Genomic DNA, 922,746 nt, shown 5'->3' on the forward strand with positions numbered 1-922,746 from the left:
TTACACCGGCGGCACAGTGGTTTCGCACAACAGCCACAAATGGACTGCCAAATGGTGGACCCAAGGCGAGGAACCCGGCACTACCGGCCAGTGGGGCGTCTGGACCGACAACGGAGGCTGCTGACCGGCCAGTTTTTCCCGATCGGGCGTTGCGACGCGGATTCCGTGCCGCAGCGCCCGATCCGTCAGTCGCATTTCAGTCGCATTGAGGAATCAGGGACGAACGCCGGGCAGATGCGTATTCGCCCGGCGGACTTCCGAAGCCAGCGCGGGCACCTCGATCACCCGTCGTCCGGCCGCGACAAGCCGCTCGACCCCTTCGGCCTCGACGAACAACGACGGTTCCCGCCAGGCCATCACCACGCGCGGAATGGCCGTTTCGAGGATCAGCTGCGTGCAGCTTTTGGGGTGAGACGCGCGATCGCTGCACGGTTCGAGCGAGCTGTACATGGTCGCGTCGGCGAGTCGCGGATCATGCGGATCGAGCTTCGCCAGCGCGGATTCTTCCGCGTGGTTGCGCGGATCGCCTTCGCCCGAATGCCCGGTGGCGAGCACCGTCCCGTCCGGCAGCCCGACGACCGCGCCGACCCGGAACGTCGAGCTCGGCGGGCATTCGTCGGCGAGCTCGATGGCCTGCCGCAACCGCAGCAGATCGAGCGACGACGGTTCAGCCGCGGCGCGATATCGCAGCACCGCGACCTCTCCGAGCCGCCGCACTTCCGTCAGTTCCAGCGGTCGCGGGAACGCACCCGGCCCGAGAAACCGCGGCGCCCGCGGGTCGCCGACCATGATCGGCGCGATCGCGAGCCGGAGTTCGTCGGCGAGCCCGGCGTCGAGGAACTGCGTGTGCACTGCCCCGCCGCCCTCGACGAGCAGCGTCCGGATCCCACGCGCGCCGAGATCGTCGAGGACGCGCTCGAGTCGTGGCGGACTGCCGACCTCCACGACGGTCGCGACCGCACTCAAGCTGTCCGCGCTGCCTCGCGGCGCGTAGACGAGCTTCTCGGCATCGCCGACGGTGAAGAACCGCGACGCCGGATCCAGCTTGCCGCTGCTCGTGACCGTCACCTTGACCGGTTGCTCCGGCCGTCCCGCCGCGACCCGCTCACGGCGGAGTTCGGCGGAGCGCACGAGGAGCCGCGGGTTGTCGGCCCGCACCGTGCCCGCGCCGACGAGGATCGCGTCGGCCTCGGCACGGAGCCGGTCGACCTCCGCGAAGTCGTCCTCGTTGGACAACAGCAGACGGGTGCTGCCGGCGTCGTCGAGGTAGCCGTCCAGCGACTGCGCCGCGGACAGCAGGACGTGCGGCCGCCCGGTCATCGTGCCCATCCGCTCATCGTGCTCCGGCCAGGTCAGGCAGGCACTACGGCGTACTGGCGGACGTACAGGTCGGTGTAGGTCACCGGCCCGCGCGGCCCCGGCACCCGGTCGAGGTTGATGCCGGTTTCGGGCACCGCGAGCAGCTTGAAGCCGTCCAGCAGCCGGGTCGGCGCGTTCCAGAACACGCCCGTGCCGGTGTAGCCGTCGAAGAACTGCTCCGCGGCCGCCGGGTTCTCGGTCGCGATCCCCGCGGCGAGCCCGGACGTGCGCTCGTTCGCGATCTCGACCGCGTCGACCAGCCCGCCGACCTTCTCCACGGTGACCGTCGCCTCCCGCTCGGAGTCCAGCGCCCACTCGTAGCCGATCGGATGCTCGTGCGGCGCGAGCGAGGGCGTGACGCCGCGCTCGGCCAGCGCCGACTCGATCTGCGGCCACACCGTGTCGTGCACGTCCTCGTGGATCAGCAGCAGGTTCAGCCGGTTGCAGACGCCGAGCCGGTCAAGGCTCGAGAACACGAGGTCACGGACCTTGCCCGCATCCGCAGCGGCGTCGACGTACAGCACTCCACCGCCGTCGGCGTGCGCCAACGTGCGCACCCCGTGCACCGCGGCCTCGGTCGCCAGCGCGCGTGTGCTGTCACCGCTGCCGCGCAGGATGACGAGCGGCACGAGCCCAGGCAGCCGAACCAGCGCCGACGCCGCCTCGCGCTCCACGCGCGGCACCAGCTGCACGACGTCCGGGTTGATCCCGGCGGCCTCGAGCGCGGGCGCGATCACGACGTCCCGCAACCGCTGCGCCGAACCCAGCGCCGCCGACCCGGTCCGCAGCACGCCACCGTTGCGCGATTTGACCAGCTGCGACGCCACGTCGACCGTCACGTTCGGCCGCGCCTCGTAGTTCGCGCCGATGACACCCACCGGACGCCGCCGCTCGACCAGCCGCAGCCCACCGTCCAACGTGGACACGTCGACGGACCGCTCCTGGTGCGGCGCGCCGGCCAGCAGCCGCAGTTGCGCAGCCATCCCGTCGAGCCGCTCGGGCGTGATGGTGAGCCGGTCGAGCAGCCCGGCGCTCATCCCGTCGGCCGTAGCCTTGGCGACGTCGGCCCGGTTGGCCTCGAGCACCTCGTCCCGGTGCGCGACGAGCCGCTCCGCCATCCCGACGAGCGCCGCGTCCACCGCGTCGTCCCCGGCGACAGCCAACGACGGCGCAGCAGCCTTCGCCGCCCGCGCACACTCCTCGACGGCCTTCGCGACCTCGTCCATCGCCTGTCTCCCTCCGGCGGCTCAGCAGACGTCCAGTCTGCCGTACCGCCCACATGGGGAGACGACGGGCTCAGCCCTCGGGACACCCGCGGCGGCGGTTTCCTGGTCGGCAACATGGTCGGCACCGCCGCCGTTCACGGCCGCGGTGGCTCTGCCTGCGGCCCGCCACTGGCACGGACGCAGGCCGCGCCGACCACTCGCGCCGGCCAGAGCACGGGCTCGCGATCGCACCGTCGCGGTTCCGCGCTGCCCGCCTGGCTCGCCGACCGCCGCCAATTCAGCGGCCGCCGCCAGTTCACCGGCCGCCCAGCAGGCACTCCGCGCACCACCGGCTCCACCGCAACCCAGCGATCCCGCACCGTCGCACGACGCCACCGAGCCGCCAGCCCGTGTCACCTCACCGCAAGCCAGAACCGCAGCGACCGCGTCACAACGCCAACGGCTGCAGCAACCACAATCCGCCAGCGATCACGCAGCTCGCCGTGAGCACGCCGAACACCAGCACCCACAAGACCGCAGGCACAGCGGTCAACCGGCTCAACTGGTCGGCGTCGGAGTCCCGCGCCTGGCCACGCCGCCGTTTGAGCTGAAGCTCCACCACCGGCCGAACCCCGCCGAACAGCAGGAACCAGGTCAGCAGATACACGAACGGCGCCTGCACCACCTTCGGCGCGACCAGAGCCACCAATCCGAGCACGACAGCGCTCGCCACCACCGTGAACACGCCGTAGGCGTTGCGCACCATGATCAGCACGCCCAGCAGCAGCAACGCGACCAGCACGAGCACCGTGGTGATCAGGTCGGCCCCGACCAGGCTCGCGAACAGCAGTCCCAGGACCGACGGCGCGATGTATCCGGCCAAGGCGGTGAACGCCATGCCCGGCCCCTCAGGCTTGCCACGCGACACGGTGACCCCGGAGGTGTCCGAGTGCAGCCGGATCGACCGCAGCCGCCGTCCGACCGTCACCGCGGCCAGCGCGTGACCTGCCTCGTGCACGATCGTGATGACGTTGCGGGCGAACCGCCACGGCGTCCCGCCGGCCAGCACGACCAGCAACGCGATCCCGCCGGTGACCAACGTGATGACGCTCGGCGTGTTCGCCTGTTCCAGCGCCGCTCCGACTGTCCCAGTGCCCGCTGCCATGGCCGCACCGGAGAGTTCTCCGGTGCCCGGTCGAGCACTGAGCACAGTCGAGACGGCGAGTGCAGGCGTAGTCACGCGGACACCTCACCACAGGCCCTATTTGGCTGCTGTGAGTGCCCGGGCAACACCCGTCGACCGCGATTCGGTATGGCGCGGCCTCATTCCATGGCGTCTCCCTCCTGTCGATCCGCGACTTCAAGCACCGTTCAGTCCGTCACCTCCCCGGACACCGACGCGCTCAGCCGATCAAGCCGGAACAGATGGGCGACCCACGACCGATACGGACGCCAATCCTCAGCCAGCGGTTCAAGCTCGTCCGGCGGCGTGTCGGGAGGCAACGCGTACTCCGCGCACAGAATCTGGTGGAGCTGGGTGTCCAAGCGGGGAAAGAGATCGGGATGTCCCGCGCCGCGCAGCAGGACCTGCTCGGCGGAAAACGCTCCGATGCCCGGGATCGCGCACAGCCTGCTCAACGCGTCGGGGATCGGCAGCGCCAGCAGCTCTTCGGTGTCCAGGCGGCCGTCGACAGCTGCCCGGGCGACAGCTCGAAGGCGTGCGAGCCGAAACGGCCCCACTGCCGGTTCGTCGCCCAGCTCGGCCAGAATCTGCGGCGACGGAAAGGAAAACAGCCCGTCTTCGCCCACCTGACGGCCATGCCGCACAGCGAGCTGGTCGCGAAATCGCCTCGCCTGCTGGGTCCGCATTCCTTGCGTGAGCACAGCCCAGCAGGCCGCTTCATACGGCGACGAAAACAGCACTGGGCGAGCTCCGCTGTGACGGGCGTGCAGCCGCCGGACCACCGAGTCCCGGCTCGCGATCTCGGCGAACCCGGATTCGTCGACATCGAGCGAAAGCATCCGGCTCACCTGCGCGACCACCCGCGCGGCGATCTCCACCGGCGCCGCCACTCCGACCTCGACCGTGCCCGGGGATCTCTGCCGGATCGCGGCACCGGCATGGGTCCAGGCGCCCTCCACCGGGAACGCCACCCGCAGCACGCCCGGTTCGGCGGCGAAGGCCCCCGCCGGGCCAGCCCCGGCGAGCCACCGCGAGGCGGCACTCAGGTCGAAGGCCCCGTGCACGGCGATTTCGCCGGTGGGCAGGTCGATCGGACGCAGGATCGGTGCGGTCATCAGTCAGTCCTCCTCGCTGGTCTCCGCGAGTCGGAGACCGTGCGGACGACGTTAGGAACAGACACCGACAATGCCGGGCCTCGAACGCTTGATCGGACAGATCTTCACTCGAACGAGTGAGCCACTGATGCCGCATACTGCCGGTATCCCACCGAGAGGACCTCCGTGCCGCACCACAGCACTCAGCAACGGCTCACCGATCTGCTCAGCGAGCCGGCCACGACAGCCGACGGCTTCCGCGACACGCTCGGCGACGCGGCCCAGGCCGGCCCGCCCACCGGGCTCACTCAGCGGCTCATGCGCACCACGCTGCTGCCGCAGTTCTACGAACGCTACTGGCGGCCCGTGCTCGGCCGCGTCCTCAAAGGCCCCAGCGGCCCGAGCATGGCCGGCGAGGTCGCGCTGGCCTCCGAACGGCTCGCGCTGCAGCCGGGCCAGGTCGTGCTCGACGTCGCGTGCGGGACCGGCAGGTTCACGCGCGCGTTCGGGGACGCGGTGGGACCGGACGGGCTCGCGATCGGCCTGGACGGCGCACGCAGCATGCTTTCGCGCGCGGTCGAAGAAACTGATTCGCCGACCGTGGCCTACCTTCGCGCCGACGCGGTCGAACCGCCGCTGCTTTCCTCCACTGTGGACGCTGTTTGCTGTTTCGCCGCCTTGCACATGTTCGCCGAGCCGGAACGCGCGCTCGATTCGTTCGCCCGGATTCTGCGTCCGGGCGGCCGGATCGTCCTGCTCACGAGCGCCCGCCGAGACTGCCAGCTGGCCCGGATCGCCGACACCGCAGGAGGAATTGTCAGCGGGCAACGCATGTTCGACCGCGGGGAGATCGCCGCCAGCTTGCGCGCGCGTGGCTTCGACGAGGTGCGCGAGCAGTACTTCGGCGTGGCCCAACTCGTCTCCGGTCGACTGTCCGACGTGCAGTGATCCATTTCTGTCGGGGTTCGGAGTTAGCATTCCCCGCATGACCCACGCCGCACCTGTCCCGCCCGACGACAGCCACCTCCGTTCCCTCATCGAAGCCACCGCCGATGCCGTGGCCGCCGCCGAACCGCTCAGCTCCGATTACGCCGGGGCTGACGCGGAAACCCGTGCTGCGGTTGAAGAAGAAGTGCGTTCCCGCGCGGACGAACTTGTCGCGCTCAGCCAGGATCTGCACGCGCATCCGGAAGAGGGGTTCGCCGAACACCGGTCAGTCGGTGCTCTCGCCGAGCTGCTGCGCGCCCACGGACACGAAGTCACCGTTGGGCTCGGCGGGCTGGACACCGCGCTGCGCACCGGGACTCCGAACAACGACGGGCCGCACATCGCTGTTCTGTCCGAGTACGACGCGCTGCCCGGATTGGGGCATGGCTGCGGGCACAACGTGATTTGCACTGCCGGAGCGGGCGGGTTCCTCGGTGCGGCAGCAGTGGCCGAACGGCTCGGCGGGCGTGTGTCGCTGGTGGGCACTCCCGCGGAGGAAGGCGGTGGCGGCAAGGAGACACTCGCGCGAGCTGGGGTCTTCGACGATGTCGACGCGGTGATCATGCTGCACCCGTTCAGCCACGACATCGCGTTGCACCCGTTCCTTGGCAGGCGGCAGCTCGAGATGGTGTTCCACGGCGTCGGCGCACATGCTTCAGCGCAGCCGTTCATGGGACGCAACGCGCTCGACGCGGCGGTGGCGGCTTATCAAGGAGTGTCCGCGCTGCGCCAACAGCTGCCGTCGAGCGACCGGGTGCACGGCATCTTCACCGACGGCGGTGCACGGCCGAACGTGATCCCTGCCCGGGCGGCTCTTCTGTTCTACCTCCGGTCGGCGAATCCCGACACGCTGCGCGACTTGGCCGGCCGGATGACCGCGATCGCCCACGGCGCGGCGGAAATGACTGGCTGCGGGGTGGAATTGCACTGGGACGCGCAGCCGGCGTATCTGCCGATCCGGTTCAACACGACGCTGGCCGGGCGATGGTCGGTCAACCAACAGGGCACCGGGCGGAAACCGCTGCCGCCGGGCATCGTGCCGGAGTTTCTGACCGGCAGCACGGACCTCGGGAATTTGTCTTTCCGGATGCCCGCGCTGCACCCGATGATCGCGGTCTCCGGGCCGACGGTCGCCTTGCATACCAAGGAATTCGCCGATGCTGCCGGGTCGCCGACAGGTGATCAGGCGGTCGTCGACGGCGCGTTGGGGCTGGCTCTGACAGTCGCCGACTATCTCGCCGACGCGGAGTTGCGCCAAGCCGTGCATGACGAGTTCGAGGCATCGGGAGGGGCGCTGGACGTGCCGAGTTTCTTTGACTGACAGGTAGTGAGGGGCGGATGACGACGGCCGGGAGGTTGGAAAGGAGGTGCGCCGCAGTCGGATTGACGGGTTGGGCTGACGCTTTGGACGAGTTGGGCTGGCACTGGGCCGGTATGAGTGGCGAGCACCGGTGGGCTCATGGTCCTGACAGGCGCCGCCCTGCCTTGGCCTCACGGCACGGCACGGCACGGCACGGCACGGCACGGCACGGCACGGCACGGCACGGCACGGCACGGCACGGCACGGCACGGCACGGCACGGCACGGCACGGCACGGCACGGCACGGCACGGCACGGCACGGCACGGCACGGCACGGCACGGCACGGCACGGCACGGCACGGCACGGCACGGCACGGCACGGCACGGCACGGCACGGCACGGCACGGCACGGCACGGCACGGCACGGCACGGCACGGCACGGCACGGCACGGCACGGCACGGCACGGCACGGCACGGCACGGCACGGCACGGCACGGCACGGCACGGCACGGCACGGCACGGCACGGCACGGCACGGCACGGCACGGCACGGCACGGCACGGCACGGCACGGCACGGCACGGCACGGCACGGCACGGCACGGCACGGCACGGCACGGCACGGCACGGCACGGCACGGCACGGCACGGCACGGCACGGCACGGACGAGGATGCACTGCCTGAGAACGGCTGAGAATTCTCAGCTGATTCTTCTCAGGAAAGCCTGAGGGTTTTCCACAGGCTGCTCATAAGCACGGGCGCGAGTCTGGGTTCATGACCGAGAACGAGAGCCGGCCCGGCCCCGCTACAGCCGGTGGGCGCCAGCCGCACCAGAGCAGTGAGCAGTACGGGCAGTATCGGACCGGGTCGAGTCCGTTCGCCGCGGGGCAGGGGCAGCCGCAGGAGGTCGGAGGCGGGCCTGTCGGGCAGGCCGGAGCGCGTGGCGGGCAGGAGACTGCCGCCAGCGCTCAGCAGGCGAGGCCGAGCGACGCGCAGCCGCCCAGCGGTGCGCAGGCAGTCGGATCGGGCGCGGCATGGGCTCCCCAGAGGGGTGCTGTCGCGGAGTCCGGGCCGAACACCGGGCCTCTGCCGAACGTACACGCCGCACATCCCCAAACCGGCATTCCGCGCCAGCAACCGAACACGCAGCACCACGAACTCGGCACCCCGCACCAGGAAACCGGCACGCCGCATTACCGAGCCAGCGCGCCGCAGCAGCAGCCCGGCACTCCGCACTACGGCCCGATGCCGCAGCCCGCACAACCACCTGCGGCCCTGGCTGGTCCGAGGAAGCGACCCGGCCGCCTGGCCGCACTGGTCGGGGCGACGGCGCTGGCCGCGGCTCTTCTCGGCGGCGGTGCCGGTGCGGCGATCGTCGGGCTGACAGGTGGTTCCAGTGCGTCCTCAAGCACCGCTTCGCCGGCCGCCACTGGGCAGACCATCAGCAACACCACAGCCTCAGGGGACGTCAGCACCGTCGCGGCGAAGGTGGTGCCCAGTGTCGTTCAGGTGAACGTCACGACCGGTCGGGGCACGGCGATCGGATCGGGCGTCATTCTCACCGCGGATGGTCGGATCCTCACCAACGCGCACGTCGTGCAGGGGGCGCAGACCGTCACGGTCACCACGTCGGACGGCAAGAAGTACCAGGCCAGGGTCGTCGGCTCGGACACCAAGAGCGACATCGCCGTCCTGCAGGCGCAGGGCGCGAGCGGGCTCACCGCGGCGACGCTCGGCGATTCGAGCAAGCTCGCCGTCGGGCAGCAAGTGATCGCGATCGGGTCGCCGGGCGGGCTGCAGAACACCGTCACCACCGGCATCGTCAGTGCGCTCAACCGGCCGCTTTCCGACGTCGGGGGCGGCGACGGCGACCAGCAGAACTCGCCTTTCGGGAGGCAGACCTCGAACGTCACGTCCGGGCCCAGCTACACCGCGATCCAGACCGACGCTTCGATCAACCAGGGCAACTCGGGCGGCGCGCTCGTCGACGGCCAGGGCCGGGTGATCGGCATCAACTCCGCGCTCTACAGCCCGAACTCGTCGGCGGGCAGCGTCGGAATCGGGTTCGCCATCCCGATCAACGACGCCAAGAAGATCGTCGACCAGATCGTCAACGGCTGACCGGAACTCCGGAGGCGGACCGTGGTCGGGGCGGCCCGCCTCCGCTCCTCACTTTCGGGACGGTGAGGAAACCTGGCCGCTCTCTCCGGGAAATCGGGGCCTGGAGAGAGCGGCTTCTTCACGCGCCCGGCGGTTCGTAGACCAGTGTGAACGTGTGCTTGCCCTCGTCGACGGCGATGTCGGCCGATCCGGAGATGCCCGCCAGTTCGTCCGTGCCCGAACCGGGCAGCAAGACCAGCGACAGTCCCTCGTCTCCGGCCGTGTGCCGGAGGACGAAGCTGCCCTTCCGACCGTCGACGGAGCCGGTGAAACGCTCGAAGGCGACGTATGCGCGCGACGTCTCGTTCGACGCCGTCAGCATTTCGACCCGGCTGGTTCCCTCGACCGCGCCGGTGAACGTCTTCTCGATCAGTACCTGCGCGAACGCCGTGCCACCGGCCTCGTCCTGCGCCTGCGGCTCCCATTTGTCCAGCTCGAACGCGGCGACGGCGGTCCTGGTCATGCTGTTGCTCCTCTGCCGGAAACTCGATCCCGCACAGTCAACCGCCGATACCTGCCATCTCCTGTCAGGTATCTCAGCGCCGCCGGTTGCCGAACAGCCCTCGCGAGAACTCCCGGCCGAGCGAACTCGCCGCCGAGCGCATGAACGACTTCACCGCGGGGTTGCTCAGCACCTGCGAGATCATCCCCGGTTCCTCCTTCTCCGGGCGCGCGGCCGGTGCCTCGGGCTCCGCGGCCGGCGCGGCATCCGGGGCCGGCACGGCCTTCGCCGCCAACTTCTCGTACGCCGACTCGCGGTCGATCGTCTCCCCGTACTTCGCGTTCAGCTCCGACGACGCGACCGCCGCACGGATCGCATCCGCACCGATCGACCCCATCTTCGACCGCGGGGCGCGCAGCCGCGTCCACGCGACCGGCGTCGGCGCGCCGCGTTCGGACAGCACGGTGACGATCGCCTCGCCGATCCCCAGCGACGTCAACGCCGTCTCAAGGTCGTAGTGCGGCGACTTCGGATACGTCTTCACCGTGCGCGCCAACGCTTTCTGGTCGTCCGGTGTGAACGCGCGCAACGCGTGCTGCACCCGAGCGCCGAGCTGGGACAGCACGTTGTTCGGGATGTCGGTCGGCAGCTGCGTGCAGAAGAACACGCCGACGCCCTTCGACCGGATGAGCTTCACCGTCTGCTCGATCCGCTCGAGAAACGCCTTCGACGCGCCGGAGAACAGCAGGTGCGCTTCGTCGAAGAAGAACACCAGCTTCGGCTGGTCGAGGTCGCCCTCCTCAGGCAGCTCCTCGAACAGCTCGGCCAGCAGCCACATCAGGAACGTCGAGAACAGCGCCGGTTTGGACTGCAGATTGTCCAGCTCCAGCAGGGTGATGACGCCCTTGCCGTCCTGCTGGCGCATCAGATCGTGGACGTCCAGCTCGGGTTCGCCGAAGAATTCCTCGCCGCCCTGAGCCTCCAGATTGGACAGTGCGCGCAGGATGACGCCCGCCGTCGCCACGGACACCCCGCCGATGCCCTTGAGGTCTTCCTTGCCCTCGTCGCTGGTCAGGTGCGTGATGACCGACCGCAGGTCCTTGGTGTCCAGCAGGGCGAGACCGCGCTGGTCAGCCCAGTGGAAGATCAGCCCGAGCGTCGATTCCTGCGTCTCGTTGAGGCCAAGCACCTTCGACAGCAGCACCGGGCCGAAGCTGGTGATCGTCGCGCGCACCGGGATGCCGGTGCCGCTCGTGCCGAGCGACAAGAACTGCACCGGACCCGCCTCGGGCGCCCATTCGTCGCCCAGCTCCGCGGATCGTTTCGCGGTGCGATCGCTCGGCTGCCCGGGCGCGGACAGGCCGGACAGGTCGCCCTTCACGTCGGCCAGTACGACCGGGACCCCGGCCGCGGACAGCTGCTCGGAGATCAACTGGAGCGTCTTGGTCTTGCCGGTGCCCGTCGCGCCCGCGACCAGCCCATGCCGGTTCAGCGTCGCCAGCGGCAGCCGGACCGCGGCCGACGCTTCCGTCTTCCCGTCGATCACCACCGCGCCCAGCTCGACGGCCGCCCCGTCGCTCACGTATCCCTGCGCGATCTCCGCCGCTGGTCCCGACGCTTGCTCGGCCACTGGCCGCACCTCGTTCCGAGTCCGAAATCACACCTCGTTGCACTGGCTGACCGAGCGTAACGCGCCGGAAGCCCAGGTGACGCCGCTGATATCCCCGTGTCGGGTTAGGGTGGTGCGGGTGAACGACCATCTTGTCTGGATCGACTGCGAGATGACGGGGCTCGACCTCGGCAAGGACGCGTTGATCGAAATAGCCGCGCTGGTGACCGACGCCGACCTGAACGTGCTGGGCGAGGGCGTCGACATCGTCATCCACGCCGACGACGCCAAGCTCGACGGCATGCCGCAGGTCGTCCACGACATGCACGCCAAGTCCGGCCTCACCGAAGAAGTCCGCGCCTCGACGACCACGCTCGCCGAGGCCGAGCAGCGCGTGCTGGAGTACATCCGCGAATGGGTGCCGGACCCGGCCAGCGCGCCGCTCGCAGGCAACTCGATCGCCACCGACCGCGGCTTCATCGCCCGCGACATGCCGGAGCTCGACAACCACCTGCACTACCGGATGGTCGACGTGTCGTCGGTGAAGGAGCTCGTGCGCCGCTGGTACCCGCGGATCTACTACGCCAAGCCGGAGAAAGGCCTGGCCCACCGCGCGCTCGCGGACATCAAGGAGTCCGTCGGCGAACTCGAGTACTACCGCGCGATCGCCTTCGTCCCCCAGCCCGGCCCGACGAGCGACGAGGCCAAAGCCGCCGCCGCCGAAGTGCTGGAACGCCACCGAGGGTGACCCCCTGAAAAGCGCTCGCGGGCACCCGCTAGGATTGCTTCCAGCAAGGCGATCGCGAGATCTTTTTGCCAGATGGTGGCTATAGCTCAGCTGGTAGAGCACCTGGTTGTGGTCCAGGAGGTCGCGGGTTCGAGCCCCGTTAGCCACCCTTGCACCCCGGCTTCACCGAGATCTTTTTCGGAGAAGCCGGGGTTTTGTCATTTCCGGGGTAGTGTTGGCGGCACCGGTGTCGCGCGGGTCACTGCGTCCTTTCGCCCGACCAGTCCACTGCCGCGCCGGCCGACGCTGACCGGGTTCACGGCGGGTCACCGCCGCTGACCTGGGCCGTTGCCCCGGCGAGCCGGAAAGGGGACCCCCCTGAAACGGGGCTTGAACGCCCTGCTAATCTTTTCCACGTCGCCGAGGGAAACCACAGCGGCACCAAGCGCCATTAGCTCAATTGGCAGAGCAGCTGGCTCTTAACCAGCGGGTTCGGGGTTCGAGTCCCTGATGGCGCACCCTCACTCCCCAGGTCTTGAGAATCATTGACCTGGGGATTTTGGTTTTCTGGAGGAGTTTCATCCGCTTGATGTCCGTCCACAATGGTCGGTGGCGTGCCCGAGTCGTGCCCGAGCTGTCGTGGTGCTGACCGCGGGATGATCTTGGCGGTGGCTTCGGCCGCGGCGAGCGCGTGTGGGGTTCCAAAAGTCGCTCACCGGTGCTCACCAGCCGCTTTACGCGGCTCGTTCGTATTCGTTGATCATGCCCCCGAGAAGCCGCTGTCGCTTGATCCGCTGAGTGTTGAGGTCTGCCGCGGGGTAGGTGGGCCGAGGTGGGCGAAGCTGGCGAGAACGGTGCGGCCGTCGACCGTTGTAGTGCCGGACGTACTCTGCGAGCACGGCCCGCAGATGCCGCTCGTTGAGGATCAACATACGATCGGTGAATTCGGATCTGGCTGTCAGCACGAACCGCTCGGCGTAGCAGTTGGCCCGTGGACAACGCGGCGGAATCCGTCAACTCGATCGCCGAGCGCCACCACGAGGTTGCGGATCTGCTGCGTGGTCCATCTACCGTCCGGGTTCGTGGTCGTGCCGAGGACGTGGACGTAGCGGCTGCCGACCTCCAGTACGAAGAACACGTAGATCCGCTTGAGAGTGAGCGCGCAGTCGACGTGGAAGAAGTCACAGGCCAGCATGGTCGAGGCCTGCGTGCGCAGGAACTGCCGCCAGGTCGTGTCGGTACGTCGGTCTGGCGCTGGAGGTATGCGCGCACGCTTCAGAATCCGCCGGATCGTCGAGGACCCGACCCGGTGGCCAAGCTTGAGCAGCTCACCCTGGATCCTCTTGTAGCCCCAGCTGTGGTTTTCTGTAGCCATCCGTTCGATCAGCCCGGCGATCGCCTCATCAACGGGCGGACGCCCCTGCCGGTGTGGATAGGTCCACTTCGCGGCTACCAGCCGACGGTGCCAGCGCAGGATCGTTCCCGGGGTGACCAGCCGGTGTGTTCGCAGCGTCGTGGGCAGCAGCCGGACCAGCGCGGCGAACACAGCCCGGTCGGCCCAGTCCAGGCGAGGTTTCGGGTTGCTTCGGCGCAGTACGGCGACCTCGTGGCGCAGCACCAGCAACTCGGCGTCCTTGGACGCCGACGAGCGACCGAGCAACACCACCAGACCCAGCAGCCGGAGGAAGATCAGGTAGAGCAGACGCAGCGACATGCCCGGCGATCATGCCCTACCCGCCGAAAGAGAAATTGCCGCTGGTCAGAATGCATGATTAGACTTCTGGAACCCCACAGGTAGTCGCTTGCCGCGTCGGGACCCAGCCCGCCGCGGACTGCCCAGTCGCCCAAGGCAAGCAGCACTTCCGCCGTGTCGTAAGGGCGGTCCAGTTCGGTCATCCATTCCAGCGCACGGTCCAGATCGGCCCGGGCGAGTTCGCGGTGTTCCAGCTCGGTGCGCCGCGCACCGCGCAACCTCCACACCTTGCCGAGATTAGGCTCGTCGCGGACAGACGGATGCGCGAATTCCGTCTCAGCCTCGGTCAACAGAACCACGGCTTCGCTCGGCGGCACCGCCTTGGCCAAGTGAAACCTCGCGATCGCGATCCGGCGCAAGTCGCCGACATTCTCGGCCAGCGCCAGATTCTTGCGAAGCACTCGATTGCTTCCCTGGCGCGGCCTTGGGCATAGCGGGCCAGGCCCATCCCTCGATCGCCGTGGCCTGCAACTCCGGGTCGCCGCAGCGGCGAGCGGCTTCCAGCGCGGAGACAGCAATCCCGTACGCCTCGTCCGCCTGCCCACGCTGGTGATATGGGAACGTCAACTGAGACAGCAACAAGCTTTCCACCGCGGGGAGCGCCAGGCGTCGGGCTGCTTGCAGGGCTGCCTCGGTCGTGGCGATCAGATCGTCGAAAAGCTTGCCGGGCTCGTAGACCGACCACAACGCCACCACCAGCCGGCACGCCGCGAGATCATCCTCGAGCCGCGCGGCCAGTTCCACCACCGCGCGAAGATTGTCGCGTTCGGCGTTCAGCCATCCCCAGGCGCTCGCCCGATCACGGTGCACCGCAGCGACGGCCAGCTCCGGGAACAGACGGCGCCACCAGCCGCGCTGCGGCATGACCAGAGCATCCGCCGCCAGCGCACGACACAGGTACCACTCCAGGAACCGCTTCTCAGGCCGGCAACCCGAGTTACACCGCTCGTTTGACAGACGCCAGCTGAGCGCCTTCGTGACCGAGTGGCCCGCGGCTGGCCGCGGGCGCAGTCAGCCTTTGAGGCGAGGGAACAACTTCTCCGAGTTTCCGCGGTCGATCGCCGACCGAAGACCATCGTCCAAGGGATAGCGTTCGAAGGTCTTGTTCATGAAACCGACGGCGGCCGCGGGAGCGAACGGGAAGTCGCTGCCGTACGTAATGTGGTCCGGATCCGCCACTTCCAGAAGACTTGGCAAGGCCGAAGGAGACGCCGAGAGGGCGATGTCGTAATAGAACTGCCGCAGAACTGAGAGCTGCTTGGGTACCTGGTGCTTCTGGTCGAGCAGCGCCCACGCTTGCTGCGCCTTGTTCTTCGTGTTCAGCATCGTGAGCAGGATGCGATAGGAAATGTAGGGCACGAACCCGCCCGCGTGGGCGAGGATGAATTTGATTCCCGGGTACTTCTCCATGGATCCCGAGAGGATCAGGCTGATCGCGGTGCGCGTGGTGTCGAGGAGGAAGTCCGCGGTGAAGGTCGGGATTCCGGGGACCTCCGGGCCGGGCAGTTCGCCTGGGTGGACGAAGACCGGGGTGCGGCGTTCGTGGAGGAATTGCAGCAGCGGCTCGAATCCGGGGTCGCCGAGGTAGCGGCCGTCGTTGTTGGCCAGCAGGACGATTCCGTCGGCGTGCAGCGTGTCGAGCGCGTGTTCGGCTTCGGCTAGTGCGCCTTCGACTTCGGGCAGGGTGAGGGTGGCGAAGAATCCGAATCGGTCCGGCCGGTCGGCGACGACTTCGGCGGCATACTCGTTGACGTCGCGCGCCCAGCGGCGGGCCTCCGGGATGTCTCCGAAGTAGACCCCGGGGGTGGAGAGGGACAGGATGCCGGTGGCGATTCCGTGGCCGTCCATGAATTTCAGCGCGGACGGCACCGACCAGGACGGCAGGTCGATGCCTCCGGGACGAATTCCCTTGTCCTGCATCCATTTCGCGTAGCGGGGCGGTACGAGGTGCTGGTGAGTGTCGATGCGCTGGGCACGGCTCATCGGAGGCGTCCTTTCTCGGGGCGGGTCAGCGAAGCCTGGCAGCGAGGTCGAGTACCACCTGGGCGTGCAGTTCGAACAAGCGCATCAGGTCCACGCTGTCGCCGCCGATTTCCTTCGCGACGAACAGTCCGTCGGCGCCGGCCATGGCGTACGTCGTGAGCAGTTCGACGGAGGCGGAGTCCAGTTCGGGCATGAATTCGGCGATCATGGCCGCGACGCGTTCATGCGCGATGCCGCGCACTTGCAGGAACATCGTTCGCGCGCTGGGTTCTTCGGGGCGGCGTTCGAGGGTCAGCATGAGGCCGAGGCGCAAGAAATCCGGGGCGTCGAGCAGCGCCTTCGCGACCCGCTGAGCCAGCCCGGTCACGCGCGCCAGCGGCGTTCCGTCTTCCTCGGACAGGGACAACGCGGCGAGCCAGCTGTCGAAGCTCCGCTCGATGACCGCGGCGATCAGGTCGTCTTTGTCCTTGAAATGCCAGTAGATCGAGCTCGCCGGGAGCCCGCATTTCTTGCTCACCAAGGCGATGCTGGTGCCCTCGTAGCCGCGTTCCCCGGCGACTTCGACGGTCGCGTCGAGGATCTTGCGGCGCGACTCCTCGCCGTTCGCCCGTCGGCGTCGCGTACCTCGTTCGTTCACGCTCACTCCCTCACCTTACCGTATCGGTCACTACAGGAAGGGGTTGACCGACACTGTCCGCTCAGCTTACCGTAGCGATCGATCCAATTGTAGCGATGACTACAGGAACACTGTTCCCGACTCGACGTGGAGGCCCCGTGCCGTCGACTGGCTCACCAACGTCCGCCGTGGTGCGGCGCACTGAGAGCACCGTCCGGGTCGGTGCCCGCGACATCTACCTCACCGAGATCAGCGGCGCAGCGAAACCGGCGGATGCAACGCCGGTGGTCCTGCTCCACGGCGGCGGGCCGGGCGCGACCGGCGCGTCGAACTACGCACGCAACGCCGACGCGCTCGCCGCGGCCGGGCACCGGGTGCTGGTTCCGGACATGCCCGGATACGGGCGGTCGTCGAAGGAACTGGACCACGCCGACCCCTTCGGCGACCTCGCGATCTTCGTGCGCGGCCTGCTCGATGCGCTGGACGTGGAGAAGGCGCACGTGGTGGGCAACTCCTACGGCGGCGCGGCGGCACTGCGGCTGGCGCTCGACCGGCCGGACCGGGTGGAGACGCTCGTGCTGATGGGGCCCGGCGGCATCGGCACGACCCGTCGGCCCCCGACCAAGGGGCTGAACGCGCTGCTGGGGTACTACAGCGGCGAGGGCCCGTCCCGGGCGAAGCTGACCTCGTTCATCCGCGAGCACCTGGTCTTCGACGCGTCCGGGGTGCCGGAAGAACTGGTCGAACTGCGCTATCAGGCCAGCATCGACCCGGAAGTGGTGGCGAATCCGCCCCTGCGCCGCCCGTCCGGGCGCGGAGCGCTGCGCACGTTGTGGCGCATGGACTTCACCCGCGACCGCGACCGGCTCGCGCGCTGCCAGGTGCCCACGCTGGTCGTGTGGGGCACCCACGACAAGGTCAACCGCCCGTCCGGCGGACCGTGGCTGGCCCGCACCATGCCGCGCTGCGACCTGCACCTGTTCGCCCGCACCGGTCACTGGGCCCAATACGAACAGGCCGAGCGGTTCAACCAGCTGCTGCTCGGCTGGCTCGGAGAGGTCAGGTGACCATTGTGGACACCGAAATCCGCCCGGACGTCTTCGGCGCCGCACGGCTGGGGTACATCGTCGTCGAGTCGCGGCGGCTGACCGACTGGAACCGCTTCGGGGCCGACGCGATCGGCTTGCACGTCGACGAACTCACTCGCGACACTCTGCGTTTCCGCCTCGACGACCGCGAATGCCGGTTCCTCGTCCAGCGCGGCCCGGCCGAGGACGTCATCGCCGCGGGCTGGGAAATCGACGACCACGAAACCTTCGAGATCGTACTGGGACGGGTCGCCGCCGCCGGGCTTCCCGTCACCGAAGGCTCCCCGGAGGAGGCCGCCCTGCGCGGGGTCGAACGGCTGTGGCGATTCCCCGGTCCGAAAGGCATCGCCACCGAGGTCTTCACCCGTGCCCGCACCACCGCCGCGCCGTTGCGGATGCGCAACACCGCGTTCGTCACCGGCCGTTCCGGCATGGGGCACCTGGCGATCACCACCACCCGGCCCGAGCAGCTGCACACCTACTGGAACAACCTGCTGGACCTGCGCCTGTCGGACCGGATCGTCGAACGCGTCGGCCCGGCGAAGCTGAACATCCGGTTCCTGCGCAGCGGGCAGCGCCACCATTCCATCGCGCTCGCCAACGTCACCGGGCTGGCGCTCGATCCGGTCCGCACCTCCGTGCAGCACGTCAACATCGAGATCGCCACCCTGGAAGACCTCCTGGACAGCTTTCACCGGGTCACCGAACTCGGCTTCGCCATGGCCTGGTCGATCGGCCAGCACACCAACGATCGCGAGCTGTCCTACTACTGCGTCACCCCGTCCGGATTCGAACTCGAGGTCGGCTGGAACCCGGTCGTCGTCACCCCCGAACGGGAGCAGACCTGGGAACCCACTACGTACCAAGGCATTTCGCTTTGGGGGCACACCACGGCCGGCGCAGGCGTCGCCGCCCTCATGTCGCGTTTCCAAGCCGCGGTCCGGTCGCTGCGCGAGCAGGAGGAGACCGTCCCGGCGCTGTCCTCCACCGCGTTGGGCACCCACCGCTGACATCCGTCCCAGCCAAGGAGGCACCCGCAAGTGTCCGAAATCCCCCGCTACGACGTGGCCGTGATCGGGTACGGGCCCACCGGGGTCACTGCCGCCAACCTGCTTGGCGCGCAAGGCTTGAAGGTGGTCGTCGTCGAACGCGACGCCGAGGTCTACACCCGCGCCCGCGCCATCTCCACCGACGAGGAGGTGCTGCGCGTCTGGCAACAGGTCGGCCTCGCCGACGAGCTGCAGCGCGACATGCTGGCCGGGCTGCCGATCGACTTCGTCGATCACCGGGGGCGGTCGTTCCTGTCCGCGTCCTTCGACTCGGCAGGCCATGGCTACCCGCCTCAATTGTTCATCTACCAACCGGTGCTGGAAGCCACCCTGCGCGAGGGCGTCACGAGGTTCCCGAACGTCGACCTGCTGCTGGCGGAGGACGGCGGCGAGCACCTCAAACGGGTGCGCGCCTCCTGGGTCATCGCCGCGGACGGCGGTTCCAGCCCCACCCGCGGCCAACTCGGCATCGGCTTCGACGGCCGCACCTACGAAACCCGCTGGGTCGTCATCGACACCAAGGTCAAGCGCGAGTGGCCCGGCCACGACCGGCTGCTCTTCCACTGCGACCCGCTCCGCCCCGCCGTCGACTGCCCCACCCCGCTGGGACACCACCGCTGGGAATTCCCGGTCCTTCCCGGCGAGGACGAAAACGAACTCGTCACCGACGCGGCCGTGTGGCGCCTGCTCGGCCGCCAGGGCATCACCCGCGACGAGGCGACCGTGCTGCGGGCGGTGGTCTACAGCCACCACGTCCGCGCCGCCGCCCGCTGGCGCGCAGGCCGCGTCTTCCTCGCCGGCGACGCGGCCCACGCCATGCCGCCGTGGATCGGCCAGGGCATGGCCGCCGGAGTGCGCGACGCGGCCAACCTGTGCTGGAAACTCGCCGCCGTCATCCGCGGCGAACTGCCCGAGACCGTGCTGGATTCCTACGAGACCGAGCGCAAACCGCACGTGCGCGAGGTGACGCGCCGCGCGGTGCTCGTCGGCAGGCTCATCACCGAACGTCGTCGCCCGCTCTGCCGGATCCGCGACACGCTGGTGCGTCCGCTGGCTCGGCTGTCGCCGGTCCGACGCCTCCTCGTCAAGCTGTCCTGGCTGCCCGAAGCGAACTACCCGCGCGGATTCCTCGGCAGCGGCACTCCCGCGGTCGGCCACAAGGTTCCTCAGCCGTGGGTCCTCGACAGCGATGGCGCCCGCCGCAGGCTCGACGACGTCCTCGCCGGCAAGTGGACCGTGCTGAGCACCCGCGCCGCCCTCCCGGCCCCGGCGTGGACCGCCGCCGTTCGGCTGACCGTCCTGCCTCCCGGAACACAGCCGGAAAACGGATGCGTGGTCGACATCGGCGGCACCCTCCTCGACTGGATGCGGACGCACCAGGCGCACATGTTGGCCCTGCGGCCGGACGGCTTCGTCTACGCCGCCGCAGACGCCACCGCCGCGCTCTCCCCGCCACCCGCCGGATTCCGGCCGCTCGACGCTGATCGCCTGCTGTCCTGACTCGGAAGGACCACCGCCATGAACCGAAAGTTCACCCGTCGCCGCGCTGTCGGCACTGCCGCGGCCCTAGCCGGTGCCAGTTTGTTCAGCACCGCGGCCGCTATGCCTTCCGGCGCCTACCGGATCGACTTGCACGCGCATTTCCTGCCGCCCGAGTACCGGGCTTCCTTGCTGAGCCACGGTTATTTCACGATCGGCGGCTACCCCACCCCCGATTGGTCGCCGGAGGCAGCGCTGGACTTCATGGACCGCTACGGGATCGCCGCCCAGGCACTGTCCATTTCGGACCCCGGCGTGTCGTTCCTCCGAGGTGCGGAGGCGCGGGACATGGCCCGGTACTGCAACACCTACGCCGCCGGGTTGTTCAAGTCCCATCCGACTCGCTTCGGCGGTTTCGCGGTGCTGCCCATGCCTGACGTGGCAGCGTCGATCGCCGAACTCGAATACGCGCTGACCGTGTTGAAACTGGACGGCGTCGTGCTGTTGTCCTCGTACGACGGCGTGTATCTCGGCGACCCGCGCTTCGAGCCGCTGATGGCCGCTCTCGACCGGCACAACGCGTACGTTTTCGTCCATCCCGCGTCCGTGTCCCGGGACTCGAAGCCGGAACTGCCCCTCCCGGATTTCCTCTACGAGTTCACCTTCGACACCACCCGGGCCGCGACAATGCTGATGTACACCGGAACGATGCGCCGGTATCCCCGCATCAGGTTCCAGCTCGCGCACGCCGGCGGCACGATCCCCTTCCTGACCTACCGCTTGGGCGTGCTCTCGAAAACCGGGGCCGCCGATTTGTTCCCGCCCGGCGTGCCGCGGCCGTCGGCGTTCGATGTCGCCGAATTGGTCAAGACTTTCTTCTACGACACCGCGTTGAGCCCGGCGGCGACGGATATGCGCAGCGTGCTCGCGGCCGGGCAGCAATCCCGCGTCGTTTTCGGCAGCGACTGGCCGTTCTCCCAGTTGACCCTCACCGGTTCCGGAGATCCGCAGCCCGAACTCGATCAGACTTTCACGACCAGCGACCGGCTTCAGATCGAGCGAGCCAACAGCTTGCGCGAGCTCCCCCGGCTGGCGCAGGCTGTCGGGTCCTGAGTCACCGGCTCGCGGTCGTCAGCGCTGTGAACAGCCGAGGGAGCACGTCGGTCAGGTAGCGGCTGTCGGCCTTGTCGGGGAGTTCGTCGAGGATCGCGCGTTCGAGCATGGTCTCGTAGAGTGCCACGATCGCGACGACGGCACTGCGTGGTTCGACGGTCAGCCGCATGTCCAGCCGGTCGAGCAGGTTCCGAAGGATGTCGGAGAGGGCGTCGTGGAAGCGGCGTTCCGCGGCCGCGGCCGGCGCGCGCAGGTCCGGCTGACGGAGCGCCTGCGCCCGGAACTCGGCGTTGAGCAGGTACCACGTCTCGTCCGCCGCGAGGGACTCCATGAACAGCAGACCGGTTTTCCCCAGCACCTCGTCGACGGAACCGGGCACGGCCTGCTCGACCGCCTCTTCGACGGCTCCGCGCAGCCGCTCGGCGCGCTCCCGCATCTCCACTTCGTAGATCGCGAGGAACAGTTCTTCCTTGCTGGCGAAGTTCGAGTAGAAGGCGCCGCGGGTGAAACCGGCCCGTTCGCAGATCAGCTCGACGGGAGCGTCCCGGATGCCCGTCTCGGCGAACACTTCGTAAGCGGCGGCCATGACTCGCCGCCTCGTTTCCGCGCGGCGGCGGGTCATGCGCTTCGGGGTTTCCAGGCTCGCGCCGGTCGTCGCCATGTCGTTCACCCTATCTCCGCCGCTCCCCCGACCAGGTGATCGGATACACGTTGCATCGGATGCACACTGTATTACGATACACCCTGTATCCGACGTGTTGGGAGCGCCCGTGTCGTCATTCCTCTACCGGCTGGGCCGCGCCGCCGCCCGGGCGCGCGTGCTCGTGGTGGCGCTGTGGGTCGTGATCCTCGCCGCGGCCGGCGGGGCGGCCCTGCTGGCCAATCAAGGCACCGACGACGCGTTCGCCATTCCGGGCTCGGAGTCCCAGGACGCCCTCGACCATCTCGGCCGCGTCTTTCCGGAGGTCAGCGGCACGTCGGCGCAACTCGTGCTCGTGGTGCCGGAGGGCGCGAAGGCCGATACCCCGCACATCCGTGCGGCAGTCGGCCAAGCGGTGAGCCGGATCGGGAAGCTCGACCAGGTCGCCACGGTGGTGAATCCGTTCGACAAGAACGTCAACGGCGCGGTGTCGAAGGACGAACGGGCCGCGCTGATCGCCGTACCGCTGAAAGTGCAGCTCGCCGAGGTCAGCCCGACCACCAAGACGCAGGTCGCCGGGATCGCTGCCGACCTCGCGAAGGCAACCGGCACGGAGGTCCACACCGGCGGCGACGCGTTCTCCGACCGGGTCCCGAGGCTCAGCCCGACCGAAGGCATCGGCCTGGTCATCGCCTTGCTGGTGCTGGTGCTGATGTTCCGGTCGCTGATCGCCGCGGCGATGCCGCTGGCCACAGCCGTCCTCGGGGTCGGCGTCGCGGGCGGGCTGATCTTCCTCGCCACGCTGGTCACCCCGATCTCCTCGACCGCGCCGATGCTGGCCGTGATGATCGGACTCGCCGTCGGGATCGACTACGCCTTGTTCCTCCTCTCCCGGCATCGCGACCAGCTCGCGGAAGGCCTCGACGTCGAAGAGTCGATCGCCCGCGCCACGGCCACCGCGGGGTCGGCCGTGATCTTCGCCGGGCTGACCGTGGTCATCGCCCTGCTCGGGCTGGCGGTCGCGGGCATCCCGTTCCTGACCACCATGGGCATCGCCGCCGCAGTCGCGGTCGCGCTGGCCGTCGCGATCGCCGTCACGCTGGTGCCTGCTCTGATGTCCTTTGCCGGCAAGCGGTTGCAGCCGCGGGTGAAGAAACCGCGGCGGCGGACCCGGCGGCGGCAGAAGCCGCAGATCGCGCGCGGGTGGGTCCGGCTCGCGACCAAAGCGCCGCTGGTCACCGTGCTGGTCGTGGTGGCCGGTCTGGCGGTCTGCGCGATCCCGGCCCTGTCGTTGCGCTTGGCATTGCCGGACAGCGGAACCGAGGAACACGGCAGCCCCGCGCGTGACACCTACGACGTCGTCAGCGAACATTTCGGCCCCGGCTACAACGGCCCGCTCATCGTCACGGCGGACATCATCACCAGCACCGATCCGATCGGGCTGATGAACAAGCTCGCCGAGGAAATCCGGCACGTGCCCGGCGTCGCCTCGGTGCCGCTGGCCACGCCGAACCCCAAGGGCGACACCGGCATCGTGCAGGTCATCCCCGCGACCGCGCCGGATTCCGTGCAGACCGACGACCTCGTCGCCCGGCTGCGCGGGATGGAGCCGCACTTCCGGGATACCTACGGCGCGCAGACCGCGGTCACCGGGATCACCGCGGTCGGGATCGACGTGTCCGCGCAACTCGGCGACGCCCTGGTGCCGTTCGGGATCCTGGTGGTCGGCCTCTCGCTGATCCTGCTGGCCATGGTGTTCCGGTCGATCTGGGTGCCGATCAAAGCGACCGCGGGCTATCTGCTGTCGGTCGCCGCCGCGTTCGGCGCGACGTCGTTCGTGTTCGTCCAAGGACATCTCGCGGACGCCCTCAACGTGACGCACGTCGGCAGCGTGATCAGCTTCCTGCCGATCATTCTCATGGGCGTCCTTTTCGGACTGGCCATGGACTACGAGGTCTTCCTCGTCTCGCGGATCCGCGAGGACTACGTCCACCAGGGCGATCCGCACCACGCCATCGAATCCGGGTTCGTCTCCGCGTCGCGGGTCGTCGTCGCGGCCGCGGTGATCATGCTCGCCGTCTTCGCCGCGTTCGTGCCCGAAGGCAGCGCCACGATCAAGCCGATCGCCTTCAGCCTCGCAGTCGGCGTATTCATCGACGCCTTCATCGTCCGCATGACCCTGGTGCCCGCGGTACTGGCGCTGCTGGGCCGCCGCGCCTGGGGACTGCCGCCGAAGCTCGACCGCGCCCTGCCGGTGTTCGACGCGGAGGGCGACGCGCTCGTCCGCGAACTGCGCCTGGCCGACTGGCCCGCGCCAGCCAGCACCGAGGCAGTCAGCGCCCGGGCGCTCCGGCTCGAAGACGACCGGGGCGCTCCGGTCTACTCCGGAATCGAGCTGCACGTCCAAGGCGGAGAAGTCCTTGTGCTGCACGGCACGGGCGCGTGCGGGAAAACAGCTCTGCTGTACACGCTCGCCGGACGGGTCACGAAGTTCACCGGCGACCTGAAGGTGCTCGGTCGCGTACTTCCGCAGCACGCCCACGCACTTCGCCGGGACGTCGCCGTCGTTCCCTGCCGCGACGAGGAAAACCCGGCGCGCCAGATCGCCGAAGCTCTTGAGAGCGACGCCGGGCTCATCGTTGTCGACGACGTCGACCTCGTGCTCCGCACCGACGTCCGCGACCAGGTGCGGGCCCTGCTCGACGATCGCCGCACCCGCTCCGGCGAAGCCGCCACCTTCGTGCTGGCTTGCCAGGATCCCGAGCGCATCCGGGACCTGCTGCCCGCCGGAGCCACCCGCCTGCACGGTCTCACCGCCGCCCAGCCCACCGAGGTGCACTGATGCTGAAGCCGTTCGCCAACTCCGCCCGCGCACTGGCCAGCGGGCCGCTGACCTGGCGCACGTGGGCCGGGCTGATCGCCGTGCCGCTGATCGTGATGGGCTTGCTCACCTGGGCGTTCTGGGCGCCGGACGCCAATCACGGCACCGCCAAGGCGGCCGTGGTCAACAACGACGAACCGGTGCAGGTCAACGGCCAGACCATCCCGCTCGGCCGTCAGCTCGCCGGATACCTGACCCACAGCGACGATTCCTCCTACACCTGGGTCCTCACCGACGCCGACGACGCCGCCTCCGGCCTGGCCGACGGCAGCTACGCGGCCACCGTCACAATCCCGAAGGACTTCTCCGCCCGCGCCACCTCCAGCGCCACCGGCAAACCGCTCGAAGCCCGGCAGGCGCGACTGCAGGTGCGGACGTCCGACGCCGCCGGGGTCACCGACCCCAGCCTGGCGACGCACATCGCCAAGTCCACCCAGGACACCCTCAACCAGCAAGTCGTGGAAACCTACCTGGACAACGTGTATGTCGGGTTCACGACGCTGCACAAGCAGGTCGGCCAGGCAGCGGACGGAGCGACCCAGCTGGCCGACGGGAACCGGCAACTGGCCGAGGCCGCCGGTCAGCTCAACGACGGCGCCAACCAGCTCGCCAACGGGACTGAACAGCTCGCCGCGGGATCCGGGAAACTGTCCACCGGACTCACCCAAGCCGAACGAGACACCGCGCAACTGCCCGCGCTGACCCGGCAACTGGCCGACGGGGCCGACCAGGTCGCCGACGGCAACGAACAACTCGCGAGCGTCGTCGTGCCGCTGGCCAACCGGATCATCGCCGCCATCGACGCACTTCCCTCCGCCGACAGCGCCGCGAAGCAGTTCCGGCAGCTGGCCGACCAGTGCCCCGCCAACGGCGGTTCGGCCCCCTTCTGCAACGACCTGAGCCAGACCGCGGACCGATTCACCACCGACGCGCAAAAGATCGACAACGCCAAAGCCGCCGTCCGGGCCAACGCCGTCAAGGCACGCGGCTCCATCCAGGCCCTGGCCGCCGGAGCCCGCAAGGTCGCCGACGGCAATGCCCAGCTGGCCGACAAATCCGGACAGCTCGCCGCCGGAATCGCATCCGCCGCGGACGGCGCCCGCCAGCTCGACAACGGTGTCCGGCAAACGAATTCCGGCGCCCACAAGCTCGCCGACGGCACCGGGCAACTGACCGACGGAGCCAAGAAGGCCGACCACGGCGCCCACGAACTGGCCACCCAGCTCGACAAGGGCCGCGACCAAGTACCCAGCTACACCGACGCCGAACGCGCACACCTCAAGACCGTGGCCGCCACCCCGAGCACCTCGGCCGCCGACGGAACCCCGACCGGAACCCTGGCCCTCACCCTGTTCGCCGCTTTGGGCCTGTGGGCGCTGGCACTGGCCACCTACATCGTCACCCGCGCCGTTCCCGACGCGGTGCTCACCGCCCGCGAACCCACCTGGCGGATCATCCTGCGCGCCGCCCTCCCCGGCGCGACCGCGGCGGGGCTCGCCGCCATCGCCATCACCGCGATCGCGGTCCCGGTGCTCAAACTCGGCCTCGGCGGCACCGTCGGGTTCCTGCTGATCGCACTGCTGGCCGCGTCTGCGTTCGTCGCCCTCAACCAGGCGGCGACAGCGATCTTCGGCCGCACCGGCCGGATCGCCTCGCTGGCAGTGCTGGTCCTGGCCGGAGCGACCGGTGTCGTCTCGACCCTTCCGGGACCGCTGTACGCACTCGCCGACTACCTGCCCACGCACGGCGCGGTGCTCGCGTTGCGAGCCGCCGCCACCGACGGAACCGGGCTGGCCACGGGTGTCGCCCAACTCGCGACGTGGCTGCTGGTCGGCGGCCTCGTTTCGATTCTGGTCACCGACCGCCGCCGATACCTTTCGGCCAGAAGCATCCGGCTCCGGCGCAGCCGTGCCCTGTCCGCCATTTGATCGGGAGGAAGCGAAAGACTCGAAACGGGCGGTCTCGTAACCGGCGTACTAGCCCGTCGGCCCCATTGCGTGCCACGTTGACGGGAAAGCCAAGAGTGCCGCCTCGGAGCAACTCGATCACGCTATGCCGGGATGCTCCACTCTGCACGCACCAACTTCACGAGCGTCCGCGAACGCTGCTCGCCCACGCCCAAGGCCTTGCGGAGATTCTCGGCAGAGACCGGGCGCTGATACAGCTCACGATGCCGCAGATCCTCACACCGAGCCCGCTCGCAACTCAGCGTCCACACTTGCGCCCTCTTCGCCCTCCACCTCGGACCAGCCGATCAGCAACAACGGCCCCACCGCATCGAACAGCGCCTTCCCCAGACGGCCGGCAACAAGCGGCTCAGCCACGTTCAACGCCAACGTCGCCATGAATCGTGCCCATCAATAACAACCGCGCCGACCGCATGCCCGCCTTACCGACGTCACACGCCGACACCCGACGAATCGCGATCAGCAACTCCACCACCGCGGGCGCGACCAGCGGCACCACCCAGACCGGCACACCCAGCCGAAGGGCAAGCGCCAGCACATTCCCGAAACCGAACGTGAACGTCAGCCCGACCACGACCTTCACCATGATGCTCACCGCCGAGACGACCGGATCGCGCCGAGCACTCGATCCGGTCACTTCGACCACCCCACGATGCTGCGCCAGACCGGGACCGGACCAGACGAGACAACCCGGCATTCGCGAGCCCGAGGCGAGCCCGAGACCTCCACCACACAACAACCCCGGCCGATACAGTACGACACCTCAGGTTCCCTGCGACCAGACGAAAAGGTCCTGCCTGACATCACTCGGCACCATCCGACACGTCAGGCAGCGAACTCTTAACCAGCGGGTTCGGGGTTCGAGTCCCTGATGGCGCACCCTCACTCCCCAGGTTATCGGAAACGTTAACCTGGGGTTTTTGGTTTTCTGGAAGTTTTTCTTCCGGTTCTGGACTGTCCATTGTGGTCGTTGGCGAGCCCGAGACTGCGCGCCGACTGCCGCGGGATGATCGCCGCTGTCGCCTCCGCTGCCGCGAACGCCTGTCCTGGTCGAAAACGCTGCCACCGGCTGTGACCTGTGTTTTAGGCGGCGGGTCGGTACTCGCTGAGCAGTCCTCCGAGGCGTCGCCTGCGTGTGATCCGGATCGGAGGGGTGGGCAATGGGATCACCTTCGGGTCGTCATCGGGCGCGCGTAGCTCAACGCCCTGACCTTGGTGGCTGCGGCCGGTGTTGTAGTGCTCGACGTAGGTGTCGAGCACGTGGTGGAGGTGGCGGCGGCCGGTGATGAGCATCCGGTCGGTGCACTCGCGGCGGACGGCGGAGATCCACCGTTCGGCGATCGCGTTCATCCGCGGCGTCTGCGGCGCGGTGCGCACGACGTCGACGCCGATCGAGGCGAACACCGCGTCGAATGCGGCGGTGAACTTGGCGTCTCGGTCGCGGATCAGGTGGGTGAACCGGCGTCCGGCACCGTCAAGATCCGTGGCTAGGTTGCGGGCCATTTGGGTTGCCCAGGCTCCGGTCGGGTGGTCGGTGACGCCGAGCAGGTGGACCCGGCGGGTGCGGTGCTCGATCACGAAAGCCGCGTACAGGCGCTTCAGGACCACGGTGTCGACGTGGAAGAAGTCGACCGCGAGCAGACCGTCGGCCTGGGCGCGCAGGAACGTCCGCCACGTGTCGCCGCGACGGGACGGTGGCGGGATCCGGCGGTTGCGTAGGATCCGGCGGATGGTGGAGGCAGCGACGCGGTGTCCGAGCCGACGCAGCTCGCCTTGGATGCGGACCACGCCCCAGGTCCGGTTCTCCGTCGCCAGGCGCGCGATCAGCGCGGTGATCTCGTCACTGATCGGTGGCCGACCCGGCGGCTTCGGCTGCCGCCACCGCGCGGTGATCAGCCTGCGATGCCAGCGTAGCAACGTTGCAGGCGTGACAATCCGGTGGGCGCGGAGCGTCTTGGGAAGCATCCGGGCAAGCGCGGCCAGGACCGCGCGATCCGGCCAGGACAGGCGAGGCCTCGGATTGTTCCGTCGCAGCACAGCGACCTCGTGCCGTAATGCGAGGATCTCCACGTCTTTCGACGCCGATGACCGAGCGAACAGGGCAAGCCAGGACAGTACGTGGACAAGGAGCCGATAGACCAGACGACCAGACACGCTTGCTGATCGTCGGGCGTCACGATTGCCCAGGTCAAACCGGGGTTGCCGCATTCTCGACCAGGACAGGCTGGTCAGACACCCGCAGTCGCGAACCCGCCCCGCTGGCACCGCGCCCCCCATTTCCAGCGGGGACAGGAGTTCCCAGTCGCCGGGGTGCCGCCAACTCCCGGCAACTGACGGAAGAGGCGGTATCGGTGATTGAATCGGCAAGTTTCGACCGGCCACAGACCGGAAGTGCATCGCACGCGTCCGAAGAAACGCGGTTCGAGCCGACCCAGCTCTATGATCTCGCGGTTCTCGCGCTGGTTGCACATACCCCAGCCGCCGATGCCAACGCGGATTCCGGCAGGTGCTGTAACTGCGGAAAGCCTTGGCCTTGCACCACAATCCGGCTCGCCGCGAGGATCAGGGACGGGTTCTGATGACGGTTACGGCGAGTTGGCCGCCTGGCCGCGTCTCCGACGAGGAATCATCGGTTCGACCCGCGCGCCCGGTCTGGATGACCAGTTACGAAGACGGTTTGGACCATCTTGTCGATGACGACGAGATGGTTCGCGCGATCCGACTCGGCATGTTCCGTGCACTGTGCCGGACGCTGGTAATTCCTGCACCGATGACGCAGCCGTCGCTGCCTCCATGTCCAGGGTGCGTGGCTGAGCAGCGACGCAAGCTGCATGTCGAGTGGCTGTTGCGAACGTTACGGCGGTCGGTGTCCGCGCACTCGGTAGCGCGGCATTGCTCACCCGGATTCGTACGCAAGCTCACCGATTTTGCCCACAACTTCCTAGCGAGTCCTTCACCAGTCGGACGCCACGCAATGCAGAGCGAGCAAGCGCTGCCAGCCGCGGTCGTCGACCATGCCGAACCAACTCGGCTGCGGAACGAATCGTGACGAAGACGAGTCTCCGAGCACGGCCCTGGACTCGCAGCGCGCTTCTCGCTATCGAGTTGAGGGCTGCGCGTATCCACGAGCGCCGGGGCCTCAACGAATTGGCGCGGAGGGTCGGTGTCGCCAAGGCAGTGCTCTCGTCATGGGAACATGCTGAGCGGACACCGCATCTCGAGGACGTCGCGGGCATTCTCGGAGCACTCGGCGTCATCGGCGAGCGCAAGGCACGGATCCTGGAGCTGGCACGTCACCCAGACTCCGACTCGATCATCTTCGGTCGCCGGGGTTTACCGCGCCACTTCGCGTTGGCAGAGGTATGCGCACGCGCGGCGGAACGCATCGTCGAGTGGCACCCGCTGCTCGTGCCAGACCTACTGCGAACGGTCGACTACTCCCTCTCAGTTGCCAGATCCTTGCCGCCCCAGGCCCGACCAGAAACCGAGCACATACGCGCGCACTGCGACGCGAACAACGCGATATTGACCGACAAGGAGGCCTGCGTCTACATCGGCGAACAAGCATTGACGCACCCGATGGGCGATGCGACTGTCGTCGCCGAGCAGCTTCGCCGACTCATCCGGATTCAGCAGGCCAACCGTCGAGTCTCCGTGCGCGTGGTACCGAACGATATCGGCAGCCACATTGGACTTTCTGGCACGTTCACCGGTTACGACACAGCAGTGGGACGAATCGTGCACAGGCCACTCAGCTGCTGCGGAGAGTTTCTACTGGACGGTGACGGGCTCTATGCCGACCTTGACGCCCAACTCGGCGAGAACGCTCTCACCGCGGCTGATTCCACAGCATTCATCGCCCGCCACGCCATGCACCTTGTGACGGCTGCCTCGTAGAGCCCGTCGAGCACGTTTGAACGTAGATCCGGGATTCCGTCGCCGTTGCTGTGCGGCAGAGGATTTCTCTCGCGCGCTCGCGCCCACGCGTTCCGAGGCACTGCCACGGTGGCCGCCAAACCCGGCAGTTCGACGTTCGACGACGCCCTGACGCCTGCCTGGCCAACAGTCGACCAGCCCGCCGCCGCCCTGACCCATCACCACGACGAGGGGCCGGACACGACGCCGTCCGGCTGATCACCGACCATCAGTCGATCCAACTCGACCTGGTCCTCCCCCGCAATCTCGCCACCACACTGGTCGAGACCCTCCCGCAATACCCTCCGGCCCGGATGGCACCCCTGCGGATCCCCATGACCTACCTCGAGGGCACCGACGCCGACCCGCTCTCGGAGATGTCCAGGCACGCCGGTGACCTGCGCGAGCCACGCCGGCGAGCACCCGTAGATCGCCGGCAGCAGCCGCCAGCCAGAGTCGGCTCGATGCAGCCTTCCAAACTTGGTCGTAGGGCCCAGCGACAGTAATCGCTTCAGCCAGCGCGGAGGACTTGGACCCTCTGCATCGGAAGCTGAGTCCGCGCCGAAACTGCTGCGGCGTAGAGGGTTTTGCATGTTTCGCGCGTCCGCAACCACCCTACGGGGCGGGCTGGTCAATTCTGACCGCCGTCCTGTCCTCGACAAAATGCTTCGTCTCTCGGACTGTTCGGCCCAGGGAACGGAGATGGTAAGCGGCGCTGCCAAGGGGCTTCGGCGGTCGTGAGCAGGAAGTAGGTCGGCCGGTCCTGGCCGCTATCGTCCGTAGTCCACTCCGTGGCCCGAATCCGGAGGTTCTTCCACAGGTCGGCGGCCAGGTCGGTGACGCGCGTTCCCGGGGCTCGATGTTGAGCTGATAGAGGATCTTGCCGTCCCCGTCATGGATTTCGATGTCGTCCCCGGCTTCAACGGCGACAGACCAGTCTGGTCCGGCACTCGACTGCTAGACGCAGTGAAGGAGAGCTTTGCGCAGCTGGTATAGGTAGCCGACCGCAGACGCCGAGGCCTCGAACAGATCCATCTGCTCGTCCACTCAAGTCCCCTGCCTCGCGTGCAGATCATGCTTTGTTCGTTCATGGGCACCAACCGTCATGGAGCGCACCTCTGTTACAGACGACGCCTGACTGTTCACCCGAATGGGCGCAGAGCGGCGTGACTACGCCTGCCCATATCGGCGACCGCCAGGCCGCCCATCGGCAAGAAGGGACCGAACCTGATAACACGCTCCCGGAGCAGCGGCCACAGGACTCGCCATGGCAGGGCGTCCTAGCACCCGGCCGTCGTACAACCGCCCGAAGGCGCTTGACTGCCAGTTCGCCAAAACTGTTGATCAGATTGTTACCGCGCCGCCGTAGCATATTCGGCCGCGCGCGCGAATCACGTAGCACTCAGCGAGGAGAGGCAGGCGATGACGCTCGACGGCGACCTCACAGATCAGAACATCGCTTCGGCGGAGTCCGAAGACTACGCCCTGAGCGGCGAGGCCGGCGGCGAAGAAATCGTCGGTTCGGCCGACCCTTTCTTCGTATCCAAGAAGGCAGCCGCGGTGTTCAAGCACAAGCTGTTGAAGACTTACTTCCCCAAATTCGCGGCAAGACGGCGTCAACGGAGGCGGACAGGCGACTTGCCTACGTCGACACCCATGCCGGCAGGGGTTCGTACGACGACGGCACTGCGGGGAGCCCGTTGCTCGTTGCACAAGACGTTGCCGGGATGCAGCAACTGCGGCGCATCGATTGCTACTTCATCGAAGCGCGCAAGAGCAACTACGAACATCTGCACCAGGTTCTCGAAAACGCCATGCCTGAAGGAGCAGTTTGGAGTGCTCGACACGGGAAGGCGAGCGACTACGTTCAGGACGCGGTGTCCTTCGCCGGTGACGCACCGCTGTTCATGTTCATTGACCCGTACGGATTAGGCCCCACGTTCGACGAGGTCGTCGGCGTGCTCAACCGCCGCCGTCGCGGATACGGGAGCAAGACCGAGGTCCTGCTGAACTTCATCGCCATGGCATTCGGCCGAGCCGGCGCATACATCCGGAGCCCTGCACCGACCCGGCAACAAGTGACCACGTTGGACCATCTCGACGAAGTGCTGGGCGGAGCCTGGTGGCGCGAGGTCTACCTGTCCGCCGATTCCGTCGCCGCCGCCGTCAAGGAGATCGCAGAGGGCTACGCCGAACGGATACAGGCGAGGACCGGTTGCAGCTCGACACTGGTTCCGGTCCAAGATCGCGCCCACAAGCAACCGATCTACTGGCTGCTCCACTTCACGCGCCACCAGGACGGGATATGGGAGATCCGGGAAGCGGCCGCCCAGGCTGCTGCCGCCTGGCGCGTCCATTGCAACCCTCCACCGCAAAGCGAAGAGAACGGCCTGTTCCCACAGGAAGACCCATTCCCGGCAGAGGAAGCGGCACGCCAAGCGGGCTGGATCGACGCCATCGAGCACAACGCCCGAGAACTGTTGTCAAGCCGCGGCCGCATCAGCCTCCCGACCGATGCAGAGGCCCTGTTCGGGCCGGCAACGTTCGGCCAAGCGTGGAAAAAACACCTGCGCGGAGCGCTCGCCCGGCTCCACCAGGAGGGCATCCTGGAGCCCCGACCGCTTTCCCAGGGCCTGGAAAAATACCAAGGGCACCTCGTTCAACCTTGATCATCTCCCAACCAACTCGGTCGGAGGTTGAACAAGCCCAAGAGGGCAGGTAGCGTTAGGTGGCCACTCTGCGAATTGGCAAGGTAGCGTTGAGTAGCGCCCGGGGAGGGTCGCATGCCTGTCAACGGCCCGGTGCCATGGAAACGAGCCGACCACACCGGTGCGAAACACGACATCTACCGCCGTTACCTCCAGCGGTGGTTTCCCATACTGCTCGGAGGCTCGAACGCCTACCCGTCCGCGACCTATGCGGAAGGATTCGCTGGCCCAGGCGTCTACCTTGACGATCACCCGGGCTCGCCCGTCATCGCCGTCCAGGCCATGCTGGACAAAGTCCCCGAGTCCGGCGCGATTGTGAAGATGATCTTCGTGGACGACGACCAACGATGCGTCGAATCGCTGCGCCACCAGCTGACAACGAGATTTCCCCAGCGCCCTCGGACCCCGGACACCTTCCGGCTGAAGGTCGCACACGGCACGTGCACCGAAACCCTCGAACCCGCACTCGACGCCATGCATGCCTGGGGACAGCCGATCCTTGCTGTTCTGGACTCGTGGGGCAACGTGCCCGTTACGTTCGATCTCCTCACCAGGCTGGCGCACAACCAGTCCTCCGAAGTCATCATCACCCTCGGCACTCAGCCGTTCATCCGCTTCGTCTCCACGATGGGACAAGAAGCCGACGACGTGTTCGGCGGCGATCCAACCTGGCGTCACATCGACACCATGGCGTCGGCACAGGCAAAACGGCAGCACATCCTCACCTGCTACCGGCAAACCTTGTCCACCGCGGGGTTCAAGTACCTCCTGGACTTCGAACTAGTCGATACCCGCGGCGAGTCCCTCTACCTCGTCTTCGGCACCAATCACCGAAGAGGCCTGGAGAAAATGAAAGACTCGCTCTGGGAAGTCGACCGAATCTACGGCGTCGGGTTCCGCGACCCGCGCGACGAACAAGCAGAAACGCTGTTCGAACTCACGGACCCCGCCCTCGCACCGCTGGGCAGGCTGTTGCTCAACCGCCTCGAAGACGCACCGGCAACGGGGTGCAGAGTCGAAGAACTTCGCGAATTCACCCTCTTCGAAACGGTCTACCGGCCGCAGCACGTCATTCGAACGCTCAATCAGCTGCGCGCCAACGGACTCATCGCAAGCGATGAGCCGGGCCTCTACCGACGAAGCCGGGTACGGCTCGCAAGCTGAATCACTCGACCACCGCGACAGGCGGGACCCGCGACGGCATCGCATCATGGGTACGCCCGTCCAGCTCACGCCCCAACGACTTGGGACGGATTCCGCCCCACTGCTTGTGAAAGAACGCAACACCGGCGTCTTCGCACCCGTCCCGGATGCCACGAACCCAATCCGGGTTGCAAGGGCGAGCGCGCGGCCCGGACTCGCCCCCCGTGATCACCCAGTCGATCCCGTCCAGCGGCAGCCCCGGAAGTGGGCCAAGCAATGGCTCGGCAGAAATGAACCTGACGGCGGCAGGCACCTCGCGCAGGTGCTCGACCCTGTCCAGCTGCACGTCGTTTTCGACCGACACGCCCATCCACAGGTTCGCAGGCCAGTCCAGCCGGTCCGCCACACGCCGCATCCTCAGCGATCGTTTGGTCAGCACCTGATACGTATGCTGCGGAGTATCGGCAATCACCGCCAGCACATCCCGAATGAACCCGATCGGCACCTTGGCGTGGAACAGGTCCGACATCGAGTTCACGAACACAAGACGAGGCTGCCGCCACCGGTACGGCAGGGCTAGCGCCTCCGGGTGCACGGTGACGCCGAACCCCGGCCCAGACGTCTTCGAGTTGCCGTCCACCTGATACTTGGCGGCACCCATCGCTTTCAAGCGCTTCGCCAGCGCCAGCGCGTAGCAGTTGTCGCAGCCGGCCGACACGCGATCGCAACCCGTGGTCGGATTCCACGTCGCCTCTGTCCATTCGATCGCACTGCCGTCCGCCATGCCCGTCACTCCCTCACCAAAGACCGGCACGAACAGTAGACGCCTTGTCCGATGCACACGCCGGGCGGCCCCGCCACGGGCCACTCCGCTTGATGCTCGTCGCGTTCACACTGCAACGAAGCAAACGTAGAACATGCGTTCGACTCACGCAAGGGTGGAAACCGCCTAGGCTCAGGCGACCATCGCCGGAGCCGAACCGGGCTTATCGCGCCACTCCTCGCGGACCACCCGCGTCAACATCCGGGAACGTTTCGCCCCGACCCTCAACGCCTTGCGCAGCACCTCCGCCGAGACCGGACGCTGATGCCGCGAACGTCGCGAACCTGTTGATGGCGGGCAAGCACATCAGCGTCACCCACGTCGCCGGCTCGAACACGAAGTTCATGGGCAACGGCGGCCAGCACGGCATCGCCACAGCCGCGGCCGCATCCCTGTGCGTCAAGTACCACATGACGCCCCGCGGCATTCACGACCAGCACCTGGACGAGCTGCAGGCGATCGTCGGCCAGCTCACCGAGACGAACCTGACGCAGACGGCCTCGGCATCCGCATCAAGCGTTCCCGGCCAGTAGCCGGCAACGGAGGCCCTGGAAACAAGGCTGCGCAGCATTCCGTGGACGGCTCAGACGAGGTCCGGAACCTGCCAACTCCAAGCGCGACACGATGACGCTCACGCCGTCGACCGAACGGGGATCCTCCGGGCCTAGCGGACGCGGAACACCACCGCGTCCGCTAGGAGACTGATAAAGACCGCCGTCATCGAGTGGCCATTCGCTGCGGGCCTACATTTCGGCCTGCCAGCACCGGGGCAGGAATGCGTCACCGAACCGGGTCAGCTCTCGTTCACCGCAGGCCTCCACGCCCGACGGGTCCTCGATCCTCAACTGCTCGGCTAGGTACTCCACCAGCCCGGCCGGGACACCCTCCAGCGGATCCTCGATGATCCAGCCCGCGTAACGAACCGTGGAGAGCTGCACCGCGAAACCCAGCTTGTTGTGATCACGCCGCTTTGGCTCGATCAGCCCCGATCGACCTCGTCGAAGAAGAACGTTCCAGCTGCGCAGGTCAGGGACCAGAGCGAATGACTTCTTCGTGGAAGGAGTTTGTTCCCAGACCGGTGATAAGCCGTACGACCGGACGGTTGCAGGCTGACCAGCCCTCAAAACCGCGCACAGCTGCGCTAATCGCCCCGACGGCGCTCGGTTTCCAGGCTGAGGCAGTGGTCGCGAACACCAACTGATCGGCCTGGACCCACGCCGCGGCCCGGCACTTCTTGTCGATCTCGGCGCGCCGCTTGACTCTCACGCCGCCACCCAAGTCATCGCTGTGCTTGCATTCGGCGACAATGAGGGCGTCCTCCCGGTAGGCGATCAAGTCAACTTCGACCTGCGGCTCGGTGTCTTTCACGAACTCTAATTCCATAAGGTCCTGGTACCGCACAGGGCGGCCCTGCGACGGCGCAGACAGATGAGCTGACAGCAGCGCGACCACGTCGCCGTGGTCCCGAAGCAAGTGCTGCGCCACCGGGTGCAGCCCGTAGAACCATGCGGGTTCGCACGTGGAGTGGTGCCAGGCGCTGTGGTCCAACTCGTTCCCGCTGTCGCAGCGCTCGCAGCGCCAAGTCTGGGCAAGTTTGTCGATGATCAGAAACTGCTTGCTCTGGCACACGGCACAGCGCAACACCAGTCCGCGGCGCAGGACCCGCGCACGCAACGCGCGGTCGAGCTCGCCGCGAACCTCCTTGTCGGACAGTCTGTCAGTGCGGTCGACGAAGCCGTCGAAGCTCAGCACGCCTTCTCCGGCCCGCAATACGACGCCACGTCCGTCCGGGTAGGCCTCTTCGACAGAGGAACTCGTCGGCAGGAGGTCGTGGAGCGCGGAAAGCAGCGGCCCGCCGAACAATGAGGCAAATTCACGACGGCCGCCAAGCATCCGGGTCAGCTGAGCGGTGCGCTGCCCGGCGTCGCTGACACGGGTGGTCATGTCGTGTTCGGCGGCCTTTGCATTGAGGTAGCCGGCCAGGCTGAGGTTCCGCAGCGTAGGCCGGGCAAGCTGATTCACCGTTTGCGTACCGGCCGGCACGAAGTCGAAGCGCTCAGCACGGTGGGAGATCCCGCTACGGCTGGCGCGCGCCATCGTGAGCCACTCGTGGGTCCTGGCACCGAACAGTTCGCTGCCCACGACGCGGCGACCGCGAATCGAATGACTGTCTGCCCAGGTGACATCAACCTGCCAGGACAGACCACTGTGGGCTGCGAGTGCCGCATCGTTCAACGATGGCGCGGGCAGCGGTGCCACCATTTCGGTGGTGCCGGTCTCGTCGGTGAATGTCGGAACGGGCAGCACATCGTCGAACTGCTCTTGCACCGCGACTTGGGTGAAGCCGCTTCCTGGCCAATCCGCCTCGACGGCTGGGATCACGTGAACCCGGTCAGGGACGACCGACTCAGCACGGAATGTGCCCGCTGTACTAGCTACCAACCGTTCGCGAAAGTCAGTCAATTCTTCGTGCGGTCGGGATACCGAAGTGATAGCCAGCGCCTCATGTTTCCACCCGCGCGATCTGCCGAGCGAACCGTAGAGCTTGGCGACGATGGGATAGGCGAGCGTGACGTCCTCGGTGCCGACGATGCTCGGCAGCCAGACCGTGCGGCCATAGGTCAGGTCACGAAGTCGCGCGAGCGCGAAATCCTCGGCGGTGTCACCCAGCACCGCCGTGTCGATCCTGCCCCGGTGGGCAGTGGAAGCGACCCAAGTAAGGCCGGCCATCGTCCGGTCGAACGCATGCTGAGACTGCTCAGTCAACACTCCGGTTGAAACGCCATTCGGGAACCAGAGCAACTCGCGCGGAAGCGGGCCGACCGGCTGACCAAGCAACCAACGAATCAGCTCCGACGACGCCTCCGGGTTTTCCGGTGGCGTGGGGGCGGCGATATCTGGCGGCTCCACCATCCCGATCTTGGACGCGATCGCCACTCCAAGCAGACCACCCCATGAGGGCGGGCACTGAAGAACGTGACCCTGGTGAGCGCCGGGGACGTCCATGGCCGCGGGAAACGAAGGCGATGGGCACTCCAGCAGAAAAACATCGTCGAGCAGTGGCTCCGCACTGTCGAACTGGTACGGCGAGCAGGCGCTCGACACCAGATCACGGGCCTGCAAATCTGCTTCAGAAGGCGCGGAGCCGGACTCCCTGGCGGCACTGGCCAATGCCTCCGCGCGATCTGCGCCGGTCAACGTGGTGCCGTCGGCACCACGGATGGGGAGCTTCCCGGGCTCGAAATGGTCGATCTCGGAAAGTGTGCGCCCGAAGGCAACCACGTAGTCCGGGTCGTAGGCGCGGCAGGCGTGCAGCAGAGCCGGATCGACCACACCGTCTCGGTGCGGGACCAGCGCGAACCCGACACCTCCCCAGACCTGATTAGCCAGAAACAGCGCCCGGCGTGCCCAGTAGGTCCATGCACTACTCCCGTCGAAAACGATCACCACCCGCGACGGTCGGAGCCCACGGTTGATCACCGAGTACGTCAAGGGTTTGGAATCCGTCACAGCAGCAGCCAACCACATCCGCCGAGGCGCTCCCGAACCTCATCGAAGATGGCCCCCACCTGCCGCGGATTGCACAACGCTTCGCGTGTCGCGCCCGCCTATCTCATCCATTAGACCATTCTTCTTACGCTGAGTAACCGTCTTTGGTATCGAGGCAGGATCCGGCCCGACGGCAGGCGTTCACTTTCCGGCGACCAGGTGCCAGTGCCGGTGCGGAATCATGGCCGGAGTGACCAACCGGCGTAGCCGCAATCCTGCGGGCAGCAGGCGGACCAACGCAGCAACCACCGCCCGGTCGGCCCAGTCCAGGCGCGGCTTCGGGTTGCCTCTCCGCAGCACGGCCACCTCATGGCGAAGCACCAGCAACTGCGCGATCTGCCACGACGAGCACGCCGGTCATCCCGACTCACGCGAGAACTGGAGGCCGTGACCGAACTGCCCGTGCGCCTCTGCCCAGCCCTGTAGCGCCGGGCGTGATCGAGACGATTACAGGCCGACCGCACAGGAGGGAACACCCATGTCCAAGACCGAAAGACCGCCCGCGGTCGCACCGGTCGCGAACCCGTCGGCGAAGGGACCCCGGCGATGGCTGCTGGTCGCCCTCCTGCTGGTCGCCATAGCCGTGATCGCGGCCGCGGTGTACGCGCTCGCCTCGCCCACGGCGAAGGCTCCGTCCGGGCTGACGGTGCAGGGCTCGATCACCATCGACGCGCCGCCCACCGGGAACCGCACCCCGACCTTCCGGGTGCTGCCCGGCGGCAAATGTCAGGGCTCCGGCGGCTACGCAGATCTCGCGCCCGGCGCGATCGTCCAGGTATCGGACGGCACGGGGCACATCCTCGGCACCTCGTCGCTCGACCACGGCTCGCAGGAGTCGATCGACGGTGTATCCCGATGCAAAATGGTCTTCATCATCCAGGATGTCGCCGTCGCCGACAGGTACGTCCTCCAGATCGCGAACCGGAACCGGATCGTCGAGACACTCGAACAGATCAGAGCCGGCGTCGACCTCACCATCGGCCGGAACTGAAGCGTTGTGCGAGAGGCTCACATGCACCAGCCGTTGCAGCCTGTCCCCGGTCCGCGACCACCCGACCACACCTGGATAGTCGTCATCGCGGCGACCGTGCTCGGCACCATCGTGACCGCTGCCAGAATTTCGCTGGAGCACGACGTGATAGTCCTGTAGAGAATCCTGTAAGGATCCGAGCGAAGATGAGTCGGTGCGCTCACCTCGTAGGTCGGCGGCACACGTTTGCAGCCAACGAATGACAGCCGCCGGTAACAATGACCACACCGTTCACGACTACTAGCCATGGATCCTGTCACCTTGGGTATCGCCGCTGCGGCGCTCCTCGCAACTAAGTTCGGCGAAGGCTTCGCCAAAGAGGCCGGCAGCTCGGCTTGGAACGGCGTCAAGCGGCTTCGCGACGCGGTAGCCGCGAAGTTCAAAGGCAAGCCTGACGACGAGACCGTGCTTCAGCAGGTGCTAGCGGATCCGCAAGACACGGAACTTCGTGCCGCACTCGCCCAGCGAATCACCGCCGCAGCCGCCGACGACGTGGGATTCCGCTCATCGCTCGCCGAACTTATCGAGCAAGCCCGTCGCGAACCGGGTGCGCAGACCGTTTTCGCACAGGCCACCGATCACGCGAAGCAAATCAACATCGCCGGGGACAACCACGGCGGGATCACCCTCTGAACTCAATGGGTGACTTTCAACCGCACGCCGACGGCAACGCCAGGCAGATCAACATCGCGGGACCCAACTACGGCCCGATCACGTTCACCGGGCTCGACCCGGATCAGCAGGCTCAGGCGGTGATCGCTGAACACCGGAAGCTTGCTGTCGCCGGCGTGCGGTCCACCATCGGCGATGAGGAATCCGGCGGGCCGCACGAGATCACGTTTGCCAACCGTCGCGAGCAGCTCACCGAAGCTCTTCTCGAAGCCGGTGTTCAAGGGTCTGCTCTGCTGATAGCCGGTGAATCCGGTACCGGTAAGAGCGCCTTGACGCTGTCAACCGTCGTTGAGCTTGAAACCGCTGACCCTGCCGAGTTCGGGGCAGTCCTGTTGAACTTCCGTGGGCTGCCTCAGTCGAACATGGAGCTTCGTGCCGTGCTCGGAATGCCGTTGGAGGACGTGCTCGGCAAACTCTCCGCATCACGGAGAATCCTGGTTGTCGACGCCGCAGATGCTGCGCTGGAGCAGTCCTCGGTGCTGTTGGCCGACCTGGTGCTGGCCGCGGCCGCCGCAGGTGTCGGGGTCGCCGCAGTCACGTCTGACGCGGCATCCGGCTTCGTGCGGGAGCAACTGGAGCTGGGTTTCGGCAAGCGCATCTCCTCCTTCACGATGAATCCCTTGGGAGACGAGGACATCGCGGTCGTCTCCGATCGCTTTCCGCTTCTGCGGGCAGTTCTCCGAGACCTGCCCGCGGACTCGCTGCTGCGACGGCCTGTCATATTGGACCTGTTGGCGCGGACAGGGTTGGAGCCCGACAGTTCATTGGGCGAGTGGGAATGCCTCGAGTTGGTGTGGAGCAGAGTCGTACGGGGCGACGGGCGCCAGGGAGTCGGCTCGCCGGAAGCTCGCCAGCAAACACTGCTCGCGGTGGCTACGTCGACGATGCAACTGCCCGAAAACGAACGGCTTAGTGCCGGTGTCGACGCTGCCGCGGTCGATGCGTTACGCCGGGACCACCTGCTTGCGCCCCCGAGCTTGTATCGGGACCAACCGGATTTCGCGCACGACGAAGTCCGCCGATACGCGACCGCCATTCTGCTGGTCCGCAGTCAGACCCCGACCGAATTGCTCGAAGCGGCCCACGTGCCTCGGTGGGCGCTGTCGGCCGCTACGCTCGCATGCAAGGGACTGCTGAAAGCACTGAATGCTCAGCCGGTTCGCTTGTTCGCCCTGATGTTCTCGCAGTTCGGAACCCTTGCGGCAGCGCACGGGGCCCGGTGGGCCGATGTCCCCGTTGAGGCGGTCCTGGATACGCCGTTCGCATACGAGTGCATGAAGGCGGCCCTCGCGGATCACCCCGTTGGCCTGGCGCTCGGCGCCGTCGTTCGGGTTGTTCGGCAGAGACACAAGGGCAACGCCGTGGTCGACGTCGTCGTTTCGGCCCCTGTCGTGCAGATTCTCCTCGACGAGGAAGTGCCGTGGGATGTGTCGGAGGAGTCGTTCGAGCTGCTCGCGGACTGGTTGCAGGCCCTTGTCTTGGCGACCGTGCCAGCTGGCAACGCGCTGCGTATACGACTACGGAGTCGCCTCCTCACGTACTGGAAGTCTTTTCCGCCCAGGGACGCTAGCGGCGATGCCCGGCCCAGCTGGATGTCCCAGCGGCGTCGGCTGCGGTGTGAACTCGACTACCACCTCACCGACAAGAAGTTCGTCGAAACCTTGGCGCTGCTCGGACCAGACATCGACGAAGCGGCCGAAGCCTGCCTGCGGGCCATCGCCGGCGACGCGCCTACATTCCTGGCTCCGGCGGCCGACTCGCCATGGAGCGCCCGGGCCGTGGCACAGAAGGACCCGGAACTGCTGGCGACGCTCATGGAGGCCTACTACATCGACGATGAGCACAGCTGGCATCGCCATGAGGGCGTCCGAAGGCATCGAGGCCGCTGGACGAGTTGGGGACCACCGTACTCTCAGTACTGGTTCGGTGGATTCTGGCAGCTGTTCCAAATGGCACCATTACCGACATCGGTACGCGTTCTGAACAACACCTTGAACAGTGGCGCACGGGCACGAGTCGAAAGGCAGGCGCGGCACAATTTTTTTGGCGCATTCGCCGGGCCGATCGCCGAACCGGATAAAAAAGCCAATGCCGACACCGAAGATACGGACGAAGAGGGCTCAGATCGCGGTGCTGTCCTGAATCTCGATGGCAGCGCTCACTTGTACCTGGGCGACGGCCACGTGTGGAGTTGGTATCGGGGCACGTCGGCGGGACCCGACTCGGCGATGAGTGCGCTCCAGGCAATGGAGCGTCTCGCCGACAATTGGCTGAGCCGGGGTGCGTCGCCGAAGAAGGTCGTCGAGATGCTCTTGGACGGATGCGACAACTTGGCGGTCCCGGGAATGCTCTTCGGTCTTCTGGTGCGTCATGTCGAGAAGCTCGACGCAGAACTCGACGCGTTCCTCGCCGAGCCGATTGTCTGGGAACTCGAGTTCGGTCGTCAGACAGGCGAGTACTCGGGCCTGCGCGCAAGAACCGAAGGACTCGCAAACCTGGAACGCCGCCGGTGGACACCACGTGAAGCGGCCGTGTGGATGATGACCCACGGTGGAGAAGCGCGCGTTCTAGCCCTGAAGAAGGCCGCCGAGCAACTGGTCAAGAACGGTGACCGGCTCGGCATAAGCCAAGACCGGACGAAGAACTGGGCCGCCAGCCTCGACTCCGAACAGTACCGAATCGCGCAGCATGGCGATGAGCACTACATCGAGGTCGCTCCGCCGCCTGAGGTCGAAGCCGCGCTGGAGAGGCACGCGGCGCACCAGGAGGTCGTGCAAACCACACTGCGGTTGCAGAACAGGTACTGGGGCTCAGTCAAGCACGACTCCGATTACGTGCCCCCGTCGCCGGAAGAGATCGCTGCGGACCTGGTTATCGGTCGTGAATTGCTCGAGTCCCATGAGGACACGACGACCTGGTCTGTGAACGCAGTGTCACATGTCGTCCGCGCAGCGGTCGAACGAGGCGCAGCCGGCGACCTCCATGCATTGGGCGACGAGAGCAACTTTGCGATCGAATTCATTCTCAAAATTGCCTTATCGTTCCAGGACGCAGAGGACCAACGCGACGAGGGGCAGTACTTCGACCAGGGTGCTGACCGGGCCGTCGCCCATGCCTTGCCAGCTTTGCTCACATCGCCGATGGCTGTGCCCTTGCAAACTGCGGGAAGCTTCATCGAGGACGTGGCCGAGGCCGGCTTTGCTATGGCAGGAAAGGCGTCGCTGGAGACTCGGCTGTACCTGGCGCGTGGATGCGACGTCGTTTGGAAAGCGGCCTGCCACGGCGATCCTTGCATCCACCGCATCGCAATGGACTGGTTGGTCGAGACCGCTCGCATCGCAGAAGTCGGGCCGTGGGACCAGGGCGGCCAGATGCGGCTGAGTGTCAGGATTGTCGGCGACGTCTCCGACCGCCTCCAGGAGTTGGACGGAGACTCCGTCGACTTCGCGGTGCTCGACGCCGTCATCCGCGGACTCGGCAAGGCTGCGGTCGTGGACCACTGCTGCACCCAGGACGCGGCGGTGAAGTTCGCCGCTCTTCTCCAGGTACAGCGACATGCCATGATCGTCCACGCAGAAGCAGTCGGGACAGCGGACGACCGAGGGACGCACACCCTCGTCGCCGCACGTGCCCTGCTCGACGGGTTTGCCAGGAACAGCGACATCGGACCGGTGCTCGAACATCTCGATGCCGTTAGCGTGAACGCCAGCCTGATGTTGAGCTTCCTTCATGGTCTCGCGGCGGCCGGCGCAGAAACCGAACGACTTGCTGAGGCCGCCCGGGGTGTTTGGCCCTCGTTGCTGGCCCACGCCCTCCGGTACCTGGGCGACGACGTGAGCCCCTACGAGGACCGCCACTGGGGCGACTGGACCGCGGCGGCTCTCCTGCCAGACCCTCTGCCCTGGGTACAAGGCATGTACAACGAAATCATCAGCGCACCGATCGACTGGGTCCGCCCCGAAGACCTCCTCAGCCTCATAGATGACTGGCTGCCCACTGCCCGAGGGAAGGCGAAGTGCGTCGACGCGCTCATCGGCATCCTGCGGAAGCTCACGGTCGACGTTCAGGTCACTCGCGGCCTGCCCTGGGTGTCCGACCTGTGCATCCAAGACGGCCGCGTCACTGTCAAACAGTCATGGCTGTCGAACGACTGGCTCAAGAAGACTCGCAGCGCCGCAGAGGAGCTTGATCGTCTCAACGACTGGCAGATGCTCGTCGATTCCCTGGTCGTCGCCGGGAACGAAGGACTGGCACCATACAGCCGCTGATGTCTCGCGGTGCCCCGTCCCCGTGCCTCTCGGGACTGCAGTAGTCCGCCCAAACCGCAAAGCAACATGTCGCGCACGAATCGGTCCGCCTGCCATTCGGCGGCGAATACCGTCGACGACAGAAAGCGCACCAGATCGCCGACGAGATGGGAAACGGTCAGGCGTTTCGAACTGCCTCGGTCAGCGGCCGCCGCTGGAAGTGCCTTGGTTGGCGGGCGAAGATGGTGCGGTGGCGGCGGGTGGAGGTGTGAGGACGCGTTCAACCAAGGCTCCTGCGGCACCGGAGCCCAGCGCGGTCGCGGCAGCGGTGAGCACAGCGAGGAGAAGTGTCGAGGCGGAGGCCGTCAGCGCGTTCATCCGGTGGAGTTCCCGGAGGTGGCGCAAGCCGTAACCATGGCACCGGAGGACCTGCCAGTCGGCCATCAACCCCAGAATCAGGCCGAACGACAGCCACTGCGCGAGTTGGAGCGTCGCGCTTGCGAGGGCGTCGTGCGCACGCGGGTCCGGGAGCAACGTAAGGCAGAGAGCCGGCCCGCTCATGGCGATGAACAGGCTGAAGCCCTTGGCGAGCCCGGTGGTTCCGCGGACCAGCGGGTACGCACCTCCCACGATCAGCCCGGCGATGGCGAACCGCAGGATGACCAGGATGCCGGCCGCCGTGTCGACGAGCCGGTACGGCCCGTCGCCCGTCAGCGTGCTGATCGCTGCCGCGACGTCCAGAACGGTCCACGGAAGCCCGATCACGAACCCGAGGCCGGCGAACTGCCGCGCGTTCCGCCATGCGGTCCCGCCACCGTAGGACGAGAAGGCGAGGCGCCGTCGCTCCGGCGAAAGCCGGTGTTCGCCGAGCGCGAGTTCAGTGATCCGCTCCAGCCGACGGTTCTGCGTGTCTTCGTCTGGCGCGTCCTCGGCGAGCTTCTGCCGCAGTTCTTTTTCGAGCGCTGCCTCGGTCCTAGCGGTGGCAGCGTCGCGGACCACCGCTCGTACCGCAGCTGTCCCCGACGCGTCAACAGCATCACCGGCCGCGGCACGCTCGGCGTCGTCAGCCGGACGGGGCAGCAGCCACACCTCGACCAGGGCCCAACCGATGAAGAACGCGACCGGCAAGCCGGGAGTGGTAGCCGAAGGACTCAGGATGCCCACGACAGTCAAAAGGACGGCGACGGCGCGGATCAGCCGGGGAGTACCGCGTATTGCTCCGTCCCCCGTGGCGGATCCGAGGTGGCGCATTAGCAGCAGCAGGAAGCCGAAGACGAACAGTGGCAGCGCACCGTCCACAGATGATGCGAAAGTGCCGAAGTCGTACCAGGTCATCGGTGGTACGCCGGCACCTCCGTAAACGACGAGCGGGACAGACAGCAGCAGCGCTACGACGACGCGCACGCCGCGCCAGCGCCGCAGGAACGGCCATCGGCCGAGCCAGACCGACGGAGGTGCCGCCTCGAGCGCGTGCCGGGCGACCCGGTCGAGTGTCAGCCAGACGAACACCGCCGCCGTCAGCGGGACCGCCGCGCCGACCGCGGTACCCAAGAACCCTTGTCGAGCGGTCACCGGCTCGATGAGCAGCAGGAGCGCGGTGAGGGTGACGCCGGCGACCATGGTGAGCCGGTCGCGCGGGCGCAGCCTCAGGGCGCGGCCGAGAATATTGATGCCGAACGCGGCGACGAGCATGGCCAGGTAGAGCGCGACGAGGTGCCCGGACCGTCCGCTGTACCACTCGGACCATCCCGGTTCCGCGGCCCACCAGAGCCAGCCGTTCCGCACGACCAAGTCGAGCAAGCCCGCCATCAGCATCAGCAAGGCGGCGGCGACGAACCACTCGACGACAATCGCCAACACCGACCACCAAAGCGGTCGGCCCGTCCCGCCGATGCGTGGATTCGGTCTCCGTACCAACGCCAGGAAGGCGACCAGCAGGGCGAGAAAACCCAGACCGACGAACACCATCGCCAAGACGCCCGGTTCAGTCGAAAGCCACGCTGCCAACGTGCGGGGCGCGTCCGGGTCGTCCCACGGCGACCACAAGGTGGCCTGACCGATGAGGACGAGAAAGCCGGCTCCGGTGAGCAGCGCCGCGATCCAGGCGATCCGGCCTTGCGTCTTCGGTGTCGCTCCCGCGAGTTTCGCCACCAGGAACCCGACGAGGGCAGCGACCTGCAACATCCAAATGACAACAAGCAGGACGGCGAGCCAGGTGGCCCAGAACGACCGCCCGGTGCCGGTAGTCGCCTGCGTCGACGCGCCGGGCCACATCAGACCGGTCGGCACGAGGACTGCCGCACTTGCGACGACGATCCACCCGACGTCCTTCGCGATCGACGATCGGCGGTCCGTGGACACGGTAACCGAGCGGAGCGTGAACCGCCGCCAGACGAAAGCGGAAGCGATAACGGTCGCGGCCGGGACCACTGCACCAGGACGCGCCATGACCGAGTCCAGCGCGGCGTCCGGCAGGGAGAATAGCTTCTCGGTCAAGTAGCTCGAGGCGAGCGAGACTATCAGGCCCACCCCGACGACAACGTGCAGAACCAACAGCGCGCGGACGATCGCGGCTGTCCGCGACCCGAGCGTGTCCACAGCGGACCGCTGCCGGAGCGATGGCTGTGCCGAGCTCGCCGGCGAACCGGCGCGCGTGCGCGTCCGGCGTGGACGACGCAACCGAAACCAGGCGATCACCAGCGGTGCCGAACTGAGCAGGGTATAGCGGATCGCGTTCAGCAAGCCGGCCGAGTGCCCGTCCGCGGCGATCAAGGGCATCCGGAGGTCCGGCTAGCCGGGTAGAGTGGCCGAGTCGGGCACCAGTTCGATCCGAGCAGCACCCATGCCGCGGAACACCGCTCGGGTCGCGGTTTGGTCCTGCCATGCACCGGCCGCGCAGCCGTCGGGACTTTGCCTCGGATCGGGCGGTGCCCCTACCGACGACACCACCATGCCCGACCCGACGACGGCGATCATCCGGTCCGCCAGCGCGGAGCAATGCTGGTACACGGGAACGACCTCTACCGAAGTCAGCTGCCCTGACCTCGTGTAGTCGGTCGCGGCCAACGTCACCGTCGTCGAACCCTGGCTCACGGAAATCTGCGGCTCGCCGTACGGCAGTGCCACCTCGGTCCCGACGCCTACAGACCACGCCAGCGCCAAACCACGCCCGCGCGCGTGGCCTTGCCGGACCAATTCGAGCAGCGGATTGCTCGTCGGGCCAGTGATCGACAGCGAGAGCTTCGCGCGCGGGACGTCGCCAGAAGAACCGGGCGCGACGACGGTCAAGGTGGCAGCCACGGACAAGGACTTGGCCGGACTGCGGCGAAGAGCGTCCTCCAGGTCCGGCGAGGTCACCGTGGTGTTCGTGACCCAGGGCTCGGGTGCGTCCTTGACTAGTTGTTCGGCAGGGGAAGACTCCTGCCGCAACACACCACTTACGTAGGTAAGCGCCACGATCGCGAGCAGCAGACCGAGGACGCCGAGGAGCGCGCGGGCGACAACACGCATTCGCCGCCCTCCAGCACCGAGATCACCAGTCCCAGATAAATCGCAGCAGCAAGTAAAGCGTTACGCCGCCCACAGCCTGCTCGAACCTCGACGAGATACACGGCTTCCACCTGCTCGACGGCTCGTACGCCGACAACCGGGATAAGGATGAGAACGAAGAACTCAACGAACGACTTGACGCCTGATCAGCGAACGCGGTTCCGGCAGAAGCCATAGCCAACCAGAACCGGCTGACCTGGCCGGACACGACGGCGGAATCCGGCTCGGCTCAAGTAACCGCCGCCACGGCTGAGCCGGGCCCGTCGCGCCACTCCGCGCGGACCACCCGCGTCAACATGCGGGAGCGGCGAGCCCCAATGCCCAACGCCTTTCGCAGCACCTCCGCCGAAACCGGACGCTGATGCCGCGCACGATGCTCCGCGTCAATCTGCCGAGCCCGCTCCACCAGACCTGGGTCAAGCTCAACTTGCCTCTTACCCGGATCGTCCGACGACAACCCAGGCTGGCCGTCCGCTGACACATCAGGATGGCGGTCAGCAGCGACGTGCACGTCGGCGAAAGCCTGCAGGAGGCCCGGGTGAGGTCGACTCGGGGCGCGGTGCTGGCCTTGCGGTCAGTCCGTTTCCCCGAGCCGCCTCCCGCACCGGACATGCGCCTCTCAACGCATCCGGCGCTCCACAAACCCCGTTGGCTGGCCGGTCGTCTCACGCCCTGCTCGGCCATGGTGACGGAATCTTCGTTCCCCGGTACCGGTAGCGAGTAGTGCTCACCGACCCAGGATTGAACAAGATCACGTCACCGTCTGCGGGCCACCACCGATCACGTGTCGCGGTGCAGTAGCGGCGACGCAGTTTCTCCCAGTTGATCCGGCGATGTTTCTTGCGAATCCAGCGCATAACCCGGTGCCACACATATGACCTCAGGTGCTGGAAAGTCGCTTGAGACACCCCCGGCCGGAAGTAGGCCGTCCAGCCCCGCAACATCGGGTTCAGCCGACGGAGCAGGTCCGCCAGCGAGTCGTTCACGTTCTGCAAGCACGCCGTCTTGACCTTCGTCGTGATCGCGCGCAGCGCTTTCTTCGACGGATAGGTGTAGACGTAGCGCTCATCTGTTCCCCTCTTGCGATGACGCTGGATGCGCCAACCGAGGAAGTCCAGACCCTCATCGATGTGAGTGATCAGCGTCTTCTCGGCCGACAGGCGAAGCCCCACCGTACCGAGCACCTCTGCCACCTCCGGGAGGAGCGCTTCGGCTTGTGCCCGGTTGCCGGACACCATGATCACGAAGTCGTCCGCGTACCGGATGAGCCGGTAGTTGGCGAGTCCGTGCCGACGCCGTTTCGCTCGTTCCACGGTGCTGATCGTGTACTGGTCGAAGTTCTCATCCAGCACCGACAGCGCCACGTTGGCCAGCAGCGGTGAGAGGATGCCACCCTGCGGAGTGCCGGTGTCGCCGCCCCAGATCTGGCCACCCTGGGCGAGGATCCCCGCTTTCAGGAAGGCTTTAATCAACAGCAGCACGCGTTTGTCCCCGATCCGTCGACGCACCCGGTCCATCAGGGCCGTGTGGTCGATCCGATCGAAACAAGCCTCGATGTCGCCCTCGACAATCCACTCATACGAGTTGGACGCCAGATGCCACGACTCGGTCACCGCGTCCTGAGCACGACGGTTCGGGCGGAACCCGTAGGAACACGGGCGAAAGTCCGCCTCGAAGATCGGCTCCAACACCAGCTTCAGGACCGCTTGCACGACCCTGTCCCGCACGGTCGGAATCCCCAGCCGACGAACTTTGCCTTTCGCCTTCGGGATGTTCACCGGCCGCACGGGCATCGGACGGAACTCGCGCGCCTTCAACTCGGCCCGCAACTGCTCCAACAGAAGATGATCCTGCCGCCACCACCGCACCGCGTGAGCGGTCATGCCGTCCGCACCGGCGGTCCTGGCGCCCTTGTTGCTCCGCACCCGAAACCACGCCACCAGAAGGAACGCGGGATGGGCAATGAGGTTGTACAGATCGTCGAACCGGCGATGAGGATCATCGACCGCCCAACGGTGCAGCTTGGCCTGGATCTCCAGTACCCGGCGTTCCGCGTCGAAGAACGCTTCCTCCAGCGCATCGGTGTTCACCGACGACCTCCTGGCATTCCAGCATCCGCACTGCTGGCTTGCTGGCCCCGTTCGCCATGTGGACGGCTTTCCCGTCCTCGGACTACTACGGAGCCTCCGCCCCACCACGCGCCTTCGACCGACGATGCGCCTATCCCGATCCCGGCCTGGCCGGCCGGTTCCGGGAACGACACGCGATGGTTCCCACGTTCACTGCTTGACCGATCGACGGAGTAGGCACCCAACTCCTGCCCCTGCGGCATCGCCGCGGGTACGCCGTGAACCTTCCCCGCGGCCTCCCTCCGGTCATTGGTAAACCAGATCGGGAGTTCGCCCGGACACCGTCCGGGGTGCGCGCCGCACTCCAGCCCATATCCGCCAGATTTGAGCTGGTGGTCCGCTTGAGGAGCGTTACTCGCTGGTTCCTGCACGTATACCTTTCCGTCTCGCTCGCCGGACCCGAACCGTCTGGCAGTACCGGCCCGTCCCGGCTTTGTCAGGGCTGCTTGCCGCCCTCACCCGCATCTCCGGGCTCAGGCTGCCCTCAGCTCCACGCCGCCCGTCACGACAGACAGCGGATGGAGTCCTCTCACCTCCACTCGGTCAAACAACGCCTCGTGGCGCACGCCAACCTCAGCCCACCCAATCAGCAGAAACGGACCGACCGAGTCGAATGCCGCCTTACCCCACTCGCCAACGCACACAGGGTCGGCCACATTCAACAACAGCGTCCCGACGCTAGCCGCCGTCAGCAGACGCCGACCTGCCCGCAGCACATCATCACTGGCCCCGGACAAAGCCAGGTGACGCGTGCCCACGAGCAACCCCAGCACCGTGAGGTCGACCGCAGGCGCTACCAGCGGCGCCACGAACACAGGTACCTGCAGCTTCAACGCCAAGCTCAACACGTTTCCAAACCCGAATAGAAACGTGAGCCCAATGACCAGCCCCATCACGACCGAGACAAACCGAGCAACCACCTGCGAATTGGCGCTCATGACGGGCTCCCACCTGAACTGGCCTCCGAACAAGACCCCGACCTCCGACGAATGACGCGGCTTCCGCATCTGACGATGCTGTGCTTTCGCCGGCCGGGTCGAAACCGGCGACGATTCGGGCCGGGGCAGGCTGGCAGGAGCTGCCGGAACAGGCCGGGACGGTAGTCGGGTGGCGGCCCGGGTCTCCAGTCCGACGGATCGACCGCGGCAACACCTGCTGGTTCCGCAATCACTGCGGACAGCCTGCTCAAAGGACGGAAACGCAAGGTCCTGCTGGCAATCACACGGGGTGAGCGGTGTTCCCGGCCGACCGGTGAGCGATATTCCCCGCACAAGCGGGATCATCCACAAACGTCCGCGACGAGAGTAGCGCCCAGTTCCCTGTGCGAATGGAGGATGGTCCCTGGCCTGGTGAGACCATCCCGACCGCGTCGGTTCTCCCCGCTCGAGCGGGAGTGGTCCCGTTGCGCAGGCCCTCGGCGACTCGGCAATCCTGTTCTCCCCGCGCGAGCGGGGAAGGTCCTGGGTCGGCGCGCTCGACGAGCGGGGGTGGTCCGCTCGGCACGATCCGGCTGGCGGCGCGGTGGTGTCCTCCCCGCGCGTGCGGAGGCGGTCATCGCCGACGCCAGTCGACCTCGCCGCCACCCGCCTAGGCTGAGTGCAGCTTCCCATCCATGCGCCACGACACCATCGGCACTGACCTTGACCCGCCGCACACCCTTGCTACGCTGCGCCCGCGAAGCCCCTTCCTAGTCAGAGAACCTGGACCCTAGACAAGTCCCAGTTCCCCTTACCCGGCAGGCACTTCGCCCCATTTCAACCCACATCACACCAATCCACATGAACGCCCGGGCTAGTTGCCTCATCGCCAATTGCAAGCCGTCAGTCCCGGGCATGCCTGATGCGCACGTCATCGACGACCCTGTTTGACACTGACGGCAACTGCGGAAATTCCGCAGTTGCCACCACCACCTAGCAACCGAGGAAGTTCCGCAGTTGCCGCCCTGGGCATAGGCGCCCGTCTTCACTTCCAATCACTCTGGTGCTAGAAGTAGAACGTCGCCTTGAACACGACAAGCACATCCCGTGAGACACGGTTTGCAATGCACAGATGAGCGTTTTATTGTTTGAAGCTTCTCGAAATCAAGGGTCGTTTAATAGCCGGATCAACAAACCACATTCTTCTTCCAGGAGGACAACTATGCCGAGCAATCCCGTTCTTGATGAAGCAGAAGATTTTGATCTCGACTTGCGAGTAGAGCCCGCCCCTGCTACTCAGGTTCACGCGCTCAGCGCGCAACCTAGTCCGGCGTACACAATCGATCTGACCTGCGTGCATACCGTTTGCCCGACAATCTGCGGGGGATGCTGACGCGAATCGCGTTGCGTTCCGCAGCCGACGTGGTGCTGGCAGCTCATCGACAGGGGACGAGATGGACCAGGAATCTCTCTTCGCCTGCGCGGACTTCGTAGGAGTGCGTGCGGCGACCCTTCCGTTGGACGCGATGGCGCGCAAATCCGACAGCGCGGACGTACACGACGCGGAGGGATTGCGCTCGAGAATCGCGGACTTGGCTGACAAGACCTTGCTGGACGCCGTTGAACTGGCCAGTCCCAGCCTCGCGAAGGCAGTCGCCAGTGCGCTGTCGCCCGGCCGGCAGGCACGAGCCGGCGAGCTGCGCCGAGTGGCGATTGCCCTGGTCAAGTACCGGCAACGAATGGCAGCTCGGCCGACGCCGTTCGGGCTGTTCGCCGGGCTGGGACTAGTCGAGGTCGGGAAGGGCGGCCGGTTGCGACTCGGTGCTGGGCACCAGTTGTTCAGCAGGCCAGACGCCGCGTGGCTAGATGCCGTACTGGACCTCCTGCGCGCTGACCCGACGCTGGTCCGCGGTCGTTTCCTGGTCTCGAACCCGCTGTGCACAGTTCGAGACGGCCGCCTCGTGCTGCTCGATCGATATGAGCGGGACGGAGTGCGGCGGGTGGAGTCGTCTGTCCGGCACACTCGCGTGGCCACCGAGGCCCTGGCCGCCGCAGAAAAGCCCGTGCAATGGGAAGAACTCGCGGACCGGCTGCGACGCAGGTTCGCGATCGGGCCTGCGATGGACCCGGTGCTGAGCGACGCACTGTGGCACCTCGTCGAAGGCCGCTTCCTGCTTGTCGACCTCGAGCCGCCGCCGGACGTCCATGACCAGCTTGCTTATGTGCTCGACCGCTTGGGCGGCGGTGCTCATCCGGTGGTGGACGAACTGCGGCAGATCCGGCGGTGCCTGCGCGAGGTGGACAGCGCTCCGTCGCCCGGCCGGGCGGGGCCGTTGCGAGCGCTGATGTCCGGCATGCGGACCTTGCATTACGTCGAGAAACCCGTTCAGGCCGACTTGCGGCTGGACATCCACGGCACGATGCCGGAAGCGGTGGCGCGTGAGGCCGAGCGGGCAGCGACGGCACTGTGGCGGCTGGGCGCGGTTCCGCGCCGAACACGATGGCACGAATACCACGCGAGGTTCCTGGAAAAGTACGGGACGGAGCGAGCGGTCGAAGTGGTCGAACTGCTCGACCCGGATCGCGGGCTGGGAACGCTCGACGATGGCATCGGGCGTACGCCGCGCCAGGAGGACGAGACGATCGCCGCGGCGCGAACTCGGGTGCTGGGCGAGTTGTCGGTAGGCGCGGTCCGGGACCGGACCAGCGAGGTCGTGCTTGACGAACATCTGCTGACCACCCTCTCCCCCGACGCTGATCGGCTGCGGACGCCTGACTCGCTGGATCTGTGCGCGGAGGTGGTCGCCGAGAGCTGGGAGGCGTTGTGCGGCGGCGATTTCCGTCTCGTAGTCGGGCCGGGAACTGGTTCGCCGATGGCGACGTCAATGTTCGGCCGATTCGCATACATGTTTCCGGAATGGGAGGAGCGGCTCTCTGATTTCGCCCGCGAGACCGCGCCGGGTCCGGAACGAAGTGTTCCGGCGAGCGTGGCTTTCCGCCCGAAAGTGTCCCGGTCGCTGAACGTCGCGACAGTTCCGCAGTGGTTGTCCGCGCGCATTCCGCTGGGGGTCGGACCGGCCCAGCGCGACGTCCGGGACCTGCAGCTGGCGAACCTGGTGGTCAAAGCCACCCGAGACCGCCTCGTGCTGCTGGACCGCGTCAGCGGACAGCAGGTGGTGCCCGTGCTGCACTCGATGCTCAACCGCGGCGAACGATTCGTGCCCGAGGTAGCGCGATTCCTGCTCGATCTGGGGTCCCAAGACCTCAACCCGCTCCGGCCGTGGAATTGGGGGCGCTGGGCAGACGCGCCGTTCCTGCCCAGAGTCCGGTACGGACGGACCGTGCTGTCGCCGGCGCGATGGCTGCCCGACGCGACGATGCGGTCGCAGTGCCGGGATCCGGAACTCTGGCCGGCCCAGGTGGAAACGTGGCGGGAACGCTGGGGGGTGCCCCGGAGCGTGCGACTGGCGACCGCCGACCGCCGTCTCGCAGTCGACCTGGACGACCCTCTTCATCTCATGGTGTTCAGCGACGAGTTGCGCCGCGACCCACGCCTGGAAGTGACCGAACAGCCTGCTGGAGCGCACGAGAACGGCTGGTTGCACGGCGCAGCGGGGGCGCATGCGGCCGAACTCGTGCTGCCCATGCGACGTCGCACCTCCCGCCTGGAAGCAGCCCCGCCGGATCGCGACGAGATGGTCGTGAAGCCCGTTCCTTGCCGCCGGGAGGATCTGCTGCGATTGCCGGGCGGGGAGTGGCTGTACGCCAAGCTGTACGCCAGCGAGCCCGCGCAACAGCGGATATTGGCGGCCAAGCTTCCGACCCTGGTTGCCGACGGCTGCCTTCGCGCTCTTGGCGTCGAGAACTGGTTCTTCGTTCGCTACGCCGACCCCGAACCGCACCTCCGGCTGCGTTTCCACGGTGAGGCAGGCGCGCTCTGGGGACAACTTCTGCCGCGTTTACAGGCGTGGTCCGCGGAGCTGCGCGTGGCGGGTTTGCTGACCTCTCTCTGCCTAGACAGCTACGATCCCGAGGCCGAGCGCTACGGGGGTCTCGCGGCGCTGCCTGCCGCGGAGCGGGTCTTTCACGCAGACAGCCAGCTCAGCCTCGCCCTCGCTCCGGTCGTGGTTCGGTCTGACCACGAACCGTCCGGTGCCGTACTGGCGGCGATGAGCGTGCTGAGGCTCCTGCTCGCGTTCAAACCGGCGGCAGAGGTCCTCGACCAGATAACCGGGTGGGCTGACACCGCAGAGCGGCACCGCGTGTCTCGTACCGAACGAGAAAGCTTCGCCTCGTTGATCACGCCGGACGGATATCCGCGGCCCGACGCGGATCTGCGCGACGGTGGCGAACTGACCGCGATGTGGCAACGACGCGATCTCGCGCTCGCCCGCTACGCGTCCGCGCTGGCAGCCTCCGGCACAGCCCGGCCCAGCACAATCGCGGAAGTCCTGGCACACCTGCATTGCAACCGGATGTTCGGCACTGGCCGCGGCTCAGAGCGGTCGGCCTACGCGCTGATCGGAGAAGGGCTGCGCTTGCGTTCGGACCGTTGGAGGCACGGACGATGACGCTCGACGAAGCCCTGCGGAAACGCGCGACGGACACCGCTCTGCTAGTCGCTGAACGGTTGCGAGAGCCGCGATCTGTGGCGCGCATCGCCGAGGCCTCCCGCCAGACGCTGGCCGACGGGAGCTATCCGGCTTGGCGTCCGGACGGGCTTTGGGGCGGTCACGCCGGCATCTCAGTGCTGTACGCCCGTCTCTCCCACCATGACGACACGTGGTCCGCGCCTGCCCACGCACACCTCAGCGCCGCGGCGAGCGCGGCCGGGACAGAACATCGAACAACGTTCGCGGGCGCGGAGGTGGCGCTCGCGGCCAGTCTCTTCCGAGCCGCCCGCGGCGGCTACACCAGGCTCTTGAGTCAGGCCGCCAAAGCTGCTGCCAACGTTGGCCTCGCCCGCGCCCGCCGCACGCTCTCAGCCGGTCAGTCCGTCGCGGAGACCGGCGGCTACGACGTGATTACCGGCCTTTCCGGCCAGGGACGAATCCTGCTGCTCCTCGCCGAGCAGGGTTTCGAAGACTGCGCCGAGGCCTTGAACGAAATACTTCGTTGTCTCGTGCCGATTACCGAGCCGGTCCTGGCCTACGGGACCGAGGTGCCGGGTTGGTGGACGTCGCCGGACAACTACCCGCTGCCCGACGACCGGCTCCGCTATCCGCGAGGAGACTTCAACATCGGACTCGCGCACGGAATCGCGGGACCGCTGGCGCTGTTCGCCATCGCCCAGTCCGCCGGGCACGACGTCGACGGACTGCGACAGGCTAGTGAACACATCGTCGACTGGCTCCTGAGCTGGCAGGCGGAGGACCGGTTCGGGCCGTACTGGCCAAGCCGGATCAGCTTCGAGGACCATGCGGCGCAATGCCTGCCGGACAGCATTCGGGTCCAAACGGCCTGGTGTTACGGCACTCCGGGCACCGCCCGCGCCATTCAACTGGCCGGACAGGTGCTCGGAAGACCAGAACTCAGCTCCGTGGCCGCCGCAGCCATGTGCGCCGCTGTCGAACGCGCAGCCGCCGGACAGCCGAGAAGCTCGAATCTGTGTCACGGTGTCGCCGGCTTGCTTCACGTCGCCAGCCGTATCGGCCAGGACGCTGAAGACGGCCGATTGGCCCGCCTCGCTGCCGGGCTCACCCGTGAACTGATCGACCGATACGACGAAACCGTCGAATTCGGCTACCAAGAAAGCATTCCAGCCGGACGCGGATACCTCGGCTGCAATGATCCCGGGCTGCTCCAAGGCGCTTCCGGCATCGCGCTTGCCCTGCATACCGCCGCCAACCCGGACAACGAGACGGCGCCGCACTGGGATGCACCGATGATGCTGACCTGACCAGCGATCCACATCGACCGGCCGGGTCGGCGGCTTGTTTTACGCTCGTCCCGCGCCGGCGACCTCGACACCTGCCTTTGTCAACTCGCCGGCCTCAGCCGGGAAACCAAGGAGAATCTTGCCGTCCTCACGCGCACCTGACGGATCCCGCTATTCACTTCGCACCGCGTCCGACCGCGATTGGCGCGATCTGACTCGAACCATTGAGCTGTCCTACGGCGGGCACCCTGATCCGGCAGAGGTGCATCAGGTCAACAAAGATCTATTCGAACCTGAACGGTCTCTCGCGACGTACCATCGCGACAAAATCTGCGCCACCGCACTTGTCTATTCCCTTAACATGACAATTCCCGGTGGAATTCAGCCAATTGCCGGCATCGGATACGTCAGCGTCGACCCGACCCACCGGCGAAGAGGCCTGATGAGCGAGATGATGGCCAACATCTTGCACGGCCTTCACCATTCCGGAACGGAACCGGTCGCCGCGCTGCAGCCGAGCGAGTCGGCCATCTATTCCCGGCTAGGCTTCGGGGCTGCGAACCAGGTGGTACGTCTCGAGATCCCGCGCAAACCACACGCCTTCTCCCTACTGCCGCGCGGCGAGGACCTGCCCGCAACCATCATCGACCCGCAGACCTGCCTCGACGAAATCCGCGACGTGTACCAGGCGAACGTTCCCCAACGGGCCGGGATGCTCCATTACGACAAAAGATGGGCGGCCAAGGCAGTACTGGACCCGCCAACCGCCCGAAACGGTGCCGCGCCATTACAGTGCCTCACGGTCAGCGAGGCCGGTGCGCCCGCCGGCTACGCCCTCTTTACGACTCGCCCCCAAGACGACAGTCCCGATCCCCCGCTCGCCGTTCTCGTCCGCGAACTGTTCGCGACCAGCCCGAAAGCCTACGCGCAGCTGTGGCGAACACTCCTGGACCTGGACCTCAGCACCACCGTGATCGCGCACACGCGCCCTCTCGACGACACGCTTCTCGTTCTTCTCGACGACCCGCGCAGCGCGGTTCCGACCGTTCGCGACCAGCTGCACGTCAGGCTGATCGATGTCGACCGGGCCCTTGCCCTCAGAACGTATTCAGCCGAGGTCGACGTCGTTATCGAGACAACAGATCGTCTTTGCGAGTGGAATGTGGGACGATGGCGTATCCAGGGCGGCCCCGAGGGAGCCAGCTGCACTCGCACCACCTCTGCACCCGACCTGGTGATGTCCGTGCGCGAACTGGGGTCGGCATACCTGGGTGGCATCTCCCTGACCCAACTCGCCCGCGCCGGACGCATCGAGGAGATGCGCACCGGCGCGCTGGACGCGGCCTGCAGGGCATTTCGCACTGATCCGCTTCCGTTCTGCTCCTTGATGTTCTGAGCCCGTTCTTCCCGCCGTTCACACCGATTGACGAGGTGACCGCAGTGCCCGGCCCCGGATATGCTTTCTACGACCAAGAAGAAGAACGCAGTGTCCTCGCCGTACTTCAGGCATTACTGAACAGCAGGGACACCTACGGCAAACCACAACTGATTTCGCAGGCTCGCAGCTTCGAGGAAGCCGCCGGCGAGCGATTGAACAGCCCGTATTGCCTGTCTCTGAACAGCGGTACTTCTGCGTTGCTCGCCGGGCTGGCGGCTCTCGGAATCGGCCCCGGCGACGAGGTCATCGTTCCGGGATTCATGTTCATCGCCACGATCAGCACTGTCGTCCACAGCGGAGCCACCCCGGTCTTCGCGGAGATCGACACGTCACTCACGCTCGATCCCCAGGACGTCCGACGCAAGATCACCGAACGGACGCGTGCGATCGTCGCGGTACACATGCTCGGCGCGTCCTGCGACATGGCCGCGCTGTCCCAAATCGCCGAGGAAAACGGCCTGTACCTCATCGAGGACGTCGCACAGGCATGCGGTGGCACCTACCGCGGAGCGCCGCTCGGGACACTCGGCGACGTCGGCGCCTTTTCACTGGACACCTTCAAGGTGATCAACGGCGGCGGTGCCGGAGGATTCCTGCTGATGAAAGACGGACGACTGTTCCAGCGGGCTTACTCGTTCCATGATCAGGGCTGGTTCCCCGGCCGGGAGGAAACCGGAGACGGCGACGTGATCTTCGGGTTGAACTTGCGGATGCCTGAATTCAATGCCGCGTTCGCGCGTGCTCAGCTCGCCAAGCTCGACACCGTGCTTGAGCGCACCCGGCTCGTGAAAAGCCAGCTCGACAAGCTCATCCCGCTCAGGCCCGGCCTGGAGCAACGTCGCCTGAACGACCCCGACGGCGACTGCGCGACGGTCTCAGTCTACCTGTTCGACCAGCCGGAAGCCGCGCAAGCGGTCGCCCAAGAACTCGGCTGCTCGACCCTGGACAAGTCGCGGCGACACTACTACGCCCAAATCAACGCACTCTCGCCCCCGCCGGACCAGGAGGCTCCCACTTGCCCGTTCCAGCATAAGCCGGGAGAGAAGCGCCGAAACACACTGGCACCGGGAGAGCTGCCGAGGACCGACAATCTGCTCAGTCGCGCCGTCGCCCTTTCCGTCGGGCTCTCGGACAGTTACCTTGGCTCAGGGTTCGGCGCCTCCGTCCGCAGTGATCCCGACGAATTGTCTGGCATCGCGGACCGGTTCTCCGCCGCGGCGGCGCAAGCGCTCAGGTGAAGGGCCTGAAAGCCTGCCCGCGCTTCTCACCGACCTCTGATAAACGGAAGGTTTTCTTGTGACGTCGTCAGAACAAGAACTCATTGACAAGGCGGTACGCGACGCGATCTACTACCCCGTATCCGATCAGTCCATGCAGCGGGGCGAGGGAATCTATCTGTATGACCTCGAGGATAAAGAGTACATTGACTGCGCCTCCGCCACGTTCAATCTCAGCCTGGGGTACGGACACCCTGCGGTCGTCTCCGCCATCCAGCAGCAGGCAGCGGAACTGATCCACGTCACCTCGAGTTTCCAGTCCGCACCGATCTCCGACCTCGTCCGAAGGCTGGTCGAGATATCGCCGAAGAACCTCACCAAAGTGCACCTGAAGGTGTCCGGCGGCTCGGAAGCGAACGAAGGCGCCGTGAAGATGGCGCAATACGCTACCGGGAAAAAGGACGTCATCACACTTTTTCGCAGTCATCTCGGCCAGACCATGATGATGGCTTCGCTGTCCGGAAACGCATTCCGCCGGCAGCCCTTTCCGTTGACCTACCCTGGCGGACTCCACGTTCCCGACCCCTACTGCTTCCGCTGCTTCTACGGGCAGACCAGGGAAACCTGCGGGTTGATGTGCGTCGACCGAATCGACGACTTCATCGAGTTCGCCAGCAGCGGGCGGGTGGCAGCGGTCATGGTTGAGCCGGTTTCCGGCAACGGCGGCAACATCGTTCCCCCCGACGGATATTTCCAGCAGCTCAGGAAGTTCTGCGATGAACGAGATATCGCACTGATCTTCGACGAGATCCAGACCGGCATCGGCCGAACCGGCCAGATGTTCGCGGCCCAGCATTTCGACGTGCAACCTGATGCGATCACGGTAGGCAAGGGGCTGGGCGGAGCCGGAGCCCAGGTCGCCGGAATTCTCACCAATGAGCGACTGGCGGGCCTGCCCGGGAACCATCACTCGTTCACCTACGGCGCGAACTTGCTCGCCGCCGCGGCAGCCAATGCCACCGTCGACATCATCAGACAGCCCGAATTCCTCGCGAACGTAAGATCCGTCGGAAACCACATCCTGGCGCGCCTGGCGGAGCTCAAGAAAAGCTACCCGGCCATCGGGGACGTGCGCGGAATAGGACTCATGTTGGGGATGGAGATCATTGAGCCGGACAACAGTCCGGCAGTGAAGGCGACCAATCATTTGGCCGCGGCCGCACAGCGCCATGGCCTTATTATCCGAACTTCAAGATACGGCTACGGTAATGTCCTGAAGATCCGGCCGCCGCTGATCATGACACATGACGAAGCAGACATTGTCTGCGACCGTCTCGAGATGCTGTTCAGGGAGGAATTCGCGTGAAAAATCTTATTGTAGGCCTCGCGCAGGCTATCCGCACAGAAGTGCTCGCCCGCAGGCCGGTCGGTGCCGGGCGGTCCGTGCTGCACGACTCCCCCGGCGGAGACGCCCAGTTCGACATCGACGAGGTCGCCGAAGAGGCGATCTGGCGCTATCTGAAGAGTGAATGCGGCGACCCCATCGCGGTATACACCGAGGACCACGGCCTGCGGAACCTCGGACGCAATCCGCGCCACCTGCTGGTGATCGATCCCATCGACGGTACGCGCCCGGCCTCAGCGGGGCTGGAGATGGCGAACGTGTCCATCGCCTCGGCCCCGATGTCCGAAGACCCGATTATGTCCGATGTGGACCACGCGTTGCTAATGGAGCTGTCCACCGGCAGATGGATGTACGCGGATGCGAACAGCCCGGAATTGACGACCGAAGGGTACATCCAGCAGATTCCGTGCCTGAGCGCCAATGACGATCTTGCACGCATGTTCTGGTCGATCGAATTCAACGGTCATCCCATGCACCTGATGAACACCGCATACGGACATCTGGTTAACCAGTCCGCGAACACCGGAGGCGTGTTCGTCTTCAACAGCGCTTCATTCTCGATCTCCCGGTTGATCACCGGACAGCTCGATGCCTATGTCGACATCGGCAATCGCATCCTCCGCGACCGTCCGGAGACGCGCGAAGAGTTCCTCGCGGCAGGCCGCGGTAATATTCTGCACCTGTTTCCGTACGACATCGCCGCCAGCGTGCTGCTCGCTGAGCGCAGCGGCGTGACCATCACCGACGCTTATGGAGAACCGCTCGGCAAGACCCGGCTGCTCGACCTCGCGCCGACGAACCAGCAGTCATGTATCGCCGCGGCGAACCCTCGGCTGCACGAGCGACTGCTGGACTCGATCGAGTGGTCATCCGATGACAATGGCATTGTGAGGTGATGTGGCGATGAAAGCGTTGGCATTGACAGAAGACCAGACCTTGCAGCTTGTCGACCGCCCGGATCCGATCGCGTCCGGCCCCCGTGATGTGGTGGTCAAGGTTACCCAGACCGGCATCTGCGGCACCGACCGGAGCGTTCTGGTCGGGAAGTTCCGGGCCGCGCCGGGGACGATCATGGGGCACGAGGCGATCGGCGTCGTCGCGGAGACCGGGCCCGCGGTCACCGGCCTGCGCGTGGGCGATCGAGTCGTGGTGAATCCGACTCTCTACTGCGGCCGATGCGACTACTGTCTCCGCGGCAAGCGCAACCATTGCCTCAACAAGGCAGGCACCGAGGTAGGGATCGACCGAGACGGCTCGTATGCGGAATACATCGTCTTGGAGGATCTGTTCCTTCATCTGATTCCGTCTGACACGAGCGACGACCGTGCGGTGCTGATCGAGCCGCTCGCCTGCGTGCTCAATAACATCGACGCCGCGCGGATGACTCCGGCCAGCACGGTTACCGTACTCGGCGGTGGTCCGATCGGGCTGCTGTGCGTTCTCGTCCTCGCTCATTTCGGCCACCCGGTGACCTTGGTCGAGCAGGACACCTATCGCCGGAGTTTCGCCACGACGTTCCTCGACGGCGTTCCGGAGAACTCGGTCCGGATCGTGGGAGCGGACGAGCTCGGCCAGCTGCCCGGGACCGACGTGGTGATCGACACCGTCGGCGGATTGCTGGACAAGGCGCTGGCGCACGTGTCGGCGGGCGGCCTGGTGGTGATCATGGGCTTCGACAGCCGGGCCGCGGTCACAGTCAGGCCTCTCGAGATCCTGCAGCGAGGCATCTCGATCGTCGGTGCCGGCGACTTCCAGCCGGAAGTGTTTCCCCGAGCCATCGATCTGGCACGCCGTCTGCCTCTGGAGCGGCTGATCACCCACCGATTCCCGCTTGAACGACATGACGAAGCGTTCCAGGCGCTGGCGGGCACAGTCGGCCGAAGTGCGAACTATTCCGCACAGAAGGTAGTGATCCAGTCAAGTTCGCCGGCCAACGATGCGCACTGACCGGAAACGACTGGCCGACGTCATCGCGGTGCCCGGACGGCCGGTCGCGATCCTGGCCGACTATCCGTATTACCGAGCCGATCCGGGCAACTGGCCGGGCAATCTCAAAACCCTGCGATCTCTCGGCGTCGATGTCATCACGGCCTACGTACCGTGGCGATTGCACGAGGTCGAGACCAGCCAGGGGCATAGGCGTTACGACTTCGACGGAAGTACTCAGCCGCACGCCGACCTGATCCGATTTCTCCGGCTCGTGGACGAGGCGGACCTGCTGGCCATCCTCAAGCCAGGCCCCTTCATTCACGGCGAGGTCGACTTCGGCGGACTGCCCGACCGGCTCGATACCGGAAAAATGACCGCGACGGCGAACTGGGCCGGAGCCGTGCGGACCAGCGAGGGCCACCCGCTGCCATCGGCTTTCGATCCGCGCTTCCAGGAGGAGGTCCGCACCTGGCTGAACGCGGTTCGCGATCAGGTGCTCCTCGCTCACACGCGTCCGCACGGACCCGTGGTGGCAGCCCAGCTGGGCAACGAGGGCCTATACGGCGAGACTGCGGAGGCGATGACCGACTGCGACTTCTCCGATGCGGCGCGATGCGGCACCGGTTCGGCCGTCGACTGGCCGCCTGCCTCGCCGAGCTCCCGCGCCAAGTGGGCGAGGTCGATCAGCAGCGCGTTGCGCGACCGGCTGACGGAGTTTCGCGATGCGCTGGGCGACTGTGTTCCGACCGTAGTCAACCTGCCGCTCCCCGACATCGGCGGAACGCGACGAGAGCTGGAGGCCTGGCTGTGCCGGGTGGTGCGAATCGTCCCGGACAGAACATTGCCAGGGCACAACACAGTCTGGACAGGCAATCTGATTCGCTCCGAAAGCGTTTTGTCCGCTTACTGGTTCGGGGTGCGGGCGATCGATGCCGACACCATGGAGGACAACTGGGGATTCACCTGGACGGACCCCTCTTACGCGACACCAGCCGTACCGGCTCACTACAGCCTTCTCGACCTCGCGCTCGGGTCGACCACGCTCAGCGTATACACGGCCTGCGCCACCAGGAATTGGCCGCCAGTCATCGCACCGGACGAGTCAGTGCTCGGCGACAGCAGCCACCTGTACGCGCCCCCGTACTGCAGCGGCGCTCCGGTCGACGAATCAGGAAACATCAGGCCAAATGCTAGAGCACTGCGTCTGCTGAGCCAGTTCCTCGACTGGCACGGCACCGCGCTGCGCAAGACACGGGCGAGCACCACAGCCAGTCTCCTGGTCGATCCGGTGACCGTAGCTGCCGACGCCTGGCCGGACGAGGACGACCAGCCGGGAAGGGCGCTGCGGACGGCCGTCGAGGGGTGCACCCGATGGATGATGCGAAGCGGTCAGGACGTCGACGTCACCGTCGGCCGGATTCCTCTCGACTCCGGCTCTCGCCGGAACCCGATCATCGTCGCAGGCGGCCGTGGAATGACCGCGGCGCTTCAGGAAGGCCTCGCCGTCGAGATCCGGTCCGGTCGTCCTGTCGTGTTTGTCGGCGAGCTGCCGACCCTCGACGAACACGACAATGAGTGCGTGCTGCTCCGTACTGCGTTAGAAAGCCCTGACGCCGTCGCGCGGGTATTCGATCCCAGCGGCGAATCCCCGGCACACACGTTGCACGAAGTGCTGCGGCACATCGCGGAGGATCGTCCGGCAGCGCCTGGCGTGCTGCGGCTTGTCCGGTCGGACGACCAGACCGGCTCGGAGTTCACGTTTCTGTTCAACAGGAACGAAACTCGGCAACTCGCCACCGGAACGCGCCGTTCAGTCGACTTCTCGATCGAGCTCGAGCCCTGGTCGTCCACGGCACTCGTCTGGACGGGGAAGGCCTTGACAGGCTTCGTCGTCGCCGCCGGGGCCGATTCTTCCTCCGGCGAGCAGCTCAGGCCGATGCGAGTCGGAGACGAAACGTTCGGCGGCCCGAACATCGGAGACGCGGTAGGCCGTCGCGCTGGCTCGGGATGGGAGATCCTGACCTTCTCCGATCATTAGCAGTGCCCGCCGCGGCCCTTACCGAACAGGTGAATACCTCATGCCTGCCGTCAAAGAAGATTCATGTGATTCCATCGCAGCCCAGTACGTCGAATACATCGCACTCGCCTTGGACCCGGCTACCCGGACGATCAGCGCGACATCGTGGGAGCACAGTGCGGAGTACTACCGCTGGGCGACCGAGAAACTTGTTTCGATCACAAAAACCTCGCCGGAAATACAAAACTCCTACAACGCCCTCCGTGCCTCCCCGACGGACCCAGAACCATATTTCGCGCTCAGAAACTCCTTAGCTTTGCATCTCGCCGCATCTCCAGCGATCCGAGCCGAAATCAGCCAGCATCTCGATCAATCTCTCGCCCGCAACGAAATCGGCTACCATGTGGGAACCTCGTATCGACGGGACGTCGCTGCCGTGCACTCCGACATGCTGCAAGCCAAATGCGAGGAGACGATACGCCGCGAACCGCCCCGCTCGGAGGTCGACGTTCAGATTATTATCCCGTTTCGGGACAGCGAGAACTCGGGCCGGCTGCGGAACCTGTTAGCCCTGCTTCTCGCGTTGCAAGACCAATCGATGCCACGCCACCGCTATGCCACCACCGTGGTCGAGGCCGACGAGATCCCGCGCTGGAAGCCAGCTTTGACACCATTCGTCGATCACTATCTATTCGCATGCAAATCCGGAAAATTCAACAAGTCGTGGACAGTAAACACCGGCGTCGTCAACACCGAGGTCAAACCGAAGTTCCTGTGCATTCTCGACGCCGATATGCTCCCTGACCGGCACTTCCTCGCACGAAACGCTGCCAGACTGAGCCAGGTCGACAACTCGGCACACCTCCCGTATCACCGCGGCGGTCTGTTGTCCCTTGACGCGCCCGCTAGCAATGCCTCGATCAAGGAAAGGTGTTTCCGGGCGGAGCCCGAAGTCGACCTGTCATTGCTGCGCGGCCACGTGCTGCTGGCCGCGCCGGGCGGATCAGTATGGACCCATACCAGCCTGTTCCATCGCATCGGCGGGTTCGACGAGCGGTACGAAGGCTGGGGCGGCGAAGACGACGACTTTGTCGACCGACTGACCGAAGCCGGGACATTTCGCCGATTCTCAGACTATACGATGCACCTGCATCACAGCCGTCCTCAGATGAGAGCAGCCGGCCATCCTTTTAATTCATGGATACAGCCGCACGGCTGGACCTCAAGAAACCGCTACGGACAATTGACCAAGTTCCTCCATGGCCAAGAAAACCAGGGCGACGACGCCTGAAATTATGAGGAGTAAAGGCGTGTATGACGTTATCATTGTCGGTGCGCGCTGCGCGGGATCACCGTTGGCAATGCTACTCGCGCGCAATGGACTTCACGTACTGCTGGTAGACAAGGCCGAGTTCCCGAGCGACACATTATCGACGCACCTTCTCCACCCTCCCGCCATCGACGCGCTCAGGCGCTGGGGCCTGTTCGCCGCGCTTGACAGCGTTGGGGCTCCCCGCTTGGACAAGCTGGTCTGGCGCTACCAAGACATTGAAGTCAGCGGCTTTCCATGGAATCCTTACGACGTAGACCACGTCTATGCGCCACGAAGGTACGCATTCGACCTCATGCTTCTCGAGGAAGCCATCAAAGCCGGTGCCGAGTTCCGCAGCAGATTCGTCGTCGATGACTTGGTGGTATCCAGATCAGGGTCGGTCGTCGGCGTCCAGGGACACGGACCGCGAGGACAACGCACTATCGAACGGGCCAGCTTGGTGATCGGCGCGGACGGCGTGCGGTCGGTGGTAGCGAATAAAGTCGGTGCCGCCACGCTTCGCGAAGACCCGGGCAAGACCTGCTCCTACTACAGTTACTGGGCCGACCTCGACAAAAGCGAAATCGAGATGTGGCCGGGATTCTGGACCGGCTACGGCATACTTCCCACCAACAACGGACTCACTACGGTTTCCGTCGGCTTCCCAAGGTCGAGATTCGATGAGGTGCGGAAAGACGCGATCGGAAACTTCATGGCGGTGATCAGAACTATCTCGCCGGATTTCGCGGAGAAGCTCGACTCCGCGGAACGGACGGAACGTCTGTACGGGATGGTCAACCATCCGAACTACATACGTCAGCGGTACGGGGACGGATGGGCACTGGCGGGGGACGCCGCCTGTCACAAGGACCCGATCACCGCCGGCGGCATCACCGACGCGCTGCTCGACGCCGAAGCGCTGTCAGTCGCCATCCTGACGGGTCTGGACGGCACGTACCCCCTCGCCCAGGCTTTGGGACAGTACGAAACTCAACGAAATACCTCGTTGGCGTCCTTTTTCGACATGACAGTCGAAGCTGCATCGCTCACTCCGCCGGACGAGCCCACCTTAGAGTACATGCGCGCACTCCAGAAAAACCGGACCGAGGCTGACCGATACTTCAGCGTCGGCTCCTACGTCCTTCCGACAGAGCAGGTGTTGACGCCGGATCGGATGAGTTCAGTCATCCAGGGCGCAGGCTGACCGGAGTACCAATTCACCTCTTAGCCAACCCAGGAGCTCCCATAAACACAATTGTTGTATTCGAATTAGCTGACTGCGTCATCGAGTTCCTTTCGGTGTTGTCTCTCCGGGAGACCGGAGGTATTCGTATCGTTGGCATGGCGAACCGCGAGGTGTTCGACCTGCACGACGCGGACTGCCGCGGCCGAGCGCGGGAGGTGCTCGCCAGAGCCGGACAGGCAACCGAGCGACAGGATCCCAGCTCGACGGAGCTTGCGGACTTCCTCGCCGGAGCTCTGAAGAACAGCGCGACAGTGTGGACCTACTGCCCAGCGGACGAGCGACTGGACTGCGCTCGAACTGCTCTGCTGACGACGCAAACCGTCGGAGGCAAGGGCGTATGGCACGCGGTCGGCTTGTCCGGCCATTCCCAGTTTCTCGCGGAAAAAGTGAACCCGCTGCCGGTGGAACAAGTCCGCCTGAAGATCGATGCCGCGCAGACCGTATATCGGGACAGCGTACGACGCACGGCAGAGCTCCCCCGTGCGCTGACAGAGCGAGCCGTACCCTGTGAGCGCTACTTTCGCATGCCTCTCGAGGACGTCGAGCGACTGTTCGCCATGGCGCACAGTCGTGCGTCGGAAGCAGCGGCTTTCGAAGATCCGTGGGGTTTCGGCGTGTCGAGCTACGAGATCGAGCGATTAAGCCGCGCGACGTCTTGGATCTCTGAACATGTCAGCCCCGGAAGCGGTCTCCTTCTCGAGGTGGGGAGCTGCGAAGGCGCGCACACTGACCTGCTGCTGGACGCGGGCCACCGTCTGGTGGCATGCGAGCCGGCGGCGGAGTTCCGGAGGCGATTAATCGGCCGCGTCCGAGGAGCCGTGCCGGTCATCGCCAGCACTTTGGAGGAGCTGGCGGCAAGTCGCAGCGAGCCGGCCGACGCGTATCTGCTGCTGGAGATGCTCTATTACCTGGAAGATCCCGCCGTCGTCGACGATCTCCCGACAGACATGATCTTCATCAGCGGCCCTCCCACCGACCCGGCCTACGACGCCGTTCACGCGTGGCTGTCGCGATCTCGCGTCTGGATGGTTCGGGACCAGCGGCAGCTCATCGAGCCCAGGTTCGATTTTCTCTGCCACGATAAAGTCTACCAATGCAAACCTGGAAGTCTTGGCCTTTTCTGCACTCGCCGCTCGTCGAAACACCCCTAAGAGAGGATTCTTATGCCGGATACTGGAGTAGAATGGGTCACCCGATGGGAGGGCGATCTCGCTCATGAAGAGCATGATGCGCTCTCAGCTATGATCTCCTTGACCTTCGAAAGAATCGATCCTGGCTCGTCGGCGCATTTCCGCGATGGCCGCAGTTGGGCCGGCGAACGGCCGGAGATCCGGCTGTACGCTCGCAACCAGAAAGGCGTACGGGCGCACATCAGCGTCAAACGCAGATTTGTGCGGGTTTCCGGTCGCGACCAACTCGTCGGAGATATCGGCATGGTCGCGGTGCACCCGGAGGCACAGCGGACCGGACTCGGCACGGAGACACTGCGCAAGCTCGACGACCTGTTGCACGTCCTGTCGGTTCCGTTCGGCCTGGTCGACTGTCGCCACGAGATCGTCAACTTCTACGCGTCAAACGGCTGGTCACTGCTTCCCGACAGTGAAATACGCTGTGCCGATAATGCTGATCCACGCACGACGCTCACCGTGGCCGGCCCGGTACTGATTCGCCCAGTGACCGAGCACCTCAAAGAATGGCCATCTGGAAAAATCATTGAAAGAAACGGTTTCGAAGTATGAACGTCGAGGTGGTTTCCACCACAAGACGCTGCGGCAGATACGTCTCGCTGACTTTTGACGACGGCCCGGATCCTATCTACACCCCGCAAATACTGGATCTGCTCCGATCCTGGGATATCCGCGCAGTCTTCTGCCTGATCGGACAGCACGCACTCCAGTTTCCGGAGATAGTTCGGCGCATCGCCGCCGACGGGCACGTGATCGCCAACCACACGATGAGCCATCCCGACCTCCAGCAGTGCTCTTACGCCGAGATAGCACAGGAGGTCGATGACGCCGGGAGAGCAATACAGGAAGTGCTGCCTGAAGTATCAATCGAGTACTTCAGAGCGCCCTTCGGAAGCTGGTCCAGCGATGTCCTCCGGAAAGTCGAAGAAGCGGAGATGACGCCCCTCGGCTGGTCCGTGGACACCCGGGACTGGGCGAATCCAGGAGTACCGAACCTGGTCTCTCTGATACTGCGAGAGATCCGGGATGAGGGTGTCGTTCTGCTGCATGACTCGGTTCCCCCCTCCGAGATGCCGCCGAACGGTTCGATCGGCTTGCGGGACCAAACCGTCGCTACCGTTCGCCGGATCATCCCGGAACTCCATGGGCAGGGGTTCCAGTTCGATCTTCCGGCAACGCGCTGACCGGAGGCTGACCCGCGAACGCGCCACCGGCCGACGGTGTACGGCCGTTAAGACTCAGGGCGCTCCGCGGGCACTTCGCCAGACCGCCTCTCGTTGACCTCTTGATTCCGTGTCGTCTCCTGGTACCGATCCAGCTGCGGCGCGAGAAAGAACGCCGCGGCGGCAGCCAGCACGACCAAGGCGAAGGACAACGGCATCGAAGTAACCTGGGCGAGGCCGCCGATCGCGGCCGGTGCAGCGAGGCCCGCACCGTAGGTCAACGTCGCGACTCTCGCTACTGCGGCTCCGGCGTGCGGGCCCGGTGCGCCGACGGTGGCGAACACGACTGGCAACGTCACCGCGATTCCGATGCCGAGCAGCACGAAACCGCCGATGCCCAGAACAGGCGTGCGGGACACGACGAGCACAATCCCGCCGACAGTAGCGATGACCGATCCGGCGCGTACCGCGTTAACAGCGCCCATTCTGCGGACAACACCATTTCCCAGGATCCGTGCGCCGGCGAGGGCACAGCTATAGATCGTAAAGGTCACCGCCGCAAGCGCGGGGTTGGCACCCATAACCTTCACCATGTACATCACAGACAGGTTCGTGCTGGTCGCGTCGGCGAAGACCGCGCAGAAGCCGAGAAGCCCGACGCCCAGAATCGCGCGAGTAGGCCAGCTCAAGCGACGAGAGGCTGGTTCGTCAGGCAGCCGATCCGGTACGGGGAGGGGCAGTCGCCGCCATACCGGCCACAGTGCCACCAGCAGAACCACGGCCATGCCACCGAGATGGACTCGTCCGTCGATGTCCTGGCCGACAGCCAGTGCTCCGACGCCGGAGGCAAGCAGCGCGCCGACGTACCACAGACCATGAAGTCCGGGCATGATGGGACGCCCCACGGCCTGCTCCACCGCGGCACCCTGCGCGTTGATGGCGATGTCCGACAGCCCGGCCGCGACACCGTACACGGCGAGCAACCCGCACAGCACGACCAGATTGGTCGCCAACGCGGGAAGCGCGAGCGCGGCCGCCCACATCGCCATTGCGAGTCCGGTGAAGGACCTCGCGCCCATTCGACGGTAGAGCGCACCGGCGAACGGCATTACGACGACCGCACCGGCGGATGGTGCGAGAAGCGCGATGCCAAGGCCGCCGATGTCGGCGTGCACGCGTTCCTGAATGAACGGTATACGAGTCGCGAGGGTGCCAGAGACCATGCCGTGGATGATGAAGATCGCCGAAACCGTGACCCGGTCCCGGATCATGCTCGATCCACGTTCCGCTGGTCTTCCTATCATCGTGAAGTACTCCTGCCGCAGGACGGAAACCACCAGAAGAACACCGCTAGCCGAGCTCGGACAGTCTGAGCGATCTCCGCTACGTCAGCCAACGAACTCCATGCCCGTCGACGGCGCCGATAATCCGGTACTCATCCCCTCGAAAGAGAGCCGATGCCCACTCGAACGGTTTGCCAGCCATATCGAATGAACGCACACACATCAATAACATAGGATGCCTCGCCTGTGCGCCGAGAAGTTCGGCGTCGGACGGGCACGGCAGGATCGTTTCCACGGACTTCTCGACGCACCCGGCGTCTATTCCGTAGTCCTTCCGCAGTACTTCGTAGAGTGAGTCCGCGGCGGTGAACCGCTGGCGCAGGTCGGGGCACCGAGAGACCGGTACGTACGCGGACTCTATCGACACAGGCTTGTCATCGACCAGTCTTAGTCGACGCATCAGCCACAACATGGCACCCGGCGCCACTGCCAGTCTCGCAGCCGTCGCCACGTCGGCAGGCACCGTGGTCATCTCCAGCATGCGTGACGAAGGACGACGCCCGAGCTTGCGAAAATGCTCCGTGTAGGACCCTATCGAGATCGGTATCTGCCCACTTCGTTGAGGCTTGACCACAAACGAACCCCGGCCTTGGACGCGTTCCAACCTGCCTGCGGCCGCGAACTCCGACAACACCCGCCGAAGTGTTGTTCGCGAAACGCCCATGCTCTCCGCGAGCGAGCGTTCACCAGGGAGCGGATCGCCCGCCTCCAGCGACGCTAAGACATCTTCGAGACGTTGCTTGAGGTGCCAATATATCGACGTCTCTTCCGACCTTCCCGCACAAACCGGTTGCGTATGACCGTCAGCACGATTTTGTCCCACCAAGAGCACATTACACCGCTTGCGCGATTCTCGCGACCCACCGGCGATAGCTGACCTGAATTGCACCACAGGGCCGCTCTTTCCGCATACCGAAGGGACGCGCCGACGCCTGCCGACAACCGCGAAAATAGCCGCCAGAGCAAATGAGTTTCCCGCTAGCACGTCTTTTGCCTGTCTACGCACCCTCTCGCTCAAGTCGCACGGCGAGTTCCTGCCAGGTAACAGCGCAAGCTCTGGCAAGCTCGGCCGCGATTCTCCGGCAATGTTGCGGAACGTTGTCAAGAAGCCATTCACGTCTCTGCGCGTCGATGACGTGAATCTCGAGCAGGCGGAGGAGAGTCCGGCCCGCTTGGGTAAACCGGACCGATGGATCCTGCCGCAGCAATCCCATCAGCACCGTCCGGTCCAGACCGGTCTCGTCTATTCCGCCAGCGTTTGACGAACCGTCGTTCTCGAGTTTTTTTCGCCGCCGCCTGCGAATCTGATCGCGCGGCACGACCTCCTCGCCACGGACCATCCGATCCCGGACGTCACGGGCGGTGCGCTGTGAAATCCCCGCGGCCATGGCGATCTCCTTCAACGGCGTGGCTGGCCGCTCCGCGAGCAGGGTGCTTGCCCGTCGCCGGCCGTCGGCGGGATCCAGCGGGCGGACGCGACCGTCACGGCCGATCCGGGACATCGGTTGGGGGCCGTCGCCACGACCGCGAACCGCCCGGACGGTCTTGGCGGCCAGACCGGTCGCCGACGCGATCACTCGGTCGGACCACTGTGGATGTGATGCCACGATCCGCTCAGCGGCCGCCTTGCGGTCGGCGAGCGACAGCGGAAGACCGTGCGTGACGTTGGCTTTGACCGCCATCACGAACGCGTCTTCCTCGCTGCCGCTGAAAAACTGGACTTCGATCTCCGTGTCACCGCGCATCATGGCCGCCCGAAGCCGGTGCGCCCCGTCGATGACGCGCATCGTCTGCCGGTGGACGATGAGCGGCGGAAGGTCGCCGCTCATCCCTGCAAGCAGAAGAATGTGCTCCTGGCTTTCGCCGCCCAAGCGGGGAGAATCCGGCGGAAGCAGCGACTTAATTGGTACGGTTGCAATGGCCCCGCGAGCCACGTCTTCACTATTTGAATTCGATGTATAGCTTCCTGATTCCTCAGGATTCATTCTTCCCCCCTCGCTTCAACCACTAATTCCGCCGAAGAAAGCCGACCAGTCGCCGCACAGTCGCGGAGCTGCGCCCTACCGGGTACGCGGTGCCCGCCGCGGCAGCACCGTCCGCGATAGGCCTGCCCGGCAGCGAAAAGTCTAGGCCGGAAGAGTTGGACCCGCATCGGCCGGAACGTCCGTCGACCACCGAAATCCATCCTCCTCCGAGCCTGAGCGCGACCAGCCCCTTTGGTCTATACCACCCCATAGTATCGTACTGAGCAACAGAAAAGCGACACTGATCACGACATGGACGGCGAGTCATTGGCCACCGCCCGGATGGCGCAACGTCGGCTTGTGCCACTGCGGACAGTTGCCACACCCTTCAGTTCGACGGCCGATGTCGGCCGCCGAGGCCTCCTCGGCCGCCAAAGCAGTTATCCCGGATGAGCGAGCCGACGCCTTCGGCAGATGCTGCCGCAAGCAGGTCAGCAACGGTCGGCCTTTTCGCAATAGCCAAAGGCGCTGTCGCAGCGATATTCATAATCGCTGACGGGCGAAACCAGCCCGACACCCGGGAAACGTCACGCGACATGCTCCGCTATCGACGCTTCAGCCGATCCCTTGGTTGCACAACTTCCGAAGTGGGTGCCGACATCCTGGTCACAGCAAAGGCAAGATCATCTAGCATGACTTCGATATACAGCAAGTGATCGTCCGCGGTCGGGTGTGACAGCCCCAGCGCGCGAGACAGGGATGACCTCCTGCCTGCAAACAAGAGGTTTACGAGTAACAAATCTCCAGCGCAGAAGGTCATCCAGTGTCATTTTCTCATGAGGATGTACGTGCACTTGATTCGGCCGTCGATAACGAATTGCCTGACGGCGGACGAACTCCACTCCAGGATCGCCGAGGACGCTGCCGGTACGATCGGCGAATTGCGCCTGCTCGGCGACGGCCGCATCCGCTTTGACGCGCGGACCCGGGAAGCAGCGCCGGCAGTGCTCAGGGAACCCGTTCGCGATTACCCACAGGACGGCTTCACGATCTTTCGCGACATCGCCGACCCGGACACCGCGGTCTTCGACCCTGTGATCATGGGCTGATCGGCAGCTTCCGCTTCCGACGAACAGGCTGAGGAAATCCTGCGGCCGCGGCAACACTGGGTCTTGCGACTGTCGCGGCCAGCGACCCAGAGCCAATAGTCAGATTGATAATAGCGCGCTCAGGGCCCCAAAACGGGACTGCATCATCGGCGGAACCAGCTCCGTCGCCTCGCCGGCGCGATACAGGGCAGCGGGCCTGCCGGTGAACGAGCCCGATGCTGCACGTCTCACCGCGCCAACGAGGCCGGTTAGCGGAAGATCGTCGCCAATCTTCGAGACCGAGGGCCGCCCCAACAGCCGAATATGCGAAACTGGAGGCCTGGGAGCCTTGTGCGCAGCAACCGCCCAAACTTGCCGACCTCGACCACACCCAGCAACACCCCCGTCAGCACCCTGTCTTCCCCACTCAATCGGAGGCGATCCGGCACGGGCGCGCCCGCCCGCTCTCCCTACGCGAGTACGGTTCTCCGCCCCGCAGCCGCAGCGCGATCATGCGTCTTCCCCACGCGGGATCAGCACAAGTGAATGAAAATCCACCAACGGCCAGATAAGCTCCCAGGTCAAGAAGTGTTCTCCCCGCGCGAGCGGGTGTGGTCCGTCGGCATGATCGGAGCTGGCCATGATGCTCGGTTCTCCCCGCGCGAGCAGGGGTGGTCCGCCTGTGCTGCACCAGCTCCAACACAAGGCGCGTTATCCACGGATCTGCGACACCTCGCCTCTAAGGCGGCGCGACGTACCAATGTCGGCTGCATGGAACCAAGCGTTGTCCCTACATGAGCCCGCTAGACTCGCTGACGCCAGAGGCAAGCACCACCAAACGGAGCAGCCTGGGGACGGTTAAGAGCTCCGTGCGCCAGCGTACTCCGTGCACTGACACGGTCCGCTCGTCGCCAACCCAGCAGCCAGACTCCCCGAGTTCGCAAAACGGACACGGCAGACCTCCACACCTCGTACGGCACTGACGAGGACCTGCCCAGCCGGTGTTCCACCTCGACTCTCCTCCCCAGGTCAGTGCCGGGAACCCTCTCTCGTACTCTGCCGCTGCGGCACAGCCCGCGGTTCAGCGTGGTCTTGCTCCCCATGCCTGTGCTGTTGGGTTGGCGTCGGCGGCGGGCTGGCGGATAGGTTGGCCGAATGGAGTTCGTGGTTGCCGAAGACGATGTCTGGCTCTCCGTTTTCGGCGTCCTCCCACAGTTCGAGGGCATATCAGGGGACGACTTTGTGCGAGAGGTCAAAGCTCCCGTCTCCGAGACCGAGGAACTCCACATCACCTGGGACGCAGCCGATCGGAGCGTCCGCATCCGATACAAGCGGCACGCAGAAGTCATCGTCGACATCTACCGCGCACACGCGACCCTGCTCACGATCGAGAACCACGAAACCGGACCAGCCGTCGTGGTGGAGTACCGCACGGAAGGCAGTCACGGCCGAACGCTCCTACGGACCCAACCTGCCTTCACGCTGAAGGACACCTTCCTCCGCGTCTGACAATCCACGTCACCGCACCGAACAGTCCGACAGCTCTTCGCCCAGAGACACCACGCCCGCCCTACTAAGACCAAGCCAGCCCGCTCCCACCACGCCGACTCGCACAGACGCCCAACACGGTCGCTAGAGAAAAGCGACCCAGAACCCACCCGGTGCCCGGTAAACTCGCAGGCCACGAAGACTTTCCCCGCGCGAGCGGGGGTGGTCCGTGGATCGGCATCTTCACCGTATTCGTCGGGCTGTTCTCCCCGCGTGAGCGGGGGTGGTCCCAACCCGGCTGGAAGTCGCGCGGGCACGGGCAAGTTCTCCCCGCGCGAGCGGGGGTGGCCCCCCTTCGAGCGAGGCCGTGCCGTCCAGCAGACCGTTCTCCCCGCGCGAGCGGGGGTGGTCCCGGCCCGCCCACTCGGCGAGGCGCTGGCCGGTCGTTCTCCCCGCGCGAGCGGGGGTGGTCCTGGCCGGGACGACCCGGCCGCGCTCGACCGGCCGTTCTCCCCGCGCGAGCGAGGGTGGTCCCCGGCCGCTGCGCGCGGACGAAGTCGTCGAGATGTTCTCCCCGCGCGAGCGGGGGTGGTCCCCACTCGGGCCGTCTCGCCGACGATGTGCCGGTTGTCCCGCTCGATCATGGGTGGCCCCCTCCAGCATCCGGTGCAAGCGGTGTGACGGCCTAGACATGGCGTGCACGAGACCGTGCCCTAGTCTGGCGAATCGGGCAATCCGCCGAGAAGGCACGGCTGCTTCAGGCTTGTCCCGCGGTCAGCGCTGTCCGGGGTTGCGGACCATGCGCTCAGGCGCCGGGATCGGGGTCGCGAGGGTCGCGGCTGCCGAGGGCTCGGACAGCGTCCTCGAACTGTTTCATCTCGGCGGCCTCCGGGGATCGACGTCCTGGAGCGTCGATCTGGTCGCGGGTGTCGGACGGCGGCGCGGGCCAGAACTGGATGAGGAACCGCTCCACGCCGCACAGGGGCACCGTCACCGTGTCCTCGTCGACGCGTCGCGCCGCGGCGGCTTCCACTTCCTGCCGGATCCGGTCGCGGTCGCCGGTGTGGGCGCGGACGCGGTAGAGCCCCGGCCCGCCGAGGTCGAAGCGGGCGAGCGGGTACTCGCGGATGGTGGGCCAGAGGCTGAGCCTGCCGGTCGAGAACCAGGTCAGGGCCTCGCTGACGGTGGGCCAGTCCGCGGCGGGCGGCGGTTCGCCGTCCCAGCACTCGAGCGGTGCTTCCGGGGCGTGCCACACCCCGGAAGCACTGAGCACGCACACCTGCTGCTCCGTGACCCACAACCACCCGCTCGCGTCCGGCCGCACGATATCGCGGTCCGCCGCGTCGTCCTTAACGAACAACGTGGAGCAGTCCAGTTCGCAAGCACACACATAGAGCGACACTCATCGTGCATAGTCGGATTTTTGGCCGCAGTGGTCCAAGGTTTCATTTTGGGATATTTAAGACTCGCCAAAGAGGTAAATCTGTCCCTGCGTCGGCTTTGGAATTCGATCCCGTGAACCTTTGCGTCGATTGCGCCGCTGGCGTTCCTTTGCCGTCTCCTGGCTGATGTCCTCGGCGAAGATAAAATCGCTTCCGTCGCCCAGCGAGCCGTTGGCGACCTCGGCGATCACCTTCATGTCGATGCCGGAACTGCCGATCCATCCTTCTTTGGCAAGCTGGAAGAAAGTGGTGTTGTCGATGTGTCGCTCGACTCGGTCGTATCCCAGGTATGCCCCGCCCTGCGGCCCCAGCACACGGGGGTCTTTGAGGACCAAGCGCAGGAAGGACAGCGGCAGGTACAGGCCGGGGAGAAGGTCAGGGTTTGTTGGATCGATCTCCCCCGACGGGGTGTTCGTGCGGCAGAGCTTAAGGAAACAGTAGTCCGAGCCAAGTCGCCAATCCGCGTGATGTTCCGGCTCGCGCTGCAGGCCTTGCAGCTGCTCCATGCGTTCGATCTGACCGAGCAGACGCTTGTTAACCAGTATTTCCCTGTTATCTTCGAGCCGTTTGTACTGGACCAGGATCAGACTCCGCGAGGTTCGGTGATAGTAAACGAGGTCGACACCGATCCGCCCTTCTTGTGGCATCGCGTTGATGCTTGTGATTTCCATTCGCCGCGGTCCGTCGGCGAACACTCGCACTCCGACCCGGTTGGTTCGTTGTGGAATCCAGCCAGGAAATGCCCTTGAGTCGTGGTCGATCAGATCTGATTCGTAGTCACTCGGCTTGATTCCCGCCAGAACTGTGTCCTCGACTTCGAGCGGTAGTTCCCACTCGTCAAGGCGTTCGGTCGGGTAGCCGCCGATCCGAAGCCCTCCCCGAACCGCGTCTTTGCCCAGAGCCCAGCGATCAGCAGCCGGAGAGACGACTCGATGCGTCCTCACGTTCATCAGCCAGTTCAATCGCTCGGCGAACTGGGGCCGTAGCTCCTTCAGCGCGCGAACCATGTTGTCGTCCGCAGCTTCCGTCAACGTGCCGTTGCCGTTCTCCAATGCCACGTCAATGGAGGCTCCATGGGTTCCGTGGAGTTTTCGTTTTAGTTGCTCCAGGACAATTGGATCGCCGACCGGGCTGGCATGAACGACGCTTAACTTGTACGTGAAGGTGCTGTTCGCGTCTCCCTTGCGCAGGACGACACCGACGTGCGTCAGAGACTTCGATGGGCCGAACACGAAGCACAGGTGCGGAAAGGCGTGCTTTGGCCGCCCCAGCCCCGCCGGGAAGTTGCTGGCGAAGTAGTCTCGTTCGTCCCGGAGGAAGCTGGACAGCTCCGCCAGATGGACCAGGTACCCCATCACGTCAATCTAAACGGTTGAAGTCGACGTTGTGCGGTAATTGCACGATCAGGACTCTGCTGACTCAGGAGATGTACTCAACGCTCGCCGCTTCGGCGGGTGGCCGACGTCTGGTCGCCACCAGGACTCCGTCCAGTCACGTCGGCCCCATCGCCGGCGTCGCACCCGCCTGGCCTCGACTCACCTTGCTCGCTGGCCCGACGACATCAACGTCCCCGGCGACGTGACTGCCGCAGGATCGACGCCCGATCGCCTGAGCCTCTGGCAGCATGGCCGCGTGGCCACCGCTGACGATCTCTCCGCCCCGTTGCAACTCCTTGTCGGCCGCGAGGTCAGCGCGGTCTGCTTCATCCGCGACTACGTCGAACTGCACTTCGACGGACCCATCTTGCGCGCTCTCACCAACCCGTTCGGCCTGTACGGCTGCCGCGGATGGCGCTTCCCCGAAGGACAGTCACCGGTCGTCATGCGTTCCTACATCGGCACAGTGATCGACCACTGCGAAGTGATCCCCCAGCACTACCTCGCAGTGGACTCCGGCGAGCACCGCTTCGCCATCCCGCTGGACGACGACTCACGCACCGGACCCGAAGCAGCACATCTCGTCGGAGTCGACGATACCGGTCAGACCGACACTCGACTGATATGGATCTGGTAGTCCGAACTTGAACCAAGCCGACCGCCCACGCCACTATCCGCTGACCGGCACGGAGCCCAACAACATGTGCCGTCAGATCAGAGGATTGCGTCCCTTGCCCGATGCTGCACGTCTCACCGCGCCAACGAGGCCGGTCAGCGGAAGAACGTCGCCAACCTCCGAGACCGAGGACCGCCCCAACAGCCGAACAGGCGAAACCGAAGCCTTGCGCGCCGCAACCGCCCAAACTGGCCGACCTCGACCACACCCAGCAACACCCCGTCAGCACCCTGTCTTCCTCACTCAAACGGAGGCGATCCAGCACGGGCGCGCCCCGCCCGCTCTCCCCACGCGAGCAGCGTTGTCAGTCCCGCGGCCGCATCGCACAGCACCGCACGATCGTGCGTCTTCCCCCGCGCGGGATCAGCACAAGTGAATGAAAATCCACCAACCGCCAGATAAACTCCCACGTCAAGAAGTGTTCTCCCCGCGCGAGCGGGGGTGGTCCGAGCTTGGAGACGCCTACGACTTCGCCCTAGCGGTTCTCCCCGCGCGAGCGGGGGTGGTCCGCAGTGATCGTCGCCGGTGACGAGGAGACGATGGTTCTCCCCGCGCGAGCGGGGGTGGTCCGTAGAGGTGCTCGCTGGGCGAGGGGCTGCGGCCGTTCTCCCAGCGCGAGCGGGGGCGGTCCCATGGAAATGGCGGCGGTCCCCATGGTGTGGACGTTCTCCCGCGCGAGCGGGGATGATCCGGTGTTCGGGCCGCAGCGCGACTCGGGCAGCAGATTCTCCCCGCGAGCGGGGATGGTCCAGCGACCGTCGCGAATGACGGCACGGTCTACAAGTTCTCCCCGCGCGAGCGGGGGTGGTCCGGTCCCTGACACCGTGCGGGACTGGTCGACGGCGTTCTCCCCGTGCGAGCGGGGCTGGTCCCACCGTCCAGTGCGGCACGGTGGCGTCTCCGTCGTCTTCGCTACTCGCGCGGGCCGCGGCCAGGCATCAAAGCATGGATCAACTGTTCAAGCAGGGCACTGGTGTCAGCAGCCACGGCGACAGCCACCTCCGCCGTGTACGCCGCCCTGACGGTTCGGGTCTGCCCGCGACGCTGCTCCCCGACGTCGACCGTGACCGGCGTGCGTTGGAACCTCGCGATCGCCGGGTCGAGCAGGATCGCGGCAGCCAAGGGGTCATGCAGCGGAAAAGCAGGCAACTTCCCCGGTACGGCAAGGAACATCGCCGCCATCCGCCCCCGCAACCGGTCCTGATCCGCAGCGAGACGTTCGAGCCATAGCCTGGTGACGGTGGCCTTGCGAGTCACGTCGAGAGGCACCAGTGTCAGGCGGAACCCTGCCGCTACGACCTGGGCGGCTGCTTCGGGATCGTGCCACACGTTGCTTTCGGCGCAGTCGCTGATGTTGCCCTTCACCTCGAACGCGCCTGCCATCGCCACCACGCGTCGGACCAACCGGGGCAGCTCAGGTTCGGCGGCCAAGGCGATCGCGACGTTGGTGAGCGGCCCCAGCGCCAGAAGGTCGACCTGACCGGGGTTCGCCCGGGCAAGCCGCACCATTTGCCCAGCGGCGGTTTCCTCCCGGCCGGGCTTCCGTTTCGGCGAGCCCGCAGCCTTGCCCAGAAGGTCTTCAGGGTGGGCGAGATGCAGGGGCCGCGCAAGCGGCTCCGACGCCCCTAGCACGACAGGCGTCGAATGATCGCCCGCGATCTCGAGTGCCCGCAGGCCGTTGTCAGCCGCGGCGGTCGCAGACACGTTGCCGTGCACCGAACCCACGCCGGCGATCTCGACACCAGGGGCACGAGCAAGGAGAACGAGGGCAAGCACATCGTCCACACCGCCGTCCTGGTCGACAATGACGGTGGTCGTGGTTGGCATAAGACATCTTCTCCAGAAACCAGCGAGTGACGCAGTTCTTCGACGAGGGCCGAGTTGGCAAGCGCGTCTGCGACGTGTTCGCGCCAGGCGATTTCAGCATCCAGGTCGGCGGGCCCTGGTTGCGGAGCGGGCGGCGGGCTGTCCGAAGGCATCCTGTCGTGTTCGTACTGGTGACGAGCCGCGACGAGCTGAGACGCTTCGACGACCGCAGCGCGCTCAGGATCACCCAGGCTTGCCCGGTCAGCGACAGTCTTCCCCGCTCGAGCAGGGGCAGTCCCCCAGTTCGGCCCGGACCGTCCGGAGCGCGCCGACCTGTTCCTCGGCGACCGGAGCGAAGGAGTCAGGCAGATGCGGCGACTTCGGCACCGCCGGCGGTGCCGAAGTCGCCGCGTGGTGGTTGGCCGCGTCGAGTTGTGGACGCGGGGCCGTTCTTTTCCGAGTACCTGGCAGAAGGTATTCCGGGGAGAGGGCGGTGTGATGGTCGAGACGTGGGCAGTAGTCGTCATGGGAGCGTTGACAGCCGGTGCTGGCGTCGCACGGGAACTGGTGTCGCTGCGCCGTGCCCGGGTGCGCAGAACCAGCCTGGAGAACCTGATAGCCGGGCCGGGAGGTTGCCTGCGCGTGGTCGACCGGGACGCCGAGGGCGCGGTCATCGAAATCACCACCGGCGCGGCCCCCGATGCCGGCAACGTGCCCTCCTGCCGCTCCGGCGAGCGCGGCCGTCCAGGAGAATGACCCGATGGCACCGGCACAGGACCGCGCCGCCCCGGCAGACGACAACGACGACGCCGAAGGGTTCGACGCGTTCTACCTCGCTACGTTCAAGCGGACGTTCGCAGCGGCGTACCGGATGAGCGCCGGCAACCACGACGTGGCCGAGGAAGCCACCCAAGAAGCCTACGTGGCGCTGTGGCTGCGCTGGCCGCAGCGGCGACAGCTCCCGATGAACGCCAACCTCAAATACGTGATCGGCATCGCCTCGCACAAGGTCGTCGACAGGTACCGGTCGCAAGACGCCAAACGCACTGTTCCGGACGAGGTCGACGGACCGGCGGACGAGCCCACGCCCGCGGACGCCCTTGGCGAACTCGCAGTGCTCCGGGCGGTGCGCGACCTGCTGGAGGGGCAAAGCTCCCGCCGTCGCGCGGTCGGCATGCTGTACTTCCTGGAAGGCTGGGAACAAGCGGAGATCGCGGAGGCTCTCGGCATGGCCGCGTCGACGGTGCGGACGCATGTGCAGCGGCTCCGCGTGCTCCTCAAGCCCCTCATCCACCGGATCAACGACCTCGACTCGGGAGGTGACCACCGATGACCGACCCCTTCGACGACACCGCCCGCGACGCGGTGCGGCGCGCATACGAGGCCGATCCCCGGCCAGAAGCATCCGACCCGGCGGCCGCGCTGGCCCGCTTCCGTGGACGCCTCGCCGACCTGCCCGCAGACTCCGCAGGACAACCGCTTCCCGCACCGCCCGCCGAGACGGATACCCCTGCCGCCCCCGCGCGGCGTGCTCTCGGCGAACAGTCCTCGACCGTCGCGCCCGGCACCGGGCAGCCTCCCCGTCCATCGGCGAGCGGCGCGGGCATCGAACTGCAAGTGGAGGTCCACCAGAACGAGTACCTCCCAGCAGGGAAAGACCAGGTCGACGCCGTCGTCACGGTGACCGGGACGGGCACGGCGCCGCCCAGCGGACTCGGCCACGCCGAGGTGATCATCGTGGACTGCTCGGCCTCGATGAACACCCCGCCGACCAAGCTGGCCGCCGCGAGGCAGGCCGCTGCCGCGGCGATCGACGCGCTGACCGATGGCGCCGCGTTCGCCGTCATCGCGGGCAGCGACCAGGCCCGCGCCGCCTACCCGGCCGCCGGCCTGGCGACCGCCGACGACCAAACCCGCGCAGAGGCCAAGCGCGCGGTGCAGCGGCTCTCCGCGAGCGGCGGCACCGCGTTCGGCCGCTGGCTCACCCTCGCCGACCGGCTCTTCGCCGACCAGCCTCCCGGCGTGCGACACGCGATCCTGCTCACCGACGGACGTAACGACCACGAGACACCAGCAGAGTTCGCAGCCGCGCTGGCCGCCTGCGAAGGCAAGTTCACCTGCGACTGCCGGGGCGTCGGCACCGGCTGGCACGTCGAGGAACTGCGCATGATCGCCACCACGTTGCTGGGCACCCTCGACATCGTCGCCGACCCGAGCGGGCTGGCGGCCGACTTCCAGGCGATGACCGCCGCAGCCATGGGCAAAACAGTCGCCGACATCACTCTGCGGCTGTGGACGCCGCCCGGCGCCGAAGTCCGGTTCGTCAAACAGGTCGCACCCACCGTGCAGGACCTCACCGGCAGGCGCGTCAGCTCCGACCGGCAACACGGGGACTACCCGACCGGATCCTGGGGCACAGAGAGGAGGGAGTACCACATCCGTGTCCACCTGCGACCCGGCGCAAGCGGCGACGAGACACTCGCCGCCAAGATCAGCATGACCAGCGGCAACCAGGTACTCGGCGAAGGCCGACTCAAAGCGATCTGGACCGATGACGCAGGACTCCCCGCCGAGACCAGCACCTACGTCGCCCACTACACCGCGCAGGCCGAACTGGCCGCGACCATCCACGACGGACTCGCAGCCCGCCAGAACGGCGACCTCGACACCGCTGCCGCGAAGCTGGGCCGTGCGGCACAACTCGCTCGACAATCAGGCAACACACCCGCCGAGAAACTATTGTCAAAACTGGTCGACGCACCGGAATCCGGCGCTGCGCGGATAAAAAACAAGATCGACGAGGCGGACGCGATAACCCTTGCCGCCAGGTCCGCGGCAACCTCCCCGCCTAGCCAAAAGTGAACAACACCAGCGCCGACGCAGCACGACATCAGCTCACTGACCAAACCGCGCCAACGAACACAGCACAATGGCAACGTCTACGATGAACTGCCTGGCCCGGCAGTCCACACCGCTCAGCACAAGTGAATGAAAATCCACCAACCGCCAGATAAACTCCCAGGTCAAGAAGTGTTCTCCCCGCGCGAGCGGGGGTGGTCCCGTGACTTTGTTATTCCCGTCGGAAAGCATGTCGTTCTCCCCGCGAGCGGGGTGGTCCTGGGACTGGCTTACGTGCAAGGCCGTCGCGAAAGTTCTCCCCGCGCGAGCGGGGGGGTGGTCCGGGCACCGCGATCCTGGACGCGGACACGCAGCCGTTCTCCCGGCGCGAGCGGGGGTGGTCCGAGAGTTCCGTTGACGTCGTGCCACGTCTTTTGGTTCTCCCCGCGAGCGGGGGTGGTCCGTCGATCTCGGCGCGTGCGGTGACAGCCGCGCGGTTCTCCCCACGCGAGCAGGGATTTCTACTTCCGACAAACCGAAAGAGAGACATGACGTCTTCCCGCGCGAGCGGAGGGAGTCTGCCAACTGCTAACGCACGATCGTAGAGTCTTCCCCGCGTGAGCGAGAGTGGTCCGCCAGTCCGGGTCAAATGCCGACCTCGCTGCGCACTTGGGCCCAGCGAACTACGCAAGTAGCCACGCTGACTCGCCCCAGTCCGCTACATCCGCAATCACGCCAGTGCCGCACACCCCAACCAGACAGAAGTGTCCGGGTTGCAATTAGTCATGTGGCTGGAGACCTGCATTCAGCAGGTCATCACGCTGCCTGTTGACACTGTCACAGCCGAAACGGAAAGCTGTTGCGCAACATCAAACAGCAGCGCCTTGGCTCGGACGAGGTGGCAGCGACCTCGGCTTTCTTTGACCGGTCAAGCAGGCTGCAGACGGCAGTGGCCCGCGAGAAGTGGTCGAAATTGCTCGACCTTCTTGAACCAAAGTTGACCCGACGAACAGATCGCGATCTGCTTGTGGCCGTGAGAAGCTTCCCAGGAAGGCCGGACGAACTACGCTCCAATAGTTCGATCATGCAGTTGGCCAAGCCGCCACAAGTCAGGCCGAAACCCACAGAGGGGCGGCGGTCGTAGCCTGCGAAGTCCCTCCCATGCAGAGTCCCGCGCTACAGGCAAGGTTGAATCGGCGTCCTCCCTCTCGAGCGGGAGCGGTCTCTTCTCGACGCCGTTCGCTTCTGACTTGATCGGGTTCTCCCCGCGCGAGCGGGGTGGTCCGCACATCCTGCCCTCGCAGGCCGACGACATGAGGTTTTCCCCGCGCGAGCGGAGGTGGTCCCAGCTCGTCGTCGATGTCAAGTCCAGGAACGATGTTCTCCCCGCGCGAGCGGGGGTGGCCCCGTCTCGGTCACCGGTTCGCTGCTGATGCACGAGTCTTCCCCGCGCGTGCGGGGGTGGTCCGGAGATCCCGGACTCGACGTGGCATGCGTGGGTGTCTTCCCCGCGCGAGCGGGGTGGTTCCCAGTTCAAAGGCGACGACACCACCGGCACGCCGACTTCCCCGCGCGAGCGGGGGATATTCCTAACGGCCTCGGTGCCTTGTATGCGAAACCGCGTCTCGTCCGCTCTAATGCAACACTGGCGACCGTCCGGGCCGCGCTGCCGATGACCGAGGTGAGGATCGTGGTGGAGGAAGGGAAACCGTCCCCGCTGAAGGCGCTGAGGGAGAGCCGCGGCCTTAGCCAGGAGGATGTCGCCCGCTACGTGTGCGTCGCCCCGTCCACAGTGCAGCGGTGGGAGTCGGGCACAACACGCAGAATCCGGGCCCGCAACCGGGTCAAACTAGGCGAGTGCCTGCAGGTGTCGCCCGCGGACATCGACGACAGGATGCGCCGACACCATGCAGCGGTGTCGCCCGAAGCGAACCTGCCGTCGGCCGGGCCCCTCCTCGCACGACCGGCCCGGAACGTCACCGCCGCGCAACCTCCGACGGACTGGGTGACGCCACGTCATGTCGACCGCGTCCGCGCCATGACCGCGGCACTGGCCGGTGCCGAGAACCAGTTCGGCGGCGGAACTTCGCCCGGCAACGGCACCGACCAGCTCCGATGGGCGGCCAGGCTCCTCGACGCCCCGGCCTCCGGCACCGTGCGCCGCGCCGTCACCGAGGCCGTCGGCAATCTCGCCTCCGTGGTCGCGCACACCGCGTTCGACCGCGGCGACCATGACGCCGCCGACGAATACTTGAACCTGGCCCTGGACTGTGCGGACAAGGCCCCGTCGTGGGAGCTGCGCGCCAGCACCTTGGCGGACATGGCTCGCAAGGCGATCTACCTGCGGCAGGACGACGAGGCGCTTACTCTGGTCGAGCTGGCTCTCGTCCGTTCCGACCGGCTCACCGCGACCGCCCGGGCCATGCTGCACACTGTCCGGGCCGGCCTGTTCACTCGCGCCAGACGCCATCCCGAAGCATGCGACGAGATCGCCCAGGCCGACTCCTTCCTCGCCGAGCGCGACACCAGCGTCGACCCGCCGTGGCTGTGCTACTACGACGACGCCGAGCACGCGGGCAGCACCGGGAAAGCCCTCATTCCGGTCGCCCTGGCCACCGGCGACCCCGGCCCGAGCGTGAAACGGCTCGCGACCGCGATCCGCGCCCACACCGAGACCTACCCGCGATCGCGCGTCTTCTCCCAAATCCGGCTCTCCCGACTCCTGTTCGCCACCGGCCACCCGGCCGAGGCGCTCGCGCCTGGCATCGCGGCCGTCGAGGACGCTGCCACGATCCAGTCCGTGCGCCTCACCCGCGAACTGGCCGGATTGGCCCGCGCTGCCCGGGCGCGCCCCGGCGACGACACCAAGCAGCTCTGCCACGCGATCTCTGCCGTCACGGCCCGGGCGACCGTATGAACGCCCTCGGTCTCGCCCGCGCCGCTGCCGCAACCGCGGGCATGGACGCGACCGACATGGCGTTGATCCGCGACGGATCGAACGCCGTCGTCCGTATGCGCCACCACGTCGTCGCCCGCGTCGGCGCGCCCGGGACCGGCGACGACGCCGCCCGCCAAGTCCAGGTCGCCAGGTGGCTCGCCGACTCCGGCATCACCGTCGTCCTGCCCTTGGCCGCGCCGCCGCAACCGACCCTAGTCTGCGACCGGCCGGTGACCTGGTGGACCGAACTGCCCGCGCACCGCCACTCCAGCCCCGCCGAACTCGGCACAGCACTCCAGGCCCTGCACCGGCTGCCACCCCCGCCCAGACCCGCTCTGCCTTCCTACGACGGATTCGCAGGCATCGGCGAACGCATCGCCGGCGCACGCCACCTCGGCCCCGACGACCGGCACTGGCTCGCCGACCGGCTCGCCCGGCTCCGCCGCGAAGTCGACGCACTCGACCTCCACCGCACCACCCGCGTGCTGCACGGCGACGCCTGGCAAGGAAACCTCGTCGTCCCGCTCGCCGGAGGCGAGCCCGTCCTGCTCGACCTCGACCACGTCTCCCTCGGCCACCCGGCATGGGACCTCGTCCCGCTGGCCGCCGACCACGCCGACTTCGCCCGCATCACCGACGCCGACTACCAGTCGTTCGTCACCGCCTACGGCGGCTACGACATCACCGCCACAGCACTGTTCCGCACACTCGCCGACGTCGCGGAACTGCACTGGACTGCATTCGTCCTCGGCAAAGCCACCAGCGCCGAAGCCCATCGGGAAGCCCGGCACCGGATCGCGTGCCTGCGCGGAAACGCGCCCAGGCCCTGGACCTGGACTGCCTTCTGACGAGCCCGCACCGACTCCCCGCTGATGCAGCCGAAGCTCGCGATGCGTGCGCGCGGCGGCGCGTAGTCGCAGTCTCTTCCGACCACCGTGTGATTTGACCATTCGGTGCTCGGAAATTTGGAAATGCGGTGCAAACGCGGTGCCAGCGCGGTGGTCTTCCGGATGCGTATCCGATTGACTGGGACGCGACGGCGCGGGGAGCCATCCATTTACCTGGCCGTCTCCTGAACCCGTTCTCGCTGGCGGAAGGGCGCAGTCGGCGGCGGGCGCACCGAGCGGCACAACCAACCGAGTTCCTGCCGATAGTGGCGCCTCGCGGGATGAGCCCGCAGCACCGAGCCGGCGCTCAGGCCAGAGGAAGATGCAGACACGTGGCAGACGCGCGAAACCAGCCGTTCGAGATCGCGGTCCTCGTGCACGATCTCGAACAGAAGATCGCGGCGTATCTCGGGGACGCCGACGACTCGGGGACAGCATGGCCGGTAATGGAACTGGGAGACGCTCTCGTCGACCTTGGCGACTGCCTGAAATCCCGCGCACGGCGTGTCATCGTTCCGTCGAGCGGTTGGATGCCGGAAATGGCGGCGTCACCCCAGCATGGAGTCCGGGTGGCGCATTGGACGGGCGCTCAGCCAGTTCGGCGCGGGTTGGCGTTCATGTCGGCATGCGGCGCGGCGTGCTACCCCTTTTACGGACGCGACACCGAAAACAAGATCGCAACCCATCCGGCGTGCGCCGATTGCGAGCAACTGGCTGGCGAGCCACAAGCCGGGACAGCTCCGGACTAGACAACTCCCGCTTCGATCCAGGCCCGGGCTGCCAGGAGCCGTTTCAGTGCCTCCCGGGTGCGGTCGGCGGCTGTTGCCGCGGATAAGGCGGTCGCGGCTGGCCGAGCGGTTGCTGCGGAGCGGGCGGCTGACGGCTGTACACGGGGTTGCCGGCAGCGGCGGGATCAACCTGGTATCTGTTCCGTTCCTGCCGCCGGCGCAACGCGTTCCGCAGCGGGATGACGACAGCCAGCCCGACACACAGCGTGAGCACGGATAGGACGGCGAGGATGACGATCGCCCACCAGAAGATGTCCATGTCCTCTGCTTCCGTATCGCTCGGCTAGTTCGCGGGGTTGACGTGCCAGCTGCCAGGGTTCCCGATCTGGTCAGGCAGCGGGGTCAGTTGCTTGAATCCTGTCGCGCTTGCCGTGAAGCCGACGCTGGCGCTCTTGTACTGGCCGAACTGCTCGACAGCGCTGGACAGCAGATCGGTGCAGTTCTTGATGAAATTGGTCAAGAGGTCGGTGACCGCCTGGATGGCGTTGGACAGCTCGAATTCCCCCAGGCCCGGGATCAGAGCGATTCCGACGCTCACTCCGGTGTTGACAATATCGGCCGCCGTGTTCCCGATCAGCCTGATCACGGCCGCGTAGGTGTTGTACACGATGGACACGCAGCCGCCGAGCGCCGTCCCCATGGCCGCCAGGGCGGATTGATCGGCGTCGAGCGCGCTGGTCGCGTCGGCGGAGTACGCCGAGTACTGGCTGAACGCGGGACCGGACCAGTACCCGGAAAGGGTCTGGGTCGCGTACTGGATGCCCAGCCGCGAGTCGACCAGGGCGGTGTTCTTCGCCCAGGCCTGCGCGATGAGGTTTATTTTCTCCGCGTTCCCGAACAGGTCGTTCTTGATCTTGTCGAGCATCTGGATGACGTCCGGATGGTTGACTTTCTGCGCGGCTTCCCGAATTTTCCGGTCGGCGTCGTCGGGGTACGGGATGCTGGAGATGTTCGGCACCGGGTTCGGTTTGGGCGGAGCCGGGGCGGGGTCGTCCGGGAACGGATTCGGCCAGGACGGCGGCGTGTGTCCGGCCGGGGCCGGGAACGACCTCCCGTGCGGGTTCGTCATCAGCGGCCGCCTTTCTGCTCCGGCTGGTAGACGCCGCCCTCGTTGACTTTGCCGGCCAGCCAGCCGAACTTCTTGTAGTACTCCTCGTCTTGCGCCTCGTAGGCCTTCGCAGCGGTGTCGAGACTGTGGGCCGCCGCGGCGAGGCTGTCGCTGCTGGCCGCGACCTTGCGCATGATCTGATCGACCGCCGCGTTGTACTCGGGAACGATCCCGGCCAGGTGCCCGAGAATGCCGAGGTCCTGCTCGTTCATCCGGAAGTCCGGGAGATCCTGCCCGGCCAGCTGAAGGTGGCGTTCCGCCGCGTCGACGAACGCGCTCTGCGCTCCGCGGAGCGCTTGCGGGACGACTTCGAATCCCTTGCCGGTCATGCGTTTCCCCTCCTGGCGGCCTGCCCGGCCGCGGATGCGTTCTGCAGGGCCTGCTCGACGTGCGCACGCGCTTGAGCCTCGGCCTCGCGGATGGTCTGCGCGATCTGGGCGCCGAGCGCGCGGCCGTTGGCCGAGGAGAGGCCGTGCGGATCGATGGTCACCGACACGAGCGTGCCCCGCCCCGTCACGGTGACCGCCCCCGCGCCGCCGGGGATCCGGCGGTTGACCGCCGCACCGGCGGCGGCTGCGGCGGCCGCCTCGGCCCGGTGCAGATTCGCTTCGATTTCCTGTGTGAGGGCGTAAAGCTCGTTGTAGCCGGGCATGGACGTCACTCCTCGAGAGCCAGAAAGTCGTAGTCGCCGAAGTCCTCGTCGTCGTCGGCACGTCCCCTGCGCGCCGGGGCCGCCGGGGGCGCAAGCGCAGTCGCGGCCGCCGGAGGAGCGAACGCAGCGGCGGCGGGTTCCGGCGGCGCTGCCGGAGGGGGCGCGTCGGGGTGGACCACTGCCGACACCGCCGCGCGCGCGTGCTGCCCGGCCTCCGTGCGAGCCCGGTTGACGGCCTCGACGACGGCAGGGCCGACCAGCTCCGGATGCGGCGACCTCAGCGCGTCGTCGCGGACGACGATGTCGACGATCTCCCCGCGGCCGTTGACGGTGGCAGTCACGCTGCTGTCGCGGGACGCACCGCGGAACCGCTGCCCGGCGAGCTCGGCGTCGAGGTCCGCGAGACGCCGCTGCCGGGCGGCGACGTCGTGGCCGGCGCCGATGCCGAGCGCCTTCAGTATGTCCACGGTCATCATGAAGTCCTGTCGTCAAGGGAGCCGTCGAGAAGGTCGGCCACGCGCGAGGCGGTCACCGGCGCGAGGTCCCATCGCTCGTCGTCGTAGTGCTTGCTGATCTGCAAGGCCCATCGCCCCGTGTCGGTGTCGTAGACCCGCAACGGGACCTCGCTGCGGCGACGCCCGCTGCGGTCGCGTTGCTCGGCGTAAAGCTCCGCGCTCACCAGCGGCGGCCTGGCGATGACCCGCTCAGCCCGCCGCACCGCGCTGTCGCGGGCGACGCCGGTGTCCCGGGCTTCGATCAGCTCGCTGCGCAGCACCGTGATCGGCTGCGCGGTCGACCGCGCGTGCTCGTGCGGCAGCACGTCCGCCAGCACCGCGCTCAACCGCTGGCGCCGGAACGTCCGCACCCAGACCTCGCCGCCGTCCCGGATCGCGATCAACCCGAACCACGACGACCCGGCCGCCAACGCCGACAAGTGCCGGCTGCCGTCGCCGAACCAGCCGTAACAGGCGCGCGGCGGCCGGCTCAACAACTCGGCTACGTCGGCCAGCTCCGGGTCGTCCACGCTCGACGCCTCGCCGTCGTACTGATCCTTCAGCGCCGCGAGGCGCCGGTCGGCGTCCGCCTGCGCCTCCGCGTCGTGCCACTCCGCCTGCGGTGCCAGCGAGACATGCAGATCGGCACCGGTCACCTCGGTCACCAGCGCCGCGAGGTCCGCCGCGGCGAAGCCGACCGGTTCGGGAAACCACATCGGCGCTACACCCGTTTCTTGGGGGCCTCGCCGATCACGGCCGGACTCGCGGCCATCCCGGTCTGCGGATCCACCAGCCGCTGCCCGTCGTCCGCGGCCAGGAACGCCTCGTCGTCGGACAACATGTACTTGCGCTCGTGCTCCTCGTCGTCCTCCCGCTTGCGGCCCGCGCCGGCACCCATCCCGCCGACCGCTCCGCCCGGCCGGCCCGACGACGAACCCGCCGCACCGCCAGTGCGGCTGCGCGCCGCCGCTTCCTCCGAAGCGCCGATCCCGCTGCCGCGTCCACTTCCCGGCGCGTTCTCTCCGGCGGCGCGTCCGCCAAGACCAGCTCCGCTGCCGGACGAACCGCGCCCACTTGCGCCGCCGGGCAGCCCGCCGCCGACGGCGGGCGCACCGGAGTTCCAGGAACCGCCGTTGCCCGCGCCCAAGGGAGGAGCCGGGTCCAGCACCCCGCTGCGGTACAGGCCGGGGTCGCGCGACGTGCCGCCTTGCTCGAGCCCGGTCTGCGCGCTGGGTGCCACGTAACCGGCCGACGACGTCGACTCATCCCCGCCAGACCCCGCTGCCCGCGGCGGTACCCCGCTGCCGGGAGCCGAGGGCCGCCCGGACGCCGCAGCCCCGGCAGCGAACGGTGCGACGTTCGCACCGTCATACGATGCGGCCGGGCCCGGGCTGTGACCGGGCTGCAGAGGGCCGGCCGAGCCGCCGTTGTGTCCGGCTGAGCTGTGCACCACCGGAGCTGGCGGCGGCGCGCTGCTGACGTTCATCGCGTTCGCGTCGGCCTGGCCGTAACTGGTGGGCATGGCGCGGCCGGTCTCGTCCGACGCCGTGGACCAGGACTTCATCGCCGCCACGTTCGCCGCCGCGACATTGTTGCTCTGCCGGGTCTGGTTTTCGATGTCGGCGTCGATCACGCTCTGCACGCCGAGAAATTCCGTCATCGGCGGAGGGGCTTGGGGCACCGGAGGCACCGGCTGCACCTTGGCCTTGACGTCATGCCACGCGGACGACTGCGTTGTCAGACCCGCCTGCGCCATGCTCATCGACTCCGCGGCCTGCGCGTGCTCGGCCGCCAACGGCCCAGCCCCGCGAGAAGCCGCTCCCGCCGCGTCGCCGGTCCAGCCCTCCTCCATCGCCGCGGCCAGCGTCCGGATGTCCGCCGCCCGGCTCTCGTACTGGGCCTGGAACGAGGTCACGTAGTCGGCCGCCTGCATCAGCCCGCCCGGCCCGACGGCGTTCGCGAAGTTGTCGTAGATCTGCTGCGCGGACATCGACTGCCCGGCCACCTCACTGCCCGCCCTGCATGGTCGACAAAGCAGCCTTGGTGACGTTCGTGGCTGCCGTCGTCGCATTGCTGCCCGGCGTGCCCTGGATCAGCACCAGCATCTCGGTCTGGTCCGACACCCCGACCAGCATGGTCGCCTGGCCTTGACTGCGGCGATCCGCGGTGTTGGCCAGCACAGCCGGGAAACCGCTCACCACCGTCGGCTCGAAGTAGCCGTCCTTGTAGTAGCCGGACGCTTTCTGCCGGTAGGCATTCGTCAGGCCGTTCTTGACGGTGGTCAGAAACGTTGCGCTGACGGCCGTGTACCCGTCGCTGAACCGCCACCCGCAACCGACGCCGCTGGACTTCGAATCAGCCTTGGGCTGGCTCAACTGCAGCGCGGACAGCTGCGCCGACGTCAGCATGCTGCACGGATCCGCAAGGTATTTGTCCACGTTCACCGGAGCCGGAACCTTCGGCGCCTCCGCAGCCTCGCCCCCTGGCGAGGAGGGCGAACCGCTTTGACTGGTGCCGGAAGGCGTCGGGCTTGCCGTCCCCTGGGTCGGCTCGGAACACCCGCCGGCCGAGACAGCCACCACGCCTGCGATACCGGCCAGGACAACACGAAATCGAGAGAAAGTCACAGATATCCTATTGGTACATTCCGCCAGGAGCGGGATTGCCGGAATTCACTTTGCCAAGAGCGTCCGCGACCTCGGCATCATGCTGTGTATAGGTTCCGTTGGCTTTTTTCAGCGCGTTGATGTACGCATAAGCCTGGCGCTGCATCGACACGTTGTGGTCGATGCAGCGCTGCAACGATGCCTGCACAAGTCGCGCCTGCTCAACGGCAGGCGGGTCAGGCGAGGGCGGCTGCGCGGAAGCCAACGCCATTTCCTGGACCTTCTGGTCGCTCTGCAATCCGTGGAGGACGTCTTCCCACCGGGAGATCAACGCCGTGACAGTCCCCGGCTCGAACCGGTACCCGCCCGGACCCGCGGAATGCATCACCTCGGACGCCATCTCAGCGACGCCCCCAATCCCCGCGGCCCACGAGGCCGACGAGCATTCCGGATCCGCACGGCACCCGGCCCCGACGCAACCTGGCAGTCGCGCACTCGACCTGTCCGCCCGGGTCAGGCAGCGAACCGTCGCCCGATCTCCCCATGTGACGCTCCCCTCACAACCCGTCATCACATCGTCGCCAGAGTATCGCACGCGACCCGGCCGCGGGCGTGGATCACGAAACCCGCACCGTCGACGCGCACCACTGCCACCAAACGCCCTGACCTGCACAAATCTGCGACTTGCCGTGACGACAGCCACAGACCAGCCGACCGACCCCGCCGGCTAGAGCGGGGAGGACCGTCCCACGGCCGAAGCGCGCCGCACGATCGTGTGTCCTCCCCGCACAGGCTCGGCACAAGTGAATGAAAATCCACCAACCGCCGTATAGATTCCCAGTTCAAGAACTATTCTCCCCGCGCGAGCGGGGGTGGTCCGTGGCTGTGCATCGTATCTTTGCGACTGGGCACGTTCTCCCCGCGCGAGCGGGAGTGGTCCTTCCGGCAGGTCGTCCCGCGACGTGTGCCCGAGGTTCTCTCCGCGAGAGCGGGGGTGGTCCCAAAATGGTTAAGGTCGCCGACACCCAGCGCCGGTTCTCCCCGCGCGAGCGGGGGTGGCCCCAACGGCAACCCGCTGTTAGTTGACCGGCCGCTGTTTCCCCGCACATGCGGGGGCGGTCCGCTCAGGAGATCCGGCCATGCCACCGGTGAGCGGTTCGTCCCGTGCGAGCGGGGCTGATCCGGAGGGATGCGAGGTGAGCGAGATCCTGAGCAGGTCTTCCCCGCGCGAGCGGGGGTGGTCCAAAGCTGCAGATGGTGAAGGTCGAGTGCATCGCGTTCTCCCCGCGCGAAAGGGGGTGGTCCGGGCGTCGAAGGCGCGGCGCTCGTCACCGCCGGGTCTTCGCGGCCGCGTGCGGGCGTGGTCCCAACAGGCCGGGAGCGATCGAGAAGGACTACTTGTTCCTCTCACGCGAGCAGAAGTGGTCCGGCCGGATCGTCCGGAGGAGGTGGGTAATGCTCCCCACGCGAGCGGGGGTGGTCCGATCACCCATCGGTGATTGTGCGGGGCCTGGTCGTTCTCCCCGCGCGAGCGGAGGTGGTCCTCAGGTCAACTACGGCATCGAGGTCCGCGACACGTTCTCCCCGCTCGACTGGGGGGTCCCCACGCTCCGTGCGGATCAGAAAAGGGCGAGACGTTCTCCCGGCGCGAGCGGGGTGGCCCGTCGAGCAGGACTGAACGGCCAGCCGACTTGTCGTCTTCCCCGCGCGAGCGGGGGTGGTCCCTGCGGAAGGTAGCCGTGGCTCAACAGCTGCCCGTTCTCCCCGGGCGAGCGGGGATGGTCCGACGGTGATCTCCGAGTGCCGGTGCGCGTGCGTGTTCTCCCCGCGCGAGCGGGGATAGTCCTGCGCGAGCGGACCTGGTACGACGGATCCGCTAGTTCTCCCCCGCGCGAGCGGGGATGGCCCCCGGTAGGCCGCGCACTGCACGCGTACTCGCCGTCTTACCCGCGCGCGTGGTTGATCTTTCCGTAGCGAACTGACGTGCCGGTGACGCCGCCACTTGCTTCGCAATCAGATCGGTTATTCCTTGCATGGCAACGCTTCCCGAACTATTCGCGCGATGGAAGACCTCCGGCAACTCGTTGCTGTCATCGGCACACGGCGCTGACGTGATGGTGGTGCAGGCTCACGTCCAGCACGTGGTGCCGACGGGGTGGGACGCAGTGACCGACCCTTGCTCGAGGACATTTCTGTCCTCGAGCAGCCGATGCCCGTATGTCCCGGGTGGAACCGCCGGTTCGCTTGTTCTGCACCCAGCGGTGCGGCCGTCGATCCCGGGGCATCGCCGGCGTGTCTCCGCAGATCGAAGACAGTTCCCGGGTTAGCCAGCTGGTGCGATGCTGATCAGTCCGCATCCGTAGGCTTTTGCCCGCCCGACTCCGTTCGTCAACGCTTGAGTGAACGCGGTGGTGTCGGTGACGACGAGTCGTCCGTCGTAGCGGACGGCTTCGACGGTGATTTTCGTGGTGGTGTTCTTGCGTCCGGTGATGGTGGGGACGCCGGTCACGGCGACGTCCGGTTGGCCGTTTCCGGCGCTGGGGATGACGAAGCCGTGCTGTTCGCCTTTGCGGATAAGCCATTCCAGCTGTTCGGCTGGCTGCCGGTAGGGGATGCGTTTGCGGGTCTGTCCGTCGCATTTGGTCGGGTTGGCGACCATCCGGAACGTGAAGCGCCGCCCGGCGGTGACGGCGTCGAGAACGGGTTGCAGGGTGCGGACTTCGGCGGGCCAGGCGAGGTGCCCGGCGGGGAGGTGGTCCCAGTCGGGTTCGGTGTGGCTTTGCACGTATTGCACGAAGCCGCCGCGGAGGCTGTCGAGCCGCCAGAGGACGCCGTGTGCCTGCCGGACTGCGTCGTCTTGGGGCAGCTCGGGGTAGGCGGACATGAGGGTGCGGTGCATGTCGTGGACGTTGGCGTTGTCGCGGCGGAAGGTGCGCGACTGGGTGTTGACGGTGAGTTTGCTCAGGAACATCGAGTTTCCTCGGACGGGATCATCATGTCGGTCAACGGGACCTCGTCGACGGCCACGGTGCGCGGGCCGTAGCGGCGGTCTCCGTCGGCGAAGGAGTACGGCACGTCGTGCCGGGGTTCGGCGCGGGGGTCGTCGGGCGGGCAGTCGATCACCGTGCGCAGTCCCGGCCGCTGCTGGTCCCTGGCTGCGGACTGTGCCCGGTCGGGGTGTTCGAGCCATTTGTGGCCGCGTATCAGGTCGTCGAGGCTCTGCTCGGCGAGCGTTTTGAACAGGGGCCGGGCCGGCACGAACGCGCGGCGGCCGAAGAACAGCGGCCACCGCGGCGAGGTGACGGCCTCGGCGAGGCGGGCGAGGAGGTCCGGGGGTCCTTCGAGCAGGACGAGGAACAGGGCGTCGGCGAGGTAGTAGCGTTCGCTGACCACGGTGCGGTGACCGCTGCCGGAGGTGGTGGGGACGTTCTGGGTGGTGTGGTAGTCGCGTTCGAGCAGTCCTTCGCGGTCGACACGGACGCCGAGCCGCAGCGCTGCCAGTTCCGCGATCCGCTCCTCGTCGTGGCGGGCGACGCCGGTGGCGGCGGCCAGCAGTCCCACGATCCCGGACTTGGTCGGCTCGAGCGCGGTGTCGCGCAGGACGCCGCGGGAGCGCTGGCCCCAGGACTGCATCGGCGCGTCGATGCACAGCGCCAGCGTCCGCCGGTTCATACGCCGGCCGTCGCGGGAGCGAGCAGGCGGGCGGTGAACGCGGCGAGCGTGTCTGCGGTCTCGACGCCGTCGGTCTCCGGGAGGTCGCCGGTGGCCGAGGCCGCGACGGCGGTGTGGATCCCCTCGGTGCCGTAGAAGCCGCGAAGCTTCCCGTAGTGCCGGAGGAGCCGGGCGGTGGACGCGGCCATCAAGTCCGGCTCGGAGACCGGTGCGAGGAACGCGTTCGCGAGGTTCCACGCGCCGCGGTCCCGCACGACGCCGAGGAAGGTGTCCGGCATGGTGCGCGCGGCCGTCGTGTTCTGCATGCCGCCGGGAACGGCGTGGACGAACGCGCCGAGCCACGCTGCCGCGGCACGCCCGGCGAGATCGGCGTCCCCGCCGAGATTGCCGTGCAGTTGCTCGAGGTCGAGGTTGGCGTAGCGGTAGTAGCAGGCGGTGTTGAAGTCGACGGTGCCCAGCATGTCCGCGCCGGACTCGCCGTCGGGTTTCAGATCGTCGACCGCGGTGTAGAAGTCGAATTCCGGTGCCACCGCGTGGGTCGAGAGGGCGTGCGCGACCTGGGAGGCGGCGTCGACGTTGAAGTCTTTGTTGTCGGCGATCATGCGGCCGAACAGCGCGATGTCCGCGGCCCGGGTCGCGTCCAGCAGACGCGCGGCCTCGGCGCGCGCGGCGGCGTCCGGTTTGATCTTGGCTGGTTTTTTGGTGCCTTCTTTCGCCGCGGCGACGGCGAGCAGGTCGTCCCAGCGTTTGTCGCAGTATCCGGCCAGACAGTCGACGGCGTCGTCGCCGACGAACAGGAGGTATTCGGTGAGTCCGGTGACCTGGTCGACGCCGAACCCGAGCGATTCCAGCCCGGCGATGACGACCTTGCGCGTCTCGCCCGCGTCCCGGCCCTGCTCGGACAGCTTTACGACGGCGGCGTCGCACAGGCGTTTCGTGCGGGTCGCGGTCTCGTGTTTCGCCAGGCCGTGCTGGGCGAACAGCAGGCGTGCGGCGCGTTTGAGGCTCTGGCTGGAGATCCGGCCGCGGGTGGCTCCGCCGAACGTCGCGGTCTTGGGCTGGCCGACGTCGTCGCGGTTGAGGTTGCTGACGGGGAAGGACTGCAGCAGATGCAGTTCGATGATCACGTTGTCTCCCAAGAGAAATTATTCGGTCGTCGCGGTCGCGGACGGCCGCCCGGCCGCAGCCGCTGTAGCCGGTGCGGTCCGGGGGCCGGTGTGGAAGTCGCGGGCCCAGCGCAGCCGGACCCGGTGCGCGCTCTCCCCGCGGTAGTCCCCGCCCAGGAGGATCACGAGGTCGTCGAGCAGGACGCCGTAGTTGACCGGGACGCCGTCGGAGGCCAGCAGCCGGACCACTTGCCGCAGATGGTGCGGCAGCCCGGCGCGGTCGCGCAGCAGCAACTGCTCGAACCGCCGCGTGACGGCATCGTCACCCTTCTCCCGCGGCGTGGCGCCGCCGCGTTTCTCCCGCAGCGCGTGCATCGCCGTCCCGAGCGAGCCGCGGCCCCGGCCGGCGTTCGGGTGGGTCGCGAACAGGCCGGCGACCAGCAGCCACGCGTCCAGTTCCGGGTCGGGCGGGTCGTGGCGGAACACGATCTCGTGCGTCCCGAGCCCTGCCTGGCCGGCCGCCAGGCCGCGGCGCAGCCCGGCCAGCGTCCGCCGGCTGGCGGACCGCAGCGCGGTGTTGCGCGACTCGAGCCTGCCCTGCAGCGTGTAGAGGTCTTTGACGAACATCGCACGGCGCTCGGACACGGGTGCGCTCACTCGGCATCATCCTTCGTGAGGTACTTGACGATCTGCGCCTCGAACCGCCCCGACAAGGCGCGCAGCCGCTTGTGCAACGCGGTCTGGTGCTTGCCCAGCACCCGGAGGCTCCGTCCGGACGCGGCGACGCCTTCTGCCCAGTCGTCGGCGACCCGGCGGGCCGTCGCTCCCACCGTCTGCTGCCACCGGTCCATCACGCGCCGCTCGGACTGCGCGGCCGCGGTCGCGGCGTTGAGCTCGCGCAGGAACCGGCCGAACGGGCGCGGCAGCTCCGGCCAGTACGGAAGATCAACCGACTCGCCCGGAATCGCGCGCATCTCCTTGTGGTACTCCCGCTGCATGATCCGCAGCGCCGCGCCGGATTCGTCGGCCAGCTCGATCGCGCAGCCGACCAACCCCGCCACCAGATTCTCGCCGTCGTCGTTGCCTTGTGCGGCGCGGATCAGCGCGACCGGGGCCGGGACCGCTTCCTCGAAATAGGCTTCGACGACGCTGGCGTTCTTGTCCAGCTGCTGCCCGAACATCCGCAACGTGTAGACGGTCTCGTCCGGGATCCGGCCCCGCTCAGTGTGAGTCGCGAGTTCCTTCAGCGCGACCGGGCGCTGTTTGCTCCGCTCCTCGCGCCAGGGGTCAACGAGCAGCAGTTCGACGCTGTGCCGCCACGCGCCCCGGACCGGACGGAGCCGGACCGGCAGCATCGGCGCACCCGGCTTCGGCCGCCCACCGGCAGTCAGCGGCGTGCGGTAGGCCGCCATCCGCTCCACCTGGGGAAGAACGTCGTCGTCGACGAATTCCGTGCCCGGGCTCAGGATCGCCTCCGCCACCACCGTGGTCCCGTTGCGCGTCTCGGGGAACAGCCGGACGCGGCGCGAAGGCCACGTGAGCACGTCGGTCCACCCGTCGCTGCGGCGCTTGTCCGGCTCCGCTCCCGGCACTGGCCGCTCCCACGCCGGCACGTCCACCGGGTCCTTCGGGTCGTGCCGTGCCGCGTTGAGCAACAAGGTCTCTTTCAGGGTGCTGCCTTCCACGAGGACGACCGCGAAACTGTTGCACGGGGCCCGTTTCGACGATTTCACTGTCGTGGCGGGGGTTTTCATGCCGCCCGGGTCGTAGGCGTGCGCGGTGACCAGCCACCGCGCCGCCTCGCCTGGCGTCAGCTCGACGCGGTCGCCGGCGACCGTGTGGTCGAACAGCGTCACGTTGTTGCCGACCGCCAGATCCGGAATCAGCTTCGCCACCGTCGACTTCCTCGCCTCCGGCAGCTCCGGGCACTGCAGGAACGGCCGCTGCGGGTCGAACAGGTCGAACGAGGCACCCGACGACGTGGCGTACTTGCCGACTTTCGTCACTTTGAAGGACTTCGCTTTCCACAGGTCGCCCCAGTCCTGGGCGCGTGCCGGGCCGTACGCGCGGTGCAGGAACGCCAAGGCCAGCCGGTGCAGCGCGGCGGTCATCGGCGGCGTCGCTCCCGCGATCCGCCGGATGTCGTGCGCCGAGGCGAACAATTCGGCCAGCCCGACCTCGCCTCCGCGGCCGTCGGTGTACACCACCGGAATCCAGGGCTGGGTGATCAGGTCGAACGACGCCGTCATGACTCCTCGCTCGCATACACCCCGAACTTGTCGTGGTACCGCAACTCGTGGCCCCCGACCCGGCAGCGACCGTCGACGAACACCAGCGCGCGATGCCTGTTCAGCCACGGGTCCTGCGCGAACTCTTCCGGCACGTCGGTCGCCAGCAGCGCCCGCACCACCGCCGCGGAAACCCCGGCCGGAGCGGTCAGCACCGTCGCCGAGTCCAGCAGATCCTCGCTGTCCGGGCAGATTGGCGTCGGTTCGCCGTCCGGGTCGCCGCGGTAGAGCACCACCCGGACCGACAGGTCGCCGGCCTCATTCTCGACGTTCACCGGCGCTCGCCCGATCCCTTGCGCGTGCGGCGGCGTCCCGGACGTTCGGTCAGCTCGAACAGTTCCTCCACCCGGTGCGGATACGGGAGACACGCGATCTCGGCGGCCCTCGCATCCTTGTCCCGGGCGGCCTTCATCCGTTGCGCGGCCAGGGACCACTCGCTCTCCCATCCCGCCGGGCACGCGACCCGGTCCCCGTACACCTTCTCCACCAGGTCGGCCATCTCCGGCCACGATTCGATCGTCCTCATGTCCTTCAGCACCGCCCAGGTGCGCATCAGCACGGCCGGCGCGTACACGGTGTGCAGATACCGCGGGAACCGCGGTCCGGCAGGCGTGTCGGTCACGCCGGTGATCGTCAACACGAGCTCGCCCCGCGCCGCGTCCCGGCGGTGCCGGTGCACCCGTCCCAGGCGCTGGAACAACGAGTCGATCGGGGCCAGATCGGTCAGCAGCCCGTCGAAGTCGAGATCCAGGCTCTGCTCCAGCACCTGCGTGCCCACCACGATCGCCCGGCGCGGCCGGATCCCCTTCGCACCGAACATCTCGCGCAGCTCGTTCTCGACCTCCGACCGGTCCGCGCGCGGCAGCGACCCGTTGATCGCCAGCAGCAGCGGCCGCTCCGCTTCCGGCAGCTGCGCGATCCGTTCCTTCAATTTCTCGTAGGTGTCGACCGCTCGTTGCACAATGTTCTGAACGACCGCGACGCAGCGGCCCTTGGCCGCTTCGGCCAGCGCCCAGTCCACGACCTGACCGTCCGCGATCTGCTCCAGCCGCACCTTGCGATCGGCGGTCAGCTCAGACAACCCGGCCCCGTGCTCGCAGAGCGCGTCCGCCGCGCTTGCCACCGTCACCCGCGGATACCCCGCCGTCGAGGCAACCGCCGGGATCTCGTCCGGCCGGCATCCCCGCGCCCCCGCCTGCCACGCCGCGACAAGATCGTGCCGACGCCCCGACGGCAGCGTCGCCGACAGCAGCACCACCGGAACACCCAGCGCACCCAACCACGCCAACAGCCGCTGTAGCAGCGTCGACATATGGGTGTCATAGGCGTGGACCTCGTCGATCACCACCACCTTCCCGGCCAGCCCCGCCAACCGCACGAACACATGACCGCCGCGGAACGCACCCATCGACGCCTGATCCACCGTTCCGCTGCCCAGCACCGCCAGCAGACTCCGCTTCCGCGTCAACCACGCCTGCGCCTCCGCAGCGGAATCGCCCTCGTCGACACCGACCTCCGACGGCATCGCCGCCTCCTGCTCAAGGACCTCGCGCGCACCCGCGTGCACCAGGCTCACCCCGGTGTCGTCACCCAGCTTGTCGAGCATCTTGCGGATGACATCGCGGGTCTGCTTGCTCGACGCCTGCGTCGGCAACGCGACGTATAACCCGGCCAACTCCAGCCGCCGCACCAACATCGCCGCCGCCTGCAACGCAGCGTTCGTCTTGCCCTCCCCCGTCGGAGCCTCCACCACCACCAGCGCAGGCTCCCGCAACTCCCCGACCACCTGCTCGACCAGTATCTGCACCGGACGCGGAGGCTCCCCGAACATCGCCGCGAACCCCAGCTCCCGCGGCGGCACCCACGGATCCAACGCCAGCCGCCCGACCGACTTCTCCGCCTGCGCGTGCGCGTCCGCGACGTAGGCGTCGAGATCGAGGTCGTCCGGCGCGTACGCGAAGTTCGCCGTGTCCGACGCGACCCAATCGCTCACCGACGCCAAGGCCGCCAACCCGATCGCGGCCGGCAACGGCAACCGGACCCCGCCCCACGACACCGTCCGCGGATCCGGCAGCCCGCACAACCCAGCCAACTCCACCGCCATCTCAGTCCGCGCCGCCGCCCACGCCCGCTGTCCGTGGCTGTTGCGCTCCCACCGCACCTGCCGCACATCCTGATCCGCTGGGAAATACCCGTGATGCCCGCCGAGCACCGCCGCGATACCGAATGCGGTTTCCTCCGTCGAACCCCACTCGATCAGCATATTTCGAAGATGAAACGCAGTGATAATTCCGTGAGGCGCATCAACACGGCCCGACGCCCCGGCCGGTTTCGCCACGAACTCGACGGCGCCGATCCCCCACGCGCCGATCCGGCTCTTCGCCAGCGAAAGATTCAACGACTGAAACGCCGGTGAGTACTTCCCCAGATCATGCAGCGCACAGAGAAAAGCCACCCACCTCCAGGCGTCCCCCAGCACACCGAACGATTCCTCGACCGACGCGCGCAACCGGCCACGAACCAGCCGAGGAGCCAGGCGCCAGGCGACCGCGAACGTATCGATCGCATGGCATACCAACGGATGACAGCCGACACGGCCGACTGACTTCCCCCATGGTTCGATTACCGGTAAACCATCCGCGCGCAGTATGATCACACACCTTCAGCAACTTCGAATCGACGAAGGACCAAGGTCGAAAACCATACAGGGCTCACCTCTGACGACTCACATGCCATCCCGAATGGCAACATTTCGAACGCTGGAAACCACGGGAGATCCACGCGCTTTTCACAGTAAACCGCCGATACACGGCCCACCCAGAACATCCGAGCATCACTGACGCGCGGCAAAGCGCGGCGACAGCTAGGTGTCAGAAGATCCTCCCCCGCTCGCGCGGGGAAGCCGTCGCCACGCAGTACCACGCAGGGCCACCTCTGCTTCCGCAGAGAAACAGGCATCACCCCTGTTCGCTTACTCGACGAGTGGATGATTCAAAGCAACCATCACCTTCGCGAGGCAACGCTACAGCAGCGCCTGGTTAGTAGCCTTCGCAGTACCAGGCGTTGCTTCCTGAGACAGGCGGCGAGACGAAGATCTCTGGCACCCGGTAGGCTGCCTGTGGGGTTCCAAAAGTCAGTCACCGGCCCTGACCAGTAGCTTTACGCGGCCCGTTCGTACTCGCTGATCAGACCTCCGAAGAGCTGTTGTCGCTTGATCCGCTGAGAGCCGAGGTTCGCCACGGGGTGGGTCGGCCGAGGTGGGCGAAGCTCGCGGGAACGATGCGGCCGTCGACCGTTGTAATGCCGGACATACTCGGCCAACATGACCCGCAGATGCCGCTCACCCACGATCAACACACGATCAGTGAGCTCGGTCCTGACCGTGAGAACCGCTCGGCGTAGCCGTTCGCCCGCGGGCAACGCGGAGGAATCTTTACCGCCTCGATGCCCACGCCGGCCAGGACAGTGTCGAACGACGCAGTGAACTGGCCAGCCCGGTCGCGGACAAGAAACCTGAACTCGTCGACTCGATCACCGAGATCCATCACCAGGTTGCGGATCTGCTGCGTAGTCCACCCGCCGTCCGGATTCGTGGTCATGCCCAGGACGCGCACGTAGCGGCTGCCGACCTCCAGCACGAAGAACACATAGATCCGCTTCAGGGTGAACGCACAGTCGACGTGGAAGAAGTCGCACGCCAGCATCGTCGCCGCCTGCGTGCGCAGGAACCGCCGCCAGGACGTGTCGGTACGCCGGTCCGGCGCGGGAGGTACGCGTGCCCGCTTCAGGATCCACCGGATCGTCGACGCACCAACCCGGTGACCAAGCTTCAGCAGCTCGCCTTGAATCCTCTTGTAGCCCCAGTGGTGGTTCTCGGTGGCCATCCGTTCGACCAGCCCGGTGATCGCCTCGTCGACAGGCGGACGGCCGGCTCGGTGTGGGTAGGTCCACTTCGCGGCGACCAGGCGACGGTGCCAGCGCAGGATCGTGGCCGGGGTGACCAGCCGGTGTGTTCGCAGCGTCTTGGGCAGCAGCCGAACCAACGCAGCGATCACCGCCCGATCAGCCCAGTCCAGACGAGGTTTCGGGTTACCTCGGCGCAGCACAGCCACCTCATGGCGTAACACCAGCAACTCGACGTCCTTCGACGCCGACGAGCGCCCAAGCAACACCAGCAGACCCACCAGCCGGAGGAAGATCAGATAGAGCAAACGCAGCGCCATGGCTGGCGATCATGCCCTGCCCATCGAACGTGCCCGTCACCGCAGGTCAGATCCACGAACCGACTTCTGGAACCCCACAGGTTCAACAACGCCCGCAGGGTTTCCCTGATCCGGAGCAGCAACAACAGTCCCGCCGGACGCTGCCCCTTCACCGCCACGACCTTCCGCAGCCCAATGTCGAGGCGGCACCGCTCGATCAGATCATTGTTCTCCCGCGATCGCCTCGAACCTCGCGTCCAAGTACAAGCCCTGGAGGTTGTCGCGGCGGACCTTCTCCAGGCGCAGATGCCGGCGAGCGCAAGGCACCGTCCCCGTTCGTTCGACCCCTGCGCCCGCCCGTCCCGGACCCACCGCCGCCCATTCGATCGAGCGGGCTCCGGCCCCCCGGCGGCTGGTAAGAACACCGGGTACGTCCGCATTCCGGGCGGACATACCGGGCACGCGAAGGGACGCACATGGCTTTTCCAGGTTTGCAGCACATCGCGATCACCGTGTCCGATCTCCGGCGCAGCACCGAGTGGTACACGAGACTGTTCGGCGCCGGACCCGTCCTGGACGAGGACGAAGAAGGCGGCGAGTTCCACCACACGGTCTTCGCCCTCGACGGCGGCATGCTCTTCGGGCTGCACACCCACCTCGGCAGGGAGACCCGGGACCGGGCGGACGAACGCCGCACCGGGCTGGACCACGTCGGGTTCGCGGTCGCGTCGCACGCCGAATTGGCTGAGTGGGCCAAAAGGCTCGACGAGCTCGGCATCCCGCACGGCGGGGTGAAGAAAGCGCACTACGGCAGCGGCGTTTCCTTCCGCGATCCGGACAACATCCCGCTGGAGTTCTTCGCCGGTCCGGAATAACGACCCCACCAGGAAAGCTATGTGCGATCAGCGAGTAGCCGAAGTAATGGCACGCCAGGTCGTCTCAGTCGGGCACGACGCCTCGTTCCGGGACCTGGTCACGGCTCTGCTCGAACACGGCGTGTCGACGGTACCGGTCGTCGATCCGGCTGGGCGACCGATCGGGCTCGTCACCGCAGCCGACGTAGCAGCAAAGAGCGAGTTCCACGGCGGCGCGGACCGGCTGCCCATGTTCGGCGGGCCGCGCCGCCGGAGCCGGTGGCGAAAAGCGGGTGCGCGCACTGCAGGCGAACTGATGACGGCACCCGCGCCTACGATCGCCGCCGACGCGCCCCTGCACGTGGCGCTCCGGCGGCTCGCGGACGCCAAGTCGGCTCAGTTGTGCGTAGTGGACCAGGAAGCCCGGCTGGTCGGATTGATGTCCCACCGCGACGTCCTGTCCGCGCTGCTGCGGCCGGACGCTGACATCCAGGCCGAGGCTGCAGCCGGTGCACCGGCGGGCATCGCGGTGCGGGTCGCCGATGGCGTCGTAACACTCACCGGCACCGTCGGGTTGAGAAGCGTTGCCGAGCAAGCTGTTCGGAGCGCACAGTGCGTGCGCGGAGCAGTCGCCGTCACCGATGAACTCGACTTCGGCTTCGACGACCTCACCGCGCACGCATTGTGAAGCGTGCGCGGAGCAGTCGCCGTCACCGATGAACTCGACTTCGGCTTCGACGACCTCACCGCGCACGCATTGTGAACCCGGCCGTTCAGCAAAAGCCCATCGGCACTTTCTCCCGGTCCGCCGCGGTGCCGAATTCCGCGGGCTGGCAGGTGGTTTCCAGCACCGACATCCACAGGTCGCCGTCGGGATCGACCTGGTTGCGGCGGCTCGTCATCAGCGACAGCGGGACGTGCACGAAGCGCCGCCGCCAGCGCGCGACGGCCGCGGCGGTGCGGCCCGCCATGGCGGCGTGCACCGCCGCGTGCGCCAGCCGCAGGCAATAAACGCTGTCGTAGGGGTTGGCCGCGATGCTCCGGATCGCATAACTCGGGTCGATGTAACGCATCGTAGGAGGAAGACCGGCCGCGGTCAGGTGCGCGGCGACGCGGTCTTTGAGCAGTTCCCCTATGTTGCCGAGCTTGAGATTGCCCGACGCGTCCGTGCCGCGCCCGTTCCGGTGCGCCGCGCCGGGCTGGTCGAGCAGGTCCTGGCCTGCCCCCTCGGCCAGCACGATCACGACGTAGCCCTTCGCCCGAACGCGCTGCTCGATGTGGGCGAGCAGTCCGTCCGGTCCCTCCAGCGCGAAAGGGATCTCCGGGATCAGCACGATGTCCGCGCCGTTGGCGGCCAGCGCGGCGTAACTGGCGATGAACCCGGAGTGCCTGCCCATCAGCTTCACGATCCCGACGCCGTTCGGGCTGGACGCGGCTTCGACGGAGACCGACGAGATGAAGTCCGTCGCCCGGGCGAACGCGCTTTGGAAACCGAATGACTGGTCCGTGAAGGGCAGGTCGTTGTCGATCGTCTTCGGCACCCCGATGACCGCGATGTCGAGACCACGCGCCCGGATCGCGTCGCTGAGGTACGTCGCGGCGCGCATCCCGCCGTCGCCGCCGATGACGAACATGACGTCGACGCCCCGCAGAACGAGGCTGTCGACCATCTCGTCGGCGTCTTGGCCGCCGCGTGAGCTGCCCAGGATGGTGCCGCCGTCCTTGTGGATGTCGCGAACGTGCGCGGGCGTCAGTTCGACGGTGTCGTGCCGGTGGTCGGCGGTCAGCCCTTGCAGGCCGTTCCGGAAGCCCAGTATTCGCTTCACCTGGTAGTGCACGGCGAGTTCCTGGACGAGACCGCGGATGACGTTGTTCAGCCCAGGGCACAGCCCTCCGCAGGTGACGATCCCGGCGGTGACCTGTGCCGGGTCGAAGTAGATCTTCCGCCGAGGACCCGCCCCTTCGAAGCTCGGAACGCGCGCCGGCGGAAGGCGGTGCCCGGCCAGCATCGACACGGTGTCCTCGAGCAGAACCCGGTCGCCCTCGGCGACATAGTGCGGAGAGGTCTGTTTCGTCGACAGCATCTCGGCGAGCGGCGAATCGTAACGACACTCGCCGAGATGACGAACGCGAAGGTCGTCCAAATGCAGCGTCACCGGATCTCCCTGGTCGTGCGGACAGCGTGGGTCACTCGAAGGTGGTGTGGGTCAGGTAGCGGATCTCGCCCCGGGAAATCAGAAGCGATTCGCAGGTGGTCTTGCCCTCGCATTTCCGGGGGCGGTCGAGGAGCGTTCCCCCGGTGACCCCGGTCGCGACGAAGAAGGCGTCGCCCGCCGCGAGTTCGTCGCATTCGTAGACGCGGTCCAGCGACATGCCCGCCGCGCGGATCGCGTCCGCCTCTTCGTCCCGCTGCGGGGCGAGGCGGCCGAGCATCCCGCCGCCCAGCGCGCGCACCGCGGCGGCGGTCATCACGCCTTCGGGCGTGCCTCCGACGCCGAGAAGCAGGTCGACGTCGAGCGTCGGCAAGAGCACGGCCAGGCTTCCGCCGACGTCGCCGCCCGCCGGGGTCTGCACCGCCGCACCGGCCCGCAGCACGCGAGCGATCAGGTTCTTGTGCCGCGGCTTGTCCATGATCATCACGCGGAGCTCGCTAACCTTCTTGCCGAGCGCGGCGGCGACGTTGGCCAGCGTGCGCTCAGGCGGATCGTCGAGGTCGACGACGTCCTTCGCCTGCGGGGGCACGACGATCTTGTCCATGTAGAACCCCGGACCCGGCGACCAGAGGGTCCCCGGCTCGCCGAAGGCGATCGTCGCCAGGGAACCCGGAAGATCCTTGGCGCAGAAGGACGTTCCTTCCAGCGGATCGACCGCGATGTCGAAATCCGGGCCGTTGCCGGTGCCGACGATCTCGCCGTTGAACAGCATCGGGGCGTCGTCCTTTTCGCCTTCCCCGATGACGACGGTCCCCCGGCCGGGAGCCTGCGCCAGCGCTTCGCGCATCGCCTTGGTGGCAGCCGCGTCGGCGGCCTTCTGGTCGTACCGGCCCACCCAGTCGTAGCTGGCGACGGCGGCGCTGCGGGTCGCGGCCAGCGCCACCGCCTCCAGTGCGTGGACATCGACGCACGCGCGCGGTGCGGCCTCAGTCTGACAGTGCATTTCGGGCTCCCATTCCGGTCGGTCGCATCAGGACGGCGAGGCCGCTATTCGAGATTCGCGTGCAGCCGCCACAGTTCGCGGGCTTGAGAGCCGCTGGTCTGCCACAGCGCGTGGAAGAGCGAATCCGTGATCAGCAGAACGGACTGTTCGAACAGGCTGCCGGCGTACTGGACGGAGGAGTTGCCGTCGAAGTCCTGCTTGTCCGCGGCCGGGATGACCAGCACCTCGGTCGCGGTCTTCGCCAGCGCCGACCCGGGCGCCGTGGTCAGCGCGATCACGTCGGCGCCCTGGGCGCGCGCGGTCTCCGCCGCGCGCACCACCCGAGCGGTCGACCCGGAGCCCGATGCCGCGACCAGGACGTCCCGCTCGCCGATCGCCGGAGCCGTCACCTCGCCGACGACGTGCGTCGGAAGCCCGAGGTGCATGAACCGCATCGCGGCCATCTGCAACGCGAGGCCGCTCCGTCCGGTGCCGATGGTGAACACCGCCGGCGCCTTGAGCAGCAACGCGCCGGCCCGGAGCCACGACGCGGACTGCACCGCCGCGCTCACCCGGTCCACCTCTCCGACGACCGCGCGGGTCGCTCCGGTGAAGAGCGCAGCGTCAAGTTTCTTGGGAATCGTGTTCGTCAACGAGATCTTCCTCCACTCGCGGGCGGGCGACCTTGGCGCGTCGCCTGCGCGGCCATCGCGCGGGCCAATCTGCTTAGACCACAAGGATTCGCCACCGTCGGCCTGCCCAGCAAGGCTTGCGGCATCAGGAAAAGCTATCCCCTGATTGGGATGACGAATAATGGCGGGGAAAAGGAAGCGGCCCCGGCGGTGTATTCCGCCGGGGCCGCTTCGTGCGGGCGTACCGTTCAGGAGGCTCCCATCAGCCCTTGTGGACGTGTTTCGGGCGGATGTTGCCGGATCCTCCTGCCGCCCGCGGCAACGACATCACCGCCGAACGGAGCGCACGCTTCGGCGTGCGGCTTCCACCACGGCGTCGACGGTGATGTCGAACTGGCTGTACAGGGTCTTGAAATCCGCCGACGCGCCGAAATGCTCCAGCGACACGATTTCGCCGGCATCGCCGACGAACCGGTGCCACGGCTGGGCGATCGCCGCTTCGACCGCCACCCGGGCCCGCACCGAAGGGGGCAGCACCTCTTCCCAGTAGGCCGAATCCTGCCGGTCGAACCACTCTACGCACGGCATCGACACGACCCTCGTGGGAATCCCTTCGTCCTCGAGAATCTTCCTGGCCGCTACCGCCAGCTGCACCTCGGAACCGGTGCCGATCAGCACCAGCTCGGGCGTGCCGGCCGACGCTTCGGCGAGCACGTAGCCGCCGCGTGCCACGCCTTCGGCGGAGGTGCCCTCCAGCGTCGGAACGTTTTGCCGGGTGAGCGCGAGCCCGGTCGGGCCTCCGGTGTTTTCCAGGGCGGCTTTCCAGGCATACGCGGTCTCGTTCGCGTCCGCGGGGCGGGCCACCGACATTCCCGGGATCGCCCGCAACGAGGCCAGGTGCTCGACCGGTTGGTGCGTCGGGCCGTCTTCGCCGAGGCCGATCGAGTCGTGTGTCCACACGTAAATGACCGGCAGTTCCATCAGCGCGGCCAAGCGCACCGCCGGGCGCATGTAATCGCTGAAGATCAGGAAAGTGCCGCCGTACGGGCGAGTTCCGCCGTGCAGCGCGATTCCGTTGAGGATCGACCCCATCGCGTGTTCACGGATGCCGAAGTGCAGCGTGCGGCCGTAGGGTTGCGCGGTCCAGGCGTCCGTGGAGATTTCGGCCGGGCCGAAGGAATCCGCGCCCTTGATCGTGGTGTTGTTGCTCTCGGCCAGATCCGCCGAACCGCCCCACAGCTCGGGCAGCACCTCGCCGAGCCTGGCCAGTACCGCGGCCGACGCCTTGCGGGTGGCGACTCCCGTTTCATCCGGCTCCCAGACGGGCAGATCGTCCGCCCAGCCAGCCGGGAACTCGCGCTTGGCCAAGCGGTCCAGCAGGGCCTTGCCCTGCGGGTTGCTTCGTGCCCAGGCGTCGAATTCGAGCTGCCACTTCTCGTGGTCCGCCCGGCCCCGCGAGGCGGCTTCGCGGGTGTGGCGCAAGACCTCGTCGTCGACCTGGAAACTCAGCTCCGGATCGAAGCCGAGAGCGCGCTTGACCGCGCCGAGTTCTTCCGCGCCCAGCGCCGCGCCATGCACCCCGCCGGTGTTCATCTTCGTCGGGGCGGGGTAGCCGATGACGGTGCGCAGCACGATCATCGTCGGACGGGAGGTCTCCGCCTTGGCTTGCTCGATCGCGCCGAGGAATCCGGCGACGTCCTCGCCGCCGTCCACAGTGAGCACGTGCCAGCCGTAGGCCTCGTAGCGCTTCGCGGTGTCCTCGGACAGCGCGATGCGCGTGTCGTCCTCGATGGAGATCTCGTTGCTGTCGTAGATCACCGTGAGGTTGCCGAGTTGCTGGGTTCCGGCAAGCGACGACGCCTCGGACGTGACGCCTTCTTCGATGTCGCCGTCGGAGGCGATCACGTAGACGTGGTGGTCGAACACGCTCGTGCCCGGCTCGGCGTCCGGATCGAACAGACCGCGCTCGCGGCGGGCCGCCATCGCCATGCCGACCGCGCTCGCCAGGCCCTGGCCGAGCGGGCCGGTGGTGATCTCGACGCCCTTGGTGTGCCCGTATTCGGGGTGGCCCGGGGTCAGCGAACCCCACTTGCGCAACGCTTTCAGATCGTCCAGTTCCAGGCCGTAGCCCGAGAGGTAGAGCTGGATGTACAGGGTGAGGCTAGAATGTCCGGCGGACAGCACGAACCGGTCGCGCCCGATCCACTCCGGATCACCGGGGTCGTGCCGCAGAACCCGTTGGAACAGCGCATAAGCGACCGGCGCGAGGCTCATGGCCGTGCCGGGGTGCCCGCTTCCGCACCGCTCGACCGCGTCCGCCGCCAGCACGCGGACGGTGTCCACCGCACGTGCGTCCAGACTGCTCCAGTCTTGCGGGAACCGCTGGGCGGTCAAGCGGGCAATCTCGTCAGGGGATTGGTTTGCTGCCATGGAAGCGCACTCCCGATGATGTCGATTCTTGGCATATTCCGGAAAGAGCAGATCCGGCCCGCTGCGCGCCGAGCCCGTGTCCGGCGCGCAGCGGGCGGGTGGGGTCAGGCGGTGAGGCGGCGGAGTTCGCGGGCCGCGGCAGCGGGGTCGGGCGCGTTGTAGATCCCGCCCCCGACCACCGCCACGGCCGCGCCCGCGTCCTTCACCAGCCCGATCGTCGCGGCCTTCACCCCGCCCGCGATCGAGAACGCCACCCCCGCCTCGCGCCCGTCGGCCAGCAGCGTGTCGATCGAATACCCCGGACGCGCCTGCTCGTCCAGACCGGCATGGATCTCCACGAACGACACCCCCAGCTTCGCCACCTCCCGGATCCGCGCCACCCGGCCCTCGGTCACCGAGATCATGTCCGCCACCACCTCCTTGCCGTACTTCCTGCCCGCCGCCACCGCGCCCCGCACCGTGTCGTCGTCCGCCGCCCCCATCACCGTCACCAGATCCGCACCCGCCTCGAACGCCAGCGTCGCCTCCAGCTCCCCCGCGTCCGCCGTCTTCAAATCCGCGAACACCAGCTTGTCCGGATGCGCCGCCTTCACCGCCGTCACCGCCGAAATCCCCGCCGACTTCACCAACGGCGTCCCCAGCTCAAGAATGTCCACCTCCCCCGCCACCTGACGCGCCAACGCCAACGCCGAACCCACATCCAGCACATCCAACGCAACCTGCAACCGCACAACAAACTCCTTCGCCATTGCCGATGAACTCCGTTCCACCATCGCTTCGCCGGTCCATTTCCGGCAACACCGCGCCACATGCGCAAACGCAATCCCCCGATACGCACAAGCAATGCCCGCCTGCCGCGAACCGAAATTACGATTTGTCTCGTGTCGAATAAACCATTGATCGCGCCGTCCATCCTCTCCGCCGATTTCGCCCGGCTCGCCGACGAAGCGGCCGCCGTGCACGGACGTGCGGATTGGCTGCACGTCGACGTCATGGACGCGCATTTCGTGCCGAATCTGACGTTGGGCCTGCCGGTCGTGCAGTCGCTGCTGGCGACGACGGACATCCCGGTGGACTGCCACCTGATGATCGAAAACCCGGACCGGTGGGCGGTCGGGTACGCGGAAGCGGGCTCCTACAACGTCACGGTGCACGTCGAAGCTGCGCACGATCCGGTCATGCTCGCGAAGAACGTGCGCGCGGCAGGAGCGAAAGCAGGGCTCGCGATCAAGCCGGGCACCCCGCTGGAGCCGTATCTAGACGTGCTCAAGCACTACGACACCCTGCTGGTGATGTCGGTGGAACCCGGGTTCGGCGGGCAGAAGTTCATCGCCGAAGTCCTGGACAAGGTGCGCACCGCGAGGCGGCTAGTCGACACCGGGCACCTGAACCTGGTGGTGGAGATCGACGGCGGCATCAACGGCGACACGATCGAACAAGCGGCGGAGGCCGGTGTCGACTGCTTCGTAGCAGGCTCGGCGATCTACGCGGCCGACGATCCGGCCCGCGCCGTGGAAGGGCTGCGCAGGCGAGCCCGAGCCAGCATGCGCTGACCCGCGCCCCGCCCGTCTCACGGACCGTCTGACGCGCCTCGCCTCGTCGCCGCGAAACTCAGATGCCCAGCATCCGCCGCAGTTCCGGAGCCTGGCGCCGCGAAACGGGAACCGACTCGTGCGAGCGCGGGTCCATGATCAGGAACAGTTCGCCTTTGATGCCCCGTTCCAGCTCGGCCACCCGGCGCAGGTTCACCAGGAACCGCCGGTGCACCCGGCTGAACCCGCACGACAGCAACGATCGCTCGATGTTGTCCAGTCCCCGCGTCGCGGCCTGGATCCTTCCTCGTTCCGTGTTCAGCCACACGATGTTCCGGTCGGCCTCGGCGTAGCGGATCTCCGACGGGGCGAGCAGCACCAGCCGCTCGTTGCGGATCCCGACGATCCGGCGGGGCAGCGGGCCGACCGCGGCTTCCGCGCGCTCCTCGTACGGTTCCCCTTCTCGCACCCCGAACAGGCACAGCATCCCCACCACGTGGTCCGAGTCCAGGACCGGCCGCAGGGTCACCGGGGTGGCGTCCTCTCCCGGGCTCACGGGCAGGCACGCGTAGCCGCTCCAGCGAGCCGGTCCCTGCGCGCGTTCCTTGGCCCACCGCACTACTTCGGGAAGCCCGGAAATGTCCGGGGTCCAGCGTTTCGCCGGTTCGGTCGCGCCCGGTGAAATACCGCTTTCCGGAGTCAGCCCGAGAAGCGACACCGCCTCGTCGTTCGCCGCGATCACGTTGCCGCCGCGGTCCATCGCCAGGAACGGATCGGCGACCTGATCGCATTTGCGGTTGAACTCGGAGATCACTTTGTCGGCTTCGTAGATGGCCCGCCGGTAGATCTCCTGCTCGACGCACGCGGCGGCCTTCGTCAGCCACGCGGGCACCAGTTCGGACAGCGCCGCGTTCCACCGCGAAATGTTGATCGACGCGACCGGCGAACCGGTCACGACGTCGCGGATCGAAATGCCCGCGCAGGACCATCGGTGGAACGCTTCGCACCAATGCTCCGGCCCGGTCACGGTCACCGGACCGGACACCTCCAGCGAAGTGCCCATCCCGTTCGTGCCGGTGCACTGCTCCGACCATGACGACCAGGGGGCGAGGTTGTGCAGTTCGGCCCGCCGCCGCGCGCTGGGGTCGCCCCACGCGCCGAGGACGCGCCCGTCTCCGTCCGCGACCGTGACCACGGCGCCGTCCTGCTCCACTTCACGGCCGGCCAGCGCGCCGAGGCCGCCGAGCGTCGTGAAGATGACGCCGTTGTCGAGCCGCTGGACGTCGTCGCCCCGTGCTCCCGGCGCGACGTCCAGCGTCCGGTCCACCTCGTAGCGGTCCCGGCACCGGTACCACGACGCCAGGATCTCCGGGCGAACGCCGGTTTCGATGTCCTCGCCCGCGGCGAAGCTCTCCCAGGCCTGAGCCACTTCTCTCGCCGACAACGAGGTTTCCAGCGAGCCGCCCGCCAGGTTGCCGCGTCTGCCGGACTCACTCGGTGCAATCGCCAACGGCGGCACGCTCACGGTCATCGCGACCTCCTCGTCGCCTCGAGCACCGGGGTCCCTGGGACCGCCGGGCTGTGACAGCGGTAACCAACGTAACTCGGCGTAGCGCGGCATTACAAGACATGTCCGCGTCGTCCAGCCACGAAGTTGTAGACAAACAAGATCGTCGTCCCGCCGCAGGCGGGCGATCCGGATTTCCCGTCATATGGGACGATGTTCCCGGCTCGTGGCCGATCGGCGGAAAATCGTTCCGCGCGACGCCGCCCAGGTCAAGCCGCACGCCGCGCCCTCCGAAGGGTAGGGCAGGCGGGCCCGGTCCGGGCCGGTCCGCCGCTGGTGCGCGGACGACCGCCGGTCGTCCTCGTTCCGCCGCCGTTCATCCGGCATTCGCCCGCAGTCATCCCGCTCGGCTTGCCGCCGCGCCGAGGCGGAGCTTAGCTTCCGTGAGCGCCCGGACGACCCGGGCCGCACCCGTTCGGAACGGCACCGGACCAAAGGCGGTCTCACATGGCGGACGTACGCCGGCTCGACGCGGCAGCACGCAACCGTGGCGAAGCAACGGTGTACCAGGCCTGGGAACGTTTCGCCCGCGGCGAGGACGACCTCCGCGGCGTGCGGCCCGAGGTCGCGATCTCCTGGCACCGGTGCCGGGACCAGTTCCGGGTCGATCCGCTGCTCACCGAAGCCCCGGTGGCCGTCGCCGAAGTCGACCAGGCGCTGGAGCGCGACGTCGTCATCGCGGAACTCGGCTTCCGCGCCGCCGCGCTCGCGCACGAGGTCAACGCCGGCGGCGGCATCGTGACCATCACCGACGCGAGTGGACGGGTCCTGGCCCAATGGGGCGACCCGGCCACCCGCACCGTCGCCGCCGAGGCCAACCTGGCGCCGTGGTTCTGCTGGTCCGAAGGGGCCACCGGAACGAACGGCATGGGCACCGCGCTGATGTCCTACGCGCCGGTGGTGATCCGCGGCGCGGAACACTGGTGCCAGGCGTTCCACGACTGGAACTGCGCCGGCGTCGCGATCCGGGACGTAGTGACCAGGGAATCGGTCGCGGTGCTCAACATCTCGTGCTGGCGCGGCGATCTTCCCGGCGCGGCCGGCGCTTGGCTCAGCAACGCCGCCACCATGACCCAGCGCATCCTGCGCCGCCGAGCCCAAGACGACGGTGCTCAATTGATGGCCGCCTTCAACGAAGCCAGGGCGCGCTCGAGCGCGGCGCTCGCGGCAGTCGACCCCTCGGGGCGAGTGGTGCTCGCCGACGACACCGCGAGCGTGCTTCTCGGCATTCCCGGTTCGACGCCTGCCCCCGATCCCGCCGTACGGTGGAAACCGGAACTGCCGGAATTCATCCAGGCTTCCGTCTATGCCGCGAAACAGGCGACGCGCAATCACGACTGGCTCGGCTCGACGCAGATCTTCACCAGGCTCGCCGCCGAACCCATGCCGATCAGCTTCCGGCCGGTGTTCCTGTCCGGGCACCTGCTGGGCAACCTGGTCACCTTCGGGACGTCGGAAGGGGTTCCCCTGCCCCGGTCCGGCGAGGACGGCCCGCAGCGGGCGCAGCCGCACCGGATGGTCGCGACCCGCGAAAACCGCATGGTGCTGCTGCGGCTTCCGGAAGTCTCGTTCGCCCAGTCGGACGGCAATGACGTGTGGCTGTCGACCGACCAGGGACGGCTGCGCTCCGCCTCTCCCGGCCTCGACAAGCTCGAAACCGAACTGGGCGACGCGGGCTTCCTGCGAGTGCACCGCCAGTACGTGGTGAACCTGAGCCGCATCCGCGAGGTCGAACGCCGGTTCAAGGGCGAACTGTTCCTGGTCATGGACGACCAGGAACAGACCATGGTGCCGGTTTCCCGGCGGAACACCCCGGCGGTGCGGCGGGCGCTGGCGATCTGATGCGCTTCAGCCGCGGTACCGGTGCACCTCGCACACGCAATACATGAGGCGGCAACTGCAGCACGCCGGCTTTCCGGCGCACACGATGCACGGCCCGCACCGCACCGGTTCGGTATGGCGCGCACGGTCCTCCCGCCGGTAATCCTCCCCGCAATTCCAGCAGGACAGCAGTTCGACTCCGGGTTCCGGCTTCGCCGTCGACGACTGGCTCATTCCAGCCCGCCTTTCCGTTCGATGCTTATTGTAAAAAAGCCCGCCCGGCACTCGAATCGTCGGGGCGATTCGAGCACCGGGCGGGCGCTAACGTAAACTCCCGGAAATTTTCCTGAAGTCTCCCGCCGAAACCGATTCTCCGGTCACAGCGAGAAAGTGATCACCGCGGCGCCGTGCCCCTGGCCGGACATGCCGGGCACAATTCCTTCGAGCCAGCCGCCCCAGCCGACCGGCACCGTGATGTACTGCTTTCCGTCGAGGAAATAGGTGCTCGGACTGCTGTGGTGCCCGCTGCCGCACTGGAAGCTCCAGAGCTTCTCGCCCGTCTCGGCGTGCAGCGCCATGAACTCGCCGGCGGGCGTGCCGGCGAACACCACGTTGCCTTCGGTGCTGAGCGTCGACGCGGCCATCGGCAGATCCATCCGGTAGCGCCACTTCTCCTCGCCGTGCGAGTCGAACGCGCTGACCGAACCGGCCATGTTGTCGATGTCGACCTCGACGGCGGCGCCCCAGTAGGGCATGCCTTCCTTGAACTCGCGACGGCGCCGCGTGGCAGTGGCACCCACGTCGGCGACCGGCACGTAGAACAGGTCATGGTTCGGGTTGTACGACGCGTGCGTCCATTCCTTCGCGCCGGCCGGGCCGGGGAAGAAGTGGCAGGGCTCGCCTTCCTTGTCCGGGTACTTCCGCGGCGTCACCTTGCCGTCGCGGGTGATGACGCCCCAGTCGATCCGGTCGACGAACGGGGTGACGTGCTGCAGTTCGCCGTTGGTGCGGTCGAGGACGAACATGTACCCGTTCTTGTCGAAGTGGGCCAGCAGCTTCTTGCCGTCCCGCTCGAAGAGGGTCATCTCCATCGTGGAGTCGTAGTCCCACAAGTCGTGCGGGGTGAACTGGTAGTGCCACTTGATCTCGCCGGTGTCGACGTCCAGCGCGACCACGCTGTCGGTGTAGAGGTTGTCGCCCTCGCGGACCTCGCCGTCGAAGTCGGGAGCCGGGTTGCCGGTGCCCGCGTAGTAGAGGTTCAGCTCAGGGTCGAACGTGCCGGTGACCCAGTGGTTCGCGCCGCCGCGCTGCCATGCCTCGCCGTCGGCGGGCCAGGTCTCCGAGCCGGGCTCGCCCGGCTTCGGGACGGTGTAGGTGCGCCAGCGCTGTTCGCCGGTCTCGAGGTCCCAGCAGTCGATGTGGCCGCGGACCCCGTACTCGCCGCCGGCGGAACCGGTGATCAGAGTGTCCTTGATGACCAGCGGGGCGATCGAAGCGCTCTCGCCCGCGCGCACGTCGCCGATGGTCTTCTGCCAGACCTTCTCGCCGTTGGTCGCGTCGAGAGCCACCAGCTGGGCGTTCTGGGTCACCATGTAGACCTTGCCGTTGGCGACCGCGCAGCCGCGGTTGACGTTCGCGCAGCACAGCGTCACGTCGACCGGGATCGCGTGCTTGTAGCGCCACAGCTGCTCGCCGGTCCGCGCGTCGAGCGCCCAGAGCCAGCCGTCCCAGCCGGTCACGAACATGACGCCGTCGACGACGATCGGGCACGCCTCGAACGCGTAGGTCGAGGTGGAAGCGATCACGCCGGTCGCGCTCGCCTGGTGGATCCAGGCGACCTTCAGGTTCTTGACGTTGTCGGCGTTGATCTGGTCCAACAGACTGTGCCGCTGGCCGTCGTAAGCGCCGTAATAGGTGATCCAGTTCTGGGATTCGCTGCGCGCCTGAAGGATGCGCTCGTAGTTGATGCCGCTCGTCACGTCCGGAGCGCTGTGCGGCATATTGGAAAGCTTGTTGTGATTGAACGCCCGGCCGGCGTCGACGTATTCGATGGTCATGGCTGTTCCTCCCTGTTCACGGCCGCGGCTGGGCGGGTCGGTCGAGTTTGGCTTCCGGCGGCACCTCGCCGGTGACGACGATGGCTCCGGTCAGGCCCCTGCCCTCGTCGTTGCCGGCCGGCGAGCCGTACCAGTAGCAGCCGGGGCCGTCCAGTTCGAGCCGCGCGCTGCCCTTGGAGTGGTTCAGCAGGCCGATGAACTGCCGGTCGCCGTTGCTCGGGAGCAGGCAGGCGTGCGTGTTCTTGTCGTCGTTGATGATGGTCAGCTCGAGGACGCCGCCGTGCGGCAGGATCAGGATCCCCGGCTCCCACTGCATCGCGTCCTCCGGAATCCGGATGGTCGCTTCCATCGTGCCGTCGGCACGCTCGGTCGCCTTGCCGACCGAGCCCGTGCCGAGCACGGCACCGATGGTCGCCTTGTTCTGTCCGCTGAGTTCCGCCAAGAGGTCTTCTCGCTCTTCGGCAATGGTCATCGGACGTCACCTCCTCGTCAGCACACGTGAACCTTCTGACAGTTTTCCCGAAACACCCGCATCGATTACCGGGTCGACCGGGGAAATTCCCGAGCCGGTAACGAAATCCGACCCTACGCCGGGGAAAGCAATTCCGATATCCGTTGCCACCGAAGGACGGATCGGCGCCGTTCCCCCGCTGACTGGTACCGCTCGTGTGCGCGGGACCACACCGAAACGTTCCACAATGGACGCATCAGGCGGAGCGTCAGCGCGAGTCGAACCGGCCAAGTTCCATGACTTTCGCCCAGGCAGCGGCGAAATCCCGGACGAACTTCTCGCGCGCGTCGTCGCCGGCGTAGACCTCGGCGATCGCTCTCAGCTCGGCGTTCGCGCCGAAGACGAGGTCGACCCGGCTCGCCGTCCACCTCGCCTCTCCGGTGGCCCGGTCCCGGCCTTCGTAGCCGTCGCCGCGGGGCACCCACTCGGTTCCCGCGTCCAGGAGGTTGACGAAGAAGTCGTTGGTCAGAAAACCCGGTGCCGCAGTGAAAACCCCGGCTGGAGACCCTCCGTGGTTGGCTCCGAGGACCCGCAATCCGCCGACCAGCACGGCCGTCTCCGGCGCGGTCAGCGTCAGCAGGCCCGCCCGGTCGATCAGCAGGTGCTCCGGGGCCACGCGGTATCCGCTGCCCAGGTAATTGCGAAAGCCGTCCGCTGCCGGCTCCAACGCGCCGAAGGACTCGACGTCGGTCCATTCCTGGGTCGCGTCGGTGCGCCCTGGCCGGAACGGGACCTCGACCGGACAGCCTCCCGCCGCGGCGGCTTGTTCCACCGCGGCGCATCCGCCGAGCACGATCAGGTCGGCCAGGGAGACGTGTTTGCCGCCTCGCGCGGACGCGGTGAATCGCCGCTGGATCTCTTCCAGCACCGGCAGGACGACGCCCAGCCGCTCAGGTTCGTTCACCACCCAGCCGCACTGCGGTTCCAGCCGGATCCGCGCGCCGTTCGCCCCGCCGCGTTTGTCGCTGTCCCGATAGGTCGACGCGGACGCCCATGCCGTCGAAACGAGCTGCGCGACGGAAAGGCCGGAGTCGAGGATTTCCTTTTTGAGCGCGCCGATGTCGCCGGAGTCCACGAGTTCGTGGTCCGCCTCCGGCACCGGGTCCTGCCAGATCATCCGTTCCGCCGGGACGAGCGGGCCCAGGTAGCGCTCGATCGGTCCCAGGTCGATGTGCGTCAGCTTGAACCAGGCCCGCGCGAACGCGTCCTCGAACTCCTCCGGGTTCTCGAGGAACCGCCGCGCGATCGGCGCGTAGATCCGGTCCTCCTGCAGCGCGAGGTCGGTGGTGAGCATGACCGGATGGTGTTTCACGTCCGGGTCGAACGGATCCGGAACGGTGCCCTCGCCCTGTCCGTCGCTGGGGATCCACTGCCACAGGCCCGCCGGGCTGAGCTCGACGTCCCATCGGTACTGGAAAAGGGTCTCGAAAAAGGTGTGGTCCCAGGTGACCGGGGTGCGCGTCCACATGCCCTCCAGCCCGCTGGTCACCGCGTCCGCGCCCTTGCCGCCCAGCCAGCCGAGCCCCTGCGCGGCCAGCGGCGCGCCCTCGGGCTCGGGGCCGCCGGTCGCGTTCGGGTCCGCCGGGCCGTGCGTCTTGCCGAAGGTGTGCCCGCCGCCGATGAGCGCCACGGTTTCCTCGTCGTTGAGCCCCATCCGCTTGAAAGTCTCGCGGATGTCGCGACCGGCCAGCACGGGGTCGGGATTGGTGGCCGGGCCCTGCGGATCGACGTAGACCAGCCCCATTTCCTCGGCTGCCAACGGCTCTTCGAGCTCGTGCAGGCCGTGGTGGCGTTCGTCGGCCAGCCACGTGCGTTCCGGGCCCCAGTACGTCTCGTCGGGCTCCCACACATCCGCGCGGCCGCCTGCGAACCCGAATGTCCTGAAGCCCATGGACTCCAGCGCCCGGTTGCCCGCGAAAACCATCAGATCCGCCCAGGAGATCTTGCGGCCGTGTTTGCGTTTCACCGGCCACAGGAGCCGGCGTGCCTTGTCCAGATTCCGGTTGTCCGGCCAGCTGTTCAACGGAGCGAAGCGCTGCATTCCGGCACCGGCCCCGCCCCGGCCGTCGCTGACGCGATAGGTTCCCGCGGCGTGCCAGGCCATCCGCAGCACCAGCGGCCCGTAATGGCCGAAATCGGCGGGCCACCACTCCTGCGAGGTCGTCAGCACCTCGTCGACGTCCCGCGCGAGTTCGTCGAGATCGAGCGTCGCGAAGTGCCGCGCGTAGTCGAAATCCGCGCCCATCGGGTCGCTCGCGGGACCGTTCCGGTGCAGCGCCTTGAGGTCGAGCCGGTGCGGCCACCAGTCGTCGGGTTTCCCGCCCGCCACCGGAGGATTCCGCCTGCCGGACCGGCCGGAACCGGCCAGGACCCTGTCATAGGTGCGGTAGACGTGAGTATCGGGATTGTCGGGCATCGCGGTCCTCCCCCGTCGCTCAGTCGAAGGCCAGCGGCAACAGGATCGCCGCGCCGACGAGCGAGATGCCGCTGAGCAGATCCGCCCGGATCCGGATGACCTTGGCGGCCATCCGGCCGACGAACAGCCCGGCGAGCGACAGCACCACCGTCATCGCGCCGAAGGTGAACATCGGGATCACCAAAGAGAATCCGGCGATCCCCAGGCCGGCCCCGGCGAGGAAGTTGTCGACGGTGAGCGAGAACGGCAGCCCGAAGAGCGTCACCCACGGGTGGTCCAGGTCGTCCGCTTCCGTCTCCGGGTTGCGGATCGCCGAGACGAGGAAATACAGGCCGTACAACCCGAGCGCGGCCACGCCGACGTACTCGCCCCAGTCGCCGACGAATTCGCCGAGGTAGCGGCCGGCGACCCCGCCCAGCAGCGGGCCCAGCGCGTCCCAGAGGCCGAAAACCAGGGCTACTTGCACCGCTCGGCGCCAGCCGAACGGAATGGTTCCGATCGCGATCGACGAGCGGAAGTTGTCCAGGCTGAGGCCGAACGCGAGCGCCACCAGCGGAAGAAACTCGAGATTCACGGGGACCGCCTCTCCAGGGGGATCGAGCGCGCTCGGAGATGGGCGCGAGGTCCCGCGTCCGGAACCTCGCGCCCATGCCTATTCGCGGAACACGGCCGGTGCGGCCGGGCTGTCAGCGCCGGTAGAAGTAGCCGGTGGCCTCAGCACACACCTCGATGACCGTGTACTCCGGGGTTTCCCACATGATGTCGTTCTCCTTCTGCTGGCTGCTCCCGAAAACCGCTCGATCTCGAGGACACCGTCACGAAATCTCCCGGTCACGATCCAGCTTCTTCGCCTTAACACGGCGGCAGCAACCGGCGGTGCACCAGCGGTCGGCAACCGGTGCCGAACGGTGCGCCGCCGTCGACGAGCGGGAGCGGCCGCGCACGCCCCGGCGACGGCAGCGACACCCTCGCACCGGCCTATAAGGCATTCCAATGACTGTCCGGCAAAGGTTTCCCGCCAATCCGCCGAGCACGACACTAGACTCGCCGCCGTGCGAATCTATCTTGGCTCTGATCACGCCGGGCTCGAACTCAAGAACCATTTCGCGGAACGGCTTTCCGGTCTCGGCTACGAAGTGACCGACGTCGGCCCCGCCGTCTACGACGCCGCCGACGACTACCCGCCGTTCTGCGTCGAGACGGCGCGGCGCGTCGTCGCCGACGAAGGCAGCCTCGGCATCGTCATCGGCGGTTCGGGCAACGGGGAACAGATCGCGGCCAACAAAGTGCCTGGCGCACGCGCGGCACTGGCCTGGAACGAGGACACCGCACGGCTGGCACGCCGGCACAACAACGCACTGCTGGCTGGCATCGGCGCGCGGATGCACACCGTCGAGGAGGCCGAGCGCATCGTCGACGCGTTTCTCACCGCCGAATTCGAGGGCGGACGGCACCAGCGCCGGATCGACCTGCTGGCGGAGTACGAACGCACCGGCGAACCGCCCGCCCTGCCCGGAAAATGACCGCTCCGCCGCTGTCCGGTTCCGGACAGCGGCGGAGCGGTCTTCTCGCTCAGCCAGCAAGCAGAACGCGGGCGCGCTCCCTCTCGGCGGCCGCGCACGCGTCACTGCGGACCGGCGACGCCAAGCTGCTGTTCGATCCGCTCCCACAACCGCGCGTCGTCGGAGATCGGCCGTCCGTCGGCGCGAGCCGCCCACGCACCGGCGATGACGGCCTGGAGCAAACGGCCGCTGTCGCCGCCGCTGGGCAGGTCGGGGACGCCGTCCGGCCCGAGGCCGTCGAGACGCTCTGCCGAGGCGCTGTCCAGCGGCAGCGCGGGGACGAGCAGCCCGCTCACATCAGCAGCGACATACGTCGGACGGGAACGCCGCGGTGCGAAAGCCAGATCGCGGAGCCGGGAGGAACCGCTCAGCACGAAAAGCGAGTCAAGGCCGGCGGCGTTCGCCCCCTCGATGTCGGTGCCCAGCAAGTCTCCGCACACCAAGGTGTCCGGCGGAGCAGTGCCCAGCCGAGCGCGAGCCAAGTCGAACAAGGCCGCCTTCGGCTTTCCGACCACGTGCGGGGAGGCGCTGGTCGCGGTCTGCACCAAGGCGACCAGCGCGCCGTTGCCCGGTGCCTTCCCGTACGGCGTGGGGAGCGTGCGGTCGATGTTCGTGGCGACCCAGGCAGCTCCGGCTTCCGCCAGGTAGCCGACAGCCGCGAGCTCGCGCCACGTGATGTCGTGGCCGAGTCCCTGCACGACCGCCTCGACTGGCGCGCCCGCCAAGTCCGCGACGCGGACCGGCGTCAACCCGGCTTCGGCCAGCGCATGGGCAACGCCAGGGCCGCCGACCGCGCACACTCGCGCGCGAGGAGCCAGCCGCTCGGCCAGATACGCCGCGGCCGCCTGAGAACTGGTGACCACCGACCAGCCGGTCCCGGCGAGGCCCAGCTCACGCAGGTGATCAGCGACGTCCCCGGGCGGACGGGACGCATTGTTCGTCGCGAAGACGACCGACAGTCCGCGTTCGGCCGCCTCGTTCAGGGTCTCGACCGCGTGCGGGACAGCGGAAGCCCCGCGGTACACCACGCCGTCGAGGTCACAGATCAGCCCGCGGTAGCGCGCGAGCAGAGGTCCGGCCTCACCCACGGCCGCGCTCCCTGACATACCGGTGTTCGGACTGGATCGTCCGCACCGTGTCCGGATCCGAGCACAGCACGAGGGACCGCGTGGTCGTGCAGCCCTCGCCGTCGTTCCGGACGCCGCGCAGCAGTTCGCTGGTGGTCACCCCGGAGGCACAGAAGACCACGCTCTCCTTGCCCACCAGGTCCTCGGTGCGAGTAACCGCGGCCGGCTGCTGCGCGGGACCTTCGGGCACCAGCCGCGCCTGCATCGATCCGCCGAGGCAGGACAACGCGGCGGCAGCGACGACTCCTTCCACGGCGTTCCCGGTGCATAGGAACACGTCGATCGGATGCTCAGGCCGCGCCGCGGCGACGGCGCCCGCGATCTCGCCGCCCTCCACCAAGTGGACCCGCGCACCAGCGTCCTGGATTTCTCGGGCGAGTTCCACGTGCCGGCGTCGATTGAGCGTCGCGACGACGACGTCCGACACCCGCACCCCTTTTGCCACGGCAATCCTCCGCAAGTTCTCCGCCACCGGGCGGGTGATGTCGACGACGTCCGCGAGGCCGGGGCCGACCGCCAGCTTCTCTATGCTGTGCTGCGGAGCCAGGTCGGCCATCGCGCCGCGCGCGCTGACCGCCACCGCGGTCAGCGCGCGGGGCACATCCCTGGCCTCCGACAGGGCGCCATCGCCGATGCTGATCGCGATATCGCATACCGGGCCGTCGCCGGCGCCCACCTCCGCGCCGTGGAACAGGGCGGGTGAATCGTCTTGCGTGCCCACCCCGAGCACCACGACGCCGTCCATCGCCACCGAGCGCAGCGACGTGTGCATCGCGTCTATGGCGGCCAGCCTGGCGCTGTCGTCGCTGTGCCCGGCCCATCGTCCGGCCGCGAGCGCGGCGGCCTCGGTGCCGCGCACGAGTTCGAGGGCAAGGGCGTCGTCCGGGCGGCGGGCAGTCTCCGCGGCGGCGAGGCCCCATTCCTGACTCTTCATAGACATCCATCCCTGTGCGCGAACGGGCAAATTTCCTCGACCCGGCCCGGCCGGTGCGAGCCGCGGCTCGCACCGGCCGGGTCTTCTGGTCTGGCGGTCAGCGAGCCGCGGCGTTCGCCACCGCCCGGTCCGACAGCGCCTTCTGAGCGGCTTCCCGCTTGCTCTCGTCGCCTCGCCAGGTCTCCAGCGCCGGCCCGACCAGCGCCCGTCCGAACGAGTAGGTCAGCTCCCACGGAAGCGGGCCGAGCGTCTGCATCGCCGCGAGGTGCTCAGTCGCCTTTTCCGGGCTTTGCCCGCCGGACAGGAAAGCGATGCCCGGTACGAACGACGGCACCGTCTCCCGCAGAGCGTCCACAGTGGCCTTCGCGACCTCTTCGACCGACGGCTGCTCCGGGCAGTCCTTGCCGGCGACCACCATGTTGGGTTTGAGGACGATGCCGTCGAGCTGCACCTGCATCAGGCTGAGCTCGTCGAACAGCGAGCGCAGGACGGACGTCGTCACCTGCTTGCACTTCGCCAGCGAGTGGGAACCGTCCATCAGCACCTCGGGCTCGACGATCGGCACGATGCCGCCTTCCTGGCACAGACCGGCATACCGTGCCAGCGCGTGCACGTTGGCCCGCACCGCACGGTCCGACGGCAGGCCGTCGCCGATCGTGATCGTCGCGCGCCACTTGGCGAAGGTCGCCCCGAGCGCCGCGTAGTTCTTCACTCGATCGCGCAGCCCGTCGAGCCCTTCGGTCACGTTCTCGCCCGGTGCGCCCGCCAGCGGCTTCGCCCCGGTGTCGACCTTGATCCCGGCGAGGATGCCGCGGTCGGCGAGAAACTGCGGGAACGTCTGGCCGTTCGACAGCTTCTGGTGAAACGTCTCGTCGGCGAGGATGATGCCGCTGACCGATTCCGGGAGCTTCGGGGTCGTGACGATCAGCTCCCGGTACACGCGCCGGTTCTCCTCGGTCGCTTCGACGCCCACCCCTTCGAGCCGGGAGGACATCGTCCCGATGCTCTCGTCCGCGGCGAGGATTCCGCGCCGGTCGGAGACCATGATGCGAGCGATCTTGTTAAGAGTGGACATCGGTAGTTACTCCTCCTGTGCTAGTGACTTTCGGGCCAGGCTGCGGGCCTGGCATGGGACTGCCCTTCGCCGCCGCGATCTCGACCAGCTCCTTCGCGTGTCCGGGCAATCCCCGGCGTTCGCTCCACGCCGCGTAAATCGGCTTCGCCGGCATCTCCTGTTCGACCGGGACCAGCCGCAGCCTGCCGTCCGCGATTTCGGAGCGGACGGTGGAGATGTTCAGCACGGTCACCCGCCTGCCCGCGGCGACCACCTGCTTGACCGCCGCGCTGGAGGGCAGTTCGACGTAGCTTCGCGAAGCACGCGCGGAACCCAGCAGTTCGTCGGTGAACTCCCGGAGCCCGGATCCCCGCTCGCGCACCACCAGCTGGGCCGAGGCGAGCTCCTCCACCGTCACCGGACCGGGCCGCTTCGCCCACGGATGCACCGCCCCGACGACCACCGCCAGCTTGTCGTCGCAGATGTACCGGGTGACCAGGCCTTCCCGGAACTGTTTCGGCAGCTGGCTTCCGGCCTGGCACCAGCCGTCGATGAACGCGACGTCGGCCTGGTCCGCCCGGATCAGCTGCCGCAGCTCGTCGACGCGGCCGGTCCGCACCTCCACCCGCACCTCGCCGAACGAGAGCCCGGACCGGTTCAGCCATTCCGGGATCAGGTGCTCGGACACGCCCGGGCTGCCCGCGACCCGCAACCGGCTCGCGCTGGACGAACCGGAGCCGAACTCCAGTAGCTCCCGCGCCGCGTGCATCACGTTGCGGGCGTACTTCGCGAGCATTTCCCCTTCCTCGGTCAGCTTCGACCCGGTCGGGGAACGTTCGAGCAGCCGCAGGCCGAGCCTTCGTTCCATGGCACTGATCCGGATGCTGGCCGCGGGCTGGGAAAGGCTGTGCGCCTGCGCCGCCTTCCCCACGCTGCCGTAGCGTTCGACGGACAGCAGCAGATCGAGGTCGGCGAGCTGAGGCATTTTTGAGGGAAGAACCACGATTTCCCCCTCTCGCTCCGGAATACGTCGTACTGTGCCTGAGGAAGCAACACTGACGGTGCGCGGACTGCGCGACCCGCGGTCACGGGACCCGCGGTGTGCACTGAGCCTGCACTGGCCGGTGAGCCTGGTCAATCCGAGGGACACGAACGTAGCCGCTGCGAAGACGAACGGTGCACAGTACGTCACCTGCGGGGTTTCCGGCCTGCCCCTATGGCCGTTGAGCAGCGAAACACCTTGGCAGGTAAGGGTTTCATCCCGCTCAGCACCAAAAAACCGCCGTCTGTCACTATTTCCCGCCCGTCCGACCCAGACCGGTGGCCGCACTTGCACCGCGTCGCAGATGCTTCCCGGCGAAGCACTCGCCCGGAATCCTTCAACAGGAGGAAATAACGTGAAGTGGGAAACGCCGAAGTACACGGTCGTCGAGGTTTGCGCTGAAGCCACTGGTTACTTCTACCGAGGCTGACAGCCACTTCAGCCGGCGCAAGGCTTCAGTCTGCCCACGCGACTGAAGCCTTGCGCCTTCCATTCACCTCGTTCGATGCGCCGCGTCGCACGCTCGCGCCGCACGCATGATCAGCAGTTCGGTGCGCTCCTCGCGGAGAACCTTCACCACGTTCCGCGGCAACAGCGTGCTTTCCAGCAAGCGCCCGGTGCCCGCCAGCACACTCTGCTCCGCAGTGGTGAAATGAGGATAGAGCGCGCGGGCGAAGGCCACCGCGAATTCCGGTTCGACGGTGCCCGGCATGCTTTCCAACGTCCTCAAGTAGCGGTCCGCATACGGTGTGAGCAGTCCCTCTTGCCCGGGTTGCGGCAGGCCCGCCATGACGGCTTTCCGCTCGGCGAGCGAAAATTCGCCGTTGAACAGCCGCTCCCAGCCCGTTTCCTTGGCTGCCGCCGCGGGCCGGGCGGCCTCCGCGGTCAAGGCGTTCCGGCGGCCGCTGTCACCGGGATCCGCCTCCACCGCGACATCCAGGCAGCCGTCGAGGTCGTGTCCCGTCGACGCGAGGCGGAACACCGCACGCCAGCGCAGATCCCGATCCACTTCCAGGCCCGCCCACGGGGATCGCCCGTACGCGATTTCGCTCAGCAGACGGTGTTCCCCGTCCGGGACGACGCCGACCAGGGCGCGGGCGAAGACCAGTTGGCGATCGCTGCCCGCAGCTTCGGCGGCCAGCAGTGTTCGCACCTGGTGCGCCAGCGTCGCCAGCATCTCCGTACGGCGGGACGGATCCCCGTAAACGCGGACAGCCCGCACTGCGCGATCCAGCAGCGCTTCCAGCACCCCGGCATCGCTCTCCCCTGGCCCGTGCGCGAGAACGGCAGCGGCGTAGCTCCGCGCCGGCAAGCGCGCGTCGAGCACCTCGTCCCACAACGCTCCCCAGACGACTGCCCGCACCCGCTGATCGTCCACTGCGGACAAACTCGCCAGCGCCTTCTGCCGGGACCGGGCGTCCAGCCGGATCTTGACGTGGCTCACCGCGTCGTCGTTGGGCACCACCAGATCCGCGTCGCCGAAGCCGGCCAGCTCGCACTCGCCCGAATCAAGCGAAACGTGCGCGCGCCGGCGCAGCACCATCTCGCCCTCGCGGTCGTCGAACGCGGCGACCCGGAGGTTCAGCCTCCGCGGCGGAACGTCCGCGTGCTGGACAAGCAGGTCCCGGACCATTTCGACGGTATTGACGCCGCTGCTCAGCAGCCATTCCTCGACCCACCGGCCGACATCTTCGCCTGAAGCCCGCTGCAGCGCGGCCGCGAAGTCGCCGAGATCGGCGTTGCCCCACGCGTGCGTCCGCAGATAGATCCGGACCCCCGCGACGAACGAGTCCCAGCCCAGCCGCTCCGCCAGCTCACGCAGGACTGCGGCGCCTTTCCGGTACACGATCGGGCCGAAGTTCGAGCGCGCCGCGTCGGTGTCGGGCGTCGCGACCCGGATCGCGTGGCTCGTCGGCAACTGGTCGGCGTGCCGGGCGAGGGGCAGGTTGTGATGCGCGAAGCCGGTCCAGCCTTCGCCGTACCGCGTCGCTTCAGGCTGCGCGACGACCGACATCATGGTCGCGAACGCCTCGTTCAGCCACAGATCGTCCCACCAGCGCATGGTCACGTAATCGCCGAACCACATGTGCGCCATCTCGTGCGTCAGGAGTTCGGCTCGCCTTCGCCGCGTGTCCTCGGTGACCCGGTGCCGGAACAGAAACCGCTCGTTGAGCGTGACACAGCCCGGGTGCTCCATGCCGCCGAACGCGTACTCGGGGGCGAAAACGTGGTCGTATTTGGCGAACGGGTACGGCAGGTCGAACAACCGGCGGTAGAAGTCGAGCCCGCGACGGACCACGTCGAAGAGCTCGGGAGCCTGGCGGGTCAATGCGCAGTAAAGGGAGTTCCGCGCGTAGAGGCCCAGCGGCAGTCCGTCGTGCAAGGCTTGGACGCGGCGGAACGGGCCGGCGGCGAAGGCCACCAGGTAGGTCGGCAGCGGCGGGGTGGGCCCGAAACGCCAGCTGGTGCGGTCGCCCTCCAGCGGCACCAGCTTTTCCGGGTCGGTGTTGGCGACCACCGTCCAGTGATCCTCCGCGGTCACGGTCACGCCGACCGCCGCTTTCAGATCCGGCTGGTCGAAACAGGCGAAGACGGTGTGCGCCGCGAAAGGCTCGAACTTGGTGTGCAGGTAGACCTGCCCGTCGAGCGGGTCGCGGAAACGGTGCAAGCCCTCGCCGGTGCGCGAATACGGAGCGGTCCCGGCCACGCGCACCGTGTTCTCCCCCGGCCTCGCGATCAGCCGGATGCGGGCGCCGGCCTGTGCTGCCGGCCCCAGTTCACGGTCATTGCACTCCACCGACGCGGCTGTTCCCGCAAAGTCGAGAAAGAGCTCGCCAGGCTCCGCGCGGAAGCGCACGACGGTGGTCGTCGCGAACTCGTCCTCGCCTGTCGTCAGGTCGAGTTCCACCTCGTACCGGACGTGCGAGACCGCCGCGGACCGCGCCGACGCCTCTTCTTCCGTGAGTTTCGTGCCTGCCAGCGACATCCGTCAGTGCCTCCGCGCGGCCGGACGCCGGTAAACCAGGTCCGCCGCTTCGCCGTTGCTGTGATTGGCCCGGACCAGAGCGTCCTGGACCAGGTGATGGTCCGGCGAGTGCTGGCACACCGGATCGGTGCGCGCCGCGTCGCCGGTCAACGCGAACGCCTGGCAGCGGCAGCCGCCGAAGTCGATCTCCTTGCGCGGACAGCTCTGGCATGGATCCGGCATCCACGCCGTTCCCCGGAAGGCCTGGAACGCCTCGGATTTCGTCCAGATCCACTCCAGGTCGTGGTCGCGGACCGAGGAGAAGGCCATCGTGGTGATCTCGGCGGCCACCGGACACGGGTACACGGTGCCGTCCGGTGCGACGGTCAGCGCGTTCTGCGCCCATCCGCCCATGCACGGCTTCGGGTAGGGCTCGTAGTAGTCCGGGAGAATCCAGAGGAGTTCCATCCGCTCCCCCAGTTCGGCCTTCCGTCGCTCGTACACGGCGACCGCGTCGTCCAGCTGGGCCTTGCTCGGCATCAGCCGCTCGCGGTTGCGCAGCGCCCAGCCGTAGTACTGGCTGTTGGCCAGTTCCAGCCGCTCGGCTCCCCATTCCGCGCAGACGTCGATGATCGCGTCGAGCCGGTCGAGGTTCAGCCGGTGCAGCACCACGTTCATGTTCAACGGCAGGCCGGCATCGCGGATGATGCGCGCGGCGGCCTCCTTCTTGTCGAACCGCTTGCTGGCCGCGACCAGGTTCGTCGATTCGGCGGCGTCGCCCTGAATGCTCAACTGGGCGCTGTTGAGCCCGGCCGCGACCAGAGCTTCCGCCCGGCCCTCCGTCAGCCCGAGGCCGCTGGTGATCAGGTTCGTGTACAGCCCGAGACCGCGGCATTCGGCGACCAGGGTCTCCAGATCGCCGCGCACCAGCGGTTCGCCGCCGGAAAAGTGCACCTGCACGACACCGAGCCCGGCGGCCTCGCGGATCACCCGCAACCAGTCCTCGGTGGCCAGTTCCTCCTGCCGGTCGAGCAGGTTCAGCGGGTTCGAGCAGTAGACGCAATGCAGCGGGCACTGATGCGTGACCTCGGCGAGCAGGCCGTAGGGCTGCGGCAAGCCGGTCATGCGACCACCACCCAGCCCCGGCCTCGCGCGTCGTGCAGGAATTTCATCACGTCGTTCGCGAGATCGGCGGCCTGGAAATCGCGTTCGAGCTGGTCGACCACCTGCCGCACGGTCCGGCTGCCGTCGCACAGTCCCAGTATCGCCGCCCCGGACTTGTTCAGCAGCACCACGCGTTCGGGCAACAGGAGCAATTCGACGTCCCGGACGTTGTCGTGCTTGAGCATCGCTTTCGTCGCCAGCTTCGGCACGGCGGCCAATTCGGACTCGTTCATCACGAACTCTTGCGGTAGGCGAGTTCCACGGCGTCCAGCAGGCTCCAGAGCACGTCGCACTTGAACTCCAGCGCACGGGCGCACGCTTCCTGCTGCTGTTCGGTCTTCGCGTTCTCGACCACCAATTCGAGCAGGTGCGCGATGTCCTTGGGCTGCTGAGTGAGCCGGGCCCGGAAGTACTCCAGGCCCTCCGCCGCGATCCACGGGTAATGGCGCTGGACATCGGTGATCCGCCTGCTGAGCAGGTCCGGCGCGAACAGTTCCGTCAACGCCGACGCGACCGCCTCCAGCCACGGCTTCTGACGGCAGAAGTCAACGTACGCGTCGACCGCGAACCGCACGCCGGGCAGAACGGTGTCCACGTCGTACAGTTCCTCGCGGCTCAAGCCGACTGCTTTCCCCAAGCGGACCCACTTTTCGAGGCCGCCTTCGCCGCCGGTGCGGCCATCGTGGTCGGTGATCCGCGTGATCCACCTGCGCCGGTCGTCCCGGCCCGGGAGCTTGGTCAGGATGAACGCGTCCTTTTTCGGGAGATTCATCTGATAGTAGAAGCGGTTCCGCACCCATCCGCGAAATTCCGCCTCGGACAGCTCTCCAGCGTGCATCCGCTCGTTGAACGGGTGCAGATGGTGGTACCGCTTCTCTCCGATGGACCGCAGGTACGCTTCGAACTCCTCGGCAGACCTGACGCTCATACTTCCACCTCCAAGCCGGCTCGGCCGATTTCGATGCCCAAGTCCGTCACCCAGCGCCGTTCTGGGGACTCTTCGTCGAGAATCGGATTCGTGTTGTTGATGTGCGTGTAGATCTTTCGCTTCGCGGGCAGCGCGGCGAGCGCGCGAGCCGATCCGCCGTCCCCGCTGACCGGCAGGTGCCCCATCGACCGGCCGGTCCGGTTTCCCGCGCCGGTCGCGGACATTTCGTCGTCCGTCCAGAACGTCCCGTCCACGAAGACGCAGTCGGCCGATGCCACCTGCTGCTCGAACTTCTCGTCCCATCGCGGCACCGTCGGCGCGTAGACCGCGATCCCGCCGGTCAGCTTGTCTTCCAGGCGATAGCCGACCTCCCATTCCGCCGGCTGTTCGCGGAGCTGGGAATTCCCCACGTAGCGGGGAGCCTTGGAACCGGTCAGGAACGCGGTCGCCCGCACCCGGTCGTCCAGATCGACCGGCTCGCCCGCCCGGACCTCGGACCAGGAGATGTCGGCGTAGTCGCTCAGCAGCTCCCGCACCGGGAACCAGAGGTTCAGCGCCTCCAGCACGGGAAAGGTCCCGTGCACCGTCAGCGACGATTCCTCGCGCAGCATCAGCAGGCCGATGGTGTGGTCGAATTCCGCGTCGGTCAGCACGACCCCGGCGACCGGCGTCTCCCGGATGCCCGGACCGGGATGCAGCACGGGATCCGCCGCGATCTGGTGGAGAACGTCGGGAGTCGCGTTGAACAGGAACCACCGCTCGCCATCGCCGGAAACCGCGATCCCGGCGTGCGCCGTCGCGTGCTCCGGCTTAGCGCGGGCCTTGACGCACCCGGCGCAAGCGCAATTCCACTGCGGATAGCCGCCGCCCGCGGCGGCCCCGAGGCAATGAATCAACATCCGTCAACGCCGACCACGAGGCGCGGAAAGAACTTCGGCCACCATGGATTCCGGCATTTCGCGCCTCATAACGTCCTCCCGCACTGTCGACCGGCGGCAACGGCAGGACAAACAGGCGCCGTTGCCCGCCGAGGGCTCAGCCGGCGCGATTATCCGGTATCGTCGCCCTGAACTCGGCTATTCTCCGGAAAGCTTCTTCGCTCGCATCGGGGCCTGGCAACCGCTCGCGCACGACCGGAGCCGAATCACGGACGAACGGCGGCCGCGCCGAGACGAGCGGGAAGCCGTGCGCACTAGTGCCGACGAGAGCCGGGAAGCGGCCGTGACCAGCAGATCGTCGATGCTTCCCGCACCAGCCGGCCGAGGTCTGCCGGGTCGCGAAGGCCCGGACCGCCGCGCCCCGGCGGCCGGCGGTTATTGATTGTGCCTATCGGGGGATTGTTTTTCCTCATGCGGCGAAGCATTGCCGGGCGCAGGCGGCGGGGTGATGGTGGGTGACCTGTCGCGTTTTCCCTTTCTACCGTGAGGAGTTTGTTGTGCGGTTGCAGGTTGCGTTGGATGTGCTGGATGTGGGTTCGGCGTTGGCGTTGGCGCGTCAGGTGGCGGGGGAGGTGGACATTCTTGAGCTGGGGACGCCGTTGGTGAAGTCGGCGGGGATTTCGGCGGTGACGGCGGTGAAGGCGGCGCATCCGGACAAGCTGGTGTTCGCGGATTTGAAGACGGCGGACGCGGGGGAGCTGGAGGCGACGCTGGCGTTCGAGGCGGGTGCGGATCTGGTGACGGTGATGGGGGCGGCGGACGACGACACGGTGCGGGGCGCGGTGGCGGCGGGCAGGAAGTACGGCAAGGAGGTGGTGGCGGACATGATCTCGGTGACCGAGGGCCGGGTGGCGCGGATCCGGGAGGTGGCGAAGCTGGGGGTGTCGTTCGTGGAGATCCATGCCGGTCTGGACGAGCAGGCGCGTCCGGGGTATTCGATCGACACGCTGCTGGCCGACGGGCGCGAGGCGGGGGTGGCGTTCTCGATCGCGGGCGGGGTGAAGGCCGCGACGATCGGGCTGGTGAAGGACGCGGGCGCGGCCGTGGCGGTGGTCGGGGGCGGGATCTACAACGCGCCCGACCCCGCTGCCGCGGCCCGCGAACTCCGCCGCCTCACCGCCTGACCCCACCCGCCCGATCGGAACAGAAGGGAGTCGGCGTGGAAGTCCAGAACCCAGCCGCGGGCAGCACTTACGGCTCGTTGCTCCTGCAGGCCGCCGGAGTGCTGCGGCTGCGCTACGTGGAATGCCGGCGGGACACCAGCTTGTCCCCGGAGGCGGCGGCCGAACTCGCGACCGTCTTCGAGGCGCTCGCCCAAGGCGAGCCCGCGTTCGACCAGATCGACCCGAAAGAAGCGATCGCCTTGGCGAACCGGCTGATCGACGACGACCATCCGGAGCTTTCCCACCTGTGGCCCACGACCCGGTAACCCGTCCACGGATCATTCGCAACTCAACGAGGAGTACACGATGACGACTGCCGAAGCCACCGAAGCGCCCGCACGCACCATTCCCGAGGGGGATCCCGCTCTGATCGGCGTTCCGACCTTCATCGTCGGCGCCACCGCGCTCGGCCTGGTGCTGACCGGCTACGTCCCGGCCGGCGCCGTCGGGGCCTCGATCGCGATCATCCTGCCCGCCACCGGCCTCGGCCAGCTCGTCGCCGCGGTATGGGCCGCCGCACAGGGCCAGAGCGCCGTCGCCTCCGTGTTCGGCATCTTCGCCGGGTTCTGGCTCAGCTACGCGGTGCTGGTGCTCGGCCTGACCCACAACTGGTTCGGCATCCCCGCCGACGCCGCGGTGTCCACCCAAGGGCTGTTCCTGACCGCCTGGCTGGTCATGATCGTCCTGCTGACACTGGCCAGCCTGCGGCTGCCCGCCGCGTTCACCCTTCTCTTCGCACTGATCGACCTCGCGCTCGCACTCGTGCTGTTCGGCACCGTGAACGGCTCCGCGGGCCTCACCACTGTGGGCGGATACGTCGTGTTCGCGTTCACCGCGGTCGGGGTGTATCTCTTCCTCGGCGCGATGTCCGCGGCGACGGGCGGCCGCTCGCTGCCGCTGGGCCGGCCAGTACTGAGCTGACCCGGAACGGGGCGGCCGCCCGGCCGCCCCGTTTTCGCGTGTACCGCAAAGGAGTTGATCTGTGACCTCGCCGACCTTCGTCGTCATCGGAGCCGGACTGGCTGGGGCAAAAGGGGCGGAAGCGTTACGGGACAAGGGTTTCGACGGGCGGATAGTCTTGATCGGAGACGAGGAGCACCTGCCCTACGAGCGGCCGGCGCTGTCGAAGGACTATCTGTCCGGCAACGCCTCCCGCGACAGCCTGTACGTCCACGACGCGACCTGGTACGCCGAGCAGCGCATCGAGCTGCGCCCGGGTGTCCGCGCGACCGGCATCGACCGGGCGGCGCACGAGGTGCGGCTTTCCGACGGCACCAGCCTCAGCTACGCGAAACTGCTTCTGGCCACCGGTGCCAGCGCACGCACGCTCCCCGGTGCCACCGGGGTCCGCTACCTGCGCCGTCTTGAAGATTCCGATTGGCTCAAAGGCCTGTTCACCACCGCCGGCAGCATGGTCGTGCTCGGCGCCGGCTGGATCGGGCTGGAGACCGCGGCCGCTGCCCGCCGAGCCGGGCTCGACGTGACCGTTGTCGAAGCGCTCCCCCAGCCGCTGGTGCCCGCGCTCGGCCGCGAAGTCGCCGCTGTTTTCACCGACCTGCACCTGCAGCACGGCGTCGATCTGCATCTCGGCGTCCAGGTCGACCAGGTCGAGCGAGGCAAGCGCGTCAAGCTCGCCGACGGCACCGTGCTCGAGGCCGACGCAGTCGTCGCCGGGATCGGCGCTCAGCCCAACACCGGCATCGCGCGCGCCTGCGGGCTGCGAGCCGGCAACGGCGTGCTGGTAGACGCGAGCCTGCGCACCAGCGACCCCGACATCTTCGCCGCCGGGGACGTGGCCAACGCCTACCACCCGCAGCTGCGCCGCCACGTACGGGTGGAACACTGGGCGAACGCGCTCAACCAGCCCGCGGTCGCGGCCGCCGGCATGCTCGGCAAGAACGACGTCTACGACGAACTGCCGTATTTCTACACCGACCAATACGACCTGGGCATGGAATTCCTCGGCACGATCGACAGCTACGACCGCGTCGTGTTCCGCGGCGACGTGCCCGGCCGCGAGTTCATCGCCTTCTGGCTCAAGGACGACCGGGTCCTCGCCGGGATGAACGTCAACGTCTGGGAAGTCACTGAGCCGATCAAGGCGCTCGTCCGCTCCCGCCGCCCGATCGACCCGGACCTCCTCGCCGACCCCGACGTTCCGCTCGACCGCCTCGCGGCCCCCTGACCACGCGATGGCCGGGTTCCGTCCACCGTGGACGGAACCCGGCCTTCCGCTGTCCTCAATGCCCGCGGGCGATCCATTCCGACAAGTGCGGCGCCTCGTCGCCGATCGTCGTGGCGTCGCCGTGTCCGGTGTGGACCTTCGTGGCGGCGGGCAGTTCGAGCAGCCTGTCGCGGATCGACGAGACGATCGTCGGAAAGTCCGAAAAGGACCGTCCGGTCGCGCCCGGCCCGCCGGAGAACAAGGTGTCACCGGAGAACAACGCGCCTGCCTCGGGCAAGTACAGGCACACCGAGCCGGGCGAATGCCCCGGAGTGTGGACGACCCGCAGCTCCGTGCCCGCGACCGCGATCCGTTCTCCGTCCTGCACCGGCCAGAATTTCCGGTCCGGATGAGTCATCTCCCACAGCTCCTGGTCGCCGGGGTGCAGCAGCACCGGCGCGTGGAGGTTCGCGGCCAGCGCCGGTGCGACGGTGACGTGGTCGTTGTGCCCGTGCGTGCACACCACGGCGACGACGTTCCGGCCGTCGACCGCGTCGGTGATCGCTTTCTCGTCGTGGGCGGCGTCCACGATCACAACCTCTTCGTCCCCTCCGACCAGCCAGATGTTGTTGTCCACCGCCCAGCTTCCGCCGTCGAGCTCGAAAACGCCGGAAGTGACGACACGCTCGATGCGCAGGCCGCTCACCAGACCACCACCGAGCGCAGCACGTCGCCGGCGTGCATCGCGTGGAAGGCCTTCTCGACGTCAGCGAGCCCGATGCGTTCGGAGACGAACTTCTCGAGCGGAAGCCGGCCCTGCCGATACAAATCGATCAGCATCGGGAAGTCGCGCTCGGGCAGGCAGTCGCCGTACCAGGACGACTTCAGCGCCCCGCCGCGGGAAAAGAAGTCGATCAGCGGCATCTCCAGCCGCAGGTCCGGCGTGGGCACGCCGACCAGCACGACCGTGCCGGCGAGGTCGCGGGCGTAAAACGCTTGCTGCCACGTCTCCGGACGGCCGACCGCGTCGATGACGACGTCCGCGCCGAACCCACCGGTGAGTTCCCGCACCGCCGCGACCGTGTCGGTTTCGGACGCGTTGACGGCGTGCGTGGCGCCGAGATCGCGTGCCCATTCGAGCTTCCGCTCGTCCCGGTCCACCGCGATGATCGTGGTCGCTCCCGCGAGCCGGGATCCCGCGATCGCCGCGTCCCCGACTCCCCCGCAGCCGATCACCGCGACCGAGTCGCCGCGGCCGACGGCGCCGGTGTTCACCGCGGCACCGAGGCCCGCCATGACCCCGCAGCCCAGCAGACCCGCCACGGCCGGGTCCGCGGACGAGTCAACCTTGGTGCACTGTCCCGCGTGCACGAGCGTCTTGTCGGCGAACGCGCCGATGCCCAGCGCGGGGGTCAGCTCGGTGCCGTCGGCGAGCGTCATCCGCTGGGCCGCGTTGAACGTGTCGAAGCAATACTGCGGGCGGCCGCGCTTGCAGGCCCGGCACTGGCCGCAGACCGCGCGCCAGTTCAGGACGACGAAATCGCCTGGCCGCACGGAGTCGACCCCGGCGCCGACGCTTTCCACCGTGCCCGCCGCCTCGTGCCCGAGCAGGAACGGGAACTCGTCGTTGATCCCGCCTTCGCGATAGGTCAGGTCGGTATGGCAGACCCCGCAGGCCGCCACCGCGACGACCACCTCGCCCGGCCCCGGATCCGGGATCACGATGTCCGTCAGTTCCACCGGACTTCCCTGCGAACGGGCGATCACCCCGCGTACCTGCTGTGGCATTCTTTCTTCCTTCGTGCCGAGCGACAAACCATGTGCCAGAGCGCATGCCGATCCCGACGCTAGTGGCGCGCCGGCCCGCCGCGACCCGGTCGTCCGGCGAGGAATTCCTGGTCTTTCGGCTAGGCACCCGACGGGTTATCCTGAGCCGGATGCCTGCCGACCCCCGCGCCGCCGTCGACCTGCCGGGGCTGCGCGACGTCGTGGACGGCCCGCTGCACGACATCGCCGGCCGCTTCTCCCGCTTCCTCGCCGAGACCTGGCCGCACTGCGCCCTCGTCATTTTCACCAAGGAGTGCACCGGTCGGCCCCGCAAGGTCGCCGGCGACGCGGAGACGACGGACAAGATCGCGATCGCCGAACTCGAAGCGCTGAAGGCGGCCGTGCATCCCGGCCGCGCGACGAGCACGACCGCGCAGCTCGGCGGTGCGGCCCGGCCGGTGTGGGCCGTGCACGACCCCATCGGCACGCTGCTGGTCCTGATCCCCCGGACCGTGCGGAAACCAGTCCCGCGTCCGGTGCCGCTCGCCGAACTGTTCGGCATCGTCGCGACATCCATCCGGCAGCAAGTCACGCAAGCGAGCCCCGATTACCTCACCGAGTCCCGGGCGGCGTCGAGCGAACGCGCGCGCACGATCGTCGAAATGGCCGCAACCCAGGAAAGAACCCTCGTCACGGTCCTGAACGCGCTGCGGTCGACCAAGCTGGACGCCGAGGGTGCCCGAGCCGCCGCCACCGACGCCGCCTCAGCCGCGCTGGTGGCTCTGCGGTCAGCCCACAAGACCGATCTCGCGCTGTCCGAAGAGCCGGTGCACACCGCCTTCGCCCGGCTGCGCCGGGAAGTACGGCAGGTTCTGCGCCACCACGACGCCGAACTGGAGTTCGTGGAGCCGCAGCCCGACACGCGTCCGCTGTGCGGAGAGCTCGCGCCCGCCGCGCGAGCCATGACCTGCACAGCGGTCCTGGCGTTCACCGCACAGCCGACGTTGACCCGGCTGCGCGTCGCGTGGTCCTGCGACGATTCTTCGCTGCGGCTGGACATCCGCGACCACGAGTCCGGACGCCTCGACGTCGACGCGCTGCACCTCCAGCTCGACGGACGCGCGAAGGCACTCGGCGGCAGCGTCGAGGTCGACGCGGTGTCGGGCTGGGGAAGCCGGGTCTCGATCGTCCTCCCCCGCTCTGTCGCCCGGGACAGCACGGACACGACCAGCCTCTCGAAACTCAACCGCCGAGAGCTGGAAGTCCTGCGACACGTTGCGCACGGCTTGCGGAACAAGGCGATCGCCGAGCGGCTCGGCATCACGGAGAGCACCGTGAAGTTCCACGTCGCTAATGTCTTGAAGAAGCTGAAGACAGGATCCCGAGGGGAAGCTGCGGTCCTGGCGTTGAATGCCGGGGTCGCATGACTGCGTCGTCGTATGGGTGCCGAAAACCGTGTCACATCACGCGACCTGCTGATATTCGTAGATCAGACCGCCAAGGCGACCGTGCCGACGTACCAATCCGGCATCACGCATCCGGACCGGAACCTGCCGTTCGGGCGGTCGTCGGCCCAAGGAGCGATGAGGACGACGGTGATTGACGTACTCGGCCAGGACCTGTTCGAGATGAGGCCGGTTGACGATAAACAGCCGATCCAGACACTCGCGGCGACCGCTGCCCACCCAGCCTTCAGCGATCGCGTTCGCCCGCGGCACCCGAACAAGACTGCGCAGGACGTCGATGCCGACCGAGGCGAATACCGCATCGAACGCGGCCGTGAACTTCGCGTCGCGGTCACGGATCAGAAACCACAAACTGTCCACTCGGTCGCCGAGTTCAACCAGCAGGTTCCGGGCCTGCTACACCAGCCACTCCGCAGTCGGACGAGCCGGCGCAGCAACACCGTCTCTACGTGAAAGAAATCCATCGCCAGAATGCCGCTGGCCTGGACAGTGAGGAACTGCTTCCACGTCGGTCCCGATCGGCGCGGTGGCGGGTCCACTCCCCCATCCTTGAGGATCTTCCACATTGTCGACGGCGCAATCGTGTATCCCAGCCCGACGAGTTCGCCGTGGATTCGGCGGTAACCCCAACCCGGATCGTCCCTCGCCATCTCCCCCACCAACCGGCGGATCACCACGGCAACAGCCGGCCGACCCGGTCGACTCCCGTAGGTCCACCGACGTCGCACCAATGCCGTCAATACCGCACGATCAGCCCAGGTCAAACGCGGTCGCGACGCCTGACGCTGAAGCACCGCGAGCTGATGACGCAACACCAAAATCTCCGCATCCTTCGCAGCATTCGACCGCGAGCACAGCACCAGCCAACCGAACACCCGCGTCACCAGCAGATACAGAAACCTCATGACCACAAGTCGTGATCATCGACCACCAAGCAGCCACCCCATCAACCACCCGCCCACACGCCGCAACCAGCTGGTCGGCACTCATAACAACGTTGCCGGCAGCCACAGGGCCTCGTCAGCAGACACCGCGCGGTTCCGAACCTCCGCGGAGACGCGATTTCATCGGGCTGACCTGCGGGAGGACGGCGCGAGGACGAGACGGGGACGGTTCCCGGCAGCGTTGTACTCGTCCGGCCGCCCGCTCCGGTGGCGGCCGCTTCGAGGGGAGAAACCCGCATGCCCACGATCCGCTCCGCAGTGGCTCTCGCGGCCGCCGTGGCCGGTGCCGCCGCCGGCACCGTCCTTGCCGCGGCCCCGGCCTCCGCCGCCACCGCACCGTGTCCGGCCGGTTACTACTGCTTCTACCAGGACGCCAACTACAACCGCGGCACCACCGGTTGGCATCTCAACTACAACAGCACGCAGTCCGGGGACTTCAACAACCCGCCCGCGTCCAGCGGAAACAAGCGCAACCAGCTGTCGTCGATCATCAACAACGGCAACCGCACCATCTGCGTCTACAACGACGTCGTGCTCGCGCCCGACAAGCTGCTCATCAAGGTCCCCCCGTACGGGGACGTGCCGAACCTGGCCAACATCCCCGGCGCCAACGACAACGCCGACTACTGGAAGATCAACGCCTGCTGATGAAAGACGCGGGAGCCCTTGCCGAGCAGGGGCTCCCGCGTCTTTCATCAGCGACTTTCCGCCGCACCGGGCCAAAGCACCGATTCGGTGCCGAATCGGTCCGCAAGCTCCTGCGAGACAGCCTGACACCGATAACGCAACGGCACCGCCAGGACGGGATCCAGCGGTTCGTCCGAGGACAAGACTCTGGCCACCCTGAGAAACTGCGACGCAGCGGCGACATCGTGCACACAGGCTACCGCCCCGGCAGCCCGGCCAGCTGTGCAAGTGCCGCCAAAGTTCCCGGCACCCGTTCAGCGGGCGGCGACGGCGACAGCGCTCCGATGAAGTCCTTTCGGGAGATCGCGATCAGCAGCGGGAGCTTGAAGCTGGTCAGTGTCCGCAATCCGCGAAGCATCTCGATCGACTGCGGCGGCGTCTTCGCCAGGTCGATCCCCGGATCCAACCACACCCACTCGACCGGCAGGCCCGGTGCGGCGATTTCCCCCAGTTTGCCTTCGCAACCATGCGCTCGCCTCGTCGACGACATGCGTGTAGCCGCGGGGTCCAAGACTTTGTTCCTGACCCCGGCAGGGTTGTGTGTCAAGACAAGGTCGGCATCGCGAAGCCGGCCCGCCGCGAGATCGAACGCGCGAAGCGGCGTGTACCCGCGCCAACCGCCGACAAGCACCACGGTCGCTGAAACGACCAGATGCCCCGGGAATATCGGGAACGTCAGCGGACCAGATCGGCCGCCCGGTCGCGAGGTCCAAACAGGACAGTCGAGATCGGTCCTGCGGGACAGCAGACAACGACCGCCGCCGATGGCAACCGCACGCGGCCACGTATCGACCGGAGCATCCCACCGCACCGAACCATCCGCCGGATCAAGACTCACCAATCTCGTGCTGCGCTCGTGAACGACGACATGACCGCCCGTCACCGCAAGGCCCGAGACAACGCCACGCCGGTGCAGCGGCCGCTCCCACCCAATTTCGATCACCGCATCAGACCACCACGATCACGTGACCGTCAGCAAACACATTCGACGTACCACAGACAAGATTTTGCTGCGGCGAAATGCTTCTCGCGGGCCGCTCGACGTCTGATCCCCACCAGGACCCCGTCCAGTCACGTCGACCTCATCGCCGGCGTCGCACCCGTCTGGCCTCGACTCACCTTGCTCGCTGGTCGGACGACATCGACGTCCCCGGCGACGTGACTGCCGCAGGATCGACGCCCAATCCCCTGAGCCTCTGGCAGCAGGGCCGCGTGGCCACCGCTGATGATCTCTCCGCCCCGTTGCAACTCCTCGTCGGCCGCGAGGTCAGCGCGGTCTGCTTCGTCCGCGACTACGTCGAACTGCACTTCGACAGACCATCTTGCGCGCTCTCACCAACCCGTGCGTCGGACCAACTGTTCGTGTTGAGCGGATGCACGGGCTCGTGGCAGGGGAAAGTGAAGCCGACTGCGGCCAGGCTTCGCAGGCTCATACTCGCGCAACGCCGCGGTGCCGCTGCCGAAACCTGGTATGCGCCGCCGGGCATTTCAACCGCGAGTAGCGTGGCTAGCACCATCGTCCGCGGTCCTTGTTCAGACGATGCCCTCCAGTACAAACCATCAAGAACGCACAGCTCGGCCGGCCGGTCGAGAGATTCTGCGGATGGGGCGGCTGAAGAGTCCGGCTGCGGCGCAGATGAGCAACGCGGCCGTACACACGAGGGTCCCGGCTCGAGGTCCGAGCGCATGGGCAACCGATCCGATGATGTTGTTGGTCGCCAACAGGGTCACACTCTGCATCACCGAGAGGATTGCCTGGACACGAGCGAGATGAGTATCAGGAGCGGCACTGAGGAGCAGCGGGCTGAGGTGGCTGACGAACATGCCGCTCGCCGCGCCGACACCTATCGCGCCCGTGATGGCCATCGGCAGCGCCGGCGCGAGGCCGACCGCCAGTTCGCCCACGGCGACCACAGCCAGCGCGAGTGCGGCAACAACGCCGGGGCGGGCGAGGATCCCGCGGCGACTGATGATCAGAGTTACGACAATCGTGCCCATGCTCTGGGCTCCGACCACAAACCCCGCACCGGTCGAACCCCATCCGTGCTCTCGCGCCAGCAGCGGGACCAGCAGAGAAACAAAAGGCAGCACAAACCCCGCCGCACCCGCCACGAGCAACAGTACGGGTCCCAGTCCGGAGGTCCTGACCGCGACCTGGATCCCTTCCCACACCTCGCGCAAGATGTGCTTGCGCTGCGCGGGCGACGGCGGAGTGAACGGCGGACGCACCATAACCAGCACGACGAGCACCACAGCGAAGGTGATCGCGTCGGCCCATGCCGCCGCGGAGAGCCCGGCGAATGCCACCAAGGCACCACCAACAGGAGCACCGACCAGACTAATCACCTGGGTTCCGCTCTGACGAAGCGCGACTGCCCGCGGGAGCAGTTCGGGCTCGACGAGCCGGCGGGGCATCGATCCGGACGAGGGCAGGTAGAAGGCATCGTTCGTGCCGACTATGAGAGCGGCTATCACGAGAATGGCCAACGGCGCCCCAGCCGCCCCCGACACGACAGCCAGTGTTACGGCGACAACCAGCATCACGGCGTCACCGACGATCATGACCTGTCGGGCTCCGAGCCGATCACCGACGGCACCGCCGAACAGGAGCAGAATCGTCCGCGGCAGCGCGACCGCCGACAGCACCCAACCGGCCGCCAAACCGCCGTGAGCCGATGCCGCCCAGCCCAGCGCGAAGTACAAAGCAGCGTCGCCGAGCTGCGACACCAGAGCACCGCCCAGCCAGACGTAGAAAATTTGGGGAAGCACGGTTTTCTCCGCCGTACTGGACGATGCTGTCACCACGAATCTCCCCCACTGGCGCACGTGCGCCACCGGCAATCCGGCCGCCGCCCACAGCGTGCTCGACCTCGGCTGCAAATACCAAGAGCGACCGAGCATATCCACGGTGTGCGAACAGCATTACAGCGGATGGGCCCGGGTGGGCCGGTAGCCCAAACGGGGACTGTGACGCTTGGTCTGCCTTCGACGTTGGCAGGGATCGGCGTGCGTCGCTGTCGCGGGCCAACGCCAGCGCGTCGGGATTGGTCTGCACGACGGCGTGCAGCTTCGGATTGAGCTCGTCGACTCGCTTCAGGTAACCGCGGGTCAGCTGTTCCGCCGACAGGGTCGCCAGCGCAAGCGTCTTCAGCTTGGCGGCAATGTGCATTCGACTACTCCCGAAGTCCGATGGCTTCAATAGGCTTGGCGCGCAAGGTGATGCGAGTGGACAGTCCGAGCGAAAGCAGGCTGAGCAGGAACGCGCCGCCGACGATTCCGACGAGCACCATCGAAGTCCCGGACGGCAACGGGGTTCCGCGCAGCGCGATGTTCAGCAGTGCCAGCGGAATCGTCCGCATGATCTGGCCTCGGGTGGTGCCGATCAGCCGCAGCAACGCGAATTCCCGCGCAGGCACCACCATGCGGTATGCACTGTCCTACTGGGACACTGTTCGGGTCAAGAAACGGCTTCGTTCGTGGCAGTCCGGCGTCTGGTACCTCACGATCGGGGCCGGCACCGGATCCTGCTTTTCTGCGAGCTGACGGTCGTCACGGCGATGGCGTTGACCGGTGTCAAGGCCCGGCGGTTCAGGTGGTGATAAAACTGCTCCGCTACCCGCTGCGGTCGAGCGGCGGCGGCTCGGCGAGCCGGTGCCGGAGCCCTACCTCAACGGCTCGCTGATCCGGGATCCGGCGAGGCCGCGCAAACGCGGGCTGGCTGGCGCTGCACGGCTTGGCCGGGTTCTTCATCGGCGTTTCGCTTTCGCGCTGCCGCCGAGCGGGCCGCGGCAGTTGCTCACCGCCGCGGCCCGGTGGCTATTACTGGGCGGCATTCCCCGCTCGACCACGTTCCAGGTGGACTCGTGGCCGAGCGCCGCGCGCTGACCGGGAGCAATGATCGCGCTCTCGCTCTGGGCCTCGCCGTTCGCGAACTGGCAGGCGAAGACCGCCAAGGCCCTGCTCGGCCCGCGCCCGATGTGAAGATGACCGACCCGATCGTCGAGCTGGCCGCCATCCGCTGGACGCGCTCACCGCGCAGGGTGCTCAAGCTGATGGCGGAAGGGTACGACAACGCCACCATCGCGGAACTGCTGGCGTCAGCGCCGGGACCGCACTCAAGCACATCCGCAGTATTTTCGCGAAGCTGGGACTGCCGGAGGACAACGGACGCCGGCGAGTGCCGGCGGTGCCAGCCTGTCTGAACGGCCGACGGTAGCGCTGGCGCTACCGTGTAGTCGGGGGTTTAAGGCATGGTGGCGGGGCACCGGCGGTCAGTAGCGTTCCCGGCATGGAAAAGGAAGTTTTGCGCAGCCGCCAGATCGGCGGCCCGGCAGTCACTAGCCTGCTCTGGCTGATCTTCATCGCCGGCGCCGCGACGAACTCGATCGGTGGCTTCACCGGGCTGGACCACACGTTCGGGATGATCGCGGGCGGGATCGCGGTGGTGTGCCTGGTGATCCTGGTCGTGCGGTTCGCCGCGCGGAACAAGGACTGACGCCGATGTTGCCCGCCATGCCGCTGGCGCTGGCCGCGTCGTTGCTCGCGCCCGCCGCGCCGGCTGCCGCCGTCGCGGACCCGGTTCGCACGCTCGCACAGGAGATCGTCTCCTCCGGCGCGACCGGCGTGCAGATCCGGACAGTCCACAACGGACACGCCCGTACCGTGACCGCCGGTGTGTCCGAATTGGACTCGCAGCGGCCGGTGTCGCCGACCGGACGATTCCGGATCGGCAGCGCGACCAAGATGTTCACGTCCACTGTGGTCTTGCAACTCGTCGCCGAACGCCGTCTCCAGCTCGACGCCCCGGTCGAGCGCTACCTGCCCGGACTGCTGCCGCACGGCAATGAGATCACCGTGCGGATGCTCCTGCAGCACACCAGCGGGCTCTACGACTACACCGAGTCCCTGCCTCTGCGCGGGGCGGACTTTCAGAAGATCCGGTACCAGCACCGTTCGCCGGAGTCGATGGTCGCGGTCTCGACCGGCAAGCCGCTGGACTTCCCGCCCGGCAGCAAACACGCCTACTCCAACACCAATTTCATCGTGCTCGGGATGCTGATCGAGCGGACCACCAGACACGCGTGGGGCGTGGAAGCAACGCAGCGCATCCTGGTCCCGCTCGGGATGCACCGCACGTCGGTGCCCGGCGACCGGACCGGGATCCCGGGGCCGCACGCGCACGGCTACCAGGAGATGGACGGGAAACTGGTCGACGTCACCGAGCTGAACCCGAGCATGGCCGGGTCGGCCGGCGAGATGATCTCCACCACCGCGGACCTGGACAAGTTCCTCTGCGCGCTGGCGGCGGGGCGGCTGGTGCCGCCTGACTTGCTGGCGCAGATGACCAAACCATGGTCCGCGACCGATCAGTACGGGCTCGGCTTGCGCACCCCGGCCACCGCGTGCGGCGCGCGGGTGTTCGGGCATACCGGCGGGATTCCCGGGTTCCAGACCGTCGCGTTCACCAGCCCGGACGGCAAACAGCGTGTCGAGGCTTCGGTGACATTGGGCCGGGGCCTTGACCTCGACTTGAGGAGCGCCGTGCTCGACACAGTTTTTTGCCGCTGAATACCGATACGGAACGAGGAAACCGATGCTCACCACTGTGCCGTTTGTACTGACCGCTGCCCTGCTCGCCCCCGCTGCCCCCGCCACGACTGACCCTGTTCGCACGGTCGCGCAGGAAGCGGTTTCGGCCGGTGCCACGGGCGTGCAGATCCGCTCGGTCCGGGACGGACACTCCCGTACCGTGACCGCCGGAGTGTCCGAACTGGACTCCCGGAAGCCGCTCTCGCCGACCGGACGATTCCGGATCGGCAGCACGACCAAGTCGTTCGTGGCCACGGTGACCATGCAACTCGTCGCCGAGCACCGCCTCGGGCTGGACACCCCGGTCGAACGGTACCTGCCCGGACTGCTGCCGCGCGGCAATGAAATCACCGTGCGGATGCTCCTGCAGCACACGAGCGGGCTCTACAACTACCTCCGGACGATCTCGCTTGCCAGCACCGATCTGGAGAAGGTCCGCTACCAGCACTTTTCGCCGGAGCAGCTGGTCGCCATCGCGACCGCACAGCCGCTCGATTTCCCGCCGGGCAGTAAATACTCGTACTCCAATACCAACTACACCGTGCTCGGCATGCTGATCGAACGGACCACCGGGCACGCGTGGGGCGACGAGGTGGCCAAGCGGATCCTGCGCCCGCTCGGCATGCACGACACGACGGTACCCGGCGACCGCACCCGGATTCCCGGCCGGCACGCACACGGGTACCAGGAGATGAACGGGAAGCTGGTCGACGTCAGCGAGCTGAACCCGAGCGTCGCCGGCGCCGCGGGCGAGATCATCTCCACGACCGCGGACCTGGACAAGTTCGTCGAAGCGCTCGCGACGGGGCGGCTCGTTCCGCCGGCGCTGCTGGGGCAGATGACCACCCCGCGATCGGCGATCGACGAGTACGGCTTGGGGTTGCAGACCCGGACCACGCCGTGCGGGATTCCGGTTTTCGGGCACACCGGCGGGATTCCCGGCTACGGGACGGTCGCGTTCACCAGCGCGGACGGGAAGCGCCGGGTCGAAGCCTCGCTGACGTTGGGTCGCGGCCCCGACAACGACACCTTTTATGCGCTGATCGACAAGGCGATCTGCGCCTGAGCCGGGACGCGGCGTGGGGTCCGGCCGGGGAAGCCGGCCCCCAGGCCGCGCCGGGTCAGGACACCTTGGGCGTCGCCCGCACCCCGAAGTGCAGGTACGGCTCGCCGGTCGCCAGCGGGCGAGCAAGATCGGCATCCAGAACCGCGCGCCCGGCGGCCGGATCAGGAACAGCGTGTCCGGCAACGCCACCAGGCCGTAGTTCTCCTCTTCTCCGCCACCAGTTCCGCCAACGCAGCACCGCTACATCCGCCAGTTCGGCGTACCGGCCGCCGTCCGGGTACTCGACCACGCCGATCTCGTCGCGCACGGCGGAAGGTCCCCAGCCCGGAGTTGCGCTTCTTGCGATGGGCGGGTCAGACCGGGCGACCGCGACCAACGGCCCCGTCCCGAACTGCCGACGGCAAGATGTCATGCGCACAACCGGGGTCCGGACAGTCCACAACAGACTGGACTTCTGCGGCTGCGCGCCGAGATCACGACATTCCAGGGCGAGCAGATCGTCGACGAGGAGATGAGCGTCGAGGCACCCGGACTGGCCTCACAGGTCGTGTGGTCGGCGAGCGCCGACCGGGTTCGGCCGGGATCCGACCGCTACGCGTGGGTGTCCGACGACCTCGGCGTGATCGAACCCAACCGGCTGTTCTTCGCCCCCGTCAAGGATCTCGGCCTCGGCGGTCACGTGGATTCGGTCATCACACCGGGGCCGGACGGCACCGCCGAGGTCGAGTTGCGTGCGCACGGCTTCAATACCTGAAGCGCATCTGCGCTCCCGTCGCGGGAATCTCGTTCAGCGACAACTACTTCGATCTCCGCGACGGCGAACGGAAACGCATCGGGATCTCGGGGATTCCCGGCGGGTTCGACCCGCATCTGCTCGAGATCGCCACGTTCGCCGGGAATTGACGATGCGGGGCAACGGGAATTCGCCTGACCGGAGAGCGACTCGCCCGTCAGGACCGGTGTCGTTTGTCGAATTCGCACTGTGCCGCCGCGACGCTGTCAAGATGACGGCTGGTCCAGTCGTAGAGCGCGCGCATCGGCTCGTAGAGACTCCGGCCGAGGTCGGTGAGGTCGTAGCTGACCGCCAGCGGACCGTCGGCCGCGATGTGCCGCCGCACGATTCCGTTGCGCTCCAGGCGCCGCAGCGTCTGCGTCAGCACCTTCTGCGTGATGCCGTCGACCCTGCGGCGCAGCGAGTTGAACCTGGCCGGCCCCTCGTCGAGAACGCTGATCACGAGGACCGTCCACTTGTCGGCCAGCTGATCGAGCAGGAACCGCGCCGGGCAGTCGCGGTACAGCGCCGACAACGGCGCCGGCCGAGCCTCTGCGGTTTCCCCGGGGATACCTGGTGACTTCATAGTTCCTATTTTATACCAAGTTTCCTTCAGATACCTTTGATTAGGCGAAAGGAGCAGCACATATGCCAGCTACCAGCCCAGGCGCCTACGCCAGCGCGGTCCACTGGACGATCGGCGACCAGACCCTGACCACCATCAGCGACGGGTACTTCGAGACTGACTTGTCGGTGGTGTTCCCCGAATTCGACAACGAAGAAGCCGCGCGGCTGCAACGCACCGCACACCGCCCTGCGACGCCGAGGATCACGCACAACATGTACGTCGTGCGTGGACCCTGGCACGCGCCCGTGCTCATCGATGCGGGCATGGGCGACGGCTGGGGGCCGACGATGGGGCACGTTCCCTCCGCACTGGCGTCGATCGGCGTACTGCCCGAGGAGGTCGGCACGGTCATGCTCACCCATCTCCACCTGGATCACAGCGCCGGCCTGATCAACGCCGACGGCACCCCGCGCTTCCCCAACGCCGACGTCGTGATGCACGCAGAAGAGGCGGACTACTGGCTGACCGGCACGCCGGACAAGATGCCGGTCGACGTCCCGCCGTGGGCCGAAGAGATCACCAGGTTCAGCGTCGCGAAGGCGGTCGCGCCCTACCGCCACAGCATCCGCACGTTCACCGGCGAGAGGGAGCTCGTCCCCGGCATCACGGCGGTGCCGCTGACCGGACACACGCCGGGCCATTCCGGCTACCGCGTCGGCACCGGCGAACGATCGGTACTGACCGTGGGCGACATCGTCCACCTGCCCGCCGTCCAGGGGCCTCGCGCGGACGCGACCGTCGTGTTCGACGTCGACCCCGCCGCGGCGGCCAAAGCCCGCGAGGACCTGCTCGACGACGCCGCACGAAACGAGTATCTGATCGCGGGCGCACACACCGAATTCCCGGGTGTCGGCCGAGTCAGCCGGCAGGGCGACGGCTACGAAATCACCCCGGAGCTGTGGGTCGCCTCACTCGGCTGACCGAGGCGGCGCGATGGTCATCCGGCAGGGCTGCGGAGCAGGGCAGCCGACACCTGCGCCGCCAGCCATTCCTGCGTTTCGTCCCAGGTCCAGCCGCAGTCCGCGACGTAAAGCCGCCAGGACCGATGACCCAGGAAGAACCACAGGACATCGGTCGCGCGGTCCTGCGTCAGACCCTCCCGCAAAGCCCGCAGGTCCCGCAGGCGCCCGGCGACTTCCGAGAGGGCCTCGCGGTAGAGGCGATCCGTCTGGACGAGGGTCTGCCTGGCGGCCTCGTCGACCGCGGCGCTCGTGACCAGCACCCGCAGGAGGCCGAAATGTCCTTCGTTGTCGACCCGCACGCCGTGCACAGTCACGGCTACCACCTGTAGCGGATCGCGCGAGGCACGGACCGCCGCGAGTGTCTGATCGACGACCGAGTCGCCGAGGCCCTTTCCGATGAGGCGCCTCAGGATCGAGGACTTGCCGCCGGTGCTCGCATACACGGTAGGAATGGCGGTCTCGGCTTCCCGTGCGATGTCGGCGACAGTGACCTTCGCGTAGCCGTGCTCGACGAACAGTCGCCTGGCGGCATCGAGGATGGCCGTCCGGGTCTCCTCGGCCGCTTTGGCTCGCCTGTCGGCGCGGTACGGGCGGCGCTCGACCTGGGGCTGGGAACTCATGGCTTCGTGGTCGGTCAAACCGCACCGCGTCCTTTCAATATGGGGACCCTATATCGAATATAGATACCCTGGATTATGATCCCCGGGCACCCGGCGCCTGGGTGACAGCCGGTGCCCCGATCGTCTCTGAGGAGTCACGCACTATGAGCGTCTTCCCGCCGACCGCCGACGGAGCCTCGGCCCGCCAGTACGTCCTGGGACAGGAACTGCAGGTCACCATCCTCACCGCCGCCGCGGAGACCGAGGGCCGCCACGACGTCACCGACTCCGTCATGCCGGCTGGCGCGGCAACACCGCTCCACCTGCACACGCGATACGAGGAACGATTGTGGGTGGTGTCCGGCTCGCTGACCGTCTGGGCCGGGCCAGACACGGTGACGCTGCGCTCCGGAGATTTCTTCACCATTCCCAAGCACGTGGCCCACGCGATCAAATCCGGCCCCGAAGGGGCTCGGGCGCTCAACATCACCTCGCCGGCCGGGTTCGCCGAACTCATTGAGCGGGCAGGCACCCCGCTGGCTCTCGCGACGTCCGAGACCGGACTCGACGCGGAGCGGTTCGCCGCGGTGGCCGAGGAACTCGGCGACACCGTCCTCGGCCCGCCCGGCATGATCCCCGCCGACCTGGACCGCCCGGGCCGGTAGTCCTGCTTCCCTTCTGTCGGCGATACCGGCTGAAGGGAAGGGAGTGTCGCGACCGTGCGCATGTGTCCACAACGGAATAGCGTGCTGCACCGGATGGACGGACGGCCCCTGTGCCCGCCGCTCGGTTCGCCCCCGATCCCGCATGCCCTGACCGACTGGCCACGACGGCGGAAACCGGCGCAGCTCAGACAACTGCTATCGGAGCTGAGCCAGACAGCACCTCCGCCGAAACCGGACGCTGATGCCGCGCTCGATGCTCCGAGTCAATCTTCCGAGACCGCTCCCCCAGACCTGGATCAAGCCCAGCGGTGCTCTCGCCCGGATTATCCGACGACACCCCATGTCGATCGTCCGCTGCCGCGGCAAGATGACCGCCGGCAGCGACGTGTGCGCCGGCGAGAGCGTGCAGAAGACCCGGCCCGACCTCAGCCCAACCGATCAGCGTCAGCCCACAACGATCCCCACCATGATGCTCACCGCCGAGACGACCGGATCACGCCGAGCACTCCACCCGGTCACTTCGACCCCTCACGATGCTGCGCCAGACCGGGACTGGACCAGATAAACAACCTGGCATTCGCGAGTCCGAGACCTCCATCACACGACGACAGCAGCCGACACCGCACGACACCACCGAGGCCCCGCGACCACATGGAAAGGTCTCGTCCGACATCACTACAGGTCGGCCGCGAACTCTTAACCAGCGGGTTCGGGGTTCAAGTCCCTGCTGGCGCACCCACCCTCCCCAGGTTGGAGAAGTTTCGGCCTGGGGATTTTTGGCGTCCGGACCCGATTGCCGGTTCCGCGGGGGCTTCGCGGACGGACTGGGCCGCATAGACCGGCCGCGGCTGGGTATCCCTTCCGGAGAATCGCGGTTTCCCGGCGATGGTCAGGAGGGCTCCATGCTGGCACTGCTCGGTCTGCTTCTGGTGATCTGGCTGGTGTGCATCGTGCTCGGGGTGGTGATCAAAGGCCTCTTCTGGCTCGTCGTCGTGGGCGCCGTCCTGTTCCTGGCGACCGCCGCGGTCGGCTTCGTGAAACGGGCCGCGCTCGGACGGGGGCGCTAAACCGTCCGCGAACTGTTCAAACCTGAGCTCGGCGAGACGATCGCAACACCGCTTGCCGTCGCCGTCGGCTTAGGCTGAGGTCATGGCCGACACGACACCGCCGACTCCGCAAGAAGCGTTCGACCTGCTGATGGCAGGCAACCATCGCTTCGTCACCAGCGCCCCGGAACACCCCAACCAGGACGCTGCCCGCCGCGCGGCGATCGCGCCGAACCAGCACCCGTTCGCGGTCCTGTTCGGGTGTTCCGACTCGCGCCTCGCCGCCGAGATCATCTTCGACCGCGGACTCGGCGACCTGTTCGTCGTGCGCACCGCCGGCCAGGTGATCGGCGGGGAGGTCCTTGGCAGCATCGAGTACGGCGTCGACCTGCTCGACTGCCCGCTCGTCGTCGTCCTCGGCCACGACTCCTGCGGTGCCGTCGGCGCGGCTCGCGCAGCCCTCGAAGACGGGCTCGCGCCGGTCGGGTACGTCCGCGACGTCGTCGAGAAGGTGACGCCCAGCGTGCTCGCCGCACGGGCCGCGGGCCGGGTCGAACCGCACGAGATTCTGGCTGAGCACGTCAAGCACACCGTCGACCTGCTGCTGGACCGCTCCCGCGTGCTCGCGGACCGGGTCGCGGACGGGCGGGCGGCTGTGGTCGGTCTGCGTTACCGGCTGGCCGACGGGTCCGCTGAAGTCGTGGCCGCGCACGGCATCGACGCTTCTGCCGCCAAGTCGGTGTCCTGACTGCTGCGCAGGCGTTGCTGAGGAGGTTCGCCGAGGCCATGATGGCCTCGGCGAACCGAATCGGGTGGGTCGACACCGGGAGGCAGTGAATGCCCGAGCCGTCCTTCGCGGGACTCCAGCTTGAGGGCACGCTGTCGATCGAACCACCAGAGATCGCCTATGGTCAGTTTTCTGCAGATGGAATGGGTTGGCGCGGACAAAATCTTCCTTGTCGCGGCGGTCGATCTGTCCGGCGACGCGCCCGAATCGGCGGTCGCGGCACGGATCAACGAGGTGCGGGCAGCCAGGGCGGCTGCCACGCCGGATACCCGTCCACCAGGTCGTCCGCGGCGGAAGGACCCCACGTTCCCGGTGCGTACCACCGTGCCGGGCGGGGATAAGCCAGCGCCGGCCGCAGAATTCGCCAGCTTTCCGCTACCGCGTCCTGCCAGGCGAAGAGCCGGTCGTCGCCCGCGAGGGCGTCCGCCAGCAGCCGTTCGTAAGGCGAACGCGGGGCGCCCAAGTCCCGTTCGAAGGTGGTGTCCAGGCGGACCGGACGCCATTGCCGCGCACTGTCCAAGCCGGACAGCCGGAGCCGGAACGCCGGGTCCGGCGAGATCCGCAGGACCAACTGGTTGGCCTCGACCTGTGCGGCGTCGGGCAGGAACCGCAGGCGTGGGGTGTGCTTGAAGATCAGCCGGACCTCGGTGGCGCTGGCGGGCAGGCATTTGCCCGCACGCAGGAAGATCGGCACTCCGGCCCAGCGCCAGTTGTCGATCGCCAGTTTGAGTGCGACGTAGGTTTCGGTGTTCGACCCGGGCGCCACCCCGGGCACGCCCTGGTAGCCCTCGTATTGTCCGCGCACGCAGTCGGCAGGCTCGACGGCCGGGATCGCCCGGAAGATCTCGAGTTTCTTCGCGCGCAGGTCCGCCACGCTCGACCCGACCGGCGCGTCCATCGCCACCAGCGCCAGCAGTTGCAGCAGATGGTTCTGCACGACGTCGCGCAGCGCCCCGACCTGGTCGTAGAACCGGCCGCGGCCGGCGACGTCCAGGTTCTCGGCCATCGTGATCTGGATGGCGGTGACGCTGTCGCGGTCCCACAGTTCGGCGAGCACGTGGTTCGCGAATCGCAGGTATTCGATTTCGGTGACCGGTTCCTTGCCGAGGAAATGGTCGACCAGGAGCACGTGCTGTTCGTCGAGGATCTCGTTCAGGCGTCCACGCAGTTCCCGCGCTGAAGCGAGATCGCTGCCGAAGGGTTTTTCCAGCGCTACGCGGGCGTCGGTCAGCAGACCCGCGGCGGCCAGGCGCTCCGCGACGGTGGCGAACAGCGAGGGAGGCAGCGCCAGGTAGTACAGCGGTCTGGCGGTCAGGTGCGAGGCAAGTGCTTGGTACAGCTCGGGATCGGTGGCTTCCCCGCTGAGGTAGGACAGCCGCCGGGACAGCCGGGCGAACACGGCGGGGTCGAAGTCGTCGACGGCTTTCTCGACGGAGCGGCGGGCGAGTTCGGTGAACTCGGCCTGGGACAACGAAGCGGTGGCGGTGCCGATGACCGGACAGTGCAGTTCGCCGCGTTGTTCCAGCCGGTAGAGCGCGGGAAGGGTCATTTTCGCCGCGAGATCCCCGGTGATCCCGAAAATCACCAGGGCGCCGGCGTTCCAGTCCGCCATCGGTTCAGTCCTGCCGGACCGGCGGGGTGGTCACAGCAGGCCCGCCTCGTCCGGGTCGATCTCGCAGGTGCGTTCGCGGCCCAGCGGTGCCGACACCGACGTGACCGTGCCGGTGCCGCAGCCGCGCCAGGCCACGGTGACGCCTTGCGGCTCGTCGTGGCTCGATCCGAGCGGGCCTTGCGCGGCGGTTTCGGCGGGGCCGGCGTGATACGTGCGGATGTCTTGGCCGGTGCCGTCGACCCGGGTGACTTCGTAGGCGAAGATCGCGACGCGCTGTCCGACGGCCGGGAAATCCGGCGGCCACGGGTTGTCGAAGAGCCCGCCGCTCGGGGTGCCGAGGGTTTTCGCGGTGATCTGGTTCATGGTCTATTCCTTTGAGAGTGGGTTTGCGTGTCGACGCGCAGTGCTTGCATCGCGGTGACCAGCTCGGCCAGGTCGCGAGGGTCGGTCAGCGACCGGTCGGTGAGTTCCCGGATCCGCCGCAGCCGGTAGCGGACGGTGTTGGCGTGGCAGTGCAAAGTCTGTCCGGCGCGTTCGGAGGAGCCGCCGCCGGCGAAGTAGGCCTCGATGGTCTCCAGGAGCAGATCTCGTTCGTCGGCGGGCAAATCCAGGACCGGGCCGAAGACCTGGTCGCCGAGCCGACGGCCCGCGTCGGGGTCATAGGCGACGAGCGCGGCCAGCGGGCTGGGATCGAACGCGCGGACCTCGACGCGTTCGGGCGAAGCACCGGCCAGTGCGGTGCGCGCCAGGTGCAGCGCGCGCGGGGTGTCGGCGAGCGACGTGTACAGCGGGCTGACGCCGGTGCGGGTCAGCGCCACCTCGTTGAGCACGGCCAGCACCGCGCTGTATTGCTCGTCGCGCAACGAAACCAACCCGGCCTGCGAAACCGGAGTGAGCTGCCACGCCGACACGATGCCGAGCTGCCCGAGCCGCCGTTCGATGCCGACCAGGCTCTCCTCCGCCAACCCACGAGTCTCCGCCGCGACGACGGCGAGCTTTCCTTCAGGAGGCAGGCCGAGCAGCCGTCCGGCTTCCCACGGTCCGGCTTCGGAGAGGCGCTGGCCGGTGAACAGCGCCTCGGCCAGCGCGGAGCGACGTCGTTGCTGGGCAACGAGAAGCTCCGCGCTCGCGGTCCGGTAAGCCTCGGTCACGTGCACCGCGTGCTCGTCGGTGACCTGCCAGAGCAGACTTGCCGCGTCGATCAGCACCTCGGTTTCGCCGGTCTCGCGGGCGTGCGCGGCCAGGAGGTCCCACAGCATCGCGGTGCCGATCCGGTACACCTGCAGCACCTCCGGCAATGGCGCGCCCTGGTGCGCGCGCCGGCTGCCGGTCTCCTGCGGTGCGCCCTGGTCCGGGTCTTCGATCCCGCCGAGCGCGTCGACCAGGAACCGCACGTTGACCGCGACCGAACGGTGCAGGTCGGCGCGCGGCACGATCTTCTCGTCCCGGTAGAGGTCGATCCGTTCGCACGCCGCCGCGCAGATGTCGTCGATCAGCCGCGGCAGCCGCGGCTGGACCCACGCGGCGAGCCCGCCAGCAGTCATCGGCCCGCCCGCGAGGCCGCGATCATGCCGCTGCCTCGCGGTCCCGGCAGGTCACGGTGAGCACGCCGTCGTCGAGGCTGATGTCGACGACCGTGTTGTCGTGCGCTTCGCCGCCGAGCAGCGCGCGCCCGATCCGGGTCTCGACCTCGCGGGCGAGGAACCGGCGCAGCGGCCGGGCCCCGTACACCGGGTCGAAGCCCTGTTCCGCGATGAAGCGCAGTGCTTTGTCGGATACTTCCAGGGTCATGTTCTGCTCGGCGAGCCGTTTGCGCAGTTCGCCCAGCATCAGTTCGACGACCCGTTCGATCTCCGGCAGCGTCAGCGGTTTGAACAGCACGATGTCGTCGATCCGGTTGAGGAACTCCGGCCGGAAGTGCCCGCGCAGCGCCGCCATCACCTCGTCGCGCGCGGACTCGGTGATCTCGCCCTCGTCGTTCACCCCCTCGATCAGGAAGTGCGCGCCGATGTTGGAGGTCATGATGATGACGGTGTTGCGGAAGTCGACCGTGCGGCCCTGCGCATCGGTCAGCCGTCCGTCGTCGAGCACCTGCAGCAGCGTGTTGAACACGTCCGCGTGCGCCTTCTCGATCTCGTCGAACAACACCACCGAATACGGCTTCCGCCGCACCGCCTCGGTGAGCTGGCCGCCCTCGTCGTAGCCGACATACCCGGGCGGCGCGCCGACGAGCCGCGAGACCGTGTGCCGTTCCTGGTATTCGCTCATGTCGATCCGGACGATGTTGTCCTCGGTGTCGAACAGATCCGCGGCGAGCGCCTTCGCCAGTTCGGTCTTGCCGACGCCGGTCGGGCCCAGGAAGAGGAACGACCCGATAGGACGGCGCGGGTCCTTGATCCGCGACCGCGCGCGGATGATCGCGTCCGCGACCAGCTGCACCGCCTCGTCCTGCCCGATGACGCGCTCGTGCAGCAGTTCGTCCAGCCGCAGCAGCTTCGACCGCTCGCCTTCCTGCAATCGGCTGACCGGAATGCCGGTCCACCGCGACACGACCGCCGCGATCTCCTCCTCCGTCACGACCTCGCGCAGCAACCGGGTGCCCGCCTGCCGCGTGGCGAGCAGTTCTTCTTCGCCCACCAGCCGTCGCTCCAGCTCGGGAAGCTTGCCGTGGCGCAGTTCGGCGGCCTTGTTCAGGTCGTAGGCGCGTTCCGCGGAGTCGGCATCGCGACTGACCTGTTCGATTTCCTCGCGCAGCGCCTGAACCTTGTGCAGCGCGGACCGTTCCGCCTCCCACTGCGTCCGCATCCCGCCCGCCTCGGCGCGGAGGTCGACCAGCTCGCGACGCAGTTCTTCGAGCCGGGTCTTGCTCGCCGCGTCGGTTTCCTTCGCCAGCGCGGCTTCCTCGATCTCGGTGCGGGTCAGCCGCCGGCTCAGCTCGTCCAGTTCGGCGGGCATCGAGTCGATCTCCGTGCGCAGCATCGCGCACGCCTCGTCCACCAGGTCGATCGCCTTGTCCGGCAGGAACCGGTCCGAAATGTAGCGGTGACTCAGCACGACCGCGGCGACCAGCGCGCTGTCCTGGATCTTCACGCCGTGGAACACCTCGAGCCGCTCGCGCAGCCCGCGCATGATCGAAATCGCGTCCTCGACCGACGGCTCGTCCACCAGCACCGGCTGGAACCGTCGTTCGAGCGCGGCGTCCTTCTCGATGTACTTGCGGTACTCGTCCGCCGTCGTCGCCCCGATCAAATGCAGTTCGCCACGCGCGAGCATGGGTTTGAGCATGTTGCCGGCGTCGAAAGAAGACCCCGCACCTTCGGTGGCACCCGCGCCGACGACGGTGTGCAGCTCGTCGACGAACAAGAGGATCCGGCCCTCGGCCGCGGTCACCTCGTTGAGCACGGCCTTCAGCCGCTCTTCGAACTCGCCCCGGTACTTCGCGCCCGCGACGAGCGCCCCGAGGTCGAGCGAGAACACCGTCTTGCCCTTGAGCCCTTCCGGCACGTCGCCGCGGTCGATGCGCTGCGCGAGCCCCTCGACGATCGCGGTCTTGCCCACGCCCGGATCGCCGGTGAGCACCGGGTTGTTCTTCGTCTTGCGCGACAGGATCTGGATCACCCGGCGGATCTCCGCGTCCCGTCCGATGACCGGGTCCAGCTTGCCCGCCGCCGCGTCGGCGACGAGATCGCGGCCGTACTTTTCCAAAGCCTCGTAAGCGGATTCCGGCGTCGCCGAGGTGACCCGCTGGTTGCCGCGCACCTTCCGCAGCACCTCCAGGAACTTGTCCCGGGTCAAGCCCGCGCCGCGCAACAGCCGCCCGGCCGCGCTCGAACTGCCCTCCTCCAGCAATGCCGCGACGAGGTGTTCGACGGACACGTAATCGTCCTTCAGCCGTCCCGCTTCGCGATCGGCCGCGTCGAGCACGCGGGCCAGCCGGGCGGTCACGCGCGTTTCGCCGGGTGTAACGCCGGGTCCGCTTACCTTCGGGCGGCGTCCGAGTTCGGCTTCCAGCTCTTGCTTGAGCCGGGCCGGATCCGCGCCCGCTTCGGCGAGGAGCCGCGACGCGAGCCCGTCGGGCTGGTCGAGCAACGCGAGCAGCAGGTGTTCGCCGTCGACCTCCGGCTGGCCGTACCGCAGCGCGGCGGTCTGCGCGTCGTGCAGGGCTTCCTGGGATTTCTGGGTGAGCCGGTCGGGATCCATGGTCAGCCTCCGCTGCGTCGGGATCGGGTACGGAGGTCCGCTTCGAGGTCCGCGATGCGGTCGAGCAGGTCGGCGACCAGACCGACCGCGGCGTAGTTCAGCGAGAACCCGGCACGCAGCCGCTGGATCCGGGCCGCCGCCGACACCTGCGCGACCGGGTACCACCACTCGCCGCGCGCGTCCTCGACCGGTTCCAGCAGGCCCAGCACAGTGAACCGGCGGACCAGCTCCGGATGCAGGCCGGTCGCGTGCGCGAACGTCGGCAGGTCCAGGTGCGCCGCGGCGGGGTTGCGGCGCACGAGCGCGTAGGTGGTCATCGCGGCCTCCTCGGGTTGTCGTCGGTGGCCGCGGCCAGGTCCTCGTAGAGCTTCCGCTGCTCGTCGGTCAGTTCATTCGGCACGACGATCTTGACCGCGGCGTACAGATCGCCGGGGTTGCCGCGGGAATTCGGGATGCCGCGGCCGCGCAACCGCAGCTTGCGTCCGCTCGACGTTCCCGCCGCGATCTTCAGCTTCGCTTCGCCGCCGCCCGGGAGATCCATGGCCACGGTCGCGCCCAGTGCCGCTTCCGACGGCAGCAAAGGAAGATCGACGGTCACGTCCCGTCCGTCTATTTGGTACCGCTTGTCGTGCACCAGATGCACCACCAGGTACAGGTCGCCGCGCGGTGCGCCTTCGCCGCTGCCGTAGCCGCCCTGCCCCGCCAGCCGGATGCGTTTGCCGTCGATCACCCCGGCCGGGATGTTGACGTCGACGGTGCGCGCGCCCTCCGGGCCGTTGAGGGTGAACGCACGCCGTCCGCCCTGGTAGGCCTCGTTCAGGCTGATCTCGACGCCGGCTTCCTGATCGGCGCCGGGGACCGGGCCGCGCGGCTGACGCCCGAAGCCTTGGAAGCCGCCGCCGAACATGCCGCCGAAGAGGTCTTCGAAGTCGACTCCTTCGGCGCTCTGGAAACCGCCCTGAAAACCGCCGCCTGCCTTGGCACGGGCGTAGGTTTCCGGGTCCATGTCCGGAGGAACCTGCCGGAAGTCCTTGCCGAACGCGTCGTAGCGCTTGCGTTTCTCCGGTTCGGAAAGGACGTCGTACGCCTCGGAGACGGCTTTGAACTTCTCCTCCGCTCCCGGGTCTTTGTTCACGTCCGGGTGGTATTTGCGGGCGAGTTTGCGGTACGCCTTCTGGATTTCGTCCTGGCTTGCTGTCCGGGAGACGCCGAGCAGCTCGTAAAAGTCCTCGCTGTCGCTCATCAATCCGCCTTCGCGACGACGACCGCCGCGGGCCGCAGCTGGTCCTCGGCGTCGCCGTAACCGGGGCGCACGACCTGGACCACCGTGCCCGGCTTGACGCCCACCGCCGGAACGACCGATACCGCTTCGTGCAGCTGCGGGTCGAACGGTTCCCCCTGGTCGTCCCCGTACCGGGGGAAGCCGAGGTTGGACATCGCCAGGTCAGCCTGCGCACGCACCGCTTCTACCCCGGCGACGATGGTTTTGGGGTCGGCCTCGGCATGCCCGATCGCCAGGTCCAGATTGTCCAGCACAGTGAGCAGTTCCTTGGCGGCCCGCTTGCGTTCCTGTTGCCGCACTTGCACGGTGTCCCGCACGGTGCGCTTGCGGAGGTTGTCCAGATCGGCCATCGCCGTGCGCCAGTTGTTCTCCAGCTCGGCGACCCGGGACTGAAGCCAGGAGTTGTCTTCCGGTTCGGCGTCTTGCTGCTGGTTCTCCATGGCGGTCAGGAGGTCGTGAACTCGGCGTCGACCACGTCGTCACCGTCGCCGCCGCCGCCCGGGGAACGCGCGCCGGGCGCGTCGCCGGCCGCCGCCAAGCCGTGGAACAGCTGCTGGAGTTCCGAGGTCATCGACCGCAGCTTCGCCAGGCTCGGCTCGTCCTGGTCGAGGAGGTCCCGGGCATCCACGGCAAGGTTCTCCGCGCGTGCTTTTTCGTTGACCGGCACCGCGTCGCCGAGTTCCGCGACACTTTTCTCCACCTGGTAAACGGCGCTGTCCAAGGTGTTGCGGGCGTCGACGATCTCGCGCAGCTTGGCGTCCTCGGCCCGGTGCGCCTCGGCGTCGGCGACCATGCGGTCCACGTCGGCGGAGTCCAGATTGGAGCTTTCGGAGATGGTGATGGCCTGTTCCCGGCCGGAGTTGGTGTCCTTGGCCGAGACGTTGAGGATGCCGTTCGCGTCGATGTCGTAGGTGACCTCGATCTGCGGCACGCCGCGCGGGGCGGGCGGGATGTTCTCGAGCCGGAACCGGCCGAGCACCCGGTTGTCCGCCGCCTTCTCCCGCTCGCCTTGCAGAACCACGACGTCCACCGCGGACTGATTGTCCTCCGCGGTGGAGAAGGTTTCCTTGCGCCGGGCCGGGATCGTGGTGTTGCGGTCGATGACCTTGGTCATCACGCCGCCCATCGTCTCGATGCCCAGCGACAGCGGGGTGACGTCGAGCAGCAGGACGTCTTTGGCCTCGCCCTTGATGATGCCCGCCTGGATCGCCGCGCCGAGAGCGACGACCTCGTCCGGGTTGACCGTCATGTTCGGGTCTTTGCCGCCGGTCATGCGGCGCACCAGCGCCTGCACCGCCGGAATCCGCGTCGAACCGCCGACCAGGATCACCTCGTCGATGTCGTTCGCGGTGAGCTTCGCGTCGGACAACGCTCGCTCCACCGGCACCTTGCAGCGCTCGACAAGATCGGAGGTGATCTGGTCGAACGTCGAGCGCATCAACGTCGTGTTCAGATGCTTCGGCCCGGAGGCGTCCGCGGTGATGAACGGCAGGTTGATCGTGGTCTGCGTGACCGAGGACAGCTCTTCCTTCGCCTTGGACGCGGCCTCGAACAACCGTTGCAGCGCTTGCGGATCCTTGCGCAGGTCGATGCCATTGTCCTTTTCGAACTGATCCGCCAGGTAGTCGACGACCCGGCGATCGAAATCGTCGCCGCCCAAATGCGTGTCCCCGGCCGTGGAACGCACCTCGACCACACCGTCACCGATGTCCAGCACGCTCACGTCGAACGTCCCGCCGCCGAGATCGAACACCAGCACCGTCTCGTGCTGTTTCTTGTCCAACCCGTAAGCCAGTGCCGCCGCGGTCGGCTCGTTGATGATCCGCAGCACCTCCAGCCCCGCGATGCGACCCGCGTCCTTCGTCGCCTGGCGCTGCGCGTCGTTGAAATACGCTGGAACCGTGATGACCGCCTCGGTGACCTTCTCCCCCAGGAACTTCGACGCGTCGTCCACCAGTTTGCGCAACACCAGCGCCGAAACCTCCTCCGGCGCGTACTTCTTGCCGTGCACGTCGAACCGCACCGCGTCGTCCGGCCCCGGCACGACGTCGTAGGACACCGCGTCGATCTCGCTGGCCACCTCGTCGTAGCGGCGTCCGATGAACCGCTTCGCCGACGAGATGGTGCCCTTCGGATTCATGATCGCCTGCCGCCGCGCGAGCTGCCCGACCAGCCGCTCGCCCGAATCGGTGTACGCGACCACCGAAGGAGTCGTCCGCGCGCCGTCCGAATTGGCGATCACCGCGGGCTGACCGCCCTCCAGCACCGCGATGACCGAGTTGGTCGTCCCCAGGTCGATGCCCACCGCTTTCGCCACGACGCCGTTCCTTTCCGGGTTTTATTTCCTGTCCGAGAGCCTCGGGACAGGAGAAGTTCGAGGTCTGGTGTACTGGAGGAGGAAAGGGGCGTCAAGGCGAAATGATCTTTGCTGGTGTGTTTTCCTGGGCAATTGCCTTGGGGTTGTGGGAGGCGCCAAAGAATATTGTTTCGCGACACAATCGGACGGGTTCGCCGTGGGCCAACGGGTGCGTGCGGCTAGCCGGCATCCGACGGGACGCTCGCGCAAAACTGAACGGGATGCGATCTTCACCCTTGGGACCCAGCCGCGCGAGTAGCATAGGAACCGCTCCGGCACCGGGCCGGTCACTTTCCGCGCGTTGGTTACCTCAAGGTGGCCTAGCCACTGTCAGGTGCCGTCTTCCTGGGGCGGGCTCCTATGAGCATCATGGATCCGTCCCCGATTCGAGGGATGACAATCCGCAACTGGAGGAGTGGCGATGCCGGTCGTGACGGTCCTGCAAGGACCTCGTGATGTCCAGCTCAAACGTGATCTCATCAGCAAGATCACGGACGCTTTCGTGGACGCGTACGGAATTCCGGCCGACACTGTGCAGGTGTGGTTCAACGAGGTGCCCGCGGACAGCTGGGGTGCCGCCGGCAAGCTGATCGCCGACACTCCGAAGTAGGCCGGGTTCCAGGGGCGAGGGGAGCCTGCGGACTCGAATTCCGGCTCCCCCGCATTCTTTTCCTATTCTGGTTGACGAGGGGATTTCTCGTGTCCACGAATTCCGATTCGGGCACCGCCGTGAAGCGTCCGGGACTCGGGCTGTTCGTCATCGCGGTGGCCTGTGTTCTGCTGCCGGTGTCGCTCGCCGGGCCTTCCGTCGCTTTGCCGGAAATCGGTGAATATCTGCATGCGGACCTTACTTCGGTCCAATGGGTGATCAACGGCTACGACCTCACCTTCGCCGCCTTCATGCTCGCCAGCGGAAGCCTCGGCGACCTGGTGGGCAGGCGCCGGGTGTTCCGGATCGGCATGGCCGTGTTCGCAGGTGCGCTGCTGATCTCGGCCGTCGCGCCGAACATGCTGATCCTCGACCTCGCCCGCAGCGTCGCCGGAATCGGTGCGGCCGGCGTGCTCACGTGCGGAGTGGCGAGCCTTGCCGCGATGTTCGAAGATCCAGCGGCCCGGGCGAAGGCCTTCGGCGTGTTCGGCACCTCGGTCGGGGCCGGACTCGCGTTCGGCCCCTTCGTCTGCGGAACGCTGAACACCCAGTTCGGCTGGCGAGCGGTGTTCTATGTGCCCGCGCTGGTCGGGATCCTTTTGCTGCTCGCCAGTTCCACGATCGGCGAGTCCAGGAACCCGCGCGCGGGCAAGATCGACTGGGCAGGCACGACGACGTTCACGCTGGCGTTGTTCGCGTTGATCCTCGGTTTGCTGGAGGGACCTCAGCTCGGCTGGGGCAGTGGGCTCGTGCTGGGCTGCCTGATCGCCGCGGTGGTGCTGCTGGGGTTGTTCGGCGTGGTCGAACGGCGCGTCGCGGATCCGATGTTCGACCTGTCGCTGCTGCTCCAGCGCCGCTATGCCGCGCTGTGCCTGGCTGTCCTCGCACTGGTCTTCGGGTTCACGCCGCTGCTGGTCTACCTGCCCGCGTACTACAGCGCGGTGGACGGGCTGAGCGCCGCGCAGGCGGGCCTGGTGCTCATGATGCTGACGGTGCCCACGCTCGTCTTGCCGCTGGTGACCGGTTACCTGGCGAAATGGGTTTCGGTCCGCGTCCTGGTGCTCACCACCGTCGTGCTGACCGGAGCCGGCGTCGCCTGGCTGACCGTCATCCATCCGGGAGCCGGTGCGCTGGCCGTGCTCGGGCCGTACCTGGTCGTCGGGATCGGGATCGGCATCTCGTTCGGGGTGATGGACGGGGCCGCGGTGAGCGCGGTCGACCCAGCTCGCGTCGGCATGGCCGCGGGAATGTTCAACACGGTCCGCCTCGGCGGCGAGGCGACCGGCATCGCCGTGGTCGGAGCCATGCTCGCGGGCGTCACCGGGGCGAAGATCGCGGGGCGGACCGGCGGTTTCGACACGCGTTATCGCGCACAGGAACTGGCGAACATGGTCAACCAGGGCGACATGGCGACGGCGACGAGTTCGGTTTCGCCGAGCGCCCGGCCTGCTTTCCAGGAGCTGCTCAGCGGCGCCTACACCAACGCGCTGCACATCGTTCTCTGGTCGCTTGCCGGTCTCTGCGCGCTTGCCGCGCTGATCCTGCTGGTCCTCGACCGCCCGGACAAGGCGGCGTCGACAGCGGGAGAAGGCGTTCCGGCCGGCGACCCGGCGGAAGCGCCCGCGTAACCGGTCGAAACGAAAGCCGGTCTCGGACCACTGCTCCCCGGTGGTCCGAGACCGGCTTTCGTTTCCCGGCAAGAAACCGGAGAGATCAGCAGACTCCGGCCGGAACAAGGCGATGGACAACATCGTGGTACTGCGCGCCGAAAGGGCTCGCGAACAACTCGGCCCTGCTGGCGAAGCCGAGCTTTTGCAGGGTCGAACTGACGTAGTTCTTCACCGTCTGCTTGGCCAGGTGCAGGCGGGCGGCGATCTCGTCGTTGGAGAAACGCAGCAGGACCAGCGAAAGCACCTCGCGCTCGCGGCTGGTCAAGTTCGCCATGGCCGATACCGCGGTCAGCGTTTCCCCCTCCTGGCGGCGGCCGGTCGCCCCTCCGCCGACAAACCAGATCGGCTGCCGGGCCTCGATCATCGTCGTGATCGCGACGACGACGACATCCGGGTTCGCACTTCGATGCACGAAGCTGTCCGCACCGCTGGAGACGCAATCCGCCACGATCTCCGGCGTGGTCACGCTGGACAGCACCAGCACCCTCGGCGGCTGCGGAACGCGCTTGATCTGGCGGCACAGCCTTATTCCGTCGTGGCGACCGGTCAAGTCGACATCTGTCACGACGATGTCGACGCGGCGCGCGGCGCATTTGGCGAGTGCCGTCTCCAAATCGCCGGCATGCTCCACGAAACCGGCTACCCCGCTTGCCGAGAGTAATCCGTCGAGCGCGTCGCGCAGCAACGGAAACGGATCCACCACCAGGATTCTCGGCCCGGCGGCGCTCTTCCTGTCGTGGACAGTCTCCCCCATGAGCATTCCCCCTCGTTCGGCGAACAGGGCGTACCTCGTCCTGAGCCTGAAGATAGACGGCTCGGAGGACGTTCCGGGTTTGTGTTCATATTGACGGAGCCGGCGCTTCGCGGAACATTCGATCCGGTACCCGCGGTACTCGTTGCGCGGCCGATTCCGGACGTGCGGTACGGCGGTGTCGCGCCTGCGCGTCGTTAGAGTCGGCCAGGTGCCGGAGATCGGCAATTCACCCAGCACTCAATTCGGATTCGGGGTCGAGGACGGATGAACCGGTTTGCCGGCCAGGTAGCCATCGTGACCGGAGCGAGTCGCGGCATCGGCATGGCAGTCGCGCGACGGCTGGCGAGAGAAGGAGCGGTCGTCTGCGCGACCGCTCGCAAGGCCGGGCAACTGGCCGCGGCCGTGTCGAGTATCGGGCCGCCGGGAAAGGCAATCGGCATCGCGGGCAATGCGGCCGAACCCGGGCACCAGGACGAAGTGGTCGCCAGGGTGATGGCCGAGTTCGGGCGCATCGACGTGCTCGTGAACAACTCCGCTGCGAACCCCGCGTTCGGGCCGGTGCTGGAACTCGAAGACGCGACGCTGCGGAAGGTGCTCGACACCAACCTGGTCGGCCCGCTCGGCTGGATCCGCAAAGTCGTCGCTGCTTGGCAAGGCGACAACGGCGGCACCGTGGTCAATGTCGCCGCCGTGGCCGGTCTGCGGCCGGTCCCGGGCATCGGAGGCTACGGCGCGAGCAAAGCCGCACTGATCCGCCTCACCGAACAGCTCGCAACCGAACTCGCGCCCACCGTGCGCGTGAATGCGGTCGCCCCGGGCGTGATCCGGACCCGATTCGCACAACGGCTGTACGAAGGCCGGGAGGCCGAGGCGGCCGCGGGCTATCCGTTGCAGCGCCTCGGCGAACCGGACGACGTCGCGGGGTTGGTCGCGTACCTGGCCTCGGCGGAGGCGTCCTGGGTGACCGGGCAGACGGTGGTCGTCGACGGCGGCCTGACCCTCGTCGCGAACGCGTGAGAACCGCGACGGACGCGCTCGACACCGGCCGGTTGATTCAGTGGCTGGCCGGGCCTGCGCCCGACTTCGATCCGTCCACGGCGTCGGTAAGCCTCATCTCCGGCGGCCGGTCCAACCTGACCTTCGAAGTCACTGACGGCAAGTGCGCACTGGTGGTGCGGAGGCCGCCGCTGGGCCACGTCCACGCGGCCGCGCACGACATGCGCAGGGAGTTCCGCGCCATGGTCGCGCTCGCCAAGACCGGCGTGCCGGTGCCTGAGGTGATCGGATATTGCGACGACCGATCAGTCCTCGGTGCGCCCTTCCTCGTCATGCGCAAGTCGCCGGGACGGATCTACCGGACCGACGACGACCTCGGCGAACTCGATCGCGTGCAGGGCACGCTCATCGCGCACGCACTGGTCGACACGCTGGCGAACCTGCATTCGGCGCCCTGGGCCAGCATCGGCCTTGCCGATTTCGGCCGCTCCTCCGGATATCTCGACCGCCAGCTCCGGCGCTGGGCCTCCCAGCTGGCCGGAGCGCGCGAACGCCCGCTGCCTGGCATCGACCGGTTGGCGGACCTGCTTGCCGAACACCGTCCGGCACCTCGTCCTAGCGTGCTTGTGCACGGTGACTATCGCCTCGACAACGTGCTGATCGGCACCGGCGGCGAAATCACCGCGGTGCTCGACTGGGAAATGTCCACGATCGGCGACCCGCTCGCCGACGTCGGCACGTTCTGCATGTATTGGGACGGCTTCGCCGACCTCGGCCTGTCCGTGCCGTGCTCTCCCGGTGTCCGCCACGGCTGGCCGGCGCGAGAGGAATTAGCACGCCGTTACACGGCCCGGTCCGGGAACTCGCTGTCCGACCTCGGATGGTACGTCGCGTTCGGCTATTACCGGATCGCCGTGATCCTCGAAGGCGTGCACGCGCGCCATCGGCGCGGGCTCACCGCGGGATCGGGATTCGACGGGGTCGGCGACGCCGTGCCGCAGATCGTGGCCCGCGGCCTCGAGGCCTGGGCCGAATGACATCGACAAGGGAGGAAGAATGGAACTGACTGTCGATCGGGTGGGCCTCGCGTTCGAGGCGCTCGCCTCGGGCGACCGGGGCAAGATGCTCGAATACTGGGACGAGAACGTCCGGTTCGAGATACCCGGGAACCACGGACACGCGGGCTGGTACGAAGGACTTGACGAGTTCCTCGGTTTTCTTGCCACGGTTGGCGAGTATTCCGCGGGAACGTACCGCGCGGAAAATGTGACGGTGCTGGTCAATCCGGACTCCGGCTATTCCGTGGACATCAACAAGAATTGGGCCGTCCGGGCGGGCGCGGACCACGACAGCACGTCTCCGTACGACAAGCTCGACGTCGACGCGCTCCACGTGCTTCGCTGGCGCGACGGGAAGATCGTCGAAGGGCGCGGAGTGCTGATGGGGGACGGCGGCACCACTTCCGCGCTGTGGTGGTCGCCGATCCGGGCTGACGGCACCCGGGCGCACTGAAATTCGCACATGTTTCCGCTGATCGGCCGCTGCCAGAACCGGCAGCGGCCGATGTTCTTTTCGGCTGCCTTTCCGAGTACGCCGAGTACTGATTACCAAGGGATCGAGTACCGGTTGTCCTGCGGTTTTCCGGCGTGGCACGGATAGCGTGGCAGCATGGTTGATTCAGATACCGTCGTGGTCACCGGAATCGGCGTCATGCTCCCTCATACGACAGATGTCGCCGAGTTCTGGGACAACATCGCCGGCGGCCGGTCGCAGGTCGGCAGGCTGACCAGGTTCGAACCCGGCGCCGCAGACCTGCCGGTGCGCGTCGCCGCGGAGATCGGGTCCTTCGACCACCACCGCTACCTGCCGGAACTGGCGGACGCGCACGCCGCCAAGTACTCGCGCGACGTGCTCATCACCATGTCCGCCGCCGCCGAGGCACGGCGGGACGCGGTCCTGGCAAGGGGCGACGTCGATCCGCGGCGGCTGAGCGTTGTGTTCTCCTCGTCCAGGGGGCCGCTCGGGTGGTGGCAACAGGCCATCCTCGGCGAGGATCCCGCCGCGTTCTCCGACAAAGGAGCCATGTTCCGCGGGCTGCCCGGCTCCCCGGCCAGTCTTTCAGCGATCTACCTCGGCGCGCAGGGATTGGTGACGACGATCAGCAACGCCTGCGTCGGCGGGCACCAGGCGATCGGCACGGCAGTGCGCGAACTGCGGAGCGGCACCAGCGACGTGGTGCTCGCCGGCGGGCACGAATTCCCGATCCTGCCCGAGGTGGCCAAATGCTACCTGGCGTTGGGCAAAGGGGTGCTGTCCGAAGAGGAAACCGACCCGGCCAACGCCGTACGCCCCTACAGCGCCGACCGCAACGGTTTCGCATTAGGCGAAGGCGCCGTCGTCCTGGTGCTGGAGCGGCTTTCGCACGCCGAGAGACGCGGGGCCACTCCGTACGCGACGGTGCTCGGCCACAAGTCGTTCAACGAGGCGGACCATCCGACCACAATGGACCTGAGCGGCAAGGTGACCGCAGGCGTCGTGCACGATCTCCTCGCCGAGGCGGGTCGTAAACCGGACGAGGTCGGCTACTTCTGTGCGCACGGCACCGCGACCCGTTACAACGATCTCGCGGAAAGCCGGGCGCTGCGGGCCCTCTATCCGGGCCGGCGGGTTTCCGAGTTGCCGCCGATCAGCTCGAACAAGCCGATCTACGGGCACACGTTCGGCGTCGCCGGCATCATCAACGCCGCGGCCACCAGCCTGATGCTGCGCCACGGCCGCATCGCGCCGACGATCAACCTGCGCCGCCCCGATCCCGAGTGCGACCACGACCACGTGGCTGAGGGAAGCCGCGCGGTCGACGCCGATCTCGCGGTGTCCATGTCATTCGCGTTCGGCAGCCAGACCTCGATGCTCGCGTTGGGAGCGCTGTCGTGAACCCGGTCATCGCGTCCGATGTGGACGACCTGGTCCGCCGGTTCGTGCGCCCCGGCGAACATCTGCACCTCGCGGCAACGCAGTCCCGGCCGAACGCGCTGACCTACGCGCTGTGCCGCCAGTTCGGGGCGGCGGGCCGGTTCACGATCAGCACGACCGCGATCCACACCAGTGCGCACGCGCTGACGATCGCCGGGGCTGTGCGCAAGGTGATCGCGGGCTTCGTCGGGGACACCTATCCTTCCCCCCGGCCGAATCCGCTCTACCGCGACCTTTCCGAGGGCACGCCGTTCGACTTCGAAGCGTGGTCGCTGCTCAGCTACGTGCAGCGGCTGATGGCCGGGGCGATGGGGCTGCCCTACGCGGTCACCGGATCGCTGGCCGGCACCGACCTCGCCGAAGGCAAGGGCTCCGACCTGCACCGAATCCCCGATCCAGCCGACCCGCGGCGGCAGCTCACGCTGGTGAGCGCGCTTCGGCCCGATCTCACCCTCGTCCATGGCGCCTGCGCGGACGAGGCCGGGAACGTGGTGCTGTTCCCGCCTCTCGGCGAAGGGCAGTACGCCGCCTACGCGGCCCGCCGAGGCGTGCTCGCGTCGGTCGAGCGAATTGTCTCCAGCGAGGAAATGGCCAGCCTTGCCGACCGGGTGATCGTTCCCGGCCAGCGGGTGCTGGGCCTGTGCGAAGCGCCGATGGGCGCGCATCCGCAGTCGCTGCGAGCCGCCGAGGCGCCGGGCGTCTCCGGCTATCTCGAGGATTACGAGTTCATCGAGGACATCGTGGACCGGTGCGCGGCGGAGGAACGCGGCCGGGACTGGTACCGGGAGTGGGTGCTCGACGTGGGCTCGCACGACGGTTACCTCGACAAGCTCGGTTCCGCACGACGTACCGCACTGCGCTGGGACGGATCCGCGCTTCCGAGCGCCGCGACGGACCTCCGCGAGCCCGCGAGCACCCAGGAACGGGTCATCGTGCTCGGCGCGCGGGCGGTCGCCGATCGCGTGCGTTCGGGCGGATACGACACGCTTCTCGCCGGCATCGGAGCCTCGCACATGGCCGCGTGGCTTGCCGCCGAACTGCTGCGCCGGGAGGGCTGCCCGGTCAAGATCGCCTCGGAACTCGGCGCGTACGGGTTCACGCCCGAACCGGGCGACGTATTCCTGTTCAGCCTCCGGCATGCCGAGCGGGCGGAAGGGCTCGGCGGAATCGCCGAAATCCTCGGCGGCATGGTCTCGGCGAATCCTCGGGCGCTCGGCGTGCTCGGCGCGGCCGAAATCGACCGGTACGGCACGATCAACACCAGCCGTTCGGCGAGCGGCCGCTGGCTCACCGGCTCCGGCGGCGCCAACGACATCGCTTCGAGCACCGACTGCGTGGTCGTGGCGCAGGCTTCCCCGCGCCGGTTCGTGCCGAAAGTGAGCTACCGCACCAGCCCCGGCGATCGAGTGGTCGAAGTGGCCAGCCAATTCGGCAGGTTCACCCGATCCGAGAGCACCGGAGAGTTCCGGCTGACGAATGTGCTCACCAGCGAACCGGCCGGCAACCCGATCGCGCTGGCGAAAGTCGCCGCCGAACTCGTCGCCCAGAACACCGGCTGGGCCGCCGCCGACCTGCCGCTGGGCGAAACGGCGGTGGAGGAACCGATCACCGGCGAGGAACTCGCCTTACTGCGCACGCTCGACCCCGATGGCCGTTACCGCTGACCCGCACCTGTCTCAGGAGGAAACGCTCATGTACGCACACGCGTCCCCGGCTTGGACCGGCTCAGGACTGAGCTTCACCGGTCTCGGCCATTACTACCCGCGCACAGTCGTCCGGCACCACGACGGGATCGAGGTCGCCGGGCGCACGTATCACCAGGAAGAAATCGACGAGCTGGGCGTGCACAGCCTGCACCGCGCGGAGGAAGACGAGACGGTCGAGTTCATGGCGGCGCGGGCCGCGACCGCCGCGCTGGGCAAGGCAGGCCGTGGACCGGGCGAGATCGACTTGCTGGTGCTCGCGAACTGGACCGACCGGCAATGGATCCCGGAACTGGCTCCCGCCGTGGCCGCCTCGATCGGGGCGGCGGAAGCGCTCGCCTTCGACGTTTGCGGCGCCTGCACCGGTTTCGTGCACGCGGTGCAGATCGCTTCCGCGATGCTCACCGCCGATCCGTCCGCCCGGCGCGCGGTCGTGGTGGCCGCCGACCGGTTCACCCGCAGGGCCCGGATCGGCACGCGCGGGCAGCTGGTGTTCGGCGATGCGGCCGGGGCGGTCGTCCTCGAGAAGGGCGATCCCGAAACCGGCGGGCTCCGTGATTCGATCCTGGCCTGCGACGCGAGCGAGGCGGACACCGTTGCCGCCCGCGACGGCTGGCTGCGGCCGAAGCCCGAGCTGATCGACCTCGCCGTGCGTTCCAGCCTGTCGGTCGCCGAACGCTTGCTGGAACGCAACCAGCTCAAGGTTTCCGACATTCAGTGGCTGGTGCCCCATCCGGGCAACAACGCCATCCACACCGGGGTGCGCGACGGCCTCGACCTGCCCGGGGAAAAGTTCGTCACCAACTTCGCGGACCGCGGCAACACGGGCTGTGCGTCGATCCCGATCGCGCTGTCCGAATACACCGAAAGCGGGCGGTTGCGGCCGGGCGATCTGGTGCTGTCCACCGCCGTCGGCTCGGGGTGGTACTACGGCGGGCTGCTCTACCAGCTGTGAAGGAGCGACGGATGACCGTGCTGATCGTCGGGGCCGGTCCGGTCGGACTGGTGCTGGCTTGCGAACTGCTGCGTCGCGATGTCGACGTCCGGGTGATCGACCGCTCCCGGACGCCGGTCGCGCAGTCCAAGGCGATCATCGTCTGGCCGCGGACCCTGGAACTGCTTGCGGGTACCGGAATCGCCGCGGAAATGGTCCGCAGCGGACACCGGCTCGACGGCGTGCGGTTCCACGCGGACGGTTCGGTGCTGGGTTCGGTCACCGTGGCCGACCTGCCGGACAGCAGGTTCAACCACGTGCTGATGCTCCCGCAATGGGAGACCGAACGGATCTTGCAGGACCGTTTCGCCGAGCTCGGCGGGAAAATCGAATGGGGCGTCGAACTGGTTCGGACGACCATGGGCACGGACGGAGCGGAGACCGTGCTGGCCGGCCAGGACGGCCGCGAAGAAACGACCACGGCTTCCTGGCTGGTCGGTGCGGACGGCGCGCACAGCACCGTCCGCAAGGCGCTCGGTGTCGGGTACGCCGTGCACACCCCGAACCTGACGTTTGCCATCGCGGACGCCCCGGTCACCGGGCCGATCGACGACCGGTACCTGCATTATTGCTATTCCGCGAAAGGAGCGCTCGGCATCGGCCCGCTCGGCGACGGCGTGTTCCGTTTCGCCGTGAGCGCCAAGGAAGGACAGCGAGCGAACCGCGAGTTGTTCCAGTCCGCGCTCGACGAACGCGCCGGAGGCATGGGGACCGTAGGCGAACCCCTCTGGAGCGCGTTGTTCCAGGTGCGATGCGCCACGGCGGAGCGATTCCGCTCCGGGCGGGCGTTCCTGGTCGGGGACGCCGCGCATGTGGTGAGCCCGGCAGGAGGGCAAGGCCTCAACGCTGGCATCCACGACGCGGTGAACCTCGGCTGGAAGCTGGCCGGCGTGATCAACGGCCTGCTGGCCGAGCGCGTGCTGGACACCTACCACGCGGAGCGGCACGAGGGGGTGCGCCGGGTCAGTGCGGTAACCGACCGGCAGACCCGATGGGGACTGCTCGTCGAGCCGAGGAAGGCATTGGCTCGCAACGTTCTGGTCAGAGCTGCCGCTGCGTCCGGGATCCTGCAGCGCTTCGGAGCCCCGTTGTTCAGCGGGACGGAAGCAACCTGCCGTCCGCGGCGGTTCGCCTGGGCAGCACTGCGCTATCCCGCGGTGCGGGTGGGCGGGCGGCTGCCGTTCCTTGCCGAGGAATGCGGCGCCGGGCCCAGCTCGCTGCCCATGCTCGTGCTCAGCCCCGGATCCGGGTGGAGCGCGATCCGCCGGGCGCTGCCGGCCGACCTCGTCGTGCACCGGCTCGGCCGGAATCCGCGAACCGCCGACGGCAGGCTGGTCGCTTTGCTCGGCCGCCGTCCGGTGGCGCTGCTCGTGCGTCCGGACGGCTACGTCCTCGCCAAGACGACCGGGGATCGCCCCGGCCCGTTGCTGCGCGCCCTGACCACGATTCGCCGATGAAAACTGGAGGAGATCGATGATGGAGACCGGAAACGGCCATGCGCCGGAAATCGCGGTCTGGACCGACTTCGGCGGCGTGCTGACGCCGCCGGTCGCGGAGACGTTCCGCACCTTCGAACAACGTTTCGGCGTTCCTCGGCACGCGTTGCAGGAAGCCATGGCCGCGGTCGGCCGGGCCTACGGCACCGACGCGATGGGCCCGCTCGACATCCCGCTGGTCGACGAAGCGACGTGGGCCAAGGAGGTCGAGCAGGTGCTCGCCGACGAGTACGGCCTGGTCGCCGACCTCTCCGATTTCGGAGCCGGGTGGTTCGAAGGCCGTCCTCCCAATCATTCCTGGGTCGCCTGCCTGCGCATCCTGCGACGGCGCGGGGTGTTCGTCGGCATGCTGTCCAACATGCCGCCCGCGTGGGAGCCGCTCTGGCGGCGGATGGTCTCGGAGAGCGAGTTCGACGCCGTAGTGGTCTCGCATCTGGCGGGCAGCCGCAAACCGCAGCGGGAGATCTTCGAACTCGCCGCTCGAACCGCCGGGCTTCCGGGCGAACGATGCGTTCTCGTGGACGATCTCGAGCGCAACTGCGAAGGCGCGCGGGCCGCGGGGTGGCGCGCGGTGTGCTTCGCGAATGCCGCGCAGGCCGCGGAGGAACTCCAGCCGCTGATCACCGGTGCCACCGCCCGTTCCTGATTTCTCGAGGAGACCCATGACCACGCCCACCGCGCTGGAGCCGCTCGGCACCGCCGCCACGATCGATCGGAAGCTGGTCCACCGGACCGCGCTCGAAGAGGTCTTCCTGACCGGCTTCCGATCCCTGCCCGACGGCCGGTTCGCGGGCTCGGCCCGGCTGCCGCGCGCGCACCGGTACTACAACGACCACACCAATCACCCGGCGGTGCACGACCCCGTCGCGATTTTCGAATGCGTGCGCCAGATGCTGCTGTGCGCACTGCACCTGCACCATGACGCGCCTGCCGGGATGAAGGCCATCACGGCGGCTTGCCGGATGGACCTGACCGACCCGCTGGCGCTCAAGCTCGACAAGGGTTACGACCTCGATCTCCTCGGCACGGTCGCGATGCACAAGGAACGGGAGGGCGTCACTGTTCGCGTGCTGCACGAAGTCGAGGTTCGTCTCGGCTCGACGGTGCTCGGCACGATCGCCGTCGACACCGCGCAGAAGGACGAGCAGCGCTATCAGGACCTGCGCATGGCGTTCCGCGACACGAAGCCGCCTATGTCCGACGACCTTCTCGCGAGCGAACCGCTGTCGCGGGTGCCGCCCTATCTCGTCGGCAGGCAGGAGCGGGACAATGTGCTGCTGCTCGGCCCCGAGGTGAGGGACGGGACGCTGACCGGACGACTGCGCGTTCCGGTTTCGCACCCCGGCATGTTCGACCACCCGCAGGACCATGTGCCAGGCCCGGTGATGATGGAGGCGGCTCGCCAGGCGGGCACGCTGCTGGCAGGCGAACTCTTCGGGCAGGCATCGAGCAAGACTGTCCTGGTCGGACTCGACGCGGCTTACACCCGCTTCGCCGAACTCGACTCGGACATCCTGATCACCGCGACAGCGGGTTCGGGGGCGACCGAGCCGATCGCCGTGCGGTTCCTCCAGGAGGGGGAACCGGTCGCCGAGATGACAATCAGGATGGCAAACACCGTCGAGTATCGCCCCGCGTCATGAAGTATCCGGAATCGCTGTATCTCAGCAACCCGGCGGTGTATCTCGGCGAACGCGTTATGTCGGCAGAAGAAGCGGTGGCCGCCGGCTCCATCACCGGGCCGTCCGCGCGGAAGTACGGCTACGCCGAACTCCGCACGAGTGATCTCGCCCCCTGCGACATGGCCGTTCTCGCCGCGCACACGACGTTGACGGGTTCTTCCGCGGATCCGCTCGACCTCGGCGAGGTCCTCCATGCCTGGACTTACTTCCAGGGCCACGATTTCTGGTCGCCCGCGCACTACGTCGCGGCACGGATCGGCGCGGAGAACGCGGTGCCGATCGGCATCCAGCAAATGTGCAACGGCGGCATGGCGGCCGTCGACGCGGCCGCCGGGCACCTGCTTGCGGACCCGGCGGCAGGCCCGGCCTTGATCACCACGGGGGATCGGTTCGCTCCGCCGGGTTTCGACCGCTGGGGCAGCGATCTCGGCGTCTGCTACGGCGACGGCGCGACCGCTGTGGTGCTCGACCGCGTCCCGCGCGGCCGGGCTGTGCGGTTGCTCGCCGTGGAAACAGTGGCGGCGGCGCGGCTGGAAGCCATGCATCGCGGCAATCGGCCGTTCAGTCCCGTGCCGCGGGGCGGAACGGAAGTGCTGCGACCCGCGTTGACGAAGCGGCAGTTCGCGGCCGGGCCGTTGGCGGCGGACCTGGCCAAGGCGGCCTATTCGGCGATCGCCACAGCGCTCGGCACCGCTCTGGCAGCCGCGTCGGTCTCGCCTGACGATCCGCGACTCGCCGGGGTCGCGCTGCCAAGGCTCTCCCGCAACGGGCTCGACGAGGTGTACCGGCCGGTCGTCGAAGACAGCTGTTCAGCTCCGGTGCTGGACCTCGGAAGCCGCACCGGCCACCTCGGTGCGGGCGACGCGATGGCGAACCTGACCGACCTGCTGGCCGGGAACCCGGCTCCGGGTTCGGTGTTCGTGCTGATCAGCGCGGGTGCCGGCTTCACGTGGAGCACAGCCGTCGCGGAGGTGGTCTAGATGCGGCAAGCGGCGGAGCCGAATGAGCTGTTTTCCCTGGACGGGCTGGTCGGGATCGTGACCGGCGCGTCCAGCGGCCTCGGAGCAAGAGCGGCCGGGGTGCTGTGCCGGGCCGGCGCGCGGGTCGTGCTGGCGGCACGCCGCCGGGAGAGGCTGGAACAGGTCGCGCGGGATTGCCCCGGCAGCTTGGCGGTGCCGTGCGACGTGCTTTCCGCCGAGCAGCGGGCGCAACTGGTCGACACCGCGGTCGAGCGGTTCGGCCGGGTTGACATCCTCGTGAACAGCGCGGGAGCCGCCCGGGTGGCTCCCGCGCTCGAACAGGGAGTCGACGAGTTCGCCGAGGCGGTCTCGCTGAATCTCACCGCACCGTTCGCCTTGTGCCGTGAGGTGGCTCCGCACATGATCGCCGCGGGCGGAGGCGTCGTGGTCAATATCGCCTCGGTGTACGGGCTCGTGGCCAGCGGAAGCCTTCCCCAAGCCGGATACGCGGGCAGCAAGGGCGGGGTCGTGAATCTGACCCGCGAACTCGCGGCTCAGTGGGCGAGTGCCGGGATCCGGGTGAATGCGCTGTGCCCCGGCTGGTTCTACTCGGAGATGACAGCGTCGATGATCGACGACGAGAAAGGCCGCGCGTGGATCGAGCGGCGCACTCCGATGCGCCGGGTCGGCGAGCCCGGAGAACTCGACGGCGCGCTGCTCTTTCTGGCGAGCGCCGCGAGTTCTTACGTGACCGGCGTGGCATTGCCGGTGGACGGCGGCTACACGGCGGTGTGAGCACGAAGCCGCGGACGTCCGGGAGGAAGCAGATGCGGCCAACGCGCTGAAGGATGCCTTCAGCGCGTTGGCCGTCGTTGCCCGGTCCGGGTTCAGCGGTAGCGGGCGAGTTCTCGCCGAGCCAGCGAACGCCGGTGCACTTCGTCCGGCCCGTCCGCGAACCGCAACGTCCGGGTGTGTGCCCACAGCTCCGCCAACGGGAAATCCTGGCTTACCCCGGCGGCGCCGTGTACCTGGATCGCCTTGTCCACCACCCATTCCGCCATGCGCGGGGTCACGATCTTGATGGACTGGATCTCGGTGCGGGCGCCCTTGTTGCCGACTGTGTCCATCAGCCACGCGGTCTTCAGCACCAGCAGTCGCGCCTGGTCGATCCTGACCCGTGCTTCGGCGATCCATTCGCCGACAACACCTTGTTCGGCCAGCGGGCCGCCGAACGCCGAACGCCGCCATGCTCGTGTGCACATCAGGTCGAATGCCCGCTCCGCCATCCCGATCAAACGCATGGCGTGGTGGACGCGGCCGGGCCCCAACCTGGCTTGCGCGACGGCGAATCCCGCTCCCGGCTCGCCGAGCAGGTTCTCGCTCGGCACCCGGACGTCGGTGAACTCGATCTCCGCGTGCCCGCCGTGCGCGCCATGGTCATAGCCGAACAGAGTCACGCCGCGGACGACCCGGACTCCCGGAGCGTCGCGCGGGATCAGGATCACGCTGTGCCGGCGATGGCGCGGCGCGTCCGGAAAGGTCTCGCCCATGACGACCAGCAGGGCACAGTCCGGGCTCAAGGCCCCTGACGACCACCACTTCCGGCCGTTGACGACGTAATGGTCGCCGTCCGGCTCGATCCGGGTGGCGATGTTCGTGGCGTCGGAGGAGGCGACGTCCGGTTCGGTCATGCAGAAAGCGGAGCGGATCTCGCCGTTCAGCAACGGCGTGAGCCATCGCGCGCGCTGAGGTCCGGTGCCTGCCAGCGCCAGCAGTTCCATGTTGCCGGTGTCCGGCGCCGAGCAGTTGAGCGCTTCAGGGGCGAGACCCGGACTGCGCCCGGTGATCTCGGCGAGCGGGGCGTACTGGAGATTTGTCAGGCCCGCACCGGATTCGTGCCTCGGCAGGAACAGATTCCACAGCCCGCGCTCGCGGGCGAGTTTCTTCAGTTCGTCGACCACCGGCGGACGGGCCCATGGCTCGTCCGGATCCCGTTGTGCGGCGAAAATCCGCTCAGCGGGGTAGACATGTTCCTCCATGAACCCGGTCAACCGCCGGCAAAACTCCTCGGTGATGCCGTCCATCGCGAAATCCATTGCCGTCCTTTCCTCGCAATCCTTGCCCAAAACGGTAATTTGGCAAACACGCGACGGGAAATGACGACAGGTACCGAAAATCGCCCGGAACAGTACCTCAGGTACCGTTCCGGGCCTTCACGCCCCGATCCGGAGGACGGCTTTGCCGCGGATCCGACGTTCACGCAAATCGGTCAGAACGGCGGAAGTGTCCGCCCAATCGGCAATCCGGCCGATCTCCGGGTGCAGCCGCCCGGTTTTCACCAGGCGGACGAGCGCGGCGAGATCCGCGCCGTCTGGCGTGTCACTGTCGGCGTAGTGGAAGTGCCGGATGACGCCTGATTCGGGGCCGGGAAAGAACTCGAAAAAGCTGAACGTCGACGGCTGCCGACTCGCCTGCCCGAACCAGATGAACGTCCCCCGTTTGACGAGCTTCCGCAGCGCTTGCGGCGCGGAGGCGTCTCCCACGGATTCGAGCACGATGTCGAACGGGCCTCGCGCGTCGGCGACGTCGTGCACGACCTCGGCTCCGAGCTCGGCCAGCCGCGTTCCGCGCTCGGCGGTGGCGCTGACGGCGGTGATCTCGGCTCCCGAGGAATAGGCCAGCTCCGTGAAGTAGTGGCCGACTCCCCCGGAGGCGCCAGTGATCAAGATCCGTTTGCCTGCCACGCTTCCGGCCGCGCGCAGCAGCCGGATCGCGGTGAGACCGGCGAGCGGGAGCGCGGCCGCCGTCTCCGAGCCGACGCCGTCCGGCAGCTCCGCGAGGGCGGACGTGGCTACCGCGACCCGTTCGGCCCAGCCGCCCAGCGGTGGATGCGCCACGACGCGGGTGCCCGCCGCCGGCCCAGAGCCGTCCGCGGCCGCGGCCAGGACGCGCCCTGCGACGTCCTTGCCGGGGCGCAACCCCTCGCGCGGCCGCAGCAGCAAAAACATCTCGCCGCGGTTGACCGAGAACGCCTCGACAGCGATCACCGCCTGGTCCGGCCGAGGCTCGGGCTCCCCCACTTCGCCGAATTTCACGAGCTTGTCGTCCTGCCAGGTGGGCAGCAATGCTTTCACGTCGTCAACTCCCTGAAGATGGCTGCGGGTCAACCCGCGGCCAGGCTAGGAATCACTGCCCGGAGCGGAAAGACAGCACTTTCGGGTGCCTTGGGAACCCCGGGGAAACCCAGCCGGTCAGCTCTTCCGAGCATTTTCCCGCCGGTGATGCGGATCACACCTGGTTGCCGCGAAGCGGGACACCGCCACCACGGCGTTTGCTAGCATCGCCACTATGTCGGACCATGGCGTGCTCCGCTGGAACATGATGAAGTCGGCCTGCCCCACCCGGCAGGTGCTTGACCGGATCGCGAACAAATGGACCATGCTCGTGATCATGTCCCTCGAGGACAAAACGCTGCGCTTCTCCGAATTGCGGAGCCGAATTGAGGGCGTGTCGCAGAAAATGCTGACACAGACCCTTCGAGGCATGGAATCCGACGGTTTTGTGCTCCGGACCGTGTATCCGACGGTCCCGGTGACAGTCGAGTACTCGCTGACCGACCTCGGCGAGAGCCTCGCGAAGACAGTCGACGTCCTGCGGGGTTGGGCGTACGGTCACATGTCGGCCATCGAAGACGCCAGGAAAGAATACCTGGCGCGCACGGAAACCCTGCCTTCCGAAGCGCAGATGCGCGACGCTGGCTAATCCGCGATACCCGGGGGGATCGAACAGTGATCGCACGACAAGTTCCTACGATCGGTCGCGCCCGCACGGCTCGCCCGGACTGAGGCCGGGCCGTGCTGCCCGGCAGACCTCGCCGCACCTGGAGCGTGGCGAAGCAGTTGCTGGTACTTCAAGCGGTGCTTATGGCTGTCCTCGTCGCGAGCGGCGCCCTTCTGGTGTATCTCGACGAGTCTGGGAACCAGGAACGCGCCGCCACGGACACCGTGACCGCGCTCGCGGTCGAACTCGCCGGCCGGCCTGACGTCCAGGCGGGCTTCACCCTCGCGAATCCCGCCGGCGCGCTGCAGCCGCTGGCCGAACGCGTCCGAGCAGAGACGCACGTCGACTTCATCACGATCATGAATACGGACGGAGTTCGGTACAGCCACCCGAATCCGCAACAAATCGGGCAGCATTACCTGGGCAACACGGAGCAAGCGCGCGCGGGCCGGGTCTTTTCCGAGACCTACACGGGGACTCTCGGCAGATCGGTGCGCACGGTCGCCCCGGTTTTCGATGCGGAACGCACCGAGATCGGCATGATTTCGGTCGGCATCACGGTCCAGGCGATCGGCGCGCGGCTACAGCAGCGGCTCAGCCTGCTGGTCGGAACGGCGCTGCTGGTGCTCGGTGTCGGGATGACAGGCACCTGCCTGGTCACGGCCCGGCTGGGCAGGCACACCCGCGGCGTTTCTCCCGGAGATTTGTCCCGCATGTTCGATTACTACGAATCAACCCTGCACGCATTCCGGGAAGGACTGCTTCTGATCGACCGGGAGGGCCGGATCACGTTGTGCAACAACGCGGCCAGGGAACTGCTGGGAATCGGCGAGGAATCCCCTGCGACCGTGAGCGGCCTGAAAGTGCCCGAGGAGTTCTCCGCGGCCATGACGGACGGACGGACGAGGACGGACGAGGTGCACGTGACCGGTCAGCGCATCCTGGTGATCAACACGTCTCCGGTCTGTTCCAGGGGCGACGCGATGGGCACCGTGGTGACGTTGCGAGACCGGACCGAATTGCTGGAGCTGACGGACGAACTGAACTCCGCCCGCCGCATCGCCGACGCCCTGCGCGCATATGCGCACGAAGCCGCGAATCGTTTGCACACAGTGGTTTCCCTGGTCGAACTGGGACGTCCGGAACAAGCTGTCGAGTTCGCGACCACGGATATCACCACGGCTCAGGAGCTCGCGGACCGCATCCTCGAAGCAATGGCCGAGCCGGTGCTGGCCGCGCTGCTGCTCGGCAAGTCCGCGGAAGCGCATGAGCGCGGCGTCGCGTTGGCCATCAGCGAGGACACGGAATGGGACGGGCACTGCACCGTCGAACCGGGCGATCTGGTCACAGTGCTCGGCAATCTCATCGACAACGCGGTGGACGCGGCGTCGGCCAACGCCGGCTCGAGCACGCGCAAGCCGACAGTGACGGTGACCGTGCGGGCCTCGGGCGAGGAACTGATGATCCGGGTCGCTGACACCGGTGCCGGCGTGGACCCGGAATCCCTGCCCCAGCTGAGCTATCGCGGGTGGAGCACCAAGACCGTGAGCCGTGCGGGCGGCCGCGGGCTCGGTCTCGCGTTGATCGGGCAGGTCGTGTTGCGCTATCGCGGGCACATCGAAGTCGCCAAGGACGACGGCGCGGTGTTCACTGTCCGGCTTCCGTTGCGCAGGTGCCTGGATGATTGACGTGCTGGTGGTCGAAGACGACCTGGCCGCACAAGAGATCCACGCCCAGGAGGCCCGCAAGGTTCCAGGGTTCCGGGTCGTCGGCGTGGCCGGTACCGCCCGAGACGCCCTGCGGTTCTGCGAGCAGCACCACGTCGACGTGATTCTGCTCGACTTCCGCCTGCCCGACGCGGACGGACTGAGCGTCTGCCAGGCCCTGCGCGCGGAGAACAAGCACATCGACGTCATCGCCGTGACGTCAGTCCGCGACCTCGCGACCGTGCGCGCGGCGGTCTCGCACGGGGTCGTGCAGTATCTGCTCAAGCCGTTCAGGCCGGCTTCCTTGCGCAACAAGCTGGCCAGCTACGCCGAGTTCCGCAGACAGGCGACCCGGCCGGGCGAGGTGACCGGCCAGGCCGAAGTGGACGCGATTCTGGGGACGTTGCGCAAGCCGGCGGCGACCACGCTGCCGAAGGGAATGAACGTCGACACGCTGAGCGCCGTGGTAGCTGTGGTGAAAGCGAATCCGGAGGGCTTGTCGGCGGCTTCCGCGGCAGCAGCCGCCGGGGTGTCCAGGGTGACGGCACGACGTTATCTGGAGCACCTCGTCGAGCAGCATGCGGTGGAACGAAGACATCGATACGGGAAGGTCGACAGACCGGAGGTGATGTTCTACCCGTCGTCGAGGTAAGCGCTCCCGTTCCCCTGAAACTTGCGTGGTGCCAGCGCAGGGCACAGCGTGAGCGCAAGCAGTGCGGCCGGTTCGGTCCGCATCCCGGCCGCTTTCTGCGGGGTGGTGGGTTTCAAGCCCACACACGGGCGCATCCCGATGCACCCGCCCAGCGTCCTGGGCACCCTGGCGCACGCTGGACCGATGGCCCGTTCGGTCGCCGACGTCGCCGCGCTGACCGACCTCCTGGCTGCCCGGGACCACCGCGACCCGTCCTGGACACCGACGATCGGCGAGCCGGCGGACCCCGTCCGGATCGCGTTCTCGCCGGCGCTGGGTCGCGTGGACGTGCAGCCGGAGATCGCGTCACTTGTCGCGGACACCGTCGCCGCTTTGGCTGAGGCGGGCTTGCCCGTCGAGGAAGCCGATCCTGATTTCCCGGACCCCGCACGCGCATTCGACGTACTGTGGTCCGTCGGCGTCGCGCACATCGTCCGGCGCTACGGCGGCACGGAACCGCTCGATCCAGGGCTGCAAAGGTTGATCGAACGAGGCGCTCGGCATTCGACGGCCGACTATCTCGACGCGCAAAGCGAACTCGCCGCACTCGGCGTCGCCATGGGGGAATTCCACACCCGGTTCGACGTCCTGATCACGCCGGCCGTGCCGATCAAACCCTTCGCCGCGGGTTACGACGTGCCACCGGGCAGCGGACTGACCGACTGGCCACAGTGGACTCCGTTCACCTACCCGTTCAACATGTCGCGGCAACCCGCCCTGAGTGTCCCGGTTGGACTCACCTCGCGCGGCCTTCCGGCCGGCGTCCAGATTGCCGGGGCCCGGCACGCGGACTCGACAGTGCTCGCGGTCGGCGCTCTGATCGAGAAATTGCGACCCGCGCTCAGCTATCCGCAGGAGGACGCATGAAGTTCGGCGTCAACACTTTCGTCACCGACGAGAGCATCCGCCCGGACGCATTGGGCCGCGCCCTGGAGGAGCGCGGTTTCGAAACGCTTCTCGTCACCGAGCACTCGCACATCCCGGTCAAGCGGGAGACGCCCTGGTCCGGCGGCGGCGAACTGCCGCGCGAGTACTACCGCACCTACGATCCGTTCGTCGCCCTCGCCATCGCTTCCGCGGCAACGACCACGCTCACCCTCGGCACCGCTGTCGCCTTGCTGGCCCAGCGCGATGTGTTCCAGACCGCCAAGGAGGTCGCGACGCTCGACGTCCTGTCCGGCGGCCGATTCCTCTTCGGAGTGGGCGTCGGCTGGAACCGCGAAGAAATGCGCAACCACGGCGTCGAACCGCGCCGTCGCGGTCCTCTGCTGAACGAGAAAATCGCCGCGCTCAAAGCGATCTGGACCGCCGATGAGGCCGAATTCCACGGCGAGCACATCGACTTCGACCCGGTCTGCTCGTGGCCGAAACCCGTGCAACGCCCGCATCCGCCCGTCGCGATCGGCGGCGAAAGCCCGGCCGCGCTCGACCGGCTCGTCCGCTACGGCGACGAATGGCTGCCCCGCGCCAAAACCCCGGTCGAGGACCTGCGCCGCGTCGTGTCTTGGCTCGCCGGCCAGGGCCGGGCCGACATCCGCGTAACCCTCTGCGGAGCGACCGGCGACTCCGATCTCGCCGCCTACGCCGAGTCCGGAGTGGACCGGGTGACCTTCACCCTGCCGCCCCTGCCGGACCGGGAAACGCGGCAATACCTGGACAAACTGGAGGACCACATCGAACGCCAGACGCGCTGAGGCCGAGGCAATGTCCGTGAAGGGCCCCTTGAGGGAATCCGATTCCCTCAAGGGGCCCTTCACGGACCTTACGGAGCGCCGAGATCAGATGCCCATGCTCGCACCGAGGCTGTCCAGCGCCTTGGTGACCATGCCCTGGGCAGTGGCGTTCAGGGTGGAGTTCGTGCCGTTCACGACCCAGTCCGAACCGGAGAAGATCACCACGGTCACGCCGTTGTCGACGCCGCCGTCAGTGCCGCTGCTGTTCATGCCGAGCAGCGAAGCCGCCTTCACCGACGCCTCGCCCAATTCGCGCGAGTCGTTGTCCGAAGTGTCCTGGTCGTTCGCGGTCTGCGTGTCGCCGAAGATCGCGCCGATCACCTTGCCCTGGTAGAACATCAGCGCGAACTGACGGCCCTTGATGCCGTGTTCCTTGTAGAAGAAATGCGGGCAGGGGCTCTTCTTGTCGTAGCAGTCGTCGCCGAGGACGTAGAACGGCACGTGGTGCGCGCCGAGCGACTTTCCGTTGCTGTCCTTGAAAGTCGTCGAACCCTGGTGGTCGGGATCGGGGTCGGGGTCGCTGCCGTCGGTGTCGACGGCCAGCCCGGAACCGTAGGCGTAGACGCCCTTCGCCACCTGGTAGACGTTGACGTTCTTGGCCCGCGTCATGGTGTTGATGTGCGGTTTCGAATTGACCTTGTTCGCGTCCGTGCTGTTCTTCTTGACGCCGGCCAGCACCTGCGCGGCCGTATAGGACTTTGCGGCGGCATCAGCGGTTTCCGCGTGCGCGGAGTTGACCGCGAGCGGCACGGCGAGCGCCAGAGCGGCGCCGACCACCGCGAAACGCCTACGGGAGGATGACATGACCGGGCGACCTCCAGCCTTCATTAGGAAAACTTCCTAACATAGTGAACCATCCGTGACCGGTCCATGTCACGAGGTGACCCGGAGAAAATCGGCGGCGGCCCCCTGGTGCTGGGAATCCACGCGGGACAGGTGCCGCTGACCGGAACGGCGCCGCGCTAATGCAGCTCGAAGCTGTACACCTGGCGTCCTTCCACCAGCAGATAAATCTGGACGACCTGGCTGGCATGGTGCGGCAGGGCATCGCGCATCGCGAAGAAGATCTTCTTCATCTCCTGGAAAAGCGCGGTGCGGTCTTTCACCGCCCGGTAACTCGCCGGGAGATCCATGCGGACGCTGGATCGCTTGTTCTTCTGCGGGTCGTCGAGAAGCGCCGCGACGGTGGTGGCGAACTCCGCCGGCAAGGCGTAGTCGCCTTCTCGCTCGGTACCGCGCGCCTCCGGTGGCGTCAGCACCAACCGGTCGAACTGCCGGGCCGCGGCCACGACAGCCGGACTCGCCGGAGCCGGCGCGAGGGCCGGTTTGGGCGGGTCTTTGCGAGGAGAGAAGTCGAACGGGATCGACGGGCCCTTGACGATTTGCTCGCCGGGCGCGGACGGAACCGGCGGCGCGATCGACGGCGGCACGATCTGCGCGTACGGACTGCCCGCTCCCTCCTGCTGGCGCTCCATCGGCTTGCCCGGCTGCTGTTTGATCAAGCCCGCCACGGCGCTGTGGATCGAGCCCCGCTCCGCATCGGTGATCCGTGCCTGCGCCATCGCGGTGTCGACCAGTTCGAGCAAGCCCGAGGCGACCGCCGATTTGGCACCGTCCACGATGAGCTTCTTCAGGCCGTCGGACAGCTTCATCCGGCGGAGGATCGGCGCGAGGGTCGTATCGACGATCACCGCACCGGCCGCTTCTCCCGCGTTCTTCGGCCGCTTGTCCGCGTCCGGCTTCACCGGAGTACCGCGCACCTGCTCCAGCCGTCCCGCCGGGATGGCGGCGGGCAACTGCCGGACGACCGCGTGCGCGAAGCTCGCCGGCGTGCCGGGCACCGGCCCGGACAACCAGGCCTGAACGGACGCCATCCGCACCGGGTCGCCGGCGAACAGCGACAGGACCGCGAACTTCACCTGGTCGGTATTGTGCAGCGTCTGCCCGCCCTGGTCCTGCTGCACCTGCTGGAGGTAGGCGGTGAGCACCTTCTCGACCTCGTCACGGGTCGCGGCGGCTTTTTCTCCGGTGCGGTCGACCTGCCGCTGGATCGCTGCCACCCGCCCGCCGGGAACCGCCACCGCCCCCGCTTCGGCCGCCCGCTCGGCGGGATCTCGTGGGGAACTGACACCGGGCACGAGGCGGCTGGCGTGCCGCTGCTGCACCACGTGGGCCGCCTCGTGCCTCAGCAGGTGCTCGTCGGGATCGCCCGCCACGACGATGTCCTCGCCGGAGGTGTACGCGACCGCGCCCAGGTCCCGCGCGGTCCGGGCCGCCTCGGGACCGGTGTGCACCCGGACGCCGCCGAGGTCCTCGCCCCACCGTTCCTCCAGCCGGCGCCGCACCTCGGCCGGCAGCGGTACGCCAGACGAGTGCGCTGGGATATTACTGAAATCCGCGGCCGCGGCGGTCGGCGTCTCCTGGGCTTCCTCCGGCGCGACCCGGGGCGCCGGACCAGGCGAGTGCTTCCTCGGACGGTGGCCATGAGCCCGCATACCGCGCCTCGCTTCCGATCGCCTGACCGCGTTTTCGCTCCAGGATCGGACTGGCCCGTCACCGCGGCATCACGCTGGTGCCACTCGCCGGGCGGCCGCCGGGATCACTGGCGGCCGCCCGCCTTCCCGGCCGGAACTCGACGAGGCTCAGGACGCGCAGTAGGCCTTCAGCGCCGCGTTGCCGAGCGTGGTCTGCCCCCGGGTCGCGGCTCCGGCCAGATGGTTCTCGTTGGCCGCGACCAGCACCTGCTTGCTGCCGTCGTCGCTGGTCAGCCACAGGTTGTAATATCCCAGCACCCCGCCGCTGTGATTCCAGGCCAGCCCGCAGGCCGTCGGCGACAGGCCGATTCCCAGCCCGTACCGGTTGCCCGCGTCGTCGGCCGGCACCGTCGTCTTCAGCTCGGCCTGCTGCTGCGGCGGCAGGAGTTTTCCGCTCAGCAGCGCGCGTTCGAAGGTCGCCAGATCGTCCTCTGTGGACACAATGGCGCCCGCGGTCCCGAACGCCTGCACATTCGAGACGGTGACGTCGTTGTAGAACGCGCCGAACGAGATGTAGTAGCCGTTCAGGTAGTTGCCGCTCAAGCCGGGATCGGCGGTCGGGAACGAGGTGTTGCGCAACCCGAGCGGTTCGAAGACGCGCCGCTGGATCTCCGCGGCCGGTTCGTTCCCGGTCACCGCCTTGATCACCATGCCGGCGAGGACGTAGTTGGTGTTCGAGTAGTGGAACGACGTGCCCAGCGACGGATGCGACGTCGCGATGTCCACCAGCGTCTGCGGCGGCCACGCCTGGCGCGGGTTGGTGTTGGCGACATAGGAGTTGAGGAACCGCGGGTCGCCCGCGTACTCCGGCAGCCCGGAGGTTTGGTGCAGCAGCTGCCGAACGGTGATCTTGGTTCCGTCGTTCCCGTTGGCGTTCACCGCGCCGGGCAGCCAGCGGGCGATCGGATCGTCGAGGGAAAGCTCGCCCTCGGCTTCCAGCAGCAGCAGGACGGCGGCGGTGAACGCCTTGGTGTCGCTGCCGATCCGGAACTGCGCTTTCGGATCCGCCGGAGTCCTGGCGGTGAGATTTCCGTACCCGGCGTGGATGTACTGCGTGCTTTCGCCGTTCCGGACCAGCCCGATCACGCCGGGGTATCCCGCGCTGACCCCGGCCTGGGCGCCCGCTTGGAGGATTTCGGCGGGAGTCTCCGCGGAAGCCGGGCCGGCCAGTCCGGTCAGGGCGGCGGCGACAGCCACCGCGACGGCTCCGAAAGCTTTGCGTCTCATCGCACTCCTCGGTTCGACGGTCGCCGGGATCGCCGATTCCCCCACGGGCACAGCGGTTTCCGGCGAGAGGCGTGCGCACCGTATCCGCTCCCGATCAAACTTCGATGAATCGTCAGAGCTTGGCCGCGTCCGCGATCGCCTGGGCGAACGGCCGCGGCGCTTCCTGCGGCACGTTGTGCCCGATGCCGTCGAGGATCCGGTGCTCGTACTTCCCGGTGAACTTGGCGCGGTAGCCCTTGCCGTCCTTGGCCGCGCCGTCGAAGTCGCTGGCCAGGGTGATCGCCGGGACGCCGATGGTCGCGCCCGCGGCGAGTTTCTGTTCGTGCGCCTCGTACCGCGGTTCTCCGGGGGCGAGGCTGAGCCGCCAGCGGTAGTTGTGGATGACGATCGCGACGTGGTCCGGATTGTCGAACGCCGCGGCGCTGCGGTTGTACGTCGCGTCGTCGAAGTGCCACGTCGGCGAAGCCGTTTTCCAGATCAGCTTGTTGAAATCGTGCCGGTTCGCCGCGTAGCCCGCGCGGCCGCGCTCGGTCGCGAAGTAATACTGGTACCACCAGCCCAATTCGGCGGCCGGCGGCAGCGGCTGAAGATTGGCCTTGAGATTGGCGACGATGTACCCGCTCACCGGGACGACCGCCTGGCACCGTTCGGGCCACAACGCGGCGATCACCGCAGCCGTCCGCGAGCCCCAGTCGTAGCCGCCGAGAATGGCTTTGTCGATTTTCAGCGTGTCCATCAGCGCGACGACGTCGAGCGCGATGGCCGTCTGCTGCCCGTTGCGAACCGTGTCCGCGGACTTGAACACCGTCGGACCGAACCCGCGCAGGAACGGGACGATCACCCGGAACCCTTGCGCGGCCAGCAGAGGCGCGACATCGGCGTAGCTGTACGGGTCATACGGCCAGCCGTGCAACAGCAGCACCGGCTTTCCGTTGGCCGGGCCGAACTCCGCGTATGCCATCGAAACGACACCGGCGTCGGCGTGCTTGATCGTGCCCAGCGAGGTGTGCTCGCCCGAACCGGCACGCAGGTCAACGCCAGCGGCGGCGGGCCGCGGGGCGGCAGGCGACGAGCAGGCGGCGAGCGAGGTCGCCGCCACACCGGCGGCGAACATCTGGGTGAATCGTCTCCTGCTGATCATCTGAACTCCTGTGCGCGAGACCGTGGGACGGCCTCGACGCTAAGGAGCCCGGCCGCCGCCCGCGCCCGTCGGATGACGCAACCGGGGTAAGTCAGTCGCCGAGGGCCTGCACCGCGTCGGCCAGCTCAGCGCGGGAGCTCACGCCGAGCTTCGGGAAGATCCGGTGCAGGTGAGTCCCGACGGTCCGGTGCGAAAGATAGAGCCGCTGCCCGATCTCGCGGTTCGTCAGCCCCTCGGCGGCCAGCTGCGCGATGCTCAGCTCGTGCGGGGTCAGCTTGTCGCGGGCGTCCGGGCTCCGGTTCGGGCTCGACTCCCCCGCACTGCGCAACTCGCGCCGCGCCCGCTCGGCCCACGCTGTCAGGCCGAGTGCGTCGAAAGTCTCCCGCGCGGTACGCAGGTGCGCCCGCGATTCGACGACCCGGCGCTGCCGCCGCAGCCACTCGCCGAACGCCAGGTGGATCCGCCCGCGTTCGGCAGGCCATCCGCTCAGGTCTGCTTGCGATGCCGCGGTGAACAGGTCTTCGGCGGTTTCCTTCGGTGCCAGCACCGCACGCGCGTACCGCAGCCCGATGTGCAGCGCCGGTGCCTCGGACACGGCGCCCAACGGCTCCAGCTCGGCCAGGATTTCGCGCATCGCGCCGGTTTGCCCGGCCCGGACGGCGGCTTCGGTCAGCTCCGTGACGCAGTAGGCGCGCAGGGCCAGCTGGTAAGCCGGATCGGCGGGGTCGAGCAACCGGCGCAGGTCGGCGAACGCGTCCTCGTACCGGCCTTCGCTCGACGCCACGAGCCCGCGCGCGAGCTGGACCGTGGCCAGCACCGGACGCGCACCGGCGGCGAGCCCGGCGCGTTCGGCCTCGTCGGCGAGCGCGCTGGCCTGCTTGTGGTCACCGCGAAGCGCGGCGATCTCGGCTTGGACCGCCAGCGCCAGCCCGCCCATGAACGGCTGCCCGGTCTCCTGGGCGAGCCGGACCGCCTCCGCGGCGGACGGCGCCGCACCAGCCAGGTCGCCGAGCCGGACCCGGCTCCACGCCTGGACGGCCAGCGCCCGCGGCAGCAACCCGAGCCTGCCCTGCGCTCGCAGGCCCGGCACCGCGGCGGTCGAGAAGCGGGCGGCCAGGTCGAAAGCGCCTACCTGCAAGGATGCGCTGCCCAGGTACCGGTCGGTTTCCGGATCGGCTCCGGTCGCGCCCGCGAGCACCCGAAGCTGCTCCAGCACTGCGGTGCCGCGTTCGAACGGCGCGACGTACGCGGCGACCGCGATCAGGCGCGGGTCGTCGTCTGAAATCGGCAGGCCGGCCGCGACATCCAGGAGCGTCCGGCGAGCTGTCGCGCCGGGTTCGGCCCAGAAACACCGCATCGCCGCGCCCCACAGGATCCGCGTCGCCGCGTCGTCCTGACCGTCCGCGGCGACGGATTCGGCGAGCGCCGCCAGCTCCCCGATCCGGGCGGGATCCTCGCGGACGCCGTCCTCGAAACCGCTGAGCAACTGGCTCGCGGTCGCTTTCCGGCGCGCGGAAAGCGGCCCGTTCCGGGCTTCGCGCACCAGCCGTTCGGCGGTTTCGCGGCGACCGGATTCGACCGCCAGCTCGGCGGCCCGCAGCCACCGATCCGCCCGCGCGTCCGGGTCTTCGCTGAGCCGCGCCGCCTGCTCCAGCGCCGCGATCGCCGCCGCGGCCCCGCCTCGCCGCCGCGCTCGGTCGGCGGCCGTTTCCAAGGCCGCGGCCACGGTTTCGTCCGGACCGGCGGCCGCCCGGGCTTGGTGCCAAGCACGCCGATCCGGCTGTTCACGCACCGTCTCGGCCAACGCGAGCTGCGCCCGCCGCCGGTCGCCGAGCGTCGCCGCGGCGGGAATGGCCGACCGCATCAGCGGATGCCGGAAGCTCACGCAGCCGACCACGAACTCGACCAGCCGGGCGTCGACCGCGGGGCTCAGCACGTCGGGCTCGACCGGCGTACCGAGCACAACCCCCGTCGCGGCAAGGGTTTCGGCGATCGAGCCGGTTTCGTTGAGCGCCGCGACCAGCAGCGCGGCGCGGGTGGCTTGGGGCAGCGTCGCGACCCGGGAGGCGAACGTCCGCTCGAGCCGTTCGGTCAGCGGCAGGACCGGATCGAGCACGTCGAGGTCGGCCACCGCCGCCGGAAGCTCGGTCAGCGCGAGCGGATGGCCCGCGGATTCGGCGAGCAGCCGGGTACGGACCATCGGGTCGAGCCTCGGCGCGACCGAGTCCAGCAGTTCCGCGGCGGCGTCGTCGGGGAGGCGGTCGAGCGGCATCGGGGCGAGCCCGGCGTCGAGCAGCGGGCCGGATCCGTCCCGGAGCGTCACGAGCAGCGCGACCGGTTCGGTCTCGATCCGCCGGGCGACGAAAGCCAGGACGTCCGCGCTGGCGCGATCGAGCCAGTGGGCATCCTCGGCGATGACCAGCACCGGCTTGGCAGCGGCAGTGTCGGCCAGCAGCGTCAGCGCGGCGAGCCCGACCAGGTACGCGCTGGGTTCCGGCCCCTCGGCGAGCCCGAGCGCGGTCTCCAGCGCCGTCCGTTGCGGCGCGGGCAGCCCGGCGACACCCGTGCGGACCGGATGCAGCAGCTGGTGCAGCCCGGCGTACGCGAGGTCCTGCTCGGCCTCGGCGCCGGTCGTCCGCAGCACCCGCGTCCCCGCGACCGAAGCAGCCGCGGCCGCCGCGGCGACGAGCGCGGACTTCCCGATGCCCGCCTCGCCCCGGACGAGGACGCCGACGCGTCCTTCCGGGCCGTCCACCAGCTCGGTCAGCTCCTTGAGCTCGGCGTCCCGTCCGTGCAGCGTCATGATCCCTGACGATACCGCGAGACGACGTACGTCAACGGCGTCGTCCGACGGGCGCGAAGGCCGCGGCGAACGCCTTAGTTTCGGGCGAAAGCGACCCTCCACAAAGGAAAGCGATGAGACGCACCCGAACACTTCTCCCGGCGTTGCCGCTCGCGGCGCTGCTGGTGACCACCGTCACCCAGCTCGCGCCCAGCGCCGCCGCGGCCGAAACCACCGCCTGCGCCACCGTGCCGGTCACCGCGCCCAGCGGCGCGAAGATCGAATCGGTCCAGGCCGAACCGAAGCCCGGCTACTGCGAAATCACCGTCACGCTGACCCATCCCGGGGCCGATGACCACGTCAAGGTCGGGGTGGCCCTGCCGCAGACGGGCTGGACCGGACGGCTCCAGGCGGTCGGCGGAAGCGCGTACGCCGCCGGGGACTTCGGCGCGCCGCTGGCCCAGGCCGCCAAGGACGGCTACGCGGGCGTGACCACCGACGCCGGCGTCCTGACCGGGCTCGACACCTCGTGGGCGCTGACCGCGCCCGGCAAGGTCAACCGGCCGCTGCTGACGAACTTCGCCACCCGCTCGGTGCACGAGGCCGCGCTGATCGGCAAGGACGTCACGCAGCGGTTTTACCACCGGCCGGTGACCTACTCGTACTGGAACGGCTGCTCGACCGGCGGCCGCCAGGGCTATTCCGAGGCGCAGAACTACCCCGGCGACTTCGACGGCATCCTGGCGAACGCGCCCGCGGTCCACTGGACGCAGTTCGCGGTCGCGACGCTCTGGCCGCAGATCGTGATGAACCAGGAGCACGACTTCCCGAGCGCCTGCGTCTTCACCGCGTTCCGGCAGGCCGCGGTCAAGGCATGCGACGCGAACGACGGCGTCCGCGACGGCATCGTCGACCGGCCGGACGAATGCAGCTACGACCCGCGGTCCCTGATCGGCACGAAGGTGCTCTGCGACGGCAAGGAAATCGCCGTCACCGCGAAGGACGCCGACGTCATGCGCAAGATCTGGGCCGGACCGACCGACGAACGCGGCCGGAAGCTGTGGGACGGCCTCCCGAAGGGCGCCGATTTCACCTGGCTGGCCGGAACCGGTGACAGCCCGTACGCCACCGGGTTCCCGGTCGCGGTCAAATGGGTCCAGTCGTTCCTGGCCAAACAGGCCGATTTCGACGTTTCGAAGCTCAGCTACTCCCAGTTCGCCCAGGTGTTCCGCCAGTCGGTGCGCGAGTACGACGACGTCATCGGCACCGCCGACCCGGACCTGTCGGCCTTCCGCCGGACCGGCGGCAAGCTGCTGACCTTCGTCGGCACGGACGACCAGCTCATCCCGCCGGGCGGCACCCTGCGCTACCGCGCCGAGGTCGAACGGGCGATGGGCGGCTCCCACCGGGTGAACGACTTCTACCGGCTTTTCCTGGCCCCCGGCGTCGAACACTGCGGCGGCGGGACGGGGGCGACGCCCACGAACCCGCTCGGCGCGCTGGTCGACTGGGTCGAACACGGCAAGGCCCCGGCCACTTTGGCGGCCGCGACCGCGGACGGGAAGCAGACCCGCGACCTGTGCGCGTATCCGCGGGTCTCGCGGTACAAGGGCTACGGCGACCCCGCCGTCGCGTCCAGCTACCGCTGCCGCTGACCTGTGCCGTGCGTGCCGACCCCAGCGGCACGCACGGCACTTCCCTCCCGACGTACAGCGATGAGGTCGTCCGACAGACGCGAAGATGATCAACGGCTGCCTAGTTTTCCTTCTATGCCTCATCTTCTTCGCACCACGATCCTCGGTTCAGTCGCTTTCCTGGCGACCGCGTGCTCCGCTTCCGCTGCCCCGCCGGTCGTCTCCGCCCCTCCTCCAGCCGCTCCGCCCGCCGCGGCTTCGGGTTGGCCGCCCGCCCCCGTCGTGCCGCTGCCGTCCCAGCCGCCGCCCGCGCTCGTCGTCGACGCGCCGCTTCCGGAGCAGCTCGCCAAAGGCCTGGTCGTCCTGCGCTACCGAGCGGAGAACCTGCGCATCGTCCCGGTCTACGGCCCGGCCGCGCTCGACGTCTCCCCGCGCATCGGCCACATCCACGTCACGGTCGACGACGCGCCGTGGCACTGGGCCGACGGCAGCGGCGAACCGCTGATCATCCAGGCGCTGCCGCCCGGCCCGCACAAGGTGTGGATCGGGCTGGCCGACCCGACGCACAAGGTCCTGGACAGCAAAACCGTCAGTTTCGTCGTGCCGGTGGGCGGCCACCACTGAGCGGACCGGCAGAATCGGCCGCATGCCAACAGCCGAGCGTTCCCGATGACCGACCTCGCCGACGGCAGGCTCAAGCTGCGCCATCTGCGCTACGTCGTGGCGATCGCCGAACAGGGTTCGCTGGTCGCCGCGGGCGAACGGCTGCACATCACCCAGCCGGTGCTGACCCGCGGGCTGCGCGAACTCGAATCGATCCTCAAGGTCGAACTGTTCGAACGCAGCCCGCGCGGGATGACGGCGACGCTGTTCGGCGAGGTCTTCGTCGACCACGCCCGGGCAGTGCTCGCCGAACTCCGCCAGGCCGGGCGACATCTCGAAGAGCTGGTCGACGGCCACGCCGGCACCGTCACGATCGGCACCTTCCTCGCCGGGGCGAGCGTGCTGCTGCCCCGCGCGGTCGCGCGAGTGAAGACTGTCGCCCCCGACCTGACCGTCGTCATCCGGCACGGCGGCCCGGAAGCGCTGTACGAGGCGCTGCTCGCGGGCGACGTCGACCTCGTGGTCGGCACGCTCGAACCGGCGAACAACGACCGGCTGCGCCAGCACCACCTCTACTACGAGCCCGCCCGCGTGGTCGCGCGCAGCCAGCATCCCGCGCACCGGCGGCCGGGGCTCACGATCGCCGACCTGATCGGCGAGCTCTGGTCGCTGCCGCCCGCCGACAACCCGCAGCGGCGGCAACTGGAGGAACATCTCCTGAGCCGCGGCCTCTCGACCCCGGCCAACCGCATCGAATGCGGGTCGTTCCTGGCCGTGCGCGCCATCGCGCTGGAAACCGACACGCTCGTCGTGATGCCGCAGCTGGTCGCCGAGACCGAACCGGAGCTGGCCGCGCTGCCGATCGACCTCGGCATCGTGGAATCGGTCGGCGTCACGCTGCCCGCGGGCAGGCAGCTCACCCCGACGATGCTGCTGATGATGCGGAAACTGGACGAGGCGGCGGCCGAGATCCGGGCCGCCATCACCAGCTATACCCAACCGGCATAGCCGCGCGCCAACGCGGCATTGGACGGGCATGACCGCGCCTCCTAGCGTGTGAGTCATGGAAATGAATTCCTCCTGCTGCACTCCTCCCGGATCCGGTTCGGCGACGATTGTGCGCCCGGTTCCGACAGTCGGCGGAAATTTCCGGCTGATCGACGATTCCGGAACTGAGGTCACCGAGCAGTCCTATTTCGGAAAATACCTGCTCGTCTTTTTCGGCTTCACGCGTTGCCAGACCGTATGCCCGCCCGCGCTGGCCCGGATCGACCGGGTGCTCGACAAACTCGGCGAACTCGGGAATCGCGTGCAGGCCCTTTACGTGACGGTCGATCCGGAGCGCGACACCCCGGACGTCCTGCACGCTTTTCTCGCTGCCCGGCACCCGCGGATCACCGGCCTCACCGGATCCGCCGAGGAAATCGAGTCGATGAAGAAGGCGTATCACGTGCACGCCCGGCGGGTGGACGACCCGGACGGCTACCGGATGCCGCACAGCGCGTTCACCTTCCTCATGGGACCCCAAGGCGAATACCTCACACACTTCGCGGACACGGTGGACAGCAAGGACATCGCCGCCGCTGCCGAGCGATTCCTGGCGGTCCGGTGATGCTCCCCGCACCGGACATCTCGGGGTACCCCGCGCTCGACGACTTCCAGGCGGGACACGTCCAGCACGTGCGCAATCTCGTCGCCCAGCAGGACAACGAGTGGGCGAACATGGGCAGCATGCTGTGGGGCCAGGAATGGACCGACGCCTACCGCTACCAGCTGACCCAAATGGCCTACACCCTGGGTTTCGCGCATTTCCACCATCTTCCCGCCGCTCCCGGAGCGTTCCGTCCGGTCTTCGAAGAGATCATCCGGAAAATGCAGCTCCCGGAAGTGTGGGCGTACTGGCGCGAGACCAGCCGGGGCAGCATTCGCAACAATCCGGACAGCACCGCGTTGCGCGAGGGCTGGCGCGATCCGGTGATCAAGGAAAACATCATGTACAGCGGCCGCTTCTTCGCGATGCTCGGCATGCACAGCATGCTGTTCGACAGCGACCAGTACGACCGCGAAGGCGCGCTTTCCTTCCGCTGGGACCCGCTGTTCCAGGGCCTCGGCACGGAAATCTACGAGTACTCGCTCAGCTCGCTCGCCGACAACCTGTACTGGCAGATGGCCGACCAAGGCTGGTACGGCATCGTCTGCGAACCCAACTGCCTTTTCCTCGTCTGCAACCAGTTCCCGATCCTCGGGTTCCGGTTCCTCGACCTGCGCAAGGGCACGGCGGTCGCCGAGGAGGTCACCCAGTCCTACCAGGCGGCGTGGGACAAACGGGGCATCCTCAACGAATACGGCGAGTACTGGCGGCTCTGGCTGGTCGAGCAGAACCGCCCGGAAATGCCGCTCGAAGGCGGCGGCAACGCCTGGACGGCGCTGAACCTGAACGCCTGGAGCCGCGACCTGGTGCACCGGCTCTACCCGGACCAGATCCGCGACGAGATCCGGCGCACCCCGGACGGCCTGGTCACCCTCGCCGAGCCGACCGCGGCGCTGGAAGCCCGCAAGGCTCGCCTCGCCGGCCGCGAGCCGGAGTTCACCCGCGACCTGGATTTCGTCTGGCGCGCCCCGGCTTTCGGCTACGTCGCCGGATGCATGGCCGAGGTCGGCGACGAGGAGAACCTCCGCGGCCTGCTCGGCTACGCCGACGCTTATCTGAACCCGACCTGGGAGAACGGCGGGCTGTTCTACCCGCGCCAGGACCGTTCGTTCGACGAGAACGGCAACCCGGTCTTCATGGACCGGCTGACCGGGAACGCGATGCTCGGCTACGCCCGGCTGAACGTCCCGGACGGGCTCTGGAAGATGTACCACCACCCGTGGACCGCGGCGCATTTCCGCGAACCCCGGGTGACCGCGATCGACGGCCCGGCCGAGGTTCTCCGAGCCTGGTACGACCGGGAGAAATCGCTGCTGGCACTGACTTTGCGCCCGGTCGCCGGAAAACACGCCGACGTGACGCTGCGGATCGGCAACGCCGAAGCGCCCTGGACGCTGTTCCGCGACGACGTGTTCGCCGCCGATTCCGCCGGGGCGGGTACCCCGGGGCTCCGTGCCCGGCGCGAGGGGAACGACCTCGTCGTCAGCCTCCCGCTGCCGGTGCGGACCAATCTGACGCTCTGTTTTGAGGAGAAACCGTGAAACTGGCCAATGTGGACGGCCGGGCCGTCCTGCTCACCGCCGAGGACAAGGGAATCGACGTCGCCAAGGCGTCGGGCGGACTCTTCGGCCTCGGTTCCGTCTACCGGAACTGGTCCGAATTCCAGGTTTGGGCGGAGAAACTCACCGCCGAACCCGATGTCGCCTTCACCCGCGCCCAGCTGGGTCCGCCCTCCCCCGGACCGCGGCAGATCGTCGCGATCGGACTCAACTACGACGCGCACGCCGCGGAATCCGGCTTCGCCGCGCCGGACGGCCTTCCCCCGGTGTTCACGAAATTCGTCTCCGCGCTGACCGGCCCCGACGCCGAGGTCGTGCTGCCGCCCGGCGGAAACGTGGACTGGGAGGTGGAACTCGTCGCGGTCGTCGGCCGGACCGCCCATCGCGTCGACGAATCCGAGGCGTGGGACCGCCTCGCCGGGGTGACGATCGGGCAGGACCTCTCCGAGCGCGTCTCGCAGCTGGCCGGCCCGGCCCCGCAATTCAGCCTCGGCAAGTCCTTCCCGAACTTCGCGCCGGTCGGACCGTGGCTGGTCACCCCGGACGAGCTGGCGGATCGAGACGACCTGGCGCTGTCGTGCGCGATCGACGGCGAGACCGTGCAGGACGGCCGGACCCGCGAGCTGATCTTCCCGGTCGCGAAGCTGATTTCCGCTCTGTCGCAGACGATCACCCTGTATCCGGGCGATCTCGTGTTCACCGGAACGCCCTCCGGGGTCGGCGTCGGCCGTACGCCGCAACGCTTCCTGCGGGCCGGGCAGGAGCTGGTCAGCCGGATCGAAGGCCTCGGCGAAATGCGGCAGACCTTCGTCGCGGAACCGGAGGCGTGACATGGGGACGCACCGGCTGACCCGGGTCACGATGGGCGTGCCGAACGTCGCGGAAACCGTTGCCTACTACGCGGATTTCGGGCTGACCCACGTCGGCGACGGATCCTTCACCACCCTCGAAGGCGGCGAACAGCTGCGCGTCCGGCACGCGCCCTACCGGCAACTGCTCGAACTCGGCGTGGGAGTCGACGACACCGACGACCTCGCCCGGACCGCGGCGCGCCTGAACCGGCTCGGCGTTGTCAGCACCGAGTCCGGCACCGCCGTCTGCGCGATCGAACCGGTCTCCGGATTCACCGTGCGCGTGGAGATTTCACCGCGGATCACGCAGCGACCGGTCTTGGCCACGCCGTACAACGGACCCGGCCGCATCGAGCGGTCCGGCCGCGCGCCCGGCGTCGTGCGCACCGGCCCGGTCTTGCCCAAGAAACTCGGCCACTGCGTGGTGGGCACCACCGATCTCGACGCCACCATGCGCTTTTTCACCGAGGCGCTCGGCTTCAAGGTCAGTGACTACATCGGACACAAGGGCGCTTTCCTGCGCTGCTCGGTCGATCACCACAACGTCCTGGCGCTCGCGGCCCCGGTGAACTTCCTGCACCACACGTCGTGGCAGGTCGACGACATCGACGACGTCGGCCGCGGTGCCGCCGCGATGCTGAACGGCCATCCCGACCGGCACGTCTGGGGCCTCGGCCGCCATCACGCCGGTTCGAACTTCTTCTGGTATCTCAAAGACCCGGCCGGGAACTTCAGCGAGTACTACTCCGACATGGACTGCGTCCCCGAGGACGAGATCTGGACGCCGGAGGTTTTCGAAGGCGCGCAAGGCCTCTTCAGCTGGGGCCCGCCCCCGCCGCCGTCGTTCCTCGAACCGGACGACCTCGGCGCCCTCATGACCGGACAGCATTCCCCCAAATAACCCCGAAAAGGAGAGAAATCATGTCTGCAGCCCTCTACGTTCGGCAGATTCCGGACAACCTGAACATCCGCTTCGTCGAGAACCGCATCGTGGTCAACCGCCCGGCGCAGGAGGTCTACGACTGGGCGACCACCTGGTCTAACCTGCCGAAATGGCTGCCGATGGCGTCCGGCACCGAAGTACGCCGCGGCACCCCGGACGTCCCCGCGGAAATGGGCGACGTGCTGCTCGAGACCATCGTGCCGGACCTGAACGAAAAGCCGAAGCTGTACACCGTCGTCGCGCGGGTCCCGGGCAAGCTCTGGACAGTGGTCGGCCGCGACGTGCTCGACGACGGAACGCTAGCGCCGTCGATGCACGCGATCGCCACCTTCACCACCTTCGACCTCGGCGACGGGACGACGCTGTTCTGCCGCCTGTTCGAGCGCCTGGTCCCGCCCACCGAACCGGCGGGCCCGCACCCGGTCGAGGACCCGGCCCGCATCCAGCCCGGGCTGGAGCTGCTGAAGGCGCACATCGAGGGCGCCGCCGCGTAACACCCGGGTTCGCGAGGGAGCCCGGGGGGAATCGGATTCCCCCAGGGCTTCCCTGCTTGCTATCGCGACACGGTGACCGTGGGGCCTTCCACCGTCTCGTAGGAGTAATTGTCTCCGACGAACTGGTGCTCAATCACATACTGGCCGAGCTGTGCGTTGGCGAAAACCCCGATCGAGAAAGTGAAGGTTTTGCTGCCGTTGACCGGGACGTCGCCCACGTCGTAGCGAATGGTGTTTCCGGCCTGGTAGCACAACGCGCAGGTGCTGACGTCGAAGAGCTGATTGATCGCGCCGTTCGCCACGCCGAGGCCCAGCTTGCCGCCTTTCAGCGGGTCGGCGTCCGCGTTCGACAGGGTTACCGAGAAGGTCACGGCCGCGCCTGGCGCGACGGTGGCCGGGGCGATGCTCACCGTGCTCGACGGCGCTGGATCGGCGTTCGCGACGGAACCCATCCCCAGCAGGGCAAGAACACACATCAGTGCGACAACAGCTTTTCTCATGACAGCTGATCACCCACTCCATGCTCGACAAAAGGGATTAGCCCGTCCCGGCCGCACCGCGCTCGCCCGGCCATTCGGAGCATTGCTGCTCATTCTTTCGGTCGCGCTTCTGAGCCAGACCACCGACAGTTCGACGTTAGCCCGGAAATGATAGCGGGAATCAAGCCGGTTGCGCGAGAACTGTTCGCCGATCACGGCTATCGTCGAAAACGGGACCAATCGGCGAAAGGGCCAGCATGGAGCGCAGTCCGCGGACGATCGCCTTGCCCGGCCAGATCTGGGGCGTGGCCGCGCCCGGTCCGGACGGCCCGCTCGTCGCCACCTCATATGACGGCGACGAGTTGTCCCGCACAGTGCTGACCGCGCTCGACTTGTCGGGGGCGGTGGTGTGGCAACACCGGGCTGACGGCCATCCGTACCCACCGCTGGTCAGCGCCAACGACACGGTGTGGATCGCCCGCCGGGACGCGCGCGGCTGCGTGCTGACTGAACTCGACCTCACCGGCAGGGTCGTCCGCTCGGTCGCGCTCGAACACGAACCGCACGAGCATCTCGGCGCGTTTGTCCTGCTGGCGAATGGTTTCTGCGGGTCGTGGCTGCCCGCCGACCCGTTCCGCGTCGTACCGCCCGATCACCTGCCGCGGGTCGCCCGCCACGACGAGCACGGCCGGACGCTCTGGTCCGCCACCATTCCGGTCGGCTCGCTGAAGCCGGCGGACACCGGCCCTCCCGAGACCCGCCCGAACGTGCCGCCGGAGCCCCGGACCCTCGCGGCGGCGCATTGGCAGCCGCTGCTGATTTCCGCGGACCGCGTCGCGGCCGGTTTCGCCGACGACGGCAGCGGGATCGGCGTGACCTTCTTCCTCGACCTCGCCGACGGGACCGTGCTCGCCCGGACCCCGCCGGGCCCGCGTTGCCGCTGCGCCATCGCGGCACCCGGCGAATTCCTGATCGGCGAACAGGGCTACGGGATCTTCCGCACCACGCGATACGACCGCGCCGGAACGGCCGTACAACAGTGGCCCAGTCACGCATTGCTGCTGATCGATCGAAATGGCGGCATCCGCGGTCCCGAATCCGAAAACATTCGCCGATTACGTTCGCGATTCCGCGGCCTGGCCGAGGACGGCACACTGTTCGGCGGACCGCTCTTGCGCGATTACTACACCACGTACCCGGCGCTGGACCGCAACGGCACGGCCGTGTTCTGGAGAGAAGGACAGCTCATCGCCGTCGATACGGATTTTTACCTGCGCGTGCTTTTCGCCAGCGAGGACGAGCGCGCGGTGATGAGCCGGGTCCTGCTGCTCGCGGACGGGCAGGTCGTCTTCAGCCTGGGCAGCGACCTGCTGATCTTCCGCGACACCGGGCTCGGCCCGCTGGACGACGGACCCTGGCCGTGCGACGGCGGAGGTCTCAACGGCAACCCGGTGAGATACCAGTAGCGCCGTCACCGAACCACGACGTAGTCGCCATCGCGCCGGGCCTCGGCGAGGTCGGCGTGGGTGGACGCGCTGGTCAGGAACCGCCCCCGGACGACGCGAATCCACGAACCGTCGAGCGGAAAGACGAGCGCGCCGTCAGTGCCGCGCAGCATCGCGCCCGTCCGCAGGTTGCCGAGAAACTCGATGATGTCGCGTTCGATCTCCGCAGCGAACTCGCGGTACTTGTCGTGCGAGATGTCGTAGAGATCGGTGTCGATGTCGTACGTGACAAGCTTGCCGGTCGCCGGGTCCCTCGCCTCGAACTCCACCCCCAGCCAGCGCCGTGGATCGACGATCACCGTGGCCTGCCAGGTCAATCCGCTGAGCTGCCATCTCACCGAGGCGTCGTCGACGGCCACCGGCCACGGGGTGGTCGCTCGCAGTTCGCGAAGGAAGGCTAGAAGCTCCTGGCCGGTCACGCGGTCCAGTCTATTGCGGCGGGCCGTCCCATCGGACCGTGAACTGTCCAGGCTTCTGGTGCTTCTGCTGAACCGGCGGTTCCGCAGGTTCGGCGGAGGACGCCGGTTCGGGAAGTGCACGGTCAGGCCGCCGGGATCCTGTCCGTGCACGGGCACTTCGAGTGAGTATCCGGCCGGAACCGCACCTCCCCCGGCATCAGGGACGAGACCGCGGTATACCGCTGCCAGGGACGGTACAACGTCTGTGTTTCCCTCACGACCCACGGCTAAGCAGACAAAGCTGGGAGCGCTCGGTCCATCAGCGCCGCCATCTCCGGGGCCGCGGCTCGTAGCCGAAAGCCGCCCGCAGACAGATCGGCGCGAGCACTGCATCGAAGACATGGCCGGCGGCTTGCTGCCCGCCTCCGCGACTCGGTCCGGCGCCCGCGGCGACTGCGCGGTTCGCCGCCGCAGGCACCCGGCCGCATCGACGGCGGTCGGCTCGCCCCCGAGCGGAGAGATCGCCGCGGCCACGCGCGGAACAAGGCGCCCCTCGCGCACGGCGTTGTGCGCCGCCGCACGTACGGGCGGTACGGCTCCAGGACAGGTGTCTGCCCGACGACCAGGCGCTCAGGCCGCCGGGTCAGCAGGCAACGGCAAGGGACCGCTGCGGAACAGCAGCGCGGACAGCACCGCGCTGCCGAGGAATACCGCCGACGCGATCCAGAACACCAGGTGATACCCGGCGAACGTCGCCTCGGCGAGGGTCCCGGTCGTCGGATGCGCAGCCAGGTACCCGGCGACCGCGGACGTCGCGAGCGAACTGAACACCGCGGTCCCGATCGACCCGCCGATCTGCTGGGCCGTCGTCACCAACGCGGACGCCACCCCCGCGTCATGCTCCCGGACGCCGCTGGTCGCGGCGTTCTGCACCGGACCGAAGATGAATCCGAAGCCGATCCCGGTGACGAGCAGGGCGGGCAGGATGTTCGCGGCGTAACTCGAATCCGCGCCGATTCCGGTGAGGACGGCCATGCCGGCGGCGGCGAGGAGACAGCCGAGCGGGACGATCGGCCGAGGTCCCCAGCGCGGCAGGAGCACCGCCCCGGAGAACACCGCTCCCGCCATGACCAGGCCGATCATCGGAAGGAACGCGACGCCGGTCCGCAGCGGGCCGAACCCCAGCGTGTTCGCGAGATAGAAGGTGAGGAACAGGAAAACCGCGAACATCCCGGTCCCGGTGATCCCCAAGGTCAGGTACGCGGCTCCGCGGACCCGGTCGAGGATCACCCGCAGCGGCAGGAGCGGACGGGCGGTGCGACGTTCGATGACGACGAACGCGGCGATGAGCGCGACGCCCGCGAGCACCGGTCCGAGCGTCCCGATGTCGTGCCAGCCGTTCCGTTCCGCGGTGCCGAGGCCGAAAACGATCCCGATCAGGCCGAACACCACCGCGGCCGTGCCCGCGACGTCGAGCCGGACGCGCTGCGGCCGATCACCGTCGCGCAGGAGAATCAGCCCGCCGACGAACGCGACCGCCGCGATGAACAGGTTGACGTAGAGGCACCACCGCCACGACAGGCCCTGTGTGAGGACGCCGCCGAGCAGCAATCCCACGGCGCCACCCGCACCGGAGATCGCGCCGAAGATGCCGAACGCGCGGCCGCGTTCCTTGGCGTCGTCGGCGAAAGTGATGGAAAGCAAGGACAATGCGGCCGGGGCGAGCATCGCGGCGAACGCGCCTTGGCCGACTCGCGCGGCCAGCAGCGTCGCGAAGTTCCCGGCAGCACCGCCGACAGCGGAGGCGACCGCGAACCCGCCGACGCCGACGAGGAACAGCCGCTTCCGTCCAAAACAGTCAGCGAGCCGACCGCCGAGGAGCAGGAGGCTGCCGAACGCGAGCGCGTAGCCGGTCAGCACCCATTGCCGGTCATCGGCGGGGAATCCGAGGTCGTGCTGTGCGCTCGGCAGGGCGATGTTGACGATCGTGGAGTCGAGGATGTCCATCAGCTGGGCGAGGCTCAGCACGACGAGCGTCAGCCAGCGGTGCTGGGGTTTTCCGGGCGCGCTTCGGGGAGCCGGCTGGGCGATCCCGGTCGGCGAGAAGTCAGGATTCATGAGGTTCTCTCGAGTGAATTGGCCCGTCAACCGGGCAGAAGGACAAGCTTTCCGCGCACCCGGCCCGATTCACCGACCCGGTGCGCCTCCGCGACCTCGGACAACGGGAACGTCTGCCCGACAGGCAGGCTGAACTTTCCGGCTTCCACCAGCTCGCCGAGTTGAGACAGCACATAAAGCGCATGCACGCCGTCACCGCGGCTGAAGCGCACGCCGTGTTCCTGGGCACCGGCGAAGTCGGCGACGGTGATGACGTGTTCCGGGCCGCCCGCGAGCACCATCAGCTCCGGCAGGACGCCGCTTCCGGCGACGTCCAGGGCCAGGTCGACGCCCTCCGGTGCGAGTGCACGGACCCGATCTGACATACCAGGTCCGTAGGCAACGGGTTCGGCGCCGAGCGAGCGCAGAAAGTCATGTGTGGCAGTGCTTCCCGTGCCGATCACTCGCGCGCCCCGAGCCACGGCGAGCTGAACCGCGGCACCGCCGACGCTGCCGGAAGCACCGTTGACCAGCACTGTGGTGCCGCTCTCGACGCCGAGCTGATCAAGCGCACGCGCGGCCGTCTCGGCTGCGGCGGGCAATGCGGCCGCCTCGGCGAAGCTGAGCGACGGCGGGATGGGCGCGTAGCAGAACAACACGGTCAATTCCGCTTGTGCGCCACCGGAAGCGGCGAAACCGAACACGCGGTCGCCGATCGCGACATCCGTGACGCCATCGCCGAGTCGATCCACGACGCCCGCCGCCTCGTGCCCCATGGTCTGCGGGAGTTCCTGGTCCATCAGGCCCTGGCGTTTCTTCCAGTCGCTCGCGTTGATTCCCGCTGCGCGCACCGAAATCCGAATCTCGCCAGGCCCCGGACGCGGATCCGGGAGGTCGACGAGTTCGAGGACTTCCGGGCCGCCGAAGGTGCTGAACCGGACCGATTTCATGAGTCAATCCCTTCCCGGCCCGGGGCCGAGGATCGAAGAGGCAGGCACGGGAAGTCGTGACCTGCCCACAGGTTCGCGGACACCTGCTCCGGATAGGACCGCACGATCGGGTCGGCGCCGATCACCCAGGTCGTCCACGCGGCGTCGAATTCGCCCCATCCGGGACCCGCGCCGCGGGCGAAGCCGGTCCACGCCGCTCTCATCGCCGCCGAGAGTGCGGTGAGTTCCGCATTCGGTTGCGGTCCCAGCATTTTCTCGACCAGCGGGCCCGTCAGATTGCCGAACGTCAACGCGACGTCGGCGCCGTGGCAAGCGCCGAGCGCCCCGCCGGATCCAAGTGCTTCGAGGACGAACTCGTACAGATACGAGCGGCCGGTGTGGTCCCGGGCGAGGTTCACCGAAGGCATGCGGAACAGCCAGTCGGAATGGAGGGTTTCGTAGCGCAGCTCTGGCGTCGCATCCGGGAAAGCCGCGCGGTAGCCGTCCGGTGCCAACGCGGCGAGTGCGCCTGTGGTCATTTCTTCGGTGACCCGGCCGAGCAGTCCGCGTCCGGCGAGCATTTTGCGGAATTCGTCGCGGGTGTGTCCGACGATCAGTTCGACGTCCCGGGAAGCCCCGTTCCGGAGCGCCTGCCAAGGCGTGGCAGGAAGAACGTCGCCGTCGACGACCGGCGAGAACGGCGTCACCCCGTACGCGAAAGCGCCCCAGCGGCCGGCGTGCTCTCGTATATCAAGCGCGTCGACTGCCGCAGTCAGCGAGATATCACGGAGCCCCTCGACGGTGGCCGTGGTCCCGGCACTCGCCGCGATCGTGGCCATGACATCCGCCGCCAACTCCGGCGAGACGAACGTGCCCAGCACGCTCTGCGCGATCGCCCGGTGGAACAGCCCGGCCGCACACGGCATCGCGAGCAGCGCGGCGACCCCGCCCGCGCCCGCGGACTGGCCGAAGACCGTGACCTGGCCGGGATCGCCGCCGAACGCGGCCACGTTGTCCCGGACCCATTCGAGGGCCGCGACCTGGTCGAGCAGCCCGCGGTTCGCCGGAGCCCCCGCGAGCTGCCCGAACCCTTCGACGCCGACGCGGTAGTTGAAGGTCACCACGACGACGCCTTCCTGAGCGAGGACCGCCCCGTCATATCCGGGATCGGCCGCGCTGCCCGCGAGGTAGCCGCCGCCGTAGATCCACACCATGACCGGGCGGGCGCCGGACAGATCGGCGGTCCAGACATTCACGGTGAGACAGCCGCGCCCGTCGTCGAACGGACTCGGCGGCGGCGCGACCGCGGACGAGGGCACCTCCGCTTGGACCGGGATCGGCCCGAATGCCTCGGCGTCGAGGACGTTTTCCCAGGCACGGGGCGGCTGCGGCGCCGCGAAGCGCAGGTCGCCCACGGGCGGCGCGGCGAAGGGGATGCCGCGGAAGACCGCGAGGGTTCCCTCGGCCGTGCCGCGCACCTGGCCGCGGGAGATCGTCGCCACCGGCCGCTCTGTCCGTGCTTCCACGAACACCGTTCTACCAACGAACAGTGTTCCTGTCAACGCGCACGAAACCCCGCCCAGGTGGGCAAGATGTGTTTTCAGCCGGTCAAAGAGGGCCCTGACCTGCGCCGGAACGCCTCCGCGTCCGCCTAGCGGCGCGCCAGACCGTCGATCATCACCTCGAGCGTGAAGTCGAACCGGTCATGTCCCTCACCGGCCGTCAACTCGACAGCATGGCTCGCGGTATACGGAAAATCCTCCGCCGGCAGCGAAGCGAGACGCCGCTGCATCTCGTCCCGCCCGACGACCCACACGGCGTCCTTCTCCTCCACTCGCCGTTGCACGATCGACGTCTCGAGGCAGTAAGCGGCCACGTAAAGCAGCAGGGAATCCACGCCCCATGCCGCGGCCTGCGCCGGGACGCCGCCGTTCAGCAGGATCGCCAGCATCCCCTCGTTGAGCCGCGCGGTCTCGAGGTCGGTGGGCGCCACCGCGAACGCCGCGCCGGAGATCCCGGGGTAGGCCAGGTACAGGTCGCGCAACTGCGCGCACACGTCGCGGATCTGCTCACGCCAGTTCGCGGCGTCCGGCTTCGGCAGGACGATTTTCGCGCACAGCCGCGCGATGAGCAGCTCATCGAGGTCGGTCTTGTTGACCACGTGCGCGTAAAGCGAGGCCGGACCGGTGTTCAGCGCGTCGGCCACGCGGCGCATGGACAACGCCTCGTACCCCTCGGTGGCGATGATCTCCAACGCCGCGTCGACAACCTGCTCGACGGTGATCGGCACCGTGCGCCGCCGGGGCTTCGGAGCGGTTCCGGGTTTCGGTGGCTGGTGCCGCGCCGCGCGTCGTTCCTTGGGGTCCACCGGTGCACCTTATCTCCGCGTGTTCGTTCGCCGAACACCGTTCGCCAGGAAGCCGGGTCTGGTCGTCAGCGGGAGACTCGAAGCGGGGCCCCGCTGGGCCCCTGCTCGGGGCGCGCGGCAAGAGTCGCGCCTCGGTGATCCTTGGTTCCCGCTGCCCTCACGATGACTGCTTCATTCGGCCAAGCCGTGGTTTCGCTGTGCCGGGCCGCCTGCGGCTGTCCATTCTCCTCGGCCCGGTCGCGTGCTGCTTGCGCCTGCGCCGAACGCCCCGGGGGCCGAACACGGATTCTTCGATTCCGCCCTCTCCGGCCCGCCCGTTGTGCTTCACTGACCGGCACGAAGCGATCGCGGGTCCGAAGGGGTACCGAGGCCATGACGCAGTGGGTCAGAATGCCGGTCGGCGACGGCGACACCATTCTTTTCGAGACCGATCCCGCTGACGGCGGAAGCCGTGCGGCCAGCGGAAACCAGCCGGTCGGCCGCGGTCCGTCGGTCGAGCAGGCGTCCGAGTCGGTCCAGGAGGCGCTCCGGCGCGTCCGGCCCGCCGCCGAGGCCGTGCTCGCCGAGTTCCGGGCGATGGAGCAGCAACCGTCCAAGATCAGCCTGCAGTTCGGCATCAAGGTCACCGGCGAGGCGAACCTGGCGATCGCCAAAACCGCGGGCGAAGCGAACTTCACGGTCAGCATGGAGTGGACCGCGCCGTCGTCATGAGCGCTGATCCGCTCGTCGCGGCGGTCGTCCGGATCAGCGGGGCGGCGGGGGTCGGCGGGGCCGGTTTCCTGGTGGCTCCCGGCCGGGTCGCCACGTGTGCGCACGTGGTGGCCGACGCGCTCGGCGAACGCCGCGACGCCCCGCTCCTGGACAGCCTCGTACAGGTCGAATTTCCCTTGCTGGCAAAGGCTTCCCGGGTTCCGGCGCGCGTGGTCGACTGGCAGCCGGAGAGCGAGGACGGGGCCGGCGACATCGCGGTGCTCCGGCTCGAAGCGCCTGCCCCGCCCGGCGCGCTGCCCGCTCCTGCGCGGATCACCGACGACGTCCGCGGGCATTCGTTCCGCACGTTCGGATTCCCGTTCGACCAGGAAGCCGGGATCTGGATCGAGGGCAAACTGCTCGGCGCGCAGAGCACCGGCCGGATCCAGGTCGAGACCGACGCGCGGCAGTGGCGCATCGAGCCCGGGTTCAGCGGCGCACCGGTGTGGGACGACGACGCGGACGGCGTCGTCGGCATGGTCGTCACCCGGGCCAACCGCCACGACACCACCGCGCACCTCATCCCCGCCACCGCACTCGGCGACACCTGGACCGTCGCGGCGGAAAACCCTTACCGCGGGCTGAAACCCCTCGAAGAACGCGATGCCCCGCTGCTGCACGGGCGCGACGCCGAACTGGCCGGACTCGCCGGGCAGGCGGCCCGCGAGGACCTCGTCGTCGTGGCCGGTCCGTCCGGTTCGGGCAAGTCGTCGCTGGTCCGCGCCGGTCTGCTGCCGCGCCTGCGCAGCGAGGGCGTGCGGGTGCTCGACATCCGCCCGGACACCGCAACCGAACCGGTCGCCATGTTCGCCGCCGCGATCGGGCAACCGGTGGAAGACCCGCGAGCAGCCGCGAACGCGCTGGTCTCCGACGGTGCCGCAGTGCTTTTCGTCGACCAGTTCGAGGAGATCGTGGTCGCGGACCGCGACGGGGCGCGCCGGTTGCTCGAACTGCTCACCCGGATGATCGCGTCGCAACGACGAGAGCCGGGCCAACCGGCTCCGCTGCGGGTCGTGCTCACCTTGCGCGCCCGGTCCCTCGACGCGCTCATCACGCGCGAGACCGCGGGCCGGCTGAACAAGGCCGTCCGCTTCCTCGAGCCGATGTCCCGCGAAGAGCTGGCCGAGGCGATCACCGGGCCCGCCGCCGCGGTCGGCGGCCTCGCCTTTGAAGCCGGCCTGGTGCAGCGCATCCTCGACGACGCGATGGACCAGCCGGGAACACTGCCGCTGGTTTCGCTGGTGCTGGAACGGCTCTGGCAGAAACGGCACGGCGGCTGGCTCACCCACGCGGCGTACGAAGAACTCGGCCGGGTGCCCGGGGCGCTGGGCCAGGCCGCTGACGAAGCACTCGAAGCCTTGCGTCCGTCCGAAAAGGACGCTGCACGCAGGCTGCTCGTCCAGCTCGCGAGACCGGACGGCGAAGCGGGATTCGCCCGGCGTTCGGTCCGGTTGGCCGAACTCGACGCGGAACTCCAGGACATCGCGCACGAACTCGCTGCCCGCCGCCTCGTGGTGCTCGACGAACACCAACGCGCGGATCTGGTACACCAAGCGCTGATCGACTACTGGCCCCAGCTTCGGGGTTGGCTGGACGAAGACCGGGATTTCCTGGTTTGGCAAGCAGACCTGCGCCAGGACATCGACCAGTGGGAGCAGTCCGGCCAAGACCACGGCGGCCTGCTCCGCGGTGCGGCACTCGCCACCGCCCGGCAATGGCTCGCCCAGCGCGGCTCGGATATCACCGCGCCGCACAAGGAATACGTCGAACGCAGCTACGCCGCCGAACGACGCGGCATCCGGCGCTGGCGCATCGTCACCGCCGTCGCACTGACCTTGGCGCTGGCCGCGAGCGTGCTCACCGTGGTGGTGCTGCGCAACCAGGCGACGATCAACGACAATCTCCACACCGCCAACGCCATCCTCCTGGCCTAGGAATCCTTGCGCGACGCGAACGGCCAGGACACCTCGGCGTTGCAGATGGCGCAGGCGGCTTGGCGGGAAAACCCGCACAGCAGCGACGCCTATGGTGCGCTTTTGCAGCAGGAGCTGTATTGGCGGGGGATCGACCGGATCCTTCCGCCTCAGCACATCGCTCCGACCGACCGGATCCTGTCCACCGCGGACGGTCAGCGATTGATCATCAAATCCGCTGACCCGACGACCCCGGTCTCGCTCTGGCAAGGGCTCGCCGGTCCCGCGCCCCAGTCGCGCGCACTTGCCGTCAACCCCACCTCGTTTCTGGAGCTGAGCCCGGACGGCCGTCTGCTCGCCGAGTCCGGGAACGAACCCGGGGTCAAGATCTGGGATCTGGACAGCCCGGCCCCGCCGCTCGTCCTCCGTGCCGACGACGCGACAGCGTTCCAATCCGTCTCGTTCAGCGCGAACGGCCGGTACCTCGCGGGAGTGCCCAACGAGGTTGCCCGGCCCCGGCATCTCCAGATCTGGGATCTCCGAACCCGCCGCGCGGCCGCGACGACGCTGCCCGCCACCCTGGCGACGGGCATGGTGAACACGGTGTACCCGACCGACGACGGACGCCAAGTGGTCCTGTTCGAGCAGCCAAGCGATCCCAACGCCAAAACCGAGGCAGTAGTGCGCGACACCGCCACCGGTGCGCTGGTCCGGTCGCTCGGCCGCGGCGTCCTTCTCGACCACGGCCGGAAGATCGCCGCCTGCGACGCCGAAACAGCCACCCACGTCGACCTCTCCGGCACCCGGCTGGGGCAGCTCGCGAGCGGCGTCGACTGCTCCAGCCTGGACACCGACCTCACCGGACAGTTCGTGCTCCTGAACAGACCGGGAGCGGGACCGCTGGGCGCCGTGCACTGGCCGGACGGGAAGCGGTACTTGTTCGCCGATCCCACGGTGACGGTGAACTGGGCGACCGCGAGCACCTCGCCGACCCCGGTCCTCCTCCCCGCCCCGGACGGCCGGCTGATCGCGCTGACCGTGCGGAACGGGTCGATGCAGCTCAGCACGGTGCCCACGACGGACGCCAAGCCCGCCGACGCCACCTCGTGGAACCCGTCCGCCCGGTCCCCGGACGGCCAGCGCTGGGCAGCCCGCACCAAGACCGGAGAACTCGCTCTCCTGGACGCGCACCAGCAGGTGCTGAAGCAGGTCTCAGTGCCGTCGCCGACCGCGCTTTCCTTTGACGCCAGCGGAAAACACGTCCTGTCCGTCGGCAACGGCATGCTGCGGACCTACCGGGCGGACGACCTCGCCCTCGAACACGAAGCGCCGCTCCCCGGAGGCCCTTCCCCCAACGAGAACGGCACGGTCATCGCCGTCCCTGGCCAGAACGCGGTCGTCGTCTACGCGAAAACGGCCACGTTCTGGGACCCGGCCACCGGGCAGCAGACCGCGGCGCCACTGCCGCTGACCACGCAAGCCGATGTCGCCGAGGCGAAGGCCAGGCCAGGACATCCCGGGCAGATCTTCGTCTACGGCGGGAAAACAGCCGCGGTCTGGGATCTCCCGAGCCGGAAAGCGGTCGAGACGTTCCGCTCGGACTTCTTTCCCGGCACCCCGGCCATCGACCCCACCGGCTCGTTCGCGGCCATGGTCAACGGGGTGGGCAGCGGCGTGGTCCTGCTCGACCTGAACGCGAACCGGATGCTGCCGACGATGCCCGCGTCGATGAATACCCTGCACGGCATCGACGGCGAGTACCTGTTCGGGGAAGCCACCCTGGACTTCCAAGTGTGGCATTGGCCCGACCACAAACTGGTGACCGACGCGAAGCTCGGCGATCTCGCGGAGCACCGGTCGGTCGAGAACGGGAAGCTGTTCCTGGACACCAGACCTGGCCGCAGCCCTGCGGTCCCGCTCGACGGCGCCGCCTGGATGCGGCATCTGTGCGGCATCAACGACCGGGACTTCACTCCGGCCGAGAAGACCCGCCTGCCCGCGGGTGCGGAGCAAAGCCGTCCCTGCGCGCAAGGCTCGTAAGCAATGCCCTTCCAGCCAGCAGAATCTGACCGTCGGGGCACCGCGAACCCGCTCAGAAGACCGCGACCGGATTGACCGGCACTCCCGTCAGCCCGAGAATCCGCGGCGGTGCGGCCACGAACAGGAAGCTGTACCGCCCAAGCTCCGCGCAAACCGAGGCCAGTTCGTCGGCGTCCACGGCGTCGATCAACGGCATCCCCAGCCGCGGGAGGGCCACCCCGTGCATCGCGGGAGGGGAGCTCACCGGCGGGTAGGCGTCCGAGAGATCCCCGGCGTACAAGGACACCCCTCGCTCATGCATCCACCGCGCCGCGTCGAGGGTCATGCCGGGCATGGGGTTGCCGCGGTATCGGGTCCGCACCCAGCCGAACCGGGCGACGAGGGCGTCTCCGGGTTCGACGTGGACGGTGAAGCGTTCTTCCGCGGCCTCGAGGTCCTGTGCGGTGAGCGCGCGGTCGGCGGGAACCGGGCCGTCGGCGGCGAAATCCAGCAGGATGCCCCTGGTCACGATGCCTGCGGCGAAGGCAGTGGTCGATCCGTGCACGACGCCGCCCACCGTGACGCTCTCGTTCGCCGGGCGGCCGGGGTACACCTGCCCGTCTTGCGGGATGTGCGCCAGCGCGTCCAGGTGCGTGGACAGGGTGTGGTGGTTCGTCACGGTCAGGGCGTCCGCGTACGCGATCGCGGGGCTTCCGGTGTACAGCATCATCTGCTGGACCGGCGATTCCTCGGCGGTGCGCGGCGGGAAGGGACCGCTGAGCACCGGGGCCGGCTGGATCGGCACCGCCAGCGACACCGAGCGGCCGGTGCGGACTTCCCGCGCGGCTCGTTCCCGGACCTCGTCGGTGATCAGGTTCAGCGTGCCGAGTTCGTCGTCGGCGCCCCAGCGGCCCCAGTTGCTCGGCAGGTCGTTCCGCTCGCTCATGGTCATGATCGTACGGAGAAACTACCGTTGCTCCGCGGCGTGCGAGGCGTAGGAACGGCCCCACGCCGCCATCGCGTTCAGCACCTCCTGCGCGTTCTCGCCCAGTTCCGTCAGGCTGTATTCCACCTTCGGCGGCACCTGCGGGTACACCACGCGGCGCAGCAGGCCGTCGGATTCCAGTTCGCGCAATTGGCGCGTCAGGACGCGGTCAGTGAGATCTGACAGCAGGCGCGAGAGTTCCCCGAAGCGCAGCACGCCGTGTTCGGCCAGTGCGTGCAGAATGCTCGGCTTCCACGCGCCGCCCAGCACCATCGTCGTGATTTCGGCGGCGCAGCTTGTTCGCCACGCTCGTACGGCCTTTTCCGTTTGCGGGCGCATCCGGCCTCCTCACTATCCATTCGGTGAGTACTGGACGGTAAAGTCCGTACTTGTCGATCGCGGGGGTGTCCGGACAGGATCGTCGCATGGCGTTGACCCGGGTGGAGCCGCGGCGCGGGCTCGTGCTGATTCCTTTGCTGGCTGGGGTCCTCGGCGGAAGTCTCGCCCTCGGCATGGTCAACACAGCGCTGCCGCGGATCGCGGACGAACTGCAGGTGTCGGCGCCGGCACGGGCATGGATCGTCGACGTGTACCCGCTCGCGCTGGCGGTCGCGATGGTCGGGGCGGCTCGCGCTGGCGACCGCTACGGGCGGAAGCGCGTGCTGCTGCTTGGTGTGAGTGCGATGGCGGTGCTGAACGCGGTGGCCGCGGCCGCCCCCAGTTCGGCGTTGCTCATTGTGTGCCGCGGATTGCTCGGGGTGGCCAGCGCGTTGATTCTCGCCGGGGTCGTCGGCACGATCGGATCGCTCTTTTCCGGGCGGGATCTCGCGTTCGCCAACGGTATGTGGGTCACCGTGCTGGGAGCGGGCAGCGCGCTGGGGCCGGTCGTCGGCGGAGTGCTGACGGAAGGGCCGGGCTGGCGCTGGGTTTTCCTCGCCCTGGTGCCGCTCGCGGTGCTTACGATCGCGTTGGCGGTGTGGCTGCTGCCCGAATCGGCCGGACAAGCGGCTGCCGGATGGGAGATCCCGAGTCTGCTGTGGTCGGTGACGGCGATCGGCGCGATTGTGTACGGGCTGCAGGAAACCACCGTCGCACCGGTACGCGGGGTGGTGTGCGTCGCGGCGGGCATGATCGCCGGAATTGTGTTTGTCCGCAGACAGCTTCGGCTTCGGCAGCCGTTGTTGCAGGTCCGGCTGTTTCTGCGGCCGGCTTTCGCGTCGGCGTTCGCGCGGATCGTCGTTTCCGCCGCGACGGCTGCGGCCTGTCTCTATCTCGTCAGCCTCGAACTCCAGCACGCACAAGGGCAAACGCCGATCGAGGCGGGTTTCGCGCTCGCTCCGCAAGCCGTCGCCACCGCGGTCGGCGGATTGGTCGCGCCGTTCAGCTTGACCTGGTTGCGCAGCCGGACAGCAACGTCCATCGCATTGGTGATGCAAGCTGCCGGACTAGCGGCGGTCCCGTTGAGCCACACGGTGTTTCCGGTCGCACTGGTCGGATTCGGGTACGGCGCGATCGGCACCTTGGCGACCACCGCGCTGTTCGAGGCCGCGACCGCCGAGCACGCCGGAGCGGCCGGGGCGACGCAGGAAGCGGGGTTCGCCATCGGTGCGGGCGGCGGGGTCGCGGTGTTCAGCACGATCGCCGATCTCGGCGGCGGGACGGGATTCGCCGCCGCGCTGATCGCGGCGGGAGCGGTCACGCTCCTCACCGCGATCCGCTGACCGTTGTTTCTTCCACAGTGGACCCGAGCTGCACCCACCTCGTCGCCCCGATCGTGCGCAGGAACGGGAGATCGTGACTGACCACGATCAGCGCGCCCGCGTACGATTTCAGTGCCTGCGACAGCTGCCGAACGCTGGCCAGGTCCAGATTGTTCGTGGGTTCGTCCAGCAACAGCAGCTGCGGCGCCGGTTCCGCCAGCAGCAATGTCGCCAGCGTGGCCCGGAAACGCTCGCCGCCGGAAAGGCTTCCGGCGGGCTGGTCCGCCCGGCTGCCGCGCAGCAGGAACCGCGCGAGCTGAGCGCGGATCTCGTTGTTCGACGCGGAAGGAGCCGCACGGGCCACGTTCTGCGCGGCGGACAGTGTGTCGTCCAGGACGTCGAGCCGTTGCGGCAACCAGCGCACCGGCACCGGGAGCTCGACCGTCCCCGATCGCGGTTCGATCGCCCCGGTGATCGTTTGCAGCAGCGTGGTTTTGCCGGAACCGTTCGGACCGACCAGCGCGATCCGTTCCGGTCCGCGCAGGGCGAGGTTCACCGCGAGCCCGTTGCGAAGCTCCACATCGGACAATGTGAGCACTTCTTTTCCGGACGGCACCGAGGTTTCCGGCAGCTCGATCCGGATCTCGTCGTCGGCTCGGATCGCTTCCTCCGCCTCCTTCACCCGGTCCTTGGCCTCCGCCACCTTGTCGAGATGCATCGTGCGGTGCTTGCCCGCGGCGATTTCCGCGTCCTCCTGCCGTTTGCGCATCCGCACTTTGGGCTCGCGCTTGTTCTCCCACTGCTTCCGGCCGTACCGGGCGCGCCGGTCCAGCTTCGTCCGCGCCTCGATCAGCTCGCGCTGCTGCCGTTTGAGATCCGACTCCGCGGCACGCAGCATCCGCGAAGCCGCCTCCTGCTGGACGGCCACCGCTGCCTCGTAGTCCTCCAGATTTCCGCCGTAGAAGGTCACCTCCCCGGACCGCAGATCGCCGATCCGGTCGACGTGGCGCAGCAACTCGCGATCGTGAGATACCAGCACCAGCACGCCTTTCCATGCCCGGACCGCCTCGCCGACCAGCCGCCGGGCCCGCAGGTCCAGGTTGTTGGTCGGTTCGTCGAGCACGAGCACGTCCGGCTGCCGCAGGAACTGCGCGGCGAGACCGAGCAGGATCAACTCGCCGCCGGACAGCTCCCCCGCCCGCGCGTCGAGGGCGACATGCGAGAGGCCGAGCTGATCGAGCGTCGCGCGGGTGCGTTCCTCGACGTCCCACTGGTCGCCGACGGTCGCGAAATGCCTCTCGTCAGCGTCCCCGCGCTCGATCGCGGCGAGCGCGGAGCGCACCTCCGCCACGCCGAGCACGTCGTCGACGCGGCGTTCGGCGCCGAGGATCAGGTTTTGCGGCAGGTAGCCGAGTTCGCCGGACACGCTGATCGAGCCGGCGGTCGGCCGCAGTTCGCCGGCGATCAGCCGGAGGAGGGTGGATTTCCCGGACCCGTTCAGGCCGATCAATCCGGTGCGGCCCTCGCCGATGGCCACGGAGAAGCCGTCGAAGACGACCTCGCCGTCCGGCCAGGCGAAACCGAGGTCCGCGCACACAATGGAGGAAGACATAGGCGTAACTCCCCGTTCGCGAGTGGACAAGAACGCGGAGACACCGCGGCGCGGCGAGGACGGATTCAGGGTGCCGTCATCCGAGGCCAGACGCGCGACGGGCGGAAGAGCCCGGGTTCGCGGTGTCTATACACCTCAGAAGATCAATGCACCTCTCCGATGAACGGCGACAACTGACGTCAGCTTACCCAGCGGGCCGGACCGCGCGCCAACGAATTAACGCAGCGGGCGCTGCCTCCTGCCCGCGTGGCTCTTCGGCTCCGCCGAGGTCCGTGAGGGAAACCCGGAGAGAGGCAGACTCCCTCAGGGTTCCCCGCACGAACATCCGCGGCGCAGGCCGCGTCGCTGTCGGTCAGTGGCCGTGCTTCCCCGGTGCCGCGCTGCCGGTGTACTCGGCGAGCCCGGAGACGAGGTCCGCGATGTCCGGCACCTTCTCGAACCGGATCCGGTGGACCTCGGCGATCTTCTCGCCGATCTCCGGGTCCGGGTCGTCAGTGATGTCGGAGGACATGAACTCCTCGACCAGCGGCAGCCCCAGCCGGTCCAGTTCGAGGTGTGCCGGATGGTTCATGTACTCCGCGTACCCCTCGATGTCCTCGACCACCAGGACGGCGCCCAATTCGTACTTCCCGCCGAAATCAGGGCCGACGACGCGTGCCTTGATCGCCGGGATCCGGTCGAACAGCTCGCGCATTTTCGCGGTGACCTCGGCCCTCTCCCGGGCGGTGACCTCGGGCTTGAGGACGAGGCGAATGCTGTGGTAGATCATCGGAATTCCCTTTCAGAGGGCCGCGAACGCGGCGGAGTAGTCGAGGGCGAAATCGGTGAGATCACGGGCGGGGCGGCCGGTGAGGTCGGCGACGGCACTGTGCACCTCGGCGGCCTCGCCGCGGGCGTAGTGGGCGTAGTCCTCGACCAGGCCGCCGATCTGCCACGACGGGAGCAACCCGTTGAGCGCGGCGGCGAACTGGTCGGCGGGTGCGTCGTGGAAGGCGATGTCCCGTCCGGTGGCGGCGGAGAGCGCGTCGGCGATCTGCGCGTGAGTCACGGCGCGCGGACCGGTGAGCGGGTAGGTGCGGCCGGAGTGTCCGTCCGTGGTCAGTACGGCAGCGGCGGCGGCTGAGATATCTCTGGTGTCGATCGCGCTGACGGCCGCGTCGCCGATGGGCGCGGCGATGAATCCCTGCGCGATGGTGGCGGAGAAGTTGAGCAACGCCTGCAGGTAGAGGTTGGGCCGAAGCACGGTGTAGTCGAGCCCGAGCTTCTCGACGTGTGCCTCGACTTCGGCGTGCCAGCGCAGGAAGCGCACCGGCGAATCGGCGCGGGCGGCGTACTGGGAGAGCAGCACGAGCCGGTGGACGCCGGCGTCGCGGGCCAGGTTCGCGAACTGGATCTGCAGCTCAGCGGCATCGGGCGCGGAGGGGCTGTTGAGGAAGACCGCGTCGACTCCCTTCAGTGCCACGGCGATCGAGGCCGGATCGCGCAGGTCGGCGATCACGGTCTCGACGCCGTCGACGGGGCGGCCTCTGGTCATGGCACGGACGGCGCTGCCGCGGGCTTGCAGAGCGGGAATCAGCGCGGACCCGACGGTTCCGGTCGCGCCGGTGACGAGCACGGTGTCCATTGTGGATTGTCCTTTCCTCAGGTGACCTGTCACCACCTTCGCCCGGGCGCCGCTGCGCTCGCGTCGGTGACAATCGCCTACTTCGCCTACGCGTTGTCCTAAGGTTCCGACCATGCCCACCACGTCCTCCCTCATCGGCCGGCCCGACGAGATCGACCGCCTCCTCGCGCTGGTCCGGTCGGCGGAGCGGGGCGAGGGCGGGGCGCTCGTCCTGCGCGGCGAAGCGGGCATCGGCAAGAGCGCGCTGCTGGACCACGTCGAGCGGGCGGCGGAAGGGTGTCAACGGATCCGTGCGTCCGGTTCGGAGTTCGAGGGCGAGATGCCGTTCGCGGCGCTGCACCAGCTGTGCGTTCCCGTCCTGGCGCATCTCGACACTCTCTCGACGCCCTACCGCGACTCCCTGCTGATCGCGTTCGGCCTGGCCGACGGCGCGCCGGACCCGTTCCGCGCCGGTCTCGCCGCCCTCGAACTGCTGGCCACGGCCGCGGCGGAACGTCCGTTGCTGTGCGTGATCGACGACGCGCATTGGCTCGACGCCGCGTCGGCGCGGGCGTTGACGTTCCTGGCCCGGCGCATTTCGGCGGAGCCGATCGCGATGGTCTTCGCCGCCCGCGACCACGAGCCGATCCCAGGGCTCGACGAACTGCCCGGGTTGACCGTCGGCGGGCTCAGCGACGCGCACGCACGCGAACTGCTGGCCGAGCAGAAGACCGTGATGCTGGACGAGCGGGTGCGCGACCGCCTGCTCGCCGAGGCGCGCGGCAACCCGCTGGCCCTGATCGAGCTGCCGAAAGCAGGCGGCTTCGCGCTGCCGACGCCGTCGCCGATCGCGAGCCGGATCGAGCGGAGTTTCCTCTCTCGCATGGCGGATCTGCCCCCGGACGCGCGGGAGCTGCTGATTCTCGCCAGCGCCGACCCCACCGGCGACCCGGGCCTGCTGTGGGCGGCCGCCCGGCAGCTGAACCTCGACGTGCCCGCCGCGAGCGCCGCGGCTGAGGCGTCCGGGCTGATCCAGTTCGACACCCGCGCGCGGTTCTGCCATCCGCTGGCACGCTCGGCCGCTTACCGCGCGGCTGAGCCGAAACAGCGGCAAGCCGCGCATCGGGCGTTAGCCGATTCGACCGATCCGGACACCGCTGGCGACCGCCGCGCCTGGCACCGTGCGCAGGCGACCGCCGGGCCGGACGAGGAGATCGCGGCGGAGCTGGAAGTGTCGGCGTCCCGCGCGCAGGCCCGCGGTGGCGTAGCGGCCGCCGCGGCGTTTCTCGAACGGGCCGCCGCGCTGTCACTCGACCACGGCAAGCAGGTCGAACGCACACTCGCCGCCGCAAGGGCAACGCTCGCCGCAGGCCGGACCGACGCGGCCGCAGACCTTCTGACCAGCATCGACACCTCGACGTTGGCGGTCCCGCAACGCGCCTCCGCCGACCTGCTGCGCGGGCAGATCGCCTTCGTCCAGGGCCCGGACGGGGCGGTTCGCGGTCCGGAGATCATCCTGCGGGCCGCGCAACTGCTCGCCGACAGCGATCCCGGACGGTCGCGCGAGTTCTTGGTGGCGGCGCTGGAAATGGGCCTCGTCGTCGGGCGGGCCGCCGGCGTGCTGGACCAGGTGCTCGCCGCCGCGCCGCCGGCCGGACCGCCGGACCTCCTCACCGCCCTGGTCCGCTTGACCGCCGAAGGCCACCGCGCCGGGGTGCCGGCGATCCGGCAGGCCCTCACTGGCGACGACGAGGGCTGGATCCGCACGCCCGCCTTGGCCACCGTGCTCGCGGGCGAACTGTGGGACCTCGACTTGCACCGGACGATCGTCGGCTGGCTGGAACGGACCGGACAGTCGACCGGATCGCCGATGACCGTCCGGCTCGGGCTGTCGCAGGCCGCGCTCTACGCGGTGTTCACCGGGAACTTCGGCCAGGCGATGGCCGCGATCGCCGAGGAAGAAGCGATCGCCGACGCACTCGGCGATCCGCCGCAGCTGTATCCGCGAGCGCACCTGGCGGCGATGCGCGGGCGCCGGCAGGAGGTGCTCGACCTGTTCGCCGAGGCCACGAGCCGACGCACCGGCCAGCTGACCGCGAACGCCCACTGGGCAATGGCCGTACTGCACAACGGCCTCGGCGAATACCCGGCGGCGCTTGAGGCCGCGACACACGCGATCGCGAGCGGCGACCTGTTTCTCACCGGCATCGCGCTGCCCGAGCAAATCGAAGCCGCCGTGCGGTGCGGGGAGGACTCCGTCGCCCGGTCTGCTTTGGATGCGTTGGCCGAGCGCACGGAACCCGCTGGGACCAACTTCGCCCGCGGCATCGCAGCGGGCGCACGGGCGATGGTCAACGACGCGGAGGACGAGTACGTCGCGGCGCTCTCGTATTTGACGGACAGCCCGCTTTCCGTGCAGATCGCGCGGGCGCACTTGCGGTACGGGGAATGGCTGCGCCGCGCTGGCCGTCGTCGAGATGCGCGCGAGCAACTGCGTGCGGCACATGAGCAGCTGTCGAAGATCGGGTTGGAGGCGTTCGCCCGACGGGCTGCTGACGAACTGCGCGCGACGGGGGAGGTGGCGCGCAGCCGTTCGTCGCATACCTATGACCGGTTGACCATGCAGGAAATGCACATCGCCCGAGAGGTCGCTGCGGGAGCCACGTCGAAGGAGGTGGCGACGCGGCTGTTCCTCAGTCCTCGGACGGTGGACGCGCATCTGCGAAATATCTTTCGCAAGCTCGGTATCACTTCACGGAGGCAGCTCAGAGATATGCCTGATCTCCGCGACGCGGATTAGCCGGCTCGAAGGTGTAGCCAGGACCACCGTCAAGTCGGATAGGAGCGTTACTGCCTCGGGCAAGCCGCGACGACATGCTGATGTCGTGCCCGAGGGGCGGGCACCGGAGGGAGTCAGGTGCCATGGCGAGCGGTGTCCCGCGGATCCTTCCGAAGACCGCGGCCGCTTCGGCGCTTCGCCGAGTGGCCACGGTTCTCACCGTGCTCGGGCTGGCGATGATTCCCTGGCTGGTCTACCTGCACACCGAACTGCCTGCTACCGCGCAGGCCTCGCACTGGGCCTGGACGTGGACGGGTCTGGACAGCTTCGAGGCGCTCGGCTTGCTCTCCACCGGACTGCTCCTCAGATGCGGCGACCGCCGGGCCTGCCTGAGCTCCGCCGCGACCTCGGCCCTGCTGCTGGCCGACGCCTGGTTCGACACCATGACGGCTGCCCCTGGCCCGGATTTCACGCTGGCGGTGCTGATGGCCGTCTTCGCCGAGTTGCCGCTGGCGGCGGCCTGCGCGGTTCTCGCGACCCGGGCCTTCCCCCGGCCGGGCCGCCGAGCGGAAGAGCTCACGGCGTGACCAGGAGCTCGCGGTCCAGTCCGTTTCGGGAAGTCCCGGCCTGCCACAACGACGGCTCACGAGCGGTTCGTTCGGCCGACGTCCGTGCGGAGCAGCCGACACCGCCTGGCACTCCAGCCGCAGATCGTGGTCGCCGACGGGAAGGTCAGGACCGGGACGCTCCAAGGAACCGCAGCACGGCCAGCACCCGGCGATGGTCCGCGTCGGCCACCGGCAGGTCGAGCTTGGCGAAAATGCTGTTGATGTGCTTCGCCACCGCACTCTCGCTCACCACCAGCGCCTGCGCGATGCCGGCATTGGAGCGGCCCTCGGCCATCAGCCCGAGCACCTCCCGTTCACGGGGAGTCAGCCGCGCGAGCGGGTCGCTGTCGCGCCGCAGCAGCAACTGGGCGACGACCTGCGGATCCAGGGCCGTGCCCCCGCCGGCCACCCGCCGGACCGCCGCCACGAAGTCGGCGACGTCGGCTACCCGCTGCTTGAGCAGGTAGCCCACCCCGCTGGTGTTCGCGGACAGCAGGTCGGCCGCGTACCGCTCCTCCACGTACTGCGAAAGCAGCACCACCGGCGACCCCGGCCAGCGGCGGCGGATCTCCATCGCCGCCCGCACTCCCTCGTCGGTGAAGCCGGGCGGCATCCGGACGTCGATCAGGGCGAGTTCGGGCCGGTGCTCCGCCACCGCCGCCAGCAGCCCCTCCGCGTCGCCTGCTTCCGCGACGACCTGGAACCCGCCCGTCTCCAGCACTTTGGTCAGGCCGACCCGCAACAACACCGAATCCTCGGCGATCACCGCGCGCACGGCAGCTCCGCGGTGACGGTGGTGGGCCCGCCGGCGGGGCTGCTGACGCGGAAGGCCCCGTCGAGGGAACCGACCCGCTTGGCCAGCCCAGTCAGCCCCGTGCCGGCGGCGTCGGCACCGCCCAGCCCGTCGTCGGTGACGCGCACTCGCAGCACCTCGCCGACCTGACGGACGATCACCTCCGCACGCATCGCGTTGGCGTGCTTGGTCGCATTGGCCAGCGCCTCGGAGATCACGAAGTACGCGACTGACTCCACGGTGGGCGCCATCCGCTCCGCCAGATCGACCCGAAGCCGCACCGGCAGGGGCGTGCGGGCGGCCAGCCCGGACAACGCCGCGTCCAGACCTCGGTCTTCGAGTACGGCCGGGTGCAGCCCCCGCACCAGGTCGTCGAGTTCGGCGATCGCTTCCTTCGCCTCCAGGTGCGCCTTCTCGATCACCTCGCGGGCGTCGCTCGGCAGGTCCGGGCGGGTGGCGATGGCCAGACCCAGGTTGACCGCGAGGGACACCAACCGCTGCTGGGTGCCGTCGTGCAGGTCGCGTTCGATCCGGCGGCGCTCCGCGTCGACGGCCTCGATCAGCTCGGTCCGGCTTCCGGCCAGCTGATCGACCCGCTCCTGCAGCCGCTGCGCACGGCTGGGCCCGAGCAGGCCCGACGCCAGCCGCGTTTCGGCCCGGGCCGCTGCCCTCGCGGTCCAGGGCAGCGCGCACAGGAGGAGGAGCCCAGCCGCGGTGTAAGCCGGGAGCTGGGTCAGGTAGCCGAACCAGTCCTGGCGGATTCCGGTCGGCAGCGCCCATGCCCAGGCGTAGGAGGTGACGCCCGCCAGGCACGCCGCTGCCGCCGCGAGCACCAGCAGCTCCAGCAGCGCGAGCGGCGGACCCAGCAGGAGGTGGTAGCCGATCTTGCGCCAGGGCCGCGTCGCCGCGAGCCATCGGGCGGTCGAGGCCCACGTCCGCTGTTCCGGTGCGGCGGCGAGCCGGGGGACGTCCACGCCGATGAGCACCCGGTAGCGGGCGCGCTGAACGGCCGTCAGCACCGGGGAGCCGAGCAGGACCAGGGCGGCCGGCACGGAAACCGCGAGGAGCCAGCTCCCGGTCCTGGCGACGGTCGCCGCCGCCCAGGCCCACCCGGGGACCAGCGCCAGGTGCGGCAGCACCCCAGCGGCGAGAAAGCCGGTGTCCCGCCGCGCCCGGAGGACCGCACGGCTCAGTCCGGCGGGAATCTTCATGGCATGACGCTAAGGCACCGGGTGAGGACGGTGCCATGAAGCCCGTGCCCGGTCTCGTGGTGAACCTAGTGCCACCTGTCGCGCTCGGTTCCCTGACGCACGGGCGAAGCAGCCCGTGCCGCGAGAAGACCGCCGATTCCCGGAATCAGCGCCAGCAGCCAGGTCCGATGACGGCCTCCCATGACCAGCACGGCAGCGATCACCGTTGCCGTATAAGCCAATCCGTGCACCGGGCCGAGCACCTGCGAGACCTGCGGCTGATGCACGGTCACGATGTTGCCCAGCATCAGCACCAGCGTCGTCAATTCCACCGCGCCGATGATTTCCAGAATCCGTCGCGGGCTCACAATCCGACTCCCGTCGTCGAGCCGGGACGGTAGATCATCAGTACGACCACCACCGCCCAGAGCAGATTGAAAACGCCGGTCGTCATTCCCAGGCGAACGGTCACCGGCTTCTCTGCCCCGAGTGCGTCGACTACGCGTTTCTGACCGGGCAGGATCACTGCGATCAGGATTCCGGCGGCGGCGACGGTCAGAATCAGCGAGACGATCAGCCACGTGTCCCCCAGCACGCCCATCCGGGCGCCGGTCGCGATACCGAACACCGGGACGAGCGCGCCGAGCACCGCGTACACGCGGGTCGTGCGGTGGAGAACCTGCAGCGTGGCAGCTTTTTTCGGGTCGTCGGTGGCGAGCCGGGCAGCGCTGGGGAACATGCTCGCGGCGACGGCGACCGGGCCGATGGCGAGAATGGCCGCTAACACGTGAATCGACAGCAGGAAAGCGTTCACTCGTTTTCACCGACACCGCTAGTGCTGCCCTGGAGTACACCGTCGCGCTCAGCTTTCCAAGCGGTACCCCGGCGTTCGTATTCGAAAAGCTCCTCGACGGCATGCGCGGCGTGCGAACCGAAATCGCGCTCCAGCACGTAAAGAGCCACATCAAGACCGGAAGTAACGCCACCGCCGCTGATCACATCGCCGTCGTCCACGACCCTGGCGCGGACGGCGTTCACTCCGGCGGCGCTGAGCTGGTCGATGCCGAGCACATGCGTCGTCGCGGTGCGGCCCTCGAGCAAACCGGCCATCGCCAGCGCGAGCGACCCGCCGCAGATGGTCACGACCGTGTTGTCCGGATTGTCGAACGCGCGCCGCAGCAACGGCTTCGCATCCCCCGAAGCGAAGCGCGACAACAGGGCCGGAATGGTCTCGACGCCCGTGTCGGGATCGCCGTCCACCGGGCCGGCGGCCCCGGGGATGAGTACGTAGCCGACCGCGTCCGGGTCGAAGGCGGCGGTCGCGGTGAGAGCGAGCCCGGGGACGCCGGAGCGCACGACGCCGGGGCCGTCCGCGCTCACGAGCTCGACGGCGAGTTTGCCGCTCGCCGCCAGCACTTCGAACGGAGCGACGACGTCGAGCGGGTCGAACCCGTCGAAGAGCACGAACTGGGCCCGCAGCATGGGTGGTTCCTTTCGATGGACGCTTTCGTCCATCGAAAGCCATCCGCGATGATCTCCACAATGGCTATCAGGACACCTCCCACCTATATCTGGCCACGTGGCAGATGCCTTACGCTCCAGGGATGTACACCACAGCGGTGCTCGCCCTCCCGGACTCGATCCCATTCGATCTGGCCACGCCGATCGAGACCTTCGGACGCGTCCGGCTCCCCGACGGCCGCCCGGGGTACCGCACGCTCGTCGCCGGTCCGGAGCGCGACATCGAGGCAGGCCCGTTGCGATTGGCGGTCGACGAGAACCTCGACGCCCTCCAGCGAGCCGACCTCGTCGTGGTGCCGGGACGGGAGAACCCGCTGGCACCCGCACCGCTCGCCGTACTGGAAGCATTGCGGGCCGCCGCGGACCGAGGCACCCGAATCGCGTCGATCTGCGTCGGGGCATTCACGCTCGCCGAAGCAGGATTGCTCGACGGCCTGGATGCGACCACACATTGGCTCGCCGCCGACGAATTCGCGAGGAAATACCCGGCCGTCCGTTTGAATCCCGACGTGCTTTACACCGACAACGGGAAAATCCTCACTTCCGCGGGCGCGGTCGCCGGAATTGACCTGTGCCTGCACATCGTCCAGAACGATTACGGAACCGCAGTCGCGGCCGACGCCGCCCGCCTCGCTGTCGCGCCATTGCACCGGCCAGGCGGACAGGCGCAATACATCGTCCGCAACCGCGCCCCCAGCCGTCCGGCCACGCTCGGCCAGATCCTGCCGTGGATCGAGGAAAACGCGTACCGGGACCTGGCGCTCGCGGACATCGCCGCCGCGGCCGGGCTGAGCGTGCGCACGCTCACCAGGCGATTCAAGGACGAAACCGGCCAAAGCCCCATGCAATGGGTCGCCGGAGTGCGCATCCGCCAGGCACAGGAACTGCTCGAAACGACCGATCACACCGTCGACCGGATCGCCGCGCAGACCGGATTCCCGACGACCAGCAACTTCCGTTCCCAGTTCGGCCAGGTGGTCGGAGTGACGCCCGGCGCGTACCGGAAAGTATTCCGGGCGGGGCCGCATCGCCCAGCCGATTAGGCCGTCTTATCGAATGCGATGCCGGTCTTCTTGCCGGAAAACGCGACCCTTCTCTAACTTTTGCCGACAGGAACGGTGAAATCCGAGGGGGTGGCCAGGTGACCGAGCTCCATGCCGCCGCGACGCGAGCGGAACCCGCACCCGGCGGCGGACCGTGGCGACGCGGCCTCCGCGCCCTGCTCGGCAACACCCGGGTCATGGTGTCCGCGGCGATCCTGGCCGTGATCGTGGCGCTGTGCCTGCTCGCGCCGCTGTACGCCAGCCACGTCTCCGGCACCGACCCGTTCGTCGCCGACCCGGTCGGCAGCACGGTGCTCAACGACGGAACCGTGGTGCCGCTGCTGCAACCAGCGGCCCAGGGCGTCGGCGTGCTGCCGATCGGTCCCACCGGACAGGCGCATTTCCTGCTCGGCGCGGACGGAGACGGCCGCGACGTCGCCGCCCGGATCCTCTACGGCGGCCGGAACACCCTGGTCATCGGAGTGCTCGCCGGCCTCGTCGCCTGTGCGGGCGGCCTGGTGGTCGGGCTGATCGCCGGATACGTCGGCGGGGCTGTCGACGGCGTGCTGTCCCGGGTCCTCGACGTCGTGTGGGCGTTTCCGGTGCTGATGCTGGCGATCTCGATTTCCGCGATCAGCTTCGCGTCCGGGATCAGCCTCGGTTTCGTCCGGGTCAGTTCCGGCAGTCTCGCACTGCCGGTCCTCATTATCGGTGTGGTCTATGTGCCTTATGTCGCGCGACCGGTGCGCGGCGCGGTGCTGTCCGTGCGCGCCGCGGACTACGTCGGCGCGGCGACGTCCTACGGCGCCGGGCACGGCCGGATCATCCGCCGGGAAATCCTGCCGAACGTGCTGTCCCGGGTGATCGTGCTGTTCCCGCTGATGGTGGCGACCGCGATGCTCCTGGAATCCGGCCTGTCCTTCCTCGGCATCGGCGTGCATCCGCCCGCCGCGAGCTGGGGCACGATCATCGAGGACGGCACGCAACTGCTGCGCAACCGGCCGCTGATGGCGATCGTGCCCGGCGCGCTGCTCGCGATCACCGTGTGCGTGCTGAACATCCTCGGCGACGCGATCCGGGACGCCTTCGACCCGAAGGCCGAACTGCGGATGCGTGCCCGGTGATCGGCTACGTCGTGCGCCGCGTGTTCTCCGCGGCGGGAGTGCTGATCGCGGTGAGCATTCTGGTGTTCCTGATCTTCTTCAAGACCCCGGGCGTCGACCCGGCGCGGCAGATCGCGGGCAAGCAGGCGACCCCGCAGGTGATCGCGCAGATCCGGACCGACTTCGGCCTCGACAAACCGTTGCCGGTGCAGTACTTCGCCATGATGAAGCGCCTGGTCATCGACCGGGACCTGGTCTCCTACACCGATCGCGGCCCGGTGCTCTCCCGCGTGGCCAAGGCGGTCCCGGTCACGCTGTCGCTGGTCGGCGGGGCCGCGGTGATCTGGCTGCTGCTCGCGCTCGGGGCGGGCACGCTCGCCGCCGTTTTCCGCGGCCGGGCGGTGGATCCGCTGCTGATGGGCCTCGGCCTGGCGGGCATGTCGCTTCCGGTGTACTGGCTAGGCGGCGTGGTTAATCTGCTCACCCAGGGCACCTGGCATGCCAGCGTCTTCAGCTGGTTGCCGGAACTGGGCTACACGCCGATCAACGTCGACCCGCTGAAGTGGTTCGGGCAGCTGCTGTTCCCGTGGATCACGCTCGCGATCGGCACCGCCGGACTGTACGCGCGCGTGCTGCGGGCCGACCTGATCGAGGTCGACCGGTCCGAGTTCGTGCTCACCGCGCGGGCGAAGGGGCTTTCCGAATCCCGGGTGCTGTTCCGGCACGTGCTGCGGAACTCGCTGATCCCGTTCGTCAGCCTGTTCGGCCTCGACCTCGGGGCCATGCTCGGCGGGGCCGCGGTGCTCACCGAGCAGGTGTTCGGCCTGCCCGGGGTCGGCAACCTCACCTTCCACTCGCTCAGCCGATTCGACCTGCCGGTGCTGATGGCGGTGACGCTGTACGGCGCGTTCGCCGTCGTGCTGGTGAACCTCCTGGTCGACCTCGGTTACGCGGCCCTTGACCCGAGGATCCGAGTGCGATGACGAGCCTGCCCGCGAAAGTCCTGTCCGCAGAAGGCCTGACCGTGGAGTTCCGCACGCGCAGCGGTTCGGTGCGGGTGGTGGACGACGTGTCGTTCGAGCTCCCGCAGGGCGAAACCCTCGGCGTGGTCGGCGAATCCGGGTCCGGGAAGTCGGTCACCATGCTCGCGCTGCTCGGCCTGATCCGCGACGGCAACGCGGTCGTCGGCGGCCGGGTGCTGTTCGACGGGCAGGATCTCCTCGCCCTCCCGCCGAAGCGGATGCGCGACTACCGCGGCAACCGGATCGCGATGATCTTCCAGGACCCGATGACGTCGCTGAACCCGGTGTACCGCGTGGGATGGCAGATCGCCGAACAGATATGCCAGCACCAGCGCATCGGCATGCGGGCCGCCCGCCGCCGCGCGGTCGAACTGCTCGACCTCGTCGGCATCCCGAGCCCGGGCGCACGCGCGCGGGACTATCCGCACCAGTTTTCCGGCGGCATGCGGCAGCGCGTGATGATCGCGATGGCGCTGTCCTGCGAACCCGACATCCTGATCGCCGACGAGCCGACCACCGCGCTGGACGTTTCGGTGCAGGCCCAGATCCTGCGCATCATCCGCGACCTGAGCGCGCGCACCGGCACCAGCGTCATCCTGATCACGCACGACCTCGGGGTGCTCGCCGGGATCGCGTCGCGGGTGCAGGTGATGTACGCCGGACGGATCGTCGAGCAGGCGCCGACCGCGCAGTTGTTCGCCCGGCCGCGGCATCCCTACACCGTCGGGCTGCTCGGCTCGATTCCCCGGCTGGACGCGCCGCGGCCGGTCCGGCTGCCGTCGATCGACGGCCTGCCCCCGCTGGCTGCCGACATCGGACCGGGCTGCGCGTTCGCGCCGCGCTGCCCGGAGGCGGAGGCGGTCTGCGTGCGGAAGCGGCCGGTACTGCTGCCCTCGGCGGTGGAGCATCTCGACGCCTGCCTGCTGCGGCACGCGTCAACGCCGGACGAAAAGAGAACCGCCTGATGTCCGCCCTCCTCAGCACCACAGACCTGGTCAAATGGTTCCCGGTACGGCGATACCGCCTTGGCCGCCCCGGTCGGCTGCACGCCGTCGACGGGGTCTCGCTGTCCGTGCGACGCGGCGAAACGCTCGGCCTCGTCGGGGAATCCGGCTGCGGCAAGTCGACGCTCGGCCGCTGCCTCGTCCGGCTGTACCAGCCGAGCCGCGGGTCGATCAATTTCGACGGCAGAGATATCAGCCGGACCGGCCGTCGCGGGCTGCGTCCCGTCCGCCGGTCGGTGCAGATGATCTTCCAGGACCCGTACGCCAGCCTGAATCCACGACGCCGGATCGGCGATTCGGTCGCCGAACCGCTGCGCGTGCACCGCCAGCCCGCGACGCGCTCGGACATCGCCGAACTCCTCGTCCTGACCGGGCTTTCCGCCGAACTCGCCGACCGGTTCCCGCACGAGTTGTCCGGCGGCCAGCGCCAACGCGCGGTGATCGCACGAGCCTTGGCGCTGCGGCCGCGGGTCGTGGTCGCCGACGAACCGGTCTCCGCGCTGGACGTCTCGGTGCAGGCGCAGATCCTGAACCTGTTCGACGATCTCAAGGAACGGCTCGGCCTCACCTACGTGTTCATCGCGCACGATCTCGGCGTCGTGCGGCACACCTCCGACCGGGTCGCGGTGATGTATCTCGGCCGGATCGTCGAACAGGCGCCGGTCGCTGAGATCTTTGCCGCGCCGCACCATCCCTACACCGCGGCGCTGCTGGCGTCGGTGCCGATCCCGGATCCGGCGGCGGGCGCGGGCTGGCGGGACACCACGCTGGCCGGGGACGTGCCGAGCCCGCTCACCCCGCCGAGCGGCTGCCGCTTCCACCCGCGCTGCCCGCGCGCCACCAGCGTGTGCCGGACTACGGAACCGGTGCTGGCCACGGAAACCGCGGGACACGACGTCGCCTGCCACCACCCGCTCGAGCCGGCGGTCCAGGCCGCGCCCGCCGAACCGGAGGCCGCTCTCGATGACTAGCGCCGAAACCGATCAATCCGCCCGCCCGACCCTCCCCCAGCTCGCCGCGCTGATCGCCATCTCCGCGACCGGTTCCTTCGCCGGCGCCGCCACCGCGCTGGGCTGCACCCAATCCGCGGTGAGCCAACGGGTCGCCAGCCTCGAACGCGGACTCGGCGTGCTGCTGGTGCACCGGTCCCGGCAGCAGCGCCGCGTCTCGCTCACCGAAGCGGGCGACACCCTGGTCGCCGCCGCCGAACAGGTCGGCGGGATTCTCTCGGTCGCGCTGAGCCAGGTGGAGACGATCCGCAAGGGGCTGAACGCGACCGTCCGGATCGGCTTGTTCACCAGCGCGAGCGAGCGGGTGATCCCGCCGATGATGGCGGCACTGCGGCGGCAGCCGGTCGACTACCGGATCGAACTGGTCGAACTGGATCAGCAAACCGAGGTCTCCCGGCTGGTGCGCAACGGGGACATCGACCTCGCCTTCGTGAAGCTGCCGATCGCCGATCCGGCGCTGCACACCGCGGAACTCCTCACCGACCCGTTCGTGCTGCTCATGCCCGCAGCCGCCGCACCGCTCCCGGCCGGACGGCTCGCCGGGCTGCCGTTGATCGGACTGCGCGGCCAGCGGGATCCGATGGAGGCCTGGGCCGCGTCCGTCGGCGCGGAGCTGAACTGGGTGCTGGAGATGGAAACCAACCACGCTGTCGAGGCGATGGTCGCCGCCGGGCTCGGCTACGGCGCGGTGCCGCGGCTCACCCTCGGCGGCCGGACCCCGAGCGTGCGAAGGATTTCCCTCGCGGGGACCGTCCCGGCGCGGACCGTCGGCATCGCTTGGCGGCGATATCACCCGCGGCTGGCGTTCATTCGCGGCGTCATCGACATCATCCAGCGGGTGTGCGCCCGTTCAGCGGAGATCCTGCCGCCGGTCGACAGTGAGGGACTGGCGCGATGAAGCGGAAATCAGCGGTGCTCGCGTCTTCGGTGCTCCTCGCCGCGAGCGGATGCGCCGTGGACGACACGCTGGACCTGACGTCGATCGCCCCCGGCGATCACGGACATCAGGGCGGGATCGAGGTCCTGCTGTCGTCCGGCAATGTCGGCACCGCGGACCCGATGGTCAACTTCTCGACCTCGTCCTGGACGCTTTTCACCGCGACCTACGACGGTCTCACCGCGTTCACCAAGTCCGGCCCGGAAACCGGCCAGCACGTGACCCCGGATCTCGTCACCGAAATCCCGAAGCCCACCGACGGCGGTCTCAAGTGGACGTTCACCCTGCGGTCCGGGATCCGGTTCAGCGACGGGCGCGAGGTCCGGCCGAAGGACGTCAAGGCGTCGTTCGAGCGGATGTTCAAGGTGCACGGTCCGACGACGTCCTCGCAGTTCGACGTCCTCGCCGGGGCGAAGGAATGCCTCGACACCCCGGAAACCTGCGATCTGTCGAAAGGCATCGCGATCGACGAGGCCACCAGGAAGATCGCCTTCACGCTGACCGAGCCGGATCCCGAACTCCCCCAGCAGCTCGGCCAGCCGCTCGCGTCGATCCTGCCCGCGGACACACCGCCGGCCGACGTCGGCTCGGACGTGTCGAAACTGCGCTCGACCGGGCCATATTACTGGGCGAGCTACGATCCGACCGACCGCGTCGTACTGAAACGCAATCCGTATTTCCGGTCGTGGTCGCCGCTTGCCGCGCCCGAGGGATATCCGGACCAGATCGTCCAGAAATTCGGCCTCGAACCGACCGACCAGATCACCGCGGTGATCAACGGACAGGCCGATCTCGCGGGCGACCAGCCGCCGCCGGACCGATTGAACGAGATCAGCCTCGACCATCCGCGGCAATTACACACCGACCAGCTCGGGCACGTCTGGTATTGGGCGCTGAACACCCGGATTCCGCCGTTCGACAATCTCAAGGCGAGACAGGCGGTGAATTACGCGTTCGACCGCAATTCGGCGGTGCTGCAGGCGGGCGGTCCGGGACTGGCCATCCCGACCTGCCAGGTCCTGGTGCCGAACATCCCCGGCTACCAGCAGTACTGCCCGTGGACGAGCAACCCGGGGCCGAACGGCCGCGGACCGTGGCGCGGACCCGATCTCGCGAAAGCGAAACGGCTGGTCGCGGAATCCGGCACCGCCGGGGCAGCCGTTTCAGTGGTACCGGGAAACAACCGGATGCATATCGCGATGGGCGAATACATGCAGACCCTGTTGACGGATCTGGGGTACCGTGCGACGCTGAAACCGATGGACGAAGGGTTGCAGTACCCCTTTGTCCAGAATTCGGGAAACCGCGTCGAAGCCGCCTTGACCGACTGGTCCCAGGACTATCCGGCGCCGAGCGATTTCCTGAAAGTGCTGACGTCCTGCGCCGCGTTCGTGCCGAATTCGGACGCGAGCCCGAACGTCGGCGGATTCTGCGATCCGGCCATCGACGCCCGGATGACCGACGCGCTGCGGCTGGCGAACACCGACCCGGACGCGGCGAACGCGAAGTGGGCCGAGATCGACCGCGCGGTCACCGACCAGGCCCCGTGGGTCTCCCTGTACGTGCCGAAATGGATCGATTTCACCTCGGCGCGGCTCGGCAACTACCGGTTCAGCGGCCAGTTCGGCTTCCTGCCCGGCGTCGCCTGGCTGCGCTGACTTCTCCCGGAAATCCCCGTCCAGCAAAGGAGTGGCATGCCGGACCCCGACGGTTCCCCGCGATACGCGCCCGACGCCGCCACGTTGCGCAGGCGTCTCCTGCCGCTGCTCGCCGCGCGCGGGCCGTCGGGCTACGAGGAAGAACCAGTGCGCGCCTGGGTCGCGCTGGCGGGGGAATTCGCGGATGTGCACGTCGATCCGCTCGGCAGCGGGCACGCGGTGGTGAACCCGGGCAGCACTCCGCGGATCACCCTGATCGGGCACATCGACGAAATCGGGCTGAGCGTCAGCCACATCGACGACGCCGGACGGCTGTGGGCGGTCAGCATCGGCTGCTGGGACGCCGCGATCCTGTACGGCCAGCATGTCGTGGTGCTCGCCGAGAACGGCCGGGTGCCGGGCGTGATCGGCACCGCGCCGCCGCATCTGAACGACGGGGATTCCTCGCCCAAGATGGCCGATCTGTGGATCGACATCGGCGCCACCAGCCGGGCCGACGCGCAATCGGTGATCACCGTCGGCGACCCGGTGGTGTTCGGCGCGTCCCCGGTCGACCTGCGCAACGGCCGGATCGCCGCTCCGGCGCTGGACAACCGGCTCGGCGCGCTGGCGGTCCTCGAAGCGGCACGCGCGGCAGCAGCGGCGTCGGTCACCGCCGAGATCTCCGTGGTCGCCAGCGTGCGCGAGGAAACGAGCTACCACGGCGCGATGGGAGCCGTGTACGCGACGGAACCGAACTTCGCGCTCGCGATCGACACCACCTTCGCCAGCGACATCCCGGAGGACGGCATCGAACACAAAACCGGCGACCACCGGCTCGGCTCCGGCCCGGCGATCGGCCGCGGCGCCGTCACCGACGAACCCATGGCCCGCAGCCTGCGCACGCTGGCCAAGGAGCTCGGAATCCCTTACACCATCGAGGCGTACGGCGACGAAAGCGGCTCCGACGCCGACGCCATGGCCGCCGTCGCCGCCGGGATCCGGTGCGGCGTCATCAACATCCCGATCCGGCACATGCACAGCTCCGGCGAAGTGGCGGATCTCGCCGATCTGGCGAGCACGATCGAGCTCGCCACCGCGTTCTGCCTCGCCGGAGGGACCCGATGAGCCGCACGCGACGGGAAGCCTGAGTTCCTGGCAAGGAGGCCAGCCCATGATCGGCGCGGAACGACGGAACCGGCTCGGCCGGGTTGTGCTGGACGCCATCTGGTCCGACGGCGGCCGCCTCACGCTGCTGCAGCTGAGAGCGCTGTACGCGGTCGCGAACGAAGGCTCGTTCGCGGCCGCCGCGGTGGAGCTCGGCTGCAGCCAGCCCGCGGTCAGCCAGCGCATCGCGTCGATCGAACGGCGGCTCGGCGTCGTGCTGGTCCGCCGGACGTCCGGGCAGCGCCAGGTGCGGCTCACCGACGCCGGGATCGCGCTGGTCAACGCCGCCGAACAGGTGCAGGTCATCCTCCGCACCGCGACGAGGCACATCCAGGACATGCGCGACGGCCGCGAACCGACCGTCCGGATCGGCGTGTTCTCGAGCGTCGCGGTGCGGGTGATGCCGCTGGTGCTGGCCGCGATGCGCACCCAGCACCTCCCGTGCCGGATCAAACCCATCGAGGTCGACGACGACGTCCGCCTTCAGGAACTGCTGCGCTTCGGCGAGATCGACATCGCGTTCGTCATCTTCCCCCTGCAAAGCGGGGAAGCACACGGGCTGGAACTGTTCAGCGACCCGTTCATCCTGCTCGCGCCCCGGAACGCCCCGCTGGCCTCCGTCGACCGCGTCCGCCCGGCTGACCTGCGCGGTCTGCCCATGGTGTGCCTGACCAGCGAACAACTCGAGGTCGCCGCCGAGCTTCGCAGGCAGGGCATCGAGCCGAACTGGGTCTTCGACACGGACAAGATCCACGTCGTGGAACCGCTGGTCGCCGCGGATGTCGGGTATTCGATCGTGCCGCAACTGGCATTGGGGCAACGGCATCCGGGCGTCACCCGGTTCTCGCTGAGCGAGATCGTGTCGCCGCGAGAGATCGGGATCGCCTGGCCGCCGCATCATCCGCGGCTCGGTTTGCTGCTCCGGGTCGCCGATGTCATCCGGGGCGTGTGCGCGGACCCGGCGCACATCCTGCCGCCGATCGACGCGCCCGGAGACGCCTCAGTGACCGCTGGCGACGCGCTCCTGCGTTGATTCCGCTGCGGGGCCGGAAAGATCCACCACCCGCGAACACCGCTCAGCCACCACCTCGTCGTGCGTCGCCACGATGATCGTCTTGCCCGCCTCGTTGAGCTTCTCCAGGAGATCCAAGACCCGGTCCCGGTTCCTGGCATCGAGCGAACCCGTAGGTTCGTCCGCCAGGACGAGATCGCACGGTTTGAGCAGCAGCCGCGCCACCGCGACGCGTTGCTGTTCGCCGCCGGACAGCGAGTGGATCTTCCGGTGTTCCGACCGGCGCAGCCCGACCTGCGCGAGCGCCTCCTTGACGCGGTCCCGCTTCGGCGTCCCCCGCTTGGCGTAGGTGAGCGCGACCTCCAGATTGTGTTCGACCGTCTCGCTGTCGATGAGCGCGAAATTCTGGAACAGATACCCCAGCCGGTTGCGGCGCAGCAGATTCGCCGCCCGCGAGCGCGGCCGCGGCGCGCGCTCGCCGAAAAGGCGGACCTCGCCTGCGTCAGGCGATTCCAGCAGGCCGAGCAGGTTCAGCACGGTCGACTTCCCGGCCCCGCTCGCGCCGGTCAGCGCGGTGAACTCGCCTGGCTCGACGCCGAGCGCGAAATCGTCCAGGACCGGGTGGAGATCGTACTGTTTCCGGATTCCGCGGAGTTCGCACAAGAATTCCATGGGTCACAGCTCCTTCAAGCGTTTGACCGTGTTCCGGCGCTCCAGGATCCGAGCGGTCACGACCACGAACATCGCCTCGATCGCCAGCGAGAGCACTGATACCGCGGTGAGTTCCGGAAGCCGGTCCAGCGGGCCCGCCGCGGCGTCGGCCGGCGACAGGGTGTTCATCGCCAGCACTGCCAGCCCGATCCCGGCCAGCACGGTTTGGCCCAGCCACGTTCCGCCCAGGGCGATCAGCAGTTCCCGGTACGAACGGGCGAAGCCGATCCCGTGGAGTCTGCGCACGGTGAGCCGTCGGCGCAGGCGGTCGAAGCCGATGAGCACGATCACCGCGGTCAAGGCGACCAGGACGAGCAGCGCCGCGCCAGCGAACACGGCGATCCGCGTGATCCCGCCGCGCACCTGGTCGAGCTGCGCGGCCATGGCCTCGTGCACGGTGACGAGATGCTGGAGATTGTCGTCGAGCTTGAGTTCCTTCAGTTTCGGACCGAGCGCGGCCAGTGTGCCCGCCGGATCGTCGCCGACGCGGACCTTCAGCCCGGTGTCCAAGCCGCCGGTGATCGCGTTGAGCCGGTCGACGGCGAGGCTGTTGGCCGGGGTCATGATCTCGACGATCGGGTCGGTGATCAGGTTGCCGTGCCCGGGATTGACCTGCGGGTCGTAGCTGAACACGCCTTGCCCGGAGGCGGTCCAGACGATCCGGACGCGCTGGCTCGTGAACTGCGGCTGGTCGCCGGTGATGCGTTGTTCCGCTTGCGTCGCACCGGTGATTCCCGGACCGCCGGTGCGTGTTTCCTGAAGAAGCTGGCGGATCTGCGCTTCCCTCGGCTTGAATTGCTCGGGAACGGCGACGACCCACGCCGGGTCGTCGGCGGCGACCGTGATCGGCTTCCGCGCAGTGTCCAGGATCGGGTACTGCTCAAGGTAATGCGTGTTGACCCGGATCGGCGGCACCGGCCACCGCGACGTCGGGTCCGGCGGCGTGCCCGGCTCGTAGTTGGCGGCGTCGACGAAGAGCGCGCCTGCCCGGTCGAGCACCGGATAGAGGTCCCGGGCTTCCGCGACCGACGAGGCGTTGCCGCCGGTCTCCATTTCCTGCTGGTCGTTTCCGATCAAGCGCGGGTAGAAGACCCCGTAGCCCTGGACTTTCTCCCATGGCGAAAGCAATTGCTGTTGCTTCGCCAGTTCGGAGAACTGCTGCCAGACCACCACGGCCAGCACCGCGAGGATCGCGCCGCATACCGCCTTGACCACGGCCGGTGCGGCGATCGCCAAACCGAACGGCGAACGGTGTCGCGTCCTGTGATTCACTGCAGACTTCCTTTGACGAGATCCGAAATGCGCACCCGGTGGACGACGAGCAGCCCGATGCCCAGCGTCGCCGCGAATCCGGCTGCCGTCACCGGCGCCACCGCGTACAGGAACGACGAGTCCACGCCGGGCACGACGAGGACGACCGCGGCGCACGCGCCCAGCTCCGCGAGAGTGGTACCGATCTGCATTCTCCCGACGACGTCGTACCAGATCCGCGTCGTCGGATGCCCGATCAGGCGGAGCACGCCCACCCGTTTTCCCTCGCGCAGCAACCGGAACGCAACGACCACAGTGGACGCGCCCGCCAGCAGATACGCCAGGATTCGCAGCCCTGGACCGGTTTCCGACGGCTGCTCACCGCGGTTGGGCGGAGTCAGATCGGAGACCGTGACACCCGCTTCGGCCAACCGCTCGCGGACAAGTGCGAGGAAGCGGTCCGTCGCCGGTCCCGCGTCGACCACATACCGGCCGGAACTGGGCAAGAAATCGAACGCCTGACGCAGCGGCGCGAACGCGAGCTCGTACCGGTCCGCGAAAACCGCTGGGACACCAACGTTTCCACGGCTGCCCGACGTCGAAACCGTCGCTGCCCCGCTCCGCGACTCCACGGGACTCAGCCAACGTCCTTGCGCGAGAGCGAATTCGCTGAACAACGCCGTCCGATCGCCGCCGAGCAACACGTAATGCGTAATGCGCTTGCGGTCCGCTTGAGTGCTCACGGTGGTGCGCACAACCGTGGCTCCAGTCGCCTCCGCCGCTCCGGCGAGAATGCGCAGCGTCGTCTCCGGATCCGCGACCTGTGGGCGTTCCGGCCAGACGAACGGCACTCCGACCCGGTCCGCCGCGGTCTCGCTGTGCGCTTCCTGCTCGAGAACCACGTCCATCAGAACGACCGCCGGAATGGCGAACAGGATTCCCGCGAAAAGGAGAGAGAGGATCAGTCGCACGGAAAGCTCGCTCTCGTCGCTGCTGCGTGCCTGCTGCGGTGGAGGTGCGGTGCCGGGACCCCGTCGGCCCGGCACCGCACCGTGGTGATCATGCCCGGAGCGTCAGGCCACGATCACGCGTTGGGGTTGTAGTACGTGTAGCAGGTGTAGGCCCAGCCCGCCCTGGCGTGCGCGTTGGACCAGGAACCCGCGGACGCGTACCGCTTGTCGTTGGCGGCGCCGATGGCCGCCGTCGAGCTGTGGTAGTTCCGCGGGTGGTTGTAGTTCGAGTAGCAGCCCTTCCAGACGCCGTCACGGCCGGAACCGTGGCACCAGGTGCCGCCGCCGGCGCTGCCGCAGCCCGCCGGGACAGCTTCCCGGGACGGCGACGCATTCGCGGCCGAAACGATTCCCGCGGACATGACGACCGCGAGCGAAGCGACCGAAGCCACCCTGGCGATCTTCAGAGACGCAGACCCCATTGTCATGATTTCCCCATTCTTTTTCCTGATTTCCCCTGAGCGGACCGCTCCCCTGCCCTGAGCGAAAAACATTCAGGTTCTGCCCTCGGCGCGGTAATGCGAGGACGGGAACAGCCGCGTCGTCCCCGCCGGCCCCCGACGCCGGCGGGACGTATGCGCCGGACCATTCCGGCAAGCAGGCACGGTCGGCCGGGACAGGTGCGCACGCACCCGCAGGCAACCCGCTGACCTGCGGAAACAGCTATTTCGTCACAGAGTTGTGCTCACCGAGTGCCGCGTCTCGTGCGCGGCGCGAAGAAAAACGGTGAAAACACCTGGATCCCCCTAGCGCTCGACTCCCCAATCTGACGCTGGAACAAAACACTACCGAACGTACCCGCAATCGGCCAAACGTCTTTCCGCTATGTCACTGAGATGGCGTAGCCGCTCCCGGAGCGTCGCCGGCGGTACTGCCACCCGGACCAGCCAGCGCCGCCGAATGCCGCCGCGCTCTTTCCTTCCCGGAATTCCGCGGATATCCCGCTCCCGTTTCGGAATACCGGCCGCCGCCGGACTGGTAGAATCGCCGGACAACCGCGGACAGGAAGGACCCGCGCGGTGTCACGCGCTGCAGAGCCGGAAACGCCCGTCGAGCGCCCCGGCGCCTACCGGAGCCGCTTCACCGGCGCGCTGGAGTCGCTGCTCGCGGAAAAACGCTTCCCGAAGATCACGATCGGCGACCTCGTCGGCCGCGCGCACACCTCCCGCCGCGGCTTCTACGAACAGTTCGATTCCAAGGAAGCCTGTTTGGTCGCCCTGCTCAAGGAAGCCGCCGCGACCGGCTCGGCACAGGCAGCCGCGGCGGTCGACCGCACCGCGCCCTGGCAGACGCAACTCCGCCAGCTCGTCACCGCGTGGATCGGCGTCGTCGACGCCCGGCCCGCCCCCATGCTGAGCTACATCCGCGACGTGCCGCTGCTGGACGCCCCGATCTCCGCGGACCTGAACCAGGACGCATACGTCAACGTCGCCCGCGCCATCTCGGCTGGCGCCGAATTCCGCGAGTCCGGCGGCGTTGCGCTGACGCGGACCCGCGCCCTGATCCTGTTCGGCGGCTTGGAAAAACTGGCCGAGGACGCACTGCAGCACGGTGCCGCGGTGCACGAGCACACCGAGGAAGCAGTGCGGGCCGCGATTCTTCTTGCCGCTGCGTGATATCTCAGCTCACCTGAACTGACACCGCGTCCACTAGCGTCCGATATACCTGCTGACACCGCCGAATCCGCACCGGACGCGGATCGTGGGCGATCTCCTGTCCCAGCGCGGTAAGCGATCCCAGCAACGCGACCGCGAGCTCTTCGGGACCGCCCGCCTCGCGCAGCAACGCGACAGCCGGTCCCCGCCACCACTGTTCGTCCAAGTTTCGCCACTTTTCCTGGCCCAGCACGGACGGACCGTCGACCAGCAGGATCCGCCCCACCGCCGGGTCCGCGCACCGGCGGAGAAAGAGCGAGCCGGACGCCTTGAGCCGATCGGCCGGCGTTCCCGTGCCACCGGAGCGGGCGGGCAACACCCGGTGCAGATCGGCGTGCACCTGCTCGACCACCGCGTGGAACAACTCCTGCTTGTTCTCCCAGTGGTGGTACACCGCGCCAGTGGTGGTCCCGGCCGCCGCGGCGATCTGGGCCAGCGAGGTGCCCGCGTAGCCGTGCTCGGCGAAGAGCCCGCGCGCGGCCTCGACCAGGTCGTGGCGAGTGGCCCGGGACCGTTCCTCGTTCGTTCGCCGCATCCACCTACCTAATCATGTTATGTTTCTGCGCGTGGACACGGTGCGGGCGCAGGAAATCATCGACAGCAGCCCGTTCGGGCCGTGGTGGGGTTTGGTGGTGAAGTCGGTCGAACCGGGCGTCGCGACCCTTTCCCTGCCCGCCCGTCCGGAGTTCTTCCGTCCCGGCGACGTTCTGCAGGGCGGCTGCGCCATGACGCTCGCCGACGTCACCTGCTGGATCGCGATCCTCTCCGCTCTCGGGCCCGAGGAACCGGCCGTCACGGTGAACATGACGACCGCGTTCCTCGGCGCGGCACGGTCGGATCTGACCTGCGAGTCGTCCCTGACCCGAACCGGCCGCCGGACGATCTACGGCACCGCGACGGTCACCGACGACGCGGGGCGGCAGGTGTCCCATCACACGCTGACCTACCTTCGTCCGGGGCGACAGCCGTCGACTCAGCCGGGCTCTCCCGAGCGAGCAGAGTGACAACCCCCGCGGCCACGAGCACCGCAGCGGTAACCAACGCCGTCAGCGGCCACCCGATCCGCTCAGCCGCGGTAGCACCGAACGCGGTGCCAAGGCTTCCCCCAGCGAAATACACCACCATGTAAGCACTATTGAACCGCGCAGGCGCACCAGGCTCGATCGCCAGCACCGTGCTCTGATTCGCCACCTGCGCGGCGAACAGCCCCGCGTCAAACAGCGCCAAGCAGATCAACGTCGAAACAGTGCTGGGCAAGGCAACGGCAAGCACCGCGCTGGAAACTCCAGCAAGGCCCAGCCCGCAAAGGACAACCCGACGGGCCCCCACGCGATCAGTCCACGCACCCGCGATTCGAGTGGCCAACATCCCGAGAATGCCAGCAAAAGCGTACAACCCGATCTGCTCGGCAGTATACGAAAAGGGCGGCCTGGACAGAGCAACCGCGATCCCAGACCACACCGCACAGAACGCGAAGAACCAAAGCGTCCCCCGAACCGCCGCGAGCCGAAGCACCGGATAGCGCAGGTATAGCCCCGGAATCGTGCGCAACGTGGCGAGGTAGCCACGATTGTTCCCACCGGACACCGAAGGAAGCACGAGCAGCACCGCCACCGCGACCACCGCGCATCCGGCAGCGAGAACGCCCAGCATCGCGCGCCAGCCAAGCAGGTCGGACAGCCAACCGCCGACGATGCGGCCCGCGAGGATGCCCGCTGAGATCCCAGCGGTGACGATTCCCAGCGCGGTGGCTCGCCGGTCCGGGCTCGCTAACCGAGCGGTCACTGAACTCAGCCCGGCGCCTGCCGACGAGCACGCACCGAGCACGCCGAGCACCAAGCCGAGCAACCAGACCTGGCCGACCATCGCGTTCAGCCCCAACGCGACCGCGAGCGCGCCGAACTGCGCCGACAGGACGTAGCGCGGCGGAAACTGGTCGACGAGCGGCACCAGCAACGCGAGTCCGCACAGGTAGCCGACCGGTCCGCAGGCGAGTGCGACGCCGACCGAGCCGAGCGACGTGCCGAGTGCTCCGCCGACCTCGGCGATCGCGGGCTGCAACGGGTAGATGGCCGCGGTGCCCAGCGCGGCGGCGAGTGAAATGAACCAGACGACGGGGCCGCGAATGTGATCCGAATGCACGGGTCGAGCGTAGAAAGGGCGGAGCGGGAAACGCTGGCGAAAAACCGCCATCACCCGAAGCACCGGACAAGGCGGCGCGGTTGTGGGATGATCGAGTTCCATGACGATCCCACCGCGGGCGCCGCGCTCCAGACAGTTGCCGAGCCGACCGGCCGGGTCATGACCGGCGAGCGGGCGCGGCAGATCGACGTCAGCCACCTTCCCAGGGACGTCGTGGACCTGATCGACGCGCTCGGGCCGGGCGAAAACCTGATCCTCACCAGGGACGGCGACCCGGTCGCGACGATCTCCAGCGCCGGCCGCGCGCCCGAACCGCCGCGGACGGACTACGACGACGTGACCGTGGTCGCCACCGCGATGAAGCTGTCGGCCTCGGCCCGGATGTCGCTGTCCGCCGAACTCGGCTCCGACTACCTCGTGCTGGACCTGCACTCGGCGCCGGCCACCGCCGACGTGCTGCTCGTGCCGCCGGTCAGCCCGCAGCTGATCGGCGGCCTCCGGGCGCAGTTCCCGAAGGCGCGGGTCGTGCTCGCCGAGGTCGAGGACGCGGAGCTGGGCGTCAGCTACCACGGACCGGTCCGGCGGCTGCTCGACGCCGGCGCGGAGACCTACCTGACCTCGGCGAACGTCCCGCATCTGGCGCGGCAGCTCGACCACGCGGTCACCCAGCGGCAGCAGCTCGCCGGCGGGGCGGCCGCGCCGCTGGAGATCAGCCCCGCGGACTCGTGACCGCTACCGGCCGACGCCGCCGGACACGTCGAGTTGCGTGCCGGCGATCCAGCGAGCGTCGTCCGAGGCGAGAAAGGCGACCGCGTCCGCGATGTCCTCGACCTCGCCGATGCGGCCGAGCGCGGTCCGGCTGAGGTTGTGTTCCAGGTTGTGCGGGACTTCCAGCAGCGCTGCTGTCAGGTCGGTCCGCGGGTAGCCGACCCCGACGGAATTCACCGTGATCCCGCGGGGAGCCAGGTGCTAGGCCAGGGTTTGGCTGAACATGTCGAGCGCGCCCTTGGTCATCGGATACGCGATGCCGTCCGGCGCCGTGACCCGGTGGCGACCGACGAGACGGCGATGATCCGCCCGCCGTCGCGCAGCCGGGGCAAGAGTCGCTGAGGCAAGAAGAACGGGGCTTTGACGTTGACCGCGAACATTTCGTCGAATTCCTCCGGGGTGAGGACCTCGATCGGCCGGTGCAGGAGGTAGCGGCTGGCGTTGTGCACCAGGATGTCGAGGTCTGTGTCCAGTGCGGCGGTGAGGGCCGCCGCGTCATCGGGAACGCCGAGCTCGGCACCCAACGGAAGGCCCGGTCGCCTGCCTCGTTGATCGCAGCGACCGTCTCCCCGGGCAGCGGTCTCGTTGCGGCCGTAGTGCACCGCGACCAAGGCGCCATCGCGAGCCAGGCGTCCGGCCGACGCCCCGGCTGCCCCCGGTGGCGAGGGCGACCTTGTCGCTGAGCTTCCCCATCTCAGCGTTCCCGCTCGGCTGCCTTGACGCACAGCTCGGTGCCGCCGTGCAAAGGCAGCGCGACCGACACGAATCCGTTAGCCGGGTCGCGAATCCAGGCGAGGAAATCGGGTTCGGCGTTGTCATTCAGCACATAGCCGCCGATCCGGAGGTGCGGTGCGACGAGTTCGATTACCTCGCGGGCAAGCGACGGCTCAGCGCCCAGCCACCCGTCGATCAGCGCGAAGTCGATCTGGCCGCCGAGGTCGCGCAACGTCACCCGGGCGTCGCCTTCCCGGATTTCGGCGTAGTCGGCCAGTCCGGCGTCGGCGAGGTTCCGGCGGGCCGCGGCGACCTTGGCGGGCACCAGCTCCGCACCGATCACCGTGCCTCCGCCGTTGTCGCGCACCGCGGCCGCGGCATAGAGCGTCGACAGGCCGACCGAGGTGGCGAATTCGACGGTGCGGGTGGCGCGGATGCCGCGGCACAACAGATAGATGAGGTCGCCTTGTTCCGGGGAGATCGAGAACCCGTAGTCGCTGTATTCGTGCGGGTCTCGTTCGAGGCCGTTGCGGGGGTCGCCAGCCGGGTATTGTTGAGCCGCGACGAGCTTTTCGATGACGGCGTTGACGGCCGGATCGCGGAGCGGACGGTGGATGCCAGTCATGCGGAGACTCCCGTCAACCAGGTGCGGCCTTCTCGGAGGATTTCTTGTTCCCGTTCGCTGAAGCGGGTTGGACAGGTAGCGGGCACTTGATGTCCGCTGTGCTCCAGCAGATATGCCAACGCGGCGTACTCGCGCGGATGAGCTAGTTCATCGGTGGGGCGAACCCCGAAGGGGTAGGTGAAGCCGCCCATGTCGTAAACGGAATCGCGACGCACGATGCGCCAGCTGCCGTTGCGCCGCTCGACCCGGTCGAGGAATCTGTTGTGGACGGTCACGCCGATCCCGAGTTCCAGGTGATCGGCGACAAGCATCGCATTGGTCTCCACGAAGGCACGATCGCCGACGGCCTCGATCACCGGAGCGCCGATGAAGTGCTTGCTGCGCAACGGTCCGCCGCTCATCCGGCGTGCCCCGTCGACAAAGTGCTCGGCCGGACCGGAAAACCAGAGGATCGTCAGGGTCGCGTCACCGTGGAAGAGGTTCGCGAGCGCGTCCCAGTCCTCGCGATCGCGATGGATCCAGCCGGTCATCAAGTCGGCGATCGCCTGCCGGTCGGCGGTGGAAAGTTCCTCTGTCATCGGGGATCTCCTAGTCTCGGACGGACCCGAAGGCCCACCGGAACGGACTGCACGCACAGGTCAGCAGAGCCGGGAACGCGATGCTGAAACCGAGCCCCTGAGCCCGAGGCTGGTCCTCATGTCGTGCCGACGGCCGTGCCAAAGAGCCAGGCAGCCGAATCCAGCTGCGGTGACCTAGGCGCCGAGAACGAGCGTGGCGGCGGCACCGATCCGGGCGGCGAGGCGCCCGGCGGTGAGCGCGCCCAGCACCAGTTCCATCCGGACGCCGTCCTCGGACCGCTTTTCCCGCACCGCGATCGTCATTCGGCCCCCCTGCCTCAGCACGCTAATCCGGCTTTCCTGACCAGCATCGCCGGGCGGAGAATCCGCTGCCACCGCCCGCCGGACAGCCGATACCGGGATCCCGCCAAGATCACCGGCAGGCCGTCCGGCGGTATCCTGGGAGCCGATGCCGAAACGCCGCCACCTCTGCTGGTCGGGCGACGATCCCATCCAGGGCCGCTGGTCGCTGGCCCACGGGGAAGGGGTCGCCGCGCATCAGCACGCCCGGGGACAGCTGCTGTACGCGGCGAGCGGGCTGCTGGCCACCACCACCGAACGAGGCACGTGGGTCGCGCCCGCGGATCGCATCTCCTGGACGCCGCCCTCCTTCGACCACGGGCACCGCGCTTACGGCGAGACCGAGATCAGCATTCTCGAAGTGCCCGCCGAACTGTGTTCCGCACTCCCTGCCACGCCGACTGTCTTCACAGTGTCCGCGTTGCTGCGCGCCGCGGTCTTGAAACTGACCGGCGGCACGACCTTGCGGCCGGACGTCGGCGACCGGCTGCTGCGGGTGCTGGTCGACGAGCTGACCGAAGTCCCGGAGCAGGCGATCTACCTGCCCGAACCCGCCGACGACCGGCTCCGCGCGGTCACTGATCTCCTGCGCGGGAACCCGGCCGAGACGGCCACCCTCGGCGAGCTCGGCCGGGCGGCGGGGGCCAGCGAGCGGACACTCAGCCGGCTGTTCCGCGTCGAGCTGGGGATGAGCTTCTCGCAGTGGCGCTCGCAGCTGCGGATCCAGCACGCGCTGGTGTATCTCGGACAGGGCTGTTCGGTGACCGATACCGCGCTGCGCTGCGGATGGGCCAACCCGACCAGCTTCATCGAGACCTTCTCCGCGATCCTCGGCCAGACGCCGGGGAGTTATCAGGCTGATCTTCGACGCCGGGGCGCCACCGCTCGGTGAGGTTCAGCCGAATCGATGCGGTTCAGCCTCTGCCCAGCCTGGCTCGCCGGTCCGGGCGAACGCGACCCACGCACCATGCACCTCCGCCGCGAGACCGGCCGGAGCAGCGTCCGGTCCCAGCAGGCCGGTGTCGCCGTGCAGCCACGGTTCGTCCGCGAGATCGAAGACGAACGGCAGCTCGACGGTATGCGCCGCGCCGAGCCGTCCGTCCAGTGCCGTGGAGCGGTAGCTGAACGAATAGACATACGTGCGACCGATCTCACCGTGCGCCTGTGCCATCTCAGCGGTGCCAGCGCCGAACAACAACTCGCCCAGCTGGTCGGCGGCAGCGTCCGGCTTTCCTTGCGGCACGACGTAAAGCCGACCTTCCTCGGTGTTCGTGCCGATCAGCAGGTCGACGTCGCTGACCAGGCTGCCGGCGGGCTGCACCGGCAGAACCAGGCTGAACGGGCTGAGCCCGGCGAGCGGATCCGCAGCGGTCGCGGTGCGCAGGTCCAGCCCGGACAGCGCGGGCAAGATCTCGAGGAACCGCTCGTCGGAGATCTCCCCGAATGCCGCCGCAGTCGGTTCAGTACCCAATGCGGCGGCCGCGGCCGTGGTGACCCGGTGCGCTTGCTCCGGCGTGAACGCACCTGTGCCGTTTCCGCTTTGGACAATCGCGCGCCGGAACAATCCGGCGGCCTCCGGCATCGCGAGCAGTGCACAGGTGAGGGTCGCCCCCGCGGATTGCCCGAACACCGTGACGTTCCCCGGATCCCCGCCGAACGCGGCGATCGAGTCGCGCACCCAGCGGAGCGCGGCGAGGACGTCGAGCAGCCCGCGATTGTCCGGAGCTCCTTCCAGCGCAAGGAAACCGGGAATGCCGAGCCGGTAGTTCACCGTGACGAGGACGATTCCGTCGCGGGCGAACGCGCTGCCGTCGTAGAGCGCCGCACGGGTCGAGCCGGTGACAAACCCGCCGCCGTGCACGAAGACCATGACTGGACGGTTGCCAGCGTCCGCGGCTGGTGTGCGCACGTCGAGGGTCAGGTATTCCTCACCGGGAACCCAGCCCGGCCCGAAATACGGAGTCATGTCGAGCCGCCCGAAGTCACGCGTGGGCTGCGGAGCGGTCGGCGACGGCTGCGTGCCGTCGCGTACTCCGGACCAGCCCGGGTGCGGCTCCGGCGCGGTGAACCGGCCTGGACCGATCGGAGCCGCGGCGTAGGGAATGGCCCGGTAGGGCTCGCCCGCCTCGTCGCGAAGGCCGCGCACCGCGCCCGCTGCGGTCTCGATGACCGGATTTTCTTGCTGAGACACGAGAATCCCTTCAGGAGATCCGGGAGAACCCGGCCCACTTCTTGATGGCGAACTTCGACCCGTCCCGCTCGACCTCGGCCGCGCCGGAGCCGGGAAAGTGCGCGGGGAAAAGCAGTGCGTTGTCCTCCGCGGCCCGGCCGAGCAGGGTGCGCCGGGTCGCCCGCGCCTCCGCCGGGTCCTCGCAGAAGCAGGAGTTGGTCTCCGGCTCCGCGATCTGCAGCGGGGTGTGCACCAGATCGCCGACGAACAGCGCCCGGTCGCCGCCGGAGTCCAGCGTCAGCACGGACGAGCCGGGAGTGTGCCCTGGCGCGAGGTCGAGCCGCAGATTCCGGTCGATCCGGCAGGTCCCGTCCCACAACTGGACCTGCCCCGCCTGCCGCACCGGCGCGACGCTGTCCTCGAAGACGTTCTGGTTCCCGCGCCCGAGCACGGTCTCGTTTTCGTTGGCCGGATCCCAGAACTCGAAGTCCCGCAACGGCATGAGGTACGTGGCGTTCGGAAAGGTCGGCACCCAGGCGCGGCCGTCGAGGCGCGTATTCCAGCCGACGTGATCGATATGCAAGTGGGTGTTGATGACGACATCAACGTCCTCAGGTGAGATCCCAGTGGCGGCGAGGTGGTCGAGGTAGCCGGTGTCGAGGCGGCTCCACACCGGCGCGTACGGCCGGTCCTTGTGGTTGCCGACGCCGGTGTCGACGAGGATCGTGCGGCCCTCGCTGCGCAGCAGCCACGACTGGATCGCCGACTGGCACTCACCGGTCTCCGGATCCCAGAAATCGGGGGCCAGCCAGCCGCGATGCTCCTCCCACGAGCCCGCCGGACTGTCCGGGAAGAACTGGTCCGGAGTCATCTCCACCGAACCGGAGAACTCTTTGACGCGGGTGACCGTGACGTCGCCCAGCATGATCTCGTCCATGCGACCGAGCCTGCGCGGACCGGCGAGCCCGGACCACTCCCGCGTTTTCCTACCCCGCGCAGGGTGTGGCAGCGCTGTGCGCCGCGGCGGATAGTGGAGCCCATGACCGCTGGCCCGCTAGGAGACTTCCTGCACGCCCGACGCGCCCGGCTGCGCCCCTCCGACGTCGGCTTGCCGGACGTCGGACCGCGCCGCCGGGTCGCCGGACTGCGCAGGGAAGAGCTGGCGCACCTGGCCGGCGTCAGCGTCTCGTACTACACGCGGCTGGAGCAGGGTCTCTCGCGCGGCGCGTCAGCCGAGGTGCTCGACGCGATCGCCCGCGCCCTGCAACTGGACACCCACGAACGAGCCCACTTGGACCGCCTCGCCGACGCGGCCCGCCGCACGCTCAAGCCGCGCCGTCCACGCCCGGAGAAGCTCGCCGACGAAACGCGCGACCTCCTCCGCGCGCTCGACGGCGTCCCGGCGCTGGTGCTCGGCCGCCGGACAGACGTCCTCGCCTGGAACCCTCTCGGGCACGCCCTGCTGGCCGGGCACCTCGACCTGGCCCAACGCCCCAACCTGAGCCGGATGCTGTTCCTGGACCCGCACTGTCGCGAGCTGTACGCGGATTGGAAACGCAAGGCCCGCGCGGTGGTCGGCAACCTGCGCGTCACCGTCGGAAAACACCCGGACGACCCGCTGCTGGCCGAACTGATCGGCGAGCTGACGATGAAAAGCCCGGAGTTCGTCTCCCTGTGGCGGGACCACCGCGTCGGGCCCTGCGATGCCGATTCCTACGAGCTGCGGCATCCGGTGGTCGGACGGGTGACGGTGACCCAGCAGACTCTGTCGGTGGCTCGGTCGCCGGAGCAAGTGCTGATTGTGTGCACCACTCCGGAAGGATCGGCTTCGGAGGAGGCATTGACCTTGCTTCGGCAGGTCAGCGACCGGAAAGCGACCCAGCCGGTGCGAGCCTGACCGGCCTTCGCAGCCGATCTCCTCCGGTCAAGCCTCGGCACCCGTTCCGCTCGCGACCACCTGATCGATCTCAGCCGCCATCGCCGCCTTGGCCGCATCTTCCAGGAACGAGGCCGCCACCGCGTTCTTCGCCAGCCGAGCCACCTCGGCCGCGCGCAGCCCGAGACTCGTCGCGACCGCCAGGTACTCGCCTTCGAGGGTCGCGCCGAACATCGGCGGGTCGTCAGTGTTGAGCGTGACGACCAGGCCGTGGTCGAGCATGCGCCGGACCGGGTGGGCGGCGATCGAGGGCACCTGGCGGGTCCGGACGTTCGACGTCGGGCACACCTCGACCGGGATCCGGTGTTCGGCGAGCCAGGCCAGCAGCGCCGGGTCCGCCGTGCAACTGGTGCCGTGGCCGATGCGTTCCGCGCCGAGGTCGTGCACGGCCGACCAGATCGTGGCGGGACCGCTCGTTTCCCCCGCGTGCGGCACGCTGTGCAGGCCCGCCTCGCGCGCGGCGGTGAAGAACGGCTCGAACTGCGCCCGGCCGACACCGATCTCCGGGCCGCCGAGGCCGAAGCCGACCAGTCCGTCCGGACGTTCCCGCAGTGCGAACACCGCGGTCTCCCGGCCGGCCCGGACGCCCTTCTCCCCTGGAATGTCGAAGCACCAGGCCAGTTCCACGTTGTGCTCCGCCCTCGCGACGGCGCGGCCCTCGACGAGTCCGGTGAGCAGTTCGTCGCCGGGCATGCCGTCGAGGAGGTGGTTGTACGGCGTGACAGTCACTTCGGCGTAGCGGACGTTCTGGCGCGCGAGTTCGGCGGCGAGACCGAGCACGAGCGCACGGATGTCGCGGCGGTCTTTGAGCATCGATTGCACCGCCCAGTAGACCTTGAGGAAATGGTCGAAATCGCGGAATTCGAAGAATTGCTCCAGTTCCGCGCGATCCGCGGGCACGCCCGCTTCCGGATGGCGGCGGGCGAGAGCGAGAACCGTGTCCACGCCGGCGGAACCGACGAGGTGGACGTGCAACTCGGCTTTGGGCAGGGCATGAATGAACGCGCGCAGGCTTTCGCCGGGCATGAGGAAGCTCCCTGAATGGTGAAAAGTGTGCTGGAAAACGGAAACCGGGACGACTCAGGGAGCGAGGTCGCCACGGTCGAGGTCGGCTCCGTAGAGCGGCAGCTGAAACTCCGGCACGGATCCAGCGTACCGGAGATCGGGCGGCCCGCGCCGGAAAAGCTACCGGCGATGGCTCGGCCGGGCCTGGTTGAACAGCACCGCGCTGCAGATCAGCACCAGCCCGGCGACCGCGATCCCGACCACCGGGCTGATCAGCAGCACCACCGCGCTGATCACGCTCGCGGCGAAGGACAGCTGCAGGCACCCCCACAGCACCGGGGCCAGCCACGACAGCGTTTCGGACGCCGCGCACACCCATCGGTCCCTCGCGACCGGCTTGCGGTGCCGTCCCGGACCGCGGCGGGCGAAGACTTTGGTGGCGGCGGCCAGCATCTCGTCGCGGGTCGCGATCCGCTTCCCGCCGCGGGCCGGGGCGACGGCGGCGCCGAACTCGACGCGTTCCACCCGTCCGGCGCGGTCGTCGTCTAGCGGGCCGGTGTTCTCCAGCGGTAGAGTCATTTGGTCTGTTCCTTAGCGTCGAAGCGGGTTTCAGACATCCCCGTGGCCCCCTGTTCCCGCAGGGGGCCACACCTATCTCTCCGGGCGCGCGACCCAGTTCGATGCTTCTCATCTTGGCCACGAGCGCACACAGACCTCGATACCCACTGACGGTCGTCTCGCCGAGCGGCGGGCAACGGTCGGTTAACGGCAAAGAGACACGACGAACTACCGTGCGCAATATCGTCCGCCGGTTCTGCCCGACGGCGCCGGTAACTTCAGCGAAAACGAACACCCCGGCCGAACTCCCGTTCGCCGCCGTCCCATCCCGCTCCGACCTGCGTCTACCTGCGCTAACAGGCACGGCGAAGCATTGCACGCAAGGCAATGACAGGGAGTGAAACGCTCATCGAGCCGAAAGTCGGCGGTGATTCCTAGCGCATCGGGAACAATCTTTCATCACTCACAAGAGTGGTAACATGCGCTCGACGAGAACCGATCACCGAGAACTGCAACCGCAGCGCCACCAGACGCCACAGGGAGCTCTGACCAGTGATTTTCCCGAAAAAACCAGATCGGCGCCGAAAATTGACATTCAGCCAATCCGCCGCGAGGTTCTCCGTTCGTCGCATGCCCCACGGCATCTGCCGACTGGAATATGCATGCCTGCCCGGCCGAGACAGAATATTCTGACATGCCTTGCCCGCGCGGCTTCCGGCACCCCGGACACGACTCGCCGGAAAGCTGCCGATCAGCCAATAACGCTGAGGCGCTGGACAAATCCCGGCCAGGAAAAGGACAGCGTCCGCCGCCGCGATCACCGCGAGAAAACTGTCCCGACGCCAAACAGGTGAACCTATCGGCCCATTTCGGCATTGTGCAAGTCAGCGCCTTGCTTCGGCATATTCCATCCCCGATCCTGAGGTTTGAATATTCCGAAGAAAGTCAACGGCTTGACAAGGACGAAACCATGAGTTCTTACGATCCGAACACCGTGAGTTCCTCGCTCGACGACGCGGCCTGGCAGCGGCCTTCGGCGTGCGGCGGCAACGGCGGCGACTGCGTGGAGATCAATCTCAGCGATCCCGACGTCGTCGCGGTACGGGATTCCAAGATCGGCCGTTCTCCCGCGCTCGTCTTCGACAACCGGGAATGGGCCGCATTCGCGGGCGCGCTGCGCGAGGGGCAGTTCGACCGCTGATCGCGCACAGATCGCCCGCCCCGGTCCCCCATTCGGCACAACGTCCCGGACAACCGGGCGAACCCGTCCGTCTTGGCCGCCGGTAATGCGAGGGACTATCATGATTTCGTGCCCGGAAAAGGTGTGGTTTCCTCCCCTGATCGGACGGCTCGCGCCTCGTGAGCCGGCTTTCCGTCGAAGCCCAGCTTGTCGAACTGGGCAAAATTCTCGTCGCCGCCCGCGTCGAACGCGGGCAGACCCAGGGCGAACTCGGCGACGCCCTCGGCTACACGCAGCCGAACATCAGCAAGATGGAGCGCGGCAAGACCCGGATCCATCCGCATTTGCTCGACAAATGGATCGACGTCCTGGAGATCGATTCCGCCGACGCGGAGCGGATGCGCCGGTACAACCTCGCCGCCCGCGCCGACCGGGTGTGGAACGCGCGGCGCCTCGCGGCCAGCCCGGCCTGGTTCCATCCGGTGTTCGAGGCCGAGCAGGAGGCCGCGATCGTCCTGAAGTGGACCGGCGAGCGCATCAGCGGGATGCTGCAGACCGAGGACTACATGATGGAGCAGTTCCAGGCCTACGGCCGCACGGACGTGAGCGACGCCGTGCACGAGCGCAAACTGCGGGCCAAGCTCCTCGACGACTACCCGGACCGGACGTACAAGTTCATCCTCAGCGAAAGCGCGGTCCACCGGCTGACCCGGGCGCGCACGGACAATCCGTACGTCGCGCTCGGCCAGGTCCGGCATCTGCTGAACCTCGCCCGCACGCACCCCGCGGCGACGATCCGGTTCGTGCCGTTCGGCAACGGCCCGTTGCACGTCGGCCCCGATTTCACCATTTTGCAGTTCGTCAACAGCAAGCTCGACCGTTCATTCGCCGAAACGTCGAACGGCGTCCAGACTTTCATGAACGACACCGAAACCTACGACACCGATCTGCAATCGTGGGAATCCCTTTCGAGTGTCGCCCTTTCGGCGGAGGAATCAGCGATTCTGCTCGAAGAGGCCGAAGCGGATCTGATCAGCACCCGCCCGAATGCTGTCCGCGGGCCAGGAGAGCCGCTACGCTGATCCCGCGCCGTCGACCACGAGGAGAAACTGGTGACTGGCCTGGAGCACGAGTCTTTTCCGCCGCCGGGGATCGATCTCAGCAAGCCCAGTGTGGCCCGCGTCTACGACTATTACCTCGGCGGAACCGCGAATTGGGAAATCGACCGGCAGTTCGCCGAACGCATGCTGCGCGATTATCCGATGGTGCGCCCGATCGCACTGGCCAACCGCCGGTTTCTGCACCGGGTGGTCCGGCATCTGGTGCGCGCCGGAATCCGGCAGATCGTCGACCTCGGTTCCGGCGTCCCCACGATGGGGCACGCACACGAAATCGCCGAGCAGATCGCGCCGGGCGAGGTGAAGGTCGCGTACGTCGACTGCGAACCGGTCGCGGTCGCGCATTCCACCAGCCTGCTGCGCGAAAAAGGCGACCCCGCCCGGCAGATCGCCCTGCACGCCGACCTGCGCGACCCGCGCCGGCTGTGGTCCCTGCTCGCCGGCTCGGGCGTCATCGACGTGGACCGGCCGATCGCGCTGCTGCTCATCTCCGTACTGCACTTCGGACTGCCGCCCGCGCCCGGCAGCGAAAGCACCGCGGACCTCGGCCCCAGCGTCACCGCCGAGTACCGCGATCTCCTCGTCCCCGGCTCGTATCTGGCGCTGTCGCACGTCACCGACGAGGGTGTCCCGCCGCAGTGCGAGCGGTTGCTCGCCGACGCCAAGGAGCGGTACGCCGCCGCGGGCACCGACCTCGTCTACCGTCGCCGCGCCGAGATCACCGCGTTGTTCGGGGACTTCACCCTGCTCGAGCCCGGCGTCACCTGGACCCCGCTGTGGCATCCGGAGGAAGCCGGCCCGGACGACCGGACCGTCCCGCTCGACGCGGCCAACGAGTCGCTGCTGCTCGCCGGAGTGGCCCGCAAGGACTGAGCGCGGCATCCGCGACCACGGGCAGTGGTCACGGGCACTCCCTCGACCGGCCGGGCGCGGCAGGTAGGCTTCACCAGTGTTTCGCCAGGTGATGTGCCCAGTCTGATGGCAAATACCTACCCCCCCCCCCCGGACTTTTGTCACGGAGAGTGCCCGTGGATCCTGGGTTTGACCACTGGCTGACCGTCGGTTTCGAGCGCCGCGTCCTGGTGGTTGTGCGGACCGTGACGACGCTCAACCGGCTGCTCGACGTGCTCACGCTCTTCAGCGGAGACCACCGCGTCCAGACCGTTTTCACCTTCGACCGCGAACGTCCGGCCATCCTCGGGGCCGGGGTCCCCCGGCTGCTGGAACGCCTCGGCGCCGCGGTAATCCCGTGGCAGCAAGCGATCGCGACCGAGTTCGACCTCGCGATCGCGGCCAGCGAAAACGACGATCTCCACCTGCTTCGCGCCCCAGTCGTCCTGCTGCCGCACGGGATCGGGCACCAGAAGTACTATCCCGGCAGCTCAGTCGTCGCCGGCCTCAACCCGGAACGGCTCGTGCACCGCGGCCAGGTCGTCCCAGCGCTGATCGCCGTCGCCCACGCCGAGCAGCGCGATCAACTCCGCGCGGCGAGCCCCGAGGCGGCCGAGCGAGCGGAGGTCGTCGGCGATCCGTGCCTCGACCGGCTCGTGGCCGGTGCGCACCGGGCAGCCGAGTACCGCGCAGCGCTGGCCGGACCGGGCAAACAGCTCGTGACCATCGCGTCCACCTGGGGTTCGTCGTCGGTTCTCGGACAGCATCCCGACCTTCCGCTCCGGCTGGTCGCCGAACTTCCGGTCGACACCACGACGGTGTGCGCGATCCTGCATCCCGGCATCGCGGCGGCGCACAGCTCGTGGCAGCTCGACGCATGGCTCGCCGAAGCGAAACAGGCCGGACTGCTGGTGATTCCGTCCGAAACCGGGTGGCAGGCCGCAGTTACCGCATCCTCCTGCGTGATCGGCGACGAAAGCTCCGTGTCGCTCTACGCCGCAGCGCTGGACCGGCCGCTGCTGATGGCGGGATGCCCCTCTCCGGCAACGGTTCCCGGCTCTCCTGCCGCGATGCTCGCCGCGCGCACGGACACGCTTGCCGCCGGCCGTCCCTTGGCCGCGCAGATCGACGACGCGATCGACCGGCATGTTCCCGGCGGCTACGAACCTGTCGCCAAGCAAGCGGTCGCGGTTCCCGGGCAGTCGGCTGAACTGTTGCGTGCCGCGTGCTACCGCCTGATGAAGCTGCCGGAACCGAGTGGACCAGCGGAATTCACCAGCTACCCGGTCACCGCGCCGGCCCGGGCGGAACCAGTCGCGTTCGTCGCCGGCATCCGCGAACACGGGTCGACGGATGTGCTCGTCCGGCTGCCCGCGGCCGACGTGCCGCAGCGACTGCACCATCTGCACGTGATCGCGCACCACACCCGCGCGTCGCTGCGGGAACTGTCGGCGGCCGCCATCGTGTTCACCGACGACGCCGAGGTCGACTTCCCCGACTGGGCCGCCGCCGTCCTCAAGCAGTGGCCGGACGCCCGATTCGCCGCCGCCCGGCTCGAAGACCGGTGCCTCGCCGCGGATCGGAGCGGCCGACGCTACGAACTGGTCCCGGACTCGCGTCAGGTCGATCCCTTGGCGGCGGCGTCGATGCTCTGCTTGGGACGGACCGACCTGGAGTTCGGACGGCACCGGGTCAGGGTAGCGATTCGAATTCGGTGAGGTATTCGTTCGTCCGGGGATGACCGAGCTTCCAGGCGTCGCCGATCAGCTGCCCCCACGCCGTCCGCGCGGCCTCCGGCCGGCCTTCCGCGGCGAGGATGCGCGCCTCGATTTCCCGGACTTCCCACTGGTATTGGTCCGCGCCAGTGGATTTCAGCTCAGCGCGGGCGCGGCTCCAGCATTCCCGGGCGCGTACCAGGTCGCCCAGCGCGAGAAACGCTCGCGCAGCCACCATGTCCAGCCGACTGCGGTTGCGCCCGGTCGCGTGCTGACGCCCGCTCTCGATCTCGGCCATCGCTTCTGCGGGACGTCCCGCCTTGATCAGGACCGAAGCGAGCATCCGATGGTGGATGCCAAGCGCGTAGCCGTGTTCGAGGTGCTGGTCGAGCGCGATCGCTTTCCGCAGCCAGACTTCGGCTTCGGCGAGCAAGCTGGCGCGCTCCGCGGGGAACGTGTCGGCCCGCTCCTCGAAGAACCGCGCCCGGAACTCCGCCACGGACGATTGCAGCCGCTGCCGTCGGGCCGGACGGATGGTGACGGCCTCAGCCAGCTCCCACGCCTGCTGAAGATCCGCGGCGGCGGTGTCGAAAGCCCTTGCCAGGAACCAGGTTTTGGCCCGCATGGACAGTGTCCGCGCGTAGAGCGCCTGCGGCTCGCCATCGGCCAGCGCCGCCGCCGCACGCACCGCGAGGTCGCTGATCTCGGCGTACTCGCGCCACAGCCAGCGTGCGGTGATCAGCACTTCCAGCGCACCGGCGAGCTGGCACACCTCCGCATGCCGTCCCCGCCGAGCCGCGGCGCGGACCACCTCGGTGATCAACCCCAGATGCCGGTGCAGCCAGTTGATCCGGTCCTCGGGAAGCGTCCACGACAGACCGGGCGGAACCACGTACTCGCGCAACCGCCCGGCATCCCCCGCGAGGTCCGCGGCGACCGCCCGATCCCGGACATGGCTCAACAGCCGCAGAAACGCCGCGTCCCGATCTGCCGAAAGCTTGGCCGCGTACTGAGACACCAGCGCGGTGAGCCGATGCCAGCCACCGACCTGCTCGGTCAGCATCGCGCTGACGACCTCGTCGAAAACGTCGTCCGGCATCCCGAGGTAGGCCACCGCGGTTTCGCGGGTGAACCAATGCCCGGGAAATCCGGACAACAACGCGACCGCCTCGACGGTTTCCGGCGCGAGCGTGGCGAAAGTCTGCGCGAGCGAGTCATTGATGACGCCCTCAGCGTCCACAATCCCGTCCGCCTGGTAGCGCGCGAGAAGCCCGCTGACCGGATACGGCTCCCCGCTGTGCCGCGCCAGGCTCAACCCCACCTCGCGAATCGCGGCCGGCATCCGGCCGGACATTTCCAGCAACGCGTCGGCCGCGTCGGGTTCCGCGTCGAGCCGGACCGCGCCGCAATAGTAGGCGAGCATTTCCCGCGCGCCCTCGAGTTCGAGCCCGCCCAGCAGAATCGGCGACGGATCGAGCGCGTCGAGGTCGCGGGTGCGTGCGGATGCGGTCGCCAGCACGAGGTTCATCCGGAACGGCCGGAACAGCTCGACTTCGCGCGCCGACACGACGTTGTCGAGGATGACGGTGAACAACCGGGTGGCCAAGACGGAACCGAACTGCTGGTCCAGACCAGCGTCGTCGGCAGCGATCTCGCCGCCGGGAATGCCGAGTTTCAGCAGCGCCTGCCGTTTGACGAGCGCCAGATCGACCACCGCGCCAGTACACGACTCCGCGACATCGATCTCGATCCAGCCGCCCGGAAACCGGTCCCGCACCAGCCCGGCGATCTGCCGGGCAAGCTCAGTCTTCCCGGACCCGACCGGCCCGTAAACGAGACAGGTCCCGGATTCACGCGGCGCCCGGAGATGCTCAGCATGATTGAAAAACGGCTCAACACCCTCGACGGCAGGCGGCCGCTGCCCGGCCGCGTTCAACACCGCGACGGCTTCCATCAGCTCAGCGCGAAACACCGGATCGTCCTGGCAAGCGGCCAGCACCCGCTCGCGAAGCTCCGCCACGGCGACCGGCCCGGAGCCGAATTTCGCCCCGAACTTGGCCCTGGCGATGCCCGCCAGCTGCCCCAGCCCCTTGTCGACCCGCCCGACCAAGGCGGTGGCCAGCAGTTTTGCCGCCTCAGTGGAAAACACCGCAACCGCGTCGATCAAGCCCCACCCCTAGTTCCCGGTACGCGCGAAACCACGCTAGCAGCGCGCGGTGTGCACGTCACCCCACGTCACACTCCCCTCGCCCCGATACGAAGCGCCCCTGCCCGTCAGCGCAATCAAGCTTCGGGGCGCCCCACTCAACCACGGCCATCAGGAAAGCAACCGCTGCTCCTTGGCCACAGCCACCGCCCCAGCCCGAGTATCCACCCCCAGCTTCTCGTAAATCCGCCCCAAATGCGTCTTGACTGTCGCCTCGCTGATAAACAACCGACGGGCGATCTCGCGATTCCCCACCCCCTGCGCCAGCTGTTCGAGAATATCCCGCTCCCGATCAGTCAACGCAGGCCGAGGCGCCCGCAACTGCGCCATCATCCGATCCGCCACCGGAGCCGACAGCGCGGTCCTCCCAGCCGCAGCAGCCCGAATAGCCGCATACAACTCATCCGCGGACTCAGCCTTCAGCAAATACCCCGTAGCCCCAGCGGCAATAGACCGAGTGATATCAGCATCAGTGTCATAAGTGGTCAACACCAGCACCCGAGGCGGCTCAGCGGCGGCCCGAATCCGCCGGATAGCCTCGACTCCGTCCATCCCGTCCCCGAGCTGCAAATCCATCAGAACCACGTCCGGCCGCAACGCGGCAGCGAGATTGATCGCTTCCTGCCCCGTCGCAGCCTCGCCGATGACCTCGATCCCGCCGGCGCCAGCCAGCAACGCGCGAAGGCCGGCGCGAACCATGGCGTGGTCGTCGCACAACACGACACGGATGAGCTGGTCGTCAGACATGGCTTGGCCCCAGCGGAATCGCGGCCGAGATGGCGGTGCCCTGTCCGGGCGCGGATTCGACGGTCAACCGGCCGCCGAGCTGCGTCGCCCGTGCGCGCATGGCGGGCAGGCCGTGGCCGCGGCCGTCGGCGGCCGGGGCGGCCGGGTCGAAACCGCGGCCGTCGTCGGTGATGTCCAGCACGACCTCATCGTCTAGGTAGGTGAGAGTGAGCGCCACTCCCGACGCGTCGGCGTGTTCGCGCGCGTTGGCGAGCGCTCCCTGCGCGATCCGCACCAAAGTGGACTGGACCCGGCCGGGCAGCGGCCGCGCGGGCCCGTCGACCTGCACGCGCACCGGCCGCGGTTCGCGTTCGGCGACGTTCCGGAGGGCTTCCTCGACCGAATGCCCGTCGAGGTCGGCGGGAGCCAGATCCTGGACGAGACCGCGGGCTTCGGCCAGGTTTCGGGTGCCGATCTGTTGTGCCGCATGCAAATGCTCACGGGCCAGATCCGGATCGGCCCACGCGCGGTCGGCCGCCTGGAGCAGCATCGCCTGGCTCGACAGACCTTGCGCCAGGGCGTCGTGGATCTCGCGCGACAGCCGCTGGCGTTCGTCCAGCATCCCCGCACGGCGTTCGGTTTCCCGCAGCCGCACCGCCTGCCGCCGCAGGTACGTGATCACCGCGGCGGTCACAGCGGCGACGGCCACCGGCACGATCGTCAGGTTCGGGTCGAAGCCGGTCGAGAGCCGGTTCTGCGAGAGCACCACGAGCGCGGCCACCAGCGTGACCAGCACCAATGCCGGCCCGGTCGGCAGTGTGCGCAGGCCGGTGACGAACAGCGGGACCGCACACCACGCGAAGCTCGGCGCGAGCAGCACCAGCACCACCCACAGCACGGTCACGACGGTCAGCCAGGCCAGATACGGCACGGTCACCTGCTCGGGACCGGTGACCCGCAGCACCAGGCCGACCGCGTAGACCGCCGCCAGGCAGCCGGTCAGCGCGATCACCCAGGGCGCGGCCGGTTCGCCGTGATGGTGGTCGAGGAAGCGCACGATCGACGCGACCAGCAGCAGGAAGAACGCCGTGTGCATGGTCGCGGCCAGCCACCGCGCGTCCCGATCGGTCATCGCCGCCCTCCGTTTTCCGGTCCGAGATGGAGCCTGACCTGTGCGAACCCGGGCGACATCAGCCGATCGGATGACATGAGTGTCGGCCGTTCCGCGCCGGGAGGCGAGCCGAGACTCCGATCCGGTGAAGGCGGTCCCGGACGCACGATGAATCCATCAAGCCGGACAAGCCGAGGAGCACCCGATGAAGAACTTCACCGCCAAGACCCGCATCGCCACCGTCGTCGGCGGACTCGCCGTGATCGGGGCCGCCACGACCGGCGCGCTGGCCGCGAACGCCGCCACCCCGGCGGCCCCCGCCGCGGCCCCCGCCGCGGCCGCCCAGGCCGCGCCGAAGGGGCTGGTCCAGACCACGCACCTGTCGATCGCCGCCGCGCAGAAGGCCGCGCAGGCCGCGCTCAACGCTGCCGAAAAGGCAGGCCAGAAGGTGTCGGTCGCGGTGGTCGACCGCGACGGCAACACCATCGTGACCCTGCGCGGCGACGGCGCGGGCCCGCAGTCGTACTCGTCGGCCGAGGAGAAGGCGTTCACCGCGGTCGCGTGGAACGCGAAGACCTCGGAGCTGACCGGCCGGCTGCAACAGACCCCGACACTGAAGGACATCAAGGGCACCCTGTTCCTCGCCGGAGCGGTCCCGGTGGACGCGAACAACGCCCCGATCGCGGCGGTCGGCGTTGCCGGTGCGCCGTCGGGTGCACAGGACGAGACCTTCGCCCAGGCCGGAGTGGACGCGCTCGGCAAGTAAGACTCGCGCGAAGGCGGCCAGTTGGTCCGGCCCTGGCTCGGTGGGCCTCGTCGTTGACGGCGAGGCCCACCGGCAGGTCTTTGGCTGGAGCCGCCGATGTCGCTCGCTTCAGGTCCGGGTTTCGAGCCAGGCCGGATTCCCGAACCGGGCTGGTCACGAGGTCCGCACGGCCCCGTATCGCAGTCCGTCCAGGAGGATCTCGGTGATCCGGACCGCCTCGTCCTTCCAGCCCTCCGCGATGCGCATGCCGCAAATCCCGCCGAGCGCGCGCAGCACGGTGCGTCCGCCGATGTCACCGCGGAGCGATCCGGCCGCGGCACCGGCTTCGAGCAACTCGTCGAGCGCACCCGCCATCTGTGCACGGGCGTCCTCGAACACTGGCGAATCCGTCGCCATGATGCTCTCCAGCGCGACCGCCATCCCCTTGCCGACGGCCGCGTGGTCCACCAACCGCAGCAGGAAATATCTCAACGCCTCGTCTGGCGTGTGCTGCGCAAGCAGTTGAGATGGCAGAGCGCACAGCTGGTCGACCTCCTGCCGGTAAACCTCCTCCACGAGGGCTTCGCGCGTCTCGAAGTGCCGATAGAGCGTGCCGACCGCTACTCCGGCCCGCTTGGCGATTTCGTCGACATGCGCGTCGGCCTCTCCGGCGAGGAACGCTTCCCGCGCGGCAGCGAGGAGCGCATCGCGGTTGCGCCGCGCGTCGGCGCGCAGTGGGCGGGTGGACGGCACCAGCACCTCCATAAAGTGAGTCCGGTTCAGCTTAGTGTATCGTTTCCGGAGTCAGACTCACCTTAGTGCGGGAGCGATGCCATGACAGTTCCGGACGAGGGTCTCGCGGGCCTCCGCGTGCTGGTCACCGGCGGCAGCCGGGGCCTGGGCGCCGCGACGGTCCGCCGCTTCTCCGCCGCCGGCGCGACCGTGTTGACGGCTTCGCGCAGCGCACCGCCGGACGACCTGCCCGCGACCTTTCTCCCCGCGGACCTCTCGACCGAAGCCGGCGCGGCTGAGCTTGGCCGCCGGGTGACCGAAAGCGTCGGCGGAGTCGATGTCCTGGTCAACAACGCGGGAGCCGCGACCGGCCCGTCGCCGACGCTGAAGCGGACCGACGAATCCTGGCTCGCAGATCTTGAGATGAACCTGCTGAGCGCGGTCCGTCTCGATCGCGCGCTAGTGCCGGGGATGGTCGAACGCGGCTCCGGCGTGGTCGTGCACGTGTCGTCGATCGCGAGTCACCTGCCGCAGCGCGGTGAAGCTTCCTACGCAGCGGCGAAATCGGCGCTCAACACCTACAGCCGTTCGCTGGCGACGGAGGTCAGCGCACAGGGCGTGCGGGTCGTGTGCGTGTTGCCGGGGTTTGTGGTCACTGAGGGCGCGGCCGCGCATCTTCAGCGGATCGCGTCGCAGGAAGGCGTTGGGGCGGACGAGATTCAGCAGCAAATCGTGGACCGGCTGGACGTGCCGATGGGACGGCCGGGCGACCCCTCGGACGTGGCGGAAATGATCGCGTTTCTCGCGTCCAGCCGGGCGAAATGGCTGACCGGTGCGGAGTTCCGCGTCGACGGCGGGATCATCCCAGCGGTCTGAGCGCGGAGACGGAAAGGAGTTCTCAATGAGCTTGAAGCTCGGCGCGGTGATCATCGACGCGGCGTCACTCGAAGAGGAAAGTACGTTCTGGCACCAGTTTCTCGGCGGTTCTGTCGCCGCGACGGAAACGCACCATTTCCTGTCCGCGGAAGGTTTTCCGACGCTGGTGATTCAGCACGCCGCCGGACAGGCGCCACCGGAGTGGCCGGACGGAGCGTCGCAGCAGGTGCACCTGGACATCACTGCGGCCGACCTCGCCGCGGCGGAAAGCCGGGCGGTGGAAGCGGGCGCGCGCCAGCTTTCCGGTCACGTGTACGCGAGCCCGGCGGGGCATCCGTTCTGTCTCCGGCAGGCTTGAAATCCCGATTCCCTCGCCATGGATTCGCCTGTCGGCCGCGGTGGGGCGCTCGACCGGCGAGGTCCTGGTCTCGGCAAGATCGCGAACAGGAACGGCGCGGAGCTCAATCAGCGAAAGCCGCGCACCCGGCACCGGCAACCTAGCCGCCGAACCGCTTCACGTAATCCTCGACGATGGGCCTTTCCGGCGCGATGATGTCGTCCGGAAGCCGGTCCAGCGGGAAGAACTCGTAGCCGGTGATCTCCGTGCCGTCCACGGTGACCTCGGTGTTCCCGACGGTCGCGGTGAACGCGGCGGTGACGTTGTGGACCTCGTCGCCGTGCGGGTACCGGTAGAAGTATTCCGGTCCGGAGTAGACGCCGAGCAGTTCGAGGTCCCGCACCTCCAGGCCGATTTCCTCCCGCACCTCGCGACGGCCCGCGTCCTCGTAGGACTCGCCGGGGTCGAGGAATCCGCCGGGCAGTCCCCAGTCCTGGCTTTCCTCGCGGAACACCAGCAGCAGCCTGCCGCGCTCGTCGGCGATCAGCACTGACGTGCCGGGCAGGATCAGCGGACGGGTGCCGACAAGTTGGCGCAGTTCGGCGATGTAGTTCATCAGCGGTCAGTACCTTCTCGGTCGGGTTCGGCTCCGTCGCGGGGACGGAAGGCGACGATCGGCAATTGCCGGACCATCCGGTGCCGCGCCGCGTCGGAGCCGTCGTAGCGCCAGCCCAGCAGTTTGCTCAGCACCGGATGCAAAACCGGTCGCAGCAGCAGATTTCGGCGTTCGTAATCGGCGATCGCGTCGGCCGCTTCGGGTTCGTCGAGGGTGCGGTACGCGGGGACGAACTTCCGGCGGCCGATCACGACCTCCGCCGCGGGGGCCGCCTGGATGTTGCGGTACCAGTCGGACGACGGGCCAAGGCCGGCGATGGCCAGCACTTCGCCGGACTGGGGACGGAGGCCGATCACCTCCAGGACCGTCCGGTACTCGCGGCCGGATTTGCGGCCGACGTGGGTCAGGCACAGGAACCGCTTGCCCAGCAACCATCCCAGGTCGCGGTCGTACAGCTTCGCCGGCGCCTTGAAGACCGTGCGTGCGATCGGTTTCACGGTCGGGCTCCTTCCCTTGCCGAATGGTGCAGGTTCGTGATGAGCGCCGTGGATTTCCCGGTCAAACTCCCGGCCACGACTCGGTCAATTCCGGGCAACCGGGCGAGTTTGAGCGCGAGCCGCCGCAAGCAGAGCTGAGGTTTGCTGCCGGGGAGGAACCAGCGTGCGCCGTTGCGGGCCAACTGCTGTTTGCCGGCTGCGACGGGACGCCACAGCCGCTCGTATTCCGCCAGTCCTCCGGCGATCGACGACGCGCGGTTCAGTTGCTCAGCCAGCACGTACGCGCCCGCGATTCCGAGCGACGCACCCTGTCCGGCCAGCAGCGACACCGCGTACGCCGCGTCTCCGACCAGCGTGACGCGGCCCTTGCTCCACGCTGGCATCTCAATCTGGGCGACCTGGTCGTAGTAGATCTCCCCGGACGGCGGGCAGTGCCGCAACGCTTCCGGCACCATCCAGCCGAGCGAGCCGTAGGTGTCCAGCAGCGACTCCCGGAGGTCGCCGGGCAGGGCGGGATCGGGCGTGCGATGGACGGCGAAGGCGGCGACCGTTCCGGCGCGCAAGCCGTAGAAACCCATCTGCCTGCCGACGGTGTCGGTGAGGCAGAACCGTCCGTCCGCCACCGCGTGGATCTCGGGCGATCTGAACAGGAACGCCGCGGTGTGGAAGCCGAGGTAGCGCAGGAACCGGGATTCGTCTCCGAATACCAGCCGCCGGACCGTCGAATGAATGCCGTCGGCCCCCACCAGCAGATCGGCCTCGAGCACGGAACCATCCGAGAGGGTCGCGGCGACCCGGTCGCCGTCGTCCTCGACTGCGACTGTCCCGCTGTCGTACCGAAGCTCGACTTCGGCGGGCAGCGACGTGCGCAAGGCCCGTTCCAGATCCGGCCGCAGAAGGCTCAGCAACCGGCCGCCTACGGTGCGCGCGAACTGGCCGAGCTGGATTTCGGACCGACGCTTTCCCTGTGCGTCGAGGAGAATCGCTTCGGAAATCGGGTACGCCGCCTCCTTGATGGCAGGCAACGCGCCCATCGCCTCGGCCGCGTCGTAGCCGGGACCGAAGAAGTCGATCATGTAGCCCTGCGGACGCGGCCCGGGCGCGCGCTCAACCAGCGTGACCTCGTTGCCCAGCGCCGACAGCCGGTTCGCCGCGGCCAGCCCGGCGATGCCGCCGCCACAGACCAAGATCCTCATCGCACTTCTCTCCCCCCTAGGGCAGCGTGACCAGCCCGCGCAGGACGGCGGTGACCGCCGCCGGGTCTCCGCCGGGAGCGAGGCCGCGGTGCAGCAGCAGGCCGTCGACAGTCGCCACCAGCACCTCCGTGGTCGCCTCCGGATCCGGGAGGCCGCGTTCGGCGAGCCAGGTGCTGACCTGTGCGCGGAACGCCAAGAGCAGTCCCCCGATCTGGTCCCGCAGTTCGTCGTCGCGCCGGGCCGCCAGATACGCCTCGATGAACAGCACCGACAACGGGTCCACCCCGGTGTACGGCTCGACCGACCCGAACAGCGCGGACACCAGGTCAGCCGGGTTCTGCGTCGCGGCCAGCGCCGGTCCGACGCTTTCCAGCACCTCGCGCATCGCGTCGAGAACCGCCTCCCGCAGCAGCGCCTGCAGCGACGGGAAGTGGTAGTGCACGACGCTCGGCGTCACCCCCGCCCGATCCGCCAGCACGCGGGTGCTCACCGCCGCCCAGCCGCGTTCCGGCACCAGCTCCCTCGCCGCCGCCAGCAACCGCTGCCGCACGTCACGCCCTCGTGCCGCTGCCGGTGAGTTCATCCGCGTTTCTCCTGGCCGACCGTCCTGGGCAGTCGTTCAGGGCGATCGTCCTGTACGACTGCCCTGATAGTAGCGCGATCTCCACCGACCGGGAAGCGGAGTGATCCACAAACCACCTGAAGGCGGGAGACGGCGGCGATATTCGACCTGTCCGCCAGCGTCGGCTTTTCTGCCTTTCCCGAAAAACGACAGGTGCCTCACCGGCGCCTCAGCACGCGCTGCCCTCGGCACGGCCGGTTCCGGGGATACCTGGCGTGCCGTTCGCGTTCGACACGCTCGGCCTGGTCGCGCCGTTCGCGTTCGCTCTGGTCGGTCATTGCGCTGGTCGCGTTCGGCACGCCGTGACCGGGGGCGCGGCGAGGCACCGGACGCTGTCCGGAAAACTAGCGGCCAGCTGAGGTCAGCTCCGCCGCCCGCTCCCGGATCCGCGGCCGGAGAGTGAACCCGCTCGGCTTCAGCGTCAGCGATTCGACGATCTTCAGCTCATACGCCGGATCTGCCTCGAAGTCATAGCGCTGCAACATGATTCCCAATGCCAGCACCGCTTCGTGCAACGCGAACTGGCGGCCGATACACGCGCGCTCCCCAGTGCCGAAGGGTTTGTACGCCTGAGCCGGACGCTTCCGCACCGCCGCCGGTTCGAAGCGGTCCGGGTCGAACTTCTCCGGATCCGGCCCCCACACGGCCGGATCGCGGTGGAGCATCGGCAACGGCACGATGATCGAATCACCCTTGCGCATCGGATACTTCCCGCCCAGCACCAGGTCTTCGCGAGCTTCCCGCGAGTAACCGGGCGCAGTCGGCCACAACCGCATCGCCTCGTCGAGCACACGGCGGACGTACCGCAGCTTCGCGACGTCGCCGAAGGCCGGTTCACGATCGCCCCATACCGCATCGACTTCAGCGCGGGCCTTCTCCAGCAGCTCCGGATGCCGCGTCAGGTAGTACAGCGCGAACGACAGCGCGCCTGACGTCGTCTCATGGCCGGCGACCACGAAAGTGATGGCCTGATTGCGAATGTTCACCGGATCGAGGTGTTCCCCGGTCCTCGGGTGCCCCTCGGCGAGCATCAGCCCGAGCAGATCACGCGCCTCGCCGCCTTCCCGGCGGCGCGCCTCGATCACCTCGTCGACCAGATCCGTCATGGTCGCGATGTCAGCCTGATTCTGCGCGGACGACCCGGCCAGCGCACGCCGCACGAACGGCAGCTTGACGTTGTCCAGCTGCGCGAACCGCAACGCGCGAATCATCGCCGTGACGAACGGATGCGGCTCGGCCCGCTCGAACGACCCGAACCGATACCCGAACCCGGCGAGCCCGATCGTCTCGAGCGTCAGCCGAGTCATGTCGGCAGCGACGTCGACCGGGCCGGTCGCCCTGTCCCACGCCGCAGTCAGCTCGTGGGCGACCTCGAGCATCGTCGAGTGATACCGCCGCATCGCCTCGGCGGAAAACGCGGGCTGCAGAATGTCGTGCGCCAGCCGCCAGTTGGGCTCGCGCGTGTGCGCGGTGAACAGCCCGTCGCCGGCAACACCGCGCAACCGCTCGACGCCGAGCCCGACGTGCTTGCCGAACCTCGACTCGTCGTTCAGCTCGGTGACCAGGTCGATCCCGCAGGCGAACACGATCTCAAGACCGAAGAACTTGCGCGTGAAAATCGGCCCGAGCCCAGCACCGGCCCGCATGGTGCTCTGCAGCGGCGTCCGCACATTGGTCCCGATCAGGTCCCCCAGCACCGGCAACCGGCCCGGCCGGTGCGGAATCGCGGTGGTGTCCACAGTTCGCTCCCTACTGAACCCACATCCAATAAGGTCACCATCCCCCCCTACTGAACCGGTGTCAAGTAAGCTGGGAGGATGCGGACGCGCCTGAGCACCGAACAGCGCCGCGAACAGCTGCTGACCATCGGAGCAGGCCTGTTCGCGGGCCGCCCGTACGACGAGGTGCGGATCGAAGAAGTAGCCGAAATCGCCGGCGTCTCACGCGGCTTGCTGTACCACTACTTCCCCACCAAAAAGGATTTCTTCGCCGCAATCGTGCGCGGCCAGCGCGACCAGCTGCTGGCGATGAGCGAACCCGACCCGGCGCTGCCGGTGGCCGAGCAACTGCGCGCGGGATTGGAGGTATACCTGGAATTCGCCCGCACCCACCCCGACGGCTACCGCATCGTGCACCGCAGCGCGGGCGACGCGGACCGCGAAATCCGGGAAATCTGCGAGGCCGGGATGGCGGCGAACGCCGACCGCATCCTGTCCGCGGTGAGCTTGCTGCGGCCGGTGACTGCCACCACGCGGCTAGCGGTCCGGGGATGGCTCTCGTTCGTGGCGACGCTGATCCTGGACTGGCTGGACGAGCCGAAGATCAGTACGGAGGAACTGCGCGATCTCTGCGCGCGGACCCTTTTCGCGGCAGTAGACATAGACCCCACCACGATCTAGCCCGCAAGAGAAGCTCCCGTGAGGGGAACGACCTACCCGCGGGCCGTGAAGCGCCCCTTCGCGACCCGCCCCCGGCCGCAGCGCCCCGCGAACCCCACCACAACCACCCACCCGACCTCAGCCGACGCACCCAACCCAACAAGGCAGCCACGCTCCCCCGGCCCGATACAAAGCCAAAAACACACTCAAAAATCGGGGTGCCCTCGCAACTGCTCAACCGGCAATGTCGCCGCCAGGCGACGAGCCGCCCGCGATCAAATGCTCACCACGACCTCATCCCCCACCACCCGCACCGGAACCCCGCTCAACCCCACCCGCCGATCAGCCGGATGCCGCCCGGTCAGAACATCGAACTCGAACCCGTGCCAAGGACAGACAATATTCCGATCAGCCGGATGAAACGCGGGCCCGGCACTCTTCCGATCCTCCCGAACCGGCTGAATGGTCCGAGGCATGATCTTCCCCTGGCAAACCGGCCCGCCCTGATGCGGACATACGTTATGCCAAGCCCGCACCTCCCCGGCATGGAAGTAAAGCCCTACCTCGAACCCGTCAACCTCCACCACGATCCGCCCCCGCGCGCGAAGATCCGCGAGCCCGGCGACAACGACGTCCCGCTGCACGGCACTCATACGGCCCTCCGGTACCAGATCGCCATGTCGAACAGGTTCACATCCGCCGCGTCCAGCAACGCGGTAACCAGGACCACAGTCTCCGTAGCAGTCAACGCATCCGCACGGATCGGCCAGGCAATCTTCCCCACCCGATCAGTCTTGGCGGAGAACAACCGAGCCGCCGCATACAACAGCTCAGCGATCTCTTCATCGGCGACCGCGGCAGCCTGGTCACCCGAAGCGATCTCAGATGTCAACGGACCCAGCCGAGATACCAGCGATGTCAGTTCAGATGTCATGAAGAGACCCCAGGACGCTCATGAAGCACGCTCTTCGCAGCAGGCTTCCGCCGATCAGCAGGAAGATTGAACACCCGAGCAGCATTAAGCCCAAGAATATTCCGCTTAGCCTGCTCAGACAAAAACGGCAACCGGGTAATAGTGGAAGGCGCATCCCAATCCCAATGCGGCCAGTCCGAGGAATACAACAACTGCGTCTCCGCGTTGAACGCCTTCATCCCAGCCTCGAGCAACTCCATGCTCGTCCGCTCCATAGGCTGGCTCGTGTACCACATGTCCTTCATGTACTCACTGGGCAACCGGGTCAGCCCAGGAGCCTCGCTGGGCCGCATCAGCACCTCGTGGTCAAGCCGCTGCATCAGGAACGGGATCCAAGCCAGCCCGCTTTCCACCCAGACCATCTTCAACCGGGGAAACCGCTCCGGCATGGCATTGACGATCCAGTTGGTCACATGAATCTGATTGTAATGCGTAAACGACAACGCATGCATTGACAGGAACCGGTTCAGCTGGGCAAACGACGGATCGCCCCAATGATATCCGGAGTGGAACGCGAGCGGCTTCCCGCTGTCCTCGATCAGTTTGTACAACCGGGTATAGACATCCGAATGCACCGGATTGTTGCGCGTCGAACACACCGTAAACCCGATGATCCCGGCATCACCGGCATACTTCTCGACCAGCTCCTCGCAGACCTCCGGCGTGTTGTACGGCAGATACAACATCCCCTTGAGCCGATCGTCCTGCGGCAGAACGACTTCGGTCAGCCACCGGTTGAACGCCCGCCCGAGCACCACCTCGATCTCGTCCTGCGGATGCATCCCCAGCAGCAACATCGCACTGGGGAACACCACCTGGTAATCCAGGCCCATCGCATCCATACCGCGCCGGGCAGCAGCGACGAACGGGTGCCCGGGCACCCCGTCAAGCGGCTCCTTGCGACCTTGATGCCCGATCCGCCCGCCGACACTCTGATGCGACATTCCCGGCTGGATGTTCAGCAACGCGTTGTTCCCAGCGAACTTGCCGAACTGATCCATGCCGATCTGGCGCCACACGTCATTGTCGATGAGTTCCAGCACCTCGCCCCAGAAATGGTCTTCCGAGACATGCGCGTCGATATCGACGATGAAGTAGTCGTCGTACTCCCGCTCGGCCTGTCTGGTCGCGTGGGCGAGGACGTCGCGGGTGTCGGTGCGCCCGCCGATCTCGGCGAGTTCCCGGATCCGCGGCCCGTCGGAACGAGGACTGGAGAAATCGGGCACGGATTCTTCCCTTCGTCCGGCGTCAGCGGGGCGCGACGGCGGCATCGGTCATCGTGGTCAGGTAGTCGTCGTCAGCGGGGGCCGCGTTCTCGTGCGGGATGACGACGGCGCGGTCGGGGCTCACCGCGAAAGTGTGTTCCTCGCCCGCGGTCGGGACGGATTCCGCGGACAGTTCGGCCGTTTCCGTGCGCACCCGCATCGGAAGACCGTCCGCACGGACGAGAAGATTGACGGCACTTCCGAGATAAGTAGTGCGCTCGACGGTTCCGCGGAACTGTCCCGCACCAGAACCGTCCGGGGACAGCCGGGCATGCGCCGCGCGGAACGCGATGTCAGCCCGGTCGCCCAGAGAAACCTCGCCAGTCGCGATCCCGGAAAACACCAGCGAAGTGTCATCGACCCGCACATCAGCAGTCTTGCCGTGCACGCCGGTGACCGTTCCGGGCAGGATGTTCTGAAAGCCCATGAAGTCCGCGACATACGCCGAATTCGGGCGGTCGTACAGGTCGCTCGGCGTACCGGACTGGACGATGACACCCTCGCTCATCACGATGATCCGGTCGGACAGCGTGATCGCTTCCTCCTGGTCGTGCGTCACGTAGACCGACGTCGTCTCGAAGCGGTTGTGCAGCGAGCGCACCTGCTGGCCCATCTGGTACCGCAGTTTGCTGTCCAAATTGGACAGCGGTTCGTCGTAGAAGATGATCCCCGGCCGGGCGGCCAGCGCACGGGCAAGCGCCACGCGCTGCTGCTGACCGCCCGACAAAGCGGTGACCGAACGCTTCCCGAGATCGGAAAGACCCACCGCGTCCAGCATCTCCTGCACCCGCTGCGCACGCTCCCGGCCGGGCATCCGGGCGACCTTCAGCGGGTACGCGACGTTGTCGGCGACGCTCAGGTGCGGCCACAGCGCATAGCTCTGGAACACCATGCCGACCTGGCGTTTGTCCGCGGGCACGAACGTGCGGCGCGCGGTGTCGACCACAACCCGGTCACCCATGACGATCCGGCCCGAACTCGGCCGTTCCAGCCCGGCCAGGCAGCGCAACGTCGTGGTCTTGCCGCAGCCCGAGGGGCCGAGCAGCGTCACGAACTGCCCCGACTCGATGGTCAGATCCAGTTCGTGCAGCGCCGCCTTCGCGCCGTACTTCTTGGTGAGTCCGGTTACCTGGACCTCGGTCATCGTGACCTGCGCTTTCTCTTCGGCCGGGAGGCGAGGTGCTACTTCTTGAACGCCTGGGTGATGAAGTCGAAGTACGGCTTGTTGAACGCGGGGTCCGGGTTCGAGAACGGCAGCCGCGGCAGTTTGTCCAGTGACGGCAGTCCGGGCGGGCCGGGCGCGGTCGGCGTGCGGCCGTAGGAATTGTCCTTCTCCGCCAAGGCTTTCTGACCTTCCGGCGAGTACAGCCAGTTGACATACAGCTGCGCGGCCTCGGAATGCGGCGCGTCCTTGATCAGGCACAGTGCCGAACGCGCCATGTAGTTTCCGCCGTCCTCCAGCGGGAACACCATGTCGATCGGCGCACCCTTCTGCTTCTGTGCCTCGAAGTAGCCCTGATATACCGCGATGCCGACCGGGAACCGGCCACTGGCGACATCTGTGGGCACCATCGGTTCGGATTGAGATATCTGCAGGTCCTGCGCGGCCAGCTTCTCCAGGTAGGAGCGGCCCCACTTCTTCTCGTTCTCGGGCAGCATCAGCGATTCGAGGATGTACCGGATGCCGCCGGGCACGGTCATGTCGCCGACCGCGATCTTGCCCTTCCACTTCGGGTCGAGCAGGTCGTGCCAGTTCTTCGGCGCGTCCTGCTTCTGCACCTGGTCGGTGTTGTAGACGAACCCGAAGTAGCGCAAGGCGAAGTAGGTGAGCCTGCCGTCGTTGTCGGTCGGGACCTTGAACCCGGGATCGGCGGTGCGCACGTCCGCGGTGGTGCAGATGTTCGGCTTCGCCGCCGCCTGCGGGGATTCGCCGCCGACGTAGATGTCCGCGATCCGGTTCCCGCTCTGCGCCTCGGTGTCGAGCTTGGTGAGGATCTGCGCGTCCGCCTGGTCCTGCGGGAGCAGTTTGATCCCGGGGAAGCGTTTGGTGAACACGTCGTTCATCGCCTGGTTCGCGGTCACCCCGGGCCCGTACAGCACGAGCTGAGTGTGGTTGGCCGCGAACGCCTTGTCGTACAGCTCGTTCATATATTTGTTGGCTGCGGCTGACGCGCCAGGGACCTCAACTGGTGTACTCGACTTCGTCGCGCCCGCCGACGCACAGGCGGTCAGCGCGGCGAGCAGACCGGCGGTGAGCGCCAGGGCCGGCGCGCGCAGTTTCGTACGGGAGAACTTCATTGTTCTTCCTCTCGGGTCAGGGGGTGAGACGGGAGAGCGGACCTGCGGAACGGTCGCGGCCGAGGAGCCGGCCGCCGAGCTTGACGGACGCCGCGGCGAGCGCGAGGACGACGAACGCGGCGAGCAGGATGATCATGAACAGCGCCGCGCCGCGGGACATTTCGCCAGTGAGGAACTGCTGGAACGCGGTCAGCGAAACGGGTTCCAGACCGGGCGGGGCGAGCAGCATCGGCACGGCGAGGTTGCCCGAGATGAACAGCGCGGACAGGAACCAGCCGGCCAGGAAACTCGGGATGACCAGGCGCAGCACGATGGTCGCCAGCACCCGTGCCGCGCTCGCCCCGGACATCCGGCCGGCTTCCTCCAGTTCGGGCGACAGTTGCGCGAGCGCCCCCTCGGCGATCCGGCTCGACACCGGGATCGTCGCGACGACCAGCACGAGCGTCATCAGGAACGCCGAACCGTAGAGCCCGCGGAAGGCCGGCAGGTACAACACGGCGAACATGTAGGCGAGGCCGAGCACGACGCCGGGCAGCGCCCACGGAATCCAGACGGCGAACGACGTGTAGCTGCGCAGGAATCCCCGGCGCCGCGCGGTGACATACGTGGTGAGCAGCGCGATCGAGATCGAACCGAAGCCGCCGATGACCGCGAGCCACGCGGTGAGCGCGAGGCTTGAGCTGAACTGCGGGTCGGTCAGCATCGTGACGTAGTTGTCCAGGGTCAGCCCGGTGCTCATCACGCCGAAGATCGGCTGGAGGCTGCCGAGCACCATCGCGAACAGCGGCAGCAGGAAGTTCAGCAGCACCACCACGACGATCAGCGCGGACAGCACCCAGCGGATCGGGCCCAGCTCCTGCGGATCGCGCCGCGACGTCTTGCCGGTGAGCGTGGTGAAGCTGCGGCCGCGCAGCATCCAGCGCTGCGCCAGGAACAGCAGCAGCACCAGCAGGATCAGCACGAGAGACAGCGCGAACGCCTTGGTGTACTCGGCTGGCGCCTCATCCCGGACGTAGTGATATATCTGCGTCGAGAAGACGTAAATGCCCGCCTGGCGGCCGATCAGCTGCGGTCCGTCGAACGACTGGAACACCAGCACCGCGATCAGCAGCGCCGCGCCGGTGATCGCCGGGCCGACCGACGGGATGGTGATGGTGAAGAACGTCCGCACCGTGCCCGCGCCGCTGATCGCCGCGGCCTCGTCGAGCGACTGGTCCCGGTTCTTGAACGCACCGAGCAGCAGCAGGTACGCGAACGGCAGGTAGCCGAGCGACGTCAGCAGGATCAGCCCGCCCCAGCCCTGGATGTTGATCAGCGGGCCGTGCGTGCCGAGCGAGCGGCCGAGCTGGTTGAGCAGGCCGTTCTGGGCGTTGCCGAGCATGATCCAGCCGAGGGTGTGAAACAGCGGCGGGACGAAGAGGTTGATCACCATGATCGGGGTGAGCAGCTTGCGGCCGGGCACGTTCGTGTTGGCCGCGATCCACGCGAACAGCCCGCCGCCCGCCACCGAGATCGTGCCGCACACGACGACCAGCACGATCGAGTTCCACAGCGTGTGCCACGTTTCCGGAGCCTCGAACGCGGCGAGCAGGCCGCTCATCGTGAACGGCATGTTGTCCGAAGGCAGTCCGTCACGGAAGGCGCCGAGCACGATCATCGCGACCGGATAGACGAAAATCAGCGTGAGCCCGGCGAGCAAGGTCGCTTTGAGCACACCGCCGGTCACCGAGCGGCGCATCGAGGCCCGCCGGTCGTGCTCGAATAGGCGCTCGGTCACTGCACCGTTCCTTCCTGCGAGCGATCGGTTACCCGCCGCGGGGACGAACCGCTCCGTCCGTCCTGCCGGTTAGCGTAAGAACTCGGGTGCGGCGGCTCATCGAGCGGCTCTCCGAAGTCCTTCCGGTTTCCTCCGACACGGTGTCGGAGGAAACCGCTGATCAGACAAGCGCGGCGAGCACCGCGTCGTTTTCTTCGGGCAGCCCGATCGTCACGCGCGCTCCGCCCGCCTTCGGGAACGGCCGCGCGAGCACGCCGCGAGCCTCCAAACGGGACAGCAGATCGGCCGCGTCTCCGGGCAGGAAAAGGAAATTCGCCTGGCTCGGCACGAACGCGACGTTCGCCGCGGTCAGCGCGGCCTCGACGCGAGCGCGTTCGGAGACGATGACGGCGGTTCTTTCCTTCGCCACAGCCAATCCTTCCGCGCTCAGCGCCGCGATGACCGCCGCCTCGGCCACGCTGTTGAGCGCGAACCCGACGGACGTGCGGCGCAGCGCCTCCGCGATCCTCGGTGCGGCAGCGGCATAACCGACGCGGATGCCGGCCAAACCGTGCGCTTTGGACAGTGTCCGCAGCAGCACGAGATTCTCGAACTCGTCGAGCAATCCGACAGTCGCGTCCACTGGTTCGGCGGACACGAACTCGCGGTATGCCTCGTCGACAACAACCAGCACGCGCGACGGGACGCTTTTCAGGAAGTCGCGGATATCCTCGACCCCGCGCAGCCCGCCAGTCGGGTTGTTGGGATTGCAGAGGTAGACAATGCGGGTTTCCGGGCCGACCGCGGCGAGCATCGCGTCGAGATCCATCGCGCCGTTCGCGTCGAGACCGACCTCTGTGGACTCAGCGCCGGCGAGCGAAAGCGCCGCCGCATACGCCTCGAAGGACGGCGCCGGGCGCACACCGTGCACGCCAGGTTCGCAGACCAGCCGGGCGAGTGCGTGCAGCAGCGTGCCGGAACCGTTGTCGATCGCGATCCGTCCCGCGTCCAGACCCATCGCCTCGGCGACAGCGGCGCGCGCCGCGGCACGGTGGTAATCGGGGTAGCGATGGGCATTCCGGGCCGCTTCGGTCATCGCGGCGACGATGACGTCGGCGGGAGCCCACGGCATTTCGTTCTGGGACAAGCGGATCGGCGGCTGCGCACCGCGGGACGAGCGATCGGGGGCGGCGAGCACGCGGTCGACCACGCTGCGGAGCTCCAGCAGCATGCATCCTCCTCAAGCCGGACGATTAACTGTAATGAATATACATAATTCTGAGCGCGTGTACATCCATCAGTTCTCCGGCTTGAGATATCAGGAAGGCCGGGCCGCCACCGCGGGACGGCGATGCCGCGAGATCGCCGACTCCGCCAGCTCGTGGTCGCGCTTCATGACCGCCTCGGCGAAGTCGAGGTGCGTGCGCAACCGCGCCTGCGTGGTCGGCGCGGTGACGCCTTCGAGCCGCGCGGCGATGATGTAGTCGACGAGATTCGTATACAGGCTGCGCAAAAGCTCGTTCGGCGACACCCGCGCGATCCGTGCGTGCAGCGCCCAGATCGCCGTAGGCGCCTCGGCGGAATCCCAGGCCGCTTTCAACGTCTCGGCGCACGCTGAGATATCAGCGATGTCCTCGTCGCTCGCGTTCTCGACCGCGTCGTGCAGCACCGAACCGTCGAGCGCGTCCAGGACGCGCAGGCAGTTCTCCACCGTCGCCTTCCCCTCGCGCAACTGCAGCAGCTGATCGCTCAGGTGCGTAAAGGGCGAGCGCGTCGCGACGAAGATCCCGCCGCCGGGGCCCGGCTTCGCGTCGACGATGCCGCGGGCGCGCAGCAGCTGGATCGCCTCGCTCAACGTCGCCGGCGCGACCCCGAAGCGCGCCATCAACTCCTGACGGCGCCCGACGAAGTGACCGGCGCTCCAGCCCTCCGAGACGATCTCGTCCTCGAGCGCGCGAGCGACCTGGACGGCAGCGGCGGTGTTCGTGATCTGCGGCAAGGATCCTCCGAAGTACTCGGTCCGGTGACGTCGCCGACGCGGGTCACGCGTAGTGACAGATTAGAGGCGCACCGGAACCCCGAACACCCGGCATCGTCTATATTGATTGTAGACATTAGACGCATGCGTCACCAGCGCGGCACGCACCGTTGCCTAAGGAGCCCACTTTGCCGGTTTCCGCCCCCGCTGCCCTTCACTCAGAACTGGTCGCACTCCGCCGCACCCTCCACGCCCACCCCGAAGCCGGGTTCGCCCTCCCGCGGACCCAGCGTTCCGTGCTGACCGCGATGGCCCCGTTGGACCTGGAAGTCACCCCCGGCCCGCACGACTTCACCTCAATCGTCGCAGTACTGCACGGCGCGCGCCCCGGCCCGTCGGTCCTGTTGCGCGCGGACATGGACGCACTGCGCGTCACGGAGGAAACCAAGCTGCCGTTCGCATCTCAGACGCCCGGATTGATGCACGCCTGCGGCCACGATCTCCACACAGCCGCACTCGTTGGGACAGCAAAGCTCTTGAGCGCCCGCCGAGACGAGATCGCAGGCTCGGTGGTGTTCATGTTCGAACCAGGCGAGGAAGCAGGCGGCGGCGCGCAACGCTTGATCGACGAGGGAATCCTTTCCGGCGTCGAAGCGGCCTACGGCATCCACGTCCTGCCCGGCCCAGCCGGCGTATTCACGACCCGGGCCGGCTCGGTCATGGCCGGGGCCAGCAGCCTGACCGTGCGTGTGCTCGGCCGCAGCGGACACGGCTCACGACCACACCAAGCAGTGGACCCGGTTCCCGCTGCGGCACAGATCATTTCGGCGCTGCACACGTACGTCACCCGACGGTTCCCAGTGTTCGATCCAGTTGTGCTGTCGGTGACCAAAATGCAGGCGAGCGACATCATCAACGCCATCCCCGACGAGGCAACGCTAGCCGCGACGATCCGCGCGCTTTCCGCTGAGAGCGTGGACATCCTGGCCCGCGAACTGCCCTCGCTGGCGGACGGGATCGCGTCAGCGTTCGGTTGCCGTGCCGAAACGGAATTCCGGTCGGTCTACCCGGTCACCGCGAACGACCCAGAGACGGCAGCACACGCGCTGACCGTGCTCGGCGATCTCTTCGGCCCGGAACGGGCTGTCCCGCTGGAGCACCCGATCATGGCGTCGGAGAGCTTTTCCGCAGTACTCAAAGAAGTCCCCGGCGCCTTCGTCTTCCTGGGCACCACCCCGGAGGGGATCGACCCCGACACAGCGGAAATGAACCACTCCCCGCGCGCGGTCTTCGACGACAGCGTCCTCAGCGACCAGGCCGCCGCTCTGGCAGCCCTCGCACTAAGCCACGTCAGCCGTCCGTGAAGGCCACCGAGGGACTCTGAGTCCCTCAAGGAGCCCTTCACGACCCGTCGCACCTCCGCGACGCACCAATGCGGCATTGGTTGCGCCCCACTCACCCAACGCCACATCGGGGTGCTAAACCACACCCCGCGAACCCCACCGCAACCACCCACCCGACCTCAGCCGACGCACCCAGCCCAACAAGGCACCCACACACTCCCCCGCCCCCGATACGAAGCCAAAACACGGCGCTGAGGTGCTGGTCAAGGCATCGTTCCCGCCTTGACCAGCACCTCAGCGCCGTAGTCACCGATCGAAAACCGGGGTGCCCGCGCAACCATTCACGAGGCAATGCCGCCGACAGGCGACGAACCGCTCAGTGCTTCTCGTGAATCAATGGCCAAGGCGAAGGAAACACATCCACCGGCACCTTGACCACCACGGGCCGCCCAGCCGCGATCGCCGCGCCCACCGCCTTCTCCACCGCCCCAGCATCCTCCGCAAGCGCAAAATCCAACCCGAACGCCCGAGCAAGCAACTCGAAATCCGGATTGGTCAAATCCGACCCAATGAACCGCCCACCATAGGTATCTCGCTGAATCCGCCACACATTCCCGAACCGGGAGTCCTCAAACAACACAGTCACCAGCGGAATCCCGTACTTCTTAGCCGTAGCGAACTCCTGCATCGACCACCCGATCCCCCCATCCCCAGTCACCGCGACGACGGGCCGCCCGCCCGACCCCACGGCAGCCCCCAGCGCAGTAGGCATCGCATACCCCAGCGTCCCCTGATATCCCGGCCACACGTACGACCGCGGCGCCCGCACAGGAAACCCGTACGTCGACACATACCCAATCTGCGTCAGCTCATTGACGAAAACGCCATCCTCAGGCAACGCAGCACGGATCGCGTCCACGAACTCCATCTGCGGCCCAGCTTGCTTCCGAATCCGAGCTTCGCAATCCTCGCGCAGCCGAACCAGCTCAGCACCCCAAGCAGCACGAGGCGAGAGCCGCTCAACCAACGCCCCCAACACCGCCACCGCGTCCGCATTCACCGCGAGGTCCGGCCGTCGCGGCGCCCGAAGATCAGCGGCGTCAATGTTCACCAACGCAAGCCGAGCATTCCCGATGTTCAACTGCTGCCCAAACGGCGTCAGGAACCGGCTGCCGAACGAAACCACCAGATCCGCCGAAGACCGCAGTTCCCACAATGCGAACGCAGGCAACGCGTGCGGGTCCCGAGCATCAATAGCCCCCCGCCCGTTCTCGCTCATCACCACCGGCGCGTCCAGCAGCTCAGCAAGCCGAGCGAGCAGCTTGAACGCCCGAGGATCCCGCATGCCCCCACCGACATGAATCACCGGCCGTGCAGAAGCCGCCAGCAACCGCACGAGATCGGCAACATCCCGCTCCGGCGCTTCCGGCTCCCGCACCCCGAACGGCTCGCCCGGGTTGAGATCCGCGACCGCGTGCAGCAAATCCGGCCCCAGTTCGAGCGCGACGGGCCGAGGCCGTCCAGTCCGCATCTGCCGGAAGCCCTCGTGCACCAGATCCGGGATCTCCTCGACCCGCTTGGGCCGGGCAGACCACTTCGTCAGCCCCTGAACCGTGTCAGTCTGGCGGGGAATCTCGTGCAGCGCCCCGAGCCCGGATCCCACGAGCGGCGACGGGATCGTCCCCGCCAGCAACATCACCTGCGACGAACAGGCGTAAGCCGTCGCCATCCCAGCTCCGGCGTTCAGCACCCCAGGACCAGGCACGACCATCGCCACCCCAGGCCGTCCGGAGGCCCGGTAGTACCCGTCCGCCATGTAACTGGTCGCCTGCTCGTGCCGCGGGACGACCAGGTCCAGCTCGTCGCGCTTGCGGTACATGCCGTCGGTGAGCCCGTCCAGCTGGACCCCGGGAATGCCGAAGACCGTGTCGACGCCCTCGCTGATGAGCGCCCTGGCGAGCGCGTCACCGCCTGTCATCTGTGCCATGCGGATCCCTCTCGTCAAATGTCTATAATGAATATAGATCAAATCTCCGGCGGCTGGCAACGGAAGAGGCGAGCATGACTCTCGAAGGACAGGTGCAGGCCTACGCCGATCGGCTCGGGCGGCCGATCATCGTGTTCGACGTCGACTTCACGGTGATCGCGTTCAGCGTGCACGACCAGGACGTCGACCACGCCCGGCTGGCGATCATCTTGTCCCACAAAGGATCTTCGCGCGCCCGGGAGTCCATCCGGGACTACCGGGTCGGCCAGGCGCGGGACCCGGTCCGGATCCCGCCGCTCGACGGCGGGCAGTCCCGGCTCGTCGCACCGGTCCGGCACGAGGGCCGGCTCGTCGGCTACCTCTCCTCGACGATCCCCGAGGACGACGAGTCCGCCTACGAGGACGACGACGAACTGCGCGAACGCCGGGCGCAGATCGGCTTGCTGCTGGCCGCGACGGCGCTCGGCAACCGCGAGAACGAGGACCGCGCGCGACGCCTGCTCGCCGCACTCCTCGAAGGCGCTGACGACCAGCGCGTCCGAGCCGCCGACGAACTGCTCGCGAGCGGCCTGCTTTCCCCGGTCCCGCACTACACGGTCATCTCGATCGCGACCCCGCCGCGGGCCGAGCCCAGTTCGGCGACGCTCCGGCTCGTCCTGGACCGGGCATTGTCGAGCATCCCCGTTTTCCCCACGCTGAAAGCCGCTGGCGCAGTGCTCGGCAGCGAAGCCGTCTTGCTGGTGCCATACGAAATCGACACCGAGCGACTGTCAGCTCTCCTTGCGCAGCCCGCCTTTTCCGGCCTGCACGCCGGAGTCGGCGGAGCGCACGCGCCGCTGTCGGGAGTGCATCGGTCGCTGCGGGAAGCCCGGATCGCCTTGCGCGGCGGCCACGTCGGCTGCGTGGCCCACTGGTCAGAGTTGGGATTGGACCGGCTGCTCCTGCAACTCCCCCTCGCGGACCTTGATATCTCAGATCTCCCCGATGCCGTACGACGGCTGCTCGACGCGCAGTCCGGACCGGACCTCGCGCAGACCCTGGAGACCTACCTCGACTGCGGCTGCGACGCCCAGCGCACCGCGCTGGCCCTGCACGTCCACCGCAGCACCCTCTACTACCGGCTGGATCGCGTGCGCGCGGTCACCGATGTCGATCTCGCCGACGGGAAGGTGCGCCGCGAACTCCACACCGGGCTGCGGGTCGCGACCCTCGCCGGTCTCCGCTAGGCGCCTCGCCTTGAATTGACTATATTCAATGTGAACTTTTACGGAAGGGTCCCGCATGAACGCACTGCTGACCACCGTCTCGGTCTCCGACGACCACGGGCGGCCGATCCTGGACGCCGCGACCCGGGAAGTCGTCGGCCACGCACCGGTGCACACCGTCGACCAGCTCAACGCCGCGATCGCCGCTGCCGTCAAGGCACAACCGTCCTGGGCCGCACTGGGACATGCGGAACGCTCGCGCATCTTGCACGTCATCGCGGACGACATCGACGCGCACGCCGAAGAACTCGGCGAGATCATCACTGCTGAACAAGGCAAAGCCGGCGGTGCCGGTGAGGCGCACGGTGCCGCGCACTGGCTCCGGTCCGCCGCGAACACGGTGCTCGAACCGCAGTCGCTGCCGGACGGCGCGGAGCAGCATTACGTCCCGCTCGGCGTCGTCGCGTCGATCGGCCCGTGGAACTTCCCGGTGATGATCGCGGTGTGGCACGTCGCGCCGGCGCTGCGCATGGGGAATACGGTGGTGCTGAAGCCTTCCGAGAACACGCCGCTGAGCGTGCTCGCGCTCGCGGAGATCTTCCGCCGCCACCTTCCCGCGGACGTGCTGACCGCGGTTTCCGGGGATCGCGAGGTCGGCGCCGCGCTGGCCGCGCATCCCCGGATCGCCAAGATCGTGTTCACCGGCTCGACCGCGACCGGCCGCCGGATCGTCGAAAGCTCGGCGGGCAACCTCGCCCGGCTCACCTTGGAACTGGGCGGGAACGACGCCGCGATCGTGCTGCCCGGCACGGACGTGGACGCCGTCGCGGACAAGCTGTTCTGGGCGGCCTTCATGAACACCGGCCAGGTGTGCGCCGCGCTCAAACGGCTCTACGTGCACGAATCCATCTATGACGGCGTCGTCTCCGCACTGGCCGAACGCGCGGAGAAAGCACCGATGGGGCCAGGACAGGACAAGGCGAACCGGCTCGGTCCGGTGCAGAATCCCGCGCAGTTCGAGATCGTCTCCCGGCTGGTCGAGGAGGCCAGGGCGCGTGGTGCCCGGATCGTCACCGGTGGTACGCCGGCGACGGAACTGGGGCCGCTGTTCTACCGGCCGACGATCATCGCGGACGTCGAGGACGGTGCCGCCGTGGTCGACGAGGAGCAGTTCGGGCCGGTGCTGCCGGTGATCCGGTATTCCGATGTGGACGACGCGGTGCGCCGGGCCAACGGCACTGACCAAGGGCTGGGCGCTTCGGTGTGGGGTGCCGACGCGGACGAGGTCGACGCGGTGGCGCAGCGGATGGAGGCGGGCACCGTGTGGATCAACCAGCACGGCGGCGTCGATCCGGCGATCCCCTTCGGCGGGACGAAATCGTCGGGCTACGGGCTGGAGTTCGGTGTCGAGGGCCTGAAAGCCATGGCGGCCAGCAAAATCATCCGCCGGTGAAACCCGTGAAGGCCTCCTCGGGGGATTCCTCGAGGAGGCCTTCACAGTGGGCCGGGGTCAAGCGCCGCGAAGCTTTGCCCACAACTCGGCCGCGGCCGCCCGGTCGGGCGGAGCACCTCGCCACACCACGGTCTGGTCCTGCCGTACCACCGTGAGGGGGCAAAGATATTCATCCGGCAGCGTGTCCACTTCAACGACCGCGAGTGGGATACCTCGCTCTGCCGCTTCCCCGGCCAGCACTGAGATATCAACTCCGCGACTGGCAATTGCCGTGTAGCCGGGCGAGAAATAGTCGTACAGCGAGGATCCGTCCGCCAGCGTGAAGTGCGGTGCACGGCAACCGGGCACAGTGGACGGCGTGTAGCTGCCCATCGTGTAGCTCGGCGCGTTTTCGCCGTCGTACGCGATGATCGGGGAATCGTGGTACGCGTACCCGTAATTCAGCCCTGCGGCGGCAAACTGCGGTTCGTTCAACTCGCGTACAGCGGCGCCGAAGGACGAACGTGCGGCTTCGCCGGCGAGGGTGTCGTCTTCGAGTTCGGCCGGGAGTCCGGGTCGAGCGAGCTTCCGCTGGTGGTTCATCGCGAAGTGCGACACCTGTTCGGTGATCGGCCGCCGTTCGGCTTCGTAGGCGTCCAGAATCCCTTCCTCGGCCCAGCCAGCGAGATGCGCGCCGAGCAGCCAGGTCAGGTTGAGCACGTCCGCGATGCCCGCGTTCATCCCGAATCCGGCGAACGGCACCCACAGGTGCGAGGCGTCCCCGGCGAGGAACACCCGCCGGTCGCGGAACCGGTCCGCTAGCAGACGGCGGGCGACCCAGTCCTCTTTGGACACGATGTCGTACTCGAACGACTCGTCCACGCCGAGGATCGCGCGGATCGCTTCGTCTCGGTCGACGGCTTCTTCTGCCGAGGATAGATAGGTGTGCACGAGAAAGGTTTCCGTGCCGTCGATCGCGTACACGTGTCCGACCCGGCGAGAGTTGAACGTGTAGTAGCCCCACGCCCGCGGTTCGTCGGCGGACATCAGCGAGTACAGCTTCGGTGCGCGGATGCACGTGGACTGCACATGCTGGAGCACCGGATCACCGCTGAGCTTCGCACCGATCTGCTTGCGCACCGCCGAGCGGCCGCCGTCCGCGCCGATGAAATACCGGGCGTGCAGAGTGCGTTCGCCCGAGTCGTCGGACACTACTGCCGAGACGGACGATGAGTCCTGCTCGACCGAGTGGAACCGGGTGCGGTTGAGCAGTGTCACGCCGGGCGCGGCAGCGGCGTTCCGCGCAAGGATCGGTTCCAGGAACGTCTGGTTGATCCGGTGCGGCGGTTCCGGCGTCGCCCAGCTCGTGTCGGGGCCGACGCGGGAGGTGTACCGCTGCCCGCTCGCCGGGATCGGGATGCGCGACAGTTCCCGTCCCGTGAGCGAAATCCGGAACGCGACGTCCTGCGGGTAGTCGCGCGGCAGTCCGGCGGCGCGCACCTCGGCCGCGATGCCCAGCCGTCGGAAGCTTTCCATGGTGCGCGAGGCGACGTGATTGCACTTGACGTTCGGCGGTTCCAGGAACTCCCGTTCCTCGACGACGATCACCGACACGCCGCGGCTGCTCAGGTCGAGTGCCGCGACGAGGCCGACCGGGCCTGCCCCGACGATGAGGACGTCTGCGTCCATGGCTTCTCCGTTCAGCACGGCATTCCTTGCGCCACCACGCCAAGGTGCTCGGTCATCAGCCGGCGGGCAGCATCCTCGTCACGGTCCTCAATGGCCTGGAGGATGCGACGATGCGCATCAACGGCCCGGGCCGCGCGCGCAGCGTTGGTGTGCACGGCATACACGCTCTCCCGTGGCCGGTTGAGCGCGCCGACCGACGCGGCGATTGCCGGGTTTCCGCTGAGCAAGCCGAGCCGGGCATGGAATTCCAGTGACAGCGGGTTGTACCGGCTGGCGTCGTGGACGTGTTTCTCCGATTCCTCGACCAGCGCCCGCAATTGCGCGACTTGGTCGTCAGCCGCGGCACGAGCGGCGAGTGCGGCAGCCGCGGGTTCGACCGCGTGCTGCGCTTCCAGCAGCTGCTCGGTTCGCATCCCGTGCAAATGCAGTTGGATGGAAAGCGAATCGGCGATCCGGCCGATGTCCGCCTCTGCCTCTTCCGCCGTGTTGAGTTCGCGGTATTCCCCGGACCAGTACAGCAACGGCTGCCCGGTCCCGCCGCCCGCGGAAACGACTTCGCCGACGAGGATGATGTGGTCGCCGCCGCCGAGCATCGTGTGCACGGTGCAGTCGAACCAGCTCAGCGCGCCGGTGACGACTGGTGCACCGGTGGTCTCGGTGTGCGTCTCGACCTCGTCGAACCGTTCCTTGCTCCGGCCGCGCCCGCGTCGGGCGAAACACGCGGAAACGTCTTGCTGATGGCGGCCGAGCACGTTGATCGCGAAGACCCCGCTCGCGCGGATCTCGTCGAGAATCGGGCTGTGCGAATTGATCGACACCGTCACCAGAAGCGGGTTCAGGGAAAGGGAGACGAACGAGGTCGCGGTGATCCCGTAAAGGTGCCCGTCGAGTGCCGTGGTGACGACGGTAACGCCGGAAGCGAACCGTCCGGCGGCTTGCCGGAAGCTGTCGATTCGTTGCTGGTCGGAGGTCATGGGGTTCACCTCGCCCCGTCCGGAACGCCGAGCTGGCGGAAGTCGTAGACGTCCAAAGTGGTCTCCCCGGAACGGAGCCGGTCCAAGTAGGACGCTTCCTTCTCCGCCCTGGCACGGGCCGCGGCGAGTACCCGGTCGTATTCGTCCGCCGGGAACACGACGATCCCGTCCCGGTCGGCCACGACGATGTCGCCGCGGCGCACCACCCGGCCGCGCAAGGTGATCGGGCGGCCGACGGTTCCCGGCCAGTTCTTGATCGTGCCGCGGATCGAGATCGCCGTGCTGAACGCCGGGAACCCGAGCGACGCGAGCTGCTGGGTGTCACGGACGCCGCCGTCGATGACCAGGCCGCTGATGCCGCGTGCCTGCGCCGCGACCGCCATCACCTCGCCCCAGTACCCGAACGGCGCGCCACCGGCGTCGACCACGAGCACGTCGCCGGGCCCAGCGGCTTCGATGCCGTGGTGCAGCGCGAGGTTGTCGCCGATCTGCGCGGACACCGGCACCGCGCGGCCGACCATCTGCGCACCGTCCCAGGAGGGCCGGAACGCGGGGTCCAAGAAGCAGTCGAGACCGGAAGCCTCGTACAGCGTTGCCGTGCCGAGCGTCAGCAGTTCCTTGGTGTCTTCAGCCAGCGCGGTCATGCGTCCGCCCGCTGCAGATCGTGGTAGCCGTACTTCGCGCGAGCTTCGGCGATCGTCGCGCCGCCGAGCGCGGCGGTGAGGATCGCTTCCTCGCGCGCCTGGATCATCTCGGCGACCTCCAGCACGTCGTCCTCGCAATCCTGCGGGATCGCCACGACTCCGTCCGAGTCGCCGAGCAGGATGTCCCCGTGGCGGACCGTCACGCCGCCGATGGTCACTGGCCCGCGTTCCTCGGCCACCTCGACCCGGTCCTTGCCGGTGCGCATGAAGCGGCCGCGACTGTAGATCGGGTAGCCGATGGACAGCGCGCGATGCGTGTCGCGGCAGACGCCTTCGATGACCGTTCCTGAGATACCACGCTGGTGCGCCACGGCGGTCAGGATGTCGCCCCACACCGTGCAGTCGACCCGGCCGTCGTTGTCGAGCACGATCACCTGGCCCGGTTCGACCTGGTCGATGAAATCGCCGACGGTACCCGCCGGGATCTGCGCGCTGACGTAGCGCACGGTGAACGCGCGGCCGACCATGCGTTGTCCGTCCGAGAGCGGGGCGAGGCCGAGCAGGCTGCCGGGGCGCTTGAGCTTGTCGAGGGCGTCGGACACCGTTGCGGTGCCGAGCACGGAGAAGCGGTCAAGGAGAGACATCAGCGCTGCTCCACGGTGACTGAGGGGAATTGGGAATCGTGCATGACTTCTTGCACATCGCGGCCGGACCGGACCGCCTCCGCCATCCGGGCCTCACGCTCGGCGATCCGCTGGGCGAGCTCGACTACGCGCTCGGCGTCTCCCGCGGCGACGAAGACGACGCCGTTGCCGTCCGCGAGCACAAAGTCTTGCGAGGCAACTGAGATACCAGCGATCTGGATGCGCTCGTCCATCGCGGCCTGCACGATGCGGCCCCGCGCGCTGACCGGAACGGCCGTGCGCGCGAAGACCGGGAGCTTCAGCGCTTCGCTCTCCTGGACGTCGCGGCAGGCACCGTCCACGATGACGCCGGCCACGCCGCGCCGGACCGCGGCCTCGGCGAGCAGGCCGCCCCAGCAGGAGACGTCCGTGCGGCCGTGATTGTCGATCACCACGACATCGTCCGGTTCGGTGATCGCGACCAGCGGGGTGGCGATGTGCGTCGCCGGTCCGGCGGTCGCTTTGGGTGCGGCGGTTACGGTGCGCACGCGACCAGCGAGGACGGTGCCGACGGGCCACATCGGCTTCAGCGCGGTGACCGCGCCGGGCAGCTTGAGGGTGTCCAGTGCGTCGGACACCGCGCAGCTGTCGAGCCCGCGCAGCGCGGAGACGATCTCTTCGGGAGACATGGTCACTTCCGTTCCCAGGCAAGGAAGCCCATCGCGTTGCCGGTGCCGGCTTCCGTTCGATAGCACGGCTCGTAGTCGACGCTGGTCACGGCGAGACCGGCCTCGTCGGCGATCCCGGCGACCGCGATCCAGTTGCGCAGCTCCGAGGCACCGGACCGCATCTCGGCGGCCGGGACGCTCGAGAGGTAGCCGGCGTCCTGATCTCGCAGTGCCTGGAGGAACTCATGGTCCAGTTTCTCGTCGATCACGAAGTGGCTGAGCCCGCCCGACGCGACGATTCCGACGCGCAGGTCGCCGGGGAACGACCGGATCGCCCGGCCGACCGCGCGCCCGAAGTCGTAGCAGCGTTTGGCTCCCGGCGGATTCGGCTCCCAGAAGGTGTTGATGAAGATCGGCACCATCGGCAGCGTCGACTCCTGGCCGAGGAATCGCTGGTAGATGAACCCGAAGCCGTGCGGAATCGTGTGGTTCTCGTACCGCCCGGCCGGGATGACCTCGGTGGCGCCGGTGTCGAAGTCCTCGGCCTGGGTGGACTGGATGATGTGCTTGCCGAGCGCGCGGTGGGTCGGCCGCATGATCGTGCGGTCCGGGACGTCGCCGGTCGCGGCCTCGGCCAGGCCCGGGGCCATCGCGTCGAGCTGCGCCTGGGTGAACGGCACGTGCGCGACCTCGTCGCCCCAGAACACCGAAAACGGGGCGAGCCATTCGTCGCCGTAGGTTTCCTTGTGGTCGCTGGAAACGATGACGAGGACGTCGACCTCCTGGGTGCGGATGAATTCCGCGAGCCAATCCATCGACCGCTGGCAGCGTTCCCAGCGACGCGCCATCACCTCGGGAGTGATCTCGTTCGAGAAGTCCTCCCGCAGTTCGCGCAGTTCCTCGTAGCGGTAGGTCTCGCCGCGGAACTTCAACCCTTTGCTGGCGCGGTCCGCCGTGCCCCTGGTATCCCAGGCCTGCGGCGGTGGCGCCTTCAGCTGCGGTCCGTGCGAGGTGCCGATCCCGGCGACGATCTCGGTCATGATCTCCCCTCAGAGCTGGAAGAGCGCGCGGGCGTTGTTCTCGAGGACGTCGGCGCGCTCCTTTTCGCCGAGCCAGGCGATGTCGTCGATGAGCAGGTGGATGTCGTCGAACCAGCGGCCGGTCTCCGGGTCGATCTGCGAGCCGGTGCCCGGTTTCTCCGAGCCGAACAGCACGCGGTCGGTGCCGACGACCTTCATCAGCAGCTCCAGGCTGTCCTGGGTGTACAGGCAGGAGTCGAAGTGCAGCCTGCGCAGTTTGTCCAGATAGGACACTCCGGTGCGCACCACCGACGGCAGGAACCGGCCCACCTGATACGGAATCGCGCCGCCCCCGTGCGACACGATCACCTTGAGGTCCGGGAAGTCCTTCAGCACTCCTGAGTTCACGAGGCTCCACACCGCGATGGTCTCTTCCTGGATGAAATGCAGGCTGTACGGCTCACGCGCGGGCGGCTTGCATCCGGCGGCGTGCAGCAGCACCGGCACGTCGAGTTCGCACAGCACCTCATACACCGGGTACCAGTAGCGGTCTCCGAGCGCGAGCGGGGTTTCCGTGCCCTCATAAGGGTCGGTGTTGAGCATCGCGCCGACGAAGCCGAGTTCGGTCACCGTGCGGCGCAGTTCGGCGGTCCAGTCCCGAGGCGTCAGGTCCGGGCTCTGCGGGAGTCCGGCGACGCCCTTGAAGCGGCCGGGAAACAGCTCGGTCGCGCGGTGGATGAGGTTGTTGGTCTCCTCGGTGAACCACTGCACGAGCTTGGCCGGCCGTTCGCTGTGCATCATCTGGAACGGGCGGGGCGAGATCATCTGCAGGTCGATCCCGGCACCGTCGAGGTGCGCGAGATGAGAGATGTCGCCGAAGCTCGGGTGCGGGTGGTGATACGCGGCGGCGAGCGCGTCGTCGCTGATGGCCGGGGGCTTGCCGCCGTGCGCGCCGCGGTGCGAAAGCAGCGAGGCTTTCCAGGCGTAGTAGGCGTCCGGCGCGGACATGTGGCCGTGGACGTCGATGATCACGGGCTGCTCCTTGCGTCTCAGACGAGCGGCTTGCTGATGAGTTCGTCGACGCGCGCGTCCGTCGCCGACGTGTCGTAGAAGCGCAGCAGCCGGGTGCGGCCGGCGCCGGGGTCGCCGCGGTGCAGGTACTCGTAAAGTTCCTGGCGCATCCCGAAACTCGAGCCGGCGAGCTCCCAGCCGAGCCGGAACAGCCGCGCCTTCTCCGCCGCGCCGATGTCGTGGCCGCGCATGTAGAGGTCCAGGAACGGGCGCAGTTCCGGGTTCGCCAGGTCGGCTTCGGTCGGCTGCATGATGAGGCCGGACGCGGCGACCTGGCGCAAGATCTGAACCATCCGCGCTGAGATGTCAGCCGACCAGAAGCCGACGCCGTTGGTATTGCTCGGCGCGAGGTGCCCGCCCGGCGTCACGACAGCGGCGGCCTCCGCGCCCTTGATCGCCAGTTCGAGCGTCTGGACGTAAGAGATGAGTTCGCCCAGCTGTTCCTGGATGCCGCGGAAGGTGTCCACGCCGATGGAGTGCGCGAGTTTCTTCGCGACCGAGGTGAAGAACTTCATCCGGGCGAGGAAGCGGATGTGTGTGCTCTGCAGGCTCCAGACGTTGATCCGGCCGAGGCCCTTGAGCGCGCGCAGGGAGTCGCCGAGCAGGAAGATGCGTTCGCGCGGAAGGAAAACGTCGTCGAAGAACAGCATCGCGTCCTGTTCGTCGTACCGGTTGCCGAGCGGGTGCGAGTGCCCGCTCTCCGGTGCGCCGAGCGGTTCGCGCAGCAGGATCTTCAGGCCCGGCGTGTTCATCGGCAGCGCGAACCAGATGACGAAGTCCTCCGCGCCGCGGGCAGCGGTGACGCCGTTGAGGTACACCAGCACCTCGTGGGAGAACGGCGCGAGAGTGGCGAGTTGCTTCGCACCGCGCAGAATTACGCCGTCCTCGCGCTCCTCCACGACGCGCAGGGCGAGATCCGGATCGTCGAGCGGACTGGCGCTGCGGTCGATCTGCGGGTCGCCGAGAGCGTGGGTCAGGACGAGGTCGTGTTCCATCGCGAACCGGCGGTAATCCCGGGCGTTCTGGCCGAAACCCGCGCGGTTCTGGTCGAGTTCGTCGGCGTAATCGGCGAGTCCGGCCGCGACATTCGACATGAAGTCGGGAGAACGGCCGAGCTGCCCCAGACTTTCCCGCATCCACCATTCCGACGCGGCGAATTTGGCGCGCAATTCCTCCGGGGTCTTCGGCAGCGAAAACGCGTAGCTGACCTCGTTGCCGGTCTCCTCGGACTTGAACAGGGTCGCCGCCCGCCCCTCGGGGGTGGCGAACCGCAGGTCGAGCAGCCGGGCGAACTCGTCGACGGTCGGCTTGAGCGCGGGGTGTTCGGCGACGTTCCCGATGCGCTTGCCGTCGAGCCAGACCTCGCGGCCGTCGTTCAGGCTCTTTTTGTACTGTTCGCCGGTGAGCGCCCCGGTGGCACCGGAAATGTCCATGTACTCCGACTCCTTTGGCTGTGACGGGCCCGCACCGGGCGACGATTCGAAGCTACGGAAATCGCGGCGCCGGGGAATCGGTCCGCTGCGGGAATCTCCGCGGCGGACCTCCGACACCGTGTAGGAAAGTCCGACGCGGTGTCGGAACCGCTTACGACTGGATCGTCGGGACCGTCACCCATTGCCAGTAGGTGAACTCGTCCAGATTCCAGTGCCCGCCGTGCCGTCCGCCGTTGCCGGACGCGCCGAGGCCGCCCATCGGGATGTGCGCGGCGTCGTAGATGGTCTGGCCGTTGAGGGCGACCATCCCGGCCCGCAACCGGGACGCGAAACCGAGGGCGCGCGCGACGTCGCGGCTGTGGATCGCCGCGGACAGGCCGTATTCGGTCGCGTTGGCGAGTTCGAGCGCTTCTTCTTCGGTCGAGAACCGGGTTACCGGGGCGACCGGGCCAAAGATCTCACTTCGGAAAGCTGCGTTGTCAACTGTTACGCCGTCGAGCACGGTCGGCTGGTAGAACGCGCCGTCGTGCGTGGCCCCGTGCACGACCCGCGCGCCGTCGGAGACCGCGGCCTCGACGATGCCGTGCACCCGCTCGGCCTGCGCGGTCGTGATCAGCGGACCGAGCGTCGTCCCGGGAGTCTTCGGATCGCCGAGCCGCAGTTTCTCCGCTGCCGCTTTGAGCCGCGCGACGTATTCGTCGGCGATGCTTTCGTGGACGAGATGCCGTCCGGTCGCCATGCAGATCTGGCCCTGGTGCCGGAAAGTTCCGCCGGCTCCAGCGGCCACCGCGCGGTCGAGGTCCGCGTCGGCCAGAACGATGAACGCGTTGTTGCCGCCGAGTTCGAGCACCACCCGCTTGAGCAGGCCGCCCGCGATCTCGCCGACCCGGCGGCCCGCGGCGGACGAGCCGGTGAACGAGACCGCGTTCGTGTGCGGCGAACGCACCACCGCCTCGCCGGTCGCCGCACCGCCGGGCAGTACGTGCACCACGCCGTCCGGCAGACCGGCTTGTCCGAAGACGCGCGCGAGCACCGCACCGCCGGAGAACGCGGTCTTCGCGTCCGGTTTGACCAGCACCGCATTGCCCAGCGCGAGCGCCGGCGCGACCGAACGCATGGCGAGCATCAACGGCGCGTTCCAGGGCGCGATCACCCCGACGACGCCGACCGGGATCCGCCGAGCCAATCCCAGCGTCGCCGGGTCTTCCACCGGAAGCAGATCGCCCTGCGACATCGTGACCAGTCCGGCCCCGGCGATCAGTTCGTCGATCGCTTTGTCGACTTCGTGCTTCGCCTTGGCCGGAAGCGAGCCGCTTTCACGCACGAGCACGTCCTCGACGTCAGCGCGGATGTCGCGCAAGGCGTCCGCGGCCCGGGTGAGGACGTCGGCCCGCTCGCGGTACGACGCGCGGCCCCACTCGGCTTGCGCTTGCGCGGCGCGTGCTCCGGCCCGTTCGACGTCGTGCTGGTCGGCGATGCCAGCCAGACCCACTTTCCCGCCGTCGCCCGGTGAGACAACCGGTTCCGTGCCGCCCCCTCCGGTACGCCAGCCGCCGGAGTAGATATGCCCGTCTGCCTCGCTGAGATCCCATCGGGCCATGTGCGTCGCCTGCCAATCCTGGTGCGGGTGCGGAGATCGCCGCGATGCTAGGTCGGCGCGAGCCCTCGGTTCATCGCCTCGGCGACGCAAATCCCGCGCCCGCGACTGAACACGGTGTCGGAATCACTGCCACAGCTGGTCGTTCACACGGACCTCGATCAACCGAGGTCCGTCCTCCGGCCCCGCTTCCTCGGCGAGAGCGGCCCGCAGCCCAGCGGCCCCGTCGACCGTCGTCGCCTTGATGCCGAACGCGGTCGCCAGCGCGGCGATCTCCACGCCGCTGATGTCAGTGAGCGGATAGTCCGCCCGCTCACCTCCGCTTTTCCGCATCCCGGCGACCACTGCTTGGTACTTCCCGTTGTTCACCACGAGATAGGTCACCGGCAGCCGGTAGCGCGCCACGGTCCAGAACGCGGGCACGCCGAACTGGATCACGCCGTCGCCGACCACCGCGAGCACGCGCTCGCGTCGCGCCATCGCCACACCCGCCGCAGCGCCCATTCCCCAGCCAAGCGAACCGCTCGCAGTGGCGAACAGCGAATCCGCTCGCGTGCGCTGGAGAAACCGCAGCAACGGCAGCGTCGAGGTGACCGCGTCGAGGACCAGCAGCCGTTGCCCGCCAATGACATCTGCGAGGGTGCGCATCGCCGCCGCAGCACTGAATTCCCCGTCCAGCGGGACTTCAGCCGCCCAGCGAGCTCGCCGGTCCTCGCTGTCCTTGAGCACCCGGGCAGGCCATTCGCTCCGCGAAGGCGCGCGGACTCCTTCAGCCAGTCCGCGCAGCGCCGCCGCGGTATCGCCGACCACCGCCCCGGCTGGGACATACCGACGGCCGGGCTCGGCGGCGTCTTCGGAGAGATGCAGGATCGGGACGCCGGACGGCAGCGCCGCGACCTCGGCCGAGAACTCCAGCGGCGTCGGCATGCCCGCCAGCACCAGCAGGTCTGCTTCCGCCGGCATCGGCGCGCGAGGATCGAACAATCCGGCGTACAACGGATGATCCGTGCGGAAGGACCATCGTTCGAGGTCGCGCCGGGACTCCACGAACACCGGTGCGCCGAGCCGCTCGGCCAACCGCGCCAAATCCGCCTCGGCCCTGCGCCGGCCGACGTCCGATCCCGCGACGATCACCGGCCGTCGTGCCGCATCGAGCAGTGCGCTCGCGTGCCGGACCGCCTCCTCGGCCGGGCCCTGCCGCGCACCCCAGCGGACCGGTGGCGCGACACCAGGTTCCGCGGCCAGATGGTCTTGCGGGATCGTGAGAATCGCCGGTTGCTCCGGGATCACCGTGGTATGCCACAGCGTCCGGCTGACATCTTCAAGCAGGTCCTCGGCGCGGAGGTTCTGCCAGGCATGCCCCACGTAGGGCGCGGCTGTTTCGAGCAAACGCGGCGCAGTCGTCAGCGCGCGGTGCGGGAGTGTCGCCGTTCCCTTGATCCCGGCGAGAATCGCGACGCTGCTACGCGCGACTTGTGCCGCGTACAGATGCGCCAAGCCGTTCGCGACCCCGACGTTCGTGTGCAGGTAGGCGACACCGATCCGACCCGAGGCACGCGCGTAGCCGTCGGCCATGGACACCGAGATCGCCTCGTGGGTGGTCAGCACGAACTCGGGTCCGCCCGGTCTGGTGGCAAGAGCGTCGAGCACTGGTATCTCACTCGTGCCGGGACAGCAGAAAACGTGCTCGACTCCCCACTGCGCCAAGGTTTCCAGCAACCGCACAGCAGCCGTCATGCCCTGGCACGCTACGCAGCGCGCCGGGTCGGGCGCTTCGACGCGGCGCCGGAAGAAACTGGGCGGACTGTGCGACACGGTGTCGGGATCGGAGTAGGTTGCGGATCTCGGCACCCGGCGAAAGGCAAGGCGGCGCAATGACTTCTGCCCGGCACGACGGAGACACCTGGGACCTGGCGTCCAGCGTCGGAGCGACCGCGACGATGGCCGCGGCGGCGCGGGCGATCGCGACCCGCGAGGACAGCACACTGTTCTCGGACCGGTTCGCCGAACCGCTCGTCCAGGCAGTCGGCGTCGACCTGCTCGCCAAACTGGCGTCCGGCGAGACCGAGCCGGGTGCTCTGGTCGGGCAGATCTGGATCGACGCGGCCAAGATCCGCGGCAGGTTCTACGACGAGTTCTTCCTCGACGCGGCCGCCGCGGGCATCAGCCAGGCCGTGATCCTGGCGTCCGGATTGGACTCCCGTTCGTACCGGCTGCCCTGGCCGAACGGAACCGCGGTGTACGAGATCGACCAGGAGCCGGTGGTCGAATTCAAGGCCCGCACCCTGGCCGGCCTTGGCGCCGTGCCCACCGCCGACCGGCGGCCGGTCGCCGTCGACCTGCGCGAAGACTGGCCCGCCGCCCTGCGCGCCGCCGGTTTCGACCCGGCCCAGCCGACCGCGTGGAGCGCCGAAGGCCTGCTCGGCTACCTGCCGCCCGAAGCGCAAGATCGCTTGCTGGACACCATCACCGAACTGAGCGCGCCGGGAAGCCGCGTCGCCACCGAAAACCGGCCCAACCCGCGCCCCGGCGACGAGGCCAAGACGAAGGAACGCCTCGACCGCATCTCCGAACAATGGCGCGGCGAGGGTTTCGACACCGACATGACGAGGTTGCGCTACTTCGGCGAGCGCAACGAGGCGGGTCCGTATCTGAGCGGGCTCGGCTGGACGGTGCACGGAAGCACGGTCCGGGAACTGCTCGCGGCCAACGGTCTCCCGCCGCTGCAAGACGACGATCTGCGCATGGGCGACCTTCGGTACATCCGCGGTGTCCTGGCCTAGCGCCTCGGCGCGCCGTGAGGGACTCTGATTCGTTCAGGGCGGCCCTCGCGAATATCAAGAACCGGCCACGTGGCAACAAACCGGGCATTTCACGGATCCTGGCGCACCCGGCAGTAAACGCCGACCCCCTCGCCGCAGCCGCCTCGCTCCAGTGGCCGAGCCGTCACGCCTGGTCAGCGCCCTGCGTAGCCGGTTTGTGATGGTAGTCACGGGCCATACCGGGAGTTTGTTCCGCGCGGTCGCGAATCCCAAGCACAGCACCCGATCCCGAAGACTTTTCCGGTTCAGCCGCCGACTGGGCAGGTCAACGGGAGATAACGGTTTCATGGAGATCCGTGCGTTCCAGGCGAGGATCTGCGTGTGCTCGCCCCCGCCGACCAGGTTCGTTTCGCCTTCGAGCCGCTGTACAGCCTCTACAGCGGCTCGGCTGTCGCAGTCGAAGCGGTCGGGCATCCGGGCGCCGGCTGGGTACAGGATCTCCTCGACGCGGCGGGCGACCAGGCCCAGCTGATCGACGCCGACCTCGACCTCGTGGCACGCGCGGCCGCGGCGGTCCCGCCGAACGCGGCCGGGGTGTCCCTGCACCTGAACCTGAGCGCCAGCGCCGCCGGCGCGCCCGCCGAGCGGTTCATCCCGCTGCTCCAGACCCTGGAACGCACCGGCCGCCGGGCCGCCGACGTCGTGCTGGAAATCACCGCTCCGCTCGCGATCCCGAATCCGGGAACCCTGCTGCAGGGCCTGAACCGGCTCCGCGACCTGGGCTTCCGGCTGGCCTTCGACCGGCTCGGCGCGGCAGGCCTGCCGATGAACCTGCTCGCCGAAGCGCCGATCGAGATGATCAAGCTGGACCGCGCGACGCTGCGCCGGCTCCCGTCGAACGCGGCGACCGTCGCGCTCGTCGAGGCGCTGGTGCAGTTCGCCGCGCAAACCGACCTGCGGCTCGTCGCGACCGGGATCGAGAACGACGCGGAGCTCGACCTCGCCCGGCGCTCCGGAATCCGCCTGGTTCAAGGGAATCTGTTCGCGACCGCCGCTCCCGAGCGAGTGCTGCCCGCCGCCGAACGCGGCGACCAGCCGGGCGCCGCGGCCGTTTCGCCCGCCGCCGGACTGCGGATCCCGGAATTCCTCCGCCAGGCCAAGACCCTCCCGGACGACGCGACGTGCGACGACGTCCACGCGATCCTGTCCGCCGAGCACGCGCCGAAGGCCATCGTCGGGCTCGACCAGCAGGCGCGTCCACAGTGGACGATCGACCGGATGCGGTTCCTGCTCGCGGTGACCGGCCGGTACGGGCACGCGTTGTATTCCGGGAAGCCCGCCGCGAAACTGGCCGGCCCGCCGCGGCTGGTCCGGATCGACACCGGCACCCGGGAACTGCTCGAGCTCATCGCCGACGGCGGAGCCGAGAACAGCGGCGACGACCTCGTCGTGACCGACAAGTCCGGCCGTTACCAGGGCGTGGTGCGGCCGAACGAGGTGATGCGCCGGATGGCCGCGGTGAAGGTCGAGGCCGCGGTCGCGCTCAACCCGCTGACCCGGCTGCCCGGCAGCGACGCGATCGCACAGGACGTCGCCCGCCGGGCAGGAGCCGGACGGCCGTTCGTCGTGGCCTGGCTGGACATCGACCACTTCAAACGGCTCAACGACACCGCCGGGTTCGCCGCGGGCGACGACCTGATCCGCGCCATCGGCCGGGGGCTGACCGACCACGCCCGGCGGCTCGGCGACGTCACCGTCGGCCACGTCGGCGGCGACGATTTCCTGGTCGTGTGCGGCGTCGAAGACATCACGGCCCTCGCCGACGCCGTACTCGGCCACGACTGGTCCGCCGACGGGGTGCCGGTCACACTGTCCCTGGCGAGCCTCGTCCAGACCGGCGCGTCAACGGGTACGTATCGCGAAAGCGCCCGGCTGCTGGCTCCGTTGAAGAAGCAAGCCAAGGGGATCCTGGGCTCGAGCTGGGTCAACAGCTGGCCCGGTGCCGGACGGGCGCAGGTCCTCCGCGGCGGCAAGGAAACGAGCGGCCGGTCGCCGGAGCTGCTGCGCCAGCGTTAGTCACTCCTCCGGCAGTTCGTCCTTGGCCAGCAACGAATGCAGCCGCCCGAAGCGCGAGCGCAGCGCCGGGTCGAGCTGATCGACCAGCACCGCGCAGCCGACCAGCTCCGCGCCCGCCTCGCTCACCAGGTCGCGCACCGCCGACGCCTGGCTGCCCGTCTCGATCCAGTCGTCCACCAGCACCAGCCGGTCGCCGGGCGACAGCGCCGACCGCTGCATCCGCAGGACGTGTCGGAGACCCCGGTAGTCCGGGTCGGTTTCGCGGGTCAGCTTCTCGCCGGGGAACAGCCCGGCGGCCTTGCGGACCGCGGCGAACCCGACGCCCAGTTCCACCGCGACGGCGCCGCCGAGCAGGAAGCCGCGCGATTCGATCCCGCACACCGCGGTCACGCCCGCGTCCCGGAACGGCTCGGCCAGCGCCTTGACCACCTCGGCGAACGCGACGGCGTCCCGGAAAATCGGCCAGAGGTCGGCATGTCCGTCGACCCAGCGGAACCGGTCCAGCAGAAGCGCACGTGTCATGCGGCGATCCTGGCCGGTCGCCGGGCGTTCAGGCGAGGCGTTTTCCCGTTACCTGGCGAGCCGGGCGCGGGCCTGCTCGGTCTGCGGCGCGAACAGGTTGACCAGGTTGCCGTCCGGGTCGCGGAACAGCAGCGAACGGTTGCCCCACGGCATCGTCGTCGGCTCCTGGACGACCTCGGCGAGCAGCGGGCGGAGCCGCGCGAACTCCCGGTCGACGTCCTCGACCAGGAACTCCAGGATGACGGTCCGGTTCGATTGCGGCACCGCCGCGCCCGCGCTGAACAGCGCCATCGTCTCGGCGCTGCCGATCGCCAGCGTCGCGGCCGCGCCGGCGAACTCGGCGAACTGCTTCGCCGGACGGCTCGCCACGAGGCCGGTCACCTGCTCGTAAAAGGACGTCAGACGGTCGACGTCACCGGTGATGATGCGGACAGAAGTCACCTGCACGGCCACATTCCTCTCTGGTTGCTTGGCGGCCACGCTAGAAGCAATAGTGGACAGAATCCGCCCGGTATTGCGAGAATTCTCCGCATGACCCGGCCGATCGCCCGCGTGCTGGCGCTGCTGGAGATCCTTCAGGGCGGCGGCACCCGGACCGTCGCCGAACTCGCCGGGCGGCTGGACGTGGACGAACGCACCGTCCGCCGGTACGTCGAGCACCTGCTCGACCTGGACATTCCGGTCCGCTCCGTACGCGGCCGCTACGGCGGGTACCGGCTCGCCCCCGGCTACCGGATGCCGCCGCTCATGCTCACTGACGAAGAGGCGCTCGCGGTACTGCTCGGACTGGTCGCGGGACGGCGCGCGGGACTGGTCACCACGTCAGTCGCGGCTGCGGAGAGCGCGGTAGCGAAGGTCCGCCGGGTGCTGCCCGAAGCACTCGGCCGTCGCCTCGACGCCTTGCTGGAGGTCGCCGACTTCACCACGCCCGCCCGTCCCTCGCTCACTGCGGAGGCAGAGGTGCTCCTCGCGGTCGCGGAGGCAGCGCGCGACCAGCGTCCGGTCAAACTCGCCTACACCGCGGCGCACGGCCGAAGCAGCGAACGTGTCGTCGAGCCGTACGGTGTCGTGGCACATTCCGGGCGTTGGTATCTCACCGGCTTCGACTCAAGTGCCGGACAAGTGCGCACCTTCCGCGTCGACCGGATCGAGCGGGCCGAACCGCAGGACGGAACTTTCAGCGCCCCAACGGATTTCGACCCCGCCCACCAGGTGCTGACCGGCCTCGCCGAAGCACCGCACCGGCACGACATAGCAGTGCGGATCCGCGCGACCGCAGAGGAAATCCGCGCCGTGTTCCCGCCGTCCATCGCCATCCTGGAAGCCGATGACCGGTGGGTCCGCGCGCGAATCCGGGCCGAACGCCTCGACTGGATCCCGCCGCGGCTCGCCGCACTCGACCGCCCGTTCGTCATCGAGCGGCCGGACGCGCTCCGCGACCAGACGCGCGCCTTCGCCGACCGGCTGACCGGTTACGCCGGATCCTCCTCGAGCGCGACATCCAGCAACGCGCCCAGTTCATTGAGCTGAGCCGCCGAAAGCCGGCTGAACGACGTCTTCACCACGACGTCCACCAGTTCCTGTCCCGCCGCCCGCAGCTCCGCGCCCTTCTCCGTGAGCCGATGCCGCACCGCGCGACCCGGTCCCGGCACCCGCTCGATCAGGCCGCGATCGACCATTCGCGCGGCCAGCGTGCCGAAGGACTGGTCGGTCTGGAAGGTCAGCACGGCGAGGTCGTGCAGCGACGCATCCGGGTGATTGGCCAAGTGCCGCAAGGTATCCCACTGCACGAGCGACAGCCCGAGTGGCTGCAGCGCCTGGCTCAGCGCGCGGTGATGACGATGCTGCAGGCGCTTGACGGCCAGAGCGACGTCGGCGTGGCGGTACCTCATGGCCGGGGAGCCTACCCTCGTCCACCACAGGTTGCTTATATCAGCTTCCTTATATAAGGTTCCTGATATGACTTCTTCCCGGACACTCCAGTTCCCCTTGGCCGGACCGGTCGAGATCACTGTCGAAGACCACGACCGGACCCGGACATTCCTGCTGCTGCACGGCGGAGGCGGCGTCGCGACGATGGCCGGCTTCGCCGAGTTGCTGGCCGACCGCACCCGCTCGCGAGTCCTGCTGCCCACCCATCCCGGCTTCAACAGCACGCCGAAAGCCGCCGAACTCACCGACGTCACCGCGCTGGCCAAGGCGTACGTCGCACTGCTCGACCACCTCGACGTCTCGGACGTCACCGTGGTGGGCAACTCCTTCGGCGGCTGGCTGGCCGCGGAAATCGCCCTGCTGCACAGCCCGCGCGTCAGCCGCGCAGTGGTCGTCGACGGCATCGGCATCGAGGTCGCCGGGCATCCGCTGGCCGACGTCCGCGGCAAAACCGTCGCCGAAATCCAGCAATTCTCGTTCCATGACCCGGCGAAAGCGCCGGTCCCGCCCGCCGGCGGCACCGGCCCGAGCCCGGATGTCGCCGCACTGGTGGGCTATGCCGGCCCGGCGATGACCGACCCGACGCTGGCCGAGCGACTAGGCAAAGCGGACATCCCCGTCCACGTCCTCTGGGGCGAGAGCGATCGCATCGCCGACCCGCAGTACGGCAAGGCGTACGCCGCCGCGATCCGGGGCGCGACCTTCACCGTGCTTCCCCGCACCGGGCATCTGCCGCAGGTCGAAACCCCGGAGGAACTGCTCGACGCGGTGCTCGCCTTCGACGCATAACCACGGCGGAAGCCCTCCTGGCCGAGCGCTTCACCACGAACGACGCCACGGCCGCGACGCCCTCGCATCGAACCTCTGCCGCGCTCACCGCAGCTCCCCGGACCGCTTGTCACCCACGCTGCCGACCGCGACCTGACGAGCGACCGGAGGTGGCCGACCGAGCGGCAAGACCGTAAACCTCGCAGGTCCAGGCACTGAACCACGCCGCATCCGAGCGCCTCCGCACTACTTGCCGGCCACCTCTGCTACGACCAGTTCTGAATTAAAAAATGGCAACTGCTGCTTGCTGATATCTCAACTCAGTCCTACTGTGATCCCAGTCGCTCGCTGAACGAAGGAGATCGCAGTGCCTCGCAGTCACGATCCTCGACCGGCCGGCTGGCGGGTCGGCGCCGACATCGGCGGCACGTTCACCGACGTCATCGCGCTGGGCCCGGCAGGCGAGGTCGTCCCGATGAAGGTGCCGTCGACGCCGCCCGAGTACGGCGCGGGCGTCGTGACGGCGACGACCGCGGTGCTGGCCTCCGCTGGAACGCGACCGGAGTCAGTCGTCGCGATGCTGCACGGTACGACCGTGGCCACCAACGCGATCCTTTCGATGAGCGGCGTCCGGACCGCGGTGGTCACCACCCGGGGCTTCCGCGACGTGCTGGAAATCGGACGGCTGCGGCGTCCCGCGCTCTACGACCTCTCGTGGTCGAAGCCGCAGCCGCTGGCGCGCCGGAGGAATCGCTACGAACTCGACCAGCGCATCACGGCCGACGGGCAACTCTCCCCCGCGACCGACGCGGACGAAGTCCGGGCGCTGGCCGCACAACTGCGCGTGGACGGCATCGAGGCGATCGCCGTGTGCCTGCTCAATTCCTACGTCCGGCCGGACGAGGAGCGGCGGGTCGCCGAACTGCTGCGTGCCGAACTGCCGGAGGTCTACGTCACCGCGTCGGTCGACGTTTCCCCGCAGCCGCACGAATTCGAACGCACCAGCACGGCGACGGTCAACGCTTACGTCGGCCCGGCGGTGCACGGTTACCTCACCCGGCTGGAAGCGGGACTGCGCGCCGAAAACGTCCAGGCTCCGCTGCTGGTCATGCAGTCCAGCGGGGGTCTGCTCGACGCGGCTTCGGTCGCGCAACGGCCGGTGCAGATCATCGAGTCCGGCCCGGCCGCCGGGGTCACCGCGGTGCAGAAGCTCGCGCAGCTGATCGGTCTGTCCACAGTGGTCGCTTTCGACATGGGCGGAACCACGGCGAAGGCCTCGCTGATCGAGCACGGGGAACCGTTCGTCTCGGCGGATTACGAGGTCGGCGGCGGGATGAACGTGGCGCGCGGGCTCAGCTCCGGGGCCGGTTATCCGGTGCGGGCCCCGTCGATCGACATCGCGGAGGTCGGGTCCGGCGGCGGCAGCATCATCTCCGTCGACCCGGCGGGCGCGCTGCACGTCGGACCGGCGAGCGCCGGGTCCCGGCCGGGCCCGGCCTGCTATGGCCAGGGCGGCGCACTGCCGACCCTGACGGATGCCAACGTCACACTGGGATATCTCAGTCCGCAGTCTCTGGCAGGCGGCCGCGTCGCGATCCACCCGGACCTCGCCGAAAAGGCACTGTCCACAGTGGCCGGACGACTGGGCGACGACATCCCCGGAACGGCGCGCGGGGCATATCAGGTCGCCGTCTCTAGTATGACAACCGCGGTCAAAGCGGTGACCAGCGAACGAGGCAGGGATCCGCGAGAGGCCACCATGGTCGCGTTCGGCGGCGCGGGTCCGCTGTACGCCGCCGCGCTGGCCCGTGAACTGGGCATCGACACCGTGCTCGTACCGGTGCATCCCGGGCTCTTCAGCAGTCTCGGCCTGCTCGTCGCCGACACCGAACGCCACGAACTTTCGCCCTACCGCGCCGAATTCGCTGAGATACCAGCGCTCGCCGACGAATTCGCGCGGCTGTCCGCGAAGGTACGCGAGGAACTCGGCGAGGACGCGGCCGTGGACCGGCTGCTGGACATGCGCTACCGCGGACAGCGCTTCGAACTGCGGATCCGCGTCCCCGACGGCGAACTGACCGAGGACTTGCTCGCCGAAACCCGCGCCCGGTTCCACGCCGAGCACAAGCGCACTTACGGCCGCGCGGGCACCGACGACCTGGTCGAGCCCGTGAACCTCCGCGTGCGCGGCAAGCAGCCGACTCCAGTGTCCATTTCGGACGTACTGGCCCTGCCGGAGACCGAGAGCACGGCAGCGAAGACACGGGAATGCCGGTTCGCCGAAACAGTTTCCGCACCAGTCATCACCAGGTCCGCGCTCGGCGCCGAACCGACGGACGGACCGATGATCATCGAGGACATGGACGCCACCACCCTCGTCCCGCCCGGCGCGCAGGCGCACCGCGACCGGTTCAACAACATCGTGATCACCTGGAGTGCCGCATGATCCGCGACGCCGTGACGTTCGAGGTCTTCCGCAACGCCGTCACCGGGATCGCCGACGAAATGGCGATCACCATCCTGCGCACCGCGCATTCGCAACTCGTCGCGTCCAGCATGGACTTCTCCGCCGCGCTGTGCGACGCCCGCGGCCGGGTCATCGCGCAGGCGAACACGCTGCCGGTGCACCTCGGGTCCATTCCGGCCGCGATGGAAGCGATCTTCGCCGAGTTCGGCGACTCGGTCCGGCCCGGCGACCTCTACCTGCTCAACGACCCGTCGCTCGGCGGCATGCACCTGCCGGACATCTTCGCTGTTTCCCCGGTGTTCGCGGACGAAACGCTGCTCGGCTTCGCGGTCACTGTCGTCAACCACACCGACGTCGGCGGCTGGGCGGCCGGGTCGATGGCAGTCCAGTCCACTAATATCTTCGCCGAGGGAATTCAGATCCCACCGGCGCGGCTGATCGACGCGGACACCACGAACGAAACCTTCCTGCGCGTGCTGCTGCGCAACGTCCGCGAACCGGAACTCCTGCGCGGCGACCTGGAATCCCAGCTGGCCGCCTGCCACACCGGAGCCGAAGGACTGCGCGCCCTCGCCGCCCGCCACGGCGCCGAACGGCTCGCTGACCTGATCGACGAACTGCTCGACTACTCCGAAACGCTCCTGCGCGCCGCGCTCGCCGAAGCCGTGCCCGGCACGTACGAGTTCACCGACCACATCGACGACGACGGACTCGGCTCCGGGCCGATCCCGATCCGCGTCAAAGCGACGCTGTCGGACGCCGGGATCGAACTCGACTTCACCGGTTCCTCTCCGCAGGTCGGCTCCGCGCTCAACGCGACCGAATCGTTCACCCGCTCCGCCGCCTACGCCGCGCTGCAAGGCGTCCTCGCCTCCGACATCCCGGCAAACAGCGGGTTCTACCGCCCGTTCAGCTTCGTCATCCCGGAAGCGTCCATCCTCAATGGACAGCGCCCGGCCGCGCGCGGCGCCCGCGGGCTGGTCGGTTTCCGGATCATCGACGCGGTGCTCGGCGCCCTCGCGCCGGTGTTCCCGGACCGGGTGCCCGCCGCGGGCGAGGGCGGTCCGGACGGAATCGCGATCGGGCTGGTCGGACCGGACGGCGAATCCATGGTGCTGTGGGATCCGCTCGCCGGCGCGTGGGGCGCCCGGCCCGACCGCGACGGCGTCGACGGGATCAGCTCGCTGGGCGCGAACCTGACCAACACCCCGGTCGAAGAACTCGAACGCTCCGGCCACCTGCGCATCGACGGCTACGGCTACCTGCCCGACAGCGGCGGTGCGGGACGCTGGCGCGGCGGGCTCGCGACGTTCCGCGACATGACGCTGCTGGCCTCCGAGGCCAGCGTGCAGATCCGGTCCGACCGGCGGAAGTTCCTGCCGTACGGGCTGGCCGGCGGCGCGCCGGGAACCCCGTCGCTCAACGTCCTCGACCAAGGCGGTCCGGGAGAACGCGTGCTGGCGTCCAAACCGCATTTCGCCATGACCGCAGGCACCCGGCACCGGCACGTGACCGCGGGCGGGGGCGGGCACGGACATCCGTTCGGCCGGGAGCCGGAGCGGGTGCTCGAAGACGTCCTGGACGGCAAGGTCACCCGCGAGGGGGCTGCCCGGGACTACGGCGTCGTCATCGACGACGGGGGGATCGACCAGGTCGCCACCGCTGCCATACGAGGCGGGGCGCGCTGACGCACCACCACTCCCATTCCCCGACAGATCGGACTTCGCCATGAGTTCCCATGTCGCCGCCGGCCGGAGCACTGTCGCACCGCGCACCTGGCGGAAAGCGGGCCTCCGGATCATCCCGCTGGTCGGCCTCGCCTACGTGGCCAGCTACATCGACCGCGCCAACGTCGGCTACCTCGCCGCCCCGATGTCGCGCGACCTGCACCTGAGCACCGGCCAGATCGGGCTCGCCGCCGGACTGTTCTTCATCGGCTACATCCTCGTCGAGGTGCCGAGCAACCTGGCGCTGCGACGGTTCGGCGCGCGGAAGTGGATCGCGCGCATCATGATCACGTGGGGCCTGGTCACCGCGGCCACCGCCGCGGTGAACTCGGCCGCGACGCTCTACCTGGCCCGGCTGCTGCTCGGGTTCGCCGAGGCCGGGCTCGCCGCCGGGATCCTGCTCTACCTGACCCTGTGGTTCCCGCGCCGCCAGCGGTCCTGGGCGTTGTCGGCGTTCTTCCTGATGACGCCGGTGGCTTCGATCATCGGCTCGCCGCTGGCCGCCGCGCTGCTCGAATGGGGCCAGCAACTGTTCGGCATCGCGGGCTGGCGGTCGCTGTTCCTCGTCGAGGGTCTGCTGACGGTGGTGGTCAGCATCCTGGTCTTCGTCTTCCTTCCCGACCGCCCGGCCACCGCGCGCTGGCTCGACGACGACGAGAAGGCGGCGATCGAGGCGACGCTGGCCGCGGAAGCCGAGGAACACCGGGCCCACGGCGCGCTTTCCGGGCTGCGCGAGGCGCTGACCAGCCGCCGGGTCTGGGTCATGGCCGTGACGTGGTTCGCCATCGCGTTCGGGCTCTACCCGCTCCAGTTCTTCCTGCCGACGATGCTCCGGTCCATCACGCACAGCATCGGCGGCGCCGGAGACGTCAGCAGCGTCTTGCTGTCCGCGATCCCGTACGCGGTGGCCTTGCTCGCGCTGCTGGTGTGGGCTCGGTTCGCGGCCCGGCGTACTGCAGTGACCGCCACTGCCATACCAATGGCGCTCGGTATTGTCGGCCTGCTGCTCGCGACGTTCACCAGCAGCGGCACGCTGTTCGTGATCGCGGTCTGCCTGAGCGTCTCCGGGATTCTGACCGCGATGCCGCAGTTCTGGCGGATCCCGGCGATCGGGCTGACCGGCGCGGCCGCCGCGTCCGGGATCGCGCTGATCAACTCGGTCAGCAACCTCAGCGGGTTCATCGGCCCGTACTTCACCGGCGCGGTCGCGTCGGCGACCGGCAGTTTCACCTATGCGCTGCTCGCGATCGCGATCATCATGACGGCAGGACTGGCCGCCCTGCTCACCACGGGGCGGCGGATGGAACGACTGGACGGGAACCTTTCATGACCACTGCACTGATCGTCGGCGACATCCAGCGGGGCATCACGGACGGCTACCCGTTCGCCCGCCAGGTCGTGCCGCCGCTCACCGGCCTGCTGCCGCGGGCCCGGAAGGCCGGCGTGCTCGTCGTCTTCGTGCACTTCGCCATGCGGGACAACGGAACCGACCTGCCCGGCGGCGCGCTGTACCGCTCGTTCTTCGACGCCGGGGACGCGTTCCACGAGGGTTCGCCGGGAACCGGACTCGCACTGCCGGTCAGCGCGGAAGACGTTGTCGTTCTGAAGCGCCGGGCCAGCGCGTTCGCCGGCACGGACCTCGACCTCGTGCTCCGTGCCCGGGGCGTCCGCGACCTCGCGGTCGCCGGGGTGGCGACCAGCGCGATGGTCACCGCCACCTGCTACGACGCGGCTGATCGCGGCTACCCGGTGACCGTGCTGCGCGACGGATGCGCGGACGGCGACCAGGACGTCAACGACTTCTTGCTGGACAAGGTCTTTCCCAGCCGGGGATTCGAGGTCGTGTCCTGCACCGAATGGATCGGAGATACCGCGTGAACACGGCGTTGCTCGACCGGCTGCGCACCGAACTCGATGGCCGCAGACCTCGGCGCGACCTCGTCGTTTCCGGTGCACAGGGCCCGACGGTGAGCGTGGACGGCGAGAAGCTGGTCAACCTCGCTTCCAACGACTATCTCGGTCTCGCTCAGTCTCCGGAAGTCCTTGCCGCGGCCCAGGAAACGATGCGCGGCCAAGGACTCGGCGTGGCCGCGGGCCGGGTGCTCTGCGGCACCCGGAATGTCCACAGTGCACTCGAGGCGGCCATCGCCGACCTGGTCGGCGCCGAGGACGCGGTGTTGTACGGCTCGTGCTTCGACGCGAACCTCGGCGTCTTCGCCGCTCTGTTCGGCCCGGACGACGTGATCTTCAGCGACGCGCTCAACCATGCCAGCCTGATCGACGGCATCCGGCTGGCACAGGCCCAGCGGCGGGTCTACGCCCACTCAGATCTCAACGAGCTGGAGCGATATCTCACTGAAAGCACGGAGGCACGGCACCGGCTGATCGTGACCGACGGTGTGTTCAGCATGGACGGCGACTTCGCGGCGCTCCCCCAGCTCGTCGAACTGGCACGCCGCTACGACGCGGTGCTGCTGGTCGACGATTCGCACGCGACCGGGGTCCTCGGCGGCGGCACCGCCGAACACTTCGGACTCCGCGATGAGGTCGACCTCGTCACCGGAACGCTCGGCAAGGCACTCGGCGGCGCGGCCGGAGGCTTCGTCGCCGGTCCGCGCGCGGTCACCGAAACCCTGCGCCAGGTTTCGCGGCCCTACATCTTCACCAACGCGATGGCTCCTCCGCTCGCAGCCGCCGCCTTGACCGCGATCCACCTTGCCGCTCGCCGCCCGGAGCTGCGGGAACGCTTGGCCGCCAACACTTCCTGGCTCCGCGCCGCGCTGCGGGATCTGGGGTACGAGGTGCTGCCCGGCGAACACCCGATCGTCCCGGTGATGCTGCGCGGTGGAACGCTCGCGGTTGAGATGGCAGCGGCGCTGCGACGGGAAGGTGTTCTCGTCTTCGCGCTCTCTCATCCAGTTGTCCCGGTTGGGGAAGAGCGGATCCGGGTGCAGGTCTCGGCCTCGCACACGCGGGAGCACCTCGAACAGGCAGCCGCCGCTTTCGGCCGGGTCCGCGGCCTGCTGGCGGCCGCATGAGCACCGTCGACGGCCTCCGCGCTCCGACCAGCACCGACAGCCGCGAACTCGCCGGCCGGGTCGCGATCGTGACCGGCGGAGCGAGCGGGATGGGCTTGGCCACAGTGCACGCGTTGGCCAGCCGGGGCGCGACAGTCACGGTATTCGACCCGGCCGCGCGCGACGTCGAGGAACTGGCGGCGACGCTGTCGGTCCCGGCAGAACGGCTTCAGTCGATCGCGGTGGACGTCACCGACGCGGATCGGGTCGGCCGCGCGTTCGACGCGGTGCTGGCCGGCCATACCCGGCTCGACATCCTGGTCAACGCGGCCGGTATCGCACCACCGACGGCGTTTGAAGATATCACCGAAGCCGAGTGGAATCGCGTGCTCGCGGTCAGCGTGCACGGGACGTTCCTGTGCTGCCAGCGCGCATTGCCCGCGATGCGGACCGGCGGCTGGGGCCGGATCGTCAATTTCTCGTCCACCGCGGGCAAAACGATCAGCACCGCGGGCGGCGCGCACTACACGACGGCCAAGCACGGCGTCCTCGGCCTCACCCGGCACCTCGCGAAGAACTACGGGCCGGACGGGATCACGGTCAACGCCGTCTGTCCCGGCCTGATCGACACCCCGATGGTCCGCGGCCTGCTTTCCGCGGCCGCGCTCGACGAAGCCACCCGATCGTTCCCGGTGCCGCGCGCCGGGCTGCCCTGGGAGGTCGCGGAACTCGTCGCGTTCCTCGCGTCCGACCGCGCGGCCTACATCACCGGCGCCGCGATCGACATCAACGGCGGCGACCTCATCGTCTGAGCTGTCCGCGCCGAAAACCCTTGCCAGCACTCAGCATCGGCGGCCGATGCTGCCTCACCCCCTGACCAGAAGGCGAGTTCCCTCGTGCACCCCATCATCCGACACCGCATCGGCGGCCGGGAAACCACCGGTCATTCGACCCGGACCGCGCCGGTGTGGAATCCCGCGACCGGCGAGCGCCAAGCCGCCGTGCTGCTCGCCGAGCCCGCCGACGTCGACGCCGCGGTGCAAGCCGCGCGCAGCGCGCTGCCGGACTGGGCAGACACCTCGGTCATGCGCCGGGCGCGGCTCATGTTCGCGTTCCGCACCCTGGTCGAGAAACACCTCGACGAACTGGCGCGGATCGTTTCCGCCGAACACGGCAAGGTTTTCGAGGACGCGAAAGGCGAACTCGTCCGCGGCCTGGAGGTGATCGATTTCGCCTGCGGCATCCCGCACCTGCTCAAAGGCGAATACTCCGACCAGGTCTCGACCGGCGTCGACCTCTTTTCGTTCCGGCAGCCGCTCGGCGTGTGCGCGGGCATCACGCCGTTCAATTTCCCCGCCATGGTCCCGATGTGGATGCACCCGATCGCCATCGCGACCGGCAACACGTTCGTGCTCAAACCGTCCGAACGCGACCCTTCCGCGGCCGGCTTCGTCGCCGAACTCTACGCCGAGGCGGGGCTGCCCGACGGAGTTTTCAACGTCGTGCACGGCGACAAGGTCGCGGTGGACGCGTTGCTGGACCATCCGGACGTCGCGGCGGTGTCGTTCGTCGGCTCGACGCCGATCGCGCGGTACGTGCACGAGCGCGCGACCGCGAACGGCAAGCGCGTGCAGGCGCTCGGCGGCGCGAAGAACCACGCCGTCGTCCTGCCCGACGCCGACCTCGAAAACGCTGCCGAGCACCTGGTTTCCGCCGCGTATGGATCGGCCGGCCAGCGGTGCATGGCGATTTCCGTCGCCGTCGCGGTCGGTGATGTGGCCGAGCCGCTGGTCAAGCTGATCGGCGAAAAGGCCCGCGCCATCAAGGTCGGCCCGGGGCTGACGCCGGGGTCCGAGATGGGACCGGTCGTGTCGCCGGAAGCGCTCGAGCGCGTCAAGGGCTACCTCGACGCAGGGACCGCCGCGGGTGCCGAACTGGTGGTCGACGGACGGGACAGCACCGTGGACGGGGACGGATTCTTCGTCGGGCCAACGCTTTTCGACGGCGTGACCCCCGAGATGAGCGTGTACCGCGACGAGATCTTCGGCCCGGTGCTCGCGGTCGTGCGCGTCGATTCGCTGACCGAGGCGATCGACCTGATCAACGCGAGCGAGTGGGCCAACGGCACCGCGATTTTCACCGGCAGCGGCCGGTCGGCGCGGCAGTTCCAGCGGTCGGTGCAGGTCGGGATGATCGGCGTGAACGTCCCGATTCCGGTGCCGATGGCGTTCTACTCGTTCGGCGGCTGGAAGCAGTCGCTGTTCGGCGCGCACCACATGCACGGTCCCGAGGGCGTCGCTTTCTACACCCGCGCCAAGGCCGTGACCAGTCGCTGGCCGGAATCGCCGGAGGCGGCGAGCCTGCATTTCCCCACCGCGGTCTGACCGGATCGCGGCCCGGGGAGAACGCGCTCCCCGGGCCGCACCGGTCAATTCAGCGGGATTTCGATGTTCGCGCGGCTGACCGACGTACTCTTGGTCAGCACCTGGAGCACGTCGCGGCGCACCCGCTCGCACCGAGCCTGCATCGAGGCACGCGCTGCTTCCGCGTCACGCTCGCACAGGCTCTCGAAAATCGCGCGCAGTTCACCCGGCGGGCTCGCGACGTCCGGAGCGATCATCAGCACCAGCCGCAGCACGCGTTCCAGTTCGTCGAGGACGTCGACGAGCGATTTGACGAGCCGGTTGTTGCCGCTGAAATGGGCCATGATGGCCTCGAATTCGATCCCGACCGGCAGCCAGTCGTCGAGTTCCGTCTCGCCCGCCACGTAATCGGACGAGATCTTCGACAGAATTTCGAGCCGTTCGAGCGCCGGCACCGAGATGCCGTTGCGCGCCGCTTCGGCAGCCGCCTCGCCGGCCAGCAGCGACCGCAGGCCGCACAGATCGCCGGTGTCCTGCAACGTGATCGAACTGACGACGTAGCCCGCGCGCGGCAATGCGCTGACCAGCCCGTCGCGTCGCAGCCGGGCGAGCGCCTCGCGCACCGGCGTCTTGCTGATCTGCCACTGCTGCGCGAGCGACGTCTCGGTGAAACTGCTGCCGGGACGCAGCGTCAGATCGATGATCTGGCGCCGGATCGCCCGGTAGGCCTGACTGGTCCGGTCGAGGCCGGATTCGTCTTTGCCGACCAGCAGCAACGCGGGAATGTGCGGCGCGCCGGAGAGGACGTCGTGGATGTCGGACACCCGCTCAGAATACCAGTACTGCTGGTTGATATGGCACGAGAGCATCTTCAGGCCTCCTAAAAGATATCTACTATTGTCACTGATATCTCAGTGTGGGAAGCTGTTCTCATGCCGCGAAGCAGCTCGACCTCCACGGTTCTCCCCGCCTCCCGCGACGTCCCGGCGCTCGGCGCGTTGAGCGCTCGCGACCGGGCCCGCCGGACCGGCGTCCCGATGCTTCCGCTCATCGGAGCCCCGGTCCTGCCGATGCCCGGGCACGTGCGCGACGCGGTCCTGCGGGCAATGGACAAACCCGACCCGCGCGACAGCCGGGGCCTTCCCGAACTCCGGTCGGCCATCGCCGCGGAACTGGGCCCGGACATCGACCCCGAGCGCCGGCTGCTGGTGACGCACGGCGCGCAACACGGGCTTTCCCTTGTGCTGCGCACCGTCCTCGAGCCCGGCGACGAGGTGATCGTGCCGACCCCGACATACTTCTTCGACGGCGCCATCCGCGAATCCGGCGCGGTGCCCGCGTATGTCCCGTCCCGAGAGGACTGGACCTTCGATCTCGACGGCATGGCCGCCGCGGTGACGCCCCGCAGCCGTGCCATTCTCCTGTGCAATCCGGTCAATCCCACCGGCTACCTCCCCAATGCCGCAACCATCGCCGCGGTGGTCGGCCTCGCCGCCCGCCACGGACTTCTCGTGATCTCCGATGATTCGTGGCGGCATTTCGCCTTCGATCGGAACGAACACCATCCGATCGAGGGACTGGCCGAGGTCTGGCCGCACTTGATCACCGTCACCAGCCTCAGCAAGTACTACGCGCTCGCGACCTGGCGGATCGGCTACGTGCTGGCGCCGCCGGAAATCGTCGACGCGATGGAACGCCGCCTTCAATGGGAAGCCGTGTGCTGCGGCGCGGTCGCGCAGTACGCGGCGACGGCCGCGCTCACCGGGCCGCGAGAATGGCTCGACCGCGAGCGTTCGACGTATCAGCGAAAACGCGACCTCGTGTGCGACGGCATCGCGGCCAGCGGCCTGCCCGCCCCGGTACGCCCCGGCGGCGGCGCGTTCCTGCTCGCCGACTGCGGCCGCCTCGGCGACACTCCGGAAGACATCGACCGGGCTTTGCTGCGCAACGGAGTCACGGCGATCCGCGGCGCCGATCTGCACGCCCCGGACACCCACGTCCGGCTCACCTTCGGCGCGGCGGAACCTGTCCTCGAAAAGCTGATCAGCGCGGTGAAACACGCCCTCCTGGAGACATAGCCGAACCGGTTTCGCGGTCTGGGGCGAGTCCGCTACTCTCGGTACGGCATCTATCACCGTGTCAACACGCGGGAGGTACGCGTCGTGGCCGACGCAGTCAACGCACCGCCGGGGGTCAACCCGAACCAGTCGAGCGCCGCCCGCGTTTACGACTATCTGCTGGGCGGGAAAGACAATTACGAGATCGACCGGCAGGTCGCCAGGGAAGCCGCCAGGGTGATGCCGGACATCGCGGAAACCGCGCGGGTCAACCGGCACCTGATGACCCGGATCTGCCGGTTCCTCGCCTACCACGCGGGCGTCCGGCAGTACATCGACTGCGGTTCCGGCATGCCGACCTCGGAGAACGTGCACCAGATCGTGCAGCGGGCCGACCCGCAGGCGAAGGTCGTCTACGTCGACTACGACCCGGTGGTGGCCAGCCACGGGCGGGCGCTGCTCGACGAAAACGAATTCACCGAATACATCCAGGCGGATTTCTTCGACCCGCCGAGCATTCTCGACCATCCGACGGTCAACGAGCACCTCGACTGGAACCAGCCGATCGCGGTCCTGTTCCTGCTCGCGCTGCACCACCAGACCGGCGACCGCGAGGTTCCGGCGAAGGTGACGAAGGAATTCATCGACCGGCTCCCGTCCGGTTCGTACGTGGCGATCTCGCACCTGCTCGACGCCCACGACGGTTCCGAGGACGACGAAGCGGTGCAGGGCATCATCGAATCGGTCCACAACGGATCGATGAAGGACGTCTCGTCCCGCACCCGCGCCGAGATCAAGGCTCTGTTCCACGACCTGGAGCTGATTCCGAGCGGGCCGAACAAACCCGCGGAAATCGTGCCGGTGGTCGAATGGTGGCCCGACGGCCCGCTGCTGGGCGAGCCGACGGTCGCGCAGCGGATCGTGGCGGTCGGCGTCGCGCGGAAACCCTGATTCTCACGACTGCGGGCCGGTGTTCCCGCCGAGCGTTCAGCTCGGCCAGAGCACCGGCCCGCAGTCGTGTCACGGGAAAACCCTGACCGCGCAATAGGTTACGACGCGACTGGCACCGGCTCTTCCGTCTTCGCCGCCGCCGGGGAACGCCGCAGCGCGACCATTCCCACCACTGCGAACACCACCACGATCGCCGCCCCGATCCCGGCGACGGTGTGCAGCCCCGAACTGAACGCGTCGCGCGCCGTGGCCAGCAACTGTTCGCCCGTCGCGCCGGGCAGCGTCGCCGACGCCTCCATCGCACCGGCCATGCTGTCGGTCGCCTGTGCGGCCGCCGCGGCGGGCACGGCGGACGGGAGCGCGATCTGGTCGCGGTACACCGCCGTAGCGACGCTGCCGAACACCGCGATCCCCATGGCGATCCCGAATTCCGCGCTGGTCTCCGACATCGCCGAAGCCGCGCCGGCCCGCTGCGGCGGGACCGAACCGACCACCATTTCGGTGCACAGCACGCCCTGCGGCCCCATGCCGAAGCTGGCGATCGACATGCCCAGCACCACGAAAGCCACCCCGCCGGACCCGCTGGCGAGCGTGAACAACAGGATCCCGCCCGCGGCGACGAGCATTCCGAAGCCCAGCACGAATTCCGGCCGGAACCGGCGCGCCAGCCGCGGCGCGATCGTCGACCCGGCGACCACCGCGAGCGCCTGCGGGACCAGCAGCAGCCCCGCGTCGACCGTGCTCAGCCCGGCGACCATCTGCAGGTACTGGCTGACCAGCATGAACACCCCGCCCATGGTGACCGCGCCGACCAGCATGATCGCCACCGCCGCGCTGAACGCGCGCACCCGGAACAGCTGGAGGTCCAGCAGCGGATGCTCCAGCCGCTGCTGCCGCCGAACGAACACCGCACCGACCGCGAGCCCCGCGGCGAGCACGCCGATTTCGGTCAGGGACAAGCCGTTTTTGGCGATTTCCTTGAGCGCGTAGATGACCGGCAGGATCGCGGCGAGCGAGAGGGCGACGCTGGCGAGGTCGAGGCGTCCGGCACTCGCGTCGCGGTATTCGGGCAGCAGCTTCGGCGCGGTCGCGAGCAGCAGGACCATCACCGGCACGCCCATCAGGAACACCGAACCCCAGCGGAAATGCTCCAGCAGGAACCCGCCCGCGACCGGGCCGGCCACCATGCCGCCCATGAAGCAGCTCATCCACACCGCGATCGCCGTGCCGCGCTGTTGGGGGTTCGGGAACATGTTGCTGATCAACGCGAGCGTCGACGGCATGAGCGTCGCCCCGGCGATCCCGAGCACGGCCCGCGCCGCGATCAGCATCTCCGGGCTGGTCGAGAACGCCGCCGCGACCGACGCGAGCCCGAACGCGCCGCCGCCGATCAGCAGCAGCTTGCGCCTGCCGATCCGGTCGCCGAGGGTGCCCATCGTGACGAGGAACCCGGCGATCATGAAGCCGTAGATGTCGATGATCCACAACAGTTGCGTGCTGGAAGGCCGCAGGTCCGCGGCGAGGTGCGGAACCGCGAGGTGCAGCACGCTCATGTCCAGCGACAACAGCACGGTCGGCAGGGCCAGCACCGCCAGGCCCAGCCACTCGCGTCGTCCGGCGCTCATTTCTGTCTCCCCTGGTGTCTTTCCGGTCGTCTCACTCAAGCGACGATCGGGGTGCGCGCGGATCGACATCGCGGGAAAAACTTCTTCGGACGGACGTCGCCTAGGACGGCGCGGAGGCCACCGCGTAGTTCCCGAGCGAAGGTTCCAGCAGGTCGAACGCCCGCGCCGCCTCCGCCCCGACCGTCGCCGCGACTTCGTCGACGGGCCGTCCGGCCAGCGTCAGCTCCTCGATCCGCTCGAACAGGCTGTGGTGCACCGCTCCCAGCACCGCGGCCGCCGTGCGGACCGTGATGTCCGTGCGGGGGCTGCCGACCGCGTCCGCCAGCGCCTGCGCCAACGCCCGTTCCCGCTGTTCGTGCAGACCGCGCAGGCACGCGGACAACGTCGGGCTCTCGGCGATCATCCGGCTGAACTCCAGCCCGGCGAACCCGACCACCGGGTCCTTCGCCGCGACCGCCGCCTCGAACGCCCGCCGCAGCGCCGCGAGCGCCGACTCCCCCGGTTCGCGCGACGACACCGCGGCCGCCAGGGTCGCGACGAACTCGTCCTGATGGTCGAGGACCAGGTCTTCCTTGCGGGCGAAGTAGTTGGTCACCGTCTTCTTCGCGACCCGTGCGGCCGCCGCCACCTGGGCGATCGTCGTCTCCTCGAAGCCCTGCTCCAGGAACAGCCGCGTCGCGTGGTCGGAGATCAGCCGGCGCGTCTCCTGCTTCTTGGCTTCCCGCAGGCCCACATCCATCAAAAACTTACCTCCGACGTAATTTTACCTTGACACCCGTTTTGACTCTCGGCATACTTTTACTACCGATGTAAATATAACCCGAAGGAGAACCACTTGTCGATCGCTGCCCTTCCGTCGCTCGCGGACCAGGCGAACCACCTCATCGCGCTGGGAGTGCCGGAGATCGCCCAGCTCCCCGCCGGTGACCTGCGTGGCTTCGCCGCGGAGCACAGTGCCGCGGACGGCGCGCTGCTGGCGGTCCACCCGGACCGGGCGCCCGCGTCGGCGCTTGCGCCGCTGCTGCGTCGCGAAGGAAAGGCCGGGTTCGTCGTCACCGACATGGCGGACGTCGACCAGTTCGCGCCGCGCGACATCGATCTGCCCGACGCGCCGCTGTACCTCGTCACCGGAATCGACCGCGGCGACGAGATGGCGAACTGGAGCCCCGAGGAAGCCCTGCCCGCGATCACGAAGGCCGGGCGCAGTCCGCTGCTGCTCACCGAGGGGATCCACTGGGTGCTGCAGCAGCCGTCGGCGCTCGAGCGCAATCATTGCTTCATGACCATCGGCTCCCGGCTGCGCAAGGAGAACGGCAAGTTCGACACCCGCACGCCGGCACTGTGGATCAGCAACGGCACCGGCCGCGACGGCAGCGAGCGTCGCAACGCCCCGAAGGTCGGCTGGTGCTGGTGGGGCAACCGGCACACCTGGCTGGGCTTCGGGTCCGCCGCCGCCCGCCGCTGAACCCGTCACCACGAGGAGAGAACCCATTTACCCTGACCCGAACGTCCTGCACCCGATGCCCGGGCAGCCGCGAGTGGTGCTGCTGAAACCGCTGGTCACGTCGCCGCTCATCGACGTCGGCGAGTTCTCCTACTACGACGACCCGGACGAGCCGACCGCCTTCGAGACCCGCAACGTGCTGTACCACTACGGGCCGGAGAAGCTCGTGATCGGCAAGTACTGCGCGCTCGGCGAGGGCGTGCGGTTCATCATGAACGGCGCCAACCACCGGATGGACGGACCGTCGACGTTCCCGTTCCCGATCATGGGCGGCGACTGGGCCGGGCACTTCGACGCCATCACCGGCCTGCCCGGTCGCGGCGACACGGTGCTGGGCAACGACGTCTGGCTCGGCTACCGGGCGACGGTCATGCCGGGCGTCCGCATCGGGCACGGCGCGGTCGTCGCGTCCGGGGCGGTCGTGGTCGACGACGTGCCGGATTACGGCATCGTCGGCGGCAACCCGGCCAAGCTGATCCGCCGCCGGTACCGCGACGAGGACGTCGAGCGGCTGCTGGCGATCGCGTGGTGGGACTGGCCGCTGGACCACCTCACGAAGCACGTCCGCACGGTCATGTCCGGCAGCGTCGACGACCTGGCGAGGGCCGCCGCCGAACTCTCGTGACTCGGTAGCGTGGCAGGCGTGCCGAGTGAGATCCCAGCGGAAGTCCGCCGAAGCACCGACCTGTTCCTGTCCACAGCGGACCGAGCCGCGCCCGGGCTGGTGACCGGTTTCTACCTGGTCGGCTCGGTCTGCTTCGGCGACTTCCACGCCCGCGGCACCGGACGCGGGCGGCTGAGCACGGCCAGCGACATCGACTTCGTCGCGGTCGCTGATCGGCGTCCGGGCCCGGATGAGATCTCGGCGCTGGCGCAGGCTCATGCCGCCACCGTCGACCGGTTTCCGAAGCCGCATTTCGACGGCTCCGTACTCACCTGGGCCGACCTCGCCGCCGGGCCCGACGACTGTCCGGACGTTCCGTGCGCGCAGGAAAACCGGTTCACCGCGGCGGGCCGGGACGGCCTGAACCCGGTGACGTTCTGCGAACTCGCCACCCGCGGGATCGCGCTGCGCGGGCCCGAACCGTCCGATGTGGACGTGTGGGCGGATCGGGATGCCTTGCGCGCGTTCACAGTCGACAACCTGAGCAGCTACTGGCGGCCGTGGTGGGAGAAAAACCGGCGCGCCCGTGCGTTGCCGCTCGCGGTCGGGATGAGCCCGCTGTTCCCGGTGTGGGCAGTGCTCGGGGTGAGCCGGCTGCACCATCTGGTGGCCACCGGGGAACTGACCTCCAAGAGTGGTGCGGGGCGTTATGCCGCAAGGGAATTCGACGCGCGATGGCAGCGCATCATCGCGGAAAGCTTGAGCTTGCGCACCGGAGGCGCGGAAGGGTGTCGCAGCTACCGGAATCCCCTCGCCCGGCGGCGCGACACCCTCGCATTCCTGGACGCCGCGATCGACGACGCGCTCGCCCTGGCCTAGCGCACGAATCGGGCCACAACTGGCCGGAATTGCTTTCTTGCGGCCCTGTTCCGGGCCACCTAGCCTCATCTCAAGCTAGTACAAAACGAGTTACGTACTAGCACAATTTGGGGGTGGCTTGATGGCGAGGGAGCAGGACCGCGGCGGGGTCGCGACGGACGCGGAATCGGCGGCAAAGCTGCTGCACGGCGTGGTGGATCAGCTGGTCGACGGGTGGCGCACGCGCCCGGAACGCCCGGCGAGCCCGGTGAGCGCGGACGCGGCGGAAATCCGCTCCTGGCTTGAGAACTACCCGCTGGAGAAGCCGGAAGACCTTGCGCAAGCCGTCCCGGAGGTGCTCACCGCGCTCGATCGCTGGACCGTGCACACCGACCACCCGGGGTATTTCGGGCTGTTCAACCCGTCCGCGACGTGGGCGGGCGTCGTCGGAGACCTCATCACCGCGGCGGTGAATCCGCAGCTCGCCGCGTGGAGTCACGCACCGTTCGCGGTCGAGGCGGAACAGCGGTGCATCGACCTGTTCTCCGGACGGCTCGGCCTCCCGGCCACCGCGGGCGGCCACTTCACCAGCGGCGGCGCGGAGGCCAACGCGACCGCGGTGCTGACCGCGCTCACCCACGCGTTTCCCGAGTACAGCACCGGTGGCCTGCGCGCTCTCGACGCGGCACCGGTGTTCTACGCCGGCGCGGATTCCCACCTGGCCTGGCTGAAAATCGCCCACGCGACCGGGCTCGGCCGCGACGCGTGCCGCCTGGTGCCTTCCGACGCGAGCGGCCGGATGGACGTCGCCGCGCTCGAAATGGTGCTCGCCGAAGACCGGCGGGACGGCAAAGCACCGTTCCTCGTCGTGGCCACGGCCGGGACCACCGGGGCCGGGATGATCGACCCGTTGCCGCGCCTCGCCGATCTCGCGGCCGGGGCCGGGCTGCGGTTCCATGTGGACGCGGCGTGGGGCGGAGCCGTCTGTCTGTCGGATCGGCTGCGCGGGGTCCTGACCGGGATCGAACGCGCGGACACGATCACCGTCGACGCGCACAAGTGGCTGTCAGTGCCGATGGGCGCGGGGATGTTCTTCACCCGCGACCGGGCCGAGCTGAGCTCGTCGTTCACCGTGTCGACCTCGTACATGCCGGGCCGAGTGGACGACACCGCCGATCCGTACACGACGAGCAATCAGTGGTCGCGGCGGTTCACCGGGCTGAAACTGTGGCTGAGCTTGCTGGCATACGGGGTTTCCGGCTACCGCGACCAGATCGAGCACGACACGGCGCTCGGGCAGGATCTGCGGGATCAGCTCACCGGCGCGGGCTGGCTCGCCATCAATGACACGCCGCTGCCGATCGTGTGCGTGACCCGCGCGGACGCACCGGCCGATCCGGCGGACTCCTGGCGGTGGCACAGCGATCTCGCGGATCGGGTCAACGCCACCGGCTCCGCGTGGGTGAGCCCGGTCCGCGTCGCGGGACGGCCTGCGTTGCGGGTGTGCGTCATCAGCTGGCGTACGCGAACCGAGGACATCGTTCGGCTGCGCGAGCTTCTGGACCGGGTCTGACCGCGGTATGTTGCCGGGCTGCGGGTGAGATACCAGGTCGTCGTCTTTGACGCGGCAGATCTCGCCGCGGAGAGCGCGTTCAGGGCCAGAGTGGCCGGGGGCCGACCAAGCAGGAGGTGCACCTCGATCTGTGGGCCGAAGATTTCGCCGAAGCCCACGATCACGTCATGGCTCTCGGTGCCACTGTGCTGAAGCAGGCCGAAGGAAATCCGTCCGGCGACGACTTCCAGGTGTAGGCCGGGCACCCCTTCTGCCTGTGCTGGCTGGTCGCCGAGCAAGCGAGCAATCAGGCAGGATAACCGCGCCCGTCGCCCTGCGAAATCGAGTGCAGTGTCGCCGCGAAGTCCTCCGCTTCCGCAGGTGACAGGTTCGCGAACGTCACCCGCAGGCCCGGCGGAACGTTCGTCCGGAACGCCTCCCCGGTGCGCACTGCCCAGCCGCGCGCGAGGAGCGCCTGTGCCACCGCACCCTCGGCAGGAGTCGGGATCCAGCCGTTGAATCCGGATCGGCCGGACAACGTGATACCCCGCCGCCCCAGCGCATCCGCGAGGACGCGCCGCCGTTCGCGGTAGGTCTCGCGGGCCGTGGTGAGCAGCTTGGGCGTCGCGGGATCGAGGAGGATCGTCACGGCCAGTTCCTGGAGGAGACGGCTCGCCCAGCCCGCGCCGACCTGCTGTCGCCGGAGCACCCGGTCCACGGTGAACTGATCGCCGCTCACGACGCTGAGCCGCAGGTCCGGCCCGAGGTATTTGGTCACCGACCGGATCACCGCCCAGTGCCGGAACTCCCCTTTCCCCGCAACAGTTTCCGGTTCCGTGCCAGCGATGGCGGCAGCGTGGTCGTCCTCGATCAGCAGGACGTTTTCGTGGCGCTGGAACACTTTCCGCAATTCGGCAGCACGTTCCGGGCTGAGCGCGGCCCCGGTCGGGTTCTGCGCTCGCGGCGTGAGGACGCACGCCGCCGGACGCTGTTCGAGCGCGCGTTGCAGGAGGTCCGCGCGCAGACCGTCGTCGTCGACCGGTACCGCGATCGGACGCAATCCCAGCGCGGCCACAAGGTCCAAGACGCCGCTGAAAGCCGGATCCTCGACGATCACCGCGTCGCCGGGCCACAGGTGCGCTTGCAGCACTCGCTCGATGGCGTCCATCGCGCCACCGGCGACCGCAAGGTGCTCGGCGGCGAGGCCGTCGCGCTCGAAGTCGAGACGGAACCAGTCCAGGAGCGCGGGCAGCGCGCCAGCTTCGCCGTAGAGCCATTGCCTTCCGGACAGCTTGGCGAGCGCAGGCCGCAACGGCGGGAGCAGCGCGGGATCAGGGTTGCCGTCGGCAAGGTCCCGCACGCCCGGCCCGACCGGCGCACCGAGCGCCCGGTTGGCCGGCGCGGTTCGTTCCAGCACGCGAGTCCCCGCGCGGCCAGCGGCTGCGACCAGACCGCGGTTGCGCAGCGTCCGATAGGCGGCGTTGACAGTCGCCGGGCTCACCGCGAGCCGCGCGGCGAGTCCGCGCACGGTCGGCAACCGCGCGCCGGCCGCCAGCCGTCCGGCGGAGATGGCCCTCTCGACCGACAGTGCGATCTCAGCGGCCGTCCCGCCAGACAACGCCGCCTCGTCGATCGGGTCACTCATTCGTCTGTACTAGCACAATCTCGTGATCACAGCGCCGCGGGTTGACCTTCAAGCTGCTTGAAGCCTGATGATGGGCGGGTGCCCGACCTGCTGACCATCGGAGCGTTCGCCCGCCGCTGCGGCCTCACCGCCAGCGCGCTGCGCTTCTACGCCGATTCCGGCCTCGTACGACCGATCCGGGTCGACGAGGAATCCGGCTACCGCTACTACTCCCCCGGCCAGGTCTCGGCCGCACTGCTCGTCCGGCGGTTGCGGGAGATCGGCCTGCCGCTGGAACGGGTCGGCGCGGTCCTCGCCGCCGACCCCGCCGAAGCTTCGCGGATCATCGACGACCACGTCGCCGGGCTGGCATCTCAGGTGCAGCAAGCCCGGGAAACCGCCGCGGCGGTCAAGGCCACGCTGGGCTCCCCACCGCCGGCACCGCCGGTCCGGCTCACCGGCCCGGTCTTCACCGCCGCCATCGAGCAGGTGCTGACCGCGACAACGCAAGACCTCCCCGTGCTGAACGGCGTGCACCTGGAAGTCTCCCCCGAGGCGATCGTGCTCACCGCCACCGACCGGTACCGCCTCTCGACCCGCACGCTGGTCCCAGCCGAGCCGAGCGCGTCCACCTGGACCGCGACCGCCGACGCCGACGACCTGCGGCTCGCAATGCCGTGGACCCGCCGTCAACACGAACTGCACCTGAGCCTCCGCGCCGACGAGATCTCCTTCCAGGGCGACGGGGTACGAACCTGCCGCACGCTGGCCGACGACTTCCCCGACTACCGCCTGATGCTCGCGTCCCTGCCAGAAGTCCTTACGCGGGCCGTGATATCTCGCAACGCGCTCGTGGCATGCCTGGAGCGCCAATACACCCCGCAGATCCGACTGGACCTCTCCGCCGCCGCAGTCACAGTCGGCACCGAAGCAATCCCCGCCGACGTCACCGGCCCGCCGATCTCGCTCTCCTTCGCCGTAAGCACGCTGCACCCGGCGATCAGCACCGCCGTCGGCCCGGACGTGATGCTGGACGTCGCGGGCCCGCACCTGCCAGTCGTCGTGCGCTCCGCCGACGACGGCGATCTGACCACCCTTGCCATGCCAGTGAAAGGAGCTGCCATATGACGGACACGATGGCCGAGATCACCGCCGCGGTTACGCAAGGCCGATCAGGCGCGACGGACGCCGCGCGGGCGCGGCTGCAGGAACTGTGGGACGAACTCGGCCCGGGCGGCGATCCGTTCTATCGCTGCGTTCTTGCGCACTACCAAGCAGATCTGTTCGCTGACCCGGCAGAGGCACTGGTCTGGGATATCAGAGCGCTGGACGCCGCCGCGACGGTCACCGACGAGGACGTCCAAGCCCACTCCGCCGGGCTCGGGATCGCGGGCTTCTACCCGTCACTGCACCTGAACCTGGCCGACAACTTCCGCCGCCTCGGCTCGTTCTCCGCCGCAGCGGAACAGATCGCGGCCGCGCGAGAACGCCAGGACGCGCTGGCCGATGACGGATACGGTGCGATGATCCGACAGGCGATCGACGGGGTCGCGGAAGCCATCGAACGCCGGTCCACTGAACGACGCACTACCGCACCGGGGGTCGGATAGTTGGAGCAATGGCTGTCTGATTGGTGCCTGACTCACCTCGGCACCGCACCAGTCGGCGTGCTGTTCGAGGCACGGCAAGTCTCGACAGTGCACGGTCTCCGACTCGCCGACGGCCGGAAGATCGTGCTCAAAGCCCGCCCGGACGACGGTCGCGCCGACTCGTGCGTCGCGGCGCAAGCTCAGCTGTCTGCGCTGGACTTCCCTTGCGCACGCCCGCTGACGCCGGTCATCTCCGTAGGGTCCCTGGCCGTGCATGCCGAGGAATACCGCCCCGGCGGCGAAGTAATCCAGGGCGGCTCGCCGGAGGCAGCTACCCGTTATGCCGAGGTCTTCGCCCTGCTGCTGACCGCACTCGGCGGGATCTCCGTCACTCCGCCGCTGCCGAACCCCCGCTGGCTGCGTTGGGATCACCGTGACCCCGGGCTATGGCCGGCAATCGACTTCCTGGACGAACGAGACCAGCGTCTTGTCCCCGAGGAGGTAACCGAAACCGCCGACCGCGCCCGACGCCGTCTGCTCGCCGCCGAGCTCCCGAACGTCCTCGGCCACGGAGATTTCGAAGCACAGAACCTCCGCTGGGATGTCAACGACGGCTGGACCGTACACGACTGGGACAGCCTGGCATGGCAACCGGAAGCAGCCCTGGCGGGCGCAGCGAGCGGAATGTTCGCGAGCACGAACCCGCCGACGCTGGCACCCGTCGAGAGTTCCGCGATGTTCCTGGAGTCCTATCAGGACTTCCGCGGCCGCCGGTTCTCGCCGGCCGAACAGGAAGTCGCGTGGGCGGCGAGCTTGTGGCCAGCCGCGCACAACGCTCGATGGGAGGCGCTGCACGACGACCCGCCGATCTGCGGTGCCGCGCTTCGGGAGCAGGCACCGGAACGTCTGCGCCTGGCGAACGCCTGAAACACCGGGCGGTTGCCGCGCTCGGGGACGCCGCAAGGAGCCGGTGCCGACCAGCCGGGATCCGGAGCTGGGCGCGTGGCTCTGGGCGGAGACCGAGCGGCTGCTCGGCGCGCGGATCCCGTCACCCGATCGGGTGGAAACCGCCGGTTAACCGCCAGCTAGCCTTGAACCGTGGACGACCCGGCGGTTCTGGACGCCTTGGCCCAGCGGCTGGCGCGGATCGGCGAACGCCGGAACCTCGACGTCCCCGCGCTGTTGCACCGCCTCGGGATCCGGCCCGACCGGACCGGCGTCACCCGCCGGCAGGTCTCGGAACTGACCCGCGAACTGTGGCTGCGGACCGACGACGGACTCTTCGCCCTCGGCCCGCGAGCCCCGCGCGGACTGTTCCGGGTGGTAGTCCGGTCGGTCGCCCCCTCGCCCGACCTGCGGACCGCGCTGCATCGCTTGGAAGAAGCCGCCGAGGTCTTGCCCGGGATGCCCGCCGTGGCCGTTCGCACGACAGATCCGCTGGTCGAGGTGGAGATCGACGTCCGTCAGCTCGACGACCCGGACCACGTCGCGGCGGAGCTGGTCGCCATCGTCGTCCACCGGTTGCTGAGCTGGCTCGCCGGACAACGCATCGCCCTGCGCGAACTGCTGCTGCCGTGGCCGAAACCAGACCACGCGCCGCACTACGAGGCGATCTTCGGCCGCCACCCGCAATTCGACGCGGACTCGCTGATCCTCGCCTTCGACCGCGGACTCCTGCCCGCCCCGGTGATCCGCAGCGAAGCCGAACTGGCCGAATTCCTGGACGACCAGCCGGACGCCTGGCTCGCCACCCGCGACTACGGCTCCACCCACGCGGACCAGGTCCGCGCCATCGTCGAACAAGGCACCACCGCGCCGGACGGCTCGGGATCAGCGCCCAGCACCTGCGCCGGTTGTTGCGCGCGGAGAAGACGCCGATCGGCGAAATCCGAGACGCAGTCCGCCGCGGCGCCGCGATCGCGAGCCTCCGCCGCGGCGACGAATCCATCGAAGAGCTGGCCCGCCGCCTAGGTTTCTCCGAAGCCAGCGCATTCCGACGAGCATTCCGCCGGTGGACCGGGCAATCACCCGGCCATTACCGCTGATTAACCCAGCACCTTCAACGCCCGCATCCGCGCGTACAACGTCGTCCGCGAAATGCCCAGCGTGCTAGCCGCCCGGACCTTGTTCCCGCCGGCCGACCGCAAGGCCGCGACGATCGCGTTTCGTTCCGCCCGTTCGATCGGTGCCAGCTCGTGTCCCGAAGCGTCAGCCACCAGCGCGGGCGGCAGATCTCCCGGGCCGATCGCGCCCGCCGAGCGTTTGCGGATCGCCTGGCTCAGCACGCCGCGCAGTTCGGGCAGGTTTCCCGGCCAGTCGTACGAGCCGAGGATCCGCAGCGCGCCGGGCGTGATGTTGTGCGTCCGCGCGGCACCGAGTTCGGCCAGCATCCGGGCCGCGACCTCGGGAAAGTCCGGTCGGTGCGCCAACGGCAGCAGTTCGGCGTTCTCCCCGCACGACGCGATCAGCGCCCGCTCCGGTCCGGTCAGTCCCTCGCGCGGGCCGGTGGTCAGCACGAGGTGCGGGCGGACGCCGCGGGCGGCGTGGGTGGCGACCAGGTCGACCAGTTCGGCGGGCAGCAGGTCCGCGCCGTCGACGCAAATGCTGCCGGACGCGGTCTCGACGGCGGCGGTGAACCTCGCGGCCCAGGCCGCCGACCCGCCGAGCACGGCTTCCGAGCCGGTCAACGTGGTGCACGGTTCCTCGGGCACCCGCAGCCGGGCCTCGGTGGTGCGGCCGGTCCCGGGCGGGCCGGAGATGTGCACGTGCCCGGCCACCGGACCGGGCGCGGCAGGAACGAGCCGCCGCGTCCGCCGGACCTCGGTCGCGGCCAGCGGGCGGATTTCGACCAGCACCCCGCCCCTGGCGCCGGGCACTGGTTCGGCCCGGACCCGGGCGCGCTGGCCGGAGCGCAGTTCGGTCTCCATTTCGGACGGTCCGACGGCCTCGCCCGCCAGGTTCCACAGCAGCGCGACATCCGCTCCTTCCAGCAGGTCCGCGGCGGCTTGGTTGCACAGCAACAGATCCGGGCCGATCGCGACCACCGGCCGGGTCGGGCGGGACGTCGACTGGAACGCGGCGAGCAGCGACCGTTCGGACACCCGGCTGCCTTCCAGCAACTGCCGTTCGATCTCCTCGACAGCCTTCGCGACCAGCGGCGCGAGCAGCGGATTCGCCTCGGCGGCCAGGAGCGTGATGTCGAGCGCGCCTTCCAGCCTGCGGGTGACCGGATGGAAAATCGGATGCCCGTAACAGCTGAACCCGCGCAGCGCCTCGGCGTAGTGCTCTTCCCCGTGCACCACGATGCTCGACCGGGTTTCCAGCGCGGTGCCCGGTCCGGTGGTCCCGACCTCGTCCTCCAGCAGGCAGGCGCCGACCCCGATGCCCAGCTGCTCGAAGCAGTTCTCGGCGGCGCGGTCCGCGCTCCACCGGTGGACGAGCTTGCCGTCGTGGTCGACGAGCACAGTGGACATCGCGGTTCCGGCGAGCCGCTCGTCGAGGTCCGCCAGCACCGGCGCGGCCGCCGCGAGCAGCTTGCTGGCCGGGTCGACCTCCTCGAACCGCATGCCGAGCAGCGCGGTTTCGGGACGAACCCCGGCGAGCGAGGCACGCCGCCAGGACTGGGCGATCGGTTCCCGCAGCACCACGCTGCGCGAGGACGTCATCGAGCTCACGCGATCTCCACCTTCGTTGGTGACGCGCAGCAGGATAACCATCGCTCTCCGCTGCCGCTGTACAGAACTTGAACACTCAAGCCCGGATTCACCCGGCAAGGTGGTCCATCACCACCACCCGCGTGCACGTGTTGCCATCCGGCACGCGGTCCTTACCTCGAAAGGGGAATCAGCGTGACTCTCAGTCACTCCGAGCCGGACACCGGGAAGGAGCGCGCCGGCGTTTCCCGGCGCGGGTTCCTCGGGTACGTCGTCGCGGCCGGGACCCTCGTCGTGGCCGCGGACGTCGGGCTCGCGAGCTCCGCGTCCGCCGCCGTGCCGTCGGCTCCGCAGCCGCCCGAGCTGTACGACCTCAACGACGCGCTCACCGACGCCGGCCTTCCGACGTCGCAGCTCATCACCGTCACCATCAACAAGGACGGCAGCGCCTCGTTCGAGATCCCGCGCGCCGAGGTCGGCCAGGGCATCACCACCTCGACCGCGATGATCATCGCCGAGGAACTGGACCTTCCGGTCGAGAAGGTGCACGTCACGCTCGCCCCGGCGCGTCCGGAACTGCTGTTCAACCAGCTCACCGGCGGATCGAACACCACGGTCTCGACCTACACGCCGATCCGCGTGGCCGCCGCGATCGCCAAGCAGCAACTGCTCGAAGCGGCGGCCATCCTGCTCGGCGGGACCGCGGAGCGGTTCATCGTCAAGGGCGGCGTCGTCACCGCGCCGAACGGCAAGACCGCGACGTACGGCGAACTGGCGACGAAGGCCGCGTCCAGCACCACCAAGCAGGTGCAGCTGGACCCGAGCAAGCTCAAGGGCTCCAACGAGTTCAAGGTGCTCGGCAAGCCGCAGACCCGGCTCGACGCGCTCGACATCGTGACCGGCAAGAAGCAGTTCGCGATGGACCTGGACGTCCCCGGCGCGCTGCCGACGATGATCTGCCGTCCGCCGACGCTCAACGGCACGCCGAAGGCCGTCCGCAACAAGGCCGACGTGCTGAAGCTGCCCGGTGTCACCGACGTCGCGATCATCCCGACCGGGGTCGCGGTCCGCGCGGAGACGTTCGGTCAGTGCATTGACGGCGTGCGCGCGCTGCAGGTCGACTGGGGCCCCGGCAGCGTCGAGGGCGAAAACGACGAATCCGTGCTCGCCAATCTGCGCCGCGCCGAGCTCCCGCTCGCCGTGCCGAAGGTTCCGGTGCTGGCGAAGACAGTCGAGGCGGACTTCGAGTTCATGTTCCGCTCGAGCGCTGCGCTGGAGCCGTACTGCGCGGTCGCCGACGTCCGCGACGGCAGCGCCGAGATCTGGGCCGGGCTGAAGTCGCCGATCGTCACCCAGGGCGAGGTCGCGCAGGCGGTCGGACTGCCGCAGGGCAAGGTGAAATGCCACGTCGTCACCGGCGGCGGTTCCTTCGGGCACAAGCTGTTCGGCAACCACGCAATCGAAGCGGCGCAGGCGTCGAAGGCGTTCGGCAAGCCGGTGCGGCTGATGTGGCACCGCGCTGACGAGCCGCGCCAGGGCCGGCTGCACCCGATGGCGACGTCGCGGATCCGGGCCACCGTGCTCGCCGGGAACGTGCTCACCTTCGAGCAGCGGCACACCTCGGTCGAGACGTCGTTCCGGCACGGGCTCGGCGAAATGCTCACCTCGGTCGCCACGAAACTGCCGACCGGACTGGGCAACCTCGGCGTCGCCGAGGCGGTTTTCGTGCTGAGCCAGGAAATGCCGTACAACTTCGGCGTCGTCGACCAGACGCTCACCGAAACCGACCAGCGGTTCAACACCGGGTCGATGCGCAACGTCTACTCGCCCGACGTCGGCTGCGCCAACGAACTGGTCGTCGACATGCTCGCGAAGGCGATGGGCAAGGACCCGTACGACTTCCGGATGGAATTCCTCAAGAACGACAAGGTGAAGGGCGTCCTGCGCAAGGTCGCCGAGGTCGGCGGCTGGGGCAAGAAAATGGCCCCGGGCACCGCGCAGGGCATCGCGATCCACAAGGAATACAAGGGCGCCAGCGCCTGCCTCGTGGAAATCGACTGCCGCCCGGAGACGGTGAACCGCAAGGTGCGCGACGGCGTCACCGGGCCGCGCGTGACGAAGGCGGTCATCGCGCTCGACGCCGGACTCGTGATCAACCCGCGCGGCCTCGAGGCGCAGATCATGGGCGGTTTCGCCGACGGCTTGGCGCTCGCGCTGACCAGCAGTGTCCACCTGAAGGACGGACATTTCCTGGAAGCCAGCTGGGACAACTACTTCTACACCCGGCAGTGGAACATCCCGCAGGACTTCACCGCGATCGCGATGCCGTCCAACGGGGAGCAGCCGGGCGGCGCGGGCGAAGCGGGCGTGGCCTGTTCCGTCGCCGCAGTCGCGTGCGCGTACGCCCGGGCGACCGGGAAGGTGCCGAAGCGGTTCCCGATCAACCACGACGACCCGATCGGTTTCGAGGTCAAGTCGTTCGTCCCGCCCGTTCCCGAATCGCCGACCGACGGCCTGAGCCACACCTACTGAGGAGCACGATGAGCAAGCACACCTTCATCCTCAACGGGAAGCCGGTGTCCGTCGACGTCGACGACAATGTGCGGCTGCTGTGGGTCCTGCGCGACGTGCTCGGCGTCCGCGGCCCGAAGTACGGCTGCGGCATCAACGTGTGCAAGGCCTGCACGTCGCACTTCAACGGCAAGGCGTTCAACCCGTGTTCGGTGCGGGTGGCCGACATCAAGGCCACCGACGAGATCACCACGATCGAGGGCCTGCCGGACACCGTGAAGGCCGACCTGCACCCGATGCAGGAAGCCTGGCTGGAGAACGACGTCGCGCAATGCGGCTACTGCCAGCCCGGCCAGATCATGGCGGCGGTCGCGAAGGTCAAGGAGGCCAAGGCGAAGGGCCGCGAGATCAACGACGCCGACCTGGACGAGATCCGCAACGTCTGCCGCTGCGGGACGTACTCCCGGATCCGCGAGGCGATTAAGGCGGGGGCGGCGAAGATGTAAGGGGTTGTGAGTGTTTATGCCGGTTAGAACCGGCATAAACACTCACAACGCCCCGCGCCGTGCCCGCCCCGCCGGCGAGCAGCAGCACCGCCCCCAGCAATTGCGCCAGCCCCAGCTCCTGCCCCAGCAGCGCCCACGCGAGCACGGCCGCGACCAACGGCTCCGCCAGCGCCAGCAATCCAGCCAGCGTCACCGGCAACCCGCCGAGCGCGTGCAGCCCCGCCAGGTACGGCAGCACGGTGCCGAAGACGGCCAGAATCGGCAGGGCGAGCCATACCGGGATCGTCGCGTGGCCCAGCGACACCGGGCTCGACGCGATTCTCATAGTCCACAATAGACTAATCGCGATGGTCGCCGCCGCCCCGATCGCCAGGCCCGCAGCAGTCATCCCGAGCGGATCGTGCCGCCTCGCACCGCGTTCGCCGAGCAGGAAGTACCCGGCGGAACAGACCGCCGACGCCAATCCGGCCGCGACGCCGAGGAAATCCAGCTTCGCCCCAGGCCCGAGACCGGCGATCAGCACCAGCCCGGCGATCGCCAGCGCGATTCCCAGCCATACCGCCATCGGCAGCCGCGTCCGACGGACCACGCGCACCCACAGCGCGACCAGCACCGGCGACAGGTTCACCAGCACCATCGCCACCGCGACCGGAATCCGGGACACCGCAACGAAAAAGAACAGTTGCACGCCCGCGACGCCGAGCAGTCCGTAGCCGAGCGGCAGCCACAGTTCAGCGCGCCGGAACCGCAACGCCCGCGGCCGCAGCAGTGCGACGCCGGGCGTCAGCAGAACCGCGGCGAGGCCGATCCGCACTGCGGTGACCGCGGCCGGGCTCCAGCCCGCGTCCAGCACCGCCTTGGCGAGCGGACCGGAGCTCGCGAACAGCGTCCAGGAGACCAGGCTCAGCCCGGTCGCCCGCGCGGTACCGCCCCGGTCGGCCATATCCGCATTCTGCGTCCCGGCCTCATGCGCGAGCGACCCGTTTTCGGCAGCCGCCGCGTACTGGTGCGCGGAAAGTCCGTGAGATCGCGTAGCGGGCCGGGTGCGACGCGGGTCACATCCGGGGTTGTCACATCCTGCGGGCGGCCGGCATCTCATGGGCATCCGCTTCACCACACTGGAGGATCTGATGAACGCACGCTTCGACATGATGAACAACGACCTCGGCAAGTCGCTCGGCAAGCGGTTCGCCGGGCTGAGCATGCTGCTGCGCAACTCGTCGCTGCCGACATCCACGCAGGAGCTGGTTTCGCTGCGGGCCAGCCAGATCAACGGCTGCGGCTTCTGCACCGACATGCACACCAAGGACGCCACCGCGGCGGGCGAGACCGCGGAACGGCTCCACCTGGTGGCCGTCTGGCGCGAGGCGACCGTCTTCACCCCCGCCGAGCGGGCCGCGCTCGCGCTGACCGAGGAGGGCACCCGGATCGCGGACGCCGGCGACGTTTCCGACGCGACGTGGGCGCAGGCGCGCGAGCACTACGACGACGACCAGCTCGCCGCGCTGGTCATGCTGATCGGCCTGATCAACGCGGCCAACCGGATGAACGTCATCGTGCGCACGCCCGCCGGGATGTACCAGCCGGGCCAGTTCGCGAACGTCAGCTGAGGCGAACACGGGCCGCCGCCGGGCAACGGTGGGACCCGGCGGCGACCCGTTGCCAGCACGGGGCGACCCGTGCGCTTACTCGATGCGGGCGATCGGCGCGCCCTGTTTCACCACGTCGCCCTCCCCCGCCAGAAACCGCACCACGCCGGAAGCCGGAGCCGGTACTTCCGCGTCGACCTTGTCCACCGCGACCTCCGCGATCAGCTCGCCCTCGCGGACGGTCGCGCCGTCCGTCGCGAACCAGGTGGCCAGGACCCCCTCGCCGTCCGGGTCGTTCTCGGACAGGACGGGGAACAAGACGTCGGTCATGCGCCCACCAGATCGAGGACGGCCTGCCGGATCCGCGCCGGCGTCGGCAGCACCGCGTACTCCAGCGGGCGCGCGTACGGAATCGGCACGTCCGGCACCGCTACGCGCGCGGCTGGGGCACGCAGCAGGCTCGGGTCCCGTTCCGCTATGCGCGCGATCACCTCGCCGGACAGGCCGAACGACAGGTAGTCCTCGTCGACCACGAGTATCCGGCCGGTCTTGCCGACTGAGTCGAGGATCGTGTCAGTGTCCAGCGGCACGAGGCTGCGCAGGTCCACGACCTCGCAGTCGATGCCCTGCCCGGCGAGCTCGTCGGCGACATCGAGGGCGTGGTGCACTGAAAGCGACAGCGTCACGATGGTGACGTCGCTGCCCGGGCGCACGACGTTCGCCTTGCCGATCGGGACCTCGTGGTCGCCTTCCGGCACCGGGCCGATCGACCGGCGGTTCTTCGCCATCCACGGCAAACCCATGACTCCCTTGTGGAACAGGTACACCACCGGGTTGTCGTCGCGGATCGCGGAGGTCATCAATCCTTTGGCGTCGGCGGGATTGCTCGGCACGACGACCTTCATCCCGGGCAGATGCGCGAACGTTCCCCACAGGCACTGGGAATGCTGCGCGCCGTCCGAATATCCGCCGCCGACCGCGGCGGTCAGCACCATCGGCACGGACACATTGCCGCCGGATTCGTAGTGGATTTTCGCCATGTGGTTGTAGATCTGGTCCATGCAGACGCCGAAGAAGTCGACGAACATCAGCTCGACCACCGGCCGCAGCCCCTCGACCGCCGCGCCGATCGCGGTGCCGATGAAGGCGGTCTCGGAGATCGGCGTGTCCAGCACCCGGCGCGGGCCGAAGCGGTCGAGCAAACCCGTGGTGGAGCTGAAGATCCCGCCGTAGGACCCGACGTCCTCGCCGAGCACGAACACCCGTTCGTCGCGGTCCATTTCCTGGGCGATGGCCTCGACCATGGCCTTCGCGGTGCTGAGTTTCCGCCCGGCGGGCGCGGAGGGTTCGGTGAGCGTCATTGCTGCTTCTCCTCGCTGTGTCGTCAGGCTCGCGCGAACACGAAATCCAGCGCTGTGTCGGGATCCGGCTCGGGGCTTTCTTTGGCGAACGCGATCGCCGCTTCGACTCGTTCGCTGGCCGCTGTTTTGTATTCCGCGACTTTCGCGTCGTCGAGATCGCCATCAGCGCGCAGCTGGGTCTCATAGGCAGGCAACGGATCCCGGCCCGGCACACCGTCCAAATCGGACCGGTAACCTTGTGCGTCGCCCTCGAAATGCCCCCACAGCCGCAACGTGTGCACCTCGATCAGGCTCGGTCCTTCCCCGGCACGAGCCCGCGCGACCGCCTGGCCCGCCGCTTCGTGGACCGCCTCGACCGAGTTGTCCTCGACGCGCACGCCGGGAATCCCGTATCCGGCGGCGCGGTCCGCGTTCGACGTGACGCACGTGGACGCGCTGCGCGGCACCGAGATGCCCCAGTCGTTGTCCTCCACCAGGAAGATCACCGGCAACTGCCACAACGCCGCGAGGTTGAGCGATTCGTGGAACGCCCCCTGGTTCGCCGCGCCCTCGCCGGTGACCGCGACAGCGACCCGGTCCGTCCCGCGGCGCTGGAACGCGAGCGCCTGCCCGAGCGCGGGAGGGTAGCCCTCGGCGATGATGCCGGAGCAGGAGAAGTGCACGGCGGGGTCGAACAGATGCATATGCCCGCCGCGCCCTCTGCCCAGTCCAGTCGTCCGGCCAAAGATCTCAGCGGTCATCCGGTTCAGGTCGACGCCGTGCGCGATGGCGAAGTGGTGCGGCCGGTGCGTCGCGGTGACCGCGTCGTCGCCGGTGAGATGCGCGCAGACGCCCGCCGCCACCGGTTCCTGCCCCGCGGACAGGTGCATCTCGCCGGGGACGAGCCCGGCGCCGATGTCGAAGACGGGTTTCTTGTCGGCGTGGTACTCGCGGAGGATGGCCTCCTCGTAGGTGCGGATCAGGACCATCGTGCGGTACAGGTCCAGCCTGTCCTGCGCTTCCATGGGACCTCCCGTTCGCTCTGGAGGCCACTTTCGCCGGGCGCGGTCCGCCGGACAACGGGCTGGATTTCAGATGGTGATAACGGGCCGGTTCAGCGCGTGACGGCCAGGGCGCGGGACACCCGTTGGGCTGCTCGGCGCAAGGACTGCAGGGGTGCGGAACCCAGGCGGCGCGCGGGCAGGGAGATCGCTACCGCACCCAACGCACCCGGCGTACGGACCGTCGTCGCCAGGCACGCGGTACCGAGCAGATACTCCTCGCGATCGTTGAACACATCCCCGCTCTGCGACAGCCGCTGCTCCAGCACCCGGCTGTCCGTGATGGTGTGCGGCGTGAGATCGGCCAGCTGGTGCCGCGACAGGTAGTCCCGGCGTCCCTCGCTGTCGAGGCCGGACAGGATGCACTTGCCGAATGCCGTCGCGTGCGCGGATTCGTGGACGCCGACCCACAGATCGACCGAGGGGGCGGTCGGCCCGTCGGCGATGTCGATGAGCTTGATGTCTCCATCGGAGTAGAGCGAGAGGTAGGCCGCGCCGTGGACCTCGTCGCGCAGGGCTCGCAGCACCGGGCGGGTCTTCGGCAGCAACGCGTGCAGCGACGTGTGCTGGCGCAGTTCGCTGACCTGGCTGCCGAGCGCGTAGCCGTCGTCGAGCTTGCAGAGGTATCCCTCGTGGACGAGGGTGCGCAGCAGGTGATACGTCGTGGGCAGCGGCAGCCCGACCGTGCGGGCGAGCACCTTGGCCGGCACCGGCCGTTCGCTCGCGCCGACCGCGTCGAGCAGATGCAGCGCGCGCCGCACGGACCCGATCAAGGTCGGCTCAGCCGCCATTCCCCTCACCTCCGCGTCGCTGCGGACTCCAGCATGCGCTACCGCTCTGACCTGGGCAAGAGCAGTTCCGCCGGAGAAGATCACGGGCCTCTGCAGAAGAGCGCCGAACGGGCTTGGGCACCGACCGCCGCAGAGGAGCACACTGACCACATCGCTTGAAGCATCCGCGATCGACACCGCTGGTGTGGGCGAAGAAAGACCAGATCAAGTCTTGCCTGGATCTGCTCGCAACGGGTAGTAAACATAGGGCGGTCCATGAGAGGTGCTCGGCACCGCGAACCAGAGCATCCACCTTTCCGGACGCTGGACGATCCGTACGGCCTGTTCGAGCCCGGCTACAAGATCGAGCGTTGTGGCCGTCCTGTCGAGCAGGACCGCGTAGGCCCCGTCATCCAGATAACGGGTGATCATGCCGCTTGTCTCCTGGGTTTCGAGATCCCGCCACTCCACGCGGACGGCGTGCTCCTCCAGCCACTGCACCAAGCCCGCGATCTGTGCGCCGGCCAGGACCAGCTCTGCGGCCCGTGCGGCGTCGATACCGAGCATTGCCCTTTCCGCCTCGTCTCGATCCTCGTCGTCGCGCAGGTACGCATGCTGGGTGAGCGTCCCGCACACGGCGCATTTCCGCCAGACATAGCAGCGACCATAGGCGGACTCGCCCCCTACATCTCCCGTCGGCGATGCTTCTCCCCAATTGTCCCAGTCGCTTACTTTCCTCATGGAGCCACATTCGCAGCACAGGGCAAGGTACGATTGATCCCTTCTGGACATCAGTTATTCTCAACAGGATTAAGATCCAATAATCGTCCGCCCTCGACAGCGTTCTCACCGGCGCGAGTAATGAACACATGACCGTCCGACCGGTGCACAAGAGCCTTTCCGTCCAGCACATCAACAGTTCTCTTGAGATTTTTTGCCATCGTGGAGGATACCCATTCTTTGAGTTCCCGAAAAGAGCTTCCAGCAGAGCCCGCATGATAAAGCAAGACCAGAACTACCTCACCCGCCTTAAGGTCTGCACGGATAACGCGCGGCTTGTCGCGGAAAACCTGCACTGAAGGGTACTTACGAGTCACGAGTTCATCGACAAGCAACTGGGCCCGATCAGCAGAAACTTTTCCGCTGAGCCGGATCAGTTCAGCGACCACCCAGTCCAGCACTGATACCACCAAAGTCGCATCCTGCACGTTCGGATCAATACCATCAGCCAGGTGCGCCGCATCCCGACTGTTGCGAATATCGTAGACAACACGCAACGCTCGCGGCAGGTATATGCGAACCGATTTCGGGTGCGAGCCCAGCGGAAGGTCCCCCAGTTTTCGTGCAACTTTCTCAGTGTTGAGAATCCCGTCAATGGGCGTAAAGCGCCCGATTGTCATGGACTCCAGAATCCGGTACGCAGCCTCACAGAAGCGGCCGCCTTCCACTTCGCTTAGTCGGTGTCCGCCAAGCAGGTAGTTTCGCTTGGCTTCACCATAAGCATCCAACAACTCGTAGACCAGATTCAACTCATAGGTATCCTCTAGCACTTTGCGCGCGTCGACGTTCACTGCTCCCCCTCTACACCTACCGGACCCTTTCGCCCGCCAGCCAAGTTTCGCCTCGCGCGATAAGGATTCTCCGCGAGCGCCCTTTTAACACCATCGCGCGCAGGAAGCGCCTTGACCACGGCCTCGCCGCGCATTGTCAACTGCTTCATTCCAGTCCCAGCAGAGACAATGTACCCACTATGCCGGTCCGCATTGTCGATATCCCTGGACAAGTTTCCTATTTTCTGCCCCGCCGCCTCAGTGTTCAGCGTCTCGATATCTTTGGCCTTAAAATGCTGAATACCGCGGAAGTAAGTAAGATAATAAGCCAGACAAGCGATCCGCTCAGCCTGACTCTGCGGCTTCTTCGACCCCATAAACACGCGCGGACCGAGGTCCTCCTCCGCAAACTGTACCGCCGACCCAGATTCCGCGCCGGAATCAGAAGATACACCGAGCCGACACTGAACAAGGTCCCCGAGCCGCCATGCCTGGATTAACCAGAGGATAGATCGCACCTTGCGGTCGTCCGGCAATTCACGAAGAGCCTGATAACATTCAGCCATCGCTGTCAACTCAGATACACCCCCGTCGATACCCGCCTCACTTCCGTGACGAAAATCTCCGACTTCCCGGGAATCACCAAATTCAACAGCTCGAATAATTGACTCGTCGCCACGGTCTCCCGAACCCCCTGGAACAAACATTTCGCCTCCATCAATACGCTGCAGTCCGCTCTTGCGACTCAACGCTAACGCTGACGGAGCAGCTAATGTCGCGCTTGCGTCGCGGAGTAATCTTGAATCCAAGTTCCACCAGCGGATCCTTGACCGAAACCGACTCGCAATCACTCGAAAGCGGGAATGACACGGATTCATCGATTGCTACAATAGCCGGTTTCCCTCTTCGATAAGGCGGTTAGCTATGGCAAGACCTCACCTCAACACCCAGGCTGCGGGACGTCTTCTTCAGGACCTCTTGATGAACAATGGTCAATACCGGAACCGCTGGATGCGCAGGACGGGCCGCGAACGCGGCACGTTGTGCCAGGCTGCGGTTGCTCGGGTGCTGACAGATCACCTTGAGCGGAACACACACGTTGGCCAGGTGACCGATGCACGGGCTTTGAAAGACCTGGTCAGCAGAGCCTTCTCGGGCGAGCACCTCACCGAGTCCACGCTGCAGTTGTTCATCTCAGCTTTCGGGATCAGCGACTCTGACCGCGACCGTATCCGGAGCGCCCTCACAAGCAAGAGCGCGGCGATATCTCGCACCGGTAAGCGCGCTCGTGCCAGGACGGAGATGATCTTCCCGCAGCGGCATCGCACAGTGAATCTGGTGGAACGCTATGTGGTGGAGGGAGGACGCTACTTGCGAAGCCGACATACGACGCAGACGATCCGCGCGGTCGAGGACGGCGTGTGGTTCTACTTTTTCAACCACGAGCCGGAGGCACACCGGGTGGACGTGCTCTATGGCGGTCGGCCGGGCCGCAAACACAGATACGGCAGCGGCCTCCACGGGATCGAGATCGAGCTGGAACGACCGCTTCGGCTAGGAGAGACTGCCGCCTTGGACTATCACACCCGATTCGGGAGGTATCAAGCTCTCCGGACGGAGGTTCGCCGACAGGTTCACGCCAGGGTCGAGAACGCCTACGTGATCGCGGCGTTCGCTGGAAAGCTGCCCCGGCAAGTGTGGTGGTGTGTCTGGGACGACCATCTCTCCGGCGAGCCATCGGAAAGGCATCCGCTGAAGGTCGCTGACGGAACGGCAAGGCTCTTCGTGCCAGCGCTCGATGCTGCAGTCGGCTTCCAGTGGACTCTCTGAGGCCTGAAACCGACGGTCCAGCGGCCCGTGTAGCTTTCTCCGGCAGCGAATCCCTCTCGTGACATGCCTGACGGCCAAGTCATTTCCAAGCTGAACGCTGTCTACATCGCAAATCGCAACGCACATCCGACCGGGCTTCTCGTCCCGCCTCACGGTCCTCCGCAGAAGATCACGGGCCTCCGCAGAAGGTCCGCTCCGCGACGAACGGGTCTGGCGGGACGGTCACCCCGGTCCGGTGCACGGCTCCGGTGAGGTTGGCCCAGAACCGGCCCGGCGACATCGGCTCGCGGGTGGACCGCTGGATCTCCGCCAAGTCCCCGCAGCTCAGCGCGTGCCGGGCGGCGGCGACCTGGTCCGCGGTGATGTCGGCGCGCATGGCGAAGTTGCCCGGAGCGAGAACCGGGGCCGACGGGTCCGCGTAGTCCGCCAGCAGCCAGGCGTTGCTCAGCGGTTTCGAGTGGCCTGGTTTCACCGTCGGGAATTCGAACCGCGCGCCGATCGGGTTGGCGAGGCCCCAGAAGTCGACGACGCCGGCGTCCACCGGCGACATGACGCCGACCGTCCCCAGATACACCCCGGTGACCATGGACTTCGACGGGACGTCCGCGCGCAGCCGGGTCGTCAGGATCCGCCCCCGCGGATCCTCGTAGGTCAGGGCGCGCGGGCTGACGGCGTCCTTGAGATATTTCATCTTCGGGGTGAAATCCGCCGACTCGGTGGGATACCTCTTGCCGGTCCACGCGTGGTAGTAGCCGCGCTCGTCGTCGATGAGCTTGCCGTCTTGCGGGACGAACTGGCCGATGCCGGCGCAGAAAACCGCCCACGCCAGCAGGACGGCGCCGATCACCCGCGTCTTCTTCGCCGCCGGGAGCACCAGCACCGGCAGCATCAGCAGGAAGAAGATCGGCAGCGCCATGCGCGCGTGCATGTAGTCGCCGCCGACCTTCAGCAGGTATCCCAGCGACAGCACACCGGCGGCCACCGGAGCGAGGGTGACGATCCGATCGGTGCGCTGCCTCCGGAGCGCCCCGGCGAGCAGGACGGTGCAGAGGACCAGCGGCAACCACAGCAGGTACGGGTTCACGAAATCGCCGACGTACCCGAATCCGCGGCCCCAGAAGGATTCGCTCGCGTTTTTGGTGAGCGCGGGCATCGGCACGAGGATGCCGTAGAAGCCCATGCGGAAGATCTCGTACCCGACCGGCAGCGCTCCGGCGGCCGCGACCGCGGCGAGGACGACTCGCCAACTCGGCTTTGTCACCAGCCAGAGTGCCACCAGGAATACCGCGGCCACCAACGCCTGTTCCGGACGGACCAGCGGGCCCAATCCGATCACGAACGCTGCTGCGACAACAGATCTGGCGGAAGTGCTTTCGCGCAAGCGCACGAGCAGCCACCAGCAGAGCGCCATCCAGAACGTGTTCAGCCCGGTCTCCAGCCCGGACGTCGCGTACTGCCACACCGGCCGCACTCCCAGCAGCACGAGGACGCCGCACGGCACCATCGCCGCGGCGCGCCCGCCGTGCAACCGGATCGTCGCGCTGACCGCGAATCCGAACCCGGCGGCGCTGAGCAGGAGACCGAGCATCCAGGACAGGGTCGAGGTGTCCGATCGGCCGAACACGAATCCGGCGAAGGCGAGCAGCCATTGCCACAGCGTGCTCGTGGAAGCCTCGGCTCGTTCACCGAGATTGTAGACCGGACCGTTTCCGGCGAGGATTTGCTCGACAATTCTGGTGAAGATTAGCGCGTCGTCGCAGATCCAGCGGGTGAAGTAGCCGAGAATGGCGATCAAAAGGATAGAACCGATGACTATCCAGCTGTTTCTTCGCCTGTTATTGAGCGCGTAATTGGGCTGATTCAAGGCGCGCGGAAGCGCCCTTGGCATGGTGTCCATGAGAATCCTTGTTGAAAGAGCGCTATGCGGTTTGACGGCGGTAATCGATGATTCCGGCTGCGGTCAGCGCTGCGATGCCCGCGCCCGCCAGGAAGACCTGCACTAGATCCAGTGCCTGGAACGTGCCCGCGGCCATGGTCGCGACGAGGACAAGCGGCTGGATCAGCACCAGCGAACAGCACACCGCGAGCGAGAACGACCACGCGGCCGAACGTCGCCGGAACGCGAAATAAGCGAGAATGACAAGCACGGCCGCCCATGCGAACCAGGAAATCCCGCGCAGGTCCGCTTCGACGAAGGAACCGAAGTAAAACACGGAAGCCGCACCCCCGGCTAATGCGGTCCACCAGTTACGCGCGGCCGGCAGCGGGGCTCCGAGATGGAATCCGGCGATCAGGAGCAGCAGCGGCAGCCATTGCGGGACGAAGTAGCCGAGCAGGTCAGGGCTGAAACTGAATGAATACTGATACAGGAACGCCGCGAATCCGGCGACCAGCACGATTCCGGCGACTACTCGCGCGGCTCGGCGCCGTCCGGAGAAAAGGAGCGCGAGCGGTACGACGGCGGCGGCGGCCAGCGCGACGTCCCGCCCAAGCTGCTGAGCCAACGGGGAAGGGTAAAGCGACAGGCCGGTATCGGTCGCGGAGGCGTGGAGGCCGCTCGTTCGCGGGTAGCCGAGCGCGTCGCACAAGTCGTGGCCGAGGGAGAAGACGCCCTTCATCGCTGCCCAGAAGAGTCCGAGCAGGGCGACCAGCCGGACGGTGTCGCCGAAAGCGACCACGCGAGCTGGGGCTGAGCCAGCGGCCAGCCTGGCACGCAAGCCCAGCCCCAGCATCGCGAGCAGTTCACGCCCGGCCGCGAGACGACCGGCTTCCCGCGCGTCCAGCAGGGCGCCGACCATTTCGTCCTCGCGGTCGGCGCGGTACCAACGAGGGAGAATCCGCACCATCCGGCGGTACCGCAGTTCCGGCGCGGTCATGCCCAGCCGCCCAGGTCGGCGAATCCGCCAGGGCGAGGCAACCCTGCCGGCCGGGCCTCGAGAACGCTCATGCCCCACCCCCGAGCGCCCAGCCCCGCGCCCGCAACACCGACTCCGCGGCAGCGGCGTTCGCGGCCAAGCGCCGGGTCTGCTCGGCCAAAGTACGGCCGCCCAGATCGGTCAGCCGGTAATACCGGCGGAGCCGCCCCTGGTGGATCTCCTCCTTGTCCCGTTCCGCCCAGCCGTCGGCGACCAGCCGGTCCAGCACGCCGTACAGCGTGCCGACCCGCAGCCGGACGCGGTTTTCGGACAGCTTTTCGACGGCCTGGACGATGCCGTAGCCGTGCTTCGGTTCGTCGGCGAGCGCGGTGAGGATCAGGAAGACCTGCTCCGACATGCCTCGTTCGGTCACCCGTCCATATATATCACGTCGCGATATATGCGGGCCGCCGAAGCAACGAACCTACTGGTCAGCGACTGCGGTCCCCTCCAGTTCGACCAGCAGGGCCGGGATCGCCAGCCGGATCACGCCGAGCATCGTGGTCGACGGGGCGACGCCGGCCTCGGCCAGGCGACCGGCGAGGACGCCGTAGTGCTGGAAAAGCAGGTCGACGTCGGTCGTGTAGACGTTGAGCCGGACCAGGTTTTCCAGCGACATGCCCGCTTCGGCGAGCACTGCTTCCAGATTGTCGAGACTCAGCGCCATCTGTTTCGCCATGTCCCCGGCGTGCTGCGGTTCGCCGTCGCCGTTCACCGCGGTCTGCCCGGAGCAGTACAGGGTCCGGACCGGCCCGGACACCAGTTCGCCCTGGTTGTAGCCCATCGCCGTCGACCACGCCCACGGGTTGACAGTCGTTCTCTCCACCACTTGCTCCCCTTCGCTTCTCAGCAGTACGCGGAGCAGCCTCGCAAGCAATACACGACATCCTGTGTCGTGTATTGGGTAGAGTTTTCGGCATGCGCGCCGACCGGTTGGTCTCGCTGGTTCTGCTGCTGCGCCAGCGCGGCCGGCTGTCCGCGGCCACCCTCGCCCGCGAACTCGAAGTGTCCGCTCGCACCGTTTTGCGGGACATCGACGCGCTGTCCGCGGCGGGCGTCCCGGTGTACGCCGAGCGCGGGCGGAACGGCGGTTTCGCGCTGCTGCCTGGATTTCAGACCGAACTCACCGGGCTGAACCACGACGAAGCGCTCGCCCTGCTGGTCGCCGGATCGCGGCGCGGCGCGCATGCGTTCGGTCTCGGTTCGGCGCTCGCTTCGGCCATGCTCAAGGTGGTCGACGCACTGCCGGAAAGCCATCGGACCGCCGCCGCGGGCGTGGCCGAGCGGTTGCTCATCGACCCGGAAATCGACCTCCTCTCGCGTCGCGCGGTCGCCGACGACGTGCCTGACGTCGTGGTCGCCGAGATCCGGCGCGCGGTGTTCGCCGGACATCAGGTGCGCATCCGCTACCAAGCGGTCAGTCAAGCCCCGAAGTGGCGCACAGTGCACCCGATTGGACTGGTCACCGTGCGGGAGCAGGGATATCTGCTGGCCACCCGCGATGGCGAGGACCGGACTTACCGGCTGTCCCGGGTGCTGGCCGCCGAGGAACTCGACAAGCCCGCACAGCGGCCGGATCGCGTGGACCTGGGCCGAGCGTGGCAGGAACGCAGCACGCGGTTCCGGACCGGCGGAGACCAGATCGTCACGCTAGTCCGAATTCGCCCGGAGCGGCGGGAAGAATTGGCTCGCACCGCGCTCGCCATTCACGCCGAAGAAATCGGCCCGGACGGATGGCTTCAGCTGGAGATGGTTTTCCAGGATTCCCGGCACGCCGAATGGGCGCTGTGGCAGCTCGCCGCGGCCGCGGAAGTCCTTGCGCCGCGATCATTGCGTGCCGCGTTGCACAAGCGCGCCACCGCGATCGCCGCGACCTACGCCGGGCCCGCCTGAGCCGTCGGCACCGGCCCGGCCTGCACCTTCCGTAGTTGTGCGGATACCTACTCGCTGGTAAGTTACCGGCCAGTCGTGATCCACTTCATGGTTCAAAGGGGAGTCATGATCCGGAAACCCGTCCGTGCGCTGATCGCCGCCGCCGCTCTCGCGATCACGTCCGCCGTCGCGCTGCCCGCCGCGGCTTCGGCCGATTCCTTCTACAGCTACGACGGCAGCGCGCCGCTTTCGTCGTACGCTCCGGGCACCGTACTCAAGACGCGGACGTTGACATATCACGTCTTCGGCTTCCCGACTCCAGTACAAGCCACGCAGCTGCTCTACCGGACCGCCGACGCACAGGGCAATCCCACCGCGAACGTCACATCAGTCGTCCGCAATCCCTTGAGCAACAACGGAAAAGCCGTGTCGTACCAGTCCGCGTACGACTCGCTCGATCCCGCCGACGCACCGTCCCGCGCGATCGCGGGCGACGTCCGGCTCGGCGGCGTGCTGCCGAACGCCGAGTCGCTGCTCATCGCGCCGGCGCTCGCGCTCGGGTACAGCGTCGTCATCCCGGATACCGAAGGGCCGACTGCCGATTTCGCGGCCGGTCCGGAATACGGCAAGACCACTTTGGACTCGATCCGTGCCGCGACGCACGCGTCCGGCACCGGAATGACCGAGTCCACCAAATTCGGCCTCCTCGGCTATTCCGGCGGCGCGATCGCGACCGGCTGGGCGTCGGCGATCGCCGGAAGCTACGCGCCCGAGGTCGAGAAGAACCTCGTCGGGTTCGCCGAGGGCGGGGTGCTCGTCGACCCCGCGCACAACCTCAAGTACGTCGGCGGCAGCCCGGTCTGGTCCGGCGTGATCCCGATGGCGCTGATCGGCGTCTCGCGCAGCTACGGCATCGACCTCAAGCCGTACGCCAGCGAGTACGGCCTCAAGGTGCTCGCCGAGCTCGAACACGCGTCGATCGTCAACGCGCTCGGCCACTACCCCGGGCTGACCTGGCAGAAACTGGTCAAGCCGGAGTACGCGGACCCGGATTCGGTGCCGCCGTTCGTCGACGCGGTCAACAAGGTGAACATCGGCTCGGCGGCGACGCCCTCGATCCCCGGATTCATCGCGCAGGCCAGCAACGGCGCGCTCGAAGGCACCGTCAGCAACGAACCCGGCATCGGCGGCGGCGACGGCGTGATGGTGGCCGGGGACGTCCGCGCGCTCGCGAATCAGTACTGCGACACCGGAAACACCTCGATCAAGTACACGCAGTACGACGCGCTCAGCCACGCCACCGCCGTCCCGGCATGGGCCCCGGCCGCGATCGCCTGGCTCAACGACCGGTTCGCGGGCAAGGCCGCGCCGTCCAGCTGCGGGCACATCCCGCCGGGGAACTCGCTGGAGCCGGAGCAGCACACCGGTTCCTGAAGCGCGAAGCCTCGTGAGTGTTGGCGCCGGTCAGAACCGGCGCCAACACTCACGAGGCCAGCTCCGCCAGCCGGTCAAGCTGGCGCAACGCATCCGCCGGGTCCTCGTGGTCCTCGAGTTCGAACAGCACCCGGTCGACCCCCGCCTCCGCGTAGCCCGCCAGCTTCTCCGGATCCGCCCCGTACAACGTCACCGGGACATGACGGCCCGCGCGCTCGCGCAGTTCCGTGATCCGCGTGCGCAGGAAATCAATCGGGTACAGCGGCAGCGGAAGCCAGCCGTCGCCGTGGCTGAGGACCCGGTCCAGCACCTTCACCCCCACCCCGCCGATCAGCACGGGCAGCGGCCGCGCGGGTTTGGGCCAGGACCAGATCGGGTCGAAGTCGACGAACTCGCCGTGGAACTCCGGTTCGTCCTCCGTCCACATAGTCCGGACGGCGGCGATGTGTTCCAGCATGCGCGCGAGCGGACGCGCCGGGTCGACGCCGTGGTTGGCCATTTCCTCGGCGTTCCAGCCCGGGCCGGCCCCGAGTTCGAACCGGCCGCCGGACAGCACGTCGACGCTCGCCGCCTGCTTGGCCAGCGTGATCGGGTGATGCTGGCTGACCAGCGACACCGCGGTGCCGAGCCCGATCCGTTCGGTGCCGGCCGCGATGGCGGCGAGCGCGGTGAACGGGTCGAAGGTGTGCGAGTAATGCCGCGGCAGCGGTTGCGGTTCCGCCGCGCCCACCGGGTACGGGGTGCGCCTGCTGGCCGGGATGTGCGTGTGTTCGGTGAGGAACAGCGAGCCGAACCCGCGCTCCTCCACCGCTCGCCCGAGCCGCACGGGGGCGATGCCGTAGTCGGTGAGGAAGGTGACGATTCCGTGGTCCATGCGACCACCGTAGCCTAAATGTCAGTCGACTGACATTTAGCTCGGCGATGCTAGCGTGGCGCCGTGCCCCGAACCGAACGCCCGCGAGCCGACGCCCAGCACAACCGGCGCGAGATCCTTGCCGCGGCGCGGACGGCCGTCCAGGGCAGCGGCGACGTCTGGCTCGACAAAATCGCGCAGGCCGCGGGGGTCAGCGCACGCACGCTCTACCGGCACTTCCCGACCAAGGACGACCTGCTGACGGCCGTGCTCGAGGAGTACTTCGCCGAACAGGTGGAGCCGATCCGTCGTCGCGTCGCCGCCGAGCCGGATCCGCGGCGGGCGTTGGAAATCGTGCTGGAGAGCGGGGTCGAGGCGTTTCGCGAGCACCCGGGGATCCTCGCGCTGGTCAACGGGAACGCCCTCGCGGCCGAGATCGCCGGACGGCATCTCGGGGCGTTCGGCGAGGTGCTGTCGCGCGCGCAAGAGGCCGGCGCGGTGCGCGCGGACCTGACGCTCGATGATCTCCCCTGCCTGATCACCATGGTCACTGCCGTCGCGGGCACCAGCTGGCCCCGCTGCCTCGCCCTGCTCCTCGACGGGCTTTCTCCAGCCGCCGTCAGTGGTCCACTACCGCACGCACGGTGAGATATCACGACAGACCCGGATCTCTCCCTGTCCGCGGCGACCCCGCTGCCCAGCTAAAAGAAAGCCCCTGCCCGCACGAAGCGGACAGGGGCTTTTCCTTACCAGCTAACGAATCAGCCGTCCGAGTCGGCCGACGGGATGAACGCTCCCGGCACCTGGTCCGGGGCGAAGATCTTGTCCTCGCCCGGGTACGGCTGCGTCCACCCGTGCACCTGGTACCACGTGAAGTGGTCCATCTGCGCGGGATTGGCGTAGTCCGCCGTGGCGTTCGGGCCGGTCAGCTTCTGCTGCGACTGCCATTGCTGCCACTGCTGCGCCAGCTGCTGCTTGTCCGCGGGCACCGCCGCCGAGGCCGCCGCGGTGGAGGCCGTCGGGACGTTGTCCGTGCCGCACGACGGCGGGGTCTTGAGGCCCGCGGTCAGCGACGTCTGGTTCGGCACCGCGGTGAACGGCGTGTTGTCCGGCTTCGGCGTGAACGCGGTCGCCATCGGGGTGGCCGCGCTGTCCTTCTGGTTCATCGGGTGGATCCCGAGGATCTGCTCGATGGTGCGGATCATGGTGATCTGCGAGTAGTACCGGCTGTCGGTCACGCCGCGCTGCGCGTACGGGCTGATGATCTGCACCGGGGCCCGGTGGCCGTCGACGTGATCGAGCCCGGCCTGGGAGTCGTCTTCGACCACGAAGATCGCCGAGTCCTTCCAGTACTGGCTGTGCGAGATCTTGTCGACGATCTTGCCGACGGCCAGATCGTTGTCGGCGACCTGCGCGGCCGGGCTCGGCGGCCCGCCGGTGTGGTCGCTCGACAGCCAGAACATGTTCAGGTCCGCCGGGCCGTTCTTCTCGAAGTCGTTCTTCCAGATCTCGTACCGGTACTGGTCCGGCACCGCGGTGTCGAACTTCGGGAAGCCCGGCACCGAAACCTTGTTCAGCGACGGGATCGGCGACGACGAGACCAGCGGGTAGGCGGTCGGCTCGCCGGTCGCGGCCATGTTCTTGGAATCGCAGTAAAGGTTCTGCCAGCTCGCGTCCGCGGGCTTGGTCAGGAACTGGTGGAACTCGCCGAAGTCGCGGACGCTCTTGCCCGCCGCCTGGGCCCCGGTCCACAGGAAGCCGCTGCGCTGGTGGCCCAGTGCGTCGTCCTCGGTGTCGTAGCTGCGTTTGTACTCGCCCGCGGACGACTCGGTGTACTCCGGGTTGTCCGCCTGCATCAGCCAGTTGTGGCCCTCGGCCGAGTTCGTGCCGATGTCGTAGGTGTTGTCGTACAAGCCGAACTGGTTGGCCAGCGCGTGCTGGTTCGGCGTGACCGCCTGGCCGAACTGCGCGAGCGCCGGGTTGCCGTTGCCCTTCGCGATGTCGCCGAAGAGCTGGTCGTAAGTCCGGTTTTCCTTGACCAGCAGGAAAACGTGCTTGATCGTGGACGGGTCGCCGAGGCGCTGCGGCACCGGAACCGGCTTGACGTTGCGGTTGCCGTACGCCTTCTGCACCGACCCCGGCGTCCAGCCGTTCTGCTTGAACACCTGCGACGTCTGCGCCCAGGTCTGCCAGTCGGTCGGCAGGGTGAAGCGCTGCAGGCTCGACGTGGTGTCGTGCGTGGCGTGCCCGGCGGCAGTGGTCGGGCGGCGGGCGTCGATGCCGCGGGTGTTCGCGACAAGGATGTTATTGCCCGAAGCTGAGATACCAGACGGGAAGTAGTCCGTCGGCAGCAGTCCGATGAAGGCGGCGGGGGCCTGCGGGAACCAGTAGCGGTAGACCGCGACCGCGTTGGCCCGGCCGAGGGTCACCAGCAGGTGGCCGTCGTCGGTGAGCGCGATGTCGGTCGGCTCGTACCCGACCTGCGCCTCCGGCCACGGCTGCGTCGCGATGGTCTGCACCACGGCGCCCCGCTGGGTGTCGATCACCGAAACGCTGTCGCCGCCGGTGTTCGCCACGAACAGGGTGTTGTTCTTGGCGCGCAACGCGGTCGGGTGCAGGCCGACGTCGATGCTCTTGACCGGAGCGGCCGGGTTCGCCAGGTCGATCACGCTGACCGTGCCAGTGGTGGCGGCAGCGGTCTTCGGGTCCGCGACGATGTCGGTGCCGTACGAGTTGATCGTGGTGTCGCCCGGTTTGGCCGCGCGGCCGCCCTCGTTGCTGACGTAGATCCGGTTCCCGATCCGCACCAGCGCGCGCGGCGCGTTGCCGACGGTCCAGCTCTGCTTGATCTGGCCGCTGGCCGCGTCGATCGCGACGACCCGGTTCTGGCCGTTCACCGCGGAGTACACAGTGGACCCGTCGGGCGAGAAGATCGCGCCCGCGGCAAGGGAGTGCTTGTCCCCGTCCACCGGAATCGGGACCCAGGCCGGGTCGGCGACAGTGCCGTCCGGGTTCACCGCGAACTTGCGGTAGCCGTCGATCTGGCCCAGCCACAGCGTTTTGCCGTCCGGCGAGTACGACGGGCCTTCCTGGCCGACGTCGTTGCCGGGCAGTTGCAGGTCGGCCTTCTTGTCCTTGCCGACGAGCTGCTGGACCTTCCAGGTCTTCAGGTCGACGATGGTCAGCGCGATGCCGCCGTCGGTGGTCAGCGCGGCGAGGTGGCTGCCGTCCGGGCTGACCGCCGACGACATGATCTTGCCGTTCGGCAGGACCAGCCGTTCGCCGATCGGCTTGAGGTACTGGTCGCTGGAGATGGTCAGGCCGTTTTCGGTTTCCTGGCCGACCTGGTCGGTGCCGAACTGCTTGGTGGAGGCGAGGCCGATGCCCGAGCCCGCGGCGACGAGAGCGACCGCGGTCGCCCCCGCCGTGACGAAGCGCAGCTTGCGGGATCTGCGGAGTTCTTTCTTCCCGCCACGCCGGCGACGGCGCGTTACTTGCATGTCCTCATCCCTTCGTGGAGGAGAGCAGCTCGACGTTGCCGTCGAACTGCCACAGCGGGTTGGGCCGGTCCCCTTCCGGGGTCCGCACCTGGAAGTAGCCGTTCACTTCCTTCGGTCCGTCGCCGTCGGCGACATACCGCCCGTCCGAGGTGACATCGAGCTGGTAGATCGCCTGTCCGGTCGCTGAGATACCAGGGAGGTGCCAGGAGACGACGCAGCGCCAGTCGTTGCCGGGGCCCTCGGCCTCGACGAGGCCGCCGCCCTTGGTGCATTCCGTGCTCGCCGCGAGCTGCTCCTCCGCGACGTCCGGACGGTGCAGCTGCGCGGTCTGGATCCGGTAGAGGTGCGCGAACTCGGTGGACAGCGACTGCTGCAGTTTCGCCCGGTCGATGCCCGAACCCGACGCCGGAGTCGCGACCGCGACGACCGCGACCGTGACGCCGATCAGACCGGCGAGCGGCAGCAAGCCCGCGGTTAGTACGCGACGACCGGCACCGTCATATGTCAGATCGGTGAAGTCGCGTCTCACGAACAGCACGTAGGCCAGTGCAGTCGAGACTGCTGCCCACACCAGGCTCACTCCGACGCCGATCAGCAGCGGACCGAGCTGGGCCGGGTCGGTGAAGAGACCGTTCCACGAGATGAAGGCGTACGTCGGCAGCGCGAGCCGCACGACGACCGGCAGCGGCAGCAACTGCGCCACCGCCAGCACCAGCGCGACTACCGCGGGCAGCAGCAGGCCCATCGGCGACCGTCCTAATGCGACAGAGCCGAGCAGGCCGATCCCCGCCAAGGCAAGGGTCGGGGCGAGCACGCAGATCCAGGCGAGCGCGACCTTCACCGCAGCGTCGCCCGAGGACAGCAGATGCCCGTCGAGGCCGACCAGTGGCTGTCCGCCGACCGCGATGAGACCGCCGACGGTGCTGGACGCCGCCAAGCCGAAGACCAGCAACAGGATCACGGTGAGGCTCGCGAGTGCTTTCGAGACGAAAATCCGCCGGTACGACCGCATCGCGACCAGCAGGTGCCGCCAGGTGCCGAGCCGGTCTTCGGCGGCGAAGACGTCTCCGGCGACCAGCGAGGTCAGCAGCGGAAGCGCGTAGCTGCCGGCAAATCCGAGCAGGACCAGCGGCCCGGCCCAGCCGGTGGCGTTCATCAGACGGCCGAACAGAGTGTCCACCGGCAGGTCGCTCTGCTGGCTGACCGCGGCGACGAACACCGCGGGCGCGAGCCAGCAGGCCAGCAGCAGCACGCGGATCCGCCACTGCGACACCAGCTTCACCAGTTCGAACCGGTAGCCGCGGCCCAGTCCGACCGGGCGGACGGAGGCCTGCTGTTCGGCGGGCGCCTCGGTGACGGTCATCTCTTCTCCCCCTGCTCCGTCAACTCCAGGAACGCGGCCTCCAGCGGCGAAACGACCGGAGACAGTTCCCGTACGCCGATGCCCTTGCCGACGACGCGCGCGACCAGGTCGTCCAGCGCGGGCACCAGGCCGCTCACCACCAGGACGTCGGCCTGTCCGCGCGGGGTCTGGGTGTCGTCGATCCGCAGCCCGGGCACGTTTTCGGCGATCTCGCGCGCGGTCTTCTGGTCCGAGGTGAGCAGGCGGTAAGCCAGTTCACGGTCCTCGGCGGACAGTTTCGCCAGCGGTCCGGTGAACACGACGCAGCCGGCGGACAGAATGGTGACCTCCGAGCAGAGCGCTTCGAGGTCGTCCATCCGGTGGCTCGACAGCACCACCGCGGTGCCCTCGTCGGCGAGCCGGGTGAGCACGCCGTGCACGTGCTTCTTGCCCGCCGGGTCGAGGCCGTTGGCGGGCTCGTCGAGGATCAGCAACCGCGGCTCGGTCAGCAGCGCGGCGGCGAGGCCGAGGCGCTGGCGCATGCCGAGGGAGAACCCGCGCGCCCGGTCGTCGGCGACATCGGAGAGCCCGACCTGCGCGAGGAGGTCGTCGATGTCGACGGTCTGGCCGCGCAGCGAGGCCAGCGCGGCGAGGTTCTGCCGCGCGGTGAGCGACGGGTACAGCCCCGGCCCGTCCACGAACCCGGAGATGCCGTCCGGGGTGGCGAGCGCCCGGCCGACCGGGCGGCCGAGGATCTCGAGTTCGCCCTCGTCCGCGACCGCGAGTCCGAGCAGCAGGCCGAGCAGCGTGGTCTTGCCCGCGCCGTTCGGGCCGACGAGCCCGTGGATCTCGCCGTACGCGACGTCGAGATCGACGCCGTCGAGCGCGATCACGTCGCCGAAACACTTGGTGATCGCGCGGGCTCGCACCGCCTCGCTGGTTTTCATCCGTCCCCGCTTTCCGAAGCCGTGAGGAACTTAGGCACGACAAGTGACATGCGAACCCGCGCCAGGTTGAACGTTGGGGAAACCCCGTGCGCCGCAGCGGGTTCCCGGCGGACTAACCGGGCAAAACGGGATCAAGCACGCGGCGGCAAAGTGTCCGAGATCTCCCGGACCAGCGCATAGGACCGTTTCCGCTCCGCGTGGTCGTGGATCGGAGTGGTGATCATCAGTTCGTCCGCACCGGTTTCGGCGATGACTGTGCGCAACGAATTGCGCAGTGCCGCCGGGGCTCCGGCAAGGACCGGGCCGGGGCCGATCGCGGGGTCGACGGTCGCGTCTTCCGGTCGTGGCAACAAGATCCGCTCGCCCCGCGAACGGCTCAACGCCTTAGCCCGAATGGACCTGGCGAGCCATTCGGCGCGCTCCTCGGTCGCGGCGGCGACTACCGCGACGCTGACCACAATGGACGGTTCGAGGGTCCGGCCGGGGCGGAAGGTCTCGCGGTAGATCCGGGTCGCGGCGGCGGCTTCGGCCGGGCGGAGGTGATAGGCGAAGGCGTATGGCAGGCCTAGTTCGGCGGCTAGGTGCGCGCTTGCCGTGCTTGAGCCGAGCAGCCAGACGTCCGGCACGTTTCCTTGGGCGGGAGTCGCGCGCAGCGGCTGGTCCGAGTCGGAGAAGTGGGTCAACAACTCCTTGATGCGGCTGGAAAAGCTTTCCGCCGGGCCGGGATTCAGCGCGTCCGCCACCCGTTGCGGACCGCCGAGCGCGCGGCCGAGCCCGAGGTCGATCCGGCCCGGGTGGAACGCGGCGAGCGTGCCGAACTGTTCGGCGACCACGAGCGGCGGATGGTTGAGCAGCAGGACGCCGCCGGCGCCGACGCGGATCCTGCGCGTGGCATCCGCGACGCGGGCGGCTGCCACGGCAGGCGCGGCGCTCGCGACACCACGCATGCTGTGGTGTTCGGGCAACCAGTAGCGGTGATATCCCAGTTCGTCGGCCAGCGCGGCGAGGTCGACGGTGCGCTGCAATGCCTCGCGCGCGGTCGACCCCGCGACGATCGGCGATGTGTCCAGCACTGAAACCCGCACCCGGGCATCATCCCGGACCGGGTGCGCCACGACAACCGGACCGTCCACGGTCTCAAGTGGACGGTCCAGCCGCGGCTTACGAGGTCTCCCGCACCGGCGCGGGCGCCGGCTCCTCTTCTTCCACCGCCTCGCTCAACTGCCAGCCGCCCCGGCGACGCAGCACCACGAGATAATACCCCAAGGCCAGCAATGCAATCGCAGCCGTGACAATGAGACTCGGCCGCCCGATCACCGGGTCGGTCGCGTTCACGTACAGCACGAACGCCAGCGCGATCAACGCCACCGCCGGCGCGATCGGGAACCCGGGCATCCGGTACTTCGCACGGGCCGTCGCGCCGGAGCGGCGGCCCAGGATCGCGCCGAGACACAACGCCGCGTACACGACGACGATCGATGTGCTGGTCACGACGGTCAGGATCTGCGGGTCCACAAAGCACAGTGCGGCAGCGATGAAACCGGTCGCCAGCGTCGCGACCCACGGGGTGCCGAACTTCGGGTGCACCGCGGCAAGCGCTCGGTTCATCGCCTTCGGCCATGCGCGGTCCCGGCCGCTGCTGAACACCAGGCGCGAGCTGATGAGGACGATCGCGAGGACCGCGTTGATGATGGCGAGCGCGACCGCGAGGCTCAGCACTGTGTCGAGCGTGCTGCCGCCGCGGGCTTGCACGAAGTACGACAACATGTTGGGAGAGCTGAACAAAGTGCCGAGATCCGGCGCGCCCATCAGCACCGCGGTGACCGGGATGAGCTCGGCCAGCACGGTGACCCCGAGTCCCATGAGGACAGCGCGCGCCACCCCGCGTCCGGCGTCCTTGGTCTCCTCTCCAAAGTAGACAGCCGAACCGTAGCCGTTGTAGGCGAAGATCGCGATGGCGGTAGCGATCATCACCGCGCTGATCGTCGCCGGACCGCCGCCCGGGGCGACCGGATGCGCGAGCAGGTCGGTGAACGGACGGGCAGGCTTGGCCAGCCCGAGCACCGCGACCACGGCCAGCGCCAGCAGCTCCACCGCGAGGAAAATGCCGGTGACCCACGCGTTCAGCTTGATGTCGAACACCGCGACGATCGCGGCGAGCACGCACGTCACCGCCGCCACGACCGCCGGGGACACGCCGGGCAGCACCACGCTCAGGTACTGGCCGACGCCGAGCGCGATCACCGCGACGATCAGCACCTGCGTCACGATCATGATGCCCAGCACCATGAATCCGGGCAGTTTGCCCAGCGTGCGGGCGGCGATCGTGTACTCCCCGCCCGCGCTCGGGAAGGCCGAGCCCAGTTCGGCGTACACGAAGGCCATGAAGACACCGACCACGGCGGCGGCGAGGAAGGCGTAGAAGGCGCCCGATCCGGCGCCGGTGAGGACGCCCGGTGCGATGACGAACACCGAGGACGCCGGGCTGATCGCGGAAAGCGTGATCAGCAGCATGCCGAGGGTGCGCAACCCGCGGCGCAAGACGGGGGTGGACAACGCTGGCCTCCATCAAGTCGTTGCTCAGGTACATTGTTTGAATGGAACTCAAATAACCAGCCGGGCGTTCAGCTAAGGCCCTCACGTCCGCTACGTCAAGGGTTCAGCGGTCTCGATCCGTCCAGGGGTTGCATTTTTCGAGATTTATTCAAAGAATCAAGACATGGCAAGACCGAGCAAGGCCCCCGAGCGGCGGGCGGAACTGGTGGCCGCGGCGCGGCACACGGTCGTCGAACGCGGCGTGCTGAACCTGAAGCTGCGCGACGTCGCGGACCACGCCGGCATGTCGCCGGGTTCCCTGTTGTACTACTACCCTTCCCTGAGCGACCTGCTCGAAGACGTGCAGCAGGAGGCTGTCGAACGCTTCTGCGTAGCGCGCGAAGCCGCCGTCGCCGCCGAGGCCGACCCGCGCGCCCGGATGCGCGCGATGATCGGCACCGGACTGCCGAACGGCAAGAACGACGAACTGTGCGTGCTGCTGTACGAACTCGGCACCATCGCCCGCCGCGAACCGGCGTACGCCGCGCGGCACATCGCCCTGTACGAACGCCAGGTCCGCGGCTACGTCGGCATCCTGGAAGCCGGTGCCGCGACAGGGATTTTCGACCTGACCGACGACCCGGTCACCATCGCCCGCAACCTCGTCACCCTCGAAGACGGCTACGGCCTGCACCTGACCCAAGCAGTGCCGCCGCTCGACCGATCCGTCGCCGAGGCAATGGTGCTCTCGTACGCCCGCGTTTCGACCCGATGCTCCCTGGAGGACCCCGCATGACCCGCGCCCGCGACCTAGGACTCGCCCTCGGCGGCAAGCCCGGCCCGCACAACGCGCTCACTGACATCCCAGGCGTCGAGGTCGGATATACCACCCTGATCGAGGGCTCGTCGGTGCGGACCGGCGTCACCGCGCTCCTCCCGCGCGGCCGTTCCCAGTTCGATGTGCCTTGTTCTGCGGGCACTTTTTCCTTGAACGGCAACGGGGAAATGACCGGCCGTGCCTGGCTCGCGGAGACCGGTTCGCTGACCCTGCCGGTGCTGATCACCAGCACCCACTCCGTCGGGCAGTGTCATCGGGGCGCGATCGATTGGGTGGTACGGGAACGCCCGGACGCCGCGGCGGAGTGGCTGCTGCCGGTGGTGGCGGAGACGTGGGACGGGTACCTCAACGACGTCAACGCCCCGACGATTCGGACTGAACACGCAGTCGCCGCCATCGATGCGGCCGCTTCCGGGCCTATCGCCGAGGGTTCGGTGGGTGGCGGGACCGGGATGACCTGCTATGGGTTCAAGGGCGGGACCGGGACGTCGTCACGGGTTGTTTCACACGGCTCGGACAGCTACACCGTTGGGGCCCTGGTGCAGGCGAACTTCGGGAGCCGTCCGGAACTCACCGTGGCTGGGACTCCGCTGGGCGCCGAACTTCTAGACGACAACCCGATGGCAGACACGAGTTGGCTCGCCCCCGCTGGTGCTGGTTCGGTGATCGTGGTGATCGGGACCGATGCGCCTCTGCTGCCCGGTCAGTGCACCGCCCTGGCCCGTCGGGTGCCTTTGGGGTTGGCCCGGACCGGGACGACTGGGTCGCACTTCTCCGGCGACCTGTTCCTGGCCTTCAGCACGGCCAATGCGGGTGCTTTGACCAGCCATTTCCCGCGGCCGGACGATGAACCTTACGAAAGCATGCGGTTCATCCCGTGGGGTGCGATCGACCCGTTCTTCGAGGCTGTGGTGCAGGCGGTGGAGGAGGCGGTGTTGAACGCTTTGGTGGCCAACGAGGAAATGACCGGGCACCGGGGGCACCGGGTTCCGGCGCTTCCCTTGGCGCGCTGGGGGGCCTAGAGCAGGCGCGGCGGGCTCGCCTGGACGCTTGGCTGGGTACGCGCCGCGTCCGGGCGAGCCGGAGCTTCACAGACCCGCCCCCGCCGCAAGAAGGGTCTCGCGTGTGCCGACCCCCTCCCCGGCACGCGCGAGACCCGCGGCCCCGGCGAAGCGAAAGCCAGGCCTGCCGAAAGCCTCGTGAGTGCCTGTCACGGTTCTAACCGGGATGGGCACTCACGAGGCCCATACGCGCCTAACCCGTTTCACGCCGATCCGAAACGTCCGGCAACGAACGCCGACGCGCAAGCCGCCAGGACGGGCGCAGAGCGCGGATCAGGACGGCGAGGTCTCTGAGCCCCTTGGTATCTCCGGTCTTGTGCACGATGAACGCCGCGAGACCGAGCACTGCGACGAAGGCAGTCAGCGTGCACAGGGGAACCACCAGCAACAGCAAGTCAACTCCGCAACGACGTACACCGGCCCCGGCGCCGGTGTTGCTGCTCCGAGTTGTCTGCAGTTGCTGCGGCTCACGTCCATCCGACCCTGGAACTGAGCAGCGATCCGAGTGCCGCTCAGTGGCTGTTAGAGCCGCGCGGCCAAACACGGCGCTTCCAAGGCTCCCCCCTTGCAGGGGGCATGAGTCGCAAGTACCGCAGATAGTACTGGCCAACGCACGGCAGTGCGACGCTGCTTCCGCCCGACCGTCCCGCACCCCTTGCCCCACCCCGCCAGGATCGTATATCTTTTGAGATATCTTCCTCTCCCGACGACATCCGGGCAGGTCAACCCCCATGAGTCCCGTATCGAGCACCACCCCGCCGGAGCGGCCGGGCAAGGTCATCGCGCTTCATCTGAACTACCCGTCCCGCGCGAAGCAGCGCGGGAGGACCCCGGCGAAGCCCTCGTATTTCGTCAAGCCCACCACCTCGATCAGCGCCTCCGGCACCCCGATCGAGCGTCCGGCGGGCACCGAACTCCTCGCTTTCGAGGGCGAGATCGCGCTCATCATCGGCAAGCGGGCCCGGCGCGTCTCCCCCGAGGACGGCTGGAACTGCGTCGAGAGCATCACCGCCGCCAACGACTTCGGCGTATACGATCTGCGGCACGCCGACGGCGGTTCCAACCTCCGTTCCAAGGGCGGCGACGGCTTCACCCCGCTCGGCCCGGCGACGATCCCGGCCGCGGAGGTCGATCCCGCGAAACTCCGCGTCCGCACCTGGGTCAACGGGGAGATCGTCCAGGACGACACCACCGAAGACCTCATCTTCGACTTCGGCACCCTCGTCGCCGACCTCTCCCAGCTGAGCACCCTCGAACCCGGCGACGTCATCCTCACCGGGACCCCGGCGGGATCGTCCGTCGTCAAGCCGGGGGACACGGTCGAGGTCGAGGTCAGCTACGGCACGAAGACCACCGGGCGTCTCGTCACACCGGTCGTCGAGGGCACCGCGCCGCTCCCGGAGTTCAGCGCTCAGCCCAAAATCGACGACAACCAGCGCGAACAGGCTTACGGCGACCGGGAATCCGCGGGGCTTCCGGCGGAATTCGTGCTCACCGACGAACTCAAGACCAAGCTCACCAGCGTAGGCACGGCCACGCTTTCCGCCCAGCTGCGCAAGAACGGCTACAACCACGTCTCCATCGACGGCCTCGGCTCGACCCGTCCGGACACGAAACTCATCGGCCGCGCGAGGACGCTCCGCTACGTCCCCTTCCGCGAGGACCTCTTCAAGTCCCACGGCGGCGGCTTCAACGCCCAGAAACGCGCCATCGACTCGCTCAACCCCGGCGACGTCCTGGTCATGGAAGCCCGCGGCGAAAAGGGAACCGGCACCATCGGCGACATCCTCGCCCTGCGCGCCCAGGTCCGCGGCGCGGCGGGAATCGTCACCGACGGCGGCGTGCGCGACCTCGCAGCGGTGGCGGCGCTGGACATTCCGACCTATCACTCCGGCCCGCACCCGGCGGTGCTCGGCCGCCGTCACGTTCCCTGGGACGTCGACATCACCATCGCCTGCGGCGGCGCAACAGTTCAGCCGGGTGACGTCATCGTGGGCGATTCCGACGGCGTCCTGGTGATTCCGCCGCACCTGGCGGAAAAAATCGCGGACGCGGCGATCGAGCAGGAACGCCAGGAAACGTTCATCGCGGAGCAGGTCGCGAACGGCGAGAGCGTCGACGGCCTCTATCCGATGAACGAGCATTGGAAGGCCAGGTACGCCCAGTGGCGCCCGTAGCAGGCGAGAGCAAATCCCAGCGCGCGTACCGCTGGATCAAGGACCGGATCGCCGACCGGACCTTCGGTCCCGGCTATCGCTTGGTGCTGGGGCAGATCGCCAAGGAGCTGGACGTCAGCGTCGTCCCCGTGCGCGAAGCGATCCGGCTGCTCGAAGCCGAGGGACTGGTCACGTTCGAGCGCAACGTCGGCGCGCAGGTGGTGATGGTCGACGAGACCGCCTACGAGCACACCATGCAAACCCTTGCCCTGGTGGAAGGTTTCGCCACCTCGCTGTCCGCGCCGAAACTGTCCGCTGAGGACATCGAACGGGCACGCGCGGTCAACGAGCAGATGCGCCTGTCGCTGGAGAACTTCGAACCGCACCGGTTCACCGAGCTGAACCAGGAATTCCATTCAGTCCTTTTCGAACCGTGCCCGAACCCGCACGTGCTCGACCTCGTGCACCGCGGCTGGCACCGGCTGGCGTCGCTGCGCGATTCGACCTTCAGCTTCGTCCCGGGCCGCGCGCACGAATCGGTCAAGGAACACGAACAACTGCTGGTGCTGATCGAGCAGAACGCCGATCCGCTGGAACTCGAACTGGCGGCGCGCAGGCACCGCACCGCCACTCTCGACGCCTACCTCGACCGGCGGGCCGCCCCGCCCGCTGAAGCTCCCTAGGAAGGACCCCCACCCCATGAGGTTCCGCAGTACCCCGAACGCCATCACCGGCTCGATCGCGCCGCTGATGACCCCGTTCACCGCAACCGGCGAGGTCGACCACGACAGCCTGACCAACCTGGTGAACTGGCAGCTCGCGTCCGGTTCGCACGGCGTCTCGATCGGCGGTTCCACCGGCGAGCCCGGCGCGATGACGGTGGCCGAGCGCGCGGAGACGATCCGCACGGTCGCCAAGGCGGTGGACGACAAGGTGCCGTTCATGCCCGGCACCGGTTCGGCGAAGCTCGACGAGACGCTGGAGCTGACCTCCGAGGCACGCGACGCGGGCATCGACGCCGCGCTGATCATCACCCCGTACTACGCGCGGCCCACCCAGGAAGCGCTCTACCAGTGGTACGCCACGGTCGCGAAGGAATTCCCGGACCTGCCGATCGTCGCCTACAACGTGCCGAGCCGGACGTCGGTCGACCTCGCCCCGGAGACGGTCGCGCGGCTGTTCCGCGATTTCGACAACTTCGTCGGGATCAAGGAGACCACCAAGGACTTCGAGCACTTCTCCCGCGTGCTTCACTTGTGCGGCAAGGAATTGCTCGTCTGGTCGGGCATCGAACTGCTGTGCCTGCCGCTGCTTTCCCTCGGCGGCACCGGTTTCGTGAGCGCCACCGCCAACATCGCCCCGGCCGCCAGCGCCGAGATGTACCGCGCGTGGACCGAGGGCGACTTCGACCGCGCCCGCGAAATCCACTACGGCCTGCACCCGCTGGTCGACCTGCTGTTCGTCGAGACCAACCCGGCGCCCGGCAAATGGGTGCTCGAGCAGCGCGGCCTGATCAAGTCGGGCTTCGTGCGCCCGCCGCTGATCACCCCGACCGAACCGGGCATCGCCCGGATCACCGAACTGATGCGCCAGGGCGAGCAGTACCTCTCGCCCGCCGACGGCTTCACCGTGGAAGGAAAGTGACCATGACCGCGCACTACGTTCCGGAGAACCTGCCGGAGCACATCCGCCACTACATCGGCGGAGCGCCGGCCGACAGCGTCTCGGGCGAAACCTTCGAGGTGCTCGACCCGGTCACGAACAAGCCGTACATGACGGCTTCGGCGGGCAAGGCCGAGGACATCGACCTCGCCGTCGCCGCGGCGAAGGAGGCGTTCGACCACGGCCCGTGGCCGAAGATGCTGCCGCGCCAGCGCGCCCGGATCCTCAACAAGATCGCCGATCTCGTCGAGAGCCGCGACAAGCAGCTGGCCGAACTGGAAACCTTCGACACCGGCCTGCCGATCAAGCAGGCGCTCGGCCAGGCGCAGCGCGCCGCGGAGAACTTCCGGTTCTTCGCCGATCTGATCGTCGCGCAGGCCGACGACACCTACAAGGTGCCCGGCAAGCAGGTCAACTACGTCAACCGCAAGCCGGTCGGCGTCGCCGGGCTGATCACGCCGTGGAACACGCCGTTCATGCTGGAGAGCTGGAAGCTCGCGCCGGCGCTGGCGTCCGGCTGCACGGTGGTGCTCAAGCCGGCCGAGTTCACGCCGCTGTCGGCGAGCCTGTGGGCGGACATCTTCCGCGAGGCGGGCGTGCCGGACGGGGTGTTCAACCTCGTCAACGGCCTCGGCGAGGAAGCGGGCGACGCGCTGGTCAAGCACCCGGACGTCCGGCTGATCTCGTTCACTGGCGAGACCACCACCGGCGAAACGATCTTCCGCAACTGCGCGCCCGGCCTCAAGGGCATGTCGATGGAGCTGGGCGGCAAGTCCCCGGCCGTCGTGTTCGCCGACGCGGACTTCGAAGCGGCGCTGGACTCCACGCTGTTCGGCGTCTTCTCGCTCAACGGCGAACGCTGCACGGCGGGCAGCCGCATCCTCGTCGAGCGCTCGATTTACGACGAGTTCTGCACCCGGTACGCCGAACGCGCCCGCAACATCGTGGTCGGCGACCCGCACGACCCCGCCACCGAAGTCGGCGCGCTGGTGCACCCGGAGCACTTCGACAAGGTGATGAGCTACATCGAAATCGGCAAGACGGAAGGAAAACTGCTCGCGGGCGGCGGCCGTCCGGAGGGCCTGGACACCGGGAACTACGTGGCCCCGACGGTGTTCGCCGACGTGAAGCCGGACGCGCGGATCTTCCAGGAGGAGATCTTCGGCCCGGTCGTGGCGATCACCCCGTTCGACACCGACGAGGAAGCGCTCGAACTGGCCAACAACGTCAAGTACGGCCTGGCCGCGTACGTCTGGACCGCGGACCTGACCCGCGCGCACAACTTCGCGCAGAACATCGACGTCGGCATGGTCTGGCTGAATTCGCACAACGTGCGCGACCTGCGCACGCCGTTCGGCGGGGTCAAGGCGTCCGGCCTCGGCCACGAAGGCGGCTACCGCTCGATCGACTTCTACACCGAACAGCAGGCCGTGCACATCACGCTCGGCGACGTGCACACGGCGCGCTTCGGGGCCGGGAAGGACAAGGCATGACCACGACCCCGCCGGACGTCATCCGCTGCGCCTACGCGGAACTTGTCGTCAGCGATCTGAAGGCGTCGCGAGAGTTCTATGTGGACGTTCTCGGTCTCGTCGTGACATACGAGGACGACCAGGCGATATATCTGCGCGCGTTCGAGGAATACCTGCACCACTCGCTGATCCTGCGCAAGGGCGCGGAACCGGCGCTGGCCGTGCTCGCGTACCGCGTGCGCGGCGAGGGCGAACTCGACGTCGCCGAGGCGTACTACCGGGAACTCGGCGTCGAGGTGCGCCGCGTCCCGGCGGGCACCACGCGCGGCATCGGCGAAGCGGTGCGCGTGCTGGACCCGCTCGGCTTCCCGATCGAGTTCTTCTACGAGGCCGAACACGTCGAGCGCTTCACCCAGCGCTACGACGTGCACGGGCCGGGCGCGCTGTCGCGGTTGGACCACTTCAACGTGAACACGCCGGACGTCCCGGCCGCGCGCAAGTACTACGAGGGGCTCGGCTTCCGGGTGTCGGAAGACATCGTGGACGACGAGGGCACCGTGTACGCGGCGTGGATGTTCCGCAAACCGACCGTGCACGACGTCGCGCTCACCGGCGGCGCGGGCCCTCGCCTGCACCACATCGCGTTCGCGACGCACGAGCGGCACCAGATCCTGCACATCTGCGACCACCTCGGCGCGGTGCGGAAATCGGACCAGATCGAACGCGGCCCCGGCCGCCACGGCGTGTCGAACGCGTTCTATTTGTACGTGCGTGACCCGGACGGGCACCGGATCGAGATCTACACGCACGACTATTACACCGGCGACCCGGACAATCCGGTGATCAGCTGGGACGTGCACGACAACCAGCGTCGCGACTGGTGGGGCAATCCGGTGGTGCCGAGCTGGTACACCGAGGCCTCGCGGGTGCTCGACCTCGACGGCAAGCTCCAGGAGGTCGTCGAGCGCACGGAAACGAAGGAAATGGACGTGACCATCGGCGCGGACGGGTTCTCCTACACCCGCGCCGACGGGGCCGACCAGGGTTTCAAACTGGGCGAACAGGTCTAAGGTGCGTCCCGTCCGGGGAAGGAGCCCGAGGTTCCTTCCCCGGGCACGCAGCGGTACCGGCACTTCGACGGAGAGGTGACATGATGACGGCAATCTTGCAGACGCCGACCACGGTCGCGCAGGACTTCACGGAGTTCCGGTCCGCTGTCCTGCGATCGTTCGTGCCGCTGCAGGTGAGCACCGAGCACCGCGACCGGTTCCACGGCAGGCTCCGCACGCACGAGGCGGGCGAGATCGCGCTCACCGAGATCACCGCGTCGCCGCACGCGGTCGAGCGCACGCCGGAACTGATCGCCCGCGCGGACCGGCCGTGCTACAAGCTGAGCGTCATGCTGGCCGGCACCGGCATCCTCACCCAGGACGGCCGGGAAGCGGTGCTGCGCCCCGGCGACGTCGCGCTGTACGACACCAACCGGCCGTATTCGCTCGTGTTCGAAGAGAATTTCCGGACGCTGGTGCTGATGTTCCCGCAGCAGCAGGTTGACCTTCCACGGGATCTGGTTGGCCAGCTCACCGCGGTGCGGATGTCCGGACGCTCCGGGGTCGGGAACGTGGTGGTGCCGTTCCTCGCGCAACTGGGCGGGAATCTGGACGTGCTGACGAGCCCGGTCGGAGTACGGCTGGCCCACAACGCGGTCGACCTGCTGACGACGATGCTGGCCACCGAACTCGACCTGGACCGCACCGCGGCCGACCCGCACCATGATCTGATGCGGCGGATCCGGAGCTATATCGACGCCAATCTGTCGCGGTCTGATCTCGGGCCCGCGCAAATCGCCGCGGAGCATTACATTTCCACGCGGCATCTGCACGGGTTGTTCCAGGAGCAGGGGACGACGGTGGCGGGGTGGATCCGGCAGCGGCGGTTGGAGCATTGCCGCCGGGATCTGCGGGATCCGTTGCTGGCAGCTCGTCCGGTCGCGGCAATCGCTGCGCGGTGGGGATTTGTCGACGCGGCGCACTTCTCGCGGGTGTTCCGGGCGGCGTTCGCACAGTCGCCTAGCGAGTTGCGCGCGCGGGCCTCGTGAGTGTTTATGCCGGTTAGAACCGGCATAAACACTCACGACGTCCCTAAAGCCAAGCCCACCCAACCGCCGCACGACGCCGCCACGACGCCCCGCCCACACCTCGCCCCCCGCCCCGCGTCCCGGCACCCACTCCCGCACGCCCCCGCCCCGCACGCCTGCGCTCCCGCACGCCCCCGCCCCGCACGCCTGCGCTCCCGCCCGCCCGCGTCCCGGCCTGCGCTCCCGCCCGCGTTTCCCGCGTCCCGGCCTGCGCTCCCGCCCGCCCGCGTTTCCCACGTCCCGGCACGCACAGCCGCGCGCCCGTTGCCCACACCCAAGAGACGAGGCGGCGCAGCGGCGAGGCGGAGCGGCAGCGCGAAGCGGGCGGTAGAGACCTGCCGCTCACGAGGGGTTGACCGCGAGCGTCCGGCAGTTGCCCGCCAGCGCATGAACGTTCGCTCACGGGGCAAGGCGCGGCGAGCATGATGGGCATGTCCGACCCTTCCCCTGACGAATGGCGCACCTACGACGAGTTCGCCGCCGGGATCGACACCTACCGGCTGCCCAACGCGGACCTTACCGGGCGGGAACTCACCGTCACGCTCGATGACGGCGCGAAGCTCGAGCTGCGGTTTCTCGACGGCGAACGGCTTACCCTCAACGGCGTCGAGGACCCCTACGACGCGGTCGCCGTGCGTCCCGACGTCTTCTTCGTGAATCTGCCGCTGACGAGCGTCGAAGGCGAAGCCCTCACGATCGTCTACTCGACCACCACGCACCGCGCGATGACCGTGCGTTCGGTGATCGGCGACGAGGACGTCGAAGGCACGCCGCGGGTTTCGCAGACTTTCCACGCCGGCACCACCGACGGCGGCGAGCCGACCGGTGACGTGCCCGGTCCGTCGCGGGACCTCATCGGCAAGCGCAACGTCTACCGCTACAGCCCGAACCACCTGTACGAGCACGTTTACCTCTCCTCCGAACGCTACTGCTGGCAGTGCGTCGAGGGCGTGCAACGCGGGCACGGCGACGTTGATATGTCAACCGTCTGGAAGTTCGCCGACGGCCTGTACCTGTTCTGCTTCCGGGAGTTCCGGATCGCGGTGGCCAGCGTGTGGCTGCACGACCTCGGCTACGACCTGCGCACCACCGGCGTTTTCCTCGGCATCACCGGCGACGGCCGGTCCGAGCATTCCCGCGCGGGCGGGCACATCTATCCGCTCGGCTCGATCAGCTACCCCGACGTCCAGCCTGTCTAAGGAGTTCCCCCGTGTCCAATTTGGACGTGATCACCGCGCATTACGAGGCGAGCGACCGCGGCGACCTCGACGGCATGCTCGCCCCGATCGGCCCCGAGACCACCTGGACCGAGGCCGCCGGATTCCCCTACGCGGGCACCTACACCGGCCCGGACGAGGTGAAGCGCAACGTCTTCGAGGCGATCGCGCGCGACTGGGACGGCTATCAGTTCTCCCTGTCCGCGTTGCTGGACGCCGGCGACTCGATCGTCGGGCTCGGCACCTACAGCGGCACGAACCGCAAGTCCGGCAAGGCTTTCACCGCGCGCGTGGCGCACGTGTGGAAGTTCGACGGCGACCAGGTCGCGAGTTTCGAGCAGATCGTCGATTCCGCCCCGGTCGCCGCGGCGACCGACTGAGTCTCCCGCGAAACGGCGGTGCCGGTCCTTCCCCCGGCACCGCCCCCGTTCTCTCCCCTCCCCCTCTGGTCACTGTGGACCGGAAAGCCGAGCCATGATGAGAAAGTTCCTGCCCGCGCTCGCCTCGGCCGTGCTCGTCACGCTGGTCGCGGCGGGCTGCGCGGGCACCGCCGATCCGAACGGACCGATCGTGGTCGGCTCGGTCAACGCGCTGAGCGGACCCGCCACCTTCCCGGAATCCTCCCAGGCCGCCAAGGCCGTCTTCGACGCGGCGAACGCGGCGGGCGGCGTGCACGGGCGCAAGATCGAATACCACGCCATCGACGACAAGGGCGACCCCGCCGCCGCGGCAGCCGCGGCCCGCGAGATCGTGGGCGGCGATCAGGCGGTCGCGCTGGTCGGTTCGTCCAGCCTCATCGAATGCCAGATCAACGCCAAGTACTACCAGCAGGAGAAGGTGCTTTCCATCTCCGGCATCGGCGTCGACCCGTCGTGCTTCACCAGCCCGAACATCGGGCCTGCCAACGTCGGGCCGTTCCACGACATGACGCTGACCCTGCTGTACGGCTCCGAAGTGCTGCACCTGCAAGACATGTGCGCACTGCTGGAAATCGCCGGGAACACGTTGCCATACTACCGCGCGGCCATCGACGAATGGTCGAAAATCACCGGCAAGAAGCTCAAGTACGTCGATGCGACCGTGCCGTACAACGGTTCCGACTACACGCCCTACATCGTCAAGGCGCGCGCCGCCGGGTGCAAAGCGGTGACGGTGAACCCCGTGGAGCCCGACTCGATCGGCCAGCTGAAAGCCGCGCAGGCGCAGGGCTGGAAGGACGTGACCTGGCTGCTGCTCACGAGTGTCTACAGTGAACAGTACGCGAAGGCGGTTTCCGAAGCGGGCAAGGGCGTTTACGTGCCGGCCGAGTTCTACCCGTTCACCGACCCGTCGAGCCCGCGTACGAAGGAATGGCGGGATCTCATGACCCGCAACAACATTCCGCTGACCTCGTTCAGCCAGGGCGGCTACCTCGCGGCGAAGTACTTCCTGAAGGTGCTGGAAGGCATGCCGGGCGACATCACGCGGGAATCGGTGACGAAGGCGCTGCGCGAAATGAAGCCGATCACCGACCCGATGGTCGGCACGCCGTACGTGTTCGGACCCGGACAGACACATCACGACAACATCGCGGGCTGGCCGGTGAAGCTCGCGACGGGCACGAACCGGTGGGAGATCGCCGGTACCGACTGGCTGCGGATTCCGCGGCGCTAGCCCGATCCGCTTTGGATAGAGGAGACTGCAATGGTGCAGGGAGCGCTGGCCGGGCTTGCCGCCGGCGGGCTTTACGCGGTGCTGGCGGTGTGCCTGACCTTGATGTCCAGGCTGGTCCGGGTCGTCAACTTCGCCCAGGCGGCCACCGGCATGTTCGGCAGTTACGTCGGGGTGGCCCTGTCCGTCCACGGCGGACTGCCGGAATGGCTGGCGGTGGTGCTCGGCGTGCTGCTGGGCGGAGTGCTGAGCGTGCTGATCGGCTGGGTCGTCTCGACCTGGCTGGCCGAAGCAGGCACCGGCACCCGCTCGGCGGTCACCGTCGCGGTGCTGCTGCTGTTGATCTCGCTGTCGTTCATCCTGTTCGGCAACAAACCGCAGCCGTTCCAGGCGTTGCTGGCCGGCCCGGCCTTCACCGTCGGCGGCGTGGTGATCAGCCAGGTGACGGTCGTGACCGTCGCGCTGGCGGTGGTGATCGCCTTCGCCGCCCGGCTGATCCTGACAAAGACGCCCGTTGGCATCTCACTGCGTGCTTTGTCGGAACGTCCGACGACAGCTGAGCTGTTAGGCATCCCCGCGAAACGTCTCAGTGCCGCCGTCTGGGGCGCCACCGGCCTGATCAGCACCATCATCATCGTGATCGTCGCCCCGTCCCAGTCGAACGACGCCACCTCGCTGGCCATGCTGGTCGTGCCCGCCGCCGCGGCGGCCCTGCTCGGCGGGTTCCGCAGGCTGGACCTCGCCGTGGTCGGCGGGCTCGTGCTCGGCATGCTGCAGGGCGCGCTCGCGCAGGTCGACCAGCTTTCGGTAGTGCGGAATTTCGTCCCGTTCCTGGCCATCGTCGGCCTGCTCGTGTGGTCTCAGCGCAAGGAGGTGTGGGATGCAGCTCGCTGACCGGGGCGCAGTGTCCCGCTTCGGAACCCCACTGGTCGTCGCGGTGGCCGCGGTACTGGTCGGCATCGGCCTGACCGTCGGCCTCAACGGCTACTTCGCCTACCTCGGCGTGAGCGTCGTCGTAGCCGCGATCGCCTTGCTCGGCCTCGGTGTCGTCACCGGCAGCGCCGGCATGATTTCCTTGTGCCAGCTGACCTTCGGCGCGATCGGCGCGTGGGTCGTCTCTGCGCTGAACAAAGCCGGCGCTCCCGGCGGCTTCTTTTTCTGGCTGCTGCTGGGCGGTCTCGCGGCAGGCTTAGTCGGCGTCCTCATCGGACTTCCCGCGCTGCGCCTGCGCGGGATCAACCTGGCCGTCGTCACGCTCGGCCTGGCCGCGGCCGCCGACGTGACCCTGGTGGAAATCCAGTTCCCCGGCACCACGGACGGCGTCTCGGTCGACCGTCCGTCCTTTGTGGCCGACGACAACGCCTATTTTCTGCTCTGCGTCATCGTCCTGATCATCTGCGCGTTGGCGGTGCACTTCCTCCGGCGCGGTCCGTGGGGCAGCAGCTGGGCCGCGGTGGCGTTCTCCGAACGCGGCACCGCCGCGGCAGGTGCCAGCGTCCGCACCGCGAAGCTCTCCGCCTTCGCCGTAAGCGCCACCTTGGGCGGCATCAGCGGCGGCCTGCTCACCGCACAGGTCGGATTCGCTTTCCCGACCAGTTTCGCCCCGCTGCAGTCGCTGGCGTTGTACGTGCTGGCGATCATGTCCGGCGCACACCTGATTGACATGGCGATGTTCGGCGCGGTCCTGTGGGTCGCGGTGCCGGAGCTGCTGAAGCGATGGGGCGTCCCGCAGGACTGGGGTTACGTGATCTTCGGTCTGCTTGGCATCCAGGCGCTGGCCGGACGCGGCAACCTCGGCACGGCGATCCGCGAGCTGTGGCGTCGTCGGCAGAGGGCCAGCGCCGGGGTCCAGATCACCGCGCTGGACGAAGAACCGCCGCGGCTTCCGCCCGGCGAACCGGTGCTGGTGGTCCGGGGACTGAGTGTCACCTTCGGCCAAGTCAAGGCACTGTCCGGAGTGGACTTAGCCGTCCCGAAGGGCGGGGTTCTAGGTGTCATCGGCCCGAACGGCGCGGGAAAGTCCACTTTGGTCGACGCCATCAGCGGTTTCCTGCCCCAGGCGCAAGGAACCGTCGAACTGGCCGACCGGCCGCTCACCGGCAATCCGACGCGACGGGCCCGCTCCGGTCTGCGCCGAACCTTCCAGCAGGACCGGGTCCCGGCAGGTCTGACCATCGAGGCGTACGTCCGCTTCGTCGCCCGCCGACGACCGGACGCCGCCGAAGTCGCCGCCGCACTGGAGTTCTTCGGCTGCCCGCCGGCCGCGACGCCGCTGGACCGGGTCGACGTGGGCGCGCGCCGGCTGGTCGAAGTCGTCGGCCACCTCATGGCCAAGCCCCAGGTGCTGCTTCTCGACGAACCGGCGGCGGGTCTCCCGCACGAGGAACACGTCGCGTTCGGCGAACGCCTGCGGCAGGTCCCGGCCAGGTTCGGCGTTTCGGTGCTGATCATCGAACACGACCTCGACCTGGTCCGGTCGGTCTGCGACACGCTGACCGTGCTCGACTTCGGCGAGGTGCTGGCGAGCGGCCCGCAGGCGGAAGTGCTGGCGGATCCGGCGGTTCTGAAGGCCTACCTGGGCGAAACGGAGATGCTGTGAGCACGCTGCGAATCGAGAACCTGACCGTCACGCGCGGCGCGGGCCCAGTCATCGCCGACGTCGGGCTGACCCTGGAACCGGGCAAGATCACCGCGCTGGTGGGCCCCAACGGAGCGGGCAAGACCAGCCTGCTGGAAGCCCTCTCCGGCGTGATCCCCGCGGCGACCGGGACTATCCACGTTGGACACACCGACGTCACGAAACACTCGCGGGTGGCCAGAGCACGGCTCGGACTGGCGCACGTCGAACAAGGACGCGCGGTCTTCGCCAGCCTGACCGTCTTGGAAAACCTGCGCCTGACCGCCAAGACCCCGGCTGGCGTGGACGAAGTCCTCGCCCTCTTCCCGGAATTGGAGAAACGCAAGAACTCGCCCGCCGCACTGTTGTCCGGCGGCGAGCAGCAGATGGTGGTGCTGGGCCGGGCCTTCGCCGCGAAACCGAAGTTCCTGCTCATCGACGAAATGTCGCTCGGCCTGGCTCCGGCCGTCTTCACCAGGCTTCTCCCGGCAGTCACCGAATTCGCCGACGCGGGCGCGGCGATCCTCCTGGTGGAACAGTTCACCCACCTGGCATTGAAAGTCGCGCAGGAAGCCCTGGTCGTCTCTTCCGGCAAGGTCACCTACGCCGGCGAGTCGCAGCCCCTGCTGGACAACCCGGACACCTTGCACCAGGCGTATCTGGGCACCAACTGACCCGGGGTGCGGGCGTTCCGCGGTGGGACGCCCGCACCCCGGCCGGTCAGCCTTCCCGGATGGTCATCTTGGCGATCCGGTCGCCGTCGACGGCGAAGACGAACTTCGACCGGCCGTTGGCGTGGTTGCTCCGCCAGTCCCCGACCACGGTGATCTCCTTGCCGGAGACGGTGACCTCTTCCGGGGTCAGAACGCCGTGCGAGCCGATGAACTCGACGTCGCTCCATTCCTTGATCGCGGCGCGTCCGGAGAACGACCGCCCCCAGTCGTCCACCACGCCGGTTTCGGTGAACGCGTCCAGGAACGCGGCGTCGTCGTGCCGGTTCACCGCGTCGACGAACGACGCCACCGGTTCCGGAATCTCCACTTCGGACATTGCGCTTCCCTTGCTGTCTCGGCGAAATCAGCGGGTAGTGTAGCCGCCGTTGGCGAAAATCGTCTGCCCGGTGATCCACCAGCCGGAGGTGGCCAGGAACGTCACGATCGGCGCGATGTCCTCGATCTTCGTCAGCTGGCCGCCCATCGCCTGCGACTTGTGGAATTCCACCCGTTCCGGGGTTTCCTGGCCGTAGAAGAACGGCGTGTCCATCGGGCCGGGCCCGACCGCGGTGACCGAGATCCCGCGCGGGGCGAATTCCTTGGCCGCGGCGCGGGTGAAGTGCTCGACCGGGCTCTTGCCGCCCGCGTAGGTCGAGTACCCGTCGGTGAACGCCGCGAGCAGGCTCGTCACGATCGTGATGATCTTGCCGCCGTCGGCGACGTTCTTGCCCGCTTCCTTGATGAAGAAGTACGCCGCCTTCGAGTTGATGTCGAACATCGAGTCGTACTCGTCCTCGGTGGTCTCGGTGATCGGCTTGCGCAGCACCTTGCCCACCGTGTTGACCGCGACGTCGATCTTCCCGAGCGCGGCCTCCGCGTCCGCGAACAGCTTCTCCACGTTCGCCGGGACGGTCAGGTCGCCGGTCAGCACGACGCCCTTGCCGCCCGCCGCCTCAACCGCGGCGAGCGTCTCCTCCGCCTGCGGCCGGGTCGATTCGGAGTTGTAGTGGATCGCCACGTTCGCGCCGGCCTCGGCCGCCTGCCTGCTGATGAGCCCGCCGAGGTTCTTCGCCCCAGCGGCGACGAGGACGTTCTTGCCTTTGAGGGTGTGGTCGGTCATGCGTACCTCTCTTTATCGCTGATATGCGTCACTGTATCACTGCAACAGCGGCTACCATAGCGGTGTGACACAGATTGCGAACGCGGATACACGGACCCGGCTCCTGGACGCGGCTGCCGAGCAGGTCGCGGCGACGCCGGGCGAGGACATCTCGCTGCGCGCGATCTGCGCCCAAGCCGGGGTGAAAATGCCGACGCTGTACCACTTCTTCGGCAGCAAACAGGGCCTGCTGGACGCGGTCGTCGAGCGCGGCTTCGACCTGTACCTCGCGGAGAAGGGCGCGCACGAACCGTCCGGCGACCCGATCCAGGACCTGCGCGACGGCTGGGACGCCCACGTCGCCTTCGGGATCGCGAACCCCGGCTTCTACACGCTCATGTACGGCCAGGTCCACCCCGGCCACGCCCCCGAGGCGCAGGAACGCCCCAGCGCGATGCTGCGCGCCTTAACCCAAGCCGCCGCCGACCAGGGGCGTCTGACGGTCCCGCCGGACCAGGCGGCCGCGCACATCCTGGTGGCGAACATCGGCGTCACGTTGCGGCAGATCATCCTCGCCGAGGAGGACCGCGCGTTGTCCGTGGCGGTGCGGGAAGGCGCGATCGCCGCGATCACCGGCACTGGGGCGACTGAGGACCGGCACGCCGAAATCCACCGTGTACTGGAACACGCCGCGGCGAACCCGGAAATCCTGGGCACGACGGAAACCCAGCTGCTGACCAAGTGGCTCCGGACGCTCGCCGAATCAAGCTGATCCGACGGCAGGCCGGTCGATCCGGCCGGGAAGCGGGTCGCCCTCGGGCGAGTCCGCGGGGAAGACCGGCGTCGTCCCCGCCATGCTGAGATATCCGTTGAGGCTGCGCCTGATCGCGAACCCGTATCCGTCGGCGGTTCTCGCGTACCCGGCGGACAAGGACGGATCCGCCTCGAACTCCGTCGCCCAGCCCCGGTCGCGCCACGAACGCATCGTCAGGTCGAGGTACTCCTCAGACGTCTCGGCGGCGGCTCCGAGCACCCAGTAGGCGATGTCGAAGAACCGCCGGGTTTCGTCGCGGCCGTAGTCGTCGGACAGGGCCACCCCGTTGTGGAACACCGCTTTGGGCAGGTCCGGATGCCGCAGCACCAGGGCCGATCCGGACGGCAGCGCCCGGAGGGTTTCGGTGAAGTGGCCGAGCAACCGGACCCGGACCTCGGCTTGCGTCGGCACGTCAGCCTGCCGCGGTTTCGGGGCGTCCGCTCGCCTCGCGGAGGACGTCGGCGGCTGCGTTTCGGACGTCGTCCAGGACACCGGTGAACCACTGTTGCGTGTCAGCGTCCTTGAACTGGCTGTCCACCACGCCGGTGAGCACGGTGGCGGCCCGGGCCATCGCGGCAGCCAGCGTGCCGGCGGCGTCGGCCACCTTCTCGACCCAGTCGTCACCGTAAGAATCGGACACGATCGCCACCGGCACCCGTTCGACGTTGTAGAACGTCGTGCTGGCGTCGCGCGCCGCGGCGAGCAGCGCGAACACCCGGTCGGCGAGCGCCTCTCGGGCGCGCTCGACCGGGTGCCGCGGATAGCTCATGGCCTCGCGGCCGAGCAGGACTTCGACTTCCCGGGCGATCGCGACGGCCTTGTCCGCGAACCGCTGATTGGCCGTCGCGGTCTTCTCCGCCCAGTCCCCCTCGAACGTCATCCGGCCATTATGGGACTACATCCCGGCGCGCTCAAAGGCCAATGTGGGCAAGTCGACCGCGTGCGCCCCGCCGTCCGCCACCAGCACCGCACCGGTGATGTACGAGGACTCGGAAGACCCCAGGAACCGCACGATAGAAGCGATTTCCTCCGGTTCGGCCGGACGCCGCAACGGCACCTCGGCAGTCACCCGCCGGTACCCCTCGTCGTGCCCGCCGTCAAAACCGGCTGCCTCGGCGAACTGCTCCATCTCGCCATCCGCCATCGGCGTCCGCACCCAGCCCGGGCACACCGCGTTGGCCCGAACCCCGCGAGGCCCGTAATCCCGGGCAATGGACCGAGTCAGCCCGATCAACGCGTGCTTCGCCACCGTGTATCCCGCGACATTCGGGCCGGCGAACAACCCTGCCAGCGACGAAACAATCACGACCTGCCCGCCGCTTTCCACGAGGGAAGGCAACGCGGCCCGGCAAAACACGAACGCGCTCGACAAATTGGACCGAAGCGCGATTTCCCATTCCTCGTCCCCGGTGTCCACCACCGAAGAAAGCCCGTGCCCGCCGGCATTGGCCACGATCACGTCCAGCCGCCCGTACTTCTCGAGAATCTCGGAGATCGCCGCCTCCGCGTCCTCGCGAACACTGGCGTCGCAAGCGATCACGTGCGCACCAGTCTCCGCAGCGACCTTCTCCAGCGGCTCGCGCCGCCTGCCCAGAACCACGACCTGTGCGCCTTCGCCGGCGTACCGCCGAGCAACCGCAGCCCCAATGCCCGTCCCTCCGCCGGTAATCGCCACGACCCGCGTGTCTGCCATCGTCATTTCTCCCTTTCAAGCAGGAAACCCAGACCGAGCCGAATAGCCGAAGTCGGCGAGCAAGGCCTGTCCGTTCACCGTCCGCGCCCGCGCGGAAGCCAGATACACCACCTGCTGGGCGACCTCGCCGGCCGCCTGCACCGGGAATCCCAGTTCGTCCAGCAGGTCTCCCAAATCCCCTCGCGCCATCGGCGTGTCCACCACCGACGGGCACACGCAATTGACCCGCACGCCGTCGAACTCGACCGACAACGCCCGCGTCAACGACACCACCGCGCCCTTCGACGCGCAGTAGGGCACCATCCCCGGCGCGCACACGAAGGCCGAATCGCTGGCCAGGAAGACGATCGAACTCCCGTCTCGCAGCCACGGCCGCGCGTGCTTCGCGACCAGGAACTGGCCCAGCACGTTCACCGCCATGACCGCGGTGAAGTCCGCCGCGCTGGTCTCCGCGAGCGGCCGTCCGACCGGTCCTGATATCCCAGCGCAGCCGACTACCACGTCAATCCGGCCGAGCGACTCCGCCACGAGCCGCACCGCCGCGGCCACCTGGTCCTCGTCGGTGATGTCCGCCCGCGCCGCGACGACGTCCCCCGGCAGCGACGGCGGCCGGACCCGGTCGACCACCCCGACCCGCGCGCCCTCCTCCAGGAACGCCCGCGCGCAGGCCAGCCCGATCCCGGACGCGGCCCCGGTGATCAGCACGGCCTTGTCTTCGAGGTCGAGTCGCATGCCGCAATCCTGCAACAACGGCGCCGCCGGGGATTGGCAACGAGTGCATCCTTGTTGTCAGCGGCCGCACGACCCGCCGAACCCGGCTACCGCTACCCCCTGGCCGCCGCGAACACTGCGGCGAGGAGCGCGAAGGGACACCATGAGCAACGCACACCCCCACCCCCTTGACCCGCTGACCGCCGACGAACTCGCCGCCGGCCGGGCAGTGCTGGAGGCACAGGGGCTGATCACCGAGACGACGCGGTTTCCGCAGGTCCTCCCGGTGGAGCCGGACAAGGCCGCCGTGCTGGCCTGCGCCGCGGCCGACCGGCGGATCCAGTTCACCCTGCTCGACACCGCGACCGGCGAATCGGCCGACGCGGTCGTGTCGGTGACCGCCGGGGAGCTGGTCAGCCACGAGAAGTGCGGCGAGGGCCAGCCCCCGTATCTCTTCGAGGAGTACGACCTGGCCGAGGCCATCACCAAGGCCTCACCCGAGTGGCAGGCGGCCATGGAGCGGCGAGGTCTCGGCGACCGCGTCGAGCACGCGTTCTGCGCCCCGCTCGCCCCCGGCTGCTTCGGCCGTGAGGACGAGACCGGCCGGGTCATCCGCTCGCTCACCTTCCTGCGCGAGGACGACACCGACAACCCCTGGTCACGGCCGGTCGAAGGCCTGGTCGCGCACCTCAACCTCACCGAACAGCGCGTACTTCGGGTCGAGGACGAGGGCGACACCCCGGTCCCGGAGGACTCCGGCCGGTACGGCCACCACCCCGCGCGCACGACGCTCAAGCCGATCGAGATCACCCAGCCGGAAGGCCCGAGCTTCCAGGTCGACGGTTCGCTGGTGACGTGGGAGGGCTGGCAGCTGCGCGTCGGGTTCAACGCGCGCGAGGGCCTGACCCTGCACCAGCTGACCTTCCAGGACCGCTCGGTGCTGTACCGCGCGTCGGTGCCTGAGATGGTTGTTCCCTACGGTGATACGTCAATCGGCCGGTTCTGGATCAGCTACTTCGACGCGGGCGAGTACCTGCTCGGCAAGAACGGCAACAGCCTGCGCCTGGGCTGCGACTGCCTCGGCGTGATCCACTACTTCGACGCCTTCCTCGCCGACGACCACGGCCAGCCGGTGCGCGTGCCGAACGCGATCTGCATGCACGAGGAGGACTACGGGATCCTCTGGAAGCACACGGATCTCGACGGCAAGGCCGAGGTCCGCCGTTCGCGCCGGCTGGTGATCTCGTCGATCTCCACTATCGGCAACTACGACTACGGCTTCTTCTGGTACCTCTACCTCGACGGCACCATCGAATGCGAGGCCAAGGCGACCGGCATCGTCTTCTCCGGCGCCGGTGAGCCCGGGTCCGCGAATCCGCACGCGTCCGAGATCGCGCCCGGCCTGTTCGCCCCGGTGCACCAGCACCTGTTCTGCGCCCGGCTCGACTTCGCCGTCGACGGCCAGCGCAACTCGGTGTACGAAGTGGACACTGTCGGGATTCCGATCGGCGAAAAGAACCCGTACGGCAACGCCTTCACCTGGACGGCCACCGAACTGCGCACCGAAAAGGAGGCGAAGCGGCACGCCAACCCGGCGACCGCGCGTGTGTGGGAAGTCCGCAGCACCGAGCACACCAACCGGCTCGGCGCGCCGACCGCGTACCAGCTCGTGCCGCGGCCGTCGGCGACCCTGATGGCGCAACCGGAATCGACGGTGTACCAGCGCGCGACGTTCGCCACGAACCACCTGTGGGTCACGCCGTACGCGCCCGGCGAACGCTTCCCGGCGGGCGACCGCCCCAACGCGCACCCGGGCGGGGCAGGCCTGCCCGCGTGGACGGCGGCCGACCGCTCTGTCAGCGACACCGACGTCGTGCTGTGGCACGTCTTCGGCCCGACGCACATCCCGCGTCCAGAGGACTGGCCGGTCATGCCGGTCGACTACTCCGGATTCATGGTGCGTCCCTACGGGTTCTGCGACCGGAACCCGGCACTCGACCTGCCCTCGGCCGCCCACGGCCACTGCGAACACTGAGGAAGGCTCCATGCCCGCGACCAACCTGTCCGACACCTCCACCTGGCTCCCGCTCGACGGTCTCGCCCCCGGCTTCGACGCCAACAAAGCGGCCACTGTGGACGATCTCGACAACCAGTCGTTCACTTTGGACTGTGCCGACGGCGGCACGTTCTCGATCAGCTTCTCCGGCGGCCGCGCGTCGTGGGACGAGGACGGCGCCACCGGCGAGACCGCTTCGGAGACGTTCCTCGTCGACGCCGGCCTGTTCTACGTGCAGTTCCACCCCGGTGCGGAAACCTCGTACAGCCTGCTGCTGGACGTGCGCCAGGGCCGCGCGCTGGTCATCACGAGCACGATCGGCGACGGACTTCCCCGGGTGACACAACGGTTCCGTCCCGCGACCATCCAGGGCCGCGAGGCGCACGGCGACGAAATCGCGCCCAGTACGGCGTTGATCGGCCGCCGCGTGCAGTGGGTTTACAGCGAAGAGCACGCGTACGAGCACGTTTACCTCACCCCGCACTGGTACACCTGGCAGTGCCTTTCCGGTCCGGAGCGGGGCCTCGCCGACACCGACGAGAACTCCGTCTACCAGATCCGGCCCGGGATCTACGTGTTCACCTGGCGCGAGAAGGTCATCCCGTGCGCGTCGGTGACCGTGGCCGACCACCGGAACGTGCGGGAATTGCGGTCGCACGGTTCGCTGTTCGGACTGGGCGAGGACGGCAAGTCGCCGACGCACTTCACCTTCGGCGCGTACGGCAGGCTGCTCAGCAACACCGTTTATTCGCCGGACTACGACCCCGCTGGACAGTGACCCGTGGCGCCTGAACTGCTCCTCACCAACGCCACTGTGTACACAGTGGACGAAGACCGGCCGTGGGCGACCTCGCTCGCGGTGGAGAACGGCCGGGTGAGCACCGCCGAGGCCGGTCCCGACACCGAGGTCGTCGATCTCGGCGGCGCGTTCGTGCTGCCGGGTTTCGTCGACGTGCACAGCCACCATGCCCTCGCCGGACGGGAATTGTTCGAACTGCGCTTGGAAAGCGGCGCGGGCTTGGACGAAATCCTCGTCGCGGTAAGGGAATGGGCTGCGGGTCTCGGTCCTGACGAATGGGTCGTCGGCGGCGCCTGGCCGTCCACTTTGGCCCCTGAACTCGGCCACGAGTCCGTGCGGCGAGCACTGGACGAAGCGGCAGGCGGACGTCCGGTCGTGCTGATCGAGGACAGCAGGCACAACCGGTGGGCGAGCAGCCGGGCGCTGGAACTCGCCGGGATCACCGCGGACACGCCGGATCCGGCCGGCGGGACGATCCACCGCGACCTCGACAGCGGCGCGCCGACCGGTCTGCTGATCGAGACCGCGGGATTGGCGGTGGAGCGGGCGATGCGGGACACGCGCACGCTCACCGCCGAGCAGCACGCCGAAGCGTCGCGGCGGGCGATCGCGATCCTGCACTCCTACGGCATCACGGCGTTCCAGGACGCCGGAGCGACTCTCGACATCCTCGCCGCGCTGAAAACCCTGGACGACGCTGGGGAACTAGTCGCGTGGGTCGTGTCGTCGATGCTGGTCAACGACCCGATCTTCGGCGCGGACCCGATCGGCAAACCGCTGCTCGACCGGGCCGCGCAGTACCGCAGCGAGCACCACCGGCCGGACTTCGTGAAGATCTTCCTCGACGGCACCCCGCCCGCGCACACCGCGGCGTTCCTGGAGCCGTACCTGCACCACGAGTGCTTCTGCGGCGACACGACGATGCCGCCGGAGGAACTCGCGGACTGGCTGGACGTCGCCGTCTCGGCCGGGCTTTCGGCGAAGATCCACTGCGCGGGCGACGCAGCCGTCCGGGCCACTTTGGACGCTGCCGGCGCACTGCGGGCCCGCGGCGACTACACGACGAAAATCCAAGTGGCGCACGGGCAATTCATCCACCCGGACGACCTGGAACGGTTCGCGACGCTCAACGTCTCGGCGGACATCTCGCCGTTCCTGTGGGTGCCCGGCGTGATCCCGGACGCCATCGCCCAGGTGATCCCCGCCGAACGCGCGGCGCGCATGCAGCCGAACCGCACGCTGCTGGACACCGGCGCACTGGTCGCCGGGGGTTCGGACTGGCCGGTGAGCGAATCCCCGAACGCCTGGGAAGGCATCGAGGGCCTCATCACCCGGCAGGACCCGTACGGCAAACACCCCGGGAGCCTGTGGCCGGAGCAGGCGATCACGCTGGCCGAAGCGATCCAGGTGTTCACCCTGAACTCGGCCCGCGCCTGCGGACTGGACGACGTGACGGGGTCGCTGACGCCGGGGAAGTCGGCGGATTTCGTGGTGCTGGACCAGGATCCGTTCAAGACCCCGGCGAACGAGCTCGCGGGGATCACGGTGCGGGAGACGTGGTTCGGGGGGAAGCGGGTGTTTTCGCGGGACTAAGGGTTGTGAGTGTTCATGCCGGTTAGAACCGGCATGAACACTCACAACGTCTTACGCCAGCAGAAACTCCGCGACCCGCTCCCCCATCAGCACCGCCGGCGCGTTCGTGTTCCCGCTGATCACCCGCGGCAGCACCGAGGCGTCCGCGACGCGCAGCCCGGACACCCCGCGCACCGCCAGCGTCGGGTCCGTCACCGCCAGTTCGTCGGTTCCCATCCGGCACGTGCCCACCTGGTGGTGATACGTGATCGCGGTCCGTCGCACGTACTCGCGCACATCCGCCGGTCCCGGGTACAGCTCCCGGGCGCCCCATTCCTCCGCCAACGCCGGGGCGCTGCCGATCAACCGGCACTGCTCCACCGACGCGACCAGGCTTTCGAAGTCCGCCGGGTGTGCGAGCGCGGCCAAGTCGATCAGCGGCATCTCGGTCGGATCCGCGCTGCGCAGCCGCAGCGTTCCCCGGCTTTGCGGCGTGATCATGCCCGCCATCAGCGAGAACCCGGTCGGCGGCCCGGTCATCCACGACTCGTACATCGGCACGCTGAAGTGGATCGGCTGGGTGTCCGGCACCGCCAGGCCCGGACGGCTGCGCCAGAACAGGTGCGTCTGCGTCACCGAAAGCCCGGTCTGCGGCGGCGCGACCGCACGCCGGTCGGTGGCGAAGATGACTGGCGACAGCAGATGGTCGTGCAGGTTCTCGCCGACGCCCGGCAGGTCCGCGACGACGTCAAGGCCCAGCGCCGCGACGTCGTCGGCCGGGCCGATTCCGCTGCGCAGCAGGACGGCCGGGGACGCGAGGGCGCCAGCGGCGAGCACCACTTGGTCGGCGAACAGCGGCTCCAGTTCGCCGTCGATCTCCGCCAGGACACCGATGCAACGGTCGCCCTCGAACAGCACGCGATGCACCAGCGCACCGGTGTGCACGGTCATCCGGGCGGCGACCGGTTCGGCGTAGCAGAGCCAGGTGTTGCGCCGCCGTCCGCCGGTCATGGTGACCTGCTGCACGGAGATGCCGTCGAGGGTTCCGCCGTTGTAATTGTCGTTGAACGGCAGGCCGATCTCCTGTGCCGCGTCCACAATGGACTGCTGGATCGGCTGCAGCGGATCGTGCTGCTCCAAGTCGAGCAGGTCGCGTTCGATCCGCTCGTACACCGGGCGCACGTCGTCCCAGGTCCAGCCGGGCAGTTCCCATCCGTCGTAGTCCGCCGCCGCGCCGCGGACCCAGATCATCGCGTTCAGCGAATGCGAACCGCCGAGCACCTTGCCGCGCGGCAGGTGCAGCCTGCGGTTCCCGGCGTGCGGCTGCGGCACCGTGTAGTAGTCCCAGTCCTCGGCGGCGTGCCACAGCTCCGCCGCGCGCGACGGGTCGTGGATCGCCGCGTTCGTGTCCGGTCCGCCCGCTTCCAGCAGCGTCACCTTCGCACCCGCGTCCACCAGCCGCCGGCACACCACCGAGCCCGCCGAACCCGCACCTACCACGATCACGTCCATGTGCTGATCCTGACCGGTCCCCCGGCCGCGCCCGGAATTGTCTTCACTAGCCGACAACGGGCGTGCCCTCGCGGACAAGACCGCCCGCCCGCCGCGCGCCGATACTCGGATACGACCAGAAGATAGGGACTAGGGAGCACCGATGCCGACACGCCTGTTCATCGACGGTCAGTGGACCGAGGCCGGCGGGGAGCCCATCCCGACCCGCGATCCGGCCACCGGCACGGTTCTCGAAGACGTCGGGACGGCAACGCAGGCCGACGTCGACGCCGCGGTCGCCGCCGCGCGCCGCGCGCTGAGCTCGCCGGAGTGGGCCGGGCTCGCGCCGGTGCGGCGCGCGAAACTGCTGTTCCGCCTCGCCGACCTCGTCGACGAGCACCACGAGGAACTCGCCGCGCTGGAAACCCGCGACCAGGGCCAGCCGATTGGTATCTCACGGCAGGTGAGCGTCACCGGCGCGGCCGAGCACCTGCGCTATTTCGCCGGCTGGGTCACGAAAATCCAGGGAACCACGAACCCGGTTTCGTTCCCGGACACCCTGCACTACACCCGCCGCGAGCCGGTCGGCGTGAACGCGCTGATCACGCCGTGGAACTTCCCGCTGATGATCCTCGTGTGGAAGCTCGCGCCCGCGCTCGCCACCGGCAACACCGTGGTGATCAAGCCGAGCGAGGTCACGCCGCTCACCAGCATCCGGCTGGTACAGCTGGCGGAGCAGGCTGGTATCCCAGCGGGCGTGGTCAACCTGGTCACGGGCGACGGTCCGGTGGGCGCGATGCTGAGTTCGCACCACGACGTCGACCACGTCTCCTACACCGGCTCCACCGCGGTCGGGAAGCTGATCACCGCGGCGAGCGCGGAGTCCAACCTCAAGCGGCTGACGCTCGAACTCGGCGGCAAGGCCCCGAGCATCATCGCCGCGGACGCCGACCTGGACGCCGCCGTCGCGGGCAACCTCGCCGGCGCGACGCTGAACACCGGCCAGGTCTGCGCGGCGTACACGCGGTTCTATGTCGACCGCAAACGCGAGCAGGAGTTCGTGGAGAAGATGGCCGCCGGACTGGCGGGGCTGCAGGTCGGTCCCGGTTTGGAGGAGACGACTCAGGTCGGGCCGCTCGTGTCGGACAAGCACCGCAGGCACGTCGCGAACCTGGTGGCGACCGGCCGTTCCGAAGGCGCGGACCTGATCACCGGCGGCTCGGAAGTCGACCGCGACGGCTACTTCTACCAGCCGACGCTCTTCGCGGGCGTCACGGACTCGATGACGATCATGCGCGAGGAGATCTTCGGCCCGGTGCTGGCAGTGACTCCGTACGACGACCCGGACGAACTGGTCGCGCGCGCGAACGACACGCAGTACGGCCTCGCCGCGACGGTGTGGACCCGCGATATCCGCACGGCACAACGTTATGCGGACGGGATTCGCGCCGGCGCGGTGTTCGTGAACATGCCGCCGATCCCGGACATGGCCGCTCCGTGGGGCGGGTACAAGGCGTCGGGCTGGGGCCGCGAGATGGGCCCGTGGGCGCTGGACGCGTACACCGAGACGAAGGCGGTTTGGCTGCACTACGGCTACTGAACGCTTTCGGGGCTCGGCAGTCCGATGTGGACTGCCGAGCCCCGTTCAGCGGGCCAGTTCGGCCAGCGACAGCAGCAAATGCGCCGACTCCGGGTACCAGATGTCCGAATGCGCCCCGGCTGGATTCCACCACCGCCCGCGCCGGAACCGCCACCCCGACTCGACATTGACGATCCGCCGGTCCAATTCGGACCGTGAATACTCCACATCTGTCTTGCGCAGCACAGTGTTCGCGACCTCGTCGACCGGAGCTTTCACCCCGACATTCCCGATCCCCGCCACCCCCTCCGCCAACCGGTGCCACAAACCGGTGGCTCGGTCGAAGCGGGACCGGGTCACCACGATCGGCCCGTTGATCGGAGCGTCACGCAACACCGGAGCGAACCGGCCGGTGAAGATATCCGGCCGCGCGGCCATCTGGAACACCAGCAGAGTGTCCACAGTGTATGGATAACGCGGATCGGCTCGATCCCATCCGAGAACCGGCGGACCGTCCCCCGCGGCGGCCTGCACCGCTTCGACGACAAAACGGCCGCCGAAGGAATGGCCGACACAGTGCAGGTACTGCCCGGTGACGGTCCGCAGACTCGGCGCACTGCCGGGCAATTGGCGTTCCGCGTTCAGGTACCCGAGCAACTGGCCGAGCGCCTCCGCGGCCCGCCCCTCGGTGGTCATCGCATGCGCCCGGTCGCGGATCCGCCGGTACCCGGTCAGGAACGGGTTGCTCATCGAGGGCCACCGCACCATGACGTAAAACCCTTTCCACGAACCGAGTCCTTCGTAGGACCCGGCCGCATACCGGTCCTCCAGCAGCCCGAAGAACTGCCGCGCCCGCCGGTCCGCCGTCTCGCGGTTGTTCTGCCACCCGTGCACGAAGACGACGATGTCGGTCGCCGTCGCCGGAACGTTCAGCCAGCGCGCCAGAAAGCGCGACGTCGCCTCGGCGGGCACCGGTTTGCCGGTTTCCGGATCCACGAAATCGCCGTGCTCGTCGAGGTCCAGGATCACCGGTTCGGTCACGGTCGCCCTTCCTGCCAAAGATGCACGTCGATCCCGCGGTACAGCGAAAACATCAGCCCGAGCGGATTGTGGTGCTCGTCGGCGAACGAACGCGCCAGCGAACGCACGATGTCGCCCAGTTTCGCGCCCGAATCGATGAATTCGGTGAACAACCGGCGCGAATACTCGCACGCGAACGCGGGCGGCAGGTCGATCTGCGGGCCGATCAGGCAGCGTCCGCCATTGCCCAGCAACGCTTTGCCGAAAGCCGAATAGAACGCCGAGGTCACCTGCCCGCCCTGGCACGCCCCGACGTACACGAACGGCCGCGTCGGCAGCGGCGCTTCCGCCAGCCACGCCGTCAGGTCGGTGCCGTAGATCCGTTCGCCGTCACCGAGTTTCAGATACGGCTGCTCGACCAGCCCGCCGGAGCCGCTCACCTTGCCGTGGCAGCCGAAGTACGTGACATGGTCGGCGAAATCGCGGCTGCGGAAATGCGCGGCGAGCGTTTTCTTGTCCGGGCGCAGCACTACTTCGGCCCGGCCGTGGAAGAAGTCGACGACCGGCGCGATGTAGGGCGTGTCCGGGAATTGCCGGTCGACGCCGTGGTCGACGTTCAGCCCGACGACCGGTTTGCCGCCGTCGACGGTGATCCGCGCGTCGAAGTCGTCGACCCGGGAGAAGGTGTGCTCCACGACGTGCCGGTAGCCCCAGAACCCGTCGAGCGACCAGTTCTCGTCGTCCGGGTACACGTGCGGCTGCCGCGGCGACGTGTACAGCATGCCCCACGGCACGATCAGGCTGTCCGATTCGATGCTGATCACGTTCTCGCCCTCGGCGAGCGCCAGTTCCAGCAGCGCGCGGATCCGCTGGAGACCGCGATCCGGACCGGCGAACAGCAGCCGGTACATCACATGGCCGGCGTCGGCGAGTGCGAAACCGGCCCGCCGCAACAGTTCCGGCCGCTGTGACAGGTCCCAGCCGTCGGCGAACGGATACCGGCGCGGGCCGCGGTCGGTCTGCTCGGCGAGGTCCACGACGTGCCGCTGCCAGGCTTCGCGAAGGATGTCGATCCGGGAGTTCAGCTCGTCGAGGCTGAGCGCGATCCGGCCCTGGTACCCGCCGCCGCCGTCCTCCGGGAACGCGCTGCCCCAGGCCTGGACGAGAATCCCCGGCGCACCGGGGAACTCGAGGAATCGCAGGTTGACCGTCCGCGCCCGGTTGTACGGCGGCACCGCGACGCGGCTCAGCCCCGCGGTGTTGTCGACGGTCACCTCGGCGCTCAGCTGACGGGTCATGACGGCACCTCCACCGGCAGCGCGGCCGCGATTTCCAGGAGCAGCTGGGCGTCGTGCTCGCGGTAGATCCGGAACACCAGCCGCAGCGGCCCCGGCGCGGCCGGGACGACGTCGAACTCGGCGGGATCGAGCAACCGGTCGCCGGCGATCCAGCCGATCCGCGACACCGGTTCGGCCGCCCCGGGCACGGCGTCGAGCAGCACCCGGACCCGCACGACCCCGGTCGCCGCGGCTGCGGGTTCCTTGCGCCGCACCGAAACCGCGACCCGCACCGACCGCCCGACGACCACCGGATCGTCGGACCGGCATTCGACAGTCGCCAGCAGGTCCGGCCCCGGCGGCGGGACGTCGTCCGGCGGTTTCGCGCCCGGCGGGCGTCGGCTCGCCCAGAGCACGCGCCGGGAGTACAACGGCGGCATCGCCGCGATCTCGCTCGGCGGCGGATACCCGGTCCGGCTGGTGCGCCAGGTAGCGGGGCGCGAATCCACCCGCCGCGAATCCACCCGCCGGGAGTCGACCCGCCTGGAGTCGACGCGCCGCGAATCGGCCCGCCGGGAGTCCGCCCGGCGCGAGTCAACGCGGCGAGAATCGACCCGAACGCTGGACACCGCTCCTAAAATCGCCGAATCAGGTGCCTCGACCTCGTAATCCTCCTCAGCAGGCGCCTCGACGTCAGCAGCGACCGGCTCGCGCGGCTGCGACGGCACCGAAATCCGCTCCGAAAGAAACTCGTCCCCCGCCAGCAGCCCGCGAAGGCTGACCAGCCCGCTCTCCGCGTCGACGATGTCCACGAGCCACCGCAACCGGCCCAGCACCGCCTCGTTGCCCTGCGCGGTCGCCAAGGCCACCGCAGCGCCCAGCGCGTCCAGCGTGGCAGTGAGATTTCCGTTGCGGTGCGCGGAAAGCGCGGCATCGACGGCGGCCCCGAGGCCTAGGTGCGGGCCGACCGGCGCTTGGGCCAGGTGCACCGGATCGTCGGTCAAAAGCACGGAAACGGTCTCCGCCTCCGACTGCACAGCGCCCTGCTGCGCCCACATCGCGACCAGCTGATGCTCCCGCTCGATCGCCAGCCCCGACGGCACGAGCAAGCTCAGCGCGTAATCCCGGATTTCCCCCGCCGCCCAGTGCCCGAGATCGAGCACCACTTCGCCGATTCGCCGCTGCGGCAAGGGTTTCGACAGTTCCCGCGGAGCCAGCTGGCTGACCCGGTACACCACGCACCCCGGAGAATCCCGCACGAACAGCCGCACCGAACCCCCGTCGGAACCAGCCGTGACGGTGACCTTCACCGTCGTGCTGGAGCTGCGCGACGGCAAGTACCGGGGATAGTGCACCACGACCTTCGGCCGCGCGGCCGAGACCGGTCGCGGCACCTCGAGGCCGCGCACCCGGCCCGCGTGCTCCCGCAGCGCCGGCCACCCCCGATTCGCTTGCTCCCAATAGATCTGCGCGAGGTCGTGCTGCACCTGGCGCAGGTCAGGCAACCGGCCAGCGGCCGCGGGATGCTCGGCGGCCAGCCGCAGCAGCGTTTCCCCGACCACCGCGGTGAGCCGGTCCCGCTCGTCCTCGTCCAGGTCCAGTTCACCGAGCCGGGACCAAGCGGCGGCGGCTTCGTCAAGGCTCGGCAGCCCCCCTTCGCCCGGCACGATCGAGGCGAGCGCCCGCACCGCGCCGGCCCGAGCGGCGCTCTTGGCTCTCCGGTCCGCTGCTGGCACCTCGTCCAATGCCGCCGCCGCACCCACGCGGTCGTCTACCGCGAGTCTGGTCCGGGCGAGTCCGAACGCCGCAGCGGCCATGGTCGGGTCGCACGCCCACACCGCTTGGTAGTAACGCGCCGCATTCGCCGAAGCGCCCCGCAGTTCCGCGCAAAACCCCAACGCCAGCAACGGCGCCAGCTCGCCCTGCACCAGTCGCGTGCACCGCCTGTACTGGCCCTCGGCTTCGTCCAGCCTTCCCGCCTCCAGCGACGTCGCCGCACTGTGCCAGGCCGCCGCGACCTCCTTGGGTGCGGTGGAACGGGCGACGGGCAAGACCGTCCGCAGGTGGTCCTCCAGCAGGCGATCGTCCGCGCGCAACGGCGGTTCCGGCCCCCAGTCCTCCCACCCTGGCGCCCCGAGCCCCGCAGTGGCGAGTTCTCCAGATTCGCCGAACACTCTCGACGCGGCCGGATGCGGCACGCGGGTCCGCGCACTCAGGAGCAGCCGCAGCACCCCGCGCAGCTGTTCGGCCATGTCGTCGGCGGTGGCGAACCGATCCTCGTAACCAGCGGTGGCCCGGTCGATCAGCTCCTGCAGCTGTTCCCGGCCAAGACCGCCGTACGGCCCGGAACACGCCCGCAGCAGCTCTTCCAGGGTGCGGCCGACCGAATAGAGGTCCGACCGGACGCTGATGCCTTCGCGTTCCAACTCCGACCGCGGCGGCTGATAGCCCGGCGTCCCGACGATCGCGCTGTCCCGGTCGTCCTTCCGCCGCACCGAACCGAGGTCGACGAGCGTGATCCGATCGCCGTCCTGGAGCACGTTGTCCGGTTTCAGATCGACGTACAACAGCCCTTGCTGGTGCAGATACCCGACGGCCTCAAGCAACTGCAGGCCGTACGCGGCGACATGTTCCGGACGCAGCCGCTTCGCGCGCTGGAAGACCGTCCGCAGCGAAATCCCGCGCACGTACTCCATCACCAGATACCCGCTGGATCTGCCGGTTTCCGGGTCCGGGTGTTCGACGTGCGCGAGGGTGCGGACGACGTTCGGATGGTCCAGTTCCAGCAGTCGCGGGACGACGGCGGATTGCGCGGCGGCCAGCGCGCCGCCGCGGTCCCGTTCGCCGATCAGGGTTTTGAGCACCACGAACCGGCCGCCCTCGGCCTCGTCGCGGGCGAGGTAGATCCAGCTGAACCCGCCGTGCGCGATGCAGCCGAGCACCGCGTACCGGCCGGCGACGACGGCGCCCCGTGCCAGGGTCGGCAGGAAGGTGAACGGCGTGCCGCAGTTCACGCAGTAGCCGCGCGCCCGGCCGGGCCGCCCGGCCTCGCCGCGGCCCACCGGACTGCCGCATTCCACGCAAAACCGGTGCCGTTCCGGCAGCGCCGCCTCGGGCAGCACGGCGTCGAACGGGTCCGGCGGCGTCGCTTTCGGCAGCCCGACCCGCAGGTCTCCGGCACCGGGCACCGGCTGGCTGCCGGTGCGGACGAGGAGTTCGTCGAGCCGGTCCTCGATCACCGAATCGTCGGTCACCCATTCGCGCAGCTGCGGGAAGTACGCCAGCACGGTGTCCGCCGGAACCAGCCGCACCGCGTGGTCGACCACCACGATGCCGAGCAGCCGCCCGGTGGTGCGGTCGAACGCGGGACAGCCGGACAGATCCGGGTCGACGGGGCCCTCCAGGAGCGTGAGCGGCACCCGTTCGCCATCCGCCGCTCCGGTGGTGGCGCGCACCCAAATGCCGTAGCCGAGGCGGAGCGGAAGGCTGTGGATCCGGATTTCCCGGCCGGATTCGACCTTTCGCCGGAGCGTGGCGCCATGCCGCACCGGAGTCTCCAGTTCCAGCAGCGCCAGGTCGCCGCGCGCGCCCGCGAGCGGCGGGACCAGCCCGGCCAGCGCGGCGGAGCCCGCCGATCCGACCCGGAACTCGGTCGCGTCGCGGGCCGCCCGGGAGCAGGTCAGGACGTACCGGCCGCCGATCAGGACGCCGGCGCCGAGGAGACGGCCGTCGGCAGCGTGGATTCGCGTCTGCCCCGTATTCCACCCCAGATCAACGGCCACGAGGTAAAACCTTACCCGGGAACGGCCTCCGCATCGTTCAGTTCGGGCAAAGCCGTCCGGTCACCCGGCGCGACGGGTCGCCCTCCCCGAATGGACGTATCGCGCACGGCCGGATCCGTCGTCGCCCAGGAAGACCAGCGGCAGATGGATTCCGCCCTGCGCTTCGCGCAGGATCAGCGTGTCGCCTTCGAGAAAGACCAGTTCGGATTTGCTGGCGGCGCTCAGTTCCGCGGCTGTCCCTTTAGGACGTTGCTCGAGCCAGACCCGGCCGTCGTCGTCCTGGGAGATCACGAGATCGGCGACCGTGCTGGCGTAAGTGCCGAGATACCGGTCCGCGGCGAACGGCTCCGGCTCGGCGGGCGGACGCGGCGGCAGCGACACCTCGACGCCGCCGAATTCCTTGAGCAGCGCGGGAACGAGGTCGGCGTACAGGCTCATCGCGTCGCCGCCGTTGGTCAGCAACGCCACGACGAGATCGCTTTCGGGCACCAGCCGCAGGAACGCCGCCTGGCCGATGGTGTTGCCGTCGTGGCCGTAAACCTGGCCGGCCGGAGTGTCGAACAACTCCCAGCCGAGGCCCCAGGCGTCGCCCATGATGCCGAGCGGCGGAAGGCTGACCTGCCGCTGAAGCATGGCCGCGGCGCTCTCCGCACTCAACACTCCGGCGCCGCCCGCGAGGTGCATGCGGGCGAAGGCGAGCAGATCCGCCGCGGACATCGCGAGCGACGACCCGGCCGGTCCGTTGGACCGCAGCATCGACCAGAACGGCGCGGGCACGAGGTCCGCGCCCGGCTCGGGTTCGAGGTGCCCGATCGCGGCGCGGAAGCGGATCGCGTCGAGGGCGTTCGGGGCGAAATGCCGGAGCTTCAGCGGCGCGGCGAGGCATTCGCGAAGACAGTCCTCGTAATGCTTGCCGCGCAACACTTCCACCAGCCGCCCGAGGACGACGTACCCCGCGTTGTTGTACGAGAACAATTCTCCGGGCGGGAAAAGCTGAGCGACGCCGTCGAGGGTCGCGACGAACTTCTCCACCGCGTCGTCGCCGGGTCCGGTGTCGGTGAAGAGGTCGCCCTCGAACCCCGCGGTGTGGCTGAGCAGCTGGCGCACGGTGATGGCCGCGTCGCCCAGGTTGAGTTCGGGGAGGTACTGCCGGATGGGAGCGTCGAGGTCGACCAGGCCCTCGTCCACGAGCTGCAGGACGAGGGTGGCCGTCCACACCTTTGTGATCGAGCCGATTTGGAATACCGAATCGGTGGTGGCGGTGACGCCGGTGTCCAGATTGAGCACCCCGGCGGCCGCGGCGGCCGTCTCCTCGCCGACCGCGACCGCGATCACCGCGGCGGGGACTTGGTGGTGTTCCAGCAGCGCGGGAAGGTCCTGCTTCAGCCGCCTGCGGAGAGCGTCGAGCTTGTCCATCCCGGGAAGGTAGCGCCGCGCCGAGACCAAAAGTTCGTCTCCGGACACGGAAAAATCCGCGCTCGGCTGGAGCCCCGGACGAACCGCTCAGACGAGCACCTCGCCGTCCTTCGCGACCACCCGGCCACCGGCGATCACCAGCGAACGCACCGGCGCCCGCAGCAACGCGTCCGGCACGTTCTCCGCCGCCACCAGCACCACATCCGCCCGGCACCCCGGTGCCAGATCATGCCGCTCCCGGCCCGCGAACGACGCCGCCCGCCGCGTCGCCAGCTCCACCGCCGCCGTCAGATCCTCGTCCTTCCGCAGGCCGTGCAGGCGGGCGAAGCCGAGTGCGATCCGCAGGATGTCGCCGTCGCCGTACGGGGACCACAGGTCGCGGATCCCGTCCGTGCCGAGGCCGACCGGGACCTCGCGCGCGGACAGCTCGGCCCACGGCAGCGGAGCCGTCCGCACCGGCGCGACGGTCGCCAGCGAGATGCCTGCCTCGGTGATCCGATCGAGCAGTGCCGCCTGCCGCGACGGGGGAACCTCGCCGAGGGCGAAGCCGTGCGAGACGGTGACCTTGCCCTGCAGCCCGGTGCGCACGGTCCGGTCCGCGATCAGCTCGTACTGGAACGCGCCCAGCTCACCGCCGTCGTGCAGGTGGATGTCGAGGCCGACGCCGCGGCGCTCGGCGATCTCGAACAGCCCGTCGAGCTGGCCGACCGGGTCGCGGTCGATGCCCGCCGGGTCGAGGCCGCCGATCCAGCCCGCGCCCGCCGCCGCGGCTTCGTCGAGCAGTTCGAGCACGCCCGGCCGCCGCAGCACGCCGTCCTGCGGGAAGGCCACGATCTCGACCTCCACCGCGCCGCCCAGCCGTTCCGCGGCTTCCCGCACGATCTCGATGCCGCGCAGACCGAGCCCCAGGTCGACGTCCACGTGGCTGCGTGCCGCGGTGGTGCCGTGCCGCAGGAATTCGCGCAGCACGGTCTCGGCGATCTCGACGCTCGGGATCCCCAGCGCGTCCCGCTCGGCCCGCTCGTGCGCGATCCGGCCTTCGGTGCTCGCGACGCCGCCGTAGGAGACCCAGGGCTTGCCCCACCAGCTCTTGTCGACGTGCGCGTGCGAGTTGACGAACCCGGGCAGCGCGAGCAGCCCCGCGCCGTCGATCCGCTCGCCCTCGGCCGGGGCCGAGCCCGCGGGCCGGACGTCGGAGATGCGGTCGCCGTCGAGGACGATGTCGGCCGGGTCGCCGCCCCACGGGCGCACGCCGGTCAGAGTGAGAGAAGCCATGTTAATGGTATACCAAATGATCGGACGGCTGTCCCGCGAGCCTGGCCCTGACACTCCCAGGACCGAGGGGTACTGGCCGCACCGCGCCGCGCGCCGCACCATGGACGGCAGCCGCGGCGGGACCGGCGCGGCGAGGAAAGAAGGGCGGAACATTGACCGACAACCTCCCCGGCGGGACGTTCACGTTGGCCGGGCGCACCGTCGCCCGCCTGGGATACGGCGCGATGCAACTGGCCGGACCCGGCGTCTTCGGGCCGCCGAACGACCGCGACGAGGCGATCGCGGTCCTGCGCACGGCCGTCGAACTGGGCGTGAACCACATCGACACCGCCGACTTCTACGGGCCGTACGTCACGAACGAACTGCTCCGCGAAGCACTCGCGCCGTATGACGGGCTGCAGATCGTCACCAAGGTCGGTGCGGTGCGCGACGACCAGGGCGGCTGGATCCACGAGCGTTCGCCCGAGCAACTGCGCGACCAGGTGGAGTCGAACCTGCACAACCTCGGCGTCGAGGCGCTCGACGTGGTGAACCTGCGGGTCGGCGGCGGTCCGGACGGGCACTCGCCGGTGCCGGGTTCGCTGGCCGAACCGTTCGGCGCGCTCGCCGAACTGCGCAAGGAAGGCAAGATCAAGGAACTCGGCGTGAGCGTGGTCGACGCCGAGCAGGTGGCGCAGGCGCAGTCGATCGCGCCGGTGGTCACCGTGCAGAACTGGTACAACGTCGCGCACCGCGGGGATGAGAAGCTGATCGAATCCCTTGCCGCCCAAGGGATTTCCTACGTCCCGTTCTGGCCGCTCGGCGGGTTCAGCCCGCTGCAGTCCTCGACGCTGGACGACGTCGCCGCCCGGCTCGGCGCCAGCCCGAAGGCGGTCGCGCTGGCCTGGCTGCTGCACCAGTCGCCGAACATCCTGCTGATCCCCGGCACGTCGTCGGTCGCGCACCTGCGGGAAAACGTGGCGGCGGCCGATCTGGAACTGCCCGCGGACGCTTTGGCCGAATTGGACACGATCGCCGGATAACGACGGATTCGGGGTGCTGGCAGCCAGTGCTCAGCACCCCGGATCTCAGGGGAAAACTGGCCGATAGCGTCCGGTGAACGGACAGCGAATTCCGCTCGCGAAATTCCCCGACGAACGACGGTGCACCGGAAGTCCCGGCGCGATTAGCGTGCTCTACGGCAGTTTCCGCCACGCTAAGGAGAAAACGCGCCGATGAACGTCAAAAGCGCCTGCGCCGCGATTCTGGCCGTCGCCGGGCTGATCGCCGCGCCGGCCACCGCCTCGGCCGCGGCGTCCGAGTTGCCCAGCTACGAACAATGGCAGGCCGACGTGCGCGAAGCCGTCGACCCGGCGATTCCGTGGCTGACCGACCGGGTCGCGAAGGGCGGGTCCGGGCTGGCGATCGTGCTGGACATCGACAACACCTCGCTGGAAACCGAATACCACCCCGGCGAGCCGAACCGCCCCGTGCTCGCGGTCGCCCAATGGGCAGGCCAGCACCACGTGTCCGTCCTCTTCGTGACGGCGCGAACCAGTTCTTCCTCCGCGCGCACGCAACTGAGCGACGCGGGCTATCCGATCGACGCGATCTGCACCCGCAAATCCGGCGAGGGCACCGCGGAAGGCAAACAGCGCTGCCGCGCGGACCTGACCGAACAGGGCTACACAATCACGGCGAACATCGGCAACCGGTCCACCGACCTCGAAGGCGGGGACTACGAAAAGGGCTTCAAACTGCCGGACTACGACGGCCAGCTTTCGTAACCCGGGAGCGGCGATCCCGGCGAGCACGGGAATCGCCGCTCACCGGCTTCACCGGCTCAGCCACTCCGCCAGCCCGACTTTCCCCCGCCACGCGCCTTCCGCAGGCACCAGGCTGTTCTTGCCCAGCACCGTCCCGAAGTACTTCGCGGCCGGGTCGGTCACCACCTCGCGCGGGTCGTTCCGCGCGGTCAGCACTCGCCGGATCCACTCGTCCATCGGCAGCACGTCCGGCCCGCCGATCTCGACGATCCCGCCGGCAGGCGGTTCGCCCGCGGCCCGCGCGACCGCCACCGCGACGTCCTCCGCCGCGATCGGCCGGGTGCCGCCGTCGGAAAGCCGCACCACGCCGTCGACGGTCGAGGTGTCCGCGATCGCGACCGCGAACTCCAGGAACTGCGTCGCGCGCACGATCGTGTAGTTCAGCCCGCTGTCCTGGATCAGTTTCTCCTGCGCCGCCTTCGCCCGCAGGTACCCGGAATCCGGCAGCTCGTCGGCGCCCACGACGGACAGCGCGACGAAATGGCCCACCCCGGCTTCGCGCGCCGCCTCGACCAGATTCCCGGTCGAACGCTGGAAGAACTCCATGACGTCGTCGTCCGCGAACGACGGCGAGTTCGACACGTCCACCAGCACGTCGGCACCCTGCAGCACGCCGGACAGCCCTTCGCCGGTCAAGGTGTTCACGCCAGTGCTCGGCGCGGCCGCCACGACCTCGTGCCCCTCCAGCAGCTGCACGACCTGTGAGCCGATCCGCCCGGTTCCGCCGATGACGACGATCTTCATGCTCGTTCCCTCCGTTTCCGCCGCGGCGGCCGCCGCGAGCGTCGCCAATCAGGACCGGACAGCGCGCCGATTTGTGACACCACTGCCCGCTAAGCTCGCGAATGCCCGCCGGACCAGGAAGGAACGCGCCGCTGATGGAGGAAATCGCCGAGGCCGCCTCGGTGTTCGCACAGGTCCGGCCGCGGCTGTTCGGGATCGCCTACCGGATGCTCGGCAGCGTCGCCGACGCCGAGGACCTGGTGCAGGACGTCTGGCTGCGCTGGCAGACCTGCGATCGTTCGGCCGTCCGCAATCCGGGCGCGTTCCTCGCCACCACCACGACCCGGCTGGCCATCACCGCGAGCCAGACCGCGCGCGCCCGGCACGAAACCTACGTCGGCCCGTGGCTGCCCGAACCGGTCGACACCTCCGCCGACCCGCAGCTCGGCGCCGAACGCGCCGCCGCGCTCGAGGTCGCCGTGCTGTTCCTGCTGGAGAAGCTGCCGCCGACGGAACGGGCGGCGTACGTGCTGCGCGAGGCGTTCGATTACCCGTACCAGCAGATCGCCGACATCGTGCAGACCACCGAGGTGAGCGCGCGCCAGCTGGTCAGCCGGGCGCGCAAGCACCTCGCCGCGGAACGCCGGGCACCCGTCGAACCGGCCGAACAACGGCGGCTGCTGAGCGCGTTCGTGGACGCCGCGCGCTCCGGCGACCTGGCGACGCTGGAGAAACTGCTCGCCGAGGACGTCGTCAGCTACTCCGACGGCGGCGGCGCGGTCCGCGCGACGCGGATCCCGGTGGTCGGCGCGGTCACGGTGGCGAAGTACGTCCGTGCGTTCGCCAGCCGGTTCTGGTCCGGCACCGAGGTGCGCTGGAGCGAGGTCAACGGCCAACCCGCGGCGGTGGTCAGCCACAGCGGAACCGTCACGGCGGTGCTGACCGTGTCGGCGTCGGCCGAGGGCATCCACCGGGTGTTCTGGCTGATGAACCCGGCCAAGCTCGGGGCGTACACCGCCTGAGCCCGGGGTACCCGGCGGGGATGAAGCGACCCGGCCCGGTGCGCTGGCTGCACTACGTCTACGGCGGAGTACTCCCCGAGGAGTACCGCGAGTGGGTGCTGTACGACGCGACCGCGAAAACCTGGGTGCTGCGCTTCGCGTTCCGGATCTTCGCCGAGGCGCTGCCCTGGCTGATCGCGGGCTACGTCGTCCTCACCCTCGTCACGCCGATGCCCGCCGGGATGATCGTCGCCGCGCTGCTGATCAGCCTGCTGCTGAGCTTGTTCCTCACCGTCACCAGCGCCGACGAACTCGCCGAAGTCCGGCTCACCAAGCACGGTTTCCCGCCCGGCACCGGAAAAGCGGTCCGCAAACGCCGCGGCGGCGCGTCGACCTGGCCGTGAGCCGGTTGCCCGACGCGTAACCGCTGGGTTACGCTTTCGCCGTGGACCTGGCCGCCAGCGCGATCGCCGACCCGGTGCGCCGGGACATCCTGGCGCTCCTGCAACACCAGCGCCTGCCCGCCGGGGAGATCGCCGCGCGCTTCGCCATCAGCCGCCCCGCGGTGTCCCGCCATCTGCGCGTACTGCGGGAAAGCGGACTGGTGCGCGACGAACTCGTGGGCAGGCAACGGTTTTACGCCCTCGACCCGCGGGGCTTCGCTGAACTCGCCGCCTGGCTCACCCAGCTTCTCGCCCCGCCTGCCTGGCAGCAGCGGCTCGACGCGCTGGAGACCGAGGTCCACCGCACCCGCCGCGAACGCCGCCGGGGCACCTCCGCCGGAGAGGAACACACCGCATGAAACCCGTGCCCACCGCGAGAGCGCACCGCCTCGCCGACAGCATCGACCTCGTCCTGCCGCGCACCTTCCGTGCGCCGATCGACGACGTGTGGGCCGCGATCACCGAACCCGAACGCACCGCGCGCTGGTTCGGCCCCTGGGAGGGCGACGCGACACCCGGTCGGATGATCCGCGTCCAGATGCTGTTCGAAGAGGAGGAGCCCTGGATGGACCTCCGCGTCGACGCCTGCGAGCCGCCGCGCCGGCTGGCTGTTTCGTCCACCGACGAATCCGGCGCCTGGCGCATGGAGATGCTGCTCGAGTCCCGGGACGCGACAACGGAACTCCGGCTGGTGCACCACCTGGACTCCGCGGACAAGATCCCGGAAGCCGGCCCCGGCTGGGAGTACTACCTCGACATGCTCACCGCCGCCTTCGACGGCACGCCGCGGCCGGACTTCGCCGACTACCACCCGGCGATGACGCCCTATTTCACCGAATTGGCCGGAAAATCTTCCTGACCGTCCGTCAATAGTCCACTTCGGACAGTCGGCGGCCGAACGAAATGTCCTTGACCGGCCACGACTTCCCCATTCGGCTGACAGCGGCGACCGGCGCGGAATCGCACCGCCGACTGCCGGATCCTCGGCGGCATATGGAGTACACTGCTGTACCAGTTACTTTCAGTAGTCCCGCGTGACGAGGTGTGGACCAGTCCGGTGGGAGGTGCACGGTGGACGCGACACTGGGCAGCACGCTGGCCGCCGAGGCGAACGAGGACGAGCGCACCGACGCCGAACTCCTCGCCGCTGTACGTGCCGGAGATTGCCAGGCCGGCGGGGAATTGTTCCGGCGGCACGTCACGCTGATGCGCCGCGTGGCCGCCGGTTTGGTGCGCCAGCAAGCCGAACGCGACGACCTGGTCGCCGAAGCCTTCGCGCGCGTGCTCAGCACGGTCGCGGCGGGCGGCGGCCCGGAATCGAACGCGCCGGCGTATCTCGTGGCCACTATGCGAAATCTCTTCGCACGATGGAGCCGCTACGAAAACCGTATCGATCTCTATGCGACAGTTCCGGAACCCGTAACTCTCGACGGCGGCGCTGACGAACTCGCCGTCATGCGTTCCGAAGACCGTCTCGTGTGGTCGGCTTACCGGACCCTGCCCGGCCGCTGGCGAACGGTGTTGTGGCGGATGTCCGCCGAAGGCGACACTCCGGCGGAACTCGCGCCGCTGCTCGGCGTTTCCCCGAACGGCGTCGCGGTGCTCGCCCGCCGCGCCCGCGAAGGATTGCGGCAGGCGTACCTGCAAGTCCAGGTGCCGGACGCGGAATTGCCGCAGTGCCAGGAAGTTCGCCGCCGCATGGGCGCGTGGCTGCGCGGCACCCTGCCCGCGCGCCGGGCCGGAGTCCTCGCCGGACACCTCGCGGCGTGCGAACCGTGCCACGCGGTCGCCGCCGAACTGGCCGAGGTCAACCGCGAACTGCCCCGGATGACCGGCTGCTGCGATCCGGCGATCCCGGAGCCCCGCTAGCCAGCGCCCCAGGCGAGCACACCCGGCACCTCCGCCCGTGGTGCTTTCCCCTCACGCACCTTCCGCTGCCCCGTCGGCGAGATTCCGCGTGATCAGGTTGACCATGAAGGCGAACCGGTCATGTCCGGCGCCGGCCGTCAGCTCCGCCGCGTACCGCCGCGTCTGCGGGAACTTCTCCTCCGGCAGCGCGCTGAACCGCTCCATCAGCTCCTCCTGGCTGAGCACCCACTCGTCGCCGTGCTGCTGCCGCTGCTGGACGAGCGACCGTTCCCAGGCATACGCGGTGACGTAGAGCGTGAGCGAGTCCAGCGCCCACGCGGCGGTCCGCGGTTCGATGCCGCCGGCCAGCAGGATCGCGAAAATCCCTTCGCTGATCCGGAGTGTCTCCAGGTGCGTCGGGACCATCGCCAGCGCGGCGCGGGAGACGCCGGGGTACTTCAGGTACAGATCGCGGATCTGCCCGTAGACGTCCAGGACCTGCTGCCGCCACTTCGCCGGGTCCGGTTCGGGCAGTTCGATCTGTGCGCAGAGCCTGCCGATGAGCAGATCGTCGAGGTCCTCTTTGTTGACGATGTGCGCGTACAGCGACGACGGTCCGGTGCCGAGCACGGCGGTGACCCGGCGGACGGTCAGCGCGTCGTAGCCCTCGGTCGCGACGACCTGCAGCGCGGCGTCGGTAATCCGGTCGACAGTGATGGGTTCTTTCCGCGGCTTCGGCGCGGCCTCGGCGGACGCGTGCCGGGCGGCGCGGCGCTCTCGTGGGGCGGCGGGCATGGCGTCACTATAGCTTGACACGAACTTAGTTCGTCATTTAGAACTTAGTTCGTGACTACTGAACTTAGTTCGTTCCCTCGCGCCGAGCCGCTTCCGCTGGTCAAGACGTGGCTCGTGCTGGCGGTCGTCGTGATCGCCGACCTGATGGACCTGATCGACACCAGCGTCGCCGCCCTCGCCGGCCCCTCGATCCGCGCCGACCTCGGCGGCGGGCCGATGACCCTGCAGTGGGTGCTGTCGGCCTACACCGCGGCGTTCGCGCTCGGCCTCGTGACCTCCGGCCGCCTCGGCGACCGGCTCGGCAGGCGCAGGCTGTTCCTGCTCGGCATGACCGGCTTCACCCTCGCGTCGCTGGCCTGCGGCCTCGCCCCCGGCCCCGGCTTCCTGATCGGGGCCCGCGTGTTCCAGGGCCTGTTCGGCGCGGCGATGATCCCGCAGGGCATCGCGCTGGTGAAGGTCGTCTTCCCGCCGGACCAGCTGCGCAAGGCCCTGATGCCGTTCGGCCCGATCATGGGCCTCGCCACCGTCGCCGGTCCGATCCTCGCCGGATGGCTGCTGCACCTGAACCTGTTCGGCAGCGAATGGCGCTCGATTTTCCTGATCAACGTCCCGTTCGGCGTCCTCGCCGGGCTGCTCGCCCTGCGTGTGCTGCCGCGACACAGCGGCGAGGACCGCGACGCCCGCCTCGACCTGCGCGGCGTCGGCCTGCTCACCACCGCGTCGGCACTGCTCATCGTCCCGCTCATCCAGGGCCGCGAACTCGGCTGGCCCGCTTGGACGTACGTGCTGATGGCCGCCGGCGTGGTCGCCTTCGTCCTGTTCGCCAGATCTGAACGCCGCAGCAGCCACCCGGTCATCGCGCCGTCGTTGTTCGCCAAGCGCGGCTTCGTGTTCGGCCTGCTGATCACCGGCGGGTTTTACGCCTCGCTCAGCGGATTCGTGCTCGTCGTGAATCTGCTGCTGCAATCCGGTCTCGGCTGGACGCCGCTGCAATCTGGATTCGCCCTGCTTCCCTGGGCCGCCGGCACCGCGATCGCAACCCTGGTGTCCGGCGCTGTCCTCGCCGCGAAACTCGGCCGTGCGTCCCTCCACTTAGGACTGGTCAGCGCGGTCGCCGGTCTGCTTGTCCTGTGGTGGTCAATCGCGCACTGGGGCGCCGCCATCACCAGCTGGCAGCTCGCCCCCGCCCTCTTCATCACCGGTGCCGGTTCCGGTCTGCTGTTCATTCCGCTCTTCGATTTCATCCTCGGCGACGCGACGCCAGAAGAAGTCGGCAGCGGTTCCGGAATGCTCAATGCCGCGCAGCAATTCGCTGGCGCCATCGGCGTCGCCGCGCTCGGCACGGTGTTCTTCGCCCGCGTCGGACCCGCTGCCACACCGTCCTGGATCCCTGCCGCTGAACTGGTTTTCGGCCTCTGTGCCGGTCTTTACCTCGTGGCGCTGGCCCTCGTCGGATTCCTCCCGAAACACACCGCCCACTGAAACGAGCGACGCAGTGTCGAAAACCGCCCTGATCACCGGAACCAGCCGCGCTGCCGGCCTCGGCTTCGCCGTCGCCCGGCTGCTGTCCGAGCAGGACTACCACGTAATCCTCACCGCTCGGGACCTGGCCCGAGCCGAATCCCTTGCCGCGCGACTCCCGGACGCCACGGCGTTACGGCTCGACCTCACCGATCTCTCCACCATGACCGCCGCCGCCGGCTATGTGGCCGAAACCTTCGGCCGCCTCGACGTGTTGATCAACAATGCCAGTGACGCCGTCGATTTCGCCACGCTGTCCGCGCTCGACGCCGATCTGCCCGCCGTCCAGTCCGCATTGGACATCGACGTGCTCGGCCCGTGGCAGTTGACGCAGTTGCTGCTTCCTTCGCTGAAAGCCGCTCCGGCCGCCCGGATCGTCAATGTTTCCAGCGTTTCCGCGCTCCAGATCTCCACCGGACTCGACCTCGGGGCGAGCCTGCGCGCTCCGGCGCATTCCTTCGCCAAACACGCGCTGAACACCCTGACCGGCGTACTCGCCTCGGCGCTGCGGAACACGCCGATCCTCGTCAACGCCGTCGATCCAGGAGAAACCGCCACGCATCCCGAACGCGGCGACGAGGACACGGCCCGCCCGGCACGCGAAAGCGCCCGCGGCGTGGTGTGGGCCGCGACGTTGCCGGGCGGCGCCCCGACCGGCGGCCTTTTCCGGGACAGCGACCTGGTGCTGTCGCTGCTGCCCGGCACAGAAAACACCGCGGGCCCGGACCGTGACCGGTCCGAGCCCGCGGCGGGAAAACCCTTAGCGCGCCAAGATCAGTGACCCAGGTGCAGGCTGTCCAGGTGCACGTTGCTCGCGTGCGACTCGAGGCCGCCCGCCACGTCGTGCAGGTGGTTCTGGACCTCGTTGAGCGGCGCGGCGTGCGCGGCTTCCGGCAGGTCGCCGGCCGACACGTGCTGGGTGCCGGTCTCGACGGCGTCCTGAACGGTGCTCGTGACGTGCTGAGCAGCCGCGTTGACGGCCGGCGCGTGCGCGGTCGCACCCTCGATCGCGTGGGTCAGCGAACCCGCGTTCGGGGCGGCGGGCAGCGCCGGAGCGTGCGGCAGCTCGCCGACGCCCGGAACCTGCGGGAGCGAACCGACGCCCGGGACCTGCGGCAGCGAACCGACCTGCGGCAGCGAGCCGACGCCCGGAACCTGCGGCAGCTCGCCCGCACCCGGCACCGCCGGGAGACCCGGGACCGCGCCGGCGACGTGGTCCAGCGTGCCGGACAGGTCGCCGGCCTGGGTCAGGTCGCCGGTCGCCTGGGTCAGGTCGGCGCGGAGGTCGTTGTCGTGCACGCCGACCGGGGTCGAGCCGATCGCCTCGTTGACGGTGCCCAGCAGGTGCGAGCCGCCCTGGCGGACGTCCTCGACGATGCCGCTGACCGGACCGCCGACCACCGGGAGCTTGCCGGACTCGGCCACGACGGCCTTCCAGGTCAGCGCGTCGCCGAGGTGGTTGGTGGTCGCGTCCACCGCGGAGCCGACGAGCTTGCCGTCGAAGACGTGCTCGCCCACCGCGTTGACGGTGTTCTGGGTGTCGATCGCGGCGGCGTCGACGATCGGGCCGACGACCGGGACCGAGTGGGTCGCCTCGGCGACGTGGTCCAGCACGCCGGAGACCGCGCCCAGCGCGCCGTGGGTGACGGTGTTCAGGCCGGTCGCGTCCGCGACGTTGCTGACGCCCTCGAAGACCGGGCTCAGGTTCGGCAGGGCGCCGGCGAGACCGCCGAGGCCCTCGCCCGCCTGGTGCGCCACCGGCTCGGCGGCGGCGTTCGCCTGGTCGAAGGCGCCGCCCAGGTCAGCGGACGGGATGCTCGGCGCGGCGGGCACGCCCGGCACGGCCGGGATGCTCGGGGCGGCCGGGACGCCCGGCACCGCGGGAACGGCCGGGACGGCGGGCAGCGGGGCGCTGTCCATGACGAGCGGCATGATGTCCTGCACGTCCGACGGGTTCAGCTCGCCGAGGCCGGCGCCGTTGAGCACCCCCTGCGGGTCGGCCTTGTAGTCCGCCAGCGACTGCGGGTCGTTCAGCAGGTTCAGCGCGAATTCGTGCAGCGTCTGCACCGGGCCCATAGTTCGTATTCTCCTGTGGTGACAACGGATCGGGGTGGGGTGTCCGAGAAACGGACGAGCCGGCCCCAGAGCCGGCTCCTTTTCCGAACATAGGACGCCGCCGAATGCCCGCCATCGGGGGGTCACCCGGGTTAGCCGGGGCACCCACTAGGGACTTCGCCGCTCCCCCGATTAGGGGCATTAGGGGATTCGGCGCGTCCGCGCTGGTCACAGGGCCGCCGTCGCGCCACCCCGCCGGACGCCGCCCACCCCACCGATCGGGGGACGGACGCGGGTCGCCCGAAGAGGTTCGCCAGGACCACCCGTTGGTGTGACACCTACAAGGCTTTTCGCGCCGGACCGGGCGCGACGGGAAAGCCGAAACGGCGAGGAAGCGGGGTTGCCCGGCTTCTCGCCGTTTCGGAGTCCGCGCGGAAGATGAGCACGGAATCCGCGTTGAATTCCGTTTTCCGACGTTGATCACGCTTCGATTAGGGGGATTCCGCGTGGAATCCGCTGCGGGACGGGGCTGTCCCGCAGCGGCTCCCGGCTCAGGCGGTGGCGACCCGCACCGAGTCCGGCATCTCCAGCTCGCGCAGCAGTTCCTCCTGCCGCCGCCGGTAGGCCGCGACATTCGCCAGCTTGATCTCCTCGTACCCGCGCACCGAGTCCGGCAGCGCGGCCAGTTCGACCAGCCGGGCGTCGCCCCGGTCGGCCACCTCGAGCGCACGCGTCAGCGCCTGCCGGTACTCGCCGATCAGCGCCCGCTCGACCCGCCGGACCTCGGCGCGGCCGAACGGGTCCAGCTTCGTCCCGCGGAGCTTGCGCATGGCCCGCAGCGCCGCGAACGCGGGCCGGAAGCTGCGGCCGCCGAGGCTGATCTTGCGGTTCATGCCCAGCGCGCGCAGCACCGGCGGGTGCAGCCGGTGCGCGAAGCGCGTGCCGGCACCGAACTGGGCTTCGATTTCCGCGGTCAGCTGCGGGTCCAGCGACAGCCGCGCCACCTCGTACTCGTCCTTGTAGGCCATGAGCTTGTAGAGGTTCCGCGCGACCGCCTCGGTCACCGAAGCACTGGCTCGGGTGCGGACCCGCTCGACGAACTCCGCGTACTCCCGCGCGTAGCGCTCGTCCTGGTAGGCGATGAGGTCCGGGATCCGCAGGTCGAGCACCCGGGCGAGCTCGCCGTCGGCCCGCACCGAAGCACGCACCCGGCGGACTGCTTCCGCGTCGGCAACGGCCGGGGCCGCGGCCTCCGCCGACGGCGAGAGTTCCGCGTTGAGCGCGTCCGGGTCGGCGACCAGCTGCCTGCCGCGCCGGAACGCCTGGAGGTTCGTCTCCACCGCGGTCCCGTTGATCTTGATGGCCTGTTCCAGGCTCTCCGCGGTGACCGCCAGCGAGCCGGTCTGATAGGCCGCGCCGAGCTGGAGGATGTTCGCGAACTGGTCGTCGCCGAAGATCTGCTCGGCGAGGCCGCGCGCGTCGAGGTAGTGCCCGGCGGCGGTCGCGTCGCCGAGCGCGCCGCGGATGCTCGACTGGTCCGGGTAGGAAACTTCCTTGTCCACCACCATGCGCCCGGTCGGGACCTCCGAAGTGGACACCACGGCGACCGTCCGCCCGGCGTCGGCCACACCGAGGTACGCCGGGTCGGCGGCGACCAGCGCGTCGCACGCGAGGTAGAGGTCGCACTCGCCGTTGGCGAGTTTCGGCGCCTGCTCGACCGCGCCGGTCGAGATCTTCACGTCCGAGACCACCGCGCCGCCCTTTTGCGCGAGACCGGTCTGGTCGAGGGTGCGCACCTGCTTGCCGTCCAGAACCCCGGCGACACCCAGGATCTGCGCGACGGTGACCACGCCGGTGCCGCCGATGCCAGTGATCCGCACGGCGACGTCGGACAGGGTTTTCGCCGGTTCCGGCAGGACCTCCGCGCTGATCGGGGCGAGATGCCGCCGCTTGACCTCGCCGGTCGGGACGACAGTCAGGAACGACGGGCAGTCGCCGTCGAGGCACGAGTAGTCGACGTTGCACGAAGCTTGGTGGATCTGGGTTTTACGGCCGAACTCCGTTTCGACCGGTTGCACTGAAAGGCAATTCGACTTCACGCCGCAGTCGCCGCAGCCTTCGCAGACGCGTTCGTTGATGAACACCTTGCGCGCAGGCGTTTCCTGCTTCCCGCGCCGACGCTTGCGCCGCTTCTCCGCCGCGCACTCCTGCTCGTGGATCAACACCGTGACCCCGCGGTGCGCCGCCAGTTCTTCTTGCGTGCGAAGAAGTTCCGAACGGTCGCGCACCTCGACCCCGCGCGGCAGCTTGCGCTTCCGCAGCCGTCGCGGTGCGTCCGAGGTGATGATGACCTTCGCCGCGCCCTCGGTCAGCAGCAGCGCAGCGACCTTCTCCACGGACAGTCCGCCGACAGCGTCCTGACCGCCGGTCATCGCGACCGCCGAGTTGTAAAGCAGCTTGTAGGTGATGTCGACGCCGGCCGCCACCGCCGCGCGCACGGCGAGGCTGCCGGAGTGCATGAACGTGCCGTCGCCGATGTTCTGCATCAAGTGCGGCGTCTCCACGAACGGAGCCATGCCGATCCATTGCGCGCCCTCGCCGCCCATCTGGGTCAGCCCGACGACCTCGCCGACCTGCTCCGGTTCCATGAACAAAGCCATGGTGTGGCAGCCGATTCCGGCGCCGACGAGCGTGCCGTCCGGGACCTTGGTGGACGAGTTGTGCGGGCAGCCGGAGCAGAAGTACGGCGTACGCGCCAGCAGCGGCACCGAAATCCGCTCGCGGCGACGCCGTTGTTTCCATGCCGCAACGGGTTCCGCGTCCGGGAGGCGCTTGGCCAGTCCGCTCGCGATGCGGTCCGGGTCCAGTTCGCCGAGTTCGGTGAACAGCACCTGGCCGTGCGGGTCGGACTTGCCGTACACGCGCGGCGCGCCGGTGCGGCCGTAGAGGATCTCCTTGATCGCCGGTTCGACCAGCGCGCGCTTTTCCTCGATCACCAGGATCTCGTCGAGGCCCTCGGCGAATTCCTTGACGATGCCCGGTTCGACCGGGTACACGACGCCGAGCTTCAGCAACCGGATGCCGTAACGGGACAGTTCGGACTCGTCGAGGCCCAGCATCCGCAGCGCCTGGCGAAGGTCCAAATAGGACTTCCCGGCGGTGACGATGCCGACGCGATCGTCCGGTCCGGATCGGACGATCCGGTTGATTCCGCTGGCCCGCACGTATTCCATCGCGAGCGGCAGCCGTACCCGGTGCAGGCTGTGCTCGAGCGTGATCAGCTCCGGACCGAGAAGACGGCTGTTCGGCTGGTGCTTGTACGCGCCCTCGGGCAGCTCCGGCGCGGTCCACTCCGAATCGACCAGCGCGGTGCCGCCGGAGTCGGCGACGTTCGCGACGATCTTCATCGAGGACCACAGCCCGCTCGCGCGGGAAAGTTCGACGGCGTGCCTGCCGTGCTCCAGCACGTCCTGCGAATCGGCCGGGAAGAACACCGGCATCGCGAGGTCGGCGAGCGCGTGCTCGGACGCACACGGGATGGTCGAGGATTTCGCGTTCGGGTCGTCGCCGACCAGCGCGACCGCACCCCCGCGCGGATCGGCGCCGGCGAGGTTCGCGTGCCGCAGCGCGTCGGTGGCGCGGTCGAGGCCGGGGGCCTTGCCGTACCACATGCCGACCACGCCGTCGTGTCGCATCGTGCCTGCTCGGGCGGCCAGCTGGCTGCCCATGACCGCGGTCGCGCCGAGTTCCTCGTTGACGCCCGGCTTGTGCACGATGTTGTGCTCGGCCAGCAATCCCGACCGCCGCGCCAGCTCCAGGTCGAATCCGCCGAGCGGCGAACCCTGGTACCCGGACACGAAGGCCGCCGAATCGGCGCCGTTCCGCCGGTCCAGCCGGATCCGGTCGAGCAGGACGCGGACCAGCGCCTGCACCCCGGTCAAGTAGACAGTGCCCGCTTCGCGCACGTACCGGTCTTCCAACGTGAAGGCGTTCATCCGCACTTCCCTTCCGCACGCCATCAAGCCCACGGGCACCCGCCGCTGGGACGTGAGCCACCTCACCCCACGCCTGAGCCCGGCGCAACGTGCCCGGCCACTGTAGTGGCAAGGACGCAAAGGATGACGCGCGAGAGGGCCGATCGGGCAGATCCGTTGCGTACGATGCCGCTCATGGCCGAAGAACTGCTGGACGCGACCGACCACGAGATCATCGCGTTGCTCCGCGAGGACGCCCGGCGCACGTTCTCGGACATCGCCGGGCGGGTGTCGCTCTCCACCGCGGCGGTGAAGCGGCGCGTCGACCGGCTCCGGGAGAAGGGCGTGATCACCGGCTTCACCGTGCAGGTCGACCACGCGAAACTCGGCTGGGGCATCGAGGCGTTCGCACAGCTGCGGTTCTTCGGCAGCACGAACGTCGCCGAGATCGTCGAGACCACCACCCGGATCCCGGAGGCGCAGGCGGTCTTCACCATCGCGGGCGACCCGGACGCGGTCGTGTGGCTGCGCAGCCGCGACATGGCGCATCTGCAGAGCACGATCGACGAACTGCGGCGCAGCCACCGGATCACCAGCACGCGCACCCTGATCGTGCTCGACTCGTGGGTGCGCGGCGAGGACCGGCCGGAGTGACCTTCGGGCAGCGTCCCGGCGATCCGGTTGCCGCTCGGTCCCGTTTCCCGGCATCGTCGGGGCGACGCCGGGAAAGGGAGCCGATGCCGAACCACACCGCGACCTTCTCCCCCGTCGGCTGGACCGAGTCCGGGCCTGGGGCCTGGACGAAGGAACTGCTGCAGTCGCCGGGCGACTCGTTCACGCTGGTCCGGCTGGGTGCGGGTGCGACGCTGGCCGACCCAGGAGACCGGGTGTTGGTGCTGGAAGGCACTCTCGCGCACCATCGCGCCGGTGCGTACCTTGCCGCTGACGGCGCACTGTCCAGTCCGGACGGCTGTCTCGCGCTGAGCATCAGCGGCGAACGGCTCGGGGAACCGGCCGAGGACGTGTTCGGGCCCGCCGGCTGGCGGAAATCCAGTCCCGGCCAGTGGTTCCGGCTGCTGCTCGACGTGGCGTTCGACGAAACCTTCGACGAACGCGTGGTAGGACTGTCCTCTTTCGAACCGGGCTCGTTCTCGCTGCGGCATCCGCATCCGACCGCGCACCGGTTCCTGTTCCTCGACGGGGAAGCCGACGACGAGATCGTCCACCCGGACGGCACCCGCGTCACGGCCCGCCGCGCACGCGGGGACTTCGTGGACTATCCGGCCCAGGTCGAGCACCAGACGTTCAGCCGAAGCGGCTGCCTGATCCTGTTCCTGCACGAACCGGTGCGCTGAGCGGTCAGCGCTTGCCGATCGCCCCGGTCGGCAGCAGCGTGCGGCCGAAGGTGGCGTTGGCGACGACCGCGAACGAGCCGTACCAGGCGACCACCGCGGTCGCGAGCCCGAGCCAGCCGCCGATCTTGCCCGCGCCTTCCGCGCCGCCCAATTCCCCGATGGCGAGGAAGAGGAAGGTCAGGAACAACAGGACGAACACTCCGATCAGGACGGCGTTCGTGCGCAGCGACGCGATCATCATGTAACCGGTGAAAATGGTGAACACCAACAGGAACATCCCGGTCGCGGTCGCCGCGTCGGCGGGCGGGATCTTCGCCGAGAACTGCCAGACGTAGAAGGCGAAAGCCAGCCAGAACGCGCCGTAGGTGCCGAACGCGGTCGCGCCGAAGGTGTTGTTCTTGCGAAATTCCCACATCCCGGCCAGCAACTGCGCCAGTCCGCCGTAGAAGAGGGCCAGCGGCAGGACGACCGGTTCGACGGCTTTGGGGATGAGTCCGGCGTTCACCGCGCTGAGCACGAAGGTGGTGGCGGCGAAACCGGCCAGGCCGAGCGGGCCGGGGTCGGCGATGCCGGTGGCGGTTGAGGTCGGGCGAGCAGCGGTCTCACTCATCGGATCCTCGATTCTGCTTTGCGGCAGGATCTTCACATCTGACACCTGGCGCAACAGACTTGTCCACTGTCCACAACGTCCCTCTTTCGAGTGGCAATCGCGGAATTCCGCTTCGCGAATCGGTGAATGCGGTCCGTTTCGGGCGTTCTGGGTTTATCGCACATTATTCGTGAATTTGACCGTCCATTGTGGATATCGCTTCGGCGGTCCCTCGGGGGTCGCAGGTGCGGCTGGGGGCGGGTGGCCGAGTAGTGTCACCGGGTGACAGAAGCGTCCGGGAGGGGGAGGCATGCCTGCTGAACCGGTTGGCGAGGCTCGGCCCCGGCGGGGGCGGCCTCGGGGGACCAGCGCGCGGCAACTGGAGGAGATCGCGCTGCGGCTGTTCACTGAGCAGGGGTTTCACGAGACGACGGTGGACCAGATCGCGGCTGCGGCCGGGGTGAGCCGGCGGACGTTCTTTCGGTATTACGACGCCAAGTCGGATGTCTTGTGGAACGAGTTCGACTCCGAGGTGGATGCGATCCGGGAGTTGCTCGCGCAGGCTCCAGAGGATGTGCCCGTGCTGGAGGCGGTGCGGCGGGCGGTGCTGGCGGCGAATCATTATCGGGCTGAGGATGTGCCTGAGCTGCGGATGCGGATGAATTTGCTCAGTACGGTGGCCGAGCTGGCGGCCAGTGCCACCCGGCATTACGACGATTGGGAGCGGGCCGTGATCGGGTTCGTGGCTCGGCGGACTGGGCAGGATGAGGATTCGTTGTATCCGCTGGCGGTGGGGCGGGCTGTGCTGGCTACCTGCCGGGCGGCTTATGAGCGGTGGTCCGCTCGGGCGGATGCGGATCTGACGTTGTATTTGGATGCGGGATTGCGGGCGTTGGCTGCTGGGTTCGCTGATGAGGTGTTGGTTGGGGAGCCTGGGTCGCTGTGACTGGGCGGCTCGTCGCCTGGCGGCGACATTGGCCCGGGGGTTGCGTGGGGCACCCCGAAGCTTGATTGTGCTGACGGTCTGAGGGTGCTTGCCAAGGCGGGAAAGATGCCTTGGCAAGCACCCTCGGACCGCATTCCGGCTTCGTATCGGCGTGCGGGGGTGGTGTGGGTGCATCGATCGTTGAGTGCACTAGCTGCGGTTTCGCGGGTGGGTCGGGGCTAGCGCCCCAATGTGGCATTGGGTGCATGGGACGCACCCAATGCCACATTGGGTGCGTCTGACGCACCCAAAGTGGCATTGGGGCGCGCCGGAGGCGGGACGGCGAGCGGTGGGCGGGCGGCGGGGCGGTGGGGCGGGGCGTGAGGGAATGAGAGTTCCTGAGGGTCCCTCACGGACGGTCTAGCAGGGTGGCTAGGGCGGCGGGGGCGGCTGCGGCGCCGCTGAGTGGCTGCCAGCGGGCGCCCGCTTCGCGGGCGAAGCGTTCGGCTTCCTCGCAGTCCTCGGCTGGGGCGAGGATCAACAATTCTTCGCAGGCGCGGGCTGCCGGCAGCGGATCCTGGTCATCTGTGGCACGGCAATCCGATAACAGGAGGACCGTTTTCCTTGCCGCGCGGGAGGATGCCAGTTGTTCGTTCGCCTTTCGCAGAGCTGCTGCCAGTGCGGTGACTCCGTGTCCTCGCAAGGACAACACTGACTCCACCACCGCAGCCTTCGACCGGGAGGACCGTAGTGGGCGGATCACCTCCGCGTTTCGGGCGAAAGACACCACTGCGTGTTCGACCGGTGCTCGCCATGAACAAGCTGCCGCCGTCAGCGCGGCTGCGGCCAACCGGGCACCGGTCATGGAGCCGCTGGTGTCGATTACCAGACATAGCGCCAATTCTGGTCGTGCCCAGCGGCGGGACACCAGGTCGTCCAGTGCTGGGACCTTGCCGACCGCAGCCGCATCTACCAGTGCTGGCAAGGAGCGGTCCAGGTCTAGTTCGCCGCCTCGGTCGGCTCGGTCGCGACGTAATTTTCCCACGCCTCTGCCCCGCGCGACGCCGCGTCTTGCGACGTCGATCATCAGGCGTCGGGCTAAGCCTCGTGCGGCTGCGCGCAGGGACTCGTCGGTCGCCTTGCTCATTTCGACCAGCAACGCCATTGCTTCGTCTGCGTCCTCGCGGAAGACCGCGCTGAAGGCTTCCTCGTCCAGTACACCGACTTCGGGCGAGATTTCCGCGAAGCGGCCGTTACGGGAAAGCTCAGAGCGTGGCGTGGTGCTGCTCCGCGCTGAGCCTGGGCGTGGTGGGCGTTGTTGCTGCTGTGGGCCCGCCGGCGGCGGGCTCAGGCTTCCCCCGGCGGGTCACCGCCTTCGGAATCTGGCGGAGGGCTTTCGGCACCGAAGACGGCTACATACAGTTCGTCGATCACCGATTCCGCGGTGCGTCCGCTGGATTCGTGCAGGCCGATTCGGCCGGACAACGCGGCCAGTGCGGCGTCATGGCCGATTCGCCAGTTTGTGGTCGAGGACTCGCGGATGCGGGCCAGTGAGACTGCCAGCCGTACAACGTCGATGGCGCCGCGTACTGAGGAACCGACTCGGACGTCGGCGTGGTTGCGGGTGCGGCGTACCAGGTCTACGACTTTGTCGCGCCATTCGGCGGGCACCGCGGGGCCGCGGCGGGCGACGATGTCGCTTTCTTCGTCTTGGGTTTGGTAACCCATCACGATGCGGCAGACGCGGTCGTAAATGGCCGACGAGATTCGGGCGGTGCCGACCGCGTCGAACGGGTTCATCGCGGCTACCAAGCGGAATCCGTCCGCCGCGCGTACTCGGCCCAGGCGTGGCACGTGCAGTTCGGCTTCGGACATGACGGTGATCAGGACGTTGAGTGTTTCCTCCGGGATCCGGTTGACCTCTTCGACGTACAGCAGACCGCCGGTGCGCAGTGCTTCGATGAGCGGACCGTCCACAAAGGTCTCGGGCACGTAGCCTTCGGCCAACACGCGCGAGGGGTCGAACTGTCCGACTAAGCGGGCGGGCGTTAGTTCGGCGTTGCCTTCGACGAATACGAACGGTGAGCCGCCTGCCTCGGCGACGGCGCGCAGCAGGGTGGTTTTGCCGGTGCCGGGCGGGCCTTCCAACACGACGTGCGCGCCACAGTCGAGACCGGCCAGCAGGAGTTCGATTTCGCGGCGGCGGCCGACCACGTCCGCGGTCAGGAGGGGAACCGCGGACTGCGGACCGGAAACCGGCCCGCAGTCCGCCGACAATGCCGTCACGGCGCGTCGTGGACCAGCACGCCGCGCACGTTCCGGCCCTCCAGCAGATCGTCGTACCCCTGGTTGACCTCTTCCAGCGTGTACGTGCGGGTGATGATCTCGTCCAGCTTCAGGTCCCCGCTCTGGTACAGCCCGAGGATCTTCGGGATGTCCGTGGTCGGGTTGCAGTCGCCGAACAGGCTGCCCTTTACCGTCTTCTTGAACAGCGTCAGGATCGAACCAGGCAGATTGACGTTGTTCACCGACAGCTTGTTCAAGCCGGTCAGCACGATCGTGCCGCCCTTGCCGGTGGCGTTGAACGCGCCGGTCACGATTTCCTCGGTGACGATGCCCGCGGTGACGATCGTCTTGTCCGCACCGTTGCCGTTGGTGAACGACTGCGCCAGCTCGGCCGCTTCCTCCGGCGTCGCGACCGCGTGCGTCGCGCCGAGTTCCATCGCCTTTTCGCGCTTGTTCTCCAGCGGGTCCAGCGCGATCACGTTCTTCGCGCCGGCGTAGCGCGCGCCCTGCACCGCGTTGATCCCGATGCCGCCGACGCCGGACACGATCACCGTCTCGCCGGGACGTACGCCGGCCGCGTTGACCGCCGAACCCCATCCGGTCGGGACGCCGCAGCCGACGAGCACCGCCTTGTCGAGCGGGAGGTCGTCGTCGACCTTCACGACCGAGTTCTGGTGGATGGTCGAGTACTGGCTGAACGTGCCGAGCATGCACATCGCGCCGTACTGCTTGACCGGGCCGGGGCCGCTGAACGGGAACCGCTCGCCGGGCAGGTAGCCCTCGAGGATCGTGGCGCCCATGTCGCAGATCGCCTGCTGACCGGTGGCACACCAGCGGCACACGCCGCAGTTGGGGATGAACGAGCACACCACGTGGTCGCCGGGCTTGACGCGGGTGACGCCGGGGCCGACGTCCTCGATGACGCCCGCGCCCTCGTGGCCCAGCACCATCGGCAGCCGGGCCTCCAGGTCGCCGTGCGCGATGTGCACGTCCGAGTGGCACAGCCCGGCGTGGGTGTACCGGATCAGCACCTCGCCCTCGCCGGGGCCTTCGAGGTCGAGCTCGACCACCTCGATCGGCTTGCCCACCTCGTAGACGACCGCTGCTTTCGTCTTCATCGGGAACTCCTTTGTTCGAGCGGGCGGATCACAGCGCGATGTTCACGGACTTGGTCTGCGTGTAGAGGTCGAGCGCGGCCGCGCCCAGTTCCCGGCCCCAGCCGGACTGCTTGTAGCCGCCGAACGGCATCGCCGTGTCGAAGCCGTTGTACTGGTTGACCCACACCGAGCCTGCCTTCAGTTCCTTCGCAGTACGGTGCGCCTTCGCGACGTCGCGTGTCCAGACCCCGGCGGCCAGTCCGTACTCGCTGTTGTTGGCCGCGGCGGCCACGCCGGCTTCGGCGTTGAACGGCATGGCCGCCACGACCGGGCCGAAGATCTCTTCCCGGACGATGCTGAATTCCGGTTTCACGTCAACGAAAACGGTCGGCTCGATGAAGTATCCGGTGTCGCCCCAGCGTTTTCCGCCGGTGAGCGCGCGGGCGCCGTCGGCGAGCCCTTCGCCGAGATAGCGCGACACCCGGTCGAACTGCTCCTGGGAAACCATCGGGCCCAGCTGGGTTTCCGGATCGAGGCCCGGTCCGATCTTCACCTGGCTCGCCGCCTGAGCGACCGCCTGGGTGAACTCCTCGAAGATCGTGTCCTCCACGTACAGCCGCGTTCCGGCGACGCAGCACTGGCCGTGGTTGAACATCCACGCGTTGACCGAACCGGGCACCGCGAGGTCGAGGTCGGCGTCGGCGAACACCACGTTCGGGCTCTTGCCGCCCAGCTCCAGCGAAACCTTTTTCAGGTTTCCGCTCGCGGCCTGGACGATCTTCTTGCCCACCTCGGTCGAACCGGTGAAGGCGACCTTGTCGACGCCGTCGTGCGCGGCCAGCGCGGCCCCGGCGTCGCCGAAACCGGTGACGATGTTGACCACGCCGGGCGGGAATCCGGCTTCCTCGAACAGCTTGCCCAGCAGCAGCGCGGTCAGCGGTGTCTGCTCGGCGGGCTTGAGCACCACGGTGTTGCCCGCGGCGAGCGCGGGCGCGATCTTCCACGCCGCCATCAGCAGCGGGAAGTTCCACGGGATGATCTGCCCGCACACGCCGACCGGCTCGCGCAGCGTGTAGGCGTGGAACTGCGCGTCCGGCGCGAACGGCATCGACACGTTCACCGTGCTGCCTTCGATCTTGGTCGCCCAGCCCGCGTAGTAGCGGAAGACGTCGGCGGCCCAGCCGGTGTCCACGGCCGTCGCGATCGCCGCGGACTTGCCGTTGTCGAGCGCTTCCAGCTGGCCGAAGATCTCCGCCCGCTCGGACAGCAGATCGCCGATGCGCCAGATCAGCCGTTCGCGCTCGTTCGGCTTCATCGCGGCCCACGGGCCCTCGTCGAACGCCTTGCGCGCGGCGGCGACGGCGCGGTTGACGTCCTCGGCCTCGCCGTGCGCGACCTCGGCGATCTTCTCCCCGGTGGCCGGGTCGTAGGTCGGGAACGTGCGGCCCGACGCGGCAGGCACCCAGCGCCCGCCGATCAAGAGCTCCAGCGGGCCGGACACGAACTCCCGGACCTGGGTGTGCAGGGGGAATTCCACCGTTGCGGTCACCTGGCGCCTCCTCACTTCGTTGTGACGGAGGTCATCGTCACCCGGCGGACCGGGGGCGAAGTGTTACAGAAGTGGACAGTCGTCGGTCACGCCCAGCGCCTGCATGCGGCGATACAGCGTGGTGCGGCTGATGCCGAGTTCGCGGGCCGCGCGCAGCTTGTTGCCCTCGCTGGCGCGCAACGCCGTGACGATCGCGTTCCGTTCGGCGAGTTCTCTCCCGCCGAGCTGCCTCGTGCGGGAGCTGCCGCGGCACGCGGGCGGCAGCTGGGCGAGGTCGATCACCCCCGTGTACGGAAGTCGGGACACCTCGCGCATCGCCGCGCGCAGCTCGTGCAGGTTGCCCGGCCACGGATGCGTCCGCAGCGCGGCCAGCGCGGTACCGGTGAAGTGCGGTTTCCGGTCCGGGTATTCGTCGCGGAGCATCGCCACGGCGATCGCGGGCAGGTCGTCGAGGCGTTCGCGCAGCGGGGCGAGGGTGACGGTTTCCGCGCATCTGGCGGCGATCGCCGCGACGGCTGGGGACATTGCGTCCGATGGGACGGAAGTGAGCAGCAACCGGGCCGATTCCGGATTGTCGAGCGCCTCGCCGACCAACGGGAGCAGGCTTTCCGGCAGCAGGTGGACGTCGTCCAGGACGACGGCGGTGCGCGGCTGCGCGACCAGGTCGGTGAATCTTGTTGCCCAGGCTCGTGGTTCTTCGCGGAGCGCGGCGGCGGCGTGCAGGACGACCGGATCGTCCACGCCGGCTCGCGCTCGGGCTTCGGTGGTGCGACCGGTTCCGGGTTCGCCCGTGATGAGGACCGAGCGGGCAGTTTTCGCCGCCGCGGGGGCCGGTTTTCGGCTGCTGCTCTGGCTCTTCGCGATACGGAAGACGGCGCCGTCCGTCGAACCCTCGACGCGTTCGGCTACGACCGAAAGACTGATCCCGTCACCCACATCGAGGCGAGTGTCGAATACTCCGCGTTCCGGCACTTGCGGCAGCAACGTGCGCAACAGGGTCGGATCGGCGGGGCGAAGGTGTTCGATACAGGTTTCGTTGGCGAACACCAGATCGCCGCCGAGCACCGCGACCGGCACGCTGCGATGGTGCGTGGCCTGCTGGAACGCCAGGAACAGCCGCCGTTCGCAGGCGCGGGCGCTCTCCAGGACGAGCTGTTCGATGTCGCCCACGACGCGCTTCACCAGCGGCCCGAACAGCGGGTTGCCGCTGTCGCTTTCGCCGGTGATGTCGAGGACGCCTTCGATCCGGCCGGTGAGCGGATGCCGGATCGGATGGCCGTAGCAGCTGAACCGCTTCAACGCGTCGGCGTAATGCTCCTGGCCGTGGATTTCCACCGCCTGGCGCGATTCGTGCGGCGTGCCCAGCGCGTTCGTGCCGACGCGGCCCTCGCTGAGCTGCGAACCGTCCAGCACTCCGATCTCTTCCAGCTGACGCTGCAGTCCCCGGTCGCCGAACCAGCGGAAGACGAGGCGGCAGTCGCGGTCGGCGAGCAGGATGGAGAACCGGGTGCCGGTCAGCTGCTCGACAAGCTGGTCGAGCACCGGACGGGCAGCGGTCATCAGCCTGCTGCGCGGATCGACCTCGCCGATCGAAATCGCGCCCCGGTCCAGCTCCGGCTCGACGCCGAACAGCCGGGACCGGCGCCACGAATCGGCGATCGGCGGCCGCAGGACAGCGGAGCCCTGCGACGGTATCCCTCCGAGCGACACTGCTCCTCCCGACTACCGGACGGCGACGTAGCGGTTCGTGTGACAGTACCTTCGCGGATCGACAAGTTCCAGACGTGCGTCTTTCCGCTTCTCCTCTGTCCTTTGTGGACAATGGTATGATCGGGTGAGTGCCGGGTCGTTTTCTGATGTTTTTCGTCGCGCTGTTCGGCTGGGCCGAATGGGAACACTGGCGCTCCTCGCGCCGCGGCATGGGCGGCCGCCCCGGAACGTCGGGCACCGGCGAGGCGGTGGTCGTGCTCGGCTACCGCAACGGCGGGTCGCGGGCCAATTTCGTCAATCGCTGGCGAGTGCGAGCGGCAGTACGTTCACAGGCGCCCGGACCGTCCCGGCTGGTGTTGTGCGGCGGAGCCGTCGGCGGCACGGAGACGGAGGCCGCGCTGATGGCCCGGTACGCCAGGGAGTACGGCTGCCGCGGCCCGCTCGTCCTCGAAACCGAGAGCCGGTCGACGTGGGAGAACGTGCTCCACGCGGTGCCGTTGATCGAGGACGCGGACCGGATCAAGATCGTCTCGGATTCCTTGCACGCGGAGAAAGCGCGGCATTACCTGCGACGGCACCGGCCGGATCTGGCGGAGCGGCTGGTGCCCGCTCGCGACTACCGGTTCGGGGAGTGGCTGGCGATGAAGCCGCTGCTGGCGGTGATGGGGAAGCGGAGCCTGCGCCGGCTGCAACGGTAAGCCGGGGCGTCTCGCCGGGCGACTGGGCGCGGAGCAGCGACCCACCCCGCCGAAGGGCGCGCGCGTTCAGGGCTCGTGAGTGGCGATGCCGGTTCTAACCGGCATCGCCACTCACGAGCCGCCGGTCAAGTGCGCGTTGATCTTGCCCACCAACGCTTCCAGCCCGGCCCGCTCGTCCCGGCCGAGCGGAGCGAAGACCATCTCGTCCGCCTCGGCCAGCACCGCGTCGAGCCCCGTGACCAGGTCGATCCCGGCCGGGGTGACGTAGACGCGCTTGCGCCCGCCCTCGGTGCGGCGCTCGACCAGTCCCCGGCGTTCGAGCCCCTTCAACAGCAGGGAGACGTTCGCGGGCGTCGTGTAACTCATCTCCGCGACATCCCGCTGGATAACGCCAGGCCGCCGCTCCAGGTAGCCGAGCACCATGGCCTGTTCGAAAGTGAGGTCGCGCGTACGGCTCCATTCCTCGATCCGCTTGCGCTGCACCCAGCGAATCGACCGGAAAAGGTCGCCGGAAGCCGGTCGCGGCGGACCGCTCCGACCTTGAGTTAAGTCTTTAACTTCTAACTGGACAAGCGGAAGGAAAAGCTCGTCGACGATCGACCGGATCCGCGCGGGCCGGAGCGGGGCGAGGGTCAGCAGCAGGTCGTGCCGCACCAGCTGGAACGGCATTTCGAGCACCGCCCCGGAGAGGCGCGTCAGGTCGATTTCGCCGCGAGCGTGGGCGCGCTCGTAGATGTCTCGCGAGAGCGGCCGGTCGCCGATGATGCGGTCCCGGACCTGGCCGGGACTGGCGCCGGTGCTCGCCGACAGCCCGGAGATGGCAGCGGCGGCCGCGATGGCGAAGAATCCGGCCAGCGCTTCGCTCGCCGAGGTCAGGTACGCGAGCAGATCGCCGCGCAGGCTCCCGGTGTCGGGAACGGCGATCGGGCGGTCGTCGCGGTGCCGCCGCATCGCCGCCAGCACGAGTTCGTCCTTGTTGGCCCACCGCCGATAGAGCACGGCCTCGCTCGTGCGGGCGCGGACGGCGACCGACTCCATGGTCAGCCGCGCGTATCCGCCTTCGACCAGTTCGTCCCACGCGGCGGCCAGCAACGCGGATTCCAGCTGCTCGCCTTGCCGGCGGCGGACGGTTTCAGGGGCCACTCCGCCCACGATAGAAAGGTTTGTCTTTCTTAGCAAGTTTCCCTACTCTTGCGGACAGGAGTTCTTCGGAGCCAGGGGGTTGAAAATGCCGAACACAAACCTGTCCACGCCGGAATTGCCGGTCTTGATCGTCGGCGCGGGACCGACCGGGCTGACGCTGGCGTGCGAACTCGCCCGGCGCGACGTCCCGTTCCGGCTGATCGAAGCGTCCCCCGGCCTCCGCCCGGGCTCGCGCGGCAAGGGGTTGCAGCCGCGCAGCCTGGAGGTGTTCGACGATCTCGGCGTCATCGACCGCATCCTCGCCAACGGCCGGTCCGCGATGCCGATCCGGCTGACCGATCCCGACGGCCGGACGAGCGGCGGCCCGGCCTACGAGGAGCGTCCCGACGTTCCTTACCCCGCATCGGTCATCACCCCGCAATGGCGCGTCGAAGAAACCCTCGGCCTGCGGCTGACCGAACTCGGCGGCGCGGTCGAGTTCGGCACCGCACTGGAGAGTTTCGACCAATCCGCCGACGCCGTCACGGCAGTGCTGCGCACCGGCGACCGCGTCGAAACCGTCCGCGCGGAGTGGCTGGTCGGCTGCGACGGCGGGCGCGGCGTCGTCCGCAAACAAGCCGGGATCGCGTTCGAAGGCGAGACGGACGAGCGGATCCGGATGATCGTCGCCGACCTGGCCGTCGACGGCCTCGACCGCGACGCCTGGCACATGTGGCGCTGCGAGGAGGGGTTCGTCAGCCTCTGCCCGCTTCCGTCCACCGACCTGTTCCAGTACCAGGCGCCCGTCCTCGGCGAAACCGGCCTCGACCTCGCCACCCTGCAATCGATCTTCGACCGGCGAAGCGGCCGCACCGGCCTGCGGCTGCAGAACCCGGAATGGACGTCCGTGTGGCGCTCCAACACCCGCCTGGCCGAGCGTTACCGCGACGGCCGCGTCTTCCTCGCCGGCGACGCCGCGCACGTGCACTCCCCCGCGGGCGGCCAGGGCATGAACACCGGCATCCAGGACGCGCACAATCTGGGCTGGAAACTCGCCGCCGGAGCACCGGAGCTGCTGGACACCTACGAGTCCGAACGCCGCCCGATCGCCGCCGGCGTACTGCGGCTCTCGACCGCGCGGATGGCCGAAGCCGCCGAACAGAAAAGCATCCCCATCCGCAGCGACCGGGCCACGACCCAGCTCAGCGTCAACTACCGCGGCTCCGCACTGGCGCGCGACGACCGCAGCGAGTCCGCCCAGCTCCGAGCGGGCGACCGGGCCCCCGATGCCCCCGGCCTCACCACCACGACCGGCAAACGCCGCCTGTTCGACCTCACCCGCGGCGGCCGCTTCACCCTGCTGAACTTCGGCCCTCGCTTCGACTCGTCCGTCCGCACCTTCCACGTCGTTCCCGAGCCCGCCGCCGCCGACGAGATCGCCGATTCCTCCGGCCATCTGACCCGCGCGTACTCCCCCGCCGACCGCACCCTGGTCCTGCTGCGCCCCGACGGCTATGTCGGCCTGATCTCCGACGCGGGCGACTTCTCCGCCGTCAAGGAGTACCTGCTCTAGCCTCTTCCCATGTCCGCCCCCGACGAACTGGCCGCGACGCTGTACGGCGCGGTCAGCCTGATCGCCCGCAGGCTGCGCCAAAGCCAGGTCACGGCCGAGCTGTCCCTCCCGGAACGCTCCGCCCTGTCCCGCTTGGACCGCGACGGCCCGGCCACCACCGCCGCGCTGGCCCGCGCCGAGCAGATCACCCCGCAGGCGATGAGCTCGACCATCAGCGGCCTGTCCGCCCGCGGCTTCGTAACCCGCGACGCCGACCCCGCGGACGGACGGCAGATGATCGTGTCGCTTACGCCCGAGGGCAGCGAGGTGCTGCGGGCCCGGCGGGATGCGCGGATGCGCCAGTTCGCGGCTTCGCTCAGCTCGGGGTTTTCGCCGGAGGAGCTGGCGGTGCTGAAGGAGGCGGCGCCGTTGCTGGAGCGGTTGGGCCAGACGTTCTGAACCGCTGTCCGTCCACTGTGGAACTCGGATGCGCATCCCCGGCTTCCTGGTATCCTCGCCAACGGACAGCAGACTCGATCAAGAGGATTCCTATCGTGGCAGGTGAAGACGACATCTCCGGGTGAGCCCGGGGCACGGGCCGTCACGGCACCGGCCCCTCGCTGATCCCTGCGCGGTCTCAGGCCGCGCTTGGAGGTTCCCGTGCTGGTCAGGCGACCTACGCCACCGGACCCACGGGCTGCGAGGCAACCGAGCGCAGGCGTGCGCGCCGATCGGTTGAAGCCCAGGCGCCAGCCGGGCGGCAGGTCGCGAACGGCCCCACTCATGTCGTCCACACCACCACCAGCAGAGGCACCCCGCCCTGCCGATCCACCGCGAGGCCGCACCATGTCCGATCTTCGTATCGTCCTGTCCGGGATCTCCTTCTCCTGGCCCGACGACACCCTCGTCTTCGACCAGCTCTCCGCCACTTTCCCGGCGGGCCGCACCGGGCTCGTCGCGCCCAACGGGGCCGGGAAGTCCACTCTGCTGAAGCTCATCGCCGGGCAGCTCAAACCGGCCGCGGGCAGTGTCACCGTCGACGGGGTGCTCGGGTATCTCCCGCAGGACCTGCCGCTCACCGCGGAGCGCACGGTCGCCGAGGTGCTGGGCATCGACGCGATCCTCGAGGCCATCACGGCCGTCGAGGGAGGCGACGCGGCCGAGGAGCACTTCACCGCCATCGGCGCGGACTGGGACATCGAGGACCGCACCCGGGCGCAGCTGGACCGGCTCGGGCTCGGCGATCTCGCGCTCGACCGGCTGCTCGGCACGCTCAGCGGCGGACAGGTCGTCTCGCTCGGCCTCGCCGCGCAGCTGCTGCGCAGTCCGGACGTCCTGCTGCTCGACGAACCCACCAACAACCTCGACCACACCGCCCGCCAGCAGCTCTACTCGGTGCTTTCCGACTGGTCCGGCTGCCTGCTCGTGGTGAGCCACGACCGGGCGCTGCTCGACCGGATGGACCGGATCGCCGAGCTCGGCGCGGACGAAATCCGCTTCTACGGCGGCAATTTCACCGAATACGAACAGGCAGTGCGGGCCGAACGCGAGGTCGCGGAGAAGAATATCCGCAACGCCGAACAAGAGGTCAAACGCGAGAAGCGCGAAATGCAGCAAGCCCGGGAACGCGCGGACAAACGGGCGAGCAACGCGAAGCGCAATCTGTCCAGCGCTGGTCTGCCGAAGATTTTCGCGGGCACGATGAAACGCAACGCGCAGGAGTCCGCTGCCAAGGCGGACGGTACGCACGCGGCGCGGGTCAGTGCGGCGAAGGCCAAGCTCGACCAGGCTGAACGGTCGTTGCGGGAGGAGCAGAAGATCAGCCTGGAGCTGCCGAAAACAGCGGTTCCGGCGGGGCGGACGTTGTTTGCCGGCAAGCAACTCCGGGTGCGCGGGCTGTTCGCGGGCGAGGGTGCGGACCTGTCCGTCCGAGGTCCGGAAAGGATCGCGCTGACCGGTCCGAATGGCGCAGGAAAGTCGACGTTGCTGCGGCTGATGCACGGCACCCTCGCACCGGACTCGGGCGAGATCAGCCGCGCGGACGGGCGCATCGCGTATCTGTCACAGCGGCTTGATTTGCTGGATTCCGAACGCACGGTCGCGGAGAATCTCGCTGACGCCGCGCCGGAAATGCTGCCCGCGGACCGGATGAATCTGTTGGCGCGCTTCCTGTTCCGCGGCGCGCGGGCGCATCTGCCGGTCGGGGTGCTGTCCGGCGGAGAACGGCTGCGCGCGACGCTCGCGTGCGTCCTGTTCGCCGAACCTGCCCCGCAACTGCTGCTGCTCGACGAGCCGACGAACAACCTCGACCTGGTCAGCGCCGGCCAGCTGGAAAGCGCGCTCAACGCCTACCAGGGCGCGTTCGTGGTGGTCAGCCACGACGAGCGGTTCCTGGCCGAGATCGGCGTCGACCGCTGGCTGCGGCTGGAAAACGGGCAGCTCCGGGAAACGGCCGGGATCACCGAATGACCGCCCTGCGCGCGCACGAGATCGTGCGGGTGCTCGGGGAACGGCGCGTGCTCGACGGAGTGTCGGTCACCGCCGCCCCCGGCCGCCGGATCGGGGTGATCGGCGAGAACGGCACCGGGAAATCGACGTTGCTGCGCGTGCTCGCGGGCGTGGACGCGCCGGACCGCGGCGAGGTGGAGCGGCCGCCGGATCTTGGTTTCCTGCATCAGGAAATGCCGTTCGACCCGGCCGAGACGGTCGCCGGCGTCCTCGACCAAGCCCTCGCCGCGGCCCGCCAGGTGCTGGCCGGACTCGACCGGGTCGCGGCACTGCTCGCCGAAGCCCCCGAAGACGCCGCGCTGCTGACCGAGTACGCCGAATTGCTCGACCTGGCACAGCGACACGAGGCGTGGGACGCGGACCGGCGCGCGGAGATCGTGCTCACCGGGCTCGGGCTCGCCGAGATCGACCGCGAGCGCACGCTCGGCTCGCTTTCCGGCGGTCAGCGCGGCCGGCTCGCGCTGGCGGACCTGCTGGTGCGGCGTCCGTCAGCGGTGCTGCTCGACGAACCGACCAACCACCTCGACGCCGAAGCCGCCGCGTTCCTCGAAGCGCAGTTGCGCGAACTGCCCGGCACCGTCGTGTTCGCCAGCCACGACCGGGCCTTCCTCGACGCGGTGTGCACCGACATCCTCGACCTCGACCCGGCGCCGGACGGCCCGGTCCGGCACGGCGGCACCTATACCGAATACCTCCGCTGGAAACGCGCCGAACGCGAGCGCTGGGAACGGCAGTACCTCGAAGAACAGGAAGAACTGGAGGAACTGCGCGACGCGCTCGGGGTCACCGCGCATCGGGTCGCGCCGGGCAGGCTCGCGCCGGACAACGAGAAAATGGGCCTCGGCCGCAGGTCCGGCCGGGTGCAGAACCAGATCTCGCGCCGGGTCCGGGCCACGACCCGGCGGCTGGACGAACGGGAACGCGCCCAGCTTCCCGCGCCTCCGCCGCCGCTGCGGTTCCGCCCGCAAGCGCTGGCGGTCGAGAACCCGGAAGAAACCCTTGCCACGCTGGACAATGTGCGTCTTCCGGGGCGGCTTTCCCTGGACCGCCTGGCGATCCGGCCGGACACCCGGCTGCTGGTCACCGGCCCGAACGGCGCGGGAAAGTCAACGCTGCTTCTCCTTCTCGCCGGAGAACTCGACGCGGAAGGCATCACGCGCCAACCCGGCACAACCACCGGAATCCTCAGCCAGGACACCGCTTTCGTCCGACCGCAACGGACCGCACGCGCGACCTACCTCGCAAAGCTAGGACCGGAACGCGTCGCGGCCGTACCGCTGCACTCGCTGGGACTGCTGACGAATCGCGAAGCTTCCCGACCGGTCGGCGAACTGTCCGTCGGGCAGCGCCGCCGCCTCGCGCTCGCACTCCTCATCGCCGACCCGCCGCACCTGCTGCTGCTCGACGAGCCGACCAACCACCTCTCCCCCACCCTGTGCGACGAACTGGAGGACGCGCTCGGCACCAGCCCGGGCGCGATCGTCGCCGCCACCCACGACCGGCGGCTGCGCGAAAACTGGACCGGGCAAGTCCTCCGCATCGGACCAGACCACCGCGCTAGGCCGTTAGAGTGATCCGCGCCGGGCGGATGTCCAGCGGAAGGCCCGGGCGACGACCACTCCGCGGAACATCCGCCCGCGAAGGGAACGAACGATGCACGAAGCTCTGCGCCGCCACGTCGACTCCGGATTCATCCCGGGCGCGGTAGCCCTCGTCGCGCACGGCGACGACGTCGAGGTCACCGCACTGGGGCATCTCGACGTCGAACGCACCGCGCCGATGACCCGCGACACCATTTTCCGCCTCGCTTCCATCACCAAACCGATCACCGCGGCAGCCGTGCTGATGCTGGTCGAGGACGGGCGCTTCGGCCTGGACACCCCGATCGCCGAATGGCTGCCCGAACTGGCCGATCCGGTGGTCGTGCGGATGCCGCAGAGCCCGGTCGACGACGTCGTTCCCGCGGAACGGCCGATCACCGTCGGCGACCTGCTGAGCTCTCGCGCCGGTTACGGCTTCCCGTCGGACTTCTCGTTGGCGCAGGTCCAGGAGCTGTCCACGGTGCAGACCGACGGCCGCGAGGTCCGGCTGCGCCCGGAACCCGACGAGTGGCTCGCCCGGCTGGCCCGCATCCCGCTGCTGCACCAGCCCGGCACGGCCTGGCTCTACGACACCTGTTCCGACCTGCAAGGCATTCTGATCGCCCGCGCGTCCGGCCAGTCGCTGCCGGACTTCCTCGCCGAGCGGGTGTTCGAACCGCTCGGCATGGCCGACACCGCGTTCGAGGTCCCGGCCGCCAAACGGCACCGGTTCGCCAGCTACTACCGCTCCGCCGGCGACGGCCTCGAGCTGGCCGACGCGCCGGACGGCCAGTGGCGCGAGGCGCCCCCGTTCCCGGCCGGATCCGGCGGGCTGGCCGGGACCGCGGACGATTGGCACCGCTTTGCCCGGATGATCCTTTCCGGCGGGGAAGGACTGCTGTCGAAGGAATCCGTCCGGCAGATGACTGCCAACCACCTGACCGCGGAGCAGATCGCGGCCAACCCGGTCTTCCTCGAAGGCCAGGGCTGGGGATTCGGCGGCGCGGTCGACGTCGCGCCGACGCGGCCGTGGCAGATCCCCGGCCGCTACGGCTGGGTCGGCGGCACCGGAACCAGCGCTTACCTGACCCCGTCGACGGGTTCGGTCGCGATCCTGCTCACCCAGCGCGGGGTGGACGGACCCGGTGGCATACCGCACATGCAGGACTTTTGGCAGGAGACCGCCGCGCCGGAGTGATCCGGCACGGGCCGCGCACTGTACTGTGGCCCGCGGGCACGAGGCAACGCGACGAGGGGTCAGACGTGGGCATCTTCGACAAGATCCGCGGCGAGTTCATCGACATCATCGAGTGGACCGACGACAGCCGGGACACCATCGTGTGGCGCTTCCCGCGCTACGACAACGAGATCAAGATGGGCGCCAAGCTCACCGTCCGCGAATCGCAGGCCGCGGTGTTCGTCAACGAGGGCCAGGTCGCCGACGCCTACCCGCCGGGCATGTACACGCTGCAGACGCAGAACATGCCGATCATGTCCACCCTCAAGGGCTGGAAGTACGGCTTCAACTCGCCGTTCAAGGCCGAGGTGTACTTCGTCAACACCCGGCAGTTCACCGACCTCAAATGGGGCACGCAGAACCCGGTCATCCTGCGCGACGCGGAGTTCGGCATGGTCCGGCTGCGCGCGTTCGGCGGCTACGCGGTCCGCGTGGTCGAGCCGGTCGCGCTGCTGAAGGAGCTCGCCGGCACCGACCCGCAGTTCCGCACCGAAGAGGTGTCGGACTACCTGCGCAGCATGGTCATCAGCAAGCTCGGGCCCGCGATCGCGGCCGCGCAGGTCCCGATGCTCGACCTGGTCACCCAGCAGGACCAGATCGCGGGCAAGATCTCGAACGCGCTGAACCTCGAACTGCGCGAGGTCGGCATCGAGATCTCGAAGTTCATGATCGAGAACATCTCGGTCCCGCCCGAGGTCGAGGCCGCGATGGACAAGCGGACCCAGATGGGCGTGGTCGGCGACCTCGACCAGTACACGAAGTTCCAGTCCGCGAACGCGATCGAGGCGGCGGCGAACAACCAGGGCGGCGCGGGCGAGGGGCTGGGCATCGGGCTCGGCATGGCGCTCGGCCAGCGCGCGGCCGGACCGCAGCAGCAGCCCGCCCCGCAGCAGTACCAGCAGCAGGCTCCTCAGCAATACCAGCAGCCGCAGTACCAGCAGGCCCCGCCGCAGCCGCAGTACCAGCAGCAGGCGCCGCCGCAGATGCCGCCGCCGCTGCCGCAGAGCGAGCAGTGGTTCATCGGCGCGAACGGCCAGCAACTCGGCCCGTTCGACCGCGCGGGCCTCGGCCAGCAGATCTCCTCGGGCACGCTCGCGCAGGACACCCTGGTGTGGAAGGCGGGCATGGCGCAGTGGACCCCGGCCGCCCAGGTGCCGGAGGTGTCGGCGCTGTTCGGCGCGGCCCCGCCGCCGCTGCCGCCGTCCTGAGCCGCGTCAACCTTCTGGGGGACCCATGACTGACCCGCGCTTCCAGCAGGAAGGCGTGGCCAACACGACCTATCCGTGCGGCGGTTGCGGCGCGCGGCTGGAGTTCGCGCCGGGCACGACGGCCATGCAGTGCCCGTATTGCGGGTTCCGGCAGGAGATCGCCGCCGGAGAGCGGCAGATCCGCGAGATCCCGTTCGCGGAGCTGGCGAACCTCGCGCGCAAGCCGGTGGGGTCGATCGGCAAGTACGTCTTCGTGTGCCAGCGGTGTGCGGCGCGGACGGAAACGAACGAGACCGCCAGCATGTGCCAGTTCTGCGGCGCGCCGCTGGTGATCGACCCCGGCGCGTCCGGGCAGCTGGTGCCCGAAGGCGTGCTGCCGTTCGCGTTCGACCGTCCCGCGGTGAGCACGCACCTGAAGAAGTGGACGTCCTCGCGCTGGTTCGCGCCGACCGCGCTGAAGAAGGTCACCACGGCGGAGTCCACCAAGAGCACGTACATCCCGCATTGGACGTACGACTCGCAGACCGTGTCGGTGTACACCGGCGCGCGCGGCGAGTACTACTACGTCACCGAGAGCTACTACGAGAACGGCGAGCGCAAGACGCGCCAAGTGCGCCATACCCGCTGGTATCCGGCGCGCGGACAGGTCGCGCGGAACTTCGACGACGTCCTGGTGCCGGCGAGCACCCAGCTGCCGCTGCCGGAACTGGACAAGCTCGCGCCGTGGCCGCTGCTCGATTCCGCGCCGTACCAGCCGCAGTTCCTCTCCGGGCACTTCGCGCTGCGGTACGACGTCGAACCGGAGAACGGCTTCGAAGAGGCGAAGAACCGGATGGCTCCGGTCATCGCGGACGACTGCAAGTACGACATCGGCGGCGACACGCAGCGGCTGAATTCGGTCGACACGCAGCACAACAACGTCACCTTCAAGCTGATGCTGCTCCCGGTGTGGGTCGCGACCTACGTGTACGCCGGAAAGAACTGGCAGATCCTCGTCAACGGCGTCACCGGCGAGATCCACGGCCAGCGTCCGTGGAGCAAGGTCAAGATCGCCATCGCGGCGGTGCTCGCGCTGATCGTGATCGCGGTGATCGTCTACTTGATCGCGACGAAAGGGCACAGCACCGGCACCACGCACCATTCCGTTACGCACCACTGAGTTTTCGAAGGAAGTGATGTGCCGTGCTGATGGGCATGGTTCTCGGCGACCGCCGCTCCCGCGTTTCGCGGGAGCACGCGGGTTCGCCGCTGTCTTGACCGGCGGGAATCCTCGCCTGCTCGCTGCGAAGCGTCGACGGCTGACTGGCCCTTCGACCCTTCCCGGGAGCATTCATGTCCACCGTCACGTGGACCGAAAACGGAACCACCCGCACTGCCCGCTGGCATTCCGAAAACGGAACTCCACCGCCGGGCCGCATTGTCGTCGTCGATGACCGGCTGACCGCTGCCGCCGCGCTGCGTTTCGCGCGTGCTGGCACCGGAATGCTGTGGCGCGGCGATTTTCCCAACGCACGACAGCTCGTGCGTGCCATGGACCGACGGCTCCCGCAACGCGCGGGATCTTTCGCCGAGGTGCGCTCCGCTCGTTCACAACGCGCGACGCTGCTCGGAAAAGTCCTGGTCTCCGTGGAAGCTGACCATTCGCTTCAGCTCCGCCGAGCCCCCGACATCCAGGCCGCGTGCGAGCACGCGTTCGGCGGTTTGCCCGGCACGCTGCTCTCGTTGCGTGAGCTGCTCGGCGCCCTGAGCGCTTATCAATGGCAGCAGAAAGGCATCCAGATCAAGGCATTGGGCACGCGGGTGTATCCGTCGTACAGCGTGTTCGCGCCGACACGGAGCGAATACCTCGATCTCGTCGCGCAGGAACCGTTGCCGGGCAAGGAGTCTCCGGTCGTCTTCGATATCGGCACCGGCACCGGCGTGCTCGCCGCCATTCTCGCCCAGCGGGGCGCCGCCGAGGTGATCGCGACCGACCTCAACCCGCGCGCGGTGCGCTGTGCCCGGGACAATCTGCGCCGGCTCGGCCTTTCCGATCGGGTCCAGGTCCTCGAAGCCGACCTGTGGCCCTGCGACCGGCGCGCTGACCTGGTCGTCTGCAATCCGCCCTGGCTGCCGGGAACCCCGGTCTCCGCGCTGGAACTCGGGATCTACGACGCCTCGTCCGCCATGCTGCACCGGTTTCTCGACGGCCTGCCCGGGCATCTGACGCCGCGCGGCGAAGGCTGGCTGATCCTGTCGGACCTCGCCGAACATCTCGGTCTGCGGACCCGCGCCGAACTGCTCGACCGGATCTCCGCGGCCGGCCTCGCGGTCGCGGGACGTCGCGAAACCACGCCAAGGCACCGGCGCGCCACGGACAGTGCCGATCCGCTGCACGTCCACCGTTCCCGGGAACGCACGATCCTGCGGCGGCTGACCATGTCCAGAGCGTGACCCGGCGTTTCCACACTGGACTACACCAATCGAATATCCTCGCCGAAGACACGGGGAGGGACGATGCCCGTACCGGGTTTTGCCGTACCGCGCCGGGAATTCGTGCGGACGCTGCTGCATCGCGGCAGCCCGCCGGAGCGGCCGGACACCGGGGAGGACCTCGCCGAGGTCGGCGACGCGACGCTGGCGCGCGCCGCGCGGTACTGGGTCGTCGTGCCGGTCGCCTACCGGATCGCCGCGTTCGTGAAGGTGTTCATCGGGTTCGCCGCGGCCAACGGCAATATCGGATTGTTTCCGGTGCTGCCCGCGGCCGCGCTGGGCGTCGCGGCGAACGCCGGGTTCCTGTGGTGGCTGCTGCGCTCCGGCGGCCTGCCCGCGCGGCGCACGCGGCGGGTGCTCACCGCGGACCTCGGTGCGGGACTCGGGCTGAACCTGCTGATCGCGGTGCTCGCGCCGGACGCGGTGCAGCCGTTCGCGATCGACGTCACCTGGACGTGGCTGGTCGGCTCGGTCGCTATGTGGGCTGGGACGTCCGGGCTGCCCGCGGCGCTGCTGCTGCTCGCCGCGGCGGTCCCGGTACGCGTCCTGCTGACTCTGGCGGGCGGGCTGCGGCTGGACAATCCGCTCGCGCTCAGCCGGTCGATCGGCTGTCTGGTCGCGCTGGCGGTGTCGATCGTGGTGGCGTGCGGAATCCTGGTGCTGCTGGGCGTCGGCACCCGGTTCGCCCTCGACATCGGCCTGCGCCGCGGGCAAGAGGCCGAACGCAAGCGCACCCAGCGGCTGCTGCACGACAGCGTGCTGCAGACCCTGGAAGCACTCGCGATCGCCCCGTCCGACGACGCCGACCACGCCGCCGAACGGCTGGCCCAGCTGCGCTCGGTCGCGCACGCCGAGGCGGCCGAACTCCGCCGGAGCATCACCGAGCCGATCGAACCGCGCACGGGACGCAGCTTCGTGGTCGAACTCGCCGACGTCGCCGCCGAAATGGCCCGCGAAGGCCTGCGCACCCAGCTCGTAGCCGCCGACTTCGCCGACGACGACCGGCTTTCCGCTGACCGGCGCACCGCGATGTGCGAAGCCGTGCGGGAAGCACTGCGCAATACGGTGAAACATGCCGGGACGAGCCGGGTCGTGCTGCGGGTGGAGGAACGCGACGGCGGGACGGCGGTGGTCGCGCGGGACCAGGGCCGCGGCTTCGACGTGCGCGAACGGGGGCCGGGGTTCGGCATCCGGCAGTCGATCGAAGCCCGGCTGGCGGAGGTCGGGGGCACCGGGCAGGTGGAATCGACGCCGGGCAACGGGACCCGGGTGACACTGTGGGTGCCGCACTGAGGTCTTCTCAGACGTACGTGAGGGGGACCCGCATTGACTCAGCTTCCCTCAAGGTTCCCTTCACGTACGTTCTCCTCACGCAGGCAGCGGATTCTTCCCCGGCGGCAGGGAAACCGCTGCGCTTTCCGGAGCCGCTCTCTAGATTTACTGAATATTCAATTCCGCGCACCCGCTTGGTGTCACCAATTGCGGACAAAGAACCTCCCGCACATGCACCCCGTTCGTAGGTTCACATTCCGCCTCCGCGACGCCGATAATGGCGGGTCGGGGACCTTAAGGCCCAGCAGCGGGAGCGCTTGCATGGACACGCCGGACGAGGCACGCACGAATCGGATCGAGCGGAATCGCCGGATGCTCGAATCCTGGCGGGCGGGCGCGTCGATCACCGAGATCGCCAGGGAACACGGGCTGTCCCTGAGCTGGACCGGTCGCCTGCTGCGGCAGGAAGGCGCGGTGCTGCCGGAGATCCGCCAAGGCGTGCGCCGCGAACTCGATGTGCCGAGGATAGTCCGGGAATACGAATCCGGCGCGACTATCCAGAGCATCGCGGACGCGCATCGGGCGTCCTATGGCACGATCCGCCGCTTGCTGCTGCGGGAAAAAGTGGCCATCCGCCCACATGGCGGCCAAAACGCTCTCGATCGGCGCAAGCCCGGCACCCCTGGTCACTGATCATCACATCGGGGCGGGTGATTCCCGACTCGTTCCGGTTTCCTTTGCGCTCCGGAGCAGGTAGAGAGGAATAATCGGGGGTGCGGAATGACTGAAGCGCGGCCAGGGGCAGTGACGTCCGACAGACCCGTGCGGGCACCGGTCCAGCTCCCGCCCGCGCCCTCCGTGCTGCTCGGCCGCTCCGCGGAACTGCGGCGGCTGGACGACATCCGGCTCCGCTCCGATCCCGCCCCGTCCGTCGTCGTGCTCACCGGAGTCGGCGGGATCGGCAAAACAGCGCTCGCCCTGCACTGGCTGCACACCCACCGCGCCCAGTTCCCCGACGGCATCCTCTGCGCGCGATTTTCCGCCGAAGGCACCGAAACCGCGGAATCCGCGAGCGGGGTACTGCACGGTTTCCTTGCCGCACTGGGCATTCCCGCCGACGACATCCCCGCCTCGCTCGCCCAGCGGGCCGCCGAATTCCGTGCGGTGACCGCGGATCGCCGGTTCGCCGTGCTGCTCGACGACGTCGTGCACAGCGCCGACGCCCGCGCCGTGCTGCCGTCCAGCGCGCACGCGTTCGTGCTCGTCACCAGCCGGTCGCAGCTGACCAGTCTCGCACTGGACGGCGCGGAAATCCTTCCGCTGAGCCCGCTTCCGGACCAGCCTGCCCGAGAAGTGCTCGTCCGTGCCGGGCAACGGCAGATCAGCCAGGCCGACGCGAAAGACCTGCTGACCGCCTGTGCCGGCCTCCCGTTGGCGCTGGCCATCACCGGAGCCAGACTGCGCACCCGGCCAAGACGCAAGCCCCATCAGGAAGCCCGCCGGGGACGCGTCCGCCCGGTCGGAGATTTCCCCGCTCTCGCAACGGTTTTCGACGCCTCGTACGCCGCGCTCGACGATTCGGCGGCCCGCCTCTACCGAACCTGCGGCATCCTGCCCGGCCCGCACCACGCCGTCGACGCGCTCGCCGACACCCTGCAAAGCTCGCCCGCCCGCCTCGACGACGCCGTCGACGAACTGATCGAAGCCAACCTCCTCCACGAACTGGAGGACGAAACCGTGGCACAGCACGACGTCGTCCGCCACGACGCCCGCGTGCGCGCGGAACGCCAGGACGCCGAGACCGACCGGCGCTATCTCGTCCACCGGTACATCCGCTGGTACCGCGACCAAACCGTCACCGCGAGCGCGCTCATCCACCCGTTCCGCCCGAACTTCGCCGCCGAAACCGTTGCGGCGACGGGCTCTTTCGCCGACCGGGACCACGCGGTGAACTGGTGGCGCCGGGACCGGCCGGTCATCAACGCCGTCGCGAAAGCCGCCTCGGCACACGGCTGGGACGAGGAACTGTGGCAGCTCGCCGAAGCGTCGTGGGGATTCTTCCTGCACCACCGGGATTACGAACCGTTCCTCGAACTGTGCACGGCGGGGATCGAGGCGGCCCGGCGGTGCGAACAGCCACTGGTGGAAGCCCGGATGCACAGCCAGGCCGGGTTTGTCTGCGACCAGCTCGGCCGTTACGACGAAGCAGCCGCGCACAACGCCGTGACTCTCAAAATCGGCGAACGAGAGCAGCACGGCCCGACCCAGGCCTCCGCGCTGTCCCGGCTCGCCAGGAACGCGCGAAGGCAGCAAGACTGGGAAGCCGCGCTTGAGCTGTACGAGCGCAGCGCCCGGAAACACGCCGAGGCCGGGCTTCCCCGCGGCGTCGGCCAGGCCCGCTATCGGCGCGGCGAAGTCCTGATCAAGCTGGGCCGCGACGACGAAGCATTGCGCGAACTGGCCGAAGCCACCGTGATACTGGACGAAGAAGGCGACGTCGTCCAGCACGCGCGCGCGGTCATTTCGCTCGCCGCGATCCACGCCCGGCGGGGCGGCTACCGCCGGGCGCGCACCGAACTGCTGGAAGCGCTCGAAGACGTCAAACGCCTCCAGTCACCGCATTTCCAGGCCGAGATCCTCACCGCGCTCGCCGATCTCGAACGCGGCCACGGCGACGAGACAAGCGCCCAGCGCCATCTCGACGAGGCCCGCCGCCTCCGCGGGGATTCCGTCGAGCCGCCGCACTGACCACACCGCACCGCCCGGCCAGCACACCGCCGCGGCGATCGCTCCGGGCCACTCCGCCCGCAGTTCGTCGGCCTCCCCTCTGGGCGCGGCCCGCGTACTGCGCCGGACCACCACGTCCGCCTCGGCCGAGCACCGCGGCCCGGCGCGATCGACGTCGGCGACCAGCACCGGCAGTGTCCGCCGCCCCGGCAGCGCGAGCCGCACGCGCGCGACCCCGGTGCTCACGCGTCCCACCCGGGCAGCGGCCTGGGCATCGCCGGCAACGGCGGATACGCCAGCGTGCTCGGTTCGGACAGCTCCAGCAGCCGGTACATCGCCGACCGCAGGATTCCCGCCGAACAGTCGAGCCTCGTGCTCGCGACCGGCAGCACCTCCGCGGCAAGCCTCGGAGCCACGGCGATCGCGGCTTCTTCCTGGGCTTCGAGCGGCGCGTCCAGATCCAGCGGTTTGGCGTGCGCCCGCACGACGTCCGCGACGCTCCCGGCCTGCGGCCGCCCGTCCGGCAACGACGCGAGCGTCACCGGTTTCCCGATGGCCGCCGCGTAGCCCGTGGTGGAGCCGTGGTCGCCGATCACCCAGTCAGCCGCAATCATCGTCGCCTGCCATCCCTGCTCGGGCGGGATCACCCGCAGCCCCCGGCACCCGGCGAGCCAGGCCGCGACCTGACGCCGCCCGTGCACCGCCCAGACGTTCGGATGCAACACCGCCGCCACCGCGTACCGGTCGTCCGGCAGCGCGTTCGCGATCGCTTCGTACATCCGCGGGACGCGGCCGAACGCCGAGTCAGTGAACCAGGTCGAACTCAGCACCACCAGCCGCCGAGAGCCGACGCCCAGCGCCCGCCGGTACCGCTCCCGCTGCCCGCCCGCCGCCCGCATCCCGTCAAGGCAGAGGTCCCCGGCCACCACGGCCGCGGGCACCGCCTCCGGACAACGCTCGCGCAGTACTTCCACCTCCGCTTCGGTACCGAGGCCCAGCACCGCCGGAAGCACCCGCCCGCGAAACGTGAGCAACTCCCGGTCCAGCTCGGTCGTTTCGATCGTCGCACCGCCCGCTTTCCGGCTGAACCGGCGTCCGGGGACCTGCCCGACCCCGTGTCCGACCAGCATCAGCGGCCCGCGCACCTGGTCGAGATTCCGGTGACTGGCCGCCAAGACCAGATCGAACCGATGCGCCGCCGCCTGTTCCCACGGCAGCAGGAGGCCGTGCTGCGCCCGCACGTACTCCTCGACCCCGGCCCATCGGTCGGTGCTGTGCGGGACGGTGAACATCACCTGCACCCGCAAGTCCCGTTCGAGCAGCGAGAGCAGCTCGACCAGCCGCGTCCCCGCGGTCACGGTCGGAACGACCGCCAGCACGGTCCGGCAGCCCGGCCGCGTCACCCGCGACGCGGCGTCGAGACCGATCGGACCGCGTACCCACACGTCCTGCGCCATCTTCATCCCCTCCGTCCGGAAACCGACGAACCGAGGCTGCGGCGCGGTCCTGACCGGGGACTTCCCGTCGCTGGACACAAAGCGGACCGAAACCGGACAAGACAATTCCCCCGATGATCGTTATCCCGAAAGCGGTCGCCGATCCCCCGGATCAATGCGAAACTGGGCAATCGACGAGGGAGGGGCGTCGAATGGACTTCGCCTACGGAATTCTCGGGCAGCCTGCGGTGCGGATGCACGGGAAGATGAATGAGCAGTGGGGTCAGCGGCAAACCCGGAATATTCTCGGAATCCTGCTCACACGGCCGGGCCGGCGCTTTTCCCAGGACGCCCTCATCTCCTGGCTCTGGGACGACGACCTGCCGGGAAACCCGCAAGAAGCCCTGTACAAGGCGGTGCACCGGCTGCGTCCCGCCCTCGCCGACGCGGACGTTCCCGCCACCGTCGCACGGTCCGGCGACGGCTACTCGGTCGACCTCGACGAGGGTCTCGTGGACGTCGCCGCCTTTCGGAAAACAATGCGCAAAGCACACGAGGCGGCGCGCGACGATGATCATGAAGCAGCGTATGAATCAGCCTCCTCCGCGCTTTCCTTATGGCGCGATGAACCGCTGCCGGAGCTCCGCACCGAACGCGCGAACAATTGGCGCGAGGACAAAATAAAGTCCATGTTGCTTCCCGCGCGAGAATTCCTGACGAGCCAATTGCTGGTACTCGGCCGTCCCGACGAGGCCGCGGGATGGATGCAGGAACTGTCCCCCGAACACGCCGGCCGGCTGGCGTTCGTCAAGCTCCAGATCCGGATCTACTACGCGCTCGGGCAGTCCGAGCAGGCCCAGGCCCACTACCTCGACGCGCACCGCCGATTCCACGAAGCCGCAGACGACACCGCCAAGGTCTTGTTGCGCGCCTTCCACGACGAACTCCGGGACCGCCACGAAAACCCGCCCGCTCCGGCTGCCGCCCCGGTGCGCCGGGCCGCGCCGCCGTCGCATCCGCTCCCCCGCGACCTCCGCGGATTCATCAGCCGCACCCGCGCACTGGACACCCTCGACCAGTGGCTCCGGCCAGGCTCGCCGACCCGCTCACCCGCCGTCGTGCTCAGCGGCCCGCCCGGAATCGGCAAGACGAGCCTCGCGGTGCACTGGGCGCACCGCTGCGCGGACTGGTTCCCAGGCGGATCGATCTACCTCGACCTGCACGGCTTCGGCCCGGCACCGCGGCTCGAACCGTCCGACATCGTCGACCGGCTGCTGCAGGAACTCAGCTACCCAGTCGACCACGTGGTGGACGCGACAGCGCGCGCCGCGGTCCTGCGCCAGCAGCTGACCGACCGCTCCGTGCTGGTCATCCTCGACGACGCGGAGAACTCCGACCACGTCGACCAGTTGCTGAACGTGCTGTCCGAATGCGCGGTGATCGTCACCTCGCGCCGCCGCCTCAGCGCACTGGTCCGAAGGCACGAACTCGCCGAACTCAGCCTCGACCGCCTCAACGACCGCGACTCGCTGGAACTGTTCGTCCGACGCCTGCGCGGCCGAGGAGACCGGGAACCCGACGCGGCCCGCCGAATCGCCCACCTCTGCGACGGCTTGCCGCTGGCACTCACCTTGATCGCCGAGAGCGCCGCGCGCCGTCCGGGGCTGAGTCTCAGCACGATGCTCGACCAGTTGCGCGATCCGGAGATGCTGCTGAGCATCGGCGACGATGGCGACGACCAAAGCCTGCGCGCCGTGTTCTCCTCGTCGTACCGGATGCTCGAGCCTCCGAGCCAGGCCGTTTTCCGGCTCTTCGGGCACCATCCCGGCGCGGAAATCCACGTGGACACCCTGCTGTCCGCGGCCGGACGCCCCGCCTCGGAAACCCGGCGGGCGCTCGAAACCTTGGTCGCACTGCACTTGATCGACCAGCCCGGTGATACGGACCGCTACCGAATTGTCTCCATTTTCCATCGGTACGCCCAGACGCTGAGCGATCAAGACCACGACTCGCGGCCGTTGCGGCGCTTGCTGTCGCATTACTACAGCACCGCGTACCGCGCGCACCGGAAGGCGCACCCACACCGCGACCGCCCGCCGCAGCCCGACCCGGAACCTGGCATCCGCCCCACGGGGTTCACGACGCCGGACGCCGCAACGCAGTGGTTTTTGCGCGAGCGCACCAATATCGTCGCACTCACCGCACTGGCTCTGGAGCGCCATCATTTCGAAATAGCGTGCATGCTTCCCCATCTCATTGCTGATACCCTTGACAAGTATGGTTTTTACGACGAAATGAGCACCGGGTTCGCTATCGCGGCACGGGCCGCGCGGGCAAACCAGGATCCGCACGCGGAAGCGTCGACCCTGAACGATCTCGGCGAACTCAACCTCACGCTCAGCAACCACAAAACGGCCGAGCAAGCACTGACCCGAGCACTGGAACTCGCCACGGCCGAGGGGTCGCCCATCGGAGTGTTGACAATCAACATCAACTTCGCGCAGTTGTACCGGCACACCGGGCGTCCGGCCGAAGCGATCGCCCTCTTCCGCCGCTGCATCACGCACGCGCAACGCAACCGCGACCTGGTCCGCGAGGCGAAGGCAGAGCAGTATCTCGGCGAGACCCTCGCCGACCTCGACCAGTACGAAAAGGCGCTGCCGCACTACCACCGCGCACTCCACCTGCGAGCGCTCGCCGGCGACACCGCCGGACAGGCCACGACCTACACAACGCTCGCGGAACTCCATCTCCGAGAGGAAGAATTCGCGGTGGTGCACCGGCATTGCCTGCTGGCACAAGCCCAGATCGCCGGTGATCTCACCGCCACGATGCGACTGCGCACCGTGGAGGCCCGGCTCGCCGCGGCCGAACGAGACGACCGTGCCGCGCTGCGGTTGTCACAGGAAGCGGTCGAACTGGCCGAACGCGCCCACAACGCGACCGGCCAGGCCCGGGCGCTGGAAGCATTCGCCGAAATCCTTTACTCACGCGGGAATCATGAAGACGCTGTCGACGCGTGGCGGCGCGCCGCGGCCTTCTACCGAGGTCGCGGCAAGGACGCCAAAGCGGACCGCGTCGAAGAACGGCTTGCCGCGGCCCGGAATCCCCATGCGATTCCGCAGGCCAGGGACGGAGAACGCACTGTCGCCATGCCTGCGCCGCGGCGGTCCACCATCACGAATGGGTGAATCACTTCCAGCTACTAGATGAAGCCCCGATCCTGCGAGAGGATTCGCTCCGCTGGGTTGTCATCAAGTGCAGACACCACCCTCAGTAGAGTCGCTGACTCCGGGTTTCGTGCGGCACGATAGCTTGGCGCTGCAAGATCCATGTTGCTGGCCGGGAGCCCGTCCAGTCTCGCTTTTAGGAGTCATTGTTGATGCACTTCGCCTCGTCCTACGCCGAATATGCCCCGTGGATCGCAGCCTCCGCGGCAGCGATTTCGGCGTGGTGGCGTTGCTGATTCACAGCTGAATCCGGCGTTGGCGTTGCGCTTATTACGATTTCCGTAACCGCAACGCCAGCGCCGGGCAAGCCGCAGCAGCTCGCCGCGCCTCGGCCAGCAGCGATTCGGGCACCGGGCCCCCGTGTACTACCGGGTAACCCCATTCGTCCACAGTGATCAGCTCCGGCAGCACGTCCGCGCACAAACCGTGCGCACGGCAGGCGATCGGGTCCACCGTCAGGCGGCTCATGCCGCACCTGCCGTGATCCGGCACGAGCCAACCGTCAGGTGCGCGCGGACATCGGCGGCGAAGACTCGTAGTGCGCTCGCGGCCAGGCGGACGGCTCCGTCCGGGTGTGCGCACGCGCCGCGTCCACTGAGGAGCGGGAGGCGGTGCGCAAGGCGGCCGGTCGCGTCCCTTCCGGACAGCAGGTCGGCGAAATCCGCGGCGATGGCCGGGAGTCCGAACATGCACGGTCCACATTGGCGGGCCGATTCTCCCGCCAGGGCAAAGAGAATATTCCGAGTCAGCTCGAGGCCGCAGTTCGGTTCCGGGAGCAGGTGGAGCGAAGACAAGCCCGGCTCGCGACCGAGGGGCAACGGGTCGGCCAAGGCGCGAGGCATCCAGGTACCGCCATAGCCGCCGATCAGGACTGCTCGCGCGGTAACGGATCCGCCGGCGCGGGCGAGGATCGCGGAGATCGGCGTGTCGGCTGGCACTTCCAGCACCCCGGGGCGGGCGACGGCTCCGGTGACGGTGACCAGGTCAGTGTGGACAGAGCGGTCCGCGCCGGTTCGGGCGACGATCGCGAAGCGGGCCAAGGTTTCGACATTGTGGACCAGCGTCGGGCGTCCGCGCAGGCCGCGTTCGGTCGGGCGGGGGAATTTGCCGGTCGGACGAGCATCGCCGGTGGCCAGGAAATGCACTAGCGCGGTTTCTTCGCTGGCGACGTATCGCGGCGGGACTGCAACGACCTTCACCGGCACGGCGTCGCGCCGCTCGGCTAGAGCGGCCATTACGCTTCGGTTTCCCTCGTGCAGGCAGAGGTAAGCCTCGGTAGCGCCGACGGCACGAGCGGCGACCTGGATACCGTCCAGCACGAGGTGTGGCGCGAGTTCCAGGAGGGCGCGATCTTTGCTGCTGAATGGATCGCTTTCGCAGCCATTCGCGACCACAATGGACCGTCCCGGTGAGACAGAGCGCAGTTTCGCCGCAGCGGGGAAGCCAGCGCCGCCTCGGCCGCGGATACCGGCGGCGTCGATTGCGTGGATCAAGACGTCGCGATCCAGAACGGGAAGTCTGCCGTGGACGGACAGGTGGGCGGCAAGGTTGTTACGGTGCAAGGGAAGCACGAGTCACCTCTGAAGGGGAGAGAGGCGGCGGGCCTCGATGTCGGGGCTGGTACTGCCGAACCGCACGCTCGCGGCAGCCAAAACAGCGACCAGGCAAACGATGTCGAGCGCGATGAGCAACGGGCGTGCGCTGTCGGAAGCGACCAGGCCGACGCTGTGCGCGAGCGCGACCGGCCAGCACAGGTAGGCGAGCCAGTGCACGGCGCGCCACAACCGCGGCGGGATGCGAGTCCGCAGCAGGCTCGTCACGACGATGGCGAGCAGCAGATCCACTGCTACCGCACCGATGCCGATCCAGAACGGTTCGTAGCTTGAGACGAACGGGACGACGACGGAGAGCCAATTGAGGTCCACATAGCCGTCGACGACCGCGAAAACGATGTGGGCGCCCAAAAAGACGAGGCTGGCCAGGGCGAGGTTCCGGTGCAGATCGGCGAGGGCGAAGCGGGGCCAGCGCCGGGTCGCGAATCGGCCGGAGTTGAGGAAACCGAGTGCCACCACGGCCGTCGAGAACACCAGCGAGACGATTCCGGTGGCGCGGCTGAAGTACCAGAGCGCGGAACTCATGACGCACGCTCCCGGCGATCCTCCGGCCAACCGGCAGTAGTCCGGACAGCGCCGCGCGAACTCGCCAATCGCGCGGGCAATCCCCGCGACCTCAGCCAGTCCAACGCGGCAACGCCCAATACGACCGACGCCGTGCTCGCCGTGTTGGCGTCCACACAGGACTCAGCTGCTACCGATACCGTCCGCCAGCACGGATCCGCCGATTCGCCGGTGCGCGGGTCGACGATGTGGTGCACCACGCGACCACCGCGTCGCCAGGTTCGCCGAGCGACGCCGGAGGTCGCCAAACCGCCGCTGGCGAGCGTGATCGTCGTGTCCGGGTGGGCGACCGAATCGGTGTGGTCGTCACCGATCGCTACCTTCCAGCCGCCTGCCGGGGCGGGGCCCGCCACCGCGAGATCGCCGCCGAGGTTCACTAGCACGCCGCAGCCGGTGCGGTGGGCGATTTCGGCGGCGGTCCGGTCCGCGGCGAACGCTTTCGCGGTCGCGCCCAAGTCCAGCAGCACGCCGCGCGGCAGCACGACGATTCGGCGGGCCGGTTCGAACAGCACCCAATGCGAACCCGGCGCGGGGACTGGCGTCGCAGCGGGGCCGTCGGCGATCTCGGCGAAATCGCGGTCGTAGCCGAGTGCTGCCATCGACCCGCCGACCGTCGGATCGACCAAACCGCCGCTCAGCCACGAAGCCCGCAAAGCGGCCGACAGCGCGTCGGCGAGCAGGGGGCTCACCTCAACCTCCCGGCCCGCGGCGCGGTGGAGGGCCGAAATTTCCGAATCCGTCCGGAAACGGCTGCATGCCCGATCGAGTTCGGCGAGCCGCGTCCGCAACAGTTCGGTCGCCGGGCCGAGCGCGGCCTCCTCGGTGACGAGCACCCGTGCGGTCGTGCCGAGCGCCGGAAACGCCGCCGAGTACGGCCCGGTCACGACGCGCCCGATCCGGTGTGGGCGTGCCCGGAGCCCGATCCGGGATCCTGCGCGGGCACCTGCAACTGGTCCTGGCCAGAGGTGCTCGATCCAGTCCCGCTGTCGGTCGAGGCGGTGCCGTTGCCGGTCGACGTCGTGCCGCCGGTCGAGCCGGCCGCGGTCAGTCCGTATCCGATGCCGCCTGCCGCCGCGACTCCGAGCACTGCCGCGACCGCCGTGACGACCGCGGTCCGGTGCCGGACGCGCGTCCGTTCCTCTTGCCTTCTCCTGATGTCCGGGTCCATGCCAGGTGTCCTCTCCGGTGGTGGGAACACCCAGTCTCAGCCGCGAATCTATGAGTCCGCTGGGAGCGACCTGTCAGTTTGCTGCCAGTCACTACACTCCGCGCATGAGCACGGTCCTCGCGTGGGCGACGCTGGCGGTGTGGGCCGGGCTCGCGTTGTGCCACAGCTGGTTCTGGCGCACCGACCAGCGGCTGCCCGAACTGGTCCGGCCGGAGCGCTGGCCGTCCGTCGCCATCGTGGTACCAGCCCGCGACGAGGCCGGACTGCTTCCGGAAACCCTGCCCACGCTGCTGCGCCAGAGCTATCCGGGCGACGCGCGAGTCATCTTCGTGGACGACGGAAGCAGCGACGGCACCGCGGAAGTCGCCCGCTCGCTGACCGTCCCCAATGGACTCCCGCTCACCGTCACGAGCCCCGGCGAACCGCCGGACGGCTGGACCGGGAAACTCTGGGCCGTCGCACACGGCGTCCGCGAAGCCGGAGACGTCGACTTCCTGCTCCTGACCGACGCTGACATCGCACACGCCCCCGATTCGCTGGAAGCTCTCGTCGCGACCAGCGGCAGGGACTTGGTGTCGCAAATGGCCGTTCTGCGCACCGAGACGTTCTGGGAACGGCTGATCGTGCCCGCTTTCGTCTATTTCTTCGCGATGCTCTACCCCTTCCGCCGCGTGAACTCCGCGCGCTGGCGCACCGCCGCCGCGGCCGGCGGTTGCGTCCTCGTCCGCCGCACAGCGCTCGAACGCGCCGGCGGAATCGCCGCGATCCGCAGCGCGGTCATCGACGACGTCGCGCTCGCCCGCGCAGTCGCGCGGGCGTCTCCACAGGGAGGCCGGATATGGCTGGGCTACGCGTCGAAGGTCTGGAGTGTCCGGCCGTACCCGCGGCTCGCGGACCTGTGGCAGATGGTCGCCCGCAGCGCCTACACCCAGCTCCGGCATTCGCCGCTGCTGCTGGCCGGGACTGTTGTCGGGATGATCGTCGTTTTCCTCGCCCCGCCGGTGCTCGCCCTGACCGGCTCGTGGCAGGCCGCCGTCGCCTGGCTGCTGATGGCCGCGACGTTCGTCCCGGTCGCCCGGTATTACCGGCAACCCCTGGCCGCGGGGCTGATGCTGCCGTTCACCGCGGCGCTCTACACCTTGATGACGATCGACTCCGCTCGGCGCCGGACGGGGTGGAAGGGCCGCACGTACTGAGCAGCTGGCTGACCGAAAATGTGGCATCCTCTCGATATGACGTCGACCCGAAGGGGCAATGCCTCGTAGGAAGCCCGGCGCGATACGCGCCGCCCAACCCGAAGCCCGCGATCTGTGGGCCGAATGCGTTTCCCCGGCACTCGACCGGTATCAGCGCTTCCTGCGCCAGCCTGGCCGCTGGCTGTATGTTCCGTGGACCGATTGTCCGTGCTGCGATCCGGTCGAAGCCCGCGACGAACTGGAGCTCGCCCTGCGAGCCCTCCCTTTCCGCGCACGGGCGGAGCTGCGTCGAGTCCTCGCTCCTCTCGACGCCGAGTTCAGGCGAAGAACCCTGCCCGACCCGGCAGCGAGTTCCCTCAGCCTCTGGCATGCCGCTGCGTGGTGGCGGCAGCGGCTGCAAGAGCGGTGAAAGAGCCATCGCAGAACCCGGGAGAGCGAGTTCACACCACCCAGTGATGCACGTTCATACACAGTCGTGCATAATCATTCCTATGTCCAAGGTGCTCACTTCCCTTCCCGTCGGCGAGCGGGTCGGCATCGCGTTCTCCGGCGGCCTCGACACGTCCGTGGCGGTGGCGTGGATGCGCGACAAGGGTGCGGTTCCGTGCACCTACACCGCCGACATCGGCCAGTACGACGAACCCGACATCGCCTCCGTCCCCGGCCGCGCGCACGCCTACGGGGCGGAGCTCGCGCGGCTGGTCGACTGCAAGGAAGCCCTCGTCGAAGAGGGGCTCGCCGCGCTGACCTGCGGGGCCTTCCACATCCGCACCGGCGGCCGGGCCTACTTCAACACCACCCCGCTCGGCCGCGCGGTCACCGGCACCCTGCTGGTGCGCGCGATGCTGGAGGACAACGTCCAGATCTGGGGCGACGGCTCCACCTACAAGGGCAACGACATCGAGCGGTTCTACCGCTACGGCCTGCTGGCCAACCCGGGCCTGCGGATCTACAAGCCGTGGCTCGACGCGGCGTTCGTCGGCGAGCTCGGCGGCCGCAAGGAGATGTCGGAGTGGCTGCAGGCGCACGACCTGCCCTACCGCGACAGCACCGAGAAGGCCTACTCCACCGACGCCAACATCTGGGGCGCCACGCACGAGGCGAAGTCGCTGGAGCACCTCGACACCGGCATCGAGATCGTCGAGCCGATCATGGGCGTGCGGTTCTGGGACCCGGAAGTCGAGATCGCGACCGAGGACGTCACGATCGGCTTCGAGCAGGGCCGTCCGGTGAGCATCAACGGCAAGGAGTTCGGCACCTCGGTCGAGCTGGTGCTGGAGGCCAACGCGATCGGCGGGCGGCACGGGCTCGGCATGTCCGACCAGATCGAGAACCGGATCATCGAGGCCAAGAGCCGCGGCATCTACGAGGCCCCGGGCATGGCGCTGCTGCACGCGGCTTACGAGCGGCTGGTCAACGCGGTGCACAACGAGGACACCATCGCCAGCTACCACAACGAGGGCCGCAGGCTCGGCAGGCTGATGTACGAGGGCCGCTGGCTGGACCCGCAGGCGATGATGCTGCGCGAATCGCTGCAGCGCTGGGTCGGCACCGCGATCACCGGCGAGGTCACGCTGCGGCTGCGGCGCGGCGAGGACTACTCGATCCTCGACACGTCCGGCCCGGCGTTCAGCTACCACCCGGACAAGCTGTCGATGGAGCGCACCGAGGACTCCGCGTTCGGCCCGGTCGACCGGATCGGCCAGCTGACCATGCGGAACCTCGACATCGCCGACTCGCGCGCCAAGCTGGAGCAGTACGCGAGCCTCGGCATGGTCGGCGGCAACTCGCACCCGAAGCTGATCGGCGCCGCGCAGGCGGCCTCGACCGGCCTGATCGGCGCGATGCCGGAAGGCGGCGCGGAGACGATCGCGTCCCGCGGCCGGGCCGACGACGTCGAACTGCTCGACCGCGCCGCGATGGAATCCGGCACGGACTGAGGCTTTTCTCCCGCGGATGCCCGCGCCGGCTCACCGGCGCGGGCATTCTCTCTATACCAGCGACTGAACCCCGCTAACGTCTCTATATTCAGGCGGCGGCTCCCGGCTAACGTGGCGGCGTGACCCCGATTTTTCAGCTGTCCGCCGACCACGTCACGGCTGAGGCAGCGCTCGACCCGATCGCCGCGACCCTGGACGGCGTGACCACCGACGCGACCGCGCTCACCGACCTCACCCCGGACGGTTTCGCGGCGCGCGCCGACCTGGCCCGGCGCACGCTCGCCGCTCTCGCGAAGCTGACCCCCGAGTCCCGCGCGGACCGGATCGCGTCCGCGCATCTGCGGAACAGCCTCGAGGCCGAACTGGCCTGGCACGAGCTCGACGAGCCGTTCCGCCAGGTACAGGCACATTTCGGCACGCTGAGCTCGATCGCCGATTCGGTCCGGCTGCTGCCGCGCCGCGACGCGGACGACTGGCACGTCCTCGCGGTCCGGATGACCGGCGTCGAAACGATGCTCGCGGGCTGGCAGAAGACGCTGCAGGCCGGTCTCGACCGCGGCCTGCGCGCGGCCCGCCGGCAGGCGCTGGAGACCGCGGCGCAGGCCGAGCGCTACGCCGGTGTCCACAATGCACTCGTCGAGGAGTACGGCGACGGACCGCAGGCCGACGAACTGCGCGCCGGTGCGGACGCCGCCCATCGCGGTTACGCGGCGCTCGCCCGGTTCCTGCGCGAGGAATACGCCCCGCACGCCACCGAAACCGATGGCGTCGGCGCGGAACGCTACGCCGTCGCGGCCCGGCTTTCCCTCGGCGCGGATCTCGATCTCGCCGAGGCTTACGAATGGGGCTGGGCGGAACTTCAGCGCATCGAAACGGAAATCGCCGCCGAGGTCGCGAAAATCCAGCCCGGCGCGAGCGTAGCGGAAGTCCTCGCACTGCTGGACAAAGAGTGCGCGGTCAACGGCGAAGAGTCCTATTTGGACTGGCTGCGCGCCGCTCACGACCGTTCGCTGGAAGCGGCGAGCGAGCACTTCGACATCCCGGAACCGTTGCGCGCCTTGGACGTCGTGCTCGCGTACGGCTCGGCGTCAGGTTCGCCGTACTACACCGGGCCCGCCGAAGACGGCACTCGTCCCGGCCGCACGTGGTGGCCGCTGGGCGGACGGGAGCGCTTCGCGACCTGGTCCGAGCTGACCACGGTGTTCCACGAAGGCGTTCCCGGACACCATCTGCAGATCGGCGTCGCGGGGCTGGCCGGCGACTCGGTGAGCCGGTACGCACGCGTCCATTCAGTGAGCGGGCACGCGGAAGGCTGGGCGCTGTACGCCGAACGCCTCGCCGACGAACTGGGCTGGTTCTCCGAACGCGGCACGCGGCTCGGCATGCTCGCCGGTTCGGCGCTGCGGGCCGCGCGCGTCGTGATCGACCTCGGCTCGCACCTCGACCTGCCGCTGCCGGACGGTTCCCGCTGGGACTTCGACGCCGCGCGCCGGTTCCTGCATGAGCGCGGATTGGCCGCGGAACACCGGGTGCACGCCGAAATCGTGCGCTATCTCGGCTGGCCGAGCCAAGCGATCTCGTACAAGATCGGCGAACGCGCGTGGCTTCAGGCGCGTGCCGAAGCCGCCGCAAAACCCGGATTCACGTTGCGCCAGTGGCACGCGGACGCGCTCGCCGTCGGCCCGGTCGGGCTCGCGGCACTGGAGGACGCGCTGCGTTAAGCCTTGGCCTCGCACTCGGCGCACATCCCCCACCACGTGACCTCCGCCTGGTCCACCCGGAAACCGGGCACCGGACCGGGGTCGAGGCACGGCGCGGCTCCGATCGCGCACGGCACGTCCTGGATCCGGCCGCAGCCGCGGCAGACCAGGTGGTGGTGGTTGTCGTGGGTTTCGAGTTCGAACCGCGCGGGCGAGCCCGCCGGTTCGAGCGGGCGCAGCAGCCGGGCGCCGACGAGGTCGTCGAGCACGTTGTAAAGGCCCTGCCTGGACAACGCGCCGACGGCCCCGTCGGCGTCGAGCACTGTCGCGATCTCCGCGGCCGTGACGTGCGGGGTCCGCGCGACCGCGGCCAGCACCGCACGCCGCTGCGGCGTGTTGCGCAGGCCCTTGTCGCGCAGGCGTGTCCCGAACTCGTCCATGGCCGGATCGTACCCCCAGACTTGACCGAATCAATTCTGGCGTGCAGTGGCTCACAGTCCCAGAGTTGACCCGTTCTTACAATTGACTGGATCAACTTTAGGGACTACAAAGGAGGCGTGCTCACGACCTCCGCACCCATCCCGTCCAGCGCCGACGCCGGAACCCGGCTCCGGCGCGCCGGCCTGCGCGTGACGACCGCCCGGCAGGTCGTGCTGGAAGTACTGGCCGAAAACCCGCACGTCACCGTCGCGGAACTGCTGCCGCTGGTCCGCGAACGGCTGTCGATGGCGTCCACGAGGGGCGTCCACGACGTGCTGACCACCGGCGTCACCGCCGGTCTCGTCCACCGCTTCGACCACGTCGGCGTCGCGCAACGCTACGAGCTTTCCGGTTTCGACCACCGTCACCTGCTGTGCCGCCAATGCGGCAGGCTGGAGGCGATCCCCGGCGCGCCAACGGAATCCGCCGAGGAAGCGGTGTCCGGCCTGTGCTCGCGCTGCGATCCGGCTTCGGCTGAGTAGGTCTCAGCGGAACGCGGCGACATTGCGGGCCGCCCAGTCGGCGAACGACCGCGGCGCGCGGCCGAGAACCCGCTCGACGTCCGGGCTGACGCGCAGTTCGGCCGGGGTCGGCGAACTGAGGATGTCCAAGGTGTCGTCGGCGAGTTCGCCCGGCATGCTCTGGACCATCCCCGCCTTGGCCTCGGCGCGGGTCAGCTCCTGGAACCGCACCGGCTTGCCCAGCGCGGCGGCCAGCGCCTCCGTTTGCCGGCGCGGAGTGATCACCTCCGGCCCGGTCAGCTCGTACACGCCGCCGACGTGCCGGTCGTCCCGCAGGCAAGCCGCGGCGACCTCGCCGATGTCCGCCGGATCGACGATCGGCACCCCGGTGTCGCCGAACGGCGCGGCGACCATGCCCTGTGCACGAACGGATTCCGCCCACCACAGCGCGTTGGAGTCGAACCCGCCCGGCCGCAGGATGACCCAGTCCAGGCCAGACTCGCGCAGTACGTCTTCGAGTTCGCGCATGGCGATCCGCGTCGTGCCGAACGGCCTGGTCGCCACGCCCAGGGTGGAGAGCAGGACGACCCGGCGGACCCCAGCGTCCACGGCCTTCGCGATGAGGTCGGCGGGGTTCGCGCCGACCGCGTGCAGATCGCCGGACAGCAGCAGGAACAACGCTTTCGCCCCGGTCAGCGCGGGTTCGAGACTCGGCGGATCCGCCAGGTCGGCCACCACGTGCCGGACCCCGTCCGGCACCTCGCCGACCCGTCGCGACACCGCCGTCACCTGCTCGCCCGCGTCGACGAGCGCCCGCACCAACGGCCTGCCGATGTTTCCGGTCGCCCCGGTCACCACGATCATGAACAGCTCCTTTCGCAGACGGCCGACGCTAGGGCGATTCGCTTACTCCTGGTAAGGACGTACCTTTCGGTAAGCTCGGTACGTGACAGGAAGCGCGCAGTTCACCCCGGCCGGCTCGCCACCGCGTTATGAGGTGTTTCACACCGACTGCCCCGCTCGCGCCGTGATCGACCACGTGACCAGCCGGTGGGGCATCTGGATCCTCATCTCGTTGCGGGACAAGGAACTCCGGTTCTTCGAACTGCGCGAAAGCATCCGGGGCAACAGCGAGAAGATGCTCGCCCAGTCCCTGCGCGCACTGGTCGAGGACGGCCTCGTCTGGCGGCAGGTCGAGCCGACCACGCCGCCCCAGGTCACCTACGGCTTGACCGAGTTCGGCCAAGACCTCGGCGAACCGCTGGACGACCTGTTCGACCGGATCACCCGCCGCTTGAGCTAACCGCCCTGGTCAGGCCGTCCATTACCGCAGAGGTAATTTACATACAGACTGCATGTATGTATCTTTGCCGGCATGAGCGCATACGAACAACTGGGCACCGCCCGGCACGTCAACCTCCCCCAAGGCGAACTCCGGTACTTCGAACGCGGACGCGGACGCCCGGTCGTTTTCGTGCACGGCGTACTCACCAACGCCCTGCTGTGGCGCAAGGTCGTCCCGACCGTCGCGGGCGCCGGATTCCGTTGCCTGGCCCCAGATCTTCCGCTGGGCGCGCACCCGGTCCCGATGCGCTCGGACGCTGACCTCAGCGCCGCCGGCCTCGCCACGCTCCTCGGCGACTTCCTCACCGCGCTGGACCTGGAAGACGTCATCCTGGTCGCCAACGACACCGGCGGCGCCATCACGCAGTTGCTGCTCGCGCGGTATCCGGAGCGGGTCGGACGGGTCGTGCTGACGCCGTCGGACAGCTTCGAGTACTTCTTCCCGCCGATCTTCCAGCCGCTGCCGGCCATCGCCCGAGTTCCGGGTTCGATGGCGGTGCTCGGCCAGTTGCTGCGGATCAAGGCGCTGTACCGGCTGCCGCTGCTCTTCGGCTGGGTCACGAAGCGCCCGCTGCCGCCGGACGTCGCCGAGGAGTACCTGGGCAAGCTGCGGAAATCCCCTGGTCTGCGAAGGGATTTGCGCAAGTTCCTGCGCACCGTCGACTCGAACCACACCCTCGCCGCGGCGGAGAAACTGAGGCAGTTCAAGCGTCCAGTGCTGCTGGTCTGGCCGCCGGAGGAGAAGCTGTTCCCGATCAGCCTCGCGCACCGCCTGGCGGAGGTGCTGCCGGACGCGGAACTCGTCGAGGTCCCGGACTCCTACACCTTCGTCTCGGAGGATCAGCCGGACGCACTGGCCGGGCACATCACGCGCTTCGCCGCCGCCATGGCAGATTAGGTGCGTGCGACGTACCCAGCAAGAACGCTCCGACGCGACGCGAGCCGCACTGATCAAGGCCGCCCGAGACCTCTTCGGCGCACGCGGCTACCACGACGTGCCTGCTGAAGAAATCACTCGCACGGCAGGCGTCACACGGGGCGCGCTGTACCACCACTTCGGCGACAAACAGGGCCTCTTCCGGGCCGTCGTCGAAGTGCTGGAACGCGAGCTGACCGCCGAGGTCTCGGAAGTCCTCGACGGCGCAGCGGACCCGCTTTCCGGCCTTTCGTCCGCGCTGGGAGTGTTCCTGGACGCTTGCCTGCGGCCGGACGTCCGGCGGATCTCGCTGACCGACGCCCCCGCCGTGCTGGGCTGGGACGCCTGGCGCGACCTCGAGGCCGAGTACGGCTTGGGGCTGGTCGCGGAAAACCTGGCGGCTGCGCGGGATGCCGGGTTGATCGTCGACACCCCGGTGGATGCTTTGGCGCAACTGGTCTTGGCCGCGGTGATGGAGGCGGCGCGGATGATCGCCAACGCGGACGACCCGGACCGGATGCGAGGGGATGTGCAGCAGGTGTTCGCCGGGTGGTTGAGCGGGTTGTTGCGGGCTTCTTAGGGTCAGAGCCGGATCGACTTCTGGTTCATGAACTCCGCGATCCCCGACGGCCCCAACTCCCGCCCCATCCCCGACCGCTTGATCCCGCCGAACGGCAAATCCGCCTGCGACCCACCGGATTTGTTGAAATACACCATTCCCGCCTCCAGCCGATCCGCGGCCCGGCGCAACCGAACCGGATCGGTGCCGAACACGGCCGCACCCAAACCGAACGGCGAGTCATTGGCGATCTCAATAGCATGATCATCCGATTCGGCCTGGAACAAGATCGCCACCGGCCCGAAGATCTCCTCCCGGTAAGCGTCCATCTCCGGTGTGACCTCAGTCAGGACCGTCGCCTCCAGATACGCACCCTCACCGCGACGCCCGCCCGTCCGCAAGGTCGCGCCCTGCTCCACCGCGCGGGCCACCTGGCCGGCGACCTCGTCCGCAGCGGCGACGGAAGCCAGTGGAGGCAGCTTCGCCGACGGGTCAGCCGGATCCCCGGGGACGTAATAGTCCGCGACCCGCTTGGTGAAGCGGTCCACGAATTCCTCATAAAGGTCAGATTGGACAATAATCCGCTTAGGCGCGTTACAGGACTGCCCGCAGTTACGCATCCGCGCGGTCGCGACAGCGCGCACTGTTTCGTCCAGATCCGCCGTGTCGAGCACCAGCAACGGGTCCGCGCCGCCTAGCTCCAGCACGCATCGCTTCAGGTTCCGGCCCGCTTCGGCCGCCACGGAGATGCCAGCTTGTTCGCTGCCCGTCAGGGAAACGCCTTGAATGCGCGGATCAGCGAGTATCATCGGCACCTGCCGGCTGGACGCGAAGGTGTTCACGTACACATCGTCCGGTACGCCCGCTTCATGCAGAATCTTCTCTATCGCCAGCGCTGAACGCGGGCAAATCGACGCGTGCTTGAGCAGAATCGTATTGCCCAGAACCAGATTCGGCGCGACAAACCGGGCCACCTGATAGCACGGGAAGTTCCACGGCATCACGCCCAGCAGCGCGCCGATCGGTTCCTTGCGGATCACCGCGGAGCCGCCGCGGATCGGGAGCGGCTGGTCGGCGATCAGGCCCGGGCCTTGTTCCGCGTAGTAACGGAAGATGTCCACGACGATCCCGACCTCGCCGCGGCCCTCATTGATCCGCTTGCCCATCTCCAAGGTCATGATCGCGGCCAGCTCGTCGGCACGCTGCTCGAACAGGTCCGCGGCACGGGCGACGATCCCTGCTCGTTCCGCTACCGAACGAGCCCGCCAACTGCGATATCCGTGGCCAACGCGCTCAATCGCCGCGCGAACCTCCTCGTCGGTCGCGTTCTCGATTTCCTCGATCAGCTGGCCCGTGACTGGGTCGGTCACCGTGTACATCGCGGTCTCCCTGCGGTCGGCATCCTCGGCAACATCCTATTGCATACAGTATCCCGTGTATAGATAACGCAGGGTAGCCGATTCTTGACCGAGCGCGGGCGGTCGAGTATGGTCTAGACCACAAATCTCCCCACCCCCTCCGCCCGCGCTCCACCCCACCGCGGGCTCGTCGGTCGTGCCGTGGCTCGTCCGGCCGCCCTCCGGCGCGGGAGCGGGCCCGGCTTCGAAGGAGCCACCATGCCCCGCAAACGCACGATGCTCGCCGCACTCGGCGGCGCGGTCCTCGCTCCGGTGCTGATGCTGATCGGCCCCGGCATCGCCAGCGCGCACGGCTACGTCAACTCCCCGCCGAGCAGGCAGGCCCAGTGCGCGGACGGAACAGTGTCCTGCGGCGACATCAAATGGGAACCGCAGAGCGTCGAGGGTCCGAAGGGGCTGCGCAGCTGCAGCGGCGGCAACGACCGGTTCGCCGACCTCGACGACGACAGCAAGGGCTGGAAGGTCACCCAGGTCGGCAGCCAGGTGACCTTCAACTGGGTGTTCACCGCGCGGCACGCCACCCTCGACTACGAGTACTTCGTCGGCGACACGATGGTCGCGAGCTTCGACGGCGGCGGCCACGCACCGGGGGAAACCGTGTCGCACCAGGTCGACCTGAGCGGCTACACCGGCCAGCAGAAGGTGCTCGCGGTGTGGAACATCGCGGACACCGGCAACGCGTTCTACGCCTGCATCGACCTGAACGTTTCCTGACCGCGCGAAACGCCGGGCAGCCGGGCGGGATCCCTCGCTCCGGCTGCCCGGCGCTTCATCCGGCGAACGCCTCGGCGACGGCGAGGCTGTCTTCGTAAACGTGGTATCGCGTGATCAGCCCGCCGCTGACGGTCAGGCACACCGCCACGCCGGTCGCGAAACGGTTGCCGGTCAGTTTGACTGTTTGGGCACTCGTCCCTAAGACCACCGCGTCCGTGCCGTCGACCAGGATCCGGTCGACGCGGACATCGCTTTCCTCTGGCACACAAGCGCTTCCGAGCATCCGGAAGTGATCCGCGACATCCGCCCGGGTGGAACGCGGGCGGATCCACGGCACCACGGGATGCTCCGGTTCCGGCCAGCTCAACCGCCAGTCGACCGGTTCCGCGAAAAGCTCCGCGATCCGGTCCGGGTCGCCCTGCCCTACCCGGTGCACGAATTCCTCCACGACTGCACGAGTGCCCGAGAACGAGGGAAGGGGCGGTTCGGCGAACTGGCAATCGCGCCGGATCCGACCGTCCTCGCCAAGTTCGGCTACCACGAACCCGGTCCAGGCGACCTCCCCGCCCGCAGCGGGAACCATGCAGGTGCTGAACCGGACCGTGCCGTGACGGCCGACTGCGTCTCCGGCGGTCCGGAACGCAAATCCCGCTCCGCCGACGAATTCCTCGAACGCCTCGTCGACCCGGCGCTCAAGCTCATCGTGGCCCCGGTACTCCGCGGACTCGGTGAACTGCACCCCGTCCTCGGCCCACAACGACGCGATCGCCGCGCGCCGAGCGGCCGGATCGGACTCGTTCCACACCGCGACATAACGGCTGGCGAACTCGCCAGCGTCGATCTCCTGATCCATGCCCGGACGCTAACCGCGCTCCACTGACATCTTGTGTCAGCGAAATGAGGCTTCCGCGCTCTTCTTGCCGACCAGGAACCACAACATCGGCCCGAGGAACGGCGCACAGAACGCGAAGACCACCCAGACGAGCTTCATCCCGGTGCCGAGCCGGCTGCCGAGCACACTCACCAGCGCGCCGATGAACAGCAAGACCGGAAACGCCACGAGCACCGCGATCCCGGCGACGGCGGCGAACCGCAGGCCTTCATGGACAGTGTCGGCCAGGACGGCGGTCATCAGAAAATTCCTCTCTCACAGCGGGCTGAAACCCATTGTGCGAGCGGAACCGTCCAACCCGGATCGGCTTGACGGCTCGATCCGGGTACCGCTTAAGTCGTACCCCGTCCACTATGGACGTCAGGCTCCGAACAGCTCGAGCAACGCCGCCGGGGCGTCCGCGCGGAAACAGCTCTCGAGGCTTTGCGCCGACTCCGCCGCCGATTTCGCGCTGCGCGGGAACAACGCGGCCTCGTACTCGGCGAGCGCGCGTTCGACGTCGTCCGGGTGCCGGGCGAGCGCGAGTCCCAGCCCAGCACCGTCGAGCATGGCGAGGTTCGCGCCCTCTCCGGCGAACGGCGACATCAGGTGCGCGGCGTCGCCGAGCAGCGTGACGCCGGGCACTCGCGGCCACGAATGCTCGACCGGGAGCGCGTGGATCAGCCGCGGGATCAGCTCGCCGTCCGCGTCCTCGACCAGGGCGCGAAGCCGATCGGACCAGCCGTCGAAGTGACTCAGCACGGCAGCCTTGGCAGCAGCGTGATCGCTGAAGTCGACGGACGCGGTCCAGGTTTCCGGGACGCGCACGGCGGCGTAGACGTGCAGGCTGCCGTCCGGTTCGCGGTGTGCGAGAAAACCTTTGCCCTCGCCGAGCGCGAAACTCATGCCGCCGCCGAGGAGAGCTGCCGCGTCCGGGTGCCGGGAGTCCGCGTCGAGGAGGTCGATCTCGACGAACGAGATCCCGGTGTATGCCGGTTTTTCCGGTGAGACCAGCGGACGGACCCGGGACCAGGCACCGTCAGCTCCGACGAGCACGCCCGTGGTGAGAGACGTGCCGTCGGCAAGCGTGAGGCGATGCCCTCCGTCAGGCAGCGGTTCCGCGGCGGTGACCTTCGTGCCCCAGCGGACGGTGCCCTCCGGCAGCGAGTTGAGGAGGAGATCGCGCAGGGCCCCGCGGTCGACCTCCGGCCGCCCTCCGCTGCCGTCGTCCGCCTCGGAGAAGAGGAGGGCGGCGGTGCGGTCGTAGACGCGGGTTTCCTGGCCGCCGGAGTGGATCAGGGCCTCGAATTCGGCGTGCAGACCGGCGGCGCGGAGCGCGACCTGGCCGGAGTCGTCGTGGATGTCGAGCATGCCGCCCTGCGCACGGGCGGACGGGGAGGCGTCCAGGTCGAGGACAGTGGCTTCGATGCCGTGGACGTGCAGGACGCGGGCGAGGCTGAGACCGCCGAGGCCGGCGCCGACGATGGTGATGGTCATGGGGTTGCTCCTTTTCTTCGTGACTGCCGTCAGCTTAACGAACATGTTCGTTACGAACAAGTTCGCTACTGGGTGACGCCGGTCAACCGCGATGCCCGGCTCCCTGGGTGTCCGCTGGGTACCGGCGTTCGGGCTCGCGGCGAATGCACAACGATTCGCCAGGCAACGCAACCTGTTCGAGGTTCATCCGTCGCCCGGCTTCCGAGCCGACCAAACGGTCACTCGATTGGCGGCGATCCAGATCACCTTATGGGGCCGGAACATTCGCGCGGTTCGAGCGTTGTACAGGGTGTCGGTACGGAGGTGCCCCCGGGCCTCACCTTCTGCCTTCCAGGAATACCGGTCCGGCCGGAGCCTGGTCGTGCCACTCGCCGCGAGGCGGCCCCCGTACCGGCGCAGAACTACCCGCTCCGCGTGACTGCTCCCCCCAGACGCGGAACGGGATCCGGTGCTCCTGCTCCCGCCGGCCGGTAACCCCCAGCCGGTCCGGACGGAGAGCGGGAGCACACCCCCGGCCGCGGGAATGTTCTTGGCCCGCAACGAGTTGTACTGAACAGAGTGATACTGGGAAGCCCGCTTCGCGCACCGGATAGGTCTCGTCCAGCAGGTGCGCGTCGGCAGTCCGGATGAGCCGGGTCCAGCCAGTGCTCGCCGGTGTGCCGTCCGGATGAGACCGTCCGAACACACCGTTTTCTCCAGCCACCCCGTCCGCTGCGGCATCTCTCCCCCAGTGCCCCGCACGGACGGGGATCCCGCGCCCCCGCTCCGGCTCCCGCAGGCCGGACGCGCGGGGCGCCCCGACCACCTCGCTCGCCGCGCCACCCCCTCCCCCACGGTCGCGCGAGCGGGGACATGCGCCCGCCCGGCCACCGGATCCCGACCGGATCGGCCGGGCGGGTGCCCGCGCAAGTGCCCAATGACCGCGTCGCGACGCAGGCGGGCGTGGCTCCCGCTGGGCGATGGCATCGCCGCGCAGACGCACTCACCGCGCGGCGCGTCACGGCTGCACCCGTCCTTCCTAGAGCGACTGCGGGGCGGCGCGGGAACACCCGCGCCTAACCCGGCAACGCATTCCAGCCCGGGCCGCACCCTTCACCGAGCAACGCACCGCGCGCACACCACATACCAGGCAGCGCGCCCCGGCACAGGTAGCGCCGCGCCCTTATGCTGCGCAACGCATCGCGCGCCGCAGGCATGCATGTCCCGCACCGGCCAACACATCCGGCGCGGACAGCCCGCCCTTCGCCAAGCAACGCACCGCGCCGCAGGCACGCGCGTCCCACACCGAGCAACGCATCCGAGCGCGGGCGTGCGCCCTCGCGACACCCAGCGCCCCACGGCTCAGGCGAGCTCGCCCTTCGCCAAGCAACGCGCCGCGCCGCAGGTACGCGCGTCCCACCCCCAGCAACGCATCCCAGCGTGGGCAACGCACCTTTCACCGAGCAACGCATCGCACCGCAAGCATGCGCCCTCGCGACACCCAGCGCCCCGCACAGCTCAGGCGAACTCGCCCTTCGTCAAGCGCCTGGGCTCAGCCAATCCACTCGCGGGCGTCGCGGAGCAACCCGAGCATTCCGGAGACCAGCCGCATCTGGTCCACCGTCCTGATGTCGGCTTCGAGCAGCTTCGGAGAGCACACCAGGACAGCGACGGACTGCGCGCGGGAGAGAGCGACGTTCAACCGGTTACGCGACAACAAGAAATCAAGGCCTCGCGGCAAGTCTACCGCCGAAGAGGACGTCATGGTCGTCACCACAACGGGTGCTTCTTGACCTTGGAACCGGTCCACTGTGCCGACCCGGACGTCGCCGAAGCCAGCGTCGGACAGTGCGCGCGTTACCACTCGCGCCTGGAGGTTATACGGGGCTACGACAAGGAAATCGGCATCAGTGAGCGGCCGGCCTTCCCACGAACGGCCGTGCAGCGACTTGATCACCGACACTACTTGCTCAGCTTCCTCCACCGAGCGCGTGGTGTTCCCGCGATGCTCGACCGATGCCAGATAGAGACCTGACGGAAAACCGTCGATCGAACGTTCCGCGGTGGGATGCGAATGCAGCAGGCCCGCGTACGACAGGGTGGAAACCGGCGCGCAGACAGCGGGATGCATGCGGCGGGTCAGGTCGAGGAAGTAGCCCAGTTCCGCCGGAATGATGTCCGCTTCGCCGATCAGGTGCCCCAGCGCCGACGCCTCCGCACCGGCCGGGTGCGTGCCCTGCACGACCTGCGGCAGCTGTTGCGGATCCCCCAGCAGCACGAGGTTTTTCGCGCACATCGACACCGCCAGCGCGTCCGCGAGAGCGAACTGGCCGGCTTCGTCGATGACGAGAACGTCGAAGGGTTGCTCGCGCACGGCAGCGTTGGCGAAGGTCCACGCCGTGCCGCCGACCAGATGGCCGGTGTCGTGTTCTTCACGCCAGCGTACCAGCGCTGTGTTGTTTTTCGGCTGTTCCCAAGGCAACGACGGATCCGGCGTCCGCTTCGCGCGCTTGGCGCAGGCCATCTCCGGCGCGTTCTCCATGGCCGCCGAAAGGACGTTCTCAACCGCTTTGTGGCTGTTCGACGTGACGCCGACGGTCCGGCCGGACCGCACCAGATGCGCGATGAGTTTCCCGGCCAGGTAAGTCTTTCCGGCCCCGGGCGGGCCCTGGACGGCGAGCACGGAGCCGTCGAGCTGATCGACCGCGGTGATCACCGTGGCGACCAAATCCTCGCCCGGTTCGGGCAATCCGCCGCGCAACCGGGGGATGCGGCGCAGCAGATCGACGCCGGGGTGTGAGGGCAGCGCGGGCAGTGTTTCCCCTGCCAGACGGGCGAGATCGGCTACCGCCTCGTCCTTCGGCGACGGACGGACCGGGCTGCCCGGCAGGACCGCCGCGGGGAGGTCATTGGACGTCCGGTCCGGGGCGCTGCTCTCCTCCAGCGTCACTTCGACGGCGGTCGCGGACACGACTTTCGCGTCGCGCGCATCGGCGCCGTAGCGCAAGCGCACGTCGTCACCGGGAGCGTACGGATGCGGACGGTCCGGGTCGCACCTCACGACCAGCGTGCGTTTCGCAGTGCGCAACCGGCCGGACGGCGGGACCCACTCGCCCGCGGTCACCGACACCGGCACCGCGCAGGTTGTGTCCACTTCGAGGTCGCTGATCGGGGCCGCCAGCTGGCGGAAGAACTCCCACCAGGCCGGGTTCGTCTCGCGGCGGTGGTAGCCGACGGATGCGGCCAGCAGCGCGCGGGCGCGGTCGTCGGGAGTGAAATCCGCGGGGTCGTCGGGGAGGCCGTCCAGGAGCGGGTCGACCAGCGCGGCCATCGCGGCGGCGCGTTCGGCGCGGCGCTGGGCGGCTTCCTCTTCTTCGGTGCGGCGAAGCAGAGCGTCCACTTCGGACTCGGGATCCGGCTCGGCAAGGTCGATTCCGGCTTCGACCCGCACGCGGTGCAGGAATTCGTGCAGGCGCAAGGTGGAGACGCAGTCGTACTCGTTGTAGTCCGCGATGCCGCGCAGCACTTCGTCGGCCTGCTCGGTGTTTCCCGCGGAGGAGAGCGTCAGGTAATCCTCGTACGCCTCGATGCTCGACGCCGCCGTTTTCACCTCGCCAGCGCGGGCTTCCGGCATGTACAGTGGTTCTAAATACTTGATCGAATACGACCGCTGTCCTACCCGCAAAGCCTTGCGTACCACGGCATACAGGTCGATCATCGCGCCGCTGCGCAGCAGTTCGTCCACGGCTTCCTCCCGCGTGCCGTGGACGGCGGCGAGCCGCTTGATCGCCGTGACCTCGTACGGCGCGTAGTGGTAGACGTGCGCGTCGGGGTGTTCCGCGAGCCGTGCGGTGGCGAAGTCGACGAACTCCTCGAACGCTCGTTTCTCCTGCGCGCGCGAGTGCGCCCAGAACGGGGTGAAGCGCTCGTCCGGGGTGACCGCGCCGAAGAGGTACTCCAGGCCGGTGCCGGCCAGGGCGTACGGGTCGCCTTCCATGTCGAAGAAGACGTCGCCGGGGCTGGCTTCGGGCAGTTCGGCGAGCGCGTCCGGCGCGATGATTTCGTAGGCCAGCTCACCGGTTTCGTCCTGCCGGACCTGGATCGCGGCCTGCGCGCGCAACGAGGCGAATGTGCCCTCGGACATGTCGCGCGGACGGTCGGCCGGTTCGGCTCCGGCGAGCGCGTCGATGGTGCCGAGCCCGGCGGTCACCAGCTTGCGCCGCTGCTCGCTGCGCATCCCGGCGACCAGCGACAGGTCGCGGTCCGCCTCGCGCGCGGACGAACAGTGGTCGGCGAACGCGCATCCGGTGCACGCCGGACGCTCGTCTGCCCAGATGCGGTCGGGCAGCTGCGGCGGACGGTCCTCCAGCCGGTCGCGGAGCCGGTCCACGAGCGGGAGGAAGTCGTCGACGCGGAGGCTGCGCGTGCTGCCGTCGCCCAGCAGCAGGTGCATCTCCGGCCCGGCGGGCCAGCCGCCGCGGCGCAGAGCGTCGGCGTACGCGGTGAGCTGCACGACCGCCGACGGTTTGGCGTGCCGGGCGAGCTTCGTGTCGTAGACCTCGTAGCGGCCCTGGTCGTCACGCAGAAGGAAATCGGCGCGGCCGGAGAACTCGCCGTCGTGGAACACCGCCTGGTAGATCACCGGCGCGCCCGCGCGCAGCGCTTCCTCGGTGGCCTTCGCCGCGACGACCGGATCGTGCTCCTCGATCTCGACGACCTGCGTCCGCTCGCTGCGCAGGCGTCCGAGCGTGGCCGCTTCGTGCGCCCGCCCGTGCTTCACCGCCAGCCGATCGGGTGCGGAAGTGGGCCGCGGCGCGCCGGGTATCCCCGCCGCCAATGCCTGTTTGAGGATGCTCCGGTGCTCGCATTCGAGCAGGTCAGCGAGATCAGACGGCGTGTACATCGCCCGGCAGTCTGTCACGGTCGGCGGAGGGCTCTGGCGAGGCGGGTGCCGACACGCCGCCCGGAATTGTCGGTGGCGGGTGGGATGATCTTGGAGTGGGCGGGAACGGGTGCGATGGGAGGTGCGAGCTGGGGTTTTGGGAAATTGGAGGCGGACTGGTGATGCCGGCGGCTGGAGGTGCAGCTGGATTGGCGGGCTCCCGGTGAAGGCGGGTTTGGGGTGACGGGCTCTGGTTTGGAGTCAGTGCTTAGTGGCGTTCGGTGAGCTGCTCGCTGCGGCGACCTCACAGGCTGGCCGTGACCTCGCAGCCTGGCAGTGACCTCGCAGGCTGGCCGTGACCTCGCAGCCTGGCAGTGACCTCACAGCCTGGCACCTACCTCACAGCCTGGCAGTGAGCTCGCAGGCTGGCAGTGAGCTCGCAGGCTGATAGTGAGCTGCGGGGTTGCCGGTGAGGTCGTTCGGCGGGGTGCACACCGTCCCGACGGCCTCGGCAGAGCGTCGACGCACGGCCGCTAAGGCGCGGACCGGCCGAGCACGCCCGAGAGCAGGTCCTCTCGGGCCGCGACGCGCCTTGACCAGCGCGGGCGGGTGGTCCGGGTCCTGCGACGCGCGGGCCGGTGACGTTGTCGCTCGCGTCCGCTGAGTGCTCGCTATCGCGACAGCCTCGTCAGGAAGGCCGCCGCGAGACCCGCAACAGCCGGACCAGCGACGCGGTCGATCAGTGCTGCGGGGTGCGCGCCGCCCCGGCGGCCTCGCCCCGCGCCGGCGGGCGGCGTGAGGTCCTGCGACGCGGAGGCCTGTGACGCGGTCGATCCCGCTTGCTGTGCGCAGGACCCGGCAGCCGCGGCACAGCAGCCGACACGAGGCCTGCGACACGCGAGTCGCGGACATCGTCGACCACGTGCTGCCGAGCGCGCCACCCAGACGGCTTCGACAGAGCTACCAACGCGAGATTCTGCGACGCGCGGGCCAGCGATGCCATCGTCCGCATGCTGCGCGGTGCGCGCCACCCGACTGCTTCGGCCGGGCGGCGCGCGGTCCCGCTACGGCGTCGGGCGGCCTAGCAACCGCTCGAGCCACGACTCGCGAGCCGCGACGCAAGCTTGGGCCAGTGCGGATTCTGGGGCGAGGTCGTAGAAACCGTGGAACGCGCCGCCCCAGACGTGGAGTTCCGCGTTGCCTCCTGCGGCCCAGATCGCGCTCGCGAAGGCGACGTCCTCGTCTCGGAACACCTCTGCCGCGCCGACGTCGATGAAGGTTGGCGGGAGGCCGCTCAGGTCGGTTGCTCGTGCGGGGGCTGCGCAGGGCGAGACGTCGGCAGTCCCGCGGCGGTCGCCGAGAACTGCTGTCCACGCGGTCAGGTTGCTTGCCCGGTCCCAAACGCCGGTGCCGTCGTACTGGTGAGACGACACCGTCTCGTTGCGGTCGTCGATCATCGGGCATTGCAGCAGCAGGCCGAGCAGCGCTGGGGTGCCGCGGTCGCGGGCCAGCAGCGCGGTGCCTGCGGCTAGTCCTCCGCCGCCACTGCCGCCGAACATCACTAGGCGCTGGGGGTCGAGGCGCAGGATGTTCGCGTTGGCGACCGTCCAGCGCAGGCCCGCGTAGCAGTCCTCGACGGGCACCGGGTCGGGATGTTCCGGGGCCAGCCGGTACTCGACGGTGACGGCGACCGCGTCGTACTTCAGTACCCACTCGATCAGCGGGGCCGCTCCGGCGAACCGATCCCCCATCACCATTCCGCCGCCGTGGAGGAAGTAGATGCCAGGGCCGGGGGTTTCGTGGTCCACGCGGGACAGGACGGAGATCTCGATCTCCGCGCCGTCGTAGCCGGTGATCGTGTGGTGCGCGCAGTGGACCGGGCGGGTGCCGATTTGTTCTTCGATGCTGGGGAAAGGGAGGTTCCGGTAGTGCGGCAAGCGGTCCGCGGTCATGCCGACCGGCGCGTAGCCGTCGAGCGTCGGCAGCACGGCGGCGAGTTCTGGGTCGAAGGGCGGACGCGGCGAATGGGGCGTCATGAGTGCTCCTGGAGGTCATCGTTCCCCTTCGGCGGCGACCAGCGCACAGCGGAGCGCGCGTCGGGGCGCGAAGGGGGAAATCGGTGGGAAAGAGTCGTGCCAGGGCACCGTCGGCCGGTACGCCGCCGAGAGCCCGGCGGCTAGCCTCTGTCCACCTCGATGAGCATGCGACGAGATTACCCTGCTACGGGGGCATCCGGGGCCAAGTTATCGAAGAGTGCACCTGAGTTCGTTGTCTGCCAAGGACATCGCGGAGGCTTTCGCAGCTGGCCGAGACGAGGCTGGACAGTGCAGAATGGAAGCCGTGACAGTCGTTTTGCCCATTCCCCGGACCGCAGCCGCGCCTGCTCTGCGATTGCGTCCGTGGCGGGCGGAAGATCGGCGGGCGTTGGTCGACGCCCATCGTGACCCGCTGTTGCGCCGACGGTTGACGACGTCCCTTGCCAACGACGCCGAGGCGGGGCGGTGGCTGGACGCGCAGGCAGCCGGCTGGGACACCGCTACGCAGTTCAGCTTCGCGGTGGTGGGCGACGACGACACACCTCTCGGGCACGTCGTCGTGAAGGTTCGGGACGCTGGCACCGCTGAGGTCGGCTACTGGACGGCTGCCCAGGCCCGGGGTCGAGGCATCGCTGCCCGGGCACTGGAAACCACGTCGCGGTGGGCGCTCGACACGCGGCGGTTGAGCCGTCTGGACTTGCTGCACGCCGAGGACAATCCGGCGTCCTGCCGGGTCGCGGAGAAATGCGGCTACGTCCTTGACGAACTGCTGCCGCCCGCGCCGCCGGACTTCCCGGTCAGCGGGCACCGGCACGTACGCGCCCCTGGCCGCTGACTGCTACCCGTTTCTTGCCTCGGCGGGGCGGGCAACGGGCACATACCGGGCGAGCATGATCGTCGGCGGCGAATGGCACCACTCATCGCCCGGCCCCGGTCGCGGCTCATCAGGGTGGCGAGACGGGCCGCCGCTCAGCACGCCGACGAGACCCAGTTGCTACCCCAGCTCCTCTCGTCGGCGAGACAGCGCAGCAGTCTCCGCGGTATTGCCCGCCAGCTCGATCGCGCGGTCGTAAGCCGTCCGCGCCTCGTCATTGCGGCCTAACCGGCGGAGCAGGTCAGCGCGAGTGGCGTGGTACGGGTGATATCCGGCCAACCGGTCCCCCAGCCGCTCGACCGACTCCAGCGCCGGCTCCGGGCCGTCGAGTTCGGCGAGTGCGATGGCGCGGTTCAGGGCGACGATCGGCGACGCGTCGATGCGGACGAGCTGGTCGTAGAGGGCGAGGATCTGCGACCAATCGGTCTCCCGCATGTTCCGCGCGGACGTGTGCACGGCGTTGATCGCGGCCAGGATCTGGTACCGGCCCGGAGCGACCCGGGTGGCGAGGCGTTCGCGCACCAGGCGGTGGCCTTCGGCGATCAGCGGTGCGTCCCAGAGAGCACGGTTCTGTTCGTCCAGGGCGACCAGTTCGCCGTCGGCGGACACCCGGGCCGGGCGGCGGGCTTCGGTGAGGAGCATCAGGGCCAGCAGGCCGGTCGCCTCGCCGTGGCCGGGCAGCAGGGCGCGGACGAGGCGGGTCAGCCGGATCGCTTCGGCGGTCAGGTCTTGGCGCACGGGGCCGGTGCCGGGGCCGGTGGCCAGGTAGCCCTCGTTGAAGGTCAAGAACAGCACGGCGAGGACGCCGGAGACGCGAGCCGGCAGGTCTTCGGCGGAGGGCACTCGGTACGGGACGCGGGCGGCCTTGATTTTGGCTTTCGCGCGTGTGATCCGTTGTCCCATAGTGCTTTCCGGCACCAGGAAAGCGCGGGCGATCTCGGGCACGGTCAGGCCGCCGACCATGCGCAGGGTCAGGGCGACCCGAGATTCGGCGGCCAGAGCCGGATGGCAGCAGGTGAAGATCAGGCGGAGGCGGTCGTCGTCGATGAGGTGGGGAGGCGTGGTGTCGTGCACCGGCTGGGCCTCCCGTTGCTTGTCGTCGCGTTTGTTCTCGCGGCGGATGCGGTCGATGGCTTTGCGGGTGGCGGTGGTGGTCAGCCAGGCGCCGGGGCTGGGCGGCACGCCGTCGGCGGGCCACCGCTGCACCGCGGTCGCGAACGACTCGGCGGCGGCTTCTTCGGCGATGTCCAGGTCGCCGAAACGCTTGGTCAAACCGGCGACCACCCGGGCCCACTCCTCGCGGTGGGCGCGGGTGATCGCCTCCCGGACGTCGCTCACCGGAACGGTCGCACCTCGACCTTCCGGTTGCACGCCTTCGAACCCTCGGCGGCGAGGGTGAGCGCCACGTCAAGATCCGGGGCCTCGATGACCCAGAAACCGGCCAGGTATTCCTTGGACTCGAGGAACGGGCCGTCGGTGACCATCCCCGCCGCGTCCCGGTTGTCGATGACGGTCGCGGTTTCCGGCGCGGCCAGGCCGCCCGCGAAGACCCAGTGATTGTCCGTCTGGAGGCGCTCGTTGAAGACGTCGATCGCCGCGTCTTCCTCCGGCGTGGCGAGCGTGGCCTGGTCGTGGACCACGGAAATCAGGTACTGCATCGCAGGATCCTTTCTGAGGTCAGCGGCCCGCGTACTGCGGACGCCCGGCGGGGCGCCAGACCTGCGTCGTCACGCCCTTCGTGTCCACGCGCGACTCAATCAGATCCAGGGCCAGATCCGGGCCGTTCCGCGGGAAAAGCCGCTTGCCCTGTCCGAGGACCACCGGGATCACGAGCAGGATCATCTCGTCGACCAGGCCCTGTTCCAGCAGCCACCGGACCAGGGTGCCGCTGCCGTGCACCTGCAGTTCGCCGCCCGGTCCGGCCTTGAGGTCCGCGACGGCGCTCGCCAGGTCGCCGGGCAGGACGCTGGCGCCGGACCAGGCCGGGGCGGCGAGCGTCGTCGAGGCCACGTATTTCGGCCGCTCGTTCAGTGCCCGCAGGATGGGTTCGCGGCCGGGGGAGGCCGCGGCGCTCATCGAGCCCCACGAGCCCGCGAACAGGTCGTACGTCCGCCGGCCGAACAGGAACGCGTCAGCGCGCTGGTAGGTCTCGTTGATGAACGCCAGCGTGTCCTGATCGCCCTTCCCCCACGCCCATCCGCCGCGTTCGAATCCGTTCCGGCGGTCCTCGTCGGACGCGCCGCCGTTGCCTTGAACGACGCCGTCGACGGTCAGCTGGGTCACGGTCGTGAGCTTCATGGTCGCGGTTCCTTCGCTTCGGTGCCGCCCCTCGCGGGCGGCTTCACCACTGCTACGAACACCGGCGACCCGATCCGACAACGCGGCCAGAAATCTTTGAAAGAATCTTCAGCCGCGCGTCTCCAGCCAGGCCGCGACGGAGCGGACGAAGCCGTCGACGCTGGTCAGCGGCTTACCGGTGAAGACCGCGTGGAGGTGCTCGACGCCGATCGGGTCGTTCCAGGCCTGTGCGCGGCGGTAGGTCTCCTCGTCGGTGGCTGCGCGGAGCACGTCCCAGCCGTGCCAGGTCGCGACTAGTGCGGCGTCGATCGCTGGGTCGGCCAGGGTCGCCAGGTCCCAGTCGAGGACGCCGGTCAGCTTGCCGTCCGCGGCGAAGTGGACGTTGCTGCCGCCGAGGTCGCCGTGGACGAGTCTCGCGGGGACGTCTTCGAGCGCGAGCAGCGTGTCGAGCCGTTGCCGGACGTCGTCCTGCCGCCTCGCCGGCAGCCGGGGGATGACGTCGTGCAGGATCGCCGCCCAGTCCAAGCGGCGCGGGCGGTGGAGGACGGCTTCGAGTTCCGGCGAGATCTCGACCTCACGCAAGGCGGCCAACAGCGGGCCGAACGCTGCCGGGTCGCCGACGCCTTCCGGGAGTCCCTCGCCGTCGATCCACGAAACCGCGACGGCTGCGCGGTCGCCGAAGGCGGTGACTGGAGTCAGCGGCTCCGGCACGGCGAAGGGCAGCCCGGCTGCCGCGACCGCGCGGAGGATCTCGGCTCGGCGAGGCAGTTCGGCGGCGGAATCGGGACGCTTGCCGATCCGGACCGCGGCGACGCCGGGCAGCAGCACGACGTGGTGCATATTCCCTTGCGCGGCAAGGCGAGCAGAGCCGATCGGGGCGTCGGGGAGGAGTGCTTCGGCGATTTCCAGCAGGTCAGCGGGGACCGGTTGAGGCATGCCGCGATTCTGCACCTCACCGGCGCGGCGGCAACGGCACCACGTCCAGGTCGCGAGCCACGTGGATCTCGCCGTCGAACACTTTCGCGGCCTCGTCGCGGAACCGGTCCGCCTCCTCGTAGGGGTAGCGCTGCGAGAAGTGCGTCAGCAGCAGCTCCCGGGCACCCGACTCCGCGGCGAGCCGCCCGGCGTCGGTGCTGGTCAGGTGGCCGTAGCGGTAGGCAAGGTCGGCGTCGTCGGCGCGGAAGGTCGATTCGGCGATCAGCAGGTCCGCCTCCCGCGCGCAGGCGAACGCGCCCGCGCACAGACGCGTGTCCATCACGAACGCGACCACCTGACCCCGGCGCGGCACGCTCACGTCCTCAAGCCGCACCACGCCGGTCGCGGTTTCGAGTACGCCGTCGGCCTGGAGTTTTCGCACAGCGGGACCCTGGACGCCTGCCGCGGCGAGCGCGTCCGGCAGCATCCGGATCCCGTCCGGTTCGGCGTAGCGGTAGCCGAAGCAGTCGATGCGGTGTTCCAGCGGGTACGCCGACAGCGCGCCGCCGAGCGGGCCCGGCGCGGAGATCGGCAGCGGGACCAGTTCGGCGCGTTCGTGGAACGACGTCGAGTGCCGCAGCCGGTCGAAGTACTCCTGGCCGGACGCCGGGTAGTGGCAGCGCACGGGATGCGGGACGCCGTCCAGGGACAGCCGCTGGATGAGGCCGGCGAGGCCGAGGCTGTGGTCGCCGTGGAAGTGCGTCACGCACAGGTGCGTGAGCTCGCTCGCCGTCGCGCCGGCGTACATCATCTGCCGCTGGGTGCCCTCGCCCGGATCGAAGAGGATGCCGTCGGTGTCGAAGCGCAGCAGGTAGCCGTTGTGGTTGCGGTGCCGGGTCGGCGTCTGGCTCGCCGAACCCAGCACGACTAGCTCGCGTCGGGACATGACGATCATCTTCGCGCCGCGCCCGGGCGCGGCGCCACCGAAATGAACTCCGCGGAAACGGTGGCGGCCGTCCGGGATGAATTTCCGGACGGCCGCCCTCAATTATCGCCGAATGAATTCGTTCGATCACTTTCCGCGAATTCGATCTTCAGCCCGCCCCGGGAATTGCCAGCGTTTCCCGATACCAGTTCCGGGATTGGGCCATCCGGACGCGCAGTCCCGGTCCCGGGGATACTCCGGCGGTCTTCCAGACCCGTTCGCTGTCGTACCAATGGTCCCGGGTGAGCAGCGACCATTGGTGCTCGCTGAGCCAGGGCGTGCGCGCCCGGTGCTCGGCGAGCGGCAGATCAGAGTCGGGAACCCGCAGGTCAAGCATGGTGCAGACGGCTTCGAGCAGTTCGCGCATCCGCACCGGTCGCGGGTCGGCCACGTGGAACACCTCGCCGGGGCTGCCCAGTGCCGGGTCCAGCGCGAACGCACTGAGCACGGCAGCGAGATCCCACGACGAAACCACTGACGTCCGAGCCATGCCGCCCGCGGCCCACGCCGGCACCGCCCGCAGCCACTTCACCAGCGCCGGGACCACGTGCCGGTCTCCGTCGCCGTACACCAGGTGCGGCCGCAGGACGATCCCGCCCGCGGCGCGGACCTGCTGTTCTCCGGCCAGCCGGGTGCGGCTGGTGGCCGAGGCGGGCCCGAGGTCGAGCATGTCCTCGGGCTCGCCTCGATGCTCGCCGTCGCGGTAGACCGCGCAGGTGCTGAGGTACACGACGCGGCGCGTGCCCGCGCGGTGCGCCTCCGCGAGCAGCCGGGTCGTGCCGCGGTCGTTGACCTCGGCGCATTCCTCTTCGGCGCCGCCGATCCGGGACGCGGCGTGCACGAGCGTCGCGACGCCCGTGCACGCCCCGGCCAGCCCGGCGGCGTCGGTGAGATCGCCTCGGTGGATCCGCGCGCCGGATCGCGTGATCCACTCCGGCACCGCACCGCGCGCCAGCACCCGCACCGCGGCGCCGCGGGCGAGCAATGCCCGCAGCACCGCCGAACCGATGAACCCGGTCGCTCCGGTGACGAGGATTTCCCCGGTCGTACTGTCCGCCCCCAGGCCGGCAGTCATGACCTGCGCATCGCCAGGATGCCGGTGGCGGCCGCGCGGCCCTTCTGCTCCAGGACCACCCGCACCACGCGGCACCCGTCCGCGTCCGGTTCGAGTTCGTCCGCCACCAGCAGGCATTCGGAGTCGAACTCGACGTAGGCGGAGAACTCGAAATCCGACCGCAACGGCAGCGCGTGCGGATCTCCGAGCGTCAGCAGCGCCGCCTGCCGCGCGCCCTCCAGCAGCACCATGCCCGGGACATGGTCCACCGAGTGGTCGAACAGCACCGGGTGGTCCGGGTCGAACTGCAGCGACCAGGCGCCCGGCGCCGCGGTGTCCGCGACCAGCACGTCCTCCTCGCGGTCCCGGCCGACGAGCACCGGGTCCACCGTGGGCAGCGCACGGGCCTGGAACGGCGTCGCCGCGAAGTGGTCGCCGCGCAGCCGGCGGTAGACCGCCGGGGACACGCAACGCCAGGTTTCCGAAGCGGTGCCGACCAGTTCGTCGTCGCGGAAGCAGCCGAACTCGGTCCGCATGCCGACGAGATTCTTGCCGCGGAACACCGGGTCGTGCGCGCTCGCCCGCAGCACCACGTCGATCGGCCGACCCTCGGTGACCAGCCCTTCGGGGGTGATAGAGCTGGTCTTCCAGTCGGAGATGAACGCGTTGCCGAGCGAAACGCCGTAGGCGCGGTGCGCGATCAGCAGCGACGCCTGACGGGTGGTTTCCGCGTACAGCATGGGGTCGTGCGACCCCGGGGTGCGCGGGCCGAAGAAGCCGTGCCGGCGCGGCCACTGCGCGCCGACCTCGAACTGCCCCTCGCCCACGATGTTCAGATCGGTGACGAAAACTTCCGAGACGGCCGCGCGGTGCACGAGATTGCGCGGGATCGTCTGCTGGAAGTCGACCGGACGTCCGCCCGGCGAACTTTCGCCATCGGTGATGAAGGTTCTTCTGACAGACTCCTCTAACAACGTACCGACCATGTCGGTCCTCCCAGAAAAAAGAACTTCCCCAGTACCCCCACAACATTTTTAGCGGAAACGGGCGGACAAAACCATACCTACCTACCGGTTTTTTTCTCTGGCTCCGATGGCCGGGCCGGAGGTAGACTGGCGTGTCAGCGTGGCCGGTCCGGGCCCGCGGCTTCCCGAAAGGAGTGTGCGCAGTGGCTCGCCAGGAACGCGCGGAGCAGACCCGCAAGGCCATCCTCGACGCAGCCGCGTCCAGGTTCGACGCGGTCGGCTTTCTCGGCGCGAGCCTGTCGGACATCCTCGCCGAGGCCGGGGTGACGAAGGGCGCGCTGTACTTCCACTTCAAGTCCAAGGAAGAACTGGCGGACGCGCTGATCCGCGAGCAGTTCACCGTGTGGGACCCGCTGGCCGACATCGACAACCCGGGGCTGCAGACCGCCATCGACCTCACCCAGAACATGGGGCACAGCCTGCGCACCGACGTGCGCGTGCGCGCCGGCATCCGGCTGGTCATCGAGCAGGGGTCGTTCGTCACCCCGGCCGCGAACGCCTACAAGCAGTGGATCGACACCGTGCACGGCCTGCTGCTCGCCGCGAAAGCGGCGGGCGACGTGCGGAAAGACGTCAACGCGCACGATCTCGCGCAGTACGTCGTCGCGTCGTTCACCGGGAGCCAGCTCAGCTCGCAGGTGCTGACCGGGCGGACGGACCTGCACGAGCGGATCACGTTCATGTGGCAGACGATCCTGAACGCGGTGGTCCCGCCGCGGCGGCTGCACAAGTTCGATCCGGCGGGGACTCCTCCCGACGACGCCGAGTGAGGCCTGGACCGGCCAGGGAAACCGGACGGTCGGTCGGCTTGGCGACCCTGGGCGAATATGGTGCTGCGCAACAGGTTTCGGCGGGCTAGGTTCGCTGGGCCGCGCAACTCGCGATAAACAGGGCGGCCGGTCGGTCTGCTTGACGAACGCGCTGCCGCACCACGGGCTTCGGCGGCTCGCGCCGCTGACAGGGCGGATGGTCGGACTGCTCGGCGAATATGCCGTTGCGCAACGGACTTCAGCGGCTTCGGCTGACTGGGCTCACGGCAAAGCAGAGTGCCCAGCCAGCTCGAATCCCTCGCAGCGCGGGTACTTCTCGACTTCGCGGCGCGGCTGGCGCAGCCGCTCAGGTGCCCGTCGCTTCAGCAGCGGTCGGATCGGCCGGTTGCGCGGCCTCGATCACGCGCCACAGCTCGGAAAGCGTGCTCACCAGATCCGTGCCCGCCGGGATGGTGCCGCTCGCCGCCGCCGATTCCAGGCCCACGCAGGTCACCACGACCAGCAGCGCCGCCATGTCCGGGCGGACGTGCGGGCTCAGTTCCCCCGCCCCGTGCGCCGCGGCGATGTGTGCGCGCACCTGGCCCAGCCACGCGCGGACGAAGGCCACGAACCGCGGGTCGTTCGAGCCCATTTCGCGGGCCAAGCGGAAGCTCGCGCCCACTTTGGCGTCCTCGGCGAGCCAGCCCATCAGCGCCCGGCTCAGGTCGGCGAGCCTGCGCAGATGCGGACGGCGCCCGCGGGCTCGCGCGACGTGCCCGTGCAAGACCGCGACGGCCGCCGACTGCACCTCGTCGCAGATCTCGTCCTTGGACGAGAAGTGGAAGTACAGGCCGCCCTTGGTCACGCCCGCCTCGCGGGCGATGTCCACCATGCTCGTGGCCGCGTAGCCGTCGCGGTGCAACAGTGCCGCCGCGGCGTCCAGCAGCAGGAGCCTGGTCAGCTCCGCACGGGCCTGTTTAGTCACCGTCTTCCCCATCGTCTCGCGCCGGGAACGGCACACGGCGTGCGTTCCGGCCGTTCAATCATGACATACCGACCGCCCGGTTTACCAGAGTTCATGGCCGATTACCTGGCAACACCGCCCTGTTCAAGATCGAAACAGACCAACCTCCCGGTTTTGTCTTGAAAACCGACCTCCCGGTTTGCTATGGTCCAGTGGTGGACCCGGCTCGGACCGGCAGGCAGCGGCGCTGGGGGCGCCGCCGGACGGGTCCGGCGCGAGAGACACCGGAGGGCAGTCATGCTGAACTACGAAATCCTCGGACAGATCAGAGTGAGCGGCCGGCCCGGCGTCTGCGCCCCGCGGGCCCGCAAGATCGAGACCTTGCTGTCCGTGCTGCTGGCGAAGAACAACCAGGTCGTGACCGCTGAGCATCTGATCGGCGAGATCTGGGGCGAACATCCGCCGGCGCGGGCGAGCGCGGCGCTGTACGTGTACGTGTCGCAGCTGCGGAAACTGTTGCGCGGCACCAGCAAGGACGCGGAAGAGAGCCCGGTGGTCACCAGTCCGCGGGGGTATTCGCTGCACGTCGGGATCGACGAGCTTGACGCCGACCGGTTCACCCGGCTGTACGAGCAGGGACGGACGTTGCACTGGGACCGCGGCTACGGGCAGGCGGCGAAGGTGTTGCGGGAGGCTACGAATCTGTGGCGCGGGGCGGCGTTCGGCGGGTTCACCGACTCGCCGGATGTGCAGGCTTATGCCACGTTGCTCGAGGAGAGCCGGCTTGGGTGTCTCGAGCTGCTGATGGAGACCGAGCTGCTGATCGGGCGGCATCGCGAGGTCGTCGGGCAGTTGTCCGCGCTGGCGAAGGAACATACGCTTCGCGAGACGTTCACTGAGTATTTGATGACGGCGCTGGCCCGGTCGAACCGGCGGGCTGAGGCGTTGGAGACGTTTGCTTCGGCTCGGCAGAATTTGGTGCAGCAGCTGGGGATCGAGCCGGGGAGCTCGTTGCGGAAGCTGCATCACAGCATTCTTGTCGGGGAGATGTCGGACGCGGTCTGATCCTGATCGCGGCCGATCCGGCCCGGTCCTTCCGTCATGAGCGGGGGGCCGGGCCGTTTTCGTGCGCGGGCGACGGTGGGCGGGGTGGGTGAAAAGCCGTGAGGGGAACCCTCCGGGACGCTGAGTCCCTCAGGATTCCCCTCACGGCACCCCTCAGCTGCGGTAGACCGAGACTACGAAACCGCCGCACGTAACGGGTTCTCCGTACCAGCCGCCCCACCGGCTGTCCAAGGCCAGGCCTGCCAGTTCGGCCATCAGGTCCAGTTCGGCGGGCCACACGTAACGCAGGGGCAGCGACGCGTCGGTCAGGTGCACGATCTGCCGGACGTCATCTACCGCGCGTACGCGGGCGTCCGCGGTCCAGCAGGCCGGATCCGGGTGGCGGCCCTGCACGACGAGTGCGCCGCCGGGGCGCAGGAGGCGGCTGTAGCGGCCGATCGCGCGCAGCTGGTCTCGCTGGTCGGGCAGGCGGGACAGCACGTCCGCGCCCAGGTAGCCGGCGTCGAAGCGCGGGCCGGGTTCCAGGTGGACCTCGTAACCTTCTCCGGCCAGTGCGTCCGCTACCGGGCCGCCGCCGGGGACCAGGACTCTGCCGGAGCCGCGGCGCCGCGATACGCGGTCGGCCACTTCGGAGAGGAACGCGACCGCGCCCGCGGGGTCGTCCGCCAGCGGGGCCAGCCACGCGGCCACGGGATCGACCGGCTTTTCCATTACCCGGGTCGGCATTGCCGCCACCTCACTTCACGCAGTGGTCCTCTCTACTCCACAGAGAGTGCCGGAGCGATCTAAAGCGGATCTAGCGGAATCGGGGTCCCCTAGGCAAGCCTGAAGGGCGACCCGCGGCGTGCGGGTCGCCCTTCAGCGGTGAAAAGCGGTTCAGCCCTTGGTGCGCCGGTTGAACTTGCGCACCGCGAGGAACGAGGCCGCGACGGTGATCGCGCCCCACCAGACGAGCGCGAGCCACGCCGTGCCGCCCGCGGGGGTGCCGTTCATCAGTGCCCGCACCGCGTCCATCAGCACGGTGAACGGCTGGTTGTCCACGATGACCCGCAGCACGCCGGGCATCGCCTGGGTCGGCACGAGAGCGCTGGAGGCGTACGGCACGAACACCAGAATCATGCCGAGACCGCCGGCGCCCTCAACGGTCTTCGAGATCGAGCCGAGCAGCACTGCCAGCCAGAAGACGCCTGCCGCGAACAGGACCAGGAGACCGATCGCGGCGAGCCAGCCGAGCGCGCTGCCGCCGGGACGGAAGCCGATCGCGAAGCCGATCGCCACCATGATCACGAACGACACCAGGCTGCGCAGCATCCCGGCGGCGACGTGGCCGACGAGCACGGCCGGGCCGAACATCGGCATCGAGCGGAAGCGTTCCACGAGGCCCTGGGTGAGGTCCGCGGCGACGCCGACGACCGTGGTGGTCGAGTTGAAGCCGATGCTGATCGCCAGCAGGCCGGGCACGAGGTAGTCGATGTAGGCCATGCCGGGCACGTTGATCGCGGGCCCGAACATGAAGCGGAACAGCAGCAGCAGCACGACCGGCAGCGACACCGCCTGCAGCAGCATCTCCGGGTTCCGCGTGATGTGCTTGACGTTGCGCCCGATCAGCACGCGGAAGTCGGACAGCACCGAGGCCAGCCCGGCGCTTTCGGGCGCCGCGGGGATCTGCGCCCCCTCGGTTTCCCTGGACAAGGTCTGGGTCATCACTTCGCTCCCGCGGTTGAGGTGAGGGTGTGGAACACGTCGTCGAGCGTCGGTTCGGACAGCTCGATTCCGCCGGGTTCGAGCCCGGCGTCGGCGACCCGGTTGAGCGTCGCCCGCACCTGGCCGGGGTGGTCGATCGGGACGCTGACCGTCTCGTCCAGCAGCACGCCGCCGGTGACCTGCTGCGCGCGGCCCGCTTCGGCGACCGACGTGAACGTCAGCTTGAGGCGTTCGGTGCCGACGCGGCGCTTGAGCTCGGTCGCGGTGCCCTCGGCGACGACGCGGCCCTTGTCGATGACCGCGATCCGGTCGGCGAGCTGGTCGGCCTCGTCGAGGTACTGCGTGGTGAGCAGGACCGTGGTGCCGCCGTCGAGCAGCTTGCGGATCGCGTCCCACATCGCCGAGCGGCTGCGCGGGTCGAGACCCGTGGTCGGCTCGTCCAGGAACAGCACCGGCGGCGACGTGATCAGGCTGATCGCGAGATCCAGCCTGCGCCGCATGCCGCCGGAGTACGTCTTGACCGGGCGCTCCCCCGCTTCCACGAGGTCGAACTGCGCGAGCAGTTCGGTGGCCCGCTCCTTCGCCCGCGCGGCGGGCAGGTGGAACAGCCGCCCCATCATTTCCAGGTTTTCGCGTCCGGTGAGCAGTTCGTCGACCGCGGTGTTCTGTCCGGTGAGGCCGATCTGCTCGCGGACCTTGCGGGTGCGCTTGGCGACGTCGTGCCCGTTGACGGTCACGGTGCCGCCGTCGGCCTCCAGGAGGGTGCTGAGGATCCGCACCGTCGTGGTCTTGCCGGCGCCGTTGGGGCCCAGCAGCGCGAACATCGTGCCCCGCTCGACGCTGAGGTCGACGCTCTCCAGGACGTCGACATCGCCGTAGGACTTGCGCAGCCCCCGTGCTTCGATTGCGTAGCCGGTGACCATCGGGTTACCTCTCCTCGGTTCGGTCAAGCGGGGAAACTGTCGGGATCAAGTGGGCCACAGCGGCCGCGAGAGCGGCAATACCGGCCGGGCCCGATAGGGGTGGGCTAATCGTCGTCCCCACCCCCGATTGCCATGCTGATCAACGCGTCGGTGTCCAGCTCGTCGATCGTGTCCTCGTCCACCGCGGACGATTCCAGCTCCTCGTCGGCGACGGCCTGTTCCGGGATCTGGATGCCCGCCAGTTCGAGCAGTCCGTCGAGCAGGCCGGCCGAACGCAGCCGCTCCAGCGGGATCGCCGCCAGCGCGTCACGGATTCCCTGGTCCGACAACGGTTCCGGCTCGGCCTCGGCCGGGGCCAGTTCGGCGACCAGATGCTCGGCGAGGATCCGCGGCGTCGGGTAGTCGAAGATCAGGCTGACGGGCAGCTTCAGGCCGGTGACGAGGCTGAGCTTGTTGCGGAACCCGGTGGCGGACAAGGAATCGAAGCCGACCTCGTTGAACGAGCGGTCCGCTTCCACCGCCTCCGGACCGGCGTGCCCGAGCAGCGTCGCCGCGTGCGTGCGCACCAGGGTGAGCACGGTCGGCACCCGCTTGCCCGGCGGGAGCGCGCCGAGTTTCTGCGCGAGCGATTCGGTGTCCTCCACGGCGTCCTGAGCCGCGCGTCGGCCGCGAGAGCCGGCGAGTTCGCGCAGGACGGCCGGGAGGTCGTCGTCGCCCGAGGACGCCAGTACGCGAGTGTCCAGCGCGATCGGCACGAGCAGCGGCTCGGGCGAACCCGCTGCCGCGTCCAGCAATCGCAAACCGTCCTCAGTGGACAGCGCGGTGATGCCGGTTTCGCCGATGCGGTGGGCGTCCGCGTCCTCCAGTGCCGCGCCCATGCCGCCGCCCCACAGGCCCCAGGCGAGCGACGAGCCCGCGAGACCCTCGCGTCGGCGGCGGACCGCCAGCGCGTCGAGGTAGGCGTTCGCCGCGGCGTAGCTGCCCTGCCCCGGTGCGCCGAGCACGCCGGCGGCCGAGGAGAAAAGGACGAACGCGGTCAGGTTGCGGTCGCGGGTCAGCTCGTCGAGCGTGGCCGCGGCGTCGGCCTTCGGGCGCAGGACGTTGTCGAGACGTTCTGGAGTAAGGGAAGTCAGCACCCCGTCGTCCAGGACGCCGGCTGCGTGCACGACTCCGCGCAGATCGATTCCGTCCAGCAGCGCGGAAACCGCGGCACGGTCTGCCACGTCGCAGGCGGCGAGCGTGACTTCGGCACCGAGTCCGGCCAGTTCGTCCCGCAGGTCCGTCGCGCCCGGTGCTTCCGCGCCGCGACGGCTGACCAGCAGCAGGTTCCGCACGCCGTGTTCAGTCACCAGGTGTTTCGCGACCGCCCCGCCGAGCGCACCGGTAGCGCCGGTGATCAGCATCGTGCCGTTGGGATCCCAGACCGGGGCGGCTGCCGCGTCAACGGCCCGCTGCAGGCGTGGCACCAGTACCGCTCCGGCGCGGAGAGCGACCTGCGGTTCGTCCGACGCCGACACCGCGGCCAGAGTGCGGCCGCTAGGGGTACCGGTGCCGAGGTCGACCAGGGTGATCCGGTCCGGATGCTCGGCCTGCGCCGAACGGACCAGTCCGGCAACCGCGGCTCCGACCGGGTCGGGGCTTTCCTCCGCGTCGGCCGCGACCGCGCCTCGGGTGACCACCAGCAGGGAGCCTTCCGGACGGCTGAGGAACGTCTGGAGTTCGCCGAGGACCCGGTGCAGTTCCGCGTGCACGTCGTTGCCCGCGGAGGGCAGCACGACCAGACCGGACGCGTCGCCGATGCTGGGCGCGGCGGTGGCGCCGAGGGCCTCGGTGAGGCCGAACGGGTCGTCGCCGACCACGGTCCAGTCGGTGACCTCGGCGACCGCGTCGAGGTCGGTTTGCTCCCACGCGAGGCGGAACAGCGACTCCGCGCCACCGGTTTCGGCGGCTCGCGGCTGTGCCGACATCGGGCGCAGCAGGAGCGAATCCACCGAAGCGACCGGCGCGCCGGTGCCGTCTGCGATCTTCAGTGCTGCCGCACCCGAGCCGATCTGCTTGACGTGCACCCGCAGCGTCGTCGCGCCGACTGCGTGCAGCCGGACGCCTTCCCACGCGAACGGGAGCGCCGGTTCGTCCCCGACCGCGCCGGAGACGCCGATGGTGTGCAAGGCGGCGTCGAGGACGGCCGGGTGGATGCCGTAGCGGTCCACATCGGACACCGATGCGGGCAGCTGGATCTCCGCGAACGCTTCCCCGTCGCCCTTCCAAGCGGCGACAAGACCGCGGAACGCCGGACCGTACGCGAGACCGTCGGCGGCCAGTTCCTCATACGTGCCATCGAGTTGCACCTGCTCGGCAGCGGGCGGCCACGCGGAGAGATCGAACCTCTCCGACTTGCCCGCCTTGGCGAGACGGCCGGTGGCGTGCCGGGTCCACGGGACGCCGTCCGCCGCGCCTTCAGGGCGCGAGTGGACAGTGAACGCGCGAACGCCGTTCTCCGCGGCGTCGAGTGCGAACTGCACGCGGACGCCGGTCCGCTCCGGGACCACCAGCGGGTACTCCAGGGTCAGTTCGTCCAGGCGCGGGCATCCGGCCTCGTCCCCAGCGCGGATCGCCATTTCGACGAAACCGGTGCCGGGGAACAGGATCGAGCCGCCGACGACGTGATCGGCCAGCCACGGGTGCGTGCCGACAGAAAGGCGTCCGGTGAACAGGAGACCTTCCGCACCGGCCAGCTCCGTCGCGGTGCCGAGCAGCGGGTGGTCTTCCTGACCCGGGGCAGCCGCAGTGCTCTCCAGCCAGTAACGCTGGCGCTGGAACGGATACGTCGGCACCGGCACCGGGTGCGCGCCGGTCGGTGCGTAGATCGCCGACCAGTCGACGTCGACGCCGCTGACGTGCAGCTGCGCGACCCCGGTCAGCGCGGCGACCGCTTCGTCCTGCTCCTTGTGCAGCAGCGAGGCGAGCACGAGACCGTCCGGACGCTCGTCGAGGCAGGCGTCGGTCATCGCGGTGAGCGTGGTGTCCGGACCCAGTTCGAGGAACCGGGTCACGCCGTCCGCCGCGGCCCGGGTGACCGCGTCGCGGAACTGCACGCCTGCGCGGACCTGGTTCACCCAGTATTCCGGCGAGGTCAGGTCGGCCGGGCCGCCGGTGACGGTGGAGATGATCGGGATCCTCGGTTCCGCATAGGACAGTCCTTCCGCGACAGTGCGGAACTCGGCGAGCATCGGGTCCATCAGTCGCGAGTGGAACGCGTGCGAGACGCGGAGTTGCTTGGTGCGCTCGAACTTCGTCGCTACCTCGGCAACCGCTTCCGCGGCACCGGAGATCACGACTGCCGCCGGACCGTTCACTGCGGCAATGTCCACAGTGTCCCCGGCGGCTTCGCGAACTGCCTCGGGAGTTCCGTCGATCGCGACCATCGCGCCTCCGGTCGGCAGTGCTTGCATCAGCGCACCGCGGGCGACCACGAGCTTCGCCGCGTCAGCCAGCGAGAACACGCCTGCGCAGTGTGCGGCGGCGAGTTCGCCGATCGAGTGGCCAGCGAGCAGGTCCGGCTTGACGCCCCAGGACCGGACCGTGCGGAACAGCGCGACTTCCAGTGCGAACAGCGCCGGTTGCGTCCAACGGGTCTCGTCGAGGCCGTCGCCGCTTTCGATCACTTCGCGCAGCGGCCGGTCGAGGTGCTTGTCGAGTGCGGCGCATACCTCGTCATAGGCATCGGCGAACGCCGGGTACCGCGCCGCCAACTGCGTGCCCATCTGCGCTCGCTGCGAACCCTGGCCCGCGAACAGGAACGCGGTTCGGCCGCTGCCGGTGGCGATACCGCGGACGACGCCGCGGGCGTCCTCTTCGTCGACCAGTGCTGCTAGGCCGCGCACAAACTGCGGCGAACGGCTGCCGATCAACACTGCCCGGCGGTCGAACGCACTGCGCGCGGTCGCCAGCGAGAGGCCGATGTCGGCGAGGCTGCCTTCCGGCTCTTCGTCCACATAGGCCATCAACTGCTCGGCCTTGGCCCGCAACGCGGCCGCGCCGCGACCGGAGACCGGCCAGGCGACCGGACCGTCGTACTCCGGACCAGTCGAGGCGGTGACCTCGCGACGGTCGCCTTCCTCCAGAATGACGTGCGCGTTCGTGCCGCTCACGCCGAAGGACGAGACACCGACGCGTCGGGTGTGGCCGTTCGGCAGCCATTTCACCGGCTCCGCCAGCACCCGGACGGCACCCGTGGACCAGTCGATCTCGCTTGACGGCTTGCCCACGTGCAGCGTCGCGGGGAGTTCCCCGTGCCGCATCGCCTCGATCATCTTGATCACGCCTGCCGCACCCGCGGCGGCCTGCGTGTGTCCGATGTTCGACTTCACCGATCCGATCCACAATGGACGGTCCGCCGACGTCTGCGTGCCGTAAGTGGCCAGCAGTGCCTGGACTTCGATCGGGTCGCCGAGCTTCGTACCGGTGCCGTGTGCCTCAACGGCGTCTACTTCGGACGGTTCCAGGCCGGCGTCGGCCAGCGCGGCGCGGATCACCCGCTGCTGCGCGGGGCCGTTCGGCGCGGTCAGGCCGTTCGAGGTGCCGTCCTGGTTTACCGCGCTGCCCTTGAGGATCGCGAGCACCGGGTGACCGTTGGCGCGGGCGTCGGACAGACGTTCCAGCACCAGGACGCCGACGCCTTCGGACCAGGTGGTGCCGTCGGCGTCGTCCGAGAACACTTTGCACCGGCCGTCGGCCGCGAGGCCCTGCTGACGGCTGAATTCCACAAAGGTCTCCGGCGTGGCCATCACCGTGACGCCGCCGGCCAGCGCGAGCGAGCAGTCGCCGCCGCGCAGTGCCTGCGCCGCCATGTGCATCGCGACCAGCGAGGACGAGCACGCGGTGTCGACGGACACGGCCGGGCCCTCGAGGCCGAGGGTGTAGGAAACCCGGCCGGTGACGATGGAACCGGCGCTGTTCGCGCCCACGTAGTCGTGGTACTGGACGCCCGCGTACACACCGGTCGGGCTGCCCTTGAGCGAGACCGGGTCGATCCCCGACCGCTCCAGCGCTTCCCAGGACGCTTCGAGCAGCAACCGCTGCTGCGGGTCGATCATCGGCGCTTCCTTCGGCGAGACGCCGAAGAACGTCGGGTCGAAGTCACCCGCGTCGTAGACGAATCCGCCGCGTGCGACGTAGGTCGTGCCGGGGCGGCGGCCGGTCGGGTCGAGCAGGCCGTCGATGTCCCAGCCGCGGTCGGCCGGGAAGTCTCCGATCCCCTCGCGGCCGTTCGCCACCAGTTCCCACAACTGTTCCGGCGAAGCGACGCCACCCGGCAGCCGGCAGGCCATGCCGACGATCGCGATCGGCTCCGCCGAGTTGTCCTTAGCGGACACTGTGGCGATCTCTGCTGAAGTGCCGGCCAGTTCGTCGAGCAGGTACGCGGCGAGCGCGGTCGGCGTGGGGTGGTCGAAGATCAACGTCGCGGGCAGTCGCCGGCCGGTGGCCGCGGTGAGGCCGTTGCGGAGTTCGATCGCGGTCAGCGAGTCGAAGCCGAGCGACTGGAACTGCGCCGACGGCTCGATCTCGTGCGCCGCGCGGTAACCGAGCACGGTGGCGGCGTGACCGCGTACCAGTTCCAGCACCGCGTCGCGACGGTCTTCCGCCGGCAGTCCCAGCAGTCGTGCCGCGAAGGAGTCCACTGAGGACTCGGCAACGGCGGCGACCCGGCGGGTGGCGCGGCCGACGAGTTGCTCCAGCGTGCGCGGGAGCCGGTCGAGTTTGCGCAGCACCGGCAGGTCGAGCTTCGCCGGGACTGCGGTCGGCTTGCGGACGGCGATGGCGCGGTCGAACATCGCCAGCCCCTCCGCAGTGGACAGTGGCACGATGCCGCTGGCCGCCAGCCGCTGCACCTCCTCTTCGTTGAGCGTGCCGCCCATGCCGCCGACCTCGCCCCACAGGCCCCAGTCCAGCGACAGACCCGGCAGGCCGTGCGCTACACGGTGCGAGGCGAGAGCGTCGAGGTACGCGTTGGCTGCGGCGTAGCTGCCCTGGCCGGGCGCGCCGAGGACGCCGGAGACCGACGAGAACAGCACGAACGCGGACAACGCGGTTTCGCGGGTGAGTTCGTGCAGGTTCAGCGCACCGTCGACCTTCGGGGCGAGCACCGCGTCGACCCGCTCGGGAGTCAACGCGGTGACCACACCGTCGTCGAGAACGCCAGCGGCGTGCACGACCGCGGTCAGCGGGTTCTCCTCGGGCAGCGACGCCAGCACGCTGGCCAGCGCCTCGCGGTCGGCGACGTCGCAGCGCTCCAGCCGGACGTCGACCTCGCTTTCGCGCAGCTCAGCGGCCAGTTGGTCGAGCGCGGGCGTAATCCGGCGGCTGAGCAGCAGCAACCGGCGGACGCCGTGCTCGGCGACCAGGTGCCGGGCGAGCTTTCCGCCCAGCGCGCCGGACGCGCCGGTGACCAGCACCGTGCCGTGCGGGCAGAAGTACGGCCGTTCCAGCTCCGGCGTAGTGCGGACCAGCCGCGGCACCAGGACCGTGCCGAGGCGGACCGCCGCCTGTGCCTCGCCCGAGGCCAGGACCTGCGGCAACACTGCTTCCGGAGTGGTTTCGGCGTCGAGGTCGAGCAGGACGAAAGCGTCCGGGTTTTCCTCCTGCGCGGAGCGGACCAGGCCCCAGACCGCGGAGGCGGCGAGGTCGGTGACGTCCCCGGCGGCCGGGACCGCGCCGCGAGTGACGACGACGAGCCGGGCGTCCGACGGATGTTCCTCGGACAGCCAAGACTGCAACGCGGCGAGCACCCGGTGCGTCAGCTCATGGGTCTCCGCTGCGGTGCCGGATTCGCCGATGCACTCCAGAATCTGCGCCTCGGCAGTGTCCACAGTGGCTTCGAGGTCCGCGGACCGCTGCCATTCGATCCGGTACAGCGGAGCGGCCTGCTCGGCGACCGGTGCGGTGAACGCGCGGAACACCGTCTCGGCGACCGTCGCGACCGGGGCGCCGGTCGGGTCGGCGAGGGCGATCTTGAAACCGTCCTCTGTGGTCGGGGTGAACCGCACGCGTAGCGCGGACGCGCCGGTGGCGTGCAGCTCGACCCCGGTCCAGCAGAACGGAACCCGGCCGACTCCGCCGTCGCCGCCACCGGCGACGCGGAGCGCGTGGGTGCAGGCGTCGAGCGCGGCCGGGTGCAGGCCGAAGCGGTCAGCGTCGCTGTCCTCCGGCAGCGCGACTTCAGCGAAGATCTCGCCGTCGCGCTGCCAGACTGCTTGCAGGGAGTGGAACAGCGGACCGTACGTGAGGCCGGTGTCGGCGAAATCGTCGTACAGGCCGTCGATGGCGACCGACTCCGCACCGGCGGGCGGCCATTCGGTCAGCTCGGTGCCGCCGTTGGCCGACTGCGGGGCGACGCTGCCGCTCGCGTGCAGGGTCCAGTCCGCGTCCTCGTCTTCGGGTCGCGAGTGGACAGTCACCGAACGGACGTCGCGCTCCCCCGCCGCGCCGACGGTGACCTGCACCTGGATGCCGCCGCGGGCGGGCAGGACGAGCGGGCTGCCGAGGGTCAGTTCCTCGATCCGGCCAGTGCCGACCTGGTCGCCGGCACGGACGACCAGTTCCAGGAACGCCGTCCCGGGCACGGTCACCGCGTCGCCGAGCTGGTGTTCGGCCAGCCACGGGTGCGTTTCGACGGACAGCCTGCCGGTGAGCACGACGCCGTCGGTGTCGGCGAGCGCGACGGCCGCGCCGAGCAGCGGGTGCCCGGCGGACGTCAGCCCAGCGGCGGTGACTTCGTCGCGATTGGCACGGGCGTCGAGCCAGTACCGCTTGCGCTGGAAGGCATACGGCGGCAGGTCGACGCGCTGGGCGCCACGGCCGGCGAAGACCGCGGCCCAGTCCGGGGTCAGTCCGCTGACGAACAGTTCGGCCAGCGCGGTGAGCGCGGCGGCCGGTTCTTCGCGGTCCTTGCGGAGCACCGGAACCACGAGCGCGTCGGACGTCTGGCGGACCAGCGCGGACAGCACGCCGTCCGGACCGACCTCGACGAATCGCCCGACGCCTTGCGCGGCAAGGGTTTCGACTCCGTCGTGGAACCGGACCGCGGCACGGACCTGCCGCACCCAGTAGTCCGCTGCGGACATGTCGACATCCGGGCCGACCGTGGAGACCAGCGGGATTTCCGGCTGCTGGTAGGTCAGGCCGCGAGCCACCGCGGCGAACTCCGCGAGCATCGGCTCCATCAGCGGCGAGTGGAACGCGTGCGACACCTTCAGCTTCGAGGACTTCCGTCCGTCGAACTTCGCCACCACCGCGGCGACCGCGTCTTCGGTGCCGGAAAGCACGACAGAGTCCGGGCCGTTGATCGCGGCGATGCTCACGTCGTCAGTCAGGTTCGGGGCGACCTCGGCCTCGGTCGCCTGCAGCGCCACCATCGAACCGCCGGACGGCAGCGCCTGCATCAGGCTTGCCCGGGCGGCCACCAAGGTGGCGGCGTCGGCCAGCGAGAAGATTCCGGCGACATGGGCGGCGGCGAGTTCGCCGATCGAATGGCCGAGCAGGAAGTCTGGCTTGATCCCCCACGACGCGAGCAACCGGAACAGTGCCACCTCGATCGCGAAAAGCGCGGGCTGGGTGTAGCCGGTTTGGTTGATCAGCCGCGGTTTCTCGAACAGGACCGTCTTGAGCGGACGGTCGAGGCGCCGGTCCAGTTCGGCGCAGACCTCGTCCAGCGCCTCGCGGAAGACCGGGAACGCGGCGGCCAGGGCGGCCCCCATCCCGGCCCGCTGCGCGCCCTGTCCGGAGAACAGGAACGCGGTCAGCCCCTCCACCTGGGGGCTTGTGACGACGTGCGGACTGGCGACGCCGTCCGCGAGGGCTGCGATGGCCTGCTTCGGGTCCGCAGCCAGGACGACCGCGCGGTGCGACAGCGGAGAGCGCGAGGTGGCGAGCGAAAAGCCCAGGTCAAGCGGGGTCGCCGCCGAGAACGCCAGCTGCGCGGCTTGAGCCCGCAGCGCCGCGCTCCCGTGGCCGGCCAGCGGCAGCGGAACCGCGACGCCCTCCGGCCAGCTCGGGGTGACCGGCGCAGCGGCCTCCGCCGCAGGCGCTTCCTCCAGGATGATGTGCGCGTTGGTGCCGCTCACGCCGAACGACGAAACACCCGCGCGACGCGGCCGGTCGCCCGCTGCCCACGGACGTTCGGTGCGCAGCAGCTCGACCGCACCGGAGGTCCAATCGACCTCAGTGGACGGTTCGGTGACGTGCAGCGTGCGCGGCAGCAGACCGTGCCGCATCGCCTGCACCATCTTGATCACACCGCTGACGCCCGCCGCGGCCTGCGCATGGCCGATGTTCGACTTGATTGACCCGAGCCACAGCGGTTCGGTGCGGTCCTGGCCGTAAGTAGCCAGCAATGCTTGTGCCTCAATGGGATCGCCCAGTGTGGTGCCGGTGCCGTGGCCCTCGACAGCGTCCACATCGGACGCCGACAGCCGGGCATTGGCCAGCGCCTGCCGGATCACCCGCTGCTGCGAAGGACCGTTCGGCGCGGTGAGGCCGTTCGAGGCGCCGTCGGAGTTCACCGCGGAGCCGCGGACGACCGCGAGCACCGGGTGTCCGTTGCGCTGGGCGTCGGAAAGCCGTTCCAGCAACAGGGTTCCCGCGCCCTCGGCCCAACCGGTGCCGTCCGCGCTGTCCGAGAACGCCTTGCACCGGCCGTCCGGAGCCAGGCCGCGCTGACGGCTGAAGGCGAGGAACGGACCCGGCCGGGACATCACCATGACGCCGCCCGCCAGCGCGAGCGAACAGTCCCGCTGCCGCAGCGACTGCACCGCCAAGTGCAGCGCCACCAGCGAGGACGAGCACGCGGAGTCGATCGTGACGGCCGGGCCCTCCAGACCGAGCGCGTAGGCGATCCGGCCGGAGATGACCGAGCCGGCGTTGCCGGTGCTCAGGTAGTCCTCGACCTCGCCCGCGAGCACGGACGGCGGCAGCTCGTCGTAGTAATCCTGCCCGCCGCTGCCGACGAACACGCCCACCTGCTGTTTCGCCAGCGAGTGCGGTGCGATGCCGGCCCGCTCGAAGGTCTCCCACGCCAGCTCCAGCACGAGCCGTTGCTGCGGGTCCATCGCGAGCGCCTCGCGCGGCGAGATGCCGAAGAACGGCGCGTCGAACTCGCCCGCGTCGTGCACGAACCCGCCTTCGGAGACGTAGCTCGTGCCGGGGCTGTCCGGGTCGGCGTCGAAGAGCCGGTCCAGCGCCCAGCCGCGGTCGGACGGGAACTCCCCGATCGCGTCGCGGCCCTGTGCGACCAGCTCCCACAGGTCGTCGGCGGACCGGACGCCGCCGGGGTAGCGGCAGCCCATCGCCACGATCGCGATCGGCTCGGATTCGGCGGCCTCGACCGCGCGCAGCCGCGCCCGCGTCTCTTGCAGGTTGGCGGTGACCCGCTTCAGGTAGTCGACCAGCTTGGTTTCGTCGGTCCTGGCTTCGTCAGACATCTGGAGAACCTCTTGTCGCAGAATCAAGGGCGGGTGGTCAGGCGCCGAGCTCGTCGTCGATGAGGGCGAACAGTTCGTCGGTGGTGGCCGCTTCGAGCGCTTCGGAGCCGGATTGGCCGCCCGACAGCGTCTGGTGCAGCGCGGCGACGACCGCCTGCAGCCGGGGCAGGATGCGGGACCGGTCGATCTCCGCGGCGTCGAGCGCGGCGGCCGCCGCTTCGAGCCGGTCGAGCCCGGCCTCGAGCGGGACCTCTGTCTCGCCCGCGCACAGCTGGCTCCACAGGTGCTCGGCCAGCGCCTGCGGATTGACGTGGTCGAACGCGACCGTGGCGGGCAGCTTCAGGCCGGTGCCCGCGCCGAGCCGGTTGCGCAGGTCGACCGCGGTCACCGAGTCGAAGCCGAGTTCCTTGAAGGCCCGCGCGGGTTCCACCGCGCCGCCGTCGTCGTACCCGGCCACTGCGGCGACCTCGCCGCGCACCAGGTCCAGCACGGTCCGGCGCTGTTCGGCCGGGCTCAGCGAGGCCAGCCGGGCGGCGAGGTCGCCCGCGCCCGCCGGTTCGGCTTCGGTCGCCTCGGCCGCGGCCTCGGGGATGCCGCGCAGCAGCGGACGGGGCCGGGCGAGCTGGTAGACCGGCGCGAACGCGGTCCAGTCGATGTCCGCGACGACCAGCTGGGACTCGTCGTGGTCGAGCGCCTGGCCGAGGGCTTCGACGGCCAGCCGCGGGTCCATCTCGGCCAATCCCATGCGGCGCAGCAGATCGCTCGCGTCCGCGTCGACCATGCCGCCCCCGCCCCAGGAACCCCAGGCCACCGCGGTCGCGGTACGCCCGGCCGCGCGCCGGCGGCGGGCCAGCGCGTCGAGGTAGGCGTTGCTGGCGCCGTAGGCGGGCTGGCCGGAGGTGCCCCACACGGCGGCGCCGGAGGACATCAGGACGAACGCGTCGAGTTCGGTGTCGCCGAGCAGCCGGTCGAGCAGGGCGGCCCCGGTGACCTTCGCCCGGATCGCGGCGGTGAACTCCTCCGGTGTGACGTCGACCAGCGCGGGTTCGCGGGTCAGCACCCCGGCGGCGTGCACCACTGCGGTCGGCGGGTGTTCTGCGAGCAGTTCGGACAGCGCTGTCTCGTCGGCAACGTCGCAGGCCACGACGGTGACGCGAGTGCCGGACAGCTCTTCGACCAGCTCACGCGCGCCTCCGGCGTCGAGGCCGCGACGGCTGGTCAGCACCAGGTGTTCCGCGCCCCGTCCGGCGAGCCAGCGCGCGACGTGGCCGCCGACCGCGCCGGTGCCGCCGGTGATGAGCACGGTGCCGCGCGGCTGCCACGGCTCGGCGGCGTCCGGGCCGAGCGGAGCGTGCACCATGCGCTTGGCGAACACTCCGGACGGCCGGATCGCGACCTGGTCCTCGTCGTTGATGCCGGACACGATGGCGGCCAGCTTCGCCGCATCGGACGCGCCGGTGACGTCGACCAGACCGCCCCAGCTGCCAGGCTGGTCCAAGGCGACCACGGTGCCGAGGCCCCACACCGAAGCGGCTTCGGGGTCGGCATCGGAGAAGGCGTCGACCGCGACCGCGCCTCGGGTGACAACCCACGCCGGAGCGTCGATCTCGTTGTCCCGCAGGGCTTGCAGCAGCGCGATGGTGTTGAGCGTCGGGTTCTCGTCGAAGGCGAGCAACGACAGGACACCGTCGAACGGACGGACTGCGGTCGCCTCGCCGAGCAGCTCGGCCAACGCTGTGCGGGTGTGGTCGGCGGCGACCAGGCGGACGACGTCGCCCTGCTCGGCCAGTGCGTCCGCCAGGTCGGCTGCCTGCGGGACCCCGGCGGGGACGACGACCAGCCAGCTGCCGGTGAGTCCGCTGGTCACGCCGGACAGCGGGGACCACGACACGCGGTACCGCCACGAGTCCACCGTGGACAGTTCGGTGCGGCGGCTGTGCCAGGCGGCCAGTGCCGGGACGACCTCGGCGAGCGGACCGGCGCCGACGCCGAGCCGGGCGGCGAGCGCGTCGACGTCGCCGCCGGTCACGTCCTGCCAGAACTCCTGGTCGGCTGCCGGGACTGAGCTTTCCGCGGTCGCGGTTTCCTCTTCGTGCCAGAAACGCTTGTGCTGGAACGGATAGGTCGGCAGGTCGGCGATCCGGCCGCCGGGGACCAGCGAGAGCCAGTCGACCGAGCCGCCGCGGACGGAGTACTCCGCCATCGACGTCGCGAACCGGGTCAGACCGCCCTCGTCGCGGCGCAGCGTGCCGGCGACCGAGCCGGGGTGGCCGGTTTCGTCCAGCGTCTCCTGGATGCTCATCGCCAGCACCGGATGCGGGCTGATCTCGATGAAGCGCGTGTAGCCGGCCTCGGCGAGCTGCGCGACGACCGGCGCGAACCGGACCGTGCGGCGCAGGTTCGCGAACCAGTAGGCGGCGTCCACAGTCGACTCGCCGACCGCGTCGAGGGTGACCGTGGAGGTCATCGCGACCTCGCCGCGCCTCGGCTGGATCGGGCCGAGGTCGGCGAGCAGCCGGTCCGAAAGGTGTTCGACGTGCGCCGAGTGCGACGCGTAGTCCACCGGGACCAGCTTCGCGCGGAAGCCTTCGGCGACTAGCTGATCACGCAGTTCTTCAAGGGCTTCGGTGTCGCCGGACAGCACGGCGGACGTCGCGCCGTTGTCGGCCGCGACCGAGATCCGGCCGTCCCAGGCGCCGAGCCGCTCTTCCAGTTCGGTCGCCGGGAGACCTGCCGCCAGCATGCCGCCCCCGCGTCCGCCGAGGACGTCGCCGATTGCCTTGCTGCGCAGCGCGACCACCAACGCACCGTCCTCAAGCGACAGTGCACCCGAGACAGTCGCGGCGGCGATCTCGCCCTGCGAGTGGCCGATCACCATGTCCGGCTCGACACCGTGCGCACGCCACAGCGCGGCCAGCGAAACCATGACCGCCCACAGCATCGGCTGCACGACATCGACCCGGTCAGCCGGCGGAGTACCCGGTTCGCCGCGCAGGACCTCGATGACCGACCAGCCGGTGAACTTCCGCAGCGCGGTGTCGCATTCGGACATCCGGGCGGCGAAGACCGGGGACTGCTCGATGAGGTCGAGCGCCATGCCAGTCCACTGTGAACCCTGGCCGGGGAACACGAAGACAGTCCGTCCGCGCACGTCCGCGGCACCGGTGATCACGTCCGGACGGGAGGTGCCGGAAGCCAGCGCGCGCAACGCTTCCTCGGCCTGCTCGCGGTCCTGCGCCACTACCACCGCACGGTGGTCCAGCGGTGCGCGGCCGGTGACGAGCGTGTGCACGATGTCGGCGAGGTCATTGTCCACTGGTGCCAGTTGCCCAGCGGACTCAGCCAGCGCGGCCGGAGTCTTCGCCGACAGGGCCAGCGGGTAGACCGGAGCCGGTGCTGTGGCGGCTTCCTCGGCGGCCGGAGCCTGTTCCAGGATCACGTGCGCGTTCGTCCCGCTCACCCCGAACGACGACACCGCCGCCCGCCGCGGCCGGTTCACCTCGGGCCACGCCTGCGGTTCGGTGAGCAGTTCGACCGCGCCGGAGGTCCAGTCGACGTGCTTCGACGGCGTCCCGACGTGCAGCGTCTTCGGCAGCCGGGCGTGCTGCAGCGCCTGTACCATCTTGATCACGCCCGCGACCCCGGCGGCGGCCTGCGGATGGCCCATGTTCGACTTGATCGAGCCGAGCAGCAACGGCGCACCGCTGCTGCGCTGTCCGTAGGTTTCCAGCAGCGACTGGGCTTCGATCGGGTCGCCCAACGCGGTTCCCGTGCCGTGTGCCTCGACAGCGTCCACATCGGACACCGAAAGCCCAGCATCGACGAGCGCGGCTTCGATCACGCGAACCTGGGAAGGACCGTTGGGCGCAGAGAAACCGTTGCTGGCTCCGTCCTGGTTTACCGCCGAGCCACGCAGCAGAGCGAGCACACGGTGCCCGTTGCGCTGTGCGTCGGAGAGCCGCTCCAGGACCAGTACGCCGACGCCTTCCGCCCAAGAGGTGCCGTCCGCGTCGTCGGAGAACGACTTGCTCCGGCCGTCCGCCGCGAGGCCGCGGCGGCTGCAGAAGTCCACGAACATCTCCGGCGTGCCCATCACCGCGACGCCGCTGGCCAGCGCGAGCGTGCAGTCGCCGCGCCGCAGCCCCTGAGCCGCTATGTGCAGCGCGACCAGCGAGGACGAGCACGCGGTGTCCACCGACACCGACGGTCCTTCGAGACCGAGTGTGTAGGAAACCTGGCCGGACACGAGGCTGCCGTCCGGACTGCCGCCGCTGTAGTCGTGGTACATCACGCCCGCGTAGACGCCGGTCGGGCTGCCCTTGAGCCCGTGCGGGTCGAGGCCTGCGCGCTCGAAGGCCTCCCACGACGCTTCGAGCAGGATCCGCTGCTGCGGGTCGGCGCGGCGGGCGTCGCGCGGGCTGATGCCGAAGAACTCGGCGTCGAAATCCGCTGCGTTGTAAAGGAAACCGCCGTGCCGGGTGTAGGTCTTGCCAGGCCGCTCCGGCGTCGGGTCGTAAACGCCCTCGATGTCCCAGCCGCGGTCGGCGGGGAACTCCCCGATCGCGTCGCGGCCCTCGTCGACGAGGTCCCACAGGTCGTCCGGCGTCCGCACGCCCCCGGGGTAGCGGCAGCTCATGCCGATGATGGCGATCGGCTCGGTGTCGCGCGCCTCCAGTTCGTGCAGCCGGCGGCGGGCCTGCTTCAGATCGGCGGTCGCACGCTTCAGGTAGTCGCGGAGCTTGTCCTCGTTGCTCATGGTCTGCCCGTTCATGAGATGCCCAATTCGTCGTCCAGGACGGCAAACAGCTCGTCGTCGGTGGCCTCGTCCAGATCGGCTTCGGTTGCGGCTCCGGCGTGCGCGTCGGCCCACTTGCGCACCAAGGCGTCCAGCCGCGCGGCGACCTTGGCGGTCGACCCGTTCAGCGTTCCGGCCGCGCCGCCGAGGAGGGTTTCCAGCCGGTCGATCTCGCTGAGCAGCGGTTCGGCCGGGCCGCGGCCCACGCCGAGCAGCTCGTGCAGCCGCCGCGCCAGCGCGGCCGGAGTCGGATGGTCGAACACGATGGTCGCGGTCAGCTTGAGCCCGGTGCGCGCGCCGAGCTGGTTGCGCAGTTCGACGGAGGTGAGGGAGTCGAAACCCATCTCCTGGAACGCGCGTTCCGGCTCGACCGCCGTGGCGCCGGCGAAGCCGAGGATCGCCGCGACCTGCTCCGACACCACACCGAGCAGGTACGCCTCGCGCTCGGCCTCGGGGACGGTCGCCAGCCGGGTCGCGGGCGCCGGAGTCTTCTTGACCGCACGGCGCACCATGCCCCGGAGCACTGGGGGCAGGTCGTCGGTCCGCGCGCGGAGTGCGGACTGGTCCAAACGGACCGGGGCGAGCACGGGTTCGGACGAGGCGAGACAGGCGTCCAGCAGCGCGAGGGCTTCGGCGGTCGCCATCGGCGGCGTGCCCAGCCGACGAAGGCGGCGGAAGTCCGCTTCGGACAGTTCGCCCGCCATGCCGCCGTCTTCGGACCACGCGCCCCAGCACAGCGAGGTCGCCGGAAGTCCTTGTGCCCGACGGTGTTCGGCCAGTTCGTCCAGGAACGCGTTCGCCGCGGCGTACCCGGCCTGCCCGGCGGCGAGGATCGTGCTGGCGGCAGACGAGAACAGGACGAACGCGTCGAGGTCGCTCGTCAGCTCGTGCAGGTTCCAGGCGCCGTCGACCTTCGGGGCGAAGACGCGGGCGGTCTCCTCCTCGGTGAGCGTCTCGACGCGACCGGCCGACGGCACGCCCGCCGCGTGGATGACCGCGGAGAGCGGGCCGACCTTGGCGAGGAGGTTCCGCACGGACTCCGCGTCAGTGACGTCGCAGCTCTCGACCGCGACGGTCGCGCCGAGTGTGGTCAGCTCATCGCGCAGCTCGGACGCCCCGGGTGCGTTCGCTCCTCTGCGGCTGGTCAGCACGAGGTTCCGTACGCCGTGCTTGGTCACCAGGTGCCGGGCGACGACCGCGCCGAGTCCGCCGGTACCACCGGTGACCAGCGCCTTGTCCCAGTTCAGCTCGGTCGGTTCCGCGGCGACGGTGGCGAAGCGCGGAGTGAAGACCTGGCCGTCGCGGACCGCCGTTTCGGGTTCGCCGGTGGGCAACGCCGCTTCCGGATCGCCGTCGACCAGCGCGAACCGGCCGGGGTTTTCCGCCGCGGCCGCGCGGACGAGTCCCCAGGCCGAGGCCAGCGCCGGGTCGACGTCCTCGCCGTGCACGGACACCGCACCGCGTGTGACCACCGCGAGCCGGCCGTCGCCGTCGAGCGTTTCCTGGATCGCGGAGCGCACCTTCGCGGCGACGGCACGCGCTGCCTCCGGTACTCGACACTCCGGAGTGGACACTTCAAGGATCCGGAAGTCGTGCTGCTCACCGGTGTTCGCGACGGGCTCCCAAGTGACGCGGTACAGCGCGTCCTTCGCCGGGGCCAGCTTCAGCGCCCGCGCGGCGAGTGCCTCGACGGTAAGCACCGGGCCGCCGGTGGCATCCGCGATCTGCAGGGTGATCGCGTCGGTGCCCGCCGGGGCGACGCGGACTCGCAGCGACGATGCGCCCGGCGAGTGCACCGTGGTGCCGCTGAACGAGAACGGCAGCATCGGTTCGGCACCGCCTTCGGGAGCCGGGCCGAGGAGTTGCGCGTGCATGGCAGCGTCGAGCAGGGCGGGGTGAACGCCATAGTCGCGTGCCTCGGCACCGTCGGGCAGCGAGACCTCCGCGTAGATGACGTCGCCGTCCTGCCACATCGCTTGCAGGCCCTGGAAAGCCGGGCCGTAGTCGTAGCCCAAGGCGGCAAGGGTCGCGTACGGGTCGTCCAGCTCGACCTTGGCGGCACCGGCGGGCGGCCATTCGGTGAGGTCGAATGACGGTGGTTCCGCAGTCGGGGCAACGAAACCGCTCGCGTGGCGGGTCCAGGATCCGGCGCTGTCTTGTCGCGAGTGGACGGTTACGGCGCGGCGGCCGTTCTCGTCCGGTCCTTCGACGGAGACCTGGAGCGATGCGCTTTCAGTAAGGGTGAGCGGTGCTTCGAGGGTGAGCTCCTCGATGTGTGCGCATCCGGCCTCATCGGCGGCGCGGTGCACCAGCTCGACAAACGCCGTTCCAGGAACCAGAACCGTGCCGAGGACGACGTGGTCGGCGACCCAGCCGACGCTGCTGGCGGACAGCCGGCCGGTGAGCACCACGGCGTCGGTCTCCGGCAGGCGGACGACGGAGCTCAGCATCGGGTGTTCGGCGGGCTGCTGACCGTGCTCAGTCGCGTCGCCGCTGGTCGTGTCGGCAGGGAGCCAGTAACGAGTGCGGCGGAAGGCGTAGGTCGGCACCTCCACGCGGCGCGCGCCCGGGTAGAACGCGGTCCAGTCGACCGGGACGCCGCGGGCGTGCAGCGTCGCGAAGGCGGTGACCGCCGTGACCGCTTCTCCTCGGTCCTTACGCAGGGCCGGGACGAACGCGAGAATGTCGTCGTCGAATCCGTTCTGCGCAGCGGCGGTGAGCACCGCGGACGGTCCAATCTCGACAAACGTCCGGACGCCTTCGTCCACCAGAGTCTGGACCCCAGCGTGAAACCGGACTGCGGCGCGCACCTGGCGCACCCAGTAGTCCGGAGTGGACAGATCCTCGTCGGCACCGACCGTGGAGACGATCGGGATCTGCGGCTTCGCGTAGGTGAGTTTCTCGGCTGCGACGGCGAATTCCGCGAGCATCGGCTCCATCAGCGGCGAATGGAACGCGTGCGACACCTTGAGCTTCGAAGACTTCCGTCCGTCGAACTCGGCCACCACTTTCGAAACAGCCTCTTCAGTGCCGGAGAGGACCACCGAGTCCGGGCCGTTGATCGCGGCGATGCTGACCTGAGCGGTCAGGTGCGGCGTGACCTCGTCCTCGGTCGCCTGCAGCGCCACCATCGATCCGCCGGGCGGCAGCGCCTGCATCAGCCGCGCCCGCGCACCGACCAGCGACGCCGCGTCCGCGAGCGAGAGAATCCCGGCAACGTGCGCGGCAGCCAGTTCGCCAATCGAATGGCCGAGCAGGAAGTCCGGCTTGATCCCCCACGACGCGAGCAGCCGGAACAGCGCGACCTCGACCGCGAACAACGCGGGCTGCGTGAAGCCAGTGCGCTCCAGTTCGGCGGCATCATCGAGGACTGTCTTCAGCGGACGGTCCAAGTGCGGGTCGAGTTCGGCGCACACAGCGTCGAAAGCCTCGGCGAACACCGGGTACTTCGCGGCGAGTTCGCTGCCCATCCCCGCGCGCTGTGCACCTTGTCCGGTGAAGAGGAACGCGGTACGGCCGTTGGTGCGACGATCCCGGACTTCGCGCAGCTCATCTCGCGTGGCACCGACGAGCACTGCGCGGTGGTCGAGCATGGACCGGGTGGCGGCCAGGGAGAAGCCGATATCGGTCGGCGAGCCTTCGACAGCCGCGAGTTGCTTCAGCTGAGCGTCGAGCGTGTCGGCGGTGTCCGCGGACACCGGCCAGGCAAGCACCGGAACCTCGGCTGGTGCAGCGGCGTCCTCGGCCGGCTCGGCCTGTTCGACAATCACGTGCGCGTTGGTGCCGCTGATCCCGAACGACGACACCGCGGCGCGCCGGGCGCGCCCGGTCTCCGGCCACGGGCGGGCCTCGGTGAGCAGCTCGACCTCGCCAGCCGACCAGTCGACGTGCGGCGAGGGCGCGTCGACGTGCAGCGTCTTCGGCAGCACGCCGTGCCGGATCGCTTCCACCACCTTGATCACGCCGCCGACCCCAGCCGCGGCCTGAGTGTGTCCGATGTTCGATTTGAGCGAGCCCAGCCACAGCGGCTCAGCACGGTCCTGGCCGTAGGTCGCCAGCAGCGCCTGCGCCTCGATCGGGTCGCCGAGCTTCGTGCCGGTGCCGTGGCCCTCGACGAGATCCACGTCCGCCGTGGTCAGCCCGGCGGATTCCAGCGCTTGGCGGATCACTCGCTGCTGTGCCGGTCCATTAGGGACAGTCAGTCCGCTCGACGCGCCGTCGGAGTTCACCGCGGAGCCGCGGATCACGGCGAGCACCTGGTGACCGTTGCGGCGGGCTTCGGAAAGCCGCTCCACCACGAGGACACCCGCGCCTTCGCCCCAGCCCGTTCCGTCGGCCGCGGCGGCGAAGGCCTTGCACCGGCCGTCGTCGGAAAGCCCGCGCTGCTCGGAGAAGTACACGAAAGTTTCGGGAGTGGCCATCACCGTGACGCCGCCGACCAGTGCCAGCGAACAGTCGCCGCGACGGAGAGCCTGCGCTGCCCAGTGGAGCGCGACGAGCGACGACGAGCACGCGGTGTCCACGCTCACCGCCGGGCCCTCAAGGCCGAGCGCGTAAGCGACCCGGCCCGAGACGACGCTGCCGGCGGCCGCGTGCCCGGCGTAGTCGTGGTACATGACGCCGGTGAACACACCGGTTTCGCTGCCGCGCAACGTCTCCGGCACGATCCCGGCGCGTTCCAGGGCGGTCCACGAGGTCTCCAGCAGGATCCGCTGCTGTGCGTCCATGGCGAGCGCCTCGCGCGGCGAGATCCCGAAGAACTCCGGGTCGAATTCCGCCGCGTCGTAAAGAAAACCGGCTTCGCGCGTGTTCGTGGTGCCGGGCCGTTCGCCGGCCGGGTCGTACAGCGTGTCCAGCGGCCAGCCGCGGTCCTCCGGGAAGCCGCCGATGGCGTCGGTTCCGGTGGCGACGAGGTTCCACAGGTCCTCGGGCGACGTGACGCCGCCGGGGTACCGGCAGGCCATGCCGACGATCGCGATCGGCTCGCCGTCGCGCTCGCGCGTTTCCTGCAATGCCCGCTTCGCTTCGCGAAGATCAGTCGTCGCGCGTTTGAGGTAGGCGAGCAGTTTGCGCTCGTTCTCGCCGCCGGACTGGAAGTCGCTACTCACGCCAATCGCCCCGCCTAACCGCGAAAAAGGGTGGAAAGTGCCACGTCGGGAACGCTACCGACGGCGCTGGCGTGCCCCCACCCCTAGCGGCCCCACATTCAGCTGGCCAGGGCGGCGGCGACCGCGCGAGGGGCTGGCAACGCGGCCACCTCCGCGCGCAACGCGTCCGCACCGGCGCGAAGCGTTTCGTCCGTCAGCCGGGAAATCCCTTCCGCCGCACCGGAAATTCCCGCGCCCGCGGCGGTGACGCGAGTGCCGAAAGCAGACTCGGCCAACGACAGCTGCGGCAGCCCGTACGCCACCGCGGCAAGCGCCAACGTCTCGTTACCGTCGTGCACCACTGCCGCACACGTCGGCAACACGGCGGCCGGAGGCGCGGAGTCGACGAGCTTCACCTTCTGCGGCAACGCAAGCCCGGCTGGCAACTCCGCGGCACAAACCAGCTCTGCGTCCACATCGGACAGTACACTGAAGACAGACTCATACCAGGAAGGATCGTCCAGCGACAGGAGAATGCGAGCGCGGCGGGCCTTGCGGCGCAGCCAGTTGGGGATCTCGACCGGACCGAAGTACGGCACGTGCCGCAGCGGGTCGCCTGACGGACCGTTGTCGCGCAACGAAGGCGGCACGAGGTCGAACGTGTGGTCCGCAGCGGCGTCGAGTTCGTCCTGAGGCCCGAGCACGCGAACCGCCTTGGCACCGACCTCGCGGGCGGCGGCGATTCCGGCCGGCGCGTTCGACACCACCACGGCGGGCCGCCACAGCCGCGCGAACTCGGCCAGCGCGGCGGATTCGGTCAGCTCCGCGTCGCCGTCCTCGAGCTCGGCCGCGACGCAGCCGGTACGGAGGATGTCCTCGACGAACGCGGGCCGTCCGGCGATTTTCACGTCGTGCCCGGCGGTCCGGAGCGCCCAGGCGAGCGGCACCAGGGTGTGCAGACGGGCCGTCGAGGACGGCGCGGCCAGGAGTACACGCATGGGGATCACTCCAGATACGACGAAAACCGGGCCGGCCCGGCGTGGACAGTCCGCACGAGACTAACCACCCCGGGCCGGCCCGGCGTACCCCTAGAAACCGTTACTGGCCGGGCATTTTCACCGCTTCGATGGCGTTGCGGCGCATCGCCAGCCTTGCCGAGAGCGAGGTCGCCGGCCACACGATCAGGAAGATCGCGAGCACCACGGCGAGGAACACCCAGACCGGTCCGGACGGGATGATCTCGCCGGTGGTCAGCGCCATCGGCACCACGGTGAAGAGCGAGATCACGATGCCGAGCACGAGCCCGGTCACCGCCACGATCCCGCCTTCCACGAACAGCATCCGCTTCACCTGTCCGCGATCCGCACCGGCGAGCCGTTGCGCGCCGAACTCCCGCCGACGGGCCAGCACGGCTACCGAAAGCGTGTTCACCGCGGCGATCGCGGCGTACGCGATGGCGAGCACGGCCAGCAGGTAGTTGATCAGCGCCTCGACGTCGGCACTCGCCTGGAAACTCGCGGCGAGCGCACTGTCGTCGCCGACCGTGACTCCGGGCCAGTCCTTCGCCCGGTCGGACAGCGCCGACACGATCGCGCCGGCGTCGCCGCCCCGCACGAGCACCTGCGACGCGAGGCCGCTGGTGGTGTGCGCGGCCAGCAGATCGGCGGGCAGCACCATGCTCGCGTAACTGGACGGGCTGTCCAGCAGCGCGACCACGGTCACCGGGACCTGCGCCCCGTCGCCGAGCCGCATCTTGATCTGGGAGCCGACCTTGACCTCGAGCTTCTCGGCGACCGACGCGGGCAGCGCCACGGAATTCCCGCGCAGTGCCGTGAGCGAGCCTTCGGTGACCTCGGTGGCGAGCACCGTGCCGCCCTGGTCCTGCGCGGCGACGCCCAGCAACCGCAACGGGTCGCTTCCGTTGCCGTCGTAGGGTTCCTCGACCCAGCCGGAGCTGATGACGAGCGGCGACGAGGTCGAAACCCCCGGCGTGCTGCGGATCTGCGCGAGCTCGTCCGGCGAGAACCCGCCCGCGGCCGAGGTGAGCACCGCGTCTGCCTTCAGCTGCCCGGCATAAGCGGCGATCTGCGCTTTTTGGGCGGTGGTCTCGGAATACACGTTGCCGAGCGCGACCGCGCTGGCGAGCGTGATCGGCGTGAGCACCGCGGCGAACGCGACGGCCCGCGCCCGGGTGTTGATGACCGCGAGCGTGGCGTCGCGGCCGGCGACCCGGCGCACGAACGGACCGAACCGGTCCACCACCCACGCGATGATCTCCGGCCCGAGCAGCGCGACGCCGATCGCGCCGGTGAGCACCGCCGGACCGCCGATCGCCGCGGCGGTGTCGGCGGGCATGAAGATCGTGGTCGCGGCGAGCAAAACCGTGGCCGCGCCGCAGATCAGCGCACCCATGCGGCGTAACGCGTTGACCTTGACGCCCGGGATCGCCGCTTCGGCCAGTGCCTGGATCGGCCGGGCCCGGGCGGCGGCCAGCGCGGCGAACCACGCGGCCCCGAAGGTGATCGCGAGCGTGGCGACGATCCCCGCCGCGAACGCGATGACGTCCTGGGTGAAGGCGAGTTCGTCCGGCACGATGCCGAGCGAGCCGCTGGTGCTGAAGATCCAGTTCCCGAGCAGGCTGCCCAGGAACGCCCCGCACACCGCGGCGATCGCGCCGACCGCCATCGTCTCCATGACGACCATGCGGTGCACCTGTTTCGGCGTCGCGCCGGTCGCCCGCAGCAGCGCGAGTTCCTGCTGCCGCTGCCGGACGGTGAGGCTGATCGTCGCGGAAACCACCAGCGCCATCACGACCAGCACCATGCCGCCGAACACCGCGGCGAGCAGGATCAGCGGCAGCTGGCTTCCGCTCACGCCGAGGAATTCCGCCGAACCGCGATCGTCGCCGGTCAGCACGGTGAGCGAAGGAACCTGTTCGGAGATCTTGCCCGCCAGCTCGGTCGCGTCGACGCCGTCGGCGGGGAAAACGCCGACGAGCCCGACCGTGCCGGGATGCGGGTTGAACCGCTGGGCGTCCGCGACCGAGAAGAAGAACGCGGGCGACTTCACGGTTTGGGCGGGCTCCGCGACGCCGGAAATCTGGAACGACTGCCGCTGCCCGTTCACCGCCAGGTCGACGGCCGAACCAGCGTGCAGGCCGGCCGCCGATGCGGTGGCCGCGTCGAGCACGACCTGGCCCGGCGTGTTCGGAGCCGCGCCTTCGGTGAGCTTGTATCCGCCCAGCGAAGCCGAATCCCAGCCGTGTCCGGAAAGGACAGACGCACCTGGCTCAGGCGCGCCGTCGTGCAGCAGGACCGTCGCGAACGACACGTCCGGCACCGCCTGCCCGACCCCCTGCACCGCGGTGATCTTCGCGATCTGGTCCTCCGGCAGCACCGCGCGCTCGGCGTACGGCACGACCTGGGATTCCTCGTCCGGCAGCTTGAACCCGGCGGACCCGCCGACGACGAGCGGAGCCGCGGACAGCCGCTGCGGCGCCGCCTTCAGCACGATCGCCGTCTCGAACAGCCCGGCGCACGCGATCAGCAGACCGCAGCCGATGAGGATCGCGACGAACGACGCGAGCGAAGCCGCCGCGCGGTACCGGAGGCTCGACAGCGCGAGCGCGAGCACCACTCGCCGCGAGTTCACCGCTGCCTCCTCGCTTGCTCGCCGAGGTGCGCCAGGGTGCTCGCCACCTGGTCGACGGTCGGCGTGGCCATCTGCGTGACGATCTGCCCGTCGACCAGGAACAGCACGTTGTCCGCGTGGGACGCCGCGACCGGGTCGTGGGTGACCATCACGATGGTCTGGCCCGCGCCGACCAGCTCGCGCATCAGGCCGAGGACCTCGAGCGCGGTGGTGGTGTCGAGCGCGCCGGTGGGCTCGTCGGCGAACACCACGGCCGGACGGGCGGCGAGCGCGCGGGCGATCGCGACGCGCTGCTGCTGCCCGCCGGACAGCTCGCCGGGCCGGTGCTTCACGCGCTGGGACAGCCCGACGCGCGCGATCACCTGGTCCACCCACGCCTTGTCCGGCGTGCGGCCGGCCAGCAGCGTGGGCAGCGTGACGTTCTGCTCCACGTTCAGCGCCGGCATCAGGTTGAACGACTGGAAAATGAACGCGACGTGTTCCCGGCGCAGTTCGGTGAGCTGTGTTTCGTTCTTGCCCTTGAGATCGGTCCCGACGAGGGTCACCGTGCCCGAGGTCGGCGTGTCCAGCCCGGCCGCGCAGTGCAGCAGCGTGCTCTTGCCGGAACCGGACGGGCCCATCACCGCGGTGAAGGTGCCCGCCGGGAAGGCGACGGACACGCCGGCGAGCGCTTCGACCGCGCTCTCGCCGCGGCCGTAGGTCTTGCGCACCCCGTCCAGCTGGACGGGCGTTGCCACGGAAGTAGTGGTGGGCACGTCGTTCACTCCGATCCGTTCCCGGAACCGCGGCGGTCGAGCGACCACCACACCGCGAGCACGATGGCGCCTCCGCCCAGCGTCCACAGCCAGAAGGGCGATTTGAACGACATGCTGATGAGACTCATCAGCAGCCAGATCACGAACTGAACGCCGGTGACGGCGGCCCAGGCGATCGTGACGATGCGGCGAGCGAGTCCGCTCCCGGAGCGGGTCTTCTCGGTGCTCTCCGACATGAGGCCCCCCAATACGGCTTCGACGGAGTCGGGATTAATTGTGTAAGGCTTGAACAGTTTAGCGGACCCCCGCTGATCGGGGAACCCCAGACCCCCGGGGAGGGGTTTGCCTCAGGACGCGCCGCCCGCCGAGGCGCGGGCCCGCCGGTCGAAGTCCCGGACGCTCCACACGCCTCCGGCCAGCAGTCCGCCGCCGAGCAGCACCCAGAGCAGCCACAGCGGGTCCCACTGCCCGCCGATGACGCCGATGCCGAACCAGACCAGCGTGTTCACCGCCGCGACCGCCACCCAGAGCACGAACGCGAGCCTCGGCGCGGCCTCCAGCAGCGGAGGCGGCGACGCCGAGGTACGCCCTTCGACAGCGGCCCGCAACGCCGCGTGCGAGCCGGCGAGCCGGATCCGGGCCAGCCTGCGTGCGGCTTCCTGCCCATCGCAAGCGCCCTCGGAGCGGGCGTGCTCGACCTCGGTCGCCGCCAGCTTCCGGTCCAGCTCGGTGACCTTCCCGAACCCGAACCGGTTGGTCTCGCTCACGTTGGCTCGCCCCCAGACCAGATCAGTGTAAGACTTGCACAGTTTACTGAAAGACGTACCGGAGCGAAAGATGCCGATCGAGCCCGATCCCCGAGCCCTGCCGCCGGGCCTGGCCCCGGCCTGGCTGGGAGCCCCGCGCCCCCGCCGAGGACCGAAGCCGTCGCACACCGTCGAAGCGGTGGTGGCGGCAGCCGTCGAGCTGGCCGACACCGAAGGCCTGGCAGCCGCGTCGCTGCCCAACATCGCGTCCGCGCTCGGGCTCACGACCAACGCGCTGTACCGCTACGTGAGCTCGAAAGACGAACTGCTGATCCTCCTGGCCGAATCCGGCTTCGGCCCGCCCCCGCCGGCCCCCGTCGACCTGGATTGGCGCTCGGCCGTCCGCGCCTGGGCAGACGCGGCATCGAAACGCTACGCCGCCCGCCCTTGGCTCCTGGACGTCCGCGAGGGCCTGACCCCGCACCGCCTCCGCTGGACCGAACAACTCCTGGCCGTCTTCACCGAGGCCGGTTTGTCCACAGTAGACGCCTTATCGTGCGCGGAACTGGTCTCCGCCGTAGTCCGAGCCACCGCGGACCGCCGCAGAACGACTTCCGACCCGGACTCGCCGGAGTCGACCGAGTACGCAGCTGACGTCCGCGCCTTCCTGCAACCACGCTTAGCCGAAGGCGATTACCCGCACCTGGCGGAACTAGCGGAATCCCACCACTACCCAGCCGCCGCCCCCGAGGACTTCGCCCTGGAGCGAGTCCTGGACGGAATCGCCGCACTGCTCCCGTAACCAAGGTCGTGAGGGAACTCTGCGGGAATCAGCTTCCCTCAGAGTTGCCTCACGACCCTAAAACCGCACCACTGCGCCCCACGGTTCGAGCCACCCCACCACCACGCGGCTCACCCCAAACTCCCCAACCACCCCTCCACGGCCTTGGCGGTGGTCTCCACATCACCGTCCACAATGCTGAAATGATCCCCGGGAACAGTCACCACGACATCAGCCCGATCCCACGTAGTCCGCCACAACCCGGGATCCTCCTGCGCCCGGTCCGGCCCGTCCCCAGCAGTGACAAACCGCCGATCCGGCCGCACCAGCACCGTGGGAACGGCGACCTCGGGCAACGAAACCCCGTCCAGCAACCCGAGGTAGTAAGCCATGGCAGTCAGCTTGTCGCGATCAAACGGCCCATACTGCTCTTCCCGCTCGACCATTCCCGCGGCCATATCTCGGACGGTGCCGCCGACATCCCCACCGTCGTCCATCGCGTACGTGTCCAGCAAAACAACCCCGGCAGCCTTAACCCGGGCAGCCAACGCGTACGCAAGCACCCCACCGGAAGAATGCCCCACCAACGCGAACGGCCCGTCGCCGGACAACCGAACGCTCTCCGCCAAAACATCGAGCAACGCATCAAGATCAGCAGGCAGCAATTCCCCAGTCACAAACCCTGGTGTAGGCAACGCGGCGACCCGCCGCACCCCCCGGAACCGAGCGGCCAGCTTCGCGTACTGATACGCGCCACCCATCCCAGCCGGAGTAGGCACCGCCAGCAACTTCAGCTCAGCAGGCCCGGCAGCCAGCTCCACCGGCCGCGGCTCCTCCCGAAGCTCGGCCACCGTCTGGAAAGAAGACCGCAACCGAGCCGCCGCTCCCAGCAACGCTAGACCGTTCTCCACCTGCCCGTCCCGGACAGCCTCGAAGAACATCTCCGTAACCGGATCCCCGCCAGCCTCGACCGCGGGCCCGGTCAGCACCGTGAGCAGATGCTTCGCCAGCCCAGCCGGAGTCCGGTGATCGAACGCGATCGACGCGGGCAGCGAAACCCCCGCCGCGCTGCCGATCCGATTCCGCAACTCCACCGCGGTAAGCGAATCGAACCCGATCTCCAGGAAGTGCGCGTCCTCGTCAAGCTCGGCGGTATCGGCATACCCCAGCAGCCCGGCGACCTGCTCCAGCACAAACGCCTGAAGCCCCTTCTCGGTCAACTCGAGCTCCGAGACATCGTCAGCCACCGCACGCCGCTTCTTCACCACGGCCGGTGCTGACGCAACCGCCGCCGGAGCCACCAACTGCCGCAACGTCACCGACTCAGCCGCGGCGACCGGTCGCCCAGAACGATCCGCGAACAACACCGCCACCCGATCGTCCCCGAGCGGAGTCAACCGAACCCGCAGCTTCGCCGCGCCAGTAGCGAACAACCGGAAGTCCCGCCACTCCACCGGATCCCCGCCCACAGTGGACAGTGCCGCATCAAGCACGACCGGATGCAGGCCAAACTGCTCGTCCGGAGCGACTTCGATTTCCCCGAACACCACTCCGCCGGCAGTCCAAGCCGCGTCGAGCCGCCCAGCACTCACGGGTTCCGCACCGGCAGGCGGCCACTGGCCAATGCCCTCCGGCTCGACCCCGTCGTCCACCGCCAGCACGCCCTCGGCATGCCGGGTCCACGCGCCGCCGTGTCGCGAGTGGACAGTCACCGAACGATGCCCAGCGCCATCCGGCTCGCCCACCACGATCTGCACGTGTTCAGAAGCCAACGGCGACTCGACAGCCAACCGAACGACGCGTCCGAACCCGACCTCGTCCCCAGCCCGAGTAGCCAGCTCCGCGAAACCCGCCACCGGGAACGCTTCATCCGCGGGCAAGGTGCCGCTCAGGACCACAGTGGACGATCCAGCGACAGTCAAGGCAGGCCCGAACCACGTGCCAAGCCCAGTCCCGGTAGCCCGCCGAGCCTCCATATCGACCGACGGCCAGTACCGCGTCCGGTGGAACGCATACGGCGGCAACGGAACGCTCACCGCGGCCCGCCCGGCAAACATCCGCCGGACATCCAGCCCCGCACCCAAGACGTGCAACTGCCCCGCGGCCAGGAGCGTCGAAGCGACCTCGCCACGATTGCGTCGAAGCACCGGAACGAACTCCGCGTCCTCGATAACGGCTTCAGCAGCCGCGGTGAGCACACCGTTTGTGCTGAGTTCGACAAACCGGGTCGCCGCCGAAGCCTGAACCGCGTCGGCAAAACGAACCGTGTCACGGCAGTTAGCCACCCAATGCGCAGGGTCGGAGAGTTCGTCTGACACTTCGGCACCAGTGACTGTCGAGATCACCGGCACAGTCGGCTTCTCGAACGTCAGCTCCTGCGCGATCTCTTCCAGCTCTTCGAGAATCTCGTCCAGCAACGGCGAGTGCACCGCGCAGTCGATCACGAGCCGGTTGGTCCGTCGGCCCAGCTTCTCGAAGTGCTCGACGATCGCCTGGACCGCACCGTCCACACCGGACACCACGACCGAACGCGGCCCGTTCACCGCCGCCAGCGCGACGTCGTCGCTCAGCATCGGCCGCACCTCGTCCGCGCTGGCCTCAACCGCGACCACCGCACCTGCCCGGGTCTCGGCCATGAGCTGACCTCGGTTGGCGACGAGCTTCACCGCGTCGTCCAAAGAAAACACTCCGGCCAGATGCGCGGCCGCGATCTCGCCGACCGAGTGCCCCACCAGGACGTCCGGCCGCTGCCCCCACGACTCCAGCAGCCGGTACAGCGCCACCGAGAAGGAGAACACCGCGGCCTGGCTGAACTGAGTCCGGTCGAGCAACTGCGCGTCCACCGACCCGGCCTCGGCAAACATCACCGTGCGCAACGAACGACCGAGATGCTGATCGAACTTCGCCGCAACGCGCTCCAGTTCGTAGGCGAACACCGGGAACGCGGCGGACAGCTCCGCCCCCATCCCGGCCCGCTGGCTCCCCTGCCCCGGCAAGAGATACGCGGTCCGGCCGCCGGAGCGAGCCCGCCCGGTCACCGCACAGTCCGAAGCAGACAAAGCTTCGAGCGCAGTCCGGAGTTCAGCCGCATCCGAACCGACCACCGCAGCCCGATGCGAGAACAACGGCTGCCGATTGGCCTGCGAATACACGACATCCAGCGTCGGATACGCGTCGAGGTGCGCCAGCAACGCCCGCGCCTGATCCGGAAGCGCCGCCGCGGTACGAGCCGAGAACACGAGCGGCGGCAAAACCCCGCCGACATCGACCGTCTCCGCAGCTTCCGGCACAACTTCCGGAGCCTGCTCGAGAATCACGTGCGCGTTGGTCCCGCTGTACCCGAACGCCGACACCGCGGCCCGACGCGGACGGTCCACCTCCGGCCAGTCCCGAGCCTCGTCCAGCAACCGCACAGTCCCGGCAGCCCAGTCGACCTCGTGCGTCGGCTCGGCGGCGTGCAAGGTCGCCGGCAACACTCCGTGCCGCATCGCCTGCACCATCTTGATCACCCCAGCGACACCCGCCGCCGCCTGAGTGTGCCCGATGTTCGACTTCACCGAACCAAGCCACAGTGGACGGTCCGCAGCCCGCTCGCGGCCGTAGGTGGCCAGCAGTGCGGAAGTCTCGATCCGGTCGCCCAACGGAGTGCTCGCGCCGTGCCCCTCCACAGCGTCCACATCGGACGCCGTCAAGCCCGCCGCCGACAAAGCGCGCCGGATCAACTTCTCCTGCGCCGGGGCGCTGGGTGCGTTGAGCCCGTTGGAAGCGCCGTCCGCGTTGACCGCGCTGGACTTCACCACCGCAAGCACGTCGTGTCCGTTGCGCTGCGCATCGGACAGCCGCTCGATCACGAGCACGCCGACGCCTTCGCCCCAGCCAAACCCGTCCGCCGCGGCCGAGTACGGCTTGCACCGGCCGTCGCGAGCGACCGCACCGTCGACGAACTGCGCGAACGGAGCCGGGGAAACAAGCGCCGAAACACCCGCCACCAACGCGAGCGAGCAGTCGCCGCCGCGCAACGCCTGGGTCGCCTGGTGCAAAGCCACCAACGAAGACGAGCACGCGGTGTCCACGCTCACCGCCGGGCCTTCGAGCCCGAACGCGTACGCGACCCGTCCGGAGACGACACTGCTCAGGGCACCGGATCCGCGATAAGCGCCGCCGCCCTGTTCGAGCGCGTCACCCGGGTCGTAGTCGGACTGCATCACGCCGACGAACACCCCGGTCGTGCTTCCCTTGAGCGCCAACGGGTCAACGCCCGCGTTCTCCAGCGCGACCCACGACGACTCCAGCAGCATCCGCTGCTGCGGGTCCATCATCACCGCTTCGTTGGGGCTGATGCCGAAAAAGGCCGCGTCGAAATCGGTGGCGTCCGGCACGAACCCGCCTCGCGGGGTGCCGCCGTCCGGCGCGACCTGCTCCAGCCAGTGGTCCATGTCCCAGGCGCGGTCGGTCGGGAAGTCGCTCGTCCCGTCCTGACCGGCGGCGACCAGCTGCCACAGCTCCTCGGGCGTGCTGACCCCGCCGGGGAACCGGCAAGCCATGCCCACGATCGCGATCGGCTCGTCGCTGCCCACGACGGTGGTCTCCGGCCCGGCCGCATCCGCGTCCAGATCGCCGAGCAACTCGTTGTGCAGGTGCGCGGCCAGGTCGCCAGCTGTCGGGTAGTCGAAGACGAGCGTCGCGGTGAGGCTGAGGCCGGTGACCTCGTTGAGCGTATTGCGCAGTTCGACCGCGGTCAGCGAGTCGAAGCCAAGATCCTTGAACGCACGGTCGGCGTCGATCACCTCTGTCGACGCGTGCCCCAGCACTGCGGCCGCGTGCTCGATGACCAGGTCACGCAGATGGTCGAGGCGCTTGTCCGCGGGAAGACGGACCAGCTTGCCCAGCAGCGAGTCCGTACCGGCCTCGCGGTCGGAGACGGTACGCCGGGCCGTCGGGACCAGGCCGCGCAGCAGGTCCGGCACCGCGCCGGCCTCGCGCCACGCGGGCAGGTCAAGCTTCACCGGCACGAAGACCGCGCCGGTCGAGCTGACCGCGGTGTCGAACAGCGCCAGTCCCTCGGCCGCGGTGAACGCGCCGAGCCCGCGTTTGCCGGTCGTTTCGCCGGCCATCCCGGCCGCCGATTCCCACATGCCCCACGCGAGCGAGTGCGCCGGTTTGCCCTCGGCGCGACGATGCGCGGCGAGAGCGTCGAGGAAAGCGTTTGCGGCGGCGTAGTTCGCCTGTCCGGGGGCGCCGAGCACCCCGGCGGCCGACGAGAAGGTGACGAACGCTTCGACGTCGCCGGCCAGCTCGTGCAGGTGCCAGGCGGCGAGCGCTTTCGGGTTGAAGACGCCGTCGATCCGCTCCGGAGTCATCGACGGCAGCACACCGTCGTCCAGCACACCGGCGGCGTGCACCACTGCGGTGACCGGGTGCGTCTTCAGCAGCCGGGCCACCGCTTTGCGGTCGGTGAGGTCGCACGCGACGACGGCGGTCTCCGCACCGAGCCCGGTCAGCTCGGCGACGAGTTCCGCGGTGCCGGGCGCCTGGTCGCCACGGCGGCTGACCAGCAGCAACTGCCGCGCACCCTGCTTCGCCAAGTGCGTGGCGACGATCCGGCCGAGCGCTCCGGTACCGCCGGTGAGCAGCACAGTCCCGGCCGACCAATCGACCGGCTCGCCCAGTTCCGGTGTCGCCCGGACAAGCCGGGGCACGCGTACCTCGGTCCCGGAAACCCGCACCGCCGATTCGTCCGCCGCCGCGATGGCCGCGAGTTGCTCGTCGGTCGCGTCGCCCTCGACGAGCACGATCCGGCCCGGGTTCTCCACCTGCGCGGACCGGACGAGACCAGCAACCGCGGCCCCGGCGAGGTCGTTGCCGGTCACCACGAGAAGCTTCTCTTTGCTGTCCGCCTGCAGTTTGGACAGTGCACTGTGGACGGCCTTCTTCGCCGAAACCGCGTTGTTCCCTGCCTTCGCCGAGTAGACCTCGTAGGCCGCTTGAGCGTCCGGCAGAGTCGTGGGGACCCAGTCCACTTCGTACAGTTCGTCCGAGCCAGTCGGAGCCGCCGCGGCCAGCTGTTCCTCGCTGATCTGCCGCAGCTTCAGCGTGCCGACCCGCGCGACCGGCGCACCAGCGCTGTCGGCGAGCCGCAGCTCGACAGCCTGCTCACCGGTCGGTCGCACGTGGACTCGCAGCGAGGACGCGCCAGTTGCGAAAAGCTCCACTTCGGACCAGGCGTACGGCAGCGTCGTCCCCTCGCCAGCTGCCGCGCTGAGCCCGACAGCGTGCAGGGTCGCGTCGAAGACCGCCGGGTGCAGGCCGAATGCCTCGGCACCGATCCGCTCCTGTTCGGGCAGCGCGACCTCGGCGTACACGTCGTCACCGCGCTGCCACGCCGCTTGCAGGCCCTGGAACACCGGCCCGTAGGCCATTCCGTGCTCGGCCAGCAGGTCGTACATGCCCTCGACGTCGACTGTCTCGGCCCCGGCCGGCGGCCATTCGCTGAGGTCGAAGTTCGTTCCGGAAGCGGCGGGCGCGAGCGTGCCGTCCGCGTGCCGGGTCCAGCCGGCCGCGGTGGCGAGATCGTCGGGTCGCGAGTGGACACTGATCGGCCGGGTCCCGTCCGCGGCCGGAGTGCCGATGCGCACCTGGATCCGCGCGGCCCCCTTCGCGGGCAGCACGAGCGGGGCGTGCAGGGTCAGCTCCTGGACGCGGCCGCAGCCGACCTCGTCCCCGGCGCGCACGGCGAGTTCCACAAACGCCGTGCCCGGCAACAGGATCGAGCCGCCGACCGCGTGGTCAGCCAGCCACGGGTGGGTCGCCGTGGACACGCGGCCGGAGAGGACCACGCCGTCCGCGTCGGCGAGCAACGTCGCCGCGCCGAGCAGCGGGTGGTCGACCGGGTCGAGGCCCATCGACGAGACGTCCCCGGATTCGGACGAAACCTCCAGCCAGTAGCGCTGGTGCTGGAAGCCGTACGTCGGCAGGTCCGCCCGGTTCGCGCCGCGGGAGGCGAAATGCGCGGCCCAGTCCGGCACCACGCCGCGTACGTGCAGGGTCGCCAACGCGGTCAGCAGCGCCACGTCCTCAGGAACGTCGCGACGCTGACCGGGCACGGCGACGGCGTCATCGGCGGACTGCGGAACGACGGCGGTGAGCGGCGCGTCCGGCCCCAGTTCGAGGAATCGGTTCACGCCCTCGGCAGCGAGCGCGCGGACCGCGTCGGCGAACCGGACCCGCTCGCGGACGTTGCGCACCCAGTACTCGGGGTCGGTCAGCTCGACGTAAACCTCTTCGCCGGTCACGCTGGAGATCACCGAAATGGCCGGCTGCGCGTAAGCGATGCTCTGCGCGACCGTGCGGAACTCGGCGAGCATCGGCTCCATCAGTCGCGAGTGGAACGCGTGCGAGACCTTGAGCTGCGTCGTCCGCCGTCCGGCGTCGCTGAACTTCGCCGCCACGGCGAGAACGGCGTCTTCCGCGCCGGACAGTACGACCGAGCGCGGCCCGTTCACCGCGGCGATGTCGACCGTCCCTTGTGGATCGTGCGCGGCGACCTCGTCCGGAGTTCCTTCGACGGCCACCATCGCGCCGCCCTTCGGCAACGCCTGCATCAACCGGCCACGAGCGGCGACCAGCTTCGCCGCGTCCGCCAACGAGAACACGCCCGCGCAATGCGCGGCGGCGAGCTCGCCGATGGAGTGGCCGCACAACGCGGCGGGCGTGAGCCCCCACGACTCGACCAGCCGGAACAACGCGACCTCGAACGCGAACAGCGCGGCCTGCGTGTTCGCGGTCTGCCCCAAGGCGTCCGCGTCGCCGTCGATGACCGCCCGGATCGGCCGGTCGAGATGCCGGTCCAGTTCCGCGCACGCCGCCGCGTAAGCCTCGGCGAACACCGGGAAGACTTCCAGCTGACGGCCCATCCCAACCCGCTGAGATCCCTGACCGGAGAACAGGAACGCCAATGACGCCTCGCCGCGCGCCAGGCCGCTCACCGCGCCGAGTTCACCGTTCGCGAGCGCGTTCAACGCGGGCAGAACGTCCTCAATGGACTTTCCGATCACCGCGGCCCGATGGTCCAGATGCGTCCGCGACGCGCCCAAGGTGGCGGCGACGTCAAGCAGGTCCAGCTCCGGCTGTGCCGCAAGGTGTTCGGCCAGCCGCGCCGCCTGCGCCCGCAGCGCCTGCGGAGTCCGGCCAGACACCACGACCGGAACCGCGGCCTCGTCGCGCGGGTTCTCCGTCGCCTCGGGCGCAGGCGCCTCCTCAAGAATGATGTGCGCGTTGGTCCCGCTGAGCCCGAAGCACGACACCGCACCGCGTCGCGGCTGTTCCCCGCGCTCCCACGGCCGGGCCTCGGTCAGCAGCTCGACCTTCCCCGCCGTCCAGTCCACGTGCCGGGTCGGTTTGTCGACATGCAGCGTCTTCGGCAGCAGGTCGTTGTTCAGGGCCAGCACGATCTTCAGCACGCCAGCGACGCCGGACGCGGCCTGCGTGTGCCCCACGTTCGATTTGATCGAACCGAGCCACAGCGGCTCTTCGCGCTCTTGACCGTAGGTCGCGAGCAGCGCCTGCGCCTCGATCGGATCGCCGAGCTTGGTCGCGGTGCCGTGCGCCTCGACGACGTCGACCTCGTCCGGCCGCAGCCGCGCGTTCGCCAGCGCCTGCCGGATCACGCGCTGCTGCGCGGGCCCGTTCGGCGCGGTCATGCCGTTCGACGCGCCGTCCTGGTTGATCGCGGTGCCGCGAACGAGCGCCAGCACCGGGTGCCCGTTGCGTCGTGCGTCCGAAAGCCGCTCGACCAGCAGCATGCCGCAGCCCTCGGACCAGCCGGTACCGTCCGCCGAATCGGCGAAGGTACGGCAGCGGGCGCTGCGGGCGAGCGTGCCGTCGAGGGAGAACTCGACAAACGTGCGCGGCGTCGACATCACCGAGACACCGCCGGCGAGTGCGAGGGTGCATTCGCCGTTGCGCAGCGCCTGTACCGCCAAGTGCAACGCGACGAGCGAGGACGAGCACGCGGTGTCGATGGTCACCGCGGGTCCTTCGAGCCCGAACGTATAAGCGAGACGGCCGGAAATGACGCCGGAAGAGCCGTAACTGCCCTGATAGTTGTGGTACATCGTGCCCGCGAAAACGCCGGTCGGGCTGCCCTTCACCGAATGCGGCGCGATCCCGGCGCGTTCGAACGCTTCCCAGGACGTTTCGAGCAGCAGCCGCTGCTGCGGGTCCATGAGCAGCGCCTCGCGCGGGCTGATGCCGAACAGGTCGGCGTCGAAATCGAGCGCGTCGTGCAGGAAACCGCCCTCGCGCACATAGCTCGAACCCGGCCGTTCCCCGGTCGGGTCGTAGAGCCGGTCGAGATCCCAGCCGCGGTTCGACGGGAACTCGCCGATCGCGTCGACGCCCCCGGAAAGCAGTTCCCACAACGCTTCCGGGGTGCCCGCGCCGCCGGGCAGCCGGCAGGCCATCCCGACGATCGCGATCGGCTCCCGTGCGGCTTCGGTGAGCTTGCGGTTCTTCTCGCGCAACCGCTCGGTTTCCTTCACCGAAGCCCGGAGCGCACCGACCAGCTTCTCCTCGGAGTTGCCCACGTGCCCACGTTCCTTCCGCGTCGCATGCCCATCCGACTTCGTGACGATACGAGCGCGCCCGCGCGCCGACCCACCCCTAACGGCCCCTGCCGCGCCGGTCCGCCTGCCCGGCCAAGGTCCGCTTTAGACGGTCTTTAGGGGTTGTCGCAGGCACCGGCGGGTGTCAGATTTTGCTGGCGTTCCAAGCCATTTCGCACGGCTCGTTTCCGCTGGGGGTTTCACCGCCCGGACAAGGACTGGGGAATCGTATGCACACGTTGACACGCAGGCTGCTGGTGGTGGGAGCCCACGGCGACGACGAAACGCTCGGCGCGGGCGGGACCATCGCCCGGCTCGCCGACGAGGGCGTCACCGTTTCGCTTTGCATTCTCACCAACGACGACGGTTCGCGTTCGGCCGCCGGCACCGAGGTCACGAACCGCACCGACGCGATCGAACTGGCCGCGAAAACGCTCGGCATCGAGCGCGTGCGAGTCCACGAATTCGGCGACAACCGGCTCGACACGGTCAGCCATCTCGCGCTGAACCAGGTCGTCGAGCGCGAGGTCCGCGAATTCGAGCCGGATACCATTTTCGCCACCAGCATGTGCGATCTGAGCACCGACCACGCGCTGGTCAGCCGCGCCGCGCGGGTCGCCGGACGGCCGGGCAAGGGCCCGGTGCGCGAGGTCCGCACGTTCGAGATCCGCTCCGCCACCGACGTCGGAGAGGCTTCCGGGCTGCCGGTCACGTTCCGGCCGAACTGCTGGCAGATCCTCGACGAAAGCCACCTCGAACGCAAGATCGAAGCGCTGCGCGCCTACGGAAAAGAGCTCGAGCCGTGGCCGAATCCGCGCAGCGAACGCGGCGTCCGCGCTTTGGCCGAATACCGCGGCTCCCAGGTCAGCGCCGGCCTCGCCGAGGCCTTCGAAATCGTCCGCTCGGTCCGATGACCGGCTTTTCGACCGCTTTTTCCGCTCGCTTTTCCCCAGCCCATCCAGAAACGGGTGACCAGGAATGACCAGTACTGTCGCTGAATTCGAGACCATCGCCGAACGGAACGAACTGACGTCGGTCGCGGTGATCGGGATGGGCTACGTCGGCCTGCCGACCGCGCTCGGCCTGCACGCCGGCGGCGTCGGCGTGATCGGCATCGACCTGTCGCAGAACCGGCTCGACTCGATCCGCTCGGGCGAGGTCGACCTCATCGAAGCCGACCACCGCAGACTCGAGAAAGCCGTGCACCAGGAGGATTTCCAGCTCACCACGGACTCGGCGCGGATGGCCGAGGCGGACGCGGTGCTGGTCTGCGTGCCGACCGGGCTCGACGAGTACCTGATGCCCGACCTCGGCCCGCTGGAGGCGGCGTGCGCGGCGCTCGTCGCGAACGCCCGCCGCGGCCAGACGTTCATCCTCACCTCGACCAGCTACGTCGGCACCTCGAACCGGCTGCTGGTGAAACCCCTGGTGGCCAAGGGATTCACGATCGGCCGCGACCTGTTCGTGGCGTCCAGCCCGGAGCGGATCGACCCCGGCAACGTCACGCACACCCAGGCCGAGACGCCGCGCGTGCTCGGCGGCGTGACCCCGGTGTGCACCGCGATGGCACAACGCGTGATCAACGTGCTCACCCCGAGCGTGCACTGCGTCAGCTCGCCGGAAGCGGCCGAGATGACCAAGCTGTACGAGAACACCTTCCGCGCGGTGAACATCGCGCTGGCCAACGAGTTCGCCGAGATCAGCGACGGTTTCTCGATCGACCCGATCGAGGTCATCGACGCGGCGGCCAGCAAACCGTACGGCTTCATGGCCTTCCACCCCGGCCCCGGCGTCGGCGGACACTGCATCCCCTGCGACCCGCACTACCTGCTGTGGCAGCTGCGCGCGACGCAGAGCAACGCGCCACTGGTCACCCAGGCGATGCACGCCATCGCGGAGCGGCCGAAGCAGGTCGTCGACCGCGTACTGAACACACTGTCGCGCGAAGGCAAGGGCATGGCAGGTACGCGCGTGCTGGTAGTCGGCGTGACGTACAAGCCCGGTGTGCAGGACGTGCGTTCGTCGTCCGCGCTCGACATCCTCGACCTTCTCGCTGCGAAGGGCGCGAAGGTCGGCTACTACGACCCGCTGGTCCCGAACGTCCGGGTGACCGGCGGTTCGCTCGACACCGTCCCTGAGCCGGAAGGCCAGGACTGGGACGTCGCGCTCATCCACACCGTCCAGCCGGGCCACGACTACGAATGGCTCACCGACTGCTCGACCGTCATCGACGCTACGTACCGCTTCGACCGCGCGCTCTTCGCCAACTGAGAAAGGGACATCAACGTGCGTTACCTGATCACCGGAGGCGCCGGGTTCATCGGCTCCCACCTCACCGAGCACCTGCTGGCCCGCGGCGACGAGGTCGTCGCACTGGACAACCTCAGCACCGGCACCCTCGACAACCTCGCCGACGTCGCCGGGCACCCCGGCTTCCGGTTCGTGCGCGGCTCCATCACCGACCCGAACGCGGTCGAATCGTGCATGGCGGGCATCGACGCGGTCTTCCACCTCGCCGCCGCGGTGGGCGTGTTCACCATCCTCGACAAGACGATGGACAGCCTGCGCACGAACCTGCACGGCACGGAGAACATGCTCGACGCGGCGCTGCGGCACGACGTGCCGATCCTCGTCGCGTCCACGAGCGAGATCTACGGCAAGAACACCGCGGACGGCCTGCGCGAGGACGACGACCGGATCATCGGGTCGCCGCTGAAGAACCGCTGGTCCTACGCCGAGGCGAAGGCGCTGGACGAGACGTTCGCCCACCTGTACGCGGTGGAGCACGGCCTGCGCACGGTGATCGTGCGGCCGTTCAACACCGTCGGCCCGCGCCAGACCGGACGCTACGGCATGGTCATCCCCCGGTTTGTGCAGCAGGCCCTGGCGGGCGAGCCGATCACGGTGTTCGGCGACGGACAGCAGACCCGCTGCTTCTGCCACGTGCACGACGTCGTGCCCGCGCTGGCGGACCTGCTCGCCGACGATTCCGCGTACGGCAAGGTGTTCAACCTCGGCAGCAACGAGCAGACCACCATCTCGCAGCTGGCCGAGCGCGTGATCGGCGCGACCGGATCGAGCAGCACCATCACGAAGGTGCCGTACGAGGAGGCGTACGGCGACGGGTACGAGGACATGCAGCGCCGCATTCCCGACTGCACCCGCGCGTACAACCAGATCGGCTTCGTGCCGACGCGCTCGCTGGACGACATCATCGAAGCGGTGGTCGCCGACCGCCGATCCTGACCTGCTTCCGGTTCCGGTGAAGGGCCTCTCGCGGAGTTCGCGCGAGAGGCCCTTCACGCGTTGCGGAGCTTGACGTAGACGGCCGTCAGGTGACGGTCGGCGGTGTTCGCGGACACTCCCAGTACCTCCGCGATCACCGCCACCGGCGTGCCCTGCGCGGCGAGTTCCGCGACCCGCAGCTCTACGTCGGTCAGCACCTTCGCCCCGTTCTCCCTCACTGCCCGGCACCGGCCAGTTCGCCCGCCAGCGCGCTTCGCCCGGCTACGCCGAGTTTCCGGTACACCCTGGTCAGATGTTGCTCCACAGTGGACACCGTGATGTACAGCGTTTCGGCGATCTGGCGGTTGGTCCGCCCGTGCGCCGCGAGCTCCGCGACGCGCAGTTCGGCCTCGCTCAACGCGGTCGCCGCCGCTCCCTCCGGATCCGCGCGAGGCGGCTCCGGTCTCGACACCACCGGACGCGGCGCGAGCGGACGCATCGGCTGTCGCGGCACCTGCACCGGTTTCACCAAGCCTGCCGAACGTTCCGCGCGCTGGCCGAGCTGGTTGATCGCGCGGACCGTGCGGGCCAGCTCGAGCCGGTCGCCGGATTCCTTGAACGCTTCCGCCGCCCGGTTCAGCAGGCCGGACCGCGCGCCGCTGTCCCCGGCGAACGCGAGCACCCGCAGCGCCACTGCCTGCGAGAACGCGTCCGTCGTGTCCGCCAGCTGCTGTTTCGCCAGCTCGACCGCCAGGGTCGGGTTGCGCAGCCGCAGGTTCGCCTCGGCGAGATCGGTGCGCCACGGTGCCACCGCGGGCAGGTCGAGATTGCGGTCACGGAGAATCCGTTGGCACTGCTGGAAATCACTCACCGCAGAGAGCCCGCGGTTCGTGGCCAGGTGGAACTGCCCGCGCGCCCTGAGGAACCGTACGCCGCCGAGTGTCGTGTACACGGTTTCAGGCAACGCGTGTCGCAACACTGCTGCTGCGGCCTTGAACGCGCCTGCTGCGGTGTACGCGGTCAGCATCGTCGCCAGCGGGTACGTGATCGCTACGCCCCAGTTCGGCTCGTCAAGCAGCGCAAGTGCGCGGCTCGCCGCTTCGGCCGCTTCGGCAGGTTCGCCGCGACGCAGCAGCAGGCTTGCGCCGAGAGCGTCGAGCATCGCCTTCCACGTCACTGCACCGCGATACTCGGCTTCCTCGGCCAGCGAAGTGCACCAGCCCTCCGCGCGGTCCGCCTTGCCGTCGTACGCAAGCGCGAGAATCGCCGTAGCCAGCGCTTCCAGCGAAGTGTCGGAGAGCCGGCAGTTCTGGAGAATCCGCTCCGCGCACACCGAGGTCTCTTCGCTGCCGCCTACGCGCCACACCGATGCGAGCGTGGTCGCCGTGCGCATCCAAGGATCCGATGCGTCAACCGACAGCTCTGGCGCGGTGCCGTAATGCCAGTGCGCGGCGAGCGTCAGCTCCGCGGCCGTTCGCGGATGCAGCGGCTCGAGGTCGTCACCCAGCCGGACCAGCGCGGACTCGAACGTTTCCCGGTCACCGAACCACAAGGACTGGCGCACCAAGGCGATCCGGTCCGATTGGTCCAGCGAAGCGGCTTCGCGCAACGCCGCGAGATGCGGTGCGGCCGCCGCCGGGTTGACCCGCCACGTGATCTTGGCCAGGAGCTGCGAAATCATCTGCTGCTCCCACGACGCAGTGGTCGTCGCTGCCGCCAATTGCAGACAGCGGGTCGCGAAGTCGACGTCGTCGCCGAGCATCACCTGCTCCGCCGCCGCGACCAGCACCGGCAACGCCCACTCCGCCTGAGCTTCGCCCGCCGCCACGAGATGCCGCGCGACCTCCGGTGCCGACAACCCGCGCGCGTGCTTCACCTCAGCAGCCCGGATGTGCAGTTGCACCTTCTCAGACCCGCGCAACCCGCCGACGACGGCCGCCGCGGCCGGTTGCTGCCGGAACCGCACGCCGTCGACCAGCCCAGTCTCCACGAGCAACCCCGCGGACGCCTCCGCCTCGACCGGGTCCACGCCCGCGACAGTCGCGACCGCGTCCGTCGTCACGTCGGTATCCAGCACCGCGATCGCCGTCGCCACTTCCCGCAGCGGCGAACCGTAACGATGCAAAAGCCGTTGCACCGCATCGGAATACACCGCGCCGTCGTCCACCGAACTGCGGCGTGCGTCGACCAAAGCGCTGACCAGCAACGGATTTCCCGCGCTCAACCCGTGAATCCGCTCGGCCTCGCCGTGATCCGCGACCAGCTGTGCGATCGCCTCCACGGTGAACGGCGTGAGATGCACGTACCGATGCGGCTGCGCGGCGAATTCGACGCCCTCGCCGGAATACCAGCCGTCCGGCTGCGTAAGCACCAGCAACATCGCGGCCGACCGCGCCCGCCGCTGCAATCGCAGCAACAACCGCGCCGACGTCTCGTCCACGTGCTGCAAATCGTCGACCGCGATCAGCAGCGGCCGCTCGCGCGCCAGCCGGTGCAGCGCACTGCACAACGCGGCGATGCGGTCCTCGCCGTCCGCCGCGGCCAGCACTTCGCGCGGCAACGCCGGACTTGCCAGCAACTGGTCGAGCACGCCTCCGTCGACGTCACGCTCGTCGGCCGCTCCCGCCGCAGTGAGCGTCAGCACGCCCAGCTCACGGGCTCGTGCCACGACTTGGTTCTGTACTTGTGTTTTTCCGCTGGCCGGTCCTCCGCCGACCACTACCGTGTCTCCTGCCCCCGCATCGCATTCGATCAGCAGGCCCTCAAGGAGGGACACTGCTTCGTTCGGCTCGGTGCGGCGGTTCTGCCCCCAGTTCACGCCCATCGCAAGCTCCTCGACCCAACGGTCATCTTCCTGCGTGTGCCACAGTCGCAGCCGCCCCCTAAGCACAGCCAACCGCGATCTAAAGTCACTCAATCAGGTGATCACGATTACCTTGCGTTGTTTCCGGCTGGACCTCGTTACGATGCCGCCTGGTCGTGAGGGGCATTGGCGCGCCGCCGTTGCCGCTTTTTGGCTCCGGACAGTGATCTTGCTCGGCTTGGTCCCGCAGTCGGGGTTGACCGCTTCGAGCGATAGAGTAATCGAACGCGCGTTCGATTCAATGGAGAGGTGTCCACGACTACCACGCTCCCCGCCTGGCAGCTGTCAGACCGGGACCTGACCACCAGACTCCTGACCACGCAAAGACAACAGAACGTCGCCTACGCCGCCCAACTGGAGACAATCCGGGAATTGGAAGCGCGCGGCGCCTTGCCGGAGGGCTACACCTCGACTTCGGCCTACCTGGCGACGATCCTGCACGTGACCCTGCGCGAGGCGCGCGCCCGGATCGCCCAAGCCACCGGCACGCTGCCGCTGACCTGGAAAGCGCTGTCCGCGGGCGAAATCACCGCCCAGCACGCCGCCGTAATCGCCGAATTCCTCGCTGACGCACCGAGATGGCTGACGCCCGAGGACTACACCGTCGCCGAAGACACTCTCGTGACCCTCGCGGCGCAGGCCAATCCCAGCGTCGTCCGGCGCGCCGCGACCCGGCTGAAGATCTACTGGGACAACGATCCCGCCGACGTGCCCGGCTCCCCCGACTTGGACCACGGCTTGGACCCGGACTCGGTTCCCGACGCGGGCTCGGACTCCGACTCGGGTTCGCGTCGCGAGGAAGCCGCCCGCCCCTGGCGGGAATTCCGCTGGCAGTGGACCCAGACCGGCCGTTTCCGCTTCAGCGGCAACGTAGACCACGAAACCGGCACCCTGATCGAACAACTGCTGGTTCCCCTTGCCGCACCGGACCCCGCGACCACGCCGGACACGCCCGACCCTCGCACCCCGTCCGAACGCCACGGCGACGCCCTCGCCGCGATCGTCGACCTGGCCGCCCGCACCCCGGACCTGCCCGCCAAAGCCGGCGAACGAGCAGTCGCGACGGTCACGGTCGACTTGGAAACCCTGCGGAGCACGGCTAAAACGGTCGTCGCGGAAGACGAATCCGTGCTGTCCGCGGCCGGCCTGCGCCGAATCCTGTGCGACGCCAAGGTCTACCCCGCGGTCCTGGGCACCGAAGGCCAGGTCCTGGACCTGGGCCGCTCCGCCCGCACCGCCACGAACGCCCAGCGCCGCGCCCTGGCGATCCGCGACCGCGGCTGCACCTTCCCCGGCTGCGACCGCAGCCCGAAGTGGACCACCCCGCACCACATCGTCCACTGGGCCCACGGCGGCCCCACCGACCTGGACAACCTCGCCTCGTGCTGCGAACGCCACCACCGCCTCCTGCACCACAGCGGCTGGAAAATCGTCCTCCGCGACCAGGCCGTGCACTGGATCCCGCCGTCCATCCTCGATCCGGAGCAGAAACCGCTCCGCAACACCGCCCACAACCCACCGCCCGCCCCGCTAGGCCACTCACCACGGCAAGCCGCGAGACCACGCCCGGCTCCCGCTCCGCCCCCGTCGGCCGCAGCCTCATGAGCGCCACGCCGAACGCCACTCGCGCCGGACTCGCATCCACAACCACGAGTCCGGCCAGTGGTCCTGCCCGGGCGCTCAGAACCCCGCGCGACCGCGTTCAGCGCGCCTCCCGCCAACACCGCCCCTCCCTGCGGCACCCCAGGCCGCTAGGGGTTGCCGCACGCGGCCGCGCCCCGAACACTCCTGGTTTTGTGACCGCAGTGGACGAAACACCCGCGAACGCACGCACAAGCCGGTGGATCCGCCGTTTCCACCCGACCGAAGGGGCACGAGTGCGCCTGGTGTGCCTCCCGCACGCCGGCGGGTCGGCGACCGCCTACTTCCCGCTCTCCGCCACCGCGGCCGGGCAGGACTTCGAGGTGGTCGCCGTCCAGTACCCCGGCCGCCAGGACCGGCGCGCCGAACCATGCCTGGACACGGTCGCCGCCATCGCCGACGCGATCGCCGACGACCTGGCCGGCTGGTCCGACCTGCCCGTGGCCCTGTTCGGCCACAGCATGGGCGCCACCGTCGGCTACGAGGCGGCCCGCCGCCTTGAGGCGCGCGGCAATCCCCCGCTGGGCCTGTTCGCGTCCGCTTGCCGGGCCCCGTCCGCGCACCGGATCGAGTTCATCCACCAACGCGACGACGACGGCCTGATCGCCGCGCTGAAGGAACTCAGCGGCACCGACGCCGGCGTACTGGGCGACGACGAACTGCTGCGCATGGTCCTGCCCGCGATCCGCGGCGACTACACCGCCGTGGAAACCTACCGGCACCTCCCAGGCGTGGAACCAAGCTGCCCGATCCAGGTCCTGGTCGGCGACACAGACCCGGTCACCGACCTGGACGAGGCCGGTGCCTGGCGCGACCACACCACCGGCCCCTGCCAGGTGAAGATCTTCCCCGGCGGCCATTTCTACCTGAACGACCAGCTCAACGCCGTCCTGAAGACGATCACCACAACCCTGGCCGCTTGGCAACCGGGAATCTACCGGGGATAAGGGTGGGGAAACCCCAGGGAAGCTTCAGGAGCACACCCCATGGCTCCGGCTCCCCCGTTCCGAGAAACTAGGTACATCAAGGAAACACCCCCTCAACCAGGAGGCCATCATGATGGCGATCACCACCGCCCCCGGCGTCACCCAGCGCATGCTCGCCAACGGCCACCTGGAGCTGACCTGCCGCACGACCAACCGCCACATCGAGTGCGAGCCGGTTGCCGCCGCGATGTGGATTGCGTTGAAGCAGCACAACGGTGACGTCGACCAGGCCGCCACCACCCTCTCCGCCCTGTGGGAAACGAACGAGGACGACACCCGCTACGACCTCATCGCCCTGGCCGGTTCCCTGTGCTCGCTGGGCATGGCCACCGAGTCGTAACCCCGGGCGCGCCTCGAGCCCGGCGCGGGTCGATCCGCAGCAACTCTCCCCGTCTGGTCCGACATCCGCGTCGAGGATCTGCGGCCAAAACGGAAACCACGGCCGCATCTCCCCGACGCACGGCCAGCCCAATGCACCACCGCTCCGCCAAACGCAGCTCTCAAGTCTGCGCCAAAGCCCGCTCGATCGCGCGACGCGCCCGCCCGGCAGCAGTCCGGTCGTGCTGAAGCTGCATCGCCGCGTTCAGTGCCAGCCCGGCGGCGATGATCTCGAACAACGCCTGATCGACATCGAACCCAGCAGGCAGCTCACCGCTCTCCTCTGCCTCGGCCAGGTCCGCACGCAGCTGGCCCCGCCAGCGCGACCACACCTCGGCCACCGCGTCGCGCACCCGGCCCGGGCGGCCGTCGTACTCGCTGAGCGCCGCGGTCATCAGGCAGCCGCCGGGCAGCAGCGGCGCTTCCAGGTAGTCCACGGAGTTGGCGCACACCGCGCGCAGCCGCCGGAGCCCCGGCGGTTCGGGCAGCGCGGGTTCGACCACCCGGTGCCAGAAGTCGACGAACGCCTTGTCCAGTGTGCAGATCTGCAATGTCTCCTTGGTGCCGAAGTGCTTGTGCACTCCGGACTTGCTCATCTCCAGTTCCTCAGCGAGCCGGCCGATCGTGATCCCGTCCAGCCCCTCCGCGGAGGCGATCTCGGCCGCGCGGTCGAGGATCCGGCCTCGGGTGGCCTGTGCTTCGGCCGCTGAGCGTCGCGGTGACATGCGAGAAGTATAGCGTACGTGCGTTCTCTATTGATTAGAGAACGCACGTACGCTAAATTTCCGGCAACCAAGACCACGACGAAGGAGCACGAGATGCGGGCGCGCCGCCTGGGCTGGGCCGGACTGGAAATTGAAGCGAGCGACGAGCGACTGGTGATCGACTACGTGCAGGACCTGTCCCCGCTGTTCACCGGATGGAAGTCCGGCGAAGGACTGGCGACGCCGAGCGGGAAGGCCATGGCCGCACTGGTCACCCACTTGCACCGGGACCACACCGACGCGGCCGCGCTCGCGGAGGTGCTGACACCGGGAGCGCCAGTGCTCCGCCCGCCACCCGGCTATGGGGACGACGCGGACAACGTGACGACATTGCCCGCCGAGCGCGAGTTGACCCTGCACCGACTGCCCGCCGAAGTCGTCGAGCCCTGGTCCGCCAGGGAAATCGGACCGTTCCGACTCACCGCGGTCCCGGCCGTCGACGGGCTGGGCGACCCGCAGCTGAACTGGGTGGTCGAAGCTGCCGGGCAACGGATTTTCCACGGCGGCGACACGATGTTCCACGGTTACTGGTGGCTCATCGCCCGCCGGTTCAGCCCGTTCGACGCGGTGTTCCTGCCCGCGAACGGCGCGGTGGTCGACGCACCGCATCTCCAGCCGCCGAGCCCCGTGCCCGCCGCGTTGGACCCGAGGCAAGCCGCCGCGGTCGCGGATATCCTCGACGCTCGGTACGCGGTGCCGATGCACTACGAGACGGAGCAGTCGGACAAGGTCGCCGGATACGTCGAGATTTCCGATCCGGAGGCCGAGTTCCGCGCACATGCCGGGCGGCGGGCACACGTGCTGCCGGTCGGGGAATGGCTGGACCTCGCTCAGGCAACCGAGAACTCCGGCGTGACAGCGGGTTGAGACAGCAGGACACCGACCCAGCCGAGCCAGCGCACCCGCGGTGGCGAGCCGTCGATCCGCCGTCCGAGAATCCATTGTGGACACGCCAGGGCCCCAAGGGACAGGTCACCGCGAACCCCGCCGTTGCCGTGCGCGCCTCAAGCAGGCTAGGCTCAGATGGTAACAACATCTGACGTGAGCATCACAGTGACCGGCCATCGCACTGGCCAAGAAAGGAGCTGGTCAGCAGGTGCGTGTGCTCTTCACCAGCCTCGCTTCGGTCGGTCACACCTACCCGCTCATCCCGCTCGCGGTCGCCGCCCGAGAGGCCGGGCATGAGGTGCATTTCGCCGCCGGGGAGAACGTCCACACGTGCTTGCACCGCAACGAGCTGCGGCCCTTTCGGCCCGCGGATTCGTTCTACGAGATCTATGCCGAAGACCTCGAACCCGAACTGACCCGGTTGCGCCCTGATCTCGTCGTTCACGAATGGGGGCAGCCGGGTCCGGCTGTCGCGGCGGAGCGGGCGGCGATCCCCGGGCTCTGGCACGGGTTCGGCCGCATGTTTCCCGCCGGGATCGGGTTAGAGCGGCCCACGCTAGGGCGGCCGCATCTCGATATCTGTCCGCCGTCCTTGCAGGACAAGGACTTTCTCGCGACAGCTGAGCGAATCGAACTGCGGCCCGTCGCCTATTCCGAGCCGGCGCTGCCCGAGTGGCGTGCCGGGACGAGTTCGCGACCGTCGATCTACCTGACGCTCGGCACCGCCTTCGGCACGGCGGAAGTGCTCGGCACAGCCGTCCAAGGCTTGTCGGCGCTGGGTGCCGACGTGGTGGTTTCCGCCGGGAACGTCCGGCTTGGCGAGGCACCGAAGAACGTCGCGGTCCACAGCTGGGTCCCGCAGGCGGAGCTGCTGCCGCAGGTCGACGCGGTCGTGCACCACGGCGGCAGCGGTACGACGCTCGGCGCGCTCGCGGCCGGGGTGCCGCAGTTGGTGCTTCCGCAGGGAGCGGACCAGTTCGCCAATGCGGAAGCACTCAGCGCCGCGGGCGCTGCGTTGCAGATCCTTCCCGGAAAGCTGAGTGCGGAAAGTGTTGCCGAGAGCGTACGGAAGCTGTTGCCCCGGGACAGCGGTTATCGCGACGCGGCCCGAGCGGTCGCTGAGGAGATCGCGCGAATGCCGTCGCCGGACGAGGTTGCGCGGGAGTTGCCTCGGTGGGCCGGGACCAAGTAGGGAGCAATGGGGCCGCCCGGTGGGGCGGGCGGCCCCAAAGCGGTTAGCGCGCTTCCAGCTCTTCGTCGAGTAGCGCGAAGAGCTCGTCCGCGCTGGCCCCTTCTACCTCCTCGTCCGGGGCCAGGGACGCCAGTACCGCCTTCAGCCGAGTCACCACGCCGGAGACCTCGTCCGGTTCCAGGCCGCGTACGACGTCTTCGAGGGCGTCCAGCTGGATCTCGACCGCAGACGGGGCGCCGTCCGCTACGAGATGTTCTCCCAGGACCTGCACGGACGGGTAGTCGAAGATCAGCGTCGCGGGCAGGCGCATCCCGGTGAGGACGTCCAGGCGGTTGCGCAGTTCGATGGCGGTGAGCGAGTCGAAGCCGAGTTCGATGAAGCCCTTTCGGGGGTCGACTGCGTCTCGGCGTTCGTGGCCAAGGACTACGGCGGCGGTGCCGCAGACCAGGTCGACGGCGGCTCGTACTCGTTCGGCCCCGGACAGGCGCAGTACCTGGTTCCAGGAATCGTCGACGACCTCGACTCTGCGGCGGCCTCGGATCAGGCCGCGCAGCATGGCGGGGACGCTGTGGGCGTCGGCGCGCAGGCCGGACATGTCCAGTCGTACCGGCACCAGCGACGGTTGGCCGGCGGCGACGGTCGCGTCGAAGAGTTCCAGGCCGTCGGCGAAGGACAGGCCGAAGACTCCGGACCTGGCCATGCGGATCAGGTCGGTGTCGGCCAGATCGCCGGACATGCCGCCTTCCGACCACAGACCCCAGGCGAGCGACACGGCTGGCAGGCCGCTCGCTGCGCGGTGGTGTGCGAGGGCGTCCAGGAAGACGTTCGCCGCGGAGTAGTTCGCTTGGCCTGCAGCGCCCAGGGTTCCGCCTGCCGACGAGTACAGCACGAAGGCGGACAGGTCCAGGGACGCGGTCAGTTCGTGCAGGTGCCACGCGGCGTCGACCTTCGGGCGGAGGACGGCGTCCATCCGTTCCGGGGTCAGCGAGAGGAGCACGCCATCGTCGACGACGCCGGCCGTGTGGATGACCGCGGTCAGCGGGTGGTCGGCCGGTACGTCGGCGATGAGGTTCGCGACAGCGTCTCGGGAAGGCAGATCGCAGGCGACCAGTGAGACTGAGGCGCCCAGTTCGGTCAGGGAGGCGGCGAATTCGTCGGCTCCGGGGGCGGCGGGACCGCGGCGGCTCGTGATGAGCAGGTTGCGGACGCCGTGTTCGGCGACCAGGTGCCGGGCGATCAACTGGCCGAGCACGCCGGTGCCGCCGGTGACCAGGACGGTGCCGTCCGGGTCGAAGGCGACGGTGCCGGACGGCACGTACTTTGCCAGGCGGTGCACCAAAACCGCGCCGTCGCGGACTGCGACGCCGGGTTCGTCGGCGTACATCGCGCCGAGGACCGAGCCGATCGGAAGCGGGCCGTTGTCGAGGTCCACCACCATGAATCGGTCGGGGTACTCGAGTTGCGCGGTACGGATCACGCCCCACAGCGCCGAGTGGGTGAGGTCGGGCGCACCCTCGTCGGGGCGAGTGGCGATCGCGCCGGAGGCGACGACGACCAAGCGCGAAGCGGCCAGTACATCCTCGGTGACCCAGGATTGGGACAGGGAAAGGAGGTTGTGGACGGCCGCGCGAGCGCCTTCGGGAGTGGCGGTTTCCGGGGCGGCGAAGGGTACGTAGACGACGTCGGGGACCAATGCGCCGTTGTGGATTGCTTCCAGCAGGGCGTTGAGGTCCACATAGGACTCTCCGCCGAGGCCGAAATGGTCGTCGCCCAGGATTGCGGTGGTCACCGCGGTGACGTCGTCGCCTTGCCAGGGGATCCAGTCGACGCGGAAGAGCGAATCGTCCACGGCCGAACGCGCGGCGGTGGCGAATGCGTCGTCGGCGATGGGGCGCAGTGCCAGTGAATCGACGCGCAGCACGGGTGCGCCGGACGCGTCTGTCGCGGTGAGCGAGACGGTGTTCTCGACGTCTGATGAGATCAGCACGCGCAGGGTTGCCGCGCCGCCGGCGTAAAGCGAGACGCCGGACCATGCGAAGGGCAGCACTGGCTTGTCCTCGGTGGGCCCGACGAGGCCGATCGTGTGCAGAGCAGCGTCGAGCAGTGCGGGGTGCAGCCCGAAGGCGCTGCCGTCGGCGTGCTCGGGCAGTGCGACCTCGGCGGCCAGCACGTCGCCTGCTTGCCAGGCTCGACGCAGGCCGGCGAAAATCGGGCCGTAGTCGAAGCCCTGCGCGGCGAGCTCGTCGTACCGTGCGGTCACGTCGATCTCGGTGGCTCCGGCGGGCGGCCATTGCGTGGCCGTCGCGGACGGCGAACCGGCTGGGGAGAGCCGTCCGCTGCCGTGCTGGATCCATTCGTCGGCGTCCTCGGCCTGGGAGAAGATTCCCAGGGCTCGGGTGCCGTCGTCTTCCTCCGCGCCGACGGTCACCTGCAACCGGACCGCGCCTTGTTCGGGCAGGATCAACGGCGCGGCGAGGGTGAGTTCGTCGACTCGGCCGCAGCCGACCTCGTCGCCCGCGCGGACGGCGAGTTCGACGAACGCCGTGCCGGGGAACAGTGCGTTGCCTTGGACGACGTGGTCGGCCAGCCAGGGTTGCGCGGCCAGCGAGAGCCGTCCGGTGAGGACGACGCCGCCGGAGTCCGCCGCGCCGACGACCGCGCCGAGCAGCGGGTGCCCGGCTTCCCGTTGTCCGACCTCGGCGACGCCGCGTGCCCGCGCGCCGGTCGGGTTGTCCAGCCAGTAACGCTTGCGCTGGAAGGCGTAGGTCGGCAGCTCGACGACGTGCGCGCCGGCGTAGAACGCGTCCCAGTCGACCGTCCCGCCGAGCGTGAACAGGGTCGCGACCGCGGCGGCAGCCGATTCCGCTTCAGCTCGGTCCTTGCGCAGGACAGGGACGAAGGCGGCGTTGGCGAGCGCACTGGCCCCGCTGGGCCCTCCCGGCCCGCCCTCCCCACCCACCCCAGCACCATCAGCACAGCTCTGGCCCATCGCGGTCAGCACCGCGCTCGGGCCGACCTCGACGAACGTGTCCGCTCCGGCCTCGGCCAGCGCTCGGACGCCGTCGGCGAAGCGCACTGCCGAGCGGACCTGGCGCACCCAGTAGTCCGGCGTCGCCACCTTCGCCGAGAGTTCCACTGTGGACACGATGGGCACCGAGGGCTCGGAGTACGTCAGCGTGCGCGCCACCGCGGCGAACTCGTCCAGCATCGGGTCCATGAGCGGCGAGTGGAACGCGTGCGACACCCGCAACCGCGAAGTTCGATCAAATTTCCCAGCAACCGCAAGTACTTCTTCTTCTGTCCCCGACACTACCACCGACCGGGGGCCGTTTACCGCGGCGATTCCTACACCATCGGTGAGTAGCGGAAGGACCTCGTCCTCGGTAGCCTGCACCGCCGCCATCGCCCCGCCGGCCGGCAGTGCTTGCATCAGCCGAGCGCGGGCGACGACCAGTTTTCCGGCGTCCGCAAGGGAAAGCACCCCGGCGACATGGGCGGCGGCGATTTCCCCGACGGAGTGGCCCAGCAAGTAGGAAGGCTGGATGCCCCACGACTCCAGCAATCGGTACAGGGCGACTTCCACCGCGAACAGAGCGGGCTGCGTGTAGCCGGTCTGATCGAGCCGGTCAGCGTCGGCAAGCAGGGTATGCAAGGGAACATCGAGGTCCAGCGCAGCACCGACCTCGTCCAGAGCCGCGGCGAAGACCGGGTACGCAGCGGCCAGGTCGAGGCCCATGCCAGCCCGTTGAGCGCCTTGCCCGGTGAAAAGGAAGGCGATGCGGCGAGCGGAAGCCACCCCCTCGACTACCGCGGAAGAAGCTCGGCCTGCCGCATAATCGCCGAGAGCGCGCGCAGCCGCTTCCCGGTCAGCAGCAACTACGCCAGCCCGGTGCTCGCCGAGGGTTCGCGTAGCGGCAAGGGAAAGTCCGACGTCAGAGGCGGAACCCGAGGCAGTGAACCCGGCCAGTTGACCGGCCTGAGCTCGCAAAGCGCCCGGCGAAGAGGCCGAGAGCAGCCAGGTAACCGGGCCTTCGGCAGAGGAGGGTCCGGGGACCGGATCGCCTTGCTCGACAATCACATGCGCGTTCGTCCCGCTGATGCCGAACGACGACACCGCGGCCCGCCGGGGACGGTCAGCCGACGGCCAAGGCGTCGATTCGGTCAGCAAAGCGACGGTGCCATCCGCCCAGTCCACGTGCGGTGAAGGTTCGTCCGCGTGCAGCGTCGGCGGCAGCACGCCTCGCCGGAGTGCCTCGACCATCTTGATGACTCCGCCGACCCCGGCCGCGGCCTGCGTGTGCCCGACGTTCGACTTGAACGAACCGACGTACAACGGCCGCGAAGGAGTAGCGACCTTGCCGTAGGTGGAGATCAGAGCCTGCGCCTCGATCGGGTCCCCCAGTTTGGTACCGGTCCCGTGCGCCTCCACTGCGTCCACATCGGACAGTTCCAAGGAAGCGTCGGCCAGCGCGGCCCGGATCACCCGCTGCTGAGCCGGACCGTTCGGCACGGTGATCCCGCTCGAAGCGCCGTCCGAGTTCACCGCGCTGCCGCGCAGCACCGCGAGCACGTGGTGCCCGTTGCGCCGAGCGTCCGAAAGCCGTTCCAGCAAGAGCATTCCGGCACCCTCAGAACACCCGACGCCATCAGCACCGCTGCCGAAGGCCTTGCAACGGCCGTCCGAAGACAGGCCGTGCTGTTCGCTGAAGTACACGAACATGTCCGGCGTGACCATCACCGTCACCCCGCCCGCCAGCGCCAGCGAGCATTCCCCGCGCCGAAGTGCTTGTGCGGCAAGGTGCATCGCGACCAGCGAGGACGAACAGGCGGTGTCCACCGACACCGACGGGCCTTCGAGGCCGAGCGTGTACGAGACTCGCCCGGAGATCAGGCTGCCGTCGCTGCTGCCCGCGCCGTAGTCGTGGTACATGACGCCGGTGAACACCCCGGTCGCGCTGCCCCGAAGGGTCGACGGCACGATCCCGGCGCGTTCGACGGCCTCCCACGCGGTCTCGAGCAGCAACCGCTGCTGCGGGTCCAGCGTGACCGCCTCGCGCGGGCTGATGCCGAAGAACTCCGGCTCGAAATCGGCGGCGTCGTATAGGAAACCGCCTTCGTTCGAGTACGTCGTGCCAGGGCGGGTGGCGGTCGGGTCGTGCAGCGTGGCGGTGTCCCAGCCGCGGTCGGCCGGGAACTCGCCGATCGCGTCGACACCGCCGGCCACCAAGTCCCACAGCTGTGCGGGCGTGGCAACCCCGCCGGGGTACCGGCAGCCCATGCCGATGATCGCGATCGGCTCGGACTGCCGGGCGGCCAGCCGCTGGTTGTCCGCACGGAGCCGTTCGTTGTCCGTCATGGACTGCCGCAGCGCGGCGACGATCTGCTCGGTCGAAGGAGCGGACTTGTCGGTCACTGGGATTCACCCCGTTCGTCGGTGCCGCCCATCGCGGAGCGGACCAGGTCGGCCAGGTCCATCGAGGCGACCGCGGCCGCCGCGTCGTCGGTGCCGTTCAGTTCTTCCGCCGAAACCGCGGGCTCAGCGGGAGCGGGAGCCAGTTCCGCCAGCAGGTGCCGGGCCAGCGGCAACGGGCTCGGGTAGTCGAAGATCAGCGTCGCGGGCAGCCGCAGCCCGGTCGCGGCGCCGAGCCGGTTGCGCAGCTCCAGCGCGGCGAGCGAGTCGATGCCCAGGTCGGTGAAGCCCTTTTCGACCCCGACCGCGGACGCGTCGTCGTATCCGAGGACTGCCGCCGTGTGCTCGCACACCAGGTTCAGCGCCGCCGTGTCCCGCTCGTCCACCGGGAGCGTGGCGAGCCTGTCGGCGAACCCGGCTTCCGGCGCCGCCGTCGAGGCAACAGCTGCCCGTCGCGGCGCAGCGGTGACGAGACCCTTGAGCAGTGCCGACGCCCGGTCGGCGTCCTTGAGGTCGAGCTTCACCGGCACCAATACCGCCGACGAAGCAGCCAGCGCGGCATCGAACAGCTCCAGCCCCTCCGCCGCGGACAGTTCCGCGACCCCGGACCGGGCGATGTGCACCAGGTCCACCTCGCCGTCGGTGCCTTCCCACGGACCCCATGCGAGCGACGTCGCCGGGAGGCCGAGCGAAGCGCGGTGCTCGGCCAGCGCGTCCAGGAACACGTTGCCAGCCGCGTAGTTCGCCTGTCCCGCGGCGAGCAGCAGACCGCCCGCCGAGGAGTAGAGGACGAACGCCGCCAGGTCCCGCGCGACTGTCAGCTCGTGCAGGTTCCAGGCCGCGTCGACCTTGGGCCGCAACACGTTCTCGACCTGCTCCGGCGTCAAGGCGCTCAGCACCGCGCTGTCCATCTGCCCGGCCGCGTGCACCACGGCGGTCAGCCGCGGCAGCGTGTCGAGCAGCTTCGCCAGTGCGTCCCGGTCGGTGACGTCGCACGCGGCGACAGTCACCTTCGCGCCCTCGCCGGCCAGTTCGTCGACCAGTTCCCGCGCTCCCGCCGCGTCGAGACCGCGACGGCTGGTCAGGACCAGGTCACGGGCACCGCGAGCGACCAGGTGCCGGGCCAGCAGCCCGCCGAGCAGGCCCGCGCCGCCGGTGATCAGCACCGTGCCGTCCGGATCCCATTCGACCGTCTCGCCGACCTCGGTGACCCGGGTCAGCCGCGGCACTCGCACCTCGCCGTTCCGCACTCGCGCCTCCGGCTCGCCGGACGCGACGACCGCGGGCAGCGCCCGGGCCGACGCGGGCGAAGCGTCGAGGTCCACGACCTGGATCCGGCCCGGGTTCTCCGCTTGCGCGGCCCGCACCAGGCCCCAGACCGGTGCCTGTGCCAGCTCGTCGCGAGTGACCACGACCAGCTTGCCGTCCCCGGCCGAAAGCCAGTTCTGCAAGTGCCGCACCGTTTCCTGCACGACTTCGTGCACCTGAGAAGGCACCGAGCCAGAACCCGAACCGACCGGCAGCACCAGCACATCCGCGTCGACCAGCTCGGCCTTCAACGGCACGCCCAAACCGAGGTCGTCGGTGCCGAGCACTGCCCAGCCATCCAGCGAAGGCACCAGCCGGACGCCGGAAGCGGGCTGCCATTCGATCCGGTACAGCGAGTCCGGCACCTTGGTGCCGAGCTGGCCTTCCGAAACCGGCCGGGTGACCAGCGAGGCGATCTGCGCCACCGGAGCACCAGCACCGTCGGCCAGGTCGAGCGACGAACCGCTCTCGGTCTTCCGGACCCGCACTCGCAACGCGGTCGCGCCGCTGGCCTGCAACGAAACCGAGTTCCACGCGAACGGGATGGTCGTCTCGGTCAGCGCCTTCGGACCGCCCGGGATCAGGAAGTCGGTCGCGCCGAGCGCCGAGTCGAGCAGACCCGGGTGCAGGCCGAACTCGTTCGCCGCGGTGCCTTCCGGCAGCGCGACCTCGGCGTACACCTCGCCTTCGCGCAGCCAGATCGCCCGCAGGTTGCGGAACGTGGGCCCGTAGCCGAAGCCGAGGCCGGCCAGGTCGTCGTACAACCCGGTCAGGTCAACCGATTCGGCGCCGGACGGCGGCCACTCGCTCAGCGAGAAGTCCGCGGCCGCGCCATTGGCCAGCGTGCCCGCGGCGTGCTGAACCCAGCCCGCCTCGGTCCGCGAGTGCACCGACAGCTCCCGGCGACCGCTGCCGTCCGGCGCGCTGATGACCACGCGCAGGTCGACCCCGTCGTCGGCCAGCAGCAACGGTGCCTGCTGCGTCAGCTCCTCCAGCAGGTTGCAGCCGACCTGGTCACCGGCGTGCACTGCCAGTTCGACGTACGCGGTGCCGGGCAGCATCGTCCGCCCCATCACCACGTGGTCAGCGAGCCACGGCTGCGTCGCGACCGACAGCCGTCCGGTCAGCACCGCGCCGCCGTCCGGAAGTTCCACCAGCGCACCCAGCAGCGGGTGTCCAGCGGACTGCGCGCCCAAAGTGCTGACGTCGCCGGTCGGCTTGGTCGCGTCGAGCCAGTACTCCTTGTTCTGGAACGCGTACGTCGGCAAGTCCACAGTGGACGCGCCCTGACCGGCGAACAGCGCCTTCCAGTCGATCTTCGCGCCTCGGGAGAACAGCGTCGCCAGAGCGGTGAACACGGTCGGCACCTCGGCCCGGCCGCGCCGCATCGCGGGCACCTGGACGACCCGGTCCGGCCGGTCGGCGACCGCGGTGTCGCATTCGCGCGCCATCCCGGTGAGCACCGCGTCCGGACCCAGCTCGACGAACCGGGTCACCCCGGCGGCGAGCAGCGACTCGACCCCGTCGGCGAACCGGACGGCCTCCCGCACGTGGCCCACCCAGTACTGCGGCGAGCACAGTTCGGCGGCGGTCGCGATCTTGCCGGTCACGTTCGACACCACCGGAATCGACGGTGCGGAATAGGTCAGTTTCTCCGCCACCACCGAGAACTCGGCCAGCATCGGCTCCATCAGGGACGAGTGGAACGCGTGCGACACGACCAGTTGCTTCGTCCGGCGACCGGCTTCCTTGAAGGCCGCCATCGCCGCCTGCACCGCATCTTCGGGCCCCGAGATGACCACCGACCGCGGCCCGTTCACCGCCGCGACGTCCACCCCGGCAGGAAGCGAGGCGCGCACCTCTTCTTCGGTGGCCGCGATCGCCGCCATCGTGCCTCCGGCCGGCAGCGCCTGCATGAGCCGGCCGCGAGCGGCGACCAGCGAGCAGGCGTCGGCCAGCGAGAACACTCCGGAGACGTGCGCCGCGGCGAGTTCGCCGATGGAGTGCCCGGCGACGTAATCCGGCGTGACTCCCCAGGACTCGACCAGCCGGTACAGCGCGACCTCGATCGCGAACAGCGCGCATTGCGTGTACGCGGTCTGGTTGAGCAGCGGCGAGTCTTCCCAGATGACCTGCTTGAGCGGGGTCTCCAGCTCGGCGTCGAAGAGTCCGCAGATCTCGTCGAACGCTCCGGCGAAGGCCGGGAACGCCTCGTACAGCCCGCGTCCCATGCCCGGCTGCTGCGCGCCCTGTCCGGTGAACAGGAACGCCGTCAGGTCGGCCGCGCTGACCGTGCCGCCCACGGTGCCCGCCGGGGTCCGGCCGTCGGCCAGTCCGTCGAGCGCCTTCAGCGCCGCTTCGCGGTCGGCCGCCAGGACCACCGCGCGGTGGTCGAGCGCGGCCCGCGCAGTGGCCAAGGTGTAGCCGACGTCGGTCAGGCTGACGTCCGGGTTGGCCCGCAGGTGCGCGGCCAGCCGAGCGGCCTGATCGGCGAGCGCCGGGGCGACCGAACCGGCCAGCGGCAACGGAATCGCCGGGAGTTCCGGTGCGGTGCGCCGGGTTTCGTTAGCCGGAGCGGATGGTGCCTCCTCGATGATGATGTGTGCGTTGGTGCCGCTGATGCCGAACGACGAGACGCCGGCGCGACGCGGGTGTCCGTTTGGCAGCCACGGCCGCGGTTCGGTGAGCAGCTCGATGTTGCCCGTGGTCCAGTCGACGACCGGCGACGGCGCATCGACGTGCATCGTCTTCGGCAACATGTTGTGCCGCAACGCCTGCACGACCTTCATCACGCCGGCCGCACCACCGGACGCCTGCGCGTGGCCGATGTTCGACTTCACCGAACCCAGATACAGCGGCCGGTCGCGGTCCTGGCCGTAGGTGGCCAGCAGTGCCTGCGCCTCGATCGGGTCGCCCAGCTTGGTACCCGAACCGTGCGCCTCGACAGCGTCCACATCGGACGGCTTCAGCCCGCCGGCGGCGAGGGCCGCGTGGATCACGCGTTCCTGCGACGGGCCGTTCGGAGCGGTCAGGCCGTTGGACGCACCGTCCTGGTTGACCGCGCTCGACCGGACCACCGCGAGCACCTCGTGCCCGTTGCGCTGCGCGTCGGACAGCCGCTCCAGCAGGAGCAGACCCGCGCCCTCGGCCCAGCCGACGCCGTCGGAAGCCGCGGAGAACGACTTCGACCGGCCGTTGGGCGAAAGCACGCCCTGGCGGCTGGAGTCGACGAACAGGTCCGACTGCGACAGCACCGTGACACCGCCGGCCAGCGCCAGCCCGCACTCCCCCGCCCGCAGCGCTTGCACCGCGAGGTGCAGCGTGACCAGCGAGGACGAGCACGCGGTGTCCACCGTCATGCTCGGACCCTCAAGGCCCAGCAGGTACGAGATGCGGCCGGAGACGACCGCGCCGGAGCTGCCGTTCGGGATGTAGGCGGCGACGTCGGCCGGAGCGCCGGGAGCGCGGCTGCCGTAGTCGTCGTACATCGCGCCGGTGAAGACGCCGGTCAGGCTGCCGCGCAACGCCGTCGGGTCGATCCCGGCGCGCTCGATGGCCTCCCACGCGGTCTCCAGCAGGAGCCGCTGCTGCGGGTCCATCGCCATCGCCTCGCGCGGACCGATGCCGAAGAACGCCGGGTCGAACTCCGCCGCGTCGTGCAGGAAGCCGCCCTGGTTGGCATACGTCTTGCCGCGTTTGCCGCGTTCCGGGTCGTAGATGCCTTCGACGTCCCAGCCGCGGTTGGTCGGGAAGCCGGAGACCGCGTCGACCTCGTCGACCAGCAATTGCCACAGGTCCTCCGGCGACCGGACGCCGCCGGGGTAGCGACACGCCATGCCGACGATCGCGATCGGTTCCTGCATCGACGCGTTCGTCCGGGCCGTCGTCGCCGGGGTCTTCGCGACCGCGCCGAGCAGCTTGCCCTTCACGAAGTCCGCGACGGCCTTGGCGGTCGGGTGGTCGAAGATCAGCGTCGCGGGCAGTGTGAGGCCGGTCGCGGTGCCGAGGAGGTTGCGGAGTTCGACCGCGGCGAGCGAGTCGAAGCCCAGCTCCTTGAACGCCCTGGTTCCGTCCACTTCGGACTTGTCCGCGTAGCCGAGCACGGTGGCCACCTGCGTGCGGACGAGGTCGAGCAGCACCCGGTCCCGTTCGCTTTCGGCCAACGCGGCCAGTTCGTCGGCGAGCGCGTTGTCCGCCGCCTTGGCCGCCTTCGCCACGCGACGCGCCTTGGGCGGCACGAAACCACGCAGCAGCGCGGGCAGTTCGTCGGTGCGCGCCCGCAGTGCCGGAACGTCCACGCGAAGCGGCGCGATGACCGCGTCTTCGGTGGCCACGGCGGCGTCGAACAGGGCGAGCCCCTGCTCGGCGGTCACCGCGGGCAGGCCGAGGCGGGCCATCCGGGCGAGGTCGGCTTCGGCGAGGTCGCCGCCGAGTCCGGTGTTCTCCGCCCACAGACCCCAGGCCAGCGCGGTGGCCGGAAGCCCGGCCGCGCGCCGGTGTTCGGCGAGCCCGTCGAGGAACGCGTTGGCAGCCGCGTAGTTCGCCTGTCCGGCGGGCAGCACCTGGCCGCCTGCCGAGGAGAACATGACGAACGCGGACAGCTGCCGGTCAGCGGTCAGTTCGTGCAGGTGCCAGGCCGCGTCGACCTTCGGCCGGAGCACCGCGGCAAGCTGCTCCGCGGTGAGCGAATCGAAGACGCCGCTCTCGGCGGTGCCGGCGGCGTGCACGACCGCGCCGAGGTCTGGCAGGCCGTTGATCAACTGCTCGACCGCCGCGCGGTCCGCGACGTCGCAGGCCGCCACCTGGACGGTCGCGCCCAGGTCGGTCAGTTCTTCGGCCAGCTGCGCGGCACCCGGTGCGTCGAGACCGCGACGGCTGGTGAGCACCAGGCTCCGCACGCCGTGCTCGGCCACCAGGTAACGCGCGAGCAGGCTGCCGAGACCGCCGGTGCCACCGGTGATCAGGACTGTGCCGTCCCACGACGCGGCACCGGCCGATTCGGTGCGGGTGTAGCGCGGAGCGAGCACCGAACCGGCGCGAATCGCCGATTCCGGCTCGCCCGAGGCGACCACCGCAGTGATCGTTTCGACCTTCGTGTCCGCGTCCGCGTCGATCAGGAACACGCGTCCGGGGTGTTCAGCTTGCGCCGCCCGGGCGAGGCCCCACAGCAGACCCTGGGTGACGTCCACGGCGGACTCTCCCGCCGGGACCGCCGCCTGCGTGACGATGGCGAGTTTCGTGTCGGTCAGCCGTGATTCGGCCAGCCACGCCTGGATCTCGGCGAGCAGCCAGGTCGCGTTGGCCCGAGCCGCTTCCGGCACCGCGCCTTCCGCGACCGGCACCGAGAGCGTCACGAGACCGGGCACCGGCTCGCCGCGGTCCACCGCGCCGAGCAGATCCGCGAACCCGCTGTAGGTGGCGGCCACGCCGACTCGGCCGCGGCCGATCGCGACGACGTCGCCCGGCTCCGCGGCCGGGACCGGCACGGACTGCCAGCCGATCTTGAGCAGCGCACCGTCCGTGGTCTCCGCCTGCGCCGCCAGCTCGGTCCGCACTGGGCGCGAGACCAGCGACTCGACCGAAGCGACCGGGTTGCCTTCGCCGTCCGCGACCTCAATCGAGGACAGTTCGTCGCCGTCCAGCCGCACGATCCGCACCCGCAGCACCGAAGCGCCGACCGCGTGCAGAGTGACCCCGTTCCAGACGAACGGAAGCAGCGTCGACCCGCTCGGGTCGCCGAGGAGGTCGGCGTGCATCGCGGTGTCGAGCAGCGCCGGGTGCAGGCCGTAGGAACCCGCCGTGGACGCGGCCGGTTCCGGCAGCGCGACCTCGGCGAACACCTCGTTGCCCCGCCGCCACGCGGCCGTGAGCCCCTGGAACGCCGGGCCGTAGCCGTAGCCGCGCTCGTTGAGCAGTTCGTACGCGCCCTCGACCGGGATCGGGGTCGCGCCCGCCGGCGGCCATTCGGTGAGGCCAGCCGGTTCCGGCCGCGCGGTGGCGGACAGGGTGCCCAGCGCGTGCTGGGTCCAGTCGCCGTCCGATTCGGCCGGGCGCGAGAACACGGTGACCGGGCGGCGGTCGCCGTTCGCGGGGCCGACCACGACCTGCAACGCGACCGCGCCGTCCGGCGCCAGGATGAGCGGTGCTTGCAGCGTCAGCTCCTCCACCGTCGGGTGGCCCACCTGGTCGCCCGCGGCGACCGCCAGCTCCACAAACCCCGTGCCGGGCACCAGGATCGCGCCCTTCACCACATGGTCGGCGACCCACGGCACCGAAGCCGCGGACAACCGTCCAGTCAGGACAGTCGTGTCCGAACCGGACAGTGCCACGACCGCGCCCAGCATCGGGTGCGCCAGCGGTTGCTGACCGACCGAAGTGACGTCGCCGGAGGGAGTCGCGTCGAGCCAGTAGCGCTTGTGCTGGAAGGCATACGTCGGCAGGTCGAGCCGGACCGGGCCGTCGCCAAGCAGCGGGCCGAGCTTCACCGCGCCGCGGATGTGCAGGCGACCGGCCGCGGTGAGCGCGGTCCGTACCTCGTCCTGATCCCGTCGTCCGAACGGGACGAACTCGGCTTCGACGCTCTGCTGACCGAGCGCGGACAGCACACTGTCCGGCCCGATCTCCAGGAACGTCTGGACACCGCTCTCCGCCAGGGTCGTGACCGCAGCGCCGAACCGGACGGTCTCGCGGACATGGATGACCCAGTACTCCGGCGAACGCAGCTCGTCGTCGGTGGCGAGTTTCCCAGTAACCGTCGAAACAATCGGGATCTTCGGCGCGTCATAAGTCAGCCCGGCGGCGATCTCGCGGAACTCGTCGAGCATCGGCGTCATCAGCGGCGAGTGGAACGCGTGGCTCACGCGCAACCGTCGCGTTTGGACATCGCCAGCGGCGCGCTCGATCTCGGCGACCACGTCCGCGTCGCCGGAGACGACCACGGCGGCCGGACCGTTCACCGCTGCGATGCTGACCGCGTCCTCGTGGCCCCGCAGCAGTTCCCGGACCGCCTCTTCGGTGGCGGCGAACGAGACCATCGCGCCGCGCCGGTCGTTCAGCGCACCCATCAACCGGCCGCGCGCAGCGACCAGTTTTGCCGCGTCGTCCAGGGAGAGCACGCCCGCGACGTGGGCCGCGGCGAGCTCGCCGATCGAGTGCCCGGCGAGCGCGTCGGGCCGGAAGCCCCACGACTCGGCGAGCCGGAACAGCGCGACCTCGACCGCGAAAAGCCCGGTCTGGGTGTACTGCGTCTGGTCGAGCAGACCGCGGTCGGCGAGTTCGGTGGTGCCGAACACGACGTCCCGGAGCGGCACGTCGACCAGCGGGTCGATCGCCGCGCACACCGCGTCGAAGGCGGTCGCGAAGGCCGGGTACGCGTCGTACAGCTCGCGTCCCATCCCGACTCGCTGCGCGCCCTGGCCGGAGAACAGGAAGGCGAGCTTCCCGTCCACGACCTGACCGGTCGGCGCGTCGCCGCCAGCCAGCGCATCGAGTCCGTCGGCGAGTTCTCCCGCAGTCTCGGCGACCACCACCGCGCGGTGTTCGAGCGAGGCACGCGTCGCCGCCAGCGAACGCGCGATCTCTGCGACGGAAACGCCCTCAGCGAGCCAAGAACGCAGCCGCGCCGCCTGTCCGCGGACCGCAGCGGCGGACCGGCCGGACAGCGCGACCGGAACGATCGTCTGCGTCTCCGAAGGCCGCTCGACCGGGAGCGCCGGTGCCTGCTCCAGGATGACGTGCGCGTTCGTGCCGCTGATGCCGAACGATGACACCGCGGCGCGGCGCGGCCGGTCGACCTGCCACTCCCGCGCCTCGGTCAGCAGCCGGACCGCGCCGGTCTCCCAATCGACCACAGTGGACGGACGGTCGACGTGCAGCGTCTGCGGCAACTGGCCGTGCTGCATCGCCATGACCATCTTGATGATGCCCGCGACGCCCGCCGCGGCCTGCGTGTGGCCGATGTTGGACTTGATCGACCCAAGCCAGAGCGGCTGGTCCTCGGAACGGTCCTGACCGTAGGTGGCCAGCAGTGCCTGCGCCTCGATCGGGTCGCCCAGTGTGGTGCCGGTGCCGTGGCCCTCGACAGCGTCCACTTCGGACGGCCGCAGACCAGCGTCAGCCAGCGCCTTGGCGATCACTCGCTGCTGCGAGGGACCATTCGGCGCGGTAAGGCCGTTCGACGCGCCGTCGTGGTTCACCGCGGAACCGCGAAGGACCGCGAGCACCGGGTGCCCGTTGCGGCGTGCGTCGGACAGCCGCTCGACGAGCAGCATGCCCGCGCCCTCGCCCCAGCCGGTGCCGTCCGCCGCTTCGGCGAACGCTTTGCACCGGCCGTCGGCGGAAAGCCCGCGCTGACGGCTGAAGTCGATGAAAGTGTCCGGAGTGGACATCACCGTGACACCGCCGGCCAGCGCCAGCGTGCATTCCCCGCGACGCAGCGCCTGCACCGCCCAGTGCAGTGCGACCAGCGAGGACGAGCACGCGGTGTCCACCGTGACGGTCGGGCCTTCCAGCCCCAGCGCGTACGACACGCGACCGGACACGACGCTGGCGAGGCTGCCGTTGCCGAGGTAGCCCGCGATGTCGTCGGAAACCGTGCCGAGGCGGGTGCCCCAGTCGTGGTACATCACACCGGCGAACACACCGGTCGCGCTGCCGCGCAGGCCGACCGGGTCGATTCCGGCGCGCTCGAAGGCTTCCCACGAGACCTCCAGCAGCAGCCGCTGCTGCGGGTCCATCGCCGCCGCCTCACGCGGGCTGATCTCGAAGAAGTCCGCGTCGAACTCGGCCGCGTCGTGCAGGAAGGCACCGTGCTTGACGTAGGAGCGGCCGGGCTTGCCGGGCTCCGGGTCATACAGCGAGTCGACGTTCCAGCCGCGGTCGACCGGGAAGCCGGACAGCGCTTCCTCGCCCTCCGAAACCAGCCGCCACAAGTCTTCCGGCGTCGCGACGCCACCGGGGTAGCGGCAAGCGATGCCGACGATGGCGATCGGCTCCTCCGGATCCACAGTGGTCACCGGAGCGACCGGACTCGTGGGTGCCAGCCCGGCCAGGCGCGACGCCAGGTACTCGGCGAGCGCGCGCGGCGTCGGATAGTCGAACACCAGTGTCGCGGGCAGCCGCATGCCGGTGACCGAGTCCAGGATGTTGCGCAGTTCCACCGCGGCCAGCGAGTCGAAACCGATCTCGCCGAACGGGCGGGCCGGGCTGATCGCGTCCGCGCTGTCGTGGCCGAGAACGGCCGCGACGTGCGTGCGCACCAGGTCGAGCAGCGCGCGGTCCCGGTCGGCCTCGGCGAGGTGCGCGAACCGCTCGGCGAACTGCTGCTCGGGCGTCACTTCCCCGCTGGCGACGGCGATCCGGCGACGACCGGCGGGCACGAGCCCGCGCAGCACGGCCGGAACGTCCTCGCCGCGGGACCGCAGCGCGGCGCGGTCGACGCGGGTCGGCACGACCGTCGGAACGCCGGTGCCGAGCGCCGCGTCAAGAGCGGCAAGGCTTTCCGACACGGTCAGCGGAGCGAGACCCAGCCGCGCGATGCGGTTTCGGTCCACGTCGGACAGTGTCGCGCCCATGCCGATCGCCTGACCGGCGTCGGGCGCCCACAGACCCCAGGCCAGCGCCGTCGCGGGCAGGCCAGCGGCGTTCCGGTGCTCGGCCAGCGCGTCGAGGAACGTGTTGCCAGCGGCGTAGTTCGCCTGTCCAGCGCCGTCGGCGAGACCCGCCGAGGAGGAGAACAGGACGAACGCCGACAGGTCCAGCTCCGCCGTCAGCTCGTGCAGCGCCCACGCCGCGTCGAGCTTCGGGGCCAGCACTGCGTCGAGTTGCTCGGCGGTCAGCGAGCCGATCATCGCGTTGTCGAGCACGCCTGCGGTGTGCACGACGGCCGACAGCGGATGCTCGGCCTTCTTGATCGCCGCCGACAGCGAACGCTTCTTGCTGACGTCCGAGGCGACCACCTTCGCGGTCGCGCCCAGCTCCGCCAGCTCTTCGACCAGCTCAGCAGCGCCCGGCGCGTTAAGCCCGCGACGGCTGAGCAGCAGCAGGCTGCGGACACCGTGCTTCGTGACCAGGTGCTTCGCGACCTGGGCACCGAGACCGCCGGTGCCGCCGGTGATCAGCACGGTGCCGTCGGCGCGCCAGGTCGGCTCGCCAGCTTCCGCGGTCAACCGGACCATCCGACCGGCCGAAACCGTGTCTCCGTCGATGCGCAGCTCCGGCTCGCCCGAGCCGAGCGCGGTGGCCAGGGTCGCCGCGGTAGCCGCGCCCTCGACCAGGACCACGCGACCCGGGTGTTCAGCCTGCGCCGAACGCACCAAGCCGCGGACGGCGGAGTCAGCCAGCGAGCCGCGCGTCAGCACGACCAGCCGCGCACCGGCGTACCGGTCGCCTTCGAGCCACTGCTGCAGCACAGTCCGCACGCGGTGCGCGGTCTGCTTGGCCGCGGCGGCGATGTTCTTGCCCGGCACGGAAACCGGCAGCAGCACGACCTCGGGCACGTCGACCAGCGACACCAGCGAGTCGACCACCGGAACGTCGAAACCGCTGATCGAGCCCAGCGAAGCCAGCGTCGGCAGCTCGGAGGAACCGGTGACCGGCGTCCATTCAACGGTGTACAGCAGGTCGCGCGCCTGACTGCCGAGGTCGGCTTCGCGGACCGGCCGTGAGCGGAACGACTCGACGGACAGCACCGGCGTACCGGCCACGTCCGTCACGTCGATCGAGACGCCGCCAGTGGCCGGGGAGGTGATCCGCACCCGGACCTCGGTCGCACCGGAAGCGTGCAGCCGCACGCCGGTCCACGCGAACGGCAACCGGATCTCGTCTGGCTCGCGTGCCTCGCCCGGGGCGAAGTCGGTGGCGTGCAGGACCGCGTCGAGCAGCGCCGGGTGGACACCGAACGCCGCGTCGCGTCCGGTCGCGGGCAGCGCGACCTCGGCGAACACGACGTCGTCGCGCTTCCACGCGGTGCGCAGGCCCTGGAAGAGCGGTCCGTAGCCGTAGCCCTGCTCGGCCAGTTCGGTGTACAGCTCGCTCGTCGCGACCACTTCGGCGCCAGCAGGCGGCCATTCGCCCCGCGGCGCGGGCTCGACGACTGGGCCGGCGGCGAGGACACCGACGGCGTGCCGGGTCCAGGCCGCGTCGGCGTCGTGGTCGGGACGGGAGTGGAACTCGATCGTGCGGCGGCCGTCGACGTCCGGGCCGACCAGCGTTTGCAGCGCGACGCCACCGGTTTCCGGCAGCGCGAGCGGCGCTTGCAGCGTCAGCTCGTCAACCACGCCGTAGCCGACCTGCGCGGCGGCGTGCAGCGCCATCTCGACGAACGCGGTGCCCGGCAGGACCGGGGTGCCCGCGATCGCGTGGTCGGCCAGCCACGGGTGCGTGCGGAGTGTGACGCGACCGGTGAGGACCAGGCCGTCGTCACCGGCCAAGCCGATCTCGGCAGCCAGCAACGGGTGCCCGGAAGCCAGCTGGCCGAAGTCCGCCGCGTCGCTGTGGCCGGTCGGTGCGGTGAGCCAGTAGTGCTTGTGCTGGAAGGCATACGTCGGCAAGTCGACCACTTGAGCCGGGCCGAAGAACGCCGTCCAGTCGATCGCCGCGCCACGGGTGTGCAGGCGGCCGAGCGCGGACGCGAGGGTGGTGACCTCGGGCCGATCGCGGCGCTGCGCGGGAATGAACGCGATGGCGTCGCTCGTGCCGGCGGCCATCGCCGACAGCACAGCGTCCGGACCGACCTCGATCGCGGTCGTCACGCCGGCGTCGACCAGGGCCTGGACCCCGTCGGCGAACCGCACCGCGCGGCGGACATGCCACAGCCAGTACCCCGGCGAGCAGAGTTCCTCGGCGGTCGCGATGCGGCCGGTCACGTTCGAGACGACCGGGGTGGCCGGGGCCGCGTAGTCGACCACCTCGAGGATCTCGCGGAACTCGGCCAGCATCGGCTCCATCAGCGGCGAGTGGAACGCGTGCGACACGCGCAGCTCGCTGATCTTGCGGCCCTGCATGCGGAACACCGACACGACGGCTTCCACCGCTTCGCGTTCGCCGGAAACGACCACCGACGTCGGACCGTTCACCGCGGCCAAGCTGACCTGGTCGCCCAGCAGCGGCTGGACCTCGTCCTCGGTCGCCGCGATGGCGACCATCGCCCCTCCCTCGGGCAGCGCTTGCATGAGCCGTCCGCGAGCGGCGACGACCAGGCACGCGTCGGCGAGCGACCACACGCCCGCGATGTGCGCGGCGGCCAGTTCGCCGATCGAGTGGCCGAGCAGGATGTCCGGCCGCACGCCCCACGATTCGAGCAACCGCGCCAACGCGACCTCGACTGCGAACAGCGCGCACTGCGTGTACTGCGTTTCGTTCAGTTTCTCGGCGTTGTCGCCGAAGAGGACGTCGCGCAGCGGGGTCTCCATCTGCACGTCGAGGTGGTCGACGGCCTCGTCGAAGACCTCGGCGAACTTTGGGTACGCCAGGTACAGCTCTCGTCCCATCGCGAGGCGCTGCGAACCCTGTCCGGTGAACAGCATCGCGAGCTTGCCCGGGGTGCGTTCGCCGATGACGACGTTCGGATCCTGCTCCCCCGCTGCCAGCGCCTGCAGCCCGCGCACGGCGTCGGCGACGTTCTCCGCGACCACCACGGCGCGCTGATCGTGCGCGGCACGCGTGGTGGCGAGCGAGAAGCCGAGGTCAGTCAGATTGCCGCTTTCTACAGTGGACACCAGAGCGGCGGCCTGTGCCTTCAGCGCTTCCTCACTGCGCGCCGAGACAACGAGCGGCACGACCGGCAGCTCGTCACTGGTGATTTCCGCGGTCTCGACGACCGGAGCCTGCTCGATGATGACGTGCGCGTTGGTCCCGCTGACGCCGAACGACGAAACGCCAGCGCGGCGCGGACGCTCGATCGAGGGCCATTCCCGCTGTTCAGTCAGCAGCTCGACGGCACCCGCAGTCCAGTCGACATGCGGCGTCGGCTCGTCCACGTGCAGCGTCTTCGGCAGCACGCCGTGTCGCATCGCCTCGACCATCTTGATCACGCCCGCGACACCCGCCGCGGCCTGCGTGTGACCGATGTTCGACTTGATCGACCCCAGCAGCAGCGGCGTCTCGCGGTCCTGCCCGTAGGCGGACAGCAGCGCCTGCGCCTCGATCGGGTCGCCGAGCCGGGTGCCGGTGCCGTGCGCCTCGACCGCGTCCACATCGGACGCTTCCAAACCAGCGTCCGCCAGCGCGCGCTTGATCACGCGCTGCTGCGAAGGACCGTTCGGCGCGGTAAGGCCGTTCGACGCGCCATCGGAGTTGATCGCCGAGCCGCGGACCACGGCGAGCACCGTGTGTCCATTCGCGACTGCGTCGGAAAGCCGTTCCAGCACCAGGACACCGACACCCTCGGCGAAGCCAGTACCATCCGCAGCGGCGGCGAAAGCCTTGCACCGACCGTCTTCCGCGAGACCCCGCTGGCGGCTGAAGGCGGTGAACGTGCCCGGCGCGCCCATCACCGCGACGCCACCGGCCAGCGCGAGCTGAGTTTCGCCGCGCCGCAACGCCTGCACTGCCAAGTGCAGCGCGACCAACGAACCAGAGCAAGCGGTGTCAACAGTCAGCGTCGGCCCTTCCAAACCGAGCGCGTAAGCGACGCGACCGGAGACGACGCTGGGCGCGTTGCCGGTGAGCATGTAGCCGTCGAGGCCGTCGGGAGCTTCGTGCAAGCGCGGGCCGTACTCCTGTGCCTCGGCACCGATGAACACGCCCGCCGGGGTTCCGCGCAGCGCGGACGGGTCGATCTTAGCCCGCTCCAACGCTTCCCACGCGGTCTCCAGGACGAGCCGCTGCTGCGGGTCCATCGCGGACGCCTCGCGCGGCGCGATGCCGAAGAACCCTGCGTCGAATTCCCCGGCACCGGGCAGGAATCCGCCCGAGGTGACGTAGCTGCTGCCCGGCTTGTCGGGGTCCGGGTCGTACAGGCTGTCGAGGTCCCAGCCGCGGTCCTCCGGGAAGCCGGAGATGGTGTGCACCTCGTCGGCGACCAGCTGCCACAACGCTTCCGGCGACACCGCGCCGCCTGGGTAGCGGCAGCCGATGCCGACGATGGCGACCGGTTCGTCGTTCGCTCCGCCGACGGCCAGCGTCGCGACGGACTCCTGCCCGCCGAACACCTCGGTGTGCAGGAAACGGGCGACCGCGGCCGGGGTCGGATAGTCGAAGGCCAGCGTCACCGGCAGCTCCAGCCCGGTCGCGTCGGTCAGCTGCGCGTGCAGCTCCACCGCCGCGAGCGAGTCGAAACCGTGGTCGGAGAACGCTTTCTCCGGGTCGAGGACGGCCGGAACCTCGGGCAGCGCGGCCTGCAGCGCCGCCCGCGTCGCGTCGTGGACCACGCCGGCGAGGAACCCCGCGCGGTCCGCCGGCGGCAGAAGCGTCAGCCGCTCCGCGAAGCCGGATTCCCGATTCTTCTCACTCTCACGCATTGCGCACTCCACCGCGGTAGCCAGGCAGCATTCATGGGTCGTCGGTCGGATCGTATGGCGGGCTCTTGCCGCGCCGGATCCCCAGAAAACGTCGTTAGGGGCGGGAAATCACCAGGCGATGCGCAGCAGCGAAGGGCCGCGCACGATCACCCCGTACTCCCATTTCACGCCCTCGCGGCCGTCGGAGAGCCGCAATTCCGGAAAGCGCTCCAGAATCGCTTTCAGCGCCTCCTGCAGTTCCAGCCGCGCCAGCTGCGCCCCGATGCAGTGGTGCGGGCCGTGCCCGAACGCGACGTGCGGGTTCGGACTGCGGGTCAGGTCGATGACGTCCGGATTCGCGAAGACCTCCGGATCGCGGTTCGCCGCGTGCAGCGCGGGCAGCACCGGATCGCCCGCCCGCACCACGACGTCGCCGATGCGGATATCCTCGCGGGCATACCGGGCGAACATCGCCGCGGTGTTGATCGGCACCCACCGCAGCAGTTCTTCCACCGCGGTCGGCAGGATTTCCGGCTGCGCCCGCAGCTGTGCGAGCAGTTCCGGCTGTGTCAGCAGGGTGAAGACGAAGCTCGGCAGCGCCGAGGACACCGTCTCCACGCCACCGGTGAGCAGCCCCGCACCGGCGATCGAAATGAGCTCGTTCTCGCTGAGCTTGTCACCGGCGTCGCGGGCGTAGACGAGCGCGCCGAGGAGGTCGTCGGTCGGGTCCTCGCGGCGTTGCGCGACCAGCTGCGCCACGTAGTTGTCCAGCTGATCGCCGTAGACGTCGAGCACGTCGCCCTTCGCCGTGGCATCGCTGACCAGCGCCTGGGTCCACTCGCGGAAGATCGTGTGGTCTTCCTTCGGCACTCCGAGCAGGTTGCAGATCACCGTGACCGGCAGCGGCCGCGCGAGATCCTCGACAATGTCGCCGGGCGCGCCCTTCTCGATCATCGCGTCGATCAGCTCGTGCGTCAGGGTGCGGACGCTCTCGCGCATCGCCTCCAGCCGGCGCGCGGTGAACGCCTTCATCACCAGGCGGCGCAGGCGGGTGTGGTCCGGCGGGTCCATCCCCATGATGCCGTCGCCCATCTGCTGGCGGCGCATCCGCGGCTGGTCGAGCCCCTGTGCCAGCTCGCGGCTGAACCGCGGGTCGGCGGTCACCAGCTTGACGTCGGCGTACTTCGTCGCCAGCCAAGCCGGTTCGCCGAACGGCAACTGCACCCGGCTCATCGGCTCGTCGCGCTGCAACTGGTGGTAGATCTCGGAAACGGACGTCTCGTGCATGTCGAACGGATACGCCCGGACAGTCCGGCGAGTGCTCATCGCGGTTCCCCTCCGATCGCGGTCATCGGCTGCTCCAATGCCTGGGTGTCATGGGTGTGCTGGACGTAGGACAGCGCCGACATCAGCGTCGACGAGGTGATCCGGCCGCTCGGCGCGCGCTCGGCGATCCCGCGCAACGGCAGCGAACCGAGCTCGGACCAGCCGAGCCTGCCGTCCGCGTCGAGCGTGCTGCGCGCCTGGCCCGCGTTGTCCGGATGCAGGCAGTACGGCACGTCGAGCAGACCGCGTTTGAAGGCGACCACGAGCGCGCGGTCGAGATCGGCGTGGCTGTTGAGTACCGCGTCGACCAGGGCGTAGGCCTCGCGGTAGACCTGGTTGTCGTCGTCCACCATGGCCTTGACGCCTTTCGCCGAGGCAGCCGCGTGTTCGAGTGCGGTCACGTTCTCCGCGACGGTCGGGATGCGGTGCGCTTCGGCGGCGGTCTTCACTATCAGCCGCTCCGAACCGGTGCTCATCGCGAGCTCGGCAGCCTTGCCCAGCAACAACATCGCACCGTCCGGCGTGCGCGGGAAGAGACCCATGTACGCGTAGATCACGACATGCCAGGTCGCTTCCGGCAACAGCTCGGCGCACAACCGGCGCAGCGCGGCGACGGCTTCGCGGTCCTGGTGGAGGTTCGTCTGCTGCGCGTAGCTCACGGAGATGCTGCGCACGCCCTTGCGGTAGAAGAACAGCGCCTCCAGCACGCTGATCGCGACGAGTTCGCTCGGCGGGCACAGCTGTCCCAGCATGCAGCCGCCGAACGTCTCCAGATGCGGACGGCCGCCCGGGTGGTCCGCCTCGACCAGAAGATCGCAGCAATACGCCCAGTTCCGCACGGATTCGTCGAGCGGCGTGCGGCTGTAGGGCAGGCAGTAGGAAATCGGGCCGCCCTCGGTGGCGTGCAGACCAGCCGCGATCATCGCGCGGAAAATGTCCACCGGACGCGCCGACCCGTGCCGGACCTGCACCGGGAAGTCCGGGCCTTCGAGGCCGTCGAGCATCGCCCGGGTCACCTCGGGCGGATGATTGACGATCGGGTAGCCGTTGAGCGGAATTCCGTTGCGCAAAGCGTGTTCCGCAGACTCGGTGTCGCGGACGCGAGTGTAGCTGTCGAGCGTGAGCGTGCCGACGGTCGCGGCGTTCGCGTGCTTGGTCGCGACAAGACCGGCGCGCATCGCGGCCGGACTGTCGAAGCCCATGCGCGGTTGCACGACCAGTTCCCCGGCCGCGTGCCGCTGCGCGACGAACCGCTCGAAGCTCACGCTCCCTCCAGCTGGCCGACCCCGCCGGGAAGCGTGGCCGCGAAGTGCCGGAAGGCGGCGGCGTTCTGCTCGTCGAAGACTCCGTCGAATCCGGCGAACAGCAGTTCCGCGGTCTGCTCGTCAGAAAGCGGACCGCCGGTGCCGAGCTTGCCGCCGATGACGATTGGCAGCCGTCGCAGCTCCGGCTGCGCGCGAAGCCGTTGCACGACTCGCAGTCCGTCCTGGTAGCCGTGCCCGTTGACGCTGCTCAGCACCAGCATCGCCGGACGGCGGCTGACGCATTCGGACTCCAGCAGCTCGTCCGGTACGCACGCGCCGAGGTTCACGACGTCGAAACCGAGTTCTCCCACCAGAAGTTCGAGGTAGACAAGGTTCCAGGTGTGCGAGTCCGAAGCCATGCTGCTCACGATCACCGTGCGCGCACTGGGTTCTTCAATGATGCTGCTGCCGTAAGCGCGGACTTCCTCGCTCATGGCGACACCTCGTAAGCCCGCTGATAGTCCAAACGCGACACTGAGATGACCTCGTCGCCGCGGACCACGACCTCGGTCGGCGCGGGACGGCCGAGGAAGCTGATCAAGCTCGCGGTAACGCCGTACGCACCGACGTTCGGCACGGTCAGCAGGTCTCCAGCGGACAGCTCGGGCAGCTTCGCGGCCTTCGAGAGCGAGTCCCCGGGAGTACACAGTGGACCGACAAGCTGTCCCGGGTTGTCCCCGGCCTGGTCGACGCCGACCGCGGCGGGCAGCAGACGTCCGATGCCGGAAAGGCCGCCGACCACGTTGATCCCGGCGTCGAGAATGACGAACCGGTGGCCCCGGCTCTCCTTCACGTTCACGACGCCAGCCAGCAGCGTCCCGCAGGTCCCGGAGAGATACCGGCCGGATTCGCACGCCAGCTCGACCGCGCCGCTGCGCCATTCCGGCAGGTAGAGGTCGAGAAGCTGCTCCAAACCGTTGCGCAGCTTCGGGTAGTCGGTGCGCTCGCCGGGAACCGCGTACGGCGAGGAAAACCCGCCGCCGATGTCGAGCAACTCCAGCGGCAGCCCGACTTCCTGGCGCAGCTGCGCGGCCGACTGCAGCACGAACTCGTACTCGCCGAGCAGTGCGTCCTCGTCCTGCGCGTTGCTCATCGTGAAGAAGTGCGCGCCGACGATCTTGGCTCCAGTAACCGCCTTGAACAGCGGCATCAGCTCCGGCAAAGTCTCGGCGTCGACGCCGAACTGCGACGGGCGGCCCATCATCCGGATCCCGGTCGACGCACTGCCTTGCGTGGTGTTCACCCGCAGCAGGCAACGCGCGACGGTGTCCTGCCGTTCCGCCGCGGCACCGACATGCTGCAGGTCAGTCAGCGATTCCACGGAGAACAACCGGACGCCGGCGGCGATCGCCGTGTCCAGCTCCCCGTCGGTTTTGCCCGGGCCGGTGTAGAGGATGTCCTCCGGCGCGAACCCGGCGGTCAGCGCGTTGGCCAGCTCGCCGGTCGAACTGATCTCCGCGCGGCAACCGCCCTCGCGGAGCTCACGGGCGATCTCCGGATGCGGGTTGGCCTTCAGCGCGTAGTAGACCGCGAACCCCTCGGGCAGCAGCCCGAACAGCTGAGCACGCGACTGCGCGGTCACGTCAAGGTCGTACACGTAAGCCGGCGTGCCGAACCGTGCGGCCAGCTCGTCGTACTTGCTCATTTGCGGGCACCTTCCACCAGCAGGGCGAGTTCCTTCGTCGCGTTCTTGCCGTGCGCGGTGAGCGGGAACTCGTCCACGACGTGGCACAGCGCGGGCACCTTCTGCGGCTCGAGCCGCTGCGCCAGTTCCTTGAGCACCGTGGTCGGCGGCAGCTCGCTCTCCACGCAGATCGCCAGGTCACGCGTCTCGCTCGGCGGGATCGCGCCAGCCGCGCGCACGCCGGGAATGTCCATCGCGGCCGCCTCGATCTCCAAAGTGGACATCCGGATTCCCTTGCGCTTGAACATGTCGTCGCGGCGGCCCTCGAAGTAGAGGTAGCCGTCCTCGTCGAGCCGGCCGTAGTCGCCGGTGTGCAGGCGCAGTTCGCCGGTGGCCTCGTCGCGGCGGAACGCTCGTGCGGACAGCTCCGGGGCGCGCCAGTAGCCGGGCATCACGTGCGGACCGGCGGCCACGATCTCGCCGATTTCCCCAGCGGGCAACGGAGTTCCGTCGGCGGCGAGGATGTGCACGGTCGTGCCGGGCAGGGGAAGGCCCGACGAACCCGGACGCTCGGTGTCTTCCTCCGGCGGCATGACGGTGATCCGCTTGCACTCGGTCTGCCCGAACTGGCGGACGACGCGGACGCCGGGGAACGCGTCGCGAAGCTTCGCGATGGTCGAATCCGGCAGCGCCGCACCCGTGTTGGTGAACAGCCGCACCGGAGCCGCTTCGCCGCGGTCGCGCTCGGCGAGGGTGGCGATCATCGTCGCGAGCGAAGGCACGATCGGGACGACCGTCGCGCCGACCTCGCGCATCCGTTGCAGCAGCCGAAGATCGGACTCGGCGTCGGCCAGCACGATCTCGCTGCGGCCGAGCGTCGAGAGGAGAACCTTGTACAGGCCGTAGTCCCAGGACATCGGGAACCGGCAGAAAACGACGTCGTCCTGGCGGTAGCCGAGCACCGCCTGGATCGCGCCCGCGGCGAAGGTGACCTGCCGGTGCGGCCCGATGACACCCTTGGGCGCGGCCGTGCTGCCGGAGGTGTAAACGAGAACCGCGACGTCGTCCAGGTCCACGTCAGTGGGCTCGACGCGCGTCCCCTCGCGGTAAGCCGCTTCGACTTCCGTCCACAGTGGAGCGAACTCGGCGGGCTGCAGGATCAGCACCGGTTCGGCGTTCTCGACGACGGAATCGAAGTGGAACTGCTTCATCGCCGGGTTGATCGGCACGAACACCGCACCCCGGCGGGAAGTCCCGTGGAAGAGCGCGACCAGCGCCCGGTCAGTCGGCAACTGCACGACTACGCGATCGCCGCGCCCGACCCCGCGCCGCGCGAGGACCGCCTCCACCGCGTGACTCCAAGCGGCCAGCTCGGCATACGTCCACACCCCCGCCCGGTCGCGCACCGCGGCGGCGTCCGGCGCACTGGCCACCGCCGCGTCGAGCAGGGCATGGACGAGAGAACCGGATTCGTTCACGACTGCCACTCCCGAAAGGATTCGTAGAATCACCGTGCCTGCGCGGGATAGCTCCCCGACGTCGCAGAAAGTTATCCGCGCGCAGGCGGTGATCCACACCCCTAACGGCCCCTAGCTGGCAGTCTGGCGGCTCAGGCAGGCACCGGACTGAGGATCTCCGCGGCCCGCGCCGCCAGGGTTTTCCGGTCGATCTTGCGGTTCGAATTCAGCGGGAACTCCTCGACGTGTTCGTACCGCCGCGGGATCACGCCCTCGGGCAGCACCGCCCGCAACGCCCGCACCAGTTCGATCACCGGACGCTGCGGCCCGGTGTAGAAGACGAACAGCTCGGTCCCCGCGTCGCCTTGGACGCCGAGCGCCACCGCCTGCACCCCGCACGTCTCCAGCGCGTGCTCCACCTCGGTGAGCTCCACGCGCCAGCCGAGCACCTGCACCTGCGAATCGAGCCGCCCGAGGTAGGCGAGATCGTCCCCGCCGAGCCGTCGCACCCGGTCGCCCGTGCGATAGAACCGCTGCCCGTCGCGGTCGAGGAACCGGCCCTTCTCGTCGGCCGGGTCGAGGTAGCCCGGCGTCAGCTGCGGTCCGGCGATGGCGAGTTCGCCCTCTCCCGCCTCGTTCTCGTCGATGAGCAGGTACTCGTGCCCCTCGTGCACCGCGCCGATCGGCACCACGCCGTTCACCGCGATCCGCGGGCTCTCCTCGTCGTCCCACCGGTACCCGGCGACGGTGATGGTCAGCTCCGTGGGGCCGTAGAGGTTCTCGGTGACGGAATTGCCCGCCGCCGCCCGCCAGTCCGCGGTGTCGCGCACGGTCAGCGCTTCCCCGGCGAAGAAGCTCCACCGGAGACCGGGCATCGCACCCGGGGTGAGCCGTCCGGTGCGACGCACCAGGTCGATCGCGCTCGGCGTGGAGAACCACACGGTGAGTCCGCGTTCCGCCACGAACGCCGGCACGTTCCGGTACGCCGCTCCCGGCAGGACCACCGCTTCCGCACCCGCGCCCCACGCGCAGAAGAGGTCGAACATCGCGCAGTCGAAGTTCAGGTCGAACGTCTGGGAGAAGACGTCGTCCGGGGTGAAGTCGTACCGCGCGTCGAGCAGGCCGAAGTAATGCTCGGTGGAGCCGTGGCCGATCCGGACTCCCTTCGGCCGTCCCGTGGAGCCCGAGGTGAACAGCACGTACGCGGAGTCCTCCGGGCGCACGTGCCTGGGCTCGCTGAGCGCGCGTGCCGCTTTCAGTACTTTCGGGCTGGCTTCCGGAGCCAGCAGGGTCTGCACCGGCGGAGCCACGGTCAGACCGCGTTCGTCGGCGATGATCGCGTCCACCTCCGCCGCCTCGACCATCTGCGCGGTCCGGGCCGCCGGGAAATCCGGCCGCAGCGGGACAACCGTCGCCCCCGCGTACAACCCGGCCAGAATCCCGGCGTAGGCGGTGACGCCCTTGCCTGCCAGCACCCCTACCGTGCGGGCGCCGGACTCCGCCAGCGCGCCGCCCCACAGCAACGCCCGCTCGTGCAGCTCGCCGTAGGTCAGCGTCCGCCCGCCGACGCTGACCGCCGGCCGGGACTCGGAACGGGCCAGCCCGCGCAGAAACCGCGCGTGCAGTCCCGAGGTGGTCGTGGTGTCCATCATGGTCCTCCGCCTGAATAGGGGTCCCGACGCGTCGCTCAGGAGCGGCGGCGCGGGGTAAGGTTCAAAACCGAACCGGGCGGTCGGTTTCCCTGCCTGGTGAAGTGCCCGACCCAGCCACCGGAGTAGCCATGTGGGACAGCTCTTTCGACGAAGCCCTCCGCCCGTACCTTCCGTTCCTGCCCGCCGACGAAGCGCTGACCGCCGAGACCCCGCTCAAGGAGTACGGCCTCGACTCGCTCGCCACGGTGGAACTGCTGGCGGTGCTGGAGGAGAAGTACAACGTCCGGTTCTCCGACGACGCGCTGAACCTGGAGACGTTCGAGAACCCCGGACGCCTCTGGACGACGCTGTCGAAGCTGCAGCCGGCTAGCTGACCCGCGAGGGACCCGCGCCGCGCCGCCGCGGCTGCAGCGCGAGCCGCGGGTTCACCGTGGTCACCTCGAACCGGCTGGTGGTGGCACGGACGCGGCCGAACAGCGTGTCCGGCCCGGCCACCCACAGCTTGCGCACGCCGAGCTGTTCGAGCGACGAGACGACGTCCGGCCAGCGCAGCGGCTCGACGATGCTGTCCAGCAGCATCGTGCGGACCTGCTCGCCGGACCGCAGCACCGAACCGTCCTGGTCGGCGATGATCGGAAGGAGGGGATCATGGAAGTCGAGGCCGCCGAGCACCTCGTCCTCGGCCTTGCGCCGCAACGCGCCGAACGCGCGCGAGTGCAGCGGAGGACGCATCGTGTACAGCGACAGCCCGCCCATGCCCCGCACGGTCTGCTTGAGCCAGTCGAGGTTCCGCTCCCGCACCGAGACCATGTAGAAGTCGTGGTCGATGTAGCAGGAGATGTCCGACCATTCGCCGCGCCCGTCCAGTTCGGTCAGCGCGTCGCGCAGTTTCTCTTCCGGCGTGCGGACGAACGAGTGCGTGACGACGTCGGTGTGCTCGGTCGCGAAGAACTCGTCGAGGCACTGCGCGAGCTTCGCGGTCATCCACACCGCATCCGGGAAAGTGAGCGAACCGGCGTACACGCTGGCCGGTTTCTCGCCGAAACTCGGGCCGGTGCAGTAGTCCGGGCTCATCCCGTACTCCTGTTCGGCCCACTCGGCGAGCGCGACGCAGGTGAGCATGAACCCGACCTGAGCGTACTCGGAGTAGTCGCCCTCGGCCTCGCGGAAGCGGTCGACCAGCGAGTAGCCCAGCCGGTCGTCGGCGTCCTTGATGAGCCTGCGCGCGAACGGGTTGATGAGCAGGAACTTGCCGAAGTCGACGAACCGGCACGGGCTCATCCCGGGGAACACGACCGCCGATCCGGCCTGGCTGGCCTCATCCATGACTGGCGACCTCTCTTTCGGCGGGGGAATGGACTTGCTGAAGGAATCCCAGCAGGATTTCGCGGAACCGCTCCGGTTCCTCGAGATGGGGGACGTGGCTCGATTCCGGGAGGATCTCCCAGCGCACGTCGTGGATCCGGTCGTAGTACGGCTGCACGGTGGCCGGGGTGGCCTCGTCGTGCGCGCCGGAGATGAGCAGGGTCGGCACCTCGATGTCGTCGAGGCGGTCGATCACCGAGTAGTCCGCGAGCGTGCCGGAGACGGTGAACTCGCTGGGGCCGTTCATCACCGAGTAGACGGTGTTGTTGTCGGCCATCTCCATGAACGAGGCGACGTAGTCGGCTGGCCACGGCAGCACGCGGCAGACGTGCCGGTCGTAGAAGACGCGCATGAGGTCGAAGTACTCCTGCGTGTCCGTCGTGCCGGCGGCCTCGTGCGCCCGCAGGCCCTCGTCGACGCCGGGCGGGAGCAGCGCGCGCAGCCGGTCCATCTCGCTGCGCCACAACTCGTACGACGCGGGAGAGTTGGCGATCACCAGCCCGCGCAGGCCGTCCGGACGTTCGGCCGCGTGCCGCGCGACGACCAGCCCGCCCCAGGACTGTCCATAGAGGACGTAGTTGTCCTCGATGCCCAGCCGGTGCACCAGATTGTCCAGCTCGTCGCCGAACAGCTCCGGGTTCCAGAACCCAGGATCGGCGTCCGGCAGCCTGCTCGATCCGCCGCTGCCGAGCTGGTCGTAGTGCACGACCGGGAATCCGTGCCCGGCGAGCTCGGTCAGGCTCAGCAGGTAGTCGTGCGTGCTGCCCGGCCCGCCGTGCACCACGACCACAGCGGGAGCCGCTCCTCCCGGTTGCCCGGTGACCCGGTACCAGGTGCGGTGCTCGCCGAACGGGACCCAGCCTTTCGCGGTGGGCTCCATGGCCATGCTCATCACCTCGTTCGCCTCCCTCGTCCGTCTCCGGCGCAGCGCGGCCGGATCCGATTACCTGTCTATCTGCCGCGGCCCGCGCGCCATAGCCCCTAAGGGGCATCTAAAGCCGAGCCAAATCCTCCTTGCCCGCGCCGGATTCAGGGGTCCCCTACCGGGTGGGCCCGGACGGAGCACGGCCCTACCGTTTCCCTTGTTCTCCCGTGCCTACGAACCCGGAGCTGCCGCGATGCGCGTGATGCTGATGGTCTTCCCGACGAGGACGCACGTTTACAGCATGGCTCCGGTGGGCTGGGCGCTGGCCGCGGCCGGGCACGAGGTGCGCTTCGTCGGGCAATGCAACCCGCGCGAGGTCGCGTCGTTCGCCGAAACCGGGCTGGACGCCATGTGGTTCGGCGACGAACTCGACATCGCCCGGCACCGCCAGCTCCAGGTCGACGGCAACAACGCGATGCAGGGCGACTTCCGGATCTCCGAAAGCCGTCCCGAGCGCTACACCGACGAGTACGTGCGCAACGTGTACGAGCACTGGGTCGACGTGTTCCGCTGGACCACGCCGGATTCGCTGCTCGACGAACTCGTCCGCTTCGCCCGGCAATGGCAGCCGGACCTCGTCGTGTGGGACCCGATGATCTACGCCGCGCCGATCGTCGCGCACGCGCTCGGGGTACCGCACCTGCGGATGATGTACGCCGCCGACCAGACCGCCCGCATCGGCGCGCAGTACCGCGACCTCAGAGCCAGCCGCCCCGAGGACACGTCGCCGGACCCGTTCGTGACGTGGATGTCCGTCGCGGTCGGCCGGTTCGGCGCGGACTACGACGAAACTCTCCGCTACGGCGTGCGGACCATCGACTGCCATCCGTCGTATCTGCGGTACGACGGCGTGGACGTCGACTACGTCCCGGCCCGGTTCGTCCCGCAGAACAAGCCGATGGCAATCCCCTCCTGGGTGCTGGAGCAGCCGGAGCGGCCGCGGGTGATGCTCACCCTCGGCATCTCGAACCGGCAGGTGCTCGGCATCGAGGAGACCTCCGTCGGAGACCTGCTGGACGGCCTCGCCGACCTCGACATCGAAGTGATCGCCACGCTGAACGCGAGCCAGCTCGCGTCCGTGCGCACAATCCCGGACAACGTCCGTGCGGTCGATTTCGTGCCGATGAACGAACTTCTCGCCTCGTGCTCCGCGATCGTGCACCAGGGCGGCGGCGCGACGATCAGCAACGCGGTCGTGAACGGCGTCCCGCAGCTGGTCATCCCGGGCACCACGTGGAGCGAACGCGGCTCGGCGGTCGCACAGGTGAAGCGCGGCAACGGGCTGCTGGTGGACCTCGAGGACGTGACGCCCGCGAGCGTCCGGGCAGGAGTGTGCCGGCTGCTGGAAGAACCGTCCTTTCGCGAATGCGCGCTCGAGGTGCGCGACGAGATGCTGGCGACGCCCACGCTCGACGACCTCGTGCCGGAACTGGAACGGATCGCGCTATGCCCGTGACGCGGCCGCCGACCATGCGGGCGATCGGGTTTCTCGTGCTGAGCCTCCCGATCCGGCTCGCCGCGTTCGTGCTGATCCTGGTGACCATGCTGGCCGGCGTCGCGACGACGATGCTGTGGATCGGCATCCCCGTCCTGCTGGTCGCGACCTCGCTGATGCGGTCGTATTGCGCCTTCGAACGACGCTGGGCGCACCGGATGCTCGGCGTGACCATCTCCGAACCCGCGCGCAGGCGACCGGCCGGACCGGGCCTGCTCGCGGTGTGGCAGGCGCGGTTGCTCGACCCCGCCACCTGGCGCGAGTTCGCCTTCGTGCTCATCGCTTTTCCTTTGGGCATCGTGGAATTCGTGGCGGGCGTCGTGTCCATCGCAGTACCTCCTTTCGGGATTTTCGTGGCGCCGCGCATCGGGACGATGCACGGCGAACTGGCGGCGTCGTTCCTCGGCCCGAACCGCACCGCGCAACTGGAAGCGCGCACGCAGCAGCTGCGGAACTCGCGAGCGCGCGGAGTCGACGCGGTGGAGGCCGAACGGCGCCGGATCGAACGAGACCTGCACGACGGCGCCCAGCAGCGGCTGGTGTCCGTCGCGATGAGCCTGGGCCGCGCCCAGCTCAAACTCGACCTCGACGACCCGACCGCGGTCCGCGAACTCATCGGAGCCGCGCACGCCGACGCCAAACTCGCTGTCTCGGAGTTGCGTGACCTCGCGCGCGGCATCTACCCGCCGGTGCTCCAGGACCGCGGCCTGGACGCGGCGTTGTCTTCTCTTACCGCAAGAATGCCTATCCCTATTGAGGTCGAGGTTACCGTACAACCCCGGCCGCCCGCACCCGTCGAAACGACGACGTACTTCATCGTGAGCGAAACGCTCACCAACGTGACCAAACATTCCGGCGCCGACCGCGCGTCCGTGCGAGTGACCCGCGACGACGACACCGTGGTCGTCGAGATCACCGACAACGGCCACGGCGGCGCCTCGATGCGCCCCGGCGGCGGCCTGGCCGGATTGGCCGACCGCGCCGCCACGATCGACGGCGTGCTCACCGTCGTCAGTCCCGCCGGCGGCCCCACCGTCGTGCGGGCCGATCTGCCCGTCCGCTGGTGAATCCTGTTGTGGAGGCAAGAGAAATGCGCGTCGTGATCGCGGAAGACTCGGTGCTGTTGCGCGCCGGAGTGCAAAGCCTGCTCGCGGACGTCGGCATCGAAACCGCCGCCGCGGTCGACAATGGCGACGACCTGCTGGTGGCGATCCGGGACCACCGCCCCGACTTGGTGATCGCCGACGTCCGCATGCCCCCGACCTTCACCGACGAGGGCCTGCGCGCGGCTTTGGCCGCGCGCAAGGAAATCCCCGGCCTGCCGGTGCTGGTGGTGTCGCAGTACGTCGAAGGAAGCTATGCGGTAGACCTGATCGCGGAAGGCACGTCCGGCGTCGGCTACCTGCTTAAGGAACGAGTCGCCGACGTCGCGGACTTCCTGGAAGCGGTCCGCCGCGTCGCCGGCGGCGGGTCCGCCATCGACCCGGACGTAGTCGCACAGATGCTGTCCCGCAGCCGGGATCCGCTGGAGGCGTTGACCGCACGGGAAACCGAGGTACTGGCGCAGATGGCGCAAGGCTTGTCGAACACGGCCATCGCCAAGGCTTTGGTGGTGACGCAGGGAGCCGTGGAAAACCACATCAGCAACATCTTCGCGAAGCTCGGCCTGGAAGCCAGCCGGGACCAGAACCGCCGCATCCGCGCCGTCCTCACGTACCTGGACAGCACCGCGGTCCACGCCTGATTCACCGGATCGATACCGTGCAGATGTTCGACCGGCGGCGGTAGCTTGGGGATATGGATCTTGGACCCGTTCCCCTGTCGTCCGTTGTGGACGAGGTAGTCGTTCTCTTGTGGCGCAAAGCTTCCGCCACCCGCACTGACGCCACTCGCGCTTCTGTCCCCCGCCGCCGGTCGCTCCTGCCTTCCAGACCGGCCTTCCGCCCGAGCCGACTGTTCCGAAGACCCGTCTTCCGCGCAGTCGCCGAAACCACAACCGCGGTACTGCGAAAAGCCCGCATCGCTGTGCACCGATGCGGGCCCCGCTCCCTCACCCCATGGACGGGACGAGCTACCGCGCCCGCCAGCTCGTCGCCGGAACAAACCTTGCCAACGGTCGCCGAGGTGACGGCACAGCAATTTCCTCGTGCCCACCCGCCGCGGCCTGCCCGACAGCGGCCAATGCCACTAGCAGTGCAGCAACTTCAACGTCATCCGGATTCCCACGCACCACACGTACTGCGGGCGCTGCCACCGCAGCGCGTTGTTCACCGCGCACTCCAACGGCATCCCGCTCAGCCGCATCCGCTACCGCCGCGGCACGTCGTTCATCAGGCGCAGGAGCAGACTCCAGCCCAGCAGCTTCCCGCGACGCCTCAGCAGGCTTCGTCCTGGCCGAATCTGCGTACCCTGCCGTCACCGCGCACCGTTCACCGTGCGTCCCGGCAGCCTGGCGCACACCGTCCGGCACCCCGCCGGGCTCACCGCGCGCACCCGACTCGCCAACCGAAGCAAGAACCTCCAACCCCGCACCCGCCGTCATCACATCCCCCACGCCTGACCGCATCCCCGGAACCCCCATCACATCGGCGGGTTCCCGTGCTTGCGCGCCGGAACCTCGGCGTGCTTGGCCCGCAACATCGCCAGCGACCGGATCAGCATCTCCCGCGTCCGGCCGGGCTCGATCACGTCGTCGACCAGGCCGCGTTCAGCCGCGTAGTACGGGTGCATCAGCTCGGTCTTGTACTCCTTGATCTTCTGCCGCCGCACCGCCTCCGGGTCGTCGGCCGCGTTGATCTCGCGGCGGAAGATCACGTTCGCCGCGCCTTCCGCGCCCATCACCGCGATCTCGTTCGTCGGCCACGCGAGCGAAACGTCCGCGCCGATCGACCGCGAGTCCATCACGATGTACGCGCCGCCGTAGGCCTTCCGCAGGATCACCTGCACCCGCGGCACCGTCGCGTTGCAGTAGGAGTACAGCAGCTTCGCCCCGTGCCGGATGATGCCGCCGTGTTCCTGGTCCACCCCGGGCAGGAACCCCGGCACGTCGACCAGCGTCACCAGCGGGATGTTGAACGCGTCGCAGGTTTGCACGAACCGCGCGGCCTTCTCGCTCGCCTCGATGTCGAGCACGCCGGCGAGCGTCGCCGGCTGGTTCGCCACGATCCCGACCACCTGCCCGTCGAGCCGTGCCAAGGCGCACACCACATTCGTCGCCCACGCGGCGTGCACCTGAAGGAACTCGCCGTCGTCGACGATTTCCTCGATCACCGCACACATGTCGTACGCGCGGGCCGCGTCCGTCGGCACCACCTCGAGCAGCTTGTCCGTGCGGCGGTCCGCCGGATCGGCCGTCGGCTCCACCGGCGGCGCCTCGTTGTTATTGGACGGCAGCAAGGAAATCAGGTACCGCACGTCCTCGAGACAGCTGGGTTCGTCGTCGTAAACGAACGCGGCGACCCCCGACGTCGAGGCGTGCACGTCCGCGCCGCCAAGACCGTTCTGGGTGATCTCCTCGCCGGTCACCGCGTGCACCACGTCCGGGCCGGTGATGAACATCTGCGAGGTTTCGCGCACCATGAACACGAAATCCGTCAACGCGGGCGAATAAGCGGCACCGCCCGCGCACGGGCCGAGCATCACCGAGATCTGCGGAATGACCCCCGAAGACCGGGTGTTGCGCTGGAAAATCCCGCCGTACCCGGCGAGCGCGGTCACGCCCTCCTGGATCCGCGCGCCGGCACCGTCGTTGAGCGAAACCAGCGGAGCACCGGCCGCCGCGGCGAGATCCATGACCTTGTGGATCTTCTGCGCGTGCGCCTCGCCGAGCGCGCCACCGAAAATGCGGAAGTCGTGGGCGTACACGAAAACCGTGCGTCCGTGCACTGTCCCCCAGCCGCACACCACACCGTCCGAGTACGGCTTGCGGTGTTCGAGCCCGAAGGCCGTCGCGCGGTGCCGGCGCAAGGACTCGATCTCGGTGAACGAGCCAGGGTCAAGAAGCAGTTCGATGCGCTCGTGCGCGGTCAGCTTGCCGCGGTCGTGCTGCCGGGCGGTCGCGGTGTCGTCGGGACCGCGGCGCGCGGCCTCCTTGATCTCCCGCAGTTCCTCGAGCTTGCTGTCGAATCCGACCGCCAGTGCCTCAGACATGTGCACGCCCCTTGTCGACAAGCCGATCGGTCAAGTACTGGAGAATCACGTCCTGGTGACGGGTCAGGAAGAAGTGCCCGCCGGCGAGCGGGACCAGCTCGAAGCCCGCCGAAGTGTGGTCGCCCCACGACCGGACCTCGTCGACCGAGGCGACCGGGTCGGCGGTGCCGGTAAACGCCACCACCGGGGCGGCCAGCGGCGAGCCCGGCCGGTACCGGTAGGTCTCCACGGCACGATAGTCGTTGCGCACCACGGGAAGGATCATCCGCACGACGTCGTCGTCGCCGAGCAGGTCCATTTCGGTGCCGCTCAACCGGCGCAGTTCGTCGATCACGCCGTCGTCGGTGCGGGTGTGCACGTTCTCGTCCCGATGCCGCGACGGAGCCCGGCGGCCGGAGACGAAAAGCGTGTCCACCTCGGTGCCCGCGGCCTCCAGCCGCCGGGTCACCTCGAAGGCGATCATCGCGCCCATGCTGTGCCCGAACAGCGCGAGCGGAAGGTCGTCGCGGCCGCGCAGCAGCTCGGCGATCCGGTCGGCCAGCGCGTCGATGGTGGTCAGGAAGGGTTCGTGCCGCCGGTCCTGGCGGCCCGGGTACTGCACCGCCAGCACCTCGATGTCCGGCGTCAGCGCCCGCGAAACCGGGAAGTAGAACGGAGCCGAACCTCCGGCGTGCGGCAGGCACACCAGCCTTGCCTTCGCCTCGGGCGACGTGTGGAAGCGGCGAAACCAGCTGTCCTCGTCGGAATTCGCGCTACCCGTCATGTCGTCCCACCGCCTTTCCGACGTCTGCGCCGGGACGACCCGGCCACGGATCCTTCTTCGCCGACCCACGGTAACCGCGCCCACCACGCGCAACGACCCCTAGCTCCCCCTAGATCCACAATGGACAGTCACGCCCGCCCCCTAGCCCGGAAGAATCATTCGCATGCAGCCAACGTTCGTCCTCGTCCCCGGCTCCCACGCCACCGGACGCTGCTTCACCGCGCTCCAGAGCGAACTGGCCCTGCGCGGCCACCGCAGCCTGGCCGTCGACCTTCCCGGTCACGGCACCGCCGGGTTCTCCACCGCCTACCAGGCCCAAGACCTCGCAGCCTTCGCCGAATTACCGTCACCGATGGCTGGCATCACGCACGCCGACAACGTCGCGCACGTCATCGACCTCATCCGGCGCGTACGCGAACACGGTCCGGTCGTCCTGGTCGGCCACAGCCGAGGCGGCTTCACCGTCACGAGTGTCGCCAACGCGGTGCCAGATCTGCTGGCCCGAACCGTCTACGTCTCTGCCTGGTGCTGTGTCACCGGCACCGCGGCCGACTACCTCGCCACGCCAGCCTTCAGACCACCCGACGTCGGCCTGATCCCCGTCAGCGACCCGAAACGCCTGGGTGCCGTCCGGATGAACTGGCGCACCACCGATCCCGCGCACCTGACCGCGCTCAACCACGCGTGGACCACCGACGGCGCCGACGCAGAGATCATCGCTTTCCTCTCGACCCTCGACCCCGACGAATCGCGAGACGCCGGCACCGACCTCGTCGACCGGGCAGCCTGGGGCAAGGTCGCGCACAGCTACGTCCGGCTGACCGAGGACGCCAGCATGCCCCTCGCGCTGCAAGACCACTTCATCGAAGAAGCCGACGCCCTAACCCCCGACAACCCCTTCGACGTCCACTCGCTGCCGGTCGGCCACATCGACCCGCTGCTCCGCCCGACGGGCCTGGCCGAAATCCTCGCCGGAACCGCCGGCTACAGCGAGGGGGCCCGATAGGCGCCGAACTGCATCTCGCGGGCGAGCCGGAAGCCCAGCTTCTCGTACAACCGGATCGCGCCGGTGTTCGTCCCGGCCGCGTGGAGAAACGGCCGCTCCCCGCGTTCCCGGATTCCCGCGGCCACCGCCAGGACCAGCCGGGCCGCCAAACCTTGCCCTTGGAACGCCGGGTCGGTGCACACCGCGCTGATCTCCGTCCACCCCGGCAGGCGCATCCGCTCGCCCGCCATCGCCACCAGCGCACCGTCGCGGCGGATGCCCAGGTAGGCACCCAGGGCGATGGTCCGGGGCAGGAACGGGCCCGGCTTCGTCCGCGACACCAGATCCAGCATCTCCGGCACGTCCGCCTCGGTCAGCCGCACCGCCTCCGGGTCGGCGGCAGCGGGAGCGGCCGAACCGTCCATCTGCACACCGGTCAGCTCGGCTTCCACCGTCCAGCCCGCGGGCGGCGGCGTCCCGATCCGGCCGACCACGAGCGTCGACGCGCCCGGTCCGACGAGGTCGGCGATGTCGTGCCACACGTGTTCGTCCGGCTGGTCCGGCACGGCGAGGAACGGAGAGACATCCACCGGATACCGCAACACCTGCCCCTTCTGCTCCGCGAACGACGCGTGCGGGCCGCTCAACGCGGCCCAAGCGGGGTTTTCGAGCGGGGACGTGCTCATTCTCGCCTGCCATTCCAAATCCAGGGTGCTCCTCCAGAATGCGTGCGCCATCCCGGGTCCGGCCACCGCCTCCCACATGGTGAGCGGCCGAGGACCGCAGCTGTCCGCAATCCGCCATACCGTCGCCGCCATCACCGACGAAGGGACCTCGATGAGCACCGTCGACCGCAACCAGCCGCTCGGCACTCCGACCTGGATCGACCTCGCCGCGCCGGACCTTCGCCGCGCGCAACGCTTCTACGGCGCCGTCCTCGGCTGGACCTTCGACGGCGGCCACTGCCTGCTGCGCGACCTCCCCGTCGCGGGCCTGCGCCAAGCAGCCGGCCCCCGGCCGGTCTGGACCGTCTACTTCGCCACCGACGACTGCGACGGCACCGCGAAAGCCGTCACCGCCGCAGGCGGCAAGCTCGTCGACCAACCCCGCGACGACGGAGAGCACGCCCGCGTAGCCGTCGCGGAAGACCCGACCGGCGCGCGGTTCGGGCTCTGGCAAGGCCGCGAGCTCCCCGGCGCCCGGCTCGTCAACGAACCCAGCACCCTGATGCGCAACGACCTCGTCACCCCAGCGCCCAAGCCAGCACGCGACTTCTACTGCGAGGTCTTCGCCTTCACCCTCGACGGCAACGAAGACCTGACCGGCGTCGACTTCACCTTCCTGCGCCGCCCGGACGGCCACGAAATCGGCGGGATCATCGGCGACCCGTCCGCCGCGGCACCGGCGTGGGGCACCCTGTTCCTCGCCACCGACGCCGACGCTGCAGGCGCGCGGGCGGTCGAGCACGGCGGCGAGATCGTCGAAGCACAGGACAGCCCGTACGGCCGCATGGTGACCATCAAGGACCCGTTCGGCGCGGAGTTCGTTCTTGGTTCCTGAGCCCCAACTCCGTTGAACCGGTGCTAGAACAGGACAGGTGGACCTCGAAACCCTCCCCGGCGCGACCCTGCTCCCCGCGACCCCCGACGACGCCGCCGAGCTGATGGTGCTCCAGCGGTGTTGCTGGGTGCAGGAAGCCCTGCTCAACAACACCCTGGCGCATCCCGCGCTGCGGGAGGACCTCGCCGAGGTCCGCGAGGCGATCACGACCTGGCGCAGCTGGGTCGTCCGGCAGGGACACCGGCTCGTCGGCGCGGTCCGCGCCCGCTCGGTCGAGGACGGCGGCTGGGAAATCGGCCGCTTGATGGTCGCGCCGGACCTGGCGGGGCGCGGCCTCGGGCGGCTCCTGCTAGAGCACGCTGAACGGCACGCTCCGCCGGAAACGAAGCAGTTCGTCCTCTTCACCGGCGCGGCCAGCGAACGCAACATCGCCCTCTACGAACGGGCCGGCTACCGCCGCGCGCCGATGCCGTTCGAAGCGACCGGGATCTACCGGCTCGCGGTCTACCTGGTCAAACCGGCCTGACGAAGGCTCACAGCTCGTCGAAGACCAGCACGGTGTGCGTGGAGAGCACGTCCGGCATGTTCTGCAACCGTTCGAACACCAAGTCGCGCAGGCTGTCCGCGTCGCGGGTCCGCACGAACAGGATCAGGTCGTTGTCCCCGGACACCAGGCCGCCGTGTTCGATTTCCGGGATGTGCTTGAGTTCCGCGCTCACCGTGCGCCACGAGTTCTGCGTGACCTTCAGGTACACGTACGCCGCCAGGCCCTGTCCCATCCGGCGCGGATCGGTGACCGCCGCGTACCCGGTGATCACTCCCTCGCGGTGCAACCGCTCCACCCGCGTGTAGCAGCCGGCCCGCGAAATGTGCGCGCGTTCGGCGAGGGCGCGCATCGAGGCGCGGCCGTCTTTCTTCAGCTCGGCGATCAGTTTCAGGTCGACCTCGTCCAGCGCTGCTGCCATTTGTCCACCCGGCTGGGACATCCGTGCCACCTCGTAAGCCAATCGTCCAACCAAGACTCCACAACCGGGCCATCATTCCACAGTTCCCCGTCAAGTCTGGATCCCTGATCGCCTGAGAGCGAGTATCAGGGCCTACTCGTCTTCGTCGATGGGAGCTGTCGGTGACCACTACGGAACGCACTGCCGCGTCCTGTTTCCTGCCCAGCGACGAGCCGCTCGGCCTCGTGACCGCCGACGGCACGCCCGCGCCCGACCCGGCGCTCGCGATGCCCGCCGGCGACGTCCTTCTCCGCCTCTACCGCGGCATGGTTTCCGGCCGCCGCTTCGACACCCAGGCCACCGCGCTCACCAAACAGGGCCGGCTCGCGGTGTACCCGTCGGCGCGTGGGCAGGAGGCCGCCGAGATCGGCTCGATCCTCGCGCTTCGCCCGCAGGACTGGCTTTTCCCCACCTACCGCGACTCGATGGCCGTCGTCGCGCGCGGTGTCGACCCGGTCGAGGTGCTCACGCTGCTTCGCGGCGACTGGCACTGCGGCTACGACCCGTATCGCGCCAACGTCGCCCCGCAGTGCACGCCGCTTGCCACCAACACACTGCACGCGGTCGGCTTCGCGCACGCTGCGCGCGTGAAGGGCGAGGACACGGTTTCGCTCGTTCTCGTCGGCGACGGTGCCACCAGTGAAGGCGACACGCACGAGGCGCTGAATTTCGCCGCTGTCTGGAAGGCACCGGTGGTCTTCCTGGTACAGAACAACGGCTACGCCATCAGCGTCCCGCTCGAGAAGCAGACCGCTGCGCCTTCGCTCGCGTACAAGGGCGTCGGCTACGGCATGCCCTCCGTACTCGTTGACGGCAACGACGCTGCCGCCGTACACGCTGTCGTCGAGCAAGCGGTCGCACGCGCCGCGGCTGGCGAAGGACCGACGCTCATCGAAGCTGTCACCTACCGCATGGAGTCGCACACCAACGCCGACGACGCGACGCGCTACCGCGAGGAGACCGAAGTGGAGCAGTGGCTCACGCGCGACCCGATCAGCCGCCTCAAGCAGTATCTCACCGACCGTGGCCTCCTCGACGACCAGACGCAGCAGGAAATCGACGCGCGCGCCGAAGAGGAAGCAGCGGCGCTGCGCGAGCGGATGAACGTCGACACCGAGCTCGACCCGGCGGATCTTTTCCGGCACGTCTACGCCGAACCGACCGCCGCGTTGCGGCAGCAGGCCGCCGAACTGGCGCACGAGTACACCGAGGACCAGGCATGACCGCCACTCTGGACACCACGCTGTCGCTCGCCGGGGCGCTCAACCGCGCGCTCGCCGACGCACTCGCTGAGGACGAGCGCGTGCTCATTTTCGGCGAGGACGTCGGCACGCTCGGCGGCGTCTTCCGCGTCACCGACGGACTCGCCGCGCGCTTCGGCGACGCTCGCGTCTTCGATTCGCCGCTCGCCGAATCGGGCATCGTCGGCACCGCGATCGGGATGGCGATGAACGGCCTGCGCCCGGTGATCGAGATGCAGTTCGACGCGTTCGCCTACCCCGCGTTCGAGCAGATCACCAGCCACCTCGCCAAACTCCGCAACCGCACCAAGGGCCAGGTCGAACTGCCCGTGGTGATCCGCGTGCCCTACGGCGGCGGCATCGGCGGCGTCGAGCACCACTGCGACTCGTCCGAGGTCTACTACACGCACACGGCCGGCCTGCGGGTCGTCACCCCGGCCACGCCGGACGACGCCTACACCCTGCTGCGCGAAGCGATCGACAGCCCGGACCCGGTCATTTTCCTGGAGCCCAAGCGCCGGTACTGGGAAAAGGGAACCGTTGACCCGCAACGCCGTTCGCCCGGTCTCGACAAAGCGATGATTCGCCGCGAAGGCAGCGACGTCACCCTCATTTCCTACGGCGGCGCTCTCGGCACCACTCTCGAAGCTGCCGAGGCAGCCGCCGAAGAGGGCTACAGCGCCGAAGTGATCGATCTGCGCAGCCTCGCGCCATTCGACCTGGAAACGGTCGCCGCGTCCGTGCGGCGCACCGGTCGTGCGGTCGTGGTGCACGAGGCGAGCCGATTCTGCGGTTACGGCGCCGAAGTCGCCGCACAGTTGTCCGAGCGCTGTTTCCATTACCTGGAAGCGCCGGTCCTGCGCGTCGCCGGATTCGACATTCCTTATCCCGCACCGAATCTGGAACAGCACCACCTGCCGGGCGTCGACCGGATCCTGGACGCGATCGAACGCCTCCAGTGGGACGACGCGGCACCGCTCGACGGGGAGAAGTGATGGCCGTCTTCAAACTGCCTGACCTCGGCGAAGGACTGACCGAGGCGGAGATCGTCGCGTGGCACGTCGCGGTCGGCGACACCGTCACAGTGGACCAGACCGTCGTGGAGGTCGAGACCGCGAAGGCGAGCGTCGAGGTTCCGGTGCCGTTCGCGGGCCGAGTCGCGACGCTGCACGGAGCAGCGGGCGAAGTGCTGACCGTCGGCAGCCCGTTGATCACAGTGGACAGTGCCGCGGACTTCACCGAACCCGGCGTCGTGACGCCGGAGGGCAGCGGGAACGTCCTGATCGGTTACGGCACCAGCCAAACCCGCACCCGGCGCGCGCGGCGGCCGCGGGGCAGCAAGGCACCAGCGACGACCGCCCCGGCTCCAGCGCCGAAGTCCGCTGCGGACCGCGTCCGCGTCGTGTCACCGCTGGTCCGGCGTCTCGCCCGCGAGTCCGGAGTGGACCTTCACGCGCTCACCGGCACAGGCGCCGACGGCATCGTGAGCCGCGCCGACGTCGAGCGCGCGATCGCCGCCGCCGAAACCCCAGCAGTCCCCACCTCGGACGAGCAACGAATCCCCTTGCGCGGCCTGCGCAAAACCGTCGCCGACAAACTCGCCCGCTCCCGGCGCGAGATCCCCGAGGCGACCGTCTGGGTGGACGTCGACGCGACCGAACTGCTGCAGCTGCGCACCGCGCTCAACAGCGATCCGCACGCCCCGAAGATCAGCCTGCTCGCGCTCATCGGCCGATTCGCCGTCGCGGGCCTGCGCCGGTTCCCGGAACTGAACGCGCATCTGGAAGGCGACGAGATCGTCATCCCGTCCGCCGTACACCTCGGCTTCGCCGCGCAGACCGACCGCGGTCTGGTCGTCCCGGTCGTCCAGAACTCGCACCAGCACACCCTGGAGGACCTCTCCGCCGCACTCGCCGACCGCACCGAACAGGCCCGTGCCGGACGCCTCGCCCCGGCCGAACTCACCGGCGGCACGTTCACCGTGAACAACTACGGCGTGTTCGGAGTGGACGGTTCGGCCGCCATCATCAACTACCCGGAGGTCGCGATCCTCGGCGTCGGGCGGATCATCGACCGGCCGTGGATCGTGGACGGCCAGGTCACCGCCCGCAAGATCACCGAACTGACGCTGGCGTTCGACCACCGCGTCTGCGATGGCGGCACGGCAGGCGGATTCCTCCGGTTCGTCGCCGACTGCATCGAGAACCCAGTCCGGTTGCTGCGCACTCTCTGAGGACGGTCAGGCTGGCAGCTCTGCCAGCCTTTCCGTCTTCGCCCACACGTTCCGCTTCAAGACGATCCGGAACACCGCGCGCCACGTCGCGAGCACGCCGAGCAACAGGAACGCCGGATAGCACAATCCGGCCAGCAACGCCCGGCTCAGCGACTCCTCGCGCAACCGGACAAAGTAGACGATCGCCCACACGATCCCGGGCAGCAGCAACGCGGCCAGCCACCACGCCACCGCCTGCGACAGGTTTCCGGTCTCCGCGACCAAACCACCGAACGTGTTCCCGGTCAGCAACGCCACCGGCACGATCACCAGCAGCGCCGCGGCGAGCAACGACAGCGGAACAGTCAGCCACGGCACGACGAGGTAGACCAGGAAGTCGAAAAGCCCGGTCCCGGCAATGAACCGAGAGGTCGCGAGACTGCGCAAATGCCGTGAGCACTGGAGATTCCCCTGCGCCCACCGGGTCCGCTGCCGCAGCAGGCGACGCGTGTCTTCCAGCCCCTGCTGAGTCACCCAGGCCCGTTGCGTGTATCGGATCCGCACCCCGGCCAGGTGCAGCCGCAGGCCTAATTCGAGATCCTCGACCAGGCAGTCGCTCCACGGTGACGGCCCGAACTTCCGCAGCACCGACAGCCGCGTGAACTGTCCGTTGCCGCCCATCCCGACGCTGCCGAGCACGTCCCGCAACGACTGCGAAGCATCCGCGATCGCGCCGAACTCCAAGTCCTGCAACAACGCCAGCAACCGGCGTCTATTGTGGATCCGCACCCGGCACTGCACCGCACCGACGCCGCGGCTGCGCAGCATCGCCGACACCTCGGCGAGCAACCCCGTGCTGCCGCGCCCGTCACCGTCGATAATGCCCACGACGGTCTGCGAAACAGTGCCCTCCCGCTCGGCAATGGCATCGATGTAGCGGTAGCCCGCGTTGAGCGCTTCGCCCTTTCCCTGCCGAGCATGCGGCAAGTCGCGGCGGAGCACATGCAGCCGTTCGTCAGCAATGCCCGCGACGATCTCCGGTGTCGCGTCATCGGATCCGTCGTCGATGACCAGCACTCGCACCGGGGTTTCGGGAGTTCCCAGGCATAACGCGTTTCGCACAGTGTTGGCGATAACGCGTTCTTCGTTCAACGCCGGAATGACAATCCAGAAGAGCAACGGACGCGACGAGCGGTCAGTCGCGGGCCGCGGCGCGCGCCAGGCGAAGGCCGCCAGCACCAGGTTGTGGACCGGCCACCAGCACAGCAGCAGCACGAACCACCACGGCTGCGTCATGCCGAGTGCCGGCCCCGGGATCCGCTGGCACGCAGCCGGACCGAACGGACGGTGAACGCCATCGCGACGAATCCGGCCACCGGCAAGACAACCCACAACACTCCGTGGAACGGCGCGACACCGATCGCGGCGGCGGCCACGACCGCAGGAGCGACCCGGGTGACAGACATTTCTTTTCCTTCCAGAAGAAACTCAAGCAGCGACAGCGGCCGGGGACACGAAGCGATAGCCGAGCCCCTCGGTTCCTTCGACCACCTTCCGAAGGTCGCCGATGCCGAGAAAGGGGTGATAGTAGAAACTGACGACGCTGTCGGTCACCACGCGATGGGTTTTCGCGTCGGCCAGGATGTCGTCGGCGGTGCGGGCAGCGTGCTGGTTGAACTTGGCCGGAGCGACGTTCCCGACGTTCTCCGGCACCACGACAGTCCCGTAGACGTCGCGGACCGGATACGGGAAGAACTGGCCGTATACCTCGCGATAGGACACGTCGGTCCGTCCGCATCGGCCGCCGTCGCACTGGCCGGCGTAGTAACTGCCCCGGTCGTACCGCATCGGGAAGACCCGGCCGGCCTCCTGATAGTCCACAGCGGACCCGCCGTAATGCGGGAACTCGAACGCGTCCGGGCGCGGCAACCCGACCCGGTCGAACTCGGCGAGCCCGGTCGCGACGCGGCCGCGGAACCACTCCGGCGAGTCTTGCGGAACCGGTCCGCTGAGCCGCACATTGTCCTGGTGGTCCACGGTCGCGCGGTAGAACTCGTAGTCGGCTCCGCTGGTACCCGAGTACGGGTTGTCCGTCTCGCCGTACTGATGGCTGTAGCCGTGCATCACCAACGTTCCGCCCCGTGCGACCGCTTCACGCAGTGCCGCGACGAGCTCCGGACTGTCCACCAGTCGCGCGAACGTCGGCTTGCCGCCATTCGCCGCACCACGCGGATCCGCGTAATACGGATATACCGCCAACGAGAACGGCACGCCGCGTCCGCTGAGGTAGTCGGTGATCGCCCGGACCTCAGCGGGCGGTGTGCGCGGACCGATGTCCTCGATCCGTACCAGCGCACGTCGACGTTCCGGAGCGTCCGGTGCGAGCACGCCGAGGAGAATGTCCGCAGCCGCCAGGTAACGATCGCCCGCGCCGACGTAGGAATACGGCATTTCGGCGAGATAGGTGAATGATCCACTGTGGACCGCCCACGGCGACGCCGCTCCGTCAGCGGACTTCGCCTCCGCCAGCACCTTCGCCTTCGGCGACGTCACCCGCACTCCCACGACATCGACCCCGGCATGGGGATCACGCCGTAAGTCAGTGTCCCGATAGGACACCGTCGTGACCTTGTCCTCCCGGAACGGAGCCCACGTCCAACCCCACTTCCCGGCTAGCGCGGGCGCGTGCTCGAACAGCTGCCAGATGTTGCTGCCCATCCACACCACCGGCAGCCGGGTCCGGCTTATATCGGCCAGCAATGCGGACGGGAGCTGCGCGTCGTAGACCGTGCCGACGTAAACGACCGCCTGGTACTCGTTCAGCTCGCCGCTGCGGTAGTCAGCGGCGGGCAGCATGCGCCAAGCAGTAGAACGGGAAACCAGATTCGCCGTCTGAATCGCGTTGGCCTGCGCTTCCTCGGCGACCTGCGTCGCAGGCGGGCTCGGCCGCAACCGCCGCCCGTCGTCGAAGAGCACCAGCGTCCGCCGGTCGTCGCGCCCGCCGGGACCGGCCAGACCGATTTTCGGTTGCCGCAGAACCGGTTCGATCGGAGAAGCCGCTTCCGAACCGGAGCCCTCGTCCGAGACCACCACGACGATCCCGCCCACCAGGCTGACCACCGCGACGACAATGATCCCGAGCCGCAACCACGCCGGGAACCGCTGAGTCACTGCACGACCTCGACCTGCTCCGGCACGAACGGCTCCGGCGCCTCAGCGGTCAGCCCGAGCAGCCAGGCCACCGCTTGTTCGGTGCGTTCTGCGGCCCGGCCGTCGCCGAAGGGGTTGGCGCGCGTGCTCATCGCCGCCCGCTGCGCCGGGTCGGTCAACAGCCTCGACGCAGTGTCCGCAATGAGGTCGGCGTCCGTTCCGACGAGCATCGCACAACCGGCGTTGACGGCTTCCATCCGTTCCGTCGTGTCCCGCAGTACCAGCACCGGAACCTTGAACGTCGGCGCTTCCTCTTGAATACCACCGGAATCGGACAACACGAGCGAACTTGCCGCGATCGCCGCCGCAGTCTGCTCATACGGCAACGCCGGGGTAAGCACCACGCGCGGGCGGCCGGCCAGCGCATTGAGCACCGCCTCCTGCACAGCCGGGTTCGGATGCATCGGCAGCAGCACACGAACGTCGGGATGCCGCGCCAGCAGAGCGTCCACAGCGGACAGAATGCGCGTCAGCGGCTCGCCCCACGACTCCCGGCGATGTGCGGTCACCAGAACCAACCGGCACTCGCCCCGCGTCGCCGATTCGACCACGTCGGCGACCGCACTGTCGGCAAAGGACACTCCCCGGTCCGTCACCCGGGAAATCGCGTCCACCACAGTGTTTCCGGTGACCAGGAGAACGCTGTCGTCGACGCTCTCGGCACGCAGGTTCTGCGCGGCCGCCGGGGTCGGGGCCAAATGCAGGCTCGCGGTCTGGCTGACGAGCCGCCGGTTCAGTTCCTCCGGGAACGGCGACCGCAGATCGAACGAGCGCAGCCCGGCTTCCAGGTGCACCACGGGAATCTTGCGCCAGAACGCGATGAGCGCACCGGCCACAGTGGACGTCGTGTCGCCCTGCACCAGCACCGCCGCGGGCGGACGCTGCGCGGCGAGCGCGTCGAGACCGGTGACCAGCTGCGAGAACAGCTCCGGCTGACCGCCGCCGACCCGGTTCAGGGTCAGCCGCAAGTCCGGGGTCAGCGAGAACGCGCCGAGCACCTGGTCGACCAGTTCCGGATGCTGCCCGGTCGCGACGAGCACCGGCTCCAGCCGTCCGGACCGGCGCATCTCCTGCACGACCGGCGCCATTTTGATCGCCTCCGGCCGGGTGCCGGCAATCAGCCACACCACCGGTGCGTCACCCCGGGTCATCACGGAACTCCATTTCAGCGAGAGCGGACGCGATCCGGGAAACAGTCCCTGGATCGCGCCGACCACGCTAACTACGGCATCCGGAATCAACCTCACCCTCGCGGGTCAAACTCACCGTCAGTAGTCGCCGTCACAAGCCGTCAAGAAGACACCAAACCGCCGACCACCTCGGTTTTAAGCAGCTGCTTACATAGCCGAACCTCGATGCACCAGACGCGCTGCGCACCCTCAGTAATCACACTGGATCGGTTAAGTCACGAGCTGCGGAAAAGAGCATCCGGAACCCCGGATGCCCTTTTCCCATTCCCCGGTCAAACCGCCGGAATGGCGACCCGCGATCCTGCTCACATAGTGGTCCAGACCACCAGTCAGTGCTTCCCCGGAACGTATTCGCCGGGCACCATCCGCGTCGTGACCGCGAACCGGTTCCACGCGTTGATCACCGTGATCGTCGCGATCAGCTGGGCCAGCTCCGCCTCCTCGAAATGCTCGGCGGCGCGAGCGAAGACGTCGTCGGGCACGAAGCCGTCGGTAAGCACAGTGACCGCTTCGGTCAGCTCCAGCGCGGCAACCTCCTTCGCTGTGTAAAAGTGTTTCGACTCCTGCCATGCGGAAAGCTGGATGACGCGCTCGCTCGTTTCGCCCGCGGCCAACGCGTCCTTCGAGTGCATGTCGATGCAGAAGGCGCAGTGGTTGATCTGCGACGCCCGGATCAGCACCAGCTGCCGCAGCGTCGGGTCGAGGCCGTGGCGAGTCGCGGCGTCGAGACGGATCATCGTCTTGTAGGCCTCCGGCGTCAGTTCCGCCATCTTGAGGCGGGGCGGCTGCACCGGAAGTCGTTCTGTCGTCGTCATAGCTTCGACCCTACGAGCGATTGGCACTCTGTTATGGTCCATTTCCGTGCGCGCGGAGTGGGCCAGTTCGCTGAGTGAAGACCTCCACCTCGACCTGCGCGGGCCTCGCCTGCGCGACGGCCTGATGGAGGCCCTGCGCGACGCCATCCGCACCGGACGGCTCGTCCAAGGCGCGAAACTGCCGTCCAGCCGCACACTCGGCGCGGATCTCGGCATCGCCCGGAACACTGTGGCGCAAGCGTATGCGGAACTCGTCGCCGAAGGCTGGCTCACCGCGCGGCAAGGTGCCGCAACCCGGGTTGCCCCGCGCGCCGAGATCGCGCCCGCACCGCCTGCGCCGAAGCCCGCGTCGCGACACCGCATCGTGCACGATCTACGCCCCGGCCAGCCCGATCTGTCGGCGTTCCCCCGCGCGGACTGGCTTAAGGCCGCGCGCCGCGCCCTGACCGACGCGTCCGACGACGCGTTCGGCTACGGCGGTCCGTACGGCCGCCCAGAGCTACGAGAAGCCGTAGCCGCCTACCTCGCCCGTACGCGCGGCGTACGTGCGCACCCAGACCAAATCATGATCTGCACCGGTACGTCGCACAGTCTCATCGTGCTCGCCGAAGTACTGAAGCAACGTGAAACTCGGGCAGTCGCCGTAGAGTCGTACGGCCTGCAAGTACATCGCGCGCATCTCGCGAAGGTCGGCCTCGAGACTCCGCAGTTGCCGGTGGACGCCGAAGGCGCGAAGGTCGAACGCCTCAACGACCTCCCCGACGTCGGCGCGGTACTACTGACGCCGTCGCACCAGTTCCCCACCGGCGTCGCGCTGCATCCGGACCGCCGCGCCGCCGTGGTGGACTGGGCACGCCGGACCGGCGGCCTGGTGCTGGAAGACGACTACGACGGCGAGTTCCGCTACGACCGCAGCCCGGTCGGCGCGATGCAGGGGCTCGATCCAGAACACGTGATTTACCTTGGCACCACAAGCAAAGCTCTCGCCCCGGGCCTGCGGCTGGGCTGGATGGCGCTGCCGCCGCGGATCGCCAGGGCCGCCGCCGAGGCCAAGGGCGAACGCGACCCGTTCTCCGGTGTGCTCGACCAGCTCACGATGGCCGAGTTCATCACTTCGGGCAGCTACGACCGGCACATCCGCGCGATGCGGGCGCACTACCGCCGCCGGCGCGACCAACTCGTCGCGGCACTGGCCGAGCACGCGCCGAACACCCGGGTGACCGGGCTGTCCGCCGGTTTGCAGGTGCTGCTGAACGTCCCGTCCGGCGAGGAAGACGCGGTGGTGCAAGGGTCCGCGTGGCAGGGGCTGGCCATGCACGGGCTCGGCGCGTTCCGCCACCCCGACGCGCCCGCGGACCGCGACGCGCTGGTGATCGGCTACAGCACCCCGTCGGCCAGCGCGTGGTCGAGCGCGCTGGAGGCGCTGTGCCGGGTGCTGCCCTGACCGGTCGAGCAGACCGGCAGCTTTCGCGAGTTTGCCGCGCCGCGGAGCGGGTAGCCGAAGCGCGAGGGGCACGAGAAGGGAGGACCCATCGTGAACGACAAAGCCGAGAACAAGGCCGAAGAACTTAAGGGTCGCGCCAAGGAAGCCGTAGGCAACGCCACGGACAACGAGCAGTGGCAGGCCGAAGGCAAGGCGGAGCAGGGCAAGGGCAACCTCAAGCAGGCTGCCGAGAAGGTGAAGGACGCGTTCAAGAGCAACAAGGACTGACGCGCCGCCAGCGAAGCCCGGGGCATTCGTGTCCCGGGCTTCTTCTTGCCACCGAACTTGCGTAACACGCAAACATTGCGCGTCACGCAAGAAGTGCGCTACCGTGGTCTCATGACCGAGCGACCGAACCTGCGAGACCGCCGCCGCCAAGAGACCCGGGTCGACATCTCCTGGGCGGCAGTCCGGCTCACTGTCGAGCGCGGTCTCTCGAACGTGACGATCGAGGACATCGCCCGCGAAGCGGGAGTTTCGCCGCGCACGGTCAACAACTACTTCTCCAGCAAAGCCGAAGCGATCGTCGCGCGGCACCAGGACCGGGCTCGCGGGATCGCTGATCATCTCCGCGCGCGCCCGGCGTCGGAGCCGCTCTGGACCGCGCTGCGGGAAGCGTCACTAGCGCAGCTCGACGCCGACCGCGGCACCTCCCCCGGCGGCGGGAACGATCCACAATGGACAGCTGGGGTCCAGGTCATGATCGCCGAACCCGCGCTGGCGGGCGAATTCCTCAAAGCCAATGCGGCGGCCGAAGAAGCACTGGCCGAGGCGATCGCGGAACGCCTCGGCGCGGACGTCCACGATCTCCGCGTCCAGCTCATCGCCACCACCGCCGGCGGCGTGCTGCGGGCAGTCATCCAGGAATGGCTGCGCACCGCCCCGTCCGCGGACCTGACCTCCATCGTGCACCGGGCGTTCGACACGCTCGCCGAGGTGCTTCCCTGATCCCGCAAGGAGATCTCCATGTCCGACATCGTCATCGCGGGCGCCGGGCCGAACGGCCTGATGCTCGCCGCCGAACTCTGCCTCGCCGGGGTCCGCCCCGTCGTACTGGAACGGCTCGCCGAACCCGACGGGGTGCGCCGTGCCAACGGTCTCGTCGGCCAGGTGGTGCCGCTGCTGCACCGTCGCGGGTTGTTCGAGAAACTCGCCGGAGTCCCCGAACCCACGCCGGCACCGCGGTTCGTCTTCGGTGCGTTCCCGGTCGAATTCGCCGATCTGCCCAGTAATCCGATGTATCTGCTGCCCCGGCCGCAGCACGAAATGGAGCAGATCCTCGGCGAGCACGCCGGGACACTCGGAGCGGAGATCCGCCGCGGCCACGAAATCACCGGCTTCACCCAGGACGAGAATTCGGTGACCGTGCAGGTGCGAGGGCCGGACGGGCCCTACGAAATCGCCGCCGGGTACCTGGTCGGCGCGGACGGCGGACGCAGCACGGTGCGCAAGCTCGCGGGCATCGACTTTCCCGGCGTCAGCTGGGACGAAACAGTGGCCCGCAGCGCGAACGTCCGGATTCCGCACTCTTTCGTCGACCCCGCGACCGGCGGGCTGAAGCTGGAGACCGGCGTCATCCCGCCGTTTCAGCACCACCGGACGGAAACCGGGTTGTTCGTGTTCGCGCCGTTCGACCCGGCGAACCCGGCGCTGTCGACCAATGAACGCGGCGGTGCCGCCGATTTCGCCGAAGACGATCCGCTGACCATGGAGGAACTGCGCGCGAGCGTGCACCGGGTGCTCGGGGTCGATCTGCCGCTCGAACCGCCGTCCGGACCCGGTCCGTTCCTGCTGCGCAGGCTGGCGGGCGGCAACACCCGGATCGCCGAGACCTACCGGCGAGGCCGGGTGCTGCTGGTCGGCGACGCGGCCCACGTGCATTCCGCGATCGGCGGCCCGGGGCTCAACCTCGGTCTGCAGGACGCGGCGAACCTCGCGTGGAAGCTCGCCGCGGAAGTCCGCGGCTGGGCTCCGCCGGGGCTGCTCGACAGCTACGAGGCCGAACGCCGCCCGGTGAGCCAGCGCGTCGTGATGCACACCCAGGCGCAGAGCGCGCTCGTCGCGCCCGGGCCGGAAGTCACCGCGCTGCGCGAATTCTTCGGCGAACTGCTCGCCTCTCCGGATGCCCGGCAGCACATCGCCGACCTGATGTCCGGCGCGGACATCCACTACGGCACCGACCCGAACAGCGGCCGCTGGGCTCCCGACCTGCCGCTGGCCGACCCGGGCCCGCTGACCGCCGCGTACCGTGCCGCGCGTCCGGTGCTGCTGGATCTGACGCCCGGCGCTGTGCTCGCCGACGTGGCCGAGCCGTGGCACGACCGCGTGATCACCGTGTCCGCCACGGCAACTGGCGATGCGCCCACCGCGCTGCTCATCCGGCCGGACGGTTACGTCGCCTGGTCCTCCGCCGACGCCGAGCCAGCTGTCGAAACGCTGCGGACCGCACTTGCGCAGTGGTTCGGCGCACCGGTCAGGTCAGCCGTGTCGTCGCCACGTTGACGAGCGCTCCGGCCGGCAGCGTGCCGTCCGGGGCCACCAGCGACCGGGACGCCACCTTGAACGCGGTCCGCAGCCCCATCAGCTGCGTCTCGTCCAGGGCTTCGACCTGGTAATAGGTGTCGTGGCAGACCTGCCAGACCGAATCCGGCGTGCCGGAGAGGTCCACCAGCAGCTGGTGCCATCCGACCGGCGCGAATCCGGCCGGGCCGAGCAGCGCGTCGAGGCCTTCGCGGGTGCGGCTGCGCGGGTCGCCGGAGGTCGGCACCTGCCGGTCCTCGGCCACCACCGCGAAGAGCGGCCGGGCGACCTTCAGGAACACCTCGAGAGCGTCGGTCCCGCCGCCGCCCACGCCGATCACGAAGGCACCGCCGGGCCGCAGCACTCGAGCGGTCTCGGCGATCACCTTCTCGACGTCGGACATGAGCATCAACGCCATGTGCGACACGACCGTGTCGTAGCTGTCGTCCTCGAACGGCAGTTGCTGCGCGCGGCCTGGCCGCAGGTCCGCGTCGGCGAGCCCGGCCCGGCCGCGCGCGACCTCCAATTGCTTGGCGGAAAGGTCGATGCCGGCGAGCTTTCCGGCACCGCGACCGGCGAGCACCGCCAGCAGCGCGCCGTCCCCGCAGCCGAGGTCGAGCACGCTGCCCGGCTGACCGACGTGGTCGGCGAACGCCTCGTACACCGAGCGTCCGTCGACCCGGCCCCGTTCGGCCAGTTCGGACGCGGCTGCCGGGTTCCGGTCGTGATAATCGCGGAGGAACTCTTCGGCGGGCGTCATCATGCCCGAGACGGTAGCGCGAACGGTCACCTCAGCAGTTCGGTTTTGGCCAGGTTGACGCACAACCCCGCCGGAAGCCTGCCGTCTGCGGTGCGCAGATGCTCGGTTTCGGCGAGAAAGGCCGAGCGCAACCGGGCCAGCTGAGCGTCGTCGAGGGTGTCGGTCGAGTAATACGATTCACAGCACGACGTCCACACCTCGTCCGGCGCGGCGGTCAGGTCGATCTCGTACGGCTCCCAGGAAACCGGCGCGAACCCGGCCGGAGCGAGCACCTCGTCAATCCCCTCGCGCTTCGTCGTGCGCCGCTCGGCGGTGTAGGTGGCGCGCCGCTCCTCCGGCACCTCTCGGAACAACGGCCGGGCCAATTCGAGAAACACCGGAGTCGCGCCCGTCGATTCGGGACCGCCGACGACGATCGCGAAGGCCCCGCGCGGAACCAGCACCCGCGCGATCTCGGCGGCGACCGCCTCGGGGTCGTCCATGAGCATGAAAGCCATGTGCGACACGACCGCGTCGTAGCTGTCGTCCTCGAACGGCAGCTCCTGCGCCCGTCCGTGACGCAGGTGCGCACCGGCCAGCTCAGGCCGTTGCCGGGCGAGGTCGAGCTGCCCCGAAGACAGATCCACGCCGGCGAGCTTTTCCGCGCCGCGGCGGGCGAAAACGGCCAGCAGCGCACCGTCGCCGCAGCCGAGGTCGAGCACCCGGCGCGCGGGCGCGACCCGATCGGCCAGCACCTCGTAACTCGTCCGGCCGTCCCCGGTCACCCGGCCGGACTCGATCAGCACGGACATCGCGTCCGGTTTGCGATCGTGGTACTCGCGCAGGTAGTTCTCCGCGGCGGAGGTCATGCTCCGACGGTAGCGAATTCCTGGTACCCCTGTGCCATGGACGAAGAAGCTCTGCTCGGCATCGACGTCGGCACGACCGCGGTAAAAGTCGCGGCGTTCGCGCCGGACGGCCGGGAACTCGCGGCGCACTCGGTGCCTTACCCGATCGCGCGACCGCGTCCCGGCTGGGCCGAACAGAACCCGGAAGACTGGTGGCACGCAACGGAAACCGCGCTCCGCACGGTCCTTTCCGGACTCCCCGCCGGCACGGTGCGCGCGGCCGGGATCGTCAGCCAGGTCAACACCCACCTCCTCGTCGACCGTGACCTGCGGCCGCTCACCCCGGCGGTGATCTGGCAGGACCAGCGCTGCGCGGAGATCGCCGCGGAACTCGACGCGCGCTTCACCGACGACGACAAGAACCGCATCTGGGGCGGGCCGGTCGTGCTCGATGCGTCGTTCGCCGGGGCTCGCGCCGCGTGGTACGCACGCGAGCAACCGCAGCTGTGGTCCCGGGCGCGATGGATGCTGAGCCCCAAGGACTTCATCGGCGCACGGCTCACCGGACGAGTCGCCACCGACCTGCTGTCCGGCGTGCGCATCGCGGGCGCGTCCGGCTATCTGCCCGAAGCGGTCGCGCTCGTGGACGGACTCGGCGACCGTCTGCCCGAACTGCTCGCTCCCGAAGAACCCCTCGGCCACGCTGCTCTGCTGGGCGACGCTCCGGTCGTGGCAGGAACCATGGACGCGTTCGGCGCCGTTTTCGGCACCCGCACAACAGAACCGGGCCGCGCGATGGTCACCTGCGGCACGTCGCTGGTCGTCGCGGCCGCCTCGCACCGGCACGAACCGGTCCGCGGCCTGGTCTCCTTCCCGCCCCGCGGCGACCTCGTCGTGCACGCCGGGCCGACGCAGGCAGCGGGCGACGCGGTGCGCTGGTGGAGCCGAGCGTCCGGACTGTCCTTGCCGGACGTGTTCGCTTCCGCCGCGGAAGGCAGTCCCGGTGTCGTGTTCCTGCCGCACTTGCAAGGCGAGCGCGCCCCGCTGTGGGATCCGGATCTGCGCGGCAGTTTCCTCGGGCTGGCCTCGTCCACCACCACCGCGGACCTGTCGCGAGCCGTCCTCACCGGAGTCGCGTTCTCCGCTCGGCACGTGCTGGAAACCGTCGAGGAAGCTTGCGGCGAAACCCTTCCGTCAGTGACGTTCTCCGGCGGCGGCGCTCGCAGCGACCTCTGGACCCGACTCCACGCCGACGCGCTGTCCCGCCCGGTCGAACGCCTCCGCGTGCACGACAGCGCCGCGCTCGGAGCCGCATTGCTCGGCGCAGTCGGCGCGGGCCGGTACCCGGACGTCGAAACCGCCGCGGCCACGACCGTCGCCGTCGAGCGCACCTTCACCCCTGAGACAGACCTGACCGGCCTGTACGAGGCGTATCGCGCGGCACACGAAGGGCTCGCAAGAGTGCACGAACGGCTGGCGCGATGGTGATCTAATGGCCGGCATGGAAACCCTCCGCTACGGCAGCGAGCCCAGCCAGTTCGTCGAACTCCACGGGACCCCTGGCGGGCGGGGCACCGCGATCCTGCTGCACGGCGGATGGTGGCGCGCCCGGCACGACCTGCACCAGCTCGACCCGATGGCCGCCGACCTGGTCGCCGCGGGCTGGTACGTGGCGAACGTCGAGTACCGCCGCATCGACGGCGACACCGGCGGCTGGCCGCGAACACTGGACGACGTGCGAGCCGCGATCGCCGCCGTCGAACGCCCGGCCGCATTGCCGACGGTCGCGATCGGACACTCCGCGGGCGGCCACCTGGCGCTGCTGGCGGGCGGACTCTCCGGGGTCGTCGCGTTGGCCCCGATCACCGACGTCCCGCGCGCCCGAGCCGAGGAACTGGGCGAAGGCGCCGCCGGGCTGTTCCTGACCGGCGACGACCCCGCGGCGTCGCCCATCCGGCAACTCCCGATCGGCTGCCCGCAACTGGTCGTCCAGGGCGACGCCGACGTCCGGGTCCCGGCTGCGCACAGCCGCGACTACGTGGCGGCGGCAAAGGCGGCTGGCGACGACGTGGACTACGTCGAGCTTCCCGGCGTCGACCACTTCCGCCTGATCGACCCGGCGGATCAGCCGTGGCAGCCCGCCCGCGAATGGCTCGACCGGCGGTTCAGCTGACGTCCGCCTCGACGAACCGGTGCCCGGCGGTGTTCTCGATGACCACCGCCGCCACCTGCGCCGGGTCGACGACCGCCGTTCCGTAGAGGTACGCGCCGTCCCGGGCCGCCCGCTCCGAGACCATCCAGCCGCCCGCGACCTGGCGCCTGCCGTCCTTGCTGAGGACGACGAGCAGGCATTTCTCCCCGGCCGGAATCCCGGTCACCGAACCGTCCACGCGCACCCAGCCGGTCTGCGGAACGATGTTCGCGGTGAGCCGGGTCTTCCCGCTGGCATCCGCGCCGGAAACGACCTTCGTGCCAGGAACCGCGCTCGTCGGCGGCGGCGCAGCCGGCACCGCCACCGCGGGCCCGGACGAACCCCGCCCCACCATCACCCCGACGCCCAGCGCGACCGCGGCCACCACGACCGCGGCGGCGATCGCCATCGACCGTCCACGCCCAGCCCGCGCGCGCGACTCCGCGCGAACCTGGTTCACGGTCCGCTGCATCACCAGGTCCGCCCCGACCGGCGGCCCCTCCAGCAACGCCTCCGGCGGCAGCTCGCCGAGGAAACTCTGCACCTCGCGCAGAGACGCGGCCTCCGCGCGGCACCGCTCGCAGCCGTCCAGATGCGCCTCGACGTCGCGCTGCTCGCCCGACGCGAGCTGACCGGACAGGTATCCCGCCAGGTCGACGTGTTCGTCGGCTGTGTTCATCCGGCCACCCCTTCCGCTCGCCGGAACTCTTCCCGCAACGCCCGCAACCCGTAATACGAGCGGGACTTGACCGTCCCCGGCGGAATCCCGAGCCGCTCCGCCGCCTCCGCGACGCTGCGTCCCTGCAGATACATCTGCTCGAGCACCTCGCGATGCTCCGGAGAAAGCCCGTCGAGCGCGGCGAGCACCACCATCGAGTCCACGACCTGATCGGCATGATCCCGCTCGACCGGCCCGCCCGACGGCGACTCGGCCACCTCCTGCGGCCGCGCCTCCTTCGCCCGGAACCGGTCGATCACCAGGTTCCGCACGACGGTCAGCAACCATCCGCGCACCGACCCGCGCCCGTTGACCAGGCTGTCCGGACTCCGCCACGCGCGGACGAGCGCCTCCTGCACCACGTCCTCCGCCGCCGCGCGGTCGCCGAGCAGCCGGGTGGCGTAGGCGAGCATCGCCCGCCCGTGCTCCTCGAAAAGCGCGCGGACCAGCGCCTCGTCCGCAACCGCCCGCCGGTGACGGGTCCTGAACCCGGCCATGCCCCGATCATCCTCCCGGTCAGGGCCGATTGTCGCGCAACCGAGGCGTGTTGCTTCCCGCTGGCTCTTCGTCCCCGCGCACCGGACGCTTCCGCTGGCGCCGCTCCCCGGCCCGGCGCTCGTTGTTCCCGGACCGGCCGACGGCCCCCGATCGATACCCGCCCACCAGCGTGGTTCCGCCGACACGATCGGGGAACGCACCGCCTGCGGGCCCCGGACCTGGGCTAAGTTCGCAACTGATCCAGCCGGAAGGCTTGCTCACCAGGTCGGCGCACGCCGGTGCCGTGCACTGGGATCACCGTCCCGGCCGCCCGACCGCCCTGGAGCCGCCGGGAGCGCTGCGCACACCGCCCTCCCGGCGGCTCCGGGGCACCTTGGGCCTGTTTCGCTCCCGGCCTTCCCGGCTGCTTCGGTTCCGCCGGCCTGCGACGGTGCCGAGTCGCAACGCCCGGACGGGCACTGCTGCCGCGTGTTCCGGGCATCCGGGGTTGCGCCACCATGGCAACTCTCGACGGAAGGCAGCCCACCCCAGCACATTCGGGCACCTCTCGTCAGCACCGCGATTCTGAACGGGCAGCTCTCGCCAGGACCGCGGCAAGCAGCCGTCGCGTCCAGGCAATTCTCACCAATGCAGCGATCCTGGCCCCCTCAGCCAGGCAGCCCAGGCCGGAACGGCGGCCATCGCACCACGCCCGATCTCGCCAATGCCGCAATAGTGCGCCATCGCAACCAGTCAAACTCTGGCCGAAACCGCAGCCATCACATCCGGGCATTTCCGGCCACTGCGGCGGTCCTGAACCGTCGCATCCCCTAAACCCCGATCGAAGCGACCCTGCGACCGCACCGGAACGCAGCGGAGCCCCGGCAAACGTCCGCGGGCAGCTCGCGGCGGCGGTCATCCACACCCCGGCGGCTTCCCCACAGCCCGCCGTTCAACCGCCCAGCCACGCTGATCATTCCCGCGCTATTCAGTCCACAAAGGACTCAAGCGGCGGCCGCACCGAGGTCGGTCAGCACCACCGGGCTCGCCGGCGCTCCTCGGCGGCGGGCGATTCTCACCAGGCCCCGGCGGCGCAGGCGGTCCATCGCCTGCGTCTCCCACAGCGGGACCCGCCCGCCGACCGACCACAGGTAGCACTCCCCGGCGAATCCGTTGTGGACCACCACCAGCCCGCGCCGGACGTCGTCCAGTGCGTGTACGTCCTCCTCGACGAGCACCATGACCGGCTCCCTCCGTCCCCTTCATGGTGAAACGTCCGGGGCCCCCGGCACATCCGGGAATCCACCTCAGGGGTTCCCTGGAGAAATGGGGTCGCCCTCGCCTCGCGGACCTGGCAGGATCGGACTTCGTGCGGCCGCCGACGATCGCGTGCGACGAGTCCGGCTCCGAGGGCGTGAACCTGATCGGCGCGAACACGGCGGTATTCGCGCACGCCGCCGTCCGGCTGGAGTCCGCGGCAGCGACGGAATGTGTTGCGCGGCTGCGGGAACTCATCGGTTCGCCCGCGCTCGAGTACAAAGCCAACCATCTCCTGCGCGCCAAAAACCGCGCTGCCCTGGAGTGGCTGCTCACCGAACCCCTCGCCGACGCCGCCAGCGTCCTGCTCGTCGACAAAGCCTTGTTCCTCGCGGGCAAAATCGTCGACCTGCTCGTCGACCAGACCCCCTACCCGGAATGCCTTCGACACCGTCCGGACGCCCGCGCTCGTGCCTTGCACCAAGACGGTCCGCGCATGCACGGCGCTCAGCGCTGGACCGAATTCCTGCGCTCGTTCACCGGACTGCTGCGCACCTCGAACCGCCGCCTCCCCGCGACCACTCCCGCCGAGTTCTTCGCCCAGACGGACGTCCTCGGCGAATTGGTCGCGGCTCGCCCGCAGATGACCGCGTTGCGCGACGAACTCCTCGCCGATCCCGGTCTCGTCTCGCCGATCGATCCGTTGATGCCCGCCCTCGCCGACACGATCGCGTTCTGGCGTCCGGAAGAGGTCGTCCACGACGAGCAGCCGTCCCTCACGCCAGCCCGGCTCGCCCAGCTGCTCGATCCGGTGCCGCGGTGGCGATTCGTCGACTCGAGGTCCGAACCGCGGGTGCAGACAGCTGATTTCCTGGCGGGAGTCGCGCGGCGGCTGACCGAGGAAACCCTGCATGGCGGCGGGGACCCGGAACTGGTCAAACTGCTGCGGCCGTATGTGCTTCCCGCGTCGGTCTGGATCGGGGATCCGGCGGACTAGCCGGCAACACCTCAGTGGTCACCAATCCCGCGGGTTGACGACGTGCACCGCGGCTTCCTCCGCCGAGGCCGCGCCACCGTCGATCCCGATGTCCGAGGCGTACAGCTCGGCCTCGGTGTCCGGGCCGAAGCCCGCGTTGCCAGCCACCAGACGGCCCGCGCGGAGATCGCCGACCTCGTCGTCGACAAGTTCGCCGTCGGTGTCGTCCGTATCGCCAAGGCCGTCGCCGTCGGTCGCGCGGATTTCCGGGAGCTCGCGGGCCAGCCTGCCCGCCCAGCTTTCCCCGGCGGCTTCTTCGGCGGCGGTGGTGCCCCAGTCGCGAGTCGCGAGTGGACGTTCCGGCGGCGAATAGCCCTCGTCGTAGGGGTCGCCGTCCTCCAGGGTGTCTTCGGGATCCAGCACGCCGGTGTCGGCGTTGTCTTCGATGTCGTCGTCCACTGCTCCTCCTTTCCGCGTGCCCAGGTTACTGCCGCCCGCTAGCCTGTGCGCTCACGCCGGGTGGAGGAACGATGACTCAGTGGAGCGGTCCCACGCTGATCGCCGTGTTCGCCGGATTCGGGCTGGCGTTCGTTTTGGTGGTCCCGTATGTCGCGATCAGTTATCGCAAACGCGGCGAACTCGGCCTGCTGCGCGCGATCGCCGCGCCGGCCTTCCTCGTGTATTGCTTCGCACTGGTCACGTACACGCTGCTGCCGCTGCCGGACGTCGACGCGGCGTACTGCGCGACGCATGAAGCGCTGCGGCACCCGGTGTGGAATCCGCTCCAGTTCGTGGAAGACATGCGCCAGTTCAACACCGGGTTGCTGGACAATCCCGCGCTGCGCCAGGTGCTGTTCAACGTCGCGTTCTTCGTGCCGTGGGGCGTGTTCATGCGGCGATTGTTCGGGCGGAGCATCGGTTTCGCCCTCGTCAGCGGGTTCTTCGTGTCGCTTGCCATCGAGACGACCCAGCTGACCGGTGTGTGGTTCCTGATGGAGTGCCCGTACCGGCTGTTCGACACCGGCGACCTGCTGGCCAACACCGTCGGCGCGTGCGTCGGCGCGCTTCTCGCGCCGGTGCTGCGGCGCTCTGGACGGCTGCGTCCGGCTGACGAACCGCGTCCGGTCCTCGTCCGGCGGCGGCTGCTGGGCATGGTGCTCGACCTGATTTCGGTGACGCTGGCGGGCGTCGTGCTGAGCATGATCGCGCTCGCCGTGCAGTACGTCACGAAGGGCACGCTGCAGAACAACACGCTGATCGACGACGTCCTCGGCCGCTGGGTGCCCACCGTCGTCCTGCTGCTGCTCGTGCCCCTGGCAGGCAATGGCGCGACGCCTGGTCAGCGCGCGGTTTTGCTGACGGTGGTGCGCGCGGACGGACGGCCGCCGTCGATGCTGCAGTCGATAGCCCGGTTCCTGATCGGTTCGGGCGGCTACTTCATCCTGGTCGGCTTGGACTCCGGGTGGACGTCGCTGTGGCTGCTGGCGCATCTGGTGTTCATGATCTTCACCCGGGGACATCGAGGCCTGACCGGGCTGGTGTGCGGGCTGTCCGTCGTCGACACGCGGGCGGTGGATCGGGAGCCGGTCGCCCCGCCAGGGTGATGTCGTTTTTTCGCGAGGTTTCGCGCGCGGGGCGGGGCAGACTGATCGGCGTGTACGAGGAGACCGAACGCTGTATCCGCGCGGTGCAGTCGAAGGACGACCGGTTCGACGGGTGGTTTTTCACCGCGGTGCTGACCACGGGGATTTACTGCCGGCCGAGCTGCCCAGTAGTGCCGCCCAAGGTCGAGAACATGCGCTTCTATCCGAGCGCGGCCGCCGCGCAGGCCGCCGGATTCCGCGCCTGCAAACGCTGCCGGCCCGACGCGTCGCCCGGTTCGCCGCTGTGGAACGAACGCGCCGACGTCGTGGCGCGCGCGATGCGCCTGATCGGCGACGGGGTCGTCGACCGCGAAGGCGTGCAGGGGCTGGCTACGCGACTGGGGTACAGCGTCCGGCAGATCGAACGCCAGGTGCGTGCCGAACTGGGCGCGGGCCCGCTCGCCCTAGCCAGGGCACAGCGCGCCGAGACCGCCCGGTTGCTGATCGAAACCACGACGATGCCGATGAGCGATATCGCGCACGCGGCGGGGTTTTCGAGTATCCGGACGTTCAACGAAACCGTGCGGGCAGTCTTCGCCCTGACGCCGAGCGAGTTGCGCTCCCGCGTCCGCGGCGGCAAACGGACCAAGTCGCAGGGAGTGCTGTCGGTGCGGCTCCCGTTCCGGCGGCCGCTGTGCCCGGACAACCTGTTCGGGCACCTGATCGCCACCGCGGTCCCGGGCGTCGAGGAATGGCGCGACGGCGCTTACCGCCGCACCCTGCGACTGCCGCACGGCCACGGCGTGGTGTCGCTTCGCCCTGAACCGGACCACGTCGCGTGCCGCCTGAGCCTGACCGACCTGCGCGACCTGGCCGCCGCGATCAGCCGGTGCCGCTGGCTTCTGGACCTGGACGCCGACCCGGTAGCCGTCGACGAACAACTCGCCACGGACCCGACCCTCGCGCCCCTGGTCGCCGCCGCGCCCGGCAGGCGCGTCCCGCGCACGACCGACTCAGCCGAGTTCGCCGTGCGAGCAGTACTCGGCCAGCAGGTCTCGACCGCGGCCGCTCGTACGCATGCGGCGCGCCTGGTCCTGGCGCACGGCACCCCGATCGAGGACCGGGAAGGCGGCCTGACGCACCTGTTCCCGTCGCCTGGGTCGCTGGCGGAACTGGACCCGGAAACGCTGGCCATGCCGAAGTCCCGCCGCGCGACCCTGCTGGGTCTCGTGTCAGCCCTGGTCTCCGGCGACGTCGACCTGACCGCAGGCGGCGATTGGGTCCACGCCCGCGCGCAACTGGCCGCGCTGCCCGGCTTCGGCCCGTGGACGGTGGAGAGCATCGCCATGCGCGCCCTCGGCGACCCGGACGCCTTCGTCGCGACCGACTTGGGCGTGAAGATCGCCGCCGAAACCCTAGGCCTGCCACCAAGTCCAGCCGCCTTGACCGCGCACGCCAGTCGGTGGCAGCCGTGGCGCGCGTACGCGGTCCAGCACCTCTGGGCGACCGGCGACCACCCGATCAACCGGATCCCCGCGGAGGAATCGGCATGACCGTGGTGCACACCGTCATCGACAGCCCCGAGGGCCCGCTGACCCTCATGGCCCGCGACGGCGGCCTGGCCGGCCTGTACATCGGCGACGAGCAGTACCGCCCGCCACGCGCCGCTTTCGGCGACCGGGACGACCGCCCGTTCGCCGCGGCGACTCGTCAGCTGAACGAGTATTTCGCCGGCGACCGGGTCGAGTTCGACCTTCCGTTAGCTTTCAGCGGCACTCCTTTCCAAGAGACGGTGTGGCGGGCACTCCTGCAGATCCCCTACGGCGAGACGACGACGTACCGAGAGCTGGCGGAGTCGATCGGCCGCCCGACGGCGTCCCGTGCGGTCGGCCTGGCGAACGGCCGGAACCCCATCGGCATCGTGGTGCCGTGCCACCGGGTGCTGGGCAGCAACGGATCGCTGACCGGCTACGCGGCTGGGGTGGAGTGCAAGCGGAGGTTGCTGGAGCTGGAGCGGGGTGGGCGGGCGGCTGCGGGGTGATGTGCGGTCGGGGCGGGCTGCCGGGGTGCAGCTTGGGTGGTGGGTTCGGCTGGGATTGGCTGGCTCGGGGCGGCACCGGATCGGCTTGGGTCAGAGCGGGGCTCGCTCGGTTCGGCGCGGGGCTGGCCGAGTCGGCGCAAGGCTCGCCCGCCCGCAGCTGCTTCCGCGACTGGCGACCAACCCGCAGGACAGAGCACAGCCCGCCAAAACCGCGCGCACCCAGCACAACTGGCAGCAGCTCCCGAGCCGAGGCGAGGCCCGGCCGACGCGGGTCGGCGCTGGGCGAGCCAGCTTGGGACTGGTCCCCTAGCTGGCGACCGACCCGCAGGGCACGGCTCGCCGAATCAGCGCGCACTCGGCTCAGCGTCCCGCCCGCCACTGAGCCGAGGCCCGTCCGGCTCGGAGCGAGCCGGACCGGGTTACCTCGAGCCGGACCGGGTTACCTCGAGCCGGACTCGCTTGAGCCTGGCCGAACAAGGCGGGGATGGCTCGGAGAGATCGAGCCGCCGCCTGATGTCGTCCCATCTGCGCGGTCGCATTGCCCAGCTCGCCTGAAGGTCGGGCCCGGCTCGAGCACGGGCCCGTCCAGGTTGTCTCGATCGCTCGCCGTCAGCCGCTCGGGCGGTGCGGTTCCGGCTCGTCTTGCGCCGTGCGGTTCGGTCGTTCCGCGATAGCCATCAGCTGAACCAGCCGTTCACCGTTCCAAAGTCCAGAGCGCCCGTCACCTCCCCATAAGTCCCCTGCTTCAGCACCTCGGCAGCCGCGTGGTGGGCCAGGGAGTAGGCCGCCTGGGCGATGGACGTTCCTACGCTCACCCGGCGCACGCCAGCGGCTGCCAGGTCTGACACCGGCGGTGCACCAGGGCCGGCCATGGCGCTCACCGGGACCGGGGAGGACTTTGCCAGTTCCGCCAGGACCTCCACGTCCACCAAGCCGGGGACGAAGATGCTGTCCGCTCCGGCGTCGGCATAGACGCGGGCTCGGGTCAGGACATCGTCGAAGCGGCCAGCGGGGTCGCCGATTCCGAAGAGGTACACGTCGGTGCGGGCGTTGATCCATAGCTCCGAAAGGCCAGCCGTCGCGGCGGCGGCTCGGGCTGCGGTGAAGCGTTCTGCCTGTTCATCGGGAGCGAAGAGGGTGGCGGTTCCGGCGCGGGAGTCTTCCAGGTTCACGCCTACGGCACCCGCCTCGACTACGCCTCGCACGGTTTCGGCGACGGCTGAAGGGGCCAGGCCGTAGCCGCCTTCTACGTCGGCGGTCACCGGTACTTCTACAGCGCTCGCGATTTGAGCGATCACCGACAACATTTCCGCGCGGGATAGCTGCTGACCGTCGCCTCGGGCCAGGGCCCAGGAGACGCCTCCGCTGGTGGTGGCGATCGCCGGGGCGCCGGCTCGTTCGATGGCGACTGCGCTGCCCGCGTCCCAGGCGTTCGGCAGCACCAGTACATCGGTGGCGTGTAGTTCGCGGAAGAGATTTGCCTTGTCTTGCAACGAGTTCATGTGGGTTCCTCCCCAGTGGCAAGCCCCGGCGGGGCAACTGCGGAGGAACGTATCAGCGGGCACCGACAAAAACCGGCGCGAAAGGATCAGGGGAGGTCGAAGCCGAGTTCGCGGGCGGCGTCGGCGGGGGTCGGCTGGGTCCAGCGGCGAGCGACTGCCTCGTGGGTGGACAGCGAGCGCGATTCAGCTCGGTCCAGGTACAGGATGCCGTGCAGATGGTCCGTCTCGTGCTGGACGATACGTGCTGGCCAGCCGGACAATTCCTCGTCCAGTGCCGCACCGGTTTCGTCGGTGCCGCGAAGCCGGATCCGCAAGGGGCGCGCGACGACGGCCTGCCATCCGCGCACGCTCAGGCAGCCCTCGAAGAACGCGGCGGTTTCGTCGCCCACTCGGGTGTATGCGGGGTTCACCAGCACCCGGAACGGCAGCGGGACGATCCCGCGGGTGGCGAGGGTGGATTCGGCGACGCCGGGACGTTCGCGGGCGCCGTCCTCGACGACCGCGATCCGGACGGACAGGCCGATCTGCGGCGCTGCGAGGCCGACGCCGGGCGCGGCATGCATGGTCTCCTTCATGCCCTCGATCAGCGCGGAAAGCAGTTCATCGCTCAGTTCTCCCTCGTACGGGCGGGCGGCGGCGCGCAGCACGGGGTCGCCTGCCTGCACGATCGGCCACGGCAACGGCTGGGCGAGCAGTTTCTCGACCTGTTCGGCAAGCACCGGCGAACCCCTCTCCAAGGGCAACGGGACAGCGGCATGATCGCACCCGCGCGGAGCACGACACTCGCCCGGGGATCAGGCAAGCTGGCAGCCGTGGCCTACGACGTGAACGCGATCCGCAAGCACTTCCCCGCGCTCGAGAACGGCGCCGCCCACTTCGACGGACCCGGCGGTTCCCAGGTCCCGGACGTGGTCGGCGAAGCAGTGTCCTCGACCCTCTGCGCCGCCATCGCGAACCGCGGCACCGTCACGGCGGCAGAGCGCCGCGCGGACGGCGTCGTGCGCGAAGCCCGGCAAGCTGTCGCGGACCTGCTCGGCGCACGTCCGGACGGCGTCGTGTTCGGGCGCAGCATGACGCAGGTGACCTACGACTTCTCCCGTACGCTCGCGAAGAGCTGGGGGCCGGGCGACGAGGTTGTGGTCACCCGGCTGGATCACGACGCCAACGTGCGGCCCTGGGTACAGGCTGCTGAAGCGCGCGGTGCGACTGTCCGCTGGGCGGACTTCGATCCCGAGACGGGCGAGTTGCCGAGATCATCGATCACGGAACTGCTCACTGACCGGACGCGGCTGGTCGCGGTGACCGCTGCCTCCAACCTGCTGGGCACGCGCCCGGACATCCCGGCGATTACCGAAGCGGTCCGCGAAGCAGGTGCGCTGAGTTACGTAGACGGCGTGCACCTGACGCCGCACGCGCTGGTCGACATCGCCGAACTGGGCGCGGACTTTTACGCCTGCTCGCCGTACAAGTTCCTCGGACCGCACCTCGGCCTTCTCGCGGCCGCACCGGATCTTCTGGAGACACTGCAGCCGGACAAGTTGCTGCCGTCGAGCAACGCGGTTCCGGAGCGTTTCGAGCTGGGTACGTTGCCGTACGAACTCCTCGCGGGCACTACTGCGGCTATCGACTTCCTCGCGGGGCTTGTGCCGAGTGAAGGCAGCCGTCGCGAACGTTTGCGTACGTCGCTGACGGCGCTTGAAGAGCACGAAGACGCACTGCTGCAGCGCTTGGAAGACGGGCTCGCGGCGCTACCGCGCGTCGTTCGGTATGGTTCGCCGACGCGTCGCCGTACGCCGACAGTGTTGTTCTCAGTCACCGGATTGACGCCGCAGGCGGTGTACGAGCGTCTCGGCGCGCGCGGGATCAACGCACCTGCTTCGACGTTCTACGCCATCGAGTGCGCGCGGCACCTCGGTCTTGGCGACACTGGTGCCGTACGCGCTGGCATCGCGCCGTACACGACTGCGGCGGAAGTCGACCTGCTGCTCGCTGCTGTTGCGGAGCTGTGAATGAGCATCGAGATGACTGTCGACGGACAGGTCACCACCATCACCATCAACCGGCCGGAGAAGCGGAACGCACTCACGAAGGCGATGTACGTCGCCCTCGCGGACGCCTTCGACGCTGTCCGTACGCCGATCGCCGTACTGAACGGCGCTGGCGGTGCGTTCACCGCGGGCAACGACCTCGGAGACTTTCTCGCGCACGAAGCCGGTGACCGCACGAAGACGCCCGCGCGGGTCTTCCAGGAGGCGCTGCTCGCGACGCAGGCAGTAGTCGTCGCATCCGTCGACGGTCCCGCTGTCGGCATCGGCGCGACCCTGCTGCTGCATTGCGACCTCGTCTACGCCACCGAACGCAGCTACCTGCAGTTCCCCTTCGTACCGTTGGGGCTGGTGCCGGAGTTCGGCAGCAGTTACGCTGCCGCGCCGCGTCGGTCCGCAGCGTGCGACGGAGCTGCTGCTGTTCGGAGAACGCCTGTCTGCGGTCGAAGCAGCGCAACTCGGGTTGGTCAATGAAGTGCTCCCTGACGAGACAGCACTCGGTAAGCGCGTCTCGGAACGCGTCGCGACACTCGCCGAACGGTCAGTACGCGCGGTGACGGCGACACGCGCGCTGCTGCACGACCGCACTGATGAGAGCGTCGAAGAGCGCATGGAGTCCGAGTCCAAGCACTTCGCTGAGCTGCTGCACGACCCGGACACTGTCGCCACGTTGCGCGCGAAGCTCGACAGGCGTTAGCGGCGGCGGCGCTTGTCCACCGCGGCGTCGAGGACTGGACCTAGCTCTTCGACAACGGTGTCGAGCGCCGTCACTGAGTGCTCGACCCGGGCCAGCACTAAGGCTCCTTCAAGCGCGCTGATCATCAACACGGCCAACGAAGCAGCGCGCGCCGTCGGCACGCCCATCTGCTGCAGCGCGGAAACGATGGGCTTCCGCCACTGCGCGAAGGCGTCGTTCGCGCGCTCACGCAACGGCTCGCTCGACGCCACCGTGTCGGTGACTGTGGCTACTAACGGGCAGCCGTAGTCGTAGCCGATGTCGAGGAACTCCGCGCGCCAGTACTCGACAACCGCCGCGAAGAGCGCGGACGGCGTCGGGTCCGTCAGCGAGTCCATCGCGCGCGTCACGCGACGTGCGGCGTAGCGGCCCGCCCAGTCGATCGCTTCGCCGAACAGCTGTTCCTTACCGCCCGGGAAGTAGTGCTGAAGCGATCCCCGCGGCGCTTCGGCATGTGCCACCACCTCGCGCATTCCGGTGCCGCTCAAGCCCTGCGTACGCAGCAACTGCGCAGCGCTGAAGACCATCCGCTCGCGCGCCGGCCGTTCCGTCATCGAGCGTCTCCTCCGTGACTGTCAGCTCGTACTCGTTCTCGCCGCCGTACCCGGGCACGAAGCGGAACCCGCACGCCCGCAGCAATCCTTCCGCAGCGACGTTGCCCTCCTGCACGGTGGCGTGCAGCTTCCAGCCGCGCCACTGCTCCGCAGCCAGCCGGACCAAGCCGCGGCCAATGCCGCGCCGCTGCCACCGGTCGGCGACGAGCAGCCCCAGTTCGACGCGGCGGCCGTCCTCCGGGACCGCGTTCAGCAGCCCGGCGGGCACGCCCGAAGCCTCAGCGACGAGGGCCGTCTCGACCAGGAGGAATCGCTGGTACCGGGACAGGACCGCGTCCGGCTCGATCGGGCCGCCGAGGGTGAACCGGCGGCTCAGCGATTCCGGCGAGCAGGCGCGGACGAGATCGGCCACGGAACCGGCGGTGGCCGGTCGCACGGCGGTCATGACAGTCGTCATAACCCGAGGGTGGCACACGGCCGCGACTATGACAAGCGTCATGGGAGATGTCACGCTGCCGACACGACCACCGCGGCCCGCCGGTCCCGGGACCGGCGGGCCGCCACCGGTTTCGGGCAAGCAGAATTCACTTATCGTATCCGCGATACCCCATCGGCGGTAATTCCACCGATTAATCGGGGCTTGACCACGATGCGTGTCCACTGGGCCTCTTTGGGTGAAAACGGTTCCCGATACCTGCCGGGAACGCGTTTCTTCCTTATATTTTCCTGGACGCTCCGGCATGCGAGCAAAGGAGACACGGCCATGACCCAGTCGCTCGAGGTTCCGACGAAGGAATTCTGTCTCGACTGGACGATGGACGGGGCCAATGGCGGCAGGGTGCACTTCACCCTGTCCGGCCAGGTGAGCCTGTTGGACGGCAAGCGGTTCTACAAGGTCGACGGCGTGCTGTACATCGCGGACGGCAGCGCGTACTGCCGAGAGATCGGGAACCCGCGGCTGCACGTGCGGCGCAACGGCGTCGAGGAGACCGGACGGCAATGGGGCTGGGAAGCGATCAGTTCCCGCAAGAGCGCGAACCGGCTCTGCACAATGGACGGTTATTTCGTGCGCACGGGCTACTGGGCGCCCGCCGATCGCAGTATCCAACTCGGAATCGTCGCCGAACACGGGATCACCCGGCGTCGTTCGCACAGCCCGACGGCAACGATTCGACTGGTCGACTGAATGGTTCCCGGATATCGGGAGCGCTCCCGCGGTTCGCGCTTCGCAATGACCCGATTCCGGGTCGGACGACAGTGAACGTTTTCGCGAGCAGCCCGGGCAGGCACGTCAGCCCGGGCTGTCCGCGATGGAAACCCCTGGTTGCCCGCCGGCGAACTTCCGGCGCACAGTCGCGTCAGCCGTCGAGGCCACAAGATCGATTGCCCGCCAACGCGAACCGTGCGAATCAGACGATCCGGCGAGCGACCGCCGCGGCGAACCGCCGGTACCGCAACCCATCCGCGGCCGAACGCGGCGAAAGATCAATCCCAGCAACGCGTACCGGACCCGCGAGACATTGGCCTGGACCACTCGCCGCACGCCGCGAAACCGTGCCCGCGCGGCCGCAACCTCCGCTCGTCGTCACCCACACGGGTAAACCCCTGGGCTGGAGGTAAGCGAAAACACACCGGATCCCCAGGAAAAACATGAAAAACGTTGTGCGGGACACAGCGCTCGCGCGCGCGAAAGAGGACCATGAGAGGCATGCGGAACAGGACTCGGGCAGGCAGACCACCACACCCTGGTAAACGATTGCTCCGACGGCTCGGCGCCGTGCGCAACCCGCTCGTGCGACGGTCGGACCGGATCGAAGGCGTGCTCGCCGGGATCGTCACGCTGCTGGCGCTCATCGCGATTCCCTTCGCCATGATGATCGGCGGCGAGGACATCGCCGCGGAGACCGCCGCGTCGGACGCGCAGCTGCAGTCGCGGCACCAGGTGACCGCCACGGTGCTGACGACGGCCGCGCAGCCGGTCGCTTCCGTCGGCGACAGCGCGCCGATCGCCAACACCGCGCGCGTGAACGCGGTCTGGAAGCCGCCGCACGGCGTGCAGCGCACCGGCGTCATCACGGTCCCCGCCGCCTCCGCGACCGAGGGTTCGACCACCGACATCTGGCTGGACGACAGCGGCAAACAGACCACTGCCCCGCTGACGCACGCGGACGCGGTCACCAACGGCGTGCTCGTCGCGGCCTTCTGCTGGCTGTGCGCGGTCGGCGTGCTGGGCGGCGCGTTCTGGATCGCGCGGCGGGTGCTCGACCGCCGGCGCGCGGCGCGGTGGGCTGACGAATGGGCGCAGTTCGCCGGACCCGAAGCGGTTCGCTGACAGCTCTGCCTGCCACGTACTCGCCGGAGGTTCCGCACCGGAAGACCTCCGGCTCTAGTGCGGTCGGCTGCCGGACGGGTGCGATCCGCCAGTCCGGCGCCGACCGCTCATACCCTCCGTACGCAGGTCCGCTGCCCACCGGAGTTCCGCACAGCAAGTATCGGCGAGCCCGGCCGGCGGCGTAGTGCGCCGGGCCCGGAGGCAGTTCGCTGACACGTCTGCTGCCTCCGGACCCGGCCTCGGCGGACCGAGCGGGGCGACACCCCCAGCGTCGCCCCGGGCCGGTACTACGCCTGCCGCTCTGCCCGGATTATGTGGCGAGTTAGCCACCAGCTATCTCGTTGAGGCACAGTCTTGTGGAGCCCTCCGGCGATTGTCAACTGTGAGCTAATCTGAGATAGTCGCCTTAGCTGAGAGCAATCAGCTGCAACTGGAGGGGCGTAGCAGCATGTCCGAAGACACTCAGCCGGCGGAAGCCCGGCCCACCCTGGCCTCCAGACTCGACGACCTGTTCCGCACGGTGCGCCCGCAAGGGAGGCACTGGACGAACGCCGAGGTGGCAGCCGAACTGAAACGGGCCACCCCGGAGCTGAAGGTCGGCGCGGTATACCTCTCTCAGCTGCGCACGGGCAAACGGACCAATCCGTCTCAGGAGCTGCTGGCCGCACTGGCGAAATTCTTCGGCGTCTCGGTCGCGTACTTCTTCGACGACGAGGTCGCCGGGTCGGTGCTGTCGGAGCTGGCAGCCGTGGAGGCGATGCGTCAAGCAGGCGTCCGCGCGGTCGCCATGCGCGCCGCGGGCATGCGCGAGGAAAACCTCCAGGCGATCACCACGATCATGGACCAATACCGCAAGATGCAGGGGCTGCCCCCGGTCACGGACGAAGCGGCGCGGTGACCGGCACCCCGTCCGAAGCCCCGCAGCGGCGCGAGCAACTGCGGCGGATGCGCGACGAAGGCGCCCAGCGAATCGCCGAACTCGACCTTCCGCCGAAGTACGACCTGGCCACCCTCTGCGCCCGCCTGGGCGAGATCCGCGAACGGCCGATCACCCTCGTGCCGCTGCCGATGCCGGCGTCGCACCCGTGCGGCATGTGGGTGGCCGCGCGGGGCGAGGACCTGATCTTCTTCGACGCCAACACCACCGGGGCGCACCAGGAGCACATCATCTTGCACGAGCTGGGTCACATCATCTGCTGTCATCGCGGCTCGGGTCTCCTTGACGACGAGAGCGCCCGCTCGCTGTTCCCCAACCTGGACCCGGACATCGTCCGGGACATGCTGATGCGCGCCACCTACGACGACGCGCAAGAACAGGAAGCGGAGATCATCGCCTTCCTGCTCTCGGAACGCATGGGCACCCCGTCGAAACCCATCGCCGAAACCCCCAAAGCAGGGGAAAAACCGATGGACCGAATCGAACGCTCACTCCTCTAGCACCACCGCGCCTGAGGGCCACCCTTCACCGCCCACCCCACCGCCCGCCGGGATGCACCCCAATGTGGCATTGGGTGCATGCGACGCACCCAATGTGGCGTTCGGTGCCTCTGACGCACCCAATGCCACATTGGGGCGCTAGCCCCGCCCACCGCACAGCCGCAGCCGATGCACCCAACCAGCGACGCACCCGGCGGCGAACCGCAGCCGATGCACCCACCCGCGGAGGCGCCCACACCGCCCCCAACCCCGATCCGACGCCTCTCTGCGGGCGGCGGGTGCTGGTCAAAGCATCTTTCCCGCCTTGACCAGCACCCGCCGCCCGTCAGCACAATCAACCTTCGGGGTGGGGGCCCCAAACCCGAGCGCAATGTCGCCCGCCAGGGCGACGAGCCGCCCCGCCTACCGCAACAACCCCAACTCGGCCCCCGCAACCCCTACCGCATACCGCAACTGATCCACCCGATGCTCGCTGGTGATGAAGAACCTCAACCGAGCCAGCTCCTCATCCACCGCCGGATACAGAATCGGATCCACCACCACCCCCCTCTCGTACAACGCGGTAGCCAGCCTCAGCGCGACATCCGAACTCCCCACCACGCAAGGCACGATCGGCGTCCCCCCAGCCGACCCAGTCGGCAACCCCGCATCAGCAGCCAACTCCAAAAACACCCGGGAATTCTCCCGCAACCGCAACAACCGCTCCGGCTCCGCCCGCAAAACCCTCAACGCCGCAAGCGAAGCCGCCGCATTGGCCGGAGTAATCCCCACGCTGTAAACAAACCCAGGCAACGAATACCGCAACCACCGCACCGTCCGAGCCGACCCGGCCAGATATCCTCCGCACCCGGCGAGCGACTTCGACAGCGTCCCCATCCAGAGATCAACCCCGGACCGATCCACCGCGAAGTGGTCGCCGATCCCGGCCCCGCGCGGCCCCATCGTCCCGATGCTGTGCGCCTCGTCCACCATCAGCAACGCCCCATAGCGCCGCTTGAGTTCGATCAACGCAGGCAGATCGGCGATATCCCCATCCATGCTGTAAACGCCTTCAACCACAATCAGCACCCGCCGGAACCGCGACCGCGACCGACGCAGCACGTCCTCCAGTCGTGCCATGTCGTTGTGCGGAAACGGTTGCCGCGTAGCGCCGGAAAGCGCACACCCCTGCAGAATGCTGTCGTGCGCCAGCGAATCGTGCACGATCAAGTCCCCGGGTCCGACCAGATGGCCGATCGCACCGACATTCGTCGCGTGCCCGCTCACCAGCACGAGACTGTCCTCGACTCCCAGGAACGCGGCGAGTTCCGTCTCCAGGTCGCGAGACAAATCCCGGTCCCCGGCAAGCAATCGGCTGCCGGACACGGAAGTCCCGTACCGCTCGACAGCATCGTGCACCGCCGCGGTCACCGCGGGATGCCCGGCCAGCCCAAGATAGTTGTAGCTGGAGAAGGACAGGTACTCGCGCCCGGACACTGACGTCGTAGCGTCCATCCGCCCCTGATGCTTGCGGAAGTACGGGTTGGGCACCCCGAGATCGTCGAACTCCTTCAGCCGCGCCTCGATCGCCGCGGCCTCGGGAAACTCCTCGATCGCCGCGCTGGCCGGATCCCACGCCGGAGCCGGAGCGGGCGAAACCGGAGCGGCAGGAATCAAATCCGTTGCCGGAGCGAGCATCCCGGCCACCGCCCCCACCGTCAGCGCCGCCGACTGCTCAATCTCCACTGGCGCACCCGGGAACCGCTTCCGCAGCCGCCCTTCCAACTCGGTGAGCATCAGCGAATCGAACCCGAGGTCGTCCACAAGCAACTGCCCGGCATACAACTCGCTGGCCGGAAACGCCGTCGTCCGCGCGACTTCTTCGAGCACGACCGCCAACACATCCCGCGCGGAGGTCGTCTCCTCCGGCTCTTCAACCGGTGCCGCGGCAGCCCCGAGCGGCTCCAGCGTCTGCGCCTTGGCGAGTTTCGCGTCGTCGACCACCCAGTGCCGGCGCGGGCTGAGCGGGCTCGGCGGCAGCGTGCAGCGCGGCAGGCCGTCCGCCACTGGCCGCAATCCTGATCCGGTCACCGCGCGCGGAGCCAGTTCGGCCGGCGGACCGTCCTCGACCGGCTCCTCCCCCGGTGACACGACACCAGCGAACACGCCCGGCACAAGCTCGCCGCCTTGCCCGGATTCGAGCGCGACCGACGCGGCGACGAGCTTGGCAACCGCGTCGGCGACGTCGTCCGCGGCCACCGCGAGCCGCTCCGGGAAGAGCGTCCGGCGGGCGAGCGTGCCCGCGACGGCGGCCAGCGGCGGGTTCTCGCTGCCGAGCGCCTCGGCCACCTCGCGGGCGTGCCTGGCCAGCCCGGCCCGGTCCCGTGCGGTGAGCAGCAACAGCCGCGGCGTCTCGGCGGGCGGCGTTTCCTGTTCCGCTTCCTCGACGACCACGTGCACGTTCGAACCGCCGAAGCCGAACGCGCTCACTCCGGCCCGGCGCGGTCCGTCGCTGTCCCACGGCGTGACCTGGCCCGCCACCTGAAGCCCGGCGTCCCGCAACGGCAGGTGATCAGCCGGTTCGAAATCCGGCTGCGGCAGAATTTGTCCCTTGTGGACGGACAAAATGGACTTGATCAGCCCGGCGATCCCCGCGGTGCCAAGGGAATGCCCGACGACCGACTTCGCCGCACCGAGATAGGCCGGGTTCTCCGCGCCGCGCCGCAGCTCGGTCAGCGCGCTGATCTCCACGTCGTCGCCGACCGAGGTCGCGGTGCCGTGCGCCTCGAGGAAACCGACCGACGCCGGGTCGACGCCCGCGTCCCGGTAGGCCCGCCGCAACGCCAGCAACTGGCCGGACTCCTGCGGCATCATGCCGCCCTTGACCGTGCCGTCGTTGGACAGCCCGACGCCGCGGATCACCGCGTACACCCGGTCGCCCGCCGCCCGTGCGTCCGCGAGCGGGCGCAGCACCAGGACGCCGGCTCCTTCGCCGAGCACGAAGCCGTCCGCCCGGCGGTCGAACGGACGGCATTCGCCGGTGCGCGAGATCGCGCCGATCCGGCACAGGCCCACGAACAGGTCCGGAGCCAGGACCAGCTGTGCGCCGCCGGCGACAGCGATCCGGCAGCGGCCCGCCCGCAGCGCGAACACCGCGTTCGCCACCGCGGTCAGGCCGCCGGAGCAGGCGGAATCGAGCGCGTAGCTCTCTCCGTGCAGGTCGAAGACGTTGCTGATCGAACTCGGCCCCATGTTGAGCAGCAGCCCGGCCATCGCGGTGGCGTGCAGGCCGCTGACCGCGGACGCCGCCTCGGCCATCGCCGGATCTCCCGCCCGGCCGAATTCGCCGCCGATCAGCTGCTTCAGCCGCAGGTGCAGCGTGCTCATGTCGCGGTAACCGCTGTCGCTGAGCGACATGATCACCGACGTGTCGTCGCGGTCGAAACCCTCGGCTTCCCATCCCGCGTCCTGCAGCGCTTCGCGGGTCAGGTCGACCAGCAGCCGGTGCTGCGGGTCGAGCGATTTGGCCCGTCGCGGCGGGATCTTGTAGTGCCCGGCGTCGAAGTCGCCGACGTCCTCGAGCAGCGCCATGCGGTCGGAGTAGACCGCGCCGCTGTCCCGGAAATCGTCATTGTAGAACGCTTCGCGCCGCCACCGCGAATCCGGCACCCGCCGAAACTGCGGTTTGGGCTCGCTCAGCAGATCCCAGTACTCGTTGACGTTGCGCGCTCCCGGAAAACGGCATCCCATTCCGACAACGGCGATGTCCTGGCTATTTTCGGATTCTTCCCACCCAGATCTTGCAGACCCCATGGCATGACTTCCTCGTGCCGATCCCCACCCAGTCGACACCGAGATTGCCCGTTCTTACCCAGTTTTTCAAGGGCATTGGGCAAGGTGCGGAGGAATGCACAGACAACTCAACTCACGGTAGCCAAGCGATCACGCCACCAGCCCACGGTACTGGCTAATTGATCTTTCTCCGGCGTCGGCGTAATCTTGAATAATTCCTGTGCCGCACGGGAATCGAGCACATACCGACGGTCGAACTGGTACCGGACCTCGCCCAGTTCACGCAACATCGGCGAAACAAGCGCGGCCGCCTTCAGTAACATCGGGGAAAGGCGCTGCACAGGCACCGGAGGCACTCCGGCCGCCTCGCACAACAGCGCGACCATCACCCGAGCGGACCGCGGCGGACCAGTCGGCACATGCCACGCCTTGCCCCACGCCTTTTCTTCCCGCGCGGCCGCGACCAGCGTGCGCGCCACATCGGAAATGTACGTCCAACTGTGCGGGGCGTCCGGATCGCCGAGTACCTGCACCTTTCCGCCGCGCAGCACGTTCGGCACCACCCGGGCGGCGAGATGGCCGCCGTCGGTCACTCCGGGACCGAAGAAATCGGAGGCCCGCACCTCGACCGCGCGGATGCGGCCCTCGTCGTGCAATGCGTGCAGTTGTTCCGACAGCAAAGCCCGGACCCGGCCCTTGGTTCCGGTGGCCGCGAGCGGCAGGTTCTCGGTGAGCGGACCATCGACCGGGCCGTAGCCGTACAAATTCCCCAGCGACACCAGCAGCGCGCCGTTCGCTTCGGCCGCGGCGCAGATCGAGGCCTGCAGCGGCGGCCAATCGGTCGCCCACCGATGATAGGGCGGGCTCGCGCAACTGTAGATCGCTGCCGCGTCCTTGGTCGCTTCGGCGAGTGCTGCCTGGTCAGCGGCGTCGAGCGAGACGTGTTCCAGCCCCGGTTCGGGCTCCCGCGGCGAACGGCTGATCACCCGGACTCGCTCTCCTTGTTCAACCAGCAGCGCGGCGGTGGCCGCCCCCGCCGGTCCGTGCCCGATCACCACCTGAAGACTCATGGCGACACCCTAGCGACGAGCGCATCCCGTTGCGGCCGTTCACGACCCGGTCGCCCGCCGTTCACCGGAAGATCACCTCCAGCGGTTCTCGAGCAGGCCCCCGACACCCGGGATCCACTCGGAATTCGCCCAGGCCAGAACCAGTTTTCCGGCCCTAGTTCCGGCACTTGCGGTGGTGTATGGTCGCCGATCGTGAACAATTCCGCCAAGGTTGCCGCGCACACCGTTCCGCCCGCCGGGCGCTGAGGCCGTTCCGGGGGCGCGAGTGAACACTCTGAAGATCATCTTATTCTCGCTGTCGGCGGTCTCCTCGTACGCGGCCTTGCTGTACAAGCTTTTCTCGATGCGCCGCTCGTGGCGCGACCCGGCCTACATCGTGCTGATGACGACGCTGATCCTGCAGTGCGTCACCTTCACCCTCGGCGCGCTCTCGCTCAGCATCGGCTCGCTGTTCGGGATCCCCAATCTGGCGATCTTGATCTTGCACCTGGCCGCGGTCGCGTACTGCATCAGCGCGCAGCTGCTGCTGATGCTGTGGGCGAATCCCCCGGCGGAAATCCGCACGCGGATCCGGGCGTGGATCGTTTCCGGCGCGGTGCTGTTCGTCGTGCTGACCGTGCTGTTCTTCATCGGCAACAAACCGGGCACCCCCGGCACCGCCTTCGCGGTGGGCAGCAGCGACCCGGTGATCCTCACCTACCTGCTGCTCTTCATCATTTCGCAGGCCGTGCCGTGCGTGACGATCTACCTGCAGTGCCTGCCGTACGCGCGGAGCACGTCGCGCGTGTGGCTGCGCCGGACGCTGCGGACGCTCGCGGTCGGCGCGGTCGTGCTGTTCCTCTACTGCGCCACGCGCGCGGTGAACATCGTGAGCCCGGCGCTCGGCTGGCACCTCGGTGCGTGGGCGATCGCGCCGTCGGTGTTCAGCGCGCTGGGCATCGTGATCGTGTCGTTCGGGCTGACCATGCCGTCGTGGGGCGAGCACGTCTCGTCGGTCGCGCGATGGCAGCGCAATTACCGGTCTTATCGCGCGCTCTACCCGCTTTGGCATTCGCTGTACGAATCCTCGCCGGGCATCGCACTGGAGCCGCCGACCGAGGGAGACACCGATCGGCGCTGGTCGGACCTGCACTACCGGCTGCATCGCCGGGTGATCGAGATCCGCGACGGCTGGCGCGCGCTGCGGCCGTACATGGACCGCGCCGACACCCCGGACGGCGACCAGGCGATGGCCGAGGCCCGCAAGATCCGCCAGGCGCTGGAGGCGAAGACCTCCGGCCTGGCCCCGGCGGAAAGCCAGGACAACGGCGCGTTCGACGACCACGACGCGAAGACGTTCGCCGCCGAGGTCGCCTGGCTCACCCAGGTGTCGGAGGCCTACGGCAAGCTGGCCTGAGCCTCGGGCCGCGGCTGCGGCTGGTCGCTCAGCAGCGTCTGCCCCTTCGTCAGCCACGCGAAACCGAACGCGAACACCGCGAGCGATTCCAGCCAGAGCGTCGGATGCAAGGCGGCTGTGGCGGCGCTGAAGAACAGGCCGTTGATCACGATCAGCACCAGGCAGGCGAGCATCACGATGCCGCACGTCCGGTAGACGGCATTGCGCGAACGTTTGCGCTGGGTCGGGGCGCCGTCGTCCTTGGTGAACAGGACGAGGCAGAAGAACGCGAGGGTGAGGAAGAAGATCGCGGCGAACACCAGATGCGCGATGCCGATCGCGTGCTCGGCGGGGGTCGGCGAGACCGGCTGGGTCGGGAACAGCGCGACGCAGATGCCGGCGATCGCCGCGACGTTGGCCGTGATGTCGTCGACGCGGCCGTACCCGCGATAGGCGATCAGGAAGACGCCGATCGCGCACAGCGTGCCGACGAAGACGTTCCGGAGATCGCTGTAGTAATAACCGCTCAGCGAGCCGAGCAGACCGCCGCCCTCGAGCAGTTCCTTGCCGACGATCACGACGATCGGCAGCAGGATCCCGAGCACCCCGATGGCGCGGCGAAGGAACAGGTAAGAGCGCACGAAAGCAGTCATGGCACGGCTCCCCGAAGTCGTGCACTCTTTGTACCTGTTCCGTCACCGGATCACCGGGCAGACGGGGAAATCCACCGGTTCAGCCCAGAAGATCGTCCAAATCCGCGAGCAGTTTCGCCTTCGGCCGGGCTCCGACGAACGACGCGACCGGGGCGCCGTCGCGGAACAGCATCAGCGTCGGCAGCGCCATCACCTGGTACGCGCGCATGGTTTCGGGGTTTTCGTCGGTATTGAGCTCGCGCACGGTGAGACCGGGCCGTTCCGCGGAGATCTCGGCGAGCACCGGCGCGATCATCCGGCACGGCGGGCACCAGTCGGCGGTGAAATCGACCAGGACGGGCTGGTCGTGGTCCAGTACGTCGGCGGCGAAGGTGGCGTCGGTGGTCATCGGGGCTCCTCGGATTCGGCAGTGCATGGGTCAGCCGGGCGCGTGGCAGCGGCGGCGAGCTTGTCGAGCAGTGCGGAGCGGACCGCGGCGAGGTCGCGCATGCAGGCTTCGACCTCCTCCAGCTTCCGCCGGTACACCTCGACCGACGCCGGGCACGCGTCGCCCGCGTCGTGGCCGGTCCGGAGGCAGTCGACGAACGGGCGGGTGTCGTCGAGGCTGAACCCGACCGTGCGCAGGGTCTGGATTTCCTCGACGAGCCGCAGGTGGTCCTCGTCGTACTCGCGATAGCCGTTCGCCGCGCGCGCCGCCGGGAGCAGGCCCTGTGCCTCGTAGAAGCGCAGGGCCCGCGTCGTGGTCCCGGTCCGCTGGGCCAGTTCGCCGATCCGCATGTCCCCGACGCTAAACCTTGCCGTCAGCGTCAAGGCAAGGCGTGCGCGCGGGGCTGGGGGTATTCGCGGTACTTGACCGCGTTCGCCGCGCGGTTGCCCATGTACTCGAAGACGCGGCGGCCGATCGGACCGGCCAGCGAACGGTACATCCGGTTGCGTTTGCGCAGCTTCTCCTCGGTGGCCGGGACCAGGAAGTCGCCCGAACCGGCTCCGTTGCGCTGCCCGACCCGGGCGGGTTTGCGCAGCCGCTGCTCGTAGCGGGCGAACGCGGTCGCGTGGTCGCCGCCGGCCGCGGCGAGTTCCCCGGCCAGGACCTGCGCGCCCATCATCGCGAGCCCGGTGCCGGATCCGCCCGGCCCGGCGCACCAGGCGGCGTCGCCGAGCAGCACGACCCGGCCGCGCGACCAGCTGTCGAGCTTGATCTGGCCGACGGTGTCGAAGTACAGGTCAGGCGCGTCGGCGACGGCGGTCAGCAGCCGCGGGAGTTCCCATCCGGCGTTGGCGAAGACGCTGGTCACGATGTCCTTCTGCCGGGCCAGGTCGGGACGGCCGTATCCGTCGGGGTCGCCGCGGAAGGTGAGGCCGACGGTGACCGTCTCCGGGTCGCGGTGGCTGGTGACGATCGCGCCGAGGCCGGGTTCGTTGTAGAGCAGGCCCTCGTGGTCGAGGCGGAGGTGATTGGGGGCGGTGAACCCGGCGACGTGGTAGCCGAGGTCGGTGCGGAATTTCGCCTCCGGGCCGAACGCCGCCGTGCGGACGCCGGAGTGGATCCCGTCCGCGCCGACGACCAGGTCGAACCGTCGTGGGCCGCCGTGGCGGAAGGTGACGTCGACGCCGTCGGGGGTCTCGGCGAGCGAGGTGACTCGGTCGCCGAAGACGTACTCGGTGTAGTTCTTGGTGTGGTCGTAGAGGACGCGGGCGAGGTCGCCGCGCAGGACCTCCAGCTCGCCGTTGGTGAACCCGCTCGGCAGGGTGAAGGCGGGCTGACCGGCCGGGTCGAGCTGCACCTGCTCGCGCAGCGCGGTCTCGCGCTCCCGCAGGTCGTCGAGCAGGCCCATCGCTTCGACGAGCTTCATCTGCTCGCCGCGGAAGTCGACGGCCTGCCCGCCCGGCCGCAGCTGCGGCGCGGCCTCGACGACGGTCACCGAATAGCCGTAACGGTGCAGCCAGTAGGCGGAGGACGGGCCCGCGACGCTGGCGCCGGACACGAGAACGGTCTTGCCGGTCATCTCTGCTCCTCTGGATCGGTAAGCGATGCGGCAAGACTGCGGCGCACCGCTTACCGCGCCCGCACGGAGCGCTGACGATCTTGGTCAGTCCTGTGCCAGCCGGGTGAGCATCCGGGAGAAAACGCGGCCGAGCAGCTCCAGCTCGGGGCCGCTGACCTGGTCGAAGAAATACCGGCGCACGAGTTCGCCGTGCTGTTCCCGTGCCGCCGCGACCGCCTCCCGGCCGGCGTCGGTGAGCCGGACATTCGCCCCGCGCGCGTCCTCGGTGCAGTTCTCGCGCGTGACCAGCCCGCGCTTGCACATCCGGCTCACGTGATGCGACAACCGGCTGCGGTCCCATTCGACGGTCGCGCCGAGCTCGCGCATCCGCAGCACGCCGTCCGGTTCGTTCGCGAGCGGGACGAGCAGGGCGTAGTCGGCTCCGGAGATCCCGGCGTCGCGCTCCAGCTGCCGGTCGAGCGCGCTGCCGAGCGCCCGCTGCACGCGCTGGTAGGAACACCAGACCTCAGCCTCGCGCCGATCGGTCGCCACGTCCGCCATCCGGTGATTCTACAAAGCCGAGGCGGGATTTCGCGCCGGTGCGTAAGTTGGGAGAGTGACCAGGTCTGCGCAAGAAACCTTCTTTCGTGCCTTCCACGCAAGCCATCCGGCGGTTACGTCGCGCGCGTTCGGCGACGGGCGGAGCGCCGGCGGACGGTCGAGTTACGAGCTTCTCCGGGACGAGATCGCCTCCCCTGGACGCGTGCTCGATCTGGCTTGCGGCGACGGATTTCTCCTTGAACTCCTTGCTGCGGCTGGACATCAGGCGATCGGGGTTGATCTCTCAAGTGTCGATCTGGCTCTTGCGAGGCAGCGTTCGGCGGCGGTGGCGGAGGGGCGGGCGCAGCAACTGCCGTTCGCGGACCACGCGTTCGATGCCTGCGTATCGCACATGGCGTTCATGCTGATGACTGACATCGACGAGGTGGCCGCGGAACTGGCCCGTGTGCTGCGGCCGGGCGGGCAGCTGTCGCTCGTCCTCGGCGGCGGGCCGGCGGGAGGCGAAGCGTACGCGCTGTTCGGCAAGCTGTTGCGGGAAATCCTCGCCGAAGTCCCGGCTGAACAGCGGATCCCCCGGCTCGGCGATCCGCGCACGCGGGATCGGGCAGGCCTGGACGAAATCCTCTCCCCGGCCGGGTTCAGTCCCGTCCAGTGGCGCACCGAGGAGATCGACTTCAGCGGGTCGCTCGATCAGGTCTGGGATTTCGTCTCGACCGTCTACAACCTCTTCCCGCTCGCCGAATCGGCTTCCAGCGCGCTGAAAACCGCCTTTCTCGCCGAAGCGCCCGCACTGGCCGCACCCGATGGGCTGATTCCGCTTGTCTTCCAAGTACATCTGGCCAGCACCCGCATCGTCCACAAAGGACAGTAAACCCGCACTAGTGGCACCCGTCACCTTCTGGCAAGATCGGGGACTCTGACGTCTCCAGTTCACGCCGAAGGGGCAGGGCATTGGGTCTGGGCAGGAAACTGGCCGTCGCCGCCACCGCGGTCACCGCGGCGACGGCGTTGTTCACCGCGGCACCGGCGAACGCCGCCCCCGCGGCCATCGACTGGAAACCGTGTCCCACCGGGCAGGGAGCCGAATGCGGCAAGCTCACCGTGCCGCTCGACTGGGACCGTCCCGGCGACGGCACGATTCAGCTCGCGCTCGCGCGGCGCAAGGCCACCGATCCCGCGCACCGGATCGGTTCGGTGCTCATGGATCCCGGCGGGCCGGGCGGCGCGGGCGCGGGCGAGGTGCAGAGCGGCTGGACGCTGTCGCCGAAGATCGCCGCGCGGTTCGACACGGTCGGGTTCGATCCGCGCGGGGTCGGGGAAAGCACCGCGATCAAGTGCGGGCTCGACGAGCTCACCGCGAAAAACCCGGTGCTGCCGAAGGATTCCGGCGAATTCCGGCAGCTGCTCTCGTACAACCGCGCGCTCGGGCGCAGCTGCGACCGGATCACCGGGCCGCTCGCCAGCCGTTCGGACACCCGCGGCGTCGTGCGGGACATGGACGCGATCCGCGCCGCGCTCGGCGACGAAAAACTCACTTATTACGGCGTTTCCTACGGCACGCTGATGGGCCAGCAGTACGCCGAGGCGTACCCGGACCGGGTGCGCGCGCTCGTGCTCGACAGCAACATGGACCACTCGATCCGCAGCACCTGGGAGTTCCTGAAGACGGAAACCGAGGCCACGCAGGAGTCGTTCGAGCAGTTCACCGGCTGGTGCGACCGGACGACGTCGTGCGCGCTGCACGGCCAGGACATCAGCGCCCTGACCGCGGACCTGTACGCCCGCGCCGAACGCGGCGAACTCGGCACCCCGGACGACAAACTCGACCCGATGGCGTTCGTCGGCCTCTTCTCGCAGAATTTCTACGGTCCCACCTGGGACAAGCTCGCGAAGACGCTGGTCGACCTGCGCGACGGGAAACCGGCCGAGCCGTCCTTCGCCAAGGACGACATCCCCATTCCGAACCCGTTCAACAGCATCTTCTGCTCCGACTGGCGGCTTCCGGTCACCAGCTACCCGCAACTCGACAGCTACCGGCGTGCGCTCACCAGGGTGTCGCCTGACCTGCACTTCTCGCCGCTGGGCTGGAGCGCTGCGGCCGGTTGCGCGGGCTGGCCGAGCCCGGTGCGCAACCCGCAGCATCCGCTGTCGGTCCGGCCAGGCGTGCCGATGCTGATGCTGAACAGCCGTTACGACCCGGCCACGCCGTACGACTGGGCGGTGCGCGCGTCGCAGCAGTCCGGTGCGCCGCTGCTCACCTACGAGGGCTGGGGCCACGGCGCGTACTTCAAGAAGAGCCAGTGCGTCACCGACGCCGCGGACGCCTTCCTGATCGACGGCACGAGCCCGGGCCGCGGCAAGCACTGCCCGGCGGTCGAGCCGAGTGTTCAGTCCAGGATGGACGGTGTGCGGCCGCCGGCTGCGCAACCGTACTGAGCCAACGCGAAGCGGGGCCCTGATCGGATCAGGGCCCCGCTTTTTCGTGGCCGCGGCCGCTCAGTAGTCGTCACGGCCGGTGAACTGCTGTTCCAGCAGCTCGGCCGAACCGGCGACGAGTTCGAGCGGATCGGTGAACTCGTTGAGGTCGAGGTTCAGCAGCGGCAGCGAATGCCGCAGCACGAGATGCTCGCCCATCACCACGAGCCCGCCGACCACCAGCGTCTGGCCTACCTCGGTCAGCACGGTGAGCAGATCGACCTCGTCCACGCGGGCGAACGGGGTCGCGATCTGCACCCAGTCCTCGCGCTGGTCGAAAATCTCCCTGGCGATCACCACGACCTGCGCCCGCCCGGTCGTCTCCGCGTCGTCGCCGAACAGGACCCGGATCCGGATTTCGCCCGGGTCGTCCCGGATCACCCGGTAGGTCTGCCTGATGTAGGCGACCAGGTCATTCCACTGCGCCACGCGCTTCCTCCCGTTGGTAGGCAACGAAGATCAGCGTAGCGGGACAACCGGGGCGGCAGCGGGCGTCAGAGCAATTTCCACGCTCCGGTGAGCGCCTCGCGCAGGATCTGCTCCATCTCGTCGAACTGCGGCTGGTCGCAGATCAGCGGCGGCGACAGCTGGACCACCGGCTCGGCGCGGTCGTCGGCGCGGCAGTAGAGACCGCCCTCGAACAGTGCGTTCGAGAGATGACCGCGCAAAACGCGTTCCGATTCCTCGGCGGTGAAGGTCTCCTTGGTCGCTTTGTCCTTGACGAGTTCGATGCCGTAGAAGAATCCGGTGCCGCGTACGTCGCCGACGATCGGCAGATCGCTCAGCCGGTCGAGGGTCGCCCGGAAGGCGGTTTCCTTTTCCAGCACATGGCCGTACAGGTTCTCCCGCTCGATGAGGTCGAGGTTGGCCAGCGCGACCGCGCACGAAACCGGGTGCCCGCCGTAGGTCGAACCGTGCATGAAGGTCGCCTCGCCGCCGGCGAACGGCTCCATCAGGCGGTCGCTCGCGAGCACCGCGCCGAGCGGGGCGTACCCCGAGGTCAGGCCCTTGGCGGTGGTGATGATGTCCGGTTGGTAGCCGTATCGCTTGGCCGCGAAGTCGTAGCCGACCCGGCCGAAGGCGCAAATCACCTCGTCGGACACCAGCAGCACGTCGTGTTTGTCGCAGATCTCGCGTACCCGCTCGAAATAGCCGGGCGGCGGGACAAAACAACCGCCGGTGTTTTGCACGGGTTCGAGGAATACCGCGGCGACGGTGTCCGCGCCCTCGAATTCGATCGCCTGCTCGATTTGGTCCGCGGCCCATCGGCCGTAAGCCTGGTAATCGTCAGCGTGTTCGGGTGCGCGGTAGAAGTTCGTGTTCGGCACCCGCAGCGTACTCGGCACCAGCGGCTCGAAATCGGCCTTCGCGCCGGGAATTCCGGTGATGGAAAGCGCGCCCTGCGACGTGCCGTGATACGCCAGCGCGCGGCTGATCACCTTGTGCTTGGCGGGTTTTCCGGTCAGCTTGAAGTACTGCTTGGCGAGTTTCCACGCCGTTTCCACGGATTCGCCGCCGCTCACGGTGAAGAACACGCGGTTGAGATCGCCCGGCGATGCGGCGGCCAAGCGTTCGGCCAGTTCGAGCGCGGGCGGATGCGCGTGCCCCCAGAGCGGGAAGTACGCGAGCTGTTTCGTTTGCCGCGCAGCGGCTTCGGCCAGTTCCGCACGACCGTGACCGACTTGCACCGCGAACAGCCCGGCGAGACCGTCGAGGTAACGCTTGCCGGTGTCGTCCCAGATGTAGGCGCCCTCGCCGCGCACGATCACCGGGAAGTGCTCGGCCTGGCTGTGCCGGGTGAAGTGCAGCCAGAGGTTGTCGTGTGCGGCGGCGCCCTGGCCGGTGGCGATCCCGGCGGGTTCGGCGGTCGTGGTCATGGCTCCTCGAAACGGGCCTCGAAGCTGCCGGCACGCACCGTGGCGTACCGGCCGGACTTCTCGGTTATCGCACGAGCCGACGCCGGTTGGCAAGCGGATCAGTCGTCGCTGCCACTCACAACGACTAATTTCAGCAGTTCCATCGAGACAGACCTTCGGATTTCGTCGTCACCGGCGGTGCGTGCCCCACTGGTACGACTGCTTCCGCAGCTTGAGGTACACGAGCGTCTCCGCGGTGCGCACTCCGGGCAGCGTCCGGATGCGATTGGAGATCACGTCGAGCAGTGCCTCGTCGTCGGCGCAGAGCACCTCGCACAGCACGTCGAAGCGACCGGCGCAGAGCACGACGTACTCGATCTCGTCCATTTCGGCCAGTGCGTCGGCGACCGGATCGAGCGGGCCGTCGACGGTGATCGCGACCATCGCCTGGCGAAAAAGCCCGATCTGCAAGGGATCCGAGACCGCGACGATCTGGATGACGCCCGAATCGGACAGTCGCTGCACCCGCTGGCGGACCGCCGCCTCGGACAGCCCGACCGCCTTGCCGATCGTGGCGTACGGCCGCCGTCCGTCCTCTTGCAACTGGGCGATGATCTGCTTCGAAATGTCGTCGACCACCGGCGGCACCGGCCGGTTCGGGTCCTGGCTCTGCATTCCGGGATCATCTCGGGTCACCCCTCCCGCAGGCAACCGGGAGCGTGGCAAACAGGCACCCTGAGTGTCCGGATGGACCGTCGGCCAGGGTGCCCGACAACGGATTTCGTCGTCTTTCGGCCGTTGACAACGACCGACCCGTCCTGTTCCATCCGTCGAATTCCAGCGCCGCCGACGGAGGGATCCCCATGCCGCCTCATCCGGTCCCCGTCCAGACCGACACTGCCGCCGGTTCGCCCGCGCCCCGCTCGCTGACCAGATCGATCGGAGTCGGCGGCGGTACGCTGCTGACGCTGAGCTGCGTGACTCCCGCGTCGTCGCTGTTCGTTCTCGTCCCGCCGCTGTTCGGTTCCCTGGGCACCGGCACCGCGCTGGCCATCGGGCTCGCCGTGCTGCTGTGCGTCGGCATCGCCTTCTGCTATTCCGAACTCGGCACGCTGGTCCCGAGTTCGGGCGGCGAGTACGCCATGGTGTCCACAGTGGTCAGCCGGTTCGCCGGGTGGATCACGTTCGTGCTGTCGTTCATCGTGATCCTGGTGGTGCCGCCGATCATCGCGATCGGAGTGGCCGACTACCTGACAGTGCTCGTGCACGTCGATCCGTCCGTGGCGGGTGCGCTGGTGATGCTGGCGTCCACCGGGATGGGCCTGGTGAACCTGCGGTCGAATGCCTGGCTGACCGGGATTTTCCTGGTGATCGAGATCGTCGCGATCGTCGTGGTGTCCGTGCTCGGCTTCGCGCACGCGGACCGTCCGGCCACAGTGCTCGTGCGTCCCAGCATGGACGGACTGCATCCCATCGCACTGGTCTCGGTGATCGCCGGACTCGCAGTGGCGTTGTTCGTGGTGCAGGGGTTCTCGACCGCGGTGTATCTGGCGGAGGAAATGCGCGAACCGCACAAGACGGTGTCGCGGACCGTGTTCTGGACGCTCGGCGTCAGCGCGGTCGTGATTCTGGTGCCGGTCGTCGCGATCACGCTGGGTGTGCCGGATCTCGCGACGCTAGGAAACCTCGATCTGACCGCACTCGTGGTGAGCTGGAGCAGTTCGACCTTCGGCACGATCGTGAGCTTGTGCATCGCGGCGGCGATCGTGAACGCGGTGATCGTGATGGTGATCCAGAACTCGCGCGTGCTGTACGCGTCGGGGCGGGATCGCGCGTGGCCGGAACCGGTGAATCGCGCGTTGAGCGTGGTGAGTCCGCGGTTCGGTGCGCCTTGGGTGGCGACGCTCGTGGTCGGCGTCTCGGAAGCAGTGCTGTGTTTCGTGCCAGTGGAAACGCTGAGCGGCGTGACCGGGGTGGCCGTGGTCGCGTTGTATCTGGCGATTTCGGTGAGCGTGCTGTGGGCGCGGCGGCCGGCACACCGGCGTCCGCAGGTCTGGCGGATGCCCGGGTGGCCGGTCGTGCCTGTCGCGGCGGTGCTGGCTCTGGGGTACGTGCTGGTGTCGCAGAGCCTGCTGGACCTGGCGATCACGGCCGGGGTGCTGGTGGTTTCGGCCGGGTACTGGTGGGGGTACCTGCGGCGGCGGAAGGATCGGTGGCTGGTGACGATTCCCTGACCCTTGCCCAGGTGACGATGGGCGGCTCGCGGTGCGACGGAGAGAAGGCAGAATCCGAAAGAGCGGAGCGGTTCCGTCTAGGCGACAGTGGCGAACTCGGCTCAGGTATCAAGCGAGATTGCGTAAAGGGCGAACGGTTCGCCTCGATGCGGGAAATCGTGGCAGTAGGCGAAGCCGAGTCGTTCCATCACCGCACGCGAACGAACGTTGTGCACCTCGGTGAAGGCGACGACTACCGCAGCGCCGAGTTCTCGTGCGCGGGCCAGGCCAGCGAGACCAATCTCGGTGGCGTAGCCGCTTCCCCAGTGCGCCTCGCGTACTGCCCAGCCGATCTCCAGCCGTCGTACACCGTCGACGTCCTGATAGGACAGTCCGCCGCGGGCGATGAGTTCTCCCGATTCCCGGTGGTGGGCAAGCCATTTGCCGACGCCGTCGCGTTGCCAGCTTCGGCCGATCTCCGCGGCGCGGGCTTCCGCGTCGGCGCGGGTCCAGCCGCCGTACCAGCGGGCGATTCCAGAGTCCAGGTGCAGGCGGTACAACTCGTCGGCGAGATGCGGACCGATCGGGGTGAGGCGGAGGCGTTCGGTCTGCAACTCAGGCAGCCGCCGTAGCCGGAACGGCCAGGGAAGCGTTCACCCGGGCGATGAATTCCGCGTTGGACTTCGTCGTGCGGACCTGTTCCAGAAACTGTTCCGCGGCCCGCTTAGGATCCTGCGCGGACAACGCCCGGCGGACTTCGTTCATGACGGCCAGTTCCTGCGGCGGGACGATCAACTCGTCACGGCGAGTCCCGGAGCCGAAGAAGTCTACGGCGGGGAAAACGCGGTGGTCGGCGAGCATGCGGTCCAGGCGGAGTTCCGAGTTGCCGGTGCTTTTCAGTTCCTCGAAGAACACTGTGTCCGCCAGCGAACCAGTGCCGACCAGTGCGGTGGCGATGATGGTGAGCGAACCGCCGCCCTCGATGTTCCTTGCCGCGCCCAGGATTTTCTTCATCGGATGCAGCGCGCTGGCATCGACACCACCGGACAGGATGCGACCGGAGGTGCGGGCTGCCAGGTTGTATGCGCGGCCCAGCCGGGTCAGGGAATCCAGCAGCAGTACGACATCACGGCCGGTTTCGACCAGGCGTTTCGCACGTTCCAGGGCCAGTTCGGCGACGGCGGTGTGTTCGGCGGGCTTGCGGTCGAAAGTGGACGCTACGACCTCGCCGTGCACCGAGCGGGTCATGTCGGTGACTTCTTCGGGGCGTTCGTCGGCGAGCAGCACCATGAGGTGCGCCTCGGGGTGGTTGACTGCTACCGCTTGCGCGATCGCTTGCAGCACAGTGGTTTTGCCGGTGCGCGGCGGGGCGACGATCAGCGCGCGCTGGCCTTTGCCCAGGGGTGCGACGAGGTCCAGGACGCGCGTGGTGAGCTGGTGCCTGCTGGTTTCCAGGACCAATCGCTGGTCCGGGTGAATGGGGGTGAGTTTCTCGAAATCGGGGCGCTTTTCCCCAGGCGGGCGGCCGTTGACCGAGATGAGTTCGCCGTCGTCGAGGACGAGTTCGTCGCCGCGGCGCAGGCCGTGAGTGCGGATCACTGAGAGTGGCACCGACGGGCCGCCGGGGGTGTAGCCCAGGGCTGCGGTCTTGCCGTGGATGTCGAGAATTCCTTGCTGTGTCATGGTTTGTGGCTCCTTGAGCAGTGACAGTCGACGCGAAAAGGCGGACCGCCGGATGAGACGAAGCGGGTCAGGCGACGGGCTTCGGAAAGAACGCCGATCCGCGTCGCGTTGATTCACGCTGGCGGAGAGGGCGGAACCCCTGGGCGGCGGGGCCGACTTCCTGGGGTATGCGCTGAGAGTAGCGCATCGGTTCCGGCCGCACAACCGGCACTGCACGCGAAAGGGGCCTCGTGAGCGACTGCCCGGCGAAAAGCCGACGCTCACCAGACCCCAACAAACCTGGCCGCGGGTCTATTCCCGCGCGACCGTCACGGCATCTCCCACGGAGCCTGCGGCAGCACGTGCCCGGTCTCCAGCAGCGACTTCAGGTTCGACAGCACCGCCGCCCAGCCGCCGGACACGTCCTGGTGCGCCTTCTCGTCCGGCAGGTCCTCGTGGGTCACCGTCAGCCGGACGATGCCCTCGTGCTGTTCGATGTCGAACGTCGCGCGAGACGGCTCCTGGTCCTCCGGGCCGTTCGGGTCGAACCAGGTGGTGACCAGCCGCTTCGGCGGAACCGCTTCGACGACCTCGCCCCCGACGTCGGCGATCCCGGACCCGTCGGTCCGCACGTGCGCCCACCTCGAACCCACTTTCCAGTCGGACTCGTTGCGGTGGCCCCAGTACTGCCCGGTCAGCTCGGGGTCGGTGAGCGCGTGCCACACCTTCTCCGGCGTGCTCTCGATGTAGGTCACATACACAAAACTCGGCTTCATGGCTTCCTCTGCTCGACGTTTGACGGCACTGAGCATCCGCAGCCGCGGCTGCTCGAACCGGTCCACCCACCGCTCCTGCATCTCGTGCAGCGGCACCGGATTGAGGTAGTGCAGCTTTTCCCGGCCGCGGCGGACGCTGCTCACCAGATTCGCCGCCTCCAGCACGGCGAGGTGCTGGGTCGCGGACTGCCGCGTCATCTCCAGCCGGCGGCACAGCTCGCCCAGCGTCTGCCCGTTGTCCTCGCGCAGCTGGTCGAGCAGGTACCGGCGGGTCGGATCCGCCAGCGCCTTGAACACTTTGTCCAGGTCGGGTTGCACACTTACAGTAAGGCAGGCAAATGCCTGCATGTCAAGTCGGCGGAGGTAAACACAGGTCAGCGCCGAGGCGAGTTACTGACCGCCTCGGCGCCGACTACTCAAAGTGTTCAGAAGACCTCAGAAGTGAGCGAAGGGGCCGCCATGTCGGGGTCGAAGGGGAACATCGGGCGGACGATGCCGGAGTGGCCGAGCCGGAGCAGGTCCTGGTCTACGCCGCCGGGGGTGAGCGCCAGCAGCCAGTCCGCGGCCATGTCGTACAGCTCCGGTTCGAGGTAGCCGATCTTCACGATCACCACGTCCGCCTCGCGCGGGTGCAGGCCGAGCGCATGGAAGTCGGATTCGAGGTGGTAGGGCTTGCGGCGCGCGGTCACGATCACCCGCAGGCCGCCGACCGCCAGCGCCACCGCGGTTCCGGCGACCGGGTCGTCGGTGCCGATCGCGGCCACCTGTGCGGTGAGCGCGACCGGACCGTGCGGGCCAGAGTCGACTTTTCCGCCCAGCTCAACGGAAATCGTCGCGCCGACGCCAGCTGCGACCGCCGTCGCGACGGCTTCGGGATCCACAATGGCCGCGTACAAAGTGGTCAACGAGGAGTCCACAATGGCCGGAGTGTTCAGCAGGACGTCCAGGCTCCACGACGCGTCCCCGGCACCGCCAGCGGTCGGGTTGTCGCCGGAATCGCTGATGAAGAACGGCCGCGAGGTCGAAGTGACCGCCTGCGTGAGGCATTCCTTAAGGGTGCCGGTCGGGGCGACGAACGCGAAGTCGTGCCGAGCGTCCCAATAGGACTGGGCCAGGTACTCCGCTTCCTTGGTGATCACCGAAACGTCGTCGCCCATCACCACTACCGCGGCCTGGCAGCGTGGTTCGTCGGCCCACGCGTAACCGACCCAGATCGCCGCGTCCAGGACTCCGTCGAGCGCTTCGACGTCGTCCACCGCCGCGTAAATGCTCTTCGCCGGTTCGAGCCGGGTGCTGGTCTTCTCCCCCGGCAGCAGGACCGGAACCTGCACCCAAGCCTTCTTCGGCCGACCGCCGGACCGCAGCCGCGCCACCAGGTTCCGCGCCGCCCGCTCGCGGGTCTCCCACGCGTCCTCATGCGGGGCCATCCGATAGCAAGTGATCAGGTCCAGCGCGCTGACCAGTTCCCGGGAAACGTTGCCGTGCAAGTCCATCGACGCCGACACCAGGACGTCCGGGCCGACGATGGAACGGATCTCCTGCGCGAGCGAAGCCTCCACATCGGACCGTCCGACGACGCTCATCGCACCGTGGATGTCGAAGAACAGCCCGTCCAGCTCGCCCGCCGAACGCAACCGGTCCAGGATTTCCCCGGACAGCTCGGCGTAAGCCTCCTCGGTGACCGCACCACCGGGCAGCGAACGGGCGTCGACCAGCGGCACCCACTCGACATCGCGCGCCCAGTCCGCGTCGAGAAAGTCGTAGCGGGCAAGCAAATCGGAACCGCGCAGCACCCGGAAGTCGTCCACAGTGGACCGATGCGGCGAGAAGGTACTCGATTCGATGGCGATTCCGGTGATCCCGACCCGCAGCTTCTTCATCGTCCACTCCGTTTGATCGCTTGTTCGAACACCGCGTCCAGCGCGAGCGCACCCGCGCCGCAAAGTCCCGCGTCCGCACCGAATCGCACTCGGTCGATCCGCAGTTCCCGGGTAGCCAAGGGAAGGCACCGTTCGTACAGCGCACCGCGCACGGCCGCGACGAACGCTTCCGAACCGGACAGCGCGCCGCCGAGCAGCACCTCGTCCGGGTTGCTGAAGTTGACCACCGTGGCGAGCACCTCGCCGAGCCGAAGTCCGGCGCGCCGCACGGCCGTGGTCGCTTCGGGATGTCCGTCCTCGGCGGTGGCCATCACCTGCGCGGTGGTCTCCAGGTTCAATCCCTGCGCCCGCAACTGCCCGACGAGTGCGGCGCCGCTGGCCACCACTTCCAGACAGCCGCGGTTCCCGCAGGTGCACGGCCGGTCTTCGGCGGCGGGCACGCGCACGTGGCTGATGTCGCCCGCGACTCCGGCCCGCCCGCGGTAAAGCTCGCCGCCCAGCACTATTCCGGACCCGATGCCGGTGCCGGCCTTCACCACCAGCAACGTCCGGCCGGGCGCGCCGGCCACGGATTCGCCCAACGCCAGCAGGTTCGCGTCGTTGTCCACGAACACCGGCAGCTCGAAGTGCTCGGCCAGCGCGTCCCGGACCGCGAAACCGCGCCAGCCCGGCATCCGCGACGGCAGCGTAATGGTGCCCGCGCCGACGTCCACCGGGCCCGGGAACGCGACGCCGAGACCGAGCGTGCGGCCCGGGCAATCCGCGTCTGCCATCACATCGCGCACCGCGGCCGCCAGCCCGGCGACGAGTTCGCGCGGCTCCTGGCTGATGTCCAGCGGACGCTCGTGCACTTCCAGCAGATTGCCCGCGATGTCGAGCGCGCCGATCCGCACGTGCCGGGAACCGACGTCGGCGCCCCAGACATGGCCGAACTCCGTGTTGACCGACAGCAGCTTCGGCCGCCGTCCGCCCGCGGACCGGCCCTCGCCGGACTCGCTCAGCACTCCGGCGGAAATCAACGCCTGCGTGCGCACCGACACCGTCGATTGCGGCAGCCCCAGCGCTCGCGCCAGGTCCATGCGCGACGTCGCGTGGCCGTGCGCGACCAGCCACAACAGCCGCAGCGGTCCGGCCGGATCCACCGCGTCACCTCTTTCATCACGATTGATGTAACTAAACCGTTCGACAAGACTCTTGGCAATTCCCGTCTCGCGTGCAAGATTACCCGACAGCCAGGACACCGCATAGCGCCTGGCAACGGTCTTTCATCATAGTTGTTGGAAGTGATGCGAATGGCTCGACGCCCGTGGCGCGCCGCGCTCGGGGTCACGCTCGCCGCCGCGCTGGCGCTGTCCGGCTGCGCGGCGAGCCGGGAACCGCACGGCGGCGGTTCCGGCACCCCGAAAACCGGCGGGACCGTGCGGTTCGCGATGCCCCCGTCGGCGACGCCGAACTGGATCATGCCGTTCTCGATTCCCGGCTACAGCGGGTCGTACAACGGGATGATCCGGTCCACCATGTACGTGCCCCTGTACAGCTACGACGCCAGTTCCGGCTCGGTCAACCTCGACGACGCCGCGAGCGCCGCCAACGTGCCGCGCTACTCCCCCGACGGCAAGACCGTGACGATCACGCTCAAGCCGCTGACCTGGTCCACCGGCGAGCCGATGACCAGCAGGGACGTCGAGTTCTGGCTCAACCTCGCCCGCGCGGGCAAAGACAACTGGGGCAAGTACTCGAAGGGCCTGATCCCGGACAGCATCACCGGGTTCCACGCCGTGGACGACCACACGTTCACGTTCACCCTGGACAAGGCGTACAACCCCGACTGGTTCACCGCCAACCAGCTCAGCCTGATCGTCCCGATGCCGCACTCGTGGGACCGCACGAGCGCGGCGGGCCCGGTCGGCGACCACGACCGCACGCCGGACGGCGCGAAGCAGGTCTTCGATTTCCTGGTCAGCCAAGCGAAACAGCTCGGCACCTATGCGACGAATCCACTGTGGAAAGTCGTGAACGGACCGTTCGCGTTGGCCGGGTTCACCACCTCCGGCGAGGTGACGTTGCGGAAGAACCCGAAGTACACCGGCCCGGACCCGGCGAAGATCGACACCGTCCGGTTCCTGACCTTCACCAGCTCCTCGGCGGAGTACAACGTGCTCCGCGCGGGCGGCGTCGACTACGGCTACCTGCCGACGTCGAACCTCGGCCAGCGCTCGAAGCTGGAGGAACAGGGCTACCGGGTCGAACCGTGGAACGGCTGGTCCATCACGTACTCGCCGTACAACTTCAACAATCCGAAGCTGGGCAAGGTGTTTTCCCAGCTGTATGTCCGGCAGGCGATCCAGCACGCGGTCGACCAGGACGCCATCACCTCGGTGATCTGGCGCGGTGCCGCGCGCGTCGGCTACGGCCCGGTCCCGCAGGACAACGACACGAAGTACCTGTCGCCCAAGCAAAAGACCAATCCGTACCCGTTCGACCTGAACAAATCGAAGCAGCTGCTCGCCGACCACGGCTGGAAACCCGGATCAGACGGCGTTCTCCTTTGCGCAGAAGCCAAACTATGCGGCGAGGGCATCGCCGAGGGCACCCGGCTGTCGCTGACCATGCTGACCGAATCCGGTTCCGACGAAACCGACGGCACCATGCAGGAACTGCGCTCGGAGCTGTCCAAGGCCGGCATTGAGATGAAGATCAACGCACAGCCGCTGAACACCGTGCTGGCCAACGGAACCACGTGCAAGCCGACGGACCCTTCGTGCAGCTGGCAGCTGTCCTACTTCGGCACACAAGGCAGCTGGTACTTCTCGGCGAACCCCAGCGGCGAGGAACTGTTCGCGACCGGCGCGGGCACGAACTTCGGCGGCTACACCGATCCCAAGGCGGACAAGCTGATCTCGGCCACCAACCTGGCGTCGGACAACGGGGCCATGCTCGAGTACAGCGCCTACCTGGCCGAGCAGCTTCCGGTGCTGTGGCTGCCGAACCCGCCGTATCAGGTATCGGCGATCGACACCGCGCTGCACGGCGTTTCTCAGGACCCGATGGCCGGGCAGCTGCTGCCGCAACGCTGGTTCTGGACGAGGTGAGGACATGACGCGCTACATCCTCCGCCGACTCGTGCTGGCCGTGGTGGTCGTGCTGCTGGTCACCGTGGTGACGTTCGTGCTGCTGCATTTGCTGCCCGGCGGCCCGGCTCGCGGCGTTCTCGGGGTGAAAGCCACCGAAGCGCAGATCGCCGCGTTCAACCACGCGCAGGGCTTCGACCAGCCGCTTCCGGTGCAGTACTGGGATTACCTGCTGCGGTTGCTGCACGGCGACCTCGGCGAGTCGTACACGCAGAACTCGCCGGTGAGCACCCTGCTGACCGAGCGGATGCCGAAAACCCTGCTGCTCACCGTGTTGTCCACCGCGCTCGCGATCCTCGCCGCGCTCCCGCTCGGCGTGTGGCAGGCGGTCCGCCGCGGCCGTACCGCGGACGTGCTCACCACGGCCGTCACCTTCGTGCTCTACGCGACGCCGGTGTTCTTCCTGGCGCTGGTACTGATCATCCTGTTCGCGCAGGTCCTGCCCTGGTTCCCGGCGCAGGCCGCGCAGGGCGAAACGATCGGCGAACTGCTGTCTCAACCGGGCGCGCTGGTCCTGCCAGTGCTCGCCGGGACCGGAGCCGCGCTCGCCGCGTTCAGCCGGTACATGCGGGCGTCCACTCTGGACAGCCTGGCCGAGGACTTCGTGCGCACCGCGCGGGCCAAGGGCACGCCGGAGCGGACGATCATCTGGCGGCACGTCTGGCCGAACTCGCTGACCTCGGTGGTCTCCATGCTCGGCTATTACGTGCCGGTGGTGTTCGGCGGTTCGCTGGTCGTCGAATCGATGTTCAACTACCCCGGCATCGGCCTGCTGTTCTGGACCGCGACCCGCACCGCCGATTTCCCGGTGCTGCTGGGCGTCGTGCTCGTGATCGCCGTGGCGACCGTGCTCGGCTCCCTGCTCGCGGACCTGGTCCAGCTGGCGATCGACCCGCGGGTGCGGGTGAAGGGAGCGCGGTCGTGACTGTCCTTTCGCGGCTGGTTGCCCGCAAAACCGCTGTCGCGGGCGCGATCCTGCTGCTGCTCGTCGTGGCGTTCTGTTTCCTCGGGCCGCTGGTCTACGGCACCGACCAGTCGCACACCGACCTCGCCTCGGCCCGCCTCGGACCCGGCGGAGGGCATCCGCTCGGCACCGACGACCTCGGCTACGACGTGCTCGGCAGGCTCATGGTGGCCGGTCGCACGTCGCTGATCATCGGCGTGCTCGCCGGGCTCATCGCGACCGCGATCGGCGCGGTGTGGGGCGCGGTCGCCGGGTACACCGGCGGCTGGCTGGACACCGTGCTGATGCGGATCGTCGACACCGGCGTCGCGATCCCGGCACTGTTCCTGCTGCTGGTGGCGGCGACGCTGGTGACGCCGAGCGTCGGCGTGCTGGCACTGCTGATCGGCGCGGTGTCGTGGCTGGTGCCCGCGCGGCTGATGCGCGCGGAAACGGTGAGCCTGCGGGAACGCGATTACATCCGGGCCATCACCGTGCTCGGCGCGAGCCGCACGCGCGTGGTGTTCCGGCACATCATTCCCAACGCGATCGGCACCGTGGTGGTGAACGCGACGTTCCAGATCGCCGACGCGATCCTGCTCGTGGCGTACGTCAGCTTCCTCGGTCTCGGCGTGCCCGCGCCCGACACCGACTGGGGCGCGATGCTCTCTAAAGGAATTACCTACACCTTCGACGGCGCGTGGTGGCTGATCCTGCCGCCGGGCATCGCGATCGTCCTGGTGGTGTGCGCGATCAACTTCCTCGGCGACGGGCTGCGCGACGCGTTCGCGGTGAAGGGGCGACGATGAGCGAAGCAGTGCTGGACATCCGTGACCTGCGGGTGTCCTATTCCGGCGGTGCGGCGGCGGTCGACGGGCTGAGCCTGTCGGTCGCGCCCGGCGAGATCGTGGCGGTGGTCGGCGAGTCCGGCTCCGGCAAGAGCACAGCCGCGCTCGCGGTGCTCGGGCTGCTGCCGGGCTCCGCGCGGGTCACCGGGTCGATCGGGCTGGCCGGGCAGAACGTGCTCGACCTTCGCGGCGAGGACCTGCGGAAACTGCGCGGCCCTGGCGCCGGGATGGTGTTCCAGGAACCGATGACCGCGCTGAACCCGTTGCGGACCATCGGTTTCCAGCTGGCCGAGGCGATCCGCAACCACGACCCGGAGAAACTGCGCCACCGCCGCTACTACGACCGGTGTGCCGCACTGCTCGACCGCGTCGGCGTTCCGGAACCGGCCGCGCGGCTGAAGCAGTACCCGCACGAACTGTCCGGCGGTCTGCGGCAGCGCGTGATGATCGCGATCGCGCTCGCGGCCGGGCCGAAGCTGATCATCGCGGACGAGCCGACCACCGCGCTCGACGTCACCGTGCAGCAGCAGATTCTCGACCTGCTGCGCGACATCCGCGAGCACGAAGGCACCGCGACGCTGCTGATCACGCACAACATGGGTGTCGTCGCCGATGTCGCGGATCGCGTCGCGGTGCTGCGGAACGGCAAGCTCGTCGAAGAAGCTCCGGCGGCGGAACTGTTCGAGTCGCCGAAGGCGGATTACACCCGGGAACTGCTGGCCGCGGTTCCGCAACTGGGTTCGTTCTCGCACGAACCGGCCGCGGGGGAAACCCGGAAGCCGGTGCTCGCGCTGTCGAATGTGGTGGTCGAGTACGGCGGACGGCAGGTGGTAAACGACGTTTCCCTGTCCGTCTCACCCGGTGAGATCGTCGGGTTGGTCGGCGAATCCGGTTCCGGGAAAACGACGCTCGGGAACTGCGCGCTGGGCCTGGTCACGCCGAAATCCGGAACCGTCGAAGTGCTCGGCGGACCGCTGCCGAAAGGCACCGGACGCTCGGCGCGGGCGGTCCGGCGGCAGATCGGCGCGGTGTTCCAGGACCCGGCGTCCTCGCTCGACCCTCGCATGACGGTCGCGCAGACCGTCGCCGAACCGCTGGTGGTCCACACCTCGACCGGCCGCGGCGAGCGGCAGCGGCGGGTGCGGGAACTCCTCGACGCGGTGGAACTGCCGGAAAGCCTGCTGGGCCGGTACGGGCACGAGCTGTCCGGCGGGCAGCGCCAGCGCGTGAGCCTTGCCCGCGCCCTGGTGCTGGGGCCCAAGCTGCTGATCGCGGACGAACCGACGAGCGCGCTCGACGTATCCGTGCAGGCAGCGGTGCTGGAGGTGTTCCGGCGGCTGCATCGCGAGTTCGGTTTCGGCTGCCTGTTCGTGAGCCACGACCTCGCGGTGGTCGACAGCCTGTGCGACCGGGTGGCGGTGCTGCGCGCGGGCGAACTGGTGGAGGAAGGCCCGGCGGAAACGGTGTTGCGCACTCCGGAACACCCCTACACCCAAGCGTTGCTCCTGTCCTCTCCGGTGCCGGATCCGCAGTTGCAGCGGAGCCGGCGCGAGGCGCTGGCCGGCGCGGACCCCGCGGCGTGACCGGATTGCGGGCCGGAGTCGACATCGGCGGGACGAAAACCCTGGTGGTCGTGTGCGACGAGGAGGGAAGGGAACTGGGCTCGGCGTCCGCGCCGTCGCAGTCGCACCGGGGCGGCGCGGCGATCCTCGACCGGGCGGCGGAGCTGGTCAGCTCGCTGGTGCCGGACCGCGCGGCGCTCGCCGGAGTCGGCGTCGGCGCGGCGGGCGTCGTTGACCCGGTGACCGGAACAGTGCTGGTCACCGGGGATTCGTTCACCGGATGGGCGGGCACGCCGGTCAACGCCGAGTTGTCCGCGCGGCTCGGCGGGGTGCCGGTGCGCACCGTGAACGACGTGGACGGATTCCTTCTCGGCGAGTTGCTGCCGGGCGAGCGGAACGTCCTGGGCGTCGCGGTCGGCACCGGGGTCGGCGGCGCGCTGTTCGTCGACGGGCGGCTGCTGTACGGCGGCGAGACCGGGGCCGGCGAGATCGGGCACATCGGCCGCTATGGGGAAGAACGCTGCACTTGCGGGCAGATCGGACATCTCGAGGCGTACGCGGCCGGCCGCGCCTTGGCCCGCCGTTATGCCGAAGCGACCGGCCGAATTCTCACCGCGGAGGCGGTCGCGGAGGAAGCTCTCGCTGGTGATCAAGCTGCTCAGGCGGTGTTTGCCGACGCGGGCCGGTTCCTCGGCCAGGCGATCGCGCACGCGGCCGGCCTGCTCGGCCTCGCGACCTGCGTGCTCGGCGGTTCAGTGATCAAGTCCTGGGCGCTGCTGGAGAAACCGGTGCGGGAAGCGCTGGAGGAACGGCCGCTGCTGTCCGGGAAACCCGTGGCGATCCGGCTCTCCCGGCACGGGGCGAAATCCGTGGCGCTCGGCGCGGCCGGTCTCACTGCCGGTATTCAGCGGCTACCGGACGTGAGCAACCCCTAAACCAGTCCTCTGTGGACCATCGAGAAAACCGTGGCCTCGGGGTATACGCTGTCGGGCACCGACGGAGCCGGGGGCAACGATGCGCGCGAAGCTGGGCGGAACGGGACGGGCGAGAACTGCGGCGGACCATGCGCGTGAGCGTGGTCTCCACCCCGCTGACAGCAGGTGACTTGGTCTATACCATTCCGGTGATCAATTCCCGTCCGGTGGCCAACGAGGGGATCCCATGCCCGTCATCAGGCGCAATATCGTCCCGCTCCGGTATTCCGACCCGAGCGTCGTCGCGTATGTGCGCAGCCCGAGCGACTGGATGGTGTCCAACTGCGGCTGGATCCGGGGCCGGGAAGGCGTGCTGCTCGTCGACACCTGCGGCACCGAACGCGACACGCTCGACCTGGTCAGCGACGTCCGCAAGTACTCGACCGTCGAAATGCCGCTCACGCTCGTGCTGACCCACGCGCACGGCACCCACCACAACGGGGCCGGGGTCGCGCTGCGCAACGGCGGCCGGATCCTCGCCGCGCCCACCGCGGTGCCGATCATCCGGTCCGGTCCGCAGTGCAACGAGGAGATCTTCGCCTGCGCGAACTGGGGCAAGCTCGAGCCGCCGCGGCCGGAGGCGGTGCACGCGGTGATCGAACCGGTCGAGGTGGATCTCGGCGGCGTGGTCGTGGAGGTCGTCCCGTTTCCCGGGACCGCGCACACCGACGGCGACCTCGTGCTGTTCGAACCGCGCACCGGGACGCTCTTCACCGGCGATCTGCTGTCGGTCGGGTCGACGCCGTTCGCCGTGCACGGTTCGATTCCGGGCTGGCTGACCGCATTGGACTGGCTCGACAAAATGTTCCCGGACGTCCGCACCTTCGTTCCTGGGCACGGCGGGCTCAGCCATCCGGGCAGTTTCCCGGTCGCGGTGCTGCGCACTTATCTGCACTGGCTGCTCGATGCGACCGCGAGCGCGGGCACGCCGGACTTTTCCGAACTCGCCACGATCGCCCGCCGCCGCTGGCCCACGTGGACAGTCCCGGAACGGCACATCGGGAATCTGCTGCGCGCGCACGCCGACCAGCACGGGGAACGGCTCGCGTCCGCCGAAGCGATGCGCGCGATCCGCGACGCCGCGGGCGGCAAGATCGACCTGGACACGCTGCTCGGACTCGGCAAGCCTTAATGCCGGGAAATCGATTCCCCGCACCGGCTCATGACCGCGAGTACGTGAGGGCAACCCCGCGAACCGCCATCCGCCTCGGCCCTGGCATTGCCGCAGCAGTCCGTGAAGGGCTCCTTGAGGGAATCTGATTCCCTCAAGGAGCCCTTCACGGACCTGGGTATCGCGTCGAGGCCGCGGAATCGCTATTTCCCCCGGACAGCCAGAAGGGCGCCGCCGGGAATCCCGGCGGCGCCCTCACCGCTGATCACACGCCGCGGCCCCCGCGGCACAGCTGCCGAAAAGAACGCTCAGGCGCTGGCCTTCTTGCGCGTCGCGCGCTTGCGAGCCGGCTTGGCCGGAGCCTCGGTGTCGCGCTCTTCGTACGCCTTCACGATCTCCGCCGGGAGCCGGCCGCGGTCGGACACGGTGAAACCGTTGTTCTCGGCCCACTCGCGCATCGCCTTGTTGCGCTCGCGGTCCGCGGCGGTCGAAGCCGGCCGCGGGGCCTGTCCGGCGGCCATCCGAACCTTGCGGCCGCCGACCCGGCGCGAGGCGGCGACGTAACGGGCCAGCTCTTCCCGAAGTGCGGCAGCGTTGTCCTCGGACAGATCGATCTCGTAGCTCACGCCGTCAAGACTGAACGGGACGGTCTGTTCGGCGATGCTGCCGTCGATGTCGTCCACCATCTCGACATGGACTTTTTGCGCCATGATTCGCGTTCCTTCACCTTCTACAGGATGTGCCTGCGATTACCCTATCGTGTCGAGTGACGGTCCGCGCAGCGCGACTCCATTCCGGTTCGGCGGCCGCTGCTTTCCCCGCCGGTTCCCGAACACCTTCAGTACCCAATCCGCGACTGCGCGCACAGTTCCGGCGCACTGGAAAATTTCCAGTCTCGCGGTATTCGCACGCGGTTTCCCGCTGAGCGGACTGGGAGACCAGCCTCGGAAACGGCCGAAGGCCACCAGGTCGAAACCCGATGGCCTTCGGTGTTCTCGGCGAAACGCGAGCTAGTTGCGCCCAGTCGGCGCACCCGTCTTCGGGTCGAGCGGGAGCTTGCCCGCCTGCGGCCACCAGAAGTTGAACATGTTCCAGAGTCCGCCCGCGCGAGTGTCGAACGAGCCGTTCCCGACCCGGCCGGAGAACCAGTTGTCCTCGATGAACTTCAGCACCGAGGTCTGGTCGGTCCGGGTGTGGTCGACGTAGTTCGTCTTGCTGTAGGGCGAGATGACCAGCAGCGGCAGCCGCGGGCCGTAGCCGCAGCGGTCGGCGTGCCCACCGAGGCCGGCCGGCTTTCCGGTGCACACGGCCTGGTCCTGCGAAGCGTCCTGCGAACCGTTGACGATCTTCGAGTTCTCGTGGTCGTACCAGCCGTCGGAGTCGTCATAGGCGAGCACGATCGCGGTCGAACGCCACTCCGGCGACTGCTGGATCTTGTTGATCTCGTCCACGACGAAATGCTGTTCGTCGAGCGGGTCGGAATAGCCCGCGTGCCCGTCCTGGTACTCCGGGGCCTTCAGGAAGCTCACCGCGGGCATCGAACCGGCCTTGAGCGCGGCGTCGAAGTCGCTCGTGTCGTACTGGTGGTTGGCCTGGTCGGTCTGCCCGATCGCCTGCACCGAGGACGGCGGCAGGTGGTGCGGGTTCGAAGTGGACTTGTAGTACTGGAACGGCTGGTGGTGCGGGCTGTAGTCCACGGAGGACTGATTGCCGATGTTCGCGTGTTTCTGCCCGCAGACGGCGTAGCCGTTCTGGGTGCCGGTCGGCTTGAAGCCGCCCTGGAACCAGCCCCACGTGACGTGCCGGTCGTTCAGCAGGTCGCCGACGTTGCGGCCCCGCATCGCGCCGAGGTTGTCCTTGGAGGTGTGGTTCTTGCCCGAGCAGTCGTCCCACGCCGGGTCCGGGTCGTTGATCACGGTGCCGACGCCGTCCTCGTCCGGCGACGCCACGACGTACGGGTCGCTCTTCGGCTCGTGCGTGACCGGGTCGACCGCCTGGATCCCGTGCGTCTGCCCGGAGATCAGGTTGATCGCGCCCGGGGTGGACGGGCCGAAGACGGTGTTGAACGAATTGTCGCTCATCGAGTAGTGCTGCGCGTAATTCCACATGCCGGTGACGGTGTTGCCGTCGTAGTAGTCCATGACCAGGCCCGGCTCGCCGAAGAGGACCGGCTGTCCGGTGCACTTGTCGGTCTCGGTCTTCTCGACGAACTTGTCCATCTTGCCGCCGTTGAACGCGGCCTGCTCGGCGCCGTAGCTGTGGTTCTGGTCGCAGGTGAGCGCCTGGTCCGGCCCGAGCCGCTTCGGGTTGTAGGCGTTCGGGTTCTGAGTGAGCAGCTTGTCGTCGAGGCCGTTGACCTTCGGCGTGTTCTTCGCGGCCTGGAACGGGGTGCCGTTCTCGTTGGTCGCCTTCGGGTAGGTGCCGAAGTAGTGGTCGAACGAGATGTTCTCGCCGAAGATCACCACGACGTGCTTGATCGGGGTGAGCGTGGGCAGCCACGACGCCGGCAACTGGTGCAGCGGCTGGGCCTGCGCGGACGACGCCGCGGACCCGGTGACGATCGCGAGCACGGCCGCCGAGACGAGCGCGCCCGCACCGAGCAGGCGACGGCGCCGCCTGCCGAATGCTGTGTCCACTGAGGATTCCTCCTGGTTTCGCGGGTGGGGATCGGGGCGCGCCTCAGGCGAGGAGCGCCCGGCCGAAGTGGTCGCCGGGACCGGTGACGCCGGGCAGCGCGAAGAAATAGCCGCCGCCGAACGGGGAGATGTAGTCGACGAGCGGTTCGTCGATCAGCCGCTTCTGCACCGCCTCGAACTGGCGCTCGAGGTCCTGCTGATAGCAGGTGAAGACGAGGCCCATGTCGAGGTTGCCGTTGGCGTCGACACCGCGGTCGTAGTTGACCGCGCGGCGCAGGATCCGCTGCCCGTCGGTCTGCGGGGTGCGCGGATTCGCCTTGCGGATGTGGCTGGTGAGCGGGATGACGGTGCCGATCGGATCGTCTGCGTAGCGGGGTTCGTCCTGTTCGGACGCCCCGTCCAGCGGCGCGCCGGTGTCCCGGCGGCGGCCGAACATGTTCTCCTGCTCGGTGATCGAGACCCGGTCCCAGAACTCGACCAGCATCCGGATCAGCCGGATCACCTGGTAACTGCCGCCTGCCGTCCACGCGGGCTCGCCCGCACCCGACACCCACACCAGCCGGTCCATTTCGGACTCGCCCGGATTCGCGGTGCCGTCCTTGAACCCCATCAGATTGCGCGGCGTGCCGGACGGCCTGGACGGCGAACTGAAGCCGTTGATCTTCCAGCGCAGTTGCATTCCGCCACGAGTCGCGCGGGTCAGGTCGCGCAGCGCGTGCAGCACGGTGTCGGTGTCGCTCGCGGACAGCGTGAGCGACAGGTCGCCATGGCATTGCGGTGCGTCAAGCGCGTCGTTGGGGAACATCGTCATCGGCTTGAGCTTCTTGGGCTTGCGGTCGGCCAACCCGTACCGTCCGTCGAAAAGGGACGATCCGACTCCGACGATCACACCGAGATCGCTCCGCGGAACGACCGGACCGAGGACCCCGGAGTCAGCGGGCGGCGCGGTGATCCCGAGCGCGGCCGGAGCGCCGCCGTTCGTGAGAAACCTCGCGCGGTCGGTGATTTCCTGGAAAAGCTGAGTCAGCTCGGCACGATTCTCGGCGACCACGTCGAAGGACGCGATCACGCTCTGGGCCGGAGGCTGCCGGAGAATCGCCGCCTGCTTGGGACCGTGGAAGGGAACCGTCGCCGGGCTTTCGCTCGCGCTGGCTGTCACCCCCATTCCAGCAGCCGCGGTGATCCCCGCTCCCACGACGGTGCGACGCAGGAAGGAACGGCGAGAGGATTCCGTCGTCACGAGATCCTCCTCGGCTCCGCGATGGCGGCGATCGGAGCGAGCAGCTCGGTCAACTCACTGACGTCGGCATTGAGTTTCTGCCGCTGCGGCGCGGACAACTGACTCACCGGCGTCCAGGAGCCGTCCGGCTTCTTGGCGCTGTCGAGCGTCGCTTTGGTGCGCTTCATCCAGCTGTCCACCTTGGACAGTTCCGGATAACGCGGAGCGAGAACCGGACGCAGCACGTCGAGGACAGCTTGTGTCCCGTCAAGATTCGCCCGTGCGGTGGCGAGGTTGGTGCCGCTGCCGTAATCGGTGCGGGCGGTCAATTCGAATTGCAGGGTGTTCTCCACGATCTCATGCGCGCGCAGGCCGAGGTCGTTCGGATTGACCTGGCTGTCCGCGAAGGACTTGCGGAGCTTCTGCACGTCGCTGTCCAGCTGATCAGCCACCGGCGCGAGGGCGGCGAGGTCTTCGTTGTGCCACAAGCCGGATTCGAGCCGGTGAAAACCGGTGAAGTCCGGACTCTTGACACCGTCCGGCAACCCTGCGGCGGTTCCGTTGATCGCCTTGTCCGAGTCGCCGAAGGCGTTGTAAGCCGCACCGAGGCGTTCGTAATCGAGATGCGCCACCAGCCACGCAGCCTGGCTCGCACCTCGATCATTGCCGCGAATGGCGTTTTTCAATGTGCCGACGTCACCCGCCAACTGGCCGAGCCCTTGCGTCACCTGCGCTTGATAGGACTTCAACGGCCCGAGCAGGTCGTTCTGCGTCACCGGCGCGACACCCGGACCGCGTTCCGCGCCGCCGCTCACCGTGACAGTCGGCCCGACGATCGCCGATGAATCCTCGGGGAGACAACGGAATGCGTAGGATCCGTTGCCGAGTGTCACCTGCATCGGCCGGGCAGTCCCGCTGCCCAGCCCTTCGACCTCGCCGTACACGACACCGGTCGCCGGGTCGATCAAATCCACCTCGGCGGTCACGGATCCGGTGTTGCGCAGATGAAAGGTCTGGACCCCGGCCCGCGGCTCCGCCCAGCCCTGCCCGCACGCCGACCGCGAGATCTGGATCTCCGGGTCCTGTGCCGAAGCCCCGTCCGGCCACACCGCGACCGCGACGCCCGCCGCCACGACCGCAATCGCGACCCCGCCGCCCATCCAGCGGGCACGCACAGACCCCGGCACTTTTTCCCTCCAGCCACACGATCGGACTACTGGGACGGAATTATGCGTGCGGAAAGTGAAGAAACCCTGGTCGAGAACATCACCTACCCGGGAATTCACCAGGACTTCAACCAGGCAACGGAAGAAACCGGATATAGCCGCCAAAACACGGGGTAACGCCCCGCCCGGTTCGCCGCTTATGACTCTTTCCGCGCACCTGCCCTCTCTGCGGTCCGGAGCGCCCCGCGCAACCCGAAAACCGGCGGCCAACCCTTTGAATCCCCGCTAGCGTGAACCGACTACGCAAGAAGGGCGGACCCGTGAACCACACCGAACTAGCCACCCGCTTCGCCAGCTTGACCACCGCCCACCTAGCCGACGGCTGCCTGCGCGCCCGCCTGACCGTGAGATGTGCACCGGCCGGGACCAGGGGCGTCATCCCGGAGCTCAAGCTAGGAGGCAGAGTCCTCCCCGCCAGGCACTCCGGCAGCGTCGACGTCTTCCTGGAAGCACTGACCTCCGCCCGACCAGGCGATGTGCTGGTAGTCGACAACCGGGGCCGCCTGGACGAGAGCTGTGTCGGCGATCTCATCACCGCTGAAGCAGCGGCAGCCGGACTGAGCGGCATCGTCATCTGGGGCCTGCACCGCGACACCGCCGAACTCAGGGAAATCGGCCTCCCCGTCTACAGCCTTGGCTCGCTCTCCACCGGCCCCCTGCACCTCAACGACCGCGCCGCGGACGCGCTGGAAGCCGCCACCGTCGGCGAGTGGACCGTGACCACCGACGACCTGGTCTTCGGCGACGACGACGGCGTCCTCTTCGTTCCCGCCGCCCAAGCCGACGAGGTATTCCGGCTCGCCGAATCCATCCGCGACACCGAACACCGGCAAGCGGAGAAGATCCGCGACGGCGTCACCCTCCGCGAACAGGTCCGCTTCAGCGAATTCCTGGCCCACCGGGAAAGCGACCCGTCCTACACGTTCCGCCAGCACCTCCGCGCGAAAGACGGCGCCATTGAAGAATGAGAAAACCGCCAGGGTAACCGGAGTCGGCCGGAAAGCCGGAAGCGCCAGTGCTAGCGCGCTGCGCGTTCGCAGATTCCGGCCAGCTCGACACCACAGTGGACAGTTCCGGCCGGAGCTTCGCGGTGAACGCCCGCGCGAGCTGGCTGTTGATCAGGGAGCCGCCCAGCGCTGCCTCGGACCACACGGTGCGGGCCGGATCCTCACGCTGACCACCGGCCCGGCCGGACCGACACCGGCTGGATCCCCGAAGCCCACCGCGAAACGTCCGCCCAGTGCGACTGCGCGAGTCTCGTCGCGTTCCTGTGCGGCCCGGAGGGCGGCTGGGTGAACGGTCAGGTCCTCGTATCCAACGGAGGTGCGGCATGAACGACAAACATCTCGCCTACGTCCTGCTCCCCCGCGGCGAAACCGTGCTGCTGATCCGCCGCGCGCCGGGGACTTTCCTCGGCGGGCATTGGGAATTCCCCGGCGGCACGGTCGAACCCGGCGAAGCTCCGGAAACCACCGCGGTGCGGGAAGTCGCCGAGGAAACCGGGCTGCGGGTACGGCTCGCCGGCGAACGGGCCCGGCAATCCTGGCCGGACCGCACCGGCAAACCGTTCACCGTGCACGCCGCCTACTACGACGCGCATCCGGAATTCCTCGGCGACCTTCAGCTCAACCCGGCCGAACACGACGACCACCGCTGGCTGACCCCCGCCGACGCGGCCGGACTCCCCCTGTCCGACCACGTCAGGCAGGTATTGCTCGGCTGAAATCCCGAGCCAGCTGCGCGGCCCGGTCGCGCAGCAATGACCGGGCCTCGGCGACACAGCGATACTCGTCCGGCTCCACGTCGGTCAGCGCGTAGACCCCGGCGAAGCCCGCTTCCCGCCATTCCGGCGCGGACAGCAGACATCGCCCGGCCAAGGCGACGACCGGCGTGCCGCCCGCTGCACGGAGAACGCCCACCGGTGCTTTTCCGTGCAGCGATTGGGTGTCCAGCGATCCTTCGCCGGTGATGACGAGCCGGGCGTCGCGGGCCGCGGCCGGGAAACCCAGCAGCTCCAACAGCAACTCGATCCCGGGCCGAATGCGAGCGCCGAGTCCGGCGAGGACACCGAACCCGACGCCGCCTGCCGCGCCGGCGCCCGGGGTGGTGGCGTGCGCGGAGCCCACAACTTCGGCCCACCGAGTCAGCCCGCGTTCCAGCAACGCGATCTCGGATGGTCCAGCGCCCTTCTGCGGCCCGTACACCGCGGCAGCGCCATCCACACCCAGCAACGGGTTATCCACATCGGACGCCAGGACAATGTCCACTTCGGGCAGTCCGGACAGATCCACTGCGGACAACTCGGTCAACGCCGCACCGCCCGGCGGAAGCGGCGCGCCGGAAGCGTCGAGCAACCGGGCGCCCAACGCGGTCAGCAAGCCTGCTCCGCCGTCGGTGCAGGCGCTGCCGCCGACCCCGAGCACGATCTGCGTCGCCCCGGCGGCCCGGGCGGCCGCGATCAGCTCGCCGGTGCCGTAGCTCGACGCGGTCAGCGGCTCCAACCGGCCGCCGGGCAGCCGGTGGAGGCCGGACGCCTCCGCCAGCTCGACCACGGCGACCGTCCCGCGCAGCGCGTAGTACGCGGTGATCCGGCGGCCGGTCGGGCCGGAGACCCGCACCGGAATCCGCTGGAACCCGGCGGCGACCGCGGCGGCGACTGTCCCGTCGCCGCCGTCGGCCACCGGCAGCTGCCGCACCGGCTCACCGGGCGCGACCTCGGCGAACGCCGCGGCCACGACCTCCGCGACCTCCGCCGCGGTGAGTGAGCCCTTGAACTTGTCCGGAGCGACCAGAACCGTCACGCCGCGGCCTTGAACGCTCGCCAGTCGCCGATTTCCGTGATGTCCCGCAGCTGCACGTGCGAGGTCTGCGGCCGCCGCAGCAGCATCGCGAACGCCGAACTGCCGTCGGCCAATTCGATCACGCCCAGCTCCAGCTCCGGCGGTTCGGACGGGAGCACGCGGTCGCGCAGCTGGTCCAGCGTGAGGTCGTAAACCTCGCCGGAGATCGCCGCGCCGCCGTGCGCTACCGGGACCAAAGCCGGGCATTGCCCGCCGACCGAATAGAACCGGTACTTCGCGGCCGTGGTCGTTTCGGCCACCAGTGGAGCGCCGTCGAGCAGATGGTGCAGAGGTTCGCCGCGCATCGCGCCGCCGTTGAGGAACATCAGAGGCATTGCCGGTCCCTTTCTGTTAGAGGATCGCCTTCACCACGTCGATTCCGAAATAGACGGTGAACACGAGCGCGAGCACGGTGAGGATCCACCCTGCTTCACGCCACTTCCCGCGGAAGGTCTTGATCAGCACGAACGCGATGAGGCCCGCGCCGACGCCGTTGGTGATGGAGTAGGTGAACGGAATGAGCGCGACCGTCAGGAACACCGGGATCGTGTAATCCGGGTCGTGCCAAGGGATATTGCGGCACTGCGCCACCATCATCCCGCCGATCACCACGAGCGCGGGGGCGGCGGCCTGCGCCGGGACGATGCCCGCGATCGGCGTGAACAGCAGCGTCGCCCCGAACAAGAGTCCGGTCACGACACTCGCCAGCCCGGTCCGCGCCCCCTCCCCGACGCCGGCCGCGGACTCCAGGAACACGGTGTTCGGGGACGACCCGGACATCCCGCCCGCGATCGCCCCGGCCCCGTCCACGAACAGGATCCGGCCCATCCGCGGCACCCGGCCGTTCTTCGACAGCCCGGCCTCGGCCGACACGCTGGTGATGGTGCCCATCGCGTCGAAGAACCCGGACAGCACCAGAGTGAACAAGAAGATCGTCGCGGTCAGCGCGCCCGCTTTAGCGAATCCGCCGAACAAATCGACGTGCCCGAGCAGCCCGAAATCAGGCGCGGCGACGACGGAACGCGGCAGCGTCGGAGTCGTCAAACCCCATTCGCCGACACCGAATCCGTCGTGCAGCACCACCGCGAGCACGGTGGCGGCGGCGATGCTGATCAGCACCGCACCGGGTACCTTCCGCGACATCAGCACGGTCATCAGCAGCAAACCGAAGCAGAACACCGCGATCGGCCAGCCGTCGAGATGCCCGTCGATCCCGAGCCGCACCGGGACGGTCGAATGCGCCGCGTCCGGGGTCCGCGTGACGAACCCGGCGCTCACCAGGCCGACCAGCGCGATGTACAAACCGATGCCGACGGTGATCGCGGTTTTCAGCGGCCCGGGAATCGCGTTCATGATGCGTTCCCGGACCCCGCTGACCGCCATCAGCACAATGCAGACGCCTTCGAGCACCACCAGCCCGAAAGCCTGTGCCCACGTCATCGCCGGGGCCATCTGGAACGCGACGATGCCGTTGATGCCGAGTCCGGCGGCGAGCGCGAGCGGCGCGTTGCCGACGAGTCCCATGAGGACAGTCATCACGGCGGCGGCGAGCGCGGTCGCCGTGGTCACTTGCGCGGCGCTGAGCTTCGCGCCGGTGATGTCGGCGGAAGCGCCGAGGATGAGCGGGTTGAGCAAAACGATGTAGGCCATCGCGACGAAAGTGGTCAAACCGCCGCGTACTTCCCGGCCTACCGTGGTTTCGCGGGCGCGTAATTCAAAGAGACGCTCCACAATGGACTTTCGCTGCGGTCCGGGAGCCGAGGTCACCGCTTCGTCGAGGCGTACCTGGGTCATGCGTCCTCCCCTTGCCGGTGGGTGTGCCGAACCGCACCCCTGGCACAGGCAAAGGGCGGCACGGCGGGACGTTTGCGTTTTTCTGGTGCTCCGGTCAGCACCGGGAGGGTGGCCCGGTGGGGTGGGGCGGGGAACGCTGAAGCCGATTCTGACCGGCATCAGCACTCGCCGAGGCTCAGTACTCGATCCGGTCGGATCGGCCGAGCCAGGCGGAGAACGGGGCGAAAGCCTCCGGTGTGGACACTCGCGAAACCGGGGTCTGCCACGTTTCGCGCGGGTTCTCGAACAGTTCGTAGAAGGCCCGGTCGTCGAATCCGGCCCGGGCGGCGTCGTGGCGGTCGGCCGCGTACAGCACGCGGTCCACGCGCGCCCACAGCGACGACGCCAGGCACATCGGGCACGGCTCGCACGAGGAGACGAGCACGCAGCCGGCCAGGCTGAACGTGCTGAGCGCCTGGCAGGCCGCGCGGATCGCGACCACCTCGGCGTGCGCGGTCGGGTCGAGCGACGGGGTGACGCGGTTGACGCCGGTCGCGACGATCTCGCCGTCCTTCACCACCAGCGCGCCGAACGGGCCGCCGCCGTCGGCGACGTTCTGCTCGGCGATCCGCACGCATTCGGCGAGCCAGGCGCGTTCGACGTCGGCATCGATGGACACGGTCATGACAGTACTGCTCCCAACAGTTCGGGTTTTCGGTGTGCTCAGGACCAGGCCGGACCGGCGGGCGGGGCGTCGTCGCGCAGGACGGTGCCCTCGATCAGGCCGTAGGGCCGGTCGGCGGCGTAGAACACCTCGCCGGGGTTGTCGAGGCCGAACGGCTCGAGGTCGACGAGGAAGTGGTGCTTGTTCGGCAGCGAGAACCGGATCTCCGCGATCTCCGGGATCGCCTCCAGCACCGCCTGGCCCATCGCGTACAGCGTCTGCTGCAAGGACTGGCTGTGCGTGCCGCCGAACGCGTCGAGCAGGGTGGCGAGCGCGGTCTCGTGCACGTGCGCCCAGTCGGCCTCCTCGACCGAGTACCGCCAGGTCGCGGACACGGCGGTGGCGAGAATCCGGTCCTTGACCTCGACCAGCGTGGTGTATTCGTCGCGCGGGAAGCCCCAGAATTCGGATCCGGTGGAGTTGAGCACGGTCAAGTCCTCGACCCCGCCGAGCACCCAGGCCCGCTCGCCGTCGTAGGTGACGCGCGTGGTGCGCGTGCCGGCCCCGGAACGGGCGAACGAGTGATGCGCCGGCCGTCCGCCGACCCGCAGCCGTTCCCACGGATGAGCCACGATCCCGACCCGGGCGGCGTGGATGCTCTCCTGCGTGGACACGAAGTGCCGGGCCAGCCGCAGCGCGAAGTCCTCGATCTCGCCGATGCCGTCGCGGGCGAAGGCGAAGACGGTGTTCTTCTGCGTGTCGGTGGCCAGCACCTTGTCGTTGGCCCCGGTCAGGTGGGTGTCGCTCATGTCGCCCGACAGCGACACGCTCACGGTGAGGTCGGTGATCCGGTGCTCGTCGCCTTCGCGGTCGACGCGGACCAGCCGGTTTTCGGCCTTCCCGTAGCGGTTGTCGCCAAGAACGATCGCCATTGGTCATCCCTTCCGTTTCGCTCGCCGAGTGAGTACACCTGCCGCGGCGTGGCCCGGGCCACGGCAGATCCGCCGAAAGCGGCGAGCGCGAACGGCCGGTTTTTCGTAGTTTCCGCCAAACCCCTCTGGTGTGCGGTACTGATGGGCGGAAGGAGGCGCGCATGCGGCTGGGTGCACTGCTCGACACCCCGGAGCTGGGGTTGCGGCTGCTGGCGGGCGAGAAGGCGCGCGACCGCGAGTTCGGCCGCGTCTTCCAGGCGACCCTGCAAGATCCGACGCGGTACCTCGACGGCGGCGAGATCGTGCTGTGCGGCATGCGCTGGCTGCCGGGGCCCGCGGACGCGGACGCGTTCGTCGGCAAACTCGCCGCCGCGGGCGTGACCGCGCTGGGGGCGGGCACCGCCGAGGTCGGCGGCCCGGTGCCGGACTACCTCGTGACCGCCTGCGAGCGCGTCGGCCTGCCGTTGTTCGAGGTGCCGGTGTCGGTTTCGTTCGCGACCGTGGCCGAGCGGGTGATCCTGGGCCTGGCCGCGGAACGCTCGGCACCCGCCCGCGATTCGCACCGGCGGCTGGTGGCCGCGGTGACCTCCGGCCACGGTCTGTCCGCGCTGGTCAAGGCCGGCACGGAGGAGCTGGGCGTCGGCTGTCTCGTCCTGAGCGCGACCGGGCAGCAACTGGCGGGCGGCCCCGAACTGCCCGCCGCGCGCCGCACCGCGCTGGCGCGGAAGTTCCTGCGCGCCGAACGGCTGCCGTGCCAGGACGGTCCGGTCACGCTGCTCGGCGCGGCCGGGCGCTCGGGGCATCGGATCGCGAGCTGGTTCCTCGTGGTGGACGGCGATCCGGCGCAGTGGCCGTCCGCGCGCCGGGAGCTGGCGCTGGAACTGGCTGCACTGGCCGGGCTCGAACGGTCCCGGGTGGACGAGACCAGGCGGATCGAGAACCGCGCGGCCGAACCGCTGCTCAGGCTGGTGCTCTCCGACGACGCCGCACCGGGCGAGCTGACCTCCCGGCTGTCCGCCGCCGGGTTCGCGCCGCAGGAACCGGTGACGACGCTGTCCGCCGAGGTGCGCGGCGGCGGGCCCGGACTGGCGCAGGTACTGGTGGAGGAACTGCTTTCGACCACCGGACAGCCGGTGCTGGTGGCGACCGTCGACGGCGAGACGTTCGGCCTCTGCTCCGCACGCGATACCGAAACGTTGCGGGAAGCGGTGCACACGATCGAACCCGCGCTCGGGTCCGCGCGGCTGACGCTCGGCCTCAGCCGGGCCGCGGACGCCGCCGGTCTCCGCGCCGGGGTGCAGGAGGCCCGGCACGCACGCACGCTGGCCGCGATGACGCGGGGCCGCGCGACGGTGTTGTCCGGCGACGAGGTGGCGTCGCATCTGCTGTTGCTGGCCGCCGTGCCGGAAGACCTGCGGCGGACATTCGGCGAAAAAGTACTGGGGCCGGTACTCGCGTACGACGCCGCACACGGTTCCGAATTGATAACGACGCTCAAGGCGTTCCTCGAACATTCGGGATCTTGGACACAGACGTCGGCCACTCTGCACTTGCACGTGAACACCCTGCGATACCGGATCACCCGGATCGGCGAACTCACCGGACGCGATCCGAGCCGCTTCGCCGACCGCGTGGATCTTTATCTGGCGGGCTGCTTCACGCAGAACTGGGGGTGGTCTTGACCATCCGTCCGAAATGTCCAGCGGAAACGCCGGGGCGCGGGGTTTTCCGTACCCCGTAACGGAAATCCAAACAGTACGCTTATCCGTAAAGATTTATTGGGAATACTTGACCATTCGATGAACCACGGCGGCACCCGGGAAGAGGATGCACCATCCGACCGAGCGTCCTACCCTGAGGTCATGTACATCGCATTGCTGTCCTACACAGCCCCTCGAAACGAAGTCGACTACGCACTGGCCGAACACGCCGAGTGGCTGCGAAGCCAGTTCGCGCATGGATTGTTCCTCGTTTCCGGAAAAGGAAACGAGGACGCAGACCAGGTCATCATCTCCCGCCCGTGCCTGCGCGGCAAGCTGGACGCCGTGCTCGCCACCGATCCGCTCGTGCTGCAGCGGCTCGCGCATTACCGCGTGATCGAATTCTCCGCCACCCGCACCGCGGGCGAGTTCCTGACCGTCAACGAGGCGCTCGCCTCCTGATCGCACCGCTGCACGCAGATCGACCGAACGCCCGGACGCAGGTGGCCTCCGGACCGCTCCGCCCGCCACCTGCCGGACGTACTCCCGCCGCGAACTCGCCTATGATCACGCGAGATCTTTCGTTCCGGCCCGGGAGACCGCATGCAGACGCCCGACCTCGTGTTCCGAGGCCGTCGCCTCACCAGTGACCGCGCCCTGGTGATGGCCATCATCAACCGCACCCCCGACTCGTTCTACGACAACGGTGCGACCTTCGAAGAGGCCCCCGCGCAGGCGGCCATCCGCCGCGCGCACGCCGAGGGCGCCGACCTCATCGACATCGGCGGCGTGCCCGCGGGCAAGGGCCCCGAGGTCACCGCGGCCGAGGAGATCCGCCGCGTCGTGCCGACCGTCGAATGGGCCCGGGAGAACTTCCCCGGCCTGGTCATCAGCGTGGACACCTACCGCGCCGAGGTCGCCGACGCCGTCTGCCGCGCGGGCGCGGACCTGGTCAACGACAACTGGGCCGCGGTCGAACCGGAAATCCTCGACGTCGCCGCCCACCACGGCGCGGGCTACATCTGCTCGCACACCAACGGTCTCGTGCCGCGCACCGAAGCGCTCCGCCCGGTGTACGACGACGTGGTGGCCGCGGTGGTCGAAGGCACCACCGCGCTGGCCGAGCGCGCGCTCGCCGCCGGCGTGCCGCGCGAGGGCATCATGATCGACCCCTGCATCGACTTCGGGAAGAACTCCTACCAGTCGCTCGAACTGCTGCGGCACGTCGACGCGCTGGTCGCGACCGGCTGGCCGGTGCTGATGGCGCTGTCGAACAAGGACGTGATCGGCGAAACGCTGGACCTGCCGGTCGGCGAACGGGTCATCGGGACGCTCGCCGCCACCGCGGTGTCCGCGCTGCACGGCGCGGCGATGTTCCGCGCGCACCAGGTCCGCGAGACGCGGCAGGTCGCGGAGATGGTGGCGAGCATCATCGGCACCCGGCCGCCGGCGAACGTTGTACGGTCGGTCTGATGCGCGAGATCTTCCCCGGCAACGCAGACCGCACCGAGGCCGACGTCGAGCAGCTCTACGTCTATCCGGACGGGCCGAAATGGCTCGCGGTGAACTTCGTTTCGAGCGCCGACGGCGGGATCACCATCGACGGCCGCTCGGGCGGGCTGTCGACGCCCGCGGACCGCATCGTCTACCGGCTGGGCAACGACCTCGCCGACGTCGTGCTGGTCGGCGCGGGCACCGCGCAGGCCGAGGGCTTCGAGGGCCTGCGCCCGGACGAGAAGACCGCGGAGCGGCGGAGCAGGCACGGGCTGGCCCCGATCGCGCCGATCGCCGTGGTCAGCACCGGCCGTTCGCTGCCGCCGGACGCGCCGGTGATCACCAAGGCGCTCGTGCCGACGATCGTCATCACGAGCGCGGCGACGGACCCGGAACTGCGCGCGGCGTGGGCGTCGGCCGGGGCGGATGTCCTGGTGGCCGGGACAGGCGACCCAACCCTGCACGAGGCCACCGGCGATCCCGCGTTGCACGCGGACCCGGACGACCAGCGCCCGCGCCCCCGGCACGGCGATGTCGACCTTCGGGCCGCGGTGGCCGAACTGGCCCGGCGAGGCCTCCGTCGCATCGACTGCGAGGGCGGGCCACACCTCTTCGCCTCTCTGCTGGCCGCGGGCGTCGTGGACGAACTCCGCCTCACCGTCGCGCCGATGCTGATCGCCGGGGACGCACCGCGCGTCGCGATGGGCGCGGCCATCGACCCGCAGCAGCTCGAATTAATGTCCGCCCTGGTGGACGACAACTCAGTACTCTTGCGGTATCGCGTCCACTGACCCGGGGAGGGATCGTGGCCAAGACCGCTCTGCGCAACGCGCGCGTCTTCGACGGACGAGGGCTCACCGAACCGCGCACCGTCGTGATCGACGGGGCCGTGCTCGGTACCGATCCCGCTGGGGCACGGGAAATCGATGCAGGCGGGGCGACGCTGCTGCCCGGGTTCATCGACTCGCACCTCCACCTCGAACGGCCGGAGCAACTGGCCGACCTCGCCGAATGGGGCGTCACGACCGGACTGGACATGGCGTGCTGGCCTGTCGAGCGCGTGGCCGCGCTGCGCACCGCGGGCCCGGCGGATTTCCGCAGCGCCGGGCTTCCCTTGATCGGCCCGGACGGCCTCCACTCCACGATCCCGGAGATGCCCGCATCCGCGATCGTCACGACCGCGGCAGCCGCCGTCCGGTTCGTCGAAGCGCGGGCCGCGGAGGGCGTCGACTACGTCAAAGGCGTCGCCGAAGCGCCCGGTGACGGCGGGCCGCCCGCGGAGGCGTTGCAAGCGCTGGTCGACACGGCGCGCAAGCGAGGCCTGGACGCTGTCGTGCACGCGGCGACCCCAGGCGCGTACCACGTGGCCGTGGCGACCGGTGCGCGATTCGTGACGCATGTGCCGGTGGTCGGCCGGATCGCCGCCGAGGACGTCGCCGCGATGAAGGCCGCCGGGCAGACGGCGATCCCGACGCTCACCATGATGGAAGGCGCGCTCGCCTTCTTCGCCGGAGCCGCTGGCGATTACCTCGCCAACGTGGCTGCGCTACGCGCCGCCGGGGTCGAGATCCTCGCCGGAACCGACGCCAACGGAGGTTCCGGAGCCCCGGTCGCGGTGGCGCACGGGGCGAGCCTGCACCACGAATTCGAACTGCTGGCCGAGGCCGGGTTGAGCTCGGTGGAGATCCTGCGCGCCGCCACGGTCGACCCGGCCCAGGCGTTCGGGCTGACCGACCGAGGCGAGATCCGGCCTGGATTGCGGGCGGACTTGGTGCTGGTCGACGGAGATCCGGTGGCGGACCTGTCGGCGACGCGGGCTATTCGCGCGGTGTGGTGTGCGGGAAGGGAAATCTCACGCTAGCGGAGGTCCAGGACATACCGGTCGAACACTTCGCCGTCCTCGGCGACCTGGCCGCTCAGCTCAAACCCGGCCCGCCGCGCCACCGCGCCCGAACTCGCGTTCTCCGGCTCCACTTTGATCACCGCCCGCCTCGCACCCTCCCCAGCCGCATACCGCACCGCCAGCAGCACTGCCCGCGTCGCGAAACCGCGGCCCCGCCACGCCGGATACAGGCCATACGCCACATTCACCTCGCCTGGCGCGAGATGCTCGCCGGAGAACCGCAGGTCGACCGTCCCCGCCAGGACGTCGTTCACCCGGATGCCGAAGGCCCGCAGCGACCCGCCGGAGGCCCATTCCGCCTGGCAGTGCTGGAAATACTCCCGGGTTCCGGCCAGCGTCCCCGGCCCGCCGTTGAGCCAGCGGATCAACTCCGGGTCCTCGCCCGCGAGGTGCGCCTCCGCGTCGTCCGGATGCAGCGGAGACAACGCGAGTTCGCCGTCAAGAACGCTGGACCGCATCGTCGGCTTCTTCGAAGGTCTTCTGCGCTTTGGCCAGTTCGCCGGCCGCCCGGGCAGCGCGGTGCTCCGCCTCGGCGAGCCGTTCCCGCAATTCGGTCACCCGGTCGTCGGCCTGCTCGGCCGTCCGCTCCGCGCGCTGCAGATTCCGCTCGGCCTCCGCCCGGGCCCGCACCGCCTGCCGTCGTTCCAGCGCCCGGACGCGGGCTTCCTCCTCGGCCTTCCGGTCCTTTTCGGACTGTCGGGTCTTCTTGGCAGGCGCGGGATTCGTCGGCAGCGACAGCCAGCGGTCGGCGTCCTGGCGGGCCTTCGACGTGAGCCGTCCGGCCAGTGCCAGCCGGGCGACGTCGGCGTCCGCGACGATCGCCTCCAGCGTTTCCTCCACCTCGCGTTCGACGGAATCGCTCAAGCCGGTCGCGTCCCGCACGATCCGCTGCACCAGCTCCGCCCGGTGATGCGCCAGCTCGCGCAGCCGGGAGCCGTCGAGCTGCTCGTGCGCGGCGCGCAGCTTGTCGCCGAGCGACGCCAGCTCGGACAGCGGGGCGGAACCATCGCGCGCCAGGCCGTTGACGTACGCCGCGGCCGCGGTCGGCTTGCGCAGCGCGCGGATCCGGCGCGCCAGCTCGACGTCGCCCGCTTCCTTCGCCGCGCGGGCGGCCGCGGTGCGCTCCGCGACGAAGTCGGCCGGTTCACCTGCGTAGAGCCGGTCGGCGACGGTATCGAAATCCGAGGTTGCCACGTGTGCCACCGAACCACACGAGTAGTCCGAACGCGACGCAACGCGTAACGTGGACGTCCACCCAGCAAGGTCGAGTGAAGCGGGACGGTGCCCATGACGCCTCCGGGCCGGCTCGCGCTGACGGCCAGCCCCCTGGTCGCCGGCGCGCTCAAAGCACTGCAAATCGCCACCGAACTGCCGGTCGCGATGGGCGGACCGGTGTCGGCGGCTTCCCGTTCGCATGTCATCGACCAATTGCGCGGCACCGCGACCCGGTCCTTGCAGCACGTGCGGGTGGACACCGGAGCCGGGCTGGGCGGCAAAGCGGTGGCACTGGCCCGTCCGTCGACCGTGGTCGACTACCTCAGCGCACAGGGCATCACGCACAAATACGACCACGCGGTGGAACCCGAACGGCTGCGCGCGATGGTGGCGCTGCCGGTGCGCGTCGGCGAGACCACGCGCGCGGTGCTGTACGCGGCGTCCCGGGATTCGATCACGTTCGGCGATCGGTTATTGCACGCGGCGACCGCGGTGGCGACGCGGCTGGGCCGCGACATCGAGGTCGAAGAGGAAGTGCAGCGCAGGCTGGCCACGCCGACGGCTGTCCCCGCGGCCGAACGCGGCGACCTGCATGCCGAACTCACCGCGATCGCCGGGTCGATCACCGACGAAACCGCCCGGCAACGGCTGCTCGCGGTGTGCGAGCGGCTGCGTCCGGAGCTGGACCTGCCGGGCGTCGCGCTGACCCCGCGCGAGGTCGACGTATTGCGGCTGGTCAGCGAAGGCTGCACGAACGACGAGATCTCCGACCGGCTCGGCCTGCTGCCCAACACGGTCAAGTCGTATCTGAAGCACGCGATGCGAAAACTGGCTGTGTCCAACCGGGTACAGGCGGTGAACCGCGCACGCGCCGCTGGGCTGCTGCGGACCCCATGAGACGACTGAGCGGCGTCACGATCGATTGCCTGGAACCGCAGGTGCTGGCAAGTTTCTGGAGCGCGATTCTCGACCGGCCCGTTACCGCGGAACACGACGGACCGGACTGGGCCACGGTCGGCTCCCGGCTCGATGCCGCTCCCCGCCTCACGTTCCAGCGTGTCCCCGAACCGAAGCGCGGCAAGGTTCGGCTGCATCTGGACATCGAGGTTGACGACGTCGACGAGGCGCGCGCGCAGATCGAACAGCTTGGCGGACACTGGACCGGCGTACGCCACGACTACCCCGGGGAGGGCGTCGTGCTGGTGATGGCCGACCCCGAGGGGCACGAATTTTGCGTCGTCCGCTACCTCTGAACTCCCGATGGCCGGACACCCTCCATGTGGGGTGGCTGGATCCGGTCCGGCGAGCGAAAATCACCCGCGCGGGCAGTGCGGCCCGCTGACGCGAAGGGATCGGCACGTGTTCTATGACCTGAGTGTCCGCGATTTTCTCGACCGCGCCGAAACGGTGTACCCGGACCGGGTCGCGGCGGTGGACGAGCCTGCCCAGCCCGCGCGGTCCTGGGGCTCGGTCACCTACCGCGAACTCGCCCGCCGCGCCCGCGCGCAGGCGGCGAACCTCGACGCGCTCGGCGTTCCGGCCGGCGGCCGGGTCGCCATCGTCTCGCACAACTCCGCGCGGCTGCTGACGTCGTTCTTCGGCGTATCCGGCTGGGGCCGCGTCCTGGTGCCGGTGAACTTCCGCCTCGCGCCCGCCGAGGTGCGCTACATCGTCGAGCATTCCGGCTCCGAGGTCCTGATGATCGACCCCGAGCTGAAACCGTTGCTGGACAGCGTAACCGCGAAACACGTGTTCGTCCTCGGCGAGGACGACGACAAGATCTGGGGCGGCGACGGCGAACCGCGGCCGTGGTCCGCCGACGAATCCGCGACCGCGACGATCAACTACACCTCCGGCACCACGGCGCGGCCGAAGGGCGTCCAGCTCACGCACCGCAATTTGTGGCTCAACGCAACGACTTTCGGCCTGCACACCACGCTCAGCGACAACGACGTCCTGCTGCACACGCTGCCGATGTTCCACGCGAACGGCTGGGGCATGCCGTACGCGGTCACCGGTCTCGGCGGACGGCACATCGTGCTGCGCAAGGTCGACGGCACCGAAATCCTGCGCCGCGTGCAGGAACACGGCGTGACGATCATGTGCGCCGCTCCCGCCGTCGTCACCGCGGCCCTCGACGGCGCCGCCACCTGGGACGGCGAAATCCCCGGCCGCGACCGAGTCCGCATCGTCGTGGCCGGCGCCCCGCCGCCGACCCGCACCATCGAACGCGTGCGCGCGGAGCTCGGCTGGGAATTCATCCAGATCTACGGCCTGACCGAGACGTCGCCGCTGGTCACGGTAAACCGCTTCCGCAGCGAATGGGCCGACCTGGACCCGCACGAGCAGGCGAAACTGCTGGGCCGCGCAGGCGCTCCGGCACTGGGCGTCCGCGTCGCGATCGACGCCGACGGCGAGGTCCTCACCCAAAGCAACCACAACCTCGACGGCTACTGGGAAAACCCGGACGAGACCGCGCGAGTGCAAGAGGGCAACTGGTTCCACACCGGCGACGGCGGCAGCTTCACCGACGGCTACCTGACCATCGCCGACCGCAAGAAGGACGTCATCATCACCGGCGGCGAGAACGTGTCGTCGATCGAGGTGGAAGACGCGCTGAATTCGCACCCGGCCGTCCGGGAGGTCGCGGTGATCGGCATCCCGGACGAGAAATGGGGCGAGCTGGTCACGGCGCTGGTGGTGACGGACGGGACCGAGGTGACGGCGGACGAGCTGATCACGCATTGCCGCCAGCACCTGGCCGGGTACAAGTGCCCCAAGCGAGTGGAATTCCTCGCGGAACTGCCGCGGACGGCTACCGGGAAGATCCAGAAGTTCAAGCTGCGCCAGCCGTTTTGGGAGGGGCAGGGGCGGCAGGTGAACTAAACCGTCGGCTGTTCGGGGCGGATCGCCACGCCCTTCACGTATTCGGTCAGGACGCCGTCTTCTGCCCCGAACCACAGCCGCTCGCATTCCGGGCAGCGCACGACCAGTGCGGCCTCGCCGAACAACTCGACGCCGGAAGCTTCGACGTCGAATTCGGCGTTGGTCAGGAAGTACATGCTGTCGTTCGGGTCGTCGTCCCTGACGATGTTCCCGCACACGCACCGAATCTTCGCCGTCAGACGTCTCCCCGTCAGTCCCGGCTCGCCGCCTGTTTCCTCGACCACTCCGCAGCATCGGCGCCATACCGGATCAGCAGCCGCGCGAACTGGGTCCGTTCCTCCGCCGGCCAGGCAGCGGTGATCTCCTCGAACGCTTTTCGCTGTTCGGCCGCGAAACGTTTCCGTTCCGCCTCGCCCTGCTCGGTAAGTTCGAGCACGGTCCGGCGTCCATCAGCCTGCGACGCCGCCCGCCGCAGCAGCCCGTCGGCGATGCACGCGGCGACAGTCCGGCTGGCCACCGGCTGAGCGACGCCCATCTCGACCGCGAGCCCGCCGACGGTCGTCTCGTCCGGCGCGTCGGCGATCACGTTGAGCACGAGATTGCGCGACAAATCCTTGTTCGACGCCGGAGTTCGCCGCCGCAGCCGGGACAGCGCCGGGCCGATCTGGTCCAGTACCGGGTCGGGAGAGCCGCTCATGTGCTTGATCCTAGGCCCGCACCAGCACAGTTGCATACCCGGTCGCAAGTACATAGCATTAGGTATGTAAATGTAGTGAGTATGGAAATGAGACGGCCATGACACTCACCGCCATCGCCAACGCCCGGGTCTTCGACGGGGAGAAGTCCCTCGGCGTGCAGGCCGTGGTCCTCGACGGCACGAGGATCGCCCAGGTCGGCGGTGAGATCCCGGCGGGCAGCGAAACCGTCGACGGCACCGGGGCCACCCTGCTGCCCGGACTCGTCGACGCCCACGTGCACTCCGCACCGGGTTCACTGGCGCTGGCCCTGCGGTTCGGGGTGACGACCGAACTGGAAATGCAGGGAATGCACACGCGGGAGAACCGCGCGCACATCACCGACGACGACACCGTGGCCGACGTGCGGTCCGCCGGTTTCGGCATCACCCCGCCCGGCGGGCACCCCAGCGAACTGATGCCCGAACGGTTCCGCCCGAAGTGGGACCTCCCGCCGGTCATGCCGGTGATGCCGTTCTCCACCACTCCCGAGGAAGCGGCCGCCTTCGTCCCGCAACTCCTCGCCCGGGGCTCGGACTTCGTCAAGTTCATGATCGACGACGGCAGCGTGGAGGGGCATCCCGGACTGCCGTGTCTCGACCAGGCCACGGTCAACGCCGGGGTCGCGGAAGCCAAGAAGCACGGCGCTCTCACGGTGGCTCACGCGCTGACCGTGGAAGCGACCAGAATGGCCGTCGAAGCGGGCATCGACGGGCTCGCCCACGTGTTCATGGACCAGCCGCACACCGCCGAGATCATCAGCCTCGTCAAGGACGCGGGCATGTTCGTGATCCCCTGCATCAGCCTCAACGCCTCGCTGATGGGAATCACCGGCAGCGCACTCGCCGACGACCCGCGGGTCGCCTCCCGCCTCGATCGCAAGTGGGAGGAAACCCTGCGCTCCAGCTACAACCGCTACCCGCAGGGCAAGCTCGAAGACGTGTACGACACCGTCCGGGCGCTGGACGCAGCCGGCGTCGACGTGCTGGCGGGCACCGACGTCTCCATGCCCGAGACGTTCTTCGGAGGTCTCGCACACGGCGCGAGCGTGCACCACGAACTGCAGTACCTCGTGGAAGCCGGACTCACACCTGAACGTGCTTTGCGGGCAGCCACCGCGACCACCGCCCGCCGCTTCCGCCTCAGCGACCGGGGCCGCGTCGCCGAGGGACTGCGCGCCGACCTTCTGCTCGTCGACGGCGACCCGACCCGCGACATCAGCGACACGCTCAACATCCGCGCCGTCTGGCGCCGCGGTGCCCGCCTGGCGGAATGACCCGCGCGGCGAGCCGGATCCGGGCCGACAATCGTCCTCTTAGGACAGTCCTAATCGTCCGAAGGCCGGTAAACCAGCCGCAGCACCCCGTTGCGGAAGGCCGTGGTCTCCGCCAGCCGGAAGTCCAGCTGCGGTCCCTCCGCCGGGAACAGCCGACGGCCCTTGCCGACCACCACCGGGTACTGCAGCAGGGTCAGCTCGTCCACCAGCCCGTGCGACAGGAGCCACCGCACCAGCGTCGTGCTCCCGCTGGTCATGATGTCGCCGCCCTCGGTGGACTTCAGCTCCGCGATCGCCTCGCCGAGGTCGCCGCGCAGGAGGGTCGTGTTGTGCCAGTCCGTCGCGGTCAGGGTGGTGGACGCGACGTACTTCGGCACGCTGTTCATGAACTCCGCGCCCGGGTCGTCCGTGCGGCCCGGCCACGCCTCGGCGAAGCCCTCGTAGGTCACGCGGCCCAGCAACATCGCGTCGGCGTCCGCCATGCCGTCGCCCACCGCGTGTTCGAGCTCGTCGTTCCAGTACGAGAGCGACCACTGGTCCGGCGCCTCGACCACGCCGTCGAGCGAGACGAACAAGGTGGACACGATCTTGCGCATCGAGCGACTCCTTGGTGTTCGGGATCGCCGACACTATGGCGCAGCCGGACCCGCCGACGCAGCCGGTTGGCCCAATACTTGGTCTGTCAGGGCACTTCCGTTACCAACTCGAGTGCCCGGCCCAGCGTGGCCAGCCGTTTCTCCAGGGAGTCACCGGCCGGATACAGCCGGACGGTGTCGACCCCGGCGGCGCGCCACACCTTCAGCCGCGCGCGGACCATGTCCTCGGTGCCGATCAGGGTCGTCGCGAGCACCATCTCGTCGGTCACCAGCTCGGCCGCACCGTCGCGGTCGCCGGACTGCCAGCGTTCCCGCACCTCCGCGGCGACGTCCGCCCAGCCTTGCCTGCTGTAGGCGTCGTGGTAGAAGTTCGTGCTCGCCGAACCCATGCCGCCCAGCGAAAAGGCCAGTTCCTTCTTGCGCCCGGCGACCATGGGGCGCAGTTCGTCCTCATCGGACGCGAACGCGACCTCCGCGCCTTGGCACACCACGAGATCGCCGCGGCTCCGACCGGCTTTCGCGAGCCCGGCGTCGAGGTGACGGAAGTAGGCGTCGGCGCCCTCGGGGACGAAGCTCGTGCCCAGCCAGCCGTCGGCGAGTTCGCCGGTGAGCTCCAGCATGCGCGGCGACAGCGTGGCCAGGTAGATCGGGATCTCCTCGTTCGGCGCCGTCGACAGCCGCATCGGGCGGGACTCCCCCGGCAGCGGGATGTGGAAAGCCTTGCCAGCGAAGGAGATTTTCTCCCCCGCGAAGGCACTGCGGATGATCTGCACCGTCTCGCGCATCCGGGTCAGCGGCCGCGCGAACGGCACCCCGTGCAGCCCCTCGATCACCTGCGGACCGGACGGCCCGAGCCCCAGCGCGAACCGTCCGCCGGACATCTCGGCCAGGGTGAGCGCCGCCTGCGCGAGCGCGACCGGCGTGCGCACGCCGAGCTGCATGATCCCGGAGCCGAGCCGGATCCGGTCCGTGCGCGCGGCGAGGTAGCCGAGCACCGACGGCCCGTCCGAACCCCAGGCCTCGGCCACCCAGCATTCGCCGAGACCCAGTTTTTCCGCCTCCAGCACGAAATCCCGGGTTTCCGGCCAGCCGGACGACGCCTCGACGGTGGTCGCCGTGCGCATCATCCGGCGGCTTCCACGCGGTCCTTGATCGCGCCGAGAGTGGCGGTCATCGAGGCCTCGAACTCGCTCAGCCGGACGTGCACGATCTTCTGTTCCTTCTCCGGCATCCGCGCGATCACCTCGGTCACCCCGGACGGCCCCGGCCCCATCTGCGCCCACTGCGTGAGCCGCGTGCCGCCGTTCTCCGGGGCGAGGGTGAACCGCCAGACCGCGGTCGGATTGGCCGGATCGCTGACCGCCCAGGCGAAGACGCGCGGCTCCTCGCATTCGACGATGTAGGACGTGGTTTCCCAGTCGCCGCGCATCTGGTGGTGGTTGCGCCCGATGAAGGACCGGCCGAGCGCGGGCGCCGAACCCTCGTCGCACCACTGGATCGACTGCAGTTCGCCGCTCAGCTCCGGCATCAACGCGACGTCCGAGGCGTACCGCCACACCTGCTCGGGCGAGCCGTTGATCCAGGCGTCCACCTGCACGGTCGGGGCGTCCGCGTACCGCGCGCCGGTCCACTCCATCGCGAGTCCTCCTCCGTTGGCGTCTCGACCAGCATAGTTGCGTAACTAGACTCACCGTGTCAATCGCTCAGGAGACCAACGCCGTGAAGGGCCCCTTGAGGGAATCCGATTCCCTCAAGGGGCCCTTCACGGACCTGCTCAATGTTCCTGCGGCGCGAACCTCGCTTGGACGTCCGGGCGTTGCGCCAGGCGTTCGGGGAAGCCGGGTCCGCGCCGCATCCGGGTGTCGTCGGCGGACAACGGTTCGCCGCAATCCGCGCAGACGACGGCAGCGGTCGTGTCGTGCCCGCAGGCCTCGTGGTGCAGCACGATCGGCGGACCCGCTTCGGTGGCCAGCCACCGGTCGCCCCAGGCCGTCATCGCGGCCAGCACGCTCCAGAAATCGCGCCCCTTCTCGGTGAGCACATAGTCGTAGCGCACCGGTTCGGCCTGGTAGGCGCGCTTTTCGAGCAACCCCTCGTCGACCAGCCGGCGCAGCCGGTCGGCGAGGGTGTTGCGCGCGATGCCGAGCGCCTGCTGGAACTCGTCGAAGCGGCGGACGCCGTAGAAGGCGTCCCGCAGCACCAGCGGCGTCCACCAGTCCCCGAGCAGGTCCATGGTCCGGGCGATCGAGCACGGCCACTGCGCGAAGGAAGTGCGTTTCATGACGGCGAGGATACGCCGTCCCACAGTGCAACCCAGCAGGTCAGACGCGATGCCCGACGGTCACGTCGACAGTGTCGGGCACTTCTTCGTGCTCGTCGCCGACCGAAAGCGTCCCGGACGGCTCCACGAGCAGCACCACCGCGCCCTCCTTCGACGACGGCTTGTGGAACGTGCCGCGCGGGACCACGAACGCCTGCTCGCGGGTCAACCTCACGGTCCGTTCGCCGTCCGCTTCGCGCAGGCCGATCTCGATGCTGCCGTCGATGACGAGGAAGAACTCGTCGGTGTTGTCGTGCTTGTGCCACACGTGGTCGCCGTCGAACCGGGCGAGGCGGATGTCGTAGTCGTTGACGTTGGCGACGATGCGGGGGCTCCACGCGGCGTCGAATCCGGCGAGCACGGCCCGCAGATCGAGAGGCTGAGGTGTCATAGGTCGATCTTGGGCCTGGTCCCGCGCGACCGGGAGTGCTAGGAATCGCATATGCCGAAAGAATCCTCGCACCGCGTCGTCATGATCGCCGGCGACGGCTCGAATCCGTTCGAGATGGGCGTCGCGACGGAGCTGTTCGGCCTGCGCCGGCCGGAACTGCGACGGCCGTGGTACGACTTCGCGCTCGCGGCTCCCGGCGGGCGAGCCCGGATGCACCTCGGCTTCTTCACTCTCGCCGACGTCGCCGATCTCGGGGCGGTCGACGCGGCGGACACCGTGATCGTCCCGAACCGGCCGGATCCAGAGACCCCGGCCGACCCGGAAATCCTCGCCGCGATCCGGCGGGCGAACGTCCGCGGCGCACGGTTGATGAGCTTCTGCACCGGCGCGTTCACCCTGGCCGAGGCCGGCGTCCTGGACGATCGCCGGGCCACCACACACTGGAAATGGGCCGAAGCGTTCACCGCGCGCTACCCGCGAGTCCGCCTTGAACCGGACGTCCTCTTCGTCGACGACGGGACAGTTCTTACCGCCGCCGGAAGCGCGGCCGCACTCGACTTGTCGCTGTACGTCATCCAACGCGATCACGGCGCGGAAATCGCCAACGCGGTGAGCCGCCGCCTCGTTTTCACCGGACATCGCGAAGGCGGCCAGCGACAGTTCGTGGAACGCCCGGTGCCGGAGATTCCGGACGCTTCGCTCGCGCCGGTGCTGGAATGGGCTCGCCGGCATCTCGACCAGCCGCTCGCGGTCACCGACCTCGCCGCCCGCGCGGCGACCAGCGCCGCCACCCTGCACCGCCGGTTCCGCGCCGAACTCGGCACGACACCGCTCGCCTGGCTCACCGCCGAACGCGTGACGCTGGCCCGCAGGCTCATCGAACGCGGCGAACATGGTCTGGACCGCATCGCCGCCCGCACCGGGCTCGGCACCGGCGCGAACCTCCGGCTGCAGTTGCGCAGGCACACCGGCCTCTCGCCGTCGGAATACCGCAAACGATTCGGCCCGGCGGCGTAAAACGCCCGGGTCCACTGTGGACCCGACGAACGGATTACTCCATTCGGCCTATTCAGCAAAATTCCGGTTAAGCCCCGATGACCGGAACCCGCCAAAGGTTTTATGCCAGACGAACGAAAGTTGGCCGGAACGGACAGAATTCCGCCGACCCCTCACCGGATCGCGGACAGATCCGCTAGCTTGGCCGCAGACCGGCAGAACGAACGGGGAGACGCGCATGGCCAGACGCCGCCTGGAGGGACGGAACGCCCGGAGCCGGGCTTTCGCCGCCCTCGCCGGAGGCGCGCTCGTGGTGCTGCCGACGGTGACGTCGTCCGGCATCCCGGTGGCGTTGCGCGCCGCTGAACCGCCGTCGGCCGCACAGGCCGCGCCGAGCGTCCCCGGCCTGCCGCCGGGCATCACGCTCCCGCCGATCGGCGTCGACGGCAGCCTCCCGCAGCCCCCGGTCCCGCAAGCCCTCGGCGTGCCCGGCTACCCGAACGGCCCCGGCTCGGCGACCACCGCCGGTCCGCTGGGCATCCCGGACAGCATGCTGCGCGCCTACCGCAACGCGGCCGACATCATGGCCCGCGAACAGCCCGGCTGCCACGTCGACTGGGCGCTGATCGCGGCCATCGGACGGGTCGAGTCGAACCACGCCCGCGGCGGCTACGTCGACGCGCGCGGCAACACCCTCGAACGCATCCTCGGCCCGGTACTCGACGGTTCCGGCGGATTCGCCGCGATCCGCGACACCGACCACGGCCGCTACGACGGCGACCCGGTGTGGGACCGCGCGGTCGGAGCGACCCAGTTCATCCCGTCGACCTGGGCGTCCTATGCCTCCGACGGCAACGGCGACGGCGTCTCCGACCCGAACAACATCTACGACGAAACGCTCGCCACCGCGCGCTACCTGTGCTCGGGAGGTCTGGACCTCTCCAGCGACGCCAACCAGCGTCTGGCGGTGCGCCGGTACAACAACTCGCAGTCCTATGTGGACACCGTGCTGGCGTACGCGTACGGCTACCGCAACGGCGTCTCGAAGCTGCCGGACAGCCAGGTCCCGATCGGGGCCCCGCCCGGCCCCGGAGCGGTCGAAGCCGCCGCGGGCAGCCCGGCGGGCGACGTCGCCCCGCCCGCCCCGCCGCCGGTCACCCCGGCCCCGCCGAGCCAGCAGCCCGGCACCCCGACGCAGCTTCCCGGCAGCAGCACCGCGCCGAGCAGCAGCTCCTCCCCGGCAAAGCCGACCAGCTCGGCGCCGACCACGCCGACGACGCCGTCCAGCACCACGCCCACCAGCACCTCGCCGACGACGAGCACGACGCCGTCCAGCTCCGCCCCGGCGAACCCGACGACGTCCAGCACCACGACTTCCAGCACGAGCACGGAGGCCGCGCCGACGCACTGACCGCGGCGTTCGTATAGTCCGGACCGAAACCGGACTACGGGGGAGCGATCGTGGCGTGGAATCCTCGGAACCTGCCTGACCTGACCGGCCGGTTTTACGCGGTGACCGGCGGCAACGCGGGGATCGGCTACTTCATCGCCGAGCAGCTGGCCGCCGCCGGAGCCCACGTCGCCCTGCTGGGCCGCGACCCGGCACGACTGCGCGCGGCCGTCGGGATGGTGCGCACCCGGGTCGGTTCGGCTTCGCTGAGCACGATCCCGCTGGACCTCGCCGATCTGGACTCCGTCCCGGCCGCCGTCGACGCGCTCGGCAGGCTGGACCGCTTGGACGCGTTGATCGAGAACGCTGGCGTCACCGCACCCGGGCCGGTGCGCCGGACCACGAAACAGGGCCTGGAACTGGCGGTCGGCACCAACCATTTCGGCCACTTCGCACTCACCGCGCTCGCGATGCCGGCGCTGACCGCGTCGTCCGCGCGCGTGGTGCTGGCGGGCAGCCTGATCACGCGGATGTATCCGTACGACATCGATGATCTGCAGAGTTCGCGCAAGTATTCGGACTTCCGTGCGTATGCGTTGTCGAAGCACGCCGTGCAGTCGTTCGCGATGGAACTCGACCGGCGTCTCCGCGCCGCCGGTTCCCCAGTGCGAGCGATCCTCGCGCATCCCGGGTTCAGCCTGGAGCGGACCAGCCCCGCACGGCCGGGAATCACCCAGCCAGTGCCGGTGATGCGGCTGCTCGCGCCTTATACGCACGGGAAGGACCACGGTGCCTGGCCAGCGGTTCGGGCGGCCGTCGACCCCGCCGCGACTGGCGGTGCTTACTACGGTCCTGCGTTCGGCGGAGTGGGCCGGCCCAGGCTGGGGACGGCGATGGGTGCGTCTCGGGATCCGGAGCGGGGCCGTCGGTTGTGGGAGCTCTCCGAGGAAGCGACCGGGGTTCGGTTCTCGCTCGGGGGTTCCTGACCGCCTGTTCACACAGCGGGACGCTCGACGGCGAGGCCGATGCCGAACGCCGCCAGGATCGCGCCGCCCGCCCGGAGAATCGCGCGGATCACCCGTGTGTTGCGGAGCATCTCGGCCGCGGCGCTGAAGACCAGTGCATAGCCGGTCAGCGAGAGGAATCCGATCACCGCGAACGCCGCTCCGAGGACCAGCGTGTCGACAGGTCGTGCGCCGTGGTGGAGGAACTGCGGAATGACGCTGGTGAAGACGATGACGGTTTTGGGGTTGGACAAGTCGCTGAGAAGTCCTTCCCGGAACGCACGCCATCCGCCGCGTGGCCGGCCGGTGCTCAACGCCGCCGCGGCGGGCCCGGCGGAGACCGCCGAGGAGCGGGTCGCCAGGAGTTTGACGCCGAGGAAAACCAGGTAGGCGGCACCCAGGTACCGGACCACGTCGAAGGCCGTCTGCGAAGACACCAGCAGAGCCGTCAAACCGGCGACCGACGCGCCTGCCCACACCAAGTCGGCGGCCAGCACCCCGAGCGCGGTCAGCAGCGCCGGGACCCGGCCACGAGCGATCGCGCTCTTGAGAACCAGCATGACCGCGGGGCCGGAATGACGACCAAGACCACGGACAAGGCCGCGAAAGCCACAATCGACGACATGCCCTCATTATCCCGGTGCACCGCGGATTCAGTCCAGGCCGATCGACCTTATGCGCCAGCCTGGCCGATCCGGGCGGCGATCCCGTCGAGAAGCCGGTCCAATCCGAACTCCGACGCGTCCGACGCCTGCTCCGCCGAAGGCTTTTCGAACCCGCCGGCGAGCCACGTCCGGTTCATCGCCGGATGAGACTCGACGTCGAAATACGTGTGCCAGAAAGAAGAACGCTGTCCCCACCACGCGTCACTGGACTGTCCCGTGGTCCGTTCCAAGTGGACACTCTCGGCCTCGGCCGCCGCGTTCGCGTCCACATAGCCCGCCACCGAATTGGCCGCCGCGACGATTTCGCGCGCGGGCAGGCCCAGACTCTCCATAATGGACAGCAGGTATTCCTGGCCGGCCAGCTGCCCCGGACCGAGAGCGGGACGCACCCGGGACCGCTCCCGCAGCCACGGGTGCCGACGGTAGATGTCGCGCGTGCGGTCGGCGTAAACGCGCACCTGCGCACGCCAATCCGCCGGCCGCGGTTCGCCGGGTCCGGGGAGATTCCGTTCGAGGAGAACGGTGTCGACCATGAGATCGATCAGCTCGGTTTTGCCGGGAACGTAGGTGTAGAGCGTCATCGTGCCCGCCCCGAGTTCCTTCGCGACGCGGTGCATGGACGTCGCGACGAGGCCCTCGGCATCGGCCACCGCGATGGCCGCCACGATGATCCGTTCGATGGTGAGCGTCGGACGCCTGCCGCGGGCCGAGGGTTCCGGGGCTCCCGCGCAGTCGCGCCACAGCAGTGCGAGCGTGCGCGCGACCTCCTCGCGCGCGGCCTCGGGACCGTCGCCCTCGTGCTCGACGATCATCGCGTCCCCTCCCGGCCTCGTACGGTCAGCGTGGGATCTTACCTGCCGTTTCAGGACCTTCGTCCCCTCCGCGCCGCCGCCTTGACCGCTACGCTGGGCAGCGAGGGAGGTGGTTCCCGTGACGGAACGCAAACCACCGGGCGTGTCGTACGGTTCCTGGGTCGACCGGCAAATCGCCGCCGCCGAAGCGCGCGGCGACTTCGAAGACCTTCCCGGAGCGGGAAAACCGCTGCCGCCCCCGACCGGCCGCGACGCCGCGACCGACAGGATGCTCCGGAGCGCCCGCGAAGGAGACATCGACCGGTCCGCGTTCCTGCCGCCGTCGCTCGCCTTGCCGCGCGAAATCCAGGACCTGCCGGGGAAACTGGCGAAAGTCCGCTCCGAACGCAAGGTGCGGGAGATCGTCGAGGACCTGAACGACCGCATCCGCAAGGCACACGCGCTGCCGCAGGACGGTCCCGTGCTCCGCGCCCGTCCGCTGGATGTGGAGGAAACGGTGGCGAACTGGCGCGCGGGCCGGGAAAACGCGAGCTAACCCTGTCCCCGCCAGGCACGAGAGTTCCCTTCCCGCGAGCGGCTGACTGCCGGGAAGTCCCGGCCGACGCGCGCCGGAGGCACCTCTCCACTGCCGCTGAATCGCACCGGCACCTGCGACCCGCGACAACCCCACGCGCCCGCCACGCCGATCCCCGCCCGCCAGATGCGGCTACGCTGGGTAGTACGCGGGCGAAGGGAAGAGAACCGTGGTCGGAGTTCGTCGGGTTGCCTTCGTGGTCGCCGCGGTGCTTTTGTTGTTCGGCGAGCCGTGGTCGGTGCTCGTGCTGCTGCCGGATTGGCCGGTCGCGGCCACCGTCTCGGGCACGGTCGTTTTCGCTGTCGCCGCACTGAGTTTCCCGGTGCTCATGGTGCTCGGGCACGGTCCGAAGCAGAACGACGCCGCCGCGCGGATCGGGGACGTCACGCTCGGCACGGTGTGGGTGCTGTTCACCTGGAGCGTCCTCACGCACCTGCTGCGGCTGGTCCTGCTGGTGTCCGGAGTGGACGATCCCGCGCGGCCACGGATCGTAGCCGCGGTCACGCTCGCCGTCGCGGCGGTGCTGCTCGTCAGCGGGAACCGGATCGCCATGCGGGTGCCGCCGGTGAAGCCGGTCGACGTCGTGCTGCCGAAGCTCGGTCCCGGGCTCGACGGATTGCGCGTCGCGGTCATCACCGACACGCACTACGGCCCGCTCGACCGCACCCGCTGGTCCGAGCGCCTGGTCGCGGAACTGAACCGGCTGCAGCCCGACGTCGTCTGCCACGCCGGGGACCTCGCCGACGGATCGGTCGCCAAGCGGCGCAAGCAGGTCGACCCGCTCGGCGGCGTGCAGGCCCCGCTCGGCCGGTTCTACATCACCGGCAACCACGAGTACTTCGGCGAGGCACAGGCCTGGCTGGACCACATGGCGAGCCTCGGCTGGGACACCCTGCACAACCGCTCGACCCTCCTCGAACGCGACGGCGCCCGTCTCCTCTTCGCCGGCATCGACGACCCCACCGGAGCCGCCTCCGGACTGCCCGGCCACGGCCCCGACCTGGCCGCCGCCCTCGACGGCTCCGATCCCGACGTCCCCGTAGTCCTGCTCGCCCACCAGCCGAAACAGGTCGCCCAAGCCCGCGAGGAAAACGTCGACCTGCAGATCTCCGGCCACACCCACGGCGGCCAGATCTGGCCGTTCCACCTCCTGGTCCGCCTCGACCAGCCCACCCTGTCCGGCCTCACCCGGCACGGCCCGACCCAGCTGTACAACAGCCGCGGCTCCGGTTTCTGGGGCCCGCCGTTCCGGGTCTTCGCCCCGAACGAGATCGCGCTGCTGACCCTGCACAGCGCCTGACCCCCAGTTCTACGCCCTCGCACTCGCTCAGGTCCCACCGACTAATTTTTTTGTCTTGACAACTAGAACCATCGGATGCGAAGGTTCTCCGCAACGGCACCACCCCGAGGAGGAACCCCATGCCCACCGTCACATCCGCCGACGGCACCCGGATCGCCTACTCCCGCACCGGCTCCGGTCCCGCGCTCGTCCTCGTCGACGGCGCGCTCTGCTACCGCACCTCGACCCCCAACGACGATCTCGCCAAAGCCCTCTCGGACCGCTTCACCGTCTACACCTTCGACCGCCGAGGCAGGGGCGAAAGCGGCGACACCGGCCCGTACGCGGTCGAGCGCGAGATCGAAGACATCGCCGCACTGGCCAAGGAAGCCGGCGGGGAGATCGGCCTGTACGGCATCTCGTCCGGCGCCGCCCTGGTCCTGGAAGCCGCCCATCGCGGCGTGCCGGTCAAGAAGGTCGCGGTGTACGAACCGCCGTTCGTCGTCGACAGCACCCGCAAGCGCGTCCCAGCCGACTATCAGGCGAAGCTCGAAGCAGCCATCGCCGAGGGAAAACCGGGCGACGCGATCAAGACGTTCATGGTCGAAGGCGTCGGACTGCCCGCCCTGATGGTCACGATGATGCGCCTGATGCCCGCGTGGCCGCGCATGAAGCGCGTGGCCCACACCCTCGCCTACGACGCCCAGGTCATGGACGACAACCAGGCAGGCCGGCCCCTGCCGGAAGAACGCTGGTCCGGAATCACCGCCCCCACCCTGATCCTCGACGGCGGCAAGAGCCCCGCCTGGATGCGCAACGGCGTCGCAGCGGCAGCGGCCCAACTGCCCCACGCCACCTATCGCACCCTGCCCGGCCAGACGCACCTGGTGAAAACCGCCGCACTGGCCCCCGTGCTGGCGGAGTTTTTCGCCACGAACTGACCCGTCAGCAGTTCGGGTGAGGCAAGCTGCGAGACGTGGCCACGCGAGCATTGATCTTCGACTTCGACGGCACTCTCGCCGACACCGAGGCAGCAGTACTGCGGTCCTGGCAAGAAATGTTCGCCGGACACGGGGTCGAACTGCCCCTGGACGTCTGGCACACAGTCATCGGCACCCAGAACACCGCCGCGACGATGTTCAAACTCCTTGCCGAACAAGTAGAAAACGTCGACCCGGAAACACTGCGCCCGGCAATGCGAGCACGAGTACACGAACTCCTAGCCGAAGACGGCCCGCGCGAAGGCGTACTGGACTACCTAGACGAAGCCGCCCGACGAGACCTGACCCTCGCCGTCGCCTCAAGTTCCTCCGGCACCTGGGTGCACGGCCAACTGGACCGGCTAGGCCTGTCGTCGCGCTTCGCCGCCGTAGAAACCGGCGACCGCCACAAAGCAAAACCCGATCCCGACACTTACCTGGCAGCCCTGCGCACCCTGGGCGTGACCGCAGAAGAAGCCCTGGCCTTCGAAGACTCGCCCCACGGCGTCAGCGCGGCGAAAGCAGCCGGAATCACCACCATCGCAGTGCCGAACCCCATCACAGCCACCCTGGACTTCGCCAAAGCAGACCTAGTCCTCCCGTCCTTCACCACCACCCCCCTGAGCACCCTGCTGCAGCGCTTCGGCACGTGAGGGACCCCTGACGGACTCTGAGCCCCCGAGGGCCCCCTCACGCCCCGCCACCCACCCGCCGCGATGCGCCCCAATGTGGCATTGGGTGCATCCCACGCACCGAACGCCACATTGGGTGCATCCCACGCACCCAATGCCACATTGGGGCGCTAGCCCCGCCCACCTACGACACCGCAGCCGACGCACCCAACCAACGAGGCACCCAGTCCCTCCCCCAACCCCGATACAAAGCCGCCCTGCGGTTCGGGGGTGCTTGTCAAGGCATCTTTCCCGCCTTGACAAGCACCCCCGAACCGTCAGCACTGAGGTTTCCCCCGGGGATCGGACACCGGGTTTTATGCCGCGTGGGCGTGGTGGTGACGATAGCTGAGACGGGTTTCGTGGGGTGTTCGGTAGTCGAGGGTGGAGTGCAGGCGGTGGTGGTTGTAGTAGGCGAGGTAGGCGAAAACCGCTTGCCTGGCTTGGTGTCGGGTGGGCCAGGAGCGGGTGCCGATTTCGGTTTTGAGGGTGGCGAAGAAGGATTCGGCGGCGGCGTTGTCGTAGCAGGACCCGGTCCTGCCCATGGAGGCCCGGATGCCGTGCGCGGTCAGGGCGGCGCGGAATTCGGTGGAGGCGTATTGGGTGCCGCGGTCGGAGTGGAACACCGCGCCCGGGCCGGTCAGGCCGCGGTCCGCGGCGAGGGCGATCGCGTCGCAGACCAGGCCGGCGCGCATGTGCGGGGCGAGGGCGTGCCCGACGATTTCGCGGGTGTGCAGGTCGAGCACGGTCGCCAAATACAGCCAGCCCTCTTCGGTGGGCAGGTAGGTGATGTCCCCGACCAGCCGCCGGCCGGGGGCGTCGGCGGTGAAGTCGCGGCCGATCAGGTCCGGCGCGGCCGCGGTCGTGTCCGGCCTGGTCAGCGAGTGCCGCCGGCGGCGGGTGTTCCCGGCGAGCCGCCGTTCGCGCATGACCCGCTCCACCTTCTTGTGGTTGACCGTCTCGCCGCGGCGGCGCAGTTCGGCGGTGACCCGCGGGCTGCCGTAAGCGCCTTGGTGGGCGGCGTGGATCCCGGCGATCTCCCCGGCCAGCCGCTCCTCGGCCCGCGCCCGCTCCTCCCGCGCCGGGGCGGCGGCGAGCCATTCGTAGAACCCCGGGCGGCGGACCCCGAGGACACGGCACAGCCGGGCGACGCCGTAGGCGGCGCGGTGGGCGGAGATGAACCGGCAGCTGCGGGTCAACGACCCATCTCCTGCGCGAAATAGGCGGCCGCTTTGCGCAGGATCTCCTTTTCCTTCTCCAGCTCCGCGACCCGCTTGCGCAACGCCCGCAGCTCCCGCTCCGCCGCGTCCCCGCCCGACGCGGCCGCGCTCTCGGCGCGGTCGGCCGCCCGCACCCACGTCCGCAAGGTCTCGTGATTCACCCCCAGCTCACGAGCCACCTGCGCCAACGGACGAGCCGACGACCGCGCCAACGCGACCGCATCCCGCCGGAACTCCTCCGGATACCTCGACGAACCAGACACAACAACATCCTTCCCCAGGCCAAAGCCAAGGATCAGAGTGTCCGGGCCACCGGGGGAACCTCACACAATGGGCCAACGGGGTGCCCCACGCAACCCAAGACCGGGCCGATGTCGCCGCCAGGCGACGAGCCAACTCACAACCCCGCAACCCGATCCAAAAACCCCCGCTGCCCCTTGACCAGCTTCTCCCGAGCCACCTCGAGCGAAACCCACTCCACCCGATCCACCTCGGGAAACTCCCGCATCACCCCAGACCGGGGCGGCCACTCCATCTCGAACACCCCCGGCACCACATCAGCCGGATCAAGATCCCCCTCCACCGCCCAAGCAGTCACGACCTTCCCCGACTGCCGAACCTCCCCCAACGCAACCCACTCCCCGTCAGGCACCGGCACCCCCAGCTCCTCAGCGAACTCCCGCCGAGCTGCCCCTTCAGCCTCCTCCCCCTCCTCAATCTCCCCCTTGGGCAACGACCAAGCCCCCAGATCCTTCTTGGCCCAAAACGGCCCGCCCATATGCGCGAGCAACACTTCGACCCCGCCCGCACCCCGTCGATACACCAACACCCCAGCACTACGCCTGACCATCCCCCCACCCTGCCAGCCCCGCTGACCAGCCCAAACACCGCCTCAAAAAAACTTCCCGGCAACGTGTCGATCCCAGCCGGCACCGTTCGACGCATAAGCAGAAGGCACCCCACAGCCACCCGGGAGGGACCAGCAATGACCACCACCACCGCCCCCAAGACCGCGACGACCGAAGCCGCGAAGTCCCTGGCAGACCGAGCCCGCCCCACCGTCCTGGCCCTCTTCCGCGCCGTGGTGTCCTTCCTCTTCCTCTGCCACGGCCTGATGGGCTTCGGCCTCTTCGGCGGCATCGACAACGCGGGCGGCGCGGTCCCCTTCGGCCAATGGCCCGGTTACTGGGCCAGCCTGATCGAGGTCGTCGGCGCGATCTTCGTCTTCGCCGGACTTTTCACCCGCGTCTCCGCGACCGTGCTCTCCGGCGTCATGGCCTACGCCTACTTCACCGTGCACGCCCCGGAAGGCCTGCTCCCCCTGCACAACATGGGCGAGCCCGCCGCGCTGTACGCGTGGGTCTTCCTCGCCATCGCGGTGGTGGGGCCGGGGGCGGCAGCGCTGGACGGGCTGCGGCGGCGCTGAAAGAAGTCGTGAGTGGCAATCCCGGTTCTAACCGGGATTGCCACTCACGAGCATTGCCCGCCCGAGCGCGTGCTCCATCAACGCCGTCAGCACCTGCTTGGTCGAATCCCGCTCCCGGGCGTCGCACAGCAGCAACGGCACCTGCGGATCCAGATCCAGCGCCCCGCGGACTTCCTCGGTCCCGTACCGGTAAGCGTCGTCGAAGCAGTTCACCCCGACCACGAACGGCAACCCGCGCTGCTCGAAGAAATCCACTGCGGGAAAACAGGATTCGAGCCGACGGGTATCCGCCAGGACCACCGCGCCCAAGGCACCGTCGGCCAGTTCGTCCCACATGAACCAGAACCGGTCCTGCCCCGGCGTGCCGAACAGGTACAGGATCAGCTCGGGATTGATGGTGATCCGGCCGAAGTCGAGCGCGACCGTCGTGGTGGTTTTGCCCTCGACGCCGGACAGGTCGTCCACGCCCTCGGACGCGGCGGTGATCACCTCTTCGGTGCGCAGCGGCGGCACCTCGCTGACCGAGCCGACCAGGGTCGTCTTGCCGACCCCGAATCCGCCGGCGACGAGCACCTTCACCGCTTGCGCGGTGAGCGACCGGCGGGGCTCAGAGTTTCCGGATGCCATCGAGAACCGCCTGGAGTACGTGGGGGCTGGGGGCGTCGGTCACCGGCGTCGCGGTGCGGAACAACACGAGGTTGCGTTCTATCAAATCGCTCAGCAGCACCTTCACCACCGGCAGCGGGAGATCGACCCGCGCGGCCACCTCGGCGACCGAAACCGGGCGCTGGCACAGGGAAAGAATCCGCGAGTACTCCGGTTCGAGACCGGGCGTCTCGCTCGCGGTGCGCAGCGCGACGACGAGCGTGATGAGGTCGAGCCCTCGGGTGTCGGACCGGGTCCGCCCGCCGGTGACGGCGTAGGACCGCACCAGCGGACCGGCCTCGTCCTCGTACCAGGACTCGCGGCCCTGCGCCGTCATGGCGAGGTCCGCTGGACCGCTCCGGCCCGCGGCGCCGCGGTGAGCACCGCGCCGACCCGCTTGACCATCAGGTTCATCTCGTAGGCCACGAGCCCCATGTCGGCGTCGACCCCGGCCAGCAGCGCGAGGCAGGCGCCCCGGCCGGCCGCGGTGACGAACAGGAACGCGTGGTCCATCTCGACCATCGTCTGCCGCACGTTGCCGCCGCCGAAGTGCCGTCCGGTGCCGCGGGCGAGGCTCTGGAACGCCGAGGCGACCGCGGACAGGTGCTCCGCGTCCGCTTCGGACAGGTTGCCCGACCGGCCGATCAGCAACCCGTCCGAGGACAGCACCACCGCGCGGTCCGCTCCGGCGACCCGCTGCACGAGGTCGTCGAGCAGCCAGTCGAGCTCGTTGACGCCGTTGTTCGCCATCAGTCGCGATCTCCGTACCTGTTGTCGTGCCCGGGATCGGCCTCGCGGGCCCGCCGGGTGCCCTGCTGGAACGCGCTGAGCCGGGAGCGGGCCTGCTCCGGCGAATCCTCGCGGACGTCGTCGGATTCCGGTGCCGGCCGGTCACTGCGCAGCTGCGGAACGAGGTTCTGCTGCCGTCTCCGCTGCGGCAGCGGGGGACGTCCGGGCGGACGAGGCGGCGCGGCCCGGCCGTTTTCGACCGCCGGACGCGGCACCCGGCCGTTGTCCGCGGGCGGTCGCTGCTCACGGTTTTGCGGAGGACGGACCGGCGGAGCCTCGGCGGCCGGACGCATCGCGCGGCGCGTCGGCAACTCCGGTCGCTGCTGCTCCGGCGCGACCCGCGGTTCCGGCGCCACCCGCGACGGCTGCGGCGGTTCCGCCTGCTGCGGTTCCGGACGCGCCTGCTTCCGTTGCGGCAGTTCCGGTCGCTGCTCAGCCCGCTGCGGTTGCGGCGCGGGCCGCGACGGCTCCACCGCGAGCCGGGAAAGCTCCGGCACGCCGTCCGGCTCCGCGGCCGCTTCCGGCTCGGACGGTTCCGTCTCGCTGAGCGGCGCGAGCAAATCCTTGCGCACCAACACGATCGCCCGGGTCCCGCCGTACGCGGATTCGCGCAGGTGCACCGAGATCCCGTGCCGCGACGCCAGCCGTGCGACCACGAACAGGCCCAGCCGCGGCTCGTCGGACAGCGCCATGATCCCGAAGTCCGGCGGGTCGGCGAGCATCGCGTTGAACTCGTCGGCCTGCTCTTGCTCGATGCCGAGGCCCTGGTCCTCGACCTCGATCACGACGCCCTTGCCGACCACGTTGCCGCGCAATTCGACGCGCGATTCCGGCGGCGAGAACGACGTCGCGTTGTCGATCAGCTCGGCGAGCAGGTGCACGAGGTCGCCGACGACCGGCCCGCGCACCGCGACCTCCGGCAGCTTCGCCGTCTTCACCCGCGCGAAGTGCTCGGTTTCCGCTGCCGCGCCGCGGACGAGTTCCACCAGCGACACCGGATTGCGCCACTGCCGTCCGGGCTGGCCGCCGCCGAGGATGATCAGGTTCTCCGCGTTGCGCCGCGCGCGGGTGGAGAGGTGGTCGAGGCGGAACAGCGTGTCGAGCTGGTCCGGGTCCTCCTGCTTGCGTTCGGCGGCGTCCAGCACCTTCAGCTGCCGGTGCACGATGACCTGGCTGCGGTGCGCGATGTTGAGGAACACCGCCTTCGTGCCTTGCCGGGTCTTGGCCTCTTCGACCGCGGCGGCGAGCGCGGACTGCTGCGCCAGGTTGAACGCCTCGGCCACCTCGCCGATCTCGTCCGTGCCGTGGTCGAGCAGGTGCCCGCCTTCGTCGAGGTCGACCGGTTCGCCCGCGCGGACGCGGTCCACGAGTTCCGGCAGCCGCACCTCGGCCGCGTCGAGGGTGTCCTCGCGCAGCCGGGCGAGCCGGGAGATGAAGCGGTTCGACAGCCGCAGCGCGACCAGCACCACGGCGAGCGCGAAGAGCACCGCCGCCGCGCCCGCGATGATCGAGTTCCGCAGCGTGTCGTCCGCGTCGGTGATCGCCGCGTTGGTCGCGTGCGCGCTCTGCGCGGCGAACATCGTCATCAGCGTGGTGGCGACCTGCTTCGCGTCGGTCCGCCACTGTTCCAGCGGCACTGGAAGCTGTTTCGCACCGGACAGCAAGGCGTTCTCGACCTGCGTCACGGTCGTCCACGCGGGACTCGAGACGAGCTTGTCGTAGTTCGCCCGCACCTCGGGCACCATCTGCGGCACCGACTGTTCGAGCTGCGCGTGGTACGCGCCGATCTGGCCGAGGTACGCGCGCTGCTCGTCGCCGGACAGTCCGCCCGCGGCGAGCCCGGCCGACGCCAGCGCGTCGCTGCGCTGCATTTCCTCGGCAGCATTGAAAATCGGGATCGCGGACAGCCGGGCGTAGGCGTTGTCCGCGCCGCGCGCGGCCTGCGCGAGGCCGGCGACGCCCTGGGTGAACTGGTCGATGATCTGGTTGTAGAAGGAAAAAACCTCGAGCCGGGGCACCTGGCCGGAGTCGACTTGCTGGCGCAGCTGCGGCAGTTTCGCTTCCAGCGCGGCGAACGTGGCGATGTTCTGCTTGACGCTCGCGGGCACGTTCGAGTCGCTCGCGAAGTTGCCCTGCAGCACCGAGGTGATCTGCGCGGCGGACGCGTCGGTCTTCGGCCGGGTCGCCAGCAGCGCGGCGCGCGCGGCGTCCTGTCCGGCGAGCACGCTCATCGACAGCTGCCGTTCCTGTTCCGCGGCGAGCAGGAACGGAATGCCGGGGCCTTCCGAACCGCGAATCTTCTGCGCGTAACCGCGCGCCTGCGTCGCGTCGAAAATCAGGTATCCGGCGAGCGCGATACCGACGATCAGCAACGCCACGCTAGGAATCAACGCGATCGCGAGCACGCGAGAGCGAATCGAGGAGCCGCGGCCCTTTCGCCCGGAATTCTGCTTCACCGTGATCCGTTTTCCTTCCGGCACTGCTGTGGTATTCGGGTCCTCGGTGTTTTCGTTGCACCGGTCCGACCAGCCGGATCACAGTTCACCGTGGTCTGCGTTGCCCGCGACGACGGTAAGCAACCCGGACGGGCGAGTCAAGTCCGGACCCGTGTTGCCGTCATCCTCTTGTTACCTGCTAGTAACCCACTGTGGTGCTTGGAAAACTGATCACCACCGGACGTGACCTTGGTCGCACCGGAGTCGCCGCTGCCCGCCGGGCGCCCCTGCGTGAGGTCTGTCACGGCCGCGCACCCGCGAAAACTAACCGGAAACTCATGCGCATTTCCGCATCGGCAGCGAAATTGAACGGAAAACCGAGATCAATTTCCGGAATTCAGCGCCGGACGCCATTCGGCGGCCGATGCGCGGAAAGCCGCGGCACCGGAACGGCTTCGGTTTCCTCGGCTCCGGCCGGACGGTCGCGGCGCAGCAGGTCGTGCAGCATCTCCCGGCACGCCCACGCCAGCACCGCCACGGCCGCGATCAGCACCGCCACCAGCGCCGATTCGACCGGATAGCGCGCGAGCACCCCGCCGAAACGCGCGAGCACGAAGCCGATCGCCACGCCGACGAGCAGGGTCACCACGTACGAGAGCGGCACTTCCCGGCCGCGGTTCTCGATCATTTCGGCCCCTTTCGCCCCGGATCCGCGCGGCGGACACCGCTGCCCGATCGGCTTCGGCCCGCGAAAAAACAGGGACCGAGCATACCCGCCGGGCAGCGCGCGGCGCGCCCGTCGATCACCCAAAGGGGCGAGCCCGACACCGATTGTTCACCCAGGACCCGCGAATCCGGCCGGATCCACGCGAATCCGCACGGATATTGCGCGAATTCTTTTCAGCGCACCTCGCGCAGCACGGCCACCGCCCGCAGCACCTCGGCGTAAGTTGTGTACAGCGGGGCCAGCCCGAACCGCAGCACGTCCGGCGGCCGGAAATCGCCGAGCACCCCGCGTTCGTGCAGCGCGTCCATCGTCTGCTGCCCGCCCGGGTCCCGCACCGAAACCTGGTGCCCGCGCGTGTGCTCGCGCGGCGTCGGGATGTCGGCTCCGGGAAGGAGTTCGTCCGCACACCGGAAAAAGAAATCGCCCAGCGCCAAGCCTTTCGCGCGCAGCACGGAAAGGTCGACGCCGTCCCAGACGTCCAGCGCGGCGTCGAGCGCCAGCATCGACAGGATGTCCGGCGTGCCCGCCCTGGCGCGCGCGATCCCCGCGCTGCCGCGGTAGCCCGGTTCCATTCCGAACGGATCCGCGTGCCCGGCCCATCCGGCGAGCGGCTGATCGAATTCCGCCTGATGCCGCTGTGCCACATAGACGAACGCGGGCGAACCCGGTCCGCCGTTGAGGAATTTGTACGTACAACCCACCGCGAAGTCGACGTCGCACGCGTCCAGCCGCACCGGAATCGCGCCCACGCTGTGGCAGAGATCCCACACCGCGAGCGCGCCCGCCGCGTGCACCGCCTCGGTGACCGACGGCATGTCGTGCAGCCGCCCGCTGACGTAATCGACGTGATTCACGAGCACCGCGGCGGTCCGCTCGCTCACCGCGCCGGGCAGCTCAGCCACCGGCACGCGCCGCACGGTGTGCCCGGTGAGCCGTGCGACCTGGTCGGCCACGTAGCCGTCGGTCGGGAAGGTCGCCGCGTCGACCAGTACCTCGTCGCGACCGGGATTCGCCCGCACCGCCGCCACGAGCACCTTGAACAGGTCCACACTCGTCGAATCCGCCACCACGACCTGTCCGGCCGCGGCCCCGACCAGCGGCGCGATCCGCTCCCCGACGCGCTGCGGGGCTTCCCACCAGCCCTCGGTCCACGACCGGATCAGCCGCCGCCCCCACTGCTCGCGGACCACCTGGCTCACCCGCTCCGCGACGTGTTTCGGCGGCGCGCCAAGAGAATTCCCGTCGAAGTACGCGACCTCCGGGTCAAGGTCGAACTCCGCGCGTTTCGCGGCGAGCGGGTCGGCGGCGTCGAGTGCGGCCGCCTCGTCGGCAAGGCTCTCGCTGCGCACGGCGGATTCGGTCATCAAACGCTCCTCTGGTCCCGGTTCCCCCATTCAAACAGCACGCGGACAGTCTTATCGAGCGCCGAGGCTGGCCGGGATTCTCTATCGGCCGCCGCCCCGACGACCTACAGTGACCTCACCAGGCACCACCGGAGGAGGTCAGCGTTGACCCAGTCGATCGCCGAACAAGCCGAGGGCCAGACCATCCCGTCGCTGCTGCGACGCAATGCCGAGGAGTACGGCGACCGGCCCGCGCTCACTTCGCTCGACATCGAAGGCCGTCCGACGCTCACCTGGAGCGAGTTCCGGACCGCGATCGCCGAGGTGTCCCGAGGGCTGGCCGGGCTCGGCCTCGCCGCGGGCGACCGGATGCTGATCATGGCCCCGAGTTCGCCGGACCACCTCATCGCCGACCTCGCCGCCGTCCACCTGGCGGCCATCCCGTGCACGGCGTACGCGACGCTCAGCCCGGAGCAGATCCGCTACGTCGCCCGGCACAGCGCCGCCCCGGTCGTCGTCCTCGCCGGCGCCGACGAGCTGTCCCGCTGGCTGCCGGTGCTCGACGACCTCCCCGCGCTGCGCCGCGTCGTGGTCATGGACGAATCCGCGATCCCGGACGGCGACGACCGCTTCCTCGCGTACTCCGCAGTGCGCGAGGCGGGCCGCGAAGCACTCGCCGCCGACCCGGAGGCGTTCGACCAAGCGTGGCGGGCGATCCGCCCGGACGACCCGCTCGCGATGATCTACACCTCCGGCACCACCGGCGACCCCAAGGGCGTCGTGCTCTCCCACCGCAACGCGATCCACGAGGGCATCGCCGTGCACACGCTGCACAAGGCCCCGATGCACCCCACGAACATCGCGTACCTGCCGCTGGCGCACATCGCCGAACGCGAGCTGTCGATCTATCTGCCCATCGTCGCGGCGGGCCACGTGCACACGGTCGGCGATCCGTCCGGCGTCGTCGCGGCGCTCGGCCAGGTGCGTCCGCAGAGCTTCTTCGGCGTGCCGCGGGTGTGGGAGAAAATGGTGGCGGGCCTGAAGAACATGCTCGCCGGCGTGCCCGAGGACCGGCGCGAGGCGCTCATCTCAGCGAACGAGCTCCTGCAAGAGGGCTACAAACTCCGCAGCGCGGGCGAGGAGGTCCCGGCCGACCTCGCCGAGCGGATCGCGAAGACCGACGAGACCGTGCTCGCCCCGGTGCGCGGGTTGCTCGGGCTCGACCAATTGCACATCGCGTCCAGCGGCGCGGCCGCGTTGCCGCTGGAAGTGCTGTACTTCCTCGCCGGGCTGGGCGTCGAGATCCGCGAGGTCTGGGGCCTGTCCGAGACCACCGGCGCGGCGACCGCGAACAGCGCCGAAGCGTTCCGCGCGGGCACCGTCGGGCGGCCGATCGACGGCGTCGAGGTGAAGACCGGCGAGGACGGCGAACTGCTCGTCCGCGGTCCGATCGTCTTCCTCGGCTATCTGCAGCCGGACGGCACGATCGAACCGGCCACCGACGCCGACGGCTGGTTCGCCACCGGCGACATCGGCACGATCGACGACGACGGCTACGTCACGATCACCGACCGCAAGAAGGAACTGATCATCACCTCGAGCGGCAAGAACATCGCGCCGACCCGGATCGAGGGCCTGCTGAAGGAACACCCGCTGATCGGCCAGGCGGTCGCGATCGGCGACGCGCGGCCGTACGTGACCGCGTTGATCGTGCTCGACGACGAGATCGCCCCCGGCTGGGCGAAGGCGAACGGAATCGAGGAGGCCGACGTCGAAACGCTGGCCCGGCACGAGGCGGTGCGGGCGGAGATCGACCGGGCCGTCGAATCCGCCAACAGCAGGCTCGCGCGGGCCGAGCAGATCAAGCGCTACCACGTGATCACCACCGCGTGGACGCCCGAAACCGGCGAGCTGACCCCGACGCTCAAGCTCAAGCGCCGGGTGATCAACGACCGCTACGGCTCCGACATCGCCTCGCTCTACGCGTGAAAACGGTGCGGCCGGGGATGTCCCGGCCGCACCGTTTCGCCCGCGGATCAGGCGTCGAGGTCCTTGGCGATGAGATCGACCAGCACGTCGACCGATTCCCGGGCCTGGTCTCCGTCCGCGCTGAGCTCCACCTCGTCGCCGTGCGCGGCGCCGAGCATCATGAGGCTGAGCACGCTCCCGGCGTCGACCGGGTCGCCTGCCGCTCCGCCGGAAACCTTGGCGATGCGGACCTTCGCGGGCTGAGCGGCGGCGGCTTGCGCGACCAGCCCGGCCGGACGGGCGTGCAGCCCGACGCTGCTGGCGACGACGATGCGGCGTTGGTACACGAGGGCCTCCTCAGGCATTGACCGGATGGGCGGAAACGGCGGGGGTCTCCTCGACGGAGCGAGACCGCACCTGCTTGAGCAGGACCACCGAAGCGGCGGCGACCAGCGTCCCGGCCACGAGCGCGACCAGGAACAGCAGCGGGTTGCCGATCAGCGGCACCACGAAGATCCCGCCGTGCGGCGCGCGCAGCGTCGCGCCGAAAGCCATCGACAGCGCACCGGTGACGGCCGAACCGGCCATGATCGACGGGATCACCCGGAACGGATCCGCCGCGGCGAACGGGATCGCGCCTTCGGTGATGAACGAGGCGCCCAGCAGCCACGCGGCCCGGCCGTTCTCCCGCTCGGCGGCGGTGAACAGCTTCTTCCGCACGGTCGAGGCGAGCGCGAGGGAGAGCGGCGGCACCATTCCGGCCGCCATCACCGCGGCCATGATCTGCAGCGAACCGGCACTGCCCGTGGTCAGGCCGCCGACCGCGAACGCGTACGCGGCCTTGTTGACCGGACCGCCCATGTCGAACGCCATCATGAGGCCGAGCAGCGCGCCCAGCAGCACCGCGCTGGTGCCGCTCAAGCTGTTCAGCCAGTGGGTGAGGCCAGCGGTGGCGATCGCGATCGGCTTGCCGACCACGACGTACATCAGCACACCGACCACCACTGTCCCGAGCAGCGGATAGACGACCACCGGCATGATGCCGCGCATCGCCTTCGGCACACGGATCTTCTTCAGTCCCAGCACCACGGCGCCGGCGAACAACCCGGCCACCAGGCCGCCGAGGAACCCGGCGCCGATGGCGACCGCGATCGCCCCGCCGACGAAACCGGGCGCGATGGCGGGCCGGTCGGCCATCGCGAACGCGATGAACCCGGCCAGCACCGGCACCAGGAACTTGAACGCGACGCTGCCGATCTGGTACATCAGCGCGGCCCAGCCGGCGAGCGAACCCGCGTCGAAATGCTCGGTGACACTGGGCGCGTCGGCGATCTTGTACCCGCCGAGCGCGAAGCTCACCGCGATCAGCAGACCGCCCGCGGCGACGAACGGGATGAGGTAGCTGACGCCGGTCATCAGCCATTGCCGGATCCGGGAGCCGAACCGGTCGTGCTCGCCGACCTTGGTGGTCAGCTCCGGTTCCGCGGCGGCGGCGGAAGCGGCGGGCTCGGCGGCGGGCGGTTCCGCGGCAGCCGCTTTCGCCCGCTCGAACAGCCCGGCCGCGTCGTTGATCGCGGCCTTCACCGGGGCTTCGACGATCGGCTTGCCGGCGAAGCGTTCCCGGCCCTGCACGGCGAGGTCCGCGGCGAAGATGACCGCGTCGGCGTCCGCGATGTCCGCGGCGGACAACGGTTCGGAACCGGCGGAGCCCTGCGTCTCGACCACGATCGTGTCGCCGTTGGCCTTCGCGGTCTGCTCCAGCGATTCGGCGGCCATGTACGTGTGCGCGATGCCCGTGGGGCACGCGGTGATGGCGACGAACTTCATGTCAGGACACCTCTTCTCCGACGTAGCTCGCGACCGCCGCGGGATCGGTGGCGTCCAGCAGGGTTTGCTTGAACTCCGCGCGGACGAGCCGGCGGGCCAGCGCGGCGAGCACCTTCAGGTGTGCCGAGTCCGCGCCGTCCGGCGCGGCGATGAGGAAGATCAGCTTCGCCGGGCCGTCCGGCGCGCCGAAGTCGATGCCCTCGGCGCTGCGGCCGAAGGCGAGCGTCGGTGCGGTGACGGCGGCCGAACGGCAGTGCGGGATGCCGATGCCGCCCTCCAGCCCGGTGGCCATTTGCTCCTCGCGGGCGGCGACGTCCTTGAGGAACAGTTCGAGGTCGGTCACCCGCCCGGCGGACACGAGCCGTCCCGCGAGCGCGCGGACCGCGGCGTTCTTGTCCGCGGCGGCGAGCTCGAGGTCGACCAGGTCGGCGGTGATCAGGTCTGATGTGGTCATGCTGCGGCTCCGCTGAGGGTGAGGGTGGGATCGGCGGCGAGCAGGCGCACCTGGTCCGGGTGCACGTCCTGCGGGGCGGGCATGCGGCTGCCCTCCTGCGCGACCGCGGCGGTGCCGTAGGCGACCGCGGCGCGCAGGGCTCGGGGGCCGGTTCCTCCCGCGTGGAGGAACCCGGCGAGTGCGGCGTCTCCGGCGCCGACGGTGCTGCGCACGGCGACCAGCGGGCCGAGCGCGTGGCGGGTTTCGGTTTCGTCGACCAGCACGGCGCCGCGTGCGCCGAGGCTGACCAGCACCGCCCCGACGCCGTCGGCGACCAGGCCGCGGCACACCTCGACGACGTCGCCGAGCTGAGTCAGCGGTCGCCCGGCCAGTTCGGCCAGTTCGTCGAGGTTCGGCTTGATCAGGTCGGGACCGGCGGCGAGCGCGGCGGCCAGCGGCGCCCCGGAGGAGTCGACGGCGACCTTCGCTCCGGCGTCGCGGGCGAGTTTGCCGAGCTGCGCGTAGAAATCGTCGGGAACCCCGGCCGGAAGGCTCCCGCAGCACACGACCCATTCGGCGCGCGCGGCGAGCTCGGCGGTCCGCTGCTCCAGCACGGCCAGCTCGGCCGGGGAGATCTCCGGACCGGGCTCGTTGATCTTGGTGGTCGTGCCGTCGGCCTCGACCAGAGTGATGTTGCTGCGAGTGGTCCCGGCGATCGGCACCGCGACGACGGGCACGCCCTCCGGCGCGAGCAGATCGGCCAGCCGCTCGCCGACCGGGCCCCCGGCCGGAAGCAGCGCGACGGTCGGCGACCCAGCGGCGGCCAGTGCCCGGGAAACGTTGACGCCCTTGCCACCGGGATCAAGGCGGACCCGGGAAGCCCGCAGCACCTCGCCGCGACGCAGCTCGCTGAGCTGGGCGGTGCGGTCCAGGCTCGGATTGGGCGTGACCGTGACGATCATGCGAGCACCACTTCCGGGCCGGCCTCTTCCAGCTCCGCGACCGCGCCCGCGTCGATCCCGCCGTCGGTGATCAGCACGTCGATCTCCGACAGCCGGGCGAACCGGCTGAGCTGATCCGCCCCGTACTTGCTGTGATCGGCGAGCAGCACCCGACGGCGAGCGGCGGTGACGAGGGCGGCTTTCACCGCGGCCTCTTCGAGATCCGGTGTCGTGCAGCCGTGTTCGGCGGAAAACCCGTTCGCGCCAAGGAAAGCGACGTCGGCGAGCAGCCCGTCGAGCGCGTGCAGCGACGCGGACCCGACCGTGGCGAGCGTCGTCCCGCGGACCCGGCCGCCGAGGATCTGCAGCGTGATTCCCGGGCGAGCGGCCAGGATCGACGCGATCGAAATGGAGTTCGTGATGACCGTCAGGTCGCGATCGGCCGGAAGCAGCGTCGCCAGGCGGCTGGTCGTGGTGCCCGCGTCCATCAGCACCGAACCGCGGTCGGGGACCTGGTCGAGCGCGGCGCGGGCGATCGCGTCCTTCTCCGCGGCGTTGGTCTGGTCCCGCTGGGCGACCTCGGGCTCGAAGTCGAGCCGGTCCACCGCGACCGCGCCGCCGTAGACCCGGCGCACGAGGCCCTGGCGTTCGAGGACTCCGAGGTCGCGGCGGATGGTCTCGGGCGCGACGCCCAGTTCGGCGGCGAGGTCGCCCACGTCGACCCGTCCGTCTCGGCGTGCCCGCTGTGCGAGGAGCTGATGCCGTTCGGCGGCGTACATGCCCGTTCCTCTCCGCTGTTTGCCCGTTGTAATTTGATTGTGCCCGTTGTTACCGTACTGTCAATCCCCAGTTACAAGATCCTTTGCTCCCGGAGGTCTCGCCATGTCGTTGTCCGGAGTCGGAGTCAGCCCCGGCCAGGCCGAGGGCCCACGCGTCGTCGTAGCCACTGACCTGCATCAACCCGAGAATGGGCCAGCCCCCGCGGACCCGGCCGGGGAAGCCGACCGGATCGGTCCGGCCGCCGCCCGGGTGGCTGCCCGGTTGTCCGATCGTGCCCGCTCTGCGTCCGGCGATGCCCGGTCGGTCTTGGAAACGACCGCGGCGATGGCGGCGGATCCAGCGCTGCTCTCGTCCGCCGAACAGCTCGTCCGGGAGCAGTCGCTTCCCGCGCCGCGTGCGGTCTGGGACGCGGCCGCGAAGTTCATGGCGGCGCTCGAAGCCGCGGGCGGCTACCTGGCCGAGCGCGCTCGCGACGTCGCCGACGTGCGGGACCGGATCGTCGCGGACCTGCTCGGAGTCGCCCCGCCGGGAGTGCCCGAACTGACGTCGCCGAGCGTGCTCGTGGCCCGCGACCTCGCCCCGGCCGACACCGCCGGTCTCGACCCGGAGCTGGTCCTCGCGCTGGTGACCGAAGAGGGCGGACCGACCAGCCACACCGCGATTCTCGCTCGGGCACTGGGAATTCCGGCCGTGGTCGCGTGCACCGGAGTGCTCGCCGCGGACAGCCCAGGCCTCGCCGTGGACGGTTCCGCCGGGACGGTTTCGCTCGCCGACGGCCGTGTGCGCGCCGCGAGCCGGAAACCGCGCGCGGAATGGGACGGCGTCGGCGCGCTGTCCGACGGGCATCTGGTGAAACTCCTCGCGAACGTCGGTTCCGCAGCGGACGCCCGCGCGGCGGCCGACGCGGGCGCGGAGGGAATCGGCTTGTTCCGTACGGAATTCTGCTACCTCGACGCGACCGAGGAGCCGTCCGTGGAGGCACAGCGGGCGGCCTACGCGGCAGTGCTGGCTCCGTTCGCCGGGAAACCGGTGATCGTCCGGACGCTCGACGCCGGTTCGGACAAACCGTTGGCGTTCCTGGACATGGGCGACGAACCGAATCCGGCGCTGGGCGTGCGCGGCGTTCGGGTCGCGTTCGAACGCCCGGAGCTGCTGGACCGGCAGCTGGCCGCGATCGCTGGCGCCGCCGCCGACACCGGGGCCGAGCTTTCCGTGATGGCGCCGATGATCGCGACCGCCGCCGAGGCACGCTGGTTCGCCGAACGCGCGCGGGCGGCGGGGATCGCCAGGGCAGGCGTGATGATCGAGGTCCCAGCGGCGGCGTTGTGCGCCAAGGAAATCCTCGCCGAGGTCGACTTCGTCTCGTTGGGCACCAACGATCTGGCCCAGTACGTCTTCGCCGCCGACCGGCAGCTCGGCGCGGTCGCCGCGCTCAACGACCCGGGCCAGACCGCCTTGCTCCGCCTGGCCGGGATGGTCGCCCAGGCCGGGGCCGCCGCCGGGAAACCGGTCGGGGTGTGCGGGGAAGCCGCCGCCGACCCGGGACTGGCCCCGGTGCTGGCCGGGCTCGGGGTGACCAGCCTGTCGATGAACTCGGCCGCGCTCGCCTCCGTCGGCGCGACGCTGCGCGCGATCGACCTGCCCGGCTGCCGCGAAGCCGCCGCCGACCTCGGGTCTCGTGAGTGTTCGTGCCGGTTCTAACCGGCACGAACACTCACGAGGCCTGCCGGGACCACTTGCGCAGCCGCGGCGGCACGCGCTTTTCCAGTCCGTAGTTCTCCAGGTGGGCGGAGAACACCTCGTCGAACGCTTGCTGCACGGTCTCGGTGTCCCAGTCCGGCCGCTCCAGGATCGGCTGCTTCAAATACGGCTGCCCCATGACGTGCAGCTGCGGGCCGTTGCACCGGATCATCTGCCCGGTGATGCCGTGCGATCCCTCTCCGAGCAGGAACAGCACGAGCGGCGCGATCTTCGCCGGCGTGCGCTCCGGCGGGCACGCGCGCAGCGCGCGTTCGGACTTCCAGACCATCCGGGTGTGCGCCACCGGGCACACGGCGTTGACCCGGATCCCGGAGTCCTCGAGGTCCAGCGCCCACGAATAGGTCAGCGACGCGACCGCGCCCTTGCTCGCCGAGTACACCCCGAGCTTGCGCTGCCCGAGCGACGCGCCGGAGGAGATGTTCACGATCGACCCGCCGCCGCCCGCGCCGACCATCGCCCGGATCGCGGCCAGCCCGGTGTACATCACGCCGAGCACGTTCACCTCGACCAGCTGGCGGGCCTGCTCCGCGTCGTCCTCCCAGGGCAGCGCCTCGTAGTTGAGCCCCGCGTTGTTGACCAGTCCGTCGATCCGGCCGAACTCGGCGACGCACTGGTCGACGATCGCCTGCGCCTGCGCGGGGTCGGCCACGCTGTGCCCGTTCGCGACCGCGCGCCCGCCGTGGCCGCGGATGGTCGCGGCCGTGCGCTCGGCCAGGTCGGCGTCCACGTCGTTGACCACCACCGCACCGCCCGCTCTGGCGACGTGCACGGCGAACGCCTCCCCGAGCCCGCGCCCGGCGCCGGTCACGACCACGGCCTTGTCCTGCAACAGTCTGTCCACGCTCACTCCCCGCTGGTGCGCCCGGCGCGAGGACGTCCGCTCCGCCGGGTCTCTCCCAGTGTTGGACCGTTCGGCCCAGTCGCGCCGGAGGATGGCGACGAACGGTGGTCGCGCTGCGCCGAACGAGGAAAGCTGATCAGTGCTACGGATACCCCGCGGCAGGTCAGTCCGAACAGCTCCGCGTTCCGGCCACCGGATTCTTCCCGACTGTTCACCCTGGTGTGATCGGCGGCATACTGAGGGTGCATGCCCTGGCCGGAGCAGTGACACTCCTGGCCAGGAGCGAACCAGGCGAAGGCACAATGCGGGTCACCCGCATTCACTCGATCGGGGAGGGGGCAGTGGTCATCTCGTGACGACCGAAGCGACCTCTCGGCTTACGGCGCCGCTGCGGAATGTCGAATACCGCGTGCTCTGGGCGGCGGAGGCCATCTCGAGCGCGGGCGACCAGCTGGCGAAGGTGGCGTTGTCCATCCTCGTCTACCACCGCACCGGTTCCGCGCTCTGGGCTGCCGTCGTCTACGCGCTGACCTTCCTGCCCGCGCTCGCCGGCGGGCTCGGGCTGTCCTTCCTCGCCGACCGCTACCCGCGCCGCGCCGTCTTGAGCGTGAGCGCCGCGGCGCAGGCGGTGCTGGTCGGGTTGATGAGCCTGCCCGGGATGCCGCTGGCCGCGCTGTGCACGTTGCTCGTCGCGGTGCAGCTCGCCGCGTCACCGGCGAACGCCGCGCAGAACGCGATCACCCGAGAGGTCTTCACCGACGACCATCTGTACCTGCGCAGCCAAGACCTGCGCGGGATCACCACCAACACGGTGCAGCTGCTCGGTTTGGCGGGCGGCGGCGTGCTGGTGACGGCAGTGGGCACCTCGTGGGCGCTGGCGATCGACGCGGTGAGTTTCGCGGTGGCCTCGGTGATCGTGCGGGTGTGGGTGCACGACCGGCCCGCCGCCGGAGGCGACCACAGCACCTGGTTCTCCGCCACGCGCTGGGTGTTCGGGCAGCGCAAACTGCGCGTGCTGATCGCGTTGTCGTGGCTCGTGGGGCTGGCGGTGGTGCCCGAAGGGCTGGCCGCGCCGCTGGCCCAGCAGCTGAACGCGCCGTCCGCGGCGGTCGGCTGGCTGCTCGCCGCCGACCCGCTCGGCTTCGTCGCCGGGGCCTATCTGCTGTCGAAATTCGCGTCCGCCGAGGTCCGGCAGCGGCTGCTCGGCGTGCTGGCGACGACGTCGCTGGCCTTGCTCGCGCTGTTCTGGCTGCAGCCGAATCTGGTGGTCGCGCTGGTGCTGCTCGCGCTCGCCGGTGCGATGGGCGCCTACATCATCACCGTGACCGCGACGTTCTCCACCTGGGTGCCGAACGAGCTGCGCGGCGGCGCCGGCGGGCTCTACCGCACGGGGCTGCGCGTGGCGCAGGGCATCGGGGTGGCTCTCGGCGGGGTGGTCGCGCAGGCGACCGGATCTGCCGTCACCGCCATCGCGCTGGCCGGGCTGGCCGGCGTGGCTCTGGCGATCCCCACCGCGTTCTCGTGGACCCGGGTGCGGCACGCGGTCGCGGCCGGCGCCTGATCGTGGGTTGCGGGATGGAACTGTGGCCGGGGTCGAGGCACCGGCCGAATGGGTCCGGATACGCCGGACGGGAAGTCGTTTCACGCTTCACGGTCACGCACGGAACACACCTCCGTTCGCATTGTCACGAATCCGCAGTGGATCGGTCACGGAACTCACGCTTCACGGTCACGCACAGCTGTCCACCTCCACTCGCTGACAATTCACCGGAAAATGACAACAGCTCGTTTCACGCTTCGCGGTCGCGCACGGGAAAACACCTCACTCGGGGGGACGGCGGGGACGCTCCTCCGCAATTTACTTCATGGATGCAGCAGTTGTCGCGGAAGGCGTCTCCGGGTTCGGAGACTACGACCGAATACAGCGTTCGAAGTCGGTGAGTGAGATGATACCGGCAACTGATAACGGCGCAGAACCGGGAACCGTCCGGGAACCGCATCCGACTCCGGAGGAGGCACGGCCCGATGCCCGGAACCGAACCGGCGCGCGGTGAGCACCGCGGCCCCGGGGAGGAACCGCCCGCCGCGACGGGCTTCGCCGGACGGCTGCGCGCGCTGATCGCCGCGAACCCCGTTTCCTCCTGGGATCTCTGGACGAAACCGCGCCGGATGGTGGCGTTCCTGCTCGCCTGGGACGCGATCGCGGTGGCGCTGCTGACCTTCGGCGTGGTCGCGTCGCCGAGCCCGGATCTCGTGGACTGGGGCCGGTTCGCGATCCTCGCCGGCTGCGCGACGGTGCACATCCAGCTCACCCGGCGGCAGGAGGAACGGCGGCGCAACCGGGTCACCGCCGTCCACATCGACCTGACCGGCATCTGGGTGTTCCCGGCCGCGCTGCTGCTGCCGATCCCGCTGACTCTCCTGCTGATCGCGCTCCTGCGCGTCCAGCGGTGGTTCAACTCCCGGCGGCCGCCGCACAAGTTCGTGTTCACCTCGTTCACGCATGCGGTGTCGGCATTGCTGGCGCACCACCTCTACCAGACTTTCGCCTCCGCCGAACTCGCCCGGCTTTCGCCGGCGAACTCGTTGCAGGTCTTCGGGATCCTGATGCTCGTCGGCTTCAGCTACGCGGCGCTGCAGGCCATCGTGATCGGCGGGCTGCTCGCCCTCGGCGGCACGTCCGCGCCCACCCTGCGCAACGTGCTGGGCACCAAGGACGACAACCTGCTGGAGCTGTCGACGATCAGCCTCGGCACCATCGCGACGATCCTGCTCGTGAACATCCCGCCCGCGATCGTGATCCTCGTGCTGATCACGGTGCTGGGCAACCGGCTGGCGGAAATCAACCAACTGCAGTCCGAAGCGCGCACCGATCCGAAAACCGGGATCTTCAACGTGCGCGGGTGGTCGGAGTCCGCGGAGCGCGCGCTGGCGAGGGCCGCACGCGGCGGGGAAACCCTGGCGCTGCTGATGATCGACCTCGATCACTTCAAGTGGATCAACGACACGTACGGCCATCCGGCGGGCGACGACGTGCTCCGCACGGTCGCGCAAACCCTCGACGAGATAACGCGCCCCAAGGACATCATCGGCCGCTTCGGCGGCGAGGAGTTCCTCATCCTGCTGCCCGATGTGGACAGCACGGCGGCGAAGGTGACCGCGGAACGGATCCGTACCGCAATCGCCGATCAGCGCATCGTGACGACCGACAAACGCGGCGGTTCCGCATTGATCACCGGCCGTACCGCGTCGATCGGCGTCGCATTGCTCGGGGTGAACGGAACGACACTGGAACAGTTGCTGCAAGCCGCCGACGCGGCCGTCTACACCGCGAAGGAAGGCGGCCGGAACCAGGTCCGCTTCGCGGATGCGAATCTGCCGTCCGAGTGATCCACAATTCCGATCACCGGCACTGTTTGCGATTAATCGCGAAACCGATTCAGCAACTGTGCGCGACTGTCCGCACCCCGTTCTGCCGCCGGGTTAGTCCGCGGGGTTAATTGTCCTCGGCGCCGCTAACCGCGACGGCTGGTTTTCGGGAAGGAACGAAAGCCGCCGGGCCCGCTCGGCCGAGTGCCCGGAATCCGCCGCCGCAGCCCGGACCCGACCGCCGCTCCGTCCGTCCCGTCCCCTCCCGCACCCCTCCGGCCAGAGCGCCCCAATGTGGCATTGGGTGCGTGGGACGCACCGAACGCCACATTGGGTGCGTCAGATGCACCCAATGCCACATTGGGGCGCTCCTCGGCCAGCGGGCCACATGCGGGAGCCGCGGGCCAGGTGCGGAACCCCTGGGGGTTACCCCCCGCGCGGGTGAGGGGGACAGCCGCCTCCCGCGGCGCGCGCCGGGCTGGCACCCTGGTGCGCATGCCAGCCACCGACGACCGTGCCCCGGCCGCCGTTCGCGTTCGCCGACCTTGGTCGACGTCCGGCTGGCTGCTGCTCGTCCTGCTCGTGGTGTTCGGGTTCGGCCTGATCGCCTCGCGGCCCGCGTCCCCGCCCGACCAGGGTCCGCCGACCGGCGGCGTGCTCGCGGCGCAGAACGCGGTCGACGCGCTCGCCCACCCCGACGGGCAAGCCACCGCGCTGGCGCTCCTGCCCAAGGACTTCACCGCGGTCACCGGAGTGAAGCCCGGCGCGCTGCCCGCCCGCGACGGCACCGTCCGCGCGGCCCACCTCGACGGCGGCTGCTCGGCCCCGTGGGGCGACGACAACACGAAGTGGGACTTCTCCGTCCCGTGCAAGGCCCACGACCTCGGCTACGACCTGCTCCGCTACGCCAACGACAAGGGCCACCCGCTCGGCCAGTCCGCCCGCGCCGCGCTCGACGACCGGCTCGAACAGGACATGCACCGCACCTGCGAGCTGAACCCGATGAACTCCGAGCGCACCTGCCAGCTGGTCGCGTCGGTGTTCACCGGCGGGCTGGTGGTCAACTCGTGGCATCAGCGCTGGGGCCCGCCGGTCGGCGACCCGATCGGCCCGATGGTCGCCGGCGTGCTGGTGATCGGCTGTCTGCTCGTGATGCGCCTGCGCGGCTGGCACACCGCCCGCCGCACCACCCCGCGCCCGCGCCTGCCTCGCGGCATTCCCCGGCCGTGGGCGGTGCTCGGCATCGCCGGGGCCGCGGCGCTGATGGTCGGCGAGTCGGCGACCGCGCTGGCCGACTGGGCGGGCGCGCCGCAGGCCTCCTGGTGGCCGCTGACCTGGCTCGCCCAGCTCACCCCGTTGCTCTTCTTCGCGGGCGGGCTCGCCAACGCGGCGGGCTGGCGGGCCGAACGCGACCGCGGTTACCGGCATTACCTCGCCGAACGGTCCAGCCCGCTGCTGCGCCCGGCGTTGATCTTCGCCGTGGTCGCCCTGATCGTGCCTTTGGCGCTGGAACTGCTCGGCATCCCGGCCGGGACCAACGCCACCGTCATGCGGATCGCGCTGCACCCGTTGTGGCTGCTGGGCGTCTACTTGCTGACCGTCGTCGGCGCGCCAATGCTGCTCGCGCTCTACCGCCGTACGCGGCTGTGGTCAGTCGCGGCGCTGACGGCCGTCGTCGTAGCCGGAGAGCTCGCCGCCAGCTGGACGGACGTGTCCTGGCCGCGCTACGCCGCCACGCTCGCCTTGGCGCTCCTCGCGCAGCAGGTGGCGTTCGCGTACGCGGATGGCGTCCGGCTTCGCCGCCCAGTGCTCGCTGTCGCTGCCGTAAGCGGCGTCGCGGCTCTCGCACTCGCGATGTTCGCCTTCGACGCTTCGCCGGTGCTGCTCGGCAACCCGGGCGCGCCTGCCGCGTTGTCCGCGCGGCCGTGGACCGTGCTGCTGCTGGGTGTGTCGCAGCTCGGCCTCGTCGGGCTCCTCGCGACACCACTGCGTCGCTGGGCCGCACGCGACCGCGTTACCCGCACCGCCGCATTGATGCTGCGTGCCCCGATGAGCCTGTACCTGGCGTTCCTCGCCGCGATGCTGCTGCTCGTCGCCGTCGTGTACCTGCCCGGACCGATCGCGAACGGCCTGAGCTGGCTCCTCCAGCCCCGCATGCTCGCCGCGGTGGCGCTGCTGCTCGTGCCCGCGGCGCTGGTCTTCTGGTGGTTCGAACGCCACCCGGGCAAACCCGGTGCCGAAGCACCTGTCGCACCGCTTCCGTACACGCCGACCGGCCGCCGTCCGGTGCTGCTCACTCGCGCGGCCGCCGCGCTGGGCATCGGCTACGCGACGCTCGGCGTGTTCGGTCTGGCGCTGGCCCGCTTCGGCGCCGAAGCCGCGGACGCCGACGTACTCGGCTTGAGGCTGGACCCGGTCCAGAGCCTCGTGCACCTTCTCCTCGGCGTCCTGCTGCTGCACGCCGTCCGGACCGGCGGGGCGGCGACCTCGGCCGCGACGTGGTTCGCCGCCGCGCTGACCTGCGTTCCGTCTCTCGTGGCCGCCGCCGGCGGTGAAACGCACGGCTCGGCGGTCGTCGTGCTGCACATCCTGACCGCGGTGTTCGCGCTGGTCGGAGCGGGTTCGTGCATGGTTCCGACGAGACGGGCGGCTCCCGCGGCGCCCTGACCCGCGACACGCGTACCGCCGACCGGGCGAAACTGCTTCGGATACCGGAACATAGGTGGTGCGCACCACACCGCCCGGGGGAGGTGCGAATCCGTCGCAACCCCCGCCCGGCACCATGCGTCTCCAGAAGCGGACGACCAGAACGACGAGAAGGAGCCGGCCCCGTGGACTACCCGCCTCGGAACGGGCAAGGCGATCGCCGCCCCGCCCGCTCGTGGCAGGACCAGCCCGGCCGGGGACCGGCGCGGCGGCCCGGGCCACCGCCCCGCTCGCGACGCGAACCGCAGGCCGCCGGACCGCCTCGGCGTCCCGGCCCGCCCCCGCGCCGTCCGCACCGGGGGTCCCGGCGCGGCGGGCTGCGCGGGGCGAAAATCGCTCTCACCGTGGTGTCGCTGCTGGTCATGGGGCTCACCGGATACGCGTGGGCGTCGCTGCAGGGGCTGGTCAACGGCCTGAACTACTCCGACGTGATCGGCGAGGGCGGGGGCGGCGACAAACCGGCCGACGGCGCCCGCGACATCCTCCTGGTCGGCCTCGACAGCCGCACCGACATGCAGGGCAACCCGCTCTCCCCGGAACTGCTCGCCCAGCTGCGCGCGGGCGAATCGGACGGCGAGCTGAACACCGACACGCTGATCCTGGTCCACATCCCGAACGACGGCAGCAAGGCCGTCGCGCTCTCGCTGCCGCGCGACTCGTACGTGGACATCCCCGGCTACGGCAAGCACAAGATCAACTCGGCGTACGCCAGGGCGATGCTGCAGGCGCGCAAGGACCTCCAGGCCCAAGGCGTCACCGATCCGAAGGAACTCGACGTCAAGGCCAACCAGGCCGGGGCGCGGCTGCTGATCTCGACCATCCAGGAGCTCACCGGGTCCACCATCGACAACTACGCGGCGATCAACCTGCTCGGCTTCAGCGACATCACGAAGGCCGTCGGCGGCGTGGACGTCTGCCTGAAGAACAACGTCGACGACGACTACTCCGGCGCGAACTTCACCAAGGGCCAGCACACCATCTCCGGGGTGGAGGCGCTGGAGTTCGTCCGGCAGCGGCACGGCCTGCCGCGCGGCGACCTCGACCGCGTGGTGCGCCAGCAGGTGTTCATGGCGGGCATGGCGCGCAAGGTGCTGTCCGCGGGAACGCTGACCGACCCGAGCAAGCTCAACGCTCTGGTCGACGCCATCAAGAAGTCCGTGGTGCTGAACCAGAACTGGGACATCTTCAACTTCGCCCAGCAGATGAAGGGCCTCACCGGCGGACAGCTGGAGTTCCGCACCATCCCGGTCGACAACGTCGAGTACCGCACGCCGAACGACGGCGTCGCGGTGAAGGTCGACCCGGCGAAGGTGAAGGCGTTCGTGCAGGGCCTCGCCGGTCCGCAGGCCGGAGCCGACGGCGCTCCGGCGCAGCAGCAGCCGCCGAAGCCGGACGAGTCGCATAAGGACACGACGGTCGACGTGCGCAATGCCTCGGACCGCACTGGTCTCGCCGCGAGCGTGTCGAAGCAACTGGTGGACAAGGGCTTCACCGCCGGCGACACGGACAACGCGTCCTCGCGCAAGACGACTGTGATCTGGGTCCCAAGCGGCGGCGAGGCGGCCGGGCAGGCGGTCGCCGACGCGCTCGGCACCAAGGCGACGGTGCAGGAAGACAAGAGCGTGCCCAAGGGCCACGTGAAGGTCTACCTCGGTTCGGACTACCAGCCTTCCGCCGGCGCTTCGAGCGGAACCGGTGCCGCGCAAGCACCTCCGGCGCAGCAGCAGGCCGCACCGCCGTCGACGCCCACCGGTCCGGGGAGCGACGACCAGCCGATCACCGCCGACGGGGTGCCCTGCGTCAACTGACGCGTTGCTCCATTCGGGGCAAGTAGAAATTTCTCCCGAAACCCGCGTAATGAGCGGCCGCTTCGGCACTTTCACCACCGGGACGCAAGCCCGCGTCCGCGAAGTTGGTTGAGGGGCAGGGGCCGTGATCGACGCTGAGCACTACCAGCGGGTGCTGGGAGACGAGCTGCGCAAGCTCAGGCGTGGCCGGGGATGGACGCGCAAAGAGCTGAACGCGCATCTGCAGAGCGAAATCTCGCTGCAGACACTGGCGACGTATGAACTGGGCACGCGGCAGTGTTCCGTGGTGCGCCTGGTCGAACTGTGCGTGGCGATGGACGAGCTTCCGCAGGATTTGCTGGCGAAGGTGCACAGCCGGGTCTTCACCGAGGAACCTGGCCGGGTCCGCGTGGACCTGCGCCGGGTCGTCGCGGAGGCCGGTCCGGAACTGACTCCGCTGCGGCGCTGGGCCGAAGGACGGTTGCGGCAGAACGGAGTCGCGATGCCGGGTTCGCCCGCCCGCGCGGACGCCACTGCCCGGGCTTCCGTTCCGGTACCCGGATCCTCAAGCACGCCAAGCCCTTCCGCTCCCTCGGCTGCGGGCCAGCCCGCTTCGGCGAGCACCTCGGCCGACGAGGTGTCGTTCGACTTCGCCGCACTGGAGCGGATGGCCGAACTGTGCGGTCTTCCGACGGCCGAGCTGGTTTCGCACCTGCGCAAGCTCGCTCCGGCCTGACCACAGACCACGAGGGGGACCTTCGCGACTCCTCCCCTGCCGCGAAAGTCCCCCTCGTACTGCTCAATCTCCGCACAGGTTTCTTTACTGTCCGACGACGACACCGCTCGACGACAACGCTGCCCGCGTCCGGCCGGCGTCCACTGTGGAGCGCCCGCTCCGCGCTGAACGCTGCCCGCCGGAGCCCACGTACTACGAGGGGAACTTTCGCGACTCCTCCCCTGCCGCGAAAGCTTCCCCTCGTACCTCATAGTCCACTGTGGACTACCGCAGAGACCACGAGGGGGACCTTCGCGGCGCCATCCCCCGCCGCGAAAGTCCCCTTCGTGCCCCCTCAGCCGAGCAGTTCGTAGTCCTCCCGCCGAACCGTCCGGGTGTCGAGCCAGTACCGCCAGGTGAAGCCCGGCCACAGCGTCCGGTTCACGCCCTTGGCGTCGAGATACCAGCTCTTGCAGCCGCCTTGAGTCCAGATGCCCTTGTCGAGCTTGTGCTGCACCTGCGCGTTGAACCGCTCCTGCACGTCCTCGCGCGGGTCCAGCGCCCGGTCGCCCGCAAGCCGCAACGCCTGCGCGATATAGGAAATCTGCGCCTCGATCATGAAGACCACCGAGTTGTGGCCGAGTCCGGTGTTCGGCCCGAGCAGGAAGAACAGGTTCGGGAAGCCGTTCACGGTGATCCCGAGATGCGTCCGCATCCCTTCGCTCGCCCATTCCTTCGCGAGATTCCGCCCGTCGCGGCCGACGATCTCGAGGCTGTCGAACGCGTCGGTCACGTGGAATCCGGTGCCGTAGACGATCGCGTCCACCTCGTGCTCGACGCCTGCCCGGTCGACGATGCTGTGCTCGCGCACCTCGGCCACGCCGTCGGTGACCACGTCGACGTTGTCTCGGGCGAGCGCCGGGTAGTAGTCGTTCGAGATGAGCACGCGTTTGCAGCCCATGGTGTAGTCCGGGGTCAGCTTGGCGCGCAGTTCCGGATCCTTCACCGCGCGGTCGATGTTGGCCTTCGCGAGCCGCTGCCCGATCTTCATGATCCACGGCTGGCCGTTGAAGCCGATCGCGCGCGCTTCCAGGGTCCAGTAAAGGAAATTCCGGTACAGCCGCTGCACCGGCGGCACCGCGCGGAACAGCCCGCGCAGCCAGCCCGGCATGTCGCGGTCGGCCTTCGGCATCACCCACGGCGGCGTGCGCTGGAACAGCGTCAGCTCCGCCGTCTCCGGCGCGATCTTCGGCACGAACTGGACCGCGCTGGCCCCGGTGCCGACCACGGCGACGCGTTTGCCTGCGAAGTCGAAGTCGTGCTCCCACTCGGCGGAGTGGAACGCGCGGCCCTGGAACCGCTCGATGCCCGGCAGGTCCGGGATCATCGGCCGGTGCAGCGCGCCGACGCCCGCGACCAGCGCCGGGGCGACGAACTCGTCGCCGCCGCGGGTGCTGACGTGCCAGCGGTTCTCCTCGGCGTCCCAGCGCGCGCCGGTCATCTCCTGCCCGAAGCGGATGAAGCGGCGCAGGTCGTACTTGTCCGCGACCCCGCGCATGTACTCGTAGATCTCCGGCTGCGGCGAATACGCGCGCGACCAGCCGGGGTTCTGTTCGAAGGAGAAGGAGTACATGTGCGACGGGATGTCGCACGCGCAACCGGGGTAGCTGTTGTCCCGCCAGGTTCCGCCGACGTCCTGGGCCTTCTCGAGCACCACGAAGTCTTCGCGGCCGTCCTTGCGCAGCTGAATCGCCATGCCGAGCCCGGAGAACCCGGTGCCGACCACGATCACGCCGGTCTCGGTGCGGTTGCCCATGCGTCCTCCCGTTAACTGTTACCCGAAGTCCAGCTTACTCGGAGTAGGTTACTGGCGGTAGAGTGTGCGCCATGACCACCGCCAAGCGCAAGCGCATGCCCCGAGCCGAGCGGGAACGGCAGATGATCGAGGTCGCCGAGCAGGTCTTCGGCGAGCGCGGCTACGCGATGGCGTCGATGGACGAGATCGCCGAACTGGTCGGTGTGTCCAAGCCGATGCTGTACGAGTACTTCAACTCGAAAGAGGGCCTGCTGCTGGCGTGCATCCGGCAGTCGCGGTCGGCGTTGCAAGAGGCCACCGAGCAGTCGATCGTCGGCGCGGACTCGGCACAGGAGGCGCTGCGGCGGGGGCTGCTGGCGTTCTTCGTCTTCATCCGCGAGCGCCGCCAGGCCTGGTCGCTGCTGCGGCACGAGATGGCTCTCATCGGCACTCCCGCCGCGGACGAGATCGAAGAAACCCGCCGGCAGCAGACCGACCTGATCACCGCGTTGATGAGCGGCTACTTCGACAGCGAGGACACCCTGCGCGCCGAAGCCTCGGCCGAGTTCGTCGTCGGCGCCTGCGAGCGGCTGGCCATCTGGTGCGAGCGCTTCCCGGAGGTGACCCCGGAGAAGGCCACCGAGTACGCGATGGATCTGCTCTGGGCCGGGTTGTCACAGCGAGCGATCTGACGTGCACGTGAAGATGACCGTGCATTAGGCCATTCGGTCGTCACTCAGCGCACATCTCGTCCCGTTACTTGTGACACAGAGTTTTCTTGCGGTATCGATGACACGGTAGAAAGACACACTGAGTGTCGCGCCAGCGGCCGGCAAGCAGGAATCGCGTCATGAGTTTGCGGTGGCCGGGTCTCGACCTGTGACGCATGCTGATGACGAGAGGGGTGAGGCAGTGGTGGAAACGATCACGGCGACTTACAAGCACGACAACGACGACTGGACGATCACCGTGAGCGGCCGCGGCAAGGAGCTGACCGGCAAGGCGCCGGGCATCATCGCCGCCCGCGACCGGGCCGACCAGCTCGTGGAGAAGCTCGCCCCGAACGAGCGTCCCACGGTCGTGCACCTGCTGAACGGCAACGCACTGGAGTTCACCAGCGCGTACATGGCCGCCCGCCTGACGCTGCCGGAGATCGAGCCGCTGGAAATCCCGCCGTCGGGCGGTGCCAAGGCGGCCAAGGACGTTGCCGCGCCTGCCGAATCCGACAAGGCCGAGGCTCCCGCACCGGCTGCCGCGGAGAAGGACAAGGCCGCCAAGCCCGCGTTGCCGCCGAGCAAGCAGCTCCCCAAAGAGGTCGAAGACCGCAAGCCCGACGAGGCGAGCCGCCCCGGTGTGACAGCGGGCGCGTCGGCCACGCCTCCGGTCGCACGCGCCTGATCTCGCTTTAGTTCCCGTTCAGCCCGCGTTTCTCGCGGGCCGGTTTCGCCTGCGCGCCGCCCTCGCCTGGGGGCCGGTGCAGGCCCTCCTGTTCACCCCCGCAAACAGGTGACCACCTCCAGGACAGCGCGGCAAAACCACCGCGTCACCCCTGCGGGGTAGCCCGATTCGGCGAACGTGACGCCGCCAACCGACCCAGGTGAGCGACCGCCAAACAGGTGACCTCTGGTTCGGTGGCACTTCTCACGAAGTTCACCCGGCGTAGCGATCACCGCTGTCCATCCGCCATCCAGGGCGGTATTCGGCGACCTGCCCGCGCGCGACCGAAACAGCACCCGGCGTAACCCGAAGCGCTGTTCGTCAGCGACGCGAACGGTCAGCGGAACAGCTTCCGCACCAGCAGCACGGCCACCAGCACGCCTGCCCCGATGAGCGGGTACTTGACCTTCGGGTTGTCGAGCTTCGCGCGCACGCCGTCCTTCGCCTGCTCGGCGAGTTTCTGCGGATTGGCCTTCGTGCCCAGCTGGTCGAGGGTCGCCGCCAAAGCGGTCCTCGCCTGCTCGATCTCACGCTCGATGGTCTCGGGGTCGCGAGCCACGTGCCCTCCTCGCCGCAGTCGGACTGTAGGCGGTCCACGGTAGAGGACAACCCCCGCGCGACGGCGACTGGCCACGCCGAGCGAACCCGAACGTGGCGCGCGCTACGATCACACCTGGTTCCTGGGGGCCGTAGCCCAATTGGCAGAGGCACACGGTTTAGGTCCGTGCCAGTGAGAGTTCGAGTCTCTCCGGCCCCACCCCTCCTGCGCTGAATTTCACCGCGGACTGAGATCCGGCTCGGGCGGAGCCGCCCCGATCCGCTTCCACCGGCCTCCCGCCAGATCCCCGTAAGCGATCTCGATCTTGCTCGTCGACGCGCAGTAGAGCGCGACGATCTCGTCCCCGAGATCCACCCGTGCGAGCCGCCATTCGACGTGCCACGGCTCGCCGGGAAGGAGGACCGGGCAGTCCGTGTTCGCAACGACTTTCAGCGGCGGCCGAGACGGTGGCCGGTTGGTGTGCACCGCCACAACCCGGACGTTCACCATTGGTTCGGCGCCCGCGTGGCGCACCGAGATCGGCGGGAGCTGGCCCTGTTCCCGGCCAGTTTCCCAATCCGCTTTGACGTAGTACGCCTGGATCCGCGAGCGCTCCGCCTCGCGTGCTCGCTCGTGCCGGGACTCGGCACCAGCCAGCCAGAGCGCTGCCACGACAGCAGCGAACGCTCCGACACCGCCGACCCATTGGCCGAGCCCTGCCCAATCAGCCGAACCGAGCAGCGGCCGCGAGGACACGACAACAACGACGACAGCGGCCGCGATCAGCAGCCAAGGCCAACGCCTCATCGGCAGCCGCCGATCTTGCCGGTCCGCAGCCGCATCAGGACGAGGCCGGCAACGGTGTGGTCGGGAACCAAGATCAACGGGCTCTCCCCTGTTCGCAGGTATGCCCGCAAGTCGCCGGAACCGCCGCGAGTGTTGCGCTCGCTCGCCGTTACCCGGCCATTTCCCGCGCCGCTAACCTCAATCCCCACCACGCACCGCAGCCGCCCGCGAAGACAGTCGCTCCCGAGCCCGCGTCAGCGCCTCGATCCGCTCATCCAGCACAGCCAGCCGCCGATCCACCAAAGCCACCGCGCTTGACGACAAGCGCCGCGAGGGCAGGTCTCCCTGCAGGCACGAGCCGAGCGGCCGGATGTCTTCCATCGTGAGTCCCGAGTCGAGCAGGTAGCGGATGTTCGCCACCCGCTCGATCGCGGACTCGTCGTAGTGCCGGTACCCGTTGTGGGAGCGGGCCGCGGTCAGCAAGCCCTGCTCCTCGTAGAACCTCAGCGCCCTGGTCGTCACGCCGGTGGCCTTCGCCAGCTCTCCGATCCGCACCGACCCGAGCGTACGCCGCTAAGCGATCACTGCGCCGCCGTCGACGGGCAGGACCACGCCGGTCAGGTAGTCCGCGTCGGGGCTGGCGAGCTGGACGATCCAGTGTGCGACTTCTTCCGGCCGGGCCAGGCGCCGCAAGGGAACCATCTCCTGCAGAGAGGCGTGCTGTGCTTGGGCTTGTTCGGCGGTCAGGCCCTCGCGGGCGTAGATCTCGGTGGCGACCGGGCCGGGCGCGACGGCGGTGACGCGGATGCCGCGCGGGGCGAGTTGCACTGCCCAGCTTCGGGTCAGCGACTCCAGGGCGGCTTTCGTCGCCGCGTAGAACTCGCGGCCCGCCATCGGCCAGCCGCGTTGGCCGATCGCGGTTGTCACATTGACGACGACGCCGTCGCTCAGGTGCGGCAGCACGGCTTGCACGAGGTAGACCGGCGCGAGCAGGTTCGTCGCGACTACTCCGTCGAAAGCTCCGGGCTTGATTTCGCCCAGCGCGGCCGGTTCGACGATGCCCGCGTTGTTCACCAGCACGTCGATCCGGCCGAATTCGGCGAGCGCCGCGGCGGCGATCTCCTCCGCGGCGCCCGGCGAAGTGATGTCGGCGGCGAACGGGCGGATCCGCGAGAAGCCCTCCGCGGTTTCGGCGAGCCGCTCCGCGGTGCGGCCGACGACGAGGACGTCCGCGCCTCGCCGGGCGAACTCGCGTGCGGTGACCTGTCCGATGCCCGTTCCGCCGCCGGTGACGATCACGGCCTTGCCTTGAAACTGTCCTTCACTCATGTCATCCGACGCTAAACATTGCCGTATGCGTGAAGGTCAAGCCGCTCAGCGCACGCGGTCGTAAACCAGGGCCACTTCGCCGAGGGCGCCGGTCTCCTGGTGCGCGACTGTCCACTTAGTACCCGGCAGGCCGTCGTCGAACAGGCGCGGGCCGCCGCCGGCGATTTGCGGGCAGATGGTCAGGTACAGGCGGTCGACCAAGTCCTCGGCCAGCAGCGCCTTGATCACGCTGACGCTGCTGTTGACCAGGATGTCGCCCTCGCCCTCGGCTTTGAGCGAGGCGACGACCTCGGCGGCGGGCGCGTTCACGATGCGCGTGCGCTCCCACGGGGATTCGGTGAGCGTGCTCGACAGGACCACCTTTTCCGTGTCCACCAGCCATTTCGCGTAACCGCGGTCGCGCGGGTCGGCGTTTTCGTCGGCGGCGACGGTCGGCCAGAAGCCGAGGAAGCCTTCCGCGTTGCGGCGGCCCAGCAGCGCGGTCGTCGCGTTCTCCCAGATGCGGGTCATCTGGTTGCGAGCGGTTTCCGTGGTGACGTAAGGGATGATCGCGCTCATGTCGCCGGGGCCTTCCGGGCCGTGGTAGCGGCCGTCGAGGGTCAGGGCGAGGTTGGCGGTGACACGACGTTCGGTCATGACTGGGTTTCCTTTCGGGTGATGACTTCGGTGAGGTGGTCGAGGACCTGTCCCCAGCCGGTTTCGATTCCGGCGATGGCGGACACGGCCTCGACGGTCGTCGCACTGATCTCCAGACCCAGCCGCAGCCGGGTGCCGCCGTTCGCCGCGGCGGCGAGGGCGAGGTCGTAGCGGCCGCTGAACGCGACGGCTCCGGCCGCGTCCAGCACCGACAGGTCGAACTCGAGCCGCTCGGTTTCGCGAGCGGTCCGGACCTGCCCTTCCGAGCGGTACGTGCCTTCGGCGTCGCGGTAGACGAGAACGACGCGCCCGCCCGGCTCCGGTTCGAGGACACACTCGGTGACGGTCAGGGACGGCGGGACCCACCACGACGCCAGCAGCCCGGCGTCCGTCCAGTACCGCCAGACCGTTTCCGGCGGCACCGGAAGCGCACGTTCGAAGGAGAACGCGCGGCCGTCGGCCCAGCGATCCCGGTCCGCGGCCGCGGTGTCGGCTTCGATCGCCGCGCGGTAGCGGTCGAGCACGTCGCGCTCCCCGGCGTGCGCCTCGATCGTCGCGGCCAGCTTCTGCAATTGGTCCGCATATTCCCGCAGCGGAGCCGCTTCGGCCGCGTAGACCCGCCGTTGCCCGAGCGGGGCCATGGTGACCAGGCCGGCGCGAGCGAGGGTCTGCAGGTGCTTGGTCGTCTGCGGCTGCCGCAGCCCGGTCAGCTCAGCCAGCTCGCCGACCGACCGCGGCCGCTGCGCGAGCAGTTCGACCAGCTGCCACCTGGTGGTGTCTGCGAGTGCTGCGGCGATCCCGTCCATGCACTGAAGTATTCACCACATCGAATATTCGTGTCAAGGAATTCTTTTTGCCGATCTCAGCCGGGCAGCAGCCGGGCGGCGAGGTTCCGGACCGTCAGACCCCGTTTTGTGCGCGGGACCAGCATCGATGCCGCCGCCTGGACCCCGCACTGTTTGGGCTTCACGCGCGCTCGATGGGTCGTCTCGTAGTGCGCGAACGCCTCGACGTGTCCACCGTCGGCGAGCGCCGCGGCCAGGGTGTGCGCCCCGACGATCGCGAGGCTCGAACCGTCGCCGAGCAGCGAGACGCACGACGCGGCATCGCCGACCAGCGCGACCCGGCCGTGCGACCAGCGGGGCGGATCGACCACCGCAACCGCGTCGAAGAAGACGTCGTCCGCTGCCTCGAAACGGGCCAGCAACTCCGGGACCCGCCAGCCGAGACCCCGGTAGGCGGCGGACACGATTTCCTTGCCCTGCCCGGGATCCGGCGCGCGGAAGATGAACGCGACGCCGGAGTTTCCCCGCACCGGATGGATCGCGACGAGCCGGCCCGGGGCGTTCAGCAGAACCACGTCCTCCGGGTAGTCGGACGGCTCGCCAAGCGACACCGTCCCGACATACAGCCCGGCGTGCCGGACGAACTTCTCCTCGGTGCCGAACACGAGCCGCCGCACTGCCGAATGCACGCCGTCCGCGCCGATCACCAGGTCGAACCGGCGCGGCGCACCGTGCTCGAAGGTGACGTCGACCCCGCCATCGTCCTGCTGCAACGCGGTGACGGTGTCGCCGAAGAGGATTTCAGCGTCGTCACGCGCGGATTCGTACAGCGCGGTGGCGAGATCAGCGCGCGGAACCTCGATCTCCTTGCGCACCGCCATTCGCACCGTGGTCACCGAACGCCCGCGCGCGTTGAGCACCCGCAGCCGCTTCGCGTGCGTCGCGACTTCGCGCAACCGCGGCACGACGCCCATCGCGTCGGCCACCTCCATCGCGCCCGCGCGGACGTCCACCGGGTTGCCGCTGCTGCGCTGCCCAGCCGCCCGTTCCACGACGGTCGGCCGGAAACCGTTGCGCGCCAGCCAGAACGCGAGGGTCGAGCCAGCGATCCCGGCACCGCACACGAGCACGTCACGAGTCATGCGTCCGAAGATAACCGCACTCAGTGCAGATTTGCAACGAGTGCTGGTTTGCACTCACTGCCGTATGATCGCGGCATGTCGCTCCGTGAACGCAAGCGTGCCCGCACTCGCCAGGCCCTCATCGACGCGGCCATGGACCTGTTCGAGCGCAACGGCTACGACGAGACGACGATCGCCGAGATCGCCGCAGCCGCCGAGATCGGCACGCGCACGTTCTTCAGCTACTTCGCCAGCAAGGAAGAATTGCTGTTCCCGGACGCCGAAAGCCGGGTCCAAGCGTTGCTCGGCGCCCTCGCGAACCGCGCCCCGGACGACCGGCCGATCGACCTGCTGGTCCGCGTCCTCGCCGACGGCGGCGAGGTCAGCAACGACATCATCGGCAAGCTGACCCCGTTGCGGATGCGGCTGCTCCAGACCGTGCCCGCGATCCAGAGCCGGGCGCTGCACATCCAGTTCAACGCCGAGCGCCGGATCGCCGAAATCCTCGCCGAAGCCTTCCCCGAAGAACTCGACGACCTCACCGCCGCCGCGCTGACCGGCGCGTTCGCCGGCGCGGTGCGCGGAGCGTCTCAGGCCATGCTCGACCGTTCCGACGAACTGACGCCCGAACAGCGAGCCGAAGCGACCAGGCAGGCCATCGTCACGACGCTCGCGCCGCTGCTCAAGCGTGACTGACGTGCTCCGCGCACAGGCATGCCACCGCAGTGTCGATCCACTCTCGGCCTTCCCACTCCGGATGCCGCTTGATCAGCTCGTCCCGCACTTCCGCGATCACGGTCGCCTCGGCCATCCCTGAATCGCGGCGCCGCCAGGTCTCGTCGCGCAGCAGTTCGAGGTAGGCACGCAGGTCGTCGAGCAGTTCCGGACCGCTGATGTCGCCGTGGCCGGGCACGACGATTTCCGGGCGCTGCTCCGAAAGCTTCCGCATGACCTCGATCCAGCGGATCCCGGACACGTCGGTGTCGTGCGGCGGGAACCACGGGAAGATCGCGAACTGGCCAGTCTCGGCGAGGTCGCCGGTGAACAGCACGCCCGCGTCCGGGACCGTGACGACCTGGTCGCCCTTGCTGTGCGCGCGTCCGGTCGCGCGCAGCTGCACGACGCGACCGCCGAGGTCGAGGTCGTGCGCTGAGTCGTAGACGACGTCGGGGGCCGGCAGTTCGACGCCCTCCAGCTCGCGCGCGACCGGCTCCCCCAGACCGCGGAACATCCGCAGGTAACCGGGGCCTTTCTCGGCGAGGTCGGTCGCCTGGGCGCGGTTGACCAGGTAGGTCGCGGCACCGGCGAAAGTCTGGGCGCCGAACGCGTGCTCGGGGTGGAAATGCGTGGTGGTCAAGTAAATCCGGCGTCCGCGCGCATACTCGGTCGCGAAGTTCAGCACGGTTTCCGCGTTGCGCGGCCCCATGCCGGTCTCGACGACGAGCACGGAATGCGTCCCGCCGACCACGCCGACGTTCGGCACGAGCTGCACGCCCTGGTTCGGGACCACGACGAGGTCGCGGGCGAGTTCGCGCACCTGTGCGGTCTGCACGACGGGATCGGGATACGGATAGTCGGCCATCGCCGGGGCTCCTCGACAAGTGCGGGATCAGTGATGGTTCCAGTCCAGCGCCGGGCCCGCACGGTGTCCAAGACCGATCCGCTTTTCCCGATACCGCGCGGGTATTGTCGCTGGTTGTGGATCTCCGTTCGCTCCGGTACTTCGTCGCGGTCGCCGAGGAACGCCACTTCGGCCGGGCGGCTGCGCGGCTGCACATGACCCAGCCGCCGCTGAGCCGCGCGATCAAACAGCTCGAAACCGACCTCGGCGCGATCCTGCTGGAGCGTTCACCGGCCGGGGTCGCGCTCACCGCCGCCGGAACAGCGCTCTACGACGAGGCCCGCACCCTGCTCGAAGGCGCGGACCAGGTCCGCGCGAAGGTCGCCGCGGCGGCCGGAGCGGGAACGCTCACGCTCGGCACCCTCGCCGACAGCTCGGAACCGGTCGGGATCCGGCTCGCGGGCGAATTCCGCGAACGGCATCCCGGCGTGCGGATCAGCGTCCGAGAGGCCGATCTCACCGACCCGACCACCGGCCTGCGCGCCGGGCTCGTGGACGTCGCGCTCACCCGGATTCCGTTCGACACCACCGGAATCCGCACGCACGTGCTGCGCTCCGACCCGATGGGCGTCGTCCTGCGCGCGGACGATCCGCTGGCCGGACGCGACGAGGTGCACCACGAGGACCTCGCCGACCGGACGTGGTTCCGGTTCCCGGACGGCACCGACCCGCAGTGGCAGGCGTTCTGGAGCGGCGGCGGAACCGGCGGCCCGGTCGTACGGACGGTGCACGAATGCCTGCAAGCCGTGCTGTGGAACGGAACCGTCGGGCTCGCGCCGCTCGCGCACTCGTTTCCCGAAGGCGTCACGACAGTCCCGCTCGCCGGCTGCCCGCCGAGCCAGCTCGTGGTCGCCTGGCGCGAGGACTCGACGCCGCCGCTGGTCCGCTCGTTCGTAGAACTCGCCGTGCGCATCGCCGGGCTCGACGGCCGCGAAGCCGCCGCGAACCCGTAGGCTGGGCCCGGACATCGGGGAGGTGTGGGCCGTGCCGGAACGCAATCCGCTGCGGATCCTGCGCAAATGCGCGGACTGGTTCGAAAACCGCGGCGTGTACATCCCCGGCGAGGAAAGCCGCGCGGTCGACCCGGTGCGCGATTTCGGCTGGCTCATGGTCGCCTGGGGCGCGGGGGTCGCGGTGTTCATCCTGTTGTTCGCGTTCGCGGTCTGAATCCCGACCTGCGTCTGTTGACATCGAGGTGACGACTGTCACCCCCCGTGCTCTTTCGATCACGGATCGGCCACGGGTGTACACCAGGTCCGCGTCTTCCGCACCGTGACGGCATTAGTGCCGCCAGAGTGGAGCGGGTCCGCCCGGCAACTACGCCGAACGGCACACCGCCCCACCCCGACTGGAGTACCCCCGCGATGGCGCCCCCGCGCACCCCGAAACTGCTGATGACCGCCTGCCTGCTGTTCTCCGTGGCAGCCTGCGGCGGCGTCAACGCTCGGGAAGGCTCCGCCGCGATGGGCGTCGGCAACCCGGCGGCGCAGCCCGCGGCCGCGCAGGCCTCCGGCGACCTGCAGTTCGGCGCCAACCATCGCTTCGCCAGCGGGATCACGGTCTCGCTGTCGGCCCCGCAGTCCTTCCAGCCGAGCCCGGCCGCGTATCCCCGCAGTGCTCGTGCGGCGGCGTTCTACATCCAGGTCACGAACAACGGCACCGATCCGTACCGGGTTTCCGCGCTGTCGGTCACCGCGACGGTCGCCGGGAAGCCGGCGAAGCAGATCGTGGACGCCACGCAGGGCCTTGGCGGCGTTTCCGACGCCGGGAAAGACCTGATGCCGGGCCGGTCTACGCAGGTCACGCTCGCTTTCGCGGTGCCGGCCGACAGTGCCCGGATGGCCGTGCAGGTGCGGCCGAGCACTGGTGAGCCCGCCGTCGTCACGTATTGCGGAGACGCCTGAATTACTCTCGTCCCCATGACCGACCAGCGACTTGCCGTGGGCGACGAAGCGCCCGGATTCACCCTGCCGGACAGCACCGGCAAGAACGTCTCGCTCAGCGACTTCCGCGGCCAGGCCGTGGTGGTGTACTTCTACCCGGCCGCGGGCACGCCCGGATGCACCAAGCAGGCCTGCGATTTCCGGGACAATCTCGCGGAGCTGAACGACGCGGGGTATCAGGTTCTGGGGATTTCGCCGGACAAGCCGGAGAAGCTGGCCAAGTTCGTCGAGGCGGAGAAGCTGACCTTCCCGCTGCTGTCCGATGTGGACAAAGAAGTGCTGTCCGCGTGGGGCGCGTTCGGGGAGAAGAAGAATTACGGGAGGATCGTGCAGGGCGTGATCCGCTCTACGTTCATCGTGGACGCGGAGGGGAAGATCGCCAAGGCCGCCTACAACGTGCGGGCTACCGGGCACGTGGCGAAGCTGATCCGGGATCTGGGGATTTCCGCCTGAGTTGCTTCCCGCGGCGCGGAGAGGCTGGACCGGCCTCTCCGCGCGATCGGTCAGCGACGCACCTGATAGCGCAGGTGCAGCACCCGGTCGCCCTGAACCGCGTCGGGGTTCTCCAGCAGGTGCTGTGCGGTGACTGAGCCGAAGTAGCGCTTGCCGGATCCGAAGACCACCGGCACCACGTCCATGCGCACCTCGTCGACCAGGCCCGCGGCTAGTGCTTGACCGCCGACGTCGCCGGCCGCGATCTCGACAACGCGGTCGCCCGCGAGTTCTTGTGCCTTGGCCACGGCCGCCTTGACGCCGTCGACGAAGTGGAACGGCGCCTGGGGGTCCCAGCCTTCGGGTGCTGGGCGGTGGGTCACGACGACCACATGGTCGATCCCGCTCGGCGGTTTCCCGTCCCAGCCGTCGGTCAGGTCGAAGACGTGGCGGCCCGCGACGGTCGCTCCGATCCGGTCCCAGTACGAGCGGGTGTAGTCGTACGAGGCCTGCGACACCTTCAGTACGCCGCTCTCGTCCAGCGGGACGTCGCCGCTGGTCAGCCAGTCGAACAGCGGACCGGGCTGGTCGTTTTCGTCGGCGATGAAGCCGTCCGCCGACACCGAGCTGTACATGACGACCTTGCCCACGGGGGTTCTCCTCTGCTTCAGGTGGCCCCAAATTAGCCGGTCGCGCGCGGTCGCTCTTGTAAGAAATCAATCGGCGGGCAGCGGCCAGCCGTCCAGGGTGTGGCCGGGATGTTCGCGCCGGAACCGCCGCCGGACTTCGAGGTACTGGGTCGGCGTGAAACCGGTGAACGCCCGGAACTCGTGGCCGAAGTGGGCCTGGTCGAAGTAGCCCGCGCGACCGGCGAGGTCGCTCCAGTCGATCGGTCCGGCGAGGTCGATCGCGAACACGGTGGCGGTGAAGCGGTGGGTGCGGGCCAAGCGCTTCGGGGTGACGCCGACGAGCGCCTTGAACCGTTGTGCCAAGTGGGTGCTGCTGACCCCGGCGGCCTCGCTCAGAGCGCCGATCGCTACCGCGCCGCTGGTCGCCGCGATGATGCTGCTCGTGTGGCGGACCAGGCCCAAGCCAGCGGTATCGGTCAGCCGTCGCATCAGTTCGTCTTCGAGAAGCGCCAGCATTTCGTGCGGTCCGGTCGCCGTAGCTAGCCGGTCGCGCAGTTCGGCGATGGCGGGTCGGCCCCAGACCTGTTCTATCGTCACCGGCCGGTCGCACAGTTCGGCTGCGGGCATCGGCAGGAACGGTGCCAGGCCCCATGGTTTGAAGTGCACGCCGACGGAACAAGTCTCGGGCGGGTAGCCGAATTCGTACGCGCGAGTCGGCATGGTGATCACGCAGCCGTCGGCGTACTCGGCTGTCTCGAGATCGATGCGGATCCGGAACGGCGCGCCGAGATTGACGATGAGCAGCGCGGAAGGCGCCGGTGGCAACGTCAGCCGGGCGTACGGCGGCGTGCCCGCCAGGCAGTAGAGGTCGTCGATCAGCCCGTCCAGCGGCGGCCTCGGCGCTCGGGACGCGTACTCCACGCACCCAGCATTGCCGAGAAACGCCAGCCAGCGCTACTCCCGGGGGAATCGCAGAGTGAAGGTGGTGCCGTGCCCGGGGGTGCTGGTGGCGGTGACTTCGCCGCCGTGAGCTTCGGCTAGTTTCCGGACGATTGCCAGGCCTAGCCCGCTGCCGCCGGACACTCGGCTTCGGGAAGGATCCGCGCGCCAGAAACGGTCGAAAACCCGGGGCAGATCCTCGGGGGCGATACCGGTGCCAGTATCGGTTACTTCGAAGATCGCGTCGTTCTCGACTTGCTTCGCGGTGACGGTGACCGAACCGCCGGGCGGGGTGTGGCGGATCGCGTTCGAGACCAGGTTGTCCAGGACTTGGCGCAAGCGCACGGGATCCGCGGTGATGGCCGGGTTTTCCATGGGCGGGACGGACAACCGGACGTCGGCGGATTCGGCGCGCGGGGCGTGCGCGGCGGCGAGGTGGGCGAGCAGGGTGTTGGCGTCGACGGGTTCGGGGTGGACGCGCAGCGCTCCGGCGTCGGCCAGGGCCAGGTCTTGCAGGTCGTCCACGATGTGCTGCAAGTGGACCGCCTCTTCCAGCAGGGAGGCGACCAGTTCGTCGTCGAACTGGCTGATGCCGTCCTGCGCCGCTTCCAGCCAGCCTCGGATGGTGGCCAGCGGGGTGCGCAGTTCGTGCGCGACGTCGCTGACCATCGCTTTGCGGGCGTTCTCCAGCTCTTCCCTTGCCCGCGCCATCTCGTTGAACGCGGTGGCCAGCCGGGCGATCTCGTCCTTGCCTTTGACCCGGACCCTGGCGCCCGTCTCGCCGGCTTTCAGGCGCTGGGCCGCGCCGGTCAACGCGCGAAGAGGGCGGATCAGGCGGATCGACGCCAGTGCGGTGACGATGACCGTCAGCAGCAGGATCGCAGCGGTGACGGCGACCAGTTTCGTGCGGTTTTCCGGGGAGAGGGTGAAGCCGGTCGGCGGCTGGTCGGTGCCCTTTTCGGTGATGTAGAGCCAGGCCGCGGGGGCTACGAAGGGGGTCAGCTGCTCTTTGCGGGCCGAGGTCACGCAGTTGGTGATCGTCTGGTCGGTGGCCTGCACGACCGGGCCGTCGAAGGTCCACAACAGACCCAGTTTGGCTACCGGGACCGTGCTGTCGTTGCGGCCGAGACAGGCGTCGATCAGGCCGGACAGCTTGGCCAGGGCGGCTCGCTCGGTCTCGGTCGGGCGTTCGAGCAGAGCGGTGCCGCATTGGGCGGTGCCTGCCGGGGCGATGACCCGCGGGTGGCCGCTCGGGGAGATTTCCAGGCTGCCGAGGCCGGTTCTGCGCTGGGTGCAGGACAGGACCTTGTCGGCAATTTCCTGGAGCTCCTCGCGTTCGTCGGCGGGGAGTTTGTACGGGCCGACCGCGTCGGGGTCGATGCGGTCCGGGGTGGATTTGACGCCCAGCCGGGTGTCGACCGCCAACGGATCGATGACCGCGGACGGCTGCGGCGGGAGTGTGCCCGGATTCTGTTCCGAACTCGCGATCAGCTTTCCCTGCGGGGTGGTCAGGACGATTTTACGGCCGGTTTTCTCCGCGTAGTCACTGATTGTTCTGGTCGCTCCGGACCAGGTCGGATGGGTGGCCGCGTACGAAAGGAGGGCCTGGTAGATCGTGCCGTCGTCGGCGAAGAGCTGGCCCTGTTCCCGTTCGATGGCACCGGAAGTGGTCCGGGAGGCCAGCCAGGCGGTGGCGGCGATGGCACACACCGCGATGGCCGCGGTTACCGCGAAGAGGCGGAAGAGCAGGCTACGGGGCATCGGACTTCGCGGTCAGTTTGTAGCCCACGCCGTAAACCGTCAGGAGTTTCGCGGGTTTTCTGGGATTGGCCTCGATTTTCTTTCTGAGGTTCATGACGTGCACGTCAATGGCGCGCTGAGTGATGTAGCGGTCGAAGCCGTGCAGATGTTCCAGCAGTTGCGCCCTGGTGAAAACCTGGTCCGGCCGGGCGGCCATGACCTCCAGGATCCGGAATTCCCCCGGGGTAGTTTCGATCGGGTTTCCGCTTACCGCGACCTCGTGCCTTTCCTTGTCGACGGTCAGGGTGCCGACTTTGATCGGACCGTCTTTGGCCGAGTGCGTTCTCCGGAGGAGGGTCCGGACCCTCGCCATGAGCTCGCGCGGGCTGTAGGGCTTGGTGACGTAATCGTCCGCGCCAAGGTCGAGGCCCTGGAGCAGGTCGTCCTCGGTCGAGCGGGCGGTGAGCATGAGGATCGGCAGGTCGGACGAGGCCCGGATGGTCCGGCAGACGGTCAGGCCGTTCATGCCCGGGAGCATCACGTCCAGGATCAGGAGATCGGGTTCCGCCGTGCGGATTTCCGCCAGTGCGGCCTCGCCGGTGGGCGCGACGATCACGGTGTGCTGCTCGTGTTCCAGGTAGCGGCGGACCAGTTCCGCTTGTTTGGGATCGTCTTCGGCTAGGACGATATTGGCGCACATGCCTGCCGAGACTAGCCGCAGGCCCACCCCGGAGCCACCAGCGCGGCTCCGGGGCAGGCGCGGCAGTTATGCGTCAGCCAGTTTTCGCAAGGCCGGCAGAAGTGCGCGCAAGGCTTTGCCGCGATGCGAGGCGGCGTCTTTTTCCGCCGGGCTCAGTTCCGCGCTGGTTTTCGTTTCGTTTTCCGGCACGAAGATCGGGTCGTAGCCGAAACCGTTGGTACCGTGCTTTTCCCGCGTCAGCGTGCCGCGCCATTCGCCCCGGACCGTGGTGGTCTCGCCGGAAGGGAGAGCCAGCACGGCGGCGCAGACGAAGGCCGCGCCCCGGCGCTCGTCCGGGGTGTCGGTCAGCTGCGCCAGCACCAGGTTCAGGTTCGCTTCGTCGTCGCCGTGCTTGCCGGACCAACGAGCCGACAGGACGCCGGGCATGCCGTTCAACGCGTCCACAGTCAGGCCCGAGTCGTCCGCGATGGCGGGCAATCCGGTGGCGGCCACCGCGTCCCGTGCTTTGGCCTCGGCGTTGCCTTCGAAATCGGGCGCGGTTTCCGGGGCTTCCGGGAACTCCTCGACGTCGTTCAGGCCGAGCACCTCGACGCCCTGGATGCCTTCCGCCTCCAGGATCCGGCGCAGTTCGCCCAGCTTCTTCGCGTTCCGGGTGGCCAGCAGCAGCTTGGTCACTTCTGGCCCTTCTTATTGTCCGGACGCGGTTCCGGCAGCTCGCCCGGGTACGGCAGCGCCAGCGCCTCGTTCTGCAGCCGGGTCAGTTCCTCGCAGCCCGCCAGCGCCAGGTCGAGCATGGTGTCCAAAGTGGACCGCGCGAAAGTCGCTCCTTCGCCGGTGCCCTGGACCTCGATGAGGGTTCCGGCGTCGGTGGCGACCACGTTCATGTCGACCTCGGCGCGCGAATCCTCCTCGTACGGAAGGTCGAGGCGCACCCGGCCGTCCACGACGCCGACGCTCACCGCGGCCACCGAGGACGACAGCGGCTGCGGGTCGTTGAGCCGGTTCGCCGCGCCCAGCCAGGTGATCGCGTCCGCCAGCGCCACGTACCCGCCGGTGACCGCGGCGGTGCGGGTGCCGCCGTCCGCCTGGATCACGTCGCAGTCGATGACGATGGTGTTCTCGCCGAGCGCGGCCAGGTCGATGCACGCGCGCAGGGAGCGGCCGATCAGCCGGGAGATCTCGTGCGTCCGGCCGCCGATCCGGCCCTTGACCGCTTCGCGGTCGCTGCGGGTGTTGGTCGCGGACGGGAGCATCGCGTACTCCGCGGTCACCCAGCCGAGACCGGACCCGGCACGCCAGCGCGGCACACCCTCGGTCACGCTCGCCGCGCACAGCACCCTGGTGTTGCCGAACTCGACGAGCACCGACCCGGCAGGCCACTTCTGGAACCCGCGGGTGAGCTTCACTTCGCGGAGCTGGTCGTCGTTCCTGCCATCTTTTCTCACCACGCAGCAGACGATACTGCGTGGCAACGCCACTTCCGTTGAGGGTGGTGGAGGGGAGGAAGGCGGAGCTAGGACGTACCTCTGACACTTTCGCGATCAGAGGTCGTAGACCGCGCCTTGCGTCACCAGTTCAGCGTCCGGGAATACCGCCTTGGCCTCGGCCAAGACAGCGTTGCGATCGGTCCACGGCGCGACGTGGGTCAGCAGCAGGCGACCGACTCCGGCTTCTTTGGCCAGTTCACCAGCTTCTTTCCCGGAGAGGTGCACGCCTTGCGGACGATCGGCGGCATCGGTCCAGGACGCTTCGGAAAGCAGGACATCGACGCCGTCGGCCAATTCGCCGAGGCCGCGGCACAGTCCGGTGTCGCCGGTGTACGCGAGGATGGTGCCGCCGTACGCGATGCGTAGGCCGAATGCAGGCGTCGGGTGGTACACAGCGACAGCGGTCACGTCGAAGGGACCGATCTCGATCGTCTCTTCGCGCAGCTCGTGGAATTCGTACACGTCCGACAGATCCACAGCGGCTCGCTCAGCCGCATCGGCCGCGTACGCGTGCGCAAGGCGCGAAGGCGCGTCTGCTGGTGCGTACACCGGCAACCGTCGCGGCCGCGCGGGATACGGCGGCGCGGGATGGTAGCGGCGAAGCACCGTCAGAGAGTTGACGTCGGCGCAGTGGTCGGCATGCAGGTGCGAAAGGACGAGCGCGTCGAGGTCGAACGGGTCCAGCACGGTCTGCAATTGGGCGAACGCGCCCGAGCCCAGCTCGAGACCGAGCCGGTAGCCCTCCGCCTCCAGGAGGTACCCGGACGCGGCGGCGTTCGGCCCGGGGATGCTGCCCGAACACCCAAGGATCGTCAATCGCACCCCGTCACCCTAACTCCGCTCAGCGCCACCGCAGCGTCACGCGCTCACCGGGTCGAGCGCACCCGGCGCGAAGCCCATGAACCGCTGCGCCAAGCGGGCGAACGGCTCCGGCGAACCGGTGGCGAGGAACTCGTGCCGCGGCGGCTCGTCGCGTTCGGCGAGCAGGTCGAGTTCGGTCAGCACGCGGTAGAGGTCCTTGGCGGTTTCGTCGGCGCTGGAGACGAGCGTGACGTCCTGTCCCATCACGATCTGCAGCACGCCGGACAGCAGCGGATAGTGCGTGCAGCCGAGGATGAGCGTGTCGACTTCGGCTTCGAGCAACGGCTGCAGATAGCCCTGTGCCAGACCGAGGATCTGTCGACCGGTCGTGATGCCGCGCTCCACGAAGTCCACGAAGCGCGGGCAGGCGACGCTGGTGAGGCGTACGTCGGGCGCGGCGGCGAAGGCGTCGTCGTACGCCCTCGAACGCACAGTGCCTTCGGTGCCGATCAGACCGACGCGTCCGCTGTGCGTGGCGACTGCGGCCCGGCGCGCGGCCGGAAGGACCACTTCGATGACAGGTACGTCGTAGCGTTCGCGCGCGTCGCGAAGGCAGGCCGCGGACGCTGTGTTGCACGCGATCACCAACGCCTTCACCCCGCTCTCGACCATGTCGTCGAGAGCGGCCAACGCGTACTCGCGAGCGGTGGCGATGGGCAGCGGGCCGTACGGGTTGCGCGCGGTGTCGCCGACGTAGCGCAACTGTTCGGCAGGCAGCAGTTCGAGAATCGAGCGTGCGACAGTGAGCCCGCCGACGCCGGAGTCGAAAACACCGATGGGCGCGCCTGAAGAACTCACATCCCGAGGTTACCCGGGGTCGTCGGCTCGGTCTTCGGGGCTTTGACCCGTTCCCCGCGTGAGGTCAGCCACGCGGCGAGGATGCCGGCCAGCGCTCCGAAGAGGTGGCCCTGCCAGGAGATGCCGGGGTTGCCGGGCAGCAGGCCCCAGAGCATCCCGCTCCAGATGCCGAGCAGCACGACGGCGACCGCGATCTGCGCGAGCGACCGGTGGAAAAGACCGCGCACCAGCAGGTACGCGAGCCAGCCGAAGGCGAGGCCGGACGCGCCGACGGTGTAGGCGTTCGACGGTCCGACCAGCCACACGCCGAGCCCGGAAACCAGCCAGATGATCGCGGTGACCACGGCGAACCGGCCGATGCCCGCCGCCATCGCGAGGAAGGAGAAGACCAGCACCGGCACCGTGTTGGAGAACAGGTGCGACCAGTTGGCGTGCAGCAGCGGCGCCCAGAGGATGCCGTCCAGGCTGGACGCGTCCCGCGACAGGATCCCGCCGTCGGTGAACTTGCCCGGCAGGATCACGTCGAGCAGTTCCACGAGGTACAGCACCGCCACGAACCCCAGCGCGACGAACGCCGCGGCCTTGGGATTGGGCGGCAGGATGCGCTTCGCGGCGTCGACCGGCTTGCCGCTGCCAGCGGCGGGCGGCGGCGACGCCGGCGGGAGGGGAGGCAGTGTGCTCACGCCCTCAGGCTACGTCGGCGGGAGGCGGACGGCCTCGGGAGAAATCCCTGAACTTCACTCCGGGTGAGCGGTCCGTGAAGGACTCCTTCCGGGAATCTGATTCCCTCAAGGAGTCCTTCACAGACCTTCCGGGGCAGCGCGGTCGTGAGTGGGCCCTTCACGGACCGGCGGTCAGACCGTTGCGGGCTTCCGGAGCAAGTTTCCGTAGGCGGCGGCGAACAGGGCCGAAAGCAACGCGGCCACCGCCGCCACCGCAAAGCTCCATCCCGGACCGCCCGCCGACAGCGCCACTGCGCCGACCGCTCCGGCGAGACTGCTGCCCACCACCCGGACCAGCGCGTTGATCCCGCCTGCCGCGGCCGTCTTCGCGGGCTCGACGTGTTCGACCGCCATCGTCCCCAACGCGGCGTACCCGAGCCCGATGCCCAGCCCCAGCACCGCCGCGACGGCATAGAGACCGAGCCCGTCCCCCGGCAACGTCGCGAGCCACAACGCGGCCGCCAGTACCACCACCGAACCGCCCGCGACCAGTGCGGGCGCGCTGAACCGGCGCATCAACGCACCGGCCAGCACCGAAACCACCAGCATCAAGATCGTCGTCGGCAAGAGATAAAGCCCCACCTGCAACACCGACGCCCCGAGCATTCCCTGCGCGTAGGCCGAAAGCGTCATGATCGTGGCGAACAACGCGAAGCCGAGCAGGAATGACGCCACCGTCGCGCCGATCGTCTTTCGGTGCAACAGCATCGGAATCTCGATCAACGGCGTCTTCGCGCGCCGCGCCGTCGCCACCCACGCCGCCGCCAGCACCACGGCCCCGACCACGAGCGCGACGGTTGCCCAGCCCCATTCGGCCCCCTTGCTGATCGCCAGCAGCAGGCAGATCAGCCACCCCGACACCAGCACCGCGCCCAGCAGATCCGGCGAACCGCTCCGGACCTCGGCCGTCCGGTCCTCCCGGACCGCGGCGACCAGCGCGAACGCCACCACGCCGAGCGCCGCCAGCGCCCAGAACACCAGCTGGTGATCACCGCCGGCCAGCCCGGCGAGAATCATCCCGCCGCCGCTGCCCGCGCCGATCGTCGCGCTCAGCACGCCGATCGCGGTCGGCAGCGACCGGGGCGGCAGCACGGTCCTGACCTGGCCGATCGCCAGCGGCAGCAGCGGCGCGGCCGTGCCTTGCAGGATCCGGCCGACGATCAGCAGCGGCAGCGACTCCGCCACCGCCCCCAGCACCGATCCCCCGACCAGCAACGCGAGCACGACCAGCGACATCGTGCGCCTGCCGTAGAGGTCGCCCAGCTGCGCGACCAGCGGAATCGCGACCGCGCCCGCCAGCAGCCCCGCGGTCAGCGCCCACGACACCGAACTCAGCGGCACCCCCAGCTTGAGCTGCAGCTGCGGCAGCAACGGCACCACCACGGTCATCTGCAAAGTCCCGACCGCCACCGCGAACGCCAGCGCGGCGACCGTCCCCCAGTAGTTTTTGTACATGTATAAAAAGTAGCATGGCGGCATGCCAGCGCGCACCGGCCGACCGCCGAAGATCTCCAGGTCCGACATCGTGGCCGCCGCCCACCGGGTCATCGACGAAGACGGCGTCGACGCGTTGACCATGCGCAGGCTGGCCAAGGAGGTCGGCAGCACGCCGATGGCGCTGTACCACCACGTGCGCGACAAAGAGGGTCTGCTTCTGCTGCTGCTCGACGACTACGCGCACGGCGAAATGCCTCGGCCGGAGAACCTCCCCGAGGAACCGTGCGACCGGATCGTGGCGGTCGCGAAGGCGATGCGGGACGGGCTGGCAAACTGCCCGTGGATCGTGGAAGTACTGCGCTCCGACGACCTGCTGTCGGTCGGCGGGCTGTGGTACCCGGAGAAAATCGTTGCGGCGGCGGAAAAAGCCGGGTTGCCGATCGAGGCGGCGGTGGAGGTCTACCGAGCGGTGTGGCACTACACGCTCGGCGAGATCAGCTCACGCGCGGCCGCCGCGCGCCGACGCGATCAGGGCGGCGACACCCACCGGCAGCGAGTCTTCGCCGACCTGGACACGACGGAATTCCCGACGCTCGCCCAGATCGGGCCGCGCTGGGAAACCCTTACCGCACAAGACAGTTACGAACGAAGCATCCGCGCACTCGTCAACGGATTGCTGCCGTGAGGGGAACCCTGGGGAATCAGAGTTCCCCTCACGGACGCCTCAGTCAGGCCCAGAGCTGACCGTCAAGCCGTTCTGCCGCTTCGTCCAGCGACCCGGAATACGCGCCGGTCGACAGGTACTTCCAGCCGGCGTCCGCGACCACGAAAGCCACGTCCGCCTTCTCGCCGCGGGCAGCGGCCTTCTCCGCGACCCCGAGCGCGGCGTGCAGCACCGCACCCGTGGAGATCCCGGCGAAAATGCCCTCGTGCTCCAGCAGCTCCCGCGTCCGCCGGAGAGCGTCGTACGCCCCCACCGAATAGCGTCCGTTGAGCACACTTTCGTCGTACAGCTCCGGCACGAACCCCTCGTCGAGGTTCCGCAGGCCGTACACCAGCTCGCCGTACCGGGGCTCCGCCGCGATGACCTGCACGTCCGGCTTGTGCTCGTGCAGGTACCGGCCGACCCCGACCAGCGTGCCGGTCGTGCCGAGGCCGCCGACGAAGTGCGTCAGCGTCGGCAGGTCCTTCAGCAGCTCCGGCCCGGTGCCGCGGTAGTGCGCGTCCGCGTTGGCCGGGTTGCCGTACTGATAGAGCATCACCCAGTCGGGATTCTGCTTCGCCAGCTCCTTGGCCCGGCGCACGGCCTCGTTCGAGCCGCCCGCGGCGGGCGAGAACACGATCCGCGCGCCGTACGCCTGCAGCAGCTGCTTGCGTTCGGCCGAGGTGTTCTCCGGCATCACGCACACCAGGCCGTAACCCTTGAGCTTCGCGGCCATGGCCAGCGAAATCCCGGTGTTGCCCGAGGTCGGTTCGAGGATCGTGGACCCGCGCCGCAGGATGCCGTCCCGCTCCGCCGCCTCGATCATGGCCAGCGCTGGCCGGTCCTTGATCGAGCCGGTCGGGTTGCGGTCCTCGAGCTTCGCCCACAGCCGCACCTCGTCGGTCGGCGACAGCCGGGGCAGTCCGACCAGCGGGGTGCCGCCTAGCGCGTCGAGGAGGGACTCGTAGCGAGCCATCGGCTCAGCGCGCGCCGCCCGCGACGGCGGGCAGGATGGTGAGGGTGTCGCCGTCCTTGACCTCGGCGTCGAGCCCGCCGGAGAAGCGCACGTCCTCGTCGTTGACGTAGACGTTGATGAAGCGGTGCAGCTTCTCCTCCTTGACCAGGCGCGCCTTCAGCCCGGCGTGCCGCGACTCGACGTCGTCGATGATCTCGAGGACAGTCTTGCCCGACGCCTCGACGGACTTCTCGCCGCCGGTGTGGGTGCGCAGGATGGTCGGGATGGACACGGTCACGGCCATGGTTTTCTACCTCCGGGTGGGTTCCTACACGCTGACGTATCGGACGCCGCGCTTTATTCCGCTGGAGTTCAGTCGAGGATCTCGACCGGCTCCTCGGTGATCTCGGCGTCCACGATCCGGTACGAGCGGAACTCGTGCGAATCGGGCTCTCTTGTCGAGACGAGCACGTAGTGCGCGTCGGGTTCCGCGGCGATGTTCGCGTCGGTGCGCGACGGGTAGGCCTCGGTCGCGGTGTGCGAGTGGTAGATGACCACCGGGACCTCGTCGTTCGCGTCCATCTCGCGGTACAGCTTGAGCAGGTCGCCCGAGTCGAACTCGTAGAACGTCGGCGAGCGGGCCGCGTTCAGCATCGGGATGAACCGCTCGGGGCGGTCCGAGCCGGCAGGACCGGCCACCACCCCGCACGCTTCGTCGGGGTGGTCACGGCGGGCGTGGGCGACGATCTCGTCGACGAGTTCACGGCGGATCCGGAGCACACGCACATCTTAGTTCGTGGACCGAACGAGTCCACACTGTGAGAGCTACCGCTCATCCGCAGGTCAGGGCACAATAACGGGATGCCGGTGTCCTCGAAGATCCGCGAACGCTGCCGTGGCCTGCTGGCCGAGGGGGACGTCGTCCAGTACGTGTTCCCCGCCACATCGCTGATGATTTCGATGATGGCCGCGCACCGGAACTTCCTCGTCGTGGTCACCGACCGGCACGTCACGGTGCTCGCGTGCAGCGCTTTCCGCCGGTGGAAGCCGGTTTCGGTGTGGGCGCAGCTGCCGCGCTCGACCGAACTGGGCCCGGTGGACCTGCATCCCTCGCTCGGGCCGACGGTGTCGTTCGGCGGCCTGGTGCTGGAGATCGAAGACGAGTACGTGGCTGCCGTGCGCGCCGCCGACCTCGAACGGAGCGAGGACGCGCTCCCGCAGGACCCGTTCTGACTCAGCCCAGCGCTTCCGGCCACACATCCCGATAAGCCGGGACGCCCGCAGCGGAGGTCGCCGAAAGCAGTCCGTGCACCATCGCCCGCGCGAACACCCGCGCCGCCGCCGCGCACAACGCGTCCAGCGCGCCCGCTCGCGCCGCCACGGCGAACGACCCCGGCTCCCCTGGCAGCTGCTGCGCGCCCGTTGCCAGCGCGAACACGGTGTCGCCGTCGAACATCGAATGCGCCGGCCGCACCGCGCGCGCCAACCCGTCCTGCGCGGCGACCGTCAAGCGGCGTGCCTCAGCCTTCGTCAACGCCGCATCGCAAGCCACCACCCCGATCGTGGTGTTCAGATCGGTCCGCTGCCCCGGCACCTCGCCGGGCCGGTCCGGCCAGCGGACGCCGAACTCGCCGTCGACTTCGTGATCAGCGGCGAAAGCCCGCCCAGTCGCGAAATCCACTGCCTGGCCCGCCGCGTTCACCGCCGCGATCGCGCCCACAGTCACGTCGCCGACGACCTCGCTCGCCGTCCCGATGCCGCCCTTGAGCGAACCGACCACCGCACCCGAGCCCGCGCCGACGGTGCCCATCGCGACAGCCTCCCCGGCGGCTTCGCAAGCGGCGTAACCGAAATCGGCGTCCGGCCGGTTGCCCCACGCGCTGCGCGGCAGGTCGAACAGCACCGCCGCGGGCACGATCGGCACCACCTCATACGGCTGCGCGCCAACGGGAAAGCCGAAATTCCGCTCGGACAGCCACCGCATCACGCCGTCCGCCGCCGCGAGCCCGTACGCGCTTCCCCCGGAGAGACAGACCGCGTTCACCTGCTGCACCAGGTTTTCCGGCTCCAGCAGATTGGTTTCGCGGGTGCCGGGCGCACCGCCGCGCTGGTCGACCGCGCCGGTCGCGCCGTCCGGCACGAGCACGACGGTGGTTCCGGAGGCCCAGCCGTCGCCGAGCCGTTGGTGATGGCCTACGAGCACGCCAGGGACGTCGGTGATTTTCCCGCCGGTCAGCCGGTCAGCGCCTGGATCAGCGTCTCCTGCACCCATGTCAGCCAATGGTAGACGCCGAGATGGGGTGCGCGGGGGTCGTCTTCGGGCAGCTCGTCGGGCATGTCCTCGGTGACGTCGAGCGCCGTGCCGAGCGCCAGCCGGACGTCGTTCAGTGCGCCGAGCCAGGCGTCCGCCTGCTCGAAAGTCAGCTTCACCGAACCGCCGTCGCGCGGGAGCGTGTCGAGCACGATCTTCGCGACGCCGACCTTCTTCTCCAGCAGCTCCGGCTCGTGCAGCGACCGCATCGCCGCCGCCGAATCGAGGTCCTCGCGGCTCGGGTTGTCCGGGTCGAGCCGGTGGAAGTCCGGCAGCAGCCGCGACAGCACCGGGTCGTCCGGCGATTCGGCGGGCCCGGTGCGGATCCCGGTCAGCTCGGCCAGTTCGTCCTGCGGGGCCTCCTCGGCCCGCGCGGTGAGCATGTCCTCGAGCTGCCCGACGAGCCCGCGCAGCACCGCGGCCTCTTGCTGCTCGAACCCGGCGAGGATGGCGTCCCCCTTGCGCCGCCAGGCCTTCACGAGGGCTGTTCCATGGTCGCCCACAGGCCCGCCGCGTGCAGCTTCGCCACGTCGGTCTCCACCTTCTCCTTCGAACCGGACGACACGATCGCCCTGCCCTTGTTGTGCACGTCGAGCATCAGCTTCGTGGCGTGGTCCCGGCTGTAGCCGAACAGCTTCTGGAAGACGTACGTCACGTACGACATCAAGTTGACCGGATCGTTCCAGACGATCGTCCGCCAGGGCTGGTCGGATTCGGCCAGCTCGGCCCCGAGTGGATCGACCTGCGTCTGTTCGGATGCGACAGGCGTGGACATGCACACCATGGTGTCACGGGGCCATCCCGGTACGCCGCGCCAGGTCCGTCCATGTGAGTGAATAGGCTGCTCCCATGGGTTCCCCCGAGCCGGTCACCAGCGCCAGCACGGCGCTGCTCACCGACCACTACGAGCTGACCATGCTGGCGAGCGCGCTCGCGGACGGGACGGCCGACCGGCCGTGCGTGTTCGAGGTCTTCGCGCGAAGGCTTCCCGACGGCCGCCGCTACGGCGTCGTCGCGGGCACCGCGCGCGTGCTCGACGCGATCGCCGACTTCCGGTTCACCGACGCCGAGCTGACCATGCTGGAGCAGACCGCGGTCGTCGACCCGGAAACGCTGGCCTGGCTGGCGGACTACGAGTTCCGCGGCGACATCGACGGCTACCGCGAAGGCGACCTGTACTTCCCAGGTTCGCCGATCCTCACCGTGACCGGCAGTTTCGCCGAAGCGGTGGTGCTGGAGACGGTGGTGCTGTCGATCCTCAACCACGACAGCGCGATCGCTTCGGCGGCGGCGCGGATGTCCGGCGCGGCGCACGGCAGGCCGATCATCGAGATGGGCGGACGACGCACCCACGAGTACGCCGCGGTAGCCGCCGCGCGCGCCTCCTACCTGGCCGGATTCGCCACGACGTCGAACCTCGAAGCGGGCCGCCGCTACGGGATTCCGACGCGCGGCACTGTCGCGCACGCCTTCATGCTGCTGCACGACAGCGAGGAAGCGGCGTTCCGCGCCCAGGTCAGCAAAATGGGTGCGGACACCACACTTCTGGTGGACACCTACGACATCACCGCGGGCATCGAAGCGGCCGTGCGCGTCGCTGGCCCGGAGCTGGGCGCGATCCGGATCGACTCCGGCGACGTCGGCCCGCTCGCCCGCAAGGCCCGCGACCAGCTCGATTCGCTCGGTGCGAAGGACACCCGGATCGTGGTATCCGGAGACCTCGACGAGCACGCGATCGCGGCGCTGCGCGCGGAACCGGTGGACGCGTACGGCGTGGGCACCTCGGTGGTCACCGGATCCGGCGCGCCGACCGCCGGGATGGTGTACAAGCTGGTCGAGGTCGACGGCCGCCCGGTCGCGAAACGCAGTGCGCACAAGGAATCCCGAGGCGGGCGCAAGCACGCGCTGCGCCGCCACCGCAGCACCGGAACCGCCGTCGAGGAAGTGGTCTGGACCGCCGCGAGCGGCCGCCCGGAAGCGGGCGAGAACGATCTCGATCTGCAAATCCCCCTGGTGCGCGGAGGCGTGCCGATGGATGATCTGCCCACGCTGGACGACGCGCGTGCCCGCCTGCGGCGCGCGCAGGTGAGCCTGCCGTGGGAGGGCCTCAAGCTCTCGCACGGCGAGCCCGCGATACCGACGACTTTTCTGTAGGGAGCCGACCATGGGGACCGCGCTGATCGTGGTGGATGTGCAGAACGACTTCTGCGAGGGAGGCTCGCTCGGCCTGCCGGGCGGCGCGGCTGCCGCGGCCGCCATCTCGCAGCGGATGGCCGAGGGCGGCTACACGCACATCGTCGCCACCCGCGACCACCACATCGATCCGGGCGACCACTTCAGCGACACGCCCGACTTCAACACCAGCTGGCCGCCGCACTGCGTCGCGGGCACGGCGGGCGCGTCGTTCCACGACGCGCTGGACGTGGTGCCGGTCGAGGCGGTGTTCTCGAAGGGCGAGTACACCGCCGCGTACTCCGGTTTCGAGGGCAAGTCCGGCGACGGCAAGACGCTCGAGGAATGGCTTCGCGCGCACGAGGTGACCGACGTCGACGTCGTCGGCATCGCAACGGACTTCTGCGTGCGCGCCACGGCCCTCGACGCCGCGGGCGCCGGGTTCAACGTGCACGTGCTGCTGGACCTGACCGTCGGCGGCTCGCAGCCGACCGTGGACGCGACGCTGAAGGACTTCGACGAGGCCGGGGTGCGCTACACCGGCACGCCCGCCCTGCCGCCTGCCTGACCTCGTGAGTGTTTACGCCGGTTAGAACCGGTATAGCCACTCACGAGCCCTCGTCCGCAGCCCGCCCGACCAGCTCGCATTGGGCGGCGAACCCACGGCAGCCTCGTGAGTGCTAGTGCCGGTGAGAACCGGCGTTGCCGCTCACGAGGCTGGCGCGCCGCCCTTGCCGTACGGATTGCACGCCGCGGTGCCGAGGTAGATGTCCCCGCTGGCCGGACCGCCTTGCGGGAACAGCTTCACGTGCACCGCGTGCGTGACCAGGCTGCCGTCGGCGGGCTGCGGCGTCACGGTCTCGTTCAGCGTGATCGTGGCCAGCGCCGTGCCCGCCGCGCCGCCGGGGATCGTGACGCGGTAGTTCGCCGGGATCGACGACGGCACGGTGAAACCGGAGACCTCTCCGATCGACATCGAACCGGTGCTGCCCGAATCCGTCGTGGTGGCGCAGCCGACCGAGTACGTGCGGACCTTCAGCTCCGGCCCGCCGTACCGGGTGAGCAGGTCGGATTCGAACCGCTGCCCGCCGGCCTTCACCTGCGCGACCGGGCCTTTCCGCTCGCAGGTGGTGCCGCCGAAGCCGAACACCGCGACCTCGCCCGCCGCACCGCCGGTGGTGCGCGCGGAAGCCGGACCGTCGGCGTCGCAGCGGGCCAGCTCTCCGGTGACGACGTGTTCGTGGTCCACCAGCACGTCGAGGCTGCCCGCGGAACCCCAGCCGGTGGAGGTCGGCGGATCGGCGTGCGCCACCGCCGGCGCCGTCGCTAGGAAAACCCCGGTGACCAGCAGGATCCGTCCGCGCATTCGCCCTGTCTCCCTTCGCCCGTGCTTCGACATCGGCAGCGCGGCAGGGGTCCCAAACGTCGACGGTCGCAGCTCACCCGGACGTGTGGCGGAAGACAGGGGTGAGGAACGCAACTTGTCTCGTTCCGTGCGGTCGCTCGACGATAACCTGCCCGGACGTCCGTTTTCCGTGGTTGGAGGTCCCGTGTCGTCACTGTCTCTCCCGGCCCGCCGTAAGGTGCTGGCCGACCTCGTGCCCGGCACCCTGGCGCGCGACCTGGCGCTGGTCGCCGGCGGCGCCGTGCTCACCGGCGCGGCCGCGCAGCTGATCATCCCGCTTCCGGGCACGCCGGTGCCGATGACCGGCCAGACCTTCGCCGCGCTGCTCGTCGGCGCGACGCTCGGCATGCGCCGCGGTGCCGCCTCGATGCTGCTGTACTTGCTCGTCGGCGCCGCCGGCGTGCCGTGGTTCCAGGGCGGGACCTCCGGGCTGTCCGGGGCCTCGGCCGGCTACATCGTCGGGTTCGTGTTCGCCGGCGCGCTCGTGGGCGCGCTCGCCCGCCGCGGCGGCGACCGCACTCCGCTGCGCATGGCGGGGACCATGGTGCTCGGCAACGTCGTGATCTACGCCTTCGGCGTGCCGTGGCTGATGGCCGCCACCGGATTCGACCTCGCCACCGCTTTCGACAAGGGCGTCACGCCGTTTCTCGTGGGTGACGTGCTGAAGACCGTGGTCGCGGCCGGTGTGCTGCCGCTCGCGTGGACCGCGGTTTCGCGTTTCCGCAAGGAAGACTGAGCCGGATTTCCGGGATCTCCGGTCCGGCGCGAGGGGTCCGTTCGCGCCGGATCGAAGATCCTGTCGGACCTGGCGGCTATCGTGTCTCGCTGTGCCCGCCCGAACCGATTTCCCCGGCGTCCTCGAACTCCTCACCCACGCGGTGGAGTCCGTCGGCGGCGCTGAACGCCCCGGCCAGGTGAAGATGGCCGATGCCGTCGGCCACGCCATCCGCACCGGCGAACACCTCGCCGTGCAAGCGGGAACGGGCACCGGCAAATCGCTGGCGTACCTCGTGCCCGCGATCCGGCACGCGGTGGAGAAAGACACCACCGTCGTCGTCTCCACGGCCACCATCGCGTTGCAGCGCCAGCTGGTCGACCGTGATCTCCCGCGCCTGGCGAAGGCGCTCAAGAAGCCGCTCGGGCGCGAACCGACCTTCGCGATCCTCAAGGGCCGCCGCAACTACCTGTGCCTGCACCGGCTCGACACCGGCCCGGCCGACGAGCCCGAGGACGCGCAGCTGTTCGACCCGTTCGCGGTGTCCCGGCTGGGCAAGGAAGTCACGCGGCTGCACGAGTGGGTCTCGGACACCGAAACCGGCGACCGCGACGAACTGGTGCCCGGCGTGTCCGACCAGGCGTGGCGGCAGGTTTCCGTCACCGCAAGGGAATGCCTCGGCGCCGCGAAGTGCCCGGTCGGCACCGATTGCTTCGCCGAACGCGCGCGGGCCGAAGCTGGTCGCGCCGATGTCGTGGTCACCAACCACGCACTGCTGGCCATCGACGCGCTGCAGGGCTACCAGGTGCTGCCCGACCACGACCTGGTGATCATCGACGAGGCGCACGACCTGGTCGACCGGGTCACCTCGGTCGCGACCGGCGAACTCACCAGCGCCATGGTGTCGGCCGCCGCGCGCCGCTGCGGAAAGCTGATCGACGCCGGAATCGCGGACCGGCTGCTGGAGTCCTCCGACGGGCTCGCGCTGATCCTCGACGACATCCCGGCCGGAAGGCTCGACGCGCTGCCCCGTCCGTTGCAGGGCGCGATCCCGGCGGTGCGCGACGCGGCGAAGGAATGCCTCACCGCGCTGGGCTCGGATCGCAAGGAAGACGTCGGCGAGGCCACCGCGCGCAAGCTGGCGCGGTCGCTGCTCGAAGAAGTGCACGACACCGCGGTGCGGCTGCTCGACGCGTACGACGAGGATCTGGCGCACCAGCGCGACGTCGTCTGGCTGACCGGCGACAAGTATTCGGCGAACCCGCGACCGCCGGCGCTGAAGGTGGCGCCGCTGGGCGTCGCGGGGTTGCTGCGGGAGCGCGTGTTCAACCAGCACACCACCGTGCTGACCTCGGCGACGCTCACCCTCGGCGGCGAATTCGACACGATGGCACGGCAATGGGGCCTCCCGCCGAGCGGCGCGCGCGTGGTGAAGTCGCCGGGCACGGCCACCGACAAGGAAGCCCCGTCGGACGAGGACACCGGCCCGAAGTGGACCGGGCTGGACGTCGGCTCGCCCTTCGACCACCGCCGCAACGGCATCCTCTACCTCGCCAAGCACCTGCCGCCGCCGGGACGGGACGGCCTCGCTGAGTCCACAATGGACGAACTGGCCGAGCTGGTCGAAGCCGCGGGCGGCCGTACGCTGGGCCTGTTCTCCTCGATGCGCGCGGCGAAACAGGCCGCGGAAGCCATGCGGGAGCGGCTCGACCACCCGATCCTCTGCCAGGGCGACGACGCGACGCCGTTGCTGGTGCGGCAATTCTCCGAAGACGCGCGCACCTGCCTGTTCGGCACGCTCACGCTGTGGCAGGGCGTGGACGTGCCGGGACCGTCGCTGCAGCTCGTGGTGGTGGACCGGATCCCGTTCCCTCGTCCGGACGACCCGGTGTCGTCGGCTCGCCAGCGCGCGGTGGAAGCCCGAGGCGGCAACGGATTCCTCACCGTCGCCGCGACGCACGCCGCGCTGCTGCTGGCACAGGGCACCGGACGGCTGCACCGCTCGGTCACCGACCGCGGCGTAGTGGCCGTACTGGACTCCCGGCTGGCCACCGCGCGCTACGGCGGTTTCCTGCGCGCGTCGCTGCCGCCGTTCTGGCCGACAACAGATCCGCAGGTCGCCCGCGCCGCACTGAAGCGACTCGACGCGGCCGCGCCCGCCTGACCGGGCGCACCGGACAGGCGGGTACGGTGAGTGGAACGAACACGACAGGGAGCACCGTTGACCCAGGATTCGTCCAGCGCACAATCCCGGACCGTCAGTGTTGACGACACCGGGGTTCGGCGCCGGCTCGCCGATGGCAGCGAAGAAGCTGTGACGTGGTCGGAACTGCAATCGGTCATGGTGAGAGTCATCCCGGACGGCCCCTGGAACGAAGACGTCTTCTTCATGCTGGTCGGCAACGACGGCAAAGGCACCGCCGTCCCGAGCGGCGACCCGGCCGCGGACGCCCTCATCGAACGCCTGCAGACCTTGCCCGGCTTCGACAACGAGAAGTTCATCGAGGCGATGACCACGGACGCCGACCAGGCGTACGTGGTGTGGCAAAGCTGAACCTGATGTGCTGAAGCCCCGCTCCAGGGCGCGGTGCTCATGGCAGGCGGGGTCAGGAATGCTTGCCGGGCAAGGGTACCGAGCGGGGGCGTCGACGGGTTTCCTTGCGGCAGTTCGGCAGCCGGGCGGTAAGGCTGGCTCACCGCTTCGGCTTGGCGCTGCCACGGCTCGCCGCAACCAGCCGCCGTCATCGGCGCTCAGCGGCCCCACGCCACAGCAGGTCGGCATCCCGTCGTACCGGGACCTTTCGCCGTGCCTCAGGCAGTCGGGAAGGTCTCCGTCACCGGAATGGCCTTCTTCAGCGTCCGGCTCACCGTGCACAGCCGCTCGATCGCCCGGTCCACCGCACCCGCCAGTGCCTCCCGCTGAGCTTCATCCAGCGACGACACGTCGACGTCGAACGCGACGTGCACCGCGTCCAGTTCCGAGGCTCCCTCGCGCCGGTCGGCGGTCACGGAAGCCCGGAACTTCGAGTCCTCGCCCACGCGCCGCGTGATCAGCTGTTCCGCCGTCACCGCGGAGCAGCCCGCGGCCGCGATCTGCAGCAGCTCCGCCGGGGAAAACGCGCCCTCCGCGCCAGCCCGGCCCAACCGCACTTCCGCGCCGCGCTCGTTGCGGCCCACGAAACTGTGCGTGCCTTCGCGCTGTACTTCCAAGGTCATCCGAGGCGCCTTTCCACCCGTCGGGTCACTGCATAGGCGCAACCGCGCGGGTCACGCCGATGTTCCGGGCTGCTGCGCCAGCACGGTGATCGTGCCGGGATCGACCTCGGTGAATCCCGCGTCGCGGACGGCGACCACGCGATTGTCCCGCCAGCCCGCCTCCGGGTCCTCGACCGGGCACAGCTCCTTCCACCGGGCCGGACTGGGCGTGCGGACCGCGACCCGGTAGTCCTTCGCCGCCCACGCCGCCAGTTCGTCGTCCGGCAGCAGTGCCGCGAGGATCATCGTGGCGTGCCCGACCTGTGCGGACGCCTTGCCGACGGTCATCGGGACGTCCGGGTTCAGCATCAGCAGCGGGACGTCCGCCGGGGCCGGGCCGGGCGTGTCGGCGGGCAGTTCGCTGCCGGAGATCTGCAACCGCGAGACCTCTTTCGGAGCCTCCTTGACCAACCCGGGCACGAGCGCCCGCGCCTCCGCGCCGTCGACCTCGATAGTGATGCCCGGCAGGTCGAGCACCGCCTGCCAGTGCGCGCCGCGAGCCCGGCGCGCGACCTTCCGGATGCGGTTGTCGAGCCACGCGTGCACCGGCTCGGCCCATTCACCGCCGGGCTCGACGCGTTCGTCCAGGCACACCGCCAGTGCCGCCGCGGCCGCCGCTTCGAGCAGCGCGGTACGGCCGGGCGGTTCGGCGCGTTCGATCCGCAGGATGATCGGCATCGCGCGGACCTCGTCCGGGTTCTCGTCGGACGTGTCCGAGGTGTCCTCGGCGGGCAGGCCGAGCCACGAGGCGTACCGGCTGCGCAGCGGTTCGAGCAGCGGGTTCACGGGCGGGCCAGTTCGAGTCCGTCGGCCGCGTCCGCCGCCTCGACCTCGGCGCGCGTGACGCCGAGAACGAACAGCACCGCGTCGAGGTACGGGTGCGAAAGCGCGGTGTCCGCGACCTCCCGCAGCGCGGGCTTGGCGTTGAACGCGACGCCCATGCCGGCCGCGGCCAGCATGTCGATGTCGTTGGCCCCGTCGCCGACCGCGACGCACGCGCCCAGCGGAATCCCGTACTCCCCGGCGAACCGGCGCAACGCGGTCGCCTTGCCCGCGCGGTCCACGATGTCGCCGACCACGCGGCCGGTGAGCTTGCCGTCCACGACCTCCAGTTCGTTGGCCGCCGCGAAATCGAGGCCGAGATCGTCCACGAGATGATCGATGACCTGGGTGAACCCGCCGGACACGACGCCGCATCGGAACCCCATGCGCTTGAGCGTGCGGACGGTCGTGCGTGCTCCCGGAGTCAGTTCAAGCTTCGCCGCGACCTCGTCCATCACGCTCGCGGGCAGCCCGGCGAGCAGCGAAACGCGCCGCTCCAGCGACTCGGCGAAGTTCAACTCGCCGCGCATCGCGGCCTCGGTGATCTCGCGGACCTGCTCCTCGACCCCGGCATACGCACCAAGCATCTCGATGACCTCGCCCTGCACGAGCGTGGAGTCGACGTCGAAGACCACCAGCCGCTTCGCCCGGCGCGTGATGCCCGCGCGCTCGACGGCGACGTCAATGTTGGCCTCGGACGCCGCGTCGGCCAGCGTGGACCGCAGTTCGGCGTCCGTCTCCTCGGTGTCTTCGCGCACCGAGACGTACAGCTCAAGGCCGGTCACCGGGTAGTCGGCGACGCTGCGGATCGAGTCGATGTTCGCCCCGACGCCCGCAAGCCGCCGCGCGATTTCAGAGAACGCCCGCGCGGTCACCGGACGCCCGAGCAGCACGAGCACGTGCGACGAATCGCGCCTGCCGAGTGCGAAGGGGTCCGCGCCGATCGCGTCGCCGATCCGGACCTCGACCTCCATGCCGACGGTCGCCATCGCCTGTTCGACGGACTCCTGGAGCCCCTCCGGGTCGCGGTAGACGCCGGCGAGCACGCCGAGCACGAGCTGCCCGCGGATGACCACCTGCTCGATGTCGAGCACGTCCACGTCGTGCCGGGTGAGCACGGCGAACAGCACGGACGAGACCCCGGGCTTGTCCGGGCCGGTCGTGGTGATGAGGACGGGAGTCTGGCTCACTGGTTCGGTATCCCTCGTTCGTCGGCACCGACGCTTAGGCCACGGCGAGTCGGCACGCCCAGTCTGGCCTCCAGCGGCGGCGGGCAGAACGCCCCCGTGCCGCGCTTCACACCGCCGGTGCCACGAACGGGCGACGAGAGGCGAGGCGCGAGGGGGCGGCGAGGCTGGGGCGGGGCCAGGAAGGGCTCGTGAGTGTTTGTGCCGGTTCTAACCGGCACAAACACTCACGAGCCACGATCAGGACCGCTTCCCGCACGCACCTGGCGCCCCACCGCCACAGTCCCGCTCGCGCCACCCGGCGCGCCCTCGGTCCGGCAACCCCTCGGTCCGGCAGTTCCCGGCCCCCGGCAGCCCCTCCGGTCTCTCTGCTCCGGCAGCCCGCAGCGCTGGCCTGGTACGAAAACGGCGCGTGCCCGCCGAGAAAGTCCTCGACCGGGCACGCGCCGGTTAGCTCCTGCGAACGCCGGTTACTGCTCGCTCGCGTTGTCCTTGCTGTGGTCGCCCGGCATGGTGGCGTCCACGAGCTTCTGCGACGGGGCCCCGACGTGCTTGGCCTTGCCGAAGAAGCCGATCTCGCCTTCCGCGTGCAGCCGCTCCACCATGTGCGGGTAGTGCAGCTCGAACGCGGGCCGCTCGGAGCGGATCCGGGGCAGCTCGGTGAAGTTGTGCCGCGGCGGCGGGCAGGACGTGGCCCACTCGAGCGAGTTGCCGTAGCCCCACGGGTCGTCGACCGTGACGATCTCGCCGTACCGGTAGCTCTTGAACACGTTCCAGATGAACGGCAGCGTGGACGCCCCGAGGATGTACGCGCCGATCGTGGAGATCGTGTTCAGCGTGGTGAACCCGTCACTGGCCAGGTAGTCCGCGTAGCGCCGCGGCATGCCCTCCGCGCCCAGCCAGTGCTGCACCAGGAACGTGGTGTGGAAGCCGATGAACGTGGTCCAGAAGTGCCACTTCCCGAGCTTCTCGTCCATCATCCGGCCGGTGATCTTCGGGAACCAGAAGTAGATCCCGGCGAAGGTCGCGAACACGATCGTGCCGTAGAGGACGTAGTGGAAGTGCGCCACCACGAAGTAGCTGTCCGACACGTGGAAGTCGATCGCCGGAGCGGCCAGCATGATGCCGGTCAGACCGCCGAAGAGGAACGTGACGATGAAGCCCATCGAGAAGATCATCGGCGTCTCGAAGGACAGCTGGCCCTTCCACATCGTGCCGATCCAGTTGAAGAACTTCACGCCGGTCGGGACCGCGATGAGGAACGTCATGAAGGAGAAGAACGGCAGCAGGACCGCGCCGGTCGCGTACATGTGGTGCGCCCACACCGCCACCGACAGCGCCGCGATCGACAGCGTCGCGAAGACCAGGCCCTTGTAGCCGAACACCGGCTTGCGGCTGAAGACCGGGAAGATCTCCGACACGATCCCGAAGAACGGCAGCGCGACGATGTAGACCTCGGGATGGCCGAAGAACCAGAACAGGTGCTGCCACAGGATCACCCCGCCGTTGGCCGGGTCGAACACGTGGGCTCCCAGGTGCCGGTCCGCCATCAGGCCGAACAGGGCCGCGGTGAGGATCGGGAACGCGAGCAGGATCAGGATGCTCGTGATCAGGATGTTCCAGGTGAAGATCGGCATCCGGTACATCGTCATGCCCGGTGCGCGCAGGCAGACCACCGTGGTGATCATGTTGACCGCACCGAGGATCGTGCCAAGACCGGACACGGCCAGACCGGCGATCCACAGGTCGGCTCCGACGCCGGGCGAGTGGATGGCGTCCGAGAGCGGCGTGTAGGCGAACCAGCCGAAGTCGGCGGCGCCGCCGGGCGTCAGGAAGCCGGACAGCACGATCAGGCTGCCGAACAGGAACAGCCAGTAGGAGAACGCGTTCAGCCGCGGGAACGCCACGTCGGGCGAGCCGATCTGCAGCGGCAGGATGAAGTTCGCGAACCCGAAGAGGCTCGGCGTCGCGTACAGCAGCAGCATCACCGTGCCGTGCATGGTGAACAGCTGGTTGTACTGCTCCTGGGACAGGAACTGCTGCCCCGGCTGGGCGAGCTCCGTCCTGATGAGCATGGCCATCGCGCCGCCGATCATGAAGAAGGCGAACGACGAGACCAGATACATGATCCCGATCTGCTTGTGGTCCGTCGTGCGGAACAACCGCAGCAGGTACGAACCCTTTGCCGTCTCGCGCGCGGGATACGGGCGCGTCGCGATCGGCTTCGGGGCTACGGCCGTCACTCCTGCCTCCAACACTGCAACCTTGTGGTGGTCAACTCCGGGGCGCTCGGGCTCAGGCGAGCCTGATCCGGGCGGTTAGGGGGATCGTAGCCCTCGCTACCGACAGTCGCGCGCACCGGCTGGTTAGATCACCGCATGACCGACCCGTACCGCGCCGCGGCGGTCTCCTCCGCACTCGCTGCCGGCCGCCGGTTCGGCCTCGCGACGGACGCGGCGAAGGTGCTGCACGAGCGCTCGAACGTGCTGGTGAGGATGGGTCCGGTGGTGGCGAGGGTCCCGGCCACCACCCGGTTGCTGCGGCCGGACGCGACCGCGTGGCTCGAGCGGGACGTCGCCCTTTCGGCCTATCTCACCGAACGTGGTGTGCGCGTCGTCTCACCGTCCGAAGATCCCCCGGCCGGACCGCATTTCGCGGAGGGATTGCCGGTCACGCTCTGGCACTGGACCCCGCACGATCCGGACCATCGGCACGGGCCGGACGAGACCGCCGCGTCGCTCGCCGGGATCCACGCCGCCTTGCGCGACTACCCCGGCGAACTGCCGTCCCGCGGCCCGGTCGGCGAACTCCTGGACACCGTCGACCGCAACGCCTCGCTGCTGGACGGCTTCGCCGACCGCATCCGCACGGAAACCGAACGGCTCGCCGCACTGCTGCCGTCGGGCCCGGTCCAGGCCCTGCACGGCGACGCACACCCCGGCAACCTCATCCAGACCGCCGACGGCCCGTGCTGGCTCGACTTCGAGGACACCTGGCGCGGACCGCTCGAATGGGACCTGGCAATCCTCGCGCGACAGGGCGGCCCGGAGTTCCTCGCTGCGTACCCAGGCGAAGCGGACGAAGCCGTCCTCGCGACGTGTACGCGGCTTCGCTCGCTCTTCGCGGTCGCGTGGCGGTTCCTGATCGCACAGCGCTTCCCGCACCGCCTAGCCGAAGCACGCGCCGCGGCGGCCGACTACTTCAGCTGACCCAGCCGAGGATGGCTTCGACCACGCCCGCCGGGTCCTCCAGCGGCGTCAGGTGCCCGACGTCCGGGAGGACGGCGAGGGTCGCGTCAGGCAGCGCCTCGACCATCGTGTTGGCGGCGTCGAGCGGCGTGATCGCGTCGCGCTCCCCCACGATGACCAGCGCCGGGACGTCGGTTTCCCGCAGCAGGTCAACGGAATCGGGCCGGTTGCGCATCGCCCGCGCGGCCCAGGCGACCCCGGACGCCGGCTGCGCGTCGATCAATTCGCGCACGCGCGCGCGGACGTCGGCGGACGCGGTGTCAGCCAGCAGGTTCGGCAGATTCCCGTCGGCCAGCCAGTCTTTGACGCCCTCGGCTTCCGCGCGATTCGCGACATCGAGCCGGGTTTGCGCGGCTTCGGGAGTGTCCGCGGCGGCTTTGGTGTCGATGAGGATCAGCCCGCCGACGCGTTCGGGCGCCTGCCGCAGGACGGCCATCGCGAGGTAGCCGCCCATCGAACAGCCGCCGAGAACCACCTGATCGAGTTCGAGCTTGTCCAGGAGCGCGACGACGTCCCGCGCCGCGTCCGCCAGATCCGGCTCGGCTTCGGTGTCCGGCAGCGGACTCCGGCCGAGGCCGCGCTGATCAGGCGTGATGACCCGGAGGCGTTCCGCGAGCGGCGCGCGGACCGGGTCCCACATGCGGGCGTCGAGCGGGAAGGCGTGCAGGAGCACCAACGGCAGTTCGGTCATGGCGGAGATTGTCGCTGTTTTTCGCCGCGATTTTTGTCGGACCCCGTCGTTATGGTCGGGGCGTGACAGAGATCGTGACGGAAAGGCTGGTGCTGCGGCACTTCGTGGAGACAGATCGGCAGGCAGTGGTCGAGATCCAGAGCGACCCGGAGACGAACCGGTACAACCCGCGTCCGCCGGACACCGCGACCACGCTGGTGATGTTCGACAGCTGGCTCGAGCACTGGGCGAGGTTCGGCTACGGGTACCTGGCGGTCCGGGAACGGGGCAGGCCGGAGGCCGCCGACGGGTCGGACGTGATCGGCATGGCCGGAGTGCGCAACCGGGAGTTCCGGGGCGAGAAGGTGCTGAACCTGGCCTACCGCTTCCGTCCGTCGGCCTGGGGGAAGGGGTACGCGGCGGAGGCGGCGCGGGCGTCGGTGGAATGGGCGGAGCGGGAGATACCGGCGATTCCGGTGCTGATCAGCGTCGCGGTGACGAATACGCCGTCGTTGCGGGTGGTGGAGAAGCTGGGGTTCACCGACTACGTGGAGGAGGAGTACGACGGGGCGGTTTCGCGGCATTTCCGGCGGTGAGGTTGGTTCGGAGAAGCTGCGGTGAGGTTGGTCCGGGGAGCGGTGGATCGCTGTTGTGATTCGTTCGGCAGGTTGTTGAGGGGGAGTTCGGCGCCGGAGGGGCCAATGGTCGCTGAGGGGGTGGGGTTGCTTCGGGTTGAGCGGTCGGCGCTGTCCCCGGGGCGAGCGGTTGGCGTTGCCCTGGAGCGAGCGGTCGGTGCTGTCCTCGATCGAGCGGTTGTTGGCGTCCCGGGCCAGGCGGTCGGAGTTGCCCTGGGCCGAGCGGTTAGTGCCCGCCCTTAACCGAGCGGTCGGTGCCGTCCCGGATCGAGCGGTTGATGTCGTACTGGGGCGAGTTGCTGGTGTTGTCCTGGGGTGAGCGGCTGGTGTCCCGGGCCGAGCGGCTGGTGCTGTGCTGCGTTGAGCGGTTGGTGTTGCCCGGTGGCGGGTGGTTGATGTTGTCCCGCAACAACCATCCGCCGACGAGACCGCTCGCGACCGCGATCGCGCCGCACAGCAGCAGGACCAGCAGCACTCCGCGGGTCGCGCCGTCGCTCCCCTCGCCGCGGGTCGCGTAGACCGCGCCGGACACCGCGATTCCCAGCGCCAGTCCGAGTTGCCGGGAGCTGTTCGCGGCAGCGCCGGCCGTGCCGCCGTATTCCGCTGGCACCGAAGCGATCGCCACCGCCGGGAAGACCGGGGACACGATGCCCGCGCCGATTCCGGTCAGGAGCAACGCGGGCAGCAGGGCGATCCAGGTCGGGCTGAACAGCACCGCGACCGCGGTCAGGCAGCCGACGCCGAGCAACACCGTCGCGCCGCCCAGCACCCGGCCCGGTGATGTGGCATGCAACGGTCCGCTGATCAGTGCCGACACCACGACGAACACCACCACCTGCAGCGCCAGCACCGCCGACGTCGCCGCCGAACTCAGGCCGGTCGCGTCCTGCAGCCACAGCGAGATCACTGGCAGCGCACCGAATCCGGCGAAGTAGTAGCTGAACGCGACGAGCAGCACGCCGAGGAACCGGCGCGTCGCGAACAAGCCGGTCGGCACCATCGGCGTGCTGCTGCGGCGTTCCGCGACCACGAAAGCCGCGATGGCGGCCATCGTGACCAGGTAACCGATCACGGCACCGGCGGAGGACCATCCGCGATCGCCGCCGGTGATGACGGAATAGGCGAGTCCGGTGGCCGCGATCGAGAACGTGGCGATGCCTGGGTAGTCGACACTGCGGCCGTGCGCTCGCGGGCCTTCCTTCAACGAGGCCGCCGCCATGAGGATCGCGACCACGCACAGGGGCAGGGAGGCAAAGAAGATCCACCGCCAGCCGAGCAACTGGGCGATCACGCCGCCGGAGAAGGTGCCGACCGCACTGGCCACTCCGGCGACCGTCCCCCAGACCGCGAACGCCCACGCTCGATCGCGGCCCTCGTAGGTCAGCCCGACCAGCGGCAGGATCGTCGCGAACATCGCCGCGCCCGCGACGCCTTGCGCGACCCGCGCGGCGATCAGCGCGCCGGGCGTTCCGGCCACGCCGCAGGCGAGCGTCGCGAAGGAGAACAGGACCAGTCCGGCGAGGTAGACGCGCTTGCGGCCGAGCAGGTCGCTCAGTGAGCCGAAACCCAGCAGCAGTCCGGCGAGCGCGACCGGGAAGACGTCCACGATCCATTGCAGCTGGCCGTATCCCGCGCCGAGTTCGGCACCGATCGCGGGCAGCGCGACGGTGACGATGCTGGTGTAGATCAGCAGCAGGAACGTGCCGGCACAAGCGGCGATCAACGGGACCCAGGACGGCGCTTCGGGCTCGGCGCGGCTCGGCACGAGAGACATGCTTGAGATCGTGCTGTAATAGGCTTATGCCGCATAACTCTTACTACCGGAGTTTCCTCAAGTTTGTGACCGGCCTCGCCAATGACCGTCCCGCGGCTCTCGCTGACCTGGTCGGACGCTGGGACGAACCGGAGATGGGCCCGGTCCCGCCGGCCGCGGACGAGGATTTTCCCGAGGTGTGCGCTTTCCTGGACCGGTGGACCGAGGTCGTCGACGCCGCGAGCGAGACGGACCGGGTCCGGCTGCTGAACGCCCTGCTGGCCGAGGCCGTGGCTTACCCGAGAATCACCGAGCACGACGGCTACCGCTGGCACCTGCACTATCAAGACGACGGGATGCGCCTGCCCGCGGTGCTGCGCGCGGTCACGTCAGTGGCGGCGGCGCAGTACCTGACCTCGACCAGCATGCACCGCCTCGGCCGTTGCGCCGCGCCGGAATGCCGCCGCGCGTTCGTCGACTTCACTCGCAGCGGGACCCAGCGCTACTGCACCCACGCCTGCGTCAACCGGGACGCGGTCCGACGGCACCGGGCGCGGCGGAAGGAAGCCCTTTCGCAGTAAGGATTCCGCGTCACCAACGCCGATTCGGCCGCCGCCGCGCCCGAGCCTCCCAGCAGGGCCGATGCCAATGCCTGCGGTCCGCGACGCCGCCGGTCTCGTCCGCGGGCCACACGACCAGATGCGGGACGCCCGGACGGATCTCGTGGTCGCACCCGGGACAGCGGTAGGTCTTGGCAGCCTGCGAACCGGGGACGGTGCGCACCAGCCAGTCGCCGTCGGGCGCGGATTCGCTGCGGGCCCAGCCGCTGACCGTCCCGGCATCCGGCCGCTCGGCAGCACCGGAACGGCCTCGGCCGGGTCGATTGCGTCTGGGCACGCAGCCACGGTAACCGGACCTCGGCGGGGTGGCTCAGCCGGTGGGATCGCACTGCTTCGGACGGAAGAAGCCCGCGGAGTTGCGTGGAGTGCCGCGGCGACGAGCAATCCCCCGCTGAGGCGCACGTGAACCAGCGAGGCCGCACTGCCTCGAACGAATCACGCCTGAACTGCTGAAGCGAGCAGTCGCCCACCGCGGTGCGCACGGACTACGCGGGCCGCACCGGCCCGAACGAATGGCGCCTGCGCTGCGGCGCACGTGAGCTGGGTGGCTCGGCGCGACAGCCGGACGAACCAGCCCGCGTCACGCCGATGACAGCCGCCTGAACGAGTCGGCTCTGCGATCCCGGCGAACCGGACCAAGCGGTCCGAGCGGATCAGCCCCGGGCGATCGCCAGCGGGACGAGCTGTTCCGCCGACGTCAGCGACCCGTGTTGGCCCACCAGGTTTGATTCCACTGCCTCGGCGAGTTCGCGGACCATGCCGAAGGTTCCCGTCGCCGCGGCGACGACGTCGCCGATCCTCGGGCGCACCCGGTCGCTCACCGCGGCGCCGAACCAGCCTGCCGCGATCGCTTCCTCGCGCGGCAGAACCCAGGCTCGCTCGCCAAGGACCTCGCGCCACGCGGCCACTACGTCCGCCGTCGCGCCGGGTTCGGTGTAGACATGCCGTGCGCGGACTTCACCGCCGAATGCGCGGACTCCTGCCAGCAATTCCGGGGCGTCTTCCAGGTTCAGTTTTTCCTCGACGGCCACCATTCCGTGGTCTGCCACCACCGCGAGGACCGCACCAGCGGGCAGCCCGTCCACAATGGACTCCACCAGCCGGTCGACCTGGCGGAGCTGCATTCGCCATGCGGTCGAGCCGGGGCCGTAAAGATGGCCTAGCAGGTCCAATTCGCTGTGGTAGGCATAGCAAAACGCGCGCGAGGAGAGTACGTCCAAGGTTCGCGCGGCGAGGTCGCCCAGTGCGTGCACGCCCGCGTAGCGGGCGCCGCTTTGCGTGGCTTGGGTCAGGGCTGTGTTGGCGAAGTGCGCTGAGGACACCACTGCGGCTTCGATACCCGCGGCGGCGGCGCGTTCGAAGGTCGTCGGGAGAGGTTGGACGTCGCGGGGCGGCAGAGCTCCCCGGAGGTCGCTGCCGTCGTCGTGGGAGCGCCACCGCAGGGCGTTCATGACGCCGGTTCCCGGGATCTCGAAGGTGTAGCCGACCATGCCGTGCTCGCCCGACGCCAGACCGGTGCCGATCGCGGCGACGCCAGCCGCGGTGGTCGACGGGAAGCCGACTCGCAGGGGGCTGCCGGCGAGTTCGGTGAGGACCGGGGCGTCGGCCGCGTGCTGGGCCAGCAGTTCCCAGCCGAGGCCGTCGATGAGGAGAACGCAGGCGCTGCGGGCTTCGGGCAAGGCCAGGCCGCCGTCCTCGCCGGGCACGCCCAGCGCGCCGAGCAGGGCGGGAACGACCTGGCCGAGGTGCGGAACATCCGCGTACTGGGGCACATCCACCCGGACAGCTTCCCACCAACGCGGCGCGCCAGCGATAATCAACGCATGCCCACCTACGCCTACCGCTGCCGCGACTGCACCGAGACGTTCGAACTCCAGCGCCCGATGGCCGAGTCCAGCGCGCCCGCCCCGTGCCCGGAGGGGCATACGGACACGGTCAAGCTGCTCACGACGGTCGCGCTCACCGGTTCGGCCTCCGCTCCCGCGCCGGCTGGCGGAGGGTGTTGCGGGGGCGGTTGCTGCAGCTGACGCCCGCCAGGCAAGCGGCCGGGCCACTGCCAGGCGGGCGGCTGCCCGCAACCAATCAGCAGGACTTCAGCGCCTGATCCAGATCAAGCCACAAGTCCTCGACATCCTCCAGCCCAGCCGAAAGCCGCAGCAAGCCGTGGGTGATGCCCGAGTCCGTGCGGTCGTCCTCGGCGACGATGCGGTGCGTCAGCGAGGCCGGGTGCTGGATCAGCGTGTCGACGCTGCCCAGGCTCACCGCGGGCGTGATCAGCCGGACCGCGCCGATCACTGCGTGCGGGTCGCCAGTCACCTCGAAGGCCACCAAAGGCCCGCCCAGTTTGGGGTAGTGCACGGCGCTGACCGAAGGGTGTGAAGCTAGCCGCGAGGCCAAAACGGCGGCGGTTTCCGAAGCGGCCTTCACGCGCAGCGGGAGCGTCGAGAGACCGCGCAGGAGCAGGTATCCGGCGAGTGGGTGCAGCACGCCGCCGGTAGCGAAGCGCAGGGAACGCAGGCGCGCGGCTTCTTCGGCGTCGCAGGCCACGATGCCGCCCATGACGTCGCCGTGGCCGCCCAGGAACTTGGTTGCGCTGTGCAGCACCATTCGAGCGCCAAGGCGGCCGGGGCGTTGCAGGACTGGTGTCGCGAAGGTGTTGTCGACCAGGACCGGGACGTCGCCACAAGCCTCCGTCAGGGCGGCGATGTCCAGTTCGCTCAAGGTCGGGTTCGCGGGGGTTTCCACGAAGACCAGGCCGGTGTCGGGGCGCAATGCCTCGGCGACGTCCTCAGGGGCGGTCCAGGTGACTTCGGTGCCCAGGAGGCCGGTGGTGAGCAGGTGGTCCGTGCAGCCGTACAGCGGACGGACGCCGACGATGTGCCGTTTTCCTTGCGATACCGCGGAAAGCAGGCAAGCGGAGACCGCCGCCATGCCGCTGGCGAAAGCCACGGCGTGGTCGAAGCCTTCGAGTTCCGCCAATGCCTGTTCGAACCGTTCGACGGTCGGATTGCCGATCCGGCCGTAGATGCCGGTGACGTTCCCGCCCGCGGCGAACTCGTCGATCCGGCGGGCCTCCTCGGCGCTGTCGCGCGCGGGGTAGGTCGTGGAGAAGTCGAGCGGGGCGGCGTGCAGGCCGAGGTCGGCGAGATCGTCGCGACCGGCGTGGACGGCTCGGGTGCGCAAGGCGGAAGTCATGGCAGTCACGTTCGGACACACAACGGCGGCAAAGCAACAATCTCGGATAAGATTCAGCGATGAGCGAGACCGTCGAACTGAGTCCGGTTGATCTTGAGATTCTGCGCGTGTTGCAGAACGATGCCCGGACGTCGAACAAGGAGCTCGCGGCCGCGGTCGGGCTCGCGCCGTCGACCTGTCTCGACCGGGTGGCGCGACTCCGGGAGACCGGCGTGATCACCGGCCAGCACGCCAAGGTCGACGCGGCGAAGGTGGGGCGTCCGCTGGAGGCGTTCCTGTTCGTGCAGGTCCGGCCGCATCGACGGCCGCTGGTCGAGCAGTTCGTGGAACATCTGCTGGCACTGCCGGAGATTCGCGCGGTTTACCACCTGACCGGTCCAGACGACTTCCTCGCGCACGTCGCCACCACGTCCGCCGCCGAGTTGCAGCGGCTGGTGCTGGACGAACTCACCTCCCGCGACGAGGTCGCCCGCGTGCACACGAACCTCGTGTTCCAGCAGTGGCAGGGCGGGCCGCTGCTGCCGCCGGACGGCGAACCGGCCCAGGGCGCGCGCATCCGGCGGCGCGACCGGTGAACAGCGCAAGATAGACCCGTGGAGATCAGCGACCTGACCGAATCCGACCGCGCCGAGTGGGAAATCCTCGCTCGCGGCAAAGACGCCTACTTCGACGTCCGACGCACCGACGACAGCTACGACCGGACCTGGCGCCGCCTGCTTGACGACGACCGGATCCGCGGGATCGCCGCCCGGCTCGACGGCACGATGGTCGGCATCGCACATTATCTGTTCCACGCCAGCGTTTGGTACTCCGGAAAGTGCTACCTCGCCGATCTGTTCGTGCACGAGAACGTCCGGCGCAAGGGCGTCGCGACGGCGCTGATCGAGTGGGTTGCCCGCGACGCCGACGAGCACGGTTTCCCGTCGCTGTACTGGAATACGCTCGAAGACGCCCCGGCACGCGCGCTTTACGACCGCGTGGGCAAATACCACGACGGTTTCATTCTCTACACGTACAAGCGTCAGTAGTCCTTGAAGCCCTTGCCGGTCTTGCGGCCCAATCGTCCGGCCGTCACCAGGTGTTCCAGCAACGGTGCCGGCGCGAAGCCTTCTTCGCGGAACTCGTTGAACAGCGTCCGCTCGATCGCCAGCGAAACGTCCAGCCCGACCACGTCCAGCAATTCGAACGGCCCCATCGGCAGACCGCAGCCGACCTTCATCGCGGTGTCGATGTCGTCCGCCGACGCGTAATGCGCTTCCAGCATTTTCACCGCGTCGTTGAGGTACGGGAACAGCAACGCGTTCACGATGAATCCGGCCCGGTCGCCGCAATGCACCGGGTGTTTGCCGACCGCGGCGCACACGGCCGTCGCGGTCGCGGTGACGTCGGGAGCGGTCGCGATCGTCGACACCACTTCCACCAGCTTCATCACCGGCGCGGGATTGAAGAAGTGCAGGCCGATCACATCGCCGGGCCGCGAAGTCGCCGCAGCGCATTCGATGACCGGCAGCGAGGACGTCGTGGTCGCGAGCACCGCGCCCGGCCGGACGACGTCGTCCAAAGCGGAAAACACCGCCTGCTTGACGGAAAGCTCCTCGGCCACGGCTTCGACCACCAGGTCGACGTCGGCCAGTTCCTCGAATTCCGTCACCGGCCGGATCCGCCCGAGCGCGGCCGCGGCGTCCTCTTCGGACAGTTTGCCCTTCACCACGGCCTTGTCGAGCGACTTCTTCACCTTCGCCACCGATGCTTCGGCCTTCTCCATGCTCCGCGCCCGCAGCACAACGGCGAAACCGCGCTTGGCGAACACTTCCGCGATGCCGGTGGCCATTGTCCCGGTGCCGATCACGCCAACGGACCGCACTTCGCGAGCCACCGACGAGTCCACATCGGACGCAGCGACCGAATCCACCACCACCGGCGAATCCGGCGCGTCGTAGGTGTAGAAACCGTGTCCGCTCTTCCGACCCAGTTGCCCCGCGGTGATCATCTGCTTCAGCAATGGCGCGGGCGCGTGCAGCCGGTTGCGGGATTGGTGGTACATCGTGTCGAGGATTTCGTACGCGGTGTCCAGCCCGATCAGGTCGAGCAGCGCGAGCGGGCCCATCGGGTAGCCGCAGCCGAAACGCATTGCGGCGTCAAGATCTTCGCGGGTGGCATAGCGCTGCTCGTACATCCGCACCGCGTGGTTGAGATACCCGAACAGCAGCGCGTTCGCGATGAACCCGGCCCGGTCGCCCATCACCACCGGCGATTTGCCCAGCCGCTGCGCGAATTCCACGATGTCGGACACCACGTCCGGCTCGGTGACCACCGTGCGCACGACCTCGACCAGCTTCAGCACCGGAGCCGGGTTGAAAAAGTGCATCCCGACAACCTTGCCCGGCCGCGCGGTGTGCACGCCGATCTCGGTGATCGACAGCGAGGACGTATTGGACGCGAACACCACGTCCGGCCGCGTCACCTGGTCCAACTGGGTGAAAACCTCGGCCTTCGCCGCGAGGTTCTCCGGGATCGCCTCGATCACCAAGTCCACTTCGGACAGTTCGGTCAGCGAGGTCGTGGCGCGGATCCGGCCGAGCAGCGCCTCGCGGCCCGCCTCGTCGAGCTTGCCGCCCGCGAGCGCCCGTTCGGTCGAATGCCGCAGGTGGCTGAGGCCGCGTTCGACCCCGGCCTCGTCGAGTTCCACCGCGACCACGTCGAGCCCGCTGCGGGCGAGCACCTCGGCGATGCCCGCGCCCATCGTGCCAAGACCGACCACACCGACCGTCGAGATTTCCCGTGCCACCAGGCCTCCAGAGGTTACCCGCTGGTAATTGCCGCTCACTGTGCCACGCGAGACCCTCGAAAGCACATCGGAATCGAGTCAGTCCCGGCGAAGTCACCCGGTCGGAAAACCGGCGTCACTCCCCGAAGTTCGACTCCACCAGCTCGGCCACCTTCGCGACCGCCTCCGCCGCCTGCAGCCCGCGAGCCCGCACCACGATCCGGTCGCCCTGGCGCGCGCCGAGCGACATCAGTGCCAGCACGCTGTGCGCGTCCGCCTCCTGCTCGCCAAGCCGGATCGACACCTCGGCCTCGAATTCGGCCAGGCTGCGCACCACGACCGCGGCCGGGCGCGCGTGCAGGCCGACGTCGTTGGTCAGCGTGAATTCCTTCTCCACCACGCCTTCCTCGCCCGCGGCCGAGGGCTCCGCGGCGGCCAGGTCGGGGGCGACCCCGGCACTCGCCGCGGCCTCGCCCACCGCCTTGGCGTTCGCGCCGCCCTGCGCCGCGACGGCCGCGGCCACCGCGCCTTCCACCAGCGGCGCGTCGACCACCACCGCGGCGGACGGATCGGCCAGCGATTCGACCGCCAGCTCAGCCGTCATCTGCGCGCTGCCGAGGTCGTACAGCAACACCACGCCGTCGCCGGAATCCGCACGCTGGGTGGCCGCGACGACCTCGTCGTAGTCGGTGCCGATGCCGCCGCCGTCGGGCAGCCCGCCCGCCGGGACGATCCGGACGTCCGGGGCCATCTGGGCAGCCAGCTCGGCAAGGCCTTCGGCCAGTTTCGCGCTGTGCGAGACAAGAACGATTCCGACGGTCACCGGGCCGCCTCCGCGAACGCACGCAGCAGCAGCGCCGTCGACCGGGCGCCCGGATCCATGTGCCCGACCGCGCGTTCCCCGAGGTACGAGGCGCGGCCCTTGCGCGGAATCAAGTCCACAGTGGACTCCGCACCGCGGTCCGCTCCGTCCGCCGCGGCGGTGAGCACGTCCGCGATCGTTCCGTCCGCGGCCCCTTCGGCCGCGGAGATGGCCGGGAGCAACGCGTCGACCATCGTCGCGTCGCCGCCAACCGCCTTGCCCCGGGCCTGCACGCCCTCCAGTGCCGCCCGGAGTGCGTCGAGCAGCAACGGCACATCGATCTCGGACGCGTCGCCGAGCTTCGCCGACGCACGCAGGAAAGCCGTGCCGTAAAGCGGTCCCGCCGCGCCGCCGACCTTGGAAATCAGCGTGGTGGCAGCGAGTTTCACGACCCCGGCCGGGGTTTCCGGCACCGCGGTCTCCAACGCGGAGACGATCGCGGCGAAGCCCCGGTTCATGTTCTCGCCGTGGTCGGCGTCGCCGATCGCGCGGTCCAGGTCCACCAGCTCGGTGCGGTGTTCGGCGATCACTTCGGCGGCGGCGCGCAACGCGGCCGCGACCCCTTCGGCAGTGCAGGCCATCAGATCCCCCACCGCAGCGCGGGCGTGCGCACCGGCGCGTCCCACAGCTGCGTAAGCTCGTCGTCCAATTTCAGCAGGGTCAGGCTGATGCCCTGCATTTCCAAGCTCGTGATGTACGGGCCGACCAGCCTGCGCTCGACCAGGATCCCGCGCTCGGCCAGCAGCCGCTCGGCGATGCCGTGCGCGAGGTACAGCTCCAGCTGCGGCGTGCCGCCCATCGAGTTGGTGAACAGCAGCACCTTGTCTCCGGAGGAGAACGGCAGGTCGGACACCACCGCCTCGACCATCCGGGCGACCAGCGCGTCGGCCGGTTCGGCCGGGATCCGCTCGCGGCCGGGTTCGCCGTGGATGCCGATGCCGAACTCGATCTCGTTCTCGCCGAGGTCGAAGCTCGGTTCGCCGACGTGCGGCACGGTCGGCGCGGACAGCGCGACCCCGATCGAGCGAACCTGCCCGATCACCTTGCGCGCCAACGCTTCCACCGCGTCCAGCGAATCGCCGCGCTCGGCCGCCGCGCCGGTGATCTTCTCCAGCAGCACGGTGCCGCCGACGCCGCGCCGCCCGGCGGTGAAGGTGGAGTCCTTGACCGCCACGTCGTCGTCGATGACCACGCTGCGCACGTCCAGGTCCTCGGCCGCGGCCAGTTCGGCGGCGGTTTCGAAGTTCAGCACGTCGCCGGTGTAGTTCTTCACGATCAGCAGTGCCCCGGCCGGACCGGTCGTGGCGGCGAGGGCCGCCTGCACCGCGTCCGGAGTCGGCGACGTGAACACCGGACCGGGCACCGCGGCGTCGAGCATCCCCGGTCCGACGAACCCGCCGTGCAGCGGTTCGTGCCCGGATCCGCCGCCGGAAACCACTGCGACCTTGCCCGCCACCGGCGCGTCCGCGCGCACGACCAGCGCCGGATCGTCGCGCACCCGCAGCAGGTCCGCGTGTGCGACCGCGAGCCCTCTCAGCGATTCGGCGACGACGGCCGCCGGATCGTTGATGATCTTCTTCATGGCGGACCTCCGGCACCTCGGCGTCGTGGACGGACCCCAACCTATGAGGTCGCCGGGCGCGCCGCAAAGCGCCCCCTGGTCACGCCGCGGGCAGTTTCCCGGCCAGCTGCTTGGCCAGCCCGACGGTCTTGCCGCACGGGTCGTCCTTGTCCGCCTGCGCGTCGGAGTTCGTGTACTCCAGCTGGACAACCTCGACGTGGTCTTCCTTCCACTGCCGGTGCTGCCATTTGACCTGGCAGCTCGACCCGGTGCTGCCCTGCTTCGCGTACGCCTGGCTCGGCGTGCCGACGTCGGCCTTCAGCCAGCCGTCGCCCTCGGACGGCGCGACGCCGGGGAACATCGTCACCCGGACGCTCGGGATGAGGCCCCATTCGCACGAGTGCAGTCCGGACGGCCGGGGCTTCCCGCCCTTCACGACCCCGTCCACGGCGGCCGGGTCGAGCACCGTGCACGGGTCGACGGCGAGCAGCGTGCCCGGGCCGGGCGTGTACTTCTGCGGGTTGTTGTGCAGTTTCTCGACCGCCGTCGCGACGAGTTTGCGGCCGGCGGCGCAGGCGTCGCCGCCGGTGTAGTCGACCCGGAAGGAGACGCCGACGGCCGGGTTCCGCGCGGTGAGCGCGCTGACCACGCAGCCGGAGCCGCCGCCGAGATCGGGCACCTCGACCTGCGGGAGTCCGCCGACCGCGCCGGTGGTCTTGTCCGACGCGAAGGTCACGAGGCCGCCGACGTCGACGCTCGCCCGGATTTCCTTGCCGCCGGGATCGGTCGCCTTCGCGACGCAGGAGTCGAACTGCGTGCTCGACGCGGTCGCCTCGCCCTGCATCGTGCCGAGCGGGCTCATCGCGGTCTTGTCCACGAACTGGCACGGCAGCAGGTCGCGCAGCACGGCGGGGGCGACCGCGGGATCGGTGATCGGGCCGGACGTCGCGGCGCTGTCCCCGGCGGCGGGGACGGTCGTGCGCGCGAAGTTCTCCTTGCCCAGATTCGGGCCGCCGCACGCGGACATCGCGACCACACCCGCCGCGGCCAGGGCGGACAACTTCAGGAACCGGCCGAACCGGAGATCGTGCACCACGTCCGGCAACCTAGCGGGCGAGGTCGCCGGACGCGCGCACAACCCGGTTATTCGGCGGGTGAGGTTTCCGTCGTTTCGGTGCTCGGCGGCACCACGAGCGGCCGCAGCACCGCCCACAGCACGAACATCGCCGTCACCACCAGCAGGCCGATGCCCGACCAGAGGTTGATGTTCACATCCGCGGCCTTCTTCAGATCGTCGTCGCTGGTGAACCCGGCTCCCATGATCGTGAGGATCACGCCGTAGACGCCGAGCAGCAACGCGATGATCAGCCGGATGTCGAAGGCGCCCGCCTTGTGCGGCCGCGAGGTTTTCTCGGTCATGCGGGCCTCCTCAGAAGATGATGTTGAGAGCGATCGTGAGCACGAGGACGATGCCTGCCAGCAGGCCCGGCTTGCGGTACCAGCCCGCGTTCTCGCCGGTGTTGTCGTGCTTGAGCGCGTCGCGCGGCGTGAGCGAGTAGACCAGGCCGACCAGTTGCGCGTCCGGCTTCGGCTGGGTGGCCAGCGAAACCCCGATGCTCACCACGATGTCGACGACGAACGCGGTGCCCGCGGCCACGAAGCTGGTGCCCTGCCCGGCGAGCGACAGCACGTCCAGCTGCGACAGCGCCCAGATCGTGATGGCCGACGCGGTGCCCGCCACCAGGCCGATCCACCCGGCTGCCGCGGTCATCCGCTTCCAGAACATGCCGAGGATGAACGTGGCGAACAGCGGCGCGTTGAAGAACGAGAACAGGTCCTGCAAGTAGGTCAGGATGTTCGCGGACTGCGACGCGACGAACGCGGTGCCGATGGCCAGCACGGTCGCGACGACGGTGGTCTTGCGGCCGAGGTTCAGGTAGTAGCCGTCCGGCTTGTCCTTCTTCACGTACGTCTGCCAGATGTCGTACGTGAAGACGGTGTTGAACGAACTGAGGTTCGCCGCCATGCCCGCCATGAACGACGCGAGCAGACCGGCGATCGCGATGCCGAGGATGCCGTTGGGCAGCAGGTCGCGCATCAGCAGCAGGAGCGCGTTGTTCGCGGTGACCCCGCTCGTGGCCGGTTTGTCGGCGAGCAGAAGTCCCTTGTCCTGCAAGTACTCCGGCACCACGACGCCGGCGATCATGCCGGGGATGATCACGATGAAGGGCACCAGCATCTTCGGGAACGCGCCGATGATCGGCGTGCGCCGCGCGGCCGACATGCTCTTCGACGCCATCGCGCGCTGCACCTCGACGAAGTTCGTCGTCCAGTACCCGAAGGACAGCACGAAACCGAGGCCGAACACGATGCCGAGGACGGACAGGAAGTTGTTGCCGAAGCCGGTCAGGTTGTCGCCCGGCCAGGAGTGCAGTTGTTCGGTGCCGCCGGGGCTGTGCGTGATCTTGTCGACGAGGCCCTGCCAGCCGCCGACCTTGACCAGGCCGACGATGGTCAGCGGCAGCAGCGCCACGACGATCACGAAGAACTGCAGCACCTCGTTGTAGATCGCGGCGGACAGCCCGCCCAGCGCGGTGTAGCCGAGCACGATGGCGGCCGCGACGACGATCGACACCCACAGCGGCCAGCCCAGCAGCAGGTTCACGACGCTGGCCAGCAGGAACAGGTTCGCGCCCGCGATGAGGATCTGCGCCGCGGCGAAGCTGATGCCGTTGACGAGATGTGCCGTCGGCCCGAACCGGCGGCGCATGAACTCGGGGACGCTGCGGACCTTGGAGCCGTAGTAGAACGGCATCATCACCAGGCCGAGGAACAGCATCGCCGGGATGGCGCCGATCCAGAAGTAATGGACGGTCGGCAGGCCGTAGAGGACGCCGTTGGCGGACATGCCCATGACCTCGACCGCGCCGAGGTTCGCGGAAATGAACGCCAGACCGGTGACCCACGCCGGCAGCGACCGGCCCGACAGCAGGAAGTCGAGACTGCTCGACACCTGCCTTCGGGCGAGAGCGCCGATACCGAGCACCAGGACGAAATAGAACGCCAACTCGATGTAGTCGATCGGACTCGCGTCGAGCCGCAAGTTCGCGTCGGCGAGGAACGGCACCCTGCCACCTCCGAATCAAACATTCTCACACAGAAAACACCATCGTTCCTGTCAGACCGGCACAGTACTGCATGGATTCCGAAGAGGCACCCCGACACCGCGGTTTTTCACCAACCTGCCGCTGACCTGTGCATTCCGCGTGCCCGGAAGCACCGGTGTTGAGTCCTGTCGCTTCGCCCGCCAACCCCTCACCAACGGGACAGATTCACCCGTTCCGGGGTGCCGCTCGCCGCCGGGCTCATAAGATCCCGGCACCTTCGGCGACCCCGGAAAGGACCTTCCGCCGTGCTGACCGGCCCCGCGCTGCCCATGCCCGGACGGCTCCGTGCCGCCTTGGGCTTCGTGATCCTGCAAGCGCTGCTGAACGGCGTGTTCGGCGTGTTCGCCCGGCGGCAGATCGAGAAGCAGCGCCGCGGCGGCGAGGAGCCGTTTTCGATTCTGTACTCGCTGGAGTACCTGTCGTACGCCTTCGCCGCCGGGCTGGTGGCGGCCGGGATCGTCGTCCTGTTCGGTTACGGCTGGAGCCGGTGGGTGCTGCTGGCATTCGAGGTGGTATCCGCGCTCGCCGGGCTGCTCAATCTGGCGGGCGGCGGCGTGGCCGCGGCGGTGGGACTGGTGCTGGCCGCGATGGTGGTGACGACGTTGTTCCACGCGGAAACGAAGGCGTGGTTCGCGGCGAAGGCTGCTCAGCGACGAGCCGGGTCAACGGTCTGACGCACTGGCTTCCTTGAGGCGAGCGAGCCATTCGCGCAGCAGACCGGCTTCGGACACGCTGAAGCCCGCTTCGGTGACCGGGTCGGCGTCCTCGGTGGGGGTGATGATCCCGAGCAGAGCCTGCGCGCGATCGGCGATCGGGGAACTTTCGGGGGTCGGTTGGTCGATCAGCGCGTCGAGGACCAGGTCGCCCAACGGCCGGATCACCTCGATGTCCCGCGTTTCTTCCGGCTGGGCCAGCAGGAGCAGAACCGCGCCGGTCGTGGACGCCTCGATGGCCACCGCGGCTTCCTCGACCGACACGCGGAGCCGGCCTTGCGCGTTGGCGCGTTCGAGCATGCCGCGCAGGATGGCCCGGTTTTCCGCGGCTGCCTCCGGTTGTCTGCCCGGCCGGACGTTTCCGTACATCAACAGGTAGAGAGCGGGGTTGGCGAGCCCGAACGCGACGTGCACGTCCCAGCCGCGGCGCAGGTCGTCGACCGGGTCCGCGCTGGGTTCGAAGGCGCGTTTCTCCGCGAGGTAGCTCTCGAAACCGAAGGTGGCCACGGCGTCGAGCAGACCGTCCTTATCCGCGAAAAGGCGGTACAGCGTCGGTGTTTGCACTCCGGCCGCCGCCGCGACCGCTCGGGTGGACAGTCCCGACGGCCCGGCCGTGGCCAGCAATTTCACCGCTTCGCTCAGGATGCGCTCGCGCTGGTCGTCCGATGCCATGTGCCGACGATAACAGAATCCTGTTGACGTTGACACTGACAGCGTCACGGTCATAGCGTTATCACCGTCAACAACGAAAGGATCCACTCATGTCCTCTGTTCACGTCGCCATCGCCTACTTCTCCGGCTACGGGCACACCCTCGAGATCGCGAAAGCCGTCGCCGCCGGTGCCGAGTCGGTGCCCGGCACCCGCGCCGACCTGGTCGACGTCGCCGAAATGACCGACGCGAAATGGGAAACCCTCGACGCCAGCGACGCGATCGTCTTCGGCACGCCGACCTACATGGGCTCGGCGTCCGGGGCGTTCCATGTGTTCGCCGAAGCGACCTCGAAGCGCTGGATGTCCCAGCGCTGGCTGGACAAACTCGCGTCCGGGTTCACCAACTCCGGCTCGATGAGCGGCGACAAACTGCACACCCTGCAGTACCTGGCCCTGCTCGCCGCGCAGCACGGCATGCACTGGGTCAGCCTCGGCCTGATGCCCGGCTGGAACACCACCACCAGCAGCGAACACGACGACAACCGGCTCGGGTTCTACCTCGGCGCGGGCGCGCAAACCTGGAACGACCAGGGGCCGGACGCCGTCCACGCCGCGGACCTCGCCACGGCGCGCCACCTCGGAGCAAGGGTCGCGACGCAGGCTGTGCGGTATCAGCAGCCGCTCGCGTCGTAGCCCCGGAGAAACTCAGAACAGGCGGAACTCGTCCGAATCCGTGCCGCGCAACGCGTCGTAATCCAAGACAACGCAGCGGATCCCGCGGTCCTCGGCGAGGACGCGCGCCTGCGGTTTGATCACCTGCGCCGCGAACACGCCCTGCACCGGGGCGAGCAGCGGGTCGCGGTTGAGGAGTTCGAGGTACCGGGTCAGCTGCTCGACCCCGTCGATCTCGCCGCGGCGTTTGATCTCCACCGCGACCGAACCGCCGTCGGCGTCGCGGGCCATGATGTCGACCGGGCCGATCGCGGTCGGGTATTCACGGCGCACCAGCGTGTAGCCGTCGCCGAGGGTTTTGATGTGCTCGGCGAGCAGTTCCTGCAAATGCGCTTCGACGCCGTCCTTCTGCAGGCCGGGGTCGACGCCGAGGTCGTGCTTCAGGTCGTGCATGACCTCGTCGATCGTGATGACGAGTTTCTCGCCCGCCTTGTTCTGGACCGTCCAGACGTCCGGGTCCTCGATCAGCCAGCACGGCGGCGACATCCAGTTCAGCGGCTTGTAGGAGCCGCCGTCGGAGTGCACGAGCACCGAGCCGTCGGCCTTCACCATCAGGACGCGGTTGGCCATCGGGAGATGCGCGGTCAACCTGCCGACGTAGTCGACCTGGCACCGGGCGACGACGAGCCTCATCGGACCCGCCCCGCACGGAGCGGGCTGGCTTGCTGGGAGGGGAGCACGAGACGCACCCGCCGAGGGTAGGACAGGCTCGGCGATACTGGCGAGGTGGACCCCATTCAGCGTGTCGCGACCCGCGAGGTGTATCGGAACAACTGGATGACGGTGCGGGAGGACGCCATCCGCCGCGCCGACGGCAGCGACGGCATCTACGGCGTCGTCGACAAACCGACCTACGCGCTGGTCATCCCCCTCGACGGCGACCGGCTGCACCTGGTCGAGCAGTTCCGGTACCCGCTCGGGATGCGCCGCTGGGAATTCCCGCAGGGCACCGCGCCCGACCTCGCCGAGACCCCGCCCGCCGAACTGGCCCGGCGGGAACTGCGGGAGGAGACCGGATTGCGGGCGTCGGCGTTCACGGAACTGGGGATGCTGGACGTCGCGCCCGGGCTGGCCAGCCAGCGCGGGCACGTGTACCTCGCGACCGGCCTCACCGAAGGCGTGCCGGAGCGGGAACTGGAAGAACAGGACATGCGGACGGCGTGGTTCAGCCGGACGGAGGTGGAGAAGATGATCTCCACCGGCGAGATATCGGACGCGCAGACGGTGGCGGCGTACACGTTGCTGCTGCTGCACGAACGTCGCTGACCTCCGCTGCGGTTGCCCCGCCGAAGGTCCGTGAAGGGCCCCTTGAGGGAATTAGATTCCTTCAAGGGGGCCCTTCACGGACCTTCGCATCGTGCGCCCGGGTCTGTCGGCAGGATCAATCCGTCCAGTCAGGCTTGCGCTTCTCCAAGAACGCCGCCATCCCCTCACGCGCTCCCGGCAGCTGCGAAGCCGAGGCCATCACCTCGACGGCGATCGCGTACGCGTCCGCTTCCGGGCGGTCCAGCTGCGCGTACAGGGTCTGCTTCCCCATCGCCTTGCTGGCCCGGCTGCCGCGGGTCGCGCGGCCGAGCAGGTCGGCGACCGCCTCGTCCAGGGAATCGTCCGGGACTACGCGGTTGACCAGGCCCCAGTCCAGCGCCGTCGCCGCGTCGATCACGTCGCCGGTCAAAGCCAGTTCCATCAGGCGTTTCCGGCCGATCGCGCGCGCCACCGGCACCGCGGGCGTGTGACAGAACCAGCCGCCCTTGCCGCCGGGCAGCGCGAATCCCGAGGACTCCGCCGCGACCGCCAGATCGCACGACGCCACCAGCTGGCATCCCGCGGCCGTCGCCAGGCCGTGCACCCGGGCGATCACCACCTGCGGGACAGATTCCATCGTCCGCATCAGCGTCGTGCACAGGGTGAGCAGCTCACGCACCCCCATGAGGTCACGGGAGGCGACGTCGCCGAAGTCGTGTCCGGCGGAGAACACCGGCCCCGCGGCGGCCAGCACGATGCCGGTCGCGTCGGACTCGCCCGCCTCCCGGAACGCGGCGAGCAGTTCGCCGAGATGTTCGGCGGACAGCGAATTGCGCCGCGCCGCGCGGTTCATCGTGATGGTGACCGTGTCCCCGTCCCGCTTCACGAGGATGTGCTCGTACTCGCCCATGCCCCGACCGTAACCCCGGCAGCGGGGATGCGGAAAGTGCGCCGATACGAATCCGGCCCGACCCCGACCTCCGCCCGCAGCCGGCGCCGCAGGTTCGCGGCGCTGCCGAGCCCCGCCCGCTCGGCCACCCGGGCGACCGGCAGATCCGTGGTCTCCAGCAGCCGCTGCGCGTGCTGCACCCGCTGCACGAGCAGCCACCGCCCAGGCGTGCTCCCCGTCGCGGCAGCGAACTCGCGATGAAAAGTCCGAGGGCTCATCCCCGCGTGCTCGACCAGATCCGGCACCCCGATCTCGTCCGCGAGCCGAGTCAGCGCCCAGTCCATTGTGGACGCGATCCCCGGCCGGGAAGCGTTGGCAGGCAACGGAGCCTCCGCGTACTGCCGCTGCCCGCCTTCCCGGACCGGCGGCATCACCAGACGCCGAGCAAGCCGCGCCGCCACGTCCGCGCCATGATCACGGCGCACCAGATGCAGGCAAAGATCAAGGCCCCCAACGACACCCGCTGACGTGAGCACCCCGGCCTGCTCGGTGTAGAGCACGTCGCGACGAAGATCGGCGGCCGGCGCGGCCGCCGCGAGCGCGTCCAGGTCACGCCAGTGCGTGGTGGCAGGACGGCCGTCGAGCAGCCCAGCAGCGGCGAGGGTGAAGGCTCCGGAACAGAGTCCAGCGACCACCGCACCCGAGCGGTGAGCACGCCGAAGCGCGGCCGTCGCCGCAGCCGGGACTTCAGCGAGCGGGTTGTCACGACCGGGCGCGAGGACCAGATCGCAGCCTTCCAACCCGGAAAGGCCATGCGTCGCAACGACTTCACCGAACGGCGACACCTGCGTACGCCCTCGCCCAGACGCGCAGACGCGCACGGCGAACGGCCCGATGCCGCTGTCGGTGCGATCCTGAGCCCACACCTCCGCGATCACCGCGAGATCGAACATCCGGCTGCCGGGCAGGAGCAGCACCCCAATCGTGCGCATGGCAGAAAAGTACCGCATCGCGCCTCTTCTGCCACTCCTCTCGGCACGATTTCCCGGCCAGAATCGGGTCATGACCACCGCACTGCTGCTGATCGACGTCCAGCAAGGCTTCGACGACGCCCTCTTCTGGGGCCCGCGCAACAACCCCGGCGCGGAAGCGAATATCAAGGCGCTGCTGGATGCCTGGCAGACCCGCCGAGACCCCGTAGTCCTCGTCCACCACGATTCCGTCAAGCCAGATTCGCCCCTGCGCCCTGGCCAGCCAGGCAACGACTTCAAGCCGGAACTGGCCGACGCCCGCCCGGATCTGGTCTTCGGCAAGAAAGTGAACTCGGCCTTCCTCGGCGACGTAGCCCTGGATGCTTGGTTCACCAGGAAAAACATCACCAGCTTCGTACTGGCCGGAATCCAAACCAACTTCTGCTGCGAAACCACCGCCCGCATGGGCGGAAACCTGGGCTACGACGTGACTTTCGCTCTGGATGCCACCTTCACCTTCGACCTGACCGGCCCAGACGGCAGCACCCTGACCGCGGACGAACTGTCCAAAGCAACCGCGGCAAACCTCCACGGCGGCGGCTTCGCCACAGTGAAAAGCACCAAGGAAATCCTCGCCAGCTTGCCGTGAGGGGAACCCTGATCGACCCTGATCCCCTCGCGACCCGCCCCGCGCCCGCTGCCCGGTGCCGCCCCAATGTGGCGTTCGGTGCATGCGACGCACCCAACGCCACATTGGGGCGCAAACCCCACCACTCGCGAAACCGCAGCCAGTGCACTCAACGATCGATGCACCCACACCACCCCCGCACCCCGATACGAAGCCACAATGCGGTCTGAGGGTGCTTGTCAAGGCATCTTTCCCGCCTTGACAAGCACCCTCAGACCGTCATCACAATCAAGCTTCGGGGTGCCCCACGCAACCCCCACGGCAATGTCGCCGCCAGGCGGCGAGCCGCTAACCACCCAGCCCGTGCCGCTCCCGAACCAATTCCACAATCCCGGCCATAATGTCGGTCAATTCGTAATCCTTGGGCGTAAACACCCGCGCGATACCGCGTTCGGTGAGCAGCGCGGCGTCGTCGGGCGGAATAATCCCGCCCACAATAACCGGAATATCTCCAGCCCCTGCCGCCCGCAGCCCGTCGACCACCAACGGCACGACCTCCAGATGCGAGCCGGAAAGCACCGACAGGCCGACCACGTGCACACCTTCCTGCACCGCGGCCGCGACGATCTGGTCCGGAGTCAGCCGGATGCCCTGATAAACAACCTCGAACCCGACATCCCGAGCCCGCACCGCCACCTGCTCGGCGCCATTGGAATGCCCGTCCAGCCCAGGCTTCCCGACGAGGATCCGCAGCCGCTCCCCCATCTCGGACTCGGTGCGCCGAACCAGCTCCCGAACCCGCTCCAGCCCAGGATCCCCCTGTCCGGCGGCCGAAGCAGCGGAAACCCCGGTAGGCGCCCGGTACTCCCCGAACACCTCCCGCAAAGCGCCCGACCATTCCCCGGTCGTCACCCCAGCCCGGGCACACTCCAAAGTAGCCTCGAACAGATTGTCCGAAGTGCCAGCCGCATCCTTCAACGCGGCAAGAGAAGCGGCGACAGCGGCGTTATCCCGCTCTTCCCGCCACTTCTCCACCGCAGCGACCGCGGCCTTCTCCACCGCCGGATCAATAGTCTCGATCGCCTTGGCGCCCTCAGCCTGCAACGGCGACGGCTCAGTCGTCTCGAATTTATTCACCCCGACGAGAACCCGCTCGCCGTTCTCCATTCCCCGCCGATACTCCGCGAGCGACGAAACCAGCTGCGACTTCATGTACCCGCTCTCGACGGCGGCCACCGCCCCGCCGAGATCCTGTACCCGCGCGATCTCCTCGCGCGCCCCGGAAACGATCTCGTCGACCTTCGCCTGCACCACGTGCGATCCGTCGAAAATGTCTTCGTACTCCAGCAAATCCGTCTCGAACGCGAGCACCTGCTGCATGCGCAACGCCCACTGCTGGTCCCACGGCCGAGGCAGCCCCAGCGCCTCATTCCACGCGGGCAGCTGAATCGCCCGCGCCCGCGAACCCCGCGACAGCGACACGGCCAGCATCTCCAGCACGATCCGCTGGACGTTGTTCTCCGGCTGCGCCTCGGTCAGCCCGAGCGAGTTCACCTGCACGCCGTACCGCAGCCGGCGCGCCTTCGGGTTCTCGACGCCGTAGCGCTCGCGCGTCAGCTCGTCCCACAGCTGCGTGAACGCGCGCATCTTGCACATCTCTTCGACGAACCGGACGCCCGCGTTGACGAAGAACGAGATCCGCGCGACGACCTTCTCCATGTCGGCCTGGTCGACCTGGCCGGAGTCGCGCACCGCGTCCAGCACGGCGATCGCGGTGCACAGCGCGTACGCGACCTCCTGCGTCGGCGTCGCACCCGCCTCCTGGAGGTGGTAGCTGCAGATGTTGATCGGATTCCATTTCGGCACGTGGTGCACGGTCCACGCGATCATGTCGGTGATCAGCCGGAGGCTCGGCCCTGGCGGGAAGATGTAGGTGCCGCGGGAGAGGTATTCCTTGATGATGTCGTTCTGCGTGGTGCCGGTGAGCTTCGCCAGCACCTCGTCGACGTCGCGGCCCTGCGCCTCGGCCTGTTCGCGGGCCACCGAGACGTACAGCGCGAGCAGCCACATCGCGGGCGCGTTGATCGTCATCGAGGTGTTCGCCTCGGCGAGCGGGATGCCGTCGAACAGCTGCCGCATGTCGCCGATGTGCGAAACCGGCACACCGACCTTGCCGACCTCGCCGCGCGCGAGCACGTGGTCCGGGTCGTAACCGGTCTGCGTCGGGAGATCGAAGGCGACCGACAGCCCGGTCTGCCCCTTGGCGAGATTCCGCCGGTACAGCTCGTTGGACGCGGCGGCGGACGAATGACCCGCATAGGTGCGCATCACCCAGGGCCGGTCGCGCTCGTGGTCGGTGGGGTACGGCACGGTGCACCTCTCTTCGCCGAGACGACCGCCCGAGTGTACCCGCCGGTAACTTAATCGGCGGAGTGGATTCGGCCACGCCCGGGTGACGCGCCGGGCCGGACGACCACTACCCCGCGGTCGAGGTCGACGGTACCCAGCGGAGGCGCTCCCTGCGCGTCCTCCTCGAGGGTCATCTCCGCCGAATCCCGGTGGTCGAGCTCATGGCGCTTGGTGCCGTAGAGGAAAGCGGTGACCTCGTCGAGGTACGTCGAAGACAGCCGCGCCTTGAGCCGGGACGGTTTCTTCTTCCGCCGCAGCTCCCACCCGCCGACGATCAGCAGCGCGATGGTGGCGACCGGCAGCGAGAGACCCAGCAAGGTCAGCAGCATGCTTCACCCAACGACCGGGGCGCGCGGAGCGTTCCGGGAGATCAGGTCGGCGACGTGCGCCGCGTCCGGAACGGCCATCAGCTCCGGCAGGATCGGGTACCAAGCGGGCCGCGAACGGAAGCCCTGGTCGCGCAGCCACTCGCTGACCGTGGGATGGAAGTCGATCGTCCCGGTACCGTCGCCGTGGTCGCGGACTCGCGGTGGGCGGAGGTCGGCGAGCTGGACCCACCGGAACTCGGCGCCGGGCGGCGATTCCGACACGAAGATCAACCTGCGGTCGGTGACCAGGTACGTCGTCACGGCGATGAAGCCGCGACGCTCGCGGTTGCGCTCGATCCCGCCGTTGAAAACAAGGCTGAGCACGGCGATCCAGCCGACCATGACCCAGTAGCTCAGGTTCAGGGTCGCGATCAGCACCGAGACGACGAGGAGCAGGATCCCCACCGTGAGGTAGTAGTGGTAATCGCGGTAACGCCGCACATACCGCTGCGGCCGCCCGGACCAGAGCAGCTGTTCGCCCTCGGCCAGTGGATACATGACGCCCTCCTCGCTCCCGAAGAGAACACGCCGTCCGGTTCGCCCGGGTTGCCCGGCCAGCCGGAATTATTGGTGCGGCAAGGGCGAGCGCGGAGCGTTCTGCGAGATCAGCTCGGCGACGTGCTCCGGATCCTCGATCGCGATCAGTTCGGGCACCATCGTCGCGAGCGACGACTGCGCCCGGAACTGCTGGTCGCGCAGCCAGTCGCGCAGGGACGCCCCGAAGCCGACGGTGCCGGTGCCGTCCCCGTGGTCGCGAACCCGCGGCTCGCCCAGGTCGGGAAGCCACACCCAGCGGAACTCGGCGCCGCTCGGACGGTCGGCGACGAAGACGAGCCTGCGATCCGTGACGAGGTAGGTCAGCACCCCGAGCAGCACCTTGCGCTGCCGGTTCCGTTCGACGGCCAGCCCGAGCACCAGGCCGAAGAAACCCGGCCACAGCGCGAAGAGAGCGATCTCCACGCCGAACTTCACGGTGCCGACGACGCCGATCGCGGCAAGCGCCGCGAAGGCCACGATCGCTACGACGTAACCGTGATAGTTCGCGTACCGGCGGGGGTACCGCTGCGGCCGCCCGGACCAGAGCAGCTGTTCGCCCTCGGCCAGTGGATACATGACGCCCTCCTCGCTCCCGAAGAGAACACGCCGTCCGGTTCACCCGGGTTGCCCGCTGGCCGAAAGCACTGTGACGGAAATCCGCGAGACGTCGGCCGATCCGGAATCTACCGTGGTCAGACGTGACGTGGAGCGGATACGGCAGTTATCTGGTGATCGTGGTCCTCATCGTGCTCGCGCCGGGGCCGGACACGATGGTGATGCTGAAGAACGCGCTGTCCGGCGGGGCGCGCGGCGGCTTGCTGGCCACGGCGGGCATCTTCGCCGGCAACGCGGTCCAGGGCACCGCGGCGGCGCTCGGGCTCGGCGTCGTCATCGCCCGTTCGCAGCCGGTGTTCCTCACGCTCAAGTGGCTCGGCGCGGCGTACCTGCTGTACCTCGGCTTCCAGGCGCTGCGCGGTGCGTGGCGCGGCAACTACGACGCGGTCGCCGACACCCAGCGCAGGCGCACCAGCGGCTTCCGGCGGTGGCGCGAAGGGTTCCTCTCGAACATCACGAACCCCAAGGTGCTGGTGCTCTACCTGTCGGTGCTGCCGCAGTTCCTCGACCCGGTGCGCACGACGACCTGGGACGCGCTGGTGCTCGCGTACACGGTCGCCGTGCTGGGCACGATCTGGCTGCTGGTCCTGCTGTTCTTCGTGCACCGGGTCCGCGCGTGGCTCAGCCGCCGCAAGGTCCGCCGCGCGCTGGACGGGGTGACCGGCACCGCGCTGGTCGGGTTCGGCGCGGCACTGGCCCTGGAATCCTCGTGAGTGTTCACGCCGGTCAGAACCGGAACTAACACTCACGAGGCCTCACAGCACGTCGTCCAGCCAGTCGTAGATCCGGCCGCTCGCGAGCCGCATCGCGCCGACGTGGCAGTGCGCGTCCGCGCCCTCATCCGCGGTGAAGTTCAGCAGCTTCTTCGGGCCGCTGATCCGGTCGTACAGCTGCTGCGGCTGGCCGGTGAAGAACAGGTCCTCCGGCGCGTCGCAGATCAGCGCCGGGCACGTGATGCGCTCGGCCACGCCGTCGAAGAGGTGGTATTCGAGATACTTCGCCAGGAACTCGCGATCGGACGCGCCGCCCATCACGTAGCGGCCGTGGCCCAATGCCCAGCGGACGGTCGGGCTCTGCTCCTTCGCAGCGGCTAGAAAGGCATCCAGTTCAGGGTCCTCCGGTGCGTTCGCGCGGCGGACGATCTCGTCGCGGTCCCACGGGAGTTGCTGCACGAAAGCCGCACCGGCGTCGAAGAGCCCGTCCACCGCGACGACGGCCGACAGCCGCGGTTCGAACGCGGCGGCGCGCGGCGCGAGCATCCCGCCGAGGCTCCAGCCGATCAGGGCGACCTTCTCCGGGAGCACGCCGGGGAGCGCGAGGGCGTAGTCGAGCACCTGGCCGACGACGTGCTCCCAGTCCGGGCGGAACAGCATTCCGTCGCGGTGGACGGCGCTGGGCTGGCCGGGGCCGTCGAAGGTCAGCACGTGGTAGCCGCGTTCCTGGCCCGCTGTCGCGCCCATGAAGTGCAGGTCCTCGGCGCTGCCGTCAAAACCGTTGTGCACCACCAGAAGCGGCTTCGGACCGTCGCCGGGAGCGCGGTAGAAGTAGCCGCGCAAGACGTGGCCGTCGTAGGGGATTTCGATCCGTTCGACGTGGTCGAGCGTCTCCACCGCGCGCTGGAAGCACTCGACGTTGCGCTCGTAGGCGTAGTTGATTCGCGGGTCTTCCGGGTTGCCGTGCAAGAAGAACTCGGCGCGGCGATAGTACGTCGAGGCGCGCAGGTACGCGTCGCGCGCGCTGATCGGATGCATGGTGGCGGCCTCGGCGTAGAGCCGCTCGGCGGTGGCGAGCCACGCGTCGTGCCAGCTGTCGTAGTCACCGGATTTGATGTTCGACGCGGTCGCGACGATCTCGCCGAAATCCGCGCCCCCGTATGCGATCTCGCCAAGCGCGATCAGGGTTTCGAACCAGAACTGCGGGTCGTCTTCGAACAGCAGCGGCTTCATCGGATCTCCTCTTTCGCGAAGGTGCGGAAGTCACGGGCGGGTCGCCCGGTGACCCGCTCGACGGTGTCGGTCACGCGGTCCTCGGCACCGCCGCGGATCGCCTCGTCCAGCAAGGCGAGCATTTCGGCGTACGACTCGGGGAGGCCGTCGCGGACCAGGAATTGCTGGTACTCGTAAAGCGAAACCGAGGCGTGCACGACCGGATGGCCGAGCCGTTTCCCGACGATCTCGGCCGCCTCGGCGTAACTGAGCGCGCGCGGACCGGTGATGAGGTGGTCGGTGTTGTGCGGTTCCGGATCGAGCAGCGCACGGACAGCGACCGCGGCGATGTCGCCCGCGTCGACGAACGCCACCCGGGCGTCGCCGGTCGCGGTCACGATCCGGCCCGCGCGGGCGCTTTCGCCGACGAGGTGCCCGGCGGTGAAGTTCTGCATGAACCACGACGGCCGCAACACCGCCCAGCCCGGCTGACGGCGGACCAGGCCGGGCAGACCGCCCACCACCGGGGTGTGCTCGTCCACGGCGGACGAACTGAGCAGGACCACGCGTGCGTCCGGCGCGTGCTTGAGAAACGCCTCGACCAGCGGCTGCGGCTCAGTCCCGACCGGGGCGATCAGGTAGACCGCCGAGACCCCGTCCAGCGCCGGACCGTACGTCGCCGGCTCGTCCCAGTCGAACCGGATCTGGCCTGCCTCAACGGGATTCCGGGTCGCCGCGCGCGGTCGTACACCGGCGGCTTCGAGCCCGCGCACGACGCGACTGCCAGTGGTGCCGGTCGAACCGAGCACGAGGACGTCAGACACCCGGCACCCCGAGCACCTCGGTAACGGCGAGCGGGCTCCAGTAGTCGCGGTAGCGGCGGATCAGGCCGTCGCGGACAGTCAAAACCGCGACGTAGCGCAGGCGGTACGGCTTCTGGGTGGCGACCGCGATGCCGGCCAGTTCGAACTCCGCGATCGAGACCTCCGGGTCGGTCGTCTGGTGCACGGTTTTCGCGACGACCTCGCGGTGGTCGAGCAGGTTCGGATAGTCGCTCAGGTACTCGGCCAGGGCCGCGCGGCCTTCCACGCGCTCGGGCCGCCCGGGCGCGGCGAACGGGAACTCGGTCACGGCGTCCTCGGCGAACAACTGCAGGAATCCGGCCATGTCGTGCTGGACCAGCAGGTCGAGCGCGTGATCGATGAGTGTCATCGAGCCCCTCCTCAGGATCGGACGAGACGGTACCGTCTCGTCGTCAACGTACACGGGACGGGACCGTCTCGTCCACACGCTATGCTCACCGGCATGACGACCCGCCGGACCCCGACCGGGGCTGCCGTTCTGCAGCCCGAGGTCACGCACGCCATCACCGAAGCCGTGATCGACGAACTCGCCGAAGTCGGCTTCGGCAGGCTGTCGATGGAAGCGGTCGCGAAACGCGCGGGGGTCGGGAAGAGCGCGCTATACCGGCGCTGGCCGTCGAAGGACGAAATGATCGGCGCGGTCATCGCGGAGTTCAGCCTGGCCCGCGCGGCGGACCCGGACACCGGCAGCCTGCGCGGCGATATCCGGGCGACGCTGGAAGCGCTCTACGAATGGATCACGCATCCGCGGTTTTCGCGGATCTTCCCCGGGTTGATCGCGGAGGCCCGCCGAAACCCGGAAATGGCCGAGTTCGCCCGCGAGACCATCGGCGGACCGCGGCGGGCGATCAACCGGGCGGTGTTCACCAGGGCGATCGAGCGCGGGGAGATCCCGGCGGATACGGATCTCGAACTGGCCCTGGACATGGGGGCGGGGATTGTTTACTGGCGGTTGATCGTGCGCGGGGTTCCGGCCGAGGAAGGGTATTTGGATCAGGTGACGGATTTGGTGGTGCGCGCGTTAAGCGCGTAACCGGCTTACCGGAGGGTTTTCAGTTCCAGGGACACCTCGACCGGAGCGGCGACCTGGAAAGTGCCCTGGTGCGCGCCGGTCGGAACGTACGAGCGGGTGGTGGCGTCGAGCCGGTAGCAGAAGACCGTGAGCCCGCCGACCTCGTCGGTGGTGTTCTCGATCCGCCAGAACTGCGGAATTCCGGCGGCCGCGTACTCAGCGGGTTTGTCGATCTGATCAACAGTGATCGATCCTGGCGACATTACCTCGACGCCGGAGGTCGACATCGAACTCGACGGCGAGATCGCTGCCGCAGGCGGTTTCGAGTTCGTCAGACAGCCGCCGAATGATTCTCTGATGCATGCGGCGAGGGGCCGGGTTCACGACTATTGCTCCGTCGACAATTTCGACGGTACGGCAGATCTCTTCGTCGAGTGCCTCGTAATCGGCCACGGTCAGGCCTCCGGGCGGAAGCACCATCCAGTCGGGCAGCGCAGTCATCTCCAACCCCGTTCCTCACTGGCAGACCCAGGGCACGGACCTTGTCTACGCCCGCTCCGGCTCCCCCGTCACCCGCTCGATCCGCGCACCCAGCCGGTTCAAGTTCTCCACGAAATGCGGGTACCCGCGGTCGATGTGGAACACGTCCCACACCTCAGTCACGCCGTCCGCGCACAGCCCGGCCAGCACCAGCCCGGCCCCGGCGCGGATGTCCGACGCCCACACCGGCGCGCTCGACAGCTTCTCCACGCCCCGGACCACCGCGTGGTGGCCGTCCGTGCGGGCGTCGCCGGACAGCCGGATCATCTCCTCGATGAACCGGAACCGCGCCTCGTAGACGTTTTCCGTGATCATCGACGTGCCCTCGGACACCGCTGACAGCGCGACCGCGAACGGCTGCAGGTCGGTGGCGAAACCGGGGTACGGCAGCGTCACCCAGTCGACCGCTTTGGGGCGTTCCGGCTGGACGATCCGGAAACCCTTGTCGTCGTAGGTGGTCACCTCCGCGCCGGCCAGGCGGAGCTTGTCCAGGACCAGGTCGAGGTGGTGCGGGTTCACGCCGCGCACGGTCAGGTCGCCGCGGGTCATCGCGGCGGCGAACGCCCAGGTCGCGCCGACGATGCGGTCGCCGATCACGCGGTGTTCGGTCGGGTGCAGCGCCTCGACGCCGTGGACGGTGAGGGTCGAGGTGCCCGCGCCCTCGATCTTCGCGCCCATCTCGGTCAGCATCGTGCAGATGTCGGCGATTTCCGGCTCGCGGGCGGCGTTGTCGATCACCGTCGTGCCCTCGGCCAGCACAGCCGCCATCAGGATGTTCTCGGTCGCGCCGACGCTCGGGAAGTCCAGCCAGATCTGGGTGCCCACCAGCGTTTCGGCCTTCGCGACGACGCAGCCGTGCTCGATGGTGCTCGTCGCGCCGAGCTTGCGGAGGCCGTTCTGGTGCATGTCCAGCGGACGCTGGCCGATCGCGTCGCCGCCGGGCAGCGCGACGACCGCCTGCTTCAGCCTGCCGACCAGCGGGCCCAGCACGCACACCGAGGCGCGCAGCTTGCCCATCGCCGCCGAATCGGCGCGATGCGACAGCTCCGCGGGCGTCGTGATGCGCGCCGTGTCGCCCTCGATCTCCACCTCGCAGCCAACGCTGCGCAGGACGTCGCCCATCAGCGGGACGTCCAGGATCTGCGGGCAGTTCGTGATGGTCGTGGTGCCTTCGGCCAGCAGTGCCGCGGCCATCAGTTTCAGCACGCTGTTCTTGGCGCCGACCACGTCGACCTCGCCGACCAGCCGGGCTCCGCCATGCACGTCGAAGTGCTCGCTCATGGCCGCCAATCATGCCCTCTCGCCCAGTTTTGCCCGAACCCGGGCCGGTAGAGTCGAACGTATGGTGGTTCGTATCAACCGGGTCTACACGAAGGTCGGCGACAGCGGCACGACCGCGCTCGGCGACGGTTCCCGGGTGCCCAAGACTTCGGCCCGGCTGTCCGCCTACGCCGACACCGACGAGGCCAATTCCGTGCTCGGCCTGGCGATCGCGCTCGGCGGGCTCTCCGACGAGATCGCCGCCGTGCTGCGCCGGATCCAGAACGACCTCTTCGACGTCGGCGCGGACCTGTGCCTGCCGATCCAGGAAGACCCGCCGTACGAGCCGCTGCGCATCACCGAGGCGTACCTGGAACGGCTCGAAGGCTGGTGCGACGAGTTCAACGAGCGGCTGCCGAAGCTCACGTCGTTCATCCTTCCCGGCGGCACCCCTGGCGCGGCGTTCCTGCACCAGGCGCGCACGGTCTCCCGCCGCGCGGAACGGTCCGCGTGGGCGCTGATGGAGGCCGAGCCGGACACCTCGAACCCGATCGCGGCCAAGTACCTCAACCGGCTTTCGGACCTGCTGTTCATCCTCGCCCGGCTGGCCAATCCGGAAGGCGACGTACTGTGGCAGCCGGGCGGCTGATCGCCTCCGTTCCCGCCGCGGCAGTCCTCGCCGCCGGCGGCTGGGCGGCTCGCAACCTCAAGACGTACAGCTGGGCACTGGCCCGTACCCGGCGGGCCGGGTTCACCGAACACGACGTGGTGGTCAACGGCTCGAAGCTGCACTACGCCCAAGGCCCGGCGGGTGCCAAGCCGCCGCTGCTGCTGATCCACGGCCAGGCCGTCGACTGGCAGAGCTACGCGCGCGTGCTGCCGGACCTGGCGCGGGACTTCACGGTCTACGCGGTCGACGTCCACGGGCACGGCCAGTCCGCGCGGACGCCGGAGAAGTACACGGCGGCAGCGGTCGGCGCCGACCTGGCCCGGTTCGTCGAGGAGGTCATCGGCGCGCGGGTCGTCGTGTCCGGGCATTCGTCGGGCGGCCAGCTGGCGGCCTGGCTCGCCGGCAACCGGCCGGATCTGGTGAGGGCGGTCGTGCTGGAGGACCCGCCGCTGTTCACCACTCTGCTGCCGCGGGCGGAGAAGACCTGGAACTGGGTCGACCTCGCCACGGCCTGCCACACGTATCTGGAGTCCGGCGAATCCGACTGGGGCGCTTATCTCTTCGCGCACCAGAAACTGTGGGACTTCTTCGGCGACGGCGCGGAACGCATCATCCGCTCCGGGCTCAAGCAGCGGTCCAAGCATCCGGACCGGCCGATCACGCTGTTCTTCATGCCGCCGAGCTGGAACGACATGCAGCGCGCGATCGAGCTCTACGACCCGCGTTTCGGCGACGCGTTCTACACCAGCGCGTGAGACGAGGGCTTCGACCACGAGGCGACGCTGCGCAAGATCGAGGTTCCCGCGATTCTCGTCCACGCGAACTGGAAGTACGGCGAGGACGGCGTTCTTCAGGGGGCGATCGACGCCGAGGACGCGCGGCGGATCGCCTCGCTGGTCAACGACGTCCAGGTCGTCCGGGTGGACAGCGGGCACAACGTGCCCGGCGAGCAACCCGCACGGTTCACGGACATCGTCCGCTCCGTCACCCGACGGCTCTGACTACCGGGCCCAGCCGGCCTCGTGCGCGGCCCAGTACCGCTCGTAATCCACGTCCCACGTCGAATCCCGGCCCGGCTCGACAGCCTGGGCGGCGGTGAGGTGCTTGAGCCGCACCGGTTCCGGCAGGGTCTGCCAGCGGCGGGCGCGATCTTCCCGTTCTCGGGCGTCCATGCGTCCAGCGTAGCCCCGGCCGACCTGCCGCACGAGAAGCAAAAACCGGGCCCGCCACCGCATCCACGGTGGCGGGCCCGGCTGAAAACTCACGACGCTCGCGGCAGCCTTCGCCCCGGCGGAGCCGATTCGAGCCACGACAGGAACCCGGTCAGCGCACCCGGTCCCATCGCGATCTCGATCGCTTCCTGGTCCGAGGACTCGCATCGCAGCACCGTCGAGCCCTCAGGCACCGCGTACGCCTCGGAACCGGACGGATCCCGCCGGTCGGCGATCTGCATGCTTTCGCGCTGGAACACGCGATCCGGGCCGGTGCGCAGGCTCCACACGCGATACCAGACGAACTTCTCGCCCTCGTACCGGCCGAGGCCGAGATGCCAGCTCGACCGCGGGCTGTCCGGACGCCACCGCAGCGCCACGCTCACGCCGCCGCCGCGGCGCATCCGGATCCACCGCTGGCCGTACCAGCCGACCACGACGACGAGCACGATCAGGAGCACTAGCACCACCACAGCGATCTGCACGGCCCGGCTCCTGCCCGTCTAGTCCGCTCAGACCGACTGTCCAGCCGCGCGGAGCTGGGCCGTGGCCCTTGTCCGCTCGGCCTCGTCGCCGGCGCTGAGGGCTGCCTTCGCGGCGGCCACGTCGATTTCGTCGGACAGTTCGGCACTCTCCGCGAGCACGCTCACGCCGGTCGCGGTGACGGACAGGAATCCGCCGTGCACCGCGGCGGTCAGCACGTCGCCGTCCGTCGTGTTCACCTTCACCACGCCACCCTCGACGAGCTGGCCCAGCACCGGCTCGTGTCCGGGCATGATGCCGATCTCGCCCTCGGTGGTCTGCGCCACCACGAAGGTGGCGGTACCCGACCAGAGCCGGCGCTCGACGGCAACCAGCTCCACGGACATCTCAGCCACGTAGCACTCCTTCGCTCGGGGTGTCACCACCGAGTGTAATAGGTCTTGCTTCGGTTACGAGAACGGCGGGGGCCGATGTCCACAATGGACAGTGCCCCCGCCGGTCTCACGCACTCACTTGCCGGTGATCTCGTGGTACTTCTTCTCGAGGTCCTCGAGCCCGCCGATACCCAGGAACGCCTGCTCCGGGTAGTGGTCGAAGTCGCCCTTGGTGATGCGGTCGAACGACTCGATGGTCTCGGCCAGCGGCACCGTGGAGCCCGGGATCTGCGTGAAGGCCTCGGCCACCAGCATGTTCTGGGACAGGAACCGCTCGATCCGGCGCGCCCGCTGCACGGTGAGCTTGTCCTCTTCGGGAAGCTCGTCCATGCCGAAGATCGCGATGATGTCCTGCAGCTCCTTGTACTTCTGCAGGATCCGGATGACCTCGGAGGCGACGCGGTAGTGGTCCTCGCCGACGATCGCCGGGTCGAGGATGGTCGACGTCGACGCCAGCGGGTCCACCGCCGGGAAGATGCCCTTCTGGAACACGCCGCGGGAAAGCTCCGTGGTGGCGTCCAGGTGGGCGAACGTCGTCGCCGGGGCCGGGTCGGTGTAGTCGTCCGCGGGCACGTAGATCGCCTGCATCGAGGTGATCGAACGACCCCGGGTCGAGGTGATCCGCTCCTGCAGCTGGCCCATCTCGTCCGCCAGCGTCGGCTGGTAGCCCACGGCCGAAGGCATGCGGCCCAGCAGGGTCGACACCTCGGAACCGGCCTGGGTGAACCGGAAGATGTTGTCGATGAACAGCAGCACGTCCTGGTTCTGGACGTCGCGGAAGTACTCCGCCATGGTCAGCGCGGACAGCGCGACGCGCATACGCGTGCCCGGCGGCTCGTCCATCTGGCCGAACACGAGGGCGGTGTCGTTGATGACGCCGTCCTCGGACATCTCCAGGAAGAGGTCGTTGCCCTCACGGGTGCGCTCGCCGACGCCGGCGAACACCGAGGTACCGCCGAAGTTCCGGGCGACACGGGTGATCATTTCCTTGATCAGCACCGTCTTGCCCACGCCCGCGCCGCCGAACAGACCGATCTTGCCGCCCTGCACGTACGGGGTCAGCAGGTCGACGACCTTCAGGCCGGTCTCCAGCATCTCCGTCTTGCCCTCGAGCTGGTCGAAGGCGGGCGGGTTGCGGTGGATGCCCCAGCGCTCGAGGTCGTCGCCGTAGCCCGGCACGTCGAGGCACTCGCCGAGCGCGTTGTAGACGTGGCCCTTGACCTTGTCGCCCACCGGCACGGTGATCGGGCCGCCGGTGTCGGTGACCTCCGCGCCGCGGACGAGACCGTCCTGCGGCTGCAGCGAAATCGTGCGCACCAGGTTGTCGCCGAGGTGGCTCGCGACCTCGAGGGTCACCGTCTTGCGCAGCTGCTCGAACTCGATCTCGACCTTGAGCGCGTTGAACTGGTCTGGGATGGAACCGCGCGGGAACTCGACGTCGACGACCGACCCGGTCACCGAGACGATGCGCCCCTTGGCGCGCGGGGCTTCAGTACTGGTCATCAGTCATCACTTCCTGCTGCGGTGAGCGCGTTCGCGCCACCGACGATTTCGGAGATCTCCTGGGTGATCTGCGCCTGCCGGGCCTGGTTCGCCTCCCGCGTCAGCGTGTTCACCAGTTCGTTCGCGTTGTCCGAAGCGGCCTTCATCGCCGTGCGGCGCGCCGCCAGCTCGGACGCCGCCGACTCCAGCAGCGCGGCGTAGAGCCGGGTGTTGATGTACTTCGGCAGCAACGCGGAGAGCAGCTTGTCGGCGCTCGGCTCGAACTCGTAGCTCGGCAGCAGGCCGGCGGGCTTCTCGTCCTCGCCCTCGGAGTACTCGACCTCGAGCGGCGCGACGCGCTTGGCCACCGGCCGCTGCGTCAGCATCGACACGAACTCGGTGTAGACGACGTGGACCTCGTCCACCCCGTCGGAACCGTCGCCCTCGCCCGCGGACGTGCCGGCGAGGAACCGGTTCACCAGCGTCTCGCCCGCCTCGACCGCGTCGGTGTAGGACGGCCGGTCGGAGAACCCGGTCCAGCTGCTGACGACCTCGCGGCCGCGGAAGCGGTAGTAGCCGAGCCCCTTGTTGCCGGTCACGTAGACCTCGGGCTCCTTGCCCTCCGACCGCAGCAGCGCGAGGAGTTCCTCGGTCGCCCGGAGCACGTTGGAGTTGTAACCGCCGCACTGCCCCTTGTCGCTGGTCACGACGAGCACCGCGACCCGCTTCGGGTTCGCGCGCTCGACCAGCATCGGGTGGTCGAGATTGGCCGCCGCGCCGGCCAGCGCGGAGAGGACCTTGGTGATTTCCTCCGCGTACGGCCGGGAAGCGGTGACCTTCGCCCGCGCCTTGCTGATCCGGGCGGTGGCGGTGAGCTCCATCGCCTTGGTGATCTTGCTGATCGACTTCGTCGCCTTGATGCGAGAGCGAAGCTCCCGGAGTTGTGCGGCCATCGGCTACCAGCTCACTTCTTCGGAGCGGGCTTGTTGACCTTGACGGTCTCCTGCCCGACCTTCTCGGCGTCCATCGCGTCGGCGTTCGACTCGAGCGGCTTGCCCTCGGAGGTGGTGAACTCCTTCTTGAACTCGTTCACCGCCGCGATCAGCGCGTCGCGGGTGTCGTCCTCGAACTTGCCGGTGTCGCGGATCGCGCCCAGCACCTCGGGGTGCTTGCGCCGCGTCGACTCGAGCAGCTCCTGGTTGAACCGGCGCACGTCCTCGGTCGGGACCGAGTCGTAGTAGCCGCCCGTGCCCAGGAACACCGTGGCGACCTGCTCCTCGATCGGGACCGGGGAGTACTGCGGCTGCTTGAGCACCTCGTACAGCCGGGCGCCGCGCTCGAGCTGCGCCTTCGACGCGTCGTCGAGGTCCGAGGCGAAGGCGGCGAACGCCTCCAGCTCGCGGTACTGCGACAGGTCGATGCGGAGCGAACCCGAAACGTTCTTCATCGCCTTGACCTGCGCGGCACCGCCGACTCGGGACACCGAGATGCCCACGTCGATGGCCGGGCGCTGGCCCGAGTTGAAGAGGTCCGACTGGAAGAAGCACTGGCCGTCGGTGATCGAGATGACGTTCGTCGGGATGTAGGCCGACACGTCGTTCGCCTTGGTCTCGATGATCGGCAGGCCGGTCAGCGAGCCGGCGCCCAGCTCGTCCGAGAGCTTCGCGCAGCGCTCGAGGAGACGGGAGTGCAAGTAGAAGACGTCGCCGGGGAACGCCTCGCGGCCCGGCGGGCGGCGCAGCAGCAGCGAGATCGCGCGGTAGGCGTCCGCCTGCTTGGTCAGGTCGTCGAACACGATGAGGACGTGCTTGCCCTCGTACATCCAGTGCTGGCCGATGGCCGAGCCGGTGTAGGGGGCGATCCACTTGAAGCCCGCCGAGTCCGAGGCCGGGGCCGCGACGATGGTGGTGTACTCCATCGCGCCCGCGTCCTCGAGCGCCGTCTTCACCGAGGCGATCGTGGAGCCCTTCTGGCCGACCGCGACGTAGATGCAGCGAACCTGCTTCTTCGGGTCGCCGGTCTCCCAGTTGGCCTTCTGGTTGATGATCGTGTCCACCGCGACCGCGGTCTTGCCGGTCTTGCGGTCGCCGATGATCAGCTGGCGCTGGCCGCGGCCGATCGGGGTCATCGAGTCGATCGCGGTGATGCCCGTCTGCAGCGGCTCGGTCACCGGCTGGCGCTCGACCACCGAGGCGGCCTTGAGCTCCAGGGCGCGGCGGCCGGAGGTCTCGATCTCGCCGAGGCCGTCGATGGCCTGGCCGAGAGGGTTGACCACGCGGCCGAGGTAGCCGTCGCCGACCGGCACCGAGAGGACCTGGCCGGTCCGCTTGACCTGCTGGCCTTCTTCGACGCTCTCGAAGTCGCCGAGGATCGCGGCGCCGATCTCGCGCGCGTCCAGGTTCAGCGCCACGCCCAGCACGCCGCCCGGGAACTCGAGCAGCTCGTTGGCCATGGCCGAGGGCAGCCCCTCGACGTGGGCGATGCCGTCGCCGGCGTCGGCGACGACGCCGACCTCTTCCCGCTCCACCGAAGGGGCGTAACTCGAGACGTAATTCTCGATCGCGTGGGCGATCTCGTCCGAGGAGATCGTCAGCTCCGCCATTTCGTTCCCGCTCTCGCTTCTGTTCTGTCCAGTGTGCAAAGTCTGTTGTGCCGCTCAGGCCCGGCTCAGCGTGCGGCGCACCGCCGCCAGCTGCCCGGAGGTGCTGCCGTCGATGACCTCGTCCCCGACGCGGACGACGAGTCCGCCGCCGAGTGCCGGGTCGATCTCGACGTGCAGCGCGATCGGCCGCCCGTAGATGCCGTCGAGCTTGGTCCCGAGAAGGGTCCGCTGCTCGTCGGTGAGCGCGTTCGCCGAGGTCACGTACGCGACCGAGCGCTCGCGCCGCTCGGCGGCCAGCGCGACCAGCTTGTCGAGCGCGTTGCCGACGCCGCGCCCCTTGGCGCGCCGCACGGCCTGCTCGACCAGGGTCTCGACGACCGCGTCGACCTTGTCCGCGAACAGCCCGCGGACCAGGGTCCGCTTCGCGTCGGCGGGAGCGCTCAGGTCGGACAGCGCCGCCTCGAGTTCCGGGGCGCCCGCGACGATCCGCGCGACCTGGAACAGCTGAGACTCGACGGTTTCGATGTTCCCGGCCTTTTCGGCGGCGGTGAGCAGCGCCGAACGGCCGACCGACTCGAGCCCGTCCACCAGCTCGCGGGGACTGGACCAGCGGCTGCCCGCCACGGTGTCGAGCACCTTCAGGGCCTGCTCGCTCAGCTTTCCGTCGAACAGGCGGCGGACCAGGCCCTGGCGGCTCTCCGGAGCGACCGAAGAATCGCCGACCGCTCGGCGCAGGCCGATTTCGCGGTCAAGGAGGTCGACGACCGAGAGCAGCTCGTCCCCGACCTTCGCGGGATCGGCGCCCGCTCCGGCCAGCACCTCGCCGAGCGAGCGCTCGGCGAGGTCGAGCGCTTCACGGCTCGCAGCATGCAGCGTCATCTCTGGTTACTTCCCCGCTCCGTTAGTGGCCCCGGCGGTGTCCAGCTCCGCGAGGAACCGGTCGACGGTGCCGCGACGGCGCGCCTCGTCCTCGAGCGACTCGCCGACGATGCGGCCGGCCAGCTCGACCGCGTTGCGGCCCATTTCGGCCCGCAGCTCGGCGACGATCTGCGCCTTCTGCGCCTGCAGCTGGGCGTGGCCCTGCGCCACGATCCGCTGGGATTCGGCCTCGGCCTGCTCCCGCAGCTCCGCCTTGATCTGCTCGGCTTCGAGCCGGGCGTCGTCGCGGATCTTCGCGGCTTCGGAACGAGCGTCCGCCAGCTGCGCCTTGTACTCCGACAGCGCCTTCTCGGCCTCTGCCTGAGCCTTCTCGGCCCTCTCGATGCCGCCTTCGATCTTCTGCGCCCGCTCCTCGTACGCCTTCTCGAAACGAGGAACGACGTACTTCTTGAGGATGAACAGCAGGATCAGGAAGGCGACGATGCCGAGGATCACTTCCGGCCACGCCGGAACGATCGGGTTCTCTGATGCGAGTACCGCTTCGGTCTTCAGCACAACGTCTCCTTACGCGAGAGCGGACGACTCAGGCGGAGGCGATGAAGTAGATGACGATACCGATCAGGGCCAGCACCTCGGTGAGCACGAAGGTGGCGTAACCGATGCCCTGGAGCTTGCTCTGGGCCTCCGGCTGGCGCGCGGTGCCGTTGATCACCGCGGCGAAGATCAGGCCCACACCGATGCCGGGGCCGATCGCGCCCAGGCCGTAGCCGATCGCGGCGAGGCCCTTGTTGATGCTGACGGCTTCGGCGGCCTGCTGGGCCAGAACGATGTTGCTCACGTGCGTTTCCCTTCACTTCGGTCCGCGCACTCACGCGGATCGGGGTCTTTAGGTGTTCTCAGTGCTCCGACGCCAGCGCGGCGCCGATGTACCCCGCGGACAGCAGGGCGAAGATGTACGCCTGGAGGCACTGGATGAAGGCTTCCAGGAACGTCAGGCCGATGGCGAAGATCCACGCCACCAGCGACACCGGCTTCAGCGCGATGCTCGAGGTCTCGGTCAGCAGGAAGCTGCCGCCGAGGGTGAAGACCGCCAGGATCAGGTGTCCCGCGAACATGGCGGCGAAAACACGGATGGCGAGCGTGAGCGGGTTCAGGAAGAACTTCTCCGCGAACTCGATCAGCGCGTACAGCGGAAGCACCGCGCCGGGGACGCCGGCCGGAGCGAGTTCCTTCTTGAAGTACCCGCCGAGCCCGTGCTTCTTGATCCCGACGTAGTGGTACATCGGGTAGACCACGAGCACCGACAACGCGATCGGGAACCCGAACCGCGCCATGGTGGGGAACTGCAGGAACGGGATGACCCCGTAGAGGTTGTTCAGCAGGATGAAGGTGAACAACGCGAAGATCACCGGCACGAAGCGCTGGAAGTCTTTCGAGCCGATCTGCTCGCGGGCGATGTTGTTGCGCGCGAAGTCGTAGATGCCCTCGGCCACGAACTGGCCCTTGGTCGGGACGGTCTTCAGCTTGCGCGTCGCCAGCAGGAAGTACCCCGCGATGATGATCACCGAGATGACCACCAGAAGCATCGGCTTCGTGACGAAGCCGAACAACGGCGGCAGCTCAAAGCTTTCGGCGCCAGGGGGCGCGAAGGTCGCACCCTCGGTCAGTACCAGCGCGGCCACTGGGCTCCTCCCGGTTCTCCCGGCCGGCGTTCACTCCGCCGGGGGAATCGTCACGATCTGGACTTAACGTACCCGATACGCATCGGGACGCCGGAGGCGGCGGTACCCACCGTGCGGGAGCCAGTAAGCCGGTCCGCGCACGAGGGAGGTCTCGCGTGAACACTGCCCTGCGGTCTACTTCGGACCAGCCGTTGAGAGAGGCGGAACCATCCGGTCGCCACACTGCTGATCGCGGTTCGTCGTCGGGAGTGCGCGGCCGAGGCCGCCACCCATGACGCGGACCATACCAGCAGGTCAATCACTGCCGTACAGGCGTACTCCTTACCAGCCGAACGGTCCAGGACCTAGGTCCCGGATCCGGCTGGGACCCTTGTCCCGAACCCGTCAATTCGAGGCGGGAATGATGGTCGGGATACGCGCTTTGCGGAATGTCGCGAACTCCACGGCGGCCGCCACGAGAATGGCGACGATCATCGTGATCCCGAGCGAAAGCGGGTGCAGCACGGTGACGCCCTTGAGCAGAGTGAGCGCGAGGAACAGGAGGATGACCTTCGCCGCGTAACCGCCGAGAGCGATGAGCATCACCAGCGACGGGTCCTGTCCGGCGGATACCTTCATCATGCCCAGCGTGGACAGCGAGGCGACCATCGCCAGCACGCCGCCGACCAGTGCGCCGAGGAAGCCGTGCAGTCCGTTGAGGACGGTGAAAAGCACAATGCAGACCAGGATGAACGGCGGGGTGTAGAGCAGAGAGGCGCGCGTCATGGAGCGCGCGAGCTGGCGCACCGGAGCGGCGTGCGGGTTCTCCGGAGCTTTGGCCTGAGCCGGTGCCTGGGACGTCTCGGGCGTCTCGGTGTCGCTCACTGCAATCGCTCCTCGTTCGGTTCGACCCGCCAGTATAGACCGCCCGCGGACTCAGACGCCGTGGCGGTGCCGGGAACGCAGTCGCGGCACCAGGGAAACCAGCACCGCGACCACGAGTGCGGCGCCAATCGCCCAGAACACGACCGGGCTGTCGAAAATCGTGATGGAGACCGCTCCGAAAGAGAGAATTCCGGCCCACAAATAGATCAGCAGCACCGCGCGGCGTTGCGAATGGCCGATTTCCAGCAGCCGGTGGTGCAGATGCATTTTGTCGGCGGCGAACGGGCTCTGCCCGCGCCGCGTGCGCCGGACGACGGCCATCACGAGGTCGAGCACCGGCACGAAAAGCACGGCCACGACGACCACCAGCGGGGACAGCAGGGCGAGCGCGTCCGATGCGGAGAACCGGGTGTAGTTGACTCGTCCGCTCGCCGAGGTGGTGGCCCCGGCGAGCATCAGCCCGATCATCATCGATCCGGAGTCGCCCATGAAAATTTTGGCGGGCTGGAAGTTGTACGGAAGGAAACCGAGACAGGCCCCGGCGAGCGCGGCCGCGATGAGCGCGGGCGGGTACGCGCCGAAGTCGCCGCCCGCGTTGTCGAGCAGGCCGAACGAGAACACGCAGGTGGCCGCCGCGGCGATGAAGCCGAGCCCGCCCGCCAGCCCGTCGAGGCCGTCGACGAAGTTCATCGCGTTGACCATCACCACGACCATGACGACGGTCAGCAGCGCGCCCTGGTTCTTGTCCAGCACCAGCACCGAGCCGATGGAATCGCCGTTGCCGCCCCACGGCACCCAGAACGACACCCACTGCACGCCGAAGATGACGAGGATGCCGGCGCACATGACCTGCCCGGCGAGCTTCGTCCACGCGTCGAGTTCGAACCGGTCGTCCAGGATGCCGATGAGCGAGATAACGCCCGCCGCGAGCAGCACGCCGACCGCGTCGTAGGAGACGTCGAAACCGTGGCTGAGCGCGGGAAGCTGGTGCGCGAGGCCCATCGCGGCGGCGATCCCGAGGTAGATGCCGACGCCGCCCATCCGCGGGATCGGCTTGACGTGCACGTCGCGCGCGCGAGGGTTGGCGATCGCGCCGATCCGGATGGCCACGCGCCGCACGACGCCGGTCAGCAGATAGGTCACCGCGGTCGCGGTCAGCGCGACGAGCAGGTACTCCCGGATCGGGAGAAGTCCTTGGACTACAGGCATGACCGCGTCACGCCCGCCGGGAGGTCGGAGTCACCGCGCCACGCTACCGCGCCCGCGTGCGGCCCCGGTGAACGGCAGTCACTTCCCCGGCTCAGTCCAGCGTCTCCTCGGCGACGCCGATCACCTCGGCGATGGCGGCCTTGGTGACCGCTCCCTCGCGCAGCACGAGCGGCTTGTCGCCGGTCAGGTCCACGATGGACGACGCCACGGTTTCCCCGCTCGATCCGCCGTCGAGGTACACCGACACCGAATCGCCGAGCTGCTCCTGCGCGTCCTCGACGGTCGAAGCGGGCGAACGCCCGGAGACGTTCGCGCTCGACACCGCCATCGGGCCGACGTCGCGGAGCAACTCGAGCGCGACCGGGTGCAGCGGCATCCGCAGCATCACCGTGCCGCGGGAGTTGCCGAGATTCCACTGCAGACTCGGCGCGTGCGGCAGCACGATCGACAGATCGCCCGGCCAGAACGCCTCGATGAGCGCCCGCGCCTGCGGCGGAACGCCGAGCACCAGACCGTCCACAGTGGACCAAGACCCGACGAGAACGCCGACCGGCATGTCCGGGCCGCGGTTCTTCGCCCGCAGCAACGCCTGGACGGCTCCGGAGTCGAACGCGTCGGCGCCGATGCCGTACACCGTGTCCGTCGGCAGGACGACCAGCCGGCTCGACCGCACCGCGGCGGCCGCCGCGGACAGGCCTTCGGCTCGGGATTCGCGCTTGCCGCAGTCGTAGACCGCACTCATGCCGGGAAGCCTATCCCCCGGCGGCCGGGTTCTCGGGGCGGCCCGAGACTGGACGGGCCGCGGCAGACACCGTCGAGGTACGTGAGGAGAACCCTCGCGGAATCAGGTTCCATCAGGGTTCCCCTCACGGACAGTCCTCGGTCAGGCGCCGTAGGTGGCCTGCTTCACCGCGAACACGTTGCGGTTCCCCTTGCCCTCCTGCAGCGACCACAGCAGGTCCGCGTCCTTCGGGTCCTCCCAGTACGAGATGCTCTCCCCGCTGCTCACCCAGGCGTGCGTGGCCGGGCCCGCGGTCGGGGTCCAGTAGTAGAGCTGCTTCGCCGCAGAGGAGTTGAACCACCAGCGGCCGTTGTGGGAGGCGACGCCGTTGAGGTTGTACCAGGGCAGCTTCAGCGCCTGGCTCGCCGTCGTCGAGGCGGCGAACGTCGTCGCTCCCGAGGCGAACGGGAAGCGCACCGCGCGCGGGGCGCGGTTCGGGTAGTCGGTGCAGTCGGCCTTGCAGGTGTACTCGGTCATCACGATCGACTTGCTGACCCGGTCCAGCGAGATGCTCGACCAGGCCAGGTTCGTGCCGGACGTCGTGTGCGCGGCGACCGTGCCCACCTGCGGCAGGACGTAGCGGTAGTTGTGCGCGTAGTACTGGCCGCCGGACTGGCCGATCTGGTCCGCCGTTCCGCCCGAGTTGACCTCGAGGATCTTGCGCATGTCGAAGACCCGCATGCCGCCGCCGGTGTCGGCGACGTAGAGGTAGTCGCCGTACCAGGAGACGCCGCCCGCGTGGATCGGGATGTCCTTGTAGTTCGGCGAGGCGTTCGTGCCGGTCGGTTCGACGAGCAGGATCTTGCGGTACTTGTTCGGGTACGTCGCGTCCCAGTCGGCGAGCGTGATCCGGCTGCGGACCTGCTTGCCGCCGCAGGCATCGCGCGTGTACCAGCTGACCGCGACGAGCTGGTGCCCGTCGTAGTTCCCGCCGTTGTCGCCGCCGACCGCGTCGCGGCTGGTGGTGATGCCCTGCGGGTAGTTGGTGCAGTCGTCGTTGTCGCCGTCGTCGAACCGGAATCCGCCGGTGAGGCCGGCCGGGTTGAAGGTCGAGGGCAGCGGTTTGCGGTCGTGGTTCGCGTTGTCCATGACGGTGTGCACCGGCACCGTGTGCAGCTTCGACGCGAGGCCGGAGTAGACCGCGTCGTACTTGTGGTAATCCGAGGTCAGCGTGTATTCGCCGGCCGGAAGGGTGGTCGGTCCGGCCGCGGCGGACGCGCTGGTCGCGCTCGCGGTGAGCGCGCTGGCAGCGATGAGCACAGCCGCGCAGCCGGCGGTGATGCGATGACGCAAGAACATGACTCCCCCAGAAGTCTGATTGTTCGGCCGCCCCAAGGTAGGGGGTCGCTCGGTGGAGGGCAACCCAGTGGAAAGGCGCCATCCGCCGTTCGGGCGGATGGCGCCTTTCCTTGGCTCAGAACCCGATCGCGGTGCAGGCCGTCGTCGTGGTCTTCGCCGGGTCGGCGATCGACGTCGCGGTCAGCCGCACGCGAGCAGTGTGCGGCGCGCCTGCCGAGCGTTTCGCGTACGCCTGGATTTGCGTCGAGCCGCCGAATTTGGCGGTGGCCAACGCGTTCGGGAGCCGGACCTCCCAGCCGCGGGTGTCCGTGGACGCGGTCAGCCGGTAGGTGTCCTGGTCGTACGGGGCTGCCGCGCCGCGTGCCGAACCCTGGTTCGACAGGCGGAAGTCGCAGGTAGCGAGGCCGCCGCGGGTGAACGCGGGCAGGGCGGGCCACAACCACGCGCCGCGCGTCTGCGGTCCGGCGCCGTCGAGCGACGCGACGGTGACTGTGTACGACAGCACGCCACGGCTGTCCCGGTCGAGGTCGGTGACGAGGAACCGCAACCGGTTGGCCTCGTCGGTGTACTCGTAACCGCTGGAGGCACCAGTGCCCGCCTTGAACGTGGCGTCGTTGAGCTGCCGGTAGTCGCCGACGGTGATCTTGACCGGAGTGCCGTCCGGGCGGACGTAGTCGGTCAGATTGATGTCCTGCGGGTTCGCGTCGACGATCCATTCGAACGGCGCGGCGTCGCGGCTCTTGGTCTTCGCCAGGAGGACGCCGGAGTCCGGGGCGAACGAGTCCGAACCCATCCGGTCGACGACCTCGACGCTGTAGTGGTCGTACCCGCCGCCGTCACACTTCGGATCCTTCGCCGGATCGCACTTGGGTGAACGGTCACCGCCGGTGAGCGCGATCGTGATGCCCGCGTACGCGCCCTGCTGCGGCACCGCCTCCCGGGCGGTCACGCGAGCGGTGACCGGACCGGTCGTGGCGAGCTGGTTGCGGTCGAGGTTCAGGACGGACTTCGGATCGACGATGCCGAGCTTGAGTTTGTTGCGCAGCATGTGGTGCGCGCCCATCGAACCGCCTTCGGTGGCCGGGATCTGCCAGCGCGTGTGCGGGCCGCCGGGGCCGTTGAAACTGCCGCGCGACAACATTTCCCACGGTCCGGTGTAAGACCGCCGGGGCGGATCGCCGAATGGGTTGTTGTAGTTGTCGCCGATGCCCAGGATGTGGCTGAACTCGTGCGCGAACACGCCCTGGCCGGAGCTTTCCGCCTGCGTCGAGGATCCGTTGGCCGCGTTGGGCCAGATGGTCGACGCCGAGGCCCACGACGTCCACGGCACGTACCGCGTGTGCGCCCAGTTCTGCTCGCCCGGTTTGCTGCCCGGCGGGCCGAATTCGGCGGGCACGTTCTCTTTCGAGCCGAACTTCATCTCGCCGAATTCCTGCCACGTCGAGCTTTCGTCCTGTCCCGCGGAGAGGAAGAAGATGAAGTCGAACTGGTCGGCCACCGGACCGACGTCGGCGCGCCACGCGTCGCCCGCGTCCTTGCGCAGGTCCCGGGTGCAGTCGGCGTTCGCCGGGCAGTCCTGCGGCTGCATTTCCATGCCGTACTCGAAGGATTTGCCCGGCATCCGGTAGGGGCCGAACGCGGTGAGGTCGACGCCGAACCGGCCGCCGGAGTCCTCCATCCAGTACTCGTTGATGGTGTGGCCGTGGTTCAGGGTTTCGGGTTTGTTGAGGAAATCCTGGTAGTGCTGCGCGACTTTTTCGCGCGGCAGATTGCTCGCCGACGGCGACGGATTGCCGAAGACGGTCGAATGCGGCGGCTTCGTGACGACGAAGTCCGCGTCCGGGTAGTCGGCGAGCACGACGGCGCCCTTGAACTTGCGCACGGTCGGTTGCAGCGACGGGTCGGCCCAGTTCGTGCCGGGGACGTGACGGTAGTCCTGCCAGGTCATGCTCGCCTGGTCGGCCCAGCGCGCGGAATCGAGCGGCGCGGGCCAGCCCTGGACGAGCGGATCGGCCGCGGCGGTCCCGGCGAGCAACGCGGGAGCCAGCGCCGCGACCGTCGCGACGACGGCGAGGCGACCGGCCCTCATGCGGGTGGCCCTCGTGCGGGTGGTCCGGGTGCGGTGATTCCGGCGGGGTAAGGGGGATCTCATCCTCGCTCCTCACTTCTCCGCCGGTCCGCCCGGCGGTCCCGAGGCCTGACGCTAACGGTGATCGTTAGGCGAGCGAACGAAATCCACCCCGCTGCCGCACGACGAAAGTCGGGCAGGACGAGCGCAAAGGTGCGAATGGCGCAGTGCTGCCGGGTGAGTGGCGCCGCGGGAGGTCTGTGAAGGGCTCCTTGAGGGACCCAGATTCCGTCAGGGGTCCCCGCACGGACGCCCGCAGGTCATGCACACACGTCCGGGCAGGGGCGAGGGCCGTGAAGGGCTCCTTGCGGGAATCTAGGTCCCGCAAGGAGTCCCTCACGGACGCCCGCAGCCATGAAGGGGCCCTTCACGGACTTGGCTTCCCTCAAGGAGTCCTTCACGGCCCCTGAGCGAACCTGAGCGAAGCGGGCCTCAGCCCAGCCGGCGAGCGGTGACGAACCGCGCTCTTCCGCTGTAGTCGGGATGGTCCTCCACCCCGGTCAGCACCCGGCGTGCCCGGACCAGCGCGGGCACGGCCGAACCGTGCGTGTCGTCGTGTTCGATCGCCAGTCCGCCGCCGGGGCGCAGCAACCGCGCGCCAGCCGCGATCGCGTGCCGGATCACTGCCAGGCCGCTTTCCTCCGCGAAGACCGCGCGGGCCGGGTCGTGTTCGCCGACCTCCGGGGGGACCGGCGTGCCCTCGGGCACGTACGGCGGGTTGCAGAGCACCAGGTCGACGAGACCGTCGAGTTCGGCGAACATCGTCGGGTCGGCGATGTCGCCGGAGTAGAGCCGGATCGGGGTATTGCCCGCCGCGGTGTGCACGTCGGCGTTGTGCCGGGCCCAGGCGAGCGCCTGCGGGTCGACGTCGACCGCGTAGACCACCGCGTCCGGGCGTTCGTGCGCGAGCGCCAGCGCCAGCGCGCCGGAGCCGGTGCACAGGTCGACCACCACCGGGTATTCGCGGCCCTGGAGGAACTTCACGCCCCATTCGAGCAGCAGTTCGGTTTCCGGGCGCGGGACGAATACGCCCGCGCCGACGTTGACTGTGATGTTGCCGAGCGCGGCCCATCCGGTCAGGTACTGCAGCGGGATCCGTTTCGCGCGCTGCGCGACCAGCTGGCCGATCGCGTCGATCACCGGCGGGTCGACCAGCGGCACCATCGGCAGCCTGCCCCGTTCGACGCCGAGCACGTGCGCGGCGATGAGATCCGCGTCCGACCGCGGCGATTCCACGCCCGCCTCGGTGAGGATCCGGGTGGCCTCCATGATGGCCAGGCGCAGCGGCTGCCGATTCACTGGTCGTCCTTCACTCGTCGAAACTGCCCCCGGCGGGGGTGCTGCCCAGCGTATCGACCCCCGGCCGCGCGGACGTCACGCCTGGCCGAGATACCCGGACAGGACTTCGCGCCGCTGGGCGAGATCCCCGATCCGGCGGTCGACTTCGGCCAGTTCCCCGCGCAGCCTGCGCACCAGTTCGGGGCACAGGTCGAGATGCGCGGCGGGTCCGCTCGCGCAGTCGAGCATCCCGGCGATCATCTCCGTGGTCAGGCCCGCGGCCAGCAGTTTCCGGATCTGGCACACCCGGACGACGGCCTCCTCGTCGTACACCCGGTACCCGCTCGTGTTGCGCGTCGAGGCCAGCAGCCCCTGTTCGCCGTAGTACCGCAGCAGCCGCGGCGCGACGCCGGTGCGCTGCGCGAGTTCGCCGATCAGCATCCGATTTTCCCCTGCTTCTGGCCTTCACACTGGTGTCAATCCTTAACGTCGCGAACATGACAGAACATTTCGCGCCCCTCGTCGCGGGACAAGGCCCCGGCCTGCTGCTCGCCCACGGCGCGGGCGGCGGCGTGACCGCCAATTTCGGGCCCCTGCTGGACGACCTCGCCCGTACGCACACCGTGGTCGGAGCCGATTACCCGGTCGCGGGCGGCACGCTCGACGAACTGGCCGACGGACTGGTCGCGACTGCCGTCGACGCCGGGGTCGAGAAGTTCACCGTGCTCGGCTACTCGCTCGGCACGGCCGTCGCGGTCCGCGTGGCCACCCGGCACCCCGAGCGCGTGAGCGGCCTCATCCTGACCGCGGGGTTCGCCCGGCCGGACGCGCGGATGGAGCTGGCGCTGGATCTGTGGGCGGAGCTGCTGAAGGGCGACCGCATCCTGCTCGCCAAGTACCTGATGCTGACCGCCGTCAGCGAGCCTTTCCTCGCCACGCTGACGCCGGAGCAGCTCACCGCGGCGATCGCCGGGCTGGCCGAATCGGTGCCCGCAGGCACGGCGTACCAGGTCGAACTGGTGCGGAATACCGACACCCGGGCGGAACTGGCGTCGATCGCCGTCCCGACGCTGGTGATCGCCACGACGCTGGACTCCCTGGTGCCGCCGAGGCATTCGCAGGAGCTGGCCGACGGGATTCCCGGTGCGGAGCTGGCCGAAATCGCCTCCGGGCACGGTATCGGCGAGGAAGCGCCGGAAGCCTGGCTCACCGCTATTCGGAAGGTGCTGTCATGAGCCGCCAGGTGGTCCTGCCGAACGAATCGCCCGACCTGACTCCGCGCCGCCTCGCCGAGCTAGCCCGGCTGGCCGAGGAACTGGGGTACGAATCCGTTTGGCTGCCGGATCACGTGCTGCCGCCGGAACCGTTCGGCGAGGTCTTCGGCGGCGTGTACGAGCCGCTGGCGACGCTCGCCTACCTGGCCGCGGCGACCGGACGCGTGCAACTGGGCACGTCCGTGGTGATCGCGCCGCTGCGCGAACCGCATCTGCTGGCCAAACAGGCCGCGACGATCGACCGGCTGTCCGGGCACCGGCTGATGCTGGGCGTCGGCGCGGGATGGAACGAGCCGGAGTTCGCGGAGATCGGCGCGGATTTCCCTCGCCGCGGTGCGACGCTGGACGAGACGCTTTCGTTGCTGGACCGGCTTTTCACCACTGGACGAGGCCGGTCCGGCGGCTATTTCGCGCCGCGGCCGGAGGGCCGGATCCCGATTCTGGTCGGCGGGAATTCGACGGTCGCGCTGCGCCGGGCGGTCCGCGCCGGGGACCAGTGGCTCAGCGCGGGTCTCTCGCCGGAGGCTTTCGCGGAACGGGTCGCGAAGCTGGACCAGCTCGATCCGGAGCGGCGCGTGCGGCGGATCGCCCGGCAGCAGTACGACGAAGAAACAGCCGTCGAGATCTACCGTGCGTACCGGGACGCCGGGGCGGACGCGGTGGCCGTGCATTTCGGGGATGACAAGGGATACGAGGAGCGGATGACAGCCTTCGCCGCGGCGACCTCGTGAGTGCCTGACCCGAGGAGAACCGCAGCCGCCGATTCCATTGTGGACGGACAGCGCGCCGCTCAGATTACTAGGGCTGGCACCGATTTCGGTGCGGGTCAGCCCGACTGAGCGGCGAGCCGCTCCTCGCGGTCGGCCGACGCCAGTGCGTCCAGCACCCCGTCCAGTTCCCCGTCCAGGACCTGGTCCAGGTTGTACGCCTTGTAGTTCACCCGGTGGTCGGAAATCCGGTTCTCCGGGAAGTTGTACGTCCGCACCCGCTCCGAGCGGTCGACCGTCCGGACCTGTGAACGGCGCGCGTCCGAGGCCTTCGCCGCCGCCTCTTCCTCGGCGACCTGCTGCAGCCGGGCCTGCAGCACCTGCAGCGCCCGCGCGCGGTTCTGAATCTGCGATTTCTCGTTCTGGCACGACACGACGATCCCGGTCGGCAGGTGGGTGATCCGCACCGCCGAGTCGGTGGTGTTGACGCTCTGCCCGCCGGGGCCAGAAGACCGGAACACGTCGATGCGCAGGTCGTTCGGGTCGATTTCGACCTCGACCTCTTCCGGTTCCGGGTAGATCAGCACGCCGGACGCCGACGTGTGGATGCGGCCCTGCGATTCGGTCGCGGGCACGCGCTGCACCCGGTGCACGCCGCCCTCGAACTTCAGCCTCGCCCAGACTCCTTCGACGTCCGCGGTCTTGCTCTTGAGCGACAGCGTGACGTCCTTGTAGCCGCCAAGGTCCGACTCGGTCGAGTCGAGCACCTCGGCCTTCCAGTTGTGCCGCTCGGCGTAGCGCAGGTACATCCGCAGCAGGTCGCCGGCGAACAGCGCGGATTCCTCGCCGCCTTCGCCGGATTTGATCTCCATGACGACGTCGGAGCCGTCGTACGGGTCGCGCGGCAGCAGCAGTTCGGTGAGTTTCGCTTCGAGCTGCGGGATTTTCGCCGTCAGCTCTTCGGCCTCGGCGGCGAACGCCGCGTCCTCGGCCGCGAGTTCCTTGGCCGCGGACAGGTCGTCGCGGGTCTGGTCCAGCTCGCGCACCGCGCGCACGACCGGGCTCAGCTCGGCGTAGCGGCGGCCCAGTTTGCGGGCCCTGGCCTGGTCGGCATGCACCGCGGGGTCGGCGAGCTGCTGTTCCAGCTGTGCGTGCTCGTCGAGCAGCCCCTTGAGCGAACTCGAATCCACTTCGCCGTCTCCCTCTCGCGAACAGGTCCGGACAGAACAACGGCGCCCACCCGGGCGTGCGGGTGGGCGCCGTCGAACGAGCTACTTGGCGTCGGTCTTCTGCCGCTTGCCGTAGCGCTTCTCGAACCGGGCGACCCGGCCACCGGTGTCCATGATCTTCTGCTTGCCGGTGTAGAAGGGGTGGCAGTTGGAGCAGATCTCGACGTGGATCTGACCCGACTCCTTCGTGCTGCGGGTGACGAAGCTGTTCCCGCAGTTGCACGTGACGGTCGTGGTCACGTATTCGGGGTGAATACCGCTCTTCATGGTGTCCTCTCTCGTTGGCCCCGGGTCCCCAGTACGGGGTGAACCGGTGCCGGACTTCAGCGGGTCATTCTGCCAGACGTGCTGGCAAGGGCTTCAACACACCCCGGTGACCAGGTATTCCGCCGCCGGTCGCGACCGTGGGTAGTGAAGGACATTCGCATTGTACGGATTTTGTACCCGCTGACGGGAAGCTGGCCGAGTTCGTGAATCGCTCACTTACTGGAGGTCCGGACATGCGCACGACCGACCTGCTCACCCGGCTCGCGAAGCCGGCCGCGGCGCTCGCGCTCGCCGCTTCCGCCGCGGTCTTCGCGCCTGCCGCGAATGCTTCCGGCGGAATCACCGCCGCGGACGTCAACCCCGCTGCCGGAACGTTCTCGGAGCTGTCCGAGGCGAATCTGACCGGGGCGGGCGACGGCACCCCGGCCGGCGCGGTCGCCTGGTACAAGGCGCACGCCGGAAGCACCGGGTGGGAGCACTACTGCGAGAAGGCCGCGGAGAATTCCTACGGCGTCACCGGGGTCTGGGCGTCCGCCAACGCACATTGGAACGGGGCCAGCCCTAAGCACACCAGCGGCAAGCCGCCCGCCGGTTCGTTCGTGTACTGGAACATCAGCGCGTACGGCCACGTCGGCATCGCGGACGGCAACGGCGGTTTCTACGCCACGAGCGTCGGCGGCAAGATCGGCCACGGCAGCTCCACGAGCTACTTCAACAACTACCGCGGCTGGACCCCGGCCGCCGTCCCCCGCCACTGAGTTTTCTGCCGCGCCACCTCCCCGGTGCGGCAGAAAAGTCCGTGAGGGGACCCTGGGGGACTCAGAGTCCGGGCAAGTTCCCCTCACGGACCTCCACCAACGCGAACCGGCCCGCCCCCGAAAACCATGGGGGCGGGCCGGTTCTGCGTCGAGGCGAGACTCAGTCGTCGTCTCCGCCGCCAAGGGCGGTCTTCGAGACCTGCATCAGGAATTCGATGTTGGTCTTCGTCTTGCGCAGCCGCGAGATCAGCAGGTCGATGGCCTGCTGCGAGTCCAGCGCGTGCAGCACGCGGTGCAGCTTGTGCGTGACGGCCAGCTCGTCCGGCGAGAGCAGCAGCTCTTCCTTGCGGGTGCCGGACGGGTTGACGTCCACCGCCGGGAACACGCGGCGCTCGGAGATCTTGCGGTCGAGCTTGAGCTCCGCGTTGCCGGTGCCCTTGAACTCCTCGAAGATCACCGTGTCCATCGTGGACCCGGTCTCCACCATCGCGGTCGCGAAGATGGTGAGCGAGCCGCCGTTCTCGATGTTGCGCGCGGCGCCGAGGAACCGCTTCGGCGGGTACAGCGCGGTCGAGTCGACACCACCGGACAGGATCCGGCCGGACGCGGGCGCGGCCAAGTTGTACGCGCGGCCGAGACGGGTGATCGAGTCGAGCAGGACGACCACGTCGTGGCCCATTTCGACCAGGCGCTTGGCCCGTTCGATGGACAGCTCGGCGACCGAGGTGTGGTCGGACGGCGGGCGGTCGAAGGTGGAGGCGATGACCTCGCCCTTCACCGACCGCTGCATGTCGGTGACCTCTTCCGGACGCTCGTCGACCAGCACGACCATGAGGTGGGCCTCAGGGTTGTTCGTGGTGATCGCGTTCGCGATGTCCTGCATGATCGTGGTCTTGCCGGCCTTGGGCGGGGACACGATCAGCGCACGCTGGCCCTTGCCGACCGGCATGATCAGGTCGATCACGCGGGTCGTGAGCTTGTGCGGCTCGGTCTCGAGGCGCAGCCGCTCGTTCGGGTACAGCGGGGTCAGCTTGGTGAAGTCGGGACGGCGCTTGGCCTCGTCCGGCTCCAGGCCGTTGATCGAGTCGACGCGCACCAGCGGGTTGAACTTCTGCCGCTGCTGCTCGCCCTCGCGCGGCTGGCGCACGACACCGGTGATCGCGTCGCCGCGGCGCAGGCCGAACTTGCGGACCAGCGACAGCGACACGTACACGTCGTTCGGCCCGGCCAGATAGCCCGAGGTGCGCACGAACGCGTAGTTGTCGAGCACGTCCAGGATGCCCGCGACCGGCAGCAGGACGTCGTCCTCGCGGATCTCGGTGTCCGGGGCGCCGCCTTCGCGCTGGCCGCCCCCGCTGCCCCGGCGGCGGCGGTCGCGGAAGCGGCGCCCGCGGCGGCCGCCTTCCTCGTCGTCGTCCTGGGGGCCGTTGTTCCGGTTGTCGCGGTTGTCCTGCTGGTTCCGCTGCCGGTTGTCCTGGCGGTCCTGCCGGTTGTCCTGGCCGCCGCGGTTGTCCCGGTTGCCGTCGCGGTTGTCGCGGCCGTTGTCGCGGTTGTCGCGGTTGCCGTCGCGATTGTCCCGGTTGCCGCCCTGGCGGTCGCCGCGCTGGTCGCGCTGGCCGTCGCCGCGGTTCGCGCCGCCGCGGCGGCGGCGGTTGCGGCCGCCCTCCTCGGACTGGCCCTCGGACTGGCCCTCGGAACGGTCGTGGCGCTCCGGGCGCTCCTGCGCGGCGGGCTTGCCGTCCTGCGCGGTCTCCGCCTTCGGGGCCTCGGCGCCGGCGGCCTTGGGGGCCTCCGCCTGGACCTGCTCGGCCTTCGGCTCCGCCTTGGGCGCCTCGGTCTTCGGAGCCTCGGCCGCCTTCGGCGCGTCGGCCTTGGCCCGGCGGGCGGGCTTCTCGGCCTTCTCCGCCTTGACCGGCTCGACGCCGTCGAGCGGCAGCGTGTCGGCCGGGACGGCGGCGCGCTTCTTGCTCTTGCCCTGGCGCTCGCGGATCGCGGCGATCAGGTCCCCTTTGCGCATGCCGGTGGTCTCGCCCACACCCAGTTCGCCCGCCAGCTGGCGGAGCTCGGCGATGACCATTCCGGACAGGCCCCCGGTGCGGCGCTTCGGAGCGGCCGCGGCCCCATTGGTCTCAGCGGCCGCGGCGGGGGTCTCCACGTCGCCGCTCAACAGATCGGTGTTGCTCACACATGTCCTTCCTGACCGATCCACGTTCCAGGTGGATCAGCGGACTGCCGCCGGTAGCGAGACGGCTTCTGCCTCCGATGCGGACGGCTCGCGCCCAGCCGTGCGAGACACAGCGAAGCGCCGCCAGCACAGGGTGTTTGCCCCCTCCGGACGGAGAAAGCGGAATTCGGCACCGCCGGAACCGGAAACCCGCCTGCGTCCCTCCGCGTCCCGCGTGCCGGGCGGTGCGGAATCGGCGGATCGACGAAGGATGCGGACCGGAGCCGCCGCTAGGGGCGAACAGGCCCGGCATCGGGTGCGGAAACGCACGGTGATCGAACGCCCCCGAGGGTAGACCGCGCCCTGTCCGCGTGCAACAACCACCCCCCGCGTGGCGCACGCTGCCGTCCAGCCTGTGACCAGGTCGTCACCTGGCCACAACCTGCACGCCATCGCGGTCCACGGGCAATTCGGCGACGTCGAAGCCGGTAACGTCCACGCCCGCGGGGAGTATTCCCGTCAGCGTGAGAGCGAGCACAGTCGGACCGGCCCCGGAAATGGCGGCGGGCACGCCGTGCGCACGCAGCGTGCGCACGAGTTCCGTGCTCGCCGGGTACGCCGCGGCGCGGTAATCCTGGTGCAACCGGTCCTCGGTGGCGGCCATCAGCAGTTCGGGCCGTTCGGTGGCCGCCAGCACGGCGAGCGCGGCCCGTCCCGCGCTGTGCGCCGCGTCGGCGTGCGGCACTTGCGCGGGCAGCAGGCCGCGCGTCGTGGTGGTGGACGACTTTTCCGCCGGTACCGCGACCACCGGCCGGATCGCCGGGTTCGGCTCCACGCGTTCGGCGCGGAACCGGCCGTCCTCGGACCACGCCACCACGAGCCCGCCGAACAGGCTCGCCGCCGCGTTGTCCGCGTGGCCTTCGAACTCGGCCGCGAGCTGGAGCGCGTCGGCGTCGAGCGGACGCTCCGCCAGCGCGTAGCCCAGCGCCACGCCGGTCACCACCGCGGCCGCCGACGACCCGAGGCCGCGCGCGTGCGGAATGCTGTTGTGGCAACGAAGATGCAGGCCGGGCGGCCGCACGTCGAGGTGTTCGCAGGCTCGCCGGAGCGCGCGGACCACCAGGTGGGATTCGTCGGTCGGCACGTCCTCGACGCCGCCCGCTCCCGCGTCGAGCACCTCGATCTTCAGCCCGCCCTCGGTGACCTGCAGTTCGACCACGTCGTAGCGGGACAGGGCAAGGCCGAGCGCGTCGAATCCCGGGCCGAGGTTCGCGCTCGACGCCGGGACCGTCGCACGGAACGCGCGCGGGGCCGTCACGACCGCGCCCCAATGTGGCATTGGGTGCATGCGACGCACCCAATGTGGCGTTCGGTGCATGAGACGCACCCAATGCCACATTGGGGCACTGTGGTCGGGGCGAGAGGCGAGCGGCTCATCGCAGGTCCAGCGCCGCCGCGACGGCCGTCGGGTCGACCGCGAGCGGTTCCACCTCGACGTTGCCCTCCAACGCAGTCGCCGGGTCCTTCAGGCCGTGCCCGGTGACCGTGCAAACCACCTTCGCGCCCTTCGGCAGCCGTCCGTCGGCCGCGGTGGCCAGCAGGCCGGCCACGCTCGTCGCGGACGCGGGCTCCACGAAGACGCCCTCGCGACGGGCCAGCAGCCGGTACGCCTCGAGGATCTTCTCGTCGGTGATCGCGTCGAACAGGCCGTCCGACTCGTCGCGCGCGGAGACCGCGCCCGCCCACGAAGCGGGGCTGCCGATGCGGATCGCGGTCGCGATGGTGTCCGGGTCGGAAACCGGTTCGCCGTGTACCAGCGGCGCGGCGCCCGCGGCCTGGAAACCGAACATCCGTGGGGTGTTCTTGACCACACCGTCGGCCGCGTACTCCGAATAGCCCTTCCAGTACGCGGTGATGTTGCCCGCGTTGCCCACCGGGAGGCAGTGCACGTCCGGAGCCTCGCCGAGGACGTCGCAGATCTCGAACGCCGCGGTCTTCTGCCCGGCGATGCGCACCGGGTTGACCGAGTTGACCAGCGTGACCGGATAGTCCGCCGCGGTCTTGCGGGCGAGTTCTAGGCAGTCGTCGAAGTTGCCGTCGACCTGGAGGATCCGCGCGCCGTGCAGCACCGCCTGGGCGAGCTTGCCCATCGCGATCTTGCCTTGGGGCACCAGCACCGCGCAGGTGAGCCCGGCCCGCGCGGCGTACGCGGCGGCCGAGGCCGAGGTGTTGCCGGTGGACGCGCAGATCACCGCTTTGAGGCCGCTCGCGAGCGCGTGCGTGATCGCCACGGTCATCCCGCGGTCCTTGAACGAGCCGGTCGGGTTCGCGCCCTCGACCTTCAGGTACACCTCGGCGCCGGTCAGCTCCGACAGGTGCGCGGCGGGCAGCAGCGGCGTGTTTCCCTCGCCGAGCGTGACCACGCGCGCCCCGTCGGGGACCGGAATCCGGTCGCGGTACGCCTCAATGATCCCCGGCCAGGAACTCATGCGTCTTCGCCTTCCACCCGCATCACGCTGACAACCTCGTGCACCACATCGAGTTTCGCGATTTCGTCCACAGTGGACTGCAAAGCCGCGTCGGGTGCGAGATGAGTGACCACGACGAGGCTCGCCGTGTCGTTCGCGTCGCGCTGGCGCACCGCGGCGATGCTCACGCCGTGCGCGGCGAACGCTTGCGCCACCTGGGCGAGCACACCCGCGCGATCCGCGACGTCGAGGCTCACGTGGTAGCGCGTCGGAGTCTGGCCCATCGGCCGCACCGGCAGCGCGGCGTGCGCCGATTCGCGCGGGCCGCGGCCGCCGTGCACCTGGTTGCGCGCCACCGCGACGAGGTCGCCGAGCACCGCGCTGGCGGTCGGCGCGCCGCCGGCGCCCTGGCCGTAGAACATCAATTCGCCCGCGGCGTCCGCTTCGACGTAGACCGCGTTGAACGCGCCGCCGACGCCGGCCAGCTGGTGGCTGCGCGGAATCATCACCGGATGCACGCGGGCGGACACCGATTCCGTGCCGTCGTCCGCGGTCACGCGTTCGCAGATCGCCAGCAGCTTCACCGTGCGGCCGAGCGTGCGCGCCGCGGCCAGATCGGACGCCGTGACGTCGGCGATGCCTTCGCGGTGCACGTCTTTCGCGGTGACCCGGGAGTGGAACGCCAGCGAGGCGAGGATCGCGGCCTTCGACGCGGCGTCGTAGCCGTCGACGTCCGCCGTCGGGTCCGCTTCGGCGTACCCGAGCCGGCTCGCCTCGTCGAGCGTTTCGGCGTAGCCCGCGCCAGTGGCGTCCATCGCGGAGAGGATGTAGTTGGTGGTGCCGTTGACGATCCCCATCACGCGGGTGATCCGGTCGCCTGCCAGCGATTCGCGCAGCGGGCGCAGCAGCGGGATGGCCCCGGCGACGGCGGCCTCGAAGTAGAGGTCCGCGCCGCTGGCGTCGGCCGCCTCGAACAGTTCGGCCGAATGCTCGGCGAGCAGCGCCTTGTTGGCGGTGACCACGGATTTGCCCGCGTTCAGCGCGGTCAGCAGCCAGCTGCGCACCGGGTCGATCCCGCCGACCAGTTCGACCACCACGTCGACGTCGTCGCGGGCCACGAGCGCCGCGGCGTCGTCGGTCAGCAGTTCGGCGGGCAGTTCCGGGTGCTTGTCCGGCCGCCGCACCGCGATGCCGGCCAGTTCCACCGGCGCTCCCGCGCGGGCCGCCAGCTCCCCGGCCTGTTCGGTGAGCAGGCGGGCGACCTCGCTGCCGACCGTGCCGCAGCCGAGCATCGCGACCCGGATGGGCGCGCGGCCGGCAGGAGACAGGCCTTTCGGAGACACTGTGGACACTTCTCAAACCTCCAGGCGCAGCATGTCGTCCGTCGTCTCCCTGCGCAGCAGCAGCCGGGCGGCGCCGTTGCGCACGGCGACCACCGCGGGCCGCGGCAGCCGGTTGTAACCACTGGCCATCGCGTAGCAGTAGGCACCGGTCGCCGCGACGGCCAGCAGGTCGCCGGGAGCCAGCGTGTCTGGCAGCCAGCAGTCTCGGACGACGATGTCGCCGGACTCACAGTGTTTTCCCACCACGCGAGACAACGCCGGGGTCACCGGCTCGTCGCCGTCCGCGGCGGAGCGCGAAACCACCCGGCAGTCGTAGACCGCGTCGTAGAGCGCCGTGCGGATGTTGTCGCTCATGCCGCCGTCGACGCTGACGTACCGGCGGGCGGACTCGTCGCCGAGCGCGACGTCCTTGATCGTGCCCACCTCGTACAGGGTGAACGTGCCCGGACCGGCGATCGCCCGGCCGGGTTCGCCCGCGATGCGCGGCACCGGAAGGTCCACGTACGCGCATTCCTTGCGGACGATCTCGCGGATCTGGGTGATCATCTGCGAGGGCGGCGGCGGGTTGTCCTTTTCGGTGTAGGCGATGCCGAAACCGCCGCCGAGGTCGACGACGTTCATCTGCTCCAGCAGGTCCCGGCCGTGCTCCTTGGCCAGTTCGGCGAGCAGTCCGACGACGCGGCGCGCGGCGACCTCGAAGCCGTCGGCGTCGAAGATCTGCGAACCGATGTGGCTGTGCAGGCCGACCAGCTTGAGCGACGGCGCGTTCAGCACCCGGCGCACGGCCTCGGCGGCGTCGCCGGAAGCCAGCGAGAAACCGAACTTCTGGTCCTCGTGCGCGGTCGCGATGAATTCGTGCGTGTGCGCCTCGACGCCGACCGTCACCCGGACGAGCACCTTCTGCTCGACCTCGTGCGCGGCGGCGATCTCGGCGAGCCGGGCGATCTCGTAGTACGAGTCGACCACGACGGTGCCGACGCCCGCCTCGACGGCCGCGTCCAGTTCGGCGACCGATTTGTTGTTGCCGTGGAACGTGATCCGCTCCACCGGGAAGTTCGCGCGCTGCGCGACGGCCAGTTCGCCGCCGCTGCAGACGTCGAGGCTCAGTCCCTGTTCGGCCACCCACCGGGCGATCTCGACGGACAGGAACGCCTTCGACGCGTAGTGCACGAGCGCCGGGTCGTCGAACGCCTCGGCGTAGTCGGCGCAGCGGGACTTGAAGTCCGCCTCGTCGACCACGAACAGCGGCGTGCCGTAGGTCTGCGCGAGATCGCGCACGTCGACGCCGGCGATCCGGACGACGCCGTCCGCGGCGCGATAAGTGTTGCGCGGCCACACTTTCGCGGGCAACTGGTCGAGTTCGCCCGCACTCGCGGGCGGGAACCCGGAGGCGTCGGCATGGGGGTAGACGTCGGCGTGGCGGGGGCCCGCGGGGTGCGCCATTGTTTACATCCGTTCCGGAGCGGAGACACCGAGCAGCGACAGGCCGTTCGCCAGGACCTGGCGCGCGGCTTCACACAGAGCGAGCCGGGCGTACGTGAGGGGAGTGGCCTCCTCGTCGCCCTGCGGGAGGACCCGGCCCACGGTGTAGAACTTGTGGTACGCGCCGGCCAGTTCCTCGAGGTAGCGGGCCACGCGATGCGGTTCGCGCATCTCCGCCGCCCGGCGCACCACGGCGGGGAATTCGCCGATGGTGCGGATCAGGTCGCCTTCAGCAGGCAGGGTGAGCAGTCCGAATTGGACGTCCTCATCGGACTCCGAGATCTTGAGGCCGAGATCCGCCGCGCCGCGCCGCAGCGACGACAGCCGGGCGTGCGCGTACTGCACGTAGTACACCGGGTTGTCGTTGGAATGCTTGCGCAGCAAGTCCAAATCGATGTCCAAAGAGGAATCGACGGAGTAGCGGATCAGCTCGTAGCGGGCCGGGTCGACGCCGACCGCCTCCACGAGGTCCTCGAGCGTGATCACGGTGCCCGCGCGCTTGGACATCCGCACCGGCTTGCCGTCGCTGACCAGGTTCACCATCTGGCCGATCAGCACCTCGACCGTCGCCGGGTCGTCGCCGAACGCCGCCGCGGCCGCCTTGAGCCGGGCGATGTAGCCGTGGTGGTCCGCGCCGAGCATGTAGATGCAGAGGTCGGCGCCGCGGTTGCGCTTGTCCTTGAAGTACGCGAGGTCGCCGGCGATGTAGGCGGTGCTGCCGTCCTTCTTGATGACGACCCGGTCCTTGTCGTCGCCATACTCGCTGGACTTCAGCCACCAGGCGCCGTCGGCGAAGTAAAGGTTCCCGGAGTCCTTGAGCTGCTGCACCGCCGCGTCGACCGCGCCGGACTCGTGCAGCGAGTTCTCGTGGAAGTACACGTCGAAGTCGGTGCCGAACTCGTGCAGGCTCTGCTTGATCTGGCTGAACATCAGGTCGATGCCGATGCGCCGGAAGGTCTCGTGCCGCTGCACCTCGGGCAGGCTCAGCGCGCTCGGCTCGGCCTTGATCACCTCGGCCGCGATGTCGCTGATGTAGCCGCCCGCGTAGCCGTCCTCCGGCGCGGGCTCGCCCTTCGCGGCGGCGATCAGCGAGCGCACGAACCGGTCGATCTGCGCGCCGGCGTCGTTGAAGTAGTACTCGCGGGTGACGTCCGCGCCCTGCGCGCTCAGCACCCGGCCCAGCGCGTCGCCGACCGCCGCCCAGCGCGTGCCGCCGAGGTGGATCGGGCCGGTCGGGTTCGCGGAGACGAACTCGAGGTTGATCCGGCGCCCGGCCAGCGCGTCGCCGCGGCCGTACTCCGCGCCCGCGGCCAGCACCTGGCGCACGACCTCGCCCTGCGCGTCGGCGGCGAGCCGGAAGTTGAGGAAGCCCGGTCCGGCGACCTCGGCCGCGGCCACCCCGTCGGCGCCCGCTACGACCTCGGCGAGCGCCTCGGCGAACTCGCGCGGCTTCAGCCCGGCTTTCTTGGCCACCTGCAGCGCGAGGTTGGTCGCGTAGTCTCCGTGGTCCGGATTGCGCGGGCGTTCGATGGTCACGGTCTCCGGCAGCACGGCGGCGTCGACGCCGCGAGCGGCGAGGACCTGCTCGGCGGAGCTGCGGACCAGATCGGCGAGAGCGGCGGGAGTCACTCGCCGAATTCTAGGTGCGCTTCAGCCGCGCGCTTCCAGCGGTACAGGCTGGCGAGACGGCGGGCACACCGGAGGCGGATGTTCCGCTCGCCGGGGCGCCTCGCGGGTGTTCACGGTGATCGCACGCGCGGTCTCTACACTGGGCTACCGGCAGGGTCCGTCCGGATCCCTCCCCCGCTCTCACGAGGAGATCTCGGCAATCATGGCCAACGGGACCACCAAGAAGAAGGGCTCGTCCGCGTCCGCGGTGAAGGCGGCGAAGAACCGCTCGGTCGTCGCAGGCAAGCGTACGCCCTGGGGCACCATCATCGGCGTCGTCGTGGTGGTCGCCCTGCTGGCCGGCGTCATCGTCTACTACTTGCAGGCCTCCGCGCCCAAGCGCGACCAGGCCGCACGGGACGAGGCGGCCGCCGCGTTCGCGCCGACCGCGAGCAACCCGGACCCGTCGAAGAAGATCCCCGGCGTCGTCACCAAGCAGTACACCGGATCGGTGCACATCCTGCCCACCGAACGGGTGGCCTACGACCAGAGCCCGCCGTTCGGCGGCCCGCACGACGGCTACTGGGCCACCTGCACCGGCGTCGTGTACCCGACCGCGGTGCGCAACGAGAACATGGTGCACTCGCTCGAGCACGGCACGGTGTGGATCGCCTACAACCCGGACCTCGTCAAGGGCGACCAGATCCCGCTGCTCGAAGCGCGGGTCAAGGGCAAGCCGTACACGATGATGTCGCCCTACCCCGGCCTGGACAAGCCGATCTCGCTGCAGTCGTGGGGCCACCAGCTGAAGCTGGACAGCGCCGACGACCCGCGCATCGACCAGTTCATCGCCGCGCTGCGGACCAACCCGAACGGCGTGTACCCGGAGATCGGCGCCTCGTGCGACGCGCTCGGCAAGGGCATGTTCGACCCGAGCAACCCGCCGAAGTTCGACCCGAGCAAGCCGGGCAAGGACGCGAAGCCGATGGACTACAAGGGCAGCACCGGGGCCCAGGGCGAGCAGGGCGGCATGCCGGGGACCCCGCCGGCCGGGCAGTGACCGTGGGCCGCTCCGAAGACGGCTCTGGCCAGGCCGAGACCGGCGGTGTCGAAACCGCCCGTTCCGCCGAGACCGAGACTGCCGGGGCCGACGAATTCGCCGAGGAGTCCGCTCCGGCGGAGCGGACCGGCTGGTCCCGGTGGGTGGTCATCGGCGGGACGCTGATCGCGGTGCTGCTGGTCGGGGCCGCGATCGGGGTCTTCGCGACCCGGCTCACCGACGGCAGCGACGCGGTGCCCGCGACGCCGGGCGCGGGTTCGGTCGAGGTCGGGTTCGCCCAGGACATGTCGGTGCACCACCTTCAGGCGGTCACCATGGCCGGCTGGGCGCGCGACCACTCCACCGACCCGGAGATCCGCCAGCTCGCGTTCGACATCGAACGCACGCAGACCGAGCAGGTCGGGCGGATGAAGGGCTGGCTCATGCTGTGGGACCAGCCCGAGCAGGCGACCGGCGCATACATGACGTGGATGACCGAGCCGATGGGCCACGCGGGCATGCAGATGCCGACCAGCAGCCCGGCGGGCGGCGCGCCGATGCCGGGCATGGCCACCGACGCGGACCTCGCGAAGCTGCGCTCGCTGTCCGGCCGCGCGCTGGACGTCGAGTTCCTGCAGCTGATGCTGCGGCATCACCAGGGCGGCGTCGCGATGGCCGAGTACGCGCAGGACCACACGTCCAACGACGCGGTGAAGGCGCTGTGCCGCAGCATGCTGGTGTCGCAGGGCGCGGAGATGGACCAGATGAAGATCATGCTCAAGGGGCGGGGAGCGCAGCCGCTGCCGTTCTCGTGAGTGTTGGCGCCGGTTAGAACCGGCGCCAACACTCACGAGCTTTTGTACGTGGGCCGCGCCAGCTCCCGGATGTCGCCCAGCGTCCCCCACTCGTCGCGCCCCAGCCGCGCCAACGGCCGCAGCCGCTCGATCAGCGGATGGTCGCCCTCGAGAACGTCCTCGCTGACCGCCAAGTGCACGACCCGGCCGAACACGACCGTCGAGCGTCCGAAACCGACCGTGCTGTGCAGTTCGCATTCGAACGCCACCGGCGATTCCGCCACCCGCGGCGGGCGGACCTTCAGGCTCGGCTCGCGGGTGAGCCCGGCCTCGTCGAATTCGCTCAGTTCCGGCGGGAAGTCCGCGCCGGTGGCGTTGATCTGCTCGAACAGCGGCTCGGGCGCGAGGTTGACGACGAACTGCCGGGTCGCCTCGACATTGCGCAGGGTGTCTTTCCGGCCGACCGAGGTGAACTGCAGGACCGCGGGCGCGGCCGAGGCGACGGTGAAGAACGAATGCGGCGCGAGGTTGTCCACTCCGTCGCGGGAAACGCTCGACACCCAGGCGATGGGCCGCGGCACGACGGTCGCGGTCATCAGGTGGTAGAACGCGTTCGGGGCCAGCTGGGCGGGGTCGAAGTCCTTGCGCATGGCCCCCGGTCTACCAGGACAGCTCCGCGCACCGGCGGGCGCATTGCGGTCCCTCGACTTGCAGCGTCGCGTGTTTGATCTGGTAGCGGACCGACAGCAGGTCCTGCGCCTTGGTCAGCACGGTGGACTGTTCCGCGCCGGCCTTCACCGTCAAGTGCGCCGAAGCGACCTCCATGCCCGAGGTGAGGGTCCAGACGTGCAGGTCGTGCACGTCCGCGACGCCCGGCAGCGCGGCGAGTTCAGTGCTGATCTCGCCGACGTCCACGCCGGCCGGTGCGTGCTGGAAGAGGATCCGCAGCGCGCGGCGGGCGAGCGTCCAGGTGCGCGGCAGGACGAACAGGCCGATCGCGACACCGATGATCGGGTCGGCGTAGCGCCAGCCGGTGGTGAGCGTGATCGCGCCGCTGAGCAGCACGCCGACCGAGCCGACGAGGTCAGCCAGCACTTCGAGGTACGCGCCACGGACGTTCAGGCTCTCCTTCGCGCCTGAGCGCAGCACCAGGAAGGACACGACGTTGGCGACAAGACCCGCGGCCGCGGCGAGCAGCACCGGCAGACCCGGCACTTCCGGCGGGTCGGTGATCCGCCCGATCGCCTCGACCGCCACGTACCCGGCGACGCCGAACAGCAGCACGGCATTGGCCAGCGCGGCAAGGACTTCCGCCCGGTACATGCCGAACGTACGGCTGGGCGTCGGCCCGCTGCGCCGGGCGAGCACGATCGCGGCGAGCGCCATTCCGACGCCGAGAACGTCGGTGAACATGTGCGCGGCGTCGGAGATCAGCGCGAGCGAACCGGTCGCGAAGCCGACCGCGAACTCCAGCACCATGAACCCGGCACCGACCGCGAGAGCGATCAGCAGCGCGCGGACGTAGCGGCCGGACGCGCTCGCCGGAGCGGCGGTGTGCCCGTGGCCGTGCCCGTGTCCCATCGCTCGCCTCCCCGTTTCGGTGTCGAGAGGAATATATAGTGACATGCGCATATGTGCAATACAGGGTAGCCTAACTTCACTCTAATGCCTGGTGGAGCGTTTCTCCCAGCCCTGTTCCGCGAGGTGGGAAAGGTCAGCGCACGAGCCGGAAGAACCCGCGGATCTGCTCGACGAGCGACGCCGGTTGTTCCATCGCCGCGAAGTGCCCGCCGCGGGGCAGCCGCTCGAACCAGCGCAGATCGGTGTACTTGAGCTCCGCCTGCCGCCGCGACGGGCGGATGATGTCGCGCGGGTAGACCGAGATGCCGGACGGCGCGGTGACGAGATCGCCGAAGCTGCGGAAGCTCTCCCAGTACAGCCGCGCGGACGACGTCGCCGACGCGGTGAACCAGTACACCGAGATCGCGTCGAGCAGCTGCTGCCGGGTGACGGCGTCCTCCGGACGGCCGTTGTTGTCGGTCCAGGCCCAGAACTTCTCGGCGATCCAGGCCGCCTGCCCCGCCGGCGAGTCGGTCAGGCCGTAGCCGAGCGTTTGCGGACGCGTGCCCTGCTGCCCCGAATATCCCTGGCCGGTGCGCCGGAACTCGGCCGCCGCTTCGGCGCCTTCGCGCTCCTCGTCGGTCTCGTCCTCGAACTGGCCTTGAGGCGCGGCCGCCATGTTGACGTGCACCCCCGCGACCCGCTCCCGCGCCACCTCGCCGAGCGCCCCCGAGACCGCCGAGCCCCAGTCGCCGCCCTGCGCGCCATAGCGGCGGTAGCCGAGCGAGACCATCAGCCGATCCCAAGCAGTCGCGATTTTCCGCACACCCCAACCGGTCTCGCTCGGCTTGTCGCTCCAGCCGTACCCCGGCAGCGAAGGCGCTACGACGTGAAACGCGTCCGCCGGATCGCCGCCGTGCGCCCGCGGGTCGGTCAGCGGGCCGAGGATGTCGAGGAATTCGAGCACCGAACCCGGCCAGCCGTGCGTGATCACCAGCGGAAACGCGTCCGGTTCCGGCGAAGGCAGGTGCACGAAGTGAATCCCGAGGCCGTCGATCTGCTGGCGGAACTGCGGGAAGACGTTGAGCCGCTCGGCGAACCCGAAGTCGTAGTCCTCGGCCCAGCTGCGGCACAGCTCCCGGGCGTACGCGAGCGGCACCCCTTGCGCCCACCCCTCGGCGGTCTCCGCCTCCGGCCATCGAGTGCGCCGCAACCGCGCCCGCACGTCGTCGATGTCCTCTTCAGCCACCCTGACCTGGAACGGCTCGGCGCTCACCGCCGCCTCCCTCCGCGTCGACGATCCGACGGTACCGCGTTAAGGACCCCGCCGTGAGCGGTGGAAAAGGGGCATGCGCTAGGCTCTGTTCAGTCGCGCAAGCGAGCCCTCGTAGCTCAGGGGATAGAGCACTGCCCTCCGGAGGCAGGTGTCGCAGGTTCGAATCCTGCCGAGGGCACAGCGAACCGAAAAACGGGCGGATGTCAAGTCTGACATCCGCCCGTTTTTCGGTTCGGCGCTGAGCGTGCCTCCGGTCCTGTTCAGCAGACGTACCAGGAGCGGGTGACCACGCCTGCGGAGAGCTGTTTCCGCATGTCGAGGCAGTAGAACTTCGCGGGGGTGCCGCCGACCGGGACGCCGTACACGCGCAGGTGGCCCTTCCGCCAGCCGTTCGTCCCGTAAACCTCGCCGTGCCAGAAGATCCCGCCGCCCGCCGGGTTCGCCCTGCCGTTGTTCAGTACTTTCCACGGCTGGGCACTGCTGAAGACGATCTTGCCGTCGTAGATCTGGTAGTCCGTTCCCACCACGACGATGTCTCTCGCCCACTGGTCGTTGGGGTCCCGCTGCCAGTTGATCGTCGCGATTTTCTGGCCGCATGCCGCGTAGCCGACATACCGGCGGGCCCCGTCGTCATTGACAACGGGGCGGGGGCATTGCACCGTTTCCGGCTCGGCGGGAAAGACGCTTGCGGCCGAGGCCGGCGGCGATGCGATAGAGGTCGCGAGCGCGGCGATACCGAAGGCCAAACTTTTCGCGGCGACAGGTGAGAACATCGATGATTCCCTTCTGAAGTCGGATATGGTTCGAATAGTTGTCCACGTACTCCCAGGGCAACGGCTGCGGGAGGTTGCGGCACGCAGTGGCAGGCGCGCCCCCTCGCGACGACCGCAGTTGCCGCCGCAACGGCTTTGACAGAGTTTCTCGTCCAGAATCTCGGTATAGTCAGGCAGACAATGCTGGCTTCGCTGTTACGCCGCCATTTCGAAGAGCCCCGCCCAAGCAACGTTATCCGCGGAACAACACCCGAGACAGGGTTTAAGCCGGAGCTAAATAGCTGTACCTCGACGGTGTTCAAAACGGCAGTTAATCCGAGGTGTGAGCTTCGTGCAGGAAGCTGGCGCGGGCCAGGTTCCCGAAACGCAAGCGCACACCTCACGCCGGGCGGACGAGGCGGCTCTCGTAAGCGAAGATCACCGCCTGTACACGGTCGCGGAGGTCGAGCTTGTGCAGGATCCGCCCCAGATGCGACTTCACCGTCGCCTCCGCGAGATGCAAAGCAGCGGCGATCTCGGCGTTGGACAAACCGCAGCCCACCTGGATCAGCACCTCTCGTTCGCGGGCGCTGAGTCTGCTGAGCCGTTCGTCGCGGGCGGTGGTGGCGGCGTCGGGGAGGTGCGGGCGGAATTTTTCCAGCAGGCGACCGGTGACGCGCGGGGAGACCACCGCGTCGCCGGCGGCTACGGTGCGGATCGCGGCGAGCAGTTCCTCCGGCCTGGCGTTCTTGAGCAGGAAGCCCGAGGCACCGGCTTTGAGCCCGGCGAAGGCGTATTCGTCCAGGTCGAAGGTGGTGAGGATCAGTACCTTCGTCCGCGGGCAGGTCTGGCGGATCTGCCGGGTCGCCTCGATTCCGTCGGTTCCGGGCATGCGGACGTCCATGAGCACGACATCGGGGCGCAGATCGGCGGCGAGGCGGACGGCGGCGGCGCCGTCCGCGGCTTCGCCGATCGGGTCCAGGTCCGGCTGGGCGTCCAGGACCATGTTGAACGCCATGCGCAGCAACGCCTCGTCGTCGGCGATCAGGATGCGGATCGTCATGCGGACACCGCGGAGCCGAAGACGAGACGGGTGTGCACTCGCCAGCCGCCGTCGGGGAGGGGGCCGGCCTGCACTGTGCCGCCGTAAGCGGCGGAGCGTTCGTGCATGCCGGTGATGCCGTTGCCAGGGTGAGGGGCGGAGGGAATCGGCGGGCCGGTGTCGGTGACGTCGACGGTGACGGCCTCGGCGGCGCACTCGATCCGCACTTTCGCGCGGGTGCCGGCGGGTGTGTGCTTGAGGGTGTTGGTCAGGGCTTCTTGCACCAGGCGGTAGACGGTCAGTTGCGCGGTCGCGGGCACGTGCGCGTGGTCGCCATCGATTTCGAGTTCGGTCGGGAGGCCGGCGGCGCACATCTGGGTCGCGAGGGTGTCCAGTTGCGCGATGCCGGGCAGTGGGTGGCGCGCCGCGTCGGGGCGCAGGACGCCGAGGGAACGCCGCATGTCGGTCAGTGCTTGCCTGCCGGTTTCGGAGACTTGGCGCATCGCGGCGGTGGCTTTCTCAGGCTGCGCGTAGCCGGCGGCATCGGCTAGCGCGACCATGACGGACAGGTTGTGGGTGACGATGTCGTGCATCTCCCTGGTGATCCGGGCTCGTTCTTCGGCGACGGCCTGGTCCCGCATGACTTCCTGGTAAGCCCGGGTAGTCCGGTGGTTGATCCCGAGGGCGGTCGCGGCGACGATCATTGCGGTGAGTGCGGCGAAGGGGGTCAGGAACGCACCGTCGGTCGCCCAGCGGAGGCAGGCGAGAACGGCGCCGAGCTCCACCACAGCGACCGCGACGAAGGTGACGCGCTCGGCTGAAGCAGCCACGGTGTAGAGAGCCACCAGAAGCGCGACGTCTGCGGGTAGCTGGATGCCTACTAGCCATTGAATGGCGGCGGCGATTGCCACTGCGCCGAAGACTGGGAGCGGGGCCCGGCGCCGCCATGCCAACGGCAGCGCGAGTGCGGCGGTGAGCACGGCGGCCACCGGCAGCTCCGCAGGTGTCCACATGATCAAGACGTGCAGCAGGAGAAGCGCGGGCAGCAGCGAGTCCTGCACTGCCGGCGGCAGCCGGGACGCCCAGCGCCGCTCAGTCCTCACCAGGCAAGGGTATGCGGACGGCTCGTCGCGCACATGAGCCTGGCGGCTGACTGCTGCGGGCCGGATTGCGACCGCAGAAGGAGTCTCGATACCGCCTGTGGTCGTAGTCCGGCGCTGGCGGGGAGCGCTCGATTGCCACTGAGGGCGGCACGGAGAACGGCTCTGGAGAGCGATGTGGCCGCACGGGTCCGCAGCCGAATATGGCCCGATGAACCTGTCCCTGCTGGAAATCCTGACCTTGCTCAGTGCCGCCACGCTGGTGGTGGCGCGCTGGCTTCCCGCCGTTGCCCGACCGCGCGTCACGATCGCGGCGGGGGCGGTGTTCCTGCTCGCCGCGATCGCGCTTTGCGTGACCGGGATCCGCTGGCAGTTGCTGCCGGTGCTGGCGGGTGCCGTCGTCGCGGCCCCGTTCGCCTTCTCCCCTCTCGTGCGTAGCCGGGCTCGGCGGGTCCGCTGGTGGCTGGCATTGCCGGGATCGCTGGCCTGCGCCGGACTGATCGCCACCGGTCCCGTGACGGCGTGGGCTTTTCCCGTCCCGGTCTTCCCGGTGCCATCCGGCGGCTTCGCGGTCGGCACCCGTGTGCTGCAGTGGACTGACCCGGACCGTGCCGAGACCTTCACCGCCGATCCGCTGGACCGGCGCACGGTCGTGGCCCAGCTCTGGTATCCCGCGCAGAACAGTCCGGCTGACGCGCCCCGTGCCCAGTACCTCGGACGCACGGAGGACGAAGCGCGCACCGTCTCCGAAGCGCTCGCCCGCGGAGTCGGTCTGCCGGGCTTCCTGCTCGACGGGATCCCCCGCGCTCGCACCCACGCGATTCCCGACGCCCCGGTGGCCGCCGAGGGCGGACGGTTCCCGGTCGTGCTGTTCTCGCCAGGGTCCAGCGGAGTGCGCACCCAGAACACCGCGTGGGCGGAGGAACTCGCCAGCCACGGCTACGTGGTCGCCGCGCTCGACCATCCGTACGACTCCGCCGCCGTCGTGCTCTCCGACGGCCGGACGATCACCTCCGCGACCGTCTCCGCCGGCGACCGTGCCGAGGACGAACGGCTCGCCGCCGACTGGACCGCGATCCGGGCCGCCGACCTCAGCTTCGCGCTGACCCGGCTGGCCGGGCTCGTCGCCGACCCGCTGACCGGACGTCTGGACACCGGCCGGGTCGCCGCGACCGGGCACTCCATGGGCGGCGCGGCCGCGCTGCAGGCAGCCAGGCGGGACCACCGGTTCGACGCTGTCATCGACCTCGACGGTTACCCGCACGGCCCGCTGTCGCCCGCACTCGAACAGCCGACGCTCGCGCTCACCCAGGCCGTCACGCCAGGTACCGATCCGCGCTACCTGCCTCGGCTCGCTGAGGTGCTCGCCCACGGCACGGCGACGAACTACCGGCTCACCATCCCCGGCGCCGCGCATCTCACCTTCACCGACGGTCCGCTGTATCTGCCGCCGGTGTCTTCGATTACCGGGTCACTAGGGCGCGTCGAGAGTCCGCGCGTCGTCGCCGGCGCCAGTCTCGCGTTTCTGGATTCCGTGCTGCGTAAGGGCTCTGGCGATCTGGCCGGAGCGTTGTCGAGCTACGGCGAACTCATTGTGGTCCGGCCCGGCACCAGTCGCTGACCGGACTCAGGCCGAGAGCGCCGCCTCACGACCGTCCACACAGAACTCGACGGTCCGCCGCAGTCCTTCGTCAAGGGAAACCGCGGGGTGCCACCCAGTCGCCTCCCGAAAAGCGGAGGCGTCGATCGTGAGACTGCGGAAATCGGCGGCCTTGGCGTAGTCCGGCGGCGGCACCGACACGACTTTCACCGGCGGTTGTCCCGTCCGCTCCGCGACCAGGTCGGCCACTCGCCGGAACACCGCGCCGAGTGGTTCGCCGCGGCCGGTCCCCACGACCCAGCGGCGGCCGGCCAGTCGCGGGAGGTTGCGGGTCGCGGCGGCGAGGCCGACGGCGGCGTCTTCGACGTAGAGCAGGTCTCGCCGGACGGTGCCGTCGTGCCACATCGTCAACGGCTCGCCGGCGAGGGCGCGGCGAACCATGGTCGAGACCACGCCCTTGTCACGGGCGGAGGACTGTGCGCTGTAGCCGTAAGTCGCGGGCAGCCGCACCGAGGTCGCCCGCAGCACGCCTTCCGCGTCGGCGGCCAGCAGTATCTGTTCCGCGGCCAGCTTTTGCTTGCTGTACTCGTCGTTGGGCTGATCGAGTTCGGTGCCGTCGACGGTTTCGGTCTGGAGCGGGCCCGCTTGGGAAATCGCGCCGGTGAACACCACGCCCAGCCGGTCGCCGTGAGCCCTCGTGCGGGCCGCGGCGACGAGGTCTCGGGCCAGCCCGACGTTGACCCGCTCGGCCGCGCTGTCCCCCTCGTCGATCCGCCAGGTCGACGAACCGGTGATGTGGGCGACGGTGTGGATCACCACGGCGCAATCGCCGACCGCCTCGGCCAACGCACCCGGTTCGGTCAGATCGAGCGGGCACGCCTCGACGTCGGCGACGGCGCCGGCCGGAATCGCCGCGGGACGCCGGGACACCGCGCGAATCCGGATCGGTTTCGCCGCGAGCCTGCGCAATACCGCCGAACCGACGAATCCGGTGGCGCCGAGCAGAACAATCTCAGTGCGCATCGATATCGACATCCTGAGTCCGGGCGGGAAAGAATGGGACGGCGGCCTCCGCGAAAATCTTCTTCGCTGCCGCGGGCCAGCGTAATGCCGTTCAATTGCGCCTTCGACGTGGTCGAATGGACACGGCACGATGCTTTTCGGGCCCGGGACCGAGTGGCCCCGGCGGCGGCAGCCCGGATCCGTGGACGGCGCCGGGCTGGCCGGGCAGCTTCCCCGCAGCGGGGAAACGGCGCGGCGAACTGGGGAATGCCGAGCGATGGCAAGGCTTTGCGGGCTGCTTCCGGCCGGAGTAACGGGGGCGGCGGCTCGTTCCCGGTGCGGTGCGCCGACCGCCGAGAACCGTGAAACCAGCGGCAATCAGGGGAGCGTGCGATGCGGATTCTGTTCACGGTGTCGAACTGGCCGGGGCATTACATGTGTCTCGTCCCGTTGGCCTGGGCCTTCCGGGCGGCCGGGCACGACGTCCGGGTCGCGTGCCCGCCGCAGCAGGTGCAGTCGATCGCGGCCGCCGGGCTGATGCCGGTTTCGGTGCTGGACGCGCCCGATTCGATGGCGGCCGCGCGGCTGGCGGTCTGGGTCCGGGTGATCAACACCCCGCCGCAGAGCGGCGAGACCCCGCTGCCGCTGCACCCGTTCACCGGCGAGACGCTGAGTTCGGTGCGCGATTTCGACCCCGGCGACCTCGGCGATTTCTGGAAGAACGCCGTCACCGCGGTGCTGCGCAGCTACGACAGCACCGTCGACTACGCCGCCGCCTGGCGGCCCGACCTCGTGGTGCACGACCTCATGGCGCTGGAGGGCGCGCTCGTCGGCGAGCTGAACGAAGTGCCGAGCGTCTACTACGGACCGGGTTTCATCGGCACCATCGAAACCGATCCGGACCTCAACCTGCTGGCCGGCGACCCCGTGCTGTGCTTCGCGAAGTACGGCGTGGAATGGTCGCGGCACAAGATCAAGTACGCGGTGGACCCGTCGCCGAGCGCGGCGATCCCGCCGTTGGGCGACGCGCTGCGCATCCCCGTCCGGTACCACCCGTACAACGGTTCGCAGGACGTGGATCCGTGGCTGCTGGGCCCGGTCCGGGGCAAGCGCGTGTGCGTGGTGTGGGGCAATTCGGCGACCGGGGTGTTCGGCAAGCAGGTGCCCGCGCTGCGGCACGCGATCGAATCCGCCGCGCAGCAGGCCGCCGAGGTGGTGCTCACCGCGGCGGTGTCCGAAGTGGAGGAACTCGGGACGCTGCCGCCGAACGTGCGAGTGCTGCGCAACTGCCCGCTGGAGCTCATCCTTCCCGGCTGCGACCTGCTCATCCACCACGGCAGCGCCAACACCCTGATGAACGGCATCGCGATGGGCGTGCCGCAGATTTCCCTCGCCCTCAACTACGACGGGCTGCTCTACGGCAGGCGCGTGGACCCGCTCGGCGCGACGAAGACGCTGCCCGGGCTGATGGCCGAACGGGAGGCGATCGACCAGGCCATCGGAGCGGTGCTGTTCAACCGCAACTACCGGCGCAGCGCCGCGGAGCTGAGCCGGTCGGTCGCCGAGGAGCCGACCGCCGCGCAGGTCGCGGGCCTGCTCGCCAAGCTGGCCCGCACCGGCGAGCTGACCCAGGACGACGTGGCCGCCCTGCGCCGCGCGGACCGGTGACGGCCGGACGCGCGCGGCGCGGCCGCTGAACGGGCGTGCCCTCGGCGGATCCGGCCGCCGACCAGAACCGCAAGCTACTCAGGAGGCACGCGTGAGCGACGGTCGCGTCGTCGTGTTCGGCGGCACGGGGTTCCTCGGCCGCCAGATCTGCCAGAACTTCGTGGCCGCCGGACGCGAGGTGCTCGTGCTGGGGCGGACCGCGCCGCGGGCGGCCGCGGGCTGCCGGTTCCGGGCCGTCGACGTCGCCAGGACGCCGACGCGGGACCTGGCCGGCCTGCTCGCCGCCGAACGCCCGGCGACGATCGTCAACGCCACGGGCAGCAAGTGGGGCCTCACCGGGCGAGATCTGGTGGACAGCTGTGTCGGGGCGTCGCGCAACATCATGGCGGCGCTGGCGGAAAGCGCGGTGACGCCCCGCTACATCCACCTCGGTTCGGTGCTGGAGTACGGGTATCTCGCCCCGCCGCCGGTCGGACCGGACAGCGCGTACGGCCAGCTCAAGCTCGCGGCGACGGAAACGGTGCTCGAGGCGGCCGCGGCTGGGACCGTGGACGCGGCCGTGCTGCGGCTGGCCAACGTGGTGGGCCCGGGCGCGGCGGCCGAAAGCCTGCCGGGCCTGGTCGCGGGCAAGCTCGCGGACGCCGACCGCCGCGGCGAACCCGCGTTGATCGAGGTGACCGCGCTGAACGCGCACCGCGACTACGTCGACGTCCGGGACGTGGCCGACGCCGTGGCGGCCGCGGCCCGGGTTCCGGTGCTGCGCGAACCCGTCGCGATCGGCCGCGGCGAGACCGTGCCGGTGCGCAAGCTGGTCGCCATGCTGGTCGAGGTCAGCGGGGTGCGGGCGACGGTGTCGGAACTGCCCTCCCCCGACCTTTCCGCGGAGTCGGAGGTGTCGACCCGGGTCGACCTGGCACCGGCGCGCGAACTGCTCGGCTGGGCGCCGCGCCGCACCCTGCGCGACGCGATCGAGGCGCTCTGGCTCGACGCGAAAGAAGAACGCAAACGCGCGCAGCCCGTCCGGTGATTACGGCCACCGGACGGGCTGCGCGGGCGTCGGCTCAGACTACGTGCACATCCGGCACATAGAGAATCCATTTCCCGCCGGATTCCTGGAATTCCTTCTCCTTCGCCATGACCTCCTCGGCGTGATTCCACGCGAACAACAGCGCGTAATCCGGATAGGGCGCAGAGAACGCGGCGGGCGGCCGGACCGGAATGTGCGAACCCGGCATCAGCTTCCCTTGTTTGTCCGGCGTGGAATCGCACACGTAGGGAACCAGTTCCGTGGTGATCCCGCAGTAGTTGATCGCGGTCGCGCTCTTGGCGGTCGCGCCGTATCCGACGATCGTCTTGCCCTTGGCGCGCAGGTCTCGCAGCAGCGTCATGAGGTCGTCGCGGATGACCTTGGCGTTGGCGGCGAACTGGGTGAACGTCGCCAGGTCGGCGAGTCCCAGCGAGGCTTCCCGGTCGAGGAATTCAGCGACCGCCGCGTTCGGCCGCCGCGCGCCGGGCCGGGCCACGGTGTAGCGGGCCGCGCCGCCGTGCACCGCGAGATGCTCGACATCGACCAGTTCGAAACCGTAGCGCTCCACCAGGTTGCGCACCGACCGCACGCAGAACAGGTAGTAGTGCTCGTCGTAGATCTGGTCGAAAGCCTTGCTGGCCACGATGTCCGCGAGATAGCGCTCCTCGAAGACGAACACGCCGTCGTCGGCGAGCAGTTCGCCGACGCCTTCGAGCACCGAACCGATGTACGGGATGTGGCTGAAGGTGTTGGCGGAGAAGATGACCTTGGCCGGACCGTCGGCCTGCCGGATGGCGGCGGCCGAGGTCTTCTCGAAGAAGTCCACGCGCGCCCGTACGCCCGCACGCTCGGCCGCACGGGCCGCTCCGGCGGACGGATCCACCCCCAGGTGCCGGACGCCGGCGTCGCTGATCGTCTTCAGCATGACCCCGTCGTTGCTGCCGATCTCGACCACGAACGGGTCGGGGCCGGTCAGCTCCGTCTCCAGGAACCGCTTCGCCACCAGCTCGAAATGCTTCGCCATCGAGGCCGATTCGGACGTGCGGTACGGATAGTCCTCGTGGAACATCATCTCCCGCGGCACCTCCGCCAGCAGCTGCACCATGGTGCAGGACTGGCAAAGCCCGGCGGCCAGATGGTAGAAGTACTCCCCGTCCGTCCGCCCCGGCACGAGGAACGCGTCGGAAATCGGCTGCCTGCCGAATTCCACGAACTCAGTGACGGTACCGCCGCAGATCCGGCATAGAGACATGTCGGGACGCCCTTCTCGATCAGGTCCTTGTGCAGAGTGGTCCCCCGGCCGCGTCACGGCGCGCTCCTCGCGGCGACGTGGCGGTCCAGGACCGCCTCGAGCAGCTCGATCTGGCGCAGACACGAGGTCTCGTCGACGGTCTGGCCCGCGCGGGCCGCCGAAACGAACCGGGAGAGAGTGGCGGCGACCTGGTCGACGCGCGGCCGGCGCAGGTGCTGCGTGCCGTCCGGGCCGGCCAGCTCGATCACCGGGTCCTCGTCCGGCGGGGGCTGGTACGGCCGGTGCACCGCGATCCGGCCGCGGTCGCCGCGGAGCTCGTACTCCGCCCGGTACGCGTTGTCCATGCCGAAGGTCAGGTGCGCCGGAATGTCGTCCGGCGTCCGCAGCAGGATCGCGCCCGAGGTGTCGACCGCGTGTCCGGGTCCGCGGCGCAGCACGGTGCCGGCGACGCTCAGCTCGCCGAGGAAGTACATCGCGGCCCGCACCGGGTAAATGCCGATGTCCAGCAACGCTCCCCCGCCGAGCGCCTGCTGGTACCGGATGTCGTCCGCGGGCCGCGGCGGCACCGCGAAGGACGCGTGCAGCGACCGCAGCTCGCCGATGGCCCCGCCTTCGACCAGCCGCCGCACCTCCTCGTGCAGCGGATGCTGGACGAACATCACGTTCTCCATCAGCGCGAGCCCCCGCTCGCGCGCTAGAGCGAACAGCCGCGCGGTGGCGCCGTGGTTCGCGGTGACCGGTTTCTCCGCGAGCACGTGTTTTCCGGCGAGCAAAGCCCGTTCCACGTACTCCGGGCGCAACGCGACCGGCAGCGGAAGGTAGACGGCATCGACGTCTTCACGCTTCAGCGCGGCCTCGTAGCCGTGCACCGGTTCCCCGCCGAAAACCGAGGCGGCGGCCGCGGCCTTCGCCGCGTCCCGGCTCGCGAGCACGGCGACGTCCACGTCCGTCATCGCCGCCGCGGCGGGCAGCATCCGCCGGAGCGCGATGTCCGCGCACCCGAGCACGGCGAGCCGCAAGGCGGTCACCGGGCGCCCGAATCCGTGGCGTGCCAGTCCATGCCGTTCAGGCAGGCGAGCAGGGTCCGCGCCTGGACGTTGAGGTAGTGCCCGTGCCGGACCAGCGACGTGAGCTGCTCGGCGGTCACCCAGAAGTAGCCGGGCGGCGGGCTGAGCGGAACCTCGTCCGGACCGGTTTCCACGATCATGTACCGGCTTTCCGCGTTGAGGAAGCGGCCGCCCTCCTCCGAATGCACGGCCGAATAACGCACCCGCTCCGGGTCCGGGGAGAGGACGAGGTCGAGAAACCTCGGGCGCTGCTCCGCCGACGCGTAGTTCTCCGGAACGCACTGCACGGTCGGCGCCAGCTCCACTGTGTCTACGAACCCGCTTTCGACCCGGGCGTGCACCAAAACATGCGGAACGCCGTAGATCCGCTGGGCGACGAACGCCGCGACGCCTTGGGCCACCGGTTCGATCAATGGCTGCGACCACCGCGTCACCTCCCGGTTGCTGGCCTCCACGGAAACGCCGACGACCCGGAAGTACCGCCCGTCGGTCCGTTCGATCACCCCGCCGTCGCTCGCCCAGCCCGGCAGGCCGGCCAATCCGACGCGCTCCGAGCGCACGTCGTGTCTCGACCGTTCGGCGGTGAACCAGGACAGCAGTTCCAGATCGGAATGCAAGGCCCCGGACCGGTGCGGGTGCCCGGCCGGGGCGCACGACAGCACGGTCCGCGAATCCATGTTGACCAGATTGTCGAAGCCGAGAAGGGACCGGATCTGCCCGAAAGTGAGCCAGCAGAAGTTCTCGTCCAGCGGAACGTCCTCGTCGGTTTCGACGATCATGTTCCGGTTGCTCTTGCGGTAAAACCACGCGCCGTGCTCGGACTGCAGCACGTCGGCGAGCACCCGGGAACGGCTGGTGTCGACGAAATAGTCCAGGTACCGCACCGGCGAACCGCCGTGCACCCGGGTGTAGTTGCTGTAGGTCGCCTGCACGGTGGGGGAAAGCTGCAGCAGATTCGGGTTGCCCGGCTCCATTTTGGCCTGCATCAGGCAGTACAGCACCCCGTCGAACTCCTTGACGAGAATCCCGAGAATGCCGACCTCGGCCTGTTTGATGATCGGCTGGTGCCATTCCCGTCTCGGCTCCGGGCCGACCGAGACGTGCAGGCCTTCGACCGCGAAGAACCGGCCGCTGCGGTGGACGACGTTGCCGGTCGGCTCCTCGAACGACCAGCCGTCGAGACCGTCCAGCCGCACCCGTTCGACCTTGAACCGGTTGGCTTCGCCGCGTCCGGCGAACCAGGAAAGGAATCCGGAGATCGACAGCAGGCCCGCGTCGGTGACGGCCGCCGAACGCGCGATCCGCTGGGGCAGCGAGTGATCCTCCCTCGGCCGCAGCGAAGACCGGCTCGGAGTTCGCGTGCTGGGCTGCGACATGACTACCTCGCTTCCGTGCCGTCGAAAGAACGGTTTCACCACGCACCACGGTCGCGCGCGATCCAGTGCGGCACGACGGCCGTCCGGGATGATCGCGCGGCGAATCGTGATCGACGGCAGGACGGAACAACCGAATCGGCGCGCTTTCCGGCCGCTGCCCGGTTTCCCGTCCGCGAATCGCGGCGGTCCTCCTGCGACGTCCGGTCGAGGGCCCGCCTCCCACGGTCGTCCCCCCGATTTCCGTGCCGCAAAGATAACCTCGTACAAGTGCCCGGCGCTACCGCCGCGCCGCACAACGGCGATTCGCGGGCGAAACCGCCGTCAACGCCGCACAGACGAACACCGGCGACCAGGTTGAGCAATGCGGGTTTGCTTGGCACCCTCACTGCTGCCCGCGTCGTTCGCCGAATGGCCCTTGCCGCGGGCGGTCCCGGCGAAACAACGCTTCCGTTAAGACAGTGCTTCCCGAAACGTCATCACGTCAATTGATTTTCTCCCGATCCGATGGCGAAAGGCTCACGCGCGTGCGAATTCTCTTCTGCAGTCTCGGCAGTCCAGGGCACACCTATCCGTTGCTGCCGCTCGCCGTCGCCGCGCGCGACAGCGGACACGAGATCGCTTTCACCACCAGCGGACAGTTCCGAGATGCCTTGGCCGCGCTCGGTTTCCGGCACGAGGAATCCGGCGTGCCGGTGACCGAGGCGTATCAGGAGGGCTTGAGAACCGGCTTCGGCAGGGAAAGTCCGGACGGTCTCGGTCCGGACGAGCTCCGCGAGCTGTCGTCCCTCGTCTTCGGCAGGCTGATCCCGAAGCGGTCCGCGGGCCAGCTCGCCGAGGTGATCGAGCGGGTCCGGCCGGAGCTCGTCGTGCACGACGTGAGCAGCTACGGCGCCGCGCTCGCCGCCGCGGTGGCCGGGATTCCCGCGGTGTGCCACGGAATCGGCCGGGAAAGCCCGGACGAGTTCACCCTGGCGATCGAGGACAAGGTCCGCGGGCTGGCCGGCGAACTCGGGGTCGCGGTCCCTTCCGGACGGTTGATGGGCATGGGCAATCCGTATCTCGACCTGTACCCGGATTCGATGCAGGACCAGGAACTGCTGGACAGCGGACGGCGGTTCCCGCTGCGCCCGGTGCCGTTCTCCGACGACAGCGACCTGCCGGAATGGGTGCGCACCCGCGATCGCGGAAGGCCGCTGGCCTACCTGACCCTCGGCACGTCCGGCAGCGGCTCGGTAGGCGCGCTGCGGCGGGCCGTCGACGGGTTGGCCGCGCTGGACGTGGACGTGCTCGTCTCCAGCGGCCGCTCGCTCGACGTCAGCGAATTCGGGAAGCTCCCGCCGCGCGTCCGGCTCGAAAGCTGGGTGCCGCAGGCGAAGCTGTTCCCGGAGTTGGACCTGGCGGCGCACCACGGCGGGAGCGGCACGACTCTCGGTTCGCTGGCCGCCGGGGTGCCGCAGCTGTGCCTGCCGTGGGACAACGATCCGTTCGGCAGCGGGGACGCCGTGCTCTCCACTGGGGCGGGGCTGCGGCTGTTGCCTGATGAGCTGACGGCGGACGCAGTGCGGGAGAAGGCCGGGGAACTGCTGGCCGATGCCGGTTATCTGGCTGCGGCGGAGAAAATGGCGGCGGAGATCGCACAGATGCCTTCGCCGGAGGAAGTCGCGGCGGGGTTGGCTCGGTTCGCTGCGGGGTAAGGGTTTCGGGCCGGAGCCGCCACAGGGGGGTAGCTCCGGCTTGGCTCCCGGCGGCCGCTGCACGATGAACCCGTGCAGCGGCCGGAGAGCTGCTGGCCGACGACGGTTATCTCACCGCGGCGGAGAAAATGGCGGCGGAGATCGCACAGATGCCCTCGCCGGAGGAAGTCGCGGCGGAGTTGGCTCGGTTCGCTGCGGGGTAAGGGTTCCGGGCCGCAGCCGCCACGGGAGGTGGCTCCGGCCCGGACAGCACGCTAGCCCCGGCCGTTGGCTCCCGGCGGCGGCGCGGACGGCGTGAGAGCCAGTTCCGGCCCGTCCATGAGCTCCGCCCAGCGCGTGTAGAAGCCGCGGGCGCCGATGTCGTTGAACAAATGCCCGGTGCGCACGTCGAAGCCCGGCAGGTCGGTGCCCGCCGGATCGTCGAAGCCCATGCCCATCTGGTAGTTCAGCGGGGTGCTGCGGGCGACGAAACCCCGGCCCACCGCGGCGATCTCCGACCAGTTCTCGCTGTCGTCGCATTCGAAGACGCCCGACGAGGAGAACGAGACCGTGACGCCGCGGAGTTTCTGCCGCCGGGTCTCCGCGTCGAGGCCAGCCGGGACGGCCACCCAGCCCCAGACTTCCATTTCCTCCGGCCCGCGCGGCTGCCACACCCGCAGCGGACCGGAGTAGCCGATGAACGAGAAATTGGGGAACACCGTGGCGTGCGCGACCGTGACCGTGTCGTTCGTGCCGTGCGGGGACGGGCCCACGCCCGCTTTCTCGTGCATCCGCTGAGTTACGCCGAGATCGGTCATCGCCGCGGCGTGCCCCGCCGCGCTGGAGTACTGGAAGATGCGGCTCGGTTCGGCCATTCCTCCGATGGCCTGCAACGCCGACGCGTGCGTGGTTTCCGCGTGGTAGCCGTCGGTGCCGAGTCCCTCGGCGGGCATTTTCCAGTTGCCCCGGATCCGCCATTTCATCGGGCCGGCCAATTCGATGTCCGAGCCGAGGGTGTCGATGAACGAATCCAGGGCGGGGCGGGCGGTTTCGAGGTAGTCGATCAGCGCAGGGGCGTCCGGGTCCCAGGTGCCGAAGACCATGCCGCGGTAGGACTCGACGCGGGTGACCGGCGTCAGCGACCAGCCCTTCTTGTCCAGCCGGTCGTGGTAGCCCTCGGTTTCGCGGGGCACCTTGACCAGTTCGCCCGCGGTGTCGTAGGTCCAGCCGTGGAAGGAGCAGGTGAATCGCTTGGTATTGCCGGAATCCTGCCGGCACACGCGCATCCCGCGGTGCCGGCACACGTTGAGCACCGCCCGGATGCCGCCGTCGCGCTGGCGCGACACGATGACCGGGTCCTCGCCCATCAGCGCGGTCACGAAATCCCCCGGCGCACGCAATTGCGATTCGTGGGCCAGGAAGAGCCAGGAGCGCGCGAACACCGTGCTCAGCTCTCTGCGGTATGTTTCCTCGGAATGGAAGATGTCCGCCGAGACTTTTCCGGTGGTGTCGAAGTCGATCAGATCGGCGTACATCTTCGCGGGCTCCCGTCGCGGGTCGAGGTTCGGATGGATTCGCGCGGTCAGAAGAACAGGCCGAGGTTGTTGGCCTGCACCACGCTTTCGGCGAGATGGATGGTGCGGTTGACGAGCTGGAAACTCAGGTCGGGGTGAGCGCGCAGCGTGTCGGTCCGCCGTCCGGAGAACGTCACGGCGTCGTCGGCGAGCCGGTTGCGGTAGACGTGGAAGACGCTGCGGACGAGGTACTCGCCTTCAGTGTCAGTGGGTTCGGCGGTGATATTGCTCAGTGCCCGTACGGTGCGAGCAGGCGGATTGTCCGACCACGCGGTGGGCTGTTGCATGCGCTTCACGCGCACCGCCAGCGTGGTCTTGTTTTCGTCGTAGTGGTTGAACTCGTCGACGCCGGTCGCTTCGGACAGCAGATCGCGGTGCAGCCGGTTGCGCCGCAGCGGCATGAAGTAATGCACGTCGTCGGCGATCAGGTCGAACCAGTCGTTGTACCGGGCTTCGTCCAGCAGCCGCGCTTCGAAATACAGGAACTGCTCGATCTCGTACAGCAGTTCGTGCGGGACCCGGCGCGGCGGCCGGACCGGCGGCGCGTCGGCCGGCCGGGGCCGGTACGCCTGGGACGAAACGACGGGCCCGGTGAATGCGGTCATGCGAAACCTCCTCAGGTTCAGGGGCGCGGGGCCACGGAGATCACCCCGTCGAGGACCGTGACCGTCCAGGTGTCGACGGGTTCGGCCGCGGGCAGGGTGAGCGCGTCGCCGGTGCGCAGGCAGAACCGGGAGAAATGCGCCGGGCACTCCAGCGTGTCGCCCTCCACGAACCCGTCCGACAGTTCCACGTCGGCGTGCGAGCACCGGTCGGTCACGGCGTAGACGCCGGTGCCGGTGCGGACCACCGCCACCGGTCCCCACGGCGTCTCCGCCGCCCGCGGCTCGTTCAGCACGAGCTCGTCGTCGGGACACACCGGGAACGGCGCGGTGTCCGTCGAACGCTTCGTCATTTCCGGGACGCCCTCAGGAAACGCGGGTCGCCAGGTAGTGCCGGTAGCTGCGCACCGGGGCCTTGTCGGATACGCCGAGCCCGGTCTTCTTCCGGGACCACTTCGCCACCGGCGACATGCTGGCGTCGCCGGTGAACGGGGCACCGAGCGCGGTGAGCAGGCCGTGCTGGGCGATCGTCCGCTTCACCGGCGACATCCGCTGCTGCGCGAAGGTCCTGCGCACGAAGCTGTCGGGAGCCATCCGTTTCCGGACCGCTGCCTTGACCTGCGGCGAGATGTCGTTCTCCGCCAGCCATTCCAGCCGCGGGCAGCCGGGCATCGCCTTCGCGAAGGTGTCCGCCCGGTGGTCGGTGAGCGCGTCGACGAGCGAGAGGTAGCCGCCCGGTTTGAGCACGCGCGCGACCTCGTCGAAGAACCGGCCGAGCGACGGATAGCTGTGCGAGCTCTCCACGTTGACGACGACGTCGAAGGCGCCGTCCTCGAACGGAAGGTTCTCGGCGTCGCCGACGGTGTAGGTGAGCTGCTCGCCGCGCGAGTAGCGGCCGTTCGCCCGCGCGATCGCCGCCTTGGAAATGTCCACTCCGGACAGTTGCGCGGCTCCGGTGACCCGGGAAAGGAAGTTGAGCCCGGCTCCGATGCCGCAGCCGACCTCGAGCACGCGTTTGTCGCGATAAGCGTCCAGGCCCAGCGGAATCTGGGTCAGGGTGTGGAAGTAGAGCAGTTCGGAGAAACCGTCGCTGCCGAAGCTGGTGAACCCGGGAAGGATTTCCTCCACCTGCGCCTCGAGTTTCGCGTCGTGGAAACCCCAGTTCCACAGATCGCCGAGATTCCAGGTGGCGGCGATCATGTCGTACACCGAGGAGATCGCGGCCTTGGTCTGCTCCGCTTCCTGCTCGTTGTAGTCGTCGCCCGCTCCGGCCACGTGCAGCCGTTCCGTCGGCTTCGACAGTTCGTTCAGGTTCCGCGCACCAGGGTCGATTCGCTTCGTCTGGGCCACCGCCAGTTCCCCCTTGTCCGATTCTGCGTCGCGACGCCGGTCCATTCCGTTATTGCAGGTGCTCCGCCGCACGGGAAAGGCGGGAAGGTGCGTGTTTTCCCCGAGGGGCGCGGAGCGGCCGGGTTTCTTCCCGGACCTCGCTGTGGATCAACGTACTCGAACCGCGGGGAGTTGAGTAGGGCCCGCCCGCCGGTGTGCGACCGAGACCCGGAACGGGCTATTCCCGTGGCCCCGGCGGACTTTCCGGCCGCATCCTGTCGCATTCCCGCGGAAAAGCCAGCTGATCGACTGCGTTCGCGCGCGGGATCCGGTCCGGTGTTCGGACCGGATTGGTCGGGCGCCCGGTTCTGGATACCGTGACCGGCAGGGTCCGGCGCGCGTTCCGGCCGCCGGATGCCGTGCCGGAGAAAGGATTCTTCCCCCATGTCGGAAATCACCGAAAGCACCTCCTGGGTCCGGCGCTTCCATCCGGCTCCGGACGCGCCCGCGCGGCTGGTCTGCTTTCCCCACGCGGGCGGATCGGCGAGTTTCTACTTCCCGATGTCGAAAGCGCTGTCCGGCGACCTGGACGTGCTGAACCTCCAGTACCCCGGAAGGCAGGACCGCCGCCACGAGCCGGTGATCGCCGACCTCGGCAGGCTCGCCGACGAGACCGCCGAGGTCCTCCGGCCGTGGCTGGACCGGCCGGTGGCGTTCTTCGGGCACAGCATGGGAGCCGTGCTCGCGTTCGAGACCGCGCTGCGGCTGGAACGCGAGCACGCGTTCAGCCCGGTGCGGCTGTTCGCCTCCGGCAGGCGCGCCCCGTCGACCAGCCGCGACGAATCCGTGCACCTGCGCGACGACGAGGGCATCCTCGCCGAACTGAAGCTGATGAGCGGAACCGACGCCCGGCTGCTCGGCGACGAGGAGATCCTCCGGATGAGCCTGCCCGCCATCCGGGGCGACTACCAGGCGGTCGAGACCTACCAGGCCGAGCCCGCAGCGGCGGTGCGCTGTCCGATCGACGTGCTGACCGGGGACGACGACCCGAAGACCACGATCGCGGAGGCGCGGGCCTGGCAGGAGCACACGACCGGCGGTTTCGACCTCACGGTGTTCGCGGGCGGGCACTTTTTCCTTGCCCACCACCAGAAGGAGATCACCGCGCACATCCGGAACCGGACCGCGGCGGTCGCGCGCTGAGCGGCTTGCCTGTGCAACCGCGGAAATCCGGCGGTCGCACAGCCGATTGCGGCCGGACGTCCGAATCGTAGTGGCCCGGATCGGCTTGCGGAAGCCCGGCTCACCCGACCTTCGGCGGCCCCTGAAAGCCGCATGCTCTGACTAGTCTCACAATTCGGACATCCACCGTGCGCGGCCGGGTAGAGTTGGCCCTTGTCGGACTAGTGGAGGAACCGGTGAGTCATCCACCTTACGAGTTCGGCGTACTGGGGCCGCTGGAATTGCGTGCGCACGGTACGCCGGTGCCGGTCAACGCACCGACCCAGCGGGTCGTTCTCGCGGCTTTGCTGTTGCGCGCGAACAAGGTCGTGACGCTGGGCGAACTCACCGAAATCGTGTGGGGCGCGAGCGTGCCCGCCCAGCCGACCACCGCATTGCGCGTATACATCATGCGATTGCGCAGGCTGCTCGGGCGTTCGGAGATCATCCGGACCACGCCGACCGGGTATCTGCTCGAGGTCCCGGACGACGCGCTCGACCTGTACCGCTTCCGCGACCTCACCGTCCGGGCGGGCAGGCAGGCGGCGGACGGCGAACTAGCCCGTGCCGTCCAGCTCTGGGACGAGGCGCTGGCGCTGTGGCGGGACGAGCCGCTGCTGAACGTGCCGTCGGATTCGCTGCGCCGCTCCGAGACGCCGCAGCTGGTGGAAGCACGGCTGCGAGCCGAATGCGAGCGGGCCGAAGCGAAGCTCCGCCTCGGCGAGCATCAGGACGTCGTGAGCCATCTCCGCAGGCTGACCGCCGAGTACCCGTTGCGCGAGCAGCTCTGGCATCAGCTCATGCTCGCCCTGCACGGGGTCGGGCGGCAGGCGGAGGCGCTCAGCGCGTACCGGACGATCGTCGACGCGCTCGCCGAAAACCTGGGTACCGAGCCGGGCCCGGAACTGCAGAACCTCTTCCACGCCATCTTGAACGACGACCTCGACCTCAAAGCGCCCGCGGTGGAAGCCGTCCAGGCGCCCCGGCCGCCGCGACCCGCCTCCGCGCCCGGCGTGTCCCAGCTGCCGCCCGCACTGGAGGTGTTCGTCGGGCGCACCGCCGAGCTTCAACGGATCGGCGGCCTGCTGGAGACCGCCGGCGACGGCTCTGTGCCCGTCGTGACCGTGTCCGGGCCGCCCGGCGTCGGCAAGACCGCGCTGGCCGTCCGGCTGGCGCACCAGCTGCGTTCCCGGTTCCCGGACGGCCAGCTCTACGTCGATCTGCGCGGCTACTCGGACAAGCCCGCGCTCTCGACGCCGTCCGTGCTCGCCCGGCTGATGCGCGCGCTCGGCCTGCCCGCCGAACGCACCCCGGTGGAGGAGGAAGAGCAGGTCACCGCGTACCGCGCGCTGCTGGCGGGCAAACGGGTGCTGGTCATGCTCGACAACGCCGCCTCCGCCGCACAGATCCGGCCGCTGATCCCGGGGGACGCGGGCTGCGCCGTGCTGGTGACCAGCCGCAGCGAGCTTCGCAGCCTCGTCGCGCTCGACGGGGCCCATCTGGTCCGGCTCGACCTGTTCGAGCGGGAGGCCTCGGTGGCCCTGCTCGGCACGCTGCTCGGCGAGCAGGTCGCGCACGAGCAACGGGACGCGATCGCGCGGCTGGCCGATCTGTGCGGGCATCTGCCGCTGGCGCTGCGGATCGCGGGCGGCAATCTCGCGGGCAGGCCGCGTCCGGACATCAACGCCTACAACCGGTCCTTCGAGGAGGGGTACTGGGCCCACGCGCTGACCGTGGAGACCGAAGAGGACATCGCGGTCCACCAGGCGTTCGGTCTTTCCTACGCGGGGCTGAAACCCGAGGTCCAGACGATGTTCCGGCTGCTCGCGCTTGCCCCTGGCGCCGATTTCGCCGCCGACGCCGCCGCCGTTCTCGCCGAGCTTCCGCGGGCCGACGCCATGCGCACGCTGGAGCAACTGGCCGAGGCGAGCCTCCTGCACCGGCTGCCCGGCGAGCGGTACCACATGCACGACCTGCTGCGGGAGTACGCGGCCCAGTGCGGGGAGTCCGACGACGACCCCGAGTACCTGGAACGGGCGCGGGCGCGGCTGCGCGACTGGCATCTGCGCACCGCCGAACTGGCGGTCCGGACGCTGTACGGCGAACTCCCCCGCTACACCCGGGCGCAGCCGCCCGCTCGGGCGACACCGGACGGCATCAGCCGCGCGGACGCACTGCGCTGGCTCGACGCCGAACGGGCCGCGCTGATCGCGCTGGTCGAGCACTGCGCCGAACACGGTCCGCGCGAGGTGGCCTGGCAGCTCACCGAAATCCTGGATTCCTACCTCAGCGTCAACGGCCACCAGGTGGACCTGCTCGCCGCGGCGGCGACCGGCCTGCGCGCCGCGCGCGAGGCGGGCGACGCGTCCGCCGAGACCGCCATGCTGATCCCGCTGATCCGCGAATGCCAGCTGGCCGGCGACCTGGCGAAGGCGGATCGGTACCTCGCCGAGGCACTGGACGAGGCCAAGGCGGACACGCCCGGACGGCCGATGGTGCTCGTGCTCGACGGCGGCATCCGGCTCGACCTCGACGAACTCGACGCCGCGCGGGAACGCTTCCGCCAGGTCGCCGAACTGGCCAAGGGCAGGCAGGTGCCGCCGATCGTGCGGCTGAAAGCGTTGCTGGGCTTGGGTTACGTGCAGCTGCTGCACGGCGAGTTCGCCAGCGTCCAGCCGTTGCTGAGCTCCGCGCGAAAACTGGCCGAGCGGATCGGGGCGACGATCGAACTGGTCGAATCCCTGCTCCTGCTCGGGCATTCGCGCCTCGCCCTGGGACAACCCGGTCCCGCGGCGGAGTACCTTCTCGAAGCCGTGGACCGGGCGAAGGCGTCCGGAACCCGGCACCACCACGTGGAAAGCCTTGGCCAGCTGGCGATCGCGCTGCTGGCGGCGGGCGACCCGGCCAAGGCCGCGGCGATCGGCGAGCGAGCCCTCGCCTCCGCCGCGAAACTGGGCAATCCGCGGACGACGGCCAACGCGTGGAACGTCGTGGGAACCGTCCGGCTCTGGCGGGGCGAGTTCAACGAAGCGGTGCAGGCGTACGAAAACGCGCTGGAACATTCGACCGGGGGCACGGTGCACCGGTACGGCATGCTGGAAGCCCTTCTCGGGCTCGCCAGGGCGCACGGCGAGGCCGCACGGCCCAGGACCGCGTTCAGCCACGCGAGATTCGCCCTCACCGGGGCCCGCGACAGCGGTTACCGCTACCACGAAGGCCTCGCCAGGGGGATTCTCCTTCAGCACTCGGGCGGCACCGTGCCGCAGACTTTCTCCTGATCCCGCCCGGGGACGCAAGAACGCGGTCGCAAACGCCGGTCTTCGGCTACAGTGCGGAAAAGGCTTGCCGCGCCGATCCGCATTCCGACGTCGGCCGCGCAGTGCGGCAATGCCGCGATCCCCTTGGCCCGCGCCGGAAAGCGCGCGTTTCGAAAGGTGCACTGAGCATCGTGACGACCGGACAAAGTCTTTCCCCAGCGGAGTTCACCCTGCCGGACGGCCGCGTGATCTTCTGCACCAACGAACGCAACGCGGAACTGATCTGGCACGAGATGTCCACCAGCGTCTATCTGCGCGAGCAGGAGAAGCTGCCGGACGACGCGACAATCATCGACGTAGGCGCGCATTTCGGGCTGTTTTCGTTGCATACCGCGAGCGGTCTCGCGAACGCGCGGGTGCTCGCCTGCGAACCGGCCAGCGCCACGTTCGATTGCCTGTACCGCAATTTCGCCGCCCACCTCCCCGGTGGCACCGCATTGCGAACGGCTGTCGCCGACCGGTCCGGAACCGTTGAGCTGACTTACTATCCGGCCAACGAAACCATCGCGACGATCGAGGTCGACGAGGAAGACGACCAGCGCAACATCTCGGCCGTCTTCGCGAACGTCGGAGCCGATCCGGCACAATCGGAAGCCTATTGCTCGGAACTGCGCCGCGCAGCGGAACGTTATCCAGTCCCCGTCACCACGATCGCGCAGCTGTTCGCCGACCACGACTTGGACACCGTCGACCTCCTCAAGATCGACGTCGAACGGGCCGAACTGGCGGTGCTGCGGGGAATCGGCGAGGCGAACTGGCCCCGGATCCGCACCGTTTCGGTGGAGGTGCACGACCTCGACGGCAGGCTGAACGAGGTAGTGAGCCTGCTGAGCGCGAAGGGTTACCGGACCGAGCAGCTGCAACAGGACCTCTACAAAGGATCGAGCGTCCACATCGTCCGGGCGCATCGTCCCTAGCCCCCTCTCTCCCGGATAGGCAGACTCCCTTGGCCACGCAAATCACGGCTACCGAAGAACTCCTCGACTACGTCCGGCGAATTTCGGGCCCCGAAGACACCCTGCTAGCCGAACTGCGCACCGAAACCGCCGAACTCCCCGGCGGAACCGCGATGCAGGTACTTCCGGAAGAAGCCCGTTTCCTGGCCCTGCTGGTGCTTCTGACCGGTGCCGAACGGATCCTGGAAATCGGCACCTTCACCGGTTACAGCACCCTGTCCATGGCCCGCGCACTCCCCGCGAACGGCCGCCTGGTCACCTGCGACCTCAACCCGAAATGGGTCAAGTTCGCGAAACCCTACTGGACCCGGGCCGGCGTCGCCGACCGCATCGAACCCCGCATCGGCGACGCGGGCACGACCCTGGACGAACTGGCCGCGGAAGACCCCTTCGACCTGGTCTTCATCGACGCGGACAAGGCCAACTACCCAAAATACTACGAAAAATCCGCGGACCTGCTCCGCCCAGGCGGACTGATCGTCCTGGACAACACCCTTTTCCTGGGCAGGGTAATCGACCCGTCCGCGACCGACCCGGACACCAACGGCATCAGGGAAGCAAATCACCTGATCCGAGAAGACGACCGCATGGACATCTGCGTACTCCCCCTGTCCGACGGCGTAACCCTGGCCCGCCGCAAGACTTTCTGACGCCCCAATGTGGCATTGGGTGCGTCCCACGCACCGAACGCCACATTGGGTGCGTCAGACGCACCCAATGCCACATTGGGGCGCCAGCCCCAGCCACCTACGACACCGCAGCCGACGCACCCAACCAGCGAGGCACCCAGCCCCTCCCCCGCACCCCGATACGAAGCCGCCCTGCGGTTCGGGGGTGCTTGTCAAGGCATCTTTCCCGCCTTGACAAGCACCCCCGAACCGTCAGCACAATCAACCTTCGGGGTGCCCCACGCAACCCAAGACCGGGCCGATGTCGCCGCCAGGCGACGAGCCGAACTACTTCACCAACCCAAGACCAACCCCAAGCTCCGGAGCGATCAACTTCACCACCCCAGACCCTTCCCGCCGCTCAGCCGCCAAATGCAACCGCTCAACCCCACCGGCCGCGGCCCCCTCGAGACAAGCACACCCGGACTCGGCGAACCCAGCGAACCGATAAGCGATCTCCATGATCCGATTCCGCTCAGTCCGCCGGAAATCAGCCACCACATGCACTCCGGCCCGAGCAGCCTGATCCACGAGCCAGTTGAGAATCACCGCACCAGCCCCGAACGAAACCACCCGGCACGAGGTAGCCAGCAGCTTCAAGTGCCAAACCCGAGCAAGCCGCTCCACCAGCACGACCCCGACCGCCCCATGCGTCCCGAACCGATCGTCCATGGTGACGACCAGCACCTCATGCCCCGGATCCGCCAGCAACCCCCGCAGCGTCTCGTCGGAGTAATGCACCCCGGTGGCATTCATCTGGCTGGTCCGCAGCGTAAGTTCCTCGACCCGGCTCAACTCGGCCTCGGTCGCCGGGAAAATCCGCATCTCCAGCTCGAGCGACCGCAGGAACTCCTCATCCGGCCCGGCGAAATCAGCCCGTTCCGCCTCCCGGCGAAACCCGGCCTGGTACATCTGCCTGCGCTTGCCCGAATCGATCGTCCGGGCTCGCGGGGTGAACTCCGGAAGACCCAGCAGCCCGGCCGCCGCTTCCGCCTCGTAACAACGCACCTCCGGCAAATGGAACTGCACCTCGGCGCGTTCCGCGGGCTGGTCGTCGATGAAGGCGATCGTTTTGTGCGCGAAGTTGAGTTCGTCCGCGATCGCCCGCACCGAAGCCGATTTCGGGCCCCAGCCGATCCGGGCCAGCACGAAGTACTCGGCCACACCCAGTTCCTCCAGGCGCTGCCAGGCCGGCTCGTGGTCGTTCTTGCTCGCCACCGCCTGCAGGATGCCGCGCGCGTCCAGTTCGACGATCGTCTTCCGGATCTCGTCGGACAGGCGCACCTCGCCGTCTTCGAGCAGGGTGCCTTGCCACAGCGTGTTGTCCAGGTCCCAGACGAGGCATTTCACCATCGAAACCTTGTCGCTCACCGGTCTTCCTCCTGTTTCGCGCCAGCGAGCACGTGCTCGGACAGGATCAGCTGGCAGATTTCGTTGCTGCCTTCGATGATTTCCATCAGCTTCGCGTCCCGGTACGCGCGCGCGACCGGATGGCTGTCCCGCGCGCCCGCCGAAGCCAGCACCTGGACCGCCGAGGCCGCGCCGTCGGCCGCCTGCCGGGAACTCACGTATTTGGCCAGCACCGTGGCCAGCACCATTTCCGGCGAACGTTCGTCCCAGCGGCGGCTGGCGTGTTCGCACGCGCGGGTCGCGGATTGCTCGGCCACCAGCAGTTCGGCCACGTGCCGGGCGACGAGCTGGTGCTCTCCGAGCGGTTTGCCGAACTGTTCGCGGGAAACCGCGTGCCCGCGCACCTCGGCGAGGCAGGCGCGGAGGATCCCGACACAGCCCCAGGCAACGGAGATGCGGCCGTAGGCGAGCGCGGTGGTGACCAGCATCGCGGTGGACTGGCCCGCTCCGCCGAGCAGGTTCGCGGCCGGGAGCCGGACCCCGTCGAGCCGGATGTTCGCGTGCCCGGCGGCCCGGCAGCCCATCGGTTCCGGAACGCGCTCGACGTGCACGCCGGGCGTCGTGGCGGGCACCACCGCGGCCGCGGCCCCGCCCTCGTACCGGCCGAACACCACGAGCAGATCGGCGTAGTCCGCGGCGGTCACCCAGACCTTGTGCCCGTCCACGACGACCGAATCCCCGTCCGAGCGGATTTCGGTGTCCATAGTGGACAGGTCGCTGCCTGCTCCGGTCTCGCTGAACCCGACCGCGGCCACTGCGCCCGAGGTGAGCCGGGGCAGGAATTCCGTGCGCTGGCCCCGGTCGCCGAGCCGCTGGATCGTCCACGCGGCCATGCCCTGCGAGGTCATCACGCTGCGCAGCGAACTGCACCGGCTGCCGACGTACGCGGTGAACTCGCCGCTTTCCGCACTGCTCAGCCCCAGTCCGCCGTAGCGGGCGGGCACCTCGGCGCACAGCGCGCCCGCTTCGGCGAGCTTGCGCACCAGATCTTCCGGAATGGCCCCGGCCCGGTCCCACGCGTCGGGCTGGTCGCCGATCAGTTCGCCGGCGAGGGCGCGAAGTTCGAGCGAGCGGTCAGCCACGACCGTCCTCGGCCTCTTCCGCCCGCAGGCGCTCGACCAGGCCCACCATGACGCGCGCGGTGCGGAAGTTGACCAGTTTGAGGTCCGGTCCGGCGATCTCGATGTCGAAGGCGCCCTCCAGGAAGACGACCAGTTCCATCGCGAACAGCGAGGACACCGTGCCCGATTCGAAGAGGTCCGCCTCGGGTTCCCAGCTGGTCTTGGTGCGTTCCGCGAGGAAACCGAGGATCCGCTCCTCGATCGCCGCCGAGGTCAGCTCGAGGTCCTGGTTCGGCGTCGTGGTCATGAAAGTTGTCCCCCGTACTCGTAGAAGCCGCGGCCGCTCTTCCGGCCGAGGTCGCCTTCCCGCACTTTCCGCAGCAGCAGTTCGTTCGGCTTGCATCCCTCGTCGCCGGTGCGCTCGTAGAGCACCCGCAGCGAGTCGGCGAGGTTGTCGAGGCCGATCAGGTCCGCCGTGCGCAGCGGGCCGGTGCGATGGCCGAGACAGCCCTCGAACAGCGCGTCGACGGTTTCCGGCGGCGCGGTGCCCTCCTGCACGACCCGCACCGCGTCGTTGATCATCGGGTGCAGCACCCGGCTGGTCACGAACCCCGGATTGTCGTTGACCACCAACGGGGTGCGCCCGAGCTCCTGCAGCGCGGACTTCAGCGTCGCCTCCGCCGCGGCCCCGGTCCGCCGTCCGCGGATCACCTCGACCATCGGGATCAGGTAGGGCGGGTTCATGAAATGGGTGCCGAGGAAATCCTCGGGGCGGGCGACCGAGTCCGCCAGTTCGTCGACCGGGATCGACGACGTGTTGGTCACCACCGGGGTACCGGGGCTGAGCAGCGCGGAAACCTTGGCCAGCGCGGCGGCTTTGACCTCGGCCAGTTCGGTCACCGCCTCGATGACCACGGTCGCTTCCGCGCCTTCCTCGAGCGAGACCGTCGTGACGAGTTCGCCGGGTTCGGCGCCGTCGGGCAGCGTGCCCATGATCCGGGCCAGCTTCAGCTGCTGGCGGACCTTCTCGCGGGCGGCCGCCAGCGTGGTCTCGTCGACGTCGACCAAGGTGACCGGAAGGCCGAACCCGAGTGCGAGCGCGGTGATCCCTATGCCCATCACGCCCGCGCCCAAAATGGTCAGCCGGTGGGCTGTGTGGTCCTTCGACATGACACCTCCATCGGGAAATCACCTTTCAGCTCATGCCCGGACTCCGGAACGCCGTCCGCGGTGGCGACGCCGCCGGTCCGCCCAGTGCGCGGGAATCCGTTGCGGGGAACCGTTCACCAGCCAACGTGCGCGCGGCCCGACGATACCCAGCCTCGGCCGCACGGTCGACAAACGCGCTTGCCCGGCGGTCACCGGCACGGGGCCGGAACCAGCGAACGCAATAACGACGGAACCCCCGCCGGCCCCGGTTCCTCGCGCAGCGCAAGAAGATCGAACCGCACCGCAACCAGCGCCGCATCAGCACTGGCCAACGCCGCGTCGAACAACTCAAGAACCTGCTCCGCGCGCAGCGACCGGATCCCGTTGCGGAACAAGCCATCGCCTCGAAGCGGGCCCCACGCCAGCGACGTCGCTCGCAGCCCCGCGGCGCGGCGGCGGTGTGCCACTGCGTCCAGGCAGGCGTTCGCCGCGGTACGGACCGCCTGGCCCCCTGTGCCGAGGATGCCGGTCGCCGAGGAGAACAGCACGAATGCGGACAGGTCGAGATCGCGGGTCAGCTCGTGCAGTTGCCACGCGCCGAGCGCCTGGTCCTTCAGCGCGTCGTCCAGCCGCTCGGGCGTGAGCGACGCGACCGTGCTGTCGTCGGGGACGCCGGCAGCGTGCACGATCCCGGTAAGACGCGGAATGTCGTTCAGTACCGCGGATAGCGCCGCCCGGTCGGCTAAGTCGCATGTCGCTTGCCTGACGTCGGCGCCCAAAGCGGACAGTTCCTCGGCCGCCGTGCTCGGCGCGTCCAGCAGAAGCAGCCGCCGAACCCCGTGGGCGCGGACCAGGTGTCCGGCGACCAGCGCGCCGGGCGGGCTGCCTGCTCCGGTGATCAGCACCGTTCCGTCTTCGGCGAAGTCGACCGGCCGGGCCGTCGCGGTGCAGGCGCGTTCCAGCCGGGGAACGAGGTATTCGCCGTCGCGCACCGTCAGTTGTGGTTCGTCCGATTCGGGCTGGAGGACCAGCGCGTCGAGATCGTCCAGGTCCGCGAGGGCGAACCGGCCTGGGTGCTCGGCTTGCGCGGCCCGGACGAGTCCCCGCCCGGGCGCGGCGTCGAGGGCGGCGCCGCGGGTGACCACGACGAGCCGGGCGTCGGTCTCGGCGGACAGCCAGGTGTGGAGGAGTTCCAGTACGACGCCCAACCGCTCGCCGGTCACGTCGACCGCCACGGTCGGCGGAATCTCGCCGGAAGCACATAATTCGCCCACTGAGTCCACATCGGACCAGACGACCCCGGTCGCCGACGGACGGACCGGGACGGCGTGCCAGCTCGTCCGGAACATCGGGAGCGCTTCGGCCGGCCCCGCCTGTCCGGGGACCGCCGGGCGCAGCGCCAGGCTGCCCGCGGAAAGCACCGGTGCGCCGGACTCGTCCCAGGCCGTGAGGTCGAGGCCGCCGGAATCGTTGGGGCGCAACCGGACCCGCAGCGCGGTGGCACCGGTGGTATGCAGGGTGACGTCGCGCCAAGCACAAGGCCGGCCGCTGGGAAGCGCGTGCAGAGCCGAGTCCAGCAGCGCGGGATGCACCCCGAAGCACGCGGCGTCCGCCAGGGCATCCTGGGGAAGAGCCGTCTCCGCGAACACCTCGCCGTCTCGCCGCCACACCGATCGCAAGCCCTGGAACAACGGCCCGTACCCGAAACCGGCGTCCGCCAGCGCGGAGTAGGCAGCGGCGACGTCCACTGGTTCGGCGTTCTCCGGCGGCCACGCCGGCGCCTCGGGACCGGGTTCGGCGGGCCGGTCGCTGACCAAGCCGACCGCGTGCCGGGTCCAGGCGGGGCCGTCTGCCCGGGAGTGGATCTCGACCCCGCGCCCGCCCTCCTCCGGTCCGCCGACCGAGACCTGAAGTTCGACCGTGCCCTCCGCCGGTAGGACGAGCGGTGCCTCCAGCGTCAGTTCGGCGAGCACCGGACAGTCCGCTTCGTCTCCCGCGCGGAGCGCCAACTCCACCAGCGCGGCACCAGGGAGCAGCACGGTGTCCCCGATCGCGTGCTCGGTCAGCCACGGATGGGTCCGCGCCGAGAGCCTGCCGGTGAGCAGCACGCCGTTCGTGCCGGCGAGCGGCAGCGCGGCCCCGAGCAGCGGGTGCCCGGCGCCGCGCCATCCGTCCAGCCGGAAACGCCGGCGCTGGAACGCATAGGTCGGCAGCTCGACCCGCGAAACGCAACGGTTGTCGAAGACGGCGGGCCAATGCACCCGGACCCCGTTGACGTGCAGTTCGGCGGCCGCGCTCAGGAACCGCTGCCGGTCGCTGTGGTCCCGGCGCAGGGTGCCGACGACCTTGCCCGCCACCCCGGCGTCCCGGAGCAGGTCTTCGATGCCGGGAATCAGCACCGGATGCGGGCTGACCTCCACGAACACGTGATGTCCCGCGTCGGCGAGAGACTGGATCGCGGGCGCGAACCGCACCTGGCCGCGCAGGTTGTCGTACCAGTACCTGGCGCCGAGTTCCGGGCCGCGCACGAGTCCGCCGGTGAGGGTCGAGCACATCGGCACCGCGGCGCGAGCTGGCCGGATCCCGGCGAGCGCCTGCGCCAGTTGCGAGCGGATCGCTTCGACCTGGGGCGCGTGCGCGGCGTAGTCCACTTCGGCCTCGCGGATGCGCACGGCTCGTTCCCGGCAGGCCGCGAGGAATTCCTCGAGCGCCTCGGGCTGCCCCGAGACCACAGTCGACTCCGGCCCGTTCACCGCCGCCAGCGACAGCCGTTCGCCCCACGGCTCAAGCCAGCGGCTCACCTCCGCCGCCGGTGCGGCCACGGAGGCCATCCCGCCGGTGCCGGACAAAGCCGCGAGCGCCTGGCTGCGCAACGCCACCACCTTCGCGCCGTCGGCGATGCTCAGCGCACCGGCGACGCACGCCGCGGCGATCTCGCCGTGCGCGTGTCCCACGACCGCAGCGGGTTCGACGCCGTGCGAGCGCCAGAGTTCCGCCAGCGACACCATCACCGCCCACAGCACCGGTTGCACCACGTCGACTCGCTCCAGCGAGGGCGCGCCTTCCGCACCGCGCACGACATCCAGCAGCGACCAGTCCACACAGCCGGACAACGCCGCCGCGCATTCCGCGAGCTGTTCGGTGAACGCCGGGGCGCAGTCCAGCAATTCGACGGCCATGCCCGCCCACTGCACGTCCTGGCCGGGAAAGACGAACACGACGCCGCGGCCCGCTCCGGTCGCGGTTCCCTGGATGAGCCCGAGATCGGCTTCGCCCCGGGCCAGCGCGGTCAGCCCATCGACCAGTTCGTCCCGGTCGCCGCCGACGATGACCGCGCGATGTTCGTGCGCGGCGCGGGTCGTGGCGAGCGAGAACCCCACGTCGGCCGGGCTCGTGCCGGGCTCGGCGGCCAGCCAGGCGCGCAACCGCTCGGCCTGCGCCCGCAGCGCCGGTTCCGTGCGCGCCGACACCAGCCACGGCAATGGGTAGAGCAGGGTGTCGTCCTCGCTCGCCGCCCGCGGTTTCGTCGCCGCAGGGACTTCCTCGACGACGACGTGCACGTTGGCGCCGCTGAGCCCGAACGACGACACGGCGGCCCGCCGCGGCCGGTCCGACCGAGGCCATTCCTTCGCCGCGATGTCCGCCGCCCAGCCGGAACCGGGGCCGCGCTGATCGGAGTGCAGGATCCGCGGCAGCGCCTCGTTCCGCATCGCCTCGACCATTTTGATCACCCCGGCCACCCCCGCGGCCGGCTGCGGCTGCCCGGCGCCCGGCCGTACCGGCTCTTGCCGCAACGGCTCGTCCGCGCGCGGGCCGCAGGTCACCAGCGGTGCCCGCGCTTCGGCCGGAACCGGGCCCGTTCCGTGCGCCTCCACCACGTCCACGTCGAACGGATCCAGGCCGGCCTTGGCCAACGCCGCCCGGATCACCCGCTGCCGCGCCGGTCCGTTCGGGTCGGCCAGCCCGTTCTGGTTCACCGCAGAACCCCGCAGCAGCGCCAAAATCGGGTGCCCGTTGCGCACGGCGTCGGACCGTCGTTCCACCAGCACCATTCCGGCGCCTTCCGCCCAGCCCGCCCCGCCCGCCAGCGCGAGATCGCATTCCCCGGCCCGCAGCGATTGTCCCGCCCAATGCAGTGCCACCAGCGACGACGAGCACGCCGTGTCCACCGTGACCGCCGGTCCTTCCAGACCGAAAATGCCCGACACCCGGCCGGACAGCCCGCTTCCGGTCGCGCCGGCCAAGTGCCCGGAATCCCGGTCCTGGCCGCTGGTTCCGACGAACACTCCGGTCGAGCTGCCGCGCAGCGTCGCCGGATCGATGCCCGCGCGTTCGAACGCCTCCCAGGAGGTTTCCAGCACGAGCCGGTGCGGAGGATCCATGGCCAGTGCCTCGCCCGGCGAGATCCCGAAGAAGTCGGCGTCGAAATCCGCCGCACCGCACAGAAACCCGGCCGCGTCCGGCGAGCCGGACCGGTCCCGGCCGCGGGCGTCCGCGCGCACCAGCTCCCACAGCTGTCCGGGAGTGCTCACCCCGCCGGGGAACCGGCAGGCCATCGCCACGATCGCGATCGGCTCCCGGCCCGCCGTCTCGAGTTCGCGCACTCGCTCGCGCGCGTGCCGCAGTTCGGCGGTCACGGCCTTGAGGCAGTCGCGAAGCTTCTCTTCATCCGCCACCGGAACGCCGCTCCCTTGCTCCCGAGGTGGTCGCCGTCATCCGCCGCCCCGGCCGACGCCCACCACGGTCCACAATGGATTACCACGCACCTGCCGCGCACGCCGCGACGATCTCCCCAGAGCATGGCCGACCGGCGACGCCGCCGCCACCCTCGGCCGAACACCGTTTACTGGCGGCGACGGCGAAACCGGATTTCCGCGTGGAAGGGCACCTCGCCGGCAACCGCGGCGAGGTGCCCAGGAACTGCTTTCCCGGCACCGGTTTTCCGGCGCAGCACCCGGGAAAGCAGCCCGGCTACGCGCTGGCGCGAACGCGTTTCTCCAGTTCGTCCGCGAAGTCCTGCCAGGTGTCCGCGCAGCGCAGCGCGAGCCTGCGCACCGCTTCCATGCCGTGGTCGGGAACCGCGTCCGTCAGCCGGTTGAGCTCGTCCGACTGAATCGCCTGGAAACTGAGCCACCGCAGCAGGGCCCGGCCGGTTTCGCTGAGCCGCAGCGACGGGTCCTTGGCCAGTTTCTGCCAGTGCAGCAGCGCCTCGGGCTCGGCCGCGACGTCGACGGTTTTCCTCGCCGGCGCTTCGGTCCGCTGCGCGGGCACCGAGACGTTCGGCGTCTCCGCGGGCCGCAATCCCGCCGGGATGGGGTTTTCGCCCCGGTTGAGCCGCAACCGCACGTCCCGTGCCGTGGCCACCGAAATCCCGGATTCCCGCGCGACCGCCCGCAGCGAGGCGTTCGGCTGCGCCGCGATCACCTCGCTGGCGCGCAGCCTGCCCGCGACGCTGTTCAGCGGGCGGACCCTGCCGTCGAGGCCGACCCTGGCGTTCGACTGCTCCTGCCCGGCAGTTGAACTCGACCGGATCACGCTGACCGTTCTCGCGGAGAGACCGGTCCGCGCCGCGATCGCCCGGTCCGACCATTGCGGATACGACGCGATGACGCGCGCCGCCGCGGCTTCCCGGTCGGCGAGCGAAAGCGGCAGGCCGCGCCCGATGTTCGACTCGACGGCGAGCAGGAAAGCCTCTTCCGGCGTACCGTCGAAGAACTTCACTTCGATCGTGTCGAGGTTGCACCGTTTCGCCGCGCACACCCGGTGCATCCCGTCGATCACCCGCATCGTGGGGCGGTGCACCAGGATGGGCGGAAGGATCGCGCTGATCTCGGCGAGCGTGCGGGTGTGCGCGAGGTCCTCTCCGGACAGTCGGGGCGAATCGGCGGGCAGCAGCGCGTCGATCGGCACCAGCACCGTGCCGTTCCTTCGCCCGGCGTCGTCGGAATCGTCGGGCCCGGCGGCCCGGATCCTTCCCGGAGAAGGAAAGTTCGCCTGGTCAAGCACCGGAACACCGCCCCTTTCCCCGCCGGCCGGCGGAACCGGGCCGTCCTGTCTCGGCAACCGAAGGTTTCTTCTTGACATCGAAAAGTAAGGTCATTTCACCGCGCCCCCAGTGACTTCAGTGTGGTTCAACGCCCCAGGCCAACCCGTAATCAGCCGCTATTCGCGGACGCTCGGGCGCCATTGCCGGAAGCGTCGCTTACCGAGCCGCGACGGGTACGAGACCAAAGCTAGCAGCAGCCAATTACAGCCCACTAACAGCTCTGGGCAGGCAGTTTGTCCGCCGGACAAGCTTCGTGACAGCGGTCGGCACACCCGATCCAGGCCATTTTCCCCTCGGTTGCATCTAGATAACGGACACGAAATAGACTATTTTCCGATACCGGCCGCACTGACGTCGGCAAGACGATTTCCCGGGGGCACGCGGATTCCGGCGCGGACTGCTCCCGTCACCGGGACAACGCGTCCAGCCTGCCGCCCACGCGCGGGGTGCTCTCCGCCAGTTTCCTTGCCGCCAGGCGCGCGGCCTCGGTGACCCAAGCCAGTTCCGGATGCTGGTTCACCGCGAGGTGGACGCGCACCCGCTCGACGAACTGCCAGAAGCCGAGGTGCCCGGTGGCGTGCCCGGCCCACCGGACGGCCACCGCGGCGAGCGTCGGCCGTTCGGTTTCCAGCCAGGCGAAGGCGGTCGCGCGATCGGCCACCTCGGGCGCGGGCCCGGCCTCGTCCGGGAGCGGGCGCCCGGTTCGCGGCAGATCCGGATACAGCAGTCCGGTGGCCCGGTCCGCGACCTTCGAGTACCAGTCGAAAAGCCGGTGCCGGTCCCGGCGCAACTGTTCCCCGCGCACCGCCGGAAGCAGCGCGACGTAGTCCGCGAGCAGGTGCGGCACCCGGTAGCGATCGTGCCCGCGGCGCTGCACCAGGCTGACCCCGGCGAGCTCTTCCAGCGTGCGGCCCGCCTGGAACAGGTTCTGGTCCGTGGCCGCGGCGACCGCGGCCTCGGCGATATCCGCGCCGGGCAGCAACGCCAGCAGGTGGAGCACCCGCTTGGCCGCCGGGCCGAGCGAGCGGTAACTGTGCTCGAAGGCGGTGAGCACCGCGGCCTTGTCGTCGTCGCCGACTGACAGGACGCTCACGCGGTTGCCCGCGCGCAGCCGCGCCGCGTACGCCTCGAGGTGCGAGCGCGATTTGCCGACCAGGTTGCTCGCCGCGATCCGCAGCGCCAGCGGGAGATGGCCGCAAAGGTCGGCCAGCTCGCCGATGGTTTCCGCCGGATACCCGGGGTCGTCGCCGAGCGCCGCGCTCAGCAGCCCGGCCGCCTCGCCGGGCGAGGGCACGTCGACCCGGACCCGGACGCCGCCGTTCAGCACGGTCAGCCCGCGCAGTTCGTCGCGGCTCGTGACCACGACCGCGCAGCCGGGGCCGCCGGGAAGCAGCGGGCGGACCTGCTCGGTGTCGGCCGCGTTGTCCAGCACGACCAGCACGCGCCTTCCCGACAGCGCCGACCGGTAGGCGGCGACGAGCTCGTCCTGATCCTCCGGGAGCCCGGCGGCCGGAACCGAGAGGCTGCGCAGGAACCCGGTCAGCGCGGCGGTCGTGCTCAGCGGCGGGTTGGCGGCGTGGCCGCGCAGGTCCACCCAGAGCTGACCGTCGGGATAGGCCGCTCGCAGCTCGTGCGCGACCTGGGTGGCGAGCGCGGTCTTGCCGACGCCGGGCGGGCCGCACACGGTGACGATCGGCACCGAGATCCGATCCGGGGCCGGTTGCAGCAGCTCGCGGAGCCTGCCCGCCTCGGCTTCCCTTCCGAAGAACGAGGACGCCACGGGAGGAAGCTGGCACGGGACGGCAAGCGACGCCGGTTCCGCGATGCGCGGACCGTCCCCGACCACCGCGCGGTAGACCGAGCGCAGCACCGGCCCGGGGTCGATCCCGACCTCCTCGGCCAGCCTGCGGCGCACCTCCCGGTAGGCGACGAGCGCCTCGTCCCGCCGGTCCGAGAGATGCAGGGCGAGCATGAACTGGGCCCAGAACTGCTCGCGCAGCGGATACTCCTGGGTGAGCCGCCGCAGTTCCCCGATGACCTCGTGGTGGCGCCCGCGCTGCAGATTGACGTCCACCCGCTCGGCGGCGGCGCGCAACCGGTCCTCGAGCAGAAGCGGCACCTCGGACGCGTGCAGCGATTCGGACGCGACGTCGGACAGGGCGGGGCCGCGCCATTCCGCGAGCGCGCGGTCGAGCAGGTGCGCCGCACGGTCGAGCGCCCCGGCGGTGCGGGCCGCCTTGGCGCGTTCGGTCAGCCCGCGAAAGCGCAGCAGGTCGAGCCCGTCGTTGTCGACGTCGATCACGTAGCCGCTCGAACTGGTCCGGATCAGCCCAGGCTCGCCGAGCGAACGCCGGACCCGCATGATGAGCACGCGCAACGCCGCGACGGCGCTGCCCGAGGGCCGCTCGCCCCACACGTGCCGGATGAGCGTTTCCACCGACACCTCGCGGTTCGCGGACAGCAGCAGCGACGCCAGCACCGCACGGTGTCTCGCCGAACGAACCTCCACCGCCTCGTCACCCACACGCACCTCAAGCGTCCCCAAGACGCCGAAACGCAGCCGCGAAGTTCGCAAGATCCGGCCCCCAGCCAGGTCGTACCCCCTCGGATGATCACGCTACCCAAGACCGCGCGGGCCCAGCACCTCCATAAGCGTGGCCGGGGACCGGCCGGAGGACACTCCGGGTGATCATCTGAGCGGGCGGCTCGCCCCGGTTATTCGGAATGGGCGGGCGGGTGGTGGGGTGTCGGGGCCAGTGTGGGGAGGGGCTCGTCGGTTACGTGCGTGACCGGCGCGAAATGCGCCGGGTCGGTCCCCGGCGGCTATTCGGAGCGGGTGGGCAGCGCGTGGTGCGGAGCGGGAAACCGGCGCGGCGGCAGGTTTCGGCGGTCACGTGCGGGACCGGCACGAAACGGTCCAGCCCGGTCATTCGGGCCGAGCAGACAGCGGAGCCAGCGCGACGCGGTAACCGGCACGAAATGCCCGGCCCAGTCCGCAGCCGTCCGCCCCGGCTGTTCAGGGCTATTCCGACCGAGCAGACAACGAGGCGCCCCGCACCGGAAGACCGGCACGGCGGTAGATCTCGTCGATCACCCCCATCACCGGCACGAAATGCTCCGGCCCGGTCCGCAATGGCTCGCCGCGCAGGATCGCGGCTGCGAAAGCGTTCAGTTCGCAGGTGTAGGTGCCGGGCAGTTTCGCGGCCTGTTCGCTGGTCTTCTTCCCGCCGGTCTCGAGCACGATGCGGTTGAACGCCTGGGGCGCGATCGGGTTGCGCACCGTCAGCTTGCCCTTCGTGCCCTCGACGCGTCCGGTGAAGGAGAAGACCGGCCAGCCCCACATCACCGTCTTGATCCGGCCGGTCGCGCCGCCGGGGAAACGCAGCCGGGCGTCGGTCGATCGGTCCACGCCTGGCACACGGGTCTTCGCACGGGCGTGGGTCACCTCCGCGGGATCCGCGCCGGCCAGTGCGCGCAGCACCGCTACCGCGTACACCCCGAGGTCCATCAGCGCGCCGCCGCCGAGCGGGTACTGCCACCGGATGTCTTTGCTGTTGGGGACCGGGAAGCACACGCGCGCCGACACGTGCCGGATTTCGCCGATTGTGCCGTCCGCCATGATTTCGGCCACGCGGTCGAACAGGCCGTGGTACAGGGGGTGCATCGCCTCGCAGATCACCCGGCCGGTCTTGGCGGCGACGCCGGCGATCCGCCGGGCTTCGTCCTCGTTGCTGGCGATCGGTTTCTCGCACAGCACGTGCTTCCCGGCCTCCATCGCGCGAATGCTCCACTCCGCGTGCAGCGCGTTGGGAAGCGGGACGTAGACCGCGTCGAGGTCCGGGTCCGCGAGCAGTGCCTCGTAGCTCTCGTGCACCTTGGGGATGCCGAGTCGCGCGGCGCGTTCGCGGGCCCGGGCCGGGTCCCGTGCGGCGATCGCCGCGACGGTGATCTCCGGCGCGCTCTTCGCCGGATCGGTCAGCGCCTGCTTGACCACCCTGGCCGCGCCGAGAACCCCGATTCGCACCCGATCGGTCACGTGCGTTCCTTTCCTCTTCCGCGTCGGCCGGGCCTCGGCTACAGCGAACCGTGCACCACCTGCGCGACCCGGAGCGCGTTGGCGGCGATGGTGAGACTGGGGTTGATCCCCGAACTGGAGGGCAGCATCGAAGCGTCGACCACGTACAGATTGTCCAGCCCCCACGCCCGGTTGTCGGGGTTGAGCACGCTGGTCTTGGGGTCGTCGCCGAAGCGGCAGGTGCCGCATTGGTGGCCGAGCGCGCTGGTGTCCCGCGCCCCCGACAGGTGCACCGGGAAGATCCGCGAACCCGGGTACTTCCCCAGCGTCGTTTTGAGGGTCCGCATGAACCGCTGGTAGCGCTTCAGGTCCGCGGCTCCCGGCCGGTACCGCAGTTCGGCCAGCGGACCGGGTCCCTCGGGACTGCCGGGAGCGGGAAGGACGCGGTTGTGGTGGTACGGCAGGTCCTCGGCGATCGACGCCATGACGACGACGCGGTCCTGCAGCGAAGTCTTCCAGCGCTCCTCCGCCAGCCCGCGCAGCGCGCCGAAGAACTTCCGGCCCGGCCGGGTGGTGTTCATGAGCGTTTCATACGAGAACACCTTGCCCAGCGACTGCAGCGCGCCGAACTTCTCGCCGTCGTGCAGGTAGAAATCGTTGACCCCGATCTCTTTGACCTGCCCGGCGACCGGCTCCTCGGTGCGGACCCGGAAAAGATGCATGTCGAGAAAATGCCGCATCAGGTTGCGGCCGACGAGATCGTTGTCGTTGGCGAGACCGTTCGGCCATTCCTTGGAACTGGAGTTCAGCAGGAGCACCGGCGTCGCGAGCGCGCTGGCCGCGACGATGACGGTTTTCGCCCGGAAACGCAGCGTTTCGCCGTACCGCCGCGCGACGACGCGGTTCACCTTCGTCCGGCTCGCCTCCAGGCGCACGACTCTGGTCCGGTCGAGCAGCACGGCGTCGTGGTCGCGCACCGCGGGCAGGACGCAGACGTTGCCGGCGTGGTTCTTGCACTCCGAATCGCACAGAAACGCTTGGCAGGCCTGGCAATTCGTGCGGTACTCGCAGGCGACGTGCACGTTGTAGGGATGCAGGCCGCGCTCGCCGAGGAACCCGGCCAGCTCCGCGTTCGCGGCGGTCATCGGGCTCGGCGGGAGCAGCGCGTCGGTGTCGTCGCCCGGCCGGAGCGGATCCGCGGTGCCGCGCACCCGGTAGAGCTGCTCCGCTTTTCCGTACCAGGGAGCCATTTCGTCGTATTTCACCGGCCAGGACTCCGGCACGGTCGAGTCGCCGACGTCGGCGAAGTTGCCGCGCGGCTGGAAGTCCTCGCGGAAGAACCGTTCGGTGATCATGCCGTAGAGCGCCGAGGACCCGCCTGCGCCGGAACCGACGTACGGCCGGAACTTCTTCGGCTTGTCCGGACGCGTGGCGTCGAGGTACCAGTCGGTGTTCCGCCCGCTGCGGGCGAGCCGGTCCTCGTACTCGGCGTCGGTCAGGTCGGCGAGGTCGAAGGTTTCTTCCGGATAGGCGCCGGAAATCATCCGCGCGGAATCGGTGATTCCCTTTTCAAGGAAAAGCACGCGACGGCCGAGCCGGGCCAGTTCGTACCCGATGGTCCCGCCGCCCATGCCGGTTCCGACGACGATGACGTCCCACAAGACCGTCTCTTCCAGCGTCGGACTGGTCATGCGGACCCCCGTGGCTCTGCTTTCGCTCCGGCTTCGGCGACGATATCCCCGCGCGGATCCGCTGTCCACGAGCTTCGCCGCGACCGCCCGAACATGCTAATAAAGTCGGGGCATCCGCTGCGCCGAGCGCACGTCCGGAGAAGGGAATCGGAAAAATGGACGACATGGACACCTGGCTGGGCGCCACCGAACGCGAGACCGGCCAGCGGGAAATCGGCGGACAGGCCGGTTGCAGCGTGCGGATCCGGCGGAGTTTTCCCGCACCGGTGGGCGAAGTCTGGTCCGCGTGCACCACGCGGTCGCGGATCGACACGTGGTTCCTCCCGGTCACCGGCGAACTGCGGGTCGGCGGGACGTACCAATTGGAAAGCTATGCCGAGGGCGAGATCATCCGGTGCGAGAAGCCCGGATTTCTTTCGGTGACGATGGCCATCCAGGGCGCGCCGGGCGAGGCGCAATTGCGGTTGCGGGAGAATGGCGAGGAGACCGTTCTCGAATTCGAGCACACAATGGCCGCCGACGCCGCGTTGTGGAGCGCAATCGCACCGGAAATCGGGTCGGCCTGGGAAGTGGCGCTGAAATATCTGGAACGGCACCTGCGGGGCGAGCAGATCGACAAGTCCACCTTCCCCACCGCGGCGGACGACGAGCTGGGGAGTCGGTGCAAGAAGGAGTGGACGGCCGTCGTTTCCGGCTAGCCCGGGAGCGGGCCGGTTCCGGGCGATCAACTGCGGTTAATGCGGCAGTCGAACGCGCGAAGCCCGCACGACGCGCGAACGGCGGCCGGAAGCATCGCTTCCGGCCGCCGTCATTGTGGCCTAGTTCCCCGGCGATCGACTGAGGTCCGGGCAGCAGTCGAACACGCGGGCACCGCACGGCGGCCGGAAGCGAACCTCCCGGCCGCCGTTCCTCAGGCCTCCGCGGTGAGCAGCAGCGGCAGCTTCTGCGCGCCGGTCAGGTTGGGGATCGTCAGGTACGCCGGCGGGTCGTCCGGGTCGCAGCGCAGGTCCGGGAACCGGTCGAGCAGCAGGTTCATCGCGATGCGGCCCTCCAGCCGGGCCAGCGGCGCGCCGATGCAGAAGTGGATGCCCCTGCCGAACGCGAGATGCGGGTTCGGATCGCGCCGGATGTCGTAGACGTGCGGGTCGGCGAACTGGCGTTCGTCGCGGTTGGCGGCGCCGAGGACGAGCGCGACCAGCTGATCGGCCGGGATCTTCGTGCCCGCCACGTCGGCCTCGGTCTGGGTGACCCGGGAGATCGACGCGAACGGGCTGTACATCCGCAGCGCCTCCTCGATCGCCGAGGGCACGAGCGAACGGTCGTCGCGCACCTCTTTGCGCTGCTGCGGGTACTGGTCGAGGCAGAGGATCATGTTGCCGAGCAACGCCGACGTGGTGACGTGGCCCGCGAGCAGGAACAGCGCCGCGAAGTTGGTGACCTCCTGGTCGGTCAGCCGCTCGCCGTCCACCTCCGCCTCGACGAGCCGGGTCAGCAGGTCGTCGCGCGGCGCGGTCCGGCGGGATTTCGCGTGTTCGGCGATGAAGGAATTGAGGTTCTGGATGTTCTCGATCGCCCGCGAGAACTCCTTGTCGTATTCCTCGCTGCGCTCGTTCAGCGACATGTCCATGGTGCCGCTGAGCATCGCGTCGACCCAGCCGCGGAAGGTTTCCCGCTCTTCGGCCGGGATTCCGAGCAGGTCGGCGATGACGATGACCGGGAGCGGATAGGCGAAATCGGCGACGAGGTCCATCCGGCCGCCCTCGACCTGGTCCAGCAATTCCTCCGAGATCCGCTGGATGGCCGATTCCATGTCGCTCACCACGCGCGGCGTGAACGCCTTGCTGACGATCTTGCGCAGTTTGGTGTGCCGCGGCGGGTCGAGCGTGGTGAGCCCGCCTTCGGTGAACTCCGCCAGCTCCGGCACGACCCGCGAGATACCGGAGGAGAAGGTGTCCGTGTCCGCCATGATCCGCAGCGTCTCTTCGTAGCCATAGACGCTCCAGATGCCGGTTCGTTCGTCGAAGGCGACCCGCTCCTTCGGTGCTTCGCCACGCATCCAAAAGTGTCGCAGAGGCGTGGTTCCGTATTCGGCGTCAGTGCTCACGCAGGACTCCTTTCAACGTTTTTCAAAACCTTACGCCGCGTCGGGCGAATGCTCGTCATTGTTCGACAGCACTGCGGAACACAGCCATTCTTCGACCACTTGGGCGGTCGCACCGGCGAATTCGTCCATCATCGACCAGTGGTCGCCGGGCGCGTCGGCCGCGGTGTGCTCGAGTTCCCACGAGGTGCGCAAGGCCTCGGTCTCCGCTTCGGTTTCGCCGGGCACCGGCGGGGTCAGCGCGCGGACGAACAACGTGGGCGCGGAAATCTTTTCCGGCCGCCATTCCAGGAAGAGATCGGTGTAGGCGGCCATCGAGGTCAGCTGTACGTGATCGTACTGCCCGGCCTGCTGTTCGCGCTCGAGCTGGTTGTCCGCCCAGACCGAGCGGATCGACCGGACCACCTCGTGCCGGGGCAGGATCGTGTCCACGAGCACGACCGCGGCGGGCCCGTTCCCGATGCTTTCCAGCCTGCTCGCGACGGCCTGGGCGAACCAGCCGCCCGAGGAATGCCCGACCAGCACGACGGGCGCGTCCGACGCGGCCCGCAGCACCGCGTCCGCCTGCGCCTCGACCACGTCGTCGAGAGTGGCGGGCAGCAGTTCCTCCGCGACGAAACCGGGCGAAAGCAGGACGGACACGTCACGCAGCCTCCGGAGCGCGCCGGCGAACCGGGTGTACTGGTACGGGCTTTGCTCGGCCATCGGGGAGGCGAAGCAGACCACGCTCGCCTCGGAGTCCTCTTTGGACAGCCGGACCAGCCTCGGCTCCTCGGCTTCCGGGGACCCGGCGCGGAACACCGGGCGCAGCGCCGCGGCCGCCCGCAGCAGAGCGAAACCCTCGTCGTAGCGGCCGAGTTCGTTGGCCCGCCGGTAGAGGGTGGCGATGGCGTCCGACGAATCCTCCCCGCGCCCGTCTCCCGGCCCGTCCGGCGCACCCGCGACAGCGCCCACCTGCGTCCGCAGATGCCGGGCCAACGCGGTGGGAGTCGGATGGTTGAAGATCAGGCTGGCCGGAAGGGAAACCCCGGTCGCCCAGTTGAGCCGGTTGCGCAGTTCGACCGCGGTCAGCGAATCCAGCCCGAGTTCGGTGAAGGCCCGCTCCGGCTCGACCGCCTCCGTCCCGCGGTGTCCCAGCACCGCGGCGGTGTGCGCGCGCACCACCTCCAGCAGCAAGCTGTGCTGCCCGTCCGGGGACAGGCCGGCGAGCCGGGGCAGCAAGGTTTCCGCGTCGTCGGCGGCGGCCGGTTCCGTCGTGCGTCGGGCCGGGGTGCGGATCAGGCCGCGCAGCAGTGCCGGAACCCGGTCGGCGGCCCCGCGCAGGGCCGCGGTGTCGATCCGGGCAGGCACCACCAGTGCCCGGTCCCCGGCCAGTCCGGCGTCGAACAGCGTCAGCGCCTCCCGGGCGGTGAGCGAGTGGATGCCCTGTGCGGCGATCCGGCCCGCGTCGACCTCGGCGGTGAGTTCGCTGGCCTGTTCCCACAGTCCCCACGCCAGCGAGACCGCCCGGTGCCCCTGCGCCCGGCGGCGCTGGGCCAGTGCGTCCAGGAAAGCGTTGGCGGCGGCGTAGTTTCCCTGTCCGGGGCCGCCCAGCACCCCGGCGAGGGAGGAGAACAAGGCGAACACGCTCAGGTCCTCGTCCCGGGTCAGTTCGTGCAGGTTGACCGCCGCGTCGACCTTCGGCCGGAACACCGCGTCGATCCGCTCGGCCGTCAGCGATTCGATCACGCCGTCGTCGAGGACACCCGCCGCGTGCACCACTCCGGTCAGCGGATGCTCCGCCGGGATCCGGGAAAGCACGCCCGCCAGCGCGTCCCGGTCAGCCGCGTCGCATTCGGCGACCGTCACTTCCGCGCCGAGCTCGCCCAGTTCGGCGACCAGCTCCGCCGCACCGGACGCCGCCGCGCCACGACGGCTGAGCAGCATCAGCTGCCGCACGCCGTGCGCGGACACGAGATGCCGGGCCACCACGCCGCCGAGCGTCCCGGTGCCGCCGGTGACCAGCACCGTGCCGTCCGGGGCGAAACCCGGCACCCCGCCTTGCCCGAGGACGCGGTCCGGGTCGGCCGGGGCCCGCCGCAGCCGCGGCACGCGCACGACGCCGTCCCGGACCGCCAGTTGCGGTTCGTCCAGTTCCAACGCGGCGGGCAACTGACCGAAGGACGCCGCCTCGCCGTCGACATCCACCAGCACCAGCCGTCCCGGATGTTCCGACTGCGCCGACCGCACCAGCCCCCACACCGCGGCGCCGGCCAGGTCGCTGACGCCCTCGCCCGCCTTCGCGGCGACCGCGTTCTTGGTGACCACGACCAGCCGCATCCCGTCGAACCGCGAGTCCGCCACCCAGTTCTGCACCAGGCTCAGCACGTCCGCGGCGGCGGCGTGGGTCGCCGCGACCAGGTCGCCGCTGAGCAGGTCGGACGGGGCGATGCCGACGAGCGCCAGCTCCGGGACGTCCATGCCCTCGGCGAGCGCGGTCAGGTCGCGGCAGCGGATCAGCTCCACATCGTCCACTTCGGACAGTGGGGGCAGCAGGCCCGCGCTCTCGCCCACCACGGCCCATCGGAGGAAACCGGTCTCCGGCTCGGAAACCGCGGACTCGACCCAGTCGACCCGGAACAACGCGTCGTCCTCGACCGGCCGCGCCGCCCGCAACTGGTCCGCCGACACCGAGCGCGTCACCAGCTCCCCGACCGCACCGACCGGGATCCCGGTTCCGTCGGCGAGTTCGATCGACACCCCGCCGGACTCAGCGGGAGACAGCCGCGCGCGCAGCACCGAAGCACCGGGCGACGGCATCGACACCCTGGTCCACGCGAACGGCAGCCGGGCCCGCGGGGCCTCGCCCGGGTCGTCCACGAAATCGCCCACGACGATCCCGTGCAGGGCCGCGTCCAGCAAGGCCGGATGTGCGCGGAATCCTGCGGCGCTGGTTCCGGCGGGCAGCCGCACTTCGGCGAAGACGTCGCCGTCGCGCCGCCAGACCCCGGCCAGTCCTCGGAACACCGGACCGTAGTCGAGTCCGAGCCCGCTCAGCCGGTCGTACACCTCGGTCACCGGCACCGCTTCGGCTCCGGCAGGCGGCCAGGCGGCGAGTTCGGCAGCGGGAACGGGCGCGCCCTGGGCGAGAACTCCGGTGGCGTGCCGGGTCCACGTTTCTTCGGGAGTGCCGTCGGGCCGCGTGTAGATGCTCAGCGGCCGCTTCCCCGAATCGCCAGCGCCGCCGACCAGCACCTGCACGTGGACGCCGCCCTGTTCCGGCAGCACCAGCGGCGCTTCCAGGGTCAGTTCCTCCAGCAGGTCGCAGCCGACCTGCTCGGCGGCCTGGAGCGCGAGTTCGACGAAACCGGTGCCGGGGAAGAGCACCGAGCCCAGCACCGCGTGGTCGGCGAGCCACGGCTGAGTTTCCGTCGAGAGGTGCCCGGTGAACAGCGTCCCGTCCAGTTCCGGCAACCCGGTCGCCGCGCCGAGCAACGGATGCCCGGCCGCGCTCAGGCCCAAGCTCCGCACGTCGCCGCGCGCCGCGACCGGCTCCAGCCAATAGCGCTCTCGCTGGAACGGATAAGTCGGCAAATCCACCTTGCGGGCCCCGGTTCCGGCGAAGAAGACGTCCCAGTCGACCGCACCGCCCCGGGCGAAGACCTCGCCCAGCGACACGACGAACCGGTCCAAGCCGCCGTCGTCGCGGCGCAGCGTGCCGACCGCCGCCGCGGCCGTGTCCGATTCGTCGATCGTGTCCTGCAGCCCGGGAACCAGCACGGGATGCGGGCTGACCTCCACGAACACCCGGTGCCCGTCGGCCAGCAACCGCCGGGTCGCCTGCTCGAACTCCACGGTCTGGCGGAGGTTGCGATACCAGTACTCCGCGTCCAGGGTCGCGGTGTCGAGCAGTTCCCCAGTCACCGCGGAGTAGAACGGCACCTGTCCGGACACCGGCGACACCGGGGCCAGCACGTCGCGCAGTTCGTCGCGGATCTGCTCCACGTGCGCCGAATGCGAGGCATAGTCGACCGGAACCTTCCGCGCCCGGACACCGTCCCGCTCACACGCCGCGATCAATTCGTCCAACGCGTCCGGGTCGCCCGAGACGACCACCGAGCCCGGACCGTTCACCGCCGCGACAGAAACTCGCAGACCGAGCCGTTCCCGCAATTTCTCCACCGGCTCGGCAACCGAAACCATCCCGCCCTTGCCGGACAGCACCGTCAACGCCTTGCTCCGCAAAGCCACCACCCGGGCACCGTCCTGCAACGACAACCCACCAGCCACGACCGCAGCCGCGATCTCGCCCTGACTGTGGCCAACGACCGCAGCCGGACGCACACCATTCGCCCGCCACACCTCAGCCAGCGACACCATCACAGCCCACAACACCGGCTGCACCACGTCGAGCTGCCCCAACGCAGACTCGTCCCGCAACACGTCCAGCAACGACCAGTCCACAAAAGACTCCAACGCCGCCGCACACTCCGCGAGACGCGCCGCGAACACCGGACTCGACTCCAGCAACCCCAGAGCCATCCCCGCCCACTGCGAACCCTGACCCGGGAACACGAACACCACATCCCCGGAGCCCACCGCCGAAGCCGGCGGCAACTCGCCGTCGGCCACCGCGTCCGCTCCGCGCAGCAATTCGTCCCGATCGCGGCCCGCCACCGCGATCCGGCGCGTCAGCCCGGCCCGGGCGGTCGCCAGCGAATACGCCACGTCCAGCGCGGCCAGCCCGGCGGCGGCCCGCACCCGCGCGCCCAGCGACCGGGCCTGTTCGCGCAGCGCTTCGGCGCTCTCCGCCGAGAACACCCACGGCAGTACGTCCAGCGCGCGGCTCGGTTCCTCCGCCGCGATCGGCTCGTCCGGTGCTTGCTCCACGATCACGTGCGCGTTGGTGCCGCTGATCCCGAACGACGACACTCCGGCCCGGCGCGGGCGGTCCGTCTCCGGCCACTCCCGGGCCTCCGCCAGCAACTCGACCGCACCCGCTGACCAGTCCACATGCGACGAAGGCGCATCAATGTGCAGGCTCTTCGGCAAAATCCCGTGCCGCATCGCCAGCACCATCTTCATCACCCCGGCCACACCCGCGGCCGCTTGGGTGTGCCCGATGTTGGATTTGACCGAGCCCAGCCACAGCGGCTGTTCGCGGTCCTTCCCATAGGTCGCCAGAAGAGCCTGCGCCTCGATCGGATCGCCCAAAGTCGTCCCGGTGCCGTGCGCCTCCACCGCGTCCACCTCGGACGGTTCCAGCCCGGCATTCGCCAGCGCCGCCCGGATCACCCGCTGCTGCGACGGACCATTCGGCGCCGTCAGCCCATTCGAGGCACCATCCTGATTCACCGCGGAACCCCGCACCACCGCCAGCACCGGATGCCCATTTCGCTGCGCGTCCGACAACCGCTCCAGCAGCAGCACGCCCAGTCCCTCGGAGAAACCGGAACCGTCGGCCGCCTCGGCGAACGGCTTGCACCGGCCGTTCGGGGCGAGTCCGCCCTGCCGGGCAAAGTCGACGAAGATCGCCGGGGTGGCCATCATCGTCACCCCGCCGGCCAGCGCGAGCGAGCTTTCCCCGGACCGCAAAGACTGCACCGCGAGATGCAACGCCACCAATGACGAGGAACAAGCCGTGTCCACCGTCACGGCGGGACCCTCGAACCCGAACACGTACGACACCCGGCCCGAGACGACGCTCCCCGCGCTGCCGTTGCCCAGATAGACCTCGACGCCTTCGGGAACGGCGGTCGATCGGGAGCCGTACTCGTGGTACATCACGCCCGCGAACACCCCGGTCGCGCTGCCCCGCAACGACCGCGGGTCGATCCCGGCGCGTTCGATGGCCTCCCACGACGACTCCAGCAACAGCCGCTGCTGCGGATCCATCGCGAGCGCCTCGCGCGGGCTGATCCCGAAGAACCCGGCGTCGAACTCGAGCCCGTCGTAGAGAAAGCCGCCGGCGTCGGCGTACTCGGGACCCGATTCGGGCCGCTCGACGCTCCAGCCGCGGTCGTCCGGATACCCGGAAATCGCGTCGGCGCCGTTGCCGACCAGCTCCCAGAAGTCCTCCGGGGACGCGACCCCGCCCGGAAAGCGGCAGCCCATCGAGACGATCGCGACGGGTTCCGGTTCCTCGGCCTCCTGAAGCCGCTTGCGCGTCTGCCGCAGCTCGGTCGTCACCAGCTTCAGGTACTCCCGGAGCTTGCCCTCGTCCGCCATGCCCATCTTCCCGTCGAAGTCGTGGTCGAGCGCGGGGCGCTCAAGCCTCAAGGAGTGCGGTGGCCCGGATCATCCGGCCAGCGCGACGATTTTCGGGACCACCTCGGTGGCCGCGGGCAAGGCGCGCACCTCGGCCGCGACCTCCTCGGCGGCGGCGCGCATCGCGGTGTCGGCCAGCAGTTCCCGCACCTGCCCCGCGTCGAGTTCGCCGGGGCGCACCACTGTGCCGAGGCCGCGTTTGTTCACCGCGCCCGCGTTGAGGAACTGGTCGTCGCTCTGCGGCAGCACGATCTGCGGCAGTCCCGCGTCGATCACCGTCAGCGTGGTGCCCGCGCCGCCGTGGTGGATCACCGCGTCCGAGGTGGCCAGCAGCGCGTTCAGCGGCACCCACTTGACGAGCCGGATGTTCTTGGGCAGCCCGCGCAGTTCGCTCGGGTTGACGCTGCCGATCGTGAGGACGAACTCGGCGTCGATCTCCCCCGCGCCCTCGACGAACTGGCGCAGCGCGCCGCTGCCGAGCATCTGCGGGATGACCGAGCCGAGGGTGACCGTGACCCGCGGTTTCTTCGGCGGCGTGTACAGCCATTCCGGCATCAGCGCGCCGCCGTTGTACGGCAGGAACCGCATCGGCCAGCCGTGCGAGTAGCTGGAGCGCATGCTCGGCGGCGCCACGTCGATCGAGGCCGACGGGGAACCGGGGGGCACGCCGAAGCGCTCGAATTCCTGGCCCATCCGCTCGTACACCGACCGGCTCATGTCGATCGGCATGCCGAAGTTGATCCCGTGCAGCACCGACGGGATGCCGAGCTTCGCGGCCACCAGCGGGCCCGCGCCGTCCATCGGGGTGTGCACGACCAGGTCCGGCCGCCACTTCTGCGCCAGTTTCATGGTGCCGTGCACCAGTGCTTTGCTGCATTCGGCGAACAGCCGGATGGAGAACTCCGCGGCCACCGAGGGGTCCTGGAGGTTGGGCACCAGGTCGGCGGAATCGCGCAGCACCTTGCCGAACACCCCGGTGAAGTCGAGGTCGGGCGCGGCGTCGACGACGCGCAGGCCTGCTTTGGCCGGGGTCTCGTCGTACCCCTGGTAGTGCCCGGTCGCCAGCAGGACCTCGTGCCCGGCCAGCTGGAACGCCCACGCGGTCGGCACGGTGGGGAACGTGTGTCCCACGCCGGGCGACGTCACGAACAGAACGCGCATGATGAAGTCCTCCCTTGCGGATACGCCGCTTCGTCCATTCAGGACAGTCCGAGTTCCTCGTCGATGAGGCCGAAGATCTCCTCGTCGCTCGCCTGGTCGAGCTCCTTCTCGACGGCGGGCACTGTCCGTTTCCCCTTCGCCAGCAGCGCTTCCAGCCGTTTCACCACGGCCGGGTCCGGGCTGGTCCCGGCCAGCGCCTCCTCCAGCCGGGCCAGTTCGGCCAGTCCGGCGGCCTGGCCCGCCGCCGCGTCCTCGAATTCGGCGCGCAGGTGCTTGGCCAGCGCGGCCGGGGTCGGGTAGTCGAAGACGAGCGTCGCGGAAAAGCGCAGTCCGGTGGCGATGTTCAACCGATTGCGCAGTTCGAGTGCGGTCAGCGAGTCGAATCCGAGTTCGGTGAACGCCCGCGCGGGCCCGACGGCGTCCGGCGCGGCGAAGCCGAGCACCCCGGCCACGTGCTTGCGCACGAGTTCGAGAAGCACCCGCTCCCGATCCGCCTCCGCGGCCTCGGCCAGGCGCTTGCGCAATGCGTCGACCGAATCGCCCGCCTTCGCCGTGTCCCGGCCGCGCGTGCGCACGAGGCCGCGGAACAGCACCGGCACCTCGCTCACCGAGCCCAGGTCCAGGCGCATCGGGGCCAGCACCGCGTCGTCCCCGGCGAGTGCCGCGTCGAACAACGCCAGGCCCTCCGCCGCGGACAGGCCGACGACCCCGGCGCGCGTCATCCGGCTCCGGTCGGCCTTGTCGATGCCCGCCGTCAATTCGCTCGTGTCCGTCCACAGTCCCCATTCCAAGGCCACCGCGGGAAGTCCCCGTGAGCGCCGTTGCCGGGCGAGTGCGTCGACGAAGGCGTTCGCCGCCGCGTAGTTGGCTTGGCCGGGACCGCCGAGGAGCCCGGCTGCCGACGAGAACAGGACGAACGCGTCGAGGTCGAGATCCCGGGTGAGGTCGTGCAGGTTCAGCGCCGCGTCGGCCTTGGGGCGGAACACGGCGTCGAGTCGCTGCGGCGACAGGGATTCGACCACGCCGTCGTCGAGCACGCCCGCGGTGTGCACCACCGCGGTCAGCGGGTGCTCTGCCGGGATCTGGTCGAGCACCGCCGCGAGGGCGTCCCGGTCGGCCGCGTCGCACGCGACGACGGTCGCCTCGGCACCCAGTTCGGTCAGTTCGGCGACCAGCTCGGTCGCTCCCGGCGCGGCGAGTCCGCGACGGCTGAGCAGCACGAGATGGCGCACATTGTGCACGGAGGCCAGATGCCGCGCGACGAATCCGCCGAGCAGGCCCGTGCCGCCGGTGATCAGGACCGTGCCGGCCAGGACCGGGGGCTGCCCGGCAGCCGGTTCGCGCTTCTCGAGCCTCGGCGCCCGGACCACGCCGTCGCGGATCGCGAGCTGCGGCTCGTCCAGCGCCAGCGCGCCCGGCAGCCGTTCGCGGGACGCCAGGGCGCCGTCGAGGTCCACCAGCACGAACCGGCCCGGGTGCTCCGACTGTGCGGACCGCACCAGGCCCCAGACCGCGGCGGCGGCCAGGTCCTCGCCGTCGACCGCTCCCCGGGTGAGCAGGACCAGCCGGGAATCCGCGAACCGTTCCTCCGCGAGCCAGGACTGGACAACGGTCAGCGCGGAATTCGCTGCCTCCCGCGCCGTCCGGCCGGACGCGCACTCCGCGAACACCAGCTCGGGCGGGTCGTCCTTCGCCAGCTCAGTCAGATCGGAATAGCGGTCGACGTCGAGGTCAGCCAGCGCGGACGGTTCGCCGAGCACCGCCCATCGGGCAGGCTTGGCGCCGGCGACCGGCTGCTGGATCCAGGCGAGCCGGAACAGCGAGTCGCCTGCGGGCCGCTCAGCGGCGAACTGCCCGGCCGGGACGGGCCGGGTCACCAGCGACTCGACCACCGCGACCAGCTTCCCGTCGGAGTCGGCCAGGGACACCGCCACGCCGCCCGACTCAGTCGGCGACAACCGGGCGCGCAGGGCGGAAACCCCGGTGGCGTGCAACGAAACCCCGGACCAGGAGAACGGCAGCCGGGGCTGACCCGCCGTGTCGTCGCCGGGCACGAAATCGCCGGCCACGACCCCGTGCAGCGCCGCGTCCAGCAACGCCGGATGCACCGCGAACGATCCCGCGTCCACGCCCTCGGGCAATCGCGCCTCGGCCCAGATCTCGTCGCCGTGCCGCCAGACCGCGGAAAGCCCTTGGAACGCAGGCCCGTAGTGCAGACCCAGCGCCGCCATCCGGTCGTAGACCTCGCCGACCGGGATCGCCTCGGCGCCGACCGGCGGCCACGAACCCAGTTCGGCGGACGGCGATTCGGCCGCGGCGGACAACACGCCGGTCGCGCGCCGCACCCAGGCACCGGACAGGTCTTCGGACTCCGGCCGCGAGTAGATGTTCACCGTCCGGTGCCCGGAATCGTCCGCGCCGCCCACCGCGACCTGGACCTGCACCCCGCCGCGTTCGGCCAGCAGCAGCGGAGTCTCCAGGACGAGTTCGGCCAGGACGTCGCAGCCGGCCTGGCGGCCTGCTTCCAGCGCGAACTCCACCAGTCCGACGCCCGGGAACAGGACCGAACCCAGTGCGGAGTGGTCGGCCAGCCACGGCTGCGTTTCGAGCGAAAGCCTGCCGGTGAACAGCACCCCGTCCGACTCCGGCAGCCCGACCGCCGCGCCCAGCAGCGGATGTTCGGCCGAGGTCAGGCCGAGGCCGCGGGCGTCGCCCGCCGGGGCGACCGCGTCCAGCCAGTACCGCTGCCGCTGGAAGGCGTAGGTCGGCAGCTCCGTCCGGCGGGCTCCGGTGCCGGCGAAGAAGGACGTCCAGTCCACCGCGGCACCGTGAGTGTGCGCCTCGGCCAGCGAGAGCAGGAATCGGCCGAATCCGCCGTCGTCGCGGCGCAGCGTTCCGATCGCCGCCGCGGCTTCGCCGGTGTCCTCGATGGTTTCCTGCAGTCCGGTCAGCAACACCGGATGCGCGCTGATCTCGACGAACACGCGGTGGCCGTCGGCCAGCAGCCGTCGGGTCGCGTCCTCGAAACGCACCGTATGGCGCAGGTTCCGGTACCAGTAGTCAGCGTCGAGAGCGGTGGTGTCGACCGGTTCGCCGGTCAGCGTCGAGCAGAACGGGATCTCCGCCGGTCGCGGGCTGATCGGAGCCAGGACCTTCCGGAGTTCGTCCTCGATCTGCTCGACGTGCGGCGAATGAGAGGCGTAGTCGACCGGTACCCGGCGAGCGCGTACGCCCTCGGCTTCGCACACCGTGATCAGCTCGGCCAACGCCGCCGGTTCCCCGGAAACCACGACCGTGCCCGGACCGTTCACCGCGGCCAGCGAGATCCGGTCGCCGAACGGCTCGCTTCGTTCGCGCACCCAGTCCGCGGACGCGACCACGGACACCATCTCGCCGTGGCCTGCCAGCGCGAGCAGCGCGCGGCTGCGCAGTGCGGAAACCCGGGCACCGTCCTCCAGAGACAACGCCCCGGCGACACACGCCGCGGCGATCTCGCCCTGCGAGTGACCGACCACGGCGGCCGGCTGAACGCCGTGTGCCCGCCAGACCTCGGCCAGCGACACCATCACCGCCCACAACGCGGGCTGAACTACGTCGACCCGGTCCAGTGGGGGTGCGCCCGCGACACCGCGAAGCACGTCCAGCAGTGACCAGTCCACAAAGGACGCCAACGCCGCCGCACACTCCGCGAGACGCTCCGCGAACACCGGACTCGACTCCAGCAGGCCCAGCGCCATCCCCGCCCACTGCGAACCCTGGCCAGGGAACACGAACACCACGTCGCCGGATTCCGCGGCGGTGTTCACCACCACGCCCGCGAGCTGCTCGCCCTCGGCCACCGCGGCCAGTCCGCGCAACAGTTCGTCCCGGCTTCCAGCCACCACGGCCGCCCGGCATTCCAGCGAGGCCCTCGTGGTGGCAAGGGAATACGCCACGTCCGCCGCCGTCCGGTGTTCGTCGGCCCGCACCCATTCGCCCAGTGTCCAGGCCTGCTGCCGCAAGGCTTTCTCGTTCTTCGCCGACAGCACCCACGGCAGCGACGCAGGCTGCTCGCCAGCCGGTTCGGTCGCGTCGGCCGCTTCGGGAGCCTGTTCGAGAATCACGTGGGCGTTCGTGCCGCTGGCGCCGAACGAGGACACCCCGGCTCGGCGCGGATGCGTGGTTTCCGGCCACGGCTGCGCTTCGGACAGCACCTCGACCGCTCCGGCGGACCAGTCGACGTGCGGAGACGGTTCGTCGAGGTGCAAGCTCTTCGGCAGCTGGCCGTAGCGCATGGCCTGCACCATCTTGATCACGCCCGCGACCCCGGCGGCGGCCTGGGTGTGCCCGATGTTGGACTTGACCGAGCCGATCCACAACGGACGGTCAGCGGGCCGGTCCTGCCCGTACGCGGCCAGCAGGGCCTGCGCTTCGATCGGGTCGCCGAGCGAGGTCCCGGTGCCGTGCGCCTCCACCGCGTCGACCTCGCCGGCCGCCAGCCCGGAGCTGGCCAGCGCCTGTCGGATGACGCGTTGCTGCGAAGGCCCGTTCGGCGCGGTCAGCCCGTTGGACGCCCCGTCCTGGTTCACCGCGGAACCCCGCAGCAGCGCGAGCACCTGATGCCCGTTCCGCTGGGCGTCCGACAGCCGTTCCACCAGGACCAGCCCGACGCCCTCGCCCCAGCCGGTGCCGTCGGCGGCCGCCGAGAACGGCTTGCACCGCCCGTCCCCGGCCAGTCCGCGCTGCCGGGAGAACTCGGTGAAGATGCCGGGATTGGACAGCACGGTCACGCCGCCTGCCAGCGCCAGCGAGCATTCGCCCGACCGCAGCGATTGCGCGGCGAGATGCAACGCGACGAGCGAGGACGAACACGCTGTGTCCACGGTGACCGCCGGGCCCTCGAAGCCGAACACGTACGACACCCGACCCGAGGCGACGCTCCCGGCGTTGCCGTTCCCGAGGTACGCCTCGACTCCGTCCGGAACCGAACTGGAACGCATGCCGTAGTCGTGGTACATCACGCCCGCGAACACCCCGGTCGCGCTGCCGCGCAAGGCGTGCGGATCGATTCCCGCGCGCTCCAAGGCTTCCCAGGCGGTTTCCAGGAGCAGCCGCTGCTGCGGATCCATCGCCAGCGCCTCGCGCGGGGAGATGGCGAAGAAGTCGGCGTCGAAATCGGCCGCGTCGTAAAGGAAACCGCCCTCTCGGGCCCGGCTGACGCCCTCGTGCCCGGGCGCGGCCGCGAAGTCGTACAGCCCGTCCAGGTCCCAGTTCCGGTCGTCCGGGAGTGCGGAGATCGCGTCGGTTCCGCCTGCGACCAGCTGCCACAGGTCCTCAGGCGAGGCCACGCCGCCGGGGAAACGGCACGCCATGCCCACAATCGCGATGGGTTCGTCGGCGGGCTTCGCCACCGGCGCGACGGTGGCGGGAGCTTCGGATCCGACGAGCTGGGTCTGCAACTGCCGGGCCAAAGCGGCGGGCGTCGGATGGTCGAACACCAGCGTGGCAGGCAGCCGGAGCCCGGTGGCGGCGTTGAGCCGGTTGCGCAGTTCCAGCGCGGTCAGCGAGTCGAAGCCGAGATCGGTGAACGCCCGCGAGGCCCCGATGGCGCCGGGCGCGCTGAAGCCAAGCACCCCCGCCACGTGCGTGCGAACCACTTCGAGCAGCACCCGTTCCCGCTCGGCCTCGCCCACGCCGGCCAGCCGCTGGCGCAGTCCGTCCGCGGAACCTGCCCGGCCCGCGCGCCGGGCGGGCGTCCGGACCAGCCCGCGAAACAGCGGCGGAACCGCAGCGGCCGTCCGCAGGGCAGCCAGGTCCAGCCGGACCGGGGCCAGCACGGCCGCCTCGGAGCCGATCGCCGCGTCGAACAAGGCCAGACCGGCTTCGGCCGACAGCGCTGTCATCCCGGAGCGGTTCATCCGGCCGACGTCGGATTTGTCCAGGCTGCCGGTGAGTTCGCTGGACTGCTCCCACAGCCCCCAGGCCAGCGAGACGGCAGGGAGGCCCTCCGCGCGGCGGCGCTGGGCGAGTGCGTCGAGGAAAGCGTTGGCCGCGGCGTAGTTGCCCTGCCCCGCGCTGCCGAGGAGACCGGCGGCCGAGGAGAACAGCACGAACATGCTCAGGTCGTGATCGCGAGTCAGCTCGTCCAGGTTCCGGGCCGCGTCCGCCTTCGGGCGCAGCACAGTCTCGAGTCGTTCTGGCGTCAGCGACGCGACCACTCCGTCGTCGAGTACGCCCGCGGTATGCACGACACCGGTCAGCGGATGCTCGGCGAGGACAGCTGCCAGCGCCTCCCGGTCGGCCGCGTCGCACGCCACGACGGCGACTTCAGCCCCCAATTCGCGCAGCTGCTCGACCAGTTCCGGGGCTCCCGGCGCGTCCATTCCTCGACGGCTGAGCAGCACCAGCTTCCGGACGCCGTGCTCGGTCACCAGATGCCGCGCGACGATCCCGCCCAGCGTTCCCGTGCCGCCGGTGAGCAAGACCGTGCCACCGGTCGCCGGGTACTCCACAGTGGACGGTTCTCGTTCCAGCCGGGGCACGCGCACCGCGCCGTCGCTGATCGCCAGCTGCGGTTCGTCCAGCGCGAGCGCGCCGGGCAGCTGGTCGTACGAGGCCAGACCGTCGACGTCCACCAGCACGAGGCGTCCGGGATGCTCGGACTGCGCCGATCGCACCAGTCCCCACACCGCGGCACCGGCCAGGTCGCTGCCGTCGACCGCACCCCGGGTCACCAGTGCGAGCCGAGTGTCCGCGAGCCGTTCCTCGGACAGCCACGACTGGATCGCGGCCAGCGCGGCGCCGACGGTCGCCCGGACGTCATCCCGCTCGTCCGCGCACTCGACGAGCACGACGTCCGGCAGTTCCTCTTGGCGGGCCAACGCCGCGAAGTCGTCGTAGCGCGGGAACTGCGTACCGGCCGGGCCGACTATCGCGCAGGTGGTGTCCGCTGCCGGGGCGGGGATTTCGGTCCAGGTCAGCCGCAGCAGCGAACCCTCAGCGGTCCGCAGCTGGTCCGCCGATACCGGACGCGTGACCAGCTCGCCGACCACGCCGACCGGAACGCCCGCCGCATCGGCGAATTCCACGGAGACCCCGCCGGAACCGGCAGGGGCGAGCCGCACCCGCAGCGTCGAGGCCCCCGAGGCGAACAGCGAAACGCCCGTCCAGCTGAACGGCAGCCTGCTTTCGCCCGGACCGGCCGAGGCGTCCATCGCGATCGCGTGCAAGGCGGCGTCGAGCAACGCCGGATGGATGCCGAACTCGTCGGCCGCCGCGTCGTCGTTCAACGCGACCTCGGCGAAGATCTCGGCGCCACGCCGCCAAACGCCGGTCAGCCCCTGGAAGACCGGGCCGTAGTCGAGCCCGAACCCGGACAGCCGCTCGTAGGCGTCCCCGATCTCCACCGGCACGGCTTCCGGCGGCGGCCAGGCGGCGAGGTCGAACGACGGCGCCTGCCGCCGGGTGCCGAGCATCCCGCTCGCGTGCCGGGTCCACGGCTGGTCCGGCGTGTCGTCGGGCCGCGTGTAGACGGCCAGCGGGCGGGTGCCGGAGTCGTCCGGGCTGCCGGCCACCACCTGGACCTGAACACCGCCGGACGCCGGGAGCACCAGCGGCGCTTCCAGCGTCAGTTCCTCCAGCAGGTCGCAGCCGACCTGTTCGCCCGCGTGCAGCGCGAGTTCGACGAACCCGGTGCCGGGGAACAGCACCGAACCCAGCACGAGGTGGTCGGCGAGCCACGGCTGCGCCTCCAGGGACAGCCTGCCGGTGAAGAGGGAGCCGTCGGAATCGGCCAGTCCGACCGTCGCGGCCAGCAACGGGTGGCCGGTGGCGACGAGACCGAGACTCCGCACGTCTCCGCGCGGTGCGACCGGGTCCAGCCAGTAACGCTGGCGCTGGAAGGCGTAGGTGGGCAGATCGGTTGGGCGGGCATTGGTTCCGGCGAAAAAGACGTCCCAATCGACCGCGCCGCCGTGGGCGAAGACCTCGCCGAGGGAGGCCGTGAACCGGTCCAGGCCGCCTTCGTCGCGGCGCAGGGTCCCGATCGCCGCCGCGGCGGTGTCGTCGAGGGTCTCCTGCAATCCGGGAACGAGCACCGGATGCGGGCTGACCTCCACGAACACCTGGTAGCCCTCGGCCAGCATCGTGCGGGTGGCTTTTTCGAATTCGACGGTGTTGCGGAGGTTGCGGTACCAGTACTCCGCGTCCATGTCCGCGGTGTCGAGCACTGCGCCGGTCACCGCCGAGTAGAACGGCACCTGCTCGGACACCGGCGACACCGGGGCCAGCACCTCGAGCAACTCCGCCTCGATCTGCTCGACGTGCGCGGAATGCGAGGCGTAGTCCACCGGAACCTTCCGCGCCCGGACGCCGTCTCGCTCGCACCCGGCGATCAGCTCGTCCAGCGCATCGGGATCACCGGAGACCACGACCGAGCCCGGACCGTTCACGGCCGCGACGGAGATCCTTGGGCCAAGCCGCTCGCGCACCTTCTCCACCGGTTCGGCGACGGAGACCATCCCGCCCTTGCCGGACAAGACCGTCAACGCCTTGCTGCGCAACGCAACTACCCGGGCACCGTCCTGAAGCGACAACCCACCGGCGACCACCGCCGCGGCGATCTCGCCCTGGCTGTGCCCCACCACGGCCGCAGGCTTTACGCCGCGGGATTTCCAGACCTCGGCCAGCGACACCATGACAGCCCACAACACCGGCTGCACCACGTCGAGCCGCTCCAGAGCAGACGCGTCCCCGAGGACGTCCGGCAGCGACCAGTCCACAAAGGACTCCAACGCCGCCGCACACTCCGCGAGGCGCGCCGCGAACACCGGACTCGACTCCAGCAGGCTCAGCGCCATCCCCGCCCACTGCGAACCCTGTCCAGGGAAAACAAAGACCACCCCGCCCGGGCCGCCGGAGGCCGCTACCGGGGAAGCACCGTCGGCCACCGCGTGGAGACCGCGCAGCAACTCGGACCGGTCACGTCCGGTCACCGCGGCTCGGCAATCCAGCGCGGCACGGGTGGTTGCCAGCGAAAACGCCACCTCGGTCAGGCTCGCCCCGTCCGGCAGCCGAGCCGCCAGCCGACGGGCCTGGTCCCGCACCGCCGCTTCGCTCTTGCCCGACAGCACCCATGGCACCACGTCCAGCTCGCGGACGGGAGCCTCGGCGGGCTCTTCCGGAGCCTGCTCGACAATCACGTGAGCGTTGGTTCCGCTGATCCCGAACGACGAAACCCCGGCCCGGCGCGGCCGGCCCGACTCCGGCCACTCCCTGGACTCAGCGAGCAGCTCCACCGCGCCCGCCGACCAGTCCACATGCGACGACGGCTCGTCAATGTGCAGGCTCTTCGGCAACACCCCGTGCCGGATCGCGAGAACCATCTTGATCACGCCGGCGACGCCCGCAGCGGCCTGGCTGTGCCCGATGTTCGATTTGATCGAGCCCAGCCACAGCGGCCGCCCCTCGGCCCGGCCCTGACCGTACGTGGCGAGCAACGCCTGTGCCTCGATCGGATCGCCCAGCGTCGTGCCGGTGCCGTGCGCCTCGACTGTGTCCACATCGGACGATCCGAGCCCGGCGTTGGCCAGAGCCGCCCGGATCACCCGCTGCTGCGAGGGACCGTTCGGCGCCGTCAGGCCATTCGACGCACCGTCCTGGTTCACCGCGGAACCACGCACCACGGCGAGCACCCGGTGCCCATTGCGCTGGGCATCCGACAGCCGCTCCACCAGCAGGAGCCCGACGCCTTCGGAGAAGCCCGCGCCGTCCGCGGTCTCGGCGAACGATTTGCACCGGCCGTCCGGCGAAATCGCGCGCTGCCGGGAAAACTCCACGAAAATGCCCGGCGTGGACATCACCATCACGCCGCCCGCCAGTGCCAGCGAGCACTCCCCCGACCGCAGGGACTGCACGGCGAGATGCAAGGCCACCAACGACGACGAGCAGGCCGTGTCGACGGTGACCGCGGGGCCCTCGAAGCCGAACACATACGACACCCGGCCCGACAGCACGCTCGACACGTTCCCGGTGCCAGCGTGTCCCTCCGCGCCTTCCGCGGTGTTCGCGAGCAACCCCAGATAGTCCTGTCCGCTGCTGCCCGCGAAAACTCCGGTGGCGCTGCCGCGCAACGACTCCGGGTCGATTCCGGCCTGTTCGAACGCCTCCCAGGCCGTTTCCAGCACCAGCCGCTGCTGCGGGTCCATCGCCTGCGCTTCGCGCGGCGAAATGCCGAAGAAGACCGGGTCGAATTCGGTCGCCCCGGCGATGAACCCGCCCGAGCGCACGTGGCTCGTGCCCGGATGGTCGGGATCGGGGTCGTACAGCTCCGGAAGGTTCCAGCCCCGGTCGGCGGGAAAGCCGGAAATCGCGTCCGTGCCGGTGGAAACCAGGTCCCACAGGTCGTCCGGCGAGCTCACGCCGCCGGGGAACCGGCAGGACATCCCGATGATGGCGATCGGTTCCCTTGCCTTCTCCTCGACCTCACGCAGCCGTTCGCTCTTGTCCTGCAGTTCGGCGGTCACGAACTTGAGGTACTCCCGAAGCTTTTCCTCGTTCGACATCAGCACACCTCCCGCTCGCTGGTCACGACTTTCCGAACTGCTTGTCGATGAAGCTGAAGATCTCGTCGTCGGTCGCGGACTCGACCGGAGCGGCCAGAACCTCGCCGTTCGCCGGATTCCACTTGGCGAGCAGGCTCTTCAACCGCGCCGCGACGTCCGCCCGCGCCCCGTCCTCGAAGTCGGTCGCGGCGAAGAGACCGTCCAGCCGGTCGAGTTCGCGCAGCATCCGGTCGCCGGCCGCGCCGTCCTCGCCGTCGAAGAGCTCCGCCAGGATGTGCTTGGCGAGCGCGGCCGGGGTCGGATAGTCGAACACGAGAGTGGTCGGCAGTTTCGCGCCGACCGCGGCCGTCAACCGGTTCCGCAGCGCCACCGCGGTGAGCGAGTCGAAACCGAGTTCCTGGAACGCGCGCCGGGGCTCGACGTCGGCGGCGGACGCGTACCCGAGCACTCCGGATACCGCCGACCGCACCAGGTCGAGCACCACTCGCTCGCGGTCGTCCTCCGCGACATCCGCGAGCCGCTCCAGCGCGCTGTCCGGCTTCGCGGTCTCCGATGCCTGCCGAAGCTCCGGGAGGTCGCGCAGCATCGGGCTGAGCGGCGTTCCGGCCGCTGCCGCCACGACGCGGTCCCAGGCGATGTCCGCGACGGCGAGGAAAGTCTCGTTGTCGTCGAGTGCCTGCTGCAGCGCCTCGATCGCCAGGCTGGGCGCCATGGAGAGCACACCGGTGCGTCGCAAGCCTTCCTCTACCGCGCCCTCGCCGATGCCGCCGCCCGCCCAGTGCCCCCAGGCGACAGAGGTGGCGGCAAGGCCGTTGGCGCGCCGGTGCTGGGCGAGCGCGTCCAGGAAGGAGTTGCCGGGTGCGTAGTTGCCCTGCCCCGCGCTGCCCATCAGGCCGGCCGCCGAGGAGAACAGCACGAACGCGGACAGGTCGAGCCCCTTGGTGAGTTCGTGCAGGCTCAGCGCCGCTTCCGCCTTGATCCGCTGGACCCGGTCCATCTGGTCGACGGTGAGCGCGTCGAGCACGCTGTCGTCCAGGACCGCGGCCGCGTGCATGACCGTGGTGAGCGGGTATTCGGCCGGGATCTGTGCCAGCAGTCCGGCCAAGGCTTCCCGATCCGCGAGGTCGCACGCGACAACGGTCACTTTCGTCCCGGTCGCGGTCAGTTCGTCCACCAGCTCGGCCGCACCCGGCGCGGCCATGCCCCGGCGGCTGGTCAGCAACAGGTGCTCGGCCTGCTTGTTCGCGAGCCACCTGGCGACGTGCGCGCCGAGTGCTCCGGTACCGCCGGTGACCAGCACGGTTCCGGCAGGCGCCCAGCCCGCTCCCGTGGTCGGCGCAGCCCGCTCAGCGCGAACCAGCCGCCGGGCGAACGCCCCGTCCGACCGCACCGCCACCTCGGCCTCGTCGGTTCCGAGGACGCCGCACAGCCTGATGAGGACCTGGTCGTCGAAGGACTCCGGCACATCGACCACGCCCGCCCAGCGGTCCGGATGTTCCTGCCGCGCCACCGGTCCCAGCCCCCAGACCTGCGCCTGCGCCGGATACGCGAGGACCTCCGTCCCAGCCGCCACGGCACCGCTGGTCACCGACCACATCCGCGCACCGAGCCCGGCGTCGCCCAGCGCTTGGACGAGCGCCACCGTCGCGGCCAATCCGCTGGGCACCGACGGCCCGTCCGGATGCGGCCGTTCGTCCAACGCCAGCAACGAAAGCACCCCGGCTACCGGCTCGTCAGCCGCCGCGCGCAGCCGCTCGGCGATCGTGGCACGGTCCTGTCCGGCATGAGGCACCACGACCTGGCGGATCTGTGCGCCCTGTGCGGCAAGGCCCCGCAGCAGCTGGGCGGTCCATTCGCCGTGGTTCTCGGGAAGGACAGCCAGCCAGGTGCCGGTCAGCGGATGCGAAGTGCTGTCGGCGAGCGGCTTCCAGGTCACGCGGTAACGCCAATTGTCCACAACGGACTTCTGTTTGCGGTGCTGATGCCAGGACGACAGCACCGGCAGCACCGCACCCAGGGAGGATTGCGTCTCCGCGTCGGCGGCGAGCGCAGTGGTGAGGGCGTCGAGGTCGTGGCGTTCGACGGCCTGCCAGAACTCCGTGTGTTCCGGGTCCGTCGCGGGCGACGGCTCCAGCCAGTAGCGCTGGTGCTGGAAGGCATAGGTGGGCAGATCGGTGGTGCGGGCACCAGTTCCGGCGAAGAATGCCTCCCAGTCGACGGTGCCGCCGTGGGCGAACACCTCGCCGAGGGACGTGATGAACCGGTCCAGGCCGCCTTCATCCCGGCGCAAAGTGCCCAGGGCCGCGGCGGTCAGGTCGGTGTCGTCGATCGTCTCTTGCAGGCCCACGGTCACCACGGGATGCGGGCTGACTTCCACGAAGACGCGGTAGCCGTCGGCGAGCAGCTTGCGGGTGGCCTTCTCGAATTCCACCGTGTTCCGGAGATTACGATACCAGTACCCGGCATCCATCACGGCAGTGTCGATAAGCTCACCGGTGACCGTGGAACAAAACGGAATCCCCGCCGTCCTCGGCGAAACCGGCACCAGCAACTCCCGCAACTCGGCCTCGATCTGCTCCACCTGGACCGAATGCGAGGCATAGTCGACCGGGACCTTCCGCGCCCGGACACCGTCCCGCTCACACGCCGCGATCAGCTCGTCCAACGCGTCCGGATCACCCGAAACCACTACCGAACCAGGGCCGTTCACCGCCGCGACGGAGACCCGCGGGTCAAGACGTTCCCGGAGTTTCCCCACCGGTTCCGCGATCGAGACCATTCCGCCCTTGCCGGAGAGCACAGTCAACGCCTTGCTGCGCAACGCCACCACCCGGGCACCGTCCTGCAACGACAATCCACCCGCGACCACCGCCGCGGCGATCTCACCCTGACTGTGCCCCACCACCGCCGCAGGCTGTACGCCATGGGACTTCCAGACCTCGGCCAGCGACACCATCACAGCCCACAACACCGGCTGCACCACATCAAGCCGCTCCAGCGACGGACCACGCAACACATCCAGCAACGACCAGTCCACAAAGGACTCCAACGCCGCCGCACACTCAGCGAGGCGCGCCGCGAACACCGGACTCGACTCCAGCAGTTCGAGCGCCATCCCGACCCACTGCGAACCTTGCCCAGGGAAAACGAAAACAACTTCCCCTGACTCCGCAGCCAGCTCGGCGGGCACCTCGCCTGCCGCGACGGCATTCAAGCCCCGAAGCAACTCATTCCGGCCACGACCCACGACCGCGACCCGGCGATCCAGCGCGGCCCGGGCCGTGGCCAAGGAGAAGGCCACGTCGGTCGGATTCGGCATATCCGCCAGCTGAGCCAGCCGCCGAGCCTGATCCCGCACTGCCGCTTCGCTCCTGCCCGACAAGACCCACGGCACCACGTCCAGCCCGGGCCCCTCAGCAGCAGGCTCCACACTGGACTGTTCAAGGATCACGTGCGCATTGGTTCCGCTGATCCCGAACGACGACACCCCAGCGCGCCGCGGCCGGCCCGATTCCGGCCATTCCCTGGACTCGGCCAGCAATTCCACCGCGCCAGCCGACCAGTCCACATGCGACGACGGCGCATCGAGATGCAGGCTCCGCGGCAAAACCCCGTGCCGCATCGCCAAAACCATCTTCAGCACCCCGGCCACTCCAGCCGCGGCCTGAGTGTGTCCGATGTTCGATTTGATCGAGCCCAGCCACAACGGTTGTTCCCGGTTCTGGCCGTAAGTCGCCAGCAGCGCTTGCGCCTCGATCGGGTCGCCGAGGGTCGTCCCGGTGCCGTGCGCCTCCACAGCGTCCACATCGGACGGTTTCAATCCGGCATTCGCCAGCGCTGCCCGGATCACCCGCTGCTGCGAAGGACCATTCGGCGCCGTCAGGCCGTTCGACGCACCGTCCTGGTTCACCGCACTGCCACGGACCACCGCCAGTACTTGGTGTCCGTTGCGCCGGGCGTCAGAAAGCCGCTCGACCAGAAGCAGCCCGACGCCTTCACCCCAGCCAGTGCCGTCCGCGGCCTCCGCGAACGGCTTGCACCGGCCGTCCGGAGCCAACCCGCGCTGCCGGGAAAACTCCACAAACGTCCCGGGCGTCGACATCACCGTCACCCCGCCGGCCAACGCCAGCGAACATTCGCCCGACCGCAACGCCTGCGCGGCCAGGTGCAACGCCACCAAGGACGACGAACACGCGGTGTCCAGCGTCACCGCCGGCCCCTCGAAACCGAACACGTACGACACCCGGCCGGACGCGACGCTCCCGGCATTTCCGTTGCCGCGGAAAGACTCAGCGCCTTCGGACACCGCACCCGTCCCGACGCCGTAATCGTGGTACATCACCCCGGCGTACACACCCGTGGCGCTGCCTCGCAGCGAGCGCGGGTCGATTCCGGCGCGCTCGATCGCCTCCCACGACGTCTCCAGCAGCAACCGCTGCTGCGGGTCCATCGCGAGCGCCTCGTTCGGGGAGATCCCGAAGAACGCGGGATCGAATTCTCCCGCTTCGTAGAGGAATCCGCCCTCGTCGGCGTAGCTCGTGCCCCGGTGGTCCGGGTCGGGGTGATACACCCGCTCGACGTCCCAGCCGCGGTCGGCCGGGAAGCCGGAGATCGCGTCGGTGCCCGAGGCGACCAGTTCCCACAGTTCTTCCGGCGAGCTGACCCCGCCGGGGAAGCGGCACGCCATGCCGACGATCGCGATCGGTTCGTCCGCGGCCGGAGCCGCTGCCGGGGCGATCGTTTCGTCGGCCGCGCCAAGCAACTGCTCCCGCAAGTGCTGCGCGAGCGTGAGCGGTGTCGGGTAGTCGAAGATCAGCGTCGCATTGAGCCGCAGACCGGTTGCCTCGTTCAGCCGGTTGCGGAGTTCGAGCGCGGTCAGCGAGTCGAAGCCCATGTCCTGAAACGCCTTGGCCAGCTCGACGTGCTCGGCCGAGGCGTAGCCGAGAACGCGCGCGACCTGTTCCCGGACGAGCGTCCGCATCGCGCGGTCCTGCTCGTCCGCGGACAGCCCCGCCAGCCGTCCGGCAAGCGGGGTCCCGGAACCGGCCGACCGTGCGGTTCGACGGACCGGGGTGCGCACCAGACCCCGGAAAACAGCCGGTACGGTTCCGCCGGACTCCCGGAGCACCGCACCAAGGTCCAGCGCCATCGGCGCCAGCACAGCCCGGTCGCTGCCGAGCGCGGCGTCGAACAGAGCGAGCCCGTCCTGCTCGGACAGGGGGCGCATCCCGCCGCGGACCAGCCGCGCACGTCCGGAAGCGTCGAGTTCGCTGGCCATTCCCGCCTCTGCCCACGCACCCCAGGCCAGCGATACCGCGGGGAGGCCCTGCGCCCGGCGGTGTTGGGCGAGCGCGTCGAGAAAGGCGTTGGCGGCCGCGTAATTGCCCTGGCCTGGGCTGCCGAGCGTTCCCGCTGCCGAGGAGAAGAGGACGAAAGCGTCCAGGTCGCGGGTGAAAGTGTGGAGATTCCAGGCGGCGTCGGCCTTGGGCCGGGACACCGCGGCCATCCGGGAGGGATCGAGCGCTTCGAGCACGCCGTCGTCCAGCGCGCCGGCCGCGTGCACGACCGCACCCAGCGGATGGTCCTCCGGGACGGCCGCCAGCAACCGGGCGACCTCGTCCGGGTTGGCCACGTCGCAAGCCGCCATCGTGACCCGGGCACCCCAGCGGCCGAGTTCAGCCGCCAGCTCGTCGGCACCGGGAGCCGCCATCCCGCGGCGGCTCGCCAGCAGGAGGTGCCGGACGCCGTGTTCGGTGACCAGATGCCGGGCGATCAGCCTGCCGAGCCCGCCGGTGGCGCCAGTGACGAGCACGGTGCGGTCCGAGGAGAAGGCTGGCGACGGCACCCGCACCTCGCCGCCCCGCGCCGCAAGCTGCGGTTCGCCCGAAACCGGCCCGTCCGAACCGCCCGGCGTCGCGAACCGAGACTCACCCGAAACCAGCCCGGCGGACACCGCCCGGCCCGAAGCTAAGTCCGGCGACGCCACCCGCGCCAGCCGCGGCACCCGTACCTCACCGTCCCGGACCGCGAGCTGCGGTTCGTCCGAGGCCAGCGCGGCGGGCACTGCCCGGTACGAGGCGTCGCCGCGGTCGAGGTCCAGCAGCACGAACCGGCCGGGGTGTTCCGCCTGCGCTGACCGGAGGAGACCCCACACCGCGGCCGCGGCGAGATCCGGCACGTCCTCGGCCGGGTCGGTGGCCACCGCGCCGCGCGTGACGACGACCAGCCGCGAATCCGCGAACCGGGCGGACGCCAGCCAGCTCTGCACGGACCGCAGCACTTCGCTGGCCAGCTCGGTGTTCGCGGCAGCGGAGACGCACTCCAGCAAGACCGTGTCCGGAACGTCGGCCTCCGCCAGCGAAGCCAAGTCGGGGTAGCGGTCGCTGATTTCCAGCCCGGCAAGACCGTCCCCAGCGCCGAGTGCGGCCCAGCTCGGCACAGCCGGTGCGGCAGGCTGGATCGCCGTCCAGGACAGGGCGAAGAGCGAACCGTCCGGTCCGCCGTTCAGCTGATCCGCCGAGATCGGCCGCAGGGCAAGCGAGTCGATCGAGGCGACCGGGGCGCCAGTGCGGTCGGCCAGCTGGATGGCGAACCCGGACGCGACGGGCGCGAGCTGCACGCGGAGCGCGCTCGCACCCGAGGCGAACAGGGTCACTCCCGTCCAGGAGAACGGCAAGCGTGTTCCGTCGGCCCCGGATGCGGCGAAACCGATCGCGTGCAGCGCGGAATCGAGCAACGCCGGATGCAGGCCGAACGCGTCCGCGGCCGCGGGCGACTCGACCTCGGCGAACACCTCGTCGCCTCGTCGCCACGCGGCGGTCAGGCCTTGGAACGCCGGGCCGTACTCCAGTCCGGCGGCGGACAACTCGGAGTAGAGATCGTCGACCGGCAGCGCGATCGCGTCTCGCGGCGGCCACTCGACGAGGTCGAAACCCGCCGTACCGGCACCGGACGAGACGAAACCGGCGGCGTGCCGCGTCCACGGCTGGTCCGCGTCGTCCTCGGGACGGGCGTAGATCGCGATCGGACGGGCGCCGGCCGCATCCGCCTCGCCGACCTTGACCCGCAGCTGTACGCCGCCGTGCTCGGGCAGCACGAGCGGAGCTTCCAGGGTCAGCTCGTCCAGCCGGTCGCAGCCGGCCTGATCCGCGGCCTGGACAGCCAGTTCCGCGAAACCGGTGCCGGGGAACAACACCGACCCCAGCACCGCGTGGTCGGCGAGCCACGGTTCGGCCGCTACCGACAACCGGCCGGTGAGCACCACCTCGTCGGAGTCCGGGGCCGTCAGCACGGCGCCCAGCAGGGGGTGTTCCGGCGAGGCCAGGCCCAGGTGCCGGGCGTCCGCGGGCACTCCGGGTTCCAGCCAGTAACGCTGCCGCTGGAAAGCGTAAGTCGGCAAATCCACCCGACGCGCGCCGGCACCGGCGAAGAACTGGCCCCAGTCGACGGAAACGCCGTTCGCGTGGAGTGCGGCGATCGCTTCGACCACTGCCCGTGGTTCAGCACGGTCCTTCCGCACCGCCGCGACCACGGTGGCCTCGCCGGCGAGGGATTCGTCGATCATCGCGGTCAACGTGCTGGACGGGCCGAGCTCGACAAACCTGCTGGCGCCATTGGCTTCCAGCGCCCGGACGCCGTCACAAAACCGCACCGTGTCCCGCACGTGCCGCACCCAGTAGTCCGCGGAGAACTCGGTGATCAGCTCTCCGGTCAGGTTCGACACCACCGGAATCCGCGGCTGGCTGAACTCGATGGTGTCGGCCACCCTGCGGAACTCGTCCAGCATCCCGTCCATGAGATGCGAATGGAACGCGTGACTCACCTTCAGCCGCTTCGTCCGCAGCCCCTTCGACTCCCACCGCGACACCGCGTCCTCATCGCCGGAGAGCACCACCGAACCCGGACCGTTCACCGCAGCAAGGCAAATGCCCGGCTCAAGCTCGATCTCGTCCTCGGAAACCTGCACCGCCAGCATCGCCCCGCCAGCGGGCAGAGCCTGCATCAACCGACCCCGCGCCGCCACCAACCGCGCCGCATCCGCCAACGACAACACACCAGCGACGTGTGCAGCAGCCAACTCACCGATCGAATGCCCACCAACGAAATCCGGCGACACACCCCACGACTCGAACAACCGGAACAACGCCACCTCAAACGCGAACAACCCCGGCTGCGTCACCCCGGTTTCATCCACCCGGACCGGGTCAGCCACCGCGTCCCGCACCGGCGAGTCGAGATGCCGATCCAACTCCGCGCACACCTCAGCGAAAACGTCCGCGAACACCGGGAAAGACTCCGCGAGCTCCCGGCCCATCCCAGCCCGCTGAGAACCCTGGCCAGAGAACAAAAACGCGATCCGGCCCTGAGCAGCCACTCCGGCGAAACCCCGGCCATCGGCCAGCGCGTCCAGCAGCTCGGCCCGGTCCCGGCCGACGACCACCGTCCGGTACTCCAGCGCCGAACGCCCGCTCGCCAGCGAAAACGCCACGTCCACCGGCCGGATCTCCGGCCGCGCGCGAACGTGCTCCGCAAGCCGCGCAGCCTGTTCCCGCAACGCTTCCCGGCTCTTCGCCGACAACACCCACGGCACCGCCACGGGCACGGAACCCGGTGTCTCCTCGGCGACCAGGTCCGGAGCCTGCTCCACGATCACGTGCGCGTTGGTCCCGCTGATCCCGAACGACGACACGCCTGCCCGGCGCGGACGGTCCGCTTCCGGCCAGGTCCTGGCTTCAGCCAGCAACTCCACCGAGCCCGCCGACCAGTCCACATGCGACGACGGCGCGTCGATATGCAGGCTCTTCGGCAGGACCCCGTGCCGCATCGCCAAAATCATCTTCATCACGCCGGCCGCGCCCGCCGCGGCTTGGGTGTGCCCGATGTTCGACTTCACCGACCCCAGCCACAACGGCCGTTCCCGATCCTGGCCGTAAGTCGCCAGAAGCGCTTGCGCCTCAATCGGATCGCCCAACGTCGTCCCGGTGCCGTGCGCCTCCACGGCGTCGACCTGGTCCGCGGCCACCCGCGCGTTCGCGAGCGCCGCCCGGATCACCCGTTGCTGCGAGGGGCCGTTCGGCGCCGTCAACCCGTTGGACGCACCGTCCTGGTTCACCGCGGAACCGCGCACCACGGCCAGTACCGGATGGCCATTGCGCCGAGCGTCCGACAGCCGCTCAACCAGCAAGATCCCGACACCCTCGGAGAACCCGGCGCCATCCGCCGCGTCGGCGAACGACTTGCACCGGCCGTCCGAAGCAAGACCGCCCTGTCGCGAGAATTCCCCGAACACCGAGGGCGTCGACAACACTGTCACCCCACCGGCCAAGGCCAGCGAGCACTCGCCCTGCCGCAGCGCCTGCACCGCGAGATGCAGCGCCACCAAGGACGACGAACAAGCCGTGTCCACCGTCACCGCGGGGCCTTCGAACCCGAAGAAATACGACACTCGGCCGGTGGCGACGCTTCCCGCGCCGCCGTTGCCGAGATAAGCCGCGACGTCGTCGGGCACGGAGCCCAGCCGGCTCGCGTAATCGTGGTACATCAGGCCCGCGAACACCCCGGTCGCGCTGCCCCGCAACGACTCCGGCGCGATCCCCGCGCGCTCGAACGCCTCCCACGACGTCTCCAGCAGCAACCGTTGCTGCGGATCCATCGCCAGCGCCTCACGCGGCGAAATCCCGAAAAACTCCGGATCGAACGACACCGCGTCGTCCACGAAACCGCCTACGCCGGCCGGTCCGTCCCAGCCGCGATCGGCGGGGAACGCGGACATCCCGTCACCGCCCCGGCTGACCAGTTCCCACAGCGCTTCCGGGGAATTCACCCCTCCGGGGTAGCGGCAGGCCATGGACACGACGGCGATCGGCTCGCGCAGTGCCGCGGAGAGCTTGCGGTTCTGCTCGCGGAGGCGTTCGGTCTCCCGGACCGAGCGGCGAAGTGCTTCGACCGCCTTGTCCTGGAAGTCATTCATCGCCGTACTGCCCTTCTCCCGGAAAGCCCTGGTGGTCCGGGTTGTGCAACACCAGGTCGATGAGACTGCTCGCGTCCATCGATTCGATCGAGTCGCCTTCCTCTTCCGGGACAACCGGATCCGGCCGGGCTCCGGCGAGTTCCAGCAGGGTGTCCAGCACTCCCGCGTCGCGCAGGCGCGTCAGGGGAACGGTCAGCAGCAGGTGCCGGATCCGGTCCTCGCTCCGGTCGCCGGACAGGTCCGGAACCAGTTCCGCCAGGAGGTGCTTCGCGAGGGCCGCCGGCGTCGGATAGTCGAATACTAGAGTGGCCGGGAGCCGAAGTCCGGTGACAGCGTTCAACCGGTTGCGCAGTTCGAGTGCCGTCAGCGAGTCGAATCCGATCTCGCTGAACGCCCGGCCTGCGTCCACCGCGTCCGCGGTTTCGAAGCCGAGCACACCGGCGACCTGCGTCTGCACGATCTCGACGAGCGCTGTTTCCCGTTCGGCCGCCTCGGGCAAGGCGGCGAGACGGTCTCGCAGTTCGGCCGCCGAACCGGGGTCGTTCCTGGCAGCCCGGGCCGAGGGAACCCGGACCAGGCTCCGCAGGATCGCCGGAATTCCGCCCGGCCGCCTCCGCAGCGGCGCGATGTCGAGGTGCGCCGCGGCGACAATCGCCTCGTCCGCGCCGAGTGCCGCGTCGAACATCGCGATGCCGTCCGCGGCCGACAGCGGCGCCAGCCCGGCCCGGCGCATCCGGTCGACCTCGGCCGTTGCGAGCCCGCCGGTCATCTCGCTGGCCTGCTCCCACAGGCCCCAGCCCACCGACACCGCGGGCTTGCCGAGTGTCCGGCGGTGCTGGGCAAGCGCGTCCAGGAAGGCGTTCGCGGCCGCGTAACTGCCCTGCCCCGGTGCGCCGAGCACGCCCGCGAGCGAGGAGAACAAGACGAACGCGCCGAGTTCGGCGTTCTCGGTCAGCTCGTGCAAGTTCAGCGCCGCGTCGACCTTCGGCCGCAGCACCGCGTCGAGCCGCTCGGGGGTCAACGCCTCGACGACGCCGTCGTCCAGCACGCCCGCGGTGTGCACGACGCCGGTCAACGGATGCTCCGCCGGAATCTTCGCCAGCAGCTCGGCGAGTGCGGTCCGGTCGGCGGCGTCGCAGGCCGCGACCTCGACCTCGGCACCGAGCGAACTGAGTTCCGCGGCCAGTTCCGCCGCGCCGGGCGCCGAGATCCCGCGGCGGCTGGCGAGCACGAGGCGCCGGACATCGTGCGCGGCGACGAGATGCCGCGCCACCAATCCGCCGAGCGTGCCGGTGCCGCCGGTGATCAGGACCGTTCCCGCCGGATCGAATACCGGATCCTGCGTCGCGGGCTTCGGGAGACGGCCGAGCCGCGGCGCCTGGATTCCGCCGCCGCGCAGCGCCAGTCGCGGTTCGTCGTGCGCCAGCGCGGCCGGAAGCTTCCGCAGCGAAGCGTCGTCGTCATCGAGATCGAGCAGGACGAACCGGCCGGGGTGTTCCGATTGCGCGGACCGGATGAGCCCCGACACCGCCGCGCCTGCGAGGTCGTCGGCCGTGCCGCGGGTGACGAACACGAGCCGGGCGGCCGACAGCCGCTCGTCCGCCAGCCATGCCTGGACCAGCGCGAGAGCTTCGCGCACGGCGGTGTGCGCGGACGTCGCGGAGCAGTCGACCAGGACGAAATCCGGGATCTCGGCAAGCGCGGTCACATCGGCGCAATGGACGACCTCGACGCCGCTCAGCCCGAAAAGTCCCTTGAGCCGCCCGATCTGCTCGCCGAGCACAGCGAGCCGCGGCTTCCCGTCCGCAGCGGCTCCGGACAGCTCCGTCCAATTCAGCCGGAACAGCGAATCGGCACCGTCCGGGCGGGCGGCGCGGACCTGCCCGGCCGACACCGGCCGCAGCACCAGCGAGTCCGCGGACAGCACCGGAGCACCCGTCCCGTCCGCGATCCGCAGCGCCACCCCGTCCGCACCGGCCGGGGTGATCTTGACCCGGAGTTCGGCGGCACCGGCGGCGAACAGCTTGACCCCGGTCCACGCGAACGGCAGCCGGGTCTCGCCCGGACGCGGTTCGCCGGACAGCCCCAGCGCGTGAAGTGCCGAGTCGAGCAATGCCGGGTGGATTCCGAACGCGCCCGTCGCGTCGGTCCGGACCTCGCCGAAGATCTCGTCGCCGCGCTGCCACGCCGCGGTCAGGCCCTGGAAGACCGGACCGTAGTCGAGCCCGAAACCCGCCAGCCGGTCGTAGAGCCCGTTGATCTCCACCGAGGCGGCCTCCGGCGGCGGCCACGCGGCCAGGTCGAACGACGGTGTCCCGGAGCCGGCGCGCACGACACCCGTGGCGTGCCGGACCCAGGCCTCGCCGAGATCCGCGTGACCCTCGGTCCGGGAGTAGACGCTCAGCGATCGGGCCCCGGAATCGCCGGGGCCGCCCAGGACGACCTGGAGCTGGACGCCCCCGGTTTCCGGGAGCACCAGCGGCGCTTCCAAGGTCAGCTCCTCCAGCACGTCGCAGCCGACCTGGTCCCCGGCTTGAAGAGCGAGTTCCAAGAAGCCGGTGCCAGGGAACAACACCGCGCCCAAGACGGCGTGGTCCGCAAGCCACGGCTGGGTTTCCAGGGAAATCCGGCCGGTGAACAACGTCCCGTCCGACTCCGGCAACCCGGTGGCCGCGCCCAGCAGCGGATGCCCGGCCACGGTCAAGCCCAGGCCGCGCACGTCGCCGCTGGCCGCGACGGTGTTCAGCCAGTAGCGCTGACGCTGGAAGGGATAAGTGGGCAAGTCGACTTTGCGGGCCCCGGTCCCGGCGAAGAAGACCTCCCAGTCGACGGTGCCGCCGCGGGCGAACACCTCGCCGAGGGACACGGTGAACCGGTCGAGGCCGCCCTCGTCCCGGCGCAGCGTTCCTGCGGCAGCCGCGGCGGTGTCCGTCGAGTCGATCGTGTCCTGCAGTCCGGGCACCAGCACCGGGTGCGGGCTGACTTCCACGAACACGCGGTAGCCGTCGGCGAGCAGCTTGCGGGTGGCCTTCTCGAATTCCACCGTGTTCCGGAGATTGCGATACCAGTACCCGGCATCCATCGCGGCAGTGTCGATGAGCTCACCGGTGACCGTGGAACAGAACGGAATCTCCGCCGTCCTCGGCGAAACCGGCGCCAGCAACTCCCGCAACTCGGCCTCGATCTGCTCCACCTGAGCCGAATGCGACGCGTAGTCCACCGGAACCCGCCGCGCCCGGACACCGTCCCGCTCACACGCCGCGATCAGCTCGTCCAACGCGTCCGGATCACCCGAAACCACTACCGAACCAGGGCCGTTCACCGCCGCGACGGAGACCCGCGGGTCAAGACGTTCCCGAAGTTTCCCCACCGGCTCGGCAACCGAAACCATCCCGCCCCTGCCGGACAAAACCGTCAACGCCTTGCTCCGCAACGCCACCACCCGGGCACCGTCCTGAAGCGACAACCCGCCAGCCACTACTGCGGCCGCGATCTCACCCTGACTGTGGCCGACCACCGCAGCCGGACGTACACCATTAGCCCGCCACATTTCCGCGAGCGACACCATCACGGCCCACAACACCGGCTGCACCACATCAAGCCGCTCCAGCGACGGACCACGCAACACATCCAGCAACGACCAGTCCACAAAGGACTCCAACGCCGCCGCACACTCCGCGAGGCGCGCCGCGAACACCGGACTCGACTCCAGCAGTTCGAGCGCCATCCCGACCCACTGCGAACCCTGACCCGGGAACACGAACACCACATCCCCGGAGCCAGCGGAGGCCGCCACCGGAAGCTCCCCGTCTGCGACCGCGTCCGCTCCGCGCAGCAGTTCGTCCCGGTCACGTCCCGCCACCGAGGTCCGGCATGCCAACGCCGACCGCGTCGTGGCCAGCGAGAACGCCACGTCGACCGGCGAAACGTCGTCGTCGGCCCGGACGCGTGCGGCCAGCTTCCGGGCCTGTTCCCGCACCGCATCCGGCGTCGCCCCGGAGAAGACCCAGGGCACGACACTCAGTTCCCGCTCCGGCTCGACCGCCGCGGAATCGCCCGGAACATGTTCCAGGACAACGTGTGCGTTGGTCCCGCTGATGCCGAACGACGACACTCCCGCCCGGCGCGGACGGTCCGTCTCCGGCCAGTCCCGGGCCTCCGCCAGCAACTCGACCGCGCCCGCCGACCAGTCCACTTGGGACGACGGCTCGTCAAGGTGCAAGCTCCGCGGCAGAACCCCGTGCCGCATCGCCAGCACCATCTTCAGCACGCCAGCGACACCCGCCGCCGCCTGAGTATGCCCGATGTTCGACTTGATCGAGCCCAGCCACAACGGTTGTTCCCGGTTCTGGCCGTAAGTCGCCAAAAGAGCCTGCGCCTCAATCGGATCGCCGAGGGTCGTGCCCGTGCCGTGCGCCTCCACAGCGTCCACATCGGACGGTTTCAATCCGGCATTCGCCAACGCAGCCCGAATCACCCGCTGCTGCGAAGGACCATTCGGCGCCGTCAACCCATTCGACGCACCATCCTGATTCACCGCAGAACCCCGCACCACCGCAAGAACTTGATGCCCATTTCGCTGCGCATCCGACAACCGCTCCACCAACAGCAGCCCAACACCCTCACCCCAGCCAGTACCGTCCGCCGCCTCAGCGAACGGCTTGCACCGACCATCCGGAGCCAGCCCACGCTGCCGGGAAAACTCCTTGAACAAATCCGGTGAGGACATCACAGTCGCCCCACCGGCCAGTGCGAGCGAACACTCCCCCGACCGCAACGACTGCACGGCAAGATGCAACGCCACCAACGACGACGAACACGCCGTATCCACCGTCACCGCAGGACCCTCGAACCCGAACACATACGACAACCGGCCCGACAGCACACTCGCCGCGTTCCCGGTCAGCAGATAGCCGTCGACCTCGTCCGGGCTCTGGTCGAAATCGCCGTACCCGGAGTAGCCCGCGCCGACGAACACGCCGGTTTTGCTGCTGCGCAACGTCTCCGGCGTGATCCCCGCCCGTTCGAACACCTCCCACGACGTCTCCAGCAGCAGCCGCTGCTGCGGATCCATCGCGAGCGCCTCCCGCGGCGAGACGCCGAAGAACAGCGGGTCGAAGTCGGCCGCGGCCTCGATGAATCCGCCTTCGCGGGTGTAGCTGGTGCCGCGGTGGTCCGGGTCCGGGTCGTACAGCGCTTCGACGTCCCAGCCGCGGCCACGCGGGAACCCGGAGATCGCGTCGGAGCCCAAGGCCACCAGGTCCCACAGTTCCTCCGGCGAGCTGACTCCGCCGGGGAACCGGCAGCCCATGGCGACGATCGCGATCGGCTCGTCCGACGCCGCCTCCGCCGAGGCGGCGGCCACGATGTCGTCCCCGGCGCCGAAAAGCTCGGTCCGCAGATGCCCGGCGACGGCGAGCGGCGTCGGATAGTCGAACACCGTGGTCGCCGGCAGCCGGACTCCGGTCGTGTTCTTGAGCCGGTTGCGGAATTCCACCGCGGTCAGGGAATCGAAGCCCATCTCGCGGAAGGCGCGGGTCACCTCAATCGACTCGGGCGACGGATGGCCGAGGACGCGGGCGGTTTCCTCCCGCACGACCGACACGAGTGCCCGCTCCTGCTCGTCCCGGGACCGGCCGGCCAACTGCTCGCGCAGTCCGGACTCGCCGGCCATGGCGTTGCCCGCGGCGGCCTTCCGGCGGGCCGGTCCGCGCACGAGCCCGCGGAACGCGGCGGGCACCTTCCCCGCCGACTGGCCGGTGACCGTCGCGAGGTCGACCGTCATCGGCGCGAGCAGGGCGCGATCGCTGCGCAATGCCTGGTCGAACAACGCCAGTCCGTCGTCGTCGGAGAGCGGGAACATCCCGCCGCGAGCCATCCGGGCGACGTCCGCCTCGGACAGGTCGCCGACCATGCCGCGCGACCACGGACCCCACGTCACCGACACCGCCGGCCGGCCCTGTGCGCGACGCTGCTGCGCGAGCGCGTCCAGGAACGCGTTCGCGGCGGCGTAGTTGCCCTGTCCGGTGCCGCCGAGCAGCCCGGCGACGGAGGAGAACAGGACGAACGCGCGCAGGTCGTGCTCGCGGGTGAGTTCGTCCAGGATCAGCGCCGCGTCGGCCTTCGGACGCGCGACGGTCTCGAGCCGTTGGGGCGTAAGCGATTCGATGACCCCGTCGTCGAGCACGCCAGCGGTGTGCACGACCCCGGTCAAGGGGTGCTCGGCCGGAATCGCGTCCAGCAGCCGCGCCAAGGCGGCGCGGTCCGCCGCGTCGCAAGCCGCCACCGTCACCTCGGCGCCGAGACCGGTCAGCTCCGCCGTCAGCTCCGCCGCGCCCGGGGCGTCCTGGCCGCGGCGGCTGGTCAGCACCAGATGCCGAATCCCGTGCGCAGCCACCACATGCCGGGCCACCAGACCGCCCAGCGCACCGGTGCCGCCGGTGATCAGGACCGTCCCTTCGGGAGCCAGCCCGGCCGGTACGGTCAGCACGACCTTGCCCACGTGCCGGGCCTGGCTGACGAACCGGAAGGCGTCCTCGGCCCGACGCACGTCCCACGTCGTGACCGGAAGCGGCCGCAGGGCACCGGATTCGAACAGGCCGACCAGTTCGGCCAGCATCCGCTGAATCCGCTCCGGACCCGCCTCCACCAGATCGAACGCCCGATACGCCACGCCCGGATACCGGTCCGCGACCTCGCCGGGGTCCCGGACGTCGGTCTTGCCCATCTCGACGAACCGGCCGCCGCGCGGCAGCAGCCGCAGTCCCGCGTCCACGAACTCGCCTGCCAGCGAATCCAGGACCACGTCCATCCCGGCGCCGCCGGTCGCCGCCCGGAACTTCTCCTCGAACTCCACCGACCGCGACGACGCCACCCGCTCGTCGGCGAAACCGCTGGCGCGCAACACGTCCCACTTGCCGGGGCTCGCGGTGCCGTACACCTCGGCGCCCCAGTGCCGGGCCAGCTGCGCCGCGGCCATGCCGACCCCGCCCGCGGCGGCCTGCACCAGCACCGCTTCGCCCGGCCGCAGACCGGCCAGATCGCGCAACGCGTAGTAAGCGGTCAGGAACACCAGCGGCGTCGCGGCCGCCTCCGCGAACGACCAGCCCGCCGGAATCCGCGTCACCAGCCGTTCGTCGGCCACCGCGACCGGGCCGAACGATCCGGCGAGCAGGCCCATCACCCGGTCGCCGACCGCGAACGCGGAATCCGGGCCCGCCTCGGTCACCACACCCGCGCCCTCGATGCCCGGCAGACCGGCGTCTCCGGGGTACATGCCCAGCGCGTTGAGCACGTCGCGGAAGTTCACGCCCGCCGCCCGCACCGAGATCCGCACCTGCCCGGTTTCCAGCGGTGCCAGCACTTCCGGGCACTCCACCAGCCGCAGGCTCTCCAGCGTCCGGTCTTCCGATACGGCCAGCCGCCACGCCTGCGCGGACGGCAGCGCCAAGCCGTCTCCGGCAGGCACGCGGGCCAGCCTCAGCGCCCGCGCCACTCCGTCGCGCAGCGCGAGTTGCGGCTCGTCAGAGGTCAGCGCGGCAGACAGCCGATCCAGCGAAGCCGCGCTGTCGTCCAGATCGAGCAGCACGAACCGGCCCGGGTGCTCCGCCTGCGCCGAGCGCACCAAACCCCATACCGCCGCTGCTGCCGGATCCGGCACGTCCGCGTGCGGCTCCACCGCGACCGCGCCCCGCGTCACCACGACCAGTCGCGAACCAGCCAGCCGCTCTTCGCCCAGCCACTCCTGGACCAGCGCCAGTGTCTGAGCGGGCGAAGCGCCGCTGGCGAACACCACCTCTGGCGCGCGATCGCCCAGCGCCGCCAAATCCGGATACCTGTTCGCCTCGATCTCGAGGGTCAATTCGCCCAGCACGGCCCAGTCAGTGGTCGGCACAGCCTCGCCGACGGGCGTTTCGGCCCACTCCACACCGAACAGCGAGTCCACGAACCCGCTCGGCCCGTTCAGCTGATCCGCCGACACCGGCCGCAGCACCAAGGACTCGATCGACGCGACCGGCGCACCGGTGCGGTCGGCGAGACGCAGGGAGACCGCGTCCCGCCCCGTCGGGGTCAGCGACACCCGCAGCGCCGAGGCACCCGAGGCAAGGAAGGTCACGCCGGTCCAGCTGAACGGGAGTCCGGCCGGGCCCGCGTCCGGACCGGACGGCGCGGTGCCCAGGGCGTGCAGGGCCGAGTCCAGCAGCGCCGGATGCAGGCCGAAGGAACCCGCGTCGACGTCCTCGGGCAAGGCGACCTCGGCGAAGATCTCGTCGCCGCGCTTCCACGCCGCGGTCAGGCCCTGGAACACCGGGCCGTACGCCAGTCCCATCCCGGCCAGCCGGGGGTAGAGATCCTCGACCGGCACCGCTTTGGCCTCCGCGGGCGGCCATTCGGCGAGCGTGAAGGACGGCTCCGGGCCGCCGGGCGAAACCGCGCCGGTGGCGTGCCGGGTCCACGATCCGCCCATGGCCTCAGCCGTGTCCGGACGGGAGTGGACGGTCAGCGGCCTGCTGCCGGACTCGTCCGCCTCGCCCAATGCGAGCTGCACTTGGACGCCGCCCCGCTCAGGCAGGACGAGCGGCGCTTCCAGGACCAGTTCGTCCAGCACCGCGCAGCCGACCTGGTCGGCCGCCCGCACCGCCAGCTCGACGAATCCGGTGCCCGGGAACAGCACCGAACCCAGCACCGCGTGCCCGGCGAGCCACGGCTGCGTCTCCAGCGAAAGCCGGCCGGTGAACACCGCACCGTCCGAATCCGGCAGCGCCAGCGCCGCGCCCAGCAGCGGATGATCCGCCGACGCCAGCCCCAGCTGGCGGGCCTCTCCAGTGCCCGGCGAACCGCCGAGCCAGTACCGCCGCCGCTGGAAGGCGTACGTGGGCAACGGCACCCGGCGCGCGCCCGTGCCCGCGAAGAAGGCCGTCCAGTCCACCGGGCAGCCCACCGCGAACAGCCCCGCGACCGCTTCGGTGAGCGCTCGCGTTTCCGTCCGGTCCTTCCTCGACACCGGGATGAGGACCGCGTCGTCCCCGGTCAGCGAATCCTGGACCATCGCGGACAGCACACTGCTCGGGCCGATCTCGACGAACCGCGTCACCCCGGCGGATTCGAGAGCCCGCACGCCGTCGCTGAAGCGCACGGCGGCACGCACGTGCCGGACCCAGTACTCCGCGGAGAACTCGGAGACCAGCGCACCGGACACATTGGACACCACCGGGATCCGCGGGGCGCGGTACTCGACGGTTTCCGCGATCCGGCGGAACTCCGCGAGCATCCCGTCCATCAGCGGCGAATGGAACGCGTGGCTCACCCGCAGCCGTTTCGCCTGGCGGCCCCTGGCCTGCCAGTGCTCCACGACCTCCTGGACGGCCTCCGCGTCCCCGGACACCACGACCGAGCCGGGAGCGTTGACCGCGGCGATCGCGATCCGGGTTTCCTTCCCCGCCAGCAACGGAAGCACCTCGGCCTCGGCGGCCTCCACGGCGGCCATCGCGCCGCCGGGCAGCGCCTGCATCAACCGGCCCCGCGCCGCCACCAGCCGCGCCGCGTCGTCCAGCGACAGCACCCCGGCGAGGTGCGCCGCGGCCAGTTCGCCGATGGAGTGCCCGCCGACGAAATCCGGGGTCACGCCCCAGGATTCGAGCAACCGGGACAACGCGACCTCGACCGCGAACAGCGCCGGCTGGGTGTACTCGGTCTGGTCGAGCAGCCCGGCGTCGGCCGAACCGTCCTCGGCGAACACGATCTCGCGCAGCGGCCGTCCGAGGTGCCGGTCGAGCCGCGCGCAGACGTCGTCGAAGGCTTCGGCGTAGGCCGGATGGGCCTGATACAGCTCGCGCCCCATCCCGAGCCGCTGCGCGCCCTGGCCCGCGAACAGGAACGCGGTCTTGCCCGCTGCCGCGATTCCTTCCACCGCGATGGTTCCGCCCGCGGCCAGAGCGTCCACTTCGGACAGATAGTCGTCGCCGAAGACGACCGCCCGGTGTTCCAGCCCGGCCCGGCCGGTCGCCAGCGAGCAGGCGACGTCCGCGGGATGCAGATCCGGTTCGGCGCGAAGGTGCGCGGCGAGCCGCCCGGCCTGTGCCCGCAACGCCGCCCGGTCCTTGCCGGACAGCACCCACGGCAGGTCGCGCGGGACCCGGTCCGGTTCGCCGGTCTCCTCGCCCTGTTCCAGGATCACGTGCGCGTTGGTGCCGCTGATCCCGAAGGACGACACCGCCGCCCGCCGCGGCCGGTTCCCCGCCGGCCATTCCCTGGGCTCGGCCAGCAGTTCCACCGCACCGGCGGACCAGTCCACATGTGGCGACGGCTCGTCGATGTGCAGGCTCTTCGGCAGCATCCCGTGCCGCAGCGCGAGAACCATCTTGATCACTCCGGCCACCCCGGCCGCCGCTTGGGTGTGCCCGATGTTGGACTTCACCGAGCCCAGCCACAACGGCTGTTCCCGGTCCTTTCCGTAGGTCGCCAGGAGCGCTTGCGCCTCAATCGGATCGCCGAGTTTGGTGCCTGTGCCGTGCGCCTCCACAGCGTCCACATCGGACGGATTCAAGCCGGCATTCGCCAACGCGGCCCGGATCACCCGCTGCTGCGAAGGACCATTCGGCGCCGTCAGGCCGTTCGACGCACCGTCCTGGTTCACCGCGGTGCCGCGCACCACCGCGAGCACCGGATGCCCGTTGCGCCGGGCGTCCGACAGGCGCTCCACCAAGAGCAAACCGACGCCTTCGCTCCAGCCGGTGCCGTCGGCGGCCGCCGCGAACGGTTTGCACCGGCCGTCCGGAGCCAGCCCGCGCTGCCGGGAGAATTCGACGAACGTCCCCGGGGTCGACATCACCGTGACCCCGCCGGCGAGCGCGAGCGTGCATTCGCCGGACCGCAGCGATTGCGCGGCCATGTGCAAGGCGTACAGCGACGACGAGCAGGCGGTGTCCACGGTGACCGCCGGGCCCTCGAGACCGAAGACGTACGACACCCGGCCGGACAGCACACTGGTCGCGATCCCGGTCAGCAGATGGCCGGCCACCTCGTCGGCCGTCGTGCCCGCGGCGTGTCCGTAGCCCGAGTACCCGGAGCCCACGAAGACCCCGGCCCGGCTGCCCCGCAGGGACCGCGGGTCGATTCCGGCCTGTTCGAAGGTTTCCCACGCGGTTTCGAGAAGAAGCCGTTGCTGGGGGTCCATCGCAAGGGCTTCGCGCGGCGAGATGGCGAACAGGTCCGGGTCGAATTCGGCGGCGTCGCGGAGGAATCCGCCGGCGCGCGTGTAGCTGGTGCCCTGGTGGTCCGGGGCCGGGTGGTAGAGCGCGTCGAGGTCCCAGCCGCGGTCGACGGGGAACTCGGTGATCGCGTCGACGCCGTCGGCGACCAGCCGCCACAGGTCGTCCGGCGTGGCCACCCCGCCGGGCAGACGGCAGGCCATGCCGACGATCGCGATCGGTTCGTCCTGCGCGAGGACCGCCGGCGCCGGTGCCGCGAGCTGTTCTTGTCCGCCGAGGACTTCCTCGCGGAGGCGAGCGGCGACCGCGGTGGGAGTCGGATAGTCGAAGACCACGGTGGAGGGCAGCCGGACGCCGGTCTCCGCGGCGAGCCCGTTGCGGAACTCGACCGCCATCAGGGAGTCGAAGCCGAGCTCGCGGAACGGCCGTCCGGGATCGACGCTATCGGGGCCGGGATGTCCGAGCACCTTCGCGGTCTCGGTGCGCACCAGCTCCAGCAGCACGCTGTCCTGTTCGCCCTCGGTCAGCCCGGCGAGCCGTCCGGCGAGCGGCGCGGCATCGGAACCGGCGGCCGGTTCCTGCCTCGCTTCGGGCAGGTCAGCCAGCAACGGGCTGGGCCTGCCGGACGTGAACGCCGGGGCGAACAGCTCCCAGTCCACGTCGGCGATCGCCACGGAGGCCTCGCCCGACTCCAGCGCCTGCTGCAGCGCAGCGACAGTGCGGCCGGGCGCCATCGGGGTCAGCCCGCGACGGCGCAGCTGCACGGCCCCTTCCGCGTTGACCATTCCGCCGCCCGCCCACGGACCCCACGCCACTGAGGTCCCGGCGAGGCCGCGAGCACGGCGCTGCTCGACCAGTGCGTCGAGGAACGCGTTCGCGGCCGCGTACGCCGCCTGGTTGCCGCTGCCCCACACCGCGGCGATCGACGAAAACACTACGAACGCGTCCACCTGCCGGTCGCCGAGAAGCTCGTCGAGGTTCGCCGCGCCGCGCACCTTGGCGGCCAGCACGTCTTGAAGGGTCTCCGGCGTGCTCTCGGCGAACGGCGTCGCGTCCGGCGCGCCTGCCGCGTGCACCACGGTGGTCACCGGGAATTGGGCGAGCAGGTCTCGTACCGCGTCGCGGGAAGCCACGTCGCACGCGGCGATCGTCACCCGGGCACCCAGTGCGGTCAGCTCGGTTTCCAGCTCGGCGGCACCGGGAGCCGCACGCCCGCGGCGGCTGGTCAGCACCAGATGCTCGACGCCCTGGCCGGCCAGCCAGCGCGCCACGCGGGCGCCCAGCGCACCCGTGCCGCCGGTCACCAGCGCCGTGCCCCGCGGTACCCAGCGGTCGGCGCCAGCCGGTGCTTCGGCTCGCTCCAGCCGCCGGCCGAACGCCCCTTCCGCGCGGATCGCCACCTGGTCCTCGTCGCCGGACAGCACCGCGTTCAGGTACGCGAGCACCGGCTCGTCCACTCGCGCGGGCAGGTCGACCAGGCCGCCCCACAGCTGTGGGTACTCCAGCGCAGCCACGCGGCCGAGGCCCCACACCGCCGCTTGCGCGGTGCTGGACACGGTGTCCCCGCGGCCTGCCGACACCGCGCCCTGGGTCACCGCCCACAGCCGCGTGTCGCTTCCGATCGTGGTCAGTGCCTGTGCGAGAGCGACCGTCGCCGCCAGGCCGGCCGGAACCTCCGGATAGCCCGGAAGCGGGTGCTCGTCGAGCGCCAGCAGGGACAGGACGCCTGTCACCGGTCCTTCGGAAAGCGCCTGCCGCACCTGGTCGGCGAGCGTTTCAGGAGTGTCCGTCGCGGAAACCGCCAGGCGGCGCCCTCGAAGCGCCGAGGCCCAGGGCGCGTGCCCGTCGGGAACGACGACCAGCCACGTGTCCGAGATGGTCTCAGTGGCGGCGAGAGTGAGCGGTTTCCAGACGATCCGGTAGCGCCAGTCGTCCACAGTGGACAAATCGGAGCGCGGGCGGCTGGCCGGTTCCAGCCAGTAGCGCTGCCGTTGGAAAGCATAGGTCGGCAAGTCGATTCGCCGTGCGCCGCCGAAGAACCGCGGCCAGTCCACCGGGGTGCCGTGGACGTGGAGGGCGGCAAGGGCCTCGACCGCTGCCCGCGGTTCGGGGCGGTCTTTCCGCAGCGCGGCGACCAGGACGGCGTCGTCGGAGACACAATCCTCGATCATCGCGGTCAGAGTGCTGGACGGACCGAGCTCGACAAACCTGCTGGCGCCATTGGCTTCCAACGCGCGGACCCCGTCGCAAAACCGCACCGTGTCCCGCACGTGGCGCACCCAGTAGTCCGCGGAGAACTCGGTGATCAGCTCTCCGGTCAGGTTCGACACCATCGGGATCCGCGGCTGGCTGAACTCGACCCCTTCGGCCACCGCACGAAACTCGTCCAGCATCCCGTCCATGAGATGCGAGTGGAACGCGTGACTCACCTTCAGCCGCTTCGTCCGCAGACCCTCCGACTCCCACCGCGACACCGCGTCTTCATCGCCGGAGAGCACCACCGAACGCGGACCGTTCACCGCCGCGACAGCCACACCTGGCTGAGGCTGAATCTCACCCTCGGAAGCCTGCACCGCCAACATCACGCCGCCAGACGGCAACGCCTGCATCAACCGACCCCGCGCCGCCACCAACCGAGACGCATCCGCCAACGACATGACACCGGCGACGTGCGCAGCAGCCAACTCACCGATCGAATGCCCACCCACAAAATCCGGGCACACACCCCACGACTCGAACAACCGGAACAACGCCACCTCAAAGGCAAACAACCCCGGCTGCGTCACCCCGGTCTGATCAACCAGATCAGGATCGTTCAACGCCTCCTGAATCGGCGAATCAAGATGCTGATCCAGCTCGGCGCACACCTCGGCGAAAGCCTGAGCGAACACCGGGAAAGCGTCCGACAGTTCGCGGCCCATCCCTGCCCGTTGCGAACCCTGCCCGGAGAAGATGAACGCCGTCCGACCCTTGGCTGCCGTACCAGTGGCACCCCGGCCCTCGGCCACCGCGGCGACACCTGCCAGCAACTCGTCCCGGCTGGTGCCCACCACCGCCGCACGACACTCCATCGCCGCCCGGGTCACCGCCAGCGACCAGCCGACATCCGCGGGCGCAGCATCGTCCACATTCGACACCAGCCGACGAGCCTGCTCCCGCAACGCCTCCGGACTCTGCGCCGACAGCACCCACGGCACCACTCCCAGCGCACGGCCGGACTCCACCGGAGGCTCCTCGGGCGCCTGCTCCACGATCACGTGCGCGTTGGTCCCGCTGATCCCGAACGCCGACACCCCGGCCCGCCGCGGCTGGCCCCCCTCCGGCCACGGCCGCGCTTCGGTCAGCAACTCGACCGCGCCGTCCGACCAGTCCACATGCGCCGACGGCTCGTCGATGTGCAAGCTCCGCGGCAAAACTCCGTGCCGCAGCGCCAAAACCATCTTCATCACCCCGGCGACACCAGCCGCCGCTTGGGTGTGCCCGATGTTCGACTTGACCGACCCCAGCCACAACGGACGTTCGCGCCCCTGGCCGTAAGTCGCCAGCAAAGCCTGCGCCTCGATCGGATCGCCGAGCGTCGTCCCGGTACCGTGCGCCTCCACAGCGTCCACATCGGACAGACCGAGACCAGCGTTCGCCAGCGCTGCTCGGATCACCCGCTGCTGCGACGGACCATTCGGCGCCGTCAGCCCATTCGACGCGCCGTCCTGGTTCACCGCACTGCCGCGCACCACCGCCAGCACCTGATGCCCGTTGCGCTGAGCGTCCGACAACCGCTCCACCAACAGGATTCCGACGCCCTCGGAGAACCCCGCGCCATCCGCCGCGGCCGAGAACGACTTGCACCGGCCGTCCGAGGCCAACCCGCCCTGTCGCGCGAACTCCTCGAAAATCGACGGCGTCGACAACACCGTCGCTCCACCGGCCAACGCCAGCGAACATTCCCCGGACCGCAGGGATTGCACGGCAAGATGCAACGCCACCAACGACGACGAGCACGCGGTATCCACGGTCACCGCAGGGCCTTCGAAGCCGAAGAAGTACGACACCCGGCCCGACAGCACGCTCGCCGCGTTGCCCGTTCCCAAATGGGCTTGGCTTTCCGGTGGCGCCTCGCCGCCTACCCGGTACAGGTAGTCCTGGCCGTTCGTGCCCGCGAACACGCCGGTCGCGCTGCCCCGCAGCGAATCCGGGTCGATGCCCGCTCGTTCGAACACCTCCCACGAGGTCTCCAGCAGCAACCGCTGCTGCGGATCCATCGCCATGGCCTCACGCGGACTGATCCCGAAAAAGGCGGGATCGAACTCCCCCGCACCGGACAGAAACCCGCCCGCGCGGAAATAGGAATCCGACTCGTCCCATCCGCGGTCCTCCGGAAAGCCGGAAATCCCGTCGCCGCCTGCGGCGAGCAGCCGCCACAGGTCGTCCGGCGAGGCGACCCCGCCGGGGAAACGACAGGCCATCCCGACGATCGCGATCGGCTCCCGCGCTTTGTCCTCGACCTCGCGCAACTGCTCCCGAGACTGCCTGAGCTCGCCCATCACCCACTTGAGGTGATCGAGCAACTCCTGGTCGTTCCCCATCGGTAAAACTCCTCGTCGAAGTCAGGGAAGGGTCCGCGATCGCCGTGCTCAGGCGCGGCCGAATTCTTTCTGCAGAATCTCGTAGAGCTCGTCCTTGGTCGCCGAGGCGATGTCGCCCCCGGCGGCCTGATCGTGGCTTTCTTTCCAGCGGGCCAGCAGGTTCTGCAGCCGGGCGGTGACCTCGGCAGTCTCCGTTTCGCTGACGGGCGCGGAGAACAACGCGGCTTCGAGCCGGTCCAGCTCGGCGCCGAGCCCGTTCTCCGCGGGGTCTTCCCCGGCCAGTTCTCCGTGCAGGTACTCGGAAACCGCGTTCGGCGTCGGGTAGTCGAACACCACCGTCGCCGGGACCCGGATCCTGGTGGCCGTGCCGAGCGCGTTGCGGAACTCCACCGCGGTCAGCGAATCGAAGCCGAGATCGCCGAACGCGCGCCCCGGTTCGACGCGGTCCGCCGACGGATAGCCGAGCACCTTCGCGGTCTTCTCCCGGACCAGGGCGAGCAGGACGTCGAGCCGGTCGGCCGCGGGCAGCGCGGCGAGCCGGTCCCGGAACGAGGACTCGTCGGCGGTCTCGGTCCTGGTCTGCTCCGCCGCGCGGCAAAACTCGGGCAGGTCGCGGAACTGCGGATTGGGCCCGGCGGCGATCAACGCGGGTGTCAGCAGGTCCCAGCCGATGTCCGCGACCGTCACCGAGGCCGAGCCGCCCGCCACCGCGCGCTCCAGCGCCGTGACCGCCAGCTCCGGCGACATCGGCGGCACCCCGCCGCGCCGCAGCCGGTCGGTGACGGCGTCGCTGCCCGCGGCCATGCCGCTGTCCGCCCACGGCCCCCAAGCGACCGCCGTCGCGGCCAGCCCGTCGGCCCGCCGCTGCTCGGCGAGCGCGTCGAGAAACGCGTTCGCCGCCGCGTAGTTGGCCTGCCCGGCACTGCCCACCACGCCGACGATCGAGGAGAACAGCACGAACATGCTGAGTTCGCAGTCCCGGGTGAGTTCGTGCAGGTTCAGCGCGGCGTCCGCCTTCGGGCGCAGCACCGTGCCGAGCCGTTCCGGGGCAAGGGATTCCAGCACTCCGTCGTCGAGGACACCCGCCGCGTGCACGACGCCGGCAAGCGGGAACTCCGCGGGAATCTCGGCCAGCAGCCCCGCCAGCGCGGCCCGGTCGGCGGCGTCGCACGCGGCCACCGTCACCCGCGTGCCCAGTTCCTTCAGTTCGGCTTCCAGCTCAGCGGCCCCAGCGGCCTCGCGGCCCCGGCGGCTGGCGAGCACCAGGTGTTCGGCACCGCGCTCAGCCAGCCACCTGGCGATCCGAGCCCCGAGCGCACCGGTGCCGCCGGTGATCAGCACCGTGCCCGAACCGGGAGCCCATTCCCCAGCGGCGACGTCCGGGCCCGCTCGCCTGAACCGGCGCACGAACACGCCGGACTCCCGCACCGCCAGCTGGTCTTCGTCCCCTGCTCCCGCCACGACGTCGGCGAACCGGGCGACCGCGCGGGCGTCCACCGCCGGGGGCAGGTCCACGAGGCCGCCCCAGCGTTCCGCGTGTTCCAGCGCCACCACCCGGCCGAGTCCCCAGACCTGCGCCTGAACGGGATTGCCGACCCGGTCCGGCCTGCCGACGGTCACCGCGTCCGTGGTGACACACCAGATCCGGGGCTCGCCGGCGATCTTCCCGGCGGCCTGGGCCAGCCCCAGCGTGGCGGCGAGGCCGTCGGGCACCGACGGCAGACCCGGCAGCGGAGTCTCGTCCAGGGCCAGCAGGGAAACGATGCCGTGCACGGGGGCGTCGGCGGCCGATTCGGTCAGCCGGGCGGCGATCGTCTCGCGGTCCTCGCCGCCGGACAACGTCACCGTGCGCACCTGTGCGCCGCGGCCGGTCAGTTCCTTGGCCAGCGCGTCCGGCCAGCCGTCCGCGGGCAGCCTCGACGGCAGCACCACGAGCCACGTCCCGGTCAGCGGCTTGGCCGAAAGCTCGGTCGCGGGCTTCCAGGCCACCTCGTAGCGCCACTGGTCGAGGGCGGACTGCGCGCGATGCCGCTGGTGCCAGGACGACAGGGCGGGCAGCAACGCGGTCAGCGACGACTGCTCGGGACCGCCGTCGATCGCCAGTACCTCCGACACCGCGGCAACGTCCTGGCTCTCGACCGCCGTCCAGAAGCTGCTTTCCGCCGTACCAGCGGTCTCGGCCGGCTGGACGGGAGGCTCCAGCCAGTAGCGTTGCCGCTGGAAGGCGTAAGTCGGCAGGTCGATCCGCCGCGCGCCGGTACCGGCGAAGAACTGCTTCCAGTCCACTGTGGAGCCGTTCGCGTACAGCGTGGCGGCGGCCTCGACCACGGCCTGGGCTTCGGAACGATCCTTCCTCGCGGCCGCGACGACCGTGGCGTCGGCGAGAAGGGACTCGTCGATCATCGCGGTCAGCGCGGTCGACGGGCCGACTTCCAGGAACCTGGTGACCCCATGGGCCTCCAGCGCACGCACGCCGTCGCAGAAGCGCACCGTGTCCCGAACATGCCGCACCCAGTAATCCGCGGAGAACTCGGTGACCAGCGCGCCGGTCAGATTCGACACCATCGGGATCCGCGGCTGGCTGAACTCGACCCCTTCGGCCACCGCACGAAACTCGTCCAGCATCCCGTCCATGAGATGCGAATGAAACGCATGACTCACCTTCAGCCGCTTCGTCCGCAACCCCTTCGACTCCCACCGCGCCACCGCGTCCTCGTCACCCGAGAGCACCACCGAACGCGGACCATTCACCGCCGCAACAGCCACACCAGGACCAGGCTCAACCTCGTCCTCGGAAACCTGCACCGCCAACATCACGCCACCAGACGGCAACGCCTGCATCAACCGACCCCGCGCCACCACCAACCGCGCCGCATCCGCCAACGACAACACACCAGCAACATGCGCCGCAGCCAACTCACCAATCGAATGCCCACCCACAAAATCCGGGCACACACCCCACGACTCCAACAACCGAAACAACGCCACCTCAAACGCGAACAACCCCGGCTGCGCCACCCCGGTCTCGTCCACCCGGCCCGGATCACCTATCGCCTCGCGCACCGGTGTGTCGGTATGGCGATCCAGCTCCGCGCACACCTCAGCGAAAGCGTCCGCGAACACCGGGAAAGACTCCGCGAGCTCCCTCCCCATCCCAGCCCGCTGAGAACCCTGGCCAGAGAACAGAAACGCCGTCCGGCCCTTAACCGCCGTACCGGTGGAACCCCGGCCCTCGGCCAATGCCGCGACACCGGCCAACAGTTCGCCCCGGCTGGTGCCTACCACGACCGCACGGCACTCCAATGCCGCGCGCGCCGCCAGCGACCAGCCAACATCCGCGGGCACCGCATCGTCCACACTGGACACCAGCCGACGAGCCTGCTCCCGCAACGCCTCCGGGCTCCGCGCCGACAGCACCCACGGCACCACAACCGGCTCGCGACCCCGCTCCGCAGCGGGCTCCTCAGGAACCTGCTCCACGATCACGTGCGCGTTGGTCCCGCTGATCCCGAACGAAGAAACCCCAGCGCGTCGCGGCCGATCGGCCTCGGGCCACGGCATAGCCTCCGCCAGCAGCTCGACCGAACCAGCCGACCAGTCCACATTGGACGTCGGAGCATCGATGTGCAGGCTCTTCGGCAGCACCCCGTGCCGCATCGCGAGAACCATCTTCATCACGCCGGCGACGCCCGCCGCGGCCTGGGTGTGCCCGATGTTCGACTTGATCGACCCCAGCCGCAACGGCTGTTCCCGGTCCTGACCGTAGGTCGCCAGGATCGCCTGCGCCTCGATCGGATCACCGAGCCGGGTGCCCGTCCCGTGCGCCTCCACCACGTCCACCTCGGACGACGCGAGACCAGCGCTCGCCAAAGCCGCCCGGATCACCCGCTGCTGCGACGGACCGTTCGGCGCCGTCAAGCCATTCGACGCGCCGTCCTGATTCACCGCGGAACCCCGCACCACGGCCAGCACCGGATGCCCGTTCCGCCGCGCCTCCGACAGCCGCTCCACCAGCAGCAGACCGACGCCCTCGCCCCAACCGGTGCCGTCGGCGGCCTCGGCGAACGACTTGCACCGGCCGTCCGAAGCGAGACCGCCCTGCCGCGCGAACTCGACAAAGGTGTAAGGCGTCGACATCACCGTGACGCCACCGGCCAACGCCAGCGAGCACTCCCCGCGCCGCAACGACTGCGCCGCCAGATGCAACGCCACCAACGACGACGAACACGCCGTATCCACCGTCACCGCGGGGCCCTCGAACCCGAACGCGTACGCGACGCGCCCGGAGATGACGCTCGGGGAATTGCCGGTCAGCAGGTGCCCCGCGACATCGTCCTGGTGCAGTTCGCCCGTCGTCTCGTAGCCCTGGTAGGTCGCGCCGACGAACACCCCGGTGTCGCTGCCCGCCAGCGAGGCCGGATCGAATCCGCCTCGTTCGAGCACCTCCCACCCGGTCTCCAGCAGAAGCCGCTGCTGCGGGTCGGTCGCCAGTGCCTCGCGCGGCGAGATGCCGAAGAACGCCGGGTCGAACTGAGCGGCTTCGTGCAGGAAGCCGCCCTGGTCGGTGTAGCTGGTGCCGGGGCGGACGCCGTCCGGGTCGTACAGCCCGGCCACGTTCCAGCCGCGGTCGAGCGGGAAGCCGGACACCGCGTCGCCGCCCGAGGCGACGAGTTCCCACAGTTCCTCCGGGGAGCGGACTCCGCCCGCGTAGCGGCAGCTCATGCCCACGATCGCGATCGGCTCGCGGTCCTTTTCCCCGACCTCGCGCAGCTGATCGCGAGCCTCGTGCAGTTCGGCGATGGACCGCTTCAGATACTCGCGGAGCTTGTCTTCGGCCGACATGAGGCCGTCACCTCCCTTTGCCAGTAATCGAAAAGGTCTGCTGCGGGCACCTCATCCGCCGGCGCCGTCGACCAGTGCGAAGAGTTCGTCGTCGGTCGCTTCGTCCAGCCGGTCCGCCAGCGAGCCGGACTCCGGATCCGCTGGCGCGCCGGACAGTTTCGCCAGCAGCGCGGCCAATCGCGTCGTCACCTGCGACCGGCCGGAGCCGGCGTCCCCGGCGACGGCCAAGAGGGTGTTTTCCAAGCGGTCCAGGTCTTCGAGGACCGAGCCGAGAGCGTTCCGCTCCTGCGCCTCAGTCAACTCGGTGCGCAGGTACCGGGCCAGAACGGACGGTTTCGGATAGTCGAACACCAGCGTCACCGGCAACCGCAGCCCGCTGGCCGCGCTCAACCGGTTGCGGAGTTCGACGGCGGTCAGCGAATCCAAGCCCAGTTCCTGGAATGCCCTGGTGTCGTCGATCGGGTCCGCCGGGTCGTAGCCGAGCACCGCGGCGGTGTGCTTCGCCACCAATGCGACCAGCAGCGCCTCTTGTTCCTCCGCGGACCGGCCGGTCAGGCGCTGCCGCAGGTCGGTCTCGGCGGTGCCGGAGCCCGGCGCGGTGCGCACCGGGCCGCGGACCAGCCCGCGCAGCATCGCCGGAAGCGTGCCCGCGCCGGCCTGCGCCCGCAGCCGCGCGGGCTCGAGCGCAGCCGGGACCAGCACCGCGGAACCAGCCGTGAGCCCGATGTCGAACAGCGCCAGCCCTTCGGCGAGGGAAAGCGGATCGACCTGCGCACGGGACGCGCCAGTTTCGCCGTCCGACTGGTTCCACGGGCCCCAGGCCAGCGACACCGCCGGAAGACCCGCCGCCCGGCGGGTCTGGGCGAGCGCGTCGAGGAACGCGTTCGCGGCCGCGTGGTTGGCCTGTCCCGGGCCGCCGAGCACCCCGGCGGCCGAGGAGAACAGCACGAAGCAGGCCAGGTCCCGGTCGCGGGTGAGCTCGTGCAGGTTCAGTGCGATGTCGGTTTTCGCGCGCAGCACCGGGTCGAGACGGTCCGGGGTCAGCGATCCGAGCACCCCGTCGTCGAGCACGCCCGCGGTGTGCACGACGCCGGTCAGCGGATGCTCCGGCGGGATCCGCTCCAGCACGTCCGCGAGCGCGGCCCGGTCGGCGGCGTCGCACGCGGCGACCGTCACCTCGGTGCCGGACTCGGCGAGTTCGTCCGCCAATTCCTTGGCCCCGGGGGCATCGAGGCCTCGCCGGCTGACCAGCAGCAAATGCCGGATGCCGTGTTCGGTCGCCAGATGCCGGGCCACCGCGCGGCCCGAGGCTCCCGTGCCGCCGGTGACGAGCACGGTGCCCTCCGGCGCGAAACCCGGTTCCCCCGCGGTCGCGGACGCCCGTTCCAGCCTCGGCACTCGCACGACGCCGTCGCGTACCGCGAGCTGCGGTTCGCCGAGGGCCAGCGCGGCGGGCAGCAGATCGAGCGAACCGACCTGGTCGTCGAGGTCCAGCAGAGTGAACCGGTCCGGATGCTCGGCCTGCGCGGAGCGCACCAGTCCCCAGACCGCCGCTCCGGCGAGGTCGGCCACCGCCGCGTCCTGCTCGACGGCGACCGCGCCCCGCGTCACCACGACCAGCCGGGAGGCGGCGAACCGCTCGTCGGCCAGCCACGACCGCAGCACGTCGAGGACGGACGCGGTGGCCGCACTCGCCGTGGCGCCGGGGACGGATTCGGTGAACACCACGTCCGGCGGTCCGGTTTCCGCGATCGAGGCCAGGTCGCCGCGTTCGGCGTCGATTCCGGCCAGCAGTCCGTGCCCGGGGCCGGACACCGCCCATCGCGGCCTGGCCGGAGCCGGTGCGGGCGACACCTCTGTCCACTTGAGACTGAACAGCGAACCGCCGCTGTCCGGGCGGGCAGCCCGCAGCGCCTCCGCGGAGATCGGGCGCGAAGCCAGCGACCGCACCGCAGCGACCGGGTTGCCGCGGTCATCGGCGAGTTCGACCGACACCTCGTCCGGCCCCGTCGCGACGATCCGTACGCGAAGCGCGGACGCACCCGTCGCGTACCGGCTGAACCCGCTCCAGCAGAACGGGAGCAAGGTCTTCCCGGACTCGCCGACGAGCCCGGTCACGTGCAGAGCGGCGTCGAGCAGCGCGGGATGCAGGCCAAACGCCTCCGCCGCTTCGGGTGCTCGAACCTCGGCGAACAGCTCGTCCCCGCGACGCCAGGCCGCCGTGAGCCCCTGAAAGGCGGGACCGTAGTCGAGCCCCGCGTCCGACAGTCGCTGGTAGGCGTCCCCGACGTCGAGCGGAGCGGCGTTCGCGGGCGGCCACGCGCCAAAGCTCGCCGCCGGTTCCGGAGCGCCCACGGTCAGCACCCCGGTGGCGTGCCGCGTCCAGGCCGTGCCGAGTTCGTCGTCCGCTTTCGCCGAATGCACGGCGACCGGCCGGCGGCCCGCTTGCTCCGCGCCGACCACCACCTGGATCCGCACCCCGCCCTGCTCCGGCAGCACCAGCGGCGTCTCGAGGACGAGTTCCTCCAGCATCCCGCTGCCGAGCCGGTCGCCCGCACACGCCGCTAGGTCGACCAGCACCGTCCCCGGCACCACCGTGCTGCCGAGCACCACGTGGTCGGCCAGCCACGGCTGGGTTTCCGCGGACAGCCGCCCGGTGAAGACGGTTTCCGCCGGCTCCGGCAGCCGCACGGCCGCGCCCAGCAACGGGTGTTCCGCCGGGACCAGGCCGAACGAACGCACGTCGCCGACCGCGCCGGAAGGCCGCGGCCAGTAACGACGGCGCTGGAACGCGTACGTCGGCAGGTCGACGCGCCGCGCGCCGGTACCCGCGAAGAACTGCTTCCAGTCCACCGAAGCGCCATTCGCGTGGAGCGCGGCGACCGCCTCGACCACCGCTTGGGTTTCGGGCCGGTCCTTCCGCATGGCCGCGACCAGAATGGCGTCAGCGGTCAAGCTTTCCTGCACCATCGGGATCAACGCGCTGGTGGGGCCGATCTCAACGAATTTGGCGGCACCGCTGGCTTCCAGAGTTCGAACGCCGTCGCAGAAGCGCACCGTGTCCCGAACATGCCGCACCCAGTAATCCGCGGAGAACTCGGTGACCAGCGCGCCGGTCAGATTCGACACCATCGGGATCCGCGGCTGGCTGAACTCGACCCCTTCGGCCACCGCACGAAACTCGTCCAGCATCCCGTCCATGAGATGCGAATGAAACGCATGACTCACCTTCAGCCGCTTCGTCCGCAACCCCTTCGACTCCCACCGCGCCACCGCGTCCTCGTCACCCGAGAGCACCACCGAACGCGGACCATTCACCGCCGCAACAGCCACACCAGGACCAGGCTCAACCTCGTCCTCGGAAACCTGCACCGCCAACATCACGCCACCAGACGGCAACGCCTGCATCAACCGACCCCGCGCCACCACCAACCGCGCCGCATCCGCCAACGACAACACACCAGCAACATGCGCCGCAGCCAACTCACCAATCGAATGCCCACCCACAAAATCCGGGCACACACCCCACGACTCCAACAACCGAAACAACGCCACCTCAAACGCGAACAACCCCGGCTGCGCCACCCCGGTCTCGTCCACCCGGCCCGGATCACCTATCGCCTCGCGCACCGGTGTGTCGGTATGGCGATCCAGCTCCGCGCACACCTCAGCGAAAGCATCCGCGAACACCGGGAAAGACTCCGCGAGCTCCCTCCCCATCCCAGCCCGCTGAGAACCCTGGCCAGAGAACAAAAACGCGATCCGGCCCTGAGCAGCCAGCGTGGCGGGCTCGTCTCCCCGCGCCACCGCGGACAGTGCGGTCAGCAGCCCGTCCCGGTCCCCAGCCACCACCGCGGCCCGCCGTTCCAGCGCCGACCGTCCGGTCGCCAGCGAAAACGCCACGTCCACCGGCCGGATCTCCGGCCGCGCACGAACCTGCTCCGCAAGCCGCGCCGCCTGCTCGCGCAACGCGGCCTCGCTCTTCGCGGACAGCACCCACGGCACCGCGGCCAGCGCCCGGCCCGGCTCCTGGGCCTCCGGTTCCGGAGCCTGCTCCACGATCACGTGCGCGTTGGTCCCGCCCACGCCGAACGCCGACACCGCCGCCCGACGCGGACGATCCGACTCGGGCCACGGAACGGCCTCGGTCAGCAGCCGGACCGAACCGGCCGACCAGTCCACGTTGGCCGAAGGCGCGTCGATGTGCAGGCTCTTCGGCAGCATTCCGTGCCGCAGCGCGAGAACCATCTTGAGCACGCCTGCTGCCCCGGCCGCAGACTGGGTGTGCCCGATATTGGACTTCACCGAGCCCAGCCACAACGGCTGTTCCCGGTCCTTCCCGTAGGTAGCCTGCAAGGCCTGGGCCTCGATCGGATCGCCGAGCGTCGTCCCGGTGCCGTGTGCCTCGACGGCGTCGACATCGGACAGTTCAAGGCCGGCGTTCTCCAGCGCCGCCCGGATCACCCGCTGCTGCGACGGACCATTCGGCGCCGTCAGGCCGTTCGACGCGCCGTCCTGGTTCACCGCGCTGCCGCGCACCACCGCCAGCACCTGGTGTCCATTGCGCTGAGCATCCGACAACCGCTCCACGAGAAGCAGGCCCACGCCATCGGAAAATCCGGTGCCGTCCGCCGCCTCGGCGAACGGCTTGCACCGGCCGTCGGCAGCCAGCCCGCGCTGCCGCGAGAACTCGACGAACGCGGCAGGGGTCGAGATCACGGTCGCGCCGCCCGCCAGCGCGAGCGAGCATTCCCCGGACCGCAGCGACCGCACCGCCAGGTGCAACGCCACCAGCGAAGAAGAACAAGCCGTGTCCACGGTGACCGCCGGGCCCTCGAACCCGTACACGTACGACAGCCGCCCCGAGGAGACCGCACCCGAACTGCCGGTCAGCACATGGCCGTCGGCCTCGGAGTTCCCGGCGAACCCGTTGTCGTACCCGGAGTGCCCGGCACCGATGAACACACCCGTCGCACTGCCTCGCAACGAATCCGGCGCGATCCCGGCTCGCTCGAACACCTCCCACGACGTCTCCAGCAGCAACCGCTGCTGCGGATCCATCGCCACCGCCTCACGCGGGCTGATTCCGAAGAACCCGGCGTCGAACTCGGTGGCGGCGTCGACGAATCCGCCGGTGCGGACATACGACTTCCCGGACTTGTCCGGGTCCGGATCGTAGAGCTCCTCGAGCGGCCAGCCGCGGTCGTCCGGGAAACCGGCGAGCGCGTCCCGGCCCTCGTGCAGCAACGCCCAGAATTCCTCCGGGGTCCGCGCGCCGGGAAGACGGCAGCCCATCCCGACGACGGCGATCGGTTCGTGCTCGCTGTTCCGCAGCTCGCGCAGCTGCCGGCGAGTGTCGTGGAGGTCCGCGGCCACCCGCTTGAGGTACTCGCGGAGTTTGGCGTCATTCGACATGGAACCCTGCCTTGTCCGGGGTCGGCTGGGAGTGCTGGTCAGCTGAGCTCGTTGTCGACGAAATCGAAGACCTCCTCGTCCGAGGCGGATTCCAGGAGTTCGGACGCGGAAAGCTCGTTCGCCTCCTTGCCGTCGTCCAGCGTGCGCAGCAACGCGGTCAGCCGCGCCCGCGCGGTTTCGCGCTGCCCGTCGTGGCCGGCCAGCGCCGCGATCGTGTCCGCCAGCCGGTCGAGCTCCGCCTCGACCGCCTGTTCCGGATCGCCTGCCAGTTCGGTGCGGAGCAAACGGGCGAGCGCGTCCGGGGTCGGCTGGTCGAACACTACGGTCACCGGCAGCGTGAGTCCGGTGGCGGCGTTCAACCGGTTGCGCAGGTCGACCGCCGTGAGCGAGTCGAATCCCTGGTCCTTGAACGCCAGTCCCGGATCGACCGCGTCGCCGCCGCGATGGCCAAGAACGGCCGCCACCGTCGAACGCACGAGGTCAAGCAGCAGCTCTTGCTGATCGCCCGGAGCCAGCCCGGCCAACTGGCCCGCGAGCGAGCCTGCCCCGTCGGCACCGGGCGCGGATCGCTCGGCGGCCGCGAGGATCCGTTGTGCGTCCGGCAGTTCGTCCAGCAGCGGCCGGTACCGGGCCGAGGCGAAGCGCGGCACGAAGCGTTCCCAATCGACGTCCGCGACCGCCAGGAACGTCTCGTCCCGGGCCACGGCCTGACGCAACGCTTCGAGCGCGAGGTCCGGCGGCATCGGGAGGACACCGCGCAGGCGCAACTGTTCCTCGGCCGAGCGTTCCGCCGCCATGCCGGTTTCGCCCCAGGCGCCCCAGGCGATCGACGTCGCCACGAGCCCGCGGTCGCGCCGCTGGTGGGCGAGCGCGTCCAGGAACGCGTTGGCGGCCGCGTAAGGACCCTGGCCGCCGCTGCCCCATACGCCCGCGTTGGAGGAGAACAGCACGAACGCGTCCAGTTCCCGGTCGCCGAGAAGGGCGTCGAGGTTGCGCGCCCCGTCGACCTTGGCGGCGAGCACCTCGGCGAAATCGGCGAGACCGGTCTCGGCCAGCGGAGCCATCGAGACCGCGCCGGCGGTGTGCACGACGGCCCGGACCTCGGGGTGCTCGTCCAGCAGAGCGGCGAGCGCCGACCGGTCGGCCACGTCGCACGCGGCGATGGTCACCTGAGCGCCCAATGCTTCCAGTTCAGCCCGCAACCCGGCCGCACCAGCCGCGGCCGGACCGCGTCGGCTGGTCAGCACGAGGTGTTCCGCCCCGTCGCGGGCCAGCGACCGCGCGACCCGCGAGCCGAGTGCCCCGGTGCCTCCGGTGATCAGCACGGTTCCGCGCGGCTGCCACCGCGCCGTGGAATCGGTGTCCCGCTGCGGCGCACGCACCAGCCTCCGCGCGAACGTTCCCGACGCCCGCACCGCGACCTCGTCCTGGTCACCGCCCAGCAGGCTCGCGAACCGGTCCCGCGCGCGCTGGTCGAACGCGGCGGGCAGGTCGAGCAGGCCGCCCCAGCTGTCCGGGTGTTCCAGCGCGACCACCCGGCCGAGCCCCCAGACCTGCGCCTGTTCCGGGCTGGGCAAGGGATCCGTCGCACCGGTGGACACCGCGCCGCGCGTCACGCACCACAGCCGCGCCTTCACTCCGGCATCGGCGAGCGCTTGAACCGCGAGCGCCGTTGCCGCCAAGCCGAGTTCGACTCGGTGCCGCGAATGGCGTCCTTCGGAGAGCGCCAGCAGCGACAGCACCCCGGACGGCGGTTCCGCGTCGAGCACCCCGCTGAGCTGATCGGCGAGCGCCACCCGGTCCAGGTCGGTCGGGTCGAGCACCACCGGCGTTGCCTTGGCACCGTGCGCGGACAACTCGGCGAGGACCGCCGTCACCAGTTCGCTGTCCTCGTGTCCCGAAGGCACCAGCACTGACCAGCTGCCCGACAGCGATCCGGGGGCGGTTTCAGCGACTGGACGCCATTCCACCCGGTACCGCCAGCTGTCCACAGTAGACTTATCGCGGCTTTGCTCGCGCCAGGACCGCAACGCGGGCAGCACGGGCTTCAGCGCGGCTTCGTCCACTTTGAGCAAGGTGCTGAGCGATTCGTGGTCCTGTGCCTCGACGCTGTCCCAGAACCGGTCGTCGGCGAACGCGGGCGCGACGGCGGGCTCGATTTCCGGCCAGTACCGCTCTCGCTGGAACGCGTAGGTCGGCAGATCCACCCGGCGACCGGAGAACAGCGCGCTCCAGTCGACCGGCTGCCCGTGCACGTGCGCCTCCGCGAGCGACGCGCAGAAGCGCTGCGCGGCACCGTCGTTCCGCCGCAACGACCCCACGACGATTGCCGGCACCTCCTGCGCGGCCAGGGTTTCCTGAAGCGCGAGAGTCAGCACCGGATGCGGGCTTGCCTCGACGAAGACCCGGAACCCGTCGTCCGCCAGCGTCCGGGTCGCCTTCTCCAGCTCCACGGTCTGGCGCAGGTTGCGGAACCAGTAGTCCGCGTCGAGCGCGGTGGTGTCCAGCCAGTCACCGGTCACGGTGGACAGGAACGGCACCTCCGCCGGGCGCGGGACGATCGAACCGAGCAGCCCGGCCAGCTCCGCGCGGATCTCGTCCACGTGCGCCGAATGCGATGCGTAGTCCACCGGAATCTTCCGCGCCCGGATGTCCTCATCGGACAGTTCCGCTCGCAGCTGCTCCACCGCGTCCGGTTCGCCGGACACCACCAGCGAGCCCGGCCCGTTGATCGCCGCGACCGAAATCCGGTCGTCCCATTTCGCCAGCCTCGGCAGCAATTCCTCCAGCGGCAGCGCCACCGACATCATCGCTCCCCGGCCGCTCAGCTCACGCAATGCCTTGCTGCGCAATGCCACGACCTTCGCCGCGTCCGAAAGGGACAGCGCGCCGGCCACGCAGGCGGCCGCGATCTCGCCCTGACTGTGCCCGACGACCGCGTCCGGTTCGACCCCGCACGCACGCCACAATCCGGCCAGCGAAACCATCACCGCGAACAACGCGGGCTGGACGACGTCCACCCGGTCCATCGGCGGCGCGTCCGGCGCGCCGCGCAGCACGTCGGTGAGCGACCAGTCGACGTACTCCGACAGGGCCGCCGCACATTCCGCGATCCGCTCGGCGAACACCGGTGACGCGTCCATCAGGTCGAGCGCCATGCCCGTCCACTGCGAACCCTGACCCGGGAACACGAAGACGCGTTTGCCCGCGTCGCGTTCCCGGCCGCGGACCAGCCCGGGCGAACTGTCCCCGTCGGCGAGCGCGGCCAGTCCTTCGGCGAGTCCGGCCCGATCGGCGGCTACCACCACGGCTCGTTCGGCGAATCGCGTGCGGGCGGCCAGAGTCGTTGCCGCATCAGCAAGATCCAGCTCTGTGTCCACCAGGGAGCGGAGCGCCCGCGCCTGCTCTCGCAGGGCCGCGTCGGTCTTCGCGGACAGCACCCAAGGCGGGTTCGCGGCCAAGACCGGCGGCGCAGCCGGAGTGTCGACGGGTTGCTCCGGCGCTTGTTCGAGGATCACGTGCGCGTTGGTTCCGCTGATCCCGAATGACGACACCCCAGCCCGGCGCGGCCGTCCCGCCGCAGGCCACTCCCTGGCCTCGGCCAGCAACTCCACCGCGCCCGCCGACCAGTCCACCTCCGCCGACGGTTCGTCGATGTGCAGGCTCTTCGGCAGCATCCCGTGCCGCAGCGCCAGCACCATCTTGATGACGCCGGCCACGCCCGCCGCACCCTGGGTGTGCCCGAGATTCGACTTGACCGACCCGAGCCACAGCGGCTCGTCCCGGTCCTGCCCGTAGGTCGCCAGCAAGGCCTGTGCCTCGATCGGATCGCCGAGCTTCGTCCCGGTGCCGTGTGCTTCCACCGCGTCCACTTCGGACGGTTGAAGCCCGGCGTTCGCCAGTGCCGCCCGGATCACCCGCTGCTGCGAAGGACCGTTCGGCGCCGTCAACCCGTTGGACGCGCCGTCCTGGTTGACCGCGCTGCCCCGGAGTACCGCGAGCACCTCGTGCCCGTTGCGCTGGGCGTCCGACAGCCGCTCCACCAGCAGCACCCCGATGCCCTCGGCGAAGCCCGCCCCGTCGGCGGCCGCCGCGAACGGCTTGCACCGGCCGTCCGGGGCCACGCCCCGCTGGCGGGAGAATTCGGTGAAGATCCCCGGGGTCGACATCACCATCACACCCGCGGCCAGCGCCAGCGAGCATTCCCCTGACCGCAGCGACTGCGCCGCGAGATGCAACGCCACCAGCGACGACGAGCAGGCGGTATCGACGCTGACCGCGGGTCCCTCGAACCCGAAGAGATAGGAAAGCCGTCCGGACAGCACGCTCGGCGAGTTGCCGGTGCCCACGTGCCCCGCCGATTCCCCCGAGCCCATCGCCATCAGCTGCAGGTAGTCCTGGCCGCTGGTCCCGGCGAAAACCCCGGCGTCGCGCAGGGTTTCCGGGACGATCCCGGCCCGTTCGAAGGCCTCCCACGAGGTTTCCAGCAGCAACCGCTGCTGCGGGTCCATCGCCAGCGCCTCGCGCGGCGAAATGCCGAAGAACGTCGCGTCGAATTCGGCCGCGCCGGACAGGAACCCGCCTTCCCGGGTGTAGCTGGTGCCGTCGCCGTCCGGATCCGGGTCGTAGAGGGCCTCGAGATCCCAGCCGCGGTCGGCCGGGAACGCGGAGATCGTGTCGGTCTCGTCGGCGAGCACCCGCCAGAGGTCCTCCGGCGACCGCACGCCGCCGGGGAAGCGGCACGCCATCCCGACGATCGCCAGCGGTTCCTCGGACCTGGCCACCGCCGGTGCCTCGGCGGGCGACTCGGCGCCGAGCAGTTCGGCGCGCAGGTATCCCGCGATCGCGACCGGCGTCGGGTAGTCGAAGACCAGCGTCGCGGGCAGCCGCAACCCGGTGACGGTGTTCAGCCGGTTGCGGAGTTCGACCGCGGTCACCGAGTCGAAGCCGAGGTCCTTGAGCGCCTGGCGCGGTTCGACCTCCTCCGGACCGGAATGGCCGAGCACGATCGCCGCCTGCGTACGGACCGCGTCGAGCAGGAACCGGTCCTGTTCGGTTTCCGGCACGCTGGTCAGCCGTTGCGCGAAGGACGCTTCGTCCGGGTCCGCCGCGGCCTGTTCCGGCTGCCGGACATCGGGCAGGTCGGCGAGCAGCGGGCTCGGCCGGGTCGCGGTGAAGGCGACGCGGAACCGCTCCCAGGCGATGTCCGCGACGACGAGGTTCGTCTCGTCGTCGCTCAACGCCTGGTCGAGGGCGGCGAGCGCGAGGTCCGGCGCCATCTCGGGGACGCCGTGACGGCGGAATACCTCGCCGACCTCGCCCTCGGCCATGCCGCCGTCCGCCCACGGCCCCCAGGCGATCGACGTCGCGACCAGCCCGTTCGCCCGCCGGTGTCCGGCCAGTGCGTCCAGGAACGCGTTGCCCGGCGCGTAGTTGCCCAGCCCCGGGGTGCCGACGACCGCCGACGTCGCGGAGAAGAGCGCGAACATGCGCAGGTCGCGGTCCCGGGTGAGTTCGTGCAGATTCACCGCCGCGGTCGCCTTCGCCCGCAGGACCTCGTTCATCCTGGCCGGGGTCAGCGACGTGACGACCCCGTCGTCGAGCACCCCCGCGGCGTGCACGATGCCGTCGACCGGGAACCGGTCGAGCAGATCAGCCGCCGCGGCCCGGTCCGCGACGTCACCGGCCACGATCGTCGCCCGGACGCCGAGCGCGGCGAGTTCCGCTTCGAGCTCCGCGGCACCCGGTGCCGCCTGCCCTCGGCGGCTCACGAGCACCAGATGCTCCGCGCCCCGTCCGGCGAGCCACCGCGCCACCCGCGCGCCCAGCGCTCCGGTTCCGCCGGTCACCAGCACCGTGGCCGGCGCCCGCCAGCCGCTGTTCCGGGCGGCCCCGGCGCGCGCCAACCGGCGTCCGAACACCCCGGACGCGCGCACCGCCACCTGGTCCTCAGCTCCGCCGAGCACCGCCGACAACCGGGAGAGCACCCGCTCGTCCAGCGTGTCCGGCAGGTCGATCAACCCGCCCCAGCGGTCGGGATGCTCCAGCGCCGCGACCCGGCCGAGACCCCAGACCATCGCCTGCGCCGAACTGCTGTGCGGGTCGAAGCGATCCACCGAGACCGCACCCCTGGTCACCGTCCACAGTGGCGTTTGACTGTCCATAGTGGTCAGATCACGGAGAAGACGCACCGTCGCGGCGAGCCCGCGCGGCACCGCGCCGAACTCCGCGAGCGGCCGGTCGTCCAATGCGAGCAAGGACAGCACTCCGGACACCGGGCCTTCGGCCAGTTTGTCCGCGATCGGCTCGTCGCCGAGCACCACGAGGCGGCCCGCGATGCCGTCCGCCAGCACGGCGGCCCATTCGGCGTGCTCGGCCGGAGCGACGACCAGCCACGTGCCCCGCGCCGACGCGGCCGAGACGTCCGGAAGGCGTTTCCACGACACCCGGTAGCGCCACCGGTCCACTTCGGACTCCTGCTGACGCCGCTGCCGCCAAGAGGCCAGCACCGGCAACGCTGCCTCCAGCGACCGCACCTCGTCGCCCTCGGCCGCCAGCGTCGCGGCCACCGCGTCGAGATCCGCGCGTTCGACGGCCTCCCAGAACTCGGCGTCCACCGGTTCGGCCGCCGCCGGTTCGACCGGCTCCGGCCAGTAGCGCTGGCGCTGGAACGGATAGGTGGGCAGATCGGTGGTGCGGGCGCCGGTCCCGGCGAAGAACCTGGCCCAGTCGACGGTCGCGCCCCGGGTGAACGCCTCGCCCAAGGACGCGGTGAACCGGTCCAGGCCGCCCTCGCCCCGGCGCAGCGTCCCGATCGCCGCCGCGGCCGTGTCGTCGAGAGTCTCCTGCAATCCGGGAACCAGCACCGGATGCGGGCTGACCTCCACGAATACCCGGTAGCCGGCGGCCAGCAGCTTCCGGGTCGCCTGCTCGAACTCCACCGTCTGGCGAAGGTTGCGGTACCAGTAGTCCGCGTCCATCGCCGCGGTGTCGAGGAGTTCGCCCGTCACCGCCGAGTAGAACGGCACCTCGCCGGATCGCGGCGCAACGGACGCCAGCACCTCGCGCAATTCGTCGTGAATCTCTTCGACGTGCGCCGAATGCGAGGCGTAATCGACCGGAACCTTCCGAGCCCGGACACCGTCCCGCTCACACGCCGCGATCAATTCGTCCAACGCGTCCGGGTCGCCCGAGACGACCACCGAGCCCGGACCGTTCACCGCCGCGACAGAGACCCGCGGGTCAAGCCGCTCCCGCAATTTCTCCACCGGCTCGGCAACCGAAACCATCCCGCCCTTGCCGGACAGCACCGTCAACGCCTTGCTCCGCAAAGCCACCACCCGGGCACCGTCCTGCAACGACAACCCACCAGCCACGACCGCAGCCGCGATCTCGCCCTGACTGTGGCCAACGACCGCAGCCGGACGCACACCATTCGCCCGCCACACCTCAGCCAGCGACACCATCACAGCCCACAACACCGGCTGCACCACGTCGAGCTGCCCCAACGCAGACTCGTCCCGCAACACGTCCAGCAACGACCAGTCCACAAAAGACTCCAACGCCGCCGCACACTCCGCAAGACGCGCCGCAAAAACCGGACTCGACTCCAGCAACCCCAGAGCCATCCCCACCCACTGCGAACCCTGACCCGGGAACACAAAAACGACATCCCCCGACTCCGCAGCCAGCTCCGCAGGCACCTCGCCCGCCGCCACCGCGTCGAGGCCGCGAAGCAACTCGTCCCGGTCACGCCCCACCACCGCGGCCCGGCGCGCCAATGCCGCCCGAGCCGTCGCCAGCGAAAACGCCACCTCGGTCAGACTCGTCCCGTCCCGCAGCCGACCCTCCAACCGCCGAGCCTGATCCCGCACCGCCGCCTCGCTCTTGCCCGACAAGACCAACGGCACCACGGCCAATTCGCGGCCCGGATCCGCAACGGGCGCGTCCGGAACCTGCTCCACGATCACGTGCGCATTGGTCCCGCTGATCCCGAACGAGGAAATCCCCGCCCGCCGCGGCCGGTCTGCTTCCGGCCACTCCCGGGCCTCCGCCAGCAACTCGACCGCACCCGCCGACCAGTCCACATGCGACGAAGGCGCATCAATGTGCAGGCTCCGCGGCAAAATCCCGTGCCGCATCGCCAGCACCATCTTCAGCACGCCAGCGACACCCGCCGCCGCCTGAGTATGCCCGATGTTCGACTTCACCGACCCGAGCCACAACGGCTCGTCACGACCCTGGCCGTAAGTCGCCAAAAGAGCCTGCGCCTCAATCGGATCACCGAGCCGAGTCCCCGTCCCGTGCGCCTCCACAGCGTCCACATCAGACGTTGTCAATCCGGCATTCGCCAACGCAGCCCGAATCACCCGCTGCTGCGAAGGACCATTCGGCGCCGTCAACCCATTCGACGCACCATCCTGATTCACCGCAGAACCCCGCACCACCGCCAACACTCGGTGTCCGTTCCGCCGAGCATCAGACAACCGCTCCACCAACAGCAGCCCAACACCCTCACCCCAGCCAGTACCGTCCGCCGCCTCAGCGAACGGCTTGCACCGACCATCCGGAGCCAGCCCACGCTGCCGGGAAAACTCCACAAACGTCTCAGGCGTCGACATCACCGTCACCCCGCCAGCCAAGGCGAGCGAACACTCGCCCGACCGCAGAGACTGCACGGCGAGATGCAACGCCACCAACGACGACGAACACGCCGTATCCACCGTCACCGCAGGACCCTCGAACCCGAACACATACGACAACCGGCCCGACAGCACACTCGCCGCGTTCCCGGTGATCCGATGCCCCTCGGCCTCGTCGCCAGACCGGTCGTAGCTTCCGTACCCGGAAGAACCCGCCCCGACGAACACTCCGGTCGCGCTGTGGCGCAACGAATCCGGATCGATGCCCGCCCGTTCGAACACCTCCCACGACGTCTCCAGCACCAACCGCTGCTGCGGATCCATCGCCACCGCCTCGCGCGGACTGATCCCGAAGAACCGCGCGTCGAAGTCCGTTGCCTCGTAAAGGAATCCGCCCTCGCGGGCATAACTGGTGCCGCGGTGTTCCGGATCCGGGTCGTACAGTCCTTCCACGTCCCAGCCGCGGTTGCCGGGGAATCCCGCGATCACGTCGGCCTCGCTGGAGACCAGGTCCCAGAACTGCTCCGGCGAACTCACGCCGCCCGGGTAGCGGCAGCCCATCGCCACGATCGCGATCGGATCGCCGTCCACCGCACCTGCCGAAACCGTCACCGGCGCTTCCGCTCCCGCCAGCAGCGTGCGCAGGTGCTCGGCGAGCGCGCGCGGGGTGGGATGGTCGAACACGACGGTGGAGGCCAGCCGGGTCCCGGTCACCGTGTTCAGCCGGTTGCGCAATTCGACCGCGGTCAGCGAATCGGCGCCCAGCTCCCGGAAGGTCTTGGCCGCTTCGACCGACTCGGCCGAGCCGTGTCCCAGTACCCGCGCCGTTTCTTCCCGCACCAGGCCGAGCAGCAGCCGGTCCTGGTCGCTCCGGGACTGGCCCGCCAGCCGCTGCTCAAGCGAGGACTCCGCGGGTCGTCCGGCGGCGGAACGCCGGACCGGTCGCCGGACCAGCCCCCGGAAGAGCGAGCCGCTGACCGCGCTCAGATCGAGCGGCACCGGCGCGAGGAGCGCGCGAGCACTGCCGAGTGCCGCGTCGAACAGCGCGAGGCCTTCCTCGTCCGACAACGGCCGGATCCCGTCCCGGGCCAGCCGCGCGAGGTCGGTCTTGCCCAGCAGATCCACCATGCCGCCGGAGCGCTCCCACACGCCCCACGCCAGCGACACCGCCGGGAGACCCTGCGCCCGGCGCTGCTGCGCGAGCGCGTCCAGGAACGCGTTCGCGGCGGCGTAGTTGCCCTGCCCGGGCCCGCCGATCAGGCCCGCGATCGAGGAGAACAGGACGAACGCGCGCAGGTCGTGCCCGCGAGTGAGCTCGTGCAGATTCAGCGCCGCGTCGGCCTTCGGCCGCATCACCGCCGCCACCCGATCCGGGGTCAACGACTCGAGGAGACCGTTGTCCAAGGCGCCGGCGGTGTGGATGACGCCGGTCAAGGGATGCTCGGCCGGAATCGCGGCCAGCACCCGCGCCAGCGCGGCACGGTCCGCGGCGTCACAAGCCGCCACCGTCGCTTCCGCGCCGAGCGCAGCCAGCTCGGCGGTCAGCTCCGCGGCTCCCGGTGCGTCCGCGCCGCGGCGACTGACCAGCACCAGATGCCGGACCCCGTGCTCAGCCACGAGATGCCGGGCCACCAGACCGCCCAGCGCACCGGTGCCGCCAGTGATCAGCACTGTTCCCTCAGAAGCCAGCTCCGCGGCCGAACCCTCTTCGGCCAGTACGCGCGCCAGCCTCGGCACTCGCACCACGCCGGCGCGCACCGCGAGCTGCGGTTCGCCGAGGTTCAGCACCTCGGGCAACCGCTCCAGCGAGGCCGGGCTGTCGTCGAGGTCGAGCACCACGAACCGGCCCGGGCTCTCCGACTGCGCCGACCGCACCAACCCCCACGACGCGCCCGCCGCGAGATCCCGGACGCTCTCGTCCGGCTCCGCGGCCACCGCCCCGCGCGTCACCACGACCAGCCGCGAATCCGCGAACCGCGCCGTCCCCAGCCAGGTCTGTGCCACTGCCAAGAGTTCAGCCGGCGGACGGCACTCCACGAACACCACGTCCGGAGTAGCCCCGCTGTCCACCAGCGCGGCCAGATCCGGGTACCGGTCGGCCTCGATGCCAAGCTCGCCCAGCACCGCCCAGCCGCCAGTCTCGGCCGCGGCACCCGGCGCCACCTCGGCCCACTCCAAGCCGAACAACGACTCCACGAATCCGGCCGGACGTCCCAGCTGCTCCGCGGGCCGCAGCTTTACCGAGTCGACAGCCGCCACCGGCGCACCCGCCGCATCAGCGAGTTCGACCGAGACCTCGTCCGGGCCGACGGGAGAAAGCTTCACCCGCAAGCTCGACGCACCCGAGGCGTACACGGTCACGCCGGACCAGGAAGCCGCCAACCGATCAGCCTCGGCCCCGAGGTGCACCGCCGAGTCCAGCAGCGCCGGATGCAGCGCGAACGCGCCGGCGTCGGTCTCGTCGGGCAAGGCAACCTCGGCGTATACGACGTCGCCCTGCCGCCACGCCGCGGTCAGCCCCTGGAACATCGGGCCGAACGACAACCCCAAGTCGGCCTTGCCGCGAGAGAAGTCCTCGATCGGAACGGCGGACACGCCGCGCGGCGGCCACTCCGCCAGCTCGAACTCCGGCGCGGTCCCGCCCGGCGAAACGAAGCCGTCGACGTGCTGGATCCACGGCTGATCCGAGCCGTCCGGACGGGCATACACCGCCACCGGCCGAACGCCGCCCGCCGCGGGCTCGCCCACCTTGACCTGGACCTGAACCCCGCCACGCGGCGGCAGCACCAGCGGCGTCCGCACCGTCAGCTCGTCCAGCGCCGCGCATCCGGCCTGGTCGGCCGCCCGCACCGCCAGCTCCACGAACCCCGCCGCCGGGAACCGCGCCGAGCCCCGCACCACGTGCTCGGCCAGCCACGGCTGGGTCTCCGCCGACAACCTGCCGGTCAGCACGACGCCGTCCGAATCCGGCAACGGCAGCGCCGCGCTCAGCAGCGGATGCTCGGCCGGAGCCAGCCCCATGCCGCGAGCGTCTCCGGCGAGGTTCGGCATGAGCCAGTACCGCTGCCGCTGGAAGGCATACGTCGGCAGCGAAACCCGGCGCGCGCCGGTACCCGCGAAGAACGCGTTCCAGTCCACTGTGGAACCGGAGACGAACAACCGGCCGACAGCCTCAGTCAACGCCGTCGGCTCGTCGCGGTCCTTGCGCAACACCGGAATCAGCGCCGCGTCGGAGTCGAGGGAATCCCCGATCATCGCGGTCAGCACGCTGCCGGGGCCGATCTCGACGAATCGCGCCACACCCCGCGCCGCCAGCGTGCGGACCCCGTCGCCGAACCGCACGGTCTCCCGCACGTGCCGCACCCAGTATTCGGCCGAAAACTCGGCGATCAGCTCACCGGACACATTGGACACGACCGGAACGCGCGGTGCGCGGTACTCGACGCCCTCGGCGACCCGGCGGAACTCCGCCAGCATCCCGTCCATCCGATGCGAGTGGAACGCGTGACTCACCCGCAGGCGTTTGACCCGCCGTCCGCGTGCTTCCCAGTGCCCGGCGATCTCCAGCACTCGGTCCTCGTCGCCGGAAACCACCACCGAACCGGGCGCGTTGACCGCCGCGAGGCTCGCCCGTGCGTCCGGACCGGACAGCATCGGCGCGACTTCGGCCGCGTCGGCCTGGATCGCCGCCATGGCCCCGCCCGCCGGGAGAGCCTGCATCAACCGGCCGCGCGCCGCGACCAGCGCGACGGCGTCGGCCAGGTCGAGGACCCCGGCGAGATGCGCCGCCGCCAGCTCGCCCACCGAATGCCCGCCCACGAAATCCGGGGAGATCCCCCACGACTCCAGCAACCGGGCCAGCGCGACCTCGACCGCGAACAGCCCGATCTGGGTCCACTCCGTCTGGTGGACCAAGTCCGCGGCTGGCGAGCCGTCGGCGGCGAACACCACATCCCGCAGCGCCCGCGCCGAAGACCGATCGAATCGCTCGCACACCGCGTCGAACGCTTCGGCGAACACGGGGAACCGCTCGTACAGCTCGCGGCCCATTCCTGGCCGCTGCGAGCCCTGGCCGGCGAACACGAACGCGGTCTTGCCCTCGACCGGCTTCCCGGCTCCGGCGAGCGAGTCCAGTCCGGCCAGCAGCTCCGCAGTGTTCTCGCCGGTCACGACCGCGCGATGGTCCAGCGCGGCCCGCCCGGCAGCCAGCGAGAACGCCACGTCCAGCGCCGGCTGCCCGGCAGCCGAGGCGAGCCTGCTCGCCTGGTCCCGCAACGCTTCTGGGGTCTTGGCCGAGAGCACCCACGGCACGACGGCCAGCTCGCGGTCCGGCTGATCCCGCGGCGGCACAGCGTCCGGTGCCTGCTCGACGATCACGTGTGCGTTCGTCCCGCTGATCCCGAACGACGAAACCCCCGCCCGGCGTGGCCGGTCCGCACGCCATTCCCTGGCTTCGGACAACAGCTCGACCGCGCCGGCCGACCAGTCCACATGCGACGACGGCGCGCCGAGATGCAGGCTCCGCGGCAAAATCCCGTGCCGCATCGCCAAAACCATCTTCAGCACCCCGGCCACCCCGGCCGCCGCTTGGGTGTGCCCGATGTTCGACTTGACCGAGCCCAGCCACAACGGCTGCTCCCGGTCCTGGCCGTAAGTCGCCAGGATCGCCTGCGCCTCGATCGGATCACCGAGCCGGGTGCCCGTCCCGTGCGCTTCGACAGCGTCCACAGCAGACGGTTCCAGCCCGGCATTCGCCAGCGCCGCCCGGATCACCCGCTGCTGCGACGGACCATTCGGTGCGGTCAGCCCGTTCGACGCGCCGTCCTGGTTCACCGCACTGCCGCGCAGCACGGCCAGCACCTCGTGTCCGTTGCGTCGCGCGTCGGAAAGCCGTTCCAGCAAAAGGATTCCCACGCCCTCGGAGAACCCGGCCCCGTCCGCGGCCGCCGAGAACGACTTGCACCGCCCGTCCGACGCCAGCCCGCCGTTGCGCGCGAACTCCTCGAAAACCGCGGGATTCGACAACACGGTCGCCCCGCCGGCCAGCGCCAGCGAGCATTCGCCGGACCGCAGCGACTGCGCCGCCAGATGCAGGGCCACCAACGACGACGAACACGCCGTGTCGACGGTGACCGCGGGCCCCTCGAACCCGAACACATACGACACCCGGCCGGACGCGACGCTCCCGGCGCTGCCATTGCCCAAATAGGCCGCCACACCATCAGGAACCGCACCGAGGCGGGCTCCGTAATCGTGATACATCAGACCCGCGAACACGCCGGTCGCACTGCCCCGCAACGACTCCGGGTCGATGCCTGCCCGTTCGAAGACCTCCCACGACGTCTCCAGCAGCAGGCGCTGCTGCGGATCCATCGCCAACGCCTCACGCGGCGAAATCCCGAAGAACGCCGGATCGAACTCTCCCGCGCCGGACAGGAAGCCGCCCTCGCGGGTGTATCCGGTGTTCGACAGCTGCCAGCCGCGGTCGGCCGGGAACGCGGACACGGCGTCGCGTCCTCCGTCGAGCAGGTCCCAGAAGGCTTCCGGAGTGTCGATGCCCGACGGAAAACGGCAGGCCATCGACACGATCGCGATCGGTTCGTCCGGCTCCGCGCGCACCGCGGCCGCTCCGGCAGGCCCGGCTTCGGTTCCGAACAGCTCCGCGCGGAGGAACACGCTGACCGCGGCCGGGGTCGGATGGTCGTACTGCAAGGTCGTGGGCAGCCGCCGCCCGAGTGCGGTGACCAACTGGTTGCGCAGTTCGACCGCGGTGAGCGAGTCGAAGCCCAGTTCGCGGAAGGTCAGATCCGGCTTGATCGCCTCGGCGTTCTCGCGTCCGAGCACCGCCGCGGCACGGGAGCGTACGAGTTCCAGCAGCGCCTCTTCCTGCGCGGCCCCTGCCGCCGCGGTCAGCTCGCGGACGAATTCGGTACCGGTCACGACGGATTCGGCGGCATCCGCCCTGTCCCGCAGGACCCGAGCGGCGGACGGCACCTGGTCGAACAAGCTGCTGGGACGGCTGGAAACGAAGGCCGGAACGAACCGCGCCCAGTCGACGTCGGTGATCACGATCGTGGTCTCGCCGCGTCCGACCGCTTGCGCCATTCCGGCGAACGCGGTGTCCAGGTCCATGAACGACAGCCCGAGGCGGCGTGCCGATTCGCGCTCGCGCGGGTTCGGCGACTCCAGCATTCCCCACGCGACGGACGTCGCGGTGCGCCCGGCCTCGCGACGCTGCCGGGCCAGTGCGTCGAGGTAGCTGTTCGCGGCGGCATACGCGCCGAAGCCCGCACCGCCCCACACCCCGGCGACCGACGAGAACATCACGAACGCGTCCAGTTCCTGGTCACCGAGCAGGGCGTCCAGGTTGGCGGCGCCCAGTGCCTTCGCCGCGACGCTCTCGGCGAATTCCTCGGGGCTGGTCTCGGCCAATGTGGCCGGCCGCAGCACCGCCGCCGCGTGAACCACAGCCCGTACCTGGTCGCCGTCGGCGGCCAGGCCGGACAACAGCGTTCGCAGTGCGTCGCGGTCGTTGACGTCGCACGCGGCGATCGTGACCCGCGCAGCCAGCTCTTCGCGTAGCGCGGCCATGCCCTCCGCCGCCTCGCCACGTCGGCTGACCAGCACCAGATGCTCGGCCCCCTGCCGGACCAGCCACCTGGCGATCGACGGTCCGAGTTCCCCGGACGCCCCGGTGACCAGGACCGTGCCGCGCGGCGTCCAGGACTCGCGGCTGTCCTCGCCGAGCGGAGCGGGTTCGAGGCGGCGGCCGAGCAATCCGGACGCACTCAGTGCGAGCTGGTCCTCCCCTTCGATGCCACCCAGCGCTTCGGCCAGCCGGGCGCGGGCCCGGGCGTCGAAGGTGCCGGGCAGGTCGATCAACCCGCCCCAGCGACCGGGGTGTTCAAGTGCGGCGATCCGGCCGAGCCCCCACACCATGGCCTGCGCCGGGCTGGCACCGGACACCGCGCCCGCCGTCGCCGCCCAGATCCGCGCGGGAGCGGCGAGTGCGGCCTCGGCCCGGATCAACGCGAGCGTCCCGGCCAGCCCCACGCTGAGCGCCGGCTGCCGGGGATGCGGCCGCTCGTCCAAGGCCCACAGGGACAACACCCCGGCGAACGGTGCGGATTCGAGCACTTCGGGCAGCGTCTCGGTGTCGTGCTCGCTGACCTCGGCCACCTGGGTTTGCGCGCCGCGCTCGGTCAGCGCGCGAACGCACCCTTCGACACGCGGATCGTCAGCCGAGCCTCGCGGCACGAGCACCAGCCATTGCCCAGCCAGAGCCTCCGCCGCCCGGCCGGTGATCGGCCGCCAGCCGACGCGATACCGCCAGGAGTCCACTGTGGACAGATGGGTCTTGCGGCGGTGCCAGGCCGCCAGCGCGGGCAACGCGGCGTCCAGCGTCGTCGCGCCGTCCACGTCCAGCACGGAGGCCAGCTCGCCGCGGTCCACCGCGGCCCAGAACTCCTCGTCGAGCGGACGCCCGCCCGGTTCGAGCGCCGCTGGTTCCGGCCAGTACCGCGCCCGCTGGAAGGCATACGTGGGCAGGTCGACCCGGCGGGCCGCGGGCAGGGCGGCGGCCCAGTCGATCCGGACGCCGCGAACGTGCGCCTCCGCGGCCGAGGACAGCAGCCGCTGGTGGTCGCCTTCGCCGAGGCGGAGGGTGTGCACGGCGGCGACCTGCGCGCCATGGTCGTCGGCGATCTCCTGGACCGGGACCGAGAGCATGGGGTGCGGCCCGGGTTCGACGAAGACGTCGAAACCCTCGTCCAGCAAGGTGCGCACGGCCTCGTCGAAACGCACGGTCTGGCGGAGGTTCCGGAACCAGTAGTCCGCGTCCAATTCGGCGGTGTCCAGGAACCCGCCGGTCACCGTCGAGCAGAACCGGATCGGCGTGCTCCGCGGCGCGATTTCGGCGACCGCGTCTCGCAACTCGGCGCGAACCGACTCGATCTGCGGCGAATGCGAGGCGAAGTCCGCCTGGATGCGGGCCGCCCGCACCCCGGTCTCCGCCAGGGTCTCGGCCAACCGGTCGATCGCCTCCGGACTGCCCGCGACCGTGACCGTGCGGGGCCCGTTCACCGCGGCGACGGCCACCCCGTCGCCCGCTTCCGCCAGCAGCCGCTCGACGTCGGCCACCGGCGCGGACACCGACAGCATCGCGCCGTGTCCGGACAGCTTCGCCGCGATGAGCTGGCTGCGCGAGGCGATCAGCCGCGCCGCGTCCTCGAGCGCCAACGCCCCGGCGACGTGCGCCGCGGCGATCTCGCCTTGCGAATGGCCGATCACCGCGGACGGCACGACGCCCAGCGAGCGCCACACCGCCGCCAGCGACACCATCACCGTGAACAGCGCGGGCTGCACTACGTCGACCCGCGACAACGGCGGCGCTCCTCGACGGCCCCGCACGACGTCGATCAACGACCAGTCGAGGTAGGGCTCGAACGCTTCCGCGCACGCCGCGACCGATTCCGCGAACACCGGCGACGATTCCCACAGGCCGGCGCCCATGCCCTTCCACTGCCCGCCCGCGCCGGAGAACACCAGCACAGTCCGCCCGGTGGCGTCCGCGGCACCGCGCACCACGTCCGGGTGCGCGCCGCCGGTGGCCACCGCGTTCAGCCCAGCAACCAAGTCCGCACGATCGTCCCCGACCACGACGGCGCGCTGCTCGAACGCCGATTTCGCGGCCAGCGAGTACGCCACGTCCGCCGTCGCCAGTTCCGGATGCTCGCGGACGTGCTCAGCCAAGACCGCCGCCTGCGCGCGCAACGCCGCCTCAGACCGGCCGGAAACCACCCACGGCACCGGTACCTTCGCGGTCTCCGTCTCGGGTGCTTCCGGCGTCGGCGGCTCGGCTAGCACGACGTGACAGTTGGCGCCGCCCATGCCGAACGCGCTCACTCCCGCGACCAGCGGCTGGTCCGCCCTCGGCCAGTCAGCCAGTTCGTTCTGTACCCGCAAACCCCATTCCGGCAAGGGAATCGCCGGATTCGGGGTCTCGTAGTTGAGGCTTGGCGGAATCCTCCGGTGCTTGATCGCGAGCACTGCCTTGAGCAGCCCGGCGATCCCCGCGGCCGCGCCGAGATGACCGATGTTGGTCTTGATCGAGCCGACGCGCAGCGGGAATCCGGGGTCTCGCTCAGCGCCCAGCACCGCGCCCAGCGCGGCGGCCTCGACGGGATCGCCCGCCTTGGTGCCGGTGCCGTGCAGTTCCACGTACTGCACGGCCGAGGGAGCCACGCCCGCGCTCCAGTACGCCGAGCGCAGGTTTTCTTCCTGTGCGACGGGATTCGGATCGGTCAGCCCGTTGCCCCCGCCGTCGTGGTTCACCGCGCTGCCGCGGATCACGCAGTGCACGAGGTCGCCGTCCTCGATCGCGCGGGAAAGCGGCTTGAGCACGACCGCCCCGCCGCCCTCGCCGAGGACCGTCCCGTCCGCCCTGGCGTCGAACACAAAACACCGGCCAGAGGGCGACAACGCGCCGAGTTTCGCCAGTGCGGCAGTGTTTTCCGGGGTCACGGCGAGGTGCACTCCGCCGGCGATCGCCAGCGAAGCCTCTCCCCGGCGCAGGCTCTCGCACGCGAGGTGCACCGCCGTCAGCGAAGACGCCTGTGCCGAATCGACGGTGAGGCTGGGGCCGTGCAGGCCGAGCACGTACGAGACGCGGTTGGAAATGATGCCGCGGCCGGTTCCGGTGGCAGTGTGGTGCGTGAGCCCGCCGCGCAGCAGCAACCGTTCGTAATCCCCGGAACTCGCGCCCACGAAGACCCCGGTGCGGCTTCCGCGCAGGCGATCGGCGGCGAAACCCGCTTCTTCGAGCGCTTCCCAGGCCAGTTCGAGCATCAGCCGCTGCTGCGGATCCATTGCCACGGCCTCGCCCGGCGAGATGCCGAAAAAGGCGGGATCGAATCGGTCGATCGCGTCCAGGAAACCACCTCGGCGATATTCCGCGTTTCCCTTTTCGGGAAAATCGCGGACATCCCATCGGCCGGCCGGGACTTCGACGATAGCGTCCGAGCCATTTTCGAGCAATCGCCACAGCGCGGCCGGCCCGGCGGCCCCCGGCAGCCTGCACGCGATACCGACGACCGCGATCTCCTCGCCGGTCAGATCCGGCATGGAGTTTCCCGCGCGAAACAGATCTGTCACGGCAGTACTCGACCCCCACAATCCGCACGTCGTTGGCACATCACAGCAGCAGCGACGAACCGCGGCGTTCCGCGCGCGCAGTCGTCGCCGGATCTCGGCAGCATCGGGCCTGGCCGCGACACTGCGAACGAATGCTCGATGCGGCCCGCGAAATCAAAACCGGTTATTTTAATATTTCGTCGTCAAGTTCGCCAGCCCCAGTGCAGGTGATGCCGATTTCCGTCAGTCTCGCCCGGCTTGCGTGATCTTCCGCAGCTTACGTGCCGCCCTGTCGCCCGTAAAGGCGGCCGATCCGCCCTTCCGCTCGTCCGCACAATCGTCGCCTTGCGACCACGACGCCCAGTCGCAATCGTGGAGAACACCGGCGACGGCCCCGAGAAAGGACCGAAAATGGAAGCCAGCGGCCAGCTGTACCTCGACCTCCTGGAGAAGGTGGTCACCAACATGATCTACGGCGACGCCCCCACGCCGAACGCCTGGGTTCCCGAGACGTCCTTCACCCGCGAGCACCGGGAGAACGGGCTCGACTGGCCCAGCACCGCGCACACCATGGTGGGGCTCAAGCGGATCCGCAACGTCCGGCACTGTCTGGAACAGGCGCTCGCGGACGGGGTCGCGGGGGACTTCATCGAAACGGGCGTCTGGCGCGGCGGGGTTTGCATCTTCGCGCGCGGAATCCTGAAGGCGCACGGCGTTTCCGACCGCCGGGTCTGGCTGGCGGATTCCTTCGAGGGCATTCCCGACACCGGCCCGGACGGGCATCCGATGGACCAGGAGATGGCCCTGCACCAGTCCAACGAGGTGCTCGGCGTCTCGATGGAAACCGTGCGGGACAACTTCGCGCGCTACGACCTGCTCGACGACCAGGTCCAGTTCCTTCCCGGCTGGTTCGAAGACACCCTGCCGACCGCGCCGGTCGAGAAGCTCGCCGTCATGCGCCTCGACGGCGACCTCTACTCGTCGACGATGGACGCACTGGTCAACCTGTATCCGAAGCTGTCCCCCGGCGGGTTCGTGATCATCGACGACTACGTGATCCCGGCCTGCCGCAAGGCGGTCGAGGAGTTCCGGGAGACCGAGGGCATCGAAGACCCGCTGGAAGCGATCGACGACTACAGCGTGTTCTGGCGGCGAGGCGCCTGACCGGCCCGAGGGCGAAGGTATGCCACGCGCGAGTCTTCGCGGCGAGCGCGTGTCACACCGCCGTCCCTGGCTGGCGCACGCTGTTCAAGTGCCGGTTCCGCAGGGGTTGAACACGCCCGCTCTCAGGCACTGGCGGTAGTTAAACACACCGGCCGGGCACCGGCAAGAAGCCCGCCGCGCACCACCGGTGTTCTACAGCGTTGCAACGCCCGAGTGGAGGCTGGTCTCCATGCTGACGCTTCGTCGCCGGGACCGCTGAAGCCACTGGCGCGGTCGGGCTAGGCCGGAGGCTGCTACGCCCCAACGCCGCCCCGCTTTCTCCCACCGCGTTCCTCGAACTCCCGCCCGGCACCGTTCGCTCGCCGGACAACTGCGACTCCATCTTGACGGTCCCTGCGAGCACTACTCGCTTCGACACCGTCCGGTTGACTGACCGCGCGAAGGTACTGGGCGTCGACCAAATGTCCACAGCAGACAGTGCACAGGCGGTGCAGTTCACCGACAACGGAACTGCGGAACACTTGTGGCGGATCCGCCGACCCGGGCGGCTCCCGGCCTGGCGGGCCAGAAGCCACCCGGGAACGATCAATCCTCCTCGGCCGCTCTCCTGCGCAGCACCGCGACCGGCCGGCTGTCGTCGCCAGGCTCAAGCGCGCCGACGAGATCCTCGCCGGCGCCGCGCAGAACCAACGCACCCGGATCCAGATCCAGCTGTGCCGCCACCGTCGCCCCGATGCGGCGCAGGCTGGTTTCCAGGTTCTCTCCCTCAACGACGGGCCGGGCCGCGAACATCACGACCTCGCAGGAACCGTCCGAGGCCAGGAATTGGAGACCGGAAGCCCCGATCGATTCCACGATCGGGAGAGCCTTCCCCAACGCCGCCGCGACGTCTGCCCCGGGAAACCGGTGACTCACTCTGACCGTGAGGTCGGAGTCTTCGGTCAACGTGAAATCTTCCCGGACTCCGGGCTCCAATTACTCCAATCGCAGGCCGCCGTGGGCCGCGAGCACGAGATACAACACATATCCGTCGAACTCTTGCTCGTCGAACCAAAGGTCTGCATAACCGCTCTTCTCCGGATCGCCGAAGAAGTCCAGGTATTCGTCGTTGAGCCCATGCTTGACAGCCACCGGCCCAACCGCCCTGCGCATGGCTTGCGCAGCAGTCTCCCCCGCTTCCCACGGAGCGGCACAGTGGAGGGTGGCGACAAACCCCCTGCGCGGACTCTCCGGATCGCATCGGACGATCTCCGCCGCGACCGCACCGAACTCGCCGGCCAGCGACCGGCACCGCTCGACCGTCTCGGCGAGGTCCGCAGTGTCGACCCAGATACCGATACGGACTTCGATTCCAGTCGCGGGCAAACTCATCAATGTGTCGCTCGTCCCTGCGGAGAAATATTGGCGTTACTTTTCTTGCTGGCTCACGTAATCTCGCTTGCCGACTGCTGGTCCAGCCCGGCCACCACCGCCGCGGCGAGATCGAACTGCTCCCTCGCCGCCTCCTCCTCGCCCCGGGTCTGCCGGCAAGCCCCCAACCGGTTCCGGACCTCGATCTCGGCCCACGGCGACATCTGGTCGGTCAACGCCCCCAGCGCCCGCAAATGATACGAAAGCGCCAGGTCCAGACTCCCCAGTTCCTGTTCCGCGGACCCAAGCCGCGACAAGGAACTCACCAGCAGCAACCGGTCGTCGACCCGCTCGGCCAATTCGACCGCTTCACGCAAGGGTTCCGCCGCCTCCGCCGGGCGGCCCAGATGCAGCCGGACGCTGCCGATGTGGCTGGACACCCGGCCCAGCATCGCCGGATTTCCGGTTGAGACCGCGACTTCTCGCGATTCGGCGAAACAGGCCAGCGAGCGTTCGTATTCACCCTGCTTGAAATACACGTACCCCAGTCCGGACACCGCCCGTTCGACCAGCCAGCTGTCCGCCACTTCCGCGGCCAGCGTGCGAGCCTCGGTCAGCACCTGTTCCGCTTCGTCCAACGGCCCGGCGAGCATCGTGACCATTCCCAGCCCGCACAGGCCCCGCGCGGTTTCCCGGCGGTCGCCGTTTTCCCGGCTGATCCGGAGTCCGTCTTCACACCATTGCCTGGCCTGGACGGAATCGCCCAGTGCGAGGTGTGCCCAGCCGAGTCCGAATCGCAGCGCCGTCGCCATTCGCCGGTCCGCCACATTGTCCGCTTCGGACAAAGCGACTTCCAGCAGGGCAACGCATTCGCGGTACCGGATGCGCCGCACGAGGTAATCGACGGCTCCTTCGGCGATCCAGCACGCGTAGTCCGGATGGCCCGCGGCGACGGCGGACGAGACGACTTCCACCAAATCACCTGCCTCGTCCAGCCACGCTGACGCGTCCACCAGTCCGGAAAACGGCGAGTCGGTGGGCACCGGGCCGCTGGGGAAACCGGGTTCGCCCCATTCGCTCGCGGCGCGGCAGGCGTGCAGGTAGACCCCCAGTCCGCTGGCGACGTCGGGTTCGTCGGCGGCGAGGCGGCGCGCGTAGACCGCGACCAGATCGTGCATCCGGTACCGGCCCGCGGCGGGCGCTTGCACCAGGTTCGCGTCGACCAGATCCTCGAGCACGCTTTCCGCGGCCCGCCGGGAGCAGCCAAGCATCGCGGCGAGCACCAGCTCGTCGAATTCCGGTGCGGGCGCGCGGCCCAGGGTGCGGAAAGCGCGTTGCGTGTCAGCCGGAAGCTGGTCGTAGGAGAGCCGGAAAGCGGCCTCGACACTGCGTTCCTCAGCGGTCAGTTCACCGAGCCGGCTGGTGTCGTCGGCGAGCCGGTCCGCCAGGTCCCGGAAAGTCCACATCGGACGGTTCTGCAGCCGCGCACCCGCGATGCGCAGGGCGAGCGGAAGACGTCCGCACAGGCTGGCCAGTTCGCGCACGGCCTCGCGTTCCTGGCTCGCGCGCGCCGGGCCGACGATCCGGCTCAGCAAGCCAGCTGCGGCGTCGGAAGTCAACGGGCCCAAGGAAATCCGGCGTTCGACGTCCAACCCGGGCAGTCGGCGACGGCTGGTGATCAGCACCCGGCTCCCGGTTCCGCCGGGCAGCAGGGGGCGGACCTGCTCAGCGCTGACCGCGTCGTCCAGCACCAAAACCAGGCGCAGCGGCGCGGTGGCGGCACGCCAGTTCGCGGACAATTCGTCCAGGTCGTCCGGAATGTTCTGGTCGTTCACGCCGGCCGAACGCAGCAGCCGGCGCACCACTCGCACCGGAGCGAGCGGGGCCCGGCTGGTGCTGTGCCCGTGCAGGCCGACGAAAAGGCAACCGTCGGGGTGTTCCTCGCGCAGCAACTGGGCGGCGCGCACCGCCAGCGCCGTCTTCCCGGCCCCGGGCACCCCGTCCACCGCTGACACCGCACTCCCCGGCGCGGCGAGCCTGGCGAGTTCGTCGTCGCGGCCGGCCAGCTCGCCGACGTCGTGCGGCAGTTCGTCGCGGATCCTGGGCACCGCGGCTGGCCGCGCCGCGACGCCGAGTGCTCCGTCATCACCGCGCAGCACCGCCTCGTGCACGCGACGCAGGTCTTCACTGGGTTCGAGCCCCAGCTCATCGCGCATCCGGACGCGGAACTCGCGCCAGGTGCCGAGCGCGTCGCTCTGCCGGCCGGCCCCGTAAAGGGCCCGCATGAGCAGCCCGGTCAGCGGTTCGCGGTCCGGATGCTCGGCAAGCAGCGCCGACACCTCGCTGATCGCCGACGCGTAGTCGCCCAGCCGGATCAACGCGTCCGTCCGGCCCTCGACCAGCCCGACGCGGCGTTCGGCGAACCGCCTCCGCTCCCGTTCGGCGAACGGGCCGGGCAGCCCGGCCAGCGGAACGCCCTCGTAGAAGGCCAGCGCCTGTCCGTATCCCTCGGCGGCAGCGGCGAGCGCACCGGTCCCGGCGGCTTTCTTGGCCCGGGCGGCGATCTCTTCGACCCGCACGGCGTCCACCCCGACGCCCGCCCCGGCGAACCGGTACCCGCCCGGATCGGTCCGGAGCACGGATTTCGCGTCCGCGCCACCCGCGGCCAGGGATTTCCGCAGCTGGTAGATGTAGCCGGGCACGCCGTCGCTCTCCGGCGGACGCTCGCCCCACACCCGGTCGACCAGCTCGGCCCGGCTGACCGTCACGTCCGGCCGCAGCAGCAGCGCGACCAGCATCGTCGTCCGCAGCACCGGCCCGAGCTCCAGCGGCTGCCCGCCGTACCAGCCGCGGACCGGCCCGAGCACCGCGAACTCCAGCCGGGACCCGGGCTCGCGCTCCGCCCCTCCCCGGCCGGTTCGCACGGCACCCGATGACATACCGAGAGTTTAAGACAGCTCTCCCGGTGTCCCCCAGGAGAGCTACCCGCAGGTGTCCACCGCGCGGGGACGATTCCGCGCCGCCGGATCAGTAGCGTTTTCGGCCATGAAGGGGTATTCGATGCACAAGGCCGGGGGAACCGCGGCGGTGATCGCGGCTTGTCTGCTTTTGACGGCTTGCGACGAGGATACGGAAGCGGATCCGGCACCGGGCAGCGCACCGGCCAGTCAGGCCGCTTTCACCGGCGCGAAGAAAATCACCGTAGCCGGAAAATCGGTGAACGTATCCTGCTCGGGAACGCTCGAAAAAGGAAAACCGGTCGTCATTCTGCTGCACGGCGGCGGCGACGCACTGGACAAATTCGCCGGTCTTCAGGAAACGCTCGGCAAGAAGAACCGGGTGTGCTCCTACGACCGGCTCGGTGCGGGCGGCAGCGACCAGCCTGCCGGTCCGCAGACCTTCGAGACCACCGGAAAGGTGCTGACCGGCGTCATCGGCCAGCTCGCCCCGGATTCGCCGGTCGTGCTGGCCGGGCATTCGCTCGGCGGGCTGATCGCCGCCCGGTACGCCCCCGACCACCAGGACAAGGTCAAGGGCCTGGTGCTGATGGACGCCACCTCGCCGACACAGGAGGCGGATCTGGTCCGGGAAATCCCGGCCGGCGCCACCGGGGACGCGGCCGGGCTCCGCACGCAGACCCTGGCGGTCTTCAAGGGCGAAAGCCCGGAAAAACTGGTCGTCGCGGACGCGGACGTGAAATCCGCCGGGGACATTCCGGTCGAGGTGATCAAGCACGGGCAGGAATACCTCGCGCAACTGCCGCAGTACGGCCCAGGGTTGGAACGAGCCTGGACCGAGGGCCAGGTGAAGTGGCTCGCGATTTCCACCCGCAGCAAACTGACCATCGCGAAAACCAGCGGGCACTACATTTACCAGGACCAGCCGGACGTCGCCGTCCGGGAAATCGAGGACGTCGCCGCGCGAGTCGCGGGTTAATCAGCCAGTCCGTGCCGATAAGCGTAAACGACCGCCTGCACCCGGTCGCGGACGCCGAGTTTCGCGAGCATGCGCGAAACGTAAGTCTTCACCGTCTCCTGGCTGAGCACGAGCGCCGCGGCGATTTCGTTGTTGGAAAGGCCCTCCGCGACCAGGCGGAGGACTTCCAGTTCGCGCGGGGCCAGCGGGAGGTCACCCGGATCCGCGGCAGCGGGGCGGATCCGGGTGGCGTACCGGCCGACGAGCTCGCGCGTCACCTCGGGGTCGAGCAGCGCCGCGCCGGACGCGACGGTCCGGATCCCGTGCAGCAACTGGTCCGGCGGAGCGTCCTTGAGCAGGAATCCGGCGGCCCCGGCGCGCAACGCCTGGTAGACGTTCTCGTTGAGGTTGAAGTTGGTCACCACCAGCACTTTCACCGGGGCCGCGACGTCGGCTCCGGCCAGCAGCCGGGTCGCGGTGATGCCGTCGAGCACCGGCATCCGCACGTCCATCACGACGACGTCCGGGCTCAGCTCGCGAGCCAGCTCGACCGCGGCCTTCCCGTCGCCGCATTCGCCCGCGACCTCCAGGTCCGGCTGCGCGTCGATGATCGTCACCAGCCCGGTGCGGATCAATGCCTGATCGTCGGCCACGAGGACCCGCAACGGCGCCCTCACGCCGGAATCCGGGCCCGGACGCAGAACCCGCCGCTCTCGCCGCGCCCCGCGGCGAAGTCGCCGCCGACGTCGCCGACCCGGTCGCGCAGCCCGGCCAGCCCGCGTCCGCTGCCGCCGACCGCCAGGTCGGCCTCGCTGTCGGTACGGACTTCCACGGTGATGTCCCCCTCGCCATGCCGGACCTGGACCGACGTCGGGCTGCCGTGCGCGTGTTTGAGCGCATTGGTCAGCGCTTCCTGCACGACCCGGTACGCCACCGGTGCCACGCCCGCTGCCCCGGGAGTGCCCACCTCGGTGAACTCCACCGGCTGCCCGGCTCGCCGCGTCTGCTCGACCAGCGTGTCGAGCCCGAGGACAGGCTGACCGCCGGGGTTGAGCACGTCGAGCAGATTCCGCAGCTCAGCGATGGCTTGGCGGCCGGTGCCGCTGACCGTGGCGAGGGTCTGGTCGAGCTGCTCGCCGGCGAGATACCGCGCGGATTCGGTCTGCACGACCATCGCCGTCACATGATGCGTCACTACGTCGTGCAACTCGCGAGCGATCCGCGTCCGTTCGGCCGCGCGCGTTTCCTCGGCCACCCGGCGGCGCCGTTCGGCCTCCGCGGCGCGAGTGGAGCGCAGCCACGCCCCGATCCCCCACACGACGACCAGCGACAGGTAGAACGCGACCACTCCCGCCGCCGGTTCCCCGCCGCCACGCAGCGGAAACGCCGCCACGAACAGCAGATACGCCACGGTGGACCCGATCGCTGCCGCGCGCCGTCCCCGGTCCGCCCGCCAGCCCGCGTTGAGCACCGCGACCGGCAAAGCCGAGCCCGCGAACGAGTGGTAACCGCACAGCTGGTCGATCGCGAACCCGGCCGCCACCAGCGCGAGCACCGCGACCGGCCACCGGCGGCATCCGGCGAGCGACAACGACTGCAGTGCGACCGCCCCGACCGCCAGCGCGTCGAACGGCCTCGACGGCAGCCCGCCGAACTGCGTGCCGAACATCTGCAGGGACGGCAGCAGCGATCCGGCGAAGAGCACCAGCCCGAGCAGCGGGAACACCGCGTGCCGTGCTTTCGGGACCCGCGGGAGGTTGATCACCCGGCGAGTGTATTCCGGACGAAAAGGATGCCGTACTCGCGCACCCGGCGGAATGGGCGGGAGGGCACGAGTCCTGCCCTGCTTCAGCACCCGGATCAGTCCGCGCCGCGGGCCCACGCTTCCCGGGTCAACGCGTACTCGACCTCACCGTGTTCCGTGCCCGGCAACGGATCGTCGAAGTGCAGGTGGAACGTGCGTACGTAAGTCAACCCGGACCGTTCCATCACCCGCCGCGACGGGGTGTTCACCGCCATCGTCTGCGCCCACACCCGCTGCGTGCCCAGTTCGGTGAATCCTTTGCGGATCGCCGCCCGGGCCCCTTCCGTCGCATACCCGCGACCCCAGGCCGTCGCCGCCAGCCGATAGCCGAGTTCCAGCTCGGCCGTGCTGCCGTCCGCCGGCGGCTGCAAGGAAATCCAGCCGATGAACTCGCCGGTCGCCTTTTCGATCGCCGCCCACCGCCCGGCAGGCCCGCGTTCGTAATCGCCGAGAATCCCAGGCAGCACCTTCTGCTCGATCTCGGCGCGAGGCGTCGGCTCGCCGGTGAGAAACCGCATCACGCGCGGATCGCTGTCGAGCCACACCAGATTCTCGACGTCGGCTTCGGTAAACCGCCGCAACAGCAACCGATCCGTCTCCAGAACTTTCACCCGATCACCAATCCGGCCGCCGCCGCGATCCGGTCGCGAGATTCCAGCAGCCTGGTCCTGAGCTTCGGCACATCCACTCCCAGCAACCGGCCGCCCCGCTTGACTGCCTTGCCCCCGACGAAAACGCTGTCCACCACGCCCGGATGCGCAGCGGTGACCACTGTGGACACCGGATCGCCGACCGGGAACACCGACAGGTCCTCCGCGTCGACGAGCACCAGATCCGCGTCCTTGCCGACGCTGATGCTCCCGGCCCGATCTCCCCGCCCACACGTCCGAGCACCGTCCACAGTGGCGAACTCAAGCAGATCGCGCGCGACCAGAGCGCCGTCAAGACCGCGCTGCGCGGCGAACGCCGTACGCATAGCCGAAAACATGTCACCCCCAGCGGACGGACAGTCGTCAACGGACAGCGACGGCCGGATCCCAGCCGTCAGCAGACGTCCGGTTTCCGGCCACCCGAACCCCATCTTCAGCTCGACGTCCGGGCTGAGCGTCACCGAACATCCCGCGTCCGCGAGGATCGCCAGCTGTTCGTCGGTGAGACCGTTGCCGTGAACTATCGTCGTACGGTCGTCAAGCAGTTTTCGTTCGTGCATCTCGGGAACCGAAGCGCAGGCCGCGCGGTGGAGGTGCACGCTCACCCTGAGCCCAAGCTCCCTCGCCAACGCGACATCGGCCGCCGTGGTGTCCATTGTGGTCACCATCGGCCCGCGCAGCCCGAACGCCATCTCGTCGCCAGGCAGCCGCTTCCGCACGCGGGCCGTGTCGGCTGGATCCATCGCGCTGTAACAGAAGATCGACCTTCCGGGAGCCTCCTGGAGCGCGTCGATCGCCGCGTCGGCGTTCTCCGGCCGGTCGGAACAGTGGAACCAGTCGAGCATCGTCGTCACGCCCGAGTTCAGCGCTTCGAGCCGTCCCAGCAAGTTGCCGAGGTACACGTCCTCCGGCCGGTAATGCGGCCTGAGCCGCTCATGCACGGTTTCGCGGTATTCCGCGAACGTCCAGTTCGCTCCGATCCCGCGAAATGCCGTTTGCCAGGTGTGCCGATGCGTATCCACGAACCCCGGCAGGACGATCTTGCCCGAGGCGTCGACAACCTCGGCGTCGGCCTGGATCGCGGTCCCGACCGCCGCGATCCGCCCGTCCTCGATCAGCACGTCTCCGCGCGGAAGATCTCTTATGGCTGGATCGAGGCTGACCACGTGCCCGTTCTGGATCAGCGTCCGCATGAACCCTCCCCAAAGTTGATGCATCAACTCTAGAGTCGCTGAAGTTGATGAGTCAACTGCCCAGGTACGCTCCCTGTTCATGACCCCCGAGGACTGGGAGCTGTGGAACGCGTGGGTGCGCGCGCAACGTCTGCTCACCCGCGAACTGGATCGCGGACTGCAGCGGGAATGCGGCATCTCGAAGGCCGAGTTCAGCGTTTTGGTGACCCTCTGGCGCATCCCCGGCCACGAGACGCGCGTCGCCGACCTGGTCGAAGCCCTCGGCTGGGAGAAGAGCCGGGTCTCGCACCAGCTGACCAGAATGGAGTCGCGCGACCTGGTCACCCCGGCCCGCAGCGGCCCCAGCGGGCGGCGCACCGGAATCGCGCTCACCGCCTACGGCCGCTCGGTCATCCAGGAGGCCCTGGTGGTCCACGGCAGCAACATTCGCCGCCACTTCCTCGATGAATTGACCCCCGCCCAGGCCGAAGCCATCCGATCGTGGGCCGAGGAGACGATCGCGCGCATCGAGCCAGCCGGATGACCGGACGCTACCGTGTTCCGAAGATGACTACAGGTATCCGAAAGGTTGATGCCGGATGAGCGACGCATCGGGCAAAGCAGCCTCGCCGGCCGCGGACCGGACGCTGACCGTGCTGGAAGCGCTAGTGCGCGCCGAGGAACCGCTGACGCTGACCGCCCTCGCGAAGGCCGCCGGGGTGCCGCTCGCCACCTGCGCTTCCATCGCTTACACGCTGGAGCAGCGGGGTTACGCCGTGCGCCGGGTCGTCGGCCGGAGCCACTTCTGGCGCCCCACCCTGCGGTTGTACGGCTTGGCCATCGAACTGGTGCGCAAGGTCGACCTGCCCTCGCTCGTCCAAGCCGACCTGCGACGTCTCGCGGAGAGCCTCGGGATGCCCGCGCATGTGGGGATCCTGGAGGACGCTTCGGTGGTCTATGTGGCCAAAGCGTCTACGCCCGGTTTTGTTCAGTTCGACACTTATCGGGGGAAGGTCGCACCGTTCGACCTGACCGCACTGGGCCGGGCCATTGCCGCGCATCTTCCGGAGGCCGAGCTGAAGCCGTTGCTGTCCCGCCTTTCGCGCGGGGTCGGACCTAAGGCCGCGGCTCCTGATCCTGGTCAGTTTTTGGCGTTGCTGGCCAAGGTGCGGGCGGATGGGTATGCGATCGAGAGCGAGGAGGAGCAGGCTGAGATCGCCTGCCTTGCGGCGCCGTTCTTCGATGCCGAGGGGGCTGTTGCTGGGGCTGTTGGGGTGACCGGGTTTGCGCGGCAACTGGTTGGGGAGAAACGGAAAGCCGCGGTTCGGGGGGTGGTGCAGGTGGGACAGGAGGTCTCACGACGGCTCGGGTTCGTGGTGTAGCCCCCGGTGGCGCACTCAGGCGTCAGCAGCCGCTATGTCCATTATTCGACGAAAGAATCCGGTATCGACGTCTTGGCCCTCGATGACCTGATAGGCATAAGCGGCGACGACACGATCGATGTCTAAGTTGTACTTCGGGTTAGCTACCTTGCTGAACCCCATCACGACGTGTTTATGGAAAGCCGCATCACGCGCCTCCATGAGGCGCTCATATGACTCGCGCGCCTGACTTATCGTCAACTCTGCGTGCGGTCGGGCATACGGTGGCACGTACGGTTCGTAGCTACCTCAGCTCACCCCATATTTTTCGCGTCTTCGTTGAGCGAAACCTCCACCCGGGGTCACAAGTCACGGATAAATCTGCAATGGCGGACCAACCCATCGAGGGACGACAGGAAGTCGTCGCCAAGCTCGCCGAACGCATCGTCAAAGCCGCCGAACCAGCGGCCGCCTTCCCCGACCAACACGACCAGATAACCTCGATTGGCCTCCCCTACGGGCACCAACGCCGTCCCCGCACGTTCGGCGTAGATCGCAACCCACCGCGGGTCCAAGCTCTCGAGCGACCGAGCCGCGGACACCTCAAGGTCATCCGGGAAGCCACTGCTCCTATTCCAGCGCACTGTGATACCAGAGTATTCCCGGAGAAAGTCGATCGCACCGGGGAATATTCCGATTCCGGCCCGCTCCAGGGCTCGCACATCATCTGAGATGTCCACAGCGCGACCGGGAGTCCAGCCAGCTCGCCTCAGCAATTCGATCGAAGGCCGTTCGCTCATTTTACGTCCAACACCCCTCAATTTTTACCATCAAATTCTCGAGCTTCTTTCACCGCCCACCGCTGGAAGCGCTCGTCCGATCTCCTCGCATCAGCCCACTTCGCCGAGTTGCGAACAAGCACCTTGGCAGAGCAAGCCCCGGGCACGCTCGTCGTACTCGCAGAAGTCGATTTAAGTCATTTCAACTAATTCATCATCCGCCATCTATTTCGCTATCTCCTTCCGCCGCCAATGCGACCGCCCGTGCGCACATCCCAGGCCTCGTCGAACATTCGTCCAGGATTTTCCCGGTCGCTCGAAGGCACTGGATCCGCACCTGATCGAAGTCGGCTTCGTGCGCGCCTCGTGACACCACATCTGCCGGTCCCGGCAGGCAGGCGGGCCAGCGGCCGCCCGGTGCGGCATCGCGGCAGCCACCGGACCGGTACCGAAAACCGTGCCAGCCGTTACGAAAATCGTAAGAACGCAGCACAACAAAGCACGTTTGGCCGGCATCCCTTGCTTCCCCCCGCACAATCGCGCCCGAGTCCGCTGGATATGCGGCCGACCGGCGGCACCGCCAGCCGTCCCCGCTGGGCGACGAACACCGCAATCGACGGTACAACCGGGTGAGCACGGCCTCAATAGCCCGGTTGGTCCAGCTTGGACAATCGCGACGGGACAGACCGATCGCACCGCATTCGCTACGTTCGCCTCACTCAGTCATGCAATCGCATGATCCACGGACGCGGAGGCCGGGACGAGTATTGTCCCGCGCGCGAAACCCGGCCCGCCAACGGAACCGAGCCCGCGTTGCGAGTGCTGCGGAACCCAGCCGACCGCTAAGCCCGCACCACCAGCGGCCCGGCCGCACCCATGGCCGGGCCGCTTCTTGCTGGCTGGTCGGCGGCATTGCGTCTCTCTCCCCGATCGACTATCTTCCTGAATCAGGAAGACTTCTACGAAATACCGGAAGATAGGCCAACCGGAGTATCGGGGAGACGTCGTGGGCGCACTGTTGCGCTGGGCGGAGGCCGATCGCGCCGTCGTGCGCGGGGTGCTTTCCGAGGCGCTCGTCTTGGTGCCCATCGGCGCGACCGAGCAGCATGGGCCGCATCTGCCTACTGGGACGGACGCCTTTCTGGCGGCCGCGGTGTGCGAACGCGCGGCCGAGCTGGCGGCGCCGAGGGCTGAGCGGGCGTTGTTGCTCGCGCCGGCCATTCCATACGGGACTTCTGATCATCATCTGCCCTTCAACGGGACGCTATCCCTTTCGGCGCAGACCTTGTTGCACGTGCTGGACGATCTCGCCCGGTCGATCGCGGTGCAGGGCGGGCGGCGGATGGTCGTCGTCAATGGGCACGGGGGCAACGTCGGGATCTGCCACGCGTTCGCTGGTGCGGCGTCGACTCGGCACGGGCTTGCGGTGGCGCATACCGACTACTGGCGGGTCCTCGGCCCGGAGGACATCGTGCCTGGCCATGCTGGCGAGTTCGAGACTTCGATGATGCTGGCGGTTCGCGGGGAGCTGGTTCAGGAACCGGCGAAGAGGGAGCAACCCAGGCAAACTGGAGTGTCTGATGTGGACATTCACTCCGAGCAGGTTTGGCTGGACATCGACGGGTACACCGATCGGCCCGAGTTGGCTGCCGCGGAGCAGGGCAGCAGGTGGTTCGAGAAGATCTCCAGCGGGCTTGCCGATCGGTTCGTGAAGCTGGCGGAGGTGTTGTGAAGCCATGATCGTGGACGTGCACACTCATACTCCGACCCACCAGGCCGCGGTGCCGGAGGACGAGCGGCGCGTTTACGAGGGGTGGCGGACTGACCGGCCGGTGGTCACCACGAATTCCTGGGCGGACTACGACAAAGCCACCGAGGCCGCCGATCTGTCCATTGTGTTCAACATCGCTGTCGACAAGCCGGAGGAGGCCACGGGGCTGCCCTATCGGGCGGAGGACACCAATACCGCGACCGCGGCGTTCGTGACGGCTGATCCGGACCGGCGGATGGGGTTCATGTCGGTGAATCCGATTGCTCCCGACGTGTTCGACGAGGCTGACCGGTGCCGGGAACTCGGGCTGGTCGGAGTGAAGCTCGGGCCCAATTACCAGAATTTCGACCCGCTGTCTCAGCCCGCGTTGGACTTCTACCGTTACTGCGAGCGGCACGGGCTGCCGATCTTGTTCCATCAGGGTGCGTCGCCGATCCGGCAGGCACCGTTGCGGTACACATATCCGCTGGTCACCGACGAAGTAGCGTTGCAGTTCCCGGAGCTTCGGATCGTCATGGCGCACATGGGGCATCCGTGGGGACGCGAGACCGTGGTCACCATCCGCAAGCATCCGCACGTGTATGCGGACGTGTCTTCGATTTACCTCCGGCCTTGGGTCTGCTACGAATCGCTGCTCGCGGCGCAGGAGTGGGGCGTGCCGCACAAGCTGCTCCTCGGTTCGGACTTTCCGATCGCCACCACCGCTGAGGCGATCGCGGGGATCCGGCGAGTCAACGACATCGTCGAGGGCACGGCGTTGCCGAAGATCTCGCCCGAGTTGATCGAGGGGATCATCCACGCGAACGCGGTTGCTGCGCTCGGCCTTCAGAAGGGGATTCGATGACGCCTATTCGCGGAGTATCCCCGGTTCTCGAAGTACCCTTCACCGACGACGGCGAGATCGATGTTTCCGGTTTCCGGCGAGTCATCCGGCACGTGCTCGGGACCGGGATCGGCAGCGTGATGTTCCCTGGGTTCGCCTCGGAGTTCTACAAGCTGGCGGAGGACGAACGGCGAACGCTGACGGAGGTGTTGCTGGCCGAGACCAATCCGCGAGCGGATGTCTTGGCCATTATCGCGGTTCAAGACCATGCTACGCGGCTGGCAGTGAAGCGGGCGCAGGAGGCGGTGGCGGCGGGGGCGGACTTGATCAATCTTTTGCCGCCGCACTATCTGCGACCGTCGCGGAAGGCGTTGGTCAAGCATATCCGGGAGGTGCTAGACGCGGTCGCGCCGACTCCGGTGGTGCTGCAGTACGCGCCCGCGGAGACCGGTACGAGCCTCGATGCGGACGTGCTGCGCGAGATCGCGGCCAAACATGCCAATCTGCAGCTGGTCAAGGTCGAATCCAGTCCGCCGGGGCCGTTGATCGCCGAGCTGGCCGCTGGGGATCCGCCGATTCCGGCGGTCGAGGGCTACGCGGGCGTGCAGTTGCCGGACGCGATCCGGCGCGGCGCGGTCGGGACGCAGCCGGGGTGTTCGTTCACCGAGATCTACGTGGAGATCTGGCGGCGGTTCGTGGACGGCGACGACGCGGGCGGCGACGAGTTGCATCGGCGGCTGCTGCCCTACATTTCCTACTGGATGCTGGACACCGAACGGATCATCGCCGCGGAGAAGCTGATTTCAGTCCGCCGTGGACTGTTCGGCAGTCCGTACTGCCGCGCGCCCGCGCATCGGCTCGACGCCGAGGACATCCGGATGATCGACCGGTTTCTCGCCGAGTTCCGCGAGTTCCTGTGAATACCGTCGAGGACCTCGAGGTCGCCGCGATCAGTCCGGTCGTCCGGCCGGAACTGGTCGTGGCCGGCGCTCGCGGGACGCATGACCATTCCGACTTCCTGCTCGTCCGCGTGACCGCTTCGGACGGTGCGACCGGGCTGGGCGAAGTCAGTGCGACGCTCCAATGGAGTGGCGAAGACGCTGGCACGGCGGAGTATCTCGCCAAGAGAGCACTTGCCCCGGCGATCCTCGGGCGGCCGCTCGTTCCGGTCGCCGATCTTGAGCGGCGCATGGACGAAGCAGTGGCGGGGGTGCCGTTCACCAAAGCGGGGATCTCGACGGCGTTGTGGGACGCGTATGCGCGCACGCTCGGAGTCCCGCTCGCAGTGGCGCTCGGTGGTCCATTAAGGACTGAAGTGCCGGTGAAGTGTTCACTCAGCGGCAGCGGGCAACGGCTCCACGACGTCTACCAGTCAGCCTTCGAGGCCGGGTTTCGCAGTTACAAGCTCAAGATCGGCTTCGATCCCGAAGAAGACGCGCGTCGGCTCGCCGAGGCACGGAAGCTCGTCGGTGCGGACACGTTCCTCGGCCTCGATGCGAACGGGGGCTACCGGCCCGGAGACGCCGCCCGGGCGATCGAGTTGATGCGGAACCAGGATCCGGCGTTTCTCGAACAGCCGGTGGCACCTGGGGATCTGGCCGGGATGCGGGAGTTGCGCGGGCGCGGGTTGTCCATTGTGGCCGATGAAAGCGTGTTCGGCACTGACGACCTCGTGTCGGTGATCCGGGCCGAAGCGGCGGACGCGGTCAGCTTGTATATCGGCAAAGCGGGCGGCCCGGGCCGGGTGGTGGCGATGGCGCACCTCGCGAACGCGTTCGGGCTGGACGTCGTGCTCGGGTCCAATGGGGAGCTTGGCATCGGCGCGGCGGCCCAGTTGCACGCGGCGTGTGCCGCGCCTGGGCTGTCGGGCAGGATTCCCTCCGACATCATCGGCGCGCACTACTACGAACGCGACATCCTCAAGACACCGTTGAACAGCGACGGCCAGACAGTCCGGCTCGGCGACGCGCCCGGCCTCGGCGTCGAGGTGGCCGGCGATATCGCCGCTGGGTTCAGGAGCGTCCGATAAACCGGTCGAGGACGTTCGCCGTCACCGCGGACACGCCATCGTCCACCAGCACAGCTGACGTCCAGGCGATCGATCCGACGGAGAACACCTCACCGCCGCTAGCCGTGGTGTAGCACGCGATTTCGCCGCCGCCGTCGCCGGAGTTCAGGCCGCGGGCGATTACCTGAGTCCCTTGTGGACTGTGCGCGCCGGTCTTGTCGGTTTCGTGTCCGGAAGCACCGCCGGGGCAGCGTTCGTGCAGACTCCGGACGCCGAACAAGTCTCCCTTGTCCAGTCCGGTGCCGCGGAAAGCCCAATGGCCGGGGTCGACGACCTCGTACGGTGCCCCGGTCATCGCACCCGCGCTGGTGAACACCACGCCGAACAGCTCCGACGTCGGCCGGAACGTGCGGTGCATCCGGCTCTCATACGCGTCGGGTTCGACGGCTTGGGTACGGAAGCGCAGCGCGTCCGGCGAAGAGAAGACCACTTCGCAGTCGGCGACGTTACCGCCGAAGGTGGCCAGCTTTCCGCCGCGGTCGTGCACCCAGGAATAGACCGCGGTGTACATCTCCCGGGACCAATACTCCGGATGTGTGCTCAGGACCAGCGCGCGGTAGCTGTCCAATGGCAAGGTGCCGTCATGCAGGTGCGCGTCGGAGTAGAGGTCGTACTCGTAACCGTGGCGTTCCAGCCAGCTGAGCAGCCGCCATTCCGCGGCGGCCAGGTGGCACGGTTGCCTGCCGCGGATCGGGTCCTCCGGCCGCGCGTCCGCACTGAGCTGGTTCAGCGGTTCCGGACGTTCGAAGGACAACGGCGGGTACGCGTCGTCGGGCAGGGCGTGTTCGCTGAAGCTTGATTCCAGGTAGCGCGACATTTCGAGGCGGGGCACCAAAACTGGTGCAGTGGGCAGGCCGGAGGCGTTGATGTAATTGCTGCGGCCGCCGAAATTGTTGTAGGCGTTCCAGGTGTTCGTGGACGCGACTACGGCGATCGGCGCGGTCGGCTGGCGCGGTGCGACCACCCACGGAAACGAGAACCGAGCCCCGGATTCGCCTTCGACGTGGAAGTAGTACAGGCCGCTGCGGTCCGGAGCCATGACGTACTGGCGGTGCGACGGATCGGCGTAGCCCTTTTCGTTGAACCGCACGCCGGTCTGGGTGTAGTCGCCATCGGGAGTGACCTGCACGGTGGCGCGCGGCGCGTGTTCGTCGAACCAGCCGATCAACGCTGTTTCCTCAGTCGCCGCGCCGTGCCGCCACAGGCTCAGGCGGTACGGCTCAGGACTGTGGATCCGGAACTCGCCCTCGTCGCCGCTGCGGGCCCATTTCGGCCAGAGGTAACCGAAAATCCGGTCGGACAGCAGCCGGAACTGGTGCGGTTCGGACCCGAGCGCGAGGTCGACGTGTTTGGCTCCGTAGCCGTCCTTGGCGAGCGTGACGCGGTACTCGCCGGACGGGAGGTCGGCATGGATCGCGCCGGTCGCGGTAGAGCGGGCGGTCCAGTGCGCGTCGCGCGCGTTGATCTCAACAGTCACGTCGGGCAGCGCGAGATAGCGTTCGTCGCTGACGTATCCCAGCAAGGTCATACCGTCGCCGCTTTCGGTTCAGCGACCGGCTCCGGCAACGGTTTCCCGGCGCGTTCGGGCAACAGCAGCATCGCGGCCGCGCTGAGCACGCAGCCGGCGATGACGTAGATGCCGACGCCCCACACCGCGCCGGTCGCGCCGACCAGCCAGGCGCTGAGGTACGGCGCGAACCCGCCGCCGAGCACCGCGGTGAGCTGATATCCCAGGTTGACGCCGGTGACCCGCGAGCGAGTGTCGAACAGTTCGGACAGAATCGTCTGGGACAGCGCGGACATCGCCATCACGAACACCGAGAAGCCCAGCACCATCGCGACCGCGACGAGCACCGGATTCTTCGTCTCGAACAACCAGAACACCGGGAAGATCACCACGGCCAGCCCGATGCAGCCGCCGAGGAACACCGGTTTCCGGCCGATCCGGTCGGACAACGCACCCCACGTCGGCGCGAGAACGATCTGCGCGCCGGCCGCGACCATGGTGGCGGTGAGCGCCACCGACGCGGGCATGCCGAGGTCCTTTTTGACATACGACGCGCCGTAGGTGGTGATGACGTAGCCGCCGATGCTGTTGGCGAAACCGAACAGCACGCCGTAGATCACATTTCGCGGCCGGCGCAGCACGGCGATCAACGGAACGCGCGCACCGGCGCCCTTCTCGCGGGCGCGTTCGAAGTCCGGCGTTTCGCCTACCCGCATCCGGATGAGCAAACCCGCGATCAGCAGCACGAAGCTGAGCAGGAACGGGATCCGCCAGCCCCAGGCCAGGAAATCCCGGTCGGGAAGCGTCGCGAACAACGCCATCAACCCGGACGAGACGAGCAGCGCGACCCCTGCCCCGGAAAGGAGCAGGGCTCCGTAGAGACCGCGTTTGCGCGGCGGGGCGTGCTCGACGGCCAGCGAGATCGCGCCGCCCATTTCGCCGCCGGTCGAAAAGCCCTGCACCAGCCGCAGGATCACCAGCAGAATCGGGGCCGCGACGCCGATCTGACGGTATCCGGGAAGCACCCCGATGAGAATCGTGGCGATCCCCATCATGACGATGGTCAAGATCAAGGCTTTCTTGCGGCCGAACCGGTCCGCGATGTGCCCGATCACGATCCCGCCGACCGGGCGCAGCACGAACCCGACGGCGAAGGTGGCGAACGCCGACAACTGGCCGGTGAGCGGGTCCGCGGACGGGAAGAACACGGCAGGGAACACGACGGCGGCGGCTAGGCCGAACAGGTAATAGTCGTAGTACTCGAGCAGTGTGCCGATGCTGGAAGCCAGCACCGCGGACCGGCGCGCCGATCGCGCGGGGGCCGAGCCTGCCGAGCCGGAGCGGTCTGCGCCCATGTCGCCCGCACCTCCTGATCCGATGGCGGATCAAGGCCGGTCGACCTCGACCCAGCACCCCCCCGAATCACGCATTTTCGAAATACCGTAGATGCGTCTTCTATTTCGGAAAGATTAGTCTATGCTGGCGGCGTCGGACAAGGGGAATCTCGGGGCGGGCCGGCGGGTTGCTTCTCGTGCGCGCGGGCCGCCGAGCCGTGGAGGGGTCGTCCATGACGTTGAGCCGTCGTCGTCTTTTGCAGTGGTCCGCGGTCGCGGCGGGCTCGGCCGCGCTCGGCGCCGGAACCGTCGCGGAGGCTGCCGAAAGGGAGCCGGACTGGGCCGCGTTGCGCAGACGGCTGCACGGCGCGCTGCTGCAGCGAAACCACGCCGGCTACGACGAAATCCGTCCGCCGTTCAACCTCCTCTACGACGATCGCTATCCGCCGGCGATCGCCCGGTGCGCCGACGCCGACGACGTCCGCAAGTGCCTCGAGTTCGCGGCGGAAAACAAAATCACCTTCGCGGCACGCAGCGGCGGGCACAGTTACGTCGCCTATTCCACTCCGGGCGACGGATTGGTCGCGGACCTCAAGCTGATGAACCGCGTGGAGGTCCGCCGGAACGGCACCGCCGTCGTCGGCGCGGGCGCGCGGTTGATCGACGTCTATCACGCACTGGCCGCCGCAGGACGCGCCTTGCCGGGCGGCACGTGCGGTTCGGTCGGCATCGCCGGGCTCGCGCTCGGCGGCGGAATCGGCGTCCTGATGCGGAAATACGGACTGACCTGCGACCACCTGGACAGCGCGAAAATCGTGCCGCCGCGCGATTTCCGGCTGCGTTCGGTCGACCCGGGCTCGGACCTCGGCTGGGCGCTCACCGGCGGGGGCGGCGGGAACTTCGGGGTCACCACGGAATTCACCTTCCGCACGGTGCCCGCGCCGCCGCGGGTCACGGTGTTCGTGGTGAACTTCCCCGAGGGATCCGGCACCGACGTCTACGGCGCCTGGCAGGACTGGATCACTTCCGCGCCAAGGGAATTCTGGTCGAACATCTCGGTGCTCGGCGGCCCGAGCCCGGCGGCGGGCGTGCCCGGCTGTCTCCTCGGCGGCGAACAGCGGGCCCGCGAGCTCATCGCCGATCTGGAACGCCGGGCCGGGGTCAAGGGCACCGTCAGCGGTTTCCAGGAGACGGACTACCTGGGCGCGATGGATTTCTGGTCCGGAAGCCTGGGTCGGCGCCGATTCAGCGCCGCTTCCCGGGTGCTGGCGAAGAAGGCCGATCCGGCGCGGTTGAGCGGGCTCGTCACCGGCGAGACCAAGATCGCGCTGGAGATCAACCCGCTCGACGCGGCGGTCTCCGACGTCCGCCCCACCGACACCGCGTTCGCGCATCGCGGCGTTTTCGGCGACGTGCAGGTCTACCTCAGCGCCGGCCCGGACGTCGACCGGGAGACCGCGAAGCACGAGGTGAACGACGTCCAGTCGCGGCTGGCGGAATTCGCCACCGGCGGCGCGTACGTCAACTACCTCAACGACGACCAGCAGGACTGGGCCACGGCGTACTACGGGGTGAACCTTCCGACGCTCCGGGCGGCAGCGGCGAAGTACGACCCGAGCGGGGTGCTCGCGTTCGAGCAGGGTCTCTCGCCGCGCCCGGTGTGAAAGCCGGTCTGCGGCCGGCGCAGGACTCCGGCCGCAGACCGGCGGGCCAGGCTTGCGGGCCGCGCGAAGTCCGCGCGTCAGGCGGCGACCTGCAGAATCCAGGTGACCCCGAAGCGGTCCCGGAGCATGCCGAACGCCGGGGCCCACGGGGACGGGCCGAACGGCTCGATCACCGTCGCGTCCTCGGACAGCTTCTTCCAGAACTCGCCGACCTCGTCGACGGAATCGCCGCCGGCGGAGAGGAAGAACTTCTCCGTCGTGATCGTCGTCCCGTTCTCGCGGGTGGTCTCGCCGACCGGCGCGGCGGCACCGCCACCCGGCACGTCGTAAGCCATCACCTGGAACCCGTTCTCGCCGACCACGTGGCCGAACACCACGTGGTCCGCGCCGGGCGCGTCCTGGGGCATCCCGAAGTCGCCGTACGTGGCGATCCGGAGGTCCCCGCCGAACACCGACCGGTAGAACTCGAGCGCCTCCCGGGCCTCGCCCCGGAAATTCAAGTGGGCGACGGCGTGCACTGCCATGATTTCGACTCCTCGATTCCCGCGCCGGACTCGTTCCCGCGCTGCGACCGAGACTCGCAGCAGTAGCGGTCAGGCAGTGACCGCTACTTCCGGCATGATCGAAAACATGCGAAAAGTGACCGACGCCGAACGGCGCGACCGGATCGGGCTGCGGCACGCATTGGCGACCCCCGCGTCCGGGGTCGAGACCGCCGTCCGCGCGGTCACGTGCTTGCACGCGACTGAGGCGAGCAGCGTTTACCTGTCCGCGTACGCCCGGTCCCGCGCCGACCGAGAGTCCATTTCGGACGCCTTGTTCAGCAAACGGACTGTGGTGCGGCAGCTGGCGATGCGCCGGACCGTCTTCGCTTTCCCGGTCGATTTGCTCGCCGCCGCAAGGGGAAGCGCCTCAGCCCGGGTGGTGCGGCAACTGACCGCGCGGCTGGCCAAAGACGCCGAACTCGCCGGAATCGACGACGGCCCGGCGTGGGTCGCCGAACGGTGCGCCGAGGCGTTGCAGGCGATCCGCGAAGAACCCGGTACCGCCGCACAGCTACGCGCTCGCGTTCCCGCACTGAACACGCGGATCGCCGCCGAGGGAAGGCCTGCGGTACTTGCCCCGGTCGGCTCCCGGGTGCTGTCCGTGCTCGCGTCGAACGGTTCGGTGGTCCGCGGGGACAACGCCGGGCGCTGGCAGGTCTCGCGTCCAGTGTGGACGGCGATCGAGCAGTGGCTCGGCGAGGATCCCGGTGTTCTGGACGAACGGGAGGGCTACCGGGAACTGGTGCGGCGCTGGCTGTGGTCGTTCGGGCCGGGGACCGAGGACGACCTGGTGTGGTGGCTCGGCGCGACGAAGACCGCGGTCCGCCGGGCGCTGGACGACGCCGGCGCGACACCCGCTCTGCTGGAAGACGGCGCCCCAGCGTGGCTGCACCCCGACGACGTGGAAGAAGTCCGCCTCGACCAGGACTGGGCGGCTCTTCTCCCGACCCTCGACCCGACGACGATGGGCTGGCGCCGCCGCGACTTCTACCTCGGCGACCACGGCCCGCACCTCTTCGACGGCGCCGGCAACGCCGGCCCGACCGCGTGGTGGAACGGGCGGATCGTCGGGACCTGGACGCAGCAGCCGGACGGGACCGTGGACGTCGTGCCGATCGAACCGCTGTCGCTCGCTGCCGCGGCGGCGCTGGAAGAAGAGGCCGCGAACCTCACCGTCTGGTTCGACGGCGAGGTGGTCGCGACCGGCTACGTGCCGCCGCTGGTGCGGGGACGGGTCAGTCGCGGCGGCGGAGCTTCGGGTCGGTAAGCGACGGCGGTACGTACGACACGTCGATCGGTCCCACATCGGCGCCCGGCGCGACGATCTGGTCGATCCGGTCCAAGACATCGTCGTCCAGCCGGGTCTCGACGCCCGCCAACAGATCGTCCAGCTGCGCCAACGTTCGTGGACCGATGATCGCGGACGTCACGGCCGGATGGTTGACCGCGAACGCCAGCGCCAGATGCGTCAGCGAAAGCCCGGCTTCCTCGGCGACTCGCGCGAGTTGTTCGACCGCGGCGTGTTTGCGCTCGTCGCTCATGTGCCGCGGCACGAAACGCAGCTGTGCTTCCCGGAGTTGTTCGCCGCCGGGCCGGTAGCGACCGGTCAGCAGCCCCATCGCGAGCGGACTCCACACCAGGACGCCCATCCCGTAGCGGCGGCACACCGGCAGGATTTCGCTCTCGATCCCCCGGTTGAGCAGCGAGTACGTCGGCTGCTCGGTCCGCAGCCGGGCCAGTCCCGCGCGTTCGGACACCCACTGGGCCGCCACGATCTCGGACGCCGGGAAGTTCGAGGATCCGACGGCGCGCACTTTGCCGCCGCGGACCAGGTCGGTCAGCGCGGAGAGGGTTTCCTCCAGATCGGTGTCCGGGTCGGGATGGTGAAGCTGATAGAGGTCGATGCGGTCCGTTCGCAAGCGCCGCAACGACTGTTCGACCTCCGCGACGATCCAGCGCCGGGAGCTTCCGCCTCGGCCGGGGCCCATCGAGCCGTTGACCTTCGTGGCTACCACGACGTCGTCGCGGCGGCCCCGCAAAGCCGCGCCGAGGATCTCCTCGGACTCCCCGCCGGGGCCGTAGACGTCCGCGGTGTCCACGAAGTTGATCCCCGCGTCGAGCGCCCGGTGCACCATCCGGACGCACTCGCCGTGATCGGCATTGCCGATCTGCCCGAATTTCATCGTTCCGAGGCAGTAGGCGCTGACCTTGATTCCGGTCCGCCCCAGAAGCCGCATCCGCATGTGCCGGTTCCTTTCCTGAGCACCCGACGGTCCCAGGGGAAGCGGCCAGCCAGTGTCCGCTACCGCGCGCGAAGTCTGCGAAAGTGATCAGGTGACCGACGTCCTGCTGCCGCCGCGAATCCAGCCAGGAGACCGGGTCCGGCTCGTCTCCCCGGCCAGCTGGCCCACCGAAGAACTGCTCGCGGACTCCGTGCGGACGCTGGAAAGCTGGGGGCTGACCGTCGAAATCGGCGAACACGCCCTGGACCGGCACGGATACCTCGCCGGACTCGACGAGGACCGGCTCGCCGACCTCAACGACGCCTACCGCGACCCCGGCGTGCGCGCGGTCATCGCGACCCGCGGCGGGGCCGGGGCGTACCGGATCGCCGACGGGATCGATTTCGCCGCCGTGCGCGCGGATCCCAAGCCGCTCATGGGGTTCAGCGACATCACCAACCTGCACCTGGCGCTGTGGCGGCACTGCCGGATCGCCGGAATCCACGGCTTCCTCGCCGGCCCGCGCTCCGCCGGATCGACCCGGCGGCTGCTGTGCGAAACCGAACCCACGACGCTGCACCGGGACCCGGCCGCGCTCACCGCCGCGATCTCCTTCCCCGGCACGGCCACCGGGAACCTGATCGGCGGCCATCTCGGCACGGTCATCGGGTTCATCGGAGCCGGACTGCCCAGCCTGGACGGCGCGATCCTGTTCCTCGAAGCCCCGCGCGCGATCGGACTGGGCCAGGTCGACCGCCAGCTGACCCACCTCATGCGATCCGGTTCGCTGCGCGGTCTGCGCGGGGTCGCGCTCGGCCGCTTCCCCGGCTTCGAGGACTACACCGACCGCGGCTGGACCGTCCTCGACGTGCTGCGCGACCGGCTCGGCGCACTGGACGTCCCGGTCATCGGCGGCATCGACGTCGGCCACGGCGACTCACCGCTGTCACTCCCGCTCGGACCGATCGCGAAACTGACCGCGGACACGCTCACGGCCGGACCCGCAGTCCGCTAAGAACCCCAGCTCAAATGCCGGTAATGCAACCCGTTCTTCGACTCCCGCCATTCGCCGACGGTGTCCGGCTCCCGGCCGATCTCCGGCGCGTAGACGTCGCCCTCGAAGGACTCCTGGAGTTCGGTCACCTCGATCCGGTCAGCGAACGGCAGCGACTCCCGGTAGATCCGCGCGCCGCCCATCACCCAGACGTCACCGTCCGCGGCCGCAAACGCTTGCTCCAGGTCGGGAAAAGTTTCCGCGCCTTCCTGCGGCGTGCGGGACACCACGAGGTTCCGCCGCCCCGGAAGCGGCCGGAAGCGCTCCGGCAGCGACTCCCACGTGCGCCTGCCCATGAGCACCGTCGCGCCCGCGGTCACCGTGCGGAAGTGCTTCATGTCCTCCGGGATGTGCCACGGCAACGCGTTGTCGCGCCCGATGACGCGGTTCGCCGCCTGCGCCCAGATGAGTCCGATCATCAGACGGCCACCGGAGCCTTGATGCCGGGGTGCGGGTCGTAGCCCTCCAGCGAGATGTCCTCGTAGCGGTACTCGAACAGGCTCTCCGCCGGCTTCAGGCTCAGCGTCGGGAACGGCCGCGCGTCCCGGGAAAGCTGCTTGTGCACCTGGTCTACGTGGTTGTCGTAGATGTGGCAGTCGCCACCGGTCCAGATGAAATCGCCGACGCGCAGGCCGACTTGGTCGGCGATCATGTGCGTCAGCAGGGCGTAGCTCGCGATATTGAACGGCACACCGAGGAACAGGTCCGCGCTGCGCTGGTACAGCTGACAGGACAGCTCGCCGTTGGCCACGTAGAACTGGAAGAACGCGTGGCAGGGCGGCAGCGCCATCTGCGGGATGTCTCCGACGTTCCACGCCGACACGATGATCCGCCGCGAATCCGGGTTCTCGCGCAGCGTTCGCAGCACGTCGCTGATCTGGTCGACGTGCCCGCCGCCGGGGGTCGGCCAGGACCGCCACTGCACGCCGTACACCGGGCCGAGGTCGCCGTCCGGGGCCGCCCATTCGTCCCAGATCGTGACGCCGTGGTCACGCAGCCAGGTGACGTTCGAGTCGCCGCGCAGGAACCACAGCAGTTCGTACGCGATGGACCGGAAGTGCACCTTTTTCGTGGTGATCAGCGGGAATCCGTCGGCCAGCCGGTAACGCAACTGGTGCCCGAAGATCGACCGCGTGCCCGTACCGGTGCGGTCGCCCTTCTTGGCTCCGGTGTCGAGCACGTGCTGAAGCAGGTCTTCGTACTGCGTGTCCGGCATGTCTGCGGATGGTAGTCGAGCCAGCGCCGTGTCAGCGGGATATCAGCCGTCGCGGTGACGCTGGTCGCACCACCACCGAGAGGGGACCCGAACATGACACGCCCGCCAGGCCTGCCGCTCGAGCGCGACGCAGGCCCCTTCGCCCCGCCGTCCGCCATCACCCGGCTGCGGGAGACCCGGCCGGTGAGCCCGCTGAAGTTCCCGGACGGGCACGACGGCTGGCTGGTCACCGGCTACGACGCGGTCCGCCAGGCGCTCGCCGACCCGCGGTTCAGTTCGCGCCAGGACCTCGGCGCGGTGCACGTGCCCTACGAAACGCCGAGCATGCCCGAGGCGCAGGAGGAGTTCGATCCGTCGCCGCAGGTGCCCGGCCTGTTCATCACGATGGATCCGCCGGACCACACGCGGCTGCGCCGGAAGCTCACCGGC

Annotated in this window: 775 protein-coding genes, 4 tRNA genes, 7 pseudogenes and 1 CRISPR repeat array (2 of these 787 only partly in view); of the genes and pseudogenes, 338 read left to right on the plus strand and 448 right to left on the minus strand. The window is 69.0% G+C overall.

Annotated features, from left to right (window positions below):
• Positions 1–124, plus strand: partial view of a chitinase gene (locus tag L3Q65_RS24145; protein WP_182895431.1) — the end only. 1,097 nt of this gene lie to the left of the window's left edge; the window shows 124 of its 1,221 coding nt (coding positions 1,098–1,221); its start codon lies beyond the left edge, outside the window; the stop codon is at positions 122–124.
• An 89-nt stretch (positions 125–213) separates the two neighbouring features.
• On the opposite strand, the gene L3Q65_RS24150 is transcribed toward L3Q65_RS24145, so the two are convergent.
• The 4 genes from L3Q65_RS24150 to L3Q65_RS24165 all read right to left on the minus strand — a co-directional run bounded on the left by L3Q65_RS24150 (position 214) and on the right by L3Q65_RS24165 (position 4,862).
• Entirely contained in the window at positions 214–1,320 is a 1,107-nt protein-coding gene (locus L3Q65_RS24150; RefSeq protein ID WP_182895546.1) for a dihydrofolate reductase family protein, read from the minus strand.
• 32 nt (positions 1,321–1,352) lie between these two features.
• On the minus strand, positions 1,353–2,585 hold the full coding sequence (locus tag L3Q65_RS24155; protein ID WP_237596688.1) for an aldehyde dehydrogenase family protein: 1,233 nt from the start codon (positions 2,583–2,585) through the stop codon (positions 1,353–1,355).
• 427 nt (positions 2,586–3,012) lie between these two features.
• Positions 3,013–3,729: a M50 family metallopeptidase gene (locus tag L3Q65_RS24160; protein WP_182895545.1), complete on the minus strand. Its 717-nt coding sequence runs from the start codon at positions 3,727–3,729 to the stop codon at positions 3,013–3,015.
• Between the two features lie 206 nt (positions 3,730–3,935).
• Positions 3,936–4,862: a DNA-3-methyladenine glycosylase gene (locus tag L3Q65_RS24165; protein WP_182895429.1), complete on the minus strand. Its 927-nt coding sequence runs from the start codon at positions 4,860–4,862 to the stop codon at positions 3,936–3,938.
• A gap of 165 nt (positions 4,863–5,027) precedes the next feature.
• Here L3Q65_RS24165 and L3Q65_RS24170 point away from each other — a divergent pair, with 165 nt between their 5' ends.
• The 4 genes from L3Q65_RS24170 to L3Q65_RS24185 all read left to right on the plus strand — a co-directional run bounded on the left by L3Q65_RS24170 (position 5,028) and on the right by L3Q65_RS24185 (position 9,246).
• Positions 5,028–5,789 (plus strand): class I SAM-dependent methyltransferase, encoded by a 762-nt coding sequence (locus L3Q65_RS24170; RefSeq protein WP_182895428.1) that lies wholly within the window; start codon positions 5,028–5,030, stop codon positions 5,787–5,789.
• A 37-nt stretch (positions 5,790–5,826) separates the two neighbouring features.
• Entirely contained in the window at positions 5,827–7,149 is a 1,323-nt protein-coding gene (locus L3Q65_RS24175) for a M20 family metallopeptidase (RefSeq protein ID WP_237596689.1), read from the plus strand.
• Positions 7,150–7,287: 138 nt separating this feature from the next.
• Entirely contained in the window at positions 7,288–7,809 is a 522-nt protein-coding gene (locus L3Q65_RS24180; protein ID WP_237596690.1) for a histone H1-like repetitive region-containing protein, read from the plus strand.
• A 438-nt stretch (positions 7,810–8,247) separates the two neighbouring features.
• Positions 8,248–9,246 carry a S1C family serine protease gene (locus L3Q65_RS24185; protein ID WP_370648221.1) on the plus strand — a complete coding sequence of 333 codons (999 nt, stop codon included), beginning with the start codon at positions 8,248–8,250 and terminating at the stop codon, positions 9,244–9,246.
• A gap of 118 nt (positions 9,247–9,364) precedes the next feature.
• Here the strand turns inward: L3Q65_RS24185 and L3Q65_RS24190 are convergent, their stop codons facing one another.
• On the minus strand, positions 9,365–9,748 hold the full coding sequence (locus L3Q65_RS24190; protein ID WP_237596691.1) for a DUF3224 domain-containing protein: 384 nt from the start codon (positions 9,746–9,748) through the stop codon (positions 9,365–9,367).
• A 73-nt stretch (positions 9,749–9,821) separates the two neighbouring features.
• Positions 9,822–11,357 carry a helicase HerA-like domain-containing protein gene (locus L3Q65_RS24195; RefSeq protein WP_237596692.1) on the minus strand — a complete coding sequence of 512 codons (1,536 nt, stop codon included), beginning with the start codon at positions 11,355–11,357 and terminating at the stop codon, positions 9,822–9,824.
• A gap of 118 nt (positions 11,358–11,475) precedes the next feature.
• Here L3Q65_RS24195 and orn point away from each other — a divergent pair, with 118 nt between their 5' ends.
• The 3 genes from orn (at position 11,476) to L3Q65_RS24210 (ending at position 12,581) form a co-directional block, all read left to right on the plus strand.
• On the plus strand, positions 11,476–12,084 hold the full coding sequence (gene orn / locus L3Q65_RS24200) for an oligoribonuclease (protein ID WP_037817745.1): 609 nt from the start codon (positions 11,476–11,478) through the stop codon (positions 12,082–12,084).
• A 75-nt stretch (positions 12,085–12,159) separates the two neighbouring features.
• Positions 12,160–12,232, plus strand: a tRNA-His gene (locus L3Q65_RS24205).
• 276 nt (positions 12,233–12,508) lie between these two features.
• Positions 12,509–12,581: transfer RNA gene (locus tag L3Q65_RS24210), tRNA-Lys, on the plus strand.
• A 216-nt stretch (positions 12,582–12,797) separates the two neighbouring features.
• On the opposite strand, the gene L3Q65_RS24215 is transcribed toward L3Q65_RS24210, so the two are convergent.
• The 6 genes from L3Q65_RS24215 to L3Q65_RS24240 all read right to left on the minus strand — a co-directional run bounded on the left by L3Q65_RS24215 (position 12,798) and on the right by L3Q65_RS24240 (position 16,436).
• Positions 12,798–13,028: a transposase gene (locus tag L3Q65_RS24215; RefSeq protein WP_237596693.1), complete on the minus strand. Its 231-nt coding sequence runs from the start codon at positions 13,026–13,028 to the stop codon at positions 12,798–12,800.
• A complete protein-coding gene (locus L3Q65_RS24220) occupies positions 13,022–13,777 on the minus strand; it encodes a hypothetical protein (protein ID WP_237596694.1) in 756 nt (251 codons plus the stop codon). The genes L3Q65_RS24215 and L3Q65_RS24220 overlap by 7 nt, the downstream gene beginning before the upstream one ends.
• On the minus strand, positions 13,753–14,115 hold the full coding sequence (locus tag L3Q65_RS24225) for a hypothetical protein (RefSeq protein WP_237596695.1): 363 nt from the start codon (positions 14,113–14,115) through the stop codon (positions 13,753–13,755). The genes L3Q65_RS24220 and L3Q65_RS24225 overlap by 25 nt, the downstream gene beginning before the upstream one ends.
• Positions 14,093–14,680, minus strand: coding sequence for a hypothetical protein (locus L3Q65_RS24230; protein ID WP_237596696.1), 588 nt, complete (start codon positions 14,678–14,680; stop codon positions 14,093–14,095). Before L3Q65_RS24230 ends, L3Q65_RS24225 begins: the two co-directional genes overlap by 23 nt.
• 147 nt (positions 14,681–14,827) lie before the next feature.
• The gene (locus L3Q65_RS24235; RefSeq protein WP_237596697.1) at positions 14,828–15,799 is read right to left on the minus strand and encodes an amidohydrolase family protein; all 972 of its coding nucleotides are present in this window, start codon (positions 15,797–15,799) and stop codon (positions 14,828–14,830) included.
• Between the two features lie 25 nt (positions 15,800–15,824).
• Positions 15,825–16,436: a TetR/AcrR family transcriptional regulator gene (locus L3Q65_RS24240; protein ID WP_237596698.1), complete on the minus strand. Its 612-nt coding sequence runs from the start codon at positions 16,434–16,436 to the stop codon at positions 15,825–15,827.
• Positions 16,437–16,606: 170 nt separating this feature from the next.
• On the opposite strand from L3Q65_RS24240, the gene L3Q65_RS24245 reads away from it, so the two are divergent.
• The 4 genes from L3Q65_RS24245 to L3Q65_RS24260 are packed head-to-tail and all read left to right on the plus strand — an operon-like array spanning position 16,607 to position 21,144.
• Entirely contained in the window at positions 16,607–17,482 is an 876-nt protein-coding gene (locus L3Q65_RS24245) for an alpha/beta fold hydrolase (protein ID WP_237596699.1), read from the plus strand.
• Positions 17,479–18,513: a VOC family protein gene (locus tag L3Q65_RS24250; protein WP_237596700.1), complete on the plus strand. Its 1,035-nt coding sequence runs from the start codon at positions 17,479–17,481 to the stop codon at positions 18,511–18,513. Before L3Q65_RS24245 ends, L3Q65_RS24250 begins: the two co-directional genes overlap by 4 nt.
• Positions 18,514–18,543: 30 nt before the next feature.
• Entirely contained in the window at positions 18,544–20,052 is a 1,509-nt protein-coding gene (locus L3Q65_RS24255; protein ID WP_237596701.1) for a bifunctional 3-(3-hydroxy-phenyl)propionate/3-hydroxycinnamic acid hydroxylase, read from the plus strand.
• 18 nt (positions 20,053–20,070) lie between these two features.
• Positions 20,071–21,144, plus strand: a complete 1,074-nt coding sequence (locus L3Q65_RS24260; RefSeq protein WP_237596702.1) for an amidohydrolase family protein — start codon at positions 20,071–20,073, stop codon at positions 21,142–21,144.
• Between the two features lies 1 nt (position 21,145).
• Here the strand turns inward: L3Q65_RS24260 and L3Q65_RS24265 are convergent, their stop codons facing one another.
• Complete coding sequence (locus tag L3Q65_RS24265; protein WP_237596703.1) at positions 21,146–21,805, minus strand: TetR/AcrR family transcriptional regulator; 660 nt, start codon at positions 21,803–21,805, stop codon at positions 21,146–21,148.
• A gap of 109 nt (positions 21,806–21,914) precedes the next feature.
• Between L3Q65_RS24265 and L3Q65_RS24270 the strand changes: the two genes are divergently transcribed.
• Together L3Q65_RS24270 and L3Q65_RS24275 are read left to right on the plus strand one after the other, a co-directional pair.
• A complete protein-coding gene (locus L3Q65_RS24270) occupies positions 21,915–24,626 on the plus strand; it encodes an MMPL family transporter (RefSeq protein WP_237596704.1) in 2,712 nt (903 codons plus the stop codon).
• The gene (locus L3Q65_RS24275; protein ID WP_237596705.1) at positions 24,626–26,593 is read left to right on the plus strand and encodes a YhgE/Pip family protein; all 1,968 of its coding nucleotides are present in this window, start codon (positions 24,626–24,628) and stop codon (positions 26,591–26,593) included. Before L3Q65_RS24270 ends, L3Q65_RS24275 begins: the two co-directional genes overlap by 1 nt.
• 255 nt (positions 26,594–26,848) lie before the next feature.
• Here the strand turns inward: L3Q65_RS24275 and L3Q65_RS24280 are convergent, their stop codons facing one another.
• From L3Q65_RS24280 to L3Q65_RS24290, 3 genes are all read right to left on the minus strand, one after another.
• Positions 26,849–27,010: a hypothetical protein gene (locus L3Q65_RS24280; RefSeq protein ID WP_237596706.1), complete on the minus strand. Its 162-nt coding sequence runs from the start codon at positions 27,008–27,010 to the stop codon at positions 26,849–26,851.
• Positions 26,982–27,278: a hypothetical protein gene (locus L3Q65_RS24285; protein ID WP_237596707.1), complete on the minus strand. Its 297-nt coding sequence runs from the start codon at positions 27,276–27,278 to the stop codon at positions 26,982–26,984. Before L3Q65_RS24285 ends, L3Q65_RS24280 begins: the two co-directional genes overlap by 29 nt.
• A 437-nt stretch (positions 27,279–27,715) precedes the next feature.
• Entirely contained in the window at positions 27,716–28,786 is a 1,071-nt protein-coding gene (locus L3Q65_RS24290) for an integrase core domain-containing protein (RefSeq protein WP_101438578.1), read from the minus strand.
• Between the two features lie 891 nt (positions 28,787–29,677).
• On the opposite strand from L3Q65_RS24290, the gene L3Q65_RS24295 reads away from it, so the two are divergent.
• The 5 genes from L3Q65_RS24295 (at position 29,678) to tcmP (L3Q65_RS24305) (ending at position 34,419) form a co-directional block, all read left to right on the plus strand.
• A complete protein-coding gene (locus tag L3Q65_RS24295; protein ID WP_237596708.1) occupies positions 29,678–30,529 on the plus strand; it encodes a Scr1 family TA system antitoxin-like transcriptional regulator in 852 nt (283 codons plus the stop codon).
• 108 nt (positions 30,530–30,637) lie between these two features.
• The gene (locus L3Q65_RS47370) at positions 30,638–30,766 is read left to right on the plus strand and encodes a hypothetical protein (RefSeq protein WP_255750799.1); all 129 of its coding nucleotides are present in this window, start codon (positions 30,638–30,640) and stop codon (positions 30,764–30,766) included.
• 29 nt (positions 30,767–30,795) lie between these two features.
• Complete coding sequence (locus tag L3Q65_RS47645; protein WP_370648222.1) at positions 30,796–31,053, plus strand: hypothetical protein; 258 nt, start codon at positions 30,796–30,798, stop codon at positions 31,051–31,053.
• 660 nt (positions 31,054–31,713) lie between these two features.
• Complete coding sequence (tcmP, locus tag L3Q65_RS24300) at positions 31,714–33,216, plus strand: three-Cys-motif partner protein TcmP (protein ID WP_237596709.1); 1,503 nt, start codon at positions 31,714–31,716, stop codon at positions 33,214–33,216.
• Between the two features lie 114 nt (positions 33,217–33,330).
• Positions 33,331–34,419: a three-Cys-motif partner protein TcmP gene (tcmP, locus tag L3Q65_RS24305; protein WP_237596710.1), complete on the plus strand. Its 1,089-nt coding sequence runs from the start codon at positions 33,331–33,333 to the stop codon at positions 34,417–34,419.
• A gap of 1 nt (position 34,420) precedes the next feature.
• Here tcmP (L3Q65_RS24305) and L3Q65_RS24310 read toward each other — a convergent pair whose 3' ends face one another.
• Complete coding sequence (locus L3Q65_RS24310; RefSeq protein ID WP_237596711.1) at positions 34,421–35,182, minus strand: DUF5131 family protein; 762 nt, start codon at positions 35,180–35,182, stop codon at positions 34,421–34,423.
• A gap of 329 nt (positions 35,183–35,511) precedes the next feature.
• Between L3Q65_RS24310 and L3Q65_RS24315 the strand changes: the two genes are divergently transcribed.
• Positions 35,512–35,754 carry an FAD-dependent oxidoreductase gene (locus L3Q65_RS24315; protein WP_237596712.1) on the plus strand — a complete coding sequence of 81 codons (243 nt, stop codon included), beginning with the start codon at positions 35,512–35,514 and terminating at the stop codon, positions 35,752–35,754.
• A gap of 210 nt (positions 35,755–35,964) precedes the next feature.
• Here the strand turns inward: L3Q65_RS24315 and L3Q65_RS24320 are convergent, their stop codons facing one another.
• Positions 35,965–36,159 (minus strand): DUF4158 domain-containing protein, encoded by a 195-nt coding sequence (locus tag L3Q65_RS24320; protein ID WP_237596713.1) that lies wholly within the window; start codon positions 36,157–36,159, stop codon positions 35,965–35,967.
• 88 nt (positions 36,160–36,247) lie between these two features.
• Complete coding sequence (locus tag L3Q65_RS24325) at positions 36,248–38,668, minus strand: hypothetical protein (RefSeq protein ID WP_237596714.1); 2,421 nt, start codon at positions 38,666–38,668, stop codon at positions 36,248–36,250.
• Between the two features lie 580 nt (positions 38,669–39,248).
• Here L3Q65_RS24325 and L3Q65_RS24330 point away from each other — a divergent pair.
• The 4 genes from L3Q65_RS24330 to L3Q65_RS24345 all read left to right on the plus strand — a co-directional run bounded on the left by L3Q65_RS24330 (position 39,249) and on the right by L3Q65_RS24345 (position 44,740).
• Positions 39,249–39,761 carry a hypothetical protein gene (locus tag L3Q65_RS24330; protein WP_237596715.1) on the plus strand — a complete coding sequence of 171 codons (513 nt, stop codon included), beginning with the start codon at positions 39,249–39,251 and terminating at the stop codon, positions 39,759–39,761.
• A gap of 21 nt (positions 39,762–39,782) precedes the next feature.
• Positions 39,783–39,920, plus strand: coding sequence for a hypothetical protein (locus tag L3Q65_RS24335; protein ID WP_237596716.1), 138 nt, complete (start codon positions 39,783–39,785; stop codon positions 39,918–39,920).
• 126 nt (positions 39,921–40,046) lie between these two features.
• Positions 40,047–40,433, plus strand: coding sequence for a hypothetical protein (locus L3Q65_RS24340; RefSeq protein ID WP_237596717.1), 387 nt, complete (start codon positions 40,047–40,049; stop codon positions 40,431–40,433).
• 5 nt (positions 40,434–40,438) lie between these two features.
• The gene (locus tag L3Q65_RS24345; RefSeq protein WP_237596718.1) at positions 40,439–44,740 is read left to right on the plus strand and encodes a hypothetical protein; all 4,302 of its coding nucleotides are present in this window, start codon (positions 40,439–40,441) and stop codon (positions 44,738–44,740) included.
• A gap of 180 nt (positions 44,741–44,920) precedes the next feature.
• Here L3Q65_RS24345 and L3Q65_RS24350 read toward each other — a convergent pair whose 3' ends face one another.
• From L3Q65_RS24350 to L3Q65_RS24365, 4 genes and pseudogenes are all read right to left on the minus strand, one after another.
• Positions 44,921–47,497 (minus strand): hypothetical protein, encoded by a 2,577-nt coding sequence (locus tag L3Q65_RS24350; RefSeq protein WP_237596719.1) that lies wholly within the window; start codon positions 47,495–47,497, stop codon positions 44,921–44,923.
• A 12-nt stretch (positions 47,498–47,509) separates the two neighbouring features.
• Positions 47,510–48,229 carry a hypothetical protein gene (locus L3Q65_RS24355; protein WP_237596720.1) on the minus strand — a complete coding sequence of 240 codons (720 nt, stop codon included), beginning with the start codon at positions 48,227–48,229 and terminating at the stop codon, positions 47,510–47,512.
• Positions 48,230–48,933: 704 nt separating this feature from the next.
• On the minus strand, positions 48,934–50,358 hold the full coding sequence (gene ltrA / locus L3Q65_RS24360) for a group II intron reverse transcriptase/maturase (RefSeq protein ID WP_237596721.1): 1,425 nt from the start codon (positions 50,356–50,358) through the stop codon (positions 48,934–48,936).
• Between the two features lie 605 nt (positions 50,359–50,963).
• A pseudogene (locus tag L3Q65_RS24365) lies at positions 50,964–51,335 on the minus strand (hypothetical protein); the annotation flags it as partial.
• Between the two features lie 1,433 nt (positions 51,336–52,768).
• Here L3Q65_RS24365 and L3Q65_RS24370 point away from each other — a divergent pair.
• The 13 genes from L3Q65_RS24370 (at position 52,769) to L3Q65_RS24430 (ending at position 70,127) form a co-directional block, all read left to right on the plus strand.
• Positions 52,769–55,885, plus strand: coding sequence for a lantibiotic dehydratase (locus L3Q65_RS24370; protein ID WP_237596723.1), 3,117 nt, complete (start codon positions 52,769–52,771; stop codon positions 55,883–55,885).
• Entirely contained in the window at positions 55,882–57,213 is a 1,332-nt protein-coding gene (locus L3Q65_RS24375; RefSeq protein ID WP_237596724.1) for a lanthionine synthetase C family protein, read from the plus strand. Before L3Q65_RS24370 ends, L3Q65_RS24375 begins: the two co-directional genes overlap by 4 nt.
• Positions 57,214–57,331: 118 nt before the next feature.
• On the plus strand, positions 57,332–58,588 hold the full coding sequence (locus L3Q65_RS24380; protein WP_237596725.1) for a GNAT family N-acetyltransferase: 1,257 nt from the start codon (positions 57,332–57,334) through the stop codon (positions 58,586–58,588).
• A 35-nt stretch (positions 58,589–58,623) separates the two neighbouring features.
• Positions 58,624–59,868, plus strand: coding sequence for an aminotransferase class I/II-fold pyridoxal phosphate-dependent enzyme (locus L3Q65_RS24385; protein ID WP_237596726.1), 1,245 nt, complete (start codon positions 58,624–58,626; stop codon positions 59,866–59,868).
• Positions 59,869–59,926: 58 nt separating this feature from the next.
• On the plus strand, positions 59,927–61,213 hold the full coding sequence (locus L3Q65_RS24390) for an aspartate aminotransferase family protein (RefSeq protein WP_237596727.1): 1,287 nt from the start codon (positions 59,927–59,929) through the stop codon (positions 61,211–61,213).
• Positions 61,210–62,148, plus strand: coding sequence for an inositol monophosphatase family protein (locus L3Q65_RS24395; protein WP_237596728.1), 939 nt, complete (start codon positions 61,210–61,212; stop codon positions 62,146–62,148). The genes L3Q65_RS24390 and L3Q65_RS24395 overlap by 4 nt, the downstream gene beginning before the upstream one ends.
• Positions 62,149–62,155: 7 nt before the next feature.
• Positions 62,156–63,199: a zinc-binding dehydrogenase gene (locus L3Q65_RS24400; RefSeq protein WP_237600935.1), complete on the plus strand. Its 1,044-nt coding sequence runs from the start codon at positions 62,156–62,158 to the stop codon at positions 63,197–63,199.
• A gap of 28 nt (positions 63,200–63,227) precedes the next feature.
• Positions 63,228–65,219: a beta-galactosidase gene (locus tag L3Q65_RS24405; protein WP_237596729.1), complete on the plus strand. Its 1,992-nt coding sequence runs from the start codon at positions 63,228–63,230 to the stop codon at positions 65,217–65,219.
• A 40-nt stretch (positions 65,220–65,259) separates the two neighbouring features.
• Positions 65,260–66,489: a galactosyltransferase-related protein gene (locus tag L3Q65_RS24410; RefSeq protein WP_237596730.1), complete on the plus strand. Its 1,230-nt coding sequence runs from the start codon at positions 65,260–65,262 to the stop codon at positions 66,487–66,489.
• Positions 66,458–67,714 carry an NAD(P)/FAD-dependent oxidoreductase gene (locus tag L3Q65_RS24415; protein ID WP_237596731.1) on the plus strand — a complete coding sequence of 419 codons (1,257 nt, stop codon included), beginning with the start codon at positions 66,458–66,460 and terminating at the stop codon, positions 67,712–67,714. Before L3Q65_RS24410 ends, L3Q65_RS24415 begins: the two co-directional genes overlap by 32 nt.
• 137 nt (positions 67,715–67,851) lie before the next feature.
• On the plus strand, positions 67,852–68,907 hold the full coding sequence (locus L3Q65_RS24420) for a hypothetical protein (protein WP_237596732.1): 1,056 nt from the start codon (positions 67,852–67,854) through the stop codon (positions 68,905–68,907).
• Positions 68,908–68,919: 12 nt separating this feature from the next.
• The gene (locus L3Q65_RS24425; protein ID WP_237596733.1) at positions 68,920–69,495 is read left to right on the plus strand and encodes a GNAT family N-acetyltransferase; all 576 of its coding nucleotides are present in this window, start codon (positions 68,920–68,922) and stop codon (positions 69,493–69,495) included.
• The gene (locus L3Q65_RS24430) at positions 69,492–70,127 is read left to right on the plus strand and encodes a polysaccharide deacetylase family protein (protein WP_237596734.1); all 636 of its coding nucleotides are present in this window, start codon (positions 69,492–69,494) and stop codon (positions 70,125–70,127) included. Before L3Q65_RS24425 ends, L3Q65_RS24430 begins: the two co-directional genes overlap by 4 nt.
• Positions 70,128–70,174: 47 nt before the next feature.
• Here L3Q65_RS24430 and L3Q65_RS24435 read toward each other — a convergent pair whose 3' ends face one another.
• The 3 genes from L3Q65_RS24435 to L3Q65_RS24445 form a co-directional block, all read right to left on the minus strand.
• The gene (locus tag L3Q65_RS24435) at positions 70,175–71,377 is read right to left on the minus strand and encodes an MFS transporter (protein ID WP_237596735.1); all 1,203 of its coding nucleotides are present in this window, start codon (positions 71,375–71,377) and stop codon (positions 70,175–70,177) included.
• A 112-nt stretch (positions 71,378–71,489) separates the two neighbouring features.
• Entirely contained in the window at positions 71,490–72,272 is a 783-nt protein-coding gene (locus tag L3Q65_RS24440) for a GntR family transcriptional regulator (protein ID WP_237596736.1), read from the minus strand.
• A gap of 175 nt (positions 72,273–72,447) precedes the next feature.
• Positions 72,448–73,320: a ParB N-terminal domain-containing protein gene (locus L3Q65_RS24445; RefSeq protein WP_237596737.1), complete on the minus strand. Its 873-nt coding sequence runs from the start codon at positions 73,318–73,320 to the stop codon at positions 72,448–72,450.
• A 929-nt stretch (positions 73,321–74,249) separates the two neighbouring features.
• Here L3Q65_RS24445 and L3Q65_RS24450 point away from each other — a divergent pair.
• Both L3Q65_RS24450 and L3Q65_RS24455 read left to right on the plus strand, forming a co-directional pair.
• On the plus strand, positions 74,250–74,522 hold the full coding sequence (locus L3Q65_RS24450) for a hypothetical protein (RefSeq protein ID WP_237596738.1): 273 nt from the start codon (positions 74,250–74,252) through the stop codon (positions 74,520–74,522).
• Positions 74,523–75,656: 1,134 nt separating this feature from the next.
• Positions 75,657–76,010, plus strand: coding sequence for a hypothetical protein (locus L3Q65_RS24455; protein WP_237596739.1), 354 nt, complete (start codon positions 75,657–75,659; stop codon positions 76,008–76,010).
• Positions 76,011–76,190: 180 nt separating this feature from the next.
• Positions 76,191–76,642: direct repeats of the CRISPR family, unit length 28 nt; unit sequence GTTCTCCCCGCGCGAGCGGGGGTGGTCC.
• Positions 76,643–76,794: 152 nt separating this feature from the next.
• On the opposite strand, the gene L3Q65_RS24460 is transcribed toward L3Q65_RS24455, so the two are convergent.
• Together L3Q65_RS24460 and L3Q65_RS24465 are read right to left on the minus strand one after the other, a co-directional pair.
• Positions 76,795–77,391 (minus strand): hypothetical protein, encoded by a 597-nt coding sequence (locus L3Q65_RS24460; RefSeq protein WP_237596740.1) that lies wholly within the window; start codon positions 77,389–77,391, stop codon positions 76,795–76,797.
• A gap of 57 nt (positions 77,392–77,448) precedes the next feature.
• Entirely contained in the window at positions 77,449–78,786 is a 1,338-nt protein-coding gene (locus L3Q65_RS24465) for a hypothetical protein (RefSeq protein ID WP_237596741.1), read from the minus strand.
• Positions 78,787–79,063: 277 nt separating this feature from the next.
• Here L3Q65_RS24465 and L3Q65_RS24470 point away from each other — a divergent pair, with 277 nt between their 5' ends.
• On the plus strand, positions 79,064–79,444 hold the full coding sequence (locus L3Q65_RS24470; RefSeq protein ID WP_237596742.1) for a hypothetical protein: 381 nt from the start codon (positions 79,064–79,066) through the stop codon (positions 79,442–79,444).
• A 951-nt stretch (positions 79,445–80,395) separates the two neighbouring features.
• Here L3Q65_RS24470 and L3Q65_RS24475 read toward each other — a convergent pair.
• Positions 80,396–81,310 carry a nucleoside hydrolase gene (locus L3Q65_RS24475; RefSeq protein WP_237596743.1) on the minus strand — a complete coding sequence of 305 codons (915 nt, stop codon included), beginning with the start codon at positions 81,308–81,310 and terminating at the stop codon, positions 80,396–80,398.
• 119 nt (positions 81,311–81,429) lie between these two features.
• Positions 81,430–81,816: pseudogene (locus L3Q65_RS47650) on the minus strand (hypothetical protein); the annotation flags it as partial.
• Between L3Q65_RS47650 and L3Q65_RS24480 the strand changes: the two are divergent.
• From L3Q65_RS24480 to L3Q65_RS24505, 7 genes and pseudogenes are all read left to right on the plus strand, one after another.
• Positions 81,788–82,045 carry a hypothetical protein gene (locus tag L3Q65_RS24480; protein ID WP_237596744.1) on the plus strand — a complete coding sequence of 86 codons (258 nt, stop codon included), beginning with the start codon at positions 81,788–81,790 and terminating at the stop codon, positions 82,043–82,045. The pseudogene L3Q65_RS47650 and the gene L3Q65_RS24480 overlap by 29 nt on opposite strands.
• A gap of 4 nt (positions 82,046–82,049) precedes the next feature.
• Positions 82,050–82,622: an RNA polymerase sigma factor gene (locus L3Q65_RS24485; RefSeq protein WP_237596745.1), complete on the plus strand. Its 573-nt coding sequence runs from the start codon at positions 82,050–82,052 to the stop codon at positions 82,620–82,622.
• Positions 82,619–84,151 (plus strand): VWA domain-containing protein, encoded by a 1,533-nt coding sequence (locus L3Q65_RS24490; RefSeq protein WP_237596746.1) that lies wholly within the window; start codon positions 82,619–82,621, stop codon positions 84,149–84,151. The genes L3Q65_RS24485 and L3Q65_RS24490 overlap by 4 nt, the downstream gene beginning before the upstream one ends.
• Before the next feature lie 1,648 nt (positions 84,152–85,799).
• A pseudogene (locus L3Q65_RS47655) lies at positions 85,800–86,000 on the plus strand (helix-turn-helix domain-containing protein); the annotation flags it as partial.
• Between the two features lie 165 nt (positions 86,001–86,165).
• Positions 86,166–87,044 (plus strand): hypothetical protein, encoded by an 879-nt coding sequence (locus L3Q65_RS24495; RefSeq protein ID WP_237596747.1) that lies wholly within the window; start codon positions 86,166–86,168, stop codon positions 87,042–87,044.
• Positions 87,041–87,913: an aminoglycoside phosphotransferase family protein gene (locus tag L3Q65_RS24500; RefSeq protein ID WP_237596748.1), complete on the plus strand. Its 873-nt coding sequence runs from the start codon at positions 87,041–87,043 to the stop codon at positions 87,911–87,913. The genes L3Q65_RS24495 and L3Q65_RS24500 overlap by 4 nt, the downstream gene beginning before the upstream one ends.
• Positions 87,914–88,284: 371 nt before the next feature.
• The gene (locus L3Q65_RS24505; protein WP_237596749.1) at positions 88,285–88,701 is read left to right on the plus strand and encodes a hypothetical protein; all 417 of its coding nucleotides are present in this window, start codon (positions 88,285–88,287) and stop codon (positions 88,699–88,701) included.
• Positions 88,702–88,744: 43 nt separating this feature from the next.
• Here L3Q65_RS24505 and L3Q65_RS24510 read toward each other — a convergent pair whose 3' ends face one another.
• The 18 genes from L3Q65_RS24510 to L3Q65_RS24595 form a co-directional block, all read right to left on the minus strand.
• Positions 88,745–88,999 carry a hypothetical protein gene (locus tag L3Q65_RS24510; protein ID WP_237596750.1) on the minus strand — a complete coding sequence of 85 codons (255 nt, stop codon included), beginning with the start codon at positions 88,997–88,999 and terminating at the stop codon, positions 88,745–88,747.
• Positions 89,000–89,023: 24 nt separating this feature from the next.
• Complete coding sequence (locus tag L3Q65_RS24515; protein WP_237596751.1) at positions 89,024–89,809, minus strand: hypothetical protein; 786 nt, start codon at positions 89,807–89,809, stop codon at positions 89,024–89,026.
• Positions 89,809–90,177, minus strand: a complete 369-nt coding sequence (locus L3Q65_RS24520; protein WP_237596752.1) for a hypothetical protein — start codon at positions 90,175–90,177, stop codon at positions 89,809–89,811. Before L3Q65_RS24520 ends, L3Q65_RS24515 begins: the two co-directional genes overlap by 1 nt.
• Entirely contained in the window at positions 90,174–90,500 is a 327-nt protein-coding gene (locus L3Q65_RS24525) for a YbaB/EbfC family nucleoid-associated protein (RefSeq protein ID WP_237596753.1), read from the minus strand. The genes L3Q65_RS24520 and L3Q65_RS24525 overlap by 4 nt, the downstream gene beginning before the upstream one ends.
• 5 nt (positions 90,501–90,505) lie before the next feature.
• A complete protein-coding gene (locus L3Q65_RS24530) occupies positions 90,506–90,973 on the minus strand; it encodes a YbaB/EbfC family nucleoid-associated protein (protein ID WP_237596754.1) in 468 nt (155 codons plus the stop codon).
• The gene (locus L3Q65_RS24535; protein WP_237596755.1) at positions 90,973–91,710 is read right to left on the minus strand and encodes an ESX secretion-associated protein EspG; all 738 of its coding nucleotides are present in this window, start codon (positions 91,708–91,710) and stop codon (positions 90,973–90,975) included. The genes L3Q65_RS24530 and L3Q65_RS24535 overlap by 1 nt, the downstream gene beginning before the upstream one ends.
• Before the next feature lie 5 nt (positions 91,711–91,715).
• Positions 91,716–92,984: a hypothetical protein gene (locus tag L3Q65_RS24540; RefSeq protein WP_237596756.1), complete on the minus strand. Its 1,269-nt coding sequence runs from the start codon at positions 92,982–92,984 to the stop codon at positions 91,716–91,718.
• Positions 92,985–93,000: 16 nt separating this feature from the next.
• On the minus strand, positions 93,001–93,621 hold the full coding sequence (locus tag L3Q65_RS24545; protein WP_370648115.1) for a DUF3558 family protein: 621 nt from the start codon (positions 93,619–93,621) through the stop codon (positions 93,001–93,003).
• A 7-nt stretch (positions 93,622–93,628) separates the two neighbouring features.
• Positions 93,629–94,000: a hypothetical protein gene (locus L3Q65_RS24550; RefSeq protein WP_237596758.1), complete on the minus strand. Its 372-nt coding sequence runs from the start codon at positions 93,998–94,000 to the stop codon at positions 93,629–93,631.
• 1,923 nt (positions 94,001–95,923) lie between these two features.
• On the minus strand, positions 95,924–96,571 hold the full coding sequence (gene cas6e, locus L3Q65_RS24555; protein ID WP_237596759.1) for a type I-E CRISPR-associated protein Cas6/Cse3/CasE: 648 nt from the start codon (positions 96,569–96,571) through the stop codon (positions 95,924–95,926).
• Positions 96,562–97,272 (minus strand): type I-E CRISPR-associated protein Cas5/CasD, encoded by a 711-nt coding sequence (gene cas5e / locus L3Q65_RS24560; RefSeq protein ID WP_237596760.1) that lies wholly within the window; start codon positions 97,270–97,272, stop codon positions 96,562–96,564. Before cas5e ends, cas6e begins: the two co-directional genes overlap by 10 nt.
• Positions 97,269–98,399: a type I-E CRISPR-associated protein Cas7/Cse4/CasC gene (cas7e, locus tag L3Q65_RS24565; RefSeq protein WP_237596761.1), complete on the minus strand. Its 1,131-nt coding sequence runs from the start codon at positions 98,397–98,399 to the stop codon at positions 97,269–97,271. The genes cas5e and cas7e overlap by 4 nt, the downstream gene beginning before the upstream one ends.
• Before the next feature lie 18 nt (positions 98,400–98,417).
• On the minus strand, positions 98,418–99,035 hold the full coding sequence (casB, locus tag L3Q65_RS24570; protein ID WP_237596762.1) for a type I-E CRISPR-associated protein Cse2/CasB: 618 nt from the start codon (positions 99,033–99,035) through the stop codon (positions 98,418–98,420).
• A complete protein-coding gene (gene casA, locus L3Q65_RS24575) occupies positions 99,032–100,627 on the minus strand; it encodes a type I-E CRISPR-associated protein Cse1/CasA (RefSeq protein WP_237596763.1) in 1,596 nt (531 codons plus the stop codon). Before casA ends, casB begins: the two co-directional genes overlap by 4 nt.
• Complete coding sequence (locus L3Q65_RS24580; protein WP_237596764.1) at positions 100,624–100,941, minus strand: hypothetical protein; 318 nt, start codon at positions 100,939–100,941, stop codon at positions 100,624–100,626. Before L3Q65_RS24580 ends, casA begins: the two co-directional genes overlap by 4 nt.
• A complete protein-coding gene (gene cas3 / locus L3Q65_RS24585; protein WP_237596765.1) occupies positions 100,938–103,244 on the minus strand; it encodes a CRISPR-associated helicase Cas3' in 2,307 nt (768 codons plus the stop codon). Before cas3 ends, L3Q65_RS24580 begins: the two co-directional genes overlap by 4 nt.
• A gap of 581 nt (positions 103,245–103,825) precedes the next feature.
• The gene (locus L3Q65_RS24590) at positions 103,826–104,023 is read right to left on the minus strand and encodes a transposase (RefSeq protein WP_370648116.1); all 198 of its coding nucleotides are present in this window, start codon (positions 104,021–104,023) and stop codon (positions 103,826–103,828) included.
• A complete protein-coding gene (locus L3Q65_RS24595) occupies positions 104,017–104,889 on the minus strand; it encodes a transposase (protein WP_237596767.1) in 873 nt (290 codons plus the stop codon). Before L3Q65_RS24595 ends, L3Q65_RS24590 begins: the two co-directional genes overlap by 7 nt.
• Before the next feature lie 455 nt (positions 104,890–105,344).
• On the opposite strand from L3Q65_RS24595, the gene L3Q65_RS24600 reads away from it, so the two are divergent.
• Positions 105,345–105,743, plus strand: coding sequence for a VOC family protein (locus tag L3Q65_RS24600; protein WP_182895408.1), 399 nt, complete (start codon positions 105,345–105,347; stop codon positions 105,741–105,743).
• A gap of 46 nt (positions 105,744–105,789) precedes the next feature.
• Positions 105,790–106,410: a CBS domain-containing protein gene (locus L3Q65_RS24605; RefSeq protein ID WP_237596768.1), complete on the plus strand. Its 621-nt coding sequence runs from the start codon at positions 105,790–105,792 to the stop codon at positions 106,408–106,410.
• An 85-nt stretch (positions 106,411–106,495) separates the two neighbouring features.
• On the opposite strand, the gene L3Q65_RS24610 is transcribed toward L3Q65_RS24605, so the two are convergent.
• The 5 genes from L3Q65_RS24610 to hxlA (L3Q65_RS24630) form a co-directional block, all read right to left on the minus strand.
• Entirely contained in the window at positions 106,496–107,878 is a 1,383-nt protein-coding gene (locus tag L3Q65_RS24610) for an ATP-dependent 6-phosphofructokinase (protein ID WP_182895406.1), read from the minus strand.
• A 31-nt stretch (positions 107,879–107,909) separates the two neighbouring features.
• Complete coding sequence (gene glpX, locus L3Q65_RS24615) at positions 107,910–108,878, minus strand: class II fructose-bisphosphatase (protein ID WP_182895405.1); 969 nt, start codon at positions 108,876–108,878, stop codon at positions 107,910–107,912.
• Positions 108,879–108,922: 44 nt separating this feature from the next.
• Entirely contained in the window at positions 108,923–109,510 is a 588-nt protein-coding gene (gene hxlB / locus L3Q65_RS24620; RefSeq protein WP_182895404.1) for a 6-phospho-3-hexuloisomerase, read from the minus strand.
• A 306-nt stretch (positions 109,511–109,816) separates the two neighbouring features.
• Positions 109,817–111,919 carry a transketolase gene (gene tkt, locus L3Q65_RS24625; RefSeq protein WP_182895403.1) on the minus strand — a complete coding sequence of 701 codons (2,103 nt, stop codon included), beginning with the start codon at positions 111,917–111,919 and terminating at the stop codon, positions 109,817–109,819.
• A 104-nt stretch (positions 111,920–112,023) separates the two neighbouring features.
• Positions 112,024–112,650, minus strand: coding sequence for a 3-hexulose-6-phosphate synthase (hxlA, locus tag L3Q65_RS24630; protein ID WP_182896963.1), 627 nt, complete (start codon positions 112,648–112,650; stop codon positions 112,024–112,026).
• 150 nt (positions 112,651–112,800) lie between these two features.
• Here hxlA (L3Q65_RS24630) and rpe point away from each other — a divergent pair, with 150 nt between their 5' ends.
• Entirely contained in the window at positions 112,801–113,472 is a 672-nt protein-coding gene (rpe, locus tag L3Q65_RS24635) for a ribulose-phosphate 3-epimerase (RefSeq protein WP_237596769.1), read from the plus strand.
• Between the two features lie 58 nt (positions 113,473–113,530).
• Here rpe and L3Q65_RS24640 read toward each other — a convergent pair whose 3' ends face one another.
• On the minus strand, positions 113,531–114,982 hold the full coding sequence (locus L3Q65_RS24640; protein WP_182896915.1) for a DNA-binding protein: 1,452 nt from the start codon (positions 114,980–114,982) through the stop codon (positions 113,531–113,533).
• A 483-nt stretch (positions 114,983–115,465) separates the two neighbouring features.
• On the opposite strand from L3Q65_RS24640, the gene L3Q65_RS24645 reads away from it, so the two are divergent.
• Complete coding sequence (locus L3Q65_RS24645) at positions 115,466–116,860, plus strand: DNA-binding protein (protein ID WP_182896914.1); 1,395 nt, start codon at positions 115,466–115,468, stop codon at positions 116,858–116,860.
• 356 nt (positions 116,861–117,216) lie between these two features.
• On the opposite strand, the gene L3Q65_RS24650 is transcribed toward L3Q65_RS24645, so the two are convergent.
• The 4 genes from L3Q65_RS24650 to L3Q65_RS24665 form a co-directional block, all read right to left on the minus strand.
• Positions 117,217–118,896 (minus strand): PQQ-dependent dehydrogenase, methanol/ethanol family, encoded by a 1,680-nt coding sequence (locus tag L3Q65_RS24650; protein ID WP_237596770.1) that lies wholly within the window; start codon positions 118,894–118,896, stop codon positions 117,217–117,219.
• Between the two features lie 16 nt (positions 118,897–118,912).
• Positions 118,913–119,368: an MSMEG_3727 family PQQ-associated protein gene (locus tag L3Q65_RS24655; RefSeq protein ID WP_037820734.1), complete on the minus strand. Its 456-nt coding sequence runs from the start codon at positions 119,366–119,368 to the stop codon at positions 118,913–118,915.
• 247 nt (positions 119,369–119,615) lie between these two features.
• Positions 119,616–121,823 carry a catalase/peroxidase HPI gene (gene katG, locus L3Q65_RS24660; protein ID WP_237596771.1) on the minus strand — a complete coding sequence of 736 codons (2,208 nt, stop codon included), beginning with the start codon at positions 121,821–121,823 and terminating at the stop codon, positions 119,616–119,618.
• 19 nt (positions 121,824–121,842) lie between these two features.
• Positions 121,843–122,397, minus strand: coding sequence for a manganese efflux pump (locus L3Q65_RS24665; protein WP_182896911.1), 555 nt, complete (start codon positions 122,395–122,397; stop codon positions 121,843–121,845).
• Positions 122,398–122,875: 478 nt separating this feature from the next.
• Here L3Q65_RS24665 and L3Q65_RS24670 point away from each other — a divergent pair, with 478 nt between their 5' ends.
• Positions 122,876–123,346: a ribose-5-phosphate isomerase gene (locus L3Q65_RS24670; RefSeq protein WP_182896910.1), complete on the plus strand. Its 471-nt coding sequence runs from the start codon at positions 122,876–122,878 to the stop codon at positions 123,344–123,346.
• Positions 123,347–123,447: 101 nt separating this feature from the next.
• Here the strand turns inward: L3Q65_RS24670 and L3Q65_RS24675 are convergent, their stop codons facing one another.
• The 9 genes from L3Q65_RS24675 to pqqB all read right to left on the minus strand — a co-directional run bounded on the left by L3Q65_RS24675 (position 123,448) and on the right by pqqB (position 133,498).
• Entirely contained in the window at positions 123,448–124,473 is a 1,026-nt protein-coding gene (locus tag L3Q65_RS24675) for an HAD-IIA family hydrolase (protein ID WP_237596772.1), read from the minus strand.
• Positions 124,466–125,446: a fructose-bisphosphatase class II gene (locus L3Q65_RS24680; RefSeq protein ID WP_237596773.1), complete on the minus strand. Its 981-nt coding sequence runs from the start codon at positions 125,444–125,446 to the stop codon at positions 124,466–124,468. The genes L3Q65_RS24675 and L3Q65_RS24680 overlap by 8 nt, the downstream gene beginning before the upstream one ends.
• Positions 125,447–125,543: 97 nt before the next feature.
• On the minus strand, positions 125,544–126,521 hold the full coding sequence (locus L3Q65_RS24685) for a class I fructose-bisphosphate aldolase (protein ID WP_182896907.1): 978 nt from the start codon (positions 126,519–126,521) through the stop codon (positions 125,544–125,546).
• The gene (locus L3Q65_RS24690) at positions 126,508–127,503 is read right to left on the minus strand and encodes a LysR family transcriptional regulator (protein ID WP_237596774.1); all 996 of its coding nucleotides are present in this window, start codon (positions 127,501–127,503) and stop codon (positions 126,508–126,510) included. Before L3Q65_RS24690 ends, L3Q65_RS24685 begins: the two co-directional genes overlap by 14 nt.
• A 532-nt stretch (positions 127,504–128,035) precedes the next feature.
• Positions 128,036–130,528: an aminopeptidase N gene (gene pepN / locus L3Q65_RS24695; protein WP_237596775.1), complete on the minus strand. Its 2,493-nt coding sequence runs from the start codon at positions 130,526–130,528 to the stop codon at positions 128,036–128,038.
• Positions 130,529–130,531: 3 nt separating this feature from the next.
• Positions 130,532–131,632, minus strand: a complete 1,101-nt coding sequence (gene pqqE, locus L3Q65_RS24700) for a pyrroloquinoline quinone biosynthesis protein PqqE (RefSeq protein ID WP_182896905.1) — start codon at positions 131,630–131,632, stop codon at positions 130,532–130,534.
• Entirely contained in the window at positions 131,629–131,904 is a 276-nt protein-coding gene (gene pqqD, locus L3Q65_RS24705; protein WP_182896904.1) for a pyrroloquinoline quinone biosynthesis peptide chaperone PqqD, read from the minus strand. Before pqqD ends, pqqE begins: the two co-directional genes overlap by 4 nt.
• Positions 131,904–132,599 carry a pyrroloquinoline-quinone synthase PqqC gene (gene pqqC, locus L3Q65_RS24710; protein WP_182896903.1) on the minus strand — a complete coding sequence of 232 codons (696 nt, stop codon included), beginning with the start codon at positions 132,597–132,599 and terminating at the stop codon, positions 131,904–131,906. The genes pqqD and pqqC overlap by 1 nt, the downstream gene beginning before the upstream one ends.
• Positions 132,596–133,498, minus strand: coding sequence for a pyrroloquinoline quinone biosynthesis protein PqqB (gene pqqB, locus L3Q65_RS24715; RefSeq protein ID WP_182896902.1), 903 nt, complete (start codon positions 133,496–133,498; stop codon positions 132,596–132,598). Before pqqB ends, pqqC begins: the two co-directional genes overlap by 4 nt.
• A 536-nt stretch (positions 133,499–134,034) precedes the next feature.
• Between pqqB and hxlA (L3Q65_RS24720) the strand changes: the two genes are divergently transcribed.
• The 4 genes from hxlA (L3Q65_RS24720) to L3Q65_RS24735 all read left to right on the plus strand — a co-directional run bounded on the left by hxlA (L3Q65_RS24720) (position 134,035) and on the right by L3Q65_RS24735 (position 136,885).
• The gene (hxlA, locus tag L3Q65_RS24720) at positions 134,035–134,661 is read left to right on the plus strand and encodes a 3-hexulose-6-phosphate synthase (RefSeq protein ID WP_182896963.1); all 627 of its coding nucleotides are present in this window, start codon (positions 134,035–134,037) and stop codon (positions 134,659–134,661) included.
• 35 nt (positions 134,662–134,696) lie between these two features.
• Positions 134,697–134,966, plus strand: a complete 270-nt coding sequence (locus tag L3Q65_RS24725) for a hypothetical protein (protein ID WP_182891520.1) — start codon at positions 134,697–134,699, stop codon at positions 134,964–134,966.
• A 40-nt stretch (positions 134,967–135,006) separates the two neighbouring features.
• A complete protein-coding gene (locus tag L3Q65_RS24730) occupies positions 135,007–135,621 on the plus strand; it encodes a GPR1/FUN34/YaaH family transporter (protein ID WP_043840322.1) in 615 nt (204 codons plus the stop codon).
• A 61-nt stretch (positions 135,622–135,682) separates the two neighbouring features.
• Positions 135,683–136,885, plus strand: coding sequence for an NAD(P)/FAD-dependent oxidoreductase (locus tag L3Q65_RS24735; protein WP_237596776.1), 1,203 nt, complete (start codon positions 135,683–135,685; stop codon positions 136,883–136,885).
• Positions 136,886–136,940: 55 nt separating this feature from the next.
• On the opposite strand, the gene L3Q65_RS24740 is transcribed toward L3Q65_RS24735, so the two are convergent.
• Positions 136,941–137,573, minus strand: a complete 633-nt coding sequence (locus tag L3Q65_RS24740) for an MBL fold metallo-hydrolase (protein WP_237600936.1) — start codon at positions 137,571–137,573, stop codon at positions 136,941–136,943.
• Complete coding sequence (locus L3Q65_RS24745; protein ID WP_237596777.1) at positions 137,567–138,652, minus strand: S-(hydroxymethyl)mycothiol dehydrogenase; 1,086 nt, start codon at positions 138,650–138,652, stop codon at positions 137,567–137,569. Before L3Q65_RS24745 ends, L3Q65_RS24740 begins: the two co-directional genes overlap by 7 nt.
• A gap of 149 nt (positions 138,653–138,801) precedes the next feature.
• Between L3Q65_RS24745 and L3Q65_RS24750 the strand changes: the two genes are divergently transcribed.
• Complete coding sequence (locus tag L3Q65_RS24750) at positions 138,802–140,058, plus strand: LuxR C-terminal-related transcriptional regulator (RefSeq protein WP_237596778.1); 1,257 nt, start codon at positions 138,802–138,804, stop codon at positions 140,056–140,058.
• 36 nt (positions 140,059–140,094) lie between these two features.
• Here the strand turns inward: L3Q65_RS24750 and L3Q65_RS24755 are convergent, their stop codons facing one another.
• Positions 140,095–140,457: a transposase gene (locus L3Q65_RS24755; RefSeq protein WP_237596779.1), complete on the minus strand. Its 363-nt coding sequence runs from the start codon at positions 140,455–140,457 to the stop codon at positions 140,095–140,097.
• Complete coding sequence (locus L3Q65_RS24760; RefSeq protein WP_237596780.1) at positions 140,436–141,002, minus strand: hypothetical protein; 567 nt, start codon at positions 141,000–141,002, stop codon at positions 140,436–140,438. The genes L3Q65_RS24755 and L3Q65_RS24760 overlap by 22 nt, the downstream gene beginning before the upstream one ends.
• A 276-nt stretch (positions 141,003–141,278) precedes the next feature.
• Here L3Q65_RS24760 and L3Q65_RS24765 point away from each other — a divergent pair, with 276 nt between their 5' ends.
• On the plus strand, positions 141,279–141,689 hold the full coding sequence (locus L3Q65_RS24765; RefSeq protein WP_043838119.1) for a peptidase inhibitor family I36 protein: 411 nt from the start codon (positions 141,279–141,281) through the stop codon (positions 141,687–141,689).
• A 235-nt stretch (positions 141,690–141,924) separates the two neighbouring features.
• On the opposite strand, the gene L3Q65_RS24770 is transcribed toward L3Q65_RS24765, so the two are convergent.
• The 3 genes from L3Q65_RS24770 to L3Q65_RS24780 all read right to left on the minus strand — a co-directional run bounded on the left by L3Q65_RS24770 (position 141,925) and on the right by L3Q65_RS24780 (position 145,150).
• Entirely contained in the window at positions 141,925–142,671 is a 747-nt protein-coding gene (locus L3Q65_RS24770; RefSeq protein ID WP_237596781.1) for a dihydropteroate synthase, read from the minus strand.
• A 617-nt stretch (positions 142,672–143,288) separates the two neighbouring features.
• The gene (locus L3Q65_RS24775; RefSeq protein ID WP_237596782.1) at positions 143,289–144,530 is read right to left on the minus strand and encodes an MFS transporter; all 1,242 of its coding nucleotides are present in this window, start codon (positions 144,528–144,530) and stop codon (positions 143,289–143,291) included.
• A 371-nt stretch (positions 144,531–144,901) separates the two neighbouring features.
• Entirely contained in the window at positions 144,902–145,150 is a 249-nt protein-coding gene (locus tag L3Q65_RS24780; protein WP_237596783.1) for a hypothetical protein, read from the minus strand.
• Between the two features lie 441 nt (positions 145,151–145,591).
• On the opposite strand from L3Q65_RS24780, the gene L3Q65_RS24785 reads away from it, so the two are divergent.
• The 4 genes from L3Q65_RS24785 (at position 145,592) to L3Q65_RS24800 (ending at position 148,383) form a co-directional block, all read left to right on the plus strand.
• Complete coding sequence (locus tag L3Q65_RS24785) at positions 145,592–145,930, plus strand: hypothetical protein (RefSeq protein WP_237596784.1); 339 nt, start codon at positions 145,592–145,594, stop codon at positions 145,928–145,930.
• An 86-nt stretch (positions 145,931–146,016) separates the two neighbouring features.
• Positions 146,017–146,223 carry a hypothetical protein gene (locus L3Q65_RS24790; RefSeq protein WP_182891514.1) on the plus strand — a complete coding sequence of 69 codons (207 nt, stop codon included), beginning with the start codon at positions 146,017–146,019 and terminating at the stop codon, positions 146,221–146,223.
• A 5-nt stretch (positions 146,224–146,228) separates the two neighbouring features.
• Positions 146,229–147,296 (plus strand): serine hydrolase, encoded by a 1,068-nt coding sequence (locus tag L3Q65_RS24795; RefSeq protein WP_237596785.1) that lies wholly within the window; start codon positions 146,229–146,231, stop codon positions 147,294–147,296.
• Positions 147,297–147,321: 25 nt separating this feature from the next.
• Positions 147,322–148,383 (plus strand): serine hydrolase, encoded by a 1,062-nt coding sequence (locus L3Q65_RS24800; RefSeq protein ID WP_237596786.1) that lies wholly within the window; start codon positions 147,322–147,324, stop codon positions 148,381–148,383.
• 55 nt (positions 148,384–148,438) lie between these two features.
• Here the strand turns inward: L3Q65_RS24800 and L3Q65_RS24805 are convergent, their stop codons facing one another.
• The gene (locus L3Q65_RS24805) at positions 148,439–148,690 is read right to left on the minus strand and encodes a hypothetical protein (RefSeq protein WP_237596787.1); all 252 of its coding nucleotides are present in this window, start codon (positions 148,688–148,690) and stop codon (positions 148,439–148,441) included.
• A 204-nt stretch (positions 148,691–148,894) separates the two neighbouring features.
• Between L3Q65_RS24805 and L3Q65_RS24810 the strand changes: the two genes are divergently transcribed.
• On the plus strand, positions 148,895–149,137 hold the full coding sequence (locus tag L3Q65_RS24810; protein WP_237596788.1) for a hypothetical protein: 243 nt from the start codon (positions 148,895–148,897) through the stop codon (positions 149,135–149,137).
• Positions 149,138–149,333: 196 nt separating this feature from the next.
• Here the strand turns inward: L3Q65_RS24810 and L3Q65_RS24815 are convergent, their stop codons facing one another.
• Positions 149,334–149,741: a helix-turn-helix domain-containing protein gene (locus L3Q65_RS24815; protein ID WP_182891510.1), complete on the minus strand. Its 408-nt coding sequence runs from the start codon at positions 149,739–149,741 to the stop codon at positions 149,334–149,336.
• A gap of 62 nt (positions 149,742–149,803) precedes the next feature.
• On the opposite strand from L3Q65_RS24815, the gene L3Q65_RS24820 reads away from it, so the two are divergent.
• The gene (locus tag L3Q65_RS24820; protein ID WP_237596789.1) at positions 149,804–150,703 is read left to right on the plus strand and encodes an MBL fold metallo-hydrolase; all 900 of its coding nucleotides are present in this window, start codon (positions 149,804–149,806) and stop codon (positions 150,701–150,703) included.
• A gap of 17 nt (positions 150,704–150,720) precedes the next feature.
• Here the strand turns inward: L3Q65_RS24820 and L3Q65_RS24825 are convergent, their stop codons facing one another.
• Positions 150,721–151,383, minus strand: a complete 663-nt coding sequence (locus L3Q65_RS24825) for a TetR/AcrR family transcriptional regulator (RefSeq protein WP_237596790.1) — start codon at positions 151,381–151,383, stop codon at positions 150,721–150,723.
• A 125-nt stretch (positions 151,384–151,508) separates the two neighbouring features.
• Here L3Q65_RS24825 and L3Q65_RS24830 point away from each other — a divergent pair, with 125 nt between their 5' ends.
• The 3 genes from L3Q65_RS24830 to L3Q65_RS24840 all read left to right on the plus strand — a co-directional run bounded on the left by L3Q65_RS24830 (position 151,509) and on the right by L3Q65_RS24840 (position 153,803).
• Positions 151,509–152,009: a cupin domain-containing protein gene (locus L3Q65_RS24830; protein ID WP_237596791.1), complete on the plus strand. Its 501-nt coding sequence runs from the start codon at positions 151,509–151,511 to the stop codon at positions 152,007–152,009.
• Positions 152,010–152,911: 902 nt separating this feature from the next.
• The gene (locus L3Q65_RS24835; protein ID WP_093572809.1) at positions 152,912–153,076 is read left to right on the plus strand and encodes a hypothetical protein; all 165 of its coding nucleotides are present in this window, start codon (positions 152,912–152,914) and stop codon (positions 153,074–153,076) included.
• Between the two features lie 82 nt (positions 153,077–153,158).
• Positions 153,159–153,803, plus strand: coding sequence for a carbonic anhydrase (locus L3Q65_RS24840; RefSeq protein WP_182891506.1), 645 nt, complete (start codon positions 153,159–153,161; stop codon positions 153,801–153,803).
• A gap of 265 nt (positions 153,804–154,068) precedes the next feature.
• On the opposite strand, the gene L3Q65_RS24845 is transcribed toward L3Q65_RS24840, so the two are convergent.
• From L3Q65_RS24845 to dnaK, 8 genes are read right to left on the minus strand one after another with little or no spacing between them, the layout of a single operon-like run.
• Positions 154,069–155,454: a glucose-6-phosphate dehydrogenase gene (locus L3Q65_RS24845; RefSeq protein WP_237596792.1), complete on the minus strand. Its 1,386-nt coding sequence runs from the start codon at positions 155,452–155,454 to the stop codon at positions 154,069–154,071.
• 30 nt (positions 155,455–155,484) lie between these two features.
• Positions 155,485–155,817 carry a hypothetical protein gene (locus L3Q65_RS24850; RefSeq protein ID WP_182891504.1) on the minus strand — a complete coding sequence of 111 codons (333 nt, stop codon included), beginning with the start codon at positions 155,815–155,817 and terminating at the stop codon, positions 155,485–155,487.
• Positions 155,814–156,998, minus strand: coding sequence for a CdaR family transcriptional regulator (locus L3Q65_RS24855; RefSeq protein WP_237596793.1), 1,185 nt, complete (start codon positions 156,996–156,998; stop codon positions 155,814–155,816). The genes L3Q65_RS24850 and L3Q65_RS24855 overlap by 4 nt, the downstream gene beginning before the upstream one ends.
• A gap of 22 nt (positions 156,999–157,020) precedes the next feature.
• Positions 157,021–159,654: an ATP-dependent chaperone ClpB gene (gene clpB, locus L3Q65_RS24860; RefSeq protein ID WP_237596794.1), complete on the minus strand. Its 2,634-nt coding sequence runs from the start codon at positions 159,652–159,654 to the stop codon at positions 157,021–157,023.
• Positions 159,655–159,656: 2 nt separating this feature from the next.
• Positions 159,657–159,971: a chaperone modulator CbpM gene (locus tag L3Q65_RS24865; RefSeq protein ID WP_182891501.1), complete on the minus strand. Its 315-nt coding sequence runs from the start codon at positions 159,969–159,971 to the stop codon at positions 159,657–159,659.
• Positions 159,968–160,897: a DnaJ C-terminal domain-containing protein gene (locus L3Q65_RS24870; RefSeq protein WP_182891500.1), complete on the minus strand. Its 930-nt coding sequence runs from the start codon at positions 160,895–160,897 to the stop codon at positions 159,968–159,970. Before L3Q65_RS24870 ends, L3Q65_RS24865 begins: the two co-directional genes overlap by 4 nt.
• Positions 160,897–161,376 (minus strand): nucleotide exchange factor GrpE, encoded by a 480-nt coding sequence (locus L3Q65_RS24875; RefSeq protein ID WP_237596795.1) that lies wholly within the window; start codon positions 161,374–161,376, stop codon positions 160,897–160,899. Before L3Q65_RS24875 ends, L3Q65_RS24870 begins: the two co-directional genes overlap by 1 nt.
• 5 nt (positions 161,377–161,381) lie before the next feature.
• Positions 161,382–163,253 carry a molecular chaperone DnaK gene (gene dnaK, locus L3Q65_RS24880; RefSeq protein WP_237596796.1) on the minus strand — a complete coding sequence of 624 codons (1,872 nt, stop codon included), beginning with the start codon at positions 163,251–163,253 and terminating at the stop codon, positions 161,382–161,384.
• Positions 163,254–163,713: 460 nt separating this feature from the next.
• On the opposite strand from dnaK, the gene dmpI reads away from it, so the two are divergent.
• On the plus strand, positions 163,714–163,902 hold the full coding sequence (dmpI, locus tag L3Q65_RS24885) for a 4-oxalocrotonate tautomerase DmpI (RefSeq protein ID WP_182891497.1): 189 nt from the start codon (positions 163,714–163,716) through the stop codon (positions 163,900–163,902).
• 89 nt (positions 163,903–163,991) lie between these two features.
• Positions 163,992–165,569 (plus strand): MFS transporter, encoded by a 1,578-nt coding sequence (locus L3Q65_RS24890; RefSeq protein WP_237596797.1) that lies wholly within the window; start codon positions 163,992–163,994, stop codon positions 165,567–165,569.
• Between the two features lie 85 nt (positions 165,570–165,654).
• Here the strand turns inward: L3Q65_RS24890 and L3Q65_RS24895 are convergent, their stop codons facing one another.
• On the minus strand, positions 165,655–166,371 hold the full coding sequence (locus L3Q65_RS24895) for a response regulator transcription factor (protein WP_237596798.1): 717 nt from the start codon (positions 166,369–166,371) through the stop codon (positions 165,655–165,657).
• Between the two features lie 258 nt (positions 166,372–166,629).
• On the opposite strand from L3Q65_RS24895, the gene L3Q65_RS24900 reads away from it, so the two are divergent.
• From L3Q65_RS24900 to L3Q65_RS24950, 11 genes are all read left to right on the plus strand, one after another.
• The gene (locus tag L3Q65_RS24900; protein ID WP_182891494.1) at positions 166,630–167,382 is read left to right on the plus strand and encodes an SDR family oxidoreductase; all 753 of its coding nucleotides are present in this window, start codon (positions 166,630–166,632) and stop codon (positions 167,380–167,382) included.
• On the plus strand, positions 167,379–168,398 hold the full coding sequence (locus tag L3Q65_RS24905) for a phosphotransferase family protein (protein ID WP_237596799.1): 1,020 nt from the start codon (positions 167,379–167,381) through the stop codon (positions 168,396–168,398). The genes L3Q65_RS24900 and L3Q65_RS24905 overlap by 4 nt, the downstream gene beginning before the upstream one ends.
• Positions 168,399–168,417: 19 nt before the next feature.
• The gene (locus tag L3Q65_RS24910) at positions 168,418–168,873 is read left to right on the plus strand and encodes a nuclear transport factor 2 family protein (protein ID WP_182891492.1); all 456 of its coding nucleotides are present in this window, start codon (positions 168,418–168,420) and stop codon (positions 168,871–168,873) included.
• A 156-nt stretch (positions 168,874–169,029) separates the two neighbouring features.
• Positions 169,030–170,295 carry a beta-ketoacyl synthase gene (locus tag L3Q65_RS24915; RefSeq protein WP_182891491.1) on the plus strand — a complete coding sequence of 422 codons (1,266 nt, stop codon included), beginning with the start codon at positions 169,030–169,032 and terminating at the stop codon, positions 170,293–170,295.
• Positions 170,292–171,998 carry a CoA-transferase gene (locus tag L3Q65_RS24920; protein ID WP_220507183.1) on the plus strand — a complete coding sequence of 569 codons (1,707 nt, stop codon included), beginning with the start codon at positions 170,292–170,294 and terminating at the stop codon, positions 171,996–171,998. The genes L3Q65_RS24915 and L3Q65_RS24920 overlap by 4 nt, the downstream gene beginning before the upstream one ends.
• Positions 171,982–172,992, plus strand: a complete 1,011-nt coding sequence (locus L3Q65_RS24925; protein ID WP_237596800.1) for a ketoacyl-ACP synthase III — start codon at positions 171,982–171,984, stop codon at positions 172,990–172,992. The genes L3Q65_RS24920 and L3Q65_RS24925 overlap by 17 nt, the downstream gene beginning before the upstream one ends.
• A gap of 11 nt (positions 172,993–173,003) precedes the next feature.
• Entirely contained in the window at positions 173,004–174,488 is a 1,485-nt protein-coding gene (locus L3Q65_RS24930; RefSeq protein ID WP_182891489.1) for an FAD-dependent monooxygenase, read from the plus strand.
• A gap of 16 nt (positions 174,489–174,504) precedes the next feature.
• Entirely contained in the window at positions 174,505–175,173 is a 669-nt protein-coding gene (locus tag L3Q65_RS24935) for an HAD family phosphatase (RefSeq protein WP_237596801.1), read from the plus strand.
• Positions 175,174–175,189: 16 nt separating this feature from the next.
• Positions 175,190–176,170: an AfsA-related hotdog domain-containing protein gene (locus L3Q65_RS24940; RefSeq protein ID WP_182891488.1), complete on the plus strand. Its 981-nt coding sequence runs from the start codon at positions 175,190–175,192 to the stop codon at positions 176,168–176,170.
• On the plus strand, positions 176,167–177,189 hold the full coding sequence (locus L3Q65_RS24945) for a ketoacyl-ACP synthase III family protein (protein ID WP_182891487.1): 1,023 nt from the start codon (positions 176,167–176,169) through the stop codon (positions 177,187–177,189). Before L3Q65_RS24940 ends, L3Q65_RS24945 begins: the two co-directional genes overlap by 4 nt.
• Complete coding sequence (locus L3Q65_RS24950) at positions 177,190–177,963, plus strand: SDR family NAD(P)-dependent oxidoreductase (RefSeq protein ID WP_182891486.1); 774 nt, start codon at positions 177,190–177,192, stop codon at positions 177,961–177,963. It begins immediately after the preceding gene.
• A gap of 92 nt (positions 177,964–178,055) precedes the next feature.
• Here the strand turns inward: L3Q65_RS24950 and L3Q65_RS24955 are convergent, their stop codons facing one another.
• On the minus strand, positions 178,056–179,264 hold the full coding sequence (locus L3Q65_RS24955) for an acyl-CoA dehydrogenase family protein (RefSeq protein WP_237596802.1): 1,209 nt from the start codon (positions 179,262–179,264) through the stop codon (positions 178,056–178,058).
• 117 nt (positions 179,265–179,381) lie between these two features.
• Entirely contained in the window at positions 179,382–180,302 is a 921-nt protein-coding gene (locus L3Q65_RS24960) for a zinc-binding dehydrogenase (protein WP_237596803.1), read from the minus strand.
• Positions 180,303–180,516: 214 nt separating this feature from the next.
• On the opposite strand from L3Q65_RS24960, the gene L3Q65_RS24965 reads away from it, so the two are divergent.
• From L3Q65_RS24965 to L3Q65_RS24985, 5 genes are all read left to right on the plus strand, one after another.
• Positions 180,517–180,930: a helix-turn-helix domain-containing protein gene (locus L3Q65_RS24965; protein WP_182891483.1), complete on the plus strand. Its 414-nt coding sequence runs from the start codon at positions 180,517–180,519 to the stop codon at positions 180,928–180,930.
• A 161-nt stretch (positions 180,931–181,091) separates the two neighbouring features.
• Positions 181,092–182,636 carry a sensor histidine kinase gene (locus L3Q65_RS24970; protein WP_237596804.1) on the plus strand — a complete coding sequence of 515 codons (1,545 nt, stop codon included), beginning with the start codon at positions 181,092–181,094 and terminating at the stop codon, positions 182,634–182,636.
• Positions 182,629–183,306 carry a response regulator gene (locus L3Q65_RS24975; protein ID WP_237596805.1) on the plus strand — a complete coding sequence of 226 codons (678 nt, stop codon included), beginning with the start codon at positions 182,629–182,631 and terminating at the stop codon, positions 183,304–183,306. The genes L3Q65_RS24970 and L3Q65_RS24975 overlap by 8 nt, the downstream gene beginning before the upstream one ends.
• Before the next feature lie 105 nt (positions 183,307–183,411).
• Complete coding sequence (locus tag L3Q65_RS24980; RefSeq protein ID WP_370648223.1) at positions 183,412–184,212, plus strand: amidase family protein; 801 nt, start codon at positions 183,412–183,414, stop codon at positions 184,210–184,212.
• A complete protein-coding gene (locus tag L3Q65_RS24985) occupies positions 184,209–185,039 on the plus strand; it encodes an LLM class F420-dependent oxidoreductase (protein WP_237596806.1) in 831 nt (276 codons plus the stop codon). The genes L3Q65_RS24980 and L3Q65_RS24985 overlap by 4 nt, the downstream gene beginning before the upstream one ends.
• An 84-nt stretch (positions 185,040–185,123) precedes the next feature.
• On the opposite strand, the gene L3Q65_RS24990 is transcribed toward L3Q65_RS24985, so the two are convergent.
• The 5 genes from L3Q65_RS24990 to L3Q65_RS25010 form a co-directional block, all read right to left on the minus strand.
• Entirely contained in the window at positions 185,124–185,882 is a 759-nt protein-coding gene (locus L3Q65_RS24990; protein WP_220507181.1) for a glycoside hydrolase family 75 protein, read from the minus strand.
• A 158-nt stretch (positions 185,883–186,040) separates the two neighbouring features.
• Entirely contained in the window at positions 186,041–187,423 is a 1,383-nt protein-coding gene (locus tag L3Q65_RS24995; protein WP_237596807.1) for a DUF4157 domain-containing protein, read from the minus strand.
• A 297-nt stretch (positions 187,424–187,720) separates the two neighbouring features.
• Entirely contained in the window at positions 187,721–188,839 is a 1,119-nt protein-coding gene (locus tag L3Q65_RS25000; protein WP_237596808.1) for a serine hydrolase, read from the minus strand.
• A 112-nt stretch (positions 188,840–188,951) separates the two neighbouring features.
• Positions 188,952–189,980: an alpha/beta fold hydrolase gene (locus tag L3Q65_RS25005; RefSeq protein WP_237596809.1), complete on the minus strand. Its 1,029-nt coding sequence runs from the start codon at positions 189,978–189,980 to the stop codon at positions 188,952–188,954.
• Between the two features lie 91 nt (positions 189,981–190,071).
• Complete coding sequence (locus tag L3Q65_RS25010) at positions 190,072–192,783, minus strand: helix-turn-helix transcriptional regulator (RefSeq protein WP_237596810.1); 2,712 nt, start codon at positions 192,781–192,783, stop codon at positions 190,072–190,074.
• Between the two features lie 113 nt (positions 192,784–192,896).
• Here L3Q65_RS25010 and L3Q65_RS25015 point away from each other — a divergent pair, with 113 nt between their 5' ends.
• The 8 genes from L3Q65_RS25015 (at position 192,897) to L3Q65_RS25050 (ending at position 200,497) form a co-directional block, all read left to right on the plus strand.
• A complete protein-coding gene (locus L3Q65_RS25015; RefSeq protein ID WP_182891473.1) occupies positions 192,897–194,417 on the plus strand; it encodes a tannase/feruloyl esterase family alpha/beta hydrolase in 1,521 nt (506 codons plus the stop codon).
• A 114-nt stretch (positions 194,418–194,531) separates the two neighbouring features.
• Positions 194,532–195,020, plus strand: a complete 489-nt coding sequence (locus L3Q65_RS25020) for a DUF6130 family protein (protein ID WP_237596811.1) — start codon at positions 194,532–194,534, stop codon at positions 195,018–195,020.
• Positions 195,021–195,065: 45 nt separating this feature from the next.
• Positions 195,066–196,007 carry a LysR substrate-binding domain-containing protein gene (locus L3Q65_RS25025; protein WP_182891472.1) on the plus strand — a complete coding sequence of 314 codons (942 nt, stop codon included), beginning with the start codon at positions 195,066–195,068 and terminating at the stop codon, positions 196,005–196,007.
• 55 nt (positions 196,008–196,062) lie between these two features.
• On the plus strand, positions 196,063–196,611 hold the full coding sequence (locus L3Q65_RS25030) for an SCO family protein (protein ID WP_220507179.1): 549 nt from the start codon (positions 196,063–196,065) through the stop codon (positions 196,609–196,611).
• On the plus strand, positions 196,611–198,191 hold the full coding sequence (locus L3Q65_RS25035) for a hypothetical protein (RefSeq protein ID WP_182891471.1): 1,581 nt from the start codon (positions 196,611–196,613) through the stop codon (positions 198,189–198,191). The genes L3Q65_RS25030 and L3Q65_RS25035 overlap by 1 nt, the downstream gene beginning before the upstream one ends.
• A complete protein-coding gene (locus tag L3Q65_RS25040) occupies positions 198,188–199,039 on the plus strand; it encodes a fumarylacetoacetate hydrolase family protein (RefSeq protein ID WP_237596812.1) in 852 nt (283 codons plus the stop codon). Before L3Q65_RS25035 ends, L3Q65_RS25040 begins: the two co-directional genes overlap by 4 nt.
• 1 nt (position 199,040) lies before the next feature.
• Positions 199,041–199,961 (plus strand): VOC family protein, encoded by a 921-nt coding sequence (locus L3Q65_RS25045; RefSeq protein WP_182891469.1) that lies wholly within the window; start codon positions 199,041–199,043, stop codon positions 199,959–199,961.
• Positions 199,962–199,981: 20 nt separating this feature from the next.
• Positions 199,982–200,497 (plus strand): SRPBCC family protein, encoded by a 516-nt coding sequence (locus L3Q65_RS25050; protein WP_182891468.1) that lies wholly within the window; start codon positions 199,982–199,984, stop codon positions 200,495–200,497.
• Between the two features lie 59 nt (positions 200,498–200,556).
• Here L3Q65_RS25050 and L3Q65_RS25055 read toward each other — a convergent pair whose 3' ends face one another.
• On the minus strand, positions 200,557–200,949 hold the full coding sequence (locus L3Q65_RS25055) for a hypothetical protein (RefSeq protein ID WP_182891467.1): 393 nt from the start codon (positions 200,947–200,949) through the stop codon (positions 200,557–200,559).
• 284 nt (positions 200,950–201,233) lie between these two features.
• Here L3Q65_RS25055 and L3Q65_RS25060 point away from each other — a divergent pair, with 284 nt between their 5' ends.
• Positions 201,234–202,442: a hypothetical protein gene (locus tag L3Q65_RS25060; protein WP_220507178.1), complete on the plus strand. Its 1,209-nt coding sequence runs from the start codon at positions 201,234–201,236 to the stop codon at positions 202,440–202,442.
• Between the two features lie 5 nt (positions 202,443–202,447).
• On the opposite strand, the gene L3Q65_RS25065 is transcribed toward L3Q65_RS25060, so the two are convergent.
• From L3Q65_RS25065 to L3Q65_RS25085, 5 genes are all read right to left on the minus strand, one after another.
• A complete protein-coding gene (locus L3Q65_RS25065) occupies positions 202,448–202,900 on the minus strand; it encodes a hypothetical protein (protein ID WP_182891466.1) in 453 nt (150 codons plus the stop codon).
• Between the two features lie 609 nt (positions 202,901–203,509).
• Positions 203,510–204,997, minus strand: a complete 1,488-nt coding sequence (locus L3Q65_RS25070; protein ID WP_237596813.1) for an MFS transporter — start codon at positions 204,995–204,997, stop codon at positions 203,510–203,512.
• Between the two features lie 26 nt (positions 204,998–205,023).
• Positions 205,024–205,926, minus strand: a complete 903-nt coding sequence (locus tag L3Q65_RS25075) for an NADP-dependent oxidoreductase (protein ID WP_237596814.1) — start codon at positions 205,924–205,926, stop codon at positions 205,024–205,026.
• Positions 205,923–207,431, minus strand: coding sequence for a carboxylesterase/lipase family protein (locus L3Q65_RS25080; RefSeq protein ID WP_237596815.1), 1,509 nt, complete (start codon positions 207,429–207,431; stop codon positions 205,923–205,925). The genes L3Q65_RS25075 and L3Q65_RS25080 overlap by 4 nt, the downstream gene beginning before the upstream one ends.
• 125 nt (positions 207,432–207,556) lie before the next feature.
• The gene (locus L3Q65_RS25085) at positions 207,557–208,273 is read right to left on the minus strand and encodes a TetR/AcrR family transcriptional regulator (RefSeq protein ID WP_182891464.1); all 717 of its coding nucleotides are present in this window, start codon (positions 208,271–208,273) and stop codon (positions 207,557–207,559) included.
• 372 nt (positions 208,274–208,645) lie between these two features.
• Between L3Q65_RS25085 and L3Q65_RS25090 the strand changes: the two genes are divergently transcribed.
• The 3 genes from L3Q65_RS25090 to L3Q65_RS25100 are packed head-to-tail and all read left to right on the plus strand — an operon-like array spanning position 208,646 to position 212,976.
• Positions 208,646–208,984 carry a CU044_2847 family protein gene (locus tag L3Q65_RS25090; protein ID WP_182891463.1) on the plus strand — a complete coding sequence of 113 codons (339 nt, stop codon included), beginning with the start codon at positions 208,646–208,648 and terminating at the stop codon, positions 208,982–208,984.
• Positions 208,981–210,957 (plus strand): serine protease, encoded by a 1,977-nt coding sequence (locus tag L3Q65_RS25095; protein ID WP_237596816.1) that lies wholly within the window; start codon positions 208,981–208,983, stop codon positions 210,955–210,957. The genes L3Q65_RS25090 and L3Q65_RS25095 overlap by 4 nt, the downstream gene beginning before the upstream one ends.
• Before the next feature lie 6 nt (positions 210,958–210,963).
• Positions 210,964–212,976 (plus strand): WD40 repeat domain-containing protein, encoded by a 2,013-nt coding sequence (locus L3Q65_RS25100; RefSeq protein WP_237596817.1) that lies wholly within the window; start codon positions 210,964–210,966, stop codon positions 212,974–212,976.
• Positions 212,977–213,028: 52 nt separating this feature from the next.
• On the opposite strand, the gene L3Q65_RS25105 is transcribed toward L3Q65_RS25100, so the two are convergent.
• Positions 213,029–213,901, minus strand: a complete 873-nt coding sequence (locus L3Q65_RS25105) for a cyclase family protein (protein ID WP_237596818.1) — start codon at positions 213,899–213,901, stop codon at positions 213,029–213,031.
• 21 nt (positions 213,902–213,922) lie between these two features.
• Entirely contained in the window at positions 213,923–214,279 is a 357-nt protein-coding gene (locus L3Q65_RS25110; RefSeq protein WP_182891460.1) for a helix-turn-helix domain-containing protein, read from the minus strand.
• Between the two features lie 86 nt (positions 214,280–214,365).
• Here L3Q65_RS25110 and L3Q65_RS25115 point away from each other — a divergent pair, with 86 nt between their 5' ends.
• Positions 214,366–215,661, plus strand: a complete 1,296-nt coding sequence (locus L3Q65_RS25115) for an MFS transporter (protein WP_182891459.1) — start codon at positions 214,366–214,368, stop codon at positions 215,659–215,661.
• On the opposite strand, the gene L3Q65_RS25120 is transcribed toward L3Q65_RS25115, so the two are convergent.
• The 3 genes from L3Q65_RS25120 to L3Q65_RS25130 form a co-directional block, all read right to left on the minus strand.
• Positions 215,645–217,252 carry an ABC-F family ATP-binding cassette domain-containing protein gene (locus L3Q65_RS25120; RefSeq protein ID WP_182891458.1) on the minus strand — a complete coding sequence of 536 codons (1,608 nt, stop codon included), beginning with the start codon at positions 217,250–217,252 and terminating at the stop codon, positions 215,645–215,647. The genes L3Q65_RS25115 and L3Q65_RS25120 overlap by 17 nt on opposite strands.
• Positions 217,253–217,604: 352 nt before the next feature.
• Positions 217,605–218,021, minus strand: a complete 417-nt coding sequence (locus L3Q65_RS25125; protein WP_182891457.1) for a Dabb family protein — start codon at positions 218,019–218,021, stop codon at positions 217,605–217,607.
• A 12-nt stretch (positions 218,022–218,033) separates the two neighbouring features.
• The gene (locus tag L3Q65_RS25130) at positions 218,034–218,876 is read right to left on the minus strand and encodes an SDR family oxidoreductase (protein ID WP_182891456.1); all 843 of its coding nucleotides are present in this window, start codon (positions 218,874–218,876) and stop codon (positions 218,034–218,036) included.
• Between the two features lie 112 nt (positions 218,877–218,988).
• Here L3Q65_RS25130 and L3Q65_RS25135 point away from each other — a divergent pair, with 112 nt between their 5' ends.
• The gene (locus tag L3Q65_RS25135; protein WP_237596819.1) at positions 218,989–221,655 is read left to right on the plus strand and encodes an AAA family ATPase; all 2,667 of its coding nucleotides are present in this window, start codon (positions 218,989–218,991) and stop codon (positions 221,653–221,655) included.
• A 122-nt stretch (positions 221,656–221,777) separates the two neighbouring features.
• Positions 221,778–222,221, plus strand: coding sequence for a hypothetical protein (locus tag L3Q65_RS25140; RefSeq protein WP_237596820.1), 444 nt, complete (start codon positions 221,778–221,780; stop codon positions 222,219–222,221).
• A 145-nt stretch (positions 222,222–222,366) separates the two neighbouring features.
• On the opposite strand, the gene L3Q65_RS25145 is transcribed toward L3Q65_RS25140, so the two are convergent.
• From L3Q65_RS25145 to L3Q65_RS25165, 5 genes are all read right to left on the minus strand, one after another.
• Positions 222,367–223,017, minus strand: a complete 651-nt coding sequence (locus L3Q65_RS25145) for a response regulator transcription factor (protein WP_182891453.1) — start codon at positions 223,015–223,017, stop codon at positions 222,367–222,369.
• On the minus strand, positions 223,005–224,246 hold the full coding sequence (locus tag L3Q65_RS25150; RefSeq protein WP_182891452.1) for a sensor histidine kinase: 1,242 nt from the start codon (positions 224,244–224,246) through the stop codon (positions 223,005–223,007). Before L3Q65_RS25150 ends, L3Q65_RS25145 begins: the two co-directional genes overlap by 13 nt.
• A gap of 65 nt (positions 224,247–224,311) precedes the next feature.
• Positions 224,312–224,593: a hypothetical protein gene (locus L3Q65_RS25155; RefSeq protein WP_182891451.1), complete on the minus strand. Its 282-nt coding sequence runs from the start codon at positions 224,591–224,593 to the stop codon at positions 224,312–224,314.
• Complete coding sequence (locus L3Q65_RS25160) at positions 224,590–225,039, minus strand: hypothetical protein (RefSeq protein ID WP_182891450.1); 450 nt, start codon at positions 225,037–225,039, stop codon at positions 224,590–224,592. Before L3Q65_RS25160 ends, L3Q65_RS25155 begins: the two co-directional genes overlap by 4 nt.
• Complete coding sequence (locus tag L3Q65_RS25165; protein ID WP_220507177.1) at positions 225,036–225,707, minus strand: DJ-1/PfpI family protein; 672 nt, start codon at positions 225,705–225,707, stop codon at positions 225,036–225,038. Before L3Q65_RS25165 ends, L3Q65_RS25160 begins: the two co-directional genes overlap by 4 nt.
• A gap of 122 nt (positions 225,708–225,829) precedes the next feature.
• On the opposite strand from L3Q65_RS25165, the gene L3Q65_RS25170 reads away from it, so the two are divergent.
• The 9 genes from L3Q65_RS25170 to L3Q65_RS25210 all read left to right on the plus strand — a co-directional run bounded on the left by L3Q65_RS25170 (position 225,830) and on the right by L3Q65_RS25210 (position 235,702).
• Positions 225,830–226,789, plus strand: a complete 960-nt coding sequence (locus L3Q65_RS25170; protein ID WP_220507176.1) for a GlxA family transcriptional regulator — start codon at positions 225,830–225,832, stop codon at positions 226,787–226,789.
• A 98-nt stretch (positions 226,790–226,887) separates the two neighbouring features.
• Positions 226,888–227,913, plus strand: coding sequence for an ABC transporter permease (locus tag L3Q65_RS25175; protein ID WP_182891447.1), 1,026 nt, complete (start codon positions 226,888–226,890; stop codon positions 227,911–227,913).
• Positions 227,910–228,875 carry an ABC transporter permease gene (locus tag L3Q65_RS25180; RefSeq protein WP_182891446.1) on the plus strand — a complete coding sequence of 322 codons (966 nt, stop codon included), beginning with the start codon at positions 227,910–227,912 and terminating at the stop codon, positions 228,873–228,875. Before L3Q65_RS25175 ends, L3Q65_RS25180 begins: the two co-directional genes overlap by 4 nt.
• Entirely contained in the window at positions 228,872–229,879 is a 1,008-nt protein-coding gene (locus L3Q65_RS25185) for an ABC transporter ATP-binding protein (RefSeq protein WP_220507175.1), read from the plus strand. The genes L3Q65_RS25180 and L3Q65_RS25185 overlap by 4 nt, the downstream gene beginning before the upstream one ends.
• Positions 229,879–230,889: an ABC transporter ATP-binding protein gene (locus L3Q65_RS25190; RefSeq protein WP_182891445.1), complete on the plus strand. Its 1,011-nt coding sequence runs from the start codon at positions 229,879–229,881 to the stop codon at positions 230,887–230,889. Before L3Q65_RS25185 ends, L3Q65_RS25190 begins: the two co-directional genes overlap by 1 nt.
• On the plus strand, positions 230,882–231,826 hold the full coding sequence (locus L3Q65_RS25195; protein ID WP_182891444.1) for a LysR family transcriptional regulator: 945 nt from the start codon (positions 230,882–230,884) through the stop codon (positions 231,824–231,826). Before L3Q65_RS25190 ends, L3Q65_RS25195 begins: the two co-directional genes overlap by 8 nt.
• A complete protein-coding gene (locus L3Q65_RS25200) occupies positions 231,823–233,523 on the plus strand; it encodes an ABC transporter substrate-binding protein (RefSeq protein WP_237596821.1) in 1,701 nt (566 codons plus the stop codon). Before L3Q65_RS25195 ends, L3Q65_RS25200 begins: the two co-directional genes overlap by 4 nt.
• Positions 233,524–233,559: 36 nt before the next feature.
• Positions 233,560–234,630: a hypothetical protein gene (locus L3Q65_RS25205; protein WP_237596822.1), complete on the plus strand. Its 1,071-nt coding sequence runs from the start codon at positions 233,560–233,562 to the stop codon at positions 234,628–234,630.
• Between the two features lie 46 nt (positions 234,631–234,676).
• A complete protein-coding gene (locus tag L3Q65_RS25210) occupies positions 234,677–235,702 on the plus strand; it encodes a LysR family transcriptional regulator (protein WP_182891441.1) in 1,026 nt (341 codons plus the stop codon).
• Here the strand turns inward: L3Q65_RS25210 and L3Q65_RS25215 are convergent.
• From L3Q65_RS25215 to L3Q65_RS25230, 4 genes are all read right to left on the minus strand, one after another.
• Entirely contained in the window at positions 235,670–236,353 is a 684-nt protein-coding gene (locus L3Q65_RS25215; RefSeq protein ID WP_182891440.1) for an ABC transporter ATP-binding protein, read from the minus strand. The genes L3Q65_RS25210 and L3Q65_RS25215 overlap by 33 nt on opposite strands.
• 3 nt (positions 236,354–236,356) lie before the next feature.
• Positions 236,357–237,664 (minus strand): hypothetical protein, encoded by a 1,308-nt coding sequence (locus L3Q65_RS25220; protein ID WP_237596823.1) that lies wholly within the window; start codon positions 237,662–237,664, stop codon positions 236,357–236,359.
• Positions 237,661–238,614: a hypothetical protein gene (locus tag L3Q65_RS25225; RefSeq protein WP_237596824.1), complete on the minus strand. Its 954-nt coding sequence runs from the start codon at positions 238,612–238,614 to the stop codon at positions 237,661–237,663. Before L3Q65_RS25225 ends, L3Q65_RS25220 begins: the two co-directional genes overlap by 4 nt.
• Positions 238,615–238,727: 113 nt before the next feature.
• On the minus strand, positions 238,728–239,075 hold the full coding sequence (locus tag L3Q65_RS25230) for a lactococcin 972 family bacteriocin (protein ID WP_182891437.1): 348 nt from the start codon (positions 239,073–239,075) through the stop codon (positions 238,728–238,730).
• A gap of 597 nt (positions 239,076–239,672) precedes the next feature.
• On the opposite strand from L3Q65_RS25230, the gene L3Q65_RS25235 reads away from it, so the two are divergent.
• Positions 239,673–240,269, plus strand: coding sequence for a TetR/AcrR family transcriptional regulator (locus L3Q65_RS25235; RefSeq protein ID WP_182891436.1), 597 nt, complete (start codon positions 239,673–239,675; stop codon positions 240,267–240,269).
• Positions 240,270–240,273: 4 nt separating this feature from the next.
• Here the strand turns inward: L3Q65_RS25235 and L3Q65_RS25240 are convergent, their stop codons facing one another.
• On the minus strand, positions 240,274–240,843 hold the full coding sequence (locus L3Q65_RS25240; RefSeq protein WP_237596825.1) for a TetR/AcrR family transcriptional regulator: 570 nt from the start codon (positions 240,841–240,843) through the stop codon (positions 240,274–240,276).
• Between the two features lie 31 nt (positions 240,844–240,874).
• Between L3Q65_RS25240 and L3Q65_RS25245 the strand changes: the two genes are divergently transcribed.
• Positions 240,875–241,312 carry a PaaI family thioesterase gene (locus L3Q65_RS25245; RefSeq protein ID WP_220507174.1) on the plus strand — a complete coding sequence of 146 codons (438 nt, stop codon included), beginning with the start codon at positions 240,875–240,877 and terminating at the stop codon, positions 241,310–241,312.
• On the opposite strand, the gene L3Q65_RS25250 is transcribed toward L3Q65_RS25245, so the two are convergent.
• On the minus strand, positions 241,209–242,552 hold the full coding sequence (locus L3Q65_RS25250; RefSeq protein WP_237596826.1) for an MFS transporter: 1,344 nt from the start codon (positions 242,550–242,552) through the stop codon (positions 241,209–241,211). The two genes, L3Q65_RS25245 and L3Q65_RS25250, sit on opposite strands and share 104 nt — an antisense overlap.
• On the opposite strand from L3Q65_RS25250, the gene L3Q65_RS25255 reads away from it, so the two are divergent.
• Positions 242,538–243,179, plus strand: a complete 642-nt coding sequence (locus L3Q65_RS25255) for a hypothetical protein (RefSeq protein ID WP_370648117.1) — start codon at positions 242,538–242,540, stop codon at positions 243,177–243,179. The genes L3Q65_RS25250 and L3Q65_RS25255 overlap by 15 nt on opposite strands.
• Before the next feature lie 3 nt (positions 243,180–243,182).
• Here L3Q65_RS25255 and L3Q65_RS47375 read toward each other — a convergent pair whose 3' ends face one another.
• From L3Q65_RS47375 to L3Q65_RS47385, 5 genes are all read right to left on the minus strand, one after another.
• The gene (locus tag L3Q65_RS47375) at positions 243,183–243,395 is read right to left on the minus strand and encodes an SDR family oxidoreductase (RefSeq protein WP_255750829.1); all 213 of its coding nucleotides are present in this window, start codon (positions 243,393–243,395) and stop codon (positions 243,183–243,185) included.
• A 65-nt stretch (positions 243,396–243,460) separates the two neighbouring features.
• Entirely contained in the window at positions 243,461–243,943 is a 483-nt protein-coding gene (locus tag L3Q65_RS47380) for an SDR family NAD(P)-dependent oxidoreductase (RefSeq protein ID WP_370648118.1), read from the minus strand.
• Positions 243,913–244,557 (minus strand): O-methyltransferase, encoded by a 645-nt coding sequence (locus L3Q65_RS25265; RefSeq protein ID WP_182891433.1) that lies wholly within the window; start codon positions 244,555–244,557, stop codon positions 243,913–243,915. Before L3Q65_RS25265 ends, L3Q65_RS47380 begins: the two co-directional genes overlap by 31 nt.
• Positions 244,554–245,087, minus strand: coding sequence for a nuclear transport factor 2 family protein (locus L3Q65_RS25270; protein ID WP_220507173.1), 534 nt, complete (start codon positions 245,085–245,087; stop codon positions 244,554–244,556). Before L3Q65_RS25270 ends, L3Q65_RS25265 begins: the two co-directional genes overlap by 4 nt.
• A 222-nt stretch (positions 245,088–245,309) precedes the next feature.
• Positions 245,310–245,438 (minus strand): hypothetical protein, encoded by a 129-nt coding sequence (locus L3Q65_RS47385; protein ID WP_255750830.1) that lies wholly within the window; start codon positions 245,436–245,438, stop codon positions 245,310–245,312.
• A 145-nt stretch (positions 245,439–245,583) separates the two neighbouring features.
• Here L3Q65_RS47385 and L3Q65_RS25275 point away from each other — a divergent pair, with 145 nt between their 5' ends.
• Complete coding sequence (locus tag L3Q65_RS25275; protein ID WP_182891431.1) at positions 245,584–246,366, plus strand: helix-turn-helix domain-containing protein; 783 nt, start codon at positions 245,584–245,586, stop codon at positions 246,364–246,366.
• Between the two features lie 3 nt (positions 246,367–246,369).
• Here L3Q65_RS25275 and L3Q65_RS25280 read toward each other — a convergent pair whose 3' ends face one another.
• Positions 246,370–247,665, minus strand: coding sequence for a carboxylesterase/lipase family protein (locus tag L3Q65_RS25280; protein WP_237596827.1), 1,296 nt, complete (start codon positions 247,663–247,665; stop codon positions 246,370–246,372).
• Positions 247,666–247,675: 10 nt separating this feature from the next.
• Positions 247,676–248,581, minus strand: coding sequence for an MBL fold metallo-hydrolase (locus L3Q65_RS25285; protein WP_237596828.1), 906 nt, complete (start codon positions 248,579–248,581; stop codon positions 247,676–247,678).
• 102 nt (positions 248,582–248,683) lie between these two features.
• Here L3Q65_RS25285 and L3Q65_RS25290 point away from each other — a divergent pair, with 102 nt between their 5' ends.
• A complete protein-coding gene (locus L3Q65_RS25290; RefSeq protein WP_237596829.1) occupies positions 248,684–249,541 on the plus strand; it encodes a helix-turn-helix domain-containing protein in 858 nt (285 codons plus the stop codon).
• Positions 249,542–249,568: 27 nt separating this feature from the next.
• Here L3Q65_RS25290 and add read toward each other — a convergent pair whose 3' ends face one another.
• Complete coding sequence (gene add, locus L3Q65_RS25295; RefSeq protein ID WP_237596830.1) at positions 249,569–250,606, minus strand: adenosine deaminase; 1,038 nt, start codon at positions 250,604–250,606, stop codon at positions 249,569–249,571.
• 159 nt (positions 250,607–250,765) lie between these two features.
• The gene (locus L3Q65_RS25300; protein WP_237596831.1) at positions 250,766–251,164 is read right to left on the minus strand and encodes a hypothetical protein; all 399 of its coding nucleotides are present in this window, start codon (positions 251,162–251,164) and stop codon (positions 250,766–250,768) included.
• Positions 251,165–252,113: 949 nt separating this feature from the next.
• On the opposite strand from L3Q65_RS25300, the gene L3Q65_RS25305 reads away from it, so the two are divergent.
• The 4 genes from L3Q65_RS25305 (at position 252,114) to L3Q65_RS25320 (ending at position 256,050) form a co-directional block, all read left to right on the plus strand.
• Positions 252,114–252,344, plus strand: a complete 231-nt coding sequence (locus L3Q65_RS25305) for a DUF397 domain-containing protein (protein ID WP_009081852.1) — start codon at positions 252,114–252,116, stop codon at positions 252,342–252,344.
• 158 nt (positions 252,345–252,502) lie between these two features.
• Positions 252,503–253,405: a Scr1 family TA system antitoxin-like transcriptional regulator gene (locus L3Q65_RS25310; protein WP_182891424.1), complete on the plus strand. Its 903-nt coding sequence runs from the start codon at positions 252,503–252,505 to the stop codon at positions 253,403–253,405.
• Between the two features lie 39 nt (positions 253,406–253,444).
• Entirely contained in the window at positions 253,445–254,314 is an 870-nt protein-coding gene (locus L3Q65_RS25315) for an SAM-dependent methyltransferase (RefSeq protein ID WP_237600937.1), read from the plus strand.
• Between the two features lie 155 nt (positions 254,315–254,469).
• Positions 254,470–256,050 carry a hypothetical protein gene (locus L3Q65_RS25320; protein ID WP_237596832.1) on the plus strand — a complete coding sequence of 527 codons (1,581 nt, stop codon included), beginning with the start codon at positions 254,470–254,472 and terminating at the stop codon, positions 256,048–256,050.
• Here the strand turns inward: L3Q65_RS25320 and L3Q65_RS25325 are convergent.
• The 3 genes from L3Q65_RS25325 to L3Q65_RS25335 all read right to left on the minus strand — a co-directional run bounded on the left by L3Q65_RS25325 (position 256,025) and on the right by L3Q65_RS25335 (position 260,111).
• Positions 256,025–258,214, minus strand: a complete 2,190-nt coding sequence (locus L3Q65_RS25325) for a hypothetical protein (RefSeq protein WP_237596833.1) — start codon at positions 258,212–258,214, stop codon at positions 256,025–256,027. The genes L3Q65_RS25320 and L3Q65_RS25325 overlap by 26 nt on opposite strands.
• A gap of 150 nt (positions 258,215–258,364) precedes the next feature.
• Positions 258,365–259,000, minus strand: coding sequence for a response regulator transcription factor (locus L3Q65_RS25330; RefSeq protein ID WP_182891421.1), 636 nt, complete (start codon positions 258,998–259,000; stop codon positions 258,365–258,367).
• Positions 258,993–260,111, minus strand: a complete 1,119-nt coding sequence (locus L3Q65_RS25335) for a sensor histidine kinase (RefSeq protein WP_237596834.1) — start codon at positions 260,109–260,111, stop codon at positions 258,993–258,995. The genes L3Q65_RS25330 and L3Q65_RS25335 overlap by 8 nt, the downstream gene beginning before the upstream one ends.
• Before the next feature lie 184 nt (positions 260,112–260,295).
• On the opposite strand from L3Q65_RS25335, the gene L3Q65_RS25340 reads away from it, so the two are divergent.
• Positions 260,296–260,856 carry a heme-binding protein gene (locus L3Q65_RS25340; RefSeq protein WP_237596835.1) on the plus strand — a complete coding sequence of 187 codons (561 nt, stop codon included), beginning with the start codon at positions 260,296–260,298 and terminating at the stop codon, positions 260,854–260,856.
• 153 nt (positions 260,857–261,009) lie between these two features.
• Here the strand turns inward: L3Q65_RS25340 and L3Q65_RS25345 are convergent, their stop codons facing one another.
• On the minus strand, positions 261,010–261,588 hold the full coding sequence (locus L3Q65_RS25345) for a TetR/AcrR family transcriptional regulator (RefSeq protein ID WP_237596836.1): 579 nt from the start codon (positions 261,586–261,588) through the stop codon (positions 261,010–261,012).
• A gap of 81 nt (positions 261,589–261,669) precedes the next feature.
• Here L3Q65_RS25345 and L3Q65_RS25350 point away from each other — a divergent pair, with 81 nt between their 5' ends.
• On the plus strand, positions 261,670–262,443 hold the full coding sequence (locus L3Q65_RS25350) for an SDR family oxidoreductase (RefSeq protein ID WP_237596837.1): 774 nt from the start codon (positions 261,670–261,672) through the stop codon (positions 262,441–262,443).
• Positions 262,444–262,468: 25 nt separating this feature from the next.
• Positions 262,469–262,801: a VOC family protein gene (locus tag L3Q65_RS25355; RefSeq protein ID WP_237596838.1), complete on the plus strand. Its 333-nt coding sequence runs from the start codon at positions 262,469–262,471 to the stop codon at positions 262,799–262,801.
• A gap of 139 nt (positions 262,802–262,940) precedes the next feature.
• On the opposite strand, the gene L3Q65_RS25360 is transcribed toward L3Q65_RS25355, so the two are convergent.
• From L3Q65_RS25360 to L3Q65_RS25380, 5 genes are all read right to left on the minus strand, one after another.
• On the minus strand, positions 262,941–263,396 hold the full coding sequence (locus tag L3Q65_RS25360; RefSeq protein WP_182891415.1) for an NUDIX hydrolase: 456 nt from the start codon (positions 263,394–263,396) through the stop codon (positions 262,941–262,943).
• The gene (locus tag L3Q65_RS25365) at positions 263,396–263,893 is read right to left on the minus strand and encodes a nitroreductase family deazaflavin-dependent oxidoreductase (RefSeq protein ID WP_237596839.1); all 498 of its coding nucleotides are present in this window, start codon (positions 263,891–263,893) and stop codon (positions 263,396–263,398) included. The genes L3Q65_RS25360 and L3Q65_RS25365 overlap by 1 nt, the downstream gene beginning before the upstream one ends.
• Positions 263,890–265,089, minus strand: coding sequence for an FAD-dependent monooxygenase (locus L3Q65_RS25370; protein ID WP_237596840.1), 1,200 nt, complete (start codon positions 265,087–265,089; stop codon positions 263,890–263,892). The genes L3Q65_RS25365 and L3Q65_RS25370 overlap by 4 nt, the downstream gene beginning before the upstream one ends.
• A 16-nt stretch (positions 265,090–265,105) precedes the next feature.
• Positions 265,106–265,672: a TetR/AcrR family transcriptional regulator gene (locus L3Q65_RS25375; protein WP_182891413.1), complete on the minus strand. Its 567-nt coding sequence runs from the start codon at positions 265,670–265,672 to the stop codon at positions 265,106–265,108.
• 383 nt (positions 265,673–266,055) lie between these two features.
• On the minus strand, positions 266,056–267,450 hold the full coding sequence (locus tag L3Q65_RS25380) for a cytochrome P450 (RefSeq protein ID WP_182891412.1): 1,395 nt from the start codon (positions 267,448–267,450) through the stop codon (positions 266,056–266,058).
• A gap of 78 nt (positions 267,451–267,528) precedes the next feature.
• Between L3Q65_RS25380 and L3Q65_RS25385 the strand changes: the two genes are divergently transcribed.
• Complete coding sequence (locus L3Q65_RS25385) at positions 267,529–268,110, plus strand: TetR/AcrR family transcriptional regulator (protein ID WP_237596841.1); 582 nt, start codon at positions 267,529–267,531, stop codon at positions 268,108–268,110.
• Between the two features lie 254 nt (positions 268,111–268,364).
• On the opposite strand, the gene L3Q65_RS25390 is transcribed toward L3Q65_RS25385, so the two are convergent.
• The 8 genes from L3Q65_RS25390 to L3Q65_RS25425 form a co-directional block, all read right to left on the minus strand.
• A complete protein-coding gene (locus L3Q65_RS25390) occupies positions 268,365–268,742 on the minus strand; it encodes a Rieske 2Fe-2S domain-containing protein (RefSeq protein WP_237596842.1) in 378 nt (125 codons plus the stop codon).
• A complete protein-coding gene (locus L3Q65_RS25395) occupies positions 268,739–269,023 on the minus strand; it encodes a hypothetical protein (RefSeq protein ID WP_182891406.1) in 285 nt (94 codons plus the stop codon). The genes L3Q65_RS25390 and L3Q65_RS25395 overlap by 4 nt, the downstream gene beginning before the upstream one ends.
• A complete protein-coding gene (locus tag L3Q65_RS25400; protein ID WP_237596843.1) occupies positions 269,020–270,288 on the minus strand; it encodes an amidohydrolase family protein in 1,269 nt (422 codons plus the stop codon). Before L3Q65_RS25400 ends, L3Q65_RS25395 begins: the two co-directional genes overlap by 4 nt.
• Before the next feature lie 22 nt (positions 270,289–270,310).
• Positions 270,311–271,471, minus strand: coding sequence for an ABC transporter ATP-binding protein (locus L3Q65_RS25405; RefSeq protein WP_182891404.1), 1,161 nt, complete (start codon positions 271,469–271,471; stop codon positions 270,311–270,313).
• Between the two features lie 38 nt (positions 271,472–271,509).
• A complete protein-coding gene (locus tag L3Q65_RS25410) occupies positions 271,510–272,625 on the minus strand; it encodes an ABC transporter substrate-binding protein (RefSeq protein WP_182891403.1) in 1,116 nt (371 codons plus the stop codon).
• Positions 272,626–272,641: 16 nt separating this feature from the next.
• Positions 272,642–274,402 (minus strand): iron ABC transporter permease, encoded by a 1,761-nt coding sequence (locus tag L3Q65_RS25415; RefSeq protein WP_237596844.1) that lies wholly within the window; start codon positions 274,400–274,402, stop codon positions 272,642–272,644.
• A 160-nt stretch (positions 274,403–274,562) separates the two neighbouring features.
• Positions 274,563–275,612 carry a histidinol-phosphate transaminase gene (locus tag L3Q65_RS25420; protein WP_182891401.1) on the minus strand — a complete coding sequence of 350 codons (1,050 nt, stop codon included), beginning with the start codon at positions 275,610–275,612 and terminating at the stop codon, positions 274,563–274,565.
• 87 nt (positions 275,613–275,699) lie between these two features.
• Entirely contained in the window at positions 275,700–276,380 is a 681-nt protein-coding gene (locus tag L3Q65_RS25425; protein WP_182891400.1) for a FadR/GntR family transcriptional regulator, read from the minus strand.
• Between the two features lie 167 nt (positions 276,381–276,547).
• On the opposite strand from L3Q65_RS25425, the gene L3Q65_RS25430 reads away from it, so the two are divergent.
• On the plus strand, positions 276,548–277,723 hold the full coding sequence (locus L3Q65_RS25430) for a M20 family metallopeptidase (protein ID WP_237596845.1): 1,176 nt from the start codon (positions 276,548–276,550) through the stop codon (positions 277,721–277,723).
• Between the two features lie 355 nt (positions 277,724–278,078).
• Here the strand turns inward: L3Q65_RS25430 and L3Q65_RS25435 are convergent, their stop codons facing one another.
• Positions 278,079–279,689, minus strand: a complete 1,611-nt coding sequence (locus L3Q65_RS25435) for a thiamine pyrophosphate-binding protein (protein ID WP_237596846.1) — start codon at positions 279,687–279,689, stop codon at positions 278,079–278,081.
• A gap of 74 nt (positions 279,690–279,763) precedes the next feature.
• Between L3Q65_RS25435 and L3Q65_RS25440 the strand changes: the two genes are divergently transcribed.
• Positions 279,764–280,915 carry a CdaR family transcriptional regulator gene (locus L3Q65_RS25440; RefSeq protein ID WP_237596847.1) on the plus strand — a complete coding sequence of 384 codons (1,152 nt, stop codon included), beginning with the start codon at positions 279,764–279,766 and terminating at the stop codon, positions 280,913–280,915.
• 55 nt (positions 280,916–280,970) lie between these two features.
• Positions 280,971–282,347, plus strand: a complete 1,377-nt coding sequence (locus L3Q65_RS25445; RefSeq protein WP_237596848.1) for an aldehyde dehydrogenase family protein — start codon at positions 280,971–280,973, stop codon at positions 282,345–282,347.
• A gap of 57 nt (positions 282,348–282,404) precedes the next feature.
• Here L3Q65_RS25445 and L3Q65_RS25450 read toward each other — a convergent pair whose 3' ends face one another.
• From L3Q65_RS25450 to L3Q65_RS25495, 10 genes are all read right to left on the minus strand, one after another.
• Complete coding sequence (locus L3Q65_RS25450; protein WP_237596849.1) at positions 282,405–284,015, minus strand: FAD-dependent monooxygenase; 1,611 nt, start codon at positions 284,013–284,015, stop codon at positions 282,405–282,407.
• Positions 284,016–284,026: 11 nt separating this feature from the next.
• Positions 284,027–284,989 (minus strand): flavin reductase, encoded by a 963-nt coding sequence (locus L3Q65_RS25455; protein WP_182891394.1) that lies wholly within the window; start codon positions 284,987–284,989, stop codon positions 284,027–284,029.
• A gap of 5 nt (positions 284,990–284,994) precedes the next feature.
• Positions 284,995–285,633 carry a 4-carboxy-4-hydroxy-2-oxoadipate aldolase/oxaloacetate decarboxylase gene (locus L3Q65_RS25460; protein ID WP_182891393.1) on the minus strand — a complete coding sequence of 213 codons (639 nt, stop codon included), beginning with the start codon at positions 285,631–285,633 and terminating at the stop codon, positions 284,995–284,997.
• Complete coding sequence (locus L3Q65_RS25465) at positions 285,630–286,277, minus strand: RraA family protein (protein WP_182891392.1); 648 nt, start codon at positions 286,275–286,277, stop codon at positions 285,630–285,632. Before L3Q65_RS25465 ends, L3Q65_RS25460 begins: the two co-directional genes overlap by 4 nt.
• A complete protein-coding gene (locus L3Q65_RS25470) occupies positions 286,277–286,945 on the minus strand; it encodes an RraA family protein (RefSeq protein WP_182891391.1) in 669 nt (222 codons plus the stop codon). Before L3Q65_RS25470 ends, L3Q65_RS25465 begins: the two co-directional genes overlap by 1 nt.
• Positions 286,946–286,947: 2 nt before the next feature.
• Positions 286,948–287,964, minus strand: coding sequence for a hypothetical protein (locus L3Q65_RS25475; RefSeq protein WP_237596850.1), 1,017 nt, complete (start codon positions 287,962–287,964; stop codon positions 286,948–286,950).
• A 9-nt stretch (positions 287,965–287,973) separates the two neighbouring features.
• On the minus strand, positions 287,974–288,975 hold the full coding sequence (locus L3Q65_RS25480) for an amidohydrolase family protein (RefSeq protein ID WP_182891389.1): 1,002 nt from the start codon (positions 288,973–288,975) through the stop codon (positions 287,974–287,976).
• Positions 288,976–288,992: 17 nt separating this feature from the next.
• Positions 288,993–290,447, minus strand: a complete 1,455-nt coding sequence (locus L3Q65_RS25485; protein WP_182891388.1) for a 4-hydroxyphenylacetate 3-hydroxylase family protein — start codon at positions 290,445–290,447, stop codon at positions 288,993–288,995.
• A gap of 151 nt (positions 290,448–290,598) precedes the next feature.
• Positions 290,599–292,047 (minus strand): aldehyde dehydrogenase family protein, encoded by a 1,449-nt coding sequence (locus L3Q65_RS25490; protein WP_182891387.1) that lies wholly within the window; start codon positions 292,045–292,047, stop codon positions 290,599–290,601.
• A 123-nt stretch (positions 292,048–292,170) separates the two neighbouring features.
• A complete protein-coding gene (locus tag L3Q65_RS25495) occupies positions 292,171–293,781 on the minus strand; it encodes a thiamine pyrophosphate-binding protein (protein ID WP_237596851.1) in 1,611 nt (536 codons plus the stop codon).
• A gap of 137 nt (positions 293,782–293,918) precedes the next feature.
• On the opposite strand from L3Q65_RS25495, the gene L3Q65_RS25500 reads away from it, so the two are divergent.
• Complete coding sequence (locus L3Q65_RS25500) at positions 293,919–294,827, plus strand: SAM-dependent methyltransferase (protein WP_182891385.1); 909 nt, start codon at positions 293,919–293,921, stop codon at positions 294,825–294,827.
• A gap of 360 nt (positions 294,828–295,187) precedes the next feature.
• The gene (locus L3Q65_RS25505) at positions 295,188–296,882 is read left to right on the plus strand and encodes a bifunctional diguanylate cyclase/phosphodiesterase (RefSeq protein WP_182891384.1); all 1,695 of its coding nucleotides are present in this window, start codon (positions 295,188–295,190) and stop codon (positions 296,880–296,882) included.
• On the opposite strand, the gene L3Q65_RS25510 is transcribed toward L3Q65_RS25505, so the two are convergent.
• Together L3Q65_RS25510 and L3Q65_RS25515 are read right to left on the minus strand one after the other, a co-directional pair.
• On the minus strand, positions 296,883–297,404 hold the full coding sequence (locus tag L3Q65_RS25510) for a phosphoribosyltransferase family protein (protein ID WP_237596852.1): 522 nt from the start codon (positions 297,402–297,404) through the stop codon (positions 296,883–296,885).
• A 48-nt stretch (positions 297,405–297,452) separates the two neighbouring features.
• Positions 297,453–297,851: a VOC family protein gene (locus L3Q65_RS25515; RefSeq protein ID WP_182891382.1), complete on the minus strand. Its 399-nt coding sequence runs from the start codon at positions 297,849–297,851 to the stop codon at positions 297,453–297,455.
• 84 nt (positions 297,852–297,935) lie between these two features.
• On the opposite strand from L3Q65_RS25515, the gene L3Q65_RS25520 reads away from it, so the two are divergent.
• On the plus strand, positions 297,936–298,934 hold the full coding sequence (locus L3Q65_RS25520; RefSeq protein WP_182891381.1) for a YafY family protein: 999 nt from the start codon (positions 297,936–297,938) through the stop codon (positions 298,932–298,934).
• Here L3Q65_RS25520 and L3Q65_RS25525 read toward each other — a convergent pair.
• The gene (locus tag L3Q65_RS25525) at positions 298,877–299,296 is read right to left on the minus strand and encodes a MarR family winged helix-turn-helix transcriptional regulator (RefSeq protein WP_237596853.1); all 420 of its coding nucleotides are present in this window, start codon (positions 299,294–299,296) and stop codon (positions 298,877–298,879) included. The genes L3Q65_RS25520 and L3Q65_RS25525 overlap by 58 nt on opposite strands.
• A gap of 67 nt (positions 299,297–299,363) precedes the next feature.
• On the opposite strand from L3Q65_RS25525, the gene L3Q65_RS25530 reads away from it, so the two are divergent.
• The 8 genes from L3Q65_RS25530 (at position 299,364) to L3Q65_RS25565 (ending at position 309,699) form a co-directional block, all read left to right on the plus strand.
• The gene (locus L3Q65_RS25530) at positions 299,364–300,125 is read left to right on the plus strand and encodes an alpha/beta fold hydrolase (protein WP_182891379.1); all 762 of its coding nucleotides are present in this window, start codon (positions 299,364–299,366) and stop codon (positions 300,123–300,125) included.
• 346 nt (positions 300,126–300,471) lie between these two features.
• Complete coding sequence (locus tag L3Q65_RS25535; protein WP_237596854.1) at positions 300,472–302,550, plus strand: hydantoinase/oxoprolinase family protein; 2,079 nt, start codon at positions 300,472–300,474, stop codon at positions 302,548–302,550.
• The gene (locus L3Q65_RS25540) at positions 302,547–304,259 is read left to right on the plus strand and encodes a hydantoinase B/oxoprolinase family protein (RefSeq protein ID WP_237596855.1); all 1,713 of its coding nucleotides are present in this window, start codon (positions 302,547–302,549) and stop codon (positions 304,257–304,259) included. Before L3Q65_RS25535 ends, L3Q65_RS25540 begins: the two co-directional genes overlap by 4 nt.
• A 40-nt stretch (positions 304,260–304,299) precedes the next feature.
• A complete protein-coding gene (locus tag L3Q65_RS25545) occupies positions 304,300–305,628 on the plus strand; it encodes an MFS transporter (RefSeq protein WP_182891376.1) in 1,329 nt (442 codons plus the stop codon).
• The gene (locus L3Q65_RS25550) at positions 305,625–306,176 is read left to right on the plus strand and encodes a cysteine hydrolase family protein (RefSeq protein WP_182891375.1); all 552 of its coding nucleotides are present in this window, start codon (positions 305,625–305,627) and stop codon (positions 306,174–306,176) included. The genes L3Q65_RS25545 and L3Q65_RS25550 overlap by 4 nt, the downstream gene beginning before the upstream one ends.
• The gene (locus L3Q65_RS25555) at positions 306,155–307,336 is read left to right on the plus strand and encodes a glycine C-acetyltransferase (RefSeq protein WP_237596856.1); all 1,182 of its coding nucleotides are present in this window, start codon (positions 306,155–306,157) and stop codon (positions 307,334–307,336) included. Before L3Q65_RS25550 ends, L3Q65_RS25555 begins: the two co-directional genes overlap by 22 nt.
• Complete coding sequence (locus L3Q65_RS25560) at positions 307,333–308,127, plus strand: SDR family NAD(P)-dependent oxidoreductase (RefSeq protein WP_237596857.1); 795 nt, start codon at positions 307,333–307,335, stop codon at positions 308,125–308,127. The genes L3Q65_RS25555 and L3Q65_RS25560 overlap by 4 nt, the downstream gene beginning before the upstream one ends.
• A gap of 84 nt (positions 308,128–308,211) precedes the next feature.
• On the plus strand, positions 308,212–309,699 hold the full coding sequence (locus L3Q65_RS25565; protein WP_182891373.1) for a CoA-acylating methylmalonate-semialdehyde dehydrogenase: 1,488 nt from the start codon (positions 308,212–308,214) through the stop codon (positions 309,697–309,699).
• Positions 309,700–309,743: 44 nt separating this feature from the next.
• Here the strand turns inward: L3Q65_RS25565 and L3Q65_RS25570 are convergent, their stop codons facing one another.
• Complete coding sequence (locus tag L3Q65_RS25570) at positions 309,744–310,502, minus strand: GntR family transcriptional regulator (RefSeq protein WP_182891372.1); 759 nt, start codon at positions 310,500–310,502, stop codon at positions 309,744–309,746.
• A 108-nt stretch (positions 310,503–310,610) separates the two neighbouring features.
• Between L3Q65_RS25570 and L3Q65_RS25575 the strand changes: the two genes are divergently transcribed.
• Together L3Q65_RS25575 and L3Q65_RS25580 are read left to right on the plus strand one after the other, a co-directional pair.
• On the plus strand, positions 310,611–311,756 hold the full coding sequence (locus L3Q65_RS25575; RefSeq protein ID WP_182891371.1) for a pyridoxal phosphate-dependent aminotransferase: 1,146 nt from the start codon (positions 310,611–310,613) through the stop codon (positions 311,754–311,756).
• A gap of 84 nt (positions 311,757–311,840) precedes the next feature.
• Positions 311,841–312,686 (plus strand): SAM-dependent methyltransferase, encoded by an 846-nt coding sequence (locus L3Q65_RS25580; protein ID WP_182891370.1) that lies wholly within the window; start codon positions 311,841–311,843, stop codon positions 312,684–312,686.
• A gap of 98 nt (positions 312,687–312,784) precedes the next feature.
• Here L3Q65_RS25580 and L3Q65_RS25585 read toward each other — a convergent pair whose 3' ends face one another.
• The gene (locus L3Q65_RS25585) at positions 312,785–314,311 is read right to left on the minus strand and encodes an MFS transporter (RefSeq protein WP_182891369.1); all 1,527 of its coding nucleotides are present in this window, start codon (positions 314,309–314,311) and stop codon (positions 312,785–312,787) included.
• 100 nt (positions 314,312–314,411) lie between these two features.
• Complete coding sequence (locus L3Q65_RS25590) at positions 314,412–315,050, minus strand: TetR/AcrR family transcriptional regulator (protein WP_237596858.1); 639 nt, start codon at positions 315,048–315,050, stop codon at positions 314,412–314,414.
• A 96-nt stretch (positions 315,051–315,146) separates the two neighbouring features.
• On the opposite strand from L3Q65_RS25590, the gene L3Q65_RS25595 reads away from it, so the two are divergent.
• From L3Q65_RS25595 to L3Q65_RS25615, 5 genes are all read left to right on the plus strand, one after another.
• Positions 315,147–315,776, plus strand: a complete 630-nt coding sequence (locus L3Q65_RS25595; protein ID WP_182891367.1) for a DUF5701 family protein — start codon at positions 315,147–315,149, stop codon at positions 315,774–315,776.
• Between the two features lie 55 nt (positions 315,777–315,831).
• The gene (locus L3Q65_RS25600) at positions 315,832–316,440 is read left to right on the plus strand and encodes a CatB-related O-acetyltransferase (RefSeq protein ID WP_255750836.1); all 609 of its coding nucleotides are present in this window, start codon (positions 315,832–315,834) and stop codon (positions 316,438–316,440) included.
• Positions 316,441–316,458: 18 nt separating this feature from the next.
• Positions 316,459–317,298, plus strand: a complete 840-nt coding sequence (locus L3Q65_RS25605) for a DUF4111 domain-containing protein (RefSeq protein WP_237596859.1) — start codon at positions 316,459–316,461, stop codon at positions 317,296–317,298.
• A gap of 121 nt (positions 317,299–317,419) precedes the next feature.
• Positions 317,420–318,850 carry a pyridoxal-dependent decarboxylase gene (locus L3Q65_RS25610; protein WP_237596860.1) on the plus strand — a complete coding sequence of 477 codons (1,431 nt, stop codon included), beginning with the start codon at positions 317,420–317,422 and terminating at the stop codon, positions 318,848–318,850.
• 116 nt (positions 318,851–318,966) lie between these two features.
• Positions 318,967–319,086, plus strand: coding sequence for a VOC family protein (locus L3Q65_RS25615; protein WP_237596861.1), 120 nt, complete (start codon positions 318,967–318,969; stop codon positions 319,084–319,086).
• A gap of 50 nt (positions 319,087–319,136) precedes the next feature.
• Here the strand turns inward: L3Q65_RS25615 and L3Q65_RS25620 are convergent, their stop codons facing one another.
• Positions 319,137–320,474, minus strand: coding sequence for an aminotransferase class I/II-fold pyridoxal phosphate-dependent enzyme (locus tag L3Q65_RS25620; protein WP_237596862.1), 1,338 nt, complete (start codon positions 320,472–320,474; stop codon positions 319,137–319,139).
• 78 nt (positions 320,475–320,552) lie between these two features.
• Between L3Q65_RS25620 and L3Q65_RS25625 the strand changes: the two genes are divergently transcribed.
• The 5 genes and pseudogenes from L3Q65_RS25625 to L3Q65_RS47665 all read left to right on the plus strand — a co-directional run bounded on the left by L3Q65_RS25625 (position 320,553) and on the right by L3Q65_RS47665 (position 324,087).
• The gene (locus tag L3Q65_RS25625) at positions 320,553–321,581 is read left to right on the plus strand and encodes a MerR family transcriptional regulator (RefSeq protein WP_237596863.1); all 1,029 of its coding nucleotides are present in this window, start codon (positions 320,553–320,555) and stop codon (positions 321,579–321,581) included.
• A complete protein-coding gene (locus L3Q65_RS25630) occupies positions 321,578–322,063 on the plus strand; it encodes a hypothetical protein (RefSeq protein ID WP_182891361.1) in 486 nt (161 codons plus the stop codon). Before L3Q65_RS25625 ends, L3Q65_RS25630 begins: the two co-directional genes overlap by 4 nt.
• A complete protein-coding gene (locus tag L3Q65_RS25635; RefSeq protein WP_237596864.1) occupies positions 322,064–322,969 on the plus strand; it encodes a phosphotransferase in 906 nt (301 codons plus the stop codon).
• A 171-nt stretch (positions 322,970–323,140) separates the two neighbouring features.
• Positions 323,141–323,668 (plus strand): annotated as a pseudogene (locus tag L3Q65_RS47660) (AraC family transcriptional regulator ligand-binding domain-containing protein); the annotation flags it as partial.
• Complete coding sequence (locus L3Q65_RS47665; RefSeq protein ID WP_370648224.1) at positions 323,617–324,087, plus strand: helix-turn-helix transcriptional regulator; 471 nt, start codon at positions 323,617–323,619, stop codon at positions 324,085–324,087. The pseudogene L3Q65_RS47660 and the gene L3Q65_RS47665, both read left to right, overlap by 52 nt.
• Here L3Q65_RS47665 and L3Q65_RS25645 read toward each other — a convergent pair whose 3' ends face one another.
• On the minus strand, positions 324,088–325,707 hold the full coding sequence (locus tag L3Q65_RS25645) for a sigma-54-dependent Fis family transcriptional regulator (protein WP_237600939.1): 1,620 nt from the start codon (positions 325,705–325,707) through the stop codon (positions 324,088–324,090).
• A 183-nt stretch (positions 325,708–325,890) separates the two neighbouring features.
• On the opposite strand from L3Q65_RS25645, the gene L3Q65_RS25650 reads away from it, so the two are divergent.
• Both L3Q65_RS25650 and L3Q65_RS25655 read left to right on the plus strand, forming a co-directional pair.
• The gene (locus L3Q65_RS25650) at positions 325,891–328,227 is read left to right on the plus strand and encodes a molybdopterin cofactor-binding domain-containing protein (RefSeq protein ID WP_182891357.1); all 2,337 of its coding nucleotides are present in this window, start codon (positions 325,891–325,893) and stop codon (positions 328,225–328,227) included.
• Between the two features lie 8 nt (positions 328,228–328,235).
• On the plus strand, positions 328,236–328,712 hold the full coding sequence (locus L3Q65_RS25655; RefSeq protein WP_037817840.1) for a (2Fe-2S)-binding protein: 477 nt from the start codon (positions 328,236–328,238) through the stop codon (positions 328,710–328,712).
• Here L3Q65_RS25655 and L3Q65_RS25660 read toward each other — a convergent pair.
• Positions 328,687–329,655, minus strand: a complete 969-nt coding sequence (locus tag L3Q65_RS25660) for a DMT family transporter (RefSeq protein ID WP_182891356.1) — start codon at positions 329,653–329,655, stop codon at positions 328,687–328,689. The genes L3Q65_RS25655 and L3Q65_RS25660 overlap by 26 nt on opposite strands.
• A gap of 187 nt (positions 329,656–329,842) precedes the next feature.
• On the opposite strand from L3Q65_RS25660, the gene L3Q65_RS25665 reads away from it, so the two are divergent.
• On the plus strand, positions 329,843–330,322 hold the full coding sequence (locus L3Q65_RS25665; protein ID WP_182891355.1) for a carboxymuconolactone decarboxylase family protein: 480 nt from the start codon (positions 329,843–329,845) through the stop codon (positions 330,320–330,322).
• Positions 330,323–330,397: 75 nt separating this feature from the next.
• On the opposite strand, the gene L3Q65_RS25670 is transcribed toward L3Q65_RS25665, so the two are convergent.
• The 7 genes from L3Q65_RS25670 to L3Q65_RS25700 all read right to left on the minus strand — a co-directional run bounded on the left by L3Q65_RS25670 (position 330,398) and on the right by L3Q65_RS25700 (position 335,729).
• Positions 330,398–330,631, minus strand: coding sequence for a biotin/lipoyl-containing protein (locus tag L3Q65_RS25670; RefSeq protein ID WP_182891354.1), 234 nt, complete (start codon positions 330,629–330,631; stop codon positions 330,398–330,400).
• Complete coding sequence (locus L3Q65_RS25675; RefSeq protein ID WP_182891353.1) at positions 330,628–331,662, minus strand: alpha-ketoacid dehydrogenase subunit beta; 1,035 nt, start codon at positions 331,660–331,662, stop codon at positions 330,628–330,630. The genes L3Q65_RS25670 and L3Q65_RS25675 overlap by 4 nt, the downstream gene beginning before the upstream one ends.
• Positions 331,663–331,685: 23 nt before the next feature.
• Positions 331,686–332,666: a thiamine pyrophosphate-dependent dehydrogenase E1 component subunit alpha gene (locus L3Q65_RS25680; RefSeq protein ID WP_182891352.1), complete on the minus strand. Its 981-nt coding sequence runs from the start codon at positions 332,664–332,666 to the stop codon at positions 331,686–331,688.
• Between the two features lie 89 nt (positions 332,667–332,755).
• Positions 332,756–333,493, minus strand: coding sequence for an IclR family transcriptional regulator (locus L3Q65_RS25685; protein WP_182891351.1), 738 nt, complete (start codon positions 333,491–333,493; stop codon positions 332,756–332,758).
• 204 nt (positions 333,494–333,697) lie between these two features.
• A complete protein-coding gene (locus tag L3Q65_RS25690; RefSeq protein WP_237596866.1) occupies positions 333,698–334,213 on the minus strand; it encodes a DUF6315 family protein in 516 nt (171 codons plus the stop codon).
• 50 nt (positions 334,214–334,263) lie between these two features.
• Positions 334,264–335,043 (minus strand): hypothetical protein, encoded by a 780-nt coding sequence (locus tag L3Q65_RS25695; RefSeq protein ID WP_237596867.1) that lies wholly within the window; start codon positions 335,041–335,043, stop codon positions 334,264–334,266.
• A complete protein-coding gene (locus tag L3Q65_RS25700) occupies positions 335,040–335,729 on the minus strand; it encodes a hypothetical protein (protein WP_237596868.1) in 690 nt (229 codons plus the stop codon). Before L3Q65_RS25700 ends, L3Q65_RS25695 begins: the two co-directional genes overlap by 4 nt.
• A 400-nt stretch (positions 335,730–336,129) precedes the next feature.
• Between L3Q65_RS25700 and L3Q65_RS25705 the strand changes: the two genes are divergently transcribed.
• Positions 336,130–336,852, plus strand: a complete 723-nt coding sequence (locus tag L3Q65_RS25705; RefSeq protein WP_237596869.1) for a hypothetical protein — start codon at positions 336,130–336,132, stop codon at positions 336,850–336,852.
• 169 nt (positions 336,853–337,021) lie between these two features.
• Here the strand turns inward: L3Q65_RS25705 and L3Q65_RS25710 are convergent, their stop codons facing one another.
• The 4 genes from L3Q65_RS25710 to L3Q65_RS25725 form a co-directional block, all read right to left on the minus strand.
• On the minus strand, positions 337,022–338,647 hold the full coding sequence (locus L3Q65_RS25710; protein WP_220507167.1) for a glycosyltransferase family 39 protein: 1,626 nt from the start codon (positions 338,645–338,647) through the stop codon (positions 337,022–337,024).
• Between the two features lie 124 nt (positions 338,648–338,771).
• Positions 338,772–339,728 carry a hypothetical protein gene (locus tag L3Q65_RS25715; protein ID WP_237596870.1) on the minus strand — a complete coding sequence of 319 codons (957 nt, stop codon included), beginning with the start codon at positions 339,726–339,728 and terminating at the stop codon, positions 338,772–338,774.
• Between the two features lie 67 nt (positions 339,729–339,795).
• Complete coding sequence (locus L3Q65_RS25720) at positions 339,796–340,140, minus strand: PadR family transcriptional regulator (protein WP_199818003.1); 345 nt, start codon at positions 340,138–340,140, stop codon at positions 339,796–339,798.
• A gap of 51 nt (positions 340,141–340,191) precedes the next feature.
• Positions 340,192–340,593, minus strand: a complete 402-nt coding sequence (locus L3Q65_RS25725) for a RidA family protein (RefSeq protein ID WP_237596871.1) — start codon at positions 340,591–340,593, stop codon at positions 340,192–340,194.
• A gap of 92 nt (positions 340,594–340,685) precedes the next feature.
• Between L3Q65_RS25725 and L3Q65_RS25730 the strand changes: the two genes are divergently transcribed.
• Positions 340,686–341,660 (plus strand): YafY family protein, encoded by a 975-nt coding sequence (locus tag L3Q65_RS25730; protein WP_237596872.1) that lies wholly within the window; start codon positions 340,686–340,688, stop codon positions 341,658–341,660.
• 105 nt (positions 341,661–341,765) lie between these two features.
• Positions 341,766–343,073 carry a lipase family protein gene (locus tag L3Q65_RS25735; RefSeq protein WP_182891346.1) on the plus strand — a complete coding sequence of 436 codons (1,308 nt, stop codon included), beginning with the start codon at positions 341,766–341,768 and terminating at the stop codon, positions 343,071–343,073.
• A gap of 49 nt (positions 343,074–343,122) precedes the next feature.
• Here the strand turns inward: L3Q65_RS25735 and L3Q65_RS25740 are convergent, their stop codons facing one another.
• Entirely contained in the window at positions 343,123–343,947 is an 825-nt protein-coding gene (locus tag L3Q65_RS25740) for an LLM class F420-dependent oxidoreductase (protein ID WP_237596873.1), read from the minus strand.
• A gap of 63 nt (positions 343,948–344,010) precedes the next feature.
• On the opposite strand from L3Q65_RS25740, the gene L3Q65_RS25745 reads away from it, so the two are divergent.
• A complete protein-coding gene (locus L3Q65_RS25745; RefSeq protein ID WP_182891344.1) occupies positions 344,011–344,574 on the plus strand; it encodes a TetR/AcrR family transcriptional regulator in 564 nt (187 codons plus the stop codon).
• Positions 344,575–344,687: 113 nt separating this feature from the next.
• Here the strand turns inward: L3Q65_RS25745 and L3Q65_RS25750 are convergent, their stop codons facing one another.
• From L3Q65_RS25750 to L3Q65_RS25770, 5 genes are all read right to left on the minus strand, one after another.
• Positions 344,688–347,426, minus strand: coding sequence for an alkaline phosphatase family protein (locus tag L3Q65_RS25750; RefSeq protein ID WP_237596874.1), 2,739 nt, complete (start codon positions 347,424–347,426; stop codon positions 344,688–344,690).
• A gap of 4 nt (positions 347,427–347,430) precedes the next feature.
• Positions 347,431–348,789, minus strand: coding sequence for an ABC transporter permease (locus tag L3Q65_RS25755; protein WP_237596875.1), 1,359 nt, complete (start codon positions 348,787–348,789; stop codon positions 347,431–347,433).
• A complete protein-coding gene (locus L3Q65_RS25760; protein WP_237596876.1) occupies positions 348,786–349,715 on the minus strand; it encodes an ABC transporter ATP-binding protein in 930 nt (309 codons plus the stop codon). The genes L3Q65_RS25755 and L3Q65_RS25760 overlap by 4 nt, the downstream gene beginning before the upstream one ends.
• 131 nt (positions 349,716–349,846) lie before the next feature.
• Positions 349,847–350,848, minus strand: a complete 1,002-nt coding sequence (locus tag L3Q65_RS25765) for an MsnO8 family LLM class oxidoreductase (RefSeq protein WP_237596877.1) — start codon at positions 350,846–350,848, stop codon at positions 349,847–349,849.
• A gap of 28 nt (positions 350,849–350,876) precedes the next feature.
• Entirely contained in the window at positions 350,877–352,271 is a 1,395-nt protein-coding gene (locus L3Q65_RS25770; RefSeq protein WP_237596878.1) for an APC family permease, read from the minus strand.
• Positions 352,272–352,434: 163 nt separating this feature from the next.
• Between L3Q65_RS25770 and L3Q65_RS25775 the strand changes: the two genes are divergently transcribed.
• Both L3Q65_RS25775 and L3Q65_RS25780 read left to right on the plus strand, forming a co-directional pair.
• Positions 352,435–353,046, plus strand: a complete 612-nt coding sequence (locus L3Q65_RS25775; RefSeq protein WP_182891338.1) for a TetR/AcrR family transcriptional regulator — start codon at positions 352,435–352,437, stop codon at positions 353,044–353,046.
• The gene (locus L3Q65_RS25780) at positions 353,043–354,110 is read left to right on the plus strand and encodes a P1 family peptidase (protein ID WP_237596879.1); all 1,068 of its coding nucleotides are present in this window, start codon (positions 353,043–353,045) and stop codon (positions 354,108–354,110) included. The genes L3Q65_RS25775 and L3Q65_RS25780 overlap by 4 nt, the downstream gene beginning before the upstream one ends.
• A 232-nt stretch (positions 354,111–354,342) precedes the next feature.
• Here L3Q65_RS25780 and L3Q65_RS25785 read toward each other — a convergent pair whose 3' ends face one another.
• The gene (locus L3Q65_RS25785; protein ID WP_237596880.1) at positions 354,343–354,543 is read right to left on the minus strand and encodes a hypothetical protein; all 201 of its coding nucleotides are present in this window, start codon (positions 354,541–354,543) and stop codon (positions 354,343–354,345) included.
• A gap of 337 nt (positions 354,544–354,880) precedes the next feature.
• On the opposite strand from L3Q65_RS25785, the gene L3Q65_RS25790 reads away from it, so the two are divergent.
• The 12 genes from L3Q65_RS25790 (at position 354,881) to L3Q65_RS25845 (ending at position 367,734) form a co-directional block, all read left to right on the plus strand.
• The gene (locus L3Q65_RS25790) at positions 354,881–356,326 is read left to right on the plus strand and encodes a fumarylacetoacetate hydrolase family protein (protein WP_182891336.1); all 1,446 of its coding nucleotides are present in this window, start codon (positions 354,881–354,883) and stop codon (positions 356,324–356,326) included.
• Complete coding sequence (locus L3Q65_RS25795) at positions 356,314–356,988, plus strand: GntR family transcriptional regulator (protein ID WP_237596881.1); 675 nt, start codon at positions 356,314–356,316, stop codon at positions 356,986–356,988. The genes L3Q65_RS25790 and L3Q65_RS25795 overlap by 13 nt, the downstream gene beginning before the upstream one ends.
• A gap of 16 nt (positions 356,989–357,004) precedes the next feature.
• Positions 357,005–357,949 (plus strand): 4-hydroxy-tetrahydrodipicolinate synthase, encoded by a 945-nt coding sequence (gene dapA / locus L3Q65_RS25800; RefSeq protein ID WP_237596882.1) that lies wholly within the window; start codon positions 357,005–357,007, stop codon positions 357,947–357,949.
• A 2-nt stretch (positions 357,950–357,951) separates the two neighbouring features.
• Complete coding sequence (hpaE, locus tag L3Q65_RS25805; RefSeq protein ID WP_237596883.1) at positions 357,952–359,460, plus strand: 5-carboxymethyl-2-hydroxymuconate semialdehyde dehydrogenase; 1,509 nt, start codon at positions 357,952–357,954, stop codon at positions 359,458–359,460.
• A complete protein-coding gene (gene hpaD, locus L3Q65_RS25810) occupies positions 359,457–360,509 on the plus strand; it encodes a 3,4-dihydroxyphenylacetate 2,3-dioxygenase (RefSeq protein ID WP_182891332.1) in 1,053 nt (350 codons plus the stop codon). The genes hpaE and hpaD overlap by 4 nt, the downstream gene beginning before the upstream one ends.
• An 80-nt stretch (positions 360,510–360,589) precedes the next feature.
• Positions 360,590–361,537 (plus strand): helix-turn-helix domain-containing protein, encoded by a 948-nt coding sequence (locus L3Q65_RS25815; RefSeq protein ID WP_220507166.1) that lies wholly within the window; start codon positions 360,590–360,592, stop codon positions 361,535–361,537.
• A gap of 470 nt (positions 361,538–362,007) precedes the next feature.
• On the plus strand, positions 362,008–362,775 hold the full coding sequence (locus tag L3Q65_RS25820) for a MoaF C-terminal domain-containing protein (protein WP_182891331.1): 768 nt from the start codon (positions 362,008–362,010) through the stop codon (positions 362,773–362,775).
• Positions 362,776–362,786: 11 nt separating this feature from the next.
• Positions 362,787–363,173, plus strand: coding sequence for a nuclear transport factor 2 family protein (locus tag L3Q65_RS25825; RefSeq protein WP_182891330.1), 387 nt, complete (start codon positions 362,787–362,789; stop codon positions 363,171–363,173).
• Positions 363,174–363,267: 94 nt separating this feature from the next.
• Positions 363,268–364,446, plus strand: a complete 1,179-nt coding sequence (locus L3Q65_RS25830) for an ABC transporter substrate-binding protein (RefSeq protein ID WP_237596884.1) — start codon at positions 363,268–363,270, stop codon at positions 364,444–364,446.
• A gap of 30 nt (positions 364,447–364,476) precedes the next feature.
• Positions 364,477–365,337, plus strand: a complete 861-nt coding sequence (locus L3Q65_RS25835; RefSeq protein ID WP_182891329.1) for a branched-chain amino acid ABC transporter permease — start codon at positions 364,477–364,479, stop codon at positions 365,335–365,337.
• Positions 365,324–367,042, plus strand: a complete 1,719-nt coding sequence (locus L3Q65_RS25840; protein ID WP_237596885.1) for an ATP-binding cassette domain-containing protein — start codon at positions 365,324–365,326, stop codon at positions 367,040–367,042. Before L3Q65_RS25835 ends, L3Q65_RS25840 begins: the two co-directional genes overlap by 14 nt.
• A complete protein-coding gene (locus L3Q65_RS25845; RefSeq protein ID WP_237596886.1) occupies positions 367,039–367,734 on the plus strand; it encodes an ABC transporter ATP-binding protein in 696 nt (231 codons plus the stop codon). The genes L3Q65_RS25840 and L3Q65_RS25845 overlap by 4 nt, the downstream gene beginning before the upstream one ends.
• A 46-nt stretch (positions 367,735–367,780) precedes the next feature.
• Here L3Q65_RS25845 and L3Q65_RS25850 read toward each other — a convergent pair whose 3' ends face one another.
• Together L3Q65_RS25850 and L3Q65_RS25855 are read right to left on the minus strand one after the other, a co-directional pair.
• Positions 367,781–368,110 carry a nuclear transport factor 2 family protein gene (locus L3Q65_RS25850; RefSeq protein WP_182891326.1) on the minus strand — a complete coding sequence of 110 codons (330 nt, stop codon included), beginning with the start codon at positions 368,108–368,110 and terminating at the stop codon, positions 367,781–367,783.
• 27 nt (positions 368,111–368,137) lie between these two features.
• On the minus strand, positions 368,138–368,893 hold the full coding sequence (locus tag L3Q65_RS25855) for an SDR family oxidoreductase (RefSeq protein ID WP_182891325.1): 756 nt from the start codon (positions 368,891–368,893) through the stop codon (positions 368,138–368,140).
• A gap of 64 nt (positions 368,894–368,957) precedes the next feature.
• On the opposite strand from L3Q65_RS25855, the gene L3Q65_RS25860 reads away from it, so the two are divergent.
• Positions 368,958–369,644: a TetR/AcrR family transcriptional regulator gene (locus L3Q65_RS25860; RefSeq protein ID WP_237596887.1), complete on the plus strand. Its 687-nt coding sequence runs from the start codon at positions 368,958–368,960 to the stop codon at positions 369,642–369,644.
• On the opposite strand, the gene L3Q65_RS25865 is transcribed toward L3Q65_RS25860, so the two are convergent.
• The 4 genes from L3Q65_RS25865 to L3Q65_RS25880 are packed head-to-tail and all read right to left on the minus strand — an operon-like array spanning position 369,636 to position 372,111.
• Entirely contained in the window at positions 369,636–370,097 is a 462-nt protein-coding gene (locus L3Q65_RS25865) for a hypothetical protein (protein WP_237596888.1), read from the minus strand. The two genes, L3Q65_RS25860 and L3Q65_RS25865, sit on opposite strands and share 9 nt — an antisense overlap.
• A 1-nt stretch (position 370,098) precedes the next feature.
• Positions 370,099–370,566, minus strand: coding sequence for a hypothetical protein (locus L3Q65_RS25870; protein WP_182891323.1), 468 nt, complete (start codon positions 370,564–370,566; stop codon positions 370,099–370,101).
• A 15-nt stretch (positions 370,567–370,581) separates the two neighbouring features.
• Entirely contained in the window at positions 370,582–371,379 is a 798-nt protein-coding gene (locus L3Q65_RS25875) for an SDR family NAD(P)-dependent oxidoreductase (protein WP_182891322.1), read from the minus strand.
• Between the two features lie 15 nt (positions 371,380–371,394).
• Positions 371,395–372,111 (minus strand): SDR family NAD(P)-dependent oxidoreductase, encoded by a 717-nt coding sequence (locus L3Q65_RS25880; RefSeq protein ID WP_237596889.1) that lies wholly within the window; start codon positions 372,109–372,111, stop codon positions 371,395–371,397.
• A 142-nt stretch (positions 372,112–372,253) separates the two neighbouring features.
• Between L3Q65_RS25880 and L3Q65_RS25885 the strand changes: the two genes are divergently transcribed.
• Genes L3Q65_RS25885 through L3Q65_RS25895 form a run of 3 tightly spaced genes read left to right on the plus strand, consistent with a single transcriptional unit; the run spans position 372,254 to position 376,538 of the window.
• Entirely contained in the window at positions 372,254–374,125 is a 1,872-nt protein-coding gene (locus L3Q65_RS25885; protein WP_182891320.1) for a primary-amine oxidase, read from the plus strand.
• Between the two features lie 10 nt (positions 374,126–374,135).
• Complete coding sequence (locus L3Q65_RS25890; protein ID WP_182891319.1) at positions 374,136–374,924, plus strand: molybdenum cofactor biosynthesis F family protein; 789 nt, start codon at positions 374,136–374,138, stop codon at positions 374,922–374,924.
• Between the two features lie 3 nt (positions 374,925–374,927).
• Positions 374,928–376,538 carry an amidohydrolase gene (locus L3Q65_RS25895; RefSeq protein WP_237596890.1) on the plus strand — a complete coding sequence of 537 codons (1,611 nt, stop codon included), beginning with the start codon at positions 374,928–374,930 and terminating at the stop codon, positions 376,536–376,538.
• Between the two features lie 51 nt (positions 376,539–376,589).
• Here the strand turns inward: L3Q65_RS25895 and L3Q65_RS25900 are convergent, their stop codons facing one another.
• Positions 376,590–378,029 carry a GMC family oxidoreductase gene (locus tag L3Q65_RS25900; RefSeq protein ID WP_237596891.1) on the minus strand — a complete coding sequence of 480 codons (1,440 nt, stop codon included), beginning with the start codon at positions 378,027–378,029 and terminating at the stop codon, positions 376,590–376,592.
• 142 nt (positions 378,030–378,171) lie between these two features.
• Between L3Q65_RS25900 and L3Q65_RS25905 the strand changes: the two genes are divergently transcribed.
• Complete coding sequence (locus tag L3Q65_RS25905; RefSeq protein ID WP_182891316.1) at positions 378,172–379,608, plus strand: aldehyde dehydrogenase; 1,437 nt, start codon at positions 378,172–378,174, stop codon at positions 379,606–379,608.
• Between the two features lie 45 nt (positions 379,609–379,653).
• Here L3Q65_RS25905 and L3Q65_RS25910 read toward each other — a convergent pair whose 3' ends face one another.
• The 5 genes from L3Q65_RS25910 to L3Q65_RS25930 all read right to left on the minus strand — a co-directional run bounded on the left by L3Q65_RS25910 (position 379,654) and on the right by L3Q65_RS25930 (position 388,357).
• Positions 379,654–380,628, minus strand: coding sequence for an alpha/beta hydrolase (locus tag L3Q65_RS25910; RefSeq protein WP_237596892.1), 975 nt, complete (start codon positions 380,626–380,628; stop codon positions 379,654–379,656).
• Positions 380,625–381,905 (minus strand): hypothetical protein, encoded by a 1,281-nt coding sequence (locus tag L3Q65_RS25915; RefSeq protein WP_182891314.1) that lies wholly within the window; start codon positions 381,903–381,905, stop codon positions 380,625–380,627. Before L3Q65_RS25915 ends, L3Q65_RS25910 begins: the two co-directional genes overlap by 4 nt.
• Positions 381,902–385,666: a serine/threonine-protein kinase gene (locus tag L3Q65_RS25920; RefSeq protein WP_237596893.1), complete on the minus strand. Its 3,765-nt coding sequence runs from the start codon at positions 385,664–385,666 to the stop codon at positions 381,902–381,904. The genes L3Q65_RS25915 and L3Q65_RS25920 overlap by 4 nt, the downstream gene beginning before the upstream one ends.
• 60 nt (positions 385,667–385,726) lie before the next feature.
• Positions 385,727–387,082, minus strand: a complete 1,356-nt coding sequence (locus L3Q65_RS25925) for a serine hydrolase (protein WP_182891312.1) — start codon at positions 387,080–387,082, stop codon at positions 385,727–385,729.
• Between the two features lie 87 nt (positions 387,083–387,169).
• Positions 387,170–388,357, minus strand: coding sequence for an amidohydrolase (locus tag L3Q65_RS25930; RefSeq protein ID WP_182891311.1), 1,188 nt, complete (start codon positions 388,355–388,357; stop codon positions 387,170–387,172).
• A gap of 152 nt (positions 388,358–388,509) precedes the next feature.
• Here L3Q65_RS25930 and L3Q65_RS25935 point away from each other — a divergent pair, with 152 nt between their 5' ends.
• The gene (locus L3Q65_RS25935; protein WP_182891310.1) at positions 388,510–389,379 is read left to right on the plus strand and encodes an oxidoreductase; all 870 of its coding nucleotides are present in this window, start codon (positions 388,510–388,512) and stop codon (positions 389,377–389,379) included.
• 192 nt (positions 389,380–389,571) lie between these two features.
• Positions 389,572–390,123, plus strand: coding sequence for an HAD family acid phosphatase (locus L3Q65_RS25940; protein ID WP_182891309.1), 552 nt, complete (start codon positions 389,572–389,574; stop codon positions 390,121–390,123).
• Between the two features lie 48 nt (positions 390,124–390,171).
• Here L3Q65_RS25940 and L3Q65_RS25945 read toward each other — a convergent pair whose 3' ends face one another.
• Positions 390,172–390,906: an SDR family oxidoreductase gene (locus L3Q65_RS25945; protein WP_237596894.1), complete on the minus strand. Its 735-nt coding sequence runs from the start codon at positions 390,904–390,906 to the stop codon at positions 390,172–390,174.
• 134 nt (positions 390,907–391,040) lie between these two features.
• On the opposite strand from L3Q65_RS25945, the gene L3Q65_RS25950 reads away from it, so the two are divergent.
• From L3Q65_RS25950 to L3Q65_RS25970, 5 genes are all read left to right on the plus strand, one after another.
• Positions 391,041–391,907 carry an RNA polymerase sigma-70 factor gene (locus L3Q65_RS25950; RefSeq protein ID WP_182891307.1) on the plus strand — a complete coding sequence of 289 codons (867 nt, stop codon included), beginning with the start codon at positions 391,041–391,043 and terminating at the stop codon, positions 391,905–391,907.
• Between the two features lie 20 nt (positions 391,908–391,927).
• Positions 391,928–392,290 (plus strand): DUF5313 family protein, encoded by a 363-nt coding sequence (locus L3Q65_RS25955; protein ID WP_037817763.1) that lies wholly within the window; start codon positions 391,928–391,930, stop codon positions 392,288–392,290.
• Positions 392,291–392,331: 41 nt separating this feature from the next.
• Complete coding sequence (locus tag L3Q65_RS25960) at positions 392,332–392,688, plus strand: metalloregulator ArsR/SmtB family transcription factor (RefSeq protein ID WP_237596895.1); 357 nt, start codon at positions 392,332–392,334, stop codon at positions 392,686–392,688.
• A complete protein-coding gene (locus L3Q65_RS25965) occupies positions 392,685–393,188 on the plus strand; it encodes an SRPBCC family protein (RefSeq protein WP_237596896.1) in 504 nt (167 codons plus the stop codon). The genes L3Q65_RS25960 and L3Q65_RS25965 overlap by 4 nt, the downstream gene beginning before the upstream one ends.
• 212 nt (positions 393,189–393,400) lie before the next feature.
• Positions 393,401–394,198, plus strand: a complete 798-nt coding sequence (locus L3Q65_RS25970; protein WP_237596897.1) for a sigma-70 family RNA polymerase sigma factor — start codon at positions 393,401–393,403, stop codon at positions 394,196–394,198.
• 51 nt (positions 394,199–394,249) lie between these two features.
• Here the strand turns inward: L3Q65_RS25970 and L3Q65_RS25975 are convergent, their stop codons facing one another.
• Positions 394,250–394,972 carry a TetR/AcrR family transcriptional regulator gene (locus L3Q65_RS25975; RefSeq protein ID WP_182891304.1) on the minus strand — a complete coding sequence of 241 codons (723 nt, stop codon included), beginning with the start codon at positions 394,970–394,972 and terminating at the stop codon, positions 394,250–394,252.
• A gap of 51 nt (positions 394,973–395,023) precedes the next feature.
• Between L3Q65_RS25975 and L3Q65_RS25980 the strand changes: the two genes are divergently transcribed.
• Entirely contained in the window at positions 395,024–396,454 is a 1,431-nt protein-coding gene (locus tag L3Q65_RS25980) for a DHA2 family efflux MFS transporter permease subunit (protein ID WP_237596898.1), read from the plus strand.
• 13 nt (positions 396,455–396,467) lie between these two features.
• A complete protein-coding gene (locus tag L3Q65_RS25985; protein ID WP_182891303.1) occupies positions 396,468–397,274 on the plus strand; it encodes an SDR family NAD(P)-dependent oxidoreductase in 807 nt (268 codons plus the stop codon).
• Here L3Q65_RS25985 and L3Q65_RS25990 read toward each other — a convergent pair.
• Both L3Q65_RS25990 and L3Q65_RS25995 read right to left on the minus strand, forming a co-directional pair.
• Positions 397,268–398,569 (minus strand): IniB N-terminal domain-containing protein, encoded by a 1,302-nt coding sequence (locus L3Q65_RS25990; RefSeq protein WP_237596899.1) that lies wholly within the window; start codon positions 398,567–398,569, stop codon positions 397,268–397,270. The genes L3Q65_RS25985 and L3Q65_RS25990 overlap by 7 nt on opposite strands.
• Before the next feature lie 530 nt (positions 398,570–399,099).
• Positions 399,100–402,543: an indolepyruvate ferredoxin oxidoreductase family protein gene (locus L3Q65_RS25995; RefSeq protein WP_182891301.1), complete on the minus strand. Its 3,444-nt coding sequence runs from the start codon at positions 402,541–402,543 to the stop codon at positions 399,100–399,102.
• Positions 402,544–402,717: 174 nt separating this feature from the next.
• Here L3Q65_RS25995 and L3Q65_RS26000 point away from each other — a divergent pair, with 174 nt between their 5' ends.
• Positions 402,718–403,176 (plus strand): Lrp/AsnC family transcriptional regulator, encoded by a 459-nt coding sequence (locus tag L3Q65_RS26000; protein ID WP_182891300.1) that lies wholly within the window; start codon positions 402,718–402,720, stop codon positions 403,174–403,176.
• An 83-nt stretch (positions 403,177–403,259) separates the two neighbouring features.
• A complete protein-coding gene (locus tag L3Q65_RS26005; RefSeq protein ID WP_237596900.1) occupies positions 403,260–403,877 on the plus strand; it encodes a hypothetical protein in 618 nt (205 codons plus the stop codon).
• A 4-nt stretch (positions 403,878–403,881) separates the two neighbouring features.
• Here the strand turns inward: L3Q65_RS26005 and L3Q65_RS26010 are convergent, their stop codons facing one another.
• Positions 403,882–404,487 carry an acetate uptake transporter gene (locus L3Q65_RS26010; protein ID WP_237596901.1) on the minus strand — a complete coding sequence of 202 codons (606 nt, stop codon included), beginning with the start codon at positions 404,485–404,487 and terminating at the stop codon, positions 403,882–403,884.
• Between the two features lie 289 nt (positions 404,488–404,776).
• Between L3Q65_RS26010 and mftR the strand changes: the two genes are divergently transcribed.
• Positions 404,777–405,412 carry a mycofactocin system transcriptional regulator gene (gene mftR, locus L3Q65_RS26015; RefSeq protein WP_182891297.1) on the plus strand — a complete coding sequence of 212 codons (636 nt, stop codon included), beginning with the start codon at positions 404,777–404,779 and terminating at the stop codon, positions 405,410–405,412.
• 388 nt (positions 405,413–405,800) lie between these two features.
• On the opposite strand, the gene L3Q65_RS26020 is transcribed toward mftR, so the two are convergent.
• The 5 genes from L3Q65_RS26020 to L3Q65_RS26040 form a co-directional block, all read right to left on the minus strand.
• Positions 405,801–406,556 (minus strand): vWA domain-containing protein, encoded by a 756-nt coding sequence (locus tag L3Q65_RS26020; RefSeq protein WP_182891296.1) that lies wholly within the window; start codon positions 406,554–406,556, stop codon positions 405,801–405,803.
• A gap of 182 nt (positions 406,557–406,738) precedes the next feature.
• Positions 406,739–407,677: a MoxR family ATPase gene (locus L3Q65_RS26025; protein WP_182891295.1), complete on the minus strand. Its 939-nt coding sequence runs from the start codon at positions 407,675–407,677 to the stop codon at positions 406,739–406,741.
• Positions 407,674–408,795, minus strand: coding sequence for an NDMA-dependent alcohol dehydrogenase (locus L3Q65_RS26030; protein WP_182891294.1), 1,122 nt, complete (start codon positions 408,793–408,795; stop codon positions 407,674–407,676). The genes L3Q65_RS26025 and L3Q65_RS26030 overlap by 4 nt, the downstream gene beginning before the upstream one ends.
• Before the next feature lie 28 nt (positions 408,796–408,823).
• Positions 408,824–410,323 carry an aldehyde dehydrogenase family protein gene (locus tag L3Q65_RS26035; RefSeq protein ID WP_101438301.1) on the minus strand — a complete coding sequence of 500 codons (1,500 nt, stop codon included), beginning with the start codon at positions 410,321–410,323 and terminating at the stop codon, positions 408,824–408,826.
• A gap of 63 nt (positions 410,324–410,386) precedes the next feature.
• Positions 410,387–412,033, minus strand: a complete 1,647-nt coding sequence (locus L3Q65_RS26040) for a sigma-54-dependent Fis family transcriptional regulator (RefSeq protein ID WP_182891293.1) — start codon at positions 412,031–412,033, stop codon at positions 410,387–410,389.
• Positions 412,034–412,161: 128 nt separating this feature from the next.
• On the opposite strand from L3Q65_RS26040, the gene L3Q65_RS26045 reads away from it, so the two are divergent.
• Positions 412,162–412,731, plus strand: coding sequence for a YdcF family protein (locus L3Q65_RS26045; RefSeq protein WP_237596902.1), 570 nt, complete (start codon positions 412,162–412,164; stop codon positions 412,729–412,731).
• A 111-nt stretch (positions 412,732–412,842) separates the two neighbouring features.
• On the opposite strand, the gene L3Q65_RS26050 is transcribed toward L3Q65_RS26045, so the two are convergent.
• Complete coding sequence (locus L3Q65_RS26050; protein ID WP_237596903.1) at positions 412,843–413,874, minus strand: TetR/AcrR family transcriptional regulator C-terminal ligand-binding domain-containing protein; 1,032 nt, start codon at positions 413,872–413,874, stop codon at positions 412,843–412,845.
• A gap of 85 nt (positions 413,875–413,959) precedes the next feature.
• Here L3Q65_RS26050 and L3Q65_RS26055 point away from each other — a divergent pair, with 85 nt between their 5' ends.
• From L3Q65_RS26055 to L3Q65_RS26105, 11 genes are all read left to right on the plus strand, one after another.
• Positions 413,960–415,426 carry an FAD-dependent oxidoreductase gene (locus L3Q65_RS26055; protein WP_237596904.1) on the plus strand — a complete coding sequence of 489 codons (1,467 nt, stop codon included), beginning with the start codon at positions 413,960–413,962 and terminating at the stop codon, positions 415,424–415,426.
• A gap of 9 nt (positions 415,427–415,435) precedes the next feature.
• Positions 415,436–415,864, plus strand: coding sequence for a MarR family winged helix-turn-helix transcriptional regulator (locus L3Q65_RS26060; protein ID WP_237596905.1), 429 nt, complete (start codon positions 415,436–415,438; stop codon positions 415,862–415,864).
• Positions 415,865–416,251: 387 nt separating this feature from the next.
• The gene (abc-f, locus tag L3Q65_RS26065) at positions 416,252–417,874 is read left to right on the plus strand and encodes a ribosomal protection-like ABC-F family protein (RefSeq protein ID WP_237596906.1); all 1,623 of its coding nucleotides are present in this window, start codon (positions 416,252–416,254) and stop codon (positions 417,872–417,874) included.
• Positions 417,871–419,487 (plus strand): ABC-F family ATP-binding cassette domain-containing protein, encoded by a 1,617-nt coding sequence (locus tag L3Q65_RS26070; protein ID WP_237596907.1) that lies wholly within the window; start codon positions 417,871–417,873, stop codon positions 419,485–419,487. Before abc-f ends, L3Q65_RS26070 begins: the two co-directional genes overlap by 4 nt.
• Positions 419,488–419,566: 79 nt before the next feature.
• The gene (locus L3Q65_RS26075; protein WP_237596908.1) at positions 419,567–420,691 is read left to right on the plus strand and encodes a serine hydrolase; all 1,125 of its coding nucleotides are present in this window, start codon (positions 419,567–419,569) and stop codon (positions 420,689–420,691) included.
• 65 nt (positions 420,692–420,756) lie between these two features.
• On the plus strand, positions 420,757–421,938 hold the full coding sequence (locus tag L3Q65_RS26080; RefSeq protein ID WP_182891287.1) for an SPFH domain-containing protein: 1,182 nt from the start codon (positions 420,757–420,759) through the stop codon (positions 421,936–421,938).
• 25 nt (positions 421,939–421,963) lie between these two features.
• Positions 421,964–423,097 carry a hypothetical protein gene (locus L3Q65_RS26085; protein WP_182891286.1) on the plus strand — a complete coding sequence of 378 codons (1,134 nt, stop codon included), beginning with the start codon at positions 421,964–421,966 and terminating at the stop codon, positions 423,095–423,097.
• A gap of 173 nt (positions 423,098–423,270) precedes the next feature.
• Positions 423,271–424,371, plus strand: coding sequence for a class I SAM-dependent methyltransferase (locus tag L3Q65_RS26090; protein ID WP_237596909.1), 1,101 nt, complete (start codon positions 423,271–423,273; stop codon positions 424,369–424,371).
• Between the two features lie 63 nt (positions 424,372–424,434).
• A complete protein-coding gene (locus L3Q65_RS26095; protein WP_237596910.1) occupies positions 424,435–425,703 on the plus strand; it encodes a sensor histidine kinase in 1,269 nt (422 codons plus the stop codon).
• A gap of 300 nt (positions 425,704–426,003) precedes the next feature.
• Positions 426,004–426,375: a hypothetical protein gene (locus L3Q65_RS26100; RefSeq protein ID WP_237596911.1), complete on the plus strand. Its 372-nt coding sequence runs from the start codon at positions 426,004–426,006 to the stop codon at positions 426,373–426,375.
• An 87-nt stretch (positions 426,376–426,462) separates the two neighbouring features.
• A complete protein-coding gene (locus tag L3Q65_RS26105) occupies positions 426,463–428,430 on the plus strand; it encodes a tetratricopeptide repeat protein (protein WP_237596912.1) in 1,968 nt (655 codons plus the stop codon).
• 221 nt (positions 428,431–428,651) lie between these two features.
• On the opposite strand, the gene L3Q65_RS26110 is transcribed toward L3Q65_RS26105, so the two are convergent.
• The gene (locus L3Q65_RS26110) at positions 428,652–429,866 is read right to left on the minus strand and encodes a hypothetical protein (protein WP_182891281.1); all 1,215 of its coding nucleotides are present in this window, start codon (positions 429,864–429,866) and stop codon (positions 428,652–428,654) included.
• A 191-nt stretch (positions 429,867–430,057) separates the two neighbouring features.
• Here L3Q65_RS26110 and L3Q65_RS26115 point away from each other — a divergent pair, with 191 nt between their 5' ends.
• Positions 430,058–433,036 (plus strand): tetratricopeptide repeat protein, encoded by a 2,979-nt coding sequence (locus L3Q65_RS26115; protein ID WP_182891280.1) that lies wholly within the window; start codon positions 430,058–430,060, stop codon positions 433,034–433,036.
• A 309-nt stretch (positions 433,037–433,345) separates the two neighbouring features.
• Here L3Q65_RS26115 and L3Q65_RS26120 read toward each other — a convergent pair whose 3' ends face one another.
• From L3Q65_RS26120 to L3Q65_RS26140, 5 genes are read right to left on the minus strand one after another with little or no spacing between them, the layout of a single operon-like run.
• A complete protein-coding gene (locus L3Q65_RS26120) occupies positions 433,346–433,543 on the minus strand; it encodes a ferredoxin (RefSeq protein WP_237596913.1) in 198 nt (65 codons plus the stop codon).
• Positions 433,540–434,646, minus strand: coding sequence for an NADH-ubiquinone oxidoreductase-F iron-sulfur binding region domain-containing protein (locus L3Q65_RS26125; RefSeq protein ID WP_237596914.1), 1,107 nt, complete (start codon positions 434,644–434,646; stop codon positions 433,540–433,542). The genes L3Q65_RS26120 and L3Q65_RS26125 overlap by 4 nt, the downstream gene beginning before the upstream one ends.
• Positions 434,647–434,649: 3 nt before the next feature.
• Positions 434,650–435,213: a ferric reductase-like transmembrane domain-containing protein gene (locus L3Q65_RS26130; RefSeq protein ID WP_237596915.1), complete on the minus strand. Its 564-nt coding sequence runs from the start codon at positions 435,211–435,213 to the stop codon at positions 434,650–434,652.
• Positions 435,210–436,136, minus strand: coding sequence for an FAD:protein FMN transferase (locus L3Q65_RS26135; protein ID WP_237596916.1), 927 nt, complete (start codon positions 436,134–436,136; stop codon positions 435,210–435,212). The genes L3Q65_RS26130 and L3Q65_RS26135 overlap by 4 nt, the downstream gene beginning before the upstream one ends.
• The gene (locus L3Q65_RS26140) at positions 436,133–436,420 is read right to left on the minus strand and encodes a hypothetical protein (RefSeq protein ID WP_182891275.1); all 288 of its coding nucleotides are present in this window, start codon (positions 436,418–436,420) and stop codon (positions 436,133–436,135) included. The genes L3Q65_RS26135 and L3Q65_RS26140 overlap by 4 nt, the downstream gene beginning before the upstream one ends.
• Positions 436,421–436,524: 104 nt before the next feature.
• On the opposite strand from L3Q65_RS26140, the gene L3Q65_RS26145 reads away from it, so the two are divergent.
• The 3 genes from L3Q65_RS26145 to L3Q65_RS26155 all read left to right on the plus strand — a co-directional run bounded on the left by L3Q65_RS26145 (position 436,525) and on the right by L3Q65_RS26155 (position 441,277).
• Positions 436,525–437,616, plus strand: a complete 1,092-nt coding sequence (locus L3Q65_RS26145) for a glycosyltransferase (RefSeq protein WP_237596917.1) — start codon at positions 436,525–436,527, stop codon at positions 437,614–437,616.
• A gap of 491 nt (positions 437,617–438,107) precedes the next feature.
• Positions 438,108–439,556, plus strand: a complete 1,449-nt coding sequence (argG, locus tag L3Q65_RS26150) for an argininosuccinate synthase (RefSeq protein WP_182891273.1) — start codon at positions 438,108–438,110, stop codon at positions 439,554–439,556.
• A gap of 119 nt (positions 439,557–439,675) precedes the next feature.
• The gene (locus L3Q65_RS26155; protein WP_182891272.1) at positions 439,676–441,277 is read left to right on the plus strand and encodes a DUF885 domain-containing protein; all 1,602 of its coding nucleotides are present in this window, start codon (positions 439,676–439,678) and stop codon (positions 441,275–441,277) included.
• On the opposite strand, the gene L3Q65_RS26160 is transcribed toward L3Q65_RS26155, so the two are convergent.
• Entirely contained in the window at positions 441,274–441,696 is a 423-nt protein-coding gene (locus L3Q65_RS26160) for a Fur family transcriptional regulator (protein WP_182891271.1), read from the minus strand. The two genes, L3Q65_RS26155 and L3Q65_RS26160, sit on opposite strands and share 4 nt — an antisense overlap.
• A gap of 117 nt (positions 441,697–441,813) precedes the next feature.
• Between L3Q65_RS26160 and L3Q65_RS26165 the strand changes: the two genes are divergently transcribed.
• On the plus strand, positions 441,814–442,218 hold the full coding sequence (locus L3Q65_RS26165; protein ID WP_051172835.1) for a Fur family transcriptional regulator: 405 nt from the start codon (positions 441,814–441,816) through the stop codon (positions 442,216–442,218).
• A 3-nt stretch (positions 442,219–442,221) separates the two neighbouring features.
• Here the strand turns inward: L3Q65_RS26165 and L3Q65_RS26170 are convergent, their stop codons facing one another.
• A complete protein-coding gene (locus L3Q65_RS26170) occupies positions 442,222–443,061 on the minus strand; it encodes an NAD(P)H-binding protein (RefSeq protein ID WP_182891270.1) in 840 nt (279 codons plus the stop codon).
• An 82-nt stretch (positions 443,062–443,143) separates the two neighbouring features.
• Here L3Q65_RS26170 and L3Q65_RS26175 point away from each other — a divergent pair, with 82 nt between their 5' ends.
• The 3 genes from L3Q65_RS26175 to L3Q65_RS26185 all read left to right on the plus strand — a co-directional run bounded on the left by L3Q65_RS26175 (position 443,144) and on the right by L3Q65_RS26185 (position 445,037).
• Complete coding sequence (locus L3Q65_RS26175) at positions 443,144–443,500, plus strand: helix-turn-helix domain-containing protein (RefSeq protein WP_237596918.1); 357 nt, start codon at positions 443,144–443,146, stop codon at positions 443,498–443,500.
• A gap of 72 nt (positions 443,501–443,572) precedes the next feature.
• On the plus strand, positions 443,573–444,439 hold the full coding sequence (locus tag L3Q65_RS26180; RefSeq protein WP_182891268.1) for an alpha/beta fold hydrolase: 867 nt from the start codon (positions 443,573–443,575) through the stop codon (positions 444,437–444,439).
• A gap of 4 nt (positions 444,440–444,443) precedes the next feature.
• Positions 444,444–445,037 (plus strand): TetR/AcrR family transcriptional regulator, encoded by a 594-nt coding sequence (locus tag L3Q65_RS26185; RefSeq protein ID WP_182891267.1) that lies wholly within the window; start codon positions 444,444–444,446, stop codon positions 445,035–445,037.
• 2 nt (positions 445,038–445,039) lie between these two features.
• Here L3Q65_RS26185 and L3Q65_RS26190 read toward each other — a convergent pair whose 3' ends face one another.
• Positions 445,040–446,395 (minus strand): NAD-dependent succinate-semialdehyde dehydrogenase, encoded by a 1,356-nt coding sequence (locus L3Q65_RS26190; RefSeq protein ID WP_237596919.1) that lies wholly within the window; start codon positions 446,393–446,395, stop codon positions 445,040–445,042.
• Between the two features lie 237 nt (positions 446,396–446,632).
• Between L3Q65_RS26190 and L3Q65_RS26195 the strand changes: the two genes are divergently transcribed.
• Positions 446,633–447,148: a lytic polysaccharide monooxygenase auxiliary activity family 9 protein gene (locus L3Q65_RS26195; RefSeq protein WP_182891265.1), complete on the plus strand. Its 516-nt coding sequence runs from the start codon at positions 446,633–446,635 to the stop codon at positions 447,146–447,148.
• A 55-nt stretch (positions 447,149–447,203) separates the two neighbouring features.
• Here the strand turns inward: L3Q65_RS26195 and L3Q65_RS26200 are convergent, their stop codons facing one another.
• The 5 genes from L3Q65_RS26200 to L3Q65_RS26220 form a co-directional block, all read right to left on the minus strand.
• Positions 447,204–448,001 (minus strand): nuclear transport factor 2 family protein, encoded by a 798-nt coding sequence (locus L3Q65_RS26200; RefSeq protein ID WP_237596920.1) that lies wholly within the window; start codon positions 447,999–448,001, stop codon positions 447,204–447,206.
• Between the two features lie 36 nt (positions 448,002–448,037).
• Positions 448,038–448,280 (minus strand): PLD nuclease N-terminal domain-containing protein, encoded by a 243-nt coding sequence (locus L3Q65_RS26205; RefSeq protein WP_237596921.1) that lies wholly within the window; start codon positions 448,278–448,280, stop codon positions 448,038–448,040.
• 120 nt (positions 448,281–448,400) lie between these two features.
• Entirely contained in the window at positions 448,401–449,516 is a 1,116-nt protein-coding gene (locus L3Q65_RS26210; protein WP_237596922.1) for an NAD(P)/FAD-dependent oxidoreductase, read from the minus strand.
• A 1,531-nt stretch (positions 449,517–451,047) separates the two neighbouring features.
• On the minus strand, positions 451,048–454,398 hold the full coding sequence (locus L3Q65_RS26215) for a TM0106 family RecB-like putative nuclease (RefSeq protein ID WP_237596923.1): 3,351 nt from the start codon (positions 454,396–454,398) through the stop codon (positions 451,048–451,050).
• 1,043 nt (positions 454,399–455,441) lie between these two features.
• Entirely contained in the window at positions 455,442–456,413 is a 972-nt protein-coding gene (locus L3Q65_RS26220; RefSeq protein WP_237596924.1) for an alpha/beta hydrolase, read from the minus strand.
• Positions 456,414–456,717: 304 nt separating this feature from the next.
• On the opposite strand from L3Q65_RS26220, the gene L3Q65_RS26225 reads away from it, so the two are divergent.
• The gene (locus L3Q65_RS26225; RefSeq protein WP_220507163.1) at positions 456,718–457,248 is read left to right on the plus strand and encodes a GNAT family N-acetyltransferase; all 531 of its coding nucleotides are present in this window, start codon (positions 456,718–456,720) and stop codon (positions 457,246–457,248) included.
• A gap of 159 nt (positions 457,249–457,407) precedes the next feature.
• Here the strand turns inward: L3Q65_RS26225 and L3Q65_RS26230 are convergent, their stop codons facing one another.
• The 7 genes from L3Q65_RS26230 to L3Q65_RS26260 form a co-directional block, all read right to left on the minus strand.
• The gene (locus L3Q65_RS26230; protein WP_237596925.1) at positions 457,408–458,625 is read right to left on the minus strand and encodes an RNA polymerase sigma factor; all 1,218 of its coding nucleotides are present in this window, start codon (positions 458,623–458,625) and stop codon (positions 457,408–457,410) included.
• Positions 458,622–458,945, minus strand: coding sequence for a YciI family protein (locus L3Q65_RS26235; protein WP_182891258.1), 324 nt, complete (start codon positions 458,943–458,945; stop codon positions 458,622–458,624). Before L3Q65_RS26235 ends, L3Q65_RS26230 begins: the two co-directional genes overlap by 4 nt.
• A gap of 19 nt (positions 458,946–458,964) precedes the next feature.
• Entirely contained in the window at positions 458,965–459,585 is a 621-nt protein-coding gene (locus tag L3Q65_RS26240; protein WP_237596926.1) for a dihydrofolate reductase family protein, read from the minus strand.
• A 108-nt stretch (positions 459,586–459,693) separates the two neighbouring features.
• Entirely contained in the window at positions 459,694–460,521 is an 828-nt protein-coding gene (locus tag L3Q65_RS26245; RefSeq protein WP_237596927.1) for a phosphotransferase family protein, read from the minus strand.
• A 16-nt stretch (positions 460,522–460,537) separates the two neighbouring features.
• Positions 460,538–461,446, minus strand: a complete 909-nt coding sequence (locus tag L3Q65_RS26250) for a ribonuclease Z (protein WP_237596928.1) — start codon at positions 461,444–461,446, stop codon at positions 460,538–460,540.
• 148 nt (positions 461,447–461,594) lie between these two features.
• On the minus strand, positions 461,595–462,560 hold the full coding sequence (locus tag L3Q65_RS26255) for an NAD(P)-dependent oxidoreductase (RefSeq protein ID WP_182891254.1): 966 nt from the start codon (positions 462,558–462,560) through the stop codon (positions 461,595–461,597).
• Positions 462,557–463,513: a ScbA/BarX family gamma-butyrolactone biosynthesis protein gene (locus tag L3Q65_RS26260; protein ID WP_237596929.1), complete on the minus strand. Its 957-nt coding sequence runs from the start codon at positions 463,511–463,513 to the stop codon at positions 462,557–462,559. The genes L3Q65_RS26255 and L3Q65_RS26260 overlap by 4 nt, the downstream gene beginning before the upstream one ends.
• A gap of 194 nt (positions 463,514–463,707) precedes the next feature.
• Between L3Q65_RS26260 and L3Q65_RS26265 the strand changes: the two genes are divergently transcribed.
• Entirely contained in the window at positions 463,708–464,334 is a 627-nt protein-coding gene (locus tag L3Q65_RS26265) for a ScbR family autoregulator-binding transcription factor (RefSeq protein WP_182891252.1), read from the plus strand.
• Between the two features lie 346 nt (positions 464,335–464,680).
• On the opposite strand, the gene L3Q65_RS26270 is transcribed toward L3Q65_RS26265, so the two are convergent.
• Positions 464,681–465,298, minus strand: coding sequence for a ScbR family autoregulator-binding transcription factor (locus L3Q65_RS26270; RefSeq protein ID WP_237596930.1), 618 nt, complete (start codon positions 465,296–465,298; stop codon positions 464,681–464,683).
• Positions 465,299–465,574: 276 nt separating this feature from the next.
• Here L3Q65_RS26270 and L3Q65_RS26275 point away from each other — a divergent pair, with 276 nt between their 5' ends.
• The gene (locus L3Q65_RS26275) at positions 465,575–466,342 is read left to right on the plus strand and encodes an AfsR/SARP family transcriptional regulator (RefSeq protein ID WP_182891250.1); all 768 of its coding nucleotides are present in this window, start codon (positions 465,575–465,577) and stop codon (positions 466,340–466,342) included.
• 153 nt (positions 466,343–466,495) lie between these two features.
• Here L3Q65_RS26275 and L3Q65_RS26280 read toward each other — a convergent pair whose 3' ends face one another.
• From L3Q65_RS26280 to L3Q65_RS26330, 11 genes and pseudogenes are all read right to left on the minus strand, one after another.
• Positions 466,496–467,068 carry a hypothetical protein gene (locus tag L3Q65_RS26280; protein WP_237596931.1) on the minus strand — a complete coding sequence of 191 codons (573 nt, stop codon included), beginning with the start codon at positions 467,066–467,068 and terminating at the stop codon, positions 466,496–466,498.
• Between the two features lie 150 nt (positions 467,069–467,218).
• Complete coding sequence (locus L3Q65_RS26285; RefSeq protein ID WP_237596932.1) at positions 467,219–468,046, minus strand: ABC transporter permease; 828 nt, start codon at positions 468,044–468,046, stop codon at positions 467,219–467,221.
• A complete protein-coding gene (locus L3Q65_RS26290; protein ID WP_237596933.1) occupies positions 468,046–468,969 on the minus strand; it encodes an ATP-binding cassette domain-containing protein in 924 nt (307 codons plus the stop codon). The genes L3Q65_RS26285 and L3Q65_RS26290 overlap by 1 nt, the downstream gene beginning before the upstream one ends.
• Positions 468,970–469,073: 104 nt before the next feature.
• Positions 469,074–479,447, minus strand: a complete 10,374-nt coding sequence (locus L3Q65_RS26295; protein WP_237596934.1) for a type I polyketide synthase — start codon at positions 479,445–479,447, stop codon at positions 469,074–469,076.
• A gap of 37 nt (positions 479,448–479,484) precedes the next feature.
• Positions 479,485–484,230, minus strand: coding sequence for a type I polyketide synthase (locus L3Q65_RS26300; RefSeq protein WP_370648225.1), 4,746 nt, complete (start codon positions 484,228–484,230; stop codon positions 479,485–479,487).
• Positions 484,215–489,323, minus strand: a pseudogene (locus L3Q65_RS26305) (type I polyketide synthase); the annotation flags it as partial. The gene L3Q65_RS26300 and the pseudogene L3Q65_RS26305, both read right to left, overlap by 16 nt.
• Before the next feature lie 125 nt (positions 489,324–489,448).
• Positions 489,449–490,327, minus strand: coding sequence for a nucleotide disphospho-sugar-binding domain-containing protein (locus L3Q65_RS26310; protein ID WP_220507162.1), 879 nt, complete (start codon positions 490,325–490,327; stop codon positions 489,449–489,451).
• Positions 490,328–490,427: 100 nt separating this feature from the next.
• A complete protein-coding gene (locus L3Q65_RS26315) occupies positions 490,428–492,980 on the minus strand; it encodes an ABC transporter permease (RefSeq protein ID WP_237596937.1) in 2,553 nt (850 codons plus the stop codon).
• Positions 492,977–493,717 carry an ABC transporter ATP-binding protein gene (locus tag L3Q65_RS26320; RefSeq protein ID WP_237596938.1) on the minus strand — a complete coding sequence of 247 codons (741 nt, stop codon included), beginning with the start codon at positions 493,715–493,717 and terminating at the stop codon, positions 492,977–492,979. The genes L3Q65_RS26315 and L3Q65_RS26320 overlap by 4 nt, the downstream gene beginning before the upstream one ends.
• Before the next feature lie 23 nt (positions 493,718–493,740).
• Entirely contained in the window at positions 493,741–493,971 is a 231-nt protein-coding gene (locus L3Q65_RS26325) for a hypothetical protein (RefSeq protein ID WP_116206740.1), read from the minus strand.
• A gap of 111 nt (positions 493,972–494,082) precedes the next feature.
• Entirely contained in the window at positions 494,083–494,502 is a 420-nt protein-coding gene (locus L3Q65_RS26330; protein WP_237596939.1) for a hypothetical protein, read from the minus strand.
• 70 nt (positions 494,503–494,572) lie between these two features.
• Here L3Q65_RS26330 and L3Q65_RS26335 point away from each other — a divergent pair, with 70 nt between their 5' ends.
• Positions 494,573–495,283, plus strand: a complete 711-nt coding sequence (locus tag L3Q65_RS26335) for a TetR/AcrR family transcriptional regulator (protein ID WP_237596940.1) — start codon at positions 494,573–494,575, stop codon at positions 495,281–495,283.
• Between the two features lie 110 nt (positions 495,284–495,393).
• Here the strand turns inward: L3Q65_RS26335 and L3Q65_RS26340 are convergent, their stop codons facing one another.
• Positions 495,394–504,846 carry a type I polyketide synthase gene (locus L3Q65_RS26340; protein WP_237596941.1) on the minus strand — a complete coding sequence of 3,151 codons (9,453 nt, stop codon included), beginning with the start codon at positions 504,844–504,846 and terminating at the stop codon, positions 495,394–495,396.
• Between the two features lie 248 nt (positions 504,847–505,094).
• Here L3Q65_RS26340 and L3Q65_RS26345 point away from each other — a divergent pair, with 248 nt between their 5' ends.
• From L3Q65_RS26345 to L3Q65_RS26355, 3 genes are all read left to right on the plus strand, one after another.
• The gene (locus L3Q65_RS26345) at positions 505,095–505,778 is read left to right on the plus strand and encodes a PIG-L deacetylase family protein (RefSeq protein ID WP_182891239.1); all 684 of its coding nucleotides are present in this window, start codon (positions 505,095–505,097) and stop codon (positions 505,776–505,778) included.
• 64 nt (positions 505,779–505,842) lie between these two features.
• Positions 505,843–507,135 carry a nucleotide sugar dehydrogenase gene (locus L3Q65_RS26350; RefSeq protein ID WP_182891238.1) on the plus strand — a complete coding sequence of 431 codons (1,293 nt, stop codon included), beginning with the start codon at positions 505,843–505,845 and terminating at the stop codon, positions 507,133–507,135.
• A gap of 15 nt (positions 507,136–507,150) precedes the next feature.
• Positions 507,151–508,110 carry an NAD(P)-dependent oxidoreductase gene (locus L3Q65_RS26355; RefSeq protein ID WP_182891237.1) on the plus strand — a complete coding sequence of 320 codons (960 nt, stop codon included), beginning with the start codon at positions 507,151–507,153 and terminating at the stop codon, positions 508,108–508,110.
• A 53-nt stretch (positions 508,111–508,163) separates the two neighbouring features.
• Here the strand turns inward: L3Q65_RS26355 and L3Q65_RS26360 are convergent, their stop codons facing one another.
• Positions 508,164–508,328: a LuxR C-terminal-related transcriptional regulator gene (locus L3Q65_RS26360; protein WP_182891236.1), complete on the minus strand. Its 165-nt coding sequence runs from the start codon at positions 508,326–508,328 to the stop codon at positions 508,164–508,166.
• Positions 508,325–510,913 (minus strand): LuxR C-terminal-related transcriptional regulator, encoded by a 2,589-nt coding sequence (locus L3Q65_RS26365; RefSeq protein ID WP_370648119.1) that lies wholly within the window; start codon positions 510,911–510,913, stop codon positions 508,325–508,327. Before L3Q65_RS26365 ends, L3Q65_RS26360 begins: the two co-directional genes overlap by 4 nt.
• 288 nt (positions 510,914–511,201) lie before the next feature.
• On the opposite strand from L3Q65_RS26365, the gene L3Q65_RS26370 reads away from it, so the two are divergent.
• The 3 genes from L3Q65_RS26370 to L3Q65_RS26380 all read left to right on the plus strand — a co-directional run bounded on the left by L3Q65_RS26370 (position 511,202) and on the right by L3Q65_RS26380 (position 513,919).
• Complete coding sequence (locus L3Q65_RS26370; RefSeq protein WP_237596943.1) at positions 511,202–512,557, plus strand: HNH endonuclease signature motif containing protein; 1,356 nt, start codon at positions 511,202–511,204, stop codon at positions 512,555–512,557.
• Positions 512,558–512,829: 272 nt separating this feature from the next.
• Positions 512,830–513,540, plus strand: a complete 711-nt coding sequence (locus L3Q65_RS26375) for a thioesterase II family protein (RefSeq protein ID WP_304504523.1) — start codon at positions 512,830–512,832, stop codon at positions 513,538–513,540.
• Between the two features lie 109 nt (positions 513,541–513,649).
• Positions 513,650–513,919, plus strand: coding sequence for a hypothetical protein (locus L3Q65_RS26380; RefSeq protein WP_182891233.1), 270 nt, complete (start codon positions 513,650–513,652; stop codon positions 513,917–513,919).
• 160 nt (positions 513,920–514,079) lie between these two features.
• Here the strand turns inward: L3Q65_RS26380 and L3Q65_RS26385 are convergent, their stop codons facing one another.
• Positions 514,080–514,682: a TetR/AcrR family transcriptional regulator gene (locus tag L3Q65_RS26385; RefSeq protein ID WP_237596944.1), complete on the minus strand. Its 603-nt coding sequence runs from the start codon at positions 514,680–514,682 to the stop codon at positions 514,080–514,082.
• Positions 514,683–514,775: 93 nt separating this feature from the next.
• Here L3Q65_RS26385 and L3Q65_RS26390 point away from each other — a divergent pair, with 93 nt between their 5' ends.
• Both L3Q65_RS26390 and L3Q65_RS26395 read left to right on the plus strand, forming a co-directional pair.
• Positions 514,776–515,588 (plus strand): MBL fold metallo-hydrolase, encoded by an 813-nt coding sequence (locus L3Q65_RS26390; RefSeq protein ID WP_237596945.1) that lies wholly within the window; start codon positions 514,776–514,778, stop codon positions 515,586–515,588.
• Positions 515,589–515,817: 229 nt separating this feature from the next.
• Positions 515,818–516,801 (plus strand): glycosyltransferase, encoded by a 984-nt coding sequence (locus L3Q65_RS26395; RefSeq protein WP_237596946.1) that lies wholly within the window; start codon positions 515,818–515,820, stop codon positions 516,799–516,801.
• Between the two features lie 43 nt (positions 516,802–516,844).
• Here L3Q65_RS26395 and L3Q65_RS26400 read toward each other — a convergent pair whose 3' ends face one another.
• The 8 genes from L3Q65_RS26400 to L3Q65_RS26435 form a co-directional block, all read right to left on the minus strand.
• Entirely contained in the window at positions 516,845–522,214 is a 5,370-nt protein-coding gene (locus L3Q65_RS26400; RefSeq protein WP_237596947.1) for a type I polyketide synthase, read from the minus strand.
• Positions 522,211–537,978, minus strand: a complete 15,768-nt coding sequence (locus L3Q65_RS26405; protein ID WP_237596948.1) for a type I polyketide synthase — start codon at positions 537,976–537,978, stop codon at positions 522,211–522,213. Before L3Q65_RS26405 ends, L3Q65_RS26400 begins: the two co-directional genes overlap by 4 nt.
• Before the next feature lie 108 nt (positions 537,979–538,086).
• Positions 538,087–539,283 (minus strand): cytochrome P450, encoded by a 1,197-nt coding sequence (locus tag L3Q65_RS26410; RefSeq protein WP_182891227.1) that lies wholly within the window; start codon positions 539,281–539,283, stop codon positions 538,087–538,089.
• A complete protein-coding gene (locus L3Q65_RS26415; RefSeq protein WP_237596949.1) occupies positions 539,280–540,548 on the minus strand; it encodes a methylaspartate mutase in 1,269 nt (422 codons plus the stop codon). Before L3Q65_RS26415 ends, L3Q65_RS26410 begins: the two co-directional genes overlap by 4 nt.
• Positions 540,545–541,021, minus strand: coding sequence for a cobalamin B12-binding domain-containing protein (locus L3Q65_RS26420; protein WP_182891225.1), 477 nt, complete (start codon positions 541,019–541,021; stop codon positions 540,545–540,547). Before L3Q65_RS26420 ends, L3Q65_RS26415 begins: the two co-directional genes overlap by 4 nt.
• Positions 541,018–542,232, minus strand: a complete 1,215-nt coding sequence (locus tag L3Q65_RS26425; RefSeq protein WP_182891224.1) for a type III PLP-dependent enzyme — start codon at positions 542,230–542,232, stop codon at positions 541,018–541,020. Before L3Q65_RS26425 ends, L3Q65_RS26420 begins: the two co-directional genes overlap by 4 nt.
• Positions 542,229–543,698: an AMP-binding protein gene (locus L3Q65_RS26430; RefSeq protein WP_237596950.1), complete on the minus strand. Its 1,470-nt coding sequence runs from the start codon at positions 543,696–543,698 to the stop codon at positions 542,229–542,231. The genes L3Q65_RS26425 and L3Q65_RS26430 overlap by 4 nt, the downstream gene beginning before the upstream one ends.
• Positions 543,699–543,820: 122 nt before the next feature.
• Entirely contained in the window at positions 543,821–545,317 is a 1,497-nt protein-coding gene (locus L3Q65_RS26435; RefSeq protein ID WP_182891223.1) for an AMP-binding protein, read from the minus strand.
• A 131-nt stretch (positions 545,318–545,448) separates the two neighbouring features.
• Here L3Q65_RS26435 and L3Q65_RS26440 point away from each other — a divergent pair, with 131 nt between their 5' ends.
• Positions 545,449–545,694 (plus strand): phosphopantetheine-binding protein, encoded by a 246-nt coding sequence (locus tag L3Q65_RS26440; protein WP_037810574.1) that lies wholly within the window; start codon positions 545,449–545,451, stop codon positions 545,692–545,694.
• Here L3Q65_RS26440 and L3Q65_RS26445 read toward each other — a convergent pair.
• Entirely contained in the window at positions 545,687–546,646 is a 960-nt protein-coding gene (locus L3Q65_RS26445; protein WP_182891222.1) for an ACP S-malonyltransferase, read from the minus strand. The two genes, L3Q65_RS26440 and L3Q65_RS26445, sit on opposite strands and share 8 nt — an antisense overlap.
• Positions 546,639–547,571, minus strand: coding sequence for a proline iminopeptidase-family hydrolase (locus L3Q65_RS26450; RefSeq protein ID WP_182891221.1), 933 nt, complete (start codon positions 547,569–547,571; stop codon positions 546,639–546,641). The genes L3Q65_RS26445 and L3Q65_RS26450 overlap by 8 nt, the downstream gene beginning before the upstream one ends.
• A 232-nt stretch (positions 547,572–547,803) precedes the next feature.
• Here L3Q65_RS26450 and L3Q65_RS26455 point away from each other — a divergent pair, with 232 nt between their 5' ends.
• Genes L3Q65_RS26455 through L3Q65_RS26465 form a run of 3 tightly spaced genes read left to right on the plus strand, consistent with a single transcriptional unit; the run spans position 547,804 to position 550,849 of the window.
• Complete coding sequence (locus L3Q65_RS26455) at positions 547,804–549,066, plus strand: nucleotide disphospho-sugar-binding domain-containing protein (RefSeq protein ID WP_182891220.1); 1,263 nt, start codon at positions 547,804–547,806, stop codon at positions 549,064–549,066.
• Complete coding sequence (locus L3Q65_RS26460; RefSeq protein ID WP_182891219.1) at positions 549,057–550,172, plus strand: sensor domain-containing protein; 1,116 nt, start codon at positions 549,057–549,059, stop codon at positions 550,170–550,172. Before L3Q65_RS26455 ends, L3Q65_RS26460 begins: the two co-directional genes overlap by 10 nt.
• Positions 550,173–550,195: 23 nt before the next feature.
• Positions 550,196–550,849: a response regulator transcription factor gene (locus tag L3Q65_RS26465; RefSeq protein WP_067580506.1), complete on the plus strand. Its 654-nt coding sequence runs from the start codon at positions 550,196–550,198 to the stop codon at positions 550,847–550,849.
• Between the two features lie 327 nt (positions 550,850–551,176).
• On the opposite strand, the gene L3Q65_RS26470 is transcribed toward L3Q65_RS26465, so the two are convergent.
• The 3 genes from L3Q65_RS26470 to L3Q65_RS26480 are packed head-to-tail and all read right to left on the minus strand — an operon-like array spanning position 551,177 to position 554,017.
• Positions 551,177–551,686: an acyl-CoA carboxylase epsilon subunit gene (locus tag L3Q65_RS26470; protein ID WP_370648120.1), complete on the minus strand. Its 510-nt coding sequence runs from the start codon at positions 551,684–551,686 to the stop codon at positions 551,177–551,179.
• Positions 551,686–553,254, minus strand: coding sequence for an acyl-CoA carboxylase subunit beta (locus L3Q65_RS26475; protein WP_182891218.1), 1,569 nt, complete (start codon positions 553,252–553,254; stop codon positions 551,686–551,688). Before L3Q65_RS26475 ends, L3Q65_RS26470 begins: the two co-directional genes overlap by 1 nt.
• A complete protein-coding gene (locus L3Q65_RS26480) occupies positions 553,247–554,017 on the minus strand; it encodes a thioesterase II family protein (protein WP_182891217.1) in 771 nt (256 codons plus the stop codon). Before L3Q65_RS26480 ends, L3Q65_RS26475 begins: the two co-directional genes overlap by 8 nt.
• Positions 554,018–554,180: 163 nt before the next feature.
• Here L3Q65_RS26480 and L3Q65_RS26485 point away from each other — a divergent pair, with 163 nt between their 5' ends.
• Positions 554,181–555,023 carry an alpha/beta fold hydrolase gene (locus tag L3Q65_RS26485; RefSeq protein ID WP_237596951.1) on the plus strand — a complete coding sequence of 281 codons (843 nt, stop codon included), beginning with the start codon at positions 554,181–554,183 and terminating at the stop codon, positions 555,021–555,023.
• On the opposite strand, the gene L3Q65_RS26490 is transcribed toward L3Q65_RS26485, so the two are convergent.
• On the minus strand, positions 555,002–555,688 hold the full coding sequence (locus L3Q65_RS26490; protein ID WP_237596952.1) for a GNAT family N-acetyltransferase: 687 nt from the start codon (positions 555,686–555,688) through the stop codon (positions 555,002–555,004). The two genes, L3Q65_RS26485 and L3Q65_RS26490, sit on opposite strands and share 22 nt — an antisense overlap.
• 151 nt (positions 555,689–555,839) lie before the next feature.
• Between L3Q65_RS26490 and L3Q65_RS26495 the strand changes: the two genes are divergently transcribed.
• Both L3Q65_RS26495 and L3Q65_RS26500 read left to right on the plus strand, forming a co-directional pair.
• A complete protein-coding gene (locus tag L3Q65_RS26495) occupies positions 555,840–556,562 on the plus strand; it encodes a VOC family protein (RefSeq protein ID WP_182891214.1) in 723 nt (240 codons plus the stop codon).
• Between the two features lie 37 nt (positions 556,563–556,599).
• On the plus strand, positions 556,600–557,088 hold the full coding sequence (locus L3Q65_RS26500) for a GNAT family N-acetyltransferase (protein WP_237596953.1): 489 nt from the start codon (positions 556,600–556,602) through the stop codon (positions 557,086–557,088).
• A 7-nt stretch (positions 557,089–557,095) separates the two neighbouring features.
• Here L3Q65_RS26500 and L3Q65_RS26505 read toward each other — a convergent pair whose 3' ends face one another.
• Positions 557,096–557,527 (minus strand): Lrp/AsnC family transcriptional regulator, encoded by a 432-nt coding sequence (locus tag L3Q65_RS26505; RefSeq protein WP_037715277.1) that lies wholly within the window; start codon positions 557,525–557,527, stop codon positions 557,096–557,098.
• A gap of 161 nt (positions 557,528–557,688) precedes the next feature.
• Between L3Q65_RS26505 and pdhA the strand changes: the two genes are divergently transcribed.
• The 3 genes from pdhA to L3Q65_RS26520 are packed head-to-tail and all read left to right on the plus strand — an operon-like array spanning position 557,689 to position 561,040.
• On the plus strand, positions 557,689–558,789 hold the full coding sequence (gene pdhA / locus L3Q65_RS26510) for a pyruvate dehydrogenase (acetyl-transferring) E1 component subunit alpha (protein WP_182891212.1): 1,101 nt from the start codon (positions 557,689–557,691) through the stop codon (positions 558,787–558,789).
• On the plus strand, positions 558,786–559,802 hold the full coding sequence (locus L3Q65_RS26515) for an alpha-ketoacid dehydrogenase subunit beta (RefSeq protein ID WP_237596954.1): 1,017 nt from the start codon (positions 558,786–558,788) through the stop codon (positions 559,800–559,802). Before pdhA ends, L3Q65_RS26515 begins: the two co-directional genes overlap by 4 nt.
• The gene (locus L3Q65_RS26520) at positions 559,802–561,040 is read left to right on the plus strand and encodes a dihydrolipoamide acetyltransferase family protein (protein WP_237596955.1); all 1,239 of its coding nucleotides are present in this window, start codon (positions 559,802–559,804) and stop codon (positions 561,038–561,040) included. Before L3Q65_RS26515 ends, L3Q65_RS26520 begins: the two co-directional genes overlap by 1 nt.
• Before the next feature lie 6 nt (positions 561,041–561,046).
• Here L3Q65_RS26520 and L3Q65_RS26525 read toward each other — a convergent pair whose 3' ends face one another.
• From L3Q65_RS26525 to L3Q65_RS26545, 5 genes are all read right to left on the minus strand, one after another.
• Positions 561,047–562,315 (minus strand): glycosyltransferase, encoded by a 1,269-nt coding sequence (locus tag L3Q65_RS26525; protein ID WP_237596956.1) that lies wholly within the window; start codon positions 562,313–562,315, stop codon positions 561,047–561,049.
• A complete protein-coding gene (locus tag L3Q65_RS26530) occupies positions 562,312–562,485 on the minus strand; it encodes a hypothetical protein (protein WP_182891208.1) in 174 nt (57 codons plus the stop codon). The genes L3Q65_RS26525 and L3Q65_RS26530 overlap by 4 nt, the downstream gene beginning before the upstream one ends.
• Before the next feature lie 22 nt (positions 562,486–562,507).
• Positions 562,508–564,190, minus strand: a complete 1,683-nt coding sequence (locus L3Q65_RS26535) for a DUF2334 domain-containing protein (protein ID WP_237596957.1) — start codon at positions 564,188–564,190, stop codon at positions 562,508–562,510.
• Positions 564,187–565,380 carry a non-hydrolyzing UDP-N-acetylglucosamine 2-epimerase gene (gene wecB, locus L3Q65_RS26540; protein WP_237596958.1) on the minus strand — a complete coding sequence of 398 codons (1,194 nt, stop codon included), beginning with the start codon at positions 565,378–565,380 and terminating at the stop codon, positions 564,187–564,189. Before wecB ends, L3Q65_RS26535 begins: the two co-directional genes overlap by 4 nt.
• 368 nt (positions 565,381–565,748) lie before the next feature.
• Positions 565,749–566,234 (minus strand): carboxymuconolactone decarboxylase family protein, encoded by a 486-nt coding sequence (locus L3Q65_RS26545; protein ID WP_182891205.1) that lies wholly within the window; start codon positions 566,232–566,234, stop codon positions 565,749–565,751.
• Positions 566,235–566,280: 46 nt separating this feature from the next.
• Between L3Q65_RS26545 and L3Q65_RS26550 the strand changes: the two genes are divergently transcribed.
• The 4 genes from L3Q65_RS26550 (at position 566,281) to L3Q65_RS26565 (ending at position 570,219) form a co-directional block, all read left to right on the plus strand.
• Entirely contained in the window at positions 566,281–567,678 is a 1,398-nt protein-coding gene (locus L3Q65_RS26550) for a PLP-dependent aminotransferase family protein (RefSeq protein ID WP_237596959.1), read from the plus strand.
• A gap of 90 nt (positions 567,679–567,768) precedes the next feature.
• Complete coding sequence (locus tag L3Q65_RS26555; RefSeq protein ID WP_116198546.1) at positions 567,769–567,945, plus strand: CsbD family protein; 177 nt, start codon at positions 567,769–567,771, stop codon at positions 567,943–567,945.
• Positions 567,946–568,056: 111 nt separating this feature from the next.
• Positions 568,057–568,665 carry a TetR family transcriptional regulator gene (locus tag L3Q65_RS26560; RefSeq protein ID WP_182891203.1) on the plus strand — a complete coding sequence of 203 codons (609 nt, stop codon included), beginning with the start codon at positions 568,057–568,059 and terminating at the stop codon, positions 568,663–568,665.
• 18 nt (positions 568,666–568,683) lie between these two features.
• Positions 568,684–570,219: an FAD-dependent monooxygenase gene (locus tag L3Q65_RS26565; RefSeq protein ID WP_237596960.1), complete on the plus strand. Its 1,536-nt coding sequence runs from the start codon at positions 568,684–568,686 to the stop codon at positions 570,217–570,219.
• Here the strand turns inward: L3Q65_RS26565 and L3Q65_RS26570 are convergent.
• On the minus strand, positions 570,191–571,000 hold the full coding sequence (locus L3Q65_RS26570) for a class I SAM-dependent methyltransferase (protein WP_237596961.1): 810 nt from the start codon (positions 570,998–571,000) through the stop codon (positions 570,191–570,193). The genes L3Q65_RS26565 and L3Q65_RS26570 overlap by 29 nt on opposite strands.
• Positions 571,001–571,023: 23 nt before the next feature.
• On the minus strand, positions 571,024–571,845 hold the full coding sequence (locus L3Q65_RS26575; RefSeq protein WP_182891200.1) for a class I SAM-dependent methyltransferase: 822 nt from the start codon (positions 571,843–571,845) through the stop codon (positions 571,024–571,026).
• 36 nt (positions 571,846–571,881) lie between these two features.
• Between L3Q65_RS26575 and L3Q65_RS26580 the strand changes: the two genes are divergently transcribed.
• Entirely contained in the window at positions 571,882–573,312 is a 1,431-nt protein-coding gene (locus tag L3Q65_RS26580; RefSeq protein ID WP_237596962.1) for an FGGY-family carbohydrate kinase, read from the plus strand.
• 13 nt (positions 573,313–573,325) lie between these two features.
• A complete protein-coding gene (locus tag L3Q65_RS26585) occupies positions 573,326–573,997 on the plus strand; it encodes a S9 family peptidase (protein WP_182891198.1) in 672 nt (223 codons plus the stop codon).
• On the opposite strand, the gene L3Q65_RS26590 is transcribed toward L3Q65_RS26585, so the two are convergent.
• From L3Q65_RS26590 to L3Q65_RS26600, 3 genes are all read right to left on the minus strand, one after another.
• Entirely contained in the window at positions 573,990–574,694 is a 705-nt protein-coding gene (locus L3Q65_RS26590) for an anti-sigma factor (RefSeq protein WP_182891197.1), read from the minus strand. The genes L3Q65_RS26585 and L3Q65_RS26590 overlap by 8 nt on opposite strands.
• On the minus strand, positions 574,691–575,230 hold the full coding sequence (locus L3Q65_RS26595; RefSeq protein WP_182891196.1) for a sigma-70 family RNA polymerase sigma factor: 540 nt from the start codon (positions 575,228–575,230) through the stop codon (positions 574,691–574,693). The genes L3Q65_RS26590 and L3Q65_RS26595 overlap by 4 nt, the downstream gene beginning before the upstream one ends.
• 984 nt (positions 575,231–576,214) lie before the next feature.
• Positions 576,215–576,451: a hypothetical protein gene (locus tag L3Q65_RS26600; protein WP_101438212.1), complete on the minus strand. Its 237-nt coding sequence runs from the start codon at positions 576,449–576,451 to the stop codon at positions 576,215–576,217.
• Positions 576,452–576,579: 128 nt separating this feature from the next.
• Between L3Q65_RS26600 and L3Q65_RS26605 the strand changes: the two genes are divergently transcribed.
• Positions 576,580–577,464, plus strand: coding sequence for a hypothetical protein (locus tag L3Q65_RS26605; RefSeq protein WP_237596963.1), 885 nt, complete (start codon positions 576,580–576,582; stop codon positions 577,462–577,464).
• Positions 577,465–577,482: 18 nt separating this feature from the next.
• Here the strand turns inward: L3Q65_RS26605 and L3Q65_RS26610 are convergent, their stop codons facing one another.
• Positions 577,483–577,902 carry a DUF5709 domain-containing protein gene (locus tag L3Q65_RS26610; RefSeq protein WP_182891194.1) on the minus strand — a complete coding sequence of 140 codons (420 nt, stop codon included), beginning with the start codon at positions 577,900–577,902 and terminating at the stop codon, positions 577,483–577,485.
• A gap of 71 nt (positions 577,903–577,973) precedes the next feature.
• Here L3Q65_RS26610 and L3Q65_RS26615 point away from each other — a divergent pair, with 71 nt between their 5' ends.
• The 3 genes from L3Q65_RS26615 to L3Q65_RS26625 are packed head-to-tail and all read left to right on the plus strand — an operon-like array spanning position 577,974 to position 581,067.
• Positions 577,974–579,047: a VanZ family protein gene (locus L3Q65_RS26615; protein ID WP_182891193.1), complete on the plus strand. Its 1,074-nt coding sequence runs from the start codon at positions 577,974–577,976 to the stop codon at positions 579,045–579,047.
• A gap of 50 nt (positions 579,048–579,097) precedes the next feature.
• Positions 579,098–580,579 carry a DNA-3-methyladenine glycosylase 2 family protein gene (locus L3Q65_RS26620; RefSeq protein WP_237596964.1) on the plus strand — a complete coding sequence of 494 codons (1,482 nt, stop codon included), beginning with the start codon at positions 579,098–579,100 and terminating at the stop codon, positions 580,577–580,579.
• Positions 580,576–581,067, plus strand: a complete 492-nt coding sequence (locus tag L3Q65_RS26625) for a methylated-DNA--[protein]-cysteine S-methyltransferase (RefSeq protein ID WP_182891191.1) — start codon at positions 580,576–580,578, stop codon at positions 581,065–581,067. Before L3Q65_RS26620 ends, L3Q65_RS26625 begins: the two co-directional genes overlap by 4 nt.
• 677 nt (positions 581,068–581,744) lie before the next feature.
• On the opposite strand, the gene L3Q65_RS26630 is transcribed toward L3Q65_RS26625, so the two are convergent.
• Positions 581,745–582,569, minus strand: a complete 825-nt coding sequence (locus L3Q65_RS26630; protein ID WP_237596965.1) for an isocitrate lyase/phosphoenolpyruvate mutase family protein — start codon at positions 582,567–582,569, stop codon at positions 581,745–581,747.
• A gap of 86 nt (positions 582,570–582,655) precedes the next feature.
• A complete protein-coding gene (locus L3Q65_RS26635; RefSeq protein ID WP_237596966.1) occupies positions 582,656–583,288 on the minus strand; it encodes a peptide deformylase in 633 nt (210 codons plus the stop codon).
• Positions 583,289–583,381: 93 nt separating this feature from the next.
• Here L3Q65_RS26635 and L3Q65_RS26640 point away from each other — a divergent pair, with 93 nt between their 5' ends.
• The 3 genes from L3Q65_RS26640 to L3Q65_RS47395 are packed head-to-tail and all read left to right on the plus strand — an operon-like array spanning position 583,382 to position 585,311.
• Entirely contained in the window at positions 583,382–584,578 is a 1,197-nt protein-coding gene (locus tag L3Q65_RS26640; RefSeq protein ID WP_237600943.1) for a cysteine desulfurase-like protein, read from the plus strand.
• Positions 584,579–585,088 carry an enoyl-CoA hydratase-related protein gene (locus L3Q65_RS47390; protein ID WP_255750843.1) on the plus strand — a complete coding sequence of 170 codons (510 nt, stop codon included), beginning with the start codon at positions 584,579–584,581 and terminating at the stop codon, positions 585,086–585,088.
• A complete protein-coding gene (locus L3Q65_RS47395; RefSeq protein ID WP_255751380.1) occupies positions 584,991–585,311 on the plus strand; it encodes an enoyl-CoA hydratase/isomerase family protein in 321 nt (106 codons plus the stop codon). Before L3Q65_RS47390 ends, L3Q65_RS47395 begins: the two co-directional genes overlap by 98 nt.
• On the opposite strand, the gene L3Q65_RS26650 is transcribed toward L3Q65_RS47395, so the two are convergent.
• Together L3Q65_RS26650 and L3Q65_RS26655 are read right to left on the minus strand one after the other, a co-directional pair.
• Complete coding sequence (locus L3Q65_RS26650; RefSeq protein ID WP_237596967.1) at positions 585,308–585,823, minus strand: TetR/AcrR family transcriptional regulator; 516 nt, start codon at positions 585,821–585,823, stop codon at positions 585,308–585,310. The two genes, L3Q65_RS47395 and L3Q65_RS26650, sit on opposite strands and share 4 nt — an antisense overlap.
• Entirely contained in the window at positions 585,756–586,349 is a 594-nt protein-coding gene (locus L3Q65_RS26655; protein ID WP_237596968.1) for a GNAT family N-acetyltransferase, read from the minus strand. Before L3Q65_RS26655 ends, L3Q65_RS26650 begins: the two co-directional genes overlap by 68 nt.
• A gap of 318 nt (positions 586,350–586,667) precedes the next feature.
• On the opposite strand from L3Q65_RS26655, the gene L3Q65_RS26660 reads away from it, so the two are divergent.
• The 4 genes from L3Q65_RS26660 to L3Q65_RS26675 all read left to right on the plus strand — a co-directional run bounded on the left by L3Q65_RS26660 (position 586,668) and on the right by L3Q65_RS26675 (position 589,673).
• Positions 586,668–587,090: a hypothetical protein gene (locus tag L3Q65_RS26660; protein ID WP_116198529.1), complete on the plus strand. Its 423-nt coding sequence runs from the start codon at positions 586,668–586,670 to the stop codon at positions 587,088–587,090.
• 591 nt (positions 587,091–587,681) lie between these two features.
• Positions 587,682–588,236, plus strand: coding sequence for a hypothetical protein (locus L3Q65_RS26665; RefSeq protein ID WP_237596969.1), 555 nt, complete (start codon positions 587,682–587,684; stop codon positions 588,234–588,236).
• 448 nt (positions 588,237–588,684) lie between these two features.
• Positions 588,685–589,134, plus strand: a complete 450-nt coding sequence (locus L3Q65_RS26670; protein ID WP_182891185.1) for a helix-turn-helix transcriptional regulator — start codon at positions 588,685–588,687, stop codon at positions 589,132–589,134.
• Positions 589,131–589,673: a toxin gene (locus L3Q65_RS26675; RefSeq protein ID WP_037810612.1), complete on the plus strand. Its 543-nt coding sequence runs from the start codon at positions 589,131–589,133 to the stop codon at positions 589,671–589,673. The genes L3Q65_RS26670 and L3Q65_RS26675 overlap by 4 nt, the downstream gene beginning before the upstream one ends.
• 402 nt (positions 589,674–590,075) lie before the next feature.
• On the opposite strand, the gene L3Q65_RS26680 is transcribed toward L3Q65_RS26675, so the two are convergent.
• Positions 590,076–593,402: an aminotransferase class I/II-fold pyridoxal phosphate-dependent enzyme gene (locus L3Q65_RS26680; protein WP_237596970.1), complete on the minus strand. Its 3,327-nt coding sequence runs from the start codon at positions 593,400–593,402 to the stop codon at positions 590,076–590,078.
• Between the two features lie 170 nt (positions 593,403–593,572).
• Positions 593,573–594,514: an NAD-dependent epimerase/dehydratase family protein gene (locus L3Q65_RS26685; protein WP_237596971.1), complete on the minus strand. Its 942-nt coding sequence runs from the start codon at positions 594,512–594,514 to the stop codon at positions 593,573–593,575.
• Positions 594,515–594,779: 265 nt separating this feature from the next.
• On the opposite strand from L3Q65_RS26685, the gene L3Q65_RS26690 reads away from it, so the two are divergent.
• On the plus strand, positions 594,780–595,910 hold the full coding sequence (locus L3Q65_RS26690) for an MAB_1171c family putative transporter (protein ID WP_182891182.1): 1,131 nt from the start codon (positions 594,780–594,782) through the stop codon (positions 595,908–595,910).
• Here L3Q65_RS26690 and L3Q65_RS26695 read toward each other — a convergent pair.
• From L3Q65_RS26695 to L3Q65_RS26715, 5 genes are all read right to left on the minus strand, one after another.
• Positions 595,892–596,542 (minus strand): DUF998 domain-containing protein, encoded by a 651-nt coding sequence (locus L3Q65_RS26695; RefSeq protein ID WP_182891181.1) that lies wholly within the window; start codon positions 596,540–596,542, stop codon positions 595,892–595,894. The two genes, L3Q65_RS26690 and L3Q65_RS26695, sit on opposite strands and share 19 nt — an antisense overlap.
• Before the next feature lie 79 nt (positions 596,543–596,621).
• A complete protein-coding gene (gene trxA / locus L3Q65_RS26700) occupies positions 596,622–596,930 on the minus strand; it encodes a thioredoxin (protein ID WP_182891180.1) in 309 nt (102 codons plus the stop codon).
• Positions 596,927–597,319, minus strand: a complete 393-nt coding sequence (locus tag L3Q65_RS26705; protein ID WP_182891179.1) for a MerR family transcriptional regulator — start codon at positions 597,317–597,319, stop codon at positions 596,927–596,929. Before L3Q65_RS26705 ends, trxA begins: the two co-directional genes overlap by 4 nt.
• A gap of 29 nt (positions 597,320–597,348) precedes the next feature.
• A complete protein-coding gene (locus L3Q65_RS26710) occupies positions 597,349–598,548 on the minus strand; it encodes an FAD-dependent monooxygenase (protein ID WP_237596972.1) in 1,200 nt (399 codons plus the stop codon).
• Between the two features lie 84 nt (positions 598,549–598,632).
• Positions 598,633–599,088, minus strand: a complete 456-nt coding sequence (locus L3Q65_RS26715) for a MarR family winged helix-turn-helix transcriptional regulator (protein WP_182891177.1) — start codon at positions 599,086–599,088, stop codon at positions 598,633–598,635.
• A gap of 55 nt (positions 599,089–599,143) precedes the next feature.
• Here L3Q65_RS26715 and L3Q65_RS26720 point away from each other — a divergent pair, with 55 nt between their 5' ends.
• Together L3Q65_RS26720 and L3Q65_RS26725 are read left to right on the plus strand one after the other, a co-directional pair.
• Positions 599,144–599,959 (plus strand): class I SAM-dependent methyltransferase, encoded by an 816-nt coding sequence (locus L3Q65_RS26720; RefSeq protein WP_237596973.1) that lies wholly within the window; start codon positions 599,144–599,146, stop codon positions 599,957–599,959.
• Between the two features lie 80 nt (positions 599,960–600,039).
• Complete coding sequence (locus L3Q65_RS26725) at positions 600,040–601,524, plus strand: alpha/beta hydrolase (protein ID WP_237596974.1); 1,485 nt, start codon at positions 600,040–600,042, stop codon at positions 601,522–601,524.
• Between the two features lie 60 nt (positions 601,525–601,584).
• On the opposite strand, the gene L3Q65_RS26730 is transcribed toward L3Q65_RS26725, so the two are convergent.
• The 3 genes from L3Q65_RS26730 to L3Q65_RS26740 all read right to left on the minus strand — a co-directional run bounded on the left by L3Q65_RS26730 (position 601,585) and on the right by L3Q65_RS26740 (position 604,094).
• Complete coding sequence (locus L3Q65_RS26730) at positions 601,585–601,992, minus strand: hypothetical protein (protein WP_009082327.1); 408 nt, start codon at positions 601,990–601,992, stop codon at positions 601,585–601,587.
• Between the two features lie 65 nt (positions 601,993–602,057).
• Positions 602,058–603,440: an aspartate aminotransferase family protein gene (locus L3Q65_RS26735; protein ID WP_182891174.1), complete on the minus strand. Its 1,383-nt coding sequence runs from the start codon at positions 603,438–603,440 to the stop codon at positions 602,058–602,060.
• Positions 603,441–603,608: 168 nt separating this feature from the next.
• The gene (locus L3Q65_RS26740; protein WP_237596975.1) at positions 603,609–604,094 is read right to left on the minus strand and encodes an Lrp/AsnC family transcriptional regulator; all 486 of its coding nucleotides are present in this window, start codon (positions 604,092–604,094) and stop codon (positions 603,609–603,611) included.
• Positions 604,095–604,282: 188 nt separating this feature from the next.
• Between L3Q65_RS26740 and L3Q65_RS26745 the strand changes: the two genes are divergently transcribed.
• The gene (locus L3Q65_RS26745) at positions 604,283–605,653 is read left to right on the plus strand and encodes an APC family permease (RefSeq protein WP_237596976.1); all 1,371 of its coding nucleotides are present in this window, start codon (positions 604,283–604,285) and stop codon (positions 605,651–605,653) included.
• Between the two features lie 101 nt (positions 605,654–605,754).
• Here L3Q65_RS26745 and L3Q65_RS26750 read toward each other — a convergent pair whose 3' ends face one another.
• The 5 genes from L3Q65_RS26750 to L3Q65_RS26770 form a co-directional block, all read right to left on the minus strand.
• The gene (locus L3Q65_RS26750) at positions 605,755–606,246 is read right to left on the minus strand and encodes a GNAT family N-acetyltransferase (RefSeq protein WP_237596977.1); all 492 of its coding nucleotides are present in this window, start codon (positions 606,244–606,246) and stop codon (positions 605,755–605,757) included.
• Position 606,247: 1 nt separating this feature from the next.
• Positions 606,248–607,315, minus strand: coding sequence for a transcription termination factor Rho (gene rho / locus L3Q65_RS26755; protein ID WP_182891171.1), 1,068 nt, complete (start codon positions 607,313–607,315; stop codon positions 606,248–606,250).
• A gap of 308 nt (positions 607,316–607,623) precedes the next feature.
• Positions 607,624–608,388, minus strand: a complete 765-nt coding sequence (locus L3Q65_RS26760) for a metalloregulator ArsR/SmtB family transcription factor (protein ID WP_237596978.1) — start codon at positions 608,386–608,388, stop codon at positions 607,624–607,626.
• A 107-nt stretch (positions 608,389–608,495) separates the two neighbouring features.
• Positions 608,496–609,950 (minus strand): M81 family metallopeptidase, encoded by a 1,455-nt coding sequence (locus L3Q65_RS26765; protein ID WP_237596979.1) that lies wholly within the window; start codon positions 609,948–609,950, stop codon positions 608,496–608,498.
• On the minus strand, positions 609,947–611,092 hold the full coding sequence (locus L3Q65_RS26770) for an ROK family transcriptional regulator (protein WP_237596980.1): 1,146 nt from the start codon (positions 611,090–611,092) through the stop codon (positions 609,947–609,949). Before L3Q65_RS26770 ends, L3Q65_RS26765 begins: the two co-directional genes overlap by 4 nt.
• A 150-nt stretch (positions 611,093–611,242) precedes the next feature.
• Here L3Q65_RS26770 and L3Q65_RS26775 point away from each other — a divergent pair, with 150 nt between their 5' ends.
• The 6 genes from L3Q65_RS26775 to L3Q65_RS26800 all read left to right on the plus strand — a co-directional run bounded on the left by L3Q65_RS26775 (position 611,243) and on the right by L3Q65_RS26800 (position 618,540).
• Positions 611,243–613,042, plus strand: coding sequence for a peptide ABC transporter substrate-binding protein (locus L3Q65_RS26775; RefSeq protein WP_237596981.1), 1,800 nt, complete (start codon positions 611,243–611,245; stop codon positions 613,040–613,042).
• Positions 613,043–613,046: 4 nt separating this feature from the next.
• Positions 613,047–614,006, plus strand: a complete 960-nt coding sequence (locus L3Q65_RS26780; RefSeq protein WP_237596982.1) for an ABC transporter permease — start codon at positions 613,047–613,049, stop codon at positions 614,004–614,006.
• On the plus strand, positions 614,003–614,833 hold the full coding sequence (locus L3Q65_RS26785; RefSeq protein WP_182891166.1) for an ABC transporter permease: 831 nt from the start codon (positions 614,003–614,005) through the stop codon (positions 614,831–614,833). The genes L3Q65_RS26780 and L3Q65_RS26785 overlap by 4 nt, the downstream gene beginning before the upstream one ends.
• Positions 614,830–616,455 carry an ABC transporter ATP-binding protein gene (locus L3Q65_RS26790; protein WP_182891165.1) on the plus strand — a complete coding sequence of 542 codons (1,626 nt, stop codon included), beginning with the start codon at positions 614,830–614,832 and terminating at the stop codon, positions 616,453–616,455. Before L3Q65_RS26785 ends, L3Q65_RS26790 begins: the two co-directional genes overlap by 4 nt.
• The gene (locus tag L3Q65_RS26795) at positions 616,452–617,369 is read left to right on the plus strand and encodes an ROK family protein (RefSeq protein ID WP_237596983.1); all 918 of its coding nucleotides are present in this window, start codon (positions 616,452–616,454) and stop codon (positions 617,367–617,369) included. The genes L3Q65_RS26790 and L3Q65_RS26795 overlap by 4 nt, the downstream gene beginning before the upstream one ends.
• 226 nt (positions 617,370–617,595) lie before the next feature.
• The gene (locus tag L3Q65_RS26800) at positions 617,596–618,540 is read left to right on the plus strand and encodes an MBL fold metallo-hydrolase (protein ID WP_182891163.1); all 945 of its coding nucleotides are present in this window, start codon (positions 617,596–617,598) and stop codon (positions 618,538–618,540) included.
• A 287-nt stretch (positions 618,541–618,827) separates the two neighbouring features.
• Here the strand turns inward: L3Q65_RS26800 and L3Q65_RS26805 are convergent, their stop codons facing one another.
• The 4 genes from L3Q65_RS26805 to L3Q65_RS26820 all read right to left on the minus strand — a co-directional run bounded on the left by L3Q65_RS26805 (position 618,828) and on the right by L3Q65_RS26820 (position 623,534).
• The gene (locus tag L3Q65_RS26805) at positions 618,828–619,229 is read right to left on the minus strand and encodes an Lsr2 family protein (protein ID WP_182891162.1); all 402 of its coding nucleotides are present in this window, start codon (positions 619,227–619,229) and stop codon (positions 618,828–618,830) included.
• 300 nt (positions 619,230–619,529) lie between these two features.
• Positions 619,530–621,155 (minus strand): phospholipase C, encoded by a 1,626-nt coding sequence (locus L3Q65_RS26810; RefSeq protein ID WP_182891161.1) that lies wholly within the window; start codon positions 621,153–621,155, stop codon positions 619,530–619,532.
• 43 nt (positions 621,156–621,198) lie between these two features.
• Positions 621,199–622,395 carry a Dyp-type peroxidase gene (locus tag L3Q65_RS26815; RefSeq protein ID WP_182891160.1) on the minus strand — a complete coding sequence of 399 codons (1,197 nt, stop codon included), beginning with the start codon at positions 622,393–622,395 and terminating at the stop codon, positions 621,199–621,201.
• Entirely contained in the window at positions 622,392–623,534 is a 1,143-nt protein-coding gene (locus tag L3Q65_RS26820; protein ID WP_182891538.1) for an EfeM/EfeO family lipoprotein, read from the minus strand. Before L3Q65_RS26820 ends, L3Q65_RS26815 begins: the two co-directional genes overlap by 4 nt.
• 326 nt (positions 623,535–623,860) lie before the next feature.
• Between L3Q65_RS26820 and L3Q65_RS26825 the strand changes: the two genes are divergently transcribed.
• On the plus strand, positions 623,861–624,568 hold the full coding sequence (locus L3Q65_RS26825; RefSeq protein ID WP_182891159.1) for an RraA family protein: 708 nt from the start codon (positions 623,861–623,863) through the stop codon (positions 624,566–624,568).
• A gap of 362 nt (positions 624,569–624,930) precedes the next feature.
• On the plus strand, positions 624,931–625,323 hold the full coding sequence (locus L3Q65_RS26830) for an NUDIX hydrolase (RefSeq protein ID WP_182891158.1): 393 nt from the start codon (positions 624,931–624,933) through the stop codon (positions 625,321–625,323).
• Here L3Q65_RS26830 and L3Q65_RS26835 read toward each other — a convergent pair.
• From L3Q65_RS26835 to pucL, 5 genes are all read right to left on the minus strand, one after another.
• Positions 625,301–626,401 (minus strand): glycerate kinase, encoded by a 1,101-nt coding sequence (locus L3Q65_RS26835; protein WP_182891157.1) that lies wholly within the window; start codon positions 626,399–626,401, stop codon positions 625,301–625,303. The genes L3Q65_RS26830 and L3Q65_RS26835 overlap by 23 nt on opposite strands.
• Positions 626,398–626,775, minus strand: coding sequence for a gamma-glutamylcyclotransferase (locus L3Q65_RS26840; protein WP_009082380.1), 378 nt, complete (start codon positions 626,773–626,775; stop codon positions 626,398–626,400). Before L3Q65_RS26840 ends, L3Q65_RS26835 begins: the two co-directional genes overlap by 4 nt.
• Positions 626,776–626,791: 16 nt before the next feature.
• The gene (locus L3Q65_RS26845) at positions 626,792–628,234 is read right to left on the minus strand and encodes an NCS2 family permease (RefSeq protein ID WP_182891156.1); all 1,443 of its coding nucleotides are present in this window, start codon (positions 628,232–628,234) and stop codon (positions 626,792–626,794) included.
• 175 nt (positions 628,235–628,409) lie between these two features.
• Positions 628,410–628,898 carry a nucleoside deaminase gene (locus L3Q65_RS26850; RefSeq protein ID WP_182891155.1) on the minus strand — a complete coding sequence of 163 codons (489 nt, stop codon included), beginning with the start codon at positions 628,896–628,898 and terminating at the stop codon, positions 628,410–628,412.
• Between the two features lie 38 nt (positions 628,899–628,936).
• Positions 628,937–629,809: a factor-independent urate hydroxylase gene (gene pucL, locus L3Q65_RS26855; protein ID WP_237596985.1), complete on the minus strand. Its 873-nt coding sequence runs from the start codon at positions 629,807–629,809 to the stop codon at positions 628,937–628,939.
• Positions 629,810–629,970: 161 nt separating this feature from the next.
• On the opposite strand from pucL, the gene L3Q65_RS26860 reads away from it, so the two are divergent.
• From L3Q65_RS26860 to L3Q65_RS26880, 5 genes are all read left to right on the plus strand, one after another.
• Positions 629,971–631,491 (plus strand): PucR family transcriptional regulator, encoded by a 1,521-nt coding sequence (locus L3Q65_RS26860; protein ID WP_237596986.1) that lies wholly within the window; start codon positions 629,971–629,973, stop codon positions 631,489–631,491.
• A gap of 180 nt (positions 631,492–631,671) precedes the next feature.
• Positions 631,672–631,971 carry a YciI family protein gene (locus L3Q65_RS26865; protein WP_037815164.1) on the plus strand — a complete coding sequence of 100 codons (300 nt, stop codon included), beginning with the start codon at positions 631,672–631,674 and terminating at the stop codon, positions 631,969–631,971.
• A gap of 141 nt (positions 631,972–632,112) precedes the next feature.
• Positions 632,113–632,982 carry a dihydropteroate synthase gene (gene folP, locus L3Q65_RS26870; protein ID WP_182891152.1) on the plus strand — a complete coding sequence of 290 codons (870 nt, stop codon included), beginning with the start codon at positions 632,113–632,115 and terminating at the stop codon, positions 632,980–632,982.
• Complete coding sequence (locus L3Q65_RS26875) at positions 632,982–633,794, plus strand: pyrimidine reductase family protein (protein ID WP_182891151.1); 813 nt, start codon at positions 632,982–632,984, stop codon at positions 633,792–633,794. Before folP ends, L3Q65_RS26875 begins: the two co-directional genes overlap by 1 nt.
• A 14-nt stretch (positions 633,795–633,808) precedes the next feature.
• Positions 633,809–634,864 carry an amidohydrolase family protein gene (locus L3Q65_RS26880; protein WP_237596987.1) on the plus strand — a complete coding sequence of 352 codons (1,056 nt, stop codon included), beginning with the start codon at positions 633,809–633,811 and terminating at the stop codon, positions 634,862–634,864.
• Here the strand turns inward: L3Q65_RS26880 and L3Q65_RS26885 are convergent.
• Positions 634,861–635,364 carry a GNAT family N-acetyltransferase gene (locus L3Q65_RS26885; RefSeq protein ID WP_237596988.1) on the minus strand — a complete coding sequence of 168 codons (504 nt, stop codon included), beginning with the start codon at positions 635,362–635,364 and terminating at the stop codon, positions 634,861–634,863. The two genes, L3Q65_RS26880 and L3Q65_RS26885, sit on opposite strands and share 4 nt — an antisense overlap.
• Entirely contained in the window at positions 635,345–636,100 is a 756-nt protein-coding gene (locus L3Q65_RS26890) for a hypothetical protein (RefSeq protein WP_182891149.1), read from the minus strand. The genes L3Q65_RS26885 and L3Q65_RS26890 overlap by 20 nt, the downstream gene beginning before the upstream one ends.
• A gap of 93 nt (positions 636,101–636,193) precedes the next feature.
• On the opposite strand from L3Q65_RS26890, the gene L3Q65_RS26895 reads away from it, so the two are divergent.
• The 3 genes from L3Q65_RS26895 to L3Q65_RS26905 all read left to right on the plus strand — a co-directional run bounded on the left by L3Q65_RS26895 (position 636,194) and on the right by L3Q65_RS26905 (position 639,007).
• Positions 636,194–637,018 carry a LuxR C-terminal-related transcriptional regulator gene (locus tag L3Q65_RS26895; RefSeq protein ID WP_182891148.1) on the plus strand — a complete coding sequence of 275 codons (825 nt, stop codon included), beginning with the start codon at positions 636,194–636,196 and terminating at the stop codon, positions 637,016–637,018.
• The gene (locus L3Q65_RS26900) at positions 637,015–637,374 is read left to right on the plus strand and encodes a VOC family protein (protein WP_182891147.1); all 360 of its coding nucleotides are present in this window, start codon (positions 637,015–637,017) and stop codon (positions 637,372–637,374) included. The genes L3Q65_RS26895 and L3Q65_RS26900 overlap by 4 nt, the downstream gene beginning before the upstream one ends.
• A 106-nt stretch (positions 637,375–637,480) precedes the next feature.
• Positions 637,481–639,007, plus strand: a complete 1,527-nt coding sequence (locus L3Q65_RS26905; protein WP_237596989.1) for an AMP-binding protein — start codon at positions 637,481–637,483, stop codon at positions 639,005–639,007.
• Here L3Q65_RS26905 and L3Q65_RS26910 read toward each other — a convergent pair.
• The gene (locus L3Q65_RS26910) at positions 639,004–639,225 is read right to left on the minus strand and encodes a hypothetical protein (RefSeq protein ID WP_182891145.1); all 222 of its coding nucleotides are present in this window, start codon (positions 639,223–639,225) and stop codon (positions 639,004–639,006) included. The two genes, L3Q65_RS26905 and L3Q65_RS26910, sit on opposite strands and share 4 nt — an antisense overlap.
• A gap of 32 nt (positions 639,226–639,257) precedes the next feature.
• Positions 639,258–639,704, minus strand: a complete 447-nt coding sequence (locus L3Q65_RS26915; RefSeq protein ID WP_182891144.1) for a MarR family winged helix-turn-helix transcriptional regulator — start codon at positions 639,702–639,704, stop codon at positions 639,258–639,260.
• Between the two features lie 98 nt (positions 639,705–639,802).
• Between L3Q65_RS26915 and L3Q65_RS26920 the strand changes: the two genes are divergently transcribed.
• Entirely contained in the window at positions 639,803–641,017 is a 1,215-nt protein-coding gene (locus L3Q65_RS26920; protein WP_182891143.1) for an amidohydrolase family protein, read from the plus strand.
• 50 nt (positions 641,018–641,067) lie between these two features.
• On the opposite strand, the gene L3Q65_RS26925 is transcribed toward L3Q65_RS26920, so the two are convergent.
• From L3Q65_RS26925 to L3Q65_RS26945, 5 genes are all read right to left on the minus strand, one after another.
• The gene (locus tag L3Q65_RS26925; RefSeq protein WP_182891142.1) at positions 641,068–641,613 is read right to left on the minus strand and encodes a dihydrofolate reductase family protein; all 546 of its coding nucleotides are present in this window, start codon (positions 641,611–641,613) and stop codon (positions 641,068–641,070) included.
• Positions 641,614–641,699: 86 nt separating this feature from the next.
• On the minus strand, positions 641,700–642,737 hold the full coding sequence (locus tag L3Q65_RS26930) for an LLM class flavin-dependent oxidoreductase (RefSeq protein ID WP_237600944.1): 1,038 nt from the start codon (positions 642,735–642,737) through the stop codon (positions 641,700–641,702).
• Positions 642,737–643,249, minus strand: coding sequence for an SRPBCC family protein (locus tag L3Q65_RS26935; protein WP_182891141.1), 513 nt, complete (start codon positions 643,247–643,249; stop codon positions 642,737–642,739). Before L3Q65_RS26935 ends, L3Q65_RS26930 begins: the two co-directional genes overlap by 1 nt.
• A gap of 138 nt (positions 643,250–643,387) precedes the next feature.
• A complete protein-coding gene (locus L3Q65_RS26940) occupies positions 643,388–643,894 on the minus strand; it encodes a helix-turn-helix domain-containing protein (protein ID WP_182891140.1) in 507 nt (168 codons plus the stop codon).
• A 40-nt stretch (positions 643,895–643,934) separates the two neighbouring features.
• Positions 643,935–644,324 carry a cupin domain-containing protein gene (locus tag L3Q65_RS26945; protein WP_237596990.1) on the minus strand — a complete coding sequence of 130 codons (390 nt, stop codon included), beginning with the start codon at positions 644,322–644,324 and terminating at the stop codon, positions 643,935–643,937.
• A gap of 51 nt (positions 644,325–644,375) precedes the next feature.
• Here L3Q65_RS26945 and L3Q65_RS26950 point away from each other — a divergent pair, with 51 nt between their 5' ends.
• From L3Q65_RS26950 to L3Q65_RS26960, 3 genes are all read left to right on the plus strand, one after another.
• Positions 644,376–645,341: a helix-turn-helix domain-containing protein gene (locus L3Q65_RS26950; RefSeq protein WP_182891138.1), complete on the plus strand. Its 966-nt coding sequence runs from the start codon at positions 644,376–644,378 to the stop codon at positions 645,339–645,341.
• Between the two features lie 217 nt (positions 645,342–645,558).
• A complete protein-coding gene (locus tag L3Q65_RS26955) occupies positions 645,559–646,731 on the plus strand; it encodes a lytic transglycosylase domain-containing protein (protein ID WP_237596991.1) in 1,173 nt (390 codons plus the stop codon).
• A gap of 50 nt (positions 646,732–646,781) precedes the next feature.
• On the plus strand, positions 646,782–647,696 hold the full coding sequence (locus L3Q65_RS26960) for an SDR family NAD(P)-dependent oxidoreductase (RefSeq protein WP_237596992.1): 915 nt from the start codon (positions 646,782–646,784) through the stop codon (positions 647,694–647,696).
• Positions 647,697–647,704: 8 nt separating this feature from the next.
• Here the strand turns inward: L3Q65_RS26960 and L3Q65_RS26965 are convergent, their stop codons facing one another.
• A complete protein-coding gene (locus L3Q65_RS26965; protein WP_237596993.1) occupies positions 647,705–648,274 on the minus strand; it encodes a LysE family translocator in 570 nt (189 codons plus the stop codon).
• 113 nt (positions 648,275–648,387) lie between these two features.
• Positions 648,388–649,191: a TetR/AcrR family transcriptional regulator gene (locus L3Q65_RS26970; protein ID WP_237596994.1), complete on the minus strand. Its 804-nt coding sequence runs from the start codon at positions 649,189–649,191 to the stop codon at positions 648,388–648,390.
• Positions 649,192–649,309: 118 nt separating this feature from the next.
• Between L3Q65_RS26970 and L3Q65_RS26975 the strand changes: the two genes are divergently transcribed.
• From L3Q65_RS26975 to L3Q65_RS26990, 4 genes are all read left to right on the plus strand, one after another.
• Positions 649,310–649,726 carry a DUF1992 domain-containing protein gene (locus tag L3Q65_RS26975; protein ID WP_237596995.1) on the plus strand — a complete coding sequence of 139 codons (417 nt, stop codon included), beginning with the start codon at positions 649,310–649,312 and terminating at the stop codon, positions 649,724–649,726.
• A 208-nt stretch (positions 649,727–649,934) separates the two neighbouring features.
• Positions 649,935–651,065: a metallophosphoesterase gene (locus tag L3Q65_RS26980; protein WP_182891132.1), complete on the plus strand. Its 1,131-nt coding sequence runs from the start codon at positions 649,935–649,937 to the stop codon at positions 651,063–651,065.
• Between the two features lie 119 nt (positions 651,066–651,184).
• A complete protein-coding gene (locus L3Q65_RS26985; protein WP_237596996.1) occupies positions 651,185–651,985 on the plus strand; it encodes an alpha/beta fold hydrolase in 801 nt (266 codons plus the stop codon).
• Positions 651,986–652,020: 35 nt separating this feature from the next.
• Positions 652,021–652,677: an HAD family phosphatase gene (locus L3Q65_RS26990; protein ID WP_237596997.1), complete on the plus strand. Its 657-nt coding sequence runs from the start codon at positions 652,021–652,023 to the stop codon at positions 652,675–652,677.
• Positions 652,678–653,012: 335 nt separating this feature from the next.
• Here the strand turns inward: L3Q65_RS26990 and L3Q65_RS26995 are convergent.
• Both L3Q65_RS26995 and L3Q65_RS27005 read right to left on the minus strand, forming a co-directional pair.
• A protein-coding gene (locus L3Q65_RS26995) for an IS3 family transposase (RefSeq protein WP_370648121.1) occupies positions 653,013–654,178 on the minus strand; the annotation gives its coding sequence in 2 pieces (ribosomal slippage) (positions 653,013–653,909 and positions 653,912–654,178; 1,164 coding nt in all).
• 134 nt (positions 654,179–654,312) lie between these two features.
• Entirely contained in the window at positions 654,313–654,765 is a 453-nt protein-coding gene (locus L3Q65_RS27005; protein WP_182891129.1) for an NUDIX domain-containing protein, read from the minus strand.
• Between the two features lie 135 nt (positions 654,766–654,900).
• Here L3Q65_RS27005 and L3Q65_RS27010 point away from each other — a divergent pair, with 135 nt between their 5' ends.
• Complete coding sequence (locus tag L3Q65_RS27010) at positions 654,901–655,341, plus strand: DoxX family protein (protein WP_237597000.1); 441 nt, start codon at positions 654,901–654,903, stop codon at positions 655,339–655,341.
• A 27-nt stretch (positions 655,342–655,368) separates the two neighbouring features.
• Here the strand turns inward: L3Q65_RS27010 and L3Q65_RS27015 are convergent, their stop codons facing one another.
• The 6 genes from L3Q65_RS27015 to kynU all read right to left on the minus strand — a co-directional run bounded on the left by L3Q65_RS27015 (position 655,369) and on the right by kynU (position 661,301).
• The gene (locus L3Q65_RS27015) at positions 655,369–655,968 is read right to left on the minus strand and encodes an ATP/GTP-binding protein (RefSeq protein WP_182891127.1); all 600 of its coding nucleotides are present in this window, start codon (positions 655,966–655,968) and stop codon (positions 655,369–655,371) included.
• Positions 655,949–656,323: a DUF742 domain-containing protein gene (locus L3Q65_RS27020; RefSeq protein WP_182891126.1), complete on the minus strand. Its 375-nt coding sequence runs from the start codon at positions 656,321–656,323 to the stop codon at positions 655,949–655,951. Before L3Q65_RS27020 ends, L3Q65_RS27015 begins: the two co-directional genes overlap by 20 nt.
• The gene (locus L3Q65_RS27025) at positions 656,320–656,736 is read right to left on the minus strand and encodes a roadblock/LC7 domain-containing protein (protein ID WP_182891125.1); all 417 of its coding nucleotides are present in this window, start codon (positions 656,734–656,736) and stop codon (positions 656,320–656,322) included. Before L3Q65_RS27025 ends, L3Q65_RS27020 begins: the two co-directional genes overlap by 4 nt.
• Complete coding sequence (locus tag L3Q65_RS27030) at positions 656,736–659,231, minus strand: nitrate- and nitrite sensing domain-containing protein (protein ID WP_182891124.1); 2,496 nt, start codon at positions 659,229–659,231, stop codon at positions 656,736–656,738. Before L3Q65_RS27030 ends, L3Q65_RS27025 begins: the two co-directional genes overlap by 1 nt.
• A gap of 376 nt (positions 659,232–659,607) precedes the next feature.
• A complete protein-coding gene (locus L3Q65_RS27035) occupies positions 659,608–659,898 on the minus strand; it encodes a hypothetical protein (RefSeq protein ID WP_182891123.1) in 291 nt (96 codons plus the stop codon).
• 212 nt (positions 659,899–660,110) lie between these two features.
• The gene (gene kynU, locus L3Q65_RS27040) at positions 660,111–661,301 is read right to left on the minus strand and encodes a kynureninase (RefSeq protein ID WP_237597001.1); all 1,191 of its coding nucleotides are present in this window, start codon (positions 661,299–661,301) and stop codon (positions 660,111–660,113) included.
• 144 nt (positions 661,302–661,445) lie between these two features.
• Here kynU and L3Q65_RS27045 point away from each other — a divergent pair, with 144 nt between their 5' ends.
• Entirely contained in the window at positions 661,446–663,269 is a 1,824-nt protein-coding gene (locus L3Q65_RS27045) for a long-chain fatty acid--CoA ligase (protein WP_304504524.1), read from the plus strand.
• Positions 663,270–663,316: 47 nt separating this feature from the next.
• Here L3Q65_RS27045 and L3Q65_RS27050 read toward each other — a convergent pair whose 3' ends face one another.
• From L3Q65_RS27050 to L3Q65_RS27070, 5 genes are read right to left on the minus strand one after another with little or no spacing between them, the layout of a single operon-like run.
• Positions 663,317–663,613, minus strand: a complete 297-nt coding sequence (locus tag L3Q65_RS27050; RefSeq protein ID WP_237597002.1) for an HPr family phosphocarrier protein — start codon at positions 663,611–663,613, stop codon at positions 663,317–663,319.
• Entirely contained in the window at positions 663,606–665,075 is a 1,470-nt protein-coding gene (locus tag L3Q65_RS27055; protein WP_182891119.1) for a PTS fructose transporter subunit IIC, read from the minus strand. Before L3Q65_RS27055 ends, L3Q65_RS27050 begins: the two co-directional genes overlap by 8 nt.
• Position 665,076: 1 nt before the next feature.
• Entirely contained in the window at positions 665,077–665,529 is a 453-nt protein-coding gene (locus L3Q65_RS27060; RefSeq protein WP_182891118.1) for a PTS sugar transporter subunit IIA, read from the minus strand.
• Positions 665,526–666,470 (minus strand): 1-phosphofructokinase, encoded by a 945-nt coding sequence (gene pfkB, locus L3Q65_RS27065; RefSeq protein WP_237597003.1) that lies wholly within the window; start codon positions 666,468–666,470, stop codon positions 665,526–665,528. The genes L3Q65_RS27060 and pfkB overlap by 4 nt, the downstream gene beginning before the upstream one ends.
• Entirely contained in the window at positions 666,467–667,228 is a 762-nt protein-coding gene (locus L3Q65_RS27070) for a DeoR/GlpR family DNA-binding transcription regulator (RefSeq protein WP_237597004.1), read from the minus strand. The genes pfkB and L3Q65_RS27070 overlap by 4 nt, the downstream gene beginning before the upstream one ends.
• Before the next feature lie 103 nt (positions 667,229–667,331).
• Between L3Q65_RS27070 and L3Q65_RS27075 the strand changes: the two genes are divergently transcribed.
• On the plus strand, positions 667,332–668,930 hold the full coding sequence (locus L3Q65_RS27075) for a phosphoenolpyruvate--protein phosphotransferase (protein WP_237597005.1): 1,599 nt from the start codon (positions 667,332–667,334) through the stop codon (positions 668,928–668,930).
• A gap of 13 nt (positions 668,931–668,943) precedes the next feature.
• Here the strand turns inward: L3Q65_RS27075 and L3Q65_RS27080 are convergent, their stop codons facing one another.
• Entirely contained in the window at positions 668,944–669,831 is an 888-nt protein-coding gene (locus L3Q65_RS27080) for an SDR family NAD(P)-dependent oxidoreductase (RefSeq protein WP_237597006.1), read from the minus strand.
• 352 nt (positions 669,832–670,183) lie between these two features.
• On the opposite strand from L3Q65_RS27080, the gene L3Q65_RS27085 reads away from it, so the two are divergent.
• The 5 genes from L3Q65_RS27085 to L3Q65_RS47670 all read left to right on the plus strand — a co-directional run bounded on the left by L3Q65_RS27085 (position 670,184) and on the right by L3Q65_RS47670 (position 678,429).
• On the plus strand, positions 670,184–671,392 hold the full coding sequence (locus tag L3Q65_RS27085; protein ID WP_182891113.1) for an MFS transporter: 1,209 nt from the start codon (positions 670,184–670,186) through the stop codon (positions 671,390–671,392).
• 464 nt (positions 671,393–671,856) lie between these two features.
• Positions 671,857–673,221 (plus strand): GGDEF domain-containing protein, encoded by a 1,365-nt coding sequence (locus tag L3Q65_RS27090; RefSeq protein WP_237597007.1) that lies wholly within the window; start codon positions 671,857–671,859, stop codon positions 673,219–673,221.
• Between the two features lie 474 nt (positions 673,222–673,695).
• Entirely contained in the window at positions 673,696–675,867 is a 2,172-nt protein-coding gene (locus L3Q65_RS27095; RefSeq protein WP_237597008.1) for a phospholipase A2, read from the plus strand.
• Positions 675,868–676,031: 164 nt separating this feature from the next.
• Complete coding sequence (locus tag L3Q65_RS27100) at positions 676,032–677,714, plus strand: LCP family protein (RefSeq protein WP_370648122.1); 1,683 nt, start codon at positions 676,032–676,034, stop codon at positions 677,712–677,714.
• A gap of 124 nt (positions 677,715–677,838) precedes the next feature.
• The gene (locus L3Q65_RS47670) at positions 677,839–678,429 is read left to right on the plus strand and encodes a helix-turn-helix transcriptional regulator (protein WP_370648123.1); all 591 of its coding nucleotides are present in this window, start codon (positions 677,839–677,841) and stop codon (positions 678,427–678,429) included.
• Between the two features lie 334 nt (positions 678,430–678,763).
• Here L3Q65_RS47670 and L3Q65_RS27110 read toward each other — a convergent pair whose 3' ends face one another.
• Positions 678,764–680,224 (minus strand): NAD(P)/FAD-dependent oxidoreductase, encoded by a 1,461-nt coding sequence (locus tag L3Q65_RS27110; RefSeq protein WP_182891110.1) that lies wholly within the window; start codon positions 680,222–680,224, stop codon positions 678,764–678,766.
• 71 nt (positions 680,225–680,295) lie between these two features.
• Here L3Q65_RS27110 and L3Q65_RS27115 point away from each other — a divergent pair, with 71 nt between their 5' ends.
• Positions 680,296–680,895 carry a TetR/AcrR family transcriptional regulator gene (locus L3Q65_RS27115; protein WP_037815230.1) on the plus strand — a complete coding sequence of 200 codons (600 nt, stop codon included), beginning with the start codon at positions 680,296–680,298 and terminating at the stop codon, positions 680,893–680,895.
• Between the two features lie 220 nt (positions 680,896–681,115).
• Positions 681,116–681,601 carry a hypothetical protein gene (locus tag L3Q65_RS27120; protein WP_237597009.1) on the plus strand — a complete coding sequence of 162 codons (486 nt, stop codon included), beginning with the start codon at positions 681,116–681,118 and terminating at the stop codon, positions 681,599–681,601.
• A 376-nt stretch (positions 681,602–681,977) separates the two neighbouring features.
• Here the strand turns inward: L3Q65_RS27120 and L3Q65_RS27125 are convergent, their stop codons facing one another.
• Entirely contained in the window at positions 681,978–682,199 is a 222-nt protein-coding gene (locus L3Q65_RS27125) for a DUF3618 domain-containing protein (protein WP_037358573.1), read from the minus strand.
• Between the two features lie 124 nt (positions 682,200–682,323).
• Between L3Q65_RS27125 and L3Q65_RS27130 the strand changes: the two genes are divergently transcribed.
• Positions 682,324–682,397: transfer RNA gene (locus L3Q65_RS27130), tRNA-Leu, on the plus strand.
• An 18-nt stretch (positions 682,398–682,415) separates the two neighbouring features.
• Here L3Q65_RS27130 and L3Q65_RS27135 read toward each other — a convergent pair.
• The 6 genes from L3Q65_RS27135 to L3Q65_RS27160 form a co-directional block, all read right to left on the minus strand.
• Positions 682,416–682,985 (minus strand): hypothetical protein, encoded by a 570-nt coding sequence (locus tag L3Q65_RS27135; RefSeq protein WP_237597010.1) that lies wholly within the window; start codon positions 682,983–682,985, stop codon positions 682,416–682,418.
• Positions 682,986–683,162: 177 nt separating this feature from the next.
• Positions 683,163–683,519 carry a MerR family transcriptional regulator gene (locus L3Q65_RS27140; RefSeq protein ID WP_182891040.1) on the minus strand — a complete coding sequence of 119 codons (357 nt, stop codon included), beginning with the start codon at positions 683,517–683,519 and terminating at the stop codon, positions 683,163–683,165.
• An 18-nt stretch (positions 683,520–683,537) separates the two neighbouring features.
• On the minus strand, positions 683,538–684,293 hold the full coding sequence (locus tag L3Q65_RS27145) for an SDR family NAD(P)-dependent oxidoreductase (RefSeq protein ID WP_182891039.1): 756 nt from the start codon (positions 684,291–684,293) through the stop codon (positions 683,538–683,540).
• Positions 684,294–684,338: 45 nt separating this feature from the next.
• A complete protein-coding gene (locus L3Q65_RS27150) occupies positions 684,339–684,929 on the minus strand; it encodes a dihydrofolate reductase family protein (RefSeq protein WP_237597011.1) in 591 nt (196 codons plus the stop codon).
• Entirely contained in the window at positions 684,926–685,735 is an 810-nt protein-coding gene (locus L3Q65_RS27155) for a metalloregulator ArsR/SmtB family transcription factor (RefSeq protein WP_237597012.1), read from the minus strand. The genes L3Q65_RS27150 and L3Q65_RS27155 overlap by 4 nt, the downstream gene beginning before the upstream one ends.
• 56 nt (positions 685,736–685,791) lie before the next feature.
• Positions 685,792–686,856, minus strand: a complete 1,065-nt coding sequence (locus L3Q65_RS27160; protein ID WP_237597013.1) for an FAD-dependent oxidoreductase — start codon at positions 686,854–686,856, stop codon at positions 685,792–685,794.
• A gap of 75 nt (positions 686,857–686,931) precedes the next feature.
• Between L3Q65_RS27160 and L3Q65_RS27165 the strand changes: the two genes are divergently transcribed.
• The gene (locus tag L3Q65_RS27165; protein ID WP_237597014.1) at positions 686,932–687,531 is read left to right on the plus strand and encodes a TetR/AcrR family transcriptional regulator; all 600 of its coding nucleotides are present in this window, start codon (positions 686,932–686,934) and stop codon (positions 687,529–687,531) included.
• Here L3Q65_RS27165 and L3Q65_RS27170 read toward each other — a convergent pair.
• Positions 687,518–688,417, minus strand: a complete 900-nt coding sequence (locus L3Q65_RS27170; RefSeq protein WP_237597015.1) for an MBL fold metallo-hydrolase — start codon at positions 688,415–688,417, stop codon at positions 687,518–687,520. The genes L3Q65_RS27165 and L3Q65_RS27170 overlap by 14 nt on opposite strands.
• 116 nt (positions 688,418–688,533) lie before the next feature.
• On the opposite strand from L3Q65_RS27170, the gene L3Q65_RS27175 reads away from it, so the two are divergent.
• The 4 genes from L3Q65_RS27175 (at position 688,534) to bcp (ending at position 690,852) form a co-directional block, all read left to right on the plus strand.
• Complete coding sequence (locus L3Q65_RS27175) at positions 688,534–689,409, plus strand: LysR family transcriptional regulator (RefSeq protein ID WP_237597016.1); 876 nt, start codon at positions 688,534–688,536, stop codon at positions 689,407–689,409.
• A gap of 31 nt (positions 689,410–689,440) precedes the next feature.
• Entirely contained in the window at positions 689,441–689,623 is a 183-nt protein-coding gene (locus tag L3Q65_RS27180) for a hypothetical protein (RefSeq protein ID WP_037358542.1), read from the plus strand.
• A gap of 197 nt (positions 689,624–689,820) precedes the next feature.
• Positions 689,821–690,360: a hypothetical protein gene (locus L3Q65_RS27185; protein WP_182891032.1), complete on the plus strand. Its 540-nt coding sequence runs from the start codon at positions 689,821–689,823 to the stop codon at positions 690,358–690,360.
• 15 nt (positions 690,361–690,375) lie between these two features.
• Positions 690,376–690,852 (plus strand): thioredoxin-dependent thiol peroxidase, encoded by a 477-nt coding sequence (bcp, locus tag L3Q65_RS27190; protein WP_182891031.1) that lies wholly within the window; start codon positions 690,376–690,378, stop codon positions 690,850–690,852.
• 50 nt (positions 690,853–690,902) lie between these two features.
• Here bcp and L3Q65_RS27195 read toward each other — a convergent pair whose 3' ends face one another.
• The 10 genes from L3Q65_RS27195 to L3Q65_RS27240 form a co-directional block, all read right to left on the minus strand.
• On the minus strand, positions 690,903–691,481 hold the full coding sequence (locus tag L3Q65_RS27195; protein WP_182891030.1) for a dihydrofolate reductase family protein: 579 nt from the start codon (positions 691,479–691,481) through the stop codon (positions 690,903–690,905).
• 66 nt (positions 691,482–691,547) lie between these two features.
• Complete coding sequence (locus tag L3Q65_RS27200; RefSeq protein ID WP_237597017.1) at positions 691,548–692,381, minus strand: AraC family transcriptional regulator; 834 nt, start codon at positions 692,379–692,381, stop codon at positions 691,548–691,550.
• Positions 692,382–692,414: 33 nt separating this feature from the next.
• Complete coding sequence (locus tag L3Q65_RS27205) at positions 692,415–694,160, minus strand: cell wall metabolism sensor histidine kinase WalK (RefSeq protein WP_182891028.1); 1,746 nt, start codon at positions 694,158–694,160, stop codon at positions 692,415–692,417.
• A complete protein-coding gene (locus tag L3Q65_RS27210) occupies positions 694,150–694,839 on the minus strand; it encodes a response regulator transcription factor (protein WP_182891027.1) in 690 nt (229 codons plus the stop codon). The genes L3Q65_RS27205 and L3Q65_RS27210 overlap by 11 nt, the downstream gene beginning before the upstream one ends.
• Before the next feature lie 66 nt (positions 694,840–694,905).
• Complete coding sequence (gene rdgB / locus L3Q65_RS27215) at positions 694,906–695,514, minus strand: RdgB/HAM1 family non-canonical purine NTP pyrophosphatase (RefSeq protein WP_182891026.1); 609 nt, start codon at positions 695,512–695,514, stop codon at positions 694,906–694,908.
• Complete coding sequence (rph, locus tag L3Q65_RS27220; RefSeq protein WP_237597018.1) at positions 695,511–696,287, minus strand: ribonuclease PH; 777 nt, start codon at positions 696,285–696,287, stop codon at positions 695,511–695,513. The genes rdgB and rph overlap by 4 nt, the downstream gene beginning before the upstream one ends.
• A 93-nt stretch (positions 696,288–696,380) precedes the next feature.
• Positions 696,381–697,148, minus strand: a complete 768-nt coding sequence (locus tag L3Q65_RS27225; RefSeq protein WP_237597019.1) for an MBL fold metallo-hydrolase — start codon at positions 697,146–697,148, stop codon at positions 696,381–696,383.
• Positions 697,149–697,184: 36 nt separating this feature from the next.
• Positions 697,185–697,985, minus strand: coding sequence for a glutamate racemase (gene murI / locus L3Q65_RS27230; RefSeq protein ID WP_182891023.1), 801 nt, complete (start codon positions 697,983–697,985; stop codon positions 697,185–697,187).
• Positions 697,982–698,668: a rhomboid family intramembrane serine protease gene (locus tag L3Q65_RS27235; RefSeq protein ID WP_370648124.1), complete on the minus strand. Its 687-nt coding sequence runs from the start codon at positions 698,666–698,668 to the stop codon at positions 697,982–697,984. The genes murI and L3Q65_RS27235 overlap by 4 nt, the downstream gene beginning before the upstream one ends.
• A 171-nt stretch (positions 698,669–698,839) precedes the next feature.
• Positions 698,840–700,162 (minus strand): MFS transporter, encoded by a 1,323-nt coding sequence (locus L3Q65_RS27240; RefSeq protein ID WP_237597020.1) that lies wholly within the window; start codon positions 700,160–700,162, stop codon positions 698,840–698,842.
• A gap of 22 nt (positions 700,163–700,184) precedes the next feature.
• On the opposite strand from L3Q65_RS27240, the gene L3Q65_RS27245 reads away from it, so the two are divergent.
• Entirely contained in the window at positions 700,185–700,829 is a 645-nt protein-coding gene (locus tag L3Q65_RS27245; protein ID WP_237597021.1) for a TetR/AcrR family transcriptional regulator, read from the plus strand.
• A gap of 43 nt (positions 700,830–700,872) precedes the next feature.
• Here the strand turns inward: L3Q65_RS27245 and L3Q65_RS27250 are convergent, their stop codons facing one another.
• The 3 genes from L3Q65_RS27250 to L3Q65_RS27260 all read right to left on the minus strand — a co-directional run bounded on the left by L3Q65_RS27250 (position 700,873) and on the right by L3Q65_RS27260 (position 702,582).
• The gene (locus L3Q65_RS27250) at positions 700,873–701,823 is read right to left on the minus strand and encodes a PLP-dependent cysteine synthase family protein (protein ID WP_009082493.1); all 951 of its coding nucleotides are present in this window, start codon (positions 701,821–701,823) and stop codon (positions 700,873–700,875) included.
• A 4-nt stretch (positions 701,824–701,827) separates the two neighbouring features.
• Positions 701,828–702,106 (minus strand): MoaD/ThiS family protein, encoded by a 279-nt coding sequence (locus L3Q65_RS27255; protein ID WP_009082495.1) that lies wholly within the window; start codon positions 702,104–702,106, stop codon positions 701,828–701,830.
• Positions 702,107–702,174: 68 nt separating this feature from the next.
• Positions 702,175–702,582, minus strand: a complete 408-nt coding sequence (locus L3Q65_RS27260) for a Mov34/MPN/PAD-1 family protein (RefSeq protein WP_043827849.1) — start codon at positions 702,580–702,582, stop codon at positions 702,175–702,177.
• 81 nt (positions 702,583–702,663) lie between these two features.
• Between L3Q65_RS27260 and L3Q65_RS27265 the strand changes: the two genes are divergently transcribed.
• Positions 702,664–703,035, plus strand: coding sequence for a hypothetical protein (locus tag L3Q65_RS27265; protein ID WP_182891020.1), 372 nt, complete (start codon positions 702,664–702,666; stop codon positions 703,033–703,035).
• 1 nt (position 703,036) lies between these two features.
• On the opposite strand, the gene L3Q65_RS27270 is transcribed toward L3Q65_RS27265, so the two are convergent.
• From L3Q65_RS27270 to clpS, 3 genes are read right to left on the minus strand one after another with little or no spacing between them, the layout of a single operon-like run.
• Positions 703,037–704,074 carry a P1 family peptidase gene (locus L3Q65_RS27270; protein WP_237597022.1) on the minus strand — a complete coding sequence of 346 codons (1,038 nt, stop codon included), beginning with the start codon at positions 704,072–704,074 and terminating at the stop codon, positions 703,037–703,039.
• Positions 704,035–704,592 (minus strand): DUF2017 domain-containing protein, encoded by a 558-nt coding sequence (locus L3Q65_RS27275; protein ID WP_037715369.1) that lies wholly within the window; start codon positions 704,590–704,592, stop codon positions 704,035–704,037. Before L3Q65_RS27275 ends, L3Q65_RS27270 begins: the two co-directional genes overlap by 40 nt.
• Complete coding sequence (gene clpS / locus L3Q65_RS27280; protein ID WP_037718267.1) at positions 704,589–704,888, minus strand: ATP-dependent Clp protease adapter ClpS; 300 nt, start codon at positions 704,886–704,888, stop codon at positions 704,589–704,591. The genes L3Q65_RS27275 and clpS overlap by 4 nt, the downstream gene beginning before the upstream one ends.
• Positions 704,889–704,962: 74 nt before the next feature.
• Between clpS and L3Q65_RS27285 the strand changes: the two genes are divergently transcribed.
• Together L3Q65_RS27285 and L3Q65_RS27290 are read left to right on the plus strand one after the other, a co-directional pair.
• The gene (locus L3Q65_RS27285; RefSeq protein WP_237597023.1) at positions 704,963–706,267 is read left to right on the plus strand and encodes a nicotinate phosphoribosyltransferase; all 1,305 of its coding nucleotides are present in this window, start codon (positions 704,963–704,965) and stop codon (positions 706,265–706,267) included.
• Between the two features lie 10 nt (positions 706,268–706,277).
• Entirely contained in the window at positions 706,278–706,853 is a 576-nt protein-coding gene (locus L3Q65_RS27290; RefSeq protein WP_237597024.1) for an isochorismatase family protein, read from the plus strand.
• Positions 706,854–706,994: 141 nt separating this feature from the next.
• Here the strand turns inward: L3Q65_RS27290 and L3Q65_RS27295 are convergent, their stop codons facing one another.
• Positions 706,995–707,651, minus strand: a complete 657-nt coding sequence (locus tag L3Q65_RS27295) for a choice-of-anchor P family protein (protein WP_237597025.1) — start codon at positions 707,649–707,651, stop codon at positions 706,995–706,997.
• Between the two features lie 184 nt (positions 707,652–707,835).
• Here L3Q65_RS27295 and L3Q65_RS27300 point away from each other — a divergent pair, with 184 nt between their 5' ends.
• From L3Q65_RS27300 to L3Q65_RS27310, 3 genes are all read left to right on the plus strand, one after another.
• Positions 707,836–708,426, plus strand: coding sequence for a biotin transporter BioY (locus L3Q65_RS27300; RefSeq protein ID WP_237597026.1), 591 nt, complete (start codon positions 707,836–707,838; stop codon positions 708,424–708,426).
• Positions 708,427–708,517: 91 nt separating this feature from the next.
• Positions 708,518–710,569 carry an ATP-dependent DNA helicase gene (locus L3Q65_RS27305; protein ID WP_182891014.1) on the plus strand — a complete coding sequence of 684 codons (2,052 nt, stop codon included), beginning with the start codon at positions 708,518–708,520 and terminating at the stop codon, positions 710,567–710,569.
• Positions 710,570–710,626: 57 nt separating this feature from the next.
• On the plus strand, positions 710,627–710,959 hold the full coding sequence (locus L3Q65_RS27310; protein WP_009082506.1) for a hypothetical protein: 333 nt from the start codon (positions 710,627–710,629) through the stop codon (positions 710,957–710,959).
• A gap of 257 nt (positions 710,960–711,216) precedes the next feature.
• Here the strand turns inward: L3Q65_RS27310 and L3Q65_RS27315 are convergent, their stop codons facing one another.
• The 4 genes from L3Q65_RS27315 to ctaD all read right to left on the minus strand — a co-directional run bounded on the left by L3Q65_RS27315 (position 711,217) and on the right by ctaD (position 715,912).
• Positions 711,217–711,621: an OsmC family protein gene (locus tag L3Q65_RS27315; protein ID WP_237597027.1), complete on the minus strand. Its 405-nt coding sequence runs from the start codon at positions 711,619–711,621 to the stop codon at positions 711,217–711,219.
• 51 nt (positions 711,622–711,672) lie between these two features.
• Complete coding sequence (locus L3Q65_RS27320; protein WP_182891012.1) at positions 711,673–712,446, minus strand: peptidyl-tRNA hydrolase; 774 nt, start codon at positions 712,444–712,446, stop codon at positions 711,673–711,675.
• Complete coding sequence (gene serB / locus L3Q65_RS27325) at positions 712,443–713,672, minus strand: phosphoserine phosphatase SerB (RefSeq protein ID WP_182891011.1); 1,230 nt, start codon at positions 713,670–713,672, stop codon at positions 712,443–712,445. The genes L3Q65_RS27320 and serB overlap by 4 nt, the downstream gene beginning before the upstream one ends.
• A gap of 467 nt (positions 713,673–714,139) precedes the next feature.
• The gene (gene ctaD, locus L3Q65_RS27330; RefSeq protein WP_182891010.1) at positions 714,140–715,912 is read right to left on the minus strand and encodes a cytochrome c oxidase subunit I; all 1,773 of its coding nucleotides are present in this window, start codon (positions 715,910–715,912) and stop codon (positions 714,140–714,142) included.
• Positions 715,913–716,047: 135 nt separating this feature from the next.
• On the opposite strand from ctaD, the gene L3Q65_RS27335 reads away from it, so the two are divergent.
• On the plus strand, positions 716,048–716,878 hold the full coding sequence (locus tag L3Q65_RS27335) for a phosphotransferase (RefSeq protein ID WP_182891009.1): 831 nt from the start codon (positions 716,048–716,050) through the stop codon (positions 716,876–716,878).
• On the opposite strand, the gene L3Q65_RS27340 is transcribed toward L3Q65_RS27335, so the two are convergent.
• Entirely contained in the window at positions 716,871–717,608 is a 738-nt protein-coding gene (locus tag L3Q65_RS27340; protein WP_182891008.1) for an alpha/beta fold hydrolase, read from the minus strand. The two genes, L3Q65_RS27335 and L3Q65_RS27340, sit on opposite strands and share 8 nt — an antisense overlap.
• A 62-nt stretch (positions 717,609–717,670) precedes the next feature.
• Between L3Q65_RS27340 and L3Q65_RS27345 the strand changes: the two genes are divergently transcribed.
• A complete protein-coding gene (locus L3Q65_RS27345; protein WP_237597028.1) occupies positions 717,671–718,183 on the plus strand; it encodes a GNAT family N-acetyltransferase in 513 nt (170 codons plus the stop codon).
• A gap of 265 nt (positions 718,184–718,448) precedes the next feature.
• On the opposite strand, the gene L3Q65_RS27350 is transcribed toward L3Q65_RS27345, so the two are convergent.
• On the minus strand, positions 718,449–719,996 hold the full coding sequence (locus tag L3Q65_RS27350) for an MFS transporter (protein WP_237597029.1): 1,548 nt from the start codon (positions 719,994–719,996) through the stop codon (positions 718,449–718,451).
• Positions 719,997–720,061: 65 nt separating this feature from the next.
• On the opposite strand from L3Q65_RS27350, the gene L3Q65_RS27355 reads away from it, so the two are divergent.
• Positions 720,062–720,556: a CGNR zinc finger domain-containing protein gene (locus L3Q65_RS27355; RefSeq protein ID WP_237597030.1), complete on the plus strand. Its 495-nt coding sequence runs from the start codon at positions 720,062–720,064 to the stop codon at positions 720,554–720,556.
• A gap of 10 nt (positions 720,557–720,566) precedes the next feature.
• Here the strand turns inward: L3Q65_RS27355 and L3Q65_RS27360 are convergent, their stop codons facing one another.
• Entirely contained in the window at positions 720,567–720,872 is a 306-nt protein-coding gene (locus L3Q65_RS27360) for a hypothetical protein (protein WP_237597031.1), read from the minus strand.
• Positions 720,873–721,248: 376 nt separating this feature from the next.
• Positions 721,249–722,373, minus strand: coding sequence for an alkaline phosphatase family protein (locus L3Q65_RS27365; RefSeq protein ID WP_182891005.1), 1,125 nt, complete (start codon positions 722,371–722,373; stop codon positions 721,249–721,251).
• 45 nt (positions 722,374–722,418) lie between these two features.
• Here L3Q65_RS27365 and L3Q65_RS27370 point away from each other — a divergent pair, with 45 nt between their 5' ends.
• The gene (locus L3Q65_RS27370; RefSeq protein WP_078870550.1) at positions 722,419–722,622 is read left to right on the plus strand and encodes a zinc ribbon domain-containing protein; all 204 of its coding nucleotides are present in this window, start codon (positions 722,419–722,421) and stop codon (positions 722,620–722,622) included.
• A 55-nt stretch (positions 722,623–722,677) separates the two neighbouring features.
• On the opposite strand, the gene L3Q65_RS27375 is transcribed toward L3Q65_RS27370, so the two are convergent.
• The gene (locus L3Q65_RS27375; RefSeq protein WP_237597032.1) at positions 722,678–723,790 is read right to left on the minus strand and encodes a PLP-dependent aspartate aminotransferase family protein; all 1,113 of its coding nucleotides are present in this window, start codon (positions 723,788–723,790) and stop codon (positions 722,678–722,680) included.
• 59 nt (positions 723,791–723,849) lie between these two features.
• Here L3Q65_RS27375 and L3Q65_RS27380 point away from each other — a divergent pair, with 59 nt between their 5' ends.
• Both L3Q65_RS27380 and L3Q65_RS27385 read left to right on the plus strand, forming a co-directional pair.
• Positions 723,850–724,365 carry an Lrp/AsnC family transcriptional regulator gene (locus L3Q65_RS27380; RefSeq protein ID WP_037815315.1) on the plus strand — a complete coding sequence of 172 codons (516 nt, stop codon included), beginning with the start codon at positions 723,850–723,852 and terminating at the stop codon, positions 724,363–724,365.
• A gap of 18 nt (positions 724,366–724,383) precedes the next feature.
• Entirely contained in the window at positions 724,384–724,818 is a 435-nt protein-coding gene (locus L3Q65_RS27385; RefSeq protein WP_182891003.1) for a GNAT family N-acetyltransferase, read from the plus strand.
• On the opposite strand, the gene L3Q65_RS27390 is transcribed toward L3Q65_RS27385, so the two are convergent.
• From L3Q65_RS27390 to L3Q65_RS27420, 7 genes are all read right to left on the minus strand, one after another.
• The gene (locus L3Q65_RS27390; protein ID WP_182891002.1) at positions 724,812–726,578 is read right to left on the minus strand and encodes a 3-hydroxyacyl-CoA dehydrogenase family protein; all 1,767 of its coding nucleotides are present in this window, start codon (positions 726,576–726,578) and stop codon (positions 724,812–724,814) included. The genes L3Q65_RS27385 and L3Q65_RS27390 overlap by 7 nt on opposite strands.
• Positions 726,579–726,693: 115 nt before the next feature.
• A complete protein-coding gene (gene dhaM / locus L3Q65_RS27395) occupies positions 726,694–727,380 on the minus strand; it encodes a dihydroxyacetone kinase phosphoryl donor subunit DhaM (protein ID WP_182891001.1) in 687 nt (228 codons plus the stop codon).
• Entirely contained in the window at positions 727,377–728,000 is a 624-nt protein-coding gene (gene dhaL, locus L3Q65_RS27400) for a dihydroxyacetone kinase subunit DhaL (protein WP_182891000.1), read from the minus strand. Before dhaL ends, dhaM begins: the two co-directional genes overlap by 4 nt.
• A complete protein-coding gene (gene dhaK, locus L3Q65_RS27405) occupies positions 728,000–729,001 on the minus strand; it encodes a dihydroxyacetone kinase subunit DhaK (RefSeq protein ID WP_237597033.1) in 1,002 nt (333 codons plus the stop codon). The genes dhaL and dhaK overlap by 1 nt, the downstream gene beginning before the upstream one ends.
• Before the next feature lie 79 nt (positions 729,002–729,080).
• Entirely contained in the window at positions 729,081–730,076 is a 996-nt protein-coding gene (locus tag L3Q65_RS27410; RefSeq protein ID WP_237597034.1) for a DUF3558 domain-containing protein, read from the minus strand.
• 47 nt (positions 730,077–730,123) lie between these two features.
• A complete protein-coding gene (locus L3Q65_RS27415; protein ID WP_037815322.1) occupies positions 730,124–730,399 on the minus strand; it encodes a hypothetical protein in 276 nt (91 codons plus the stop codon).
• A 10-nt stretch (positions 730,400–730,409) separates the two neighbouring features.
• Entirely contained in the window at positions 730,410–732,107 is a 1,698-nt protein-coding gene (locus tag L3Q65_RS27420) for a sodium:solute symporter family protein (RefSeq protein WP_182890998.1), read from the minus strand.
• A 285-nt stretch (positions 732,108–732,392) separates the two neighbouring features.
• On the opposite strand from L3Q65_RS27420, the gene L3Q65_RS27425 reads away from it, so the two are divergent.
• Positions 732,393–732,821: a hypothetical protein gene (locus L3Q65_RS27425; RefSeq protein WP_182890997.1), complete on the plus strand. Its 429-nt coding sequence runs from the start codon at positions 732,393–732,395 to the stop codon at positions 732,819–732,821.
• Here L3Q65_RS27425 and L3Q65_RS27430 read toward each other — a convergent pair.
• Positions 732,810–733,532, minus strand: a complete 723-nt coding sequence (locus tag L3Q65_RS27430; protein ID WP_182890996.1) for a TetR/AcrR family transcriptional regulator — start codon at positions 733,530–733,532, stop codon at positions 732,810–732,812. The two genes, L3Q65_RS27425 and L3Q65_RS27430, sit on opposite strands and share 12 nt — an antisense overlap.
• Positions 733,533–733,621: 89 nt before the next feature.
• Between L3Q65_RS27430 and L3Q65_RS27435 the strand changes: the two genes are divergently transcribed.
• On the plus strand, positions 733,622–734,206 hold the full coding sequence (locus L3Q65_RS27435; RefSeq protein WP_182891530.1) for a flavodoxin family protein: 585 nt from the start codon (positions 733,622–733,624) through the stop codon (positions 734,204–734,206).
• Between the two features lie 12 nt (positions 734,207–734,218).
• Here L3Q65_RS27435 and nucS read toward each other — a convergent pair whose 3' ends face one another.
• Positions 734,219–734,878 (minus strand): endonuclease NucS, encoded by a 660-nt coding sequence (gene nucS, locus L3Q65_RS27440; protein ID WP_101438079.1) that lies wholly within the window; start codon positions 734,876–734,878, stop codon positions 734,219–734,221.
• A gap of 93 nt (positions 734,879–734,971) precedes the next feature.
• On the opposite strand from nucS, the gene L3Q65_RS27445 reads away from it, so the two are divergent.
• On the plus strand, positions 734,972–735,511 hold the full coding sequence (locus tag L3Q65_RS27445; RefSeq protein WP_182890995.1) for an NUDIX hydrolase: 540 nt from the start codon (positions 734,972–734,974) through the stop codon (positions 735,509–735,511).
• 115 nt (positions 735,512–735,626) lie between these two features.
• On the opposite strand, the gene L3Q65_RS27450 is transcribed toward L3Q65_RS27445, so the two are convergent.
• Positions 735,627–736,400, minus strand: coding sequence for an enoyl-CoA hydratase-related protein (locus tag L3Q65_RS27450; protein ID WP_182890994.1), 774 nt, complete (start codon positions 736,398–736,400; stop codon positions 735,627–735,629).
• On the minus strand, positions 736,373–737,371 hold the full coding sequence (locus tag L3Q65_RS27455; RefSeq protein WP_237597035.1) for a GlxA family transcriptional regulator: 999 nt from the start codon (positions 737,369–737,371) through the stop codon (positions 736,373–736,375). The genes L3Q65_RS27450 and L3Q65_RS27455 overlap by 28 nt, the downstream gene beginning before the upstream one ends.
• A 70-nt stretch (positions 737,372–737,441) precedes the next feature.
• Here L3Q65_RS27455 and L3Q65_RS27460 point away from each other — a divergent pair, with 70 nt between their 5' ends.
• A complete protein-coding gene (locus L3Q65_RS27460) occupies positions 737,442–737,999 on the plus strand; it encodes a cysteine hydrolase family protein (protein WP_182890992.1) in 558 nt (185 codons plus the stop codon).
• A gap of 327 nt (positions 738,000–738,326) precedes the next feature.
• Here L3Q65_RS27460 and L3Q65_RS27465 read toward each other — a convergent pair whose 3' ends face one another.
• The 4 genes from L3Q65_RS27465 to L3Q65_RS27480 all read right to left on the minus strand — a co-directional run bounded on the left by L3Q65_RS27465 (position 738,327) and on the right by L3Q65_RS27480 (position 741,868).
• A complete protein-coding gene (locus L3Q65_RS27465; protein ID WP_220507199.1) occupies positions 738,327–740,306 on the minus strand; it encodes a protein meaA in 1,980 nt (659 codons plus the stop codon).
• A 92-nt stretch (positions 740,307–740,398) separates the two neighbouring features.
• Positions 740,399–740,716, minus strand: a complete 318-nt coding sequence (locus L3Q65_RS27470) for a DUF6191 domain-containing protein (protein WP_312872097.1) — start codon at positions 740,714–740,716, stop codon at positions 740,399–740,401.
• A 3-nt stretch (positions 740,717–740,719) separates the two neighbouring features.
• Positions 740,720–741,253, minus strand: a complete 534-nt coding sequence (locus tag L3Q65_RS27475) for a hypothetical protein (RefSeq protein ID WP_182890990.1) — start codon at positions 741,251–741,253, stop codon at positions 740,720–740,722.
• 66 nt (positions 741,254–741,319) lie between these two features.
• Positions 741,320–741,868 carry a hypothetical protein gene (locus L3Q65_RS27480; protein ID WP_182890989.1) on the minus strand — a complete coding sequence of 183 codons (549 nt, stop codon included), beginning with the start codon at positions 741,866–741,868 and terminating at the stop codon, positions 741,320–741,322.
• Positions 741,869–741,990: 122 nt separating this feature from the next.
• Here L3Q65_RS27480 and L3Q65_RS27485 point away from each other — a divergent pair, with 122 nt between their 5' ends.
• Complete coding sequence (locus L3Q65_RS27485) at positions 741,991–742,620, plus strand: LysE family translocator (protein ID WP_182890988.1); 630 nt, start codon at positions 741,991–741,993, stop codon at positions 742,618–742,620.
• A gap of 42 nt (positions 742,621–742,662) precedes the next feature.
• Here L3Q65_RS27485 and L3Q65_RS27490 read toward each other — a convergent pair whose 3' ends face one another.
• Genes L3Q65_RS27490 through L3Q65_RS27500 form a run of 3 tightly spaced genes read right to left on the minus strand, consistent with a single transcriptional unit; the run spans position 742,663 to position 745,044 of the window.
• A complete protein-coding gene (locus tag L3Q65_RS27490; RefSeq protein WP_237597036.1) occupies positions 742,663–743,853 on the minus strand; it encodes a S9 family peptidase in 1,191 nt (396 codons plus the stop codon).
• Complete coding sequence (locus L3Q65_RS27495) at positions 743,850–744,656, minus strand: ergot alkaloid biosynthesis protein (RefSeq protein WP_237597037.1); 807 nt, start codon at positions 744,654–744,656, stop codon at positions 743,850–743,852. The genes L3Q65_RS27490 and L3Q65_RS27495 overlap by 4 nt, the downstream gene beginning before the upstream one ends.
• Complete coding sequence (locus L3Q65_RS27500) at positions 744,649–745,044, minus strand: nuclear transport factor 2 family protein (protein WP_237597038.1); 396 nt, start codon at positions 745,042–745,044, stop codon at positions 744,649–744,651. The genes L3Q65_RS27495 and L3Q65_RS27500 overlap by 8 nt, the downstream gene beginning before the upstream one ends.
• A gap of 93 nt (positions 745,045–745,137) precedes the next feature.
• Between L3Q65_RS27500 and L3Q65_RS27505 the strand changes: the two genes are divergently transcribed.
• Positions 745,138–745,728, plus strand: a complete 591-nt coding sequence (locus tag L3Q65_RS27505; RefSeq protein WP_237597039.1) for a TetR/AcrR family transcriptional regulator — start codon at positions 745,138–745,140, stop codon at positions 745,726–745,728.
• Between the two features lie 5 nt (positions 745,729–745,733).
• On the opposite strand, the gene L3Q65_RS27510 is transcribed toward L3Q65_RS27505, so the two are convergent.
• The 3 genes from L3Q65_RS27510 to murA are packed head-to-tail and all read right to left on the minus strand — an operon-like array spanning position 745,734 to position 747,528.
• Entirely contained in the window at positions 745,734–745,970 is a 237-nt protein-coding gene (locus tag L3Q65_RS27510; RefSeq protein ID WP_237597040.1) for a Uma2 family endonuclease, read from the minus strand.
• Entirely contained in the window at positions 745,945–746,208 is a 264-nt protein-coding gene (locus L3Q65_RS27515; RefSeq protein ID WP_237597041.1) for a Uma2 family endonuclease, read from the minus strand. Before L3Q65_RS27515 ends, L3Q65_RS27510 begins: the two co-directional genes overlap by 26 nt.
• Positions 746,209–746,253: 45 nt before the next feature.
• Positions 746,254–747,528: a UDP-N-acetylglucosamine 1-carboxyvinyltransferase gene (gene murA / locus L3Q65_RS27520; RefSeq protein WP_182890983.1), complete on the minus strand. Its 1,275-nt coding sequence runs from the start codon at positions 747,526–747,528 to the stop codon at positions 746,254–746,256.
• 61 nt (positions 747,529–747,589) lie between these two features.
• Between murA and L3Q65_RS27525 the strand changes: the two genes are divergently transcribed.
• Positions 747,590–748,156 (plus strand): cob(I)yrinic acid a,c-diamide adenosyltransferase, encoded by a 567-nt coding sequence (locus tag L3Q65_RS27525; RefSeq protein ID WP_182890982.1) that lies wholly within the window; start codon positions 747,590–747,592, stop codon positions 748,154–748,156.
• Positions 748,138–748,932 (plus strand): alpha/beta fold hydrolase, encoded by a 795-nt coding sequence (locus tag L3Q65_RS27530; RefSeq protein WP_237597042.1) that lies wholly within the window; start codon positions 748,138–748,140, stop codon positions 748,930–748,932. Before L3Q65_RS27525 ends, L3Q65_RS27530 begins: the two co-directional genes overlap by 19 nt.
• Positions 748,933–749,027: 95 nt before the next feature.
• On the opposite strand, the gene L3Q65_RS47400 is transcribed toward L3Q65_RS27530, so the two are convergent.
• The 18 genes from L3Q65_RS47400 to L3Q65_RS27615 form a co-directional block, all read right to left on the minus strand.
• On the minus strand, positions 749,028–749,150 hold the full coding sequence (locus tag L3Q65_RS47400; protein ID WP_255750910.1) for a hypothetical protein: 123 nt from the start codon (positions 749,148–749,150) through the stop codon (positions 749,028–749,030).
• A gap of 28 nt (positions 749,151–749,178) precedes the next feature.
• On the minus strand, positions 749,179–749,349 hold the full coding sequence (locus L3Q65_RS27535; RefSeq protein ID WP_237597043.1) for a hypothetical protein: 171 nt from the start codon (positions 749,347–749,349) through the stop codon (positions 749,179–749,181).
• An 89-nt stretch (positions 749,350–749,438) separates the two neighbouring features.
• Complete coding sequence (locus L3Q65_RS27540; RefSeq protein ID WP_037815359.1) at positions 749,439–749,873, minus strand: DUF2550 domain-containing protein; 435 nt, start codon at positions 749,871–749,873, stop codon at positions 749,439–749,441.
• A gap of 27 nt (positions 749,874–749,900) precedes the next feature.
• Positions 749,901–750,266: a F0F1 ATP synthase subunit epsilon gene (locus L3Q65_RS27545; RefSeq protein ID WP_237597044.1), complete on the minus strand. Its 366-nt coding sequence runs from the start codon at positions 750,264–750,266 to the stop codon at positions 749,901–749,903.
• A 114-nt stretch (positions 750,267–750,380) separates the two neighbouring features.
• On the minus strand, positions 750,381–751,808 hold the full coding sequence (atpD, locus tag L3Q65_RS27550) for a F0F1 ATP synthase subunit beta (RefSeq protein WP_182890979.1): 1,428 nt from the start codon (positions 751,806–751,808) through the stop codon (positions 750,381–750,383).
• Entirely contained in the window at positions 751,808–752,740 is a 933-nt protein-coding gene (locus L3Q65_RS27555; RefSeq protein WP_182890978.1) for a F0F1 ATP synthase subunit gamma, read from the minus strand. Before L3Q65_RS27555 ends, atpD begins: the two co-directional genes overlap by 1 nt.
• Positions 752,741–752,751: 11 nt before the next feature.
• The gene (gene atpA, locus L3Q65_RS27560; protein ID WP_182890977.1) at positions 752,752–754,389 is read right to left on the minus strand and encodes a F0F1 ATP synthase subunit alpha; all 1,638 of its coding nucleotides are present in this window, start codon (positions 754,387–754,389) and stop codon (positions 752,752–752,754) included.
• Positions 754,390–754,443: 54 nt separating this feature from the next.
• Entirely contained in the window at positions 754,444–755,268 is an 825-nt protein-coding gene (locus L3Q65_RS27565) for a F0F1 ATP synthase subunit delta (protein WP_182890976.1), read from the minus strand.
• Positions 755,269–755,274: 6 nt separating this feature from the next.
• A complete protein-coding gene (locus tag L3Q65_RS27570; protein WP_182890975.1) occupies positions 755,275–755,823 on the minus strand; it encodes a F0F1 ATP synthase subunit B in 549 nt (182 codons plus the stop codon).
• A 28-nt stretch (positions 755,824–755,851) separates the two neighbouring features.
• Positions 755,852–756,106, minus strand: coding sequence for an ATP F0F1 synthase subunit C (locus L3Q65_RS27575; RefSeq protein WP_037815373.1), 255 nt, complete (start codon positions 756,104–756,106; stop codon positions 755,852–755,854).
• Between the two features lie 58 nt (positions 756,107–756,164).
• On the minus strand, positions 756,165–756,950 hold the full coding sequence (gene atpB / locus L3Q65_RS27580; protein WP_182890974.1) for a F0F1 ATP synthase subunit A: 786 nt from the start codon (positions 756,948–756,950) through the stop codon (positions 756,165–756,167).
• 384 nt (positions 756,951–757,334) lie between these two features.
• Positions 757,335–757,814: a hypothetical protein gene (locus L3Q65_RS27585; protein ID WP_182890973.1), complete on the minus strand. Its 480-nt coding sequence runs from the start codon at positions 757,812–757,814 to the stop codon at positions 757,335–757,337.
• Between the two features lie 51 nt (positions 757,815–757,865).
• On the minus strand, positions 757,866–759,023 hold the full coding sequence (locus L3Q65_RS27590; RefSeq protein ID WP_182890972.1) for a glycosyltransferase family 4 protein: 1,158 nt from the start codon (positions 759,021–759,023) through the stop codon (positions 757,866–757,868).
• A gap of 91 nt (positions 759,024–759,114) precedes the next feature.
• Positions 759,115–759,765, minus strand: coding sequence for an L-threonylcarbamoyladenylate synthase (locus L3Q65_RS27595; protein WP_037815380.1), 651 nt, complete (start codon positions 759,763–759,765; stop codon positions 759,115–759,117).
• Positions 759,766–759,906: 141 nt separating this feature from the next.
• Positions 759,907–761,103, minus strand: coding sequence for a hypothetical protein (locus L3Q65_RS27600; protein ID WP_182890971.1), 1,197 nt, complete (start codon positions 761,101–761,103; stop codon positions 759,907–759,909).
• A gap of 115 nt (positions 761,104–761,218) precedes the next feature.
• On the minus strand, positions 761,219–763,192 hold the full coding sequence (locus L3Q65_RS27605; protein ID WP_237597045.1) for a M6 family metalloprotease domain-containing protein: 1,974 nt from the start codon (positions 763,190–763,192) through the stop codon (positions 761,219–761,221).
• Positions 763,193–763,663: 471 nt separating this feature from the next.
• Positions 763,664–764,530: a peptide chain release factor N(5)-glutamine methyltransferase gene (prmC, locus tag L3Q65_RS27610; RefSeq protein ID WP_037815384.1), complete on the minus strand. Its 867-nt coding sequence runs from the start codon at positions 764,528–764,530 to the stop codon at positions 763,664–763,666.
• Positions 764,531–764,605: 75 nt separating this feature from the next.
• On the minus strand, positions 764,606–764,950 hold the full coding sequence (locus L3Q65_RS27615) for a MerR family transcriptional regulator (protein WP_182890970.1): 345 nt from the start codon (positions 764,948–764,950) through the stop codon (positions 764,606–764,608).
• Between the two features lie 56 nt (positions 764,951–765,006).
• On the opposite strand from L3Q65_RS27615, the gene L3Q65_RS27620 reads away from it, so the two are divergent.
• The gene (locus L3Q65_RS27620) at positions 765,007–765,744 is read left to right on the plus strand and encodes an alpha/beta fold hydrolase (protein WP_237597046.1); all 738 of its coding nucleotides are present in this window, start codon (positions 765,007–765,009) and stop codon (positions 765,742–765,744) included.
• On the plus strand, positions 765,741–766,514 hold the full coding sequence (locus tag L3Q65_RS27625; protein ID WP_237597047.1) for a TIGR03619 family F420-dependent LLM class oxidoreductase: 774 nt from the start codon (positions 765,741–765,743) through the stop codon (positions 766,512–766,514). The genes L3Q65_RS27620 and L3Q65_RS27625 overlap by 4 nt, the downstream gene beginning before the upstream one ends.
• A 95-nt stretch (positions 766,515–766,609) precedes the next feature.
• Here L3Q65_RS27625 and prfA read toward each other — a convergent pair whose 3' ends face one another.
• Entirely contained in the window at positions 766,610–767,680 is a 1,071-nt protein-coding gene (gene prfA / locus L3Q65_RS27630; protein WP_182890967.1) for a peptide chain release factor 1, read from the minus strand.
• Between the two features lie 81 nt (positions 767,681–767,761).
• Positions 767,762–767,986, minus strand: coding sequence for a 50S ribosomal protein L31 (rpmE, locus tag L3Q65_RS27635; protein ID WP_037364783.1), 225 nt, complete (start codon positions 767,984–767,986; stop codon positions 767,762–767,764).
• A gap of 233 nt (positions 767,987–768,219) precedes the next feature.
• Between rpmE and L3Q65_RS27640 the strand changes: the two genes are divergently transcribed.
• Positions 768,220–768,744 carry a hypothetical protein gene (locus L3Q65_RS27640; RefSeq protein ID WP_037817404.1) on the plus strand — a complete coding sequence of 175 codons (525 nt, stop codon included), beginning with the start codon at positions 768,220–768,222 and terminating at the stop codon, positions 768,742–768,744.
• Between the two features lie 160 nt (positions 768,745–768,904).
• Here the strand turns inward: L3Q65_RS27640 and rho (L3Q65_RS27645) are convergent, their stop codons facing one another.
• The 6 genes from rho (L3Q65_RS27645) to argS all read right to left on the minus strand — a co-directional run bounded on the left by rho (L3Q65_RS27645) (position 768,905) and on the right by argS (position 777,830).
• Positions 768,905–770,929 (minus strand): transcription termination factor Rho, encoded by a 2,025-nt coding sequence (gene rho / locus L3Q65_RS27645; RefSeq protein ID WP_237597048.1) that lies wholly within the window; start codon positions 770,927–770,929, stop codon positions 768,905–768,907.
• Between the two features lie 406 nt (positions 770,930–771,335).
• On the minus strand, positions 771,336–772,247 hold the full coding sequence (gene thrB / locus L3Q65_RS27650; RefSeq protein WP_182890965.1) for a homoserine kinase: 912 nt from the start codon (positions 772,245–772,247) through the stop codon (positions 771,336–771,338).
• Between the two features lie 94 nt (positions 772,248–772,341).
• A complete protein-coding gene (thrC, locus tag L3Q65_RS27655; RefSeq protein ID WP_182890964.1) occupies positions 772,342–773,397 on the minus strand; it encodes a threonine synthase in 1,056 nt (351 codons plus the stop codon).
• Positions 773,394–774,668, minus strand: coding sequence for a homoserine dehydrogenase (locus L3Q65_RS27660; protein ID WP_220507190.1), 1,275 nt, complete (start codon positions 774,666–774,668; stop codon positions 773,394–773,396). Before L3Q65_RS27660 ends, thrC begins: the two co-directional genes overlap by 4 nt.
• A 63-nt stretch (positions 774,669–774,731) precedes the next feature.
• Positions 774,732–776,162: a diaminopimelate decarboxylase gene (gene lysA, locus L3Q65_RS27665; protein WP_237597049.1), complete on the minus strand. Its 1,431-nt coding sequence runs from the start codon at positions 776,160–776,162 to the stop codon at positions 774,732–774,734.
• A 3-nt stretch (positions 776,163–776,165) separates the two neighbouring features.
• Entirely contained in the window at positions 776,166–777,830 is a 1,665-nt protein-coding gene (argS, locus tag L3Q65_RS27670) for an arginine--tRNA ligase (protein ID WP_182890961.1), read from the minus strand.
• A gap of 202 nt (positions 777,831–778,032) precedes the next feature.
• On the opposite strand from argS, the gene L3Q65_RS27675 reads away from it, so the two are divergent.
• Together L3Q65_RS27675 and L3Q65_RS27680 are read left to right on the plus strand one after the other, a co-directional pair.
• Positions 778,033–778,869, plus strand: coding sequence for a DUF3105 domain-containing protein (locus tag L3Q65_RS27675; protein WP_182890960.1), 837 nt, complete (start codon positions 778,033–778,035; stop codon positions 778,867–778,869).
• Between the two features lie 143 nt (positions 778,870–779,012).
• Positions 779,013–779,663: a DUF305 domain-containing protein gene (locus L3Q65_RS27680; protein WP_182891527.1), complete on the plus strand. Its 651-nt coding sequence runs from the start codon at positions 779,013–779,015 to the stop codon at positions 779,661–779,663.
• A gap of 32 nt (positions 779,664–779,695) precedes the next feature.
• On the opposite strand, the gene L3Q65_RS27685 is transcribed toward L3Q65_RS27680, so the two are convergent.
• From L3Q65_RS27685 to L3Q65_RS27695, 3 genes are all read right to left on the minus strand, one after another.
• Positions 779,696–780,292 carry a flavin reductase family protein gene (locus L3Q65_RS27685; RefSeq protein ID WP_182890959.1) on the minus strand — a complete coding sequence of 199 codons (597 nt, stop codon included), beginning with the start codon at positions 780,290–780,292 and terminating at the stop codon, positions 779,696–779,698.
• A gap of 10 nt (positions 780,293–780,302) precedes the next feature.
• Positions 780,303–781,223 carry a cation diffusion facilitator family transporter gene (locus L3Q65_RS27690; RefSeq protein WP_182890958.1) on the minus strand — a complete coding sequence of 307 codons (921 nt, stop codon included), beginning with the start codon at positions 781,221–781,223 and terminating at the stop codon, positions 780,303–780,305.
• A 133-nt stretch (positions 781,224–781,356) separates the two neighbouring features.
• Positions 781,357–782,478, minus strand: a complete 1,122-nt coding sequence (locus L3Q65_RS27695; protein WP_182890957.1) for an epoxide hydrolase family protein — start codon at positions 782,476–782,478, stop codon at positions 781,357–781,359.
• Between the two features lie 105 nt (positions 782,479–782,583).
• Here L3Q65_RS27695 and L3Q65_RS27700 point away from each other — a divergent pair.
• A tRNA-Arg gene (locus L3Q65_RS27700) sits at positions 782,584–782,656 on the plus strand.
• 82 nt (positions 782,657–782,738) lie between these two features.
• On the opposite strand, the gene L3Q65_RS27705 is transcribed toward L3Q65_RS27700, so the two are convergent.
• From L3Q65_RS27705 to L3Q65_RS27715, 3 genes are all read right to left on the minus strand, one after another.
• On the minus strand, positions 782,739–783,251 hold the full coding sequence (locus L3Q65_RS27705) for a hypothetical protein (RefSeq protein ID WP_237597050.1): 513 nt from the start codon (positions 783,249–783,251) through the stop codon (positions 782,739–782,741).
• A gap of 379 nt (positions 783,252–783,630) precedes the next feature.
• A complete protein-coding gene (locus L3Q65_RS27710) occupies positions 783,631–784,293 on the minus strand; it encodes a response regulator transcription factor (protein WP_182890955.1) in 663 nt (220 codons plus the stop codon).
• Entirely contained in the window at positions 784,290–785,375 is a 1,086-nt protein-coding gene (locus tag L3Q65_RS27715; protein WP_237597051.1) for a sensor histidine kinase, read from the minus strand. The genes L3Q65_RS27710 and L3Q65_RS27715 overlap by 4 nt, the downstream gene beginning before the upstream one ends.
• A gap of 208 nt (positions 785,376–785,583) precedes the next feature.
• Here L3Q65_RS27715 and L3Q65_RS27720 point away from each other — a divergent pair, with 208 nt between their 5' ends.
• Positions 785,584–786,993, plus strand: coding sequence for a dienelactone hydrolase family protein (locus L3Q65_RS27720; RefSeq protein ID WP_237597052.1), 1,410 nt, complete (start codon positions 785,584–785,586; stop codon positions 786,991–786,993).
• A 6-nt stretch (positions 786,994–786,999) separates the two neighbouring features.
• Here L3Q65_RS27720 and L3Q65_RS27725 read toward each other — a convergent pair whose 3' ends face one another.
• Positions 787,000–787,995, minus strand: coding sequence for an NAD(P)-dependent oxidoreductase (locus L3Q65_RS27725; protein WP_237597053.1), 996 nt, complete (start codon positions 787,993–787,995; stop codon positions 787,000–787,002).
• Between the two features lie 372 nt (positions 787,996–788,367).
• Between L3Q65_RS27725 and L3Q65_RS27730 the strand changes: the two genes are divergently transcribed.
• The gene (locus L3Q65_RS27730; RefSeq protein ID WP_237597054.1) at positions 788,368–789,642 is read left to right on the plus strand and encodes a nucleotide disphospho-sugar-binding domain-containing protein; all 1,275 of its coding nucleotides are present in this window, start codon (positions 788,368–788,370) and stop codon (positions 789,640–789,642) included.
• A gap of 91 nt (positions 789,643–789,733) precedes the next feature.
• Positions 789,734–790,669: an NAD(P)-dependent oxidoreductase gene (locus L3Q65_RS27735; protein WP_182890950.1), complete on the plus strand. Its 936-nt coding sequence runs from the start codon at positions 789,734–789,736 to the stop codon at positions 790,667–790,669.
• A 34-nt stretch (positions 790,670–790,703) separates the two neighbouring features.
• Here the strand turns inward: L3Q65_RS27735 and L3Q65_RS27740 are convergent, their stop codons facing one another.
• Genes L3Q65_RS27740 through L3Q65_RS27750 form a run of 3 tightly spaced genes read right to left on the minus strand, consistent with a single transcriptional unit; the run spans position 790,704 to position 794,364 of the window.
• Positions 790,704–791,921: a class I SAM-dependent methyltransferase gene (locus L3Q65_RS27740; protein WP_237597055.1), complete on the minus strand. Its 1,218-nt coding sequence runs from the start codon at positions 791,919–791,921 to the stop codon at positions 790,704–790,706.
• Between the two features lie 53 nt (positions 791,922–791,974).
• Entirely contained in the window at positions 791,975–792,949 is a 975-nt protein-coding gene (locus tag L3Q65_RS27745; protein WP_237597056.1) for a Gfo/Idh/MocA family protein, read from the minus strand.
• Positions 792,946–794,364, minus strand: a complete 1,419-nt coding sequence (locus L3Q65_RS27750; RefSeq protein WP_182890948.1) for an NDP-hexose 2,3-dehydratase family protein — start codon at positions 794,362–794,364, stop codon at positions 792,946–792,948. The genes L3Q65_RS27745 and L3Q65_RS27750 overlap by 4 nt, the downstream gene beginning before the upstream one ends.
• A gap of 524 nt (positions 794,365–794,888) precedes the next feature.
• On the opposite strand from L3Q65_RS27750, the gene L3Q65_RS27755 reads away from it, so the two are divergent.
• Positions 794,889–796,058 carry a glycosyltransferase gene (locus L3Q65_RS27755; protein WP_237597057.1) on the plus strand — a complete coding sequence of 390 codons (1,170 nt, stop codon included), beginning with the start codon at positions 794,889–794,891 and terminating at the stop codon, positions 796,056–796,058.
• Positions 796,059–796,312: 254 nt separating this feature from the next.
• On the opposite strand, the gene L3Q65_RS27760 is transcribed toward L3Q65_RS27755, so the two are convergent.
• Genes L3Q65_RS27760 through L3Q65_RS27775 form a run of 4 tightly spaced genes read right to left on the minus strand, consistent with a single transcriptional unit; the run spans position 796,313 to position 799,608 of the window.
• Positions 796,313–797,572: an aromatic ring-hydroxylating dioxygenase subunit alpha gene (locus L3Q65_RS27760; RefSeq protein WP_182890947.1), complete on the minus strand. Its 1,260-nt coding sequence runs from the start codon at positions 797,570–797,572 to the stop codon at positions 796,313–796,315.
• A 47-nt stretch (positions 797,573–797,619) separates the two neighbouring features.
• Positions 797,620–798,216 carry a 3-phenylpropionate/cinnamic acid dioxygenase subunit beta gene (locus L3Q65_RS27765; RefSeq protein WP_182890946.1) on the minus strand — a complete coding sequence of 199 codons (597 nt, stop codon included), beginning with the start codon at positions 798,214–798,216 and terminating at the stop codon, positions 797,620–797,622.
• A 17-nt stretch (positions 798,217–798,233) separates the two neighbouring features.
• Positions 798,234–798,566 carry a non-heme iron oxygenase ferredoxin subunit gene (locus tag L3Q65_RS27770; protein WP_182890945.1) on the minus strand — a complete coding sequence of 111 codons (333 nt, stop codon included), beginning with the start codon at positions 798,564–798,566 and terminating at the stop codon, positions 798,234–798,236.
• A 13-nt stretch (positions 798,567–798,579) separates the two neighbouring features.
• Positions 798,580–799,608: a class I SAM-dependent methyltransferase gene (locus L3Q65_RS27775; protein WP_182890944.1), complete on the minus strand. Its 1,029-nt coding sequence runs from the start codon at positions 799,606–799,608 to the stop codon at positions 798,580–798,582.
• Positions 799,609–799,986: 378 nt separating this feature from the next.
• On the opposite strand from L3Q65_RS27775, the gene L3Q65_RS27780 reads away from it, so the two are divergent.
• The 4 genes from L3Q65_RS27780 (at position 799,987) to L3Q65_RS27795 (ending at position 805,686) form a co-directional block, all read left to right on the plus strand.
• Positions 799,987–800,745, plus strand: a complete 759-nt coding sequence (locus L3Q65_RS27780) for a thioesterase II family protein (RefSeq protein ID WP_237597058.1) — start codon at positions 799,987–799,989, stop codon at positions 800,743–800,745.
• Between the two features lie 215 nt (positions 800,746–800,960).
• Positions 800,961–804,041 (plus strand): AfsR/SARP family transcriptional regulator, encoded by a 3,081-nt coding sequence (locus tag L3Q65_RS27785; protein WP_237597059.1) that lies wholly within the window; start codon positions 800,961–800,963, stop codon positions 804,039–804,041.
• Between the two features lie 170 nt (positions 804,042–804,211).
• Positions 804,212–804,997: an FkbM family methyltransferase gene (locus tag L3Q65_RS27790; protein ID WP_237597060.1), complete on the plus strand. Its 786-nt coding sequence runs from the start codon at positions 804,212–804,214 to the stop codon at positions 804,995–804,997.
• Between the two features lie 29 nt (positions 804,998–805,026).
• Positions 805,027–805,686 carry an O-methyltransferase gene (locus L3Q65_RS27795; RefSeq protein ID WP_182890941.1) on the plus strand — a complete coding sequence of 220 codons (660 nt, stop codon included), beginning with the start codon at positions 805,027–805,029 and terminating at the stop codon, positions 805,684–805,686.
• Between the two features lie 306 nt (positions 805,687–805,992).
• Here L3Q65_RS27795 and L3Q65_RS27800 read toward each other — a convergent pair whose 3' ends face one another.
• From L3Q65_RS27800 to L3Q65_RS27840, 9 genes are all read right to left on the minus strand, one after another.
• Entirely contained in the window at positions 805,993–807,057 is a 1,065-nt protein-coding gene (locus tag L3Q65_RS27800; RefSeq protein ID WP_237600946.1) for an HAD family hydrolase, read from the minus strand.
• Between the two features lie 14 nt (positions 807,058–807,071).
• Positions 807,072–808,196 carry an acyl-CoA dehydrogenase family protein gene (locus tag L3Q65_RS27805; protein WP_237597061.1) on the minus strand — a complete coding sequence of 375 codons (1,125 nt, stop codon included), beginning with the start codon at positions 808,194–808,196 and terminating at the stop codon, positions 807,072–807,074.
• Complete coding sequence (locus tag L3Q65_RS27810) at positions 808,189–808,482, minus strand: acyl carrier protein (protein WP_182890939.1); 294 nt, start codon at positions 808,480–808,482, stop codon at positions 808,189–808,191. Before L3Q65_RS27810 ends, L3Q65_RS27805 begins: the two co-directional genes overlap by 8 nt.
• On the minus strand, positions 808,479–809,345 hold the full coding sequence (locus tag L3Q65_RS27815) for a 3-hydroxyacyl-CoA dehydrogenase family protein (RefSeq protein WP_182890938.1): 867 nt from the start codon (positions 809,343–809,345) through the stop codon (positions 808,479–808,481). Before L3Q65_RS27815 ends, L3Q65_RS27810 begins: the two co-directional genes overlap by 4 nt.
• 188 nt (positions 809,346–809,533) lie before the next feature.
• Entirely contained in the window at positions 809,534–814,000 is a 4,467-nt protein-coding gene (locus tag L3Q65_RS27820) for a type I polyketide synthase (protein WP_237597062.1), read from the minus strand.
• A gap of 295 nt (positions 814,001–814,295) precedes the next feature.
• A complete protein-coding gene (locus tag L3Q65_RS27825) occupies positions 814,296–815,240 on the minus strand; it encodes a ParB N-terminal domain-containing protein (RefSeq protein ID WP_237597063.1) in 945 nt (314 codons plus the stop codon).
• Between the two features lie 536 nt (positions 815,241–815,776).
• Positions 815,777–817,900 (minus strand): AfsR/SARP family transcriptional regulator, encoded by a 2,124-nt coding sequence (locus L3Q65_RS27830; RefSeq protein ID WP_237597064.1) that lies wholly within the window; start codon positions 817,898–817,900, stop codon positions 815,777–815,779.
• Between the two features lie 492 nt (positions 817,901–818,392).
• On the minus strand, positions 818,393–819,406 hold the full coding sequence (locus L3Q65_RS27835) for a Gfo/Idh/MocA family protein (protein ID WP_237597065.1): 1,014 nt from the start codon (positions 819,404–819,406) through the stop codon (positions 818,393–818,395).
• A gap of 38 nt (positions 819,407–819,444) precedes the next feature.
• Positions 819,445–821,076 (minus strand): GMC oxidoreductase, encoded by a 1,632-nt coding sequence (locus L3Q65_RS27840; RefSeq protein ID WP_182890934.1) that lies wholly within the window; start codon positions 821,074–821,076, stop codon positions 819,445–819,447.
• 155 nt (positions 821,077–821,231) lie between these two features.
• Here L3Q65_RS27840 and L3Q65_RS27845 point away from each other — a divergent pair, with 155 nt between their 5' ends.
• Positions 821,232–821,774: an SRPBCC domain-containing protein gene (locus tag L3Q65_RS27845; protein ID WP_237597066.1), complete on the plus strand. Its 543-nt coding sequence runs from the start codon at positions 821,232–821,234 to the stop codon at positions 821,772–821,774.
• A gap of 212 nt (positions 821,775–821,986) precedes the next feature.
• Here L3Q65_RS27845 and L3Q65_RS27850 read toward each other — a convergent pair whose 3' ends face one another.
• From L3Q65_RS27850 to L3Q65_RS27890, 10 genes and pseudogenes are all read right to left on the minus strand, one after another.
• Entirely contained in the window at positions 821,987–823,180 is a 1,194-nt protein-coding gene (locus L3Q65_RS27850) for a cytochrome P450 (protein ID WP_370648125.1), read from the minus strand.
• 30 nt (positions 823,181–823,210) lie between these two features.
• The gene (locus L3Q65_RS27855) at positions 823,211–829,435 is read right to left on the minus strand and encodes a type I polyketide synthase (protein ID WP_370648126.1); all 6,225 of its coding nucleotides are present in this window, start codon (positions 829,433–829,435) and stop codon (positions 823,211–823,213) included.
• A gap of 18 nt (positions 829,436–829,453) precedes the next feature.
• Positions 829,454–830,584 (minus strand): glycosyltransferase, encoded by a 1,131-nt coding sequence (locus L3Q65_RS27860; protein ID WP_182896920.1) that lies wholly within the window; start codon positions 830,582–830,584, stop codon positions 829,454–829,456.
• A 38-nt stretch (positions 830,585–830,622) separates the two neighbouring features.
• Positions 830,623–841,125, minus strand: coding sequence for a type I polyketide synthase (locus L3Q65_RS27865; protein ID WP_237597067.1), 10,503 nt, complete (start codon positions 841,123–841,125; stop codon positions 830,623–830,625).
• A gap of 22 nt (positions 841,126–841,147) precedes the next feature.
• Positions 841,148–851,047, minus strand: a pseudogene (locus L3Q65_RS27870) (type I polyketide synthase); the annotation flags it as partial.
• A pseudogene (locus tag L3Q65_RS47675) lies at positions 851,039–851,095 on the minus strand (hypothetical protein); the annotation flags it as partial. The pseudogenes L3Q65_RS47675 and L3Q65_RS27870, both read right to left, overlap by 9 nt.
• Complete coding sequence (locus L3Q65_RS27875) at positions 851,088–866,888, minus strand: type I polyketide synthase (RefSeq protein WP_237597069.1); 15,801 nt, start codon at positions 866,886–866,888, stop codon at positions 851,088–851,090. The pseudogene L3Q65_RS47675 and the gene L3Q65_RS27875, both read right to left, overlap by 8 nt.
• Positions 866,889–866,936: 48 nt before the next feature.
• On the minus strand, positions 866,937–871,754 hold the full coding sequence (locus tag L3Q65_RS27880; RefSeq protein ID WP_370648226.1) for a type I polyketide synthase: 4,818 nt from the start codon (positions 871,752–871,754) through the stop codon (positions 866,937–866,939).
• A 27-nt stretch (positions 871,755–871,781) separates the two neighbouring features.
• Positions 871,782–877,235 carry an SDR family NAD(P)-dependent oxidoreductase gene (locus L3Q65_RS27885; RefSeq protein WP_370648227.1) on the minus strand — a complete coding sequence of 1,818 codons (5,454 nt, stop codon included), beginning with the start codon at positions 877,233–877,235 and terminating at the stop codon, positions 871,782–871,784.
• A complete protein-coding gene (locus L3Q65_RS27890; RefSeq protein ID WP_237597072.1) occupies positions 877,184–895,939 on the minus strand; it encodes a type I polyketide synthase in 18,756 nt (6,251 codons plus the stop codon). Before L3Q65_RS27890 ends, L3Q65_RS27885 begins: the two co-directional genes overlap by 52 nt.
• 390 nt (positions 895,940–896,329) lie before the next feature.
• Between L3Q65_RS27890 and L3Q65_RS27895 the strand changes: the two genes are divergently transcribed.
• Positions 896,330–897,082 carry a TylF/MycF family methyltransferase gene (locus tag L3Q65_RS27895; protein ID WP_182890201.1) on the plus strand — a complete coding sequence of 251 codons (753 nt, stop codon included), beginning with the start codon at positions 896,330–896,332 and terminating at the stop codon, positions 897,080–897,082.
• Positions 897,083–897,667: 585 nt separating this feature from the next.
• Here the strand turns inward: L3Q65_RS27895 and L3Q65_RS27900 are convergent.
• The 3 genes from L3Q65_RS27900 to L3Q65_RS27910 are packed head-to-tail and all read right to left on the minus strand — an operon-like array spanning position 897,668 to position 901,371.
• Entirely contained in the window at positions 897,668–898,027 is a 360-nt protein-coding gene (locus L3Q65_RS27900) for a hypothetical protein (protein WP_237597073.1), read from the minus strand.
• Positions 898,028–898,057: 30 nt separating this feature from the next.
• Positions 898,058–898,453 carry a hypothetical protein gene (locus L3Q65_RS27905; RefSeq protein ID WP_237597074.1) on the minus strand — a complete coding sequence of 132 codons (396 nt, stop codon included), beginning with the start codon at positions 898,451–898,453 and terminating at the stop codon, positions 898,058–898,060.
• 53 nt (positions 898,454–898,506) lie between these two features.
• The gene (locus L3Q65_RS27910; RefSeq protein ID WP_237597075.1) at positions 898,507–901,371 is read right to left on the minus strand and encodes a BTAD domain-containing putative transcriptional regulator; all 2,865 of its coding nucleotides are present in this window, start codon (positions 901,369–901,371) and stop codon (positions 898,507–898,509) included.
• Between the two features lie 106 nt (positions 901,372–901,477).
• Between L3Q65_RS27910 and L3Q65_RS27915 the strand changes: the two genes are divergently transcribed.
• Positions 901,478–902,368 (plus strand): alpha/beta fold hydrolase, encoded by an 891-nt coding sequence (locus L3Q65_RS27915; RefSeq protein ID WP_237597076.1) that lies wholly within the window; start codon positions 901,478–901,480, stop codon positions 902,366–902,368.
• Here L3Q65_RS27915 and L3Q65_RS27920 read toward each other — a convergent pair.
• From L3Q65_RS27920 to L3Q65_RS27935, 4 genes are all read right to left on the minus strand, one after another.
• Positions 902,365–903,024 (minus strand): response regulator transcription factor, encoded by a 660-nt coding sequence (locus L3Q65_RS27920; RefSeq protein ID WP_237597077.1) that lies wholly within the window; start codon positions 903,022–903,024, stop codon positions 902,365–902,367. The two genes, L3Q65_RS27915 and L3Q65_RS27920, sit on opposite strands and share 4 nt — an antisense overlap.
• Positions 903,021–904,112 carry a sensor histidine kinase gene (locus L3Q65_RS27925; RefSeq protein WP_237597078.1) on the minus strand — a complete coding sequence of 364 codons (1,092 nt, stop codon included), beginning with the start codon at positions 904,110–904,112 and terminating at the stop codon, positions 903,021–903,023. Before L3Q65_RS27925 ends, L3Q65_RS27920 begins: the two co-directional genes overlap by 4 nt.
• Positions 904,113–904,207: 95 nt before the next feature.
• Positions 904,208–904,762: a GNAT family N-acetyltransferase gene (locus L3Q65_RS27930; protein ID WP_182890197.1), complete on the minus strand. Its 555-nt coding sequence runs from the start codon at positions 904,760–904,762 to the stop codon at positions 904,208–904,210.
• Positions 904,759–905,994: an amidohydrolase family protein gene (locus tag L3Q65_RS27935; RefSeq protein ID WP_237597079.1), complete on the minus strand. Its 1,236-nt coding sequence runs from the start codon at positions 905,992–905,994 to the stop codon at positions 904,759–904,761. Before L3Q65_RS27935 ends, L3Q65_RS27930 begins: the two co-directional genes overlap by 4 nt.
• A 79-nt stretch (positions 905,995–906,073) precedes the next feature.
• Here L3Q65_RS27935 and L3Q65_RS27940 point away from each other — a divergent pair, with 79 nt between their 5' ends.
• Both L3Q65_RS27940 and L3Q65_RS27945 read left to right on the plus strand, forming a co-directional pair.
• The gene (locus L3Q65_RS27940) at positions 906,074–906,517 is read left to right on the plus strand and encodes a MarR family winged helix-turn-helix transcriptional regulator (RefSeq protein ID WP_182890195.1); all 444 of its coding nucleotides are present in this window, start codon (positions 906,074–906,076) and stop codon (positions 906,515–906,517) included.
• Positions 906,518–906,572: 55 nt separating this feature from the next.
• Positions 906,573–907,355 carry an IclR family transcriptional regulator gene (locus L3Q65_RS27945; protein ID WP_237597080.1) on the plus strand — a complete coding sequence of 261 codons (783 nt, stop codon included), beginning with the start codon at positions 906,573–906,575 and terminating at the stop codon, positions 907,353–907,355.
• Positions 907,356–907,370: 15 nt separating this feature from the next.
• Here the strand turns inward: L3Q65_RS27945 and L3Q65_RS27950 are convergent, their stop codons facing one another.
• Positions 907,371–907,556, minus strand: coding sequence for a hypothetical protein (locus tag L3Q65_RS27950; protein ID WP_237597081.1), 186 nt, complete (start codon positions 907,554–907,556; stop codon positions 907,371–907,373).
• A 140-nt stretch (positions 907,557–907,696) separates the two neighbouring features.
• A complete protein-coding gene (locus L3Q65_RS27955; RefSeq protein ID WP_237597082.1) occupies positions 907,697–908,134 on the minus strand; it encodes an SUKH-3 domain-containing protein in 438 nt (145 codons plus the stop codon).
• Positions 908,135–909,119: 985 nt separating this feature from the next.
• On the opposite strand from L3Q65_RS27955, the gene L3Q65_RS27960 reads away from it, so the two are divergent.
• From L3Q65_RS27960 to L3Q65_RS27975, 4 genes are read left to right on the plus strand one after another with little or no spacing between them, the layout of a single operon-like run.
• On the plus strand, positions 909,120–909,845 hold the full coding sequence (locus L3Q65_RS27960; protein WP_237597083.1) for a creatininase family protein: 726 nt from the start codon (positions 909,120–909,122) through the stop codon (positions 909,843–909,845).
• 4 nt (positions 909,846–909,849) lie between these two features.
• The gene (locus tag L3Q65_RS27965) at positions 909,850–910,728 is read left to right on the plus strand and encodes an amidohydrolase family protein (RefSeq protein WP_182890191.1); all 879 of its coding nucleotides are present in this window, start codon (positions 909,850–909,852) and stop codon (positions 910,726–910,728) included.
• Positions 910,725–911,627 carry a dihydrodipicolinate synthase family protein gene (locus L3Q65_RS27970; protein ID WP_237597084.1) on the plus strand — a complete coding sequence of 301 codons (903 nt, stop codon included), beginning with the start codon at positions 910,725–910,727 and terminating at the stop codon, positions 911,625–911,627. Before L3Q65_RS27965 ends, L3Q65_RS27970 begins: the two co-directional genes overlap by 4 nt.
• The gene (locus L3Q65_RS27975; protein WP_237597085.1) at positions 911,624–912,736 is read left to right on the plus strand and encodes a mandelate racemase/muconate lactonizing enzyme family protein; all 1,113 of its coding nucleotides are present in this window, start codon (positions 911,624–911,626) and stop codon (positions 912,734–912,736) included. Before L3Q65_RS27970 ends, L3Q65_RS27975 begins: the two co-directional genes overlap by 4 nt.
• On the opposite strand, the gene L3Q65_RS27980 is transcribed toward L3Q65_RS27975, so the two are convergent.
• Together L3Q65_RS27980 and L3Q65_RS27985 are read right to left on the minus strand one after the other, a co-directional pair.
• Positions 912,720–914,303 (minus strand): carboxypeptidase-like regulatory domain-containing protein, encoded by a 1,584-nt coding sequence (locus tag L3Q65_RS27980; protein WP_237597086.1) that lies wholly within the window; start codon positions 914,301–914,303, stop codon positions 912,720–912,722. The two genes, L3Q65_RS27975 and L3Q65_RS27980, sit on opposite strands and share 17 nt — an antisense overlap.
• Positions 914,300–915,637 carry an MFS transporter gene (locus L3Q65_RS27985; RefSeq protein ID WP_182890187.1) on the minus strand — a complete coding sequence of 446 codons (1,338 nt, stop codon included), beginning with the start codon at positions 915,635–915,637 and terminating at the stop codon, positions 914,300–914,302. Before L3Q65_RS27985 ends, L3Q65_RS27980 begins: the two co-directional genes overlap by 4 nt.
• Before the next feature lie 212 nt (positions 915,638–915,849).
• On the opposite strand from L3Q65_RS27985, the gene L3Q65_RS27990 reads away from it, so the two are divergent.
• Entirely contained in the window at positions 915,850–917,280 is a 1,431-nt protein-coding gene (locus L3Q65_RS27990) for an FAD-binding oxidoreductase (protein WP_237597087.1), read from the plus strand.
• A 77-nt stretch (positions 917,281–917,357) separates the two neighbouring features.
• On the opposite strand, the gene L3Q65_RS27995 is transcribed toward L3Q65_RS27990, so the two are convergent.
• The gene (locus L3Q65_RS27995) at positions 917,358–917,804 is read right to left on the minus strand and encodes a VOC family protein (RefSeq protein ID WP_237597088.1); all 447 of its coding nucleotides are present in this window, start codon (positions 917,802–917,804) and stop codon (positions 917,358–917,360) included.
• A 106-nt stretch (positions 917,805–917,910) separates the two neighbouring features.
• Here L3Q65_RS27995 and L3Q65_RS28000 point away from each other — a divergent pair, with 106 nt between their 5' ends.
• Positions 917,911–919,092, plus strand: a complete 1,182-nt coding sequence (locus L3Q65_RS28000; protein WP_237597089.1) for a winged helix DNA-binding domain-containing protein — start codon at positions 917,911–917,913, stop codon at positions 919,090–919,092.
• On the opposite strand, the gene L3Q65_RS28005 is transcribed toward L3Q65_RS28000, so the two are convergent.
• Positions 919,061–920,068, minus strand: coding sequence for an aldo/keto reductase (locus L3Q65_RS28005; RefSeq protein WP_237597090.1), 1,008 nt, complete (start codon positions 920,066–920,068; stop codon positions 919,061–919,063). The two genes, L3Q65_RS28000 and L3Q65_RS28005, sit on opposite strands and share 32 nt — an antisense overlap.
• 91 nt (positions 920,069–920,159) lie before the next feature.
• Between L3Q65_RS28005 and L3Q65_RS28010 the strand changes: the two genes are divergently transcribed.
• Positions 920,160–921,062: an LD-carboxypeptidase gene (locus tag L3Q65_RS28010; RefSeq protein ID WP_237597091.1), complete on the plus strand. Its 903-nt coding sequence runs from the start codon at positions 920,160–920,162 to the stop codon at positions 921,060–921,062.
• Here the strand turns inward: L3Q65_RS28010 and L3Q65_RS28015 are convergent.
• Positions 921,059–921,520 (minus strand): dihydrofolate reductase, encoded by a 462-nt coding sequence (locus L3Q65_RS28015; RefSeq protein WP_182890182.1) that lies wholly within the window; start codon positions 921,518–921,520, stop codon positions 921,059–921,061. The genes L3Q65_RS28010 and L3Q65_RS28015 overlap by 4 nt on opposite strands.
• Positions 921,520–922,317, minus strand: coding sequence for a thymidylate synthase (locus L3Q65_RS28020; protein WP_182890181.1), 798 nt, complete (start codon positions 922,315–922,317; stop codon positions 921,520–921,522). The genes L3Q65_RS28015 and L3Q65_RS28020 overlap by 1 nt, the downstream gene beginning before the upstream one ends.
• A 93-nt stretch (positions 922,318–922,410) precedes the next feature.
• Here L3Q65_RS28020 and L3Q65_RS28025 point away from each other — a divergent pair, with 93 nt between their 5' ends.
• Positions 922,411–922,746: the 5' end (the start) of a cytochrome P450 gene (locus L3Q65_RS28025; protein ID WP_237597092.1), read on the plus strand. It continues 873 nt past the right edge of the window; 336 of the gene's 1,209 nt are visible here — the first part of the coding sequence; it begins with the start codon at positions 922,411–922,413; the stop codon falls past the right edge of the window.

Source organism: Amycolatopsis sp. FU40 (assembly GCF_021903635.1).
Classification (GTDB): Bacteria; Actinomycetota; Actinomycetes; order Mycobacteriales; family Pseudonocardiaceae; genus Amycolatopsis; species Amycolatopsis dendrobii.

Excerpts from the sequence above, each read along its gene's own strand:
- L3Q65_RS24150 (WP_182895546.1), bottom strand. The coding sequence starts at position 1,320 with ATGACCGGGCGGCCGCACGTCCTGCTGTCCGCGGCGCAGTCGCTGGAC.
- L3Q65_RS24155 (WP_237596688.1), bottom strand. The coding sequence starts at position 2,585 with ATGGACGAGGTCGCGAAGGCCGTCGAGGAGTGTGCGCGGGCGGCGAAG.
- L3Q65_RS24160 (WP_182895545.1), bottom strand. The coding sequence starts at position 3,729 with ATGGCAGCGGGCACTGGGACAGTCGGAGCGGCGCTGGAACAGGCGAAC.
- L3Q65_RS24165 (WP_182895429.1), bottom strand. The coding sequence starts at position 4,862 with ATGACCGCACCGATCCTGCGTCCGATCGACCTGCCCACCGGCGAAATC.
- L3Q65_RS24175 (WP_237596689.1), top strand. The coding sequence starts at position 5,827 with ATGACCCACGCCGCACCTGTCCCGCCCGACGACAGCCACCTCCGTTCC.
- L3Q65_RS24180 (WP_237596690.1), top strand. The coding sequence starts at position 7,288 with ATGGTCCTGACAGGCGCCGCCCTGCCTTGGCCTCACGGCACGGCACGG.
- L3Q65_RS24190 (WP_237596691.1), bottom strand. The coding sequence starts at position 9,748 with ATGACCAGGACCGCCGTCGCCGCGTTCGAGCTGGACAAATGGGAGCCG.
- L3Q65_RS24220 (WP_237596694.1), bottom strand. The coding sequence starts at position 13,777 with ATGTCGCTGCGTCTGCTCTACCTGATCTTCCTCCGGCTGCTGGGTCTG.
- L3Q65_RS24230 (WP_237596696.1), bottom strand. The coding sequence starts at position 14,680 with ATGCCGCAGCGCGGCTGGTGGCGCCGTCTGTTCCCGGAGCTGGCCGTC.
- L3Q65_RS24235 (WP_237596697.1), bottom strand. The coding sequence starts at position 15,799 with ATGAGCCGTGCCCAGCGCATCGACACTCACCAGCACCTCGTACCGCCC.
- L3Q65_RS24260 (WP_237596702.1), top strand. The coding sequence starts at position 20,071 with ATGAACCGAAAGTTCACCCGTCGCCGCGCTGTCGGCACTGCCGCGGCC.
- L3Q65_RS24265 (WP_237596703.1), bottom strand. The coding sequence starts at position 21,805 with ATGGCGACGACCGGCGCGAGCCTGGAAACCCCGAAGCGCATGACCCGC.
- L3Q65_RS24275 (WP_237596705.1), top strand. The coding sequence starts at position 24,626 with ATGCTGAAGCCGTTCGCCAACTCCGCCCGCGCACTGGCCAGCGGGCCG.
- L3Q65_RS24280 (WP_237596706.1), bottom strand. The coding sequence starts at position 27,010 with ATGGCGACGTTGGCGTTGAACGTGGCTGAGCCGCTTGTTGCCGGCCGT.
- tcmP (WP_237596710.1), top strand. The coding sequence starts at position 33,331 with ATGCCTGTCAACGGCCCGGTGCCATGGAAACGAGCCGACCACACCGGT.
- L3Q65_RS24310 (WP_237596711.1), bottom strand. The coding sequence starts at position 35,182 with ATGGCGGACGGCAGTGCGATCGAATGGACAGAGGCGACGTGGAATCCG.
- L3Q65_RS24315 (WP_237596712.1), top strand. The coding sequence starts at position 35,512 with ATGGCGGGCAAGCACATCAGCGTCACCCACGTCGCCGGCTCGAACACG.
- L3Q65_RS24330 (WP_237596715.1), top strand. The coding sequence starts at position 39,249 with ATGTCCAAGACCGAAAGACCGCCCGCGGTCGCACCGGTCGCGAACCCG.
- L3Q65_RS24335 (WP_237596716.1), top strand. The coding sequence starts at position 39,783 with ATGCACCAGCCGTTGCAGCCTGTCCCCGGTCCGCGACCACCCGACCAC.
- L3Q65_RS24340 (WP_237596717.1), top strand. The coding sequence starts at position 40,047 with ATGGATCCTGTCACCTTGGGTATCGCCGCTGCGGCGCTCCTCGCAACT.
- L3Q65_RS24345 (WP_237596718.1), top strand. The coding sequence starts at position 40,439 with ATGGGTGACTTTCAACCGCACGCCGACGGCAACGCCAGGCAGATCAAC.
- L3Q65_RS24350 (WP_237596719.1), bottom strand. The coding sequence starts at position 47,497 with ATGCCCTTGATCGCCGCGGACGGGCACTCGGCCGGCTTGCTGAACGCG.
- L3Q65_RS24355 (WP_237596720.1), bottom strand. The coding sequence starts at position 48,229 with ATGCGTGTTGTCGCCCGCGCGCTCCTCGGCGTCCTCGGTCTGCTGCTC.
- L3Q65_RS24370 (WP_237596723.1), top strand. The coding sequence starts at position 52,769 with ATGGACCAGGAATCTCTCTTCGCCTGCGCGGACTTCGTAGGAGTGCGT.
- L3Q65_RS24375 (WP_237596724.1), top strand. The coding sequence starts at position 55,882 with ATGACGCTCGACGAAGCCCTGCGGAAACGCGCGACGGACACCGCTCTG.
- L3Q65_RS24400 (WP_237600935.1), top strand. The coding sequence starts at position 62,156 with ATGAAAGCGTTGGCATTGACAGAAGACCAGACCTTGCAGCTTGTCGAC.
- L3Q65_RS24410 (WP_237596730.1), top strand. The coding sequence starts at position 65,260 with ATGCCTGCCGTCAAAGAAGATTCATGTGATTCCATCGCAGCCCAGTAC.
- L3Q65_RS24415 (WP_237596731.1), top strand. The coding sequence starts at position 66,458 with ATGGCCAAGAAAACCAGGGCGACGACGCCTGAAATTATGAGGAGTAAA.
- L3Q65_RS24420 (WP_237596732.1), top strand. The coding sequence starts at position 67,852 with ATGGCGAACCGCGAGGTGTTCGACCTGCACGACGCGGACTGCCGCGGC.
- L3Q65_RS24425 (WP_237596733.1), top strand. The coding sequence starts at position 68,920 with ATGCCGGATACTGGAGTAGAATGGGTCACCCGATGGGAGGGCGATCTC.
- L3Q65_RS24430 (WP_237596734.1), top strand. The coding sequence starts at position 69,492 with ATGAACGTCGAGGTGGTTTCCACCACAAGACGCTGCGGCAGATACGTC.
- L3Q65_RS24435 (WP_237596735.1), bottom strand. The coding sequence starts at position 71,377 with ATGATCCGGGACCGGGTCACGGTTTCGGCGATCTTCATCATCCACGGC.
- L3Q65_RS24450 (WP_237596738.1), top strand. The coding sequence starts at position 74,250 with ATGAGGATGTACGTGCACTTGATTCGGCCGTCGATAACGAATTGCCTG.
- L3Q65_RS24455 (WP_237596739.1), top strand. The coding sequence starts at position 75,657 with ATGGAGTTCGTGGTTGCCGAAGACGATGTCTGGCTCTCCGTTTTCGGC.
- L3Q65_RS24465 (WP_237596741.1), bottom strand. The coding sequence starts at position 78,786 with ATGGGGTACCTGGTCCATCTGGCGGAGCTGTCCAGCTTCCTCCGGGAC.
- L3Q65_RS24475 (WP_237596743.1), bottom strand. The coding sequence starts at position 81,310 with ATGCCAACCACGACCACCGTCATTGTCGACCAGGACGGCGGTGTGGAC.
- L3Q65_RS24480 (WP_237596744.1), top strand. The coding sequence starts at position 81,788 with ATGGTCGAGACGTGGGCAGTAGTCGTCATGGGAGCGTTGACAGCCGGT.
- L3Q65_RS24485 (WP_237596745.1), top strand. The coding sequence starts at position 82,050 with ATGGCACCGGCACAGGACCGCGCCGCCCCGGCAGACGACAACGACGAC.
- L3Q65_RS24490 (WP_237596746.1), top strand. The coding sequence starts at position 82,619 with ATGACCGACCCCTTCGACGACACCGCCCGCGACGCGGTGCGGCGCGCA.
- L3Q65_RS24495 (WP_237596747.1), top strand. The coding sequence starts at position 86,166 with ATGACCGCGGCACTGGCCGGTGCCGAGAACCAGTTCGGCGGCGGAACT.
- L3Q65_RS24500 (WP_237596748.1), top strand. The coding sequence starts at position 87,041 with ATGAACGCCCTCGGTCTCGCCCGCGCCGCTGCCGCAACCGCGGGCATG.
- L3Q65_RS24510 (WP_237596750.1), bottom strand. The coding sequence starts at position 88,999 with ATGGACATCTTCTGGTGGGCGATCGTCATCCTCGCCGTCCTATCCGTG.
- L3Q65_RS24515 (WP_237596751.1), bottom strand. The coding sequence starts at position 89,809 with ATGACGAACCCGCACGGGAGGTCGTTCCCGGCCCCGGCCGGACACACG.
- L3Q65_RS24520 (WP_237596752.1), bottom strand. The coding sequence starts at position 90,177 with ATGACCGGCAAGGGATTCGAAGTCGTCCCGCAAGCGCTCCGCGGAGCG.
- L3Q65_RS24525 (WP_237596753.1), bottom strand. The coding sequence starts at position 90,500 with ATGCCCGGCTACAACGAGCTTTACGCCCTCACACAGGAAATCGAAGCG.
- L3Q65_RS24530 (WP_237596754.1), bottom strand. The coding sequence starts at position 90,973 with ATGACCGTGGACATACTGAAGGCGCTCGGCATCGGCGCCGGCCACGAC.
- L3Q65_RS24535 (WP_237596755.1), bottom strand. The coding sequence starts at position 91,710 with ATGTGGTTTCCCGAACCGGTCGGCTTCGCCGCGGCGGACCTCGCGGCG.
- L3Q65_RS24540 (WP_237596756.1), bottom strand. The coding sequence starts at position 92,984 with ATGTCCGCGCAGCAGATCTACGACAACTTCGCGAACGCCGTCGGGCCG.
- L3Q65_RS24550 (WP_237596758.1), bottom strand. The coding sequence starts at position 94,000 with ATGGCGTCCGAGGTGATGCATTCCGCGGGTCCGGGCGGGTACCGGTTC.
- cas6e (WP_237596759.1), bottom strand. The coding sequence starts at position 96,571 with ATGTTCCTGAGCAAACTCACCGTCAACACCCAGTCGCGCACCTTCCGC.
- cas5e (WP_237596760.1), bottom strand. The coding sequence starts at position 97,272 with ATGAACCGGCGGACGCTGGCGCTGTGCATCGACGCGCCGATGCAGTCC.
- casA (WP_237596763.1), bottom strand. The coding sequence starts at position 100,627 with ATGACGGCGTCGTTCGACCTGATCACCCAGCCCTGGATTCCGGTGGTG.
- L3Q65_RS24595 (WP_237596767.1), bottom strand. The coding sequence starts at position 104,889 with ATGGCGCTGCGTTTGCTCTATCTGATCTTCCTCCGGCTGGTGGGTCTG.
- L3Q65_RS24600 (WP_182895408.1), top strand. The coding sequence starts at position 105,345 with ATGGCTTTTCCAGGTTTGCAGCACATCGCGATCACCGTGTCCGATCTC.
- L3Q65_RS24605 (WP_237596768.1), top strand. The coding sequence starts at position 105,790 with ATGGCACGCCAGGTCGTCTCAGTCGGGCACGACGCCTCGTTCCGGGAC.
- glpX (WP_182895405.1), bottom strand. The coding sequence starts at position 108,878 with ATGCACTGTCAGACTGAGGCCGCACCGCGCGCGTGCGTCGATGTCCAC.
- tkt (WP_182895403.1), bottom strand. The coding sequence starts at position 111,919 with ATGGCAGCAAACCAATCCCCTGACGAGATTGCCCGCTTGACCGCCCAG.
- L3Q65_RS24640 (WP_182896915.1), bottom strand. The coding sequence starts at position 114,982 with ATGACCGTGAGCGTGCCGCCGTTGGCGATTGCACCGAGTGAGTCCGGC.
- L3Q65_RS24645 (WP_182896914.1), top strand. The coding sequence starts at position 115,466 with ATGGCGGACGTACGCCGGCTCGACGCGGCAGCACGCAACCGTGGCGAA.
- L3Q65_RS24650 (WP_237596770.1), bottom strand. The coding sequence starts at position 118,896 with ATGACCATCGAATACGTCGACGCCGGCCGGGCGTTCAATCACAACAAG.
- L3Q65_RS24655 (WP_037820734.1), bottom strand. The coding sequence starts at position 119,368 with ATGACCATTGCCGAAGAGCGAGAAGACCTCTTGGCGGAACTCAGCGGA.
- katG (WP_237596771.1), bottom strand. The coding sequence starts at position 121,823 with ATGCCCGACAATCCCGATACTCACGTCTACCGCACCTATGACAGGGTC.
- L3Q65_RS24680 (WP_237596773.1), bottom strand. The coding sequence starts at position 125,446 with ATGAAGAGTCAGGAATGGGGCCTCGCCGCCGCGGAGACTGCCCGCCGC.
- L3Q65_RS24685 (WP_182896907.1), bottom strand. The coding sequence starts at position 126,521 with ATGTCCACTCTTAACAAGATCGCTCGCATCATGGTCTCCGACCGGCGC.
- pepN (WP_237596775.1), bottom strand. The coding sequence starts at position 130,528 with ATGTCGCTGGCAGGCACGAAACTCACGGAAGAAGAGGCGTCGGCGCGG.
- pqqE (WP_182896905.1), bottom strand. The coding sequence starts at position 131,632 with ATGACCGGCTTGCCGCAGCCCTACGGCCTGCTCGCCGAGGTCACGCAT.
- pqqD (WP_182896904.1), bottom strand. The coding sequence starts at position 131,904 with ATGAACGAGTCCGAATTGGCCGCCGTGCCGAAGCTGGCGACGAAAGCG.
- pqqC (WP_182896903.1), bottom strand. The coding sequence starts at position 132,599 with ATGAGCGTCAGGTCTGCCGAGGAGTTCGAAGCGTACCTGCGGTCCATC.
- pqqB (WP_182896902.1), bottom strand. The coding sequence starts at position 133,498 with ATGTTGATTCATTGCCTCGGGGCCGCCGCGGGCGGCGGCTATCCGCAG.
- L3Q65_RS24730 (WP_043840322.1), top strand. The coding sequence starts at position 135,007 with ATGACGACTGCCGAAGCCACCGAAGCGCCCGCACGCACCATTCCCGAG.
- L3Q65_RS24745 (WP_237596777.1), bottom strand. The coding sequence starts at position 138,652 with ATGCCACAGCAGGTACGCGGGGTGATCGCCCGTTCGCAGGGAAGTCCG.
- L3Q65_RS24750 (WP_237596778.1), top strand. The coding sequence starts at position 138,802 with ATGCCTGCCGACCCCCGCGCCGCCGTCGACCTGCCGGGGCTGCGCGAC.
- L3Q65_RS24760 (WP_237596780.1), bottom strand. The coding sequence starts at position 141,002 with ATGAGGTTTCTGTATCTGCTGGTGACGCGGGTGTTCGGTTGGCTGGTG.
- L3Q65_RS24765 (WP_043838119.1), top strand. The coding sequence starts at position 141,279 with ATGCCCACGATCCGCTCCGCAGTGGCTCTCGCGGCCGCCGTGGCCGGT.
- L3Q65_RS24780 (WP_237596783.1), bottom strand. The coding sequence starts at position 145,150 with ATGGTGGTGCCTGCGCGGGAATTCGCGTTGCTGCGGCTGATCGGCACC.
- L3Q65_RS24790 (WP_182891514.1), top strand. The coding sequence starts at position 146,017 with ATGGAAAAGGAAGTTTTGCGCAGCCGCCAGATCGGCGGCCCGGCAGTC.
- L3Q65_RS24795 (WP_237596785.1), top strand. The coding sequence starts at position 146,229 with ATGTTGCCCGCCATGCCGCTGGCGCTGGCCGCGTCGTTGCTCGCGCCC.
- L3Q65_RS24800 (WP_237596786.1), top strand. The coding sequence starts at position 147,322 with ATGCTCACCACTGTGCCGTTTGTACTGACCGCTGCCCTGCTCGCCCCC.
- L3Q65_RS24810 (WP_237596788.1), top strand. The coding sequence starts at position 148,895 with ATGAGCGTCGAGGCACCCGGACTGGCCTCACAGGTCGTGTGGTCGGCG.
- L3Q65_RS24815 (WP_182891510.1), bottom strand. The coding sequence starts at position 149,741 with ATGAAGTCACCAGGTATCCCCGGGGAAACCGCAGAGGCTCGGCCGGCG.
- L3Q65_RS24820 (WP_237596789.1), top strand. The coding sequence starts at position 149,804 with ATGCCAGCTACCAGCCCAGGCGCCTACGCCAGCGCGGTCCACTGGACG.
- L3Q65_RS24830 (WP_237596791.1), top strand. The coding sequence starts at position 151,509 with ATGAGCGTCTTCCCGCCGACCGCCGACGGAGCCTCGGCCCGCCAGTAC.
- L3Q65_RS24835 (WP_093572809.1), top strand. The coding sequence starts at position 152,912 with ATGCTGGCACTGCTCGGTCTGCTTCTGGTGATCTGGCTGGTGTGCATC.
- L3Q65_RS24840 (WP_182891506.1), top strand. The coding sequence starts at position 153,159 with ATGGCCGACACGACACCGCCGACTCCGCAAGAAGCGTTCGACCTGCTG.
- L3Q65_RS24845 (WP_237596792.1), bottom strand. The coding sequence starts at position 155,454 with ATGGCGGACTGGAACGCCGGCGCCCTGGTGATTTTCGGGATCACCGGG.
- L3Q65_RS24850 (WP_182891504.1), bottom strand. The coding sequence starts at position 155,817 with ATGAACCAGATCACCGCGAAAACCCTCGGCACCCCGAGCGGCGGGCTC.
- L3Q65_RS24855 (WP_237596793.1), bottom strand. The coding sequence starts at position 156,998 with ATGACTGCTGGCGGGCTCGCCGCGTGGGTCCAGCCGCGGCTGCCGCGG.
- clpB (WP_237596794.1), bottom strand. The coding sequence starts at position 159,654 with ATGGATCCCGACCGGCTCACCCAGAAATCCCAGGAAGCCCTGCACGAC.
- L3Q65_RS24865 (WP_182891501.1), bottom strand. The coding sequence starts at position 159,971 with ATGACCACCTACGCGCTCGTGCGCCGCAACCCCGCCGCGGCGCACCTG.
- L3Q65_RS24870 (WP_182891500.1), bottom strand. The coding sequence starts at position 160,897 with ATGAGCGACAGCGAGGACTTTTACGAGCTGCTCGGCGTCTCCCGGACA.
- L3Q65_RS24875 (WP_237596795.1), bottom strand. The coding sequence starts at position 161,376 with ATGGAGAACCAGCAGCAAGACGCCGAACCGGAAGACAACTCCTGGCTT.
- dmpI (WP_182891497.1), top strand. The coding sequence starts at position 163,714 with ATGCCGGTCGTGACGGTCCTGCAAGGACCTCGTGATGTCCAGCTCAAA.
- L3Q65_RS24895 (WP_237596798.1), bottom strand. The coding sequence starts at position 166,371 with ATGCTCATGGGGGAGACTGTCCACGACAGGAAGAGCGCCGCCGGGCCG.
- L3Q65_RS24900 (WP_182891494.1), top strand. The coding sequence starts at position 166,630 with ATGAACCGGTTTGCCGGCCAGGTAGCCATCGTGACCGGAGCGAGTCGC.
- L3Q65_RS24910 (WP_182891492.1), top strand. The coding sequence starts at position 168,418 with ATGGAACTGACTGTCGATCGGGTGGGCCTCGCGTTCGAGGCGCTCGCC.
- L3Q65_RS24915 (WP_182891491.1), top strand. The coding sequence starts at position 169,030 with ATGGTTGATTCAGATACCGTCGTGGTCACCGGAATCGGCGTCATGCTC.
- L3Q65_RS24925 (WP_237596800.1), top strand. The coding sequence starts at position 171,982 with ATGGCCGTTACCGCTGACCCGCACCTGTCTCAGGAGGAAACGCTCATG.
- L3Q65_RS24930 (WP_182891489.1), top strand. The coding sequence starts at position 173,004 with ATGACCGTGCTGATCGTCGGGGCCGGTCCGGTCGGACTGGTGCTGGCT.
- L3Q65_RS24935 (WP_237596801.1), top strand. The coding sequence starts at position 174,505 with ATGATGGAGACCGGAAACGGCCATGCGCCGGAAATCGCGGTCTGGACC.
- L3Q65_RS24940 (WP_182891488.1), top strand. The coding sequence starts at position 175,190 with ATGACCACGCCCACCGCGCTGGAGCCGCTCGGCACCGCCGCCACGATC.
- L3Q65_RS24945 (WP_182891487.1), top strand. The coding sequence starts at position 176,167 with ATGAAGTATCCGGAATCGCTGTATCTCAGCAACCCGGCGGTGTATCTC.
- L3Q65_RS24950 (WP_182891486.1), top strand. The coding sequence starts at position 177,190 with ATGCGGCAAGCGGCGGAGCCGAATGAGCTGTTTTCCCTGGACGGGCTG.
- L3Q65_RS24955 (WP_237596802.1), bottom strand. The coding sequence starts at position 179,264 with ATGGATTTCGCGATGGACGGCATCACCGAGGAGTTTTGCCGGCGGTTG.
- L3Q65_RS24965 (WP_182891483.1), top strand. The coding sequence starts at position 180,517 with ATGTCGGACCATGGCGTGCTCCGCTGGAACATGATGAAGTCGGCCTGC.
- L3Q65_RS24970 (WP_237596804.1), top strand. The coding sequence starts at position 181,092 with ATGGCTGTCCTCGTCGCGAGCGGCGCCCTTCTGGTGTATCTCGACGAG.
- L3Q65_RS24975 (WP_237596805.1), top strand. The coding sequence starts at position 182,629 with ATGATTGACGTGCTGGTGGTCGAAGACGACCTGGCCGCACAAGAGATC.
- L3Q65_RS24985 (WP_237596806.1), top strand. The coding sequence starts at position 184,209 with ATGAAGTTCGGCGTCAACACTTTCGTCACCGACGAGAGCATCCGCCCG.
- L3Q65_RS24990 (WP_220507181.1), bottom strand. The coding sequence starts at position 185,882 with ATGTCATCCTCCCGTAGGCGTTTCGCGGTGGTCGGCGCCGCTCTGGCG.
- L3Q65_RS25000 (WP_237596808.1), bottom strand. The coding sequence starts at position 188,839 with ATGAGACGCAAAGCTTTCGGAGCCGTCGCGGTGGCTGTCGCCGCCGCC.
- L3Q65_RS25005 (WP_237596809.1), bottom strand. The coding sequence starts at position 189,980 with ATGATCAGCAGGAGACGATTCACCCAGATGTTCGCCGCCGGTGTGGCG.
- L3Q65_RS25010 (WP_237596810.1), bottom strand. The coding sequence starts at position 192,783 with ATGACGCTGCACGGACGGGACGCCGAGCTCAAGGAGCTGACCGAGCTG.
- L3Q65_RS25015 (WP_182891473.1), top strand. The coding sequence starts at position 192,897 with ATGAGACGCACCCGAACACTTCTCCCGGCGTTGCCGCTCGCGGCGCTG.
- L3Q65_RS25020 (WP_237596811.1), top strand. The coding sequence starts at position 194,532 with ATGCCTCATCTTCTTCGCACCACGATCCTCGGTTCAGTCGCTTTCCTG.
- L3Q65_RS25025 (WP_182891472.1), top strand. The coding sequence starts at position 195,066 with ATGACCGACCTCGCCGACGGCAGGCTCAAGCTGCGCCATCTGCGCTAC.
- L3Q65_RS25030 (WP_220507179.1), top strand. The coding sequence starts at position 196,063 with ATGGAAATGAATTCCTCCTGCTGCACTCCTCCCGGATCCGGTTCGGCG.
- L3Q65_RS25035 (WP_182891471.1), top strand. The coding sequence starts at position 196,611 with ATGCTCCCCGCACCGGACATCTCGGGGTACCCCGCGCTCGACGACTTC.
- L3Q65_RS25045 (WP_182891469.1), top strand. The coding sequence starts at position 199,041 with ATGGGGACGCACCGGCTGACCCGGGTCACGATGGGCGTGCCGAACGTC.
- L3Q65_RS25050 (WP_182891468.1), top strand. The coding sequence starts at position 199,982 with ATGTCTGCAGCCCTCTACGTTCGGCAGATTCCGGACAACCTGAACATC.
- L3Q65_RS25055 (WP_182891467.1), bottom strand. The coding sequence starts at position 200,949 with ATGGGTTCCGTCGCGAACGCCGATCCAGCGCCGTCGAGCACGGTGAGC.
- L3Q65_RS25060 (WP_220507178.1), top strand. The coding sequence starts at position 201,234 with ATGGAGCGCAGTCCGCGGACGATCGCCTTGCCCGGCCAGATCTGGGGC.
- L3Q65_RS25070 (WP_237596813.1), bottom strand. The coding sequence starts at position 204,997 with ATGAATCCTGACTTCTCGCCGACCGGGATCGCCCAGCCGGCTCCCCGA.
- L3Q65_RS25075 (WP_237596814.1), bottom strand. The coding sequence starts at position 205,926 with ATGAAATCGGTCCGGTTCAGCACCTTCGGCGGCCCGGAAGTCCTCGAA.
- L3Q65_RS25090 (WP_182891463.1), top strand. The coding sequence starts at position 208,646 with ATGACGCAGTGGGTCAGAATGCCGGTCGGCGACGGCGACACCATTCTT.
- L3Q65_RS25095 (WP_237596816.1), top strand. The coding sequence starts at position 208,981 with ATGAGCGCTGATCCGCTCGTCGCGGCGGTCGTCCGGATCAGCGGGGCG.
- L3Q65_RS25105 (WP_237596818.1), bottom strand. The coding sequence starts at position 213,901 with ATGAGCGAGCGGAACGACCTGCCGAGCAACTGGGGCCGCTGGGGCGCC.
- L3Q65_RS25110 (WP_182891460.1), bottom strand. The coding sequence starts at position 214,279 with ATGCGCCCGCAAACGGAAAAGGCCGTACGAGCGTGGCGAACAAGCTGC.
- L3Q65_RS25115 (WP_182891459.1), top strand. The coding sequence starts at position 214,366 with ATGGCGTTGACCCGGGTGGAGCCGCGGCGCGGGCTCGTGCTGATTCCT.
- L3Q65_RS25120 (WP_182891458.1), bottom strand. The coding sequence starts at position 217,252 with ATGTCTTCCTCCATTGTGTGCGCGGACCTCGGTTTCGCCTGGCCGGAC.
- L3Q65_RS25125 (WP_182891457.1), bottom strand. The coding sequence starts at position 218,021 with ATGATCTACCACAGCATTCGCCTCGTCCTCAAGCCCGAGGTCACCGCC.
- L3Q65_RS25130 (WP_182891456.1), bottom strand. The coding sequence starts at position 218,876 with ATGGACACCGTGCTCGTCACCGGCGCGACCGGAACCGTCGGGTCCGCG.
- L3Q65_RS25135 (WP_237596819.1), top strand. The coding sequence starts at position 218,989 with ATGCCCACCACGTCCTCCCTCATCGGCCGGCCCGACGAGATCGACCGC.
- L3Q65_RS25140 (WP_237596820.1), top strand. The coding sequence starts at position 221,778 with ATGGCGAGCGGTGTCCCGCGGATCCTTCCGAAGACCGCGGCCGCTTCG.
- L3Q65_RS25150 (WP_182891452.1), bottom strand. The coding sequence starts at position 224,246 with ATGAAGATTCCCGCCGGACTGAGCCGTGCGGTCCTCCGGGCGCGGCGG.
- L3Q65_RS25165 (WP_220507177.1), bottom strand. The coding sequence starts at position 225,707 with ATGCTGCGGGCCCAGTTCGTGCTCTTCGACGGGTTCGACCCGCTCGAC.
- L3Q65_RS25170 (WP_220507176.1), top strand. The coding sequence starts at position 225,830 with ATGTACACCACAGCGGTGCTCGCCCTCCCGGACTCGATCCCATTCGAT.
- L3Q65_RS25185 (WP_220507175.1), top strand. The coding sequence starts at position 228,872 with ATGACGAGCCTGCCCGCGAAAGTCCTGTCCGCAGAAGGCCTGACCGTG.
- L3Q65_RS25190 (WP_182891445.1), top strand. The coding sequence starts at position 229,879 with ATGTCCGCCCTCCTCAGCACCACAGACCTGGTCAAATGGTTCCCGGTA.
- L3Q65_RS25195 (WP_182891444.1), top strand. The coding sequence starts at position 230,882 with ATGACTAGCGCCGAAACCGATCAATCCGCCCGCCCGACCCTCCCCCAG.
- L3Q65_RS25200 (WP_237596821.1), top strand. The coding sequence starts at position 231,823 with ATGAAGCGGAAATCAGCGGTGCTCGCGTCTTCGGTGCTCCTCGCCGCG.
- L3Q65_RS25205 (WP_237596822.1), top strand. The coding sequence starts at position 233,560 with ATGCCGGACCCCGACGGTTCCCCGCGATACGCGCCCGACGCCGCCACG.
- L3Q65_RS25210 (WP_182891441.1), top strand. The coding sequence starts at position 234,677 with ATGATCGGCGCGGAACGACGGAACCGGCTCGGCCGGGTTGTGCTGGAC.
- L3Q65_RS25215 (WP_182891440.1), bottom strand. The coding sequence starts at position 236,353 with ATGGAATTCTTGTGCGAACTCCGCGGAATCCGGAAACAGTACGATCTC.
- L3Q65_RS25230 (WP_182891437.1), bottom strand. The coding sequence starts at position 239,075 with ATGGGGTCTGCGTCTCTGAAGATCGCCAGGGTGGCTTCGGTCGCTTCG.
- L3Q65_RS25240 (WP_237596825.1), bottom strand. The coding sequence starts at position 240,843 with ATGCGGCGAACGAACGAGGAACGGTCCCGGGCCACTCGCCACGACCTG.
- L3Q65_RS25255 (WP_370648117.1), top strand. The coding sequence starts at position 242,538 with ATGATCGAGTTCCATGACGATCCCACCGCGGGCGCCGCGCTCCAGACA.
- L3Q65_RS25250 (WP_237596826.1), bottom strand. The coding sequence starts at position 242,552 with ATGGAACTCGATCATCCCACAACCGCGCCGCCTTGTCCGGTGCTTCGG.
- L3Q65_RS25265 (WP_182891433.1), bottom strand. The coding sequence starts at position 244,557 with ATGACTGGCATCCACCGTCCGCTCCGCGATCCGGCCGTCAACGCCGTC.
- L3Q65_RS25270 (WP_220507173.1), bottom strand. The coding sequence starts at position 245,087 with ATGACCGGCTGGATCCATCGCGATCGCGAGGACTGGGACGCGCTCGCG.
- L3Q65_RS47385 (WP_255750830.1), bottom strand. The coding sequence starts at position 245,438 with ATGACGATCGCGGTGCGGGAAAAGCGGTCCGAGGACGGCGTCCGGATG.
- L3Q65_RS25275 (WP_182891431.1), top strand. The coding sequence starts at position 245,584 with ATGCCGAAACGCCGCCACCTCTGCTGGTCGGGCGACGATCCCATCCAG.
- L3Q65_RS25285 (WP_237596828.1), bottom strand. The coding sequence starts at position 248,581 with ATGGACGAGATCATGCTGGGCGACGTCACGGTCACCCGCGTCAAAGAG.
- L3Q65_RS25290 (WP_237596829.1), top strand. The coding sequence starts at position 248,684 with ATGACCGCTGGCCCGCTAGGAGACTTCCTGCACGCCCGACGCGCCCGG.
- add (WP_237596830.1), bottom strand. The coding sequence starts at position 250,606 with ATGCCCGGCGAAAGCCTGCGCGCGTTCATTCATGCCCTGCCCAAAGCC.
- L3Q65_RS25300 (WP_237596831.1), bottom strand. The coding sequence starts at position 251,164 with ATGACTCTACCGCTGGAGAACACCGGCCCGCTAGACGACGACCGCGCC.
- L3Q65_RS25305 (WP_009081852.1), top strand. The coding sequence starts at position 252,114 with ATGAGTTCTTACGATCCGAACACCGTGAGTTCCTCGCTCGACGACGCG.
- L3Q65_RS25330 (WP_182891421.1), bottom strand. The coding sequence starts at position 259,000 with ATGTCTGACGACCAGCTCATCCGTGTCGTGTTGTGCGACGACCACGCC.
- L3Q65_RS25335 (WP_237596834.1), bottom strand. The coding sequence starts at position 260,111 with ATGACCGATCGGGACGCGCGGTGGCTGGCCGCGACCATGCACACGGCG.
- L3Q65_RS25340 (WP_237596835.1), top strand. The coding sequence starts at position 260,296 with ATGAAGAACTTCACCGCCAAGACCCGCATCGCCACCGTCGTCGGCGGA.
- L3Q65_RS25350 (WP_237596837.1), top strand. The coding sequence starts at position 261,670 with ATGACAGTTCCGGACGAGGGTCTCGCGGGCCTCCGCGTGCTGGTCACC.
- L3Q65_RS25355 (WP_237596838.1), top strand. The coding sequence starts at position 262,469 with ATGAGCTTGAAGCTCGGCGCGGTGATCATCGACGCGGCGTCACTCGAA.
- L3Q65_RS25360 (WP_182891415.1), bottom strand. The coding sequence starts at position 263,396 with ATGAACTACATCGCCGAACTGCGCCAACTTGTCGGCACCCGTCCGCTG.
- L3Q65_RS25370 (WP_237596840.1), bottom strand. The coding sequence starts at position 265,089 with ATGAGGATCTTGGTCTGTGGCGGCGGCATCGCCGGGCTGGCCGCGGCG.
- L3Q65_RS25375 (WP_182891413.1), bottom strand. The coding sequence starts at position 265,672 with ATGAACTCACCGGCAGCGGCACGAGGGCGTGACGTGCGGCAGCGGTTG.
- L3Q65_RS25385 (WP_237596841.1), top strand. The coding sequence starts at position 267,529 with ATGCGGACGCGCCTGAGCACCGAACAGCGCCGCGAACAGCTGCTGACC.
- L3Q65_RS25390 (WP_237596842.1), bottom strand. The coding sequence starts at position 268,742 with ATGAGTGCCGTGCAGCGGGACGTCGTTGTCGCCGGGCTCGCGGATCTT.
- L3Q65_RS25395 (WP_182891406.1), bottom strand. The coding sequence starts at position 269,023 with ATGACATCTGAACTGACATCGCTGGTATCTCGGCTGGGTCCGTTGACA.
- L3Q65_RS25405 (WP_182891404.1), bottom strand. The coding sequence starts at position 271,471 with ATGACCGAGGTCCAGGTAACCGGACTCACCAAGAAGTACGGCGCGAAG.
- L3Q65_RS25410 (WP_182891403.1), bottom strand. The coding sequence starts at position 272,625 with ATGAAGTTCTCCCGTACGAAACTGCGCGCGCCGGCCCTGGCGCTCACC.
- L3Q65_RS25420 (WP_182891401.1), bottom strand. The coding sequence starts at position 275,612 with ATGCTGCTGGAGCTCCGCAGCGTGGTCGACCGCGTGCTCGCCGCCCCC.
- L3Q65_RS25435 (WP_237596846.1), bottom strand. The coding sequence starts at position 279,689 with ATGGCACAGATGACAGGCGGTGACGCGCTCGCCAGGGCGCTCATCAGC.
- L3Q65_RS25440 (WP_237596847.1), top strand. The coding sequence starts at position 279,764 with ATGACTCTCGAAGGACAGGTGCAGGCCTACGCCGATCGGCTCGGGCGG.
- L3Q65_RS25445 (WP_237596848.1), top strand. The coding sequence starts at position 280,971 with ATGAACGCACTGCTGACCACCGTCTCGGTCTCCGACGACCACGGGCGG.
- L3Q65_RS25450 (WP_237596849.1), bottom strand. The coding sequence starts at position 284,015 with ATGGACGCAGACGTCCTCATCGTCGGGGCAGGCCCGGTCGGCCTCGTC.
- L3Q65_RS25455 (WP_182891394.1), bottom strand. The coding sequence starts at position 284,989 with ATGACCTCCGACCAGCAACGAATCGACAGCTTCCGGCAAGCCGCCGGA.
- L3Q65_RS25460 (WP_182891393.1), bottom strand. The coding sequence starts at position 285,633 with ATGACCGCGCTGGCTGAAGACACCAAGGAACTGCTGACGCTCGGCACG.
- L3Q65_RS25465 (WP_182891392.1), bottom strand. The coding sequence starts at position 286,277 with ATGTCTCTCCTTGACCGCTTCTCCGTGCTCGGCACCGCAACGGTGTCC.
- L3Q65_RS25470 (WP_182891391.1), bottom strand. The coding sequence starts at position 286,945 with ATGTCTCCCGAAGAGATCGTCTCCGCGCTGCGCGGGCTCGACAGCTGC.
- L3Q65_RS25475 (WP_237596850.1), bottom strand. The coding sequence starts at position 287,964 with ATGACCGAGATCGTCGCCGGGATCGGCACCTCGCACGGACCGCAGCTG.
- L3Q65_RS25485 (WP_182891388.1), bottom strand. The coding sequence starts at position 290,447 with ATGGACATTTCCGGTGCCACCGGGGCGCTCACCGGCGAACAGTACAAA.
- L3Q65_RS25490 (WP_182891387.1), bottom strand. The coding sequence starts at position 292,047 with ATGGCCCGATGGGATCTCAGCGAGGCAGACGGGCATATCTACTCCGGC.
- L3Q65_RS25495 (WP_237596851.1), bottom strand. The coding sequence starts at position 293,781 with ATGACGGCTGCTGTGCGGTTGCTGGAAACCTTGGCGCAGTGGGGAGTC.
- L3Q65_RS25500 (WP_182891385.1), top strand. The coding sequence starts at position 293,919 with ATGACTTCTGCCCGGCACGACGGAGACACCTGGGACCTGGCGTCCAGC.
- L3Q65_RS25510 (WP_237596852.1), bottom strand. The coding sequence starts at position 297,404 with ATGACACGTGCGCTTCTGCTGGACCGGTTCCGCTGGGTCGACGGACAT.
- L3Q65_RS25520 (WP_182891381.1), top strand. The coding sequence starts at position 297,936 with ATGACCCGGCCGATCGCCCGCGTGCTGGCGCTGCTGGAGATCCTTCAG.
- L3Q65_RS25525 (WP_237596853.1), bottom strand. The coding sequence starts at position 299,296 with ATGAGGTACCGCCACGCCGACGTCGCTCTGGCCGTCAAGCGCCTGCAG.
- L3Q65_RS25530 (WP_182891379.1), top strand. The coding sequence starts at position 299,364 with ATGACTTCTTCCCGGACACTCCAGTTCCCCTTGGCCGGACCGGTCGAG.
- L3Q65_RS25540 (WP_237596855.1), top strand. The coding sequence starts at position 302,547 with ATGATCCGCGACGCCGTGACGTTCGAGGTCTTCCGCAACGCCGTCACC.
- L3Q65_RS25545 (WP_182891376.1), top strand. The coding sequence starts at position 304,300 with ATGAGTTCCCATGTCGCCGCCGGCCGGAGCACTGTCGCACCGCGCACC.
- L3Q65_RS25550 (WP_182891375.1), top strand. The coding sequence starts at position 305,625 with ATGACCACTGCACTGATCGTCGGCGACATCCAGCGGGGCATCACGGAC.
- L3Q65_RS25555 (WP_237596856.1), top strand. The coding sequence starts at position 306,155 with ATGGATCGGAGATACCGCGTGAACACGGCGTTGCTCGACCGGCTGCGC.
- L3Q65_RS25560 (WP_237596857.1), top strand. The coding sequence starts at position 307,333 with ATGAGCACCGTCGACGGCCTCCGCGCTCCGACCAGCACCGACAGCCGC.
- L3Q65_RS25575 (WP_182891371.1), top strand. The coding sequence starts at position 310,611 with ATGCCGCGAAGCAGCTCGACCTCCACGGTTCTCCCCGCCTCCCGCGAC.
- L3Q65_RS25585 (WP_182891369.1), bottom strand. The coding sequence starts at position 314,311 with ATGAGCGCCGGACGACGCGAGTGGCTGGGCCTGGCGGTGCTGGCCCTG.
- L3Q65_RS25590 (WP_237596858.1), bottom strand. The coding sequence starts at position 315,050 with ATGGATGTGGGCCTGCGGGAAGCCAAGAAGCAGGAGACGCGCCGGCTG.
- L3Q65_RS25600 (WP_255750836.1), top strand. The coding sequence starts at position 315,832 with ATGCCCGGGCAGCCGCGAGTGGTGCTGCTGAAACCGCTGGTCACGTCG.
- L3Q65_RS25610 (WP_237596860.1), top strand. The coding sequence starts at position 317,420 with ATGGCGAGGGAGCAGGACCGCGGCGGGGTCGCGACGGACGCGGAATCG.
- L3Q65_RS25620 (WP_237596862.1), bottom strand. The coding sequence starts at position 320,474 with ATGAGTGACCCGATCGACGAGGCGGCGTTGTCTGGCGGGACGGCCGCT.
- L3Q65_RS25630 (WP_182891361.1), top strand. The coding sequence starts at position 321,578 with ATGACGGACACGATGGCCGAGATCACCGCCGCGGTTACGCAAGGCCGA.
- L3Q65_RS25645 (WP_237600939.1), bottom strand. The coding sequence starts at position 325,707 with ATGACGTCCTCGCGCAGCGTGGTGCTGCGGGAACCGATCGCCCAGTCC.
- L3Q65_RS25655 (WP_037817840.1), top strand. The coding sequence starts at position 328,236 with ATGAGCAAGCACACCTTCATCCTCAACGGGAAGCCGGTGTCCGTCGAC.
- L3Q65_RS25660 (WP_182891356.1), bottom strand. The coding sequence starts at position 329,655 with ATGGCCGACCGGGGCGGTACCGCGCGGGCGACCGGGCTGAGCCTGGTC.
- L3Q65_RS25665 (WP_182891355.1), top strand. The coding sequence starts at position 329,843 with ATGAACGCACGCTTCGACATGATGAACAACGACCTCGGCAAGTCGCTC.
- L3Q65_RS25670 (WP_182891354.1), bottom strand. The coding sequence starts at position 330,631 with ATGACCGACGTCTTGTTCCCCGTCCTGTCCGAGAACGACCCGGACGGC.
- L3Q65_RS25675 (WP_182891353.1), bottom strand. The coding sequence starts at position 331,662 with ATGACGCTCACCGAACCCTCCGCGCCCGCCGGGCGGAAACTCAGCACC.
- L3Q65_RS25680 (WP_182891352.1), bottom strand. The coding sequence starts at position 332,666 with ATGGAAGCGCAGGACAGGCTGGACCTGTACCGCACGATGGTCCTGATC.
- L3Q65_RS25685 (WP_182891351.1), bottom strand. The coding sequence starts at position 333,493 with ATGGCGGCTGAGCCGACCTTGATCGGGTCCGTGCGGCGCGCGCTGCAT.
- L3Q65_RS25690 (WP_237596866.1), bottom strand. The coding sequence starts at position 334,213 with ATGAGGAAAGTAAGCGACTGGGACAATTGGGGAGAAGCATCGCCGACG.
- L3Q65_RS25700 (WP_237596868.1), bottom strand. The coding sequence starts at position 335,729 with ATGTTTGTTCCAGGGGGTTCGGGAGACCGTGGCGACGAGTCAATTATT.
- L3Q65_RS25715 (WP_237596870.1), bottom strand. The coding sequence starts at position 339,728 with ATGACCGCGCCGGAACTGCGGTACCGCCGGATGGTGCGGATTCTCCCT.
- L3Q65_RS25730 (WP_237596872.1), top strand. The coding sequence starts at position 340,686 with ATGCGCGCCGACCGGTTGGTCTCGCTGGTTCTGCTGCTGCGCCAGCGC.
- L3Q65_RS25735 (WP_182891346.1), top strand. The coding sequence starts at position 341,766 with ATGATCCGGAAACCCGTCCGTGCGCTGATCGCCGCCGCCGCTCTCGCG.
- L3Q65_RS25740 (WP_237596873.1), bottom strand. The coding sequence starts at position 343,947 with ATGGACCACGGAATCGTCACCTTCCTCACCGACTACGGCATCGCCCCC.
- L3Q65_RS25750 (WP_237596874.1), bottom strand. The coding sequence starts at position 347,426 with ATGCAAGTAACGCGCCGTCGCCGGCGTGGCGGGAAGAAAGAACTCCGC.
- L3Q65_RS25755 (WP_237596875.1), bottom strand. The coding sequence starts at position 348,789 with ATGACCGTCACCGAGGCGCCCGCCGAACAGCAGGCCTCCGTCCGCCCG.
- L3Q65_RS25760 (WP_237596876.1), bottom strand. The coding sequence starts at position 349,715 with ATGAAAACCAGCGAGGCGGTGCGAGCCCGCGCGATCACCAAGTGTTTC.
- L3Q65_RS25775 (WP_182891338.1), top strand. The coding sequence starts at position 352,435 with ATGGCAAGACCGAGCAAGGCCCCCGAGCGGCGGGCGGAACTGGTGGCC.
- L3Q65_RS25780 (WP_237596879.1), top strand. The coding sequence starts at position 353,043 with ATGACCCGCGCCCGCGACCTAGGACTCGCCCTCGGCGGCAAGCCCGGC.
- L3Q65_RS25790 (WP_182891336.1), top strand. The coding sequence starts at position 354,881 with ATGAGTCCCGTATCGAGCACCACCCCGCCGGAGCGGCCGGGCAAGGTC.
- dapA (WP_237596882.1), top strand. The coding sequence starts at position 357,005 with ATGAGGTTCCGCAGTACCCCGAACGCCATCACCGGCTCGATCGCGCCG.
- hpaE (WP_237596883.1), top strand. The coding sequence starts at position 357,952 with ATGACCGCGCACTACGTTCCGGAGAACCTGCCGGAGCACATCCGCCAC.
- hpaD (WP_182891332.1), top strand. The coding sequence starts at position 359,457 with ATGACCACGACCCCGCCGGACGTCATCCGCTGCGCCTACGCGGAACTT.
- L3Q65_RS25815 (WP_220507166.1), top strand. The coding sequence starts at position 360,590 with ATGATGACGGCAATCTTGCAGACGCCGACCACGGTCGCGCAGGACTTC.
- L3Q65_RS25820 (WP_182891331.1), top strand. The coding sequence starts at position 362,008 with ATGTCCGACCCTTCCCCTGACGAATGGCGCACCTACGACGAGTTCGCC.
- L3Q65_RS25830 (WP_237596884.1), top strand. The coding sequence starts at position 363,268 with ATGATGAGAAAGTTCCTGCCCGCGCTCGCCTCGGCCGTGCTCGTCACG.
- L3Q65_RS25835 (WP_182891329.1), top strand. The coding sequence starts at position 364,477 with ATGGTGCAGGGAGCGCTGGCCGGGCTTGCCGCCGGCGGGCTTTACGCG.
- L3Q65_RS25840 (WP_237596885.1), top strand. The coding sequence starts at position 365,324 with ATGCAGCTCGCTGACCGGGGCGCAGTGTCCCGCTTCGGAACCCCACTG.
- L3Q65_RS25850 (WP_182891326.1), bottom strand. The coding sequence starts at position 368,110 with ATGTCCGAAGTGGAGATTCCGGAACCGGTGGCGTCGTTCGTCGACGCG.
- L3Q65_RS25855 (WP_182891325.1), bottom strand. The coding sequence starts at position 368,893 with ATGACCGACCACACCCTCAAAGGCAAGAACGTCCTCGTCGCCGCTGGG.
- L3Q65_RS25870 (WP_182891323.1), bottom strand. The coding sequence starts at position 370,566 with ATGACGTTCGAGGGGGACTGGGCGGAGAAGACCGCGACGGCCAATCAG.
- L3Q65_RS25875 (WP_182891322.1), bottom strand. The coding sequence starts at position 371,379 with ATGGCAGACACGCGGGTCGTGGCGATTACCGGCGGAGGGACGGGCATT.
- L3Q65_RS25880 (WP_237596889.1), bottom strand. The coding sequence starts at position 372,111 with ATGCGACTCGACCTCGAAGACAAGGCCGTGCTGATCACCGGGGCCGCG.
- L3Q65_RS25885 (WP_182891320.1), top strand. The coding sequence starts at position 372,254 with ATGAGCAACGCACACCCCCACCCCCTTGACCCGCTGACCGCCGACGAA.
- L3Q65_RS25890 (WP_182891319.1), top strand. The coding sequence starts at position 374,136 with ATGCCCGCGACCAACCTGTCCGACACCTCCACCTGGCTCCCGCTCGAC.
- L3Q65_RS25900 (WP_237596891.1), bottom strand. The coding sequence starts at position 378,029 with ATGGACGTGATCGTGGTAGGTGCGGGTTCGGCGGGCTCGGTGGTGTGC.
- L3Q65_RS25905 (WP_182891316.1), top strand. The coding sequence starts at position 378,172 with ATGCCGACACGCCTGTTCATCGACGGTCAGTGGACCGAGGCCGGCGGG.
- L3Q65_RS25915 (WP_182891314.1), bottom strand. The coding sequence starts at position 381,905 with ATGACCCGTCAGCTGAGCGCCGAGGTGACCGTCGACAACACCGCGGGG.
- L3Q65_RS25925 (WP_182891312.1), bottom strand. The coding sequence starts at position 387,082 with ATGGACAAGCTCGACGCTCTCCGCAGGCGGCTGAAGCAGGACCTTCCC.
- L3Q65_RS25930 (WP_182891311.1), bottom strand. The coding sequence starts at position 388,357 with ATGGCTTCTCTCACTCTGACCGGCGTGCGCCCGTGGGGCGGCGACCCG.
- L3Q65_RS25940 (WP_182891309.1), top strand. The coding sequence starts at position 389,572 with ATGAACGTCAAAAGCGCCTGCGCCGCGATTCTGGCCGTCGCCGGGCTG.
- L3Q65_RS25945 (WP_237596894.1), bottom strand. The coding sequence starts at position 390,906 with ATGAAGATCGTCGTCATCGGCGGAACCGGGCGGATCGGCTCACAGGTC.
- L3Q65_RS25950 (WP_182891307.1), top strand. The coding sequence starts at position 391,041 with ATGGAGGAAATCGCCGAGGCCGCCTCGGTGTTCGCACAGGTCCGGCCG.
- L3Q65_RS25955 (WP_037817763.1), top strand. The coding sequence starts at position 391,928 with ATGAAGCGACCCGGCCCGGTGCGCTGGCTGCACTACGTCTACGGCGGA.
- L3Q65_RS25965 (WP_237596896.1), top strand. The coding sequence starts at position 392,685 with ATGAAACCCGTGCCCACCGCGAGAGCGCACCGCCTCGCCGACAGCATC.
- L3Q65_RS25975 (WP_182891304.1), bottom strand. The coding sequence starts at position 394,972 with ATGCCCGCCGCCCCACGAGAGCGCCGCGCCGCCCGGCACGCGTCCGCC.
- L3Q65_RS25990 (WP_237596899.1), bottom strand. The coding sequence starts at position 398,569 with ATGGGCCCGGTGCAGACGCTGCACGAATTCGCGCTGAACCTGCTGAAC.
- L3Q65_RS25995 (WP_182891301.1), bottom strand. The coding sequence starts at position 402,543 with ATGAACGCCTTCACGTTGGAAGACCGGTACGTGCGCGAAGCGGGCACT.
- L3Q65_RS26000 (WP_182891300.1), top strand. The coding sequence starts at position 402,718 with ATGGCCGAAGAACTGCTGGACGCGACCGACCACGAGATCATCGCGTTG.
- L3Q65_RS26005 (WP_237596900.1), top strand. The coding sequence starts at position 403,260 with ATGCCGAACCACACCGCGACCTTCTCCCCCGTCGGCTGGACCGAGTCC.
- L3Q65_RS26010 (WP_237596901.1), bottom strand. The coding sequence starts at position 404,487 with ATGAGTGAGACCGCTGCTCGCCCGACCTCAACCGCCACCGGCATCGCC.
- mftR (WP_182891297.1), top strand. The coding sequence starts at position 404,777 with ATGCCTGCTGAACCGGTTGGCGAGGCTCGGCCCCGGCGGGGGCGGCCT.
- L3Q65_RS26020 (WP_182891296.1), bottom strand. The coding sequence starts at position 406,556 with ATGGCGTTGCTGGTCGAAATGAGCAAGGCGACCGACGAGTCCCTGCGC.
- L3Q65_RS26030 (WP_182891294.1), bottom strand. The coding sequence starts at position 408,795 with ATGAAGACGAAAGCAGCGGTCGTCTACGAGGTGGGCAAGCCGATCGAG.
- L3Q65_RS26055 (WP_237596904.1), top strand. The coding sequence starts at position 413,960 with ATGCCGAACACAAACCTGTCCACGCCGGAATTGCCGGTCTTGATCGTC.
- L3Q65_RS26060 (WP_237596905.1), top strand. The coding sequence starts at position 415,436 with ATGTCCGCCCCCGACGAACTGGCCGCGACGCTGTACGGCGCGGTCAGC.
- abc-f (WP_237596906.1), top strand. The coding sequence starts at position 416,252 with ATGTCCGATCTTCGTATCGTCCTGTCCGGGATCTCCTTCTCCTGGCCC.
- L3Q65_RS26070 (WP_237596907.1), top strand. The coding sequence starts at position 417,871 with ATGACCGCCCTGCGCGCGCACGAGATCGTGCGGGTGCTCGGGGAACGG.
- L3Q65_RS26075 (WP_237596908.1), top strand. The coding sequence starts at position 419,567 with ATGCACGAAGCTCTGCGCCGCCACGTCGACTCCGGATTCATCCCGGGC.
- L3Q65_RS26085 (WP_182891286.1), top strand. The coding sequence starts at position 421,964 with ATGACTGACCCGCGCTTCCAGCAGGAAGGCGTGGCCAACACGACCTAT.
- L3Q65_RS26090 (WP_237596909.1), top strand. The coding sequence starts at position 423,271 with ATGTCCACCGTCACGTGGACCGAAAACGGAACCACCCGCACTGCCCGC.
- L3Q65_RS26095 (WP_237596910.1), top strand. The coding sequence starts at position 424,435 with ATGCCCGTACCGGGTTTTGCCGTACCGCGCCGGGAATTCGTGCGGACG.
- L3Q65_RS26100 (WP_237596911.1), top strand. The coding sequence starts at position 426,004 with ATGGACACGCCGGACGAGGCACGCACGAATCGGATCGAGCGGAATCGC.
- L3Q65_RS26105 (WP_237596912.1), top strand. The coding sequence starts at position 426,463 with ATGACTGAAGCGCGGCCAGGGGCAGTGACGTCCGACAGACCCGTGCGG.
- L3Q65_RS26110 (WP_182891281.1), bottom strand. The coding sequence starts at position 429,866 with ATGGCGCAGGACGTGTGGGTACGCGGTCCGATCGGTCTCGACGCCGCG.
- L3Q65_RS26115 (WP_182891280.1), top strand. The coding sequence starts at position 430,058 with ATGGACTTCGCCTACGGAATTCTCGGGCAGCCTGCGGTGCGGATGCAC.
- L3Q65_RS26120 (WP_237596913.1), bottom strand. The coding sequence starts at position 433,543 with ATGAGCCGCCTGACGGTGGACCCGATCGCCTGCCGTGCGCACGGTTTG.
- L3Q65_RS26130 (WP_237596915.1), bottom strand. The coding sequence starts at position 435,213 with ATGAGTTCCGCGCTCTGGTACTTCAGCCGCGCCACCGGAATCGTCTCG.
- L3Q65_RS26140 (WP_182891275.1), bottom strand. The coding sequence starts at position 436,420 with ATGGACCCGGACATCAGGAGAAGGCAAGAGGAACGGACGCGCGTCCGG.
- L3Q65_RS26145 (WP_237596917.1), top strand. The coding sequence starts at position 436,525 with ATGAGCACGGTCCTCGCGTGGGCGACGCTGGCGGTGTGGGCCGGGCTC.
- argG (WP_182891273.1), top strand. The coding sequence starts at position 438,108 with ATGTCCAAGGTGCTCACTTCCCTTCCCGTCGGCGAGCGGGTCGGCATC.
- L3Q65_RS26160 (WP_182891271.1), bottom strand. The coding sequence starts at position 441,696 with ATGGACGAGTTCGGGACACGCCTGCGCGACAAGGGCCTGCGCAACACG.
- L3Q65_RS26170 (WP_182891270.1), bottom strand. The coding sequence starts at position 443,061 with ATGATCGTGGTGACCGGGGCGACCGGAAACATCGGCAGGCCGTTGGTG.
- L3Q65_RS26180 (WP_182891268.1), top strand. The coding sequence starts at position 443,573 with ATGAGCGCATACGAACAACTGGGCACCGCCCGGCACGTCAACCTCCCC.
- L3Q65_RS26190 (WP_237596919.1), bottom strand. The coding sequence starts at position 446,395 with ATGTACACGGTGACCGACCCAGTCACGGGCCAGCTGATCGAGGAAATC.
- L3Q65_RS26195 (WP_182891265.1), top strand. The coding sequence starts at position 446,633 with ATGCCCCGCAAACGCACGATGCTCGCCGCACTCGGCGGCGCGGTCCTC.
- L3Q65_RS26200 (WP_237596920.1), bottom strand. The coding sequence starts at position 448,001 with ATGGATCAGGAGATCGACGCTGGCGAGTTCGCCAGCCGTTATGTCGCG.
- L3Q65_RS26205 (WP_237596921.1), bottom strand. The coding sequence starts at position 448,280 with ATGACCGCCGTCCTGGCCGACACTGTCCATGAAGGCCTGCGGTTCGCC.
- L3Q65_RS26210 (WP_237596922.1), bottom strand. The coding sequence starts at position 449,516 with ATGACCATCACCATCGTCGGCGCCGGCCTCGGCGGTCTCAGCCTCGCC.
- L3Q65_RS26215 (WP_237596923.1), bottom strand. The coding sequence starts at position 454,398 with ATGTACACGCCGTCTGATCTCGCTGACCTGCTCGAATGCGAGCACCGG.
- L3Q65_RS26220 (WP_237596924.1), bottom strand. The coding sequence starts at position 456,413 with ATGACGCCCCATTCGCCGCGTCCGCCCTTCGACCCAGAACTCGCCGCC.
- L3Q65_RS26235 (WP_182891258.1), bottom strand. The coding sequence starts at position 458,945 with ATGCAGTACCTGATTTCCGTGGTCCACGACCAGGCCACGCTCGCCACG.
- L3Q65_RS26240 (WP_237596926.1), bottom strand. The coding sequence starts at position 459,585 with ATGAAGCTCACGACCGTGACCCAGCTGACCGTCGACGGCGTCGTTCAA.
- L3Q65_RS26245 (WP_237596927.1), bottom strand. The coding sequence starts at position 460,521 with ATGCCTCAACCGGTCCCCGCTGACCTGCTGGAAATCGCCGAAGCACTC.
- L3Q65_RS26250 (WP_237596928.1), bottom strand. The coding sequence starts at position 461,446 with ATGTCCCGACGCGAGCTAGTCGTGCTGGGTTCGGCGAGCCAGACGCCG.
- L3Q65_RS26255 (WP_182891254.1), bottom strand. The coding sequence starts at position 462,560 with ATGACTGCCGGCCTGGGGGCGGACAGTACGACCGGGGAAATCCTCGTC.
- L3Q65_RS26275 (WP_182891250.1), top strand. The coding sequence starts at position 465,575 with ATGCTGAACTACGAAATCCTCGGACAGATCAGAGTGAGCGGCCGGCCC.
- L3Q65_RS26280 (WP_237596931.1), bottom strand. The coding sequence starts at position 467,068 with ATGCCGACCCGGGTAATGGAAAAGCCGGTCGATCCCGTGGCCGCGTGG.
- L3Q65_RS26285 (WP_237596932.1), bottom strand. The coding sequence starts at position 468,046 with ATGACCCAGACCTTGTCCAGGGAAACCGAGGGGGCGCAGATCCCCGCG.
- L3Q65_RS26290 (WP_237596933.1), bottom strand. The coding sequence starts at position 468,969 with ATGGTCACCGGCTACGCAATCGAAGCACGGGGGCTGCGCAAGTCCTAC.
- L3Q65_RS26295 (WP_237596934.1), bottom strand. The coding sequence starts at position 479,447 with ATGTCTGACGAAGCCAGGACCGACGAAACCAAGCTGGTCGACTACCTG.
- L3Q65_RS26310 (WP_220507162.1), bottom strand. The coding sequence starts at position 490,327 with ATGCGTGTACTCCTGGCCGCGCCGTCCTCGACGGCCCGTCTGCACACC.
- L3Q65_RS26325 (WP_116206740.1), bottom strand. The coding sequence starts at position 493,971 with ATGTCGGAGAGCACCGAGAAGACCCGCTCCGGGAGCGGACTCGCTCGC.
- L3Q65_RS26335 (WP_237596940.1), top strand. The coding sequence starts at position 494,573 with ATGCCGATCGAGCCCGATCCCCGAGCCCTGCCGCCGGGCCTGGCCCCG.
- L3Q65_RS26345 (WP_182891239.1), top strand. The coding sequence starts at position 505,095 with ATGCACACGTTGACACGCAGGCTGCTGGTGGTGGGAGCCCACGGCGAC.
- L3Q65_RS26350 (WP_182891238.1), top strand. The coding sequence starts at position 505,843 with ATGACCAGTACTGTCGCTGAATTCGAGACCATCGCCGAACGGAACGAA.
- L3Q65_RS26365 (WP_370648119.1), bottom strand. The coding sequence starts at position 510,913 with ATGGGCGTGAACTGGGGGCAGAACCGCCGCACCGAGCCGAACGAAGCA.
- L3Q65_RS26380 (WP_182891233.1), top strand. The coding sequence starts at position 513,650 with ATGATGGCGATCACCACCGCCCCCGGCGTCACCCAGCGCATGCTCGCC.
- L3Q65_RS26385 (WP_237596944.1), bottom strand. The coding sequence starts at position 514,682 with ATGTCACCGCGACGCTCAGCGGCCGAAGCACAGGCCACCCGAGGCCGG.
- L3Q65_RS26390 (WP_237596945.1), top strand. The coding sequence starts at position 514,776 with ATGCGGGCGCGCCGCCTGGGCTGGGCCGGACTGGAAATTGAAGCGAGC.
- L3Q65_RS26405 (WP_237596948.1), bottom strand. The coding sequence starts at position 537,978 with ATGCGTGAGAGTGAGAAGAATCGGGAATCCGGCTTCGCGGAGCGGCTG.
- L3Q65_RS26410 (WP_182891227.1), bottom strand. The coding sequence starts at position 539,283 with ATGAGCACTCGCCGGACTGTCCGGGCGTATCCGTTCGACATGCACGAG.
- L3Q65_RS26420 (WP_182891225.1), bottom strand. The coding sequence starts at position 541,021 with ATGAGCGAGGAAGTCCGCGCTTACGGCAGCAGCATCATTGAAGAACCC.
- L3Q65_RS26425 (WP_182891224.1), bottom strand. The coding sequence starts at position 542,232 with ATGAGCAAGTACGACGAGCTGGCCGCACGGTTCGGCACGCCGGCTTAC.
- L3Q65_RS26435 (WP_182891223.1), bottom strand. The coding sequence starts at position 545,317 with ATGGACACCACGACCACCTCGGGACTGCACGCGCGGTTTCTGCGCGGG.
- L3Q65_RS26440 (WP_037810574.1), top strand. The coding sequence starts at position 545,449 with ATGTGGGACAGCTCTTTCGACGAAGCCCTCCGCCCGTACCTTCCGTTC.
- L3Q65_RS26445 (WP_182891222.1), bottom strand. The coding sequence starts at position 546,646 with ATGGATGAGGCCAGCCAGGCCGGATCGGCGGTCGTGTTCCCCGGGATG.
- L3Q65_RS26450 (WP_182891221.1), bottom strand. The coding sequence starts at position 547,571 with ATGGCCATGGAGCCCACCGCGAAAGGCTGGGTCCCGTTCGGCGAGCAC.
- L3Q65_RS26455 (WP_182891220.1), top strand. The coding sequence starts at position 547,804 with ATGCGCGTGATGCTGATGGTCTTCCCGACGAGGACGCACGTTTACAGC.
- L3Q65_RS26460 (WP_182891219.1), top strand. The coding sequence starts at position 549,057 with ATGCCCGTGACGCGGCCGCCGACCATGCGGGCGATCGGGTTTCTCGTG.
- L3Q65_RS26465 (WP_067580506.1), top strand. The coding sequence starts at position 550,196 with ATGCGCGTCGTGATCGCGGAAGACTCGGTGCTGTTGCGCGCCGGAGTG.
- L3Q65_RS26470 (WP_370648120.1), bottom strand. The coding sequence starts at position 551,686 with ATGGGGGTTCCGGGGATGCGGTCAGGCGTGGGGGATGTGATGACGGCG.
- L3Q65_RS26475 (WP_182891218.1), bottom strand. The coding sequence starts at position 553,254 with ATGTCTGAGGCACTGGCGGTCGGATTCGACAGCAAGCTCGAGGAACTG.
- L3Q65_RS26480 (WP_182891217.1), bottom strand. The coding sequence starts at position 554,017 with ATGACGGGTAGCGCGAATTCCGACGAGGACAGCTGGTTTCGCCGCTTC.
- L3Q65_RS26485 (WP_237596951.1), top strand. The coding sequence starts at position 554,181 with ATGCAGCCAACGTTCGTCCTCGTCCCCGGCTCCCACGCCACCGGACGC.
- L3Q65_RS26490 (WP_237596952.1), bottom strand. The coding sequence starts at position 555,688 with ATGAGCACGTCCCCGCTCGAAAACCCCGCTTGGGCCGCGTTGAGCGGC.
- L3Q65_RS26495 (WP_182891214.1), top strand. The coding sequence starts at position 555,840 with ATGAGCACCGTCGACCGCAACCAGCCGCTCGGCACTCCGACCTGGATC.
- L3Q65_RS26505 (WP_037715277.1), bottom strand. The coding sequence starts at position 557,527 with ATGGCAGCAGCGCTGGACGAGGTCGACCTGAAACTGATCGCCGAGCTG.
- L3Q65_RS26515 (WP_237596954.1), top strand. The coding sequence starts at position 558,786 with ATGACCGCCACTCTGGACACCACGCTGTCGCTCGCCGGGGCGCTCAAC.
- L3Q65_RS26520 (WP_237596955.1), top strand. The coding sequence starts at position 559,802 with ATGGCCGTCTTCAAACTGCCTGACCTCGGCGAAGGACTGACCGAGGCG.
- L3Q65_RS26525 (WP_237596956.1), bottom strand. The coding sequence starts at position 562,315 with ATGACGCAGCCGTGGTGGTTCGTGCTGCTGCTGTGCTGGTGGCCGGTC.
- L3Q65_RS26530 (WP_182891208.1), bottom strand. The coding sequence starts at position 562,485 with ATGTCTGTCACCCGGGTCGCTCCTGCGGTCGTGGCCGCCGCCGCGATC.
- wecB (WP_237596958.1), bottom strand. The coding sequence starts at position 565,380 with ATGACCCGGGGTGACGCACCGGTGGTGTGGCTGATTGCCGGCACCCGG.
- L3Q65_RS26545 (WP_182891205.1), bottom strand. The coding sequence starts at position 566,234 with ATGACGACGACAGAACGACTTCCGGTGCAGCCGCCCCGCCTCAAGATG.
- L3Q65_RS26560 (WP_182891203.1), top strand. The coding sequence starts at position 568,057 with ATGACCGAGCGACCGAACCTGCGAGACCGCCGCCGCCAAGAGACCCGG.
- L3Q65_RS26565 (WP_237596960.1), top strand. The coding sequence starts at position 568,684 with ATGTCCGACATCGTCATCGCGGGCGCCGGGCCGAACGGCCTGATGCTC.
- L3Q65_RS26570 (WP_237596961.1), bottom strand. The coding sequence starts at position 571,000 with ATGATGACGCCCGCCGAAGAGTTCCTCCGCGATTATCACGACCGGAAC.
- L3Q65_RS26575 (WP_182891200.1), bottom strand. The coding sequence starts at position 571,845 with ATGACCTCCGCCGCGGAGAACTACCTGCGCGAGTACCACGATCGCAAA.
- L3Q65_RS26580 (WP_237596962.1), top strand. The coding sequence starts at position 571,882 with ATGGACGAAGAAGCTCTGCTCGGCATCGACGTCGGCACGACCGCGGTA.
- L3Q65_RS26585 (WP_182891198.1), top strand. The coding sequence starts at position 573,326 with ATGGAAACCCTCCGCTACGGCAGCGAGCCCAGCCAGTTCGTCGAACTC.
- L3Q65_RS26590 (WP_182891197.1), bottom strand. The coding sequence starts at position 574,694 with ATGAACACAGCCGACGAACACGTCGACCTGGCGGGATACCTGTCCGGT.
- L3Q65_RS26595 (WP_182891196.1), bottom strand. The coding sequence starts at position 575,230 with ATGGCCGGGTTCAGGACCCGTCACCGGCGGGCGGTTGCGGACGAGGCG.
- L3Q65_RS26600 (WP_101438212.1), bottom strand. The coding sequence starts at position 576,451 with ATGGTGCTCGTCGAGGAGGACGTACACGCACTGGACGACGTCCGGCGC.
- L3Q65_RS26615 (WP_182891193.1), top strand. The coding sequence starts at position 577,974 with ATGACTCAGTGGAGCGGTCCCACGCTGATCGCCGTGTTCGCCGGATTC.
- L3Q65_RS26625 (WP_182891191.1), top strand. The coding sequence starts at position 580,576 with ATGACCGTGGTGCACACCGTCATCGACAGCCCCGAGGGCCCGCTGACC.
- L3Q65_RS26630 (WP_237596965.1), bottom strand. The coding sequence starts at position 582,569 with ATGAACTCGTTGCAAGACAAGGCAAATCTCTTCCGCGAACTACACGCC.
- L3Q65_RS47390 (WP_255750843.1), top strand. The coding sequence starts at position 584,579 with ATGAGCATCGAGATGACTGTCGACGGACAGGTCACCACCATCACCATC.
- L3Q65_RS26650 (WP_237596967.1), bottom strand. The coding sequence starts at position 585,823 with ATGCGCGAGGTGGTGGCACATGCCGAAGCGCCGCGGGGATCGCTTCAG.
- L3Q65_RS26655 (WP_237596968.1), bottom strand. The coding sequence starts at position 586,349 with ATGACCGCCGTGCGACCGGCCACCGCCGGTTCCGTGGCCGATCTCGTC.
- L3Q65_RS26660 (WP_116198529.1), top strand. The coding sequence starts at position 586,668 with ATGACCCAGTCGCTCGAGGTTCCGACGAAGGAATTCTGTCTCGACTGG.
- L3Q65_RS26670 (WP_182891185.1), top strand. The coding sequence starts at position 588,685 with ATGTCCGAAGACACTCAGCCGGCGGAAGCCCGGCCCACCCTGGCCTCC.
- L3Q65_RS26680 (WP_237596970.1), bottom strand. The coding sequence starts at position 593,402 with ATGGGATGCCGTTTTCCGGGAGCGCGCAACGTCAACGAGTACTGGGAT.
- L3Q65_RS26685 (WP_237596971.1), bottom strand. The coding sequence starts at position 594,514 with ATGAGTCTTCAGGTGGTGATCGGGCACGGACCGGCGGGGGCGGCCACC.
- L3Q65_RS26695 (WP_182891181.1), bottom strand. The coding sequence starts at position 596,542 with ATGACTGCTTTCGTGCGCTCTTACCTGTTCCTTCGCCGCGCCATCGGG.
- trxA (WP_182891180.1), bottom strand. The coding sequence starts at position 596,930 with ATGACCACCGACGCCACCTTCGCCGCCGACGTACTGGACCACGACCAG.
- L3Q65_RS26705 (WP_182891179.1), bottom strand. The coding sequence starts at position 597,319 with ATGCGGATCGGCGAACTGGCCCAGCGGACCGGGACCACGACGCGGGCC.
- L3Q65_RS26710 (WP_237596972.1), bottom strand. The coding sequence starts at position 598,548 with ATGACCGGCAAGACCGTTCTCGTGTCCGGCGCCAGCGTCGCGGGCCCG.
- L3Q65_RS26715 (WP_182891177.1), bottom strand. The coding sequence starts at position 599,088 with ATGGCGGACGTGGCGACCGATCGGCGCGAGGCTGAGGTCTGGTGTTCC.
- L3Q65_RS26735 (WP_182891174.1), bottom strand. The coding sequence starts at position 603,440 with ATGACCACGACCGCCGAACCCGCCGGGATCGCCACCGGCCAGGGCGCC.
- L3Q65_RS26740 (WP_237596975.1), bottom strand. The coding sequence starts at position 604,094 with ATGCAGAGCCAGGACCCGAACCGGCCGGTGCCGCCGGTGGTCGACGAC.
- L3Q65_RS26745 (WP_237596976.1), top strand. The coding sequence starts at position 604,283 with ATGCCGCCTCATCCGGTCCCCGTCCAGACCGACACTGCCGCCGGTTCG.
- rho (WP_182891171.1), bottom strand. The coding sequence starts at position 607,315 with ATGACACAGCAAGGAATTCTCGACATCCACGGCAAGACCGCAGCCCTG.
- L3Q65_RS26765 (WP_237596979.1), bottom strand. The coding sequence starts at position 609,950 with ATGAAGAAGCTGCGGGTCGGGATCACCGGAATCGCCATCGAATCGAGT.
- L3Q65_RS26775 (WP_237596981.1), top strand. The coding sequence starts at position 611,243 with ATGGCTCGACGCCCGTGGCGCGCCGCGCTCGGGGTCACGCTCGCCGCC.
- L3Q65_RS26780 (WP_237596982.1), top strand. The coding sequence starts at position 613,047 with ATGACGCGCTACATCCTCCGCCGACTCGTGCTGGCCGTGGTGGTCGTG.
- L3Q65_RS26790 (WP_182891165.1), top strand. The coding sequence starts at position 614,830 with ATGAGCGAAGCAGTGCTGGACATCCGTGACCTGCGGGTGTCCTATTCC.
- L3Q65_RS26800 (WP_182891163.1), top strand. The coding sequence starts at position 617,596 with ATGCCCGTCATCAGGCGCAATATCGTCCCGCTCCGGTATTCCGACCCG.
- L3Q65_RS26805 (WP_182891162.1), bottom strand. The coding sequence starts at position 619,229 with ATGGCGCAAAAAGTCCATGTCGAGATGGTGGACGACATCGACGGCAGC.
- L3Q65_RS26820 (WP_182891538.1), bottom strand. The coding sequence starts at position 623,534 with ATGGGCGGCGGGGTCGCGATTGCGGTCGTGGCGGCGGGCGTCGCGGTC.
- L3Q65_RS26830 (WP_182891158.1), top strand. The coding sequence starts at position 624,931 with ATGAACGACAAACATCTCGCCTACGTCCTGCTCCCCCGCGGCGAAACC.
- L3Q65_RS26840 (WP_009082380.1), bottom strand. The coding sequence starts at position 626,775 with ATGCCTCTGATGTTCCTCAACGGCGGCGCGATGCGCGGCGAACCTCTG.
- L3Q65_RS26845 (WP_182891156.1), bottom strand. The coding sequence starts at position 628,234 with ATGACCCAGGTACGCCTCGACGAAGCGGTGACCTCGGCTCCCGGACCG.
- L3Q65_RS26850 (WP_182891155.1), bottom strand. The coding sequence starts at position 628,898 with ATGACCGTGTCCATCGATGCCGACGTCGAACGCGCCTGGCTCGCCGAA.
- pucL (WP_237596985.1), bottom strand. The coding sequence starts at position 629,809 with ATGGCGATCGTTCTTGGCGACAACCGCTACGGGAAGGCCGAAAACCGG.
- L3Q65_RS26860 (WP_237596986.1), top strand. The coding sequence starts at position 629,971 with ATGCGGCTGGGTGCACTGCTCGACACCCCGGAGCTGGGGTTGCGGCTG.
- L3Q65_RS26865 (WP_037815164.1), top strand. The coding sequence starts at position 631,672 with ATGTACATCGCATTGCTGTCCTACACAGCCCCTCGAAACGAAGTCGAC.
- folP (WP_182891152.1), top strand. The coding sequence starts at position 632,113 with ATGCAGACGCCCGACCTCGTGTTCCGAGGCCGTCGCCTCACCAGTGAC.
- L3Q65_RS26875 (WP_182891151.1), top strand. The coding sequence starts at position 632,982 with ATGCGCGAGATCTTCCCCGGCAACGCAGACCGCACCGAGGCCGACGTC.
- L3Q65_RS26885 (WP_237596988.1), bottom strand. The coding sequence starts at position 635,364 with ATGCGGTCCAGCGTTCTTGACGGCGAACTCGCGTTGTCTCCGCTGCAT.
- L3Q65_RS26895 (WP_182891148.1), top strand. The coding sequence starts at position 636,194 with ATGACGCCTCCGGGCCGGCTCGCGCTGACGGCCAGCCCCCTGGTCGCC.
- L3Q65_RS26900 (WP_182891147.1), top strand. The coding sequence starts at position 637,015 with ATGAGACGACTGAGCGGCGTCACGATCGATTGCCTGGAACCGCAGGTG.
- L3Q65_RS26915 (WP_182891144.1), bottom strand. The coding sequence starts at position 639,704 with ATGAGCGGCTCTCCCGACCCGGTACTGGACCAGATCGGCCCGGCGCTG.
- L3Q65_RS26920 (WP_182891143.1), top strand. The coding sequence starts at position 639,803 with ATGACACTCACCGCCATCGCCAACGCCCGGGTCTTCGACGGGGAGAAG.
- L3Q65_RS26925 (WP_182891142.1), bottom strand. The coding sequence starts at position 641,613 with ATGCGCAAGATCGTGTCCACCTTGTTCGTCTCGCTCGACGGCGTGGTC.
- L3Q65_RS26930 (WP_237600944.1), bottom strand. The coding sequence starts at position 642,737 with ATGCGCACGGCGACCACCGTCGAGGCGTCGTCCGGCTGGCCGGAAACC.
- L3Q65_RS26935 (WP_182891141.1), bottom strand. The coding sequence starts at position 643,249 with ATGGAGTGGACCGGCGCGCGGTACGCGGACGCCCCGACCGTGCAGGTG.
- L3Q65_RS26940 (WP_182891140.1), bottom strand. The coding sequence starts at position 643,894 with ATGAAACGCACTTCCTTCGCGCAGTGGCCGTGCTCGATCGCCCGGACC.
- L3Q65_RS26945 (WP_237596990.1), bottom strand. The coding sequence starts at position 644,324 with ATGACACCTCAGCCTCTCGATCTGCGGGCCGTGCTCGCCGGATTCGAC.
- L3Q65_RS26950 (WP_182891138.1), top strand. The coding sequence starts at position 644,376 with ATGCCGAAAGAATCCTCGCACCGCGTCGTCATGATCGCCGGCGACGGC.
- L3Q65_RS26955 (WP_237596991.1), top strand. The coding sequence starts at position 645,559 with ATGGCCAGACGCCGCCTGGAGGGACGGAACGCCCGGAGCCGGGCTTTC.
- L3Q65_RS26965 (WP_237596993.1), bottom strand. The coding sequence starts at position 648,274 with ATGCTGGTTCTCAAGAGCGCGATCGCTCGTGGCCGGGTCCCGGCGCTG.
- L3Q65_RS26970 (WP_237596994.1), bottom strand. The coding sequence starts at position 649,191 with ATGATCGTCGAGCACGAGGGCGACGGTCCCGAGGCCGCGCGCGAGGAG.
- L3Q65_RS26985 (WP_237596996.1), top strand. The coding sequence starts at position 651,185 with ATGCCCACCGTCACATCCGCCGACGGCACCCGGATCGCCTACTCCCGC.
- L3Q65_RS27005 (WP_182891129.1), bottom strand. The coding sequence starts at position 654,765 with ATGGTCAGGCGTAGTGCTGGGGTGTTGGTGTATCGACGGGGTGCGGGC.
- L3Q65_RS27010 (WP_237597000.1), top strand. The coding sequence starts at position 654,901 with ATGACCACCACCACCGCCCCCAAGACCGCGACGACCGAAGCCGCGAAG.
- L3Q65_RS27015 (WP_182891127.1), bottom strand. The coding sequence starts at position 655,968 with ATGGCATCCGGAAACTCTGAGCCCCGCCGGTCGCTCACCGCGCAAGCG.
- L3Q65_RS27020 (WP_182891126.1), bottom strand. The coding sequence starts at position 656,323 with ATGACGGCGCAGGGCCGCGAGTCCTGGTACGAGGACGAGGCCGGTCCG.
- L3Q65_RS27025 (WP_182891125.1), bottom strand. The coding sequence starts at position 656,736 with ATGGCGAACAACGGCGTCAACGAGCTCGACTGGCTGCTCGACGACCTC.
- L3Q65_RS27035 (WP_182891123.1), bottom strand. The coding sequence starts at position 659,898 with ATGATCGAGAACCGCGGCCGGGAAGTGCCGCTCTCGTACGTGGTGACC.
- kynU (WP_237597001.1), bottom strand. The coding sequence starts at position 661,301 with ATGACCGAATCCGCCGTGCGCAGCGAGAGCCTTGCCGACGAGGCGGCC.
- L3Q65_RS27050 (WP_237597002.1), bottom strand. The coding sequence starts at position 663,613 with ATGCCTGAGGAGGCCCTCGTGTACCAACGCCGCATCGTCGTCGCCAGC.
- L3Q65_RS27055 (WP_182891119.1), bottom strand. The coding sequence starts at position 665,075 with ATGAAGTTCGTCGCCATCACCGCGTGCCCCACGGGCATCGCGCACACG.
- L3Q65_RS27060 (WP_182891118.1), bottom strand. The coding sequence starts at position 665,529 with ATGACCACATCAGACCTGATCACCGCCGACCTGGTCGACCTCGAGCTC.
- pfkB (WP_237597003.1), bottom strand. The coding sequence starts at position 666,470 with ATGATCGTCACGGTCACGCCCAATCCGAGCCTGGACCGCACCGCCCAG.
- L3Q65_RS27070 (WP_237597004.1), bottom strand. The coding sequence starts at position 667,228 with ATGTACGCCGCCGAACGGCATCAGCTCCTCGCACAGCGGGCACGCCGA.
- L3Q65_RS27075 (WP_237597005.1), top strand. The coding sequence starts at position 667,332 with ATGTCGTTGTCCGGAGTCGGAGTCAGCCCCGGCCAGGCCGAGGGCCCA.
- L3Q65_RS27090 (WP_237597007.1), top strand. The coding sequence starts at position 671,857 with ATGCCCGGAACCGAACCGGCGCGCGGTGAGCACCGCGGCCCCGGGGAG.
- L3Q65_RS27095 (WP_237597008.1), top strand. The coding sequence starts at position 673,696 with ATGCCAGCCACCGACGACCGTGCCCCGGCCGCCGTTCGCGTTCGCCGA.
- L3Q65_RS27110 (WP_182891110.1), bottom strand. The coding sequence starts at position 680,224 with ATGGGCAACCGCACCGAGACCGGCGTGATCGTGGTCGGCACCGGGTTC.
- L3Q65_RS27115 (WP_037815230.1), top strand. The coding sequence starts at position 680,296 with ATGACCACCGCCAAGCGCAAGCGCATGCCCCGAGCCGAGCGGGAACGG.
- L3Q65_RS27135 (WP_237597010.1), bottom strand. The coding sequence starts at position 682,985 with ATGAGGCGTTGGCCTTGGCTGCTGATCGCGGCCGCTGTCGTCGTTGTT.
- L3Q65_RS27145 (WP_182891039.1), bottom strand. The coding sequence starts at position 684,293 with ATGAGTGAAGGACAGTTTCAAGGCAAGGCCGTGATCGTCACCGGCGGC.
- L3Q65_RS27150 (WP_237597011.1), bottom strand. The coding sequence starts at position 684,929 with ATGACCGAACGTCGTGTCACCGCCAACCTCGCCCTGACCCTCGACGGC.
- L3Q65_RS27155 (WP_237597012.1), bottom strand. The coding sequence starts at position 685,735 with ATGGACGGGATCGCCGCAGCACTCGCAGACACCACCAGGTGGCAGCTG.
- L3Q65_RS27160 (WP_237597013.1), bottom strand. The coding sequence starts at position 686,856 with ATGACTCGTGACGTGCTCGTGTGCGGTGCCGGGATCGCTGGCTCGACC.
- L3Q65_RS27165 (WP_237597014.1), top strand. The coding sequence starts at position 686,932 with ATGTCGCTCCGTGAACGCAAGCGTGCCCGCACTCGCCAGGCCCTCATC.
- L3Q65_RS27170 (WP_237597015.1), bottom strand. The coding sequence starts at position 688,417 with ATGGCCGACTATCCGTATCCCGATCCCGTCGTGCAGACCGCACAGGTG.
- L3Q65_RS27185 (WP_182891032.1), top strand. The coding sequence starts at position 689,821 with ATGGCGCCCCCGCGCACCCCGAAACTGCTGATGACCGCCTGCCTGCTG.
- bcp (WP_182891031.1), top strand. The coding sequence starts at position 690,376 with ATGACCGACCAGCGACTTGCCGTGGGCGACGAAGCGCCCGGATTCACC.
- L3Q65_RS27205 (WP_182891028.1), bottom strand. The coding sequence starts at position 694,160 with ATGCCCCGTAGCCTGCTCTTCCGCCTCTTCGCGGTAACCGCGGCCATC.
- L3Q65_RS27210 (WP_182891027.1), bottom strand. The coding sequence starts at position 694,839 with ATGTGCGCCAATATCGTCCTAGCCGAAGACGATCCCAAACAAGCGGAA.
- L3Q65_RS27240 (WP_237597020.1), bottom strand. The coding sequence starts at position 700,162 with ATGTACAAAAACTACTGGGGGACGGTCGCCGCGCTGGCGTTCGCGGTG.
- L3Q65_RS27245 (WP_237597021.1), top strand. The coding sequence starts at position 700,185 with ATGCCAGCGCGCACCGGCCGACCGCCGAAGATCTCCAGGTCCGACATC.
- L3Q65_RS27250 (WP_009082493.1), bottom strand. The coding sequence starts at position 701,823 with ATGGCTCGCTACGAGTCCCTCCTCGACGCGCTAGGCGGCACCCCGCTG.
- L3Q65_RS27255 (WP_009082495.1), bottom strand. The coding sequence starts at position 702,106 with ATGGCCGTGACCGTGTCCATCCCGACCATCCTGCGCACCCACACCGGC.
- L3Q65_RS27265 (WP_182891020.1), top strand. The coding sequence starts at position 702,664 with ATGCCGGTGTCCTCGAAGATCCGCGAACGCTGCCGTGGCCTGCTGGCC.
- L3Q65_RS27270 (WP_237597022.1), bottom strand. The coding sequence starts at position 704,074 with ATGGGTGCAGGAGACGCTGATCCAGGCGCTGACCGGCTGACCGGCGGG.
- clpS (WP_037718267.1), bottom strand. The coding sequence starts at position 704,888 with ATGTCCACGCCTGTCGCATCCGAACAGACGCAGGTCGATCCACTCGGG.
- L3Q65_RS27285 (WP_237597023.1), top strand. The coding sequence starts at position 704,963 with ATGGGTTCCCCCGAGCCGGTCACCAGCGCCAGCACGGCGCTGCTCACC.
- L3Q65_RS27290 (WP_237597024.1), top strand. The coding sequence starts at position 706,278 with ATGGGGACCGCGCTGATCGTGGTGGATGTGCAGAACGACTTCTGCGAG.
- L3Q65_RS27295 (WP_237597025.1), bottom strand. The coding sequence starts at position 707,651 with ATGCGCGGACGGATCCTGCTGGTCACCGGGGTTTTCCTAGCGACGGCG.
- L3Q65_RS27315 (WP_237597027.1), bottom strand. The coding sequence starts at position 711,621 with ATGACCTTGGAAGTACAGCGCGAAGGCACGCACAGTTTCGTGGGCCGC.
- L3Q65_RS27335 (WP_182891009.1), top strand. The coding sequence starts at position 716,048 with ATGACCGACCCGTACCGCGCCGCGGCGGTCTCCTCCGCACTCGCTGCC.
- L3Q65_RS27340 (WP_182891008.1), bottom strand. The coding sequence starts at position 717,608 with ATGACCGAACTGCCGTTGGTGCTCCTGCACGCCTTCCCGCTCGACGCC.
- L3Q65_RS27350 (WP_237597029.1), bottom strand. The coding sequence starts at position 719,996 with ATGTCTCTCGTGCCGAGCCGCGCCGAGCCCGAAGCGCCGTCCTGGGTC.
- L3Q65_RS27370 (WP_078870550.1), top strand. The coding sequence starts at position 722,419 with ATGCCCACCTACGCCTACCGCTGCCGCGACTGCACCGAGACGTTCGAA.
- L3Q65_RS27375 (WP_237597032.1), bottom strand. The coding sequence starts at position 723,790 with ATGACTTCCGCCTTGCGCACCCGAGCCGTCCACGCCGGTCGCGACGAT.
- L3Q65_RS27380 (WP_037815315.1), top strand. The coding sequence starts at position 723,850 with ATGAGCGAGACCGTCGAACTGAGTCCGGTTGATCTTGAGATTCTGCGC.
- dhaL (WP_182891000.1), bottom strand. The coding sequence starts at position 728,000 with ATGGCCTGCACTGCCGAAGGGGTCGCGGCCGCGTTGCGCGCCGCCGCC.
- dhaK (WP_237597033.1), bottom strand. The coding sequence starts at position 729,001 with ATGAAGAAGATCATCAACGATCCGGCGGCCGTCGTCGCCGAATCGCTG.
- L3Q65_RS27415 (WP_037815322.1), bottom strand. The coding sequence starts at position 730,399 with ATGACCGAGAAAACCTCGCGGCCGCACAAGGCGGGCGCCTTCGACATC.
- L3Q65_RS27430 (WP_182890996.1), bottom strand. The coding sequence starts at position 733,532 with ATGGCATCGGACGACCAGCGCGAGCGCATCCTGAGCGAAGCGGTGAAA.
- L3Q65_RS27435 (WP_182891530.1), top strand. The coding sequence starts at position 733,622 with ATGTCCTCTGTTCACGTCGCCATCGCCTACTTCTCCGGCTACGGGCAC.
- nucS (WP_101438079.1), bottom strand. The coding sequence starts at position 734,878 with ATGAGGCTCGTCGTCGCCCGGTGCCAGGTCGACTACGTCGGCAGGTTG.
- L3Q65_RS27450 (WP_182890994.1), bottom strand. The coding sequence starts at position 736,400 with ATGGGCGAGTACGAGCACATCCTCGTGAAGCGGGACGGGGACACGGTC.
- L3Q65_RS27455 (WP_237597035.1), bottom strand. The coding sequence starts at position 737,371 with ATGCGCACGATTGGGGTGCTGCTCCTGCCCGGCAGCCGGATGTTCGAT.
- L3Q65_RS27460 (WP_182890992.1), top strand. The coding sequence starts at position 737,442 with ATGACCACCGCACTGCTGCTGATCGACGTCCAGCAAGGCTTCGACGAC.
- L3Q65_RS27465 (WP_220507199.1), bottom strand. The coding sequence starts at position 740,306 with ATGCGCACCTATGCGGGTCATTCGTCCGCCGCCGCGTCCAACGAGCTG.
- L3Q65_RS27470 (WP_312872097.1), bottom strand. The coding sequence starts at position 740,716 with ATGCTGCTGACCTTGCTGGGTCTCTCGCTGCCGGTCGCCACCATCGCG.
- L3Q65_RS27475 (WP_182890990.1), bottom strand. The coding sequence starts at position 741,253 with ATGTATCCACTGGCCGAGGGCGAACAGCTGCTCTGGTCCGGGCGGCCG.
- L3Q65_RS27480 (WP_182890989.1), bottom strand. The coding sequence starts at position 741,868 with ATGTATCCACTGGCCGAGGGCGAACAGCTGCTCTGGTCCGGGCGGCCG.
- L3Q65_RS27490 (WP_237597036.1), bottom strand. The coding sequence starts at position 743,853 with ATGAAGCCGCTGCTGTTCGAAGACGACCCGCAGTTCTGGTTCGAAACC.
- L3Q65_RS27500 (WP_237597038.1), bottom strand. The coding sequence starts at position 745,044 with ATGACACTCATCGATCACGCGCTCGACCTGCTGGTCCAGCACGACATG.
- L3Q65_RS27505 (WP_237597039.1), top strand. The coding sequence starts at position 745,138 with ATGACGACCCGCCGGACCCCGACCGGGGCTGCCGTTCTGCAGCCCGAG.
- L3Q65_RS27510 (WP_237597040.1), bottom strand. The coding sequence starts at position 745,970 with ATGTCGCCAGGATCGATCACTGTTGATCAGATCGACAAACCCGCTGAG.
- L3Q65_RS27515 (WP_237597041.1), bottom strand. The coding sequence starts at position 746,208 with ATGACTGCGCTGCCCGACTGGATGGTGCTTCCGCCCGGAGGCCTGACC.
- murA (WP_182890983.1), bottom strand. The coding sequence starts at position 747,528 with ATGAGCGAGCACTTCGACGTGCATGGCGGAGCCCGGCTGGTCGGCGAG.
- L3Q65_RS27525 (WP_182890982.1), top strand. The coding sequence starts at position 747,590 with ATGGTGGTTCGTATCAACCGGGTCTACACGAAGGTCGGCGACAGCGGC.
- L3Q65_RS47400 (WP_255750910.1), bottom strand. The coding sequence starts at position 749,150 with ATGTCCGTGAACCGTGCGGGTTGCTCGCCGGGCACGTTGTGCCCGCTG.
- L3Q65_RS27535 (WP_237597043.1), bottom strand. The coding sequence starts at position 749,349 with ATGGACGCCCGAGAACGGGAAGATCGCGCCCGCCGCTGGCAGACCCTG.
- atpD (WP_182890979.1), bottom strand. The coding sequence starts at position 751,808 with ATGACCAGTACTGAAGCCCCGCGCGCCAAGGGGCGCATCGTCTCGGTG.
- L3Q65_RS27555 (WP_182890978.1), bottom strand. The coding sequence starts at position 752,740 with ATGGCCGCACAACTCCGGGAGCTTCGCTCTCGCATCAAGGCGACGAAG.
- atpA (WP_182890977.1), bottom strand. The coding sequence starts at position 754,389 with ATGGCGGAGCTGACGATCTCCTCGGACGAGATCGCCCACGCGATCGAG.
- L3Q65_RS27565 (WP_182890976.1), bottom strand. The coding sequence starts at position 755,268 with ATGACGCTGCATGCTGCGAGCCGTGAAGCGCTCGACCTCGCCGAGCGC.
- L3Q65_RS27590 (WP_182890972.1), bottom strand. The coding sequence starts at position 759,023 with ATGCCTGTAGTCCAAGGACTTCTCCCGATCCGGGAGTACCTGCTCGTC.
- L3Q65_RS27595 (WP_037815380.1), bottom strand. The coding sequence starts at position 759,765 with ATGAGTGCGGTCTACGACTGCGGCAAGCGCGAATCCCGAGCCGAAGGC.
- L3Q65_RS27600 (WP_182890971.1), bottom strand. The coding sequence starts at position 761,103 with ATGTTCTTGCGTCATCGCATCACCGCCGGCTGCGCGGCTGTGCTCATC.
- L3Q65_RS27605 (WP_237597045.1), bottom strand. The coding sequence starts at position 763,192 with ATGAGGGCCGGTCGCCTCGCCGTCGTCGCGACGGTCGCGGCGCTGGCT.
- L3Q65_RS27615 (WP_182890970.1), bottom strand. The coding sequence starts at position 764,950 with ATGCTGATCGGCGAACTCGCGCAGCGCACCGGCGTCGCGCCGCGGCTG.
- L3Q65_RS27620 (WP_237597046.1), top strand. The coding sequence starts at position 765,007 with ATGACAGAACATTTCGCGCCCCTCGTCGCGGGACAAGGCCCCGGCCTG.
- L3Q65_RS27625 (WP_237597047.1), top strand. The coding sequence starts at position 765,741 with ATGAGCCGCCAGGTGGTCCTGCCGAACGAATCGCCCGACCTGACTCCG.
- rpmE (WP_037364783.1), bottom strand. The coding sequence starts at position 767,986 with ATGAAGAGCGGTATTCACCCCGAATACGTGACCACGACCGTCACGTGC.
- L3Q65_RS27640 (WP_037817404.1), top strand. The coding sequence starts at position 768,220 with ATGCGCACGACCGACCTGCTCACCCGGCTCGCGAAGCCGGCCGCGGCG.
- thrB (WP_182890965.1), bottom strand. The coding sequence starts at position 772,247 with ATGCCACATTGGGGCGCGGTCGTGACGGCCCCGCGCGCGTTCCGTGCG.
- thrC (WP_182890964.1), bottom strand. The coding sequence starts at position 773,397 with ATGAGTTCCTGGCCGGGGATCATTGAGGCGTACCGCGACCGGATTCCG.
- L3Q65_RS27660 (WP_220507190.1), bottom strand. The coding sequence starts at position 774,668 with ATGCTCGGCTGCGGCACGGTCGGCAGCGAGGTCGCCCGCCTGCTCACC.
- lysA (WP_237597049.1), bottom strand. The coding sequence starts at position 776,162 with ATGGCGCACCCCGCGGGCCCCCGCCACGCCGACGTCTACCCCCATGCC.
- L3Q65_RS27675 (WP_182890960.1), top strand. The coding sequence starts at position 778,033 with ATGGCCAACGGGACCACCAAGAAGAAGGGCTCGTCCGCGTCCGCGGTG.
- L3Q65_RS27685 (WP_182890959.1), bottom strand. The coding sequence starts at position 780,292 with ATGCGCAAGGACTTCGACCCCGCCCAGCTGGCCCCGAACGCGTTCTAC.
- L3Q65_RS27690 (WP_182890958.1), bottom strand. The coding sequence starts at position 781,223 with ATGGGACACGGGCACGGCCACGGGCACACCGCCGCTCCGGCGAGCGCG.
- L3Q65_RS27705 (WP_237597050.1), bottom strand. The coding sequence starts at position 783,251 with ATGTTCTCACCTGTCGCCGCGAAAAGTTTGGCCTTCGGTATCGCCGCG.
- L3Q65_RS27710 (WP_182890955.1), bottom strand. The coding sequence starts at position 784,293 with ATGACGATCCGCATCCTGATCGCCGACGACGAGGCGTTGCTGCGCATG.
- L3Q65_RS27720 (WP_237597052.1), top strand. The coding sequence starts at position 785,584 with ATGAACCTGTCCCTGCTGGAAATCCTGACCTTGCTCAGTGCCGCCACG.
- L3Q65_RS27725 (WP_237597053.1), bottom strand. The coding sequence starts at position 787,995 with ATGCGCACTGAGATTGTTCTGCTCGGCGCCACCGGATTCGTCGGTTCG.
- L3Q65_RS27730 (WP_237597054.1), top strand. The coding sequence starts at position 788,368 with ATGCGGATTCTGTTCACGGTGTCGAACTGGCCGGGGCATTACATGTGT.
- L3Q65_RS27740 (WP_237597055.1), bottom strand. The coding sequence starts at position 791,921 with ATGTCTCTATGCCGGATCTGCGGCGGTACCGTCACTGAGTTCGTGGAA.
- L3Q65_RS27750 (WP_182890948.1), bottom strand. The coding sequence starts at position 794,364 with ATGTCGCAGCCCAGCACGCGAACTCCGAGCCGGTCTTCGCTGCGGCCG.
- L3Q65_RS27760 (WP_182890947.1), bottom strand. The coding sequence starts at position 797,572 with ATGTACGCCGATCTGATCGACTTCGACACCACCGGAAAAGTCTCGGCG.
- L3Q65_RS27765 (WP_182890946.1), bottom strand. The coding sequence starts at position 798,216 with ATGACCGCATTCACCGGGCCCGTCGTTTCGTCCCAGGCGTACCGGCCC.
- L3Q65_RS27770 (WP_182890945.1), bottom strand. The coding sequence starts at position 798,566 with ATGACGAAGCGTTCGACGGACACCGCGCCGTTCCCGGTGTGTCCCGAC.
- L3Q65_RS27775 (WP_182890944.1), bottom strand. The coding sequence starts at position 799,608 with ATGGACCGGCGTCGCGACGCAGAATCGGACAAGGGGGAACTGGCGGTG.
- L3Q65_RS27780 (WP_237597058.1), top strand. The coding sequence starts at position 799,987 with ATGTCGGAAATCACCGAAAGCACCTCCTGGGTCCGGCGCTTCCATCCG.
- L3Q65_RS27800 (WP_237600946.1), bottom strand. The coding sequence starts at position 807,057 with ATGGTGAAATGCCTCGTCTGGGACCTGGACAACACGCTGTGGCAAGGC.
- L3Q65_RS27810 (WP_182890939.1), bottom strand. The coding sequence starts at position 808,482 with ATGACCACGACGCCGAACCAGGACCTCGAGCTGACCTCGGCGGCGATC.
- L3Q65_RS27815 (WP_182890938.1), bottom strand. The coding sequence starts at position 809,345 with ATGTCGAAGGACCACACAGCCCACCGGCTGACCATTTTGGGCGCGGGC.
- L3Q65_RS27840 (WP_182890934.1), bottom strand. The coding sequence starts at position 821,076 with ATGACCAGTCCGACGCTGGAAGAGACGGTCTTGTGGGACGTCATCGTC.
- L3Q65_RS27845 (WP_237597066.1), top strand. The coding sequence starts at position 821,232 with ATGGACGACATGGACACCTGGCTGGGCGCCACCGAACGCGAGACCGGC.
- L3Q65_RS27860 (WP_182896920.1), bottom strand. The coding sequence starts at position 830,584 with ATGCGCGTTCTGTTCGTGACGTCGCCCGGCGTGGGACACACGTTCCCC.
- L3Q65_RS27865 (WP_237597067.1), bottom strand. The coding sequence starts at position 841,125 with ATGTCGAACGAGGAAAAGCTTCGGGAGTACCTCAAGTTCGTGACCGCC.
- L3Q65_RS27875 (WP_237597069.1), bottom strand. The coding sequence starts at position 866,888 with ATGGGGAACGACCAGGAGTTGCTCGATCACCTCAAGTGGGTGATGGGC.
- L3Q65_RS27895 (WP_182890201.1), top strand. The coding sequence starts at position 896,330 with ATGGAAGCCAGCGGCCAGCTGTACCTCGACCTCCTGGAGAAGGTGGTC.
- L3Q65_RS27905 (WP_237597074.1), bottom strand. The coding sequence starts at position 898,453 with ATGAGTTTGCCCGCGACTGGAATCGAAGTCCGTATCGGTATCTGGGTC.
- L3Q65_RS27910 (WP_237597075.1), bottom strand. The coding sequence starts at position 901,371 with ATGTCATCGGGTGCCGTGCGAACCGGCCGGGGAGGGGCGGAGCGCGAG.
- L3Q65_RS27915 (WP_237597076.1), top strand. The coding sequence starts at position 901,478 with ATGAAGGGGTATTCGATGCACAAGGCCGGGGGAACCGCGGCGGTGATC.
- L3Q65_RS27935 (WP_237597079.1), bottom strand. The coding sequence starts at position 905,994 with ATGCGGACGCTGATCCAGAACGGGCACGTGGTCAGCCTCGATCCAGCC.
- L3Q65_RS27940 (WP_182890195.1), top strand. The coding sequence starts at position 906,074 with ATGACCCCCGAGGACTGGGAGCTGTGGAACGCGTGGGTGCGCGCGCAA.
- L3Q65_RS27945 (WP_237597080.1), top strand. The coding sequence starts at position 906,573 with ATGAGCGACGCATCGGGCAAAGCAGCCTCGCCGGCCGCGGACCGGACG.
- L3Q65_RS27950 (WP_237597081.1), bottom strand. The coding sequence starts at position 907,556 with ATGGAGGCGCGTGATGCGGCTTTCCATAAACACGTCGTGATGGGGTTC.
- L3Q65_RS27955 (WP_237597082.1), bottom strand. The coding sequence starts at position 908,134 with ATGAGCGAACGGCCTTCGATCGAATTGCTGAGGCGAGCTGGCTGGACT.
- L3Q65_RS27965 (WP_182890191.1), top strand. The coding sequence starts at position 909,850 with ATGATCGTGGACGTGCACACTCATACTCCGACCCACCAGGCCGCGGTG.
- L3Q65_RS27970 (WP_237597084.1), top strand. The coding sequence starts at position 910,725 with ATGACGCCTATTCGCGGAGTATCCCCGGTTCTCGAAGTACCCTTCACC.
- L3Q65_RS27980 (WP_237597086.1), bottom strand. The coding sequence starts at position 914,303 with ATGACCTTGCTGGGATACGTCAGCGACGAACGCTATCTCGCGCTGCCC.
- L3Q65_RS27985 (WP_182890187.1), bottom strand. The coding sequence starts at position 915,637 with ATGGGCGCAGACCGCTCCGGCTCGGCAGGCTCGGCCCCCGCGCGATCG.
- L3Q65_RS27990 (WP_237597087.1), top strand. The coding sequence starts at position 915,850 with ATGACGTTGAGCCGTCGTCGTCTTTTGCAGTGGTCCGCGGTCGCGGCG.
- L3Q65_RS27995 (WP_237597088.1), bottom strand. The coding sequence starts at position 917,804 with ATGGCAGTGCACGCCGTCGCCCACTTGAATTTCCGGGGCGAGGCCCGG.
- L3Q65_RS28000 (WP_237597089.1), top strand. The coding sequence starts at position 917,911 with ATGCGAAAAGTGACCGACGCCGAACGGCGCGACCGGATCGGGCTGCGG.
- L3Q65_RS28005 (WP_237597090.1), bottom strand. The coding sequence starts at position 920,068 with ATGCGGATGCGGCTTCTGGGGCGGACCGGAATCAAGGTCAGCGCCTAC.
- L3Q65_RS28015 (WP_182890182.1), bottom strand. The coding sequence starts at position 921,520 with ATGATCGGACTCATCTGGGCGCAGGCGGCGAACCGCGTCATCGGGCGC.
- L3Q65_RS28020 (WP_182890181.1), bottom strand. The coding sequence starts at position 922,317 with ATGCCGGACACGCAGTACGAAGACCTGCTTCAGCACGTGCTCGACACC.